This window comes from Azospirillum ramasamyi (assembly GCF_003233655.1).
Lineage (GTDB): Bacteria > Pseudomonadota > Alphaproteobacteria > Azospirillales > Azospirillaceae > Azospirillum > Azospirillum ramasamyi.
This window is the reverse complement of record NZ_CP029829.1, coordinates 1060459-1963732: the sequence shown is the minus strand read 5'-3', so window position 1 is coordinate 1963732 and position 903274 is coordinate 1060459. Positions and strand designations below refer to the sequence as shown.

General features: G+C 67.7%; 849 protein-coding genes, 18 tRNA genes, 2 other RNA genes, 2 pseudogenes and 2 riboswitches (2 of these 873 running past the window's edge). Of the genes and pseudogenes, 451 read left to right on the top strand and 420 right to left on the bottom strand.

The features are described 5' to 3' along the window. The 4 genes from DM194_RS09185 to DM194_RS09170 form a co-directional block, all read left to right on the top strand. Window positions 1-2655, top strand: the 3' portion of a protein-coding gene (locus DM194_RS09185; RefSeq protein WP_111067035.1) for a bifunctional [glutamine synthetase] adenylyltransferase/[glutamine synthetase]-adenylyl-L-tyrosine phosphorylase. 366 nt of this gene lie to the left of the window's left edge; only the last 2655 of its 3021 coding nucleotides appear in the window; the start codon falls outside the window, past its left edge; its stop codon occupies window positions 2653-2655. Window positions 2656-2711: 56 nt separating this feature from the next. Further along, window positions 2712-3176 (top strand): thioredoxin-dependent thiol peroxidase, encoded by a 465-nt coding sequence (gene bcp / locus DM194_RS09180; RefSeq protein WP_111067034.1) that lies wholly within the window; start codon window positions 2712-2714, stop codon window positions 3174-3176. Between the two features lie 217 nt (window positions 3177-3393). Continuing rightward, window positions 3394-4257, top strand: a complete 864-nt coding sequence (locus DM194_RS09175) for a phytanoyl-CoA dioxygenase family protein (protein ID WP_111067033.1) — start codon at window positions 3394-3396, stop codon at window positions 4255-4257. Window positions 4258-4412: 155 nt separating this feature from the next. Next, window positions 4413-5534 (top strand): anhydro-N-acetylmuramic acid kinase, encoded by a 1122-nt coding sequence (locus DM194_RS09170; protein ID WP_111067032.1) that lies wholly within the window; start codon window positions 4413-4415, stop codon window positions 5532-5534. On the opposite strand, the gene DM194_RS09165 is transcribed toward DM194_RS09170, so the two are convergent. Both DM194_RS09165 and aat read right to left on the bottom strand, forming a co-directional pair. Next, window positions 5432-7000, bottom strand: coding sequence for a hypothetical protein (locus DM194_RS09165; RefSeq protein ID WP_111067031.1), 1569 nt, complete (start codon window positions 6998-7000; stop codon window positions 5432-5434). The two genes, DM194_RS09170 and DM194_RS09165, sit on opposite strands and share 103 nt — an antisense overlap. A gap of 132 nt (window positions 7001-7132) precedes the next feature. After that, window positions 7133-7786, bottom strand: a complete 654-nt coding sequence (aat, locus tag DM194_RS09160; protein ID WP_111067030.1) for a leucyl/phenylalanyl-tRNA--protein transferase — start codon at window positions 7784-7786, stop codon at window positions 7133-7135. A gap of 170 nt (window positions 7787-7956) precedes the next feature. On the opposite strand from aat, the gene DM194_RS09155 reads away from it, so the two are divergent. Further along, window positions 7957-8691, top strand: coding sequence for a ribonuclease T2 family protein (locus DM194_RS09155; protein ID WP_111067029.1), 735 nt, complete (start codon window positions 7957-7959; stop codon window positions 8689-8691). Window positions 8692-8795: 104 nt separating this feature from the next. On the opposite strand, the gene DM194_RS09150 is transcribed toward DM194_RS09155, so the two are convergent. Together DM194_RS09150 and DM194_RS09145 are read right to left on the bottom strand one after the other, a co-directional pair. After that, window positions 8796-9731, bottom strand: a complete 936-nt coding sequence (locus DM194_RS09150; protein WP_246024167.1) for an NAD(P)H-hydrate dehydratase — start codon at window positions 9729-9731, stop codon at window positions 8796-8798. Window positions 9732-9743: 12 nt separating this feature from the next. Next, a complete protein-coding gene (locus tag DM194_RS09145) occupies window positions 9744-10616 on the bottom strand; it encodes a histidine phosphatase family protein (protein WP_246024166.1) in 873 nt (290 codons plus the stop codon). Between the two features lie 97 nt (window positions 10617-10713). On the opposite strand from DM194_RS09145, the gene DM194_RS09140 reads away from it, so the two are divergent. The 5 genes from DM194_RS09140 to DM194_RS09120 all read left to right on the top strand — a co-directional run bounded on the left by DM194_RS09140 (window position 10714) and on the right by DM194_RS09120 (window position 15188). Continuing rightward, window positions 10714-11820, top strand: a complete 1107-nt coding sequence (locus DM194_RS09140; RefSeq protein ID WP_111067027.1) for an alkene reductase — start codon at window positions 10714-10716, stop codon at window positions 11818-11820. A 255-nt stretch (window positions 11821-12075) separates the two neighbouring features. Beyond that, complete coding sequence (locus tag DM194_RS28940) at window positions 12076-12636, top strand: cold-shock protein (protein ID WP_111067026.1); 561 nt, start codon at window positions 12076-12078, stop codon at window positions 12634-12636. Window positions 12637-13040: 404 nt separating this feature from the next. After that, window positions 13041-13631, top strand: coding sequence for a YgjV family protein (locus DM194_RS09130; RefSeq protein WP_111067025.1), 591 nt, complete (start codon window positions 13041-13043; stop codon window positions 13629-13631). Between the two features lie 29 nt (window positions 13632-13660). Continuing rightward, window positions 13661-14368, top strand: coding sequence for a Crp/Fnr family transcriptional regulator (locus DM194_RS09125; protein ID WP_246024165.1), 708 nt, complete (start codon window positions 13661-13663; stop codon window positions 14366-14368). 151 nt (window positions 14369-14519) lie between these two features. Beyond that, complete coding sequence (locus DM194_RS09120) at window positions 14520-15188, top strand: MT-A70 family methyltransferase (RefSeq protein WP_111067024.1); 669 nt, start codon at window positions 14520-14522, stop codon at window positions 15186-15188. A gap of 41 nt (window positions 15189-15229) precedes the next feature. Here the strand turns inward: DM194_RS09120 and DM194_RS09115 are convergent, their stop codons facing one another. The 3 genes from DM194_RS09115 to DM194_RS09105 form a co-directional block, all read right to left on the bottom strand. After that, entirely contained in the window at window positions 15230-15859 is a 630-nt protein-coding gene (locus DM194_RS09115) for an HAD family hydrolase (RefSeq protein ID WP_111067023.1), read from the bottom strand. 13 nt (window positions 15860-15872) lie between these two features. Continuing rightward, a complete protein-coding gene (locus DM194_RS09110) occupies window positions 15873-16640 on the bottom strand; it encodes a DsbA family protein (RefSeq protein ID WP_111067022.1) in 768 nt (255 codons plus the stop codon). 183 nt (window positions 16641-16823) lie between these two features. Next, complete coding sequence (locus DM194_RS09105; protein WP_111067021.1) at window positions 16824-18191, bottom strand: M48 family metalloprotease; 1368 nt, start codon at window positions 18189-18191, stop codon at window positions 16824-16826. A 91-nt stretch (window positions 18192-18282) separates the two neighbouring features. Between DM194_RS09105 and DM194_RS09100 the strand changes: the two genes are divergently transcribed. Together DM194_RS09100 and DM194_RS09095 are read left to right on the top strand one after the other, a co-directional pair. Continuing rightward, the gene (locus DM194_RS09100; protein WP_111067020.1) at window positions 18283-19584 is read left to right on the top strand and encodes a gamma-glutamyltransferase; all 1302 of its coding nucleotides are present in this window, start codon (window positions 18283-18285) and stop codon (window positions 19582-19584) included. Window positions 19585-19614: 30 nt separating this feature from the next. Then, window positions 19615-20778 (top strand): pyridoxal phosphate-dependent aminotransferase, encoded by a 1164-nt coding sequence (locus DM194_RS09095; RefSeq protein WP_111067019.1) that lies wholly within the window; start codon window positions 19615-19617, stop codon window positions 20776-20778. Window positions 20779-20878: 100 nt separating this feature from the next. Here DM194_RS09095 and DM194_RS09090 read toward each other — a convergent pair whose 3' ends face one another. After that, the gene (locus DM194_RS09090) at window positions 20879-21616 is read right to left on the bottom strand and encodes an SDR family NAD(P)-dependent oxidoreductase (protein WP_111067868.1); all 738 of its coding nucleotides are present in this window, start codon (window positions 21614-21616) and stop codon (window positions 20879-20881) included. Between the two features lie 266 nt (window positions 21617-21882). On the opposite strand from DM194_RS09090, the gene DM194_RS09085 reads away from it, so the two are divergent. Next, entirely contained in the window at window positions 21883-23094 is a 1212-nt protein-coding gene (locus DM194_RS09085; RefSeq protein ID WP_246024164.1) for a ChaN family lipoprotein, read from the top strand. Window positions 23095-23104: 10 nt separating this feature from the next. Here the strand turns inward: DM194_RS09085 and DM194_RS09080 are convergent, their stop codons facing one another. Next, window positions 23105-23734 (bottom strand): NUDIX hydrolase, encoded by a 630-nt coding sequence (locus DM194_RS09080; RefSeq protein ID WP_111067018.1) that lies wholly within the window; start codon window positions 23732-23734, stop codon window positions 23105-23107. Window positions 23735-23905: 171 nt separating this feature from the next. On the opposite strand from DM194_RS09080, the gene DM194_RS09075 reads away from it, so the two are divergent. The 4 genes from DM194_RS09075 (at window position 23906) to DM194_RS09060 (ending at window position 28255) form a co-directional block, all read left to right on the top strand. Beyond that, a complete protein-coding gene (locus tag DM194_RS09075) occupies window positions 23906-25360 on the top strand; it encodes a DNA recombination protein RmuC (protein WP_246024163.1) in 1455 nt (484 codons plus the stop codon). Window positions 25361-25508: 148 nt separating this feature from the next. Beyond that, the gene (locus tag DM194_RS09070; RefSeq protein WP_111067016.1) at window positions 25509-25697 is read left to right on the top strand and encodes a hypothetical protein; all 189 of its coding nucleotides are present in this window, start codon (window positions 25509-25511) and stop codon (window positions 25695-25697) included. Between the two features lie 187 nt (window positions 25698-25884). Beyond that, window positions 25885-27921: a methyl-accepting chemotaxis protein gene (locus tag DM194_RS09065; RefSeq protein ID WP_111067015.1), complete on the top strand. Its 2037-nt coding sequence runs from the start codon at window positions 25885-25887 to the stop codon at window positions 27919-27921. A gap of 130 nt (window positions 27922-28051) precedes the next feature. Continuing rightward, window positions 28052-28255, top strand: a complete 204-nt coding sequence (locus DM194_RS09060; protein WP_111067014.1) for a hypothetical protein — start codon at window positions 28052-28054, stop codon at window positions 28253-28255. 82 nt (window positions 28256-28337) lie between these two features. Here the strand turns inward: DM194_RS09060 and DM194_RS09055 are convergent, their stop codons facing one another. The 4 genes from DM194_RS09055 to DM194_RS09040 form a co-directional block, all read right to left on the bottom strand. Continuing rightward, window positions 28338-29387, bottom strand: a complete 1050-nt coding sequence (locus DM194_RS09055; protein ID WP_246024162.1) for a hypothetical protein — start codon at window positions 29385-29387, stop codon at window positions 28338-28340. Between the two features lie 247 nt (window positions 29388-29634). Then, entirely contained in the window at window positions 29635-29856 is a 222-nt protein-coding gene (locus tag DM194_RS09050) for a DUF1150 family protein (RefSeq protein ID WP_111067864.1), read from the bottom strand. 91 nt (window positions 29857-29947) lie between these two features. After that, window positions 29948-30424, bottom strand: a complete 477-nt coding sequence (locus DM194_RS09045; protein WP_111067012.1) for an Hsp20 family protein — start codon at window positions 30422-30424, stop codon at window positions 29948-29950. Window positions 30425-30549: 125 nt separating this feature from the next. Beyond that, window positions 30550-31722: an NAD(P)/FAD-dependent oxidoreductase gene (locus DM194_RS09040; protein WP_111067011.1), complete on the bottom strand. Its 1173-nt coding sequence runs from the start codon at window positions 31720-31722 to the stop codon at window positions 30550-30552. Window positions 31723-31974: 252 nt separating this feature from the next. Here DM194_RS09040 and rpsD point away from each other — a divergent pair, with 252 nt between their 5' ends. After that, window positions 31975-32589, top strand: coding sequence for a 30S ribosomal protein S4 (gene rpsD / locus DM194_RS09035; protein ID WP_111067010.1), 615 nt, complete (start codon window positions 31975-31977; stop codon window positions 32587-32589). 216 nt (window positions 32590-32805) lie between these two features. Here rpsD and DM194_RS09030 read toward each other — a convergent pair whose 3' ends face one another. The 15 genes from DM194_RS09030 to DM194_RS08960 all read right to left on the bottom strand — a co-directional run bounded on the left by DM194_RS09030 (window position 32806) and on the right by DM194_RS08960 (window position 48060). Then, window positions 32806-34026 carry a PP2C family protein-serine/threonine phosphatase gene (locus tag DM194_RS09030; protein WP_246024161.1) on the bottom strand — a complete coding sequence of 407 codons (1221 nt, stop codon included), beginning with the start codon at window positions 34024-34026 and terminating at the stop codon, window positions 32806-32808. 8 nt (window positions 34027-34034) lie between these two features. Next, the gene (locus DM194_RS09025) at window positions 34035-35258 is read right to left on the bottom strand and encodes a fused response regulator/phosphatase (protein WP_111067009.1); all 1224 of its coding nucleotides are present in this window, start codon (window positions 35256-35258) and stop codon (window positions 34035-34037) included. 2 nt (window positions 35259-35260) lie between these two features. Next, complete coding sequence (locus tag DM194_RS09020) at window positions 35261-36118, bottom strand: ATP-binding protein (protein ID WP_111067008.1); 858 nt, start codon at window positions 36116-36118, stop codon at window positions 35261-35263. A 5-nt stretch (window positions 36119-36123) separates the two neighbouring features. Next, the gene (locus DM194_RS09015) at window positions 36124-36429 is read right to left on the bottom strand and encodes an STAS domain-containing protein (RefSeq protein WP_111067007.1); all 306 of its coding nucleotides are present in this window, start codon (window positions 36427-36429) and stop codon (window positions 36124-36126) included. A gap of 53 nt (window positions 36430-36482) precedes the next feature. Next, a complete protein-coding gene (locus DM194_RS09010) occupies window positions 36483-37646 on the bottom strand; it encodes a methyl-accepting chemotaxis protein (RefSeq protein WP_111067006.1) in 1164 nt (387 codons plus the stop codon). Window positions 37647-37687: 41 nt separating this feature from the next. Further along, window positions 37688-38749 (bottom strand): protein-glutamate methylesterase/protein-glutamine glutaminase, encoded by a 1062-nt coding sequence (locus DM194_RS09005; RefSeq protein WP_111067005.1) that lies wholly within the window; start codon window positions 38747-38749, stop codon window positions 37688-37690. Between the two features lie 3 nt (window positions 38750-38752). Then, a complete protein-coding gene (locus DM194_RS09000) occupies window positions 38753-39415 on the bottom strand; it encodes a chemotaxis protein (RefSeq protein ID WP_111067004.1) in 663 nt (220 codons plus the stop codon). Between the two features lie 3 nt (window positions 39416-39418). Continuing rightward, on the bottom strand, window positions 39419-40330 hold the full coding sequence (locus DM194_RS08995; RefSeq protein ID WP_111067003.1) for a CheR family methyltransferase: 912 nt from the start codon (window positions 40328-40330) through the stop codon (window positions 39419-39421). 19 nt (window positions 40331-40349) lie between these two features. Next, window positions 40350-42959: a methyl-accepting chemotaxis protein gene (locus DM194_RS08990; RefSeq protein ID WP_111067002.1), complete on the bottom strand. Its 2610-nt coding sequence runs from the start codon at window positions 42957-42959 to the stop codon at window positions 40350-40352. Window positions 42960-43026: 67 nt separating this feature from the next. Next, window positions 43027-43575, bottom strand: a complete 549-nt coding sequence (locus DM194_RS08985) for a chemotaxis protein CheW (protein ID WP_111067001.1) — start codon at window positions 43573-43575, stop codon at window positions 43027-43029. A 9-nt stretch (window positions 43576-43584) separates the two neighbouring features. Continuing rightward, window positions 43585-45870, bottom strand: a complete 2286-nt coding sequence (locus DM194_RS08980; RefSeq protein WP_111067000.1) for a chemotaxis protein CheA — start codon at window positions 45868-45870, stop codon at window positions 43585-43587. A 34-nt stretch (window positions 45871-45904) separates the two neighbouring features. Then, window positions 45905-46282 (bottom strand): response regulator, encoded by a 378-nt coding sequence (locus DM194_RS08975; protein WP_098739196.1) that lies wholly within the window; start codon window positions 46280-46282, stop codon window positions 45905-45907. After that, window positions 46267-46581 (bottom strand): STAS domain-containing protein, encoded by a 315-nt coding sequence (locus DM194_RS08970; RefSeq protein ID WP_111066999.1) that lies wholly within the window; start codon window positions 46579-46581, stop codon window positions 46267-46269. The genes DM194_RS08975 and DM194_RS08970 overlap by 16 nt, the downstream gene beginning before the upstream one ends. 223 nt (window positions 46582-46804) lie before the next feature. Next, the gene (locus DM194_RS08965; RefSeq protein WP_111066998.1) at window positions 46805-47296 is read right to left on the bottom strand and encodes an RNA pyrophosphohydrolase; all 492 of its coding nucleotides are present in this window, start codon (window positions 47294-47296) and stop codon (window positions 46805-46807) included. Window positions 47297-47316: 20 nt separating this feature from the next. Continuing rightward, window positions 47317-48060, bottom strand: coding sequence for a sulfite exporter TauE/SafE family protein (locus tag DM194_RS08960; protein WP_111066997.1), 744 nt, complete (start codon window positions 48058-48060; stop codon window positions 47317-47319). Between the two features lie 165 nt (window positions 48061-48225). Here DM194_RS08960 and DM194_RS08955 point away from each other — a divergent pair, with 165 nt between their 5' ends. The 9 genes from DM194_RS08955 (at window position 48226) to DM194_RS08915 (ending at window position 57734) form a co-directional block, all read left to right on the top strand. Next, complete coding sequence (locus tag DM194_RS08955; protein WP_111066996.1) at window positions 48226-49500, top strand: glutamate-5-semialdehyde dehydrogenase; 1275 nt, start codon at window positions 48226-48228, stop codon at window positions 49498-49500. After that, complete coding sequence (locus tag DM194_RS08950) at window positions 49466-50284, top strand: nicotinate-nucleotide adenylyltransferase (RefSeq protein ID WP_342792437.1); 819 nt, start codon at window positions 49466-49468, stop codon at window positions 50282-50284. Before DM194_RS08955 ends, DM194_RS08950 begins: the two co-directional genes overlap by 35 nt. Further along, window positions 50281-50727, top strand: coding sequence for a ribosome silencing factor (rsfS, locus tag DM194_RS08945; RefSeq protein WP_111066995.1), 447 nt, complete (start codon window positions 50281-50283; stop codon window positions 50725-50727). The genes DM194_RS08950 and rsfS overlap by 4 nt, the downstream gene beginning before the upstream one ends. 25 nt (window positions 50728-50752) lie before the next feature. Continuing rightward, entirely contained in the window at window positions 50753-51211 is a 459-nt protein-coding gene (gene rlmH, locus DM194_RS08940; RefSeq protein ID WP_111066994.1) for a 23S rRNA (pseudouridine(1915)-N(3))-methyltransferase RlmH, read from the top strand. 93 nt (window positions 51212-51304) lie between these two features. Next, complete coding sequence (gpmI, locus tag DM194_RS08935) at window positions 51305-52867, top strand: 2,3-bisphosphoglycerate-independent phosphoglycerate mutase (protein WP_111066993.1); 1563 nt, start codon at window positions 51305-51307, stop codon at window positions 52865-52867. Between the two features lie 186 nt (window positions 52868-53053). After that, on the top strand, window positions 53054-54436 hold the full coding sequence (locus tag DM194_RS08930; RefSeq protein WP_246024160.1) for a murein hydrolase activator EnvC family protein: 1383 nt from the start codon (window positions 53054-53056) through the stop codon (window positions 54434-54436). Next, entirely contained in the window at window positions 54437-55873 is a 1437-nt protein-coding gene (locus DM194_RS08925) for a S41 family peptidase (RefSeq protein WP_111066991.1), read from the top strand. 15 nt (window positions 55874-55888) lie between these two features. Next, window positions 55889-57034 (top strand): divergent polysaccharide deacetylase family protein, encoded by a 1146-nt coding sequence (locus DM194_RS08920; protein WP_111066990.1) that lies wholly within the window; start codon window positions 55889-55891, stop codon window positions 57032-57034. Between the two features lie 121 nt (window positions 57035-57155). Beyond that, on the top strand, window positions 57156-57734 hold the full coding sequence (locus DM194_RS08915; RefSeq protein ID WP_111066989.1) for a hypothetical protein: 579 nt from the start codon (window positions 57156-57158) through the stop codon (window positions 57732-57734). A gap of 125 nt (window positions 57735-57859) precedes the next feature. Here DM194_RS08915 and DM194_RS08910 read toward each other — a convergent pair whose 3' ends face one another. From DM194_RS08910 to rplU, 5 genes are all read right to left on the bottom strand, one after another. Beyond that, the gene (locus DM194_RS08910) at window positions 57860-58504 is read right to left on the bottom strand and encodes an HAD family hydrolase (protein ID WP_246024159.1); all 645 of its coding nucleotides are present in this window, start codon (window positions 58502-58504) and stop codon (window positions 57860-57862) included. 5 nt (window positions 58505-58509) lie between these two features. Then, window positions 58510-59649: a glutamate 5-kinase gene (gene proB / locus DM194_RS08905; RefSeq protein ID WP_111066987.1), complete on the bottom strand. Its 1140-nt coding sequence runs from the start codon at window positions 59647-59649 to the stop codon at window positions 58510-58512. Further along, on the bottom strand, window positions 59639-60931 hold the full coding sequence (gene obgE / locus DM194_RS08900) for a GTPase ObgE (RefSeq protein WP_111066986.1): 1293 nt from the start codon (window positions 60929-60931) through the stop codon (window positions 59639-59641). The genes proB and obgE overlap by 11 nt, the downstream gene beginning before the upstream one ends. A 149-nt stretch (window positions 60932-61080) precedes the next feature. Then, window positions 61081-61365, bottom strand: a complete 285-nt coding sequence (rpmA, locus tag DM194_RS08895; RefSeq protein WP_111066985.1) for a 50S ribosomal protein L27 — start codon at window positions 61363-61365, stop codon at window positions 61081-61083. Window positions 61366-61420: 55 nt separating this feature from the next. Continuing rightward, window positions 61421-61738 (bottom strand): 50S ribosomal protein L21, encoded by a 318-nt coding sequence (gene rplU / locus DM194_RS08890; protein ID WP_012974890.1) that lies wholly within the window; start codon window positions 61736-61738, stop codon window positions 61421-61423. Window positions 61739-61946: 208 nt separating this feature from the next. Between rplU and DM194_RS08885 the strand changes: the two genes are divergently transcribed. From DM194_RS08885 to DM194_RS08875, 3 genes are all read left to right on the top strand, one after another. Next, window positions 61947-62036, top strand: a tRNA-Ser gene (locus tag DM194_RS08885). Window positions 62037-62224: 188 nt separating this feature from the next. Continuing rightward, on the top strand, window positions 62225-62887 hold the full coding sequence (locus DM194_RS08880) for a hypothetical protein (protein ID WP_111066984.1): 663 nt from the start codon (window positions 62225-62227) through the stop codon (window positions 62885-62887). 230 nt (window positions 62888-63117) lie between these two features. Continuing rightward, window positions 63118-63651 (top strand): PDC sensor domain-containing protein, encoded by a 534-nt coding sequence (locus DM194_RS08875; protein ID WP_246024158.1) that lies wholly within the window; start codon window positions 63118-63120, stop codon window positions 63649-63651. 105 nt (window positions 63652-63756) lie between these two features. Here the strand turns inward: DM194_RS08875 and DM194_RS08870 are convergent, their stop codons facing one another. Next, window positions 63757-64245, bottom strand: a complete 489-nt coding sequence (locus DM194_RS08870; RefSeq protein WP_111066982.1) for an Hsp20 family protein — start codon at window positions 64243-64245, stop codon at window positions 63757-63759. 264 nt (window positions 64246-64509) lie between these two features. Between DM194_RS08870 and DM194_RS08865 the strand changes: the two genes are divergently transcribed. Then, window positions 64510-64932: a DUF1465 family protein gene (locus DM194_RS08865; RefSeq protein WP_111066981.1), complete on the top strand. Its 423-nt coding sequence runs from the start codon at window positions 64510-64512 to the stop codon at window positions 64930-64932. Between the two features lie 108 nt (window positions 64933-65040). Here the strand turns inward: DM194_RS08865 and rpmE are convergent, their stop codons facing one another. Continuing rightward, window positions 65041-65265, bottom strand: coding sequence for a 50S ribosomal protein L31 (gene rpmE, locus DM194_RS08860; RefSeq protein ID WP_012974887.1), 225 nt, complete (start codon window positions 65263-65265; stop codon window positions 65041-65043). A gap of 209 nt (window positions 65266-65474) precedes the next feature. Here rpmE and DM194_RS08855 point away from each other — a divergent pair, with 209 nt between their 5' ends. The 7 genes from DM194_RS08855 to DM194_RS08820 all read left to right on the top strand — a co-directional run bounded on the left by DM194_RS08855 (window position 65475) and on the right by DM194_RS08820 (window position 72254). Further along, on the top strand, window positions 65475-67292 hold the full coding sequence (locus DM194_RS08855) for an ABC transporter transmembrane domain-containing protein (protein WP_111066980.1): 1818 nt from the start codon (window positions 65475-65477) through the stop codon (window positions 67290-67292). 401 nt (window positions 67293-67693) lie between these two features. Then, complete coding sequence (gene mepA, locus DM194_RS08845; RefSeq protein ID WP_246024157.1) at window positions 67694-68611, top strand: penicillin-insensitive murein endopeptidase; 918 nt, start codon at window positions 67694-67696, stop codon at window positions 68609-68611. A gap of 209 nt (window positions 68612-68820) precedes the next feature. Next, complete coding sequence (locus DM194_RS08840) at window positions 68821-69768, top strand: methyltransferase domain-containing protein (RefSeq protein WP_246024156.1); 948 nt, start codon at window positions 68821-68823, stop codon at window positions 69766-69768. A gap of 140 nt (window positions 69769-69908) precedes the next feature. Beyond that, window positions 69909-69995: transfer RNA gene (locus DM194_RS08835), tRNA-Leu, on the top strand. A gap of 38 nt (window positions 69996-70033) precedes the next feature. Then, window positions 70034-70109 (top strand) — tRNA-Ala (locus DM194_RS08830). A 208-nt stretch (window positions 70110-70317) separates the two neighbouring features. Next, the gene (locus DM194_RS08825) at window positions 70318-70689 is read left to right on the top strand and encodes a hypothetical protein (protein ID WP_111066976.1); all 372 of its coding nucleotides are present in this window, start codon (window positions 70318-70320) and stop codon (window positions 70687-70689) included. 374 nt (window positions 70690-71063) lie between these two features. Next, on the top strand, window positions 71064-72254 hold the full coding sequence (locus DM194_RS08820) for a glutathionylspermidine synthase family protein (protein ID WP_111066975.1): 1191 nt from the start codon (window positions 71064-71066) through the stop codon (window positions 72252-72254). Between the two features lie 30 nt (window positions 72255-72284). Here the strand turns inward: DM194_RS08820 and DM194_RS08815 are convergent, their stop codons facing one another. Beyond that, window positions 72285-72503: a hypothetical protein gene (locus DM194_RS08815; protein ID WP_111066974.1), complete on the bottom strand. Its 219-nt coding sequence runs from the start codon at window positions 72501-72503 to the stop codon at window positions 72285-72287. Between the two features lie 247 nt (window positions 72504-72750). Beyond that, on the bottom strand, window positions 72751-73395 hold the full coding sequence (gene phaR / locus DM194_RS08810) for a polyhydroxyalkanoate synthesis repressor PhaR (RefSeq protein WP_111066973.1): 645 nt from the start codon (window positions 73393-73395) through the stop codon (window positions 72751-72753). Window positions 73396-73981: 586 nt separating this feature from the next. Between phaR and DM194_RS08805 the strand changes: the two genes are divergently transcribed. The 4 genes from DM194_RS08805 to DM194_RS08790 all read left to right on the top strand — a co-directional run bounded on the left by DM194_RS08805 (window position 73982) and on the right by DM194_RS08790 (window position 79141). After that, on the top strand, window positions 73982-75274 hold the full coding sequence (locus DM194_RS08805) for an alpha/beta fold hydrolase (protein WP_111066972.1): 1293 nt from the start codon (window positions 73982-73984) through the stop codon (window positions 75272-75274). A gap of 113 nt (window positions 75275-75387) precedes the next feature. Continuing rightward, window positions 75388-76563, top strand: coding sequence for an acetyl-CoA C-acetyltransferase (locus DM194_RS08800; protein ID WP_111066971.1), 1176 nt, complete (start codon window positions 75388-75390; stop codon window positions 76561-76563). A 145-nt stretch (window positions 76564-76708) separates the two neighbouring features. Next, window positions 76709-77431 carry an acetoacetyl-CoA reductase gene (phbB, locus tag DM194_RS08795; protein ID WP_111066970.1) on the top strand — a complete coding sequence of 241 codons (723 nt, stop codon included), beginning with the start codon at window positions 76709-76711 and terminating at the stop codon, window positions 77429-77431. A 198-nt stretch (window positions 77432-77629) separates the two neighbouring features. Next, window positions 77630-79141: a UbiD family decarboxylase gene (locus DM194_RS08790; RefSeq protein ID WP_111066969.1), complete on the top strand. Its 1512-nt coding sequence runs from the start codon at window positions 77630-77632 to the stop codon at window positions 79139-79141. Between the two features lie 45 nt (window positions 79142-79186). Here DM194_RS08790 and DM194_RS08785 read toward each other — a convergent pair whose 3' ends face one another. The 5 genes from DM194_RS08785 to DM194_RS08765 form a co-directional block, all read right to left on the bottom strand. Then, a complete protein-coding gene (locus tag DM194_RS08785) occupies window positions 79187-79570 on the bottom strand; it encodes a gamma-butyrobetaine hydroxylase family protein (RefSeq protein ID WP_111066968.1) in 384 nt (127 codons plus the stop codon). After that, window positions 79567-79797: a Trm112 family protein gene (locus tag DM194_RS08780; protein WP_111066967.1), complete on the bottom strand. Its 231-nt coding sequence runs from the start codon at window positions 79795-79797 to the stop codon at window positions 79567-79569. Before DM194_RS08780 ends, DM194_RS08785 begins: the two co-directional genes overlap by 4 nt. Before the next feature lie 30 nt (window positions 79798-79827). After that, entirely contained in the window at window positions 79828-80508 is a 681-nt protein-coding gene (locus DM194_RS08775) for an LON peptidase substrate-binding domain-containing protein (protein ID WP_176581378.1), read from the bottom strand. A 57-nt stretch (window positions 80509-80565) separates the two neighbouring features. Further along, window positions 80566-81525: a thioredoxin family protein gene (locus DM194_RS08770; protein ID WP_111066966.1), complete on the bottom strand. Its 960-nt coding sequence runs from the start codon at window positions 81523-81525 to the stop codon at window positions 80566-80568. 165 nt (window positions 81526-81690) lie between these two features. Continuing rightward, on the bottom strand, window positions 81691-82236 hold the full coding sequence (locus DM194_RS08765; RefSeq protein WP_111066965.1) for a prolyl-tRNA synthetase associated domain-containing protein: 546 nt from the start codon (window positions 82234-82236) through the stop codon (window positions 81691-81693). Window positions 82237-82381: 145 nt separating this feature from the next. Between DM194_RS08765 and DM194_RS08760 the strand changes: the two genes are divergently transcribed. The 4 genes from DM194_RS08760 to DM194_RS08745 all read left to right on the top strand — a co-directional run bounded on the left by DM194_RS08760 (window position 82382) and on the right by DM194_RS08745 (window position 87251). Further along, window positions 82382-82456, top strand: a tRNA-Gly gene (locus DM194_RS08760). A gap of 757 nt (window positions 82457-83213) precedes the next feature. Continuing rightward, window positions 83214-83882, top strand: coding sequence for an RraA family protein (locus DM194_RS08755; protein WP_111066964.1), 669 nt, complete (start codon window positions 83214-83216; stop codon window positions 83880-83882). A 71-nt stretch (window positions 83883-83953) separates the two neighbouring features. Beyond that, complete coding sequence (locus DM194_RS08750) at window positions 83954-84898, top strand: AEC family transporter (RefSeq protein WP_111066963.1); 945 nt, start codon at window positions 83954-83956, stop codon at window positions 84896-84898. A 655-nt stretch (window positions 84899-85553) separates the two neighbouring features. Continuing rightward, window positions 85554-87251, top strand: a complete 1698-nt coding sequence (locus DM194_RS08745; RefSeq protein ID WP_111066962.1) for a methyl-accepting chemotaxis protein — start codon at window positions 85554-85556, stop codon at window positions 87249-87251. Between the two features lie 202 nt (window positions 87252-87453). Here the strand turns inward: DM194_RS08745 and DM194_RS08740 are convergent, their stop codons facing one another. The 3 genes from DM194_RS08740 to DM194_RS28640 form a co-directional block, all read right to left on the bottom strand. Next, window positions 87454-88116: an elongation factor P hydroxylase gene (locus DM194_RS08740; RefSeq protein ID WP_111066961.1), complete on the bottom strand. Its 663-nt coding sequence runs from the start codon at window positions 88114-88116 to the stop codon at window positions 87454-87456. A 160-nt stretch (window positions 88117-88276) separates the two neighbouring features. After that, on the bottom strand, window positions 88277-90163 hold the full coding sequence (locus tag DM194_RS08735; RefSeq protein ID WP_246024155.1) for a methyl-accepting chemotaxis protein: 1887 nt from the start codon (window positions 90161-90163) through the stop codon (window positions 88277-88279). Then, entirely contained in the window at window positions 90103-90285 is a 183-nt protein-coding gene (locus DM194_RS28640) for a hypothetical protein (RefSeq protein ID WP_246024154.1), read from the bottom strand. The genes DM194_RS08735 and DM194_RS28640 overlap by 61 nt, the downstream gene beginning before the upstream one ends. A 407-nt stretch (window positions 90286-90692) precedes the next feature. Here DM194_RS28640 and DM194_RS08730 point away from each other — a divergent pair, with 407 nt between their 5' ends. The 3 genes from DM194_RS08730 (at window position 90693) to DM194_RS08720 (ending at window position 94977) form a co-directional block, all read left to right on the top strand. Continuing rightward, entirely contained in the window at window positions 90693-91814 is a 1122-nt protein-coding gene (locus tag DM194_RS08730) for a glycosyltransferase family 2 protein (protein ID WP_111066960.1), read from the top strand. Then, window positions 91811-93568 carry a glycosyltransferase family 39 protein gene (locus tag DM194_RS08725; RefSeq protein WP_111066959.1) on the top strand — a complete coding sequence of 586 codons (1758 nt, stop codon included), beginning with the start codon at window positions 91811-91813 and terminating at the stop codon, window positions 93566-93568. The genes DM194_RS08730 and DM194_RS08725 overlap by 4 nt, the downstream gene beginning before the upstream one ends. Before the next feature lie 176 nt (window positions 93569-93744). After that, window positions 93745-94977, top strand: a complete 1233-nt coding sequence (locus DM194_RS08720) for a serine hydrolase domain-containing protein (protein ID WP_111066958.1) — start codon at window positions 93745-93747, stop codon at window positions 94975-94977. 12 nt (window positions 94978-94989) lie between these two features. On the opposite strand, the gene DM194_RS08715 is transcribed toward DM194_RS08720, so the two are convergent. Next, window positions 94990-95400, bottom strand: coding sequence for a nuclear transport factor 2 family protein (locus DM194_RS08715; protein ID WP_111066957.1), 411 nt, complete (start codon window positions 95398-95400; stop codon window positions 94990-94992). A gap of 153 nt (window positions 95401-95553) precedes the next feature. Next, a complete protein-coding gene (locus DM194_RS08710; protein WP_111066956.1) occupies window positions 95554-96546 on the bottom strand; it encodes a hypothetical protein in 993 nt (330 codons plus the stop codon). 265 nt (window positions 96547-96811) lie between these two features. Here DM194_RS08710 and nadE point away from each other — a divergent pair, with 265 nt between their 5' ends. Continuing rightward, window positions 96812-98467 carry an NAD(+) synthase gene (gene nadE, locus DM194_RS08705; protein WP_111066955.1) on the top strand — a complete coding sequence of 552 codons (1656 nt, stop codon included), beginning with the start codon at window positions 96812-96814 and terminating at the stop codon, window positions 98465-98467. Between the two features lie 76 nt (window positions 98468-98543). Here the strand turns inward: nadE and DM194_RS08700 are convergent, their stop codons facing one another. The 3 genes from DM194_RS08700 to elbB form a co-directional block, all read right to left on the bottom strand. Beyond that, complete coding sequence (locus DM194_RS08700) at window positions 98544-98768, bottom strand: hypothetical protein (RefSeq protein ID WP_111066954.1); 225 nt, start codon at window positions 98766-98768, stop codon at window positions 98544-98546. A 126-nt stretch (window positions 98769-98894) separates the two neighbouring features. Then, complete coding sequence (locus DM194_RS08695; protein ID WP_111066953.1) at window positions 98895-99464, bottom strand: hypothetical protein; 570 nt, start codon at window positions 99462-99464, stop codon at window positions 98895-98897. A gap of 136 nt (window positions 99465-99600) precedes the next feature. Beyond that, a complete protein-coding gene (gene elbB, locus DM194_RS08690) occupies window positions 99601-100269 on the bottom strand; it encodes an isoprenoid biosynthesis glyoxalase ElbB (protein WP_111066952.1) in 669 nt (222 codons plus the stop codon). Between the two features lie 176 nt (window positions 100270-100445). On the opposite strand from elbB, the gene gltX reads away from it, so the two are divergent. The 3 genes from gltX (at window position 100446) to DM194_RS08675 (ending at window position 103814) form a co-directional block, all read left to right on the top strand. After that, window positions 100446-101789 carry a glutamate--tRNA ligase gene (gltX, locus tag DM194_RS08685; protein WP_111066951.1) on the top strand — a complete coding sequence of 448 codons (1344 nt, stop codon included), beginning with the start codon at window positions 100446-100448 and terminating at the stop codon, window positions 101787-101789. A 46-nt stretch (window positions 101790-101835) separates the two neighbouring features. Further along, window positions 101836-103212 (top strand): cysteine--tRNA ligase, encoded by a 1377-nt coding sequence (gene cysS, locus DM194_RS08680; protein ID WP_111066950.1) that lies wholly within the window; start codon window positions 101836-101838, stop codon window positions 103210-103212. A gap of 170 nt (window positions 103213-103382) precedes the next feature. Next, window positions 103383-103814: a DoxX family protein gene (locus DM194_RS08675; RefSeq protein ID WP_111066949.1), complete on the top strand. Its 432-nt coding sequence runs from the start codon at window positions 103383-103385 to the stop codon at window positions 103812-103814. 73 nt (window positions 103815-103887) lie between these two features. On the opposite strand, the gene DM194_RS08670 is transcribed toward DM194_RS08675, so the two are convergent. Together DM194_RS08670 and DM194_RS08665 are read right to left on the bottom strand one after the other, a co-directional pair. Then, the gene (locus tag DM194_RS08670) at window positions 103888-104514 is read right to left on the bottom strand and encodes a chemotaxis protein (protein WP_111067856.1); all 627 of its coding nucleotides are present in this window, start codon (window positions 104512-104514) and stop codon (window positions 103888-103890) included. 5 nt (window positions 104515-104519) lie between these two features. Further along, a complete protein-coding gene (locus DM194_RS08665; RefSeq protein WP_111066948.1) occupies window positions 104520-104879 on the bottom strand; it encodes a response regulator in 360 nt (119 codons plus the stop codon). Between the two features lie 157 nt (window positions 104880-105036). Between DM194_RS08665 and DM194_RS08660 the strand changes: the two genes are divergently transcribed. The 3 genes from DM194_RS08660 (at window position 105037) to DM194_RS08650 (ending at window position 106872) form a co-directional block, all read left to right on the top strand. After that, window positions 105037-105510 (top strand): putative toxin-antitoxin system toxin component, PIN family, encoded by a 474-nt coding sequence (locus DM194_RS08660; RefSeq protein ID WP_246024153.1) that lies wholly within the window; start codon window positions 105037-105039, stop codon window positions 105508-105510. Window positions 105511-105655: 145 nt separating this feature from the next. Continuing rightward, window positions 105656-106105, top strand: coding sequence for a hypothetical protein (locus DM194_RS08655; RefSeq protein WP_111066946.1), 450 nt, complete (start codon window positions 105656-105658; stop codon window positions 106103-106105). Between the two features lie 281 nt (window positions 106106-106386). Then, window positions 106387-106872 carry a DedA family protein gene (locus tag DM194_RS08650; RefSeq protein ID WP_246024152.1) on the top strand — a complete coding sequence of 162 codons (486 nt, stop codon included), beginning with the start codon at window positions 106387-106389 and terminating at the stop codon, window positions 106870-106872. Window positions 106873-106973: 101 nt separating this feature from the next. On the opposite strand, the gene purL is transcribed toward DM194_RS08650, so the two are convergent. From purL to DM194_RS08615, 7 genes are all read right to left on the bottom strand, one after another. Further along, window positions 106974-109211, bottom strand: a complete 2238-nt coding sequence (purL, locus tag DM194_RS08645; RefSeq protein ID WP_111066944.1) for a phosphoribosylformylglycinamidine synthase subunit PurL — start codon at window positions 109209-109211, stop codon at window positions 106974-106976. Next, the gene (purQ, locus tag DM194_RS08640; RefSeq protein WP_111066943.1) at window positions 109208-109897 is read right to left on the bottom strand and encodes a phosphoribosylformylglycinamidine synthase subunit PurQ; all 690 of its coding nucleotides are present in this window, start codon (window positions 109895-109897) and stop codon (window positions 109208-109210) included. Before purQ ends, purL begins: the two co-directional genes overlap by 4 nt. A 207-nt stretch (window positions 109898-110104) precedes the next feature. After that, entirely contained in the window at window positions 110105-111475 is a 1371-nt protein-coding gene (locus DM194_RS08635) for a TldD/PmbA family protein (protein WP_111066942.1), read from the bottom strand. Window positions 111476-111633: 158 nt separating this feature from the next. Beyond that, a complete protein-coding gene (gene glyS / locus DM194_RS08630; RefSeq protein ID WP_111066941.1) occupies window positions 111634-113721 on the bottom strand; it encodes a glycine--tRNA ligase subunit beta in 2088 nt (695 codons plus the stop codon). A gap of 4 nt (window positions 113722-113725) precedes the next feature. Beyond that, window positions 113726-114622 (bottom strand): glycine--tRNA ligase subunit alpha, encoded by an 897-nt coding sequence (locus DM194_RS08625; protein ID WP_111066940.1) that lies wholly within the window; start codon window positions 114620-114622, stop codon window positions 113726-113728. Window positions 114623-114754: 132 nt separating this feature from the next. Continuing rightward, window positions 114755-115033, bottom strand: coding sequence for a hypothetical protein (locus tag DM194_RS08620; RefSeq protein ID WP_246024326.1), 279 nt, complete (start codon window positions 115031-115033; stop codon window positions 114755-114757). 119 nt (window positions 115034-115152) lie between these two features. Next, complete coding sequence (locus tag DM194_RS08615; protein WP_111066938.1) at window positions 115153-115602, bottom strand: hypothetical protein; 450 nt, start codon at window positions 115600-115602, stop codon at window positions 115153-115155. Between the two features lie 348 nt (window positions 115603-115950). Between DM194_RS08615 and DM194_RS08610 the strand changes: the two genes are divergently transcribed. The 6 genes from DM194_RS08610 (at window position 115951) to moeB (ending at window position 122305) form a co-directional block, all read left to right on the top strand. Beyond that, on the top strand, window positions 115951-116505 hold the full coding sequence (locus DM194_RS08610; RefSeq protein ID WP_111067854.1) for a GNAT family N-acetyltransferase: 555 nt from the start codon (window positions 115951-115953) through the stop codon (window positions 116503-116505). 318 nt (window positions 116506-116823) lie between these two features. After that, entirely contained in the window at window positions 116824-117990 is a 1167-nt protein-coding gene (locus DM194_RS08605) for a hypothetical protein (RefSeq protein WP_111066937.1), read from the top strand. Between the two features lie 122 nt (window positions 117991-118112). Next, on the top strand, window positions 118113-119429 hold the full coding sequence (locus tag DM194_RS08600; RefSeq protein WP_111066936.1) for a YcaO-like family protein: 1317 nt from the start codon (window positions 118113-118115) through the stop codon (window positions 119427-119429). Then, window positions 119426-120853: a TfuA-like protein gene (locus DM194_RS08595; RefSeq protein ID WP_111066935.1), complete on the top strand. Its 1428-nt coding sequence runs from the start codon at window positions 119426-119428 to the stop codon at window positions 120851-120853. The genes DM194_RS08600 and DM194_RS08595 overlap by 4 nt, the downstream gene beginning before the upstream one ends. Further along, window positions 120850-121134 carry a MoaD/ThiS family protein gene (locus DM194_RS08590; RefSeq protein WP_162629987.1) on the top strand — a complete coding sequence of 95 codons (285 nt, stop codon included), beginning with the start codon at window positions 120850-120852 and terminating at the stop codon, window positions 121132-121134. The genes DM194_RS08595 and DM194_RS08590 overlap by 4 nt, the downstream gene beginning before the upstream one ends. A 13-nt stretch (window positions 121135-121147) precedes the next feature. Continuing rightward, window positions 121148-122305, top strand: a complete 1158-nt coding sequence (gene moeB / locus DM194_RS08585) for a molybdopterin-synthase adenylyltransferase MoeB (protein WP_111066934.1) — start codon at window positions 121148-121150, stop codon at window positions 122303-122305. Window positions 122306-122384: 79 nt separating this feature from the next. On the opposite strand, the gene DM194_RS08580 is transcribed toward moeB, so the two are convergent. The 25 genes and pseudogenes from DM194_RS08580 to DM194_RS08460 form a co-directional block, all read right to left on the bottom strand. Beyond that, window positions 122385-122780 (bottom strand): response regulator, encoded by a 396-nt coding sequence (locus DM194_RS08580; RefSeq protein WP_111066933.1) that lies wholly within the window; start codon window positions 122778-122780, stop codon window positions 122385-122387. Next, window positions 122777-124498, bottom strand: coding sequence for a PAS domain-containing sensor histidine kinase (locus DM194_RS08575; protein ID WP_111066931.1), 1722 nt, complete (start codon window positions 124496-124498; stop codon window positions 122777-122779). Before DM194_RS08575 ends, DM194_RS08580 begins: the two co-directional genes overlap by 4 nt. Before the next feature lie 111 nt (window positions 124499-124609). After that, window positions 124610-126277: an ATP-binding protein gene (locus DM194_RS08570; protein WP_111066929.1), complete on the bottom strand. Its 1668-nt coding sequence runs from the start codon at window positions 126275-126277 to the stop codon at window positions 124610-124612. A gap of 255 nt (window positions 126278-126532) precedes the next feature. Further along, on the bottom strand, window positions 126533-129337 hold the full coding sequence (locus DM194_RS08565; RefSeq protein WP_111066927.1) for a sensor histidine kinase: 2805 nt from the start codon (window positions 129335-129337) through the stop codon (window positions 126533-126535). Between the two features lie 15 nt (window positions 129338-129352). After that, window positions 129353-129568 (bottom strand): hypothetical protein, encoded by a 216-nt coding sequence (locus DM194_RS08560; protein WP_111066925.1) that lies wholly within the window; start codon window positions 129566-129568, stop codon window positions 129353-129355. Beyond that, complete coding sequence (locus DM194_RS08555) at window positions 129565-131775, bottom strand: 3'-5' exonuclease (RefSeq protein ID WP_246024151.1); 2211 nt, start codon at window positions 131773-131775, stop codon at window positions 129565-129567. Before DM194_RS08555 ends, DM194_RS08560 begins: the two co-directional genes overlap by 4 nt. Further along, window positions 131772-132170, bottom strand: a complete 399-nt coding sequence (locus DM194_RS08550; RefSeq protein WP_111066923.1) for a response regulator transcription factor — start codon at window positions 132168-132170, stop codon at window positions 131772-131774. Before DM194_RS08550 ends, DM194_RS08555 begins: the two co-directional genes overlap by 4 nt. Before the next feature lie 266 nt (window positions 132171-132436). Beyond that, window positions 132437-133561 (bottom strand): SPOR domain-containing protein, encoded by a 1125-nt coding sequence (locus tag DM194_RS28935; protein ID WP_281280277.1) that lies wholly within the window; start codon window positions 133559-133561, stop codon window positions 132437-132439. Between the two features lie 292 nt (window positions 133562-133853). Next, a pseudogene (locus tag DM194_RS29115) lies at window positions 133854-134108 on the bottom strand (twin-arginine translocase TatA/TatE family subunit); the annotation flags it as partial. 119 nt (window positions 134109-134227) lie between these two features. After that, entirely contained in the window at window positions 134228-134794 is a 567-nt protein-coding gene (locus tag DM194_RS08535; RefSeq protein WP_111066917.1) for a septation protein A, read from the bottom strand. An 82-nt stretch (window positions 134795-134876) separates the two neighbouring features. Then, on the bottom strand, window positions 134877-135920 hold the full coding sequence (locus tag DM194_RS08530) for a lipid A deacylase LpxR family protein (protein ID WP_111066915.1): 1044 nt from the start codon (window positions 135918-135920) through the stop codon (window positions 134877-134879). Between the two features lie 181 nt (window positions 135921-136101). After that, window positions 136102-136989, bottom strand: a complete 888-nt coding sequence (locus DM194_RS08525; RefSeq protein ID WP_111066913.1) for an SIR2 family protein — start codon at window positions 136987-136989, stop codon at window positions 136102-136104. A 23-nt stretch (window positions 136990-137012) separates the two neighbouring features. Beyond that, window positions 137013-138227: a DegT/DnrJ/EryC1/StrS family aminotransferase gene (locus DM194_RS08520; RefSeq protein ID WP_176581377.1), complete on the bottom strand. Its 1215-nt coding sequence runs from the start codon at window positions 138225-138227 to the stop codon at window positions 137013-137015. Further along, window positions 138228-138512, bottom strand: a complete 285-nt coding sequence (locus DM194_RS08515) for a hypothetical protein (protein ID WP_014248519.1) — start codon at window positions 138510-138512, stop codon at window positions 138228-138230. Between the two features lie 5 nt (window positions 138513-138517). Beyond that, complete coding sequence (nifT, locus tag DM194_RS08510) at window positions 138518-138727, bottom strand: putative nitrogen fixation protein NifT (RefSeq protein WP_111066911.1); 210 nt, start codon at window positions 138725-138727, stop codon at window positions 138518-138520. A gap of 39 nt (window positions 138728-138766) precedes the next feature. Then, complete coding sequence (locus tag DM194_RS08505; RefSeq protein ID WP_111067846.1) at window positions 138767-139918, bottom strand: cysteine desulfurase family protein; 1152 nt, start codon at window positions 139916-139918, stop codon at window positions 138767-138769. Between the two features lie 44 nt (window positions 139919-139962). After that, window positions 139963-140268, bottom strand: coding sequence for a nitrogen fixation protein NifZ (locus DM194_RS08500; RefSeq protein WP_063635114.1), 306 nt, complete (start codon window positions 140266-140268; stop codon window positions 139963-139965). 31 nt (window positions 140269-140299) lie between these two features. Next, complete coding sequence (locus tag DM194_RS08495; protein ID WP_111066909.1) at window positions 140300-140632, bottom strand: nitrogen fixation protein NifZ; 333 nt, start codon at window positions 140630-140632, stop codon at window positions 140300-140302. 30 nt (window positions 140633-140662) lie between these two features. After that, a complete protein-coding gene (locus DM194_RS08490) occupies window positions 140663-141487 on the bottom strand; it encodes a 4Fe4S-binding leucine-rich repeat protein (protein ID WP_111066906.1) in 825 nt (274 codons plus the stop codon). Further along, on the bottom strand, window positions 141484-141999 hold the full coding sequence (locus DM194_RS08485) for a hypothetical protein (protein WP_111066904.1): 516 nt from the start codon (window positions 141997-141999) through the stop codon (window positions 141484-141486). Before DM194_RS08485 ends, DM194_RS08490 begins: the two co-directional genes overlap by 4 nt. Before the next feature lie 53 nt (window positions 142000-142052). Then, window positions 142053-142244 carry a 4Fe-4S dicluster domain-containing protein gene (locus tag DM194_RS08480; protein ID WP_014248512.1) on the bottom strand — a complete coding sequence of 64 codons (192 nt, stop codon included), beginning with the start codon at window positions 142242-142244 and terminating at the stop codon, window positions 142053-142055. Window positions 142245-142294: 50 nt separating this feature from the next. Beyond that, complete coding sequence (gene nifB / locus DM194_RS08475; RefSeq protein ID WP_425457252.1) at window positions 142295-143860, bottom strand: nitrogenase cofactor biosynthesis protein NifB; 1566 nt, start codon at window positions 143858-143860, stop codon at window positions 142295-142297. A 184-nt stretch (window positions 143861-144044) separates the two neighbouring features. Beyond that, window positions 144045-144941, bottom strand: coding sequence for an adenylate/guanylate cyclase domain-containing protein (locus tag DM194_RS08470; protein WP_246024150.1), 897 nt, complete (start codon window positions 144939-144941; stop codon window positions 144045-144047). Window positions 144942-145140: 199 nt separating this feature from the next. After that, window positions 145141-147027: a nif-specific transcriptional activator NifA gene (gene nifA, locus DM194_RS08465; RefSeq protein WP_111067842.1), complete on the bottom strand. Its 1887-nt coding sequence runs from the start codon at window positions 147025-147027 to the stop codon at window positions 145141-145143. 730 nt (window positions 147028-147757) lie between these two features. Further along, a complete protein-coding gene (locus DM194_RS08460) occupies window positions 147758-148126 on the bottom strand; it encodes a hypothetical protein (protein WP_246024149.1) in 369 nt (122 codons plus the stop codon). A gap of 437 nt (window positions 148127-148563) precedes the next feature. Between DM194_RS08460 and DM194_RS08455 the strand changes: the two genes are divergently transcribed. Continuing rightward, window positions 148564-148788, top strand: coding sequence for an SMc00767 family acetate metabolism repressor (locus tag DM194_RS08455; protein WP_014248504.1), 225 nt, complete (start codon window positions 148564-148566; stop codon window positions 148786-148788). Between the two features lie 173 nt (window positions 148789-148961). Continuing rightward, a complete protein-coding gene (locus DM194_RS28065) occupies window positions 148962-149186 on the top strand; it encodes a hypothetical protein (protein WP_162629986.1) in 225 nt (74 codons plus the stop codon). A 144-nt stretch (window positions 149187-149330) separates the two neighbouring features. On the opposite strand, the gene DM194_RS08450 is transcribed toward DM194_RS28065, so the two are convergent. Together DM194_RS08450 and DM194_RS08445 are read right to left on the bottom strand one after the other, a co-directional pair. Continuing rightward, a complete protein-coding gene (locus DM194_RS08450; RefSeq protein ID WP_111066899.1) occupies window positions 149331-151466 on the bottom strand; it encodes a hybrid sensor histidine kinase/response regulator in 2136 nt (711 codons plus the stop codon). A 107-nt stretch (window positions 151467-151573) separates the two neighbouring features. After that, entirely contained in the window at window positions 151574-152329 is a 756-nt protein-coding gene (locus DM194_RS08445) for a TorD/DmsD family molecular chaperone (RefSeq protein WP_246024148.1), read from the bottom strand. A 341-nt stretch (window positions 152330-152670) separates the two neighbouring features. Between DM194_RS08445 and DM194_RS08440 the strand changes: the two genes are divergently transcribed. Next, complete coding sequence (locus DM194_RS08440; RefSeq protein ID WP_111066895.1) at window positions 152671-153060, top strand: carboxymuconolactone decarboxylase family protein; 390 nt, start codon at window positions 152671-152673, stop codon at window positions 153058-153060. 6 nt (window positions 153061-153066) lie between these two features. On the opposite strand, the gene DM194_RS08435 is transcribed toward DM194_RS08440, so the two are convergent. Then, complete coding sequence (locus DM194_RS08435) at window positions 153067-153378, bottom strand: hypothetical protein (protein WP_111066893.1); 312 nt, start codon at window positions 153376-153378, stop codon at window positions 153067-153069. 117 nt (window positions 153379-153495) lie between these two features. Beyond that, a complete protein-coding gene (locus tag DM194_RS08430; protein ID WP_111066891.1) occupies window positions 153496-154158 on the bottom strand; it encodes an XRE family transcriptional regulator in 663 nt (220 codons plus the stop codon). Between the two features lie 93 nt (window positions 154159-154251). On the opposite strand from DM194_RS08430, the gene DM194_RS08425 reads away from it, so the two are divergent. Next, the gene (locus DM194_RS08425) at window positions 154252-154452 is read left to right on the top strand and encodes a helix-turn-helix domain-containing protein (RefSeq protein ID WP_111066889.1); all 201 of its coding nucleotides are present in this window, start codon (window positions 154252-154254) and stop codon (window positions 154450-154452) included. A gap of 71 nt (window positions 154453-154523) precedes the next feature. On the opposite strand, the gene DM194_RS08420 is transcribed toward DM194_RS08425, so the two are convergent. The 9 genes from DM194_RS08420 to DM194_RS08380 form a co-directional block, all read right to left on the bottom strand. Continuing rightward, complete coding sequence (locus DM194_RS08420; protein WP_111066886.1) at window positions 154524-155459, bottom strand: ribose-phosphate pyrophosphokinase; 936 nt, start codon at window positions 155457-155459, stop codon at window positions 154524-154526. 201 nt (window positions 155460-155660) lie between these two features. After that, a complete protein-coding gene (pgeF, locus tag DM194_RS08415; RefSeq protein ID WP_111066883.1) occupies window positions 155661-156428 on the bottom strand; it encodes a peptidoglycan editing factor PgeF in 768 nt (255 codons plus the stop codon). Window positions 156429-156561: 133 nt separating this feature from the next. Next, window positions 156562-157731 carry a class I SAM-dependent methyltransferase gene (locus DM194_RS08410; RefSeq protein ID WP_111066880.1) on the bottom strand — a complete coding sequence of 390 codons (1170 nt, stop codon included), beginning with the start codon at window positions 157729-157731 and terminating at the stop codon, window positions 156562-156564. Between the two features lie 4 nt (window positions 157732-157735). Continuing rightward, entirely contained in the window at window positions 157736-158557 is an 822-nt protein-coding gene (gene lgt / locus DM194_RS08405) for a prolipoprotein diacylglyceryl transferase (protein ID WP_111066878.1), read from the bottom strand. Between the two features lie 11 nt (window positions 158558-158568). Beyond that, the gene (gene rfaD, locus DM194_RS08400) at window positions 158569-159555 is read right to left on the bottom strand and encodes an ADP-glyceromanno-heptose 6-epimerase (protein ID WP_111066876.1); all 987 of its coding nucleotides are present in this window, start codon (window positions 159553-159555) and stop codon (window positions 158569-158571) included. Window positions 159556-159724: 169 nt separating this feature from the next. Beyond that, window positions 159725-161428, bottom strand: a complete 1704-nt coding sequence (gene leuA / locus DM194_RS08395) for a 2-isopropylmalate synthase (RefSeq protein ID WP_111066874.1) — start codon at window positions 161426-161428, stop codon at window positions 159725-159727. A 398-nt stretch (window positions 161429-161826) separates the two neighbouring features. Beyond that, window positions 161827-162549 (bottom strand): LrgB family protein, encoded by a 723-nt coding sequence (locus tag DM194_RS08390; RefSeq protein ID WP_111066872.1) that lies wholly within the window; start codon window positions 162547-162549, stop codon window positions 161827-161829. Next, window positions 162546-162926, bottom strand: a complete 381-nt coding sequence (locus tag DM194_RS08385) for a CidA/LrgA family protein (protein ID WP_111066870.1) — start codon at window positions 162924-162926, stop codon at window positions 162546-162548. Before DM194_RS08385 ends, DM194_RS08390 begins: the two co-directional genes overlap by 4 nt. A gap of 123 nt (window positions 162927-163049) precedes the next feature. Continuing rightward, window positions 163050-163499 carry a pilus assembly protein TadG-related protein gene (locus DM194_RS08380; RefSeq protein ID WP_111066867.1) on the bottom strand — a complete coding sequence of 150 codons (450 nt, stop codon included), beginning with the start codon at window positions 163497-163499 and terminating at the stop codon, window positions 163050-163052. 377 nt (window positions 163500-163876) lie between these two features. Between DM194_RS08380 and DM194_RS28060 the strand changes: the two genes are divergently transcribed. Then, on the top strand, window positions 163877-164053 hold the full coding sequence (locus DM194_RS28060; protein WP_162629985.1) for a hypothetical protein: 177 nt from the start codon (window positions 163877-163879) through the stop codon (window positions 164051-164053). A gap of 69 nt (window positions 164054-164122) precedes the next feature. Further along, window positions 164123-165553 (top strand): DNA polymerase III subunit epsilon, encoded by a 1431-nt coding sequence (locus tag DM194_RS08375; RefSeq protein WP_111066865.1) that lies wholly within the window; start codon window positions 164123-164125, stop codon window positions 165551-165553. Here the strand turns inward: DM194_RS08375 and egtB are convergent. The 10 genes from egtB to DM194_RS08325 form a co-directional block, all read right to left on the bottom strand. Beyond that, window positions 165550-166887 (bottom strand): ergothioneine biosynthesis protein EgtB, encoded by a 1338-nt coding sequence (gene egtB, locus DM194_RS08370; protein WP_111066862.1) that lies wholly within the window; start codon window positions 166885-166887, stop codon window positions 165550-165552. The two genes, DM194_RS08375 and egtB, sit on opposite strands and share 4 nt — an antisense overlap. A gap of 223 nt (window positions 166888-167110) precedes the next feature. Beyond that, window positions 167111-167278 carry a 50S ribosomal protein L33 gene (gene rpmG / locus DM194_RS08365; RefSeq protein ID WP_012974790.1) on the bottom strand — a complete coding sequence of 56 codons (168 nt, stop codon included), beginning with the start codon at window positions 167276-167278 and terminating at the stop codon, window positions 167111-167113. Window positions 167279-167437: 159 nt separating this feature from the next. After that, on the bottom strand, window positions 167438-169018 hold the full coding sequence (locus tag DM194_RS08360) for a S41 family peptidase (protein WP_111066860.1): 1581 nt from the start codon (window positions 169016-169018) through the stop codon (window positions 167438-167440). Window positions 169019-169364: 346 nt separating this feature from the next. Next, window positions 169365-171521, bottom strand: a complete 2157-nt coding sequence (rnr, locus tag DM194_RS08355; protein WP_111066858.1) for a ribonuclease R — start codon at window positions 171519-171521, stop codon at window positions 169365-169367. 48 nt (window positions 171522-171569) lie between these two features. Beyond that, the gene (locus DM194_RS08350; RefSeq protein WP_111066856.1) at window positions 171570-172163 is read right to left on the bottom strand and encodes a hypothetical protein; all 594 of its coding nucleotides are present in this window, start codon (window positions 172161-172163) and stop codon (window positions 171570-171572) included. A gap of 63 nt (window positions 172164-172226) precedes the next feature. Continuing rightward, window positions 172227-173306 carry a chorismate synthase gene (aroC, locus tag DM194_RS08345; RefSeq protein WP_111066854.1) on the bottom strand — a complete coding sequence of 360 codons (1080 nt, stop codon included), beginning with the start codon at window positions 173304-173306 and terminating at the stop codon, window positions 172227-172229. 135 nt (window positions 173307-173441) lie between these two features. Continuing rightward, window positions 173442-173516 (bottom strand) — tRNA-Thr (locus DM194_RS08340). 36 nt (window positions 173517-173552) lie between these two features. Further along, a tRNA-Thr gene (locus tag DM194_RS08335) sits at window positions 173553-173627 on the bottom strand. Window positions 173628-173788: 161 nt separating this feature from the next. Then, the gene (locus tag DM194_RS08330) at window positions 173789-175723 is read right to left on the bottom strand and encodes a polysaccharide biosynthesis protein (RefSeq protein WP_111066852.1); all 1935 of its coding nucleotides are present in this window, start codon (window positions 175721-175723) and stop codon (window positions 173789-173791) included. A 63-nt stretch (window positions 175724-175786) separates the two neighbouring features. Next, the gene (locus DM194_RS08325) at window positions 175787-176731 is read right to left on the bottom strand and encodes a UDP-glucose 4-epimerase family protein (RefSeq protein ID WP_111066849.1); all 945 of its coding nucleotides are present in this window, start codon (window positions 176729-176731) and stop codon (window positions 175787-175789) included. Between the two features lie 172 nt (window positions 176732-176903). Here DM194_RS08325 and DM194_RS08320 point away from each other — a divergent pair, with 172 nt between their 5' ends. After that, window positions 176904-177953 carry a glycosyltransferase family 2 protein gene (locus DM194_RS08320; protein ID WP_111066846.1) on the top strand — a complete coding sequence of 350 codons (1050 nt, stop codon included), beginning with the start codon at window positions 176904-176906 and terminating at the stop codon, window positions 177951-177953. Here DM194_RS08320 and DM194_RS08315 read toward each other — a convergent pair. The 3 genes from DM194_RS08315 to DM194_RS08305 are packed head-to-tail and all read right to left on the bottom strand — an operon-like array spanning window position 177915 to window position 180779. After that, window positions 177915-178754 (bottom strand): glycosyltransferase family 2 protein, encoded by an 840-nt coding sequence (locus tag DM194_RS08315; protein ID WP_111066843.1) that lies wholly within the window; start codon window positions 178752-178754, stop codon window positions 177915-177917. The genes DM194_RS08320 and DM194_RS08315 overlap by 39 nt on opposite strands. 5 nt (window positions 178755-178759) lie before the next feature. Continuing rightward, window positions 178760-179764, bottom strand: a complete 1005-nt coding sequence (locus DM194_RS08310; RefSeq protein ID WP_111066840.1) for an MraY family glycosyltransferase — start codon at window positions 179762-179764, stop codon at window positions 178760-178762. Between the two features lie 31 nt (window positions 179765-179795). Beyond that, window positions 179796-180779 (bottom strand): NAD-dependent epimerase/dehydratase family protein, encoded by a 984-nt coding sequence (locus DM194_RS08305; protein ID WP_111066838.1) that lies wholly within the window; start codon window positions 180777-180779, stop codon window positions 179796-179798. Between the two features lie 168 nt (window positions 180780-180947). Between DM194_RS08305 and DM194_RS08300 the strand changes: the two genes are divergently transcribed. Together DM194_RS08300 and DM194_RS28425 are read left to right on the top strand one after the other, a co-directional pair. Further along, window positions 180948-181286: a hypothetical protein gene (locus DM194_RS08300; protein ID WP_111066837.1), complete on the top strand. Its 339-nt coding sequence runs from the start codon at window positions 180948-180950 to the stop codon at window positions 181284-181286. A gap of 35 nt (window positions 181287-181321) precedes the next feature. Further along, window positions 181322-181471 (top strand): hypothetical protein, encoded by a 150-nt coding sequence (locus tag DM194_RS28425; protein ID WP_176581376.1) that lies wholly within the window; start codon window positions 181322-181324, stop codon window positions 181469-181471. Between the two features lie 147 nt (window positions 181472-181618). On the opposite strand, the gene DM194_RS08295 is transcribed toward DM194_RS28425, so the two are convergent. Next, complete coding sequence (locus tag DM194_RS08295) at window positions 181619-182080, bottom strand: GNAT family N-acetyltransferase (protein ID WP_246024147.1); 462 nt, start codon at window positions 182078-182080, stop codon at window positions 181619-181621. A 134-nt stretch (window positions 182081-182214) separates the two neighbouring features. Here DM194_RS08295 and dcd point away from each other — a divergent pair, with 134 nt between their 5' ends. From dcd to DM194_RS08280, 3 genes are all read left to right on the top strand, one after another. Beyond that, complete coding sequence (gene dcd, locus DM194_RS08290) at window positions 182215-182769, top strand: dCTP deaminase (RefSeq protein ID WP_014248468.1); 555 nt, start codon at window positions 182215-182217, stop codon at window positions 182767-182769. 57 nt (window positions 182770-182826) lie between these two features. After that, complete coding sequence (gene murA / locus DM194_RS08285) at window positions 182827-184119, top strand: UDP-N-acetylglucosamine 1-carboxyvinyltransferase (protein ID WP_111066835.1); 1293 nt, start codon at window positions 182827-182829, stop codon at window positions 184117-184119. Between the two features lie 64 nt (window positions 184120-184183). Then, the gene (locus DM194_RS08280; protein WP_111066833.1) at window positions 184184-184663 is read left to right on the top strand and encodes a DUF2948 family protein; all 480 of its coding nucleotides are present in this window, start codon (window positions 184184-184186) and stop codon (window positions 184661-184663) included. A 42-nt stretch (window positions 184664-184705) separates the two neighbouring features. Here DM194_RS08280 and DM194_RS08275 read toward each other — a convergent pair whose 3' ends face one another. Further along, window positions 184706-185062, bottom strand: coding sequence for a hypothetical protein (locus DM194_RS08275; RefSeq protein ID WP_111066831.1), 357 nt, complete (start codon window positions 185060-185062; stop codon window positions 184706-184708). A 135-nt stretch (window positions 185063-185197) separates the two neighbouring features. Between DM194_RS08275 and DM194_RS08270 the strand changes: the two genes are divergently transcribed. Beyond that, window positions 185198-185770: a type 1 glutamine amidotransferase domain-containing protein gene (locus DM194_RS08270; protein WP_111066829.1), complete on the top strand. Its 573-nt coding sequence runs from the start codon at window positions 185198-185200 to the stop codon at window positions 185768-185770. Between the two features lie 157 nt (window positions 185771-185927). Here the strand turns inward: DM194_RS08270 and DM194_RS28055 are convergent, their stop codons facing one another. Beyond that, a complete protein-coding gene (locus DM194_RS28055) occupies window positions 185928-186392 on the bottom strand; it encodes a MarR family winged helix-turn-helix transcriptional regulator (RefSeq protein WP_162629984.1) in 465 nt (154 codons plus the stop codon). A 571-nt stretch (window positions 186393-186963) separates the two neighbouring features. Here DM194_RS28055 and DM194_RS08260 point away from each other — a divergent pair. Together DM194_RS08260 and DM194_RS08255 are read left to right on the top strand one after the other, a co-directional pair. After that, window positions 186964-188658 (top strand): methyl-accepting chemotaxis protein, encoded by a 1695-nt coding sequence (locus DM194_RS08260; protein WP_111066825.1) that lies wholly within the window; start codon window positions 186964-186966, stop codon window positions 188656-188658. A gap of 107 nt (window positions 188659-188765) precedes the next feature. Beyond that, the gene (locus DM194_RS08255) at window positions 188766-189716 is read left to right on the top strand and encodes an alpha/beta hydrolase (protein ID WP_162629983.1); all 951 of its coding nucleotides are present in this window, start codon (window positions 188766-188768) and stop codon (window positions 189714-189716) included. A gap of 129 nt (window positions 189717-189845) precedes the next feature. On the opposite strand, the gene DM194_RS08250 is transcribed toward DM194_RS08255, so the two are convergent. After that, window positions 189846-190514 carry a LuxR C-terminal-related transcriptional regulator gene (locus DM194_RS08250; protein ID WP_111066821.1) on the bottom strand — a complete coding sequence of 223 codons (669 nt, stop codon included), beginning with the start codon at window positions 190512-190514 and terminating at the stop codon, window positions 189846-189848. A 471-nt stretch (window positions 190515-190985) separates the two neighbouring features. Here DM194_RS08250 and DM194_RS28530 point away from each other — a divergent pair, with 471 nt between their 5' ends. From DM194_RS28530 to DM194_RS08185, 13 genes are all read left to right on the top strand, one after another. Then, window positions 190986-191639 carry a LuxR C-terminal-related transcriptional regulator gene (locus tag DM194_RS28530; RefSeq protein ID WP_246024146.1) on the top strand — a complete coding sequence of 218 codons (654 nt, stop codon included), beginning with the start codon at window positions 190986-190988 and terminating at the stop codon, window positions 191637-191639. A 131-nt stretch (window positions 191640-191770) separates the two neighbouring features. Beyond that, window positions 191771-192637: an urease accessory protein UreD gene (locus tag DM194_RS08240; protein ID WP_246024324.1), complete on the top strand. Its 867-nt coding sequence runs from the start codon at window positions 191771-191773 to the stop codon at window positions 192635-192637. A gap of 164 nt (window positions 192638-192801) precedes the next feature. Continuing rightward, the gene (locus DM194_RS08235; protein ID WP_014248459.1) at window positions 192802-193104 is read left to right on the top strand and encodes an urease subunit gamma; all 303 of its coding nucleotides are present in this window, start codon (window positions 192802-192804) and stop codon (window positions 193102-193104) included. Window positions 193105-193117: 13 nt separating this feature from the next. Next, window positions 193118-193423 carry an urease subunit beta gene (locus DM194_RS08230; protein ID WP_111066815.1) on the top strand — a complete coding sequence of 102 codons (306 nt, stop codon included), beginning with the start codon at window positions 193118-193120 and terminating at the stop codon, window positions 193421-193423. A 25-nt stretch (window positions 193424-193448) separates the two neighbouring features. Continuing rightward, a complete protein-coding gene (ureC, locus tag DM194_RS08225) occupies window positions 193449-195158 on the top strand; it encodes an urease subunit alpha (RefSeq protein ID WP_111066812.1) in 1710 nt (569 codons plus the stop codon). Between the two features lie 186 nt (window positions 195159-195344). Beyond that, window positions 195345-196148, top strand: a complete 804-nt coding sequence (locus DM194_RS08220; RefSeq protein ID WP_246024323.1) for a glutamate racemase — start codon at window positions 195345-195347, stop codon at window positions 196146-196148. After that, complete coding sequence (locus DM194_RS08215) at window positions 196148-196630, top strand: urease accessory protein UreE (protein ID WP_111066806.1); 483 nt, start codon at window positions 196148-196150, stop codon at window positions 196628-196630. Before DM194_RS08220 ends, DM194_RS08215 begins: the two co-directional genes overlap by 1 nt. Then, window positions 196614-197333: an urease accessory protein UreF gene (locus DM194_RS08210; protein WP_246024145.1), complete on the top strand. Its 720-nt coding sequence runs from the start codon at window positions 196614-196616 to the stop codon at window positions 197331-197333. The genes DM194_RS08215 and DM194_RS08210 overlap by 17 nt, the downstream gene beginning before the upstream one ends. Continuing rightward, a complete protein-coding gene (gene ureG / locus DM194_RS08205; protein WP_014248453.1) occupies window positions 197330-197974 on the top strand; it encodes an urease accessory protein UreG in 645 nt (214 codons plus the stop codon). Before DM194_RS08210 ends, ureG begins: the two co-directional genes overlap by 4 nt. Before the next feature lie 110 nt (window positions 197975-198084). Beyond that, window positions 198085-198984, top strand: a complete 900-nt coding sequence (locus tag DM194_RS08200) for a PRC-barrel domain-containing protein (RefSeq protein ID WP_111066801.1) — start codon at window positions 198085-198087, stop codon at window positions 198982-198984. Between the two features lie 60 nt (window positions 198985-199044). After that, window positions 199045-199485 carry a YgaP-like transmembrane domain gene (locus DM194_RS08195; RefSeq protein ID WP_111066798.1) on the top strand — a complete coding sequence of 147 codons (441 nt, stop codon included), beginning with the start codon at window positions 199045-199047 and terminating at the stop codon, window positions 199483-199485. A 321-nt stretch (window positions 199486-199806) separates the two neighbouring features. Then, the gene (gene fabI / locus DM194_RS08190) at window positions 199807-200592 is read left to right on the top strand and encodes an enoyl-ACP reductase FabI (RefSeq protein WP_111066796.1); all 786 of its coding nucleotides are present in this window, start codon (window positions 199807-199809) and stop codon (window positions 200590-200592) included. A 195-nt stretch (window positions 200593-200787) separates the two neighbouring features. Beyond that, window positions 200788-201198 carry a bacteriohemerythrin gene (locus tag DM194_RS08185; protein ID WP_111066794.1) on the top strand — a complete coding sequence of 137 codons (411 nt, stop codon included), beginning with the start codon at window positions 200788-200790 and terminating at the stop codon, window positions 201196-201198. A gap of 18 nt (window positions 201199-201216) precedes the next feature. On the opposite strand, the gene serB is transcribed toward DM194_RS08185, so the two are convergent. Then, window positions 201217-202122: a phosphoserine phosphatase SerB gene (gene serB / locus DM194_RS08180; protein WP_111066792.1), complete on the bottom strand. Its 906-nt coding sequence runs from the start codon at window positions 202120-202122 to the stop codon at window positions 201217-201219. Between the two features lie 204 nt (window positions 202123-202326). On the opposite strand from serB, the gene miaA reads away from it, so the two are divergent. The 5 genes from miaA to ilvC all read left to right on the top strand — a co-directional run bounded on the left by miaA (window position 202327) and on the right by ilvC (window position 208383). Further along, the gene (gene miaA, locus DM194_RS08175; protein ID WP_111066790.1) at window positions 202327-203319 is read left to right on the top strand and encodes a tRNA (adenosine(37)-N6)-dimethylallyltransferase MiaA; all 993 of its coding nucleotides are present in this window, start codon (window positions 202327-202329) and stop codon (window positions 203317-203319) included. A 17-nt stretch (window positions 203320-203336) separates the two neighbouring features. Next, window positions 203337-204548, top strand: coding sequence for an aminotransferase-like domain-containing protein (locus tag DM194_RS08170; protein WP_111066788.1), 1212 nt, complete (start codon window positions 203337-203339; stop codon window positions 204546-204548). Between the two features lie 325 nt (window positions 204549-204873). Continuing rightward, entirely contained in the window at window positions 204874-206637 is a 1764-nt protein-coding gene (locus DM194_RS08165; RefSeq protein WP_111066786.1) for an acetolactate synthase 3 large subunit, read from the top strand. Between the two features lie 35 nt (window positions 206638-206672). After that, the gene (ilvN, locus tag DM194_RS08160) at window positions 206673-207179 is read left to right on the top strand and encodes an acetolactate synthase small subunit (RefSeq protein ID WP_111066784.1); all 507 of its coding nucleotides are present in this window, start codon (window positions 206673-206675) and stop codon (window positions 207177-207179) included. A 184-nt stretch (window positions 207180-207363) separates the two neighbouring features. Next, window positions 207364-208383, top strand: coding sequence for a ketol-acid reductoisomerase (ilvC, locus tag DM194_RS08155; RefSeq protein ID WP_111066782.1), 1020 nt, complete (start codon window positions 207364-207366; stop codon window positions 208381-208383). Between the two features lie 152 nt (window positions 208384-208535). Here ilvC and mrdA read toward each other — a convergent pair whose 3' ends face one another. The 5 genes from mrdA to DM194_RS08130 all read right to left on the bottom strand — a co-directional run bounded on the left by mrdA (window position 208536) and on the right by DM194_RS08130 (window position 213898). Continuing rightward, a complete protein-coding gene (mrdA, locus tag DM194_RS08150) occupies window positions 208536-210419 on the bottom strand; it encodes a penicillin-binding protein 2 (RefSeq protein WP_111066780.1) in 1884 nt (627 codons plus the stop codon). A gap of 17 nt (window positions 210420-210436) precedes the next feature. Beyond that, window positions 210437-210949 carry a rod shape-determining protein MreD gene (gene mreD / locus DM194_RS08145; RefSeq protein WP_111066779.1) on the bottom strand — a complete coding sequence of 171 codons (513 nt, stop codon included), beginning with the start codon at window positions 210947-210949 and terminating at the stop codon, window positions 210437-210439. Window positions 210950-210986: 37 nt separating this feature from the next. Beyond that, window positions 210987-211856: a rod shape-determining protein MreC gene (gene mreC, locus DM194_RS08140; RefSeq protein WP_111066777.1), complete on the bottom strand. Its 870-nt coding sequence runs from the start codon at window positions 211854-211856 to the stop codon at window positions 210987-210989. A gap of 95 nt (window positions 211857-211951) precedes the next feature. Further along, window positions 211952-212992 carry a rod shape-determining protein gene (locus DM194_RS08135; protein ID WP_012974729.1) on the bottom strand — a complete coding sequence of 347 codons (1041 nt, stop codon included), beginning with the start codon at window positions 212990-212992 and terminating at the stop codon, window positions 211952-211954. A 366-nt stretch (window positions 212993-213358) separates the two neighbouring features. Then, complete coding sequence (locus DM194_RS08130; RefSeq protein ID WP_111066775.1) at window positions 213359-213898, bottom strand: TIGR00645 family protein; 540 nt, start codon at window positions 213896-213898, stop codon at window positions 213359-213361. A 203-nt stretch (window positions 213899-214101) separates the two neighbouring features. Between DM194_RS08130 and phoU (DM194_RS08125) the strand changes: the two genes are divergently transcribed. Both phoU (DM194_RS08125) and hisE (DM194_RS08120) read left to right on the top strand, forming a co-directional pair. Then, window positions 214102-214809: a phosphate signaling complex protein PhoU gene (gene phoU / locus DM194_RS08125; protein ID WP_111067836.1), complete on the top strand. Its 708-nt coding sequence runs from the start codon at window positions 214102-214104 to the stop codon at window positions 214807-214809. A gap of 134 nt (window positions 214810-214943) precedes the next feature. Continuing rightward, window positions 214944-215270, top strand: a complete 327-nt coding sequence (hisE, locus tag DM194_RS08120) for a phosphoribosyl-ATP diphosphatase (RefSeq protein WP_111066773.1) — start codon at window positions 214944-214946, stop codon at window positions 215268-215270. Window positions 215271-215306: 36 nt separating this feature from the next. Here the strand turns inward: hisE (DM194_RS08120) and DM194_RS08115 are convergent, their stop codons facing one another. Beyond that, on the bottom strand, window positions 215307-216836 hold the full coding sequence (locus tag DM194_RS08115) for a class I SAM-dependent methyltransferase (protein WP_111066771.1): 1530 nt from the start codon (window positions 216834-216836) through the stop codon (window positions 215307-215309). A 227-nt stretch (window positions 216837-217063) separates the two neighbouring features. On the opposite strand from DM194_RS08115, the gene DM194_RS08110 reads away from it, so the two are divergent. Beyond that, window positions 217064-217139 (top strand) — tRNA-Lys (locus tag DM194_RS08110). A gap of 23 nt (window positions 217140-217162) precedes the next feature. Beyond that, a tRNA-Lys gene (locus tag DM194_RS08105) sits at window positions 217163-217238 on the top strand. A 162-nt stretch (window positions 217239-217400) separates the two neighbouring features. Here the strand turns inward: DM194_RS08105 and DM194_RS08100 are convergent. The 3 genes from DM194_RS08100 to DM194_RS08090 form a co-directional block, all read right to left on the bottom strand. Next, window positions 217401-217808: a bacteriohemerythrin gene (locus DM194_RS08100; RefSeq protein ID WP_111066769.1), complete on the bottom strand. Its 408-nt coding sequence runs from the start codon at window positions 217806-217808 to the stop codon at window positions 217401-217403. Between the two features lie 108 nt (window positions 217809-217916). Then, complete coding sequence (locus DM194_RS08095; protein WP_111066767.1) at window positions 217917-219731, bottom strand: M3 family oligoendopeptidase; 1815 nt, start codon at window positions 219729-219731, stop codon at window positions 217917-217919. A gap of 60 nt (window positions 219732-219791) precedes the next feature. Beyond that, window positions 219792-220691, bottom strand: coding sequence for a LysR family transcriptional regulator ArgP (locus DM194_RS08090; protein WP_111066765.1), 900 nt, complete (start codon window positions 220689-220691; stop codon window positions 219792-219794). 96 nt (window positions 220692-220787) lie between these two features. Between DM194_RS08090 and DM194_RS08085 the strand changes: the two genes are divergently transcribed. Continuing rightward, window positions 220788-221441: a LysE/ArgO family amino acid transporter gene (locus tag DM194_RS08085; protein WP_111066763.1), complete on the top strand. Its 654-nt coding sequence runs from the start codon at window positions 220788-220790 to the stop codon at window positions 221439-221441. Here the strand turns inward: DM194_RS08085 and DM194_RS08080 are convergent. After that, the gene (locus DM194_RS08080; RefSeq protein ID WP_111066761.1) at window positions 221438-221794 is read right to left on the bottom strand and encodes a hypothetical protein; all 357 of its coding nucleotides are present in this window, start codon (window positions 221792-221794) and stop codon (window positions 221438-221440) included. The two genes, DM194_RS08085 and DM194_RS08080, sit on opposite strands and share 4 nt — an antisense overlap. Before the next feature lie 104 nt (window positions 221795-221898). Here DM194_RS08080 and DM194_RS08075 point away from each other — a divergent pair, with 104 nt between their 5' ends. Further along, complete coding sequence (locus DM194_RS08075; RefSeq protein WP_111066759.1) at window positions 221899-222360, top strand: DUF3574 domain-containing protein; 462 nt, start codon at window positions 221899-221901, stop codon at window positions 222358-222360. A 185-nt stretch (window positions 222361-222545) separates the two neighbouring features. Beyond that, a complete protein-coding gene (locus DM194_RS08070) occupies window positions 222546-224483 on the top strand; it encodes a propionyl-CoA synthetase (RefSeq protein WP_111066757.1) in 1938 nt (645 codons plus the stop codon). Between the two features lie 70 nt (window positions 224484-224553). Here the strand turns inward: DM194_RS08070 and DM194_RS08065 are convergent, their stop codons facing one another. Beyond that, window positions 224554-225207 (bottom strand): DsbA family oxidoreductase, encoded by a 654-nt coding sequence (locus DM194_RS08065; RefSeq protein WP_111066755.1) that lies wholly within the window; start codon window positions 225205-225207, stop codon window positions 224554-224556. A gap of 167 nt (window positions 225208-225374) precedes the next feature. Here DM194_RS08065 and DM194_RS08060 point away from each other — a divergent pair, with 167 nt between their 5' ends. After that, complete coding sequence (locus tag DM194_RS08060; protein WP_111066753.1) at window positions 225375-225836, top strand: hypothetical protein; 462 nt, start codon at window positions 225375-225377, stop codon at window positions 225834-225836. 22 nt (window positions 225837-225858) lie between these two features. Here the strand turns inward: DM194_RS08060 and DM194_RS08055 are convergent, their stop codons facing one another. Together DM194_RS08055 and DM194_RS08050 are read right to left on the bottom strand one after the other, a co-directional pair. Further along, the gene (locus tag DM194_RS08055; protein WP_246024144.1) at window positions 225859-226257 is read right to left on the bottom strand and encodes a hypothetical protein; all 399 of its coding nucleotides are present in this window, start codon (window positions 226255-226257) and stop codon (window positions 225859-225861) included. A 141-nt stretch (window positions 226258-226398) separates the two neighbouring features. Next, the gene (locus DM194_RS08050; RefSeq protein WP_246024143.1) at window positions 226399-226686 is read right to left on the bottom strand and encodes a hypothetical protein; all 288 of its coding nucleotides are present in this window, start codon (window positions 226684-226686) and stop codon (window positions 226399-226401) included. Window positions 226687-226866: 180 nt separating this feature from the next. Between DM194_RS08050 and DM194_RS08045 the strand changes: the two genes are divergently transcribed. From DM194_RS08045 to DM194_RS07910, 28 genes are all read left to right on the top strand, one after another. Further along, the gene (locus DM194_RS08045) at window positions 226867-227094 is read left to right on the top strand and encodes a hypothetical protein (RefSeq protein WP_111066751.1); all 228 of its coding nucleotides are present in this window, start codon (window positions 226867-226869) and stop codon (window positions 227092-227094) included. A 199-nt stretch (window positions 227095-227293) separates the two neighbouring features. Further along, a tRNA-Asp gene (locus tag DM194_RS08040) sits at window positions 227294-227370 on the top strand. Between the two features lie 314 nt (window positions 227371-227684). Further along, on the top strand, window positions 227685-228053 hold the full coding sequence (locus DM194_RS08035) for an NADH-quinone oxidoreductase subunit A (protein WP_014248419.1): 369 nt from the start codon (window positions 227685-227687) through the stop codon (window positions 228051-228053). Next, window positions 228044-228589, top strand: a complete 546-nt coding sequence (locus DM194_RS08030; protein ID WP_174470176.1) for a NuoB/complex I 20 kDa subunit family protein — start codon at window positions 228044-228046, stop codon at window positions 228587-228589. Before DM194_RS08035 ends, DM194_RS08030 begins: the two co-directional genes overlap by 10 nt. A 96-nt stretch (window positions 228590-228685) precedes the next feature. Further along, window positions 228686-229315, top strand: coding sequence for an NADH-quinone oxidoreductase subunit C (locus DM194_RS08025; RefSeq protein WP_111066749.1), 630 nt, complete (start codon window positions 228686-228688; stop codon window positions 229313-229315). Window positions 229316-229422: 107 nt separating this feature from the next. Next, entirely contained in the window at window positions 229423-230571 is a 1149-nt protein-coding gene (locus tag DM194_RS08020; RefSeq protein ID WP_246024321.1) for an NADH-quinone oxidoreductase subunit D, read from the top strand. Beyond that, window positions 230568-231212 carry an NADH-quinone oxidoreductase subunit NuoE gene (gene nuoE / locus DM194_RS08015; protein ID WP_111066746.1) on the top strand — a complete coding sequence of 215 codons (645 nt, stop codon included), beginning with the start codon at window positions 230568-230570 and terminating at the stop codon, window positions 231210-231212. The genes DM194_RS08020 and nuoE overlap by 4 nt, the downstream gene beginning before the upstream one ends. 16 nt (window positions 231213-231228) lie before the next feature. Beyond that, window positions 231229-232518, top strand: coding sequence for an NADH-quinone oxidoreductase subunit NuoF (gene nuoF, locus DM194_RS08010; protein ID WP_111066744.1), 1290 nt, complete (start codon window positions 231229-231231; stop codon window positions 232516-232518). Window positions 232519-232533: 15 nt separating this feature from the next. Further along, window positions 232534-234597 carry an NADH-quinone oxidoreductase subunit NuoG gene (nuoG, locus tag DM194_RS08005; RefSeq protein ID WP_111066742.1) on the top strand — a complete coding sequence of 688 codons (2064 nt, stop codon included), beginning with the start codon at window positions 232534-232536 and terminating at the stop codon, window positions 234595-234597. After that, entirely contained in the window at window positions 234590-235600 is a 1011-nt protein-coding gene (nuoH, locus tag DM194_RS08000) for an NADH-quinone oxidoreductase subunit NuoH (RefSeq protein ID WP_111066740.1), read from the top strand. The genes nuoG and nuoH overlap by 8 nt, the downstream gene beginning before the upstream one ends. Window positions 235601-235712: 112 nt before the next feature. Further along, window positions 235713-236201, top strand: a complete 489-nt coding sequence (nuoI, locus tag DM194_RS07995) for an NADH-quinone oxidoreductase subunit NuoI (RefSeq protein ID WP_014248411.1) — start codon at window positions 235713-235715, stop codon at window positions 236199-236201. Between the two features lie 18 nt (window positions 236202-236219). Then, entirely contained in the window at window positions 236220-236834 is a 615-nt protein-coding gene (locus tag DM194_RS07990; RefSeq protein ID WP_111066738.1) for an NADH-quinone oxidoreductase subunit J, read from the top strand. Between the two features lie 2 nt (window positions 236835-236836). Further along, window positions 236837-237145: an NADH-quinone oxidoreductase subunit NuoK gene (nuoK, locus tag DM194_RS07985; RefSeq protein ID WP_111066736.1), complete on the top strand. Its 309-nt coding sequence runs from the start codon at window positions 236837-236839 to the stop codon at window positions 237143-237145. Window positions 237146-237154: 9 nt separating this feature from the next. Beyond that, window positions 237155-239269, top strand: coding sequence for an NADH-quinone oxidoreductase subunit L (nuoL, locus tag DM194_RS07980; RefSeq protein ID WP_111066734.1), 2115 nt, complete (start codon window positions 237155-237157; stop codon window positions 239267-239269). Between the two features lie 25 nt (window positions 239270-239294). Next, window positions 239295-240821, top strand: coding sequence for an NADH-quinone oxidoreductase subunit M (locus DM194_RS07975; RefSeq protein ID WP_111066732.1), 1527 nt, complete (start codon window positions 239295-239297; stop codon window positions 240819-240821). 13 nt (window positions 240822-240834) lie between these two features. Beyond that, window positions 240835-242283, top strand: a complete 1449-nt coding sequence (gene nuoN, locus DM194_RS07970) for an NADH-quinone oxidoreductase subunit NuoN (protein WP_111066730.1) — start codon at window positions 240835-240837, stop codon at window positions 242281-242283. A 10-nt stretch (window positions 242284-242293) separates the two neighbouring features. Beyond that, complete coding sequence (locus DM194_RS07965) at window positions 242294-243088, top strand: biotin--[acetyl-CoA-carboxylase] ligase (RefSeq protein WP_111066729.1); 795 nt, start codon at window positions 242294-242296, stop codon at window positions 243086-243088. A 31-nt stretch (window positions 243089-243119) separates the two neighbouring features. Further along, window positions 243120-243893, top strand: coding sequence for a type III pantothenate kinase (locus DM194_RS07960; protein ID WP_111066728.1), 774 nt, complete (start codon window positions 243120-243122; stop codon window positions 243891-243893). Beyond that, window positions 243890-245605: a ribonuclease J gene (locus DM194_RS07955; protein WP_111066727.1), complete on the top strand. Its 1716-nt coding sequence runs from the start codon at window positions 243890-243892 to the stop codon at window positions 245603-245605. The genes DM194_RS07960 and DM194_RS07955 overlap by 4 nt, the downstream gene beginning before the upstream one ends. 71 nt (window positions 245606-245676) lie before the next feature. Beyond that, window positions 245677-246081 (top strand): methylmalonyl-CoA epimerase, encoded by a 405-nt coding sequence (gene mce / locus DM194_RS07950; RefSeq protein ID WP_109086263.1) that lies wholly within the window; start codon window positions 245677-245679, stop codon window positions 246079-246081. 60 nt (window positions 246082-246141) lie between these two features. Beyond that, the gene (locus DM194_RS07945; protein WP_111066726.1) at window positions 246142-246396 is read left to right on the top strand and encodes a DUF1467 family protein; all 255 of its coding nucleotides are present in this window, start codon (window positions 246142-246144) and stop codon (window positions 246394-246396) included. Window positions 246397-246420: 24 nt separating this feature from the next. Further along, window positions 246421-246996: a DNA-3-methyladenine glycosylase I gene (locus DM194_RS07940; protein ID WP_111066725.1), complete on the top strand. Its 576-nt coding sequence runs from the start codon at window positions 246421-246423 to the stop codon at window positions 246994-246996. A 427-nt stretch (window positions 246997-247423) separates the two neighbouring features. Then, window positions 247424-248326 carry a hypothetical protein gene (locus DM194_RS07935; protein ID WP_111066724.1) on the top strand — a complete coding sequence of 301 codons (903 nt, stop codon included), beginning with the start codon at window positions 247424-247426 and terminating at the stop codon, window positions 248324-248326. Further along, window positions 248323-248790, top strand: coding sequence for a hypothetical protein (locus DM194_RS07930; RefSeq protein ID WP_111066723.1), 468 nt, complete (start codon window positions 248323-248325; stop codon window positions 248788-248790). The genes DM194_RS07935 and DM194_RS07930 overlap by 4 nt, the downstream gene beginning before the upstream one ends. A gap of 141 nt (window positions 248791-248931) precedes the next feature. Further along, window positions 248932-250245 carry a proline--tRNA ligase gene (proS, locus tag DM194_RS07925; protein WP_111066722.1) on the top strand — a complete coding sequence of 438 codons (1314 nt, stop codon included), beginning with the start codon at window positions 248932-248934 and terminating at the stop codon, window positions 250243-250245. A 125-nt stretch (window positions 250246-250370) separates the two neighbouring features. Continuing rightward, a complete protein-coding gene (locus DM194_RS07920; protein WP_111066721.1) occupies window positions 250371-251618 on the top strand; it encodes a lipoprotein-releasing ABC transporter permease subunit in 1248 nt (415 codons plus the stop codon). Beyond that, on the top strand, window positions 251611-252351 hold the full coding sequence (locus DM194_RS07915; protein ID WP_111066720.1) for an ABC transporter ATP-binding protein: 741 nt from the start codon (window positions 251611-251613) through the stop codon (window positions 252349-252351). The genes DM194_RS07920 and DM194_RS07915 overlap by 8 nt, the downstream gene beginning before the upstream one ends. A gap of 108 nt (window positions 252352-252459) precedes the next feature. After that, on the top strand, window positions 252460-253317 hold the full coding sequence (locus tag DM194_RS07910; protein WP_111066719.1) for a dienelactone hydrolase family protein: 858 nt from the start codon (window positions 252460-252462) through the stop codon (window positions 253315-253317). 31 nt (window positions 253318-253348) lie between these two features. Here the strand turns inward: DM194_RS07910 and DM194_RS07905 are convergent, their stop codons facing one another. Further along, complete coding sequence (locus DM194_RS07905; RefSeq protein WP_111067830.1) at window positions 253349-253912, bottom strand: cysteine hydrolase family protein; 564 nt, start codon at window positions 253910-253912, stop codon at window positions 253349-253351. Between the two features lie 109 nt (window positions 253913-254021). On the opposite strand from DM194_RS07905, the gene crcB reads away from it, so the two are divergent. The 4 genes from crcB to DM194_RS07885 are packed head-to-tail and all read left to right on the top strand — an operon-like array spanning window position 254022 to window position 256872. Beyond that, complete coding sequence (gene crcB, locus DM194_RS07900; protein WP_111066718.1) at window positions 254022-254423, top strand: fluoride efflux transporter CrcB; 402 nt, start codon at window positions 254022-254024, stop codon at window positions 254421-254423. Then, window positions 254423-255487 (top strand): RluA family pseudouridine synthase, encoded by a 1065-nt coding sequence (locus DM194_RS07895; RefSeq protein WP_111066717.1) that lies wholly within the window; start codon window positions 254423-254425, stop codon window positions 255485-255487. Before crcB ends, DM194_RS07895 begins: the two co-directional genes overlap by 1 nt. Next, window positions 255487-256173 (top strand): HAD-IA family hydrolase, encoded by a 687-nt coding sequence (locus DM194_RS07890; protein ID WP_111066716.1) that lies wholly within the window; start codon window positions 255487-255489, stop codon window positions 256171-256173. Before DM194_RS07895 ends, DM194_RS07890 begins: the two co-directional genes overlap by 1 nt. 3 nt (window positions 256174-256176) lie before the next feature. Beyond that, window positions 256177-256872, top strand: coding sequence for an ATP12 family chaperone protein (locus DM194_RS07885; protein ID WP_111066715.1), 696 nt, complete (start codon window positions 256177-256179; stop codon window positions 256870-256872). A 65-nt stretch (window positions 256873-256937) separates the two neighbouring features. Here DM194_RS07885 and DM194_RS07880 read toward each other — a convergent pair whose 3' ends face one another. Continuing rightward, complete coding sequence (locus DM194_RS07880; protein ID WP_111066714.1) at window positions 256938-257537, bottom strand: PRC-barrel domain-containing protein; 600 nt, start codon at window positions 257535-257537, stop codon at window positions 256938-256940. Window positions 257538-257630: 93 nt separating this feature from the next. Beyond that, window positions 257631-258575 carry a CAF17-like 4Fe-4S cluster assembly/insertion protein YgfZ gene (gene ygfZ / locus DM194_RS07875; RefSeq protein WP_111066713.1) on the bottom strand — a complete coding sequence of 315 codons (945 nt, stop codon included), beginning with the start codon at window positions 258573-258575 and terminating at the stop codon, window positions 257631-257633. Window positions 258576-258857: 282 nt separating this feature from the next. Between ygfZ and DM194_RS07870 the strand changes: the two genes are divergently transcribed. The 5 genes from DM194_RS07870 (at window position 258858) to DM194_RS07850 (ending at window position 264141) form a co-directional block, all read left to right on the top strand. Continuing rightward, on the top strand, window positions 258858-260435 hold the full coding sequence (locus tag DM194_RS07870) for an ABC transporter ATP-binding protein (RefSeq protein ID WP_111066712.1): 1578 nt from the start codon (window positions 258858-258860) through the stop codon (window positions 260433-260435). Window positions 260436-260462: 27 nt separating this feature from the next. Next, the gene (locus DM194_RS07865) at window positions 260463-261539 is read left to right on the top strand and encodes an ABC transporter permease (RefSeq protein ID WP_111066711.1); all 1077 of its coding nucleotides are present in this window, start codon (window positions 260463-260465) and stop codon (window positions 261537-261539) included. After that, window positions 261536-262465 (top strand): ABC transporter permease, encoded by a 930-nt coding sequence (locus tag DM194_RS07860; RefSeq protein WP_111066710.1) that lies wholly within the window; start codon window positions 261536-261538, stop codon window positions 262463-262465. The genes DM194_RS07865 and DM194_RS07860 overlap by 4 nt, the downstream gene beginning before the upstream one ends. Before the next feature lie 79 nt (window positions 262466-262544). After that, entirely contained in the window at window positions 262545-263621 is a 1077-nt protein-coding gene (locus DM194_RS07855; RefSeq protein ID WP_111066709.1) for a BMP family ABC transporter substrate-binding protein, read from the top strand. Window positions 263622-263700: 79 nt separating this feature from the next. After that, the gene (locus DM194_RS07850) at window positions 263701-264141 is read left to right on the top strand and encodes a DUF29 domain-containing protein (RefSeq protein WP_111066708.1); all 441 of its coding nucleotides are present in this window, start codon (window positions 263701-263703) and stop codon (window positions 264139-264141) included. Between the two features lie 48 nt (window positions 264142-264189). Here DM194_RS07850 and DM194_RS07845 read toward each other — a convergent pair whose 3' ends face one another. Then, on the bottom strand, window positions 264190-264660 hold the full coding sequence (locus DM194_RS07845; protein WP_111066707.1) for a hypothetical protein: 471 nt from the start codon (window positions 264658-264660) through the stop codon (window positions 264190-264192). 131 nt (window positions 264661-264791) lie between these two features. On the opposite strand from DM194_RS07845, the gene DM194_RS07840 reads away from it, so the two are divergent. Together DM194_RS07840 and DM194_RS07835 are read left to right on the top strand one after the other, a co-directional pair. Next, the gene (locus tag DM194_RS07840; RefSeq protein WP_246024142.1) at window positions 264792-265487 is read left to right on the top strand and encodes a phosphatidylserine decarboxylase; all 696 of its coding nucleotides are present in this window, start codon (window positions 264792-264794) and stop codon (window positions 265485-265487) included. Next, window positions 265487-266410: a CDP-alcohol phosphatidyltransferase family protein gene (locus DM194_RS07835; RefSeq protein WP_111066705.1), complete on the top strand. Its 924-nt coding sequence runs from the start codon at window positions 265487-265489 to the stop codon at window positions 266408-266410. The genes DM194_RS07840 and DM194_RS07835 overlap by 1 nt, the downstream gene beginning before the upstream one ends. 37 nt (window positions 266411-266447) lie before the next feature. Here DM194_RS07835 and DM194_RS07830 read toward each other — a convergent pair whose 3' ends face one another. After that, window positions 266448-266783, bottom strand: coding sequence for a hypothetical protein (locus tag DM194_RS07830; RefSeq protein WP_111066704.1), 336 nt, complete (start codon window positions 266781-266783; stop codon window positions 266448-266450). Between the two features lie 322 nt (window positions 266784-267105). Between DM194_RS07830 and DM194_RS07825 the strand changes: the two genes are divergently transcribed. After that, a complete protein-coding gene (locus DM194_RS07825) occupies window positions 267106-267261 on the top strand; it encodes a DUF3309 family protein (RefSeq protein ID WP_082860756.1) in 156 nt (51 codons plus the stop codon). An 8-nt stretch (window positions 267262-267269) separates the two neighbouring features. On the opposite strand, the gene DM194_RS07820 is transcribed toward DM194_RS07825, so the two are convergent. After that, window positions 267270-267527: a hypothetical protein gene (locus DM194_RS07820; RefSeq protein ID WP_111066703.1), complete on the bottom strand. Its 258-nt coding sequence runs from the start codon at window positions 267525-267527 to the stop codon at window positions 267270-267272. Between the two features lie 160 nt (window positions 267528-267687). On the opposite strand from DM194_RS07820, the gene DM194_RS07815 reads away from it, so the two are divergent. After that, window positions 267688-268170 (top strand): CYTH domain-containing protein, encoded by a 483-nt coding sequence (locus DM194_RS07815; protein WP_111066702.1) that lies wholly within the window; start codon window positions 267688-267690, stop codon window positions 268168-268170. Window positions 268171-268224: 54 nt separating this feature from the next. On the opposite strand, the gene DM194_RS07810 is transcribed toward DM194_RS07815, so the two are convergent. The 7 genes from DM194_RS07810 to DM194_RS07780 form a co-directional block, all read right to left on the bottom strand. Then, window positions 268225-270642 carry a methyl-accepting chemotaxis protein gene (locus tag DM194_RS07810; protein ID WP_111066701.1) on the bottom strand — a complete coding sequence of 806 codons (2418 nt, stop codon included), beginning with the start codon at window positions 270640-270642 and terminating at the stop codon, window positions 268225-268227. A 119-nt stretch (window positions 270643-270761) separates the two neighbouring features. Further along, on the bottom strand, window positions 270762-271850 hold the full coding sequence (locus DM194_RS07805; protein WP_246024319.1) for a GNAT family N-acetyltransferase: 1089 nt from the start codon (window positions 271848-271850) through the stop codon (window positions 270762-270764). Window positions 271851-271956: 106 nt separating this feature from the next. Next, window positions 271957-273045, bottom strand: a complete 1089-nt coding sequence (queG, locus tag DM194_RS07800; protein ID WP_111066700.1) for a tRNA epoxyqueuosine(34) reductase QueG — start codon at window positions 273043-273045, stop codon at window positions 271957-271959. Next, entirely contained in the window at window positions 273032-273496 is a 465-nt protein-coding gene (queF, locus tag DM194_RS07795) for a preQ(1) synthase (protein WP_111066699.1), read from the bottom strand. Before queF ends, queG begins: the two co-directional genes overlap by 14 nt. After that, window positions 273489-274703 carry a tRNA guanosine(34) transglycosylase Tgt gene (gene tgt, locus DM194_RS07790; protein WP_111066698.1) on the bottom strand — a complete coding sequence of 405 codons (1215 nt, stop codon included), beginning with the start codon at window positions 274701-274703 and terminating at the stop codon, window positions 273489-273491. Before tgt ends, queF begins: the two co-directional genes overlap by 8 nt. After that, window positions 274700-275743 carry a tRNA preQ1(34) S-adenosylmethionine ribosyltransferase-isomerase QueA gene (gene queA / locus DM194_RS07785; protein WP_111066697.1) on the bottom strand — a complete coding sequence of 348 codons (1044 nt, stop codon included), beginning with the start codon at window positions 275741-275743 and terminating at the stop codon, window positions 274700-274702. The genes tgt and queA overlap by 4 nt, the downstream gene beginning before the upstream one ends. A 140-nt stretch (window positions 275744-275883) precedes the next feature. After that, window positions 275884-277230 (bottom strand): ABC1 kinase family protein, encoded by a 1347-nt coding sequence (locus DM194_RS07780; RefSeq protein WP_111067828.1) that lies wholly within the window; start codon window positions 277228-277230, stop codon window positions 275884-275886. A 542-nt stretch (window positions 277231-277772) separates the two neighbouring features. On the opposite strand from DM194_RS07780, the gene DM194_RS07775 reads away from it, so the two are divergent. From DM194_RS07775 to guaB, 3 genes are all read left to right on the top strand, one after another. Continuing rightward, the gene (locus DM194_RS07775) at window positions 277773-278783 is read left to right on the top strand and encodes a Ppx/GppA phosphatase family protein (RefSeq protein ID WP_246024141.1); all 1011 of its coding nucleotides are present in this window, start codon (window positions 277773-277775) and stop codon (window positions 278781-278783) included. A gap of 99 nt (window positions 278784-278882) precedes the next feature. Further along, window positions 278883-279590, top strand: a complete 708-nt coding sequence (locus DM194_RS07770) for an RlmE family RNA methyltransferase (RefSeq protein WP_111066695.1) — start codon at window positions 278883-278885, stop codon at window positions 279588-279590. 117 nt (window positions 279591-279707) lie between these two features. Then, the gene (guaB, locus tag DM194_RS07765; protein WP_111066694.1) at window positions 279708-281186 is read left to right on the top strand and encodes an IMP dehydrogenase; all 1479 of its coding nucleotides are present in this window, start codon (window positions 279708-279710) and stop codon (window positions 281184-281186) included. Between the two features lie 108 nt (window positions 281187-281294). Here guaB and DM194_RS07760 read toward each other — a convergent pair whose 3' ends face one another. Beyond that, window positions 281295-281831: a hypothetical protein gene (locus DM194_RS07760; RefSeq protein WP_111066693.1), complete on the bottom strand. Its 537-nt coding sequence runs from the start codon at window positions 281829-281831 to the stop codon at window positions 281295-281297. Between the two features lie 207 nt (window positions 281832-282038). Between DM194_RS07760 and ligA the strand changes: the two genes are divergently transcribed. Both ligA and DM194_RS07750 read left to right on the top strand, forming a co-directional pair. Next, window positions 282039-284405 carry an NAD-dependent DNA ligase LigA gene (gene ligA, locus DM194_RS07755; protein WP_111066692.1) on the top strand — a complete coding sequence of 789 codons (2367 nt, stop codon included), beginning with the start codon at window positions 282039-282041 and terminating at the stop codon, window positions 284403-284405. Between the two features lie 224 nt (window positions 284406-284629). Beyond that, window positions 284630-285097 (top strand): bacteriohemerythrin, encoded by a 468-nt coding sequence (locus tag DM194_RS07750; protein WP_111066691.1) that lies wholly within the window; start codon window positions 284630-284632, stop codon window positions 285095-285097. Between the two features lie 216 nt (window positions 285098-285313). On the opposite strand, the gene lpxC is transcribed toward DM194_RS07750, so the two are convergent. From lpxC to DM194_RS28050, 25 genes are all read right to left on the bottom strand, one after another. Next, on the bottom strand, window positions 285314-286249 hold the full coding sequence (gene lpxC / locus DM194_RS07745) for a UDP-3-O-acyl-N-acetylglucosamine deacetylase (protein ID WP_111066690.1): 936 nt from the start codon (window positions 286247-286249) through the stop codon (window positions 285314-285316). A gap of 389 nt (window positions 286250-286638) precedes the next feature. Continuing rightward, on the bottom strand, window positions 286639-288540 hold the full coding sequence (gene ftsZ / locus DM194_RS07740; RefSeq protein WP_111066689.1) for a cell division protein FtsZ: 1902 nt from the start codon (window positions 288538-288540) through the stop codon (window positions 286639-286641). A 122-nt stretch (window positions 288541-288662) separates the two neighbouring features. Next, on the bottom strand, window positions 288663-289937 hold the full coding sequence (gene ftsA / locus DM194_RS07735; protein ID WP_111067826.1) for a cell division protein FtsA: 1275 nt from the start codon (window positions 289935-289937) through the stop codon (window positions 288663-288665). Between the two features lie 85 nt (window positions 289938-290022). Then, on the bottom strand, window positions 290023-290982 hold the full coding sequence (locus DM194_RS07730) for a cell division protein FtsQ/DivIB (RefSeq protein WP_111066688.1): 960 nt from the start codon (window positions 290980-290982) through the stop codon (window positions 290023-290025). After that, window positions 290967-291914: a D-alanine--D-alanine ligase gene (locus tag DM194_RS07725; protein ID WP_111066687.1), complete on the bottom strand. Its 948-nt coding sequence runs from the start codon at window positions 291912-291914 to the stop codon at window positions 290967-290969. Before DM194_RS07725 ends, DM194_RS07730 begins: the two co-directional genes overlap by 16 nt. Next, entirely contained in the window at window positions 291911-292855 is a 945-nt protein-coding gene (gene murB, locus DM194_RS07720; RefSeq protein ID WP_246024140.1) for a UDP-N-acetylmuramate dehydrogenase, read from the bottom strand. Before murB ends, DM194_RS07725 begins: the two co-directional genes overlap by 4 nt. Before the next feature lie 14 nt (window positions 292856-292869). Continuing rightward, on the bottom strand, window positions 292870-294288 hold the full coding sequence (gene murC / locus DM194_RS07715; RefSeq protein WP_111066685.1) for a UDP-N-acetylmuramate--L-alanine ligase: 1419 nt from the start codon (window positions 294286-294288) through the stop codon (window positions 292870-292872). A 7-nt stretch (window positions 294289-294295) separates the two neighbouring features. Further along, on the bottom strand, window positions 294296-294481 hold the full coding sequence (locus DM194_RS07710) for a hypothetical protein (RefSeq protein WP_236783611.1): 186 nt from the start codon (window positions 294479-294481) through the stop codon (window positions 294296-294298). A 59-nt stretch (window positions 294482-294540) separates the two neighbouring features. Then, window positions 294541-295809, bottom strand: coding sequence for an undecaprenyldiphospho-muramoylpentapeptide beta-N-acetylglucosaminyltransferase (gene murG / locus DM194_RS07705; protein WP_111066683.1), 1269 nt, complete (start codon window positions 295807-295809; stop codon window positions 294541-294543). After that, complete coding sequence (locus DM194_RS07700; protein WP_111066682.1) at window positions 295806-296927, bottom strand: FtsW/RodA/SpoVE family cell cycle protein; 1122 nt, start codon at window positions 296925-296927, stop codon at window positions 295806-295808. The genes murG and DM194_RS07700 overlap by 4 nt, the downstream gene beginning before the upstream one ends. Further along, window positions 296924-298333, bottom strand: coding sequence for a UDP-N-acetylmuramoyl-L-alanine--D-glutamate ligase (murD, locus tag DM194_RS07695; protein WP_111066681.1), 1410 nt, complete (start codon window positions 298331-298333; stop codon window positions 296924-296926). The genes DM194_RS07700 and murD overlap by 4 nt, the downstream gene beginning before the upstream one ends. 13 nt (window positions 298334-298346) lie before the next feature. Next, on the bottom strand, window positions 298347-299432 hold the full coding sequence (gene mraY, locus DM194_RS07690) for a phospho-N-acetylmuramoyl-pentapeptide-transferase (protein ID WP_111066680.1): 1086 nt from the start codon (window positions 299430-299432) through the stop codon (window positions 298347-298349). 9 nt (window positions 299433-299441) lie between these two features. Continuing rightward, window positions 299442-300941, bottom strand: coding sequence for a UDP-N-acetylmuramoylalanyl-D-glutamyl-2,6-diaminopimelate--D-alanyl-D-alanine ligase (locus tag DM194_RS07685; protein WP_111066679.1), 1500 nt, complete (start codon window positions 300939-300941; stop codon window positions 299442-299444). Continuing rightward, entirely contained in the window at window positions 300938-302413 is a 1476-nt protein-coding gene (locus DM194_RS07680; protein WP_111066678.1) for a UDP-N-acetylmuramoyl-L-alanyl-D-glutamate--2,6-diaminopimelate ligase, read from the bottom strand. The genes DM194_RS07685 and DM194_RS07680 overlap by 4 nt, the downstream gene beginning before the upstream one ends. Beyond that, window positions 302379-304265: a peptidoglycan D,D-transpeptidase FtsI family protein gene (locus tag DM194_RS07675; protein ID WP_111066677.1), complete on the bottom strand. Its 1887-nt coding sequence runs from the start codon at window positions 304263-304265 to the stop codon at window positions 302379-302381. Before DM194_RS07675 ends, DM194_RS07680 begins: the two co-directional genes overlap by 35 nt. After that, window positions 304262-305062, bottom strand: a complete 801-nt coding sequence (gene ftsL, locus DM194_RS07670; protein ID WP_111066676.1) for a cell division protein FtsL — start codon at window positions 305060-305062, stop codon at window positions 304262-304264. Before ftsL ends, DM194_RS07675 begins: the two co-directional genes overlap by 4 nt. After that, window positions 305059-306036 (bottom strand): 16S rRNA (cytosine(1402)-N(4))-methyltransferase RsmH, encoded by a 978-nt coding sequence (gene rsmH / locus DM194_RS07665; RefSeq protein ID WP_111066675.1) that lies wholly within the window; start codon window positions 306034-306036, stop codon window positions 305059-305061. The genes ftsL and rsmH overlap by 4 nt, the downstream gene beginning before the upstream one ends. Beyond that, on the bottom strand, window positions 306036-306482 hold the full coding sequence (locus DM194_RS07660) for a division/cell wall cluster transcriptional repressor MraZ (RefSeq protein WP_342792436.1): 447 nt from the start codon (window positions 306480-306482) through the stop codon (window positions 306036-306038). Before DM194_RS07660 ends, rsmH begins: the two co-directional genes overlap by 1 nt. A gap of 849 nt (window positions 306483-307331) precedes the next feature. Further along, window positions 307332-307733, bottom strand: an RNA gene (gene rnpB, locus DM194_RS07655) — RNase P RNA component class A. Between the two features lie 86 nt (window positions 307734-307819). After that, window positions 307820-308512 carry an N-acetylmuramoyl-L-alanine amidase gene (locus DM194_RS07650; protein WP_111066673.1) on the bottom strand — a complete coding sequence of 231 codons (693 nt, stop codon included), beginning with the start codon at window positions 308510-308512 and terminating at the stop codon, window positions 307820-307822. Beyond that, window positions 308509-309387 (bottom strand): DMT family transporter, encoded by an 879-nt coding sequence (locus DM194_RS07645; RefSeq protein ID WP_111066672.1) that lies wholly within the window; start codon window positions 309385-309387, stop codon window positions 308509-308511. The genes DM194_RS07650 and DM194_RS07645 overlap by 4 nt, the downstream gene beginning before the upstream one ends. Beyond that, window positions 309384-311216, bottom strand: a complete 1833-nt coding sequence (locus DM194_RS07640) for an ATP-binding cassette domain-containing protein (RefSeq protein ID WP_111066671.1) — start codon at window positions 311214-311216, stop codon at window positions 309384-309386. Before DM194_RS07640 ends, DM194_RS07645 begins: the two co-directional genes overlap by 4 nt. A gap of 144 nt (window positions 311217-311360) precedes the next feature. Continuing rightward, on the bottom strand, window positions 311361-312494 hold the full coding sequence (locus tag DM194_RS07635) for a hypothetical protein (protein ID WP_111066670.1): 1134 nt from the start codon (window positions 312492-312494) through the stop codon (window positions 311361-311363). A gap of 127 nt (window positions 312495-312621) precedes the next feature. Next, window positions 312622-313401: a TerB family tellurite resistance protein gene (locus DM194_RS07630; RefSeq protein ID WP_111066669.1), complete on the bottom strand. Its 780-nt coding sequence runs from the start codon at window positions 313399-313401 to the stop codon at window positions 312622-312624. Window positions 313402-313552: 151 nt separating this feature from the next. Continuing rightward, window positions 313553-313708: a hypothetical protein gene (locus DM194_RS28050; RefSeq protein ID WP_162629982.1), complete on the bottom strand. Its 156-nt coding sequence runs from the start codon at window positions 313706-313708 to the stop codon at window positions 313553-313555. On the opposite strand from DM194_RS28050, the gene DM194_RS07625 reads away from it, so the two are divergent. Continuing rightward, complete coding sequence (locus tag DM194_RS07625) at window positions 313707-314288, top strand: GNAT family N-acetyltransferase (RefSeq protein ID WP_111066668.1); 582 nt, start codon at window positions 313707-313709, stop codon at window positions 314286-314288. The two genes, DM194_RS28050 and DM194_RS07625, sit on opposite strands and share 2 nt — an antisense overlap. A 218-nt stretch (window positions 314289-314506) precedes the next feature. Then, window positions 314507-318175 carry a hydantoinase B/oxoprolinase family protein gene (locus DM194_RS07620; protein WP_111066667.1) on the top strand — a complete coding sequence of 1223 codons (3669 nt, stop codon included), beginning with the start codon at window positions 314507-314509 and terminating at the stop codon, window positions 318173-318175. A gap of 30 nt (window positions 318176-318205) precedes the next feature. On the opposite strand, the gene DM194_RS07615 is transcribed toward DM194_RS07620, so the two are convergent. Continuing rightward, window positions 318206-320140 (bottom strand): sigma-54-dependent Fis family transcriptional regulator, encoded by a 1935-nt coding sequence (locus DM194_RS07615; RefSeq protein WP_111066666.1) that lies wholly within the window; start codon window positions 320138-320140, stop codon window positions 318206-318208. Between the two features lie 254 nt (window positions 320141-320394). Here DM194_RS07615 and DM194_RS07610 point away from each other — a divergent pair, with 254 nt between their 5' ends. Next, the gene (locus DM194_RS07610; RefSeq protein WP_111066665.1) at window positions 320395-321309 is read left to right on the top strand and encodes a GGDEF domain-containing protein; all 915 of its coding nucleotides are present in this window, start codon (window positions 320395-320397) and stop codon (window positions 321307-321309) included. Between the two features lie 132 nt (window positions 321310-321441). Here DM194_RS07610 and DM194_RS07605 read toward each other — a convergent pair. The 7 genes from DM194_RS07605 to epsC all read right to left on the bottom strand — a co-directional run bounded on the left by DM194_RS07605 (window position 321442) and on the right by epsC (window position 326747). Beyond that, a tRNA-Met gene (locus tag DM194_RS07605) sits at window positions 321442-321516 on the bottom strand. Window positions 321517-321685: 169 nt separating this feature from the next. Next, window positions 321686-322849: a tRNA 2-thiouridine(34) synthase MnmA gene (gene mnmA, locus DM194_RS07600; protein WP_111066664.1), complete on the bottom strand. Its 1164-nt coding sequence runs from the start codon at window positions 322847-322849 to the stop codon at window positions 321686-321688. 134 nt (window positions 322850-322983) lie between these two features. Beyond that, on the bottom strand, window positions 322984-323313 hold the full coding sequence (locus DM194_RS07595; RefSeq protein ID WP_014248228.1) for a ferredoxin family 2Fe-2S iron-sulfur cluster binding protein: 330 nt from the start codon (window positions 323311-323313) through the stop codon (window positions 322984-322986). A gap of 50 nt (window positions 323314-323363) precedes the next feature. Next, a complete protein-coding gene (locus tag DM194_RS07590; RefSeq protein WP_111066663.1) occupies window positions 323364-324080 on the bottom strand; it encodes a molecular chaperone DnaJ in 717 nt (238 codons plus the stop codon). Between the two features lie 215 nt (window positions 324081-324295). Beyond that, window positions 324296-325435, bottom strand: a complete 1140-nt coding sequence (locus tag DM194_RS07585) for a cysteine desulfurase family protein (protein WP_111066662.1) — start codon at window positions 325433-325435, stop codon at window positions 324296-324298. A gap of 35 nt (window positions 325436-325470) precedes the next feature. After that, on the bottom strand, window positions 325471-325956 hold the full coding sequence (locus DM194_RS07580) for an Rrf2 family transcriptional regulator (RefSeq protein WP_111066661.1): 486 nt from the start codon (window positions 325954-325956) through the stop codon (window positions 325471-325473). After that, window positions 325953-326747 carry a serine O-acetyltransferase EpsC gene (gene epsC / locus DM194_RS07575; RefSeq protein ID WP_111066660.1) on the bottom strand — a complete coding sequence of 265 codons (795 nt, stop codon included), beginning with the start codon at window positions 326745-326747 and terminating at the stop codon, window positions 325953-325955. The genes DM194_RS07580 and epsC overlap by 4 nt, the downstream gene beginning before the upstream one ends. 345 nt (window positions 326748-327092) lie before the next feature. Here epsC and DM194_RS07570 point away from each other — a divergent pair, with 345 nt between their 5' ends. After that, window positions 327093-327755 carry an alpha/beta hydrolase gene (locus tag DM194_RS07570; RefSeq protein ID WP_085089866.1) on the top strand — a complete coding sequence of 221 codons (663 nt, stop codon included), beginning with the start codon at window positions 327093-327095 and terminating at the stop codon, window positions 327753-327755. 179 nt (window positions 327756-327934) lie between these two features. On the opposite strand, the gene DM194_RS07565 is transcribed toward DM194_RS07570, so the two are convergent. From DM194_RS07565 to DM194_RS07535, 7 genes are all read right to left on the bottom strand, one after another. Further along, window positions 327935-328297 (bottom strand): DUF2155 domain-containing protein, encoded by a 363-nt coding sequence (locus DM194_RS07565; RefSeq protein ID WP_111066659.1) that lies wholly within the window; start codon window positions 328295-328297, stop codon window positions 327935-327937. A 193-nt stretch (window positions 328298-328490) separates the two neighbouring features. Next, window positions 328491-328757 (bottom strand): hypothetical protein, encoded by a 267-nt coding sequence (locus tag DM194_RS07560; protein ID WP_111066658.1) that lies wholly within the window; start codon window positions 328755-328757, stop codon window positions 328491-328493. 123 nt (window positions 328758-328880) lie between these two features. After that, window positions 328881-329390: an outer membrane lipid asymmetry maintenance protein MlaD gene (mlaD, locus tag DM194_RS07555; protein ID WP_111066657.1), complete on the bottom strand. Its 510-nt coding sequence runs from the start codon at window positions 329388-329390 to the stop codon at window positions 328881-328883. 92 nt (window positions 329391-329482) lie between these two features. After that, the gene (locus tag DM194_RS07550; RefSeq protein WP_111066656.1) at window positions 329483-329875 is read right to left on the bottom strand and encodes an NADH:ubiquinone oxidoreductase subunit NDUFA12; all 393 of its coding nucleotides are present in this window, start codon (window positions 329873-329875) and stop codon (window positions 329483-329485) included. 133 nt (window positions 329876-330008) lie between these two features. Then, complete coding sequence (locus DM194_RS07545; RefSeq protein WP_111066655.1) at window positions 330009-330416, bottom strand: hypothetical protein; 408 nt, start codon at window positions 330414-330416, stop codon at window positions 330009-330011. Window positions 330417-330426: 10 nt separating this feature from the next. After that, window positions 330427-331677 (bottom strand): MFS transporter, encoded by a 1251-nt coding sequence (locus tag DM194_RS07540; protein ID WP_111067824.1) that lies wholly within the window; start codon window positions 331675-331677, stop codon window positions 330427-330429. Between the two features lie 139 nt (window positions 331678-331816). Beyond that, window positions 331817-332758, bottom strand: coding sequence for a LysR family transcriptional regulator (locus DM194_RS07535; RefSeq protein WP_111066654.1), 942 nt, complete (start codon window positions 332756-332758; stop codon window positions 331817-331819). 117 nt (window positions 332759-332875) lie between these two features. Here DM194_RS07535 and DM194_RS07530 point away from each other — a divergent pair, with 117 nt between their 5' ends. After that, window positions 332876-333349 carry an NUDIX hydrolase gene (locus DM194_RS07530; RefSeq protein WP_111066653.1) on the top strand — a complete coding sequence of 158 codons (474 nt, stop codon included), beginning with the start codon at window positions 332876-332878 and terminating at the stop codon, window positions 333347-333349. Here DM194_RS07530 and DM194_RS07525 read toward each other — a convergent pair. The 8 genes from DM194_RS07525 to hisS all read right to left on the bottom strand — a co-directional run bounded on the left by DM194_RS07525 (window position 333297) and on the right by hisS (window position 344804). Continuing rightward, the gene (locus tag DM194_RS07525) at window positions 333297-334151 is read right to left on the bottom strand and encodes a putative bifunctional diguanylate cyclase/phosphodiesterase (RefSeq protein ID WP_246024139.1); all 855 of its coding nucleotides are present in this window, start codon (window positions 334149-334151) and stop codon (window positions 333297-333299) included. The two genes, DM194_RS07530 and DM194_RS07525, sit on opposite strands and share 53 nt — an antisense overlap. Before the next feature lie 216 nt (window positions 334152-334367). Further along, window positions 334368-336038, bottom strand: a complete 1671-nt coding sequence (locus DM194_RS07520; protein ID WP_111066651.1) for a Na/Pi cotransporter family protein — start codon at window positions 336036-336038, stop codon at window positions 334368-334370. A gap of 241 nt (window positions 336039-336279) precedes the next feature. Further along, entirely contained in the window at window positions 336280-337380 is a 1101-nt protein-coding gene (gene ychF / locus DM194_RS07515; RefSeq protein WP_111066650.1) for a redox-regulated ATPase YchF, read from the bottom strand. Between the two features lie 104 nt (window positions 337381-337484). Continuing rightward, window positions 337485-338057, bottom strand: a complete 573-nt coding sequence (gene pth, locus DM194_RS07510) for an aminoacyl-tRNA hydrolase (protein ID WP_111066649.1) — start codon at window positions 338055-338057, stop codon at window positions 337485-337487. 91 nt (window positions 338058-338148) lie between these two features. Beyond that, window positions 338149-338742 (bottom strand): 50S ribosomal protein L25/general stress protein Ctc, encoded by a 594-nt coding sequence (locus tag DM194_RS07505; protein ID WP_111066648.1) that lies wholly within the window; start codon window positions 338740-338742, stop codon window positions 338149-338151. Between the two features lie 534 nt (window positions 338743-339276). Then, window positions 339277-340245, bottom strand: a complete 969-nt coding sequence (locus tag DM194_RS07500; protein ID WP_111066647.1) for an SDR family oxidoreductase — start codon at window positions 340243-340245, stop codon at window positions 339277-339279. A gap of 67 nt (window positions 340246-340312) precedes the next feature. Then, window positions 340313-343357, bottom strand: a complete 3045-nt coding sequence (locus tag DM194_RS07495) for a transglycosylase domain-containing protein (protein ID WP_111066646.1) — start codon at window positions 343355-343357, stop codon at window positions 340313-340315. A gap of 97 nt (window positions 343358-343454) precedes the next feature. Beyond that, the gene (gene hisS, locus DM194_RS07490) at window positions 343455-344804 is read right to left on the bottom strand and encodes a histidine--tRNA ligase (RefSeq protein WP_111066645.1); all 1350 of its coding nucleotides are present in this window, start codon (window positions 344802-344804) and stop codon (window positions 343455-343457) included. Between the two features lie 190 nt (window positions 344805-344994). Here hisS and pyrC point away from each other — a divergent pair, with 190 nt between their 5' ends. After that, complete coding sequence (gene pyrC, locus DM194_RS07485) at window positions 344995-346050, top strand: dihydroorotase (protein WP_111066644.1); 1056 nt, start codon at window positions 344995-344997, stop codon at window positions 346048-346050. A gap of 106 nt (window positions 346051-346156) precedes the next feature. Here pyrC and xseA read toward each other — a convergent pair whose 3' ends face one another. After that, a complete protein-coding gene (xseA, locus tag DM194_RS07480; RefSeq protein ID WP_111066643.1) occupies window positions 346157-347782 on the bottom strand; it encodes an exodeoxyribonuclease VII large subunit in 1626 nt (541 codons plus the stop codon). 73 nt (window positions 347783-347855) lie between these two features. On the opposite strand from xseA, the gene purD reads away from it, so the two are divergent. After that, the gene (gene purD / locus DM194_RS07475; RefSeq protein ID WP_111066642.1) at window positions 347856-349142 is read left to right on the top strand and encodes a phosphoribosylamine--glycine ligase; all 1287 of its coding nucleotides are present in this window, start codon (window positions 347856-347858) and stop codon (window positions 349140-349142) included. A gap of 82 nt (window positions 349143-349224) precedes the next feature. Here purD and DM194_RS07470 read toward each other — a convergent pair whose 3' ends face one another. Together DM194_RS07470 and DM194_RS07465 are read right to left on the bottom strand one after the other, a co-directional pair. After that, entirely contained in the window at window positions 349225-350730 is a 1506-nt protein-coding gene (locus DM194_RS07470) for a methyl-accepting chemotaxis protein (RefSeq protein WP_111066641.1), read from the bottom strand. A gap of 254 nt (window positions 350731-350984) precedes the next feature. Continuing rightward, on the bottom strand, window positions 350985-351437 hold the full coding sequence (locus DM194_RS07465; RefSeq protein WP_111066640.1) for a nucleoside deaminase: 453 nt from the start codon (window positions 351435-351437) through the stop codon (window positions 350985-350987). A 105-nt stretch (window positions 351438-351542) separates the two neighbouring features. On the opposite strand from DM194_RS07465, the gene DM194_RS29050 reads away from it, so the two are divergent. The 3 genes from DM194_RS29050 (at window position 351543) to oxlT (ending at window position 355573) form a co-directional block, all read left to right on the top strand. Next, window positions 351543-352892 carry a pseudouridine synthase gene (locus tag DM194_RS29050; RefSeq protein WP_111066639.1) on the top strand — a complete coding sequence of 450 codons (1350 nt, stop codon included), beginning with the start codon at window positions 351543-351545 and terminating at the stop codon, window positions 352890-352892. Further along, window positions 352873-353433 carry a 16S rRNA (guanine(966)-N(2))-methyltransferase RsmD gene (rsmD, locus tag DM194_RS07455; RefSeq protein WP_176581375.1) on the top strand — a complete coding sequence of 187 codons (561 nt, stop codon included), beginning with the start codon at window positions 352873-352875 and terminating at the stop codon, window positions 353431-353433. Before DM194_RS29050 ends, rsmD begins: the two co-directional genes overlap by 20 nt. A gap of 787 nt (window positions 353434-354220) precedes the next feature. Beyond that, the gene (oxlT, locus tag DM194_RS07450; RefSeq protein ID WP_111066637.1) at window positions 354221-355573 is read left to right on the top strand and encodes an oxalate/formate MFS antiporter; all 1353 of its coding nucleotides are present in this window, start codon (window positions 354221-354223) and stop codon (window positions 355571-355573) included. Between the two features lie 107 nt (window positions 355574-355680). Here oxlT and DM194_RS07445 read toward each other — a convergent pair whose 3' ends face one another. Further along, window positions 355681-355902, bottom strand: a complete 222-nt coding sequence (locus DM194_RS07445; RefSeq protein WP_111066636.1) for a hypothetical protein — start codon at window positions 355900-355902, stop codon at window positions 355681-355683. Between the two features lie 339 nt (window positions 355903-356241). Between DM194_RS07445 and DM194_RS07440 the strand changes: the two genes are divergently transcribed. Further along, the gene (locus DM194_RS07440) at window positions 356242-357921 is read left to right on the top strand and encodes an alpha-amylase family protein (RefSeq protein ID WP_111066635.1); all 1680 of its coding nucleotides are present in this window, start codon (window positions 356242-356244) and stop codon (window positions 357919-357921) included. A 99-nt stretch (window positions 357922-358020) separates the two neighbouring features. Here the strand turns inward: DM194_RS07440 and mutL are convergent, their stop codons facing one another. From mutL to DM194_RS07425, 3 genes are all read right to left on the bottom strand, one after another. After that, a complete protein-coding gene (gene mutL, locus DM194_RS07435) occupies window positions 358021-359946 on the bottom strand; it encodes a DNA mismatch repair endonuclease MutL (protein ID WP_111067822.1) in 1926 nt (641 codons plus the stop codon). 60 nt (window positions 359947-360006) lie between these two features. Continuing rightward, complete coding sequence (locus DM194_RS07430) at window positions 360007-360372, bottom strand: hypothetical protein (RefSeq protein WP_111066634.1); 366 nt, start codon at window positions 360370-360372, stop codon at window positions 360007-360009. A 215-nt stretch (window positions 360373-360587) separates the two neighbouring features. Next, window positions 360588-361028, bottom strand: coding sequence for a YccF domain-containing protein (locus tag DM194_RS07425; RefSeq protein WP_111066633.1), 441 nt, complete (start codon window positions 361026-361028; stop codon window positions 360588-360590). Window positions 361029-361298: 270 nt separating this feature from the next. On the opposite strand from DM194_RS07425, the gene DM194_RS07420 reads away from it, so the two are divergent. Continuing rightward, the gene (locus DM194_RS07420; RefSeq protein ID WP_111066632.1) at window positions 361299-361847 is read left to right on the top strand and encodes a hypothetical protein; all 549 of its coding nucleotides are present in this window, start codon (window positions 361299-361301) and stop codon (window positions 361845-361847) included. Window positions 361848-362094: 247 nt separating this feature from the next. Continuing rightward, window positions 362095-362808 (top strand): alpha/beta fold hydrolase, encoded by a 714-nt coding sequence (locus DM194_RS07415; protein ID WP_111066631.1) that lies wholly within the window; start codon window positions 362095-362097, stop codon window positions 362806-362808. Between the two features lie 105 nt (window positions 362809-362913). Here the strand turns inward: DM194_RS07415 and DM194_RS07410 are convergent, their stop codons facing one another. Both DM194_RS07410 and DM194_RS07405 read right to left on the bottom strand, forming a co-directional pair. After that, on the bottom strand, window positions 362914-363591 hold the full coding sequence (locus DM194_RS07410; protein ID WP_111066630.1) for a LuxR C-terminal-related transcriptional regulator: 678 nt from the start codon (window positions 363589-363591) through the stop codon (window positions 362914-362916). A 343-nt stretch (window positions 363592-363934) separates the two neighbouring features. Next, entirely contained in the window at window positions 363935-364618 is a 684-nt protein-coding gene (locus DM194_RS07405; RefSeq protein WP_111066629.1) for a LuxR C-terminal-related transcriptional regulator, read from the bottom strand. A 583-nt stretch (window positions 364619-365201) separates the two neighbouring features. Between DM194_RS07405 and DM194_RS07400 the strand changes: the two genes are divergently transcribed. The 11 genes from DM194_RS07400 (at window position 365202) to DM194_RS07350 (ending at window position 381187) form a co-directional block, all read left to right on the top strand. Beyond that, window positions 365202-367550, top strand: a complete 2349-nt coding sequence (locus tag DM194_RS07400) for an ATP-dependent helicase (protein ID WP_111066628.1) — start codon at window positions 365202-365204, stop codon at window positions 367548-367550. A 90-nt stretch (window positions 367551-367640) separates the two neighbouring features. Continuing rightward, a complete protein-coding gene (locus DM194_RS07395) occupies window positions 367641-368837 on the top strand; it encodes a hypothetical protein (RefSeq protein ID WP_111066627.1) in 1197 nt (398 codons plus the stop codon). A 103-nt stretch (window positions 368838-368940) separates the two neighbouring features. Further along, entirely contained in the window at window positions 368941-369831 is an 891-nt protein-coding gene (locus DM194_RS07390) for a 50S ribosomal protein L11 methyltransferase (RefSeq protein ID WP_111066626.1), read from the top strand. A 79-nt stretch (window positions 369832-369910) separates the two neighbouring features. Then, window positions 369911-370411: a tellurite resistance TerB family protein gene (locus DM194_RS07385; protein WP_111066625.1), complete on the top strand. Its 501-nt coding sequence runs from the start codon at window positions 369911-369913 to the stop codon at window positions 370409-370411. A gap of 81 nt (window positions 370412-370492) precedes the next feature. After that, window positions 370493-372571 (top strand): M24 family metallopeptidase, encoded by a 2079-nt coding sequence (locus DM194_RS07380; RefSeq protein ID WP_111066624.1) that lies wholly within the window; start codon window positions 370493-370495, stop codon window positions 372569-372571. A gap of 285 nt (window positions 372572-372856) precedes the next feature. Continuing rightward, entirely contained in the window at window positions 372857-373222 is a 366-nt protein-coding gene (locus DM194_RS07375; protein WP_109108063.1) for a chemotaxis response regulator CheY, read from the top strand. 131 nt (window positions 373223-373353) lie between these two features. After that, the gene (locus DM194_RS07370) at window positions 373354-374511 is read left to right on the top strand and encodes a protein phosphatase CheZ (protein ID WP_111066623.1); all 1158 of its coding nucleotides are present in this window, start codon (window positions 373354-373356) and stop codon (window positions 374509-374511) included. A 322-nt stretch (window positions 374512-374833) separates the two neighbouring features. Beyond that, window positions 374834-375559: a protein phosphatase CheZ gene (locus DM194_RS07365; protein ID WP_246024138.1), complete on the top strand. Its 726-nt coding sequence runs from the start codon at window positions 374834-374836 to the stop codon at window positions 375557-375559. 175 nt (window positions 375560-375734) lie between these two features. Continuing rightward, entirely contained in the window at window positions 375735-376550 is an 816-nt protein-coding gene (locus DM194_RS07360) for an outer membrane protein assembly factor BamD (RefSeq protein ID WP_111066621.1), read from the top strand. 8 nt (window positions 376551-376558) lie between these two features. Continuing rightward, window positions 376559-378235, top strand: a complete 1677-nt coding sequence (gene recN / locus DM194_RS07355) for a DNA repair protein RecN (protein ID WP_111066620.1) — start codon at window positions 376559-376561, stop codon at window positions 378233-378235. A 468-nt stretch (window positions 378236-378703) separates the two neighbouring features. Further along, window positions 378704-381187: an HWE histidine kinase domain-containing protein gene (locus tag DM194_RS07350; protein ID WP_246024137.1), complete on the top strand. Its 2484-nt coding sequence runs from the start codon at window positions 378704-378706 to the stop codon at window positions 381185-381187. Window positions 381188-381231: 44 nt separating this feature from the next. On the opposite strand, the gene DM194_RS07345 is transcribed toward DM194_RS07350, so the two are convergent. Genes DM194_RS07345 through mltA form a run of 3 tightly spaced genes read right to left on the bottom strand, consistent with a single transcriptional unit; the run spans window position 381232 to window position 383738 of the window. Next, window positions 381232-381996 carry a TrmH family RNA methyltransferase gene (locus tag DM194_RS07345; protein ID WP_111066618.1) on the bottom strand — a complete coding sequence of 255 codons (765 nt, stop codon included), beginning with the start codon at window positions 381994-381996 and terminating at the stop codon, window positions 381232-381234. Between the two features lie 57 nt (window positions 381997-382053). Next, window positions 382054-382596, bottom strand: coding sequence for a GNAT family N-acetyltransferase (locus DM194_RS07340; RefSeq protein ID WP_246024136.1), 543 nt, complete (start codon window positions 382594-382596; stop codon window positions 382054-382056). Between the two features lie 11 nt (window positions 382597-382607). After that, complete coding sequence (gene mltA, locus DM194_RS07335) at window positions 382608-383738, bottom strand: murein transglycosylase A (RefSeq protein WP_246024135.1); 1131 nt, start codon at window positions 383736-383738, stop codon at window positions 382608-382610. A 405-nt stretch (window positions 383739-384143) separates the two neighbouring features. Between mltA and DM194_RS07330 the strand changes: the two genes are divergently transcribed. The 4 genes from DM194_RS07330 to DM194_RS07315 all read left to right on the top strand — a co-directional run bounded on the left by DM194_RS07330 (window position 384144) and on the right by DM194_RS07315 (window position 389043). Further along, entirely contained in the window at window positions 384144-385529 is a 1386-nt protein-coding gene (locus DM194_RS07330) for an RsmB/NOP family class I SAM-dependent RNA methyltransferase (RefSeq protein WP_111066615.1), read from the top strand. A gap of 194 nt (window positions 385530-385723) precedes the next feature. Further along, entirely contained in the window at window positions 385724-387232 is a 1509-nt protein-coding gene (locus tag DM194_RS07325) for a leucyl aminopeptidase (protein WP_111066614.1), read from the top strand. Window positions 387233-387265: 33 nt separating this feature from the next. Continuing rightward, entirely contained in the window at window positions 387266-387715 is a 450-nt protein-coding gene (locus DM194_RS07320) for a DNA polymerase III subunit chi (RefSeq protein WP_111066613.1), read from the top strand. Between the two features lie 107 nt (window positions 387716-387822). Beyond that, entirely contained in the window at window positions 387823-389043 is a 1221-nt protein-coding gene (locus tag DM194_RS07315; protein WP_111066612.1) for an ATP-binding response regulator, read from the top strand. A 7-nt stretch (window positions 389044-389050) separates the two neighbouring features. On the opposite strand, the gene DM194_RS07310 is transcribed toward DM194_RS07315, so the two are convergent. Both DM194_RS07310 and DM194_RS07305 read right to left on the bottom strand, forming a co-directional pair. Beyond that, window positions 389051-389818 carry a class II glutamine amidotransferase gene (locus DM194_RS07310; RefSeq protein ID WP_111066611.1) on the bottom strand — a complete coding sequence of 256 codons (768 nt, stop codon included), beginning with the start codon at window positions 389816-389818 and terminating at the stop codon, window positions 389051-389053. Between the two features lie 149 nt (window positions 389819-389967). Then, a complete protein-coding gene (locus DM194_RS07305; RefSeq protein ID WP_246024134.1) occupies window positions 389968-391032 on the bottom strand; it encodes a DUF2125 domain-containing protein in 1065 nt (354 codons plus the stop codon). Window positions 391033-391125: 93 nt separating this feature from the next. Here DM194_RS07305 and DM194_RS07300 point away from each other — a divergent pair, with 93 nt between their 5' ends. The 3 genes from DM194_RS07300 to DM194_RS07290 all read left to right on the top strand — a co-directional run bounded on the left by DM194_RS07300 (window position 391126) and on the right by DM194_RS07290 (window position 395776). Then, complete coding sequence (locus DM194_RS07300) at window positions 391126-391731, top strand: gamma-glutamylcyclotransferase (RefSeq protein WP_111066609.1); 606 nt, start codon at window positions 391126-391128, stop codon at window positions 391729-391731. A 180-nt stretch (window positions 391732-391911) separates the two neighbouring features. Beyond that, on the top strand, window positions 391912-393591 hold the full coding sequence (locus DM194_RS07295) for a methyl-accepting chemotaxis protein (RefSeq protein ID WP_111066608.1): 1680 nt from the start codon (window positions 391912-391914) through the stop codon (window positions 393589-393591). 181 nt (window positions 393592-393772) lie between these two features. After that, window positions 393773-395776 carry a M1 family metallopeptidase gene (locus DM194_RS07290; protein WP_111066607.1) on the top strand — a complete coding sequence of 668 codons (2004 nt, stop codon included), beginning with the start codon at window positions 393773-393775 and terminating at the stop codon, window positions 395774-395776. A 143-nt stretch (window positions 395777-395919) separates the two neighbouring features. On the opposite strand, the gene DM194_RS07285 is transcribed toward DM194_RS07290, so the two are convergent. From DM194_RS07285 to pdeM, 4 genes are all read right to left on the bottom strand, one after another. Next, window positions 395920-397110, bottom strand: coding sequence for a CobW family GTP-binding protein (locus DM194_RS07285; RefSeq protein ID WP_111066606.1), 1191 nt, complete (start codon window positions 397108-397110; stop codon window positions 395920-395922). Further along, window positions 397080-397550, bottom strand: coding sequence for a Fur family transcriptional regulator (locus tag DM194_RS07280; RefSeq protein ID WP_111066605.1), 471 nt, complete (start codon window positions 397548-397550; stop codon window positions 397080-397082). The genes DM194_RS07285 and DM194_RS07280 overlap by 31 nt, the downstream gene beginning before the upstream one ends. A 132-nt stretch (window positions 397551-397682) precedes the next feature. Beyond that, window positions 397683-399167 (bottom strand): cryptochrome/photolyase family protein, encoded by a 1485-nt coding sequence (locus DM194_RS07275; protein WP_111066604.1) that lies wholly within the window; start codon window positions 399165-399167, stop codon window positions 397683-397685. Between the two features lie 67 nt (window positions 399168-399234). Next, complete coding sequence (pdeM, locus tag DM194_RS07270) at window positions 399235-399969, bottom strand: ligase-associated DNA damage response endonuclease PdeM (protein WP_111066603.1); 735 nt, start codon at window positions 399967-399969, stop codon at window positions 399235-399237. Between the two features lie 127 nt (window positions 399970-400096). Here pdeM and DM194_RS07265 point away from each other — a divergent pair, with 127 nt between their 5' ends. Then, window positions 400097-400480, top strand: a complete 384-nt coding sequence (locus tag DM194_RS07265) for a 2Fe-2S iron-sulfur cluster-binding protein (protein ID WP_111066602.1) — start codon at window positions 400097-400099, stop codon at window positions 400478-400480. Window positions 400481-400503: 23 nt separating this feature from the next. Here DM194_RS07265 and DM194_RS07260 read toward each other — a convergent pair whose 3' ends face one another. The 3 genes from DM194_RS07260 to rpsU all read right to left on the bottom strand — a co-directional run bounded on the left by DM194_RS07260 (window position 400504) and on the right by rpsU (window position 404306). Next, complete coding sequence (locus DM194_RS07260; RefSeq protein WP_111066601.1) at window positions 400504-403005, bottom strand: ligase-associated DNA damage response DEXH box helicase; 2502 nt, start codon at window positions 403003-403005, stop codon at window positions 400504-400506. A gap of 60 nt (window positions 403006-403065) precedes the next feature. After that, window positions 403066-403899: a 3-methyl-2-oxobutanoate hydroxymethyltransferase gene (gene panB / locus DM194_RS07255; RefSeq protein WP_111066600.1), complete on the bottom strand. Its 834-nt coding sequence runs from the start codon at window positions 403897-403899 to the stop codon at window positions 403066-403068. A gap of 203 nt (window positions 403900-404102) precedes the next feature. Beyond that, window positions 404103-404306, bottom strand: a complete 204-nt coding sequence (rpsU, locus tag DM194_RS07250; protein ID WP_012974546.1) for a 30S ribosomal protein S21 — start codon at window positions 404304-404306, stop codon at window positions 404103-404105. A 203-nt stretch (window positions 404307-404509) separates the two neighbouring features. Here rpsU and def point away from each other — a divergent pair, with 203 nt between their 5' ends. Beyond that, window positions 404510-405061, top strand: coding sequence for a peptide deformylase (gene def, locus DM194_RS07245; protein ID WP_111066599.1), 552 nt, complete (start codon window positions 404510-404512; stop codon window positions 405059-405061). 24 nt (window positions 405062-405085) lie between these two features. Continuing rightward, window positions 405086-405781, top strand: a complete 696-nt coding sequence (locus DM194_RS07240; RefSeq protein WP_111066598.1) for a COQ9 family protein — start codon at window positions 405086-405088, stop codon at window positions 405779-405781. Window positions 405782-405825: 44 nt separating this feature from the next. Here DM194_RS07240 and DM194_RS07235 read toward each other — a convergent pair whose 3' ends face one another. The 3 genes from DM194_RS07235 to ssrA form a co-directional block, all read right to left on the bottom strand. Beyond that, entirely contained in the window at window positions 405826-406188 is a 363-nt protein-coding gene (locus tag DM194_RS07235; RefSeq protein ID WP_111066597.1) for a TfoX/Sxy family protein, read from the bottom strand. Window positions 406189-406200: 12 nt separating this feature from the next. Then, window positions 406201-406704, bottom strand: coding sequence for an SspB family protein (locus tag DM194_RS07230; protein ID WP_111066596.1), 504 nt, complete (start codon window positions 406702-406704; stop codon window positions 406201-406203). Between the two features lie 77 nt (window positions 406705-406781). After that, window positions 406782-407142, bottom strand: a transfer-messenger RNA (tmRNA) gene (gene ssrA / locus DM194_RS07225). A 115-nt stretch (window positions 407143-407257) separates the two neighbouring features. On the opposite strand from ssrA, the gene thyX reads away from it, so the two are divergent. Both thyX and DM194_RS07215 read left to right on the top strand, forming a co-directional pair. Next, window positions 407258-408199: an FAD-dependent thymidylate synthase gene (gene thyX / locus DM194_RS07220; protein ID WP_111066595.1), complete on the top strand. Its 942-nt coding sequence runs from the start codon at window positions 407258-407260 to the stop codon at window positions 408197-408199. Window positions 408200-408243: 44 nt separating this feature from the next. Continuing rightward, complete coding sequence (locus DM194_RS07215) at window positions 408244-408678, top strand: tetratricopeptide repeat protein (RefSeq protein ID WP_162629980.1); 435 nt, start codon at window positions 408244-408246, stop codon at window positions 408676-408678. Window positions 408679-408831: 153 nt separating this feature from the next. Here the strand turns inward: DM194_RS07215 and ruvX are convergent, their stop codons facing one another. Next, window positions 408832-409374, bottom strand: a complete 543-nt coding sequence (ruvX, locus tag DM194_RS07210) for a Holliday junction resolvase RuvX (protein ID WP_111066594.1) — start codon at window positions 409372-409374, stop codon at window positions 408832-408834. Between the two features lie 76 nt (window positions 409375-409450). Between ruvX and DM194_RS07205 the strand changes: the two genes are divergently transcribed. The 3 genes from DM194_RS07205 (at window position 409451) to gatA (ending at window position 411863) form a co-directional block, all read left to right on the top strand. Next, entirely contained in the window at window positions 409451-409993 is a 543-nt protein-coding gene (locus DM194_RS07205) for a GNAT family N-acetyltransferase (RefSeq protein ID WP_111066593.1), read from the top strand. A 101-nt stretch (window positions 409994-410094) separates the two neighbouring features. Beyond that, a complete protein-coding gene (gene gatC, locus DM194_RS07200) occupies window positions 410095-410382 on the top strand; it encodes an Asp-tRNA(Asn)/Glu-tRNA(Gln) amidotransferase subunit GatC (protein WP_014248134.1) in 288 nt (95 codons plus the stop codon). After that, window positions 410382-411863 (top strand): Asp-tRNA(Asn)/Glu-tRNA(Gln) amidotransferase subunit GatA, encoded by a 1482-nt coding sequence (gatA, locus tag DM194_RS07195; protein WP_111066592.1) that lies wholly within the window; start codon window positions 410382-410384, stop codon window positions 411861-411863. The genes gatC and gatA overlap by 1 nt, the downstream gene beginning before the upstream one ends. A 135-nt stretch (window positions 411864-411998) precedes the next feature. On the opposite strand, the gene DM194_RS07190 is transcribed toward gatA, so the two are convergent. Both DM194_RS07190 and DM194_RS07185 read right to left on the bottom strand, forming a co-directional pair. Beyond that, window positions 411999-412184: a hypothetical protein gene (locus tag DM194_RS07190; RefSeq protein WP_111066591.1), complete on the bottom strand. Its 186-nt coding sequence runs from the start codon at window positions 412182-412184 to the stop codon at window positions 411999-412001. Window positions 412185-412271: 87 nt separating this feature from the next. Beyond that, window positions 412272-412466 carry a hypothetical protein gene (locus DM194_RS07185; RefSeq protein WP_111066590.1) on the bottom strand — a complete coding sequence of 65 codons (195 nt, stop codon included), beginning with the start codon at window positions 412464-412466 and terminating at the stop codon, window positions 412272-412274. 178 nt (window positions 412467-412644) lie between these two features. Here DM194_RS07185 and DM194_RS07180 point away from each other — a divergent pair, with 178 nt between their 5' ends. Next, window positions 412645-412938 carry a hypothetical protein gene (locus DM194_RS07180; protein ID WP_176581374.1) on the top strand — a complete coding sequence of 98 codons (294 nt, stop codon included), beginning with the start codon at window positions 412645-412647 and terminating at the stop codon, window positions 412936-412938. 198 nt (window positions 412939-413136) lie between these two features. Beyond that, window positions 413137-414744 (top strand): DUF6538 domain-containing protein, encoded by a 1608-nt coding sequence (locus DM194_RS07175; RefSeq protein WP_342792435.1) that lies wholly within the window; start codon window positions 413137-413139, stop codon window positions 414742-414744. A gap of 168 nt (window positions 414745-414912) precedes the next feature. On the opposite strand, the gene DM194_RS07170 is transcribed toward DM194_RS07175, so the two are convergent. Beyond that, window positions 414913-415470: a recombinase family protein gene (locus DM194_RS07170; RefSeq protein ID WP_111066588.1), complete on the bottom strand. Its 558-nt coding sequence runs from the start codon at window positions 415468-415470 to the stop codon at window positions 414913-414915. Between the two features lie 351 nt (window positions 415471-415821). On the opposite strand from DM194_RS07170, the pseudogene DM194_RS07165 reads away from it, so the two are divergent. After that, a pseudogene (locus DM194_RS07165) lies at window positions 415822-416540 on the top strand (IS5 family transposase); the annotation flags it as partial. Then, window positions 416443-417231, top strand: coding sequence for a DUF6338 family protein (locus DM194_RS28615; protein WP_425457282.1), 789 nt, complete (start codon window positions 416443-416445; stop codon window positions 417229-417231). The pseudogene DM194_RS07165 and the gene DM194_RS28615, both read left to right, overlap by 98 nt. Window positions 417232-417495: 264 nt before the next feature. On the opposite strand, the gene DM194_RS29110 is transcribed toward DM194_RS28615, so the two are convergent. From DM194_RS29110 to DM194_RS07150, 3 genes are all read right to left on the bottom strand, one after another. Beyond that, on the bottom strand, window positions 417496-417633 hold the full coding sequence (locus DM194_RS29110; RefSeq protein ID WP_162629978.1) for a hypothetical protein: 138 nt from the start codon (window positions 417631-417633) through the stop codon (window positions 417496-417498). Window positions 417634-417727: 94 nt separating this feature from the next. Then, window positions 417728-419359, bottom strand: coding sequence for a hypothetical protein (locus DM194_RS07155; protein WP_162629977.1), 1632 nt, complete (start codon window positions 419357-419359; stop codon window positions 417728-417730). Window positions 419360-419670: 311 nt separating this feature from the next. Further along, window positions 419671-420219 carry a hypothetical protein gene (locus DM194_RS07150; RefSeq protein ID WP_111066585.1) on the bottom strand — a complete coding sequence of 183 codons (549 nt, stop codon included), beginning with the start codon at window positions 420217-420219 and terminating at the stop codon, window positions 419671-419673. A 31-nt stretch (window positions 420220-420250) separates the two neighbouring features. Here DM194_RS07150 and istA point away from each other — a divergent pair, with 31 nt between their 5' ends. Together istA and istB are read left to right on the top strand one after the other, a co-directional pair. Then, entirely contained in the window at window positions 420251-421534 is a 1284-nt protein-coding gene (istA, locus tag DM194_RS07145; RefSeq protein ID WP_111066584.1) for an IS21-like element ISAzs30 family transposase, read from the top strand. After that, window positions 421534-422406 (top strand): IS21-like element ISAzs30 family helper ATPase IstB, encoded by an 873-nt coding sequence (gene istB / locus DM194_RS07140; RefSeq protein WP_111066583.1) that lies wholly within the window; start codon window positions 421534-421536, stop codon window positions 422404-422406. Before istA ends, istB begins: the two co-directional genes overlap by 1 nt. A 48-nt stretch (window positions 422407-422454) precedes the next feature. Here istB and DM194_RS07135 read toward each other — a convergent pair whose 3' ends face one another. From DM194_RS07135 to DM194_RS28030, 4 genes are all read right to left on the bottom strand, one after another. Next, window positions 422455-422709, bottom strand: coding sequence for a DUF3102 domain-containing protein (locus DM194_RS07135; protein WP_111066582.1), 255 nt, complete (start codon window positions 422707-422709; stop codon window positions 422455-422457). Between the two features lie 264 nt (window positions 422710-422973). Then, a complete protein-coding gene (locus tag DM194_RS28035) occupies window positions 422974-423291 on the bottom strand; it encodes a Bro-N domain-containing protein (RefSeq protein ID WP_162629976.1) in 318 nt (105 codons plus the stop codon). Between the two features lie 469 nt (window positions 423292-423760). After that, window positions 423761-425170 carry a type I glutamate--ammonia ligase gene (gene glnA, locus DM194_RS07130; RefSeq protein WP_111066581.1) on the bottom strand — a complete coding sequence of 470 codons (1410 nt, stop codon included), beginning with the start codon at window positions 425168-425170 and terminating at the stop codon, window positions 423761-423763. A 293-nt stretch (window positions 425171-425463) separates the two neighbouring features. Beyond that, window positions 425464-425802: a P-II family nitrogen regulator gene (locus DM194_RS28030; protein ID WP_012974531.1), complete on the bottom strand. Its 339-nt coding sequence runs from the start codon at window positions 425800-425802 to the stop codon at window positions 425464-425466. Between the two features lie 368 nt (window positions 425803-426170). On the opposite strand from DM194_RS28030, the gene DM194_RS07120 reads away from it, so the two are divergent. From DM194_RS07120 to DM194_RS07075, 10 genes are all read left to right on the top strand, one after another. Next, window positions 426171-426246, top strand: a tRNA-His gene (locus tag DM194_RS07120). 177 nt (window positions 426247-426423) lie between these two features. Beyond that, complete coding sequence (locus DM194_RS07115) at window positions 426424-427887, top strand: NAD(P)H-hydrate dehydratase (protein ID WP_111066579.1); 1464 nt, start codon at window positions 426424-426426, stop codon at window positions 427885-427887. A gap of 121 nt (window positions 427888-428008) precedes the next feature. Then, complete coding sequence (locus DM194_RS07110; RefSeq protein ID WP_111066578.1) at window positions 428009-429538, top strand: malonyl-CoA decarboxylase; 1530 nt, start codon at window positions 428009-428011, stop codon at window positions 429536-429538. 137 nt (window positions 429539-429675) lie between these two features. Then, window positions 429676-429760 (top strand) — tRNA-Leu (locus DM194_RS07105). A 91-nt stretch (window positions 429761-429851) separates the two neighbouring features. After that, window positions 429852-431195 carry a trigger factor gene (gene tig, locus DM194_RS07100; RefSeq protein ID WP_111066577.1) on the top strand — a complete coding sequence of 448 codons (1344 nt, stop codon included), beginning with the start codon at window positions 429852-429854 and terminating at the stop codon, window positions 431193-431195. Window positions 431196-431307: 112 nt separating this feature from the next. Beyond that, window positions 431308-431934 (top strand): ATP-dependent Clp endopeptidase proteolytic subunit ClpP, encoded by a 627-nt coding sequence (gene clpP / locus DM194_RS07095; protein ID WP_111066576.1) that lies wholly within the window; start codon window positions 431308-431310, stop codon window positions 431932-431934. A 255-nt stretch (window positions 431935-432189) separates the two neighbouring features. Then, window positions 432190-433452, top strand: coding sequence for an ATP-dependent Clp protease ATP-binding subunit ClpX (clpX, locus tag DM194_RS07090; RefSeq protein WP_111066575.1), 1263 nt, complete (start codon window positions 432190-432192; stop codon window positions 433450-433452). 460 nt (window positions 433453-433912) lie between these two features. After that, complete coding sequence (gene lon / locus DM194_RS07085) at window positions 433913-436324, top strand: endopeptidase La (RefSeq protein WP_111066574.1); 2412 nt, start codon at window positions 433913-433915, stop codon at window positions 436322-436324. A gap of 197 nt (window positions 436325-436521) precedes the next feature. Continuing rightward, window positions 436522-436794 (top strand): HU family DNA-binding protein, encoded by a 273-nt coding sequence (locus tag DM194_RS07080; RefSeq protein WP_111066573.1) that lies wholly within the window; start codon window positions 436522-436524, stop codon window positions 436792-436794. Window positions 436795-436903: 109 nt separating this feature from the next. Further along, window positions 436904-436978 (top strand) — tRNA-Val (locus tag DM194_RS07075). 98 nt (window positions 436979-437076) lie between these two features. Here DM194_RS07075 and DM194_RS07070 read toward each other — a convergent pair. Genes DM194_RS07070 through DM194_RS07060 form a run of 3 tightly spaced genes read right to left on the bottom strand, consistent with a single transcriptional unit; the run spans window position 437077 to window position 440248 of the window. Beyond that, entirely contained in the window at window positions 437077-437631 is a 555-nt protein-coding gene (locus DM194_RS07070; protein WP_111066572.1) for a hypothetical protein, read from the bottom strand. Between the two features lie 11 nt (window positions 437632-437642). Beyond that, window positions 437643-437960 carry a hypothetical protein gene (locus tag DM194_RS07065; RefSeq protein ID WP_111066571.1) on the bottom strand — a complete coding sequence of 106 codons (318 nt, stop codon included), beginning with the start codon at window positions 437958-437960 and terminating at the stop codon, window positions 437643-437645. Between the two features lie 11 nt (window positions 437961-437971). Then, window positions 437972-440248, bottom strand: a complete 2277-nt coding sequence (locus DM194_RS07060) for a type IA DNA topoisomerase (RefSeq protein WP_111066570.1) — start codon at window positions 440246-440248, stop codon at window positions 437972-437974. 114 nt (window positions 440249-440362) lie between these two features. On the opposite strand from DM194_RS07060, the gene DM194_RS07055 reads away from it, so the two are divergent. From DM194_RS07055 to DM194_RS07010, 10 genes are all read left to right on the top strand, one after another. After that, complete coding sequence (locus DM194_RS07055) at window positions 440363-441067, top strand: trypsin-like serine peptidase (RefSeq protein WP_246024132.1); 705 nt, start codon at window positions 440363-440365, stop codon at window positions 441065-441067. 96 nt (window positions 441068-441163) lie between these two features. Further along, window positions 441164-441511 carry a RidA family protein gene (locus DM194_RS07050; protein ID WP_111066569.1) on the top strand — a complete coding sequence of 116 codons (348 nt, stop codon included), beginning with the start codon at window positions 441164-441166 and terminating at the stop codon, window positions 441509-441511. Between the two features lie 228 nt (window positions 441512-441739). Continuing rightward, entirely contained in the window at window positions 441740-443884 is a 2145-nt protein-coding gene (gene fusA, locus DM194_RS07045; RefSeq protein WP_111066568.1) for an elongation factor G, read from the top strand. A 375-nt stretch (window positions 443885-444259) separates the two neighbouring features. Beyond that, complete coding sequence (locus DM194_RS07040) at window positions 444260-444736, top strand: tetratricopeptide repeat protein (RefSeq protein WP_246024131.1); 477 nt, start codon at window positions 444260-444262, stop codon at window positions 444734-444736. A gap of 174 nt (window positions 444737-444910) precedes the next feature. Further along, on the top strand, window positions 444911-446302 hold the full coding sequence (locus tag DM194_RS07035; RefSeq protein WP_111066566.1) for a hypothetical protein: 1392 nt from the start codon (window positions 444911-444913) through the stop codon (window positions 446300-446302). Between the two features lie 171 nt (window positions 446303-446473). Further along, entirely contained in the window at window positions 446474-446842 is a 369-nt protein-coding gene (gene rpsM / locus DM194_RS07030; protein WP_012974491.1) for a 30S ribosomal protein S13, read from the top strand. Window positions 446843-446857: 15 nt separating this feature from the next. Next, complete coding sequence (gene rpsK, locus DM194_RS07025; protein WP_012974490.1) at window positions 446858-447256, top strand: 30S ribosomal protein S11; 399 nt, start codon at window positions 446858-446860, stop codon at window positions 447254-447256. 136 nt (window positions 447257-447392) lie between these two features. Beyond that, a complete protein-coding gene (locus tag DM194_RS07020) occupies window positions 447393-448409 on the top strand; it encodes a DNA-directed RNA polymerase subunit alpha (protein WP_111066565.1) in 1017 nt (338 codons plus the stop codon). Between the two features lie 160 nt (window positions 448410-448569). Continuing rightward, entirely contained in the window at window positions 448570-448998 is a 429-nt protein-coding gene (gene rplQ, locus DM194_RS07015) for a 50S ribosomal protein L17 (protein WP_111066564.1), read from the top strand. Between the two features lie 155 nt (window positions 448999-449153). Next, the gene (locus DM194_RS07010; RefSeq protein ID WP_111066563.1) at window positions 449154-449732 is read left to right on the top strand and encodes a YqaA family protein; all 579 of its coding nucleotides are present in this window, start codon (window positions 449154-449156) and stop codon (window positions 449730-449732) included. A 1-nt stretch (window position 449733) separates the two neighbouring features. Here the strand turns inward: DM194_RS07010 and DM194_RS07005 are convergent, their stop codons facing one another. Beyond that, a complete protein-coding gene (locus DM194_RS07005) occupies window positions 449734-450090 on the bottom strand; it encodes a hypothetical protein (protein ID WP_111066562.1) in 357 nt (118 codons plus the stop codon). A gap of 40 nt (window positions 450091-450130) precedes the next feature. Here DM194_RS07005 and DM194_RS07000 point away from each other — a divergent pair, with 40 nt between their 5' ends. Both DM194_RS07000 and DM194_RS06995 read left to right on the top strand, forming a co-directional pair. Further along, window positions 450131-450508 carry a hypothetical protein gene (locus tag DM194_RS07000; protein WP_162629975.1) on the top strand — a complete coding sequence of 126 codons (378 nt, stop codon included), beginning with the start codon at window positions 450131-450133 and terminating at the stop codon, window positions 450506-450508. A 10-nt stretch (window positions 450509-450518) separates the two neighbouring features. Beyond that, a complete protein-coding gene (locus tag DM194_RS06995; RefSeq protein ID WP_111066560.1) occupies window positions 450519-451838 on the top strand; it encodes a replication-associated recombination protein A in 1320 nt (439 codons plus the stop codon). Window positions 451839-451978: 140 nt separating this feature from the next. Here DM194_RS06995 and DM194_RS06990 read toward each other — a convergent pair whose 3' ends face one another. Together DM194_RS06990 and DM194_RS06985 are read right to left on the bottom strand one after the other, a co-directional pair. Continuing rightward, entirely contained in the window at window positions 451979-452206 is a 228-nt protein-coding gene (locus DM194_RS06990; RefSeq protein ID WP_111066559.1) for a hypothetical protein, read from the bottom strand. Window positions 452207-452378: 172 nt separating this feature from the next. After that, on the bottom strand, window positions 452379-453236 hold the full coding sequence (locus DM194_RS06985; protein WP_111067818.1) for a cell envelope integrity EipB family protein: 858 nt from the start codon (window positions 453234-453236) through the stop codon (window positions 452379-452381). 109 nt (window positions 453237-453345) lie between these two features. On the opposite strand from DM194_RS06985, the gene DM194_RS06980 reads away from it, so the two are divergent. The 12 genes from DM194_RS06980 (at window position 453346) to arfB (ending at window position 467100) form a co-directional block, all read left to right on the top strand. Beyond that, window positions 453346-454347, top strand: coding sequence for a 2-hydroxyacid dehydrogenase (locus DM194_RS06980; protein WP_111066558.1), 1002 nt, complete (start codon window positions 453346-453348; stop codon window positions 454345-454347). A gap of 216 nt (window positions 454348-454563) precedes the next feature. Further along, window positions 454564-455298 carry a GGDEF domain-containing protein gene (locus DM194_RS06975; RefSeq protein ID WP_111066557.1) on the top strand — a complete coding sequence of 245 codons (735 nt, stop codon included), beginning with the start codon at window positions 454564-454566 and terminating at the stop codon, window positions 455296-455298. Between the two features lie 296 nt (window positions 455299-455594). Next, entirely contained in the window at window positions 455595-456002 is a 408-nt protein-coding gene (locus DM194_RS06970) for a response regulator (protein ID WP_111066556.1), read from the top strand. Between the two features lie 42 nt (window positions 456003-456044). After that, window positions 456045-457439, top strand: coding sequence for a PleD family two-component system response regulator (locus DM194_RS06965; RefSeq protein ID WP_111066555.1), 1395 nt, complete (start codon window positions 456045-456047; stop codon window positions 457437-457439). A 103-nt stretch (window positions 457440-457542) separates the two neighbouring features. Next, window positions 457543-458208: a phosphatase PAP2 family protein gene (locus DM194_RS06960; RefSeq protein WP_111067816.1), complete on the top strand. Its 666-nt coding sequence runs from the start codon at window positions 457543-457545 to the stop codon at window positions 458206-458208. 188 nt (window positions 458209-458396) lie between these two features. After that, entirely contained in the window at window positions 458397-461948 is a 3552-nt protein-coding gene (locus DM194_RS06955) for a DEAD/DEAH box helicase (RefSeq protein ID WP_111066554.1), read from the top strand. A 146-nt stretch (window positions 461949-462094) separates the two neighbouring features. Then, the gene (locus tag DM194_RS06950) at window positions 462095-463645 is read left to right on the top strand and encodes a tetratricopeptide repeat protein (protein WP_162629974.1); all 1551 of its coding nucleotides are present in this window, start codon (window positions 462095-462097) and stop codon (window positions 463643-463645) included. Between the two features lie 96 nt (window positions 463646-463741). After that, window positions 463742-464608 carry an AraC family transcriptional regulator gene (locus tag DM194_RS06945; protein ID WP_246024130.1) on the top strand — a complete coding sequence of 289 codons (867 nt, stop codon included), beginning with the start codon at window positions 463742-463744 and terminating at the stop codon, window positions 464606-464608. 33 nt (window positions 464609-464641) lie between these two features. Continuing rightward, complete coding sequence (locus tag DM194_RS06940) at window positions 464642-465364, top strand: AzlC family ABC transporter permease (protein WP_111066551.1); 723 nt, start codon at window positions 464642-464644, stop codon at window positions 465362-465364. Then, window positions 465357-465665 carry an AzlD family protein gene (locus tag DM194_RS06935; protein WP_111066550.1) on the top strand — a complete coding sequence of 103 codons (309 nt, stop codon included), beginning with the start codon at window positions 465357-465359 and terminating at the stop codon, window positions 465663-465665. The genes DM194_RS06940 and DM194_RS06935 overlap by 8 nt, the downstream gene beginning before the upstream one ends. A gap of 68 nt (window positions 465666-465733) precedes the next feature. Continuing rightward, window positions 465734-466684, top strand: coding sequence for a 16S rRNA (adenine(1518)-N(6)/adenine(1519)-N(6))-dimethyltransferase RsmA (gene rsmA / locus DM194_RS06930; protein WP_111066549.1), 951 nt, complete (start codon window positions 465734-465736; stop codon window positions 466682-466684). Further along, on the top strand, window positions 466681-467100 hold the full coding sequence (arfB, locus tag DM194_RS06925; RefSeq protein ID WP_111066548.1) for an alternative ribosome rescue aminoacyl-tRNA hydrolase ArfB: 420 nt from the start codon (window positions 466681-466683) through the stop codon (window positions 467098-467100). Before rsmA ends, arfB begins: the two co-directional genes overlap by 4 nt. Before the next feature lie 11 nt (window positions 467101-467111). On the opposite strand, the gene DM194_RS06920 is transcribed toward arfB, so the two are convergent. Next, window positions 467112-467456: an HVO_A0114 family putative DNA-binding protein gene (locus tag DM194_RS06920; protein ID WP_111066547.1), complete on the bottom strand. Its 345-nt coding sequence runs from the start codon at window positions 467454-467456 to the stop codon at window positions 467112-467114. Next, complete coding sequence (locus tag DM194_RS06915) at window positions 467453-467746, bottom strand: toxin-antitoxin system TumE family protein (protein ID WP_111066546.1); 294 nt, start codon at window positions 467744-467746, stop codon at window positions 467453-467455. Before DM194_RS06915 ends, DM194_RS06920 begins: the two co-directional genes overlap by 4 nt. Before the next feature lie 230 nt (window positions 467747-467976). Here DM194_RS06915 and DM194_RS06910 point away from each other — a divergent pair, with 230 nt between their 5' ends. Together DM194_RS06910 and DM194_RS06905 are read left to right on the top strand one after the other, a co-directional pair. Then, window positions 467977-469218: an MFS transporter gene (locus DM194_RS06910; protein WP_111066545.1), complete on the top strand. Its 1242-nt coding sequence runs from the start codon at window positions 467977-467979 to the stop codon at window positions 469216-469218. A gap of 183 nt (window positions 469219-469401) precedes the next feature. After that, window positions 469402-470559 carry an alpha/beta hydrolase gene (locus DM194_RS06905; RefSeq protein WP_162629973.1) on the top strand — a complete coding sequence of 386 codons (1158 nt, stop codon included), beginning with the start codon at window positions 469402-469404 and terminating at the stop codon, window positions 470557-470559. 52 nt (window positions 470560-470611) lie between these two features. On the opposite strand, the gene DM194_RS06900 is transcribed toward DM194_RS06905, so the two are convergent. The 6 genes from DM194_RS06900 to dprA form a co-directional block, all read right to left on the bottom strand. Next, window positions 470612-471907 carry an O-acetylhomoserine aminocarboxypropyltransferase gene (locus DM194_RS06900; protein WP_111066544.1) on the bottom strand — a complete coding sequence of 432 codons (1296 nt, stop codon included), beginning with the start codon at window positions 471905-471907 and terminating at the stop codon, window positions 470612-470614. A 21-nt stretch (window positions 471908-471928) separates the two neighbouring features. Next, window positions 471929-472465, bottom strand: a complete 537-nt coding sequence (locus tag DM194_RS06895) for a CoA-binding protein (protein WP_425457244.1) — start codon at window positions 472463-472465, stop codon at window positions 471929-471931. Beyond that, window positions 472462-473280, bottom strand: coding sequence for an enoyl-CoA hydratase (locus tag DM194_RS06890; RefSeq protein ID WP_111066543.1), 819 nt, complete (start codon window positions 473278-473280; stop codon window positions 472462-472464). The genes DM194_RS06895 and DM194_RS06890 overlap by 4 nt, the downstream gene beginning before the upstream one ends. Window positions 473281-473508: 228 nt before the next feature. Beyond that, window positions 473509-475323 carry a tetratricopeptide repeat protein gene (locus tag DM194_RS06885; RefSeq protein ID WP_111066542.1) on the bottom strand — a complete coding sequence of 605 codons (1815 nt, stop codon included), beginning with the start codon at window positions 475321-475323 and terminating at the stop codon, window positions 473509-473511. Window positions 475324-475358: 35 nt separating this feature from the next. Next, window positions 475359-478157 carry a type I DNA topoisomerase gene (gene topA, locus DM194_RS06880; RefSeq protein ID WP_111066541.1) on the bottom strand — a complete coding sequence of 933 codons (2799 nt, stop codon included), beginning with the start codon at window positions 478155-478157 and terminating at the stop codon, window positions 475359-475361. 46 nt (window positions 478158-478203) lie between these two features. After that, window positions 478204-479340: a DNA-processing protein DprA gene (dprA, locus tag DM194_RS06875; protein ID WP_111066540.1), complete on the bottom strand. Its 1137-nt coding sequence runs from the start codon at window positions 479338-479340 to the stop codon at window positions 478204-478206. Window positions 479341-480107: 767 nt separating this feature from the next. Here dprA and DM194_RS06865 point away from each other — a divergent pair. Further along, on the top strand, window positions 480108-481511 hold the full coding sequence (locus DM194_RS06865) for a methyl-accepting chemotaxis protein (protein ID WP_342792434.1): 1404 nt from the start codon (window positions 480108-480110) through the stop codon (window positions 481509-481511). A gap of 22 nt (window positions 481512-481533) precedes the next feature. On the opposite strand, the gene DM194_RS06860 is transcribed toward DM194_RS06865, so the two are convergent. Next, a complete protein-coding gene (locus DM194_RS06860; RefSeq protein ID WP_111066537.1) occupies window positions 481534-482331 on the bottom strand; it encodes an oxepin-CoA hydrolase, alternative type in 798 nt (265 codons plus the stop codon). A gap of 234 nt (window positions 482332-482565) precedes the next feature. Here DM194_RS06860 and DM194_RS06855 point away from each other — a divergent pair, with 234 nt between their 5' ends. The 3 genes from DM194_RS06855 to DM194_RS06845 all read left to right on the top strand — a co-directional run bounded on the left by DM194_RS06855 (window position 482566) and on the right by DM194_RS06845 (window position 486063). Beyond that, window positions 482566-483267: a rhomboid family intramembrane serine protease gene (locus DM194_RS06855; RefSeq protein WP_246024129.1), complete on the top strand. Its 702-nt coding sequence runs from the start codon at window positions 482566-482568 to the stop codon at window positions 483265-483267. 101 nt (window positions 483268-483368) lie between these two features. Then, window positions 483369-484259 carry an S-methyl-5'-thioadenosine phosphorylase gene (locus tag DM194_RS06850; protein WP_111066536.1) on the top strand — a complete coding sequence of 297 codons (891 nt, stop codon included), beginning with the start codon at window positions 483369-483371 and terminating at the stop codon, window positions 484257-484259. Between the two features lie 715 nt (window positions 484260-484974). Next, on the top strand, window positions 484975-486063 hold the full coding sequence (locus tag DM194_RS06845; RefSeq protein WP_111066535.1) for a TRAP transporter substrate-binding protein: 1089 nt from the start codon (window positions 484975-484977) through the stop codon (window positions 486061-486063). 71 nt (window positions 486064-486134) lie between these two features. Here DM194_RS06845 and DM194_RS06840 read toward each other — a convergent pair whose 3' ends face one another. Then, complete coding sequence (locus DM194_RS06840) at window positions 486135-486578, bottom strand: MaoC family dehydratase (RefSeq protein ID WP_111066534.1); 444 nt, start codon at window positions 486576-486578, stop codon at window positions 486135-486137. Between the two features lie 147 nt (window positions 486579-486725). Between DM194_RS06840 and DM194_RS06835 the strand changes: the two genes are divergently transcribed. Next, a complete protein-coding gene (locus DM194_RS06835) occupies window positions 486726-487385 on the top strand; it encodes a TetR/AcrR family transcriptional regulator (RefSeq protein WP_246024128.1) in 660 nt (219 codons plus the stop codon). A 114-nt stretch (window positions 487386-487499) separates the two neighbouring features. Here the strand turns inward: DM194_RS06835 and sciP are convergent, their stop codons facing one another. The 6 genes from sciP to DM194_RS06805 form a co-directional block, all read right to left on the bottom strand. Beyond that, the gene (gene sciP / locus DM194_RS06830; RefSeq protein ID WP_425457243.1) at window positions 487500-487751 is read right to left on the bottom strand and encodes a CtrA inhibitor SciP; all 252 of its coding nucleotides are present in this window, start codon (window positions 487749-487751) and stop codon (window positions 487500-487502) included. Between the two features lie 276 nt (window positions 487752-488027). Beyond that, complete coding sequence (locus tag DM194_RS06825; protein ID WP_111066532.1) at window positions 488028-488777, bottom strand: flagellar hook assembly protein FlgD; 750 nt, start codon at window positions 488775-488777, stop codon at window positions 488028-488030. 62 nt (window positions 488778-488839) lie between these two features. Further along, the gene (locus DM194_RS06820; RefSeq protein WP_111066531.1) at window positions 488840-490702 is read right to left on the bottom strand and encodes a flagellar hook-length control protein FliK; all 1863 of its coding nucleotides are present in this window, start codon (window positions 490700-490702) and stop codon (window positions 488840-488842) included. Window positions 490703-491017: 315 nt separating this feature from the next. Further along, on the bottom strand, window positions 491018-491527 hold the full coding sequence (locus DM194_RS06815) for a flagellar basal-body protein (protein WP_111066530.1): 510 nt from the start codon (window positions 491525-491527) through the stop codon (window positions 491018-491020). After that, window positions 491520-491849 carry a rod-binding protein gene (locus tag DM194_RS06810; protein WP_246024127.1) on the bottom strand — a complete coding sequence of 110 codons (330 nt, stop codon included), beginning with the start codon at window positions 491847-491849 and terminating at the stop codon, window positions 491520-491522. The genes DM194_RS06815 and DM194_RS06810 overlap by 8 nt, the downstream gene beginning before the upstream one ends. Further along, window positions 491849-492991, bottom strand: a complete 1143-nt coding sequence (locus DM194_RS06805; protein ID WP_111066529.1) for a flagellar basal body P-ring protein FlgI — start codon at window positions 492989-492991, stop codon at window positions 491849-491851. The genes DM194_RS06810 and DM194_RS06805 overlap by 1 nt, the downstream gene beginning before the upstream one ends. Window positions 492992-493220: 229 nt before the next feature. Between DM194_RS06805 and DM194_RS06800 the strand changes: the two genes are divergently transcribed. The 3 genes from DM194_RS06800 to DM194_RS06790 all read left to right on the top strand — a co-directional run bounded on the left by DM194_RS06800 (window position 493221) and on the right by DM194_RS06790 (window position 494766). Further along, window positions 493221-493646, top strand: a complete 426-nt coding sequence (locus DM194_RS06800) for a flagellar assembly protein FliX (protein WP_111066528.1) — start codon at window positions 493221-493223, stop codon at window positions 493644-493646. Window positions 493647-493835: 189 nt separating this feature from the next. Next, window positions 493836-494255 (top strand): RNA polymerase-binding protein DksA, encoded by a 420-nt coding sequence (gene dksA / locus DM194_RS06795; RefSeq protein ID WP_111066527.1) that lies wholly within the window; start codon window positions 493836-493838, stop codon window positions 494253-494255. Between the two features lie 244 nt (window positions 494256-494499). Beyond that, entirely contained in the window at window positions 494500-494766 is a 267-nt protein-coding gene (locus tag DM194_RS06790; RefSeq protein WP_111066526.1) for a DUF6494 family protein, read from the top strand. Here DM194_RS06790 and DM194_RS06785 read toward each other — a convergent pair. Beyond that, window positions 494741-495832, bottom strand: a complete 1092-nt coding sequence (locus DM194_RS06785; RefSeq protein WP_162629972.1) for an ATP-grasp domain-containing protein — start codon at window positions 495830-495832, stop codon at window positions 494741-494743. The two genes, DM194_RS06790 and DM194_RS06785, sit on opposite strands and share 26 nt — an antisense overlap. A gap of 260 nt (window positions 495833-496092) precedes the next feature. Between DM194_RS06785 and DM194_RS06780 the strand changes: the two genes are divergently transcribed. Together DM194_RS06780 and DM194_RS28025 are read left to right on the top strand one after the other, a co-directional pair. Continuing rightward, window positions 496093-496233, top strand: a complete 141-nt coding sequence (locus DM194_RS06780; RefSeq protein WP_162629971.1) for a DUF1289 domain-containing protein — start codon at window positions 496093-496095, stop codon at window positions 496231-496233. 68 nt (window positions 496234-496301) lie between these two features. Continuing rightward, window positions 496302-496469 carry a hypothetical protein gene (locus DM194_RS28025; protein WP_162629970.1) on the top strand — a complete coding sequence of 56 codons (168 nt, stop codon included), beginning with the start codon at window positions 496302-496304 and terminating at the stop codon, window positions 496467-496469. A 226-nt stretch (window positions 496470-496695) separates the two neighbouring features. On the opposite strand, the gene flgH is transcribed toward DM194_RS28025, so the two are convergent. The 4 genes from flgH to flgF are packed head-to-tail and all read right to left on the bottom strand — an operon-like array spanning window position 496696 to window position 499832. Next, window positions 496696-497460, bottom strand: coding sequence for a flagellar basal body L-ring protein FlgH (gene flgH, locus DM194_RS06775; RefSeq protein ID WP_111066523.1), 765 nt, complete (start codon window positions 497458-497460; stop codon window positions 496696-496698). Window positions 497461-497473: 13 nt separating this feature from the next. Continuing rightward, window positions 497474-498241, bottom strand: coding sequence for a flagellar basal body P-ring formation chaperone FlgA (flgA, locus tag DM194_RS06770; RefSeq protein WP_111066522.1), 768 nt, complete (start codon window positions 498239-498241; stop codon window positions 497474-497476). 51 nt (window positions 498242-498292) lie between these two features. Next, window positions 498293-499078 carry a flagellar basal-body rod protein FlgG gene (flgG, locus tag DM194_RS06765; RefSeq protein WP_111066521.1) on the bottom strand — a complete coding sequence of 262 codons (786 nt, stop codon included), beginning with the start codon at window positions 499076-499078 and terminating at the stop codon, window positions 498293-498295. A gap of 31 nt (window positions 499079-499109) precedes the next feature. Next, window positions 499110-499832: a flagellar basal-body rod protein FlgF gene (gene flgF / locus DM194_RS06760; protein WP_111066520.1), complete on the bottom strand. Its 723-nt coding sequence runs from the start codon at window positions 499830-499832 to the stop codon at window positions 499110-499112. A 528-nt stretch (window positions 499833-500360) separates the two neighbouring features. Between flgF and DM194_RS06755 the strand changes: the two genes are divergently transcribed. The 4 genes from DM194_RS06755 to DM194_RS06740 are packed head-to-tail and all read left to right on the top strand — an operon-like array spanning window position 500361 to window position 503665. Next, window positions 500361-500912, top strand: coding sequence for a flagellar basal body-associated FliL family protein (locus DM194_RS06755; RefSeq protein ID WP_111066519.1), 552 nt, complete (start codon window positions 500361-500363; stop codon window positions 500910-500912). 28 nt (window positions 500913-500940) lie between these two features. After that, window positions 500941-502014, top strand: coding sequence for a flagellar motor switch protein FliM (gene fliM, locus DM194_RS06750; RefSeq protein ID WP_111066518.1), 1074 nt, complete (start codon window positions 500941-500943; stop codon window positions 502012-502014). Further along, window positions 502011-502628: a DUF6468 domain-containing protein gene (locus DM194_RS06745; protein WP_111066517.1), complete on the top strand. Its 618-nt coding sequence runs from the start codon at window positions 502011-502013 to the stop codon at window positions 502626-502628. The genes fliM and DM194_RS06745 overlap by 4 nt, the downstream gene beginning before the upstream one ends. Beyond that, entirely contained in the window at window positions 502625-503665 is a 1041-nt protein-coding gene (locus DM194_RS06740; RefSeq protein WP_111066516.1) for a MotE family protein, read from the top strand. Before DM194_RS06745 ends, DM194_RS06740 begins: the two co-directional genes overlap by 4 nt. 54 nt (window positions 503666-503719) lie before the next feature. Here the strand turns inward: DM194_RS06740 and parC are convergent, their stop codons facing one another. Both parC and recO read right to left on the bottom strand, forming a co-directional pair. Beyond that, window positions 503720-505945, bottom strand: a complete 2226-nt coding sequence (gene parC, locus DM194_RS06735; protein WP_111066515.1) for a DNA topoisomerase IV subunit A — start codon at window positions 505943-505945, stop codon at window positions 503720-503722. Window positions 505946-505965: 20 nt separating this feature from the next. Next, on the bottom strand, window positions 505966-506688 hold the full coding sequence (recO, locus tag DM194_RS06730; protein WP_111066514.1) for a DNA repair protein RecO: 723 nt from the start codon (window positions 506686-506688) through the stop codon (window positions 505966-505968). Window positions 506689-507067: 379 nt separating this feature from the next. Here recO and DM194_RS06725 point away from each other — a divergent pair, with 379 nt between their 5' ends. Together DM194_RS06725 and DM194_RS06720 are read left to right on the top strand one after the other, a co-directional pair. After that, window positions 507068-509206 (top strand): sensor domain-containing protein, encoded by a 2139-nt coding sequence (locus DM194_RS06725; protein ID WP_111066513.1) that lies wholly within the window; start codon window positions 507068-507070, stop codon window positions 509204-509206. 34 nt (window positions 509207-509240) lie between these two features. Further along, window positions 509241-509624 (top strand): hypothetical protein, encoded by a 384-nt coding sequence (locus DM194_RS06720; RefSeq protein WP_085089726.1) that lies wholly within the window; start codon window positions 509241-509243, stop codon window positions 509622-509624. Between the two features lie 63 nt (window positions 509625-509687). On the opposite strand, the gene DM194_RS06715 is transcribed toward DM194_RS06720, so the two are convergent. The 3 genes from DM194_RS06715 to DM194_RS06705 are packed head-to-tail and all read right to left on the bottom strand — an operon-like array spanning window position 509688 to window position 512454. Then, window positions 509688-510476 (bottom strand): SGNH/GDSL hydrolase family protein, encoded by a 789-nt coding sequence (locus DM194_RS06715; RefSeq protein WP_246024126.1) that lies wholly within the window; start codon window positions 510474-510476, stop codon window positions 509688-509690. Beyond that, window positions 510473-511258, bottom strand: coding sequence for an SGNH/GDSL hydrolase family protein (locus tag DM194_RS06710; protein ID WP_111066512.1), 786 nt, complete (start codon window positions 511256-511258; stop codon window positions 510473-510475). Before DM194_RS06710 ends, DM194_RS06715 begins: the two co-directional genes overlap by 4 nt. A 20-nt stretch (window positions 511259-511278) precedes the next feature. Continuing rightward, complete coding sequence (locus DM194_RS06705) at window positions 511279-512454, bottom strand: OpgC family protein (protein WP_111066511.1); 1176 nt, start codon at window positions 512452-512454, stop codon at window positions 511279-511281. 660 nt (window positions 512455-513114) lie between these two features. On the opposite strand from DM194_RS06705, the gene DM194_RS06700 reads away from it, so the two are divergent. After that, window positions 513115-514212: a TRAP transporter substrate-binding protein gene (locus DM194_RS06700; RefSeq protein WP_111066510.1), complete on the top strand. Its 1098-nt coding sequence runs from the start codon at window positions 513115-513117 to the stop codon at window positions 514210-514212. A 246-nt stretch (window positions 514213-514458) separates the two neighbouring features. On the opposite strand, the gene DM194_RS06695 is transcribed toward DM194_RS06700, so the two are convergent. Continuing rightward, a protein-coding gene (locus DM194_RS06695; protein WP_111065387.1) for an IS5-like element ISAzba7 family transposase occupies window positions 514459-515264 on the bottom strand; the annotation gives its coding sequence in 2 pieces (ribosomal slippage) (window positions 514459-514937 and window positions 514937-515264; 807 coding nt in all). A 159-nt stretch (window positions 515265-515423) separates the two neighbouring features. On the opposite strand from DM194_RS06695, the gene DM194_RS06690 reads away from it, so the two are divergent. Further along, a protein-coding gene (locus tag DM194_RS06690; protein WP_111066509.1) for an IS630 family transposase occupies window positions 515424-516490 on the top strand; the annotation gives its coding sequence in 2 pieces (ribosomal slippage) (window positions 515424-515909 and window positions 515912-516490; 1065 coding nt in all). Between the two features lie 11 nt (window positions 516491-516501). On the opposite strand, the gene DM194_RS06685 is transcribed toward DM194_RS06690, so the two are convergent. The 9 genes from DM194_RS06685 to DM194_RS06645 all read right to left on the bottom strand — a co-directional run bounded on the left by DM194_RS06685 (window position 516502) and on the right by DM194_RS06645 (window position 525225). After that, entirely contained in the window at window positions 516502-517281 is a 780-nt protein-coding gene (locus DM194_RS06685) for an MBL fold metallo-hydrolase (protein WP_246024318.1), read from the bottom strand. 38 nt (window positions 517282-517319) lie between these two features. Further along, window positions 517320-518114: a TatD family hydrolase gene (locus tag DM194_RS06680; RefSeq protein ID WP_111066507.1), complete on the bottom strand. Its 795-nt coding sequence runs from the start codon at window positions 518112-518114 to the stop codon at window positions 517320-517322. A 10-nt stretch (window positions 518115-518124) separates the two neighbouring features. Then, the gene (metG, locus tag DM194_RS06675; RefSeq protein ID WP_111066506.1) at window positions 518125-519675 is read right to left on the bottom strand and encodes a methionine--tRNA ligase; all 1551 of its coding nucleotides are present in this window, start codon (window positions 519673-519675) and stop codon (window positions 518125-518127) included. Window positions 519676-519726: 51 nt separating this feature from the next. Beyond that, window positions 519727-520842 (bottom strand): DNA polymerase III subunit delta', encoded by a 1116-nt coding sequence (locus tag DM194_RS06670; RefSeq protein WP_111066505.1) that lies wholly within the window; start codon window positions 520840-520842, stop codon window positions 519727-519729. Next, window positions 520839-521498, bottom strand: a complete 660-nt coding sequence (gene tmk, locus DM194_RS06665) for a dTMP kinase (RefSeq protein ID WP_111067806.1) — start codon at window positions 521496-521498, stop codon at window positions 520839-520841. The genes DM194_RS06670 and tmk overlap by 4 nt, the downstream gene beginning before the upstream one ends. An 11-nt stretch (window positions 521499-521509) precedes the next feature. Further along, window positions 521510-522700, bottom strand: a complete 1191-nt coding sequence (locus tag DM194_RS06660; protein ID WP_111066504.1) for a D-alanyl-D-alanine carboxypeptidase family protein — start codon at window positions 522698-522700, stop codon at window positions 521510-521512. Window positions 522701-522773: 73 nt separating this feature from the next. Continuing rightward, on the bottom strand, window positions 522774-523775 hold the full coding sequence (locus DM194_RS06655) for a septal ring lytic transglycosylase RlpA family protein (RefSeq protein ID WP_111066503.1): 1002 nt from the start codon (window positions 523773-523775) through the stop codon (window positions 522774-522776). Between the two features lie 178 nt (window positions 523776-523953). Next, the gene (locus DM194_RS06650; RefSeq protein ID WP_246024125.1) at window positions 523954-524802 is read right to left on the bottom strand and encodes a YdcF family protein; all 849 of its coding nucleotides are present in this window, start codon (window positions 524800-524802) and stop codon (window positions 523954-523956) included. A 75-nt stretch (window positions 524803-524877) separates the two neighbouring features. Beyond that, the gene (locus tag DM194_RS06645) at window positions 524878-525225 is read right to left on the bottom strand and encodes a hypothetical protein (protein ID WP_111066502.1); all 348 of its coding nucleotides are present in this window, start codon (window positions 525223-525225) and stop codon (window positions 524878-524880) included. Window positions 525226-525429: 204 nt separating this feature from the next. On the opposite strand from DM194_RS06645, the gene DM194_RS06640 reads away from it, so the two are divergent. Continuing rightward, the gene (locus DM194_RS06640) at window positions 525430-528276 is read left to right on the top strand and encodes a [protein-PII] uridylyltransferase (RefSeq protein ID WP_111066501.1); all 2847 of its coding nucleotides are present in this window, start codon (window positions 525430-525432) and stop codon (window positions 528274-528276) included. 40 nt (window positions 528277-528316) lie between these two features. On the opposite strand, the gene ccoG is transcribed toward DM194_RS06640, so the two are convergent. Both ccoG and DM194_RS06630 read right to left on the bottom strand, forming a co-directional pair. Then, entirely contained in the window at window positions 528317-529834 is a 1518-nt protein-coding gene (gene ccoG, locus DM194_RS06635; RefSeq protein ID WP_111066500.1) for a cytochrome c oxidase accessory protein CcoG, read from the bottom strand. Window positions 529835-529972: 138 nt separating this feature from the next. After that, window positions 529973-530554: an HD domain-containing protein gene (locus DM194_RS06630; RefSeq protein WP_111066499.1), complete on the bottom strand. Its 582-nt coding sequence runs from the start codon at window positions 530552-530554 to the stop codon at window positions 529973-529975. 61 nt (window positions 530555-530615) lie between these two features. Between DM194_RS06630 and DM194_RS06625 the strand changes: the two genes are divergently transcribed. After that, complete coding sequence (locus tag DM194_RS06625) at window positions 530616-531806, top strand: vWA domain-containing protein (RefSeq protein ID WP_111066498.1); 1191 nt, start codon at window positions 530616-530618, stop codon at window positions 531804-531806. A gap of 57 nt (window positions 531807-531863) precedes the next feature. On the opposite strand, the gene DM194_RS28020 is transcribed toward DM194_RS06625, so the two are convergent. Together DM194_RS28020 and DM194_RS06620 are read right to left on the bottom strand one after the other, a co-directional pair. Then, complete coding sequence (locus tag DM194_RS28020) at window positions 531864-532499, bottom strand: hypothetical protein (RefSeq protein ID WP_162629969.1); 636 nt, start codon at window positions 532497-532499, stop codon at window positions 531864-531866. 525 nt (window positions 532500-533024) lie between these two features. After that, on the bottom strand, window positions 533025-533351 hold the full coding sequence (locus tag DM194_RS06620; protein ID WP_111066497.1) for a hypothetical protein: 327 nt from the start codon (window positions 533349-533351) through the stop codon (window positions 533025-533027). A gap of 654 nt (window positions 533352-534005) precedes the next feature. On the opposite strand from DM194_RS06620, the gene DM194_RS06615 reads away from it, so the two are divergent. Continuing rightward, window positions 534006-534743, top strand: coding sequence for a hypothetical protein (locus DM194_RS06615; RefSeq protein ID WP_111066496.1), 738 nt, complete (start codon window positions 534006-534008; stop codon window positions 534741-534743). Between the two features lie 50 nt (window positions 534744-534793). Here DM194_RS06615 and DM194_RS06610 read toward each other — a convergent pair whose 3' ends face one another. Then, a complete protein-coding gene (locus DM194_RS06610; RefSeq protein WP_111066495.1) occupies window positions 534794-535075 on the bottom strand; it encodes a cyclic nucleotide-binding domain-containing protein in 282 nt (93 codons plus the stop codon). A 204-nt stretch (window positions 535076-535279) separates the two neighbouring features. Here DM194_RS06610 and DM194_RS06605 point away from each other — a divergent pair, with 204 nt between their 5' ends. From DM194_RS06605 to DM194_RS06585, 5 genes are all read left to right on the top strand, one after another. Further along, window positions 535280-537379 (top strand): multicopper oxidase family protein, encoded by a 2100-nt coding sequence (locus tag DM194_RS06605; RefSeq protein WP_246024124.1) that lies wholly within the window; start codon window positions 535280-535282, stop codon window positions 537377-537379. A 149-nt stretch (window positions 537380-537528) separates the two neighbouring features. Next, the gene (locus DM194_RS06600) at window positions 537529-538974 is read left to right on the top strand and encodes an NADP-dependent isocitrate dehydrogenase (RefSeq protein ID WP_111066494.1); all 1446 of its coding nucleotides are present in this window, start codon (window positions 537529-537531) and stop codon (window positions 538972-538974) included. A 42-nt stretch (window positions 538975-539016) separates the two neighbouring features. Then, the gene (locus DM194_RS06595) at window positions 539017-539568 is read left to right on the top strand and encodes an RNA polymerase sigma factor (protein ID WP_111066493.1); all 552 of its coding nucleotides are present in this window, start codon (window positions 539017-539019) and stop codon (window positions 539566-539568) included. Then, window positions 539568-540383, top strand: a complete 816-nt coding sequence (locus DM194_RS06590; RefSeq protein WP_111066492.1) for an anti-sigma factor family protein — start codon at window positions 539568-539570, stop codon at window positions 540381-540383. The genes DM194_RS06595 and DM194_RS06590 overlap by 1 nt, the downstream gene beginning before the upstream one ends. A gap of 174 nt (window positions 540384-540557) precedes the next feature. Beyond that, entirely contained in the window at window positions 540558-540926 is a 369-nt protein-coding gene (locus DM194_RS06585; RefSeq protein WP_111066491.1) for a GcrA family cell cycle regulator, read from the top strand. A 66-nt stretch (window positions 540927-540992) separates the two neighbouring features. Here the strand turns inward: DM194_RS06585 and DM194_RS06580 are convergent, their stop codons facing one another. The 9 genes from DM194_RS06580 to rpsF form a co-directional block, all read right to left on the bottom strand. Then, complete coding sequence (locus tag DM194_RS06580; RefSeq protein ID WP_111066490.1) at window positions 540993-541448, bottom strand: NfeD family protein; 456 nt, start codon at window positions 541446-541448, stop codon at window positions 540993-540995. A gap of 4 nt (window positions 541449-541452) precedes the next feature. Further along, window positions 541453-542409 (bottom strand): SPFH domain-containing protein, encoded by a 957-nt coding sequence (locus DM194_RS06575; protein ID WP_111066489.1) that lies wholly within the window; start codon window positions 542407-542409, stop codon window positions 541453-541455. Between the two features lie 89 nt (window positions 542410-542498). Beyond that, window positions 542499-542879: an oxidoreductase gene (locus DM194_RS06570; protein WP_111066488.1), complete on the bottom strand. Its 381-nt coding sequence runs from the start codon at window positions 542877-542879 to the stop codon at window positions 542499-542501. A gap of 129 nt (window positions 542880-543008) precedes the next feature. After that, entirely contained in the window at window positions 543009-544232 is a 1224-nt protein-coding gene (locus tag DM194_RS06565) for an NADP-dependent isocitrate dehydrogenase (protein ID WP_111066487.1), read from the bottom strand. Between the two features lie 325 nt (window positions 544233-544557). Continuing rightward, window positions 544558-545844, bottom strand: coding sequence for an SAM-dependent methyltransferase (locus DM194_RS06560; protein ID WP_111067800.1), 1287 nt, complete (start codon window positions 545842-545844; stop codon window positions 544558-544560). A 261-nt stretch (window positions 545845-546105) separates the two neighbouring features. Beyond that, the gene (gene rplI, locus DM194_RS06555; protein ID WP_111066486.1) at window positions 546106-546669 is read right to left on the bottom strand and encodes a 50S ribosomal protein L9; all 564 of its coding nucleotides are present in this window, start codon (window positions 546667-546669) and stop codon (window positions 546106-546108) included. After that, window positions 546669-547628: a YybS family protein gene (locus DM194_RS06550; protein WP_111066485.1), complete on the bottom strand. Its 960-nt coding sequence runs from the start codon at window positions 547626-547628 to the stop codon at window positions 546669-546671. The genes rplI and DM194_RS06550 overlap by 1 nt, the downstream gene beginning before the upstream one ends. A gap of 49 nt (window positions 547629-547677) precedes the next feature. Then, a complete protein-coding gene (gene rpsR / locus DM194_RS06545; protein ID WP_012974291.1) occupies window positions 547678-547947 on the bottom strand; it encodes a 30S ribosomal protein S18 in 270 nt (89 codons plus the stop codon). After that, entirely contained in the window at window positions 547948-548388 is a 441-nt protein-coding gene (rpsF, locus tag DM194_RS06540) for a 30S ribosomal protein S6 (RefSeq protein ID WP_111066484.1), read from the bottom strand. A gap of 420 nt (window positions 548389-548808) precedes the next feature. On the opposite strand from rpsF, the gene DM194_RS06535 reads away from it, so the two are divergent. The 7 genes from DM194_RS06535 (at window position 548809) to DM194_RS06505 (ending at window position 555074) form a co-directional block, all read left to right on the top strand. Further along, window positions 548809-549795 carry an acyltransferase family protein gene (locus DM194_RS06535; protein ID WP_246024123.1) on the top strand — a complete coding sequence of 329 codons (987 nt, stop codon included), beginning with the start codon at window positions 548809-548811 and terminating at the stop codon, window positions 549793-549795. Window positions 549796-550064: 269 nt separating this feature from the next. Continuing rightward, window positions 550065-551006 (top strand): ACP S-malonyltransferase, encoded by a 942-nt coding sequence (gene fabD, locus DM194_RS06530; RefSeq protein WP_111066482.1) that lies wholly within the window; start codon window positions 550065-550067, stop codon window positions 551004-551006. Window positions 551007-551046: 40 nt separating this feature from the next. Then, complete coding sequence (gene fabG / locus DM194_RS06525; RefSeq protein ID WP_111066481.1) at window positions 551047-551784, top strand: 3-oxoacyl-[acyl-carrier-protein] reductase; 738 nt, start codon at window positions 551047-551049, stop codon at window positions 551782-551784. 188 nt (window positions 551785-551972) lie between these two features. Then, on the top strand, window positions 551973-552212 hold the full coding sequence (locus DM194_RS06520; protein WP_014247969.1) for an acyl carrier protein: 240 nt from the start codon (window positions 551973-551975) through the stop codon (window positions 552210-552212). Between the two features lie 127 nt (window positions 552213-552339). After that, entirely contained in the window at window positions 552340-553602 is a 1263-nt protein-coding gene (fabF, locus tag DM194_RS06515) for a beta-ketoacyl-ACP synthase II (RefSeq protein WP_111066480.1), read from the top strand. A gap of 49 nt (window positions 553603-553651) precedes the next feature. Then, the gene (mltG, locus tag DM194_RS06510; protein ID WP_111066479.1) at window positions 553652-554659 is read left to right on the top strand and encodes an endolytic transglycosylase MltG; all 1008 of its coding nucleotides are present in this window, start codon (window positions 553652-553654) and stop codon (window positions 554657-554659) included. A 112-nt stretch (window positions 554660-554771) separates the two neighbouring features. Beyond that, window positions 554772-555074 (top strand): DUF2934 domain-containing protein, encoded by a 303-nt coding sequence (locus DM194_RS06505; RefSeq protein WP_111066478.1) that lies wholly within the window; start codon window positions 554772-554774, stop codon window positions 555072-555074. A 27-nt stretch (window positions 555075-555101) separates the two neighbouring features. Here the strand turns inward: DM194_RS06505 and DM194_RS06500 are convergent, their stop codons facing one another. Next, on the bottom strand, window positions 555102-555341 hold the full coding sequence (locus DM194_RS06500) for a hypothetical protein (protein ID WP_111066477.1): 240 nt from the start codon (window positions 555339-555341) through the stop codon (window positions 555102-555104). A 247-nt stretch (window positions 555342-555588) separates the two neighbouring features. Then, a complete protein-coding gene (locus DM194_RS06495) occupies window positions 555589-557583 on the bottom strand; it encodes a methyl-accepting chemotaxis protein (RefSeq protein WP_111066476.1) in 1995 nt (664 codons plus the stop codon). 215 nt (window positions 557584-557798) lie between these two features. Here DM194_RS06495 and DM194_RS06490 point away from each other — a divergent pair, with 215 nt between their 5' ends. The 7 genes from DM194_RS06490 to recG all read left to right on the top strand — a co-directional run bounded on the left by DM194_RS06490 (window position 557799) and on the right by recG (window position 568328). Continuing rightward, window positions 557799-559010, top strand: a complete 1212-nt coding sequence (locus tag DM194_RS06490; protein ID WP_111066475.1) for a methyl-accepting chemotaxis protein — start codon at window positions 557799-557801, stop codon at window positions 559008-559010. Between the two features lie 8 nt (window positions 559011-559018). Then, complete coding sequence (locus tag DM194_RS06485) at window positions 559019-559906, top strand: CheR family methyltransferase (protein ID WP_246024122.1); 888 nt, start codon at window positions 559019-559021, stop codon at window positions 559904-559906. Beyond that, on the top strand, window positions 559903-561330 hold the full coding sequence (locus tag DM194_RS06480; protein WP_111066473.1) for a chemotaxis protein CheW: 1428 nt from the start codon (window positions 559903-559905) through the stop codon (window positions 561328-561330). The genes DM194_RS06485 and DM194_RS06480 overlap by 4 nt, the downstream gene beginning before the upstream one ends. Beyond that, window positions 561327-562394 carry a chemotaxis-specific protein-glutamate methyltransferase CheB gene (cheB, locus tag DM194_RS06475; protein ID WP_111066472.1) on the top strand — a complete coding sequence of 356 codons (1068 nt, stop codon included), beginning with the start codon at window positions 561327-561329 and terminating at the stop codon, window positions 562392-562394. The genes DM194_RS06480 and cheB overlap by 4 nt, the downstream gene beginning before the upstream one ends. Before the next feature lie 57 nt (window positions 562395-562451). Beyond that, a complete protein-coding gene (locus tag DM194_RS06470; RefSeq protein ID WP_111066471.1) occupies window positions 562452-562874 on the top strand; it encodes a response regulator in 423 nt (140 codons plus the stop codon). 36 nt (window positions 562875-562910) lie between these two features. Continuing rightward, window positions 562911-565856, top strand: coding sequence for a chemotaxis protein CheA (locus DM194_RS06465; RefSeq protein WP_111066470.1), 2946 nt, complete (start codon window positions 562911-562913; stop codon window positions 565854-565856). Between the two features lie 390 nt (window positions 565857-566246). Then, the gene (gene recG / locus DM194_RS06460) at window positions 566247-568328 is read left to right on the top strand and encodes an ATP-dependent DNA helicase RecG (protein WP_111066469.1); all 2082 of its coding nucleotides are present in this window, start codon (window positions 566247-566249) and stop codon (window positions 568326-568328) included. Here recG and DM194_RS06455 read toward each other — a convergent pair. Continuing rightward, window positions 568280-569086 carry a DUF502 domain-containing protein gene (locus tag DM194_RS06455; RefSeq protein ID WP_111066468.1) on the bottom strand — a complete coding sequence of 269 codons (807 nt, stop codon included), beginning with the start codon at window positions 569084-569086 and terminating at the stop codon, window positions 568280-568282. The genes recG and DM194_RS06455 overlap by 49 nt on opposite strands. Window positions 569087-569168: 82 nt before the next feature. Continuing rightward, window positions 569169-569570: a hypothetical protein gene (locus DM194_RS06450; protein ID WP_111066467.1), complete on the bottom strand. Its 402-nt coding sequence runs from the start codon at window positions 569568-569570 to the stop codon at window positions 569169-569171. 223 nt (window positions 569571-569793) lie between these two features. Between DM194_RS06450 and DM194_RS06445 the strand changes: the two genes are divergently transcribed. Then, window positions 569794-570498: a Crp/Fnr family transcriptional regulator gene (locus tag DM194_RS06445; RefSeq protein WP_111067798.1), complete on the top strand. Its 705-nt coding sequence runs from the start codon at window positions 569794-569796 to the stop codon at window positions 570496-570498. A 139-nt stretch (window positions 570499-570637) separates the two neighbouring features. Here the strand turns inward: DM194_RS06445 and DM194_RS06440 are convergent, their stop codons facing one another. Together DM194_RS06440 and DM194_RS06435 are read right to left on the bottom strand one after the other, a co-directional pair. Beyond that, window positions 570638-570835: a hypothetical protein gene (locus tag DM194_RS06440; RefSeq protein ID WP_111066466.1), complete on the bottom strand. Its 198-nt coding sequence runs from the start codon at window positions 570833-570835 to the stop codon at window positions 570638-570640. A 39-nt stretch (window positions 570836-570874) separates the two neighbouring features. After that, window positions 570875-571069, bottom strand: a complete 195-nt coding sequence (locus DM194_RS06435) for a hypothetical protein (RefSeq protein WP_111066465.1) — start codon at window positions 571067-571069, stop codon at window positions 570875-570877. Window positions 571070-571331: 262 nt separating this feature from the next. Between DM194_RS06435 and hisE (DM194_RS06430) the strand changes: the two genes are divergently transcribed. Continuing rightward, window positions 571332-571721 (top strand): phosphoribosyl-ATP diphosphatase, encoded by a 390-nt coding sequence (hisE, locus tag DM194_RS06430; protein ID WP_111066464.1) that lies wholly within the window; start codon window positions 571332-571334, stop codon window positions 571719-571721. Window positions 571722-571789: 68 nt separating this feature from the next. Here hisE (DM194_RS06430) and DM194_RS06425 read toward each other — a convergent pair whose 3' ends face one another. Further along, window positions 571790-573424 carry a sensor histidine kinase gene (locus DM194_RS06425; RefSeq protein WP_246024121.1) on the bottom strand — a complete coding sequence of 545 codons (1635 nt, stop codon included), beginning with the start codon at window positions 573422-573424 and terminating at the stop codon, window positions 571790-571792. Between the two features lie 573 nt (window positions 573425-573997). Here DM194_RS06425 and DM194_RS06420 point away from each other — a divergent pair. Then, on the top strand, window positions 573998-575767 hold the full coding sequence (locus DM194_RS06420) for an ATP-binding response regulator (protein WP_111066462.1): 1770 nt from the start codon (window positions 573998-574000) through the stop codon (window positions 575765-575767). 23 nt (window positions 575768-575790) lie between these two features. Then, the gene (locus DM194_RS06415; RefSeq protein WP_162629939.1) at window positions 575791-575958 is read left to right on the top strand and encodes a hypothetical protein; all 168 of its coding nucleotides are present in this window, start codon (window positions 575791-575793) and stop codon (window positions 575956-575958) included. 39 nt (window positions 575959-575997) lie between these two features. Here the strand turns inward: DM194_RS06415 and DM194_RS06410 are convergent, their stop codons facing one another. Continuing rightward, on the bottom strand, window positions 575998-576759 hold the full coding sequence (locus DM194_RS06410; protein ID WP_111066460.1) for a response regulator transcription factor: 762 nt from the start codon (window positions 576757-576759) through the stop codon (window positions 575998-576000). A 488-nt stretch (window positions 576760-577247) separates the two neighbouring features. Continuing rightward, the gene (gene ftsH, locus DM194_RS06405; protein ID WP_281280276.1) at window positions 577248-579005 is read right to left on the bottom strand and encodes an ATP-dependent zinc metalloprotease FtsH; all 1758 of its coding nucleotides are present in this window, start codon (window positions 579003-579005) and stop codon (window positions 577248-577250) included. A 263-nt stretch (window positions 579006-579268) separates the two neighbouring features. On the opposite strand from ftsH, the gene DM194_RS06400 reads away from it, so the two are divergent. The 4 genes from DM194_RS06400 to DM194_RS06385 all read left to right on the top strand — a co-directional run bounded on the left by DM194_RS06400 (window position 579269) and on the right by DM194_RS06385 (window position 582549). Next, window positions 579269-580090, top strand: a complete 822-nt coding sequence (locus DM194_RS06400) for an ABC transporter ATP-binding protein (RefSeq protein WP_111066458.1) — start codon at window positions 579269-579271, stop codon at window positions 580088-580090. Between the two features lie 7 nt (window positions 580091-580097). Continuing rightward, window positions 580098-580898 (top strand): ABC transporter permease, encoded by an 801-nt coding sequence (locus DM194_RS06395; protein WP_111066457.1) that lies wholly within the window; start codon window positions 580098-580100, stop codon window positions 580896-580898. 36 nt (window positions 580899-580934) lie between these two features. Then, on the top strand, window positions 580935-581963 hold the full coding sequence (locus DM194_RS06390) for an ABC transporter substrate-binding protein (RefSeq protein WP_111066456.1): 1029 nt from the start codon (window positions 580935-580937) through the stop codon (window positions 581961-581963). Window positions 581964-582114: 151 nt separating this feature from the next. Then, window positions 582115-582549, top strand: a complete 435-nt coding sequence (locus DM194_RS06385) for an ArsC/Spx/MgsR family protein (protein WP_111066455.1) — start codon at window positions 582115-582117, stop codon at window positions 582547-582549. Between the two features lie 6 nt (window positions 582550-582555). On the opposite strand, the gene DM194_RS06380 is transcribed toward DM194_RS06385, so the two are convergent. Further along, window positions 582556-582951, bottom strand: coding sequence for an acyl-CoA thioesterase (locus tag DM194_RS06380; RefSeq protein ID WP_111066454.1), 396 nt, complete (start codon window positions 582949-582951; stop codon window positions 582556-582558). Between the two features lie 108 nt (window positions 582952-583059). Between DM194_RS06380 and parE the strand changes: the two genes are divergently transcribed. The 4 genes from parE to DM194_RS06365 all read left to right on the top strand — a co-directional run bounded on the left by parE (window position 583060) and on the right by DM194_RS06365 (window position 586743). After that, window positions 583060-585048, top strand: a complete 1989-nt coding sequence (gene parE, locus DM194_RS06375; protein ID WP_111066453.1) for a DNA topoisomerase IV subunit B — start codon at window positions 583060-583062, stop codon at window positions 585046-585048. Between the two features lie 245 nt (window positions 585049-585293). After that, window positions 585294-585947: a hypothetical protein gene (locus DM194_RS06370; RefSeq protein ID WP_246024120.1), complete on the top strand. Its 654-nt coding sequence runs from the start codon at window positions 585294-585296 to the stop codon at window positions 585945-585947. Window positions 585948-585970: 23 nt separating this feature from the next. After that, entirely contained in the window at window positions 585971-586099 is a 129-nt protein-coding gene (locus tag DM194_RS28930; RefSeq protein WP_281280275.1) for a hypothetical protein, read from the top strand. 89 nt (window positions 586100-586188) lie between these two features. Then, entirely contained in the window at window positions 586189-586743 is a 555-nt protein-coding gene (locus DM194_RS06365; RefSeq protein ID WP_111066452.1) for a hypothetical protein, read from the top strand. A 16-nt stretch (window positions 586744-586759) separates the two neighbouring features. On the opposite strand, the gene DM194_RS06360 is transcribed toward DM194_RS06365, so the two are convergent. Both DM194_RS06360 and DM194_RS06355 read right to left on the bottom strand, forming a co-directional pair. Continuing rightward, window positions 586760-587479: an alpha/beta fold hydrolase gene (locus DM194_RS06360; protein ID WP_111066451.1), complete on the bottom strand. Its 720-nt coding sequence runs from the start codon at window positions 587477-587479 to the stop codon at window positions 586760-586762. A gap of 16 nt (window positions 587480-587495) precedes the next feature. Continuing rightward, on the bottom strand, window positions 587496-588041 hold the full coding sequence (locus tag DM194_RS06355) for a hydrolase (protein WP_111066450.1): 546 nt from the start codon (window positions 588039-588041) through the stop codon (window positions 587496-587498). 257 nt (window positions 588042-588298) lie between these two features. On the opposite strand from DM194_RS06355, the gene DM194_RS06350 reads away from it, so the two are divergent. Then, window positions 588299-589885: a DEAD/DEAH box helicase gene (locus DM194_RS06350; RefSeq protein ID WP_111066449.1), complete on the top strand. Its 1587-nt coding sequence runs from the start codon at window positions 588299-588301 to the stop codon at window positions 589883-589885. A gap of 4 nt (window positions 589886-589889) precedes the next feature. Then, complete coding sequence (locus DM194_RS06345) at window positions 589890-590132, top strand: Lrp/AsnC ligand binding domain-containing protein (protein WP_045580201.1); 243 nt, start codon at window positions 589890-589892, stop codon at window positions 590130-590132. 84 nt (window positions 590133-590216) lie between these two features. Here DM194_RS06345 and DM194_RS06340 read toward each other — a convergent pair whose 3' ends face one another. The 4 genes from DM194_RS06340 to DM194_RS06325 form a co-directional block, all read right to left on the bottom strand. Further along, on the bottom strand, window positions 590217-591077 hold the full coding sequence (locus tag DM194_RS06340; RefSeq protein WP_111066448.1) for a class I SAM-dependent methyltransferase: 861 nt from the start codon (window positions 591075-591077) through the stop codon (window positions 590217-590219). Next, entirely contained in the window at window positions 591074-591385 is a 312-nt protein-coding gene (locus tag DM194_RS06335; protein WP_111066447.1) for a bZIP transcription factor, read from the bottom strand. The genes DM194_RS06340 and DM194_RS06335 overlap by 4 nt, the downstream gene beginning before the upstream one ends. 250 nt (window positions 591386-591635) lie before the next feature. Continuing rightward, the gene (locus tag DM194_RS06330) at window positions 591636-591971 is read right to left on the bottom strand and encodes a hypothetical protein (RefSeq protein ID WP_111066446.1); all 336 of its coding nucleotides are present in this window, start codon (window positions 591969-591971) and stop codon (window positions 591636-591638) included. A 204-nt stretch (window positions 591972-592175) separates the two neighbouring features. Then, window positions 592176-593198 carry a transglycosylase SLT domain-containing protein gene (locus tag DM194_RS06325; RefSeq protein WP_246024119.1) on the bottom strand — a complete coding sequence of 341 codons (1023 nt, stop codon included), beginning with the start codon at window positions 593196-593198 and terminating at the stop codon, window positions 592176-592178. A gap of 455 nt (window positions 593199-593653) precedes the next feature. Between DM194_RS06325 and DM194_RS28610 the strand changes: the two genes are divergently transcribed. After that, entirely contained in the window at window positions 593654-594655 is a 1002-nt protein-coding gene (locus DM194_RS28610; protein ID WP_246024118.1) for an RNA polymerase sigma factor, read from the top strand. Between the two features lie 308 nt (window positions 594656-594963). On the opposite strand, the gene DM194_RS06315 is transcribed toward DM194_RS28610, so the two are convergent. Next, on the bottom strand, window positions 594964-595128 hold the full coding sequence (locus DM194_RS06315) for a DUF1328 domain-containing protein (RefSeq protein WP_042689062.1): 165 nt from the start codon (window positions 595126-595128) through the stop codon (window positions 594964-594966). A 408-nt stretch (window positions 595129-595536) separates the two neighbouring features. Here DM194_RS06315 and DM194_RS06310 point away from each other — a divergent pair, with 408 nt between their 5' ends. Beyond that, window positions 595537-595926: a hypothetical protein gene (locus DM194_RS06310; RefSeq protein ID WP_111066444.1), complete on the top strand. Its 390-nt coding sequence runs from the start codon at window positions 595537-595539 to the stop codon at window positions 595924-595926. Window positions 595927-595928: 2 nt separating this feature from the next. Here DM194_RS06310 and DM194_RS06305 read toward each other — a convergent pair whose 3' ends face one another. Next, a complete protein-coding gene (locus DM194_RS06305) occupies window positions 595929-598007 on the bottom strand; it encodes a YjbH domain-containing protein (RefSeq protein ID WP_111066443.1) in 2079 nt (692 codons plus the stop codon). 97 nt (window positions 598008-598104) lie between these two features. After that, on the bottom strand, window positions 598105-598524 hold the full coding sequence (locus DM194_RS06300) for an OsmC family protein (RefSeq protein ID WP_109109402.1): 420 nt from the start codon (window positions 598522-598524) through the stop codon (window positions 598105-598107). Window positions 598525-598691: 167 nt separating this feature from the next. On the opposite strand from DM194_RS06300, the gene DM194_RS06295 reads away from it, so the two are divergent. Beyond that, window positions 598692-599648 carry a cation diffusion facilitator family transporter gene (locus tag DM194_RS06295; RefSeq protein ID WP_111066442.1) on the top strand — a complete coding sequence of 319 codons (957 nt, stop codon included), beginning with the start codon at window positions 598692-598694 and terminating at the stop codon, window positions 599646-599648. 18 nt (window positions 599649-599666) lie between these two features. Here the strand turns inward: DM194_RS06295 and DM194_RS06290 are convergent, their stop codons facing one another. The 3 genes from DM194_RS06290 to murJ all read right to left on the bottom strand — a co-directional run bounded on the left by DM194_RS06290 (window position 599667) and on the right by murJ (window position 603374). Continuing rightward, window positions 599667-600182, bottom strand: a complete 516-nt coding sequence (locus DM194_RS06290; protein WP_111066441.1) for a phasin family protein — start codon at window positions 600180-600182, stop codon at window positions 599667-599669. An 84-nt stretch (window positions 600183-600266) separates the two neighbouring features. Next, window positions 600267-601475: an O-succinylhomoserine sulfhydrylase gene (gene metZ / locus DM194_RS06285; RefSeq protein WP_111066440.1), complete on the bottom strand. Its 1209-nt coding sequence runs from the start codon at window positions 601473-601475 to the stop codon at window positions 600267-600269. An 80-nt stretch (window positions 601476-601555) separates the two neighbouring features. Beyond that, window positions 601556-601635: riboswitch (SAM riboswitch) on the bottom strand. A 104-nt stretch (window positions 601636-601739) separates the two neighbouring features. Then, complete coding sequence (gene murJ / locus DM194_RS06280) at window positions 601740-603374, bottom strand: murein biosynthesis integral membrane protein MurJ (protein ID WP_246024117.1); 1635 nt, start codon at window positions 603372-603374, stop codon at window positions 601740-601742. A 276-nt stretch (window positions 603375-603650) separates the two neighbouring features. On the opposite strand from murJ, the gene DM194_RS06275 reads away from it, so the two are divergent. Further along, on the top strand, window positions 603651-606125 hold the full coding sequence (locus tag DM194_RS06275; protein WP_246024116.1) for a hybrid sensor histidine kinase/response regulator: 2475 nt from the start codon (window positions 603651-603653) through the stop codon (window positions 606123-606125). 37 nt (window positions 606126-606162) lie between these two features. Here DM194_RS06275 and DM194_RS06270 read toward each other — a convergent pair whose 3' ends face one another. The 6 genes from DM194_RS06270 to DM194_RS06245 all read right to left on the bottom strand — a co-directional run bounded on the left by DM194_RS06270 (window position 606163) and on the right by DM194_RS06245 (window position 613141). After that, on the bottom strand, window positions 606163-608016 hold the full coding sequence (locus DM194_RS06270; protein WP_111066439.1) for a PAS domain-containing sensor histidine kinase: 1854 nt from the start codon (window positions 608014-608016) through the stop codon (window positions 606163-606165). A gap of 244 nt (window positions 608017-608260) precedes the next feature. Then, window positions 608261-609148, bottom strand: a complete 888-nt coding sequence (locus DM194_RS06265) for a VOC family protein (protein WP_111066438.1) — start codon at window positions 609146-609148, stop codon at window positions 608261-608263. Between the two features lie 107 nt (window positions 609149-609255). Further along, the gene (locus tag DM194_RS06260) at window positions 609256-610170 is read right to left on the bottom strand and encodes an electron transfer flavoprotein subunit beta/FixA family protein (protein WP_162629968.1); all 915 of its coding nucleotides are present in this window, start codon (window positions 610168-610170) and stop codon (window positions 609256-609258) included. A 39-nt stretch (window positions 610171-610209) separates the two neighbouring features. Then, window positions 610210-610737, bottom strand: a complete 528-nt coding sequence (locus tag DM194_RS06255) for a thioesterase family protein (RefSeq protein ID WP_111066437.1) — start codon at window positions 610735-610737, stop codon at window positions 610210-610212. A 115-nt stretch (window positions 610738-610852) separates the two neighbouring features. Next, on the bottom strand, window positions 610853-611245 hold the full coding sequence (locus tag DM194_RS06250) for a MerR family transcriptional regulator (RefSeq protein WP_111066436.1): 393 nt from the start codon (window positions 611243-611245) through the stop codon (window positions 610853-610855). A 114-nt stretch (window positions 611246-611359) separates the two neighbouring features. Further along, the gene (locus tag DM194_RS06245; RefSeq protein ID WP_111066435.1) at window positions 611360-613141 is read right to left on the bottom strand and encodes a long-chain-fatty-acid--CoA ligase; all 1782 of its coding nucleotides are present in this window, start codon (window positions 613139-613141) and stop codon (window positions 611360-611362) included. Window positions 613142-613299: 158 nt separating this feature from the next. On the opposite strand from DM194_RS06245, the gene DM194_RS06240 reads away from it, so the two are divergent. The 3 genes from DM194_RS06240 to DM194_RS06230 all read left to right on the top strand — a co-directional run bounded on the left by DM194_RS06240 (window position 613300) and on the right by DM194_RS06230 (window position 614669). Then, window positions 613300-613602 (top strand): SCP2 sterol-binding domain-containing protein, encoded by a 303-nt coding sequence (locus DM194_RS06240; RefSeq protein ID WP_111066434.1) that lies wholly within the window; start codon window positions 613300-613302, stop codon window positions 613600-613602. 104 nt (window positions 613603-613706) lie between these two features. After that, on the top strand, window positions 613707-614363 hold the full coding sequence (locus DM194_RS06235; RefSeq protein ID WP_111066433.1) for a DUF6134 family protein: 657 nt from the start codon (window positions 613707-613709) through the stop codon (window positions 614361-614363). Between the two features lie 21 nt (window positions 614364-614384). After that, a complete protein-coding gene (locus DM194_RS06230; protein WP_111066432.1) occupies window positions 614385-614669 on the top strand; it encodes a DUF1488 family protein in 285 nt (94 codons plus the stop codon). A gap of 12 nt (window positions 614670-614681) precedes the next feature. Here the strand turns inward: DM194_RS06230 and DM194_RS06225 are convergent, their stop codons facing one another. Beyond that, the gene (locus DM194_RS06225; protein ID WP_111066431.1) at window positions 614682-615173 is read right to left on the bottom strand and encodes a flavin reductase family protein; all 492 of its coding nucleotides are present in this window, start codon (window positions 615171-615173) and stop codon (window positions 614682-614684) included. Window positions 615174-615465: 292 nt separating this feature from the next. On the opposite strand from DM194_RS06225, the gene DM194_RS06220 reads away from it, so the two are divergent. The 6 genes from DM194_RS06220 to DM194_RS06195 all read left to right on the top strand — a co-directional run bounded on the left by DM194_RS06220 (window position 615466) and on the right by DM194_RS06195 (window position 622400). Further along, window positions 615466-616635, top strand: coding sequence for a flagellar motor protein MotB (locus tag DM194_RS06220; RefSeq protein ID WP_111066430.1), 1170 nt, complete (start codon window positions 615466-615468; stop codon window positions 616633-616635). A gap of 288 nt (window positions 616636-616923) precedes the next feature. Beyond that, window positions 616924-618306, top strand: a complete 1383-nt coding sequence (locus DM194_RS06215; protein WP_246024309.1) for a circularly permuted type 2 ATP-grasp protein — start codon at window positions 616924-616926, stop codon at window positions 618304-618306. After that, window positions 618303-619280: an alpha-E domain-containing protein gene (locus DM194_RS06210; protein ID WP_111066428.1), complete on the top strand. Its 978-nt coding sequence runs from the start codon at window positions 618303-618305 to the stop codon at window positions 619278-619280. Before DM194_RS06215 ends, DM194_RS06210 begins: the two co-directional genes overlap by 4 nt. A 72-nt stretch (window positions 619281-619352) precedes the next feature. Further along, window positions 619353-620093: an arginyltransferase gene (locus DM194_RS06205; RefSeq protein WP_111066427.1), complete on the top strand. Its 741-nt coding sequence runs from the start codon at window positions 619353-619355 to the stop codon at window positions 620091-620093. Between the two features lie 237 nt (window positions 620094-620330). Then, window positions 620331-620870, top strand: a complete 540-nt coding sequence (locus DM194_RS06200) for a TRAP transporter small permease subunit (protein WP_111066426.1) — start codon at window positions 620331-620333, stop codon at window positions 620868-620870. A gap of 18 nt (window positions 620871-620888) precedes the next feature. Further along, window positions 620889-622400 (top strand): TRAP transporter large permease, encoded by a 1512-nt coding sequence (locus DM194_RS06195; RefSeq protein WP_111066425.1) that lies wholly within the window; start codon window positions 620889-620891, stop codon window positions 622398-622400. A gap of 105 nt (window positions 622401-622505) precedes the next feature. Here DM194_RS06195 and DM194_RS06190 read toward each other — a convergent pair whose 3' ends face one another. The 4 genes from DM194_RS06190 to metC form a co-directional block, all read right to left on the bottom strand. Next, window positions 622506-622997 carry a PRC-barrel domain-containing protein gene (locus DM194_RS06190; protein WP_111066424.1) on the bottom strand — a complete coding sequence of 164 codons (492 nt, stop codon included), beginning with the start codon at window positions 622995-622997 and terminating at the stop codon, window positions 622506-622508. A gap of 140 nt (window positions 622998-623137) precedes the next feature. After that, a complete protein-coding gene (locus DM194_RS06185) occupies window positions 623138-623818 on the bottom strand; it encodes a calcium-binding protein (RefSeq protein WP_111066423.1) in 681 nt (226 codons plus the stop codon). A gap of 572 nt (window positions 623819-624390) precedes the next feature. Then, entirely contained in the window at window positions 624391-624855 is a 465-nt protein-coding gene (gene hisI, locus DM194_RS06180) for a phosphoribosyl-AMP cyclohydrolase (RefSeq protein WP_111066422.1), read from the bottom strand. A gap of 28 nt (window positions 624856-624883) precedes the next feature. Further along, complete coding sequence (gene metC, locus DM194_RS06175; protein ID WP_111066421.1) at window positions 624884-626062, bottom strand: cystathionine beta-lyase; 1179 nt, start codon at window positions 626060-626062, stop codon at window positions 624884-624886. 362 nt (window positions 626063-626424) lie between these two features. On the opposite strand from metC, the gene DM194_RS06170 reads away from it, so the two are divergent. From DM194_RS06170 to DM194_RS06150, 5 genes are all read left to right on the top strand, one after another. Further along, a complete protein-coding gene (locus DM194_RS06170; RefSeq protein ID WP_111066420.1) occupies window positions 626425-627444 on the top strand; it encodes an amino acid ABC transporter substrate-binding protein in 1020 nt (339 codons plus the stop codon). A 215-nt stretch (window positions 627445-627659) separates the two neighbouring features. Further along, window positions 627660-628859, top strand: a complete 1200-nt coding sequence (locus tag DM194_RS06165) for an amino acid ABC transporter permease (RefSeq protein WP_111066419.1) — start codon at window positions 627660-627662, stop codon at window positions 628857-628859. Window positions 628860-628864: 5 nt separating this feature from the next. Beyond that, a complete protein-coding gene (locus tag DM194_RS06160; RefSeq protein ID WP_111066418.1) occupies window positions 628865-629980 on the top strand; it encodes an amino acid ABC transporter permease in 1116 nt (371 codons plus the stop codon). A gap of 28 nt (window positions 629981-630008) precedes the next feature. Continuing rightward, a complete protein-coding gene (locus DM194_RS06155; protein ID WP_281280306.1) occupies window positions 630009-630797 on the top strand; it encodes an amino acid ABC transporter ATP-binding protein in 789 nt (262 codons plus the stop codon). 162 nt (window positions 630798-630959) lie between these two features. Next, a complete protein-coding gene (locus DM194_RS06150; protein WP_111066417.1) occupies window positions 630960-632045 on the top strand; it encodes a pyridoxal phosphate-dependent aminotransferase in 1086 nt (361 codons plus the stop codon). A gap of 337 nt (window positions 632046-632382) precedes the next feature. Here DM194_RS06150 and DM194_RS06145 read toward each other — a convergent pair whose 3' ends face one another. The 8 genes from DM194_RS06145 to DM194_RS06110 all read right to left on the bottom strand — a co-directional run bounded on the left by DM194_RS06145 (window position 632383) and on the right by DM194_RS06110 (window position 638328). Continuing rightward, window positions 632383-632625, bottom strand: coding sequence for a hypothetical protein (locus DM194_RS06145; RefSeq protein ID WP_246024308.1), 243 nt, complete (start codon window positions 632623-632625; stop codon window positions 632383-632385). A 152-nt stretch (window positions 632626-632777) separates the two neighbouring features. Next, the gene (locus DM194_RS06140) at window positions 632778-633395 is read right to left on the bottom strand and encodes a GNAT family N-acetyltransferase (protein ID WP_111066415.1); all 618 of its coding nucleotides are present in this window, start codon (window positions 633393-633395) and stop codon (window positions 632778-632780) included. Then, on the bottom strand, window positions 633371-633805 hold the full coding sequence (locus DM194_RS06135) for a GNAT family acetyltransferase (RefSeq protein WP_111066414.1): 435 nt from the start codon (window positions 633803-633805) through the stop codon (window positions 633371-633373). The genes DM194_RS06140 and DM194_RS06135 overlap by 25 nt, the downstream gene beginning before the upstream one ends. 10 nt (window positions 633806-633815) lie before the next feature. Further along, on the bottom strand, window positions 633816-634703 hold the full coding sequence (locus DM194_RS06130; RefSeq protein ID WP_111066413.1) for a sulfurtransferase: 888 nt from the start codon (window positions 634701-634703) through the stop codon (window positions 633816-633818). A 52-nt stretch (window positions 634704-634755) separates the two neighbouring features. Next, window positions 634756-635463: an alanyl-tRNA editing protein gene (locus DM194_RS06125; RefSeq protein WP_111066412.1), complete on the bottom strand. Its 708-nt coding sequence runs from the start codon at window positions 635461-635463 to the stop codon at window positions 634756-634758. Between the two features lie 27 nt (window positions 635464-635490). Further along, complete coding sequence (locus tag DM194_RS06120) at window positions 635491-636492, bottom strand: cysteine synthase A (protein ID WP_111066411.1); 1002 nt, start codon at window positions 636490-636492, stop codon at window positions 635491-635493. A 125-nt stretch (window positions 636493-636617) separates the two neighbouring features. Then, the gene (locus DM194_RS06115; RefSeq protein ID WP_111066410.1) at window positions 636618-637226 is read right to left on the bottom strand and encodes an NUDIX domain-containing protein; all 609 of its coding nucleotides are present in this window, start codon (window positions 637224-637226) and stop codon (window positions 636618-636620) included. Between the two features lie 85 nt (window positions 637227-637311). After that, complete coding sequence (locus DM194_RS06110) at window positions 637312-638328, bottom strand: S1C family serine protease (RefSeq protein WP_111066409.1); 1017 nt, start codon at window positions 638326-638328, stop codon at window positions 637312-637314. A gap of 241 nt (window positions 638329-638569) precedes the next feature. On the opposite strand from DM194_RS06110, the gene DM194_RS06105 reads away from it, so the two are divergent. Together DM194_RS06105 and DM194_RS06100 are read left to right on the top strand one after the other, a co-directional pair. Continuing rightward, window positions 638570-638749, top strand: coding sequence for a hypothetical protein (locus DM194_RS06105; RefSeq protein ID WP_014247878.1), 180 nt, complete (start codon window positions 638570-638572; stop codon window positions 638747-638749). A gap of 71 nt (window positions 638750-638820) precedes the next feature. Further along, a complete protein-coding gene (locus tag DM194_RS06100) occupies window positions 638821-639060 on the top strand; it encodes a hypothetical protein (RefSeq protein ID WP_111066408.1) in 240 nt (79 codons plus the stop codon). Between the two features lie 26 nt (window positions 639061-639086). Here the strand turns inward: DM194_RS06100 and DM194_RS06095 are convergent, their stop codons facing one another. Together DM194_RS06095 and DM194_RS06090 are read right to left on the bottom strand one after the other, a co-directional pair. Further along, window positions 639087-639341 (bottom strand): hypothetical protein, encoded by a 255-nt coding sequence (locus tag DM194_RS06095; RefSeq protein WP_111066407.1) that lies wholly within the window; start codon window positions 639339-639341, stop codon window positions 639087-639089. Between the two features lie 264 nt (window positions 639342-639605). Continuing rightward, a tRNA-Asn gene (locus tag DM194_RS06090) sits at window positions 639606-639681 on the bottom strand. Window positions 639682-640067: 386 nt separating this feature from the next. Here DM194_RS06090 and DM194_RS06080 point away from each other — a divergent pair. The 5 genes from DM194_RS06080 to DM194_RS06060 all read left to right on the top strand — a co-directional run bounded on the left by DM194_RS06080 (window position 640068) and on the right by DM194_RS06060 (window position 644975). Then, the gene (locus tag DM194_RS06080; protein ID WP_111066406.1) at window positions 640068-641192 is read left to right on the top strand and encodes a tyrosine-type recombinase/integrase; all 1125 of its coding nucleotides are present in this window, start codon (window positions 640068-640070) and stop codon (window positions 641190-641192) included. A 6-nt stretch (window positions 641193-641198) separates the two neighbouring features. Further along, the gene (locus tag DM194_RS29105; RefSeq protein WP_111066405.1) at window positions 641199-641726 is read left to right on the top strand and encodes a BRO-N domain-containing protein; all 528 of its coding nucleotides are present in this window, start codon (window positions 641199-641201) and stop codon (window positions 641724-641726) included. Between the two features lie 62 nt (window positions 641727-641788). After that, the gene (locus DM194_RS06070) at window positions 641789-642193 is read left to right on the top strand and encodes a BRO-N domain-containing protein (protein ID WP_111066404.1); all 405 of its coding nucleotides are present in this window, start codon (window positions 641789-641791) and stop codon (window positions 642191-642193) included. A 167-nt stretch (window positions 642194-642360) separates the two neighbouring features. Further along, window positions 642361-643029, top strand: a complete 669-nt coding sequence (locus tag DM194_RS06065; RefSeq protein ID WP_111066403.1) for a DUF3102 domain-containing protein — start codon at window positions 642361-642363, stop codon at window positions 643027-643029. Window positions 643030-643253: 224 nt separating this feature from the next. Beyond that, window positions 643254-644975: a hypothetical protein gene (locus tag DM194_RS06060; RefSeq protein ID WP_162629966.1), complete on the top strand. Its 1722-nt coding sequence runs from the start codon at window positions 643254-643256 to the stop codon at window positions 644973-644975. Between the two features lie 119 nt (window positions 644976-645094). Here DM194_RS06060 and DM194_RS28015 read toward each other — a convergent pair whose 3' ends face one another. Then, window positions 645095-646213 carry a hypothetical protein gene (locus DM194_RS28015; RefSeq protein ID WP_162629965.1) on the bottom strand — a complete coding sequence of 373 codons (1119 nt, stop codon included), beginning with the start codon at window positions 646211-646213 and terminating at the stop codon, window positions 645095-645097. A gap of 230 nt (window positions 646214-646443) precedes the next feature. Here DM194_RS28015 and DM194_RS06055 point away from each other — a divergent pair, with 230 nt between their 5' ends. Then, window positions 646444-647001 (top strand): recombinase family protein, encoded by a 558-nt coding sequence (locus DM194_RS06055; RefSeq protein ID WP_111066401.1) that lies wholly within the window; start codon window positions 646444-646446, stop codon window positions 646999-647001. A gap of 558 nt (window positions 647002-647559) precedes the next feature. Here DM194_RS06055 and DM194_RS06050 read toward each other — a convergent pair. Beyond that, window positions 647560-647633 (bottom strand) — tRNA-Cys (locus tag DM194_RS06050). A 328-nt stretch (window positions 647634-647961) separates the two neighbouring features. On the opposite strand from DM194_RS06050, the gene DM194_RS06045 reads away from it, so the two are divergent. The 5 genes from DM194_RS06045 (at window position 647962) to DM194_RS06025 (ending at window position 653931) form a co-directional block, all read left to right on the top strand. Next, the gene (locus tag DM194_RS06045; protein ID WP_111066400.1) at window positions 647962-648618 is read left to right on the top strand and encodes a protein-L-isoaspartate O-methyltransferase family protein; all 657 of its coding nucleotides are present in this window, start codon (window positions 647962-647964) and stop codon (window positions 648616-648618) included. Between the two features lie 103 nt (window positions 648619-648721). Beyond that, window positions 648722-649048, top strand: a complete 327-nt coding sequence (locus tag DM194_RS06040; RefSeq protein WP_111066399.1) for a rhodanese-like domain-containing protein — start codon at window positions 648722-648724, stop codon at window positions 649046-649048. A gap of 2 nt (window positions 649049-649050) precedes the next feature. After that, window positions 649051-650454 carry a TolC family outer membrane protein gene (locus tag DM194_RS06035; protein ID WP_111066398.1) on the top strand — a complete coding sequence of 468 codons (1404 nt, stop codon included), beginning with the start codon at window positions 649051-649053 and terminating at the stop codon, window positions 650452-650454. A 96-nt stretch (window positions 650455-650550) separates the two neighbouring features. Next, window positions 650551-651231 (top strand): DUF2497 domain-containing protein, encoded by a 681-nt coding sequence (locus tag DM194_RS06030; RefSeq protein WP_111066397.1) that lies wholly within the window; start codon window positions 650551-650553, stop codon window positions 651229-651231. Window positions 651232-651282: 51 nt separating this feature from the next. Then, entirely contained in the window at window positions 651283-653931 is a 2649-nt protein-coding gene (locus tag DM194_RS06025) for a valine--tRNA ligase (RefSeq protein WP_176581371.1), read from the top strand. Between the two features lie 102 nt (window positions 653932-654033). Here DM194_RS06025 and mutS read toward each other — a convergent pair whose 3' ends face one another. Further along, complete coding sequence (gene mutS / locus DM194_RS06020; RefSeq protein WP_111066395.1) at window positions 654034-656730, bottom strand: DNA mismatch repair protein MutS; 2697 nt, start codon at window positions 656728-656730, stop codon at window positions 654034-654036. A 244-nt stretch (window positions 656731-656974) separates the two neighbouring features. Here mutS and DM194_RS06015 point away from each other — a divergent pair, with 244 nt between their 5' ends. Beyond that, a complete protein-coding gene (locus DM194_RS06015; RefSeq protein ID WP_111066394.1) occupies window positions 656975-657481 on the top strand; it encodes a hypothetical protein in 507 nt (168 codons plus the stop codon). Window positions 657482-657578: 97 nt separating this feature from the next. On the opposite strand, the gene DM194_RS06010 is transcribed toward DM194_RS06015, so the two are convergent. The 5 genes from DM194_RS06010 to DM194_RS05990 form a co-directional block, all read right to left on the bottom strand. Beyond that, window positions 657579-658286, bottom strand: a complete 708-nt coding sequence (locus DM194_RS06010) for an exopolysaccharide biosynthesis protein (RefSeq protein WP_111066393.1) — start codon at window positions 658284-658286, stop codon at window positions 657579-657581. Further along, window positions 658283-660178 (bottom strand): ABC-F family ATP-binding cassette domain-containing protein, encoded by a 1896-nt coding sequence (locus tag DM194_RS06005; protein WP_111066392.1) that lies wholly within the window; start codon window positions 660176-660178, stop codon window positions 658283-658285. Before DM194_RS06005 ends, DM194_RS06010 begins: the two co-directional genes overlap by 4 nt. A 69-nt stretch (window positions 660179-660247) precedes the next feature. After that, window positions 660248-661999, bottom strand: a complete 1752-nt coding sequence (sppA, locus tag DM194_RS06000; protein WP_111066391.1) for a signal peptide peptidase SppA — start codon at window positions 661997-661999, stop codon at window positions 660248-660250. A gap of 71 nt (window positions 662000-662070) precedes the next feature. After that, window positions 662071-662643 carry a peroxidase-related enzyme gene (locus DM194_RS05995; RefSeq protein WP_111066390.1) on the bottom strand — a complete coding sequence of 191 codons (573 nt, stop codon included), beginning with the start codon at window positions 662641-662643 and terminating at the stop codon, window positions 662071-662073. Window positions 662644-662930: 287 nt separating this feature from the next. Beyond that, window positions 662931-665003, bottom strand: a complete 2073-nt coding sequence (locus DM194_RS05990) for a methyl-accepting chemotaxis protein (protein ID WP_111066389.1) — start codon at window positions 665001-665003, stop codon at window positions 662931-662933. Window positions 665004-665327: 324 nt separating this feature from the next. Here DM194_RS05990 and DM194_RS05985 point away from each other — a divergent pair, with 324 nt between their 5' ends. The 5 genes from DM194_RS05985 to DM194_RS05965 all read left to right on the top strand — a co-directional run bounded on the left by DM194_RS05985 (window position 665328) and on the right by DM194_RS05965 (window position 671043). Next, window positions 665328-666602: an LL-diaminopimelate aminotransferase gene (locus tag DM194_RS05985; protein ID WP_111066388.1), complete on the top strand. Its 1275-nt coding sequence runs from the start codon at window positions 665328-665330 to the stop codon at window positions 666600-666602. Next, window positions 666602-667906, top strand: a complete 1305-nt coding sequence (locus DM194_RS05980) for a homoserine dehydrogenase (protein ID WP_111066387.1) — start codon at window positions 666602-666604, stop codon at window positions 667904-667906. The genes DM194_RS05985 and DM194_RS05980 overlap by 1 nt, the downstream gene beginning before the upstream one ends. 66 nt (window positions 667907-667972) lie before the next feature. After that, window positions 667973-668974 (top strand): class II fructose-bisphosphatase, encoded by a 1002-nt coding sequence (gene glpX, locus DM194_RS05975; protein ID WP_176581370.1) that lies wholly within the window; start codon window positions 667973-667975, stop codon window positions 668972-668974. Between the two features lie 377 nt (window positions 668975-669351). Next, window positions 669352-669564: a DUF1127 domain-containing protein gene (locus DM194_RS05970; protein ID WP_111066385.1), complete on the top strand. Its 213-nt coding sequence runs from the start codon at window positions 669352-669354 to the stop codon at window positions 669562-669564. Window positions 669565-669843: 279 nt separating this feature from the next. After that, window positions 669844-671043 (top strand): hybrid sensor histidine kinase/response regulator, encoded by a 1200-nt coding sequence (locus DM194_RS05965; protein ID WP_111066384.1) that lies wholly within the window; start codon window positions 669844-669846, stop codon window positions 671041-671043. 46 nt (window positions 671044-671089) lie between these two features. Here the strand turns inward: DM194_RS05965 and DM194_RS05960 are convergent, their stop codons facing one another. Then, window positions 671090-671407, bottom strand: a complete 318-nt coding sequence (locus DM194_RS05960) for a hypothetical protein (RefSeq protein ID WP_111066383.1) — start codon at window positions 671405-671407, stop codon at window positions 671090-671092. Window positions 671408-671533: 126 nt separating this feature from the next. Between DM194_RS05960 and cutA the strand changes: the two genes are divergently transcribed. The 5 genes from cutA to pbpC all read left to right on the top strand — a co-directional run bounded on the left by cutA (window position 671534) and on the right by pbpC (window position 681605). Further along, on the top strand, window positions 671534-671866 hold the full coding sequence (gene cutA, locus DM194_RS05955) for a divalent-cation tolerance protein CutA (protein ID WP_111066382.1): 333 nt from the start codon (window positions 671534-671536) through the stop codon (window positions 671864-671866). A gap of 182 nt (window positions 671867-672048) precedes the next feature. Continuing rightward, window positions 672049-673287, top strand: coding sequence for a molybdopterin molybdotransferase MoeA (locus DM194_RS05950; protein WP_111066381.1), 1239 nt, complete (start codon window positions 672049-672051; stop codon window positions 673285-673287). Beyond that, window positions 673284-674183: a LysR family transcriptional regulator gene (locus tag DM194_RS05945; protein ID WP_111066380.1), complete on the top strand. Its 900-nt coding sequence runs from the start codon at window positions 673284-673286 to the stop codon at window positions 674181-674183. Before DM194_RS05950 ends, DM194_RS05945 begins: the two co-directional genes overlap by 4 nt. A gap of 111 nt (window positions 674184-674294) precedes the next feature. Next, window positions 674295-679511, top strand: coding sequence for an alpha-2-macroglobulin family protein (locus DM194_RS05940; protein WP_111066379.1), 5217 nt, complete (start codon window positions 674295-674297; stop codon window positions 679509-679511). Window positions 679512-679514: 3 nt separating this feature from the next. After that, complete coding sequence (gene pbpC, locus DM194_RS05935; protein ID WP_111066378.1) at window positions 679515-681605, top strand: penicillin-binding protein 1C; 2091 nt, start codon at window positions 679515-679517, stop codon at window positions 681603-681605. 574 nt (window positions 681606-682179) lie between these two features. Here the strand turns inward: pbpC and DM194_RS05925 are convergent. The 4 genes from DM194_RS05925 to DM194_RS05910 form a co-directional block, all read right to left on the bottom strand. Beyond that, the gene (locus tag DM194_RS05925) at window positions 682180-682392 is read right to left on the bottom strand and encodes a SlyX family protein (protein ID WP_111066376.1); all 213 of its coding nucleotides are present in this window, start codon (window positions 682390-682392) and stop codon (window positions 682180-682182) included. 82 nt (window positions 682393-682474) lie between these two features. Then, window positions 682475-683764: an Nramp family divalent metal transporter gene (locus DM194_RS05920; protein ID WP_111066375.1), complete on the bottom strand. Its 1290-nt coding sequence runs from the start codon at window positions 683762-683764 to the stop codon at window positions 682475-682477. A gap of 230 nt (window positions 683765-683994) precedes the next feature. Continuing rightward, the gene (locus DM194_RS05915) at window positions 683995-686196 is read right to left on the bottom strand and encodes a helicase-related protein (protein WP_111066374.1); all 2202 of its coding nucleotides are present in this window, start codon (window positions 686194-686196) and stop codon (window positions 683995-683997) included. Further along, a complete protein-coding gene (locus DM194_RS05910; RefSeq protein WP_111066373.1) occupies window positions 686193-687002 on the bottom strand; it encodes a TrmH family RNA methyltransferase in 810 nt (269 codons plus the stop codon). The genes DM194_RS05915 and DM194_RS05910 overlap by 4 nt, the downstream gene beginning before the upstream one ends. Window positions 687003-687177: 175 nt before the next feature. Here DM194_RS05910 and DM194_RS05905 point away from each other — a divergent pair, with 175 nt between their 5' ends. Continuing rightward, a complete protein-coding gene (locus tag DM194_RS05905) occupies window positions 687178-688260 on the top strand; it encodes a patatin-like phospholipase family protein (protein WP_111066372.1) in 1083 nt (360 codons plus the stop codon). A gap of 3 nt (window positions 688261-688263) precedes the next feature. Here DM194_RS05905 and DM194_RS05900 read toward each other — a convergent pair whose 3' ends face one another. Continuing rightward, the gene (locus DM194_RS05900; protein ID WP_111066371.1) at window positions 688264-691392 is read right to left on the bottom strand and encodes an efflux RND transporter permease subunit; all 3129 of its coding nucleotides are present in this window, start codon (window positions 691390-691392) and stop codon (window positions 688264-688266) included. A 16-nt stretch (window positions 691393-691408) separates the two neighbouring features. After that, window positions 691409-692431: an efflux RND transporter periplasmic adaptor subunit gene (locus DM194_RS05895; protein ID WP_246024306.1), complete on the bottom strand. Its 1023-nt coding sequence runs from the start codon at window positions 692429-692431 to the stop codon at window positions 691409-691411. A gap of 549 nt (window positions 692432-692980) precedes the next feature. Between DM194_RS05895 and DM194_RS05890 the strand changes: the two genes are divergently transcribed. Continuing rightward, on the top strand, window positions 692981-694063 hold the full coding sequence (locus tag DM194_RS05890) for a lytic transglycosylase domain-containing protein (protein ID WP_246024305.1): 1083 nt from the start codon (window positions 692981-692983) through the stop codon (window positions 694061-694063). A gap of 155 nt (window positions 694064-694218) precedes the next feature. Beyond that, window positions 694219-694449: a hypothetical protein gene (locus DM194_RS05885; protein WP_111066370.1), complete on the top strand. Its 231-nt coding sequence runs from the start codon at window positions 694219-694221 to the stop codon at window positions 694447-694449. 51 nt (window positions 694450-694500) lie between these two features. Here the strand turns inward: DM194_RS05885 and DM194_RS05880 are convergent, their stop codons facing one another. The 3 genes from DM194_RS05880 to DM194_RS05870 all read right to left on the bottom strand — a co-directional run bounded on the left by DM194_RS05880 (window position 694501) and on the right by DM194_RS05870 (window position 698400). After that, window positions 694501-696060: a glycosyltransferase gene (locus tag DM194_RS05880; protein WP_111067787.1), complete on the bottom strand. Its 1560-nt coding sequence runs from the start codon at window positions 696058-696060 to the stop codon at window positions 694501-694503. 155 nt (window positions 696061-696215) lie between these two features. Continuing rightward, entirely contained in the window at window positions 696216-697784 is a 1569-nt protein-coding gene (guaA, locus tag DM194_RS05875; protein ID WP_111066369.1) for a glutamine-hydrolyzing GMP synthase, read from the bottom strand. Between the two features lie 37 nt (window positions 697785-697821). Next, window positions 697822-698400, bottom strand: coding sequence for a GNAT family N-acetyltransferase (locus DM194_RS05870; protein WP_111066368.1), 579 nt, complete (start codon window positions 698398-698400; stop codon window positions 697822-697824). 272 nt (window positions 698401-698672) lie between these two features. On the opposite strand from DM194_RS05870, the gene lptG reads away from it, so the two are divergent. The 3 genes from lptG to pdxA all read left to right on the top strand — a co-directional run bounded on the left by lptG (window position 698673) and on the right by pdxA (window position 702438). Further along, a complete protein-coding gene (gene lptG, locus DM194_RS05865) occupies window positions 698673-699767 on the top strand; it encodes an LPS export ABC transporter permease LptG (protein ID WP_111066367.1) in 1095 nt (364 codons plus the stop codon). Window positions 699768-699952: 185 nt separating this feature from the next. Then, on the top strand, window positions 699953-701413 hold the full coding sequence (locus DM194_RS05860) for a peptidylprolyl isomerase (RefSeq protein ID WP_111066366.1): 1461 nt from the start codon (window positions 699953-699955) through the stop codon (window positions 701411-701413). Then, on the top strand, window positions 701410-702438 hold the full coding sequence (gene pdxA, locus DM194_RS05855; RefSeq protein ID WP_111066365.1) for a 4-hydroxythreonine-4-phosphate dehydrogenase PdxA: 1029 nt from the start codon (window positions 701410-701412) through the stop codon (window positions 702436-702438). The genes DM194_RS05860 and pdxA overlap by 4 nt, the downstream gene beginning before the upstream one ends. Window positions 702439-702464: 26 nt before the next feature. Here pdxA and DM194_RS05850 read toward each other — a convergent pair. Beyond that, a protein-coding gene (locus DM194_RS05850; protein WP_246024304.1) for an IS630 family transposase occupies window positions 702465-703422 on the bottom strand; the annotation gives its coding sequence in 2 pieces (ribosomal slippage) (window positions 702465-703079 and window positions 703081-703422; 957 coding nt in all). Window positions 703423-703591: 169 nt separating this feature from the next. Continuing rightward, window positions 703592-704233 carry a LabA-like NYN domain-containing protein gene (locus tag DM194_RS05845; RefSeq protein WP_246024303.1) on the bottom strand — a complete coding sequence of 214 codons (642 nt, stop codon included), beginning with the start codon at window positions 704231-704233 and terminating at the stop codon, window positions 703592-703594. A 269-nt stretch (window positions 704234-704502) separates the two neighbouring features. On the opposite strand from DM194_RS05845, the gene rpoZ reads away from it, so the two are divergent. The 7 genes from rpoZ (at window position 704503) to era (ending at window position 711369) form a co-directional block, all read left to right on the top strand. Beyond that, on the top strand, window positions 704503-704937 hold the full coding sequence (gene rpoZ / locus DM194_RS05840; protein ID WP_111066364.1) for a DNA-directed RNA polymerase subunit omega: 435 nt from the start codon (window positions 704503-704505) through the stop codon (window positions 704935-704937). Between the two features lie 142 nt (window positions 704938-705079). Next, window positions 705080-707236 carry a RelA/SpoT family protein gene (locus DM194_RS05835; protein ID WP_111066363.1) on the top strand — a complete coding sequence of 719 codons (2157 nt, stop codon included), beginning with the start codon at window positions 705080-705082 and terminating at the stop codon, window positions 707234-707236. A gap of 141 nt (window positions 707237-707377) precedes the next feature. Then, a complete protein-coding gene (locus DM194_RS05830) occupies window positions 707378-708127 on the top strand; it encodes a pyridoxine 5'-phosphate synthase (RefSeq protein WP_111066362.1) in 750 nt (249 codons plus the stop codon). Then, window positions 708124-708624: a holo-ACP synthase gene (gene acpS / locus DM194_RS05825; protein ID WP_111066361.1), complete on the top strand. Its 501-nt coding sequence runs from the start codon at window positions 708124-708126 to the stop codon at window positions 708622-708624. Before DM194_RS05830 ends, acpS begins: the two co-directional genes overlap by 4 nt. Then, on the top strand, window positions 708621-709388 hold the full coding sequence (gene lepB / locus DM194_RS05820) for a signal peptidase I (RefSeq protein WP_111066360.1): 768 nt from the start codon (window positions 708621-708623) through the stop codon (window positions 709386-709388). Before acpS ends, lepB begins: the two co-directional genes overlap by 4 nt. Then, window positions 709389-710180, top strand: a complete 792-nt coding sequence (rnc, locus tag DM194_RS05815; protein WP_111066359.1) for a ribonuclease III — start codon at window positions 709389-709391, stop codon at window positions 710178-710180. 283 nt (window positions 710181-710463) lie between these two features. Next, the gene (gene era / locus DM194_RS05810; RefSeq protein WP_111067783.1) at window positions 710464-711369 is read left to right on the top strand and encodes a GTPase Era; all 906 of its coding nucleotides are present in this window, start codon (window positions 710464-710466) and stop codon (window positions 711367-711369) included. Window positions 711370-711433: 64 nt separating this feature from the next. On the opposite strand, the gene DM194_RS05805 is transcribed toward era, so the two are convergent. Together DM194_RS05805 and DM194_RS05800 are read right to left on the bottom strand one after the other, a co-directional pair. Further along, on the bottom strand, window positions 711434-711739 hold the full coding sequence (locus tag DM194_RS05805) for a hypothetical protein (RefSeq protein ID WP_111066358.1): 306 nt from the start codon (window positions 711737-711739) through the stop codon (window positions 711434-711436). Between the two features lie 502 nt (window positions 711740-712241). Beyond that, a complete protein-coding gene (locus tag DM194_RS05800) occupies window positions 712242-712529 on the bottom strand; it encodes a (2Fe-2S)-binding protein (protein WP_111066357.1) in 288 nt (95 codons plus the stop codon). Window positions 712530-712738: 209 nt separating this feature from the next. Here DM194_RS05800 and DM194_RS05795 point away from each other — a divergent pair, with 209 nt between their 5' ends. Continuing rightward, window positions 712739-713710 carry an SAM-dependent methyltransferase gene (locus DM194_RS05795; RefSeq protein ID WP_246024302.1) on the top strand — a complete coding sequence of 324 codons (972 nt, stop codon included), beginning with the start codon at window positions 712739-712741 and terminating at the stop codon, window positions 713708-713710. A 10-nt stretch (window positions 713711-713720) separates the two neighbouring features. Here the strand turns inward: DM194_RS05795 and DM194_RS05790 are convergent, their stop codons facing one another. Continuing rightward, complete coding sequence (locus tag DM194_RS05790) at window positions 713721-715298, bottom strand: matrixin family metalloprotease (RefSeq protein ID WP_111066356.1); 1578 nt, start codon at window positions 715296-715298, stop codon at window positions 713721-713723. A gap of 105 nt (window positions 715299-715403) precedes the next feature. Continuing rightward, window positions 715404-716399: a patatin-like phospholipase family protein gene (locus DM194_RS05785; protein WP_111067779.1), complete on the bottom strand. Its 996-nt coding sequence runs from the start codon at window positions 716397-716399 to the stop codon at window positions 715404-715406. A 320-nt stretch (window positions 716400-716719) separates the two neighbouring features. Here DM194_RS05785 and DM194_RS28925 point away from each other — a divergent pair, with 320 nt between their 5' ends. From DM194_RS28925 to DM194_RS05765, 5 genes are all read left to right on the top strand, one after another. Then, window positions 716720-716848, top strand: a complete 129-nt coding sequence (locus DM194_RS28925; protein ID WP_281280305.1) for a hypothetical protein — start codon at window positions 716720-716722, stop codon at window positions 716846-716848. 289 nt (window positions 716849-717137) lie between these two features. Then, a complete protein-coding gene (locus DM194_RS05780; protein ID WP_111066355.1) occupies window positions 717138-717845 on the top strand; it encodes a protein phosphatase CheZ in 708 nt (235 codons plus the stop codon). Between the two features lie 4 nt (window positions 717846-717849). Continuing rightward, entirely contained in the window at window positions 717850-718641 is a 792-nt protein-coding gene (locus tag DM194_RS05775; protein ID WP_111066354.1) for a flagellar motor protein MotB, read from the top strand. After that, a complete protein-coding gene (locus DM194_RS05770; RefSeq protein WP_111066353.1) occupies window positions 718638-719345 on the top strand; it encodes a flagellar motor protein MotB in 708 nt (235 codons plus the stop codon). The genes DM194_RS05775 and DM194_RS05770 overlap by 4 nt, the downstream gene beginning before the upstream one ends. Before the next feature lies 1 nt (window position 719346). Next, the gene (locus DM194_RS05765) at window positions 719347-722871 is read left to right on the top strand and encodes a tetratricopeptide repeat protein (RefSeq protein ID WP_111066352.1); all 3525 of its coding nucleotides are present in this window, start codon (window positions 719347-719349) and stop codon (window positions 722869-722871) included. A gap of 66 nt (window positions 722872-722937) precedes the next feature. On the opposite strand, the gene DM194_RS05760 is transcribed toward DM194_RS05765, so the two are convergent. The 6 genes from DM194_RS05760 to DM194_RS05735 all read right to left on the bottom strand — a co-directional run bounded on the left by DM194_RS05760 (window position 722938) and on the right by DM194_RS05735 (window position 727813). After that, complete coding sequence (locus tag DM194_RS05760) at window positions 722938-723483, bottom strand: fasciclin domain-containing protein (RefSeq protein WP_111066351.1); 546 nt, start codon at window positions 723481-723483, stop codon at window positions 722938-722940. Window positions 723484-723671: 188 nt separating this feature from the next. Continuing rightward, the gene (locus DM194_RS05755; protein ID WP_111066350.1) at window positions 723672-725570 is read right to left on the bottom strand and encodes a potassium transporter Kup; all 1899 of its coding nucleotides are present in this window, start codon (window positions 725568-725570) and stop codon (window positions 723672-723674) included. A 282-nt stretch (window positions 725571-725852) separates the two neighbouring features. Then, complete coding sequence (gene fliP, locus DM194_RS05750; RefSeq protein ID WP_111066349.1) at window positions 725853-726638, bottom strand: flagellar type III secretion system pore protein FliP; 786 nt, start codon at window positions 726636-726638, stop codon at window positions 725853-725855. After that, window positions 726635-726997, bottom strand: coding sequence for a FliO/MopB family protein (locus DM194_RS05745; RefSeq protein ID WP_111066348.1), 363 nt, complete (start codon window positions 726995-726997; stop codon window positions 726635-726637). The genes fliP and DM194_RS05745 overlap by 4 nt, the downstream gene beginning before the upstream one ends. A gap of 22 nt (window positions 726998-727019) precedes the next feature. After that, window positions 727020-727373 (bottom strand): hypothetical protein, encoded by a 354-nt coding sequence (locus DM194_RS05740; RefSeq protein WP_111066347.1) that lies wholly within the window; start codon window positions 727371-727373, stop codon window positions 727020-727022. A 44-nt stretch (window positions 727374-727417) separates the two neighbouring features. Continuing rightward, a complete protein-coding gene (locus DM194_RS05735; RefSeq protein WP_246024301.1) occupies window positions 727418-727813 on the bottom strand; it encodes an EscU/YscU/HrcU family type III secretion system export apparatus switch protein in 396 nt (131 codons plus the stop codon). A 218-nt stretch (window positions 727814-728031) separates the two neighbouring features. Here DM194_RS05735 and flgB point away from each other — a divergent pair, with 218 nt between their 5' ends. The 8 genes from flgB to recA all read left to right on the top strand — a co-directional run bounded on the left by flgB (window position 728032) and on the right by recA (window position 735410). Then, entirely contained in the window at window positions 728032-728436 is a 405-nt protein-coding gene (gene flgB, locus DM194_RS05730; protein WP_111066346.1) for a flagellar basal body rod protein FlgB, read from the top strand. 92 nt (window positions 728437-728528) lie between these two features. Next, a complete protein-coding gene (gene flgC / locus DM194_RS05725) occupies window positions 728529-728939 on the top strand; it encodes a flagellar basal body rod protein FlgC (protein WP_111066345.1) in 411 nt (136 codons plus the stop codon). 49 nt (window positions 728940-728988) lie between these two features. After that, window positions 728989-729288 (top strand): flagellar hook-basal body complex protein FliE, encoded by a 300-nt coding sequence (fliE, locus tag DM194_RS05720; protein WP_111066344.1) that lies wholly within the window; start codon window positions 728989-728991, stop codon window positions 729286-729288. A gap of 42 nt (window positions 729289-729330) precedes the next feature. After that, the gene (locus DM194_RS05715) at window positions 729331-729690 is read left to right on the top strand and encodes a flagellar biosynthetic protein FliQ (protein ID WP_111066343.1); all 360 of its coding nucleotides are present in this window, start codon (window positions 729331-729333) and stop codon (window positions 729688-729690) included. Beyond that, the gene (gene fliR, locus DM194_RS05710; RefSeq protein WP_111066342.1) at window positions 729687-730457 is read left to right on the top strand and encodes a flagellar biosynthetic protein FliR; all 771 of its coding nucleotides are present in this window, start codon (window positions 729687-729689) and stop codon (window positions 730455-730457) included. Before DM194_RS05715 ends, fliR begins: the two co-directional genes overlap by 4 nt. A 12-nt stretch (window positions 730458-730469) precedes the next feature. After that, a complete protein-coding gene (gene flhB / locus DM194_RS05705; RefSeq protein ID WP_111066341.1) occupies window positions 730470-731549 on the top strand; it encodes a flagellar biosynthesis protein FlhB in 1080 nt (359 codons plus the stop codon). A 94-nt stretch (window positions 731550-731643) separates the two neighbouring features. Further along, a complete protein-coding gene (locus tag DM194_RS05700) occupies window positions 731644-734178 on the top strand; it encodes an ATP-binding protein (protein WP_111066340.1) in 2535 nt (844 codons plus the stop codon). A gap of 152 nt (window positions 734179-734330) precedes the next feature. Continuing rightward, window positions 734331-735410: a recombinase RecA gene (gene recA, locus DM194_RS05695; RefSeq protein ID WP_111066339.1), complete on the top strand. Its 1080-nt coding sequence runs from the start codon at window positions 734331-734333 to the stop codon at window positions 735408-735410. Window positions 735411-735529: 119 nt separating this feature from the next. Here the strand turns inward: recA and DM194_RS05690 are convergent, their stop codons facing one another. Together DM194_RS05690 and DM194_RS05685 are read right to left on the bottom strand one after the other, a co-directional pair. Next, a complete protein-coding gene (locus DM194_RS05690) occupies window positions 735530-736105 on the bottom strand; it encodes a hypothetical protein (RefSeq protein WP_111066338.1) in 576 nt (191 codons plus the stop codon). Between the two features lie 90 nt (window positions 736106-736195). Then, window positions 736196-738808: a glycosyltransferase family 2 protein gene (locus DM194_RS05685; protein ID WP_111066337.1), complete on the bottom strand. Its 2613-nt coding sequence runs from the start codon at window positions 738806-738808 to the stop codon at window positions 736196-736198. Between the two features lie 255 nt (window positions 738809-739063). On the opposite strand from DM194_RS05685, the gene DM194_RS05680 reads away from it, so the two are divergent. Then, window positions 739064-739474 carry an HIT domain-containing protein gene (locus DM194_RS05680; RefSeq protein ID WP_111066336.1) on the top strand — a complete coding sequence of 137 codons (411 nt, stop codon included), beginning with the start codon at window positions 739064-739066 and terminating at the stop codon, window positions 739472-739474. 57 nt (window positions 739475-739531) lie between these two features. Next, entirely contained in the window at window positions 739532-739738 is a 207-nt protein-coding gene (locus DM194_RS05675; protein ID WP_111066335.1) for a hypothetical protein, read from the top strand. Window positions 739739-739958: 220 nt separating this feature from the next. On the opposite strand, the gene DM194_RS05670 is transcribed toward DM194_RS05675, so the two are convergent. The 3 genes from DM194_RS05670 to DM194_RS05660 are packed head-to-tail and all read right to left on the bottom strand — an operon-like array spanning window position 739959 to window position 744920. Next, window positions 739959-740912, bottom strand: coding sequence for an ACT domain-containing protein (locus DM194_RS05670; protein ID WP_111066334.1), 954 nt, complete (start codon window positions 740910-740912; stop codon window positions 739959-739961). A 1-nt stretch (window position 740913) separates the two neighbouring features. Then, a complete protein-coding gene (mfd, locus tag DM194_RS05665; RefSeq protein WP_111066333.1) occupies window positions 740914-744555 on the bottom strand; it encodes a transcription-repair coupling factor in 3642 nt (1213 codons plus the stop codon). 41 nt (window positions 744556-744596) lie between these two features. After that, on the bottom strand, window positions 744597-744920 hold the full coding sequence (locus tag DM194_RS05660) for an FAD assembly factor SdhE (RefSeq protein ID WP_111066332.1): 324 nt from the start codon (window positions 744918-744920) through the stop codon (window positions 744597-744599). A gap of 268 nt (window positions 744921-745188) precedes the next feature. Here DM194_RS05660 and sugE point away from each other — a divergent pair, with 268 nt between their 5' ends. After that, on the top strand, window positions 745189-745506 hold the full coding sequence (gene sugE / locus DM194_RS05655) for a quaternary ammonium compound efflux SMR transporter SugE (protein WP_111066331.1): 318 nt from the start codon (window positions 745189-745191) through the stop codon (window positions 745504-745506). An 18-nt stretch (window positions 745507-745524) separates the two neighbouring features. Here the strand turns inward: sugE and DM194_RS05650 are convergent, their stop codons facing one another. After that, complete coding sequence (locus tag DM194_RS05650; RefSeq protein WP_111066330.1) at window positions 745525-746064, bottom strand: glycine cleavage system transcriptional repressor; 540 nt, start codon at window positions 746062-746064, stop codon at window positions 745525-745527. A gap of 238 nt (window positions 746065-746302) precedes the next feature. Further along, on the bottom strand, window positions 746303-747736 hold the full coding sequence (gene tldD / locus DM194_RS05645; protein WP_111066329.1) for a metalloprotease TldD: 1434 nt from the start codon (window positions 747734-747736) through the stop codon (window positions 746303-746305). Window positions 747737-747981: 245 nt separating this feature from the next. Here tldD and DM194_RS05640 point away from each other — a divergent pair, with 245 nt between their 5' ends. The 10 genes from DM194_RS05640 to DM194_RS05595 all read left to right on the top strand — a co-directional run bounded on the left by DM194_RS05640 (window position 747982) and on the right by DM194_RS05595 (window position 758126). Further along, window positions 747982-749361 (top strand): DUF3422 family protein, encoded by a 1380-nt coding sequence (locus DM194_RS05640; RefSeq protein WP_111066328.1) that lies wholly within the window; start codon window positions 747982-747984, stop codon window positions 749359-749361. Between the two features lie 569 nt (window positions 749362-749930). Next, complete coding sequence (gene coxB / locus DM194_RS05635) at window positions 749931-750788, top strand: cytochrome c oxidase subunit II (protein WP_111066327.1); 858 nt, start codon at window positions 749931-749933, stop codon at window positions 750786-750788. Between the two features lie 135 nt (window positions 750789-750923). Continuing rightward, the gene (gene ctaD, locus DM194_RS05630; protein WP_176581369.1) at window positions 750924-752570 is read left to right on the top strand and encodes a cytochrome c oxidase subunit I; all 1647 of its coding nucleotides are present in this window, start codon (window positions 750924-750926) and stop codon (window positions 752568-752570) included. A 142-nt stretch (window positions 752571-752712) separates the two neighbouring features. Next, window positions 752713-753624 (top strand): heme o synthase, encoded by a 912-nt coding sequence (gene cyoE, locus DM194_RS05625; protein ID WP_111066325.1) that lies wholly within the window; start codon window positions 752713-752715, stop codon window positions 753622-753624. Beyond that, window positions 753621-753806: a hypothetical protein gene (locus DM194_RS05620; protein ID WP_111066324.1), complete on the top strand. Its 186-nt coding sequence runs from the start codon at window positions 753621-753623 to the stop codon at window positions 753804-753806. Before cyoE ends, DM194_RS05620 begins: the two co-directional genes overlap by 4 nt. After that, entirely contained in the window at window positions 753806-754450 is a 645-nt protein-coding gene (locus DM194_RS05615; protein ID WP_111066323.1) for a cytochrome c oxidase assembly protein, read from the top strand. The genes DM194_RS05620 and DM194_RS05615 overlap by 1 nt, the downstream gene beginning before the upstream one ends. 21 nt (window positions 754451-754471) lie before the next feature. Then, the gene (locus tag DM194_RS05610; protein WP_211110609.1) at window positions 754472-755347 is read left to right on the top strand and encodes a cytochrome c oxidase subunit 3; all 876 of its coding nucleotides are present in this window, start codon (window positions 754472-754474) and stop codon (window positions 755345-755347) included. 100 nt (window positions 755348-755447) lie between these two features. Further along, a complete protein-coding gene (locus DM194_RS05605) occupies window positions 755448-755789 on the top strand; it encodes a DUF983 domain-containing protein (protein WP_111066322.1) in 342 nt (113 codons plus the stop codon). Further along, window positions 755786-756661 (top strand): SURF1 family protein, encoded by an 876-nt coding sequence (locus DM194_RS05600; RefSeq protein WP_111066321.1) that lies wholly within the window; start codon window positions 755786-755788, stop codon window positions 756659-756661. Before DM194_RS05605 ends, DM194_RS05600 begins: the two co-directional genes overlap by 4 nt. After that, window positions 756639-758126 (top strand): carboxypeptidase M32, encoded by a 1488-nt coding sequence (locus DM194_RS05595; protein WP_111066320.1) that lies wholly within the window; start codon window positions 756639-756641, stop codon window positions 758124-758126. Before DM194_RS05600 ends, DM194_RS05595 begins: the two co-directional genes overlap by 23 nt. A gap of 129 nt (window positions 758127-758255) precedes the next feature. Here the strand turns inward: DM194_RS05595 and DM194_RS05590 are convergent, their stop codons facing one another. Beyond that, the gene (locus DM194_RS05590; protein ID WP_111066319.1) at window positions 758256-758720 is read right to left on the bottom strand and encodes a hypothetical protein; all 465 of its coding nucleotides are present in this window, start codon (window positions 758718-758720) and stop codon (window positions 758256-758258) included. 257 nt (window positions 758721-758977) lie between these two features. On the opposite strand from DM194_RS05590, the gene DM194_RS05585 reads away from it, so the two are divergent. Beyond that, window positions 758978-760948 (top strand): PAS-domain containing protein, encoded by a 1971-nt coding sequence (locus tag DM194_RS05585; RefSeq protein ID WP_111066318.1) that lies wholly within the window; start codon window positions 758978-758980, stop codon window positions 760946-760948. A gap of 128 nt (window positions 760949-761076) precedes the next feature. On the opposite strand, the gene DM194_RS05580 is transcribed toward DM194_RS05585, so the two are convergent. Together DM194_RS05580 and DM194_RS05575 are read right to left on the bottom strand one after the other, a co-directional pair. Next, window positions 761077-764607 (bottom strand): indolepyruvate ferredoxin oxidoreductase family protein, encoded by a 3531-nt coding sequence (locus DM194_RS05580; protein ID WP_111066317.1) that lies wholly within the window; start codon window positions 764605-764607, stop codon window positions 761077-761079. A gap of 258 nt (window positions 764608-764865) precedes the next feature. Continuing rightward, entirely contained in the window at window positions 764866-765909 is a 1044-nt protein-coding gene (locus DM194_RS05575) for a response regulator (protein WP_111066316.1), read from the bottom strand. A gap of 285 nt (window positions 765910-766194) precedes the next feature. Between DM194_RS05575 and DM194_RS05570 the strand changes: the two genes are divergently transcribed. Then, window positions 766195-766830, top strand: coding sequence for a hypothetical protein (locus tag DM194_RS05570; RefSeq protein ID WP_111066315.1), 636 nt, complete (start codon window positions 766195-766197; stop codon window positions 766828-766830). 23 nt (window positions 766831-766853) lie between these two features. On the opposite strand, the gene DM194_RS05565 is transcribed toward DM194_RS05570, so the two are convergent. Then, window positions 766854-768137, bottom strand: a complete 1284-nt coding sequence (locus DM194_RS05565; protein ID WP_111066314.1) for a lytic murein transglycosylase — start codon at window positions 768135-768137, stop codon at window positions 766854-766856. Between the two features lie 341 nt (window positions 768138-768478). Between DM194_RS05565 and DM194_RS05560 the strand changes: the two genes are divergently transcribed. Beyond that, window positions 768479-769546 (top strand): glycosyltransferase family protein, encoded by a 1068-nt coding sequence (locus DM194_RS05560; RefSeq protein ID WP_111066313.1) that lies wholly within the window; start codon window positions 768479-768481, stop codon window positions 769544-769546. Window positions 769547-769667: 121 nt separating this feature from the next. Then, the gene (locus DM194_RS05555) at window positions 769668-770162 is read left to right on the top strand and encodes a GNAT family N-acetyltransferase (protein WP_111066312.1); all 495 of its coding nucleotides are present in this window, start codon (window positions 769668-769670) and stop codon (window positions 770160-770162) included. Between the two features lie 37 nt (window positions 770163-770199). Here the strand turns inward: DM194_RS05555 and DM194_RS05550 are convergent, their stop codons facing one another. Together DM194_RS05550 and DM194_RS05545 are read right to left on the bottom strand one after the other, a co-directional pair. Then, the gene (locus DM194_RS05550; protein ID WP_111066311.1) at window positions 770200-770415 is read right to left on the bottom strand and encodes a hypothetical protein; all 216 of its coding nucleotides are present in this window, start codon (window positions 770413-770415) and stop codon (window positions 770200-770202) included. A gap of 487 nt (window positions 770416-770902) precedes the next feature. Beyond that, window positions 770903-771151, bottom strand: a complete 249-nt coding sequence (locus tag DM194_RS05545) for a hypothetical protein (RefSeq protein WP_111066310.1) — start codon at window positions 771149-771151, stop codon at window positions 770903-770905. A gap of 260 nt (window positions 771152-771411) precedes the next feature. Between DM194_RS05545 and fumC the strand changes: the two genes are divergently transcribed. The 4 genes from fumC to DM194_RS05525 all read left to right on the top strand — a co-directional run bounded on the left by fumC (window position 771412) and on the right by DM194_RS05525 (window position 774289). Next, a complete protein-coding gene (fumC, locus tag DM194_RS05540; RefSeq protein ID WP_111066309.1) occupies window positions 771412-772803 on the top strand; it encodes a class II fumarate hydratase in 1392 nt (463 codons plus the stop codon). An 88-nt stretch (window positions 772804-772891) separates the two neighbouring features. After that, complete coding sequence (locus DM194_RS05535; protein ID WP_111066308.1) at window positions 772892-773107, top strand: ribbon-helix-helix domain-containing protein; 216 nt, start codon at window positions 772892-772894, stop codon at window positions 773105-773107. Between the two features lie 97 nt (window positions 773108-773204). After that, window positions 773205-773924, top strand: coding sequence for a DUF599 domain-containing protein (locus DM194_RS05530; protein ID WP_111066307.1), 720 nt, complete (start codon window positions 773205-773207; stop codon window positions 773922-773924). 137 nt (window positions 773925-774061) lie between these two features. Further along, window positions 774062-774289: a hypothetical protein gene (locus DM194_RS05525; protein WP_111066306.1), complete on the top strand. Its 228-nt coding sequence runs from the start codon at window positions 774062-774064 to the stop codon at window positions 774287-774289. Between the two features lie 69 nt (window positions 774290-774358). Here DM194_RS05525 and DM194_RS05520 read toward each other — a convergent pair whose 3' ends face one another. The 3 genes from DM194_RS05520 to purE form a co-directional block, all read right to left on the bottom strand. Beyond that, the gene (locus DM194_RS05520) at window positions 774359-776107 is read right to left on the bottom strand and encodes an EAL domain-containing protein (RefSeq protein WP_111066305.1); all 1749 of its coding nucleotides are present in this window, start codon (window positions 776105-776107) and stop codon (window positions 774359-774361) included. Window positions 776108-776359: 252 nt separating this feature from the next. Further along, window positions 776360-777484 carry a 5-(carboxyamino)imidazole ribonucleotide synthase gene (locus DM194_RS05515; RefSeq protein WP_111066304.1) on the bottom strand — a complete coding sequence of 375 codons (1125 nt, stop codon included), beginning with the start codon at window positions 777482-777484 and terminating at the stop codon, window positions 776360-776362. Between the two features lie 21 nt (window positions 777485-777505). Beyond that, entirely contained in the window at window positions 777506-778057 is a 552-nt protein-coding gene (gene purE, locus DM194_RS05510) for a 5-(carboxyamino)imidazole ribonucleotide mutase (protein WP_111066303.1), read from the bottom strand. A 212-nt stretch (window positions 778058-778269) separates the two neighbouring features. Here purE and DM194_RS05505 point away from each other — a divergent pair, with 212 nt between their 5' ends. Then, window positions 778270-778722, top strand: a complete 453-nt coding sequence (locus DM194_RS05505) for a group III truncated hemoglobin (RefSeq protein WP_246024300.1) — start codon at window positions 778270-778272, stop codon at window positions 778720-778722. Between the two features lie 116 nt (window positions 778723-778838). Here the strand turns inward: DM194_RS05505 and DM194_RS05500 are convergent, their stop codons facing one another. Beyond that, window positions 778839-779039 (bottom strand): YdcH family protein, encoded by a 201-nt coding sequence (locus DM194_RS05500; protein WP_111066302.1) that lies wholly within the window; start codon window positions 779037-779039, stop codon window positions 778839-778841. A 266-nt stretch (window positions 779040-779305) separates the two neighbouring features. Between DM194_RS05500 and DM194_RS05495 the strand changes: the two genes are divergently transcribed. Beyond that, the gene (locus DM194_RS05495; protein ID WP_111066301.1) at window positions 779306-780400 is read left to right on the top strand and encodes an ATP-dependent 6-phosphofructokinase; all 1095 of its coding nucleotides are present in this window, start codon (window positions 779306-779308) and stop codon (window positions 780398-780400) included. Window positions 780401-780408: 8 nt separating this feature from the next. After that, window positions 780409-780852 carry a TIGR02444 family protein gene (locus tag DM194_RS05490; protein ID WP_246024299.1) on the top strand — a complete coding sequence of 148 codons (444 nt, stop codon included), beginning with the start codon at window positions 780409-780411 and terminating at the stop codon, window positions 780850-780852. A gap of 18 nt (window positions 780853-780870) precedes the next feature. Here DM194_RS05490 and DM194_RS05485 read toward each other — a convergent pair whose 3' ends face one another. The 6 genes from DM194_RS05485 to DM194_RS05460 all read right to left on the bottom strand — a co-directional run bounded on the left by DM194_RS05485 (window position 780871) and on the right by DM194_RS05460 (window position 785345). Beyond that, window positions 780871-781299 carry a hypothetical protein gene (locus tag DM194_RS05485; protein ID WP_111066299.1) on the bottom strand — a complete coding sequence of 143 codons (429 nt, stop codon included), beginning with the start codon at window positions 781297-781299 and terminating at the stop codon, window positions 780871-780873. A 285-nt stretch (window positions 781300-781584) separates the two neighbouring features. Beyond that, a complete protein-coding gene (locus DM194_RS05480; protein WP_162629964.1) occupies window positions 781585-781848 on the bottom strand; it encodes a hypothetical protein in 264 nt (87 codons plus the stop codon). A gap of 113 nt (window positions 781849-781961) precedes the next feature. Then, entirely contained in the window at window positions 781962-782642 is a 681-nt protein-coding gene (locus DM194_RS05475; protein ID WP_111066297.1) for a carbonic anhydrase, read from the bottom strand. 124 nt (window positions 782643-782766) lie between these two features. Further along, window positions 782767-783360 (bottom strand): UbiX family flavin prenyltransferase, encoded by a 594-nt coding sequence (locus tag DM194_RS05470; protein WP_111066296.1) that lies wholly within the window; start codon window positions 783358-783360, stop codon window positions 782767-782769. Between the two features lie 43 nt (window positions 783361-783403). Next, window positions 783404-784018 carry a DUF1013 domain-containing protein gene (locus DM194_RS05465; RefSeq protein WP_111067771.1) on the bottom strand — a complete coding sequence of 205 codons (615 nt, stop codon included), beginning with the start codon at window positions 784016-784018 and terminating at the stop codon, window positions 783404-783406. Window positions 784019-784328: 310 nt separating this feature from the next. Next, entirely contained in the window at window positions 784329-785345 is a 1017-nt protein-coding gene (locus DM194_RS05460; protein WP_111066295.1) for an NAD(P)H-quinone oxidoreductase, read from the bottom strand. 141 nt (window positions 785346-785486) lie between these two features. On the opposite strand from DM194_RS05460, the gene DM194_RS05455 reads away from it, so the two are divergent. Beyond that, window positions 785487-785684 carry a DUF1192 family protein gene (locus tag DM194_RS05455; RefSeq protein WP_111066294.1) on the top strand — a complete coding sequence of 66 codons (198 nt, stop codon included), beginning with the start codon at window positions 785487-785489 and terminating at the stop codon, window positions 785682-785684. Between the two features lie 69 nt (window positions 785685-785753). Here DM194_RS05455 and DM194_RS05450 read toward each other — a convergent pair whose 3' ends face one another. Continuing rightward, entirely contained in the window at window positions 785754-786437 is a 684-nt protein-coding gene (locus DM194_RS05450) for a DUF2189 domain-containing protein (protein ID WP_246024298.1), read from the bottom strand. A gap of 330 nt (window positions 786438-786767) precedes the next feature. Then, window positions 786768-786950, bottom strand: a complete 183-nt coding sequence (locus DM194_RS05445) for a DUF4169 family protein (protein ID WP_111066292.1) — start codon at window positions 786948-786950, stop codon at window positions 786768-786770. A gap of 353 nt (window positions 786951-787303) precedes the next feature. On the opposite strand from DM194_RS05445, the gene DM194_RS05440 reads away from it, so the two are divergent. The 9 genes from DM194_RS05440 to DM194_RS05400 all read left to right on the top strand — a co-directional run bounded on the left by DM194_RS05440 (window position 787304) and on the right by DM194_RS05400 (window position 797249). Further along, window positions 787304-790540: an AsmA family protein gene (locus tag DM194_RS05440; RefSeq protein WP_111066291.1), complete on the top strand. Its 3237-nt coding sequence runs from the start codon at window positions 787304-787306 to the stop codon at window positions 790538-790540. A 114-nt stretch (window positions 790541-790654) separates the two neighbouring features. Continuing rightward, complete coding sequence (locus tag DM194_RS05435) at window positions 790655-791053, top strand: accessory factor UbiK family protein (protein ID WP_111066290.1); 399 nt, start codon at window positions 790655-790657, stop codon at window positions 791051-791053. 272 nt (window positions 791054-791325) lie between these two features. Further along, the gene (locus tag DM194_RS05430) at window positions 791326-791829 is read left to right on the top strand and encodes a type III secretion system chaperone family protein (protein ID WP_111066289.1); all 504 of its coding nucleotides are present in this window, start codon (window positions 791326-791328) and stop codon (window positions 791827-791829) included. Window positions 791830-791885: 56 nt separating this feature from the next. Continuing rightward, window positions 791886-792707, top strand: coding sequence for a pyrroline-5-carboxylate reductase (gene proC / locus DM194_RS05425; protein WP_111066288.1), 822 nt, complete (start codon window positions 791886-791888; stop codon window positions 792705-792707). A gap of 11 nt (window positions 792708-792718) precedes the next feature. Then, complete coding sequence (locus DM194_RS05420; protein ID WP_111066287.1) at window positions 792719-793204, top strand: YbaK/EbsC family protein; 486 nt, start codon at window positions 792719-792721, stop codon at window positions 793202-793204. A 79-nt stretch (window positions 793205-793283) separates the two neighbouring features. Further along, window positions 793284-793970 carry a TetR family transcriptional regulator gene (locus tag DM194_RS05415; protein WP_111066286.1) on the top strand — a complete coding sequence of 229 codons (687 nt, stop codon included), beginning with the start codon at window positions 793284-793286 and terminating at the stop codon, window positions 793968-793970. Between the two features lie 181 nt (window positions 793971-794151). Next, a complete protein-coding gene (locus DM194_RS05410) occupies window positions 794152-794586 on the top strand; it encodes a phasin family protein (protein ID WP_111066285.1) in 435 nt (144 codons plus the stop codon). Window positions 794587-794720: 134 nt separating this feature from the next. Beyond that, entirely contained in the window at window positions 794721-795056 is a 336-nt protein-coding gene (locus tag DM194_RS05405) for a tRNA-binding protein (RefSeq protein WP_111066284.1), read from the top strand. Window positions 795057-795248: 192 nt separating this feature from the next. Continuing rightward, window positions 795249-797249, top strand: a complete 2001-nt coding sequence (locus DM194_RS05400) for a methyl-accepting chemotaxis protein (RefSeq protein ID WP_111066283.1) — start codon at window positions 795249-795251, stop codon at window positions 797247-797249. A gap of 107 nt (window positions 797250-797356) precedes the next feature. On the opposite strand, the gene DM194_RS05395 is transcribed toward DM194_RS05400, so the two are convergent. Continuing rightward, entirely contained in the window at window positions 797357-798097 is a 741-nt protein-coding gene (locus tag DM194_RS05395) for a response regulator transcription factor (protein ID WP_246024297.1), read from the bottom strand. Window positions 798098-799064: 967 nt separating this feature from the next. On the opposite strand from DM194_RS05395, the gene DM194_RS05390 reads away from it, so the two are divergent. From DM194_RS05390 to der, 4 genes are all read left to right on the top strand, one after another. After that, the gene (locus DM194_RS05390) at window positions 799065-799706 is read left to right on the top strand and encodes a response regulator transcription factor (RefSeq protein WP_111066281.1); all 642 of its coding nucleotides are present in this window, start codon (window positions 799065-799067) and stop codon (window positions 799704-799706) included. 308 nt (window positions 799707-800014) lie between these two features. Further along, complete coding sequence (locus tag DM194_RS05385; RefSeq protein ID WP_111066280.1) at window positions 800015-800659, top strand: tetratricopeptide repeat protein; 645 nt, start codon at window positions 800015-800017, stop codon at window positions 800657-800659. 9 nt (window positions 800660-800668) lie between these two features. Next, window positions 800669-802051, top strand: coding sequence for an outer membrane protein assembly factor BamB family protein (locus DM194_RS05380; RefSeq protein ID WP_111066279.1), 1383 nt, complete (start codon window positions 800669-800671; stop codon window positions 802049-802051). Between the two features lie 41 nt (window positions 802052-802092). Beyond that, window positions 802093-803487 (top strand): ribosome biogenesis GTPase Der, encoded by a 1395-nt coding sequence (gene der, locus DM194_RS05375; protein WP_111066278.1) that lies wholly within the window; start codon window positions 802093-802095, stop codon window positions 803485-803487. A 77-nt stretch (window positions 803488-803564) separates the two neighbouring features. Here der and DM194_RS05370 read toward each other — a convergent pair whose 3' ends face one another. From DM194_RS05370 to map, 3 genes are read right to left on the bottom strand one after another with little or no spacing between them, the layout of a single operon-like run. After that, entirely contained in the window at window positions 803565-804002 is a 438-nt protein-coding gene (locus DM194_RS05370; protein WP_111066277.1) for a cupin domain-containing protein, read from the bottom strand. Next, complete coding sequence (locus DM194_RS05365; RefSeq protein WP_111066276.1) at window positions 803999-804586, bottom strand: NUDIX hydrolase; 588 nt, start codon at window positions 804584-804586, stop codon at window positions 803999-804001. The genes DM194_RS05370 and DM194_RS05365 overlap by 4 nt, the downstream gene beginning before the upstream one ends. Next, entirely contained in the window at window positions 804583-805392 is an 810-nt protein-coding gene (gene map / locus DM194_RS05360) for a type I methionyl aminopeptidase (protein WP_111066275.1), read from the bottom strand. Before map ends, DM194_RS05365 begins: the two co-directional genes overlap by 4 nt. A 205-nt stretch (window positions 805393-805597) precedes the next feature. Here map and radA point away from each other — a divergent pair, with 205 nt between their 5' ends. The 4 genes from radA (at window position 805598) to DM194_RS05340 (ending at window position 810230) form a co-directional block, all read left to right on the top strand. After that, window positions 805598-807046 (top strand): DNA repair protein RadA, encoded by a 1449-nt coding sequence (gene radA, locus DM194_RS05355; RefSeq protein ID WP_111066274.1) that lies wholly within the window; start codon window positions 805598-805600, stop codon window positions 807044-807046. Window positions 807047-807087: 41 nt separating this feature from the next. Next, the gene (locus tag DM194_RS05350; protein ID WP_111066273.1) at window positions 807088-807777 is read left to right on the top strand and encodes a CvpA family protein; all 690 of its coding nucleotides are present in this window, start codon (window positions 807088-807090) and stop codon (window positions 807775-807777) included. A gap of 102 nt (window positions 807778-807879) precedes the next feature. Next, window positions 807880-809328: an amidophosphoribosyltransferase gene (gene purF / locus DM194_RS05345; RefSeq protein WP_111066272.1), complete on the top strand. Its 1449-nt coding sequence runs from the start codon at window positions 807880-807882 to the stop codon at window positions 809326-809328. A gap of 194 nt (window positions 809329-809522) precedes the next feature. Next, complete coding sequence (locus tag DM194_RS05340) at window positions 809523-810230, top strand: SDR family NAD(P)-dependent oxidoreductase (protein WP_111066271.1); 708 nt, start codon at window positions 809523-809525, stop codon at window positions 810228-810230. 110 nt (window positions 810231-810340) lie between these two features. Here the strand turns inward: DM194_RS05340 and DM194_RS05335 are convergent, their stop codons facing one another. The 3 genes from DM194_RS05335 to purM form a co-directional block, all read right to left on the bottom strand. Next, a complete protein-coding gene (locus tag DM194_RS05335) occupies window positions 810341-810484 on the bottom strand; it encodes an aa3-type cytochrome c oxidase subunit IV (RefSeq protein WP_111066270.1) in 144 nt (47 codons plus the stop codon). A 269-nt stretch (window positions 810485-810753) separates the two neighbouring features. Next, complete coding sequence (purN, locus tag DM194_RS05330; RefSeq protein WP_111066269.1) at window positions 810754-811407, bottom strand: phosphoribosylglycinamide formyltransferase; 654 nt, start codon at window positions 811405-811407, stop codon at window positions 810754-810756. Between the two features lie 22 nt (window positions 811408-811429). Beyond that, window positions 811430-812491 (bottom strand): phosphoribosylformylglycinamidine cyclo-ligase, encoded by a 1062-nt coding sequence (gene purM / locus DM194_RS05325; RefSeq protein ID WP_111066268.1) that lies wholly within the window; start codon window positions 812489-812491, stop codon window positions 811430-811432. A 97-nt stretch (window positions 812492-812588) separates the two neighbouring features. Between purM and DM194_RS05320 the strand changes: the two genes are divergently transcribed. From DM194_RS05320 to DM194_RS05290, 7 genes are all read left to right on the top strand, one after another. Then, window positions 812589-813971 (top strand): DUF2066 domain-containing protein, encoded by a 1383-nt coding sequence (locus DM194_RS05320; protein ID WP_111066267.1) that lies wholly within the window; start codon window positions 812589-812591, stop codon window positions 813969-813971. Next, entirely contained in the window at window positions 813968-814528 is a 561-nt protein-coding gene (locus tag DM194_RS05315; protein WP_111066266.1) for a CDP-alcohol phosphatidyltransferase family protein, read from the top strand. Before DM194_RS05320 ends, DM194_RS05315 begins: the two co-directional genes overlap by 4 nt. Then, complete coding sequence (locus DM194_RS05310) at window positions 814525-815592, top strand: AI-2E family transporter (RefSeq protein WP_111066265.1); 1068 nt, start codon at window positions 814525-814527, stop codon at window positions 815590-815592. The genes DM194_RS05315 and DM194_RS05310 overlap by 4 nt, the downstream gene beginning before the upstream one ends. A gap of 13 nt (window positions 815593-815605) precedes the next feature. Next, entirely contained in the window at window positions 815606-816328 is a 723-nt protein-coding gene (locus tag DM194_RS05305) for an HdaA/DnaA family protein (RefSeq protein WP_111066264.1), read from the top strand. A gap of 51 nt (window positions 816329-816379) precedes the next feature. Then, entirely contained in the window at window positions 816380-817159 is a 780-nt protein-coding gene (locus DM194_RS05300; protein ID WP_111067769.1) for an SDR family oxidoreductase, read from the top strand. Between the two features lie 205 nt (window positions 817160-817364). Then, complete coding sequence (locus tag DM194_RS05295; protein WP_246024296.1) at window positions 817365-817847, top strand: MarR family winged helix-turn-helix transcriptional regulator; 483 nt, start codon at window positions 817365-817367, stop codon at window positions 817845-817847. A gap of 784 nt (window positions 817848-818631) precedes the next feature. Beyond that, window positions 818632-819996 carry an ATP-binding protein gene (locus DM194_RS05290; protein WP_111066262.1) on the top strand — a complete coding sequence of 455 codons (1365 nt, stop codon included), beginning with the start codon at window positions 818632-818634 and terminating at the stop codon, window positions 819994-819996. A gap of 75 nt (window positions 819997-820071) precedes the next feature. Here the strand turns inward: DM194_RS05290 and hutG are convergent, their stop codons facing one another. After that, window positions 820072-820896, bottom strand: a complete 825-nt coding sequence (gene hutG / locus DM194_RS05285) for an N-formylglutamate deformylase (protein ID WP_111066261.1) — start codon at window positions 820894-820896, stop codon at window positions 820072-820074. Window positions 820897-821264: 368 nt separating this feature from the next. Here hutG and DM194_RS05280 point away from each other — a divergent pair, with 368 nt between their 5' ends. The 5 genes from DM194_RS05280 to DM194_RS05260 are packed head-to-tail and all read left to right on the top strand — an operon-like array spanning window position 821265 to window position 826273. Further along, window positions 821265-821768, top strand: a complete 504-nt coding sequence (locus DM194_RS05280) for a DUF3299 domain-containing protein (protein WP_111066260.1) — start codon at window positions 821265-821267, stop codon at window positions 821766-821768. Between the two features lie 31 nt (window positions 821769-821799). After that, complete coding sequence (locus DM194_RS05275) at window positions 821800-823035, top strand: hypothetical protein (RefSeq protein ID WP_111066259.1); 1236 nt, start codon at window positions 821800-821802, stop codon at window positions 823033-823035. 55 nt (window positions 823036-823090) lie between these two features. Continuing rightward, a complete protein-coding gene (locus DM194_RS05270) occupies window positions 823091-824320 on the top strand; it encodes a glycosyltransferase family 4 protein (RefSeq protein ID WP_111066258.1) in 1230 nt (409 codons plus the stop codon). Then, a complete protein-coding gene (locus tag DM194_RS05265; RefSeq protein WP_111066257.1) occupies window positions 824313-825293 on the top strand; it encodes a hypothetical protein in 981 nt (326 codons plus the stop codon). Before DM194_RS05270 ends, DM194_RS05265 begins: the two co-directional genes overlap by 8 nt. Further along, window positions 825290-826273 (top strand): glycosyltransferase family 2 protein, encoded by a 984-nt coding sequence (locus tag DM194_RS05260; protein ID WP_111066256.1) that lies wholly within the window; start codon window positions 825290-825292, stop codon window positions 826271-826273. The genes DM194_RS05265 and DM194_RS05260 overlap by 4 nt, the downstream gene beginning before the upstream one ends. Here DM194_RS05260 and DM194_RS05255 read toward each other — a convergent pair. The 3 genes from DM194_RS05255 to DM194_RS05245 form a co-directional block, all read right to left on the bottom strand. Then, complete coding sequence (locus DM194_RS05255; RefSeq protein WP_111066255.1) at window positions 826183-826650, bottom strand: helix-turn-helix domain-containing protein; 468 nt, start codon at window positions 826648-826650, stop codon at window positions 826183-826185. The genes DM194_RS05260 and DM194_RS05255 overlap by 91 nt on opposite strands. 134 nt (window positions 826651-826784) lie before the next feature. After that, window positions 826785-827579, bottom strand: a complete 795-nt coding sequence (locus DM194_RS05250; protein WP_111066254.1) for a glycosyltransferase — start codon at window positions 827577-827579, stop codon at window positions 826785-826787. Continuing rightward, window positions 827576-830443 (bottom strand): SLBB domain-containing protein, encoded by a 2868-nt coding sequence (locus tag DM194_RS05245; protein ID WP_246024295.1) that lies wholly within the window; start codon window positions 830441-830443, stop codon window positions 827576-827578. Before DM194_RS05245 ends, DM194_RS05250 begins: the two co-directional genes overlap by 4 nt. Before the next feature lie 277 nt (window positions 830444-830720). Between DM194_RS05245 and DM194_RS05240 the strand changes: the two genes are divergently transcribed. Both DM194_RS05240 and DM194_RS05235 read left to right on the top strand, forming a co-directional pair. Next, entirely contained in the window at window positions 830721-831785 is a 1065-nt protein-coding gene (locus DM194_RS05240) for a histone deacetylase family protein (RefSeq protein WP_281280301.1), read from the top strand. A gap of 88 nt (window positions 831786-831873) precedes the next feature. Then, window positions 831874-832449: a putative metalloprotease CJM1_0395 family protein gene (locus DM194_RS05235; protein ID WP_111066252.1), complete on the top strand. Its 576-nt coding sequence runs from the start codon at window positions 831874-831876 to the stop codon at window positions 832447-832449. A gap of 50 nt (window positions 832450-832499) precedes the next feature. Here DM194_RS05235 and aguB read toward each other — a convergent pair whose 3' ends face one another. Continuing rightward, on the bottom strand, window positions 832500-833408 hold the full coding sequence (gene aguB / locus DM194_RS05230) for an N-carbamoylputrescine amidase (protein WP_111066251.1): 909 nt from the start codon (window positions 833406-833408) through the stop codon (window positions 832500-832502). A 542-nt stretch (window positions 833409-833950) separates the two neighbouring features. Here aguB and DM194_RS05225 point away from each other — a divergent pair. After that, on the top strand, window positions 833951-834469 hold the full coding sequence (locus tag DM194_RS05225; RefSeq protein WP_111066250.1) for a MarR family winged helix-turn-helix transcriptional regulator: 519 nt from the start codon (window positions 833951-833953) through the stop codon (window positions 834467-834469). Window positions 834470-834507: 38 nt separating this feature from the next. Here DM194_RS05225 and DM194_RS05220 read toward each other — a convergent pair whose 3' ends face one another. Further along, window positions 834508-835815: a pentapeptide repeat-containing protein gene (locus tag DM194_RS05220; protein WP_111066249.1), complete on the bottom strand. Its 1308-nt coding sequence runs from the start codon at window positions 835813-835815 to the stop codon at window positions 834508-834510. A gap of 189 nt (window positions 835816-836004) precedes the next feature. Between DM194_RS05220 and phoU (DM194_RS05215) the strand changes: the two genes are divergently transcribed. Together phoU (DM194_RS05215) and DM194_RS05210 are read left to right on the top strand one after the other, a co-directional pair. Beyond that, a complete protein-coding gene (gene phoU / locus DM194_RS05215; RefSeq protein WP_111066248.1) occupies window positions 836005-836724 on the top strand; it encodes a phosphate signaling complex protein PhoU in 720 nt (239 codons plus the stop codon). A 274-nt stretch (window positions 836725-836998) separates the two neighbouring features. Continuing rightward, window positions 836999-839260 (top strand): anthranilate synthase, encoded by a 2262-nt coding sequence (locus DM194_RS05210; RefSeq protein WP_111066247.1) that lies wholly within the window; start codon window positions 836999-837001, stop codon window positions 839258-839260. 48 nt (window positions 839261-839308) lie between these two features. Here DM194_RS05210 and DM194_RS05205 read toward each other — a convergent pair whose 3' ends face one another. Together DM194_RS05205 and DM194_RS05200 are read right to left on the bottom strand one after the other, a co-directional pair. Next, window positions 839309-840685, bottom strand: a complete 1377-nt coding sequence (locus DM194_RS05205) for an ATP-binding protein (RefSeq protein ID WP_111066246.1) — start codon at window positions 840683-840685, stop codon at window positions 839309-839311. Continuing rightward, window positions 840682-841383, bottom strand: coding sequence for a response regulator (locus DM194_RS05200; RefSeq protein WP_111066245.1), 702 nt, complete (start codon window positions 841381-841383; stop codon window positions 840682-840684). The genes DM194_RS05205 and DM194_RS05200 overlap by 4 nt, the downstream gene beginning before the upstream one ends. A 169-nt stretch (window positions 841384-841552) precedes the next feature. Between DM194_RS05200 and DM194_RS05195 the strand changes: the two genes are divergently transcribed. After that, on the top strand, window positions 841553-841846 hold the full coding sequence (locus DM194_RS05195; protein WP_111066244.1) for a hypothetical protein: 294 nt from the start codon (window positions 841553-841555) through the stop codon (window positions 841844-841846). Window positions 841847-841867: 21 nt separating this feature from the next. Here the strand turns inward: DM194_RS05195 and DM194_RS05190 are convergent, their stop codons facing one another. Further along, on the bottom strand, window positions 841868-842380 hold the full coding sequence (locus tag DM194_RS05190; RefSeq protein ID WP_111066243.1) for a MarR family winged helix-turn-helix transcriptional regulator: 513 nt from the start codon (window positions 842378-842380) through the stop codon (window positions 841868-841870). 314 nt (window positions 842381-842694) lie between these two features. Between DM194_RS05190 and tpiA the strand changes: the two genes are divergently transcribed. The 9 genes from tpiA (at window position 842695) to DM194_RS05145 (ending at window position 852307) form a co-directional block, all read left to right on the top strand. Beyond that, window positions 842695-843450, top strand: coding sequence for a triose-phosphate isomerase (tpiA, locus tag DM194_RS05185; RefSeq protein ID WP_111066242.1), 756 nt, complete (start codon window positions 842695-842697; stop codon window positions 843448-843450). Window positions 843451-843637: 187 nt separating this feature from the next. After that, entirely contained in the window at window positions 843638-843994 is a 357-nt protein-coding gene (gene secG / locus DM194_RS05180; protein WP_111066241.1) for a preprotein translocase subunit SecG, read from the top strand. Between the two features lie 286 nt (window positions 843995-844280). Beyond that, window positions 844281-845912, top strand: coding sequence for a CTP synthase (locus DM194_RS05175; RefSeq protein WP_111066240.1), 1632 nt, complete (start codon window positions 844281-844283; stop codon window positions 845910-845912). Between the two features lie 298 nt (window positions 845913-846210). Beyond that, on the top strand, window positions 846211-846906 hold the full coding sequence (locus DM194_RS05170) for a dienelactone hydrolase family protein (protein ID WP_111066239.1): 696 nt from the start codon (window positions 846211-846213) through the stop codon (window positions 846904-846906). A 187-nt stretch (window positions 846907-847093) separates the two neighbouring features. Further along, entirely contained in the window at window positions 847094-847921 is an 828-nt protein-coding gene (kdsA, locus tag DM194_RS05165) for a 3-deoxy-8-phosphooctulonate synthase (RefSeq protein ID WP_111066238.1), read from the top strand. A gap of 112 nt (window positions 847922-848033) precedes the next feature. Continuing rightward, window positions 848034-848471, top strand: coding sequence for a DUF192 domain-containing protein (locus DM194_RS05160; protein WP_246024294.1), 438 nt, complete (start codon window positions 848034-848036; stop codon window positions 848469-848471). A 194-nt stretch (window positions 848472-848665) separates the two neighbouring features. Then, entirely contained in the window at window positions 848666-850312 is a 1647-nt protein-coding gene (locus DM194_RS05155; protein ID WP_111066237.1) for an efflux RND transporter periplasmic adaptor subunit, read from the top strand. Continuing rightward, window positions 850302-851078, top strand: coding sequence for an ABC transporter ATP-binding protein (locus DM194_RS05150; RefSeq protein WP_281280300.1), 777 nt, complete (start codon window positions 850302-850304; stop codon window positions 851076-851078). The genes DM194_RS05155 and DM194_RS05150 overlap by 11 nt, the downstream gene beginning before the upstream one ends. Continuing rightward, window positions 851075-852307 (top strand): ABC transporter permease, encoded by a 1233-nt coding sequence (locus tag DM194_RS05145; RefSeq protein WP_111066235.1) that lies wholly within the window; start codon window positions 851075-851077, stop codon window positions 852305-852307. The genes DM194_RS05150 and DM194_RS05145 overlap by 4 nt, the downstream gene beginning before the upstream one ends. Here DM194_RS05145 and DM194_RS05140 read toward each other — a convergent pair. Beyond that, on the bottom strand, window positions 852276-852680 hold the full coding sequence (locus DM194_RS05140) for a hypothetical protein (RefSeq protein WP_111066234.1): 405 nt from the start codon (window positions 852678-852680) through the stop codon (window positions 852276-852278). The two genes, DM194_RS05145 and DM194_RS05140, sit on opposite strands and share 32 nt — an antisense overlap. Before the next feature lie 169 nt (window positions 852681-852849). Here DM194_RS05140 and DM194_RS05135 point away from each other — a divergent pair. From DM194_RS05135 to DM194_RS05125, 3 genes are all read left to right on the top strand, one after another. Next, window positions 852850-852927 (top strand) — tRNA-Pro (locus tag DM194_RS05135). Window positions 852928-853001: 74 nt separating this feature from the next. After that, window positions 853002-853298 (top strand): ETC complex I subunit, encoded by a 297-nt coding sequence (locus DM194_RS05130; protein WP_014247573.1) that lies wholly within the window; start codon window positions 853002-853004, stop codon window positions 853296-853298. A gap of 26 nt (window positions 853299-853324) precedes the next feature. Next, window positions 853325-853401, top strand: a tRNA-Arg gene (locus DM194_RS05125). 292 nt (window positions 853402-853693) lie between these two features. Here DM194_RS05125 and DM194_RS05120 read toward each other — a convergent pair. The 4 genes from DM194_RS05120 to DM194_RS05105 all read right to left on the bottom strand — a co-directional run bounded on the left by DM194_RS05120 (window position 853694) and on the right by DM194_RS05105 (window position 858782). After that, a tRNA-Lys gene (locus tag DM194_RS05120) sits at window positions 853694-853769 on the bottom strand. 141 nt (window positions 853770-853910) lie between these two features. Further along, entirely contained in the window at window positions 853911-854474 is a 564-nt protein-coding gene (coaD, locus tag DM194_RS05115) for a pantetheine-phosphate adenylyltransferase (protein WP_111066233.1), read from the bottom strand. Between the two features lie 25 nt (window positions 854475-854499). Next, window positions 854500-857286 (bottom strand): DNA gyrase subunit A, encoded by a 2787-nt coding sequence (gene gyrA / locus DM194_RS05110; RefSeq protein WP_111066232.1) that lies wholly within the window; start codon window positions 857284-857286, stop codon window positions 854500-854502. A 137-nt stretch (window positions 857287-857423) separates the two neighbouring features. Then, a complete protein-coding gene (locus DM194_RS05105; protein WP_111066231.1) occupies window positions 857424-858782 on the bottom strand; it encodes an MATE family efflux transporter in 1359 nt (452 codons plus the stop codon). 269 nt (window positions 858783-859051) lie between these two features. Here DM194_RS05105 and DM194_RS05100 point away from each other — a divergent pair, with 269 nt between their 5' ends. Together DM194_RS05100 and DM194_RS05095 are read left to right on the top strand one after the other, a co-directional pair. Continuing rightward, a complete protein-coding gene (locus DM194_RS05100) occupies window positions 859052-859237 on the top strand; it encodes an entericidin A/B family lipoprotein (RefSeq protein WP_111066230.1) in 186 nt (61 codons plus the stop codon). A 42-nt stretch (window positions 859238-859279) separates the two neighbouring features. Further along, complete coding sequence (locus DM194_RS05095; protein ID WP_111066229.1) at window positions 859280-859468, top strand: hypothetical protein; 189 nt, start codon at window positions 859280-859282, stop codon at window positions 859466-859468. Between the two features lie 54 nt (window positions 859469-859522). Here DM194_RS05095 and DM194_RS05090 read toward each other — a convergent pair whose 3' ends face one another. Next, window positions 859523-860329 carry an alpha/beta hydrolase gene (locus tag DM194_RS05090; RefSeq protein ID WP_111066228.1) on the bottom strand — a complete coding sequence of 269 codons (807 nt, stop codon included), beginning with the start codon at window positions 860327-860329 and terminating at the stop codon, window positions 859523-859525. A 205-nt stretch (window positions 860330-860534) separates the two neighbouring features. Between DM194_RS05090 and DM194_RS05085 the strand changes: the two genes are divergently transcribed. Genes DM194_RS05085 through DM194_RS05070 form a run of 4 tightly spaced genes read left to right on the top strand, consistent with a single transcriptional unit; the run spans window position 860535 to window position 863634 of the window. Next, window positions 860535-860996 (top strand): cupin domain-containing protein, encoded by a 462-nt coding sequence (locus DM194_RS05085; RefSeq protein ID WP_111066227.1) that lies wholly within the window; start codon window positions 860535-860537, stop codon window positions 860994-860996. Between the two features lie 26 nt (window positions 860997-861022). Continuing rightward, the gene (cobU, locus tag DM194_RS05080) at window positions 861023-861547 is read left to right on the top strand and encodes a bifunctional adenosylcobinamide kinase/adenosylcobinamide-phosphate guanylyltransferase (protein WP_111066226.1); all 525 of its coding nucleotides are present in this window, start codon (window positions 861023-861025) and stop codon (window positions 861545-861547) included. Next, window positions 861544-862167 carry a cob(I)yrinic acid a,c-diamide adenosyltransferase gene (cobO, locus tag DM194_RS05075; RefSeq protein WP_111066225.1) on the top strand — a complete coding sequence of 208 codons (624 nt, stop codon included), beginning with the start codon at window positions 861544-861546 and terminating at the stop codon, window positions 862165-862167. The genes cobU and cobO overlap by 4 nt, the downstream gene beginning before the upstream one ends. A 3-nt stretch (window positions 862168-862170) precedes the next feature. Next, window positions 862171-863634, top strand: a complete 1464-nt coding sequence (locus DM194_RS05070; protein WP_111066224.1) for a cobyric acid synthase — start codon at window positions 862171-862173, stop codon at window positions 863632-863634. Between the two features lie 104 nt (window positions 863635-863738). Here DM194_RS05070 and ispH read toward each other — a convergent pair whose 3' ends face one another. Then, complete coding sequence (gene ispH / locus DM194_RS05065; RefSeq protein ID WP_111066223.1) at window positions 863739-864716, bottom strand: 4-hydroxy-3-methylbut-2-enyl diphosphate reductase; 978 nt, start codon at window positions 864714-864716, stop codon at window positions 863739-863741. A gap of 213 nt (window positions 864717-864929) precedes the next feature. Between ispH and DM194_RS05060 the strand changes: the two genes are divergently transcribed. The 5 genes from DM194_RS05060 to gcvPB all read left to right on the top strand — a co-directional run bounded on the left by DM194_RS05060 (window position 864930) and on the right by gcvPB (window position 870359). Continuing rightward, entirely contained in the window at window positions 864930-865472 is a 543-nt protein-coding gene (locus DM194_RS05060; protein WP_111066222.1) for a lipoprotein, read from the top strand. 149 nt (window positions 865473-865621) lie between these two features. Further along, a riboswitch (glycine riboswitch) is annotated at window positions 865622-865737 on the top strand. 169 nt (window positions 865738-865906) lie between these two features. Next, window positions 865907-867019, top strand: coding sequence for a glycine cleavage system aminomethyltransferase GcvT (gcvT, locus tag DM194_RS05055; RefSeq protein ID WP_111066221.1), 1113 nt, complete (start codon window positions 865907-865909; stop codon window positions 867017-867019). Window positions 867020-867071: 52 nt separating this feature from the next. Then, entirely contained in the window at window positions 867072-867446 is a 375-nt protein-coding gene (gene gcvH, locus DM194_RS05050; protein ID WP_111066220.1) for a glycine cleavage system protein GcvH, read from the top strand. A gap of 1 nt (window position 867447) precedes the next feature. Next, on the top strand, window positions 867448-868791 hold the full coding sequence (gene gcvPA / locus DM194_RS05045; RefSeq protein WP_111066219.1) for an aminomethyl-transferring glycine dehydrogenase subunit GcvPA: 1344 nt from the start codon (window positions 867448-867450) through the stop codon (window positions 868789-868791). Next, a complete protein-coding gene (gene gcvPB, locus DM194_RS05040; protein ID WP_111066218.1) occupies window positions 868788-870359 on the top strand; it encodes an aminomethyl-transferring glycine dehydrogenase subunit GcvPB in 1572 nt (523 codons plus the stop codon). Before gcvPA ends, gcvPB begins: the two co-directional genes overlap by 4 nt. A gap of 98 nt (window positions 870360-870457) precedes the next feature. Here gcvPB and DM194_RS05035 read toward each other — a convergent pair whose 3' ends face one another. Further along, window positions 870458-870673 (bottom strand): hypothetical protein, encoded by a 216-nt coding sequence (locus DM194_RS05035; RefSeq protein WP_111066217.1) that lies wholly within the window; start codon window positions 870671-870673, stop codon window positions 870458-870460. 196 nt (window positions 870674-870869) lie between these two features. Between DM194_RS05035 and DM194_RS05030 the strand changes: the two genes are divergently transcribed. The 6 genes from DM194_RS05030 (at window position 870870) to DM194_RS05005 (ending at window position 879381) form a co-directional block, all read left to right on the top strand. Further along, window positions 870870-873515: a glycosyltransferase gene (locus tag DM194_RS05030; protein ID WP_111066216.1), complete on the top strand. Its 2646-nt coding sequence runs from the start codon at window positions 870870-870872 to the stop codon at window positions 873513-873515. 207 nt (window positions 873516-873722) lie between these two features. Then, window positions 873723-874805 carry a phosphotransferase family protein gene (locus tag DM194_RS05025; RefSeq protein WP_111066215.1) on the top strand — a complete coding sequence of 361 codons (1083 nt, stop codon included), beginning with the start codon at window positions 873723-873725 and terminating at the stop codon, window positions 874803-874805. Next, window positions 874805-875194: a DUF6285 domain-containing protein gene (locus DM194_RS05020; RefSeq protein WP_111066214.1), complete on the top strand. Its 390-nt coding sequence runs from the start codon at window positions 874805-874807 to the stop codon at window positions 875192-875194. The genes DM194_RS05025 and DM194_RS05020 overlap by 1 nt, the downstream gene beginning before the upstream one ends. 139 nt (window positions 875195-875333) lie before the next feature. Further along, a complete protein-coding gene (gene uvrB, locus DM194_RS05015; protein ID WP_111066213.1) occupies window positions 875334-877475 on the top strand; it encodes an excinuclease ABC subunit UvrB in 2142 nt (713 codons plus the stop codon). Window positions 877476-877588: 113 nt separating this feature from the next. Continuing rightward, window positions 877589-878485 carry a lytic transglycosylase domain-containing protein gene (locus DM194_RS05010; RefSeq protein ID WP_111066212.1) on the top strand — a complete coding sequence of 299 codons (897 nt, stop codon included), beginning with the start codon at window positions 877589-877591 and terminating at the stop codon, window positions 878483-878485. 38 nt (window positions 878486-878523) lie between these two features. Then, window positions 878524-879381: an alpha/beta fold hydrolase gene (locus DM194_RS05005; protein ID WP_425457280.1), complete on the top strand. Its 858-nt coding sequence runs from the start codon at window positions 878524-878526 to the stop codon at window positions 879379-879381. 26 nt (window positions 879382-879407) lie between these two features. Here the strand turns inward: DM194_RS05005 and DM194_RS05000 are convergent, their stop codons facing one another. Next, window positions 879408-880580, bottom strand: a complete 1173-nt coding sequence (locus tag DM194_RS05000; RefSeq protein ID WP_111066210.1) for an alpha/beta hydrolase — start codon at window positions 880578-880580, stop codon at window positions 879408-879410. A gap of 189 nt (window positions 880581-880769) precedes the next feature. Between DM194_RS05000 and DM194_RS04995 the strand changes: the two genes are divergently transcribed. Beyond that, the gene (locus DM194_RS04995) at window positions 880770-881258 is read left to right on the top strand and encodes a hypothetical protein (RefSeq protein WP_111066209.1); all 489 of its coding nucleotides are present in this window, start codon (window positions 880770-880772) and stop codon (window positions 881256-881258) included. A gap of 10 nt (window positions 881259-881268) precedes the next feature. Here the strand turns inward: DM194_RS04995 and DM194_RS04990 are convergent, their stop codons facing one another. Then, window positions 881269-881892 (bottom strand): GNAT family N-acetyltransferase, encoded by a 624-nt coding sequence (locus DM194_RS04990; RefSeq protein ID WP_111066208.1) that lies wholly within the window; start codon window positions 881890-881892, stop codon window positions 881269-881271. A gap of 391 nt (window positions 881893-882283) precedes the next feature. Between DM194_RS04990 and DM194_RS04985 the strand changes: the two genes are divergently transcribed. After that, window positions 882284-882454: a hypothetical protein gene (locus DM194_RS04985; RefSeq protein ID WP_162629938.1), complete on the top strand. Its 171-nt coding sequence runs from the start codon at window positions 882284-882286 to the stop codon at window positions 882452-882454. A gap of 162 nt (window positions 882455-882616) precedes the next feature. On the opposite strand, the gene DM194_RS04980 is transcribed toward DM194_RS04985, so the two are convergent. After that, the gene (locus tag DM194_RS04980; protein WP_111066206.1) at window positions 882617-883963 is read right to left on the bottom strand and encodes a globin-coupled sensor protein; all 1347 of its coding nucleotides are present in this window, start codon (window positions 883961-883963) and stop codon (window positions 882617-882619) included. Between the two features lie 250 nt (window positions 883964-884213). On the opposite strand from DM194_RS04980, the gene DM194_RS04975 reads away from it, so the two are divergent. Next, window positions 884214-885171, top strand: a protein-coding gene (locus DM194_RS04975) for an IS630 family transposase (RefSeq protein ID WP_246024207.1) whose coding sequence is annotated in 2 segments (ribosomal slippage) — window positions 884214-884555 and window positions 884557-885171 — 957 coding nt in all. Because the reading frame shifts where the segments join, the coding sequence is not laid out codon by codon here. A 202-nt stretch (window positions 885172-885373) separates the two neighbouring features. Here DM194_RS04975 and rpoH read toward each other — a convergent pair. From rpoH to DM194_RS04960, 3 genes are all read right to left on the bottom strand, one after another. Then, the gene (rpoH, locus tag DM194_RS04970) at window positions 885374-886264 is read right to left on the bottom strand and encodes an RNA polymerase sigma factor RpoH (protein WP_111066205.1); all 891 of its coding nucleotides are present in this window, start codon (window positions 886262-886264) and stop codon (window positions 885374-885376) included. A gap of 756 nt (window positions 886265-887020) precedes the next feature. Beyond that, window positions 887021-887431 carry a Ros/MucR family transcriptional regulator gene (locus DM194_RS04965; RefSeq protein WP_111066204.1) on the bottom strand — a complete coding sequence of 137 codons (411 nt, stop codon included), beginning with the start codon at window positions 887429-887431 and terminating at the stop codon, window positions 887021-887023. Window positions 887432-887466: 35 nt separating this feature from the next. Next, the gene (locus DM194_RS04960) at window positions 887467-887742 is read right to left on the bottom strand and encodes an HU family DNA-binding protein (RefSeq protein ID WP_111067764.1); all 276 of its coding nucleotides are present in this window, start codon (window positions 887740-887742) and stop codon (window positions 887467-887469) included. Between the two features lie 106 nt (window positions 887743-887848). On the opposite strand from DM194_RS04960, the gene DM194_RS04955 reads away from it, so the two are divergent. Next, a complete protein-coding gene (locus tag DM194_RS04955) occupies window positions 887849-889201 on the top strand; it encodes a TerC family protein (RefSeq protein WP_425457279.1) in 1353 nt (450 codons plus the stop codon). Window positions 889202-889278: 77 nt separating this feature from the next. On the opposite strand, the gene DM194_RS04950 is transcribed toward DM194_RS04955, so the two are convergent. The 6 genes from DM194_RS04950 to DM194_RS04925 all read right to left on the bottom strand — a co-directional run bounded on the left by DM194_RS04950 (window position 889279) and on the right by DM194_RS04925 (window position 895810). Then, window positions 889279-889737, bottom strand: coding sequence for an HAD family hydrolase (locus DM194_RS04950; protein WP_111066202.1), 459 nt, complete (start codon window positions 889735-889737; stop codon window positions 889279-889281). Between the two features lies 1 nt (window position 889738). Next, complete coding sequence (locus DM194_RS04945) at window positions 889739-891691, bottom strand: acetoacetate--CoA ligase (protein WP_111066201.1); 1953 nt, start codon at window positions 891689-891691, stop codon at window positions 889739-889741. A 264-nt stretch (window positions 891692-891955) separates the two neighbouring features. After that, the gene (gene plsY, locus DM194_RS04940) at window positions 891956-892591 is read right to left on the bottom strand and encodes a glycerol-3-phosphate 1-O-acyltransferase PlsY (RefSeq protein WP_211110608.1); all 636 of its coding nucleotides are present in this window, start codon (window positions 892589-892591) and stop codon (window positions 891956-891958) included. Beyond that, a complete protein-coding gene (locus DM194_RS04935; RefSeq protein WP_111066199.1) occupies window positions 892560-893867 on the bottom strand; it encodes a dihydroorotase in 1308 nt (435 codons plus the stop codon). The genes plsY and DM194_RS04935 overlap by 32 nt, the downstream gene beginning before the upstream one ends. Then, window positions 893864-894841 (bottom strand): aspartate carbamoyltransferase catalytic subunit, encoded by a 978-nt coding sequence (locus tag DM194_RS04930; RefSeq protein WP_111066198.1) that lies wholly within the window; start codon window positions 894839-894841, stop codon window positions 893864-893866. The genes DM194_RS04935 and DM194_RS04930 overlap by 4 nt, the downstream gene beginning before the upstream one ends. An 81-nt stretch (window positions 894842-894922) precedes the next feature. After that, the gene (locus DM194_RS04925) at window positions 894923-895810 is read right to left on the bottom strand and encodes a transcriptional regulator GcvA (protein WP_111066197.1); all 888 of its coding nucleotides are present in this window, start codon (window positions 895808-895810) and stop codon (window positions 894923-894925) included. Window positions 895811-895981: 171 nt separating this feature from the next. On the opposite strand from DM194_RS04925, the gene DM194_RS04920 reads away from it, so the two are divergent. The 4 genes from DM194_RS04920 (at window position 895982) to DM194_RS04905 (ending at window position 899121) form a co-directional block, all read left to right on the top strand. After that, the gene (locus tag DM194_RS04920) at window positions 895982-896221 is read left to right on the top strand and encodes a DUF1127 domain-containing protein (protein ID WP_111066196.1); all 240 of its coding nucleotides are present in this window, start codon (window positions 895982-895984) and stop codon (window positions 896219-896221) included. A gap of 4 nt (window positions 896222-896225) precedes the next feature. Further along, on the top strand, window positions 896226-896696 hold the full coding sequence (locus tag DM194_RS04915; RefSeq protein ID WP_111066195.1) for a GFA family protein: 471 nt from the start codon (window positions 896226-896228) through the stop codon (window positions 896694-896696). Continuing rightward, a complete protein-coding gene (locus tag DM194_RS04910) occupies window positions 896693-897136 on the top strand; it encodes a GFA family protein (protein ID WP_111066194.1) in 444 nt (147 codons plus the stop codon). The genes DM194_RS04915 and DM194_RS04910 overlap by 4 nt, the downstream gene beginning before the upstream one ends. 152 nt (window positions 897137-897288) lie before the next feature. Next, a complete protein-coding gene (locus tag DM194_RS04905; RefSeq protein ID WP_246024293.1) occupies window positions 897289-899121 on the top strand; it encodes a monovalent cation:proton antiporter-2 (CPA2) family protein in 1833 nt (610 codons plus the stop codon). Here the strand turns inward: DM194_RS04905 and DM194_RS04900 are convergent. The 3 genes from DM194_RS04900 to DM194_RS04890 all read right to left on the bottom strand — a co-directional run bounded on the left by DM194_RS04900 (window position 899118) and on the right by DM194_RS04890 (window position 901921). Next, window positions 899118-899915, bottom strand: a complete 798-nt coding sequence (locus DM194_RS04900) for an ABC transporter ATP-binding protein (RefSeq protein WP_111066192.1) — start codon at window positions 899913-899915, stop codon at window positions 899118-899120. The two genes, DM194_RS04905 and DM194_RS04900, sit on opposite strands and share 4 nt — an antisense overlap. Continuing rightward, on the bottom strand, window positions 899912-900820 hold the full coding sequence (locus tag DM194_RS04895) for an ABC transporter permease (protein ID WP_111066191.1): 909 nt from the start codon (window positions 900818-900820) through the stop codon (window positions 899912-899914). The genes DM194_RS04900 and DM194_RS04895 overlap by 4 nt, the downstream gene beginning before the upstream one ends. Before the next feature lie 120 nt (window positions 900821-900940). After that, complete coding sequence (locus DM194_RS04890; protein WP_111066190.1) at window positions 900941-901921, bottom strand: ABC transporter substrate-binding protein; 981 nt, start codon at window positions 901919-901921, stop codon at window positions 900941-900943. A 344-nt stretch (window positions 901922-902265) separates the two neighbouring features. Between DM194_RS04890 and DM194_RS04885 the strand changes: the two genes are divergently transcribed. Further along, a complete protein-coding gene (locus DM194_RS04885; RefSeq protein ID WP_111066189.1) occupies window positions 902266-902646 on the top strand; it encodes a DUF983 domain-containing protein in 381 nt (126 codons plus the stop codon). A gap of 41 nt (window positions 902647-902687) precedes the next feature. On the opposite strand, the gene DM194_RS28010 is transcribed toward DM194_RS04885, so the two are convergent. Next, window positions 902688-902861, bottom strand: coding sequence for an RSP_7527 family protein (locus tag DM194_RS28010; RefSeq protein WP_162629963.1), 174 nt, complete (start codon window positions 902859-902861; stop codon window positions 902688-902690). 216 nt (window positions 902862-903077) lie between these two features. Further along, on the bottom strand, window positions 903078-903274 hold the 3' end of the coding sequence (locus tag DM194_RS04880; RefSeq protein WP_111066188.1) for a hypothetical protein. 241 nt of this gene lie beyond the right edge of the window; only the last 197 of its 438 coding nucleotides appear in the window; its start codon lies beyond the right edge, outside the window; it ends in the stop codon at window positions 903078-903080.

Here is a 903274-nt window from a genome sequence, read left to right as displayed (position 1 = left end):
ATCGCGCTGGCCGACATCGCCGGGGTATGGCCGCTGTTCCGCGTCACCGGCGCCCTGTCGGAGCTGGCGGAGACGGGGGTGCAGCTGGCCGCGAATTTCCTGCTGCGCCGTGCCGCGGAGGCAGGGACGCTGACGCTGCCGGATCCGCAGCGACCGTGGATCGGCTCAGGTCTGATCGTGTTGGGCATGGGCAAGCTTGGCGGGCGCGAACTCAACTATTCCAGCGACATCGACCTGATCGTCCTGTACGACGACGCTGTTGTGCAGACGCCCCAGCCGGACAACCTCGCGCGAACTTTCATCAGGCTCGCACGCGATCTTGTCCGCATTATGGATGAACGGACCAAGGACGGCTACGTCTTCCGAACCGACCTTCGGCTTAGGCCGGACCCAGGCGCCACGCCGCTGGCGGTTTCCGTGTCGGCGGCCGAAATTTATTACGGCAGCGTCGGCCAGAACTGGGAGCGCGCGGCGATGATCAAGGCCCGCCCGATCGCCGGCGACCCGGAGGCGGGGGCATCCTTCATCCGCTTCCTGGAGCCCTTCATCTGGCGCCGCAACCTGGATTTCGCCGCCATCCAGGACATCCATTCGATCAAGCGCCAGATCAACGCCCACAAGGGCCACCGCGAGGTGACGGTCAACGGCCACGACATCAAGGTCGGCCGCGGCGGCATCCGCGAGATCGAGTTCTTCGCCCAGACCCAGCAGCTGATCTTCGGCGGGCGCGACCCGCGCGTGCGCATCGCCCCGACGCTGATGGCGAACGAGGCTCTGCACGACGTCGGGCGCGTGCCGGCCCAGACGGTGGAGGATCTTGCGGGGGCCTATCATTTCCTGCGCCGTGTCGAACATCGCATCCAGATGATCGACGACCAGCAGACCCACCGTATTCCCGCCGACGATGCCGGCGTGGCGCATCTGGCGACCTTTCTCGGCTATGACGACCCCGACGCCTTCCGGGCGGAGCTGCTGGCGACGCTGGGGCAGGTCGAGGACCGCTATGCCGAACTGTTCGAGGAGGCGCCGTCGCTCTCCGGCCCCGGCAATCTCGTCTTCACCGGCACCGATCCCGATCCCGGCACGGTGGAGACGCTGAGCGGCATGGGCTATGCCGATCCTGCGCGCGTCATCAACGTGGTGTCGGCCTGGCACCGCGGCCGCTACCGCGCCACCCGCTCCGGCCGGGCGCGCGAGCTGCTGACCGAGCTGACGCCGGCCCTGCTGAGCGCGCTGGCCAAGACGCCGGCCCCCGATTCGGCGCTGATGAACTTCGACGATTTCCTCGGCAAGCTGCCGGCCGGCGTCGGGCTGTTCTCCCTCTTCGTCGCCAATCCCTGGCTGCTTGAACTGGTGGCGGAGATCATGGGCATCGCGCCGCAGTTGGCGAAGACGCTGTCGCGCAACCCGTCGCTGCTCGACGCCGTGCTGTCGCCGGACTTCTTCGATGAGCTGCCGGGCAAGGAGGACGGGCTGGCCGAAGACCACGCCCGCGTGGTGGCGACCGCCCGCGATTTCGAGGATGCGCTGACCCTGTCGCGGCGCTGGACCAACGACCAGCGCTTCCGCGCCGGGGTCCATATCCTGCGCGGCATCACCGACGGCGACCGCTGCGGCGCCTTCCTGGCCGATCTGGCCGACATCGTCGTTCCCGACCTCGCCCGCCGGGTGGAGGAGGAGTTCGCCCAGCGCCATGGCCGCATCCCCGGCGGCGCCTGGGTGGTGGTGGCGATGGGCAAGCTGGGCAGCCGGCAGCTGACCATCACGTCCGACATCGACCTGATCGTCATCTACGACGTGGCGGCCGGTGAAGGCCCGCGGCTTTCGGATGGCGCCAAGCCGCTGTCTCCCAACGAGTATTACATCAAGCTGACGCAACGCCTGACCAACGCCATCACCGCGCCGATGGCCGACGGGCGGCTCTACGAGGTGGACATGCGGCTGCGGCCGTCCGGCAATGCCGGGCCGCTCGCCACCTCGCTGGACGCCTTCCTGAAATACCAGACGACCGACGCCTGGACCTGGGAGCATATGGCCCTGACCCGCGCCCGGGTGATCGGCGGCGATTCCGGTCTTGCCGACCGGGTGTCGGCGGCGGTCCGCTCGGTGCTGACGGCCCCGCGCGATCCCGACCGGCTGCTGTGGGACGTCGCCGACATGCGGCGGCGAATCGAGAAGGAGTTCGGGACGACCAACGTCTGGAACGTGAAGTACGCCCGCGGCTGCCTGATCGACATCGAGTTCATCGCCCAATACCTGCAGCTGCGCTTCGCCCATGAACGGCCGGACATCCTGCACATCGGCACCGCCATGGCGCTGCGATGCGCCGCCCGCACCGGCGCCCTGGACGCGGAGGTGGCGGATGACCTGGAATCCACGCTGCGCCTGTGGCGGCGGGTGCAGGGCTTCCTGCGGCTGACCACCGCCGGGGTGCTGGATCCCAACCAGGTGTCGCCCAGCCTGCTGGCCGGGCTGACCCGCGCGGCCTTTCCCACCGGCATTCCGGGCGAGCGTGAGCCCGGCGCTGTTGACTTCCCCGAACTGGACCGCAGAATCCGTGCCGTCGCCGCCCGCGCCCACGGCCACTTCAAGGCCCTGGTCGAGGAGCCGGCGGGCCGTCTGGCCCCACCCAACACGACCACGCCCCCGGCTTGAGGGCCGGTTCCACCCGCCGGTTCTCCGCCGGCAAGAAGAAGGACATTCGAGCAGCCATGACCGTAGACGTCGGATCGCCCGCCCCGGATTTCACCATGCCGACCGACGGCGGGGGCAGCGTCACCCTGTCGGCCCTGCGCGGCAAGCCGGTGGTGCTGTATTTCTACCCCAAGGACGACACGTCGGGCTGCACGTCGGAGGCCTGCGGCTTCCGCGACCAGTTGCCCGACTTCTCCGCCGTCGATGCGGTGGTGATCGGCGTGTCCAAGGACAGCGTCGCCAGCCACGACAAGTTCAAGGCCAAGCATGAGCTGACCTTCACGCTCGCTTCCGATACCGACGGTAGTGTCTGCGAGGCCTACGGCACCTGGGTCGAGAAGAGCATGTACGGCCGCAAGTATATGGGCATCGACCGCGCCACCTTCCTGATCGACAAGGACGGCGTGGTCCGCAACGTCTGGCGTAAGGTGAAGGTGACGGGCCATGTCGCGGCGGTGCTGAAGGCGGTACAGGCCCTTTAGCCTCTCGCGTGAAGGCGGGGTGCCGTTTTCTCCCGGCATGAACCGTACGGGATGGTCACCCCGCCTCCCCCGGCTATTCCTCCGGCGCGTGGGCTTACGCCACAAGGGCGTTTCTGGAATCGCGCCAAAACTGCATACACTCCGTGCATTCCCGCACCAGTGGCCGCGCAACCCACCGCGGTTTTGGTCCTTCGGCTGCCCCAGGGATGCACCATAAATGAACGTTGCGAATATTGCCCGGCGCCTCGTTGCCGGAGAGCTTCACTATGCGCTCGGCCGCTTCGAATCGATTCGGCGCGGCTACAGCGCCTTGCGCCGCCTGTCCCCGCGGTCGCGCCAGCGTGCCCCGGCCGGGCCGCCCGTCGCCTTGCCGACGCTTCCGGTCAGCCTGTTCGCCGGCCTGACCGCAGAGCGGGCACTGGCGGACCTGCGGCGCGACTCGATCGCCATGGGCTTCGATCTGCCGGGGGAGATGGTGGCGGAAATGGTGGAGTTCGCCACCCATTCCCTCCTGCAGCGCCGTCTGCGCGACGAGCGGATGTTCTACCGGCACGAAGTGCACGAGGGCCGGCTTGCCGACGGATCACCCGCGGTGATGGGCATCGTCCCCGACCCGCTGGACTGCCCGGCGGTGCGCCGGGTCTGCCGCGACCCGCTGCTGATGGAATGCGCCGGGGCCTTCCTGGGGTTCCGCCCGACCAAGATCATCCCGCGTCTGTTCTGGAGCTTCGTCACCGACGCCGGCGACGACGAGCGCCGGCAGTTGGGCCAGACCATCGACTGGCATTACGATGTCCACGACTTCCATTTCTGCTCGGCCCAGTTCTACCTGACCGACGTCAGTCCCGGCGCGGGGGAGCATGAGCTGGTCCGCGGCAGCCACCACGGCAAGTCGCTGCGCATGCTGCTGGGTTCGGCCAATGCCCGCGACGAGGAGCTGTTCACCCGCTTCGCCCGCGACCGCATCCTGTTGGTGGAGGGGCCGGCCGGCACCGGTTTCCTGGAGGACACCTCCTGCTACCACCGCGCCGTGCCGCCGGCCAACCGCGACCGGCTGATGCTGCAGCTTTGGCTCAGCTAAAGCGGATTGCAATCCGCTTTGGACCGCGACGGCGGCCCCGGTCGCTCACGCGGCCGAAGCCCTACCGGCGAACGTGGCCATAAGAATCTAAAGCGAATGAAATTTCGCTTTAGTCTAGATTGGGCCCCGTTACCAAGGCGGGCGTGGAGCGGATGATGGAAAACCGGGACGGGGATGTCGGGGAGGGGCTGCGCACCGTCGTCGGCCTGATGAGCGGCACCTCGATGGACGGCATCGACGCAGCCCTGTTGCGCACCGATGGGCGCGGCAGGGTGGAGGCGCTCTCCTTCCTGACCATCCCCTATGACGACCGTTTCCGCGTGCGGCTGCGCGCCTGTCTCGGCAGGACGGACGGCGGGGAGCCGGTGGCGGAGGTGGAGCGCGAGCTGACCGACGCCCATGCCGACGCGGTGCGCCGCCTGCTGGGCCAGGCGGGAGTCGCGCGGGCCGACGTCGAACTGATCGGTTTCCACGGCCACACCATCCATCACGATCCCGACCGGCGCCTCACCCGGCAGATCGGCGATGGCGCCCGGCTGGCGGCGGCGACCGGCATCGGCGTGGTCAATGACCTCCGCGGCGCCGACGTGGCCGCGGGCGGGCAGGGGGCGCCGCTGGTCCCGCTGTTCCACCGCGCGCTGGCGCATGGCCTGGCGCGCCCGCTCGCCATCCTCAACATCGGCGGCGTCGCCAATGTCAGCTGGATCGGCCCCGAGACCTCGGAAGGTGAGGCGGAGGTCGTCGCCTGCGACACCGGGCCGGGCAACGCCCTCATCGACGATTGGGTTCTGCGCCACGGCCTCGGCCGTTTCGATGCCGGCGGAGCGCTGGCGGCGACCGGCCAGGTGGATGGGGCGGCGCTGGCCGCCCTGATGGCCAATCCCTGGTTCGACCGCCCGGCACCCAAGTCGCTGGACCGCGACGCCTTCGACCCGGCGCCGGTGGCCGCCCTGTCCGCCGCCGACGGGGCCGCGACCCTGACCGCCTTCACCGCCGAATCGGTCGCCCGCGTGGTGGCCCACCTGCCGGCCCCGCCGGTGCGCTGGCTGGTCTGCGGCGGCGGCCGCCACAACGCCACGCTGATGGCGATGCTGGCCGACCGGCTGAGGGTGCCCGTCGAGTCGGCCGATCTGGTCGGTTGGGACGGCGATGCGCTGGAGGCCCAGGCCTTCGGCTATCTCGCGGTGCGCAGCCGGCTCGGGCTGCCGCTCAGCCTGCCGGCGACCACCGGCGTGCCGGTGCCGATGCGCGGCGGGGTGTTCCACCCGGCCGGCTGATCGGGCCCTGCGCCCCCGTCCGGCGCGGGCTGTGCGTCCCGGCGGCGCGCCGTCGCCAGCAGCACCAGAGCCGCGAAGGGCACCAGCCAGATGACGCGGTTCTGATAGCGGTCGTGGACCGCCGACAATCCGCCGGAGACGGCGGCGTTCAGCGCCAGTCCAAGCCCGATCACCAGGAGCAGCATCCGCACCCGGCCGTCGATCCGCCGCCAGCGCCCAAGCCCCAGGATGGCGATCCCAAGCACGCCGAGCGCCAGCGAAAGGTTCTGGAGCAGGGCCAGTTCGTCGCGGGGGAAGCGCCGCTGCGTCTGCAGCGACCCTTCAAAGGCCGCATAGACCGGTCCGGGAAAGCGGCTGAACAGCCGGCGGGTCAGCGGCTTGACCGGATTGTTCAGGGCTTCGTCCGGCTGGACCTCCAGGAACTGGTCGGCGGCGTTGGCCAGCCCATGTTCGGCGACCGCGGCCGGCCGGCTGGCGATGGTGGCGCGGGTGATCTCCGCCGCCTCGGCCACGAAGCGCGGCTGGTCGCCGAAGCGGCGGCGGGCGCCATCGGGGTGCCAGAGGAAATAGTCGGAGGTGACGTAGCCCGGCGCGCTGCGGCCCAGCGTGTCCAGGGTGCCGCACAGCAGGTAATCGCGGCTGCGGCAGGCCTCGGCCAGATAGTCGCGGGCCGGTCCGTCGCCGATCAGGCGGGCCAGCAGGAAGACGGGGGAGCTTTCCGAGAGCACCGCCCGGCCTGCGATCAGCAGGTTGGAGGCGCTCAGCAGCCCGGCCGCCAGCACCATCGGCAGCAGCACCCCCCAGGCCAGCGACCGCAGCATCCCGCGGTCATGCCGCAGCGCCCAAAGTCCGAGCAGAGCGGTCATCCCGCCCAGTATGGCCAGATGGCTGAGATGGGAGACGATCATGCCGGTGAGCGCCGCAATGGTCAGCAGCCGCTGCGCGATGGTCAGTGCCGGCCAGCGCATGACGACGGCATAGACCAGCAGGATCGCCAGCCCGGAGAGGAAATCCGGCATGATCGTCGCGGCGTGCAGCGACAGGCTGGTCGTAAGCCCCAACACCGCGGCGATGCCGAGGAAAAGCCCCGGCCGGTCCGGCGCCCCGGCTGCGGTCAGGGCCGCCCGCAGGACCGCCGCCGCGAGGATCCCCTGGCCGACCGGGATCAGCCACACCCACCAGCCGCCGGCGAAGGGAAGCAGGAACAGCATGTAGCCGAAGGGCCGCAGGAAGAAGATGTTGGTCGACGGCTGGCCGTGGGGCGACGGGTCCGGCGGGGGCGTCCAGGCCGGCTGGGCCATCCGGTTCAGGATGTTGAAGGCCGGCTCCAGGTAGCCCGGCGTATCGTCGAAGGTCAGCGGGAAGCCGTTCAGCACCAGCAACGGCATGCCGATCAGGAGCCCGCCCAGGACGATCGTCAGGGCAGGCGGGATCCGGCTTGGGCGCAGTATGTTCCAAAAGCGCATCGGCGCCTTTCGGTCACGGCGGCGGATGAGCGGAGGATGTCCGTCGCCACCGCAATGCACAACCGGTCGGGCGTGGTAGCGGGGACCGCGGGGCGACGCATCGGGTATAACCCCCGGAGGCGGGGCGTGCGGTCAGGATTGCGGAGAGGCCGCCGCCTCCAGCAGATCCGCCAGCGCCGCCTGCTGGTCGACGCCGCGGAAGTCGGTCTTGCGCTCCATCGCGGCGGCAAGGCGGCGGCGGTATTCGGCGCGGGGAATTTCGACGGCGCCGAATCGGCACAGGTGCTCGGTCACGAACTGGGTGTCGAGCAGGGCGAATCCGGCGGCGCGCAGGCGGGCGACCAGATGGACGAGCGCCACCTTGCTGGCCCCGGTCTCGCGGCTGAACATGCTCTCGCCGAAATAGGCGCCGCCGATCGACACCCCGTAAAGCCCGCCGACCAGCCGGCCGTCGCGCCAGCATTCCACGCTGTGGGCGAATCCGGCGTCGAACAACTCGCTGTAGAGGCGGACGATGTCGTCGTTGATCCAGGTCTTCGGCCGATCCTCCGTCGATTCGGCGCAGCCCTCGATCACCGCGCGGAAGGCGCTGTCGAATCGCAGCTCGAACGGGGCGCGGCGCAGGGTCTTGCGCAGGCTGCGCGGCACATGGAAGGCATCCAGCGGCAGGATGCCGCGGTGTTCCGGGTCGAACCAGTGGAGTTCCCGCGACTCCGCGCTTTCGGCCATCGGGAAGATACCGGCGGCATAGGCACGCAGAAGCATCGGGGCGGACAGGGTGAACATGCCGATGACTATACCGATGGTTGGGCGCAGGCGACGGTGGCGAAGCACCGGTGCCGAAGGCGGGGAGGGGCCGGCTGTCCGGCCGAGTGATACTGGTGTCGAGACCCCGCGACAGCAAGCTCCTTCCATGGTATGCAACGTTGGGAAGCACAGCCTTGGGAAGACTCGTCATGCGTAGTGCCGTCGCCGCCGCCCTAGCCGTCCTGGTTGCCGGACTGTTCGCCGCAAGCCCCGTCTGGGCGCAGAGAAAGGCGGAGCCGGGCGTCTTCGATTACTACATTCTGGCGCTGTCCTGGTCGCCGACCTATTGCGCCCGCGACCGGAACGGCCCCGATCCCGACCAGTGCGGGGAGCGGAAATACGGCTTCGTCGTCCATGGCCTGTGGCCGCAATACACCGACGGCAGCTATCCCGCAACCTGTACCCGCGACCGCAACGTGCCCAAGGCGGTGATCGACCAGACCATGCCGCTGATGCCCAGCGTCGGGCTGATGATGCACCAGTGGCGCAAGCACGGGACCTGCTCCGGCCTGACCGCCACCGACTATTTCGCCAAGCTGCGCGCCGCCGCCGGCAAGGTGGCGATTCCCGATCCGCTGAAGACGCCCGGCCCGACCGTGCCGGCCGCCCAGGTGGAGCGCCTGTTCATGGAGGCCAATCCCGGCCTGACCGCGGAGGGGGTGGCGGTCATCTGCTCCCGCCGTGACGTGTCGGAGGTCAGGATCTGCCTGAACAAGGATCTCGGCTTCATGAACTGCGGCCAGAAGGTGGTCGACCGCTGCCGCGACCGCGACGCCGCCTTGTCGGCGAATGTGATGCCGGCGCAGCCCCGGACATTCGGCAACACCCCCGCCGCCCCGGCCCTGCCGCCGGCCCCGGCCGCGGCGCCCGCGCCGTCGATGTGACAGGGCTTGAGCGTCATGAGTCGCGAAGCCCCTCTCCCCTGGCGGGAGGGGGGCTTTTTTGATCGCAGGCCTCTGTCTCGGACGGCGTCGCGGTCCGCCGGCGGTCAGCCGTTTTCCGCCAGGGCCGCCATCGCCGCGGGGATTTCCGCCAGCAATTCGCGGGCGAGGAAGCCGAGAGGGCCGATCCGGCGGCTCAGCCGGTTGCCGGCCTCGCCATGCAGGTAGACGCCCCAGATCGCGGCCTGTTCCGGGCTGGCGCCGCGGGCCAGCAGGCCGGCGACGATCCCGGCCAGGGTGTCGCCGGAACCGGAGGTGGCGAGCCCCACCGTGCCGCCGCGATAGGCCCATGCGCGGCCCTCGGGCATGACGATGCGGGTGCAGCTCCCTTTCAGCACCACCACCGCCTTCAGCTGGACCGCCACCTGCCGGGCGGCGGCGAGCGGGTCGGCCTCCACCTGTTCGCGGGAGCAGCCCAGCAGTGCGGCCATCTCGCCGGCATGGGGGGTGATCACCACATGGCCGGCGTGCCGCCGCACCGGCCCCGGATCGCGGCCCAGCCCGGCCAGCGCCCCCGCATCCAGCACGAAGCGCGGTCCGCCGCCGGCCGGGCCGTCAACGGGTTCCAGCCGCATCAGGAGGTCGGCGGTCAACTCCGCCACCGCCGCCTCGTCCATCATGCCGGGACCGATCAGCACGGTGTCGCAGCGCGATGCCCGCTGGGCCAGCGCCTCGGCCGACTCGGCGGCGATGCCGCCTTCCGCCGTTTCCGGCAAGCCGGCGACGAGCGCTTCGGGCAGGGCAAGCCCCAGATGCGGGGCGATGCTGGCGGCGGTGGCGATCTGCAGCTTGCCGGCGCCCGCCCGCAAGGCGCCGATCCCGGCCAGCAGGGCGCCGCCCGGCACCGGCACGCTGCCGGCGACCACCAGCACCCGGCCACGGGTTTCCTTGTCGCCGTCGTCGTCCGGCTGGGGCAGGGGCATGCTGCGCAGCAGCTCCGCGGTGACGGGGATTTCCTCGGCGGAATTCACGGCGGAATTCACGGGCATGGCTCCCTAGCGGACCGCGACGGCGGCGTCCGGCTCGGCGGTGACCGGGGCGCCGGCCTCCTCCAGCGGGGCGACGAAGTTGTAGCGGTGCAGGCACAGCCCGCCGCGCGGCCCCGCCTTGGGGTCGAAGCGGTATTCGGTGACGGAGCAGTTGGCGACGTCGCCGGCCGCGTCGATGGCCAGGATGTCGTCCTCCGTCATGTTCTCCAGCAGGTAGCGCAGGCACAGCACCACCACCTGATGGCCGACGATCAGCACCCGCCGCCCGCTGTGATGCAGGCTGATGGTGTCGAGCGCGCTGCGCAGCCGCAGGATCACGTCGCACCAGCTCTCGCCCCCCGGCGGACGGTGGTAGAACTTGCCCAGAAGGCGGCGGAATTCGGCCTGTTCCGGGAACTCCTGCCGGATGCCGGCGGTGGTCAGCCGGTCGAGGACGCCGAACTCCTTCTCGCGCAGCCGCTCGTCGATGACGAAATCGGTCGGATCGACCGGCAGGCCGCCGGCCTGGTGCAGCCGCTCCGCCGTGCGCAGCGCCCGGCGGTAGGGCGAGGTCAGGACCACGTCGGGTCGCTCCATCGCCGCCATGGCGGCGAACCAGCGGCCGAGCGCGTCGGACTGCCGCTCCCCCAACTGGCTGAGCGGAACGTCGACGTCGCGTTCGTCGATGTCGATTCGGACGAGGCCGGCCGCGTGGGCCGCATCGCGCGCGACGTTTCCGGCGCTCTCGCCATGGCGGACGATCCAGAGTCGGTCGGGCCAGCGCTGTTGCATCGGCGATCCCATCTGCTTGTGGTCCGGCTGGTTGTCGGGGCTGTCGGGAATAACCGCCGGACGGGGCGAAAGGTCCCGCGGCCCGGCGGCGGGCGGTATGGCAGCCATGCTGTCCGCCCGCCCGCCGCGGCCAATCGGCACCTTGTCGGTGGCGGAGGCCGGGCCACACTCTTCTGTCCAGTTTCACCCTCTGAATGGATCGGACATGACGGACAGCCAGGACGCGGCCCCCCTGTTCCAACCGGTGACGATCGGGCGCTACAGCCTGCCCAACCGCATCGCCATGGCACCGCTGACCCGCAGCCGCACCGACAACGCCACCGGCGTGCCGACCGCGATGAACGCCGAATATTATGCCCAGCGCGCCAGCGCCGGCCTGATCATCGCCGAGGCGACGCAGATCTCGCCGCAGGGCAAGGGCTATGCCTACACCCCAGGCATCCACAGCGCCGAACAGGTGGCGGGCTGGAGGCTGGTCACCGACGCCGTCCACGCCAAGGGCGGGCATATCTGCCTGCAGCTGTGGCATGTCGGGCGCATCTCCCATCCCGACCTGCAGCCGGGCGGCGCCCTGCCGGTGGCGCCCTCGGCGGTGAAGCCGGAGATGAAGGCCTTCACCGTCGACGGCTTCAAGGACATCCCGACTCCGCGCGCGCTGGACATCTCCGAACTGCCGGGCATCGTCGAGGATTACCGCAAGGCGACCCGCAACGCGCTGGCGGCCGGATTCGACATGGTCGAGGTGCATGCCGCCAACGGCTACCTGATCGACCAGTTCCTGCGCGACGGCACCAACAAGCGCACCGACGCCTATGGCGGCTCCGTCGAGAACCGCGCCCGTTTCCTGTTCGAGGTGCTGGACGCCGTGGTGGCGGAGGCCGGGGCCGACCGCGTCGGCATCCGCCTGTCGCCGCTGAGTCCGGCCAACGACGCGCAGGAAAGCGACCCGGTCGGCACCTTCAGCCCGGTGATCCGCCGGCTGAATGATTATGGCCTCGCCTATCTCCACATGATCGAAGGGGTGACGCGCGGGCCGCATCCGGGATTCGGCGGCGACCTCGCCGAGCTGCGCGGGCTCTACAAGGGGCGCTACATGGCGAACAACGTCTATGACCGCGCCATGGCGATCCAGGCGACGTCCAGCGGCTATGCCGACATGATCGCCTTCGGCCGGCCCTTCATCGCCAATCCCGACCTGGTGGAGCGGCTGCGCATCGATGCTCCCCTGGCCGAGCCGGACCAGAAGACCTTCTATGGCGGCGACCGTCACGGCTACACCGACTATCCGACATTGAAGCAGTCGGAGGCCTGATCCTTCTCCGCACGGGCGGCGTGCAGAGCGTGCCCGAGTCGCTGCGGAAACGGCGAGGCGAAGGGGCCGGGGAACGATCGGAGGGCGGCACTTCGGTGCCGCTCCCCCTGTTCCTGAGCGCCGGCGCGGCGGCAAGCGTAAGCCTGGGGTGGGGCATTTAACGGCGATTCGGCCATCTTGCCTTTGGAAGGCTTGACCTGGGACCGGATCCCTGTGACAACAGACCTTCGGCACACTCTATGAGCTTGAAGACACATGTTCGACCGCCCGCCCCGCCAGGGCTTCCGCGCTCCCGAGATCACCAAGTCCAACGTCACCGCCACCGTGAAGTGGTTCAACCCCACCAAGGGGTTCGGCTTCGTGTCGCCTGAGGACGGTTCGCCCGACGCCTTCCTGCACGTCTCCGCGGTTCAGGCCGCCGGTTACGACGCGCTGGACGAAGGCACCACCATCACCTGTGACCTGGCCCGTGGGCCGAAGGGTCCGCAGGTGGCCTCCATCCACACGGTCGATACGTCGACCGCTCAGCGTTCGGCCCGTCCGCGGACCGGCGGCTTCGACCGTGGCGGTTTCGACCGCGGCGGCTACGATGCCGGCGGCAGCGGCGGCGAAGAAGTCGACGGCACCGTGAAGTGGTTCAATGCCGATAAGGGCTTTGGCTTCATCACGCCGAGCACCGGTGGCAAGGACGTCTTCGTCCATGTCAACGTGCTGCGCCGCTCGGGCATGCAGACCCTCCAGGAAGGCGATCAGGTGCGCGTCACCGTTCGCCAGGGCCAGAAGGGTCCGGAAGCGGGCAAGGTCGAGTACCTGTAAGGTTCGGGGTATCCCGGACCTCGACCGGACGGCGCCCGTTTTCGGACGCGCGCCGGCTCGGTCGGCTCCGCTCATCTGACACGCGTTTCGAAGGTTGGAGCGGTCATCGTTCCGGTCTTCCCGGTGAAAATCCGGACTCTTTTCGCACGGTGCCTCCCTTCGGGGGCGCGCCGTGCGTTCTTGTCTTTTATGTCTCGGTTTTGTGCGGTCCTGGCTCGTGAGTGATCCGGCCGTGGCTTTGTTCGGCCCGGCGGTGCGTTGCGTGTGTCTTCCGCTCTTCTCAATCGGTACTTTGCTCTCCGCGCCATACTTTGCGCCGTCCTTCGGGGCGGCCGGCGCCGTTTCCCGCCCCTTGTCCCGCTCCTTGTCCCGCCGCCCGTTTCATCGCTGGGGGGCTTTCCGGCATGATCGAGATGCTGACCGTCCGGTTCCCAGCGCTCTTCGGCGGGGGAGGAGAGGCGGACATCTGGTGGTCCGTTGCGCAGCTGGTCGGCTTGTGCGGCATGCTCGGCGGCATGCTCTGGCCCTTTTTCCGCAGCCGCCGGGCCATGCTTCTGGTGCAGCTGGTTCCCTGCCTGGGCTTCGCCCTGCATTTCGCCCTGGTGGGCGCCCCGACCGCTGCGGCGCTGAACGGGCTTGCGGCGCTGCAGGTTCTGGCGGCGCTGGCGCTCGGCACCTGGCCGGCATCCCGGCTCGTCTATCTGCTTATCCTGCCGGTGATCGCCGCGGTGATGGCCGCGACCTGGACCGGCCTGCCCTCCGTCTTCGCGGCGGCCGGCATGGCGTTGATCAGCCTTGCCCGCTACCAGACCCGGGTCGCGGTGTTCCGCGGCACCATGCTGGTGGCGTTGCCTTGCTGGTTCGTGCACAATTTTCTGGTGGGGTCGATTCCGGGAATGATCTCCGACCTGACCGGGATGGCGGTCAACGCCTGGATGCTGTTGCGCGACCGGACGGCACCGCCCCCATCGTCACCAATGGCGCCAACGTCATAGGGGCCAACGGCCGGGGAGGCGAAGCTGTCATGACCACCCACCACAGCAACCTGTCGGCGGAGGATGCCGCCGCATTGTGCGCCATCCCGCTCTTCGCCAAGCTGACCGACCGTGCCGTGTCCCTGCTGGGCGGCGTCGCCATCATGCGTTCGGTGTCTCGCGGCGCCACCCTGTTCCTGCAGGACGAGCCCGCCGACCGCTTCTTCGTGCTGCTCGACGGCTGGGTGAAGCTGTACCGCCTGACCCGCGATGGAACGGAGGCGGTGGTCCATGTCATCGGCCCGGCCGAAAGCTTCGCCGAGGCCGCCATGTTCGCCGACGGCAAGTTCCCTGTCTGTGCGGAGGCGGTGACCGACGCCCGCGTCCTGACCCTGACCGCCGAGGGATTCGCCCGCTGCCTGCGCGAGGACGATCGCATCGCCTTCGGCATGCTGGGCTCGCTGTCGCAGCGCCTGCGCCAGTTGGTGACACAGATCGAGCAGCTTCAGGTCCAGCCGACGCCGCAGCGAGTCGCCGCCTTCCTGATGCGCGTCTGCCCGCCCGGCAATGGGCCGGCGACGTTCCAGCTTCCCTTCGACAAGGCGCTGATCGCGCGGCACCTGGGCATGCAGCCGGAAACCCTGTCGCGGGCGCTCGCCAAGCTGCGCGCCTCGGGCGTGGAGACGCAGGGGTTGACCGTCAGCGTGGCCGAACGCGCCACCCTGCGCGCCGTGGCCGAGGCGGGCGAGGAGGAGTGATCGCCGCCATCCGCTGCCGCCCTTGCCGCCGCCCCCGCTGCCGCTTGTGACAGCGTCGGCGGAGCGGCTAGACTGGATTGACGGGGGTTGCCGCCGCGTGCGAGTTTGCACCCCTCCCAGTACCGGGTTTGTTCAGGATTTCGAGGCAGTGATGGGCGACAGCAACACGGCGGCGGCGGCATCGGATCCGGCGCGGGATCTGGTGGCCTTCGCCGGTGACCGGCGCTTCGCCACCGTGATGGCGGACCCGCCCTGGCGCTTCGTCAACCGCACCGGCAAGATGGCGCCGGAGCATCGCCGCCTCTCGCGCTACGGCACCATGACGGTGGAGGATATCTGCGCCCTGCCGGTCGCCGACATCGCCGCCCCCACCGCGCATCTCTATCTCTGGGTTCCCAACGCGCTGCTGCCGGAAGGCTTGCAGGTCATGCGCAGCTGGGGGTTCGAGTACAAGACCAACCTCGTCTGGCACAAGGTGCGCAAGGACGGCGGGTCGGACGGGCGCGGGGTGGGATTCTATTTCCGCAACGTCACCGAACTGATCCTGTTCGGCGTCCGTGGCAAGAAGGCCCGCACGCTGCCCCCCGGCCGGACCCAGGTGAACCTGATCGAAAGCCGCAAGCGCGAGCACAGCCGCAAGCCCGACGAACAGTATGAACTGATCGAAGCCTGCAGCCCCGGCCCCTTCCTGGAGATGTTCGCCCGTGGCGCCCGGCCCAACTGGTCGGTGTGGGGCAACCAGGCCGACGACAGCTATGAGCCGACCTGGAAGACCTACGCGTTCAATTCCGCCACCGACCGCGAGGCGGCGGCGGAGTAGGGGGCTTCGATTGCCCCCTGAAGCGGATTGCAACCAAACAGTTAAAGCAATCCCAACGCCGCCAGATCGCGCCGCAGCGCCTCGGCACCCAGGAACAGGTGGGCCGACATGCCCACCGACTTGGCCGCCTCGACATTGTTGGGGTTGTCGTCGATGAAGTAGCACTGATTCGGTTCGAGGCCGTAACGGTCCATCAACAGCCGGTAGATCGCCTGATCCGGCTTCACCAGCCGTTCCTGACCCGAAACGACGATGCCGTCGAAGCCGTTCAGGAAGTCGAAGCGCTTGCGCGTCAGTTCGAACTTGTCGGCCGAGAAATTGGTGATGGCGTAGACCGGGACGCCGCGGGCCTTCAGTTCGGCCAGGATCTCCGGCGTGCCGGGAATCGCGTCCGGCACCATGCGTTCCCACATGTCGTCATAGGCGCGGATCAACTCGGCGCAGTCGGGATGCTCCGCGCTCAGCTGGGCGATCGCCTCGCTCCAAGGGCGGCCGCGGTCCTGCTCCAGGTTCCAGGCGGGGGTGCAGACCCGGTCGAGGAAATCCTCCATCAGGTCTTCATAGCCGTCGAACAGTTCGCGGTAGAGATGCCGCGGATCCCATTCGATCAGCACCTGCCCGACGTCGAAGACGACGACGGTCGGCTTCGGCGGCTCACTCGTTGCGGTCATGATACGGCCCGCCTCAGCCCTTGGACCGGGCGGCGTCGGTCAGCCGCTTCATGTCGTCCAGCTTGATGGCGCCGGGCACCAGCTCGTCGCCGAAGACGAAGGCCGGGGTGCCGCGGATGTTCAGCTTCTCGGCCAGCGACTGGTTGGCGGCGATCGCCGTCAGCACGTCCGGCGATTCCATGTCCTTCTTCAGCCGGTCTGTGTCGAGCCCGACCGACTTGGCAAGCCGCATGATCACCGCCTCGTCCAGCTGGCCGCGATGGGACATCAGGGCATTGTGCAGCTCCATGTACTTGCCCTGGGAGCGGGAGGCGAGGGCGGCCTTGGAGGCGAGCAGCGACGCCGGCCCCAGGATCGGGAATTCCTTCAGGACGAGGCGCAGCTTGGGATCGCCCTTGACCAGCGCCAGGGTATCGGCATGCACGGCCTTGCAGTAGCCGCACTGGTAGTCGAAGAACTCCACCACCGTCACGTCGCCCTGCGGGTTGCCGGCGACCGGGTCGGCGGGGTTGCGGGTCAGTTCCTGCTTGTTCTCGATCAGCGCCATGCGGGCCTGTTCGGCCTCCGCCGCCTTCTGGCGCTCCTGCATGGCGTCGACGGCCTGCAGGATGACCTCGGGATGCTCCATCAGGTAATCGCGGACGATCTTCTCGATGGCGGCCTTCTGGTTGCCGTCGAAGCTCGCCGATTGCGCATGGGCCGGAGCGGCGGCGGACAGCGCCAGCGCCGCGATGGGCAGGGCCAGCAGGGCGGAACGCAGGGACGGCAGGGCGGGACGCATGGTGGGCGGTCTCCGAAACGCTGGGGACATTGGGCCTGAGGCCGCCCACACTGGACCGACAAACCGGCCCGGACAAGTGCAAAGCGCTCGCCCGGGCCTGACCCCCGGTGTCACGGTTGCGTGATCGGGCGGCGCGCGGACGCTCTCCCGGCGACTTTCCCGCCCATAGCCGCCCCGGCCCGATCAGCGCGCGTCGCCGCCGGTCTGGCCGCGGATGTCCTGGGCGCGCAGCCAGCCCGGCGATCCGGCGGGCAGCAGCTTTTCCGCCCGTTCCGCCTGTGCCTTGGCCATCGGCATGTCGCCTCTCGCCAGGGCCTCCTCGGCGGTGGCGTAGGCGACCATGCCGTCGTTCTTCTTCATGCTCCAGGCCTGGGCGGTCAACCGCCACAGGAAGGCGGACTGGGCCTTGCCCTTCGCCGCGATCTGCAGGTTCTTCAGCGCCTCGTCGGCCAGCCGCGGATCGCGCTGTTCCAGCAGGGCGTGGGCGAGGGAGACGCGGATCGTTCCGGCCTCGGAGCCGGCCAGCTCGATCGCCTTGCGATAGGGGGCGACCGCATCCGGGGCGCGGCCGGTCTGCAGCATCAGGTCGCCCTTCATCTCGTGCAGGAAGGGGTTTCTCGGCTCCTCCGCGATCAGACCGTCGACCAGCGGTGTCGCCTGCCTGACGTCGCCCTGGCGGAAATAGGCATAGGCGCGGCCATAGCGGGCGGCCGGCGACGGATCGTTCGCCTTGTAGCGCTGGAGCGCGCCGCGCGGATCGAGATAGCCGTACAGCTTGGCCTGGATCCGCCGCAGGTCGGCGTCCGTCGCCGCCGGCAGCCGGTCGTCGGCATGGCGGGACCGGGCGACGAAGGCCCGCACCGCTTCGAGGCGCTCGCGCGTCAGCGGGTGGGTCAGGCGATAGCCGGCGTCGCGGTCGTTCATCAGCGGCTCGCCGACGCCCAGCTTCTCCAGGAAGGTCTCCATCCCCTTGGCCGAGATGCCCGACTGTTCCAGGAAGGACAGGCCTGCCTGATCGGCCGACGCCTCCTGCGTGCGGGAGAAGGACAGGAAATTCCGTTCCGCCAGATGCTGGCCCAGCATGACGCCCGCGGCGCCCGCCCCCGCGTTGCCCGAGGCGAGACCGCCGATGACGCCCAGCCCCATGCCGAGCAGCGAGGACAGGAAGGCGTTGTCCATCGCCTCCGCCCCGCGCACCAGATGGCCGCCGGAAATGTGGCCGGTCTCGTGCGCGATGACGCCCAGCAGCTGATTGGCATCATCCACCGCCAGCAGCAGCCCGGTATGCAGGAAGATGTTCTGCCCGCCGGCGACGAAGGCGTTGACCGACGGATCGTTGACCAGGAGGATCTGCACCGAGTCGGGGTCGATGCCGGCCGCCTGGAAGATTGGCCGGGCCATCTTTCGGATGATATGGTCCGTCTCGGCGTCGCCCAGGATCTGTATGTCCGAGCGGCGCTGCGCGCTTGCCGGTGGCGCTTCCCACACCAGCGACATCAGACACATGGACATGATGGCGACGACCGAAACCAGCCTGCTGGGCTTGCGCACCGTGACGACCTCCGGCTATGGACAGCGGACCCCCGCGCGGAACCGGCGGAACTCCGGTCTTCGACACACTCGCTTGCGAATCTGGCGACGGTTGGGCGCGGTTGCCATAGCTGCATCACTGCTGACCGGCTGCGTCAACACGAAGTTCAAGACCGACGCGACGGTGCAGAGCTTCGTCATCGCCGACGAACCCTATGCCGCCGGCGTCGGCCGGGACATCATCGCCCAGGGCGGCAAGGCCGGCGACGCGGTGGCGGCGATGGCGCTGGCGATGACCGCCAGCCTGCCGTCGCGCGTCGGGCTGGCCGGCGGCGGCGTCTGCGTGCTGTTCGACGCCGCTTCGAAGACGGCGCGTACCATCGACTTCCTGCCGCGCCCGGCCGGTGCCGGCGGCGTCGGCATGCCGGCCATGGCCCGCGGCCTCTATGCCGTCCAGGCCACGGCCGGCGCGCTGCGGTGGGAGCAGGTGGTCGCCCCGGCGGAACAGCTGGCCCAGTTCTCTCCCGGCCTCAGCCGTGCGCTGGTGCAGGATCTGAGCGCGTTCGGCGGGCGTCTGGCCGCCGATTCCGATGCCGGCCGCCGCCTGCTGGGCGCCGGCACTCCGGCGGTCGGCACGGTCGCCGGGCAGCCGGAATTGGCCGCGACCCTGTCGGTCCTGCGCCGTCAGGGCGTTGGCGCCTTCTATGCCGGGCCGCTCGCCGCGACGGTCGCCCAGGGCACGGGGCTGGACCCGGCGCAGCTGCGCGCCTACCAGCCGCGCGTCGGCGCCACGCTGACGGTGCCCTTCGACATCAGCGACCTGCATGTGGCCGACACGGCCGAGCCGGACTCGGGCGCCGCCCTGATCCAGGCCTGGAAGGCGGTGGCCGCCCTGCCGCCGGCCGAGCGGGCGACCCGCGCCGCCCAGCTGCTGGGCGCCACCGGTGCCGGCGCCACCGCGGCCGGCGCCGGGGTGGTGGTGATCGATCCGGACGAGAACGGCGCCGCCTGCGCCTTCACCCAGGGCGCGCCCTTCGGCACCGGCCGCGGCATTCCCGGCACCGGCATGCTGGTGGCCCAGGGGGTCGATCGCGGCGGCTTCGGCGCGCCGGCCCTGATCGCCAACTCCATCATCGGCCGCACCCTGTTCGCCGGTGTCGGTACCGCCGGGGGCAGCGACGGTCCCGCCGCCGGCCCGGCCGCCCTGCTGTCGGTGGCGCTGCCGGCGGGGTTGGAGGACAAGTCGACCGCGCCGCAGATTCAGGCCGCGCGCCCGCAATCCATCCCCGGGCGGGTCAGCTTTGTCGGCTGCCGGGTGTCGCCGGAGGACGGAATCCGCTATTGCCAGACGGCGACCGACCCGCGCGCCGGCAGTCTGGCGCTGACGGTCGAAAGCGAGCGCAAGCGGGACTGATCCCGCGAACAAGGTTTGAGACGGACGATCATGAGCAAGCAGCCCAAGGTTTCAAAGCGGGGCGCGATCCCGCCCTTCTTCGTGATGGAAGTGATGCATGCCGCGGCGGAGCGCGAGGCCGCCGGGCTGGAGGTTCTGCACATGGAGGTGGGGCAGCCCTCCAGCGGTGCGCCGAAGGGGGTGGTGCAGACCGCCGCCACCGTCCTGACGGGCAGCGATCCTCTGGGCTACACCGGCGCTCTGGGCATCCCGCCGCTGCGCGCGGCCATTGCCAAGTGGTACAAGGACCGGTACGGCGTCGATGTGCCGGAGCGGCGGGTGGTCGTCACCACCGGGTCGTCGGGCGCCTTCCAGCTGGGCTTCCTCGCCGCCTTCGATCCGGGCGACCGGGTGGCGATGGCGTCGCCCAGCTACCCGGCCTACCGCCACACCCTGACCGCGGCCGGCGTCATCCCGGTGGAACTGCCGACCGGGCCGGAGCATCGTTTCCAGCCGACGGTCGAACTGCTGGAGGCGCTGGACGAGCCGGTGCAGGGCCTGATCGTCGCCAGCCCCGCCAACCCGACCGGCACGATGCTGAGCCGGGAGGAGCTGACGGCACTGTCCGACTGGTGCCGCGCCAACGGCGTGCGCTTGGTGTCGGACGAGATCTACCACGGGCTGACCTATGGCACCGACGCGGTCACCGCGGCCGGGGTGAACGAGCAGGCTCTGGTGGTCAACAGCTTCTCCAAATATTTCTCGATGACCGGCTGGCGGCTGGGCTGGATGATCGTGCCCGACGACCTGGCCCGTTCGGTCGAATGTCTGGCGCAGAACCTGTTCATTTCGGCGCCTACCTTGAGCCAGCTTTCGGCGGTCGCCGCCTTCGACTGCACCGAGGAGCTGGACGGCCACGTCGCCCGCTATGCCCGCAACCGCGCGGTTCTGCTGGAGGAGCTGCCGAAGGCCGGCTTCACCCGGATGGCCCCGGCCGACGGCGCCTTCTTCATCTACGCCGACGTGTCCGACATGACCGACGACAGCGAGGCGCTGGCGAAGCAGATTCTGGAGGAAACGGGCATCGCCTGCACCCCCGGCATCGATTTCGACACCGCCCGCGGCCGGCGTTTCCTGCGCTTCAGCTTCGCCGGATCGGAGGCGACCATCGCCGAGGCGGCGCGGCGGCTGATCGCCTGGCGGGCGGGGAAGTAGGAAGTTCCGGGAGGGGGCGGCTGCGGTTGCCCCCTCCCAACCTCCCCCGCTGGGCGGGGGAGGTTGGGAGGGGGGCCCGTTTGGCCGCGCTGTGCCTTTCTCAGAACAGGTGCTGCCCGCCGGTGATGAAGGTTTCCGTTCCCGTCACATAGGCCGAATCCGGGCCGCAGAGATAGAAGATCACCGCGGCGACGTCCTCCGGCGTTCCCATGCGCTTCAGCGGGATGCGCGGGATCAGCACGTCGTATTCCGGGCCGGTCATCGCCGTTTCGATCTCGCCGGGGGCGACGGCGTTGACGCGGACGCCGATCTCCGCGAACTCCACCGCCATCTCGCGGGTCAGGCCCGACAGCGCCGCCTTGGAGGTGGAATAGGCGGAGCCGGCGAAGGGATGCACCGAATGGCCGGCGATGGAGGTGACGTTGACGATCGCCCCCTTCGCCTTCGACAGCGGAGCGGCGAAGCCGCGCGCCAGCACCAGCGCCGCGAAGAAGTTCAGCTCGAACACCCGATGCCAGCCCTCGATGGGGCCGTTCAGGCAGCCCAGCCGCTCCTTGATCGGGGTCTTGGGCGAGATGCCGGCGTTGTTGATCAGGGCATGCAGGGGAGCGCCGTCCAGCGCCTTGTTCGCCTCCTCCACGAAGGCGGCGCGGCTGGCGGGGTCGGACAGGTCGGCCGGGATGTGGTGGGTCCAGTTGGGATCGCGCCGGCAATGCTCCGGCACTTCCTCCCGCGAGCAGGAGATCACGCGCCAGCCTTCATTGCTGAACCGGGTGACGGTGGCGTGTCCGATACCCCGGCTGGCGCCGGTGAGAATGACGGTCTTGCGGTGCGGCATGGCGGCGGTGCGCTTCATGAGTGATTGCGGTCGGGCGGGGAGAGCGGACGCCCTGGGACTGGCCTCGGGGGATTGCGGATGCCGGCGCGGAAAGCCTCCATCCGCCGCATGTCCACCGCCGGCGCCGATCCTACCCGGCGATGCTGCGGCTGTCATCCGCCGCGGAACTTCGGCGCGGCCGAACGACGCGATCGGTGGCCTTCGCCATTGACCTTGCGTCCGGCAGTCCCAACCTTGGCGCAATCCCCGCGCCGACGGAGCCGACCTTGCGCCAGATTTTCCGTCCCATCCCTTCTCCCTTGGCCCGTCCCTTTCTCCTTGCCCCGCTGGTCTTCGCGGCGCTGACCCTTGCCGCCGCATCCGGCGTCCGGGCGGAGGATGCCGCGCGCATCGGCTGCGTGCCGCCGGGGGTGTGGGCCGACGGCACCGGGACGGCGGTGGAACCGGCTCCACTGCTGCGCCGGCTCGCCGAGGCTCCGGCCGTCCTGCTGGGGGAGCAGCATGACAAGGCCGACCACCACCGTTGGCAGCTCCACACCCTGGCCGCCCTGCATGCGCTGAACCCCGATCTTGCGGTCGGGATGGAGATGCTGCCGCGCCGGCTGCAGCCGGTGCTCGACCGCTGGGTGGCGGGGGAACTGACGGAAGGCGAGTTCCTGAGGGAGACGGACTGGCGCACGGTCTGGGGCTTCGACCCGGCCTTCTACCTGCCGATCCTGCAATTCGCCCGCCTGCACCGGCTGCCGGTGGTGGCGCTGAATGTGGAACGCTCGCTGATCAGCCGCACCGCCCGCAACGGCTGGGCCGCCATTCCTGAGGCGGAGCGCGAGGGCGTCGGCGACCCCGCCGCCCCGACGGAGACCTACCGCAAGCGCCTGAGCGAAACGCTGGCGGCGCATGACCGCTCCGAGTCGAAGGCCGCCGCCCCCACCGACGCGGCCAGGCGCTTCATCGAGGCGCAAAGCGTCTGGGACCGCGCGATGGCGGAGAAGATCGCGGAGACCCGCCGCACCACCGGCCGCGCCGTCGTCGCCATTCTCGGGCAGGGCCATACCCTCTACCGCGACGGCGTCCCGCACCAGCTGGCCGACCTCGGCATCGCCGATGCCGCCGTGCTGCTGCCCTGGGATGCCGACCGCGACTGCGGCGAGCTGGACGGTCGCATCGCCGATGCGGTCTTCGGGCTGGGACCGGCCCGCGAGGATGCCGAACCGCAGCGGCCGCGGCTGGGCGTGCAGCTCGCCCCCGGCCCGGACGGCATCACGGTGGGATCGGTCAGCGACGGCAGCGTCGCCGCGGCGGCCGGCCTGCGCACCGGCGACCGCATCCTGATCGCCGCGGGAAGCCCGGTGAGGGCGCCGGCCGATCTGGTCGCCGTCATCCGCCGTCAGGCGCCCGGCACCTGGCTGCCGCTGACCATCCGGCGCGACGGAGCGGAGCGGGAGCTGGTGGCGAAATTCCCGGCGGAGAAACGCTAGACAACGCTCCTCACAGCATCCGGTCCCAGCGGGCGAGCGCGTCCGGGGTGGGGTTGAGCGCGGGGGCGCAGTCGCTGCGGCCAAGCCTGTCGCGGTGCTCGCGCAGCGCCCAGACGACGGTGGGAAAGGCAAGTTCGCCCCAGGGGATCTCGTCCCAGGCGAACAGCCCGACCTCCAGGCTTTCGGGTCCGGGTTCCACGTCCGGGGACAGCAGGCGGGCGCGGAAGATCATCTGCACCTGGCTGATGCGCGGAATGTCGTAGATCGCCAGAAGATGGTCGATTTCGATGCGCGCGCGCGCCTCCTCCCAGGCTTCGCGGGCCGCGCCCTCGCGGGTGCTCTCGCGCTCCTCCATGAAGCCGGCGGGCAGGGTCCAGAATCCCTTGCGCGGTTCAATGGCGCGGCGGCACAGCAGAATGCGGCCATCCTCCCAGGTCGCCACCGCACCGACGACGATCAGCGGATTCTGGTAGGCGATGTAGCCGCAATCCGGGCACATCAGCCGCTCGCGGTCCTCGCCGGGCGGAACGGCGCGGACGCGGGGACCACCGCAGCCGGGGCCGCAGCCGGGGCCGCAGCCGGGGCCGCAGCCGGGGCCGCAATCGGGGGATCTGCTGTCGGGAGTCGTGTCGTCTGGCATGGCCTCCGATATGGCGCCGCGGCCCTGGTTGGGCAAGCGGGGAAAGCGCGGGCTGGATCGTGCCCCTGGGCAAGGTTGCGGCACCCTGTCTGTTCGCGCCCTGTTCCAATTCGTGTTTCGTTCCGATAGGCTGTGCCCGTTTCGGCTGTGGGGCAGGGTGGGGGTGCGGGGGTGACGCAGTTCGTGGTGAACGGGATAGCGGTGGACGGGATGTCGCTGGCGATCGGGCTGGCGGCGGGCCTGCTGCTGGGCGCCGCCATCGCCTGGGCGGTGCTGCGCGCCGCCGCCGGCCGGGCGGAGGCCGCGGCTGCCGCCCTGCATGCGGAGTTCGCCACCCGCCTCGACCTCGCCGAACGGACCGAGGACGACCTGCGCGAGGAGATCGAGGCGCGCGACCACCAGATCGCCCGCCTGCATGGCGAGATCGCCGACGCCCGCGAACGCCATGCCCAGCTGTCGACGCGGCTGGAGGCCGAACGCACCGCGGCGGCGGAGAAGATGGCCCTGCTGGAGCGCGCCCAGTCGGCGCTGGCCGACAGCTTCAAGGCCCTGTCGGCGGAGGCGCTGCACCAGAACAACCGCAGCTTCCTCGATCTGGCGCGGGAGACGCTGGCCGGCTTCCAGGAGCAGGCGAAGGGCGACCTGGACAAGCGCCAGACCGCCATCGCCGCCATCGTCGATCCGGTGCGCCAGTCTCTGGAGGCCATGGACCGTCAGATCCGCGACCTGGAAAGCAGCCGCGCCGGCGCCTATGAGGGGCTGAAGCAGCAGGTGCTGTCGCTGGTGGAAACCCAGAGCCAGCTGCGGGCGGAGACCGGCAACCTCGTCCGGGCGCTGCGCACCCCGGCGGCGCGCGGGCGCTGGGGCGAAATCCAGCTGCGCCGGGTCTGCGAGATGGCGGGGATGCTCGACCATTGCGACTTCGTGGAGCAGGTGTCGGTCGACGGCGGCCGGCTGCGCCCCGACCTGATCGTCACGCTGCCCGGCGGCAAGACCATCGTTGTCGATGCCAAGACCCCGCTGGAAGGCTATCTGGACGGCGTCCAGGCGGCCGAGGACGGGGCGCGGCGGGACGGCATGGTCCGCCATGCCCGCCATGTGCGCGAGCATATGAAGCAGCTGGGCACCAAGGGCTATTGGGACCAGTTCGACGACAGCCCGGAATTCGTCGTGCTGTTCCTGCCCGGCGAGAACTTCTTCTCCGCGGCGCTGGAGCAGGATCCGGCGCTGATCGAGGCCGGCATCGACCATCGCGTCATCCTGGCCACCCCGACCACGCTGATCGCGCTGCTGCGCGCCGTCGCCTATGGCTGGCGGCAGGAGCGGCTGGCCGACAATGCCCGCGAGATCAGCGCGCTGGGGGCGGAACTGTACAAGCGCCTGTCCGATCTGGGCGGCCATATGGAGAAGCTGGGCGGGCAGCTGGACAAGGCGGTCGGCTGCTACAACAGCGCGGTCGGCACGCTGGAATCGCGGGTTCTGGTCAGCGCGCGCCGGTTCCGCGACCTGCATGCCGCACCGGAGGGATCGGAGATGCCGCTGCTGGAACCCCTGGACCACAGCCCGCGCCGCCTGCAGGCGACCGAACTGCGCGTGCCGCCGGTGGAGTCCTCCGCCGCGGACTGACGGCAACGGACTGAGGGGGCGCGTCCCGTCGCTGCGACATTCCGTCCCGTCGATAACGGCGCCCATGGGGATGTGTTCACCGCTGCGGCGCCCCGTCGGCCGTGCTATCCATGCGGCCTCACAGGCTGCGACACCATGGAACCCGCCGATGACGGACCAGACCGGAACCGAAAAGACCGTCCGCTGCGACCGCTGCAACCATGCCTATTCGGCCAGCGAAGAGAGCTGCCCGCGCTGCCGTTCGATTCGACGCAGCAATGCGGTGATCGTCACCCTGCTGGTGATGCTGGTGATTCTCGTCGTGGTCGGCTGGATCGGAACTTTGGTGCTTACATGACTTCGGCGAGGTTTCGTTTCCGGTACTTTGGTCGAGCTTTGCGCAAGCACTGCGCATTCCGTGCGCAAAGCGCCTAAGGAAACATCGTTTCTCTTTGCCATGGCAAGCAAGCAGGTTTTTCGCTTGTCACCTATCCTTCGATCTGAGAAGCAACCCTCTGCCGTCGTCTTTGCGCAGGGGGCGCATCATGTTGAAGAATCTCAGGATTGCCGCGCTCACCAACCTGTTCGGCGTGGTGGTCACGCTCGGGTTCCTGGCAGTCGTCCTGACGGGTGCGCTGGCGATCCGCGAGCTGAAGGTGGGCGGCCCGATCTACCACCGCATCGTGCTGGGCAAGGATCTGATCGCCGACATCCTGCCGCCGCCGGAATATGTGATCGAGGCCTATCTGGAAGCCACGCTGGCGATGAACGACCCGGCTTCGGCGGAGCAGCGGCGGGCGCGTCTGGCCCAACTGCGTAAGGATTACGACGACCGGCATGAATTCTGGTTGAAGGAAGAGTTCGAACCGTCGCTCGTCGACCAGTTGACCAAGGCATCGCATGTGCCGGTCATGCGCTTCTGGACCGAAGTGGAAACCAGGTTCCTGCCGGCCCTGATCCGCAAGGACGAGGCCGTTGCCCGCGCCTCCTACGCGGTCATCGCCGAGGCCTATGCGGCCCACCGCGCCGTCGTCGACCGCATCGTGGCGGACACCACCCGCTACAACAATGAGACGGAAGTCTATGCCGCCGGACGTGAAAACCTGTTCATGAATGCGGTCTGGGGCGTATCCGCCCTGGTGCTGGCGGTGGTGGTGCTGGGCGTGCTGGGCATCCGGCGCCGGGTGGTACGGCCGGTGGGCGAACTGACCGCCGCCATGCGCAGCCTGGCCCAAGGCGATCTCGGCGTCGCCATCCCCGGCGCCGACCGCGGCGACGAGATCGGCGCGATGGCCGGGGCCCTGCGCGTCTTCAAGGAGAATGCGGAGGAGGCCGAGCGGCTGCGCCGCCTGCGCGAGGAGGAGCGGGAACGGTCCGAGCGGGAAAAGCAGGCCGCCCTGCTGCGCATGGCCGAGACGGTGGAGACGGAAGCGTCCAATGCCGTCGATGTGGTCGCCAGCCAGACCGGCCAGATGGCCGGCAACGCCACCCGCATGGCCGAATCCGCCCGCGCGGTCAGCGACAACAGCCAGAATGTCGCCGCCGCCGCGACCCAGGCGCTGTCGAACGCCCAGACCGTCGCGGCGGCGTCGGAGCAGCTCAGCGCCTCCATCCGGGAGATCGCGGCCCAGATCGGCACCGCCACCGCCATGACCGGCGAGGCGGTCGGCGCCTCGGCCCGGGCGGAGGAAACCATCCAGCGCCTTGCCGAGGCCGTGACCCGCATCGGGGAGGTGACCGACCTCATCAACGACGTCGCCGGCCAGACCAACCTGCTGGCGCTGAACGCCACCATCGAAGCGGCGCGGGCAGGGGAGGCCGGCAAGGGATTCGCGGTGGTCGCCAGCGAGGTGAAGCAGCTGGCCGGCCAGACCGCGCGGGCGACCGACGAGATCGAAAGCCAGATCGCGGCCATCCAAGCCACCACCGCCGAGGCCGTCAGCGCGGTGCGCGCCATCGCCGACCGGGTGCGTGGGGTGGAATCGGTGTCGGCCACCGTCGCCGCCGCCATCGAGGAGCAGGAGGCGGCAACCGGCGAGATCGCCCGCAACGTCGCCCAGACCTCCAACGCGGCGCAGGAGGTGGCGACCCGCATCGCCGCCGTCTCGCAGGAGGCGACGGCCACCGGCGAGCGCGCCAGCGAGGTCAACGTCCTGTCCACCCGCGTGGCGTCCAGCATCGACCAGCTGCGCCGCGTCCTGATCGAGGCGATCCGCACCGCCACGCCGGAGGTGAATCGCCGGGCCGCCCCGCGCTTTCCGCTGAACCGGCCGGGCCGGCTGACCATCGGCGGGCGCGAGGTGCCGGTTACGGTCGACAATGCGTCCGAGGGCGGCGCGCAGCTCAGCGGCCTGCCGCAGGAGTGCTGGGCCGGTCTGGGGCAGGGGACGGCGCTGAGCGTGGCGTTGCCGGGGATGGAGCCGGTACCCGCCACGGTGCGCGCGACAGACGGCAGCGGCGGTGGCGGTGATGGTGGCCGCCTGCATGTCACCTTCGCCCTGGACGCTGCCGGCCGTGAGCGCTTTGCCGGTCAGTTCCGCCGCGTCGTCGCCGGGATGGTGCCGATGGACAGGGCGGCCTGAGAGGCAGTTCGGCCACAAATTGGGCGAAGACGGCAAGATGACAGTGAATTCATGACGTTCGGGTGTCTCGTCGGTTCAAAATGACGGCAGCAATTCACGGCCGCCGGCCCGTTCCGAAAGCCCGATCGCCATGGTTGACACCACTGCCTGTCCCTATTGCGGCTCCGATTACGGGCATGGTCCCGACGAGTGTCCGCTCTGCCGCTCCGCCCGCCGCACCGATCTGATCGTACGCTGCGTCATCGGGCTGCTTTTCCTGGTGCCGATCCTCACGCTGATCGCAACGATCCTGCTGGACAACCGGGCGGTGGCGACAATTCTCTCGATAGATTAGAGTTTCGTGCGTTTCATATCAAAGGCATGAAACTCCAGGGCGCGAACTCCAGGCCCTTGTCCGATCCGATGCCCCCCACCGCCTACAGGTGCCCCGTCCGCGCCGACTGTTCCAGCGCCTTGATATGGGAGAGGCCGGGCAGGATCTCCGACTTCACGAACTCCAGGCGCCGGTTCGGACCGCCGCCGCCGCGGGCGAAGCGGTGCTTCCACAGGTTCATCTTCACCGCCAGACCGCACAGCACGCCGCCGATGGTGACGTGGTGGGACGAGATCAGCTCGCGGATGGTGCGGAAGGTGTCGGCGTTGATGTCGCTCCAGAAATCCTTGGACCGGTTGTCGAAGCTCTCGAACCGGCCGGTGATGGAGGTGGCGATGTCGGTCAGGTCGCGGGCGATCTCGTCCAGCAGCCTCATCTGGCGCGGATCGCGCTTCACCTCGGCGGAACTGCGGATCTCCTCCATCCAGGTGACGAAGCGCTGCACCTCCGGCACGATCTCGTCCAGGCATTTGCGGAAATAGGCCAGCGACAGGAAGATGTCGCCGTATTCCTCCAGGAACTGCGGGATCTCGTTCAGGCCGATGTCCAGCCGGTCGGCCATCATGCGCAGATTGCGCAGCGCCTCCTCCCGGTTGGGATTGGCGAACAGCTGGATGATGTCGGTCACGTCCGCGACCTGGAGTTCCTCCGTGCCGTAGACGTATTCCATCAGCGGCCGGGTGAAGACCCGCATGTAGTTGGTCAGTTCCGCCTTCTTGCGGTCCGACAGGGTCAGTGATTCGACGTTGTTGACGTCGATGTTCAGCCGCCGCAGCTCGATGCGCGAGGAATAGACGTCGAAGCTGGAGGCGGCGCCGATCTTCTCCAGCTTCACCAGATCGCGTTCGATCTCGTCCTTGTAGGATTCGAAATAGGCTGGCAGATGGCGGGCGGTCACCTGGCCGCTGCCGGTCTGGGCGTCGCGGAACATCTCCACCACCGTCTGCAGCCGGACGTTCTTGATCAGCCGGGCATGCTGCAGGCCGGGGGTGTCCAGCGGGATCGACGACAAGGGCAGGATGTGCAGGGAATCGCGGGCCTCGTCGTCCCACGCCTTCCGCTTTTCCGTATCGGCCGCGGCCTTCGCGTCCACCGCCGTATCGCTCGCCCCGCCGTCCAACCGACCGTCCCCCGATGCCTTCTTGCGTTTTGCGCCCGTGAGTATTGCAGAGCGCACATTACAACAGGAGGCAGGGCTGACAAGGATCGAGATTCGCCACGATGCGGCAGGTCCGGCGCGGCAGGTCCGGCGCGGCAGGTCCGGCGCGGCAGGTCCGGCGCGGCACGTCCGGCCTGCGCGCGCCCGACCGGATCGCCTGCGCGCGCGGGAGGGCGGGCAATCAGTGGACGCTGACCGGCTCCATGTCGTTCTGCACGATGGCGGCGAAGGCCAGTTCGCGGTCGCCGACGACGCTCAGCGGCGTGCCGTCGGCGGCGTGGATCGCGAAGGCGGCGGTGCCATTGAGCTCCACCGGGCGGACATAGGCGACTTCGCCCAGGCCGAAGCTGGCGAAATCCCGGGTCGACAGCTGGCGCAGCTGGCTGTGCGTATCGTTCATCATGATCGTGATCTCCCGGCGGCTCCCCGTCATGGGCGGCCGCGCGTGCAGAGTGTCGGGAAGGCGGATGGGCGGATCAGGAGAGGCGGCCGGATCAGTCGCCGTTGCCGTCGGCGGACACGTCGATGGTGCGCGGCATGGCAGCGCCGGCGGATTTCTTTGGCTGCTCGATCTTGATGGTGCGGACCTTCGGTTCCGGCATCGGCCGGGTCAGGTCGATGTTGAGCAGCCCGTTGTCGAGCGAGCAACCCACCACCTCGATCCCTTCGGCCAGGACGAAGCTGCGCTGGAACTGCCGGGCGGCGATGCCGCGATGCAGGTAGACGCGCGACTTGTCGTCGGACTGGCGGCCGCGGATGACGAGCTGGTTGTCCTCGATCTGGACAGACAGGTCGTCGGAGGTGAAGCCGGCCACGGCAAGGGTGATCCGCAGGCCGTCGTCGCCGATCTGCTCGATGTTGTAGGGGGGATAGCCTTCGGCCGAATTCTTGGCGATGCGGTCGAGCGTCCGCTCGAACTGATCGAAGCCGAGAAGCAGCGGGCTGTTGAAGAGCGAAAGGCGAGTCGTCACGACGCATCCTCCTCACGACAGGAGCGAGTTGCGGAACATGGGCCCGTTTCCGGCGCCCGGCGGATCGGTGGCCCAGCGAATGCCGGCGCCATCAAGCCTATAGATTGGGAGAGCCCAGGTCCCGGTCAAGAACCCTTTGAGCCCCAACCACCTCCAATGATCTCGGGAACCTCGCCGAACTCCGCCGCCACCGCGTCGGCGATGGCGAGGCAGGAAGTCAGGCCCGGCGATTCGATGCCGAACAGGTTGACCAGCCCCTCCACCCCATGGCTGCCCGGCCCCTGGATCAGGAAGTCGGCTTGCGGCTGCCCCGGCCCGCTCAGCTTGGGCCGCACGCCCGAATAGGCCGGCACCAGCGCGTGGTCGGGCAGCCCCGGCCAATAGGCGCGCACCGCACCGTAGAAGGAATCGGCGCGGACCGGATCGACGGCGTAGTCGATGGGGTCCTCCAAGGTGTTTGCGACGTCGCCCAGCCACTCCACGTCGGGGCCGAAGCGGGCCTGTCCGGCGAGGTCCAGCGTCAGGTGGACGCCCAGCCCGCCCTCCACCGGCACCGGATAGACCAGCCGGGAGAAGGGGGACCGGCCGGCGGCCAGCGCATAGTAGTTGCCCTTTGCCAGCACCCGCGGCGGCACATGCGCGGCATCGAGCCCCTCCAGCCCGCGGGCGACCGCCCAGGCGCCCAGCCCGGCGGCGTTGACCAGGGTGGAGCAGGCCAGCCGCATCGGCTCCGCCCCGCCGACCTCCAGCTCGAACCCGCCGGCGCTGCGGTGGGAGCGCAGCAGCGGACTCTGCAGGGCCAGCATCGCTCCGGCATCCTCGGCGTCGCCCAGCAGGGCCAGCATCAGCCCATGGCTGTCGATGATGCCGGTGGAGGGCGACAGCAGGGCGCCGACGGTGCGCAGGTTCGGTTCCCACCGCATCGCCGTGGCGGCGTCGATCTCCGTCAGGTCGGCGACGCCGTTGGCGGCGGCCTGGGCGCGGATCGCCGCCAGCTTCGGCAGTTGGCCTTCTTCCGTCGCGACGATCAGCTTGCCGATGCGGCGATGCTCCACGCCATGGGTGGCGCAGTAGTCATAGAGAGCGTCGCGGCCGGGCACGCACAGCCGGGCGCGCAGGCTGCCGGTGGGGTAATAGATGCCGGCATGGATGACTTCGGAGTTGCGCGAACTGGTGCCGGTGCCGATTGCGTCCGCCGCCTCCAGCACGATCACCTCGCGTCCGGCCCGCGCCAGCCGGCGCGCCACCGCCAGACCGACCACTCCCGCCCCGACGACCACGCACTCAACCCGTTCCATCGCGCTATTCCTGCCTGCCGCTTGCGGTGCGCGAAAGGGGAGCGCAAAGCGCGGGGAAGCGCAAGGGGCTCCCGATCGGCGGCGGGGTCCGGAGCGTCGGACTTGACTCCAGCACGCCAATGGCTATTGTGCGCGCCTTCACCTCCTGGGAAAGCGGGCGCGCGCAATCTTTGGCGCCCCGTCCGCCGCCTGAAAAGGCGGTCGGAACTACCGGGACAACATCAACTCGTGTCCAACGAGGCGTTGAGAGTTATGAGCAAGCGTCAAGAGTCCAAGTACAAGATCGACCGCCGCCTTGGCGTCAACCTGTGGGGCCGTGCCAAGAGCCCGCTGAACAAGCGCGAGTATGGCCCGGGCCAGCATGGCCAGCGCCGCAAGAAGCCGTCGGACTACGGTCTGCAGCTGATGGCCAAGCAGAAGCTGAAGGGCTACTACGGCAACATCGGCGAGAAGCAGTTCCGCCGCATCTATGCCGAGGCCGTCCGCCGCAAGGGCGACACCGGCGAGAACCTGGTCGGCCTGCTGGAGCGCCGTCTGGACGCCGTGGTCTACCGCATGAAGTTCGCGCCGACCCCGTTCGCCGCGCGCCAGCTGATCAACCACGGCCACATCCTGGTCAACGGCCGCCGCCTGAACATCGCGTCGGCCCGCATCAAGGACAACGACACCGTCGAGGTGCGCGCCAAGTCCAAGCAGATGGCGCTGATCCTGGAAGCCGCCGCTTCCGGCGAGCGTGACATCCCCGACTATCTGGAAGTCGACAGCAGCGCGCTGAAGGGCCGCTTCGTCCGCGCCCCGCTGCTGGCCGACGTTCCGTACCCGGTCCAGATGGAACCGAACCTGGTCATCGAGTTCTACTCGCGCTGATCGGTCGGCTCCCGCCGAACGCGAAAGGCCGCTCCCTCGGGGGCGGCCTTTTTGCTTTTGGCGGATGTTTTCGAATGCGGCGTCGGCCCCCTAAAGCGAATTTGCATTCGCTTTGGATTCACATGACCTCATTCGCCGGTCGGGCTTCGGCCGCATGAGCGGCCGGGACCGCCGTCGCGGTCCAAAGCGGATTGCAATCCGCTTTGGACCCGGCGATCACCTCCGCCGGGACACCAGAAGCGCCGTCAGGTCGTCGTCGACGGGACCGGTGGCGTACAGATCGCTCAGCAGGCCGTCGAGCAGGCGGGCGCCGTCGGGTTCGTGCAGGCGGCGGGCAAGCAGGGCGGCGAGACCCGGTTCGTCCAGCACCTCATGACCGTCCGTTCCGAGCGGAATCTCGATCGCCGCGTCGGAGTAGAGGAACAGCCGTGCCCCCGGCGGCATCGGCAGCTGCCGGCTGTCGTAGGTGGCGGACGCCAGCAGGCCGAGCGGCAGGCCGCTGCCGTCGCCCAGCCGCGGCGCCTCGTCGCCGGGCAGCCACATCATCGGCGTCGTCGATCCGGCCGAGGCGTAATCGAACACTCCCGCCACCGGGTCGATCAGGCCGGTCAGCATCGTGGCGAACTGGCCGGAGGGAAGCAGGCCGCACAGCCGGCGGTTTATCGCGGCCAGGAATTCGGCAGGGGTCAGCTCCGTGCTGCCGATCTGGCGGCAGATGGCGTCCAGCCGGAAGGTGTTCAGCGCCGCCCCCACGCCATGGCCGGAGAAATCGACCATATAGACGGCGACCCGGCCGCAAGGCAGCCGGTCGATGCCCCAGAAATCGCCGCCCAACTCGGACGAGGGGGCGAAATGGGCGTCGATGGCGATGCCGGTCGCCTCCTGCAATTCCGCCAGCCGGTCGGGACCGGGCAGCAGCCGGATTTGCATGGCGCGGGCGAGCGCCAGCTCGCTCTCCGTCCGGCTGTGATACTGCTCCAGGTCGCGCAGCATGGCGCGTTTGCGCAGGTGGATGCGGACGCGGGCCAGCAGCTCCACCGCGTTGAGCGGCTTGGTGACGTAATCGGTCGCCCCGGCGCGGAAGGCGCGGGCACGATCCTCGACCCGGTTCAGGCTGGACTGCACCAGCACCGGCAGCGATTTCCATTGCGGGTCGGCGCGCAGCAGCCGGCACATCTCGAACCCGTCCAACTGCGGCATCATCAGGTCGAGCAGGACGAGATCCGGCTTGAAGCGCTCCATCAGGGCCAGCGCCTCCTGCCCATCCTCCGCCTGTTCGACCATGGTGATGCCGCCGCGCTCCAGCAGGGCCAGCAGGAGATGGCGGTTGATCCGGTTGTCGTCGACGACCAGCACGCGGGCGCCGGCCAATCCGTCCGCGGAGTCGCGTCCCCCGGCAAGCGGGCCGGCTGTCACCATGTTCCCGGTATTCACCATGCCGGTATTCACCTTGCCCCCCGCCCGATCCACAGCAGCGTGTGCTCGTCGCCTCCGGCCTGTTCCAGCGCAATGCCAATGCCGAGCGAGCGCAGGACGGCCTCGAAGCCATCGCCGTCCGCCACCGCGCGGGCGATCATCCCGCCCAGCCCGCTCCCGCCGGCGCCCGGCGCCTCCAGCATCGCGGCGGAGCACAGCGCCAGCACGGCACCCGGCAGCAACTCCATGACCTCGGCGCGATAGCGGGCGCCGGGAGCGATGCCGATCGCCGGCCCGGTCGCACCGCCGCGATCCGATCCGCCGTCGCCGCGCAGGATCATCGGCGGAGCCCCCTCGGCGGAGGCGTGGGTGAAGCGCCCGAGCCCGCCATCGACCACGCCATAGGTCATGGTCGCCGTCTCCCCCGCTGCCAGCAGTCCGGCGGCGCGGTCGTTCAGGGCGCTCAGCAGGGCGGCGGGATCCTCGCCGTGGAGGGGGCCCAGCTCCTGCAGAAGGGTGTGCAGGCGGAAGGCGTTCAGCGTCGCCGCCACGCCCTGGCCGGCGACGTTCAGCAGATAGACGCCGAAGCGCGGGCCGGGGAGAGGCAGCAGCCCCCAGAGATCGCCGCCGAGAGTGGGCGAGATCACGCTGTGGGCGCGCAGCGTGCAGCCGGCCGCGGCGGCGGCGGCGGTGCATTGCGCCGGCGTCGGCAGCAGATGCTCCTGCATCGAGCGGGCGATGGACAGTTCCGCCTCCACCCGCGCGCGGTAGCTTTGCAGCCGGCGGATCAGCACGCGGTCTTCCAGATGGATGCGGACGCGGGCCAGCAGCTCCGTCTGTTCGAGCGGCTTCGTCACGAGGTCGGTGGTGCCGGCGGCGAAGGCCCGGTTGCGGTCCTCGACCGACGACAGGGCGGTCTGCACCAGGATCGGCAGGTCCGCCGTTGCCGGCACGGCGCGCAGGCGGCGGCAGACCTCGTAGCCGTCGATTCCCGGCATCATGATGTCGAGGATCAGCAGGTCGGGAATGCCGGCCTCGATCATCGCCAGCGCCTCCATCCCGTTGGTGGCGAAGGAAACCTTGCGGAACCCCGCCACGGCCAGGAAATCGCCGATCAAGGTGCGGTTGAAGGCGGTGTCGTCCACCACCAGGATCGGGCAATCCAGGATCTGGGTATCGGAGACCTGAAGGTTCGGATAGCGGCCTTCGAGGCTTTGCGGACGGCCGTGGCCGGAGATGTCCTGCCCGGTCATGGTCACAGCCGGAACCTCAGGCGGATGCGCCGGCCGCCATCCTCGATCTCCAGACCTTCGGCGATGCTGCCGATCAGGTCGAGGCCGCGGCCGGAGGCGCCGGCCCGCTCCAGCCTGCACGGTACGAAGCCGGCGCCCTGGTCGGTGATCTCGACCGTCGCCAACGCCCGGCCATGCTCCTGCGCCTCGTCCGGCCGGCCCCCGGCTGGTTCCGGCCCGGCTCCAAGCCCTGCCTGGGAGCTTTGCGGCGGATCGATGCGTATGGCGATGACGATCCGACGGGCGGAGAGCACCGGGTCGGCGAGCCCGTCGCACAGGTCGCGGGAGAAGCGTTCCAGCTCCCGCGCGCTCAGCTCCGTCATGCCGCCGATGCCGAGATTGCCGTGCACCAGCGCGTTGCTGACCGCCTCATGCAGGGCCAGTTCGATATCGTCGCGGCGGTGCCCGGGAAGCGGGTGGCGGGCGCCGATGGCGGCCAGCAGGCGAGCGCCCAGCTGCAGGTCGTGTGCGGTCGCGGTGGTCAGGTTGACGTACAGGTCGGTGCGGGACGCCTCGGCCAGCCATGCGGCCGCGCCGTCGCCATTCTCGTCGCCGGATGCCGGCTCGACCCAGGCGGCGACCGGGGGCAGCCACAGCGATTCCTTCTCAGCCGCGCGGCCGTCCGTCAGGAGCAGCGCCAGCGCTTCGGAACCGGCCGGCCCATCCGCCGGTTCGTCCGCCAGCTCGTCCGCCGGATTCAGGCCCAGCGCCCGCGCCAGCCGGTCGCGGCGGTCGGGCGGCAGCCCCGGCGCGACGAGCCCGGAGAAGCGCGTGCGGAGCCCGGTGTCCGCGCCGCTGGGAAGGGTGTCCCCGTCGGTCAAGCAGGTCAGTCCTCGATCTGGACGATCTTGGCGATCTGCGCCACGGTCAGCACCCGCTTCACCTGCCCGGCGGCGGCGCGCAGGACGAACTGCTTGTCGGCGCGGTCCATTTCCTCCCGCGCGATCAGCAGCATGCCGATGCCGGCGGAGTCGACGAATTCCAGCGAAGACAGGTCAAGCACCTGGCGCCGGGCCTTGTTCTGTTCCATCTCGCCGATCAGGGTGCGCAGCTTCGCGTGGTCGTTGAAGGTCAGACGGCCGCGAAGGCGGACCACCGCCTCCTGGTCGCGCAGTTCGATACCGTAGTCCATGATGTCGTCTTTCAGGAAAGGTGATGCACTGTAGGAGCGCCGGTTGTCCCGCGCTAGAAAAGTTCAATGTCGCCACCGGAATCGCTGCCCCCCCCGACATCGAGGTCGAGCGCGCCGTTCTCGTCCAGCGCGGTGCCCTCCAGCAGCAGCTTGCGTACGAAACGCTCGCGCATCTCGCTCAGGGTGAAGCGGCCCATCAACTGGTTCAGCCATTCCTCCGGCTCCCACGCGCCGATGCCGGGCGGCACCTGGACACGGATGCGGGTCTCAAGCTCGCCCAGCCCGGCGCTCATGATGGCGAGGCTGTCGTTGATCGCCTCGATCCGCTGCTTGGTCAGATCCTGGAACTGCATGCCGGTGATGACATGGGCGATTGTGGCGGACATGTCGGTCGACACCGACGCCGCCGTTTCCAGCACCGCCTGGAAATGGGTGGTCTGCGACACCAGGCTGTCCATCGTCTTGTCGACGCGCTCCTTCGCCAGCATCTGCGGCGACATGTCGGTGTTGGCGATCTGGCGCAGGATGTCGTGGCCGTCGCGCACGCCCTTGACCACCGCGCCGACCTTGTTGCGCATGCGGTCCGCCAGTTCGCCGGTGGTGCGGGAGAGGTGCCGCACCTCCTGCGCCACCACGGCGAAGGTGCGCCCGGCCTCGCCGGCGCGGCTGGCCTCGATGGTGGCGTTCAGCGCCAGGAAGTTGGTCTGGCGGTTGATGCCGTCGATGTCGCCGATCGATTTCTCCAGCTCGGCCACGTCCTTCTGAACGTCGTCCAGCAGATAGACCATGCTCATGGCATGGCGCGACAGGGTGACGATGTTGGTCACCATGTCGGTGATCATGTCCTGCATGCCGATGACCAGCGTGTCGAGCGGCACCCGTTCGCCGTCGATGTCCACCGATCCGGCCATGGCGACGATCTGCTCCACCCGCTCCGACTGCTCCAGAGCCTTCTGGGCCAGTTCGCGGAAGCGTTCGGACAGGTCGAGGGTGGAGGCCTCCACATGGTCAGACGTGCGCGTCAGCTCGCTCTGGACGATGTCCAGCGTGCGGCGCTGCACGTCGGCGAAGCCGAGCCAGGTCGACAGAAGCTCTGCCGTGACCGCGACCTTGGCCTCGCCCTCCGCCGGCCGGCCGGCCGGGGGGGAGGCGTCTCCGGCGGCGGCGTCTCCAGCGGCGAACGTGACGGCATCTCTGACGGAGGCGGGGATAGACATGCTGGTGCTCCTTGGAAACTCGACCCTGCTGTCCGCCGTGGTCAGGCGGTGCGGGGGCGCTCGCCGACAGCGTCGAAGGCACGCAGCATTTCGGCGGGAATATGGGTGAGCGGAAGTTCGACCGCGACCGCACCGGCCTCCTTGGCGGCGCGCGGCATTCCGTAGACGACGCAGCTCGATTCCTGTTCGCCGATGGTGAAGGCGCCGGCCTCGTGCATGGCCTTCATGCCGATGGCGCCGTCGCGGCCCATGCCGGACAGGATCACGCCGACCGCATTGGCGCCGGCCGCCTTGGCGACGGAGGCGAACAGAACGTCCACCGAAGGACGATGGCCGCTGACCGGCGGCGTGTCCTGGATGTGGCAGACGAAGCCTGCGGTGTCGCGGGCGACGGCGAGATGGCGGTCGCCGGGGGCGATCAGCACCAGCCCCTGGGCCGGCCGGTCGCCATGGACGGCCACCCGCACCGTGGGCGCCGACAGCCGGTCGAGCCGGACGGCGAAGCTGGGCACGTAGCTGGGGCCCATATGCTGGGTGATGACGATGGGCGGGCAGTCGGCCGGCATGGCGGCCAGAAGGTCGCGGATGCGCTCCACCCCGCCGGTCGAGGCGCCGACGGCGATCAGCCGCTTGCCCGATCCGGCGCGGCGCGGCGTCGGCAGGACGCCATGGACGGCAGCCGGCCGGCGCATGGCCAGCCGGGCGGTGGCGGCGATGCGGATCTTCGAGACAAGCTCCATCGCCGTCGCCTCGAATCCGTGGCCTTCGGAGCCGCCGGGCTTGGCGACGCAGTCGACCGCCCCCAGTTCCAGCGCGCGGATGGCGGCGTCGGAGCCCTCGCGCGTGAGGGAGGAGACCATGATCACCGGCGTCGGCCGCAGGGTCATGATCTTTTCCAGGAAGGACAGGCCGTCCATCTTCGGCATCTCGACGTCCAGCGTGATGACGTCGGGGTTGGTGGCCTTGATGACGTCGCGGGCCTCGAAGGCGTCGCGGGCGAGGCCGGCGACCTCCATCCCCGGCTCGCGGGTCAGGATGTCCTTCAGCATCTCGCGCATCAGGGCGCTGTCGTCGACGATGACGACGCGGATCGGTCTGGGCATGGGTCAGTTCCCTCCCGCATCGGCGGGTCCGAACAGCTCCACCTCGCCCTCCACCGGGGTGCGGGCGAGATGGGTGATGAAGGACCGTTCGCGGGTGACGGTGTCGGCCGCCGCCTCCGGCCGCAGCAGGCGGCGCAGGGCGCGGCCGCTGTGCGGGAAGTAATGCAGGCGCCGCGCGGAGCCGCCGCCCAGGTCATGTCCGGCCAGCGTCAGCCCTTCCGCCCGCACATAGTCCAGGGCGAAGCGGCTGTTCAGCCCGCCGATGTCGTAGCTCGAGTCGATGACGCTGGCGCCGCCGAACAGCTTGACCTGCAGCCGCCTGCGGTCGGCCCCGGCGGCGAGCAGGGCGTTGATCAGCAGTTCCATCGCGACGGAGCCGTAGCGCGCGGCGGCCCCGGCCCCCTCCAGCTCGCTGGCCGGCAGGTCGGGCAGCATGAAATGGTTCATGCCGCCGATCCCTCGCACCGGATCGTGGATGCAGGCCGCCACGCAGGAGCCGAGCGTGGTGGCGATCATCAGGTCGCCCCGGTCGCTCACCGCCTGCTGGCCCAGCGCGATCTTGATCGTCTCCGTCTTGAATTCATGATTGAAATAGCGGCCGCTGCCCAGCCGCCGCGCCGGTGCCGCCGGGCCGGACGCCCGATGGGGGAGGGTGGAGGCGCTCATCGCTCACTCCCGCCGGTAGATCGTTGGGCCGGCCTGCCGGAACAGGTTCGACACGCCATACAGGCTCTCCGAGTGGCCGAGGAACAGATACCCGCCGGGACGGAGCATCCGGCCGAAGTTTTCTATCACCTGCGTGCGGCCGCGGCGGTCGAAATAGATCAGGACGTTGCGGCAAAATATCGCATCGAACGGGCCGGACATCGGCCAATGTTCGAGCAGGTTCAGAGGTTTGACGGTCACGAGCCGTTTGAGATCCTCGCCCATCTCCACCGCCGGCTCACCGTTCAGCCGGGTGTCGTGGGTGAAGCGCTGGCGGATGGCGGGCGGAATGCCGGTGGCGCCCGACAGCGGATAGATGCCCCGTCTCGCCGTTTCGACCATGTGGGTGTCGATGTCGGTGGCGAGGATGCGGGCGTCCCAGCGGCGCAGGTCCGCGCCCATGGTCGAGACCAGCACCATCGCCATGGTGTAGGGCTCCGGCCCCGACGAGCAGCCGGCCGACCACAGCCGCAGCCGCGGGCGGGCGGCGTCGGCATTGCGCGTCCGCGCCTCCGGCAGGACGGTGGAGGCGAGGAAGTCGAAGTGATGCGATTCGCGGTAGAAGCTGGTCAGGTTGGTGGTCAGCGCATTGACGAGGAAGCCGATTTCGCCTGCCCCGCCGTCGCCTTGCAGCAGGGTGCAATAGGTATCGAAATCGGGCAGCCGCAGTTCGCGCAGGCGGCGCGCCAGCCGGGCATAGACCATCTCCGCCTTGTGCGGGGCCAGTGCGATGCCGGCCAGCTGGTAGAGCAGTCCGGCGATCAGGTCGAAGTGATGCCGTTCGAAATGGAACTCGCGCGCGCCGCCGAACACCGCGGCCGGCACCCGGCGCGCGGCCGGAGATTCGATCGACAGGGTGGGGGAACGGTCGGTCATCGCGGCACCGGCGGCATCGTCAGGCGGGTTCGGGTTGCCGCCGGACTTTCCCGGTGGCGGTAGCGGCGTTCCGAGACTGGCGGTCCAGGGTGAAGAAGGTCATCTGCCGGCGCAGTTGGTCGGCCTGATCCTCCAGCGAGCGGGCGGCGGCGGTGCTTTCCTCCACCAGCGCGGCGTTCTTCTGCGTCATCTCGTCCATCTGGGTGATGGCGATGTTGACCTCGTCCAGGCCGGAAGCCTGCTCGGTGGTCGCCCGCGCGATCTCCGACACCAGATCGGCGACGCGGCTGATGCCCGATACGATCTCCGTCAGGGCGCTGCCGGCGGACCGGACCAGCCCGACGCCCTCGCGCACCTGCCCGCCGCTGTCGAGGATCAGCGACTTGATCTCCTTCGAGGCCTGGGCGGAACGCTGGGCGAGCTGCCGCACCTCCTGCGCCACCACGGCGAAGCCGCGCCCGGCATCGCCGGCACGGGCCGCCTCCACCGCCGCGTTCAGCGCCAGCAGGTTGGTCTGGAAGGCGATCTCGTCGATGACGCCGATGATGTCGGCGATCTTCTGGGACGACTGCTCGATCCGGCGCATCGCCTCCACCGCGCTGGCCGCCACCTCGCCGCCGCGGGAGGCCGCGGTGCGCGCCTCGGTGGCATAGCCGTTGACCTGCTGGGCGTTTTCGGCGTTGGAGCGCACGGTCGAGGCGAGCTGCTCCATGCTGGCCGCGGTTTCCTCCAGCGAGGAGGCCTGCTGCTCGGTCCGTTCGGACAGATCCATGCTGCCTTCCGCCACCTCGCGGCTGGCAACGGCGATGGAGCCGGCGGCTTCGTCGATGCGCCGGACGATCTCCGACAATTGGGACACCGAGCCGTTGAAGTCGTCCTTCAGCCGCTGGAACACGCCCTCATACTGCTTGTCCATCCGGTGGGTAAGGTCGCCCTGCGACAGCGCCTCCATCACCGACGCCAGATCCTCCGTCACCGCCGCGACGTTTTCCGACAGCCGGTTGATGCCCTCGCTGACCAGCCGGAAGAAGCCGGTCTTGCCGTCCAGCGCGATGCGGCGGCTGAAGTCGCCGCGCACGGCGTTCTCCACGATCGCGCCGATCTCCGCCTCGATCGCCAGCTCCTCCGTCAGGTCGCGCCATTCGATGACGGTGCCCAGCCTCTCGCCCTGACGGCTGACCACCGGGTTGGCGATGATCTGGAAGGTCCGGCCGCCGGTCTTGGCCCAGCCGCGGTGGGTCTGCTTCAGGTCGGCCAGCAGGCGGCGCTGGTGCGAGGGGTCGCGGTGGAAGACGTCGAAATTCTGGCCGACCAGCCTGCTCGCGTCGAAGCCCGGCAGCGAAGCGCGCAGGTCGGACTCGGCATTGCGGAACATGGCCATGATCGAGTCGTTGGCGTAGAGGATGCGGCCGTCGGTGTCCGCCATCATGATGTTTGCCGACACCTGTTCCAGCGCGATGCGGGAGCGCAGGGCCTCCACCGCCTCGTCCTTGAAGGCGGCGACGGCGCGGGCCATGTCGCCCAGCTCGTCCTGCTGGCCGGTGTGGGGAACGTTGACCGACAGCTTGCCGGCGGTCAGGTCGGCCATCACCCGGCGGATGCCGGTGACGGGCGCGGTGATGGAGGCGGCGATGCGGTTGGCGGCGACGACGCCGATCACCAGGGACAGCAGCCCCAGCCCCAGCGTCAGGCGGATGGTGAAGCCGGCGACGCTCTCGGCTTCCTGCTCGGTCGCCCTGGCATTGGCGGCGATCCTGCCGACGATGCCGTCGATGGCGCTGTTGACCGACGTGGCGGCGGCGGCGAGATGGTCGGCGCGTCGCCGGGCCTCGTCGTTGGCGGCGATCACGTCGCGGAAGGCGGCGCGGTAGTCGGCGGCGCGGGCATCGACCTGGCTCAGGACCGCCGACAGGCTGTTGTCGGCGCGGCCCCCGGCACGAAGGATGGCGGACAGCCGGGCGACGGCGTCGGCCATCGCCTTGCCTTCCGCCTCGACCTGCGCGACCGCGGCGGCGTCGCGCAGCCCGATGGCGCGGTTGGCGTTGAAGCGGATCAGCAGCCAGTGCTTTTCCACCTCCTGGACGGCGAAGGCGATGTCCTGGCTGCCGGAGGCGGCGGTCGTCGCCACCACCTCCTCCAGCCGCGCCGTCACCTGGGCGCCCAGAGGGTCCATCCGCTCCTGCAGGATGCGGTCGGCCTGTTCCCGCGTGGCGCGCACCGCGTCGAACCGCTCATGATAAGTGGTGTGCAGGCTGTTCAGCTCGGCGAAGGACGCGGCCTGGGGCGAGGCCGCCAGCATCGCCTGCCGCTGCGACATCGCCGTCTCGAACTCGCCGCGCAGCACGCGCAGCCGGTCCAGCGCCTCGGGCGTGCCCAGATTGATGTATTCGCGGGTCTGCAGCCGCTCGGCGGCCAGACGGCTTTCCAGATCCTTGGCGAAGACGGCGAGGTCGCCGGAGGCGAAGACCCCGCCGATGCGGCGGTTCAGCCCGTCCAGCCCCAGGATGCCCACGCCGGACTGGGCGGCGATCAGGACCAGCAACAGGCCGAAGACCAGCCACAGCCGCTTGGCGATGCGCATGTTGCTGAGGAAGCTGCCGGCTTTGGCGATCTTGCCGTCGGTGGCCATCGGTGACCTTCCCTCTTATTCTTGCTTCTCGTTGCAGAGGCGCCGAAGGTTGCCTCGCTCCTTCCGGTCAGGTGATCTCGAGCGCCGGGGCGCGGGGAGCGGCGTCCTGGTCGACATGCTCGCCGGCGAACAGCTTCTCGACGTTCAGCAGGGTCACCATACGGTCGTCGGCGGTGTAGAGGCCGCTGAGATATTCGGCGTCGATCAGGCCGCTGTCGACGTCGGGCGGCGGCTTGATCGCGTCGTGGTCGATCGCCAGGATGTCGGAGATGGCGTCGACCAGGATGCCGCGCGTGCGCTCGCCCACCTGCATCACCACCACGACATGGCGCTTCGTCACCTGGGTGGGGCCGCCGCCGAAGCGGGCGCGCAGATCGAAGATCGGGATGATGATGCCGCGCAGGTTGATCACGCCGCGGACATAGTCGGGCAGGTTGGGCAGGCGGCTTTCCGGCGTCCAGCCGCGGATCTCGCGCACGGCCAGGATGTTGACGCCATATTCCTCGCTGCCGACCGTGAAGGTGACGTACTGCTCCTCCGTCCCGTTGGCGGCGCCGCCGGCGGTCTGGAGGTCGGTGCGCGAATTGACGGTGGCGATTGCGGTGGAACTGCTCATCGCTGGGCCTCAAACCGTTTGGCGTTGACGCTGGTCGATCCTGTCCGCCGGGGCGGGCAGGGTCGGGGAAGTCTGGGTTGCGCCATCGGCGCCGTTTCCGTTGCCGGCACCGTGGCGGCTCATTTCGCGCAGGCCGGCGACGTCCAGGATCAGGGCGACCCGGCCGTCGCCCAGGATGGTCGCGGCGGCGACGCCGTCCAGCCGGCGGAAGTTGGCCTCCAGGCTCTTGATGACGACCTGCTGCTGGCCCAGCACCTCGTCCACGACGAGGCCGAGGCGGGAGCCGTCCTCCGTCTCAACCAGCACGACCAACCCCTGGGTGGCGTCGTCGATGGCCTTGGGGATGCCGAACAGCCGGTGCAGGTGGACGAGCCGCACATATTCGCCGCGCGCCATCATGACGTCGCACTTGTTCACCAGCCCGTGCAGGTCCGTCGGCTTGGGCCGCAGGCTTTCCACGATGTTGGTCAGCGGCAGGACGAAGCGCTCCTCCCCCACCGAGATCACCATGCCGTCGAGCACCGCCAGCGTCAGCGGCAGCGACAGAACGAAGCGCGAGCCCTCGCCCGGCGTCGAATAGATGCCGATGCGCCCGCCCAGGCTGCAGATGTTCCGCCGCACCACGTCCATGCCGACGCCGCGGCCGGACAGGTTCGACACCTGGTCCGCGGTGGAGAAGCCGGGCAGGAAGATCAGGTGGTCGATCTCCTCGTCGGACAGGGTGGCTCCGGGCTGGACCAGCCCCTTCTCGATCGCCTTGGACAGCACCTTTGCCCGGTTGATGCCGCGGCCGTCGTCGGTCACCTCGATCACGATGCGGCCGGACCGGTGGGCGGCGGACAGATGCACGGTGCCGGCGCGCGGCTTGCCGATGCGCTCCCGTTCCTCCGGGCCTTCCAGCCCGTGGTCGATGGAGTTGCGGATCATGTGGGTCAGCGGATCGACGAGGTTCTCCACCACCGTCTTGTCGACCTCCGTCGTCTCGCCCGACGTGACCAGCATCACCTCCTTGCCGGTGGAGGCGGCGCATTCGCGCACCAGCCGGGGCATGCGGGAGAAGACGCTGGAGACCGGCTGGGCGCGGATCGACATCACGCTCTCGCGCAGCTCGCGGGTGTGCTGGGCGAGGCTTTCCAGCCCTTCCAGCAATTCCTGGAACTGGCCGGGCGGCAGGTCGCGCAGATGCTCCGCGATCATCGCCTGGGTGATGACCATCTCGCCGACCATGTTCACCAGCCGGTCGATCTTGTCGAGGTCGACGCGGATGGTGTGGGTGGTCGGCCCGGAATGGTCGCCGCCGCCGCCGTTCCCGCGCTTCGCGCCATCGGCGGCCTTCGCCGCGCCGGGGGAGCCGGAGGTGGCGGCCGGCGCTGTGGCGACCGGCGGGGAAGCGGGCGCCGACGGTTCCGGCAGGTTGGCGGGGGGCGCCGGTTCGGCGGCGGGAATGACTGCGGGAATGACGGCGGGAGGCGGCGCCTCGGCGCTGATGCGGATGTCGCAGTCGTCGGCGACGAACTCGAACACGTCGTCGATCTGGGCGCGGTCCACCTGCGGATCGGCCAGCAGCGTCACCGTCCAGGACAGGTGCAGCAGTTCGGCGTCGAGGTCGCGCAGGGAGGGCAGCTTGTCCAGGTGGCAGACCACCTCCGCGTCGCCCAGACGGCGCAGGGCGCGCAGCATGTAGGTCGGCTCGTTGCCGGACAGCAGAAGCTCGGCCTTCGGGCGGAAGACGATGGTCCAGCGGAGCTTTCCCTCCGGCACCGGGCCCGAAACCGAAGGGGCGGGCTGGTCGTCGCGGGCGGCCTGGATGGCGGCCAGCGCGTCGCCGAAGATGCCGGCCTCGTCATCCTCGTCGTCGGGATAAAGAGGGGAGGCGGGGGCGGGCGGCGGCTCCTCCGCCGGCGTCTCCGCCTTGCCCAGGAAACGGCGCAGCGCCGCGACGGTATCATCGGTGGTGCCGGCCGGCGCGTCGGTTTCGTCGGCGGCGTGGGCCAGCAGGCGGGCAAGAACGTCGTTGGCGCGGATCAGGGTATCGACCAGCCCGGTGGTGACGGCGATCTCGGCGTTGCGCACGCCGTCCATCACCGTCTCGAACTCGTGCGCGAAGGCGACGAGGTCGTTGAAGCCGAAGGCGCCGCCGCCGCCCTTGATCGAATGGACGGCGCGGAAGATCGCGTTCACCTCGTCCATGTCGATCTCGCCGGGGGCGAGGCGCAGCAGCCCGGCCTCGGCGACGGCCAGCAATTCGGCGCTTTCGTCGAAGTAGGTCTGCTTGAAGCGGCTGAGATCGTCCACGGCTGTACCCCTCCCTTGAGCTGACGGCTTGCGGTCAGCCGCAGACCTTCTGCACCACCGACACCAGCTTGTCCGGGTTGAAGGGCTTCACGATCCAGCCGGTGGCTCCGGCGGCCCGGCCCTCCGCCTTCTTGCTCTCGTCGGCTTCGGTGGTCAGCATCAGGATCGGCAGGGTGCGGTGGGCCGGGATGGCGCGCAGCTTGCGGATCAGCGTCAGCCCGTCCATGACCGGCATGTTCAGGTCGGTGATGACCAGATCGACCTTGTTGGTGGCGATGGCGCTCATCGCCTGCTGGCCGTCGGCGGCCTCCACCACGTCATAGCCGGCGCCGCGCAGGGTGAAGGACACCATGTCGCGCATGGTCCGCGAATCGTCCACCGTCATCACTTTCTTCTTCACGCTCGGCTCCATTGCTTCAGCCAGGCGGCGAGTCCCAGATCCTCGCACGCTTCGGACAGCACCTCCGACGGGGCGGCGAGGGTGAAATCCGCCCCGCGCTCGGCCGCGTCGCGGGCGGCGACGACCAGGGCCTGGATGCAGGCGGCGCTGATCCGCTCCACCGCGTCTGCCTGGACGACGACGGCCGCCGACGCCTTGAAGGCGGCGCGCAGGCTGTCGAGCAGAGGCTGCGCCATGGGCAAATCCAGATCGCTGGGCAGGCCCAGGCGAATCCGCCCGCCATCCTCCTCCGTCCACTTGATCAGCGACACGCCAAGCCTCCGTCCACAGCAGGCGCACCCTTGCGCATTGCAGTTGCAGCAGCAGACGTTGCCAGAAGTCGTCTCAAGGATTCGTTAAGCCCGGAGTTTCGGACGCAAGGGGCGGCTTCCGGAAGTTGGGGATAACCGCAATCATTTATGGGACATGGCGAAAGGGCCGGCAAAGGGGCCGAAAAAGGCGACCGGAAACGGGGGCGGCGCCGGCCGATGCGGGTCAGCCCTTCGCCTGCGCGATCAGCGGACGGAATTCGGCCAGCACCGATTCGTAGACCGGACGCTTGAAGGCGACGATCAGGCCCGGCAGTTCTTCCGCGTCGATCCATCTCCAGGCATCGAACTCGGGATGGCCGGTGTCGAGCCGGATGTCGGCCTCCTCGCCGGTGAAGCGGGCCAGCATCCACATCTGCTCCTGCCCGCGCCAGCGCCCCTTCCAGACCTTGCCCAGCAACTCGTCGGGCAGGTCGTAGCGGTGGGGGGAGGCGGTCATGGCGATGAACTCCGCCTTCGCGGTGCCGATCTCCTCCTCCAACTCGCGGAAGGCGGCGGTGCGGGCGTCCTCGCCCTCGTCGACGCCGCCCTGGGGCATCTGCCAGTCGGCCTCCGACCCGCGGCGCTTGGCGACGAACACCTCGCCGCGGTCGTTCAGCAGCATGATCCCGACGCAGGGGCGGTAGGGCAGGGCGTTGCGGTCGATGGGGGCGGTCATGCCGGGGGACTCCGTTCGGATCAGGCTTTTGTGATGAAGAAATAGACGGTCATCGCCGCGCCCACCAGGATCACCACCTTGCGCAGCACGGGCGGGGGGATGTGGCGGGCGACCGAGGCGCCGGCATAGCCGCCGGCCATGGCGGCGACCAGCATGATCAGCGCCTCCGTCCAATAGACCGCGCCGCCGGCGACGAAGGCGATCACCGCCACCGCGTTGAGGCAGCCGGACACCAGCGACTTCAGCCCGTTCATCGCATGCAGGTCGGTCAGGCCGAAGACGCCCAGCGTCGCCAGGATCAGGATGCCGATGCCGCCGCCGAAATAGCCGCCATAGACGGCGATCAGGAACTGCACCGCCAGCACCGTGCCATGGCCGATGGTGAAGTTGCGGCGGATCCAGGCCGACGCCTTCGGGCCGATGGCGAACAGCGCCGTCGCGAACAGCAGAAGCCACGGCACGATGATCTCGAAGGTCTTCTGCGGCGTCCACAGCAGCAACAGCGCGCCCAGCAGCCCGCCCACCAGGCTGATGCCGAGGAAGGAGGGCAGGTGGATGTCGCGGATGCGCCCCAGTTCCCGGCGGTAGCCGTAGGCGCTGGCCAGCGCGCCGGGCGACACCGCGACCGTGCTGGTGGCGTTGGCGTTCAGCGGCGGCACCCCGGCCAGGATCAGCGCCGGGAAGGTCAGGAAGCTGCCGCCTCCGGCCACGGCGTTCAGCACGCCGGCGAAGAAGGCGGAAACGATCAGCAGAAGCGTCAGCATGGAACCTTGCCCGAAAACCTTGCCCCGGCCGGGCCGTCGCGTTGCGTTTTGCACACGCCCGCCCATACCGCAACGCCGAAGTCCCACAACCGCGCGGCTTTCGCAACCCCGAACAATTCGTTAAGGTCGTCGTCCCTTCAACGGATAGAGTGTCCGGAGACCTCCATGTCCGCCCAGCCCGCCACCGCCGATTCCCTGCACGACCTGATGCTGTCCCTCGGCAGCAAGGCCCGCGCCGCCGCGGCCGAGCTGGCGACCGTGCCAGGACCGGCGAAGGACCGGGCGCTGAGGGCGGCGGCGGCGGCCATCCGCGCCCGCGCCGCCGAGATCAAGGCCGCCAACGCCGAGGACATGGCGAACGCCCGCGACCTGTCCGGTCCGATGCGCGAGCGGCTGATGCTGGACGACAAGCGCATCGAGGCGATGGCCAAGGGTCTGGAGGACATCGCCGACTTCCCCGATCCCATCGGCGGCGTGCTGGCCGAATGGACGCGGCCCAACGGCCTGCGCATCCAGCGCGTCCGCGTGCCGCTGGGCGTGGTCGGCATCATCTATGAAAGCCGGCCCAACGTGACCGCGGATGCCGGCGGCATCTGCCTGAAGTCGGGCAACGCCGCCATCCTGCGCGGCGGGTCGGAGAGCATCCGCTCGTCCCGCGCCATCGCGGACTGCCTGGTCCAGGGGCTGCGCGAGTCCGGATTGCCGGAGGCGGCGATCCAACTGGTCCCCACCACCGACCGCGCCGCCGTCGGCCATATGCTGACCATGCGCGACCACATCGACGTCATCATCCCGCGCGGCGGCAAGTCGCTGATCCAGCGCATCGCCGACGAGAGCCGGGTGCCGGTCATCAAGCATCTCGACGGCAACTGCCACGTCTATGTCGATGCCGCCGCCGATCTGGAGAAGGCGCGCAAGGTGGTGTTGAACGCCAAGATGCGCCGCACCTCCATCTGCGGCGCCGCCGAGACGCTGCTGGTCGACCGCGCCATCGCCGACAGGGCGCTGCCGGTTCTGGTGAAGGATCTGCTGGATGCCGGCTGCGCCGTGCGCGGCGACGCGGCGGCCCAGGCCGTCGATCCGCGCGTGACCCCGGTGACGCCGGAGGATTGGGACACCGAGTATCTCGACGCCATCATCGCCTGCGGCGTGGTGGACGGGGTGGATGCGGCGATCGACCACATCAACGCCCACGGCTCCCACCACACCGAATCGATCCTGACCGAGGATCCGGCGGCGGCGGAGCGGTTCCTGTCGCGGGTGGACAGCGGCATCGTGCTGTGGAACGCCTCCACCCAGTTCGCCGACGGCGGCGAGTTCGGCATGGGCGCCGAGATCGGCATCTCCACCGACAAGTTCCACGCCCGCGGCCCGGTGGGTGCGGAGCAGCTCACCAGCTACAAGTATGTCGTGCGCGGCGATGGCCAGACGCGGGCCTGAGAAGGCCCTCTCCCGCCCCGGGAGAGGGAGGGCTCCCGCCGCAGGCGGGGAGGGTGAGGGGCGATCCGGACATGGAGCCCCTGATCCTCGCATCACCCCTCACCCTTCCCATGCTGCGCATGGGCCCCCTCCCTCTCCCGGGGCGGGAGAGGGAACGCGGTCCGGGCTGAAGCGTGCTCCCCACCTCTATTCCGGGCCGCTCTATGCCGGGCTGGCGGTCGGCATCCTCGGCGGGTCGTTCAACCCGGCCCATGCCGGACACCGGCACATCAGCCTGTTCGCGCTGAAGGCGCTCGGCCTCGACCGGGTGTGGTGGATGGTCAGCCCGCAGAACCCGCTGAAATCCGCTTCCGGCATGGCCTCCCTGCCCGAGCGGCTGGCCGAGGCGCGGGCGGTCGCCGCCCATCCGCGCATCGAGGTGACGGCGATCGAAACCGCGCTCGGCACCCGCTTCACCGCCGATACGCTGGCCGAGCTTCAGCGCCGCTTCCCGAAAACGCGCTTCGTCTGGCTGATGGGAGCGGACAATCTGCGGCAAATTCCGCACTGGAAACATTGGACGCGAATCTTCGACTCGGTGGCCGTTGCGGTTTTCGCCCGTCCCACCTATTCTCTTAGTGCGCTGAGCGGCAAGGCCGCCCAGCGTTTCACCCGTCGGCGGGTGTCCGTGTCGGGGGTAAAAGGGCTGGCGCGCCGCAGGCGGCCGGCCTGGGCGTTCTTACGCAACCCCTTGCATCCGGCCTCGGCGACGGCGATCCGGCAGGCACGGGCCGCCGGGTCGTGAAACCGTTGCAAGAGGTTGGAGCCATCACCACGCACACCGAAACGGCCGCGACCGCTCCGCGGCCAGCCGCCGTTCCCCAGATCCTGGAACCGCAGGACCTGAAGGCGCTCATTCAGGCGTCGCTGGACGCCGATCAGGCGGATGACGTGACCGTCATCGATCTCGCCGGGAAAACCACCTTCGCCGATTACATGATCGTGGCGTCGGGCCGCAACACGCGGCACATCGCCGCCATGGCCATGAAGCTGGCCGAAAAGCTGAAGCAGGCCGGCGTCCGCGGCGTCGAGATGGAAGGCATGACCCAGTGCGACTGGGTGCTGGTCGATGCCGGCGACGTGATCGTCCACCTGTTCAAGCCGGAAGTCCGGACCTTCTACAACATCGAAAAGATGTGGGGCCTGGACCTGCCGACGCCGTCGGGCACGGCGCGGCTGAGCGCCTGACGGGCAGGAGGCGGAGGGCCGCATCATGCGTTTGTGGCTCGCCGCCGTCGGGCGGTCGCGGGGCGGACCGACCCGTGACCTGTTCGACGAGTATATTGGCCGGCTCAGCTGGCCCTTTACCCTGAAGGAGGTCGAGGTCAAGAAGCGCCTCTCCTCCGAGGAATTGAAACGGCAGGAGGCCGAGCTGCTGCTCGCCGCCGTGCCGGCCGGCGCCATCGTCGTGGCGCTGGACGAACGCGGCAAGGCTCTGCCCAGCGAGAGCTTCGCCGCCAAGATCGGCGACTGGCGCGACCGCGGCGCCGGCGACCTCGCCTTTCTGATCGGCGGTGCCGACGGACATGGCGACGCGGTGCGGGCGCGGGCCGACCTCCTGCTCGCCTTTGGGCCGATGACCTGGCCCCACATGCTGGTGCGCGGGATGCTTGCGGAGCAACTCTATCGCGCCCAACAAATTCTTGCCGGTCACCCCTATCACAGGTCCTGAGTCCGAGCGTCGAAGAACCCGGCGCGCGAAAAAGCGCCGGAACCGAAAAACACGAAATTCCGAGACCACAACCTTTCGAGAAAGGTGAGCGCGATGACCGAGACCAACCGACCCCGCCCCGTCGTCCTTTGCATCCTGGACGGCTGGGGATATCGCGAGGAGCGGTCCGACAACGCGATTGCGCTGGGCGAAACCCCGAACTGGGACCGCCTGTGGTCGGCCGGGCCGAGGGCCTTCCTCGATGCCAGCGAGGAGGAGGTCGGCCTGCCCAAGGGGCAGATGGGCAACTCCGAGGTCGGGCACATGAATCTCGGCGCCGGCCGGGTGGTGATGCAGGATCTCGTGATGATCGACCACGCCATCGTCGAGGGCGAGCTTGAGCGCAATCCGGCGCTGAACGATCTGGTGAAGACCATGCACCGGACCGGCGGTCGCGTCCACCTGATGGGCCTGCTGTCGCCGGGCGGCGTCCACTCCCACCAGGACCACATCGCGGCGCTGGCCGGCGTGCTGTCGCGCGAGGGCGTGCCGGTGGCCGTCCACGCCTTCACCGACGGCCGCGACGTTCCGCCGCAGAGCGCCAAGGACCAGGTCGCCGAGTTCATGGCCGACGTCCATGAGCTGCCGGGCGTCGAGGTCGCGACCGTCATCGGCCGCTATTACGCCATGGACCGCGACAAGCGCTGGGACCGCGTCGCCAGGGCCTATGCCGCGATGACCAGGGCGGAGGGCGAGCGCGCCGCCGATCCGATCCAGGCGATCGAGCAGAGCTATGCCGCCGACAAGCATGACGAGTTCATCCTGCCGACGGTGATCGGCGACTATGCCGGCATGAAGGACGGCGACGCCATCCTGATGGCGAATTTCCGCGCCGACCGCGCCCGCGAGATCCTTGCCGCCTATGTCGATCCGGCTTTCGACGGCTTCCCCGTCGACGGTGCGCCGAAGCTGGCCGCCGTGGTCGGCATGGTCGAATATTCGTCGTCGCTGGCGAAGCTGATGACCACCATCTTTCCGCCGAAATCCCTGACCAAGGTGCTGGGCGAGGTGGTTTCCGAGGCGGGAATGAAGCAGCTGCGCATCGCCGAGACGGAGAAGTACCCCCACGTCACCTTCTTCTTCAACGGCGGCGAGGAGCGGGTGTATGAGGGCGAGGACCGCATCCTGGTCCCGTCGCCGAAGGTCGCCACCTACGACCTGCAGCCGGAGATGTCCGCCGCCGAGGTGACCGAGAAGCTGGTCGGCGCCATCGATTCCGGCAAATACGACCTCGTCGTCGTCAACTTCGCCAATCCCGACATGGTCGGCCACAGCGGCATGCTCGACGCCGCCATCAAGGCGGTTCAGGCGGTCGACACCAGCCTGGGCAAGGTGGAGGCCGCGGTGCGCCGCGCCGGCGGCACCATGCTGGTCACCGCCGACCACGGCAACTGCGAGCTGATGAAGGATCCGGAGACCGGCGGCCCGCACACCGCCCACACGCTGGACAAGGTTCCGCTGATCCTGATCAACGGCCCGGCCGGTGCGCGTGTCGATAGCGGCCGTTTGGCCGACATCGCTCCGACGCTGCTCGACCTGCTTGGGCTGCCCAAGCCGGCCGAGATGACCGGCCGCAGCCTGCTGGTCCGTACCGCCGCCCGTGCGGCGGCGGAGTAACGGATGGCGTGGGGTCCCGACCCGTCACACCCTCTCCCGTCCCGGGAGAGGGGGGGGACCCATGCGAAGCATGGGGAGGGTGAGGGGGAGTGCAAGAATCTGGAACCGCATGGTTTCTTGCATTCCCCCTCACCCTTCCCGCCGCTATGCGGCGGGCCCCTTCCCTCTCCCGGGGCGGGTGAGGGGTTGCTGGCCGGCTTCGTCGTCATCGCCGGCCTGATTTTTGCCCAGCCGGCGAATGCCCAAAGCGAAGCCCCCAAGGACACGCTGAAGCGCGTCGAGCAGCAGCTTCAGACCGATAAGCAGCGCCAGCAGCAGTTGGAGCGCCAGTCCCAGGCGCTGCAATCCGAGCTCGACGACCTGCGCGGCCGGCTGATCGCGCTGGCCGATCAGGCGCGCGGGCAGGAACAGGAGCTCGACCAGCTGGAAGAGTCGCTCACCGCCCTGGAGGTGGAGGAGCGCGAGCGGTCGGCCGGACTCGACGCCGAGCGGCAGCAGATCGCCACCCTGCTGGCCGCCCTGCAGCGGTTGGCCCGCATTCCGCCGGAGGCGGCGCTGGCCCGGCCGGAAAGCCCGGTCGATACCCTGCGCTCGGCCCTGCTGCTGCGCGATGCGGTGCCGGCGCTGAAGGCGCGGGCCGATGCGCTGGCCCAGGCGTTGACCGCGCTGGCCGACACCCGCGGCAGGCTGGTCGACCAGCGCTCCAAGGCGCTGGCGGCGCGGGTGGCGCTGGCCGAGAAGCAGGGCGAGATGAACCGGCTGATCGCCCGGCGCGAGGAGCTGTCGCGCCAGACCGAGGAGGAGCGCGTCCAGGTCGGCCAGCGCATGGCCGCGCTGTCCGGTCAGGCCACCGACCTGCGCCAGCTGATGGAGCGGATCGAGGCCGAACGCCGCGCCGCCATCGAGGCCGCGGCCCGCCGCGAAGCCGAACGGCGCGAGGCGGAGCGCAGGGAAGCCGCCCGGCGCGAAGCGGAGAAGCGGGAGGCCGAGCGGCGCCTTGCCGCCCAGAAGGAAGCCGAGCGCAAGGAGGCGGAGCGCAAGCTGGCGGAGTTGCGGGCCACCGAGCAGAAGATCGCCGAACGGAAGGCCGCCGAGGAAAAGCGCGCCAGGGACGAAGCCGCCCGGGAAGCGGCGCGCGAGCGTGAACTGGCCGCGAAGGCGCCGGAGGGCCGTCCGGCGGTCGCCGGGATGGTTCTGCCCGCCGCCGGCAAGCTGACCACCCGCTTCGGCGAGGCCGACCGCTATGGCGCCACCAGCCGTGGCGTGACGGTTCAAACCAGGGCCGGGGCCGCCGTGGTGGCGCCGCGCGGCGGCACGATCGTGTTCGCCGGGCCGTTCAAGGGCTATGGCCTCATCTTGATCGTGGAACACGGCAACGGATATCATAGTTTGATTGCGGGTTTGGGCCGGATCGACACGGCTGTCGGGCGTAAGGTGGCCGGCGGGGAACCGCTGGCGGTCATGCCTCCGGACGGCAATCCGGATCTCTATTTCGAGCTGCGACGAAACGGCCAGCCGATCAACCCGCAACGCGGGTTCGGCGCCCCGGAGGGGAAAGGACAAGGGTAGATGAGGATGATCAAGCGAGCCGCCACTGCGGCTGCTCTGGTGTTTCTGGGCGCCGGCGTCGCCACCGTCACCGCTCAGTCCAGCAATTCGTCGGACACCTACCGGCAGCTGAACCTGTTCGGTGATGTCTTCGAGCGCGTCCGCGCCGAGTATGTCGAAACGGTCACCGACGAACAGCTGATCGAAGCGGCGATCAACGGGATGCTGACCTCGCTCGACCCGCATTCCAGCTATCTGAACAAGAAAAGCTTCCAGGACATGCAGGTCCAGACCCGCGGCGAGTTCGGCGGGCTGGGCATCGAGGTGACGATGGAGAACGGCCTGGTGAAGGTCGTGTCGCCCATCGACGACACCCCGGCCTTCCGCGCCGGCCTGCAGCCGGGCGACCTGATCGTCCAGCTGAACGGCGAGGCGGTGATGGGCCTCAGCCTGAACGAGGCGGTGGAGAAGATGCGCGGCCCCGTGGGCAGCGAGCTGAAGGTCACCGTCCGCCGCGGCGAGGCGGGAGAGCCCTTCACCGTGTCGTTGACCCGCGCCGTCATCAAGGTGCAGTCGGTCCGCTACCGCACCGAGGGCGACATCGGCTACATCCGCATCACCAGCTTCAACGAGCAGACGCAGAGCGGGCTGGAGAAGGCGATCGCCTCGATCCAGCAGCAGCTGGGCGACAAGCTGAAGGGCTTCGTGCTCGATCTGCGCAACAACCCGGGCGGCCTGCTCGACCAGGCGGTGTCGGTGTCCGATACCTTCCTGGACAAGGGCGAGATCGTGTCGACCCGCGGCCGGCGCGCGGAGGAAGGCACCCGCTTCAACGCCAAGGCGGGCGACCTGACCAAGGGCCTGCCCATCGTGGTGCTGATCAACGGCGGTTCGGCCTCGGCCTCGGAAATCGTCGCCGGCGCGCTGCAGGACCACAAGCGCGCGATCATCATGGGCACCCAGACCTTCGGCAAGGGATCGGTGCAGACCATCATCCCGATGCCCGGCCATGGCGCCATGCGGCTGACCACGGCGCGCTACTACACGCCGTCGGGCCGGTCGATCCAGCAGCTGGGCATCACCCCGGACATCGAGGTGCATGTCGCCAAGGTGGAGGATCTGGACAAGAACGTCGTTCGCCGCCGCGAGGCCGACCTGAAGGGCTCGCTGCTCAATCCCGACGCCGCCAACAAGGCGCCGAGCCCGGCCACCACCAACCCGGCGGCGCCCGGAACCCCGGCCGCTCCGAATCCGGCGGCGCCGGGCGCCGGTGCGCCTCCGGCCGCTCCCGGGGCCGCTCCGGGGGCTGCTCCCGGCACCGCTCCCGTGCCGGGTGCCGTGCCGACCGACGGTGCCGCGGCGGAGGGGGCCGAGCCGCCCTTCGACTTCCAGCTCGCCCGCGCGCTGGATCTGCTGCGCGGCGTCGCCCTGTTCCAGCAGCGCGCCGCGACGCGCTGACCGGGGCTGAAGACGGTGAAGGCTCCCGCTCTGCTCGGTCGTCTGCGGTTCGATGTCCGGGGCCTGCGCCCCGGACTCGGCTGGCTGCGCCGCATTCGTGGCGGGGCGGGTCCTCGCAAGCCGCTGTCCAAGCCGCTTCTGGGTGGCGTGGCCCTGGTGGCTGTGGCCTATGCCGGGCTGGGCGGATGGCTCGCGCTGAACGCCGGCGCGACGCGGGAGGCGTGGCAGGCGTCCATCCCCTCGGCCACGGTGGCGGTGGCCCCACTGCCGCCGAAGCCGGAGCCGAGGGTCGCCGCGCCGGCGGCGCCATTGCCGACGGACGCCGCGCCGCTGCCCCTGCCGGGCGTCCCGGCGGCGGTGACGCTGGTTCCGGCGCCGGTGCCGGGGCTGGTGGAGGACAGCCGCAGCGGCCCGCTGCCGCGCATCGCCCAGGACGGGCGTCAGCCCTGGCAGGTCTATGCCCGGCCGTTCCCCGCCACCGACAAGCGCCCGCGCGTCGCCATCGTCATGTCCGACCTCGGGCTCAGCGGCGTCACCACCGGCAATGCGCTGGCGAAGCTGCCGCCCGGCATCACGCTGGCCTTCCTGCCCTATGCGGAGCGGCTGGACGACTGGGTGGAGCGGGCCCGCACCAAGGGGCACGAGGTGATGCTGTCGGTGCCGATGGAGCCGCTGAACTATCCGCGCGACGATCCCGGCCCGAACGCGCTGCTGACCATGCTCGGCCCCGACCGCAATGTGGAGCGGCTGGAATGGTCGCTGGGCAAGGCGGTGGGCTATGTGGGCATCACCAGCACCACCGGCAGCAAATTCACCGCCAACCCGGCGGCGATGCAGCCTATTATCGACGTGCTGAAAGCCCGCGGCCTGCTTCTGGTCGATGCCCGTTCCAACCCGAAGAGCGTCGCCGGACCGCTCGCCAATCTGGCCGGCGTGCCGCGGGCTTTGGGCGACCGCATCATCGACCGCGACCTGTCGCGTGGCGCCATCGACGACCAGCTGCGCGAGTTGGAGGAGCTTGCCAGGACCAACGGTGCCGCCGTCGGCTTCGCATCCCCCTATCCGACGACGATCGAGCGCCTCAATCTGTGGCTGACCGCGCTCGCCGACCGCGGCATCGCGCTGGCCCCTGCGTCGGCGGTGGTCAACATCCAGAAATAGAGTTCCCGCTCACTCCGCCCGATGCGACAACGCGCATCGGGCGGTTGCGCGTGTGCGCCTTGCTTCGCCGCTCCTGCTGCGGGAATATCTCCGCCGAAATTCAAGATAACGGAGAGGGCGGATGTACCATCCGGAAGCGCTGGAGCCCATCGTCGCGTTCCTGCGCGGCATCGGCATGCAGGTGGAGTATGGCGAGGGCGCGCATGGCGGCTTTCTGCCCGGCGTGAACATCCATGCCGGCGTGATCCATGTCGATCCCCAAACCCTGCTGGGGCCGGGCGACCTGTTGCACGAGGCGGGACACATGATCGTCCTGCCGCGCCGGTATTGGCCGCTGATGAACCGGGACCTGCAGGCCGACATCGACGGCCTCCTCGCCGAACAGACCGCGCGGGAGGGAACGCCCGATCCTGTCCTGACCATGGCCGCCCGGCAGGGTGAGTTCATGGCGCAGGCCTGGTCCTATGCCGCCGTCCACCATCTGGGGCTGCCGCAGGAATGCCTGTTCTTCCCCGGATCCTACAAATGCACAGAGTATCAGGGCACCCACCCGATGCAGGCCTGGATCGAGCAGGGAACCCATTTCGGCCTGATCAATCTGGCGCATGCCGGTTTTACCGGCTATGCGGGGATGTTCGCCCATATGGGCTGCAACGGGCTGGCGCCGTTCCCGCAGATGGCAAAATGGACATTGGATTGAAGAGGGCGCTGAGGTTGCCCCCTCCCTGACCCTCCCCCGCTCCCGGCCGGCCGAAGGCCGGTCCGATCACGGGAGAAGGAACTGCCGCCGTTCCGCTGCAGGATTGCGGCAAGCGTCCCGCACTCTCACCCGCAAAGCGCATCCCAATCCAGCGCCGCCGGATCCTCCACCAGATGGTCGACGGTGTCGAACACCACGGCGGGGTGCTGGGGCCAGGCGATGGTCAGCATGCCGGCGGCCTTGGCGCTGCGGGCGCCGGTGGGGCTGTCCTCGATCACCGCGCAGGCTTCCGGGGAGAGGCCCAGCATCTTCGCGGCCAGCAGGTAGGGCTCCGGGTGGGGCTTGCCGTTGGCGACGTCCTCGCGGGCGATGCTGAAACGGAAATGCGGGATCGACATGGCGCGCATGTTGGCGTCGACGATCATGCGACCGCCGTTCGACACACAGGCCTGCGCCAGCCCGCGGGCGGCGAAGGCCTCCACCAGGGCGAAGGCGCCCTCGCGCGGGCGGACCCGATGGATGCTGGCGACATACTGGGCGTTGATCTCGTCGGCCCAGGCGTGCAGGTCGATGGGGAAGGGGCGGCGGGCGTGCAGGGCGGCGTAGATCTCGCGGAACGCCACGCCATGCATCGACCGGCAATCCTCGTCGCTCAACTCATGGCCATAGCCGCGGCAGACCTCGACGGTGATCTGCTGGTGCCACGGCTCGCTGTCCATCAGCGTGCCGTCGATGTCCCACAGGACGGCGCGAACCGGGGTACGAACCATTCCGGTCACCGCACCACCAGATCGTCGCGGTGGATCATCTCGTCGCGTCCCCGATAGCCCAGGATGTCCGGGATCTCGGTGCTCTTGTGGCGCAGGATCTTGCGGGCGTCGTCGGCGCTGTAGGCGACGAGGCCGCGGGCGACCTCGCGCCCTTCCTGGGTTCGGACGATCACCACGTCGCCGCGGTCGAACTCGCCCTGCACGGCGGTGACGCCGGCCGGCAGCAGGCTGGCGCCGTGCGACAGCGCGCGCATGGCGCCGTCATCGACCACCAGCACGCCGGTCGCGTTGACATGGCCGGCGATCCAGGCCTTGCGGGCGCTGGTCGGCTCGGCGGAGGGCAGGAACCAGGTGCAGAGCGCGCCGCCATCCTCCGGCCGCCGCTCCAGCGCCGCCAGCGGGTTCATGCGCTTGCCCTTGGCGATGACCATGCGGCAGCCGGCCGACAGGGCGACGCGCGCCGCTGCGATTTTGGTCACCATGCCGCCGCTGCTGTAGCCGGGCGGCGGCTCGCCGGCCATGCCCTCGATCTCCGGCGTCAGTTCGCGCACGGTGGGGATGTGGCGGGCGTCCGGATCCTTGCGCGGATCGGCGGTGTAGAGGCCGTCGATGTCCGACAGCAGAACCAGCGTGTCGGCGCTGACCATCTGCGCCACGCGGGCGGCCAGCCGGTCGTTGTCGCCGAAGCGGATTTCGGCGGTGGCGACCGTGTCGTTCTCGTTGATGACGGGAACGGCGCCCAGCCTCAGCAGCGTGTCGATGGTGTTGCGGGCGTTCAGGTGGCGCCGGCGCTCCTCCGTGTCCTCCAGCGTCACCAGGACCTGGGCGACGGTGACGTCATGGCGGGCCAGCGTTTCCTGATAGGCGTGGGCGAGGCGGATCTGACCGGTGGCGGCGGCCGCCTGCTTCTCTTCCAGCTTCAGCGGCCGGCCGACGAGGCCGAGATGCTCCCGCCCGCAGGCGACGGCGCCGGAGGTGACGATCACCACTTCCTGCCCGCGCTTGCGGCAGGCGGCGACGTCGTCGGCCAGCGCGTCGAGCCAGTCCCGGCGGATTTGCCGGGTTTCCCCATCGACCAGAAGGGCCGAGCCGATCTTTACGACCAGCCGGCGGGATTCGAGAAGGGTTGGGGCGTCAAGCGCCATGGCGGGAGGTTCCGTCCGTATCGTCGTCCGAGCCGTCCTCTTCGCCCTCCGGCTCCTCTCCGTCAAGGACTTCGTCCGAGTCGCCGTCCAGCTCTTCGCCTTCTTCGAGATCGCCTTCCTCAAGGCCGCCTTCTTCAAGGTCTTCCTCTTCGAAGTCTTCGTCCTCGCCGCCGACCCATTCGCCGGTTTCATCGTCCCACTGCATCTCGCCGTCGTCCGGCAGCTTCTGGCCGACCGGCGGGCGGGGGATGGAGCGGGTCGCCGGGGCGTGGATGACCTCGGGTTCTTCCGCCTTCGATTCCTTGATGACCGTCAGCAGCCGGTACAGCACCTGCTTCACGCCGTCGCCGGTGACGCCGGACAGCACCATCACCTCGGCGCCCGAGGCTTCCTCCAGCGCCTTCTTCTTCTCCTCGATCTCCTCGTCCAGCAGGGCGTCGGACTTGTTCAGCCCGATCACCTCCGGCTTGTCGGCGAGGTTGCCGCCATAGGCCTCCAGCTCGTTCCGGATCGTGCGGTAGGAGGCGACCACGTCGTCGGCCGTGCCGTCGATCAGGTGCAGCAGGATGCGCGAGCGTTCGACATGGCCGAGGAAGCGGTCGCCCAGCCCATGGCCCTCATGCGCGCCCTCGATCAGGCCGGGAATGTCGGCGATGACGAACTCTTCATCACCGGCGCGGACGACGCCCAGGTTGGGGGCCAGCGTGGTGAAGGGGTAATCGGCGATCTTCGGCTTGGCCGCGGTGGTCGCCGCCAGGAAGGTCGACTTGCCGGCATTGGGCAATCCGAGCAGCCCGGCATCGGCGATCAGCTTCAGCCGCAGCCAGACCCACTGCTCCTGCCCCGGCCAGCCGGGGTGGAACTTGCGCGGCGCCCGGTTGGTCGGCGTCTTGAAATGCGCGTTGCCGTGCCCGCCGTCGCCGCCGCGCAGGAAGACGCGGCGCTGCCCGGCCTCGGTCAGGTCGCACAGCACGGTTTCCTGGTTCTCGTCCAGGATCTGGGTGCCGACCGGCACGCGCAGGACGACATCCTCGCCGCGCGCGCCGTTGCGGTTGCTGCCCATGCCGTGATGGCCGCGCTGCGCCTTGAAATGCTGCTTGTAGCGGTAGTCGATCAGCGTGTTCAGGCCGTCCGCCGCCTCGATGATCACGTCCCCGCCCCGTCCGCCGTCGCCGCCGTCGGGACCGCCGAACTCGATGAACTTCTCGCGCCGGAACGCCACGGCGCCGGGACCGCCGTCACCGCTCTTGAGGAAGACTTTGGCTTGATCGAGAAACTTCATCGGGGAACCTTGCCCGTAAACGGAAGGGAAACCGGCAGCGGGACGGTACCGGACTGAAAACGAAAATCGGGGAGCCGGTCGCCCGGTCCCCCGATCTTATCCCACAAGCGTGCAGGCCTGAGACACAGGCCGCGCAACGACCTTAATGGTTACTCGGCAGCGACGGCCGGAACCTGGTCGTTGGCCGGAACGACGTTCACGAAAGTGCGGCCGTTCGAGCTGTGCTTGAAGTAAACCTGGCCATCGGCCATCGCGAACAGGGTGTGGTCGCGGCCGATGCCGACATTCTCGCCCGGGTGGAACTTCGTGCCACGCTGACGGACGATGATGTTGCCGGAGATGACGTTCTCGCCACCGAAACGCTTCACGCCGAGACGGCGACCGGCGGAGTCACGGCCGTTGCGGGACGAGCCGCCTGCCTTTTTGTGTGCCATGGGGTGTTGCTCCTAAACTGAAGATGCGCCTGGAAGCCCGACCGGTGGACCCGGATCAGGCCGCGCCGTTGATGCCGGTGATGCGCAGGACGGTCAGGTCCTGGCGGTGGCCGTTCTTGCGGCGGTAGTTCTGGCGGCGCTTCTTCTTGAAGACGATGATCTTCGGGCCGCGATCCTGGGCGACGACCTCGGCGACGACCGAGGCGCCGGCCACGGTCGGGGTGCCGATGGTGGTGTTGCCTGCGTCGCCGACCATCAGCACGTCATCGAGCGTGATGGAGGCGCCAGCATCGGCCTCGAGCTTCTCAACACGGATCACGTCGCCATTGGCGACCTTGTACTGCTTGCCGCCGGTGCGGATCACTGCAAACATTGTCGTCACTGCCTATGTCAAAACAAACGGCGGGCTTCTCGCCCACCGTTCGATGCGCAAGCCCGTTCATGGGAGCGACGATCTATACTCAGGAGTGGCCCGGAGTCAACAGGGATGCGGCCCAATAGCGTCGCATTTTTCTGCAAAAAAGGCTTGCGCGGCCGCAGGCGTTTATATAGGTTCCGCCCACCCCGCCAAACGGGGCAGCGGATGGGTGGCAGAGCGGTTGAATGCACCGCACTCGAAATGCGGCATACCTTCACGGGTATCGGGAGTTCGAATCTCCCCCCATCCGCCATTCTCTCTCTTCTGAGAGAGGGAAGAAAGCGGGAAGCGCCGGCCGGATAGGCTAGGCGCTTTTTTCTTGTCCGCATTTCCGCCTCTTCCGGTCGAGTTTCCCCTTTTTCGCCGCGCGATCGCTGTGGCCTTTCCCCAGGCTGGATTGTTGGTCATGTCAACGCCAGCGACCGGAAGGGTGCCGCCGCCATGAACACGCTCAGCCGCCATGACGGGTGTCTGCGCTTCTCCTATGTGGCCGAGGGCGGCTTACGGGTCGAAGGCGCGCATGATCCGGTGGAGCAGGTGCTGATTCTGACGGTGAAGGCTCCGCGGGGGCGGGTGATTCATATGGATGCGATCCCCTGCGACGACCCCCGCGTCATCCTGGAGGCCTTGCGCGAGTGGGGCGAGCCGCCGGAGGAGGTGCGCGACGCGCTGCCCGCGTTGGGCGGCAACAGGATCCTGCTGGAGACGCGGCTCGGCGACTCGGTGCGTGCCTCGGTTCGGCGCCATGGCATGAGGGTGGAGGTCGTTTTCATCGATGCCGACGGCCGGCGGCTGGCCGAACTGAGGGCCGGCAGCCTCGAGGCGCTCGACGCCAAGGCGGGGGGGCTGCTGCGCCTGTCGCTGCGGACGCGTGCGGTGCTCAGCGCCTGGCTGTCGGCCGAACCGCTGTGGTTGGCGGCATTCCTGTTGGGCGGCCCGTTCCTGGGGGCTCTGCTGATCGTCTTCGGGGCGCAGGTGTCGCCGGAGCAGGCGCTGGTCACCGCCTATGCCGGGGCCGCCGGGCTGGTCGCCGCCTTCGAGTTGCTGCGCGCCGGCTATGCCGAGTGGGTTCTGGCGCCGCCGGACAGCTTTCCGCGGCAATGATGCCCTGCCGGTTCCTGCCCATGGCCGGCCCGATAATCGACATTTGGTTCGCATCACGGATCTTCCGTGTTACGGAAAAACAAGGCCCGGTGCTGTGGCGCCGGCATCGGGAGTCCGACCATCGCAACGCCCAAGACGGGGCCAAACGACTGGGAGGACATCACATGACGCATACTCGCTACTGGGTTGCCGGCTGCGCGATTTCCCTTCTGTGTGCCGGAACGCTTTCCATGGCATCCGCCGCCGACCCGGCGCTGGAGGGGGCGGTGCGCATGGCGGTCAGTCCGCAGGCCCAGACCTGGCTGGCCGACCCGGCGGTGGTCGCGGCGGTGAAATCGCAGAACGCCAGGAATGCCGGCATCGCCCAGTCGAAGATCGACGAGATGGACAACCGGTGGAAGGCGGCGGCCAAGGCGGGCGGCGTCAATCCGGCCTTCGACGAGGTGTCGTCGAACGCGGTGTCCAAGCAGCTGAAGCAGGTCGTCGCCGGCAGCGGCGGCAAGATCGTCGAGATCCTGCTGATGGACGACCACGGGCTGAATGTCGGCCAGACCGCGGGAACCTCCGACTTCTGGCAAGGCGACGAGCCGAAATGGCAGAAGGTCTTCACCGGCAATGCCGATCTTTACATGACCGACCCGGAGAAGGATGACAAGACCGGCGCCATGCTGACCGAAGCCAGCGTTCCGGTGCTGGACCCGGCCGGAAAGCAGAAGATCGGCGTGGCGATGATCGTGCTGGACACGGCGAAGCTGGCCCGATAGCCGCCGCGCATAGCGGCGGACCGGCGAAGGAAACGGCGCCCCGGAGTTCGGTCCGGGGCGCCGTTCTCATGTCCGCGTCATGCGCGGACGGAGCGCATCAGGGCGTCAGGCGGCCCGCTGGGTCAGAGCGGGAGCCGGACCGGACCCTTCGACCTGCACCGTGTCGCTGCCGGCGGCGGTGACGATCGGAATGCTCCGCGGCTTCATCGCTTCGGGTACCTCGCGTGCCAGCTCGATGTGCAGAAGGCCATTCTGAAGAGACGCGCCGGTCACTTTGATGAAGTCGGCCAACTGAAAGCGGCGCTCGAACGCGCGGCCGGCGATACCCCGGTAGAGGAATTGGCCGGTCGGCTCGTCCTTCTTAGCTTTACCCGTGACGGTCAACGAATTCTGGTGAGCGGTGATGTTGAGGTCGTCCAGACCGAAGCCGGCGACGGCCATGGTGATCCGATACGAATCCTCGTTCATCTTTTCGATGTTGTAGGGCGGGTAGGACGCAGCATCGTCACCGGTGGTCGCGGTCTCCAGCAGACGCGACAGGCGGTCGAAACCGACGGTGGAACGGAACAGCGGCGAAAGGTCGTAGTTGCGCATGACATATCCTCCGAAAGAGCGATACGGCCGTCGAGGACCACGGCTTGGTCGGTCCTCTAAGGGTGGGGTTGGTGGCGGACCCCTGATGGGCATCCGCCGGACGAGCGAGAGATAATCGACGCTCACCCCCGTTCAAGAGGGTGGCCGCACAAAGTCCGGCGAACCCCGCCTGGGGTTGCCGGGTACCGCCCGGACACCAATTGTTAATCAGTTGCGGCAAGGCTCACGCTAGGGCCGTAAGTCCGCGGGAGAGGGCCGACGACCATGACGCACACCTTCTTCTTCAACGGTCCCTATGACGAGACCATGGCCCTCTTGATCGAGGCGCGGAATTACATCGCCTATCATGACGCTTCCGAACATCGGAAGCTGCCGCCGCAGGTCCGTTTGCAGATTTCCTACGAATCCATGCGGGTGACCAGCCGCCTGACCCAGGTGATGGCGTGGCTGCTGGCGCAGAAGGCGGTCCATGCCGGCGAGATGTCGAAGGAGCAGGCGGCGGGCGAGGATTTCGCGCTGTCCGGCGGCGAAATCTGTTCCGATCCCAGCGGTCCCGACAACGAGGATCTGCCGGCCGGCCTGCGCAGCCTGCTGGAGCGCAGCCACAGCCTGTACATGCGCGTCCACCGGCTCGACGCCATGGTGCGCGCCGACGTGGAGCGCGAGGCCGCGGCGGCGGTGGGGTAGGAAGCCGGCCGCCGCGATACGCACATACCAAGATTGCACATACGAAAAGGGCGTCCGAACCGGTCGGACGCCCTTTTCGCATCGGCAGGATGGAAGCGCGAGAACCGCTTACTTCTTGAGGCCGAAGTTCGCGAAGCGCTTGTTGAACTTGGCGATCTGCCCGCCGGTGTCCAGCAGCTTCTGCACGCCGGTCCAGGCCGGGTGCGACTTCGGGTCGATGTCGAGGCGCAGCGTGTCGCCCGGCTTGCCCATGGTGGAGCGGGTCGTGAACGAGCTGCCGTCGGTCATGACCACGGTGATCTCGTGATAGTCGGGATGGATGTCAGTCTTCATGGCCGGGGTTCCTGCAAAGCGAGCGGCGTCTATACCAAAACACCTTCCCTGGCGCAACCCTGGAATCGCCCCTCATTCGAGGCGTCCATACCGGTACCGGCGGGCGGTTTCCGGGCGGTTTCACCCCTCGGTCGCCTTGTTGGCACCTTTCAACCACGCTATATGGCAGCGATCCGCAGCGATACCCCCAACAGACAAGCCGGAACAGCGTGGCTCGCCAACCCTCCCCCGACCTGATCGCCGCCTCCGCCCGCGGCGAGGCGGATGCCCGCCGCCGCGACCTTGGGCCTTTGCGCCGGCTGGTGCCGTTCCTGCTTCCCTACAAATGGCGAATCCTGGGCGCCATGATGGCGCTGACCGTGGCGGCCGGCACCGTGCTGGGGCTGGGGCAGGGGATGCGGGTGCTGATCGACCAGGGCTTCGCCGGCGGCGACACCTCGCTGCTCGACCGGGCGCTGCTGGTGCTGCTGGGGGTGATCGCGCTGATGGCGGCCTCCACCTATGGCCGCTTCTATCTGGTCAGCTGGATCGGCGAGCGGGTGGTGGCCGACATCCGGCGCGCCGTCTACGACCATGTGCTGACCCTGTCGCCGGGTTTCTTCGAGACGACCAAGACCGGCGAGATCCTGTCGCGCCTGACCACCGACACCACGCTTCTGCAGGTGGTGGTCGGTTCGTCGGCCTCCATCGCGCTGCGCAACGCGCTGCTGTTCCTGGGCGGCACCGGCATGCTGCTGATCACCTCGCCCAAGCTGACCGGGCTGGTGGCGCTGGTGGTTCCGCTGGTGGTGGCGCCCATCGTGTTCTTCGGCCGCCGGGTGCGCAAGCTGTCGCGCGACAGCCAGGACCGCATCGCCGACGTCGGTTCCTTCGTGGAGGAGACGCTGGCCGCCATCCGCACGGTCCAGGCCTATACCCACGAAGCCATCGACCGCGCCCTGTTCGGCAAGCGGGTGGAGGAGGCGTTCGACGTCGCCATCCGCCGCGTGCGGGTGCGGGCGCTGATGACGGTGATCGTCATCGTGCTGGTGTTCGGCGCCGTCGGCATCATCCTGTGGATCGGCGGCCATGACGTGGTGGCCGGCCGGCTGACGCCGGGCGAATTGTCGGCCTTCGTCATCTATTCCGTGGTCGTCGCCGGGTCGGTCGGCGCCATCAGCGAGGTGATCGGCGACCTGCAGCGCGCCGCCGGCGCGACCGAGCGGCTGTTCGGCCTGCTCGCCATCGAGTCGGAAATCCGCGCGCCGGCCGCGCCCAAGCCGCTGCCCAGCCCGGCGGCGGGGGCGCTGTCCTTCGACGCGGTCCGCTTCCACTACCCCTCGCGCCCGGACTGGGCGGCGTTGCAGGACTTCTCGCTCGAGGTGAAGCCGGGCGAGCGGGTGGCGCTGGTCGGGCCGTCGGGGGCCGGGAAGTCGACGGTGTTCCAGCTTCTGCTGCGCTATTACGACCCGCAGGCCGGATCGGTGCGGCTCGACGGGGTCGACCTCCGCGACGCCGATCCGTCGGCCGTGCGGCGCCGGCTGGGCCTCGTCGCGCAGGATCCGGTGGTCTTCTCCGCCAACGCCTGGGAGAACATCCGCTACGGCCGCCCCGACGCCTCGGATGCCGAGGTGCGCGCCGCCGCCGATGCCGCCCATGCGCTGGACTTCCTCGACGCGCTGCCGGAGGGGCTCGGCACCTTCCTGGGCGAGAAGGGCGTGCGGCTGTCGGGCGGCCAGCGCCAGCGCCTCGCCATCGCCCGCGCCATCCTGCGCGACCCGCCGGTCCTGCTGCTGGACGAGGCGACCAGCGCGCTCGACGCCGAGAGCGAGCGGATGGTGCAGGACGCGCTCGACCGCCTGATGTACGGCCGCACGACCCTGATCGTCGCCCACCGGCTGGCGACCGTGCTGAACGCCGACCGCATCGTGGTGATGGACCAGGGCCGCGTGGTGGAGACCGGCACCCATGCCGAACTGGTGGCGCAGGGCGGGCTCTACGCAAGGCTGGCGGCGCTGCAGTTCGACCGGGCGGACGGGGTGGCGTAGGGGGAAACGCTTTCCCTTCCGCGGCATCCTGCTGAAAGCCACCGCCGGCCTCTGGACCGAGCGCGGCAAGCCACGGCTTCGCCATAAAGCGGATTGCAATCCGCTTTGGTCCGCGACGGCGGTCCCGGCCGCTCGTGCGGCGAAGCCCAACCGGCGAATGGGGTCATAGGAATCCAAAGCGAATGCAAATTCGCCCTGGGGGCGCACCCCGGATGGACCGGAACGGCGCCTGACCGTTCGGTTGTGCGACCCGAATGCACCTTCCATCATTCCTTAACCACGACTCCGCTATAGCCGTAACAGTGTCGGTGCTGGCGGCGGTGCTGGCGGTTATGCGGGGAACGGATATGGCATTTCACGCTTTCGGGGGGCGTGCCTTCAGGGTTGTCGCATGCGTCGGGATGGCAGTCGCCCTGCTGGCGGCGTCTGGTGCGGCCGACGCGGAGCAGCGCAAGAAGAAGCCGGCGCCAGTCCCGGCCTATGCCACCAGCGTCGCCTGGGGGGCGGTGTCCGGCCCGTCGCTGGGGGCGGCGCAGTCCATCGGCGGCTATGCCGCGGGATGTGTCGCCGGCGCCCGCGCCCTGCCGCCGGAAGGAGTCGGCTATCAGGTCATCCGCCTGTCGCGCCAGCGCAACTACGGCCATCCGGTGCTGGTCGCCATGCTCCGTGATTTCGGTCAGCGGGTGGCGCTCGCGGGGTTGGGCACCGCGCTGATCGGCGACATGGGGCAGGCGCGCGGCGGTCCGATGCCGTCGGGCCATGCCAGCCACCAGATCGGGCTGGACGCCGATGTCTGGCTGCGGTTGGACCTGCCGCCGATGGGGCGGGCCGGGCGCGAGCGGCTGCAGGAGATCAAGTATGTCGATTACGACCGGATGCGCGTGACCGCGGATTGGTCCGAACGGCAGGCGAAGATGGTCCAGATCGCCGCCAGCGACCCGCGGGTTGCCCGCATCTTCGTCAACCCGGCGATCAAGCTCGCCATGTGCCAGCGCAGTTGGGCCGACCGGAGCTTCCTGAACAAGCTGCGGCCCTGGCACGGCCATGACGGCCACATGCACATTCGCCTGAGCTGCCCGTCCGGCAGCCCGCTGTGCGAGCGGCAGACGGCCCAGCCCGAGGGTGACGGCTGCGACGACGAGTTGATGTCCTGGCTGAACAGCGCCTCTCCCGCCATCGAGCGTCCGCCGGGTTACAAGCCGGAACCTCGGGTGGTCCGCAAGATGCCCGCCGCCTGTGCCCCGGTGCTGAACGCGGCCGGAACGCGCGTGGCCTCGCTGCCGGAATCGACCCCGGCATCGGCCAAGGCGGCGCGCTGACGCCACGCCCCGAGGGCGGCGTTACGGCAGGGAAATTTTTCCACTTGCATGCAATTAGCGTCGGTCTAACCTGACGCTGGAAGAATTCTTGCGAATGGTGTTTTTGAGCGTCACCGGACAACCGCAGGGATGAAGCGCCGCGCGGTGCCGAATGGGGGGATGCCGACGGCGCCGGAGGCGTCGATCGGCCGATGGGGTGGACGACGGCGATGACGGACAAGGACGGATCGTCCGGGCACGGACCGAGCCTGAAGACGCGGCTTTACGCCTGGTGGGAAGGCTATGACCTGTCCGGGCTGAAGACCCGGAAGGGCGAGGACTCGCAGCCGGCTTCGGCGGAGCCGCAGCCGTCGAATCCCGGCCCCGGTCCCGGCATGAACCGCTGGGGCAAGCCGCTGTGGACCGCCACCCGCATAGAAGTGGCGGAGAAGATGTGGGGCGAGGGCTTCAACACGCCCGGCGGCGCCGATCACATCCCCTATCTGGTCAAGCCGCTGGGCCTGAACCCGGCGATGAGCGTGCTCGATCTCGCCGCGGGGCTGGGCGGCACCAGCCGCACCATGGCCGGCAAATACGGCTGCTGGGTCACCGGGCTGGAGGCGTCGGACCTGCTGGCGAAGGAAGGGATGGTCCGTTCCTTCAAGCTGGGGCTGGAGAAGAAGGCGCCGATCGAGACCTTCAATCCCGAGCATTTCGGCTATCCCAAGCGCGTCGACGCCATCGTCTACAAGGAAGGCCTGTTCTTCGTCCGCGACAAGGAGCAGATGTTCGACGGGATGGAACTGGCGCTGAAGCCGCGCGGCCACCTGCTGATCACCGACTATATCGCCGAGCAGGAGGTGATGGGCGCCAAGGCGGTCCAGACCTGGTGCGACAAGGAACCGCTGACGCCGAACCTGTGGCCCAAGGACCGCATGGCCAACGCCTTCGCCCAGCGCAACCTCGACCTCCGCATCGCCGAGGACATCACCGACACCCACCGCAGCCTGATCCTGACCGCCATCCAGGGGCTGGTCGAGCATCTGGAGCGGTTCCAGCTCGACACTCCCACCAAGCTGGCGGTGATGGAGGAGGTCGAACTCTGGGCCCGCCGCGTCGCCGCCATCGAGGCCGGCGTGCGGGTGTATCGGTTCTACGCGATCAAGCCGGCGGAGTAGGGGGCGGGGGAGTGCCGGCTCACGATGCCTTCCCCTTCCAGCCCGCCGAAAAAACTTTTGCGCGATTGCATTTTTTCTCTTGAGCGCGGCGGTCGGTCTGGGTACATAGAGCGCCCCGCGTGACCCCAAGAAACGCGGATGCGCTTGTGGCGGAACTGGTAGACGCGCTAGGTTCAGGTCCTAGTGGCTGAAAGGCCGTGGGGGTTCGACTCCCTCCAAGCGCACCAACACCCCTCGTGTTGGTGCAGTTGAAGAAAAGTATAGTGGGGCCATAGCTCAGCTGGGAGAGCGCTACAATGGCATTGTAGAGGTCAGGAGTTCGATCCTCCTTGGCTCCACCATTTCTTCACGCCGTCGGGGCGGAATTTGCCCGACATCTTCAGTTGTTTTTCGGTACGCCGAGTGTGGCTTTCCAGCATCACGGAGCCGCAGTCAGGGTGTTACCTCCTTGGGGCGCATGGCCGAACGGGTGCCGCGCACGGATAATCTCGGCTGCCGAACCACCGGCAACCGATCCGCACGCCATTCCGTTTTTCCGGAGCGCCCGCCATGTCCACACGGATGGAACACGGGTTGAGGACGCTTGTCCTCGCCCTTTACGATGAAGCTGCATTGACGGCGGCTGCCAAGGGCCTGACCGGGCTTTTGGCCGAACAGGCGGCCCTGTGCGAGGCGGCGAGCCTCGCCACCGGCCGGGCCCGCCGTGCCCTGTCCGAAGAAGAGGTGCTGCGCGTCGTCCTGGCCGCCCGCCGGCTCCGGCGCCTGGGCGGCAGCGCGCAGGACGACATGCCGGCCCTGGTGCCCGCGCTTGCGGCTGCGGCGCCGATCCGGCCGGCGGCGGTGATGAAGCCGCGGCGCGGCCGTCTGGCGCTGTGGGCGATGCGCTCGCTCGGCCACCGTCCCTCGGCGGGCCTGATCTGAGCGCGCCTTTGACCTGAACGCTCTTTTCCGGCCGCCATCTTGAAAGCCGGGATTCGAAAATTGTGGTGATGGACCGCCGCGGCCCGGTGTCGCGGCGGTCTATTCCGTTTCGGCTGGCCGCCCGATCGGGGGCTATCGCGGATGCGCGCTGGCGCGCCGCGGTGGGGCAGGCTACATACGCAAGGCCGTGCTTGCGCCGCAGCGATTGTGTCGCGAGCATCCGCGTCTTCCTCGGATTGGCCTCCCCCGGAGTAGAGCGTTGCCCAGTGGACAGTTGACCAGCCTGCCGCCCGTCATCTCATCCATGCGCCGGACCTCAGCCGCGGCATGCCGCCCGGCCTTCCGGTCCTGATAGGCGGGAGATCGGAACCGGCATGCGCAGGACGACGATGAAGCCGCGGGCCGATTGGCGCCCGGGTCTCCGCAGATATCCCTATGGTGTGCGCGCCATGTCGGCCGGGGCCGGCTGGCGGGAGGACACCGTCTATGAGTTCACCTCCTCGCAGATCGATCTGATCGAAAGCGTCGCGGACGAACTGCACAGCATGATCGCCGTCGCCGTGCGCCATGTGGTGGAGCACAAGCTGTTCGCCGCGCTCGGCATCCGCGGCGATCTGGCGCGGATGCTGGAGGCGTCCTGGACCGATTACTGGGCCGGCGGGCGGCGCAACGAGCGGGCGGGGGGGCTGGCCGGGCGGCTGACGCTGGCCTATGACGGGCGCGACAGCATCAAGCTGCTGGGCTGCAATTACGACACCGGCGAGGGGCTGTTCGCCGCCTCCATCATCCAGCGCAACTGGCGCGAGGCGATGGCCTCCGACGCCAACCAGTTCAACGGCCTGCACGAGGCGCTGGTCGAGCGGTGGGAGGAGATGGCGGCGGGGGTGCCCGGCCGCGGACGCATGCATGCGACCTGCGCCACCCCCGATCCGGTGCGCGAGGGCGAACTGGTCTATCTGGCCGCCACCGCGGCGGAGGCCGGCATCGACACGCGGCTGCTGCCGCTGCATTCCATCGCCTGGGACGGCCGGCGCTTCCTCGACGACGAGGGGCAGGCGATCTCCTGGCTGGCGAAGCTCTATCCCTGGGACGGGCTGGCCGACGACGGGTTCCTGCAGCGGCTGCGCAGCAGCGGCATGAGCGTCCTGTCGCCGCTGTGGTGCTGGCTGTGGTCGAACCACGGCCTGCTGGCGGTGCTGTCGTCCCTGTACCCGCGCCATCCCAACCTGTGCCGCGCCGCGCTGGACCCCAGCGGCATCGCCGGGGCGGAGATGGTGACGGTGCGGGCCTTCCACGGGCTGGACGGCGCGCCGACCCGCGTCCTGGATCACGGCGTGGTGGTCGCGGACGACGGACCGGAGATCGGCGGGGATGTCGCCGCCCATGGAGCCGTATGGCTGGAAACCCCGCCCTGCTTCCGCGAGGAGGATAGCCGCGCCGTCCTGCATGCCTGGATCGTCGGCGACAAGTGCCTGGGCATGGGGGTGCGGGAATCGACCGATCCGCGGCTTGGCCTTGGCGGCGGCCCGGAGTGGGCGATGGTCCCGCACCTGTTCAGGGGCTGAGGGGCTGACCTCTTTTTCGGGAACTGCCGGTCAGGGCGCGAAGGGGTTCTTCAGCGCCGGGCCGAAGGTGGCCTTGCGGGCGGCGCGCCAGATGTTCTCGGTCGCCAGATCGTTGCCGCGGTCGGCGATGGCGAGCCCGGCCACGCCCGGCTGATGGCTGAGCCAGTCGCGCAGCATGTCCTCGAAACGGGAAACCTCCCGCGGATCGTCGCTGGCCAGGGTGATCGAGACGGTCAGTTCGGTGGTCATGGTCGGTTCCCTCCTGACGGTTGGACGGGCCGGACCCTGCGGCAGAGCCGCCGGACCGGCACCGTGGACGAGAAGGTGCCCTCTGGAGTTCGGCGATCGGAATCACGCTTCAAATCAAGTACGGTTTCACGCGATCCGATCCATGCACGGTATCAAGCCTGCGCGCCCGATCCGGCCGGCGCAATGAAAAAGGCGGGGTATGCCCCCGCCTTCCGTGCCAACCCTTCTCTGGAACCTTTCCGGCCGGTTATTTGGCGTCCGTCTTGCCGGGCGGCGTGGCGATGCTGGCGATCTGCTTCTGCAATTCGTCGATCTGCTTCTGCAATTCGTCGAAGGTGGCGCCGCCCGCGGCCGTGGCCGGAGGCGTCGCCGGGGTCCCCGGCTGTCCGGGCGGACGCTGGCCGGCGACGTCGTCCGGGGCGCCGGCGGCGCCGAAGGGCGTGAACATCCGCATGGCCCGTTCGAACATCGCCATGTTCTGCTTGCTGACCTCGTCCAGGCGGCCGAACGGGAACATGCCGCCCAGCGTGTTCTGGAAATAGTCGCGCATCTGCTCCTGATTGCGGGAGAAGGCCTGCATCGAATATTCCAGATAGCGCGGCACGACCGACTGCATGTTGTCGCCGTAGAAGCCGATCAGCTGGCGCAGGAAGCTGATGGGCAGCAGGTTCTGGCCCTTGCTCTCCTCCTCCACGATGATCTGGGTCAGGACGGAGCGGGTGATGTCCTCCCCCGTCTTGGCGTCATAGACCACGAAGTCCAGCCCGTCCTTCACCATCTGGCAGAGATGGTCCAGCGTGACATAGCTGCTGGTGGCGGTGTTGTAGAGCCGCCGGTTGGCGTACTTCTTGATCGTGATCGGAGCGGACTTCTGGTCTTCCTTGTCGGCCATCGCGGACTCTTTCAAGAAGGGACATATTCCGGAACCATCCTGTTCCAGAATACGGGGACATTGCGGCGGAAATTGTTCCGTCCTTAGGACTACTCGAAGGGATAGCAATTTGTCCAGCGTTGCGCCGCGGCATACCACTGCGGTTGCGGTGGGAAACGCCGCGCAGACGGCGAGGCAAGACCTGGCCGGACACCCTCCGACGAAACCCGAAAGGATAGGTGGGAAGCCATGCCGCACTGGTCAATCCGGCCCCGCCGCCCTTATAATCCGGCCATGGCCGACCCGTCGCAACCACATCCTCCGCCCGATCCGCCGTCCTCCGATCCGCCATCTTATGAATCGCTGGCGCGTCGCTATCTGGATCTGTGGCAGGACCAGTGGACGGCGGGCGCCGCCGACGCGGAGACGGCCGACATGATGGCCCGGATGTTCCAGATGATGGGGCAGGGCATGGCGGCCGTGGCGCCCTTCGCCTTCGGGCCTGCCGGGTTCGGATTCGGTGGGGGCGGCATGCCCGGCGGCGGTTGGGATCCCCGTCCGGCGCCGTTCTCCCACAACGTCTCTCCCCAGAACGAACGGCCCTTCGATGAGCGAGCGCCCACAGGACAGGACGGGGGAAAAGGAGAAGCGGGCGGACGGGACGCCTCTTCGCATGGGGCCGCGCCCGCTGGGCCTGCATCTGACGGCGGCGCTGGGCAGCTTGCTCAGCTCCTCGGCCGCATTGCCGCTCTTGAGGAACGGCTCGCTGCCCTGGAAACCGGCGCTGAGGGAGCGGGCGGCGGCGCTGAGGGACGAAATGTCGCAGGCCGACCGGCTGCGGGGCGGCGCGGGGCCAAGCGCCGAGGACCGGCTGGGCCGGGAGGTTGACCGCGAGATCCGCCGCCGCATCGATGCGGTCCTGACCGGGATCGAGCGCTACCGCCGCCACCCCTATGTCCGCGATCTGCCCGACCCGCCGGTGGTCTGGAGCGAAGGCGGATCGCGCCTGCTCGATTACGGGGGGGAGCCCGGCGGGCGCCCGGTGCTGTTCGTGCCGTCGCTGGTCAACCGCGCCTACATCCTCGACCTGTCGCGGGACAAGAGCCTGATGCGCTGGCTGGCGGCGCGCGGCTTCCGGCCGCTGCTGCTGGACTGGGGCAGGCCGGGGCCGCTGGAGCGCCGCTTCACCCTGACCGACTACATCGCCGGCCGGCTGGAACGCGCGCTGGACGTGGTGGTGGAGGCGGTGGGGCGACCGGTCCCGGTGGTGGGATACTGCATGGGCGGGCTGCTCGCCGCAGCGCTGGCGCAACGCCGGCCACGCTCGCTCGCCGGGCTGGGGCTGATGGCCACGCCCTGGGATTTCCATGCGGAGGATGCGGCCACGGCGCGCCGGGTGGCGGCCTTCATCCAGCCCTGGGGGCCGGCGCTGGAGCGCTGGGGCGAATTGCCGACGGACGCGCTGCAGGCCCTGTTCGCCCAGCTCGACCCGCTGCTGGCGTTGAAGAAGTTCAGCAGCTTCGCCCGCATGGCGCCGGACTCCCGCGCAGCCGCCGCCTTCGTCGCGCTGGAGGATTGGCTGAACGACGGGGTGCCGCTGGTGGCCGGGGTGGCGCGCGATGCGCTGGCGGGCTGGTACGGACGCAACGACACGCTGGCCGGCGCCTGGATGGTCGCGGGGCTGCCGGTCGACCCGGCCTCCATCCGCGTGCCCACCCTGGCCCTGATACCGGAGCGCGACCGCATCGTCCCGCCCGCTTCCGCCCTGGCGCTGCCCGCCGCGATCCCCGACGCCCACATTCTGCGCCCGCCGCTTGGCCATATCGGAATGGTAGTAAGTGCAGGTGCCGAGACCGGAGTGTGGAATCCTCTGGCCGAATGGCTTGCTGCGACAGGTTAGCGCCGCGACTTTCAGCCAGCTTGCACCCGTCACATTGCTCGACTTAAGGTAACAACCACTCCGAGCGTCCCACCAGCGCTATAATAAAACTGTCCTATTTCGAGGAGCGTTCAATGACCGAAGTCGTCATCGCCGGTGCCGCGCGCACGCCCATCGGCAGCTTCAACGGTGCTCTCAGCGCCGTTCCCGCCCACGTTCTGGGCGAGGTCGCGATCCGCGAAGCGCTGGCCCGCGCCAAGACGGACGCGGCGGAAGTGAACGAGGTCATCATGGGCCAGATCCTGACCGCCGGTCAGGGCCAGAACCCGGCCCGCCAGGCCGCCGTCAACGCCGGCATCCCGGTGGAGGCGACCGCCATCGGCATCAACCAGCTCTGCGGTTCCGGCCTGCGCGCCGTGGCCCTCGGCTATCAGGCGATCAAGAACGGCGACGCCGACGTCATGGTCGTCGGCGGCCAGGAGAACATGAGCCTGGCGCCGCACGTCATGCACATGCGCAACGGCACCAAGATGGGCGCCGCCGAGCTGCTCGACACCATGCTGCGCGACGGCCTGACCGACGCCTTCCATGGCTATCACATGGGCAACACCGCCGAGAACATCGCCCAGAAGTGGCAGCTGACCCGCGAGGAGCAGGACGCCTTCGCCGCGGCCAGCCAGCAGAAGGCCGAGGCCGCCCAGAAGGCCGGCCGCTTCAAGGACGAGATCGTTCCGGTCACCATCAAGGGCCGCAAGGGCGACGTCGTCGTGTCGGACGACGAGTACCCCAAGCACGGCACCACCGCCGAATCGCTGGCCAAGCTGCGCCCGGCCTTCTCGAAGGACGGCACGGTGACCGCCGGCAACGCGTCGGGCATCAATGACGGCGCCGCGGCCCTGGTTCTGATGTCGGCGGAGAACGCGGCCCGGCGCGGCGTCACCCCGCTGGCCCGCATCGTCTCCTGGGCGACCGCCGGCGTCGATCCGGCGATCATGGGCACCGGCCCGATCCCGGCCTCGCGCAAGGCCCTGGAAAAGGCCGGCTGGACCATCGACGACCTCGACCTGATCGAGGCGAACGAGGCCTTCGCCGCCCAGGCGCTGTCGGTCAACAAGGACCTCGGTTGGGACACCAGCAAGGTCAACGTCAATGGCGGCGCCATCGCGCTCGGCCACCCGGTCGGCGCTTCCGGCGCCCGCGTGCTGACCACGCTGCTGTTCGAGATGCAGAAGCGTGACGCGAAGAAGGGCCTCGCCACCCTGTGCATCGGCGGCGGCATGGGCATCGCCCTCTGCGTCCAGCGCGACTGATACCGGACGGGCCGCTTTCCAGCACGGAAGCGGCCCGCTTCGCTTAAGGCTTGGGACATCCGCCGGACCTGCGGAGGATGTCCCATACCCAAAAATAAAAACCAAAGAAACCAACCAACCATCACTAGATCTGGGGAGAAGAACTATGGCTCGTGTTGCAGTCGTCACCGGCGGCACCCGCGGCATTGGCGAGGCGGTTGCCGTCGCCCTGAAGGATGCCGGTTACAAGGTCGCCGCCAACTATGCCGGCAACGATCAGGCGGCCGAGGAGTTCACCGCCCGCACCGGCATCCCGACCTACAAGTTCGACGTCGCGGATTTCGACGCCTGCAAGAAGGGCATCGCCGCGATCGAGTCCGACCTCGGCCCGGTCGACGTGCTCGTCAACAACGCCGGCATCACCCGTGACGGCGTGATGCACCGCATGACCTACGAGCAGTGGGAAAAGGTGATCCACACCAACCTGTCCTCCTGCTTCAACATGTGCCGCAACGTGATCGACGGCATGCGCGAGCGCGGTTTCGGCCGCATCGTCAACATCGGCTCCGTCAACGGCCAGGCCGGCCAGTACGGCCAGGTCAACTACGCCGCCGCCAAGTCGGGCATCCACGGCTTCACCAAGGCGCTGGCGCAGGAGAGCGCGGCCAAGGGCATCACCGTCAACGCCATCGCCCCCGGCTACATCGACACTGACATGGTGCGCGCGGTGCCGGCCAACGTGCTGGAGAAGATCGTCGCCCGCATCCCGGTCGGCCGTCTCGGCCGCGCGTCGGAGATCGCCAAGGCCGTCCTGTACCTTGTCGACGACGACAATGGCTTCATGACCGGCTCGACCCTGTCGGTCAACGGCGGCCAGCACATGTACTGATCCCGCACCGGGCCTCGCACCCCGGTTCGTGACCTGTGACGAAGCCCCTTTCCCGCCCCCGCCCGGACCCTTGGTCCGCCGGGGGTGGGGGAGGGGTTTTGTTTTTGAATCGACCGCAACCGCACTTGACGGACCGGCCGCCGAGTTGAAGGTTATCGTCCGTTTCGAACGCACCACCCACACACTGGACACCCTGCGATGCCCTACACCTCGTTGCGTGACTTCATCGACCGGCTGGAGAAGACGGGGCGGCTGGTGGTGGTGAAGGAGCCGGTGTCCACCGTGCTGGAGATGACCGAGATCCAGACCCGCCTGCTGGCCGAGAACGGCCCGGCGGTGCTGTTCGAGAACGTCATCAAGGCCGACGGCACGCGCTCCGAGATGCCGGTGCTGGTCAACCTGTTCGGCACGGTGGAGCGGGTCGCCTGGGGCATGGACCGCGAGCCGCACCAGCTGCGCGCCGTCGGCGAGACGCTGGCCTTCCTCAAGCAGCCGGAGCCGCCGGGCGGCTTCCGCGAGGCGCTGGAACTGATCCCGCTCGCCAAGACCGTGCTGTCGATGAAGCCGAAGACGGTCGGCTCCGCGCCCTGCCAGGAGGTGGTGCTGACCGGCGACGACATCGACCTCGGCCGCCTGCCGGTGCAGGGCTGCTGGCCGGGGGAGCCGGCGCCGCTCATCACCTGGCCGCTGGTGGTGACCAAGGGACCGACCGGCAAGCGCGAGGACGACTTCAACCTCGGCATCTACCGCATGCAGGTGCTGGGGAAGAACAAGACCATCATGCGCTGGCTGAAGCACCGCGGCGGCGCGCAGCACCATCACCGCTGGGCGGCCAGTGGAAAGCGCGAGCCGCTGCCCTGCGCCGTCGTGCTGGGGGCCGATCCCGGCACCATCCTGGCGGCGGTGACGCCGGTGCCCGACACCCTGTCCGAGTACCAGTTCGCCGGCCTGCTGCGCGGCAAGAAGGTGGAGCTGGTGGAGTGCAAGACGGTGCCGCTGAAGGTGCCGGCCCAGGCGGAAATCGTCCTGGAAGGCCATGTCAGCCTGGACGACTATGCCGACGAGGGGCCCTACGGCGACCACACCGGCTATTACAATTCGGTCGAGCCCTTCCCGGTCTTCACCGTCACCGCCATGACGATGCGGCGCAAGCCGATCTACCTGTCCACCTTCACCGGCCGCCCGCCCGACGAGCCGTCGGTGCTGGGCGAGGCGCTGAACGAGGTGTTCATCCCGCTGCTGGTCCAGCAATTCCCGGAGATCGTCGATTTCTGGCTGCCGCCGGAGGGCTGCTCCTACCGCATCGCGGTGGTCAGCATGAAGAAGGCCTATCCCGGCCACGCCAAGCGCGTGATGATGGGCGTCTGGTCGTTCCTGCGCCAGTTCATGTACACGAAATGGGTGATCGTCGTGGACGACGACATCGACGCGCGGAACTGGAAGGACGTGATGTGGGCGATCTCCACCCGCATGGACCCGGCCCGCGACATCACGGTGATCGAGGGCACGCCGATCGACTATCTCGACTTCGCCAGCCCGGAATCGGGCCTCGGCGGCAAGGTCGGCCTGGACGCCACCAACAAATGGCCGCCGGAGACCAAGCGCGAATGGGGGGAGAAGCTGTACATGACCGACGAGGTCGTGGAGAAGGTCAGCCGGAAATGGGACCTGTACGGCCTGCCCGGAAGCGGGAAGCCGATCTGGAAGTGAGGAAAGCGTCCCTCTCCCGCGAGGGGGGAGGGACGATCCGATGCGTTACCGCCGGGGATCCCGGCTCAGGCCCTTCGCCTGCAACTCTTCAAGATACTCGGTCCACAGGGCTTCCTGCCCGGCGCCGATCTCGTAGAGGTATTTCCAGCTGTAGATGCCGCTGTCGTGCAGGTCGTCGAAGACGATGCGGACGGCATAGTTGCCGACCGGCTCCAGCCGCATGATGCCGACATGGCGGCGGCCGGCGACGGTCTGCTTCTGGCTGGGGTTGTGGCCCTGCACCTCGGCCGAGGGGCTGACCACGCGCAGGAACTCCGCCGGGTAGGAGAAGGTCCGGCCGTCGTCGAAATCGACCTCCAGCCGCTTCTCCTCCTTCTTCAGACGGATCTCGGTCGGCCAGTGGACCGTGCCGAAGTCACCGCCGCTCATCGCGACGCCCCCGCCTTGTCCAGGCTGCGGGCCTCGTCGATCAGCATGATCGGGATGCCGTCGCGAATCGGGTATGCCAGTCCGGCGCGCTCGCTGACCAGCTCGCCGCGTTCGGCGTCGTAGCGCAGGGGGCCCTTGGTCAGCGGACAGACCAGGATTTCCAGCAGCTTCGGGTCGACTCGCGCGCTGGGTTTCGATTCGCTGCTCTTGTCCTCGGGCGTCGCCATGTCGTGTCTCGCAGTGTTCAAGGATAAGGATCAATGCTTGGGCGGCGGACCGTCCCCGTCATGGCTGTCGAGAATGGCCATCTCGACCAGCCCGATCAAGAGCTTCCCACGCTCCGCCAGGGTCGGGGCCTCCAGCAGCGCCTGTTTCTCGCCGGGCGTGAATGGGCAGATCATGGCGAGCGAGTTGACCAGCCGCTCGTCCAGCGTCGATTCGATGGACTTCCAGTCGACCGACAGGCCCTGGACGCGGAAATAGCTCTTCAGCGCGCCGAGCAGCCGGTTGCGGTCGATATCGCCGCAGGACTCGGGGTCCAGATCGGCGCGGAAGGGGCGCCAGTCGGGAACGACCCGGCGGTAGCCATGCGCGCCCTCCACCTCCCGTCCGATTTCGAAACGGGCGACGCCGGTCAATGTGATGAGGAAGCGGCCGTCGTCGGTCTCGGCGAAGCTGGTGATGCGGCCGGCACAGCCGCAGTGATAGACCGCCGGCTCGCGCTCCCGCCCGGCGGGGTCGAGCGGCTGCACCATGCCGATCATCCGGCCGCTGCCCAGCGCGTCTTCGACCATGGCGAGGTAGCGCGGCTCGAAGATGTTCAGCGGCAACCTGGCCCGCGGCAGCAGCAGAACGCCGGCCAGCGGGAAGATGGGCATCATTCCCGGCAGCCGGCTGAAATCCGGATCGAAGGGGTTTCTGGTAGGGTTCCTGGTCATGCCAATGAGATAGAGCCCCTTCGCCGTCGGAACAGCCGTCCCGCGTCCGGAAAAGCGTCAGCTGAACATCATGGTCGACAGACGGCGGCGGGTCTTCACCGTCAGCGGGTCGGTCTGGCCGAACGCCTCGAAGAACTTGACCAGCTGCTTGCGGGCGCCGTCATCGTTCCAGGTCCGGTCGCGCTTGAAGATCTCCAGCAGCTCGTCCACCGCGGCCTCGCGCTTGCCGGCGGCGAACAGGGCCATGGCGAGGTCGAAGCGCGAGGCGTGGTCGTTCGGGTCGCGGGCGACCTTTTCCATCAGTTCCGGGATCGGGCCGGCGTTGGCGGCCTGCTCGGCCACGTCGAGGGAGGCGCGGACGTTGGCCAGCTCCTTGTCCTTGGCGATGGCTTCCGGCGCCTGGGCCAGCATCTGCTTGGCGTTCTCCAGGTCGCCGGCGGCGATCAGGCAGCGGACGATGCCGGCATAGGCCTGGGCGTTCTCCGGCTCCGCCTGCATGATCTGGCTGTAGAGGTCGAGCGCGCCCTGCAGGTCGCCGCCCTCCATCATCTCCTTGGCCTGGGCGAAGGCCTCTTCCAGCATATCGTCGGCACCGCCGCCGACGCCGGCCTGCTTGGCCAGCGCAACCAGCTTGTCGACGAAGGCCTTCACCTGCGATTCGGGCAGGGCGCCCATGAAGCCGTCGACCGGGCGGCCCTGGAAGAAGGCGTAGACCGCCGGGATCGACTGCACGCGCAGCTGCGAGGCGATCATCGGGTTGGCGTCGGTGTCGATCTTCACCAGGCGCACCGCGCCCCTGGCGGCGCGAACCACCTTCTCGATGATCGGGCCCAGCTGCTTGCAGGGGCCGCACCAGGGCGCCCAGAAATCGACGATCACCGGAACGTCGCGCGAGGCCTCGATCACGTCGGCCATGAAGGCGCGGTCGCTGCTGTCCTTGACGACGTCGGCGGCGGAGGCGGCACCGGCGGCAGGAGCGGCGGGCTTGGACCCGTTGGCGGGGGGCATGGAGAACATGGCGTGTTTCGGTCCCGTTGGTGATGCCTGGCCCAGTAGGACATCCCGGTGGGCCATGGAGTTGCCGATCCGGCCGTTGCCGGCCCGGATCGTGATCGTTGCCGACATATGTGAGCGCGCAAGGCGGCTCAAGCAAGCATTGCGTGGAAACCGCCGTTCGGCCGGTCAATCCTCCGCGCGGCCGAAATCGACAATCGCCGGTTCGTGCCCGCAGGCGCGGATGAAGCGCAGCAGGTCGTCGCGCCGGATAGCCGTGGTGCGGTCGTTCAGCAGCGGGTGGTAGTTCAGCAGGTCATGCTCCATCATCGCCTTCTGCAGGACCACGCGCACCTTGCGGTCGGTGTCGTTGACCAGGGCGAAGGGCGTGACCGATCCCGGCCGGATGCCGAGGATGCGCCACAGCCGGTCGGCCGAGGCGAAGGACAGCCGCGCCGACCCGATCGCCTTGTCCAGCCGGTTCAGGTCGACCCGCGCATCCTCCAGCGCCACCACCAGCCAATGCTGGTCCTTCTTGTCCTTGAGGAACAGGTTCTTGCAATGGCCGCCGGGCAGGGCACCGCGCAGGGCCTTGCTTTCCTCCACCGTGTGCAGCGGCGGGTGGCTGTGCGTGGTCGCCTGGATGCCGAGCGCGTCGAGCCGCGCCAGCAGTTGGTCCGGCGAGGTCGGCAGCGGCGCCGCCTGATCCGGAAGGGGAGTCGATGCGGTGTCCATGACAGCCCTTGTAGCGGGCGCGCGGAAAATCGTCCAGCCGGTGAAGAAATCTGAAACAAGGCGCTTGCATTGCGTCGGGCGATGAGTATAGTCCGCCGCACACCGCCGGACGGCAGAAACAAGCTGCCGGATGACGGTGCGGAGCGCGGGCGTAGCTCAGGGGTAGAGCACAACCTTGCCAAGGTTGGGGTCGAGGGTTCGAATCCCTTCGCCCGCTCCAGTTTTCTCCGGCCTTCCTGCCGGAGCATGCGATCTCAAAAGGCCGGACCTTCGGGTGCCGGCCTTTCGCATTTTGGCTCCCGCGTCTGCCGTCCGGTCATCTCCGCCCCAACCGCCCCTGCGCCGTGGTCCCTCCGCCTTTTCCTCCGGCCTTGGCGCCTGGCGGAGCCGGTCCGTCTGCGCGGGCTGATGGCCTATCCAGAGATTGTGCCAAGACGAACCCTCGGCATCATACAATTGTAGGCGGTTCACCGCCTCGTGAGGGGCGCGCTTCGCCGGATTCATCTAATGCCCGCAGCCTGCTCCGACAGTTGCGGAATGCCGAAGCCGGGTCGGTGATTTCCCCACAATTTCACGCTTAGGGCGCGTAATGCTTGCATTAAACCCGCAATGCGGGATCAAATTCCCTATGACATATTTGCAGATTGCCAACCTCCTTGCGTATGACGGCTTATGCGGGTACACTTCAAAATCTATATAAATGGCGTCCAAATCTCTGGGGGTTGTGCCGCTCGCTGATAATTTGCGGAAAAGCGCGTTGAAGTCCCAGGACATTCCCGCATAAGGACGCCCGGATCGCTCGATCCGTTCGCCGCTGCCGGTCGTCCGGCCGCATGGCGGACGGGTCCGCCTTATCGGGTTGGCCTCATCAGGTCGGCCGGCTTCGGGAAAGACCGGCGCGGAAACCGTCACCGCCCCCACACCCCTCTCCGAACCCGATTCCGACCCGAAGACCAGACCGAAGAAAGGACCCCGCCATGGCCATGCAACGCTATCTCGTCGACTATCGCCGGCTGTCGGCCGACGCTCTCGCCAAATGGTCGTCGGTGCCCAGCAGCGTCGCCTCCGATGCGCTGAACCGCTGCCAGAGCATGGATTCGCGGATCAAGCCGATGGTGCCGGGCATGCGCATCTGCGGTCAGGCCCGCACCGTCGTCACCATGCCCGGCGACAACAGCATGGTTCATCATGCCGTCAGCCTGGCCGATCCGGGCGACGTCGTCGTCGTGGCCGGCGGCGGTCTGGACGACGTCGCCTTGGCCGGCGAATGGGTGGTGCGCTGCTGCAAGCGCCGGGCGCTGGGCGGGCTGGTGGTCGACGGCTCCGTCCGCGACCTGCACGAAATCCGCGGACTCGGCCTGCCGGTGTTCGCCAAGGGCGCCGTCGCCCGTGGCCCGCACAAGAATTTCGGCGGCAAGATGGACGTCACGGCGGCCATCGGCGGCGTGCCGGTCAACCCCGGCGACCTGATCCTGGGGGACGAGGACGGCGTGGTGGTCGTGCCGCTGGCCTTCGCCGACGCCGCCCTGACCCAGAGCCTCGCCCTGCTGGAGCGCGAACGCAAGTGGACCGAGCAGATCGAGGCCGGCGCAACCCTGGTGGATGTGCTGGGCGTCCCGCCGCTGGAGATCGTTCCCGCCGAATGAGCGGATCGGTGTAAGGAAAGCCCCGCTCCGTCGGCCCGCCCGGCCGACCCCGCCCATACGGTGCCGCGTCCATGTCGTTGATTTTCCAGATCGTTCTGCCGATGTTCGGCCTGATCGCCCTCGGCTACTGGGCGGCACGCTACCGCGGGTTCAGCAATGCGATGGTTCAGGGGCTTTCCCGCTTCCTCGGCATCTATGCGCTGCCGGCGCTGCTGTTCTCCAACATGGTGCGTGCCGACATCCCCGACCCTCTGGAATGGGCGGTGCTGGGATCCTTCTACATCGCGGCGGTGGCGGTATTCCTGGTGGGCGGGCTGTGGATGCGGATGGCGGGCCGGCGGGAGCAGATCGCACCCATCGGCCTTGCCGGTTCCTTTTCCAACATCGCGCTTCTCGGCTCGCCCATCATCATGGAGGCCTACGGGCCGACGGTGGCGGTGCCGGTGATGCTGCTGATCGTCTTCCAGTCGCCCTTGCTGTTCACCTCGGCCACCATGCTGGCGGAGACCCAGCGGTCGGCGCGCGGCGGCCGGTCGGGGCGTCCGGTGCAGGCGACGCTGGGAGCGGCCAAGGCGACGCTGACCAGCCCGCTGGTGGTGTCGGTCATCCTCGGGCTGGCGGCCAACCTGATCCATCTGCCGATTCCGCCCATGGTGATGAAGAGCTTCACCATGCTGGCCCAGACGGTGCTTCCCTGTGCCTGCTTCACCTTGGGCGCCTCGCTGGCCCTCAGCCCGGCCTCTGGTGCGGTGCTGCCGGCGACGGTCGTGGCGCTGCTGAAGACGGGGCTGCATCCGCTGCTGACCTGGCTGCTGGCCATCCATGTCTTCGACCTGCCGCCGCTTTGGGTCGCCCCCGCCGTGACCGCCGCGGCCCTGCCCATCGGCATCAACGCCTATGTCTTCGCCGAACGCTACAACGCCGGGCGGGACGTGGTGTCGATGTCTCTGCTGATCTCCACCCTGTTGTCGCCGGTGTCGATTTCGATCGCCTTCATGGTGTCCGCCGCGGGCTAGCGGTCCGCGCCGATGCCGTCGTCGTTCGGCATATATTTGGAAAGTTCTGAACTCTACTTGAAGCCTCCTGCCGTCCGGCTGGCGGAGGACGATGCGCTCATGCCTGTCGCATGCGACGGTATGGCTGATGGCCGCACCATTGATGAGAGATTTGTTTCCTGTTAGCCTCTAATGGTATGAAGAGTGAAGCATATTGCTTGCTTCAAGGCTGTATAATGATATGTGAAAACACGGAAAAGGAGAAATTGCCGTGATTGTGGCGGCGTCCGGCCGGGTCCGCCTTGGGAAAGAGAAGAATGCCGTCCAGTTGCGCATATTATAGTATGATCCAGATATGCATGCAGGAATATGTCGGAAAATTTGAAGCCGATTGCGACAGATCAAATATTCAGGCAAAAAGTGCGCCGTTAATCATTGAAAAAGATTTTCGGGATGAGATGGCGCGGTGGCGACCGTGCCGGCGGGACGGCCGCCCCGGATGCCGACCCGGACAGGGATCTCGTTCCAACCACGTATCGCAGAGCGGTGCGGCGATGGCGGAGCGCAGGGTGGTGCCGATGGCGCCGCCCGCGCCGCGCGGCCGCCCTCCGCTCCTTCGCCCCAATGCCATGCCGGATGGTTCGCGCCCCGAACCGGCGGCCGACGCAGGTGCCCCATGACCCTCCTCAACAACTTCCACATCCCCGTCAAGATGGCCATTCCGGCGACGACGGCGATCATCGGCATGCTGGTGATCGCGCTGCTCGGCTGGTCGGCGATCACCCAGCAGTCGACGCTGCTCGACACCCTGTTCAACCGCTCCTTCACACGGGAGGCGGAGATCCAGGGGCTGACCGACACCTTGACGGTGGCCCACGCCGGCATGTACCGGACCGTGATCCTCAGCAACGCGAACGCCTCGCCCAAGGCGGTGGATGAGGAGATGAAGGCCCTCAGCGGCCAGCTCGAAAAGCTGAAGGGCCAGTCGGAAGCATTGAAGGGCGCAACCGCCGAAACCGACGAGGAAGCGAAGTATTTCGAGCGGTTCGGCAGCGACGCCGCGACCTATCTTGCAAAGGTGGGGAGTTTCCTCGACCTGCTGAAGATGGGCGTCGATCCGCTGGACTTCCTGCAGGAGGTGCAGTCGGCCTACACCCGCCTGCATGCGACCAGCCGCGACTATCTGACCTACAAGCGCAAGGTCTCCACGGACGCCTACACCCAGGTCAACGCGTCGGTCGACAACACGACACAGGCCTTCATGCTGGTGGCGGGCGGCGCGTTGCTGGTGACGGTCGGCGTGGCCCTGTTCATCGGCTTGAACATCGCCCGGCCCATCGTGCGCCTGACCGACGTGATGGAACGGCTGGCGCGCGGCAACCTGGAGGCCGACATTCCCGCCGCGGACCGCGGCGACGAGATCGGCCAGATGGCCCGCACCGTCCAGGTGTTCAAGGAGAACGCCATGCGGGTGCAGGAACTGTCGCGCGAGCAGGAGGCGATGCGCATCCGCAACGACCAGGAACGGCGTCAGGCGATGTCGGCGCTCGCCAACGACCTGGAGGCGTCGGTCAAGTCGATGATGGGCGAACTGGTGCGCTCCGCCACCTCGGTGCGCAACGAAGCCAGCTCGATGCTCGACAACGCCAAGCAGACCAGCCACCACAGCGACAGCGTCGCCCATTCCGTGCAGGAGGCGACCAGCGAGGTCGAGAGCGTGGCGGCCGGCGCCGAGCAGCTCCGCGCCTCCATCGACGAGATCACCCGCTCCATCAGCCAGTCGGCGCAGCTCGCCCGCGGCGCGGTGGAGGAGGCCGGCCGCACCGACAGCATCGTCCAGGGGCTGAGCGAGGCCAGCCGCAAGATCGAGGAGGTCGTCGGCCTGATCCAGTCGATCGCCGGCCAGACCAATCTGCTCGCGCTGAACGCCACCATCGAGGCGGCACGCGCCGGCGAGGCGGGGAAGGGCTTCGCCGTGGTGGCGCAGGAGGTGAAGAGCCTCGCCAACCAGACCGCCAAGGCGACGGAAGAGATCGGCGCTGAAATCGCCGCGGTCCAGGCGGCGACCCATGCGGCGGTCGGCGCCATCCGCGCCATCGTCGGCACCATCCGTCAGGTCGACGAATCGCTCGGCACCGTCGCCGCCGCGGTGGAGGAGCAGGACGCTGCCACCCGCGACATCAGCGCCCGGTCCCAGCGCGCCGCCGTCGACACCATGGCGGTGATGCAGGAAATGCGTCTGGTCCAGCAGGCGGCCGAAACCACCGGCCAATCCGCCGGTTCGGTCCAGAACACGACGGAAGAACTGTCGCGCAGCTTCAACCGTCTGGACCACGAGATCGAAGCCTTCATCACCCGCATCACCGCGGCGTGATGGCGGGGTCGCAAGGGTGGTGGGTTCTTGCGGAGTTGGACCCCCACCTCAGCGGACCTACGGTTCGCCTGCCGCGTCAGCACAAAGCAGAGCTTTGTGCGAGAGCTGGGCGGGGGAGGGATCGGAGCTTTGTCGGCATTCGACGGCAGTCCCTCCCCTGCGAAGCGGGAGAGGACAGGTGGGGGCAATCGTAAGCCTAGGCTTAGCCCACCAGCACGCCCTTGCGCGCATCCGCCCAGTCCCGTGCCGTCGTCGGGCGGCCGTCGGCGTCGATCAGGCCGCGGGCGAACAGTTCCTCGGCGTGGCGGATGAAGAAGGCGGCGGTGCTCGGCCGCTCCCAATGCTCCATCCAGTTCTGTTCCAGGAAGGCCAGGATCCCCGGCTGGCCCAACTCCACCTCCCACAGCACTCCCAGCAGCGAAGTCTGCTGTTCCTCATGCATGCAGTCCTCGAAGCACAAGCGCTTGTCGGCGCGGGCCTCCTTGCGGGCGGTGGTCTCGGGGCCCGGGCCAAGGCCGTAATCGATCAGCGTCCGCCGCTCCGGCGCCGCGCACAGCCAATGCGCCACCTCATGCACGATCACCGTCGCCTCGACATCGGTGCGGATCACCTTGCCGTCCCACATGAAGGAGCGGCTGGGCGGCTCGTCCAGCGTGTCGATGCCGTGGGCATGGGCCAGCCGCACCGCCTCGGCCCGGTGGGCCGGCGTGTCGACGCCGCCGCCCGGCTCGTCCTCCGGCCGAACGGGCCAGGTCGCGGCGATCCGGCGGAAGGCGGCCCGCGCCTGGGCATGGCCTTCCAGATGGGCGTCGAAGGCCGCGATGGCCTTCGGCATGTCGTCGATGGCGATGGGGGTCAGGATCATGGCGCCTATGTGCCCAAGGGGGCGTCCCGGCGCAAGGGGAATGTAGCCGGGCAATAGAGCAGGGCTGCCCGGCAGTAGAAGGGCGCCGGCAAGACCCGGTCTGTTCGGGTCGTGCCGGCGCCACAACTGTCACGGCCGTGCTGAAGTTCGGTGCCGTTTCTTACGCGGCCCGCATATCGGCCAGGAAGCGCGACACGAAGCCGCGCAGGTCGGCCGCCTCACGGTTCAGCCCGTCGGCGGCGGTCAGCACCTCGCGCGAGGCGCCGCCGGTGGATGCCGCGGCCTCCGATACGCCGGCGATGTTGCCGGACACCTGCTGGGTGCCGCGCGCGGCCTGCTGGACGTTGCGGCTGATCTCCTTGGTGGCCGCACCCTGCTCCTCCACCGCGGCGGCGATGGTGGTGGAGATGTGGTTGATCTCGGCGATGACCCGGCCGATCTCGGCGATGGCGCCGGCGGCCTGCCGGCTGATCTCCTGGATGCCGGCGATCTGGCTGCCGATCTCCTCCGTCGCCTTGGCGGTCTGGTTGGCGAGGCTCTTCACCTCCTGCGCCACCACGGCGAAGCCCTTGCCGGCCTCCCCCGCCCGTGCCGCCTCGATGGTGGCGTTCAGCGCGAGCAGATTGGTCTGGCTGGCGATGTCGGTGATCAGCTGCACCACCTCGCCGATGCGCTGGGCGGCATCGACCAGCCCCCGGACGGTGCCGTCGGTCTTCTCGGCGGTGGCGACCGCCTGCCCGGCGATGCGGGTGCTCTCGGCCACCTGCCGGCCGATCTCGGCGATGGAGGCGGTCAGCTCCTCGGTCGCGTCGGCCACCGTCTCGACGTTGCCGGTCGCGTCGAGAGAGGCGCTGGCGACCGCGTCGGCCTGCCGGGTGGTCTGCTCGGCGGTGGCGGACATGGTCTGGGCCGTCGCCTGAAGCTGCGTCGCCGCCGCCGACACCCGGCCCAGCGCCGCGAGGACCAGCCGGTCGAACTCCTGGGTCAGACGGTCGATCCGCTCGCCGCGATTGCGCTGCGCCTCATGGTCGGCCCGTTGGGCCTCGGCCAGACGATCGCTCTCGACCAGGCTTTCCTTGAAGACCTGCAGAGCCTTGGCCATGCCGCCGATCTCGTCGGCGCGGTCCAGGCCGGGGATGTCGACCCCGCGGTCGCCGCCGGCCAGCCGGGTCATCCGGTCGGTGATCGCCACCACCGGGCGCGACAGTCCGCGGCCGATCAGCAGCGCGGTCACCAGCCCCAGGACCACCGCGACCAGAGAGGCGGCGATCATCACGGTCAGCGCCCTGGTGATGAGGGCGCCGGTCTCCTCGCCCAGCTGCTTCTGATGGCCGATGCTGGCGACGGTCAGTTGCTCCGCCTGGGCGGCAACGGAGTCGCCGACGGGGGTCAGCACCTCGGCCACCAGCCGGTCGCGCTCGGTCGTCGCCTTGACCACGGCATTGAAGCCGGTGGTGTAGACGCGCAGCATCGCGGTGTAGGACATCGCCATCTTGCGGCGGTCCAGGTCGGTCAGCTTCGCCATCATCGCCCCGCCGCGGCTGGCGGCGTCGGTGAACTGCGAGCGGGTCTGGCTGGCCAGCGCAGGGGAGCCGTCGATGTTGTAGCGCGTGGCCGAAATGCGGGCCGACAGCATGTGGCGCAGGGCCATGCCCGCCAGATAGGCGGCGTCGGTGTCGCCGGCGGCGCCGGCGCTGTCCATGATGCTGTCCAGCGCGCCTTCCAGCCGGGGGCCGATCTCGTCCAGTTCGGCAATGGCCTGACTGCGCTGGGCCTGCAGCTCCATCGTCGCGGCGAAGGCTTCCCGGTACCGGGCGATCTCCTGCGCCATGTGGTCGACGGTCTGCAGCAGGGCCGGGTCGGCGAACAGGCTGCGGGCCTTGTCGATGGTCTGCGCCGCCTCGTCGGCAAGGCTGCGGACGGCGCCGCCGACCTCCGGATCGCCGGTCAGCAGGAAGCGGGTGGATTGCTGGCGCATCTCCAGCATCAGGGCCTGGATTCGCCCGGCCTCGTTGGTCTGCTGGCCGAGCCGCCGGTAGGTCTCCACCGCACCGCCGGCATGGACAGGGCCGCCACGCCGATGCCGCCGATCAGCACCAGGAACACCAGGATGCCGGCGCTGGCCGCTGTGATCTTGGAACCCACGGAAAAGCGATTGAAAAGGCTCATGGTCGAGGCCTCCGTCAGCACAGGGTCGCTGCTCAACGCTTGGTCAGGGCGACCGGAAAAGGTCAGCCTCCACGACCTGTTTCAGGAAGCGTGCCACATGCCCCGGTATGGCCGTACCGCATATTCCGGCAGCGGAAAGGGTCAGGCTGACGCAGGGGAAAGCAACGGACGGGGGCGTGGAATAAACGGACGCCATGCATGTTTGCCCGGTGCGAGGGGACGCGGGCCGCCGTCCCGCGGGCGCTTTCCCGGGCGGAAAGGCGATTTTTTATGCCGCGGCGGTCACAGGAGAGGCATTTTGAACAACCCTGGTATCGTGGTATATGACAAAGGGCGCAGCGGCCGTCCGGGGTCGGCGCCGATCCCATACTCTCCCGGTCTCTGACGCTTTGATCCGACGGCTGGCCATGTCCATTCCCGACGCGCCCATTTCCGCGGCCTCTTCGGATGCCGGCACCGCTTCCGCACGCCGTCCGGGCGCAAGTCCCGGCGAAGCCCAACCATCCGCCGATCGCCTATGCCGCCCGCGGCGCGGACGATTGTCGGTCGTCATCCCCTTCTATAACGAAGGAGCCAACATCGACGCCCTGTTCGCCCGCCTCACCCCGGTGCTGGACGGGCTGGAGATGGATTGGGAGGTGGTCTGCGTCAACGACGGCAGCCGCGACGACACCGTCGACCGGCTGCTGGACGTCCATGACCGCAACCCCAGGGTGAAGGTGGTCGACCTGTCGCGCAATTTCGGCAAGGAACTGGCGCTGTCAGCCGGGCTCAGCCACGCCACCGGCGACGCCGTGGTGCCGATGGACGCCGACCTCCAGCATCCGCCGGAACTGCTGCCGGCCTTCATCGCCAAGTGGCGCGAGGGGTACGACGTGGTCGTCGCCGTGCGGCACGCCCGGATCGGGCAGAGCCTGAAGCATCGGCTGTTCGCCAAGCTGTTCTACTGGATTTTCGACCATCTGTCGGAGATCAAGCTTCCGCGCGAGGTCGGCGATTTCCGCCTGATGGACCGCCGCGTGGTCGAGGTGATCAACCGGATGCCGGAGCGCACGCGCTTCATGAAGGGCATCTTCGCCTGGGTCGGCTTCCGTCAGGCCGCCATCCCCTATGAACAGGGGGAGCGCGCCGGCGGTGACACCAAATGGGGCTTCGTCAAGCTGCTGCGCCTGTCCTTCGACGGACTGACCGCCTTCTCTACCTTCCCCCTGCGGGTCTGGAGCCTGGTGGGCATGGCCGTGTCGGGCGTGGCCTTCGTCTATATCCTGATCCGCTTGGTCCGCACGCTGTTCTACGGCATCGACGTGCCCGGCTATGAATCGCTGCTGGTCGCGGTGCTGTTCCTGGGCGGCATCCAGCTGATCACGCTGGGCATCATCGGCGATTATCTGGGCCGCGTCTTTGCCGAGGTGAAGGGCAGGCCGCTGTTCATCGTGCGCTCCGCCCACGGCTTCGCCACGGCGGACGATCAGCACGGGCACGGGTTCGATCCGGTCGACAACCCGGCTGGGCAGGAGCGGCAGCGATGAGCATCGAGACCCGCCTGCGCACCGGCGACGAAGACGCCGGTGACGGGGTGCCTGCCGACCGGCGTCCCGCCGGAACCGCCCCGCCATCCTCCGGCCCCGGCACCGCCGCTGCCGCCGGCCTCGCGCTGCCCCGCAGCGAGGCGGCGCTGTGGGACGGGCTGTCGCGCGCCCTGCTGCTGGGGCTGCTGATCCTCGCCGCCCTGACCTTCCTCAGCTACGGCATCAGCACGGACGAGGAGGTGCAGCACATCTACGGCAAGAAGCTGCTGTCCTACTACACCAGCTTCTTCCAGGACCGCTCCGCCTTCCATTTCAAGGATCTGGCCTATTACGGCGGCCTGTTCGACCTCGTCACCGCCGTCATCGTGCCCTTTTCCCCCTTCGAGGAATACGAGACGCGGCATCTGCTCTGCGCGCTGGTCGGCGTGCTGGGCATTGCCGGGACATGGCGGTACACCCGGCTGCTGGCCGGGCCGCGCGCCGGTTTCATCGCCGCGGCGCTGCTGTCGCTGACCGGCGTCTATTACGGTGCGATGTTCAACAACACCAAGGACGTGCCGTTCGCGGCCGGCATGGTGTGGACGCTCTATTTCGCCACCCGCATCCTCAAGCAGATGCCGCGGCCCAGCCGCAGCGCGGTGCTGAAGTTCGGGCTCGTGCTGGGCCTGACGCTGGCGATCCGCGTCGGCGGGGTGCTGGCCGGTTTCTATCTCGCTGTCGCCATGGCTCTGCATTTCGCGTTGGTGACCCGGCAGGAGGGGCATCGCTGGGCGCTTGCCGATGCGCGGCGCGCCTTCCTGTCCTTGTGGCCGGCGATTCCCGTCGCCTATGCGATCATGGCCGTGTTCTGGCCGTGGGTGGTGCAGAGGCCGTTGCGCAATCCCCTGGAGGCGCTGCGCGTCGTCTCGCATTTCCCCATCGACATCCAGACCCTGTTCATGGGCGAGCTTGTCCATTCCAACGACCCGCCCGCCCTGTACCTGCCCGTCTATCTGGCGGTGAAGCTGCCGGAAGCGGTGGTGATCGGCGCCGCTGCGGCGGTGGTGCTGGCCGGGGTCTGGCTGGCCCGCGGCGGCTGGCGGCGGGCCGGAGCCTTCACGCTGGTGCGCTACACCCCGCTGGCGCTGGCAGGATTCCTGCCGATCCTGCTGTTCATCCTGATGCGGCCGTCGGTCTACAACGGCATCCGCCATTTCCTGTTCCTGGTGCCGCCTTTCGTGGTGATGGCCGCCATTGCCGCCGACCGGCTGTGGACGCTGTGCCAGCGCGGCGGACGGGCGCTGGGGCAGGGCTTCGCCGCTGCGATGACCGTGGTCGCGGTGGTGTACGCGTGGCAGCTGGGCGCCATGCATCCGAACCAGTACGTGTACTACAACCAGTTCGTCGGAGGCGTACGGGGTGCCGACGGCAAGTTCGAGCTGGATTACTGGGGCAATTCCCTGCACGAGGCGCTGCAGGAACTGATCGAATATGTCGAGCGTGAGAATGACGGCCGCCCGCCGCCGCGGCAGTACACCCTGACCGTCTGCGGCAACACGCTGGCGGTGCGGTTCGAACTGCCGCCTTGGCTGCGTCTGGTCAACGGGATCGAACCGGATTGGCGCAAGGCCGACTTCTTCCTGGCCTTCACCCAGGTGAAACGCTGCCCGTCGCTGCTGGACGGCCACCCGATCCTGGAGATCGCGGCCGACGACGTGCCGCTGTCCATCGTCAAGGACCGCCGTCCGCCCAAGGCCGAGGTTCCAACCGAGTGACCGTCAAACCGAATGACCAACTGAAGTGACCGGTTGAGACGGCGCGGCCGGCCGGGGAGTACCCCCGACCGCCCTGCCGCCGTCTTTCGCCGGATCGCCCTTCGCGGCCCTGTCCGCCCGCCGGACCTCCTCCCACTCTCCGAACCTGCGATTCTGAAGCGGGGGCGGAGGCGGGGATGCGGCGCAGGCTGCTGCTGGGCGTTTTATGTCTGCTGCTGTGGAGCGTTCCCTTCGGCCCGACCGGGGCCATCGGACTTGACCGATCCGGCAATCGGGGCGCCGACCCGCTGGTCGAACTGGTGACCCAGGCGGTGGAGGAGCGCCAGCCGCCGGTCGGGGCGGGCAGTCTGGTGGTCGGCGTGATCCGCGACGGCCGGACGCTGGTGGTCGGGCGCGGCGACGCCGGGCGACCGGACGGCGGACCGGCGGATGGGCGGACGCTGTTCCAGATCGCCTCCCTCACCAAGCCCTTCACCGGCACCATCATGGCGGAACTGGTGCGGGAGGGCCGGCTGTCGCCCGACGATCCGCTGGACCGCCATCTGCGGCGCGTCGGTCCGGTGCAGATCGCCCCTCTGCCGGACCATGGCGGCGGGCGCATCCGCCTGCGCGACCTTGCCACCCACACGGCCGGTCTGCCCAGCGTGCCGGAAACCCCACGCTTTTCCTGGAACCGGCTGGAGGATCCGCGCAACCCCTACAAGCCGCTGTCGCGGGCCGAACTCGGGTTGTGGCTGTCGGGGTATCACCTGCCGGTGCCGCCGGGCGTGCGTTTCAGCTACTCCAACGCCGGCATGGCGGTGCTGGGGGAGGCGCTGTCCGCCGCAGCCGGCCAATCCTTCGAAGCCCTCCTGAAGCGGGTGGTGACCGACCGCTTCGGCCTGCGCGACACCACCCTGCAGCCGACGGCGGAGCAGCGGGCGCGCAAGGCGGCCGGCCATGCCCGCGGCCGGGTCGTGCCGGACTGGGAAGCGCCGGCGATGCTGCCGGCCTTCGGCCTTTATTCCTCCGCCGACGACATGTTGCGCTGGCTGTCCGCCAATCTGGGCGACTGTCCCGGCCGCGCCGCCGGAGCGGACGGACAGGGTTGCGCCTCCGCGGCGTCGGCAACCCTGGCGCTGGCGCAGACGGTGCAGGTCGATGGCCGGACACTCGCCGATCCGGGAAGCCTGGGAGCAGGGGCGATGGCGCTGGGCTGGTTCGTCGCCTGGGCGGGGGATGGAACGCCGATCCATTGGCATTCCGGCTCCACCGGCGGCTTCAACGCCTACATCGCCTTTTCGAAGGCGCATCGCTGGGGGGTGGTGGCGCTGACCAACAGCGATCCCGATCAGGTCATCGCCGACCGGGTCGTGATCGACCTCGTCCGCCGTCTGGAAGCCCGGCCGGAGGTGGCGAGCTTGCCGTAAGTCGAGCCGTTCTCAATGCAGGTGGCGCGGCGCCTTGGCGGGGATCTCCACGTCGGCGCGGGCGTCGGCGATCGGACCGGCCTGATGGTGGGCAAGGCGCCAGCTGCCGTTTTCCCGCGCGAACAGGTTGGTGGCGGCCAGCACGGCACCGCCCAGCGTCTCCTCGCAGACCACCAGGGCGGTGTTGCCATGCAGGGTGACGCGCTCGTTCCGCGCCTCGACGGTGATGCCGGTGGGAGCGCGCAGAACGTCGCGCCAGCTGGTCAGCACGGCGTCGCGGCCGAACAGGGCGGTCCAGCCGGGATGGATGCAGGACACGGGCAGCGTCTCCGCCCACAGCGCTTCCATCGCGGCGGCGTCGCGGTTCGTGAAGGCGCGGTAGAAGGCCTGGTTGAGGGCCAGCAGCGTGTCGCGGTCGGTCATGACTTCTGTCCGGGGATGGTTCCGGGAACGGGTGAGGCACGGCTGTCCGGCCGGCGCCAGTCCGCTTTTAATGAAGCCGTCCCGCATGGGCAAGCGCCGGTCCGGTCGGTTCCGGGCCGGCGCTGTGACAAGTTGGTTGCGGGAAAATGTGCCTCAGGCGGTCAGGTCGACGCTCTGCGGCTTCGCGGCCGAGCCCGACGACGAGGCCGCAGCCGCTTCCTTCACCGCCGCGCCGTCCTTGCCGCCGGACAGCCCGTCCACCGGGGCGGACAGGTCGAGCGTCAGGTGGGTGACGCCGTTCTTGGAGGTGGTCGGCTTCAACACCGCCAGCCCCTTCATCCCGTCGCCGCCGGCCTTGGAGGCCATGTCGTTCAGCTTGCCGAGGATGTCCTTGATCTCGTCCTCGCTGAAGCCTTCGGAGCGGATGATCATGCCGGTGGACTTGCCGGTGGCCGTGGTGGTCATGCCGGTCGCGCTCAGCGCCATGTCGCCGCCCTTGCCGAGCGAGGCCTGGAGCCGCTGGTCGTCGCGGCGGAAGTCCAGAGTCGATTTGGCGAAGGAGATGCGGACGCTGCGGTCGCCGTCCTGGATCTCCAGTTCGATCCCGTGGGATTCGATCGACCATTGCGACTGGGTGGCCTGCATGTCCACCGACATCTGGCTGAGGTCCATGCCGCCCAGCTTGGATTTCAGCTTGTCGCCGAAGCCGTTGACCGCATCGTCGATGCGGTTCTTCGGAACGCCCAGCGCGCTCAGCGTGTCGCCCAGCCCCTGCTTCAGAGCGTCGATGCCCTTGCCGAACATGCCGGCCAGATCGTTGCCATGATCCAGCGCCGACTGCATCAGCGACTGAGCCTGGCGGGCACGGTCGAGGCCGCTGTTGCCGGCAGCCAGGGCGCTGCCTCCCCCCGCCCCCTGGGCGCCGCCCTTGCCGGTCATGCTGTCCAGCAGCGATTCCATCGACTGGCTGATGGTATAGGCCGGCGACTGGCTCTTCTTCTCCGCCTTGTCGCCATCGACCGATTTCGCGTCCGATTTGGCCAGCGCGTCCTTCGCCGTGCCGGCCGTCTTTGACGAGCCGTTCTGCACAGCCGTGGACAGCACCGACGGTTTGCCGTTCGGGCCGCTGAGCTCCGCGTAATACATGGATGCCCCCGCATCGCGTAGTTTGTCTGCAAGCGGAAGCATGACGTCTGTAATCTTTACCAGTCGTTAATTTCGGATATTTCTTTGAAGATTTGAGATAACTTCGTTTCCTTACGAATGGTCGAAGTCTTCGGAACTTCTATATCTAAGCGTTCCGCCACTTGTTCCGTCTGCGTGACGACCGGTGAAGAGCGGCGGCTTTCGCCCGGCCGGGGGCGCTGCTACCCTGCGGGCAAAAGGACCCGCAAGAAGGGAACCAGCCATCATGACCGACCGACTTTCCATCGCACTCGCCCAGGCCGATCCGGCCGCCGGCAATCTCGCCGCGAATGCCGACCTCCTCCGCGCCGCCCGGGCGGAGGCCGCCGCCCGCGGCGCCGATCTGGTCGTCTGTCCGGCCGGCGCGCTGTCCGGCGTTCCTTTGCTGGACCTGATCGCCCAGCCTGCCTTCCTCGACGCCGTGGAGGCGACGGCCCGGGCGCTGGCGGCGGATACCGCCGATGGAGGACCGGCCTTGCTGGTCGGTGCCCCCTGGCGTGACGGCGCCAAGCAGCACAATGCGGCCCTGCTGCTCGACGCGGGCAAGATCGCGGCGGTTCGTTTCCAGGCCGAAATGGGCGGTGGAGAGATCGGCGCGCCGGAGGATGGTCGTTTCGATGCCGGTCCGATGCCGGGGCCGATGAATGTCCGCGGTGTGCGTGTCGGCCTGCTGGTCGGCGGCGACCTGACGAGCGCCGACGTGACGGAAACGCTGGCCGAAAGCGGCGCCGAAATGCTGATCGCGCTGCTGGCCAGCCCCTTCGCCCCCGGCCGGGCCGACGAGCGGGTGCAAGCCGCCGTCGCTCGGGTGGTGGAGTGCGGCCTGCCCCTGGTCGCGGTGAACGCGGTCGGCGGCGAGGACGAGCGGGTGTTCGACGGCGGCAGCTTCGCCCTCGCAGCCGGCGGCCGGCTGGTCGCCCAGGCCCCCCTGTTCGCCGAGCATCTGCTGTTATCCCGCTGGGAACGTGGCGACGATGATTCCTGGGGCAGTTCCGAAGCCGAAATGATTGCGCCGGTCGAAGGGACGGAGGCGCTCTACAGTGCGCTGACGCTGGGTCTGCGCGACGCGGTGGCCAAAGGCGGCGCTCCGGGCGCGGTGGTCGGCCTGACCGGCGGGTTGGACTCGGCGCTGACCGCGGCCATCGCCGTCGACGCGCTGGGGCCGGAGCGGGTGCTGGCCGTCCGGGCTCCGCTGCCCGGCAGCGAGATCGATGCGCTGGCGGACAGCCTGGACGATGCGGCCGAAATCGTGGAACTGCTGGGGTGCCGCCTGGACAATGTGGCGCTGGGCCCGGTGCTGAAGGCTGCCGACTCGCTGCTGGCGCCCGCCTTTGCCGGACGCGAATCGGTCGGGGCGGCGGGCCGGCTGCATGCCCGCCTGCGTTCCGCCACCCTGGCGGCACTGGCGGAGCGGATGGGGGCGTTGCTTCTGTCGACCGCCGACCGCACCGACCGGCTGCTCGGCCTCGTGCCCGAGGAGGCGGGCTGCGGCTATGCCGTGCTGGGCGACCTGCCGAAGACCGAGGTGCTGGAACTGGCGCGCTGGCGCAATGTCAACCAGCCGGCGGGATCGCGCGGCCCGGCCGGGCGGGTGGTTCCGGAACGGGTGCTGGCGCGCCGGCTGAAGACCGCGACTCCGGCCGGATTGCCACCGGTGGAGGCGCTGGACGATCTGCTGTCCGGCCTGCTCGACAACGGCCTTTCGCCGGCCGAACTCGTTGGGCGCGGACATGCGGCCGAGATGGTGGAGTCGGTCTGGCGGATGGTGGTTCGGGCGGAAGCGGACCGCCGCCGGGCGTCCCCGGCACCGCGCGTTTCGCGTCAGGCCGTCGCGCGGCTGCGGCGCCTTCCCGCCGGTGGAGGGGCCATGGATCTGGTTTGAGCGGATCGAGACAGGAAGGGGGTGAGCGGTTCCCCCTTCCTCTTGCACTTCCCCTTTCCCGGCGCCGGGGCGGGCGTCAGCCGCGGGTCAGCTTGATGATCGTGGCGAGCATGCCGAAGGCCCACAGCACGGCGGGCAGCACGATCCAGGTCGGATGGAAGATGATCGCCAGCGGCATGATGAAAATCAGCAGCATGGCGGGGAAGACCAGATAAGGGGAGTTGCCCCAGTTGGTCAGCAACCCGGCCGGGTTCTCGTCTTCACCGAAGTAAGCATCGGCGGTGACCGCTTGGTCCGTCATCTCTAATACCCAAAGTTATTGTGGTTATCCCCTGTCCCGCAGTGCAGCAGGACATCGGTACATACCTCAGGATGCTTTGGGTGACCAGAGCCCAGCCTGGCCGTTGCTTTCGTCTTTGGTCGAAGGTTACGCGGCCTCGGTGAGGACCATCTGCGGACGGCGCAGGATGGATTGGACGGTGAAGGGCGCGCGGACGCCGCCGTTGAACAGCTCGGCGCATTCCAGGGCCTTCAGCACGCGTTCTTCCGGCGGCTGGCCGGCGGTGGAGGCGAGCGAACCCAGCGCATAATCGGAGCCGCAGCCGATGGCGTGATAGCCGCGCACCGCCTCGCCGACCTGATAATCGGACTGCACGGTGAACAGCCGGCCTTCCAGCCCCACCATGAAGGTGCCGCCGGTCTCGACGTCGTTGGAGCGGTGGGCGTATCCTCCGTCCTTCAGGCAATTGCGGACGGCATCGACGAAATCCACCACCATGTAGCGGAAGAGATCGGTGTCGCCGTCGCGCGACGGAATCTCCAGCCGGTAATGCAGCAGCTGGCCCATGCGGAAGGAACTGGTGAAGCCGATCAGGCAATCGCCGTTGCGGAACACCTTGGTGTCGGCGCGCACGGTGATATCCAGGCCGTTCACCCCGGCGCTGTCGCCGCCCATCCACACCCGATCGCCGTCCACCAATCCAACAATGCAGGTCATCGCCACCCCTCGCCGATAAAAAAACAAAACCGAGGGAAAGGGTGTGGGAAGGCGGTTAATGAATTATTGCTCAGCTTTGTGATATCTCGGATGAAAAAGGAGGTATCTCTACCCCCTTTTTCATCGCCACTCTTTTTCACTTCACCAAATCGACCAGAGCCTTGACGGTATTCTCCGCCCCTTCGGCGATCTGGACCAGATTGGCGTCCAGCATGTAGCAGGGCGAGGTGACGACCTTCAGCCCCCGATCGACCACGATCTCGCCATGGCCGGTGTTGCGGTGGACCGCGCCCATCGATTCCAGCGCGGTGGCGGTGCCAGGATCGTTGCCGATGGTCAGCTCCACCCCCTGCTGGCCCAGGATCTTGGCGAGAATGGCCGGCGCGATGCACAGCGCGCCGATCGGCTTGCCGGCCGCGCGCATGGCGGCGACGGCGGCCACCACCTGCGGGTTGACCGAGCAGTCCGCCCCCTTGAAGGCGAAATCGCTGAGATTCTTGGCGGCGCCGAAACCGCCGGGGAAAATCAGCGCATCGACGTCGCCGGCCGAGAACTCGCTGAGCGGGGTGATCTTGCCGCGGGCGATGCGCGCCGATTCGACCAGCACGTTGCGGCTCTCGCCGGTCTCCTGGCCGGTCAGGTGGTTGACGACATGGGCCTGCTGGATGTCGGGGGCATAGCACACCGCGACCGCGCCGGCTTTGGCGATGGCCAGCAGGGTGCAGACCGCTTCGTGGATCTCCGCGCCGTCATACACGCCGCAACCCGACAGCACGACGCCGATGCGCAAGCTCTTGTCCGCCATAGGATGTCTCCGAGTTTGGATTTGCCGCCAAGCTAACGCAGGCGGACGGCCGCGCCTACCATGCCAACGGCCGCATCACTCCATCTGTTGCGCGAATGCATCGGTTCCGGACAGCTTTCGGAAGATGCGCCGGCCGTGCTAGGACTGCCTGTCCCGTCTGCAGATCGAGTCCAGCCATGTCCACCGCCGTCCGTTTCGCCCCCAGCCCGACCGGCCGCATCCATGTCGGCAATGTGCGCCTCGCGCTCGTCAACTGGCTGTTCGCGCGCAAGACCGGCGGAAGTTTCATGTTCCGCCTGGACGACACCGACGAGGAGCGCTCCACCCAGGAGTTCGCCGATGGCATCGCCGCCGACCTGACCTGGCTCGGCCTCACCTGGGATCGTTTCGCCCGCGAAAGTGACCGCTATCCGCGCTATGACGAGGCGGCATCCGCGCTGAAGGCGGCCGGCCGGCTCTATCCCTGCTACGAAACGCCGGAGGAGTTGAGCCTCAAGCGCGCCAGCCTGGTGTCGCAGGGCCGCCCGCCGATCTACGACCGCGCCGCCCTGCGCCTGACCGACGAGGACCGCGCCCGGCTGGAAGGGGAGGGGCGCAAGGCCCATTGGCGCTTCAAGCTGAACCCGACTCCGGTGGAATGGACCGATCTCGTCCGCGGGCCGGTGCGGTTCGAGGGCACGGCGCTGAGCGATCCGGTGCTGATCCGCGAGGATGGCCGGCCGCTCTACACCCTCACCAGCGTGGTGGACGACGCCGACTTCGCCATCACCCACATCATCCGGGGCGAGGACCACGTCGCCAACACCGCGGTGCAGATCCAGATTTTCGAGGCATTGAATGCCGCGGTCCCGTCCTTCGCCCATCTGCCGCTGCTGACCGATGCCGGCGGGCAGGGGCTGTCGAAGCGGCTGGGCAGCCTGTCGGTCGGCAGCCTGCGCGACGAGGACGGCATCGAGCCGATGGCGGTCAACAGCCTGCTGGCGAAGCTCGGCACCTCCGACCCGATCGAGGCGCGGCTGACGCTGGACGAACTGGTGGCGGAGTTCGACCTGTCGAAGATCGCCCGGGGCACGCCGAAATTCGATCCGGAGGAACTGGGCCGGCTGAACGCCCGCATCCTGCACCTGACGCCGTTCGACGCGGTGGCCGACCGGCTGGAGGCGCTTGGCCTGACCGGCGCCGACGCCGCCTTCTGGGACGCGGTGCGGCCCAATCTGTCGCGGCTGAATGACGCGCGGGACTGGTGGGCGGTGACCCATGCGCCGGTGACCCCGCTGGTCGAGGATGCCGGCTTCCTGGCCCAGGCGGCGGCGCTGCTGCCGGAAGAGCCGTGGGATCTCGGCACCTGGGGCGCCTGGACCAATGCGGTGAAGGGGGCGACGGGGCGAAAGGGCAAGGAACTGTTCCTTCCTCTGCGCCGGGCGCTGACCGGGCGCGACCATGGACCGGAATTGAAGAACCTGCTACCCCTGATCGGACGGGCGCGCAGCCTCCGGCGACTGGCCGGCGAAACCGCCTGAAGCCACTCTTCATACAGACATCCCTCTTTTTTCGGGAGTTCGGACCGTGCCGTTGGACCTCTACAACACGCTGACCCGCCGTAAGGAGCGCTTCGAGCCGCTTCGCCCGGACCATGTCGGCATGTATGTCTGTGGTCCGACCGTCTACGACACCGCCCATATCGGCAACGCCCGGCCGGTGGTGGTGTTCGACCTGCTGTTCCGGCTGCTGTCGCAGCTCTATCCGGCGGTGACCTATGTCCGCAACATCACCGATGTGGACGACAAGATCATCGACCGCGCGCGGGACAGCGGCGAGCCGATCGACGCGCTGACCGCGCGCACCACCGACCTGTTCCATGCCGACATGGATGCGCTGAACGCGCTCCGCCCGACCATCGAACCGCGGGCGACCCAGCATATCGGCCAGATGATCGCGCTGATCGCCACGCTGATCGAACGCGGCAACGCCTATGCCGCGGAAGGGCATGTGCTGTTCTCCGTGCCGTCGATGCCCAGCTATGGCCAGCTGTCCCGCCGCTCGCTGGAGGACATGATCGCCGGCGCGCGGGTGGAGGTGGCGCCCTACAAGCGCGACGCCTCGGACTTCGTCCTGTGGAAGCCCAGCACGCCGGACCAGCCCGGCTGGGACAGTCCGTGGGGCCGCGGCCGTCCGGGCTGGCACATCGAATGCTCCGCCATGGCGAAGGAGCATCTGGGTGCCACCTTCGACATCCATGGCGGCGGGCTGGACCTGATCTTCCCGCACCATGAGAACGAGATCGCGCAGAGCTGCTGCGCCAACGGCACCGACCGGCTGGCCCGCACCTGGGTCCACAACGGCTTCGTGACGGTCGAAGGCGAGAAGATGTCGAAGTCCCTCGGCAACTTCTTCACCGTCCACGACCTGCTGGACGAATTCCCCGGCGAGGCGATCCGCCTGACCCTGCTGAGCGCGCATTACCGCCAGCCGCTGGACTTCACCCGCGAGGGCATCCGGCAGGCCAAAGGCGCGCTCGACCGTTGGTATCAGGCCCTGCGCGGCGAGCCGGCGCCGATTGCGGCGGAGCTGCCCTTCGAGGTGCTGGCGGCGCTGGAGGACGACCTGAACAGCCCGCTCGCCATCGCGCATCTGCACGAGCTGGCGACCGCGGTGAACAAGGCGAAGAGCGATGCCGAGAAGGCCGCCGCCAAGGGCGCGCTGCTGGCGGCCGGTCGGCAGCTCGGCCTGCTGCAGCAGGGCCCGGAGGCGTGGTTCCGCTGGGCGCCGGCCGGTGGGGCCGAGGGGCTGAGCGACGCCGATGTCGAGCAGCTGATCGCCGACCGCAAGGCGGCCCGCGCCGCGAAGAACTTCGCGGAGGCCGACCGCATCCGCAAGGAGCTGGCCGACAAGGGCATCGTTCTGGAAGACGGTCCGCAGGGCACCACCTGGAAGCGGGGGTGAGTTAAGGGGAGGCCCTCTCCCAAGGCAGGAGAGGGCGCTCTTCAGATTGTCCCTATCGACACAACAAACCTTCGGGAAATCCGCGGATTATCGCGCGGACCGATCCGGCTAATCTCTTCTTCAGACGCAACGCGGCCGCTACCGACCGCCTGAAAGAAGAGAGCCCGACCATGATCGACAATCGCACCGCTCCCTATGCCGCCTTCCTGCTGCGCGTCGGCCTCGGCCTGCTGTTCCTGGCCCATGGCTTGGTGCTGAAGGTGATGACCTTCACCATCCCCGGCACCGTCGGCTATTTCGAGAGCATCGGTTATCCCGGCCTCTTCGCCTATCTCGTGATCCTGGCCGAGATCGGCGGCGGGCTTCTGCTGATCGCCGGTGTCTATACCCGCTGGATCGCGCTGGCCCTGCTGCCTGTCATGATCGGCGCCACGCTGCAGCATGTCGGCAATGGCTGGGTGTTCAGCGCGCAGGGCGGCGGCTGGGAGTTTCCGGCCTTCTGGACGGTCCTGCTGGTCGTGCAGTCGCTTCTGGGTGACGGCGCCCTCGCGGTGAAGGTTCCGGCGCTGGGCGCCGCCGCCGGCCGGCGCGAACCGGCCTGATCCACGGACACGAACGACACCCGGCGATGGGCGGAATGGGGGAGGTGGCGCTGTGCCGCCGCCCCCTTTTCCGTTAAAGCCCCGCCAAGGCCCGGCGGATGGCCTCGCGGAAGGCGTCTAGCGAGGCGATGTCCAGCAGGAACAGCGCATGCCCGCGCGCATCGCCCGCCGCCAGCGCCATGTCGATGCGCACGAACAGCACGGGATCGGTGGCGGAGCCGATAACCGCAGCCGGGGCACCGGCGCCATAACCCGGAACCGCCCCCGACAATTCGCCGCCGATCAGGTTCGACAGGCTGGCGAGGCAGCCGTTCAGGATGATGTTGCCGATCTCGGTCAGCGCGTCCTGTTCCATCTCACCCGGCGCCTCGGCGGCAGGATCGACGGGGATCAGCCGGCCGACGAGGGCCAGCGTGCCGCGTTCGGGAAAGATCAGCATCGCTTCCCCTGTGAACGGACCGGTGAAGGCGCCGCGGACGGCGCAGACCGGCTGGTCGCCCTCCAGGTCGCCGCTGACCTCCCGGGTGATGCTGGCGCGGGTCGATACGGCGAAGGACGGCACCGACAGAAGCACCTCCTCCCCCAGCATGGAGCTGAGGGCGGCGGCCGGTTCGCCCATGCCGATGTTGAACAGTTCGGCGATGGCGTCGGCCTCGTCGTCGTCCAGGCGCAGGGGATTCCCCGATACGGGCTCTGCCATCGGCGTCACTGCCCGGCCGCGGCGAGGAAGTCGCGGATCTTGTCCGAGGTGATCGGCTTGGCGATGAAACGGACGCCCAGAGCCTCGGCCTTGCGGCGCAGGGCGTCCTGGACGTTGGCGGTCAGCAGGCCGATCGTGAGGCCGGCGAAGCGCTCCTTCAGATGCTCGGCGAGGGCCAGACCGTCCATGCCCGGCATGTTGTAGTCGACGATGGCGGCGGCCGGCGGCACCTCTCCGACGATCTCCAGGGCCTCCTCGCCGCTCGCCGCCGTGACGATGGTCCAGTCGGGCCGCAGCGAAGCGATAACGCTGGAAACCATGTTGCGAGCCAATCGGCTGTCGTCGACGACGAGGATGCTGGTCATGCCGATGAATCCGTTCTAAAGAGTCCGTTCATGTTTTGCGGATTTCTTACCTCAAACCGCTCCGCCCCACAACGACGGGGCCTCGTTGGGCGGTTGAGTTCTTTAACCTTTGCAGACTTCCGGTATATCGATGTTCGCCCAGGATAACACAGAGCCGGTGCCGGGTCGCCCGCCGAACCTCAGCCGGGTCCGCACTCCGGTCCGTGCCGTGCTCGACACCAACATCCTGGTGGCCTATGCGCTGATGGGCGATGCCGCCATCCGGCGGCAGGACGCGATCCGCCGCTGCGTGGAACGGGTGCGTGAGGATGGCGGTCTGACCGGAAGCGGTGAAACGCTGGCGGAGCTGGAGGAGGTGCTGATGCGCCCGGCCTTCGACCGCTACGCCACCGCTGCCGGTCGCCGTGCATTCCTCGACCGCATCCGGGCGGAGACCGTTCTGGTGGAGCCGGCGGCGGTCGGGCGCCTGTGCCGCGACCCGGAGGACGACATGTTCCTGGCCGCCGCAATCGGCGGGTCGGTGCCCTGGCTGGTGACCGTCGACCGCCAGCTCCTGTCGGTGCGCCGGGCCGGAGAGACGAGGGTTCTGCGGCCCGAACGCTTCCTGGAGGCCTTGGAGGCGCTGCGCTGATCGGGCGCCCCACAGAATCCGCTCGACAAACGGGGCGCTCTTCCTAGAATGAAAAGAGAACACATCGCAAACTGCGAGTGAACGAAAACGGCTGCGGCGACGATGGCGCCGCGCCGATGGTGGAGTGCAGGGGGCATCTGCAGCGATGAGCGTCCAACGGCTTCTGTTCGACGACCTGCCGGAGACGGAACCGACGCGCAAGCCGCGCCGGCAGCGGGCGGCGGGTGGCGCGGCGACGATGGCCGCCCAGGTGGCGGTTGACATGGTGCGGGAGGCTGCCCCCCTGCCCAGCGCCGCGGCGTTGGCGGCCGGCGTCGCGACGCTGCCGCTCGCCCCTCCAGCCCCTCCGCCTCCGCCGCCGGCCTTCGACCCGGCCGCGCTGTCCAACCCGGAACTGCGGGCGCTGGTGCAGGCTTTGCCCGACCAGCGGCTGGCGCATCTGCTGATCGAGGCGGCGCGGGAATTGAAGCGCCGCGCCGCTCCCGACCGCAGTGATCCGGACGGGGAGGACGGCGACATCCCGATGGAGCCGAACCCTGCCTTGCTGCGCGCCGCAAGGCAGGCAGTGGGGGAACTGTCGGGTGAGGATTTCTAACCGGTGGTATGACCTTCTTAGGGCCGCTCCCTAGCCTGGAAAGTTTCCGAGACAAACGGCGGGCTTTTATGTCATGATCGGCCTCAGCCCGTGTTTTATCTGCCGCATCGCACAATATAGTGGCAGTCAGACGCCATCGGGCTCGCCGAACCCACAAGCGACGTCTCCCGGAGGGGGCTTTGGACTGGATCACTTGGTTGCAGGAATGGGGGAATGCCTTTTACCCGCTGGCCTTTGTCTGGGCCTTTTTTGAAGGTGAAACATTTGTAATCTTCGGCGGGATGGGGGCAAAACTCGGGATCATCAATCTGTATTGGTTGGTCGGCACCGTCTGGATCGGCAGCTTCCTGGGCGATCAGCTCTGGTTCTGGCTCGGCCGCCGCTGGGGCACCAAGGCGCTCGCACGCTTCCCGTCGGCCGAGGTGCATGCCGGCCGGGTGCTGCGCTGGCTCGAGAAATATGGTGTAGCGTTCATCCTGGTCTTCCGCTTCCTCTACGGCGTGCGGAACATCGCATCGGTCGCCATCGGCACCTCGCGCATGCCGTGGTCCCGCTTCCTGTTCTGGAACTTCATCGCCGCCGGCATCTGGGCCTGGAGCTTCGCCGGTGCGGGTTACCTGTTCGGTGAAGCCGCCGCCGCCATCGGCGAGGATGGGCCGAAGATCCTGGTGCTGTCCGCTCTGGCCATCGGCGCCCTGTGGATCACCATCAAGAGCATTCTGTGGGTCCGCCGCCGGGCGCTGGCCGCGACCAATCCGGCGGAGTGAGGGGCGCCCCGCCGGAAACGGTGGGAAGGGGACGTCCACGAGTTTAAACAGCATATGAATCGAAAGGGGCTGCTTCATGCGAAGCAGCCCCTTTTCCGTTCTTACAGCTCGGCGGCCATGTAATCCGGCAGCCAGCTTTCGTTGGCCTCGCGCAGGCGCTTCAGCGACACGATATCGCCGCCGCGGCCCGACAGCGCCGTGCCGCGGGTTTCGCCCAGCACGGTGACCGGGACGCCGGCCGCCTTGGCCTTCTCCTGCACCGTCGCGGCGACGTCCGGACGGACGGCCAGGACGTAGCGGCCCTGGTCCTCGCCGAACAGCACGCGCGGTCCGGCACCGTCGAAGGCGGTCAGATAGGCCCCGACGCCGCCGGCCAGCGCCATCTCGGCGATGGCGACGATCAGGCCGCCGTCGGACACGTCGTGGCTCGACACCACCAGACCCTCGTGGATCAGGCGGCGGACGAAGTCGCCGTTGCGGCGCTCCACCGCCAGATCGACCGGCGGGGGAGCCCCTTCCTCGCGGCCGAGGATCTCGCGCAGGAAGATCGACTGGCCGATGTGGCCCCCATTCGGGCTGGTCGCCTCACCCACGGCGAGGATCACGTCGCCCTCGGCTCGGAAGGCGATGCCGACCGCGATCATCGCATCGGGCATGATGCCGACGCCGCCGATGGCCGGGGTCGGCAGGATCGCCTCGCCGTTCGTCTCGTTGTAGAGCGAGACGTTGCCCGACACGACCGGGAAGTCCAGCGCCTTGCAGGCCTCGCCGATGCCCTGAACGGCGCCGACGAACTGGCCCATGATCCGCGGCTTCTCGGGATTGCCGAAGTTCATGTTGTCGGTGATGGCCAGCGGCAGGGCGCCGACCGCCGACAGGTTGCGCCAAGCCTCGGCCACCGCCTGCTTGCCGCCTTCGACCGGATCGGCCAGGCAGTAGCGCGGGGTGCAGTCGGTGGTGATGGCGACCGCCTTGGTCTGGCCCGGCACGCGGACGACCGCGGCGTCGGCCTGACCCGACATGAAGCGGGTGTCGCCGCCGACGAGGCTGTCATACTGCTCCCAGATCCAGCGCTTGGAGGCGAGGTCGGGGCAGCCGAACAGCTTGGTCAGGGTGTCGCCGAGATCGGCCGAATAGCCGGCCAGCACGCTGTCGTCGACATCGGACGCCTTCGGCGTGGGCTCCCACGGGCGGTTGTATTCCGGGGCGGCATTGGACACCGGGGCGATCGGCATGTCGCACCAGGTTTCGCCATACATCTTGATGACGAGGTTGCCGGTATCGGTCAGATGGCCGATGACGGCGAAGTCCAGCTCCCACTTGTCGAAGATGGCCTTCGCCACCTCCTCGCGGCCGGGCTTCAGGATGATCAGCATGCGCTCCTGGCTTTCGGAGAGCATGATCTCATAGGGCGTCATCGCCTCTTCGCGCATCGGCAGGGTGTCGAGCGTCAACTCGATGCCCAGGCCGCCCTTGCCGGCCATCTCGACCGAGGAAGAGGTCAGACCGGCGGCGCCCATGTCCTGGATGGCGACGATGGCGTCCGTCTCCATCAACTCCAGGCAGGCTTCGATCAGCAGCTTCTCGGTGAAGGGATCGCCAACCTGCACGGTCGGGCGCTTCTCCTCCGAATCCTCGGTGAACTCGGCCGACGCCATGGTGGCGCCGTGGATGCCGTCGCGGCCGGTCTTGGAACCGACATAGACGACCGGGTTGCCGATGCCGGCGGCGGCCGAATAGAAGATCTTGTCGGTCTTGGCGACGCCCACGGTCATCGCGTTGACCAGGATGTTGCCGTTGTAGGCCGGATGGAAGTTGGTCTCCCCGCCCACGGTCGGCACGCCGACGCAGTTGCCGTAGCCGCCGATGCCGGAAACCACGCCCGACACCAGATGGCGGGTCTTGGGATGGTCCGGCGAGCCGAAGCGCAGCGCGTTCATGTTGGCGATGGGGCGCGCGCCCATGGTGAACACGTCGCGCAGGATGCCGCCCACGCCCGTCGCCGCGCCCTGGTAGGGCTCGATGTAGGACGGGTGGTTGTGGCTCTCCATCTTGAAGATCACGGCGTCGCCGTCGCCGATGTCGACCACGCCGGCATTCTCGCCGGGGCCGCAGATCACCTGCGGGCCGGTGGTCGGCAGGGTCTTCAGCCAGACCTTGGACGACTTGTAGGAGCAGTGCTCCGACCACATGACCGAGATGATGCCCAGCTCGGTGAAGGTCGGGGTACGGCCCAGGATATCCAGGGCGTTGCGGTATTCCTCGGCGGACAGGCCGAACTCCTTGGCGAGCTCGACGGTGACCGGACGCTCCTGCGCCTTGGTAGCTTCAGCGCTCACGACAGGGCCTCCACCAGACCTTCGAACATGGGCTTGCCGTCGGTGTTGCCGTGCAGGGCCTCCACCGCGTCCTCGGGGTGCGGCATCAGGCCCAGCACGGTGCGCTTGGCGTTGAAGATGCCGGCGATGTCGGACACCGAGCCGTTCGGGTTGCCGCGCGGGTCGCTCCTGGCCTCGTCGCCGACATAGCGGAAGGCGACCTGGCCTTCGCCGTCCAGCCGCTTCACCGTCTCGGCGTCGGTCCAGTAATTGCCGTCGCCATGGGCCACGGGGAAGCGGACGATCTGGCCCTTCGCGTATTTCTTCGTGAAGGGGCTGTCGGTGTTCTCCACCCGCAGATGCTGGACGCGGCAGACGAACTTCAGACCGCCGTTGCGCATCAGCGCGCCGGGCAGCAGCCCGGCTTCGGTGATGATCTGGAAGCCGTTGCAGACGCCGAGCACCCGGACGCCCTGATCGGCCCGCGCCTTCACCTCGCGCATGATCGGCGAATGCGCCGCCATGGCGCCGGAGCGCAGGTAATCGCCATAGGAGAAGCCGCCGGGCACGACGATCAGGTCGACCTTGGGCAGTTCGGTGTCGCGGTGCCAGACCAGTTGCGGCTTGGTTCCGCTGACGGCCTCCAGCGCGGCGACGGCGTCGCGTTCGCGGTTGGAGCCGGGGAAAACGACGATGGCGGCCTTCATGGGGCGGTCAAAATCCGGCGTCGTGAGGGGGAGGAGTTCGCGCCGGACACTAAAGCCGCCGCCCCTGCAAAGCAAGAGTCGGCCAAGGGGCGGCGGGCTTGTCTGCGGCACATTGCGCATCCGGGCCAAAAAAAGCGGGCGAACCCGCAAGGGCGCGCCCGCTTCTCACATGCCGGAGCCTACAGCCCGGCGCCTACATGCCCGCGCCTACATGCCAGCGATGGTCATGCCGTCGATGCGCACGGTCGGCGCATCCATGCCGAAGCGCAGTTCCAGGTCGTCGGCGGCCTCCATGTTCAGGAACATGTCCTTGAGGTTGCCGGCGATGGTGATCTCGTTGACCGGATAGGCGATCTGGCCGTTCTCGATCCAGAAGCCGCCGGCGCCGCGGCTGTAGTCGCCGGTGACGCCGTTGACGCCCATGCCCATCAGGTCGGTGACGTAGAAGCCATCCTTGATCTCCGCCAGGATGTCGGCGCGGCTGCGCTTGCCGGCCGCCATATAGACGTTGGCCGGGGCCGGACCGGGCGGGCCGGAGGTGCCGCGGGCGGCGTGGCCGGTGGTCTGCAGGCCGAGCTGCCGGGCGGAGCGCAGGTCGAGCAGCCAGGTGGTCAGCACGCCGTCCTCGATCAGGGTGCGGCGCTTCACCTCGACGCCCTCCGCGTCGAAGGGGCGGGAGCGCAGGCCGCGCTTCACATGCGGGTCGTCGACGATGGTGATGGAGGGAGCGAAGATTCGCTGCCCCATCTTGTCCTTCAGGAAGCTGGTGCCCCGCGCGATGCTGGGGCCGCTGATGGCGCCGGTCAGGTGCCCGAGCAGGCCGCGCGACACCCGCGGGTCGAACACCACCGGCACCTTGCAGCTCTTGACCCGGCGCGGGTTCAGGCGGCGGACGGCGCGCTCGCCGGCCTCGCGGCCGATCTCGGCGGCATCGCGCAGGTCGGCGCCATAGACCTTGCTGTCATAGTCGTAGTCGCGCTCCATCCCCGTCCCGGTGCCGACGATGACGGAGGCCGACAGCGACTGGCGCGACACGCCGTAAGTGCCGGCAAAGCCGTTGGACGCGGCGATGGCGATGGTCGAGCGGCTCCAGCCGGCATCGGCGCCTTCGGAATTGGTGACGCCCTGAACCGCCAGGGCGGCCTCTTCGGCGATGCGGGCGCGTTCGATCAGCGTTTCCGACGACGGTTCCTCGGAATCGCAGATGTCGAGGTCGGGCCAGCTGCGGGCCAGCTGTTCGGGATCGGCGATGCCGGCGAAGCCGTCCTCCGGCACGACGCGGGCCATGGCGATGGCGCGCTCGACCAGCTCGTCCAGCGCCTTGGTGCTGCGGTCGGTGGAAGAGACGATGGCCTGCCGCTTGCCGACGAACACCCTAAGGCCGAGATCGCCGGATTCGGATCGCTCCAGCTTTTCGGTCTTGCCCAGCCGCTGGGCGAGGGACACGGACGCGCTGTCGAACAGCACGGCGTCGGCGGCATCCGCCCCGGCGGCACGCGCCTTGGCGATCAGGTCGTCCAGCAGGTTCAGGACCCCGGACGGATCCGTCCGGTGCTGGTCGTTCGACGAAACGGTCATCAGGCTCTCCGGTTGGTCTCCTGTCTGTCTAGCAAATGGGAGGGCAACGCGGAACGGGGAAGAGGTTAAATGGCCGCCCGCCCCTCCAGACGGCCATGCGATGCACGCGTTTCGCGGATCGGGAGGCGGGAGAGGGGGCGCGGAGGCCCCCTCCGCCCTCAGCCCTCGATCTTCGAGAAGTCGGCGACCGCGTTCAGAGTCGTGCGGATCTGCGTCAGCAGGCGCAGACGGTTGGCCCGCAGCTCCTTGTCCTCCGCGTTCACCGTGACCTTGTCGAAGAAGGCGTCCACCGGGCCGCGCAGCTTCGCCAGCGCCGCCATGGTGCCGGTGAAGTCCTCCGCGTCCAGCAGCGGCCTGGCGGCGGCCGAGGCCTCGTTCAGCGCGGCGAACAGCGCCTTCTCCTCGTCCTGGGCCAGACGGGCGGCATCGACCGGCTGGTCGAAGCTCGCGCCGTCCTTCTTCTCCTCGATGCGGACGATGTTGGAGGCGCGCTTGTAGGCCGCAGCCAAGTTGGCGCCCTCGTCGGAGCCGACGAAGGCCTGCAGAGCCTTCACGCGGGCCAGCAGACGCACCAGATCGTCCTCGCCGCCGAGCGCGAACACGGCATCGACGAGATCATGGCGGACGCCCTGTTCGCGCAGCACCACCTTCAGGCGATCGGCGAAGAAGGACATCAGGTCGCCGCCGACATTGCCGGCCGGGGCGAAGCCGCTGACCTTGTAGGCGCCATGGGCCGCGGCGAAGATCTCCGACAGCTTCACCCGCAGGCCGTTCTCCAGCACCAGCCGGATCACGCCCAGCGCGGCGCGGCGCAGCGCATAGGGGTCCTTCGATCCCGTCGGCTTCTCGTCGATGGCGAAGAAGCCGACCAGCGTGTCGATCTTGTCGGCCAGCGCCACCGAAACCGAAACCGGCGCGGTCGGGCAGGAATCCGACGGACCCAGCGGCTTGTAATGGTCGGCGATGGCATTGGCGACATCGGCGCTCTCGCCCTGGCCCAGAGCGTAGTAGCGGCCCATGATCCCCTGGACCTCGGGGAACTCGCCGACCACCTCGGTCACCAGATCGGCCTTGCAGAGCAGGGCGGCGCGGCTGGCGGCGTCGCTGTCGGCGCCGATGGCGCGGGCGATCTCGGCGGCCAGCAGCTGCACGCGGGTGACCTTCTCGGCCACCGTGCCCAGCTTGGCGTGGAAGGTGATCTTCTCCAGCGCCGGAACGCGGGCTTCCAGCTTGGTCTTGCGGTCCTGGTCCCAGAAGAACTTGGCGTCGGACAGGCGGGCGCGCAGCACGCGCTCGTTGCCGGCGACCACGGCCTTGCCGCCGTCCAGCGTCTCGGTGTTCGCCACGACGATGAAGCGCGGAGCCATCTTGCCGCTGGCGTCCAGCGCGGCGAAATACTTCTGGTGGGTGCGCATGGAGGTGATCAGCACCTCCGACGGCACGTCCATGAAGCTCTCGTCGATGCCGCCCATCAGCACGACCGGCCATTCGACGAGGCCGGCGACCTCCTCCAGCAGCGCGTCGTCGGGCGACAGGGTCAGGCACTGGGCCTTGGCCAGCGCCTCGGCGTCCGCCTTGATCTTGGCCTTGCGTTCCTCGCGGTCGAGCACGACCTTGGCGGCGCGCAGCTTCTCCTTGTAGTCGGCGAAGCTCTCCACCGTGAAGGCGTCAGGGGCTAGGAAGCGGTGGCCGCGGGTGACGTTGCCGAAGACGACGCGGCCCTGGGTGCCGCCGATGTCATAGCCGCCGTCGAGCACGCGCCCGCCGAACAGGGCGATGATCGAGTGCAGCGGACGGACCCAGCGCACGGTGCCGGTGCCCCAGCGCATCGACTTCGGCCAGGGCAGCTCGGCCATGGCGGCGGGGATGATCTCCGCCAGGACCTCGGCGGTCTCGCGGCCCTTCTTCTCGGTCACCGCGAAGTAGAACACGCCCTTGCCGGTGTCGCGCTGCTCGCACTGGTCGAGGCTGTCGAGCCCGGCCGACTTCAGGAAGCCGGCGACCGCCTGCTCGGGAGAACCGACGCGCGGACCCTTCTTCTCCTCGCGCACGTCGGCGGTGCGCTCCGGCAGCCCGTCGACCACCAGGGCCAGACGGCGCGGGGTGGAATGGGCGGCGGCCGTCGTGAAGGTCAGGCCGTTCGCCGCCAGCTTGTCGGTGACGAGGCGCTTCAGGTCGTCGGCGGCCCGCGCCTGCATGCGGGCGGGGATTTCCTCGGAGAAGAATTCGATCAGGAGTTCGGTCATGGGATTACTTCGCCCCCGTCCAGGCTTCGCAGCAGGCCTTGGCCAGCGCGCGCACGCGGCCGATATAGGCGGCGCGCTCGACAACGCTGATCACGCCGCGGGCGTCCAGCAGGTTGAACAGATGGGAGGCCTTGATGCACTGGTCATAGGCGGGCAGCGCGAGGTTCTGCGCCACCAGCGCCTGGCATTCGGCCTCGGCGTCCTTGAAATGCTGGAGCAGCATGTCGGTGTTGGCGAACTCGAAATTGTGCTTCGAGTATTCGACCTCGGCGCGCTTGAATACGTCGCCGTACTTCACGCCCTGGCCGTTGAAGTCCAGGTCGTAGACGTTCTCGACGCCCTGCACATACATGGCGAGGCGTTCCAGGCCGTAGGTCAGCTCGACCGCGACCGGGTCGCATTCGATGCCGCCGACCTGCTGGAAATAGGTGTACTGCGTCACTTCCATGCCGTCGCACCACACTTCCCAGCCCAGGCCCCAGGCGCCCAGGGTCGGGCTTTCCCAGTCGTCCTCGACGAAGCGGATGTCGTGCAGCGCCGGGTCGATGCCGATGGCGCGCAGGCTTTCCAGGTACAGCTCCTGCGCGTTGGCCGGCGAGGGCTTCATGATGACCTGGTACTGGTAATAGTGCTGCAGGCGGTTCGGGTTCTCGCCATAGCGGCCGTCCTTCGGGCGGCGCGACGGCTGGACATAGGCCGCCTTCCAGGGATCGGGGCCCAGCGCGCGCAGCGTGGTCGCGGGGTGGAAGGTGCCGGCGCCGACCTCCATGTCGTAGGGCTGCAGGATCACGCAACCCTGCTCCGACCAGAACTGGTGGAGCTTGAGGATCAGGGCCTGGAACGACAGGCCGCGGCGGTCGGCGGAATTCCCGCCGTCGGAAGTCCCGATCTGGGAGGCCATGGACGGTCCACAATAGAAATGTTGAAAACGCGCCGCACGATAGGCGGGCGCCACCGTCAAATCAAGCCGCAGCGCGGCGGATCGCGCCGCCGCGGCGTCATGCCGGGGGCGGGGGCAGGGCGCGTCGTGCCGTCAGCGGCCGTAGGGGCAGGCCGGACGGCCGCAGGACACGGCGGAGCGTGGGGCGACATAGGCGCCGCATTCCGGGCATTTCTCCATGTCCTCCGCTTCCGCGGCGGCATAGGGCTTGGCTTCGCGCGGCGACGGGCCGGCGGCGGGATCGCGGCGGCCGTCGGTACGGCGGGGGGTGTTGCGGGCGCGGCTGATCGCCTGGATGCGGTTGATCCAGCGCCAGCCGAACCACACGGCGCCGATCACCAGCGCAAGGAGAAGTATCTTGGACAAGGACATCATCGCCGGCTACCCGTCTGCTCTTGCGCGCATACAGCCCGCGGGCGACGGGAAGTCAAGGAAATAGGGGCGGGAAGGACCGCCGTCCCGGATGGGGGCGGTCCCGCCGGTTCGGTCGCTTACTTCGCGGCGACGGCCGGGCGCCAGCTGTAGACCGGGGTGACGCCGTAGGTGCGGGTCATGTCGGCCTGCCGCAGGCTGCGCACCAGAACCTCCGAGCCGCTGGCGACACGCACGTCGGTGCCCAGCAGGCCGCAATCCTCCGGCACGACGTTGACGCACTGGCTGGCGTCCACACGGGTCAGCACGATGTCGAAGGGCAGGCCGTTGAGGGCGTAGACGCCGAGCAGGCCGGGGGCGGAGGTCGCCGTGCGCAGGGTGATCACGCCGGCGGGCAGCGCGCGGTCGCTTTCTGCGGTCGGGCGCTGGTTATGGCTTTCGTCCCACACGGGCTGGCCCGAGGAATCCAGCTTGGACTGGGCCGCGGCACCGCCGCTGAAGCCGGCGACGGCCAGGGTCGCGCTGCCTACCGCCGCCAGGGCCAGGATCGCCATCCGAAACCGCAACATCGTTGTACTCCGTACTTGTCTCAGTGCCTTTGGTCCGCCCGGCTACGCAGGGCAGCCGGGCATCGCACCATTATATGGGATGCGATACGCACCGTCGCCTTAGCCCAGAAAGCCTAGGGAGTTCGGTTAAGGCCGCGCTGCGCAAAGGGTGGTGCCGGCAGTTCGCTCTGGACGCAGGTTTGATGCTTGTGAATGATAATTCTTCCGGCCGTTGATGAAGCCAATGCCGTCAACATGTTTCAGTTGTAAATGATCCGCGCATCATTTTTTCCGTGTATTTTATGAAAAGGTATTCTCGGCATGGCTGCGCTTTTTGCTGAGGGTCGAGTCGGTGGGATGATGGCCTCCATGGATGAACCGATTCTGGAAACCGCTCGTCTGATCCTGCGGCCGACCCGGGCGGAGGATTTCGATGGCTGGGCGGCGATGATGACCGATCCGGACGCGACCGAGTTCATCGGCGGCCTGCAATCGCGCCCCGTCGCCTGGCGCGGCTTCCTGTCGATGGCGGGCGCCTGGTCGATCCAGGGCTTCGCCATGTTCTCCGTCATCGAGAAGGAGAGCGGCCGCTGGGTCGGCCGGGTCGGGCCCTGGGTGCCGGATGGATGGCCGGGGCCGGAGGTCGGCTGGGCGATCATGCGGGACTGCTGGGGACGCGGCTATGCGGTCGAGAGTGCCGTCGCGGCCATCGACTGGGTGTTCGACAATCTCGGCTGGACCGAGGTCATCCACACCATCCATCCCCGCAACACGGCCTCGCAGCGGGTTGCGCGCAGGCTGGGGGCCGAGGTGCGCGGAACCACTCTGCTGCCTGAACCTGTCAAGCCGCCGGAGGCGGACATCTGGCACCAGACGCGCGAGGAATGGCGGGCGCGGAGGCGGGCGGCCGTACCGGCCGGCTGAGGCCGCTTTTCCGTCCGAGTCGCGGCCCGCGACACCCAATGTCCCCCCATATGTATGCGTTTGAAGCGGTCGCATCGCTCCCGATGACGATTGCGGCCCATGATCGGGGGCCGCTGCGCCTGTTCTGCGCCATCTGCGTGCCTCACGGCCGTCTCAGGGCCGGGTCAGGCTCGGCATGGACGTTAAATTTCGATACTGCGCATAGATTCTTATCTGTTTAGCTGGAATTTTTAATTATTGCCTATGCTAATGGTTTAGTTGTTGTAACCAATTCGCAGCAATCCTTATTGGCTGACCGATTGCAGGAGGGGCCCGAAAATGGCCAAGGAACAGGCACTCGCCCTCATTAAGCGTCTCGCCACCGACGGCGAATTCCGTAATCAGCTGAACGCCCTCGATATTCAGGGCAAACAGGCGCTGCTGGCGCAGAGCGGCTTCGGCGGGGTTCTTCCCGACCATGTCCGCAGCGCCGCCGCCGATGCCTTCAATTCCTTGACCGGCAAGGAGAGCGGCTTGGACAGCGGCGTGGCGGTCGAATCGATTGCCACGGCTGCTTCCGCTTCGGCCACATCGGCCTCGGCGACTTCCGCTTCGGCGACTTCCGCCTCGGCGACTTCAGCCTCGGCCACCTCGGCTTCGGCTACCTCCGCGTCGGCGTCTCCTGCACCCGCCTTCTCGGCCTCTGCGCAGTCGGCCTCTGCGGTTCCGACCCCGGTGGCCTTCTCGGCGGTCGCTGCTCCGGCATCCGCCTTCTCGGCTGCGGCGCAGTCGGCGTCCGCGGTTCCGGCTCCGGCCTTCTCGGCGGTCGCCGCTCCGGCATCCGCCTTCTCGGCTGCGGCGCAGTCGGCGTCCGCGGTTCCGGCCCCGGCCTTCTCGGCGGTCGCCGCTCCGGCATCCGCCTTCTCGGCTGCGGCGCAGTCGGCGTCCGCGGTTCCGACCCCGGTGGCCTTCTCGGCGGTCGCCGCTCCGGCATCCGCCTTCTCGGCTGCGGCGCAGTCAGCGTCCGCGGTTCCGGCCCCGGCCTTCTCGGCGGTCGCCGCTCCGGCATCCGCCTTCTCGGCTGCGGCGCAATCGGCGTCCGCGGTTCCGGCTCCGGCCTTCTCGGCGGTCGCCGCTCCGGCGTCCGCCTTCTCGGCTGCGGCGCAGTCGGCGTCCGCGGTTCCGGCCCCGGCCTTCTCGGCGGTCGCCGCTCCGGCATCCGCCTTCTCGGCTGCGGCGCAGTCAGCGTCCGCGGTTCCGGCCCCGGCCTTCTCGGCGGTCGCCGCTCCGGCATCCGCCTTCTCGGCTGCGGCGCAATCGGCGTCCGCGGTTCCGGCTCCGGCCTTCTCGGCGGTCGCCGCTCCGGCCTCTGCTCACTCCGCGTCGGCGATGTCCGCGTCGGCGACTTCTGCGTCGGCCACCTCCGCCGCGGCCACTCCGGGGGCGTCGGCCTCCGCGTCGCAGGGGCCTGCGGCGGCGAGCGACGACCCCACGACCGAGGCGTGATAGGATGAAGGCCGGCCGTTCCTGCGGGAGACGGCCGGCCCCGCCCCTCGGTGTCCCGCACTCCGCGGGATTGCATTCCAACTCCCCCGAACCGGCCGGAGCCGCGAGTCCTGACCCATCCCATGGCTGACAGCGCATCGCCCGATACCGTCTATCCGGAGTTTCCCGGCATTCGCCTGGGCGACACCGTCCACCGCGCCGCCAAGCGCTTCTTCCTAGGCACCCACCGCACGGCGACGCCGGAAGAGACGCTGGCCCGCATCTCGCCCCATTTCGCCCGCTGCGGCATCACGCGGCTGGCCGACGTGACCGGGCTGGACCGCCTGGGCATCCACACCGTCATCGGGCACCGGCCGAACAGTCCGACCCTATCGGGCAGCGCCGGAAAGGGCTTCAGCCTCGCCGCCGCGACCGTTTCCGCCGCGATGGAGGCGATCGAGTTCCACCATGCCGAGCATCTGCGCCTGCCCCATGTCGAGGCGGCGTGGAACGACCTGCCGGCGGATGGCCGCATCCCGCTGGACCGGCTGCCGGGGACCAAGCACGGCGCCTTCCGCCCCGACCGGCCGGAAATCTGGACCTGGGGCTGGGATCTGATGAGCGGCCGTCCGGTCGCCGCGCCCTGGACCTCGGTCGGGCTGCACAGCATGCCGCCGGGCACCAAGCCGGGCGCCCGCAGCTTCTACGCCATGGGCACCAACGGGCTGGCCAGCGGCAACCATATCCTGGAGGCGATCGCCGCCGGCCTTTACGAGGTGATCGAGCGCGATTCCGTCGCCTGTTGGCGCTATGCCGGCGACCGGCTGAACTGGCCGACGCCGCGGGTCGATCTGGCCAGCATCGACGCGCCGTCCGTCCGCGATCTGCTGCACCGCTTCGAGTTGGCCGGTATCCGTCCGCTGCTGTTCGACGTCACCACGGACATGGGCGTGCCGAGCTACATGGCCATCGTTTATGACCGCGAACTGCGCAAGACCGGCATGAACCGCGGCTATGGCAGCCATCTGGAGCCGGCGGTCGCCATGTGCCGCGCCCTGACCGAAGCGGTGCAGTCGCGGCTGGTCCTGATCGCCGGATCGCGCGACGACTTCTTCCGCCGCGATCTGGTCCGCAACCAGAATGCCGACGGCAGTGCCGAGATCGCGGCGCTGGAGGCGACGCCGATCAACACCGATGGCCGGCGCCACCTCAACCATGCCACCCCGACCTTCGAAGGCGACATCACCATCCTGTTGACCGTGCTGCGCCGCGCCGGGATCGGGCAGGCGCTCGTCTTCGACCTGACCCTGCCGGAGATCGGCATTCCGGTGGTGCGCGTGCTGGTGCCGGGGCTGGAAGGCTATCAGTTCGACTTCTACACTCCGGGTGCGCGTCCGCTGGCTTTCGCGGAGGCGCTGAAGGCGCACGCATCGCAGGCGCAAGTGGGATCGGTGGCATGAAGATCTGTGTGTTCCTGGGGCCCACCATGCCGGTGGAGGATGCCCGTGCCATCCTGCCGGGGGCGGTCTTTCTGCCGCCGGCGGCGCAGGCCGACATCATCAGCGCCATGACCATCCACCGGCCGGACGTGATCGCCCTGATCGACGGGGTGTTCGGCCAGTCGCTGTCGGTCTGGCACAAGGAAATCCTTTATGCCCTGCACAAGGGCGTGGCGGTCTACGGCGCGTCCAGCATGGGCGCCTTGCGGGCGGCCGAATGCCATCCATTCGGCATGGTGCCGGTCGGCGAGGTGGCCCGCGGCTATATCGACGGCCGGCTGACCGGTGACGACGAGGTGGCGCTGGCCCATGCCGGGCCGGAAGACGGCTGGTTCCCGCTGTCGGAGCCGCTGGTGAACCTGCGTGCGAGCATGGCCGCGGCGCTGGCCGCCGATGCGGTGGACCGGAGCCTGCACGACCGGGTGATCGCCGCCGCGAAGGCGCTGTACTTCACCGAACGCACCCGCGACCGCGTCCTTGCCGAGGCCGGGCTGAGCCGGGAGGAGACCGACCGGCTGGAACGCTTCCTGGAAACCGGCGCGGTCGACCAGAAGCGCCGCGACGCGGAGGTTCTGCTCGGCCATCTCGCCAGCCTGATCACGCCGCCGCGGCCGGCGCCCTTCGACTTCAACGCGTCCCATTACTTCGACGTGCTGTACGAGCGCGACCGCCGCGTCTGCCATGGCGGCAACACCGTGCCGCTGTCTGAGATCGCGTCCCACGCCGCCCTGCACCGGGCCGACTTCGCCGAGATCAACAATGCCGCACTCGGCCGCCTGCTGATCCGCCAGTTCGCCGAGGTCATGGGCGTCACGGTGGACGAGGCGGCGGTGCGCAAGGAAACCCAACGTTTCTGCGCCATGCGCGGCCTAGCCGGGGCGGAGGCGCTGGCCGACTGGTGCCGGCGCAACGACCTGACCGATGCCGAGTTCAGCGAGTTGATGACCGAACTGGCCATCGAGCGGGCGATGCGGCTGTGGCTGATCCCGCGCCGTTTCCTGGCGCGCACGACCAAGCCGGTGCTGAACGAGTTGCGGCTGCGCGGGCTTTATGAGTCCACCGCCGAGGAGGCGGCGCTGGTCGACCGGGTGATGGAGCTGCATTTCGGTGATGCCAGCCGCCAGCCCAAGGAAACGGTGGAACAGTTGCTGGCCGAGCATGTCGCCAACACCGCCTGCCGGGTCGATGCGCCGGCCGACGTCTGGTCCTATGAATATGGTTTCAAGGATCTGCTGGATCTGCGCATCGACCTGATGCGGGCCAAGCAGGTGCGCGACCTGTTCCGCCAATTGGCGGTGGAGGCGGAGGCGGTGCTGGCCCAGACCCAGACCCAGGCCGAGGCGGCGTCTCGGGAGCCGGTGCCGGAAGAGGAGATACAGACGTGACGACCGCAGAGGTGACCATCCGCCTGCCGACCCCGTTGCGCGGATTCGTCGGCGGGCGCGATCAGGTGACGGTGCCGGGTGCCACGGTGCGCGAGGCGCTGTCGACGCTGACCGCCGGGCAGGACGCCTTCCGTGACCGGCTGTTCACCGCCGAAGGCGAGTTGCGCCGTTTCGTGAACGTCTATCTCGGCCGGGACGACGTGCGGCGGCTGGGCGGGCTGGAGGCGGCCTTGCCGGCCGGCGCCACCCTGACCCTGATGGTCGCCCTGGCGGGCGGTTGAGGAGCGTCTCGACATGAGCTTGAAGGACCGGCGCCTTGCCGATCTGCGCGCCCGCATCGCGGAGGTGACCGCCGCCGACGCGCTCGCCCTGCAACGGGACGGCGCCGTGCTCGTCGATGTCCGCGAGGATGAGGAGACGGCGACAGGCAGCCCCGCCGGAGCGCTCCGCCTGCCGCGCGGCTTCCTGGAACTGCGGATCGAGGAGAAGGCTCCCGACCCGGCGTGCCCCGTCCTGCTGATGTGCGCCGGCGGCACCCGGTCGCTGTTCGCGGCGGAGGATCTTCTGCGGCTGGGCTATGAGGATGTGCGGTCGGTCGCCGGCGGCTTTTCCGCCTGGAAGGCCGCGGGTCTGCCGGTGGAGGTGCCGCCGCAGTTCGACGCCGCCCAGCGCGAGCGCTACCGCCGCCACCTGACCATGCCGGAGGTGGGGGAGGCCGGTCAGCACAGGCTGCTGCGCAGCCGCGTGGCGCTGATCGGCGCCGGCGGGCTGGGATCGCCGATCGCGCTCTATCTCGCCGCCGCGGGGGTCGGCCGCCTGACCCTGATCGACGACGACCGGGTGGAGCGCAGCAACCTGCAGCGCCAGATCCTCCATGCCGAAAGCCGGCTGGGCCAGCGCAAGGTGGAAAGCGGCCGCGCCGCCCTGCTCGACCTCAACCCGACCATCGAGGTGGTGTCGCACGACACGCGGCTGGAGGCCGCCAATGTGCTGGACCTGCTGGCCGGGCACGATGTCGTGGTCGACGGGTCCGACAACCTGCCGACGCGCTACCTGGTCAACGACGCCTGCCTGCGGCTGGGTGTGCCGAACGTCTATGGCGCGATCTTCCGCTTCGAGGGGCAGGTGTCGGTGTTCGGCGGCGCCGCGCCGGGGCTGCGGCCCTGCTATCGCTGCCTGTTCCCGGAACCGCCGCCGGCCGAATACGCGCCGTCCTGCGCCGAGGCCGGCGTGCTGGGCGTGCTGCCCGGCGTGATCGGCACCATCATGGCGGCCGAGACGATCAAGCTGCTGTTGGGCCTGGGCGAACCGCTGGCCGGCCGCCTGCTGCTCTATGACGGCCTGCGCGGCGAGTTCAACGAGATCGCGGTTCCGGCCGATCCGGACTGCCCGTCCTGTTCGGCGGGCGCACGGCCGGAGTTGAGCGACATCGCGGCGGTCTGTGCGGGATGACGCAAGGGTCGGCTGATTCCAGCGGCTTAACGATTGCCTTGGATGTGTGCTTCACTTGAAGCCGCTGACGGGGAGGGCGTTAAGCCGCCGTCTTCTGGACGATGACGCTCTGGACCAGCTTTTTCAGGGCGACGAAATCGACGGGCTTGGTCACAAGCTCGGTCGCGCCGATGTCCAGCGCGCGCTGGCGGTTTTCGGTGTCGCCATAGGCGGTGACCATGATGACCGGCACCTGCGGGGCGTCCGCGCGGAGGCGCTGCAGAAAGTCAAGCCCACTCATGCCGGGCATATTGATATCGCTCAGGACAAGAACAGCCTCCGGTTGCAGGCCGGTGGACAAGCATTCGAGCGCCTCCTCTCCAGAAGAAGCGAAATGAAGGGCCAGTTCTCCACGGCGCAATTCTGCGCGAAAGCGCTGACGGAACAGATCCTCGATATCCGGTTCGTCATCGACGACGAGGATTCCCAGGGTCATGTCTTTCGGCGCTCCCCTAGCGACATAGCCGTCACGGTTCGTGGCAGCGTGATCGTAAACTCGGAGTGCTCATTTTCGATGCTGAATACGTCGAAACGGCCTCTGTGCTGATGTACCACGATGTCATAGCTGAGCGAAAGTCCTAAGCCGGTTCCCTCGCCGGTGGGCTTCGTGGTGAAAAAAGGCGTGAACAGTTTATCGATCACGGCGGGTGACATGCCGACGCCATTGTCGTGAATTATTATTGAGACCTCAGTTCCTCTCGCTTCGGTTGAAACCGTCAGAGTCGGTTCGTAAACCGGATCGCCGCTGGTCAGCTGCCGCTTGCGGATCGCGTAAAAGCTGTTCGTGAACAGGTTGACCAGGACACGCGACATGTCCTGCGGAACCAGTTTCACCTCACCCACATCCCCGGCGAATCGACGCTCCAACGTGGCATTGAAGTTACGGTCCTGGGCGCGTACGGCGTGGTAGGACAGCGACAGCGCCTCTTCCACCAAAGCGTTCAGGTCGGTCGTCTGCCATTCGCCGCCGCCGCCGCGCGAATGGGCCAGCATGCTCTTGACGATGTTGTCGGCGCGCCGGCCATGGTCGGCGATCTTGCGCAGGTTGCTCTGCAGGTTGCCGACCAGTTCGTCCACGTCGGCGCGGGTCGCATCGTCCAGATGGTCGTTCAGCGGCTCCAGCAGCGCCAGCGTCTCGTCCAGCAACTCTTCCGACAGTTCGGCGAAGTTGTTGACGAAGTTCAGCGGGTTCTTCAGCTCGTGGGCGATGCCCGCGGTGAGCTGGCCGAGCGATGCCATCTTCTCCTGCACGATCAGCTGCTGCTGGGTCTCGCGCAGCTCCTTCAGGATCGCTTCGGCCCGCTCCTTGGCCTCCCGCAATTCATCCTCGATGCGCTTGCGGTCGGTGATGTCGTGCTGGGTGATGACGTAACCGCCGTCGGCGCGCGGTGCGGTGCGGATGTCCAGGATGCGGCCGTTCGTCGGCACCTGGCGTTCGGAATTGATGACGCCCTTGACCAGGAAGCGGGTACACAGCTCCGCCACTGTCTCCTCGCAGGGCACGTCGCCGTAATCGCCGCGCCGGTGATTGTAATAGAGCGTCTCGGCCACCGGGGTGCCGGGGGGGAACATGCCGGGGGGATAGTCCCACAGCCGGAAATACTCGCTGTTGGCCCCTTCCAGGCGCAGGTCGCGGTCCAGCATCAGCACGCCGTTGGGCATGGCGTCGATGGCCGCCTGCAGCAATTGCCCCTGATGCGGCACCTCGGCATTGGCGGCCTCGGGACGCATCTGGGTCAGCATCTCCATCACCGCGGGGGTGCCGCCCCAATCCACGGGCTCCAGCAACTGGTCGAACCACTGGATGCTGGTGTCGGCGCGGTGGCGCTTGATGCGGCGGGCCAGCGGCTGGGCCGGACTTTCCAGGCAACGGGCATAGGCGTTGCGCTCCGCCAGACGGGCATCGTCCGGGACCAGAGCCATGACATCGGGCAGGGCCATCACCTGTTCGGCCGACTGGTAGCCCAGCAGGCGGGCCAGTGTGCCGCTGCAATGGAGGATCACGCCGTCGCGGTGGACGATCAGGCCCGGCATCGCCGCGACCAGCTGGTCATGGTAGAGCCGCGCCCGGTCCAGAGAATGCGCCACCGACTCCTCCGGGGAATAGGACGACAGCGGGGGCAGGGATCGCAGCAACTCGGTCTTGTCATGCATGGGCAAGGATCCCGAAGATGTCGTCCACAGGGCTTCTGCCGGCTCCTGCCGGTTACCGGGCAGGATCAGGGTGCGGCAGGATGAGGGCCTGCAAGATCAGGGGCCACGGGATCAGGGCGCATCCAGCGGCAGCCGCAGGACGACGCTGGTTCCGCAGCCGAGCTCGCTGTCGATGTCGATCTCGCCGCCGAGCTTGCCGGTCACCAGATTGAACACGGCGTAGAGCCCCAGCCCCATGCTGCCGGCACCGCGGCGGGTGGTGGTGAAGGGCTGGAACAGCCGCGGCCGGATGTCGGCCGGGATGCCGCGGCCGTTGTCGGACACGCGCAGTTCCACCCGGTCCTCTTCCAGCATCCGCACCGAAACCGTTACCTTGCCGCCGGGCCGGCGGGCGGTCGCATCCTCCAGCATCCCATACCCGGCATCCGCGCCGATGTCGGCGGCCGCCGGCGCCTGATCGAAGGCATGGGCGAAGGCGTTGGTCAGCAGGGCCAGCAGCACCTCGGTCAGCGCGCCGGGATAGGTGTCCAGCGCCAGCCCGTCCGGGCAGTCGAGGGACAGCTGGTGCCCCGCCGCCGACGCCTGCACCTGCACCGCCAGCACGATGTCCGACAGGTAGTCGCGCAGGCCGACGCGGCTGCGCGGCGAATTGGCCTTGCCCTCCGTCACCAGCTTCAGGCTCTGGATCAGGGCGGCGGCGCGTTCGATGTTGGCGACCAGCAGGGTGGAAACCTCGCTGGCCGTACCGACATAGTCCTGGAAGTCGCTCTTGCGCAGCTGGCCGCCGTTGAAGGTCATGATGATCGCTTCCGACGCCGTCTGCAGATGGGTGGCGGCGGTCAGCGCGATGCCGACGGGCGTGTTGATCTCGTGTGCGACCGCGGCGATCAGCTGGGCGATCACCGCCATCTTCTCCGCCCGGATCAGGTCGGACTGCATGCGCTCCAGATCGGCCAGGGCCTGTTCGGCCGAATCCTTGGCGCTGCGCAACGCCTCCGCCTGCACCTTGCGTTCGGTGATGTCGTAGAGCCAGACGATGAAGACGGGCTGGTTCTCGTAGGTGGTGCGGTCGACGGACATCGCCATCCACACCGTCCGCCCGTCCTTGCGCAAGAAGTGGATTTCGTCCGCCGCGGGCACGGCCCCGGGCGGGCGGTCGGGCAGCCTTTCCTGCACATGGCGGAACAGGGTGGGGGAGCAGCATTGCTGCATCGCCTCCGCCGGCACGCCGAACAGGTCGGTGCAGCGCTGGTTGCTGTAGAGCAGCTCGCCGGCTTCGGTGATGATCGACACGCCGATGGGGCTGCCGTCCAGCACCCGGCGCAGGCGGGCGGCCTGGGCGCGCGACGCGGCTTCCGCCGTCCTGGTTTCCTGCAGTGCGTCGCGCAGCCGCCGCACGGCGCGGCAGGCCTCCAGCGTCTTGTGGATGGTGGCTTCCAAATCGCCGAAATCGATGGGCTTTATGATGAAGTCGAAGGCGCCGCGGTTCATCGCCGCCCGCACGTTGCCCAGGTCGCCATAGGCCGAGACCATCACCGCGCGGATGTCGGCATTCACCTGCGGCAGATGGTCGAGCAGCGTCAGCCCGTCCATCCCCGGCATGTTGATGTCGCTCAGCACCATGTCGATGTCGGGCTGGGCGCGCAGGGTTTCCAGCGCCTCCTGCCCGTCATGGGCGAACAGGAACTCCAGTTCACCGGCCCGGACGGCGCGACGGAAACGCTGCATGATCAGCGTTTCGACGTCCCTCTCGTCGTCGACAACCAGAATCTTTCCCATCCCGCCTTCCTACCGCCAACCCGCCCGGCCCGTGCCGCAACCGGATCCGGGCGCACCACCATATGCGTGGATAGCCCATACGGGAAGCACCGTGGCGTACGGTGCCCCACCGGTTGCATGGCACTGTGGCCGCAAGCCTGGATCAGGCTGCATGACGGCAATCCCCCAATCGATCATCACGATCGGCCGGCCGGGAGGATAACACGGGATTGCAACGCGGCGAGATGGTTGTGAATGATAATTATACGGGTTCGATCAATCGGCGACGCTCCGTGGCGGCCGCGCATCGGGGAGCGGATCGGCAGGCTGTGCGGCAAGCGGTTCCGCTAGCTGCCCCGCAAGCGGCAGGGTGAACCAGAAGGCGGCTCCCTTGCCCGATTCGGCGTCGAGCCCGGCGGGAGCGTCCTCCACCCCGATCCGGCCGCCCAGATGCTCGACGATGCGCTTGGCGATGGCGAGTCCCAGGCCGGTGCCGGCCGGCTTGCCCGTCAGCATGTCGCCGGCCTGGCGGAAACGGTCGAACACGATGTTGCGGTCCTTCCGCGCCACCCCCGGGCCGCTGTCGATCACGGTGATTCGCAGCGCGTCCCCGTCCAGCTTCGCCTCCAGCCGGGTCCGGCCGTCGGCGGGCGTGAATTTCGCGGCGTTGGACAACAGGTTCACCACCACCTGGATCACCCGGTCCTCGTCGCCGCGCACCGGCGGCAGGTTGCCGGGGATGTCCACCGACAGGACGATGCCGCGCTCCCGGAACAGCGCTTCCGTCGCCGCGACCGCCTGGGTCAGCAGAAGGGCCGGGTCGATCACCCCGATCCGCCAGTCGAGCGCGCCGGCCTCGATCTTCGCCATGTCGAGCACCTGGTTGATCAGGCGGGTCAGCCGCTCGCTCTCCTTGATGATGACGGCCAGGAACTCCTGCCGCTGTTCGGTTTCCAGGTCGGGATCGTCGTGCAGGATCTCGCTGAGGGCGCGAATCGAGGTCAGCGGCGTGCGAAGCTCATGCGTCACCGTCGACAGGAAATCGTCCTTCAGCCGGTCGAGTTCGGTCAGCCGGTCGTTGGCGGCGCGCAGCGCGTCGGTGGCGCGCTCCAGCTCCGCCGTCTTCAGCTCCAGCTGGCGGCTGTGGGCGATGACGTCGCTGGTTTCGTCCAGCATGCGCAGAAGCTCGGCCGCCTCGACCGCCCCCGCCGAAACGGAGGAGGCGAGCGCCACCCGCGCCGACGCCCCGCCGATGGCACCGGCCAGCAGCCGTTCGGCCAGCCGCAGCCGTTCCGGTCCCGCCGGCTCGTCCGGGTCGGCGCCAGCGAAAGCCTGTTCGGCGCGTTGCGGGCCGAGGAACCGGGCGACCACGCGGGTCAGATCGCCGACGCTGGCAGCGCTGCGCCAGTCCGCCGGGGAGGTCGGCGGCATGGCGGCGGCGCCCGGCTCGAACACGTCGACGAAGGCGGCTGCCTGCGCCCGCTCCGCCGCGTCCGGCCGGTCGAACAGCGACAGCCCGACATAGGCGCCGATGTTGGCGAGCGCGCTCCAGAACAAGGCGTGGGCCAGCGGATCCCAGCCCTCCAGCCCGAACAGGGCATAGGGACGCAGCGCCGCGATGCCCCACGGCCCGTCGGCGATGAAGCTGGTGGGCAGCCAGCCCGACCGCGCGAAGCTGGGCAGCAGCAGCGTGTAGGCCCAGACCAGCGTGCCGGCCGCCACCCCGGCGATGGCGCCGCGCCGGGTCGCTCCGCGCCAATAGAGCCCGCCGATCAGGGCCGGGGCGAACTGCGCCACCGCCGCGAAGGAGATCAGCCCGATCGACACCAGCGCATAGGCCGACCCCGCCAGCCGGTGATAGCCGTAGCCGAACATCAGGATCGCGACGATGGCGACCCGCCGGATCGTCAGCAGCAGCGGCGCCGGATCGGCCGAGCGGGCCAGCGCCGCCGGCCGGAAACGCAGCAGCGCCGGCACCACGAGGTCGTTGCACAGCATGGTGGAGAGCGCGACCGACTCCACCACGATCATCCCCGCCGCCGCCGACAATCCGCCGAGGAAGGCCAGCAGGGCCAGCCACTCCGCCCCGCCATGCAGGGGCAGGGCGACCATGAACAGGTCCGGGTCGATCCGCTCGCCGAAGGTCAGCAATCCCGACAGCGCCACCGGCAGGACGAACAGGTTGATCAGCAGAAGATAGAGCGGGAACAGCCAGATGGCGCGGTCGAGCTGGCGTTCGTTGACCGATTCGATGACCATCACCTGGAACTGGCGCGGCAGGCACAGCATCGCCGCCGCCGACAGGATGATGGTGGTGACCCACACGCCGGAGGCCGCCCCTTCCAGCGCGATGTCCCCGCCGAACAGCCGGGCGAGATCCGGGCGGGCGCCGGCGGCGGCGAACAGCGTGTCCAGCCCGCCGTGCAGGCCCCAGACCACAAAGATGCCGACCGCCAGGAAGGCGACCAGCTTCACCAGCGATTCAAGCGCGATTGCCGCGACCATGCCGGGGTGATGCTCCGCCGCGTCGATCTGGCGGGCGCCGAAGACGACGGCGAACAGCGCCATCACCGCCGCGATCAGGAATCCCTGGTCGAGAAAAAGGGCATGGGTCGTTTCCACCCCGCCGCCGGTCAGCGCGTCGAAGCTGACGGCGACCGCCTTCAGCTGCAAGGCGATGTAGGGGGTGACGCCGACGGTGGCGGTCAGCGCCACCAGCCCGCCCAGCAGGGGGCTGTGGCCGTAGCGCCTGGACAGGAAATCGGCGATGGAGGTGATGCGCTGCGCCTTGGCGATGCGCAGGATCTTGCGCAGCAGCAGCGGGGCCAGCAGCATCAGCAGGGTGGGGCCGAGATAGACCGGCAGGAAGCCGATCCCCAGCGTCGCCGCCCGCCCGACCGAACCGTAGAAGGTCCAGGTCGTGCAGTAGACCGCCAGGGACAGGGCGAAGATGGTAGGGGAGGCGATGACGCTGCGCCCCGCCGCCTCGCGCCGGTCGGCCCAATGGGCGATGGCGAACAGGGCGGACAGGTAGGCCAGCGCGACGACCAGGACCGTGCCCCAATCGAGCCCGACGCCCATGCCGCCCCCCACTTCCTACCGGGTCCGGCTGGCGAGCGCCGCCAGCAGGATCACCGCCGCCCAGATGCCGAAGACGCCGGCATAGAGGACCGGCACTCCAAGAACCGTGCCCTCCACCCCGAACAGGTCGAGCAGCGGCGGGCTGAACAGCACGGCGGCCAGCAGGAACAGCCCGGCCATGCGCTCCGTGCGGCGGGGGGCGGGCGGTTCCTCGCGGGACGGCGCGGTCAAAAGGCGCGTTCCCGGGCGGCGAGTTCGACCAGGATGTTGGCGCCGCGGATGGCGTCGTCCAGCGTCCGCACGTCGCGTTCGCGCAGCATCTCGATCATGCGCAGGAAGACCGCGGCGGTGACCAGGCTGTCGCCCAGCGCGGTGTGGCGGTCGACCACCTCGATGCCCAGCCGCTCGGCGATGCCGTCCAGCGTGTGGTCGCCGTCATTGCCCAGCAGCATGCGCGACAGCAGCATGGTGTCCAGCACCGGGCAGTCGAAGCAGACGCCCGCCGCCCGTTCCTTCATCTTCAGGAATTTCAGGTCGAAGGCGGCGTTGTGCGCCACCAGCACCGCGCCGGAGACGAAGCCGCGGAACTGGGGCAGCACGGCGTCGATGGTCGGCTGGCCGGCGACCATGCCGTCGGTGATGCCGTGGAAGGGGACCGATTCCGGCGGGATTGGCCGCTTCGGGTCGACCAGCGTGTTGAAGGTCTCGCCGGTCAGGATGCGCCCGCCGACGACGCGGACGGCGGCGATCTGGATGATCTCGTCGCCGGTGCTGGGCGACAGGCCGGTGGTCTCGGTGTCGAACACCACGTAATGCAGCCGGTCGAGCGGCGTGCGGCCGAGCTCGCTGGTCGCCAGCGGCTGGTGCAGCAGTCCGAAGTCGAAGAATTCCGGCCGGGCGCCGGCCCGCGGCCGCGGCAGGGCGGAGCGCGGCGACTGCGCCGGCGGCAGCGGCACGCGCAGCCGCGCGCGCATCGCGGTCCCGTTGGAGGTTGCAAGCGGCTCGCTCCAGGCGGTGCTGCGGTGATGCTGCAGCACGTCGCCGGCGCTGAGGCCCCCCAGCCCGCCGGGCAGGGTCTGTTCCAGCCAGCCGTCCAGCGTGGCGCTGGGCACCGCCGGCCCCTCCCACACCAGATCCAGATAGACCCAGCGGTCCCCGTCCTGCGGGCCGGCGGCCTCCAGGTCGAAGGCGGTGGCGCCGGTCAGGTGGTGAACCTTCTCGATCAGGTAGGCGAACAGCAGGACCAGCCCATGGCTGTCGCCATGGACCCATTGCGGCAGGCCGGTCAGCGTGACCGTGGTGGGGGATTCGGTCCCGACCCGGTGGGCGACGAGGCCGATCAGGTTGTTGGAGTGGATGTCGCTCATCGGCCAGCTGCCGGTGACGATGCTGCGGTAGGCGGCGGTCACCTGCTCCAGCCGGCGGGACAGGCTGTCGCAGGAGTCCAGCATCGCGCTTTCGAAAGCCGCACGGTCGCCGGGTCCGAGGTCCGGCGCGTCGTACAGGGTCTCCACCGCGGCGCGCAGGTTGGCGATCGGCGCGCGGAACCCCTCCGTCGCCTCGCGCAGCAGGGCGTCGCGTTGGCCCAGCGCCGCCAGTTCGCTGGTGGCGTCGGACAGGGTCAGCACATAACCTGTGATGATCGGGCCGTTGATGCCCGGCGTCTCGTCCGATCCCGGTTCCGGGTCCTGCAGGATGGCGCTCATGCGGCCTTCCAGCAGGATGCGGCCGTCGGTGGTGGCGCCGACGAACTGGGCGGTGGTGCCGTGCTCGTGATTGATGTGGCGGCCTTCGCGCACGCGCAGGGAGAGCCGTTCCAGCGTGTGGGTCAGCGGCTCCGCCACCACGAAATGCAGCAGCGAGCGGCCGAGCCCCAGCTCCCCCGTCAGGTGAAGGATGTCGAGGGCGGTCTGGTTGTAGAGCAGGATCTGGTGCCGGGTGTTGCAGACCAGGACGCCTTCATGCAGGTCGCGCAGCACGGCGGCGAGCTGGGTCTTCTGCTCCTCCGCCTTGGCCGTCGACTCGGCCACCGTGCGGGCGATGTCGCGGCGGACCAGGGCCAGCTTGTCCGACAGATCGTTGACCGCGCGGGCGATCGGCTGCAGGTCGCCGTAGCGCGCCAGCGGCACCCGGCCGCCGACCGCGCCTTCCGCATTGCCGTGGGCGATCAGCCCCGCCTCCCGGCTCAGCGTTTCGGCGGCGCGCAGCAGGTAGCGGTCGACCGCCAGCCACAGCCCCCATACCGCCGCCGCGCAGGCCGCCGTCATCACCACGGCATAGGTCAGCAGCGGATCGGCGGCATCCGACCCGCGCACCGCCATCGCCAGCCCGACCGATAACGCCACCAGGCCCAGCCCGGCGGCACGGAATGCCAGCGGGATCATCCGCCGGGGCCGGGGCTGGGGCTGGGGGGCCGGGGTGGCCGCGGACCCGGTCACGGCGCCGGCTCCGCCCCGCCGGCCGCCGGCAGGCCGAGATGGCGGCGGACGGTGGTCAGCAGGTCGCGGGTGGAGAAGGGCTTGGTGATGTAGTCGGTGGCGCCCAGCGCCAGCCCCTTCTGCCGTTCGACGTCGCGGCTGCGCGCCGTCAGCATGATGATGGGCAGGGATTTCCAGGCCGGGTTGGTCCGCAGGGTCTGGCAGACGTCGAAGCCGTCGCGCTTCGGCATCATGGCGTCGAGCAGGATCAGGTCGGGGGTGAAGTTCTCCACCGAGCGGAGCGCCTCGTCCCCGTCGCGGGCGATGCGCACGTCGAACCCGGCGCGCTGCATGAGGACCTGGAGCGACAGGACGATGCTGGGTTCGTCGTCGACGACCAGAATGGTCGGCTTCATGGCGGGGCGTCCTCCGGTGCGCCGGTCTGCTGCCGGCTTCCCAAACTTGTGGCCGGGGCAATGCATTCGTGCCCTGGAATGTCCATAGTACGAGCAAAGACAAGCGGGGATCAAGCGCCGCTCCCGGCTCCCCCGACCAAAGAACGGGGTGGTCATCACAAGAAAAAGCCCGGCCGCGACCAAATGTCGCCGCCGGGCTATCACTTGAAGACAGGTTGTCGCAGGGTAGGGGCCTGTCGCCGTGCCTCCGCCGGTCGGGCAGGGGATCAGCGGGCCGTGATCACGACCGGGTTGAGGCCCATCTTCGTTTTCAACTGTTCCGCCTCGCGTCGGGCCGCGCTCTGCTCGGCGAATCCGCCGACGCGCACCGCCCGCCAGGACCGGTTGGAGCTGTCGGTCCAGTCCACCGTATAGGCCTGGAAACCGCTGCCTTGCAGACGCTGCGCCAGCGAATCGGCGTTCGCCGTCACCGAGAAGGTTCCGACCTGCACGGTATAGCGCCCGGCCGGCATCGCAGCCGGCGGGGTGGCGGCCCTGGCCGGGGGCTTCGCCTCGCCATTGGCGGAAGGGGGAGCCGGCGGGGCGGCTGGAGTCGCGGCGGGAGCGGCCGGCGGACGCTTGCCGGCATCCTTCGGCGGTGACAGCATCGCCTGGAGGGAGCCGGTATCGGCAGGCTCGCCGGCGGTCGGCTGCCCGGGCTTGGGGGCTTCCGGCTTTTGGGCGGCCGGTGGCGGTGCGCTTTCGGCCGGGGCCGTGGCGCGCGGCTTCGGCGCGGCGGCGGGCGCCGTCGCCGGGACGGCCGGTGGCTCCGGCACCTTCAGCACCGGCGGCGGGCTGGCGGGCAGGGCGGCGACCGGCGGCGGCGGTGCGGAGGACGCGGCCGGCGGTGATGCCGGGGCTGTCTGGGCGGGAGGTGTCTGGGTGGGGGGCGTGGCGGACGCGGCCGGCGCGCCTTCGGCCGCCGTGCCGGCCGGTGCCGGATTGGCCGGCCTCGGATTTGGCTGCGCGGCGTTCTGGGGCGCGGCGTTTTGCGGCGCGCGGGTGATGGCCGGGGCCGGCAGCATCGGCGAGGAGTTGTTGGCCGCCGTCGTCACCGGCTCCGGGTCGCCCGAGCCGAGATAGACGACGCCGACGGCGATGCCGCCCGCCGCCAGCAGGGCGAGCGCGATCTTGCCCAGCGGCAGGCCGCGGCTTGCCGGCTCCTCCTCGTCGTCCTCGACCTCGTCCTGCTGCTCGGCGTGCAGATCCTCGTTCAAGGCACGAAGCAGCTTGGCGATGTCCTCGTTCTCCGAAGGCGGAGTCTCGGAAGGGTTGCCGTTTGCTTTCATCTGGTCCTTGAACGTCGGTGTCGACAGGGTGGGAGCCTGCCGGGGCGGTGGCTTGAGCGTCACGGTCGACCTGCGCTTGCCCGTCATGGCGGGCCGGCTGGAAACAACGAGGGGCCTTCCGGCGGCCGTTCCGCGGGACACGGACCGGCTGTGGAAAGCCCCTTTTCTTTATCGTATTTTGCCGCCTCATCAAACCGTCAAGCGGTCGCGCCCGGCGGACGGGCGAGGCAAAATTAGGGCCGGCGTCCCGGTGTGCCGGTCAACCCTGATGCGGCTTGGCCGGATCGGCCGGTTGCGGCTGGGTGGCCGCGGGAGCCGCCGGCGGGACGGTCGAAGACGAGGCCGGGGAAGCGGCCGGGGGCACCGGAGCCGGCGTGACCGGCTGGGCGGCGGGCTGGGCCGGCGCCGGGTTGATCGCGGCCGGGGGGGCCTGGGCGGCGGTTTGGGTGGGGGCCGGCTGCGTCTCGTCCTCCTCGTCCTTCAGGCCGGACTTGAAGGCCTTCACGCCCTTGGCGATGTCGCCCATCACGTTGGGCAGCTTGCCGGCGCCGAACAGGAGAAGCACGATGATCAGAACGATCAACCAATGCCAAATGCTGAAAGTGCCCATCGATCAATACCTCTGAAAATCGGTCGGAGCGGATGCCGTCGCGGTCGCCACCAATGTGAGTGCCCCTTCCGTGCCACGCAAGAGGCAGGCACGGAACGAAGCCGAATAAGGCGGCGCCGTCAGGCGGCGGGCCCGCTTTCCGCCGGCTCGTCCGGCAGTTGGTGGCGCATGATCAGCGGCGCCTGGAACGCGCTGAAGACCAGGGTCAGCGGCATGATGCCGAACACCTTGAAGTTTACCCACATGTCGGTGGAGAAGTTCCGCCACACGATCTCGTTCAACACGGCCAGGACCAGGAAGAACCAGGCCCAGCGGATGCTCAGCGTGCGCCATCCCTCGTCCGACAGGTTCAGCACGGTGCCCAGCAGCCGCTTCATCACGTTGCGCCGCATCACATGGGCGACGAACAGCACCGAGGCGAACAGCAGGTTGACCAGCGTCGGCTTGATCTTGATGAACAGGTCATCCTGCAGCCACAGGGTCAGGCCGCCGAACAGCAGCACGAATCCCGCGCCGACCACCGGCATCACCGGGATGCGGCGTTCCAGCCGCCACGACACCGCGACCGCGATGGTGATGGCGACCATGAAGACCGCGGTGCCGGCCATGATGCCGGCCTGGGAATTGGCGATGAAGAAGGCGGCGAGCGGACCGGCCTCGATCGCCAAGCGTGTGAACTGGTTCATTCCCCTGACATAGCCCGAACCGGCCGCCCGTGAAAGGGGCGAATGGTGGCGGGCAGGGCATTCGGATGGATGATGCCGGCCATCAGAACTGCACCGACAGCCGGAGCGAGCCGTAATTGGTCAGCGATTTCTGCCCGCGGAACTCCGGCGTCTGCAGGGTCTGGGCATAGGTCAGGCCGAAGCGGTCGTAGCGCAGAGTGAGCCCGGCCTGCACGCTGCCGACGAAGGGGTGCTTGTCGACCGATCGGCTATCCCGGAACGTGTTGCCGTCCAGGAAGATGTTCCGCGCCACCGCACGCCCCTCGGCGCTGGCGTAGACATACCAGGAGAAGCGCCCCTGCCGCTGCGAATAGGGGGAGTCCTGGTAGGGGATGCTGGATGTCGGGCGGGTCACCAGGGCGCCCACCGGCGGCGGCATGTTTCCGCCAAGCCGGACCGTGCTTCCCAGAGCGGCGAATGTCAGCACATTGCCCAGGCTGCCGGCGACATGGGGGCTGAAATCCCATTCCAGCGGCCCCAGCGTGTTCGGCTTCACGCTTCGCCAGACATGCTCATAGCTCAGCACCACGCCGGGCTCGTCGCGCAGCTGGTAGTTCCAGCCCTCCGGGTAGGTGGCGCCGGTGACGATCCTGTGGACCGCCTTCTGCGTCTGTTCAGCCAGCGAGGCCGGCCCGACCATGCCGAGGTCGAGGTCGATGCGGTCCACCGCCGTCGGAGCCTCGTTCAGCACCGAAAATCGGCCATAGAGCCAGCCGGCATAGGGCCGGTCGGTGGGGTCGGGATTGCGGGCGGTGAGGTTGCTGGGTGTATAGATGTTCTGGCCGAAGGCGAAGCCGTAGCGCCGCACCCCGCCCGGTTCGATCCAGGGCACGAGATTCGCCAGCAGGTCGATGTTGCCGTAGGGCGGCCGCGCGCCCGAGAAGTAATAGAACTGGAAACCGTTCGAGTAGTAGCGGTCGGTCCCGCCGCCGAACAGGTCGTTGTCGATCCAGAAGCCGATGACCGGGCCGGAGGTGGCGGGCGCATCGACCGGCAGCGGGGTGGTTTCCTGTGCGGTCGCCGCCGACGCCGCCAGCAGCAGGGTTGCAAATGCCGCGGCCAAGGTGGGGCCGCTCTTCGTCAGCATTCCGGCACGCTCCATCCGTTCCGCGAGATAACGGATGGATAGAATGTGTGTTGCGCCGAGGTCCAGCTTATTTGGGGGTAGGGGGTGGGAGAGTTTCGGCCGGCGAACACCCCCTCCCCACGAACTCCTTCATGCTCGTCCTCAAACGGCGGGCGTAAGTCGGAACTTGCGCCCGGCGGTATCACATCCGCGCCCGCAATCCCTCGACCGCTTCCTCCAGCGTGATGTCGATCCGCTTGATCCCGTGCAGCGCCAGGAAGCGCGCCTCGTTCTTCGACAGCTCGCCGGAGATCACCGCCCAATGGCAGTCGGAGGAGCGCTTGGCGATCTGGCGGGCGAAGGTGCGCTGGATCTCGTGATCGAAGCGGCAGCCCAGGAACAGGAAATGGCGGCCGGCACGGCGCTCCTTCACGACGGCGGGGATCGGGGTCTGGATGTCGATCTCCGTGAGGATCTCGACATAGTCGCTGTCGGAGATCAGGTAGTTGCCGGCCGGCGTCACCGCGCCCGACGGCTTGTAGAGCACGGTGTCCCAGCCGGCCGCGGTCTCCGCCGTCGTCTCGGCGCCGTCGGGGGCGTAGCAGCGCACCCATTCGCCGGTCGATTGCGGGTGCGACACGCCTTGAATCTGGCCCCATTTCCGGTCGGCCGCGGCGCACAGCAGGCTGTCGAGAACGTTGTCGTACCAGACGTCGACCAGCAGCGGCGGGGCCGGGATCGCCGCCAGCAGGGCATGGACCGGGGTGGCAGGCACGCTCTGGCGGAAAATCCCGTTGAGGATGCTCTCCAGCGTCTTGCGGTGCTTGCGCGTCTCGATGAACTGGGCGACGGCGGTCAGGTTGGAGCGGATGCGGCCGGGGGCGGCGACCTTGGCGTTCAGGCGCTGCACCAGCTCCGCCGAATTGCGCGGGATCGGGCACTGGTCGGGCGGCAGCATGGCGAAGGCGCCTGGGCCGAGATAGGGCACCACCTGCTTCGCCGTCAGGGCGGCGGCGATGTCGGCCAGCGCCGCCGCGGCATCCGGCACCGTGACGGACTCAGGATCGGTAGCAAGCGTGGTGACGGTCATGGGGGGCTCTTCCCTTCGGGTCTTCACAGATAGATCGCGGCGCCGGCACCGGTGTTGACGCTGGCGTCCTTCAGCGTTTCCACGATGAAGGCGACCTGATCCCGGGTGATCTTGCGGTGCAGCGGCAGGGCCAGCACGCGGTCGGCCGTCTTGGTGCAGACCGGGCAGGCGCCGCGGCCGGCGCGCTCCTCGCCCAGCGCCTCGATGTAGTATTGCTGGGTGTGCAGGGGCTGGCCGTAGTCGCTGGCGTCGATGTCGTGGGTATCCAGATCCTCGATGATCGACCGGCGCCCCGACGCGGTGAAGCGGGTGCCGAGATGGACGCAATAGACCATCGGGTTGACCACCTCGGCCCCCGGCCCGCGATAGGGCGGCTTGATCCCCTCGAAGCTCGCCATCGCCGCGTCGTAGAAGGCGATCACCAGATTGCGGCGGGTGAGGATTTCCGGCAGGCGCTTCAACTGCACCAGGGCCAGCGCGGCGTTCAGGTCGCTCATCCCCGCCTGCCAGGGCAGGGTACGGGTGATGACCACCGTGTTGCGGTGCTCCGTCTCGCGCCGGCGCATGTAGCGCAGCCGGTGGGCGAGGTCGCGGTCGTCGGTGACGATCATGCCGCCCTGGCCGGCCAGGAGGATGGCGGGCTCGGAGAAGTCGAAGACCGCGGCGTCGCCGAAGGTGCCGACCAGCCGCCCCTTGTAGGTGGAGCCGATGGCCTCGGTGGAATCCTCCAGCAGGGTCAGGCCCTTGGCATCGGCCAGCGCGCGCAGCTCGTCCCAATGGGCGGGGTGGCCGTTGACGTTGGCGGCCAGGATCGCCTTCGTCTTCGGCGTGACCAGGGCCGCCGCCTTCGCCGGGTTGATGGTGTGCTGCCAATAGTCGATGTCGACCAGCACCGGCGTGGCGCCGGACAGCGCCACCGCATGCTGCGCCTGATGCCAGCCGAAGGGGCTGCACAGCACCTCGTCCCCCTCGCCGATGCCATAGCCCTTCAGCATCAGCAGCGTGGCCATGGTGCCGCTCGACACCGCCACCGCATGGTCGCGGCCGACATAGGCGGCGAAGGCGTCCTCGAACGCCCGCACCATCCGCCCGTCGCTCATGCCCCCGGACGACAGCAGGCGGCCGAGCATTTCGACCTCGGCACCGGAGATGTCCGGGTCCGACAGCGGGATGTAGTCGTCAACCTCGTCGTCATCGGCGGCGGAGGGATGGGGAAGGGCTGCGGCGGCCTCGCTCATTCACTCGTCCTCGTCCCGTTGGGCGATCACGACGCCGGTGGCAAGCTCCGGCTTGTCGGTGATGAGCCAGCAGTGGTTGTTGCCGTCCACCAGATGCAGGTCGAATCCCGCCTCCTCCCGGAAGGGGTCCTCGGCCATCACCGCGGCCATGGCGCCGGTGACGGTCTTCAGGTCCGGGTTGGCCTCGCGCACGCCGCGGACCACGGCGTCGAGCTTGCCGCCCCCGGCGAACAGCCGGCCGGCCAGCGTGGCGATGCTGTCGATGCGCTCGGGGGACAGGGCCATCGGCGTCACTCCGTTCCGCGTTTCTTGGCTTCGACGGTGATCGGCAGGCGGGTGTCCGCCGGCATTTCCGGCAGGTCGAGCGTCCAGCCGTTGGCGACCTTGATCCAGCCGCCCCACAGGCCCGGCTTCTCCATCTCGACGATGGGTTCCTCCAAGTCCTTCTTGGCGACGTAGATCGTGTACTGCTCCGACGCCTTACGGATCATCACCTTCATCACCGACACTCCAACCTGTTGTTCTGGCTATCTTTTGCGTTACGCGGCGACCAACCTGGCATGCAGCGCCGGCAGTTCCGCCAGGACCGCGTCCACTTCGGCCGCCGTGGTGTAGCGGCTGAGCGAGAAGCGCAGGCTGGCGGCGGCCTGGGCGCCGCTCAATCCCATGGCGGTCAGCACATGGCTCGGTTCGTTGCCGCCGGAGGAGCAGGCGGCCCCCATCGACACGGCGATGCCGGCGCGGTCGAGCCGCATCAGCAACTCTTCGGCATCCACCGGATGGCCGCAGCCGTCGGCGAAGCGGATGTTGCTGGTGTTGGGCAGCCGGGCGGCGCCGGCGCCGTTCACGACGGTGCCCGGCCAGCGCGCGAGGATGCCCTGTTCCAGCCGGTCGCGCAGGAAGGCGGTCAGGTCCGCCTCATCGAGCCACAGCGACGCCAGCGAGGCGGCGGCGCCGAAGCCGACGATCCCCGGCACATTCTCCGTCCCGCCTCGGCGGCGGCGTTCCTGATGGCCGTGAATCAGCGGGTGGAAGGGCGCGCCCTTGCGGACATAGAGCGCGCCGACACCCTTCGGCCCGTGCATCTTGTGGGCGGACAGCGTGAGGTAGTCGACGATGCCGCAATCGACCGGCACCCGGCCGGCGGCCTGTACCACGTCGCTGTGGAACAGTGCGCCATGGGCGTGGGCGATGGCCGACGCGCCTTCCACCGGCATCAGCACGCCGGTCTCGTTGTTGGCCCACATCATGGAGACCAGCGCCGTCTCCTCCGTCACCACGGCGGCGAGATCGACCAGCGAGGGCAGGCCGTCGCGGTTCACCGGAAGGATGCTGATGCGCCAGCCGCGCTGGCGCAGGTCGCCGAACAGGGCCAGCGTCGCCGGATGCTCCACCGCCGTGGTGACGATGTGGTCGCGGCGGTGGTCGGTCTCCTCGATGACGCGGAGCGCGCCGAGGATCGCGGCGTGGGTCGCCTCGGCGGCGCTGCCGGTCATCACCAGATCGGCGGGCTTGGCGCCGATGAGGGCGGCGACCTGCGCCTTGGCCTCGCTGACCGCGCGGCGGGCGGCCATGCCGGCGGAATGGGGGCTGGACGGGTTGGCGAATTCCCCGAACAGGTAGGGGAGCATCGCTTCCCGCACCTCGGCGGCCAGGGCGGTGGTGGCGTTGTTGTCGAGGTAAATGGTCATCAAGTCGCCCCCCATCACATCACTCCCCTTCACATCACACCCCTTCACATCACACCGGGCACGCCGCGCCGCGACCCGTCGGCCGGGACGATCTCCTCCTCCAGGCAGCCGACGACGGTGCCGCCGGGGAACTCCACCAGATAGACCGGCAGGCTGCCCTCCTCGGTGCGGCCGACGCGGACGATCACGCCCGGCGTGCCCTTCGGCGCCAGGAGCGCACCGTCCGGCACCTGCGGATGGCTGCCGTCGTTGAACAGATCCTCCTGCACCGTGACCCGCAGGCCCCAGTCGTACAGCGGTTCGCGCGGCGGGATGAAACCGGGCTTGGCGGCGGCTTCGACGTCGGACATCGCGAGGCTCCTTATCGGTGGGACCGGCTGGTCATTGGGGGTCGTTGCAATGGGAGTCGATCACCTCCAGCTCGCGCGCGCGCATGCCGACGACGACCCGTTTCTCATAGAAATCAACGGCGTAGATGTAATGCATCTGCAGATAGGTCCCGATGGAGATGACGTAGCCGACATCGCCCTCGCGGATCAGGAAGTCGCCGACCGGCCGGCCGGGATAGGTTCCGTCGTTGCGCACGTCGCGCAGGGCCTTGACCTTGAAGCCCTGTTCCAGCACCGGCGGGCCGACCAGTTCGTTGGCGTCCTCGGCGTTGCGGGCGCGTTCGCGGCGATACGGGGCGGCAGTTTCGGTTTCGGTCTCAGTCATGGCGCTGGCGCTCCGTCGGTCGAGAGGCCGCTACAGCGGCGGAAGGTCGTTGGCGATGGTGAGGCCCGCGGCGAAGCCGGCGGCGCGCTGGCGGGCGATGGCGCGCACCTCCTCCTCCGGGTCGTCGAGCAGAGGGCCGAGCTGCCCGGCGTCGATCCGCCCGGCGACGGCGAGGCGGACCATCCAATCGGTATCCTGCTGCAGGACATGCAGCTTCGACGGCGGCAGACGTTGCGCCACCACCAGCCGCACCCGCGGGCTGTCGTCCCAGGCGAGGCTGGGCAGCCAGTCCATCGAAAGGCGGCGGGCGACCTCCACCCGCACCTCCGGGTCCTCGTCATGCATCATCGCCGGCAGCATGCCGTCGGGGATCCGCCGCACCACGCGCAGCCGCACCGAACAGTCGCGGTCGCGCATCAGCGGGGCGAGGTCGGCATCCTCCAGCCGGGAGGCGACGGCGATCCGCACCTCGCGGTCGGGATCGTCGCGCAGCTTCAGCAGCAGCCGGCGCGGCAGCCGGCGGGCCAGGACCGAGCGCACCGTCTCGTCCGGGTCGCTCATCAGCCGGGGCAGCTGGAAGATCGGGGCGAAACGCGCGGCGTTCGCCCGCACTTCGAAATAGGGATGGTCGAGATGGTCGGCGGACAGATCCGGGTTCCATTCGAAGAAGCGCTGGATGCGCTTGGCATAGCGGTCCTGCACGCAGGCTTTCAGCGGCAGGCAGCGGCCGTCCAGCTTGCCGCCTGAGGGGAGGGCGGCGGTTCCGGGGTCGAGGCGGCGGTCGCGGTGGGCACAGACGGTGCAGTCCACCGGCGCGCCGCGCCAATCCAGGGATTCCAGGATGTCGTCGCTCATGCGCCGGCCTCCTCGCACTCATGCCGGTCGGCAATGGCGATCAGGCGGGCGGCGCCGAAGCGGTCGTCGGGGTCGAGCTGGCTGACCTTGCCCAGCGCCTCCCGCCCGGCATCGAGCCGGCCGGTGCGCAGCAGCAGGTAGCCGATGGCGACCAGGGCGAACAGGAACAGGCGGGGCGCGGGCTCCAGCCCGCGGAAATCGGCGGTGGCGGGGGTGACGGCGCGCCAGTCGGTGTGGTTGACGCCGAGCGCGGCCATGGCGTGTCCGATCATGCGTTCGCCATAGACCAGGGCCTGGTCGAGATCGGCCTTGTAGAAGTGGAACTTGTAATGGCCGAGATCGACGAGATGATGGCCGGGGGCGACCTCCGCCGCGCGGGCGAGATGGGCAAGCGCCGTCCCGCTGTCGGCATAGCTGGCGGCGGCCAGATGCAGGCAGCGTTCCGCTTCGGGCGGAAGATCCCCGCCGTAGTAGCGGCGGGCGAGCCAGTCCTCATCCACCTCGTCCAGCATGGCGCGGTGCTCCTGGGGTTCCCCCTCTCCCGCGGGGGAGAGGGGCGTCAACATCACGCCGGGACGCAGCAGTCGGCCGGGCAGACGGCGGCGCATTGCGGGCTGTCGAACTGGCCCTGGCATTCGGTGCACTTGGCCGGGTCGATGACGTAGGTGCCCTTCTTCAGGCTGATGGCGATGTTCGGGCACTCGGCCTCGCAGGCGCCGCAGACCGTGCATTCGGCGGACTTGATCTTGTAGGCCATGGCTCTCTCCTTGGGTGATGGGATGGCTGTGGAAAGGAAAAGGGAAGGCGTCAGGCGCGGCGGGCGGTCAGCGCCCCGGTGCGGATCACCGCGTCCTGGCCGGCGCGGGACTGGACGGCGCCCTGGCTGAGCCGCTCGGCGTAGTCCTTGAAGTAGGCCAGCGCCGATTCCTCGATGTAGTCGAAGGCGAAGCGGTCGACCGGCTCGATCCCGGCCTCGGTCAGGGATTTGGACGGGCAGCCGCCGATCCTGGCGACGAACACTGCGGTGCAGTCGTTGATGGCGGCCAGCACGCCGTCCAGCGTGTCGGCGTCGCCGGAACCGCCCTCGCAATACTGGTCGACGCGGCGATGGCCGACGAACTTGGCGCCGTTCGGGCCGACCTCGTAGATCTGGAATTCCTTGGCGTGGCCGAAGTGCTCGTTGATGCGCTCGCCGCCCTTGGTGGCGACGGCGATCAGGATCGGGTCGACCATGGTGCCGACGCTGTCCCGGACATCGGCCTGCGCGGCGGCCTTGGAGGCATGGCGGCCGGCGCGTTCGGCCTCGACATGCTCGCGGTAGCTGCGGCGGGCCTCGTCGTCATAGCCGATGTCTCCCATCGCCTCGATCTTGTCGGCGGTGAACTCCTCGCCGCGGTCCTCGCCCAGCAGGCCGACCGCATCGGCGCGGCACTGGCGGCAGTGGCGCATCAGCTTGGCGCCGCCCTCGCAGGCGTCCTGCACCACCTTCAGCTCCTGCGCGGTCGGGCCGCGCTGGCCGTTCAGGCCGAAATAGGTCCCGTGGGCGGGGTCGGAGATCAGCGGCATGATGTTGTGCAGGAAGGCGCCGCGGCTCTTCACCGCCTTGTTCACCTCCAGCAGGTGTTCGTCGTTGATCCCCGGGATCATGACGGAGTTCACCTTCACCAGGATGCCGCGCGAGGTCAGCATCTCCAACCCCAGCATCTGCTGTTCATGGAGGATCTTGGCGGCGTCCAGGCCGGTCCAGCGCCTGTGCTTGTGGAAGATCCACGGGTAAATCCGCGCGCCGACCTCGGGATCGACCATGTTGATGGTGATGGTGACGTGGTCGATGTTGTATTGCGCGATGCTGTCCACATGGCCGGGCAGGGCCAGGCCGTTGGTGGACAGGCAGAGCTTCAGGTCCGGCGCCTTCTTCTGCAGCATTTCGAAGGTGGCGAAGGTGTTCCTGCCGTTCGCCGCCAAACTGTCGCCGGGGCCGGCGATGCCGATCACCGACAACTGCGGGATTTCCTGGGCGACGGCGAGGATCTTCTTGATCGCCTGGTCGGGGGTCAGCTTTTCGGAGACCACGCCCGGCCGGCTCTCGTTCGAGCAATCGTATTTGCGGTTGCAGTAATTGCACTGGATGTTGCAGGCCGGGGCGACTGCGACATGCATGCGGGCGAAGTAGTGATGCGCCTCTTCGGAATAGCAGGGGTGGTTCTTCACCTTCTCCCACACCGCCGGATCCATGTCGGCGGGGCCGTCCGACGATCCGCAGGACGACGACGAACAGCCGGACGCCGCCTCGGGCGCTGCCGGCATCGTCGAGGGCGGGGCCAGTTCCCCCAGCCCGAAGATGCTGTCGAGCGAAACCACGTTGCTCATCATCCACTCCTTCCCTGCCGTGCCCTGCGGCACCGTTGGACGAAGTGGAGAAAAGCAAGTTCGGGGCCAGAAGCGGAAGTTCAGCGTTTACAATGGCTTGATCGGATTTGTCGGCATTGCGGACCCTGTCGTCATTGCGACAATGCCGCGACTGGCCGGGGGCATTGTCGGGGTGCCGACAAACCGGTCAGGCCAGTTCGCCCCGGAAGGCGACGACATGGTCCTGGCCCTCGTCCAGCGCCTCCGCCCCGAAGCCGATCAGGCCGCTGCCGACCAGCTTGGTCGAATCGCGGCGCAGCACCAGCGGCGGCGATCCGCCGCTGCGGATGAAGGTGCCGTTGGTGGAATGGTCGGTCAGCAGGAAGCTCTCGCGGGTGAAGTCGATCACTGCATGCTGGCGCGAGGTCTGGCGCGAGGCGATGCGCAGGCCGCTGCTGTCCTCCCGCCCGATGGTGACGCGGGGCAACGCGCGGCTCATCGCGATTTCCTGTCCGCGATAGGACAGATGCAGCGTCACCATGGCATCGCCGGCCTCCGTCACCAAGGAGAAGCCGAGCGTGGTGCTTTCGATCGCGTCGTCGGCATCGTCGGCGTCGCGGACCCGGTGGACGCGGATCGGCGCCGTCTTGCCCTTCATGGCGACGTTGTTCAGCGGTCTGGTCCGGTCGCGCAGGCCGGGCGACAGGCCGTCCACCAATGCCTGGGTCACCAGGATCTCGCCGGGCCTGGCGATCTGCTGCACCCGTGCGGCGACGTTGCAGGCGTCGCCGTACAGGTCGCCCACCCCTTCGATCACCGCCCCGTGATGGATGCCGATGCGCAGCCGCAGGCCATGCCGGTTCTGTCCGTCGATCATCGCGCAGGCGGTGCGGACGCTGTCGTCGCAGGCCGGGAAGGCGGCCAGAAGCCCATCGCCCAGGCTCTTGATGACCCTGCCGCTGTGCTCCTCGACCAGTTGGCGCAGATGGGCCAGCACCTGCTGCGTCAGCGCCGCGGCGGTGGCGTTGCCGATGCGCTCGTACAGCATCGTGCTGTCCGCGATGTCGACGAACAACAGGGCGAGGGGCTTCTCAAGCGAGGGCAAGACGGAAATCCGTTCGATCGGAAAGATGCCATCGAACCGAAGGCGCGGCAGGGTAGCATGAAACTGCGGCGGGGCGCGACGTCGCTGGCCGCTCCCCGCCAAGTTGTGGCATCCGTCAGCCGGCGCACTTGCAGCAGCGGATTCCGATCCCGCCCCATCAGGATCGGGAGCTTCGGCGGCATGGGCCGCCGCGCCGGTATCAGAACCTCTTGATCTCGATGTTGTACTTGCGGAGCGCGTAGCTGACCTGACGGGTGGTCATTCCCAGCAGGCGGGCGGCCTTGGCCTGCACCCAGCCGGTGCGCTCCATCGCCCACACCAGACGGTCGCGCAGCGGACCCGACTCCGGTTCGTCCAGCGGCAGGTCGGGAACATCGGCGGGCTGCGGCGCCGGGGCGGAGGGAATTGCAGGGGCGGCGGCGGCCGGCTGGGGAGTGGGCAGCGGGGCGATGGCGGTCGGCGGCAGCGGTTTGGACGCGCCGCAGACCGGCGCCGGATTGGCGGAACAGCCCGACGCGCAGGCCGGCCATTGTGCCCCGTTCGGCGCGGCATTCGGCGCCCCGGCGGTCGGCACCGACGGCGGCATGCCGGCGCCGGTCGCCGGCTGCGGGCGGCCCGTCGCCGGGTTGGCGCCCGACGGGTTGGTCGGAGTGCCGCTCATCGACGGGGCCAGCCCGCCGACGGCGGCCCCCATGGTGCGGTACTGGAACAGCACCGACGAGTTGCAGAGATTCATGCTGCAGGACAGGTCGGGCACGCGGATGGTGCCGTTGCGGCATTGGGTCGCCGCGCGCTCTATGCAGTTTTCCAGTTCGCGCACGTTGCCGGGCCAGGTGCAGCGGTTCAGAACTTCCAGCGCGTCACGATCGATGTCCAGGTTCAGACCGTTGTCGCGGGCGAATTTGCCGACGAAATGCTTGGCCAGCATGGCGATGTCGCCGCGCCGTTCGCGCAACGGCGGCAGGTGGATCGTCACCACGTTGATGCGGAAATACAGATCGGCGCGGAACTTGCCGTGGCCGACCGCCTCCTCCAGGTTCAGGTTGGTGGCGCAGATCAGGCGGACGTCGGTCTTGATCGTCTTCGACCCGCCGACCCGCTCGAACTCCTGTTCCTGCAGGACGCGCAGGAGCTTGGCCTGGAAGTTGGAGGAGATGTCGCCGATCTCGTCCAGGAAAAGCGTGCCGCCGGAGGCCAGTTCGAACCGGCCCTTGTGGTCCTTCTGGGCGCCGGTGAAGGATCCCTTCTCGTGGCCGAAAAGCTCCGACTCCAACAGCGATTCTGGCAGGGCGGCGCAGTTGACGCGGATGAAGGGGGCATCCTTGCGCGGCGACAGGTTGTGGATGGCCCGCGCGATCAATTCCTTGCCGGTGCCGCTCTCGCCGCGGATCAGCACGGTGGACTTGAAGGGCGCCACCCGGTGCACCTGGGCCAGCACATCGACCATGTTGGGGCTGGTGCAGACCACGTCGTTGACCGGCGCCACCACCGGCCGCAGCTCCTTCTGGACGCGGAAGGTCTCGCGCATCATGAAGCGCCGCTCCTCCGCCACCGTCCGGTGCAGGCGCACGGTCTGGCCGATCAGGTTGGCGACCATGGTCAGGAAGCGGACATCGGAGCCGAAATGGCCCCTGGGGCCGTCGTCGGAGATGCGGTCGATGGTCAGCACGCCGACGACGGTGCCGGCGGCCTTGATCGGAACTCCGACCAGCGACGCCACCTGTTCGTCCAGGTCGTCGCGCCCGCCGGAGCGGTTGTTGAACAGCGGCTCCTCGGCCAGATTGGGGACGACGGCCGGCATGCCGGTCTTCAGGATGCGGCCGCTGATGCCTTCGCCCTGGCTGTAGTCGATCTCCTGCGCCGTCGAATCCTTCGGCAGTCCCAGGGCCGCGACCAGACGCAACGCGTTGTCCTCCCCCTGGAGGTAGACGCGGCCACGGTGCATCTGCAGCTGATAGGACAAAGCGCGCAGAACTTCGCGCAGGGTCTGCTCCAAATCCAGCGACGACCCGAGGATTTTGCTGACTTCATAGATCGTCAGCAGCTCGAGGCTGGAAGATGACGCGGACTGGGCAGAACTCGGCATGGTCGTTCCCTCGCTCGGCTTGCGACCCGGCCGCGCGCCGGACGGAATGATCCGGGCATCGCAAAGCATCGGGTCCTGGCGTCAGCGCCTTGATCCCTCCCTCCCGAAAACCGCGGCGACCGTTGGTCCGGCCGCGCTGTTCGCGCCCTGTTATTGTTGATGCCCACCTTGTGGGCCGAGCCCGGCTACGGCCCGTTCGTACGCTGCCGGCTGGTGGAAAGTGTCTGTGACTACTCGCCGAAAGGCAAGACCTTTTGCATAGACTTTGTTGCGCCGCAAAATGGAACTTGCTATTTTTGGCAGATCCATCTGCCGTAAACAAATAACATACAGTTGTGTAGGGAGTTGCCCCAGGGCCGGTCGCATTACCGGTCCCGAACCGGAACACCCGGCGCGCTGGCACCGCCGCTCGCCCACGGATATGTCGAGGGGGAAGTATCTGCGCATCGCCGCTCCCAGTGCCGGAACCCTGGATGACCTGTCGGTGTCCGCGGCGGGCAGCGGGCCGGGGATTGCCGGAGGCTGGCCGGGGGAGGGCTGACCGTGCTGGTCAGCACTCATTACATGGATGCGGCCGATTACATGGATGGGGCGGAGCGCTGCCACCGCATCGCTGACACGCTTGAGTAAGCCGGGCGGCTGGAACTGCGGATCACCGCGGCGGATCCGACGCTGGAAGACGTCTTCATCCACCTGATGAACCGCAGCACCGGCACATCCGCCGAGAAACTTACTCGGTCTGGGCCGAGGTGACGCCGGTGTTCTTGTTCCACTTCAGCGTCAGCTTCGAGATCTGGCACAGGTTCAGCCCGTCCCAAACCGCCGACTCGCCGTCGTCATAGATGACCTTCATGTCCCACTTGCAGGTCTTTTCGGCCTTGGCGAAGGCAATTTCGAAGTACTCGCCGTCCTCCAGCATGTCACGGCCGAGAATGTCTTCATCCCAGCTGTTGCTTTTGCTCTCGGACACATAGATGTGCTTCAGCGGGTAGCCGGTCTTGTTGACGATCGTGAAGTCCTGCTGGCCGGCGAGCGCCGCGCCGTGCATCAGGAACAGCGAGGACGCAACCAGCAGGGCCTTGGCGGCAACGTTCTTCAAGATGATCTCCGTGGGAAAAGTAAGTTTGTGTCGAATATTGGGCATCGCAATCGACAGCCGTCAACAGTCGAGTTAATCCAAAAGTTATGTCAGCCTCTGAACGAAAGCTTGTTTTGCAAGGCTGAAACAAAACGCCGCCGCATTCTTGGTTGTGTCCTTATGACGGCGGATGGCAATCAATGATTGCTTGTGATGAAATCCGCGCCGTGCCAGCCGCATCTTCGGTCTCATTGCCGGCCGGGAGGTGCTTCAGCGCTGTTTGCCGGTTGCAAGAGGCCAATGGTCGCAAGCGTTTGGCGCGTCGGGAACTTTGTCGCGGCGCACACGATATGATACATGATGAAAACCGGCACCGGACGCCGGGCAAGATCATGACCAAGTACCGGACCGCTGCCGGTCCCGCCGGGGCGGTCCCAATCCAGGGGAAGGAACAACGCATGTCGGGATTCAAGGACGCGCCGCCGGATGACCGGTCGGAAATGACTCCGGAGCAGGAGAGCGCCATCCGCATCGTCGCCAACAACCTGCACCGTCTGAACGACGCGGTCGTCAAGGCGGTCGAGGCCGGCGTGACGGTGGAACTGATGCGCACTGCCCGCTATCACAACGAAGCCGGCAACTGGGGCGATCAGCTCACCCCGGTGATCCGTCCCGGCAAGTGAGCGCATCCGGCCGATCTCGCCGGATCTTCGACGAAAAGGCCCCATCCGTCCAGCGGGTGGCGGCCTTTTTTCGTATGCCGATAAAATTCCACCGATGACGGAAGAAGGGGTGGCGGGCGGCGGCGGAGGGCACAAACTTTCTGGGAATCCCGCCATCGATGCGAGGCCCAGCCATGCCGTCACCCGACCCCGACCGGCGCGCAGCAGCAAGCCGTGAACCCGCCAACCTCCCCACCGCCGCCGATAACGCCGCCCCGACGCCCGGCGACCTGAACACGATGTGGAAGCTGCACCGCCTGGAACAGCCGACCTTCGACGATTTGACCCGCGGCCTTTGCCTGGGCCTCGTCTGGTGCATGGCGATGTGGACGCCGATGTTCGTCAGCGCCCTGACCTGATTCCGGCAGCCGCCGGATCAGCGCATCGATCCCAAAGCGAATTCGCATTCGCTTTAAAGTTACATGACCTCATTCGCCGGTCGGGCTTCGGCCGCATGAGCGGCCGGGGCCGCCGTCGCAGTCCAAAGCGGATTGCAATCCGCTTCAAGCGCCCGCCAGGGATCTGATGCGGACGGCCAGCTGGTCGGGCGTGAAGGGCTTGGCAAGCACCGATGCGGTATCCGCCCCCATGGTCGCCAGCGACTCCGGGCTGTAGCCCGAGGCCAGCAGGACGCGCAGCTCCGGCCAGCGTTCGCGGATGTGCCGTGCCAGGTCGATGCCGGATACGCCGCGGGGCATGACCACGTCGGACACGACCAGATCGAAGTCGCGGTCGGTTTCCAGCCGTTCCAGGGCGGCCACGCCGTCCTCGGCGGTTTCCACGGTGAATCCCTCCTGGGTCAGCCCTTCCACCGTCGCCATCAGGACCAGCGGATTGTCCTCCACCACCAGGATGCGCAGCGGGCGGTGTTCGGCCGCAGGCGCCGTGGGGGCGGGGGCGGGTTCCGGCGGCTTCGCCTCGGTCAGCGGCAGGTCGATGCGGACGCGCGTGCCCCCGCCCAGCCGGCTGTCGATGCTCGCATTGCCGCCGGACTGGCGGGCGAAGCCATAGACCATCGACAGGCCGAGCCCGGTGCCCTTGCCGATGCCCTTTGTGGTGAAGAATGGATCGAAGGCGCGGGCGAGCACCTCCGGCGGCATGCCGGCCCCGGTGTCCGCCACCTCGATGCGCGCGCTGCGGGGTTCCGGTCCGGGAAACGCGGCGATGCGGATCCGTCCGCCGCCGGGCATGGCGTCGCGGGCGTTCAGAACCAGGTTCAGCACCGCCATCTCAAGCTGGACGGAATCGACGGCGACCGCCATCGGCACCGGCGCGATGTCCCATTCCAGCGCGACGTCGGCCCGGATCGACCGTTCCAGCAGGTCACCCATCCGGCGCAGGCTGTCGCCCAGATCGACCACGGTCGGATTCACCGCGTCCTGGCGCGAGAAGGACAGCAGCTGGCGGGTCAGCTTCTCCGCCCGTTCCAGCGCGGTGGTGGCGCCCGTCAGGAAGCGCTGTCCCTCCGGCGGCAGATGGCGGCCCAGCAGATGCATGTTGGCCATCGCCGCGGTCAACAGATTGTTGAAGTCGTGGGCGACACCGCCGGTCAGCTGGCCCAGCGCCTCCATCTTCTGGCTCTGGCGCAGGGCCTCTTCCAGCCTCTCGCGGTTGCGCACCTCCTCCGCCCAGCGGCGCACCGCCGCATTCTCGGAGGCGGCACGGCTGTAGGCCAGCCAGGCGATCAGCGCGAGCGCCAGTGTGGCCGGGGCGACGAAGGCGCCGTCCAGCGCCATGTTGCGCCACCAGGACCGGGTGATCTGCGACTGATTCAGCCCGTAGACGACATAGACCGGGAAATCGCCGACCCGTTTGTAGGCGAACACGCGGGCCAGACCCTGCACATGGCTGACCTCGGCGCGGAACAGCCCTTCGACCGGCTGCTTGCGGATTTCGCCGCGCAGGCCGCGGTCGGGCGGCAGGGTAGGGAGCGCTCCCGGCCCTTCCCGCCCTTCCAGCGGCGGGTAACGCATCAGGATCACGCCGTCGTCGCGGATCAGCGAGATGGATTCGTCTTCGGAACCGATGACCTGCTGGTAGAAGCTGTAGAAATAGTCGGGATTGACGATGGCGGCGATCATCCCGTCGAAGCCGCCCTCGGAACCGTCGGGGCTGCTGCGGCGCCGGCTGATGCCGAAGGTGACCTTGCCGGTGGCCGCATCCGTGATCGGTCCGGCGATGAGCAGGTCGGCGCCGTTTTCCCGTTGTTCCCGGAAATCGGCGCGGCTTCCGATATCGCTGTTGCGCGACGGGAAAACGCGGCTGGAGTTGCGCACGGTGCCGGTGGAATCGGTCAGGCCGATGGCGCCGACTTGATCCAACTCCCCCACCATGGTCCGCAGATAACGGTGCAGCGACTCCGACTCGCCGATCTCGCCCCAGCTCCGGCCTTGGACGCGCTCGTCCACCCGGTCCAGAACCTGCGCCATGGTGTCGAACACCTTCAGCACATGTTCGTGCAGAATCAGCGCGTTCTTGCGGCTGTTCCGTTCCGCCTCCCCCTGGGTCTCGCCCCGCTCGCGCCATCCGATCCCGGCGAACAGCACAAGGGGCAAGGCCACCGACACCGCCAGCAGGAGGCGAAGCAGCCGAAGGGATCCCTTGCGGTCGGTCCGGCTTTCGAGGCTGCGAAAGGGCATTGCCATCCAATGTTGGGAAACGGAGCAGGCGGCCGAGGGGCACCGCCTCAGTCACCTTGGACGATGCACTGAAGCCGGGGCAATTCCGACTTCCGGCCGGTCCGGCGTTAGGAGTCGCAGGCGCAGGCGCGCGGGAACCGCCCCTCGGTCCAGCGGCGGCGGCGGATGTCGGCCTCGTCCTCGCCGGAACGCGGCATGTTGCAGGCGGCACCCAGCAGGTCGCGCAGATGGTCGAGATGGGCGTTGGTCAGGATGGCGATGCCGGCGAAGAAGGGTTCCCGGCAGCGGGTGGCGACCCGGCTGCAGAAATTCGGCACCCAGCGCAACGGATGGCGGTCGAGGAAGCGGACCGCGTCGGCGGCCCGGCCACGGTCGAGCAGTGTGGCCAGCAACGCCAGCTCCACCGCGACATGGTCGTCGGGCAGCCGGTCGAAGGGCGGGCTGCGCAGCTCCGCCTCCAGCCCGATCCGCCAGCGCTGGAGCGAGGCGGCGGTGTCGGCCCGGAACCGCTCGTCCATCCACGCCCCTTCGGTCGGGTGGGCGCGCACGTCGCCGCCGTGGTGGATGGCGGTGAAATCGACGGCCAGCGGGATGAGGCAGTGGCGGGTGATCCGATCGGGCAGATCGCTCACCACCTCGTCCACCAGGGCGGCGGCCTGCAGGGCGTCGTCACGGTCGAGCGCCAGCGGACCGCGGCCGGCGGGGCTCGCGCGCAGCGCCGCCAGCAGGGCCGGCGTCGGCTCCTCCGCATGGAAATGAGCGAGGCGGCGCAGGGCATCGGCCGAGTCGCGGAGACGCGCGTCGTTCGCAGGCGCGGCCGGGGGGGTGGCCGTTCCAGGACATTCGGCCGTTTCGAGAACCATGCTCTCCACGCTGTTCCTCCCGGCAGTCGGGCCTGACCGGGCGTGTGCCGGAAGCGGGCCGCATGGGAACGTTGCACGAATGGGCTTCGTGTCTTGTCGGCTTTTGGCCTGGTACCGTTGGTGCGTGGTACCGTTGGCGCTTGGTGCCGTCCGCAGCCGATCGGCGGGCCGAACGTTTGCGCGATCTTGTTCGGTATCTTTACTACCAGTGGGGAGATCAATGGTCAACGCGGCGGATTGACATGATCCGGACGGCGGCGGGATTAGGCCGGCGGTTGCCTTGCGGCGCGATGTCCGGCCATATCGACGGATCCCAAACCCCGTGCAGGAGCCCGGCCGCCATGCCGCTTCCCCCCATCGAACAGACCGATGCCGTACCGGAGGTGCGCGCCGTCTACGACGACATCAAGGCGACGCGCGACGTCCCGGACGTCAACAATTTCTGGAAGATGATCGCCCACCACCCGCCGACGCTGGCGCGGACCTGGGACAGCCTGAAGGAGGTGATGGCCCCCGGCGCGCTGGATCCGCTGGTGAAGGAGATGATCTTCGTCGCGGTCAGCGTGACCAACAACTGTCAGTACTGCATCCGCTCGCACGAGGCGGCGGCGCGCCGGCTGGGCATGACCGACGCGCAGTTCGGCGAATTGATGGCGGTGGTGGGAATGGCCAACGAGACCAACCGCCTCGCCGTCGGCTATCAGGTGGAACTGGACGAGCGGCTGAAGTGAGCGGCGTCAGGCGGCCCGCCTCTGCGGTCGGGCCGCCGCCCCGTTCATGGGTGTTTCCGTAGGTTTCTCCGAACGCGTCTCCAGGCGGCGGTGCGGGAGTCCGTTGACCAGGTCGCTGCGGACGGTGAAATGGGCGATGCTGCGTCCATCCTCCAACTCCTCGCTGGCGATGCGTTCGACCCGCACCTCGACATCCCAGCCGATCTTCGCCCAGGCTTCCCGGATGCGGCGGGCAAGTTCGCGGGCGCCGCGCTCGCTGAAGCCGTCGAGCCGCCCGCCGCACGGGCCGGGATGAAAGCGGGGGTAGGGCTGGGGCATGGCCGTTTCTCCTTGGCTGGGGCGGCGCACCGGGACTGTCCGGTGGTCCGTGCAGCAAGGAATAATCCGAATTGGATTATAAGAGCCAGCGAATACCGATACCGGATCGGTATAGCCTCAGGGCTCCTGCAGGCCGACGACGGTGTGCAGGGTGTCGAGTTCCTCCAGCGGAACGGCGAATTCGCGGTCGGCAGGCCGGTATTCGCGCAGAACGACGGCGTCGGGGCTGCGGCGCACGAACTCCTTCACCAGCACCGCCTTGTTGCGCTTGACCACCACCACCCCGGCGCCCGGCGCCGGCGGCTTGTGCGGGTTGACGTGCAGCAGCTGGGCCGGCCGGAAGCGCGGCATCATCGAATCGCCGACGACATACATGGCATAGGGATCGCGCGCGTTCTTCAGATAGTCGGGTCGGGCGATCCAGTCGATCGGCCCATCCTCCAGGAACATCTCCTGGTCCACGCCGCCGCGCGCCGCCGCCCGCACCGGCATGGACGCGGCCGCCAGGACCGGTTGTGCTCCGGCCGGCGGGGTTCGCAGCAGCGCCGGCATCGCAGGCCGTGCCGGGCGCGCCGTCACAGGGGCGGCCGGCAGGTCGAGGCCGAGCAGCGCCGCCGGCTCCACGCCCAGCGGCTGGGCGAGCTTGACCGCCCAATCGACGGTCATCTTGCGCTGGCCGGTCTCCAGCTTGTTGATCTGGGGCTGGGAGGTGCCGGCCAGCTCGGCCAGCTTCTCCTGGCTCAGCCCGGCGGCTTGCCGCAGTTCGCGCATGGTGGTCATGGACCGTTCATACCAAAACGGCTTTGGAAAGTCCATCGCTTCGGAATAAATCCAGTTGCGGGCAGAAGCCGGCTTGGTCTAAACCATTGCGGCATGACGCTCGATGACTGGCTCACCCGGACCGTAACCAAGGAAGAGGCCTTCGCCGCCCTGATCGGGACGAGTCAGGCCACGGTCAACCGTTACCGCCATGGCCGCCGGGTTCCCCGTCCGGCGGTGATGGCGCGCATCGCCGCCGCGACCGGCGGGCAGGTGACGGCGAACGACTTCCATGGGCTGGCGGGGGAGGGCTGAGGGCATAGCGGGCGCAACAAAAAAGGCCCTTTCCCATCGGGAAAGGGCCTTTTCCGTGAAGCTGCCGCTCGTTACGAGAACAGGCTCGACACCGACCGCTCCTCGCTGATGCGCATGATCGCTTCGGCGAGCAGTGGGGCGATGGTCAGCTGACGGATGTTGCGGGACACGCGGACCGCCTCGGTCGCCTGGATGCTGTCGGTGGTGACCAGCTGTACCAGCGGCGAGACGGCGACGCGGGCGACCGCACCGCCGGACAGGACGCCGTGGGTGCAGAAGGCGTGGACCGACTTGGCGCCGGCTTCCATCAGCGCGACGGCGGCGTTGCACAGCGTGCCGCCCGAGTCGACGATGTCGTCCAGCAGGATGCAGCGGCGGCCGTCGGCGTCGCCGATGATGTTCATCACCTCCGACACGCCGGCGCGCTCGCGCCGCTTGTCGATGATGGCCAGATCGGCGTCCAGGCGCTTGGCCAGCGCGCGGGCGCGGACCACGCCGCCGACGTCCGGCGACACGATGGTGACCTCGCCGATGTTCTCGAAGGACTGGCGGATGTCCTTCTCAAAGACCGGGGCGGCCATCAGGTTGTCGGTGGGGATGTCGAAGAAGCCCTGGATCTGGCCGGCGTGCAGGTCCATCGTCAGCACGCGGTTGGCGCCGGCCTGGGTGATCAGGTTGGCGACCAGCTTGGCCGAGATCGGCGTGCGCGGGCCGGTCTTGCGATCCTGCCGGGCATAGCCGTAATAGGGGATGACCGCCGTGATGCGCCGGGCCGATCCGCGCCGCAGCGCGTCGATCGTCACCAGCAGTTCCATCAGGTTGTCGTTGGCCGGGAACGAGGTCGACTGGACGACGAACACGTCCTCGCCGCGCACGTTCTCCAGGATCTCGACGAAAACCTCCATGTCGGAGAAACGGCGCACGCTCGCTTTCGTCAGCGGCACGCCGAGACAGGTGGAGATCGCCTCGGCCAGCGGACGGTTGCTGTTGCCGGCAAGCACCTTCATCGGGGTCGGCTCTCTTTGCAGGGAAACGGCTCAAGGCACGTCCGCCGCTCGCGCGCCGCCGCCCCTTGAAAACGGGGCGGACCATAACAAAGGGCCGTGCCTATGTAAACGTTCGATGACGGTGGAGGCTTGTCCCATTGGGGAATGCCGATCTGCGCGGGCGGCATGACCGAGGCGCGGCGGCCGCCCGTTCGGGCCGGTTCAGTTCTGCAGGACGATGGCCGAAAGGCCCCGGCCGTAATCCGGTTCACCCCGAAGGCAGGAGCGGCGATAGCTGAAAAAGCGGTCCTCCTCCGCCACCGTGTCGTTGGGGCAGCGCTGGATCACCGTGACGCCGGAGTCACCCAGCCGCCGGGTGACGTAGGCGGCCAGATCGAACAGGAAATGGCCGGGTTTGCGGGCGGGGGCGAAATAGTCGCGGTTGCGCGCATCCTCCTCCTCGAACGGGGCGGGGAATTCCGGCCCCACCTCGTAGGAGCGCTGGGCGATGCAGGGACCGATGCAGGCGACGATCCGGTTCGGCTTGGCGCCCAGCTCCACCATGCGGGCGACGGTCGCCTCGATCACCCCGGCCCGGGCGCCCTTCCAGCCGGCATGGGCCGCGCCGATCACGCGGGCCTTGCTGTCGGCGAACAGCACAGGCGCGCAGTCGGCGGTCAGGATGCCCAGCGCGATCCCCGCCCGCCGCGTGGCCATGGCGTCGGCCTTGGGCGCCGTTTCCGGCGTCCAAGGCTCATCCACCACGACGCAGGTCGGGCTGTGGACCTGATGGCAGGTGACGAGGTTCTCGGGCGCCACCTCCATGCGGGCCGCGGCGCGGGCGCGGTTCTCATGCACCGCCGCCGGTGAGTCGTTGGACCCCAGCCCGCAATTCAGCGAGGCGTACAGCCCGGTGGACACCCCGCCGGCGCGGGTGAAAAAGGCGTGGCGGATATGAGTGATGTCGTTCAGCGCGCCGAGTGTGATCACGAACGCCGTCCTTCCCTGTTCTGTGGCTCCCGCATGCCCGACAGGGCAGGGGGCCGCGATGCACGGTCCGCCCGGTTTCTCGCGATGGCGGGATTGGTGCTCTTGTCTCCGACCGCTGGTCTGCGCCCGGCCGTCAGAAGCCCGCCGGCGGAGAGGCGTCGGTGAAGGCTCCGGGCGTGGCAAGCGCGACCAGCTTGAACAGCCTGCCCATTTGCGCAGGGTCGATCAAGCGCTCCAAAGCACTTTGGATATCCTTGGCCTGGGCCGGGGTAGCCTTGCCCGCCAGGGAAGACGCCCGTTGGTGGATGCCCAATCGGGTCAGCCATTCCCCCTGCTCGACCGGGCCGAACGACCGGGCCCCGCCTTGCCGCGCCGCCGCGGCGATGGCGGCGAAATCGACATGGGCCGTCAGGTCGGCCTCGCCGGGCGCCTCCAGCACCGGGGCGAAGGCGTGGCGGCGCAACGCCTGAAGGGTGTCGCCCACCGCCGGACCCTGGGCATAGCCGTAGTCGATCACCAGAGCGGCGCCGGGGGCCGCGGCCAGCCGGGCACCGATAAGCCGCGCCACCGCCTGCGAAGCGGGAGAGACCTCGACCACGCTGCCGTCGGGCGCGTCGCGGAGCGGGTCGGGCACCAGCCTGCTGCCGGAACTGCCGAACGCCTCCAGCACGAAGCGGAAGCGCGGATCGGATTCGGTGCTGTCCGGCGCCAGATCGACCAGCCGCTCGAACCAGCCATGGTTCGTCTTCTGCACCTGACGGATCGGCAGGGCGTCGAAGAATTCGTTGGCGATCAGGATGGTCGGGCCGTCCGGCACATCCTCCAGCCGGTCGTGCCACTGGATGGCGTCGCCCAGAATGGGCTGCAGCGTCCGGTGCTGGCGCTCGCGCAGGGCCGGGCTGGTCTCCACCAGATGGACGATGGCGTTGTCGCGGAACAGCGGGAGCACGGCGGCGGCCCGCACTGCGTCTGCCATCAGCGTGCCGCGGCCGGGACCGAGCTCCACCAGATGGAAGGGGCCGGGACCGCCCAGCCGCGCCCAGCTGTCGACACACCACAGGCCGACCAGCTCGCCGAACATCTGGCTGATCTCCGGCGCGGTGGTGAAGTCGCCGCCGCTGCCGAACGGGTCCTGGCGGATGTAATAGCCAAGGCGCGGGTGGCCCAGAGCCTCCGCCATGAAGGCGCCGACGCTGATCGGGCCGTCCATCAGGATGCGGCGGGCCAGCAGCCGGGCCAGCGTCTCCTCCCCGGCCTTCTCCGCACCAGCGTTCCGGGCCTCCGGGCTCTCGTCCTCCGCCATGGCGTCAGGCCGGCAGCGGGTGGCGCCGGCCGCGCAGGACCAGCCACAGGCCGACCGCGACCATCGGCAGCGACAGCAGCTGTCCCATCGTGGCGCCCACGAACAGGAAGCCCAGCTGCGGGTCGGGCTCGCGGAAGAACTCCACGATAATGCGCGACAGGCCGTAGCCGATCAGGAACAGCCCGCCGACCGTGCCCGGCCGGTGGCGCAGCTTCGGATTGCGGATGGCGATGGCGAGCAGCACGAACAGCACCAGCCCCTCCAGCACCGCCTCGTAAAGCTGGCTGGGGTGGCGCGGCACCTGAAGCGGATCGCGCGGGAACACCATGGCATAGGCGAAGTCGGGCGCCGCCCGGCCATACAGCTCGCCGTTGATGAAGTTGGCGATGCGGCCGAAGAACAGCCCGATCGGCGTGCAGGCGGCGATGATGTCGCCGAAGACGAAGGGGGAGATGCCGCGGCGCCAGCAGAACAGCCCGATGGCCGTCAGCACGCCGATCATGCCGCCATGGAAGGACATGCCGCCGTGCCACACCTGCAGCGCGTCCAGCGGGTGTTCCAGATAATAGGGCAGGTTGTAGAACAGCACATAGCCCAGCCGCCCGCCCAGGATGGTGCCGATCACCGCCCAGGTCAGGAAGTCGTCGAAATCCTCCGGCTTCGGCCGCCGGTCCGGGTCGAGCCGCGCCAGCCCCAGGCAATAGCGCCAGCCCAGCACGAAGCCCGCCAGATAGGCCAGCGCGTACCAGCGGATGACGACGGGGCCGACGGCGAAGGCGACCGGATCGATGGTGGGAAAGGCGACGACGGGCAGGGCGGCGAACATGGGAGCTCCGGTCAGCGGTACGGGTCGGGCTGCGACAGGAAATCCTGCACATAGCGCCGGACACCCTCTTCCAGCTCGGTGAAGGGCTGGTCGAACCCGGCGGCGCGCAGGCGATCCGTCGTCGCCTGCGTGAAATATTGGTATTTGCCGCGCAGATGCTCGGGCATGTCGAAGTACTCAATCCGGGGGGGCAGCCCCAGCGCGGCGAAGGTGGCCAGCGCGAGATCCTTGAAGCTGCGCGCCTTGCCGGTGCCGACGTTGAACAGGCCGCCGACCTCGGGATGGTCGTACAGCCACAGCATCACCGCGACGCAATCGTCGACGTAAATGAAGTCGCGCAGCTGGCCGCCGTCCTCGAAGCCGTCCTTGTGCGACTTGAACAGGCGCGCCGGCTGGCCGGACGTCAGCTGCGGATACAGCTTGGCGACCACGCTCATCATGTCGCCCTTGTGGGCCTCGTTGGGTCCGTAGACGTTGAAGAACTTCAGCCCGGCCCATTGCGGCGGCAAGAGGTCGCCGGTGGCGACGGCACGGGCGACGCGGCGGTCGACCAGATGCTTGGACCAGCCATAGGCGTTCAGCGGACGCAGCCGCGCCAGCCCCTCGCAGGATCCGTCATCGTCGAACCCGGCGGACCCGTCGCCGTAGGTGGCGGCGGAGGAGGCGTAGATCAGCCGGCAGCCGCGCCAGGAACACCAGCGCCACAGGTCGAGCGTCAGCGCGACGTTGTTGGCCACGATCTTGTCGACGTCGCGTTCGGTGGTGGCGGAGATGGCGCCGAGATGGAAGACGGTGTCGATCTCGGCCGCATGCTGGTCGAGGAAGGCCATCGTCTGTTCGGGCGGCACCAGCGTCGCGACCTCGCGCTTGGCGAGGTTCTGCCACTTCTCGCCGTCGCGGAAGCGGTCGATGACCGCCACGTCGGTGATGCCGCGCGCGGCCAGCGCCGCGACAAGGTTGGACCCGATGAAGCCGGCCCCGCCGGTGACCACGATCATAGCGCTGCCCGCTGTTGCTCGACGCGTTTCGTGGGGACTTATAGGCGGGCGGGGCGGTGGGGGCAAGGTTGGGGGAGTTCAGGCGGGCGATGCCCCCTCCCTGACCCTCCCCCGCTCTCGCGGGGGAGGGCTGAGAGCGGGGAGGCTAGCTGGGGGTCGAAGCCGAACCTTACCGCGCCGCCCGGTTTGCGGCGCTCACCAGCGCCCGCAGCGAGGCGGTCACGATGTCGGCGTCGATGCCCACGCCGAACAGCGTCTTGTCGCCGGTCTTCACCTCGACATAGGCGCAGGCCTGGGCGTCCTCGCCGGAGCCGATGGCGTGCTCGCGGTAGTCGACCACGTGCAGGTCGGTGTCGCAGCCCTGGCGCAGGGCGTCCAGGAAGGCGTCGATCGGGCCGTTGCCCTTGCCCTTGGTGGTGATGATCTCGCCGTTGCGGCGCATCACCACGCTCATGGCGCGGGCGCCGGAGTTCGGGCCGCGCGGCTCGGTCGAATGCTCGACCAGTTCCAGCGGGCTGTCGGCGCCCAGATATTCGGCCTGGAAGGCGGCATGGATGTCGGCGGGCGACAGTTCCTTGCCGGTCTCGTCGGCGACGCGCTGGACGACCTTGGAGAATTCGATCTGCAGGCGGCGCGGGATCTGCAGGCCGTAGTCCTTCTCCAGCACATAGGCGATGCCGCCCTTGCCGGACTGGCTGTTGATGCGGATCACCGCCTCATAGCTGCGGCCCAGATCCTGCGGGTCGATGGGCAGGTACGGAACCTCCCACTTGCCGGTGTTGGACTTGGACAGCGCCTTCAGCCCCTTGTTGATGGCGTCCTGGTGCGAGCCCGAGAAGGCGGTGAACACCAGTTCGCCGGCATAGGGATGGCGCGGATGGACCGGCAGCTGCGTGCAGTACTCGGAGATGCGGACGATCTCGTTGATGTCGTCGATGTTCAGTTCCGGATCGACGCCCTGGGTGAACATGTTCAGCGCCAGCGTGACGACGTCGACGTTGCCGGTGCGCTCGCCGTTGCCGAACAGGGTGCCTTCGACGCGGTCGGCGCCGGCCAGCAAGCCCATCTCCGCCGCGGCGACGCCGGTGCCCCGGTCGTTGTGCGGGTGCAGCGAGATGATCGCCGATTCGCGGTTCTTCAGGGTGCGGCAGAACCACTCGATCTGGTCGGCATGCACGTTGGGCATCGACATCTCGACCGTGGCCGGCAGGTTCAGGATGACCTTGTTGGCGGGGGTGGCGCCCCAGGTCTCCATCACCGCCTCGCAGATCTCGACCGCGAAGTCCAGCTCGGTGCCGGTGAAGCTCTCCGGCGAGTATTGCAGGACGATCTCGGTCTCCGGCGTCTCGGCGGCCAGCTGCTTGACCAGCTTAACGCCGGCGACGGCAATGTCGATGATGCCCTGGCGGTCCAGCCCGAACACCACGCGGCGCTGCAGTTCCGAGGTGGAGTTGTACAGGTGGACGATGGCGCGCTTGGCGCCCTTGATGCCGTCGAAGGTGCGGCGGATCAGTTCCTCACGCGACTGGGTCAGCACCTGGATGGTGACGCCGTCGGGGATCTTGCCCTGCTCGATGACCTCGCGGCAGAAGTCGAAATCGGTCTGCGACGCGGCCGGGAAGCCGACCTCGATCTCCTTGAAGCCCATGCGCAGCAGCAGGTCGAACATCGCGCGCTTGCGGTCCGGACCCATCGGCTCGATCAGCGCCTGGTTGCCGTCGCGCAGGTCGACCGAGCACCACATCGGCGCCTTGTCCAGGGTGCGCGACGGCCATTGGCGGTCGGTCAGCTTCACCTGGGGGAAGGGGGCGTATTTCGACGGGGACTTCGGCAGGGTCGGGATGCCAGCGTTCGTTTGGGTCGCGGTGCTCATGACGTCGTTCGGCTCCAGTGGCGGCCCCGGATCAGGTCTTCTGTGCGGCCGGGGCGGCGGATCGGATTTTGAAAGGCGGAGGGACCGGCGAGGGGTACGGCCGCAGAGCCGCCGGACGTGGCTCAGCGACCGTCGGTAAGTCGCAGTCCCGGCCCCGGCCGGGCGACGCCGCTTTCGGCGCCTTTGCAAACATCGCTCATGGAACAGACACTTCGACCGATGGAAATGGTGTGCGAACGCGACAAACCCGGACGCTTAAAGCGCCGGGCCGAGAAGTCGAAGAAGGGCGTTCTTGCGGTCGATGCAGGTCATAGGGCGCACTCTGCGCAGGTGCGGCAACGCTGTCAAGCCCGGAGTGGCGGGAAACGGACTGCGGGATACGCAAACCATAGCCCCGCTCATCCCCAGATCAGCTGATACAGAGTCGGCAGCAGCAGCGCCGTCGCCAGCCCGTTCAACCCCATGCCCAGTCCGGCGAAGGCGCCAGCCACTTCGTTGACCTGCAGGGCGCGGGCCGTGCCGATGCCGTGCGCCGCCACCCCCATGCCGAATCCGCGGGCGCGCCAGTCCTTCACCCGCACGAGGTTCAGAACCCAGGTGCCGAGGCTGGCGGCGACGATGCCGGTGATGATGACGAACACCGCGGTCAGCGACGGCAGGCCGCCGATCTGCTCCGACACGCCCATGGCGATGGGGGAGGTGACGGATTTGGGCGCCATCGACAGGATCGTCGCCGCCGAACCGCCGAAGGCCCAGACCAGCGTCACCGCGCTCAGCGCCGAAGCGGTCGAACCCACCAGAAGCGCCACGACCAGCGCCAGGGCCGAGCGGCGGACCTCCTGGAACTGGTTGTAGAGCGGAACGGCCAGGGCCACGGTGGCCGGACCCAGCAGGAAATGGACGAACTGCGCACCGTCGAAATAGGTGCGGTAATCGATGCCCGACAGGCTCAGCACCCCGGCGATCAGCAGGACCGCGATCAGCACCGGGTTCAGGATCGGGCGCCGGCCCAACTTCTCGAACAGCCAAAGCCCGCACTGGTAGGCGACCAGGGTCAGGGTCAGCCCGGCCAGCGGGCTGGCCGACAGATAGACCCAGATCTGATGAAGGTCGTCGCTCATGCCCGGTCGCCCTTCGCGGGCTCATCCACCAGCCGCGGATCGGTGCGGCTCAGCAGGAAGGCCATCAGCTTCGCCGTCACGGCGATGCCGATCAGGGTGCTGCCGAACAGCGCGATCACGATGGGCAGCGCTTCCGTCTCAAGGCGGGTGGCATGGACCATCACGCCGACGCCGGCCGGCACGAACAGCAGCGACAGATGCCGCAGCAGGCCGCCGGCCGTTTCCTGCAACGGGGCCGGCACCCGGCCGCGCAGCAGAAGGCCGGCGAACAGCAGCAGCATGCCCAGCACCGGGCCGGGGATCGGCAGATGCAGCAGGCGGGCGGCCAGTTCGCCCGTCAATTGGCAGACCAGCAGAAGCGTCAGGGTTCCGAGCATCGCGGACTCCGGAGGAAGGGGCGCTGTCCGTCCTTCTACCGCAGTGGCGAAGCCGGCGGGCTGCATTCCGCGAATGCGAGCGTCGCGAATCGGCGATGTGGCGGCTTGGCCGCCGAGGGGGCCTTACTGAAGCCTGCCGCGGGAATGGTTGCCGCGGTGGACGACGGATTGCGCCTGCACCGTCACTTCCTTCTTGCCGAACAGGCGCAGGAAGATGGCGTTGACGGTGGCGTGGGCGCTGACCGTCAGTGTACCGGCCGCCGCGTCCTCCGCGATCGTCAGGGGCGACAGGTCCGCTCCCAGGAAACCTCTTGGATAGGCGTTGTCGAAGAAGCTGCGGATGTGCCCGTCGCGCTGCGAGTCGAACATCACCCGCCCGCCGGCCAAGGCCGCGGCATCGACCGCGTGCGACAGCCGTGCCTCCACCGCAAAGCTGCGCAGGGCGTCGAGGGTGCAGCCGGCACCGAGCACCGTCGGAATGGCAAGGATCAGACCAACCACCAGTAGCAGGTGGCGACCCGTCCGCCGGTCTTCGTGCCCGCCATAGGGCAGGGGACGATAGACCAAAGTCATTGCCGGCCTCCCAAGGAATTGCCTATGCGGAAAGGAGTGTTGTCGCTGGATGAGCTACTCTTAGCATTATCCGGCAAGCAGGCAAACCAGGAAATGCAACAGAGCGATAGCAAAAGTTCGGCTTGGAGTTGCCATGTATTTTACGCAAAGGCGGTAATCCGTGTTTGCGCACATCGCAACAAAGGGTAGCTCGTTTGATGTATGGCGAAAAGCGTGGACTCAACTTTTGAGATCGCCCGTGAAACGCGATCCGTTTGTGTCAAAAGCAAGACAAACCGTTTGGTTCCCGCGTCGTTAAGAAATCGTTGACCATTTTCTCCGGTAGGCTGGCGCCGCTCGTCGATTCCACATTTTCTTCCTGCCGGAGCCAGTCTGCGATGCCGCCGTTCCGTCCGTTCTTCCGCAGCCGAGCGAATCGTTCCTTCCTTGACCATGCGCTGGCCGTGGCGGTTGTGGCGCTGCTGATGCTCGGCCTGTCGGGCGAGGTCAGGGACGCCCTCGCCGACCTTATGGTGCAGGTGGAGGACGCAAGGGCCGCGCTGCTGGCGCGCTGAACACGTGCGTCGCTTCTCCGTTTCCCTTCCGCCCGCTAGAGTGGGGCATAACGAGGGGGAGGCGGCCCGATGAGGGGCGGCGTTTGGCGCGTGGCGATGCTGGGGCTGGCGGTGGCGGCGGCCACGCTGGTCTTTCTGGGCGTGGAGATCACGCAGCTGGCGGCGGAGGACCGGACCGCCTTCACGCGCGGCCTGACGATCTGCGGGATCGGCCTGTTGGCGGTTTGGTTCGTCTTCTCCCGCCTTGCCCGCCATTTCAGCGACCTGGAACGTCTGGCGGACCGTCTGACCGGCGGGCGCAACCGCATCGACCTCGAACCCTGGTCGGGCGGGCGCGGCGGCGAGGTCGGGCGCTTGGCCGAGGCCGCCGCGGGGCTGGTCCGGGGCGGGGAGCCGCCGGGGGGCGACGGGCCGTTGACGGATGGTCCATTGGGGCGCGGGCCGCTGGGCGGCGGACGCATGGACCGGGCGGTCCGCGCGGCGCTGCTCCTCACCGACGACCCGTTACTGATCGTCGACGAACTGGGGCGGGTGGAGCGGCTCAATCCCGCCGCCGCCCGGCTGTTGGAAATCGAGGAGGGCGCCGACATCGGCAAGGCCCTGATGCGCGACGATCTGGCCCGCGCCATCGAACGGGCGCGCGGCGGCGGGGCGCCCGTCTCCGCGGTGCTGCGCCGGACGGAGGAGGGCGAACTGTCCGCAAGGCTCGTCGATCTCGGCCTTAACTCCGGGGTGATGCTGTCCTTCCCCGCCCGCGGCATGGCCAATGGGGCCGGATTGACCGGCAAGCGAGCGCTCACTCTCCGACCGGCCCATCCCGCCGCCCCCTTGGGGGACGACGAACCGCTGGCCGCGCTGCCCTTTGTCGCGCTGTGGGTGGCGACGGCGGGGGGGGAGCCGCACGGCGGTCCGGTCATCGCGGTCGGCACGATCCGACTGGTGGGAACGCGCATCTTCCGGACGGTGTCGCTCGCCCTTCTGATCGACCCCATCGATCCGGTGTCGGATGAGGCGGCCGCCCGTCACGGCATCGGCACCGCCATGGTGGCGGGCGAGCGTCCCTTCGCCGCGGTCTGGCCGGCGATCCAGGATGCCCTGCACAACTGCATCGCCGTCGGCGTCGGCATCGATCAGGCGCTCGCCGCACTGGCGCGGTCCGCCGCGCTGGCGGGCATCGCCGAACCCGCCCTGCCGCAGGGGCTGGACCTCGGCGCGCTGGCGGCGGCGCTTGATCCGGAGCTGGCCGGCGCGTCCCCCGAGCGGCTGGCCAGCGCCTTCGGCCTGCCACGCCGCCCGCGCAACGGTCCGCAGGGAGAGGCGCTGGCCGTGGCGGAGCTGGCGGCTGCGCTGTTCACCCGCCTGACCGAACGCGGTGTCCTGACCCAAGGGCAGGCGCGGGCGCTGGTGGCCGGTCGCGCCGTAGTGGATGCAGCAGCAAGGGCGGATGCGGCGGGGACCGATGCAGCGGGGCCTCCGGCGAATCCTGAACCGCAGGCCTAATTCACGTCCTCGGCCAGCCGGAAGCCGCTGACCGACAGGCGGGTCTCCGGTCGCAGGCAATGCCGCGTCCACGGGCCGGCGTGGTCGAAGGGGGTCAGGCAGCTGCCGCCGCGCAGCACCATGCGGTTGAGGGCGAGCCGGCCGTTGACCGCCTCGTCCGGGCCGCCGGAACGGCGATAGCCGGGATAGGTGACGAAGGGGTCGGCGGTCCATTCCCACACGTCGCCGCACATCTGCCAGGGGCCGGTGCCGTGACAGGTGCCGCTGCGGGGGTGGCGATGGCCGGTGCCCAGCAGGTTGCCGATGCTGTCGCAGCCGGCGGCGACCGTCTCCCATTCGGCTTCGCGCGGAAGGCGCTTGCCGGCCCAGCGGGCATAGGCGTCGGCCTCGTACCAGCTGACATGGCAGACCGGCTCGTCCGGGGCGAGCGGCTGCATGCCGTAGAGGGTGAAGACCCGCCAGCCGGAAACGCCTTTCCGGTCCCCGCCCTGCCCGTCGCTTCCGCGCTCCCAATAGAGCGGGGCGCTCCAGCCCTCCGCCCGTGCGATCTCCCACCCTTCGGACAGCCAGAGCGAGCGGTCGCTGTAGCCGCCGGCCTCGATGAAGGCCAGGAACTCGCCACAGGTGACCGGGCGGGCGGCCAGACGATAGGGCTCCAGCCAGACGCGGTGGCGCGGCGCCTCATGGCCGAATCCGGGCAGCGGGGCGGAGCGGCCGACCTCCACCAGCCCGCCGGGCTGCTCCACCCAGCCGTCGGGCGGCGCTCCGGGATACGGATGGTCCGGGGCCGGCTCATAAGCCGGGCGCAGCGGGTTGGACCACAGGGCGTGCTTGATGTGCAGGAGCATGCGCTCCTGGTGGCGGCGTTCGTGGGCGATGGCCGTCGCCAGCGCCGCTTCGACCGCGTCCCACAGCCCATCGTCGACCTGTTCGATCAGATGCAGCACCGCGGCGTTGATCTGGTCGCGATGGCGCATGATCTCGGCGACGCTCGGGCGGGACAGCACGCGGGGCGGAGCGGGGGATCGCTCACCCTGCGGGGCGAACAGGTCGAGGAAGACGGGATCGCAGGGGCGGTAGCCCGGGCTGAAGGGCATCAGCACCGCCACCTCGAACAGCCGGCTGGTGTGGGCGAGGTGCCATTTCGCCGGGGCGCCGTCGGGGACGGTCTGGACCATCAGGTCTTCAGGCGTGAGGTTGGCGACCAGTTCAGCCGTGCGGGCGCGCGTTTTCTGGAAGCGTGTCGCGAGAGCCTGCCGCCGATCGTCCTCCGGCACGGTCGCACCGGGGTCGGCAAGCGGGCCTGCGGACGGGATATGATGCGTGTCGGGCATGATCGCTCCCTCCGGAGTCGGTTACCGTCCGAAGAGTGTCCGCCCAAAGCGCGGCATTTGGAATACATGCATCCGAGGGGTGGCAGTCGCCGCAAATAGCGGCAGCGACCGGATGCCGCACCGGCCCCGGTGCGGAAAGTGCGTAACCGTGAAGCCAAAACGAAAAGGCCGCCCGGAAAGGCGGCCTTGTTCATTCGAAGCACAGCTCAGTGTCGGTCAAGACTTACTTGATCTTGGCTTCCTTGAACTCGACGTGCTTGCGCGCCACCGGGTCGTACTTGCGGAACGACAGCTTCTCGGTGGTCTTCTTCGGGTTCTTCTTCTTGACGTAGAAGAAACCGGTGTCAGCCGTGCTCACCAGCTTGATGAGGACGGTGTTCTGCTTGGCCATGATCTCGATCCCGACAAAAAATCCGTGCCCCGCCGGCCCGGCGGGGCGGCGTCGTAGCGGCGGAAAATACCGTCTGACGCCGCAATGTCAAGCCCTATGGACGGCGAAATCGATGTCCGATCTCGATTGCCACAGGGCCCGGCTTTCTCATGGCCGGACTCAGCGTTCCGCCACCGTGTTGACCAGGGCGCTGGCCACCGCGCGCTGGTACAGCGCCGGCTCGGACAGCAGCCGCATCGCGACCTTCAGGTCGAGGTCCGGCTCATGCTCCTTCCAGGGGCAGGCTTCGCGCAGGGCGCTCAGCGCATGCTCGTCGTCGGCCGCCTTGGAGCGCCAGCTGGCGATCTGCGCCGGGCGCAGCCGCCCCTCGCGCAGGTCGGACAGCAGGGAATCCGGATCGTGCTGGCCGGCGCGGCTGGTGCAGACGGTGGGCTGCACGCCCTGGCGGTGCAGGGTGTAGCCGGCCGGCGTGTAGATGCGGCTCCAGGTCAGGAACAGCTCGCCGTCGTTGGGCAGCCGGGTGACGGTCTGGACGCTGCCCTTGCCGTAGCTGGAGGCGCCCACCACCACCGCGCGGCCCGAGTCCTGCAGCGCCGACGCAACCACCTCGGCGGAAGAGGCGGAGCGGCCGTCGACCAGCACCACCAGCGGCAGCCCGTCCAGCAGGTCGTCGGGGGTGGCGTCGAAGCGCTGGCGGCTTTCGGGGTTGCGGCCTTCCGTGGAGATGATCCGGCCGCGGCGCATGAACAGGTCCGCCACCGCGACCGCCTGGTCCAGCAGCCCGCCCGGGTTGCCGCGCAGGTCCAGCACCATCCCGTTCAGGGTCGGGCCGGCGGTCCGGCGGATGGCGGTGACCGCCGTCCGCAGGCTGGAGGCGGTGGTGGCGTTGAAGCGGTCGAGCTTGACGATGCCGACGTCGCCGGACAGCGAATAGGTGATGGTGTTGGGCACCACCCGCTCCCGCCGCAGCGGCAGGCGGCGCGGGGCGCCGTTGTCGCGGGCGACGGTCAGCGTGACCAGGGTGCCGGTCGGGCCGCGCAGCCGGTCGCGCATCTGGGCCGGAGTCATCCGCGTGGTCAGCTCGCCATCGATCGCCAGAAGCTGCTCGCCGTCGATGAGGCCGGCGCGTTCGGCCGGGCTGTTCGGCATGATGTCATGCACGGTCACGCGGCCGTTGGCGTTGCTGTCCAGCGAGAGGCCGACGCCGCCATAGCCTTCGCGCTGCGCCCGCTCGCTGGTCGCGCGCTGGACGCCGGAATAGCGGGAATACCCGTCGAGATCGGCGGTGACGCCGTCGAAGACCACCTGGTACAGCCGTTCCGGCGTCGCCTTGGAAAGAACCGGGGAGTGGCTGCGCGCGCGGTCGATGACGCGGGTGGTCAGCGCCGCCCAGCCGCCGGCGTCGGCGTCAGGCGCCGCCCCGTACTCCGCGGCCAGGGTGCCCGACACGTACAGGCGTACGGTGCTGCCGGCGCGCTCCACCGTCACGGCGGGATCGAGCGCGCTCAGGCCCTTGAGGCCGTCCATGCCCAGGCGGTTGAAGGACACGGAGTCCAGATACACCTCGGCGATCTTGCCGAAGCCGACGGCGAAAACCTGCTCGCTGACCGGCGGCGGGGCGCTGGCCGGAAGGGATTGGGTGGGTGCCGCGGCCGCGGTGGAGGCGAGCAGCGCCGCGGCCGAGAGCAGGAGGGCGGAATGGCGGATGGAGCGGCGCAGGCGGCGCGCCAGGCTCGGCATCGTGGGAGTCCGAATCGGGGACATGCGTGACGGTACGGTGTGATCGCACGCGCTGTGATCGCAATTGGCCATGGGGCGAACCGCGGCCTCCCTTTCCTACAGCCGGACCGGACGAGGATGGTGCCGATCCCGGATGGGGGATAGATACACCTTCGTTCAGTGGGGTGTGCGGGACAAAATTGCGGACCGATTTGCAATGTTGCGGATTGTCCCGGCCTGTGTCGCCAAGGCCACGCTTGTGTCGTGCGGCGGGGGTAAACCCTTGGCTTTGCCACGAGTCCGCCACCAATTCGCCACACTGCTTAAGCGTTGCCTTAAAGCAACGGTATCGGCTGGAGACCCGCGCTCACTCCGAGTCGGCCAGCCGGAAAAGCATGCTGCCGCTGACCGGATCGGCCTCCACCAGCACCACCTTGACCGGGCTGCTGAGGCGGTATGCGCGGCCCGTACGCTGCCCGACCAGGGCGTGAGCCGCCTCGTCATGCTCGTATCTGTCGTCGGGCAGGGTGCTGGCCGGGATCAGCCCGTCGGCGCCGCTCTCGTCCAGCCGCACGAACAGCCCGAATCGGCTGACGCCGGCGATGCGGCCGCTGAAGCGCTCCCCCACACGGTCGGCCAGGAAGGCGGCTGTGTAGCGGTCGACCGCGTCGCGTTCGGCGGCGGCGGCGCGGCGTTCGGTTCCGGACAGATGCTCCCCGATCTCCGCCAGCCGGCCCAGCGTCTCGTCGTCCAGCCCGCCGACGCCCAGCCCCAGGGTGCGGATCAGCGCCCGGTGGACGATCAGGTCGGCATAGCGGCGGATCGGCGAGGTGAAATGGGCGTAGCGGTGCAGGGCCAGCCCGAAATGGCCGATGTTGTCGGGGCTGTAGGCGGCCTGGGCCTGGGCGCGCAGGATCACCTCGCTGACCAGCGGCGCGTGCGACGTGCCCTCCACCTTGCGCAGGATGCGGGTGAAATGGCTGGGCGTCAGGTCGGCGCTCTTGCCCAGGGGATGGCCGATGTCGGCCAGGAAGCCGCGCAGCGCCTCCATCTTGTCCATCGAGGGCCGGTCGTGGATGCGGTAGAGGCCGGGCATGGTGTGCCGTTCCAGCACCTCCGCCGCCGCGACGTTGGCGGCGATCATGAACTCCTCGATCAGCCGGTGGCTGTCGTGGCGCTCCCGCACCGCGATCTCGGCGACCCGGCCGCGCTCGTCGATGCGGACACGGCGTTCCGGCAGGTCCAGCTCCAGCGTGCCGCGCCTGGCACGGGCGGCGGCGAGCCGGGCATAGGCGCCGAACAGCGGGGCGATCACGTTTTCGGCCAGCGGCGCCGTCGTCTCGTCCGGCCGGCCGTCGTGGCACTCCTGCACCTGTTCATAGGTCAGCCGCGCCGCCGAGCGCATCAGCCCGCGGACCAGCCGGTGCCGGATCAGCGCGCCGTTGCGGTCGATCCACAGGTGGAAGGCGAGACAGGCGCGGTCCTCCCCCGGCCGCAGCGAACACAGCCCGTTCGACAGCGCTTCCGGCAGCATCGGCACGACGCGGTCGGGGAAATACACGGAGTTGCCGCGCTCGTAGGCCGCGCGGTCGAGCGCCGATCCGGGGCGCACGTAATAGGATACATCGGCGATGGCGACGATCAGGTGCCAGCCTTCCGGGTTCTCCGGGGCGCCGTCCGGTTCCGCCCACACGGCGTCGTCGAAATCGCGGGCGTCGGCCCCGTCGATGGTCACCAACGGGATGTCGCGCAAATCCTCCCGCTGCATCAGCGCCGGCACCGCCGCCAGTTCCGCCTCGCGCAGGGCCGCGTGAGGGAAGACGGTGGGGATGGCGTGGGCGTGGATGGCGATCAGGCTGAAGGCGCGCGGCTCGTCGGTGGAGCCCAGCCGCTCGACGACGCGGGCCTGCGGCTGGCCGGCACGCCCGGCCGGCAGGATGTCGGCGAAGACGAGGTCGCCGGCTTCGGCGTCGCCGCGGTTGGGCGGCAGCACCAGGAACTCGGTCTTGTGGCGGCGGTCCGTCGGCAGGATGCGCCCGCCATCGGCGCTCGGCCGGTAGACGCCCAGGATGCGGCCCTCGCGCTCACCATCGATGCGGCGGATGACGCGCGCCTCGTAGAGGCGGTCGTTGATGCGGGCCAGCTTCGCCAGCAGCGTGTCGCCGACCGCCAGCGGCTTGTCCTCGCCCCGCGATTTCCGCTCCGGCAGCAGGAAGATGCGCGGCGGGGCGCCTTCGCCGGTCCAGGTCAGCGGCCGGGCCGACAACTCGCCGTCGGCGTCGACGCCGGTGATCAGCAGCACGGCGACGGCCGGCAGGGCCTGCGGCGGGGCCATGCGCTTGTTGCGTCCGCGCTCCACCGCTCCGTCCGCCTCCAACTCGCGCAGCAGATCCTTCAGCATTTCGCGGTCGGCGGAGCCGGACAGCTTGAAGGCGCGGGCGATCTCGCGCTTGCCGACGGGGGTGGTGCTGGACCGGATGAAGGCGAGAATGGCGTCCTTGCCGGGGAAATGGCTGTCGGTCACTGGGCGGGAAGTCCGTCGGTTCTTGTCGATGCTACGGCTATATAGGGATCAGTCCGGGTTGGCGTCGCCGGAACTCGTCGCCCATGGCTTGCCGGCCATCGCGCGGATGGCGTCGCTGCGCTCCAGCGCCTCGCGGAAGCCGGCGAGCGGAAAGCGCACCTCGGTCTTCTCGCCGGCCGGCGACTGGCCGACGATGGAGACCTCCGGCGCCGGGGCGATCCGCTCCACCATGCGGCGGTTGATGTCGGGATCGGTCACGGCGCAGGTGTTGGTCTCGAACCGGTAGGGGTTGCAGGGGGAATCGGGCTTGAACACCGCCCGGTCGGACCAGACCCGCACCATCCTGTCGAGATCCAGCGAGTCGGCGGACACCCGAAAACGCAGCCCCTCGCGCCATTTCTCGGTCGAGCGCAGCCAGACCAGCCGGGCGGTGCGGTCATTGGTGCCGCGGGCGATCAGTTCGCACTCCACTTGCCGCGTGGCGGTCCAGAGCTGGCAGTAGAGCTTCCAGCTTTTGAACGTCTCGTCGAATTCCTCGAAAGGCCTGTCGTTCGCCATGGCCGCCGGAATTGCGCCGGCAGAGAGCGCGGCCAGCATCGCCAGGGCGAGGATCGGGCGCTGTCCGTGGCGGAGGGCGGGCATGGGATTGTCCTGTAGGGCTGATTGAAACGGGTGGGGGTCTAGCCTGGCAAGAAGCCCAAACCCTCACTCCCGCCGCTCGGCCCGCCGCCGCAGCAGATGGTCGGCCAGCACGCAGGCCATCATCGCCTCGCCCACCGGGACGGCGCGGATGCCGACGCAGGGGTCGTGGCGGCCCTTGGTCAGGATGTCGGTGTCGTTGCCGGCGGTGTCCACCGTCTGGCGCGGCGTCAGGATCGAGCTGGTCGGCTTGACCGCGAAGCGCACGACGATGTCCTGCCCGGTGGAGATGCCGCCCAGGATGCCGCCGGCATTGTTGGACAGGAATTGCGGCTGGCCGTCCGGGCCCATGCGCATCTCGTCGGCGTTCAGCTCGCCGGTCAGTTCCGCGGCGGCGAAGCCGTTGCCGATCTCCACCCCCTTCACCGCGTTGATCGTCATCATCGCGCAGGCGAGGTCGCTGTCCAGCTTGTCGTAGAGCGGATCGCCCAGGCCGACCGGCACGCCGGACGCCACCAGCTCCACCACCGCGCCGACCGACGATCCGCTCTTGCGGATGCCGTCGAGATACTCGGCCCATTGGACGGCGGCCACCGGGTCGGGGCAGAAGAAGGGGTTGTTGTCGATCTCCGCCCAATCCCAGCGGCTGCGGTCGATCTTGTGCGGGCCGATCTGCACCAGCGCGCCGCGAACCCGGATGGCAGGGCCCAGCACCTTGCGCGCCACCGCGCCGGCGGCGACCCGGCAGGCGGTTTCCCGCGCCGAGGAACGGCCGCCGCCGCGGTAATCGCGGATGCCGTATTTCTGCCAATAGGTGTAGTCGGCATGGCCGGGGCGGAATTTGCCGGCGATGTCGCTGTAGTCCTTGGAGCGCTGGTCGGTGTTCTCGATCATCAGCGAGATCGGGGTGCCGGTCGTCTTGCCCTCGAACACGCCGGACAGGATCCTCACCTGATCGGGCTCCTGACGCTGGGTGGTGTAGCGCGACTGGCCGGGGCGGCGCTTGTCCATCCAGGGCTGGATGTCGGTTTCCGCAACGAGGTCGATCAGCGACGGGCAGCCGTCCACGACGACGCCGATGGCCGGGCCGTGGCTCTCGCCCCAGGTGGTGAAGCGGAAAAGCGTGCCGAAGCTGTTGCCGGCCATGGTGACATCCTCCCGAAACGAACCCGCGCCTGAATGTTCACAGTTGTGAAAACGCGCGCGTTTCTTGCGGCCTTTCGGCGGCAAGGTCAAGGAAGCGATGCGCTGATTTTAAGGGGAGGTTTTAAAAGGGGGAAATGGTGCTGCCAGAGAGGATTGAACTCTCGACCTCTCCCTTACCAAGGGAGTGCTCTACCACTGAGCTACGGCAGCGCCAGATGCAGGCGCCTGAAGACAAGATCGGGGGAATGGTGCTGCCAGAGAGGATTGAACTCTCGACCTCTCCCTTACCAAGGGAGTGCTCTACCACTGAGCTACGGCAGCCCCGATAACCGATCATCGCCGGGGCGATGCGTCCGGGTGAGGCGTCCAGGCTTGGCCGCCCCCCGAAGTGGCGCGGGTTATGCCACAGGCTTTTGGGGGATGCAAGCGCTTAAAATCACATTGCCGCTCACTTTTTTCCGCGCCTGGAACGATCCTCGAAATCACGCCTGCGTCGCGGCGGGCGGAAGCACCGCTTCGGCGCGGAAATCGGGCACGACGGTGCCGAGGATCGACAGGACGCGCTCGCCGTCTCCGGCCCGCGCCGCCGCTTCCAGCTCGCCCACCGCGCGGTTGACCAGCGCATAGTCGATCAGCCGGGGGGAGGCGAGGAAGACGCCGTCGGCCTCGGTGCGGCTGGGCGCCTCCGCGGCGGTCAGGATTTCCTCGAACAGCTTCTCGCCGGGACGCAGGCCGGTATAGGCGATCTCGATGTCCACCCCCGGCCGGTAGCCGGCCAGCCGGATCATCTGGCGGGCGAGGTCGGCGATCTTCACCGGCTCGCCCATGTCCAGGACCAGGATCTTGCCGCGGTCCTCGGCGCGGGTGGCGCCGTGGGCCGACGCCTGCAGCACAAGCTCCACCGCCTCGCGCACCGTCATGAAATAGCGGCGCATGTCGGGATGGGTGACGGTCAGCGGCCCGCCCTGCGCCAGCTGCCGGGTGAACAGCGGCACGACCGAGCCGGACGAGCCCAGCACGTTGCCGAAGCGCACGGTCATGTAGCGGGTGGCGTGCTCCGCCCCGTCGCGCGGCGGCAGCACGTCCAGCGCCTGGCAATAGGTTTCGGCGAAGCGCTTCGCCGCGCCCATCACGCTGGTCGGGCGGATCGCCTTGTCGGTGGAGATCAGCACCATGGCGAGGCAGCCGGCGGCGCGCGCCGCGTCGGCCACGTTGCGGGTGCCGACCACGTTGGTCAGCGCGCCCTCGCACGGGTTGGCCTCCACCAGCGGCACATGCTTGAGGGCGGCGGCGTGGAAGACCAGGGCCGGGCGCTCGTCCTGGAACAGACGCATGATGCGGTCGCGGTCGCGGACGTCGGCGATCACCGCGCGGGTGTCGAGGCCGGGGAACTTCTCCCGCACCTCCATCTCGATGCTGTAGAGGTTGAACTCCCCGGCATCGAGCAGGATCAGCCGTTCCGGCCCCAGCGCCGCGATCTGGCGGACCAGCTCGCTGCCGATGGTGCCGCCGGCGCCGGTGACGATCACACGCCGCCCGCCGATCAGCCCCGATATGGCGCCGCGGTCCAGCACCGCCTGCGGCCGGCCCAGCAGATCCTCCAGCGCGATGGGACGCACCTCCACGCCCTTGCCTTCGCCCAACGCGGACTTGAACTCGGTCAGGCTGGGCAGGCGGGACATGACCAGCCCCAGCGCCTCCGCCCGGTCGAGCAGGCTGCGCAGGGTCGATCCCTTCAACTCGGCATTGCCCTTGGTGACGATCAGCCGCTGCGGCCGTTCGCCCTTGCGCTCCAGGGTCTGGACCACCTGTTCGAGGTCGTCGGGGCCGCCCAGCACCGGGACGCCGCGCACGGCATGGCCGATGCGCCGGCCCTTGTCGTCGAGGATGCCGACCACGCGGTAGGCCGACTGCCCCGGCTGGTCGAGCGAGCGGATGAACAGCTCCGCCGCGTCGCCGACGCCCAGCAGCAGGACGGGGATGCGCGGCACGCCCTCCACCGCCTCGGCCCAGCTGAAACGGCGGTCCTTCAGGAAGCGGTAGCCGAAGCGCGGTCCGCCGAGCAGCAGCATCTGCACCAGCCACAGGATCGGCGGCAGCGAGCGGGGCAGAAGTTCGGCGCGCGTCAGCAGGAACATCGCCAGCACGAAGCACAGCACCGCCACGGTGACGGCGCGCACCACCTGCATCAGGTCGGGGATGGAGGCGTAGCGCCAGATGCCGCGGTAGAGCCCGAACAGCACGAACACCACCGCCGAAACGCCGACCAGCACCGGCAGCGCGATGGCCAGCGCATCGAAATAGAGACCGAAGGCGGAACCGCCGACCCGCAGATAGAGCGCGACGACCAGGGCCACCCCGGTCATCACCAGATCATGCAGGAACACCAGGGATGCCCGTGCGGACGGGATGCGCATGCCGCTAAACCTTGTTCTTTCGTTCGGCAGCTGGAGCCTGTGACGGCGGATCCAGCCCGGAAATCAGCCGCGGGAAGCTTTGAACCATTCCGCCGTGGCGCGCAACCCGGTCGCAAGGTCATGCGGCGGGCGCCAGCCGAGCCTGTCGCGGATGGGGCCGTCGTCCACCGTCAGCGTGCCGGCCAGCCGGTCGAACACCGCCCGCGTCCCGGTCAGCGTCGCGCCCAGCGCCATCAGCCCCTGCGGCACCGCGACCAGCCGGGCCGGGCGGCCGAGCGCGGCGGCGATGGCGCGCACCAGATCGGCGGTCGACAGCGGCTCCCCATCCTGGACCAGGAAGGTCTGCCCGGCGGCGTCGGGATGCTCCAGCACCGTCACCACGGCGTCGGCGAGGTTGCCGACATAGATCAGGCTGCGGCGGTTGCGGATGCCGCCCAAGGGCAAGGGCAGGCCGGCCGCCACCAGCTTCAGCAAGGCCCGCATGTTGCCGGCGGCGCCGGGGCCATAGACCAGCGGCGGGCGGATCACCGCCACCTCCATGCCGGTGCGGGCCGCGATCTCCGCCAGCGCGCGCTCGGCCTCCAGCTTCGACACGCCATAGGGGCTGTGCGGGTCGGGCGTCGCCGCCGCGTCCAGCGGGGTGGGGCGGCTTTCGTCCACCATCGCCTTGATGCTGCTGAGGAAGACGAAGCGCTTCACCCCGGCCGCCGCCGCCTGTTCGGCCAGCCGGACGGTGCCGGCGGTGTTTACGCGGCGGAACTCCGCCAGCGGATCGGATGCGGTGTCGCGCATCACATGGACGCGGGCCGCCATGTGGATCACCGCGTCCATGCCGGCGAGTGCGGTGGTCCAATCGGTGTCGGGGCCGATGTCGCCGACGACGGCCGGCTCCCACGGGCCTTCGGCGGCGGTGCGCAGGGCCGCGCGCACCTGATGTCCGTGGGCGGCCAGCAGCGGGACGGTGTGGCGGCCGACGAAGCCGGTGGCGCCGGTCAGGAGAACGCGCATGGGCGGGAGGGTCCGGGCTTGGTTCGCATGGTGGATTGAACGACGATCTATTATCCGGTTTGGCCAGGTTGCGCCACGGCGCAAAGTCTCACGCCCCTTTTCCGGCTTTCAGTCGATGAAGGGAATGGCTATAAGCTGGTCAGGGACGCGTAAATAAGGACGCTACCAAGACATGTCACATCTCGTGGACGATGCAAATGATCGGCACAGCCGGATCATTATCGTCAGCTTTAATTGCGCCGACTTCGTCAATCGCGTCATTGGCTGTCTGCTCGACCAGACCGATCCCGCTTTCGAGGTGGTGATCGTCGACAACGCCTCGAAGGACGTCGACGGCATCGCCCTGCCTGCCGATCCGCGGTTCCGCATGATCCGGCTGGACACGAATGTGGGCTTCGCCAAGGCCAACAATGTCGGCGCCGCCGGTGCCGCCGTTCCCTGGATCGTCACGCTGAACCCCGACGCCTTCCCGCGCCGCGACTGGATGGAGCGGCTGCAGGCCGCCGCCAGCGCGCAGCCAGACGTGGCGATGTTCGGCTCGACCCAGCTCTTCTCGCACGATCCCAATATGATCGACGGCGAGGGCGACCAGTATTCCATCTTCGGCTTCGCCTGGCGGGTCAATTACCGGCGCATGCTGAAGCCGCCCTATTACAGCGGAACGGTGTTTTCGCCCTGCGCCGCCGCGGCCATGTACCGGCGAGACCATTTCGAGGCCGTCGGCGGCTTCGACGAGGATTTCTTCTGCTATTGCGAGGATGTCGATCTCGGCTTCCGCATCCGGCTCAACGGTGGACCGGCGGTCCAGGTCGGCGACGCGGTGGTGGAGCATGTCAGCAGCGGCGTGTCCAAGCAGTACGGCACCTTCGCCCAGTATCACGGCGTCCGCAATCTGGTGTGGACCATGGTGAAGAACATGCCGCTGCCGCTGTTGCCGCTGGCCTTCGCCGGCCATGCGCTGCTGGTGGTCTATCTGGTGGTGCGCAGCCTGGGCAGTGACCGCACCGGCGCCATCGGCCGCGGCATCCGCGATGCGCTGCGCGGAATGCCGCGCATGATCGCCAAGCGCCGCGCCATCCAGCGCGACCGCAAGGCCACGCTGGGGCAGGTCGCCCGCATGATCGCCTGGAACCCGCTGCTGCTGAAGACCCGCGGCCGGCCCGGGCTGCGGAAATCGCACAGCTCAGACCAGCCGCCATCCGTGGGTGTTGAAAAAGCGTAGGGCGGAGCGGGCGAACATCCGTATATGCGCGCCGCCCTTGCGTGCGGCCTTGCCGCCGAAATGCACCATGCGCACGTCCGGCACATAGGCGATCTCACCCAGCGCCATCGCCCGGCGCGACAGGTCGAAATCCTCGAAATACAGGAAATAGCCGTCGTCGAAGCCGCCCAGCCGGGTCAGCGCGTCGCGCCGGAACAGCATGAAGGCGCCGCTGACCTGCTCCAGCCCGGTGACGACGGCGTCGCGGGTGACGTCGCGCATCTCGTAGCGGTCGAGCCGCCGGGCGAACATCCGCTTGACCGGGGCCGGGGCGAAGGCGCGCAGGCCAAGATCCAGAACGGTCGGCCGGCGCTTGCACAGGAACTCCTGCTCGCCCGACGGGCCGAACACCTTGGGCGTCAGCAGCACGGTGCGCGGGTGCGCCTCCATATAGCGCCAGCCCGCCAGCAGCGCGTCCGGTTCCAGCAGGATGTCGTAGTTCAGGATCAGGTGATAGGGCGCGTTGCCCCGCCGGATGGCGAGATTGTGGCCGGCGCCGTAGCCGACATTGCCATGCCCGGCGATCAACGTCACCGGCGGCCGACCGCCCTCCGCATAACGGTCGAGCAATGGCCGGAAGGGAGTGGACGCCGCGTCGCTGCCCTTCGGCGCGCCATTGTCGACGATCCAAAGCCGGGTCTGCACCCCGGCCGCCTCGGCCAGCCGGTCGGCGGCGGCGCCGATGGTGTCGAGGGAGCGGGCCAGAAGCTCCGGGTCGGGATGGTAAAGGACGACCGACAGGTCGAGGAAAGCGGAGGTCATGGGGGTCAGGCCTTCGACATGCGCGTCAGCGTCGCCAGCAGCAGCGCGACGGCCACGGCGCCGGGCACGAGCGTCCAGGCGCCGAAGCTCCCGGCGGCCAGCGCCGCGACGACGAGGACCAGGCTGTAGCCGACGATGGTCAGCACCACGCGGTCATGCCGGCCGACGCCCCTGGCGGCCTTCTGATAGAAATGCTCGCGGTGGGCCTGCCAGATCTTCTCGCCGCGCAGCAGCCGTCGCAGCAGCGTGATGGTGGCGTCGGTCAGGTAATAGGCGGGCAGGATCAGCGCCGCCGCCCAGTCGCCGCGCGCCGCCAGCGAGGCCAGAAGGAAGGCCAGTATATGGCCGAGCGGGATGCTGCCGACATCGCCCATGAACATGCGGGCCGGCCGCCAATTGTGGGTCAGGAACCCCGCCGCCGCCCCGGCCAGCGCCGCTCCGGCGACGCCGGTCAGCCCGAAATCGCCCATGACCAGCGATACCAATGCAACGCCGCCGCCGATCAGGATCGTCTCGCTGCCGGCCAGCCCGTCGATCCCGTCCATGAAATTGTAGAGGTTGACGAACCACAGCCACAGGAAGGCGGTCGCCGCCCGGTCCAGCCCCCAGGGCAGCCAGCCCTGCCAAACCAGCTGGTCGGACGGCAGCGCCAGCAGCCCGAAGGCCACCGCCAGCGCCTGCACCGCCAGCCGCAGCAGCGGCGACAATTCGCGCCGGTCGTCCATCCACGACACCCCCATCAGCGCCAGCGTCCCCAGCAGCACCGCCGCCGTCTCCAGCGGCCGTCCGAAGGCGATCCCGGCGATGGCGAAGACCGGCACCACCGTCAGCATCACCGCCCAGCCGCCGCCGCGCGGGGTGGGAGCCTGATGGCTCGACCGCTCGTTCGGGATGTCCATGATGCTGCTGGCCAGCAGATAGCGCAGCACCCGCGTCGACAGGTACCAGCCGACGGCCAGACACAGCAGGAAGACACCGATCAAGGCGGTCGAGTAGGCGGTGGGGGTCATGGTGGCTCGGGACGTGGAGGAAAGGGGAGGGTCAGAGCTTGTGGTAGCCCTTGTACCACTCCACGAAGCGGGGCAGGCCGATCTCGATGGGGGTTTTCGGTTCGAAGCCCAGCACCTGGCGGCTCAACTCGATGTCGGCGGCGGTTTCCTGCACATCGCCGGCCTGCATCGGTTCCATCACCTTCACCGCCTCGCGGCCGAAAGCCTGCTCCAGCACGCCGATGAAGCGCATCAGCTCCTCGCACCGGTTGTTGCCGAGGTTGAAGACGCGGTGCGGGGCGCCGGTTTCCGCGTCGACGGGGGCAGGGCGGTCGAGGGCGGCCAGCACGCCGGCGACGATGTCGTCGATATAGGTGAAGTCGCGCTTCATCTTGCCGCCGTTGAAGACGCGGATCGGCCGGCCGGCGGTGATGGCGTCGGCGAACAGCCAGGTCGCCATGTCCGGCCGGCTCCACGGGCCGTAGACCGTGAAGAAGCGCAGGCCGGTCATCGGCATCTGGTAGAGATGGCTGTAGGTGAAGGCCAGCATTTCCGCCGCCTTCTTGGTGGCGGCATAGACCGATACGGGGCTGTCCACCCGGTCCTCCACCGAGAACGGCTTCTTGCGGTTGGCGCCGTAGACGGACGAGGTCGAGGCATAGACGAAATGCCGCAAGCCGGGCATGCGGCGCGCCGCCTCCAGCAGCGTCACCTGTCCGGTGACATTGGCGTCGACATAGGCATAGGGATTCTCGATGGAATAGCGGACGCCCGGCTGTGCCGCCAGATGGACCACGCCCGTCACGTCGGTGAACTGCGGCCACAGCCCCTCGACCGTCGCGCGGTCGGAGATGTCGGCCTTGAGGAAGCGGAAGCCGGGCCGGCCGGTCAGCCGGGCGAGCCGCGCCTCCTTCAGGGCAACCGCGTAATAGTCGTTCAGGTTGTCGAGGCCGAGCACGCTCTCCCCGCGGTCCAGCAGAGCGGCGGCGACATGCGATCCGATGAAGCCGGCGGCACCGGTGACGAGGATGGTCATGGTCTCAAGGCCCTTATGACGATGGTCCGCCGGTCTTATGCCCCAGCGGCGGCCGGGGCGCCAGCCTCCATCCACGACCTTTCCGTGACCGGTTGGCACGCTTGACAGGCGCTCCACGCTGCCGGTCTACTGCGCGACCGCGACACATCAGGACCGATGGGACCATCGATGCCCCCGAAGAAGAATCCGCTGAACCTGAACCCGCTGCAGCTGCGCACCCTGACCCTGCTGCAGGAGCTTGCCCGCCTGGAGAACAAGCCGGCCGAGGACGAGGAGGGTGGCTTCCAGATCACCGCCCTGCCGCATGCCCATGGCAACCATTTCCATCTCGGCCATTCCGTCGTTTCCGCCAAGGACGCCACCGGCCTGCAGAACGACGCCGTCTGGACCATCCTGGAGCGCAAGGGCATCGTGAAGCGCACCCCCGGCGCGGCGATCCTCACCGCGACCGGCGTCGCGTATGACACCGGCCTGCGCGACCAGATCCTGCACCAGTCCAACCACTGAGGCCGGCCGCCGAGGCCGGTCGCGGAGCCGCTCCGATGGACGACACCGCCGAGACGATGAAGGAAGCGCCGCCGGCCCCGGTGAAGCCGAAGCCGGCGGCGACCGCCCGTGACGAACGCCTTGCCGCCCGGTTGCGCGAGAATCTGCGCAAGCGCAAGGAGCAGGCGCGGCAGCGCGGGGAGTGAGTGGGCGTTAAACCTTCACCCTAACCCTCCCCCGCCCAGCTCTCGCACAAAGCCTCGCTTTGTGCTGACGCGACAGGCGGACCGCGGGTCCGCTGAGAGCGGGGGAGGTTAGGTGGGGGGCTGACCTCCCCAAAATCCGCAGGATCCCTAAGCCAAGTCCTTCCTGAACCAGATCTGCCTGTGCCCCGGCGGATAGCCTTCCATTTCCGCCCACACCGAATAGCCCTGCTTCGGGTAGAATCCCGGCGCCTGGAAGTCGTAGGTGTAGAGCCGCGACCAGCGGCAGCCGCGCAGGCGCGCCTCCTGCTCCGCCGCCGCCAGAATCCGGCCGCCCAGGCCGCTGCCGCGGGTCGATTCGTCAACCCACAGCAGGTCGACATACAGCCATTCCCAATTGGTGTAGCCGACCAGCCCGCCCTTCAGCGCGCCGTCCGCATCGCGGGCGACGGCCACCAGGTCGCGGCGGTCATAGGGACGGCCGAGCGACGCCTCGTTGTAGTCGCGCAGGCCGTCGAAAATTCCGGCCAGGTCGGCCGGGGCGGGGGTGTCCGTTACGGACAGGGTGAAGCTCTGGATCATGTCGGGCAGCTTAACCGTGGCGGCGGGCAAGACCAGCGCCGTGATAAAGAACCGTCCATGCGCGTCGAGCGGCCTCGCTTTCCTTGAGCGCCGCCGCGTGCTCGGCTACAAACCAGCCTTCACGACCCCTCCATCCAATCGATACGCCAAGGAGTACCCCCGCGATGGGCATCATGCCGGACAGCTGGATCCGCGAGATGGCCGAGACCAAGGGCATGATCGAGCCCTTCGTCGAGACCCAGAAGCGCGAAGGCGTGATCTCCTACGGCGTATCGTCCTACGGCTACGACGCCCGGGTCGCCGACGAGTTCAAGATCTTCACCAATGTCGACAACGCCATCGTCGACCCGAAGCGCTTCGACGATTCGAGTTTCGTCGACCGCAAGACCGACGTCTGCATCATCCCGCCCAACAGCTTCGCGCTGGCCCGCACGGTGGAGTATTTCCGCATTCCGCGCGACGTCCTGGTCATCTGCCTGGGCAAGAGCACCTATGCCCGCTGCGGCCTGATCGTGAACGTCACCCCGCTGGAGCCGGAGTGGGAAGGCCACGTCACGCTGGAGATCTCCAACACCACCCCGCTGCCCGCCAAGGTCTATGCGAACGAGGGGCTGTGCCAGTTCCTGTTCCTGAAGGGCGACAGCGTGTGCGAGGTGTCCTACGCCGACAAGTCGGGCAAATACATGGGGCAGAAGGGCGTCACGCTGCCCCGGCTCTGAGCGCTTCTACATCTGAACGCCTTTTTTCGAAGGCGTATCCGCGAAAGAAACAGGTCCATGGACAAGATCCGCATCCGCGGCGGCCGCCCGCTGAACGGCTCCATCACCGTTGGTGGAGCCAAGAACGCCGCCCTGCCGCTGATGACGGCGTCGCTGCTCACCGACGAGACGCTGACGCTGACCAACCTGCCGATCCTGGCCGACATCAACACGCTGTGCAATCTGCTGCTGCAGCACGGCGTGGCGATCCACATGGCCGGCGCCGGCGGCGATTGCGCCGGCCGTGCCGTGGACTTCACCGCGCGCGACGTCACCAACACCACCGCCCCCTACGATCTGGTCCGCAAGATGCGCGCCAGCGTGCTGGTGCTGGGTCCGCTGCTGGCCCGCTGCGGCGAGGCCAAGGTGTCGCTGCCCGGCGGCTGCGCCATCGGCGCCCGTCCGGTCGACCTGCACATCAAGGGTCTGGAGGCGATGGGCGCCGACATCCGGATCGAGGCGGGCTACATCGTCGCCAAGGCCTCGGCCGGCGGTCTGCGCGGTGCGGAATACGTCTTCCCCAAGGTGTCGGTGGGCGCGACCGAGAACCTGCTGATGGCCGCCACGCTGGCCAAGGGCACCACCATCCTGGTCAACGCCGCGCGCGAGCCGGAAGTGACCGACCTCGCCGAATGCCTGGTCAAGATGGGGGCGAAGATCACCGGCATCGGCACGGACCGGCTGGTGATCGAGGGTGTGGACCGGCTGCACGGCGCCCGCCACATGGTGGTGGCCGACCGCATCGAGACCGGCACCTACGCCATGGCCGCGGCGATCACCGGGGGCCGTCTTGACATCATGAACACCCGTCTCGATCTGATCAAGGCGGCGGTCAAGGCGCTGGCTCCGGCCGGCGTCGCCTTCGAGGAGATCGAGAACGGGATCCGCGTTTCGCGCGCCAACGGCGAACTGCACGGCGTCGATGTGATGACCGAGCCGTTCCCCGGCTTCCCCACCGACCTTCAGGCCCAGATGATGGCCCTGATGTGCACGGCCAAGGGCGCGGCGATGATCACGGAAACGATCTTCGAGAACCGTTTCATGCACGCGCCGGAGCTGACGCGCATGGGCGCGCGGATCACGGTCCACGGCTCGTCGGCCCTGGTGCGCGGTGTGGAGAGGCTGACCGGTGCGCCCGTGATGGCGACGGACCTGCGCGCTTCGGTGTCGCTGGTGCTCGCCGGGCTGGCGGCGGAGGGGGAGACGACGGTCAACCGCGTCTATCACCTCGACCGCGGCTATGAGCGGGTGGAGGAGAAGCTGGCCGCCTGCGGTGCGGAGATCGAACGCATCCACGGCGGCGACGAGTAAGCGGCGGGGGCGCCCCTCCCGCCATCCCATTGAGGCTGGCCTTTCCCGAGAGGTGCCCCCGATCATGACGGCCATCACCCCGATCCGCCTGCGTGCCGAAGACGAGGAGGACCTGAAGGTCGTTTCCGCCTGTCTGCAGGACGCCATCCTGCCGGTCGGCGACATGTGCTTCCAGCCCGACGAGAAGCGGTTCGTCATGGTCGTCAACCGCTTTCGCTGGGAGGCGGCCGACCAGCCACGTCCCGGCCCGACCGCCGACGACGACGATCTGGCTCCCTATGAGCGGGTCCATTGCGGCGTAAGGGTGGAGGGGATAACCGGGGCGAAGCTGCGCGGCTTCGACCTGAAGGACCGCGGCCGGATGCTGGAACTGCTGTCGATGGAGACGGTGGAGGGCGGAGTCGCCCTGCATTTCGCCGGCGGCGGCTGTGTCCGCCTGGACGGACCGTCCTGGCGCATGTTGGTGGAGGATCTGGGCGAGCCCTGGCCCACCGGCTGCAAACCCTGCCATCCCGACGAAACTACTCCCGACCGGACCGCCTGACCGGTGCCGCATGAATGTCGGGCGGCTTGGCGGAGCGCCGGTTCAGCGCTCCGCGACCTGGGCGTCGCCGTGCAAACGGCGGATTACCTCCTCCGCGGTCTTCTTGTAGGTGACGGTATCCTCGGCATCGCCCGGCGAAAGCTGCGAGCGGTGGACGGTGAAGAAGCGGTGGCCGACGTCCAGCATGCCGCTGGCCTCGACCAGGATGCTGTCGTCCTTGCTTTTGGCGGCCGGGGAAACGGAAACGATCTGGCCCAGTTCCTCGCCGAGCAGGCCGGTCACCTCGACGCCGACGAGGTCGTCACCGCTGCGCGGATCGGCGGCCCGCGCCGACTCGGCATGGGCAAAGGATAGGGTCGTCGCCAGCGCAAGGCCGGCCAACATGGTCTGGAACCGCATGAGTCGGGCTCCCATCGCTGCTGATGTGTGGCTCGTATGTCACAATCAACATGGGAATTGCGGGACAGTTCCCAGGGAACCATCCAGGGGTAATCCGGTTGCTGCGGTACGACCTTCCGCGAAGGAGAACCCTCCATGGCTAAGAAACTCGACGGGAAGACCGTCGCCGTCCTCGCCACCGACGGCTTCGAACAGGTGGAACTGACCGAACCGGTGAAGGCGCTGCGCGACGCCGGCGCCACGGTTCATGTGGTCGCGCCCAAGGCCGGGCAGATCCAGGGCTGGAATCACCATGACCGCGGCGACATGGTCGACGTGGACGTGACGCTCGATCAGGCCGATGCCGCCCGCTACGACGCGCTGCTTTTGCCCGGCGGCGTGATCAACCCCGATGCGCTGCGGTTGGAGCCCAAGGCGATCGAGTTCATCAAGGGCTTCGTCACGTCCGGCCGGCCCATCGCGGCGATCTGCCACGGCCCCTGGACGCTGATCGATGCCGGCGGCGTGCGCGGCAAGCGCATGACCAGCTGGCCGTCGCTGCAGACGGATCTGCGCAATGCGGGAGCGACCTGGGTCGACGAGCAGGTGGTGACCGACCACGGTCTGGTCACCTCGCGCAAGCCCGACGACATTCCGGCCTTCTGCGGCAAGATGATCGAGGAGTTCTGCGAAGGCCGCCACACCGGCCGTCGCCACGCGGCGGAGTAGAAGGCGTAGCAGGGGCGGGGGAATTCTTGCTGCGTTAGCCCCAACACCGTGTCGTTAAGCTGGCCATGTCGAGATCGTCGCTCATGATCCAGTATGCAATCCCGTTCCAGGCACGCCGCATTTTGTGTCAGCGCACCTTAACGACACGGTATTGGGCCTAGATGCCATCGCCTTTGGGTTCTGACCCGTCGGTTCCGGCCGTCAGCAACCGCCCGAGCAGGTCCCGCAGGCCCGTCCCAAGGTCAGCCTGCGCCTCCGGAGACATGGCGGCGATGGCCCTTTCCACCGTCTGAAGCGGATCCTGCGCCAGCAAGGCCCGTCCGGCGTCGGTCAGCGATACGATCCGTGCCCGCTTGTCGTCCGGCGAGACCGCCACCACGAGCAACCCCCGCCGCGTAAGCGCGGCGATGGTGCGGGATGCCGTGCCGGGATTGGTTCCCTGGTACTTCGCAAGGCCCACGACATTGCGCGTACGTTCCCCGGCGTTGCCGAAATAGCGTAGGGCCGACCACTGGGCCGCCTGCATGTCCGCGGTCCAGCACAGGTCGTGGACGGTGCGCGCCGTCTGTTCGACAAGGCTGGCCAGCCCCTGGACCCGCGCGGCGGGAGGCGTGGTGCCCACACTCCCGGATGAACCGGGGTGGGAAGCCGCCCCCGGAGATGCGGCCGGCTCGGGTTTGCTTGTCACCAACAAACACCTTCCCTTCACGCCTGCGCATCGGTATAGTCGTTTCCAACAGACACGAATCCAACCTGTGATCGCGCCCGAGCGGCCTGCGTCATTCCAGAACTGAGGATTACCAGCCGCATCATAGTCTCCGCACCGCACGCCCACGCTGGCCGCTCCAGGAACTGTGCCGGAGGTTGCGCCAGGGTTTGCAATGTCACACAGGGTTTGCAATGTCACATACGACGTCACCGAAGCAACGGATCCTAAGATCCTGCGGGGCAGCGCTTTTGCCGACAATGTTCGGGCCCGCTGAATCATTTCAATAGCAAATGCCATGCTGAAAAGCCGAACGCAACAATCAAATTTGATCTTTTTTTGACAGAACTTTTTGATGCGGCAGGAGGTATGCTTCGAAGTGGTGGGAGGCATGCAGGAAATATACAGCGAAGCGACAATAAAAAATTAAGCAATTATAAGTAGAAACCTGAATCAGTCATTGGTATTCAGGTGAGGGTCGAGCATCATGACCACGGTTAATCTCAATATATCTATCCGCGCGAAACTATGGGGTCTTGTCGGTGCGGCCTGCATCGCCTGTCTGGCGATTGCCGGTGCCGGCCTGTACCTGAATCATCAGCGCATGTACGAGGACCGGGTGGCCTCGTTGAAGTCGCTGGTCGACATTGGCCACAGCATCGCAGAAAAGTACGAAGCCGATGTCGTAGCCGGGAAAATCTCGCGCGACGAGGCTCAGGCCCGGTTCAAGGACATGCTGCTGGCGCTCAAATACCAGGGCGACGGTTACCTGTTCTCCTACACCTATGACAATTTTGGCTTCGCGCATCGCAACGCCAAGGTGATGGGCAAGGACGCGTCGGGGCTGAAGGACGCCAAGGGCGTGCCGATCCTGCCGGCCATGGTGCAAATCGCCAAGCAAGGGGAAGGCACCTACCTGTACCCCTGGTTCGTCAACAACAACGGCACCGACGAAACCGAGGAGAAGCTGTCCTACGTCCGCGGCTTCGAACCCTGGCAGATTTTCATCAGCACCGGCGTCACCATCGACGATCTGCAGACCGCGACGATGGGGCAGCTCTGGAAGATGCTGGGGATCGTGGCCCTTCTGGCGTTGCCGGCCATCGCCCTGATCGCTCTGGTCGGCCAGACCGTCAGCACCGCCATCGCGCGGCTGAGCCGCAACATGCGCCTTCTGGCCGATGGCGACCTGTCCGTCACATTTCCGGAAACCGGCCGACGCGACGAGATCGGCGCCATGGCTCAGGCCGTCCAGGTGTTCAAGGAGAACGCCGCGACCAAGGCCCGCCTGGAAACCGATCAAATGGAATACACGCGCCGAGCCGAACAGGAAAAGCATCAGGCAATGCTGACGATGGCCGCCGACTTCGAAGGCAGCGTGAAGAACATCGTCGACACGGTGGCCTCCGCCGCGACGGAGATGCAGGCCTCGGCCCGATCCCTCTCCCACGCGGCGGAAGACAGCGTTCGGCAGATCACCGCAGTGGCCGCCGCGTCCGAACAGGCCTCCACCAACGTTCAGACGGTGGCCGTCGCCGCCGAGGAACTGTCCGCGTCCATCACCGAAATCGGCCGTCAGGTCGACACCTCCACCCGCATCGCCGAGCAGGCGGTGGGCGAGGCGCAGCGGACCAACGAAGCGATCCGCAGCCTGGTGGACGCCGCGAGCGAGATCGGTCAGGTCGTGGAGTTGATCAACAACATCGCCGGCCAGACCAACCTGCTGGCGCTGAACGCCACAATCGAAGCCGCCCGCGCGGGCGAGGCCGGCAAGGGCTTCGCCGTCGTCGCCAGCGAAGTGAAGGCTCTGGCGACGCAGACGGCCCGCGCCACCGAGGGCATTCAGTCCAAGGTCGTGGAGATCCAGGCGGCGACGACCGGCGCGCAGGGGGCGATCGAAGCCATCGCCAAGACCATCGGCCAGATGAACGAGATCGCCACGGGCATCGCCTCGGCCATCGAGGAACAGAACGCGGCGACCCAGAACATCGCCGGCAACATCACCCAGGCGGCTCGCGGCACCGAAGTCGTGTCCACCAACATCGTCGGCGTGAACCGCGTGGCGACCGACACCGGCAGCGCGGCCACCCAGGTGCTGGGCGCTTCGCAGGGCCTCGCCCAGGAGGCGGAGCGCCTTCGCGAAGAGGTCGCGAGCTTCATCGCCACCGTCAGGGCCGGCTGAGAACCCCGGGCGCAAGCCCCCTGGGTCAGGAACCACGGAGGAGGGAAACCCGTAGGCCGGGCCTCCCTTCTCACCAACCAGCGATAAAAAACAACGGAATGCAGAAAATGAGACATGCGATGATCGGGCTTGGCATGGCCCTGTACGCGATGGCCTGTTCGCCCGCTCTGGCTGCCGGCGAGGTGGTCGGGGTCGAGCATTGGGTCGAGAACGCCGACACCCGGATCTATGTCTGGGAGAAATTCACGGACAAGCCGACCGGCAAGAAGATCGTGGTTCTGGCGCACGGCTCCGCTACCGCCGGCAAGGAAAGCTTCGACCTGCAGGTTCCGGGCAAGCCCTCCTACAGCCTGATGGACCGGCTGGCGCGGGAAGGGTTCGACGTCTTCGCGCTCGACACCCGCGGTTTCGGGCGTTCGACCCGCCCGGACAAGCACATGACCACCGGGCAGGCGAAGGAGGACCTGAAGGCCGCCATCGATCATATCCTGAAGCTGCGCGGCGCCTCCAAGGTCAGCCTGGTCGCGTGGTCCTGGGGAACGCAGTATGGCGGGATGTATGTGATGGACAATCCCGGCACCGTCGATAAATACGTCACCTACGCCCAGATGCACGTGGACAGCCCCGACGTCGCCCGGCGCCGCGCCCGTATCGACGCCTTCCGGGAGAACGCGTACATCACCATCCCCGAGCCCGGCTGGAAGCCGCGCTTCACCTCGATGACGCCGGCCGAAGTGAACGAGTCTGACGTGGTCTCCACCTTCGCCACGATCGCCGCGAAGGTGGAGACCAAGAGCCCCACCGGGCCGCAGCTCGACCTCGCCACGGCGCTGCCGATGGTCAACCCGCGCCTGATCCCCGTGCCGACGATGGTCATCCACGGCCAGTACGACGACGTGGCGGACACCGACGGCCTGCTGCCCTTCTTCGCGAGTCTGCCGAACCCGCAGAAGAAGTATGTCGTCATCCCGAACGCCGGTCACATGATGCACCTGCAGAAGGGCCACCAGCTGTTCCAGCACGAGGTCGTCGGCTTCCTCAAGGATCCGGCTTCCTAACCGGGAGCGGTCCCGTTCCGCAGGGTGTTCACCCGGTGGCCGGCGCTTTTACGGAGCGCCGGCCTTCTCCGTCTTGAGACGTTGGTGCAAAAAGGGAACCGCCAGACACCTCCCCCAACCAAACAGCCCCTAGGCCGTCACCAACGGCGACAACCCGTTCTGGATCGCCCACACCGCGGCCTGGGTGCGGTTCTGCGCGTTGATCTTCCGCATCACGTTCTTGAAATGCATCTTCACGGTGGATTCCGTGATGTGCAGGTTGCGCGCGATGGCCTTGTTCGACTGGCCGGCCAGAAGGCAGCGCAGGATCTGCACCTCGCGTTTCGACAGGTCGCCGCTGGGCGGCATGGTGATGGGCGTCGGGGTGTGCTGCGGACGTTCGTTCGCCGCGGCCATCAGCAGGCCGGCGACATGGGTGGGATAGACCACCTCGCCCAGCATCACCAGCCGAAGGGAGCGCAGCAGGCTCTCGCTCGACATGCTCTTGTTCAGATAGGCGTCGGCACCCGCCTTGAGCGACTGCGACAGGCTGCGGTCGGCGATGGTGTCGGCCAGCACGACGATCCGCGCCGAGGTGCCTTCGCGCAGGCGGCGGATGCCGGCGATCTCCTCGGGCATGCCATCCTGCAGCGCCAGTACGATCAGATCGGGCTGGTCGCCGTCGGCGATGAGGTCGAGCGCGTCGTCGGCACTGGCCGCATGGGCGGTGACCCGGAAGGGGCCGCCGCCGATCAGCGTCGCCAAAGCCGCAGAGAAAAGCCGGTCGTGGTCGACCAGCATCACAGTCCAAGTCTTCATCGGTCATCCTCCGCTGAGCCGCCCATTGCCGGGCGGCGGCGATTTCCCCCTTCGATCTGCATTCCCTGGACCCTGGTCTGAAGACCAGAGCCAAGGATTGGGCCGGTTGTTCCGGTCCAGACAGACTCCGAACTTAAAAAATTAGACCAATATTGTTCGGAACAGCGGGCTTTACGCTTTGTGTTCGGATGATTTATACGGTTCATTAACCAAACGCGCAAGATGAGAACAGGAAAGTCACAGCCAATAGATCGGATTTCGGAAGAAATTGAACGGAGATCCGTTCATTCGATATTGAGAGGTAGGCACACCATAGAGGGTCGCGAATGAACCGCTTTCCCAATGGGGCTTTTTGGGTGTTCTTGGCCCTACTGGAAAGTAGTCCGCTGAACGTAAGGGGACACGATGGAGTTCGAGCTTCAAGCGCGCGGCAGTTCGCGTAGCGCGGGCAATCCGACACGGATTTTTCTGGTGGTCGACGAGCAGCCGATGGTTCGCCACGGCTTCGCCCTGTCCATCGGTGAAATCTACCCCGGAACGCGCGTGATGGAGGCCGGGTCGTTGGATGAAGCGCTGGATATCGGCCGCAAGACTCCCGAACTGGTGCTGGTCCTGTATGACCCCGGCCCGCAGCGCCTGGACGATGCGGATGTCGCCGCCGGCGCCGGCGACGGACTGCGCCGGCTGAAGGAAACGTTGGTCGCGGTGCCCGTCCTGATCCTGACCAACTCCGACGAGGTGGCGGACATCGTTGAGAGCGTTCGAATGGGCGCCCGCGGCTATGTGCTGAAGACCAGTCCGCCGGAGGTGCTGGAGCATGCCATTTCGCTGGCGCTCAGCGGCGACGTCTTCCTGCCGCTGCCGCGTGCCGTCCTGAACGGAGCGCTGAGCGAGGGGCCGCGCGGCAACGACGACATCCTCGACCGGCTGACCGACCGCCAGCGCGACGTGTTCGAACTGCTGCTGGCCGGCCATTCCAACAAGGAGATCGCCCGCGGCCTTGGCGTGCTGGAAGGCACGGTGAAGGTGCATGTCCGCGCCATCATGCAGAAGCTGGGCGTGCGCAACCGCACCCAGGTGGCGGTGGTCGCCGCCCGCAACGGCTGCTTCTCCGGCGAAGGATAGTCCGGCCCTCCTCGTCCACCGGCCTCGTCCAACGGCCTCGTCCGCCCCTCTCGTCCGCATTGCCTGAACCGTCCCGCTTCCGGCAGACTGGCGCCCGCAACATCCAGGGTGGGAGCGGGCGCTTGGTTCAGGTGGCGGTGGCCGACAGGCAGGAAGACTCCGCGCGCGAGGAAAAGAAGGTCGCCGTCCATGGCGCTGCGACCGTCCGGTTCGAACATCGCCACGGCGAGACCCGGCTGGCGACGCTCTATCATCATGACCCGTTGCGGGTTCTGATGCCGGCGTCGCGCCGTGGCGATCTTCCCATCGCGGTGCTCGCCACCACCTCCGGCGGCATGGTCGGCGGCGACCGCATGGACATCGCCCTGTCGGTCGGGGCGGGGGCGAAGGCCCTGGTCACCACCCAGGCGGCCGAGAAGGTCTATCGTTCCACCGGTGCCGACTGCCGCATCGACACCATGCTGTCGGTCGAGGACGGCGCGTGGCTGGAGTGGATGCCGCAGGAAGCCATCGTCTTCGAAGCTTCGCGCCTGCGCCGCCTGACCCGGATCGACCTGTCGGGCGACGGCCGCGCCATCGCCGGCGAGATGCTGGTCTTCGGCCGCGCCGCCTTCGGCGAGACGGTGACCCGCGGCCTGATCCGCGACGCCTGGGAGGTCGCGCGCGACGGCCGCCTGATATGGGCCGACGCCCTGCATCTGGACGACGACATCGCCGAAGCGCTGGCCCACCCCGCCGGCTTCGGCGGAGCCGCGGCCTGCGCCACCCTGCTTCACGCCGCCCCCGACGCCGCCCGCCGCCTCGATGCGATTCGGGCCTTGACGGAGCCTTTGGAGGGCGCCCGCATCGGCGCCACGGCGCTGGACGGCCTGCTGGTCGTCCGCATCCTCGGCGGCGACGCCCGCGCGGTGCGGCGCGCCTATGCCGCCCTGTGGTCCGGCCTGCGCGCCGAGGCCGCCGGGCTGCCCACCCGCCTGCCGCGGCTGTGGGAGGTCTGAGGGCCACGCTCCGGCCGTCTCGCCAGCACTTTCATGCCGCCCAGCATTTTCAAGTCGCTACGTCATACGACGCACTTGGCGCACCGCATCATCGTGGCATAATCGCTCCCAACCGGCCGGCAATGATCCGGCGACGAACAGGGTGGCGAAAGGGCAATCCCCCGATGAACCTGACAGGGCGCGAGAAGGACAAGCTGCTGGTCGCGATGGCGGCGATGGTGGCGCGGCGGCGGCTGGAGCGCGGCGTCAAGCTGAACCACCCGGAGGCGGTCGCCCTCATCACCGACTACGTGGTGGAGGGTGCGCGCGACGGCCGCACGGTGGCCGAGCTGATGCGCGACGGCGCCACCGTGCTGACCCGCGATCAGGTGATGGAGGGCATCCCCGAGATGATCCACGACATCCAGGTCGAGGCGACCTTCCCCGACGGCACCAAGCTCGTCACCGTCCATCAGCCGATCCGTTGAGGGGGGATGTCCGATGAAGCCCGGTGAAATCTTCCCGGCGGCCGGCGAGATCGTGCTGAACGACGGCCGCGCCACCGTCGAACTCGACGTCGCCAATGCCGGCGACCGGCCGATCCAGGTCGGCTCGCACTTCCATTTCTACGAGACCAACGGCGCGCTGGCCTTCGACCGCGAGAAGGCGCGCGGCTTCCGGCTCGACATTCCGGCCGGGACGGCGGTGCGCTTCGAACCCGGCCAGACCCGCCGCGTGACGCTGGTCGCCTATGGCGGCGACCGGGTGGTGATCGGTTTCAACCGCAAGGTCAACGGCGCCCTCTGACGGGCCGACAGGAAGGGCGAAGGAAATGGCGCACCGCATCGACCGGGCCGAATATGCGGCCCTCTACGGTCCGACCACCGGCGACCGCGTCCGGCTGGCCGACACCGACCTGATCGTGGAGGTCGAACGCGACCACACCGTCTATGGCGAGGAGGTGAAGTTCGGCGGCGGAAAGGTGATCCGCGACGGCATGGGCCAGAGCCAGCGCTCGCGCCACCAGGGGGCGGTCGACACCGTCATCACCAACGCGCTGATCATCGACCACTGGGGCATCGTCAAGGCCGACATCGGCATCACCGGCGGGCGCATCGCCGCCATCGGCAAGGCCGGCAATCCCGACGTCCAGCCCGGCGTCGACATCATCGTAGGGCCGGGCACCGAGGTGATCGCGGGCGAGGGCAAGATCGTCACCGCCGGCGGCATCGACGCCCACATCCACTTCATCTGCCCGCAGCAGGTGGACGAGGCGCTGAACAGCGGCGTCACCACCATGCTGGGCGGCGGCACCGGCCCGGCCGCCGGCACCGCGGCCACCACCTGCACGCCGGGGCCGTGGCATATGGAGCGGATGCTCCAGGCCGCCGAAGGGCTGCCGATCAACCTGGGCTTCTTCGGCAAGGGCAACACCAGCCGCCCCGACGCGCTGCTGGAGCAGATCGCCGCCGGCGCCTGCGGCCTGAAGCTGCACGAGGATTGGGGCACCACGCCGGATGCCATCGACACCTGCCTGACCGTCGCCGACCAGTTGGACGTCCAGGTGGCGATCCACACCGACACGCTGAACGAATCCGGCTTCGTCGAGGACACCATCGCGGCGTTCAAGGGCCGCACCATCCACACCTTCCACACCGAAGGCGCGGGCGGCGGCCATGCCCCGGACATCATCCGGGTGGCGGGGCTCAACAACGTGCTGCCCAGCTCGACCAACCCGACGCGGCCCTTCACCATCAACACGGTGGACGAGCATCTCGACATGCTGATGGTGTGCCACCACCTCAGCGCCCGCATTCCCGAAGACGTCGCCTTCGCCGAAAGCCGCATCCGGCGCGAGACCATCGCGGCGGAGGACATCCTGCACGACCTGGGCGTCTTCTCCATGATCTCGTCGGACAGCCAGGCGATGGGCCGGCTGGGCGAGGTGGTGATCCGCACCTGGCAGACCGCCCACAAGATGAAGCTCCAGCGCGGGCGGCTGCCGCAGGAGACCGGCGACAACGACAATTTCCGGGTCAAGCGCTACATCGCCAAATACACCATCAACCCGGCGCTGTCGCACGGCATCGGCCATGTCGTCGGCTCGGTCGAGGTCGGCAAGCTGGCCGATCTGGTGGTGTGGTCGCCGGCCTTCTTCGGGGTCAAGCCGGACATGGTGATCAAGTGCGGCACCATCGCCGCGGCGCTGATGGGCGATCCCAACGCCTCGATCCCGACGCCGCAGCCGGTGCATTACCGCCCGATGTTCGGCGCCTTCGGCCGGGCGATACAGGCCAGCAGCGTCACCTTCGTCAGCGCCAAGGCGATGGAGTTGGAGGTCGGCCGCCAGCTTGGCCTGCACCGCGAGCTGATCGCCGTCCAGGGCACCCGCACCGTCGGCAAGAAGGACATGATCCACAACGACGCCACCCCGCACATCGAAGTGGACCCGGAAACCTACGAGGTCCGGGCGGACGGGCAGTTGCTGACCTGCGAGCCGGCCGAGGTCCTGCCGATGGCGCAGCGGTATTTCCTGTTCTGAGGCGATTTTTTTATCCCCTCTCTCCCCTGGGGAGAGGGTTAGGGTGAGGGGGAACCGCTTCGAGGATCTCTTCGGCTGCGCCGAACCCCCTCATCCCAACCTTCTCTCCAGGGGGGAGAAGGAGTTTCCTGGTAGGGCTCAAGACAGTTGATCGGCGTATTCGACTCAGGACATGGCGGATTGACGGTGCTGCGCGCCCTGGTGGACGCCGCACCCGACCGGCCCTTCGTCTATCTCGGCGACCATGCCGCCGCTCCCTACGGCCCGCGCAGCGAGGACGACATCTACCGGCTGACCGTGGCCGGGATGGACCGGCTGTTCGCCCAGGGCTGCCGGCTGGTCGTCATCGCCTGCAACACGGCGGCGGCGGTGGCGCTGCGCCGTCTCCAGCAGGAATGGCTGCCCTCGGCCCATCCCGGCCGCAACGCGCTGGGCGTGCTGGTGCCGATGGTGGAGGCGATCACGCGGGTGCCGTGGATGATCGACACCGTTCCGCCGGACCATCTGGCCGAACCGCGGACCGTCGGCATCTTCGCCACCGCGGCGACCGTCAATTCGGGCTCCTTCCCGCGCGAGATCGGCAAGCGCGCCCCCTCCATCCGCGTCGTGCAGCAGGCCTGCCCCGATCTCGTGCCGCTGATCGAGCGCGGCGCTTCGGACGACGAGATCGCGCCGGCGGTGGCCGGCTATGTCCGTGTGCTGCTGGACAGGATGGGCCGCCAGCCGCTCGACGCGGTGGTGCTGGGCTGCACCCATTACCCGCTGGTCCGCCACCTGTTCGCCCGCGCGCTGCCGCCGGGGGTGGAGGTGCTGTGCCAGCCGACCCTGACCGCCCGCTCGCTTGAGCAGTATCTCGACCGCCACCCCGAATACCGGCCCCTTCCGGCGGAGCGGGGACTGCGCTTCTTCACCACCGGGGACGCGGCGCTGGTCAGCGAGCTGGCCGGCCGCTTCTTCGGCCACCCGACCCCCTTCGAACGGCTTAGCTGATGACCGAACCCGCCCGCCGCGCCACCCGAGTCCATGCCCGCGGCCATTGGCCCGCGGAGCAGGCGGTTGGCACCGTGACGCTCGCCTTCGACGACCGCTTCCGCCGCCGCATGGCGATGACCGACGATGCCGGCGGCGCCTTCCTGCTCGACCTGCCGCGGGCGGTGGCGCTGGACGACGGCGACGGGCTGGAACTGGGCGACGGCAGCTTCCTGCGCGTGGTCGCCGCCGCTGAAGACCTGATGGAGGTCCGCGTGCCCGGCCCGGTGGAGGCCTTCGCGCGGGTGGCCTGGCATCTCGGCAACCGCCACCTGCCGGTGCAGATCGTCGGCGACACCATCCGCCTGCGCCGCGACCATGTGATCGAGGACATGCTGCGCGGGCTGGGGGCGGAGGTGCGCGACGTGACCGCGCCCTTCATGCCGGAAGGCGGCGCCTATAGCGGGCATTCGCATGGCGGCGGGCATGGGCATTCGCACTGAGGTGAACGACGGCGTCTCCACCCATGCGCTGACGCGCCTGCTGGCGTGGCTGTCGCCCAGCTTTCCGGTCGGCGGCTTCTCCTACAGCCATGGCATCGAGGCGGCGGTGGAGCAGGGGCTGGTGCGGGACCGCGCCACGCTGATCGTCTGGCTCGACGGCATCCTGCGCCATGGCGCCGGGCGCACCGACGGCATGCTGTTCGCCGCCGCCCATCGCGCGGTGCGCGCCGGGGACGAGGCGGCCTTCGCCTGGGCGGTGGAGCGCGCCGACATCCTGCGCGCCTCCTCCGAAACCGCGCTCGAATCGCGGGCGCAGGGTCAGGCCTTCCTGCTGGCGATCCGCGCCGCATGGCCGCTCGACGGCTTGGCCCGCTGGGATGCGGTGATCGCCGGCACCGGCCGGCCGGTCGCCTATGCGGTGGCGGTGGCGCTGACCGCAGCCCTGACCGGCGTGGCGGAGGGGCCGGCGCTGACCGCCTATCTGCATGCATTCGCCGCCAATCTGGTGTCGGCCGGGGTCCGGCTGGTGCCGCTGGGCCAGACCGACGGGCAGCGGGCGCTGGCGGCGCTCGACCCCATCACCCACAGCGCGGCGGAGGCGGCGCTGGCGGCCCCGCTCGACGACCTCGGCGGCCGGGCGATGGCCGTCGACTGGACCTCGATGATCCACGAAACCCAATATACGAGGCTGTTCCGCTCATGAGCGCTCTCCCCGCTATCGAAAAGAGCCACGCCGGCCCGCTTCGCGTCGGCATCGGCGGTCCCGTCGGCTCCGGCAAGACCGCGCTGACCGACGCGCTGTGCAAGCGCATGCGCGACGATTGGGAGGTCGCGGCGATCACCAACGACATCTACACCAAGGAGGATGCGGAGTTCCTCACCCGCTCCGGCGCGCTGAAGCCGGAACGGATCATGGGGGTGGAGACCGGCGGCTGTCCGCACACCGCGATTCGCGAGGACGCCTCGATCAACCTCGCCGCCGTCGACCAGATGAACGCGAAGTTCCCCAACCTCGACCTGATCTTCATCGAATCGGGCGGCGACAACCTCGCGGCCACCTTCTCGCCGGAACTGGCGGACATCACCATCTACGTCATCGACGTGTCGGCCGGCGACAAGATCCCGCGCAAGGGTGGGCCGGGCATCACCCGGTCGGACCTGCTGGTGATCAACAAGACCGACCTCGCCCCGATGGTCGGCGCCAGCCTGGAGGTGATGGACCGCGACGCCCGCAAGATGCGCGGCGACCGTCCCTTTGTGTTCGCCAACGTCAAGGCCGGCGAAGGGGTGGACGCCATCCAGTCCTTCATCGTCCAGCGCGGCGGGCTGCCCCTGCCGGGTTGAGAGAGTCTTACATCCGAAGACACAACCGCAGGAAGACGGGCGCACGGGAACCTCCGGCTTGAGCATGCTGTTCATGCAGCATGAGACGATTCAAGCCGGAGGATGTCCCGATGACGCGCCAGATCCCTGCAACGGCCCTGGGCACTGTGCTGCTGCTGGCCGCGCTGGCCCCCGTCGCCGCGCCCGCGATGGCCGCCGACGACTGCGCGGCCGGGCTCGACCGGCTTGGACAGCAGGCGGCGGCTCTCGAAGCCGCGGCGCCCAACAGCCCGGCACCCGTGACCCCGCAGGAGATCGCGCAGCTGCGCGCCCTGCAGCAGGCCGCCCAGGGCGCGGCGCAGAAGGGCAACGCGCAGGCTTGCCAGGCCATCCTGGGAGAGGCCGCGGCGCTGCAGGACTCCATCGCCCATCCCCGCGCCATCGCCGCCGACCAGCTTGAGGACACCAAGCTGCGCAGCCCGGACGGCAAGGACATGGGCGAAATCTCCGAACTGGTGATCGATCCGGCGACCGGGCGCATCGCCTATGCGGTGGTCGAGCTGGGCGGCTTCCTCGGCATCGGCGACAGCGACTTTCCCGTGCCGTGGGCGCTGTTCTCGCCCTCCGGCGACGGCTATGTCCTGAACGTTCCCAAGGACAAGCTGACCAACGCTCCGCGTTTCGACGAAAAGAACCGCCCGAACATGAACGACCGCCAATGGGCGATGGCGGTGCATACCTATTACGGCGTTCCCCCCTACTGGATGCAGCAGTCGGCCACGCTGGCCGCGATCGCCGGCCTGACGGGAGGCGGCAGCGACGCCGCGGCGCCTCTGCGCCAGGAAGTCCAGCGCCTGTCCCAGGAGGTGACGAGGCTGAACCAGGAACTTCAGCAGGCGCGCGCATCCGGCTCCAGCGCCGCGCCGGCCGGCGCTTCGGGCGGGCAGGGCGGCGCAACGCCGGCCTCTCCTCAGGCGTCTCAGGCCCCGTCGGGGAACGACAGCCCCCAGCCGCCGGTTTCCCAACAGTGACACGATAACGATCCGATCGCGGGGCGCCCGGATTTGGGTTCCGCATTCAGGAGGACCGACATGGAAATCTCTTCCATCACCGATACGGCCCAGCGCAGCCTGCGCAGCTTCAACGACCGCATCCATGGTCCCGGCGGCGACTATACCATCAATGTCGGCCATGGCGAGCGGCTGGCCTCGCTGGCCGGGGGCGCGGCGCTGGCGGTGCTGGGGCTGCGCCGGCCGAACTGGACCGGCGCCGCGATGGCGCTGGCCGGCGGCGTCCTGGTGGCGCGCGGGCTGAGCGGCTACTGCCCCGCCAAGTCGATGCTGGCCGATTGGGGGCGCCGCGACCACGCCGCCATTCCGTCGCAGGATGTGGAGCGCGGGATCGATCCCTATTCCCGCCATCCCGGCGACATCTATCAGGAAACCTGCGAAGACGAGATCGTCGACGAGGCGTCGCAGGAATCCTTCCCGGCCAGCGATCCGCCCTCCTTCACGCCCGGCGTCGCCCGGTAAGCGGCCGGCTGCATAAGGGGCGTGACTGGTTAACGGAAATGTCATCAAGAAACGGTCTTCCGGCCGCGCGCCGGAGGACCGTCTTGATATGGATCAATGAAGGGGATACCCGGAAGGACTTCGGTTTTTACTGAACTTGCCCGTCGCAATGCTGCGCGATGATTGGGGAGTTTGTGCGGAATGGCCCCATTACACGTTGCGGGGCTGTCGCGATTGGTCTATGGTGCGCTGCACAAGGAACGCCGCGTGCCCTTGTCCGGCGAAAAGTCCGCCAGGGTTGCGGCCGCTCCTCCCGTCACACCGACCGCAGGACCGTCCGCCATGACCACGATCATTCCCGCCGCCGCCACGCTCGAAGGCAAGAAGGGGCTCGTCCTTGGCATCGCCAACGACCAGTCGATCGCCTGGGGCTGCGCCCGCGCCTTCCGCGCGCTGGGTGCCGACCTCGCGGTCAGCTATCTGAACGAGAAGGCGAAGCGCTTCGTCGAGCCGTTGGCCCAGCAGTTGGAGGCCGAGATCTTCGAACCGGTGGACGTCACCGGCGAAGGCGACCTGAAGGCCATGTTCGACAAGATCGGCGAAAAGTGGGGCAAGCTGGACTTCGCGCTCCACAGCATCGCCTTCGCGCCGAAGGAGGATCTGCACGGCCGGGTCGTCGACTGCTCGCGCGAGGGCTTCCAGCAGGCGATGGACATCTCCTGCCACTCCTTCATCCGCATGGCCCGCTATGCGGAGCCGCTGATGAAGGACGGCGGGTCGCTGTTCACCATGTCCTATTTCGGCGCCAACCGCGTCATCGACAATTACGGCGTGATGGGCCCGGTGAAGGCCGCGCTGGAGGCCAGCGTGCGCTATCTGGCGGCCGAGCTCGGCCCGAAGGGCATCCGCGTCCACGCCATCTCCCCCGGCCCGATCAAGACCCGCGCCGCCTCCGGCATCGCCCATTTCGACGAACTGATGAACAAGGCCACCGAGCGGACCCCCGAAGGCCGGCTGGTGACCATCGAGGAGGTCGGCTACACCACGGCCTTCCTCGCCACCGACGGCGCCAAGGGCATCACCGGCGACACCACCTACGTCGATTGCGGCTATTCCATCATCGGCTGAGGCCAGCGGATTTCCGGCCGAATCCTGGTTGAGGAACGGGGGCGGGTGCGGCGACGCATCCGCCCCCGTTGCGTTTGGAACGCCTCTCCCAGGTGCGTCAAATTGCCGTGTGACGTCCCGACTGTTTGGGTGCGGTGGTAGCACCAGCCATAATCCGTCCAAACGGGGTGCCGGGAAGGGGGAGGCGGCAAGGTCATGGGCGCCATCACATGGCGACGGCAGTTGAGCGTCGGCCAGCCGGCCATCGACGACGATCACAAGCATCTGATCGAGTATCTGAACGAACTCGACGCAGCGCTGGCCGCCCCGCGGTTCCAGCCTGTTCGCGTTGCCAAGATTCTGGTCAAGCTGCTGGAATACACCAAGGAGCATTTCGCCCGCGAGGAGCGCATCATGCAGATCGTGCGCTATCCGCAATTCGAGGAGCACGTCGCCATGCACCGCGCCGCGGTCAAGATGGTCAGCGAGCTGTCGAACCGCTTCTCCATCGAACCCACCCACGAGAACGCCGAGAAGCTGTACAAGTTCACCGCCGACTGGCTGGTCCGCCACATCATCCTGATGGACACGCAGCTCACGCCCTATGTGCGCGGCGTCTGGGCGTGAGCGGATAGCGGCGGACGCTCAACCCACGAAGTCGGTGGCGCGATAGCCCTGGGCGTAGAGCAGGGCGGTCAGGTCGCCGTGGTCGACGCGGGCACGGGCTTCGGCGGCGACGACGGCCTTGGCATGGAAGGCGACGCCGAGCCCGGCGGCCAGCAGCATCGGCAGGTCGTTGGCGCCGTCGCCGACGGCCATGGTCTCCGCCATCGGCACGCGGTGCTCGCCGGCATAGGCCATCAACGCCTGCAGCTTGCTGTCCTTGTCCAGGATCGGTTCGATCACCATGCCGGTCATCACGCCGTCGACCACTTCCAGGTCGTTGCCGCGGTCGTCGTCGAAGCCGATCCAATCGCGCACGCGGCTGGTGAAGCAGCGGAAGCCGCCCGATACCAGGACGCAGACGGCGCCGTTGGCGCGCATGGTGCCGACAAGCTGGGATGCCCCCGGCATCAAGGTGGCGCGCTGCCACACCTCGTCGATCACCGTCTCCTTCAAACCCTTCAGCAGGGCGACGCGCTCGCGCACCGCGTCCTTGAAGTCGATTTCGCCGTTCATGGCGCGGGCGGTGATGGCGGCGATGTGGTCCTTCAGCCCGACATAGTCGCCGAGCTCGTCCAGCATCTCCTGCTCGATGATCGTCGATTCCATGTCGGCGACCAGCAGCCGCTTGCGCCGGGTCGCCGCCGGCTGGGCGATGATGTCCAGGGTCGCGCCGATTCCGCTCGCCGTCAGGGCATGGCGGATCGCCGCCTCCGCCTGTTCCGGCGCGAGATTGCCGAAGGGCAGGTCGCAGGCGGCGCCGGGGGCCAGCCAGTCCGGCGTCCCGGCATCGGCGCCCAACCCGACCAGCGCCGCCTTGGCGGTCTGGACGACGGTCTCGTCGAGCGTGGCGGTGCGGGGGGCGATCAGCGTGGCGACGGCGTTCATCGGCGGGTTTCCCGAGGAAAAGAGGGCCTTTGCGCGCTGCCTACCACAGGCGGGGAGCCGGGTCCAACGAAGCTTCGGCGTCGTCGCGTCGATGGGAGTTGCAATGCGGGCGCCGGAACGCCATGGAAGGGGGATGGAACAGGCTCGACGGACCAGGTTCCTTCTCCCCGGGGGGAGTGGGGGATGTCGGGCGGGATGCGGACGATGAGTGACCTTACAGACGTCGTCGTCATCGGCGGGCCGACCGCGTCGGGCAAGTCGGGGCTGGCGCTCGCCGTCGCCGAGGGGTTCGGCGGCACCGTCATAAATGCCGACAGCATGCAGCTCTATTCCGACCTGGACGTGCTGACCGCCCGCCCGCCGGCCGAGGATCTGGCGCGGGCGCCCCACCGTCTCTATGGCGTGCTGCCGGCGGCGGAGCGCGGTTCGGCCGCGCGCTGGCGCGACATGGCGCTGGCGGAGATCGACGCCGCCAAGGCCGAGGGGCGGCTGCCCGTGGTTGTCGGCGGGACCGGCCTGTACCTGCGTGCGCTGATGCAGGGATTGAGCGAGGTGCCCCCCATCCCCGACGAGGTGCGCGCCGCCGCCCATGCCCGGCTGGCGTCCATCGGCGGCGAGGCCTTCCGGTCCGAGCTGGTCGCCCGCGATCCGGCATCGGCCAGGCTGAACGCCGGCGACACCACCCGCCTCACCCGCGCCTGGGAGGTTCTGGAGGCCACCGGCCGGCCGCTGTCCCATTGGCAGAGCCGGACCGCCCAGGGCGCCCCGGAGCATCTGCGCTTCACCGTCATCGTGCTCGATCCGCCGCGCGCCGACCTCTATGCCCAGTGCGACAGGCGTTTCCACCTGATGATGGGGCAGGGCGCGCTGGAGGAGGTGCGGCGATTGGACGCCCTGGCGCGGGAGCGGGACCTCGCCCCCGACCTGCCGGTGCTGAAGGCGCTGGGCGTGCCGGAGCTGCGCCGCCACCTGCACGGCGAAATCCCGCTGGACGAGGCGGTCGCGCTGGCCCAGCAATCCACCCGCCGCTATGCCAAACGTCAGGTGACGTGGTTCCGGCATCAGATTGTTGGCAAATCATCCGATATGCTGGTAAGTCGTACAGGACAGCATAGCTGCCATACCATCGATTCGCCCTGTTCAGAGGCGGAACGAAATGCAATGCTCGGCCGCCTGAGAACGATACTAAATTACTGATCCGAAGGAGAAGCGACGTGTCGGTTGATTGGGGTCATGTGTTCGCGGGCCGCGTGGGCGGCATGACGGCGTCCGAAATCCGGGAACTGCTGAAGCTGATCGAGCGCCCGGAGATCATCTCCTTCGCCGGCGGCATCCCCGACCCGGACCTGTTCCCCAGCTCGGCCATCGCGCGGTCCTACGAGAAGATCTTCCAGTCCAATTCCGGTGCCGGGGCCGCCCTGCAGTATTCCATCACCGAAGGCTACACGCCGCTGCGGGAATGGATCTGCGATTACATGGGCGGCAAGGGCGTCAACATCGGGCTGGACGGCGTGCTGGTCACCAACGGCTCGCAGCAGGTGCTGGAGTTCGTCGGCAAGCTGCTGATCGGCCCCGGCGACAAGATCGTGGTCACCCGCCCGACCTATCTCGGCGCGCTGCAGGCCTTCTCGCCCTACGAGCCGACCTATCTCTCCATCCCGATGGACGAGGAAGGGCCGGAGATGGCGGCGCTGACCGAGGCGCTGGCGCAGAAGCCGAAGTTCTTCTACCTCGTCCCCGATTTCCAGAACCCCAACGGCACCACGGTGACGCTGGCCCGCCGCCACGCCATTCTGGACGCCTGCGAGGCGGCCGGCGTGCCGGTGATCGAGGACACCGCCTATTGCGAACTGCGCTACGACGGCGAGCATCTGCCGCTGATGGCGGCGCTGGATTGCGAACGCAACGGCGGCAAGCTGACCAACGTCATCTTCGGCGGCACCTTCTCCAAGACCATGGTGCCGGCCATGCGCGTCGGCTGGGTCAATGCCGCGCCGGAGGTGGTGAACCGGCTGGTGCTGATGAAGCAGGCGGCCGACCTGCACGCCAGCACGATCAACCAGATCGTCATGCACGACGTCGTCTCGCAGATCTTCGACAGCCACATCAAGCTGCTGCGCACCCAGTACAAGGAGCGCCGCGACGCCATGCTGGCGGCCCTGGACGAATTCGCCCCGCCGGGCGTCACCTGGACCAAGCCGGAAGGCGGCCTGTTCGTCTGGATCGAGGCACCGGAGGGCGTCGACGGCACGGAGCTGCTGGCCCGCGCCATCAAGGAGGCCAATGTCGCCTTCGTCCCCGGTTCGGCCTTCCACGCCGACCGCTCGGGCCGGAACACGCTGCGTCTCGCCTTCTCCGTCACCAAGCCGGCGCAGATCCGCGAGGGCATCCGCCGGCTGTGCGAATTGCTGAAGACGGCCGCCTGACCGCCCGTCCTTCCCAGTCGCCGCCCCTTCGGAACGGCGGCCGCGCTTCGGTGCGGCCGCCGTTTCCATGTCGGGAAAGCCGGCGCCGGGCGGAGCGGCCACCTCCTATGGACGCGCAACAATTGGAAAAACTGCGGCAAAAAAACTTTGCAAACATTCGCGAATTGGGTTGACCTGTGACGGATGATTTGACTAATTTGCCGCTCCCAGCACTCGCCATCAGGGCTAAGCCGTTGATCTGAACGGTATCCCTTCCCGGCAGGGTTGGTGTTCCCAAGGAACCGGGCGCCCTAGAGGAGGCGCCCACATGAGAAGGTCGTGAGCGATGTCCGAACAGAAGCTGACCGGCGCCCAGATCGTCATCAAAGCCCTGAAGGATCAGGGCGTTGACATCATCTTCGGCTATCCCGGCGGCGCCGTACTTCCCATCTACGACGCGCTGTTCCAGCAGAACGACCTCAAGCATGTCCTTGTACGCCACGAGCAGGCCGCGGTTCACGCCGCCGAAGGTTATGCGCGCTCGACCGGCAAGGTCGGCTGCGTGCTGGTGACCTCCGGCCCCGGCGCCACCAACGCGGTGACCGGCCTGCTGGACGCCCTGTGCGACAGCATTCCGCTCGTCTGCCTGTCGGGCCAGGTGCCGACCCACCTGATCGGCAACGACGCCTTCCAGGAAGCCGACACCACCGGCATCACCCGTCCCTGCACCAAGCACAATTACCTGGTGAAGGACGTCGACAATCTGGCCCGCACCCTGCACGAGGCCTTCTATGTCGCGCGCAGCGGCCGTCCCGGCCCGGTGCTGGTCGACATTCCGAAGGACGTGCAGTTCGCCGACGGCACCTACGTCCCGCCGGCGGAGGTCAAGCACAAGACCTATCGCCCGCAGGTGAAGGCGGAGATGGCCCGCATCGAAGAGGCGATCGAGCTGATCGCCAATGCCAAGCGGCCGGTCTTCTACACCGGCGGCGGCGTGATCAACGCCGGCCCCTTCGCGGCCAAGCTGCTGACGCAGTTCGTCAAGACCACCGGTTTCCCGATCACCTCCACCCTGATGGGCCTGGGCGCCTTCCCGGCATCCGACAATCAGTGGTTGGGCATGCTCGGCATGCACGGCACGTACGAGGCGAACCTCGCCATGTACGAATGCGACGTCATGATCAACATCGGCGCCCGCTTCGACGACCGCGTGACCGGCAAGCTGTCGGCCTTCTCGCCGGGCTCCAAGAAGATCCACGTCGACATCGACCCCAGCTCGATCAACAAGAACGTGGCGGTCGACATCCCGATCGTCGGCGACTGCGGCGCCGTCCTGGAAGACATGCTGCGCATCTGGAAGGCGCGCGCCAAGTCGCCGGACAAGGCCGCGCTGAAGGAGTGGTGGGGCAAGATCGAGGGCTGGCGCGCCCGCAACTGCCTGAACTACAACCGCACCGAATCGGTCATCAAGCCGCAATACGCGCTGGAGCGCCTGCGCGAGGCCCTGCGCGGCAAGGACCACTACATCACGACGGAAGTCGGCCAGCACCAGATGTGGGCGGCCCAGTTCCTGCCCTTCGACGAGCCGAACCGCTGGATGACCTCGGGCGGCCTCGGCACCATGGGCTACGGCCTGCCGGCCGCCATCGGCGCCCAGCTGGCCCACCCCGACGCCATCGTCGTCGACGTGTCGGGCGAGGCCAGCTTCCTGATGAACATGCAGGAGATCGGCACCGCCGTGCAGTACCGCGCGCCGGTCAAGATCTTCATCCTGAACAACCAGTATATGGGCATGGTGCGCCAGTGGCAGGAACTGCTGCACGGCTCGCGCTATTCCCAGAGCTATTCGGAAGCCCTGCCGGACTTCGTGAAGCTGGCGGAATCCTGGGGCTGCGTCGGCCTGCGCGCCACCACGGTGGCCGAGGTCGATCAGGTGATCGAGAAGATGCTGGCCGTCACCGACCGGCCCTGCATCATCGACATCGCCGTCGATCCGAAGGAAAACTGCTTCCCCATGATCCCGGGCGGCAAGGCCCACAACGAAATCCTGTTCGGTCCGGACGACAGCCCGTCCGAAGCCACGCCGGAAGACGGCATGGTGCTGGTCTGATCGGCTGACGACGAACGAACGGGGGAATGGGTCTCATGGAAAACGCGATCGAAAAGCACACCATCGCCGTGCTGGTGGACAACGAGCCGGGCGTTCTCGCCCGCGTCATCGGACTGTTCTCCGGCCGCGGCTACAACATCGAAAGCCTGACGGTGGCGGAGGTGAACAACGCCGAGCACCTGTCGCGCATCACGCTCGTCACCTCGGGCACCCGGATGATCATCGAGCAGATCAAGGCGCAGCTCGGCCGGCTGGTTCCGGTCCACCGCGTCCACGACCTGACCGACGAAGGGCCGTCGGTGGAACGTGAACTGGCGCTGGTCAAGGTGGCCGGCACCGGCGACCGTCGGATCGAGGCGCTCCGCCTCGCCGACATCTTCCAGGCCAAGGTGGTCGACGCGACGCTGAGCAGCTTCATCTTCGAGCTGACCGGCACCACCGAGCAGGTCGACGATTTCGTCGGTCTGATGGGCCAGCTCGGCCTCGTGGAGGCCAGCCGCACCGGCGTGGTCGCCATGTCGAAGGGCCCGGCGGCGTTCTAACGCGCGCTCGCCTGCAGAAGATCATTCTGCGCAAGAATGGAGCGGCAAAAACGCAAGGAAGCTTTGCATTTTGCCGCTCCGTCGAGCGATTGTTTCCCTTGACGGGCGGCTTTGCTCAATGGAGTAATCCGCCGCAGGAAACGCACTCTGTCTTTGTTCGTTGCGAATTCAAGGAACCATCTCCATGCGCGTCTATTACGATCGTGATGCCGACGTCAACCTGATCAAGGGCAAGAAGGTCGTCATCGTCGGCTACGGCAGCCAGGGCCACGCCCACGCCCACAACCTGCGTGACAGCGGCGTGAAGGACGTGCGGATCGCGCTCCGCCCGGGTTCGGCCACCACCAAGAAGGCCGAGGCCGCCGGCTTCACCGTGATGAACCCGGCCGAGGCCGCCGCCTGGGCCGACGTTGTGATGGTTCTGACCCCGGACGAGCTGCAGGCCGACCTGTACCGCGACGATCTGGCCCCGAACATGAAGCAGGGCGCCGCTCTGGCCTTCGCGCATGGCCTGAACGTCCACTTCAACCTGATCGAGCCGCGCGCCGACCTCGACGTGTTCATGATCGCGCCGAAGGGCCCCGGCCACACCGTGCGCAGCGAATACCAGCGTGGCGGCGGCGTCCCGTCGCTGGTCGCCGTTCACCAGAACGCCTCGGGCAACGCGCTGGACATCGCCCTGTCCTACGCCTCGGCCAATGGCGGCGGCCGCGCCGGCATCATCGAGACCACCTTCAAGGAAGAGTGCGAGACCGACCTGTTCGGCGAGCAGGCCGTTCTCTGCGGCGGCCTGACCGAGCTGATCCGCGCCGGCTACGAGACGCTGGTCGAGGCGGGCTACGCCCCCGAGATGGCCTACTTCGAGTGCCTGCACGAAGTGAAGCTGATCGTCGACCTGATGTACGAGGGCGGCATGGCCAACATGCGCTACTCGATCTCCAACACGGCCGAGTACGGTGACTACCGCACCGGCCCGCGCATCATCACGCCCGAGACCAAGGCCGAGATGAAGCGCGTCCTGACCGACATCCAGGAAGGCCGCTTCGTCCGCGACTGGATGCTGGAGTGCAAGGCCGGCCAGCCGTCCTTCAAGGCGATCCGCCGCCGCAACGCCGAGCACGAGATCGAGAAGGTCGGCGAGAAGCTGCGCGCCATGATGCCGTGGATCGCCGAGCGCCGTCTGGTCGACAAGTCGAAGAACTGATCGGGCGAAAGCCAAGTCGGAAAGCCAAGTCGGTTTGACGGAAGGCGCGTCCCTGCGGGGGCGCGCTTTTCTTTTTGGGGAAGCGGCAAGGGCGATGCCCCCTCCCTAACTCTCCTCTTCGAGGGGAAGGGGGCGGTTCAGCCAGCGGGCTTCTACCCCCGCGGCTCCATTGCCGGCGGCGGGGTTTCGGCGACGGCGGCGCGGCCGGGGTCGCGCTTCTGGGTTTCCAGCAGGATGTCGCGGGCGATCGGCGCCGCCGCGGTGGAGCCGCCGCCGCCATGCTCGACAAAGACGGCGCAGGCATAGCGCGGCGCCTGGATCGGGGCGTAGGCGACGAACAGGGCGTGGTCGCGTTCGCGCCAGGGCAGATCCTCGTTCTTCCGCACGCCGGTGGAGCGCTCCGCCATGGTGATGCGGCGGACCTGGGCGGAGCCGGTCTTGCCGGCCATCTCGTAGCCGGCCTCGGTGATGCGCGACTTGAAGGCGGTGCCGTTGGGCGCGTTGGTCACCTCGTTCATGCCCCGCAGCACGATGTCGAGGTTCTCCTTCTTCACGCCGATGCTGGGCCAGGCGGTCTGTTCGCCGCTGACGGCCTTGATCTGCTTGGTCAGGTGCGGCTTGACCGCATAGCCGCCATTGGCCAGCCGGCAGGTCATCACCGCCAACTGCAGCGGCGTCGTCAGCACATAGCCCTGGCCGATGGAGGCGACCAGCGTCTCGCCCATGTCCCAGCCCTTGCCCAGGGTCGCCCGCTTCCAGGCGATGGTCGGCATCAGCCCGGCCCGCTCATGCGGCAGGTCGATTCCGGTGCGGATGCCCAGGCCGAAGCGGTTGGACATCTCGGAGATGCGGTCGATGCCGACGCGGCGCGACACGTCGTAGAAGAACACGTCGCAGGAATGGCGCAGCGCCCCGACGAAATCGACCGTGCCGTGGCCGCCGCGTTTCCAGCAGTGGAAGCGATGGTCGCCCAGCTCCATGTGGCCGGGGCAGAAGACGGTGTGCCGGCTGCTGACGATTCCCGATTCGAGCGCCGCCAGCGCCACCACCATCTTGTAGGTGGAGCCCGGCGGGTACTGGCCGACCACCGCCTTGTTGTTCAGCGGCGTCGCCTGGTTGGACAGCAGCTCCTCCCAAAGCTCGGCGCTGATGCCCATGGTGAACTGGTTGGGATCGTAGCTGGGATGGGAGGACAGCGCATAGATGCCGCCGGTATGCACGTCCATCACCACCGCCGACGCGCTGACCTCCTGCGACAGCCGTTCCTGCACGAAACGCTGCAGCGCCATGTCGATGGTCAGCTGGATCTCGCGGCCCGACTGCCCTTCGTCGCGCGACAGCTCGCGGATGACGCGGCCGACGGCGTTGACCTCCAACTGGCTGGTGCCGGCGGTGCCGCGCAGAACCTTCTCGTGAAACCGCTCGATTCCGGCCTTGCCGATGCGGAAGCCGGGGAGGGACAGCACGGGATCGCTGCTTCCGCTCAACTCCGCTTCCGACACCGCGCCGACATAGCCCAGGATATGGGCGGTCGCCTCGGCCTGCGGATAGTGGCGCAACTCGCCCACCTCGATCGACACGCCCGGCAGGTCGGGGGTGTTGGCCTCCAGCGTCGCCACCTGTTCCCAGGTCAGGTTCTCGCGCACGGTGACGGGGACGAAGCGGCGCTTGCGGTGCAGTTCGCGCAGCACGCGGCGGCGGTCGCCGTCGGTCAGCGGCACGATGCGGGAGATCTTGTCGAGCGTCTCCTGGATGTTGTGGGTGCGCTCCGACACCACGACGACCCGGTAGTTCTGCTGATTCACCGCCAAGGGCACGCCGAAGCGGTCGACGATGTTGCCGCGCGACGGGGCGATCAGCCGCAGGCTGATGCGGTTCTCCTCCGCCAACATGGTGTAGCGCGCGGATTCGACCACCTGCAGGTAATAGAGCCGGCCGACCAGCGCGGACAGGCCGGCCAGCTTGATGCCGCCCAGCACCAGGGCGCGGCGCGCTAGCAGGCGGGAACGGTCGGTATCGCGATCGATCGAACTCATGAAACCGGCGGGGCCCTTTACCCGTTCAAGAACGCGCGGTGCACGCGGATCAGCAGCCAGCCCACCGCAGGAAACACCGCCACCGTCAGCAAGCCCTGGAACAGCGCCGGCAGGATCGACAGCGCAACCCCGTCCAGTGCCGTGAACGCCAGCCATTGCAGCACGACGGCACCGGCCATCACCAGGGTGAAGCCGAGCCACAGCAGCGCGAAGGTGCTGGCCAGGAACACCCGGCGCTGGTTCAGGACCGCCCATTGCGCCACGATCAGCAGCAGGGCATTGACGCCCAGCGGCCCGCCGGTCAGGAAATCCTGCAGCAGCCCGATCAGAAAGGCCACCCCCGGACGCATCAGGTCAGGCCTGTGGATCGTCCAGTAATAGACGGAAACCAGCGTCAGGTTCGGCGCCACCGGGGCGTAGCCCGGCACCGGCAGGGGGATCATGCCGACCAGAACCATCATGACGGTAACGGCGAAGGGCGCCAGATTGCGCCCCACCTTGTCGACCCGTTGCCAGAAGGTTGCCGTCATGCCGGCGGCCTTTCCGCCGGGGTGCTTTCGGATCGGCTCACTTCCACTCCGGTGACGGGCCCAGGTCGGTGACGGGCAATCCGAAATCCACCAGACGCAGATGCTCGAGCCGCGAGAGGTCGGCGCTGGGCAGCACACGCACGCCGCGCTCGCTCACCGCGGTCACCACGCCGACCGGCAGGCCGGACGGGAACAGGCCGCCGTCGCCCGAGGTCACCACCTGTTCGCCGACCTGGATCGGCGACTCCGGCGGCAGATAGAGAAGCCTGGCCTGGTCGGAATTGTCGCCGGCCAGGATGGCGCGCTGGCGCGTGTTGGCCAGGACCACCGGGATACGGGCGTTGATGTCGGTCAGCAGCAGGATGCGGGACGACCATTCGCCGACCTCGATCACCCGGCCCACCAGACCGGCCCCGGCCAGCGCCGCCTGTCCCTTGCGCACCCCGTCACGCTTGCCGGCGGTCACCACCAGCGTGCGGACGAAGGAGCTGCCGGGGGTCGCGATGACGCGGGCGGCGATATAATTGACGGAGGGATCCGGACGGACGCGCAGCAGGCTGCGCAGGCTGTTGTTCTCCGCCTCCAGCCGCAGGGCCGCCTGCTTCCATTGCAGCAGCCGGGCGTTTTCGGCCTTCAGCCGCTGGTTTTCTTCGAAGGCGTTTTCAAGTTCCACCACCGACTCGACGACGCGGGCCGCGGTCGCGGCGGGGCGGGAGATGGCGTCGAGGATCGGGGCGAAGGCGTCGGTCACGCGGGCGCGGGCGCTGTCCACCGAAACGGAGTCGATCTTGCCGACCATCATCAGCGCGATGGAGGCCAGGACAAGCAGGAGGAAGGAGAAGCGTTGCGCGAGGGCCCGTAAAGGTGCGGCAAGGCGGGTGACGGAGCCGGATGAGCGTGACTTCACAGGAAATTCCCGTCCAGATACGCGGTCCGTCTCCGGCCCTTACCACCCGCGATATGGGCGGCGGACCGGAGGCCTTCCAATCAGGGATACACCAATCAGTAAGCGCTGACCAAGACGTTTCGCAGCGTCTTCATCTCCTCGAGCGCGCGGCCGGTGCCGAGAGCCACACAGGAGAGGGGATCGTCGGCAATCGACACCGGCAGGCCGGTGGCGTGGCGCAGGACGAAGTCCAGGTTGCCCAGCAGGGCGCCGCCGCCGGTCAGCACGATGCCCTTGTCGACGATGTCGGCGGCCAGTTCGGGAGCGGTGTGCTCCAGCGCCACCTTCACCGCCTCGACGATGGCCGAGACGGGTTCGGCCAGCGACTCGGCGATCTGCCGCTCGGAGATGATCAGTTCCTTGGGCACGCCGTTCATCAGGTCGCGGCCCTTGATCTCGAGGATGCGGCCTTCGCCGTCCTCGGGCGGGCAGGCGGAGCCAATTTCCTTCTTGATCCGCTCGGCCGAGCCTTCGCCGACCAGCAGATTGTGGCTGCGGCGGATGTAGCCGATGATGGCCTCGTCCATCTTGTCGCCGCCGACGCGGACGGAGCGCGAATAGACGATGCCGCCCAGCGACAGCACGGCCACCTCGGTGGTGCCGCCGCCGATGTCGACGACCATCGAGCCCGTCGGTTCCGTCACCGGAAGCCCGGCGCCGATCGCGGCGGCCATCGGCTCCTCGATCAGGAAGACGCGGCGGGCGCCTGCGGCCTCGGCCGATTCCTGGATCGCCCGGCGTTCCACCGCGGTCGAACCCGACGGCACGCAGATGATGACCTGCGGGCTGGCGAAGCTGCGGCGGTTGTGAACCTTGCGGATGAAATGCTTGATCATTTCCTCCGCGACTTCGAAATCGGCGATGACGCCGTCGCGAAGCGGGCGGATGGCCTGGATGTTGCCGGGGGTTCGGCCGAGCATCATCTTCGCCTCGTCGCCGACGGCGAGGACCTGCTTCTTGCCTCGCACATTGGCGATGGCGACGACGGACGGTTCGTTAAGGACGATGCCGCGGCCCTTGACATAGACCAGGGTGTTGGCCGTGCCCAGATCGATCGCCATGTCGGCGGACAGAACGCCCAGCAGTTTGGAGAGCATGGAGCTGACGAACTCTATCAAAGCGGTTGAGACGGCCGAGCCGGCGGCGACTGGCATAGCATGTCCGCCCCCGGTTCCATAGTCGAATGCGTCCGCACGCTCAAGGGGAGAGTGCGCCCGGCACGCCCGACCCGTGTCGCGAAAGCGGACGCCGGATGGCCGGTGCCCGCCGCCTCTTGCGGTGTCTGGTGAAGGCGAAACTGGCGGATCAGGGTTAATTTTCCGTCAACGATCGAACCCTTGAGGTCGGTCCGCGGCAAACTCCGCCCATATCCGCCAATAGCCCTTCGGCCGGTGTGGCGCTTCATTGTCTAGTCGGAACCATGCTGCGCCGCAACGGACAATTGCCAGATGGCCAGGGGATGGTCAGTGATGCCCGGCATCGGGTTTGTCGGCCGGCTTGGCCGGACGGGCGTGGTGTCCCTCCAGCCGGTCCATGCAGGCCAGCAGAACGCCCGACACCACGAAGGTCATGTGGATGATCACCAGCCACATCAACTCATCCCGCGAGGTCTGGGACAAATTCATGAAGGCCTTCAAAAGATGAATGCCGGAGATGGCGACGATGGAGGCGATCAGCTTCAGCTTCAGCCCGCCGAAATCGACCTTGCCCATCCAGTCCGGCCGGTCCTCGTGATTGGCCACGTCGATCTTGGAGACGAAATTCTCGTATCCGGCGAAGATCACCATCACGAGAAGGTTGCCGGCGAAGGACAGGTCGATCAGCGTGAGAACGGCCAGCAGCACGTCCTTCTCGCTCATGACCAGCACATTCGGAACGATGTGCAGGATTTCCTGGGTGAACTTCACCAGCAGGAGCATCAGCGAGACCACGAGCCCCAGATAGAAGGGGGCGAGCAGCCAGCGGCTGGCGAAGATGACTTTTTCGAAGCGGCGTTCGATCATGGCGGGTGCGGCACGTCGTTGATTAGGGAAGATGCGGAGACGGCGGATGTGTCGCAATGCTGCGCCGCAAAATCAACCGAGCATTTCAATCGGCATAGGGAGCGGGGAAACCCTTATTCGTCATAGGCATTGTCATTGTACCGTAACGTCCGGACGCTATGGTTGCGGCTCTGAATGAGATCGCCGGGAAGGGTTTGCCGACCATGAAGACGTCCGCTCCGCACATCGTGTCCGCGTTCGAGGACGCGCTGAAGCGGATGAAATCCGCCATCGTGCAGATGGCCGGCGCCGCGGAGACGCAGATCGATCAGGCATTGACCTGCCTGGCCCAGCGCAATCCCGATCTGGCGCGTGAAATCGTCGAGTCGGACGCGCGACTCGACACCTTCGAACATGACATCGAAGCGCATTGCATGCGTTTGCTGGCCCTGCGCCAGCCGGTTGCCGACGACCTGCGCGAGGTGGTGGCGGCGCTGAAGATCGCCGGCAACCTGGAACGCATCGGCGACCATGCCGCCAACACCGCCAAGCGCGCGGTCGCCATCTTCAGCCTTGCGGAAGCGGCCTCGCTGCCGGGCCTCCCGCAGCTCGGCCGGCTGGTGCGCGAGCGGCTCAGCGCCGTGGTCGACGCCTATGTCGACAGCGACAGCGAGGCGGCCTTGCGCATCTGGCGCACCGACGACGAGGTGGATGCGCTCTACACCAGCCTCGTTGCGGAGGTGGAACGGTCCGCCCTGGCGGCCCCGGACCAGTTCATGGCGCATGTCCACCTGATGATGATCGCCAAGAACCTGGAACGCATCGGCGACCACGCCACCAACATCGCCGAGGTCGTGTATTTCGTCAGCACCGGCCAGACCCTGCTGGACGAGCGTCCGAAGGCCGATCATTCCTATGATCCGGTGGGCTGAGACGGAAAGCCGCCGCAAGGCATAAGGCGATCGTTGAACCTGGGACCGGGCCGAAGGGGGATAGTATTTCGGCTGCGGAACGATCACTTTAACGGGAAGCCGTTCCCGCCCGTAGACGAGACACACCCTCCCTGATGACCGACGACCTGATCCGCCTCTATGCCGCCATCCTCGAGCGCCAGCAGATGGACCCGGCGCAGTCCAAGACCGCCCGGCTGATCGCCGCCGGTCCGAAGAAGATCGCCAAGAAGGTGGGCGAGGAAGCGGTCGAGGTGGCGCTGGATGCCATGAACGAGGATCGGCAGGGCGTCATCAACGAAAGCGCCGACCTGCTGTACAACCTGTCGGTCCTGTGGGCGACGCTGAACATCCACCCGGACGATGTGTTCGCCGAAATCCGCCGGCGCGAAGCGCTCTACGGCATCGCCGAGAAGCTGCCGAAGGCCGTCACCGAGCGCTGAGCGCGGCTGCCGGCGGCATCGGGCCGGCCCCAGCCCTCAGGCCACTCCCAACCCCTTCAGCAACGGCAGCCGCCGCTGCGTGAAGGCCGCATGCCGGCGCGCCAGTTCCGCCCGGCTGGCCTCATCCCCCTCGCAGCGCTCGCCGTCGCGGCCAATCGTGATTCCGTCGGCGGACAAATGGTGCCAGGCGAAGGCGGGGGGATCCTCGCCCAACCGCGCGGCCAGCAGGAACAACGCCTCGATCCGCGACACCGGAACCCCGGCCCCCAGCAGCGGGGAGGCGAGCTGCCCGGGCGTGTCGCCGAAGCGGTGGCGCTCAAGAACCACGGCGTTGAAGCGCTCGGCCGAGGCTTTGCGTTCGGCAAATCCCTCTTCGGGCATGACCGGCGCGGCCAGCGACAGGCTGGTCAGCAGGACCAGCGCGCGCAGCACGGCGTCCTCTCCCTGCGCCGCCAGGGCCGGACGGCCGAGCAGCGCGTCGAGGCTCTGCGGCCCCTCGGCCAGCGCCTCGCCCAGCGGCTGGTAGAGCGCCGGCGGGAAGGGCAGGCGGCCTACGGGGGTGGAGGCAACCTCCGGCAGATCGTCGGCGGCCGTCAGCAGTGCGAACCGGGTCTCACCCAACAGGGCGCGCCGCTCGGCCGGACCCAGCCGCTCGCCGCCCTTCACGAACAGGTCGCGGCGGAAGCTGCGGTTGGTCATCACGTCGCGCAGGGTTTCGCCCTGGGCCGGGTCGGATGCCTCCGCCGCCAGCGCCTGCTGCGCCGGGGACAGGGTGAGGTCGTGCAACTGCTCCATCGGCACGGCGGCCCCGGCGAACTCCAGCTTGGCGGCGGCCATCTCGCGCGCCACGTCTGCATGGTAGAAGGCCGTCCAGTCGCTGTTGAGATATTCGTGGGCGATGTAGTTCGGCGACTTGTGGCGAAGCTGCTCGATCCGCTCCACCACGCCGTCGGTGGCGCCGAACCAGCCGCCGCCCTGCGCCGCCATCCGCGAGGCGAATTCGACCGCCCGCGCGATGCGGTCGGGCAGGGGGCCGCCGCCCTCGGCGCAGCGCTCCACCAGCAGGCGGCGCAGCGGCATGTACGCCAGCGTGCCGGGCAGGGCGTTGTAGCTGACGAAGACCACCCCGCCGGGCGCCAGCCGGCGGCGCAGCGTGTCGAGCAGGATCGCCCGGTTCTCGGCGCTCACCCAGGACCAGACGCCGTGCAGGGCGACCGCATCCAGCATCGGCCCCTCGCGCCGGGCATGGTCGGCGAAGCTCTCCTCCAGGAAGGTGGCGTTGGCGAGCCCGGCATCGTCGGCCAGCCGCCGGACGCCGGCGATGTGCGAGGGATTGAAGTCCATCGCCTCGAACCGGGCCGCCGGGTGGGCGCCGGCCAGCAGCGCACTGGTCAGCCCGTGGCCGCATCCCGGCTCCGCCATGGTGAAGCTGCCGCGGCGCAGCACCTCGGGCGGACGCCAGCCGCGCAGCGTCAGGGCGAAGCAGAGGAGGGCCGGCGACCAGTCGCGATAGACGGCGCGGATATAGTCGATGCCGCCGACATAGCCTTCGGTCCAGCCGCCCATTTCCGATCTCCCGTTCCGATGCCCCGTTTCGACAGCGCCGGTGTAGCCGCCGGGGGCTGAGTACGGCCACCGAAAAGCGCGCGTCAAAAAATTCACATGGGGTGCGATTTTGCTATCGACAGGCCAAAAGCCCTTCGCTATAAACCGCGCCACACCGGCCGGGACAACGGCTTGGCCGGGGCGATGAACAGTCGGCTGTTTCAGCCGGGTTCGCCGCAGCAAGAGATGGGCGCATAGCTCAGTTGGTAGAGCAGCTGACTCTTAATCAGCGGGTCCAAGGTTCGAGTCCTTGTGCGCCCACCATCTCTTGTACATTTCCTACGGATGGGCGCATAGCTCAGTTGGTAGAGCAGCTGACTCTTAATCAGCGGGTCCAAGGTTCGAGTCCTTGTGCGCCCACCATCCATAAGGGGCTGGAACCGAGCAGGTTCCGGCCCCTTTCCATATCCAGAGTTTCGTTCGGGAGTGTGGTCCAGGCGTTTCGCGTGATGCCCCCTCCCTGACCTGCTCACGTGACCGGACCGGCCAGCGTCTGGGAAGGGAAGGAGCATCCGTGGCGATGCCTCACCCCTCCGCTTGCGCCAGGAAGGCCGCGGTCACCCGGTCCATCGTCGCCAGATGCGTGTGGAACCAGTCCGGGAAATAGAGGGTGACGTATTTGCGCGCCCGGTCCTCCTTGCCCTCCGCCAGTTCGGCTTCCATCGTTGCGACCACGCTCAGGACGCGGGTGTGTTCGTCCTTGTGGCAATGCAGGGCGAAGAAGCCGTGCTGGGCCATCAGCGCGTTCTCGCGGGCGAAATGCTCGCGCAGATGCGTGGCGAAGGCGGCGAAGGGCGCCTGCATTCCGCCGGCCGGCGCATCGCAGGTGGCCTGCAGCAGGGCGACGGAATCGATGTGGTCGCGGTCCATGACCGCATGGCCAAGAGTGGGAATGGTGGCGGCGGGCGTGTCGGGCATGGCGGTCGCAAGCATGAGGGGGGCTTCCTGAAACGAAGATGGCCTTCGGAGACGACGCTCCGAAGGCCACCATACCCGCACTGCCGTCATGGTCTCTTGACGTTGGTCAAGACGCCCGGATCGTCAGCCCTTCGCCTCGCTGGCCTCCAGCTCGTCGATGAAGCCGCGGATGACGCCGAGGCCCTTCTGCCAGAAGGCCGGGTCGGAGGCGTCCAGCCCGAAGGGAGCGAGCAGTTCCTTGTGGCGCAGCGTCCCGCCGGCCGACAGCATCGCCAGATACTTCTCGGCGAACCCCTTCTCCGCGTCCTGGTAGACGGCGTAGAGCGAGTTCACCAGGCAATCGCCGAAGGCATAGGCGTAGACATAGAAGGGCGAGTGGATGAAGTGGGGGATGTAGGACCAGTAGTGCCGGTATCCCTCGTCGAAGCGCAGCGCCGGGCCGAGGCTCTCGGTCTGCACCGCCATCCAGATCTCGCCGATGCGGTCCGACGTCAGTTCGCCCTCGCGCCGCTCGGTGTGGACGCGGCGTTCGAAATCGAAGAAGGCGATCTGGCGCACCACCGTGTTGAGCATGTCCTCGACCTTGCCGGCCAGCATGATGCGGCGGCGCTTCGGGTCGGTTTCCGCCGCCAGCAGGGCGCGGAAGGTCAGCATCTCGCCGAACACCGACGCGGTTTCCGCCAGCGTCAGCGGGGTGTCGGACAGGAAATGCCCCTGCTTGCCCGCCAGGATCTGGTGGACGCCATGCCCCAGCTCATGGGCCAGCGTCATCACGTCGCGGGTCTTGCCCTGGTAGTTGACCAGCAGATAGGGGTGGACGCTGGGCACGGTCGGGTGGGCGAAGGCGCCGGGCGCCTTGCCGGGACGAACCGGGGCGTCGATCCAGGGATTGTCGAAGAAGCGCTTGCCCAGGCTGGCGAGGTCGGGGGAGAACCGGCCATAGGCGCCGAGCACGATGTCGCGCGCCTCCTCCCACGGGATGCTGCGGTCGGCGTCCTCGGGCAGGGGGGCGTTGCGGTCCCAGTAATCAAGATGGTCCTGGCCGAACCACTTGGCCTTCATCGCATAATAGCGGTGGGACAGGTCGGGATAGGCGCCCTTGACGGCGGAAACCAGCGCGTCGACGACTTCATCCTCGACCCGGTTGGACAGGTTGCGGGCGGAGGTCGGCGTCGGGTAGTTGCGCCAGTCGTCCTCGATCTCCTTGTCCTTGGCCAGCGTGTTGGTGATCAGCGCGAACAGCCGCGCATTCTCGCCCAGCACCTTGCCCACCGCCTCGCCGGCCTCGCGGCGGACGGCGGGGTTGCGGTCGGACAGGCGGTTCAGCGCCTCCGCACAGGTGAGCTCCTTCCCGCCCATGGGGAAGCGCAGGCTGGCGATGGTTTCGTCGAACAGGCGGTTCCAGGCGGCGCGGCCGACGACATGCTTCTCGTGCAGCAGCCGCTCGATCTCGTCGGACAGCTGGTGGTCGCGGTAGAGGCGGACGTCGCGCAGCCAGGGCTCGTAATGGCGCAGGGCCGCGGACGCCTTCTGCTTGGCCGCCAGATCGGCCTCGTTCAGCCGGTTGATCTCCAGCGTGAAGAAGATCAGGTGGGCGGAGATGTCGTTCACCCGCTCCTGCGCCGACTGGTAGAACTTGGCGATGGTCGGGTCGACCATGTTGCCGTTGTAGACCAGCCCGGCATAGGACATGACGCGCGACAGCGTCTCGTCGATCTCCTCATAGCTGCGGATCGCAGCGGCCAGCTCGTCGCCCTTCAGCGTGGCCAGCTTGCCGGCATAGCGTTCGCGGAAGGCCTTGCACTCCCGTTCCATCCGGTCGAGGTCGGCCTTCAGCTCCGGCGACTCCATGCCGGGATAGAGGTCGCTCAGGTCCCAGGTGGGAAGCGCACCCAGTTCGGCGGTGTCGTTTGCGGCCGTGGCGGCGCTGCTGGTCATCGAATCCCTCCAGAGATAGGTTGGATCCATATAAGCGCGCGCGCGCCGCGGGCAAAGTGCTCATGCGGGGCCGTGCAGAGTCCGCCGGCCGGCGCGCAGGACGGCACGCGACAGCTCGGCCAGCGCCGCCCCGGCGATGCGGCTCTGCTGCCAATGGAGCGGCACGTCCAGCGGGCGGCCGGGCGCCAGCTCCACCAGCCGGCCGACAGCGAGATGGTCGGCCACCAGCGGGTCGGGATTCATGCCCCATCCCAGCCCGGCCAGCGCCCCGTCGACGAAGGCGTGGGTGGAGGGCAGCCAGTGGGTGGGCGGGGTCGGCAGCCGCGACTCGTGGCCGTCCAGCACCGTCCGCAGCCATTGCGCCTGCAGGCTGTCCTTGCGGTTGAAGGTCAGGCAGGGCGCGCGGGACAGGGCGTCGGCAGTGACGCCCTCCGGGAAATGGCGGCGCACATAGTCGGGGCTGGCGGTCGCGCGGTAGCGCAGCGCCCCCAGCGGATGGCTGTCGCAGCCGGGAACCGGCGCCGCGCTGGCGGTGACGGCGGCCAGCACCTCGCCCTTGCGCAGCCATTCGGCGCTGTGGTCCTGGTCGTCGAGAACCAGATCGAACAGGCAGCCGGGCAATTCGGCCATCGCCGCGACGAACCAGGTGGCGAGGCTATCGGCGTTCACCGCGATGCGCAAAGTGGCCGGCCCCTCCGCCGGCATAAGGCCGGGCAGGGCGCCGCGCAATTCGCTTTCCAGCAGGGTCACCCGCTCCACATGCTGGCACAGGCGCTGACCGGCCGCGGTTCCGGTGCAGGGCTGGCCGCGCACGACCAGGACGCTGCCCAGCCGCTCCTCCAGCAGCTTGACCCGTTGCGACACCGCCGACGGAGTGACGTGCAGCTGCTGGGCGGCGCGTTCGAAGCTGCCGGTGCGGATCACGGCGGCCAGCGCCGTCAGCAGCGGATAGTCCAGCATGGATTAGCTCCGCTTAATCGGGGAAAGGAGGATTAAGTAGGGCAAAGGCTGGCCGGATGGTAGCGGATCGGCATCCACCGACTCTGGAACCGCGTCATGACCGATCCCTTCGCCTCCTCCCTGTTTTCCTCCACCCTGCTCACCGCCTTCCTGCCGGGCCTCTTCCTTGGATTCAGCCTGATCGTCGCCATCGGGGCGCAGAACGCCTTCGTGCTGCGTCAGGGCTTGCGCAACGAACATGTGCTGGCGATCTGCGCCACCTGCGCCCTGTCCGACGCGCTGCTGATCCTGGTCGGCGTGAGCGGTTTCGCCACCGCCGGGGCGCGCTGGCCATGGCTGGAGCCGGTGATGCGCTATGCCGGCGCCGCGTTCCTGCTGGTCTACGGGTTGCGCAGCGCCCGGTCCGCGCTTCGCAACGGGAGCGGACTGGCTCCGGCGGGGCAGGAGCCGGCGGGGCTGCTGCCGGCGCTGCTCACCTGTCTGGCGCTGACCTGGCTGAACCCGCATGTCTATCTGGACACGGTGGTGCTGGTCGGCTCCGTCTCCACCCGCTTCGCCGAGGCGCGGGGCGCCTTCGCGCTGGGAGCGATGACGGCGTCCTTCCTGTTCTTCTTCGCGCTCGGCTATGGCGCCCGGCTGCTGCGCCCGCTCTTCGCCCGGCCGGCATCCTGGCGGGTGATGGACGGCCTCATCGCGCTGGTGATGTGGGCCATCGCGGCGGGATTGCTGATGGGCGAGGCCGGAGCTTAAGCGTGCTCCCCCTCCTGCGCCCGCTTGATCGCGGCCTCCACGCATTGCAGGTGCAGCTTCTTGCGGGCGAGCTGGCGGGCGCGGCGCTCCTCCAGGTCGGTGGTCGCCATCGCTTCGATGCTGCAGCCGCGCCAGCCGTTGGCGTCCAGCGCGCGGGCGACCTCCGCATAGCCGAAATAGCCCTTCTCCGGCTGCTCCCACGGCGCGCGGAAATCGGCGCGGCGCAGGACGAAGCGGTTGGACTGGCTGCCGCCGCCCAGGTTGGTCAGGCGGGCCACGATCAGACGTTCGCCGTTGCCGTGAACGACGGTCAGGATCGGGCGAATCCCGGTGATGGGTGGATCGGTAGCCATGATCCATGCATAACGGTCCGGGGGCGTCCTGACCAGAGCATCGCTGACGATCGCGCCCCCGCCCGCCTTGACGCGCCACCCCGCGCCCGAACGGAGAACTGCCGATGCGTCCCGTCCCGACGCTGCCGTCCGCTCTTATCCCGCTCCTCCTGCTGGGCGCGCCGGCCGCGGCGCAACTGGCGCCCCCGCAGCCCGTCTTCGCTCCGGCCGCGGTGCCGCTGACCTGCGAAGTCTATTCCGCCGCTCCGATGATCGAGGCCCAGCTGTTCTTCGGCCGCAACATCGGCGCGGATGTCGGCGTCAGCGACCATGACTGGGCCGAATTCCTGGATGGCGAGGTGACGCCGCGCTTCCCCAACGGCCTGACCGTTATCGACGCTTCGGGCCACTGGCGGGACAGCGAGAACGGCCGGCTGATCCGGGAACCCAGCAAGGTGCTCACCCTTCTCGCCGAAAGCGGGCCGGCGACCCTGACGCTCCTCCGCGAAATCGTCGATTCGTACAAGGAGCGGTTCCACCAGCAGTCGGTCGGACTCGCCATACGGCCGGTCTGTGTTTCCTTCTGAATTCCAGGTTCCAGAACAGCATTTCACCATTGGGGAATGCGACAGCTCGCCGCACCCCCGACCTTCTGACATTTGCCTGCACTTATGCTTTTGTCGCAGATTGTGGAGGCTGCGTAGCTGATCGTTTCGCGGCCGAGAGGAAAACGCACCGAATAGTACCAAAATAGAACGAGGGACGCCCTGCCATGAGCCCGACCGCCAGCACCACGACTGCAGAGCTTTTCGACCAGATGCATGCCCGCTCCCTGTCGGACCCCGCCGGGTTCTGGGGCGAGGCGGCGAAGGACATTTCCTGGTTCAAGCCGTGGGACAAGGTGCTGGACGACAGCAGCGCGCCCTTCTACCGCTGGTTCACCGGCGGGGAGCTGAACACCTGCTACAACGCGGTGGACCGCCATGTGGAGGCCGGGCGCGGCGCGCAGGCGGCGATCATCTATGACAGCCCGGTCACACAGACCGTCCAGACCATCACCTATGCCGAACTGCAGGACCAGGTCGCCCACTTCGCCGGCGCGCTGCGCGCCCAGGGCGTGGAGAAGGGCGACCGCGTCCTCCTCTACATGCCGATGATTCCGCAGTCGCTGGTCGCCATGCTGGCCTGCGCCCGCCTGGGCGCCGTGCATTCGGTGGTGTTCGGCGGCTTCGCCCCGCACGAACTGGCGACCCGGATCGACGACGCGAAGCCGAAGGCCATCGTCTCGGCCTCCTGCGGCATCGAGCCGAACCGCATCGTCAAGTACAAGCCGATGCTGGACTCGGCCATCGAACAGTCGGCCCACAAGCCCAGCAGCGTCATCGTCTGGCAGCGCCCGCAGGAGACGGCGACGCTGGTCGCCGGCCGCGACGTCGATTGGGCGGAGGCGGTGGCGAAGGCCGAGCCGGCGGAATGCGTGCCGGTCAAGGCGACCGACCCGCTCTACATCCTCTACACCTCCGGCACGACCGGCCAGCCCAAGGGCGTGGTGCGCGACAACGGCGGCCATGCGGTGGCGCTGCGCTGGACCATGACCAACATCTACAACGTCAAGCCCGGGGAGGTTTACTGGGCGGCGTCCGATGTAGGCTGGGTCGTCGGCCATTCCTACATCGTCTATGCGCCGCTGCTGACCGGCTGCACCACCGTGGTGTTCGAAGGCAAGCCGGTCGGCACTCCCGATCCGGGCACCTTCTGGCGGGTGATCGAGCAGCACAAGGTGGGCACGCTGTTCACCGCGCCCACCGCCTTCCGCGCCATCAAGCGCGAGGATCCGGACGCCAATTACCTGAAGAAGTACGATCTGTCGCATTTCCGCGCCCTGTTCCTGGCCGGCGAGCGGTCGGATCCCGACACGCTGCACTGGGCCGAGGACAATCTGAACGTTCCGGTCATCGACCACTGGTGGCAGACCGAGACCGGCTGGGCGATCTCCGGCAACCCGCTGGGCGTTCACCTGTTCCCGATCAAGTACGGCTCCGCCACCCGTCCGATGCCGGGCTGGGACGTGCGGGTGCTGAACGCAGAGCTGAAGGAGGTTCCGCGCGGCGACATCGGCGCCATCTGCGTCAAGCTGCCGCTGCCTCCGGGCACGCTGCCGACCCTGTGGAACGCCGACGAGCGCTTCAAGAAGTCCTACCTCGCCGATTACCCCGGCTATTACCAGACCGGCGACGCCGGCTTCATCGACGACGACGGCTATGTCTATGTCATGGCCCGCACCGACGACATCATCAACGTCGCCGGCCACCGCCTGTCCACCGGCGCCATGGAAGAGGTGCTGTCGAGCCACAAGGACGTCGCCGAATGCGCGGTGATCGGCGTGGCCGACGACCTGAAGGGACAGGTGCCGCTGGGCTTCGTCTGCCTGAAGGCCGGCGTCACCCGCCCGCACGAGGAGATCGTCAAGGAGGTCGTCCAGCTGGTGCGCGAGCAGATCGGACCGGTCGCCGACTTCAAGCGCGCCCTGGTGGTCGATCGTCTGCCGAAGACGCGGTCGGGCAAGATCCTGCGCGGCACCATGCAGAAGATCGCCGACAGCCAGGACTACAAGATGCCCGCGACCATCGACGATCCGGGCATCCTGCCGGAGATCGCCGAGGCGCTGAAGACGCTGGGCTACGCCAAGACCAGCAGCACTCCGGCCTGATCTGGGGTCCGGCGGTACAAAACGAGGAAAAGGGGCGGCTTCCCGGCCGCCCTTTTTCAATTCCGGGGTATCAGCAGGAGACGACCGACAGATTCTCCGGTTCTTCGCTGCCGAGGTCGAGCAGCGGCAGGAAGCTCGCCGGTTCCTGCGCGCCGGACAGCGCGTAGCGGCGGTTGAAGATGTAGCAGGGCACCGCCTGCAACCCCATCTGGCGGGCCAGCGCGTCGGCGGCATGCACCGAAGCCGTTTCGGCGTCGGTGGACAGCTGGCGCCGCGTCTCGACGAAATCCATGCCCAGCCCGGCGGCGACGCTGGCCAGCGCGTCCCGGTCGCCGATGTCCACGCCCTCGACGAAATAGGCGGCGAACAGCGCATCGGCCATCGCGTTGCCCAACCCATGGCGTCCGGCGATGCGGACCAGCCGGTGCGCGTCGAAGCTGTTGGGCGTGCGCTGGATGCGGTCGAGCGCCAGCGGCAGCCCGTCGCGCGCCGCCGTATCCTCCACCACCCGGTGGATCTGCCGTGCCCGCTCCCCGCCGCCGAACTTCGCGGCCAGATAATCATCGCGCGACATTCCTGAACGCGGCATGTCCGGGTTCAGCTGGAAGGGCTGCCAGCGGATTTCGGGTCGCAGGCCGGGCCGCTGGGCAAGCGCGCGGTCGAGCCGGCGCTTGCCGATGTAGCACCAGGGGCAGATCAGGTCGGCGAAGGTTTCGATCAGCATCCCGCCACTATCCGCGCCTCTCCGGCCCTCGGCAACCGCTTCTTCCATTCCTTCCGCAGAGCGCAAGACGCTCCGCAACCGTTTGTTAACCGAGTTGGACCGACAGTCCTCAATGGTTCTCGCAGTCCGATAGCGGCTGTCGGACATATCCCGGTGGACGGTTCCCGATGAGCAATTCCTACGTCGACGGCAAGGTCCGCGAAGCGATCCTGGCGGCCAAGGGCAGCCGGATGAACGCGCAGAAGATCCTGATGGCCTGGGCGGTCGAGGATCCCGACCTGCTGCGCGGGATCGCGCAGCCCTTCCTGAAGGCCATCGCCGCGGCCGCCATCGAGCGTGCAGGCCGTCCGCCCAGCCGGAGCGCGGCTGCGCGTCCGGCCGCCGGCGGCGGCGGGGCAGGGGGCAGGGGGCCGTCGGCCTCGGGCCTCAGCCGCGACGCGCTTGAAAACCTGCTGAACCAGTTGGGCCGCGATTCGGGTGACCCGGTTCCCCAGCGTGGAGCCCCCGCCGGCAAGGCCGCGGCGGCTGCGAAGGGGGCGACCGTTCACGACGCTCCGGCCGGCGGTCCGACGCATGAGAAGGCGATGATGGCGATCGCCAAGGCCTTCGTCGCCAAGAAGGTGCGCTGAACGGCGCCGAACGGCCGAATGCTCAGGTTCCGCCGTTCGCGGTATAGGGCGTGGCGTCGTCGAACAGGCTCTTCCGGCGCGGCACCGTGCGGACATCCGGCGGCGGGCTGGCGAGCGAGGTGTTGCCGTTGCGGTAGGGATCGGGAATGTGGTGGCAATCCACATCGGCCAGCGTGCGATAGCAATAGATCCGCGAGCGGTCGATCTCCAGCTTGTCCGGACAATAGTCGCCGCTCTGCTCGAAGCTGATGATCGAACAATCGCGGCCGGTCGCCGCCGACACCAGATGATCGCCGATGGTCTTTTTGGTGGCGTTCAGCGTCACCACATCCGCGCCGGCCGCCGCCAGCCCGAGCGGGGAGGTGCAGCCGGCCAACGCCATAACCGGCACTGCCGCCGCAATGGCCAGCCAACCCCGCATCGACGCCGTCCGTCCCCTGCCCATCGTCATCCGGCCCCTGTTGCCTTGCGCGAACCGCTTCTGGTCCGCCGCATTCCGCAATTGCGCGCGAGCGCGGTTAACAAGCGGTGAATTCACTCCTACGGCCTGCCCTTGAGGCGCTCAGCGAGCCAGGGCGCAGATGCGCGACCGGCACTGTACGACGACGAAGGCGTCCTTGTCCTCGCTGCAGCCGATCTTGAAGGTCGTCGAACCTTCGCGCCCGACGGTGTAGCGCAGCACCTCGACCTTGGACGGGGTGCAGTTGCCCATGGACTTGGCGATCTCCTTCGCTTCCGCCTGAGCGGCGGAAACATTGGATGCCGCCAGCGACGGCCCGGCCGCCATTACGAGACCGGCGGTCAGCAGGGCGGTGGAGAGGCGGCGAGGGAATGTGCTGTGGATGGGCATGGGCTCACTATCGCACGGGCGGCTTCGACTCGGAAGGGGTGCCTCCGAAATGTCGCAGCGTCGCGATTCCCGCCGCCCCGGTCCCGCCGAGCTGCTATTTTGAATCATCAGCCGAACCGCGGCGGCAAAAGGCCGTATGCGGAACCGGCGGCGCAAGAGATATGGCACGAGGGGAAACGCATGACTTCGAACGACCGGCCGCTCGGCGACCGTATCCTCGCCGCACTCGAACTGGCGCTGGAACAACAGCATCTGGACGTCGCCGAGCATCTGGCCCGCGCCCTGGAAGAAACGCTGACTCGGTTCGGTGGACCAGATGCCGTCGACCACCGTGAATTGTCGACCGGCATGATTCAGGCCTTCGACCGCCTGGAAGCGATGCGCAAGGAAGCGCATCGGCTGCCTTGAGCGGGGCGGCGGAACGGCCCGAACCCGAACCGCCGGCCCGGCATTAATTTTTTGCAATTTGGTGGTTGACAGGCGGCCTCCCGGGCGACTACAAACCGCCCACCGAACGACGGGGGCCTCAACGGTCCGGGTGGAAAACAGCAGTCGGTTCAAAGCGTTGGCTTTCGGATCGATTGATTTTCAAGCCCAGTCGCTCAGCGCGGGTGTAGCTCAGTTGGTTAGAGCGCCGGCCTGTCACGCCGGAGGCCGCGGGTTCAAGTCCCGTCACTCGCGCCACTCTCCCTTAGAAAATTCGACGACATTCGCCAGTAAGGCGCAAGGACTCGCTGATCGCGGGTCCTTTTTCGTATGCGAATAGTCTTCCCTTTGCCCTTTTTTAAAAACATGGTATTACCAGGATCTAGCGAGAGGATCGGCTTGTCCTTCCGCGTAGTGAAAAGCGATTCAAACCGCTTTCCTTGCCCACGGTCTCGGCATATATTCCGGCCCGTCTGATGGGCTAATCCAAGGCATGGCTGCCACGGCTTTGCGCTTCCGCCGATTTCCGGCTGGAACGGCGCCCGTGGTCGTGGGCTTATGGGAGGAATGCGGTGTCGACTCCGCTGATCATTGAGTATCTTCCGATCCTGGTGTTTCTGCTGATCGGCATCGCGCTGGCCGCGGTGATGGTTGGGGCATCCTACGTCATCAGCCCGAAGAACCCGGACGCCGAGAAGGTATCCCCCTACGAATGCGGCTTCGAGCCATTCGAGGATGCGCGCACCAAGTTCGACGTGCGGTTCTATCTGGTCTCGATCCTGTTCATCATCTTCGACCTTGAAGTCGCCTTCCTGTTCCCGTGGGCCATCGCCCTCGGCGACATCGGGCTGTTCGGCTTCTGGTCGATGATGCTGTTCCTGGGCATCCTGACCATCGGCTTCATCTATGAGTGGAAGAAAGGAGCTCTGGAATGGGAGTAGAGGTCGCCAAGCCGCTGGCGCCGATTCCGCCCGGACCGGAACAGGACGCCTACATCCGCGCGGTCTCCGACGAGATCCAGGACAAGGGCTTCGTGCTGGCGAAGTACGAGGACCTGCTGGCCTGGGCCCGGACGGGCTCGCTGTGGCCGATGACCTTCGGTCTGGCCTGCTGCGCGGTGGAGATGATCCACGCCTATATGAGCCGGTATGACCTGGACCGTTTCGGCGTGATCCCGCGTCCCAGCCCGCGCCAGTCCGACTGCATGATCGTCGCCGGCACCCTGACCAACAAGATGGCCCCCGCGCTCCGCAAGGTCTACGACCAGATGCCGGAACCGCGCTGGGTGATCTCCATGGGGTCCTGCGCCAACGGCGGCGGTTATTATCACTATTCCTACGCCGTGGTTCGTGGCTGCGACCGGATCGTTCCGGTCGACATCTATGTGCCCGGCTGCCCGCCGACGGCGGAGGCGCTGATCTACGGCATCCTCCAGCTCCAGAAGAAGATCAAGCGCGGCAATCGCATCGCCCGCTGACCACGGCGTCCCGTTCCGCATCCGGGCTTTCTGCGGCCCGGCGGCGGTGCGAACGACAAGCGCGCTGAAGACAAGTAGGAAGGCAGGGTCCCACCCATGTCCGAACAGGCGTTGAAGGAACTCGGGGACGTCATCGCGGCCAAACTCGGCGGCGACGTCCTGAAGGTCGAGGTGAGGCTCGGCGAGCTGATGGTGACGGTCAAACGGCCGGCCATCCTGACGGTGCTCACCGCGCTGCGCGACGATCCGGCCATCCGGTTCGAGCAGCTGACCGACATCACCGCGGTCGATTACCCGGACCGCGTCGAGCGGTTCGAGGTCGTCTATCAGCTGCTCAGCTACACCCACAACCGTCGCATGCGCGTGAAGCTGGCGACCGACGAGGACACCCCCGTCCCGTCGGCCGTTGCCGTCTTCAGCGCCGCCAACTGGTTCGAGCGCGAGGTTTGGGACCTGTTCGGCATCTTCTTCGAGAATCACCCGGACCTGCGCCGCATCCTCACCGACTACGGGTTCGAGGGGCACCCCTTCCGCAAGGACTTCCCGCTGACCGGCTATGTCGAAGCCCGGTACGACGAGGACCAGAAGCGCGTGATCTACGAGCCGGTTCGTCTGACCCAGGATTTCCGCGCCTTCGACTTCCTCAGCCCGTGGGAAGGCATGACCAACGTCATGCTGCCCGGCGATGAGAAGGCGGCCCTCCAGGACGGGAGCAAGAAGCCGTGAGCATGACCGTTTCGACCGAATCGGCGACCGGCGTCGTCACGACTGGTCCGAGCGGGCCGATCAGCGCGTCCGGGCCCGAGACCAAGACGCAGATCAAGCCCTACACGATGAATTTCGGGCCGCAGCACCCGGCCGCCCACGGCGTGCTCCGTCTGGTGATGGAGCTGAACGGCGAGGTGGTGGAGCGCTGCGATCCGCATATCGGCCTGCTGCACCGCGGCACCGAAAAGCTGATCGAGTACAAGACCTACGTCCAGGCCGTGCCGTATTTCGACCGCCTGGACTATGTCAGCCCGATGTGCATGGAGCACGCCTATGTGCTCGGCATCGAGAACCTGCTGCAGATCAAGGCGCCGCTGCGCGCCCAGTACATCCGCGTGCTGTTCTCGGAGATCACGCGCATCCTGAACCACATCCTGTCGATCACGACGGGTGCGCTCGACGTCGGCGCCATCACGCCGGCCCTGTGGGGCTTCGAGGAACGCGAAATCCTCATGGAGTTCTACGAGCGGGTTTCGGGCGCCCGTCTGCACGCCAACTATTTCCGGCCGGGCGGCGTCGCCTGGGACCTGCCGGACGGGCTGCTGGACGACATCTGGGCCTTCACCGAGCGTTTTCCGAAGTTCATGGACGACCTCGAGAGCCTGCTGAGCGAGAACCGCATCTTCAAGCAGCGCACGGTCGACATCGGCATCGTCACCAAGGAGGAGGCGCTCGACTGGGCCTTCACCGGTCCGATGCTGCGCGGCTCCGGCGTCGCCTGGGATCTGCGCAAGTCGCAGCCCTACGAGGTCTACGACCGCATGGAGTTCGACGTCCCGGTCGGCCTGACCGGCGACTGCTGGGCGCGCTATCTCGTGCGCATGGAGGAGATGCGGCAGTCGCTGCGCATCATCCGCCAGTGCTGCAAGGAGATGCCGGCCGGTCCGTACAAGATCGAGGACCGCAAGGTGTCGCCGCCGCCGCGCGGCGAGATGAAGCGCTCGATGGAAGCGCTGATCCACCACTTCAAGCTCTTCACCGAGGGCTTCCACGTCCCCGCCGGCGAGACCTACACCGCCATCGAAGCGCCCAAGGGCGAGTTCGGCGTGTATCTGGTGTCCGACGGCACCAACAAGCCCTACCGCTGCAAGATCCGCGCGCCGGGCTTCGCCCATCTTCAGGGCCTGGACTTCATGTCGAAGGGTCACATGCTGGCCGACGCCGTCGCCAACATCGCCTCGATGGACATCGTTTTCGGAGAAATCGATCGATGAGCGCGCCCGCTTCCGATCACGGCCACGCCGAGCCGACCAGCTTCACCTTCACTCCGGAAAACCTGGAGCTGGCGAAGCGCATCATCGCCAAATACCCGGAGGGCAAGCAGGCCAGCGCCTGCATGCCGCTGCTGGACGTGGCCCAGCGCCAGAACGGCGGCTGGCTGCCGCGCGTCGCCATGGACGCCGTGGCCGACCTGCTCGGCATGCCGCGCATCCGCGTGTACGAGGTCGCGACCTTCTACACGATGTACAACAAGAACCCGGTCGGCAGGCACCACATCCAGGTCTGCACCACCACGCCCTGCTGGCTGCGCGGGTCGGACGACATCGTCCACACCTGCAAGAAGAAGCTCGGCATCGAGGTGGGCGAGACCACGGCCGACGGCCAGTTCACCCTGGGCGAGGTCGAATGCTCGGGCGCCTGCGTCAACGCCCCGGTCGTGCAGATCGGTGACGATTACTACGAAGACGTGGCCCCGGAGCACATGGAACGCATCCTCGACGCGCTGGCGCGCGGCGAGACGCCGAAGCCCGGTTCGCAGATCGGCCGTCAGTCCTCGGAGCCGGTCGGCGGCCCGACGACGCTGAAGGCTTTCACCACCGCGCAAGCGGGCGCCACCACGCAAGCGGACGATTGAGGGGGAGGAGACAGCGATGCTTCGCGATGAGGACCGCATCTTCACCAACCTCTACGGCTACCAGGACTTCGGTCTCGAGGCGGCCCGCAAGCGCGGTGATTGGGACAACACGGCGTCCTTCCTGGCCCAGGGCCGGGATTGGATCATCGAGCAGGTGAAGGAATCGGGGCTGCGCGGCCGCGGCGGCGCCGGCTTCTCGACCGGCATGAAGTGGTCCTTCATGCCGAAGAACGTGACCGACAAGCCCGTCTACCTCGTCATCAACGCCGACGAGGGCGAGCCCGGCACCTGCAAGGACCGCGACATCCTGCGCCACGATCCGCACAAGCTGATCGAAGGCTGCCTGATCGCCGGTTTCGCCATCGGTGCCAGCGCCTGCTACATCTACATCCGCGGCGAGTTCTACAACGAGGGTTCCAACGTCCAGCGCGCCATCGACGAGGCGTATGCTGCGGGGCTGATCGGCAAGAACGCCTGCGGCACCGGCTACAGCTACGACGTCTACATCCACCGCGGTGCGGGCGCGTATATCTGCGGCGAGGAAACCGCGCTCATCGAGTCGATCGAGGGCAAGAAGGGCCAGCCGCGCAACAAGCCGCCGTTCCCCGCCCAGGCCGGTCTCTATTCCTGCCCGACCACGGTGAACAACGTCGAATCCATCGCGGTGGTTCCCACCATCCTGCGTCGCGGCGCCTCCTGGTTCGCCGGCCTCGGCCGTCCGAAGAACTCGGGCACCAAGCTCTTCTGCATCTCCGGGCACGTCAACAAGCCGTGCAACGTGGAAGAGGAGATGGGCATCCCGCTGAAGGAGCTGATCGAGAAGCATGCCGGCGGCGTGCGCGGCGGCTGGGACAACCTGCTGGGCATCATCCCCGGCGGCTCGTCGGTTCCGGTCCTGCCGAAGTCGATCTGCGACACCGTCCTGATGGACTTCGATAGCCTGCGCGAAGTGCAGTCCGGCCTCGGCACCGCCGCTGTGATCGTGATGGACAAGTCCACCGACATCGTGAAGGCCATCGCCCGCCTGTCGCAGTTCTACGCGCATGAGTCCTGCGGCCAGTGCACGCCGTGCCGCGAGGGCACCGGCTGGATGAGCCGCGTCATGCAGCGCATGGTCACCGGCAATGCGCGCATGGAAGAGATCGACATGCTGCTGCAGGTCACCAAGCAGGTCGAGGGCCACACCATCTGCGCGCTCGGCGACGCCGCCGCCTGGCCGATCCAGGGCCTGTTCCGCCACTTCCGTCCGGAGGTCGAGCGGCGCATCCAGGCCTACCGCAACAGCGCCCCGCTGGCGGCCGAGTAAGGAGTTCCCGTTCCCATGCCGAAACTGACCATCGACGGGATCGAGATCGAGGTCGAACCGGGCACCTCGATCCTCCAGGCTTGCGAGCAGCTGGGGATCGAGATTCCGCGCTTCTGCTACCACGAGCGTCTCAGCGTGCCGGCCAACTGCCGCATGTGCCTGGTGGAGATGGAGCGCGCGCCCAAGCCGGTCGCGTCCTGCGCCATGCCCTGCGGCGACGGAATGGTCGTCCGCACCAACAGCGAGACCGTCCTGAAGGCCCGCAAGGGCGTCATGGAGTTCCTGCTGATCAACCACCCGCTGGATTGCCCGATCTGCGACCAGGGCGGCGAGTGCGATCTGCAGGACCAGGCCATGGCCTATGGCTTCGACCGCGGCCGCTACGGCGAGAACAAGCGGGCGGTCAAGGACAAGTATATGGGTCCGGTCATCAAGACCATCATGACCCGTTGCATCCATTGCACCCGCTGCATCCGCTTCATCAACGAAGTGGCCGGTGTTCCCGATGTCGGCGCCGTCTATCGCGGCGAGCATATGGAGATCACCACCTTCGTCGAGAAGGCGATCGGTTCGGAGCTGTCGGGCAACCTCGCCGACGTCTGCCCGGTCGGTGCGCTGACCCACAAGCCCTACGCCTTCACGGCGCGCCCGTGGGAACTGCGCAAGACCGAGACCATCGACGTCCTCGACGCCGTCGGCTCGAACATCCGCGTCGACGCCCGCGGCGCCGAGGTGATGCGCGTCCTGCCGCGCGTGAACGACGACATCAACGAGGAGTGGCTGAACGACAAGAGCCGCTACTCCTATGACGGTCTGAAGCGCCAGCGCCTGGACCGCCCCTACATCCGCCAGAACGGCAAGCTGGTCCCGGCCAGCTGGGCCGAGGCCTTCACCGCCATCGCGGCGCGCCTGAAGGGCCTGCCCGGCAACCGCATCGCCGCCATCTCCGGCGATCTGGTCGACGTCGAGGCGCAGTTCGCCCTGAAGGAGCTGCTGTCGCGTCTGGGGTCGGCGAATCTGGATTGCCGCCAGGACGGTGCGCGGTTCGACACCTCGGTGCGCGCCGGCTACCTGTTCAACTCGGGCATCGCCGGCATCGAGAAGGCCGACGTCATCCTGCTGGTCGGCACCAACCCGCGCTGGGAAGGCACGCTGGTCAACGCCCGCATCCGCAAGCGCTATCTGGCCGGCGGCGTCACCATCGCCTCCATCGGCGAGCAGCGTGACCTGACCTATCCCTACAGCGTGATCGGCTCCGGTCCGGAGACGCTGCAGCAGCTGGTCGACGGCAGCCATCCGTTCGCCGAGACCCTGCGCGCCGCCAAGAATCCGATGATCATCGTCGGCATGGGCGCCTTCCAGCGCGCCGACGGTCTGGCGGTGCAGGCCGCCGCCCGTCTGGTCGGCGAGGCCTACGGCATGTTCCGCGACGACTGGAACGGCTTCAACGTCCTGCACACCGCCGCGGCGCGTGTCGGCGGCATCGAAGTCGGCTTCCTGCCGGGCGAGGGCGGCCGCGACGTTCATGGCATCCTCGACGGCGCGTCGAAGGGCGAGATCGACGTGGTCTACCTGCTGGGCGCCGACGAGATCGACATGGGCCGGCTGGGCAACGCCTTCGTCGTCTATCAGGGCCATCACGGCGATGCCGGCGCCCATCGCGCCGACGTCATCCTGCCGGGTGCCGCCTACACCGAAAAGAACGCGGTCTACGTCAACACCGAAGGCCGTCCGCAGCTCGCCCGCCTCGCGGTCTTCCCGCCCGGCGAGGCGCGCGAGGACTGGAAGATCGTCCGCGCCCTGTCGGAAGTCCTGGGCACCACGCTGCCCTTCGACACCCACGGCCAGCTGCGCCAGCGTCTGATGGCGGCGAACCCGATCTTCGGCGCGGTCGGCGAGATGACCCCGGCCGCCTGGGCGCCCTTCGGCGCGCAGGGCCCGGTGGACGCCGCTCCCTTCGTGACGCCGATCTCCAACTTCTACATGACCGACCCGATCAGCCGGGCATCGGTGACGATGGCCAACTGCACGGAAGCGCTGGTGGGCCCTGCTCAGGAAAGGACTGGCACCCATGGCTGAGTTCTGGAGCGGCTTCCTCCTGCCGCTGATCATTATGGTCCTGCAAATCCTGGCGATCATCGTGCCGCTGCTGGTGGCCGTCGCCTTCATGACCTATGCCGAGCGCAAGATCATGGGCGCGATGCAGCTGCGCCAGGGGCCGGCAATCGTGGGCCCGTTCGGCCTGATGCAGCCCTTCGCCGACGGCCTGAAGCTGTTCGCGAAGGAGCAGGTTCTGCCGGAAGGCGCCAACCGCATCGTCTTCTACATCGCGCCGATGCTGACCTTCTTCCTGGCGCTGATCGCCTGGGCGGTCATCCCGTTCGACTACGGGGTGGTGCTGTCCAACATCAACGTCGGCGTGCTGTACCTGTTCGCGATTTCGTCGCTGGGCGTGTACGGCATCGTGATGGCCGGTTGGGCGTCGAACTCGCGCTACGCCTTCCTGGGCGCGCTGCGCTCCGCGGCGCAGATGGTGTCCTACGAGGTCTCGATGGGCCTCATCATCATCACCGTGCTGCTCTGCGTCGGCTCGCTGAACCTGACCGACATCGTGCACGCGCAGGAAAAGGTCTGGTTCGCCATCCCGCTGCTGCCGATGTTCGTGATGTTCTTCATCTCGGCGCTCGCGGAAACCAACCGCGCCCCCTTCGACCTGCCGGAAGGCGAGTCGGAACTGGTCGCCGGCTTCATGGTGGAGTACAGCTCCGCTCCCTTCGCGCTCTTCTTCCTTGGCGAATACGCCAACATGATCCTGATGAGCGCGATGACGAGCATCCTGTTCCTCGGCGGCTGGCTGCCCCCGCTGCCCTTCGCGCCCTTCACCTGGGTGCCGGGCATCGTGTGGTTCGCGCTGAAGATCGCGCTGTGCCTGTTCACCTTTGTCTGGGTTCGCGCCACCATGCCGCGCTACCGCTACGACCAGCTGATGCGGCTGGGTTGGAAGGTTTTCCTGCCCTTCTCGCTGTTCTGGGTCGTGCTGACCGCCGGCGTGCTGGTGACCTTCGACTTGCTGCCCAAGTAAGCGGCCCCCCGCAAAAGCAAGCACCGAACCCATCACTGATGTGTCGATTTGAGTGCCGGCGAGGCGTCCGAGCAAACGGGCGCCCGCCGGCGAGGAAGGAGACGAAGAGGCCATGGCGTTCCTCGACCGCGCGGCGCGCAGCCTGTTCCTGACCGAGCTGCTGGGCGGCATGGCGCTGACCTTGCGCTACATGTTCAAGCCCAAGGTCACGATCAACTATCCCTACGAGAAGGGCCCCATCAGCTCGCGCTTCCGCGGCGAGCATGTGCTCCGCCGCTATGCGAATGGCGAGGAGCGCTGCATCGCGTGCAAGCTCTGCGAAGCGGTGTGCCCGGCTCTCGCCATCACCATCGAGGCCGAACCGCGTGACGACGGCAGCCGCCGCACCACGCGCTACGACATCGACATGACCAAGTGCATCTACTGCGGCCTGTGCCAGGAGGCCTGCCCGGTCGACGCGGTGGTCATGGGGCCGAACTTCGAGTTCTCCACCGAATCCCGTGAAGAGCTCTTCTACAACAAGCAGAAGCTGCTGGCGAACGGCGACCGCTGGGAGGCGGAAATCGCCCAGAACCTCGCGGCCGAGGCTCCTTACCGGTAAGCGGAAGCGAGAAAAACGATGATACTCCAAGGCATCGCCTTCTACGTGTTCGCCGCGCTGCTGGTGGCCTCCGGTGTGATGGTCATCTCGGCGCGGAACCCCGTTCATTCGGTCCTTTTCCTGATCCTCGCCTTCTTCCAGGCGGCCGGCCTCTGCGTCCTGATGGGCGCCGAGTTCATCGCGATGATCCTCGTCATCGTCTATGTCGGCGCCGTGGCCGTGCTGTTCCTGTTCGTGGTGATGATGCTCGACATCAACTTCCGCGAACTGCGCCAGGGCGCGATGGAAGCGCTGCCGCTGGGCGCGCTCGTCGGGCTGATCCTGCTGGCGGAACTGGTGGCCGTGCTGGGCGGCTGGATCGTCGCTCCGAATGTCGCGACCGCCGTCGGCGCGCCGACCCCGGAACTCGACCAGGTGACGAACACCCATGCGCTGGGCCGGCTGATGTACACGCAGTACGTCTACCTGTTCCAGGCGTCCGGCATCGTCCTGCTGATCGCCATGATCGGCGCCATCGTGCTGACGCTTCGGCATCGTCCGGGTGTGCGCAAACAGAATGTCGGCGAACAGATCTCCCGTCGCCGGGAAGACGTGGTCGTCGTTCGCAAGGTCACGACCGGGGAGGGCGTGTGATCATGGAGATCGGTCTCGGACATTACCTGACGGTCTCGGCCATCATCTTCACGCTGGGTGTGCTGGGAATCTTCCTCAACCGGAAGAACGTCATCATCATCCTGATGTCGATCGAGATGATGCTGCTGGCGGTGAACCTGAACCTCGTCGCCTTCTCGACCTACCTGCACGATCTGGTCGGTCAGATCTTCGCCATGATCATCCTGACCGTCGCCGCCGCCGAGGCGGCCATCGGCCTCGCCATCCTGGTGGTCTACTTCCGCAACCGCGGCTCGATCCGAGTCGAAGACATCAACATGATGAAGGGCTGAGGCGGCGCCATGGAAGTGCTAGTCGTATTCCTTCCGCTCCTGGCGTTCCTCATCGCCGGATCGATCGCGCTGTTCGGCGGGCCGAAGGCCGAGCCGGCCGCCGCGGGTCACGGAAGTCACGGTCATGGCCATGATGATCACGGGCACGCCCGGGTCGCGCACGCCCATGACGATCATGCCCATGCCATCTCGCACGACGAGCTGGATCACGCGCACGACGATGCCCACGACGACCATCACGTCGTCGCCGGGCCGCCGACCGTCGGCGACCGCGTCTCGCAATACGTGACCACCGGCGCCGTGCTCGTCTCGGCGATCCTGTCCTGGATCCTGTTCTTCGACGTCGCCGTCGGCGGTCATCCGCGCACGGTCGAGCTGATGACCTGGATCCAGAGCGGCACGCTGGACGTGAAGTGGGCGTTGCGCGTCGACCAACTCACCGCGGTGATGCTGATCGTCGTCAACACCGTGTCGGCCTGCGTGCATCTGTACTCCATCGGCTACATGGCCGAGGATCCGCAGAAGCCGCGCTTCATGGCCTATCTGTCGCTGTTCACCTTCGCCATGCTGATGCTGGTGACGGCGGACAACCTCGTTCAGATGTTCTTCGGCTGGGAGGGCGTCGGTCTGGCCTCCTACCTGCTGATCAACTTCTGGTACGAGAAGCCGTCGGCCAACGCCGCCGCCATGAAGGCCTTCCTGGTCAACCGCGTCGGCGACTTCGGCTTCGTGCTCGGCATCTTCGCGATCTTCGTGCTGACCGGTTCGGTCCAGTTCGACACGATCTTCGCGAAGGCCCCGACGCTGACCGGCGAGACGCTGCATTTCCTCAGCTGGGACTTCAACGGCCTGACCATCGCCTGCCTGCTGCTGTTCATCGGCGCGATGGGCAAGTCGGCGCAGCTCGGCCTGCACACCTGGCTGCCGGACGCGATGGAAGGCCCGACCCCCGTGTCGGCGCTCATCCACGCGGCCACCATGGTCACCGCCGGCGTGTTCATGCTCTGCCGCCTGTCCCCGGTGCTGGAATACGCGCCGACGGCGCTGGAAATCGTCGCGGTCGTCGGCGCCCTGACCGCCTTCGTCGCCGCGACCATCGGTTTCACCCAGTTCGACATCAAGCGGGTCATTGCCTATTCGACGATGTCCCAGCTCGGCTACATGTTCTTCGCCATCGGCGTATCGGCCTATGGCGCCGCCATGTTCCACCTGTTCACCCACGCCTTCTTCAAGGCGCTGCTGTTCCTCGGCGCCGGCTCGGTCATCCATGCCCTGCATCACGAGCAGGACATGCGCAAGATGGGCGGCGTCTGGCGCAAGATCCCCTTCACCTACGCGGTGATGTGGATCGGCAACCTGGCGCTCGCCGGTCTGCCCTTCTTCGCCGGCTACTATTCCAAGGACATGATCCTGGAGGCGGCCTTCGCCTCCGACAGCGGGGTGGGGCGCTTCGCCTTCGCGCTGGGCATCGCCGCCGCGCTGATGACCGCCTTCTATTCCTGGCGCCTTCTGTTCCTGACCTTCCACGGCAAGCCGCGGATGGACAAGGAAATCTACGACCACGCCCATGAGTCGCCGGTCGTCATGCTGGTGCCGCTGGGGGTGCTGACTCTGGGCGCGCTGTTCGCCGGTGTCGGCTTCCACGAGTGGTTCATCGGCCACGACCGCGCCGAGTTCTGGGGCAAGGCCCTGCTGGTGCTGCAGCAGTACGACACCATCGAGGCCGCGCATCACTACACCCCGCTCTGGGTCAAGCTGGCTCCGCTGGTGGTCGGCCTGATCGGCATCGCCATGGCCTATATCGGCTACATCATGATGCCGGGCCTGCCGGGCAGGATCGCCGGCACCTTCCCTCGCATCTACAAGTTCCTCTACAACAAGTGGTACTTCGACGAGCTGTATGACGCGCTGTTCACCCGTCCGGCCAAGGCCCTGGGCTATGGGCTGTGGAAGGCGGGCGACGGTGCGGTGATCGACGGCGTCGGACCCGACGGCATCGCCGCAGCCACCCGCGATGTCGCGGCGCGCGCAAGCCGTCTGCAGTCCGGTTACGTCTATCATTACGCCTTTGCCATGGTGATCGGGGTCGTCCTGTTCGTCGCCTGGCTGTCGGTCTTCGGCTGAGCGGTATCGAAGGAGAACAACAACAATGGCTAGCTGGCCGATCCTGTCGTTCGCGACCTTCCTGCCGCTCGTGGGCGTCGCGCTGATCCTGCTGTTCTGCCGGGGCAATTCCCCGGACGTGCTGCGGAACGTGCGGTATATCTCGCTGTGGACGACGCTCGTCACCTTCGTGCTGACCCTGCTCGTCTGGGCCAACTTCGATCCAAGCAATCCCGGCTACCAGATGGTCGAGAAGGCGGCCTGGATCCCGGAATTCGGCATCAACTACCACATGGGCGTCGACGGCATCTCGGTGCTGTTCGTCGTCCTGTCCGGCTTCCTGATGCCCCTGTGCATCCTGGCGAGCTGGGAGTCGGTGCAGGTCCGGCTGAAAGAATACATGATGGCCTTCCTCGTGCTGGAAACCCTGATGATCGGGATGTTCTGCGCGCTGGACTTCGTGCTGTTCTACATGTTCTTCGAAGGCGTCCTGATCCCGATGTTCCTGATCATCGGTATCTGGGGCGGCCCGCGCCGCGTCTATGCCGCCTTCAAGTTCTTCCTCTACACGCTGCTCGGCTCGGTCCTGATGCTGCTGGCGATCCTGGCCATGTATTTCGTGGCCGGCACCACCGACATCCCGACCATCACCGCCACGCATTTCTCGCGCAACATGCAGCTGTGGCTGTGGCTGGCCTTCTTCGCCTCCTTCGCGGTGAAGGTGCCGATGTGGCCGGTCCACACCTGGCTGCCGGACGCCCACGTCGAGGCGCCGACCGCCGGTTCGGTGATCCTGGCCGGCGTGCTGCTGAAGATGGGCGGCTACGGCTTCCTGCGCTTCAACATTCCGATCCTGCCGGAAGCCACCGAGTATTTCGCGCCGCTGATCTACGCCCTGTCGGTCATCGCCGTGATCTACACCTCGCTGGTCGCTCTCGCCCAGGAGGACATGAAGAAGCTGATCGCCTACTCGTCGGTCGCCCACATGGGCTTCGTCACCATCGGCATGTTCGCGCTGAACCAGCAGGGCATCGAGGGTTCGGTGTTCCAGATGCTGTCGCACGGCGTGGTGTCGGGCGCGCTGTTCCTGTGCGTCGGCGTCGTCTATGACCGCCTGCACACCCGCGAGATCGCCCGCTACGGCGGCCTCGTGAAGAACATGCCGAAATACGCGGTGATCTTCCTGTTCATGACCATGGCGTCGGTCGGCCTGCCGGGCACCTCCGGTTTCGTCGGCGAGTTCCTGGTGCTGCTGGGCGTCTTCCGCGACAACACCTGGGTCGCCGCGCTCGCCGCCACCGGCATGGTCCTGGGTGCCGCCTACGCGCTGTGGCTGTACCGCCGCGTCGTCTACGGCAAGCTGGTCAAGTCGGACGTCAAGGCGATGTTCGACGTCACCCCGCGCGAGATCGCGGTGTTCGTGCCGCTGATCGCCGTCGTCCTGTGGATGGGCATCTATCCCAACAGCTTCCTGAACGTCACCTCGGCATCGGTCGAGCAGCTGATCCAGACCTACCAGACCAAGCTGGCCGCGTCGCACGCCGCGTCCGGTGTCTCGGTCGCCGCTCGGTAAGGGGTTCTTCGACATGACCGCAGTGTTTCCCGACATCTGGCCGGCCCTGCCGGAGATCTTCCTGGCACTCTCGGGCATCGCCCTGCTGATGCTGGGCGTGTTCCGCGGCGACGGCTTCACCCGTCCCGTCTCCTACCTGGCGATCGTCGCCATGCTGCTCGCCGCCGTCCTGGCGATGGGCTACGGCAGCGGCCGGATCGTCACCTTCAACGGCATGTTCGTGATGGACGCCTTCGGCGTCTTCATGAAGGTGCTGGTGCTGGTCTCGGCGGCTTTCGCGGTCATCCTCTCGCTCGGCTTCAACGAGCGGGAGCAGATGGCACGCTTCGAGTTCCCGGTGCTGATGATCTTCGCGACCCTCGGCATGCTGATGATGATCTCGGCCAACGATTTCATCTCTCTGTATGTCGGTCTGGAGACGCAGAGCCTCGCGCTCTACGTCATCGCGGCCTTCCGCCGCGACAGCGCCAAGTCCTCGGAAGCCGGCCTCAAGTACTTCGTCCTCGGCTCGCTGTCCTCGGGCATGCTGCTCTACGGTGCGTCGCTGGTCTACGGCTTCGCCGGCACGACCTCCTTCGACAAGGTGGCGGCGCTGTTCGCCGGCGGCGCCCCCGTGTCGCCGGGTCTGGTGATCGGCCTCGTCTTCGTCATGGCCGGCCTGGCCTTCAAGATTTCCGCGGCGCCGTTCCACATGTGGACCCCGGACGTCTATGAGGGTGCCCCGACCCCGGTGACCGCCTTCTTCGCGGCGGCTCCGAAGGTCGCGGCCATCGCCCTGCTGACCCGCGTGGTGATGGAGCCGTTCGGCAACCTCGCCGCCCAGTGGCATCAGGTTCTGGTCGCCGCCGCCGTGCTGTCGATGGTGATCGGGTCCTTCGTCGCCATCATGCAGACCAACATCAAGCGCCTGATGGCCTACAGCTCCATCGGCCATGTCGGTTACGCCCTGGTCGGTCTGGCCACGGGCACCCAGGACGGCGTGCGCGGCGTGCTGATCTACATGGCGCTCTACATCGCCATGAACATCGGCGCCTTTGCGGTCATCCTCAGCATGAAGGCCAAGGGCCGGATGCTGGAGGACATCAAGGACTTCGCCGGCCTGTCGAAGACCAACCCGATGCTGGCCGCGACCATGGCGATCTTCATGTTCTCCATGGCCGGCATCCCGCCGATGGCCGGTTTCTTCGGCAAGCTCTATGTCTTCCTCGCAGCCGTCGCCGCCCAGGAGTACCTGCTGGCCGTGATCGGCGTGCTGACGAGCGTCGTCGGCGCCTTCTACTACCTGCGCATCATCAAGATCATGTATTTCGATGAGCCCGCGGTGGTGGTGGACAAGGTGAACGACGACGGCATGACCGGTGTCCTGGTCGTCACCAGCCTGTTCACCCTGCTGTTCTTCGTCGCTCCGGCGCCGATCCTGAACGGTGCGGCGGCTGCCGCGGCGGCCCTGTTCGCCGGATGACGGCGGACCGATGACGTTATCGCTCGAAGCGGAGGCGGCGCGACTGCGCCTGCCTCCGGGCTTCCAGGTCAAGGCCTTCGACTCCGTCGGCAGTACGAACGACGAAGCGAAGGCCTTGTCGCGTTCAGGGGCGCCGGAAGGCACCATCGTCTGGGCCCGCCGGCAGGAAAGCGGGCGCGGCCGGCGTGGCCGGGCCTGGACCTCTCCCGAAGGCAATCTCTACAGCACGACGATCCTGCGGCCGGGCCTGCCGCCGGCGGAGGCTGCGCAGATCTCCTTCGTCGCCGCGCTCGCCATCGCCGAGACGGCCGAATCGGTGCTGGCCGATCCCGGTGGCGTGCGCTGCAAATGGCCGAACGACGTGCTGGTGCATGACCGCAAGCTGTCCGGCATCCTCCTCGAGTCGGAGCCGGCGGCGGACGGTACGGTCGCCTGGGTGGTGCTTGGCGTCGGCATCAACCTGCGGCATTTTCCCGCGACCGCCGACTATGGTGCGACATCGCTGATCGCCGAGGGGGCGCCGCCGATGGGTGCCGGGGCTCTGCTGGAGGTGTTCGCCGGCCATCTGGCGACCTGGTATGGCCGCTGGCGTGCCCATGGCTTCGCGCCGGTGCGGGAAGCGTGGCTGTCGCGCGCCCGCGGGCTGGGCGGCCCGATCGTGGTCAGGCTGGCCGATCGGACGATCCCCGGTACCTTCGCCGATCTGGACAGCGACGGCGTTCTGTTGCTTGATCCAACGGACGGCGGACCGCGTCAGCGGATCGCCGCCGGGGACGTGTTCTTCGCGCCTCCCGCCACACGCTGACCCAAGAGCCCAACGCCTTCAGGACGATGCCATGCTGCTAGCCATCGACGCCGGAAACACGAATGTGGTGTTCGCCATTTACGACGGCGACCGCCAGCGCGGCATCTGGCGCACGGCGACCGATCCCAAACGCACCTCCGACGAATACATGGTGTGGCTGACGCACCTGATGGCGCTGAAGGGGCTGAAGCCGGTTGACATCCATGGCACCATCATCGCCAGCGTCGTGCCGGGCGCCACCTTCAACCTGAAGCGCCTGTGCAAGGATCATTTCGGCTGCGAACCGGTGATCGTCGGCCAGCCCGGCGTCGATCTGGGCGCCAAGGCGCTGGTCGACCGGCCGGAGGAGGTCGGGGCCGACCGGCTGGTCAACACGGTGGCGGCCGCCGCGACCTACAAATCGCCGCTGATCGTCATCGATTTCGGCACGGCGACGACCTTCGACGTGGTGGACGCCGACGGCAATTATTGCGGCGGCGTGATCGCACCGGGGCTGAACCTGTCGTTGGAGGCGCTGCAGATGGCCGCCTCCAAGCTGCCGCGGGTGGAAATCCAGCCGCCGGAGCATGTGATCGGCAGGAACACCATCGCCTGCATGCAGTCGGGTATCTTCTGGGGGTATGTCGGCCTGATCGAAGGGCTGGTGTCCCGCATCCGGGCGGAGTACGGCGAACCCATGCGGGTTGTCGCCACTGGCGGATTGGCTGTTCTTTTCGCCAAGGCTACCCATGTGATCGAACACACCGACAATGAGCTGACGCTCCGCGGTCTCCTCCTGATCCACAAGCGCAACACGGTCCAATGACACAATCCTCCAAGACCGCCGCCGGAACCCCTGCAGCCCCGGCGGACACCTTCGTTCCGGAGGATGGCGCCCTGTATTTCCTCCCGCTCGGCGGTTCCGGCGAGATCGGGATGAACCTCAACCTCTACGGCCATCGGGGCAAGTGGCTGATGGTGGACCTCGGCATCTCCTTCGCCGACGACACCATGCCGGGCCTCGACGTGATCATGCCGGACCCGGCCTTCATCACCGAGCGGCGGCAGGATCTGGTCGGGCTGGTGCTGACGCACGCCCATGAGGACCATCTCGGCGCCGTACAGTACCTGTGGCCGGAACTGCGCTGCCCGGTCTATTGCACGCCTTTCACCGCGGCCTTCCTGCGCGCCAAGCTGCAGGAGAAGGGCTTGAGCGCGACGGTTCCGATCCACGAGATTCCGCTGGGCGGCACGGTGGAGATCGGCCCCTTCTCCGTCGAGTACGTCACCATGACGCATTCGATCCCGGAGCCGAACGCGCTCGCCATCCGCACCTCCGCCGGTACCGTCCTGCACACCGGTGACTGGAAGCTGGACCCCGATCCGCTGGTCGGCGACACCGCCGACGAGGAAAGGCTGCGGGCCATCGGCGACGAGGGGGTGCTGGCGCTGGTGGGCGACAGCACGAACGCGCTGGTTCCGGGCTCCGCCGGATCGGAGGCGACGGTACGGGCCTCGCTGATGGAGCTGTTCGGGCGCTACCGCGGCTCGCGGATCGCGGTCAGCTGCTTCGCCACCAACGTGGCGCGGCTGGAGAGCATCGCCGCTGCCGCCGCCGCCCATGACCGCCATGTGGCGCTGGTCGGCCGGTCGCTCTGGCGGATCAACGAGGCGGCGCGCGCCAGCGGCTATCTGGCCGATGTGCCGAAGTTCCTGTCGGAGCATGACGCCAGCTACCTGCCGCGGGAGAAACTGGTGCTGATCTGCACCGGCAGCCAGGGAGAGCCGCGTTCCGCCCTTGCCCGCATCGCCGGGAACGACCATCCGCAGGTGACGCTGTCGCGCGGCGACGTGGTGATCTTTTCCTCCCGCGAGATCCCCGGCAACGAGCGGGCCATCGGCCGCATGCAGAACCAGCTGGTCGCACTGGGGGTGGAGTTGGTGACGGCGGACGAAGCGGCGGTCCATGTCTCCGGACACCCGGCGCGGGACGAGTTGGTGCGCATGTACCAGTGGGTCCGGCCGCGCATCGCCGTTCCGGTCCATGGCGAGCAGCGCCACCAGCAGGCCCACGCCGCCCTGGCGGAGGATTGTCAGGTCGCCCACAGCATCGTGCCTGCCAATGGCGAGCTGATCCGGCTCGACGGGGCCGAAGGCGCGCAGGTGGTGGCCCATGTGCGGGCGGGCCGCATGGCGGTGGACGGCAAGCGGCTGGTGCCGCTCGACACGGGAATGATGCGGACGCGCAACCGCATGGTGAACAACGGCGCCGCCGTGGTGACGCTGGTGATGACCGGGAGCGGGGAACTGCTGACCGCGCCGCAGGTCGCGGTGATGGGGCTGATCGACGAGGCGACCGACCGCGACCTGCTGCTCGACGTGGTCGACGCGGTGCGTGAATCGGTGGCGATGCTGCCCAAATCCGCGCGCGCCGACGACGCCCAGGTGAAGGAGGCGGCGCGGATCGCCGTCCGCCGCTGCTTCAATGCGTCCCATGGCAAGAAGCCGGTGACGGAGGTCCATCTGGTCCGCGTCTGACGGAATTTGTGTATAACAGGCTTATCAGGACCCGCTGATGGGCCGAACGGACAGCCTGCGAGAGGACACGCATGATCGGGAAGCTCAACCACGTCGCCATCGTCGTTCCGGACCTGCCGGCGGCGACGGCGCTCTATCGCGACACGCTGGGCGCCGCGGTGTCGCAGCCGGTGGATCTGCCGCCGCATGGCGTGACCGTGGTTTTCGTCACCCTGCCCAACACCAAGATCGAACTGCTGCATCCGTTCGGGGAGAAGTCGCCCATCGCGGGCTTCCTGGAGAAGAACCCGTCCGGCGGCATCCATCACATCTGCTACGAGGTGGACGACATCCTCGCCGCCCGCGACCGCCTGAAGGCGCAGGGAGCCCGCGTGCTGGGCGACGGGGAGCCGAAGATCGGCGCCCATGACAAGCCGGTTCTGTTCCTGCATCCCAAGGACTTCTGCGGGACGCTGGTGGAACTGGAGCAGGCCTGATCCCTCCGCCGGGTGGCGCGCGGAGAGGGCAGGGGAACAGGAGAGGCGTCGGAGAGGACGATGGACAACTGGGTGACGGCGTTCTTCGTCTATGTCGTCGTGTGGTGGGTGGTGCTGTTCGCGGTGCTGCCCTGGGGCGTTCGCACGCCGGACGAGCCGGAGCCCGGCATGGCCTCCTCCGCCCCGGTCGAACCGCGCATCCTGCGCAAGTTCATGATCACGTCGGTGGTTTCCGTGCTGGTGTGGCTGGTGATCTTCGGTGTCGAGCGGTCCGGGATCATCTCCTTCCGCGAGATGGCGCGGCACATGTACTGACCCGACCGGAGAGGAGAAGGCGGGGTGAGCCTGACCTATTGCGCGGCCGCTCCCGGCCATCCGCTGCACGGCCCCTACCATGACGGCGAATACGGCTTCCCGAGCGGCGACGACCGGGTGCTGTTCGAGCGGCTGGTGCTGGAGATCAACCAGGCCGGTCTGTCCTGGCTGACCATTCTGAAGAAGCGCGCGGCGTTCCGCGCCGCCTTCGACGACTTCGACATCGACCGGGTCGCCGCCTATGGCGAGGCGGACCGGGCGCGGCTTCTGGCCGATGCCGGCATCATCCGCAACCGCCTGAAGGTCGATGCGGTGATCGAGAATGCCCGCCGCATCATCGCCCTGCGCCAGACCCACGGTTCCTTCGACGGCTGGCTGCGCGCCCATCATCCCCTGACCAAGGCCGAATGGGTGAAGCTGTTCGGGCGGACCTTCCGCTTCACCGGCGGCGAGATCGTCGGCGAGTTCCTGATGAGCCTGGGCTATCTGCCGGGCGCGCATCAGCCGGATTGCCCGGTCCACGCCGCCGTCCTGGCGCAGAGTCCGCCCTGGAAAGCCGCGGTGGACGCCGGCTATCGCGGGTATGAGCCCATGAAATAAGCAAAGCTCCGGTCAGAACGGCGGCAATCGCCGAAGGGCTGGGCAAAAATGCAAAAACTTTGTGCATGGCAGGGTTCTGCCCGTGTTTTAGGCTTGCCATGCCTGCAGCTCGGGTTCACTCTTTTCCTTGTGATGAGGGAGGTTTTCCTCCCTTTCCGACGCCTGGTGGCGATTCCTCCCTAAACTCGACAGGCCGCGCCGCGTTCCGCCGCGCGGCCTTTCTTTATCCGTTATCTCGATTGTTTGTCTGCGGACAGAAGATTTCCGCTGCGGGTCCAGAAAGCGTTAACGGTTTCCTTGGTAGCGTGCTCGGATAAACTCTGCCCTGGGGTTTTCCCCTATCCGGCGAACACGGCGGCAGGAACGCCGCCAGGAGGCAAGCGCCGCCCGGGCGGCCGTTAGAAGAAGGACGACAGTCGAGGCGCCGATGGCCGCGAACGAAAACGAACGCTTCGATCAGTTCGCCGCGGTTCTGACGACCGAACTGTTGGAGCGGACCAGGAAAAGCATGGAGTTGCTGGCGCCGGATCAGCAGCCCTGCTCCCTGCTGCCTTTCATCCAGACGCCGTCCTTCGTGGAATTCTATCAGGAACTGGTGCGCGTCGGCATCCTGCCGGTGGTGCTCAGCCGTCGTCCGGTCCGCGCCATCGTCGGCGACGTCGATTGGGGGCGCGAGGGCCGCGAATATCTGCTGACCGTCCTCGACGACCGCTCCAACGCCGTCTTCACCGCCTGGGAATATGCCTGGGATTCGCTGTGGGACGAGCGCAAGGTCGGGCAGGACGGCGGTGGGGCCGGGGGCGGCGCCAAGCCGAAGAAGGGCTTTTTCAGCGCCCTGTTCGGCCGCAAGCGCGAGGAGAGGAACGACGGCGGCCATGGCGGCGGTGCGGAGGGCGGCGTGATGGCCGGACTGCACATCATGCTGACCGAACTGGCGGAGAAGCGCGGTTTCCTGCCGTTGTTCCACGACGACGTCCGCATCCTGAAGGCGCTGCCGCGGCTGAAGCCCGGCCGGGTCGCCCAGGCGTGGAAGGAGATCTCGCAGTACCATCACCAGGAATTCCATCTGCCTGAACCGGAACAGGCGAAGCCGGGCGTGACTTCCGACTGTCTGCAGAAATGGCATTACAATCTGCCGGACAAGATCGGCGAGTTCCTGGTGCTGAAGGCCGCGGTGGACCTGGAGCATGTGAACAAGCCCTTCATCGGCAAATACATCCGCCAGTCGGCGCGGACCCAGGAGGAGGCCGAAAAAGGAATGCCCTACCTGTCGCTCTACTGGAAAGCCATGCGCAACCCGGCCATGCAGGCCGAGCGGCACACGCTGTGACGGCGCCGAAGGCCCTGCGCGCCGGGCTGGCGGCCTGCATGCTGGTTCTGGCGGCCGGCTCCGCATCGGCGCAATCGCCGCCGCAGTTGTCCGGCCCCATTCCGCTGACCCCCGATGCCGCCCGCGAGCGGCCGGTGATCGACCTGTCGCTGTGCCAGCGGCTGACCCGCCATGTGCCGGCCGCCGACGTCGAATACCGGCCGGGGGTGGATGTGAGGGGACGCCCGGTGGCGCCGGCCGACCTGCCGGGCAGCGCCGGCGCGCAACCGCCCATTCCCATCGACCTGCCGCTGTCGGTCGATCTCGCCCGGCAGATGGGCATCGCCCTGCCGTCGGTGCCGTTCCTGCCCGACGACGTGACCTCGGTCTGGCTCAGCGTCGTCGGCGACCGGCTCTACCTCAACGGCCAGCCGATCGATCCGGGAGCGGAGGATCGCCTCTACGCCTATTGCCGCGCCCGCTAGCGGCCGGGAGGGATGCGGGGGCTTACAGTGGACAAGCGGGGGCGACCTTCCTAAAGTCGCTCACCCGCCGCCGCGTCCGCTCCTGTGCGCAAGAGCCGCGCGCGCGGCCTTGTCGAACACCTCGCACACGAGAGCAGAGCCATGCGGCTGTCCAGCTTCTTCATGCCGACCCTCAAGGAGACCCCGACCGAGGCGCAGATCGTCTCGCACCGCCTGATGCTGCGGGCCGGGATGATCCGCCAGACCAGCGCCGGCATCTATGCGTGGCTGCCGCTGGGCTATCGGGTTCTGCGCAAGATCGAGCAGATCGTCCGCGAGGAGCAGGACGCCGCCGGCGCGCAGGAACTGCTGATGCCGACGATCCAGTCGGCCGAACTGTGGCGCGAGAGCGGCCGCTACGACGATTACGGCAAGGAGATGCTGCGCATCACCGACCGTCACGACCGCGAGATGCTGTTCGGCCCGACGAACGAGGAGATGATCACCGACATCTTCCGCTCCTTCGTCAAGAGCTACCGCCAGCTGCCGCTGAACCTCTACCATATCCAGTGGAAGTTCCGTGACGAGATCCGCCCGCGCTTCGGCGTGATGCGCGGCCGCGAGTTCCTGATGAAGGACGCCTATTCCTTCGACGTCGACGCGGCCGGCGCCCGCCGCTCCTACCAGAAGATGTTCCTGGCCTATCTGCGCACCTTCGCCCGCATGGGTCTGAAGGCGATTCCGATGCGCGCCGACACCGGCCCGATCGGCGGCGACCTGAGCCACGAATTCATCATCCTGGCCGAGACCGGCGAGAGCGGCGTGTTCTGCCACAAGGACTGGATGAACCTGGACGTGCTGAAGGACGCCCCCGGCATGGAGGACGACCTGCAGCCCTTCTTCGACCGCGTCACCGCCATCTACGCGGCGACCGACGAGAAGCACGACCCGGCCAACAGCCCGGTGCCGGAGTCGGAACTGGTGTCGGCCCGCGGCATCGAGGTCGGCCACATCTTCAACTTCGGCACCAAATACTCCAAGCCGATGAACGCGGTGGTCGCCGGCCCGAACGGCGAGTCTATCCCGGTGGAGATGGGCAGCTACGGCATCGGCGTGTCGCGCCTGATGGGCGCGATCATCGAGGCCAGCCACGACGACAACGGCATCATCTGGCCGGACGCGGTGGCTCCGTTCAACGTCGGCCTGATCAACCTGAAGTCCGGCGACGCCGAGACCGACCGCGTCTGTGGCGATCTGTACGCGAAGCTGGAGGCCGCCGGGCTGGAGGTCGCCTATGACGACCGCGACGAGCGCCCCGGCGCCAAGTTCGCCGACATGGACCTGATCGGCGTTCCCTGGCAGCTGGTCGTCGGCCCGCGCGGCCTGAAGAACGGCGTCGTCGAGCTGAAGCGCCGCGCCACCGGCGAGAAGGAAGAACTGCCGGTCGAGGCGGCGCTGGCGAAGCTGCTGGGCTGATCGGTTTAACCCGATGAGGAAGCCCGGATCCCCGTAGCCCGGCGATCCGGGCTTCGCCCTTTTCCCGCCATGCTCACGTTCTTATGTAGGGCATCGTTCCAGCCCACCCACAGGACCCCAGCCGCATGATCTTCAACGCCTTCGAACGCATGGTCGCAATGCGTTACCTCCGGGCGCGCCGCCAGGAAGGGTTCATCTCGGTCATCGCGGGGTTCTCGCTGCTGGGCATCGCGCTCGGCGTGGCGACGCTCATCATCGTGATGGCGGTGATGAACGGCTTCCGGGCGGAACTTCTGGGCCGCGTGCTCGGCCTCAACGGGCACCTCAACGTCTACAACATGCGCGGCGGGCCACTGCCGGACTTCGACATCCTGGCCGGCAAGCTGCGCAACACGCCCGGCGTCAACACCGCCACCCCGACCGTGGAAGGCCAGGCGCTGGTGTCGGTGCGCGGCGTCGCGTCGGGCGCGGTCATCCGCGGCGTGCGGGCGGAAGACTTCAGGAAGCGGCCGACGCTCGCCGACAACGTCATCCGCGGCTCGGCCGAGGAATTCGGGGACGACCGCATCGCCATCGGCTCGCGCATGGCCCAGCGGCTGGGCTTGAGCATCGGCGACCAGATCACGCTGATCGCGCCGCAGGGCAACGTCACCGCCTTCGGCACCGTGCCGCGGATGCGCAGCTATCCCATCGGCGCGATCTTCGACGTCGGCATGTTCGAATACGACAACAGCTTCATCTTCCTGCCGCTGGAGGAGGCGCAGGCCTTCTTCCGCACCGGAGACGCCGTGACCTCGCTGGAGGTCTTCGTGGACGATCCGATGCAGATCGCCGCCGCGCGTGCCGCCGTCCAGTCGGCGGTGGCCGGGGAAGGGCGGGTGGTCGACTGGCAGCAGTCGAACGCCAGCTTCTTCACCGCCCTTCAGGTCGAACGCAACGTGATGTTCCTGATCCTGTCGCTGATCATCATGGTCGCGGCCTTCAACATCATCTCCAGCCTGATCATGCTGGTGAAGGACAAGGGGCGCGACATCGCGATCCTGCGCACCATGGGGGCGACGCGCGGCATGATCATGCGCATCTTCTTCCTGTCCGGCGCCAGCGTGGGCGTGACGGGGACGCTGCTGGGGCTGGCGCTCGGCGTGTCCTTCGCGCTCAACATCGAGGGCATCCGGCAGGTCATCCAGAGCCTGACCGGCACCAACCTGTTCAACGCCGAGATCTATTTCCTCTCCCACCTGCCGGCCAAGATCGACTGGAGCGAGGTGGTGCAGGTGACGCTGATGGCGTTGGGCCTGTCCTTCGCCGCCACCATCTACCCGTCCTGGCGCGCCGCCCGGCTCGATCCGGTGGAGGCCCTGCGCTATGAGTGACGCCATCATGCAGCCGATGCTGGAGTTGTCGGGCATCGTCCGCCGCTTCGAACAGGCGGGCGAGACGCTGGAGGTGCTGCGCGGGGTCGAGCTGACCGTCGGCGCCGGCGAACTGGTGGCGCTGGTCGGCCCGTCGGGCGCGGGCAAATCGACGCTGCTGCACATCGCCGGCCTGCTGGAGCGGCCCACGGACGGCACGGTGCGCATCGCCGGCACCGACGTGTCGAACCTGGACGACGGCAAGCGGACCGAGGTGCGGCGGCGCTCCATCGGCTTCGTCTACCAGTTCCACCATCTGCTGCCGGAATTCACTGCGCGGGAGAACATCGTCCTGCCGCAGATGATCGCCGGCGTTTCCAAATCCGTCGCCAGGCAGCGCGCGGACGAGCTTCTGCGCATGGTCGGGCTGGAGCAGCGCGGCACCCACCGTCCGGCCCGCCTGTCGGGCGGCGAGCAGCAGCGCGTCGCCATCGCCCGCGCGCTCGCCAACGCCCCGTCGCTGCTGATCGCCGACGAGCCGACCGGCAACCTCGACCCGCACACCGCGGAACATGTCTTCACCATGCTGTCGGCCATCGTCCGTCAGGCCAAGGTGGGGGCCCTGGTCGCGACGCATAATCTGGACCTCGCCCGCCGCATGGATCGGGTTCTGGAGATGCGCGACGGCCGGCTGGTCGAATACCAGCCGTCGGAACTGGTCCCGCTGGCCGAGGCGGCGCCCGAGGCGTCATAGGCCGAAAGCGCTCATCCCCCCCGGTTGCCAAGCCGGTGCCGTGCCCCCACTCTCAAGCGCGACCGCACCGGCTTAGCCGCGGCATAGGCAAGACAGGGGACATCGGGGATGGATCAGCGTATCATCGACCTCTACGACGAATACACCCATGCGCCGCTGCCGCGCCGCGTCTTCCTGGAGCGGCTGACGGCGCTGGCCGGCGGCGCGGCGGCGATCCCGGCCATCCTGGCGGCGATCGAGCCGAACTATGCCCGCGCCGCCATCGTCGGCGCGGATGACACCCGTCTGGCGGCGGAAAGGGTGAGCTTCCAGGGGGCGACCGGCGATGTTGCCGGCTATCTCGCCCGGCCGAAGCTGGCGGACAAGGCTCCGGCGGTGATCGTCATCCACGAGAACCGCGGCCTGAACGCCTATATCGAGGACGTCACCCGCCGGCTCGCCACCGAAGGCTTCGTGGCTCTGGCGCCCGACCTGCTGTCTCCGCTGGGCGGCACGCCGCAGGATCCCGACAAGGCCCGCGACATGATCGGCCAGCTCGACGGCGACAAGGCGGTCAACAACCTGATCGCGGCCATGAGCCATCTGATGGCCTACCGCTATTCCTCGGGCAAGATCGGCGCCGTCGGCTTCTGCTGGGGCGGCGGCATGGTCAACCGGCTGGCGTTGAAGGCGCCCGACCTGGGGGCCGGCGTCGCCTTCTACGGCCCGGCGCCCGATCCGGCGCTGGTCACCGCCGTCAAGGCGCCGCTGATGCTGCACTATGCCGGGCTCGACGAGCGCATCAACGCCGGCATCCCCGCCTATGACGAGGCGCTGAAGAAGGCCGGCGTCGAACATCAGATCCACATGTACGAGGGCGTCAACCACGCCTTCCACAACGACACCTCGGCCGAGCGCTACAACCAGGAGGCCGCCGATCTGGCCTGGAAGCGCACGGTGGAGTTCCTGAAGGCGAAGCTGCAGTAAAGCCCTCCCTCTCCCACCCTGGGAGAGGGAGTTATCCCAACACCTCCGCCGTCTCCACCACCGCCGCATACTCGCCGTCCATGTTGGCGAGCGACAGGTCGTGCACCTCGTCCGCCGTGCGCAGCCGGCCCGAGCGGTCATGCCTGGCGAACGTGAAGCAGGCGTCGGCCACCAGACGCACGTCGTAACCGAGGTTGCCGGCCATCCGCACGGTGGCCTCGACGCTGTTGTTGGTGATGACCCCGGCCACCACCAGCGTGCCGATGCCGCGGCCGCGCAGCCATTCGTCGAGAGCCGTGCCGATGAAGGCGCTGTTCACCCGCTTGCCGAACACCGTCTCGCCCGGCAGCGGCACGGCCTCCTGCTTGAAGGCATGGCCGGGACTTCCGGGGCGGTAGGCGGAGGCCGGATCGGTCGAATCGTGGCGGATGTGGACGATCGGCCGCCCGTCCCGCCGCCATGCGGCCAGCAGGGCGGCGACATTGGCCTCGGCCTGCGGGTTGTTGCGCGGGCCGGCGTGGCTCCAGCGCGGGTCGTCGATGGCCTTTTGCAGGTCGACGATCAGCAGGGCGGCGTCGTGGGGGAGCGTTTCCATGCCGACGATCCTGCCGCCATTGTCCATCGCGTGACAAGTGGCGCGGTTTCTGGCTCTAATCCGGCGCCCGATCCCCATTCCCATCATCCTGCGCTGAACCGGAGGCGCCGTGCTCGCATCCCCCCTCTCCTTGCTTGCCGTCGCCATCGGTGGCGCCGCCGGATCGGTGGCGCGCTATCTGATGCTGCTGGCGATCATGCAGTGGGCCGGCAGCCGGTTTCCGGTGGGGACGATCGTCGTCAACGTGATCGGCTGCACGGTGATGGGCGTGCTGTCGGAACTGGCGGCGCTGATCTGGTCGCCGTCGCCGGAGCTGCGCGCGCTGCTGCTGGTCGGCGTGCTCGGCGGCTTCACCACCTTCTCCTCCTTCACGCTGGACATCGGCGTCCTCGTCGCCCGTGACGAGTTCACCGCGGCGGCGGGATACTTCCTCGCCTCGACGCTGTTCAGCGTGCTGGGCTTCTTTGCCGGCCTGTGGGCCGCGCGTTCTCTTGTTTCGGTGTCCCTCTGATGACTGACTCTCCCAATCCCGCCGCCGACCACGCCGATACCACGCCGGCCGAAGCCAAGGGCGACAGCAAGGTCGAAACCCGCATCGTCACCGCCGACGAGGCCGACATGCGGCTCGACCGCTGGTTCAAGCGGCATTTCCCCGACGTGAACCACAGCTACCTCCAGAAGCTGCTGCGCACGGGCCAGGTCCGCATCGACGGCAAGCGGGCGGAGACGTCGTCGCGGCTGGCGGCGGGGCAGGGCGTGCGCATTCCGCCGCTGGCCGCCTGGGCGGCTCCCGCCAAGGGTCCGAACCCGGGGGCGGGCAAGCCCAAGGGCATGTCGGACAAGCAGATCGCCGAACTGCAGGCGCTGGTGCTCTACCGCGACGCCGACGTGATCGCCATCAACAAGCCGGCCGGGCTGGCGGTGCAGGGCGGAACCGGCACCTCCAAGCATCTCGACGCCATGCTCGACGCCCTGCGCTTCGACGGCAACGAGCGGCCGAAGCTGGTCCACCGGCTGGACAAGGACACCTCGGGCGTCCTGCTGCTGGCCCGCACCACCTTCGCCGCCAGCAAGCTGACGGAGATGTTCCGCGGCAGCGCGGTGCGCAAGATCTATTGGGCCGCCACCGTCGGCGTGCCGAAGCCCTACCAGGGCAAGATCGACCTCGCGCTGGCCAAGGAGGGCGGTCCCCATGGCGAGCGGGTGGCGGAGAACAAGGAAGAGGGCAAGCGCGCGGTCACCGTCTATTCGGTGCAGGAGAATGTCGGCAAGCAGGCGGCTTTCGTCGCCATGTGGCCGCTGACCGGCCGCACCCACCAGCTGCGCGTCCATATGGCCGCGGTGGGCACGCCGATCCTCGGCGACGGCAAATATGCCGGGCAGGGCGCCTTCCTGGCCGGGGCGGAGGTGGCGAAGAAGCTGCACCTGCACGCCCGCCGGCTGATCCTGCCGCACCCGCGCGGCGGCAAGACCATCGACGTCACCGCCCCGCTGCCCGATCACATGCAGGCGACCTGGAAGTATTTCGGCTTCAGCCCGAACCTGCGCGACGATCCGTTCGAGGATTTCGAGTGATGCCGGCTGCGGGCAGACCGCCGCTGCGACTGGCCCTGTTCGATTGCGACGGCACGCTGGTCGACGGCCAGTTCGCCATCATCGACGCCATGACCCAGGCCTGGGCCGACCATGGGCTGGGCGAGCCGGACCCGATGGAGGTCCGCCGCATGGTCGGGCTGTCGCTGGTGGAGGCGGTGTCGCTGCTGCTGCCGACGCACGACGCCGAGGTCCATGTCGCGGTGGCCGAGAGCTACAAGCGCGCCTTCTCCGCGGCGCGCGGGCGGGGCGAGGTGGACGAGCCGCTGTTTCCCGGCATCGTCGACACGCTGGCGGCGCTGGAGGAGGCGGGCGTGCTGCTGGGCGTCGCGACCGGCAAGTCGCGCCGCGGGCTGGATGCGGTGCTGAAGGTCCATGGTCTGACCGGGCGCTTCGTCACGCTGCAGACCGCCGATGTCGGTCCCGGCAAGCCCAATCCGCACATGGTCCACCGCGCGCTGGCGGAGACCGGCGCGGAAGAGGCGGGCACGGTTGTGATCGGCGACACGACCTACGACATTCAGATGGCCCGCAATGCGCGGGTGCGGTCGGTCGGCGTCTCCTGGGGGTATCATGCGGTGCCGGAGCTGGAGCGGGCCGGGGCGGACCGCATCGTCCACCGCGGGCGGGATGTCGCCACCGCGGTGCTGGAGCTTTTGGAAGGGTAAGCGATGAAGCGTTTCTACAAGGCGGCGGGGATCGGCGAGACCGAGGGCGGTTTCCGGGTCGAGCTGGACGGCCGCCCGGTGCGCAGCCCGGCCAAGGCGCCGCTGGTCTTCCCCAGCCGGCCGCTGGCCCAGGGGGTGGCGGACGAATGGGCGGCGCAGGGCGACCAGATCGACGCCCATTCCATGCCGTTGATGCAGCTGTCCAGCACCGCCGTCGATCTGATCCCGGCCAAGCGGCCGGACATCGTCCAGGCCATCAGCGCCTATGCCGGCACCGACCTGCTGTGCTACCGCGCCGAGCATCCGCAGCCGCTGGTGGACCGTCAGGCCCAGCTGTGGCAGCCGCTGCTGGACTGGGCGGCGCTGACCTATGACGCGCCGCTTCACGTCTGCGCCGGGCTGATGCCGAAGCCGCAGCCCGAGGAGGCGCTTGCCGCCCTGCGCCGGGTGGTGGAGCAGACCGACGACTGGTACCTGTCGGCACTGCAGACTGCGACGGGCGTCTGCGGTTCGATCATCGTGGCGCTGGCCCTGTTGGAAGGCCGCCTCGGTGCGGAAGAGGCCTTCGAGGTCTCGCAGTTGGACGAGACCTACCAGATCGAGCAGTGGGGCGAGGATGCCGAGGCCACGAAGCGCCGCGCCAATGTGCGGGCGGAGATATTGGCCTGCCGGCGCTTCGTGGATCTGCTGCGGGGGTGAGGCCCGGCAGGGGAGGTAGGATGAGGTCCGACCTCCCCAAGCCCGCTACGAGCCCGCTACGGCCCTTACTTCGCCGTGCTGCCGTCGGTGGTGCCGGTGGTGCCGGTGGTGCCGGTGGTGCCCGTCGTGGCACCGGTCGGAGCGGCGCCCGGCGCCATCTTTTCATCATCGGCCGGCTTCCGGCTCTTGTTCAGCGACGTCATGGTGTCGTCGTACTTGAACTCCGGCAGCGCCTTGATGTCGTCGCGGCTCATGCCGGCGAGGTTCAGGCGGTTGTTCTGCGAATCCCACTCGGCGGCGGTGTAGTCGACCGCAACCTCCTTGTCGCCGATGCCGAGGAAGCCGCCCGAGCTGACCACCAGCTGCTTGGCCTTCCCATTGGTGTCGAGGATGATGTCTTCGACCTCGCCGATCTTCTCGTTGTCGCGGCCGTATACGGTCTTGCCGATCAGTTCCTCGGCGCTGGCCAGCTGACCGCCCATGGCGCCGGAAGTGGCCGAGCTGCCGGCCGTGCTGCCGGTGGTGGCGCTGTCCGGCGACGCGGTGTTCGACATGCTGGAGGTCGAGGAGGACGGATTGCCTACGGTCGGCGAGGTGGTCTGCGCGACGGCAGCGCCGGAGAGCAAAGCCAGCGAGGCGGCGGTGGCGATCAGGGTGCGACGCATAGGTGGCTCCTTTGTCGTTGTGTCGAAGGACACCGGTACAACAGCGCGAAGCCCCGTTTGATCTCACCTTCCGTGAACTCTTTCGGTGTGCGGCTAGCCCTTCGTGGTAGTATCCCAGCCCGGCTCGCTGGGCGTCAGCGTCGCCGGACCGGCCTGGAAGGCAAGCCCCTTTTCGGCCGCGCGCTGCACATCCTCCAGCCGCAGCAGGGCGAGTGCCGCGCCGTCGCGGACGCTGCGGATTTCGCCGGCGTCCTTGCCGTCCAGCGTCACCGGGGTGCCGGGCTCCGGGGCCGGGCCGTCGATGGCGGCGGGGAACAGCTTCTTCTTGATGAGTGCGCGGTACTTGGTGCGGGCGGTCAGTTCCTGCCCCATGTAGCAGCCCTTGTCCCAGGAGATGGCGTTCAGCGCGTCCATCCGGTTCTCCAGGGGGATCGACTTCTCAGGAACCAGGTCGCCGGTCCCGTCCGGTACGCCGAGCGACAGGCGCAGGCGGTCGTAGTCCGCGGCATCGCGTCGCGGCAGCCCCGCCTCCTCCAGCGCCGCGACGCCTTCCACCGGCAGGAACAGGCGGGCGCCCAGCGCCGGCAGGCGGGGGTCGGTGAAGGCGATGCCGCCGCCGAAGGGCCGTGCCGCGCCCGGCTCCGCCGGCAGTCCCAGCGCCGCCAGCGCGCCGTCCCCGAAGGCCACCGCGACGCGCAGCGCTTCGGTCCGATCCTCCAGCGCGATCTTCGAACGCAGCTTGTACATCTTCAGCCGCCGCATCAGGTCGGCGCGCCGGTCCGTCTCGGGATCGAGCAGAAGCGCCGCAGACGCCTCCGCACCCGACTCGGTGGTGCCCGACTCGACGGCAGCCGATTCGACGATGGTGAAATCATGCAGGAACTTGCCCTGCGGGGTCAGGAAAAGGGCATAGGCGGCATGGTCGGGCGTGACGCGCAGCATGTCGTTGGACACCAGCCCCTGCAGGAAGGCCTTGCGGTCCTCCCCCGTCACCGCCACAACGCTCCGCCGGTCTAGAACCGCAAAACCCGCCGACATCCTTGCCTCCACCCTGTCCGGTCGGCCGAACTGCCGACCGTCCGGAGTGTTGGGCCGATCGGGCCGTCTGGCAAGGGTTTGCCGCATCGCAAAAAGCCCCTGGCCGAAAGGCTGGGTTGCCGCCGTGGATTGTGGCATGATGACCAAAGCGGCAAATGCACTGTGTTAAGGCAGAGGATCGGGTGTTGACGGCCGGTGGTGCCACCGGATTACTCTGTTGGTAGCGGTGGCACGGCTTTGGCATTGCCATACAGGTTTGACCTTTTCCCGGATTTTCCCTCCTTGCCTTCGCACGCCGAGACCTTTCCCCCGGACGCTCCGCCGCCCCGCCTGGAGTTGCGCGGCATCACCAAGCGATTCCCCGGATGCCTCGCCAACGACCATGTCGATCTCGTCCTCCAGCCGGGCGAGATCCATGCCCTGCTGGGTGAGAACGGCGCCGGCAAATCCACCCTGGTCAAGATGATCTACGGGGTGCTGCACCCCGATTCCGGAACCATGCTGTGGCAGGGGCGGGAGACCAGGGTGCCCGATCCCGCCGGCGCCCGGCGGCTGGGCATCGGCATGGTGTTCCAGCACTTCTCGCTGTTCGACACGCTGACGGTGACGGAGAACATCGCGCTCGGCCTGGACGATGCCGGCCGGATGGACGTGCTGGCCGACCGCATCCGCAGCGTGTCCGAACGCTATGGCCTTGCGCTCGACCCTGAACGCCATGTCTTCCACCTGTCGGTGGGCGAGCGGCAGCGGGTGGAGATCGTGCGCTGCCTGCTGCAGGATCCCAAGCTGCTGATCATGGACGAGCCGACCTCGGTCCTGACGCCGCAAGAGGCTGCCAAGCTGTTCGAGACGCTGCGCGTCCTCGCGGCGGAGGGCTGCACGATCCTCTACATCTCGCACAAGCTGGAGGAGATCCGCGCCCTGTGCAGCCGCGCCACCGTCCTGCGGGCCGGCAGGGTGGTGGGCGCCACCGACCCGCGGCAGGAGACCGCGCGCAGCCTGGCCGAGATGATGATGGGGGCGGAGCTGTCGACGCCCGAACGGCCGCCGCAGGGTGTCGCCGGGGCCGCCCGCCTGTCGGTGCGCCATCTCTCCACCACCTCCGACAATCCCTTCGCCACCAATCTGAAGGACGTCAGCTTCGAGGTGCGGGCGGGCGAGATCCTGGGGATCGCCGGCGTCGCCGGCAACGGGCAGGCGGAGCTGATGGCCGCGCTGAGCGGCGAGACGCTGATCGCCGACGCCGACGCCGTGGTGATCGAGGGCACGCCGGCCGGGCATCTGGGGCCGCGGGCGCGCCGTTCGCTCGGCCTCGCCTTCGTGCCGGAGGAGCGGCTGGGCCGCGGCGCCGTGCCGGAACTGAGCCTGTCGGAGAACGCGCTGCTGTCGGGCTACGCCCGCGAAAAGCTGGTGCGCGGCGGCATGGTCCATTTCGGCCGGGCGCGGGCCTATGCCGAATCGATCATCCGCGGCTTCAACGTGGTCGCCCATGGATACCGGGCGGAGGCGCGGTCGCTGTCGGGCGGCAACCTGCAGAAATTCATCATCGGCCGCGAGATCCTGCAGAAGCCGAAGCTGCTGGTCGTCGGCCAGCCGACCTGGGGCGTCGATGCCGGCGCCGCGGCGGCGATCCACAAGGCGCTGATCGGGCTGGCCCGCTCGGGCGCCGCGGTCCTGGTCATCAGCCAGGATCTGGACGAGCTGTTCGTGCTGAGCGACCGGATTTCCGTGCTGTTCCACGGCCGCCTGTCCGACAGCCGTCCGACGCACGAGACGACGGTGGAACGCATCGGCCTGCTGATGGGCGGCCTGTTCGGCACGCCGCCGGACGAAGACGGGGAGATCACGCGTGCGGTCTGATGGTTTCGTGATTGCCGGAGACGCCGCATGAGCCTCATCCGTTTGGAACCGCGCGGGCAGGCGTCGAAGACCATGGTCTACGTCACGCCGCTGCTGGCGGTGGCGCTGACCCTGCTCAGCGGCTTCATCCTGTTCCTGGCGATGGGATTCGATCCGGTCAAGGCGCTCCATGCCTTCTTCATCGCGCCGCTGACCTCGGTGCGCGGGCTGGGCGAACTGGTGGTGAAGGCGACCCCGCTGGTGCTGTGCGCCGTCGGCCTCGCCATCGGCTTCCGCGCCAATGTCTGGAACATCGGTGCCGAGGGTCAGCTGACGCTGGGCGCCATCACCGGCGGCGGGCTGGCGCTGGCCTTCTACGGCGAGGGCGGCTGGTGGCTGCTGCCGCTGATGGTGGTCGGCGGTGCGGTCGGCGGTGCGGCCTGGGCGGCGGTTCCCGCCTTCCTGCGGCTGCGCTTCAATGCCAGCGAGATCCTGACCAGCCTGATGCTGAACTACGTGGCGCTGCTGCTGCTGAACTATGTGGTCCACGGCCCCTACCGCGATCCCGACGGCTTCGCCTTCCCGGAGTCGCGCCTGTTCGAATCGGATGCCGTGCTGCCGATCCTGTGGGCGGGCACCCGCGTCCATCTGGGCGCGCTGTTCGCCCTGCTGGCGGTGGCGGGCGGCTGGCTGCTGATCGCGCGGACCTTCGTCGGCTTCCAGATCAAGGTGATCGGCCTGACCCCGGCCGCCGCCGGCTATGCCGGCTTCGACCAGAAGCGCATCGTCTGGCTGACCCTGCTGCTGTCGGGGGCGCTGGCCGGGATCGCCGGCATGGGCGAGGTCGCCGGCCCGATCGGGCAGGTCACGGCCGGCATCTCGCCGGGCTATGGCTATACCGCCATCATCGTCGCCTTCCTGGGCCGCCTGCATCCGGTCGGCATCCTGCTGGCGGCGCTGCTGATGGCGCTGTCCTTCATCGGCGGCGAGGCGGCGCAGATCGCCTTGGGCCTGCCCAAGGCCATCACCGGAGTTTTCCAGGGCATGCTTCTGTTCTTCCTGCTGGCGAGCGACGTGCTGATTCGCTACCGGGTCCGCTTCGGGGCGCGGAGGGCGGAGGCATGAACGACCTTGCCCTGATCGGCCCGATCCTGGCCGCCATGTTCGCCGCGGCGACGCCGCTGCTGTTCGCGGCATTGGGCGAACTGGTGGTGGAGAAGTCGGGCGTCCTCAACCTGGGTGTCGAGGGCATGATGCTGGTCGGCGCGGTCTGCGGCTTCGCCGTGACGATCCAGACCGGCAGCGCCGTCACCGGATTCCTGATCGCGGCGCTGGCTGGCGCCGCCACCGCCTCGCTGTTCGCCGTGCTGACCCTGTTCCTGCTGGCCAACCAGGTGGCGACCGGGCTGGCGCTCACCCTGTTCGGCGTCGGCCTGTCGGCTCTGATCGGGCAGGGCTTCGTCGGCATCCCGCTGGAAGGTCTGCCCAAGGTATACATCCCCGGCCTGACCGAGCTGCCGGTGGTCGGGCAGGCGCTGTTCGGCCAGGACATCATGGTCTATCTGGCCATCGCCGCGGTGCCGCTGGTCCACCTGTTCCTCTACCGCACCCGCGCCGGGCTGGTTCTGCGCGCGGTGGGGGAGAACCACACGGCCGCCCACGCCCTGGGCTACAAGGTGCTGCGCATCCGCTTCCTCGCCGTGCTGTTCGGCGGTGCGATGGCCGGGTTGGGCGGCGCCTTCCTGTCGATGGACTACACGCCGATGTGGGCGGAGAACATGACGTCGGGCCGCGGCTGGATCGCGCTGGCGCTGGTGGTCTTCGCCACATGGAAGCCGGTGCGCGCCATGCTGGGCGCCTGGCTGTTCGGCGGCGTCACCATCCTGCAACTGCACGTTCAGGGGCTGGGCATCGACGTGCCTTCGCAGCTCTTGTCCATGCTGCCTTATCTGGCTACCGTCCTCGTTCTGGTGCTGATTTCGCGGGACGTCGCCCGCATCCGCCTGAACGCGCCGGCCTGTCTGGGGAAACTGTTTCATCCCGATGCTTGACGCGTCGTTTTGAAATCGAAACAAAGCCCATATCACAGAGATATCAAGCATAAGGAGCTTCGACGTGAACAGAAGGACGATGGGCAAGGCGGTGCTGGGTCTGGCCGGCGCCGCGATCGCGCTGAGCGTGGGCATGGGCTCCGCCCTGGCGCAGGACAAGCTGAAGGTCGGCTTCGTCTATGTCGGCCCGATCAGCGACCACGGCTACAGCTACCAGCACGACCAGGGCCGTCTGGCCGTGGAGAAGGAGCTGGGCGACAAGGTCACCACCACCTTCGTCGAGAATGTGCCGGAAGGCGCCGACGCCGAGCGCGTGATCGAGCAGCTGGCCGCCAGCGGCCACAAGCTGATCTTCACCACCTCCTTCGGCTTCATGAACCCGACGCTGAAGGTGGCCAAGCGCTATCCCGACGTGAAGTTCGAGCATGCCACCGGCTACAAGCGGGCCGAGAACGTCGCGACCTATTCCGGCCGCTTCTATGAAGGCCGTACGGTGATCGGCGCCATCGCAGGCAAGATGACCAAGTCGAACATCATCGGCTATGTCGCCTCCTATCCGATTCCCGAGGTGGTCGGCGGCATCAACGCCTTCACCATCGCCCTGCGCGAGCAGAACCCGAAGGCCGAGGTCCGCGTGGTCTGGGTCAACAGCTGGTATGACCCCGGCAAGGAAGCCGAGGCGGCCAAGGCGCTGATCGACCAGGGTGCCGACATCATCGTCCAGCACACCGACAGCCCGGCCCCGATCCAGACCGCGCAGGAGCGTGGGCTGTGGTCCGTCGGCCAGTCGTCCGACATGACCCGCTTCGGTCCGAAGTCGCACCTGACCGCGATCATCGAGGACTGGAACGGCTATTACGTCCAGCGCGTCAAGGCGGTGCTGGACGGCACCTGGCAGCCGATCGACACCTGGGGCGGCATCAACACCGGCATGGTCGAGCTGGCCCCCTACAACCCGGCCATCCCGGCCGACGTCGTGAAGATGGCCGATCAGCTCAAGGCCGACATCGTCTCCGGCAAGCGCCACTCCTTCCAGGGCCCGGTCAAGGACCAGTCCGGCAAGGTCGTGATCCCGGAAGGCAAGACCGCCACCGACGAGCAGATCCTGAAGATGGACTGGTACGTCGAGGGCGTGCAGGGCAAGGTTCCGAAGTAAGCGATACCGGCGGGGCGCGGGCCGGGGGAGAATCCCTTCGGCCCGCGCCCCGCGCGGCGGTGATGTGGGGAGGTCGGCCATGGACGGAAGCAGCCTCTACGACCGCGATTTCTACGCCTGGGCGAACGAACAGGCGGCCCTTCTCCGGGCCGGCAAACTCGACGCGGCGGATATCGAGCACATCGCCGAGGAGATCGAGAGCATGGGCAAGACCGAGAAGCGCGAGTTGGTCAGCCGGCTGCGCGTGCTCTTGCACCATCTGCTGAAGTGGGCGCATCAGCCGGCGCGGTGCGGGAACTCCTGGGGTCTGTCCGTTGCCAACAGTCGCGACGAGATCGAGACTCATCTGCGCGACAATCCAAGCCTCAAATCGAAACTCGACGAGTCGATTGCCGACGCATACCGCTTGGCGCGGCGTGATGCCGCCGCCGAAACAGGCTTCGACGAAGCGGTCTTCCCGGCAGAGTGCCCATGGGGTTTCGCCGGGATGATGGACGAGGCGTTCTGGCCGGAGGGCTGAAGACGTCCGGCACTCCCGTTTACAGCCCCCCGCTCACAGCCGTCCCGCTTACAGATACTCGCCCAGCAGTCGCAGGAACGGGCGCGCTTCCTGCAGGACCAGGGTCGTCTGGTGGAACAGATCCTCGGGCGAGGCGTGGTGCTCCAGCCTGATTTCCGAGAACAGGATGATCTTCTGCCCGCCCTGGACGATGAAGCGGACATGGGGCAGCCCCTCGATCCCGCGCAGGACGGCCAGCAGGGCGCGGCGACGCTCCGGCGCCTGGGCGGTGTAGGGCACATGGCCGACATCGGCCCAGATCTGGCAGATCGACCCGCCGCCTTCCTCTTCGCTCTCATGACGGACGGCGACGTTGAAGGGCAGACCGTCGGCCATGAAGGTCAGCTTGCAGGGGCGCGGCGGCTTGGCGATGCCCAGCACGCCTTCCGGCGTCATCTCGATGGAGCCGGGGCTGATCGGCAGGGCGCCGTCGGGCACCTCGGCCAGCGATTGAATGGTCTTCAGATCGGGAACGGACAAGGCGGTACGCTCGGCTTTTGGGGCGATTGAGACGACAGCATGGGCTCTGCCCGCTAAAAATCTGTAAAGGCTCGGAACGCGCGTCTAGAATGGCTGTTCGCTGTGGTCTGAAAAAACGAAGAAAGCAGGCGATGTCCGCCATCGATACCGTCGTCGTCCCCATCCACCGTGCCGGCTGGCCTTTCATCGCCGGTTTCGCGGTAGTCTCCCTGGTTCTCGGTCTTGCCGTCTGGGCGCCGCTCGGCTGGATCGGGCTGATTCTCACCCTCTGGTGCGCCTATTTCTTCCGCGATCCCGACCGCGTGACGCCGACCCGGCCCGGCCTGCTGGTCAGCCCGGCCGACGGGCGCGTGACCATGATCGTCCAGGCGGTGCCGCCGAAGGAACTGGGCATGGGCGACAAGCCCATGACCCGGATCAGCGTGTTCCTCAACGTCTTCAACGTCCACGTCAACCGCGTGCCGGCCGACGGCACCATCGTGGCGGCCGAATACCACAAGGGCACCTTCGTCAACGCGGCCCTCGACAAGGCCAGCGACGAGAACGAGCGGATGGCCTTCCGCCACCGCCTGCCCGACGGGCGCGAGATCGCCTATGTCCAGATCGCCGGTCTGGTGGCGCGCCGCATCCTGTGGTGGGTCAAGGCCGGGCAGCAGGTGAAGGCCGGCGAGCGGTTCGGCCTGATCCGATTCGGCAGCCGCACCGACATCTATCTGCCGGACGGCGTCGCCCCGCTGGTCTGCGTCGGTCAGACCGCGATCGGCGGCGAGACGATCCTGGCCGACCTGGACGGGATGGAAGCGCAACGGCAAGGAGATGTGCGTTGATGAAACGACCGCCCGTCTTCCGCCAGCAGATCTTCCGTCCCCGCCGGGCGCGCCGCCCCGGCCGGCCGCATCCGCGGCTGAAGGGGCTGTCGATCAACCACCTGCTGCCGAACGTGCTGACGGTGCTGGCGCTCTGCTCCGGCCTGACCGCGATCCGATTCGCCATGCAGGAGCGGTGGGAACCGGCGGTCATCGCCATCGTCATCGCCGCCATCCTGGACGCGCTGGACGGCCGGATCGCCCGGCTGCTGAATGGCCAGAGCAAGTTCGGCGAGGAGTTGGACAGCCTGTCCGACGCCATCAGCTTCGGCGTCGCGCCCGCCTTCATGATGTATCTGTGGGGGCTGAACGGGGCCGGCAGCCTGGGCTGGATCGCCGCCATGGCCTATGCGGTATGCTGCGCGCTGCGTCTCGCGCGCTTCAATTCGCGACTCGGCGTGGTCGATCTGCCGCCCTGGGCCTACAACTACTTCACCGGCGTACCCGCGCCGGCCGGCGCCGGCCTCGTGCTGCTGCCGATGATCCTGGGCTTCGAGATCGGGCCCGAATTCCTCGGCCATCCGGCGGTGATCGTGCCCTGGACCCTGCTGATCGGCGGACTGATGGTCAGCACCCTGCCGACCTTCTCCTTCAAGGGCGCCCGCGTGCCGGCCCAATGGGTGGTGCCGGCGCTGGCCGGCGTCGGCCTGCTGGCGGCGATGCTGGTCAGCCAGCCCTGGTGGACTCTGTCCATCGTCGGGCTGGCCTATCTGTCGATGCTGCCCTTCTCCGTCCTCCAGTTCCGCAAGCTGCAGAGTGCCGCGGAACTGATGCGTACGGAGATCACGGAACCGGGGGCCGAGTCCGGGGCTGAAACCGCTCCCGAAGCGCAGCCGTCGGACACAGTCGCAGCGTCCGAAGAGGAGCCGCGGAAGCCGGTCTGACCGGACTTCCGCTTGGGCGGCGAGCTTTTGGCCGCCGCTATTCCGCCGCCACCAGCTCCGCGGCGGACGCGGTGACGGCAAGCTCCGCGACGCTCACCCGCGCCACCATCGGGATCTGTCCCAGGCAACGGCCGATATGGTCGGTCTCCGCCTGGGGCAGGTCACCCACCTCCATGGCGATGGCGAGCGTATCGTCAGTCAGGCGACTGTGCAGGGCCAGCGGGACCAGTCCGCGCTTCGCGACGAATTCCAGGATGCGGGGCAGGGTGCCGGGATCGGCATCGGCGACCAGGGAAAAGGCGACCCGGCGACCGGGCGCGGTGGCGCGCGCATCCGACGCGGATGCAGCGGTGGTCTTCACGGTGACGGACATGGAGTGATCGGTCCTTCAGACGGTTCTGCGGAATGGACGAGCGAAATCCCCGGCTCTCAAAGGAGAACCGGGCCGCTAATTCGCAGAATGCCGTCGAAGCGATGCATGACCATGGCGACAGCCTAAGCTGCCGCAACCATGCCGTCAACAGGGGCCGCCGGCCGGAAATCCGCAGGCATCGCGTTCAGGGGCGTCGCAAGGGCCGAGTCACCCCTTGGTGGTGGTGGATGGGCATGTTCGAGCCGGACAGGAACAATGGCCGCGAATACCCGTTTCGCTTCCACCTGCCTGTCACGAAAGATCCACCAGAAAGGAGAAGGCCATGCTCGGCACCATTCTGCTCATCATCCTGATTCTGTTGCTTCTCGGTGCCGTCCCGGCCTGGCCGCACAGCCGCGGCTGGGGCTACGGTCCCAGCGGCATCCTCGGCGTGCTGCTGATCGTCCTGATCGTTCTGCTGCTGATGGGCCGGATCTGATCCGCGGCCTATCGGGCGGTCTGTCCGTTTGATGCACGGCGGGGCCGGCGAAGGGCGAACATCAGCCAGCCGACCGGCCCCAGCATCAACACCATCACCAGCCAGCCGGCGCGCGGGCCGAAGGGGCAGCGTGATCCGGCGGGCGGGCGCCAGCCGCCACCGCGGCGCGACAGCGCCACATGGAGCAGCGGCAACCCATAGAAGGCGAACAGGACCAGCCAGGGAATGGCTGCCCAGAGACCGTTGGCGGAGGAATCGGCGTTCATCGCTCCAGGATAGCACCGATGGCGGAGCGTTTGCGACCGATCGTCACGGCATGGCACGGCTGCAGGCGGTCTCGGTTGCGCCGCACACAGGGCAGCGAGGTTGAAGGCTGATGTGACTTTCAGCTAGGGTCCGCGGCGAACTCGTCCGAAGGGCCTAGCTATGGCACTGGAAATCGAGCGGCGATTCCTGGTCCGCAAAGACGTCCGGCACCTCTGCCGGGACGGCGTGCGAATCGTCCAGGGATATCTGCCGTCAGACGGCACCAGCACGGTCCGCGTCCGCATCGCCGGCGACCGTGCGACGCTCACCATCAAATCCTTGAAGCGGGGTGCCTGCCGCGAGGAGATCGAACATCCCCTGTCGCTGGATTTTGCTCGCCGCCTGCTGCTCCATAGCTGCGACGGGCGGGTGATCGACAAGACGCGCTACCGCCACTGCCGGGACGGCCTGTGCTGGGAAATCGACGTCTTCCACGGGGAGAACACCGGTCTGATCATTGCGGAGGTCGAACTGGAAGACCCCGACCAGACCGTTCCGCTGCCTGACTGGATCGGTGCGGAGGTCACCACGCTGCGGGCTTACGGCAACTCGTCCCTGTCCCGCGCCCCCATCCAGCGATGGTCGGCCTCTGCGGCCGCTTAAAGCGTGATCGGTTCGAGCGGAAAGGCCCGAACCGATCTGATCGCACGGAAACAGCTACGCAGTCCGCACCTTGTCGAGAAAGCCCTGAACCTCGCCGCGCAGGCGGTCGGCCTGGGCGGTCAGCGTGCGGCTGGCATCCAGGACCGCATCCGCAGCACCGCCGGTCTTGGTCGCTGCGGTGGTCACCTCGGCGATGTTGCGCATCACCTCCTGGGTGCCTTCCGCGGCCTGCTGAACATTGTGGGCGATCTCCCGCGTGGCGCTGCCCTGCTGTTCCATCTCGTAGGCGATGTCGGTGACGGTGCCGCTGATGGCCGTCACGGCGTCGGAGATGGTGCGGATGGCCGCCACGGCGCTGGAGGTGGCGTTCTGCATTTCCGCGACCTGGGCGGAGATCTCCTCCGTTGCCTTGGCAGTCTGGCCGGCGAGGTTCTTCACCTCCGTCGCCACCACGGCAAAGCCCTTGCCGGCCTCGCCGGCGCGGGCCGCTTCGATGGTGGCGTTGAGCGCCAGCAGGTTGGTCTGTTCCGCGATCTCGCCGATCAGCCCGACGACCTGACCGATCCGTTCGGCGGCGAGCGACAGGCCCTCGACGATGCTGTTGGTCTGCACCGCCTTGTCGGCGGCGCCGGATGCGGTGGCGGAGCTGGCGTTCAGCTGGCGCGAGATTTCGGCGATGGAGGCGGACAGCTCCTCCGCCGCCGCGGCGACGGTCTGGACATTCGCCGTCGCCTGCTGCGAGGCGGTGGCGACGGCGGTGGACTTGGCGGTCGTCAGGGCCGCATCGGACGACATCTCCTGCGCGTCGCGGCCCAGCGACCCCGCCGACTCGGTCAGCGACATAACCACGCCGGACACCGCCTGCTCGAAGCCGTTGGCGAACTCGTTCATGGTGCGGCGCCGGTCGGCATCGATCTGGAGGCGCATCTCCTCGCGTTCGCGCTCCATCCGCTGCATCTCCAGTGCATTCTCCTTGAAGATGGTCATGGCGTCGGCCATGTGGCGCAGCTCGTCCTTGCGGTCGCCGCCGGGGATTTCGACGGTCAGGTCGCCTTCGGCCAGCCGGCCCATGGCGCCGGTCATGGCGTGCAGCGGGTGCGTGATCGCACGGTCGATGATCCAGGCCATCAGCGCGCCCAGCAGCAGGGCGACAGCCGCACCGATGGCGATGACCATCCCGGCGCTGGCGCGGCCGGCTTCGCGGTCTTCGCGCTGGAGGGTGACCAGACGGCCGACCTGCCCGCTGACCGCGGCGGAGGCCTGGGCCATGGCGGCCGACGCTTCGCGCTGCTTGGCGACGGCGGTCGACAGCGCGGCGAATTCCGAGTCGAAGGCGCGGGCGGCGTCGGTGATGGCGGCGATCAGCGCGCGTCCTTCCTGGTCGACCAGCACGGCCCCGGCCTGCCCGGCGATGGCGAGGATCTCCCGGACAGCGGCGACGGCCGCCGCTTGGGCGCTGGTGGCGGATTCCCCGGTTTCGGCCAGCAGGAAATCGCGCTGGCCCAGCATCGCGGCCTGGGCGCCCTGGACCAGACGCATCGCCAGGCCGCGCAGCATCACCGCCTCGTTCACCTCGCTCTGGGCGAAATTGGAGGCCTCTCGCAACGCCTCGGTCACGATGGCCTGGTTCTGCTGAAGCTCGACGGCACGTTCCTGCACGCCGCGGGCGGCCTCGTCCAGCCCGGCGGCCACCCCGGCATCGGCAAGCGCCGCCGCACCCCGGCCGCGCAAGGAGAGCACCGTGTCGTGGTAGGCGCGGGTGTCGTCGGCGATCCGGGCGGCCAGCGCCTCGTCATTGGTGCCGACAAGATCCTTGGCGACGGTGCCGGTGGTCTGCACCAGTTCGTCCAGCGCCTCCACGATCTCGGCGGCCAGCGCCTCCTCGGGAGCGCGGCGGAGTTCGCTCTGCCGGCGGCGGACCTCCAGCACCCGTTCGATCACGCGGTTGGCGCGCTCGGCGGTGTCCATCGCATGGCGCAGTTCGGCGTCGGCGGCGCCCTTGCTCGCCATGTTCAGGTCATAGCGTTCCGACTGCTGCTTGCCGATCTTCTCGGCGATCTCGCGCAGGGCGCGGGCGCGCGTCTCCATGCTGTCGGTGCGGGCGTGCGCCTCGGCATCCTGGGTGACGAAATTGGAGAAGGCGGCGCGGTAGCCGTCGATGCCCGAACGCACCTCGTCCAGCAGGCGCCGGCCTTCGCCGTCGGCGAGTGCGGCGCGGGTATCCTGCGCTTCGGCCTGCAGGGCGTCGAGCATGCCCGGAACATTGGCCGCGGCCTTGGCGTCGCGCTCGGTCACGAAGCGCGCCTCTTCCAGCCGCACCGACTTCAGCCGCGTGTCGAGATCGGCGGTATGGGCCTCCAGATCGACACGCTCGGCATAGGTGCCGAGGCTGTTCCAGCCGACGAACGCCACGCCAACCGTCAGAAGCAGCACGGTGGCGAAGCCAAGCGCGATCCGCGTTCCGATCGTCATGAATGGTGGACTCCCCGCTCGCGTCGCCCTTTCGGAGACGCTTTTTCTCCCGATCATTGCCCGATTGAACCACAGGTGGGTTAACGTGCGGTTTGATTCAGGTCAGGAAACGGCCTTATTTAGAAGCGGTCGGGCATCCAGGATGCCGCGCCGCAAAATATGCGCTGCAGCCGGCCGATCATCTCTTCCTCACCATCAAGCAAACCCGCCCGCCACAATGCGCGAGCGCTTGTGTGTCCGGTGAACAGACTGGCGAAGGTGCCGATCTCCATCCTGGCAGGCGTTTCGACAACTTGTTCGATTTTGGAGACAATCCCTCTGGAATTGACAACCTCAACGCGATACCGTCCGCAATTGCCGGAAATTAGAGAATCTCTTATCTCGAAATCGGCCGATTCCGTGAGGCCCGCCGGATAGCCGCGTTTCTCCAACGCCGCCGCAACGTCCAACGGGCGGGCCAGCCATTCTTCCCGTCCGTCCAGCCGCAAGCCGTCACCGGCCCGGAGCGCCAGCGGGTCGTCGGGGCCGCCGGACCATGTGACCCGGTCCACCTGGGCGCGGAAGCCCGCCAGCAGGCTCATGGCCCCGCCCAGCGAGGAGCCCGAGGGCAGGCAGTGGTCGGCGACCGCGAGTCGCCGATCCCGCGGCGGCATGATGGCGATGTATCCGTCCTCGTCGCGGAAGAGGTCGGCCGAATCGCCGTCCAGACAGAGGGCCAGCGACCACAGCGCCTCCGTCCGTTCCGGCAACCCGTTCGCGTCGGCCAGCAAAGGACGACGGAGCGGGACCAGCGGGTCGGCGTCGAGCGGGTCCGCCGGACGGAGGACAGAGGCGCGGGAAACCGGCGCGGCGAAGGCGGCGGGCGGTGCGCTCCACTGGCAGGCGACGCCGCCGCACCCAAAGCCGAGCCCGCGGTAGAAAGGCAGCGTGGCGGGCCAGAGGACGGACAGGACCGCTCCGGCGGCATGCGCCTCCATCAGCAGCGCGCGCATCAATGCCTTGCCATGGCCGGCGCCGCGCAGGGCGGGATCGACCGCGACCATGGCGACCGCCTGTACCGGAACCGGGCTTCCGCCGAACCACTGGTCCATCATCCAGTGCGCGGCACAGGCGACCGGGGCGGTGCCGCTGCCTTGCGGACGTCTCAGCACCCGGATGGTGTCGGGGCCGAACAGGGCCGCATAGCGGTCGAACAGGTCGCGCGACAGCCCGAATCCGAGGCGGGCCAGCCGTGCGACGGCGCTCAGTTCGTCCGGATCGGCCGGGCCGTAGCCGGGTTGTGGGGCGGGGAGGGAAATGGCCGGTCTCCGTTGGTCAGGAGGTGGGAGGTGCCGCCTCGCCCAACCGTGCCGCCGCCCAGTCGGCCGTCTCGCGCACCACGTCGCTGGCGTCCTGGCGCAAGGCTTCCGCCACAGGCCGCAGGGAGGGGTCGCCGCTGTTGCCGATGGCGACCAGCACGTTGCGGACGAAGCGGTCGCGGCCGATCCGCTTGATCGGGGAGCCGCTGAAGACCTGCCGGAAGCCGGCATCGTCCAGCTGGGCCAGATCGGCCAGCCGGGGCGCCGTCAGTTCGGCGCGCGGCAGGAAGGCCGGCTCAAGGCTCGCGCGGGCGAATTTGTTCCAGGGGCAGGCGGCGAGGCAGTCGTCGCAGCCATAGATGCGGTTGCCCATCAGCGGCTTGAGCTCGTCGGGGATCGGACCCTTGTGCTCGATGGTCAGGTAGCTGACGCAGCGCCGGGCGTCGATCTGGTAGGGCGCCGGGAATGCGGCGGTCGGGCAGGCGGTCTGACAACGGTCGCAGGAGCCGCAGCGGTCGCGCGCCGGCGGATCGGGCGGCAGTTCCAGCGTCGTGTAGATCTCGCCGAGGAACAGCCAGGAGCCATGGTCGCGCGACACCAGATTGGTGTGCTTGCCCTGCCAGCCCAGACCGGCCTGCTCCGCCAGCGGCTTTTCCATCACTGGCGCGGTGTCGACGAACACCTTCACCCCCGCCCCGGTCTGGTGGGCCAGCCATTGGGCCAGCGTCTTCAGCCGGCCCTTGATCAGGTCGTGATAGTCGCGGTTGCGGGCATAGACGGAAACGATGCCGCGATCGGGATGCTCCGCCAGCCGGCGCGGGTCGTCGTGGGGGGCGTAGCTGGTGCCCAGCGCGATGACGCTGCGCGCCTCGTCCCACAGGGATCGCGGATGGCTGCGCTGGTCGCTGCGCTCCGCCATCCATCCCATGTCGCCGTGCCGGCCCTCCGCCACGAAGCGGGCGAGGCGCTCGCGCGCCTCCGGTCCAAGCGCGGCGGGGGCGAATCCCACCGCGTCGAATCCCGCCGCCAGCACGCGGCCGCGGATGGCGTCCCGCAGCCGCGCCGGGTCGGCGGAAGCAAGCGGAGCGGGCTTAGCCGCGGCCACGGTAGGTCGGGACGTCCTGCGACGGGATCCAGACGCCCTTCGGCGGCTCTCCGGTCTGGAAGAAGACGTCGATGGGGATGCCGCCGCGCGGATACCAATAGCCGCCGATGCGCAGCCACACCGGCGACAGCTCGTCCGCCAGCCGCTTGCCGATGCCGACCGTGCAGGCCTCGTGGAAGGCGCCGTGGTTGCGGAAGCTGGTCAGGAGCAGCTTCAGCGACTTCGATTCCACCAGCCAGTCGCCCGGCACGTAGTCGATGACCAGATGGGCGAAGTCCGGCTGGCCGGTGATCGGGCAGAGCGAGGTGAACTCCGGCGCGGTGAAGCGCACGCAATAGGCGGCGCCGGGGTTCGGGTTCGGCACCCGCTCCAGCACCGCCTCTTCCGGGGACTTGGGCTGGACGGTGGAGCCGCCGAGCTGGGTCAGGCCTGCGTAGATGTTCTCAGTCATCGGTCTTTTCCTCTGCCACCCGGTCCTTCTTGGGCGGGCGGCCCTGTTTCGGCGGCTTGCCGGGCTTGGCGATGGGGTCCACGGTCGCCTCGATGTCGCCCTCGTTCAGGCGGGCTTCCATGGCGCTGGCGACCTCTTCGAAATTGCCGTCCTCGATGGCCTGCCGCATCGTCCGCATCACGTCCTGGTAGTAATGCAGGTTGTGCCAGGTCAGCAGCATCGGCCCCAGCATCTCGTCGGCCTTGAACAGATGATGCAGATAGCCGCGGCTGTAGCTGCGGCAAGCGGGACAGCCGCATTCGGCATCGAGCGGGCGCTCGTCATGGGCATGGCGGGCGTTGCGGATGTTGATGGTGCCGCAGCGGACGAAGGCCTGGCCGGTGCGGCCCGAGCGGGTCGGCATCACGCAGTCGAACATGTCCACGCCGCGCCGCACGGCGCCGATCAGGTCGCTCGGCCGGCCGACGCCCATCAGGTAGCGCGGCCGGTCCTTGACCATCAGCGGCTCGGTGAAGTCCAGCACGTGGAACATCGTCTCCTGACCCTCGCCGACCGCCAGACCGCCGAGGGCGTAGCCGTCGAAGCCGATGTCGGTCAGGGCTGCGACGCTCTCCGCCCTGAGATCGGGATAGATGCCGCCCTGGACGATGCCGAACAGGCCGTAGCCGGGGCGCTCGACGAAGGCGTCCTTGCTGCGGCGCGCCCAGCGCATCGACAGGCGCATGGAGGATTCGGCCTGGGCCTCCGTGGCGGGGAAGGGGGTGCACTCGTCCAGGCACATGGTGATGTTGCTGTCCAGCAGGTGCTGGATCTGGATCGAGCGTTCCGGCGTCAGGTGGTGGCGGCTGCCGTCCAGGTGGGATTTGAAGGTGACGCCTTCCTCCGACATGGTGCGCAGGTCGGACAGGCTCATCACCTGGAAGCCGCCGCTGTCGGTCAGGATCGGCTTGTCCCAGTTCATGAAGCGGTGCAGGCCGCCCAGCTGGGCCACCCGCTCCGCCGTCGGACGCAGCATCAGGTGGTAGGTGTTGCCCAGCAGGATTTCGGCGCCGGTCGAGGCCACCGCGTCGGTGGTCATCGCCTTCACCGTCGCCGCGGTGCCGACCGGCATGAAGGCCGGCGTCTCGATGGTGCCGTGGGCGGTGGTCACGCGGCCGCGCCGCGCCCGTCCGTCGGTCGCCAGAAGGTCAAAGCCGATGCCGGTCATGATGGGTCCATCCTGTGCAGCAGCGAGGCGTCGCCGTAGCTGAAGAAGCGATAGTTGGTGTCGATGGCGTGCTGATAGGCCGCCCGCATGCGGTCATAGCCGGCGAAGGCGCAGACCAGCATGAACAGGGTCGATTTCGGCAGGTGGAAGTTGGTCCACAGCAGATCGACGATGCGGAAGCGGTAGCCGGGGGTGATGAAGATGTCGGTGTCGCCGCTGAAGGGGACCAGCGTCCCGTCCGGCCGGCCCGCCGTCTCCAGGATGCGCAACGCCGTGGTGCCGACCGAGACGATCCGGCCGCCGGCCTTGCGCGTCTCGTTCACCGCGGCGGCGGTTTCGGGAGAAATCTCGCCCCACTCGCTGTGCATCTTGTGGTCGGCGATGTCGTCGACCTTCACCGGCAGGAAGGTGCCGGCGCCGACATGCAGCGTGACCGGCACCCGCCGCACCCCGCGCTCGTCCAGCGCCGCCAGCAGCTCCGGGGTGAAGTGCAGCCCGGCGGTGGGGGCGGCGACGGCGCCCTCGCGCGCGGCGAAGACGGTCTGGTAATCGGCGTTGTCGCCCTCGTCCGCCTTGCGGCGGATATAGGGGGGCAGGGGCATCCGGCCGTGGCGGTGCAGCGCCTCCATCAGCTCCGCCCCGCCGGCGGAGAAGCGCAGGCGCACCTCCATGCCGTCCTTGGCGATCACTTCGGCGCTGAAGTTGTCCGCGATGACGATGGTGTCGCCGGGCTTCAGCCGCTTGCCGGGCTTGGAGAAGGTCGCCCATTCCCGCTCGCCCAGCCGCTTGTGCAGCGTGATCTCCACCGCCACCTCGCCGCGCCGGCCGTCGAGCCGCGCGGGGATGACGCGCGTGTCGTTTACGACCATCAGGTCGCCCGGCTGCAGCAGCGTCGGCAGATCCCGCACGATCAGGTCGCGCAAGGAGCGGTCGCACGAGGTCTGGCCCACCTCCAGCAGGCGGGCGGCGTCACGCGGCCGGACGGGATGCTCGGCGATCCGGTCGGGCGGCAGGTCGAAGTCGAAATCGGCGGTCTTCATGGGAGGGGCAAGCTATAGACTGAACGATGGGCGGATGGGAAGGGTTTGGGAAGGTGCCGCTCCATGCCCCCTCCCTGACCTTCCCCGGCCTTCAGCGGTGGAGGGAACTGCCGCAGCGCCCTTGCAAAGCTCCTGCCCCCTCACTCCGCCTGCGGCAGCCCCTGCGCCGCCAGCGCCGCGCTCTGCCGTGCCGTCAGCGCATCGACGTCGAAGTCGCGGATCAGCCCCTGGAACAGCTGGTACCAGTTCAGCTCCGCCTTCAGATGCAGGAAGACCGAGCCCAGCCCGACCGCGGCGCGGTCCATGAAGACGAACTCGCGCGGGATCTCGACGCCGCCGACGCGGCGAAGCTCGGCATGGACCCTGCCCGCCGTCTCGCGGCCGTAATGCCCGCCGTTGGTCTCCTCGATCTTGCGCTGGCGGTCGTCCATGATCGGGGCGTAGACGAAGCGCGCCCAGATGTTCAGCACGTCGACCAGCTCGTTCGACGGGTTGACGAAGCCCCAGGTGCGGTAGGCCTCCACCGCCTGCTCGCGGTTGTCCGTGCGCAGCGCGTTGTAGAGGTCGATCACGCCCTTGACGAAACTGGGCTTGAAGACGCGGATGCAGCCGAAATCGAGCAGGTTGATCGAGCGGTCGGGCCGGACCGTGTAATTGCCCAGATGCGGATCGCCATGGATGACGCCGTAATTGTAGAAGGGCACGTACCAGGCGCGGAACATGTTCATCGCCAGCTCGTCGCGCGCCTCCGGATGGTCGGCGACGAAGTCCAGGATCTTGCGGCCATGCACCCACTCCATGGTCAGCAGCCGCTTGGTCGACAGCTCCGGCACCACTTCGGGCACATGGACGCCGGGCGTGCCGTCCAGCATCGACCGGTAGAGCCGCGCGTGCTTGGCCTCCCGCTCGTAATCCAGCTCCTCGCGCAGGCGGGCGCCGATCTCCTTCTGGATCTGGCGGGTGGAGATGGCGCTGTCGGTGCGCTCGAAGATCGCGAAGATCAGGCCGAGCTGCCGCAGGTCGGCCTCCACGGCCGAGGCCATGTCGGGATATTGCAGCTTGCAGGCAAGCTCCCGCCCGTCGGGGCCGATTGCCTTGTGGACCTGGCCCAGCGACGCGGCGGCGGCGGCCGTGTGCTCGAAGCTGCGGAACCGCGACTGCCAGTTGGGGCCGAGCTCGCTCGCCATCCGCCGCTTGACGAAGGGCCAGCCCATCGACGGCGCGTCGGCCTGAAGCTGCGCCAGCTCCTGGGTGTATTCCTTCGGCAGGGCGTCGGGGATGGTCGACAGGATCTGCGCCACCTTCATCAGCGGCCCTTTCAGCCCGCCCAGCGCCGCCCGCAGTTCCGCCGCGTGGCGGTCGCGCTCGACGCGGATTCCCAGCACGCGCTCGCCCGCCAGCCGCGCGGCCAGCCCGCCAACGGCGGTGCCGACCCGCGCATACCGCGCGACCCGTCCGCCCCATGTGTTCTCATCGTGTTCCGGCATGTCCACAAGGTGGGTGCGCCCCTTGCAAAAGGCCAGCCCTTCCCCGGTTGGGGAATGCCGATGGAAGGCCTTCCGACGATGCTGCGCCGCAATGTGCGATTTTCTTGACAGCCCTCCGAAAGAGGAGCACGCTCTGTCTTACAGTAATCAACACCGAGGTGAAGTGAGCGAGCATCGGAAACGCCTTACCATCCAGGCCTTTGGCTTGGGTGGAACAGTAGAGACCGATACCAGGGAGGGTGAGTAAGATCATGACTCCACCGGCGCTTACCTGATTATGCCGAATTTCTCGGCCGACATAACTGAGACTTCAGTTCTCAATTCCTTCGCCTGATTGGCGACTTCATCCGGGCCGTGGATGCCCGATGCGAAAGCCCTCGCTCCTCATGGAGGCGAGGGCTTTTGTTTTGACCGGCAAGCGGCGCAAGGGTGCCCTGCGGGGCGTCGCCGGGAGGGCGGGGTCGAGAGGGGTTCCCGACGGACCGTGATCCGGGTTACACTCCGCTCTTTAGGCGCAGCGGGGTTGGTACGTGGATCTACAGGTGCAAAGCGAACGGCAGAACGACACCGGACGGTTGCGTTCGTCGGCGCTGGCGCGCCCGGTCTTCGCCGCGCTGGACCTCGGCACCAACAATTGCCGCCTGCTGATCGCCAAATCCGCACCCGGCGGTTTCCGCGTCATCGACGCCTTTTCCCGCATCGTCCGGCTGGGCGAGGGATTGACCCGCAACGACTATCTGACCGAACCGGCGATGGAGCGCACCATCGCGGCGCTGCGGGTCTGCGGCTCCAAGATCGAGCGCCGCGGGGTCACCTCCGTGCGCGCCGTGGGGACCGAAGCCTGCCGCCGCGCCGCCAACGGCAGCGCCTTCGTCGAGGCGGTGGAGCGCGAGACCGGCATTGCGCTGGAGATCATCTCCAGCCAGGAGGAAGGGCGTCTGGCGCTCGCCGGCTGCGCCGCCCTGCTGGAACCGACGCATCCCTACGCCATCGTGTTCGACATCGGCGGCGGTTCCACCGAACTGATGTGGCTGGCGGTGGAGAAGGGGCGGGTGCCGCGCCTGCTGGACCAGACCTCCATCCGCTGCGGCGTGATCGGCCTGACCGAGGAATATGGCGGCCCGAACGTCACCCGCGTCAACTATGACCGGATGGTGGAGGCGGTGGCCGACGCCATCGCCCCGTTCGAGGCGCGCAACCGCATCCACGACCGCATCGCCGCCGGCACGGTGCAGATGCTGGGCACCTCCGGCACGGTGACGACGCTGGCCGGCGTGCATCTGGGGCTCTGCCGCTACGACCGGCGGGCGGTGGACGGCAGCTATCTGCGCGTGGACCATGCCCGCACGGTGATCGACCATCTGGTCTCCCAGGATTTCGACGGCCGCGCCCGTCATCCCTGCATCGGGCTGGACCGCGCCGATCTGGTGGTCGCCGGCTGCGCCGTGCTGGATGCGCTGTGCGACGTCTGGCCGGTGGAGCGGCTGCGCATCGCCGACCGCGGCCTGCGCGAAGGAATTCTGGTGGACCTTATGGGGGCCGCCGGCGGGTGACCGGGCTTGCAAGGCCGGGCGGAACTATATGACCGGGCAGGGGAGGCCGGGGAGTAAGGCTCCCCGCCCGTGCCGGATGACCGAGGAACTGCAGCGATCATGACCGAAAAGACTCCGTCGACGCGCCCGGGCGGGCGCCGTGCCACGGTCCGTGTGAAGACCGCCGGCAAGCGCACGGAATCCTCCAAGCGCTGGCTGGAGCGCCACCTGAACGACCCCTATGTGGCCGAGGCGACCAAGCGCGGCTATCGCTCGCGCGCCGCGTTCAAGCTACTGCAGCTGGACGAGAAGTTCCGGCTGCTCGGCCCCGGCAAGCGCGTGGTCGATCTGGGCGCCGCTCCCGGCGGCTGGACCCAGATCGCGGTGGAGAAGGTGCAGACCGCCAAGGACGGCTGGAAGGTCGTCGGGCTCGACATCCTCCCCATGGATCCGGTCCCCGGCGCCACCACCATGCAGGCCGACTTCCTCGAGGAAGGGGCGGCCGAGGCGCTGAAGGAAGCGCTGGGCGGCCCGGCCGACGTGGTGCTGAGCGACATGGCCGCCCCGACCACCGGGCACCAGCAGACCGACCACCTGCGCATCATGGGGCTGGCCGAGGCCGCCTATGATTTCGCCGAGGAGGTGCTTGCCCCCGGCGGCGCCTTCGTCGCCAAGCTGTTCCAGGGCGGGGCGGAGCGCTCGCTGCTCGACCGGCTGCGGCGCGACTTCTCCCAGGTCAAGCATGCCAAGCCGCCGGCCAGCCGCGCCGAATCGTCGGAGACCTACGTCGTCGCCACCGGCTTCCGCGGCGGCAACGCAAACGGATAGCCCGCGGTTCTCTGCGCGGCTTTTCGCACTTGCATAACAGATGCTGTGTGCGCACGGGTTCACAAGCCCATGGTCTTGTGTATAAGTGCGCCACGTTTATCTTCCGGGAGATTCCACATGGCGCGCGACACCAAAATCCGCGAAGCCCTGACCTTCGACGACGTGCTGCTGGTTCCGGCCGAAAGCTCGGTCCTGCCGAACGACGTGGACACCCGGACAAGATTGACGAAGACCATCGAGCTGGGCATCCCCCTGATGTCCTCGGCGATGGACACGGTGACCGAGAGCCGGCTCGCCATCGCCATGGCCCAGGCCGGCGGCATCGGCGTCGTCCACCGCAACCTGACCATCGAGCAGCAGGCCGAGGAGGTCCGCAAGGTCAAGCGGTTCGAATCGGGCATGGTCGTCAACCCGATCACCATCACGCCGAACGCCACGCTGGCCGACGCGCTGCAGCTGATGGCCGACCACCACATCTCCGGCATCCCGGTGGTGGAGAGCCGCGATCAGCTCGGCAGCGGCAAGCTGGTCGGCATGCTGACCAACCGCGACGTCCGTTTCGCCAGCGATCCCAAGCAGCCGGTCAGCGAGCTGATGACCAAGGAGCTGGTGACCGTCCGCGAGGGCGTCAGCCAGGAGGAAGGCAAGCGCCTGCTCCACCAGCACCGGATCGAGAAGCTGCTGGTCGTCGACGAGGATTACCGCTGCATCGGCCTCGTCACCGTCAAGGACATCGAGAAGGCCCAGGCCTATCCGAACGCCTGCAAGGACAGCAAGGGCCGCCTGCGCGTCGCCGCCGCCACCGGAACCGGCAGTGACGGCCTGGCCCGCGCTGAGGCCCTGTTCGACGCCGGCGTCGACGTTCTGGTGGTCGACACCGCCCATGGTCACTCCGCCAAGGTGCTGGAGCAGGTCCGCGCCGCCCGCGCCATGTCGAGCTACACCCAGGTGATCGCCGGCAACGTCGCCACCGCCGAAGCGGCGAGGGCGCTGATCGACGCCGGTGCGGACGCCGTGAAGGTCGGCATCGGTCCGGGCTCCATCTGCACCACCCGCATCATCGCCGGTGTCGGCGTGCCGCAGTTGACCGCGGTCATGGATGTGGTGGACGAGTGCGAGAAGCACGGCATTCCGGTGATCGCCGACGGCGGCATCAAGTATTCGGGCGATCTGGCCAAGGCCATCGCCGGCGGCGCCAGCGTCGCCATGCTGGGCAGCCTGTTCGCCGGCACCGACGAGAGCCCGGGCGAGGTCATCCTGTTCCAGGGCCGCTCCTACAAGAGCTACCGCGGCATGGGCTCGGTCGGCGCCATGGCGCGCGGCTCGGCGGACCGTTACTTCCAGCAGGAGGTTTCGACCATGAAGCTGGTGCCGGAAGGCGTCGAAGGCCGCGTCCCCTACAAGGGTCCGGTGTCGGCGGTCATCCACCAGCTGGTCGGCGGCCTGCGCGCGGCCATGGGCTACACCGGCAGCGCCTCCATCGCCGAGATGCGCGAGAAGTGCCAGTTCGTCCGCATCACCAACGCCGGCCTGCGTGAAAGCCACGTCCACGACATCACCATCACCAACGAGTCGCCGAACTACCGGCAGGGCTGAGGGTGAGTTCGGGGGCAAGCGCCGGCTGACGGTCGGCGTATGCCCCCCTCCCCATCCCTCCCCCGCTTCGTGGGGGAGGGATGGGGAGGGAGCATCCCGCGCAAAAGCTCACTCCACCGCGCCAACCCCCTCCGATACCTGCTTCCAGAACTGCCACCCGCCCAGCCGCACGCCGACGGCGAGGCTGGTGAAGGGAATCCGCAGTTCGATGTCCCGCGGCTGGAAGAAGGTCAGGCGTTCCGGTTCGCCATGCGCGTCGAACTCCAGCCGTGCGCCTTTCGGTTCGGGCGCGTATTCGTCGCTCATCACCTGCCAGACTTCCAGATCGCCGCCATGGTTGGTGATCTTGTACTGGCCGCAGCGCCAGGTCGTCGATTGGCCGACGCTGCCCTCCACCACCTTCTTGTCGCCCTCCATCCGCACGTCGCCGATCCCGGCGGCCTCGCCCTTCACCGAAGGGCCTTGGGACTCGGCGCGGAACCCCAGCCGCAGCCAGCCGGAGCGGCCGTACGGGATCAGGCGGCGCACGGTGCGCGCGTCCTCCGCCGCGAAATGGTCGGGGTCGTCGTAGAAGATGCGGTCCAGAGCGGCGGCGACGATCATGCGGTCGTCGATGCGCAGGTCCGGGAGATGGGCGTTGCTCATCAGAAAGGCGGACTCCGAAAAGATGTGCCCCCAGTATATAGGCACTCCGGGCATATAGGCACTCCGGGCGGCCGTCGCCCCGATGCGGAAATCCGGCTGCGCGGCACCCGGTCCTGAAGACTCCCGAAACCGCTCCCCAGGCGCTATCCTGCGCCGCCCTCCCCGGAAACCTCCGCGGGAAGCCCCCGATTCGTCACGAGACGCGCCATGCAGGACCTGTTCGATACGCCGCCCAATCCCCGCAGCATCGACGTCGAGGCGCTGGCGCCGGATCAGGCGGCGGCGGAACTGGCGGCGCTGGCCGCCGAGATCGCCCATCATGACCGGCTCTATCACCAGCAGGACCAACCGGAGATCTCCGACGCCGACTATGACGCGCTGGTCCGCCGCAACCTCGCCATCGAGGCGCGCTTCCCCGATCTGCGCCGCGCCGATTCGCCCAGCCTGCGCGTCGGCGCCGCCCCGGCCGCCGGCTTCGGCAAGGTGCGCCACGCCATTCCCATGCTGTCGCTCGGCAACGCCTTCGCGCCCGAGGATGTGGCGGAGTTCGATGCCCGCGTCCGCCGCTTTCTCGGCCTGTCCGACGACGCGCCTCTGACCTTCGTGGCGGAGCCGAAGATCGACGGCCTGTCCTGCTCGCTGCGTTACGAGCGCGGTGAACTGGTGCTGGCCGCCACCCGCGGCGACGGGGCGGAGGGCGAGAACGTCACCGCCAATGTCCGCACCATCCGCGACGTGCCGCACCGCCTGCCGGCCCCCTTCCCCGATGTGCTGGAGGTCCGCGGCGAGGTCTATATGAACCGCGACGACTTCCTGGCGATGAACGCCGCCCGCGCCGAGAAGGGGGAGCAGCTGTTCGCCAACCCGCGCAACGCGGCGGCCGGCAGCCTGCGCCAGCTCGACCCCTCCATCACCGCGTCCCGGCCGCTCTGCTTCTTCGGCTATGCGCTGGGCGAAGTGTCGGAGCCGATCGCCGCGACGCAATGGGGCATCCGCGAGCGGCTGAAGGGCTGGGGCTTCCAGCTGAACCGTCCGGCGGAGCTGTGTGACGGCAGGGACAAGCTGCTGGCCTATTACGAGGGCATCGGCCGGCGGCGCGCCGGCCTGCCCTTCGACATCGACGGCGTCGTCTACAAGGTCGACAGCCTGGAGCTTCAGCAACGGCTGGGCTTCGTCAGCCGGGCGCCGCGCTGGGCCATCGCCCACAAATTCCCGGCGGAGCAGGCGCAGACCCGGCTGAAGGCGATCACCATCCAGGTCGGCCGCACCGGCGCGCTGACCCCCGTCGCCGAACTGGAGGACATCACCGTCGGCGGCGTCGTGGTCAGCCGCGCCACCCTGCATAATGAGGACGAGATCGCCCGCAAGGACATCCGCGTCGGCGACCTCGTGGTCGTCCAGCGCGCGGGCGATGTCATCCCGCAGGTGGTGGAGGTGGTGCTGTCCCAGCGCCCCGCCGACTCCGTGCCCTATGTCGCGCCGGAGACCTGCCCGGTCTGCGGCAGCCTCGCCATCCGCGAGGCGGGCGAGGTGGTCCGCCGCTGCACCGGCGGCCTGATCTGCGCCGCCCAGGCCAAGGAGCGGCTGCGCCACTTCGTCTCGCGCGACGCCTTCGACATCGAAGGGCTGGGCGAGAAGATCATCGAGGAATTCTGGGACGAGGGCTTCATCAAGTCGCCGGTCGACATCTTCACTCTGGAAGGCCGCGTCGAACTGATCGGCCGGCCCGGCTGGAAGGAGAAGTCGGTCGAGAACCTGTTCAAGGCGATCAACCAGCGCCGCAACGGCATCGACCTGCACCGGGTTATCTACGCGCTCGGCATCCGCCATGTCGGCGAGGTGACGGCGAAGTCGCTCGCTCGCCATTACAAGACGATGGAGGGCTGGGTCGACGGCATGCTGGCGGCGGAACAGGCAATGCCGGGGCAGGAGTGGCGCGACCTGCATGAACTGAAGGGGGTGGGGCGGGCGACCGCCGACGCCATCCTCGGCTGGTTCGCCGATCCCGATTGCGGGGCGAAGCTGGACTTCTATGCCGGCAACGACGCGCTGCGGCTGGAGACCATCATCGCCTCGCTGGGCATCAAGGGCGTGAAGAAGCCGGCGGCCCAGGCGCTGGCCGAGCGGTACGGTACGCTGGCCGATTGGCGGGCGGCGATGGAGCGGGCGTCCGGGCAGATTCCGGGGCAGGCTTGGCTCGACCTCGTCGCCACCCCGGATGTCGGCGAGGTCGCGGCGGAGGAACTCGCCGGCTTCTTCGCGGAGGAGCGCAACCTCGTCATCGTTCGCGGCCTGATGGAGCGGCTGACCGTGCTGGCGGCGGAAGCGCCGAAGGCAAGCAACTCTCCCATCGCCGGCAAGACGGTGGTCTTCACCGGTACGCTGGAGAGGATGACCCGGTCGGAGGCCAAGGCACGCGCCGAGTCGCTGGGCGCCAAGGTCGCGGGCTCGGTCTCCGGCAAGACCGACTATCTGGTCGCCGGGGCGGATGCCGGCAGCAAGGCCGCCAAGGCCAAGGATCTGGGGGTCGAGATCCTGACCGAGGATGAATGGCTGGCGAAGATCGGCGGCTGACCCGCCGCCCTATCCGTTGCATTGCCAAAATGTCGCATCTCCCTTCGGTGGAATTGACGGGCGGAGAGCTGGGGAGTGAGATCAGGCAACGCTTATAGTCGCAAACGAAACGTTGCCAGGCAGGCGTTCCGACCCGGATCGGGGCGGTGTCGATGGTGGGCGACGGGCGGTCAACGCCCGCACCTACCGGCCCGGCAGCGAACGAAGGGGACGAAGGAAACGCCATGGAGCCAATTCAGTGGTCGCGCTGGATGAGTGTCGGCAACGATGCGCTGGACGAGGATCACCGCGTCCTGATCGCCATCGTCAACAAGCTGTATGACGAGGCCAACCGCCAGGATCCCGCTCTGATCGAAGCGATCCTGGACGAGTTGATCGCCTATACCCGTCACCATTTCGCGGAGGAGGAGGCGCAGATGCAGCGCCTGAATTACCCCACCTTCGCCGCGCACAAGGCTCTGCACGACAACCTGACCCGGCAGGTCGAAGGCTACCGCGACGACTTCCGCGCCAACGGCGGCTCGATCAGCGGCGAGGAGGTTTTCCTGTTCTGCTCCGGCTGGCTCGGCAAGCACATCCTGAAGGAGGACACCCGCTTTGGCGAATATGCCGACAGCGGAGCGGAGTTGACGGCGGCGGGGTGGGGGCGCTCCCTCTCCCGTCCTGGAGACGGCAATTTCAGCGCCATCTAAAGAAAATCATCCAAAACACTGAAATAATTCAGAAAATTCCAAGAAACCACAAAAATGCGGCGAGCGTTCTACCCGAGAGGGGAGGGCGCTTTTTCTTTTGCGCGACTCTTGGCGCCGGTAGGGGAGGGGAGTGCGCGCAAAGAAAATGCCCTCCCCGGTGGGGGAGGGCAGGGGTAAACCGATTATAGAACCGGCCCAATCGAAAACCTGGGATGGTCAGGCGACCGCCAGCTGTTCCAGGCCGCGGCGCGCGACCGTCAGCGCAACCGCCGTCTCGTAGCGCCAGGCGCTGCGGTCGGTGAACAGGGCACGCAGCAGCTGGTTGTTCAGGGCATGGCCGGAGCGCACGCCATGGAAATGCCCGACGATGGGCGCACCGGCCAGATACAGGTCGCCGACGGCGTCCAGGATCTTGTGGCGCACGAACTCGTCGCTGAAGCGCAGGCCCTCGGCGTTCATCACCGTGTCGCCGGAGATGACCACCGCGTTGTCGAGCGAGCCGCCGCGGGCGAGGCCCATCTTGCGCAGCCCCTCGACCTCGTGCAGGAAGCCGAAGGTGCGGGCGCGGCTGATCTCGTCCTTGAAGCTGTCGGTGTCGATCTCCAGCGCGCGTGCCTGGCGGGAGATGGCGGCGCTTTCGAAGTCGATCTCGAAGCTGTAGGTGGTGGCGACGTCGGGGGTGAAGGACGCGCTCTTCACGCCGTCGCCGATGACGACCGGCTTCAGGATGCGGATGACGCGACGGGGCGCCTTCTGCACGGCGATGCCGGCCTGCTCGATGGCGGCGACGAAGGGGGCGGCGCTGCCGTCCATGATCGGCACCTCGATGCCGTCCAGCGAAACGACGGCATTGTCGATGCCGCAGCCGGCCAGCGCGGACATCAGATGCTCGATCGTGCCGACGGTGGTGCCATGTTCGTTACCGATCACGGTGCACAGGCGGGTATCGACCACCGTGTCCCAGCGCGCCGGAATGACGCCGGCGGCACCGCGGATGTCGGTGCGATGGAAGGTGATCCCGCAATTCGCATCGGCCGGGGAAATCGTCAACGTGACGATGACGCCCGAATGCAGACCGACGCCGGCGATCGTCACCGACTTCTTCAGGGTCTGCTGGAACATGCCGTCCGCGTTGCTGCGATCGTTGGCCACGATGTCTTTTCCATCTTGGTCATGAAAGGGAGGTTCCCGGCGATGCCGCGCCGCAAGACCTTGGGAGATCATCGCGTCGGCAGCTTTCGCTTTCGACCATGCTGATAGGTAACACTCGAGCTTGGAAATCGGCAAATCACTCATTGTTACCGTTTGTTGCAGGGCAAAAGAGGTGAGCGATGCAAGCAATCGGGAGTACGCACAATAGTGATGCAATAAAAAATCCCCGGAGACGCACCAAGGCGTTCCGGGGTCCGAGAAGTTCGGTCAGGTTGTGGAGCCGCCGCCGCCGCGATTGAGATGTTGCGGCGGCGACGGTTATCTCCGGCTTTCGCCGGGATCGGCCGACCGCCGCGGTGGAACCCGCGGCGGTCAGGAACGGTGGGTGCTCAGTTCGCCTGGCGGCGCAGGAAGGCCGGGATGTCCAGTTCCTCCTGCTCACCCGGCTTGGCATCGGCGCGCGGGGCCGGGGCCATCTGCTGCGGAGCGGCCGGATAGCTGGAAGCCTGCGGGGCCTGCTGCGGAGCCGACTGCTGCTGGGGATAGACCGGGGCCTGCTGCGGAGAGGTCGGGTAGGACGGGGCCGGCTGATAGGCCTGGGGCGCCTGCGGCTGCTGCGGGTAGGACGGCTGCTGCTGCGGATAGCCCTGCTGCGGCTGGTACTGCTGCGGGGCCGGTTGCTGCGGGTAGGCCTGCGGCGCGGGCTGCGGGGCCGGTTCCGACTTGCTGCGGCCGAGGCCGGTCACCAGACCGAACAGGAAGTTCCCCTTGCGGGCCGGGGCCGGTTCCGGCGCGGGGGCCGGCATCGGGGCCGGGCCGACCGACAGGCCGCCCGGATGCGGCTGGTGGGCCTGCGGGGCGGCGTGGTGGTGCTGGTGGGCCTGCGGAGCCGGGGCCGGCTGCTGCTGGGGCGGTTGCGGCTGCTGGTGAGCCTGCGGCGCGTGTTGCTGCGGCTGGGGCTGCGGAGCAGACAGCGGGGCGGCGCCGACGGTCACCGGCTGGCGCGGGCCGGCATCGGCCGGCTTCGGCGCGAAGAAATGGCCGCCCTGGTTCTCGCCGTGCAACGGACCGCCGGTCGGCTTCGGCGCCTCCTGCTGTTGGGGGGCCTGCTGCTGGGCCGGGTCGTGCTGGATCGCCGCGGCGCCGGCGGTCACCGGCTGCGGGGTGCGCAGGCCGATGGCGGCGCTGGGGATGGGCGAACCGGGGGCGCCGGCCGGGGCGGTGGGGGCGCCGGTCAGGTTGCCGGGAGCCAGCGGCTTCTTGGCGCGGTCGCCGGGGACGAGCGACAGGTTGACCGGATGCAGGGTGCGCGGGTTGCTCATCGCGGCGGCGTCGATGCCGGTGGCGACGACCGACACGCGCATCACGCCGTCCAGCGAGCTGTCGAAGGTCGAACCGAAGATGATGTTGGCGTCGGGATCGACCTCGTCACGGACGCGGTTGGCGGCTTCGTCGACCTCGAACAGGGTCATGTCGTAGCCGCCGGTGATGTTGATGAGGACGCCGCGGGCACCCTTCATCGAAACGTCGTCCAGCAGCGGGTTGGAAATGGCGGCCTCGGCGGCCTCGATGGCGCGGCGCTCGCCGCTGGCCTCGCCGGTGCCCATCATCGCCTTGCCCATCTCGGTCATGACGGACCGGATGTCGGCGAAGTCCAGGTTGATCAGGCCGGGCATCACCATCAGGTCGGTGACGCCGCGCACGCCCGAATGCAGAACGTCGTCGGCCATCTTGAAGGCGTCCGCGAAGGTCGTCTTCTCGTTGGCGATGCGGAACAGGTTCTGGTTCGGGATGATGATCAGGGTGTCGACATACTGCTGCAGCTCGGCGATGCCGCCCTCGGCCAGCCGCATGCGGTGGCCGCCCTCGAAATGGAAGGGCTTGGTGACGACGCCGACGGTCAGGATGCCGCGTTCGCGGGCCGCGCGGGCGATGACGGGAGCCGCGCCGGTGCCGGTGCCGCCGCCCATGCCGGCGGTGATGAACACCATGTTGGAGCCTTCGAGATACTGGACGATCTCGTCGATCTGCTCCTCGGCGGACGCACGGCCGACATCCGGCTTGGAGCCGGCGCCGAGCCCGCGGGTGGTGCCGGTGCCCAGCTGGATGCGCTTTTCGCACAGCGAACCCTTCAGCGCCTGCGCGTCGGTGTTGCCGACGACGAAGTCCACGCCTTCCAGGTTCGACTTGATCATGTTGTTGACGGCGTTGCCGCCGGCCCCGCCGACGCCGAACACGGTGATGCGCGGCTTCAGCTCGGGCTCGATCTGGGGAATGGTCACGTTGATCATGCTGTTCAGGCCTCCACAACCTGTTTTCGTTGGGTTTGATGTTTGATATGCCGCGAACGGCGCCCGGTTGTGTCCGGTGTCTGTCCGTTCGGGAATCGGTGGATGGCGGCGGGAAGGATCATCTACAGATTCTCCCGCAGCCACAGGCCGACGCGTCCGATGAGCCCGGTGGACGCGACCACATCCTGGCCGGTCACCATCAGCTCCGTCGGGTTGCGGACGGCGTGTAGGAGAAGGCCCGTGACCGTCGCGAAGGCCGGTCCGCCATGCGCCTCGTTGAGGCCGGCGATCCGGGTGGGACGGGCGATGCGGACCTGCTTGTCCAGGATCGGGGCGGCCATGTCGCGCGTGTTGGGCAACTGGCTGGCGCCGCCGGTCAGCACGACGCGCCGGCCGACCAGCCGGGAATGGCCCGACTGCTCGATGGCGCTGCGCACCTCTTCGAAGATCTCCTCCATCCGCGCCTGGATGATGCTGACCAGGAAGGAGCGCGGGTGGCTGGCGGTGCCGCTGCCGCTGCGCTCGTCCTCGCCGATCTGCGGGACCTCGATCATCTCGCGCTCGTCGGCCGGGTTCACCCGTGCGCTGCCGTAGAGCACCTTCAGCCGTTCGGCATGTGCCAGCGGCGTGGCCAGGCCGTGGGCGATGTCGTTGGTGACATGCCGGCCGCCCAGGGGCACGAAGCCGGTCCACACCAGATTGCCTTCGGAGAAGATCGAGATGGTGGTGGTGCCGCCGCCGATGTCGACGCAGGCCGCCCCCATCTCCATCTCGTCCTCCACCAGACAGGCGAGGCCCGAGGCGAAGGGGCTGACCACGACGGACTCGACATGCAGATGGCAGCGTCCGATGCAGGCGCCCAGCGTCAGGATGGCGCCCTTGGCCGCCGTGACCACATGCAGCTGGGCGCCCAGCGAATGGCCGCTCATGCCCTTGGGGTCGCGGATGCCGCGGCTGCCGTCCAGGCTGAAGCCCAGCGGTATGGTGTGGATCAGCGCCTGATCGGGGCCGGCCTGCAGGGTGCGGGCATGCGCCATGGCGCGGCGGATGTCGCCCTCCGTCACCTCCTGGCCGGAAACGGGGACGGTGGCGGTGAAGCCGTGCGAGCGCGGGTTCCCCATCGACAGGTTGACCACCACGTCGTGCACCGTCTCGCCGGCCATCTGTTCGGCGGCATGCACGGCGGCGCCGATCGCGGTTTCCGCCGCATCCATGTCGATGATGGTCCCGGCGCGGATTCCCGTGGCGATCTGGTGTCCGACGCCGATCACGCGGAGGGAGCCGGGCTCCTCCATCCGCGCGATGACGCAGCACACCTTCGTCGAGCCGACGTCGAGCGCCGTGACGATCCCGCCACGGGCCGGCCGCTTCGGCTTCTTGGCACCGTTGAATCCCATCCCGAACATGCCCCCCAAACGTCCCCTCTACTCCTGTCCGCCGGCATCGGGCTTTCCCCGGAAAGGCCCGCCGCCGGGTCCGTCCTTACGATTTCTTGCCGTTCTTCTTCTTCGACTCATCCTCCCAGCCGGGAAGCTGGGCGGTGGCGGAGGTCTGGATCGCGGCGCGGCCCGGCAGCCGCAGGTCGATGGCGACGATGTCGCGGTCCAGCACATGGCTGGCCGCATGCATCCGCTCCAGCTGGAGAAGGGCGCGGCGCATCTCCGCGTTGCCTTCTGGCAGCTTCACCGTCACGCCGTTGCTGAGCTGCAGGTTCCAGCGCCGGTCGCTGATCCAGCTGGCCGAGGACAGCAGCGGGGCGACCGTGGGGGCGTTGTCCAGCGCCGAGAGCAGGGTGTGGACCTGCTGCGGGGCGTTGGCGCCGACCACCTGGGGCAGCGTCTCGATGCGCTGGTTGCCGCGGCGGGCCAGTTCCGCCGCGTCGGCCAGCGGACGGCCGGCCCGGTCGATGACGGTGAACTGCCGCTCATGCTGCCAGATCGCCATCGGCTGGCGTTCCGACAGGCGGATGTAGAGGAAACCGGGCAGACGGCGCTCAATGGAGGCCGACGACACCCAGGGAAGTTCTTCCAGCCGCTGTTTGGCCTCGGCCAGGTCGATGGACAGGATCGGCTCGCCCCGGCGGACGCCCAGCGCGTCGAGCACGGCCTCGCGCTCCGTCTCGCTGCGGCCGACCACCAGGATCTCCGACAGGCTGAAGCCCAGCTCGCCGGTGGTCCGGATGACGCTTTCCCGCGCCGCCTCCAGCGTGTCGGCCAGGGTGCCGCGATTCCAGGCGGAGCCGGCGGCGGCGGTCAGCCCCAGCACCGGCACCAGGATCAGCGCCGCCTTGACGGCCGAGCGGGTCCAGCGCGGCCAGGCGCGGCGGCGCTTGCCTTTCTGCGCCGACGCGGCCATGGCGCGCGGCGGGGTCGGCATCTCGTCCCGGGCGCGCGCGCCGGCGGCGGCGCGGAAATCCGGATCGGCCATCAGGCGAGCTGACATGCGGCATTCTCCACGAGCCAGCCGACCAGCGCGCCGTAGGAGATTCCCACATGCGCCGCCTGTTCGGGCACCAGCGACAGGGGCGTCATGCCCGGCTGGTTGTTGATCTCCAGGAAGTACAGACCGTCGGTTCCCGGCCGGCCGTCATCCCAGCGGAAGTCGCTGCGCGAGACACCCCGGCAGCCCAGGGTGCGGTGCGCCAACACCGCCAGCCGCTTCGCCTCCTCCGCCACGGCCTCGGGGATCGCGGCGGGGATGGTGTGGACGGCGTGGCCGGCGCTGTATTTCGCGGTATAGTCGTAGAGCTGAGCCTGGAAGACGATCTCGGTCACCGCCAAAGCGCGGTCACCCATGACGCCCACGGTCAGTTCGCGACCTGGGATGAACTCCTCGACCAGCGCACGCTCACCGAAGGTCCACGCGTCGCCGACCGGGCTGTTCTGCCCCTCGCGGACCAGGGTTACGCCAACGGTCGAGCCTTCGTCCACAGGCTTGACGATATAGGGCGCCGGCATGGGGTGGGTACCGCCGGTGATCTCGCCACGGGAGAGCACCATTCCTTTGGGGGAGCGGATACCCACGGTGTCGAGCACCCGCTTGGTCATCGCCTTGTCCATGGCGATGGCCGCCGCCTGGACGCCGGAATGGGTGTAGGGCAGGCCCAGGAACTCCAGCACGCCCTGGATCGTCCCGTCCTCGCCGCCGCGACCGTGCAGGGCGTTGAACACCACGTCGGGGCGCGGGTTGGTCAGGGCGTTCATCAGCCCGCCCAGATCGCGCTGCACGTCGATGGCGGTGACGCGGTAGCCTTCCTCCTCCAGCGCCTTGGCGACGCCGGCCCCGCTGACCAGCGACACCTCGCGCTCGGCCGACCAGCCGCCCATCAGGACGGCGACATGCTTCTTGTGGGCGTGGAGCAGGGCTTCGGTCATCCGTGGCCTCCATCGGCGGGAATGCCGATGCGCTTGATTTCCCATTCCAGCGTCACGCCGCTGGTTTCGAACACCCGGCGGCGGACCTCCTCGCCCAGCGCTTCCAGCTGTGCGGCGGTGGCCGTGCCGTTGTTGATGAGGAAGTTGCAGTGCTTTTCGGAAACCTGCGCGTCGCCGATGGACAGGCCGCGGCAGCCGGCCCCGTCGATCAGCTCCCACGCCTTGCGGCCCCCGGATGTCGCGGGGTCGGGATTCTTGAAGGTCGAGCCGCCGGTGCGCGAGCGGACGGGCTGGCTGTCGGCGCGCTTGTCGGAGATCTCTGCCATGCGGCGGGCGATCTCCAGCGGATTGCCGGGTTCACCGCGCAGGACCGCGCCGGTGAAGATGCAATCCTCCGGCGCCGCGCTGTGGCGGTAGGTGAAGCCCATGCCGGCATGGCTGAACTCCAGCCGCCGGCCGTCCCGCGCGACCGCGGTGGCGGAAACCAGCACATCGGCCAGCTCGCGGCCATAGGCGCCGCCGTTCATGCGCAGGGCGCCGCCGATGGTGCCGGGAATGCCCGACAGGAACTCCAGCCCGGAGACGCCGGCGTCACGGGCGACCATGGCGACGTTGAGGTCGAGCGCCGCCGCACCGGCGGTCAGCGTCGTCCCATCCGCCAGGATGTCGGTGAAGCCGCGGCCAAGCCGGATGGTGACGCCCGGCACGCCGCCGTCCCGAACCAGCAGGTTGGAGGCGACGCCGATCACCGTCACCGGCACCTCGGCCGGCAGGGCCGCCAGGAAATCGGCGAGGTCGTCGGCATCGGCCGGGCGGAACATCACCTCCGCCGGGCCGCCGACGCGGAACCATGTCACCGGCGCCAGCGGGGCGTCGGCGCTCAGCCGCCCGCGCACGGCGGGCATGCGTCCGATCAGATGGCCGTCAGGAGGGGCGCTCATGCGCGGGGCCGCCGTCATCGCGTGGTGCCGTAAATGGCGGACAGCTCGCCCGGCAGGGCATTGGCCCATTGGGTGATGTTGCCGGCGCCCAGGCAGACGACGAAGTCGCCGGGCTTGGCCATCTCGCGCACGACCTGGGCCAGCTCCTGCTGGTTGTGCAGGGCGACGACATGGCGGTGGCCGTGCATGCGCAGGCCCTCCACCAGGCTGTCGCGGCTGACGCCTTCGATGGGAGCCTCACCGGCGGCATAGACGTCGGCGACGATCACGGCGTCGGCGTCGTTGAAGCAGGTGCAGAACTCCTCGAACAGGCCGGCGAGGCGCGAATAGCGGTGCGGCTGGACCACGGCGATGGTGCGGCCGGTGCCGGCGGTGCGCGCGGCCTTCAGCACCGCGGCGATCTCCACCGGGTGGTGGCCGTAATCGTCGATGACGGTGATGCCGTTGGCCTCGCCGGTCTTGGTGAAGCGGCGCTTCACGCCCTGGAACTTGGCCATGCTGTCGCGCATCACCACGTCGGGCAGGCCCATCTCGTTGCCGACCGCGAAGCAGGCCAGCGAGTTCTGGACGTTGTGCGGCCCGTACATCGGCAGGCGCACGCCGGCGATGGCGCGGCTCTCGCCGCTGTGGCGGTCGTAGATCAGCACGTCGTACTTGGCGCCTTCGGGGCCCAGCTCGACGTTCACCGCGCGGATGTCGGCCTGCGGCGAGAAGCCGTAGGTGACGATGCGGCGGTCCGACACGCGGGGGATCATCGCCTGCACCTCGGGATGGTCGATGCAGAGCGCGGCGAAGCCGTAGAAGGGGATGTTCTGGACGAAGCTGTCGAAGGCGGCGCGCGCGTTGTCGAAGGTGCCGTAGAAGTCCAGATGCTCCGGATCCATGTTGGTGACGACGGCGATGCAGGCCGGCAGCTTCACGAAGGTGCCGTCGCTCTCGTCCGCCTCGACCACCATCCAGTCGCCGGTGCCGAGCCGGGTGTTGGAGCCGTAGGCGTTGATGATGCCGCCGTTGATGACGGTCGGGTCGAGGTTGGCATGCTCCAGCATATGGCCGACCATCGAGGTGGTCGTGGTCTTGCCATGGGTGCCGCCGATGGCGATCGCCCATTTCAGGCGCATCAACTCGCCCAGCATCTCGGCGCGGCGCACCACCGGCACCAGCGCTGCGCGGGCGGCGACCACTTCCGGGTTGTCGCGCTTAACGGCGGAGGAGACGACGACCACGGCGGCGCCGGCGATGTTCTCGCCGCGATGGCCGACGAACACCTTGATGCCCAGCTCGCGCAGGCGCTTGACGTTGGCGTTCTCGGCAAGGTCGGAGCCCTGGACGGTATAGCCCAGGTTCCGCAGAACCTCGGCGATGCCGCTCATGCCGATGCCGCCGATGCCGACGAAGTGGATGGTGCCGATCGAGAGGGGGAGGGCGCGCATGTCAGGCTTACTTTCCGCGGCGAAGCATCAGGCGAAGGGTGGCGTCGACCGCCCCGTCGGACAGGTCGTTGGGAAGGGGTTGCGATCCGTGGATCATTGAAAGGCGGTCCCGCAGGAACCCGCCTTCGGCGAGGAAGCGCGGCACCAGCGGACAGCCCGGACGGTTGTACCAGCCCCCCTCGGTCCGCGTCATGTCCGCAGGCCAGTCCTGCAGGGGTCGCGGCGTCCGTCGGGTCAGAGTCCTGGCTTTGATCATTCCGCGGCCCCCTTGGCGCTGGCGCCGGCGGCGGCCCGCCGGGCGTTGTGGGATCGGTCGTGGTCGGTCGCGGTCGGGCCGCTCGTGACCGTCGGGCCGGCCTGGCCGGAGCCGGCGGCGGCGGAGCGGTTGCCCCCGGTGCCGCCGTCCAGCATCGCCAGGACGGCGTCGGCCAGGGCACCGGCGGCGTCGGCGGTGCCCCAGCCATGGGCGGCCCGCGCCGCGGCGGACAACGCCTGCGGGTCGGCCAGCAGGGCGGACAGCCGCCCGGCCAGCCCGTCCGCGGTGAAGTCCGGCTGCGGCACCAGCCAGGCGGCGCCGGCCCCGGCCAGATGGCGGGCGTTGGCGGTCTGGTGGTCGTCGGTGGCGTGGGGGTAGGGCACCAGGATCGCCGGGCGGCCGATGCAGGTCAGCTCGGCGATGGTGGAGGCGCCGGCACGGGTGACGGCGAGATGGCAGGCGGCCAGCCGTTCCGGCACGTCGCGGAAGAAGGTCTGCAGCTCCAGCCGGGCGAGGCCCAGCGGCTCCAGCGCCTCGCGGGCGGCTTCCAGGTCCTCGGGGCGGCATTGCTGCGCCAGATGGATGCGGGCGCGCAGATCCTCCGGCAGCAGGGCCAGCGCCGCGGGGATCACCTCGGAAAAGACGCGGGCGCCCTGGCTGCCGCCCATCACCAGCAGGCGGACCGGACCGCCGGGCTGCGGCGCCTCGTAGGGGGAGAGGCGGCGGGCGGCGACGGCGGGGCGGACGGGGTTGCCGGTGTGGACGATCTTGGCGCGCTGCGCCTCGCCCAGCTTCTCGATGCCGGGGAAGGCGACGGCGATGCGGCGGGCGCCCGCGATCAGCATCCGGTTGGCGCGGCCGAGAACGGCGTTCTGTTCGTGCAGCAGGGCCGGCAGCTTGGTCTGGATGGCCGCATAGACGGTGGGGACGGACGGATAGCCGCCGAAGCCGACCACCGCCGCGGGGGCGAGCTGCCGCATCAGGGCGCGCGCCTCCAGCAGGCCCAGCCCCATCTGCAGGGCGGCCTTCAGCTTCCCCGCGATCCCGGTGCCGGGGGAGGCGGCGCGGATGCGGTGGACCGGCACCTCCGGCAGATTGTCGCCGAAGGCGTGGCCGCGCTTGTCGGTGACCAAAGTCACGGCACGGCCGCGGGCCAGCAACTCGCGCGCCAGCGCCTCGGCCGGGAACATATGCCCGCCGGTGCCGCCGGCGGCCAGCACGATCACCTTGTGCGCTGCGGGGTCCAAATTCGTCGGCCTCCTCATTCCGCGGGGCCGAAGCGTTTGCGTGTCAAAGCCAGAACCATGCCCATGCCGAACCCGAGTGCCAGCAGCGAGGAGCCGCCGTAGGAAATGAACGGCAGGGTCATGCCCTTCGTCGGCATAAGATGCAAGGATGATCCCATGTTGATCGCCGCCTGGAGTCCGAACTGGATCAGGAGGCCGGCGGTCGCCAGCAGGACGAAGTAGTTGTTGTCGTTGAAGACCCGCGCGAATCCGCGCAGGACGACAAAGGCGAACAGGATCACCAGCCCGAGGCAGAAGATCAGCCCCATCTCCTCACCGGCGACGGCGAAGATGAAGTCGGCGTGGCTGTCGGGCAGATAGAACTTCACCGTCCCCTGGCCGGGCCCGGTGCCCATCAGTCCGCCGTTGGCGAAAGCCTCCAGCGACCGGCTGACCTGATAGTTGTCGCCGGCATTGGGATCGAGGAAGCGGTCGATGCGGCTGGTGACGTGGGGCAGCGTGTAATAGGCGCCGATCAGCCCGACCACGCCCAGCCCGCCGAGACCCATCACCAGCACGATGTTCAGACCGGCCAGGAAGAACTGGGTGAACCACACGGCGGAGACGACGAAGGTCATGCCCAGGTCGGGCTGCAGGATCAGGCCGGCCACGGTGATGCCGTAGAGCACGATCGACACCAGCGCGCCGGGAAAGCCGGGGTTGGTGCGCGACAGCGAGAACAGCCAGGCCGCCACCACCGCGAAGGCGGGCTTGACGAACTCCGACGGTTGAAGCGACAGGCCGGGGATGTGGAACCAGCGCCGCGCGCCCTTGATCTCCATGCCCACCACCAGGGTGGCGAAGACCAGCAGGACGGAGACAAGGAACACCCCCAGCGCCACCCGCCGCACCCCGCGCGGGCTGAGCAGCGAGACGCCGATCATGATGGCGATCGCCGGGATCAGCATCATCAGGTGGCGTTCGACGAAATAGAAGGTGTCCTGGATGCCGATGCGCTCGGCGACCGGCGGGCTGGCCGCGGTGATCAGGACCGTGCCGAGAAACATCAGCACGGCGATGGCGCCCAGCTGCCAGCGGTCGACGGTCCACCACCAGCGGCCGAAGATCGATTGGTCGGTACGGTCGAAGGTGATCATTCAGCGCCCCCGCTCGTCGCACCGCGCGCGCCGAGTATGCCCGCGACATAGGCCGCGAAGGCCTTCCCGCGCTTTTCGAAATTGGCGAACTGGTCCCACGACGCGCAAGCCGGGGACAACAGCACGCAGGCGCCGTCCAGCCGTTCCGCCAGAGCCAGACCGGCCGCCTTCGCGGTGGCGATATCCAGCGTTCCGCAGCGTGTATAGGCAACACCGCGCGCGTCAAGCCATGCGGCGAATTGTTCCTGCGCCTCGCCGATCAGGAAGGCGTGGCGGACGCGGCCCATATAGCCCTCCAGCCCGTTCAGCCCGGTGTCCTTGGCCTGTCCGCCGAGGATCCAGTAGATCGGGTCGAAGGTGGCCAGCGCCTTTTCCGTCGCGTCGGCGTTGGTCGCCTTGCTGTCGTTGACGAAGCGCACGCCGTCCGCCTCGCCGACCAGCTGCTGCCGGTGGGCGAGGCCGGGGAAGGTCGCCATCGCCGCGAGGATGGCCGGCACCGGCAGGCCGGCGGCCTTGCAGGCGGCGAAGGCGGCGGCGGCGTTCTGCCAGTTGTGGGTGCCCAGCAGGGTGGGAAGGGTGGACAGCTCCGCCACGCGGGCGGCCTCGCCGTCGGTGTCGTCGACCAGCCAGCCGTCGGCGGCGTAGACGCCGCCCGCGACCGGCCCCAGGGCGGAGACCGGCCAGATGCGCTGGTCGCCGGCCGCCGCGAGGTCGGCGTGGATCTTGCGGCAATGCTCGTCGTCCACGCCGATCACTGCTGTGCGCGGCCGGGTCTGGCGGTGGAAGATCAGCTTTTTGGCGGCGATGTAGCCCTCCATCCCGCCGTGGCGGGCGAGATGGTCGGGCGTGATGTTCAGCAGGACGGCGATGTCGAAGGTGATGGAGTGGGTCAGCTCCAGCTGGTAGCTCGACATCTCCAGCACGCAGGTGCCGCCGGATCCGATCGGGTCGAAGCTCAGCACCGGCGTGCCGAGATTGCCGCCCACGGCGGCCTTGCGCCCGGCGGCGGCCATGATGTGGCCGATCAGGGTGGTGGTGGTCGACTTGCCGTTGGTGCCGGTGATGCCGATGAAGGCGCAGTCGCGCTCCGCCCGGCCCAGCAGTTCGATGTCGCAGATCAGCTCGATCCCCAGCGCGCGGGCGCGCTCGGCGACCGGGTGCGGCTTGGGGTGGGTATGGGGGATGCCGGGCGACCAGACGATGGTGGTCAGGTCCGACAGGTCGGCCGTGGCGAGATCGACCACGGCGAAGCCCTCGGCCTCCGCCGCGGCTCGGGAGTCGGGGTTGTCGTCCCACACCCGCACCTCGGCCCCGCTGTCGCGCAGCGCGCGGGCGGTGGCGAGGCCGGACTTGCCCAGCCCCATCACCGCGACGGGCATTTCCTGCATATAGAACAGGTCGATCATCGCCGGTGCCCCCTCAGCGCAGCTTCAGCGTGGACAGTCCGATCAGCGCCAGAATCGAGGCGATGATCCAGAAGCGGATCACCACCGTCGGCTCGGCCCAGCCCTTCTTCTCGAAATGATGGTGCAGCGGCGCCATGCGGAACACGCGCTTGCCGGTCAGCTTGAAGGACGCGACCTGCACGATCACCGACACCGTCTCCAGCACGAACAGGCCGCCGATGATGGCAAGGACGATCTCGTGCTTCGTCACCACGCTGACGGCGCCCAGCGCGCCGCCCAGCGACAGCGACCCGGTGTCGCCCATGAAGACCATGGCCGGCGGGGCGTTGTACCAGAGGAAGCCCAGGCCGGCGCCGACCAGGGCGCCGCAGAAGACCGCCAGCTCGCCGGAACCCGGCACATGGTGGATCTGCAGGTAGTTGGCGAAGATCGCATTGCCCGACAGGTAGGAGATCAGGCCGAAGCAGCCGGCCGCGATCATCGTCGGCACGATGGCGAGCCCGTCCAGGCCGTCGGTCAGGTTCACCGAGTTCGACGCGCCGACCATGATGAAGGCGCCGAAGGGAATGAAGAACCAGGACAGCTGGATCAGGAAGTCCTTGACGAAGGGCACCGCGACGCCGCCCGACAGCGGCGGGGCCGACACCCACATGATCAGCGCCGAGGCGACCAGCCCGATGGCGATCTCCCAGCCCAGCCGGAAGCGGCCGGACAGCCCCTTGGTGTTGCGCTTGGTCAGCTTCAGGTAATCGTCGCCGAAGCCGATCAGGCCGTAGCCGATGGTCACCAGCAGGACGATCCAGATATAGGGGTTGGTCAGGTCGGCCCACAGCAGGGTGCTGACCGTCATGGCGATCAGGATCATCAGGCCGCCCATGGTGGGCGTGCCCTTCTTCTTGAAATGGCTCTCCGGGCCGTCGGCGCGGATGGGCTGTCCTTCGCCCTGCTTGCGCTTCAGCCAGGCGATCAGGCGCGGAAAGAACACGAAGCTGATGACCAGCGACGTGATGACGGCGCCGCCGGTACGGAAGGTCAGATAGCGGAACAGGTTGAACGGCGTGAAGACGTCTGCCAGTCCGAAGAGGAGATTATAAAGCATTTGGGTCCGTCAGCCTCGCGGGCCTTGCTGGCCTTGGGCGGCCGCCTGCGGCTGGTTGGTGGTTCGGGAGGCCGCTTTGTCCTCGCTTTCGCGCCCGCTGTCGAGTGCGGCGAGCGCATCGACGACCAGACCTGTGCGGCTGCCCAAAGACCCCTTGACCATGATAACGTCGCCGCCTTTCACGGCCGCGGTCACGATGGGCGCCAGGTCGACGCTGCTCTCGGTCCAGGCGCCGCGCATGGCTTCCGGCAGACGGTCGAACAGCGCCTTCATGTGCGGGCCGCAGGCATAGACGGTGTCGACATGCGCGGCGCGCAGGGGCTCGGCAAGCGCGATGTGCAGCGCGTCGGCGCGGCCGCCCAATTCGCGCATGTCGCCCAGCACCGCGATGCGGCGGCCGCCGGCGCCGGGATCGATCTTGCCCAGAACCTCCAGCGTCGCGGCCATCGCCGCCGGGCTGGCGTTGTAGCTCTCGTCGATCAGGGTGAAGGCGCCCTGGGGCAGCTTGATGCGCTTGCGGGTGCCGCGGCCCTTGACCGGCTGCAGGGTGGACATGGAACGGGCGGCTGCGGCGACGTCGGCGCCCAGCGCCTTGACCGCCAGCAGCACTGCGAGGCTGTTCATCACCCAATGCTTGCCGGGCAGCGACAGGCAATATTGCAGGCGCTCGCCGCGGATGACCGCGGTCACCGCGCTGCAGGTGGCGTGCAGCGAGCAGTCGACCAGGCGCGCGTCGGCCTCGGCATGGGCGCCGAAGCTCCAGATATGGGTCAGGTCCTGGCGGCGCGCGGCGGCGGCCAGCCGGGCATATTGCCCGTTGTCGCGGTTCAGCACGGCGACGCCGTCCGCGCCCAGCCCCTCGAAGATCTCGGCCTTGGCGTCGGCGATGGCCTCGACGCCGGAGAAGAACTCCAGATGCGCCGCCTCCACCGTGGTGACGATGGCGACGTCGGGCTTCACCTGCCGCGACAGCGGGCCGAGCTCGCCGGCATGGTTCATCCCCAGCTCGAACACGCCATAGGCGCTGGCTTCGGGCAGGCGGGCGAGCGACAGCGGCACGCCCCAATGGTTGTTCAGGCTGCCTTCGGTGGCGTAGGTCGGCCCCTGCGCCAACAGGACGTGGCGCAGCGTCTCCTTGGTGCCGGTCTTGCCGACGGAGCCGGTGACGCCGACGAAACGCGCGCCGCAGCGTGCCCGTGCCGCCGCCCCCAGCGCCGCCATCGCCTCCAGCGTGTCGACCGATGCGATCAGCAGCGGCCTGTCGGCGGGAAGCCCGTCCGGGACATGGTCGACCAGCGCCGCCGCGGCCCCGGCGGTCAGAGCGGCGCCGACGAAGGCATGCCCGTCGAAATTCGGCCCGCGAATGGCGACGAACAGGTCGCCCGGGGCCACCTTGCGGCTGTCGATGGTGACGCCGGTGGCGGTCCAGGCGGCAGGACCGGCCAGACGCCCGCCGGTGGCGGCCGCCGCGTCCGCGGCAGTCCAGAGGACCGTCTTGTCGTCACTCATGCTCCAACCTCCGCTACGGCCTTCCGGGCCTCGTCCGCATCGTCGAACGGACGCACCTCGGTGCCGATCGTTTGTCCCTGCTCGTGGCCCTTGCCGGCGATGACCAGGACGTCGCCGGGCTGAAGCTGCCGCACCGCGGTGCGGATCGCCTCGGCCCGGTCGCCGATCTCCTCCAGCTTTCCGGCCAGTTCCCCGGTGGCGGCGGCCAGCACCTGCCCCCGCACGAAGGCGGGATCCTCGGTGCGGGGGTTGTCGTCGGTGACGATGGCGCGGTCGGCCAGCCTGGCCGCCAGAGCCCCCATCACCGGCCGCTTGCTGCGGTCGCGGTCGCCGCCGCAGCCGAACACCGTCACCAGATGGCGCGCGGCATGCGGCTTCAGCGCCCGCAGCACCGTTTCCAGGGCGTCGGGCGTGTGGGCGTAATCGACGTAGACCGTCGCCCCGTTGGGGTGGGTCGCGACATGCTGCAGCCGGCCCGGCACGCCTTCCAGCGCGGGAAGGGTGGCGAGCGCCCGTTCGGCGTCGCCGCCCGAGCCGATGACCAGACCCAGCGCGCAGAGCACGTTCCAGGCCTGGAAGCGACCCGCCAGCGGCAGGTCCACCGTCACGTCGCGGCCGAGCACGGACAGGGCGAGGCGTTGGCCATGGGCCAGCGGCTCCACCCCGGTCACCCGAAGCTCGGACCCGGCCACACCATAGGACAGGACGCGCTGGCCGCGGTGGTCACAAATGGTGGCAATATGTTGAAATTCCGGAGAGTCGGCGTTCAGCACCGCGACGCCGCCCGCCGGCAGGATCCGGTTGAACAGCATCGCCTTGGCGTCGCGATACGCCTCCATCGTGCCGTGATAGTCCAGGTGGTCCAGTGTCAGGTTGGTGAAGCCGGCGGCCTTGATCGCCACGCCGTCCAGCCGGAACTGCTCCAGCCCGTGGCTCGACGCCTCCATCGCCAGATGGTCGATGCCGGCGTCCTTGGCGGCGGCGAGGTCGCGGTGGAGCGACACCGGGTCGGGCGTGGTCATCCCGCCATAGCCGTGCAGGCCGGGGCCGAGCAGCCCAAGCGTGCCCAGGCTGGCGGCGGGCAGGCCGAGCCGCGTCCAGATCTGGGCGGCGAACTGCACGGTGGAGGTCTTGCCGTTGGTGCCGGTCACCGCCACCACCGTCTCCGGCTGGCGCCCGCCGTGGAAGGCGGCGGCCATGCGCGCGAAGGCGAGGCGGGGCTGGGAATCGGTCAGCAGGACGGCGGCGGCGCCGGGCGGAAGTTCGGTGCCCTCGGGCGCCAGCACCGCGACCGCGCCCTTGGCGAGCGCGTCGGCGATGTAGGCGCGGCCATCGGCCTTCACGCCGGGCAGGGCGGCAAAGACGAAGCCGGGCCTGACCGCGCGGCTGTCGGCGGTCAGCCCGGCGATGTCGGGGTCGGCCGCACCGGCAGCGGCGTCAGCGGGGCTTGGTCTGAGTTGGGAAAGACGCAACGGTGCTTCCCTTCGGCGGGGGTGGTGCGGAGACGGGGGGCAGGTGCTGTTGCCAGTTGGTGGAGCCGGCGGCGTTCAGGTAGGTGGCGTTGAGGATCTCGGGCGAGTCCTCGTCCACCACCGGAACGTTCAGCAGCGGGCCGATCTGCCTGATGATGCGGCCGGCAGCCGGAGCGGCGACCCAGCCGCCGGTGGCGTAGCCGAAGGTCTTGGCCGTCGCCTTGGGCTCGTCGACAAGAACATAGACGACATAGCGCGGGTCGTTCATCGGGAAGGCCCCCAGGAACGACGACATGCGCGAGTTCTTCTGGTAATGCCGGCCCTTCTGCTTGTCGGCCGTTCCGGTCTTGCCGCCGACGACATAGCCCTTTACAGCGGCCGACTTCGCGGTTCCCTCGGTGACCACGAAGCGGAGCATGCGCCGCATCAGGTCGGAGGTATGGGGCGACAGGACCTGCTCGGTCGGGATTTCGGCGTCCGAACTGCGCTTCAGCAGCGTCGGCTTGTGGAAGTAGCCGCCGTTGACGACGGCCGCGGAGGCGGCCACCGTGTGCATCGGGCTGACCGAGAGGCCGTGGCCGAAGGAGATGGTGAAGCTGTTGACCTCGCGCCACGGGTTGGGCACCAGCGGCCAGCCGTTCTCCGGAAGCTCCAGCCCGGTGGGCTTGGTGAAGCCCATCTTGGTCATGAAGGACTTCTGCGCCGCGACGCCCACCTGCTGGACCATGCGCACGGAGCCGAGGTTGGAGGAGTGCTGGAACACTTCCGCCACCGTCAGGGCGCGATTCTTGCCGTGGTAGTCGTTGATGGTGAAGCGGCCGACCTTGATCGGATTCTTGGCGTCGAACACGTCCGACGGACGGATCCTGCCGGTGTCGAACGCCAACGCCGAGTTGAAAATCTTGAAGGTCGAACCCATTTCGTACACGCCGAGCGTCGCCCGGTTGAACAGCGTGTCGGGATCGCGGCCGGTCGGATCCTGCGGGTCGAAATCGGGCAGCGAAACCATGGCCAGGACTTCGCCGCTGCGCACGTCGAAGACGATGCCGGTGGCGCCGATGGCGCTGAATTCCTGCACCGTCGCCACCAGCTCCTTCTTCAGGACGTGCTGCAACCTCAAGTCGAGTGACAGCTGCAGCGGCGTGCCGGGATCCTCGGTCAGGCGCTTGTTGAAGCCCTGCTCCATGCCGGCAAGGCCGTTGTTGTCGATCCCGGTGAAGCCGACCACATGCGAGGTCAGCGGGCCGGCCGGGTAGAAGCGGCGCTCCTCCCGCTCGAAGGCGACGCCGGGAATGCCCAGACGGTGGACGGCGGCCTGCTCCCTCGGCGTCAGGTTGCGCTTCAGCCAGACGAAGCGACGGTCACCGCTCAGCTTGGTCACCAGATCCTTGTAGTCCAGTTCCGGCAGGACGCTGACCAGCTTCCGCGCGGCCTCTTCCGGGTGTGAGATCAGCTTGGGATCGGCGAACAGAGACTGGGTGACCAGCGAGGTCGCCAGCAGGTTGCCGTGGCGGTCGATGATGTCGGCCCGGTTGGTGGTGGTGTTGTCCACCGCCAGCGCCACATGCTGGCGCGGCTCGCCGCCGCCGCCGAACAGGGTCGCCATCGCCAGCTTGACGCTGATCGCGGTGAAGACCGTCGTGACCACGGCAGCCGTCACCAGCAGGCGGTAACGGCTCTGCTCCAGAGCGACCGCCAGCGACGTCTGCGGCTTGGCGTAGGGCTGCTGGGGCTGCTGCTGATAGGGCGAGGGCGCCGGTGGCGGGACATAGGTGCTGCCCGGGCTGCCGGGCACGCCGCCACCGCCGGGCTGGCCGTAGCCGGCCGGGCCGCCGTGGTCGTAACCGTTCATCGATTGGCCCCCAGCCGTGCGACGAGCAGGCCCAGGCTGTCGGTCGGCTTGGGCTGGTAGGGCTGCTGGGCAGCCGCCGCCTTGGGCGCGGGAGCGGGAGGCGCGGCGGGCGGCATCGGCCGGGTCGCCACCTCGGTCGTCCGGTTGGGCGCGGTCGGGGCGTTCGGAGCGAGCTTGCCGGCGGCACGGTCGGCCCCGGCCTTTTCAGGGGTCTTCTCCGCCGGGGCGCGGGCCGCACCCGGCACCAGGGCGGAGGGCTTGACGCGCGGAGCCGGATTGGCAAGGCCGCCGCCGGACGGCAGGGAAGCCGGCACGACGACCGCCGCACGTTCCAGCGCCTTGTCCATCGGCAGCGGCTTGGCGGCCGCCGGCACGCTGGCCGGAACGATTCCGGCGGCCGTGGTGTTGGGAAGGGCAGGGACGCGGGCGGAAGCGACCTGGGAGGTGCCGGGCGCGCGGACCATCGGCGGCAGCGGAGCGGCGCCGGGCTGGCCGGGGGCGGAAGGCGGAACGGCATCGGCCGGGCGCATGGGGATCAGGTCCAACGCCACATACTGGCGCGGCTCCGTCGGCTGCAGCGCCAGATAGGACTGGGCCATCTGCTCCAGCTTGGACGGATCGTTCAGGTAGCTCCACTCGGCCTTCAGGACCTGGATGGACTCCTGCTCGTGGATGATCTTGCGATTCAGCCCGGCAAGCTTCTCCTCCAGATCCTGGACGTCGTAGCTGGTCTGGAACAGCACGCCACCGGCGACCGCGATCAGGCCACCCCAGAACAGCCAGGTCTTGCCTTTCATGCTGCCTCCTTGCCGGGCGCCGGGAACGCGGGCGCCTCGGTACGTTCAGCCGCGCGCAGCCGGGCGGACCGGGCGCGGGGATTGTTGCGGGCTTCTGCCTCGCTCGGGTCCACGGGCTTCCGGGAGAGCAGGCGGAAGGATGGGTGATGCGCCGCGACCGCGGTCACGGGCGTATGGCGGGACGGGGAGGGCGGCGGCGAGGACCGTTCCCGCAGGAACGCCTTGACCTCGCGGTCCTCCAGGGAATGGAAGGAGACGACGGCCAGACGCCCGCCGGGCGCCAGCAGCGATTCGGCGGCGGACAGGCCGCGCCGCAGTTCGCCCAGCTCGTCGTTCACATGGATGCGCAGCGCCTGGAAGCTGCGGGTGGCGGGGTCGATCCCGTCGCCCTTTCCCTTCGGCACCACGGAGCGGATGATTTCCGCCAGCCGCGCCGTGCGTTCGATCGGCGCCTCGCGGCGGGCGGCGACGATGGCGCGGGCGACGCGGCGCGCCATCCGCTCCTCGCCGAGGTGATAGATGATGTCGGCCAGTTCCGCCTCGTCGGCGGTGTTGACCACATCGGCGGCGGTCGGCCCATCCCGTCCCATCCGCATGTCGAGCGGGCCGTCGAAGCGGAAGGAGAACCCGCGTTCCGGCTCGTCGATCTGGGGGGAGGAGACGCCGACGTCGAGCGCCACGCCGTCCACGGTCGTGACGCCATGGTCCGCCAGCAGCCTGTCCATGTCGCCGAAGCGGCCTTCGATCACCTCCAGCCGGCCCGGGAACTCCTGGGCCAGCGCGCGGCCGCGCTCGATCGCGGCGGGGTCGCGATCGATGCCGATCACGCGGCAGGACGCCGACCGCAGCAGGGCGCGGCTGTAGCCGCCGGCGCCGAAGGTGCCGTCGACATAGAGGCCGCCGTCGCGCGGGGCGAGTGCCGCGATCACTTCGTCCAGCAGGACGGGGATGTGGATGGGGGTGTTTCCGGTCATCAGGCGCCCTCCCCGCTCCGGCCGGCGGCACCGCGGGAGGCCTTGGCGACGATCTGGCTGAGGGAGATGTCCTTGCGCACGACCTGCTCGCGAAGTGCGGCCTCGTGGGCCTTCAGTGAATCGGGTTCCCAGATCTGGAAGGTCTTGCGGCGGCCGATGAAGGCGGCTTCCTCGGTGATGCCGGCGAACTCCGCCAGCTCCTTGGGCAGGACGATGCGGCCTTCGGCGTCGGAGGAGACGGGGATCAGCTTTCCGAAGATGAAGGTCTCGATCATGTCGCGCTCGTCGGCATCGAGGTCGGGGGATTCGAGGCTTTCGGAGAGGACGTCGAGATAGTCCTGGTCGGCGCCTTCCAGCGCCTGGTGGTTCAGCGAGGGCCAGAGATAGACGGTGGTGGGAGCCGACGTCTTGGCAAGCGACTGCCGGAACTGTGCCGGGATGGACACACGCCCTTTCCTGTCAACTTTGTTGACGTATGTGGACAGGAAAACGGCCATAGGCCCGGCGATCCCCCCTGCTATCCCCCACGCGCGGTCGGGTGCTCCGCGCTAGCCCCGCTTGGCCCATTCAGCTCCAGCCCCCCGGTGTTAACCAGAATGGGTTAAAGCCCCCCTTAAATGGGCGTTCTTGGGATAGCATGGGACGGCATGGGCGTCAACGGCCCCCCGAGTATTCAGACGGGGGTGTCAAGACTTTCGGGCCAAGCTGTGTCATCCGCGCAAGTTGGCGCACGAATTTCCAGAATCATCGCAGTATTTCGCTGGACTCTGCCGATGTGGATAAAGTTATCCACACATGTTCCGCAAATGTTCCCAAAGTTTAATAAAATGTGCCTGGTCCATGGTCTATCGCATCGTCGAATCGACCCCCTCCGACGGCATAGGACCTTGGGTGGGAAAGTCCGGTCCGGCATGGGACGGCATGGGAAATCGCCCCACAGTTATCCACCGGCTGTGGATTAGTCTGGGGAAAATGTGGATGGAGCCGTGCACATCCTGGGGATGGCTGCGGGAAAGCCCGGCAAACTGCGGGATGCGGGAGAGCAAGGGCGGGCCCCGCCCTGTGGATGACGACGGAGAGCGCCCATGCCGTCCCATGCCGAACCATCCGATCGGGCGGCATGGGGGCAAAAGAGTGCCACCATGGGGCGGTATGGGAAAATCGCCGCCGGCGGGCGGAATGGGACTACTTCCGCCACGAGGCGCCATGAGTGGTCCGCCGCCGGCAGGCGGCATGGGATCATGCGCCCCGGCCGGCTGCCCGGACTGGGATGGAATGGGCAAAGATTTGGGGAAAGCGCCAGATGGCCTGTAAGCCGGGTTCTGTATCCCGCCCCGAAGGGCAGGCGATGGCCATTCGTCTGGGACGCCGGTTGCCCGGACGCCTCGCGCGACCAACCCGAGCGGCGGCGCGGAAACGCGCTTGACCCACGCCCGTCCCATTGCGGGGACGGTGGTCGGGCCGCTCCTATTCGGTCTTGCTCCCGGTGGGGTTTACCGTGCCGTCCCCGTTGCCGGGTCCGCGGTGCGCTCTTACCGCACCCTTTCACCCTTACCTGCGTCGAAACGCCGGCGGTTTGCTTTCTGTGGCACTGTCCCTAGGGTCGCCCCCGCCGGTCGTTAACCGGCACCGTGTTTCCGTGGAGCCCGGACTTTCCTCCCCCGGTCGAAACCGAAGGCGGCCATCCGGCCATCTGGCGCGGTCGTTCATATAGGGAACCGGCCGGGGGGGCAAATCCCAAATCAAGCGGCGCTTCAATCGGCTAAAGAAATCGCGCGTGCCATCACCGGCCGGTCAGCCGCAGCAGCGCGCGCAGGCGCCGCACCGTCTCGGCATTCGCGGCGCCGCTCAGGCAGTCGGGGTGGAAATGGCGCTGGAAGGCCAGCAGCGCCAGCGGTTCGGCCGGGTCGTAGCCATAGCGTTCCAGCAGCGTGGCGACCTCCGCATCGGTGAAGGGGCCGTCGTCGGCCTGGGACGGCGTGGGCCAGAGCCCGATGCCCTGGGCGGCAAGGCCCGGCCAGTCGAACAGCTCGCCCGGATCCTCCTTGCGGGCGGGCGCCACGTCGCTGTGGCCCAGCACGTCGGCGGGGGCGATGGCATGGCGCTCCACGATGCCGCGGCAAAGCTCGGCCACCGCCGCCATCTGCACCGGCGGGAAGGGGCGGTAGCCGAACTCGTGGCCGGGGTTGACGATCTCGACGCCGATGGAGCGGCTGTTCACGTCCTCCGCCCCGCGCCAGCTCGACCGGCCGGCATGCCAGGCCCGCCGGTCCTCGTCGACATGGGCGTAGATGGTGCCGTCCTCGTCCACCGTGTAATGGGCGCTGACCTGGGCCGCCGGGTCGCGGAGACGGTCCAGCGCATGGGCGGCGGTCGGCATGCCGGTGTAGTGCAGGATCAACAGCTCCACCCGCGCGCCATCGGCCCGGGGGCCGTGGTTGGGAGAGGGGAGGTCGATCCGGCGGAAGGCGTTCATGTTGGATTCGTGACCGTTTCGTTGACCGCCTTCGGCCCGCGCCGGACGATCACCGCGACTCCGCCGATGGTCAGCAGCCCGCCGAAGGCGAGGTTGATCGTCAGCGGATCGCCCATCAGCAGCGCACCCGATGCGACGCCGAAGATCGGTACCGTCAGCAGGTAGGGCATGGTCTGATTGACGGAGTAGCGGCCGAGCAGCGGATACCACAGCCCATAGGCGATGATGGTGACGGCGACCGCCATGTAGACGATCGACGCCCAGCCCACCCAGGTGGAGTTGGCGAGCGCCTCCATCTGTCCTTGCTCCAGCAACAGCGACAGGACCAGCAGCTGCGGCATGGCGAACAGCGCCATCCAGCCGTTGACGGCGAAGCCGTTCACCGCGCCGATCAGCTTCATCTGCACGCTCGCCACGGCAAAGGCGAAGCTCGCCGCCAGGATCAGCAGCAGCGAATAGAGCGAATCGCCCAGCCGCGGCTCGCCCGCGATCACCGCCACACCGGCGAAGGCGGCGGCCATGCCGATGCCGCGGCGCCAGCCCAGCTTGTCCTTGAACACCACCGCCGCCAGCAGGGAGGAAAACGGCACCTGCGCCTGCGCCGCCAGCGAGGCGGTGGCGGCGTCGATGCCCTGAAGCCCTGTGAACATCATCGGGAAATGGATGCTGCCGAGCGTCACCGACAGCAGCGCGATCTTCCACAGCTTGTCCCGCGGCACGCGGAAGAAGGGGATGATCAGCACCGCCACCAGGGCGAAGCGCACGAACATCACGAAGAGCGGCGGGAATTCGGCCAGCGCCCATTTCGCCACGACGAAGTTCAGCCCCCACAGCGCCATCACCACCAGCGCCTGGAGCGTATGGGCCAAGCTCATGCCCGCCCGCCTTCCAACTCTTCCCGCATCGCTTCCAGTTCCAGCCAGCGTTCCTCCGCCGCGGCGAGGTCGGCCTGCTTGGCGTGCAGCTGCTCGCTGGACTTCTGGAACTTGGCGGGATCGCGGGTGAACAGGTCGGGATCGGCCAGCGCCTTCTCCAGCTTGGCGATTTCCGTCCCCAGCCCGTCCATGCGGGCCGGCAGTTCGTCCAGTTCGCGCTGGTCCTTGTAGCTCAGCTTGCCGCGCGGCTTGGGCGCGGCGGCCGGCGTCGCGGCGGCCGCCTTCGGCTTGGCGGCGGCGGGGGCGGGGGCCGCCTTGGCCGGGCGCTGCAGCAGGTAGTCGGAATAGCCGCCGGCATATTCGGTGGCGGTGCCGTCACCCTCCAGCGCGATGGTGGCGGTCACCAGCCGGTCGAGGAAGTCGCGGTCGTGGCTGACCAGCAGCAGCGTGCCCTGATAGTCGCCCAGCACGTCCTCCAGCAGGTCCAGCGTATCCATGTCGAGGTCGTTGGTCGGCTCGTCGAGGATCATCATGTTGCTGGGCTTGGCGAACAGCCGGGCCAGCAGAAGCCGGTTGCGCTCGCCGCCCGACAGCGCCTTCACCGGGCTGTCCAGCTGCCGGGTATCGAACAGGAAATCCTTGATGTAGCCGGCGACATGGCGCGACACGCCGTTGACCATCACCGCGTCGCCGCCGAAGGGGCACAGCACCTTGCGGATGGTGTCCTCAGGATCCAGCCCCTCGCGCCGCTGGTCGAAATAGGCGGTGTCCAGGTTGGTCCCCAGCTTCACCGTGCCCTCGTCGGGCGCCAGCTGGCCGGTCAGCATCTTCAGCAGGGTGGATTTGCCGGCGCCGTTCGGCCCGATCAGCCCCACCCGGTCGCCGCGCAGGATGCGGGTGGAGAAGTTCTTCACGATGGTCTTGCGGCCCTCGGGGGTGTCGAAGCCCTTGGAGATGCCGGTCGCCTCGATCACCAGCCGGCCGCCGCGCTCCGCCTCGGCGATGGCGAGCTTGGCCTGCTGTCCGCCCTTGATCTGCTCCGCGCGCCCGGCGCGCAGGTCGAGAAGGTTGCGCACGCGCCCCATGTTGCGGGTGCGCCGGGCGGAGATGCCCTCGCGCAGCCACTTCATCTCGCTTTCGATCTTGCGGTCCAGCTTGTGGGCCGCGGCCTCCTCCGCTTCGAACACCTCGGCCTGCCAGGTCTCGAACTCGGCGAAGCCGCGGTCGGTGGCGCGCACCGTGCCGCGGTCGAGCCACAGCGTGCGCTTGGCCAGCCGGTTCAGGAAGGCGCGGTCATGGCTGATCAGCAGCAGCCCGCCGCGGAAGGACAGCAGTTCCTCCTCCAGCCACTCGATGGTGGGGAGGTCGAGATGGTTGGTCGGCTCGTCCAGCAGCATGACGTCGGGGTTGCCGACCAGCGTGCGGGCCAGCGCGGCGCGGCGCGACTCGCCGCCCGACAGGGTGCGGGGGTCGAGGCTGCCGTCCACCTGCAGCTTGTCCAGCACGGCGTCGACCCGGTGGGCCTCGTCCTGCTCGTCGGCGGGCAGGCCCTGCACGACATAATCGTGGACGGTGGCGCAGCCGGTGAAGTCCGGTTCCTGCGGCAGATAGGCGATGCGGGCGCCGGGCTGGACGAAGACGGTGCCGCCGTCGGGGTGGATCATCCCGGCCAGCACCTTCATCAGCGTCGACTTGCCCGACCCGTTGCGTCCGACCAGGCAGGCGCGGTCGCCGCGGGCGATGGACAGGTCGATGCCGTCGAACAGCGGACGGCCGCCGAAGGTGACGGAGACGCCCTGGAGCGCCGTGATGGGTGCGGGAGGAGCCATGGACCGTTCGTGTGCCGGAAAATCGAGGGAATGGGATGGGTTATAGCGCGCCGCCCCCATCCGCCGCGACCGGGAAAAACGGTTGGGCGGGTTGCGTTCGTGGAACCGGCTTCCGTCGGCCACCCTCCCTTGGGTGGAGTCCCGTTACGTTGCCGGGACCGGCTCCGTCGGCGTCGCCACCTGCTGCTCCTGCATCTTGAAGCCGAAATAGGTGCCGTTGCTGATGCCGGTCAGGGCCAGCAGGTTGGCCGACAGCTCCGGCATGCCCAGCGTGCGGGTGACCTCGTAGAGGAAGGTGATGCCCAGCACCATGGTCCAGGCCAGCAGTTGCAGGCGGTGGATGTTGTAGCCGGCGGCATCGCTCAGCAGGTCGGTCAGCCATCCCTGCGTCGGGGGATAGACCTCGTGCAGGCTCAAGGCCATCGTCGCCTGATCGGGCGGGTTGGCGGCGGCGGCGGCGCGGTAGGCGGCGGCATGCTGCTGGCGCCGCACCTCGTCGTCGCCCGGACGGCGGTCCTGGAAGGCGGCAAGGACGGAGGTGCCGCCGACGATCCCCATCAGCGCCATGGTGCCGGTGGTGATGGTGTCCATCGATCCGGTGATGGTCAGGATGGCGACGTAGGAGGCGGTGACGATCCCGCTCCACCACAGAAGCTGGAAGCGGGCGAGGCTGTAGGGCGGCCGGTAGCCGGCCGGCATCGGCACGCCGGGAATGGAGGTGATCGAATCGGTGCGGCCGAAATGATGGAAGAAGGCGAACAGGAACCCCGCCGCCACGAGCGCGAACCACAGCCCGGCCAGCCCGAGGTCGCGGTCGCTCGCCCCCTGGATGGCGACCAGCTTCGGTGCGGTGGTCATGCCGCCGGTGGCCGGGCCGAAGGCGATCGGCAGGGTCGTCGTGCCGGAAAGGCTGAAGAAGCCGCTGAAGGCGCTTTGCCATGCCGCCCGCCGCTGCGCCGCGTCGTCGCTGCTGCCGGCGATGGAGGTGGAGGCCGTGCCGACCAGTTCCCCCTTGGCGGAGCAGCCGAAGCTGGCGCGGGCGCCCGGGATCGTCTGGCCGTTGGCGACCAGGACCAGCCCTTGCGCGTTCAGCGCCGCGGCCTGGGTCGGGCAGTCGGTGCCGGACGGCGGCGCCCCCAGGTTCAGCGTCAGCGGCTGGCCCAGAATCACCGGGCCGTCGAAGGTTGCGCTCTGCGCCTGAGCGGCGCAGAGCGTGCCTGCCGTCAGCGCCGTTCCCAAAGCCGCAGCGAAGATCGTCCGGATGATCGTGCGTTGCATGTCGTACCATTCCCATCCTGCGGGCGGCCGGTCGTCCGCCCCGGAAGGAACGATACGTCAGAAAAAGGGATAAATCCCACGACAAAGCAATTTAAAATCCTGCCCCATCGTGACGAATCCCGGCATGTTAGAGCAGTGCGGCGCGGCCTTCCCGTTCCCGGCGAATCCGGTCATAGGCGGCGTTGACGAGCGCGAGCTTCTGCGTCGCCAGATCCACGAATTCCTGCGGCATGCCCTGGGCGATCAGCCGGTCGGGATGATGCTCGCGCACCAGCGCACGGTGGGCGGCCTTGATCGCGCCGTCGTCGTCGGTGCGCGCCACGCCCAGCACCGCATAGGGGTCCGAATCGGTCGGGCCGCCGGCGATATGGTGCCCGGCGACGATGCGGCGGAACTCCGCCTCGTCGAATCCGAAGATCACGGCGACGGCGCGCAGATACTCCACCTCCGTCTCGTGCAACTCGTCGTCGGCCTCGGCGATCATCAGCAGGCTGTCGAGCAGTTCCTCCAGGACCGCATGCCTGTCCTCGAACAGGTTGGCGATCTGGCGGGCATACTCTTCGAAGCCATGGGTGTCGCGGCGGGCAAGGTCGAAGACGCGGCCGACATTCGCCAGCTCGTCGGACGGAACGCGGAACAGCCGCTTGAAGGTATCGACCTCCACCCGTTTCACCACGCCGTCGGCCCGCGCCATCTTCGCCGCAAGGGCGATGACGCCGATGGTGAAGGCGACGGTTTGCTTGGCCTCCTCGGCCTCCGCATCGCTCATGGGCTTGCGCTGGTCGCCGGGGCCGCCGGGCGACCACGGGTCCACCGCCTGCCCGGCAAGCCCGCGCAGAAGGCTGCCCAGCGGCCCTCCGCTGAACAGGCTTGCCGCGCTGCCGAGGATCCTGCCCCAAATGCTCATGCTCCGCCTTCCGTGTTCCGCTCGCCGTCATCCTGCTGGCCGGCAGCATAGCCGCCGGACGGTTACCGGCCAACTGTGGCGCAGCCGCAACAGGCCAGCATTGTTCGCATCGCGAATTTCTAATGAGCGCTTGCGAATTCCGCCCGGGAGATCATGTTGCAGTGCAACAAAGGGCGCCGCAGAGAGCGCCGGTTTCTATAACAACGGCGGCCGCCATGCGCTTGTCACGAGCCTGCGGCGCCGGGTTCTGGGGAAAACGTTCTGCGTGAATGCGTTTTCGAATTTCGAGAACCGTGAGCAGAGCCATGCCTGTCATCCGCAAGATCATTCCGACCGAACTTTCCCAGTACCGGGCGCATCTCCTCCGCCTGGACAAGGCCGACCGCTATGCCCGCTTCGCCGGCGCGCTGTCGGACGAGGCGGTGGAGCGGCATTGCGCCGCCATCGACTGGGGCCGGACGGTGCTGTTGGGGGCCTTCGAGGACGGCGTGCTGCGCGGCGCGGTGGAGCTGTGCGGGGAGCGCATGCTCTGGCCCGATCAGGCCGAATTCGGCATCAGCGTCGAATCGGGGCTTCAGGGCAAGGGGGTCGGCAGCACGCTGGTCCGCCGCATCCTGACGGTCGCCCGCAACCGCGGCATCCGCCATGTCCACATGATGTGCCTGAGCGGCAATGTCCGCATGCGTGCCCTGGCCCGCCGTTTCGGCGGCCGGCTCGCGCTGGATGGCGGCGAGGCCGCCGTCCTGTTCGAATTGCCGCCCCCCAACCAGTTTTCGCTTGCCCTGGAAGCGCTGGAGGACGGCAGCGGCGCCTTCAACAGCATCCTGTCCGGCAACGCCATCCTGACCCGCCTGCCCGGCGTCCGGCCCGAGCGGCTCGCCGCTTGAATGGGTTGCGGCTCGCCGCTTGAACCGATGGCGGCTGGACGCATGACGGCGGAGCCGCTTCGTCGGTTATCCTGTGTTCTTTCCGCCGCGGCGGCCCGTCTTGATGGCCGCCCTGCCGGGGTGAGGCACGCAGGCGGTTGAATTTCGCCGCCGGATCGCGAAACTCCGGCCCACGCGCGGTGCGGTTGCCGCGCAGGGATTCGGCGGGTGCGACGACGATGGCTGAGACTCAAGGCGCGGCGGTGGGCGGTACGGCGGAGGTCAATCCCGCCCGATGGCAGTTCTGGATCGATCGCGGCGGCACCTTCACCGACATCGTCGGCCGGCGGCCGGACGGGTCGGTCGTCACCCACAAGCTGCTGTCGGAGAACCCGGAGCGGTATGCCGACGCGGCCGTCCAGGGCATTCGCGAGCTGCTGGGCCTGAAGCCCGGCCAGCCGATCCCGCCGGACACGGTGGAGGTGGTCAAGATGGGCACCACCGTCGCCACCAACGCCCTGCTGGAACGCAAGGGCGAGCCGACCGTCCTGCTGATCACCGAAGGGCTGGGCGACCAGCTGCGCATCGGCCACCAGGCGCGGCCGAAGATCTTCGCCCGCCACATCCATCTGCCCGACCAGCTCTATTCCCATGTGGTGGAGGTGCCGGAACGGGTGATGGCCGACGGCCGGGTGCTGAAGCCGGTCGATCTGCATGCCGTCCGCCGCGGTTTGGAGGAGGCCTACCGCAAGGGCTTCCGCGCCGCCGCCATCGTTCTGATGCACGGCTACCGCTATCCCGAGCACGAGCGGCAGGTCGCCTCGCTGGCCCGCGCGGTCGGTTTCACCCAGGTCTCGGTCAGCCATCTGGTCAGCCCGCTGATGAAGCTGGTCGGCCGCGGCGACACCACGGTGGCCGACGCCTATCTCTCCCCCGTGCTGCGCCGCTACGTCGACCGGGTCGCCAACGACCTCAGCGTCGACGGCACGCCGGTGCCGCTGATGTTCATGCAGTCCAACGGCGGCCTGACCGACGCCCGCCGCTTCCAGGGCAAGGACGCCATCCTGTCGGGTCCGGCCGGCGGCGTGGTGGGTGCGGTCCGCACCGCCGGGATGGCGGGCTTCGACCGGGTCATCGGCTTCGACATGGGCGGCACCTCCACCGACGTGTCGCATTATGCCGGCGAGTATGAACGCGCCTTCGACGCGGTGGTGGCCGGCGTCCGGGTGCGCGCGCCGATGATGCACATCCACACGGTGGCGGCCGGCGGCGGTTCGCTCTGCATCTTCGACGGCACCCGCTTCCGCGTCGGGCCGGACAGCGCCGGCGCCAATCCGGGGCCGGCCTGCTACCGCCGCGGCGGGCCGCTGACCGTCACCGACTGCAACGTGATGGTCGGCAAGATCCAGCCGCGCTTCTTCCCGCATGTCTTCGGGCCGAACGGCGACCAGCCGCTGGACGCCGAGGTGGTGAAGACCCGCTTCACCGAACTGGCCGCCACCGTCAACGAGAAGCTCGGCACGACGATGACCCCGCAGGAGGTCGCCGAAGGCTTCCTGCGCATCGCCGTCGACAACATGGCCAACGCCATCAAGAAGATCTCGGTCGAGCGCGGCTATGACGTCACCGGCTACACGCTGAACGGTTTCGGCGGCGCGGCGGGCCAGCATGTCTGCGCCGTCGCCGACGCGCTGGGCATGACGCGGGTGTTCCTGCACCCGCAGGCCGGCGTTCTGTCCGCCTACGGCATCGGGCTGGCCGACACCGTCGCCATCCGCGAGCGCGCCGTCGAAGGCCCGTTGAGCGACCCCGTGGTCGACCGGCTGACCATGCTGTTCACCGACCTGGAAACCGAGGGGCGGGCGGAGTTGGCCCGCCAGGGTGTCGCCGCCGGCCGGCAGGCGATCAACCGCCGCGTCCACCTGAAGGCCGCCGGGTCCGACACCACCCTGACGGTGGCCTTCGGCTCCAAGATCGCGATGACCAAGGCCTTCGAGGAGGCGCACCGCCGCCGCTACGGCTTCCTCACCCCCGGCACCGAACTCGAGGTCGAATCGGTGACGCTGGAAGCGGTCGGGCTGACCGACGTGCTGGAGGATCCGGAGCTTCCCGCCGCCACCGCGGTCCTGCCGCGCCGGCTGGCCACCGTCGCCGTCCATATCGGCGGCCAGCGCCGCGAGGCTCCGCTCTACGACCGCCGGCAGCTTCAGCCCGGCAACCGCGTGGTCGGCCCGGCGATCCTGGCGGAAGCGGTCTCCACCACCGTGGTCGAACCCGGCTGGATGGCGGAGGTCACCCGCAAGAACCATCTGGTGCTGACCCGGCTGGAGCCGGCGACCCAGCGTCAGGCCGCCGGCATCAAGGGCGGGGCCAAGGTCGACCCGGTGATGCTGGAGGTCTTCAACAACCTGTTCATGTCCATCGCCGAACGGATGGGCGTGACGCTGGAGAAGACCGCCCGCTCGGTGAACATCAAGGAGCGTCTGGACTTCTCCTGCGCCCTGTTCGACCGCGACGGCGGGCTGATCGCCAACGCCCCGCATATGCCGGTCCATCTGGGATCGATGGGCGAGAGCGTGCGCGCGGTCATCGAGCGGCGCGGCGGCGCCTTCGCCGCGGGCGAGAGCTTCGCGCTGAACGACCCCTATCATGGCGGCACCCACCTGCCGGACATCACCGTCGTCTCGCCGGTGTTCGACGAGGCGGGCAAGGAGCTGCTGTTCTTCGTCGCCTCGCGCGGCCATCATGCCGATGTCGGCGGCATCACCCCCGGCTCCATGCCGCCCGACAGCAAGACCATCGGCGACGAGGGCGTGCTGCTGGATTGCGTGCCGCTGGTGGAGAACGGCCAGTTCCGCGAGGAGGCGATGGTGGAGCTGCTGCGCTCCGGCCCGCATCCCGCGCGCAACCCGGCGCAGAACATCGGCGACCTCAAGGCGCAGGTCGCCGCCAACGAGCAGGGCACCCGCGAACTGCACCGCGTCGTCCGCCTGCACGGCCTGTCCACCGTCATCGCCTATATGCGCCACGTCCAGGACAATGCCGAGGAGCAGGTCCGCCGCGCCATCGGCGTGCTGAGCGACGGCGATTTCGCGGTGACGCTGGACAATGGCGCGGTCATCAAGCTGCGGGTGTCGATCGACCATGCCGCGCGCTCGGCGATCGTCGACTTCTCCGGGACCAGCACGCAGCTGGCCAACAACTTCAACGCCCCCTCGGCGGTCTGCCGGGCGGCGGTGCTCTATGTCTTCCGCTGCCTGGTGGATGACGAGATTCCGATGAACGAGGGCTGCCTGCGTCCCATCGAGATCATCATCCCGCCCGGCTCCATGCTGTCGCCCAACCCGCCGGCCGCGGTGGTCGCCGGCAATGTGGAGACCAGCCAGTGCATCGTCGACGCGCTGTTCGGCGCGCTGGGGGTGATGGCGTCTGCCCAGGGCACGATGAACAACACCACCTTCGGCAACGAGCGGCACCAGTATTACGAGACGGTCTGCGGCGGGTCCGGGGCCGGCAACGGCTTCGACGGCACCGATGCGGTGCAGACCCACATGACCAACTCCCGCCTGACCGACCCGGAGGTGCTGGAATGGCGCTTCCCGGTGCTGGTGGAGGGCTTCCGCATCCGTCGCGGCTCCGGCGGGGCGGGGCGCTGGCGCGGCGGCGACGGCGTGATCCGCCGCCTGCGCTTCCTTGAGCCGATGACCGCCGCCATCCTCGCCAACCACCGCAAGATCGCTCCCTTCGGCCTGAAGGGCGGCGCCGACGGCGCCCTCGGCCGCACCTGGGTCCAGCGTACCGACGGCAGCGTGCAGGAGCTGGCTTCGCAGGACAGCACCGCGATGGGGCCGGGCGACGCCCTGGTGGTCGAGACGCCGGGCGGCGGCGGGTACGGTGCAGTGGGGTAAGGTGGGTGTTCGAGGGGGCAGTATGCCCCCTCACTCCGCCCGATGCGGCGCCACGATGCCGAAGCGGTGCATCTGCCGATGGATGGTGGAGCGGTCGACCCCCAGCGCCCGCGCTGTCGCCGACACGTTCCAATGGTGCCGCCGCAGGGTTCCCCGCAAGCGGGCGGCGGGGTCCACACCCTCCGCTTCGGGCTTCGCCGCCTCCGCCGCCGGCCAGGCCTGGAACAGGCCGCTGTGCTGCACCGGCTCCGGAATGTCGCAGAGGTCGATCAGCCCGCCGTCGCAGACCGCGCAGGCATAGTCCAGCGCATTCACCAGTTCCCGCACATTGCCAGGCCAGCCATGGCCGCGCAGCGCCGCCAGCGCCGCCGGGGTCAGGCGGTAGCCGACGCCGTCGCGTTCCGCCCGTTCGACCAGGAGCCGTTCGATCAGCCACTCCAGGTCGCCGCGCTGGCGCAGCGGCGGCAGGGTGAACACCGCGCCGTTGAGACGAAAGTACAAGTCGTCGCGGAAGCGGCCGGCCTTGACCAGTTCCACCAGATCGCGGTGGGTGGCGCCGATGACGCGGACATCCACCGACACCGCCTTGGTCCGGCCGATCGGCGTCACCTCCCGCTCGGCAAGCACGCGCAACAGGCGGGTCTGCGACGACAGGGGCATGTCGCCGATCTCGTCCAGGAACAGGGTGCCGCCGTCGGCCTCCAGGATCAGCCCCTTCTTGCCGCGCGCCGTCGCCCCGGTGAAGGAGCCGGGCTCGTAGCCGAACAGCTCGCTCTCGATCAGGTTTTCCGGCAATGCCGCGCAGTTGACGGCGACGAAGGGCTTGTTGCGGCGGATGCTGGACTTGTGCAGCGCCTTGGCCAGATGTTCCTTGCCGGTACCGGTCTCGCCATGGATCAGCAGGCTCATGCGGGTGTTGACCAGCTTCGCCGCCCGCGTCAGCACCGCCTTCAGCGCCGGGTCGCCGCCGGACACCACGCGCAGCGGCTCCGGCAGCGGGTCGTTCCCCTGGTCGTGGGCGTGGTTGCGGGGCAGGGACACCGCCGGCGGCGGCATCGCCTGGGCGAACAGCGGCAGGCCGGTGCGGCGCAGGCGCAGCGTGCGCTGTTCGCTCGGCAGCGCGCGGACGAAGCGGACCAGCTCGTCCACCTCGCAGTCGAACAGTTCGGCGAAGGAGCGGCCGAGCGGCGACACCCCGTCTTCCGCCAGCAGGTCATGGGCCTTGTGGTTGAAGCCGATCACCCGGCCGCCGCAGTCCAGCGCCAGGACGAAATCCGGATCGACCTCGGCGAATTCCTGCGACGCCGACAGCTTCACCACCCAGTCGCGGCGGAAATTGTTGTAGAGATTGGCGGTTTCGATCTTGTGGACATAGGCCTTCACCATCTGCAGCGCCAGATACTGGCTGATCTTCGGTTCCGGCGAATGCAGGGCGGAGATGTCGAGGACCGCCGCCAGTTCTCCCCCGCTGTCGAAGACCGGGGCGGCGGTGCAGGTCAGCGGAATGTGGGTGGCGTCGAAATGGTCGGTCTGATGGACCGTCAGGGCCTGGGTGGTGGCGATGCAGGTGCCGACCGCGCAGGTGCCGGCATGCCCCTCGTTCCAGTCTGAGCCCAGATACAGCCCGGCCCGGCGCAGATGGTTGTCGAAGGTCGGATCGCCGATGAAGTCCACGGTGACGCCGTTGCTGTCGGTCAGCAGCAGCACATAGCCCATGCCGGCGACCTGCCGGTAGAGCGCCTCCAGCCCGAAGCGGGCCATGCGCAGGAATTCGTCCATCGCGTCGCGGTGCTCGCGCAGCCGTTCCTGCGGCAGGATGTGGGCCTCGCGCCCGATGGTGGGATCCAGCTTGTAATCGGCGACGCAACGGCGCCAGGAGCTTTCGATGATCGGATCGCGGGCTGACGGCACACCGGCGGAGACACGCACGAGTTCATCGATGTGGGCCGCGCGCGCGCTGTCCATGGTCGTGCCTCCCGCAATATCGTCCGCTTGTCCAGCGAACAAATTTGCATGGAACAGTATCAACCTGGCGACCCGGCAGGCAACATGTGCAAAAGCATCAGGCAGGCCTGCCGGCCGGCCGCGGACAGGTCTTCCGCCATACCTGGGTATGACATCCGCATTTCGTTATCGTACTGCGACATGACGTTAAGGACATTTGCACAAGTCCGGCCGCATGTTCCATAAACGGGCAGGGATCGCCGGGAGTTTTCGATTTGCGGATTCTGATCGTCGACGATTCACCGCATCATCTGACCATGATGGTGTATGAGCTGACCAAGTTGGGCTATGCGACCAGCGTGGTCGAGACCGGGGCCGCCGCCATCGAGGCGGTGGCGGACGAGCGTTTCGACGTGGTGATGGCCGACATCCGCCTGACCGACATGACGGGGATCGAGCTGTGCTGGCACCTGCGCACCGCCCAGGGGCTGCGCCACCTCTACCTGATCCTGATGATCCCCGGCAGCATGACCGACCAGTTCCACGAACTGGTGGAGGCCGGCGCCGACGAATTCCTGCGCAAGCCCTTGGACTGGAAATGGACGGCGGCGCGCCTGCTGGCGGCCTCGCGCGTCGTGGCGATGCAGCGCGACCTGGAGCGGCTGGCGACCACCGACGCCCTGACCGGCTCAATGAACCGCCGCCGCTTCCTGGAACGGGGGGATGAGGAGTTCAACCGCTCGCGACGCTACGGGCGTCCGCTGTCGGTGGTGATGCTGGACATCGACCATTTCAAGCGGGTCAACGACACCTATGGCCATGCCACCGGCGACGAGGCGATCCGCAGCACCGTGCGCGCCTGTAAGGAGAGCTTGCGCACCAGCGACATCATCGGCCGCCTGGGCGGCGAGGAATTCGCCGTGGTGATGCCCGAAACCCCGCCGGTCAACGCCTATGCCGTCGCCCAGCGCCTGCGCCAGGCCGTCGCCGCCATGCCGGTCCGGCTGGAGACCGGCGGCGAGATGACCGTGACCGTCAGCCTGGGCCTGAGCTGGCTCAACGCGACCGACACCGGCATCGAACCGCTGCTGGCCCGCGCCGACGCCGCCCTCTACCGTGCCAAGCACGCCGGCCGCAATCGCGTGGAGGTGGAGCCGCGGATCGCGCTGCCGAAGTCGCTGGCGGGGTAGGGGAGGCGCCAGCGACATTTCGATTGGATGCGCCGCCCGATTGGATGCGCTGCGGCCGGTGCTCCATCACGTCGATGATGGGCAAAGAAAAACCCCCTGGCGTCCTTCCGGAAACCAGGGGGTTCTCTATGATGGTAGCAGCGGAGGGATTTGAACCCCCGACCAAGGGATTATGATTCCCCTGCTCTACCACTGAGCTACGCTGCCATCGTGAGCGCCGTTGTTGGCGTTTCCGCCGCCGTTGGCTACCATCGTGTCCCGTCGTTGCCGCCGGGAGCCGCTATATAGGATAGGGCGACTTGGCCTGTCAACGCGGAATTTTCAGGGGGTGCGATTTTTTTCGGCCGGCCGGCGGAAATCCGCATAAGCCCCTGATTCAGGCCACCGTTTCACTTGCCTCCGCGCTGGCGGCCACACCGCCGGCAGTGCCGGAAATCCAGCCGCCGCCCAGAACGCGGTCGCCCTGATAGACGACGCAGGCCTGGCCGGGGGCGATGCCGTGCTGGGGCTCCTGCAACTCCACCCGCGCGCTGCCGTCCGGTCCGGCGCGCCAGATCGCGGAGGCGGCGGGCTGGGCGGAACGGAGCTTCACCGACACCTCGATCCCCGTGCCGTCAGCCAGATCGGGACCGAGCCAGTTCACGTCGCGCACCATCACCAGCGAGCGGGCGAGGTCGCGGCGCGGGCCGACGACGACGCGGCGGCGGGCGGGCTCCAGGCGGACGACGTAGAGCGCCTCCTCCTCCTGGCCGCGGATGCCGCCGATGCCGAGCCCCTTGCGCTGGCCGACCGTGTAGTGGACGACGCCCTTGTGGCGGCCCAGCACGCGGCCGTCGACATGGACGATGTCGCCGGGCTCGACCGAGCCGGGGCGCAGCTTCGCCACCACCTCGGCATAATTGCCGTTGGGGACGAAACAGATGTCCTGGCTGTCGGGCTTGGCCGCCACCTCCAGCCCGTGGCGCTCGGCCAGCGCGCGGGTTTCCGGCTTGGTCAGGCCGCCCAGGGGAAAGCGCAGGAACTCAAGCTGCTCGCGCGTGGTGGCGAACAGGAAATAGCTCTGGTCCTTGGCGGGATCGACGGCTCGGTGCAGTTCGGCGCCCTGCGGGCCGGCGATGCGGCGGACGTAATGGCCGGTGGCGAGCGCGTCGGCGCCCAAATCGCGGGCGGTGTTCAGCAGGTCGCGGAACTTGACGCGCTGGTTGCAGCGCACGCAGGGGATGGGCGTCTCGCCGCGCAGATAGCTGTCGGCGAAATCGTCCATCACGTCCTGGCTGAAGCGGCCTTCGTAATCCAGCACGTAATGCGGAATGCCGATGCGGTCGGCGACCTGACGGGCGTCGTAGATGTCCTGGCCGGCGCAGCAGGCGCCCGGCTTCTGCAAGGCGAGGCCGTGGTCGTAAAGCTGCAGCGTGATGCCGACGACGTCATAGCCCTCCTCCCGCAGCACGGCGGCGGTGACGGAGGAATCCACCCCGCCGGACATCGCGACGACGACGCGGGTGTCCTGGGGGCGCTTCGGTAGACCGAGGGAGTTCATGGCGCCCTATATGGTACGGGCAGGCGCCCGGGAAAGTAGGAAATCGAAACGGAGGAAGGGCAGGGGAAAGAAGCCGCCGGGTCTTGCGCCGCGTGACGCCGGCCCGGCGGCCGGAACAGGGCTCCCCCGCGCCGTTACTTCATCGCGTTGTTGCTGCCGCCCGGCAGGCGGACGACCAGACCGTCCAGTTCCTCGGTCATGATGATCTGGCAGCCGAGGCGCGAGGTCTTGGTCAGGCCGAAGGCGAGGTCCAGCATGTCCTCCTCGTCCTCCTGCGCTTCCGGCAGGACGTCGAACCATTCCGGCTCGATCACGACATGGCAGGTGGAGCAGGCCAGCGAGCCCTCGCAGGCGCCTTCCAGGTCCAGGCTGTTCTTGTGCGCGATTTCCAGCACGGACAGACCGAGCGGGGCGTCCACCTCGCGGCGGCTGCCATCGGGCTCGATGAAGGTCATCTTGGGCATGGGGTCCTCGTTCTTCTAAGGTTGCCTAGCGATTGAAAGGGAAAACCGGATCAGCCCCGCACCGGCGGCGTCCGGGCGGCGCGGCGGGCACGGACGTCGGCGGCCAGCTCCTCCAGCCGTTCCAGCCGGGCGAGGATGCGGGCGGCGCCGTCGAAGGCCGGCGGGCTGTCCGGGCCGGATGCCGTCTGCGCCTTGCGGAAGGCGGGGGTGAGATACTTGATGCAGGCCTCGATCCGCTGGCCGAGGTCCAGGCCGATGCGGTCCAGTTCCAGCGCGTCCTCGGCGCGGGTCAGCCGGGCGGCGAGGTCGGCGATCTCCTCATCCCCGTTCCCGGATCCATCTTCTGCCCCATTCCCGGCGCCATCTCCCACGGCCGGCGTGCCGCCCAGCAGGGACAGCAGCGCCCGGGCGCGGCGGATGGGATCGCGCAGCACCTCATAGGCCTCGCGCAGGGCGTCGACCTGGGCCTTGGCGTTGGCCTTCTGGCGGGGGCCGCGGGCGGCGAAACGCTCCGGGTCCATGGCGCGGGTGAAGCCGGCATGCTGCTTCGACAACTGCTCGAGATCGATGTCGAAGCGCCGCTCCAGCCCCAGCCGGGTGAAGGGGTCGAGAGGGCGCGGCGGCTGCGCCGCACCGCAGGCGTGGCAGAACAGGGCGCGCGGCGCGACCGAACGGCCGCAGGTGCCGCAAGGCTCCAGATCGCCGGCGATGGCGCCGGAAATACCGCCGCTGTTGTTGCCGGGCGGGCCGGATTTGGAACGGGTCATGCGCGCAGTCCGTCAAAACGCCGAAAGGCTCGGCCGATAGGATGGTTTACCCGACATTATGCCTTCGCCGCCATCAGGCCCGACATCGGAGAGGCCTTCCGCCGCGTCATACCCAGAAGCCGCATCCGGCGCAATGCGCGAATGCAGGCATTCCGGATGGAAGGCGGATGGTCGCGCAGTCATGCCGGCGGCTGGGGCCGGTCGGCGGGGAAACCTCAGCCATCCGCGGGCGCGCTTCGCCGCGCCATCGCGGTCCATGCCGTCAGGAAGCGGTCCACCGCCTCGTCGTCGCTGGTCCAGCCCAGGCTGACGCGGATGGCGCTGGCGGCGGAGCGGTCGTCCTCGCCCATGGCCGCCAGCACATGGGACGGCTTCACCTTGCCGCTGGAACAGGCCGACCCGGCGCTGACCGCGACCCCGGCGAGGTCGAGCGTCATCACCTGGGTCTCGCCGGGCAGGCCGGGCAGCATCAGGCAGCTGGTGTTGGCGACGCGCGCCGCACCGGCGCCCATCACGCGGGCGTGCGGCATGGCGGACAGCGCCTCGCGTTCCAGCCGGTTGCGCAGGGCCGCGAGGTCGGCGGCCTCCGCCAGCCCGTCCAGCGCCAAGCGCGCCGCGGCGCCGAAGCCGACGATGCCCAGCAGGTTCTCGGTGCCGGCGCGCTTGCGCCGCTCCTGTCCGCCGCCGCGGATCAGCGCATCGGGTTCCAACCCCTCGGCCAGGATCAGGGCGCCGATGCCGGTCGGGCCGCCAAGCTTGTGGGCCGACAGCGTCATCAGGTCGGCGCCAAGCCCGGAAAGCGACAGGGGCAGCCGGCCCGCCGCCTGCACCGCATCGCAATGGATCAGCGCGCCATGGGCGTGCGCGATCCCGGAAGCCTCCGCCACCGGCTGGACCACCCCGGTCTCGTTGTTGACGAGCATCAGCGAAACCAGCGCCGGTTCGTTCCCATGGGCCAGCCGGCGTTCCAAATCCTCCAGGTCGGCGACGCCGTCGCGGGTCACGCCGAAGCGTTCCGCGTCGGGCCGGGCGGCCAGCACCGATTCATGCTCGATGGCCGAGGTCACCACCCGGCGGCCGGCGAAGCCGCGCAGCGCGAAGTTGTTGGCCTCCGTCCCGCTGCCGGTGAACAGCACCTGTGCCGGCTTGACCCCGACGAGCGCGGCAACGGCGGTGCGCGCCTCCTCCACCGCGCGCCGGGCGTTGCGGCCGAAGGCATGCACGGAGGACGGGTTGCCGACCAGATCCATCGCCTGACCCATTGCCGCCTTCACCTCCGGCTTCAGCGGGGAGGTGGCGTTGTGGTCGAGATAGACTCCGGTCCGCCGGAACGGACTGACGGGTGGAATGGTCACTTTTCAGGCGTGCTCGCGTGCGGAAAGGGTCTTCTTCACTCGGCGGCGGCGACCGCGGCGCTGTCGGCGGCCAGGGTCGGGCGCAGCAGGTTCAGGCCGCTGGTGCCGATGATCCGGCGCTCCACCACGTCGGCCACGGTGACCGAGCTGAGATACATGTGGATCTGGTTGCCCAGCTCCTCCCACAGGTCGTGGGTCAGGCAGCGCGAGCGGTTGGTGCGGCAACCCTGCGGCGTGCCGTTGGCGCAGCGGGTGGTGCGGATCGGCTCGTCCACCGCCAGGATGATGTCGGACACCCGGGTGGCGTCGGCCGGGTGGGCGAGCAGATAGCCGCCGCCGGGACCGCGCACGCTCTTGACCAGCCCGCCCTTGCGCAGCTTGGCGAACAGCTGCTCCAGGTAGGACAGCGAAATCTCCTGCCGTTCCGCGATGTCCGCCAATGCGACGGGGCTGCCTTGGCTGGTGGCGGCCAGATCGACCATCGCCATCACGGCATAGCGTCCCTTGGTGCTGAGTCTCATCGCGGATCTCCTTGGGCTTCTTGCATCCCGACGGGGTGGGATGCCACCGCTTCCAGCGGCGTGGGTGTTGAACGGGGAAGTATGGGTGCGGCCGGTGGCGGGTTCGCCGCCTCCAGCTCGCCGACCCGCGCCTGCAGCGCCGTCACCTGATCGAGCAGGCCGGACAGCGCGCGGGCCACCGGATCGGGAATCTCGCCGCTGGGGGTGCCGTAGGGCATGAATTTTCGCGTTTCCGCCCGGTCGCGCGGGGCGACCGGCTTGGCCGGGATGCCGACGACCGCGGTTTCGGCCGGCACATCGGCCACCACGACGGCGTTGGCGCCGATCCGCGCCCCTCGCCCGATGGTGATGGCTCCCAGGATCTTGGCGCCGGCGCCGACGATCACGCCGTCGCCCAGCGTCGGATGGCGCTTGCCGGGATTGAGCGAGGTGCCGCCCAGCGTCACCCCATGATAGAGCATGACGTCGTCGCCGATCTCCGCCGTCTCACCGATCACGACGCCCATGCCGTGGTCGATGAAGAAGCGGCGGCCGATGGTGGCGCCGGGATGGATTTCGATGCCGGTCAGCGAGCGGGCGATCTGCGAGACGAGGCGGGCGGCCAGGTGCCAGCCGGCGTCGCGGGCGCGCCGGGCAATGCGGTGAAGCACGATCGCGTGAAACCCAGGGTAGCAGATTGCCACCTCCAGCCGGGACCGCGCCGCCGGGTCGCGCGCCATGATCCCGTCGATCTCTTCGCGAAGATGCTTGAACACGCCATCACCCGCCGTGGTATAGTCCGCCGCTCTCATCGGCCGCCCGCGCCCGGCTATCGGCCTGTCGGAACCTTGCGGTTCAGGACCTTCCGGTTCGGAACCTTGCGGATCCGGCCGGCTTGGACCAGGTCTTTCGGCCGGTCCCGCCAGCGCCGGGCCGATCGGGCGGGTCAGGCGGGTTGCCCCGGAGGACGTTACGACGCATATATGATGACCAAGCAAAACGGTCAAGAATTGTGTGCGAAAAACCCCACTCCAATGCGGGAAAATCCGTGACGGGCTCGGAAGACCCCGTGCGTCGGGGCGGCAGGCCGGATCATCTCCGGTTGGTCGCCGTGGCGGTTCCAACAACCCTTTGTCCGCGTCAGGAACGTCGTTCCCATGCCTGAAGTGCTCTTCAACGGTCCCGCCGGTCGCCTGGAAGGCCGTTACACCCACGGCAAGCAGCCGAACGCCCCGGTTGCGCTGCTGTTGCACCCGCACCCGCAGCACAATGGGACGATGAACAACAAGGTGGTCTTCACCCTGTTCCAGTCCTTCACCAAGCGCGGCTATTCGGCGCTCCGCTTCAACTTCCGGGGCGTCGGACGCAGCCAGGGCACCTACGACAAGGGGGAGGGGGAACTGGCCGACGCGGCGGCGGCGCTGGACTGGCTGCAGACCTACAACCCGAATGCGCCGCTCTGCTGGATCGGCGGCGTGTCGTTCGGCGCCTGGATCGGCATGCAGCTGCTGATGCGCCGTCCGGAGATCGACGGCTTCGTTTCGGTCTCGCCGCCGGCCAACCTGTTCGACTTTTCCTTCCTGGCGCCGTGCCCGTCCTCCGGCCTGATCATCCACGGCGACAAGGACGAGGTGGTGCCCCAGGCCGCGGTGACCAAGCTGGTGACCAAGCTGTCGCACCAGAAGGACATCCGCATCGACCACCGCGTCGTCCCCGGCGCCAGCCATTTCTTCGTCAACCGCACCGACGATCTGGCGACGCAGGTCGACGATTATCTGGACAAGGCGCTGGGCAATCCCATCGCGGCGGTTGCCGAGTAAGTTAGGCTTCCACCCTGACCCTTCCCCGCTCTCAGCGGACCTGCGGTCCGCCTGTCGCGTCAGCACAAAGCGCAGCTTTGTGCGAGAGCTGGGCGGGGGAGGGAAATGGACCTTTGCCGGCGTTCAGCGGAAGTCCCTCCCCCAACCCAGTGGGGGAGGTTAAGTGGGGGTCTATAACCTCACTCCTCGCAGCCCAGAACCCACACGTCGTAGATCGGGCTCTCCATCGCAGACAGGGCGGGGCTGGAGGCGAACATCCAGCCGCTGAAGACCTGTTCCTCCTGCTCGCCGGGCTTGATCTCCGTCACCTCCAGGAAGGCGGCGGATTCCGGCGTTTCGATCGGCGGGTTCTCGCGGCAGGCGCGCAGGGTGATGCGCAGGCTGCTCATCGCCTTCGTCTCTCCAACCTTCATGGTGAAGGTGGAGGTGCGGGCGGTCACCTTGTCCAGCCATTGCAGCTTTGCCGCCGGCCGCTCCATCATCTGGTTCGGGACCGGGGCGGCCTGGACGGCCAGCGGGACCAGCACCGCCGCGGCACCCATCAGCCGGGCGGCTGGCCGGAAACATCTTGAGAGTCGCGTCACGTCGGATCGCTTCCGTTATTGCGGACGGCACCCTTGCGGCCGGACCCGCCTGTCGGTATGGGCTGTGCCGGGGGCGCTCCGCCTTCTAGCCCGGAAGCGGGTCAGCGTCCAGTGGCGGGGACGCCGAGGTGCCTTGTGCGGAAGCTGTGGTTCAGCGTGCGACGCTGCTGCGCGACGCGGGGGCGCTGTAGGTGGAGCCGTTACCGCTCTGCGCTTCGTTTCGGTCTTCGATCTTCTGGGTCGCCGCCCCGGCTCCCGCGCCGGCCGCGGCGCCGACGACCGCACCCACCGGCCCGCCGACCACCGCCCCCGCGGCAGCGCCGCCAAGCCCGCCGCTGGCGGATTTCTCTTCCATGTTGGCGCCGCAGGCGGCGGTCGCCAGGGCCAGGCCGAACACGGCCAAGTGGGAGAGACGCATCGCATTTCCTCCTGCTTCGTGATCCGGCGGCGTCCGTCTGATGGCCGCCTTCCGAATACGGGGAGGAACGCTTGAGCGTGGCCGCTGGTTCCGGCCACGTCCCTGCTTCGTATCAGACTGGTATCAGAGCTTCGGCGGCTGGGCCGGCGCCTGGGAGGACTGGCCGTCGGACGACTCGCCCGGCTTGCTCATGCTCTGCAGCGAGAAGATGACCTGACCCAGCAACTGCTCCAGGCCCGGCGTGCTCTGGGTGAATTCGATCTTGCCGTTCGGCTTGATCATGTCGGGATCGCCGCCCGGCTCCAGCGACAGGAACTTGCCGCCCAGCAGGCTTTCAGACGCGATGACCGCCGCGGTGTCCTTCGGCAGCTTGACCGAATTGTCGACCGACAGGTGAACCACCGCCTGGTAGCTGACGGGGTCGAGAGACAGCCCGGTGACCGTGCCGACCTTCACGCCGCTGATGCGGACGTCGGCGCCGCTCTGCAGGCCGGTGATGCTGGTGAAATTGGCGGTGATGTCATAGCCCTGCACCTTGCCCAGATCGGCGCTTTTGTAGGCGAAGGCAAGGAAGACGGCGGCCACGGCGAGCACGACGCCGCCCAGCACGGTTTCGATCACATTCCGGCGCATAGAACTATCCTGCTGCGAGTTCCAGAAACGAAACCCGGCCCGAAAGGGGCCGGGCTTTCCGCTCTGACGTGAGGGTCAGTCCTTGGCAGGGATCAGCTCGGAGTCCAGGGCTCGTAGTCGCCGGTGGCCGGCACCCGCTTCCCGCCGGCCAGCGCATGGCCGGGCGGACGATAGGCCTGGACCGAGCCCGACATGTTGGGCAGATGTTCCTTCTGCCACGGCTTGTGGAAGGCGCTCGACCCCTCGGGCAGCGGCTCCTTGGTGGTGTGGTGCAGCCACCCATGCCATTCCGGCGGAATCTTGGAGGCGTCGGGCTCACCGGCATACAGGACCCAGCGGCGCTCGCGCGTGCCGGCCTTGGTGTCCTTGCTGCGGTAATAGACGTTGCCGAAGCGGTCGCTGCCGACCTTGGCGCCCCGACGCCACGTGACGTAACGGATGTGAATGTTCGCCAGTTTGGTGAACAGGGAGATCGGCTCGCTCATCGTCGCTCACGAATTCCGGAGTCTGGCCCCGCGGACACGGGGCTGGTCGAATGCGGGCCGCACTATGACACCGCAAGGGACCCGCGTCCACCGTTGGTGAGGCCCAAGCTGTCCACAGGGTGGAAAGAGGCGCCTACTGCAGGCGGGTCGCGGCGATCTTGGCGGTGTCGACCGGGGTGGCGGTGCAGCCGCCCAGCGTCGGCCCGACCGGAAGCTCGCCGAAGGCCGCAATGGCTCCCTCCGCCTTCAGCCGGCCGACGAATCCGGGCTCCGTCCCGCGGGCGACCCAGGCGAATCCGAGCCAAGTGGAGCGCACCGGCTCGCCTCCCGCCCGCACCATCGCCGCCATGGCCTCGGCATCGCTGGTGCCGGGGGAGAAGACCGCCAGCATCATTCCGTCGGTCGCATCCGGCAGGGCGGCGCGTTGCAGCGACAGCCCCATCAACCCCGCCCACACCGCCAGAACGCCGCCGAACAGCGCCGCGGCAAGGCCGTGGCCGATGGGGAGCCCGGGTGAGGAAGGGGCGGGGCGGTCGCTCATGTCTGCCACCTTACGCCTTCGCCTCGGCCGCCGCCAGCGACGGGGCGGGCTTCTCGGCGATCGGCCAATGGATGATGGTCGCGAACATGGCCAGCGCCACGCCCAGCCACCAGACCACGTCGTAGGATCCCGTGCGCTCGTAAAGGACGCCGCCCAGCCAGACGCCCAGGAAGCCGCCGACCTGATGGCTGAAGAAGGCGAAGCCGTACAGCGTGCCCATGTAGCGGGTGCCGAACATCAGCGCGACGAGGCCGGAGGTCGGCGGCACGGTGGACAGCCACAGCAGGCCCATCACCGCGGCGTAGACGATCACCGTCACCGGCGAGATCGGCACCAGGATGAAGATGGCGGTCGCTATGCCGCGCGAGAAGTAGTTGGCGCACAGCAGGTAGCGCTTGCTGACCTTGCCCGACAGCACGCCGGACGCATAGGAGCCGATGACGTTGAACAGGCCGATCAGTGCCAGCGCCCAGGCGGCCAGCGTCGGGCTGATGCCGGCGGCGGTCAGGTAGGGCGGCAGGTGGGTGGTGATGAAGGCCAGCTGGAAGCCGCAGACGAAGAAGCCGGCGACCAGCAGCACATAGCTGCGGTGCTGGAAGGCCTGGCGCACCGCGGCGATGAAGCCGATGTTGGCCCCGGTCACCGCCGGGGCGTTTGCCGAGGCCATGCCCTTCGGGCCGGGGAAGACGCCGGCCAGCAGCGGCACCGCGATCATCGACGCCGCCAGCAGCAGCAGTGCGGTCTGCCAGCCGAATCCGGCGATGAAGGCCTGACCCATCGGCGCGAACAGGAACTGGCCCATCGAGCCGGCGGCGGTGGCGATGCCGACCGACCAGCTGCGCTGTTCAGGCGGCAGCAGCCGGGTGAAGCCGGCGATGATGATGCCGAAGGACGCGCCCGACAGCCCCAGCCCGATCAGCACGCCGGCCGTCAGGTACAGCTCGACGCTGGTCGTCGCATAAGGCATCAGCGCCAGCCCGGCGGCATAGAGCAACCCGCCGCCGGCCAGCACGGGAGCCGGGCCGTAGCGGTCGGTCAGCGCCCCGGCGAAGGGACCGCCGGCCCCCCACAGGATGTTCTGGATCGCCATCGCCAGCGCGAAGACGTCGCGGCCCCAGCCGCGGGTTTCCGAAAGCGGTTCGATGAACAGGCCCATGCTCGACCGCGGTCCGAAGGCCAGCATCGAGATCAGGCAACCGCAGACGACGACGAGTGCAGGCGTCCTCCAGGAGGGCGCCGGTGCGGGGGTGGCGGTGGTCAAGGCGTCCTCCCGGAAGGGGCCGGCGTCGCGCGCCGGTGTTGCGGAACCGCGTGCCGCGGGATTGCGCATCGTGGTGTCGAGTTGTCACCGACGATAGGTGGGCATCAACAGTTCGGCAAATTCATAATCGGCAACCGGGTCATTCCGCCGCGGAATGCAGAATCGCGAATTGTTCCGCTGCCGGACTCACCGTCCGGCCGGCGGCCAACTCGCGCCGCAACGCTTCCTCCAGCCGGTCGAACACCGGGGCGATGCGCCCGGTCGTGCGCGATTGGATCAGCCAGATCGTCACCGACATCCGGAAATCGGGCAGGTCGACCGGCCGCAACAGGGCGGCGCCGGGGATCGGCGCGATAAGGCCCATGGGGGCCAGCCCGAACCCGACGCCGCGCGCCACCAGCGACACCAGCAGGCTCTGGTCGTAGGCCTCAACAGTCACGTTCGGCTGCAGTCCGAGCGGCGCCAGCGCCTGCTGAAGCGCCTCGCGGTAGCGGCAGCCGTTGGGCTGCAGCACCCAGCCGCGCTCGTTCATCGATGCCAGATCGGCGCCGTCCGAGTGGTCGGGGGAGGCGACGATGCTGACGGCCTGGGCTGCGATCCGGCGGGCCGGCAGGTCGTCGGGCGGCGTCTGCTCCTCGCACATCAGGATCAGCCCGCCGTCGAGCATGCCGGCGCGGACCTGTTCGATCAGCGGGTTGCTCCAGTCGGAATGCAGGCGCAGCGCCAGGCCCGGAAAGCCGGCGCGCAGGTCGTCCAGCGGCCGCCCGGCGGCCAGTGCGGTCAGCACATGCGCGACGCCGAGCCGCAGCAGCCCGCGCGGTTCCACCGATCCGGCGAAGGCATCGGCGAAGTCGCAGGTCGCCGCCAGGATGCGTCGCGCATGGGCAAGCGCCAGTTCCCCGTCACGGGTCAGCGCCAGCGGCTTGGTCTGCCGGTCGAACAGCACCACGCCCAGTTCCGCCTCCAGCCGCTGGATCAGCCGCGACACCGCCGATTGCGTCAGCCCCAGGCGGTTGCCGGCCTCCTGCACCGACTGCGCATCGGCCACGGCGATGAAGGTGCGGATTTCGTTGAGCTTCATGGGGCGGCCATGGGGCAGTGGGGTGAGCCGGCAGAAGGCGGCGATGCGTCTTCGCGTCTGGTGTACCAGTGTCGAATCGCGTTAACGTCGGGTCAAGCCATCGATAGGGAGCCACGCATGTCCGCCACCCCGCCCGACCGTTCCAGCCGCGAGTATCCCGACCGTCCCTGGGTGGGGGTGGGGGTCGTCGTCTGGCGTGGGGACAGGGTTCTGCTGATCCGGCGGGGCAAGGCGCCGCGGCTGGGACAATGGAGCCTGCCCGGCGGGGCGCAGTCCGTGGGCGAGACCGTTTTCGAGACGGCGATCCGCGAGGTCCGGGAGGAAACCGGACTGGAGGTGGTGCCGACCGGCATCGTCACCGTGGTGGACGCCATCACCCCCGACGCCGAGGGCCGGGTCCATTACCACTACACGCTGGTGGAGGTGGCGGCGGACAGTGCGGAGGGCGATCCGATCTGCGCCGACGATGCGCTGGAGGCCTGCTGGGCCACCGCCGACGAGGCCGGCGAGCTGACGGAGTGGGACGAGACCCGGCGGGTCATCCTGATGTCGGCGGAACAACGGAAGGCCCGCCCGGCTTCCGGCCGATGACGACCCTGCGTTCGGCCAGGAACTCCGCCACGCCGTCCGCGCTCAGCGGGCGGGACAGCCAATAGCCCTGCAGCGTGTCGCAGCGGTAGGCCTGGAGGTACAGGCGCTGTTCGGCCGTCTCCACCCCCTCCGCCACCACGGTGAGGTCGAGGGCGTGAGCCAGCGCGATCACGGCCTGGACGATGGCGGCGGCGTCGCGGTCCTCCACCATCGCCTGGACGAACTGCTTGTCGATCTTCAGGGCTTCCACCGGCACACGGCGGAGGGTGGCAAGCGACGACCAGCCGGTGCCGAAATCGTCGAGCACCATCCGGATCCCGGCGCCGCGCAACTGCATCAGGGCTTCCCGCGCGTCGGCGCCCTGGCTGAACATCGCGGTTTCGGTCAGCTCCAGCTTCAGGTTGGCGGCGGGCAGGCCGGTTTCCGCCAGGACCCCCAGCACCTTCAGCACCAGCCCCGGATCGTCGAGCTGACGGGCCGACAGGTTCACCGAGACCGGAACGTCGAGGATGCCGGCGCGCAGCCAGCCGGCCGCCGCCGTGCAGGCGGCGCGCAGCGTCCATTCGCCCAGCAGGTGGATCGCATCCCCCTGCTCGGCCATCGGCACGAAGACGTCGGGGGGCAGCATGGTGCCGTCGGACAGGCGCCAGCGCGACAGCGCCTCGAACCCGGTCAGGCGGTTGGTGAAGACGTCGGCCTGCGGCTGGTAGACCATCGACAGCTCCTGCCGGTCGATGGCGTCGCGGATCCGCTCGACGAATCCGGCGTCGGATGTCCCCGGCTTGCCGGGTCCGTTCGACATCGCGTGCGTGTTCGCCACCATCCGCTCCATTCCGCAACCATGGCCGGCCATTACCCGGCGCTCCCTGGCATAACAACCACAGCTGTGGTTTGTTAACCATGTCGCGAAAGAGCTTGACGAATTTTATATGGTTACGAAAGGATTAACGTCACTGGGGTGGTGACAAGAAAGAGGCGAAGCGGAGTCGCCATCGCACCCCATCCTTGGGCCGGGAAGTCACCCTTGGGCTGCCACATGTTTGAGGCGGCTTGGCAGCAGCTCACCCGATTGATCGAGCACCGGGTAGGCGGCGGCGACCAGATGGGCGTTGATGCGGCGCAGATCGCGCAGGATGTCCAGATGCAGGGCGCTGGTTTCGACGCTTTCGGTCCGGCCGGCGCGCAGGCGGGCGAAATGCGCCTCCGTGGCGCTGGTCTCCAGATCTCGGATCACCTCCTTCTCGTGCATCAGCGCGCGGGCGGAGCGGATGTCGCCGGACACGAAGACGGCGGCGGCGAGTCGCTGGGTCTCGCTCAGGCGCTCCAGCATGACGGCGATCTCGGCCGCGCCCTCGGTGGAGAAGCGCAGCTTGCGCCGGATCTTTTTCGAGGCCGCCTCCATCAGGTTGCGGTCGACGATGTCGCCGACATGTTCGAGGTTGATGGTGAAGGTCAGCACGTCCGACACCCGGCGGGCGTCGCGTTCGTCCAGATCCTCGACGTTGATCTGGGTGAGATAGCGCTTGATCGCGTCATGCAGCCGGTCCAGCACATCGTCCATCCGGCGGATCTCCTGAACCCGCTTGCGGTCGTCGGTCTGGATCACGTCCAGTGCGCCGCGCAGCATGCCGTCCACCGTGTCGGCCATCCGCAACGCCTCGCGCGCCGCGTTGGCGATGGCGAGATGGGGAACGCGGAGCGCGCTGCGGTCGAGATAGAGCGGCATCGCCGGGTCGGCGACCGCCACACGTTCCGGGAACAGCCGGGTCAGCACCCGCGCGAACCACGGCAGCGGGCCGATGAACAGAGCGGCCATCGCCAGGTTGAAGGCGAGATGGAAGTTGGCGGCCAGCCGCGTGGCGTCCGGCGAGATTGCCTGCAGGCCGGCGGTGATCGGCTCCAGCAGCGGCACGACGATCAGGCATCCGACGACGCGGTTGACCAGATTGCCCACCGGCAGCCGCCGGGCGGCCGGGTTGTGGCCGTCGCCGCCCGGCCCCTCGATGATCGGATTGACGGCGCTGCCCAGGTTGGCGCCGGCGACCATGGCGACGGCGGCCTCCGGCCCGATCACCCCGCCGCCGGCCAGCGAGGCGATCAGCAGGATCGCGGCGACGCTGGAATGGGCGGTCCAGGACAGGATGGCGGCCAGCAGCACCGCCACCACCGGATCGGCGGTGAGCATGCCCAGCATCCGCTGCAGCATCGGCGCGTTCTCCGCCGGGGCGATGGTCGCCAGCAGCAGGTGCAGCGACAGCAGCATCAATCCCAGCCCGATGGCGACCCGGCCGAGGTCGCGGCTGCGCGTCCGGCTGCCGCGGCGGAAGGCGAGGAAACCGCCCAGCAGCAGCACCGGCGCCACATGGGCGACGTCGAAGGCGAGAACCTGGACGATCAGGGTGGAGCCGACATTGGCCCCCAGCATCACCGCCAGCGCCGGCATCAGCGACACCAGCCCGTTGGCGGTGAAGCCGGTGGCCATCAGGCCGGTGGCGGTGCTGCTCTGCAGCAGCATGGTGATGCCCATGCCGGACAGGAAGGCGGTCCAGCGGTTGCGCAGCCCGGCCCCCAGGATGCGGCGCAGGTCGCCGCCCAACGCGCGGGTCAGCCCGCTCTGCACCATGTGCAGCCCCCACAGGAGCAGCACGACGTTCCCGGCCAGTTCCAGCAGCACCCGCGTCGCCTGCATCGCACCCCCTCTGTCGGATCGGAGGCGATCAGGCCGCACCCCAAACTGAAGGGTGGGGAGTCCTGATTGTTACGGCAATATGACAGTTGGGTGGCAGCGGAGGTGGAATGGGGAGCGGGCGCCGCAAATCCGGAATTTCCGACCGGCCTGCGGCCACCCCCTCATCCCAACCCGCGGGTCGGCAAAACGCCGTTGGCGTTTGGCCGGTCCCGCCCCGCGATGGGGAAAAGGGTTTGCAAGGTCAGACGTTGAAGCGGAAGTGGAAGATGTCGCCGTCCTGGACGACGTATTCCTTGCCTTCCTGGCGCATCTTGCCGGCGTCCTTCGCCCCCTGCTCGCCGCCCAGGGTGACGTAGCTGTTGAAGTCGATGGTTTCGGCGCGGATGAAGCCGCGTTCGAAGTCGGTGTGGATGACGCCGGCGGCCTCCGGGGCCTTGGCGTTGCGGCGCACGGTCCAGGCGCGCGCCTCCTTCGGGCCGACGGTGAAGAAGGTGATCAGGTCCAAGAGCTTGAATCCGGCGCGGATCAGCTTGTTCAGGCCGGTCTCCTCCAGCCCCATCGACTCCAGGAACTCCGCCTTTTCGGCGGGGTCGGAGAGCTGGGCGACCTCGGATTCGATGGCGGCGGAGATGACGACGACCTCGGCGTTCTCGGCCTTGGCCTTCTCCGCGACCTTGGCCGAGAAGCTGTTGCCGGTGGCGGCCGACGCCTCTTCGACGTTGCAGACGTAGAGGACGGGCTTGGCGGTCAGCAGCATGAACTGCTTGAACACCGGCCACTCCTCGTCCGACACCTCGACCACGCGGGCCGGCTTGCCGTCCTGGAGCACCTTGAGGGAGCGCTCCATCAGGTCGGCCTTGATCTTGCTGTCCTTGTCGCCGCCCTTGGCCTTCTTCTGCAGGCTGGTCAGCTGGCGTTCCAGGCTTTCCATGTCGGCGAGCATCAGCTCGGTCTCGACCACCTCGGCGTCGCGCAACGGATCGACGTTGCCCTCGACATGGGTGATGTCGTCGTCCTCGAAGCAGCGCAGCACATGGACGATGGCGTCCACCTCGCGGATGTTGGCGAGGAACTGGTTGCCCAGCCCTTCACCCTTCGACGCGCCGCGGATCAGGCCGGCGATGTCCACGAACTCCAGCTGGGTCGGGATGATCTTCTGCGACTTGGCGATCTCCGCCAGCTTCTCCAGCCGCGGATCGGGCACGCCGACGCGGCCGACGTTCGGCTCCTTGGTGCAGAAGGGGAAATTCGCCGCCTCGGCCGCCTGGGTGGCGGTCAGCGCGTTGAACAGGGTCGACTTGCCGACGTTCGGCAGGCCGACGATGCCGCAATTGAAGCCCATGGGTGGGTGCTCGCCGTCGGAAATGCTGGAATTGACGCGCTTTATCCTACGATGGGGACCAAAGCGCAAACGCGAAGTGGGGGAGGGGAGGGGCAGGCCGCGGCTTATCGCGCCTGCGTCGCCACCGTCACCTTGTTCATGAACAGCTCGGGCTGGCCTTCCACCATCAGGGGGAGGTTGTCGGAGACGGCGTCGAGCAGCGGGGCGATCCAGGTCTGGTCGGCCTTGGCGAAGTCGTGCAGCACATAGCCGCTGACCAGATCCTTGTTGCCGGGATGGCCGATGCCCAGCCGGATGCGCCAGTATTCCTTGCCGATATGCGCGTCGATGGAGCGCAGGCCGTTGTGGCCGCCATGGCCGCCGCCCTTCTTCACCCGGATCCTGCCGGGGGGCAGGTCCAGCTCGTCATGGATGACGACGACGTTCTCGGGCTTCAGCTTGTAGAACTGAAGGGCCGCCACCACCGACTGGCCGGACAGGTTCATGAAGGTCGCGGGCTCCAGCGCCAGGATCTTGTCGCCGGCGACGGTGCCCTCGGCGGTCTGGCCCTGGAAGCGCTTCTTCCACGGGGTGAAGCGGTGTCGCTGGGCGATGGTCTCCACCGCCATGAAACCGATGTTGTGGCGGTTGCGGGCATACTCGTTGCCGGGGTTGCCCAGTCCGACCAGAAGCAGCATGTCCGTCACCCTTTGATAAGGCTTCTCCACAAACGGCATGGGGGGCCGAAGCCCCCCATGAGAACCATCCCTGGCGGATGAGCGCGTCCGATTAGGAAGCGGCTTCCTCCGACTTCAGGCCCGACGGAGCAACGATGGTCGCGATGGTGAAATCGCGGTCGGTGATCGTCGAGGTCACCCCCTCCGGCAGCTTGACCGCGGAGATGTGGATCGAGTCGCCGACGTCGAAGCCCTCGCACGAGATCGTGATGCTCTCGGGGATGCTGTCGGCCGGGCAGCTCAGCTCCAGCTCGTGACGGACGATGTTCAGCACGCCGCCGCGCTTCAGGCCGACCGACTTGTCCTGGTCGACGAACTCGACCGGAACCTGCACGTTGGTGCGGGTGTCGGCCGAAACGCGCAGGAAGTCGACATGCAGCGGGACATCGGTCACCGGGTGGAACTGCACGTCGCGCGGCAGGACGCGATGGGCGGTGCCGTCGACGGTGACGTCGAACAGGTGCGTGAAGAAGCCCGGCTGATGCAGGACGCGGTTGAACTCGAACTTCTCGAGCGAAATGGTCAGGGGAGCCTGCTTGCCACCGTAGATGACGGCCGGAATGCGGCCGTCACGGCGGGTCTGGCGGGCGGTCCCCTTGCCGGCCCGTTCGCGCGTCTCAGCGCCGAGCGGAATGATCTTGGTCATGACGATGCTCCAAAACGAAAAGGGCGCCGGCCTCCAGGGGTGCCGACGCGTGCGCGGCGTGCTTACGGCAATCGGGCCGGCGCGTCAAGGGGCGTGGCGGGATTCCGCGGGAAATCGAAGATCACACCCTCTCCCGCCTCGGGAGAGGGCAATCGGCGCCAAATGCCATGTGAAATCATCGAGCGTAAAGTCTGACACATCAGACTTTACGCTCACCCTCAAACGGCGGGCGCGGCCGTCCGGCCGCTTGCCTTCGCAGGCATGGGCCTGCGGGGCCGCAGTCGCGGCCCTTACCGCCGAACATAAGTCAGAACTTACGCTCGGCGGTATGAAATCTGTATGCACCGGCGACGGATGGAACGTTTGGAACGGTATGAAACAGGTTCCGCGCCCCTGTTCAGCGTTCACCTTGGGCGTTCACTTTCAGCGTTCACGCCGCCGCCCCCTCCGTATCGCCGTGACGGCTCCGCCCTTGGCCGGTCCATTCTGCCACGGACGGCGGGGCGGCATAAGCATCCGATGGAAAAGCGGCGTTCAGTGCCGCCGCAGGCTGCGGTAGGCGGCGAAGGCGGCCACCGCGGCGCCTGCCATCAGCACGGGAGAGACCCAGGCGGGCGGCGGGGTGTAGAAGCCGCCGGTGACGTCGCGGCCCCTTGCCACCGGCTGGAACAGGTTGCCGTCGCTGTGGGGCGCCTGGGGCTGGCGGTCGAAATGGCGGTGGGCGCCATAGCCCGCCACCGCCTCCACCAGCCGCGGCGCGACGGCGTGGCCGAGCCGGGCCAGCGGCGTCAGCGCCCCGACCATCGCCTTGGCGCGCGGCCGGCGGGCGACCGCCACCATCGTCGCCGCCACGTCCTCGGGATCGTCGTAGATCGGCCCCTCCGGCGACAGTTCGTGCCCGGTGTAGTTGGCGCCGTGCATCATGCCGGGCGTGTCGGTGAAGGCGGGATAGACGCCGCAGACATGCAGGTCCGGGCTGTCGACCAGTTCCGCCCGCAGGCTCTCCAGCATGCCGTCCAGGCCGTATTTGCTGGCGGCATAGGCGGCGGCATAAGGCGCCGGCGCGAAGGCCCCGACCGAAACGGTGGCGATGAAGGTGCCGTGGCCCTGGCGGCGGAAGATGGGAAGCACCGCATGGGCGCCGTGCAGCGGTCCCAGCAGATTGGTCTCGATCACCCGGCGGTGCGCCTCGACCGGGGTGTCCTCGAAGCGGCCGACCGCGCCGACGCCGGCATTGGCGATCCAGACGTCGATGGAGCCGAATTCCTCCACCGTCCGCTCGGCTAGTCGCTTCACCGCATCGGCATCGGTGACGTCGGTGGGAATGACGACGGCGCCGGCGCCCAGGCCGCGGCACTCCTCCGCCACCTCCTCCAGCAGATCCTCCCGGCGGGCGGCCAGCGCCAGCCGGGCGCCCTCGCGGGCGAAGGCCAGCGCGGTGGCCCGCCCGATCCCGCTCGATGCCCCGGCCACCACGACGACGGCGCCTTGCAAATCCTGCATTCCTCTCCCCTCCGGCTTGCGCTGTATCGACAGCCTCAACAGGAGGGGAGGGCGGTTGTCGCGGTCCCTACAGGCCGGCCGGCGCCGGGCGGGTGTCGGCGGTGTGGGTGGTGTTCCGGTCGATCAGGGGCTGCAGCGCGGGGGCGAGGCTTTTCAGCAGCTGGGCGGGCAGGGCGCTGGTGAAGCGGTAGTCGTCGGCCTCCGGCCCCTGGACGAAGGCGGTCATGGTGCCGAAGAAGCGGTCGCCGATGTAGAAGACGAAGGTTGCGGTGCGGGCCACCGCCTTCGATTCCAGCAGCACGCCGCCCGGACCCCGGCGCTCCAGCCGGTGGTCGCCGGTGCCGGTCTTGCCGCCCATCGGGATCGCCATGCCGGACTCGTCCTGGAAGGAGCCCCAGACCCGCTTGGCGGTGCCGTTCTGCGCCACGTCCATCAGGGCGCGGCGCAGGGTGGCGCAGACCTCCGGGTGCAGCACGCGCTCGCCCTTCAGCGGACCCAGGCCGAGCTTCGTCTCGTAGGGCGTGCCGGCGGCGAAATGCAGCGAGCGGAGCCGCACGCTGGGCTGGCGCACCCCGTCGTTCAGGATCAGCCCCATCAGCTCGGCCAGCGCCGCCGGGCGGTCGGCCGAGCTGCCGATGGAGGTCGCCAGCGACGGCACCAGCGTTTCGAAGGGATAGCCGACGCTGCGCCACTGGGCGGTGATGCGCTTGAACGCCTCCTCCTCCAGCCCGATGCGGATGCGGGTGTTCTGGGCGGCCATGCCCTTCTTGAACAGCCAGCGGTAGCTTTCCTGGCGCTGGTCGGCGCTGGCGGCCAGGATTTCGGCCCGCGTCGCGTTCGGATTGTTCTGGAGATGGGCGACCAGCCACAGCTCCAGCGGATGGACGCGGGCGAGATAGCCGAGGTCGTTCAGCGGGAAGCGGTCCGGCCCGTATTTGGCGTAGAGCGCCGACAGCTCGCCGTCGGACAGCGCCTTGTCCGGCAGCCGGGCGCGCAGGAAGGCGGAAAACTCGGCGAGCCCGGCCTTGGGCCGCACGGTGCGGAAGACCACCGCCAGCCGGTGGGGCACCGGGCGGGACCGCGTCGCCAGCCGGGCCAGCGCCTCGTCCGGCGTGCGCCTGCGGTAGTCGTTGTAGAAGCGATTGAGGAAGTCCGAGCCCTCGCGGTCGGCGAAGCGGGCCAGATAGGCCTGGCGGGCGGGATGGTCGGGCGTGCGCAGGATCTCGGCGCCGTCGTCGGCGCCCTCGTCCATGTAGAACTGGACGATGTCGCGCATCAGCCGGATGAAGGGCAGGTTGACGCTGCTGCGCAGCGCTTCCTGCACGGTCAGGATGCGGCCGTTGTCGTCCTTGTTGAAGTTGACGAAGCTGTGCTGGCCGCCGCCGGTGAAGAACACCTCGCCCGGGCTGGCGGAATAGCGCCGCTCCATCGCCGCGTCCAGCATGGCCGGCAGGCGCCGGTCGGGCGCGGCCGTCAGCCAGGAGGCAGCCCAGCGCGTCAGGTTGTCCGACGCCTCGTCCTGGACTTCGGCCAGGAATTCCTTCGGCAGATGGGCGTAGCGGCTGTGCAGTTCCGCCACGATATGCAGGTAGGTGACCAGCGTTCGCAGCTTGGCGGTGGAGCCGAGATCCAGCTTCGCGCCTTCGTTGATGTCCAGCGGCTGGTCGAGGTTGTCTGCCTGGACGCGCAGGTAATTGGCCTCGGGCCCCCGCTCGTACAGCGTGATCGAATAGACCAGCTTGGACAGGTCGTTGCTGCGGGCGTCGAGCAGCCGCTCGCCGGTCAGCCCGAGAGAGCGGGCGTAGCCGGGGTCGTTCAGCTTGCCCAGCACCTCGACCACGCGGGCCTGGGTTTCCGCATCCAGGGTCGATTGCGCCGTCAGGTCGAGCCGGTCGAGCTGGTAGAGGCTGGGCACCCCCAGCATGCCGAGCAGCCGGGCGCGGAGGGCGTTGGCCGCCTTCTGCTCGATGAAGGAGGTGGCCGGCGGCGACGGCGCCTCCTCGCGGAAGGCCAGCGGGATGGCGAGCGCGGCGTCGCGCAGCGCCGGGTCGATGATGCCGGCCTGGGCCATCGCCCGCAGATGGGCGTCGGCCAGCCGGTCGAGCGCCACGCGGTCCTGGATCAGGTAGTAGGACGGCCGCCGCTGGGCCAGCAGCAGCGCCAGCACCTGCTTGTAGGCCAGCGCCTTCAGCTGCATGGCGCGCGGCTCGGCCGCCGGCTCGGACAGCACGCGCTTGGCGATCGACAGGTCGGTGCCGAACCAGGCCCACAGCCCGTCGCCCAGCCCGTTCACCTCGCCGAAGCCGGCCCTGGCGGTCAGCGGGGTGGAGTTGAGGTAATCGACCAGGATGCGCCGGCGGGCCTCGGTGGTGTCCTCGCCGTCGCGATAGGCGCGGACGCTGGCCGACGCCATCTGGCGCAGCTTCTCCACGCCGTCGGCGGTCTGGCCGTCCGGCGAATGGCGGTACTTCTCGATCTGGGTGGCGAGCGTCGAGCCGCCGGGGGAGCGCTGGCCCGGCCGCACCACCTGCAGGGGCAGCATCGCCACAGCCGCGCCGAAGCGGTCCCATTCCACCGCCGGATTGCGGCGCGGCTCGTCCTCGTTCAGAAGCTCGCGGTTCTCGATGAACAGCAGGGTGTCGGCGACCAGCTTCGGCACGTCGTCGAAGCCATCGAAGACCCGCTCGGGGAATCGCGCGGCGTAGATCGGCACGCCGTTGCGGTCGAGCAGGGTCAGGCCGGCCTGGGTCTTTTCCCGGTAGATCGGAAAGCCGCCGCCGGCCATGAAGCGGTCGAGCGCGGGGGACAGCACCGCCTGCCGCTCCACCGCATAGAGGTCGCGGGTCAGCGTGTCGAGATAGCCGGGCAGGGCGGTGTAGCCGAGGCGCTCGTTATAGGGGCCGTGGGTGGGGAAGCGCGCTTCCGGGTTGGGGCCTTCGCGCAGGGACACGGTCATCGACCGGGCCACGCCGGACAGCAGCCGCGCCTGGAGCCGCGACGTTTCCATTTCGCGCCAGCCGGCATAGCCGGCGGCGGCCACGGTGGTCGTCAACGCGACCCCGATCACCGCCCGCCGCGCCCAGCGCCCCGCCTGCACCCACCCCTTTGCCATACCGGATGCGTGTCCCCTGCCGTCCGACCCACATGATCGGTGTAGGCCGGAACGGTAGGGGAGTCATGGTTAACGGGGGTTTAAGGGCGGGACGCCCTCACCCCTCCAGCAGCGCTTTCGCGCGGGCCGCCAGTTCGGCCAGCGGAACCTCGACCTGTTCGCCCTTGACCAGATGCTTCAGGGTCGCGGTGCCGCGGGCCTTCTCGTCGGAGCCCATCAGCAGGACGACGGGGATGCCGGCGCGGTCGGCGTATTTCATCTGCTTGGCGATCTTGCCGCCGTCCAGCTGGATTTCCGTGTTGATGCCGGCGGCGCGCAGCTCGCTGGCCATGCGGAAATAATCGGCGGACAGGGCGGGATCCATCTGCGTCACCAGCACCTGGGCGGTGGGGGCGGCGTCCTTGATCAGGCCGGCTTCCATCAGCTGGTAGAACAGGCGGGTGGCGCCGATGGAGATGCCGACGCCCGGCAGCTTCGACTTGGTGTAGTGGCTGGCGAGATTCTCGTAGCGGCCGCCCGAGCAGACCGAGCCGATGCCGGGGTGGTCGTTCAGGAAGGTCTCGTAGACGGTGCCGGTGTAGTAGTCGAGGCCCCGCGCGATGGCGAGGTTGATGCGCACCGTGCCCTCCGGCACCTGGAAGGCGTTCAGCCCCTCGATGACGGTGGTCAGCTCGCCCACGCCCTCGCGGAAGACGGCGTTGTCGATGCCGAGCGCGCCGAGCGCCGCCAGCGTCTCGGCGTTGGTGCCCTTCATGCCGATCAGCGACAGGATGGTGTCGGCGGCATGCTCCGTCACGCCGAGGCCGAGCAGGCTGTCGCGCACCTTGTCGCGGCCGATCTTGTCCAGCTTGTCGATCTCGCGCAGCACCAGCACGCGGGTGTCGGCGTCGGCGACGCCCAGGCCGTCGAGCAGGCCGAGCAGGATCTTGCGGTTGTTCACGTTGATGGTGAAGCCGCCGAAATTCAGCTCGGTGAAGACATGGTGGATGACCGCGGGGATCTCGGCGTCGTAATGGGCGGACAGGCTGTCCTTGCCGATCACGTCGATGTCGCACTGGTAGAATTCGCGGAAGCGCCCGCGCTGCGCCCGCTCGCCGCGGTAGACCCGCTGGATCTGGTAGCGGCGGAAGGGGAAGGCGAGGTCGCGCTCATGCTCCGCCACATAGCGGGCGAGCGGCACCGTCAGGTCGAAGCGCAGAGCCAGCTCCGGCTTGTTGCCCTGCTGGATGGCGCCGGTGGACTGGACGAAATAGACCTGCTTCTCCGTCTCGCCGCCCGACTTGGTCAGCAGCGTGTCGACCGTCTCGAACACCGGGGTTTCGACGGGGACGAAGCCGAACCGCTCGTAGCCGCGGCGGATGGTGTCCAGCATGCGCTGGAAGGCCACCTGCTGGCGCGGCAGCAGCTCCATCGTTCCGGGCGGGGTGCGGGGGGTGATCAGGCTCATCGAAGAAGGTCCGCGCTTGGATAGGAAAAGCGTGCGTTTTCTAGCCCCTTTCGCCGGCCCCGTCACCTGCAGCGGAAAAGCGGCCCGAAATTTTTCCGTCTCCGCCGCCTTTGTTGAGATGGCGCGGCGATGGCGATAGAACGTCGTCGAAGCTCACCGCCCCATCGACACCAGCGCCGGGACCCGATCCATGCCCAACGACCGCCTTGTCATCCGCCGTCCCGACGACTGGCATGTCCATCTGCGCGACGGCGCCATGCTGAAGGCGGTGCTGCCCTTCACCGCCCGCCAGTTCGGCCGCGCCATCGTGATGCCGAACCTGAAGCCGCCGGTGACGACGGCCGCCGACGCGGTGGCGTATCGCGGGCGCATCCTGGCGGCGCTGCCCGACGGCGTCGTCTTCACCCCGCTGATGACCGCCTATCTGACCGACGGCACCGATGCCGACGATCTGGCGCAGGGCTTCAAGGACGGGGTTTTCGCCGCCGCCAAGCTCTATCCCGCCAACGCCACCACCAACAGCGCCCATGGCGTCACCGACATCGCCCGCATCGCCCCGGTGCTGGAGCGCATGGCGGAGATCGGCATGCCGCTGCTGATCCATGGCGAGGTCACCGACCAGTCGGTCGACATCTTCGACCGCGAGGCGGTGTTCATCGACACCATCCTGGCCCCGCTGGTGGAGCGTTACCCGACCCTGCGCGTCGTGCTGGAGCATGTGACGACGGCCGACGCGGTGCAGTTCGTGCGGGCCCATGCCGCTGGCGGCCGGATCGGCGCCACCATCACCGCCCACCATCTGCTGATCAACCGCAGCCACATCTTCCAGGGCGGCATCCGCCCGCATCTCTACTGCCTGCCGATCGCCAAGCGCGAGACGCACCGGGTGGCGCTGGTCGAGGCGGCGACCTCCGGGGAGGGGCCGTTCTTCCTGGGCACCGACACCGCGCCGCACACCGTCACCGCCAAGGAATCCGCCTGCGGCTGCGCCGGCTGCTTCACCGCCGCCAATGCGCTGGAGCTCTATGCCGAGGCCTTCGACGAGGCCGGGGCGCTCGACAAGCTGGAGGCCTTCGCCAGCCTGAACGGTCCGCGTTTCTACAACATGCCGGCCAGCGAGGAGCGGGTGGCGCTGGAGCGCCGTCCGTCGGTCGCCCCAGACCTGATCCTGGTCAGCGAGGGCGACGCCGTGCTGCCCTTCCGCAGCGGCGAGACGCTGCGCTGGAGCTTTGCCGGCACGGTGTGATCTCTCTGCGCGTGCCGCGCCCGTCCGAACCGGGCGCGGTAGCGATTTCACAGGAAAACCAAGAGCTTGGGGTCCGCCGGATGCCTCGGTGGGCATCCGGCGGATTCTAGAACAGGCTTCCCTGCACCGGAGCCGCCCGCGGCTTGCGGGGGGCCGGCTTCTTCTCCGGCCTGGCTTCCGCCGGCGTTTCGGGCGCGGCCTCCGCCTTGGGCGCGCCGCCGTCGATGGTTGCCGCAACTTTGGCGTCGTCGGCGAAGACGATGTTGACGGCCAGACCCGGCGTCGCCTGGTCGGCGCGGGTCACCGGACGGCCGTCGCGGTCCTCGACCAGGGCGAAGCCGCGGGCCAGCACGCCCTTGTAGCTGTAGCTTTCCAGCAATTGCCCGAGCGACGCCAGCTTCGCCGCCTTGTCGGCGACGCCCTTGGCATAGCTGCGGTCGAGGCGCGGCGTCAGGTCGGCGACGCGGCGGCTGCCCTCGTCCAGCTTGACCCGCGCCGGGGTCAGCGACAGCCGGCCGGCGATGCGGTCGAAGCGCCCGCCGGCGGTGGTCACCGAATGGCGCAGCGCCGAATCGAGCGCGCGGCTTTCCGACGCCAGCTTCTGCCCGGCCTGGGCCAGCTTCTCGCGCGGGTGGCGCAGCTTGGCCGCCAGCTCGCCGACGCGGGTGCGGCGGCGTTCCAGCAGGGCGGCGGCGGCGAGGTTCAGGCGCTCCGCCCGGTCGTCCAGCCGCTGGGCATGGCCCTCCAGCAGGGCGCGGGGATCGCCCAGGCCGCGGGCCAGCCCCTCCACCCGGTTGCGGCGGTCCTCCACCGCGCGCGACGCGCAGGCGAGCAGGCGGCGCTCGTCGTCCAGGATCTGGGCCAGCAGCTCGCCGCGCACCGGCACCGCCATTTCGGCGGCGGCGGTCGGGGTGGGGGCGCGCAGGTCGGACGCGAAGTCGATCAGGGTGGTGTCGGTCTCGTGTCCGACCGCGGAGATCAGCGGGATGGCGCTGGCGGCGGCGGCACGGACGACATTCTCCTCGTTGAAGGCCATCAGGTCCTCCAGCGAGCCGCCGCCGCGCGCGACGATGATCAGGTCGGGACGCGGAACGCGCCCCCCCGGCTGGATGCGGTTGAAGCCCTCGATGGCCGCCGTCACCTCGGCCGCCGCGCGCTCGCCCTGGACGGCGACCGGCCACAGCAGGACATGGCGGGGGAAGCGGTCGTTCAGCCGGTGCAGGATGTCGCGGATCACCGCGCCGGTGGGGGAGGTGACGACGCCGATCACGTCGGGCAGGAAGGGGATGCGCTTCTTGCGGGCGGGGTCGAACAGCCCCTCGGCCGTCAGCCGGCGCTTGCGCTCCTCCAGCATCTTCAGCAGCGCGCCCTCGCCGGCCAGCTCCATCGACTCGACGATCAGCTGGTATTGCGAGCGGCCGGGATAGGTCGTCATCCGCCCGGTGACGATGACCTCAAGCCCTTCCTCCGGCCGCACCGCCAGCTTGGCCATGGTGCCGCGCCAGCACACCGCCTCGATCACCGCGGTGTCGTCCTTCAGGCGCATGTAGCAATGGCCGGAGCTGTGCTTCTTCGGCTGGCTGATCTCGCCGCGGACGCGGACGAAGCCGAATTCCTCCTCGATGCTGCGCTTCAGCCGGCGGGCGAGATCGCCGACGGTGAATTCCGGCAGGTTGGAGCCGGGGCGCGGTTCCGGGGCGATGAGCGGGGAGGAGTCTGATTCGTAGGTCATGGCGCTCTTGAGTTGGGGCGCCGCCATGATACAAGGCGCGCAGATCGCAACAAGGCGGAAGGAGCGCCACCCCATGAAAGTCCTCGTCGTCGGATCGGGCGGTCGTGAGCACGCGCTCTGCTGGGCCATTTCGAACTCGCCGCTGTGCGACGCGCTCTACTGCGCGCCGGGCAATGCCGGCATCGCCGATGTCGCCACGCTGGTTCCCATCGGGTCGGAGGATGTCGACGCGCTGGTGCGCTTCGTCCAGGACAACGCCATCGACTTCGTCGTCGTCGGCCCGGAAGGCCCGCTGGTGCTGGGGCTGGTCGACAAGCTGACCGCGCTGGGCGTCAAGGCCTTCGGGCCGAGTGCGGCGGCGGCGGAGCTGGAGGGCTCCAAGGGTTTCATGAAGGACATCCTGGCCAAGTACGGGGTGCCCACCGCCTTCTACGAGCGCTTCAAGGATCCCGAAGCCGCCAAGGCCTATGTCCGCAAGCATGGCGCCCCCATCGTGGTGAAGGCCGACGGCCTGGCCGCCGGCAAGGGCGTGACCGTTGCCCGCACCGAGCAGGAAGCGTGTGATGCCATCGACGACGCGCTGGTCGGCGGACGCTTCGGCGCCGCCGGGGCCGAGGTGGTGGTGGAGGAGTTCCTGGACGGCGAGGAGGTCAGCTTCTTCGCGCTGTGCGACGGCGAGAACGCGCTGCCGATGGCCTCGGCCCAGGACCACAAGGCGGTCGGCGACGGCGACACCGGCCCCAACACCGGCGGCATGGGCGCTTATTCCCCGGCCCCGGTGCTGACCCCCGACCTGCAGGACCGCGTGATGCGCGAGATCATCCTGCCGACGGTCAAGGGCATGGCGGCGGAAGGCAAGCCGTTCAAGGGCGTGCTGTTCGCCGGCCTGATGATCATGCGGACGCCGGACGGCCCGGTGCCGAAGACGCTGGAGTTCAACGTCCGCTTCGGCGACCCGGAATGCCAGACGCTGATGATGCGGCTGAAGTCCGACGCGCTGGCGGCGCTGGTTGCGGCGGCGGACGGGGGGCTGGACAGCATCGACCTGCGCTGGCACGACCAGACCGCGCTGTGCGTGGTGATGGCGGCCAACGGCTATCCGGGGGACTACGCCAAGAACACCGAGATCCGCGGGCTGGACAAGGCCGGGGCCGTGGACAAGGTGACGGTCTTCCACGCCGGCACCAGGCGGTCCGAGGATGGCCGGGTGCTGTCGGTCGGCGGCCGGGTGCTGGGCGTCACCGCGCTGGCGCCCACGGTGGCGCAGGCGCAGGCGGCGGCCTACAAGGCGGTCGACGCGCTGGACTGGCCGGACGGCTTCTGCCGCCGCGATATCGGCTGGCGGGCGGTGGGGCGGTAAGCCATCATCGGTTCCGACAAAGAAAAAGGGGCGCAGCGATGCGCCCCTTTTCCGTTGCGGTGTACCCTTTTCCGTTCCGTCGTCACGCCCGCAGACGTTCCGACGTGGTGGCGATGTTCTGCGACACCACCTCGATGTCGCGGACGACGTGGGTGACGCTGTGGGCGATCTCCTTGGTCGCCGCCTCCTGCTGCGACACGGCGGCGGCGATGGTGGTGGAGATCTGCTGGACGTCGGAGACGATGGCGCCGATGCGGCGGATCGCGTCGACCGCGTGCAGCGCCTCCTGCTGGACCGAGGCGATCTGCGCCGCGATGTCGTCGGCGGCGCTGCCGCTCTGCTGGGCCAGCGACTTCACCTCGTTCGCCACGACGGCGAATCCGCGGCCCGCCTCGCCGGCGCGGGCGGCCTCGATGGTGGCGTTGAGCGCCAGCAGGTTGGTCTGCGAGGCGATGCTGTTGATCAGCTTGGTGATGGCGCCGATGCGCTCGGCCGAGGTGACGAGCGCCTCAACCGCCGCGTTGGTGCGGCTGGCCTCCTCCGATGCCTTCAGCGAGGCGCCGGACGCCTCGTTGGCGCGGGTGCTGATGTCGGAGATCGAGGCCGACAGCTCCTCCGTCGCGGCGGCGACGGTCTGGGCGTTGGCGGTGGCGCGGTCGGCGGCGGTGCCGACCTCGCGATCCAGCGATTCGGCAAGGGTGGTGACGCTGCGGCGGCGCTCGCCGTCCATCTCCGCCTGCCGCAACTCGGCCTTCTTCTGCCCGTCGATGTCGATCAGGGAGCCGCAGGCGCGCAAGGCCAGACCGTTGCCGTCGCGGGCGACGCCGCCGATGGCGCGGAACCAGCGATAGCTGCCGTCCTTCAACCTCAGGCGGTAATCGACGTCGTAGCCGGTGCGGCCGCTGCGGTCGTTCAGGCAGGCCATGAAGGCGTCGAAGGTCGGCTTGGCATCATCCGGGTGCAGCCGGTCGCCCCAGGAACCGACGCCGTCGGGGAAGCCGATGGTGTCGTCACGGTCGAAGCCGGCGAGGCGGCGGAACTCCGGCGACCAGTGCCAGTGGCTCTGCGCATGCATCGGGTCGCCGTTGTGGAAGACCGCGTCCCACAGGCCGACGCCGGCGTGGCGGTCGAGCAGCTTGGCACGCTCCAGTTCCCTGCGCTCCGCGTCGATGTCGATCAGGGAGCCGCAGGCGCGCAGTGCCAGACCGCTGCCGTCGCGGGCGACGCCGCCGATGGCGCGGAACCAGCGATAGCTGCCGTCCTTCACCTTCAGCCGGTAGTTCACGTCATAGCCGGTACGGCCGCTGCGGTCGTTCAGGCAGGCCATGAAGGCGTCGAAGGTCGGCTTGGCATCAACCGGATGCAGCCGGTCGGCCCAGGAACCGACCTTGTCGGGGAAGCCGGCCTTGTCGTCGTGGTCGAAGCCGGCGAGGCGGCGGAACTCCGGCGACCAATGCCACTGGCTTTGCGGGTGCATCGGATCGCCGTTGTGGATCACCGCGTCCCAGAGTCCGACGCCCGCATGGCGGCCCAGCAGGGCCAACTCTTCGGCCGCCTGATTGTCCTGCGGCTTGCGGAACGACAACATTCGTAACTCCTGATGGCTGGAAACGGTCAGCACATCACTGGCATATATTCATTAAGCAAACACTTAAAAGTATATACCGGTTTTACACGAATGGCAGATGGGCTTTTTTGGAGGCGTAAGATGTTCTCTCCGGATTTTCGGCTGAGAATTTGCTGCGCATACGGAATGATTTTAGAACTTATATTTCCGGAATGCGGAACAATATTGCTCCGCAAGACCGAGCGCCAGCGGGCGGGTCCCGGACTGCCGGCGCGTCACCGCCGTTTCCTGAAGAAGTCCCGCAGCAAGGCCCCCGCCCGCGTCTCGCCGATGCCGCTGTAGACCTCGGGCGCATGGTGGCAGGTCGGCTGGCCGAAGAAGCGCGGGCCATGGTCCACCGCGCCGCCCTTCGGATCATAGGCGCCGTAATAGACCCGCCGGATTCGGGCGAAGCTGATCGCGGCGGCGCACAGCGCGCAGGGTTCCAGCGTCACATACAGGTCGCAGCCGGGCAGGCGGGGCTGGCCGCGCCGGGCGCAGGCTTCGCGGATCGCCAGCAGTTCGGCATGGGCCGACGGGTCGCACAACTCCTCGGTCCGGTTGCCGGCGGTGGCGAGGACGGCGCCCGTCGCGGGATCGACGACGACGGCGCCGACCGGCACCTCGCCGCGCGCGGCGGCGGCCTCGGCGGCGGCGAAGGCGAGGTCCATATAGCGGGGAGACGGCATGGCCGGGCAGGGTGCCAACCGCGCCGCGAGCGCGTCAACCGGATTCCGGCGTCCGGGCGCGGGACTCGTGTTGCGGGCGGCGCGTCCAGGCCCTATGGTCCGGCCATGGACCGCTCCGATACTGCCAAGAAATCCGATTCCGCCAATAACGGCGGTGAACGCATCGCCAAGCGACTGGCGCGCGCCGGCCTCTGCTCGCGCCGCGACGCCGAACGCTGGATCGCCGAGGGCCGCGTCGCGGTCAACAGCCGCGTGCTCGACAGCCCCGCCTGCGTGGTGCGCCCCGGCGATGTCGTCCAGGTCGACGGCAAGGTCGTCCCGGAGCCGGAACCCGCCCGCCTGTGGCGCTACCACAAGCCGTCCGGGCTGGTCACCACCGCCCGCGACGAGAAGGGCCGCGAAACCGTCTTCGACCGGCTGCCGGCCGATCTGCCGCGCGTGGTCTCCATCGGCCGTCTCGACCTGACGACCGAAGGGCTGCTTCTGCTGACCAATGACGGCGAACTCGCCCGCTTCCTGGAACTGCCGGCCACCGGCTGGACCCGCCGCTACCGCGTGCGCGTGTTCGGCGAGGTGGACGAGAAGCATCTGGCAACGCTGGAGAAGGGCCCGACCATCGAGGGCGTGAAGTACGGCCCGATCGAGGCCGTGCTGGACCGCGTCCAGGGCCGCAACGCCTGGCTGACGGTCAGCCTGAAGGAAGGCAAGAACCGCGAGATCCGCAAGGTGATGGAGTCGCTGGGGCTTCAGGTCAACCGGCTGATCCGTGTCGCCTATGGTCCCTTCCAGCTCGGCAAGCTGGAGGAGGGCGCCGTCGAGGAGGTGCCGAAGCGCGTCGTCCGCGAACAGATCGCCCCCTTCTTCGGCACGCCCGAAGGGGCGGAGCCCGCCGAGTCCGGCACCAAGCAGCGCGCCAAGGCGAGAGCCGGCGCGGCGGTGAATGCCGCTCCGGCGAAGGCGGCTTCCGGCGGCCGGCCGGCCGGCAAGGCCGACGCGAAGTCGGATGCCAGGACGGATTCCAAGGCCGCGCCGAAGCGTGCGCCGCGATCGGCCACCAAGCGGCACGAGGCGGAAGCCGCCCGTGCGGAAGAGGCCAAGCCCGCCCGGCGCGGCACGCTGTCGCTCGGCAAGCCGGTGCCGGGTGCGGCCAAGCCCGGCCGGCCGGGTAAGCCCGAAGGCCGCGACGGCGCCAAGCCCGCCGGTCCGCGCGGGTCGAAGCCCGGCGGGTTCAAGGCCGGAGCCGCGAAGCCGGATGCTCCCCGGTCCGAGGGTGTGAGGTCGCGTGACTCCAAGCCCGCCGGGCCGAAGGGTGCCGGGCCGAAGGGCACTGGGCCAAAGAGTACCGGGCCAAAGAGTACTGGGCCGAAGAGCGCCGGGTCGGGCCCGAAGGGTGGGCCGAAGACCGGCGGTGCCGGCGGACGGACGGAGCGCCCGCGTGCGGATCGTCGGCGGTAAGCACCGCGGCCGCAGTCTGGCGGCGCCGGGCGGGCGCGACACCCGCCCGACCACCGACCGCACGAGGCAAGCCATCTTCAACATCCTGGCCCATGCCGACTGGGCGCCCGAATTCGAGGGCGCCGCGGTCGTCGACGCCTTTTGCGGCACCGGCGCGCTGGGGCTGGAAGCCCTGTCGCGCGGGGCCGCCTGGTGCGGCTTCCTCGACATGGGCCGGCCGGCGCTGGACGCCGTGCGCGCCAATGTCGAGGCGCTGGGCGAATCCGGCAACGCGCTGATCCTGCGCGCCGATGCGACCAAACCGCCGCCGGCTCCGCGCGCCTGCGGCCTCGCCTTCCTCGATCCTCCCTATGGCCAGGATCTGGCGCCGCGTGCGCTGGACGGGCTGCTGAAGGCCGGCTGGCTGGCCGACGGCGCGCTCGCCGTCGTCGAGGTCGCCGAGCGCGACCCGCTGCCTCTGCCCGACGGCTTCACCGCCGTCGATGAACGCCGCTATGGCGATACCCGCGTCGCTTTCCTGACGGTCCGCCGCCCGGCCTGAACCGGTCGAGGCGCGCGGCTTCCAGCCGTTCCGGCCGCCGGCATTGCCGGCCTCTCCCCTATACCATCAAGTGTGAAGCCCGATACCTCAGGCGCTACGTTCGCCCCGAAACGGAGGGCGCGGCGGTCCCGCCGCTTGCCTGCGCCGGCACGGGCCTTACCGCCGGGCGTCAGTCAGACCCTATGCCCGGCGGCATGAGTTTCATTTTTCGCAGCCGCGGCCGATGGCCGGGCTGGCTGCTGGCCGTGAATTCCAAGGCGTTTCCCGGCGTTTTTCCATCATACGGAAAGCCGAAATGGACTGTTGAGTTCCAAAACAATCCGAGTAAAAGATTATGTGTCGCCGATGCGGTTCCTCTAAGGAAACGGCGGCATCTATCTATCTCCTAAGACTGCACACCCTCGTCTGGGGGGGCCGTGCAGGTACCGGCACGGCTTCTTTTTACCGGATGTGCGTCGCAAAGAGTGATCGGACACAAAAAGGGGTGTGGACCGAGCAGTCTGAGCGGCGGAGAGAGTAAGTTTTACTTTGTGAGTATGTGTGCATACGGCGTCGGACCGTCCGTCCGGGTCTTTTTGTCCCCGGTTTTGGTATACCAGATTATATATCTGGCATTCCTAAATCGGGACAATCGAACTCCGAGCGATTGTCGGCATCCGCGCCGAGTTCCGGAAAGGAACCGTCAGCAAGAGCGGTCCGTCCGGGTCATTCCGCAATCGTGATTGGCGTGCCGGTCCCCGGGAGAGGGACCGCGTCGCCGGCTCAGGCAAGTTTTTTGGGAGGCACGATGGCTCATACGAATTCACAACCGGGCGCGGCTCAGGCGCCGGTTTCAGACGCGGTCCGCTGGACGCAGATCGTCGTCGGCATCGTCTGCATGGTGGCTGCGGCCAACATCCAGTACGCCTGGACACTGTTCGTCCCGGAAATCCAGGCAACCCACGGCTGGACGCGCGCTTCGATCCAGACCGCCTTCACCATCTTCGTCGTCGTGCAAACCTGGTTGACGCCGATCGAGGGTTATTTCATCGACAAGTACGGCCCCCGTGTGATCGTCGCCGCCGGCGGCTTCTTCACCGGTCTGTCCTGGATCATCGACAGCTATGCGGGCTCGCTCGGCATGCTGTATGTCGGCTCGGCCATCGGCGGTATCGGCGTCGGCTGCGTGTATGCCACCTGCGTCAACAACGCGCTGAAGTGGTTCCCCGAGAAGCGCGGTCTGGCGGTCGGCCTGACGGCGGGCGGCTACGGCGCCGGCTCTGCCCTCACCATCCTGCCGATCTCCGCGATGATCGCCAGCAGCGGCTATCAGGCGACCTTCTTCTGGTTCGGCCTGCTGCAGGGCGCCATGATCATCGCCGCCTCGCTGTTCCTGCGCATGCCGCAGAAGGAGCAGGTCAAGCACTCCACCAAGGTCGCCCAGAGCCGCCGCGACTACACGCTGGGCGAAGCCCTCCGCACCCCGGTGTTCTGGGTCATGTGGGCGATGTTCATCGGCACCGTCACCGGCGGCCTGATGGCTGTGGCCCAGCTGGGCGTCATCGCCCACGATCTGGGTGTGAAGGAGACACCGGTCAGCATCCTCGGCATCACGATGGCGGCTCTGCCCTTCGCCCTGATGCTCGACCGCGTGATGAACGGTATCTCCCGTCCGCTGTTCGGCTTCATCTCCGACCACATCGGCCGTGAAGCGACCATGTTCGTCGCCTTCACCCTGGAAGGCCTGGGCATCATCATGTTGGGCAAGTTCGGCCACGACCCGATGATGTTCCTGATCCTCAGCGGCATGGTCTTCCTGGCCTGGGGTGAAGTGTACAGCCTCTTCAGCGCCACCTCGGCCGACACCTTCGGCACCAAGCATGCCGGCAAGATCTACGGCGTCCTCTACTGCGCCAAGGGTGTCGCCGCCCTGCTGGTCCCGCTGGGCAACCTGCTGATGGAAGCCACCGGCACCTGGACCACCGTGCTGTACGTCACGGCCACCATGGACCTCACCGCCGCGGCCTGTGCGCTGCTGGTTCTCAAGCCGATGTTGGCCCGCCACCATGCCCGTAACGAAGAACTGGCACGCCGTGAGGAGCAGGATGCTGCCGCCCGTGCGGTTCCGGTCGGGGCAGCAGCGGGTACCGCCAACGGCTGATGGGCCGATGGTCGAAAGCACAAACGTAAAGGATCGGTCTGAAAGATCGGCCTAGCGGAAAAGACAGACGACGGGCCGGGGACGCGAAAGCGGTCCCGGTCCGTCCGTCATTCAAGCCAGAAGGGACGATCCTCGCCCTTTTCGGTCCCCGGCTTCTTCTGGGGCGTCTGCTGGAAGCGGTCGGAGGTGAACAGGATGGTTTCCTCCTCCGTCTCTTCCTTCTCCGGCTCGATCACGGTGAAACCGCCCCGGCCGCTGGCGGCCATGTAGACGGCGTGGCCGATCATGCCGGTCAACGCGAGGAACAGAAGGGCCTGGGTCTCGATCATGGCGGGATATCCTTATCGTGGAGGGGGCAAGGGACGGGTACCGACTAGGGACAACAGAGCATGACGCCAAAAGGCATCCGCCGCGGACGGTGCGGTCCGACAGTCAAGCCAAGGTCATGCTGTGCTGCAACATAAGCAAACTGGCATACCTTAGCAAAAAGTTTTGCATGCCAGATACCGTGTGGCAGACCTGCAACTTTGCCGCAGTGCTACTGCTCCGAATGGTCAGCCCATTCAGCAAGATTGTCCGTAACCAAAGTGGCGTTGCCGCTGTTGCCCGCCTGTCGATCCCGCATTCGGACGGCGATCGCCATCGGCACCACGCGGGATGGAACGGCCATGATCGGGGACCTCTGGTACAAGAATGCGGTGATCTACAATCTGTCGCTGGCCACCTTCATGGACGCCAACGGCGACGGCATCGGCGATTTCCAGGGGCTGCTGCGCCGGCTGGACTATCTGCACGGGCTGGGGGTGACCTGCCTGTGGCTGGGACCGTTCCAGACCTCGCCGATGAAGGACGACGGCTATGACGTCGCCGACTATTACACGGTCGATCCGCGCTACGGCACGCTGGGCGACTTCGTGGAGTTCACCCATGCCTGCGAACAGCGCGGCATCCGGGTGATCATCGATCTGGTGATCAACCACACCTCCGACCAGCATCCCTGGTTCAAGTCGGCGCGCAGCGATCCTAACAGCAAGTATCGCGACTGGTATGTCTGGTCGGACAGGAAGCCGGACAATGCCGACACCGGCATGGTCTTTCCCGGCGTGCAGAAATCCACCTGGACCTATGACCGCGAGGCGAAGGCCTGGTACTTCCACCGCTTCTACAAGTTCCAGCCCGACCTGAACACCGCCCACCCGGAGGTCCATGCCGAACTGCTGAAGATCATGGGCTTTTGGATCCAGCTGGGCGTCGCCGGGTTCCGCATGGACGCCGTTCCCTTCGTCATCGCGGAGAAGGGGGCGGAGGTGACCAAGCCGCGGGAGCAGTTCGGCATGCTGCGCAGCTTCCGCGAATACGTGCAGTGGCGCCGCGGCGACGCCGTGTTGCTGGCGGAGGCCAACATCCTGCCGGAGGACGACCTGCACTATTTCGGGTCCGACGGCGACCGCTGCCACATGATGTTCAATTTCCAGGTCAACCAGAACCTGTTCTATGCGCTGGCCACCGCCGACACCGGGCCGCTGGCGAAGGCGCTGAAGGTGACGAAGCCGCGCCCGGCCACCGCCCAATGGGGCTGTTTCCTGCGCAACCACGACGAGCTGGATCTCGGCCGCCTGAGCGAGGAGCAGCGTCAGGCCGTCTTCGCCGCCTTCGGCCCGGACAAGAACATGCAGCTCTACGAGCGAGGCATCCGGCGGCGGCTGGCGCCGATGCTGCACGACGACCGGCGGTGGATCGAGCTGGCCTACAGCCTGATGTTCACCCTGCCGGGGACGCCGGTCATCCGCTATGGCGACGAGATCGGCATGGGCGACGACCTGTCGCTGCCGGAGCGCAACTGCGCCCGCACGCCGATGCAATGGTCGGACGAACCGCATGGCGGCTTCACCAAGTCGGACAAGCCGGAAATCCCGGTGATCAGCGGCGGCGTCTTCGGATATGAGCGGGTGAATGCCGCGGTGCAGCGCCGCGACCCCGAATCGATGCTGAACTGGACCGAACGCATCATCCGCATGCGCAAGGAATGCCCCGAGATCGGATGGGGCGACTTCCGGATCCTGACGACCGGCCGGCCGGAGGTTCTGGCGCTGCGCTATGACTGGCGCAACAACGGGCTGGTCGTCCTGCACAACCTGTCGGACAAGCCCTGCGAGATCGTGCTGGACGTGGAGGGCCACGGCGAGACCTGCCGTCTGGTCAACCTGCTGTCGGACGACCACAGCGAGCCCGACGACGAGGGCCGCCACCATCTGGTGATGGAGGCCTACGGCTATCGCTGGTTCCGGGTCGGCGGGCTGGATTACCTGCTGCGCCGGACGGAGGCGGAGGAGAAGCCCAAAAAGTGACGGGAGCCGGGTGACAGGATTTCAGGCGACCGGGGTTCAGGCGACATCAAGTTGGGCCGGGGCGGCGCTCTCGTCCCGGTCAGAGGCGGAGCGACAAACCTACCGCCGCCCGAACAGCCTCTCGATATCCGCCAGCTTCAACTCCACATAGGTCGGCCGCCCGTGGTTGCATTGGCCGCTGTGCGGGGTCGCCTCCATCTGCCGCAGCAGGGCGTTCATCTCGTCGACGCTCAGCGCGCGGCCGGCGCGGACGCTGCCGTGGCAGGCCATGGTCGCACAGACCTCTTCCAGGCGCTCCTTCAGGGAGAGCGCGTCGCCCAGTTCGGACAGTTCCTCGGCAAGGTCGCGGATCAGGTTCTTCACGTCGGACTGGCCGAGCAGGGCCGGAACCTCGCGCACCATGACGCAGCCGTGGCCGAAGCCCTCGATCACCAGGCCAAGCTCGGCCAGTTCGGCGCTGCGGGCCAGCAGGCGGTTGGCGGAGGGCTCGTCCAGTTCGATCAGTTCGGGGATTAGAAGGGCCTGGCGCTTCACGCCGCCTTCCAGCAGGGCGGCCTTCATCCGTTCATAGACCAGCCGTTCATGGGCGGCGTGCTGGTCGACGATGACGATGCCCTCGCGGGTCTGGGCCACGATGTAGGTGGTGTGGACCTGCGCCCGCGCCGCGCCCAGCGGGTGGCTGTCGGGCGGCGGCTCGGGCTTCTGCGCGGACGGGTCGGGGGTGCGGTATTCCGGCGGCCGGGCCGAGGGGGCGAAACCGTTGCCGAAACCGCTGAGGCGGCCCTGCAGCGGCGGCAACCCCGTCTGGGCCGGCGCCTGGAAGGCGGCGGAGCGCTCCGCCAGCCCGCGCGGCACGGCGGCCGGCGTGTAGGAACCGCCCCAACCGCTCCCCGGGCTGCTCCCCGATCCGCCGCCGGAGCGGCCGTAGGGGAGGGGGGAGGGGGTGAAGCCGCCATCGGCCTCTCCCGTCGATTCCGGCCGCAGGGCGCCCAGCGTGGCGAGGCCGACGGTGGTGGAGGCGCGGTGGCCGGCCTCGGCCAGCGCGTGCTTCAGCGACCCGACGATCAGGCCGCGCACCAAACCCTGGTCGCGGAAACGCACCTCGGCCTTGGCCGGATGGACGTTCACGTCGACCTCCTGCGGGTCGATGTCGAGGAACAGGGCCAGCATCGGGTGTCGGTCGCGCGGCAGGAAATCGGCATAGGCGGCGCGCACGGCGCCGACCATCAGCTTGTCGCGCACCGGACGGCCGTTGACGAACAGGTGCTGGTGCTTGGCGGTCGGGCGGTGCAGGGTGGGCAGGCCGATCCAGCCGGCCAGCGTCACGCCTTCGCGCTCCGCCGTCACCGGCACGGCGTTCTCCTGGAAATCGCGGCCCATCAGCGCGCCCAGCCGGGTCAGCCGGGCATCCAGCAACTCGCCCTGCGCCGCGCTCAGCCGCAGGCCGCCGCGCCCGCCGTCGCTGAGCGTGAAGGCCACTCCGGGATGGGCCATCGCCAGACGTTCCAGGCAATCGGCGATGTGGTCGTATTCGGTGCGCGAGGCCTTGAGGAACTTCAGCCGGGCCGGCACGGCGGCGAACAGGTCGCGCACCTCGATCCGCGTGCCCTGGGCGAGCGCCGCCGGCTGCGGCTGGCCCTTGGCGCCGGCATCCACCGTCAGGCTCCAGGCACTGTCGGCGCCGCGGGCGCGGCTGGTGATGGTCAGGCAACTGACGGCGCCGATGGACGGCAGCGCCTCTCCCCGGAAGCCGAGGGAGCGGATGTCGAGCAGGTCGTCGCCCGGCAGCTTGGAGGTGGCGTGGCGTTCGACCGCCAGGACCAGCTCGTCCGCGGTCATGCCGCAGCCGTCGTCGGTGACGGCGATCAGCGATTTGCCGCCGTCGCGCGCAACCACGTCGATGCGGGTGGCGCCGGCATCGATGGCGTTCTCCACCAACTCCTTGACGGCGGCGGCGGGACGTTCGACCACCTCGCCGGCGGCGATGCGGTTGACCAGTGTTTCGGGGAGCAGACGGATCGGCATGCCCATAGATATAGTGGCGGCCGGCGTCCGTCACCACCAACTTCGGGCGGGATCGGGCGCTTACAGGCCCTTCAGCGCCTTCATGTACTCGATCAGCTTGCGTTCGTAGAAGGGCTGGGGCGACTGGTAGCGGGCGACGAGGCCGGCCTCCTCGGTCAGCTTCACCACCATGCCGATGCAGGAGACGTCGACGGGGTCGCCGCCAAGGTCGAACTGCAGGCGGAAATCGAACTTCTGCTTGGCGATCAGGTCGCCGTCATAGGGGCGGATGCGGAAGGAGCCGAGGACGAATTCCTCCGGCACATACTCGTGGTGGTCGATGACGATGGTCGGCGGAGCGGATGGGCGCTCCCGCTGCGGCCCGGCGCTGGGTTTCGCGTCGCCGGACCCCTTGTTGCCCCCGGAAAAGATAGACAGCCAAGACATGAGACGCGACGTCCTCTCGTTCCGAAAAGCTGAAACCACACCGATATATGCCGACAGTTTCGGGCGAATATCCTTTAGTAACGGTTAATGGGCTGGGCATCTGTTACGGCGCCGTAACTTTCGCGCCTGCGACGATGTTCGCGCGGAACCGACGCGCGGTGACGGTCCGGGGGGCAGCCCCGCCGCGACGGCTGCCCCGACCCTTCGGCGAAGCGTCAGATCCGGCCCGGCATGCGGCGGCGGTCGGCGTGGTCGGCCGGCACGATTTCGGTGCCGACGGGCCAGAGCGCCAGCAGGGCCAGCTTCAGATGCGCCCAGGCGAAGGGCAGGCCGATGATGGTGATGGCGAGGCCGACCGCGGTGATCAGATGGCCGATGGCCAGCCACCAGCCGGCCAGCACGAACCACACCACGTTGCCGATGAAGCCCAGGGCGCCGGTACCCAAGTCCTCGCGCCCGCGGAACTCATCCCGGCGTACGGCGGTTTGTCCAAAGGGAAGCAAGGTGTAATGGGCGATCGTCAGGGCGGACCGGGCCCAGGGCAGGCCGATGATGGACAGAGCCATCAGGACCGCGGCCAGGAGCCAGCCGAGCGCCATCCAGATACCGCCCGTGAGCAACCACAGCACGTTGAGGAGAAAACTAAGCAGAGGCATGACTCGAACCCTCCCTTTCGCCGCAGATGTGGGGATGGCCCAACCCGCGGACCAGAGGGCCGGCATCCGATTGCGGGAATGGCTGCAATGAAGGGGCACCCCGTCCGGCGGCGCGAAAGAGGGGGAGGTTCATGCCATCCATGCCTTGAACCGGATCCGCAGGGTCCACAGATCCGGTAGAGGCATCATGACGACGCGTCCGGACGGGTCTACCGGCGGCAGCACCGCCGGCGGGCCGCTCATTTCCGGACCATACGGATCGGAGGCCGCATGAACGAGGCTTTGAACACCGATGCCGGCGCCGATGCGCCGAACATGCCGCACGAAGGCGAATCGCTGTCGCCGGTGGTCGCCGCCATCCTCGGCACCGCCGTCGCGGCCGCAGCCAAGCGCGGCAGCGGCGACGACGTCGCCCGCGGGCTGATCGCCGGCCTGCGCGTTCTGCGCGCCACCGTCGAGGAAGAGGCCGGCTACACCATGGCCGCCGCGGTCGACAACGCCATCCGCACCCGCCTGCTGGCCGACAACCTGTCGCGCCTGCGCGTGAGCGGGGAAAAGCCGAAGGCGATCCCGCTGCCCGATCCCGGGCCGGGCGCCAGCGCCGCCGCCGCCATCTTCGAGAGCGCTGCCGAATCCTGCCTGACCGTCAATGCCCATGCCGAGGACAACGGGCCTCTGGAGCATGCGGTCTTCGCCTTCACCGCGCAGTTGCTGCAACAGCTGGGCGGGGCACCGGAATGGCGAAGCCTGGCGGGGGAACTGCGCCGCCCGATGGCGGTGGCGCCGGACGGTGAGGAGATCGAGGTGACGCTGCATTGAACGACGCTCGACCGTAGCGGCCACAAGACGGCGCCGGTAAGTATTGGACCCGCAAGTATTGGAATTTGGTTTGCTTTTGAGCCGTTTCGGCGGCGGCTGAAACCTTTTGCGGACAGAACGGCTTTCGGGCCGTGTTAAGGGTTTTGCCCGATTTATCGTACGGGACGACTTGCGTTCGGCTTCGTTAGGTTTGGCGTCGGCGGTGGGAACGTCCCATCGCGGAATGCCAGCACCGGGGAACCCGATCGTGTTCTTTCACACCCAGCCCTCCACCGTCCGCGCCGGGCGGGCAGAGTCCATCCGTTTCGTGGTGAACGGCACGGCGTCGGACCGGATGGATGCCGGCATCGGTGTAGGCGCAACCGGCGAACGCACGGCCGACCGGGCGGGCGACCCGTCGGGCCGGCGGGTGATCTTCCTCCATCCCGGCAAGGGCGCCTGGTGGCGCCTGCTCGACCATGTCCCGTCGGGCCAGGAATGGCTGACCTTGCCCGCCTCCGGCGCGGCGCGGCTGTCGTCGATGCTGGTGGAGCGGGGAGGGCGGCGGCCGGTGCTGGTGGCGAGCGCGATGACGGCGCCGCTCGCCATCGTCGCGGCGCTGGATTTTCCGGATCAGGTCGGCGGCGTGATGATCGTCGACGATGTCGGGGCCGAATCGCCGCTGCGGCGGCGCTGGAACGCGCTGTCCGCGCATTTCGGCCGGCCGCGGCCCGTGGACCTGACCAGCCGCATCAGCGAGCTGGAGGCGGAACTGCCGGCGGTGCGGCTGCCGGTGACCCTGATGCAGGGAAGCGAACCGGCGGAGCTGTTCTCCCGGCTGGAGAGCCGGCTGACCGGCTGCCGGACGCTGACCGTCGTCGCGGTGCCCGATGCCGCCGCCGTCCGCCCGCGCACCCATGCCGCCGAATTGCGTGGCGCTTTGCTGGCCCTGGTTTCCGCGGTGGAGCGGGCGCAGCTTTAGGCGCCGCCGGTATCGCGAAGCTTGCTGGATCCCCGCTTTCGCGGGGATGGCGCAGCGTTCTTTCGATTCCAGGGATTTACCGTGGGGGAAGTGCCGCTTCGCGGCTCACAGGCTCTGCGCCGTCAGCGCGGCCTGGGTGCGGTTGCGCACGCCCAGATGCCGCAGGATGGCGGTGACATGGACCTTCACCGTGCCCTCCGTCAGCCCCAGTTCATGGGCGATCTGCTTGTTGGACTTGCCGTCGCGCAGACGGGCCAGAACGTCGCGCTGGCGCGGTGTCAGCTGGTCACCGCCGCCGCTGCCGTTGCCGATCGCAGCGGTGTCGTCCATCTGGTCGCCCGCAGCGCCGCCGCCATAGCCGCCCTGCATCTGGTCGACGCGGTCGCCGCCGCGGATCGCCTGTTCGGGAAGATAGATGCCGCCGGCGAGCACCAGTTGCAGCGCGCCCAGCAGCACCTTGGCGCTGGAGGATTTCGGGATGTAACCGGCGGCGCCGTTCTCCAGCGCGGCCAGAAGGTCGGAACGCTTCTCCGATCCCGACACCACCACCAGCAGCGCCTTGGGCAGGTTGACATGGATGTCGCCCAGCGCCGAGAAGCCGTTCCAGCCCGGCATCCCGAGATCGAGCAGGATCAGGTCGAAGGGTCTCGTCCCGTCGCAGAGGGACCGCACCTCGTCATAGGTGCTTGCCTCGAAAAAGGTCATGTCGGCGTCGAATTGCGCCAGCAGGCGGCGCAGACCGTCTCGGAACAGCAGGTGATCGTCGGCGATCAGCACGTTCATCGCGGGCATTTCCAGGAAGGTTGCGGCGATGGGTCACCGGGATGGCGTCATCGGCCCGGGGGTTCACATAGGCACGGCCACCCTGACGCTGTAGTTCGCTTTTGGTCTTAGACCGCTTCCTCTATGCCCGCGCCCATAAGCGTCCGAAACGGGGGCATCCGAAACGGAACGTCAATCGCCTTGACGCCGGAATCGGGAACGGCGCCGCGCCGCCCCGCCGGCCGTCCGCCCCGGATGGAAGGGGCGGGCGGCCGGAACGGATGGCGGGCGAGACCTTTGGCGAAACGCTGTCGGATGAGGATCGGACGGCTGTCGTCGGATTGCGTCTGTCAGATGGTGGCTGTCAGACCGTGGCGGCGGCGACGCCCGCCTCGGCGCCCTGGTCGCCGATGCCGTTGTTCAGCGCCCAGATGGCGGCCTGGGTGCGGTTGGACGCGTTGATCTTGCGCAGCAGGCTCTTCAGGTGAACCTTCACGGTGGCTTCCGTGATGTTCAGGTGGTTGGCGATCATCTTGTTGCTGTTGCCGTTCAGCAGGCAGCGCAGGATCTGCACCTCGCGCTGCGACAGGCCCTTGCGGCGGGTCGGCAGTTCGGCGCCCATGTCCTCGGTGCGGCCGCTGACCAGCAGTTCGGCCAGATGGGTCGGGAACACCTTCTCGCCCATCATCACCAGCTTCAGCGACTGCATCAGCGCCTCGCAGGCGATGTCCTTCAGCAGGTAGCCGCCGGCGCCGGCGCCCAGCGCGGCCGACAGGCGGCGGGTTTCGAGATCGTTGGTCAGAATGACGATCCGGATCGACGGATGGCCTTCGCGCAGCGTGCGCATCGCTTCGACTTCCTCGTCGGCGCCGCTCGGCAGATCGATCAGGATCAGGTCGGGGGTGCTGCCGGTGCCGAGCGCCGTCAGGCCTTCGCGCAGGCTGCCGGCCTCGCCGACCACGTTGAAGGACGTACCCTCGAACAGGCGCTTCATGCCTTCACGGAAAAGCTTGTTGGCATCGATGAGGAAAACGTTGATGGCATCCATGGTCTCAGCCCGCCTTTTGTTCCGTTCCGATCAAAGTGGCGCCGAATGGCGCTTCCGGGGCATCCCCGACCGTCCGCTCCCGCTTCCGGCCCGCTCCCCCCTCAGGGTTCGGGGGTGCCTCGTTGTGATCCATAGATACCCCCGATTTGCGCGGCGCAAAATTTCGCTTAGGTAAATTTCGCGTCGAGCAATGGGCATATGCCGTAAGCCCGGATAAGACAAGATGCGGACATAAATCGAACTTTGATGGGTGGGTGGAATAATGGACTGTGACAGAAAAGGGGAAATCGTTAACCACTGGTCTCTGACTTGGTCATGTTTCTCGCCTGCAATATGGCGGGACTTTCATGCCCGCTGGCATAGACCGCGCGAGCATTGTGCCCCGCCCGAAGGTTGGGGTGGTATGTCCTGAGCGTCCGCCCTTCGGCCTAGGTTCGGATGCGCGAACGCGCAATTCCGAATGGGGGGCGCGGTCCGTCGCGGGGTTCGTGCCCGGACGCGCCGTGCTATATACGTTCCAACCGCAAGACAGCATTCCCATGCTTGAGCCGATTTTTCATCTTTCCCCCAAGCCGGGCCACCCATGTCAGACGCGTACGACGACGATCCGTTGAGCCATGCCGCTCCCCCCGCCGCCGCTTCGGCCACGGGCATTCCAAGCGCGGCGCAGCGCTTCGCCTATCTGGACGGGCTGAACCCGACCCAGCGGGCGGCGGTGGAGGCGCTGGACGGGCCGGTTCTGGTCCTGGCGGGCGCCGGCACCGGCAAGACGCGGGTGCTGACCACCCGGCTGGCTCATCTGCTGATGACGCGCCGCGCCGCCGCCTTCCAGATCCTGGCGGTGACCTTCACCAACAAGGCCGCCCGCGAAATGCGCGAGCGTGTCGCCCATCTGGTGGGGATCGAGCCGGAGGGCTGGTGGCTCGGCACCTTCCACGCGCTGGCCGCCCGCATCCTGCGCCGCCATGCCGAACTGGTCGGGCTGAAGTCGAACTTCACCATCCTCGACACCGACGATCAGGTGCGGCTGATCAAGCAGCTTCTGGCAGCGGAGAACATCGATTCCAAGAAATGGCCGCCCAGGCAGGTGCTGGGCGCCATCGAACGGTGGAAGGACCGCGGCCTGCCCCCCGACCGTCTCGGCGACGCCGACGGCGGCGATGTGGCCGGCGGCCGCGTGGTGGCGATCTACCGCGCCTATCAGGAGCGGCTGCGCACCCTGAACGCCTGCGATTTCGGCGACCTGCTGCTGCACAACCTCGCCATCTTCCAGAACCATCCGGACGTGCTGGCGGAGTATCACCGCAAGTTCAAGTATCTGCTGGTCGACGAGTATCAGGACACCAACGTCGCGCAGTATCTGTGGCTCAGGATACTGTCCCAGGCCCACAAGAATATCTGCTGCGTCGGTGACGAGGATCAGTCGATCTACGCCTGGCGTGGCGCCGAGATCGGCAACATCCTGCGCTTCGAGACCGACTTCCCCGGCGCCACCATCATCAAGCTGGAGCAGAACTACCGCTCCACCGGCCATATCCTGGCGGCGGCATCGGGCCTGATCGCCAACAACCAGGGGCGTCTCGGCAAGACGCTGTGGACCGAGGCCGACGGCGGCGAGCCGGTCAAGGTCAAGGCGGTGTGGGACGGCGAGGAGGAGGCGCGCTGGGTCGGCGAGGAGATCGAGGCGCTGCAGCGCAAGGGCACGTCGCTGGCGCAGATCGCGGTGCTGGTCCGCGCCGGCTTCCAGACCCGCGAGTTCGAAGAACGCTTCATCACGCTCGGCCTGCCTTACAAGGTGCTGGGCGGTCCGCGCTTCTACGAGCGGCAGGAAATCCGCGACGCTCTGGCCTATTTCCGCGTCGTCAATTCCGGCGACGACGACCTCGCCTTCGAACGCATCGTCAATCTGCCCAAGCGCGGCGTCGGCCCGGCCGCCATGCAGACCCTCTACACCGCGGCGCGGGCGCAGGGGCTGTCGCTGACCGAGGCCGGCTGGGCGCTGACCGAGACGGACGAGCTGAAGCCGAAGCTGCGCGCCACCCTGCGCGGGCTTCTGCAGGACTTCTTCCGCTGGCGGACCCTGATGGCGACGGTGCCGCACACCGAGCTTGCCCGCACCATCCTCGACGAGTCCGGCTACACCCGCATGTGGCAGGAGGACAAGACGCCCGAGGCTCCCGGCCGGCTGGAGAACCTGAAGGAACTCATCACCGCCATGGCGGAGTTCGAGAACCTGCCGGGCTTCCTGGAGCATGTCGCGCTGGTGATGGAGAATGCCGAGGCCGCCGGGATCGAGCAGGTCACGGTGATGACCCTGCACGGCGCCAAGGGGCTGGAGTTCGACCATGTCTTCCTGCCGGGCTGGGAGGAGGGTGTGTTCCCCAACCAGCGCGCGCTGGACGAGACCGGAATCGCCGGGCTGGAGGAGGAGCGGCGGCTGGCCTATGTCGGCCTGACCCGCGCGCGCCGCCGCGCCTATGTCAGCCATGCCGCCAACCGCCGGCTCTACGGCAACTGGGTCAGCGCCGTGCCGTCCCGCTTCGTCGAGGAAATCCCCCAGGACAATGTGGAGGCCGAGGCCGCCAACGGCCTGTTCGCCGGCAGCGGCGGGCGCGGCAGCTTTGGCGGAGGTTTCGGCAGCTATGGAGGGGGCGGAGGCGGCTCGGGCGGCTCGGGCGGTTTCCAGTTCCGCGGCTCCACCCGGCAGGCGCCGGCGCCCAAGACGATCACGCTGGACCAGGGCGCCTATGCCGTGGCGCCGCGGGCGCGGCCCGATGCTCCCTTCGCCAAGGGGGCGCGCGTGTTCCACCAGAAATTCGGTTACGGCACGGTCACCGCGGTGGCGGAGGACAAGCTGGAGATCGAATTCGACCATTCCGGCAGCAAGAAGGTGATGGACAGCTTCGTCGTGCCCGCCGAAAAGGCCGGCTGACGGTTTGCCGCGCTGTGACGGCCGTCACAGCCGCGCCCCCCGCCGCCGGTCAATATTGCAGCATTGCAATGGAGCCGGAGATCGTCCGCCGTGTTCGGAACGGGCAGCGTCAGTTACGAGGTGCAGAGCCGCCGTGAAGGGCGCTGGCTCATCGAGGGCGCCTACACGGACCAGGAGGCGGCCCTGTCGGCCGCCCGCTCCCAGCTGGCAGCGTCCGGGGTGGAGGAGGCGAAGGTGGTGAAGTTCCGCACCATCGCCGGCCTGTCGCTGGAAACGGTGATCCTGCACAAGACCGTTCCCCAGACCGCGCGCAAGGGCCTGACCCTGGGCGGCACGGCGGAGGGGGCGCCGGTCTGCCGCAAGCCGGACGACCTGCGCGGGTTCGAAAGCCGGGTCGTCATCGGCCGGCTTCTGCGCCCCTATCTGGACGCGCAGCGCATCACGCCGACCGAACTGCTGCATTCCTGGCCGCTGTTCCGCCGTCTGGACGAACAGGGCGGGCTGCTGGGGGCCGCCATCCATGCGGTGGCCCGCCACCATGCCGAACTTCACGGCATGCCGCACGCCGCCCGCGCCCGCGAATTGCGGCAGCTCGTGGAGGCGGTCGCCGGGACCGCCCGCGACACCCTGGCCGAACGGCGCCGGCTGCCGCGCTTCGACGCCGCCGACCTGCCGGGCACCAGCAACAGGATCGAGGAGGCGGTGGGGGAGGCGGGCCATGACGCGCTGTTCCTGATCCTGCTGTGCCGGCATCTGGAAGGCGGCGGGACGCTGGCCGGCAAGCTGGACCTGCTGCTGGCGATGATCGACGAGGAAGTGTGGCCGAGGCATATGGCCCTGCTGGACGGGGTGGTCGCCGACGTCATGGGCTCCGCCGACACGATGAAGGAACTGCTGGGCGCGCAGCCCAGCCTGCATGCCGGGCTCTGCGCGCTGGCCGACGCGCTGTTCGATCGCGATCCCGACCCGGCGCTGGCGCCGATGGCCGGGTCGCTGCGCCGGGTCTGCCGCCTCGCCCTGCAGGGCCGCGCGCCGCAAAGCCGGGACGTCCTGCTGGAACGGCTGCGCCGGAGCGTCGCCGGCGACCAGCCGCTCGACCGCCGCGACGCGAAGGCGGAAGGCGTGCTCACCCGCGATCTCGCCGAGCGGCTGAAGGGGGCGGACGGCGCGCCGTTGGGCGGGGCGGCGATGGAGAAGGCGCTGGAGCGGCGTCTGCTGCGCCATCGCCAGTCGGTCCTGCGCGCCCAGGGCATGCACGACATCGCCGACCGGCTGTCGGGACGGTAGGGGTTTCCATCGAAGCCGGGAGGCATCCGGAATCCTTGGTGTCTTTCCGGCTTGATGCTAAAAACGCCGCTTCTCATCGCGTCGTCGTCGGAAAGTCCCTGTCATGTCGCAAACCCCGCTCTGGCGCATCGCGCTGGTCGTTCCCGAAGCCCATGCGCCCGCCTTCGCCGAGGCGGTGGGGGACCATGCCGATGCGGTGTCGACCTTCGAACTGGAGGAGGGCGGCGAATGGCTGGTCGAGGCGACGCTGTACGGCGCCCCGGACGAGGCGCGTCTGCAGTCGCGCGTCGCCGTGCTGGCCAAGGCGCTGGGGATCGAGGAGCCGCGGCTGGCGGTCGAGAACCTGCCGCCCATCGACTGGGTGTCGCACAGCTACCAGGGATTCCCGCCGATTCGCGCCGGCCGTTTCTTCGTCCACGGCTCCCACCATGAGGGCGTCGTGCCGGCCGGCAGCATCCCGCTGCTGGTGGATGCCGCCACCGCCTTCGGCACGGGCGAGCATGGGTCGACCAACGGCTGCCTGCAGGCGCTCGACCGGCTGTCGCGCCATCTGAAGCTGCCGCGCGGCGGCCGGCGCGGCGCGCTCGACATGGGCTGCGGCTCCGGCATCCTGGCGCTGGCGGTTGCCAAGCGCTGGCGCGTGCCGGTGACCGCCGTCGACATCGACCCGGAGGCCGTGCGCGTCACCCGCATCAACGCGGCGCTGAACGGGCAGAAGGGCATGATCCGCGCCCAGGGCGGCGACGGCTACCACACCCGCATCGTGTCGCGGCACAAGCCCTACACGCTGATCACCGCCAACATCCTGGCCCGCCCGCTGTCGCGCATGGCGCCGCAGCTGCGCCGCCACCTGAAGAAGGGCGGCTATGCCGTGCTGGCCGGCCTGCTGAACCGGCAGGAACGCCACGTCATCCAGGCCCACCGCAACCAGGGCCTTCGACTCGTCGCGCGCATCCCGGTCGGGGAATGGACCACTCTTGTGGTCAAGCGCTAAGCCAGGGGCTGTTGAAACCGGAGGGCCGGGTCGCGACTTCCCTAGGGACGATGTCCCGACATTCACCTGGGGAACCACCATGCTGAACCGCATCCGGTCCTTGTTCGCAGGCGGCGACGGCGGCGCCGAGCCGGGCGAGGACGCCCTGCAGGCCGCCGCCGCCGCCCTGATGGTCGAGGCCGCGCGCTCCGACGACACCATCACCCAGGCGGAGCGCGACCGCATCCTCGCCGTCACGCAGCGCCACTTCCACCTGAACGAGGAGGAGGCGCAGGACCTGCTGTCCGCCGCCGTCTTCGACACCGAGGACGTGTCGCCCTACCACCGCTACGTCAGCATCATCATGGACCGCTGCCCGCCCGACCGGCGCCTGTGGATCATCGAGATGCTGTGGGAGGTCGTTTACGCCGACGGCGAGCTGAACGACCTGGAGGCCAGCCTGCTGCGCCGCATCGGCGGCCTGCTGCACGTGTCCGACATCGAGCGCGGCGAGGCGCGCAAGCGCGTGCTGGAGCGGCTGGGGCTGCCGGACGACGCGGGGCTGCCGGTTCAGGGGAACCCCCCACCTCAACCGGCATAGCCGTCACCCCGCCGCTTGCGCGGGACCGGCCGGGTGCCTAGCCTGGGGTCACAGGCTTCACCCTTCCGAGGAACACGTTCCGTGTCCAGCGCGATTCCCTCCGGCGCTTACCGTGGCGACGACGCCCTTGCGACCCTGTTGACCGAGGCCGGGACCGGCCGCTCCCCCGCGGATGTCCGCGCGCTGCTGGCCGGCGTGCTGGCGGCGCCGGAGGGGGAGGACCCGGCTGCCTGGCTGGTGCTGGTGGGCGACCCCCTGCCGCCGGCATTGGCCGAGCAGCTCCAGGCGCTGAAGGCGGTCCTCGCGGCGGAGGCCCCGGCGGCCCGGCCGGATCCGGCGCAACGGCTGGCCGACCTGCGCGCCGCGCTGAAGCGCCGGGAACTCGACGGCTTCGTTGTTCCGCGCGGCGACGAGCATCAGGGCGAGTATGTGCCGCAGCGCGCCCAGCGGCTGGGCTGGCTGACCGGCTTCACCGGCTCCGCCGGCAACGCGGCGGTGACGTCCGACCGCGCCGCGATCTTCGTCGACGGCCGCTATACCCTGCAGGTCCGCGGCGAGGTGCCGTCCGACCTGTACGAGTACAAGCATCTGGTCGAGGATCCGCTGACCGACTGGATCGTCGCGGCATTGCCGGAAGGCGGGCGCTTCGGCTTCGATCCCTGGCTGCACACCATCGGCTGGGTGGAGAAGACCCGCGCCGCCCTGGAACGCGCCGGCATCCTGCTGATCCCCTGCGAGGACAATCCGCTCGATTCGGTGTGGCAGGGCCAGCTGCCGGCCCCTCTCGCCCCCGTGGTGCCGCAGGACGAGGCCTTCGCCGGCGAAAGCTCCGCCGACAAGCGCGCCCGACTGGCCGAGGAACTGGGACGGTCGGGCATCGCCGCCGCGGTGCTGACCCAGCCGGACAGCATCGCCTGGCTGCTGAACATCCGCGGCGCCGACGTGCCCTGCACGCCGCTGCCGCTGTCCTTCGCCATCCTGTCGGCCGATGCGTCGGTGGAGCTGTTCCTCGACCCGCGCAAGCTGGCGCCGCAGACCCGCGCCCATCTGGGCAACCAGGTGCGGGTGCGGCCGGTGGAGGAGTTCGGGCCGGCGCTGGACGCCGTCGCCCGCGGCTCCGCCCGCGTGCTGGCTGACCCGACCTGCACCTCGGCCTGGATCGTCGACCGGCTGCATCTGGCCGGCGCGAAGGTGGAGCGCGACGGCGATCCCTGCGCCCTGCCCAAGGCCTGCAAGAACGCGGCGGAGCTGGCCGGCACCCGTGCCGCCCACACCCGCGACGGCGCCGCCATCGTCCGTTTCCTGCACTGGTTCTCGGAGGAGGCGCCGCAGGGCGGGCTGACCGAGCTTGCGGTGGTGGAGCGGCTGCTGGCCTTCCGGCGGGAGAACGAGCGGTTCCGCGGCGTCAGCTTCGACACCATCGCCGGAGCGGGGCCGAACGGCGCCATCGTCCATTACCGCGTCACGCCGGAAACCGACCGACGGCTGGAACCGGGCAGCCTGTTCCTGCTGGACAGCGGCGCCCAGTATCTGGACGGCACCACCGACGTCACCCGCACGCTGGCGGTCGGCGTGCCCGATCCGGCAATGGCCGCGGAGATGCGCGACCGCTTCACCCGCGTGCTGAAGGGCCACATCGCGCTGTCCACCGCGCGCTTTCCGCGCGGCACCACCGGTTCGCAGCTGGACGCGCTGGCGCGGATGCCGCTGTGGCAGGCGGGGCTGGACTACGACCATGGCACCGGCCACGGCGTCGGCAGCTTCCTGTCGGTGCATGAGGGGCCGCAGCGCATCTCCAAGGTCGGCAACCCGGTGGCGCTGCAGCCGGGCATGATCCTGTCCAACGAGCCCGGCTATTACAAGACCGGCGCCTACGGCATCCGCATCGAGAACCTGATCGTCGTCCAGCCGGCGGAACCGCAGGGGGCGCTTGCCGGCGCGGAGCGTCCGACATTGGAGTTCGGCGCGGAGCGCCAGATGCTGGAGTTCGAACCGCTGACCCTGGTGCCGATCGACCGCGCGCTGATCGAGCGCGAACTGCTGACCGATGCGGAGGCCGCCTGGGTCGACGCCTATCATGCGCGGGTACGCGAGTCGCTGTCCCCCCTGCTGGACGAGGCGGCCCGCCGCTGGCTCGCCGGGGCGACGGCGCCGCTGTGAGCGGGGGGAGACCGCATCGGATCGGGTGCGGCCGCCCTCTCGGGCGTGTCGCAGAGGTAATCGACCATGAAAGAATTTGGGGACAGCCCTGATTCGGCAAGTTGATGACCCGCGTGGTAACACGTTCTTTACCAGCCTGATGCAGTGTGTCCCGAGGGGATGACTTTTGGCGGCGGTTAGGGCACTACAGTCGGCATCATTTCCCGGATTACGGCGCAGCCCCCGCGCCGGGTGGGCGTAACAGCCGGACAGAAACCGGCAACGGAATATTGCGGAGACGTCTAGATGAAGATCCTCGTCGTCGATGATTACGCCACAATGCGGCGCATCGTGCGGAACCTGTTGACCCAGATCGGCTACACCGACATCGACGAGGCCGGCGACGGTGTGTCGGCGCTGGCGAAGCTGCGTGAGAGCAAGTTCGGCCTCATCATTTCCGACTGGAACATGGAGCCGATGACCGGCCTCCAGCTGCTGAAGGAAATCCGCGCCGACGCGAAGCTGGCGGGGACGCCCTTCATCATGGTCACCGCCGAGAGCAAGACCGAGAACGTGATCGCCGCCAAGCAGGCCGGCGTGAACAACTACATCGTCAAGCCTTTCAACGCCGACACGCTGAAGCAGAAGATCCAGGCCGTCATCGGCGGCTGATCCCGTAGGGGACGATCCCTTATGGGATGATCTGAGCTTAATCGTGACCGGTCCGGGTGGGCGGCGGCACATGCCGCCCGGCGCCCGGTCCTTGGGGCAGCTGGCGAATCCAGTTTAGGGAGTGGACCGGTTTGGAGCAGCTTCCGCAGCTGTCCGATGAGGAGTTCGAGCAGATCGAGGACGCCATCGCCCGATCGGCGAAGGGCAGGGCGTTCCTGCGGCGGCTCCACCGGCGGTCCCTCGGGGCCGCGACGGAGGAAGTGCGCGCCATGCTCCAGGAGTTCCGCGACTCCTGGAACCGCCAGAACGATGCGGTGGAGGCCGGCAAGCATGTCGGCGTCCTGCGCCGCGAGCTGATGGAAATGGCGGCGTCGATCGAGCAGGCGCGGCGGGAGGTTGCGGCACTGCGGCCCCCCGACGGCTCCGGCGACAAGATCCTCTCTGCCACGAACGAACTCGACGCCATCGTCATCTCGACCGAACGCGCGTCCTTCGAAATCCTGAACGCGGCCGAAAGGCTGATGGATCTGGCGGGAAAGCTGCGCGCGAGCGGGGCCGATCCCGCGATGTGCGGCGAGATCGACACGCAGGTGAACGATATCTTCACCGCCTGTTCCTTCCAGGATCTGACCGGCCAGCGCACCAGCAAGGTGGTCAACGCGCTCCGCTATATCGAGCAGCGCGTCATGGCCATGATCAGCATCTGGGGCGAGGATGGGCTGGCCGGCATCATCGTCAAGGAAGAACAGACCGACAGCCGGCCGGACGCGCATCTGCTGAACGGTCCGCAGTTGGACGGCCACGGCGTCAGCCAGGCCGATGTCGACAGCATGTTCGACAGCCCGGTTGCCGCTTCGGCGCCCGCCGCCGCGCCTCCGCCTCCGCCGCCCGCCCCGGCGAAGGCCAGCCAGGCCGACATCGACAGCATGTTCGACGCCCCGGCACCCGCCGCCGCCCCGGCGAAGGCGAGCCAGGCCGACATCGACAGCCTGTTCGACAGCCCGGCGCCCGCCGCGCCGGTGAAGGCCAGTCAGGCCGATATCGACAGCCTGTTCGACGCCCCGGCGCCCGCCGCCGCGCCGGTACAGGCCAGTCAGGCCGATATCGACAGCATGTTCGACAGCCCGGCTCCGGCGCCCGCTCCGGCGAAGAAGCCGGTGCCGAAGCCGCCCGGCGCGACGCCGAAGGCCAAGGCCGCTCCCAAGCCTGCCGCACCGCCCCCGCCGCCCGCGGCGGCGGAGCCGCCGACGCCGCTCGACCAGGCGGCCATCGACGCGCTCTTCGGTTAAAGCGGATTGCCATCCGCTTTGGACCGCGACGGCGACCCCGGCCGCTCATGCGGCCGAGGCCCGACCGGCGAATGAGGTCATAAGAATCCAAAGCGAATGCACATTCGCTTTAGGCGGGGAAGCCGCGCCGGCCCGTCCGTCCGGCCTCTCCCCCTAGGTTTCCCCTGATTGACCCGCCCGGCAGGCCGATGGCCCCATGCGGCGCGGTCGACGGTTTCAGAACGCAGACCCGGTACGCAACCATACATTAAATCACACCCACATATTCACCACCCAGGCCACCGGTGGCCATTTCCGAGAGGCGGGACCGAGGATGAAGCAGATGACCAAGCCCTTCATGGCCGAGCTTCAGAAGGCCCGCAAATCCGGGCACCCGTTCCAGGCCCTCATGGAAGACGGTGCCGCCGCCGCGGCGCTGCCGCTGCCGGCCCAGGTGGTCCAGGCCGACAACACCGAGGTTCTGCGTGCCATCGGCGACCTGGGCGCCAAGCTGGACCGCTTCCTGACCATGGACGCGGCGCAGATCGACCAGATCCAGGTGGAGATCGCCGACATCTCCGGCCGCATCAAGGCGACCAAGGTGGAAATGGCGGCCATCCGCCACCCGCTGGCCGGCGACGACAAGTTCCAGCAGGCCAGCCAGGAGTTGAGCGCCGTCGTCGCCGCGACGGAGGCCGCGACCAACACCATCATGGCCTGCGCCGAAGAGCTGGAAGAGGTGGTGTCGGAACTGAAGTCGTCCCTGCCGGAGGGCTATCACAACGACCGCGTCAACGACATGGTCGACGTCATCGTCCGCATCTACGAGGCCTGCAACTTCCAGGATCTGACAGGCCAGCGCATCACCAAGGTCGTCCGCGCCATGTCCTTCATCGAGGAGCGCGTCGACGCCATGATGGGCCTGTGGAACAAGCGCGAGTTCGAGGCGATGCCGCTGCCGCCGTCGGTCACCAAGAAGGACGATGATCTGGATCTGCACGGCCCGGCCGAAGCCACCCCGGACAGCGGCAACATCAGCCAGGCCGACATCGACGCGCTGTTCGGGTAGGGGCGGGGGCGCCCACCCGCTCATCCGCCTCGTCGAATCCCTCTCCCGCCGGTGGGAGGAGGGAATTCCTCCGCTCCTCAAATCCGATTGCCCGGGCCACCCCAGCGTTACCGCTTGCGGCGCCCTCACCCCGGCGTGCTATACAGGGGCAACTTCGAAAGCGCCCAAGACGACGATGCTTCCTCGCCCGTACCGCCTGCCGCTGACGGCCATCCTCCTGTCCGCCGCCCTGACCGCCTGCTCCTCCACCAAGGAGGACGTGTATGTCGAACGTCCGGCCGACCAGCTTCTGTCGGAAGCCGACGCGGCGATGCGCGAGGAGGCCTTCAAGAAGGCCGCGAAGCTCTACGACGAGGTGGAGCGGCAGCATCCCTATTCGGATTCGGCCAGCAAGGCGCAGCTTCTTGCCGCCTACGCCCATTACCAGGATCTGAAATACGACGACGCCATCCTGGCGCTCGACCGCTTCATCCAGCTTCATCCGGGCAGCCCGGACGTCGATTACGCCTATTACATGCGGGCGCTGTGCTATTACGAGCAGATCACCGACGTCCGCCGCGACCAGCGGATGACCCGGCAGGCGCTCGACGCCCTGTCGGAGGTGGCGCGCCGTTTCCCGGACAGCCAATACGCCCGCGACGCGCGGCTGAAGATCGACCTGACCAACGACCACCTTGCCGGCAAGGAAATGGAGGTCGGTCGCTTCTACCTGCGTCAGCATCAGTATACCGCCGCGATCAACCGCTTCCGCGTCGTCGTTGAAAATTACCAGACCACGTCCCATGTGGCGGAGGCGCTGCACCGGCTGGTGGAGTGCTATCTGGCGCTGGGCGTGACCGACGAGGCGAAAGCCGCCGCGGCCGTGCTCGGCCACAACTTCCCCGGCAGCGAATGGTACACGGACAGCTACGCACTGCTGGTGGACGCCAATCTGCGTCCCGAGCGAAACGAGAAGTCGTGGATCAGCAAAGCCTGGAACTCCCTGTTCTAGGACGCTCCATGCTCGTGTCGCTGACGATCCGGGACGTCGTCCTGATCGAGCGGCTGAGCCTGTCCTTCCGCAAGGGCCTGTGCGCCCTGACCGGCGAGACCGGCGCCGGCAAGTCGATCCTGCTCGACGCGCTGGGGCTGGCGCTGGGCGCTCGGGCGGATTCCGGTCTGGTGCGCCATGGCGCCGATCAGGCCTCCGTCACCGCGGAATTCGAGCTGTCGGGCGACCACCCGGCCTTCGCCATCCTCAAGGAGCAGGGTCTGGACGCCGATTCCGGCGACGGCGCGCTGGTGATCCGCCGCACCGTCAACACCGACGGCCGCAGCCGCGCCTGGGTGAACGACCAGCCGGTCGGCGTCGGCCTGCTGAAGACGCTGGGCGCCGAGCTGGTCGAGGTGCATGGGCAGTTCGACACCCACGGCCTGCTGAACCCGCAGACCCATCGCGGGGTGCTCGACGCCTATGCCGGGCTGTCCGCCCAGGCGGCGCAGGTCGCCGCAGCGCACCGCGCCTGGAGGCAGGTCGAGGACGCGCGCCATTCCGCCGCCGCCGACATCGCCCGTGCCCGTTCCGAGGAGGAATATCTCCGCCACGCCGTGGCCGAATTGGACGCGCTCGCCCCCAAACCCGGCGAGGAGGAGGAGTTGTCGGAGACCCGCGCGGTGCTGATGCACCGGGAAAAGCTGGTCGACGGCATGAACGCCGCCTATGCGGAACTGTCGGGCGACCGCGGCGTCGAACGGGCGCTGGCCTCGGCCATCCGCACGCTGAGCCGCATCGCCGACCGGGCCGGCGGCACGCTGGACCCGGTGATCGCCGCGCTCGACCGTGCCGCGACCGAGGCGGGGGAGGCCATCGCCGCCCTGCAGACCGCCTCCAGCAGCGTCGACATGGACCCCCGCGCGCTGGAAAAGCTGGAGGAGCGGCTGTTCGCGCTGCGCGCCGCCGCCCGCAAGCATGGCGTGGACGTGGACGCCTTGGCGGCTCTGCGCGAAGAGATGGCCGGCCGCCTGCTGTTGATCGAGGATCAGGGCGACCTGCTGGCCAAGCTGGCGAAGGAGGCCGAGCAGGCCCGCGCCACCTTCCACAAGGCCGCCGAGACGCTGAGCGCCGCCCGCCGCGAGGCCGCCGGCCGCCTGGACGTCGCGGTCGCCGGCGAACTGGCGCCGTTGAAGATGGAAAAGGCGAAGTTCCGCACGCTGGTCGAGCCGCTCGACGAGGCGGAATGGAACGCGTCCGGCATCGACCGCGTCGCCTTCCAGGTCGCGACCAACCCCGGCTCCCCGCCGGGTGCGCTGAACAAGATCGCGTCGGGCGGCGAGCTGGCGCGCTTCATGCTGGCGCTGAAGGTGGTGCTGGCCCAGACCTCCACCGTCGGCACGCTGGTGTTCGACGAGGTGGACACCGGCATCGGCGGCGCCGTCGCCGCCGCGGTGGGCGAGCGGCTGGAAACGCTGGGCCATGGCCTGCAGGTGCTGGTCGTCACCCATAGCCCGCAGGTCGCTGCGCGCGGCGCCGTTCACCTGAAGGTGCAGAAGTCGCAGAAGGGCGAGCAGGTCACCACCGGCGTCGCCGAACTCGACGGCGACGAGCGGCGGGAGGAGATCGCCCGCATGCTGTCGGGCGCCACGGTTACCGCCGAAGCCCGCGCCGCGGCCGACAGCCTGATCGCCGGCCGCGGCTGATCCTCCTCCATCCGGCCCGACGATTTTCGAACCTGCAGCCTGCCGTCGGGGCAGGGCCGCCGGCCCGCCATGCCCGTGTGCCGTCCCCGCCCTTGCCGGCGCCGGACGGCACTGCGCAGGCGGCGATTCGCGGTTGCGAGGGTCATCGGAATAGCCCTAGGAATTGTTGGTAATAAAAGCCAGGCATAACGAAATCATGCGCGAAATCATGCGCCAAGCACTTCCCTGCTTATCCTATGTTAAGTTAACGCGGATTAATTAGAACATAGGAATAGCCAATTTGGAGCGTTGCGGCGCACCATTGTCCTGCCTAAATTGTTTATCAAATCCCTTGGCAGGGCGTGACAAGCGCCACTGGTCTAGCTACCGCTTGAGGTCGCTTTTGTCCGAAATCTTTGCTCGATGAGCAGCCCTGTTCCTTCGGGGTCTGTCGACCTCACCGATTGCGACCGGGAGCCCATTCATCAGTTGGGTCTGATCCAGCCCACCGGCTTCCTGATCGCCGTCACGGCCGATTGGATCGTCCTGCACGCCTCCGCCAATATCGGCCAATGGCTGGGGGTGGAGCCCGAGGATTTGCTCGGCATGCCGCTGTCGCGCGTCATCGCCATGGACGCGCTGCACACCATCCGCGGCAGGCTGCAGGTGGCCCACATCAACGGCAGCGTCGAACGCGCCTTCGGCGTCACCCTGTCGGCAACCGTCCCGGTCTGCGACGTCGCCGTCCATCTCTCCGGCTCGACCATCGTGATCGAGGCTGAACCCAGCGAAGGCGAGGGGCCGCAGGATTCCGGGTCGCTGCTTCGCTCCATGCTCGGGCGGGTCCAGAATACCCGCGGCTTCGACGCCTTCTGCCGCGAGGCGGCGCGCCAGATGCGGGCGCTGACCGGCTTCGACCGGGTGATGGTCTACCGCTTCGACGCCGACGGCGCGGGGGAGGTGATCGCCGAATCGGCGGTGCACGGCATCGGCAGCTTCCTCGGCCAGCGCTATCCGGCCTCCGACATCCCGCAGCAGGCCCGGCGCCTGTACGAGCGCAACTGTCTGCGCGGCATCGCCGACGTCGACGCGGTGCCGGTGCCGGTGGTGCCGGCGCTCGACCCCACCGGCCAGCCGCTGGACCTGTCGCTCTGCCTGTTGCGCAGCGTCTCGCAGATCCATGTCGAGTATCTGCGCAACATGGGGGTCGGCGCCTCGCTGTCCGTGTCGATCCTGCGGCACGGCAAGCTGTGGGGCCTGTTCGCCTGCCACCACCGGCAGGCGCGCTCGCTGTCCTTCGAACTGCGCACCACCGCCGAACTGTTCGGGCAGATGGTCTCGCTGCTTCTGGAAGGGCGGGAGCGCGAGCAGGAGGACCAGAGCGAGGCGCAGGTGCGCCGCGCCCATGTCCGCATCATGTCGATGCTGGCCGACAGCGAATCGCCGCTGGACAGTCTGGTCACCTTCGCCAGCGAACTGCGCGCTCTGATCCACTGCGACGGCTTCGCCTGTTGCATCGACGGTCAGCTGCAGATGGAGGGCGAGACGCCGACGCGGGAGGAGACGCTGGGCGTCATGCGTTTCCTGCACCGGACGCCGCCCAGCAAGGTCTATCTCACCGACCGGCTGGGATCCGTCCATCCGCCGGCCCGCGACTTCACCGAACGCGCCTGCGGCCTGCTCGCCATACCGGTGTCGCGCTCGCCGCGCGATTATCTGGTCTTCTTCCGCAAGGAACTGGTCCGCACCGTCACTTGGGCCGGCGATCCGTCGAAGCCGGCGCAGTACGGCCCCAACGGCCCGCGCCTGACCCCGCGCAAGAGCTTCGAGGCCTGGAAGGAGACCGTGCGCGGCCGGTCGCAGCCCTGGAGCGAGCTTGACCAGCGCAGCGCCGAATCCTTGCGGGTGACGCTGCTGGAGGTGGTTCTGCGGCTGGCCGACGTCGCCGGCCGCACCCGCAAGGAGGCGACCGAGCGGCAGGAGTTGCTGATCGCCGAATTGAACCACCGGGTCCGCAACATCCTCAGCCTCGTCCGCGCGCTGGTGCGCCAGAGCGAGAGCGGAGCGGAAACGGTGCAGCACTTCGCCGCCATCGTCGCCGCCCGCATCGAGGCGCTGGCCCGCGCCCATGACCAGATCACCGCCGACAACTGGGGACCGGCCGCGCTGCGCGCCCTGATCGCGGCGGAGGTCGGCGCCTACCTGTCGGCCAGCAGCGAACGGGTGCGGCTGACCGGCCCCGACGTTCTGCTGGCGCCCCAGGCTTTTTCCGTCTTCGCCTTGGTGGTGCATGAACTGACGACCAATTCGGCCAAGTACGGCGCGCTCAGCGACGGCGGCGGGTGGGTCGAGGCCGACTGGTCGCTCGACGAGGGCGGGCGGCTGCTGATCGAGTGGCAGGAGCATGGCGGCCCGCCGGTGCGCCCGCCGTCCCGCACCGGATTCGGCACCACGGTGATCGAGCGTTCCGTCCCGCACGACCTGAAGGGCGAGGCGGAAGTAAGCTATGCACTGTCCGGCCTGCGGGCGCGCTTCATGATCCCGGCGCAATTTGTGACCGTGGCCGACAGCCTGCCCGATGCCGGACGGCGCAGCCTGCCCGTGCCGGCGGCCGACTTCTCCATTGGCGGCCCGGTGCTGCTTCTGGAAGACAACATGATCATCGCCATGGCGACGGAGGACGTGCTGCTGAGCTTCGGCGCCAGCCGCGTCAACACCGCCGCCGGCGTCCGCCACGCCTTGCGCCTGCTGACCGACGATCCGCCGGTGGTCGGCGTGCTGGACATCAACCTCGGCAACGAGACCTCGGTCGCCGTCGCCGACCGGCTGCGGGAACTGGGCATCCCCTTCGTGTTCGCGACCGGCTATGGCGAGGCCGCCGCGGTGCCGGAACGCTTCGCGGACGTGCCGGTGCTGAAGAAGCCCTACGGGTCGGACCAGGTGGTGCAGGTGCTGGCTTCGGTGATGGGGTAAGGGGGTACGGGATTCTCGCCGGGTCAGGGCGGGGCAATCGAAGCCTAACCCCTCACCGCCGCATACCGCGCGAACAGCGCCACGCTGACCGCCACGGTGGCGTTCAGCGACTCCACCGCGCCCGTCGTCGGCACCGACAGCCGCGTCGCCGGGCAGTCCGCCGGCACGCCCTGGCCTTCCTCGCCCAGGATCAGCCGCATGTCCGCCGGCCAGTCGAAGCGGGTCAGATCCTCGCCGCCGCCGTCCAGCGCATAGAGCGGCCCCGCCGCCTCGTTCACCGCGCTCCAGCGCGGGCCGCGCAGCAGGGTCAGCGCGAACTGCGCGTTGGACGCCGCGCGCAGGCATTTGGGGTGGAAGGGATGCGCCGCCCCCTCCAGCAGCACGATCCGCGACACGCCGAAGGATGCCGCACTGCGCAGCAGGGCGCCGAGGTTGCTGGGATCGCCCAGCGCGCAGAGAAGCTCCAGCCCCCGCGGCGGCTGCGACAGGTCGATTGCCGGCATCTTCGGCACCGCGCCGACCAGCAGCGGGAAGCCGGTGCCCGACACGTCCAGCGCCCGGAACAGGGCGGGGGCGAGTTGCACCGGCTCCACCCCCGGCGGCAGGCGCCAGCCGGCGATCTGCGCCGGGTCGGTGAACAGGATGCGCTCGAAGCGGCCGGGATGCTGGCGCAGCGCCTCCGGCACCGTCTTCAGCCCGGCCAGCAGGAACTTGCCGTTCTTCTTCAGCCCACGGCTTTCCAGCGCCGACTCCCAACGCTTGAACTGCGGATTCTGCGGGCTTTCGATCAGCAGGGGCGGGCGGGTCATGGCAACGGGCTTTCCGGCAGGGAGATGCCTCTGCCTAGCACAGCCATGCCGGTGAAGTCAGGTATCCAGGCGCCGGCCCAGGAACAGCAGCGGCCCGCGCTGGCAGGCGTCGGTGAAGCCGGCACGCTGGTAGAATCCGACATTGCGGGCGAAGACGGCGGTGACCAGATGCACGCCGGGCAGGCCGTCGGACCGGCAATCCTCGGCGAAGCGGTCGACCAGACGGCGGCCCAGCCCATGGTCCCGCCAGCCCGGCCGGACATTCACATGGAAATGGGCGGGGTAGGCGGTGAAATGATCGGCGAAGACCTCGTATTTCGGGATGCGCCGCGCCAGTTCGACCGAGCCCGCGCTGTCCTTGCAGCCGGTGAGATAGCCGACGACCAGACCCTCGCCCGCCAACGCCATCCAGATGTCGCGCGGCGCTTCCGCCACATACCAGCCGGTCCAGGTGTCGAGGAAGGCGGCGCGTTCGGCCGGGGAGGCGAACTCCGTCCGGGTGGTGGAAGCGAAGAAGATCTCCACCAACGCCGCCAGCGCCGCGTCCCGGCCGGGCAGGGCGGTCAGGCGCTCCAGCCGGATATCCCCGCCTGCGGTCATCGCCTCCGCGGTCATCGCCGCTGTGCGGTCTCGACCGACAGGTTGCGCGGAGCCAGCATGGTGTAGCGGCCGCGCGCCTTCATCACGCCGGCCCCTTCCTCCGCCTGCGGGCCGTGGCCCCAGAACAGGTCGCCGCGCACCGGACCCTTGATGGCGCCGCCGGTGTCCTGCGCCACCACCAGCCGGTTGATGGCGCCGCCCGGCACCGGGGCGTCGCGCACCTCCAGCCACAGCGGCACGCCCAGCGGGATATGCGCCGCATCCACCGCAAGGCTGCGGCCGGGCGTCAGCTCCATGTTGCGGGCGCCGCGGGCGCCGACCTCGGGTTTCACCTTGAAGAAGACGTAGGAGGGGTTGAGGTTCATCACCCGCTGGGCCTCGGCCGGATTGTCCTTCAGCCAGCGGCGGATCAGCTGCAAGGACATCTGCTCCGGCGTGGCGTCGCCACGGTCGATGATATGGCGGCCGATGGGGTAATAGCCATGGCCGTTCTGGCCGCCGTAATGGATGCCGACCACCGACCCGTCGGCCATGACCGCCCGGCCGGAGCCCTGGATTTCCAGGAAGAAGGCATCGATGGGGTCGTCCACCCACATCAGTTCCAGCCCCTTGCCTTTCAGCGCGCCGGCTTCGATCCGGGCGCGGCTGGGCAGCCGGTGCTTGCCGCGCGGCGGCATGCGGTAGAGCGGGACGTTGTAGCGCTCGGTGCGCGTCCAGCTGCCGCGCAGCTCGATCTCGTAATAGCCGGTGAACAGGCCGTCCTCGCCGTTGCTGACGTCGCGGGGGGCGAAGAAGGCCTCGAAGAAGCGGCGCGCCGCCTCGCTGTCTCCGGGGGCGAGGTCACGGGCGGCGGCGCAGATGGCGCGCCAGTCGTCGGTGGTGCCGGCGGCGTGCAACGGCCCCAGCGGCTTGCCTGGCGGCTGGTTCCTGACCCAGCCGCAGGTGCGCTGCACGGCGGGAACCGCCAGGGCATGGTCGTCGTCGACCCAGCCGGCGAGATGGCGGAAGTCCGGCGCCACCTGATCGAGAGACGGCCGCTGCGAGACCCGGCGCTGCCCCTCGACCGCCGGGGTGGTTCCGGCGCAGGCCGCCAGCGTCGCCAGCAGGCCGGCGGCCAGCGACAGCCTGCCGGCCCGCTTCAAGATACGCGCACACGCCATCCCAACCGCAGCCGCCATCGCGCACCCCGCCGCAAAAAATTCCGTCATGTCGCACAGAGGCCCCGCCGCCCGCCGGCCATTGGGCCGGCCCGGTCACGGCAAGGTCACACCACCCGATCGTTTGTGCCGGTGGTTACCTCGAACCGTCAATCCCCAACCCGCACTTTCGGCTAGGTCGCGGCCGGTTGTCACGGGGGGCGGGAGCGGAGCGGCGCCGCCCGAGTCGCGGTATGGGCAGCCGCGCGGCGGGGACACGTGACAGCGCGCGGCAAACGCGGTATCGACAGCCCATACGCGAAGGACCGCCCGAAGCCCGGATCATCGACCCGGAACATGCCGGCCCCGGTCCTGTTCGCCGCCATGTGACACCCCAAGGGACCAGACGCCATGACACCCGCCGCCCGCCTCCAGGCGGTCATCGATCTGCTGACCGAGATCGACGAGACCCCTCGCCCCGCCGACGCGGTGATGAGCGCCTATTTCCGCAACCGCCGTTACATCGGGTCGAAGGACCGCACCGCCGTCGCCCAGATGGCCTACGCGATCCTGCGCCGCCACGCGCGGCTCGGCTGGTGGATCGAATGGGCCGGCTACGAACGTCCCACGCCGCGCGCCCGTGTGCTGGCCTATCTGCTGCTGGAAGAGAACCGCAACGCCGGCGTGGTGCTGGAGATGTTCAGCGGCGGCAAGTTCGCCCCCGCCCGCCTGACCGAAGGCGAACTGGCGATGGTCGGCAAGCTGGAAAGCCACACCATGGACCACCCCGACATGCCGGAGACGGTGCGGGTGGAGTGTCCCGAGTGGGCGGAGGGGCCGATGCGCGCCTCGCTCGGCGACCGTTTCGGGGTGGAGATGGAAAAGCTGCTGGAGGCGGCGCCGCTCGACCTGCGCATCAACCCGCTGAAGGCGAACCAGCAGAGCGCCATCAAGGCGCTGGCCAAGGCGCAGATCACGGCGGAGACCACGCGCTGGTCGCCGCTGGGCCTGCGGGTGAAGGGCCGGCCGCCGTTGGGCAGCGTCGACGCCTTCAAGGACGGCCTGGTGGAGATCCAGGACGAGGGCTCGCAGCTGGTGGCGTTGGCCGTCGCGCCGAAGCCCGGCCATCAGGTGGTCGATTTCTGCGCCGGGGCCGGCGGCAAGACGCTGGCCGTCGCGGCGCTGATGAAGAACAAGGGCCGCGTCGTGGCCTGCGACGTGCTGGACAAGCGCCTGAAGCGCGCGGCCGAGCGGTTCCGCCGCGCCGGCCTGCACAACATCGAGGCCCATCCGCTGACCAGCGAGCGCGACCCCTGGGTGAAGCGCCACAAGCGCAAATTCGACCGCGTGCTGGTCGATGCTCCCTGCTCCGGCACCGGCACCTGGCGCCGCAACCCGGATGCCCGCTGGCGCCAGCTGGGGCCGGGGCTGGAGCAGCTGCTGCCGCTTCAGGCCAACATCCTGGACAGCGCCGCGCGTCTGGTGAAGCCGGGCGGCCGGCTGATCTACGCCACCTGCTCCATGCTGCATGACGAGAACGAGGCGCAGGTCGAAGCCTTCCTGCAAACCCACCACGACTTCATCGTGAAGCCGGTCGCCGAGGTGTGGGCGGAGGAGGAAGCCGGCACGCCGCCGCCGGTCGAAGGCCCGTACCTGCGCCTGACTCCGGCCCGTCACGACACCGACGGCTTCTTCGCCGCCGTGCTGGAACGCCGCGCGGAAGAGAGCGTATCCGAGGTCGCTCTGGAGCAGGGGGAGGTCGATCCGGTCGAGCTGGGCAAGGCGATCGATGCGTGAGTGAGGGGGGCTGAGTTAGACCCCTACCCCATCCCTCCCCCGCCCAGCGGGGGAGGGATGGGGTAGGGCCGACGCAGCGAAGCGCCAACTCACCCGCTCTTGACAGCCGGGGTGGCGCGCTCCTTATCGGTGGGGTAGGCTTTCCGCTGCCGAATTCGCCCGGGCATATCCGCCCCACCTCCCAAGAGGACCAGATGAAGTTCTCCTTCGCCAAGCCGTCCCTGCCTGCGTCCGGCGTGCTCGCCGTGACCGTCGCCGCCGACCGCAGCCTCGGCCCGGTCGGGCGCGAGCTCGATCAGAAGACCGGCGGGGCGCTGGCCCGCGCCATGGCCGCCGCCCGCTTCAACGGCAAGAAGGACGAGACGCTGACGCTCCTCGCCCCGGCCGGGACCGATCTCGACCGCATCCTGCTGGTCGGCATCGGCAAGGGGGCCGATCTGACCGACCTGATCCTGCAGTCCGCCGGCGGCGCCATCGCCGTGGCCCTGGACAAGGCCACGGAAGAGGCGGCGCTGCTGGTCGAGCTGCCGGAAGGCGCCACGCAGTCGGCCGCCGCCGCCGCGGCCGAGATCGCCTTCGGCGCGCAGCTGCGCAGCTACAAGTTCGACAAGTACCGGACCAACGACCGGAAGGCCGACAAGAAGGAGCCGAAGCCGAGCCTGCGCAAGCTGACGCTGCTGGTGGAGGACGACGGCGCCGCCAAGGCCGCCTTCAAGAAGCTGGACACGCTGGCCGACGCCATCCGTTTCACCCGCGATCTGGTGTCGGAGCCGGCCAACGTCATCTATCCGGAAAGCCTCGCCGAGAAGACGAAGGAGCTGGAGCAGTTCGGCCTCGAGGTCGAGATCCTCGACCAGAAGAAGCTGAAGAAGATCGGCATGGGCGCCCTGCTGGGCGTGGCGCAGGGCAGCGCCTTCGAGCCGCGCGTGGTCGTCATGCGCTGGAACGGCAACCCGGAGGCCGACGACAAGCGCCCGGTCGCCTTCATCGGCAAGGGCGTGACCTTCGACAGCGGCGGCATCTCGATCAAGGGTGCGGCCGGCATGGAGGACATGAAGTGGGACATGGGCGGCTCGGCCACCGTGATCGGCACCATGTACGCGCTCGCCGCCCGCAAGGCGAAGGTCAATGCCATCGGCATCGTCGGTCTGGTGGAGAACATGCCGTCCGGCACGGCGCAGCGTCCCGGCGACATCGTCACCTCGCTGTCGGGCCAGACCATCGAGGTCATCAACACCGACGCCGAAGGGCGCCTGGTGCTGGCCGACTGCCTGTGGTACGCGCAGGACGTCTACAAGCCCAAGCTGATGATCGACCTCGCCACCCTGACCGGCGCCGTCATCGTCGCGCTGGGCCATGAGCATGCCGGCCTGTTCGCCAACGACGACGACCTCGCCACGAAGCTGACGGCCGCCGGCCTGAAGGTGGGCCAGCCGGTATGGCGCATGCCGCTGGGCGACGGCTACGACAAGGAGATCGAATCGCCGGCCGCCGACATGAAGAACACCGGGTCGGGCGGCGGCGCCGGCAGCATCGTCGGCGCGCAGTTCCTGAAGCGCTTCGTCAACGACGTGCCGTGGGCCCACATCGACATCGCCGGTGTCGCCTGGGCGAAGAAGGACAGCGCCACGGTGCCGAAGGGCGCCACCGCCTTCGGCGTGCGCCTGCTCGACCGCTTCGTGGCGGACTTCCACGAGGAGTGATCGGGGGATCATGTTTGAGCGCGTGAAGGAGCCATGACCGAAGTCCGCTTCTACCACCTGCAACGGCGCACGATGGAGCAGGCGCTGCCCAAGATCCTGGAGAAGGTTCTTGAGCGGAACTGGCGCGCCGTCGTGCTCGCCGGCTCGGCGGAGCGGGTGGACATGCTGAACCAGCATCTGTGGACCTACGATCCCGGCTCCTTCCTGCCGCACGGAGCGGCGCGCGACGGCTTCGCCGACAAGCAGCCGGTGTGGCTGACCGACACCGACGAGAACCCCAACGGCGCCACCGTGCTGGTCACGGTGGACGGCTGTGTCAGCGACCGGATGGACGGCTTCGACCTCGTCTGCGACCTGTTCGACGGCAACGACGACGAGGCGGTGCTTGCCGCCCGCCAGCGCTGGAAGGCCTGCAAGGCCGCCGGCCACGCCCTGACCTATTGGCAGCAGAACGAGCGCGGCGGCTGGGAAAAGCGCGCCTGACCGCGGCGGTGCCGCGGACCGCGTTTCCTGATCATTTCGATTGCATTTGATCCGTTCAAGGGCAAATCTGAATGCCCGTGTGGATGGTCAAAGGTGCAAGCTCCCCTATGAACAGGAGCCAGTTCGACCCGGCGCTCGCGCAGCAGGTCAGGGACGCCAGCATCCTGATCGTGGACGACAACCAGTCCAACGTCGACCTGCTGCGCGAAATCCTGAGCCATGACGGATACACCCGCGTCGTCGGCGAGACCGATCCGCGCAAGGTGCCGGCTCTCTGCGCCGCCGAGGCGTTCGACCTGCTGCTGATCGACATCCGCATGCCGCACATGAGCGGCTTCGAACTGATGGAGCGGCTGAAGCCGGTCTTCGGCGACGACTACGTGCCGGTCCTGGTGCTGACCGCCCAGACCGACCAGGACACCCGGCGCAAGTCGCTGGAACTGGGCGCCAACGACTTCCTGACCAAGCCGTTCATCGCCTGGGAGTTGCTGCACCGGGTCCGCAACATGGTGGAGATCCGCAAGCTCTACCGCCGCGCCGCCGAGCAGAACCGCGAACTGGAACACCGGGTGTCGGAGCGCACGGCCGAACTGTCGGACGCGCTGGAGGCGGCGCGCAAGGCGGACCGCGCCAAGCTGGATTTCCTGGCGGTGATGAGCCACGAGCTGCGCACGCCGCTGAACTCCATCATCGGCTTCGCCGACGTGCTGGCGGGGGAGGGGATGGGCAAGCTGGGCCACCCCGACTATCTGGAATATGTGAAGCTGATCGAGGAGAGCGGCCGGTCGCTGCTGACCATGGTCAACAACATCCTGGACTACACGCGCGGCTCGACCGGCTCGATCGAACTCCAGGAGAGCGACGTCAACATCCCCCAACTGCTGAACGGCTGCGCCGAACTGCTGGCGCAGAAGGCTTCGGTCAAGCAGCTGGCGGTTGCGGTGCATCCCTGCACGGCCTTCCGCATGCGGATCGACCGCCGCCGGCTGCGCGAGATGGTGCTGAACCTGCTGGACAACGCGGTGAAGTTCACCCAGCCCGGCGGCCAGGTGGCGCTGGTGGTGGAGGACCGCGACAATTTCGTCGGGCTGACCGTGCGCGACGACGGCCCCGGCATCCCGGCCGAGCTGATGGGCCGCCTCTTCAACCCCTTCACCCAGGCCGAGCGCTCGCTGGTCCGCCAGCATGAGGGCGTCGGGCTGGGCCTGCCCATCGTCCGGCGCTTCGCCGAACTGCATGGCGGCGGCGTCGAGGTGGACAGCGTGCCGGGCCGGGGGACGGCGGTGACGATCCTGCTGCCGAAGGAGCGGCTTCTGGGGGACAGTTGACCCCCCTTCAATGGAACCTGAACATCTCCGGTGCCGCGCCGACGCGCGCGACCAGCCCGCCGCCGGGTGGGACCGGGCGCCATTGGTCGCGTTGGGAATCGACCGGTTCCGACACCACGATCAGGCCGTTGTCGCCGCGCCTCCAGTAGAGGCTGGGCGGCTTGTCGTCCGACGCCCAGCGCACGGCCCAGATCCGGTCGCCGTCGGTCCAGGTCGCGGTGAAACGCAGGGGAGAGGTGATGTCCAGCGCCCGCATCTCGTCGCGGATGGCGTGCAGGACGCGTTGGAAGGCGCCGACCGAATCCCGCTCCAACCCCTGGCCCAGGGCGGCGAGGAAGATCGCCTCGCTGTCGGTGGTGCCGGTACGGGCGCTGTACAGCTCGTCCGGGATCATCGCCTCCACCTTGCGGCGCAGGCGGGGCCAGTCGCCGACCTGCCCATTGTGCATGAACAGGAAGCGCCCGGCCTTGAAGGGATGGCAGTTGGCCCGGCTGACCGCGGTGCCGGTGGCCGCCCGCACATGGGCGAAGAACAGGCGGGAGCGGACATGGCTGCAGATCGACTGCAGGTTCTCGTCCGACCAGGCCGGGCGGATCTCGCAGTAACGGCCGGGCTCGGTCCGCTCGCTGTACCAGCCGACGCCGAAACCGTCACCGTTGGTTCCGGTCTTCGCCTCCGTGGCGTGCATCGACTGTTCGATCAGGGAATGGCAGGGCGTGCAGACCAGCGTTTCCAGGAACACAGGTTCGCCGCAATAGGCTAGGAACCGACACATCGACCGACGCACCATGGCAGCCGCGACAGGAGCTGCGTCAATCTGACCCGATGCCGGGGGTGAAACAAGGGGGCGGGGTCACGGATCCGTCACGCCGCCCCGCTGGTGTGGCATTTCCGCCGGTCCGGCGCAGGCGTGACCCGCCTTCGTCACCACACGAGCATGGGCAGGGCCGCGACGCGCAGCGGGCCGACGAACAGGAAGCGATCCTGCACGGTGACGGGGGCGGTGACCACCGGCTCGCCGTTCGGACCGGTCGGGCGGGCCAGCATGGTCAGGACGGTGCGGGCGATGGCGGCCTCGTTCGGGCGCATCATCGGCCTCACCGCGTCCAGAATGGCGGGAGCGCCGCGGATCTCGGCGGTCAGCGCCGCCTGGGGCTGCAACTGCGCGTCCAGCGCCAGCGTGCCCGACAGCACCGCCCCCAGCGGCCCCCAGTCCAGCGCCAGCCGATCGACCTCGACCGTGCCGCCGTCGCGGCTCCAGGCCGACAGGCTGGCCGGTTCGGGGCGGGGCGGGGCTCCCATCACGCGCAGCGTCACCTCGGTCCGCTTCACCTCGCGGCCCAGCGTCGGCACCATGCCGTCGGGCAGGGTCAATCCGTCGGCGGAGAGCGTCAGGGTCAGGCCGGCGGTGGTGTGTTCGGCCGGCGGCTGGTCCGGTTGGGCGGCGGCGACGTCCAGGGCGGCGACCGGCACCGCCTGTCCGGCGACCTGCGCGGTCAGGCCGGTGAAGCGCAGGGCCAGCCGCTCCAGCGTGCCCGACATCCGCATGGTCACGTCGCCGCTGCCGCCCTGCGGGGCCAGGATGTCGATCGGCGGCTGACCGGGCTGCACCACCGAAAGCCGCTGTTCGCCGGGCAGGGTCAATGCGATACGGGTGGGGTTCCAGGGAGCCGCCTCCGCCACCAGTCGCGTGCCCTGCCATTCGGCGCCGCGGGTGGCCAGATGCGGCTTCTCCAGCTCCGCCCGCAGGGCGAAGGGGAAACCGCCGACGGTCAGGCCGCCATGTTCCACCACCGCCCCGTTGTCGCGCTGTGCGGACACCCAGTCCTCCAGGCCGTTGCGCACGGCATGGGCAGCCTGCTGCCACCACAAGGTATAGGCGACGGCCGGCAGCAGCAGGATCATCAGCACGAGAATCGTGGCGATCCTGCGCCCGGTCAGCAGGCGGCGGGGGGCGGAAGTGGTGGGGGTGGGGCGCATCGGTGGCATGTCCGTTCCATCTCCGTACCCTTATAGCGGCCCCGGAAGTCGCATGCTAGGTTTGGGCGTCGCCGATTCGCCTCTGGACATCCTTCATTCTCCATGGCTCCCGATCAGCAGCTTCCGCGTCCCGCCTGGTCCGCCGACATCGCGGTCGACCCCGGCAGCGACCTTTGGGTGTTCGGCTATGGCTCCCTGATGTGGAATCCCGGCTTTCCCTTCGCCGAGCGGCATGCGGCGACGCTGCCGGGCTATCACCGCAGCTTCTGCGTCGCCTCCCACCGCTACCGCGGCACGCCCGAGCGGCCGGGACTGGTCCTGGGGCTCGACCGCGGCGGCTCATGCCGCGGCATCGTCTTTCGGGTGGCGGCGGCGGACGTGCCCGTGGCGCTCGACTACCTGTGGGAGCGGGAGATGGACAACCGCGTCTATCTGCCGAAGCTGCTTCAGGTGCGCCTGCGCGGCGGCCGGTCGGCCGAGGGGCTGGAGACGGTGCGGGCCTGCTGTTTCGTCGTCGACCGCAACCATCCCCAATATTGCCGGGGCATGGACGAGGCTGCGGTCGTTTGTCGCATCGCCGGCTGCCGCGGCCAGCGCGGACCCAACATCGATTACTTGGCGAACACAGTCCGACATCTGGATGAGCTGGGGATTCGCGACGAAAAGTTGTCAAGGCTGTATGATTTGGTGCGTCATTATCCGAGTTGACCTATGCCTGGGCAAGTGCGCGCAGAGCCGTTGCAGAAAAAGTGATCATTTGCTTCAGACTTTTTTCGACTTGTGACGCGGCTCCGAAATCCGCCTGCGGATCATGTCTGAATTGTACAGTTTTGACACTGGCCAACCGGTTCAATAGACTCCGAACTGTCTTTCCGGGAGGTCGTTTGAATGCAAAACATCAGCATAAGAAAAAAATTTCTCACCATTTCCGCAGTCATGCTCTGCGCGATAATTGGCCTCGCAACGATCCTTCTGTCATCTCTTCGCGATACCCAAGAGGAAAGCAGCCGGGAACGCGTTCAGTCCATCGTTGAGGTGGCAATCGGCGCGATCAAAGATTTTGAGGCGCGCGCCGCCAATGGGGAAATGACGCTGGACGCCGCCCGTCTGGCGGCGCGGAACGCGGTCCGTGCGATGCGGTATGATGGAGACGAATATCTGTTCGTCACAGACATGGACTCGCGCATCGAAGTTCACGGCGGAAATCCGCGGATCGAAGGCCAGAACCTCGGAAGTTTCAAGGATCCGAACGGTGTTCCCTTCGCGCAGCTTCTGGTGGAGGCGGCGCGCAAGGGCGGCGGTTACGTGTCCTATTCCTGGCCCAAGGCGGGGCAGACGGTGCCCAGCCCCAAGATCGCCTATGCGCAGATGACGCCGGGTTGGAAGTGGGTGGTCGGCACCGGGGTCTATGTCGACGACATCGAGGCGGATTTCCGGCGCCACGCGATCCAGGCCGCTCTGCTCGGCGGCGTGCTGGGTGTCGGTGCGCTGCTGCTGTCGCTGTGGATCGCGCGCTCGATCACCCAGCCGCTGTCGCGTCTGACCGTGGCGATGCGCCGGCTCGCCGACGACGATCTGGATGTGGAGGTCACCGACGGCGGCCGGCGCGACGAGATCGGGCAGATCGCCGTGACGGTCGGCGTCTTCAAGGAGCACGGCCTGGAGAACCGCCGGCTGCGCGCCGAGCAGGAGGAACTGCGGGCGAAGGCTGAGGCGGAACGGGTCGCCCTGCTGTCCAGGCTGGCCGACGGGTTCGAACGGTCGATCGGCGAGGTGGTGCGGCAGGTGGCGGCCTCGGCCGGCACCATGCGCCAGACCGCCCAGTCGCTGACCGCCAGCACCGACAGCGCGGCGACCCGCAGCACCGCCGCCGCCCAGGCCGCCGAGGAAGCGGCGGTCAGCGTCAACACAGTCGCCGGGGCGACCGAGGAACTGTCCAGCTCCATCGGCGAGATCGGGCGGCAGGTCGGCGCCTCCAACGACGTGGCGAACCAGGCGGTCGCCGAGGCCAACAAAACCAACGAGGTGATGAACGGACTCGTCCGGGCGGCCAACGAGGTCGGCGAGGTGGTGAACCTCATCAACTCCATCGCCGGGCAGACCAACCTGCTGGCGCTGAACGCCACCATCGAGGCCGCCCGCGCCGGTGAACACGGCAAGGGCTTCGCCGTCGTGGCCAGCGAGGTGAAGGGGCTGGCCAACCAGACCGCCCGCGCCACCGAGGACATCCAGCGGAAGATCGCGGAAATCCAGCAGGCCACCAACGTGGCGGTGGGGGCGATCCACGACATCGGCGAGGTGATCGGTGAGATGACCAGCATCTCCAGCGCCATCGCCGCCGCGGTGGAACAGCAGGGTGCGGCCACGCGCGACATCTCCGCCAACGTCCATCAGGCGGCCCAGGGCGCGCAGGTGGTTTCCGTCAACGTCGCCGGCGCCAGCGAGGCGACCACCGATGCCGGCGCCAAGGCCAACGAGATGCTGGACGAATCCAGTCATCTGACCGGTGTCGCCGACCGTCTGCGCGGTGAGGTCGACGGCTTCCTGGCGAGCATCCGCGCCGCGTAATACCGGTGAACGCTTGAACTGACCTTTCAAGCGTTCGCCGGACGCCGTGACGGCGGCGGCGCGCCCCTTGGCGCGGCAAAGCCTGCGTGGCGTTTGAACGCAATACGGCAGGTCAATTCCTCGGCCTGCCGGAATGAGGAGGCGCTGGCGCAGCGCTCGTCCGCGGCCCATCTTGAGGGGCATGACGACCCTGCGCATCCGGGCCCTGGCCCTGGCGGGGGCGGCGCTGGTCCTGGGCGTGATCGCCCCGGCCGGCGCCGCCCCGCTTCACCACGACATCGACCTCACGCTCGACCCCGCCGCCGGCCGGCTGGAGGTGGTGGACCGGCTGACCCTGGCGGGGGGCGCGCAGTCGCTGCGGCTCGATCCCGCTTTGACCCTGCACGAGCTGCGGGTAGGCGACCGCGCGGTTCCGCTCGACCGGCGCGGCGACCAAGTGCGGCTGGTGGTGCCGGAGGGAGGCGGACCGGTGACCATCCGCTATGGCGGGCGTCTGCCGGGCTTCACCGCCGGGACCGCAGTTGCCTTGGACGGGGAGGGCGCCTTCCTGCCGGGTCAGGGCGGCTGGCTGCCCGAACCCGGGGCCGATCCGGCCGGCGATGGGGACGGGCCGCCCAGCTGGCGGCTGACGCTGCGGGTTCCGGCGCCCTATGTCGCCGTCGCCACCGGGCGGCTGGTGGAGGAGGGGCGCGACGCCGCCGGCTACCGCGCCGTGTTCGAGGAAACCCGCAGCGTCGAGGAGCCTTCCGTCTTCGCCGGCCCGTGGACGGTCGAGGAGCGGATGGCCGGGGCCTTGCGCCTGCGGCTCTACCGCCATTCCGAGCAGACCGGGCTGGCCGACGGCTATCTCGCCCTGTCGGAGCAGGCCATCGCCGCCGGTGCCGCCCGCATCGGCGCCTATCCCTTCGACGGTTTCAGCATCGTGTCGGTTCCGCCGCCAGTGGGCCTGGGTTTTCCGGGGCTGACCGCCATCGGCCGTTCCGTCCTGCCGCTGCCCTTCATCCGCAGCCAATCGCTGACCCACGAGATCATGCACAACTGGTGGGGCAACGGCGTGCGCGTGGGGACCGGCGGCAACTGGGCGGAGGGGCTGACCACCTACATGGCCGATTATGCCGCCGCGCGCGACCGCGGCGCCGACGCGGCGCGGGCGATGCGGCTGGACTGGCTGCGCGACTATGCCGCCCTGCCGGCCGAGCGCGACCGTCCGCTGACGGAGTTCCTTTCAAAGACGCATGATGCCTCGCAGATCGTCGGCTACGGCAAGGCGGCGATGCTCTTCCACATGCTGGAGGCGGAGATCGGCCGCGACGCCTTCGACGCCGGCATAAGGCGGTTCTGGAGCGAGCACGCCTTCCGCGATGCCGGCTGGTCCGACCTGCGCCGCGCCTTCGAGGCGGCGTCCGGCCGCGACCTCGGCGGGCTGTTCGCGCAATGGCTGGAGCGACGGGGAGCGCCGTTGCTGACGCTCGTCGATGCACGCGCCGACATTGGGGCGGATGGCGAGGGCGTGCTGCTGACCCTGCGGCAGGAGGCCGACCGGCCCTATGCCCTGACCGTGCCGGTGCGGCTGGAGACGGCGGCGGGGGCAGGGGCGGGAGTGGAGAATCACAGCGTCCGTTTCGACGTGAAGGAGGCGACGCTGCGCATTCCGGCCGGCGCGGCGGTGCGGGCGGTGTCCGTCGATCCCGATTTCGATCTGTTCCGCCGGCTGGCTCCGGGCGAGGCGCCGCCGATCCTGCGTGACGTCACCCTGCGCCCCGGCGCCGAGCGGGTGATCGCCGCCGAAGGAGAAGCGGCGGAGGCGGCGCGGGCGCTGGCCGGGCGGCTGATGGACGGTGCCGGCCGGGAGGGCAGGGGCCGGCAGGGCGGGGGCGGAAGTGTGCCGGTGCTGGTGATTGGGACCGACGCGGCGGTGGCGCGGGAACTGGAGCGGCGCGGGTTGCCGCCGGTCCCGGCGGAGTTGGCCGGACGGGGCAGCGCGCGGGTTTGGGTATCGCGCGCGACGGATGGGCGGACGGCGCTGGTGGTGTCGGGCGCCGATGCCGCCGCGCTGCAGGCGCTGCTCCGGCCGCTGCCGCATTACGGACGGCAGAGCTGGCTGGTGTTCGACGGGGCGAAGGCGACGGATCGCGGGGTTTGGGCGGTCGGCGACAGTCCGCTGCGGCGGGTGGTGGCGCGGTGAGGGTGGGGTGATGTCGGCTGACGATGCCCCCACCCCAACCCTCCCCCGCTTCGCGGGAGAGGGAGTAAGTGCTTTTAGGAAAAAAGTAGCGGCAGTCCCTCCCCCGCCTAAGGGGGGAGGTCAGGTGGGGCATCGTCAGCCCTTTACTCCGCCTCGTTCCCCTCGCCCCAGACCAGCCCGTTGAACAGCGGCTCGATCACCGGCTGCCCGATGTCGCGGGTGATGAAGACCAGCTTGGTGCGGTGGTCGTCGCTGGGCCAGTCCTCCAGGCGGACGGGCGGGTGGAACATGTGCTGGACGCCGTGGACGACCACGGGCAGCTCGCTTTCCTTGACGTTCAGCAAGCCCTTCACCCGCAGCAGATTCTCGCCGGCCTGGGCGATCAGCGCCTCCATGAAGTCGACGAAACCGTTCCACGGAATCGGCCGGTCGATCACCATGCAGAAGGCGCGGATATGGTCGTCATGACGGTTGGCGTCGTGGTGATGGTGGTCGTGGCCGCAGTCGGCGCCGCAATGGTCGCCATGGTCGTGATCGTGATGATCGTGCCCGTGGTCATGACCATGACCATGACCATGACCATGGTGCCCATGCCCGTGACCTTTGGCATGTTCGTCGCGATAGGCCTCCTCGCGCAGCCAGCGGGCGACGTCGGGGCTCTTGGTCTCGGGATTGTAGAGGCCGGCGTCGAACAGCCGCTTCGGGTCGATCTCGCCATGGGCGGCGGGAAGGACCGGGGCGGCCGGGTTGATGGCGGCGAGGCGCTGCATCAGGGCGGCCGTCGCCGCCGGGGTGGCGACGTCGGTCTTGGTCAGGACGATGCGGTCGGCGACGGCGGCCTGCTTCACGCTTTCCGGCTGGCGGTCGAGCTGGAGCGAGCCGTGCGCCGCGTCCACCGTGGCGATCACGCCGTCCAGGCGGAAACGGGCGGCCAGCAGCGGGTCGGACATCAGGGTGTGGATGATGGGCGCGGGATCGGCCAGCCCGGTCGTCTCCACCACCACCCGGTCGAAATCGGGGATCTCGCCCTTCACCCGCTTCAGGAACAGGTCGCGCAGGGTGTCAACCAGATCGCCGCGGATGGTGCAGCACAGGCAGCCGCTGTCCATCAGCACCATGTTCTCCGACGCCTTGGCGACCAGCAGATGGTCGAGCCCGACCTCGCCGAACTCGTTGATGACGATGGCGGTGCGCGCCATGGCCGGATTGCGCAGCAGCGCCTGCAGCAGCGTGGTCTTGCCGCTGCCGAGGAAGCCGGTCAGCACCGAGACGGGAAGGCGGGCGGGACTTGCGGCGGGAGCGCTCAACGGGGGTTCTCCTGACAGGATTTGCACAGGCCGTGCACCTCGACGGTGGGGCGCTGGACACGGAAGCCGCGCTCGGCCGCCGCGGTGACGATCGCCGAGCCGACGCCCGGATCGTCGATCTCGGCCGCATCGCCGCAACCGTCGCACACCAGGAACTGCCCGGAATGGACGTCTCCCGGCGCGGCGCAGCCGACATAGGCGTTCAGCGATTCGATGCGGTGGACCAGCCCCTGTTCGACCAGGAATTCCAGCGCGCGGTAGACGGTCAGCGGCGCCGCCGCCTTGCCGTCCTGCTGGCTGAGATCCTCCAGGATCGCGTAGGCGCCGCGCGGCCGGTGGCTGGACCACACCAGCTCCAGCACACGGCGGCGCAACGCGGTCAGCCGCGCGCCCCGCTCGGCGCACAGCGCGTCGGCACGGGTCAGGGCGTCGGCGATGCAGTGGGCATGGTCGTGAAGTGCGGACATGGTGTTACTTTATAACGCTCCTGCCCGCGACGCAACGCGCATGGAAAAGGCCGCCCCGGGCCGCTTGGGGGAAGGTGGCAACAGGGCGCGCCCGTTTGCGGGCAAGCCGATGACCCTTCGGTGAGGATCAGGTCAGGACGCCTTGTCGATCCGCCCCTTGCGCTCGTTGTAGAGCGCCAGCGCACGGTCGCGGGCGGCGCCATGGTCGAGGATCGGCCGCGGGTAATCCTCGCCCAGCCGGATGCCGGCCTGCCGCAGCACCTCGGTCGGTGCGGCCCAGGGCCGGTGGATCCAGCGCGGCGGCAGCCGGTCCAGTTCGGGCACGAAACGGCGGACGTAATCGCCCTGGGGATCGAACTTCTCGCCCTGCAGGACCGGGTTGAAGACGCGGAAGAAGGGGGAGGCGTCGGCGCCGCATCCCGCCACCCATTGCCAGTTGCCGGCATTCTGGGCGAGGTCGGCATCGACCAGCGTGTCCCAGAACCAGCGCTCCCCCTCCTGCCAGGGCAGCAGCAGATCCTTGACCAGGAAGGACGCCACGATCATCCGCACCCGGTTGTGCATCCAGCCGGTCTCCCACAGCTGGCGCATGCCGGCATCGACGATGGGATAGCCGGTGCGCCCGCGCTGCCACGCCTGCAGGCCCGCGGCATCCTCGCGCCAGGGGAAATCGGCGAAGCGGGGATCGAGCGGGCTGTCGGGCAGTTCCGGCGCGTGGTGCAGCAGATGGTACTGGAACTCGCGCCAGCCGAGTTCGCGCAGGAAGGAATCGATGCCGGACGCCAGTTCCGGCCGGGCGTCGGCGGCGTGGCGGGCGGCGTGCCAGACCTGCCGCGGCCCGATCTCCCCGAAGGCCAGATAGGGCGACAGGGCGGAGGTGCCGTCGCTGTCGGGCCGGTCGCGTTCGGTGGCATAGGCGCCGACCGGCCCGTCGAGGAAATCGGCCAGATGGGACAGCGCCGCCGCCTCGCCCGGAACCCAGCGCTTGCGCAATCCCGGCGCCCAGTCGGGCTTCGCCGGCAGCAGGCCCCAGGAGTCGAGCGGATCGCCGGCCGGTGCCTTGTCCGGCGCCTTCAGTTCCGATGGCGCCCGGGTGGGCAGCGGCGGGGTCAGCGTGGCCGACAGGTGACGCCAGAAGGGGGTGAAGACCTTGAAGGGGCCGCCGCTCTTGTTGCGGACGGTCCAGGGCTCGGCCAGCAGGGCGGCGTTGAAGCTGCGGGCATCGACGCCGCGCGCCTTCAGCCGCTCCTTGATCGCGGCGTCCCGCGCGGTCCGGGCGGGGATGTAGCGGCGGTTCCACAGCACGCACTCCGCCCCGGTCTCCTCCACCAGCGCTTCCAGAACCGCGCCCGGTTCGCCCCGGCGCAGCAGCAGCGGCGAGCCGTGGCGGGCGCAGCAGGTGGCGAGCCGCTCCAGGCTGCCGTGCAGCCACCAGCGCTGCGCCCCGCCGAGCGCCCAAGGATCACCAGCCGGATCGCCGGTCTCCTCCTCCAGGATATAGAGCGGGATGACCGGGGCGCCGCGTTCGGCCGAGGCCTGGGCGGCGGCGGTCAGCGCCGGGTTGTCGGCAAGGCGCAGGTCGTTGCGGAACCAGACGACGATGGGGGAGGCGGACATGCACGGTGCTCGGTTGGACTGCTTCGGAGCACCCGATATAGGCCGCGCTCACGCTTCGGCCAGAGCGTCAGCGCGCACGGTCCGGCGACAAACGGGCGCAGGGGAAACGGTAGATCCGGCCGCGCACCGTCATCAGCACCTCGAACCGCCGCGCCAGCAGCCCGTCGAAGGCGGCATCCAGCACGTTCAGCCCGCCGGTGAAGCTGCCGAAGGCGGGCAGGATCAGTTTGGCGCCGTCATGGGCGAAGCAGCGCTCGCGCACCCGCCGTCCGGCCAGCGCCAGCGCGGCGGCCGGGTGCAGGTGGCCCGACAATTCGCCGACCGCACCAGGCCGCGCCTCGTGGCGGAAGGTGAGGGGGCCGAGGGACAACTCCGCCGCCGCCCGGCCGCCAAGGCCCTGCGGCGGCTCGGGATCGTGGTTGCCGGTGATCCATACCCAATCGGACACGGCGGCGGTCAGGCCGCGCAGCCGTTCCACATCGGCCGGGTCCATCCGCTCCGCCGCGCGGCGGTCGTGGAAGCTGTCGCCCAGGCACAGCACGCGGGCCGGCCGGTCGCGCGCGATCAGCTCCGCCAGCCGGTCCAGCGTCGCCCGCGTGTCGTAGGGCGGCAGCATCCGGCCGCGCGCGGCGAAGGCCGAGCCCTTCTCCAGATGCAGGTCGGCGACGGCGAGGATGGACTCGCCCGGCCACAGCAGCGCGCCCGACGCGTCGGCCAACAGATCGGCGCCGCGGAAGGTCAGGGCGGCGCGGCTGTCATCGCCCTGACAGGCGGAACCGTGAGCTTGGGAGGAAGCTGACAACGTTCGTTTACCGGCGATCATCGGAAAGGGCCAATATCCATGAAATTTCTATGGGCATGATGTTTGCAGCCGTACGTGCCGCCGCCGTGGAGGCATGGCGGATCATAACCATACCCGGAGGATACCCATGGCCACAGTGACGTTCACCGGCCTGAACATGCCCAAGGACCTGACCGTTTACGCGGTCGCCGGCGATACCGGCACTCTGCTGGCGCTGGCGAAGAAGCACGACATTCCGATCCCGTTCCAGTGCCAGGACGGCGAGTGCGGATCCTGCCTCGTCAAGGTGACCTATCTGGACGGCAAGACCCCGATGGCCATCGACCTGACCGAAAAGGAGAAAGTCACCCTGTCCGTCAACGGCAAGCTGAACAGGAGCCTGTTGGAGGCGGCCGAGAACGCCCACCTCCCGCCGCCCTACCGCCTGGCCTGCCAGTTCATCGTCCGTGACGAGACCATTCTCGTCGAGTTCAGCGGCGAGCCGGGCGTGGAGCCGGAACTGCGCAAGTAACCTACGACCGGCATGGGACGGTGTCACAGCGACAACCGTCCCTGCTGCGGGCGCCCCGTTTCCGATTTCGCCGGCCGTGGCGGAGCGAGTTCCGGCATCGCCTCCGCCAGCAGTTCGGCTTCGGCGGCGGCGAGCAGTTCGTCGGTGGCGCTGCCGTCCACCCGCTCGCGCCCGATCTCCAGGATCACCGGCACCGCCAGCGGGGAGATGCGGTCGAGATCCTTGTGGGTGATGCGCCCGCGCACCCGCGCCAGGAAATCGGACAGGCGGCGGATGTCGGTCAGCCCGCCGGCCGCATCGGCCCGCGTCGCCCGCAGCAGCACATGGCCGGGGTCGTGCTTGCGCAGCACGTCATAGATCAGGTCGGAGGAGAAGGTGACCTGCCGCCCGGTCTTCTCCTGTCCCGGATGGCGGCGGTCGATCACCCCGGCGATCAGCGCCACGTTGCGGAAGGTCCGCCGCAGCATCGACGATTCGTCCATCCAGGCTTCCAGGTCGTCGCCCAGCATGTCCTGGTCGAACAGCGCGTCCATGTCCGTCGGCGAGCGCAGCGACCACACCGCCAGCACATAATCGGTGGCGACGAAGCCCAGCGGCCCCAGGCCGAAGCGCTCCATCCGGCGGGTCAGCAGCATGCCCAAGGTCTGGTGCGCGTTCCGCCCCTCGAAGGCATAGGCGACGAGGAAGCGCTTGCCCGCCTTGGGGAAGGTCTCCACCAGCAGCCCGTCGCGGTCGGGCAGGACGGAGCGGTAGCGCTGAAGGCGCAGCCATTCCCGCACATCCTCCGGCAAGCCGTCCCAACGGCGCGGATCGGCCAGCATGGCGCGCACCCGCTCGGCCAGATGGGTGGTCAGCGGCAGCCGCCCGCCGGCATAGGCTGGCACCTTCGGGTCGCCGGTGCCGCCCTTGGCGACCTGCGCCTCCATCTCGCGCACGCCGAGGAATTTCAGCAGCTGGCCGGCGAACAGGAAGGTGTCGCCGGGGGTCAGGCCCTGGATGAAATACTCCTCCACCTCGCCCAGAATCGGGCCGCGGTTCAGGCGGACGCGCAGAAGCGCCTCCTGGGTGATGGTGCCGACATTCATCCGGTACTGGCGCGCCACCGCCGGGCCGGCCGCCGCCATCCGCCCGTCCTCGCGCGGCTTCAGGCGCTGGAAGCGTTCATAGGCGCCGAGCGCATAGCCGCCGGTGGCGACGAAATCCAGCACGTCGTCGAATTCGTCGCGCGTCATCGCGGCATAGGGGGCGGCGGACACCACCTCCTCATACAACTCGTCCGGCAGGAAGGGGGCGGCGCAGGCCATGCCGAGCAGATGCTGTGCCAGCACGTCCAACCCGCCCGGCCGCGGCGCCTCGCCGTCCAGCGTGTGATCGTGGACCGCCTCCAGCGCGGCGCGGCATTCCAGCACCTCGAACCGGTTGGCGGGGACCAGCAGGGCGCGGCTGGGCTCGTCCAGCCGGTGGTTGGCGCGGCCGATGCGCTGGACCAGCCGGCTCGACCCCTTCGGCGCGCCGATCTGCACCACGAGGTCGACCGCCGCCCAGTCGATGCCGAGATCGAGCGAGGAGGTGGCCACCACCGCCCGCAACTCCCCGCGCGCCATGGCGCCCTCGACCTTGCGGCGCTGTTCCACCGCCAATGAGCCGTGGTGCAGCGCGATGGGCAGGTTGTCGTCATTGACCCGCCACAGCGCCTGGAACACCAGCTCCGCCTGGGCGCGGGTGTTGACGAACAGCAGGGTGGTGCGCTGGCGGCGGATGCGTTCGTAGATCTCCTTCATGGCGTGCATCGCCATGTGGCCGGCCCAGGGCACCCGCTCCTGCGAGGTCAGGATCTCCACCTCCGCCTGGGCGCCGCTGCGGCCCAGCACGAGGCGCACGTCGTCGTTCTCGGTCCCGTCATGCCGGCCGTGGCGCGACAGCCAGGCCAGCAGCCGTTCCGGCTCCGCCACCGTGGCCGACAGCCCGACCCGCCGGGCGGCAGGGGCGAGCCGCGACAGCCGCGCCAGCCCCAGCGCCAGCAGGTCGCCGCGCTTGGTGCCGGTCAGCGCATGAAGCTCGTCGATGATGACGCAGCGCAGGTTGCGGAACAGCCGGTCGGCGTCGGTGTAGGACAGCAGCAGCGCCAGGCTTTCCGGCGTCGTCATCAGCATGTGCGGCGGATGGGTGCGCTGGCGCTTGCGCTTGGCCTCCGGCGTGTCGCCGGTGCGCGTCTCCGCCCGGATCGGCAGCCGCATCTCGGCGATCGGCTGTTCCAGATTGCGCTGGATATCGACCGCCAGTGCCTTCAGCGGCGAGATGTAGAGGGTGTGCAGCCCGTCGCGCGGCCGTTCCGCCAGCTCGATCAGCGAGGGCAGGAAACCGGCCAGCGTCTTGCCGCCGCCGGTGGGGGCGATCAGCAGCGCGCTCTCCCTCCGCTCCGCCGCCTCCACCATCGCGACCTGATGCGGGTGCGGTGCCCAGCCGCGCGACCGGAACCAGGCGGCGACGTTGGGCGGGATCGGGGCGGGGGAGGGGACATCCATGGCCGCCGGACTTTACCGGATCGCCAGGAACGGAGGAAGAACGATATATGGGCGGAGGCGTTACGCCGTCGCCGCCTTCTTCATCCCGAAGCAATGCTCCGGTCCCGGGAAGGCGCGGCTGCGCACCTCGGCGGCATAGGCCGCGGCGGCATCGCTCACCGACTCGCCGAGATTGGCGTAGCGCTTGACGAATTTCGGCTGGAAGGCGCCGAACAGGCCGAGCATGTCGTCGGTGACCAGAACCTGCCCGTCGCAGGCCGGCGAGCCGCCGATGCCGATGGTCGGGATCGCCACCTCTTCGGTGATGCGGCGGGCCAGCGCCTCCATCGTGCCTTCGATCACCAGGGTGAAGGCGCCGGCGTCGGCGATGGCGCGGGCATCGGCGGCGATCCGCTCCGCCGCCTCGGCGTCGCGGCCGACGGCCTTGTAGCCGCCCAGCGTGTTCACGGATTGCGGCGTCAGCCCGACATGGCCCATCACCGGGATGCCGCGGGCGGTCAGGAAGGCCACCGTCTCCGCCATCTCCAGCCCGCCTTCCAGCTTGACCGCCTGGGCGCCGGTCTCCGCCATCACGCGCGCGGAGGCGCGGAAGGCCGCCTCCTTGCTTTCCTGATAGCTGCCGAAGGGCAGGTCGACCACGACGCAGGCGCGCTCCGACCCGCGGACCACGGCGGCGCCATGGGCGATCATCATGTCCAGCGTCACCGGCAGCGTGCTGTCCAGCCCGTAGACCACCATGCCCAGCGAGTCGCCGACCAGCAGCAGATCGACATGCGGGTCGAGCAGCCGGGCCACCGGCGCGGTGTAGGCGGTCAGGCAGACGATGGGCTCGCCTCCCTTGCGGGCGCGCAGCGCCGGGACCGACTGGCGGGCGGTGAGGTTGGAAGCACTCATGATCGGGCCTTTCCACGACGGCCGGCGGGTTGGCTCGCTGACCGTTCAATACGCTTGCCCGACGTACAATGCGGGCGAAGCGAAATGGCGCAGATACACCAAAACCGCCCACGCGAAGATCGCGGGACGGTCGGGTGCAAGACACAAGGGGTCTTGGGCGCGCATCACACGCGCCCTTCGCAGTCGCTAAGAGCGACCGACGATTAGTAGCCCTCGCGTTCCATCCGCTTGCGGAGCAGCTTGCGGGTGCGACGCACCGCTTCAGCCTTCTCACGCGCGCGCTTCTCCGAGGGCTTCTCGTAGTTGCGGCGCAGCTTCATTTCACGGAAAATGCCCTCGCGCTGCATCTTCTTCTTGAGCGCGCGGAGGGCCTGATCGACGTTGTTATCTCGGACCAGAACTTGCACGTTTACCGTCACCCTTCCAAGTGTGCCGTGTTGCGCAAAGGCAACAAATAGGTATGCGCGGCAGGCGCACCCCTTGTGTGGGCGCAGTGTGTAGCACGCCCTATCGCCTTTGTGAAGGGGAGTCTTCGGCCTGCAAGCATAAGCGGGGCCGGAGCCATAGGAATCGGTTGCTCCGGCCGCATCCGCACTCCAGATATAGCGCCATGCCAGTGCTTCCAATCGCCCGGATGGGCAATCCCGTGCTCCGCAAGATCGCGGAGCCCATCGCCGATCCCACCGACCCTGCCGTCGCCCGGCTGGCGGCGGACATGATCGCCACCATGCTGGATGTCCCCGGAGTCGGTCTGGCCGCGCCCCAGGTATCGGTGTCGCGCCGGATCATCGTCTTCCGGGTTCCCGCCGACCGCGGCGAGGGGGAGGAGGTGGCGAGCACCGTCCTGGTCAACCCGGAGATCGAGCCGTTGTCCGAAGACATGGTCCTGGGCTGGGAGGGCTGCCTGTCGATTCCGGGGCTGCGCGGCCTGGTTCCGCGCCACGCGCGCATCCGCTATCGCGGATATGGCCTGGACGGCAGCCGGATCGAACGCGAAGCGGGCGGTTTCCATGCCCGTGTGGTCCAGCACGAGGTCGACCACCTGGATGGCGTGCTCTATCTTGATCGCATGGACGATCTGCGGCTCCTCGTCTGCACCGAGGAGATGCATCATATCAACGCCGCGCTTGCAGCGGCCAAGGAAGCGCCGTCCCGGATCTGAGGGCGGACGCAGGGAGAGTCGGCTATGAGCATCGACACGCTTCGCGACGAGATTCTGGTGGCGAGCCTGCCCAATGTGGTGTTCGACGGCTGGAGCCTGCAGGCCCTGCGCGACGGCACCCAGATGGCCGGCCACGAGCCTTTCGCCTTGCTGCGGGCCTTCCCCGGCGGCGTGACCGACGCGGTGGAGCATTTCGCCGACTGGACCGACCGTCAGATGCTCGACCGGCTGGAAGCCCAGCCGCTGGCCGAGATGAAGGTGCGCGAGCGCATCTCTCTCGCCGTCCGCACCTATTTCGACGTGCTGGAGCCCTACCGCGAGGCGAAGCGCCGCCAGCTCTCCTATCTGGCCATGCCGCAGAATGTGGCGCTCGGCCTGCGGCTGCTCTACCGCACGGTGGACGCCATGTGGTTCGCCGCCGGCGACACCTCCACCGACTACAACCACTATACAAAGCGGGCGCTGCTGTCGGCGGTGGTCAGCTCCTCCACCTTCTACTGGCTGGACGACAAGTCGGAAGGGCATGTGGAGACCCGCGCCTTCATCGACCGCCGTCTGGCCGACGTGATGGCGGTGGGCAAGGCGACCTCGTCGGTCGGCAGGATCGGCTCGATGCTGAACCTCTTCCCCAACCCCCTGCGCTTCGCCCGCCAGATGCGCCAGCGCACCAACGGCGCCCAGGCCAGCAACGCGACGGTGCATATGGCGGAGAACATCTGAGGGGGAGGCGTGATTCGCCCTCTCCCGGAATGGGAGAGGGTATTCTACTTCCGCTTCGACTTCGCCGCCTTCTTCGCGGCGGCCCGCAAAGCCGCCTCGAACCCCGACCGTGCCCAGGGCAGCAGTTCGTCGCGGTCGTCCAGGGCCGAGTCGGGCGGGGGATAGTAGGACAGGGTGGTCGGCTTGTCCGGCATCGGCCGGAAGGGCTCCAGGCCCAACTGCGCAAACGACAGGCGGTTAACGTCGTCCGCCTTGACATACAGCGTCTCGTCCGCGACCAGCGCGAAGGTCAGCCCGTCAATGGACAGGCCATAGCCGCCGAACATGCGGCGCGCCCGCAAGTCACCCAGCGGCGCCATCATCTCGCAGAGCGTGGCGACATACTCGCTGGGCGGCCGGGCGGGCATCCGTGGGAGAGGTTACTTCTTGCGGAAGGCGTCCAGAGCGACGACCTCGCCGCGCTTCGGCTCCTCGGCCGGGGCGGCTTCCTCCTCCTCCTCCTTTTCCTCGACCCGCTCGGCGGCGGCGCGGGTCGGCATGGAGGAGACCTCCGCCGACTCGGCGGCGGCCAGCGGCTGGAACTGCAGCGCGAAATTCACCGACGGGTCGGCGAAGGTGGTGATGGCCGCGAAGGGGATCACCAGCCGCTCATGCACATTGTTGAAGCTCAGCGTCACCTCGAAATGATCGTCCGTGACGTCCAGACCGTAGTACTGGAACTGCAGGACGATGGTCATCTCGTTGGGATACTGGGACGCCAGGTAGTCCGGGATGTCGACGCCGGGAAAACCGGTGCGGAAGGTCAGGTAGAAATGGTGATTGCCCGGCAGGCCGCTCTCGGCAACCTCGGTCAGCGCGTCGCGGACAACGCCGCGCAACGCGGTCTCGACCATGCGGTCATAGCGGAGCTGCTCTTTCGGCATGCTTGGGCTGGTCCCTGATAACGCGATCGGTCTGGCGTTCCGTCGGCGGAAAGGCCGGTTGCGGACGCTTGGAAAGAGGTGTGGGCCTTCTGTTGCTAGGCGGCCCACGGCCCCACCCTTGGGCGCTAACCCGCGGGGATTAGGTTTAGGCTACCAGCCGCCGTTAGGCAGCGAGGCGAGCCTGAGCAACGTTGTCGTTGGCAACTATTGCAACGGCCCGATAACGGCGGAACCATGCCGAGCGAAAACCATGCCTTTACCACGCGTGTCGATCCTATTTCGCCCCCAACGACCCCGGTCAACGAGTCCGGTGTATGGTTGGTGGAGGCGCCGGGTACCGCCCCCGGGTCCACAACGCTTATTCCACAAGGCGTTTATCGCCATAGTCGGCGAACCGACGACGCGAATATAGGCACTCCGATCCGGCAAGGGAAGGGGCTCTGTGACATCATCGCCGAATGCGTTGCGATGACGCGGGCCGGACCGTTCGTTCACCTTTCCCGACAGCCGCATGGTCTGATAAGACAGCCGGCACCGTAACCCCGGAGTCACCATGCCGATCACGCCCGAGCAGCGCGACGAAATCGATCGCCTGCGCGCCGTCACCGCCACCACCCGCCGCGCCACCGTCCCGGCCCTGGAGGAGATCCTCTATCAGCCGCTGGAGGTGCTGGACCACGGCTTCGTCCGCGTCATCGACTATATGGGCGACGACGCGGCGGTCGTGCAGGCGGCGCGCGTGTCCTATGGCAAGGGCACCAAGAAGGTCAGCGAGGATTCCGGGCTCATCAAGTACCTGATGCGCCACCGCCACTCGACCCCGTTCGAGATGTGCGAGATCAAGTTCCATGTGAAGCTGCCGATCTTCGTCGCCCGCCAGTGGATCCGCCACCGCACCGCGAACGTGAACGAATATTCGGCCCGCTATTCCATCCTCGACCGCGAGTTCTACGTGCCGGCGCCGGAACAGCTGGGCGCCCAGGCCGTGGTCAACCGCCAGGGCCGTGGCGACGTGCTGGAGGGCGAGGAGGCCGCCGACGTCATGCGGCTGCTGCGCGAGGACTCGGAGCGCGCCTACAGCCATTATGAAGAGATGCTGAACCACCGCGAGGACGGCAGCGTCATCGACCCGTCCCGCCAGGGGCTGGCGCGCGAACTGGCGCGGATGAACCTGTCGCTGAACTATTACACGCAATGGTACTGGAAGGTCGATCTCCACAACCTCCTGCATTTTCTGTCGCTGCGCGCCGACAGCCACGCCCAATATGAAATCCGCGTCTATGCCGAGGCGATGCTCGACGTGGTGAAGCGCTGGGTTCCGGCGGTCTATGAATCCTTCACCGAATACCGCATGGGCGGCGCCCACCTGTCGCGCACCGGCCTGGACGTGGTGAAGCGCCTGCTGGCCGGCGAACCGGTGACGCAGGAGGCCAGCGGCCTGTCCAAGCGCGAATGGCGCGAGCTGATGGACCAGCTCGGCCGCAGCGAGTCGTAAGGCGCGATTTGAGGAATGGACCCCACAGCAGCGGACTTGAGCCTATGACGCCGGATCAGGCCGAAAGCATCTACCGCCAAGGCCTGATCGCCGCCCAGGCCGGGCGCTGGGCCGAGGCGCAGGAACTGATCGCCCAAGCCATCACGGCCCGGCCGGGCGTTCCCGTCTGGTGGGCCACCTACGGGCTGGTGCTGGAAAGCCAGGGCGATCTGCCCGGCGCGGTGCAGGCCTTCGCCGGGGCGCTGAACCTCGACGGCGATCTTGCCATGGCGATGGACGGCCTGCTGGCGGCGGCGGAGAAGCTGGCCCTTGCCGGCCGCGCCGATCTGGCGGAGGGGTGCTACTGCCGCGCGCTGGCGCTCACCCCCGACACGCCGGCCGCCCTGGTCAAGGCCAGCGCCCTGCTGTTGGTGCAGGGGCTCGACCCGTCGAAACTGCTTCACCGCGCCGCGCTGCTTCAGCCGGACAGCCAAGCCTAAAGCGGATTGCAATCCGCTTTGGAGCGCGACGCTGGTCCCGGCCGCTCATGCGGCCGAAGCCCGACCGGCGAATGAGGCCATATGGATCGAAAGCGAATGCAAATTCGCTTTAACTGAACGCGGGGCCCGATTGAACGGGGGGCGGGACCGGTTTCAGTCCCGGCCGTCGTAATCGTCGTCCCGGTCGTCCTCTTCCTCCGCTTCGGCGGCGAGGCGGCGCTGGTTCGCCAGCATGTCGAGCGCACCCTGCAGGATGTAGGCGGCGGCCATCTTGTCCACCACCTCGTCGCGGCGCTTGCGGGTCATGTCGGCCTCGCCGATCATGAAGCGTTCGACGGCGGAGGTGGACAGCCGTTCGTCCCAGAAGGCGATCTCCGCCTCCCAGCCCAGCAGGTCGGGGCGTTCCAGCAGATTCTTGGCGAAGGCGCGCACCGATTCGGCCCGCGGCCCTTCCGTCCCGTCCATGTTCAGCGGCAGCCCGACCACCAGGCCGCCGATGCCGTAGTCGCGGATGGTCTTGCCAAGCTCGCGCGCGTCCTGGGTGAATTTGGTCCGCTTCAGCGTACCGATCGGGGATGCGACGATCAGTCCCGGATCGGCAACCGCCAGCCCGACGGTCTTGGTGCCGACGTCAAGGCCAAGCAGGCGCTGGTTTTTGCCCAGGCGGGCGGCGAGTTCGGAGAGGGTGTGGATCATGCCCCGACCATAGGGCCGCAGCCTTGTCACCGCAAGATCGCTTGAGTTGTTGTTCTGGATACTTATTCTTCTAAATATGAGCAGCGCACCGCCCCCGCCCAACCTGTCGCACCGGCCGCTCGCCGACGGCGACATCCCGACCATCTGCGGATTTCCCCGCAGCGCCGAAGAACTGTATTTCCTGTTCCCGCGCGCGGTCTGGCCGCTGACCCCGGATCAGGTCCGCGCCACGCTCGCCACCCGCCGCGACCCGACCGTCGTGACCCTGTGCGAAAACGGGCGGGAGAGGGTGGTCGGCTATGCCAACTACGCGACCTTCGAGGATGGCCGGACCGCCAGCATCGGCAATGTCAGCGTCGACACCACCCTGCGCCGCCGCGGCATCGCCGAATTTCTGGTGCGGACGATGATCGCGCGCGCCTTCGATCACTACCGCCTGCCCGAACTGACCCTCTACTGCTTCAACACCAACACGCCGGCCCTGCTGCTCTATGCCAAGCTCGGCCTGACGCCGATTTCGCTGGAGACGCGGGTGACGCCCTGGGGCGACCCGATCGCCCTGTTAAAGCTGCGCCTGGACCCTGCCGGCTGGCGCTCCGCCGCCCCGATTGCCGCCTGAACGGACCCTCTTGCCGGGGCGATGGCCGGAATCGTTGCGGTGTGCGTGCGCGGGTGATAGCTTCGCGGCCGATTTCCAATGTTTTGGAAGAGAGTAGAGGCATGTCGCTCGACAAGGCCACGGTGGCCAAGATCGCGCATCTGGCCCGCATCAAGGTGCCGGACGAGGAACTGGAATCCCTGGCCGGGGAACTGAGCCAGATTCTGACCTTCGTGGAACAGCTCAACGAGGTCGACACGAAGGACGTGCCGCCGATGACCAGCGTGGCCGCGCAGAAGCTGCGCCGCCGCAAGGACGAGGTCACCGACGGCGGTTACGCCGCGCAGGTCCTGTCGAACGGTCCGGAAACGGCCGAAGGCTTCTACGTCGTGCCCAAGGTGGTCGAGTGATGACGGCGCTCACGCATCTGACGATGGCCGAGGCCCTGGACGGCCTCGCCAAGAAGGAGTTCACCGCGGTCGAGCTGACCGAGGCGCATGTGCGCGCGGTCGAGGCCGTGCGTCCCTTCAACATCTTCATCACCGAGACTCCCGACGCCGCCCTGTCGATGGCCAAGGCCAGCGACGAGCGCCGCGCGAAGGGGGAGGCCGGGCCGATGGACGGCCTGCCCATCGCGGTGAAGGATTTGTTCTGCACCAAGGGTGTCGCCACCACGGCCGGCAGCCACATCCTGGACGGCTTCAAGCCGGAATATGAATCCACGGTCACCTCCCAGCTGTGGCGCGACGGCGCCGTCATGCTGGGCAAGGTGAACCTGGACGAGTTCGCCATGGGCTCCGCCACCATCACCGCCCATCAGGGCGAGACGGTCAGCCCGTGGAGCCCCGGCGCGCCCGGCGCCTGGGAGAAGAAGATCGTCTCCGGCGGTTCGTCGGGCGGTTCGGCCGCGGTCATCGCCGCGCGCGCCGCGCTGGGCGCCACCGGCACCGATACCGGCGGCTCGATCCGCCAGCCGGCCGGCTACACCGGCACCGTCGGCATCAAGCCGACCTACGGCCGCTGCTCGCGCTGGGGCATCGTCGCCTACGCCTCCTCGCTGGACCAGGCCGGGCCGATGACCCGCACGGTCGAGGATGCGGCGATCATGCTGCGTTCCATGTGCGGTTTCGACCCGAAGGACTCCACCTCCGTCGACATGCCGGTGCCGGATTTCCGCGCCGCGCTGACCGGGGACATCCGCGGCCTGCGCGTCGGCATTCCGAAGGAATACCGGGTGGAGGGCCTGTCGGCGGAGATCGCCGCGCTGTGGGACCAGGGCATCGCCTGGCTGAAGGAGGCCGGCGCCGAGCCGGTCGAGGTCAGCCTGCCGCACACCAAATACGCTCTGGCCGCCTATTACATCATCGCCCCGGCCGAGGCGTCGTCCAACCTCGCGCGCTATGACGGCGTGCGCTACGGCCTGCGGGTCGAGGGCGGCAACCTCAAGGAGATGTACGAGAACACCCGCGGCGCCGGCTTCGGCAAGGAAGTGCAGCGCCGCATCCTGATCGGCACCTATGTGCTGTCGGCCGGCTATTACGACGCCTATTACAACAAGGCCCGTCAGGTGCGCACGCGCATCAAGTGGGACTTCGACGAGGCGTTCAAGAGCTGCGACGTCATCCTGACGCCGACCGCCCCCAGCACCCCCTTCGCCATCGGCGAGAAGATGGACGATCCGGTGCAGATGTACCTGAACGACGTCTTCACGGTTCCGATCAACCTCGCCGGCCTGCCGGCCATGTCGGTCCCCGCCGGTCTCGGCGCCGACGGCCTGCCGCTCGGCCTGCAGCTGATCGGCCGCCCCTTCGACGAGGAGACGCTGCTGCGCGTCGGCCAGGCCGTCGAGAAGGCCGCCAACTTCACCGCCGTTCCGCCCTTCGTGGCGTGATGCGGGCGACGTGACAGCGAAAAGGGCCGGCCCCCGCGGGAGCCGGCCCTTTTCATTTGCGCGTGGTCGTTTGCGCTTGGGTGTTTGTGAGGGGGCATCGGCCGGCCGGCGCCTATCCGTTACACCCGTCCCGCATCACGCCCCGCCGATCCCCTGCACATAGGTCTCGCCGGTCTTCGGATCGATGTTCTCGCCCGTCCCCGGTGTGCCTGGCGGCGCTTCATCCTTGTCGCCCATCGGCTCGACCGCCGGCTTCACCGGGATCGGCTTGGTTGCCGGGTGGTCGCCTTGCGGCAGGTCGGACCTCGTCTCTTCGGCCATGGCGGCATTCTCCTTCCGGTAGAGGCTTCATCCCCCACCAACAGGCCGGAGGCCCCATTGTCACTCCCCGCCTTACCTTCCTCCGCGCTATTCCGCCGCCTCCAGCGCAACCCGCGCCAGTTCCAGCAGCTTCTTGTCCACCTCCTCCTCGTCATAGCCGGGGGTGTCGGCCAGGGAGTCGCGCAGGCGCATGGTGATGAATTCACCGGTGTGGTGCTTCTCGTAAAGGCGGACGTCGCCCAGCGCCTTGGCGACGCGGTGCAGCCGATCGCGATCCATCATGCCGTCTCCTGTCCAGAGCATTCGTCTCGATTACTGGCGTGGCAACAGCCGGACCGCCACATCATTGCCATGCGTCGAGTTCCCCTTGCGCCGTACTGCGCATGGGTGCCGGAACAGGACGCGTCTCCCGGCCGTCCTTATTGATGGCTGCAATCACCGGCGACTGGGGGACGACTGCATGGACCCGGGACAGGATCATCGGCGGGAACTGCTCACCCGCGTGCGCCATGTGGTGGAGCATTACGAACGCCACAGCACCGCCGGCCCCGCCATCATGCGCGGCGTCCGCTATGACCTTGCGGTACGGGCGACTGATCTGAACGGCGACGGTTGCCTGTTCCCCGCCTGCACCTGCGCGAAGGCCGACTGTGCCGAGCGCAAGGGCTGCACGCCGCCCGATGTCGGCGTCTGGATCGAACAGGCCAAAAAAGAAAACCGCCCGCGGCGCGAACCGGGAGCGGCTTTCGAATGATGCGTGACCAGTCGCGGCGCCCGTTGCCGGACGCCGCGAGGCAACATCAGACCGAGTAGTACATCTTGTACTCGATCGGGTGCGGCATGGTCTCGAAATTATTGGATTTTTCCCACTTCACGGCGTAATCCGCGCCCGCAGGTACACCGGGGAGGTACACCGGAACGGCCTGTCGGCGCCCGTGAGTGAGGGCACCCGGTGCTTCATGTCCAACGTCGGGGCGATGGGTTCAGGTGGCGGCGCAAGGTGCCTGAGTGCCTGCGTTCGCGGTTTGTTAAGCGGGAACTGGTGGTGTCCCTGCGGACCAATGATCGCGCTACGGCCATCGTCAAGGGACGGAGGCTGACCGCGGTTGCCGACAGGTTGTTCGCCAGCGCCATGACCGATACCGCCCTCACCACCGACAGGATCAATGCCATTGCCCGCGATTGGCTGGCGAAGGAACTCGACGCGGCGGAACGCGATTTGGAGAAGGTCAGGGCAGGGGAAACCCTCTATGCCGCCCCCGATCCCGAGATTGAGCCGATCCAGGCCGACTTGACGCTCCTGTCCGACTTGATCGGGGACAGCCGGGAGGCACTGGCCGTCAACAACTATAGGCAGATTGAGGTTGTGGCCGATGAACTCTTGGCCGCAGGCGGGCTGTTGGTGGATCGGGCAAGCGATGCCTATGGGCGGTTCTGCCGCACCCTCCTTCGGGCACAGGTGGAGTTGCTGAACCAGACCAAGGCCCGGCGGGTGGGCGACTATGGGCACCCCGCCCGTGATCCGCTGTTCGCCCTGCCGCCTGCGGCGACTGCCGCAGCCCCGCCGGTTGATCGCACACCCCAATCCATGGCGCTGGCGGAGTTGGTGGAAGTCTACGCCGAAGCGAAGGTAAGGGATGGGGAATGGAAGGGGCGGACCCTCACCAACACCAAGCCGAAGCTGACCCGCTTTGCCGAAATCCTGAACAACAAGGCGGTTGATGACCTCACTCGGGATGATGTCCGTGACTGGCGCGATGCGCTGGCCGATATGGAGTTGTCGAACAACACCATTATCCAGAACTTCAAGTACGTGAACGCGATGCTCAACTGGGCGAAGATCGAGGGGAAATGCACCATCGACAGCCCGTTGAAGGGACTGGCGCCCAAGGCGGATGACGCGGATCGTGACGCCTACACCCCCGCAGACCTGAAGGTGCTGTTTCACTGTCCGCTCTACACCGGCCATTGGCGGGCGGATCGGCGGGAGAGGCCCGGCGGCGTTCTGGTGAAGGACCATAAGTTCTGGCTGCCCCTGATTGCCCTGCATTCGGGCTTGCGGGCTGAAGAGGCGGCGAAGCTGAAGGTGACGGACCTGCGGCAGATCGAGGGCATCTGGTGCTTCTCAGTGGAAGACACCAAGACGGCGGCAGGAACGCGCATCGTCCCGGTGCATCCGCGGCTGATCCGGCTTGGCCTACTGTCCTACCACGAACAGGTGTCCAAGAAGGACGCCGGTCCCCTGTGGCCGGAGATAAAGCCGAGTGCCGATGGGCGCTATAGCGAGAAGTTCTGTGCGTGGTGGTCGCACTTCAGGCACTTGGTCGGGCTTGGCCGCTCCGGTCTGAAGTTCCACAGCTTCCGCCACACCTTCATTTCCAGTTTGCAGGTTGCCGGGGTGCCGGAAACACTCAGCGGCCAGCTTGCCGGCCATGTGGTCAATGTCGGCATCACCTACGGCGTCTATGGCGGAAAGCTACTCTCGGCACCCGAACGCTTGGCGTTGATCGAGAGGTTGGATTTCGGCGTTGACCTCTCGCATCTGGAACCCGCCGGGTGACAAGGGCAGGGGAAAATCTACAGCGGCTCCGCGTGAAGGAAGGAGGGAACAACAACCAAACAACGGTGCTTTAACCCCATTCTGCGAAGTGTGATTTCCAGAGGGGGCGGGGGAGGGCGGGAGTGTCTTCCGGTCCCTTGGGACTCCCACCACCCTGCCGTCCCTGGATCACGCATCGGCCCCAAGGATGCGGTAGACGCTGGCCCTGCCGATCCCGAGTCTCTTGGCTATCTCACTGGCGCCTACGCCCTGCGCCTTCAGGGCCATTACGTCTTCGGCCTTGGCCTGTGCCGTGGGCTTCCTGCCCTTGTATTTCCCTTCCGCCTTGGCCTTGGCGATGCCCTCCCGCTGGCGTTCAAGCATGATGTCCCGCTCAAACTCTGCCACGCCGCTAAGGACGGTCAGCATCAGCTTGCCTGTGGGGGTGCTGGTGTCGATGCCCATGTTCAGGATGCGCAGGGAAGCGCCCTTGGCCTTCAGGGCGTCGAGAATGGTCATCAGGTGGGCGACGGAGCGGGCCAAGCGGTCGAGCTTCGTCACCACCAGGGCATCCCCTTCCCGGATGAAGTCGAGGGCAATGGCAAGCTGTTCCCGGTTCGCCACGTCCACAGAGGACACCTGTTCCTGAAACAGCCTTTCGCACCCTACGGCCTGAAGGTCGCGGACCTGTGCCTCAATGCCCGCCTTCTGGTCGAGGGTGCTTGTACGAGCGTAGCCGATCAACATGGCCTGTTCTGTCCCAAGTGTCTCAATGAACCCTTAGACGTTATCGCCCCGCCGTCCCAAAAAGGCAAGGGGGATTTCATTGGGACGGCTTGGGCGTGGGCGTGAGACGGCTCGCTTGGGCACGGTCTATTGGGAAAATCCTGACTGTTGTCAAACACCTCCATTCGTTGTAAATTTCACGCAAATCCAGCGTATGGGGCGATTATGGGCTTCGCATCCGTTGATATGGTATTTCTGACGCTGGCATTCCTCACGCCTGGGCTGATAATCATCTACGTTCGCTCTCAGTTCGTGACAGGCAGGATACCTAAGAGTGCGTAACAAAACCGGCCAGGAACGGTTGGTAGGGGCATGGCAGCCCCTCTTGTTTCCGACGCCTTGTGGGCGATCATCGAACCGCTGATCCCGCCGGAGCCGCCCAAGCCAAAAGGCGGACGGCCCCGGTTGGACGATCGTGCGGCGCTGACCGGCATCCTATTCGTGCTGCGCACGGGTATTCCTTGGGAGCTTCTGCCGGTGGAGATGGGCTGCGGCTCGGGGATGACCTGCTGGCGGCGTCTGCACGAGTGGCATCGGGCTGGCGTGTGGGAACGGCTGCATCGTGTGCTGCTCGACCGGCTCGGCTATGCCAACGCCATCAACTGGGATCGTGCAGCGGTGGACAGCGCCAGCGTCCCGGCAAAAAGGGGGGTGAGGAGACCGGCCCGAACCCGACGGATCGCGGCAAGCCGGGCTCCAAGCGCCACATCCTCGTCGATGCTAACGGCATCCCGCTCGCCCTGAGGATCTCGCCAGCCAACCGGCACGACAGCAAGCTGCTGGAGGCGCTGGTCGATGCCGTGCCGGCGATCCGCCAGTGTGCGGGCCGGCCCCGGCGCCGCCCGGCCAAGCTGCACGCCGACAAGGGCTACGACTTTGCACACTGCCGGCAGGCGCTGCGCCAACGAGCGATCATTCCGCGGATCGCCCGGCGTGGCGTCGAGAGCAGCGAGCGTCTTGGCCGACACCGATGGGTGGTCGAGCGTACGCTCGCTTGGTTTGCCCGCTTCCGCCGCATCGCCGTCCGCTACGAACGGCGCGCCGACATCTTCACTGCCTTTCACCATATCGCGGCCAGCCTCATCTGCTGGCGCTTCGTCCAGAGATGGTTCTGTTAGGCGCTCTAAGCCAAGCGAGCAAGCATTCACTTACCTTGCACTAAGCGGCCTTAACTATGGCTTATTCTCTCCCCTCATATACGCTGTCCTTTATCTCGACTGGTTTAAATCTCATCAAATAGTTTCGCTGTTTTCCTGGTTTTTTGTCATGTTCATCGGACCATTTACCCTGGCAATTATATCGGCCTATAGCATAAAGCATCACTGGTTTACCAAGGTGGCGCGTAAGTTCGGCCTCAATCCTGTAAATGTATTCCCAACATCGTGGGATCGCAAGTTCTGCCATCAAACAGAAGGATGTTTTGTTATAGTAACTTTAAAGAATGACAGCGAAATTTTCGGGTATTATGGAGTAAATTCATTCTCCTCATCAGAGCCTACTGAGAGAGATATTTACATCGAACAGATGTACGACGTTTCAGATAAAGGAGAGTGGACCGAGGGCCCTTCCGGCAAAGGAATCCTCATCCTTCACAGTGAAATCCGGTGTGTAGAGTTCATCCCTGTAAACGGAGCTAGCGCAGATGATCGAAAAGAAGCCGCCAACCCAGCAGCAGCCCTCACGGCAGCCGGAGTTGATAAAGAAGAGTTACAGCCCGCATGAATCCGTCAAAGGGAGCTTCCAGCCCACGAAAAGCGAAGCTAAGCCTAATCCCCCAAGCGGCGGGAGTGGTGTGAAGAAGCCAAGCAAGTAAAAAAGCGCCCTCTTCTCAAATCAATGGGGAGAGGGCTTTTGTTTTTGAGTACGGAAAATCGCGGCAATAGTGGCAAACCCACTTCACATACTCCACAGTCGAGCCGAGAAGCGCAGGGACAGGGGGCGGTGAGTGCAAAAAGAAAGGGGAGGAACCCGAAGGCCCTCCCTATGTCACCCTGTGCCCACTTGCTGTTCAAGGTACAAACACGCCAGGACCGTTTCCCGGCTGATCCGGGCTTCAGGCTTCTCGCGGTCGATGTACGAGCGGCGGCTAATGCCCAAAGCGTCGGCTGCGGCTGCCTGGGTCATGCCAAGGCGCCCACGCCACGCCTTCAGGTCTTCGGGTGTCCACTTAAGAAACTCTAGGGTGCCTGCTATTAGCCGTTTTCTCCTAAATACATTACTAGAATTGGAAAGAGGTCTTTCGCGATACGCCCCCAACCTCAACAATGCCGAGTTCGTCAAGAGCCTCACTGAAGATCGGATGTTCCCGCACATCCCTGTTGAAATTCTCGGGCTTCATGCCAATTGCCTGCGCAACCTCCTTGAACCGCACCTTAGTGCCTGCCTCGACGGCTTTCGCCATTTCCGACAGGTAGGCAATCGCCTTTGCGACATACCCGGTCAACTTCAGCCCCTCAGGTCGCCACGGCCTCACCGTCGCACCTGGGAACGCTTCCGCAAGCGCCCCTTGGAAGCCATGGCGATTGTTGCCGATGACGTAGGCGTTGGTGGGCGGGCAACCGTCACCCACACAGCGACGCACGGAAGCCCGGCAGAGGGCCTGTAGGAGATGGTGCATCGTCTCCCCCGCCTTCACCTTCGCAAGCGCCTCAGCGCTCACACAAGCGTCGGATGCCCGCTGATCGGCAACGGATCGCTTCAGGGCTTCATACTGTGCGGTGCCATAGAACAGCGTCCCGGCAAGGATCACGTTCGGCCGATCCACGTAGGCGTTGGTTGCAATGTGGTTGCCCCACGTCAGGAAGGCTACGTCCACGTCGGCTCCCTGTAGGTGCTGGCGAATCAGTCGCTCGTAATCTCCGCCGGTTGGATGGGGCTTGTGGACGATAATCAACCAAGGTTCCTGCGGCTTGGTCAGGACCGTGCGGGCGACCTCTTTGCACAGTTCGTCCCCATGCAGGGCGAAGGAGGATTTGCCGCCACCCTTGTCCCATAGATGGACGGTGAGGTTGTCGTACCGCTTCACAGCCGATTGGAGCCTCACCAGCAAGCCACGGGCTTCCATGTCGTCATAGGTGGCCCGGACACGCCCCGACGCATCCAGAATGAGCATGGGGACCATATCGGGCGGAAGGCTGTCCCGGTAATCCACCAAGCTCCAACCATCCCTGTCACCGCATCGGACGTTGGCTGTTCGCCCCGACAGGTGCCACAGATCGGCTGCCGCATCCTTCAGCCTTGTGGGCACCCTCCGCCCCATTGCCCGGTTCACCTTCGGAAGACCGACGCCGAACTCCGCTCCGAAGTCGGGAACGGTGTAGGCGCTGTTGTCGGGTAGCCCCTCGACCTCATCCATCATCGCCTTGATCCGGGCGCGTAGGTCCGGGTTGATGGTGGATAGGGTTTCTAGTAGACCGCCGATGACGTTGGTGTTCAGCACCACGGCACGGGCGGGGAGGAACGACTCATCCCACACCCGAACGGCCCTTGGCTTGCCCTGGTAGAAGAAGGCGGACGCATCGGACAACCGACGCCCCCGCATCCGCTCCAAACGTTGGTGGGTCGTTACCAGCACCTGGGCCTCTTGGGGCACCGGATGACCAAGGGCGTTCAAGGCGGCGTCACTGGTCATGACGGCGACGGCGGTAGGTGGCAGAACCCCGAAAGTGTTCATGCCCTGTAGGAAACTGCGGACCTCTTCCAGCCGACCAAGGCAGATCAGCACCCCAACACCGGCATGGGTGGGGGAGCGGACAAGGTTGCGGACAAAGGCGTAGAGGGCTTGGGTCTTGCCTACCCCTGGGTCCAGGGACGACAGGTAGAGGGTCGGAAGGGCCGTACCGTCCGCCATTGCCTCCATAGCCTTGGCCTGATCGGACAGAGCTTCCCACATTGAGGGGCTGGGGCTATGGCCCACCGAAGTGAAATACTCCTTCAAACAATCAATCGTGATAGTGGAGAGCGAACCACATTCATGGTCCGTAGGGTGCAGCAGTGCATTGTCCGCAGCCGTATTAGCTGGGAGAGCGATAGGTTTCATCGTTTTCCTGTTTGGGATTGTGATTGAAATTAGAGGGGAAGCTTCTGTTTTTATTTAATAGAGGCGTCCCCCTTGTTTTTGCTTCAGCGCTTCAAGTAAAATTTACCTGCCACTTCCAGCGCTTACCAAACACCTTTGAGCCGAAGATCAGTCAGGATACGAAGAAGGTCCTCTTTCGGCGTGTTGGAAAACTGTTCTTCCAATTCCCGGAAAATGGCTTCTCTCTCCTGAAACGCCGAAGCCTGTGCCTTCAGGCATTCTTCAAACGCTCGCTCTTTCTTTTCAACGTCGGTAAGATCGTTGTTCGGACGCAGCTTGTGTGCCTGATTGACAATGGCTTCAGCCGTCATTCCGAACCGCTCGGCTGTCTGGGTCAGCTTGTCCGCCGCTACATCGCGTTCATGCTCCGCCCCCCGCTCGGCAAGAGCATGGATGCGCAGGACGTATTCAGCGTCACGATGAGTGAACTCTGGGGCAGGGTCCTTGGTACGCTTGGTTGCGAACGTCTGAAGGAAGGCGTCAATGCCACCGTCAAAAGTGCGGAGGTCCGCATCTTTTGTCAGTGCCGATTGGATACTCCCCGGAAAGGGCGGCTGAAAATTCCCCAGGCTAACGCAACGGCAGGGCTCCGGGGCGTACGCCCCGGAGCCCTGCGACCGCCCGTCGCCCATGATCACCCTCCGAGGCGGAGGGAGAGGGCCGGTGGTCAGACTTGGGGAACTCGTCATGATTCTCGATCTCGCCCGCGAGGGCCTGTCGGTGTCGGCGATCGCACGCCGCACCGGCCTGGATCGCAAGACCATCCGCAAATACATCGCCCGCGGATTGGAGGCGCCCGCCTACACCCCTCGGCCGGCTCGGCCGACGCTGCTCACACCCTTCGAGCCCTATCTGCGGGAGCGCCTGCGGGCCTTTCCTGATCTCAGCGCCCGCCGCCTGCTGCGGGAACTCAAGGAGCGCGGTTACACCGGCGGCTATACCATCCTGAAAGCGGTGGTTCGTGCCATCCGTCCCACCCCGTCACCGTCCTTCGAGCGTCGCTTCGAGACGCCGCCCGGCAAGCAGGCCCAGGTCGATTTCGCCTTCTTCAAGACGACCTTCACCGACGAGCCCGAGGTGGAGCGGATCGTCTGGCTGTTCTCCATGGTGCTCGGTCACAGCCGCATGATGTGGGCCCGTTTCGTCGCCCGCCAGGACCTGCAAACCGTGCTCCGCTGCCACATCGCCGCCTTCGACAGCTTCGGCGGCGTGCCGGAACAAATCCTCTACGACCGCATGAAAACTGCCGTGCTGGGCGAGATCGAAGACCCCGATCAGCCGACCCAAGGCATCGCCTACAATCCCAAGCTCCTCTCCCTGGCCAGCCACTACGGTTTCCTGCCGAAAGCCTGCAAGCCGTACCGCGCCAAAACCAAAGGCAAAGTCGAACGGCCCTTCCGCTATGTGCGCGAGGACTTCTTCCTGGCCCGCAGCTTCCGCAATCTCGAGGACCTGAACATCCAGTTCACCCAGTGGCTGGATCAGCTCGCCAACCGCCGTCGGCACGCCACCACCCAGCGGGTCGTCGCCGAGCATTTCGCCGAGGAGCGCCCCCACCTCAAGCCGCTGCCGGCCGGCCCCTTCAACAGCGTCCTGGCCCTGGAGCGCCGTGTCACCCGCGACGGCATGGTGTCGGTCGGCGGCAACCTCTACTCCGTGCCGGATTGCACCCGCCGGCGGACGGTGGAGGTGCAGGTCACCGCCGGCACCGTTACCATCCTGGAGGACGGCATAGCCGTCGCATCCCACCCGGCGCTGGAAGGACGAGGCCAGCGGCGCATTGCCACCGGACACCGGACCCAGCCTCCACCGCCCAACAGCCAGACGCCCAGGGAGGTCGCAACGCCCCCGGCACCTCCGCTGCAGGGCGGCACCGTCACGCCCCGCTCGCTGGCCATCTACGACACCATCGGCCGCCACTTGGCCGGCCAGCCGGGGAGCCCGTGATGAGCACCACACCGTTGGAAGCCGGCCCCGCCACCCTCGACCGTATTCGCCAATATCTGGTTGGGCTGAAGATGCCGCGCGCCTTGGAAGCGCTGGAGCACATCCTGCGCCGGCTGGAACGCGGCGAACTCTCCGCCCTGGAGGCCATCGACGCCCTGCTGGGCGAGGAACTGACGCTGCGCGAGGGACGTCGCATCAAGGCGGCCCTGAAGATGGGCCGGCTTCTCTCCATCAAGACGCTCACCGGCTTCGACTTCTCCTTCCAGCCTTCGCTCGACCGCGACAGGATCATGACCTTGGCGCAGCTCGACTTCGTCGACCGGCACGAGGTGGTCCATTTCCTCGGCCAGCCCGGCTGCGGCAAGACGCACCTGGCGCTCGCTCTGGGAGTGGAGGCCGTCAAGGCCGGCCGCTCGGTCTACTTCGCCACCCTGGCCGACATCGTGAGCTCGCTGGCCAAGGCCGAGCGCGAGGGGACCTTGCGGGAACGCCTGCGCTTCTTGTGTCGGCCACAGCTGCTGATCGTCGACGAGATCGGCTACCTGCCGGTGATCCCCGGCGGCGGCAACCTGTTCTTCCAGCTCGTCAACGCCCGCTATGAACGCGGCGCCATGATCCTGACCTCCAACCGCGGCTTTTCCGAATGGGGCGATGTCTTCGGCGGCACCGTCGTCGCTTCCGCCCTGCTGGACCGCCTGCTGCACCATGCCGTGGTGGTGCAAATCGAAGGCGCCAGCTACCGCCTGCGCCGCCACGCCGAACTGATGCCGGACAACAACCGCAGCAGGCCGATCACCGCCCCACCGCCGGCACCACGACGCCGAGGCCGGCCACCGAAAGCGAGGAGCGCCGACACCGAAGCCAATCCATAGCCCTTCAAACCATCTGGGGATTTTTCAACCGACCGTTCTGAGGAAACTTCATTCGGCCTTTACATCTTTGGACAGCTTGGCGACACGCATATAGGCGGTGGCTTGTCGGTAGCTGAGGCGGCAGTGTGCCTGTACCCAATCCTTGAATGTCCCGTGCGGGCACAGGCCCTTGGCCTTCAACAATGCCTCACCGGCCCGCTTTGCCTCCAAGAGCATTCCCTTGGCGTGGTTGTGGGTCTGGGTGTGGGCATCGTTCACTTCGCGGGCCAGGAAAGGCAGGTCTACGGTGATGGTCGGCAGCATGTTTTGGTCCCTCAGAGTGCGTGGTTCTCTAAGGGTGGGGGGATTAATTTGGTCGGTGGCCGAAACGGCTAGGAGTATGCCGACTAATGGTAGTCAGAAAGATTATTGGACGCTATATGTTGCACTCTAAGGCTAAAGAAGAGGCTTCGGACCTTAGGCTCCCTCAGTCACGCCAGCGCCACCAAGGCCGCATTGTCCGCAGCAAGCCGCAGGGCTTCCGCGAAGGTCTGGGGAACCCGAAACGCCGGGGCGGCCTGCACCAGATCACCGCGGCGATACGCGGCGAACACCCGCACCAGGGTTAGCCCGAACCTCCTTCGCCTTTTCCGTCCGGGAGAACATGGCGACTAGAAGGGCCTGTTCCTCGTTCAGATAGTAGGCGGTTCCGGGGCGACCACCGTGGGGACCGGGGGTTATGGGGCGACTCCCCAAAACCCCGAAGCTCTCCAATTCGGCACGGTTCGGCCAGATGATATCTTTGCGAATGTTCGCAGGGACGGCCATACCAAGGGCCGCCGCAAGCTCCGTGTCCAGAACACGGGGTTCACCTTCAACGGTGGTAACGCAAATCAGGTCGTTCATGGTCGCGGGTGTCCTTCGGGAAGCCCGTAGGCGACGCACTGAAGGCCCTTGGTGCTGGCGTGGCTACGTGGGTGCCGGGCTAATGGTGGGTCCGTTGCAGCGAGGGAACCAACACCAACCACTCCAACCTTTAGCTCCCAATTTGCGAACTGCCTTTTCCAAGAGGGGGCGGGGCTGTTGGTTCCATCTGGAGTCCCACACCTCCCTCCCGCTGATCCATGGCCCACCGGGAGCCGCAGCAACGCCCGCTGAGTCGTTCGGGCTGGTGTTTGGCTGTGTCGGTAGCGGTCAGGGCAACCCGCGCCAGGGCACCCCTCCGAAGGCATTCCAGGGTCATGGAACGAAGCGCCAGTAGCCGCAAAGAAAAAAGGCCCCCCGGTTTCCCAGGGAGCCTCTTGACTGGGTACACCGGGCCGGTACACCCTCCGTTTCCGAAGTGATGAAAGGCCCAGTGTTTCCAAGGACCAAATCAAACCGAGTAGTACATTTTGTACTCAATCGGGTGCGGCATGGTCTCGAAGGCCATCATCTCTTCCGTGCGGAGGTCGATGTAGCCGTCGATCATGTCCTGCGTGAAGACGTCGCCCTTGCGCAGGAACTCGTTGTCCTCGCGCAGAGAGTTCAGGGCTTCGCGCAGCGAGCCGCAGACGGTCGGGACCTTGGCCAGCTCTTCCGGCGGCAGGTCGTACAGGTTCTTGTCCATCGCGTCGCCCGGATGGATCTTGTTCTGGATGCCGTCCAGGCCGGCCATCAGCATGGCGGCGAAGGCCAGGTACGGGTTGGCCGACGGATCCGGGAAGCGGACCTCGACGCGCTTGCCCTTCGGCGAGGCGACGTACGGGATGCGGCAGGACGCCGAACGGTTGCGGGCCGAGTAGGCCAGCAGAACCGGGGCCTCATAGCCCGGGACCAGACGCTTGTAGCTGTTGGTCGACGGGTTGGTGAAGGCGTTCAGCGCCTTGGCGTGCTTGATGATGCCGCCGATGTAGTACAGCGCCAGCTCCGACAGGTCGGCGTACTGGTTGCCCGCGAACAGCGGCTGGCCGTCCTTCCAGATCGACTGGTGGCAGTGCATGCCCGAACCGTTGTCGCCGAACACCGGCTTCGGCATGAAGGTGGCCGTCTTGCCGTAGGCGTGGGCGACGTTGTGCACCACGTACTTGTAGTACTGCATGTTGTCCGCGGTGCGGACCAGCGTGTCGAACTTGATGCCCAGTTCGTGCTGGGCGGCGGCCACCTCGTGGTGGTGCTTCTCGACCGGAACGCCCATCTCGGCCAGGACGCTCAGCATCTCGGCGCGCAGGTCGTTGCAGCTGTCGATCGGGGCGACCGGGAAGTAGCCGCCCTTGGTGCCCGGGCGGTGGCCCAGGTTGCCGTCCTCATAGTCCTTGTCGGACGAATAGGCGCCCTCGTCCGAATCGAACTGGTAGGAAACCTTGTTCATCTCGACCGTGTACTTCACGTTGTCGAAGACGAAGAATTCTGCTTCCGGACCGAAGAAGACGGTGTCGCCGATGCCGGCCGACGCGGTGTAGCGCTCGGCGGCCTTGGCGATGCCGCGCGGGCAGCGGTCGTAGGCGCCGCCGGTGGCGGGATCATACACGTCGCAGAGGATGTTCAGCGTCGGCTGGGCGGCGAACGGATCCATGACGGCCGTCGTCGGGTCCAGCTTCAGGATCATGTCCGACTCTTCGATGCCCTTCCAGCCGGCGATCGAGGAACCGTCGAACATGATGCCGTCCTCGAACACATCCTCGTCGATGGTCGAGACGTGCTGGGCCGTGTGGTGCAGCTTGCCGCGCGGGTCGCTGAAGCGCAGGTCCACGTACTTGACGTCGTGTTCCTTGATCAGGTCGAAGACCTTGCTGATGTCGGACATGTCTCTTTTTCCACGCTTTAAGAGGGTTGGATCCCGCTGCGTCAAGCCGCCGCCCCAGCCCGTTCGGGGCATCGGCGGCGGAGGGCGGCGCTCGCGGCGGACGTTATCTCACGCCTTTCTTCCCCGTACAACGCGCCAACCCAAAAAGTCGCAGCTTCGCCTTGGGCGGCCGTAGACCGTCGGGCGAGGGGTGCGGCAGGGGGCGGCACGAGAGGGTGGGGAATTCGGCGCATGTTGGCGGGTGCTGGTCGGAAGGGAGCCGGTTGGAAGGGCGGAAAGGGGGCGGCGCGCGATCAGATCGCGTCGGCACCCTTTTCGCCGGTGCGGATGCGGACCACTTCCTCCACGGGCGTGACGAAGATCTTGCCGTCGCCGATGCGGCCGGTATGCGCGGCCTGCTGGATCGCCTCGATCGCCCGTTCCACCAGGGAGTCTTCCATCACCACCTCGATCTTCACCTTCGGCAGGAAGTCCACGACATACTCCGCGCCGCGGTAAAGCTCGGTGTGGCCCTTCTGGCGGCCGAAGCCCTTGGCTTCGGTGACGGTGATCCCCTTGATCCCGACCTCGTGAAGGGCTTCCTTCACCTCGTCGAGTTTGAACGGCTTGATGATGGCTTCGATCTTCTTCATGGGTCTCTCGTGTACGAGGTGCCAACGCCGGCAGGCACCGTCCACGGCACTGCCGACAGCGACGATGGTAAGCATGGAGCGTGCCACATTCGGCCGATCCGGTCCGGCGGCGTCGACGCTGGTCATAAGACGGTCGATTGCCGTCCAATGGGGCAGGGCGCTGCCGAAGGATTCAGCGGATTGAATAATATTTGTGCAATTAGCGCAAGCGCCCCGCTGACCGTGCGCCATCAAAGGCGGCAGTCGGCGGCGAAAGGGGTGTCCGACATGCCCGAAAGAAATTTTTTCGCATTTCGTGAAAAAGGCGCTTGACCGGAAAGCCGCGGTGGAGGATAACGCGGCTCCCGACGGCGGAAACGCTGACGGCGGCGGTGGTAGCTCAGTTGGTAGAGCCCTCGGTTGTGGTCCGAGTGGTCGTGGGTTCGAGTCCCATCCATCGCCCCATCTTCCCTTTCCTTTCCTCTTAAAATCCGCTCTTCTTATCGTCCGCACGGCTTACTGGCCGTTACGCGGGCGTTTATGCTTGTCTGCATCCTGCGTTGCGGGCGAAGACGCAGCCCAGGAGTAGAGTGGGGGCGTGCGAGTTCGCCCGTCACGGAACGCAGCGCCGGGGAGTGAGGGATGGATGAGCTTCTGTCCGTCGCGGAGATGTATCGGGCCGATCAACTGGCCATCGCCGCCGGGGTGCCCGGTCCGGCCCTGATGGAGGCCGCGGGCGCCGCGGTGGTCCGTGCGGTCTGCGAACGCTGGGCGCCGCACCCGACCGCCGTGCTCTGCGGTCCCGGCAACAATGGCGGTGACGGCTTCGTCATCGCCCGGCTTCTGCTGGAGGCCGGCTGGCCGGTGCGGCTGGCGCTGCTCGGCACGCGCTCGGCGCTCACCGGCGACGCCGCGGTTGCCGCCGACCGCTGGCCCGGCCCGATCGAGGCGGCCGATCCCTACATCCTCAAGGGCAATCCCCTGGTCATCGACGCGCTGTTCGGCGCCGGCCTGTCCCGGCCGCTCGAAGGCCACGCCCGCGCCATCGTCGAGGCGATGGAGGGGCGCACCGTCGTGGCGGTCGACGTGCCGAGCGGCCTGCACGGCGACAGCGGCCGGGTGCTGGGCGCCGCGCCCCAGGCGGCGCTGACCGTTACCTTCTTCCGCCGCAAGCCCGGCCATGTGCTGTTGCCCGGCCGCACCCTGTGCGGCGAGGTGGTGGTCGCCGACATCGGCATTCCCGAGCGGGTGCTGGACGGCATCGCCCCGCAGACCGCCGTCAACGAGCCGTCGCTGTGGCGCCACCGCTTTCCCTGGCCGGCGCTGGACGGCCACAAATATGCGCGCGGCCATGCCGTGGTTCTCGGCGGCGCGCGGATGACCGGGGCGGCGCGTCTTGCCTCGGTCGCGGCGCTGCGGGCCGGGGCCGGGCTGGTCACCATCGCCTGTCCGCCGGCGGCCTTCCCGGTCTATGCCGCCGGATGCGCCAGCGTGATCGTCGATCCGCTGGAGGAGGACGGCGCCTTCGCCCGCCTGCTTCAGGACCAGCGGAAGAACGCGGTGCTGATCGGGCCGGGAGCGGGCAGGGGCGCGCAGACCCGCGCCGCGGTGATGGCCGCGCTGGACGCCCGCAAGGCCTGTGTGCTGGACGCCGATGCACTGACGAGCTTCGCCGATTCGGCCGACGAGCTTCTCGACCGGCTCGACAAGCGCTGCGTCCTGACCCCTCATGAGGGGGAGTTCGCCCGTCTGTTCGGCGATTCCGTCGGCATGGACGGCGACAAGCTGTCGCGGGTGCGCGCCGCCGCCGCCCGATCCGGCGCCGTGGTGGTGCTGAAGGGAGCCGACACTGCGGTTGCCGCCCCCGACGGCCGCGCCGTGGTCAACATCAACGCGCCGCCCGATCTGGCGACCGCCGGCACCGGCGACGTGCTGGCCGGCATCGTGCTTGGTCTGCTGGCGCAGGGGATGGACGGATTCGAGGCCGCCTGCACCGCCGTCTGGCTGCATGGCGAGGCCGGGCGCGCGCTCGGTCCCGGCCTGATCTCCGACGATCTGGCGGGCGCGCTTCCCGGCGTGCTGAAGGCTTTGAAGGCGCAGGACTGACACCTGCCAGAGGGCGGCAGGGGCAGAAGGGGCAGCAAGGGTGCGGCGTTGGCGGTACTCCCGACGGCAACGTCCACCCGCCCCCTTGCGGCGCCGGCCTGGGCAGGTCAGACTCCGGCGCATGAGCGACGCACCCGACATGACCACGCTGGAGCCTGTGCCGCCATCCCAGGCCGCGCAGCCCAATTTCTTCGACCGCGCGCTGGACAACCTGCGCACCCGCTGGCGCGAGATCGCCGCATCGGCCCGCGGCGCCGTCGGCGCGCCGCCACGCACCCATCTGCCGCGGGAGGACGCGGAACGGCTGAAGGAGCAGATCGAGGCCTGCCTGGAATCGCGCGGCGGCGAGGTTTCGGCCCGCGCCCGCGCCGCACAGCTCGGCCGCACCTATCTGGCGCTCGATCCCCAGGGGCGCCGCAACTTCCTTCTGATGCTCGCGCGCGACTTCGACGTCGATCGCGATGCGGTGATGGAGGCGATGGCGACCTTCCAGGCGGCGGCGGACCCGGTCGCCCGCGGCCACGCCGAGCGGGCGCTGCGCCGTGCGTTGGAACCGCCGCGCCTGCAGTTACTGACCCAGTTCAACGCCCTGCCGGAAGGCGTCAAGTTCCTGGTCGACCTGCGGGCCGAGCTGATGGAGATGGCGCGCGGCGAACCGCTGCTGCAGGCGCTGGAGGACGATCTGAAGAACCTGCTGCGCGCCTGGTTCGACGTCGGTTTCCTGGAAATGCACCGCATCACCTGGGACAGCCCGGCCTCGCTGCTGGAGAAGCTGATCAAGTACGAGGCGGTGCACGAGATCAGCGGCTGGCAGGATCTGAAGGACCGTCTCGACTCCGACCGGCGCTGCTTCGCCTTCTTCCACCCGCGCATGCCGCACGAGCCGCTGATCTTCGTCGAGGTGGCGCTGGTCCAGGGCATGTCCGACAATGTGCAGGCGCTGCTCGACCCCACGGCCCCGGTCTGCGATCCCAAGAGCGCCGACAGCGCCATCTTCTATTCGATCTCCAACGCCCAGAGCGGGCTTGCCGGAATCAGCTTCGGCAATTTCCTGATCAAGCGGGTGGTCGACGGGCTGGCGACCGAATTCCCCAACATCAAGTGCTATGCCACCCTGTCGCCGATTCCCGGCTTCCGCCGCTGGTTGGACCGCAGGCTCGACCGCGACGGCGACGCCCTGCTGACCGGCACGGAGGCCGAGCGCATCGCCGAGCGGCTGGCCGTGCTGGAACAGGGCGACGATACCGAGGCGCCGACCGAGGGCGGCGTCGGCACCGACGAATCGCCGCTGCTCGCCCGCGTGCTGTCCCGCCCCGGCTGGGTGGAGGACGAGGAGCTGCAGAAGCGCCTGCGCGGTCCCCTGATGCGGATGTGCACCCATTATCTGACCTCGGTGCAGGAGGCGAAGGGTGACGGCCGCGCCCGCGCGCAGGATCCGGTGGCGCATTTCCACCTGACCAACGGCGCGCGCATGGAGCGGCTGAACTGGCTGGCGGACCGGTCGGCCAAGGGGCTGAAGCAGTCGCTGGGGATGATGATCAACTACCGCTACCGGCTGGGCGAGATCGACGCGAACCACGAGGCCTATAGCGGGGAGGGACGCATCATCACGTCGTCCGCGGTGAGGTCGCTGGCGAAGGCCGGCGGCTGACGCGAAAAGACCGGGCATCACTCCATTGGGCGGGGCCATTTTGCCTGTTTGCTTCCGGCGCGCTGTGCTATAGACCGAACTTCGCCGGCGGTCCGGCGGGTGTTTGCGCACCCGCCGCGGCTGCCTTTGCCATGAACGCGGGCGTGGCGGAATTGGTAGACGCGCTGGATTTAGGTTCCAGTGACTTCGGTCGTATGGGTTCAAGTCCCTTCGCCCGCACCATGGCAACACCTTGGACCGCATGGACAACACGGATTCGGGCCGCCCGGACGGGCGCCGCCGGGCCGGAACAACGAGATAGGCTTTCGTTCCGATGAACATCACCGAGACCAGCACCGACGGCCTCAAGCGCGAATTTCAGGTCGTCATTTCCGCCAAGGACATCGAAGAGAAGGTGAACGGCAAGCTGGAAGAGCTGCGCCGCACGGTCCAGCTGCCGGGCTTCCGTCCGGGCAAGGTGCCGGTCACCGTGATCAAGCAGCGCTATTTCGGCGGCGTGCTGTCCGAGGTGCTGGAGGACGCCATCTCCGACAGCTCGCGCCAGGCACTGAGCGAACGCGGCCTGCGCGTCGCCCTGCAGCCGAAGATCGAAGTCGAGAAGTACGAGGACGGCGGCGACCTCACCTACAAGATGGCGGTCGAGCTGCTGCCGGACGTCGAGCCGGGCGACTTCACCGGGATCGAGCTGGAGAAGCCGGTCGCCGAGGTCACCGAGGAGTCGGTGGAAGAGGCGCTGAACCGTCTGGCCTCCGCCCACTCGACCCAGGCCCCGATCACCGAGGACCGCGCTGCCGAGAACGGCGACATCGCCGTGATCGACTTCGCCGGTTCGGTCGACGGCGAGGCTCTGCCGGGCATGGACGGCAAGGACTATCCGCTGGAACTCGGTGCCGGCCGCTTCGTGCCGGGCTTCGAGGAGCAGCTGGTCGGCGCCAAGGCCGGCGAGCACCGCACCGTCAACGTCACCTTCCCGGAAGACTACCCGCACGAGCGCCTGAAGGGTGCCGCGACCGTCTTCGAGGTCGACGTCAAGGAGCTGCGCAAGAACGTCCCGGCCGAGGTCAATGACGAACTCGCCAAGGAGTTCGGCATGGAGAGCCTGGAGAAGATGCGCGAAGCGATCCGCGACCGCATCAAGGGCGAGTATGACGGCCTGTCGCGCCTGCGCGTGAAGCGCCAGCTGCTCGACAAGCTGGCCGAGGCCCATTCGTTCGAGGTGCCGGCCGGCATGGTCGACATCGAGTTCGAGGGCATCTGGGCCCGCCTGCAGGAAGAGCTGAAGAACGGCACGGCCGGCGAGGACGCCAACAAGTCCGAGGACGAGCTGAAGGCCGAGTACCGTTCGATCGCCGAGCGCCGCGTCCGCCTGGGTCTGCTGCTGTCGGAAGTCGGCCGCCGCAACAACATCCAGGTCACACAGGACGAGGTGAACCGCGCCCTGATCAACGAAGCCCGCCGCTTCCCCGGTCAGGAGCGTCAGGTGTTCGAGTTCTTCAAGCAGAACCAGCAGGCGCTCGAGAACCTCCGCGCTCCGATCTTCGAGGACAAGGTCGTCGACCACATCCTGGATCAGGCCAAGGTGACCGAGAAGACCGTCAGCGTCGAAGAGCTGACGAAGGACGAGGACGAGGCCGGCAACGAGTCCGCCGCCGCCTAACTCCCCAAAAGGAGTGGGGGCGGACTACCATCCGCCCCCAAAGGTTCCTATATGTGGTTCCGTGCCGGCAACGATCACCGGTTCAGCCAACTGCGGGGGCAGGGAAGAACACATGTACGACTTCGAGCCGAAGATGAATGCTCTGGTCCCGATGGTCATCGAACAGACCAACCGGGGCGAGCGCGCGTACGACATTTATTCGCGCCTGCTGAAGGAGCGGATCATCTTCCTGATCGGCGGAGTGAACGACGCCGTCGCCAGCCTGATCTGCTCGCAGCTGCTGTTCCTTGAGTCGGAGAACCCGAACAAGGACATCGCGCTCTACATCAATTCGCCGGGCGGCTACGTCTCGGCCGGCCTCGCCATCTACGACACCATGCAGTACATCCGTCCGCAGGTGTCGACGGTCTGCATGGGCCAGGCCGCTTCGATGGGCTCGCTGCTGCTGGCCGCCGGCGCGCCGGGCAAGCGCTTCTCGCTGCCCAACAGCCGCATCATGATCCACCAGCCGTCGGGCGGCGCCCAGGGCCAGGCCTCGGACATCGAGATCCAGGCCCAGGAGATCCTGAAGCTGCGTTCGCGCCTGAACGACATCTACGTCAAGCACACCGGGCAGGATCTCGACACCATCGAGTCCGCCATGGAGCGCGACAAGTTCATGTCGCCGGAAGAGGCCAAGGCCTTCGGTCTGATCGACGAGGTGGTGGAGAAGCGTCCGGGCGTGGATCACCATTCCTGATCCGGCGTACCCGGGCGCACCCAACAAAGGGTTGATCGGGTCGTGACGCTGTTGTTGAATGGCAGTGACACGATCCGGTCATGAAGGGAATCCCGCAGGGAAACCCGGATATGCGGATCGTGATGCGTCGCCAAAACGGCGCATGACCTTGTCGCGGGCGTCGTCCGCGATAACCTGAGTAGGACCGGCGTCGGGGGGCGCCGCGAACGGGCATGGTCCTTGTGGCCACGCTTCCCGCGAGATGACGGAGTACCGATGAGCAAGTCCAGCAGCGGCGATTCGAAGAATACGCTCTACTGCTCCTTCTGCGGCAAGAGCCAGCACGAGGTCCGCAAGCTGATTGCCGGTCCGACGGTGTTCATCTGCGATGAATGCGTCGAACTGTGCATGGACATCATTCGCGAGGAGAACAAGACGACCCTCGTGAAGTCCCGCGACGGGGTTCCGACTCCGCGCGACATCCATGCGGTGCTCGACGATTACGTCATCGGACAGTCCTACGCCAAGCGCGTGCTGTCGGTGGCGGTCCACAATCACTACAAGCGCCTCGCCCACGGGACGAAGCACAACGACGTCGAACTGGCGAAGTCGAACATCCTGCTGATCGGCCCGACCGGCTGCGGCAAGACGCTGCTGGCCCAGACCCTGGCCCGCATCATCGACGTTCCCTTCACCATGGCCGACGCCACGACGCTGACCGAAGCCGGTTATGTCGGCGAGGACGTCGAGAACATCATCCTCAAGCTGCTGCAGGCCGCCGACTACAATGTCGAGCGGGCGCAGCGCGGCATCGTCTACATCGACGAGGTCGACAAGATCAGCCGCAAGTCCGACAACCCGTCGATCACCCGCGACGTGTCGGGCGAGGGTGTGCAGCAGGCCCTGCTGAAGATCATGGAGGGCACCGTCGCCTCCGTGCCTCCGCAGGGCGGGCGCAAGCATCCGCAGCAGGAATTCCTGCAGGTCGACACCAGCAACATCCTGTTCATCTGCGGCGGCGCCTTCGCCGGCCTGGACAAGATCATCGCCCAGCGCGGCAAGGGCACCAGCATCGGCTTCGGCGCCGATGTGCGCTCCGCCGACGAGCGGGCGACCGGTGAGATCCTGCACGAGGTCGAACCCGAGGATCTGCTGAAGTTCGGCCTGATCCCCGAGTTCATCGGCCGTCTGCCGGTGCTGGCCACCCTGTCCGACCTGGACGAGGCCGCGCTGGTCGAGATCCTCAGCAAGCCGAAGAACGCCCTGGTCAAGCAGTACCAGCGCCTGTTCGAGATGGAGGACGTCCATCTGGAGTTCTCCGAGGACGCCATGCGCGCCATCGCCCACAAGGCGATCCAGCGCAAGACCGGCGCCCGCGGCCTGCGCTCGATCATGGAGGCCATCCTGCTCGACCCGATGTTCGACCTGCCGGGCCTGACCGGCATCGAGAGCATCCTGGTCAACAAGGAAGTGGTCGAAGGGCGCGCCAAGCCGCTCTACGTCCATGCCGAACGGCGCAGCGAGGCACCGGGCGCCTGACGTCCCGGCGGCACTCGGTCGCGGTCGGCCGCGACAAGTGGAATGAGGGGCGCTTCGGCGCCCCTTTTCTTTTGCCGGCGCGGTTCCGGTGCTGCCGGTGCCGTTGCTTTGCCGGTCTCCGGTCCGAATCGCCGCCTTTTCGGAGCCGTCACGGCGGTCCTGTCCACGGTTCGGGCGCGAACGGGGCCGTGATGCTCCCCATCAGGCGGCTGAAAGGGCGCCAAACCGGCCCGAAGCGCCGTTCAAGCCCTCCGAAAGGGGAGGAAAGGCGGTGTTGGCCGCTGCAACGGCCTTTTCACCCCGTGGAAATGGCATGAAGGAAGCCGCAGCCACTTGAAGGGTGCATGGGCGTGTGCCACGTTAGTCGGGTGCCGTAGGCGATTCCCGCGCTCAACCAGAGGCGGGGGCTGTGTCAGGCCCATTCCGGGCTGGCGGCGATCCATTCATTGAGGCCCTGCCCATGATCGAACTCTCCCGTGGTGCCCTCTACCCGGTCCTGCCGCTGCGCGACATCGTGGTTTTCCCCCACATGATCGTGCCGCTGTTCGTCGGGCGCGAGAAGTCCGTGCGCGCTTTGGAAGACGTGATGAAGGATGACAAGCAGATCCTGCTCGTCACCCAGAAGAACGCTGCGCAGGATGATCCGACTCCGGCCGACATCTACAGCGTCGGCACCGTCGGCACCGTGTTGCAGCTGCTCAAGCTGCCGGACGGGACCGTCAAGGTGCTGGTGGAAGGCGGCCAGCGCGCCGCAATCACCAAGTTCGCCGACAATGAGGAGTTCTTCCAGGCCCAGGCCGAACTGGTCGAGGAAAAGACCGGCGAGAACCAGGAGCTCGAAGCCCTGAGCCGCGCCGTCGTCTCCCAGTTCGAGCAGTACATCAAGCTGAACAAGAAGATCCCGCCGGAGGTGCTGGTCTCGATCAACCAGATCGAGGAAGCCGGCAAGCTGGCCGACACCGTCGCCTCGCATCTGGCGCTGAAGATTCCGGAAAAGCAGCAGCTTCTGGAATGCGCCACCGTGTCGGAGCGGCTGGAGCGGGTCTATGCCTTCATGGAAGGCGAGATCGGCGTTCTTCAGGTGGAAAAGCGCATCCGCAACCGCGTCAAGCGGCAGATGGAGAAGACCCAGCGCGAGTACTATCTGAACGAGCAGCTGAAGGCGATCCAGAAGGAACTCGGCGAGACCGAGGACGGCCGCGACGAATCGGCGGAACTGGAAGAGAAGATCAACAAGACCCGCTTCTCCAAGGAAGCCCGCGAAAAGGCCCTGGCCGAGCTGAAGAAGCTGCGGTCGATGAGCCCGATGTCCGCGGAAGCCACCGTTGTGCGCAACTACCTGGACTGGATGCTGTCCATTCCGTGGAAGAAGCGCACCAAGGTGAAGCGCGACCTGAAGCTGGCCCAGAAGGTGCTGGACGCCGACCATTACGGTCTGGAGAAGGTCAAGGAGCGCATCCTCGAGTATCTTGCCGTCCAGAACCGGATGAACAAGGTCAAGGGTCCGATCCTCTGCCTCGTCGGCCCGCCCGGCGTCGGCAAGACCTCGCTCGGCAAGTCGATCGCCAAGTCCACCGGCCGCAACTTCGTCCGCATGTCGCTGGGCGGCGTCCGTGACGAGGCCGAGGTCCGCGGCCATCGCCGCACCTATATCGGCTCGATGCCCGGCAAGGTCATCCAGGGCATGAAGAAGGCCAAGTCCTCCAACCCGCTCTTCCTGCTGGACGAGATCGACAAGCTCGGCGCCGACTGGCGTGGTGATCCGTCGTCCGCTCTGCTGGAGGTCCTGGATCCGGAGCAGAACGGCACCTTCAACGACCATTACCTGGAGGTCGACTACGACCTGTCCGACGTGATGTTCGTCTGCACGGCCAACACGATGCGCATGCCGCAGCCGCTGCTGGACCGCATGGAGATCATCCGCGTCGCCGGCTACACCGAGGACGAGAAGGTCGAGATCTCCAAGCGTCACCTGATCGAGAAGCAGGTCGAGGCGAACGGCCTGAAGAAGGGCGAGTTCACCATCTCCGACGACGCGCTGCGCGATCTGGTCCGCTACTACACGCGGGAAGCCGGTGTCCGCAGCCTGGAGCGCGAGATCGCCAACCTCTGCCGCAAGGCGGTCAAGGAGATCCTGCTGAAGGGCGGCAACGCCAAGGTCGCGGTGACCCGCCGCAACCTCGACAAGTATGCCGGCGTCCGCCGCTTCCACTATGGCGAGGCGGAGCTGGAGGATCTGGTCGGCGTCACCACCGGTCTGGCCTGGACCGAGGTCGGCGGCGAGCTGCTGTCGATCGAGGCCGTCGGCCTGCCCGGCAAGGGCCGCGTCACCACCACCGGCAAGCTGGGCGACGTGATGAAGGAATCGGTCCAGGCGGCCGAGAGCTACGTCAAGTCGCGCGCCGCCGCCTTCGGCATCAAGCCGACGCTGTTCGAGAAGAAGGACATCCACGTCCACGTTCCCGAAGGCGCCACGCCGAAGGACGGCCCGTCGGCCGGTGTCGCGATGGCCACCTCCATCGTCTCGGTGCTGACCGGCATTCCGGTGCGCAAGGACGTGGCGATGACCGGCGAGATCACGCTGCGCGGCCGGGTGCTGCCGATCGGCGGCCTGAAGGAGAAGCTGCTGGCCGCACTGCGCGGCGGCATCAAGCATGTGCTGATCCCGAAGGACAACGAAAAGGACCTGGCGGATATCCCGGACAACGTGAAGCGCGGCCTGGAGATCATGCCCGTCAGCACGGTGGACGAGGTGCTGCGCAACGCGCTGGTGCGCCCGCTGGAGCCCATCGAGTGGACCGAGCCGGAGGTCGATCCGGCGGCGACGAAGGCGCAGGAAAAGGGCGCCGACGGAGAGATCCTGCGTCACTGAACCGGGGCCCGCGGTTACGATCCGATCGTGGCCGCCACCGGGCGCGCGGCTTTTGGAACATGATGAGTTATGCCGCCCGTCGGGAATTGACGGGCGGCAAACGCTGTGCTTATCCTTTGCTTCCAATAAGTCGTGGACAAAAAGTCCTGGGGCGGCTTTTGTCTTTCAGTATTTGCTGAATTTGGAAGGGGGATTGCGTGAACAAGAACGATCTCGTGGCGCATGTTGCCGAAGCGTCCGGTTTGTCCAAGACCGACGCCACGAAGGCCGTCGACGCCGTGTTCGACAGCATCGCCGAATCCTTGAAGAATGGCGATGAGGTCCGTCTGGTCGGCTTCGGCACCTTCGCGGTGGCCGAGCGCGCCGCGACGGAAGGCCGCAACCCGCGCACGGGTGAGAAGATCGACATTCCGGCGTCCAAGCAGCCGAAGTTCAAGGCCGGCAAGACCCTCAAGGACGCGCTGAACTGAGGTTCGGCCGGACGGGCTTGAAGTTTCCGTCCCATTCAGGGCATAGTGCGGCCGGCCGGGCAACCACCCGGCCGGCTTGTATTTGAAAGCAAAGCCTTTTTCAGGCTTCGGGCGATTAGCTCAGCGGTAGAGCGTCTCGTTTACACCGAGAATGTCGGGGGTTCGATCCCCTCATCGCCCACCATCCCCATCCGCGCTTCCGCCATCAGGCCCCGATCCGGGGCTTTTTTCATGCCCGCGGGGCGCGAGGTGCAGGGCGCCGGGGTGGCGCCCTGATGCCGATCACTCTTCGCCGCAGGGGTTCGGCTGCTCCTTCATGCCGACATAGCCCTGGGCCGCGTCATACAGGAACTGGTACTGGCGCAGGAAATGGCGGCCGGTGTTGATGAAGGGCGGGCGCTTGCCGGTGCTCCAGGGGATCACCTGCTCCGGCTCGTTTGGCGCGCGGTCGCCGACGATGAAGGCATCGGTGGCGATGGGGGTGACGGCATCGGGAATATGCACGGCGACCGACCTGTCCGGTGCGCTCTTGTCCGGCTGCTGCACCGTGCCGAACCTGATATCGGGCGGCAGCGTCATGTAGCTCTGCGGGATGCCGGTATCGACCAGGATGTTCGCCGGGGTGCAGATCGGGCCCTCGGCATCGCGGTTCCGGTCGGGGTTCACCGTGATGCAGCCGCGCGGCATCATCCAGTCGCCGGGATGCTGCTGATAGGGCTGCAGCTTGGCAAAGCGGAAGCCCGCAGTGTTGGCGGCGGTCAGCCCGACCTGGATGCCCTGGCGGCCGATGATGTAGCCCGTGTTCAGCGTGCCCGGCGCGACCGGCTGGCCGTTCACGCTGCGCAGGTTCAGCAGGACGTTCTTGTCCGGCGTGCCCTGCGGCTGGAATCCGCCTCCTGCCCGAACCCGACGCCCATATGGAGCACGGGCTTTTCCGGCGCCGGCAGGCCGGGACAGATCTTCTGGTCGGTCTGGTAGCTGTCGCAACGTCCGGCCTTTTCCACGCCCAGCACGAGGACGTCCGAGGTCGCCACCGGAGTCTTGGCGCGGTCGTGCAGAGTGACCGTCATCGGCACCCAGGTGCCGACCCACAGCACCTTGCTGCTGGACAGGAACTGCGTGCCCGGCGCGCCGCCGCAACCGGCGGTGCGGCCGTCGTGTGGCAACCCCCAGTGGTTCAGCGTGCGTGTTGATCCAGGAAGCTGCGGCACTGATCGAAATCGCGCAGGCATGGGTCGGGCAGGGCGATGCCCTTGCGCTCCGCCAGACTGCGGGCGAAGGCAACCATGCGCTCCGTCGGTTCGCGGCGGCGATGCCCGTTCGTCGGCGCCGAACCGGCGGCTGGTGCGGAAGGCTGTGCGCCATCCGCCTGCACGCTCGCCGGTGCTGCCGGCGCGGCGGCCTTGGTCTTGCGGGCACGGCGCGGCTTCGGTGCCGCCGTCTCGCCTTCGGCGGCAGGGGATGCGGCCTTGCGGGGCCGTCGGCGCGTCGGCTTGGCCGCACCGTCCTCGGCGGCGGTGCTCCTGCGTCCGCCCGTGGCCCGGCGGGCGAAGCGTGCCTTGGGGGCGGGCAGGCCGAGGTCCAGCGTCGTGCCGCGCTGCCCGACCAGCGCACCGATCAGCCGCTCCGCTTCCGTCGCGATGGCGTCGATCACGCGGCGGAAATCGGCGCGGCCGGTGACCACCTCGTCCAGCTTCATCTCCCACAGCGCGGTGGTGCCGGGATCCACCAGTGTCGGCGCGGTGGCGCGCAGCGTCTCGAACAGGTGCAGGCCGGCCGGTGTCGGGACCAGCCACTTGCCGTCCGCCCCCAGAAGGTTCTGCTTTCGCAATCCCTTGATGACCTCGGCGCGGGTGGCCGGGGTGCCGATTCCCCTGGCTTCCTTCAGCCGGTCGCGCAGCGGCGGATCCCCGACGAACCGCCAGGCGTTCTGCATGGCGTCCACCAGCGTGCCTTCGTTGTAGCGTGGCGGCGCCTGGGTACGCTTGGCCTCCACCTTGGGGTCGCTCAGCGTCGCCGGCTCGCCGTCGGTCAGCGGCGGCAGGGTCTGCTCGGCCTCCTCCTCCTGCTTGCCGCCGGAGCGGTCGTCGGTCTCGGCGGAGCCGAAAGCCGCCTTCCAGCCCAGCTTCAGCGGGATGCGGCCGACGGCGCGGAAGGCGACCGGCCTGGTCCCATCGGGCGTCGGCACCGGAACCGGCATGGTCACGCTGGTCTGGCGATACTCGTAGTCCGGCATCACCGCGGCGAGGTAGGACCGGCAGACCAGCGCATAGAGCCGCTTCTCATCGTCGGTCAGCCGGACCAGCCGCGACTCCAGATCGTCCAGCACATTGACGTTGGGGATCACCGCATGGTGCGAGAGGCCCTCCAGCGCCTTGTCGCAGAAATGCCCGGACTTGCCCTTGCGGATCACCGGCCGCCGAATATCCATGTGATCGTCGAGATGGGCGAAGCCGCGCAGCCGGGTCAGCGCGCCGACGATGGCCGGCACGTCGGCGATCTGGTTTTCCGACAGGTACCGCGCCTCGGCGCGCGGGTAGGTGATCAGCTTCTTGCCGTCGCCGTCATACAACTCCTGCGCCACCGCCAGGGTGCGGTCGGCGGTCCAGCCCCAACGCTGTCCGCAGGTCTTCTGCAGCGAGGGCAGGTCGTACAGCTTCGGCGGCGCCTGCCGCTTCTCCTCCACCGTCACCGTCAGCGGGCCGCGGTGATTGTCGGCGGCGCGGGCGATGGCGTCGGCCGCCGCCCGGTTCTTGATGCGGTCCTTGGGCGCCGGGGCGTGGCGCATCTGGAAGCTGCCCTCCGCCACGGTGGCGGTCGCCACGACCTCGTAATAATCCTCCGGCCTGAAGTTGCGGATCTCCAGTTCGCGCAGGCAGACGATGGCCAGCGTCGGGGTCTTCACCCGGCCGATGCCGATGACGCCGCGGGTGCCGGGCGCCAGCAGGGTTTTGGTCGCCGTGCGGGTCAATGACAGGTTGTAGATCTGGTCGGCCTGCTGGCGCGCCACCGCCGCCTCGTAGAGCGGGCGCATGCTGTCGTTGGGCTTCAGCGCGGCGAAGGCGTCGCGCAGGGTCTTCGGGTCCTGTGCTGTGAAAAGCGCGCGCCGCACCTTGCCGCGATAGCCGACATGCTCCAGGATCTCCTGCCCGATCAGCTGGCCTTCGCGGTCGCAGTCGGTGGCGAGGATGACGTCGTCGCAGGCGCGCAGCGCGGCGGTGATGGCCTGCAGCTTCGCCGCCTTGTTGCCGCCCTGGTCGGGGCGGGTGGGGTAGAGCCCGTCCGGCTTCAGCAGGGTCGGCGACCAGCGCTTCCAGGCGGGATCGACCTCGTCCGGTTCGGCAAGCCGCAACAGATGCCCCTCGGCCGGCAGGATGCGGCCGTAACGGTCGCCCAGGGCCGCGCGCAGGTCCTTCGCCTGGCTGGATTTCTCGGTGATGATCAGCGTCGCCATGTGCGGGAGAATACGGGATTGAGGGAAACGGAGCAAGAACATGCGCGCGGCCGGCGCCACCTCGGCCTTGGCCGTATGGTCACAGCAGCGCTTGCGCTCGTGATGCTGGCCGGCGTGCCTGGGGCCCGCGCGGAGCGGCCGTTGCTGCCCGGCGTCGGGCAGGCGGACCGGCGGGTGCCGGTGGATGCGTCGGCGGATCCGTGGCGCAGCGTCGTTCGGGTGCAGACCAATCTGGCCGGCCGCTGCACCGGGGCGCTGGTCGGGCCGCGCACGGTGGTGACCGCCGCCCATTGCCTGTTCAACCCGCGGACGCGGCGCTTCCTGCAGGCCTCCTCGCTGCATGTCCTGTTCGGCTATGACCGGGGGGAGTTCACCCGGCACGTCACGGTGGCCGGCGTCGTGACCGACCCTGCCTATGATCCCGCCGCGCCGAATCCGCTGGTGTCGGCCGACTGGGCGGTGCTGACCCTGGCGCAGCCTGCGCCGGAGTCGGTGCCGCCGCTCCCGGTCAGCACGGCGCCGCTGCCGGCCGGGACGCCGCTGATGCTCGGCGGCTACAGCCAGGACCGGGCGCAGATCCTGATGGCCGACCGCGACTGCCGGATGCTGGGGGAGAGGGCCGGGCTGCTGGTGCATGATTGCGACGCCACCCGCGGAACCAGCGGCGGGCCGCTGCTGGTGCGGTCGGGGGGAGGCGGCTGGGCGGTCGCCGGAGTCGGCGTCGCCGCCGGCAATACCCCGGCCGTGCGTAATTTCGCGGTCGCCGCCGGCCGGTTTGCCGCACTTTTGGCGAAGGATACCGCTGCGGGGCAGCCCTGAGCGGATGAGGCGCATTTTTTTCTTCGCGCGCGGCTCTGAATGGCATAGACGTACGCGCGTCTTATTCGAGCCCCCGGAACCCGGAGTCTTTTCGTCATGTCGATCCAGCGCTTCCACACCGGACCGCGCATGAGCCAGATGGTCGTCCATAAGGACACGGTCTATCTCGCCGGTCAGGTCGCCGACCAGCCGACGCCCGACGTCGAACGTCAGACCGTCCAGATTCTGGCCCAGATCGACGCCCTGCTGGCGGAAGCGGGCAGCGACAAGAGCAAGCTGCTGTCGGCCACCATCTATCTGGCGGACATCGCCAGCTTCGGCGAGATGAACAAGGCATGGGACGCCTGGGTCGATCCGGCCAATCCGCCGGCTCGTGCCACGGTGGAAGCCAAGCTGGCGGCCCCGGAGTATCTCGTTGAAATTCAGGTCACCGCCGCTAAATAAGGCGGCGGAAACGGGGCGACCCGGCAGCCTCGGTTGGGGTGTGCCGGCGTGGCCCGAACGCTGTGAGGGCCGCGCGCTTCAATATTCCGACAAATTGCCTGTCGGTTTACGGAATGTTAATGACGCCTTAACAGATCGCCCGTAAAACCCCGACCAACCTCTGCCGCCGAAGCGGACGACCCTGACGGTCGCGCTTCGGTTGTCGCGTTACTGCAATGGAACCGCAACATGCCGCGCCAAACGCCACTGTCTGACATTCGGAACATCGGCATCATCGCCCACGTCGACGCGGGCAAGACGACGACCACCGAGCGTATTCTGTACTACACCGGCCGCAAGCACACGATCGTCGACGTGCACGCGACCAAGGATCTGAAGTCGTCGACCACGACCGACTACATGGAGCAGGAGCAGAAGCGCGGCATCACCATTCAGTCCGCCGCCGTCTCCGTGTTCTGGCGCGGCAAGAAGATCAACGTCATCGACACCCCGGGCCACGTCGACTTCACCATCGAGGTGAACCGCTCGCTCCGCGTGCTCGACGGCGCCGTGGTGGTGTTCGACGGCGTGGCCGGCGTCGAGCCGCAGTCGGAGACCAACTGGCGTCTGGCCGACAACTACAACGTTCCGCGCATCTGCTACGTCAACAAGATGGACCGTTCGGGCGCGAACTTCCGTCGTTGCGTGGACATGATCCGCAACCGTCTGGGCGCCCGCCCGGTGTGCATCCAGGTTCCGCTGGGCTCGGAAGACAACTTCCGCGGCATGGTCGACCTCGTCGAGATGAAGGCCTATGTCTGGTTCTCCGACGACAAGGACGCCAAGTGGGAAGTTTGGGAGGTCAACGAGGACGAGCTGATCTCCAAGCTGAACCTGACCGTCAAGGAAGACCTGGACAACATCGCCAGCATCCGTGCCCTGCGCGCCGACCTCGTCGACACCGCGCTGGAGCAGGACGAAGTCGCGATGGAAGCCTACCTGGATTCGGGTGAGGATCCGTCGCCGGACGTGCTGCGCGCCTGCCTGCGCAAGGGCACCATCGCCGGCGCCTTCACTCCGGTCCTGTGCGGCTCCTCCTACAAGAACAAGGGCGTGCCCCAGGTTCTGGACGCCGTCGTCGACATCCTGCCGTCGCCGGTCGACGTCGAGGCCATCAAGACCGTGGACGAGGACGGCAACCCGAACGGCGAGCGTATCAGCTCGGACGAGGCGCCGTTCGCCGCGCTGGCCTTCAAGGTGATCAACGACACCTACGGCTCGATGACCTTCATCCGCGTCTACTCGGGCGTGCTGACGAAGGGCATGTCGGTCCTGAACTCGACCCGCGGCAAGCGCGAGAAGATCGGCCGCATGGTCGAGATGTTCGCGAAGGAAGCCAACCCGATCGAAGAGGCGCGCGCCGGCGACATTCTCGCGCTGGTTTCGCTGACCGAGACCGACACGGGCGACACCCTGTGCGACGCCGCCCACCCGGTCATCCTGGAGCGTATGCGCTTCCCCGAGCCTGTCATCAGCGTCTCGGTCGAGCCGAAGACGAAGGGCGAGCAGGAGAAGTTCTCCAACGCGCTGGGCAAGCTCGTCCGCGCCGATCCGTCGCTCCGCCTGGAGACCGACCGTGAAACCGGCCAGACCATCCTGCGCGGCATGGGCGAGTTGCACCTGGAAGTGACCCTGGACCGTATGCGCACGGAGTTCGGCGTGGAAGGCAACATGGGCAAGCCCCAGGTCGCCTACCGCGAAGCGATCACCAAGCCGGTCGAGTACACCTACACCCACAAGAAGCAGACCGGCGGTTCGGGCCAGTTCGCCGAAGTCAAGATCATCTTCGAGCCGCTGGAGCGCGGCACGGGCTTCGAGTTCGTGGACGAGACGGTCGGCGGCACGGTTCCGCGCGAATACGTCCCGTCGGTCAAGAAGGGCCTGGAAATGCAGAAGGAAGACGGCGTGCTCGCCGGCTATCCGACTGTGGACTTCCGCGCCCGCCTGGTGGACGGCAAGTACCACGACGTCGACTCGAACGCCCTGACGTTCGAAATCGCCGCCAAGGCCTGCTTCCGCGAGGCGATGCCGAAGGGTGCGCCGATCCTGCTGGAGCCGGTGATGAAGGTCGAGGTCGTGACGCCGGAGGATTACCTGGGCGACGTGATCGGCGACGTGAACCGCCGCCGTGGCACGGTGCTGGGCCAGCTGGAGCGTGGCGCCAACATCGCCGTCGAGGCGAACGTCCCGCTGAACGAGATGTTCGGCTACATCGGCCAGCTGCGCGGCATGACCTCGGGCCGTGCGTCCTACACGATGGAGTTCAGCCACTACGAGCCGGTGCCGCGCAACGTCACCGACGAGATCGTGGCCGGCCGCAACAAGGCTGCCTGATCGTCCTTCTCGAGCGATCGAGAACGGCAATCGGGAGATATCCGGTGAAACCGACGGCCGGCGGAGCAATCCGCCGGCCGTTCGGCTTTTTCGGACTTCTAAAGAATGGATTATGAGCATGACCGCGGCAGTCAACCAAAGGGGCAGGTGCCTCGGCGGACGGCATGTCGGTCATAGTCCGGTGGCGTTACGGCTGCCGGTAGGGTTGAGCGTCAGCGCCTCTGACCAATTCTTTAGCGAATTGCAACCAAAAAATAGTTGGCAGAGCGTCGAATCCGTGCCCAAATTTGGTACATGACGATTCGACGCTTCTTTTCCTTGACTGTGCTTTTGCTGCTGACCCTCGGGGTGCCGGCCGGGGCGGGGCAGGGGAATATGCGTCTGGACGGCCTTTTCCAAGCCCTGCACAGCACCACCGACGCGGCCTATGCCGAATCGGTTGAGGAGCATATCTGGGACTTCTGGCTCGACCATCCCGACCCGGCGATGGTCCGCGACATGCGCGCCGGCGTGCTCAGCCTGAACAGCGACGATTACGAGTCGGCGTTACGGTACTTCGACGCGGTGGTCGCCCGCGACCCCTCCTATGCCGAAGGCTGGAACAAGCGTGCCGCGACTCGCTACATGCTGGGCGACTACCGCTCCGCCATGGCGGACCTGCGCCACGCCTTGTTGCTGGAGCCGCGCCATTTCGGGGCGTTCGTGGAATTGGGGCTGGTCTATCTGGCGCTGGGTGACGAGAAACCGGCGCTGCGCGCCTTCGATGCCGCGCTGAAGCTCAATCCGCATCTCGGCCGGGTGAGGGCACAGGCCGACGCCCTCAGGTACCGCGCCACGGGAACCGCTCTCTAAGCCGGCCGGCGGAATCCGCGGCCATCACTGGCTACCGCCGATTTTTACGGGCAATGCGTTCCCAGGGTGCCCTCGATGGAGGTATAACCTTCGGCGGCGACACCGAGTGGTGGTCGCATGGTCCTGCCTGAACGCCTTCGACCGGCGTGGGCGGGCCGGATGCCGGGGGGTGGGATGTTCGAACAAGCTATCCATATCGTCGGCGAGTTGCGCGTGCTGAGCGCGCTCGGCCTGCTCGGCCTGTCCTTCATCCTGCCGCTGACGATCTTCATCGGACGCAGCAACATCAAGAATGTCAGGCGGAAAATCATCGCCGATCTGGAATCGGTCTTCCGTATCGAGGGGCGCGAGCATGACCAGTTGATCCCGTCCTTCGAGTTCGCCGCCTACAAGTACCGCGCCCTGCCGCATGGGCCGGACAACACCCAGCCGTCGGAGTGGCGGGCCTATTTCTTTCCGGTCCTTGTCTTCATCATGGTGTCGTTCAGCGGCTTTCTGACCTCCAGCGGCATGCTGCTGAGCAAGGATCGCCTGGATCACTTCCAACCGCTGTTCAGCGGGATGACGCTGTACGGGGTCGACGGCGTCACGTCGATCGACATGGTGAAATACCAGCTCCAGACCGTGGCGGTTCTGTCCTTCACCTTCTTCGGCGCCTATGTCTGGTCGATCGATTATCTGATCCGCCGCATCTCCAACTACGACCTGTCGCCGATCTCCTTCCTGCGGGTGACCGGCCACATCATCCTGGCCTGCGTCACCTCGGTGACCCTGCACCACGGCTATATGGACGTGGCGAAGATACTGCCGGAAGGGGCGACCGCCGATCGGGTGCCGGAGTTGATCGTGGCCTTCCTGATCGGTTTCTTCCCGAAGCTTGGGCTGCAGACGCTGCTGAGCCGGGTGCCGCAGCTGCAGATCCGGCGGATCGATCCGCGTGCGCAGAACTTCATCCGCGAATATCGGATCGACATGATCCTGGGCATCGATTCGGCCATCAAGTTCCGGTTGGCCGAGTTCGAGATCGAGGATGTGCAGAACCTCGCCACCGCGAACCCGATTCTGCTGTTCGTGGAAACTCCCTATGGCATCTACGAGACGATGGACTGGGTTGCCCAGGCCCAACTGCTCCTGGCGCTCGATCTCGACCAGATCGAGGCGTTGCGGGTCATCAATGTCCGGACCATTTTCGACGTCGAGCGCTTTGCGATGCGGCCGGAATCGCGGCCCCGGCTGGTCCAGGCGCTGAACTGCCCCAAGAGGGACGGCAATGGCGCGGTGCTGCTGGCCGACCGCGGCATCACGCTGGAGAACCTCGACTCGGTGGTGCAGGCCATCGGCGAGGATCTGCATGTCCAGCGCCTGCGCCAGATCTGGCGCAACATCGAGCTGAAGCTCAGCCTGGATCTGCCGCAGGTGAACCGCGACCGTGCGCTTGTGAATGCCGGGCGGATGCCGCCGGCTCCCCATCGGGTCAGGACAATGCCGGGCGACGACGCCGACGATGGCCTTTCTCCGCCGGATGCCGCGCCGGTTCCAGCGCGGACGTCGGTTCCGGCCGAGTAATCGGCCTTGACAAGTTCCGGGGTTTTCCTATAGTCCCAGCCTCTCGCCGCCCAACCGGGTGGCGGGTAACATTGTGCGTTCCCAGGACCGGTCTTGTGCCGGGCGGGATTAGCTCGGTGTGTAGGCGGCCCGACGGGCTGCCGTTGAGATATCGAGATCGAGGAGAGCAGCGTGGCGCGTATCGCTGGCGTCAACATCCCCGCGCAGAAGCGCGTGGAGATCGGGTTGACCTACATCCATGGCATCGGCCCCTTCAAGGCCAAGGAAATCTGCGCGAAGCTGGAGATCCCGGCCGAGCGTCGCGTGAACGAGCTGACGGACGACGAAGTCCTGAAGATCCGCGAGACCATCGACGCCGACTACCGCGTCGAGGGCGATCTTCGTCGTGAAGTCGCCATGAACATCAAGCGTCTGATGGACCTGGGCTGCTACCGCGGCCTGCGTCACCGCAAGGGCCTGCCGGTCCGCGGCCAGCGCACCCACACGAACGCCCGCACCCGCAAGGGTCCGGCCAAGCCGATCGCCGGCAAGAAGAAGTAAGAGGACGAACGCAAAATGGCCAAGCCCTCCGCCGCTTCTCAGCGCCTGCGTCGTCGCGAGCGCAAGAACATCACCGCCGGCGTCGCGCATGTGAACGCCTCGTTCAACAACACGATGATCACCATCACCGACGCGCAGGGCAACACCATCGCCTGGTCGTCGTCGGGCACCATGGGCTTCAAGGGTTCGCGCAAGTCGACCCCCTACGCCGCCCAGGTCGCCGCCGAGGACGCCGGCCGCAAGGCCCAGGAACACGGCATGAAGACCCTGGAAGTCGAAGTGAAGGGTCCGGGTTCGGGGCGTGAGTCCGCCCTGCGCGCCCTGCAGTCGATCGGCTTCCAGATCACGTCGATCCGCGACGTCACGCCGATCCCGCACAACGGCGTTCGCCCGCCGAAGAAGCGCCGCGTCTAAGTTCAGTACCGTTTCCGCACCCGCGGGGACCGACCGTTCCGGGACAGGGGGCCGCTGCCATCGCGGCCCCTTCAGCATGGGAATGGTTCGGACCCCGCGGGTTCGTGTTCACCCGATGGCATCTTGAGGTCGATCCGTGCTTCAGAAGAACTGGCAGGAACTGATTAAGCCGAGCAAGCTGGAGATCCAGCCCGGTGACGACGCCGACCGCTTCGCGACCGTGGTCGCCGAACCGCTGGAACGCGGCTTCGGTCTGACGCTCGGCAACGCGCTGCGCCGCATCCTGCTCTCCTCGCTGCAGGGTGCCGCCGTCACGGCGATCCACATCGACGGCGTGCTGCACGAGTTCTCGTCCATCCCCGGCGTCCGCGAGGACGTGACCGACATCGTCCTGAACATCAAGACGATGGGTCTGCGCATGGGCGGCGACGGCCCGAAGCGCATGCGTCTGCGCGCCGAAGGCCCGGGCGAGGTCAAGGCCGGCATGATCGAGACCGGTCCCGATATCCAGGTCATGGATCCGGAACTGGTCATCTGCACGCTGGACAACGGCGCGCGCCTGAACATGGAACTGACGGTCGAGACCGGCAAGGGCTATGTCCCGGCCAGCCAGAACCGTCCGGAAGACGCGCCCATCGGCCTGATTCCGATCGACGCCCTGTTCTCCCCAGTCCGCAAGGTGTCCTACAAGGTCGACAATGCCCGCGTCGGGCAGGTCACCGACTATGACCGCCTGTCGATGACGGTGGAGACCAACGGTTCGGTCAAGCCGGACGACGCGGTGGCTCTCGCCGCCCGCATCCTGCAGGACCAGCTGCAGCTGTTCATCAACTTCGAGGAGCCGACGCACGCCGTCTCCGAGGAGAAGCACGAGGAGGTTCCGTTCAACAAGAACCTGCTCCGCAAGGTGGACGAGCTCGAGCTGTCGGTCCGTTCGGCCAACTGCCTCAAGAACGACAACATCGTCTACATCGGCGACCTGGTGCAGAAGACGGAGGCGGAAATGCTCCGCACCCCGAACTTCGGCCGCAAGTCGCTGAACGAGATCAAGGAAGTGCTGTCCCAGATGGGCCTGCACCTCGGTATGGAAATCCCGAACTGGCCGCCGGAGAACATCGAAGAGCTGGCCAAGCGTCTGGAAGAGCCGTACTAAGCATCTCGCCTGTTGCCGCGCCCTTTCCGTCTCCGGCCGGGAAGGGCGCATTCCCCAGGGCCGCCACGGCCCGACCCCGTAGCCGTACCAGCGCTATGACTGGGCGGCGGGGTACACGATCGGCTCCCCGAGGGGGGCCACGCCATGAAGGAGGACCGCCATGCGTCACGGCGTTTCGGGACGTAAGTTCAGCAAGACCAGCAGCCACCGCAAGGCCATGTTCTCGAACATGGCGAACGCGGTGATCAAGCACGAGCAGATCACCACCACCCTGCCGAAGGCGAAGGACCTGCGTCCGATCGTCGATAAGCTGATCACGCTCGGCAAGAAGGGTGGCCTGGCCAACCGCCGTCTGGCTTTCGCCCAGCTGCGCGACAACGAGACGGTCACCAAGCTGTTCACCGTTCTGGCGGACCGCTACAAGGACCGTCAGGGTGGCTACAGCCGCGTCCTGAAGGCTGGCTTCCGCTACGGCGATGCCGCCGACATGGCCGTGTTCGAGCTGGTCGACCGCGACGTCTCCGCCAAGGGCCAGAACTCGGGCCCGACGCAGGAGACCGCCGAGGCCGAAGGCGAGACCGCCGAGTAACATGACCGCCAATCGCGCCGGTCTTCCGCACTGCGCGGCATCGGGTCCCAGGGCCCCGTGTTGCGCAGGACGGGACCGCCGATACCGGTGATATGTTGGACCCTTCCTCCGGGCTTTCCGGGGGAAGGGTTTTTTCTTTTCTGGCCGGTCCGAGAATGCTGCGCTCCCTTTACACGCGCCTCCAGCGCCTGTCCGCCCGCGACGATGCCGTCTGGTGGATGTCGGCGATCTCCTTCGCCGAAAGCTCCTTCTTTCCATTGCCGCCGGACGTGATGCTGGTGCCGATGTGCCTGGAGAAGCCGAAGAAGCTGTGGTTCTACACCAATGTCTGCGCCTTTGCGTCGTTGCTGGGCGGGCTTCTGGGCTATGCGCTGGGCTTCTATCTGTTCGAGAGCGTCGGGCGGATGATCATCGACTTCTACAATGCGCAGGAGTCGTTCCAGCATTTCCAGGAGATGTTCGCCGAGTTCGGCCCCTGGTTCCTGATCCTGAAGGGGGTGACGCCGATCCCCTACAAGCTGCTGACGATCACCGCAGGATTCGCCCATCTCGACCTGACGGTCTTCATCCTCTGTTCGATCGTCGCGCGCTTCTCCCGATTCTACATGATCGCCATCCTGCTGCACTTCTACGGGCCGCAGGTCCAGCAGATCATCGAGAAGCGGCTGATGCTGGTGGCCACCGTCCTGCTGGTCGTGGTGGTCGGAGGCCTGCTCAGCTTCAAGTTCGTCTGATCTAGTCCGGCATGCCCTGGTCCTGGCTGTTGCGCCGGGACGGGGGCAGGGAGTCGCGCTCTGCACGGTCGCGGCGCACGATCATGACGATGGCGATCGCCACGAACAGCCCGCCCAGCATCGGGATGATCATCTCGGCCATGCCGATATTGGGCAGGGCCAGCACGCGCGAGCCCAGCATGACGAGGCCGAGGACCAGCAGCGCCAGCATCAGCCGCAGGGAGCGGTGGCGCGCCGGCTTGCGTGTTGATCTGCCGTCCGATTCCGGTGTCATTTCAGTCATTCCCTTCTTGATGCGGTTGTCGGCATAGTGGGGACCGAACGGGGGATGGTCCAGGGGGGTGTGGCATTCCGTCATGCCCGCGGCCGTCCTCACAACAAGAAGAATAGGAGCCGTCGTGGCTATGTTCCGTCCGGTCCGCCTCATCGCCCCGCTGTTGGCCGTCGCCCTGCTCGGCCTGTCGGCCTGCGCCGACCGCCCGTCTGACCGTCCGGCCGCTTCGGGGCCGGCCCCCACCGTTACCGTCGTGCCCGGTCCGTCGACCCAGCGCGGCGGCGCCGACGACCAGTCCCTGCGCCTGGACAACGGCAGCGGCGCGGACGCCGGCGGCTCCTGTCAGGTCCAGTGCGAGCGCAGCCACAATGTGTGCATGGATTCGGTCGCCGCGCGCAACCAGGGCGGCATCGACCGCACCGACTCGACCCCCTTCAGCCCGACCGACAACTGCAGCTTCCAGCTGAGGCAGTGCTACCAGCGCTGCGGCGCGGCGCGCTGAGGATCCGGCCATGACGAAACGCGGCGAGTCGGGCGGCGGTGCCGGCCTGTTCGAGTCGGCGGCTCCCCGCCCGCTCGCCGACCGGCTGCGCCCGCGCACGCTGGACGAGGTGGTCGGGCAGGACCATCTGCTGAAGCCGGACGGTCCGCTCGGCCGCATGGTCGCGGCGCGTCGGCTGGCCTCCATGATCCTGTGGGGGCCGCCCGGCTGCGGCAAGACCACCATCGCCCGCCTGCTGGCCCACAGCACCGACCTGCATTTCGAACCGCTGTCGGCGGTGTTCTCCGGCGTCGCCGACCTGCGCAAGGTCTTCGACGCCGCGCGCGCGCGGCGGCTGGCGGGGCAGGGAACCCTGCTGTTCATCGACGAGATCCATCGCTTCAACCGGTCGCAGCAGGACGGCTTCCTCCCCTTCGTCGAGGACGGAACCGTCACGCTGGTCGGCGCCACCACCGAGAATCCATCCTTCGAGCTGAACGCCGCCTTGCTGTCGCGGGCGCAGGTGTTCGTGCTGAACCGGCTGGACGATTCGGCTCTGGAGAAGCTGCTGTCGCGGGCGGAGGCGGAGATGGGCCGGCCGCTGCCGCTGGATGCCGACGCGCGCGCCGCGGTGAAGGCGATGGCCGATGGCGACGGCCGCTTCTGCCTGAACCTGTGCGAGGAACTGTTCGCGCTGCCGGACGGGACGCTGCTGGACACCAACGCGCTCGCCGCCACCATCCAGCGCCGCGCCCCGCTCTACGACAAGGCGCAGGAGGGGCATTACAACCTCATCAGCGCCCTGCACAAATCGTTGCGCGGGTCGGACACCGACGCGGCGCTCTATTGGTACAGCCGCATGCTGGACGGCGGGGAAGACCCGCGCTACATCGCCCGGCGCCTGACCCGCTTCGCCGTTGAGGATATCGGGCTGGCCGATCCCAACGCCCTGACCCAGGCCATCGCGGCGTGGGAAGCCTATGAGCGGCTGGGCAGCCCGGAAGGCGAACTGGCGTTGGCGCAGCTGGTCATCTATCTGGGGACGGCGCCGAAGTCGAACGCCGGCTATACCGCCTACAAGGCGTCGGTGCGCGCGGCGAAGGAAACGGGCTCGCTGATGCCGCCCAAGCACATCCTGAACGCGCCGACCAAGCTGATGAAGAGCATCGGCTACGGCAAGGGCTACGAGTACGACCACGACACGGCGGAGGGATTCTCCGGCCAGAACTATTTCCCCGAAGGCATGGCCCGGCGCGAGTTCTACCAGCCGGTGGAGCGGGGATTCGAGCGCGACCTGCGCAAGCGGCTGGACTATTGGGCCAGGCTGCGCGAGCGGCGGGGCGAGGAATAGGGGAGGGCGCCGCTTCTCGCGGTAATCTCCCCAGCCCGTACCCCGGACAACGACTTTTTCCTCCCGCGCTGGGCGGGGGGGAGGGTCAGGGCGGGGATAACCGGCCGATGATAACCGGCCGATGCCGTCAGAACCGTGAGTTACGCCGCCATCCCGCCTTGCGGCGTCGATGCGATCAGGCGGTAGTGGCTGGTGTCGGCGAGGACCGAGCAGCTCAGGGTCTTGGACACGCCGTCGTCTTCGGTGCTGACGACGCGGGCGTGGGGGATGCCCAGCAGGTTGACCGTGGCCGTCACCCGCCAACCGCGGACGCCGGCGGTGCCGACCGGTTGGAAAACCTGCCCGATCTGGACATGCTTCTTGCTCATGACGGATAAACCCCTGGACGGCCGTCCGCGCCCCGTGACGGAGGCGGGCGGGCCTGTTGCGCGAATCTCAACCCGCAGTTAAGCGCAGCAGCGAGTCGCAATCAACAGGGAAACCGCGCTTCATCCGTCCGGCGTGATGACCCCGGTATGATTGTCACGGGGCGGCAGCCGGTCAGCAGCCCGATTTCGGCAGCGCCTCGATCTTCTCCAGCACGGCGTTGACGGTGAAATCGCCATAGTCGATCTGCATGGACTCGGCGATGCCGTTCTCCAGCAGGCGCAGGCTCATCTCGTATTCCGGCTGGGCCGAATCGCTCTGCAGCGGGAAGAAGGCCATGCGGACCGGCCAGGACTTGCCCACCTTCAGCAGCGGATCCTTGCCGGATTCCTTCGGCGCGCCCGGCTTGCCGGTGACGGTCGACACCTCGGTCGGCCCCTCCGCATCCGATCCGTCGAAGATGGTGCGGGTGAAGAAGGGCTCGTTCCGCTCGGCATGGTCGAGGATCGCCAGCGTGTGGGCGGTGGGGAACATGGTCCCGGCCGGCAGTTCCATCTCCTGCGGTTCCGGCTTGGTGAACTGGGCGGTGCCGGCGCCGTCGGCCTGCAGGTTGGCCTCGCCGCGCACCTCCTCGTCCAGCTCGCCGTTCACCAGCTTGCGGACGTTGAAGCGGTAGCGCAGACCGTTCTTCGCCTCCCACGTCGTGTAGTTGGTGTTCATCGCCATGTCGTCGCCCTCGCTGTAGACGAAGCGCAGCTGGAAGCGCTGCTCCGTCGTCCAGCCGTCGCAGGCGTCGGCCCATTCGAACATCATGCGGCCGCGGACGTCGCTGACCTTCGCCCCGTTGCGCGCCGATCCCAGCGACATGGCGTAGATCGCCCGGTGCGGCTGGATCTTGGCCGCGACCGACGCCATGGAGGTGGCGGCCGGCTGTGCCAGGACGGGAGTGGCCGCGAGGAGGGCACCAGCGGTGACGGTGGCGGCGAGGACCGTGCCGACGGTCGCCGGCAGGGCAGAGAGACGGTCGAGCAAGACGGGATCCACAGGTGATTGACGGCTCTGGGTGAAGTATGGGTGTTTTTGCCGCGGTTCGGAAGAGCCGCTACCTTTGATTCCCAATCAATGGAAGGGAACAGCCCGAATGACAAGCCCCGCCGACACCCCGCCGGATGCCGCCGCCCGTCCGGTGGTGCTGCTGACCCGCCGCCTTCCCGATGCGGTGGAGGCGCGGGCGTCGCGCGATTACCGGGCGGTCCTCAACCCCGAGGACCGGGCGTTCAGCGGGGCGGAGATCGCCGCCCGCGCCGCCGAGGCGGGTGCCGACGCCGTTCTGTGCTGTGCCGGCGACTGGCTCGACGCCGCCGCCATCGCCGCCCTGCCGGAGCGGGTGCGGGTGCTGGCGACCTTCTCCGTCGGGACCGACCACATCGACCTGGAGGCGGCGCGCGCCCGCGGCCTGACCGTCACCAACACGCCCGACGTGCTGACCGACGCCACCGCCGACATCGCGCTGCTTCTCCTGCTGGGCGCCGCGCGCCGCGCGTCTGAGGGGGAGAGGATGATCCGGGCGGATGCCTGGACCGGCTGGACCCCGACCCAGCTGATGGGAACCCATGTCGGCGGCAAGCGGCTGGGCATCGTCGGCATGGGCCGCATCGGCCAGGCGGTGGCGGCCCGCGCCCGCGCCTTCGGCATGGCGATCCACTACAGCAACCGCCGCCGCCTGCCGGCGGAGCAGGAGCTCGGCGCCGCCTACCATGCCGACCCGGAGGAGATGCTGCCGGTCTGCGATGTCCTGTCGCTCCACTTCCCGGCCACGGCGGAAACCCGGCATTGGCTGAACGCCGCGCGGATCGGGCGGATGCCGCCGGGGGCCATCCTGGTCAACACCGCCCGCGGCAGCGTGGTGGACGACGAGGCCGTGATCGACGCGCTGAAGAGGGGGCGGCTGGCGGCGGCCGGGCTCGACGTGTTCGAGAACGAGCCGAACCTGCATCCCGGCTACCGCGAGCTGCCCAATGCCTTCCTGCTTCCGCATCTGGGCAGCGCCACCGTGGAGACGCGCAACGCCATGGGCTTCAAGGCGCTGGACAACATCGATGCGGTGATGGCCGGCCGGCCGGCGCCCGACCGGGTGGCATAAGGCGCCGACCGGCAGGGTTTTCCTGCCACTAAAGAGTGGCGATGGGCAGAAGATGCCGGCCGGGTGGGAAAGACGCTCCATGCCCGGCCGGTGATCGGCGGGCGCAATTCGCCGGCGATCGATAAAATACCTGGTATCTGCGGGGGCGTCGGGTTGGCATGGTGGTTGCTTATGTGAAGTCGAAGTGTTCCGACCTTCATGAGAGGAGCCGACCCCATGAACGCCATCGTCGCCGCCCTGGACCTGAAGCATCATGCCGCCGACCGTTTCGACGTGCCGGTGGGTTGGTCGCCGGTCGCGCTGGCTTCGCGCGTCGGGCTTCTTCGGGGAACCGAACGCCAGACGCTGGACGAGACGATCGCGCTGCTCGCCGAGGCAAAGGGGACGATCGCCGAACTGCAGGAGCGCATCGCCTACCTCGAAAGCTTGACGATGACGGACGAGCTGACCGGGCTGTTGAACCGGCGCGGCTTCTATAGTCACTTCCGCCGCGAACTGGCCTCCGCCCGCCGCAACGGGGCCGCCGGCGGCCTGCTGGTCATGATCGACCTGGACGGGTTCAAGGCGATCAACGACACCCACGGCCATGTCGCCGGAGACGCCTACCTGCGACAAATCGCGCGCATGCTCGTCGGCAATGTCCGTCAGGAGGATGTGGTCGCCCGGCTGGGCGGCGACGAGTTCGCCGTGCTGCTGACCAACACCGACACCGCCAGCGGCCTCGCCCGCGCCAGCCAGTTGGCGGCCATCGCCGACGCCACCTATGTGGAATGGGGCGGCCACAGCCTGCCGGTCCGCTTCTCCGTCGGCACCCAGCCCTATGGCGCCGAGGACAGCGAGGACGAGGTGATGCGCCGCGCCGACGCGATGATGTACGGCGCCAAGGGCGCCCGCCGCCGTGAGGCCAAGCGCAAGGGCGACGTCAAGCGCAGAACCAGGCAGGCCGCCTGAGACGCGGCACTCGTTCCACCATCACCCACCTCATGATCGCCCGCACAAAACCGCCCGCGCCCGACGCGGGCGGTTTTTCATATCCGGATATTTTCCTGTCCGGACAGGACGATGGACCATGCCGGAGGAGGGCGTCCATTGGTCGGGTAACGACTATTTAACCGTCGCGACCTAATCAGAAAGGGGGTATACCGGAGTGCGATGGCGCACGGTTGCCCGCCGCCCGCCGGTCGAATGGCGGGCTCGAACGGGTATCGAACGATGTGAAGGCGTGGGCCAGACCCAGGGGAGGATGCATGTCAGCGGATCCGGGCGGTCCAACTTTGGCCGGTGGTCAGCCGACGAAGACCGTCCTCATCGTCGAGGACAACGAGCTGAACATGAAGCTCTTTCATGACCTGCTCGAAGCGCATGGCTACGGGACGCTGCAGACCCGCGACGGCATGGATGCGATGCGGCTGGCCCGCCAGCACCATCCCGACCTGATCCTGATGGATATCCAACTGCCCGAGGTGTCGGGGCTGGAGGTCACCCGCTGGATCAAGGACGATCCGGAGCTGAAATCCATCCCCGTAGTGGCCGTCACCGCCTTCGCAATGAAGGGAGACGAGGAAAAGATCCGTCAAGGCGGCTGCGAGGATTATGTGGCGAAGCCCATTTCAGTTGTGAAGTTCCTTGAAACCGTCAAGAAGTTTCTTGGGTAAGTCGGTTTTCTCTGTAGCAATTCTGCAGGAATTTGCCTTCCGATGTCCGCGCGTGTCCTTGTCGTCGATGACGTTCTGCCTAATGTGAAGCTGCTCGCGGCGAAGCTGACGCGCGAGTACTTCAATGTGCTGACGGCGTACAACGGGCCGGACGCGCTGGAGATGGTGCGGCGGGAATCGCCGGACATCGTCCTGCTGGACGTGATGATGCCGGGCATGGACGGGTTCGAGGTTTGCGAGAAGATTCGCTCCGATCCCGCCACCATGCACATCCCCGTCGTGATGGTGACGGCGCTGTCCGACATCGCCGACCGGGTGCGCGGGCTGGAGGCCGGGGCCGACGATTTCCTGACCAAGCCGGTGAACGACATCGCGCTGTTCGCGCGCGTGCGCTCCCTGGTCCGCCTCAAGATGATGATGGACGAATGGCGGCTGCGCGAAAGCACCTCCGGCCAGTTCGGCGTCATCGAGCGCAGCGGCACCTTGCTGAGCGAATCCTTCGAGCACGCCACCGTGCTGGTGCTGGAGGATTCCATGCTCGACCTGGAGAAGGTGACGGAGACCCTGCGGCGCGACCACAACACGGTGATGTCGGCCGACACCTGCGCCAAGGCGCTGGAACGCGCGCTGGGCAGCGAGCTGGACCTCGTGGTGATCAGCCTGACCCTGCTGAACGAGGACGGGCTGCGGCTCTGCTCGCAGCTGCGCTCGCATGAGCGGACGAGGCAGGTGCCGATCCTGCTGATGGTGGACGAGGGCGATCTGGGGCAGGTGGCGAAGGGCCTGGAGCTCGGCGCCAACGACTATGTGGTCAAGCCGGTCGACCGGAACGAGCTGCTGGCCCGCGCCCGCACCCAGATCCGGCGCAAGCGCTATCAGGAACGGCTGCGCTCCAATTACGAGCAGAGCCTGTCGATGGCGCTGACCGACAGCCTGACCGGCGTCTTCAACCGCCGCTACGTCAACGCCCATCTGCCGCGGCTGCTGGAACGCGCCATCGACAGCCACAAGCCGGTGTCGGTGCTGATGTTCGACATCGACCACTTCAAGGTCGTCAACGACACTTACGGCCACGCCATCGGCGACGAGGTGCTGCGCGAGGTGTCGGCGCGCGCCAGCCGCAACCTGCGCACTTTCGATCTCGTCGCCCGGCTGGGCGGCGAGGAGTTCGTGGTCATCCTGCCGGACACCGACGGGGAGGCCGCGCTGATCGTCGCCGAGCGCCTGCGCTCGCGCATCGCCGACACTCCCTTCACGGTGTCGGCCGACCGCGGCGAGATCAACGTGACCGTCTCCATCGGCATCTCCATCGGCGGCCGGCTGGGCGACACGGCCGAGGGTCTGATCCGCCGCGCCGACGAGGCGCTGTACGAGGCGAAGCGGTCGGGCCGCAACTGCGTCATCGCCGACGCCCGCGCCGATAAGGTGGAGGGGTAGGGCGGGGGCGGAGGCTCCCGGCCCTTGCCGTTCTTGCCGCGCCGCACCATCTGGCAGAGCCGTCGCTTCCTCCGCCGCCTCCACCATCATGCACGGGGTTCCGATGTTCGCCACCGCCAGCGGCGCCATCACCCATCTGGGCAGCAGCAGCCTTCTCGTCCCGCTTTCCGCGCTCTACGCCACTGCCCTCTGGCGGCACCATTCGGCGCCGCTGGCGCTGCGATGGCTGCTGGCGCTGTCGCTCTGCCTTGGCGCCATGGTGGTGCTGAAGCTGGTGGGGCATGGCTGCGGCCTGCCGGATTTTCCGCTGTTCCCCTCGCTGTTCGCCGGCGACCGCTTCGTCAGCCCCAGCGGGCACGCGGCCTTCGCCGCCGTCTTCTACGGGTCTGTGGCGGCCCTGGCGGCGCGTGACGCCGCTTCCCTCCGGCTCAGGATCGGCCTGCCGCTGGCGGCGGCGGCGCTGGTGCTGGCCATCGGCGCATCCCGTGTCGCGGTGTCGGCCCATTCGGGGGCGGAGGTAGTGGCCGGTCTGCTGATCGGCGGATCGTCGGTGCTGCTGTTCCTGTGGACCAGCCGGAAGGACGGGGCGCCGCGCCTGCGCGTCTCGCCCTGGCTGCTGGCGGCGCTGGCGCTCGGGCTCGCCCTGCTGGTCCATGCCGGCGACCCGTCCTTCATCGAGGGAACCATCCGCCGCGTGGCCCGGCATTTCGGCAGCGGCGCCGGGCTGTGCGATCTGGCCGGCCGCGTCTTTCCGGGTGCCCGCGGATAAGCGACCAATCGGGATGAAGCCGGCCGCGTCCTGTGGTATGACGGGCGGTCGCGCGTGACCCGGAGCTTCGAGTCCCCGGAAGCCCGACGCCCCTGCAAGCGTGAGCCAGGGGCTTGCGCCCCGCGGCGCAAGATCCTATACCGACGCCCCGTTTCCGTTCCGTTCCGGACAGGTTCCTTCCGCACCGCATGTCGCTTTTCGATGCCTTGCCGCGTGGCCCTTCGGGGGGCGCCGCCGTCCCCTTCTCCCAGGAGGACCTGACGCGCGTCTTCGATGCCAAGACGCTGCAGCGCGGCCGCACGCTGATGATGACCGGCGCGGCGACGCTGGGACCGCCCGGCGGCGACCGGATCGAGGCGGAGGTCAGCGACCTCGGCCGTCGCCTGACGGTGACGGTGACCCCGGTGCAGGGCAAGCGCAGCGTCGTGCTGGAGCGGACCTGCAGCTGCGGCCGCAATGCCTGCGCGCATATGGCCGCGGCGGCGATGCTGGCGCTGGAAAGCCGTCCGGAATGGCGCCGCGCCTCCCTGTTCGACGTCGCCGACGTCAAGGCGCCGCTGGCGCCGCCCCCGCCGCCCCCTCCCATCCCGGCAGCCGCGCCGGCAGGCCACTCGCCGGTCCCGCAGCCGAAGCCGGCGGCCGCGCCCCCGGCGCTTGCCCAACCGGCGCCTGCCGCACCCGCCGCGCCGAAACCTCCGCTGTCGCTGGTCCGCCCGCCCGTGCCGCCGCCGATCCGCGGCATCGCGCCTCCTCCGCCTCCGCCGGCCCCGCCGAAACCGGAACCGGTGCGCAGCCTGCGCTGGACCCTGGAGCCGGGGCAGGGCGACGTCGCCTGCTACATCCTGGCGGAGTTCGTGGCGGAGGGATCGGCCGACACCAGCCCCGCCACCCCGCGCGACGTTCTGGCCAAGGCGCCGCGCTCGCTCGACGGCGACGCCGACCGAGCCATCGCCCGGCTGCTCGGCGGCGGCGGGACCGAGCGCACGCCCGTCGCCAAGAGCCGGGGGGAGGCGGTCGACCGCCTGCTGCGCCGCCTGCTCTCCACCGGGCGGCTGCGCTGGCGCGACGGCACCCCGCTGGCCGAGGCGCCGGGCCGCACCGTCCGCGCCTTCCGCGATCCGGCCACCCGCAAGCTGCGCCCGACCGGCCTGCCCGAACGCAGCGTTCTGGTGAAGGGCCAGTCCTATTGGTGCGTGGACAGCGCCACCGGCACCGTCTTCCCGGTCGATCTCCAGGTGGTGGAGGTGCCGAAGGCCAAGCCGGTGCCGCCCGCTCCCGTCCCGCCGCCGGTTCCGTCCAAAGCGACGCCGTCCCGCCTGTTCGGCCCGTCGCGCAGCGCGCCCGCGAAGCCGGGGGCGGCATCGATGCCGCGCATCAGCCCGCCGCCGGCGATGCCGGGTTCCAGCTTCCGCGACAGCGGCATTCCCGGCGTGCGCAGCGGAGCCGCCGACGCCGCCGCCATCGTCGAGCGGTCGCCGCGCATCATCGCGCGGCTGGGCCGCGTGGTCACCCCGGCCGACGGGCTGGTCGACGTGCTGCGCCTGTCCTTCGACTATGGCGAAGCCGGCCGCCCGGTGGAGATCGAGCCCGACGACCAGCGCCAGTTCGCCCGCTACGAGGACGACTTCGGCGACGTCACCTTCGTCCGCCGCGACAAGGCCGACGAACAGGCGGCGCTGGACCGGCTGTCCGGCCTCGGCTTCGCCCAGGCGCGGATCGAGCCGCCGAAGGGCGCGCTGAACGCCCGCGGCTCGCGCGTCCACTGGCTGACCGGCCGCGACGTGGAGGAGCGCTGGCAGCATTTCCTCACCACGGAGGTGCCGGCCCTGACCAAGGCCGGGTGGGTCATGGAGGTCGGCGCCGATTTCGGCACCAAGGTGATCGAGCCGGGGGCCGAGGTCGAGGTCGCGGTGAGGGATGCCGGCGACGGCTGGTTCGACCTGGACGTCGGCGTCGAGATCGACGGCGAGCGCCAGCCGCTGCTGCCCATCCTGGCCCGGCTGGTGGAGAAGGGCGGCCTGTCGACCACCCGCGTCATCGACGGCCGCGCCCATATCGTGCTGGACGACGGCAACGTCCTGGCCCTGCCGGCCGAGCGGATCGAGCGGCTGCTCAGCGTGCTGGAGGCGATGCTGGACAGCGGGCGCAGCAGCGGCGACCGGCTGAAGGTGCCGCTGGCCGAGGCCGACTCCCTGCTGGACATCGACGACCTGATCGCCCGGCGCGGCGACGAGACGGCGCAGATCGACGGCTATCTCCAGCGCCTGCGCGCCGACGAGATGCCGGGCGACATGACCCCGCCGCCGGGCTTCAAGGGGGAGCTGCGCGACTACCAGCGTGCCGGCCTCGCCTGGATGCAGAGCCTGCGCGCCAACAACGTCGCCGGCATCCTGGCCGATGACATGGGGCTGGGCAAGACCGCCCAGACACTGGCCCACATCGCGATGGAGGAGCATGAGGGGCGGCTGACCGAGCCCTGCATGGTGGTGGTGCCGACCAGCCTCGTGCCCAACTGGGTGGCGGAATCGGAACGCTTCACCCCGCATCTGCGGGTGGTGGTGCTGCATGGCGTCGACCGCCACGGCAAGCTGGCCGACATCGACCGCGCCCACATCGTCGTCACCACCTATGGCGTGGTGGCGCGCGACGTCGATCTCCTGAAACGGCTGACCTGGCACATGATCGTGCTGGACGAGGCGCAGGCGATCAAGAACCCCGACGGCAAGGCGACCCGCGCGGTGGCGGCGCTGCCTGCGCGGCACCGGCTCTGCCTGTCCGGCACGCCGGTGGAGAACAATCTGGGCGAGCTGTGGAGCCAGTTCGCCTTCCTGATGCCGGGGCTGCTGGGCGACCGCAAGGATTTCGGCAAGCGTTACCGCGTGCCCATCGAGAAGCGCGGCGACAACACCCGCGCCAACCTGCTGATGCGCCGCATCCGCCCCTTCCTGCTCCGCCGCACCAAGGAGGCGGTGGCGAAGGAGCTGCCGCCCAAGACCGAGGTGGTGGTGCGCATCGACCTCGACCGCGACCAGCGCGACCTGTACGAGACCATCCGCCTGTCGGTGAACGAGACGGTGCGCGCGGCGCTGGCCGCCAGCGGCAAGGGGCTGGGCCAGAACGCCATCGCGGTGATCGACGCGCTGCTGAAGCTGCGTCAGGTCTGCTGCGATCCGCGCCTGCTGAAATCCCTGGGGGGCGCCGGGGGCAAGTCGCGCCAGAGCGCCAAGCTCGCCGCCCTGACCGAGATGGTGAGGGAGATGGTGCCGGAAGGCCGGCGCATCCTGATCTTCTCGCAGTTCACCACCATGCTCGACCTGATCAAGCTGGAGCTGGAGAAGGCCGCCATCCCCTATGTCGAGCTGACCGGCCGCACGCTGGACCGCGCCGAGCCGGTGAACCGCTTCCAGAACCGCGAGGTTCCGGTCTTCCTGATCAGCCTGAAGGCCGGCGGCCGCGGCCTGAACCTGACCGCCGCCGACACGGTGATCCATTACGATCCCTGGTGGAACCCCGCCGCCGAGGATCAGGCGACCGACCGTGCCTACCGCATCGGCCAGGACAAGCCGGTCTTCGTCTACAAGCTGATCGCCGCCAACACGGTGGAGGAGCGCATCCTCGACCTCCAGCGCCGCAAGGGCAGCCTCTCCGCCGCCACCATCGAGGGCAAGGGGCTGGTCAGCGCGCTCGACGGCGGCGACATCGACTATCTGCTCGGCGACGGCGACGGGGACGAGGAGTAGGCGTCGGCACGGCATACGGCCGTCGTATAATCACGGCCGTATAATGCTGTAGCCGTATAACGCTGTATAACAATGTGCGGCGCGCCGGCCGTCATGCTATCGGCTGGCTTCGCCCGTCGGTGTCCGAGATGAGTTTGGGGAGTGCCATGGCCTCGGTTCAGGAAGCCTTGCGGGTCGCCCTCGACCACCACGGGGCCGGGCGGCTGCGGGAGGCGGAAATCCTCTATGGCCGCATCCTCGACGCCGCTCCCGGAACCCATGCCGCGTCCCATCTGCTGGGTATGCTGCTGGCGCAGACCGGCCGCCTGGAGGACGCCGCGCAGCGGATCGCCGCAGCGGTACGCGCCCAGCCGGGAATCGCCGATTACCACCGCGACCTCGCCAAGGTCCATCAGGCGCTCGGGCTGCCGGCGCAAGCCATGGCCGGCCAGCGCCGCGCCGCCGCCCTGCGGCCCGACGACGCCGCGGCCATGGCCCTTCTCGGCGTCGCGGCGCAGATGACGGGCGGCACCGACGCCGCCATAGACACGCTGGGCCGGGCGCTGACGCTCGACCCGCAGGACGGCGAGACGCGGCATCGCCTTGCCCTGCTTCTGGAGTTGCGCGGCATCCACCACCTGGAACAGGGCCGGGCGGAGGCGGCCGCCGCCGACCTGTCGCGCCTGATCGACGTGGAACCGCCGACGGCGGAGCGGCTGTTCCAACTCGGCAACGCCCTTTCCCGCGCCGGACGGGCGGACGATGCTCCGGCCCGCTACCGGCAGTCGCTGGCGCTGCAGCCCGACCATGTCGGGGCGGTCTTCAACCTGGGCATCCTGATGCGGCAGGCGGCGGGCCTTGAACTGGCGGCGCTGGAGCGGGCCGCGGCCATTCTGGGCCGGGCGGTGGCGCTGGCGCCCGATTTTCTCGAGGCGCACGAGAACTTCGCCATCCTTCTCTTCCAGTCCTATCGGGAGGCGGAGGCACTGGCCCAGGTTGACAGGCTGCTCACGATGAAAAGGCGGATCGCGGTGCGGGAAGGCGCGGCGCTCGCCCTGCCGCCGCTTCGCGACCGCCCGGCCGCCCCGGAAGGACGCATCCGCGACGTGGTGGCCTTCAGCCTGTGGGGGACGGCCGACCTCTACCGCCGCGGTGCGGTGGAGAATGCCCGGCTGGTGCGGTCGGTCTATCCCGGCTGGACCTGCCGGATCTACCACGACGACAGCGTGCCGCCGGAGATTCTGGCGGAGTTGGACGGGCTGGGGGCGGAGAGGGTGGCCATGCCGCCCGGCAGCGGCCCGGTCAACGGTCTCTATTGGCGCTTCCTGCCTTCCGACGATCCGACCGTCCGGCGCTTCGTCTGCCGCGATTGCGATTCGCGGGTCGGCCCGCGCGAGCGGGCGGCGGTGGAGGCGTGGATCGCTTCGGGCAAGCCCTTCCACGTCATGCGCGACCACCCGCTGCACAGCGAACTGATGCTGGCCGGCATGTGGGGCGGGATCGCCGGGCTGCTGCCGCCGCTGGAACCGCTGATCGAACGCTTCGCCTCGGTGGAGGCCGACCGTTGGCAGGACCAGCGCTTTCTCCGCTCCCACCTGTGGCCGCTGATCGCCGATGCCTGCCTCGTCCATGACAGTCACCAGCCCGGGCATGGCGTTCCATTCCCCGGTCATTCCGGCGATGCGGCGGAACATGCCGTCGGCCGGCGCGTGAGATAGGCCGGGATCCCGTCCCGGCGACCCTTTCCCCGCAATCCTGTTCAAGACGACCGCCAGGCCCGCCTGTTAGACTGCCCTATGGACCAGCACTCCGCATTGACTCGAACTCCGGCCGCCGGCGGCGATTTCGCGCGGCTGTGGCGCGAGTCGCGCTTCGACGGCATGGAATGCCTGAACGCCCGCTTCCAGCGCCACGCCTACGCGCCCCACACGCATGAAACCTATGTGGTCGGCGTCATCACCGCCGGGACCGAGCTTTACCGCTGCCGCGGGACCGAGCGGGCGGCGCGGGCCGGGCAGGTGGTGGTGCTCGACCCGGAGGTTCTGCATGACGGCCGGCCGGCGGAGGACGGCTATGCCTACCGCATGTTCTATCCGTCGGTCGCCCTGTTCGGGCAGGCGATGGCCGACGCGCTCGGCCGTCCCGCCCTGCCGCATTTCGCCGCCACCGAACTGGACGACCCGGAGCTGTTCCAGGCCCTGCGCGGCCTGCACCATGGGCTGGAGGGGCCGCAACGCGAACCGCTGAGCACGGACACCGACGCGCTGCGCGCCTTCACCGCCCTGGCCCTGCGCCATGGCGACCTGAGCGCCCGCCCGCGCGAGGCGGGGCAGGAGCCGGCGGCGGTCCGCCGGGCGCGTGAATACCTGGACGCCAACCTCGACAGCCCGGTGGAACTGGCCGATCTGGCGGCGGCGGCGGGGCTCAGCCGCTTCCATCTGCTGCGCGTCTTCCGCAAGGCGGTGGGGACGACGCCGCACGGCTATCTGACCGACCGGCGGGTCGCCCTCGCCAAGCGGCTTCTCGCCGGATTCCTCCCCCTGGCCGACGTGGCGCTGGCCTGCGGCTTCTGCGACCAGGCGCATTTCAACCGGGTGTTCAAGGGGCGGGTCGGTGTCTCGCCGGGCCAGTACCGGCGCGGCAGCAATCCCGTCCAAGACGCGCAGGCCGCGGCCGCCTAGCCTGCCGCCCATGAGCAAGCAAACAGCACGCATATGAGCACGGAAAGCATCATCACACCGGCATCCTCCCGACAGGAGTTCGCTGCGGGTGTCGTCCATTGCCTGCCCATCGTGGCGGGTGCGGTGCCCTTCGGGTTCCTGCTGGGCAGCCTCGCCGCCAAGGCCGGGCTGTCGGCGCTGGACATGGGACTTATGAGCGCGCTGGTCTTCGCCGGCAGTTCCCAATTCGTCGCGGTCGAGCTGCTGGACAAGGGCAGCGCCGGGCTGGCCGTGGTCGGCGCCATCCTGCTGGTCAATCTGCGCCATCTGCTGATGGGGGCGACGCTGGAGCCGCGCTTCCGCGGCATCCCGCGCGCGAAGGCCGGTCTCGCGCTGTTCTTCATGACCGACGAGCAATGGGCGCTGGCGCTGCGCCGCGGGCCGGACCTGACGCTGGCCTACTGGTACGGGGTGGCGGCGACGCTGTATCTGGCGTGGCTCGCCAGCACCGTGGCCGGTACGCTGGCCGGCGCCCTCATCGCCGACCCCGCCGCCTGGGGGCTGGATTTCACCTTCATCGCCGTCTTCCTCTGCCTGCTCGCCGGATTCTGGCGTGGAGTCGGCTCGCTGCCGCCCTGGCTGGCGAGCGGCGCCGCCGCGCTGGCCGTCCATGCGCTGTCGCCCGGCGGCACCTGGCACATCATCGCCGGGGCGCTGGCCGGAGGAGCCGTCGCCGCCCTGCAGGCCAGGGGGCAGGGGAGGGCGCGCGATGCTTGAGTCGCTGCAACTGGACTGGAGCTTCCTCGCCATCGTGCTGGGTGGGGCGCTGGCCACCTGGATGACCCGGATCGGCGGGCCTTGGCTGATCGCGCGGGTGCGCCTCGGTCCGGCGGCGAGTGCGGCGCTGGAGGCCACGCCGGGCGCGGTGCTGGTGGCGCTGGTGGCGCCCGCCGCCCTGTCGCGCCCGTCCGACGCGCTGGCCGCCGCCCTGGTCTGCCTGATCGCCCGCCGCGTGCCGATGGTGGTGGCGGTGGCGGCCGGCGTGGTCGCCGTCGTGCTGCTGCGCCGCCTGCTGTAGCGTCGTCCATCGCCGTTGTCGCAAACTGCCGTCTGGTGAAGCGGGCGGGGGATGCCTATAAGTCGGGAATGACCGACCAGACCCCCGCCTCCGCCCCCTTTGCGCCCGCATCCGCCCCGGCTGCTTTCGACCCGCACGCCCTGCCGCCGCTGCGCGACGTGATCGCGCGCTTCGGGCTGGAGGCGCGCAAGGCGCTGGGGCAGAATTTCCTGCTCGACCTGAACCTGACGGGGCGGATCGCCCGTTCGGCCAACCTGCCGGCCGGCACCACCGCCATCGAGGTCGGTCCCGGTCCCGGCGGTCTGACCCGCGCGCTTTTGGCGACCAACGCGGTGAAGGTCATCGCCATCGAACGCGACCGCCGCTTCATCGAGGCGCTGCAGGACGTCATCGAGGCGTCCCAAGGCCGCCTGTCGATCGTCGAGGCCGACGCCTTGACCGTCGACCCGGAGGTTTTGGCCCCCGCCCCGCGCGCCATCGTCGCCAACCTGCCCTACAACGTGGCGACGCCGCTTCTGCTCGGCTGGCTGGCGCGGATCGAGGCCTATGTCAGCCTGACGCTGATGTTCCAGAAGGAGGTCGCCGACCGGCTGGTGGCGAAGCCGGGCAGCAAGGCCTATGGCCGGCTGTCGGTCATCACCCAGTGGCGCTCCGACGCCCGCGTGCTGTTCAACCTGCCGCCGCGCGCCTTCACCCCGCCGCCGAAGGTCGAATCGACGGTCGTCCACCTGACTCCGCGGGTGAACCCGGAGCCGGCCGACTGGCGCGCGCTGGAGCAGGTCACCGCCGCCGCCTTCGGCCAGCGCCGCAAGATGCTGCGCCAGAGCCTGAAGTCGCTGGGCAATGCCGAGGCCCTGCTGGAGGAGACCGGCATCGCCCCGACCGCGCGGGCGGAGGAGATCCACGTCGCCGGCTTCGCCGCTCTCGCCCGCGCCTTCCGCGCCCGCCACCCGCTGGAGCCGCCGGCGGAGCCGCCGGCGGAGGGGCCGGCGGAGGGGCCGGGGGAGGGGCCGAAATGATCCGGGTCACGCCCCGCATCAGCCTGGACGAAAGCGAGCTGCAGGAGGAGTTCGTCCGCGCCTCCGGCCCCGGCGGCCAGCACGTCAACAAGACGGAGACGGCGGTCCAGCTGCGCTTCGACGTGCGCCGCTCGCCCAACCTGCCCGATGCCGTGCGCTACCGTCTGGAACGGCTGGCCGGCTCGCGCCTGACCCAGGACGGCGTGCTGATCCTGGTGGCCGACCGCCACCGCTCGCAGATCCGCAACCGCGAGGACGCCCGCGAGCGCCTGATCGACCTGATCCGCGACGCCGCCGCCCCGCCGCCGCCGCCCCGCCGCCCGACCAAGCCGACCAAGGGATCCAAGGAGCGGCGGCTGGAGGGCAAGGCCAAGCGGTCGGAGGTCAAGAAGATGCGCGGGAACGTTCAGGACTGAGCGTTATCAATCTAGAGAGCCATCTTCATTTCGACATCGTCATAGTCCACCCGCAATCCGTCCTGGTCGTCGATCAGACCGGCCTCGACCAATGCGGTCACGTCCATATGGACGTTGCGGTAATCGCGACCCAGCGACCCGGCCAGCGCCCGGATGCTCGCCGTGGGGTTGCGATGCAGATACCGGAGGATTTCCAGGCGCTTCGGTGTCAGGATCCGGCTCATGCCTTCGAAGGATTCGAAGGTGATGTGGTGTTCCCGGACGCTCTCCCCGGCCTCGTGGCGGCGGAGTGCATCCTTGACCGCAGCCGCCTCGGCCTGGAGATCGACACCGATGTGGATCCGAAGCGTGGTCATAACCTTCCCTCTCTAGCCGCGGCGACTTCCGTGAAGAACTGGTCGATCAACCGTTCGATGGTCTCGAAGCGAACCGGAATTTCCCGGCCACGGATATGCTTGTGGTCGCCCTTGCCCTTTTCATTGTCGTATCCGACGATCCGCTCGCCATCCTTGCCGTAATACAGGCTGTATTTGTACCGGTGTTCCGACGGCGGCACCGGAGCCGCGACCGACCAGACCCGCACCTGGACAATGCTCCCGTCGTCGTAGACGGTCTTGCGGGATAGGAGGAGCGCAGCTTTGTGCATGCTTCAATATAGGACGTCCTTGCGGTGTGGTGAAGCCACATATGGCGCGATACCACATCGCTCTGCCCGCGGCCTTGCGGTCGCCTGATGAAACCGGCGCTCGAACGCATGCAGCATGCCCGCCATGAGGTGGGCGCATTGGACGGTTCAACCATCCCGTGCCAGCCTTCACTCTCCGCTTGCCAATGAAACATTCCCCGGAAAGGACAAATCCGGGGCCGGAGAGTTCGATGAGTCATCCATCCGTCAGCGCCGCCCTGCCGTCGCCGACCTCGGCCCGGCTTTCAGTCGGTTTCGCCTGGGTCGGGCACACGCTGATGCACATCGTGTCGGCGCTGTTCCTGACCATCGTGCTGGCGCTGGAGACCGAATGGAAGCTGTCCTATGACGAGTTGATCCGGCTGTGGACGCTGGGCGCCTTCATGATCGGGCTGGGGGCGCCGCTGGCCGGCTGGCTGGGCGACCGCTGGAGTTCGGCCGGCATGATGGCGGTGTTCTACCTGATGACCGGCGGCGGGGCTGTGCTGGCCGGGCTGTCGGACGGGCCGGAAATGCTGATGTGGTCGCTGGCCCTGCTGGGGCTGGGGGCGTCGATCTACCACCCCGTCGGCATGGCCTGGATGATGGCGAATGCCGAGAATCGCGGGAAGGCGATGGGCTGGCTCGGCCTGTTCGGCACCTTCGGCGTCGCCACCGCCGCGGTGGTCGCCGGCAGCCTGACGGAATGGCTGAACTGGCGCATGGCCTTCATCATCCCCGGCGCCATCTGCCTCGTGATGGGCGCCGCCCTGGCCCTGCTGATCATGAGCGGCATCGTCCAGGACCGCCATGCCGACGTGAAGCCGCAACCCAAGCCGTCGCGCGGCGACGTGGTGCGCGCCTTCTTCGTGCTGTCGCTGACCATGGTCTGCGCCGGCCTGATCTTCAACGCCATGCAGGTGGTGCTGCCCAAGCTGTTCGAGGCGCGGCTGGGCGGCTGGCTCGGCACCGGCACGCTGGGCGTCGGCGGGCTGGTGACGGCGGTCTATCTGGTCGCGGCCCTGCCGCAGATGATCGGCGGCGTGCTGGCCGACCGCCATTCGCTGAAGCGGGTCTATCTGCTCTGCCTGCTGGTCCAGATCCCGATCATGGCCGCGGTTGCCGTCCTGGCCGGCCTGCCGCTGGTGGCCGCCGCCGCGCTGGTCGTCATCGCCTCGCAGACGCAGATCCCGGCGGAGAACATGCTGCTCGCCCGCTACACCCCGGACAAGCATCGCGGTCTGGCCTTCGGCGCCAAATACATCCTGTCCTTCGGCGCCGGCCCGCTGGCGGTCCAACTGGTCGCCTGGGTCTACGAGCGCACCGGCGAGTTCGCCATGCTCTACATGACCCTGTCGGCGCTGGCCGCCCTGGCCTTCGCCGCCGCCCTGCTGCTGCCCGACGACCGCCGCAAGGCCGAGCCGGTAGCCGCCCCGCTGCCTGCGGCGGAGTGAGGGTCGAGTGGAAAAAGGCGCTGCACTGCTGACGGAAGTTGATGGTGGCGCCGCAAGCGATCACCCATGCGGGAAAATATAAGGTCATATAACCCGCTCCGGTAGATGTTCCCGTTTTACCGCTCCTGATTATCCGCCATACCCTCATTCCGGTCGTGGCTCGATCGATCATGGAGGGTGGACATGCTTGGACTGCGTTGGATCGCTGCGCATGCCGGGGCTCCGGACTCGCCGGAGTTTCGTGCGGCGGACGACCGCATCATGGACCGGAGCGGAAAAACGGTGCTTCAGGAGGTGCCGAAATCCGGGGGCAGGGTGACGGCATCGGACGCCCTGAAAAGCAGCATTCGGCAATGGAGTGCCGGACTGAAGGGGCGCGCCGCGGTCATCATGGTTCACGGCTATTCCTACGACCCCACGGCGGAATACGATCCGGGTTCGGACGACGATGCCTTCAACCGTGTCTATGCGAACCCGGCCGTGGAGAGGTATCCGCTCGAAAGCTGGCTCCCCATCGTCGGGGAAACCTCCGAGGACGGAGAGGCGCTGAACGACATCGCGCTTGGCTTCTGCTGGACCTCCACCGGCAGTCTGTCCCACTACGCCAAGGCCGGCTGGAGCAATTCCTACCAGTACGCGGTTCTCGACCTTGCCGTGCAGGCGGCGAAATCCCTGGAACTGATCGTCCAGACCCTGCGCGAGGAGGGGGTGAAGGTCGATTTCCTCGCCCACAGCCTCGGCACCCGCCTGACGCTGCGGACGTTGAGCCTGCTGGCCGACCATGGCGCCATCGACTGCGTCCGGCGGGTGGTCCTGCTCGGCGGAGCGGAATTCAGCGTCGATGCTCTCCATGCCGTCGGCAAGGGCGGCTACGATGTCTTCAATCTCGTCAACCGGCACGACGAGGTTCTGCAATGGGGTGCCGCCAAGATGATCCACCCCTTCCGCTATGTTCAGACGGCGGAAGCGCGGGTGATCGGGCGGGACGGCATGAAGCAGACGGATCGCTGGATCGACATCCAGATCGACCGCAGCGGCTCGAACCGGCGTGCGTCCTTCGATCAATGGTTCCAGGGGAATTTCCACACGACGCTGGCCTCCGACGGTGCCGGTGGACGCGGGCGTCACTGGGGCTATTACATGCAGCCGGGAAACCGCGCCTTCCTGCGCCAGCTGTTCGCCGATCCGGCCCTCGGCGCCGCCGAGTTCCGCAATCGCGGCTTGATCGACGGCGTGGTCCGCTATGCCTATGGCGAACTGCCCGACAAGGTTCCGGTGACCCCGCAAACCTTGCGGGAGCGTCTGGACGCCGTCCGGGAAGCCAGCGCGGTGATGGTCTGACCGGCAGGGCAGGGGAGCGCGCCGGCCGTTCCGGCGCGCCCCCGGCAAATCCTTACCCCAGCGTCTTGTTCAGCGCCTGATCGAGGTCGGCGATGATGTCCTCCGGCGTCTCCAGCCCGATGGACAGGCGGAGCACGTCGGGGCCGGCGCCGGCCGATGCCTGGGCCTCCGCCGACAGCTGGCGGTGGGTGGTCGAGGACGGGTGGATGATGAGGGAGCGCGCATCGCCGATGTTGGCGAGATGGCTGAACAGCTCGACGCTCTCCACCACCTTCACACCGGCCTCGAAGCCGCCCTTGACGCCGAAGGTCAGCACGGCACCGGCGCCGCGCGGCAGGTACTTCCTGGCCAGCGCATGGTACTTCGACGATTCCAGCCCGGCATAGCTGACCCAGCCGGCCGCCGGATGGCTTTCCAGGAACCGCGCCACCTTCAGCGCGCTGTCGGCGTGGCGCTGCATGCGCAGCGGCAGGGTTTCGATGCCGTTGAGCGTCAGGAAGGCGTTCATCGGCGCCTGGCTCGGCCCCAGGTCGCGCAGGCCCACGGCATGGCCGTGGATGGTGAAGGCCAGATGGCCGAAGGTCTCGTGGAAGCGCAGGCCGTGATAGCCGGGATCGGGCTCGCTCAGCGCCGGGAACTTGCCGGACTTGCTCCAGTCGAACCTGCCGCTGTCCACCACCACGCCGCCGACCGAGGTGCCGTTGCCGGACAGGAACTTGGTGGTCGAATGCACCACCAGCGTGGCGCCCCACTGGATCGGGTTGATCAGGTAGGGGGTCGCCAGCGTGTTGTCGACGATCAGCGGGATGCCGGCATCGTCGGCGATCCTGGCGATGGCCTCGATGTCGGTCACCACGCCGCCGGGATTGGCGAGGCTCTCGACGAAGATCGCCTTGGTCTTCCCGGTGATCGCCGCCTTCACGTTCTCCACGTCGTCGGTGTCGACGAAGCTGGGCTCCCAGCCGAAGGCGCGCGGGAAGCTGATGCCGAGCTGGTTCAGCGAGCCGCCGTAGAGCTTCTTCGAGGCGACGATGTGGTCGCCCGGCGCCATCAGCGGGAACAGGGCCAGCAGCTGCGCCGCATGGCCGGACGAGGTCGCGGTGGCGCCGGCGCCGCCCTCCAGGTTCGCCAGCCGCTCCTCCAGCACCGCCACAGTCGGGTTGGTCAGGCGGGAATAGATGAAGCCGACCTTCTGCAGGTTGAACAGCGAGGCGGCGTCGTCGACATTCTCGAAGACGAAGCTGGTGGTCTGGTAGATCGGCGTCTGGCGTGCGCCGGTCGCCGGGTCGGGCGCCGCGCCGGCATGGATGGCGCGGGTCTCGAAGCCGAAGCTCTTCTGCTCAGTCATCTGTGTGATTCCCCCAGTTTGTCAGATCAGTTTTTTGAACGATTTCGTCGGCGCCATGCGGCGCGTCACCAGAACGTTGGAATTGACCCCGATCCGGCCGATCTCGCCGTAGAGGCGCTGGATTTCCATCTTCGGGCAGCGGTCCATCACCACGGTCAGCCCGGCGGCCTGGGCCCGCGCCGCCGCCTCGTCGTTGCGGACGCCCAGCTGCATCCACACCACCTTGGCCCCGGCGGCGATCGCCTCGTCCGTCACCCCGCCGGCGGCGGCGGAGTTGCGGAAGACGTCCACCATGTCCGGCGGCTCCGGCAGGTCCTTGAGGCTGGCGTAGACCGGCAGGCCGAGGATGGTCTGGCCGGCCATCTTCGGGTTGACCGGGATGACCGTGTATCCCTTGTCGCGCAGATATTTCATCACGAAGAAGCTGGCCTTCACCGGGTCGGCGCTGGCCCCCACCACGGCGATGCTCTTCGCATTGTCCAGAACGCCGCGCAGGAAGGCGTCGGTGTAGTCGGCCGGCTCGGTGATCCTGGTGTCGGTCATCTTCGGATCGGTCATCGGCCGCACCACACCGGCGTGCGCTTGCCCAGGAAGGCGTCGATGCCCTCGGCGGCGTCCTGCGCCATCATGTTCTCGGTCATCACCCTGGCCGCATAGGCATAGGCATTTTCCACGTCCAGGTCGATCTGGCGATAGAAGGCCTCCTTGCCGGTGGCGAGGGTCAGCGGCGATTTGGAGGCGATCCTGGCCGCGACGCCGTCCACCACCTCGTCCAGCTGTTCGGCCGGCACCGCGCGGTTGACGAGCCCGATGCGCTCCGCTTCCTCCGCGTCGATCAGGTCGCCCAGCAGCAGCATCTCCATCGCCGCCTTGCGCCCGACCGCGCGGGTCAGCGCCACCATCGGCGTCGAGCAGAACAGCCCGATGTTGACGCCCGGCGTGGCGAAGCGCGCCTCCTCCTCGCAATAGGCGAGGTCGCAGGTGGCGACCAGCTGGCAGCCGGCGGCGGTGGCCACGCCGCGCACCTTGGCGATCACCGGCTGGCGGACGCGGTTGATCGTCAGCATCAGGCGGGAGCACTGGGTGAACAGCGCCTCGTACAGCTCGCGCGACGGGGCGGCCCGCATCTCCTTAAGATCATGCCCGGCGCAGAAGGCGCCGCCGGCCCCGGCCAGCACCACGGCACGCACGGAGCCGTCCTCGTGGATGGCGTCCAGCGCGTCCTGCAACGCCGCCATCAGCCCCACCGACAGCGCGTTGCGCGCCTTGGGCCGGTTCAGCGTCAGCGTGGCGACCCCATCACGGTCCTCGCGCAGAACCAGCGGGACATCCTGCGGGGCATGGGGATCTTGTGTGGAAACCGCGGCGCTCATGGTCGTTGTCCTCCCGTATTGCTTGGATTGAGCAGCGCCGGCAGCTTAACGCGCCCGGCCTGCGGGTAACACGGGGAACCTGCGGGCCGGGGGGAATGAGACGACAGATGGCCGGCGAATTCAACATCTAAAATCGCTATAACCGATCAAAACTCTACCGAATTTATAGGAAAAATAGACGCAAAAAATCGCTCCGGTTCGATGCCGGTCCTATGCATGTGGGCACGGTCAAACCGTGAAGTGAAGGCGTCCGGCGATGTAGCTCAGGCGGGCCTCGACCGCGTCGCCGGCCCGAACCGGCCGGTCGCCCGTCAGGAATTGCAGAGCCTGTTGCCAATGCCGCGACTCCGCTCCCGGGGCGGTGGACAGCACCGTGCGGTCGTCGATGTGCAGTTCGAACCAGAAGGCGATGGCGTGCAGGGCACCGTCGGCGGCGATCGGGAGGCGGGCCGACCCGACCGGCCCATGCGCGGGCGGATTGCGCAGGTCGATCCAGCAGACATCGGTCGGCGGCCCCAACGGCCGGTGCGGCACATCGTTCAACGCCAGCACCGTGTAGGAGAGGGTGCGATACGCCTCCAGCCGCGACAGGTCGAATCCGGCGATGGTGCCGACCGGGTTCACGCTGCGCAGGGCCGGGCATTCGATCGGCATCGCCTTGATGACCGCGCCTCGCGGCAGGATCACGGCGCCGGGCTTCACCAGGGCGCGCGCGGCCTTGGCCACGCTTGCCGCCGCTCCTTCGCCCAGCAGTCCGGCGTCGAGGATTTCGGAGATCAGCAGATCGGCCGGTTCGGGAAGATCGACCCCGACGCGCAGTTCCGACGACCGCTTGTTGATGATGGTGATCCGGTCCGACAAGCCGTTGTCGGAGACGATTGCGCGCGCCAGCTCCGCCAGCGGCCGCGACAGTTCGCAGCTGTAGACATGGGCGGCGCCGGCCCTCGCGGCCATCAGGGCGAGCAGCCCCGCACCGGTGCCGATCTCCAGAACGATCATGCCGGGCTTCACCGCCGCGTCGATCGCGCGCAGATAGGCGGCATTGCGCGCCTGATCCGCCAGCATGGTGAAATGCCAGGCGGGAAACTGCCGGCCGAGCACAGCGCGCAGATCGAGTTGGGCCGCCTGGAGGGACGGGTCGACGGCCAGCGCCCGGCGGTATCCCCCGGTCGCGGTCTCCATCCGGTGCCGGTCCTTTTCCACGGAGGCGAGGCTGTACCATGCCTCGGCATCGCCCGGTGTCAGCGCGAGGGTCCGGCGGTAGCCTGCGGACGCGGCCTCCAGGCTGCCCGATTCGTGATGAAGGCCGGCGCGGTTGAAGTGGGCTTCCGCCAGATCCGGGACTTCGCGGATCAACCCGTCGAGGAGGGCGATGGCGCCGTCCACCGCGCCGGATCGCGACAGCGCCATCGCGGCGCGAAGGACCGCTCCGAAGGAGTCTGGAATCAGGCGGGCGACCCGCCGGAACAGGCGGGCCGCCTCGTGCGGGTGCTCCGCTTCCATCAGTTCGGCTGCCGCGTGAAGGGCCGCGGCATTGGTGGGCGAAAGCAGCAGGCAGGCACGAAAGCTGTCCAGCGCCTCGACCCCGCGTCCGAGCCGGCGCAGCAGAACGCCGCAATTGAACGGCGTCTCTTCCTTCAGAGGCTCCAGACGGCGGCTGCGGCGGGCGATGGCCAGCGCCGCCGCCGGATCGGCGGTCATGGCGGCGAGATTGCCCAGCGCATCCGGGTGGCCGGGTTCCAGGGCGAGGGCGATGCGGCAGCAGGCGCGCGCGTCCTCCTGCCGCCCGAGCGCCTTGAAGGCGTTTCCGGCGTTCGACCGGAAGGAGGCCTGTTCAGGCGCGAGACGGATCGCCGTCAGGAAGGGCGCGACGGCATCGCTCGCGCGCCCGATCTGCGTCAACGCGACGCCGAGCAGATGGTGGGCATCCGCTTGGCCGTGATCCGCCTCGATGATGCGGCTGTAGAGCGTCGCCGCCGCATCGAGCCGGCCGGCGGCGTGATGGTCGAGGGCGGCGAGCAATGCTTCACGGATGGTCGCCATTGCTCAGCCCCCGCCACACGGCGCCTTCCGCTCGGTCACGATGCCTTGGCGGTCTTCTTCTTCGGCGCGGCGTCCTCCGCCGGAGCGTCCTTGGCGGCCTTGGCCTTGGTCGCCTTCTTGGCAGCGGGCTTCTTCGCCGCGGTCTTTGCCGCGGTTTTCGCCTTGGCGGGCTTCTCCGCCTCCGCGCCCTCGGCCTTGGCGGGCTCGGCCTCCTTCGGGGCCTTGCCCTTCTTGGCGGCGTCCTTGGCGACCTTGGCCTCGATCAGTTCCAGCGCCTGTTCCAGCGTGACGCTGTCCGGCTCTGTGCCCTTCGGGATCGAGGCATAGACGCTGCCATGCTTCACATAGGGACCGAAGCGGCCGGAGCCCATGGTGATCGGCTTGCCGGTCTTCGGATGGTCGCCCAGGGTCTTGGCCGGGGCCGACGCCTTCTTGGCCGCGCCGGCCAGCAGATCGACGGCGCGGTTGATGCCGATGGTCAGCACGTCGTCATCGGGCGTCAGCGACTTGTAGACGCTGCCATGCTTCAGGTAGGGACCGAAGCGGCCGATGCCGGCGCTGATCTCCTCGCCGGTTTCCGGGTGGTTGCCGATGGCGCGGGGCAGGGCCAGCAGTTTCAGCGCGGTGTCGAGATCGACGTCGGCCGCGGCCATGCCCTTGGGCAGCGACACCCGCTTGGGCTTCGGCGTGTCGTCCTTCTTCTTTTTCTTCGCCTTCGGCTTCTTGCCGTCGACGGCGGGCTCCTCGGCGGGCGGCTCCTCCGGCGGGGCGGCGGCGGCCGGCGCCGGGCCCAGCTGGATGTAGGCGCCGAAGGGGCCGCGGCGCACCGTCACCGGCAGACCGGTCTCCGGGTCGTTGCCCAACTCGCGCGGGCCGTCCTGCGCCTCGCCGTTCTCGTCGTTGGCGACGGCCAGCGGCCGGGTGTAGCGGCAGTCGGGATAGCGCGAGCAGCCGATGAAGGCGCCCATCTTGCCCAGCTTCAGCCCCAGCCGGCCCTCGCGGCAGACCGGGCAGACGCGCGGGTCATGGCCGTCGGCGGTGGCGGCGGGGAAGAAATGGGCGCCCAACTCGTTGTCGAGCGTGGTCAGCACCTGGGTGATCGTCAGATCCTTGGTGCCGTTCACCGCCGCGTCGAAGGCGGTCCAGAAATCGCGCAGGACGGTCTTCCAGTCGATCTTGCCGTCGGAGATCTCGTCCAGCTGGTTCTCCAGCTCCGCCGTGAAGTTGTACTCCACATAGCGGTGGAAGAAGTTCTCCAGGAATGCGGTCACCAGCCGGCCGCGGTCCTCCGGGATGAAGCGCCGCTTGTCCAGCCGGACGTAATTGCGGTCCTGCAGAACCTGGAGGATCGACGCATAGGTCGACGGCCGGCCGATCCCCAGCTCCTCCAGCTTCTTGACGAGGCTGGCTTCGGAATAGCGCGGCGGCGGCTGGGTGAAATGCTGTTCCGGGTTGATGTCGCCGCGGTCGAGGGCGTCGCCCTGGTCCATGGCGGGCAGGCGGCGCTCCTGCTGGTCGTCCTCGGCCGCGTCGTCGCGGTCTTCCTGGTAGACCTTCAGGAAGCCGTCGAACACGACGATGGAGCCGGTGGCGCGCAGAACCACGTCCTTCGACGGGCTGGCGATGTCCACCGCCACCTGATCCAGCACGGCGCTTTCCATCTGGCTCGCCAGCGTACGCTTCCAGATCAGCTCATAGAGCCGCAGCTCGTCGCCTTCCAGATAGGCGGAGACCGTATCCGGCCGGCGCTGCAGGTCGGTCGGCCGGATGGCCTCGTGGGCCTCCTGGGCGTTCTTGGCGGCGGTCTTGTAGACCCGCGGCTGGGCCGGGACGTAGCGCTCGCCATACTGGCTGCCGATCAGGCTGCGGGCGCCGTCGATGGCCTCCTGCGACAGGCTGACGCCGTCGGTTCGCATATAGGTGATGAGGCCGACCGTCTCGCCGCCGATGTCCACGCCCTCATACAGCCGCTGCGCCGTGCGCATGGTGCGGGTGGCGCCGAAGCCCAGCTTGCGCGAGGCCTCCTGCTGCAGGGTGGAGGTGGTGAAGGGCGGCGACGGGTTGCGGCGGCTCTGCTTGCGCTCCACCGTCGAGACGGTGAAGGCCTGCGGGCGGATCTTCGCCACGGCGGCTTCGGCCGCCTCGCGGTTGGGCAGGCCGAACTTGTCGAGCCGCTTGCCGTCCAGCTGGGTCAGCGACGCGGTGAAGGAGGAGCCGGCCGGCGTGGTGAAGCCCACCGCGATCGACCAGTATTCCTGCGGCTTGAAGACCTCGATCTCCGACTCGCGCTCGCAGATCAGGCGCAGCGCCACCGACTGCACGCGGCCGGCCGACTTGGAGCCCGGCAGCTTGCGCCACAGCACCGGCGACAGGGTGAAGCCGACCAGATAGTCCAGCGCCCGGCGCGCCAGATAGGCGTCGACCAGTTCGCGGGACACATCGCGCGGGTTGGCGATGGCGGCCTGCACCGCGCTCTTGGTGATCTCGTTGAAGGTGATGCGCTGGACGTCGCGGTTGTCGGTCAGGTGCTTTTCGCGCAGCAGTTCTGACAGGTGCCAGGCGATGGCTTCCCCCTCGCGATCCGGGTCGGTTGCGAGATAGACGCGGTCGGCCGACTTCACAGCCTTGGCGATCTCGTCGATGTGGCGCTTTGAGCGGTCGCCCAGCTCCCATTCCATCGCGAAGTCTTCATCCGGGCGCACCGAACCGTCCCGCGCCGGAAGGTCGCGGACATGGCCGAAGCTGGCGATGACGGTGTAGTCATCACCCAGATACTTGTTGATGGTCTTCGCCTTGGCCGGCGATTCGACGATGACGACGTTGCTGCCCGGCAAGAAACCAGCCCTTCGCGTATGCCCACCCAAATCACGGCGATGCCGATCAGGCGAGAGAAACCTGATGACCGGGAAGACGCTGGACTCGGCCGGCAAGCTCAAGCTCCAGAACCACGGTCAGCACCACCGGAGCGGACAATTGGCACCCGCGGACCAGTTCGTCAATGGTGACGGGAGAGGGGGCCAAGTTTTCCAGCACCAGGGCGCGTGCCTCGGCAAGGTCGGATTCCTCCGCTTCCGCTCTGGGGCCGGGGACCGGTCCGGCGGCGCTGAACAGGTCGCGCGGCCGTTCCGCCAGCGTCGGCGGACGCAGGTTCTCGATGGCGCGCAGCACGTCGTCGGCCCGTTCCACCAGTGTCGCCCCCTGGCGCAGCAGATTGTTGGTGCCGTGGCAGCGCGGGTCGAGCGGGGAGCCGGGAACCGCCATCACCTCCCGCCCCTGTTCCAGCGCCATCCGCGCGGTGATGAGCGAGCCGGAGCGCAACGCCGCCTCCACCACCAGCACGCCCAGCGACAGGCCGGAGATCAGGCGGTTGCGGCGGGGAAAATGGCGAGCCTGCGGCTGGGTGCCGATGGCGCTTTCCGCCACCACCACGCCCTGTGCCACGATGTCGCGATAGAGTCCCTCATTCTCCGGCGGATACACCACGTCGATGCCGCCCGCCAGCACCGCGGCGGTGCCGCTGGCGATCGACCCGGCATGGGCCGCGGTGTCGATGCCGCGGGCAAGGCCGGAAACGACCAGCAGCCCGGCCGCACCAAGCTCCCGCGCCAGCGACTCGGCGAATTTCTTGGCGTTCAGCGAGGCGTTGAGGGCGCCCACGATGGCGACCGCGCGCCGCGTCAGCAGATGGGCATGACCCGCCACCGACACCACCGGCGGCGCGTCGTCGACCGCGGCCAGCGGTTCCGGGTAGTCCGGCTCGCAGGCGCAGATCAGGCGGGCGCCGAAGCGGCGGTTCGCCTGCATTTCCCGCTCCGCCTCCGCCTTGGAGGCGACGCGCAACGGCTTGGTCCGCCCGCCGCGCCGCGCCAGATCGGGTAGGGCGTCAAGCGCCGCACGGGCACTGCCGAACTGCTCCAGCAGGCGGTGAAAGGTGATCGGCCCCACATTCTCGGTGCGGATGAGGCGGATCCAGTCGAGCCGTTCGGCATCGGACAAGGTGCGGCGCGGTTGTGTCATTCCGGTAGTTTATACAACCTTGCCATACCGGACATCAACACACGAACGCATGACGACGGCTTCGTCCGGGAACATCCCTTTCCGGTGGCTTTATCCGACGCCGCTGCAATCCGGGGGGTGGCGCGCCGTCCTTCTGTCTCCTTGGACTCCACGGCGGGCATGGTAGCTTTGTGGGCGGGAGGTGACGCGAGTTTCCATCCTGAAGGCGGAGCCGGTTTTCCGGCCCCGCCCGTCGGCTCCTAGCGATCCCGGTGCTTGTTGAAGCCGGTTTCCAACTCGATCTTCAACTTGAACCAGAAGCGGTCGAGCCACTTCAGGAACTTCCTTACTCGCGTCACCTCCTTTCGGGCGCCGTTCGGAACATTTCCCTGCCGGCCCGGCAACACCAAGCGGAACCTGAGCTTGTGCCTATTGTGGCGGGGTATCGCGTGGCTGCGTTGCCGCTCAAAGCAATGAAGCGCCGTTTGCAAAGTAAGAAATTCATAGTTCGCTGGCGTTCGCTTGCAACGGTAGTCCTCCGTCAAAGCGTGCAACGTTGAAGGGCGTTTCCAGTCAAAGTCCATGGGAGTTCATCGAAACATTGGTTTATGGTCTTTACAGAATAGTGACCTGTTTCGGGGTTTCCCTAATAGAGCCATATCCATTGGTATGTATCATTGGCTCCGGATAGTTGAACTGAACTGGGGCGGTCGATGTTCGGACGGGGGAAAATCAACCGGAGTCTGGCGCGGAGGTTGTCGGCGCTCGATGCTCTGCGGGCGAAAGTGATGGTGGCCGACGTGGATCTGACGATCGTTCACGTCAATCCCGCCGTGGTCTCGCTCCTGCGCGAAGCGGAAGGCGACCTGCGCAAGGATTTGCCCCGGCTGGACGTGAACCGGCTGATCGGCAGCAACATCGACGTGTTCCACAAGAACCCCGACCACCAGCGCCGGTTGCTGGCCACCCTGACGAAGCCGTACAGCGCCACCATCAAGGTCGGCGGCCATCAGTTCGACCTGCTGGTCACGCCACTGACCGAAAACGGGCAGCGCATCGGCTTCGTCGTCGAATGGGCTGACGCCAAGGAGCGGCTGGAGAATCTCGACTATGCGGCGCAGATGGTGGCGATCAGCCGATCGCAGGCGGTGATCGAGTTCACCACGGATGGCACTATCACCAAGGCCAACGACAATTTCCTGAAGGTGATGGGCTATAGCCGGGATGAGGTGGTCGGCAAGCATCACAGCATGTTCGTCGAACCTGCCCAGCGTAACAGCGCCGACTATGCCCGCTTCTGGGATACGCTTCGCCGCGGCGAGTTCCAGGCTGCGCAATACAAGCGCGTCGGCAAGTCCGGCAATCCGGTCTGGATCGAAGGAGCCTACAACCCGATCTTCGACGGAAAGGGGCAGGTGACGAAGATCGTGAAGTTCGCGGTGGACGTCACTGCCCAGGTTGCCCTCCTGAACAATCTGAAGGTGATGATCGACAAGAATTTCAGCGAGGTCGATCAGGCGCTTCACCTGTCGCTGGGGGAGGCGGGCTCCGCCAATGCCGCCGCCGGTTCGACGTCCGCCAGCGTCCAGGCGGTGGCCGCCAGCGCGGAAGAACTCGTCGCCTCGATCGGCGAGATTTCGCAGAGTATGACCCGCGCCCGTACCGCAACCGACGGCGCCTTCGACCGTACCGTCGCGGTGGGGGAAAGCACCGACCGGTTGGCTGCCGCCGCCCAGGCGATGAACGGCATCGTCGGGCTGATCAACTCCATCGCCGGCCAGATCAACCTGCTTGCGCTGAACGCCACCATCGAAGCGGCACGCGCTGGAGAAGCCGGCAAGGGCTTCGCCGTCGTGGCGTCGGAGGTGAAGAACCTTGCCAACCAAGCCGGCAAGGCGACCGAGCAGATATCGGCGGAGATCGAGGGTATCCAGTCGACCTCGACCGAAGTCGCCAGCGCGCTGAACGCCATCCGCGAGGCCGTGGCTGTCGTGCGGGAGCATGTGACCGGCACCGCCTCTGCGGTCGAGGAGCAGAGCGCCGTCACCCGGAACATGTCGGCCAACATGCAGACCGCGTCGGCCGCCGTGGCGACGGTGACGTCGAACATCGCGGCGATCTCGACAGCGGTCAATCAGGTGGCCGGAGCGGTCGAACGGACAAAGGAGGCGGCGCACGTCCTGGTCCGCTGACAACGCCGGCCAGCCGGCCCCGTCAGCGCCTGTGGAACACCGGCGGGCGCTTTTCGAAGAAGGCGGTGATGCCTTCCTTCGCTTCGCCATGATGCAGGGCTTCGACGAACAGGTCGCTTTCGCGGGCAAGCTGGGTGGCGAAGCTGCCATAGGCCAGTTCCATCAGCTTCTTGGCGCGGCCCATGGCGCCGCTCGGACCCTCGGCGATGGTTTGTGCCCAGGCGACCGCCTCCGACAGCGCCTGTCCCGGCGCCGTGACGCGGTTGACGACGCCGGCGGCATGCAAGCGGGCGGCATTCACCGGGCCGCCGGTCAGCATCAGCTCCGCATAAAGCTGCGGCGGCAGGGCGCGGGCCAGCGAGGCCGAGGCGCCGCCGTCCGCCGTCAGCCCGACCTTGACGTAGGCGGTCAGGAACTGCGCGTTCTCCGCCGCGACGATCAGGTCGCAGGCCAGCGCCAGCGAGAATCCGGCGCCGGCGGCCGGTCCTTCCACCGCGGCGACGATCGGTTTCGGGCATTCGCGCATGGCGCGGACCCAGCCGTGGAAGCGCTCGATCCCGTCCCGGTTCTCCGACCGCGAGCGGCTGCCGTGATGATAGAGGTTGTTCAGATGCCCGCCCGAGCTGAAGGCACCGCCGGCCCCGGTCAGCACGATGGCGCCGATGTGGGGATCATGCGCCGCCTCGTCCAGCGCATCGCGGCCGGCTGCCATCATCCGCAGGCCGAGCGCGTTGCGGGTGTCGGAGTCGCTCATGGTCAGCACCATGACGCGGCCCTGGCGTTCCACCGTCATGCTGCCGGTATCCTGACGTTCGTTCATGGTCGTTTCTTCCCCGGTTGTGCTTGTCCGGCGGAAGGATCCTCGCCGGATGGTAGAACCACTTTGACAGCGGGAGGGCACCGCTCCAATCCGTACGACCGGTATAGGAAGGAGCCGGACCTCGCGGATTACGCCTGTTCCTGCACAATACCCCCTCCTACATTGGGGTGAGGCCGATCGCCGCGGCGGCGCTTTGGCGGGCCGGCATGGCATGGCCGACGGCGGAGGCGGGGGATGGTGCTGGCTCGGGATGGCCGCGAGGTTCGCCAGGGGAAGGGCGGGGGTGGCGGGAAACGGCCGGTCGCCGCCGTGGCCGTGCCGCCCTACGCCAACCGCACCATAATCATGGTGTGCGTCCTCGCCTTCGTGCTGCGGCTGCCGCCCGAGTCCTTCGCCTTCGTCCCAGCCTATTTTTTCGGGACGGTCGAGCTGGCCGGACCGCTGCCCACCGCCGCCTTATGGCGCGGATTGTTCGGGCATGTGCTGATCCATGGCGACCTGACGCACCTGACCTCAAACATCGCGGTGCTGTGGCTGCTGGGCGACGTGGTGGAGCGTGAGGCTGGGCATTTGCGCTTCCTGCTGCTGTTCCTCGCCGGCACCGTGGCGGCGGCGCTGACCGAGGGGCTGCTGGCGGCCGACCGGATGGCGCCGCTGATCGGGGCGAGCGGAGCGATCTGCGCGCTGATGGGCGCCTTCCTGTGGATGCATCCGCGCTTCGGGCTGCTGTCGCGGCGGGTTCCCCGGCGGCTGGTGCAGGGAGTGATCGTCATTTTCGCGCTGCTCAACGCGGCGATGACGCTGGTGCCGCCGCCCGCCGGCTCTCCGCTGGCGGAAGTCGGATGGGGCGCCCATGCCGGCGGGTTGTCTGCCGGATTGCTGCTGGGGGCGCTGCTGTGTCTGGCCGGACCCCGGCGGCCGGCAACCATCGGGTAGCGGAGTCCGGTAGCGAAGTGCGGTACTGTGTCTCCAGGGCGGTTGCAATCCGTCCCCATGCCCGAAATACTCGCGCCATCGTCAGCGGGAGAAAGCGGACCATGGGGAACGACGCGGTTCTGGGCGTGATCGGCGGCAGCGGCCTGTACGACATCGACGGTCTGGAGAACACCCGCTGGGTCAAGGTGACGACACCGTTCGGCGACCCGTCCGACGACCTGCTGACCGGCGAACTGGATGGCCAGAAGCTGGTCTTCCTGCCGCGCCACGGCCGCGGCCACCGGATTCCGCCCTCGGAGCTGAATTTCCGCGCCAACATCCACGCGCTGAAACAGCTGGGCGTGACCGATATCCTGTCGGTCTCCGCGGTCGGCTCGCTGAAGGAGCATCTGCCGCCGGGCACCTTCGTGGTGATCGACCAGTTCATCGACCGTACCTTCGCCCGTGACAAGACCTTCTTCGGCAGCGGGCTGGTCGCCCATGTGGCGCTGGGCCATCCGGTCTGCGGGCGGCTGGGCGACCTGATCGAACAGGCTTTGGCCGAACTGGACATCCCGCACCAGCGGCGCGGCACCTACATGGTGATGGAGGGGCCGCAATTCTCCACCGTCGCCGAGTCGAACCTGTACCGCAGCTGGGGCTGCGACGTCATCGGCATGACCAACATGCCGGAGGCCAAGCTCGCCCGCGAGGCGGAGATGTGCTACGCGACCATCGCCATGGTCACCGATTACGACTGCTGGCACGAGGGGCACGACCATGTCTCGGTCGATGCGGTGATCAAGGTGGTGGTCGCCAATGCCGGCAAGGCGCGCTCGCTGGTGTCGGCCCTGGCGCCGAAGGTGGCGCGGCGCGAGGGGCCGTGCGCCCAGGGCTGCCACACCGCGCTCGACAACGCCATCATGACCGCCCCATCGCACCGCGACCCGGCGATGCTGGAAAAGCTGTCGCTGATCGTGAAGCGCACGCTTGGCCAAGACGGGGCGGGCTGAGTCGGGGCGGGCTGAACCGTTGCCGACGGCGTGAAAACGCAGTATTTCCGGGTGGGCGGTTCAGATACTCAAGCTCCAGCTTGAGTATCTGCGACAGCAGGATCAGGAGAGCGAGGAACTGGTTCATCCTCTTGCCCTCCGTTACAGCGGCGCGGGCGGTGGCCGTTCCACCGTCCGACTCATCCCTTGGCCGCAGCGCAAACATGCCAATCCTCCCCACCGGTTGACAGCCGCAAGTTGCGCGGAATTTCTCGCGCTCGCCTTCATGCGTGTATAAAACGCTGGCGCAGAACGTCGAAAAGTGACTTCGGCTGCCTGATTGCCCCCTGAACGAAAGTAGGGGTGTGTGCCTTTCGGGACGTCGAATATATCATCGGTACACGTAACCATTCAGGTGGCGGCAAGACGGTTCCGCGGTTGATCGGTGTGGCCGATGGATGCTTTCAGGAGCAGACGCCGGTCTTCGCATGATTCCGCACTGCAGTGCTTTGAAATTTTCCGGGGCGGCGACGGGATGTCGGCGCCGGTACAGTCGTGCGTGCGCGCTGTATTTTCCACGCGGTGGAATAGAAAGGGAATGGAAGCCATGCATTTTGGCGAATTGTTGAAAAGTCGCTGCATTTTTTAGGATTGTTCAGGCACCATAGTGTCTGTTGTTCGGCGAAAGACGCCTTCACTCAATGGGCGTCATGGCCATAACGATGAGGAAACGTTCATGAAGCGCCGTTCCTTTCTGACCTCGGCCGGGGTCGGCGTCGCCGCCAGCACGCTGGCGGCACCCGCCATCGCGCAATCCCAGCCGGAAATCCATTGGCGTCTCGCGTCCAGCTTCCCCAAGAGCCTGGACACCATTTACGGCGGTGCCGACACCATCGCCGCCCGCGTCGCCGCGGCGACCGACGGCAAGTTCACCATCCGGCCCTTCGCCGCCGGTGAAATCGTCCCCGGCCTGCAGGTGCTGGACGCCGTGCAGAACGGCACGGTGGAGTGCGGCCACACCGCCACCTACTATTATGTCGGCAAGGATCCGACCTTCACCTTCGACTCGACGGTGCCGTTCGGCCTGAACGCCCGCCAGCAGAACGCCTGGATCTACAGCGGCGGCGGCATGCCCCTGCTGCGCGAGTTCTTCGAAGGCTACGGCGTCGTGAACTTCCCGGCCGGCAACACCGGCGTGCAGATGGGCGGCTGGTTCCGCAAGGAGATCAAGACCGTCGAGGATCTGAAGGGCCTGAAGTTCCGCATCGGCGGCTTCGCCGGTCAGGTTCTGGCCAAGCTGGGCGTCGTGCCGCAGCAGATCGCCGGCGGCGACATCTATCCGTCGCTGGAAAAGGGCACCATCGACGCCGCCGAGTGGATCGGCCCCTACGACGACGAGAAGCTCGGCTTCAACAAGGTCGCCAAGTACTACTACTATCCCGGCTGGTGGGAAGGCGGGCTGAACGTCTCGCTGCTGGTCAACAAGCAGCAGTGGGAGCAGCTGCCCAAGCAGTACAAGGCCGTCCTGGAGGCCGCCTGCTTCGAAGCCAACCTGACCATGAACGCCAAGTACGACGCCGAGAACCCGGCGGCGCTGAAGCGTCTGGTCGGCGGCGGCGCCCAGCTGCGTCCCTTCCCGCGCGAAGTGATGGAGGCCTGCTACAAGGCCGCCACCGAGCTGTATGACGAGACGGCGAAGAACAACCCGAAGTTCGCCAAGATCTACGAGCCGTGGAAGAAGTTCCGCGATGACGAGTATCTGTGGTTCCGGGTGGCCGAGAACTCCTTCGACAACTTCGCCTTCACCGCCGGCCTGAAGCGCTGACGGCTGAAGGAGGAAGGCTTAGTAAAGCAAGGCCCCCGCGACCCGCCCGGTCGCGGGGGCTTTTTTCTTGCTCAGGCCGGGCGTCCGGGCGCCAGCAGGTTGGCGATCATGGTCTGCACCACCTCGTTGTTCTGATTGAAGGTGGTGGTCTTCACCCGCAGCACGCCCTGGTCGGGGCGCTTGGCGGAGCGCCGGGCCTCCAGCACCTCCATCTCGATGCGCAGCACGTCGCCGGGACGGGTCGGGCGGGGCCAGCCGATCTGGTCGACGCCCATGCCGATGTAACCGCCTGCCGACTCCGCGTTGCTGCCGACGATCATGCGCATCGTCATCCCGGCGGTGTGCCAGCCGCTCGCCGCCAGCCCTCGGAACAGCGTGTCCTTCGCCGCGCCCGGATCCAGGTGGAAGGGTTGGGGGTCGAACTTCTCGGCATAGGCGACGATCTCCGTCTCCTCGACCATCAGCGGCCCGCCGGTGAAGCGGTCGCCCACCGTGAAATCGTCGAAATAGCGCATCCCCCGGAACTCCGTTCGTTGTGGTGGTCAGGACCGGATTGGCCGGCTAAGATACAGACCTGTCTCTTTTTTCGATGGTAGAGACAGGTCTGTATCATTGTCAACGGCCAAGCTTGCAGCGGGGCCGTCCTGAACGGGTGGAGTCGGATGACGGAGACGGCAACGGTCAGGCGGCCGGCGCGGGAGCGGATTCTCGATACGGCGGCGGAACTGTTCTACCGCGAGGGCATCCGCGCGGTCGGCATCGACACGATCATCGCCAATTCCGGCGTCGCGAAGATGAGCCTGTACCGCAACTTCGCGTCCAAGGACGAGCTGGTCTGCGCCTATCTGGAGCGCAACATCGCCCAGCATGCGGCGTGGTGGGACCGGGTGACCGCCCGCCATCCCGGCGACCCGCGGGCGCAGATGAAGGCGCTGTTCGTGGCGCTCGGCCACTGGATCGACCACCCCAAATTCCAGGGCTGCCCCTTCACCACCGCAGCCGCCGAACTGCGCGATCCGGCCAACCCCGCCCACGCGCTGGCGATGACCCATAAGCGCATGGTCCGCGACCGCCTGCGCGCGCTGGCAACCGCCGCCGGCGCGGAGGATCCGGACCGGCTGACCGGGCAACTGCAATTGCTGATGGAGGGCGCCTATGCCGCCGGCCGCGCGCTGGATCTGGGGCCGGGCAATGGGGCGGTGGCGAGTGCGGCGGCGGCGCTGATCGACGGGGCCTGCGGTGGAAGAGTCGCCGGCCCATTCCTGCGAAGGCAAGCGGCCGGACGGCCGCGCCCGCCGTCTGGGGGCGAGCGTAAAGTCTGATGTGTCAGACTTTACGCTCGATGACATGACGCACCCGTCCGAGCGCCGTCGCCCGAAACGCAAAAAAGCGCCGCAGGCCGTAGCCGCGGCGCTTCTTCAATTCCACCGGTTGCGTCAGTCGGCGCCGATGCGGTCGCGGACGGGCTGGCCGGGACGGTACTCCTGCAGGCGGGTGGCGCGCAGACCACGCATGCCGTGGCTGTCGATCAGCCGCTGCCAGGACAGGAATTCCTCCACCGACAGGGTATAGCGGCGACAAGCTTCCTCCAGGCTGATCAGGCCTGATCGGACGCCAGCGACCACTTCCGCCTTGCGGCGCATCACCCAACGCTTGGTGTCGGGTGGGGGAAGATCGTTTTCGGTCATGGGACGCCCCTCAGGACCAATGACCGATGCACCGGCCGCAGAATCGTCGGCGGCGTCGAGTTCTATGAGTGCCATGCGCGGACGCTCCAACCCAAACTGTGGATTCCACGATTTCGGGGTACTTTAGGCGCCGGCACTTAACAAATGCCTAAACGATAGAGTTAACTTTTTATCCCGGATTATCCCTTAGCCCGAACGGGCTAAGGGTGCGGCGCGCCCCTCCGGCGGCCGGAGATGGCCGGCCGCCCCATCGGAAACGCCCGGACGCGACGCCCGTCAGTAAACCGTGGTCAGCTTGGACAGGGGGATTTCGCGGGCGCCGATGTTCAGCACCGTCTCGCCTTCCTTGTTGTTGCCGATGCCGGCGACGGTGCCGAAGGTGTAGCTGGTGGTCTTGATGGTGGTGTCCTTGTTCTCGGACACCGGGGCGATGTTCATGCGGTAGGCGCCCGGCTGCACGTCACGACCGTTGTTGTCCTTGAAGTCCCAGTTGACCGCATGCTTGGTCCCGGCGCTGGTCTCGCCGGGCATGGAGCGGATGATGTTGCCCTTGTCGTCCAGGATGTCGACGCGCACCGACTTGGCGGAGGTCGCCAGCTCGTAGCCCAGCGGGGCCTGGGTCATGCCCTGGGTGTACTGGAAGCTGTCGCCCTCGAAGGCGACCATGCGGCCGAGATAGGCGAGATTGGTGGAGGCGGTGCCGGCGGACTGCAGTTGCACCAGCTTGTCCAGGCGGCTGTTGGTGCCGATGTTCTGCTCGACATTGGCGAAATCGACCAGCTGCTTGGTCATGTCGTTGGTGTCCAGCGGCTTCAGCGGATCCTGGTTCCTCATCTGCGTGGTCAGCATGGTGAGGAAGGTCTGGAAATTGTCGCCCAGCCCCTTGGTCGCCGACGCCGTCTTGTCGGCGTCGGTCTGCGGAGCCGTGGCCGTCTCGGCCGCCGACTTCGACCCGGTCGACAAGCCGCCCGAATAGGTGCCGTACCGGTTCACGGTCGGGGCGGTGATGGTGTTGGTCGTGGTCATGGCGGTCGTCCTTCGTGGCTCTTGCGGCCGGGATCTTGAGTGCGGCGGGCGTGCTGCCGGGGTCAGGCGCGGATGTCGAGACGTCCGTTGCCGAGCGTCGCGGTGTAGACGGCGGTGTCGGACGCGTCCTGGTCGTCGCTGCCGTCGAGGCCGCGGCCGCGCCGGCCCGCTTCGTTCCCCTTGCCGTCGCCCCGCCCGTCATTGCCGAAGGGGTTGCCTTCACCGCGCAGGCTGAAGTTCAGGCTGTTGGAGTCCGTCTGCAGTCCAGCTTCTTGCAAGGCCCGTTCCAAACCGCGGCTGTCGCGCTGCAGAAGTTCGAGGGTCTGCGCCCTTTCCACCGCGACCATCGCGCTGACCCGGCCATCCGCGCCGATGTCCAGCCTGATGTCGATCCGCCCCAGTTCAGCCGGGTGCAGGTTGATGGTCAACTGGTCTACCTCGTCGGCGACCTGCTTCTTGATGTGGACGGCGATCTGGTCATGGACGCCCATCGGCATGCCGGCGCTGCCGCGCGACGGGCGCAGCGTTGCGGTCGCCTGCGGCTGGTCGATGCCGGGAATGCCGCCCGGAACACCGCCATGCATCCCCTCCATGGCGGCCAGCGCCGGATGGGTGTGGACGCCGGCGGCATGGCTCGAGGCGGCGGCTGCGCCCTCGATCCCCTCCAGCATGCCGAAGGCCTTGGCGGCGGACGACGCGGCAACCGTTTCCGCGGCCGGAGTGGGCGTCGGAGCGCTGGTGGTCGGCTGCGGCATGGCCTGGGATTGGGCGTCGTTCCGGCTGCCGCCATCGGCGCCGGCCTGCTTGCCCCCCTGCTTGGCCTCGCCGGCCTTCGCCTTGGCGGCGGCGAGAAGATCGGCGAAGCGGTCGGGCAGGGCGGCATCATCGTCCGGCAGAGCCTCCGCCGCGTCCTCGCCGTTCCTGGCGCCGCCATCGACCCCGGCCATGGCCGCGGCCTGGGCCCGCCGGGTGCCGTCTCCGTCCACGGCCGAGGCATCGGCGGGGCTCTTCGCCGCGGCATCCGCACCGGCCTGTGCCGCGCCCTGTGTGCCGGCCGCGGCTTGTGCCTGGGCTGCCTGGGCGGCCAATTGGGCGGCGGGATCGGCGGCACCGGCCGTCGCGCCACCTGCGGCCGCAACGGCCACCGCATCGCCGCCCTGGCCTTCATCGCCGGCCGCACCGGCGGCGGACCGGCCGGGCGCCGTCAATCCGGCGAGGATCAGGTCGCTCGGCTGCGGCACCGACTGCTGCAACGCCGCTTCGGCGCTGGCGGTCGGGGGCTGCTCGGCGCTCTGCTCTTCCGCCCCGGCATCCTCGGCGGGCGCGTCGCCGGTCCCACCCCCCTCGGCCATCGCCGCGTCGATGTCCGCCCGTGCTGTCCCGGCATCCGCAGGCGCCGCATCCGTCCCGGCGCCCGCCTGTGCCTGATCGGCGCCGCCGGTTTCCGAGCCCGTCTTCGCCGCATCTGACTTCGCCGCATTGGACTTGGCAGTATCGGCCTTGGCGGTATCCTTGGGCTCGTCGCTCTTGACCGGCTTGCGGTCGTCCTGACCGGCCCGGACCTCGCGGTCGCCGTCCGTCCTGGCGGCCTTCGGTTCCTGCTTCCGCGCGGGCTCGGCATCCGCATCGCTCCGGCGGGCGGCCTGGGCATGGGTATCGCGGCCGAAATCGGACTTCGGCTCGGCCCGGACCGGAGTCTTGCGCTGCGCGTCGGCCGCGCGGGCGTCGCGAGCCTCCTTCGCCTCGTTGGCGGCGTCGCGGGCGGCATCGGCGGCCTGCTCGCGCTTGCGCGCGGCGGCGTCGGCCAGCATGCGGTCCATCATCTTGGAAAACAGGTCGTTCTTCGCCGCCGTCCCCTGAGTCTGCTGGGACTGGCCGAGACCGTCGAACAAGGATGCGGCGATGTTGTTCGATTGGATATCCATGGAACGGCCTCTCAGGACGGCAAAGCGCACCGACGGCGATGCGGCGGGATCAATGCAACGGACGGGCCAATCGCCGGACGGGGGCGCCGTGGGCCCGGAGCGGGGCAGGGCGGCAGTTCCGGCCCGGTGACAGGGCCGCGACCGGCAAAATCGTCCCACTTTCGGGGGCCTTTCTTGCCTTGGGGTCTTTCTTGCCGTGGCGGCCGGATAGTGCCCGCGAACCCGACCGCGCAAAGAAAAAGGCCGCCTCCGATCGGGAGGCGGCCGTCCGAAACAACTCGACGGTCATGGATGAAGGCTGCCGGCGGGCGCCGCTCAAAGCCGGGTGTTGAGCGCCGCCGAGGTGCGCGGGCCGCTGGGCGGCGGGGAATAGCCGCGGCCGCCTCCCATATGCGGGGCATAGGCGGTCGCGGGCGCCTTCTGCTGGCGGGTGATCACGGTGATCACGGTATCGACCATCACCTTCTGCGCCTCGCCGCCGATGCGCAGGGCCTCGGCATTGTCGGCGGTGGCGGCATAGAGCCGGGCGGTCGCATCCTTGAGCGCCGTCTTCAGCTCCGGCGCCAGGCCGATCAGTCCCTCGCGGTCGACGCGCAGCAGGCGGCTGACCTCTTCATAGACCAGCGTCATCGGCTGCTTGTCCTTGACGATCTGGGCCAGCTCCTTCGCCGGGCGGCGGGCGCGGACGGCGGCGGCCTCGCGCTCCAGCAGGGCGGTCAGGCGGCCCATCAGATCGACCAGGGCCACCGCGCGCTCCTGCGCGTTCTTCGGCAGGTTGGCGGCCGGCTTGGACTGCTGGGGGAAACGGACGTCGACCTTATCCATGGCTGGCCTCCTGGGCGCGAAGAAGCTCTCCGTAAACCTGATTGGCGATGCCGAAGCCGCCGCGCTGGCTGATCTGCTTGCCGAACTGTTCGATCAGCATCGGGCGGAACATCTCCTCGCCGCGCCCGCCGCCGAAGGTCTCGTCGGTGCCGATCCCCTCGAACATCGGGCCCAGCATCTGCGAGATGAACTGGCTCTCGAACTCGTTGGCGGATTTGCGCAGCTGGGTAAGCTTTGCCGGGTCGACCTTGGCCTCCAGATCGGAAATCCTTGCCTGGGTGCGCACGCCGAAACCGGCGGAAAGGGCGGAGCTCACGGACATCAGATCACCTCGATCTCGGCTTGCAGGGCTCCGGCGGCCTTGATCGACTGGAGAATGGCGATCATGTCCCGCGGTCCCACCCCGAGCGCATTCAAGGACTGTACCAACTCCTGTAGGGTCACCCCGGAATTCATCACGGCGAGACGGTTGTCGGACTGGTCGTCGACCTGGATGTCGGTGCGCGGCACCACCGCGGTCTGGCCCTGGCTGAACGGGCCGGGCTGGCTGACCTGCGGGGTTTCGGTGATGCGGATGGTCAGGTTGCCCTGGGCGATGGCGACGGTGGAGATGCGGACATTCTCGCCCATCACGATCACCCCGGACTTCTCGTCCACGATCACGCGGGCGACCTGATCGGGGGTGATGCGAAGCTGCTCGATCTCGGTCACCAGCCCCACCACGTCGCCGCGCCGCGTTTCCGGCACGTTGATCAGCACGGAGGCCGGGTCGGTCGCCTGGGCGCGGTTGCCGCGCAGCTGGATGTTGATGGCGGTCGCCACGCGCTGGGCGGTGGTGAAGTCGGGGTTGCGCAAGCTGAGGCGCAGGACCGGCAGCTCGGCCAGCGAGAACTGGATTTCCCGCTCGACGATGGCGCCGGAGGAGATGCGGCCGGAGGTCGGCACGCCCCGCGTCACGCTGGCGCCCTGGCCCTGGGCGGTGAAGCCCGACACCGCGATCGGCCCCTGCGCCACGGCATAGACCTCGCCGTCGGCGCCGATCATCGGGGTGACCAGCAGGGTGCCGCCCAGCAGGCTCTTGGCGTCGCCCATCGCCGACACGGTGACGTCGATGCGCGTGCCCTGGGCCGCGTAGGCGCCCAGCGTCGCCGTCACCATCACCGCCGCCACGTTCTTGGTGCGCAGGTTGGTGCCGCGGGTGTTGACGCCCATCCGCTCCAGCATGCCGGTCAGGCTCTGCTCGGTGAAGGGCGAGTTGTTCAGGCTGTCGCCGGTGCCGTTCAGGCCGACCACCAGCCCATAGCCGATCAGCATGTTGTCGCGCACGCCCTCCACATCGACGATGTCCTTGATGCGGGCGGAGGCGGCGAATGCCGGCGCCGCCTGGACACCGAACGCCAGCAGGGCGGTCAGCACGACCAGAACGGTGCGGCGGCGCAGAAGGCGAAGGGTGGTGGGGATCATGACGCGGACACTCCTGAACTCGTGTCCGGTCCTATACAAACACCGTGCCAGAGGCGGCGGGCGGCGGCTTTCGGTCCTTGACCTGAAAAACACCCGCGATATGGCGCGTTTCGGTCACAGCCGCCCGGCAATTTTTGCCCGATTGCGGCAAGCCTTGACCGGATGTTAAGGTTGATCCATCTACAGTGCGCGCGTTTACGCATCCTTTACTGCAAACGGTTGCACGGTCATGAAAGTCGAAGGCACCGGAAACATACGCGGCAGCGGTTCGGTTCGCCGCACCGGGAAGGCCGAAGGCTCGTCCGGCGCCGCGTTCTCCAAGCAGCTTGTGGGAGAGGCCGGCTCCGCCCACGGGGTCAGCGGCACCGCCGCCACGTCCGGGATTGCGGGCGTGCTCGCCATCCAGGAGGTCGATGCGACCGACGACGCCACCGCGCGCGCGTCGCGCGGCAAGATGCGGGCGGAGGAAATGCTCGACCGGCTGGAGGAAATCCAGCACGGCCTGCTGTCGGGCACCCTGTCGGTCCAGAAGCTGGTGGATCTCGCCAAGGTGGTCCAGTCCCGCCGCGCCCAGGTCGACGACCCCGGACTGGCCGAGATCCTGGACGAGATCGACCTGCGCGCCCAGGTCGAACTGGCGAAGCTCACCTCCTGACAGGTCGGAGGCCGTCCCGCCGCCATGCGCGCGCGGGTTGGGGCGGCGGATTCGCCACGGTCACAAATCTTTTTTATTCCAAAGGCTTGTTTGGTCGTTGCGGAAGCGAACCATAGGGTTGCGGTCCTGACGTGGCGTGCCTATACTCCGCGCCGCCCGGATCACCCCTTTTTCGCTGGATGCTTTCGGATGACGTCGCCGCTTCTGCCCCAGAACTATTCCCCGTCGGAAGACGAGGAGTTCATGAATCCGATCATGCGGGAGTATTTCCGCCAGAAGCTGCTGCGCTGGCGCGCGGAACTGCTGGCGGAATCCACCGGCACGCTGAACAGCCTCCAGGAAGGCGGTATCCAGGAACCGGATATCGCCGACCGCGCCTCGGCGGAGACCGACCGCGCGCTGGAACTGCGCACCCGTGACCGGGAACGCAAGCTGATCTCCAAGATCGACGCGGCGCTGGAGCGCCTCGTCGACGGAACCTACGGCTACTGCGAGGAGACGGGCGACCCCATCTCCGTCCGCCGGCTGGATGCCCGTCCGATCGCGACGCTGAGCCTGGAAGCCCAGGAACGGCACGAGCGGATGGAACGGACCCAGCGCGACGACTGACGTCCCGCAGGCGAAGGGGACAGCCGGCCCCGGTCGCCGGAGCCCTGGCCCTGCGCTTTTGCGGCCGTCTTTTCGCGCACGTCTTTTCGCGGCCGTCGTTTTCCGGCTGGCGCCATGCAGTTCCGACGTAAGGCACCGTTCGTCCCGAGCGGTGCCTTCGTCATGTGCGCCGTCGCGCGGAACCAAATTCCGCTCTCCTCGGTTCGGAACGGCATAAAGCGGTTCCGACACCGGGGAATGATCCATGGACAACGAGACCTTCAACCTCGACCTGCGCAAGTTCCTGAAGCAGGTCGGCGTCACCTCCCAGCGGGAAATCGAACTGGCCGTCGGCCGCGCCCTGGCGGAGGGGCGGCTCGACGGGCTTGCGTCCTTGCCCGTCCGCGTCGTCCTGACGGTGGACGCGATCGGCCTGACGCATGAGGTCCCCGGGACTCTCTTGCTGGAGGCATCGCAGGGAGGGGATCAGGCGGCGGATCAGGCGGTCAGGCCGGGTGGAGCTGCGGGGTGATGGCGAGTATCGCCGCGGTCATCCGGCGTTCGGTCCACGGCACGTCATGGTGGGCCGCCGTCAGATAGCGGCTGCCGGGATCGCGCATCCATTCCGCCGGGAACAGGGCGACCGGCATGGCGGCGGCGCGGCCGAAGCTGGCGTCATGCGGACGGCCGTCCAGGGCGCAGGCCATCGCCCGGCACAGATCCGCTCCCACCAGACCGCCGAGATGGGTGGTCTGGGTCGGGCGGGCGTTGAACTCCAGGAAGACAGGCGGGCTGCCGTCCTCAGGCAGGATCGCATCGATGCCGCCGAAGCCGGAATAGTCCGTCAACTCCACGATGCTGCGGGCCATGCCGATCAGCGCCGGGTGATCCGCCGCCTCGATGACGGAGGACGGACCAAAGGGTTCCGATTGGCGGTGCAGCGTCGTGTAGGCGAATCCTTCCAGCATCCGGCCCCGCAGCGCGCTGAACGACACCGATGCCGCGTGCCCTTGCACGAATTCCTGCGCGACGATGCCGGCATCGGCGGGCATCGGCTGCCCGTTCTGCCGTTTGCCCGACTTGGCACGCGCCGCGAGATCGAGCGCCTCCTGTGCGTCGCGAGCCAGCTGAACCCCCCGTCCGGCCGAGCTGTAGTCGCATTTCACCAGCAGGGGCGCACCCAGCTCCGCCAGATCGGCCGCGCCGGTCCGCCCCGGATCGACGATGACCTGCCGCGGCGTGCGGATTCCGGCGGCGGAGGCGCGCTCCACGCATTGCGACCGCGCCGTCTCCCAGCGCTGGCCGCCGTACCAGGTCGCGAGCTTGCGCAGGCAGCGGGCATCGGCGCTGTCCTCCGGTACCTGTTCCAGCAGCCGCCCGGCGGAGCCCAGCACCGTGGCCGCGCTTTCCTCGCAGGCGATCACGATGTCGGCCCGCAGCTGCACCGCCGCCCTCGCCGCCATCACCGTCAGGTCGTCGGGCGCCAATCCCGGAGCGAAGGCGTGCCTGCCGTCGATGCAGTCGCTGAATTCCAGCAGGGAGCTTTTCGGACAGATGGCGAAGACGCGAAAACCCGCAGCCTTCAGGGCCGCCGGCATCCGGGCGGTGCCGTGACGAAACATCGCGCAAGATATGAGCAACGCCGTAGGCATTCATACTCCGAAATGCGGATGGCAGTACGGAAGGAATACCTACATTGCGTCTATACCGCAATCCTGAACGGCCTGCCGAAGGGCGGTTATGTGTATAGTGATATGCTTCCTCAAGGCGGGGGTCATGCGGCCCTGCATCTTGAGGGGAGGGCGGCTTTCGGCTAGGGATGAAGCCGCTTCATCATCCGCCGGAAGGGCCTGACCGCATGAGCGACGATCCCGATTGCCTGGGCATGTGCGCCATCGACGGCGACATCTGCACCGGCTGCGGCCGCACGCTGGACCAGATCAACGCCGCCCTGGACCGTGCCGACACCGACTCCGAGACGGAGAGCCGCGCCGGCTGACCGGCCGGGGATGATCCCGTATTCCGGCTGTTTCCTCGTCACACCACAGGCGATCGAGGAGCATCCCGATGACGGACGAACCAACCCAGCAGCCGGACCCGCAGCAGCCGGACAATGCCAAGCGCGACGAGCCGCCCCAGAAGCCGGCCGGCGACACCGGCAAGATCGACAGCCGCACCGAAAAAGCCCAGGAAGAGGCGGCGAAGGACCGCGCCCGCGAAGGCGGCTACCAGTAAGGGCATGGCCCCGGCTGCCGAGCGGGGAGTGTGTGCTTTTTATCCCGACCGGGTTTTCACGGCCGGGCAACATCGCCCCGGCACAACCCGCCGCGCGGCAAACTTTTCCCGGACATGGGAGCCCGGCCCGACGGCCGGCAGGCGGATGGGGCCATCCCGTGTGGGTGGCCCCATCCGCCCCGTCCATTCAGGCGATCTCCTGCCGGCGAAGATCCCGGAACCGTCCTCAGAACGGCATGATGATGTCGTACAGCTGCTGGCCGTAGCGCGGCTGCTGGACGTCGGTGATCTGGCCGCGGCCGCCGTAGGAGATGCGGGCCTCCGCGATCTTCTCGTAGCTGATGGTGTTCTGGGCGGTGATGTCCTCGGGACGGATCACGCCGTGGATCTGCAGGTCGCGGACCTCGAAATTCACCCGGACTTCCTGACGGCCCTGGATGACGAGGTTGCCGTTGGGCAGGGATTGCGTCACCAGGGCCGCGACCTTCAGGTCGATCTGCTCGTTGCGGTCGACCGAGCCCTTGCCGTCGTTCGACGTGTCGCTCGACAGATCAACCAAATTGGTGGGCGAGGCGCCGGCCGGGAGGACGCGGCTGAGGGTGGCGCCCTCCAGCCCGAACAGGCTCGGCATGCCGGCCTTCTCGCTGTTGGCGCGCGACCGCCTGCTGGAGTTCGCGACCTTGGCGCTGTCGTCGATCGAAATGTTGATGGTCAGGATGTCGCCCACCTTGTTGGCGCGCTGGTCCTTGAAGAAGGCCTTCGAACCGTTGCGCCACAGCGAGTTCGGGTTGCGCTCCGTCGGCAGCGGGGTCGGCATCGGCAGGCTGACCGGCTGGTAGCCGGGGCGGGCCTGCGGATCCTGGATGGTGGACAGTTCCGGCGCCTTGCCGATGTCGGCGATGCGCGAGGCGGCGCCGCAGGCGGTCAGCGAGGTGGCGGCGGCGGCGATCATCGCGAAGCGGATCAGGCGGGTGGTCTTGGTGGCGGACATTGGAGCTTTCTCCTCACTGCGCGATGATGCCGGGCTTTGCCACGGCGACGACGTTGGGGCCTGCGACCGTCGCTTCGACGATGCGGTTGGATTGGGTGTTCACGACGCGGATGACCTCGCCCTTGCCGCCGTCCTGCAGGGCCTTGCCCTGGGTGGTCAGCGTCATGGACGGCGTCGACAGGGTGATGGTGACCATGGCGCCCTTGTCGATCACGCGCGGCGATTGCAGGTCGCGCAGGCGGACGGGCTGGTTGGTGGACACCCCGCGCTTCGGCGTCATGCCGATCAGCTGGGCGTCGGAGGCGGCGGTGTCGCTGGTGGTCTGGTCGGCGCGCACGTCCTGCCAGTCGATGTCGCCGGGGCCGATGACGTCGCCGGGGATGACGCGGCGCGACAGCACCGGGATCTGCACCACGCCGAAGGCGCGGCCCGACACCGGCAGGCGGATCTGGCTGCCCGTCACCACGATCTCGGCGGCGAAGCGGCCCTGGACCGGGCTGTAATAGAGGTTCTCCACCGCCAGCCCGCCGGCGCCCTGGGGCGCCCGCAATTCCACCGCGCGGCTGTCCAGCTCCATCTGGAGCCGGCCGACCGTGACGACCCGCGACAGCGCGTCCGACAGCACCGCCTCGACATGCGGCATGCCGTAGACGACGTCCGGGGCCGGTGCCGTCACGCCCGCGCCCGGAGCCGTCGAGGCGATCGCCGCGACCGGGACGGTCAGCAGGGCGGCGCCGAGGATCAGGGCGGGCAGGCGGCGGGTGGCGAGGTGGCGGATCATGGCGGTGGTTCCCGGTTTCGAGGCTGAGGCGAGGCGCCGGCGGTGCCGCCGTTACCTCATCTGGCTGGCCTGCTGCATCATCTCGTCGGTGGTCTTGATGACCTTGGAGTTCATCTCGTAGGCGCGCTGCGCGGTGATCAGGGTGGTGATCTCCTGCACGACGTTGACGTTGGAGGTCTCCAGGGCGCCCTGGGTGACGCGGCCGAAGCCGGGGGCGCCGGGGTTGCCGGTCACGGCCTGGCCGGAGGCGCCGGATTCCATGAACAGGTTGTCGCCGGTGGCTTCCAGGCCGGCGGCGTTGGCGAAGGTGGCGAGCTGGATCTGGCCGACATTCTGCGTGGCGGTCTGGCCGTCCAGCTTGATCAGCACCTCGCCCGACGAGTTGATGGAGATGTCCACCGCATTGGCCGGGATGGTGATGTTCGGCTGGATCGGATAGCCGTCGGCGGTGACGATCATGCCTTCGGGCGACAGCTTGAAGTTGCCGGCGCGGCTGTAGGCGGTGTCGCCGCTGGGCAGCGTCACCTGGAAATAGCCCGACCCGTTGATCGCCACGTCCAGCTTGTTGTCGGTGATGTTCAGGTTGCCCTGTTCCAGCACGCGGGCCACCGCGGCGACGCGCACGCCGGCGCCCACCTGCACGCCGGTCGGCACGATGGTGCCGGCGTCCGACGAGGTCGAGCCGATGCGGCGGAAGTTCTGGTACAGCAGGTCCTGGAATTCCGCCCGCTGCTTCTTGTAGCCGGTGGTGGTCGAGTTGGCGATGTTGTTGGAGATCGTCTCGACGTTGAGCTGCTGGGCGATCATGCCGGTGGCGCCGATGGCGAGGCTGCGCATGGTGGTCTTCTCCTCTCGTCGTCGATCTGGTTCAGACGCTGCGGCCCAGCCGCTGAAGCATCGTGCGGACGCGCTCGTGTTCGGTGTCCATCATCCGCTGGGCGGACATGTACTGACGCTGGAGTGTGATCATCTGCGTCATCTCGACCACTGGCTTCACGTTCGAACCTTCTAGCAAGCCCTGTGCCACTTTGGTTTCGACCGGGGCGGGCTCGGGCTGCTCGTCGCTGACGTACAGGCCGCTGCCGACCTCGGTCATCAGCTGCTCATTCTTGAAGGTGACGATGTTCAGCTTCGCGACCGGGCCCAGCTCGGTGGCGACGGTGCCGTCGCCGCTGACCTTCACGTCGGTGGTGCCGGCCGGGATGGTGATGGGCTGGCCGTTGTTGGCCAGGACCGGCAGGCCGCCGGCATCCACCAGCTGGCGCTGGTCGTTCAGGCGGAAATTGCCGGCGCGGGTATAGCGGGGGCCGCTGGCGGTATCGACGGTGAAGTAGCCCTGGCCGGTCAGCGCCAGATCCAGCGGATTGCCGGTCTGGGTCATGGCGCCGTTGGACAGGTCGCGCACCACCGCGCGGTCCTGGACGAAGCTGACCTTCTCGTGCAGGCCGGGCCTCGTCAGGAATTCGGTGAACAGCATCCGCTGGTTCTTGTAGCCGGTCGTGTTCATGTTCGCGATGTTGTTCGACGTCACGTCCAGCTGGCGCCGCAGGGCCATCTGATGCGACAGGGCGACGTAGATCGAATTTTCCATCTTGCGGCCTCTTCACCTTGCGAACTGATCGGGCGACAGCGTCCGACCGGCGAAAGGGGTATTGCAGGCACCGTGCCAACTTCGCGGAAGCCTGGAAAGCCGCCGAAACCGGGCAAGCAGGGGGCGATCCCGCCGGATGGGGCAGGGGATGCCGGGCAGAATCTGCCGGGACGGGGGCGAAGCTTGCCGGGTTCCGCCGGGCAAGACTCTCCCGTTCCCGCCGCAAGGGTATGGCGGCGGGGCGATGGGCGGCGGCCCGGCCGGTCCAAGGGGACGGCGGATCGCGGCGGATGGAGTCCGGGCATGGCCGGGGCCTGTACGGCCGGGGCGGGGCGGACTGCCGGGCAGCCCCAATCAAGAACCGTGCCGAAACGGCCACAACCTGATGAAACCTGCTCGTCCGGGGTGTCTCGCCAGCCACTCGAAAGGAGTTATTAACTATCCTAAAAGTAGCTTTGACATGGACAGACGGTAGGGCGGGCGACGGATGCCTGCACCTGTTGCGCACCTCGAACGAACCAGGATGTCATGGCTGCCGAAACCGACGCCGGCGAACTTTCGACCGACGGCCTGCCGCGGAAGAAATTCAGCGGCAAGAAGCTGGTCCTGTTCGTCGTCCTTCCCCTGGTCCTGCTGATCGGCGCCGGCGCCGGCGTCTATTTCTCCGGCCTGCTCGACGGCCTGCTGGGCAAGGAGGAGCAGGCGGTCGAGGGCGAACATGCCGCGGCGGAAGGCCAGCATGGGGCCGAACCCGGCAAGCCCGATCCGAATGCGGCCCCGGTCTTCTACGACCTGCCGGACATGCTGGTGAACCTGAACACCGGGAACAAGCGTCCTGCCTTCCTGAAGATCAAGATCTCCATCCAGCTGTCGAAGCCGGAGGATGTGGGGGCGGTGGAGCATGTGCTGCCGCGCATCATCGACAATTTCCAGGTCTACCTGCGCGAGTTGCGGCTGGAGGATCTGCGCGGTTCGGCCGGCATGTACCGGCTGCGCCAGGAACTGCTTCTGCGCATCACCGCCGCCGCCTATCCGGTGAAGGTGAAGGACGTGCTGTTCAAGGAAATGCTGGTCCAGTGAGGGCGCGGTCAGGTGGGGATGTGGGCCGATGAGCGACACCGGTGAACTGAGCGAGGAAGAACGGCTTGCCGCCGAATGGGCGGCATTGGCCGAGGACGGCGGCGATGTCGGCGACATGGGCGGCGGCGGGTCGACGCGCGTCCTGAACCAGGACGAGATCGACAGCCTGCTGGGCTTCGACCAGGGCGGCGCCGGCGACGGCGACAACTCCGGCATCATGGCGCTGGTCAACTCGGCGCTGGTCAACTACGAACGCCTGCCCATGCTGGAGGTGGTCTTCGACCGCCTCGTCCGCATGATGTCCACGTCCTTGCGCAACTTCACCTCCGACAACGTCGAGGTCAGCCTCGACCAGATTTCCTCGGTCCGCTTCGGCGACTACCTGAACTCCATCCCGCTGCCGGCGATGCTGTCGGTCTTCAAGGCGGAGGAGTGGGACAACTACGGCCTGATGGTCGTCGATTCCGCGCTGATCTATTCGATCGTCGACGTGCTGCTGGGCGGCCGGCGCGGCACCGCGGCGATGCGCATCGAGGGGCGTCCCTACACCACCATCGAACGAAACCTCGTGGAACGCATGGTCCATGTGGTGCTGTCCGACCTGTCCGCCGCCTTCGATCCGCTGTCGCCCGTCACCTTCCGCTTCGACCGGCTGGAGACCAACCCGCGCTTCGCCACCATCGCGCGGCCCGCCAACGCGGCGGTGCTGGTCAAGCTGCGCATCGACATGGAGGATCGCGGCGGCCGGCTGGAGCTGATGATCCCCTACGCGACGCTGGAGCCGGTGCGCGAACTGCTGCTCCAGATGTTCATGGGCGAGAAGTTCGGCCGTGACTCGATCTGGGAAACCCATCTGGCGTCCGAGCTGATGGTGACCGACGTCGATCTGTCCGCCGTGCTCGACGAAGTGACGATGACCCTGCACGACGTGCTGAACTGGCGCGTCGGCACCCGCATCCTGCTGAACGCCACCCCCGACGGCGCCATAGAGCTGCGCTGCGGCGACGTGTCGATGTTCCAGGGACGGATGGGGCGCAAGGGCGGGCACATCGCCGTCCGCCTGGAAAAGGAACTGCCCAAGCAGGAGGTCATGAGGTTATGAGTCCGCTGGTCTCCATCATCATCGACGTCGTGATGGTCGGCCTGCTGGCCGCGACCATCGCCTATGCGATCATCCTGAACCGGCAGATCATCGCGCTGCGCGAGAGCCGCGGCGAGATGGCCGAGCTGATCCAGGGCCTGAACGATGCGATGGCGCGGGCGGAGACCGGCGTCCGCACGCTGAAGAAGGCGGCCGGCGACACCGGCGAGGAGCTTCAGCGCACCGTCAACAAGGCGCAGACCCTGCGCGACGAGCTGGAATTCATGATCGAGGCGGCCGACGCGCTGGCCAACCGGCTGGGCAGCGTCGGCGAGCGTGACGGCGGCCGGCGCTCCAATGCCGTGGCGCCGGCGCTCGCCTCGCGCATCCCGGCCAAGGCGCCGCTGGTGGCTCCGCGCGCGGCGCTGCGCAGCCTGCCGGTCGAGGACGATCACGACCATGACGACCACGCTCCGCCGCCGGCCCGGCTGGACGCGCCGCCTCGACGCGCCGTCGCCCGCGCCGAACCGCAGGCCGAACCGCGCGATCCGATCACCCGTGACGGCGAGAGCCTGTCCCGGGCCGAACGCGAACTTCTGCAGGCGATCGAGAATGCCGGTAAGGGGCTCGGATGACCATGCGCAACAGTGACGGCAAGCCCGCTGCGGCGGGTGCTTCCCAGGAACAGAAGGTCGTGATCCGCCCGGCCGGCGCCGCGCCGACCGGCGTCCGCACCTCCTCCACGCTGGCGGCCCAGCAGGCCCGGCAGACGCAACTGCCGGCGGTGCGTCCCGCCGTGGGCAAGGCTCCTGCGAAGAAGGGCAAGGTCAAGACCAAGGCGCGCAAGCCGGCGACGCCGCGCGTGCCTTTGAGCGAACGGCTGCGGGCGCGGCTGCGCAGCGTCCGTTTCCGGCTGCTGCCGCTGACCATCTTCGTCGCGGTGCTGATGCTTGGGGTGCGGGTCGGCGACCTGTGGCACCTCGCCACCCACGACGCCCGCCTGCCGGATTTCCCGGTCAGCCTCGCCCAGGGCCCGCAAGGCTCGCCCCCGGCGACGCCGCCAGTTCAGGTTCAAGCAGGCCAGGTTCAAGCAGGTCAGTTTCAGGTCGCCCAGGCTCAGGCCGGTCAAGTCCCCTCCGCCACCACGCCGGTCGCCGGTCAGCCCGGCGAAGCGCCGCCGGCGCCCGGCGGGTCAAGCGGTGCGGCGAATGCTCCGGCCGCCAACACCCCTCTGGCTCCGCTCGGTCCCATCAACAACCAGGAACTGCTTCAGCATTTCGCCGAGCGCCGCGCCGAGATCGAGCGCCGCACCAAGGAGATGGAGCAGCGCGAGGCCCTGCTGGCCGCCGCCGAGAAGCGGATCGACCAGAAGGTTGCGGAGATGGAGAAGACCCGCGCCGACATCCAGAAGCTGATGGCCCAGGGCGACGAGAAGCAGTCGGCCCAGCTGGAAAGCCTGGTGAAGATCTACGAGACGATGAAGCCGAAGGAAGCGGCCCGCATCTTCGAGGAACTCGACATGCCGGTCCTGCTGGGCGTCATCCAGAAGATGAAGGAACAGAAGACCGCCCCGATCCTGGCCGCGATGGATCCGGTCAAGGCCAAGGAGGTCACCTCCGCCCTGGTCGAACGCCGCGTGCCGCTGTCGGCGACGGTGACGACGCCGAAGTAAGGGAAAACTCCCTCTCCCGGGGCGGGAGAGGGAAGTTATCGCCAAATACAGTTCTCACATGAACCGGTTGTTCTTCGGGAACCCGTTCGGCGGCATCTTGCCCTGGCCGGCGCGGTCGCCCATCCAGCCGGTCAGGTCGGTGACGGTGAAGTTCCGCTCGCCGTTCCTCCAGCTCAGCCCTTCGGCCAGCGTGAAGGTCTTCACGTCGGCGACGCTGGCGTCCTTGTATTTCTGAAGCTGGACGCCCTTGCCGCGGGTCATCACCGGCACCTGCTCCAGCGGGAAGACCAGCATCTTGCGGTTGTTGCCGATGATGGCGACGGTGTCGCCGCTCACCGGATGGCAGATGCGGGCGGACCTGCCGTCCTCCAGGTTCAGCACCTGCTTGCCGGCGCGGGTCTGGGCCAGCACCTCCGCCTCGTCGACGCGGAAGCCGCGGCCATCCTCCGACACCACCAGCAGCGTGCGGCCGGGCTGGTGGCGGAACAGGTCGACGATGTCGACGTCGTTGCCGAGATCGATCATCAGCCGCACCGGCTCGCCGAAGCCGCGGCCGCGCGGCAGCTTGTCGACACCGATGGTGAAGAACTTGCCGTTGCTGGCGAAGACCAGCAGCCTGTCGGTCGTCTCGCACCGTTCGATGAAGCCGCGGGCGTCGCCGTCCTTGTACTTCACGTCCTCGGCTTCCGCGTCGGTCAGATGGCCGCGCACCGTGCGGATCCAGCCCTTGGCGGAGCAGATGACCGTCACCGGTTCCCGCTCCACCAGCGCGTCGAGCGGCACCTCGATCACCGCCGGGGCGTCGGCCACGTCGGTGCGCCGCTTGCCCAGCGCGCCGCCGCCGAACTTCTTCTTGATCTCGGCCACGCCCTCGGCGATGCGCTTCCAGCGCAGCGTCTCGTCGCCCAGCAGTTCCAGCAGGCCGTTCTTCTCGGCGGTCAGCGTGTCGTGCTCGCGCCGGATTTCCATCTCCTCCAGCTTGCGCAGGTTGCGCAGCCGCATGTTGAGGATGGCGTCGGCCTGAACGTCGGTCAGGGTGAAGGCGCGGATCAGCTCCTGCTTCGGCTCGTCCTCCTCGCGGATGATGCGGATGACCTCGTCCAGGTTCAGATACGCGGCGAGATAGCCGCCGAGAACCTCCAGCCGGTGGTCGATCTGCTTCAGCCGGTGGTTGGACCGGCGGACCAGCACCTCGTGCCGGTGGTCGAGGAAGGCCTGCAGCACCTCGCGCAGGTTCATCACCCGCGGCACATGGTCGGCGCCCAGCACGTTCATGTTCAGCGAGAAGCGGATCTCCAGGTCGGTCGCCTGGAACAGCGAGGCCATCAGCACCTCGGGATCCACGTTCCGGCTCTTCGGCACCAGGACGAGGCGGACGTCCTCCGCCGACTCGTCGCGGACGTCCTCCAGCAGGATCAGCTTCTTGGCCAGCAGCAGCTCGGCGATCTTCTCGACCAGCCGGGCCTTCTGCACCTGATAGGGCACCTCGGTGACGACGATCTGCCAGGTGCCCTGGCCCAGCTTCTCCACCTCCCAGCGGGCGCGCAGGCGGAAGGCGCCGCGGCCGGTGCGGTAGGCCTCGATCACATTCTCCCGCGACTCGACCAGCACGCCGCCGGTGGGGAAATCGGGACCGGGCATGAAGTTGACCAGCGTCTCGATCGAGGCGTCGCGGTGCTTGATCAGGTGGCGCAGCGCGTCGCAGATCTCGCCGACATTGTGCGGCGGGATGTTGGTCGCCATGCCCACCGCGATGCCGCTGGACCCGTTGGCCAGCAGATTGGGGAAGTTGGAGGGCAGGACCGCCGGCTCGTCGCCGTCGCCGTCATAGGTCGGGCGGAAATCGACGGCGTCCTCGTCGATGCCTTCCAGCAGGGCCTTGGCGACCTCGGTCAGGCGGGCTTCGGTGTAGCGCATCGCCGCGGCGTTATCGCCGTCGATGTTGCCGAAATTGCCCTGTCCGTCGACCAGCGGGTAGCGGACGGAGAAATCCTGCGCCAATCGCACCAGCGCGTCGTAGACCGAGCTGTCGCCGTGCGGGTGGAATTTGCCGATCACGTCGCCGACGACACGGGCCGACTTCTTGGGCGGGGTCGTCGGCTCCAGGCGGAGCTGGCTCATGGCGAACAGCAGCCGTCGGTGCACCGGCTTCAGCCCGTCGCGCACGTCGGGCAGCGAACGGGACATGATGGTGGACAGCGCGTAGCTGAGATACCGCTCGCCGAGCGCGTCGGCCAGCGGCTTTTCCAGAATTTCGGAGGCGGGGTTTTGCGGCTTCATGATGATGGGGTCTAGCAGTTTCAGGCGGAACGCGCCACCGCGTTCGCGTAACGTTCCCTCAGCCGTTCGCGCGCGGGCGGCAGCGGCCCGTTCAGCACATGGCGCTCCAGGAAATGCGCGGTCAGCCGCAGCCCGTCGGACACCGCCGCCGGCCCGCCGCCGCCGCGCCCGGCCAGGAAATCGGGCAGGGGAAGCAGCCGGTCGCGATAGGGCTCGCCCACCGACGCGGTCACCGCGCGGCCGGTGCGCGGGCTGACATAGGCGAGATAGTCGTTCGCCCCCGACACGGCACAGCGGTCGAGGTCGAGGCCGAATCCAAGCTCCGCCAGCAGCCCGATCTCCCACCGCACATAGCTTTCCGCCCAGGCCGGGCTTTCCAGCAGCTCGAACAGGGCGAGCAGCCCGTCGAACAGGGCGGGGTGGGCCTCCCGCTCCGGCAAGGCCGCCTCGACCAGGGCGCAGGCGCTGATCAGCGCGGCCAGCGCCTGGGCGTCGTCGAAGAAATTGGCGGCATAGCCCTTCACCGGCTCCAGCGTGAAATGGCCGAGATGCTCCGGCAGGCGGCCGCGCCAGCGGACATGGAGCAGGGTTCCCGGCTCCAGCGTGCCGCGCTGGCGCGCCGAACGGCCGCCCATCACCATGCCGGCATGGCGGCCGTGCCCGCGCGTCAGCAGGGTCGCGACGGCGGATCCCTCCCCCTGGGGGCGGGCGGACAGAACGATTCCCTGATCGGACCAATCCATCGGTGCCGTTCGCAGATGAGGTGGCAGGGGAAGTGGCGGGCTATCCTAGTATAGGAAAAAAACTCCCCAAGGGAACCGGCCACGTCGCAATGCCGTCCACACGGCGCGATCCGCCGGCAAGCCGCTGCGATCAAAGCGCTTCGCGTCATCCCCGCGCAGATCGGCAAGGCGTCTTCATGCGAATGCCGGCCGAAGAAGTGGTAGTATTCCGGTATGTTACATACCCCTGGCATATGTAGGGGTGGTAAGGGCATCAGGAATAGAGCCACTCGTGCCGAGGACATTCACCGATTCTTCACCAATCCGCCCCTACAATCGTGACCTGAGCGGTGGGAGGCCCCCACCATTCGCAGGCCGCCAACGGGTTCGGCGAGGGGTCTTGAACACCAACATCGACCGATATCTGCTGGCCGAAAAGGCGGGCTCCGAAGGCGTCTGGGATTGGGATCTGCGCAGCGACACGCTGTACCTCTCCCCGCGCTTCAAGGACTTTCTCGGCCTGCCTCCCGGCGATCCCGGCCGCGAGGCCAACCGGCCGAACGACTGGCTGTCGCTGGTCCACCCGGAGGACGTCGACTGGCTGCATGCCTCGTTCGAGGCGCAGATGGTCGGCCTGACGGTCCCCTTCCAGATCGAACACCGCGTCCGCCGCGCCGATGCGCCCGCCGACCCGACCGGCAAGCCGCGGTGGCGCTGGCTGGTCTGCCGCGGCATGGCGGTGATGGACGATACCGGAAACCCGGTCCGCATGGTCGGCTCGGTCGCCGACATCACCGACCGCAAGCTCGCCGAGCAGCGCCTGCGCCGGAGCGAGGAGCGCTATGCGCTCGCCGCCGCCGGGGCGGCCGACGGGTTGTGGGACTGGCACATCGACAGCGGCGAGGTCTATTACTCCCCGCGCTGGAAGGCGATGCTGGGCCATGAGGACGCCGAGATCGGCGACACCATCGACGAGTGGTTCAAGCGCGTCCAGCCCGGCGACCTGGATGGCCTGCGGACCGCGATCAACCTGCACCTGACCGGCGAGCGTTCGCACCTCCAGCACGAATTCCGCCTCCGCGACAAGGCCGGGCAGGAGATGTGGATGCTGGTGCGCGGCTTGGCGGTGCGCAATGAGAAGGGCTGCGCCGTCCGCATGGCCGGCTCGATGACCGACATCACCGCGCGCAAGAAGGCCGAGCAGCAGATCCTGTTCGACGCCGTCCACGACGGCATGACCGGGCTGCCCAACCGCACGCTTCTGCTCGACCGCGTCGGGCAGGCGCTGGACCGCAACCGCCGGGCCGCGGCGCGGCCCTTCGCGGTGATCATCATCGACCTGGACCGCTTCAAGGCGATCAACGACGCGCTGGGCAGCAGCGCCGGCGACCGCGTGCTGCGCATCATCGCCAAGCGGCTCGACACCAGCCGCCGCGTCGGCGACACGCTGGCCCGCCTGTCCGCCGACGAGTTCGCCGTGCTGGTGGACGAGCTGGACGATGCCGGCGACGCGCTGGAGGCGGCGGAGCGCATGGCGCGCGCCATCTCCCGCCCCATCACGCTGGAGGAGGGGCGCGACCTCGTGCTCACCGCCTCCATCGGCGTGGCACTGAGCCAGACCGGCTACGACCGGGCGGAGGACATGCTGCGCGACGCCAGCCTGTCCATGTACCGCGCCAAGAGCGGCGGGCGGGCGCGCATCGACGTCTTCGACGCCAACCTCCGCCGGCAGGCGATGGCCGCCATGCGGATGGAGGCCGACCTGCGCGCCGCCCTGGAGCAGGAGCAGCTCTGCCTGCACTACCAGCCCATCGTCCTGCTGGAGACCGGGGCCATCGCCGGCTTCGAGGCGCTGATGCGCTGGAACCACCCCGACCGCGGGCTGGTTCCGCCGGCGGAGTTCATCCCGCTGGCCGAGGAGACCGGCCTGATCGCGCCGATGGGCCGCTGGGCTCTCCGCGAGGCGGTGCGGCAGCTGGCGCTCTGGCAGGCCCGTTTTCCCCGGCCGGTGCCGCTGTTCATGAGCGTCAACGTCTCCACCCGCCAGTTCCGCGACGACGATCTGGTCGCGGCGGTGCGCGACCTGCTCGACGCCGTGCCGATCCCGCCGTCCAGCCTGAAGCTGGAGCTGACCGAAAGCCTGCTGATGAAGGATCCGGACGAATGCCGGATGCTGATGCAGAGCATCCGCGACATGGACGTCCGGCTGTCGATCGACGATTTCGGCACCGGCTATTCCTCGCTGGCCTACCTGCACAAGCTGCCGGTGGATGTGCTGAAGATCGACCGCAGCTTCGTCCGCGCGCTGTCGACGGGGGAGGGCAACGCCGCCATCGTCCAGGTCATCGCCGGCCTTGCCACCATTTTGCGGCTCGACGCCGTGGCGGAAGGGGTGGAAACGGCGGACGAAGCGGTGTATCTGCGCGGTCTGTGCAAGTACGCCCAGGGCTATCACTTCGCCCGCCCGGCCCCGCCGGAAGCGGTGGAGCGGCTGCTGGCCGCCGAAGACGAGCACATCGCCCTGCCAGCATCGGCCTAAGGCCGCTGCGAGCCGTTGATTTGGAGTTTGCCTGATGTCGGACCGCAACTGCGGTGAATGCACCCTCTGCTGCAAGCTGATGGGGGTGCCGGAGCTCAAGAAGCCTGCGGCCAAATGGTGCGCGTCCTGCGACCAGGGCAAGGGCTGCTCGATCTATGAGGAGCGGCCGCAATCCTGCCGGAACTTCCAGTGCTTCTGGCTGATGGACGAGAATTTCCCCGACGAGTTCCGTCCCGACCGCATCCACGCGCTGGCCGCCTTCAACGACGTGAAGGACAGCTGCGTCCTGCACGTCGACCCCGCCAAGCCGCGCGCCATGGGCAGCCCGGAGGTCCAGGCGCTGACCGACGCGCTGCTGAAGGTCTATTCGAAGGTGTTTTTCCTCTGCGGCAAGGAAAGCGCGATGATGCAGCGGTGAGTGCGGCTGGGGATCGAATTCCGCATCCGGGGCGGCGCTTTCCGCTTCGGATGCCCCTCTCTCCTACCGCCTCACCCCACTCTCATGGACGCGCACCGCGTCCTCGATCCCCATCGCCAGCATGCGGGCGACACAGTCGTAGCCGCCGTCGTTCTGGTGAACGCCATCCGGCCCGATCAGGTCGGTGACGGCCATCCGCCGGCTCTCCACCAGCGACCGCATCACGTCGAAGCGGTGGAACAGGCCGACGTGCTGGTCGGCCGCGATCCCCGCTATGCGCGACAGCATCGGCGCCACGCCGGTCTTGTCCAGCATCCTGGGCGCGTATTGCAGGTCCATCAGCACCACGTCCACCCCGGCGGCGCGCAGCCGTTCCACCCCCTGGCGGACCGAACGCTCGCTCAGGCCCTGGTCGCCGTCGCGCAGCACCGTGTTGGCGCCGACCTGCCAGATCACCAGATCGGGTTTGGCGCCCAGGGCGTCGGCGTCGATCCGCTTTTCGGTCTGGTCGTCGGTCTCGCCGTTGATGCCGCGATTCAACACCGCGATGTCCGCGTTGCCGAAGCGCTCGGCCAGGTAATGGGCGAGGCGGGCGGGATAGGTCCGGTCGGGCGCGCTCGCCCCCGCTCCGGCGGTGGAGGAGGAACCGATTGCGACGATCCGTATCGGCGCGCCGGTGGCGATGCGCCGGGACATCTGCGGCAGGGGGGCCGAAAGCGCTGCGTCCCCACGGGGAAGCAGGCACTGCGCCGAGGCCGCGGGTTCGGCGGCCAGCGCGGGAGCGGATATGGCGATGACGGAGATCAGCGTCAGGAGGCGGGCGGCGAGATGCAGGCTGAAGGGCGTGTTCAAGGGCTCGTTCCGTTGCTTCGCGCCACTGCCGGGGGAATGACCGCGGGTGCGATCATCGTGGCGATGCTTTCCGCCAGCAATTGTCCGATGCAACGGTGAACGAAATCATAAGACCGCCGCTTCGCCTCGTCCCCCTCGTCGGCGAAATCGACCCGGCCGTCCTCCACCCAATGCCGCATGATGTCGTAGCGCGGGAAGTGGAAGACGTCGGAGCCCTGGGCCAGCCAGGTGATGTAGGACAGGTAGGGGGCGAAGTCGATCAGCTGCGCCGTGTGCATGCTGTACTGCATGTCCATGATGACGATGTCGGCGCCGCGGCTCTGGACTGCGGCGATGCCGGCCTGCAGCGCCATGCCGAAGCCTTCTGGATCCAGATTGCGCATGGCGTCGACCGTGCCGGTCTGCCAGACCACCAGCGCCGGGCGCTGGTCTTCGACCGCCTGGGCAAGCGGTGCCACCATGGCCGGCGCCGGCTCGCCGGGCAGGCTCAGCACGCTGGTCCGCACGGCGCGGCCGGGCAGGCGGCGCTTCAACTCCTCCTCCAGCCGGGCGGGATAGCCGACGATGCCGGGCTTGGACGCCTGCTTGGCGGAATTGACGATGAGGACAGACAGCGGCCGGCCGGCGGCGAGACGCGCCGACAGCCGTGGCAACCCTTCGCCGGGAGAAAGCACGGCGTCCGGCACGGAGCAGGCGGGATCGACGCCCCCGCCGGCCTTCGCCGCATGGCCCGATCCGGGAAATGAGAGAGCCGCCAGCGCGATGGCCGTGGCCGTCAGCAACCGTCTGAACCCTCGTCCGTTCATGCACCCACATTCCTGCTGGCCGCGACCCTGTGGCGGCGCGCCCGCTCGGCCGACTGGTACCAGCCGAGGAAACGGGCGAGCAGCACCATCATGGCGATGCCGAGCACGGTAACAAGGAACTGTGCGGAAAGCGAGCCGCTGACATGGACCAGCACGGTCTGACCGGCGAAGGACAGCAGCACGCCCAGGCAGAACACCTGCAGCGACTGCCGCCCGCAGTCGAGCACGGGCGCGGCCAGCGGTCCGTTCAGCCAGGATGCGCCCGGCGGCACCAGCCGGAGGACGACATATGCCAGCGCGAAGAAATGAAGCAGGCGCAGCGGATCGAGATCGGTCTTGCTGATGGGGTAGAGGAACTCCGTCACCGCGTCGGGGATCATCGCGTGCAGCGGGGCGAACTTCCAGGACAGCGTCAGGTACAGGCTGGCCAGCAGGATCGCCACCGCCGCGGCCATCGCCGGCAGGCTGAAGCGGGTCAGCACGGCGCGCACATCCGGCCGGAACTGCAGCGCCGCGCCGGTCACGAACAGGAACTGCCAGGTGAAGGGGTTGAAGTACCAGACGCCGCCGTCGGGGTGGGTGGGCAGGTTCCATCCCCACTGCCTCGCGGCCAGATAGACCGCGGCGGAACCGGCCAGGACCGTCAGCGGCCGGCGGCGCAGCGCCGGCAGCAGCAGGGGAAAGACCAGCAGAAGCACGATGTAGAGCGGCAGAACGTCCAGGTTCGCCGGCCTGAACTTCAGCAGCAGGGCCTGGGTCAGGGCGGAGACGGGATCCTGGAAATAGCTGGTGATGCCCATCTCCTCGGTGAACAGCGGGCTGTCGAAGGCGCGGGCGGTGTAGGCGATCTGGGCGGTGAAGGCGAAGAAAAGGATGATGTAGGTGGCGTACAGCGTCCAGCAGCGGTGCAGCACCTGTGCCGCCGCCATCGGCGTGCCCTGCCGGTCCAGGGTCCGGCCATAGACCAGGGCCGCGGTATAGCCGGAGATGAAGACGAAGATCTCCGTGGCGTCGCTCAGGCCGAAATTGCGCGGCGTCAGCCAGGAAATCTGGTTGGCCGGGATATGGTTGACGAAGATGAACCACAAGGCCAGCCCGCGGAAGAAATCCAGCCGCAGGTCACGCGCCGCGGCAGACTCCGCCCCACGCTCCGCCATACTCACATCTCTCATGGCCGTTCAACCCGCAAGGTTCCACTCCCTCCATCAACACGCCAGCATGGTCTTAAGCTCCGCCGCCCGACCTTTCCAGGGATCATTCCTCTGGGTCGTCGGCGGTGCCTGCAACAGATGGTGGGGATGGCGGCGGAATCGAGAAGCAATGCTGCCGAACCTGCGGAAGAGGCCGTCCGGCCCAGCTGGTTGAATCCGGCTGGTTGAGAGGAGCCCGCGACTTCGCGCCGCAGCGTTAAACCTCTGAAATACGGACGTCAATTCTGCTTCCCGCTTGATCCCGACCATTTGCTTCCTGCATAATCCGGTCAGCGAAGAAAACTGGGACGGATCGGCCGAAAGGCCGGCTGCAAACCCGGATGGATGGGAGGAAGCGCAAGTAGCGACCGGAAACGGTCGTGCCGTCCCTGTGCGTGCGTCCGGGCATTCGCGGTGCCCCCGATGCGCCGTCCGGGCTGGCCGAACGTGTATTTGGTCAAGCGTGCGTCCGGCCGGGCAAGCATCCCAACCACCCCCTGCTTTTCCCGCTCAACCGTCGCCGTCCGGTCCCGTCGAGGGGCCGGCTTGGCCGGTTGCGGGCCGGCTGACCCCAGCCCGGCAACAAAAACGCATAACCGATACAAAAACGCATAACAGAAAACGGACAAAGGGAGCTTCTGGATGAAACGTCGTGCATTTCTGACCTCGGCAGGTGTGGGCGTCGCCGCCAGCACGCTCGCCGCCCCCGCAATCGCCCAGTCCTCGCCCGAGATCAAGTGGCGTTGCGCCTCCAGCTTCCCGAAGAGCCTCGACACCATCTACGGTGGTGCGGAGTTCGTGTCCAAGCGCGTGGCCGAGCTGACCGACGGCAAGTTCCAGATCCGCGTCTTCGCGGCCGGCGAGATCGTCCCGGCGCTGCAGGTGCTGGACGCGGTCAAGGACGGCACGATCGAGTGCGGCCACACCGTCTCCTATTACTACGTCGGCAAGGATCCGACCTTCGCCTTCGACGCCGCGATTCCGTTCGGCCTGAACGCGCGCCAGCAGAACGCCTGGATGACCCATGGCGGCGGCAAGGAGCTGATGGCGGAGTTCTTCGCCGGCCACAATCTGGTCGCCATCGGCGCCGGCAACACCGGCACCCAGATGGGCGGCTGGTTCCGCAAGGAAATCAAGTCGATCGAGGATCTGAAGGGCCTGAAGTTCCGCATCGGCGGCTATGCCGGCACCATCATGGCCAAGCTCGGCGTCGTGCCGCAGCAGATCGGCGGCGGCGACATCTACCCGGCGCTGGAAAAGGGCACCATCGACGCCGCCGAATTCGTCGGCCCCTATGACGACGAGAAGCTCGGCTTCCAGAAGGTCGCCAAGTACTACTACTATCCCGGCTGGTGGGAAGGCGGCCCGCAGGTCTCCATGATGTTCGGCAAGGAGAAGTACGAGTCGCTGCCGCCGGCCTACAAGGCGGCGCTGCACGCGGCCTGCTCCGACGCGACGCTGGACATGCTGGGCAAATACGACGTCCAGAACATGTTCGCGCTGAAGCGTCTGGTCGCCACCGGCACCCAGCTGCGCCCCTTCCCGAACGAGGTGATGCAGGCCTGCTACCAGGCCGCCATCGAGGTCTACGACGAAGAGGCCGCGAAGAACGAGAAGTTCCGCAAGATCTACGAGCCGTGGAAGAAGTTCCGCGAGGAGGAGTATCTGTGGTTCCGGGTGGCCGAATACAGCTTCGACCGCTTCGTCTACGCCGCCCCGCCGCTCGAGAAGAAGAAGTAAGGGGACGTCGGCCCCCCACCCCGACCCTCCCCCGCCGAGCGGGGGAGGGGACAAGGGTTTAGACGGGGGAGGTTAAGGCGCAATCGAAGCCGAGAACCTCCCCCTCATATCATCGAGCGTAAATTCTGACACATCAGACTTTACGCTCGCCCTCAGACGGCGGGCGCGGCCGTCCGGCCGCTTGCCTTCGCAGGCATGGGCCTGCGGGGCCGCAGTCGCGGCCTTTACCTCCGAGCATAAGAGCGCCTAACAGAACCATCTCTGGACGAAGCGCCAGCAGATGAGGCTGGCCGCGATATGGTGAAAGGCAGTGAAGATGTCGGCGCGCCGTTCGTAGCGGACGGCGATGCGGCGGAAGCGGGCAAACCAAGCGAGCGTACGCTCGACCACCCATCGGTGTCGGCCAAGACGCTCGCTGCTCTCGACGCCACGCCGGGCGATCCGCGGAATGATCGCTCGTTGGCGCAGCGCCTGCCGGCAGTGTGCAAAGTCGTAGCCCTTGTCGGCGTGCAGCTTGGCCGGGCGGCGCCGGGGCCGGCCCGCACACTGGCGGATCGCCGGCACGGCATCGACCAGCGCCTCCAGCAGCTTGCTGTCGTGCCGGTTGGCTGGCGAGATCCTCAGGGCGAGCGGGATGCCGTTAGCATCGACGAGGATGTGGCGCTTGGAGCCCGGCTTGCCGCGATCCGTCGGGTTCGGGCCGGTCTCCTCACCCCCCTTTTTGCCGGGACGCTGGCGCTGTCCACCGCTGCACGATCCCAGTTGATGGCGTTGGCATAGCCGAGCCGGTCGAGCAGCACACGATGCAGCCGTTCCCACACGCCAGCCCGATGCCACTCGTGCAGACGCCGCCAGCAGGTCATCCCCGAGCCGCAGCCCATCTCCACCGGCAGAAGCTCCCAAGGAATACCCGTGCGCAGCACGAATAGGATGCCGGTCAGCGCCGCACGATCGTCCAACCGGGGCCGTCCGCCTTTTGGCTTGGGCGGCTCCGGCGGGATCAGCGGTTCGATGATCGCCCACAAGGCGTCGGAAACAAGAGGGGCTGCCATGCCCCTACCAACCGTTCCTGGCCGGTTTTGTTACGCACTCTAAGTCAGGACTTACGCTCGGCGGTATCATACCGTCGAGCGGAGCGGCTGACTCATTGAGAGGGATTCCCAAGGCCGGCGATCCGTGATTCGATTCCCCATCGCGATGGGGAGGAGCGAATGCCAGCGGCCTTGCCGATCCGGGAAGACTTGAGTGCCGGCGAGTTGCGCGCCTTGGCGCGGCGGGAGAGCAAAGGGCGGGTGGCGGCGCGGATGTTCGCCATCGCCCATGCGCTCGACGGGGTGAGCCGGGCGGAAGCGGCGCGGCTGGCCGGCATGGACCGTCAGGCGTTGCGCGATGCGGTGGTGCGCTACAACGCCGAGGGCGTCGCCGGGCTGTATGATCGCCCGCTGCCCGGGCGACCGGAATGGCTGAGCGAGGGGGAGCAGGCAACGCTCAAGGCCATCATCCTCGCCGGCCCCGATCCCAAACGGCACGGCTGCGTGGAGTGGACCTTGCCGATCCTGTGCGAGGTGATCGCCGAACGCTTCGCCAAGACGCTGCATCCGGCCAGCCTGTCGCGCATCGTGCGCCGGCTGAACCTGTCGAAGCAGAAGACGCGGCCCCGTCACCCGCAGTCCGACGCCAAGGCCCAGGCCGCCTTCCAAAAAAGGGGCTGCGCGAAGCGCTGAAGGCTGCGGCGGCCGCGCACCCTGGGCGGCGCCTCCAACTCTGGTTCCAGGACGAAGCGCGCATCGGCCAAAAGGGCCGCACCGCGCATCGCTGGTGGGAGCGCGGGCAGCGTCCCGCCGGGCTGTGCGACAAGCGCTTCACCTCGGTCTACCTCTACGCCGCCGTCTGCCCGGCCAGCGGCGCCGACTTCGCGCTGGTCATGCCGACCGTCTCCACCACCGCCATGAGCCTGTTCCTGGACGGCTTCTCCCGGAGCCTGGAACCGGACGTCCAGGCGGTGCTCGTGCTCGACCAGGCCGGCTGGCATGGATCGCGGGCGCTGGTCGTGCCGGACAACATCACGCTGGTGTCGCTGCCGCCCTATAGCCCCGAACTGAACCCGGTCGAGCGCGTCTGGCTGTACCTGCGCGAGCGCTTTCTGTCCCACCGGCTCCTGGACGATTACGACGCCGTCGTCCAGGCCTGCTGTGACGCCTGGAACGCCCTCACCGCCACACCGGAGCGCCTACGCTCCCTCACAAGCTACCCGTGGCTCCCATGTGTCAATACTTAGGCGCGGCGGTATCACACCTTGATCGTCAACCCATCGTAAGCCGGCTCGACCCCCTCCGGCAAAATCCGCCGCAGGCTGTCGTAGTCCATGCTGTTGTCCATGTGGGTCAGATAGGCCCGCCGCGGCTGCACCCGCTCGATCCATTCCAGCGTCAGCGCCAGATGGGCGTGCACCGGATGCGGCGGCTCTAGCCGTCCGCAATCGACCACCCAGGTATCCACTCCCGCCAGCGCCGCGAAGGCGCGCTCGTCCAGCCGCACCACGTCGGTCGAATAGGCGAAGCCGCCGAAGCGGTAGCCCACCGTCCGCATATAGCCGTGATCCTGCTCGAACGGCGTCACTTCCAGCCCCTTCACGCTGAACGGGCCGTCGATCCGATGCGTCTTCAGCACCGGGCGGTAGAAGGGATAGCCTTCCGGCAGCGGATCGAAGCAGTAGGGGAAGCGGGCTTCGATGTCGCGCAGATGCTCGTCCCAGCCATAGGCGTCGATCGGCGCATGCATCTGCCGGCAGATCTCGCGCAGTTCGTCGATGCCGTGGCAGTGGTCGGCATGCTGGTGCGTCCACAGCACGGCGTCCAGCCGCGCACAGCCGCTGTCCAGCAACTGCTGCCGCAGGTCGGGCGAGGTGTCGACCAGAACCGACACGGCGCCATGCTCCACCAGCACCGAGGGGCGCATGCGGCGGTTCTTCGGATTGGCGGGATCGCAGCGGCCCCAATGGCCGCCCGGCACCCCGGCGATCACCGGAACGCCGCGCGACCCGCCGCAGCCGAGGACGGTCACGCGCATCCTGCCCGGTGCAATGCCGGTTGATGCGCCGTCCGCGGTCATGCGGCCGCCTTGCCCTGGGCGGCCTTGTCGAACAGGCGGAAGAAGTTGTCGGTGGTGACGCGGGCCAGCTCCTCGGCCGACACCCCCTTCACCTCGGCCACGCAGGCCGCGGTGTGGGCGACATAGGCCGGCTCGTTGCGCTTGCCGCGGAAGGGGATCGGCGCCAGGTAGGGCGCGTCGGTCTCCACCAGGATGCGGTCGATCGGCACGTCCTTGACGATGGCGCGCAGGTCTTCCGACTTCTTGAAGGTGACGATCCCCGACAGCGACAGGCTGAAGCCGTAGTCCACCGCCTCTTCCGCCAGCGCCCGGCCGGAGCTGAAGCAGTGCAGCAGCCCCTTCACCGTCTGTCCCGCCGCTTCCTCCTTGACGATGCGCATGGTGTCGGCGTCGGCGTCGCGGGTGTGGATGATCAGCGGCAGGCCGGTTTCCAGGCTGGCGCGGATATGCCGGCGGAAGCATTCCTGCTGCTGGTCGCGCGGGCTCTTGTCGTAGAAATAGTCGAGCCCGGTCTCGCCCAGACCGATCACTTTGGGATGGCGCGACAGCTCCACCAGCGTCTCGGTCGTGGTGATGGCGAACTCCTCCTGCGCCTGATGGGGATGGACCCCCACCGAGCAGAGGATGTCGTCATAGCGCTCGGCCACCGCCAGGATGCGGTCGAAACGGCTGATGTAGGTGCAGATGGTGACCATCCGCCCGACGCCGGCCTGCCGGGCGCGGTCGACGACCGCGTCCAGCTCTTCGGCGAAATCGGGAAAGTCCAGATGGCAATGGCTGTCGACGAGCATCAGGGAAAACTCAGGCCTTCGGTTCTTCGACGTAACGCGGGAAGACGCCCTGCGGCGTCGGCAGCGGCGTGCCGGCGGCCAGCGCCCCCGACGGCCCCAGCGTGCCGAAGCCGCGCGCGTCCGGCCCCAGAGCCAGCAGGTCGAGGATCTTGGCGGAGGAATCCGGCATCACCGGCTGGGTCAGGATGGCGAGATGGCGGATCGTCTCGGCCAGCACATACAGCACGGTCGCCATGCGCGCCGGGTCGGTCTTCTTCAGCGCCCAGGGGGCCTGTTCGTCGACATAGCGGTTGGCGTCGCCGACCACGGCCCAGATGGCGTCCAGCGCCTTGTGGAAGGCCTGCGCCCTGATCTCCGCCCGCACGATGTCCAGCATGCCGTAGGCCGAGCCGAGCAGCGCGTTGTCTGCCTCGGTGAACGCGCCCGGCGTCGGCACCGCGGCGCCGCAGTTCTTGCCGATCATCGACAGGACGCGCTGCACCAGATTGCCGTAGTCGTTGGCGAGGTTGCCGTTGATCCGGTTGACCATCTGCTTGTGCGAGAAGTCGCCGTCATTGCCGAACGGCACTTCGCGCAGCAGGAAATAGCGGGTCTGGTCGAGGCCGTAGGTGTTGACCAGCGTCTCCGGCGCGATGACGTTGCCGAGGGACTTGGACATCTTCTGGCCTTCGATGGTCCACCAGCCATGGGCGAACACGCGGCGGGGCGGCTCCAGACCGGCGGCCATCAGGAAGGCCGGCCAATAGACGGCGTGGAAGCGCAGGATGTCCTTGCCGACCATGTGCAGGTCGGCCGGCCAGTACTTGGCGTACTCGCCCGTGGTGTCGGGATAGCCGACGGCGGTGATGTAGTTCGCCAGCGCGTCGAGCCAGACATACATGATGTGGGCGTCGTCGCCCGGCACCGGGATGCCCCACTTGAAGGTGGTGCGGCTGACCGACAGATCCTTCAGCCCCGACTTGACGAAGGCCATCACCTCGTTGCGCTTGCCGGCCGGCGCGATGAAGTCCGGGTTGCGCTCATAGAACTCGATCAGCCGGTCCTGCCAGGCCGAGAGCTTGAAGAAGTAGGACGGCTCCTCGACCCATTCGCATTCGGCGCCGGTCGGTGCGATCTTCTTGCCCTCGGCATTGGTGGTCAGTTCGTCCTCGCCATAGAAGGCCTCGTCGCGAACCGAATACCAGCCGGCGTAGGAGCCGAGATAAATCTCGCCCTTCTCCTTCAGCACCGTCCACAGCGCCTGCGCCGACTTGACGTGGCGCGGCTCGGTGGTGCGGATGAAGTCGTCGTTGGAATAGTTCATCAGCGACACGAGATCGCGGAAGTTCCGCGATACCCGGTCGGTGAAGTCCTGCGGCGGGATGCCGGCCTTCTCCGCCGACTTCTCCACCTTCTGGCCGTGCTCGTCGGTGCCGGTCAGGAACTTCACGTCATAGCCGTCGAGCCGCATGAACCGGGCGAGGACGTCGCAGGCAAGCGTCGTGTAGGCGTGGCCGATGTGCGGCACGTCGTTCACGTAATAGATCGGCGTCGTCAGGTAGAAGGTCTTCGGCCCGGCCATTTGCGGCACTTTCTTTCAGGTCAGGGTCAACGAGCAGGTTCTCAGATAACGCTAGGCGGCGGCCGTTTCCAGCGCCGACAGGGCGTTCAGGACCACCTGCTTGCGGTCCAGGTTTGCGGATTCCGCGCGCGCGAAAAGACGCTGAACCTTTTCCCACACCTCCACCCAACGTTCAAGACCGCGGGCATTCGCCAATCGGGTCATCAGGGCGGCCTCGCCCGGCACCACCTCCGCCGGCCAGCATCCGCGGGCGAGCGAGCGGGCGAAGCGGGCGAGCCACCAGACCAGCAGCTCGGTCGCCGTCTCGAACATCCCGTCGTCCTGTTTGCGGGTCAGCTTGTCGGCGAAGGCGTGGGCGGCGACGATGTCGATGCGCGGCAGGTCGGACAGCAGCCCGATCATCTCGCGGTAGAGCGCCAGCCCGCCCGCATCGGCAAGGTCGATGGCGCGGCCGACGCTGCCCTCCGACAGGCGGGCCAGCGCCGGGCGGTCGTCGGCGGCGATGTCCGGCCGGTGCCGTCCCAGCAGTTCGATCACCGTCTCTTCGGCTAGCGGCTTCAGCGTCAGCTTGCGGCAGCGCGAGCGGATTGTCGGCAGCATGCCGCCGGGATTGTCGCTGACCAGCAGCAGCAGGGCGCCGGGCGGCGGCTCCTCCAGGATCTTCAGGATGGCGTTCAGGCCGCTCAGGTTCATGCGGTCGGCGCCGTCGATCACCGCGACGCGCCAGCCGCCTTCCGCCGAGGTGCGGCGCAGGAAGGGGCCGATCTTGCGCACGTCGTCCACCGCGATGTCGCGCTTCAGCCGGTCCTTCTTCTCGTCGCGCTGGCGCTCGATGGTCAGCAGGTCGGCATGGCCGCCCGACGCCACCCGGCGGAACACCGGATGGTCGGGGCCGATATGCAGCGAGGTGACCGGAGCGTTTCCGCCGAACAGGCTGTCCCCCGGCGCATCCTGCGCCAGGACGAAGCGGGCGAAGCGGAAGGCCAGCGTCGCCTTGCCGATTCCCGGCGTCCCGCCGATCAGCCAGGCATGCGGCAGCCGGCCGGAATTCCACGCCTCCAGCAGCAGCCGCTCGGCCTCCTCATGACCGACGAGGTCCGGGTTGCGCCGGGGAGCGAGCGCGTCTTCCGCAGGGGCGGCGGATGCCGGGGTGCGCGCCTTGCTCACGACGGCAACCCCAGACGGCTGGATACTGCGCTCCAGATGCGCGCCTGCACGGTGTCGGGGTCGGCGTCGGCATCGACCACCGCGCAGCGCTCCGGCTCCCGCCGGGCGATGTCGAGGAAGCCGTCGCGCAGCCGCTGGTGAAAGCCGATGTCCATCCGCTCATAGCGGTCCTCGCCGCCATGGCGCGCCACCGCGCGGCGCAGCCCCGTCTCGACGTCGATGTCGAGGATCAGGGTCAGGTCGGGGCGGAAGCCGCCCAGCGCAGCGGTCTGCAAGGTCTCCACCGACCCGCGCCCCAGCCCCAGCCCATAGCCCTGATAGGCCATGGTGCTGTCGAAGAAGCGGTCGCACAGCACCCAGTTCCCGGCCTCCAAGGCCGGCCACACCGTGCGTTCCAGATGGTCGCGGCGGGCGGCGGTGTGCAGCAGCGCCTCCGTCACCGGGCTCCAGCGGCCGGTCTCGCCGGTCACCAGCAGGGCGCGGATCTCCTCCGCCCCCGGCGACCCGCCCGGCTCGCGCGTCGTCACCAGCTCGGCGCCGCGGGCGCGCAGGGTTTCCCGCAGGGTGTCGGCCAGCCGGCGCAGCTGCGTCGACTTGCCGGCCCCTTCGCCGCCTTCCAGCGTGATGAAACGCCCGCGTTGTGGAGAGGTCGGCATGGTCGTCACGGTCACAGGCTGTTGCCGAAGACGAGATACTTGGCGGCGGCGAAGGCGCGGCCGACGAAGCCGGCCTTCGGCACGTCCTGGGCGGCCACCACCGGCACCTCCTTGCCCGGGAAGCCGGGGGCGGAGATCACCAGCTTGCCCACCGTGTCGCCCTTCTTGATCGGCGCGGACACGGGCGCGTTGGTGACCAGCGACACCTTCATGCCGGGACGGTCGGCGCGGCCCATGGTGACGCTCAGGTTCTGCGGCACGGTGACCGGAACGGTTTCCTGCTCGCCCAGCCAGACCGGCACCTGCTCGATCGTCTCGCCGCCCTTGTAGAGCGTGTAGGAGGCGAATTCACGGAAGCCCCATTCGATCAGGCGGGCCGATTCGTCGGCGCGCGCCTGCATGTTGGGCAGGCCGTTGACCACCAGCAGCAGGCGGCGCCCCTCGCGCTCGCCCGACGCGGTCAGGCCGTATCCGCCGGCTTCGGTGTGGCCGGTCTTCATGCCGTCCACGTCCATGCCGCGATAGAGCAGCGGGTTGCGGTTGCCCTGGTTGATGTTGTGGTACTTGAACTCCCGGATCGAATAGTAGTGGTAGTATTCCGGGAAATCCTTGATCAGGTGCTCGGCCAGCAGCGCCAGATCGCGGGCGGTCATGTAGTGGTTCGGGTCGGGCCAGCCGGTGGAGTTGACGAGGTTGGTGTTCTTCAGCCCCAGCTCGCGCGCCTTGCGGTTCGCCTGCTCCGCGAAGGCCCCTTCCGACCCGGCCAGCCCCTCGGCCAGCACGATGCAGGCGTCGTTGCCGGACTGGACGATCATGCCCTTGACCAGATCGTCGACCTTGATGTTGTTGTGAAGCTCCACGAACATCTTGGAGCCCTGCATCCGCCACGCCCGCTCGCTGACCGGCAGCGTGCTCTCCAGCGTCAGGCGGCCGGCCTTGATCGCCTCGAAGGTCAGGTAGGCGGTCATGATCTTGCTCATCGACGACGGAGCCATGCGCTCGTCGGCGTTCTTCTCGAACAGCACGGTGTTCGAGGTCAGGTCGATCAGGATCGCCTGCTTGGCGATGGTGTCGATGGTCGCGGCCTGCACGGACACCGCGGTCATGCCGGCGCCTATCGTGGCCCCGGCCATCGCGATTCCGGCCGCGAGGGCGGCGGAACGGCCGAAAACGGCGCAGAGGCGGACGACAACAGCGTTCATGGCAACAATCCTCCAAGGGCACTCGGTCACAGGCGCTCGGCAGAGCGATCGCGGTGGGTTTCGGTCGGCCGGATCAATCCACCACGATTTTGGCCTCCGTAAGGCCGGCCTGTAAGATCTGGTTGAGCAGGGTGTCGGCACGATCGACGCTGTCCAGCGGCCCGACCCTGACGCGATGCAGGGACAGGCCGCCCGACCGCGTCAGGCTGACGTCGGCGCGCTGGCCCATGGCGGACAGCCGGGCGCGGGCCTTCGCCACATTCTCCTCGCTGCCGAAGGCGCCGACCTGCACATAGATCGCCTCCTGCGGCTTCACCGGCATCTGCGCCACCACCGGCGCCGGCACGAACCGGCCTTCCGACATGCTGCCGGAGACGGTGGCGGGCGGCGGCACCGGGGCGCCGACCACCGCCGGACGCGGCGCGCCGGTCGAGGCCGACTGGCCGGCCGCCCACTGGCCGGCCGCCGACACCGCCGTCGCCGGACCCGACGGCCCGGCCTGTTCGATCCGGCCGCGCGGGGCGGCCTTGGGCGGCGGGCCGTCGACCTCCGCCAGCAGCGGGGCCGGGGTTCCCAGCCGCGCGGCGGCGGCGATGGCCCGGCTCTCCTCCGCCAGGATCTGGACGCGGACCTTGGCCGTGCCGGGACCGTCGAAACCCAGCAGCTGGGCGCCGCGGCGCGACATGTCGATGATCCGGCCGTTGGCGAAAGGGCCGCGGTCGTTCACCCGCACCACGATGGAGCGGCCGTTGTCCAGGTTGGTGACGCGCACCAGGCTCGGCATCGGCAGCGTCCTGTGGGCGGCGGTCAGCTCGTCCTGGTCGTAGATCTCGCCGTTGGCGGTGTTCTTCGCGTGGAAGCCCGGCCCGTACCACGAGGCGATGCCCGTCTCGTCGTAGCCGTAGTCTTCCTTGGGATAATACCAGACGCCGGCGATCTGATAGGGCTTGCCCAGCTTGTAGACGCCGCTGGTCGGCAGGCCGGAGCCGCTGCCGGCGGGCTTCTGCGCGCAGGCGGCGAGCGTTGCCACGCCGACCAGCACGACGATCCTGCCCACCCCGCGCCAGCGACGCATCCGCCAAACCCCTCGATTCCCGGTCGCCTCGAACCGCCAAGGCGGCGGCACTCTAGCCGAGTGGCACGGCCACGCCAATGCCTGCAAATGCGGGGAAGCACGATGACACAGGGCCGGCCATGATCCCGCGGATCAGGGAGCCATGATCCCGCGGATCAGGGAGCCATGATCCCGCGGATCAGGGGGCCGGGAACAGCGCCGTGGTGCGGCCCATCAGCCGATAGGCGGTCAGGCCGATCCATTCCCGCACCGCATCGTCGAGGATCACCAGATTCTGCCCGAACTCGAAGCGCAGATAGGGCTTGGCGCCGGTCCGGGTGCGGTAATCGACGGGGTAGGGGATCACCTCCCAGCCGACGGCGCGGAAGATGCCGACCGACCGCGGCATGTGCATGGCGGAGGTGACGAGCACCCAGCGTTCTCCCGGGGCCGGCTTCACCAGTTCCTTGCTCAGCACGGCGTTTTCCCAGGTGTTTCGGGATTGCGCCTCGTAGATCACGCGGTCCTCGGGGATGCCGGCCTGCGCCAGCGCGGCGCGGGCGGTCGCGTCCTCCTTGTATTCCTGCCCCAGCAGCCGGCCCGATCCGCCGGTGAAGACGGCCTTCGCCTCGGGATGGCGGCGGACGAGGTCCGCAAAGCCCAGGATCCGTTCCGCCGCGTCGTTGAGGGAGGGATCGCCGCGGTCGACGGTGATCGGCGGGTTGAGCGCGCCGCCCAGCATGATGATGCCGTCGATGCGCCCCTCCGGCTCGGCCCTCGGAAAGCGGTTCTCCAGCGGCAGCGCCACCAGCGCGCCCAACCCGGTGTAGGTGACCAGCGCCAGCAGGACCGCCGCCAGCGTCACCATCCGCTTGCCCGCCCGCCGCCAGCGTCGCGTCCACAGCAAAATCGCCCCCAGCGCCACCGTCAGAACCAGCGCATTGCCCGGCGCCGCCACGGCCCAGAACAGCTTCGACAGGATGAAGGACAGCACCGGATGGTCCATGGCCGTGAAGGGGAGGCCAGCATAAGCGCGGCGGTCGCCCATGGGCAACCGGGCTCAATTCCTTTCCCGGAGCGGGAGAGGGCGGTCGCCGTGGAACGCTTCGACAGCGGCTTTACCTCACGCCGCCGCCTTCACCGCCGCCTGCCGCTCCACCATCCGCAGGCCATGCGCCCGGTACTGCGCCTGGACGATGGACGCCCAGCCCATGCGGATCATCGTCAGCTTCACGGCGTCCGACACGTCGTCGCCGGTGACGAGATCGGTGACCTGCCACATCAGCGTGTCGTCCACAGAGCGCGGATGCATCGCCGCCACCCTCAGCAGCCGCGCCATCAGCGCCGCCGTCGAGTTGCGGCCCAGCCCCCGCTCGGCCAGCGTCAGCGCATCGTTCAGCGCCGCCAACTCCCGCCGCGCCTTGGCCGAGGGCTCTCTCGCAGCGCGCGCCACGCTCTTCCCGCCGGTCATGGTCCGTCTCCCCTGTTCCGATCCATGCGGGACAGTCTGTCAGCGCAATCCGTGCGCCGCTGTGACGGCCGTCACTGCCACATGGCGGCGGGGCTGGTTTTCGAGTGCGGGCGTGCTACCTGGAGGCTTTACCGCTATAGTGTCCGCCGCGGCCGTTCCGGACCGCCCGAAAGCCGCCAGAACGCCCGAGGTTTTCCCCGACCGATGCTGTCCGCCCGCTCCAAGACGCCGACGCCGCCCGAACCCGCCGCGCTGGCCATTCCCAACAAGCGCGCCATCATCTCCCGCCGCAAGCTGTCGGGAGAACTTGAGGATCTGGTCGCCGAGCACGGCACCGGCGACAAGCTGCGCCCGGCGCTGATCGCCTGCCTGCGCAAGGCGCTGGCCGACGGCCGGGCGGAGGTGCGGCGGCGCTTCGACGACGGCGGGTCGGGCGAGCAATGCGTGCGGGAGAACTGCTACCTCGCCGACCGGGTGGTGGGCACGCTGGCCGACTTCACCGTCCGCTTCATCTTCCCCACCGCCAACCCGACCTCCGGCGAGGTGTTCGACGTGGCGGCGACCGGCGGCTATGGCCGTGGCGAGCTGGCGCCCTTCTCCGACATCGACCTGCTGTTCCTGCTTCCCTACAAGCGCACGCCGCGGGTGGAGCAGGTGGTCGAATACATGCTCTACATCCTGTGGGATCTGGGGCTGAAGGTCGGACATGCCGTGCGCAGTGTCGACGACTGCATCCGCCAGTCCAAGGCCGACGTCACCATCCGCACCGCCATCCTCGAATCGCGCTATCTCTGGGGCCCCGGCAAGCTGTTCGCCGAGTTGCGCAAGCGCTACGACAAGGAGGTCGTCGCCGGCTCCGGCCCCGAATTCGTCGAGGCCAAGCTGGCGGAGCGCGACAACCGCCACCTGAAGATGGGCGACAGCCGCTATGTGCTGGAACCCAACCTGAAGGACGGCAAGGGCGGCCTGCGCGACCTGCAGACCCTGTTCTGGATCGCCAAGTATCTCTACCGCGTCGAGAGCGTGGACGAGCTGGTCGGCAAGAAGGTGCTGACGCCGGAGGAGGCGCAGCGCTTCGCCAAGGCGCAGAACTTCCTGTGGACCGCGCGCTGCCACCTGCATTACCTGACCGGCCGGCTGGAAGACCGCCTGACCTTCGACGTCCAGACCAGCATCGGCGCCGCCATGGGCTACACCGACCATGCCGGCACCAAGGGCGTCGAGCGCTTCATGAAGCACTATTTCCTGGTCGCCAAGGACGTCGGCGACCTGACGCGCATCTTCTGCGCGGCGCTGGAGGCCGAATCGAAGCGTCCGCCCAAGTTCAACCTGCTGCGTCTGGCCTCGGTCGCCCGGCGCAAGGACGTGGACGGCTTCATCGTCGACGGCGAGCGGCTGAACGCCCGCAGCGACAAGCAGTTCAAGGAACAGCCGATCGACATGATCCGCCTGTTCCACACCGCCCAGATCCACGACATCGACATCCACCCGGCGGCATTGCGCGCCATCACCCGCTCGCTGTCCGCCATCGGGCCGAAGCTGCGCAACGATCCCGAGGCCAACCGGCTGTTCCTCGACATCCTGACCGGCCCGAAGGATCCGGAGATCACGCTGCGCCGGATGAACGAGGCCGGGGTGCTGGCCCGCTTCATCCCCGATTTCGGCCGGGTCGTCGCGCAGATGCAGTACGACATGTACCATGTCTACACGGTGGACGAGCACACGCTGTTCGCTCTCGGCATCCTGCACAAGATCGCCTCCGGCGAGCATGCCGACGAGCTGCCGCTGTCCACCGAGGTGATCCACAAGGTGGTGTCGAAGCGCGCGCTCTACGTGGCGCTGCTGCTGCACGACATCGCCAAGGGGCGCGGCGGCGACCATTCGGTGCTGGGCGCCCGCGTGGCGGAGAAGCTCTGCCCGCGGCTCGGCCTGACGGCGGAGGAGACGGAGACGGTGGCGTGGCTGGTGCGCTGGCATCTCGCCATGTCGCACACCGCCTTCAAGCGCGACCTGGAGGACGACAAGACCGTCCGCGACTTCGTGGCGCTGGTCCAGTCGCCGGAACGCCTGCGGCTGCTGCTGGTGCTGACGGTGGCCGACATCCGCGCGGTGGGGCCGCAGCGCTGGAACAACTGGAAGGCCACGCTTCTCCGCGAGCTCTACAACCGCTCCGAGGAAATGATGTCCGGCGGCATGACGGTGGAGGGCAGGGGACGCCGCATCCAGTCCGCCCAGGCGGCGCTGCGCGCCGAGCTGACCGACTTCGACGATGCCGCCTTCGAGCATCACAAGGGGCTGGGTTATCCCGGCTACTGGCTGGCCTTCGACACCGACACGCTGGCCCATCAGGCCCGCATCGTCCGCGATGCCGAGCGGGAGCATCGTCCCCTGACGGTGGAAACCCGCGTCGACCGAGGCCGCGCGGTGACGGAGGTGACGATCTACGCCACCGACCACAGCGGTCTGTTCTCCCGCCTCGCCGGGGCGCTGGCGGCCTGCGGCGCCGACATCGTCGATGCCCGCATCTTCACCATGACCAACGGCATGGCGCTCGACGTCTTCTCGGTCCAGGACGCCGCCGGCGGCGGTGCGTTCGAGAGCGGCGACAAGCTCGCCAGGCTGTCGGTGATGATCGAGAAGGTGCTGTCGGGCCAGTTGAAGCCGCTGAACGACCTGTCGACCCGCCGCACCGCCCATGCCAGCCGCACCCGCGTCTTCCATGTGCCGCCGCGCGTGCTGATCGACAACAACGCCTCCACCACCCACACGGTGATCGAGGTGAACGGCCGCGACCGTCCCGGCCTGCTCTACGACCTGACCCGCGCGCTGTCGAACCTGACCCTGCAGATCAGCTCGGCCAAGGTCTCCACCTTCGGCGAGAAGGCCATCGACGTCTTCTATGTGAAGGACGTCTTCGGCCTGAAGGTGACGCATGAGGGCAAGCTGGCGAAGATCAAGGAACGCCTGCTGAGCGCGCTCGACGATCCGACCGGCGACGCCCCGCCCCCCGCCACCGTAAAGCGGACGCGGACAAAGGTGACGGAGGCGTAAGGAAAAGCCCTCTCCCAAGGCGGGAGAGGGCGGCACTGCCTCACGGCGCCATGAACACGCTGACATGGCGGCCGACCTCGCCGCTCGCCTGATCCTCGGCGACCACGGCCACGTCGGTCGAGCCCGGCTTCACCGCCGCCGCCGGCACCTTCACGAACACCCGGTAGGTCGCCACCGAGTCGGCCTCCGCCTGCAGCGTCACGCTGCCGCCGCTGCCGGCATCGTCGTAGCCGGCGACCGCCAGATGCGCGTCGGGCAGCCCCTCGACCGTCACCGTATAGCTGCGGGCGGTGTGCGTCTTGTTCAGCAGCTTGATGGTGTAGGCGTTCTGCACCGACCCGTCCGACAGCATCACGAACAGCGGCGCCCGGTCGCGCAGCACGCTGACGTCCAGCGTCGGTCGCAGCACCAGCGCGATCGCCATGGCGCAGACCACGATCAGCATGATCAGCGAATAGATGACGGTGCGGGCGCGGACCAGCTTCACCCGCTCCGGCTTGCCGTCGATCTTGGCGATCTGGTTCGACTGGGTGTCGAAGCGCACGAGGTCGAGCGGCCGGCCGATCTGCCGCATCACGTCGTTGCAGGCGTCCACGCACAGGCCGCAGCCGATGCAGGAGATCTGCTGTCCTTCGCGGATGTCGGTGCCGGTCGGGCAGACATGGACGCATTGCTTGCAGTCGATGCAGTCGCCCAGCCCCGCCGCCTTGCGGTCGTCCCAGCTCTGCGACTTGCGCATCGGCGCGCGGCCCTCGCCGCGCCAGTCCTCATAGGTGACCAGGAAGGTGTCCTCGTCCACCATCGCCGACTGGAAGCTGCGCCACGGGCAGACATAGATGCAGATCTGCTCGCGCGCCCAGCCGGCGAAGAAATAGGTCGTGAAGCTGAACAGCGCGATGAAGGTGGCGACGCCGCTGGTGATGTTCCCATGCAGCAGGTCGTTCATCAGCGTCGGCGCGTCGTTGAAGTAGAAGACCCACGCCCCGCCGGTCATCACCGAGATCGCCACCCACGCCGCATGCTTGGCGGTCTTGCGCGCCAGCTTGGCCCCGGTCATCGGCGCCTTGTCCAGCCGGATGCGGGCGGTGCGCGGCCCTTCGATCTTGCGCTCCACCCACATGAACAGGTCGGTCCACACCGTCTGCGGGCAGGCGTAGCCGCACCAGATGCGCCCTGCCAGCGTGGTGGCGAAGAAGATGCCGAAGGTGCCGAGAATCAGCAGGCCGGTCAGGTAATAGACCTCCTGCGGCCAGATCTCGATCCACAGGAAATAGGCGCGGCGCCCGACCATGTCGATCAGCACCGCCTGGTCCGGGATGCCCGGCCCGCGCTCCCACCGGATCCACGGCGTGACGTAGTAGATCGCCAGAAGCACGATCAGCGCCGCCCATTTCAGCTGGCGGAAGCGGCCCTTGACGTCGGCGGCATAGACCTTCGGCCGGTTCACGAACCAGTGCCGGCCCGGCTCCTCATGCTGTTCGGCGTGGGACGCTGCGGCGGGCTTGTCGGCCTGGGCCGGGCGGCGGGTGAGGGTGGAGTCTTCTTGCGGAAGGGACATGGCGTGGTTCCTCGGCCGTCGGCGGCACGGGTGGCGTCAGCTTCGTCCCTTCTCCATAAGACTTCGGTGATGGAGCCGCATTGCGCAATGTCAATCCGGCCGCGTTTCAGCCACCGGGCCCCGCGCCTGCCGGCCCCCTCAAACGGTCTTCTGCCCGCGCAGCTCGGCCAGCCCGTCGTGATAGGCGCGGTCGAACAGGGCCTCCAGCCGGGCGTCGGTGCCGCGCAGGCCGGCGACCACCGCATGGGCCCATTCGAAATACTCGACCTTGCGCGACAGCGGCCAGTCGGCGGGCGGGCTGTGCGCCATGGAGCGCAGGTTCGACACCTTGTCGGCCAGCTTCACCAGCTTCGCCCGAGTCGAGGCATGGGGAGCGGCGTCGATCTGGTGCTGCTTGCGCTCGGCCTTCGACATGCGCTTGTCGTCGGTGGTTTCCGCCACGACCTGCACCACCTCGACGCCGAACAGCTGTTCGATCTCCTCATAGCTGGCGTCGGTGTCCTCCAGCGTGTCGTGCAGCAGAGCCGCGATCACCACCACCGGATCCTTGCCCGCCGTCGCCTCCGCCACCAGCAGGGCCACTTCGGACAGGTGGTTGACGTAGGGTTCGGCGCGCACGCCCTTGCGGCGCTGGTCGATGTGCTTGTGCGCGGCGAATTCCAGCGCCCGCGCGAAATCGAGGAGGGGGGCGTTCGGCAGTGAAGCGTTTGGCAGGCTCATGGTGTTCTCTCGGCTGGGGCATTACTCTCCGCTTGGTAGGACCGTGCGAAGGACCGCTCTCATGTTCACGAGTTTCTTCTTCGATCTGCGCAAGGCCGGCGTTCCCGTCTCGCTGACGGAGTACCTGACGCTCATGGAGGCCATGAAGCAGGGCACCGCGTCCTTCCGCGTCGAGGATTTCTATTACCTCAGTCGTGCATGTCTGGTTAAGGATGAACGGAACCTCGACCGCTTCGACCGTGTCTTCGCCGCCACCTTCAAGGGCCTGACCGACGAGGCGGCATCCGGCGAGGAAGTCCCCGTCACCGAACTGCCGGAGGAGTGGCTGCGCAAGCTGGCCGAACGCTTCCTGACCGACGAGGAGAAGGCGCAGGTACAGGCGCTCGGCGGCTGGGACAAGCTGATGGAGACGCTGGCCCAGCGCCTGGCCGAGCAGAAGGGCCGGCACCAGGGCGGATCGAAATGGATCGGCACCGCCGGCACCTCGCCCTTCGGCGCCTACGGCTACAACCCGGAAGGCATCCGCATCGGCCAGCACGAGAGCCGCCACCGCCGCGCGGTGAAGGTGTGGGACCGCCGCGAATTCAGGAATCTGGACGACCGGGTTGAGATCGGCACCCGCAACATCAAGGTGGCCCTGCGCCGCCTGCGCAAGTTCGCGAGAAGCGGTGCGGCCAGCGAACTGGACCTTCCCGGCACCATCCGCGCCACCGCAAACAACGCCGGCTGGCTCGACCTGAAAATGGTGCCGGAGCGTCACAACACGATCAAGGTGCTGCTGTTCCTCGACGTCGGCGGCTCGATGGACGACCACATCCGTCTGGTGGAGGAGCTGTTCTCCGCCGCGCGCAGCGAATTCAAGCACCTGGAGCACTTCTACTTCCACAACTGCGTCTATGAAGGCGTCTGGCGCGACAACGCGCGCCGTCATACCGAGCGCATCTCCACCTGGGACGTGCTGCACACCTATCCCGCCGACTACAAGCTGGTCTTCGTCGGCGACGCCGCCATGAGCCCCTACGAGATCGTCTACCCCGGCGGCAGCGTCGAGCACTGGAACGAGGAAGCCGGTCATGTGTGGATGCAGCGCCTGCTGTCGGTCTACGGCAAGGCGGTGTGGCTGAACCCGACCCCGCCGCAATACTGGGACTACACGGAAAGCACCCGCCTGCTCCAGCGCCTGATGGGCGGGCGGATGTTCCCACTGACGCTGGAGGGGCTGGACGGGGCTATGCGGGAGTTGGGGAGGTGAAAAGCCGTTTCAAAGGCTTGGTCTGCATGCTGTGTCCATGCTTGGGATTCGACAGTCTCATGATCTTGGGGGCGGCGATTTGGTGGCGCCGACGTAATTGCTGGAGCTTATTCCCTTGGTTGATGGATGGAACCAAGTCCATCCCTGATCAATTGGAAAACCAACAATGGAAAATTTGCCATCGACCGATCTCTGCAGTATGCCGGCCGGAGCACATACCGGCACTTCGATTTTGAGTCTTTTATGTATCTCGTCTGTCAGATGTTGGGCAAAGCAGTCATATCCTTTTCCAACATCGCAGGCCCATAAATGTATATCCTTACAGAACTTGAAATCCTTCATCAACATGCTGTCCAGGAGCTGGGATGCGTTGTATTCATCCAGAAAACCTGCGCAACCATGGGTATTAAAGACGATTGTGTCATTCTTGCCTATATCTTTAAATAAAAAAGGCTGATCGAATTTTTCAAACTTACTTACTCCATAGAGTTTGCATAGTGAAATTTCTCCACCGAATATCACCTTTTGGTCTGAGGTTCCCCCTTGATTCATCCAATGATTTGCGTCTAGGGAAACGGATTTTCCGCCTCCCATATCCATTTTCTCTACTGTTAAGCGTGTGACTCCAATTCCAATTGCCACTACAAGATTTTTCCCTCCGAATCCCAACAGAGAGCCGAAAGATCCGAGCATCGTCCTCACCATAAGGTTGATAGTGATTGAAAAATATGCGGTTTAAGGAGAATTTGGCAGGTCATTGCCTAGCAATTATATTGTAAAATTTCGTTGTTCTGCAATATTTTTGATGGTTCTGGTGGGTAGATGTATCTTCTGCATGTAATAATCTTTCTAGATTATCTTCCTGTATGTGCTGCTTCGACGCTCCCAATGGCATGTCTGCAGGCTGGCGAATGCGGGGCGGATGCGCCCACGCGGACATTGCCTCCGGTTCGGCGTCGAAGAGGACTCTGTAACGCAGAAGAATACGAAGGGATCTTGTCTGGCAATTTACGCTGCTGAAAGCCTTGCCGAACAGAATGGCTTGGATGGCTGGGTGCAAGGGAGCGGCAAATACCGTAATCACTTGCTGCGGCTGACGCAAAAATCCGGCCAAGCCCCCCTCCGCGTCGGCTCGGCGATGAACGCGAAGACGGGGGGGCTTGCCGGACTGTCATCGGCGGCGATGGCGCGAACCATGCCGCCGATGCGTCTGCCGCATTACTTGCAGCTGCTGGCGACCTGGGCGGTCGGGGTGCAGCCCGGGTTGCCGGCGGTCAGCGCGCCGGTGATCGTGCCATCGGGGCCGACGTTCAGGGCATAGTTGCAGCCGGTGGCGCCGATGGCCTTGGCCGAGCTGACCAGGGTGCAGGTCTTGCCGGCCACCTGGACCGCCAGGTTGTCCGTGGTCGGGTTCTGCGCCCAGGTCATGCTGGACGAGGGGTTCTGCACCGGGGCGCCGATGCTGGCGTGCGAGGAGATGACCACCGTGTCGGCGTGGGCGGCGCCGGCCACAAAGGCCGCGACGGTCAGAACGGTGCCGATCATGCCAACCTTGAAAGAAGAACGCATTTCTATGCTCCTGGTTTCTATGATTAGTGCCAATTCAACGCACACAAGACGCTGATGCCCGGTGCAAGGAAAGGATCGTTCTATTCTCCATTTTTATCAATAAAATGTTTGATTCAAAAAGAATCAAATATATCATCTGGAATGAGTCGTGAGTGTACATCTGTATTAGAACGTAAAAGAACACAATTGCGTGATAAGTTGGTGTGTATAGTCGCCTCTTATTGCATGTGTATGCTTTGACTTGGTTTTGCGGATAATGACCGGCTCTCTGAGCGTGCTTTTTGGTTGTCCGATTGCCGTTGATGATACTCCTCTTATCTCCGATGGCACTCGATCTCCTCGGTCGCGGGCTCGTTGAGGTGGTGAGTGTTTTATGACGAGATGTATCAGGCGATACGATGCATCCATATCTGACTTTCAATTTTAATTAACGCACCCTGGAAGTGTGGTTCACCTGCCGACCGTCGCGGTGGCTGACCGTCGCGGTGACACCTGCTGCTCCCATCCCAAGCTGTCTCGGCGCGGAGGTGGGATTGCCCCACACCGAAGAATATGATTTTTATCCTATCAAAATTGAGCGTTTCCCGGTGAAATAGGAGCGTCCGCCCATCTAACGCCGGAGCCGCCCCCATGCCCGATTGTCTGAACCCCGCCGAAACCGCCACCAAAGCCGCCTCCACCGTCCGCCCCGCCGACAACTTCCCCTGCTGGGCGGAGGAGCCGCCGCTCCCGCCCGATGGCTCCCTCGTCCCCGGTTCGCGCTTTCACGAGGAACAGTGGATCATGGCCGCCGGCATGCTGGCGCGCGGGGCCTCCTTCCAGCAGGTCGCGCGTGCCATGGGCTGCAGCCGCACCACGCTGTGGCGGGCCTATTACGGCTCGCAGCACTTCCGCCATCGCGTCTGGTGGGAGAGGCAGGCGCTGAACCGGGAGGCGGATCTTCGCCTGTCCTCGCTCCGCGCCCTGGTGACGGAGCAGATCGAACGGCTGGTCTCCATCGGCGATCCCGGTACCGTGCGCTGGCTGGCCGAGAAACTGGGTTTGCTCAAGGAGTTCGGCGCCGATGCCACGGGCAACGCCCCGACCGCCGCGAACAACCGCACCCCGTCTCCTACGGTCCCGGAATCGCCGACCGCCGAGGCGTCCGCCGCGCTGGAACCTGCCTTCGACGACGACAGCGTTCCCGGCGCGATCCGCGAGCGCCGCCTGCCCGAGCCGGAGGACATCGCCGCCATCCTCGCCCGGCCGGAGGCCGAGGGCCCCAAGGGTGTCTATCCCTGGACCTTCAATCCCGACGATCCGTACCCCAACCTGGGTTCGGCGTTGGAGCGGCAGGGCGGGGAGGGGCCCTACACCCGCCGCCGGTGAACGGCCCCCGGTGAAAGAATGAAACGTTTGAACGCCGTCGGGAAAACGGTTCACGGCGTTCCAAACGTTCCATTCCCGCCCCAGGGCGCCGACCGGCCGTCTCGCCCCGCCGCCTGCTCGATCATCCGGTTCGCCTGCGTCACCTTCCGGGCCAGCGTCGTCGCCAGGATGCGGTGCAGGACCAGCGCCAGTTCCGGGGCTTCGCGCTCCAGCCGGGCCAGGGTCGCGGCGATCAGGCGGTGGATGATGGAGGTGGTCTCAACCACCACTGCGGCGCCGCGGGTCTGGCCCAGAACCAGGGCGATCTCCCCCACCACCGCCCCGGCGGTCATGGTGCGCAGGCCTCCCCGGCGCCAGGAAAGCGGTATCCGGTGATGAATAGTGTTCTGCTGCCCGGCGTTGCACGGCCGCTCATAACCGGCCGCCGCACGAATCAACGTGTGACAATGTAAAAATAAACAATTTCCAGGATGCATAATACCCTCGAATATCTGCATTTGATGGAGATATTCGTGAAAAATGCATACTTAATCGGCGTGCTTCTGCCCCTGGCGCTGGGCGTGGCACCAGCCGTCATGGCGGCAACCGCTTCCGCGAAGGACAGCGCCGAGCCGGCCGGGGAGACTTTCGGCAATCCGCCGGTCTTGAACACTTCGACCGCGCCGCGCGCCGGCTCGCTCCTGCTGCGCCAGCCGCAGGCGGCCCCCCGTCCGCATAGCGGCCAACTGCGCAATTACGACCTGTTCGTGACCTTCACCGACGGCTTCATCCGCAACCCGGCGCAGGGGCGCCCCGATCCGGTGCGGCTGCGCAGCTACCGCGGCACCGACGTCGACCCCAGCCACCCCTTCGTGGCCCCGACCATCGAAGCGACTCCGGGCGACACGGTCCGCATCAAGCTGCAGAACCAGCTTCCGGCCGACCCCGACTGCAACAATCAGGCGCAGGCGGACATCAACAACCCGCACTGCTTCAACGGCACCAACCTGCACAGCCACGGCGTCTGGGTCAGCCCGTCCGGCAACAGCGACAATGTCCTGGTGTCGATCAATCCCGGCGTCAGCTTCGAATATGAATACAACATTCCGGCCGACCATCCGGCGGGGACCTTCTGGTACCACCCGCACCGCCACGGCTCCACCGCTCTGCAGGTCGGCAGCGGCATGGCCGGCGCGCTCATCATCCGCGGCGACCGCCCGCCGACGCGCGACGCCAACGGCGACCTCGACACCCTGCTGAAGAGCCCCAAGGGTGCCGCGATGACCGAGCGGGTCCTGCTGTTCGAGCAGATCCCCTACGCCTGCACCAAGGACGGCAAGCTGAAGACCAAGTCCGACGGTTCCATCGACTGGAGCTGCGCGCCGGGCGAGGTGGGCGAGATCGTCTCCTACGATCAGTTCGCGCCGAACACCTGGGAACAGTCCGGGCGCTTCACCACCGTCAACGGCCGCGTGCGTCCGATCTTCGCCAACGCCAAGGTCGGGGAGGCCGAGCGTTGGCGCCTGATCCATGGCGGTGTGCGCTCCCCCATCACGGTGGAGTTCCGCAAGCTCGACGTCACCGACTTCTTCCAGCGCGAGAAGACCCTCTCGGCCGCCGAGCAGGACCGCTTCGCCAAGGAACGCTGCACCGGGCAGCCGGTCCCCTACATCCTGGCCGCCGCGGATGGTCTGACCCTGAACGAGGGACAGGTGCGGACCAGCGTGCCGATGCAGCCCGGCTATCGCGACGACCTGCTGGTCAACTTTCCAGAAGCAGGCATCTACTGCGTCGTCAACAAGCCGTCGGCGGCCAACGCCAGCCCGGACCGGACCGCGACCTCCACCGGCGTGCTCGGATTCGTCCGCGTGCGCGGCGACCGCGTGGTCAAGGACCCGGTGAAGGAGACGATCCGCCAACTGTCGGCCAACGCCACGAAATACGCGCCGGCCGTCGCCAAGGAGGTGATCGGCGACCTGAACGCCCGCTGCGCTGAGAAAGCAATGGGCGGCAAGACGATGGTCGACACCCCCTATTGCCCGCGCTTCACCCGCTTCACCGCCCATCCGCCGATCACCGAGCATGAGGTGGTTCACCAGCCCAAGCAGGAACTGGTCTTCTACATCAACCTCCCGCCCGAGGGGGCGACGCGGACCAACCCGCTGTTCCAGGTTTCCAACAGCTTCGAGGTGGTGCAGAACCCCGACGGCACCTATGGCCCCAAGGGTGCGTCCGCCTACCAGCCGGGCGTGGTCGACCGGCCGGTGGTGCTGGGCACCGCCCAGCAATGGGAGCTGCAGTCCTATTTCGTCAGCCATCCCTTCCACATCCACGTCAACCCGTTCCAGGTCGTGTCGATCATCGGTCCCGACGGGCGCGACGTCAGCGAAGCCGGTTCCGGCGATCCCGACTATGCCGGCATGAAGGGCATGTGGAAGGACACCATCTGGGTGAAGAGCGACATCAGCCAGCCGCTCGCCTCCACCGAGCCGCCGACGGGCACCTACAAGGTGACGATCCGCACCCGGTACGAGCGCTTCATCGGCGAATATGTCCTGCACTGCCACATCCTCGACCATGAGGATCAGGGCATGATGCAGAATGTCAGCATCGGCCTGCCGGACGGCCGCGGCGGCCTTGCCGGAGCCCATCACTGACCGGTGCTCGCCCCCCTCGACTTCGCCCGAACGGGAAGAGGGGGGCACCCTGCCGCTCCCCGGCGGTTGCTGCGATCCGTCGCTGCCTCCGACCATTGAAAAATCCCCCGGTTTCCGTCTACGGTCGCGCGTCCCCTTGGAGTGAGTGCATGCGCGATATCACCCCCATCACGGTCGCCCGCGGCGACGGCATCGGTCCTGAAATCACGGACGCGGTGCTTCATGTGATGACTGCCGCCGGCGCACGCCTGAAGGTGGAAGAGGTTCCGGCTGGCGAGGCGGTCTACAAGCGCGGCCATCCCGGCGGGCTGGATGCCGCCGGCTGGGGATCGATCCGCCGCACGCGCGTTTTCCTGAAGGGGCCGATCACCATGCCCCAGGGATACGGCAACAAGTCGCTGAACGTCGTCGCCCGCACCACGCTGGGCCTGTTCGCCAATGTCCGCCCCTGCGTGTCCTACCATCCCTATGTGCGGACCCGGCATCCGCGCATGGACGTGGTGATCATCCGCGAGAACGAGGAAGACCTTTACGCCGGCATCGAGCACCGGCAGACCGACGACGTGATCCAGTCGGTGAAGCTGATCTCGCGCCCCGGCTCCGAACGCATCGTCCGCTACGCCTTCGACTTCGCCCGCTCCAACCACCGGCAAAAGGTGACGGCCTTCGTCAAGGACAACGTCATGAAGATGACGGACGGGCTGTTCCTGAAGATTTTCTACGAGATCGCGGCCGATTATCCGGAGATCAAGGCCGACCACATGATCGTCGACATCGGCGCCGCCCGGTTGGCCGATCAGCCGGAGCGCTTCGACGTCATCGTCACCCTGAACCTCTACGGCGACATCGTGTCGGACATCGCGGCCCAGTTGACCGGCTCGGTCGGGCTGGCCGGCTCGGCCAACATCGGCGAGACCTGCGCCATGTTCGAGGCGATCCACGGCTCCGCCCCGATGATCGCCGGGCAGGGGATCGCCAACCCGTCGGGCCTGCTGATGGCCGCGGTGATGATGCTGGTCCATATCGGCCAGGGCGACATCGCCGCGCGCATCCACAATGCGTGGCTGAAGACCATCGAGGACGGCATCCACACCGCCGACATCTACGCCCGCGGCCTTGGCCGGGTACGCGCCGGCACCGGCGCCTTCGCCGAGGCGGTGGTGGAGCGGCTCGGCCAGACCCCCGTCACCATGCCGCCGGTCGGCTATTCCACCATGCGGCCGGCCTATGACGGGCTGAACCGGCTGGCGCCGCGCGTCCGCGCGCTCAAGGAACTGGTGGGTGTCGACGTCTTCCTGCAATGGTCCGGCGGCCTGCCCGACGATCTGGCGGAACTGATCCTGCCGCTGTCGACAGAGGCGCTGACGCTCGCCAGCATCTCCAACCGCTCCCAGCGGGTCTGGCCGGACGGCAATGCCGACGTCTTCTGCACCGACCATTGGCGCTGCCGCTTCCTGGCGCATGGCGGGCCGGTGCAGCACGGGGCCATCGTCGAGCTGCTGGGGCGGCTGGCGGAGGCCGGAATCGACTTCACCCAGACCGAAAACCTCTGCAATTTCGACGGCAAGGCCGGCTTCTCCTCGCCGGGGCTGTGACACCATGGGGGCGGCCGGAATAAACCGGCAGGGCGGGGCGTCATGAGCGGTGACGACGCCCTTCCCGGACCTTTGATGAGCCCGCCCGACATCGATGACCGCGCCATCGCCGACCATGTGCCGCGGCTTCGGCGCTATGCCACCGCCCTGGTGGGCAACCGTTCCGACGCCGACGACCTGGTCCAGGATTGCGTGGAGAAGGCGCTGGCCAACCGCCATGCGCTGCGCGACCCGTCGAAGCTCGGCGGCTGGCTGATGACCATCCTGCACAACCTGCACATCTCCGGCCAGCGCGGCCGGCGGCGGCGCGGGGCCGAGGTGCCGGTGGAGGATCTGGCCGACGATCTGGCGCTCAGCGCGCCGCCGGCCGACCGCGGGGCGGTGCGCGACTTCGCCCGGGCCTTCGCCCAGTTGAGCGACGAACACCGCACCATCCTGCTGCTGACGGGAATGGAGGGGCTGTCCTACCGCGAGGTGGCGGAGGTCCTTGAACTGCCGATCGGGACGGTGATGTCGCGGCTGGCCCGGGCGCGCGAAAAGTTGAGGGTCCTGCTGGACGGCGGTTCCCAGCAGGTGGTCAGGAGGATCAAGTGATGAGCGGCACCCGCAATCCCGTGACCGAGGCCGAGCTTCATGCCTGGCTGGACGGCGAATTGCCGGAGGAGCGTCTGGCCGATGTCGAGCGCCACCTCGCCGACCACCCCGAGACCGCCCGCCGCTTCGAACGCTACCGCGCGCAACGCGCCATGATGGGGCAGTGCTTCGGTCCGCTGATCGACCGGCCGCTGCCCGACCGGCTGACCCCGCCCTTTACCGCGCGCGAGCATCCGGCTCCCGCCCCCGGCCGCTGGAGTGCCGCAAGGTGGGGCAGGGGGGCGTTGTGGGGCACGGCGGTCGCCGCCTCCCTCCTGGTCTTCGTTGCCGGCGGGGCCAGCGGCTGGCTTCTGCGCGACCGGATGGCCGGGGCGCCAGAGCAGCCGACCGCCGCCTTCATCGCCGATGCCGTCGCGGCCCACCGTGTCTTCTCCGTCGAGGTCCGCCATCCGGTCGAGATCGGCGTGGAGCAGGAGGCGCATCTGGTGAACTGGCTGTCCAAGCGGCTGGGCAAGACCATGCGTTGCCCAAAAGTCACACGAGGGGGGTACCAATTGATCGGCGGGCGTCTTTTGGCCGATTCCGTTGGACCTGTGGCCTTGTACATGTACGAGGATGCGGCCGGGCGTCGCATCACGTTGTATATCCGCCCAGACCCTAACACCAAAGGTTCAGCGTTCCGCTTCGCCCAGATTGGCGGGGTGCGCGCTTTGTATTGGCAAGACAATGGCTTAGCGTTGGCCGTCACCGGGGAGCTCGATCGGGACACTCTGTCCGGTGTCGCGGAGGAGGTGTATGGCGCTCTGAATTCATGAGTCTACCCACGGACTTATCAACAGGAATGTTGCCGCGCCCCCCTATCGTTGGCGGCCGTCATCTGGTAGCTTCCTCACCGGCTGGCACAAAATGTTGCGGCTTATGGAAAACGGCACTAGACCGTGACCTGTTTGCCACAGCATAACCGGACACCGGATCGGGAGTACTCGGGGATGAGTTGGACGGACGAACGGATTCAACAGCTCAAGGATCTCTGGTCCCAGGGGTTGAGCGCGAGCGAGATCGCCGACATTCTGGGAGACATCACCCGCAACGCGGTCATCGGCAAGGCCCACCGTCTGGGCTTGTCGGGCCGGCCGTCGCCCATCAAGAAGAAGCCGACGCGCGGCGCCACCATCCTTGCCCTGACGGAGCGGATGTGCAAATGGCCGGTCGGCGATCCCAAGCACCAGGATTTCCATTTCTGCGGCAAGAACGCCTTGGCCGGCATGCCCTATTGCGCCGAACACGCCGCCCTGGCCTATCAGCCGGCTTCGGGCAGCAAGAAGCGTGAAGAAGACCGCAACGTCGGCGCTGCCTGAGCGCTTGACCGGTCGTTCAAAAAAGCCCGCTCTCGGGGGAGAGACGGGCTTTTTTGTTGGGCGCCGTCATCGCGCCCCCTGCCGCTGGTCGACCGCGTCGCGCAGCACGAGCACCATTCCGCGGTGTCCCGCGACCACCATCGCGGACCCCGCCGGCCGGTCCGGCCCTTCCACCGCCCAGAGCGTATCGCCGACGAACACGCGTCCGTGACCGTTGGCGATTGGTTCGGTCAGCGTCACCGCCCGGCCGACCAACTGGCCTGCGCGGTCGTTGATCCGTGCGGCGTCGCCTTCCGCCGACGCCTTGCGCCGCCGGGCCCGGGCGATGGCGACGCCCACCGCGGCGCCTGCGGCGATGGTGAAGAAGCCAGCCTCGTTGACCAGCCCCCAATCATGCCAGAGCGCAGTGACGAGCCCGGTCAGCAAAGCCGCGCCGCCGAACCAGATCAGGAAAATCCCCGGCAGCACCAGCTCAGCCGCGATCAGCAAGGCACCCAGCGCTCCCCACAGCAGAGGCGACATGCGGTCACTCCCCGTCCGCCGGGGGTGTGGTCGGTGGTACGGACCATCGATTGCGCGGAGTCGGCGGTTGCGCGGCGGGCGTGCGGGGCGGGGTGGCGTCGCGCAGCAGTTCACCCAGCCCGGCCAGCGCACCGGCGACGCCGGCCAGTTCCACCGGCAGGATCATGGTCTTCTGGTTGGGGGAGGCGGCGAAGGCCTGCAACGCCTCCATGTACTTCTGGCCGAGGAAATAGCCCAGCGCCTGGTTCGATCCCTGCGCCACCGCCTCCGAGACCAGACGCGTCGCCTTGGCCTCCGCCTCCGCCAGCCTTTCGCGTGCTTCCGCTTCCAGCTTGGCGGCTTCCAGCTTGCCTTGGGCGATGCGGATCTGGCTTTCCTTCTCGGCGTCGGCCTCCAGGATCTGGGCGCGGCGGTCGCGTTCGGCCTTCAACTGCCGGCCCATCGCCTGGACGATATCGTCGGGCGGGGTGATGTCGCGCAGCTCGATGCGGGTCACCCGCACGCCCCAGGATGCGGTCGCCTCGTCCACCGCGCGGAGCAGGCTGGCGTTGATCGCTTCGCGCTGGCTCAGCAACTCGTCCAGGTCCATCGAACCCATCACCGTGCGGGTGGTGGTCATCGCCAGCGTCTGGATCGCCCGCTGCAGGTCGTTGACCTCATAGGTCGCCTTCATCGGGTCGAGCACCTGGAAATACATCACGCCATCGGCGGTCACCGCGGCGTTGTCCTTGGTGATGACGCTCTGTGACGGCACGTCCACCACGGTCTCGCGCATGTCGACCTTCGCGCGGACGGAGCTGATGACCGGAAAGATGACGTTGAATCCCGGCAGCAGCGTTTCCTGATACCGGCCCAGCCGCTCGACGATGTAGTTGAAGCCCTGGGGGACGATGCGGACGCTGGTGATCGCCAGAATGACGACCAGAACGAATGCCGCAATCACCAGAATGCCGAGTTCCATCGAAAGCCGCTCCTGACATGGGCGGGCGCCACGGTGGACACCCTCCGCCCATCATGAGGCAATTCACGGAGCCTGCAAATCCCGCCGCCTCAATAGTCCTGAGTGTCGTGCTTCAGGCGCACCAATTCGCCGCTCAGGAGCGACAGCATCAGTTGCACGACCATCTCGTGGACGATCACCGTGTGATGGTTGCCGGTCTCCTGCATCGCCTTGCGCAGGGATTCGCGAACCGCCGGCACGCCGGTGACGTCGATCAGCACGTCCAACTGCTCGCCCAAACGGGCCAATTCCTGGAAGTCGGTGGTGGTCTTGATGCCGCGGTGGCTGGCGAGGCGCATACCCGGCGCCTCTGCATCAAGGTCGGCCACGCCCAGCAGTTCGACGAAGGGGGCGGCCAGCAACTTGCGGAGCAGGGGCGTTCCGGTCTCGCCGGCGCCGACGACGGCGACGCGGAACAGATCGTTGGGCATCGGGTTCGGTCCTTTCCTGAACTGGACAAGAAAAAGGCGGGGAGCCGAAACTCCCCGCCCGAACCCTAGCCGAGCCGCGGTGCGGTTTGACCCGGACGCGGCGTCGCACCCTGTTAAAAGCAACCGGCCTTACGACCAGGCGGCCATCTTCTTTTCCAGATTGTCCGACAGCTTGTCCAGGAACTGCTTGGTGGTCATCCACGGCTGCTGCGGGCCGATCAGGATGGCGAGATCCTTGGTCATGTAGCCGGATTCGACGGTCTCGACGCAGACGCGCTCCAGCGTCTGGGCGAACTTGACCACGTCCGGGGTGTTGTCGAACTTGCCGCGATAGGCCAGACCCTGGGTCCAAGCATAGATCGAGGCGATCGGGTTGGTCGAGGTTTCCTTGCCCTTCTGGTGCTCGCGGTAGTGACGGGTCACCGTGCCGTGGGCGGCTTCGGCCTCGACGGTCTTGCCGTCCGGCGTCACCAGCACCGAGGTCATCAGACCCAGCGAACCGAAGCCCTGCGCCACGACGTCCGACTCCACGTCGCCGTCGTAGTTCTTGCAGGCCCAGACGAAGCCGCCTTCCCACTTCAGGGCAGAAGCGACCATGTCGTCGATCAGGCGGTGCTCGTAGACCAGACCCTTGGCCTTGAACTGGTCGGCGTAGCTTTCGTCGAAGACCTTCTGGAAGATATCCTTGAAGCGCCCGTCATAGGCCTTCAGGATCGTGTTCTTCGTCGACAGATAGACCGAGTAGCCGCGCTCCAGGCCGTACATCAAGCTGGAGTGGGCGAAGCCTTCGATCGACTCGTCGAGGTTGTACATGCCCATCGCGACGCCGGCGCCGGGGAAGTCGTAGACTTCATGCTCGATCTTCTCGCCGCCCTCGGCCGCTTCCCACTTGATGGTCAGCTTGCCCGGGCCGGGAACGACGAAGTCGGTGGCCTTGTATTGGTCGCCGAAGGCGTGGCGGCCGATGATGATCGGCTTCGTCCAGCCCGGGACGTAACGCGGAACGTTCGAGCAGACGATCGGCTCGCGGAAGACGGTGCCGCCCAGGATGTTGCGGATCGTGCCGTTCGGCGACTTCCACATCTTCTTGAGGTTGAATTCCTTCACCCGAGCTTCGTCCGGGGTGATGGTCGCGCACTTCACGCCGACGCCATACTGCTTGATGGCGTTCGCCGACTCGACGGTGACCTTGTCGTCGGTCTTGTCGCGGTTCTCGATGCCGAGGTCGTAGTACTTCAGGTCGATGTCGAGGTAGGGCAGGATCAGCTTGTCTTTGATGAACTGCCAGATGATGCGCGTCATCTCGTCGCCGTCGAGTTCGACGACCGGATTGGCTACCTTGATCTTGGTCATGGGTGCGAGATCTCCCCGAACGGGTAAGGGCGTTGTCATTCCTTGGAGGCCGGGCGCGTCGTCCAGCGGGCGCTTGTTGCCGGAGAGCATGCCGCATGGGTGGCTCCCCGGTACCCCGGGCGGAAATCAATCGCGGTTATATAGCATCGCCCCGTTACGGAAAGGAAGGCACGGCGGCGGCTTAGGCGTCGATGTCGCACGATTCCGCTTGCAACACGGCCCTGCGGCCAGCCATGATGGTCAATTGGTATTACCGGTTGGGCGGATCGCGGCTCTCCGGTGGGCGTGAGCCGATCCAAAGGCGCCGATCGACCCCCTGCACAGGTCAGGTCGCCGACTCCGCGCTGTGTGCGGATCGGAGCTTCGGAATGGTTCCGGTGCTTGCATCGATGCCTGCCGATGCCTCGGCCAGATGGCGTTCCGCATTCACCATATAGTCGCGGGTCAGCGGCACCGCACCCAGGGAGCGAGCGACCTGCACCTGGAATACCATGTGCCCCTGCAGCCGGAACGCCAGTTCCGCACCGGCCAGGTAGAACTCCCACATCCTGCAGAAGCGTTCGTCATACAGCGCCTTTGCTTCGGCCCGCCGCGCGTCGAACCGGCTGCGCCAATGGCGCAGGGTTTCCGCGTAATGCAGGCGCAGCACCTCCAGGTCGGTCGTGAGCAACCCGGACCGCTCAATGACCGGCAGCACCTCGGACAGGGCGGGGGAGTAGCCGCCGGGGAAGATGTACTTCCGCATCCACGGATTGGTGAAGCCCGGTCCATCCATCCGGCCGATGGCGTGGATCAACGCCACGCCGTCATCTTTCAGCATGTCGCGAACGGCGTCGAAATAGCCGCGGTAATGCGGCACGCCGACATGCTCGAACATGCCGACCGAGACGACGCGGTCGAAGGCGGCCGGGTGGGCGGCGGCGAAATCGCGATAATCGCGCAACTCGAACGTGACGCGATCAGCCAGCCCGGCTTCTTCGGCCCGCCGCTTCGCCACCTCCAACTGTTCGGAGGACAGCGTGATGCCGGTCACCCGTGCGCCTGAGCGCCGGGCGAGATACAGCGCCATGCCACCCCAGCCGCAGCCGATGTCGAGCACGCGCATTCCCGGCACCAGCAGCAGCTTCGCCGCGATATGGCGCTTCTTGGCCTCCTGCGCATCGTCCAGCGACATGCCCGGCTCGGGAAAATAAGCGCAGGAATACTGCATGTCGCGGTCGAGGAAGAGTTCATAGAACCGGCGCGACAGATTGTAGTGATGCTCGGCGTTCCGCCGCGAGCGTCGCATCGGATTGTATTGCTGCGCACGGCGCAGAAGTGGCGACAGCGTCTCGGCGGCGCGGCCGAGCACCCCCTGAACATCGCTGCCGCTCATCAGCATCGACAGCAGGTCGTAGATGGTTCCGCCTTCGACCGTCAGGCGGCCGTCCATATAGGCTTCGCCGAAACGCAGGCGCGGGTTGGTCAGAAGCTCCCGCTCCACGGCGCGGTCATGGAGCCGCAGCGTCAGTTTCGGTAAGCCGGAGCCGATCCGATGGCGCTTCCCATCGACGGTGACGAGGTCCAGGGTTCCGTCGCCCATGGCGGCGGCAAGCAGACGAACCAGCAGCATGCCGAACTCCTTCCGCGGTGCCGAAATCAGCATGGAGCCGGGAATGGGGTGCGACAATCCGTCAATCGGGCAGGATTGCTTCCCAAATCGGGAATTGCGGATGTATGCATGCCGGTCGGGACATGGTCTCGATGGCAAAGCCGCTCCAGAACGCGGAAAGCCGCCCGGCCCCGGTTGGGGCGGGCGGCTTCCGGACGAGCGGTACGATGGTGCCGCGGCGGCGCCGGACCCTGATCCGGTCCGCCGGCGGCGGAAGGGCGATCAGCCCTCCTCTTCCTCGGTCGCGGTCTCTTCGACGAAGGTCTCTTCCTCGTCTTCGTCGTCGCGCAGGTCGGCAGCGGTGATCATGCCGCCGCGCTGGGCCTGCAGCTCGGCCTCTTCGGCCGAACGGGCGACGTTGACCGTGACCGTGATCGACACTTCCGGGTGCAGGACGACGCGCAGCTTGAACAGACCCAGGGTCTTGATCGGGGTATCGATCTGGACCTGCTTGCGGTCGGTCTTGTAGCCGGCGGCGGTCAGCGCCTCGGAGACGTCGCGGGTGGTCACGGAACCGTACAGGACGCCGGTCTCGGCAGCCTGACGGATCACGACGACCGTCACGTTGTCCATCTTGGTCGCGACATGCTCGGCGTCCTTGCGGCGCTCGAGGTTCACGGCCTCAAGGTGGGCCTTCTGCTTCTCGAAGACGGCCAGGTTCGCCTTGGTGGCGCGCATGGCCTTCTTCTGCGGCAGCAGATAGTTGCGGGCGAAGCCGGGACGCACGTTCACGACCTGGCCCATCTGGCCGAGCTTCTCGACCCGCTCCAGCAGAATAACTTCCATCACTCGTCCTCCTGACCGGGGGCCGCGGGGGAAAACCGGCGGCGCAGCCCGATCCATTGCTCGATCATGCCCAGGCCGACCAAAAGCAGGATCGGCCACCCGAAGAGAAACAGCATCATGTAGAAGCCAACCAGGATCAGCGTGCGCGCCGACCGGTTGCTGGCGAATACATGAACCACCGAAAGCCCGGCGAAGGCGAAAGGAACCGCCAGGATCAATGCCAGATTGACTGCCAGGAACCCGAAGGTTCCCGGCACGAACGAAGCCGCCGCGACCGACACCGCGAACAGCGGCGCCAGCCATGTGGGCAACTCCAGTTCGGCCAGACGCATGGCGGGACGACGGTTGCGGCCGAACCGCATCAACGCCCCCTGCGCCAGCACCGCGTTGACGATCGTCATGACAAGCCATGAGACCGCAACCATTCCCGGCAGGACGGCCGCCACCCACATTGCCTCGGGATCCGGGGCCGGCTGGCCCTGCATGCGGAACGCCGGCTCGACGACTCGAGCCAGGGTCTCGCGCATCAGCCCCTCCAGCCCACCGGGCTGTCCGAGCGTCAGGATCACCGCGGCGAGCAGAGCCGCCACGCCCATCCCGGTCAGGCCCATCAGGACCCGGCCGGGCGGATACCATTCCAGGGTTCCATCCTCGCGGGAGCGCGCCAGAAGCGACTGCCTCACCACCAGGATCGCCGGGACGGCCCCGGTCACCAAGTAGGACAGCGCCACCAGCATGCTGCCGGAAGTGCCCAGCAACACCGCGGCGGCGCCGGCCAGACCGGCCACCGTCACCGCCGCCGCCCCCAGCCACAGTCCCATGAGGAACAGAGGCAGGGGGGCCAGATAGCCCAGGATCAGCGCTCCCATCCCGCCGAACATGACGGACAGATAGAAGAACGCGCTTATCAAACCGCCGCCGACGGCGAACACCAGCGGACCGGCCGAACCCAAGGCCATGGAAACCCCTTGACTGCCTTCACCGATACCCTTCGGCCGTTTGCCGGGCTTACTTCACCACGTAGGGGAGAAGGGCCAGGAAACGGGCGCGCTTGATGGCGCGGGCCAGTTCGCGCTGCTTCTTCGTCGAGACCGCGGTGATGCGGCTCGGGACGATCTTCCCGCGCTCGGAGATGAAGCGGGACAGCAGCTTGACGTCCTTGTAGTCGATCGCCGGGGCGTTCGCGCCGGAGAACGGGCAGGTCTTGCGGCGGCGGAAGAACGGACGGCGGGCGCCGCCGGTGCGGGCGGGAGCGCCCGTGGTCTGCTTGTCGGACATTTACGCGGTCTCCCCTTCGGCGGCGGCAACGTTTTCCTGGCGGCGCGGCGGACGCGGGCCACGGTCGTCGAAGCGACGCGGACCACGGTCGCCACGCTCGCCGCGCTCACCACGCTCGTTGCGGCTCTGCATCATCGCCGACGGGTTGGCATCGAGGGCGTCGACACGCACGGTCATGAAGCGCAGCACGTCTTCGCTGATGCTCATGTTCCGCTCCATCTCGGCGACGGCGGCGGCCGGCGCGTCGATGTTGAAGAGGGTGTAGTGACCCTTGCGGTTCTTCTTGATCTTGTAGGTGAGGGTCTTCAGGCCCCAGTATTCGCTCTTGGCGATCGTGCCGCCGTTGTCGCGGATGATCTGGGCGAACTGCTCAGAGAGCTGCTCGGCCTGGGCGGCCGAAATGTCCTGGCGCGCGATCAGCACGCACTCGTAAAGTGCCATTGCACTCCCCATGGCTGTTCATGGTCCGGCGCTGCGCCCAATCCCTCATGGATCGGATCAGCCGCCCGGGCCTAGCCGACGGCGGGCCGCCGGCAAGGAGTTATGAAGCGGCGCAGTATGCACAGGCCGGCAGTGGTAGCAAGCGAAAATCCGGCCGCTCGTGCTGCCACCTTTGGAAAACCCATCCCATTCCTAGGGAACCGGCCGGATGAACCCGGGCGCGCCGCTCTGTCCGTGCATTGGGTAGGTCCGGTGCAACGGTAGATATCGCACGGGATAGCTTCAGCACAATTGAACGAAGTGCAATCGACCTGCCCAGGCGCCATGTTCCGCAGGCCGCTCAAGGCGGAGCTGGCGGTTCGGTCCATCCGCGCCGTCCGACCCTCCGGCGGCGATGACAGCCCGGTGTCCGGAGTAGCCATGCGCAAGAACCAGTTACCATATCATGTGGTTGAATTGCGGGGGCTGGCCTGCATCCTGCTGGTCGCCTACCATGTGGTCGGGATTCCCGGGGCGGGCATGCAGGTGGAGGACGGATCGTTCTACCGTTACGCCACCGACAGCTTCGAGCTGATTCGCATGCCGCTCTTCACCTTCATCTCCGGGCTGGTCTATGCCCTGAACCCGGCCCGGGTCGAGCAGCTGACGACGTTCTTCCTCAAGAAGCTGCGCCGGCTGGGCTTCCCGTTCCTGGTGGTGTCCGCTCTCTTCTATTTCCTGCAGACCAACGCACCCGGTGCCAACGGGACTTTCGCTCCCGATTCGATGTGGCGGATCTACGTCTTCCCCTACGCCCACTTCTGGTACCTGCAGGCGCTGTTCCTGATCTTCACCGTTGTGGCGCTGCTCGATGCGGCGAAGCTGATGGACCGTCCGGGCAGGTTCGCGCTGGCGATGGCTCTGGCGATGATCGCTTGCCTGACCGTGCGTTTCGACTCGAACATCCTGTCGGTGAACGAGGCCTTCTTCCTGTTGCCCCATTTCCTTTTGGGCGTCGGGGTGACCCGCTTCCGTGCGATGGTGCCGCGGAACCTGCTTCTGGCGACCGCCGGAGTGGCGCTGGGAGTGGGGGTGGGCCTGCACCAAGCTTCGCTTTGGGGATATTTGTCCCAATTCGGCTGGAACAGCGGCGTCGCCCTGCTGTGCGGCATGGGCGGAGCGGTGACCCTTCTCCATGTGATGCCGTCCAGCCGGGCCTTCCGCACGGTGGGGGCGTCGTCCTACGCGATCTACCTGCATCACGCGATGTTCGCCGCCGGGGCCCGCGTGGTGCTGCACCGCATGGATGCCGGGGACGGGGTGATCTTCTGTGTCGCGCTGATTTCCGGGCTGGTCGGGCCTATGGTGCTGGAGGCGCTGGCCCAGTTGAGGCCGTGGACCCGGGTGGCGCTGGTCGGCAAGGCCTGATCGTCCGGCATTCGTCCCTCCATGATTTGCGCGCTTTGTTTGCAGTGCAGAAAATGGCGCAAGACCCGGTTGGCAACGCCTGCGAACAACCCTGTCCACCCAGAGGTTTTTCGTAGGCGTTCTGCCTTATTACGTGGCGTTTTATCGCATCAATGAGGCTTTGGTCATCGCGCGTCGCTTGACTTGCTAAAAAGTGAGGGTATGACTGTCGCCCAATCCATGGTGCCGCCGCAGGGGCGGGGCGCTTTCATCCAGGGTTACACCGAAGCATGACCAGGGCGTTCGTCTTTCCGGGGCAGGGCAGCCAGGCTGTCGGCATGGGCCGCGAACTCGCCGAGGCGTTCGAAGTCGCTCGTCTCACCTTTGAAGAGGTTGACGATGCGCTGAACCAGCGGCTGTCGCGCCTGATGGCTGAAGGCCCCGAGGCCGACCTGACCTTGACCGAAAACGCGCAGCCGGCCCTGATGGCGGTCAGCGTCGCGGTGATGCGGGTTCTGGCGAGCGAGGGCGGGGTCGACCTGTCCAAGCACGCCGCCTTCGTCGCGGGCCACTCGTTGGGCGAATATTCGGCGCTCTGCGCCGCCGGTGCCTTCACGCTGGCCGACACCGCGCGTCTGCTGAAGCTGCGCGGCCAGGCGATGCAGAAGGCGGTGCCGGTCGGCAAGGGCGCCATGGCTGCCCTGCTGGGCGCCGATCTGGAGCAGGCGCAGGCGATCGCCGCCGACGCCGCCCAGGGCGAGGTGTGCAGCATCGCCAACGACAATTCAGCCGGGCAGGTGGTCATTTCCGGCAGTGCCGAGGCGATCGACCGCGCCATCGTGCTCGCTGCCGAACGCGGGTTGAAGCGTTCGGTCCGGCTGCCGGTGTCGGCGCCCTTCCATTGCTCGCTGATGCAGCCTGCCGCCGACGCCATGGCGGAGGCTCTGGCGAACGTCACCATCTCGGCCCCGGTCGTTCCGGTCGTCGCCAACGTCACGGCGTCGGCCGTGTCGGATCCCAACGCCATCCGCCGTCTGCTGGTGGAACAGGTGACCGGCATGGTCCGCTGGCGCGAATGCGTTCTCTTCATGAAGGAGCAGGGCGTCGAACGGCTGGTCGAGGTCGGGTCGGGCAAGGTGCTGGCCGGACTGACCAAGCGCATCGACAAGGATCTGGCGGCGGTGTCGGTCGGCACGCCGGCCGATGTCGAGTCGTTCCTGAAGACCCTGTGACCATCGGTCCCCTTGATACATCAGCCTCGTGAGGCCATCCATGTTTGACCTGACCGGCAAGTCGGCCCTCGTCACCGGCGCATCCGGTGGCATCGGCGCGTCGATCGCCCGTGCCCTGTATGCCCAGGGCGCCACCGTCGCCCTGTCCGGCACCCGCGTCGCCCCGCTGGAGGCCCTGGCCGCCGAACTGGGAGAACGCGCCTTCGTCGTGCCCGGAAACCTTTCCGAGGCGGCGGCGACCGAGCAGTTGTTCAAGGACGCCGAGGCGGCGCTGGGCAAGATCGACATCCTCGTCAACAATGCCGGTCTGACCCGCGACCAGATCGCGATGCGGCTGAAGGACGAGGACTGGCAGTCGGTGATCGACGTGAACCTGACGGCGGCCTTCCGCCTGTCGCGGGCCGCCATGCGCGGCATGATGAAGCGCCGCTGGGGCCGCATCGTCAACATCACGTCGGTCGTCGGCGTCACCGGCAATCCGGGCCAGGCCAACTACGCCGCGTCGAAGGCCGGTCTGATCGGCATGTCGAAGTCGCTGGCGGCCGAGCTGGCCTCGCGCAACATCACCGTCAACTGCGTCGCGCCGGGCTTCATCGCCACGGCCATGACCGACGCCCTGAACGACGAGCAGAAGCAAAAGCTGCTCCCCGCAATTCCGGCCGGCCGCATGGGCCAGCCGGAAGAGATCGCCGCCGGGGTCGTGTACCTCGCGAGCGAGGAGGCCGCCTACGTCACCGGCCAGACGCTGCACATCAACGGCGGCATGGCCATGATCTGATAAGGATCGGACGGGGCGGCATTGCCGCGTATGAAGAACGGCGCCAGCCAGGCTCCCTCGCGGGTGCTGGTCAAGGCTGCTGAAATGTGTTATCGGACGGGGCTTTTCGCGGCAGGACGGCACGTTCTTCGCGTGTTGCTCCGACCGGATTATCCCGAGCGGTTTCAAGGATTGGAAGGTCTTAAAAGATGAGCGACATCGCCGAGCGCGTGAAGAAGATCGTTGTGGACCACCTGGGTGTCGAGGAGTCGAAGGTGGTGGAGAACGCCTCCTTCATCGACGATCTGGGCGCCGACAGCCTCGACACCGTCGAGCTGGTCATGGCCTTCGAGGAAGAGTTCGGTGTCGAGATCCCGGACGACGCCGCGGAGAAGATCCTGTCGGTGAAGGACGCGATCGACTTCATCAAGGCCAACGCCGCCGCCTGATCGGGCCGCGGGCATTGCGCCCCCGAGGGCCAGGCAAACCGCATCTGCTTCATCCGCAACGCGGGGCCTGGCCGTCGACGATTCGATCGTCGACATTATTTTCGAGGAAAGGTCAAGGAACAGCCTCATGAGACGTGTCGTCGTCACCGGCCTCGGTATGGTCACGCCGCTCGGCGTCGGCCACACGCTGAACTGGGAGCGGCTGATTTCCGGAAAGTCGGGAATCCGCGGCATCACGGGGTTCGACGCTTCGGACCTGGCCTCCAAGGTCGCCGGGCAGCTCCCGCGCGGAACGGGTGAGGGCGAGTTCAACGCCGACGCCTTCGTTCCGCCCAAGGATCAGCGGAAGATGGATGATTTCATCATCTTCGCGATCGCCGCGGCGCAGGAAGCAATCAAGGATTCCGGTTGGGTTCCCCAGACCGATGAAGAGCGCGAACGGACCGGCGTCATGGTCGGCTCCGGCATCGGCGGCCTTCCGGGCATCGCCGACGGCGCCGTGACCCTGGCCGAAAAGGGGCCGCGCCGCCTTTCGCCCTTCTTCATCCCGGCCTGCCTGATCAATCTGGCCTCCGGCCACATTTCGATCCAGCACGGCTTCAAGGGCCCCAACCATGCGGTCGTCACCGCCTGCTCGACCGGCGCGCACGCCATCGGCGACGCCGCCCGTCTGATCATGTGGGACGATGCCGACATCATGGTCGCCGGCGGTACGGAGGCCGCGGTCAGCCGTCTCGGCGTCGGCGGCTTCGCCGCCATGCGCGCCCTGTCGACCAATTTCAACGACACGCCTGAAAAGGCCTCGCGCCCTTACGACAAGGATCGTGACGGCTTCGTCATCGGCGAGGGTGCCGGTGTCGTGGTGCTGGAAGAGCTGGAGCACGCGAAGAAGCGCGGCGCCACCATCTATGCCGAGGTCGTCGGCTACGGCATGTCGGGCGATGCCCACCACATCTCGGCTCCGGCGGATGACGGCAATGGCGGTTTCCGCGCCATGAAGGCCGCGCTGAAGCGTGCCGGAATGAACCCGTCCGAAGTCGATTACGTCAACGCCCACGGCACTTCGACGCCGCTCGGCGATGAGATCGAGCTTGGCGCCGTGAAGCGTCTGTTCGGCGATGCCATGGACAATCTGGCGATGTCGTCCACCAAGTCGGCCATCGGCCACCTGCTGGGCGCCGCCGGTGCGGTCGAGGCGATCTATTCGATCAAGGCGATCAACCACGGCATCGTTCCGCCCACGCTGAATCTCGAGAATCCCTCGGAAAGCTGCCTGGGTGTGAATCTGGTGCCGAAGGTGGCGCAGGAACGCCGTGTCCGTGCGGCCCTGTCGAACTCCTTCGGGTTCGGCGGTACCAACGCCTCGCTGGTGTTCAAGGAATTCGCGTAAGCGAAGCCCTGATCCGGCGTTGCGATCTACTGTGTTCATGAGGTGAGCGATGGGCTGGGGTCTCCGACTTTTCGCGGGGACGCTGGCCGTCGCGGCCGCCGCGGCGGGCGGGGTGGGCGTCTGGGGGTTCCAGCGCTACACGGCTCCCGGCCCGCTCGAGCAGGCCGAGACGGTCGTCATCCCCCGTGGCAGCGGGTTGGAAGCCATCGCCATCACGCTGGGCGACTCCGGCGTGATCTGGTCGCCGCTGGTGTTCGCCGCAGCGGCCAAGTTGACCGGAACCTTCCGCGAGTTGAAGGCCGGCGAGTACCAGTTCCCTGCCGGCATCAGCATCGAAGGCGTGTTGGAGCAGATGCGCCAGGGCCGCACCCTGGTGCGCCGCATCACCGTGCCGGAAGGCCTGACCTCCGCCCAGGTGGTGGCGCTTCTGGAGCGCGAGACGGTGCTGACCGGCGACATCGCCAAGCCACCGAAGGAAGGTTCCCTCCTGCCGGAGACCTATCACTTCGCCTATGGCGACAGCCGCCCCGCCTTGGTCGAGCGCATGCAGACGGCGATGACGCAGGCCCTGGCGGACGCGTGGAAGAACCGGGATCCGAACCTTCCCTATGAGACTCAGCAGCAGGCGCTGACGCTGGCCTCAATCGTCGAGAAGGAAACCGGCGTCGCGGCGGAACGGCCCAGGGTGGCCGGCGTTTTCGTCAACCGGCTCGAAATCGGCATGAAGCTGCAGTCCGATCCCACCGTGATCTATGGCTTGACCGATGGCAGCGGTGACCTGGGGCGGGCACTGACCCGCAACGACTGGAAGCACGACTCGCCCTACAACACCTATCAGATCTCCGGCCTGCCGCCGGGGCCGATCGCCAATCCGGGCAAGGCCTCGCTCCAAGCGGTGATGAAGCCGGAACGGCACGATTTCCTGTATTTCGTCGCCGATGGAACCGGCGGCCACGTCTTCGCCAAGTCGTTGTCGGATCACAACCGCAATGTCGCGAAGTGGCGCGAGTTCCAGCAGAACAGGCAACCGGAGTCCGGCGAAACGTCATCGGATTGACGGCCGATGACTGGGGCGGAGGACCGATAACCATCCGCTTGGTTGCGACTTACTCCGATTTCGGCGATCTTTGCATCACAGCAATCTGACCACCATTCCCCGGGGAGATGTGATGACCGTGGATGTCGAGCAGCGCATCCGTGACCGAGCCTATGCGATCTGGCTGGACGAGGGTTGTCCGGAAGGGCGCGATGCCGATCACTGGTTCAAGGCCGAGCGTGCGATCCTGGCGGAAACGGCAGCCATTCCCGACCGCTCTCCGATCGTTGCCGTCGTGAAGGCGCCGCGCAAGACGACGAATGCCAAGCCGAAGCCGGTCAAGACCGTCGATCAGAACGGCGCGGCCCCGGATGCCTTGGCGGCCGAGCCCGCCAAGGCGCGCAAGCCGCGCGCCCGCAAGACGGTAACGGCCTGATCGGTCATCGCCAACGCCGCCGCAACGTCAGGCGGCGTTGGAGGCCTGCGGCAGTTGCAGGTTCGAGACGACCATGACCCCGGCGGTCGAGCCATAGGATTTGCGGGCGGCGCGCAACGCTTCCAGCGCTTCCATCAGGCTTTCTTCGGCAAAGCCCGGGGCAACTCCGGCCAGTTCCCGCTCCGTCAAGTCGATGAAGGCATCCAGAAGGCGCGCATGGATGCGGCTTGCCTTGCGGACTTCATCGGCGACCATTTGTGCGGGCATGGGTAGCTCCCTTGGTATCGTGTGGGTCTAAATGTTCGGGTGAGTGTCTTCTCGAGAACGAGCGTTCCCGCGTGTGGATTAGGCGCGGAATAGGGTTAAAAGAACTTTAAATGCCAGATTTCCCCTCACGGGGATTAAGAATTAATACTTCTGATATTCGGACGGCTGGGCGTATCAGGCTGTCACCGGCCCGGCAATCGGCCTCCTCATCCATGCGGCGTGAAGCAGCCTTTGCAAAAGCCGGGGTTCAGCCGGCCTTGAAGCGCGAAACCTGACGCCGCGTCTCCTCCGCCAAACGGGAGAGATGAACCATGGTCGCGGCGATTTCCTCCGATGCCGCGGCGTTCTTGGAGGCGACGGTTCGAACGCTTTCCACCGACCGTTCGATCTCGCGCACCGACGCCTGCTGCTCTTCCATCGCCACGGCGACCGACTGGAAGGCGCCGTCGATGCGGTCCACCCGTTCGGCCAGCCCATCCATGCGGCGTCGCGCCTGCTCCGTGACGGCCTTGCCTTCCTCGGCCAGAGCCGCGGCGGCTTCGATGATCTCGGCGATCTGGCGGGCGCTCTCCACGGCGTTGTCGGCGAGCTTGCCGACCTCTTCGGCGACGACCTCGAAGCCCTTGCCCTGCTCGCCGGCGCGAGCGGCCTCGATGGAGGCGTTGACCGACAGGATGTTGGTCTTCACCGCGATCTGGGTGATCGCCTCGGTGATGCGGCCGATCCGGCGGCTGTTCTCCGCGATGGTCTGCGACACGCGCAGCAGGCGCGCCATGTCCTCCCTGCCGCGGTCGGCGAAATCGGCGGCGTCCTTCACCATGTCGGAGGCATCGCGCGTGCTGTCGGAGACGTGGGCGATGGCGCGGGCCGATTGACCCACCGCGGTCGCCACATGGTCGAGGTCGTCGGTCTGCTCCGATGCGCCGTCGGAGACATGGGCGATGGCCGTGCTGGCCTGACCCGCCGCGACGGCCACCTGGGTCGCCTGTTCCCCGATGGCGCAGAAGGCGGCGCCGGTTTCCCTCAGCAGCGCCACCATCTCGCCATAGGCGCCCTGGAAAGCCGGAGCGGTCTCCGTTGCCGGGTTATCCAGCGGCTTGCCGGACAACCGGTGCATTTCCCCATGCAACCCGTGCAGCACCTGGATGACGGTGGCGACGGCGCGACCGATGGAGCCCAGCTCGTCGCGCCGGCTGGTGTTGGGCACGGCAACCGTCAGGTCGCCTTCGGACAGTCGCTCGACGGCTGCCGTCGTGGCGGCGATTGGGCCGGTCAGGCTGCGGGCGATCAGCATCGACAGCACCGCTCCCGCCGCCAGCGCCCCCAATGCGCCGCTCCACAGAAGCAGCACGGCGCGGGATCGGCCGACTTCCCGTTCCGCGGTCTGGGCATGGACCAGGAGCGCGACCTGATCGCTGACGATCGTGGCGGCATCGCGCATCGCCGCGCGGGCGGCGTTGCGCCGGACCACGATGTCGGCGACCAGCAGGAATTCCGTTTCCACGCCCATCACGGCGGTTGTCAGCTTCTCCGCCTCACGCAGGGAATCGGGATCGCCGGAGGCTTTCTGGACGTCGCCTATGATGGTCAGCAGCCGGTCGATGGCGGCATTGGGCGAATTGCGGCCGGACCCGCCCTGCTCGATGATGAATTGCTGGACGTCCAGCAGGGCGCCGCGGGTGTCCTGGATCAGCCGCCCGGCGATGGTGGTCAGCAGGGCCGAGGATTCCAGCGTCCGCAATGCAGTTCCATCGGCGGGATCGGCCTTCAGCCGTGCCAGTGCGTCGGCATAGCGCGCCGACTGCTCGTGCGTCAGGGTCTGCGCCACCACCAGGAGGACCGCCGTCTGTTTGCGGAGTTTCGCTAGACTTGCAAAGCGCTCGACCTCCAACTGGACCACTTCGTCGAAGGACTTCCGGTAGGCCGCCAGCTTCGCCAGCACTTCCTGCAGCGCGTCGGGGGCGTCGGCATGGCCGGGCAGCGCCAGCAGAGCTTCGGCTTCAGCCTTCAACTGCTCGGTCAACTGGCGTACCCGCCGGCTGGCGGATGGATCCACGTCGATCAGATAGCGCGCCTCCTCCTGCCGGGCGCTGAGCAGCAGCGTGTCGAGGCGGGAGGTGCGGTCGGCGATCTCCACCTGCGTGGCGTAGGTGTTCAGGCCGCTCCATCCGGCGACGGCGACAGCAAGGGTCAGCAGCAGGACGGCGGCGAAACCCAGGGCGATGCGGGTGGCGATCGACATGCCGGTGGAGGTCCATTCAAGTCCGCGCGGCGGCGGAAAGGGATTGATGAATGTTTGTGGTGGTCATCTTTTCGCGCGACATGCGGCATCGGATACCACCCAATTGAATCACCTTGCTTCGGTTTGGGTGCGTCAGGCAAGTCATATGGATGGCGTGCGCCGCCCGAGAGTTGTCCCAGTGCGCCATTGGTCGATCGTAAGGAGCCGTTACCGCAATGTCCTTTCCGGCCAGCATGCGAGTTCTTCCCCGGTTCGGCATCGCCGTCCTGTCGCCTTCCGCCGTGGCGCTTCTGCCCCTTCTGCTGCCCCGCCTGATCCCGGAAATCGCGCCGCAATCCTTGTGGCTGGCGACGGGCGGTGCGTTGGCGCTGGCGCTCGCGGTCGCGCTGGTGCTGGCGCTCGACCTTTCGGACGCGATGGCCCGGCTGCAGGATGCCGCCTGCCGGTTGGCCGACGGTGTTGCGGAGGAGACCCCCGCACCGCCGCCCCGCGGGGATGAGGCCGGCACGGTCGCGGCGTCCCTGGCCCGCACCCTGTCGGCTCAGGACGCGCTGCACGCCGCCCTTCGCCACCTGACCCGCGAGTTGGATGAGGACCATCAGCCGTTGCCGGCGCTGCCCGGCCGCTATGCCGAGATGGCGGCGCTTGTGGAGGATGCCCGCCACTCCTTCCTGCGCATCGGCCAGCAGGCGGCTCAGGTCGCCGTCGCCGCGGGCCAGGCCAGCACGGCGGTGTCCCAGGTCGCCGACGGCGCCTCCATTGAGACCGAGGATCTGGACCGGGTGGCGAACGCCGTCGGCCGGTCGGTGCGCGCCATCGCGGAGGTGACGGACAGTACGCGGACCGCCTCCGACATGGTGCGCGTCACCGCAGGCTTCGCCGACAAGGGCAAGGCGGAGATGGCGCGGCTCGTCCGGGTGTCGCAGACCATCGGCGATAACAGCCGCCGGATCGGCCGCATCACCGAGGCGATCACCCAGATCGCGGTGAAGACCAACATCCTGTCGGTCAACGCCTCCATCGAGGCCGCTCGCGCCGGCGAGCAGGGCAAGGGCTTCGAGGTCGTCGCCGAAGAGGTCGGCAAGCTCGCCGACAACGCCGTGGAGAGCGCCCGCCAGATCGCCGAGATCGTCGAGTCCGCCGCGGCGATGGCGGAGGAGGGGATGGCCGCCACGGCGGAGGTGGTTCACATGATGGACGGCATCGCCGAGCGCGTGGCCCAGATCGACCGCATGGTCCAATCGGTCGCCGCCGCCATGGCTCATCAGCAGGACCACATCGTCGAGATCGAATCGAATGTCGGCAACATCAGGACGGTCACCTCGAAGAACGCCGCCGCGTCGGAGGAGATCACCGCGACCATGGTCCACCTGTCCCGGCTGGCCGACGACACGCGGCGGCTGGCCGAACGCTTCCGGGCGCCGTGAGCGGGGGTATGGGCCCCCTCAACCCGCTCGACGCCCTGGCGCGGCGGTTGCTGGACGACGTCCGGCTCAAGGCCGGCATCCGTCACGACCGTCCGCTGGAACGCAAGCTGGCGCGAATCCTTGCGGCGATGCCCCTGCCGGTGCTGGAGGAGTGGGTGGCGCAGGTCGAACGGGCGCCGGCCGACAGCCCCGATTGGCTCAGCCTGATCGAGAACCTGACGATCCACGAGACCTATTTCTTCCGCGACCTGCCGCACCACGCCCATCTGCGCGGCCATCTGCTTCCCCGACTGATCGCCGACCGCCGCCCGACGCGGACCCTGCGGCTGTGGAGCGCCGGCTGCGCCACCGGGGAAGAGGCCTACAGCCTCGCCATCGTGGCGCTGGAGGCGCTGGCCGATGCCGGGGAGGCGCGCCGGACCGGACAGGGCCTGGAAACCGGCTGGGACGTGCAGGTTCTGGGGACCGATCTCAGCCGCATCGCCGTGCGGCAGGCCGCCAACGCCTGCTATGGCGGGGAGGGGCTCGGTCCGTTCCGCGAGATGCCGGAGGGCTATGGGGGCTGGTTCGTCCCGCTGGGGAGCGAGGCGCCGCTGCATTGCCGGGTGCGGGCCGATGCCCGCCGGATCGTCCGCTTCGCCCGTCACAACCTCATGGATGCGGGCTTGCCGGAGTCGGCGCCGGAGGGGGGCTTCGACCTCGTGTCCTGCCGCAACGTCATGATCTATTTCGACGACGACAGTTGCGAGCGGGCGCTGGCGCTGCTGACCGGCGCGGTGGCGCCGGGCGGCTGGCTGGTGCTGGGCACCACCGACCGGCTGCGGGAAGACGACCGGTTCGAGCGCCACCGCGGCGACCGCGCGCTCGCCTACCGGCGGCGGGAGCCCACGCCATGACCGTCCAAGGCTTCCTGACCTTCGACATTGCCGGCACTCCCTTCGCCGTTCCGGCCGACCGGGTGGAGGAGGTTGCCGAAGCCACCCGCACCACCCGGCTGCCCTTCGCCCCGCCGCAGGTGGAGGGGCTGGCGACCGTCGGCGGTCGCATCCTGCCGGTTCTGGACGTCACCGGCTACCGGTCGCTCGGCCTGGTTTGGGCCGGCGGCCGGCGGGGCGGGCTGCTGATCGTCCTGCGTGCCGGTGCCGGATTGCTGGCTCTGCGCGCCGGCCGGATCGGCGGCACCCTGCCGGCGGGGCGGGTGACGCACGCCGGGGCGGAGCCGGAGGATGGCGGGACGCCGGTCGCCCGCCGCCTGCGCCATGGCGGCCTCTCGCTGCGCCTGCTCGACCCGGATCGGATGGAGTTGGGGCGGGGGGCCGTTCTGGGCAGACCGTCCGATGTCGACGCGCTGACCGCCGCCGCCGACCCGCCGGCCCCGTCGCGCGAGCGGGCCAGCGTCCGCCTGCTGATGGTGGAGGTCGCCGGTCGGCCCCAGGCATTGGAGATGGCCGATCTGCTGCTTGTCTTCCCGCTGGCCGACCTGCGCCCGCTGCCCAACGCGCCGGCCATCATTCGTGGGGTGGCGCCGGTGCGGAAGCGATCCATTCTGGTCACCGACCCGTTGGGGGTGGGCGACCGTCCCGGCGGCTATGCCGCCGTTCTGCGGACGCGCCGCGGTCCCGTCGGAGTGCGGGTGGACGGCGTGCGCGGGGTGGTGCGCCTGCCGCTGGACCGCGTGCGCGCCGGGGAGGCCGGTGCCCCGGCGCAGGTGGTGGATCACGATGGAACTTGGCTCGACGTGAGGAGCGGGGCGCGCATGCTGGGCGATCATCTCGACGACATCGGCGGCTTCATCCCCGCGGGAGGCGATCCGGACGACGATCTAGCCGACAGCCGTCTGCCCCGCCGCTTCTACCGCCGCTTCCTGACCTTCGTGGTCGAGGCGCGGGTCTATGCCCTGGAATTCGAGGCGGTACGTCGCGTCGTGGAGCCCTCCGACCGCCTGCGTCTGCCGCAGGGGGCGGAGAGCTTCGATGGATTGACCGACGTTGACGGCCGCATCCTGCCGGTGCTCGATCTGCGCCGGCTGCTGTCGCAAGGACCGGCCGGCGCCGCGCCTGCCACGCCCGGCATCGCGATTCTGGTGGAGATCGGCGGCGGCACGGTGGCGGTGATCGCCGACGGGATCCAGCGCATCCGCAAGATCGCCGCGGAGGACGTCGATCCGCTGTCCGACCGCCTGACCGCTGCCGTCATCCGCCTGGACAATGCGCTGATCCCCGTGCTGCGGCCGGAGGGGCTGACCGCCGCCTCATCCGCCGCCCGGTCCGGCGGAACTGCGGCGACCCGGGCGCTTCCTGCCGGAACCTCCGCGCCATGACCGGCCCGCGCATCCGCCTGCTGGTGGTCGATGACAGCAATTTCGTCCGCATCGCGCTGCGCATGATGCTGGAGCCGGCCTCCGACATCGAGATCGTCGGCGAGGCGCGCAACGGGGCAGAGGCGCTGCGCCTGTCGCGCAAGCTGAAACCGCATGTCGTCGCCATGGACCTGAACATGCCGATCATGGATGGCATCGAAGCGGTGCAGGCCATCGTGGCGGAAAAGGGTCCGCCTTGCATCATGGTCTCCAGCGAGACGTCCGAGGGGGCGGCGGCCACCATCTGGGCGCTGGAGATCGGGGCGGTGGATTTCGTCTGCAAGAACAGCCCCTTCATCACCTTCGACATGGTGTCCATCGAACGCCAGCTGACCGAGAAGGTGCGCCACTGGGGCCGCTGGCGCATGGCACTGACCGGGGAGATCGCCCCCGGCTCGTCGCCGGCGGCGCCTGTGCCGGACTTGCCCGCGTCGCGCTCCGTCGCCCGCGGTCATTGTCCCGACCTGATCGTGGTGGGCGTCTCCACCGGCGGGCCGGTGGCGCTGGCGGAATTGCTGGGCGGGCTGGGACCGCTGCCCTGTCCGCTGGTGGTGGCGCAGCATATGCCGGCCGGCTTCACCGCGGGATTCGCCGCCTCGCTCGCCCGGACGCTCGGCCGGCCGGTGGTGGAGGGCGGCGGCGGCGCGGCGCTCGACCCCGGTGCGGTGACCATCCTGCGCGGCGGTTGCGACTGGACGGTGCGCCGTTCGTCCTCCGGCCGGTTTTGCCTGAATGCGGCGGATCCCGCGGCGACCATCTACCATCCCTCCGCCGACCGGCTGTTCCACAGCGCCGCGGAGGCGGCGGAGTCGCCCGTCGCCGTCGTGCTGACCGGCATGGGCGAGGACGGGAGTGCCGGCGCCGCCGCTTTTGCCGAGAGGGGTTTTCCCGTTCTGGTCCAGGATCCGGCGACCTGCGCCGTCGATGGGATGCCGAAGGCGGCGATCCGCGCCGCTCTCGCCACGGAGGTGTTGCCGGTCGCGGGAATCGCCCGCAAGCTGAATCATCTCTGCACATTCACCTGATCTCAACGCCGAACCTGAACGCGAACCGCACTGCAAAAGCATAGGAAACCCTCACCCATGGCGAAGCCGACGATCCTGCTGGTCGATGACTCGGTGCTGATGCGCACGATCATCGGCGACATCGTGCGCGCGGACGACGAGTTGTCCCTCGTCGGCGCGGCCGAAAACGGCAAGGTGGCCCTGGAGATGGTCACGAGCCTGAAGCCGGACATCGTCCTGCTCGACATCGAAATGCCGGAGATGTCGGGGCTGGAGGTGATGGAGCATCTGTCGCTGATGTCGCGCGCGAAGGTGATCATCATCTCCTCCGTCGCCCAGGTCGGTTCGCCCGAGGCGACCGAGGCCCGCGCATTGGGAGCGGTGGAGATCATCGCCAAGCCGTCCGGCACCATGAGCCTCGACCTCGCCCACAAGAAGGGCCACGACATCGTCGCCGCCATCCGCCGAGCCGCCTGCCTTCCCCCGCCGGTGAAGCCCTGATCCCCGGCCCGACGCGCCCCCTTCAAGCGGTGCCCCATGAGCAGCGAACTGATCGAGACCCTGTGGCGGCAGTTCGGCGTCGAGGCAGGCGAGCATTTCGACCTGCTGGAAAAGCTGCTCTCCGCCACCCCCGGGGACATGACGGATTCGGAGCGGATCGCCGCCCTGTTCCGCTCCTTCCACTCGCTGAAGGGGGCGGCCCGTGCCATGGACCTCTTCGCGATGGAGGCAGTGGCCCACCGGGCGGAGGCGATTCTCGGCCGCGTGCGCATCGGCGCGCTGCCTCTGACGGAGGAGGTCGCCAGCCCGTTGCTGGACGCGCTCGACGCGTTGCGCGGTCTGGCGGAGACGGGAATGCGCGACCGCCGGGACGGGAAGCCGCCGGCCGACCTCCTGGCGCGGCTCGACGCGCTCGGCGGCGAAACATCCGCCGCCGAACCGGTGCCCGCATCGCCGCCGCCCCCGCCGGCGCGGCTGCGCGAAAACGAGCGGATGCTCGGTCTTTTCGTCGGGCTGCTGCATGACGGCATGGCGACGCTGACCCGTGCGCTCGACCTCGACAACCTGGATGGGGAGGGGCTCCGCACCGTCGACGACACCGCCGACCGGCTGGAACTGGCCTGCGAGCGGCTGAACTTCCTGCCCTTCGCCGACACGCTGCGCCGCTTCCGCGAAGCGCTGGCCGGCCGCGATGCCGACGGCATCCTGCGCGAGCTTCAGGGCGTCGCCACCGCCAGCGCACGCATCGGCCGGTTGACCGGCAAGGATGCCGGGGGGGCCATCCTGGGGACCCTGCTGGCCGACCACAATGCCCAGATTCTGGCCCAGGGCAGCGCCCGCGCCGATGCGCTGCTGTCCGATCCGGCGGCGCTGGCCGATGGGGCCGCGGCCGGCGAACTGGCGGGCCTGCTCGACCGCATGGCGTCGATCCTGGACATCTTGCGGCTGCCCCGCGGTTCCGCCCTGTTGCGGGTTCTGGCCGATGTGATGCGCCGGGCACCGGCTGCGGGTCATGCGGAATGGACCATCCTGTTGGCCGATGTTCGCGGCGCCCTGGCCGATCTGGCGGCGCGGACGTCCCGCGACCCGGCGGCGGATCTCGACGCCGATGGCGCCGTGGCGCTGGAAGGGCGCCTGCGCGCCTTCGTCGATGCCGTTTCCGCCGAAATGGAGGCCGGGGAGGCGCGCCGCCCGCTGAGCGCGGATGAACTCTCCGCCTTCGGGCTCGATCCCGGCCTGCTGCGCTTCCTGTCGCCGGACAGCACCGCCGACCTGCGCGCCGCCATGACCGACCCGTCCGTCCGCCTCTATGAGGTCACCGCCTTCCTGGAGACGTCGGTGGAAGTGGCGTCCGGCTTCGTCCAATGGATGGGCAGCAAGGTACGGGCGATCACCAACTGGCCGGAATTCATCGATGGCAAGACCTGGCTGCGTGTGCTGATCGCCTCGCCGCAGGAGCTTCCCGCCCTGGCCGACGCCTTGACCGGCATCGATCCCGGCGGCGGGTTCCTGCGCATCCGCCCTTGCACCCCATCCGAAACGGCCGCGCACGGCGAGACGGCATCCGCCGCCGGGACGGTCGAGGAACCGGCAGTCCCCGTCTTGCCGGCGGTCGCGCCCACCGCCGCCGCGCCCGCCGCCCCCATCCGTTCCGCCGCGGCTCCCGGCGGCGGCGTGCTGCGCGTGCCGGGGGAGGTGGTCGACCGCTTCATGGCGCGCATCGACGGCATGGTCCTGCTCTCCGGCGACCTGAACGCCACCGCCAACGACCTGCGGCTGGAAAAGGCGTTGGCGGCATTGGCCGAGCGGCTGGGGGAAGGTGATCCCGCCCTGCGCGCCCTACAGGAGGCGGTCGAGCATCACCGCCGCGATCTGCTGGACCTCGACGCCCAACTCAGCCGCTCCGTAGACCGGTTGCGGGAGGCGGCGCTCGACCTGCGCGTCGTGCCCATCGAAACCCTGTTCAACCAGTTCCCCCGCGTCGTGCGCGAACTGGCGCGGATCCAGGGCAAGTCGGTGCGCTTCGTCATGGAGGGCGGCGAGGTGCGCATCGACAAGAGCATGGTCGAGACGCTCTACGACCCGCTGATGCACATGGTCCGCAATGCCATCGACCACGGCATCGAGATGCCGGCCGACCGCGAGGCGTCGGGCAAGCAGCCTCAGGCGACGCTTTGCCTGCGCGCCATTCAGCGCAACAGCCGCGTGGTGATGGAGATCGCCGACGATGGCCGCGGCATCGCCACCGATGCGGTGCGCGCCAAGGCGGTCCGCCAGGGGCTGCTCGGCGAGGAGGACAGTCTGCGGCTCCCGCCCGAGGCGGTGCGCGAGTTCATCTTCGCGCCCGGCTTCTCCACCGCCGACACGGTGACCGAAACGTCGGGCCGCGGCGTCGGAATGGACGTGGTGCGCAACGCCATCACCCGGCTGGGCGGCAGCATCGCCATCCGCACGCGGGAAGGGGCGGGCACCGCCTTCGCCATCGACCTGCCGCTGTCGGCCGCGATCCTGCGCACCCTGCTGGTCCAGGTGGACGATCAGGTGCTGGCGATCCCCGACCGCTTCGTGGAGGAGGTTTGCGGCTTCACCGCCGACGATTTCCACCAGGTGTCCGGCTGCTGGACCGTGATGCGCCGCAAGCGGGTGCTGCCGGTGGTCAGGCTGGCCGACGCGCTGGGCTTCCCGGCGGAAGGCGAATGGCCGCCGGCCGGTCCGGGCCAGCGCCTTGTCGTCGTGCTCCGTCAGGGGAAGCGCAGGATCGGGCTGGAGATCGACAGGCTGTTGCGCCGGGGCGACCTGTTCGTCCGCGAAAGCCATCCCGGCCTTGCCGATGTGCCGGGGGTCGGCGGCGTGTCCCTTCTGAACGATGGACGGATCGTCATCATCCTGGACGGCGACGAACTTTACCGGCTGGCTGCCGCGGCCCAGCGGCGGGAGGCCGCCGCCCAGGCGCTCCACCCCGGCATCGACGCCGATTCATGAAACGGATTTCATGGTCAGGTCAGGTTCGGGACAGCGCGGCCGGGCTAATGTCTTTCTTGTGACGCGGTCGGGCCAGCCCCCCTGATAGACCGGCCCGTCATCCAGAGCGTCTTTTCATCTGGTGTCTCTTCCCGATGGTCCCCTGCCATCGGACATCACCGTCCGGCTTCTCCCGTTTGCCGCTGGACGGTACCTTTCGGCGGAGCGCGTCCAGGGCCAATTTTTCAGGCCGACGTTGCCCCCCACCGCAGGCCCCGGACCTGGGTGTGCTCCGCCGTTCCTTCCTTCCCCTGTTCTCCTTTCCTCCGATTGCGTCCAGCGGCCTTGACGCCGCCGCGCTCAAGCGGCTTTCTGAAGGCCGTCCAAGGCTTTCCCGATAGCGTCCCGCCCGTGCGTCCCGCCATCCTGTTTCCCCTGTTCAAACCGGTCACGGCACTCCCCGGCCTCGGCCCCCGTCTGGGCAAGCTGGTGGAGAAGCTGGCCGGCGCCCATGTGGTCGATCTGCTCTGGCATCTGCCCTGCGGGGTGGTCGACCGACGCTTCTCGCCGAAGATCGCGCAGGCGCCGCACGGCCGCATCGCCACCCTGACGGTGCGCATCGATTCGCACGCGCCGCCGGTCAACCCGCGCCACCCCTACAAGATCCGCTGCACCGACGAGACCGGCGTTCTGGAACTGGTGTATTTCCACGTCCGCGGCGATTGGCTGTCGAAGCAGATTCCGGCGGGAACCACCATGGTGGTTTCCGGCAAGGTGGAGTGGTTCAACGACACTGCCCAGATAACCCACCCCGATGCCGTGGTCCCGGTCGATTCGAAGGAAGACCTGGAACTGGTGGAGCCGGTCTATCCCATGACCGCCGGCCTGCCGGCGAAGACCCTGCGCAAGGCGGTGCGCGCCGCTCTCGGCGATATTCCCCAGCTGGACGAATGGCAGGATCCGGCTTGGCTGGCCCGTCGGCAGTGGCCGGGCTGGGCCGAGGCATTGACCCGCGCCCACACGCCGGAGGACGAGGGCGACCTTGCCGCCACCGCTCCGATCCGCTGCCGCCTCGCCTATGACGAACTGCTGGCGAACCAGTTGGCGCTGATGCTGGTGCGGGCCAGCCAGCGGCGGTTGGCTGGGCGGGTGACGCAGGGCGACGGCGGCCTGCGTCGTGCCGCGCTGGCGGCGCTTCCATTCTCGCTGACGGGATCGCAGGCGGCATCGCTGGAGGACATCTATGCCGACATGGCCGCGGAGCGGCGCATGCTGCGGCTGCTGCAGGGCGACGTCGGCAGCGGCAAGACCGTCGTCGCGCTGATGGCGATGCTCAACGCTGTGGAGGCCGGTGCCCAGGCCGCCCTGATGGCGCCGACCGAGATTCTCGCCCGCCAGCATGCCGAGAGCCTTGCGCCTTTGTGCAAGGCGGCGGGGGTGGAGATCGGGCTGCTGACCGGGCGCGACAAGGGCAAGGCGCGTCAGGCGGTGCTCGACCGGCTGGCATCGGGCGAACTGCCCCTGCTGGTCGGAACCCATGCCCTGTTCCAGGAGGATGTCGCCTTCAAGGATCTGGCGCTGGCGGTCATCGACGAACAGCACCGGTTCGGCGTCCATCAGCGCCTGCAGCTGTCGGCCAAGGGCCGGGCGGTCGACGTGCTGGTGATGACGGCGACGCCGATCCCGCGCACGCTGACGCTGACCGCCTATGGCGACATGGACGTGTCGCGCCTGACCGAGAAGCCGGCCGGCCGCAAGCCGGTGCAGACCGTCACCATCGCGCTCGACCGGCTTGAGGAGGTGGTCAACGGCATTCAGCGCAAGGTGTCCGAGGGGGCCAGGGTCTATTGGGTCTGCCCGCTGGTCGACGAATCGGAACAGAGCGATCTCGCCGCCGCCACCGAACGCCACGCTTTCCTGCGCGCCACCTTCGGGGACCGGGTTGGGCTGGTGCATGGCAAGATGCGCGGACCGGACAAGGACGCGGTGATGGCCGCCTTCGCCGCCGGCAGCCTCGACGTGCTGGTCGCCACCACGGTGATCGAGGTGGGCGTGAACGTGCCGGAGGCGACCGTGATGGTGATCGAGCATGCCGAGCGCTTCGGGCTCGCCCAGCTCCACCAGCTGCGCGGCCGGGTCGGGCGCGGCGAGAAGCCGTCGAGCTGCCTTCTGCTGTTCGATGCGAACCTGACGGAGACGGCGCGGGCGCGGCTGAAGACCCTGCGGGACACCGAGGACGGCTTCGTCATCGCCGAGGAGGATTTGCGTCTGCGCGGTGCCGGCGAGGTGCTGGGCACGCGCCAATCCGGCCTTCCGGGCTTCCGGCTGGCCGATCTGGCGGTGCATGGCGATCTGCTGGCGGTGGCGCGCGACGACGCCCGTTTGGTGGTGGAGCGTGATCCGGACCTCGCCAGCCCGCGCGGGCAGGCGCTGCGGACCCTGCTCTACCTCTTCGAACGCGACGCCGCGGCCAAGACCTTGCGGTCGGGCTGATTCCGGTCGTCGTCCTCATCCCGGTCATGGTCGGCTGGTCGGCCCACCAGGGTCGGGCGGCGGTCGGGCGGGACGACGATGCCGCCGGACATCACCAGCTTCAGCCCGTCTTCCACCGACATGTTCAGCGCGGTCACCTCGCGCCGCGGCACCATCGCCAGATAGCCGGCGGTGGGCGGCGCGCAGGGAATGAAGACGTTGACGATGTCCTCGCCCTGTCCGGCCAACTGCAACTGCACCTCCGGATGGGCGCTGCCGGTGATGAAGCCCAGCGACCACACGCCGGGGCGGGGGTACTGGATCATCACCACTTCACGGAAGGCGTTGGATTTCTTGGCCAGCACGGTCTCGAAGATCTGCTTCACCGCGCCATACACGGAGCGGACGACCGGCATGCGCCCGACCACCCCTTCGCTGACGCCCAGAACCAGCCTGCCGACATAGCCGGCGGCGAAGGCGCCGATCAGCGTGACGACGACGATCACCACCAGCACGCCGATGCCGGGGATCGAGAAGGGCAGGTAATTGTCGGGGTTGTAGGCGCTGGGAATCAGAGGCCGTATATGGCCGTCGATCAGCGAAACGAACCACCAGGCGATATAGGCGGTGATGGCGATCGGGGCGGTGACCAGGATGCCCGCCAGGAAATAGGCGCGCAGGCGTCCCATGAGGCCGATGCCCTCGCGGCGGTGCCGCGCCGGCTCCGCCGGATGCTCATTGTCCTGCGCCTTCTTCGGCTCGTTCGGATCTCCGCTCACGCCCGTCCATCCGCCTGTCGTCTGCCCGCGCCATAGTGGGGCAAGCGCGCCCCGCTCTCAACTGTCGTGTGGAGCGGACGGTTCAGCCGACGAGCGATCCGGCGATCACGCACAGCATGGTGACGGCTCCGGCGATGGCGGCGCCGTCGACATGGTTGGGGAAGGCCTGCCAGAACTCTTCGCCCGAGATCGGCTCCGGCGCGTCGAACTCGTCCATCGACAGACCGGCGGCCATCCCGCCGCAGGTGCGGTCGGCGATCGCTCCCGACAGGTGGGCCATGGCGACGGCCAGATAGCAGAATGTGGTGAAGTCCAGAAGGAAGCCGAGCGTGCTGGTCGATTCACCCAGCGGGCTGGCGGTGAAGCCGGTGGCGGCGACCGTGCTCGCCATGGCGATGGACGCGGCGAAGGGGATCAGGGCGACCGCGAGCAGCCGCCGGGAGTCGACGCGGCGGGCGGTGGGCACGGGGAACAGGGTGGGCATGATCGACGCTCCGGGCAGCAGGAGAGAGGGCGCAGGGGGAGTGGTCGGCGGGATCTGAAGTCCCTTCTGCCCGTTCAGCGTTAACGGAGGGTTGACACCCCCCCATTGGTCACAACGCCTTCCCCCTTTGCGCGTGGCGCGCTATCCTTTCGCGCAACAAGCAATCCGGGCCGGAGGCCGAAACAGTCCCGTGTCAAAAGCCGAGTTGCCGAATTTGGAGGTCATGCCCGAAGCGCCGCAAGGCGGGCTGGACCGCATCGTTCTGTTGCAACCGCTGACGGTAGAGCAGCGGTCGGGCGTGGCGCGGCAATGCCGCTGGCGCCGCTTCGCCCCGGACGAGCAGTTGATCGACCATTGGGCGGAAACCCGTGACGTCGCCTTCATCGTCGAGGGGCGGGTGCGTGTGGTCAGCCACTCCGCCGGCGGGCGCGAGGTCAGCTTCAGCGACATCGAAAGCGGGGAGTTGGTCGGGGAGATGTCGGCGCTGGACGGCCGGCCGCGTTCCGCCTCGGTCGTGGCGCTGGGGGAAGGGGCCTTGATCGCCTTCCTGCCGCCCCGGCCGTTCCAGCAGTTGGTGGCTGCCCATCCCGAGCTGGCGATGGCGATGATGCTGCGGCTGTGCGACAAGCTGCGCAGCGCCACCGACCGCATCATGGAACTGTCGACGCTGGGAGCCAACAACCGCATCCATGCCGAGTTGCTGCGCCTCGCCAAACGGGGAACGCGGCGGGGCGCCTCGGCGATCATCGCCCCAATTCCGGTTCATTCCGACATCGCCGCCCGCGTCAGCACGACCCGCGAGACGGTTGCCCGCGTGCTCAGCGATCTGACCCGTGACGGTGTTCTGGAACGGCGCTCCGACGCACTGGTGGTGCGCGACCTGCCGAAGCTGGAATTGCTGGTCGAGGAAGTCCGCGGCGGCGTGTGACGCGCCGAAGACGGAACTCATCCGGTTGCGGCCCGATCCCGAAAATGGACAGGCCCAAAAACGAAAAGGCCGCGGCGGCCCGTGTGAACGGGCCGTGCCGCGGTCGCCTTTCGGATCGGGACGACGTGCTGCGCCGACGTCAGCGCTGCAGCGTGCGGTACAGGATCGCCAGCGGGGTCGCCTTGACCCAGTCCGCCAGGAAGGCGCCGACCGGACGCATCATGATGGCCGCCGGGGTGGCTTCCAGCCAGTCTGCGACGAAATCGCGGACCGGATGCAGCGACAGGCTGTCGCCATGGATGTCGTGATCACCGTGATGAAGGCTGAGGCTGCTCATGATGGTCTCCGTTCAAGAAGGGGGAGGTCGGCGGCGGGATCAGCGCTTCAGCAGGCCGAAGACGATGCCGGCAGGAGTGGCGGCGAGCCATTCGCGCAGAAAGGCCGCGACCGGACGCAGAACCAGATAAGCGGGGGTGGCTTCGAACCAGGCCACCGGGAATTCGGCGACGGCGTGCAGGGCATCGGTCGAAACGTGGTGATCGGTGCCGGGCTGGAAAGTGGCGGTGGTCATCGTCGGTCTCCATCAAGCTGATGGGAAGACTATATACTGGTATACCCAATGCCAAATACGCTTCCTCTGCATTGCTGGATGCTGCAAAAATTACAGCTGACCCGAGATTTTCTTCGACGGATCATTGAAGGAATAACTAATCAGCAAATCGAACATTTATCCGGCGATCGGCCCGTCGGTGGTGCTCCCACAGCGCGGCTGAAATGTTCGGACAACCAACCAATGTCTTGACAGTCCAGGCTGAAAAAACGACTTCAAGCCCATGGTTCAGTACATCGGTCCCGATCCGCTCCGCAGCCTGTACGAAGCCGTGCAAACCCTGCGGCGTGAACCCTCCGCAGCACCCGAAGCCTCACGCACGGCAAAGCTGCTGGCGCAGGGGCGTGCCCGCATGGCGCGCAAGGTGGGAGAGGAAGCGATCGAGGTGGCGATCGAGGCCATGCGCGGCGACCGCGCCGCGCTGGTGATGGAGGGTGCCGACCTACTCTACAATCTGGTCGTCCTGTTGGCGGATCTGGACATCGCGCCCGACGAACTCCTGGCGGAACTGCGCCGCAGGGAACTTGCCTTCGGAATCGCGGAAAAACTGCCGAAGTCCGACGATCCGATCAACGGCGTGGCAACCGCGGCGGCCAAACGCGGCAAGCGCTGAACCGCACCAATAATGTCTGGATTTTCCATGTGATCGGTTCAAGCGTTTCCGCTCGAACCGATCGCACTTTAGGATGCCTCGTCCTCCTGCGGAAAGATCAGGTCGAAGCGCGTGCCGCCCGTGCGGGTGTAGTGGTATTCGCCATGGATTTGGCGGGCGAAGGCGCGGATCAGATCCATGCCCATGGAGCGCCGTCCCGGCTCGGCCGCCGGCTCCGTTTCGGGGGTGCCTGTGCCGTCGTCCGTCACCGTCAGATACAGCATGCCGTTTTCCGCCCTGAGGCTGATGGTGATCGTGCCGGAGCAGCGATCCGCGAAGGCGTGCTTGAAGGCGTTCGACAGCACCTCGTTCAGGATCAGGGTGAAGGGAACCACCCTGTTCAAGTCGATGGAAACCGCTTCCACGTCGTGATGGATGGCGATCTCCCGGCCCGGGCGCCTGTGGAAGCTGCTGAGATGGCCGACCAGCGCCTCGATGAAACTGTCGAGTTGGACCGAGGAGATTCCGGTCGAGCGGTAAATCTGCTCATGGATCAGTCCCATCGTGTTGATACGGCTCAGCGCTTCGCTGAACGGCGCCTCCAGTTCCGGTGAGCGCTGGGCCTGCAATTCCAGCAGGCTGAGAATGACCTGCAGGTTGTTCTTCACCCGGTGATGGATGTCGCGCAGCAGCACCTCCTTGTCGGACAGCGCCTGGTCCAGGTGGCGGGTACGCTCGGCGATGCGGCTCTCCAGCGCTTCGTTGGCGCGGCTCAGCGCTTCCTGCGCGTCGGCAGCCTGCCGCGACCGGCGCAGGGCGATGACGCCGAGCAGTCCGAGCAATCCGATCGACGGAATGGCGAACAGGGCATAAGGCTCCATCCGGTTGCGCCAGGCCGCTTCGATGGAGGCGATATCGGTGCCATAGACCACATACATCGGGAGATTCGGCACCTTGCGGCGGGCCAGCACCCGTTCCACCCCGTCGAAGGAGGTCACGGCGCGGAAAGTGCCGTCCACATCGGGCGTGGTGATCAGCTCCGGAAACTTGCCGATGTCGGCACGGTCCGGGGCGCTGTCCAGAGGTTTCCGGACGATCGCTTGGCCATCCTCGCGCAGAAGCAGGATGACGTCGCGTGGATCATGCAGCACGGACCGGTAGAAATCGTCGAAATAGGCCGGCAGAAGAGAAAGCAGCACCACGCCCTGGAACCGGTTGCCGGGCAGTTCCATCCGGCGGCTGAGGGTGAAGAAGATCTCCGACTTGATCTTGCCGCTCAGCCGCGGACTGACATGGATGGCGTCGCTAGCAGCAAGATGGGCGCGGAAATACTCGCGGTCGGCGACGCTCAGCTCGCGGATCGGCCATTCGAAGCTGCTGGCGCGGACACGTCCCGTTTCGTCGGTAATCCAGTAGGACTGAACCTCCGGTGTCTGCAAGGCCAGCGTCTTCAGACGTTCATGCAGCAGAGGGGAGTTTTCTATCCGCTCCCATCCCTGATCGTCGACCATCCATTCCAGATGGAACAACGTCATGGCATGGATGCCGAGAGTCTTTGCCGCATGTTCTTCCAGCACGCTGGCGATCGCGGCGCTGCGGCTTTCCGCCTCCTCCATCACCTGGCTGCGGTATTGGTAGGCGGCGATCGCCAGCATGGCGGCTGTCAGGGCAAGGGAGACAGCCAGCAGCGCCAGGACCGCCGGCGAGGCGGCCTTGCGTCCCAATCGAACGGCATCCGTCCCTTGCGTGGACGTCGGAGTCACGGCGGCACGTGCATCCTGTTCGAAGCCGGCAGGGGTCATCTGGACGTGACGTTCCGTTCATGGAGGGCGAAGGCTACGCTCAAGCATAGCGCAATGTCCCGCTTCCGTCATCCTACAACCAATAAGTGATTTCATCTGTATGATTATCTCGTTATGGTCGGTTGGCGGCTTGGGGAGGGCCTGCGGCGGCCTCCAACGGCCTGGGCGTGGAAGGCAAACCATTCGGAACCACGATGGAAAGGGAACCGCCAAGGCTTGATGCCAACGAGTGGAAGCCTCTTGGTCGTGAATACACTGAACCTTTTCTTATGGAAGTTTCTACTTCCGGTCGATGTGGTGTCTGCTGTCCGACGATTATCGACGGCCGGCGACAATCTTCGGTCATATGCGACAAATTGAAACGAATGCTGGGGAGGAAGCCGAATCGGTCTTGGAAGCCGCGACGTACAATGCTTCCATCCCAGCCGAACGTCATACGGGCAGGTCGGGCGGGAGGGCCGGGGCCAACCGGCAAAGGTTACGGGGAGGCAGGACATGACGGGTACCGATGATGGACTGGACGACGAGCTGCTGTTCGGTCCGGAGGACGGGATCGTCATGGCGGAACGTCCCCAACGGCCGTCCGGCCTGGCTTGGCCTGTCCTGGTGGTGGACGACGACCCGCAGGTGCATGCCATGACCGCAGTGCTCCTGCGCGATTTCGACTTCGACGGCCGTCCTTTCGAGGTGGTCAGTGCCCTGTCGGCGGAAGAAGCGAAGGCGGTGCTGGAACTGCGGCCGGACCTTCCCGTTGCCCTGCTGGACGTGGTGATGGAGACGGAGGATGCCGGCCTACGGCTCGTCCGCTACATCCGGGAGGAGTTGGGAAACCAGCGCATGCGCATCATCCTGCGCACCGGCCAGCCGGGGCAGGCGCCGGAGCGCGACATCATCGTCGGCTACGACATCAACGACTACAAGGCCAAGAGCGAGCTGACGGCGCAGCGCCTGTTCACCACGCTGGTCAGCGCGTTGCGGGCGTGGCGCGACATCGTGACGATCGAACGCAACAGGCAGGGGCTGGAACGTATCCTCAGTGCATCGGCCTCCTTGTTCGAGATGCGGTCGATGCGCAGCTTCGTCGAACAGCTGGTGGAGCAGATTGCCCGCCTTGTCGATCCGGGCGGCACCCCCTCCGTGCTTGCCTGCCGGCCGCTGGAGCGCGGTGACGGCAGCCGGCCGGTCGCGCTGGTGGCCGGGCTTGGGGAGTTCGCCTGCAGCATCGGCATGCCCGTTTCCGAGGTTCTCCCCGCAGATGCCGCGGCGGAGGTCGAGGATGCGCTGCGGAGCCAGCGCAACCTGTACCGGGATGACCGTTGTGTCCTGGTTTTCCGCACGCGCGAGCATGGCGTGACCGTCTTCCGGCTGGAGCGGGCGGAGCCCTACACCGCCGACGAACACCGCCTGCTGGAACTGTTCTGCAACCGTGTCGCGATCGGCTTTGACAATGTCTGCCTGTATGAGGAGCTGGTATCGCTGAACCGCTCGCTCGAGCGGCGCGTGGACGAGCGCACCAATGAACTGGCCGCCAACCAGAAGGCGCTGATCCTGGCCAAGGAACGGGTGGAGCGGGCGCTGGAGTGCGAATTGCTGGCGCGCGACCGCCAGCGCCAGTTCCTTGGCATGGTCAGCCACGAGTTCCGCACCCCGCTCGCCATCATCGACAGCGCGGCCCAACTGCTCGCCATGAAGGCGGAGCAGGTGGAGCCGGAGATGCTGGAAAGGCTGGCGGTGATCCGCGGCAGCGTCCAGCGCTTGACCGGCCTGATCGACGCCCATCTGACCGACGAACGGCTGCAGAGCAACGCGCTGGTGCTCGAACGCGTGGAGATCGATCTCCCCGAACTGATCCGCAGCGTCGTCGGCCCATTCCGCGTCGCCTATCCTGACCGTGAATTCCGGATGGAGTTGGATGGGTTGCCGCGTCGCGTGGAAATCGACGCCCATCTCATCGGGATGGTTCTGACCAATCTGGTCAACAACGCGGTCAAATATTCGGGGTCGGGCGACCCGATCCTGTTGCACGGCGATACGGACGGCGCCATGGCGGTGATCAAGGTGACCGATCAGGGCCGCGGCATCCCGGATCGGGAGATACCGCGCCTATTCGACCGCTTCTTCCGCGGTTCAGGCGCCTCGGGCATTCCGGGGACCGGCATCGGACTGCACACGGTGCAGCAGATCGTCCTGCTTCATGGCGGTGCCGTGGCGGTGGACAGCGAACTGGGCAGGGGATCGACTTTCCGGGTCGTATTGCCAGTGTGAAGGCGCCGGGCCTGCAGGCCCGGTTGAGCGACACCAACCACGAGATTGAGCGGCGCGGCAGCGGGGCAAAAGCCGCATTGGAATGCCTGCGCGAGGCGCAGCCGATCGGCGGCTTCAAGCAGGTCGCGGTGGACAGCGTGCCGACCAGGGGATCAGCTTCACGCCGCCGTTCCCGCGTCGGACGCCGGTAGAGACTGACATCAGCGGTCATCAATGTCCGCTGATGTCACTTATGCTTGTGCCGCGCCCACCACCCGGATCGGGGCGGAGAAGACATAGCCGACGCCATGCACCGACTTCAGCGGGGCAGGACCGCCGATGGCGCCCTCCACCTTGTGGCGCAGCCGGCCGACGACGGTGTCGATGGAACGGTCTTCCGGGTTCCAACGGCGATTGTACAGGGCCTGGGAAATCTGATCGCGCGTTGCCGGCTTGCGCGCCTGGGCGGCCAGCAGGCTGGTCAGCTTCATTTCCATGCTGGTCAGGCTGATGCGGATGCCGGCCGGGTTGGTCAGGCTCCATTCCGTCGGGTCCAGCGACCAGCGCGCCTCGTCGATGCCGTCATGGATGGCGTCGGCCGGTGCGGCGGCGCCCGTGGCCTGGATGGTCGACTCGGCGGCACGCTCGTTCAGCCGGCGCAGCAACGACTTCACCTGCGCTTCCAGTTCGCGCAGTTCGACCGGCTTCACCAGATAGGCGTCGGCGCCGATCTCCAGCCCAACCACGCGGTCGACGGTGGAATTGCGGGCGGTGACCATGATGATGCCGGCGCCATGGCCATCGCGCAGACGCGCCGCGATCTTGAACCCGTCCTCATCCGGCAGGTTCACATCCAGGATCACGATGGAGGCGTTGTTGCACTGGAGCAGACGGTCGAGTTCCGCACCGTCGCGTGCGCCGATCACATGAAATCCGCAGCCCGTCAGGTATTCCATCATGTCGGACCGGAGCGAACTCTCATCTTCGACCACGACGATCGTCGGACCTGCCATGCCGAGCTTCCCTTGCTGCCGCGCCTGCGCACACCACCTCAACGGGTAGAACATACCCTGGGATGCCAAAATCTTAAACCAAAGTTGGTTGGCCTCCAAAGCGGCTTGTGAAGCCGTTTCCGACCTGTCCCAGATGACACGTCACAACCTGTCGCAAAAGGTGACATCTCTGTAACACATTCGCGCAAGCGGTCCAGGCCTTTCATGCGGCCCGAAGGCCGTATCCCGGCTGGGGAGCGGCCGCTGCGTCGGTCCGCCGCACGCGGAAACCCGATCAGCCAACTATCGGTTCCCAGGATGAAACTTTGGCCCGGCCGCAGGCGAATGGCGTGATTCATGAAGGAGGGCCCGCTACGCCATTCCGGCCCGAATCAATCTGCGCCCGTATGCACCGATGCGGCATTGCGGGACATTTCCAGCCGGCAAATGCAGGTCGCAAAAAAGGCGGGCCGAAATCGTCGGCCCGCCGCTTCCGGGCTGCGTTGGTCTCAGGCCGCTTCCGTGGCGCGCTCCTGCTGGCTGTCGGCCAGTTCGGTGATCTCGCCGCCGGTCAGGGTTTCGCGCTCCAGCAGGGCCTGTGCGATGCCGTCCAGCGCGGCGCGGTCGGTGCGCAGCAGACGGCGGGCATGCTCCATGCCTTCGTCGGTGATGCGGCGGATCTCCTCGTCGATGCGCCAGGCGGTGCGCTCGGACCGCGCGCCCGGCTCGGCGGCGGCATGGGCGACATAGCCGATCTCCTCGCTCATCCCCCAGGCCGTGACCATGCGGCGGGCGAGGTCGGTGGCGGCGCGGAAGTCGGCCTCCGCACCGGTGGTGACGTGATCGGGGCCGAAGACGATCTCCTCGGCAGCCCGGCCGGCCATGGCGACGGCGATGTCCGCCATCAGCTTGGCACGCGAGACCGAGACGCGGTCGCCTTCCGGCAGCCGCACGACCATGCCCAGAGCGCCGCCGCGCGGGATGATGGTGGCCTTGTGGATCGGGTCGGCCTGCGGGCAGCGCAGGGACACCAGCGCGTGCCCCGCTTCATGCACCGCGATCAGCCGCCGCTCGTGCGCCGACAGGGCGAGGCTGCGCCGCTCGGTGCCCATCAGCACGCGGTCCTTGGCGGATTCGTAATCCGCCATGGTGACGACGACACGGCCCTGCCGCGCTGCCGACAGGGCGGCCTCGTTGGTCAGATTGGCGAGCTCGGCGCCGGAGAAGCCGGGGGTGCCGCGCGCCACGGTGCGGGCGCAGACGTCGGGGGCCAGCTTCAGACGGCCGGCATGGACGCCCAGGATGGCCTCGCGCCCCGCCACGTCGGGCAGGCTGACATGGATATGACGGTCGAAGCGGCCGGGGCGGAGCACCGCGGCGTCCAGCATTTCCGACCGGTTGGTGGCGGCGATCACCACCACGTCGCCGCCCTCGACGATGCCGTCCATCTCCACCAGCAACTGGTTCAGCGTCTGCTCGCGTTCCGAATGGCTGTTGGATTCGCCGCGCTTGCCGGCCAGCGCGTCGATCTCGTCGATGAACAGGATGCAGGGGGCGCTGGCGCGAGCGGTCTTGAACAGGCTGCGGACGCGCGCGGCGCCCAGCCCGACGAACATCTCGACGAAGTCGGAGCCCGAGGCGGCGAAGAAGGGAACCCCGGCCTCTCCCGCCGCGGCCTTGGCCAGCATGGTCTTGCCGGTGCCGGGAGGCCCGACCAGCAGGATGCCCTTGGGCACGCGGGCGCCGGCCATGGCGAAGCGGCGCGGATCCTTCAGGAACTGCACCGTCTCACGCAGCTCCTCCTTGGCCTCGTCCACGCCCGCCACATCGGCGAAGACCGTCTTGGTGTCCTCCGGGCGCACGCGGGTGGCGCGCCCCATGCCGAAGAACTGGCCGCCGCTGAGCAGCAGCGCGCCGATCAGCAGGGCCACGACCAGGAAGGGCGCCGCGCGGTCGAGAACTTGAACCGTCTGCGCCATCAGCCCGTCCGGCCCTTCGTCGAAGGCGATGGCGACCTTGTGGGCGCGCAATTCCTTCAGAAGGTCGTCGGTCACCGGCATCACGGTGCGGTAGCGGCTGCCGTCGGTCGCCACCGCATGGCCGGCGCCGTTCGAGAAGGTCAGGGAGTCGATCTCGCCACGGCCGGCCCGCTCGATCAGCGCGCTGTAGGTCGCCGGCTGTTCGCCTGCCCGCTGGCTGTGATCGTACCATGCCGCGAAGCCGAGCCACGCGGCGAGCAGGGCGGCCAGGGCGGCAAGCGCGATCATCGGACGTTTCGGCAGCGTTGGCATCTCGGCTCCGCGAAAGGATGGGGACTGGCTTTCGGTCTATGACATTGATGGGGGACATGCCGCCGCCGCAGCAACCGTTAACGCCCCCGGTCCCTTCTTTGACACCTTAAGCGGTGCGTTTTCCGAATGCCCGGCTTCGGATTAATCGGCCATCTCAAGAGGTTGCCGATATGCTTTTGTTCGGACAGTATAGTTTCCCAACCAAAGTGATCCGCCCGAACAATAAGGACCACACAGACATGGCCGAGGCCGCCGCGGCACCCGCCCTCCAACTGGACGGCGTGACCTGCACCTTTCCCTCACCCGACGGCCGGGGACGTTCCTATACCGCCGTACAAGGAGCCAGCTTCACCGTCGCGGACGGGGAGTTCGTGTCGATCGTCGGCCCGACCGGCAGCGGCAAGTCGACGATGCTGAACGTCGCCGCCGGGCTGCTGAAGCCCAGCGAGGGCCGCGCGCTCTCCTTCGGGCAGCCGGTGACCGGCATCAATCCCAAGGCCGGCTACATGTTCCAGGCCGAAGCGCTGATGCCCTGGAAATCGGCACTGGACAATGTCGCCGCCGGGCTGGAGTTCCGCGGCGTCTCCAAGGCGGAGGCGCGCGAGCGAGCGCGGCCCTGGCTGTCCCGCGTCGGGCTGGAGGGGTTCGGCGACCGCTTCCCCCACCAGTTGTCGGGCGGCATGCGCAAGCGCGTGGCGCTGGCCCAGACGCTGATCGTCGATCCCAAGATCATCCTGATGGACGAGCCCTTCTCGGCGCTCGATGTCCAGACCCGCCAGATGATGGAGAACGAGCTGCTCGACCTGTGGGCGGCGGACCGCAAGTCGGTGGTCTTCATCACCCACGACCTGGAGGAGGCGATCGCCATGTCCGACCGGGTGCTGGTGCTGTCCGCCGGGCCGGGCGCCCGGCTGATCGGCGAGTACCGCATCGACCTGGAACGGCCGCGCGACGTGGCGGAAATCCGCATGACGCCGCAGTTCCTGGCCCTTCACAAGGAGATCTGGGGCCAGCTGCGCGACGAAGTTCTGAAGGGCTACGCCCAGACCAAGCTGCGGTGACGACATCATGACATCCCATGCCAAGCGCCTGCCCAGCCGTCCGGTCATCCTGCTGATGCAGCTGGGCGTCCTGATCTCCTTCTTCCTGATCTGGCACGTCCTGACCGCGACGGGAATACTCAGCCCCTTCTTCTTCGGCACGCCGGGGGCCGTGCTGGCCCGCACCTGGGCGGATTTCGCCTCGGGCGTGATCTGGTACCATCTCGGCATCACGCTGCTGGAGACGGCGCTGGCCTTCGTCATCGGAACCGTGGCCGGCATCGCCTTCGGCTTCTGGTTCGCCCGCGCACCTTTGGTCTCCCTTGTCTTCGACCCCTACATCAAGGCGATCAACGCGCTGCCCCGCGTGGTTCTCGCGCCGATCTTCGCGCTGTGGCTCGGGCTCGGCATCTGGTCGAAGGTGGCGCTGGGGGTGACGCTGGTCTTCTTCATCGTCTTCTTCAACGTCTATCAGGGCGTGAAGGAGGTCAGCCCGGTGGTGCTGGCCAATGCCCGCATGCTGGGCGCCAGTTCCCGCGACCTGTTCCGGCATGTCTATTTGCCATCGGCCCTGTCCTGGGTGTTCTCCTCGCTGCACACCGCCGTCGGCTTCGCCATGGTCGGCGCGGTGGTGGGCGAATATCTGGGCTCCGCCGCCGGGCTCGGCTACCGCATCCATCAGGCGGAAGGCGTGTTCGACACGGTCGGCGTCTTTTCCGGCATGCTGGTGCTGACGATCTTCGTCGTCCTCATCGATGCCGCCGTCACCATGATCGAGAAGCCGCTTCTGCACTGGCGCCCGCAGGACAATCACGGCGGGCAGCACTGAGTTCCTTAGGAAATATCAATTTGGGGGAGGAAAACAATGATGCTCAAATCGCTGATGGCCGCCGCCGCGGTCGCCCTGACCCTGGGAACGGCCGGATTGGCCGCGGCCCAGCAGAATCTTGAGAAGACCGACATCAAGATCGCCGTCGGCGGCAAGCCGCTGCTCTATTACCTGCCGCTGACGCTTGCCGAGCGGCTGGGATACTTCAAGGATGCCGGCCTGAACGTCCAGATCAACGACTTCGGCGGCGGCGCCAAGAGCCTTCAGGCCCTGATCGGCGGCTCGGCAGACGTGGTGACCGGCGCCTACGACCACACCATCCAGATGCAGGCCAAGAGCCAGCCCATCGTGGCGGTGGCCCAGCTCGGCCGCTATCCCGGCATCGTGCTGGCTTCCGTCAACAAGGCCGGCACCATCAAGTCGGTGAACGACCTAAAGGGCAAGAAGGTAGGCGTGACCGCCCCCGGCTCCTCCACCAACTTCATGCTGAACCATGTGCTGACCTCCATGGGCTTGAAGCCTGAGGATGCCTCGGTCATCGGCGTCGGCGGCGGTCCCAGCGCCATTGCCGCGATCAAGCGCGGGGAAATCGACGCCATCGTCAACCTCGACCCGGTGATCAGCCAGGCGCAGGCCGACGGCGACATCACCGTCCTGCTGGACACCCGGACGGAAAAGGGCACCATGGACGTCTATGGCGGTCCCTATCCCGCCGCGGTGCTCTACATGAAGCCCGACTTCATCAAGGAGAATCCGAAGACCACGCAGGCGCTGACCGACGTTTTCGTCCGCACCATGCTGTGGCTGAACAAGGCCAGCACCGACGACGTGCTGAAGGTGCTGCCGGAGGAGTATTTCCTGGGCAACAAGTCGCTCTACGCCCAGGCCTTCGAGCATTCCAAGCCGACCTATTCGCCGGACGGCCGCTTCACCCAGGCCGGTGCCGATGCCGCGCTGAAGGTGCTGAAGGCTTTCGACCCGGCCGTGGCGTCGACCAACATCGACCTGTCCAAGACCTACACCAACCAGTATGTCGAGGATTCGCTGAAGCGCCTGCAGCAGTGAGCCTCGCGGGCCGGGCCGGAATACCCATATAATAATTGTGGGCGCGGCATTCCGTCGCGCCCATTTTCATGATGCACTGCCGTTAGACTGGACGAAATCGGTCCTGATTGCTTCCCGGATCAGGATCCCCCATCCAACAGCGGAGTGCCCGATGGCCAAAGTGATTTTCTACGGAATGGCCGGTTGCCCAGCGAACGCCAAGCAGAAGCAGCAGCTGACCGCCGCCGGTCACACGCTGGTCGAACGCGATCTTGCCACCGCCGATTTGACCGCTGCCGACCTCCGCGCCTTCTTCGGCGACAAGGATGTCGACGCCTGGTTCAACCGCCGCGCCGCCGCCGTGAAGTCGGGCGCCGTCAATCCCGATGCTCTCGACGAGACCGCCGCGCTGTCCGCCATGCTGGCAGACCGCGAGTTGATCCGCCGTCCGCTGATCCAGTCCGGCGACCGCCGCGAGGCCGGCTTCGACCCCACCACGCTGCATGGCTGGATCGGCCTGACCTCCGGCGAAAGCTGCGACGACAAGCATGCCCGTGGCCAGTGCGACCACGGCCACCAGCATTTCGTCAAGGCACCGGCCGCCTGACGGGGCTCACTCCGGCGGCACTTCACGCGGCTTGCGGTCCTCGCCGATGGCGACATAGGTGAACACGCCTTCCGTGACCTTGATCGGGTCGGAGCCGGAGCGTTCGCGCCGCACCCAGGTCTCGATGCGGACGCGCAGCGAGGTGCGGCCGACCTTCTCGATCCGGGCGAAGCAGCTGACCTCGTCGCCGACGAAGACCGGCTTGTGGAAGGTCATCGCCTCGATGCCGACGGTGGCGACGCGGCCATGGCTGCGCCGTACCGCCACCGTGCCGCCGGCCAGATCCATCTGGGCCAGCAGCCAGCCGCCGAAGATGTCGCCGTTCGGATTGGTGTCCGCCGGCATGGCGATGGCCCGCAGGGCAGGGCCGTTGTCGAAGTCGTATGCGTGCGCTCCGCTCATGCTTCCTCCGGCGTCTCGAAAATTTCCTGCACAAAAGCTTGTGGCACCGCACTATAAACGGCACAGGATGCGCTTGCGCACCCCTGACGAAATTCCTATCATCCCGTCATGAGCGACCTTTTCGAGAACACGGCCCCGAAGGCCGACAGCTACTCTGCCCAGGATATCGAGGTTCTGGAGGGGCTGGAGCCCGTCCGGCGCCGGCCGGGCATGTATATCGGCGGCACCGACGACCGTGCGCTGCACCATCTGGTGGCGGAGGTTCTGGACAACGCCATGGACGAGGCGGTGGCCGGACATGCCAGCCGCATCGACCTGGAACTGTCCGCCGACGGCACGGTGATGGTGCGCGACAACGGGCGCGGCATTCCCATCGACGACCACCCGAAATATCCGGGCAAGTCGGCGCTGGAAGTCATCATGACCACGCTGCACTCCGGCGGCAAATTCTCCAACAAGGTCTACCAGACCTCGGGCGGCCTGCACGGCGTCGGCCTGTCGGTGGTGAACGCCCTGTCGGACCGGCTGACGGTGGAGATCGCCCGCGAGAAGCAGCTCTACGTCCAGGAATACAGCCGCGGCCTGCCGCTGGGGCCGCTGGCCCATCGCGGCAACGTCAACCGCCGCGGCACCACCATCCGCTTCCATGCGGATGCCGAGATCTTCGGCGAGAGCGCCCATTTCGAACCGCACCGGTTGTACCGGCTGGCGCGCTCCAAGGCCTATCTGTTCCGTGGGGTGGAGATCCGGTGGAGTTGCGACCCGTCGCTGCTGTCGGTGGACGCCACCACGCCGGCATCGGAGACCCTGCATTTTCCCGGCGGGCTTCAGGACTACCTGACCGCGGCGCTGAAGGACCGCAAGACGCTGACGCGGGCGCCCTTCGCCGGCGCGCTCGACTTCCCCAACGGCCAGGGCCGGGTGGAATGGGCGGTGGCGTGGCCGGATGACGACGAAGGCTTTTCGCACACCTACTGCAACACCGTGCCGACTCCCCAGGGCGGCACCCATGAGGCCGGCCTGCGCACCGCGCTGACCCGCGGCCTGAAGGCCTATGGCGAGCTGACGAACAACAAGCGCGCCGGGCAGGTCACCGCCGACGACGTGATGGGCGACGCCTGCATCCTGCTGTCGGTCTTCATCCGCGAACCGCATTTCCAGGGCCAGACCAAGGAAAAGCTGGTGACGGCCGAGGCGCAGCGCCTCGTCGAAACCGCGGTGAAGGACCATTTCGACCATTGGCTGTCCGGCGATCCGCAGAGCGCAAACGCCCTGCTGGAGCGCCTGATCGAAAAGGCGGAAGAACGCGCGCGCCGCAAGCAGTCCAAGGAGATGACGCGCAAGTCGGCAACCCGCCGCCTGCGCCTGCCCGGCAAGCTGGCGGACTGCTCGCGCAACTCTCCCGAGGGTACCGAACTGTTCCTGGTGGAGGGTGACTCGGCCGGCGGCTCCGCCAAGCAGGCGCGCCAGCGCGAGACCCAGGCCATCCTGCCGCTGCGCGGCAAGATCCTGAACGTCGCCAGCGCATCGGTCGACAAGATGAAGGCCAATCAGGAGTTGAACGATCTGGTCCAGGCGCTGGGCTGCGGCACCGGCAAGGACTTCTCGACCGACAAGCTGCGGTACGAGCGGGTCATCATCATGACGGACGCCGATGTCGACGGCGCCCACATCGCCTCCCTGCTGATGACCTTCTTCTACCGCGAGATGCCGGGCCTGATCCAGGAAGGCCACCTGTATCTCGCCCTGCCGCCGCTCTACCGCCTCAGCCACGGCAACAAGCAGGTCTACGCCCGCGACGACGCCCACAAGGACGAGCTGCTGTCGAAGATGTTCAAGGGCAAGAAGCCCGACATCAGCCGCTTCAAGGGCTTGGGCGAAATGATGCCGGCCCAGCTGCGCGACACGACAATGGACCCGTCCAAGCGCTCGCTTCTGCGCGTGGTCGTGCCCAATGCCGCCGATCCGGAAGAAAAGCCGGAATTCGAGCGTACCCGCTCCCTGGTCGAGGAACTGATGGGTAAGAAGGCGGAGCTTCGCTTCCGCTTCATCCAGGACAACGCGAAGTTTGTGAAGGCGGATGATATCGACGTTTAGTTATTGCTCCTGTTGACGGACCTGTCTGAACAGGCATTCGGAATGTAACGGATGACCTTGCCGCATGGGACGGCAGGTCATCACGTCGCCGAAGGCACCGCCATGACAGGCGCAGCGTCGGCTGGACTCCAAGTGGAAAACATCGCGCAAAATTCCCGCTTTTGGGGAAGCCTTTGCTTGGTTTATCATCCTGGGCACAGGCATTCCGGAATTTATCCGCGACGTTTTCCGCCCTCAGGAGACGCATGCACCCCTTAGCCTTTCCCGGAGCGAACATTCCGGCTGACGCCCTCCCGCCGGAGATTGTCGCCGAAGCTCTTTCGTCACTGACTCCTTTCGCCACCGACCTGTTCATGCCGCGCTACGAGCCTTGCGAAGTCGGGCGCTGGCAGTTGCGGGTGGCACCGATGCTGGTGAGCTCCGGCTATTGGAGTCCAGCGATGATGACGACCGGGACCGCCGCCCTGTTCCGACGGGAGGCGGATGGCGACCCTCGCTGCTGGATGTCGATGACGCCGATGGAGATCGAAAGTCAGGAGATCGGCGTGCGCGCCGCCACCGGCCATACGGTGGTGATGGGTATGGGCATGGGTTGGGCGGCGGTGAACGCGGCGCTACGGCCGGAAGTGACGCGGGTCACCGTCGTCGAACTCGACCCTGATGTGATCGAGGTCAACCGGCGCATCGGCCTGTTCGACCAGCTTCCGGCCGAGGCCGTGGCGAAGATCGTTCTCGTCAACGCCGATGCGCTGGAATTCCGTACCGCGGAGCCAACCGATACGCTGATGACCGACATCTGGCTGCCGATCAATGGCGACGAGCGGATGGAACAGTCCCGGGCCATGCGCGCAACACCGGCGCGCGGCGGGTCTATGTCTGGGGCCAGGAACTGGCAATAGCCCGCCGCGCCCGAACGCAGGGTGTGGAACTGACCGACGCGACTGTCGCAGGCATCGTCGCGGAGTTCGGCCTTCCCCTGATCGGGCCGGAACGTCCCGATTATCCGTCATTGATTGCCCGCGCCGCGGACAAATGGCTGCGGGATCTGTAACGGACCCGGTCCATCGGGCAGGGGTGCACTCGCCCATCCGGCAACCGCTCCCCATATCCGGCCCAGCGATACCAACGGACGATCCGATCATGCGCATGCTCCCGCCGCTCGCCGCCCTGCTGATGGGTGCTTCGGTCCTCGCCGCCTGCACCAACGAGAGGGTGGTGGCGAACGAACCGTCCTCCGCCTATACGCTCAGCGAGGTTTCCTACGGGGCGGGAAACCGCGACCTGCGGGTGGTTCTGCATGGCGACCCCTTCGGCCTGCCGCCGGAGCGCTTCGCGGAAAAGGTTCTGCCCCACATGCAGAACCGCGTGGCCGGGGTGAAGACCAACCTCACCACCACGCCGAACGACACGGCGCGGCGGGATTACAAGGTGGTTCTGGCCTTCAACGTCGCGGAGACGATGCTGAACTCGTCGCTTTGCACGGATGGGCCGATCCCGACGTCGCCGCCGGGCGGACCCATCGTCGTGCAGGGGGCGTTCTGCCGCTCCGGCGGCGCGCTGACCTCGGCCACCGGCTGGCTCGACCGGCCGCAGGGGCCGGACGATCCCGATTTCCGCAACCTGATCAGCGACATGACCTTTGCCCTGTTCCCCAGCCGGCGGGCCGGCCTGTTCTGCGGCGGCATCGACTGCTGACGGCAGTGGCGGGCCGTCAGTCCCGCAGCAGCCAGTCGCGCATCAGGGCGGTCACCGCCTGCGGCTGCTCCATTGCCGACAGGTGCCCGCAATCCTCGACCAGCACCAGCCTCGCGCCGGGGATCGCTTCGGCCATCTCCTCGTGCAGGGCGGGCGGGGTCAGCACGTCCTGGCGTCCGCAGACCACCAGCGTGGGGCAGCGGATGGCGGAAAGTCCGGGGCGGCTGTCCGGGCGGTTGATGATCGCCTCCTGCTCGCGGGCATAGCCGTCCACCCCGACCCGCTCCATCTGGTTCAGCACCGGCCTGACGAACCCCTCATCGGCCATGCGGCCGGGGTGGATCAGGCGGGGCAGGGCGGCGCGGATCACCTGCCCATAGCGGCCCTGGCGGGCGAGCGCGACCGCCTCGCGCCGGGTGACGCTCGCCTCCGCCGTGTCGGGGCGGGCGTTGGTGTCGAGCAGCGCCAGCCTGTCAACGCGCTGCGGCGCCCGGCGCAGGATCTCCAGGGCGACATAGCCGCCCATCGACAGGCCGGCGACGGCGAAGCGGTCGGGCGCCGCCGCCAGCACCTTGTCCGCCATGGCGGCGATGGACTCGCAGTCCGCCAGCTCGACCACCTGCGGGTCGGCGACATCGGCGAGGTGGCGGAGCTGATGGTCCCACAGCGCCGCGTCCAGCGGCATGCCGGGCAGCAGGATCAGGGCGGGGCGTCCGGGCGTGGGGCTGTTCGGCATCGGGCTTTTCCTCCGCTCACTTCACCAGGGCGACGATGACCTTGAAGACCGGCGTGCCGGCCCGTTCCATCCATTCGAACAGGACCATCTCTGTGGTGACGATGGTGACGCCGGCGGCGCGCATCCGCTCCAGCGCGGCGGCGTGGTTGGCGGGGGTGCGCGAGGATACCGCGTCGGCGACCAGATAGACCTCATGGCCCTGCTGGCGCAGCCCCAGCGCGGTCTGCATGACGCAGACATGGGCCTCCGTCCCGCACAGCACGATCTGCGGACGCTTCAACTCTTCGATCGCGGTGTTGAAGGCCGGCTCGCCGGTGCTTCCGAAGGTGATCTTCTCGATCACCGGGGTGCCGGGCGGCAGTTCGGCGCGCACCGCTTCCACCGTCGGCCCAAGGCCGCGGGAATACTGCTCCGTCACCAGCACCGGCACGGACAGGGCCGCCGCGGCCTTCAACAGCATCCCGGCATTTCGGACGACGCGGGCGGATTCGTGGATGGCCGGCAACAGGCGTTCCTGGACGTCGACCACAACCAGCACCGATTCCTGGGCACGAAGAATCATCAAATGCACTCGACCGTTCCATTTGGGGCATGGCGTCCTTGTCCAGGGCGCCGGCAATGGCCGCGACTCGCGGCAACGCCGTCGGACAGCCTAGCGCAGAGCATCGATTTCGCCAACGCGGCGTGTTTTCGCGCCTATTTTCGGCATCGGAACATCGGATCTATTGACATGTCGCTTTGTCTACCTATTCTTCGGGCTCATCCAGGCATCGGGCGATGATCGCTCGATTTGCGCACTCCAGAACAGAAACAGGTTGGATGCTTTTTTCGGAACTTGGGCTTGGCCCTGACGTCCTGCGCGCCATCGAGGACAAGGGTTACACCCAACCGACGCCCATTCAGGAACAGGCAATTCCCTGTGTCCTGCAACGCCGCGACGTGCTGGGCTGCGCGCAGACGGGCACCGGCAAGACGGCGAGCTTCACCTTGCCCATGATCGACATCCTGGCGTCGGGCCGTGCCCGTGCGCGGATGCCGCGGTCCCTGATCCTGGAGCCGACGCGCGAGTTGGCGGCCCAGGTGGCGGAAAGCTTCGAGACCTACGGCAAGCACCACAAGCTCAGCATGGCGCTGCTGATCGGCGGCGAGACCTTCACCGAACAGGTGAAGAAGCTCGACCGCGGGGTGGATGTTCTGATCGCGACTCCGGGTCGTCTGATCGACCTGTTCGAGCGCGGCAACATCATGCTGAACGACATCAAGGTCTTCGTCATCGACGAGGCCGACCGCATGCTCGACATGGGATTCATCCCCGATATCGAGCGCATCGTCAGCAAGTTGCCGAAGAACCGGCAGACCCTGTTCTTCTCCGCGACCATGCCGCCGGAAATCCGCCGTCTGGCCGACGCCTTCCTCAGCGATCCGATGGAGATCAGCGTCGCCCCGCCCGCCTCGCCGGCGGAAACGGTGACGCAGGCGATGGTCCTGGTGCACGAGATGGACAAGCGCAAGGCTCTGCGCCATCTGCTGCAGACCGAGGATGTGAAGAACGCCTTCATCTTCTGCAACCGCAAGCGCGACATCGCCGTGCTGCAGAAGTCGCTGGAGCGTCACGGGTTCAATGTCGGCGCGCTGCATGGCGACATGGTCCAGTCCAAGCGGACCGAGACGCTGGAGCGTTTCAAGCAGGGCGAAATCACCCTGCTGGTCTGCTCCGACGTCGCCGCCCGCGGCATCGATGTGCAGGGTCTCAGCCACGTCTTCAATTTCGACGTGCCGCTGACGCCGGACGACTATGTCCATCGCATCGGCCGCACCGGCCGCGCGGGCAACAAGGGCCGCGCCTTCATGCTGGCGACGCCCGACGACACCAAACTGGTCGGCGCCATCACGCGCCTCATCAAGCGGGAGATCCCCATGATCGCCATCGACGGCCTGGAGACGGCCGAGTTCGGCGAGGAAGACAGCGGCTCCCGTGGCCGTGGCCGTGGCCGTGGAGGCCGCGCTGCCAAGACGGAAGCCCGTCCGCCCCGCGGCGGCCGTGAGGAGCGCGCCCCGCGTGAGGAACGCGCGCCCCGCGAGGAGCGCGCCGCCCGTGAGGATCGGCCGGCCCGTGAAGAGCGTCCCGTCCGTGAGGATCGGCCGGTTCGTGAGGAGCGGGTTGCCCGCGACGACCGTCCGGTGCGCGAGGAGCGTCAGCCCCGTGAATCGCTGGCCGCAGCCGAGGCGCGCCGCAGCAACGATCCGCGCCGCGATCGTGACCGCGACCGCCGCCGCCGCCGTGACGACGACGATGACGACGTGCCGGTGATTGGTTTCGGCGACCATATGCCGGCCTTCATGCTGCGTTCCGCCCGTCCGCGTCCGTCCGCCGAAACCTCGACCGACACGTCGCAGGAGGGCTGAGCCCGTGCAGACCATCTTCGTCATGGTCAAATGCGATCTCGGCAAGGCCTATGAGGTCGCCGATCAGGCCGTGCAGCTGATCGAACAGGTCTCGGAGGTGCATTCGATCTCCGGCCAGTACGATCTGCTGATGAAGTGCTATCTGAAGCAGGATGACGACATCGGCCGCTTCGTGACCGAGCATGTCCAGACCCTGCCGGGGGTGCGCGACACCTTTACGCTGATCGCCTACAAGGCCTTCGCCTGACGACAGGTGCTTCGTTCGACAGTGGAAAGGCCGGGCATTTGCCCGGCCTTTCTGCATTTCAGGGAAGGCTGGCTGCGACCGCCCTTACCAGCCCACCACGATCCGCGCATGAGACGGTACCGGCACGATGCCGTCCACCGCCTGCGCATCGAACCGCCGCGCGATGTCGGCCTCCAGCGCGCCGCGCCGTTCCCTGTCCAGGCCGCCCAGCCGGTGGCCGAAGCTCATGTCCAGGGCGGCGCGCCAGAAGGGCTGGCCGGCCGGCGCCTTGCGGACCGGGGTCAGGTCGGTCTCGGCGCTCTGCTCAAATCCCGAGCCCCGCATCGCATCGGCGAGCAATCCGGGCTCGGCAAAGCGAAACAGAGGGTCAAGGCTGCCATCCTCGCCCAGATGGGCGGCCACGACATCGCCGATCTCGGCGAACAGGCCATTGCCGGCGCGCGGCCCCCAGACCATGAAGGCGGCCTTGCCGCCGGGGCGCAGCACGCGACGGACCTCGCGCAGGGCGGCCTCCACCGCCGGCACGAACATGATCCCGAAGCGGCAGGTCACGCGGTCGAAGGCGGCATCTGCGAAGGGCAGGGCGGTCATGTCCGCCGCGGTGAAGGCGGGTGCCGGCCCATCGACGCCGCGGGAACGGCGCACCGCACCGGCCATCATGCCGGGAACGAGATCGCTGCCGACCACCAGACCGCCCGGCCCGGCCCGGCGCGCGGCGCTCAGCGCCGGCTCTCCCGCACCGGACGCAAGGTCGAGCAGCCGGTCGCCCTCCGCCAATCCGGCGGCGTCCAGCAGCGGACGGTTCAACTTGTCGGCCAGATCGGCCATCGGGTCGGCCCAGCGGTCCCAGGCATCGGCGCTGGCGGTCCAGCGGTCGCGCTCGCGGGCGGCGTCTGGCTTCACGGGGTTGGGATTGACGGAATCGGAAAGCGGTGTCGCGGTCAATGAAGAAGCCTCGCCGTGCCGGCCACGCGCTGGACCGTGTCGGCATCGCTCAGCCGCTCGCCGAGAGCCGTCAGCTCGTCGGACATCTTGCGGTTGGCGTCGGTCAGTTGCTGGATGCGGGTCTGCGCCGCCTGATTCTGCGCAGACAGCGTCGCCACCGTCTCCGTCAGCTTGCGGATTTGCTGGGACTGGCGCGCCGACGCCTCGTTCAGGCTGCGGCGGATCGATCCGACGGCCACCAGCACGACAAGGCTGATGGTCACGCCGGCCGCAATGGCGACGATGCTGATCCCGGTGAACCAGTCCATGGGCGGCAAGCTTCCGCCGATTCCACCGATTGGTCAAGCTGCCCGACAATCCGTGACCGCGGCATAAACGCCGACGGACCCGGCACCGTGTCCGGTGCGGGCCCATCGGGCAAAATTCATTAGAGCGGATTGCAATCCGCTTTGGACCGCGACGGCGGACCCGGCCGCTCATGCGGCCGACGCCTGACCGGCGAATGAGGTCATATCAACCTAAAGCGAATGCAAATTCGCTTTGGACCGCGGCGGGCGGTCAGCCGACGGTGCCGCTCACCGGACGCTCGGCCTTCATGCGCAGTTCCTTCAGGTGGTCGCCGAAGGCGCGCAGGACCGGCAGGATGCGTTGGGTCTGGTCGGCGGTGACGTGGGCATCCGTCTTCAGCACGATGGAGGGCGCCTCGCTCATCAGGCGCTTGGCGCGCATCGGGCCGACCTTGTCGTCGAGGAACATGGCCATACCCATCAGAATGCCCAGCGTGACGTCGTCCGGAGCCTTGGGCAGGGCCAGGACTTCATGGAGTTCGTTCAGCAGCGTGTAGGCGACGATGGAGGTGCGTTCGATGGTGTCGACGTCGGCGGCCATGGGCATCGGGCAGGTCCTCGGGAAACGTTCGAATGAAACGTTGCGGGTGAGACGCTGGCGGGTGACGCGGGAAGGCATCCTTGTCCAGGACATCAACGCCAGCGAAATCCGTCGTTCCCCGAGGGTAATCATCACTTTATAACCAAAGCGTTAACCAAAGGCCTCCCGAGTCGCCCGAGTCGCATTTTTCCGAGTCGCAATCTGGCGTTCTCAGCGCTTTCCGCCGCTGCGCGCCCTGGTCGAAAGGGACAGCTCCGCAACCTCCTCTCGCGCGGTGCTTTCCAGTCCGGCGGACTGCACGATTCCGCGGTTGAAGGGGTGATAGCTCTGCGCGTAGATGCTGCGGATCTTGACGACGTAATCCTGTGTCTCGCGGTAGGGCGGGATGCCCTTGTGCTGCAGGACCGCCCCCTCTCCGGCATTGTAGCCGGCCAGAGCATGGGTCACGTTGCCGTCGAAATAGGCCAGCAGCCAGCGCAGGTACTTCATGCCGCCGCGCAGGTTCTGTTCCGCGTCGAACGGGTTGGTGACGCCGAAGCGTTCCGCCGTCTCCGGGATCAGCTGCATCAGCCCCTGGGCGTTCTTGTGCGACACCACGTCGACGCGATAGCCGGACTCCACCGCGATGATCGCCAGAACGAGATCGGGGTCGAGGCCGTAGGTGGGTGCCATCTTCTGCACCATGGCGCGGATTTCGGCGGGCGGCTTTCGGATGATGCCCCAGCGCAGGTTGGGCGGTTCGCAGCGGTCCGGAGTCTTCACGTTGCCGCTGACGCTGCCGACCAGCCGTTCCGCCTGTTCGCTGCCCAATGCGGCGGCCTTCCGCAACCAGGCGCGGCCAAGCTCGGCATTCTTGCTGACGCCGCCCACGCCGGCCATGTGCATACGCCCGGCCATCAGTGCCGCATCGGCATAATCCTGACGGGCCGCGCGGCAATAGAGCGATAATGCCAACCGTGCGTCGCTCTTGACCCCGTTGCCCCGTTCGTAATGCTGCGCCAGTTCATATTGGGCCCGGACGCTGCCTTTGTTGGCGAGCGCTTCCAGCGCCACGACGGTCCTCTCCGCGACGTTGGCCTGGGCGGGAACGGCAGCCAGCAGGCCGGGAAGCATCAGGGCGGCGGCCAGCGCAGCGATGCGCGCACGGCTGGAGAACTGCCGGCGGGTGCGCCGATGGGTTGCGGATGCACGAAGCGCGGACGGCGTACCGCAAAGGTTCGTGTGGTGTTCCACCGGGCCCCCCTGTATGATTTTATTGAAGCCGTTCGAGACAATCGAAAGATCGATGTCAGAACTCACAGGGAGGACACCGCCGCGTCTGCTGCACCGATCGGCAGAGTTGGCGGCATAATTCGAAACGGAAGGCCGGCTGCCTGTCACTAAGTCACCAAAACCGCTTGATGTGGCGCCGCCAATAAAAAATCCATAGGCCGATCGAGGTGTTTCGATCGGTCTTTTTATTTTCATGTTGGTCATGCGTCCTCCAATCGTGTTGGAGAGATAACGAAAGACCAAATTTTTATCCAACGCCCGAACGGTGATCATCCTGGGATACACGGGGTACTCTAGGGGTAATCTGGCCCGATTGTATGACCCACTAGCCTTTTTCCCAACTGGCAGCCCCTTTGTGCGCTCATTACGTAGGGATCGGGCCAGATAATCGGTTGCAAATTCGGCGGCCCCGGACGATGCAAGCAAACCTCGTCCGGGGCCGTTGCGCCGAAGGCCCCGGCAGTGCCGGAAGAACCGCGAAAGTGGTCGGTGCGGCTGTGGCGAACGGCATTGAAGGAGGCATCGTTTCACCGATGGCGAACCACGTCGCGACCACCTTGAGCCACCGAATGCGCGGCCCGGCCCCGGTCGAGCCTGTAGCCTTCGGCGCCGAGGCCGTCGGCCGGACCCGTTCGGACCGCGCACCGACGTACACTGACCTGAACCCCACCGATGCCCGTAACGGCCGTGCCGCCACCAATGGCGCGCAGAATGCCGCGGCTCAGACGGAGACCCATTTGAACGCTCATGCCGAGGCTATCGAGGCCGAAGCCGGAAGCGATGCGGCCAAGAGCGACGCAGCCGGGATGGACGCGGCCAGGATCGACGAGGCCGGGATTGGCGGGGCCCACCTCGACCCAGCCGACGCCACGTCCGCCGACGACGAATTCCGTCCCGATCCCAATGCGCCGCCGGACCCGGCGGTGATCCGGCAGATCGAAGAGGAAATCCCGCGTCTGCGCCGTTTCGCCCGCGCCATGGTGCGCGATGCCACGCTGGCCGACGATCTGGTCCAGGAATGCCTTGAACGCGCGCTGTCCCGCCTGCATCTGTGGCGCCCCGGCACCAACCTGCGCGCCTGGCTGTTCACCATCCTGCGCAATCTGCACATCAACGGCGTCCGCCGCCGCCAGCCGGTGGTCGACATCGACGCCGAAGCGCAGGCCGCCATCGGCGCGGCACCGGGGTCGCAATTCGTGCGGATGGAACTGCGCGACCTGCGCCGCGCGCTCGCCCTGCTGCCGAACGAACAGCGGGAGGTCGTGCTGCTGATCGGCCTGGAAGGGATTTCCTACAACGAGGCGGCCGATATCCTCGGCATTTCGATCGGCACGGTGAAGTCGCGCCTGTCACGCGGCCGCCGCGCGCTCCGCCTCCTGATGGAAGGCCGCGATCCCGGGGAGGACGCCGACGCCTGATCGGCAACGGCCAGTATCATGAAACACGGGGCGTCCGGTTGCCGGGCGCCCCGTTTTCATGTCCGGGCGCCGTCCCCGTCTTCAAAGGCGAAAAAAAAACGGCGGCGTCCGGGGAGACGCCGCCGAAGGCGGGGACAATCGAAGCGCCGTGCGGACGCGCCGGTCCTAACGTCACTTCTGCGGGGAGAGAGTGGAGTGCAGCCTCGGGAGGCTTCAGGAGATGCAGCAATCAACCGGGCGGTCCGCCGATGGTTCCATCCGGTAGGGGACGAAAGTCATCGGGGGACTCCCCGGCGGTTTCCCCGGCTCTACCGTCGCCGGACCAGACCCATGATCAGGCTGATGGCGAACAGCACCAGGAACAGGAAGAACAGGATCTGCGCGATGCCGGAGCTGGCCGACGCGATCCCGCCGAACCCGAGCGCGCCGGCGATCAGCGCGATGACGAAGAAAACAAGAGCCCAATAGAGCATCATACCCTCCCTTGCTAGGCCGAAGTAACGCAAAGGACTTCGGGCGTCGCGCATGAGACAAGCCGTGGCGCATCCGCCGTCCCGTTGTCGGCGCCCCCCGATGTCTTCCTGTCCGGGAAGACGGTTCAAGGTGACGGCAAGTACAGCCGGTGCGGCGGCATTCTGAGATCAGAACAACGCCGCGGGCATGATGTTCCCGGATCCACTATCGGCCGGAGTGTCCGCGCATGCCCGGACCATCGAGGTCTGGCATATCTGCAACAGTGCGCGCATCACCCGGCGCAAAACCGGGCGAAGCAGCCCGCGCAACAACCGGCGCCCTCGGGTGTTTCCTTCCCTGACGGCCGGCGGCCTGACCTCCGGCGACGCCGCGGTCCGGTCGCGGCGACCATCCGCAGGGAGGGAAAGATGAACACCAGGCTCTGGCTGGCGGCCTTCGCCGTCACGCTCGCGGCGGCTCCGGCCGCGATGGCGCAAAATACCTATTCAAGCACCTACTCCGGCAGCACGGGCAGCGATTCCTCGATGTCGACCGGCAAGGGAAGTTCCGGCGGGGCCTCGTCCAGAAGCGCCACGCGCCGCGGTTCCGGCCAGCCTTCGATCGCGGTGCGGCAGACCATGCTGCTGAACGAACTCAGCGCCGCCGGCTTTGTGACGGTGCGTGATTTCCATAAGGTCGGCAACGACTACGTTGCCAATGTGCAGGATCGTCAAGGCCAATGGATGACCGTGGTTCTTGATCCTGGTGCCTCCACCATCAGGCCCGCCTCCCAGGGCACCGGAGCACCGGCCCGCTGACCTCAGTTCGACAGGCGGGACCATGTGCCGGCGAGGCGGCCATAGCCTCCCGGCACCCGCTGGTCGTAGAGCGGCAGCGGCTGCCGCAGGCGCTGTCCCGCATCGCGCCCCAGTGTTCGAACCGCCGTCTCGACGGTGCCGCCGACCGGCATCCAGGCCGATGCCCCGATCGGCACCACCAGCGCAAGACCCCAGTCCATCCGCCCGCCGAACCGGCTTTGGCCGCCGTCCGGCCCCTCGGTCCAGGTGGCGTTGGCGGTCAGCCCGATGCCGCCGTCGAAGCGCCGCATCACCTCCACCGTTCCGCCCCAGTCGCCGCCCAGATAGCGCCCTAGCCGCAATGCGGTCGTGGTGTCCGCCCCCGGCGCTTCCCAATAGAGGCTGGCGTGGCCGGTGCCGCGCGCATCGCCGTCGTCGATGCCGAACAGACTGTCCGGCCGCCGCTTCCAGACCCGATTGAGGTCTAGGCCGATGGCCCAGCGGGCGGCCAGCGGCTGGTACAGGGCCTCCGCCCCGAACCCGCCATACATCTCCTCAAGCTGGCCCAGCGACAGCCGGGTGGTCAGCCCGTCCACCGGGCTGGCGAGCCACGCCGCATAGGCATGGTCGAGCGACAGCGGCCGTTCCACATAACGCGGCAGGTCGCTGCGCACCGGATGGGGGGCCGGCAGGGCGTTGGTGTCGAGAAGCGTCAGCTCGCTACCGGCATCGATGCGCAGGCCGCCGCCCAGCACCAGCCCGCGCATCGGCTCGCCGCGCAGCATCACATCGGTGTGGGTACGCTGGGCCAGTGCGGTTCCAAGTTCCGCCAGATCGAAGGTCGCGACCAGCCGCGTCGACAGGTCGAGCCTTGGGCGCCAGTCCGGCGGCGGGCCGGCGGACGGCTCTACGGCGGTGGTGCGCCAGATCTCCTCGGGACTGCCGCGATGACCGGTGGCCCGCTCCAGATCGCGGCGCAGCAGGGTCGTGGCGGCGCTCTCGATCCCAGCCGCACCGGTGACCACGCGCAACCTCTCCACCTGTGGCGGGGCGAGATCGGCGAGCAGCCGTGCCGCGTCCCCCACCTCGCGGGCCAGCGGCAGCCGCCCGCCGCCGGCCGGGTCGAGCCAGAGGGTCGCCATCTCGCCGTCGATGCGGACCGACCGGGCGGGCAATCCGCGGCTGCGGGCGACCAGCGCGATGGCCTCCGCCGACAGCGCCGCCCCTTCGGATGGCCGCGGCCCGATCACGGGGGGAGGGGGGTGAGAGCGGTCGGCATCCACAGCCGGATCGAAGCGGATCGACAGGCGCAGCATCAAGCGCCGCCCCTGCTCATAGGCGGCACCCAGATCTGCCCAGGAGGCCGGACGCCAGGACAGGCCGAGGCTGTAGCGGCTGCCGGGATCGAAGCCGGGCTCGTCCTGCCGTTGCGCCCGGAAGCGGTCGCCGGACGATTCCAGCTTCAGGCTCAGCCCTTCCAGCGGCCCCACGGCCGGCATGTGCCATTCCGCTCCGCCGAACAGGGCCACCCGCTCACCGCTGAACCATGCCCGCGGCCCGCGGCTGGTCGGCCAGGCCGAGGGATCGCGGTCGCGACGGAACCGGCCGCCCAGAAAGCGCAGCGGATTGCGCAGATGCCCGGCCTCGCCCAACGTTCCCCACCCCATGCCGACCGTAAGGTCCACATCCCACCAGCGGCGCGACAGGGCGACGTACTCGCCGGCAAAGCGCCCCTTGCCCGGCAGGTCGAGCCCGGACCCGGTTACGTCCCGCCCGCCGACCACCAGCGCCGGCCCGCGTTCGTCCTCCCGCCGCAGGCGAAGCTTGAGGTCAAGGCCGGGTTCGCTGAGGCCGTAATAGCTGGGATAGGCGCTGTTGCGCGCCGTGACCTCCAGCCAGGGCAACGGCTGCGCGGAGATGGCATAGTGACGGTGCAGGTCGCCGAGCGCCGTCAAACCGCCGCTCATCGATCCGTCTGGCGCCATCCGCGCATTCGGCATCTGCAAAAGCCCGACCCCGCCCCAGTCGGACAGGCTGGATCGCCCGTCGTCGGCAAGGACTGGAAAGGCGGTTGCGAGGATGATGATGGCGAGTTTGCGCACGCACTGATCGCAAAGGAACGGATTTATCGTCCGATCCTTCCCCGTTCATGCGTATGGATGCAACCGAAAAGCCGATGGCGGCCGTCGAAAGGCGCCCTTACGGCGCTTCGACCACCTCGAAATCGTGGGTAATGGTTGCGGTCTGGCCCAGCATGATGGAGGCGGAGCAGTATTTTTCCGCCGACAGCGCGATGGCGCGCTCCACCTTGGCCGGATCCAGCTTGCGGCCGGTCACCGTGAAATGAACATGAATCTTGGTGAAAACCTTGGGATCGGTGTCCGCCCGCTCGGCCTCGATTGCGGCGACGCAATCGGTGATCTGCTGGCGGCCCTTTTCCAGGATCATCACGACATCGAAGCAGGTGCAGCCGCCCATTCCGATCAGCAGCATTTCCATCGGGCGGATGCCGGCGTTGCGGCCGCCGGATTCGGGCGCACCATCCATCACCACGGCATGGCCGCTGCCGGATTCGCCGACGAACATCTTGCCGTCCACCCAGGTGACGCGCGCCTTCATGACCAATTCCTTCGTTCACGGTTGGTGTCAGTGACCGCGCGAAGCTAGGCGCCGCGGCGGATCGGCGCAAGAGGCGGCGGACAGCCGTTGCGCGGGTCTTGCCGCCCTGCAGCGGCGGGCCCATGGTTGCGTAGGCCGCAACGCATCTTCCGACGAGGCTTTCCATCATGCCGCATGGACACACCCACGGCGGCCATACCCACGGTACCCATCCCCATGGAACCCATGACCATGGTGGCCATCATCACGGTCCTGCCCGCTACGACCGCTCCTTCGCCCTGGGTGCGCTGCTGAACATCGGCTTCGTGATGGTGGAGGCGGTCTATGGCCTGCTTGCCAACTCCACCGCTCTGCTGGCCGATGCCGGGCATAACCTCAGCGACGTGATGGGGTTGCTGCTGGCCTGGGGGGCGGTATGGCTGGGACGGCGGCTGCCGAGGGGGCGCTATACGTACGGCTTTGGGAACGCTTCGATCCTGGCGTCGCTGCTGAACGCGATGATCCTGCTGATCGCCGTCGGCGCCATCCTGATGGAGGCGGCGACCCGGCTGGTGCAGCCCGAACCGGTGGCCGAGACCACGGTGATGGTGGTGGCGGTGATCGGCATCGTCATCAACGGCTGGACCGCCTGGCTTTTCTTCGGCGGACAGAAGCAGGACATCAACCTGCGCGGCGCCTACCTGCACATGGCGGCGGACGCGGCGGTGTCCGCCGGCGTGGTGGTGTCGGCGCTGGCCATCCGCTTCACCGGCTGGCTCTGGCTGGACCCGATGACCAGCGTCGTCATCGCGCTGGTGATCATCGCCGGCACCTGGGGATTGCTGCGCGATTCGGTGCGGCTGGCGATGAATGCGGTGCCCGACGGCATCGACCGGGCAGGGGTGGAGCGCTATCTGGCCGGACTGCCGGGCGTCGCCGCGGTGCATGACCTGCACATCTGGCCGATCAGCACGACGGAGACCGCGCTGACAGCCCATCTCGTCCGTCCCGGCAAGAACCAGGACGACGCGCTGCTGCTGGAAATCTCGTCGGTGCTGAAGGACCGCTTCGGCATCGGCCACGCCACCATCCAGGTGGAACAGGACGGCAGCTGCTGCCGCCTTGCTCCGGTGGATGTGGTCTGAACCCGGAAGCCGGCTTGCTCAGGCCTGTTCGCGGGCGAGGCGGCGGGCGTTCGCCCGCACCTTGCGGTACGCGGGGTTCATGCCGGCGGCGGCCAGCGCGGCCGTCGCCTCGATCAGGCGCAGGTTGGCATGGATGCCGGCATCGACCGCGTCGGCCAGCAGGCGCTGCTGGACGTCGACGATCTCGACCGGATTCTTGCACGCGGCAAGGCCGCCGATGGTGACGGCAGCCGCCTGGGTCTGCTTCGTCACCATGGTGAACCAGGCCTGCCCGAACTCGTTGATGCCGGTGGCGACGGCGTGAAAAGCCTCAACCGCCGCCTCGACCTTCTCGGACCCCATGCGGATGAATTCGGGGTTGGCGAAGTCGATGGGGTTCGACATCGCCGCCGCCATCATCGCGGTGCGGTAGCCGATGGTCTGCGCGGCCGCAACGCCCATTTCGCTACTGCGAAGGCCGGTTTTTGTCAGCTGGCCCGCCACCGCCATGAGCCTGTCGGTGGGATGGCCGTTGCCGGCGTTCTGTCGTGCCATAGGCGTCGCCCCTCTCGGAATATCGTTGCCGGAACCTGGCTGCGGCTTCAACGCTGCACTGCAGCATAAGTTCCGGCACGATCTTTACGCCTCGGCGAGCGCGCGGTCGAGATCTTCGATGATGTCCTGGGGATCCTCTAGACCAACGGACAGGCGCAGCAGGCCGGGTTCGATCCGGGCGGCGACCTTTTCCCCGTCGGTCAGCTTGGAATGGGTGGTGGTTGCGGGGTGGGTGATCAGGCTCTTGGAATCGCCCAGATTGTTGGAGATCATCACCATCCGCAGGCCGTTCAGGGCATTGAACGCCTCGGCCTTGCCTCCCTTCAGGAAGATCGACAGCATGTTGCCGCCGCCGGTCATCTGCTTGCGCACGAGATCATACTGCGGGTGGCTGGGCAGCAGCGGATAGAGCACCTGGGCGACCTTCGGATGGCTTTCCAGGAATTCCGCCACCTGCAGCGCCGCCGCCGACTGGGCATGCACGCGCAGTTCCAGCGTCTCCATCCCCTTCAGCAGCAGCCAGGAATTGAAGGGGGAGATGGTCGGGCCGGTGTTGCGCAGGAAGGGATGGATCACTTCCGAGGCGTATTTCTTGTCCTTGGCCAGGATGACGCCGCCCAGACAGCGGCCTTGGCCGTCGATGTGCTTGGTCGCCGAATAGATGATGACATCGGCGCCGAAGTCGAAGGGACGCTGAAGCACCGGCGTCGCGAAGGCGTTGTCGGCGACGACGACCGCACCGGCCTTGTGGGCGAGATCGCAGACCGCCCGCAGGTCGACGACCTCCAGGCCGGGGTTGGACGGGGTTTCCAGGAAGACCGCCTTGGTCGGCTTGGACAGCGCCTCTTCCCACTCCGCCAGATTGGTGCCGTCGACGAACACCGTTTCGATACCGAAGCGGCTGCACAGCTCCTTGAGGACCCAGTAGCAGGAGATGAAGAGCGCCCGCGGCGCCACCACCCGGTCGCCGGTGCGCAGCCCGCTCATCAGCGCGCCATGCACCGCCGCCATGCCGCTGGACGTGGCATAGGCCCATTCCGCTCCCTCATACTCGGCCAGCCGGTCCTCGAACATCGCCGAGGTCGGGTTGCGGAAGCGCGAATAGACGTGGCGCGCGCCGTCGTTGGCGAAGGCGTTCTCCGCCTCCTCGGCCGAGCCGTAGACGAAGCCGGAGGTCTGGTACAGCGCCTCGCAGGTCTCGTCGAATTGCGAACGGCGGATGCCGCCATGGACCAGTTTGGACCGCGGGCGCAGGCCCGAAACGTTCGGATTGCGATGATCGGTGCGCGACATTCCGCCACTCTCCCCTGATGATCGCCGGTGGGGCAGGGCCGGCCGCAAACGAAAAAAGCCCCGACCGATCGGGTCGAGGCGCGGACGCGGCTCGGACCTTTTTAGCGGGTTGTTTTACGTGGCCCGCAAGCCGGTCGACCAAATCACCACGTGGGCTCGCTTGTACGACCGCTTATGACCGTCGTCAAGTGGCGTAGCCATGCCGTGTTATCTCCTCTCCCTCCCGGGTAAAGACTAGAGAGGAGTAGGGAAGGCTGGAAAGGACTAGGGTGAGGGGGGATTCGCTGCGGGAACTTTGCCGGACTCCCGCGGTGCCTCTTCCTCAACCTTCTCATCTTCCCGGGGGATGGAGGGGGATTTCGACAGCATGCCCTTCACGTCGCCCAGGCTGGCCCCGCCCAGCGCCACCGCGAGAACTCCGAAGGCCGCGCCACCGCCGGCGACCAGCAGAGCCAGGGCGGCGAACCGCATTGCGGTGGACGGTGCCTCCAGCCACGGCGCCAGCAGCCCGCCGCCCAGCGCCAGCACCGCCCCCATCCCGACCGCCGCCGCCGCGATGCGGGGCGCGCGGCGCTTCAGCCGGGCGTCGAGGTCGAACAGGCCTCGCCTGCGCATCGCCGCCACCAGCAGCCCGACATCCAGCCATGCCGTCAGCCCGGTGGCGAGCGCGATGCCGACATGCTGCAGCCACGGCATCAGCGCCAGCGCCAGCACGGCGGTCGCGACGGTCACGATGATCGCGACGCGCACCGGCGTCACCGTGTCGTGCCGGGCGAAGAAGGCGGCGTTCAGCGACTTCACGATCACATAGGCCGGGATGCCGATGGCATAGGCGGCGAGTGCCATGGCGGTGGCGTGCGCCTCTTCCGGGCCGAAGGCGCCGCGCTGGAACAGGACGGACACCATCGGCGCCCCCGCCACGCCCAGCGCGACCGCGGCGGGAAGACCGAGCAGCAGGCTGAATTCCAGCGCGCGGCTCAGGTAATGGCGCACCATCCCCTCGTCTCCGGCGGCGGCATGGCGGGCCAGAACCGGCAGCAGGGCGGTGCCGATGGCGATGCCGATGACGCCCAGCGGCATCTGGTTCAGCCGGTCGGCATAATAAAGGAACGAGACGGCGCCCGACGGCAGGAGCGAGGCGAGAACGATGTTCAGGAACAGGTTGATCTGCATGACGCCGGCCCCGATGGCCCCCGGCCCGATCAGCCGGAACAGCCGCCGCATGCCGTCGGTCATCCGGGGCCGCCGCAGGCGAAGCGTCACGCCGGCATTGCGGCAGGCCCAGGCCATCCATCCGACCTGCACCATTCCGGACAGGGTGACCGCCGCCGCCATGGCGATACCCGGCTCCAGCCCCAGCCGCGGCGCGACCAGCAGGGCGGCGACCAGGGTCAGGTTGAAGGCGATCGGTGCGGCGGCGAAGGGGCCGAAGCGGTCCAGCGCGTTCAGCACCCCGCCCAGCAGCGCCACCAGCGAGATCAGCGCCAGATAGGGAAAGGTCAGCCGGGCCATGTCCACCGCCAATGCGAATTTGGCGGGTTCGTCGGAAAAGCCGGGGGCGAGGCCATGCATCAGCCAGGGCATCGCGATGACGGCCGCCAGCGTGAAGGGCAGCAGCACCGCCAGCAGCATCGCCAGCGACTCTTCCGCGAAGCGGACGGCGGCGGCCCGGCCGCGGGTCTGCAGCTCCGCCGCGAACAGGGGGACGAAGGCGACGCCGAAGGCTCCTTCCGCGAACAGGCGGCGGAACAGGTTGGGCAGTTTCAGCGCCACGAAGAAGGCGTCGGCCACCGGACCGGCGCCCAGGACCGCAGCGGTCAAAATGTCGCGTGCGAAGCCGGCCAGCCGGCTCAGCAGGGTCAGTCCGCCGACGGTGGCGATGGCGCGGGCAAAGCTCATTCACGCGGTATAGCGGTCGGCCGGAGCGCCGCAAAGCCGGCATTTCGGGGGGTGCCCGACGGGCCGGTGCGCTGGAGCGCATAGCCGGAGCGTGCGAGGTGAACCGTCGCCGCAGCCGGTACGCATGGGTGGAGCAACCTTGTTGCGCTGCCACCTTGCCGGTAACGCCGTTGCGCCCGCACCTTCGTTGCGGCATGCTTGCGTGCGCCTGCCGCCGCCGTCCGCCTTCCGCCGATGGATGCGGCCGGCGGACGATCCAATGCGTTCGGGGTATACGTGAAGCGGGCGCTCTGGCTTTTCTCCGGTTTCGGCGGGCGATTGGTCCTGCCGGCCTTGGCGGTCGTGCTGGCGATTGCCGCCCTGTGGTGGATTCTGCTCGACCGTCTGGAGCGGGAGGAGCAGCTGCTGGACCTCACGGTCCGTGAAAAGACCGCCGTCGTCGCCCGTCTGGTGGAAGAGCATGCGATCTCCACCTTCCGCCGGGTCGACGACCTTCTGCTGGATCTGGTCGCCAATACCGAACGCAATCGGACCATGCGCCTGGACACCCGCCGCGCCTTCGAGGAAGGGCTGGTGGTGGGGGTGCGCGTCTATGATTCGGCCGGGTTGCTGACCATGGGCGGCGGACGGGCGACCTTCCAGGGCAGCGTCACCGACCGTGACGAATTCGTCATCGCCCGCGACACCGCGCCGCGCGGGCTGGTGGTCGGCATGCCCTATGCGTCGTCGGAGACGCAGGATGTCCTGATCCCCGTTTCCCGCCGGCTGGAGAATGGCGACGGCACCTTCGCCGGCATCGCCGTGGCCGACATTCCGGTCGAATCCTTCGCCCGCTACTATCGGGTGCTGGGGCTTCCCCCGGATGGAGCGGCGGCGCTGCTGCGCACGGACGGCGTCTTCATCGCCCGCAATGCCGGCTCCAATTCCGTGTCCGGCCGCGGCACCGCCAGCGCCGAACTCTGGCATGAGGTGAAGCAGAACCGGATCGGCCACCATCGCATGGCCAGCCCGGTCGACGGGGTGGAGCGCATCCTGGCCTTCCGGTCGACCCCGGATTATCCGGTGATCGCCATCGTCGGCGAATCGGTGGAAACGGTTTTCGGACCCTGGCGTGACAATGCCCGCCTTTACATCGGCTGGGCGGTCGCCACCACGGTGGTGATCCTGCTGTTCGTCATCGCCTTCATCATCGAACTGCAATGGCGGCGCCATACCGACCGGGCCCTGCGTGTCCGCAACCGTGCGCTGGCCTGGAGCAACGACGGCATCATGATCGCCGACGCGACCCAGCCCGGCATGCCCATCGTGTATGTCAACCCGGCACTGGAAAAGCTGCTGGGCACGCCGATGTCGGAACTGATGGGCAGCGGCGCCCTGATGGCGCTGGAACGGGCGACGAACGACCGGGCGTCTCTGCAGCCGCTGCGCGACGCCATCGTCGTCGGCCGCGATGCGCGGGTGGAACTGGCGCGGGCAGGCGACGGCCCGGAGGATGCCCGCTGTCTGGAACTGAGCGCCTCGCCGGTGCGCAACCACGACAACCGGCTGGTCAGCCTGATCGCGACCGTCCGCGACATCTCCGAACACAAGCGCGTGCAGGCGGCGCTGGCCGAGGCCCGGCGGGAGGCTGATCGCGCCAATGTCGCCAAGTCCAAGTTCCTCGCCGCCGCCAGCCACGACCTGCGCCAGCCCGTTCAGTCGCTGATGCTGCTGATGGAGGTGTTGTCCGGCCGTGTCACCGATGGAATGACGCGCAACGTTCTGGGCACCATGGAGCGGGCGCTCGGCGCGCTGAAGATGCTGCTGGACGGTCTGCTCGACGTTTCCCGGTTGGAGGCCGGCGCCGTGGTGCCGGAGGTGGAGGTGTTCGCCCTGTCAGAGGTGATGGACCGGGTGGCCGCCAACAGCCGGCCCGTCGCCGTCCAGAAGGGGCTGATCCTGCACATCGTGCCCTGCCGCGCCCATGTGCGCAGCGATCCCATGCTGCTGGGACGCATCCTGCAGAATCTGGTGGAGAACGCCCTGCGCTACACCGACAAGGGGCGCATCCTGATCGGCTGCCGCCGTCGCGGCGGGAACCTGCGGATCGAGGTGTGGGACACCGGCATCGGCATCCCGCCCGACCAGCAGGACGACATCTTCCAGGAGTTCGTGCAGGTCGGCAATGCCAACCGCAACCGCGACCAGGGTCTGGGCCTCGGGCTGGCGGTGGTGCGGCGCCTGTCGGTCATGCTCGGCCATCCGGTGACGGTCCGCTCCATTCCCGGCCGGGGCTCGGTCTTTTCGGTCGAGCTGCCGCTGGCCGCTCCGCCCCCAGCCAAGGCGCTCTCCCCGGCATCGGCACCGCGTCCGGCCTTCGCGACCACGGTTCTGGTGATCGAGGATGACGGAATCGTGCGCGAGGGGCTGCGCGCCATGCTGGCCGAATGGGGCTATACGGTGCTGGCTGCCGCATCCTGCGCCGAGGCGCTGGACCTCGCCCATCGCGGACCGCCCCCCGACCTGATCGTCGCCGATTACCGCCTGCGCGACGGCCGCACCGGCACCGAAGCGATCCGCGAGGTGCGGCTGGCGCTCGGCCGCATCCTGCCGGGCATCCTGGTCACCGGCGACACCGCGCCCGCCCGCGCCCAGGAGGCGGAAGCCGGCAATTTCCGCGTCATGCACAAGCCGGTGGTCGCCGCCGACCTGAGGCGCGCCGTCGCCGAGGCGCTGGAGCCGCTTCGGCGCGAACGCGAGACGGTGTCCTGAGGGGGCTTGAGAGTGGCTTGAAGTCGGGTCGGACGCCTCAGGCGAGGTCCGGCGCCTGCCGCGGCACCCGCAGGATGAAGACGGCGCCGCCGTCGGGGCCGTTTGCGGCGCTCAGCTGACCGCCAAGCGTCTGGGTCGCCAGGTTATAGGCGATGTGCAGCCCCAGCCCGACGCAGCCGGCATGGCGCGCGGTGGTGAAGAAGGGATCGAAGATCCGTGGCAGGTCGGCCTCGAAGATGCCTTGCCCGTCGTCGCGGTGGACCGCCTCGATCCAGTCGTCGCCGTCGGCGCGGATGTCGATGACGATCCGCCCGCTCTGTTCCGGACGGAAGGCGTGCATCAGCGCATTGCGCACCAGATGGGTCACCACGCGGGCGAAGGCGCCGGGAAAACTCTCCAGCTGCAGCGCTTCGGGACAGGTCAGCTCCACCCGGTGGCCGGAGGAGCCGATCTGCGTGTGCAGGCTCAGCAGCACATCCTCGGTGTATTCGCGCAGGTAGAAGGTGCGGCGCTCGTCGCCGGTCTGATCGGCGGCCACCTGCTTGAACATGTGGACCAGCGACGCGATCCGCTCGGTGTTGCCGACCAGAAGCTGACCCGCCTCTTGCGCGACCTCCAGGAAGCCGGCAAGGGCCGAGCGGGTCAGCGCGTTGGCGGCGAACTGGCGCTTCACGTCCTCCGCCCGGCTCAGCAGGTGCGAGGCGGTGGTCAGCGCCACGCCGACCGGCCCATTGACCTCATGCGCCACCCCGGCGACAAGCTGGCCGAGCGATGCCATCTTTTCGGTCTGGACAAGGCTGTCCTGGGCATCCCGCAAGTCGCGGTAGGCCTGTTCCACCCGGTCCTTGGCGGCGCGCAGGGCGTCGGCGGCGCGTGCGCGCTCCGTGGTGTCGAGCATCACGCCGAACAGGTGGGTCAGCCGCCCATCCAGGTCGAAACGGGGCGCGCAGGAGGACGACACGTAGCGGACCTCTCCCGCCGGATCGATCACGCGGTATTCGACATAGACGCGCTTGGAATTGCCGATCACGCTTTCCAGCATGTTGCCGAAGGACAGGCGGTCGTCGGCGTGGAGAATCTCCAGCAGGCTGTCGAAGGTCGGCTCGAACCGTTCCGGGTCCCGGCCGTAGATGCCGAAGGCCTCGCGGTTCCAGACCAGCGAGCCGCTGTGAATGCCGTATTCCCAGTAGCCGAGATGGCCGGTGCGGTATGCCTCCTCCAGCCGCTGCTTCGCGGCCTCCAGCTGTGCCGCCGCCTCGGCCCGTTCGGTGCTGTCCATCATCACGCCGAAGACATGGGTCAGCCGCCCATCGGCATCCAGGCGCGGCGCGCAGGAGCAGGAGACGTAGCGGACCCGCCCGTCTCCGTCATGGACGCGATACTCGACATAGACCCGCTTGGGGTTGTCGACGACGCTTTCCAGCATGTTGCCGAAGCGCGGCCGGTCGTCGGGGTGCACGACGCCGAGCAAGGCGTCGAAGCCTCGGGCGAAGCGGTCGCGTCCATGCCCCAGAATGGCGAGCGCGGCGTCGGTCAGCATCAGCTCGCCCGATCCGATGCCGTATTCCCAGTAGCCGAGCTTGGCGGTGCGGTATGCCTCCTCCAGCTTTTCGGTCGCCAGATCGAGGCTGCGGGCGGTGCGGCGCTGGTCGGTCACGTCCTCCACCGTCGCGACCCAGGGCGGGCCGCCGACGCGGATCAGCAGGTCGCGCGGATCGCCGGCGCCGGTGGAAACCTCCCGCACCGCACCGGGAGGCGCCTCGGCCAGATCGGCCGGCATGGCGTCGGCGCTGCCGTAGCGGGCAAGGAAACGGGGATTGCCGCGCAGCCGGCCGTCGTCGCCGCGCATCAGGGCGGGAACGGGCAGGACGTCGAACAGAGGCTCCGGCATCGGGTGGTTCTCCGCCCTCGGAGCCCCCGCCGAACCCCTGGTCCCGTCCGCTGCCATCATATGTCCGTCTCCACAGCCGGCGCCCGTCCGCGGGCGCAACTGTCGCCGGACACTACACAAGCAATTCTGTCAGTCCTATGACCAATCCGACGCGAATTGTCGCTAGCCCATATCAATATCGACATGAACCGGAAGTGGCGACGGCCAGGCCGGAAAGCAGGGAATTGAAGTTACGGAATTGAAGTCAGGGAATCAGGGCGTCGAGGTCGAAATCCTGCGCGAACGCGATCATCGCACCGCAGGCGCCGGGCGAGTTCACCCGCATCACGCCGCCGCCCACCACGGTCGGCACCTTGCTTTTCTGCAGGGCCTGCTGGGCCTTGACCGGATCGGCGACGCGCAGGACGAATCCGGCGAAGAAGGGCAGGGGCGTGGCGAAGGCCGGATCGGCGGTCCAGACCCAATGCAGGCGATCCGGGGTGGCGACCATCACCGGGACCTGCCCGTCGCCGGGCTGGGCGGGCTCCACCACGAGGGCGGACCCGCGGTCGGTGACGGTGCCCCCCAGCAGCCTGGCATAGGCCGCGGCCACCGCGTCGGGATCGGCGGCGGCGATCACCAGCGCTTCCAGTCCGATGGCGCTGTTGGCATGCTCCAACTGGTCCGGGCGCCAGACGAGATCCGGCGTGTGATGCTGGCACAGGAAGACACGGCCGGCCGGTGTGGCTTCGGGATCGATCTGCGTGATGGTGAATTTGGCGTCGCGCGTGCCGTCCGGCATTTCCACGGGCCGGCCGAAATCGACGGACTCCGGCGCGGGGAAGCCGGCGGCGGCCAACGGTCCGGCGGCGGCGCGGGCATCCGGGGTCTTCAGCGCGATGGCGGCGATGCCCTCGCGCTGGCGCAGGAAGGCGGCGTAATGGGCGTTGGCGGGGCGCTGTTCCTCGATTCCCAGCAGTTCCAGATAGGTGCCGGTCGGGAACAGGATGGTGTGGTTGGCGGATTTCAGCTGCGTATGGTGCCCGCGCGGCGTCACCGTGAAGCCGAGCCGGCTGTAGGCATCGCGCGCCGTGTCAAGGTCGCGGGTCGCGATGACCAGATGGTCCAGTCCGGTGATGCCGTCGATGCTCATGGCGTCCTGCCGCTGTCGGGTTGCTGTGCCGCCAGCGATAGAACAGCCGGCCCGCCGCGGCAAGGGCGAAGCGGCCGGCCCCCGCTGTGGAAGGCCCGGCCACGCGATCACAGCGCCTGCTGCAGTTCCGGCAGGGCCTTGAACAGGTCGGCGACGAGGCCGTAGTCGGCGACCTGGAAGATCGGCGCCTCCTCGTCCTTGTTGATGGCGACGATGACCTTGCTGTCCTTCATGCCGGCCGGATGCTGGATGGCGCCGGAGATGCCGACGGCGACATAGAGGTCGGGCGCGACGATCTTGCCGGTCTGGCCGACCTGATAGTCGTTCGGCACGAAGCCGGCCTGACGCTTCGGCGGCTCGGTCACCTTCAGTGTGGTCAGGCGCGGGGCGACGTCGACACCCAGGCTGTCCGGGGTGATGGTCTCCAGCGGCTTCTTCTTCGCCTTCATGATGTTGGGCAGCGAGGCGTAGCGCGGCTCGTTGAGGCGCAGGTCGGCGGTGACCACCGCCGGCAGCTTCAGCTCCACCGTCTCCAGACCGCCGTCGATCTCCCGCGTCACCGCGACCGTGCCGTCACCGGCCACGACCTTCGAGGCGAAGGTGCCCTGGCCCCAGCCGAGCAGCGCCGCCAGCATCTGGCCGGTCTGGTTGCAGTCGTCGTCGATCGCCTGCTTGCCGAGGATCACCAGTCCCGGCGCCTCCTTCTCGACCAGGGCCTTCAGCACCTTGGCGACGGCCAGCGGCTCGGTGGTCACGTCGGTCTGCACCAGGATGGCGCGGTCGGCACCCATGGCGAGAGCGGTGCGCAGCGTTTCCTGCGCCTGGGCCGGGCCGATGGACACCACGACGATCTCGCTCGCCGTGCCGGCTTCCTTCAGACGGACAGCCTCCTCGACGGCGATCTCGTCGAAGGGGTTCATGCTCATCTTCACGTTGGCGGTCTCGACGCCGCTGCCATCCGCCTTGACGCGGATCTTCACGTTGTAGTCGACCACCCGCTTGACGGGCACCAGCAGCTTCATGATGGCGTGTCTCCTCTCGGACGGTGTTCTTGTTTTTATTCAGGCGGCGGTCAGGCTCTGTCCGCGCAAGGCGGCGGCCGCATCGGGGACCGGCGGGGAGGCGGCGGTGGAGCCCAGTTCCGCCAGCACCTTGGACGGCGGAATGACGCCCCCGGCACCGACGAAAGCCCCTTGGACGACGGCCAGCGCCGCCAGCCCGTGCCGCGTTTCCATGCGGTGTTCGATGAAGATGTACCTGTCGTCCCAGCACAGCACGCGGCTGGCCAGCGTGAAGCGCTGGAAGGGCCGCAGCGAGCGGCGGTAGCGGATGGTGGCGCCGCCCAGCACCGGCTGCCAGCGGTTGCGCAGGATCGCCGGCCCCAGCCCGACACGGATCATCAGGTCGGTCCGCCCCAGATCCATCACGCTGAAATAGCGCGCGTTGGTCATGTGAAGGTTGATGTCCAGGTCGGTCGGCCAGACCCGGAAGCGCAGCACCGACGGCTCCAGCAGCCCGGCGCGGCGGCCGCGCAGGGCGGAGAGGATGGCGGCGGCGGCAACCGCAAGCAGGCGGAAGATCAGGTTCATGACCGCTCCCCCGCATCATCCGGGCGGAGGTCGTCTGCCGCATGCGGCCGAACTTGTCCCTTCATGCTCCGATCCCTCGTCAGGGCCGACCGGAGCGCGTCGGGCGCCCGGCCGGTCAGCTGTCCTTTGCGGCGGCCTTGAGCTCCGCCAGGGTGTTGGTGACCTGCACCTCGATGTCGTGCAGTTCCTGCACGGTGGCCTCCAGATCCTCGCGCTGCTGGGCGAGGTCCTTCAGCCGCTTCTGCACGCGCTTCAACAGGTTCTTCTGCTGCTCCACTCCGCCATTGACGTTGTAGAGGTCGAGATATTCGCGGATCTCCGCCAGCGAGAAGCCCAGGCGCTTGCCGCGCAGGATCAGCTTCAGCCGGGCGCGGTCGCGCTTCGTATAGACCCGGTTGTTGCCGACACGGTTGGGCGCCAGCAATCCCTTGACCTCGTAGAAGCGAAGAGCCCGCGGCGTGATGCCCAACTCTTCCGCAAGCTGGTTGACCGTGTAGAGCTGTTCCATCCCTGGGAAGACCTTTTGTTCGTGGCCGGCACAATGCGCCCGACGTTTGGTAGCACAGCTGCCGTCGCGTGATAAGGCTTCCCTTTACGTCCAGGTCAGGATGGTGACTTCGGGTCATCCTCCATTCGTCAGGGCCTGCTGCGCCTCGGCGATCAGTTCCTTCTTCGACAGCTTGCCGACGGCGGTCTTGGGCAGCTCGGCGCGGAACTCGATGGCGGTCGGCATCTCGATGCGGGAGATCTTGTCGCGCAGGAAGTCGCGCAGGGCCTCCGCGGTCAGGGTCGCGCCCGGCTTCAACTGCACGAAGGCCTTCGGCGTCTGGCCGCGGTAATCGTCCGGCAGGCCGATGACGCAGGCGGCGATCACGTCGGGATGCTGGTAGATCGCCTCCTCGATCATGCGCGGATAGACGTTGTAGCCGCTGCAGATGATGAGATCCTTCAACCGGTCGAGCAGGAAGACGTAACCGTCCTCGTCCATCGTTCCGATATCGCCGGTCAGCAGGAAGCCGTCGACCACGGTGCGTTCGCTCTCCTCCGCCCGGCCCCAGTAGCCGGCCATGACGTTGGGTCCGGCAATCGCGACCTGTCCCTTTTCACCGATCCCGAGCTTGCGGGCCGGATCCTCCAGGTCGCGGATTTCGATGGTGATGCAGGGCAGCGGCAGGCCGATCGATCCCTCCTTGTTGACGCCGTTCAGCGGATTGGCGGCGCAGACCGGGGAGGCTTCCGACAGGCCGTAGCCTTCGATCAGGACGCAGCCGGTCGCCGACTCGAACTGCCGCTTCAACTCCATCGGCAGCGGCGCGCCGCCGGAGATGCAGTAGCGGATCGAGGTCATCGGATAACGGGCGACCTGCGGGTGGCCCAGCAGCGCCTTGTACATGGTGGGCACGCCGGGGACGAGGGTCGGCTTGCGCCTGGCGATGGTCTTCAGCACCTGCTCGGTGTCGAAACGCGGCAGCATGATCAGCTCCGCCCCGCAGGCCAGCCCCATGTTCAGCACCACGGTCATGGCGAAGACATGGAAGAAGGGCAGCACGGCGAGCATGCGCTCCTGTCCGAGCGCCACCGTGGGGAACCAGGCCTGCACCTGACGCGCATTGGACAGCAGATTGTGGTGGGTCAGCATCGCGCCCTTGGGCACGCCGGTGGTGCCACCGGTGTATTGCAGCACGGCGATGTCGCGCAGCCCGTCGATGCGCACCGGGCGCAGCGCGCCGTCATTGGCCAGCAGGCCGTCGAAATCGATGTGACGGCCGTCGCGCGGCACCGCGGCGATCTCGCTGCGCTTCAGCACGCGGAACAGCGCGCTCTTCACCGCCGGCAGGATGGTCGGCATGCGGCAGACGACGATCCGCTTCAGCGGTGTGCGGTCCAGCATCGCCGCGACGCGCGGATAGATCTGCTTGAGGTCCAGCGTCACCATGATCTCGGTCTGCGAGTCGGTGATCTGGTGCTCCAACTCGCGCTCGGCATAGAGCGGGTTGTAGTTGACCACGGTGCCGCCGGCCTTCAGCACCGCGAAGTAGGAGATGACGTAGGTCGGGCAATTGGGCAGGCACAAGCCCACCCGCACCCCCGGCCCGACGCCCAGATCCTGGAAGCCGCGGGCGGCGCGGTTCACCAGGGCCAGCACCTCGGCATAGGTGTAGCGGCGGCCCAGGAAGTCGAGGCAGGGGCGGTCGGCATAGCGTCCGGCCGCTTCCTCGAACAGCATGTGCAGCGGCATCGGCGCGAAGCTCTGGTTCCAGGCGATTCCCTTGGGATAATGCGCCAGCCAGGGCCGTGCGGAATCGGTAGCGGCTTCGTTCGCTGCTTCGTTCGCTGCTTCGTTTGCGGTGGCAGTGGAGATTGCGGCGGTCGGGTGGGCGCTCTGCGCAAGCGGCTCGGGCATGTTTCGCTCCCCTTGGCGGTGGCGCGTTCCGGATCGCCTGACAGCCGGTATCGAAAGGCGGCGGGCGTCTGAAACGCTTTCGTTATGACGTTGACGTAAACGTAATGTTTGCCTACTGTCAAGGGCCGTCCTACGAACAATCCTGAGGGCATGCTTTCATGGTCGACGACATTCTGCAGGAACTTCGCAGCCGCAGCGGCGATCTGCGCTCGCTCAACGCTTCGGTCCGTTTCCTGCTGGGCAAGGAGGGTGAGGTGATCCGGGTCGATGGCCGGGCCAACCCGATCACCATCACCCGCGAGGATGCCGAAGCCGACTGCACCATCCGCATCTCGCCGGAAAACCTGCAGAAGCTGATCAACGGCAAGCTGAACCCGATGCTGGCCTTCACCATGGGCAAGCTGAAGGTCGAAGGATCGATGGGCGTCGCCATGAAGCTCGCGCAACTGCTGGACGATTGATGCCGCCCTGGCGGTCGGCACCCATACCGGCGGTCGTCGTCACTGACCGCCGGTAAGAGCGGCCGCAAAAGCCGCCGACCGCATCGAACCGGGAGGAAACACACATGACGACGACGCGCAGCAAATGCGCCACCCTGTCCGCTGCCCTGATGGCGGCTGGGCTGCTGACCGGCCTGCCGGGCACCGCCGCCGCACAGGGCGGCGCCCGGACGCTGACCTACCAGATCCTGATGAGCGAGGATCCCATCGGCAGCGAACAGGTGGAGATCGAACCGCAGGGCGAGCGCACCAAGGTCACCGTCACCGCCACCACGCGGGTGAAGGTGCTGTTCATCAACTTCCGCTACGACCACAAGCGGGAGGAACTGTGGAAGGGCGGCGTACTGGAGTCGATGACCGCAACCACCGACGACGACGGCACGCCGCATAGGATCGAGATGGCGCGCGACGCCGGCGGCTATCGCCTGACGGTGGACGGCAAGACCCGGCAGGAGCCCGCCGGCACCCTGCCGCTGACCCTGTGGACTCCGCAGGTGTTGAAGCACACGCAGCTTCTGTCGCTCATCGACGGCGCCCCCTACAAGGTCGCGGCGCGCAAGGTCGGGGCCGGGCCGGTCGAGGCCGGCGGAAAGTCCGTGGAGGCCGCCCATCACCGCATCGAGGGCGACGTCGAACGCGACCTGTGGTTCGCGGCCGACGGCACGCTGCTGAAGACGCGCTTCAAACGCAGCGGCTATGATATCACCTACGTCCTGAAGTGATCCCTGCCTGCCGAGGACCCGATGCCCATTTTCCTGTTTCCCGACGAGCCCTTCTGGAACGAGGAGGCAGACGCCGTGGAGTTTCCGGTGCAGGTCGGGGAATATCTGGGCCGGGTCTTCGTCACCCGCCGCACCCTGCAGGGCATCGTCGGCCACACGCCGAAGCCGGAGGAGGCGGTTCAGCAGGTCTGCATGAACCGCTCCCTGTTCGAGCGGGCGACCGAACAGCGCATCCTGGCGCGCGCGCTCGATCCCGACGCCAACATTCACCTGACCGGCCGCGACCTTCACCGCGCGGCCGGCTAGGGGATTTCGCTCTCAGCCCAGACGGGCGTAGCGGCCGCGGAAATACAGCAGCGGGTCGCCGTCCTCGCGCGAGGTCAGGTTGCGCACGCGGCCCAGCACGATGACGTGGTCGCCGCCGTCCAGCAGATGCTCGCGGTCGCATTCCAGCGTCGCGAGGCAGCCGGTCAGCAGGCGCACGCCGCCGCGGCCGGTGGTGGTCTCCAGACCGGACCAGCGCTCCTGCAGGTCGCGGCGGGAGAAGCGGTTCGAAAGCTCCTCCTGGTCGGCGGCCAGGATGTTGACGGCGAAATGCGGCGCGAGGTTGAAGGCTTCGTAGGACATCGCCGCCCGGCCCAGACAGAACTGCACCAGCGGCGGATCGAGCGACACCGAGGAGAAGGAGTTCACCGTGACGCCCAGCGGCAACCCGTCGGGGGCGATGGTGGTGATGACGGCGATCCCGGTGGCGAAGCAGCCGAGGGCGGAACGGAACGCGAGGGGGTCGATCGGCTGTTCGGTGGTCATGACGTCCTGTGATGCGGGCCAAAGTGGAGGGGACAGGCAGGGCTGGGCAACCGCCGGCGGCGTTGGAACCGCCGAAGATGACACTCAAAGTAGGAAATACCGGGAATTAGTCCAGCGCGCCACCCGGCGCAAGCCGCATCCCCGCCGTGCGCAACGTCGTTAAACGGATCTTAATCAAACCCGGTCAGGGTTTTTCCGCAGCGGACGGCCGCTGCTTTCGTCGCGGCATCCATCGGGGCGCCGCGCGCGGAAACCGGCCTCGGGGCCGTCAACCATTCGCCACGGCCAGGGCATGAGCGGGAATTCCGGCGGCAACGAGCGGCCGATCATCATCAAGAAGAAGAAGGGCGGGCACGGCGGCCACCATGGCGGCGCGTGGAAGGTTGCCTATGCCGACTTCGTGACCGCGATGATGGCCTTCTTCCTGCTGCTGTGGCTGCTGAACGTCACCACGTCCGACCAGCGCAAGGGCATCGCTGACTATTTCTCGCCCGTCTCGGTCAGCCGGGAGCAATCGGGCTCCGGCGGCATGCTGGGCGGCAAGACCATCACCGTGCCGGGCGCGCAGATCTCCCCCAGCTCGCCGATGTCGGCCGACGTGCCGGTGGCGGGCCCGCCCGGCTATTCCTCGCAGCAGACCGAGGACGCCGACGACCCGACCGAGTCCGCGGCCGGACCCGGCCAGGGCACCGGCCCCGGCCAGTCCGGCGCCGAGGCCGCCGCCAACGGCGCCGCGGTGGATGCGGATGTCGCCGACCAGAAGCCGAACGAGACCCGCGCCGAATTCCAGAAGCGGATGGAGGAGTTCGCCCGGCAGCTGGGCATTCCCGGCCAGAAGCCCGGCGAGAGGCTGTCCGATTTCGGGGAGCGGGTGAAGGAGGCTATGGAGAGCCTGCAGGGCGCGGCCAAGGAGGCCCGGCAGTTCCAGCAGGCCGTGACCGAGATCCGTCAGGCCATCCAGTCGGTGCCGGAGTTGGAGCCGCTGGCCCAGAACCTGATGATCGACCAGACGCCGGAAGGCCTGCGCATCCAGATCGTCGATCAGGACCGCGTGTCGATGTTCCCCGGCGGTTCCGGCCAGATGTATCCGCAGACCCGCCAACTGGTGCAGCAGGTGGCCAAGGCCCTGGCCAAGCTGCCCAACAGGCTGTCGATCAGCGGCCATACCGACTCCACGCCTTTCCCGGCGGGGTCCGGCCGCGACAACTGGGATCTGTCGACGGAGCGGGCGAACGCCATCCGCCGCGCCCTGCTGGCCGGCGGCATCGATCCGGCGCGCATCCAGGACGTCGTCGGCAAGGCCGACCGCGACCCGCTGGTCGCCGACCAGCCCAACAGCCCGCGCAACCGGCGCATCACCATGGTGCTGCTGCGTGAAACCCAGGCGGCGCCGGCCGTCGGGGGCCAGTCAGGCAATACCGCCGCTCCCAATTCTGCGGCGGACGCGACCAAAGCACGATAACACTTTCGCGCCATTGGCACTTTGGCGTTAATTTCCGGACGCCTCTGCATCCGAATTCTTGCTTTGTCATTGCGTCGCACAACGCCGCATGCGTTTGCCCTGTTCAAAGCGCGCGGCGATGGGTCATACTTCCTGCACAATGCGACATGGCCGGGGCGATGCCGCCCGGCCCGCGATGATCGGTCAGATACAAGCGCGGGGGAGTCTGTGAGCGTACCCGAGGGCAAACCGTCCGACCTTTTGTCATCCTACAATCCTGGCCTGTACTTCGACGAGCTGTTCGGAGCCATGGATTTACCGGCCGAACATACGGCGCTGATCCGCCAAAGGCTGGCCGCACTCGATTTCGATGAACTGCGCCGACGCGCGCAGGATGCGGAGCGGGAGCTTTACAATCTCGGCATCACCTTCATCGTCTATTCCGACAAGGACGCCGTCGACCGCATCCTTCCGTTCGACGTCATCCCGCGGGTGATCTCCGCGCCGGAATGGTCGCATCTGGAGGCCGGCGTCACGCAGCGGGTCGCCGCGCTCAACCTGTTCCTGCATGATATCTATCACGACCAGAAGATCCTGAAGGACGGCGTGATCCCGCGGGATCTGGTCGAAGGGAACCACAATTTCCGCCCGCAGATGATCGGGCTGGACGTTCCCTTCAACACCTACATCCACATCATGGGCACCGATCTGGTGCGCGACCGCCACGGCACCTTCCGGGTGCTGGAGGACAATGGGCGCGTGCCGTCGGGCGTCTCCTACGTCGTGGAAAACCGCCACATGATGCAGCGGGTCTTCCCCGACCTGATGCAGGACATCGGCATCCGCCCGGTCGACAATTACGGCCACAAGCTGCTGGATGCGATGGTGGAGATCGCGCCGGTCGACGACCCGCAGGTGGTGCTGCTGTCGCCGGGCACCTACAACTCCGCCTATTTCGAGCACATCTTCCTGGCGCGCGAGATGGGCGTGCCGCTGGTGGAGGGGCGCGATCTGGTGGTGGACAACGACCGCGTCTTCATGAAGACGACCAACGGTCTGGCCCCGGTCCACTCGATCTACCGCCGGCTGGACGACGCCTTCCTTGATCCCCGGGCCTTCAACCCCGACAGCCTGCTGGGCGTGCCCGGCATCCTGGAGGCCTACCGCAAGGGCAATGTCGCGCTGGCGAACGCCATCGGCACCGGCGTGGCCGACGACAAGGCGGTCTACTGCTACGTCCCGCGGATGATCAAATACTACCTGGACCAGGATCCGATCATCCCCAACGTCGACACCCGCATCTGCCGCGAGCCGGACGCCCTGCAATACACGCTGGACAATCTGGCCGAACTGGTGGTGAAGCCGGTGGGCGAGGCCGGCGGCTACGGCATCACCATCGGTCCGCGCGCCAGCAAGGCGGAACTGGAGGATTGCCGGGCCAAGCTGCTGGCCGACCCGTCCAACTACATCAGCCAGCCGGTCGTCGACCTGTCGGTCTGCCCGACCGTCTGCGACGACGCCATCGAGCCGCGCCACGTCGATCTGCGGCCCTTCGCCATCACCGGCAAGAGCACCTGGGTCCTTCCCGGCGGCTTGTCGCGCGTGGCGTTGAAGAAAGGCACGCTGATCGTCAACTCGTCCCAGGGCGGCGGCTCCAAGGACACCTGGGTTCTGGAAGGTGGTGCGGCATGAACCTGCTGTCCCGTTACGCCGAGTGCATTTTCTGGATGGCCCGCTACATGGAGCGGGCCGAAAATCTGGCCCGCATCCTGGACGTGCACGAAACCTTCGCGCGCGACACCCGCGGGGCCACCAACTGGTTCTCCATCGTCCAGCTGAATGCCGACGAGAAGGACTTCTTCAGCCGCCATGACCGCCCGACGGCGGAGGCGGTGATCCACTACTACATGTTCGACGCGCAGAACCAGAATTCGCTGCTGTCGATGCTGAGGATGGCGCGGGAGAACGCACGGACCCTGCGCCCCTGGATCTCGACGGAGATGTGGGCGCAGATCAATGTGTTCCACAACAAGCTGCTGGAGATGTCGGTCAAGGACGTGGCGGCGCAGAACCTGTCCAAGGTCTGCACCTGGATCAAGGAGGAGTGCCAGACCCACACCGGCATCACGGAGGGCACCTTCTACCGCGACCAGGGCTGGTACTTCTACCAGATGGGCAAGTACATCGAGCGGGCGGACCAGACCACGCGCCTGCTCGACATCAAGTACCACACCCTGCTGCCGTCGCCGCTGGACGTCGGTTCCACGCTGGACGTCAGCCAATGGACGACGGTCCTGCGCTGCACCGCCGGCTACCACGCCTTCCGCCGCGTCTACCCCCGCGGCATGTCGCCGACCACCGTCGCCGGCTTCATGCTGTACAACGAGGGGTTTCCGCGGTCGGTGGTGATGTGCGTGCGGCAGATCGACGGGGTGCTGACGCGGATGCGCTCGCGCTACGACCTGCGCGGCGGGTCGGCGGCGATGGAGCGAGTTGACGAACTGCTGGCCGCGCTGCTGTCCCGGCCGATCGACGCGGTGCTGCGCGACGGCCTGCACCAGTATCTCGACTGGATCCAGCTGCAATTGAGCATCATCACCACCGAGATCGCCCAGGCGTTCTTCGGCGTTCAGCCGCCTCTGGCGGTTCAGAGCCAGTCGCAGTAAGCTGCGGGTCCGGCGGAGGGGCGGCGACGCTCCTCCGTGTCGTCCTCACTGTCGTGGTGGTTGTCGGTTAGCATGTCGGTCATCCAGCCGCCGCAGCGTCCCCTGCAGCAATTCTTCCGGTCGGGGCCCATGCCCTGTCCCTATCTGCCGGGGCGTGTGGAACGCAAGCTGTTCACGCGCCTGATCGGTCCCTACGCGACCGAGGTGAATTCGACCCTGTCGCGGGCCGGCTTCCGCCGCAGCCACGACATCGTCTATCGCCCGGTCTGCCCCAACTGCCAGGCCTGCGTGCCGGTGCGCGTTCCGGTCGCGGAGTTCGTGCCGTCGCGATCGCAACGCCGGGTTCTGAAACTGAACGCAGGGGTGACGCTGGCCGAGCGGCCGGCCTACGCCACGTCCGAGCAGTACCGGCTTTTCTCGCTCTACCAGAACTCCCGCCATGGCGATTCGGACATGGCCCGCATGGCGATGGGCGATTTCGCCGCCATGGTTGACGAGGGCAGGGCGGACACGAGCCTGCTGGAGGCCCGCGACGAGCGCGGCCAACTGGTGGGGTGCATGCTGACCGACCGGCTGGCGGACGGTTATTCGGCGGTCTACAGTTTCTACGATGCGGCGCAGGATCGCCGCAGCCTCGGCACTTTCATGATCCTCGGCCTGATCGAACGGGCGCGGCTGGCCGGTATGCCCTATGTCTATCTCGGCTATTGGATCGCCCACAGCCGTAAGATGGCCTACAAGGCGAAGTTCCACCCGCTGGAGTGCCTGGGCGAGGACGGCTGGCGGACCGCGGACATCCCGGCGGAGGAGTGACGCGGTTTCGGAGTCGGTGCATCCGGTCCGCACCGCAGTCGGATCTACGTGTTTTTACGTAGCTCCAACGTAGCCCTTGCCGGTGAATGCCCGGAAAGGAATAGTCCCGTCCAAACTTATCTTTTGGTATACCCTCCTTCCGAGAGAGGGTTGCGACCTGTCGCGTCCATGCGGCTGCAACAAAAGCAAAAGGGGACGGTCGAGGCCGCTTCCCCCTGCAACAGGGAGGTTTCTCCTTTGAGAGCTCTGCTCAAACTCAGCGGGCTGATCGATGCCGTGAACGACGGCATCGGCAAGCTGACATATTGGCTCGTGCTGGTTGCCGTCGTCGTCAGTTCGGGCAACGCGGTCATCCGCTATACGCTCAATACAAGCTCCAACGCCTGGCTGGAGCTGCAGTGGTATCTGTTCTCCGCCGTGTTTCTGTTGTGCGCGGGCTATACCTTCCTGCGCAACGAGCATATCCGCATCGACATCGTGATCGGCCGCTTCTCCAAACGGGTGCAGTCCTGGGTCGACATCTTCGGGATCCTGTTCTTCATGTTCCCGATGACGATCCTGATCATGGTGCTGTCCTGGCCGATGTTCTGGGACAGCTATGTCTCCAACGAGATGTCGAGCGACGCCGGCGGCCTGGTCCGCTGGCCTGCGAAGCTTCTGGTCCCGGTCGGCTTCTTCCTGCTCACCGCGCAGGGCGTGTCCGAACTGATCAAGCGCATCGCCTATCTCACCGGCCATCGCGATGAGCCGGGCGAGAAGATGCACAGCCATTCCTAAGGACCGGGAGCGCCCCTGATGGTCGAGTTCGTAACCACGAATATGGCGCCGCTTATGTTCGGCGCCTTGATTATGTTCCTGTTGATGGGTTTCCCGGTCGCCTTCGCGCTCGCCGCGAACGGCCTGCTTTTCGGTCTGATCGGCATCGAGCTGGGTTTGCTGACCCCGGCGCTGTTGCAGGCGCTGCCCGAACGCGTGTTCGGCATCATGCGCAACGACACGCTGCTGGCCATTCCCTTCTTCACCTTCATGGGCCTGATCCTGGAGAGATCGGGAATGGCCGAGGATCTGCTCGACACGATCGGGCAGCTGTTCGGCCCGATCCGCGGCGGTCTGGCCTATGCGGTGATCTTCGTCGGCGCTCTGCTGGCGGCGACCACCGGCGTCGTCGCCGCCTCGGTCATCTCCATGGGCCTGATCTCGCTGCCGATCATGCTGCGCTACGGCTATGACCGCCGGATCGCGACCGGCGTCATCGCCGCATCGGGCACGCTGGCCCAGATCATCCCGCCGTCTCTGGTGCTGATCGTGCTGGCCGACCAGCTCGGCCGTTCGGTCGGCGACATGTATGCCGGCGCGCTGATCCCCGGTCTGGTCCTGACCGGCCTCTATACCGGCTACATTTTGATCACCAGCCTCATCCGCCCGTCGGCGGTCCCGGCCCTGCCCATGGAAGCCCGCACGCTGCACGGCTTCAAGCTGCTGCTGCGCGTCATCACGTCGTTGATGCCGCCTCTGGTGCTGATCTTCCTGGTGCTGGGCACCATCTTCCTCGGCATCGCCACCCCGACGGAGGGCGGCGCCATGGGTGCGTCGGGCGCCATCCTGCTGGCTCTGGCGAAGAAGAAGCTGAGCTGGTCCCTGATGCGCCAGGCGATGGATACCACCGCCAAGCTGTCGACCTTCGTGGTGTTCATCCTGATCGGCTCGACCGTGTTCGGTCTGGTCTTCCGCGCCGTCGACGGCGACCTCTGGGTCGAACATCTGATGACCGGCCTGCCGGGCGGCCAGGTGGGCTTCCTGATCGTCTGCAACATCCTGATCTTCATCCTGGCCTTCTTCCTCGATTTCTTCGAGCTGGCCTTCATCATCGTTCCCCTGCTGGGGCCGGTGGCGGACAAGATGGGCATCGACCTGATCTGGTTCGGCGTGCTGCTGGGCGTCAACATGCAGACCAGCTTCATGCACCCGCCCTTCGGCTTCGCCCTGTTCTTCCTGCGGTCGGTGGCGCCGAAGACGGATTACATCGACAAGATAACCGGGAAGACGATCGCGAAGATCACCACCGGCCAGATCTACTGGGGTGCGGTGCCCTTCGTGGTCATCCAGCTCATCATGGTCGCCCTCGTCATCGCCTTCCCGGAAATGGTCGATGCCGGCCGCGACAAGGGACCGGCGATCAACCTGGACGACGTGAGGATCGAGATCCCGGCCTTCGACAGTCAGGACATGCCTCCGCCCTTCGGTGCTCCCGGCGAGCCGGAGAACAATCAGGCCGACGACATCATGAAGCAGCTTCAGGGCAAGTGACGGCGAAGAGCCCAAACGGAAACCTGAACGAAGAAGGGGGGCCGGTTCGTCCGGCCCCCCATTTTTATGCGCAGCTATCCACTGGGAAAGTGTCGGCGAGAGGGATCAGCGGGTTTCGGTGGCCCCGGTCCAGTTGGTCGGCGCCGGGCTGCCGGACGCGAGGGGCGACCCGCTGCCGGGACGGCCGTACGACATCATGCGGTCGTTGCCTCCGGCGGCGGGCAGGGCGGCGAACTGCTCCACCGTCATGTCGGTGAGAATCACGGCCTGACGGTTGGGGGAATAACGCAGGTATTCACTGTCGACCACCACCGTGCGCTCGGTCGGGTAGCGGGGAGTGCCGACACTGACGATCGCCTGTTCCACCTGGTTGTTCGGCCCGATCACCAGGTCGGTCACGTTGCCCAGGATGCGCGCGCCGTCAGGCGTCTGAACCGTCAGCCCGACCAGTTCGATCGGCGGTGTGGTCGCCACTTGCGCCGAGGGCACGCCGCCCATGTCGGAGGAAGCGGCGCAGGCGCCCAACGCCAATGCCGGCAGGAGGAACGCCGACAGGAGCAGGCGGCGCGGTCGGAAGGAATGGCGGCGTTGATCCATCGGTTCCTGGTCCTTCTACTGGCGGCGCGCCTTCGAACGGCGCAGATGCGATCTCCACTGCAACAGAGCAAACAGTGCCGGCGGTTCCGCTCGCCGACGGAGTGCCCCCATCGCCCGCGGGCGCCCTCCGTCCGGGCAGGTCAGGTGAAGATGAAGTCCTGTCCGGCGTTGAGCCCGATCTGATCGACCGTCAGAGAAGAGCCGTCGATGAAGGCGAAGGTGGTGGCTGAGCCGTTGTTGGTCATTCCCATTTCCCAGGCGTGATAGCCGCGGAACTCGATCTGGTCGATGCCCTTCTCGAAGTAATTGATCGTGTCGGTGCCGAAGCCGCCGGCCGCCTGCTCGATCAGGAAACGGTCGGGCAGACCGTCATAGTAGCTGACCATGGTGTCGTTGCCGGTGCCCGGCTGGAACAGGTCGGCACCGCCGTCGCGGAAGCTGTCGTACAGCATGTCGTTGCCGCTGCCGCCGATCATGGTGTCGTTGCCGCGCATGCCCTTGAGAATGTCATCGCCGGTGCCGCCGTCCAGCCAGTCGTTCCCGTCGCCGCCGAACAGCTGGTCGTTGCCGGCGTCACCCCACATCGAATCGTTGCCGGGTTCGTTGCCATAGGGATCGCCGAGCCAATCGTTCCCGTCGCCGCCATGGAGCCTGTCATCGCCCAGCCCGCCGAGCAGCGAGTCGTTTCCGCGTTCGCCGTAAACCTGATCGTTTCCGCCGGCGCCGTTGATGCGGTCGTCGCCGTCCAGACCGTCGAGACGGTCGTCATAGGCGGTGCCGGTCATGGTGTCGTTGTTCGAAGTCCCCCAAAACTGGCGCATGGCGTCTCTCCATCTGTGCCGTTAACGCGTTGTTAACGATTAACCAGATGTTAACCATGTGGGCGGGGCGGTAGAAAAGCGATAAAGGAGCAACACAAAGGGAGCTTGAGGAAATGACACAGATAATCATATATTGATTGAGTCATTCATTCATTATGTTTCTTTTTTCGATGTATTCGTGACTGGAATGGGGTTGTTGCTGGGGCAGAAAGTGGACTTTCTCCGCCTTATGGACAGGTTTCAGTTTGAAAAAGGACATCTCGGGCTGGGCCGAAGGGCATGCCGTCCACAGGAAGGCTTTAGGCCCCGGTCGGAAGACAGTGGCGGAGCGGATCGTCCGAAAGAGGTTCGGCGGCGCGAACGCGCCATTCGATGACCGAGATCGCGATGCCGGAAGCCGGGCAAAAAATAACCGGGCGTTCATAGGAACGCCCGGCGCAGTCATATATAGGGAGGGTTAGAGACAAGAAGGTTTCTATACCCTTCGGCGGGGGCGTCGCGTTGATGTGGATCAACAATCGATCACGAGCCGTCACCGCTTCGGTAGCTGCCCTTACGCCTGTCCGGGCCGCTCAGCCGTGGCTGTGCGAATGCCCGCCATAGAGGATGGCGGGATCGGTCGCGACCTCCTGGATGGTCTCCAGCCGCCCGTCGCGCCAAGCGCGGTAGAAGCAGCTGCGCCGCCCGGTGTGGCAGGCGACGCCATCCTGCTCCACGATCAGAAGCAGGGTGTCGCCGTCGCAGTCCACCCGGAAGTCCTTCAGCCGCTGCACCTGGCCGGAGGTCTCCCCCTTGCGCCACAACCCGCCGCGCGAGCGTGACCAGTAGCAGACCCGCCCGGTCGCCAGCGTCTCGACCACCGCATCGCGGTTCATCCAGGCCATCATCAGGATCTCGCCGGTGCCGTCCGCCTGGGCGATGGCGGGCACCAGACCGTCGGCGGTGAAGCGGATGGCCGCAAGAACCTCCTCGTAGGGCGCTGCATCGAATGGCGCCGCATCAAGTGGCGCAGCATCAAGTGGCGATGTGTCCGTCATGGCAAATCACTCCTTACGAGTCCGCCCCTCACAGGGCGGCGGCCATCCGGCGGAAGCCGGCGTCCAGGTCGCGGATCAGGTCGTCGGCGCTTTCCAGCCCGGCATGCAGGCGGAGAACCTGTCCCGGATCGGTCCAGCGGGTGGCGGAGCGCACGGCGGCCGGGCGCGTCGGCAGGATCAGGCTTTCGAAGCCGCCCCAGCTGTAGCCCATGCCGAACAGCTCCATCCCGTCCAGCATCGCCGCCAGCGCCTTGCGCGGCACCCGGTTGATGACGATGGAGAAAAGCCCGCTCGACCCGGTGAAGTCGCGCTTCCACAGGGCATGGCCGGGGAAGTCGGGACGGGCGGGGTGCAGCACGCGCGTGACTTCCGGCCGGGCCGCCAGCCAGTCGGCGAGCGCCAGCGCGCTTTCCTGATGCTGGCGCATGCGCACCGACAGGGTCCGCAGTCCGCGCAGGCCGAGATAGAGGTCGTCCGGTCCGCCGCAGATGCCGAAGCGGGTGGCCGCCTTCTTCACCGGGGTCCAGCTCGCCTCGTCGCGGCAGGTGACGACGCCCAGCATCGCGTCGGCATGGCCCACCATGTATTTGGTCGCGGCGTGGATCGACACGTCGACGCCATGGTCGAACGGGCGGAAGAACAGCGGGGTGGCCCAGGTGTTGTCGATCATCACCGTGGCGCCGACCTTCTTCGCCGCGGCGGCGATGGCCGGAACGTCCTGCACCTCGAAGGTCAGCGAACCCGGCGATTCGAGGAAGACCACGCTGGTGTTCGGCCGCAGCAGCGCGTCGATGCCGGCACCGATGCAGGGATCGTAGAACTCCACCTCGACGCCGTAGGGGGCCAGCGTCTCCTTCGCGAAGCGCCGGGTCGGGCCATAGGCGCTGTCGGTGATCAGCACATGGTCGCCGGCCTTGGTGAAGGCCGACAGGGCGACCGCGATGGCGGCGAGCCCGGAACCGGTGTTCACCGCCTTGAATCCGCCCTCCAGCGCCGCCGCCGCCTCTTCGAAGGCGAAGGTCGTCGGCGTGCCCATGCGGCCGTAATGCACGCCTTCCAACGTGTTGCGGTCGCTCTCCTCCAGCGCGTCGAGGGTCGGGAACAGCACGGTCGAACAGTGGTAGACCGGCGGATTGACGATGCCGTGGTTGTTCCGCGGATCGCGGCCGGCGTGAACGAGAATCGTGTCCTGCGTGACGTCCTTCATCGACTGTCCGTTTGGCTGGAGCGGTAGACCGACCCGCATTGATTCGCCCATCGGAAGGTTGGCTCCACTGGGCAAAGGCGGCTCGGCCGAACATTGTGTCATCCTGGAAGCCCCGCGGCCATCGCCGATTGCGTCGGGGAGGCGGCCCGCTATCCGGATCTTCTGGCAACACCACCAATGCACGGAGGATTCGACAAGTCGGATCAAGTTGATGCACTCTTGTTCCACGCGCATGGCTGCGTCGCGATCCCAACAGGGTTGGCCCCCGTGCCGGCCCGACGGGAGCAAACGGCCGGCGTGGTCAGGCGCGTCGTCAGAGCGCTCAAATGCGAAGAACGCAAGAACAGGGTGGAGTTCAAAAAATGAAGTCAGGGTTCCTGGCCGCCGCCGCAGCGGCCGTGGTCGTTTCCGCCAGTGTCGCCGCCGGCGCCGCCACGCTCGATACCATCAAGCAGCGCGGCTTCGTTCAATGCGGCGTGAACGCCGGTCTGCCGGGCTTCGGCAACCCGGACAGCGCCGGCAACTGGACCGGCCTGGATGTCGACTATTGCCGTGCCATCGCCGTCGCCATCTTCAACGACCCGAACAAGGTCAAGTTCACCCCGCTGTCGGCCCAGCAGCGCTTCCCGGCCATCCAGTCCGGCGAGGTCGACCTGCTGTCGCGCAACACGACCGCCACGCTGACCCGCGACACCTCGGTCGGCCTGAACTTCGCCCCCGTCACCTATTATGACGGCCAGGGCTTCATGGTTCCGAAGAAGCTGGGCGTGAAGAGCGCCAAGGAGCTGAACGGCGCCACCGTCTGCGTGCAGTCCGGCACCACGACCGAACTGAACCTGGCGGACTATTTCCGCGCCAACAACATGAGCTACAACCCCGTCGTCATCGAGTCGAACGACGAGGTGAACGCCGCCTACTTCGCCGGCCGCTGCGACGTGCTGACCACCGACGTGTCCGGTCTGGCCGGTACCCGCGCCGGCGTCGCCCCGGTTCCAGACGATCACGTCATCCTGCCGGAAGTCATCTCCAAGGAGCCGCTGGCCCCGGCCGTGCGCCATGGCGACGACCAGTGGTTCGACATCGTGAAGTGGACGGTCTTCGCGACCATCCAGGCCGAGGAGTTCGGCATCACCTCCAAGAACATCGACGACTTCGTCAGCACCAAGAACCCGGATATCCAGCGCTTTCTCGGCATCTCGCCGGGCATGGGCAAGGCCCTGGGCCTGGACGAGAAGTGGGCCTACAACGTCGTGAAGCAGGTCGGCAACTACGGCGAGATCTTCGACCGCAACGTCGGCCCGGGCACCCCGCTGAAGCTGGAGCGCGGCCTGAACGGCCTGTGGACCAAGGGCGGCCTGATGTACGCCCAGCCGTTCCGGTAAGGCACGGCACCGCTGGAAGCGCCGCCCGCAGGCACGTTGCCGGGGGCGGCCTTCCGGTACTTTGAGAAGCGGTCGCGCAGGGCGCCGGTGAAGCGCCCGCGCAGGGGGCCGCATTGGAGACATGTCGCGTCCCCTGCGGTGCGGGAAACGCCCGGAAGAACGTCCGGGATCGCGTGGGCACTGCATGGGGCGCGATGGTTGGGGGAGAGAAGTCCGTGGCGACCGAGACCCGGACCACCCAAGGCGCTCCGCCGCCGGGTGGCGTATCGTTTTCCCTCAGCGACCCGACGTTCCGCGCCGTCGTCTACCAGATCCTGGTGGTCGGCGCGGTCGTCCTGGTCGGCTGGTTCTTGATTTCCAACACGCTCGACAATCTCGCGCGGCGCTCGATCGCGACCGGTTTCGATTTCCTGGAGCGTGAAGCGTCCTTCGGCATCGGCGAATCGCTGATCGATTATTCGCCGAAGGACAGCTATGGCCGGGCCTTCCTGGTCGGCGTGCTGAACACGCTGAAGGTGTCGATCATCGGCATCATCCTGGCGACGATCATCGGCACGATCGTCGGCGTCGCCCGCCTGTCCAGCAACTGGCTGATCGCCAAGCTCGCCTCGAGCTATGTCGAGATCATACGCAACCTCCCGCCTCTGCTGCAGCTGTTCTTCTGGTACGCCCTGGTGTCGGAAACCCTGCCGCCGGTGCGTCAGGCGCTGAATCCGCTGCCCGGCGTCTTCCTGTCGCAGCGCGGCCTTTGGGTGCCGGTCCCGGACACCAATCCCGTCTGGGGCTACATGGGCATCGCCCTGCTGGTCGCCATCGCCGCCGCCTGGGGCGTGTCGCGCTGGGCCAAGGCGCGGCAGGCGCGGACCGGGCAACCCTTCCCGGCGGGCTGGACCGGGCTCGGACTGATCGTGGGCCTGCCGCTGCTCACCTGGATCGCCGGCGGCGCACCGTTGGCGATGGACGTGCCGAGGCTGGCGGGCTTCAACTTTGTCGGCGGCGCCGCCATCTCGCCCGAGTTCTTCGCCATCCTGACCGGCCTGACCCTCTACACCGCGGCCTTCATCGCCGAGGTGGTGCGCAGCGGCATCACGGCGGTCAACTGGGGCCAGACCGAGGCGGCGCGCGCTCTCGGCCTGCCGAGCGGCCCGACGCTGCGGCTCGTCATCCTGCCGCAGGCGCTGCGGGTGATCGTGCCGCCGCTGACCAGCCAGTATCTGAACCTGACCAAGAACAGCTCGCTGGCGCTGGCCATCGGCTATCCGGATCTGGTGTCGATCGCCAACACCACCCTGAACCAGACCGGTCAGGCGATCGAAGGCGTGACCATGATCATGGGCACCTATCTGGTCATCAGCCTCAGCATCTCGCTCTTCATGAACTGGTACAACAAGCGCATCGCGCTGGTGGAGCGGTAACGGCCATGACCGACAACGTGCAAAACGTGCAAAGCGTCGGCCTGCCGGACGAACGTCCGCCGGCCAACACCGTCGGCCCCCTCGCATGGCTGCGGGCCAATCTGTTCAACACCTGGTACAACGCCATCCTGACGGTGCTGGTGCTGGCGCTTCTGGCGTCGGCGATCCCGCCCTTCGTCAACTGGCTGCTGATCCGCGCCCACGGCTTCGATGCCTCCTCCACCGTCTGCCGCCAGGATGCCGGCGGCGCCTGCTGGGGCTTCATCAGCGAGAAGCTGCGCTTCATCATGTTCGGGATGTTCCCGTGGGATGAGCAGTGGCGCCCGCTGGTGACGATCTGCGTGATCATCGCCCTGCTGGTGGTCAGCTGCGACCGCCGCTTCTGGAAGCCCTGGCTGGGTCTGATCTGGGCCGCCGGTCTGGGGCTGGTCGCCGTGCTGATGTGGGGCGGCGTCCTCGGCCTGACCTATGTCGAGAACACGCTGTGGGGCGGCCTGCCGCTGACCCTCATCCTGTCGGTGATCGGTCTGGCCGTGGCCTTTCCGCTGGCGATCCTTCTGGCGCTCGGCCGCCGGTCGAACATGCCCGCGGTCAAGGTGCTGTGCGTCACCTACATCGAGCTGATCCGCGGCGTGCCGCTGATCAGCCTGCTGTTCATGGCGTCAGTGATGCTGCCGCTGTTCCTGCCCAACGGCGTTTCGATCGACAAGCTGCTGCGCGCGCAGATCGCCTTCATCATGTTCGCCGCCGCCTATATGGCCGAAGCCATCCGCGGCGGTCTGCAGGCGATCCCGAAGGGCCAGTACGAGGCCGCGGACGGGTTGGGGCTGTCCTATTGGCAGAAGATGCGCAAGATCATCCTGCCGCAGGCGCTGGCCATCGCAATTCCGCCGCTGGTGAACACCTTCATCAGCTTCTTCAAGGACACCTCGCTGGTCATCATCATCGGCCTGTACGACCTGCTCGGCACCGCGAAGGCGGCGCTGTCCGATCCGTCCTGGCGCGGTTTCTACCGCGAGGCCTATCTGTTCATCGGCGTGATCTATTGGGTCTTCTGCTACAGCATGTCCAAGTACAGCCAGAAGTTGGAACGCGATCTCAATCGCAGCCATCGCCGCTAGATCCACGCCGTCAAGGAGACCACGACAAATGTCCCAGGCCATGTCCCAGGGCACTGCCAAGGCCAAGCACGTCCTCAGCGGCGAGGAGATCATCCGCTGCACGGGCGTGAACAAATGGTACGGCGAATTCCACGTCCTGAAGAACATCAACCTCAACGTCCAGAAGGGCGAGCGCATCGTCGTCTGCGGCCCCTCGGGCTCCGGCAAGTCGACGATGATCCGCTGCCTGAACCGGCTTGAGGAGCATCAGAAGGGCACCATCGTCATCGATGGGATCGAGCTGACCAACAACCTGAAGAACATCGAGCTGGTCCGGCGCGAAGTCGGCATGGTGTTCCAGCACTTCAACCTGTTCCCGCACCTGACCGTGTTGGAGAACTGCACGCTCGCCCCGATCTGGGTCCGCAAGAAGCCGAAGGCCGAGGCGGAGGAGATCGCGATGAGCTACCTGAATCGGGTGCGCATCGCCGAGCAGGCCAACAAGTATCCCGGCCAGCTGTCGGGCGGCCAGCAGCAGCGCGTCGCCATCGCGCGGTCGCTCTGCATGAGCCCGAAGGTGATGCTGTTCGACGAGCCGACCTCCGCCCTCGACCCCGAGATGGTCAAGGAGGTGCTCGACGTCATGATCGGTCTGGCCGAGGACGGCATGACCATGCTCTGCGTGACGCACGAAATGGGATTCGCCAAGTCGGTTGCCGACCGCGTCATCTTCATGGACCGCGGCGAGATCGTCGAGCAGGACACGCCGGACAACTTCTTCTCGAATCCGAGGTCGGAGCGCACGCGCCTCTTCCTCAGCCAAATTCTAGACCACTGATCCCGGATGCGGATCGGCGGTTCCGTCCGATCCGTCATGCGGAAATAAAACACCTCGGAATATGGTGCGCGGCGCAATGTCCTGTGGCGCCGCGCACTGGTTTGCGGTTCAATCGGTCGCCTGACGTGTTGTCGGACCGATTCGCTTACGGAGACCGAGGTTATGGACCTGCTCAGCCCCCGTCCCAGCGTTGGCCAGATCAAGCCTTACCGTCCCGCCCGTCCGCCCCGCGACGGCCGCCGGTGGATCGACCTGTCCCTGACCCACAACCCGCTCGGACCCAGCCCGCTGGCTCTCGATGCCTATTGCGAGGCGGCGGCCCGGATCCACTGCTATCCCGACTGGGACCAGGATCCCCTGCGCCAGGCCATCGCGCGCCGCCATTCCATCGACGCCGACCACATCGTCTGCACCGCCGGGTCGGAGGAGCTGATCCATCTGGTCGCCCAGGCCTTCGCCGGTCCCGGTGACGAGGTGCTGTGCCACGAGCGCGGCTATCGCGGTTTCATCAAGGCGATTCGCGCCACCGGCGCCACCGCGGTCATCGCGGCGGAGCGCGACATGGTGGTGGATGTGGAGGCGATGATCGACCGCGCGACGGAGCGCACGCGGATCTGCTTCCTCGCCAACCCGAACAACCCGACCGGCACCTATATCCCGGCGGAAGCGGTGCAGCGGCTGCGCGCCGGCCTGCCGCCGCACACGCTGCTGGTTCTGGATTCGGCCTATGCCGACTATTGCCGGATGCCGGACTACAGCGACGGGACGGAGATCGTCGAAAACTCCGACAATGTCCTGCTGATCCGCACCTTCTCCAAGATGCACGGGCTGGCCGGCCTGCGGGTGGGGTGGGGGTACGGCCCGACCACGGTGATCGAGGCGGTGAACGCCATCCGCGGCGCCTTCAACGTCTCACTTCCGGCCCAGTTGACCGCAGCCGCCGCGCTGAGCGATGCGGAGCATGAGGAAGCGACCTTCGCCCATAATGCGCAGTGGCTGCCCTGGCTGTCGCGCGAGTTGGAGCGGGTGGGACTGCGGGTCTATCCCAGCGTCTGCAACTTCGTGCTGGCCCGCGTCCCGACGGACCCGTCGCTGGGCACCCAGGCGGTGATCGACCATCTCGCCCGGCGCGGCATCCTGGTGAAGCCGGTCACCGACTATGGCCTGTCCGACTGCCTGCGCATCACCGTCGGCCGCGAGGAGGAGAACAAGGCGCTGGTCGCGGCGCTGGCCGAAATTCTCGGCTGAGGGGCGAGGATTTTTGGGAGAACAGGTGGAAGGGATTTTCTCTTCTTTTGATGCAGATCAACGAAAAGCATATCCGGTTCAGGATAAGGTTCGTCTTGTCTCTGAACCTCCCTGTATCACTGAACCGGAGCATCCGCATGGATGTCTCCGGTTTTTCTTTGTGGGATGGGCCGCCGGTGACGGGAAGAGCCGCGGGCGAAAAGCGCGGTTCCGTTGATATGCATCAACGCGGCGGACAGGGCAGGGGCATAGACCTATGACTGTCTCTAACCCTCCCTGTTTCACAGGAGGCCCGGTTCCGGTGCCTCCTGTTTTTTTGTCCGCGATCAGGCCCGGTTCAGGACGGCGGACGGGAGCGGTTCCAGCGCAGGATCAGCCCGAGCAGCGACAGCGGTACCACCACCACGGCGCCGATCAGGATATAGGGCAATGCCCAGCTGCCGGCCTCGATCACCAGCGCGGCGATATCCTGCACCGTCTGCCAGCTGTTGGTCAGGATGTTGGCTGGGTTGATGTTCAGGAACGACAGCACGAAGCCGACGACGAAGCACAGCACCAGCGTGCGAATGATCCAGCCCACCAAGTCCCCATCTCCCGCTCGACATGGCGGAGCTACCGCCTCGCCCGAAGCAACGCGCCGGTCCATGGCAGGGTTCCGGCATTCCGCGGTAGATGGGGCTGGGAGGATGGGGTGGTCAAGGGGGAGCGTGGAGGCGCAGCTTCGCGCCAGCCTCACCCCGCGAGCGGAATATGCTCTCCCGCGCTGCGCGGGAGAACGCCGTCCAGCCGCGGGTCGCGGACTTCGCGGACGACGTGGCGGGTGGGGACGAATCCCATGCTCTGGTACAGTGGCAGCGCCTTCGGGTGGTCGAAGGTGCAGGTGTTGACGAGCAGCTTCTTCGCACCGCCCTCCCACGCCTTGCGGATAGCGGTGTCGAGCAGCCAGGGGCCGAGCTTGTGGCCGATGAAGTCGGGGATCAGGCCGAAATAAGCCAGATCGGTTTCGCTGGTCCGCCGGTCCAGTTCCGCGAAACCGGCGGGCGTGCCGTCGACATACAGCACCCAGACCTCCACCAGTGGGTCGAGGATCGAGCGCTCCAGCTCCTTGCGCGGCATGCGGCGGCGTTCGTGCCACAGCCAGGGCTCTCCAACCGTGTCGTAGAGATAGCGGTAGAAGGACCAGGTCGGTGGATTCGCCCGCAGCAGCGACAGGTTGCCCTTGGGCTGGCGCACCGGTTCATGGACCGGCGGCGCGCTCATCTGCAGATAGGTGACGATCACCGGCAGATGGTTTGGCCGGCTGGCGGCGGGAATGTCGGGGCGGGTCAGGGAGTGGGGTTGTTCAGCCATTTCTGCATCATCGTAACGGGCGATCTGGCATAGCCGAGGCGTTCGTAGAAGGCCAGCACCCGTTGGTTGGTCTCCCGGACGAGGAGTTGGACCTTGGGCATGCCGGCGGCACCCAGCCAGCCTTCCGCCTCCGCCACCATGCGGCCGCCCAGGCCCCGGCCTTGCAGCGCAGGATCCACGGCGACGTAATAGATCCAGCCGCGATGTCCGTCCTGCCCGACCATGGCGGTGGCGACGATCCTGCCGCCTTCGACCGCGGCAAGCACCGCCGAACTGGACTTCGACAGCGCCAGCGCGAAGTCCGCCGCCGGATCGTTCCAGGGAACCACCAGGCCGCAGGCGGTCCAAAGCGCCACGACGGCGTCGCGGTCCTCCGCATGGCAGGGCCGGATGGTGACGGGATCGGTCACTGCCGGCGCGCTAAGGCTTCCGGGGGCCGGTTTCCAGCGGCAGATCCTCCCGCAGGCCCCATTCCGCCCAGGAGCCGTCATAGATCGCCACATCCGGCTTGCCGGCGGTGGCGAGACCCAGCGCGATGACGCAGGCGGTGATGCCGCTGCCGCAGGAGGCGACCACCGGCCGGTCGAGGTCCAGCCCGGCGGCCCGCGCCTTGGCGGCGATGGCATCCGGCGGCAGCAGGGTTTTGGTTTCCTGGTCGATCAGGTCCGTGTGGGGCAGGTTGAAGCTGCCGGGAATCCGGCCGCTGCGCCGCCCCGGCCAGGGCTCCGCCACCGCGCCTTCGAAACGCGGCTGGGCGCGGGCGTCGGTGATCTGGTCGGATTCCGCATCGATGTTGGCAAGCACCTGATCGGCGTTGCGGATCAGCTCCGGCCGCTTGCGCGCGGTGAAGTTCGCCGGCTGGACCGGGGCAGGCTCGCCCGATTCCGTTGGGCGTCCTTCCGCCAGCCATTTCGGCAGCCCGCCGTCGAGAACCGCCACACGGTCGAAGCCGAACAGGCGGAACAGCCACCAGACGCGCGCCGCGGCGGTCGCCATGCCGGCGGTGTCATAGACCACCACCGTGTCGCCGTCGCCGATTCCCAGCGCGCCGATCTTCGCGGCGAAGGTCGCTTCGTCCGGGATCATGTGCGGCAGCGGGTGGGTGTCCGGCGCCGCCACCTCGTCGACGTCGCACAGGCGGGCGCCGGGGATGTGGCTGGCCGTGAACTCCGCCCGAATGTCGCGCTTCAGGGCCGGCATGTGCCATGACCCGTCCAGCAGCTTCAACCCCGGCCGGCCGAGGTTGCGGGCGAGCCAGTCGGTGGAGACGACGGGGCCGGTCAGCGGGTCAACGGTGCTGTCGCTCATGCTGCGCGTCCTTGAATGGGATCGTTCGGGCGGAGAATCGTCGGAAAAGCGGTCAGTCCCTCAGCGCGATGACGACGCGCCGGTTCTGCTTGCCCTTGTTTTCGATCTTCGTCACCTCGATTCCGCCGATCTCGCCGGTGCGGGCGACATGGGTGCCCCCGCAGGGCTGCAGATCGACGCCCTCGACGTTCAGCAGGCGGACGCGCCCGCCGCCGGTCGGCGGCTTCACCGACATGGTGCGCACCAGCTCCGGCTGGGCCGCCATCTCGTCGTCGGTGATCCATCGGGTGCCGATGGGGGTATCGGCGGCGATCAGCCTGTTCACCGCCTCCGCGATGGCATCCTTGTCCAGCGCTTCGGCCGGGACGTTGAAGTCGAGCCGGCTCTTGTCCGCGCCGATCTGTCCGCCGGTGACCGATCCCGGCACGACCGCGCACAGCAGGTGCAAGGCGGTGTGCATCCGCATGTGGCGGTAACGGCGGTCCCAGTCGATCACCGCTTCCACCGCCGTGCCGGGGCAGGGCGGCTCCTGCCCGTCCTCCGGCACATGGATGACGTCGTCGGGGCCGCCGTCGCCCTTCACCGTGTCCTTGATGCGGACTTCCAGCCCGTCGAATCGCAGAGCCCCGCTGTCGCCCGGCTGACCGCCGCCGGTCGGATAGAAGACGGTGCGGTCGAGCCGGATGCCGCGCTCGTCCACCGCGGTGACGGTGGCGACGCAGTTGCGGGCATAGGCGTCCTCGCGGAATAGCGCGTCCATGTCTTCCCTGGGCCTCCCTTGGAGGAATCAGGCCAGCCAATCTGGCACAGGCAGATTCTTCTCACGGAGGAAGTCGGGATTGAAGAGCTTCGATTGGTAACGCTGACCCCCGTCGCACAGGATGGTCACCACCGTGTGGCCGGGGCCGAGGTCGCGCGCCACCCGCATCGCCGCGGCGATGTTGATGCCGGACGAGCCACCGAGGACCAGACCCTGGGTCTTGATCAGGTCGAAGACGATCGGCAGCGCCTCTTCATCCGGGATCTGCACGGCGTCGTCGATCGGTGCGTCTTCCAGGTTGGCGGTGATGCGGCCCTGGCCGATGCCCTCGGTGATGGAGTTGCCTTCCGACTTCAGTTCGCCCTTGGTGTAGTAGCTGAACAGGGCGGCGCCCATCGGGTCGGCGAGCGTGATGCGGATGTTCGGGTTCCGCTCCTTCAGCGCCAGCGCGATGCCGGCCAGCGTGCCGCCGCTGCCCACCGCACAGGTGAAGGCGTCGATCCTGCCGCCGGTCTGCTCCCAGATCTCCGGGCCGGTGGTCAGGCGGTGGCCTTCGCGGTTGGCCGTGTTGTCGAACTGGTTGGCCCAGACGACGCCGTTCGGCTCGGTCTTCGCCAGTTCCTCGGCCAACCGGCCGGAATAGCGGACGTAATTGTCGGGGTTGGAATAGGGGACCGCCGGGACGAGGCGCAGGTCGGCGCCGATCAGGCGCAGCATGTCCTTCTTTTCCTGGCTTTGCGTCTCCGGCATGACGATGACGGTGCGATAGCCCAGCGCGTTGCCGACCAGGGCCAGTCCGATGCCGGTGTTGCCGGCCGTGCCCTCGACGATGGTGCCGCCGGGGCGCAGCAGCCCGCGCTGCTCGGCGTCGCGGACGATGGCGAGGGCGGCGCGGTCCTTCACCGATCCGCCGGGGTTCAGGAACTCCGCCTTGCCCAGGATCTCGCAGCCCGTCGCCTTCGATGGCCCTTCCAGCCGAATCAGCGGCGTGTTGCCGATGGCGCCGATGAAGCCATTGCGGATGTCCAAGACGGGTACTCCCAAGGTCTGATGTGGATTTCTCCCGTTACTATCATGGCTGCGGTCGGCGGTTTCAAGATGAGGGTGTGAAATGCTGCATTGAACGTTTGAATTGTGTGGAAATATGGGCTTGCTCAGGGTGAGAGCCAGCGCTTGCGCAGGGACTCGCGGTGGCGGGCGAGCCAGCCGATGGCGATGATGGCGACCGAGTTGCGCAGGCGGTTCTCGTCCATCATGCGGATCGCCTCATCCGCCGGCAGGCCCATGATGCGGATGTCCTCGTGCTCCTCCTCCAGCCCGCCGGTCGCGGCGAGGTTGCGGCTGTCGACCCGGCCGCAGAAGACGGTGACCCGCTCGGTGAAGGCGCCGGGGCTGACGTAGTAATCGCAGATCTGTTCGATCTCCCGGATTTCGCAGCCGGCCTCTTCCAGCGATTCGCGGCGCGCCACCTCCTCCGGCGTCTCGCCGTCACCGACCATGCCGGCGACGATCTCGGTCATCCAGGCGGGGCCGCCCGCCGCGGCGGAACCGACGCGGAACTGCTCGATCATCACCACGGCATCGCGGTCAGGGTCGTAGAGCAGGACGCCTACCGCCTCGCCGCGGTCGCAGACCTCGCGCGGGGGCAGGACGCCGGTCCAGGTCCCGTCGAACTTCCGATGACGGAGGCGGTAGACATCGATGGTGAGGAAGCCCTTGTAGGGCGTCTGCTTGTCGAGGATCTCGATATCGGGATGGTTCATGGTCGGCGCGGTCCCACGGGATGGCTGTTTCCGGCAGGGTGCACCTCTGGAACCGGGCCGACAAGCACGCGGCCGGGGAGCCCGTTCACAGCGTCGGATTCAGCCGCAGAAAGCGCACGCGGTCGGCCGATGGCACCGGCACCGGGGTCAGGGTGGCGCCGCGCATCACCTCCAGCGGAACGACCACCCCCGCCGGCCCCAGGTCCCAGAGCTTGCGGTAGAAATCCGCCAGTCCGGTGAAGCGCTGCCCGCCGACGCCGACGATCAAGTCGCCGGGGCGCAATCCCGCCGATTCGGCGGGGCTGCGCGGCGACACCTTCTCCACCATCAGTTGCCCCATCTCCTCCCGAAGGGTGACGCCCAGCCAGGGCCGCGCCGGCTCCTGCCGGCGGCCGTAGGCGAGCAGGTCGGCCAGGACCGGTTCCAGGGCGGAGACGGGGACGAACATGTTGCCGGGAAGGCCGCGCCCCTCCATCGCCTCCATCACCAGAAGCGATCCGATGCCGACCAGCCGGCCTTCGCGGTTCACCAGGGCGGCGCCGTTGAAGGCGCGGATCGGCGGGAAGGTGAACAGCGCCTCATCCAGCAGATATTCCCAATAGCCGGCGAATTCCCGCTTGCTGACCACCTTCACGGCGGCGGCGCCGCGGCCGTCGCCGCCACTCAGCGCCAGCATCGTGTCGCCCTCCCTCACCGCCGCCGAATCGGCCAGCCGCAGCCAGGGCGCCTGGAATCCCAGTTCGGCCCGCAGCAGGCCGAAGCCGCTGACGGGATCATAGGCGATCATGTTGGCGGGATAGCTGCGCCCGTCGGCGGCGGTGACCTGGATCTCCGAGGCCTCCATCACCGTGTAGCCGATGGTCAGGATCAGGCCGGAGCCGTCGATGACGACGCCGCTGCCCTCGCGCTCCGTTCCCAGGCTGCGGGCGCTCTGGCTGTCGGCCGGCACGACGGCGCGGATGCCGACGATGGAGCGGACGACGCGATCCGGGTCCAGTTGCTCCGGTTCGGCCGCCACGGCCGGGCCGAAGGCCAGAACGAAGGCAAGGAACAGAATGCCGGCCGCCCAGCGCGGCGCGACCGGTGTTGAAACGACCCGCATGACGCCGCACTCCCGCGCAATGGCAGGGCCAGAAGGCACCCCCGTCGCCGCGCGGCCCTGTCCGTCGCGACTCGGGTGACAGAGTCATGACATTGCGTGCGAGTCGCCGCTCATCAAGCCGTCATTCGTCTTGAGCCCGGCGGGAGGCGCGGAAACATGCGTGGAAGCCGGCGTGGAAACATACCGGGGCCTCCGGTTGTTGTCCTGTGCGACCCGGAAAGCCATAAGGAAAGGCGATATCATGCCCATCAACAGCGATCAGGACCTGGAGCGGGCGGTCCAGGAGTTCCAGCGCCTCAGCGACGCGCCGGATGAATCGGAGGAGGGACGCCGCCGCAGCGTTCTGGACGCGGACATCAAGGCGTATTACGCCAAGTGCGCCAACACGCTCCGGCCGGGAAAGCCGCCCTCCACGGGCTGAGTGGAGGGAACGCGGCAGCCGGGCGGGGCGGCGGACAATGAGTCCGGCCATGAGAAGGAGACCGGTCCGCGATGAAGCGACTAGACACCTGCTACACCTGCCGGTTCTGGGAGGGGCAGGGGCTCCGCCAGCGCGGGCCGAAGGGCACCTGCCGACGCTATCCGCCGGTGGTGACCCCGCGCAGCCCCGAAGGCGATTTCCCCATCACCCTGTCCACCGACTGGTGCGGGGAATGGAAACGGGTCGCGGTCGCGGCCGGCGCCGATCCTTCCAACCCCGACGGGACGATCTACGACGATCTGGTCGAATAGGGATCTGGTCGAATAGACCGGGCGCCTCAGCGCGGATGGGGCGGGATGACCAGGACCGGCGTGTTCTCGTAGGCCTGCGGCCTGCTGTCGGCCGCCGTTCCGTTCCAATCGGCGTTGAAGGCCAGCAGGGCCAGCAGCACCGCCGCGAAGAACAGCAGGATGGCCGTGACGCAGTCGGCGGTCCGGACCGGCTGTTCGCCATCGTCGGGCGAATGTTGGTTGCCGTGGCCGTCGACCGGGGGGGCGGTGCGGATGCGTTCGGACTGGAATGGCAGAAGCACGGCGAACCTCCATCGGCTGGAGACGCCCGGCCCACGACTTAGGTCCGGAATTGTTATCAAGTCTAACGCCGCGCGGCCTCGCGCGGCATTTCGCTTCCGGCAAGTCTGGATCGTCTTTTGGGTCTAGTTCTGAGTAGAACGGCCAGCCATGGGACTTAGCCCGGCCGCTTTAAACCGAATTCGGGTACTGAAGGGTCACAGTCAAGCGGCAATAGCCGGAAAGCAGAAAAGGCCGGATGCGCTGGGCATCCGGCCTTTTCGATCTGGCTCCCGGTGCTGGACTCGAACCAGCGACAAGCGGATTAACAGTCCGCTGCTCTACCAACTGAGCTAACCGGGATCGGTGACCGGCCTTTCGGTGGCCGCCGTTGTTGGCGTGGCGGGTGTATAGCCGAACCATTCGGCCCTGCCAAGCCAATTCCGACAGAAAGATGAATTTATTTTCTGAACGGGGGCGGCGGGCGTTTCATGAGCGAAAACAAGGCCCAAACGCAAAAAGCCCCGCCGGGGCGGGGCTTTGGTCGGGCCGCTGCCCTGAGGCTTTGGCCATCGTCCGTAACTATGCTTTCACTCTGTCAGGTATGGAGGCACGGGCGGGAATCGAACCCACGTATACGGATTTGCAGTCCGCTGCATCACCACTCTGCCACCGCGTTTCTCTAAGGAAATCAATGGTCTAAGCCGCCCAATAGCCCCCTCGCTCCTTGGGAGCAAGATGGGAGCAAAATGGCTTACGTCGAGAAACGGGGGCAAAGCCTGCGGGTGGTCGTGCGGGTCCGGGGCAAGGTCGAGGCCCAACGGACTTTCCCCCTGGAAGCCGTCGAGGAAGCCCGGAAGTGGGGCGAGGAACAGGAAGCCGCCCTTGGAGTCGTGGGGAGGGGCAGGGGAGGCAAGCGCGAGTCCGTGGCGCCCCGTAGGACGCTTCAGGATGCGCCCGAACCCAAAGCGGCAGCAGACCTACCGTCTAGCGCCACAGGCTATCCCCTGACGCTCAGGGAGGCCCTTACCCGCTATCTCACCGAAGAAAGTCCAAAGAAGAAAGGCCACGAACAGGAAAAGGGGCGGATCGGCTCTTGGCTGGCCCTTCCCCTGGCCGATAAGCGGATGGTGGATATAACAACGGTGGAGCTTGTGGAATGGCGGCAGGCGGAAGAACAGCGGAAGGGCTGTAGAGGGCTTCCAATTTCTCCTTCAACAATCCGTAATAAGCTGGCGATCCTGTCCGCTATCTACCAACACGCCCGTAGCGAGTGGGCAATGCCCGACCTTCATAACCCTGTCCGCGGTGTTAAACTTCCGAAGAACCGTAAAGGACGTGATGTCCGGCTAACGGCAATCCAGCGTGAGGAACTTTGGAAGGAACTGCGGAACCCAATCCGCAAACCCTACTTGTATTATATCGCCCGTCTTGCAGCGCTAACAGCAATGCGACAGGGGGAGCTTTGGCAGATTGCACGTTGGGAGTGCTGGGATAAGGCGAACGTAATTCACCTGACAGACACGAAGAACGGCGATAACCGGGACGTTCCCCTTTCCACGGAGGCCGTGAAGGTACTGCGGGAATGGTGGGGTGAGCAAGGTAGGCCGACCACTGGCCCTCTGTTCCCCGACGTGATGCGCCCCGGCACCGTTGTTCGCTCTTACCAGAAGGTCATTAGGGCAATCCGTAAAAGAAACCCTAGCTTCCCACACATTACGTTCCACGATCTTCGCCATATCGCAGCTACTGACTTAAGCAAGCGCCTTTCCAATGTGCTTGAATTGTCGGCTGTGACAGGGCATCGCAGCATTCAGGTGTTGAAGCGTTATTATAATCCAGACGCCTCAGAACTTGCATCTAAGCTAGGCTGACAGCGGGTGAGGGGCGTTGTCCCCTCCCTTGCTTGCTGTTTCCCTTCGCAACGCTTACAGAAGCTCTTGGCGCCCTCCTTGACGCACGATGCGATTGATGTTGGTTCCTCCGCCTCCGCCTCCGCCTCCGCCTCCGCCGGCCCGATCAGCATCCGCACCGTTGAAATCGACGGGGCGCCTTGGTTCGTAGGGCAGGACGTGGCCTATTGCCTTGGCCTGAATGTTCATGCAGGCGCGGGAACCTACACCCGCGGCATTTCTGCCGATGAAAAGTGCGTGGTCCCCCGTTCAAACATAGATCCGATACATGTTTGGCCGACCCACGGGCTTACCGTGGTTTCAGAGTCCGGCCTTTACAAGGTGGTGATGCGTTCGGACAAGCCCGAGGCCCGCAAGTTTCAGGATTGGGTTACACGGGACGTGTTGCCTGCGATCCGCAAGGACGGCGGCTATATGGTGTGTAACAGGGGGAGGCGTATGGACGCCCTCAGGGACTCGCTACAGCGGCCCCGCCATCGCCCGCCACCCATGTAGCCACGCCAGCGCCAAGGGTCTTCAGCGAGTCACCCACGGGCTTCCTGAAGGACACCCGGACCATGAACGACCTGATTTGCGTTACCGCCGTTGAAGGTGAACCCCGTGTTCTGGACACGGAGCTTGCGGCGGCCCTTGGTATGCTGAACCCGCGCAAAATCCGTTCGGACATTATCGCAGCGAACCGGGCCGAGCTTGAAGGCTTTGGACCCCTTTGGAGTGAACGCCTCCGAACTGGTGGCCGTCCCCCTATCGCCTACTATCTGAACGAAGAACAGGCCCTTCTAGTCGCCATGTTCTCCCGTACCGAAAAGGCGAAGGAGGTTCGGGCAACCTTGGTCCGGGTGTTCGCCGCGTATCGCCGCGGTGATCTGGTGCAGGCTCCCCCGGCGTTCCGGGTGCCCCAGACGTTCGCGGAAGCCCTGCGGCTTGCTGCGGACAATGCAGCCTTGGTGGCGCTGGCGTGACTGAGAGAGCCTAAGGTCTGAAGCCTCTCCTTTAGCCTTAGAGCGCAACATATAGTGCCCAATAATCTTTCTGACTACCATTAGTCGGAATACTCCTGGCCGCTTCGGCCGCCAGCCATATTAATCCCCCCACCCTTAGAGAACCACGCACTCTGAGGGACCAAAAGATGCTGCCGACTATCGCCGTAGACCTGCCTTTCCTGGCCCGCGAAGTGAACGATGCCCACGCCCAGACCCAATACCACGCCAAGGGGATGCTCTTGGAGGCGAAGCGGGCCGGTGAGGCATTGGTGAAGGCCAAGGGCCTGTGCCCGCACGGAACGTTCAAGGATTGGGTGCAGGCACACTGCCGCCTCAGCTACCGCCAAGCCACCGCCTATATGCGTGTCGCCAAGCTGTCCAAAGATGCGGACCTCCGCACTTTTGACGGCGGCATTGACGCCTTCCTTCAGACGTTCGCAACCAAGCGTATCAAGGACCCTGCCCCCGAGTTCACCCATCGTGATGCGGATTACGTTCTGCGCATCCATGTTCTTGCCGAGCGGGGAGCGGAGCATGAACGGGATGTGGCTGCGGACAAGCTGACCCAGACAGCCGAGCGGTTCGGAATGACGGCTGAAGCCATGGTCAAGCAGGCACACAAGCTGCGCCCGAACAACGACCTTACCGACGCCGAAAAGGAAGCCAGAACGTTTGAAGAATGCCTGAAGGCACAGGCTTCGGCTTTTCAGGAACGAGAAGCCATTTTCCGGGAATTGGAAGAACAGTTTTCCAACACACCGAAAGAGGACCTTCTTCGCATCCTGACTGATCTTCGGATCAAAGGTGTTTGGTAAGCGCTGGAAGTGGCAGGTAAATTTTACTTGAAGCGCTGAAGCCAAAACAAGGGGGGCGCCTCTATTAAAGAAGAAGAGAAGCTTCCCCTCTAATTTCAATCACAATCCCAAACAGGAAAACCATGGAACCTATCGCTCTCCCAGCCAATACGGCTGCGGACAATGCACTGCCGTGCCCTACGGACCATGAATGTGGTTCGCTCTCCACTATCACGATTGATTGTTTGAAGGAGTATTTCACTTCGGTGGGCCATAGCCCCAGCCCCTCAATGTGGGAAGCGCTGTCCGATCAGGCCAAGGCCATGGAGGCAATGGCGGATGGTACGGCCCTTCCGTCTCTCTACCTGTCGTCCTTGGACCCAGGGGTAGGCAAAACGCAGACCCTCTACGCCTTTGTCCGCAACCTTGTCCGCTCCCCCGCCCATGCCGGTGTTGGGGTGCTGATCTGCCTTGGTCGGCTGGAAGAGGTCCGCAGCTTCGTACAGGGCATGAACGCATTCGGGGTTCTACCGCCTGCCGCCGTTGCCGTCATGACCAGCGACCCCGCCCTGAACGCCCTTGGTCATCCGGTTCCCCAAGAGGCGCAGGTGCTGGTAACGACCCACCAGCGTTTGGAGCGGATGCGGGGCCGTCGGTTGTCCGATGCTTCCGCCTTCCTCTACCAGGGCAAGCCAAGGGCGGTTCGGGTGTGGGATGAGTCGTTCCTCCCCGCCCGTGCCGTGGTGCTGAACACCAACACCATTGCCGGCCTGCTGGAAACTCTGTCCACCATCAACCCGGACCTACGCGCCCGGATCATGGCGACGGTAAATGAGGTCGAGGGGCTACCCGACAATAGCGCCTACACCGTTCCCGACTTCGCGGGGGAGTTCGGCATTGGGCTTCCGAAGGTGATTCGGGCAATGGGGCGGAGGGCGCCCACAAGGCTGAAGGATGCGGCAGCCGATCTGTGGCACCTGTCAGGGCGAACAGTCAGCATCCGATGTGGCAACCGGGACGGATGGTCCTTGGTGGATTACCGGGACAGCCTTCCACCTGATATGGCCCCCATGCTCATTCTGGATGCATCGGGGCGTGTCCGGGTCACCTATGACGACATGGAAGCCCGCGGCTTGCTGGTGAGGCTCCAATCGGCTGTGAAGCGGTACGACAACCTCACCGTCCATCTGTGGGACAAGGGGGGTGGGAAATCCTCCTTCTCCAACCACGGAGACGAACTGTGCAAGGAAGTCGCCCGCATGGTCCTGACGAAGCCGCAGGAACCTTGGTTGGTGATCGTCCACAAGCCCCACCCGACCGGCGGAGATTATGAGCGACTGATTCGCCAGCACCTACAAGGAGCCGATGTGGACGTAGCCTTCCTGACGTGGGGCAACCACATGGCAACCAATGCCTACGTGGATCGGCCGAACGTGATCCTTGCAGGTACGCTGTTCTACAGCGACGCCCAGTATGAGGCCCTGAAGCGCTCTGTTGCCGATCAGCGGGCATCCGACGCCTGTGTGAGCGCTGAGGCGCTGGCGCGGGTGAAGATGGGGGAAACGATGCACCATCTCCTACAGGCCCTCTGCCGGGCTTCTGTGCGTCGCTGTGAGGGTGATGGCTGCCCCCTTACCGATGCCTATGTCATCGGCAGCAGCCGCCATGATTTCCAAGGAGCGATTGCGGAAGCGTTCCCAGGTGCGAGGGTGAAGCCATGGCGACCTGAGGGGCTAAAGTTGACCGGGTATGTCACAAAAGCGATTGCCTACCTGTCGGAAATGGCGAAGGTCATTCAGGCAGGCGCTAAGGTGAGGTTCAAGCAGGTTGCGTTGGCGATTGGCATGAAACCCGAGAACTTCAACAAGGACGTACGGGAACATCCGGCCTTCAGTGAGGCTCTGGACGAACTCGGCATTGTCGAGGTCGGAGGAACTTCGCGAAAAACCTCATTCCAATTTTCGTGATAACGTTAGGGGCGGTCGGAGAAGGGCGGCTATCTCGATCAAATGCTGAAGGGCCGAAGACATCATATTGTCTCGGCCAACAGGCTGTTTAAATCCGTGCTCATATTATTCAGGAGCCCCTAACAGTCCTTTAACAGTGAGCCAACATCAAAGCCGTCATATCTTATCTTGTCGTCAGATATTTTGCATGGGACCGGAAATTCTTCTAGCGGAATGCGAGCCCAAGGGTTCGGTATGTAGCATGAGCGGCTCATATCATAACAATGTGGTTTTAGATCCGCACAGAGAAAGATACCGCTTATCTTGGTGTTCTCATTTGGAGAAAGAACCCCAGGCACAAATTCGTAGTCCATTTCCGTTTCTTCGTCATCCGTGAAGACAAGCTTCTCCGCTCCCAGTATGTCTCCTCTGGGGAAAACGAAAGTGAACGGGGACGGTTCGCTGTAACTAATAGCTAGAACGATTGGCAGATCGCTGCCTGAATATTTCTTTGCTTTTTTGGAAATCTTTTTTGCTACCCCGCCGTCTTCCTGAAACCTTAAATTCACCCTGCTCATCCAAAAATGTAGGCTCGGAGCCTGAGTTATGGGTGGGGCTTGGCGAGGGCATACTGTTACGATCAGTTCGCCATCAGGTTCCAATTTAATTACCAATGCAGGCTGAGAGTCAGAAGGTATCGGATTTTCTGGTTCATTACTAAAAGTATCGTGAATTTTTGCGAAAAGATCCCAGTTTAAGCTCTTCGGCTTAACAGGATATTCCATAAGTTTTCGGCGAACAGCGTCTTCATTCAAGCCAGATAGCCAATTTTTAACTTCCAGAACAAGGCTAGACAGCCGGATATCCTTTTTGACGGTCCCAACGATGCTAGCCTTGATGGCAAAATTCTCACTGCCAATCGCTTCTATTGATTTTGACATGAAATCAAGGCGCCGCCGTTCTTTGTGCTCGGCATCCGTGACGCCAGTGACTACAGACGCTTCCAGGTAAAAGGCCTGTCCCTGTGGTGGCTTTATGAGGAAGTCTGGACGCTCGCGTGAATTCGGAAGAGAAGGATGTGGAGAAATTTCACAGCCTAGACGTTTCAACATCACTTGCAATGCAAGCTCAAAAAAAGCTCCTTCCTGCCCTCTGTCGTTTTCGTTAGTGAGGCGGCGCCAAAGCTCCCCGTCTGGATCGGCAGCGAAATTTTTATACCACCTTTCGATGGAACCTTCTTTATTATCGGATTTCATCATTTGAACACCAAGCGTCTAAGCATACGACAACGAGAAAATAATTCACCAACTAGAGGCTCCACAAGCCCTCCGTGTCGTGCAGCGGTTCGTCGTTGTTCCAATAGACCGTGACCTAGCGAGTCGTCTCACGCCCACGCCCAAGCCGTCCCAATGAAATCCCTATTGCCATTTTGGGACGGCAAGGCGATAACGTCTAAGGGTTCATTGAGACACTTGGGACGGAACAGGCCATGTTGATCGGCTACGCTCGCACCAGCACCCTTGATCAGAAGGCCGGCATTGAGGCACAGGCCCGTGACCTTCAGGCGGCGGGATGCGAGAGGTTGTTTCGGGAACAGGTGTCCTCTGTGGACGTGGCGAACCGGGAACAGCTTGCCATTGCCCTCGACTTCATCCGGGAAGGGGATGCCCTGGTAGTGACGAAGCTCGACCGCTTGGCCCGCTCCGTCGCCCATTTGATGACGATCCTCGACGCCCTGAAGGCCAAGGGCGCATCCCTGCGCATCCTGAACATGGGGATCGACACCAGCACCCCCACGGGCAAGCTGATGCTGACCATGCTTGGTGGCGTGGCGGAATTTGAGCGGGATATCATGCTTGAACGACAGCGCGAGGGCATCGCCAAGGCCAAGGCTGAGGGGAAGTATAAGGGCAGGAAGCCCACGGCACAGGCCAAGGCGGAAGACGTGATGGCCCTGAAGGTGCAAGGTGTGGGTGCCAGTGAGATAGCCAAGCGACTCGGGATCGGCCGTGCTAGCGTCTACCGCATCCTTGGTGCCGATGCCTAAACCGCGGGGCAGGGCAGGGCGGTAGGAGTCCCAAGGGACCGGAAGACACTCCCGACCCTCCCCCGGCCCTTCGTAAAACCGACTTCAAAGAATGAGGCTTTAGGGCTGTTGATTGGTTGTTGTTTCGGCCCTTCACGGTGGGGAAGCCCGCTAGAATTTTCTCAAGAGACTCCCGGCACCCCCACCCCCCCTTCAATCTTCTATTCGCGAATAGGGGGGTACCATTCCGTAAATCGGCCCCACCGGGGGGAGGCGCGGCGCCTGTATTATAACTGTCTCGTCCAAACTGTAGGCCCGTGGCGCCTTTGCTCCCATTCTGCTCCCACAGCACAAAAGGCTTCCCTGCGATGCATGAAGGGAAGGGGCTGGACTGCGGCGAGTCGCTGAGGCAGATAGGGGGCATTCGTCGGGCAACGGATCAGCCGTGGGAGCAAACGCCCACAGCAGGCCGAAGCCTTGGGTGCAATTGGGAGCAAGATGGGAGCAAATTGGGTGCCCTGCGCCAACTAGGCTTCAGGGCTAAAGGCTGAAAACCCTAAGGTTTCCAGAGGGTTAGGATGGAGGCACGGGCGGGAATCGAACCCACGTACACGGATTTGCAGTCCGCTGCATCACCACTCTGCCACCGCGCCATCCTGACCGGCACCGGCGCGCCGTTTCCGGTGCGCCCTCGGTGTGGAGCGGTGGTATAGCGGCACGGAAGGGAGCGGTCAAGGCGAATGGTGACGATTCTTGAACATCGTCGAATCTCCGGCGCAGACCCGTCCGCCTGCGCCATCCGATGCGGTCGTTCGGGGGCCGTTTTTCCAGTCTCCGGCAAAGCCCCCGCGCAGCCCCGGGCCGGGTACCCTGTGGCGTTGTGTTCGTCCGGCCTTTGCGGCTATATACGGCCATGGCAGGAAGCCGTTCGCTGTTCGGCTTGGTGCCGGTGTCGTAACAACACATCAATAAGCGACCGCCATGACCGATTTCGCCGCCGCACGCTATTTCATGGTCGAGGGACAGATCCGCCCCAACAAGGTGACCGATCATCGTCTCGTCGATGTCCTGTCGGAGCTTCCGCGCGAAGCCTTCGTACCTGAGTCGGCGCGTGGCGTCGCTTATGTCGACGACGATCTTCCCATCGGCAAGGGCCGCTTCCTGCTGGAGCCGATGGTGTTCGCCCGCATGTTGCAGGCGGTCGCCGTGCAGGAGACCGACCGGGTGCTCGACGTCGGCGCGGCCGGCGGCTATTCCACCGCCGTGCTGGGCCGTCTGGCCGCCTCCGTGATCGGGCTCGACTGCGACGAGGGGCTGACCGCCGCCGCGACCGCGGCGCTGGCCGGGCAGGGCATCACCAATGCCAAGGCCGTCACTGGCCCGCTGGCGGAGGGGTACGCCCAAAATGCCCCTTACGATGTCATCGTCATCGAAGGTACCGTGCCGGAGGTGCCGGCCGCGCTGACCGAACAACTGGCCGAAGGCGGACGCCTCGTCGCGGTGGTTCAGGGCAGCGGCAGCGTCGGGGAGGTCCGCCTGTTCCAGCGTACCGCGGGAATCGTGTCCAGCCGCATCCTGTTCGAAGCCAAGCCGCACGCTCTGCCGGGCTTCGAGAAGAAGGCGTCTTTCGTGTTTTGACCGGTTTAGCCGGTTGGAGAGGTCTTTGAACTGAACCGTGCAGTTTACCTCTGTGCGGTTCTGCGCTACCGTCGCCGCCATCCCTGCACGAAAGTGAACACCCATGGCCGCACCGTTTGAGATCGAGGTGGAAGAACTGGACCGTCGCCGGAAGGCCGGCGACGCGATGGTCGTCCTCGACGTGCGCGAACCGTGGGAGTTCGCGCTGTGCGCCATCGACGGCAGCCTGCACATCCCGATGAACGGGCTTCCCGGCCGGGTGGACGAGCTGCCGACCGACCGCGACGTCATCGTCGTGTGCCATCACGGCGGGCGCAGCGCGCAGGTCACCATGTGGCTGCGTTCCAAGGGCTTCGACCGTGCCATCAACCTCGATGGCGGCGTCGATGCCTGGGCGCGCCGAATCGACCCGAACATGAAGGTCTACTGAACATGACCGTGCGAAGCCGCTTTGCGCGCCGTTGGCTGCTGGCGACGGCCCTGACCCTGACCGCCACCATGGGCACAGCAGTGACCGGCGGTGGTACGGCCCAGGCGCAGTCCCTCGAGCAGGCACTCGCCCAGGCCTACGCCAACAACCCGACGATCGGCGCCCAGCGCGCCCGCCTGCGCGCCGTCGACGAAGGTGTGCCCCAGGCGCTGTCCGGCTACCGGCCGACGGCGCGGGTCACCGCCGGCATCACGCGCTCGATGGGCGAATCGACGTTCGAAGGCGGTTCGACGGGGTCCCAGGCCAATTCGAAAAGCCTCGGCGTCACCGCGACCCAGCCAGTCTACGACGCCACCGTCGCTCCCGCCGTCCGCCGGGCCGAGCGGCTGGTCGAGGCGCAGCGCGCCACCCTGATCGCGTCCGAACAGTCCGTGCTGCTCGGCGCGGCGCAAGCCTATCTCGACATCGTCCAGAACCAGGCCATTCTGCAGCTGCAGATCAACAACGAGCAGGTGCTGCGCCGGCAGCTGGACGCAGCCCGCGACCGTTTCCGCGTCGGCGAATACACCCGCACCGACGTCAGCCAGTCCGAGTCGCGCCTGTCGGCCGCCATCGCGTCGAAGATCTCGGCCGAAGGCACGCTCCGCGCCTCCCGCGCGACCTACGAGCGTCTGGTCGGATCGGCCCCGGGCGAGCTGAAGGCGCCCAAGCCGGGCTTCCGTCTGCCGAAGACCCTGGACGAACTGGTCGAGCTGGCCCGCTCCAACAACCCCAACGTGCTGTCGGCTTCCTATTCCGAAGCGGCCCAGCGCGAGGCGGTGGACCAGCAGTACGGCCGTCTCCTGCCGTCGGTGAACCTGTCGGCCAGCGGCAACCGCGTCTATGATCCCGGCCGTACCTCCGGCGTCGAACTGAACCGGTCCGACAGCGCGCAGATCACCGCCCAGGTGACCATCCCGCTCTATCAGGCCGGCCAGCCCGAAGCACTGGTCCGCGAGGCGAAGCAGACGGCCAACCAGGCCCGCCTGCAGATCGAGGAGACCCGTCGCCAGGTGACCGAATCGGCGGTCAGCGCCTGGCAGTCCCTGCAGACCGCGCGCGCCAGCATCGAATCCTACACCGCGCAGATCAAGGCGGCGCAGATCGCCCTGGAAGGCGTGCGTCAGGAGGCGCAGGTCGGCTCGCGCACCGTTCTGGACGTGCTGAACCAGGAACAGGAACTGCTGAACGCCCGCGTCTTCCTGGTGCGTGCCCAGCACGACGAGATGGTGGCGGCCTTCAACGTTCTGGCGGCCAGCGGACAGTTGACCGCGGACCGGCTCAATCTGCCGGTCCAGAAATACGACCCGCAGGTGAATTACGACAGGACGCGGGGCAGGTGGTTCGGAACGTCGGTGACCGAATGAACGAAGCGGCCCGCGAAAGCGGGCCGTTTTTGTATTATGGCTTTTTTGTCAGCCCTGCCCTAGGTTTGGGTCAGGTTGACGTCTCGGGTTGCCAAGATGAGCGATAAGGGCCAGCAAGAACCTTCGATGGAGGAAATCCTCGCCTCCATCCGGCGGATCATTTCCGAGGACGGCGAGCCGGCCAAGTCGGAAACCCAGGCGCCTTCGCCGCCTCCTCCGCCGCCACCCCCTCCGCCGCCTCCTCCACCCCCGCCGGTGGACGAGGACGACGACGTCCTGGAACTGACCCAGATGGTGGAGGACGAACCGGACGAACGCCCGGCCTTCGGTCAGCCGGACCCCGATCCCTGGCCCGACGAGCCGGCCTTCCCGGAACCGTCGCCTCCGCCGCCCCCGCGCTGGGAGGAGCCGGAGCCCGAGCCCATGCCGCCGCCGCGCCCGCCGCGCCGGCCGATGCCGGCCTTCGACGAGTTCGAGGATGACGAGCCGCCGCCCCCGCCGCGTCCGCGCCGCCGGCCGGTCGAGGTCGATGACGGGCTGATCTCCCGCCGGACGGCGGAAGACGCCTCGCACCACCTGACCCATCTGGCGCGAGAGCTGGGCGACGACCTGTCCATCGGCCCGATGCCCATCGGCATACGCACGGTGGAGGAGGTGGTGCGCGAACTGCTGAAGCCGCTGTTGAAGGAGTGGCTGGACGAGAACCTGCCGACGGTGGTCGAGCGGCTCGTACAGCAGGAGATCGACCGCATGATCCGGCGGTCGCAGAAGTTCTGATCCCGCCTTCCTGAGTCCCGGTTGAGACGTTTCTAGCGAAAGTTCGTGGTGATGTTGGAAAAGACGTACCGGCCCGCCGAGGTCGAGGAGAAGCACTACCGCCTGTGGGAAGAGTCGGGCGCCTTCGGGGCCCAGCCGCAGGGGAACGGCAAGCCCTACACCATCATGATGCCGCCGCCGAACGTCACCGGCAGCCTGCACATGGGCCATGCGCTGACCTTCACCATCCAGGACGTGCTGACCCGCTACAACCGCATGCGCGGCCGCGACGCCCTGTGGCAGCCGGGGACCGACCATGCCGGCATCGCCACCCAGATGGTGGTGGAGCGCAACCTCGCGAAGGACGGCAAGACCCGCCACGATTTCGGCCGCGACGCCTTCATCGACAAGGTTTGGGAATGGAAGGCCGAATCCGGCGGCACCATCACCCGGCAGCTGCGCCGCCTCGGCGCCTCGCCGGACTGGCCGCGCGAGCGCTTCACCATGGACGAGGGGCTGAGCCGCGCCGTCCGCAAGGTGTTCGTCGAACTGCATCGCCAGGGGCTGATCTACAAGGACAAGCGGCTGGTCAACTGGGACCCGAAGCTGCACACCGCCATCTCCGACCTTGAGGTCGAGCAGAAGGAGATCAAGGGCAACCTCTGGCACTTCCGCTACCCCATCGACGGGGAGGAGGGCCGCTACATCGTGGTCGCCACCACCCGTCCGGAAACCATGCTGGGCGACACCGGCGTCGCGGTGCACCCGGAGGACGAGCGGTACAAGGATCTGATCGGCAAGATGGTCCGCCTGCCGCTGGTCGGCCGCCTGATCCCCATCGTCGGCGACGAGTATGCCGATCCGGAAACCGGGTCGGGTGCCGTCAAGATCACTCCGGCCCACGACTTCAACGACTTCGAGGTCGGCAAGCGCTGCGGGCTCGAGCAGATCAACATCATGGACCGCGACGCCCGGCTGAACGACAACGTTCCCGAGGCCTATCGCGGGCTCGACCGCTACGAGGCGCGCAAGCGGATCGTCGCCGATCTGGAGGCGCTGGAGCTTCTGGAGAAGATCGAGCCGCACACCCACATGGTCCCGCACGGCGACCGTTCCGGCGTCGCCATCGAGCCGTGGCTGACCGACCAGTGGTATGTCGACGCCGCGACGCTGGCCAAGCCGGCGATCGAGGCGGTGGAGACCGGCAAGACGGTCTTCGTGCCCAAGCAGTGGGAGAACACCTATTTCGAATGGATGCGCAACATCCAGCCCTGGTGCATCAGCCGCCAGATCTGGTGGGGCCATCAGATTCCGGCCTGGTACGGCCCGGACGGCGCCTTCTTCGTCGAGGAGACGGAAGAGGAGGCGCGCGCCGCCGCCCTCAAGCATTACGGCAAGGACGTCGAGCTGACGCGCGACGCCGATGTGCTGGACACCTGGTTCTCGTCGGCGCTATGGCCCTTCTCGACGCTGGGCTGGCCCGACCAGACGCCGGAGCTGGAGCGCTACTACCCGACCGACGTGCTGGTGACCGGCTTCGACATCATCTTCTTCTGGGTCGCCCGGATGATGATGATGGGCCTGCACTTCATGAAGGATGTGCCCTTCCGCACCGTCTACATCCATGCCCTCGTCCGCGACGAGAAGGGGCAGAAGATGTCGAAGTCGAAGGGCAACGTCATCGATCCGCTGGAGATCATCGACCAGTACGGCACCGATGCGCTGCGCTTCACCCTGTCGGCGATGGCGGCGCAGGGCCGCGACATCAAGCTGGCGGTGAACCGGGTCGAAGGCTACCGCAACTTCGCCACCAAGCTGTGGAACGCCGCACGCTATTGCCAGATGAACGGCTGTGAGCCGGTCGCCGGCTACAAGCCGGTCGGCCTGACCCAGACGGTCAACCGCTGGATCGTCGGCGCGCTGGCCGATGCGGCGAAGAAGGTCGCCGATTCGATCGACGCCTACAAGTTCAACGAGGCCGCCGGTGCCGCCTACCAGTTCACCTGGGGCACCTTCTGCGACTGGTACATGGAGTTCACCAAGCCGATCCTGGCCGGGTCGGACGAGGCGGCTAAGGCGGAAACCCGGGCGACCACCGCCTGGGTGCTCGACCAGATCCTGCACATCCTGCACCCGCTGATGCCCTTCATCACCGAAGAGCTGTGGGAGCAGCTGTCGCCGGCCCGCGCCAACCGCCTGATCTCGGCGGAATGGCCGGAATTCGCCGCCGACATGGTCGATCCGGCCGCGCGCGACGAGATGGATTGGGTGGTGCGTCTCATCACTTCGGTCCGCTCCATGCGGTCGGAGATGAACGTGCCGCCGGCGGCGCAGATCGAACTGAAGCTGAAGGATCCGAACGCGGTCAGCCTGAAGCGGCTGGACACCCACCGCGACCTGATCCTGCGCATGGCCCGCCTGTCCAGCGTCGAGCCGCTGCAGGGCGACGTGCCGAAGAGCAGCGTGCAGGCCGTGCTGGATGAAACCACGCTGGTGCTGCCGCTGGAAGGCATCGTCGATCTCGACAAGGAGAAGGCGCGCCTGTCCAAGGAGATCGACAAGCTGACGGGGGAGATCAAGAAGATCGACGCCAAGCTGTCGAACGAGCAGTTCGTCGCCAAGGCCCCCGAAGAGGTGATCGAGGAGCAGCGCGACCGCCGCGAGGCCGCCGACCAGGCCCGCGACAAGCTGCAGAAGGCGCTGGAGATGCTGGCCGGCTGACGAACCGCCGCCGGTAACGGAAAAAGCCCCTCCCTCGCGACAGCGGGGGAGGGGCTTTTCTGTTCGCGGGCATCGTTCCCGGAAGCGGGGCAGGGGCTTGGCTCAGCCGCGCAGCAATCCCCGCAGGCGGTAAAGCTCGTCCAGCGCCTGACGGGGTGTCAGGCTGTCCGGGTCGATCCCCGCCAGGGCTTCCTCGACCGGCGACGGCCCGGCGGGCGTCTCGGCCACCGGCTCCGCCTTCGGCGCCGGCCGCTTCAGCGCGGCGCTGAACAGCGGCAGGTCTTCGGCCAGCCGGTGGATCGTCGCGTTCTGGTCGCCCGATTCCAGCAGCTTCAGCACCTCGTCGGCCCGTCCGACCACCGCGGGCGGCAGGCCGGCCAGCTTAGCGACATGGATGCCATAGCTGCGGTCGGCGGCGCCGGCGGTCACCTCATGCAGGAACACCACGTCGCCTTGCCACTCCTTGATCCGCATGGTGTGGCAGGACAGCGCCGGCAGCTTCGATGCAAGCATCGTCAGTTCATGGTAATGGGTGGCAAACAGCGCCCTGCACCGGTTCACGTCGTGCAGATGCTCGACGCAGGCCCAGGCGATGGACAGGCCGTCGAAGGTCGCGGTGCCGCGCCCGATCTCGTCGAGGATCACCAGGGCGCGGGAACCCGACTGGTTCAGGATCGCCGCGGTTTCCACCATTTCCACCATGAAGGTGGACCGCCCGCGGGCGAGGTCGTCGGCGGCGCCGACCCGGCTGTAGAGCCGGTCGACCACGCCGATATGCGCCCGCTCCGCCGGCACGAAGCTGCCCATCTGGGCCAGCACGGCGATCAGGGCGTTCTGGCGCAGGAAGGTCGATTTACCGGCCATGTTCGGACCGGTGAGCAGCCACAGCCGGTTGTCGGGCGCAAGATCGCAGTCATTCGCCACGAACGGCCCGCCATGGGCGGCGTCCAGCACCGCCTCCACCACCGGATGCCGGCCGCCCTTGATGGAGAAGGCGAGGCTGTCGTCGACCAGCGGCCGGCTGTAGCGCCGCTCCTCCGCCAGTTCGGCCAGGGAGGTGGCGACGTCCAGCGCCGCCAGGGCATGGGCGGCCTGGGCGATGGCATCGGCCCGCGCCGTCACCGCATCCACCAACCCGGCGAACAGCTCCAGCTCCACCGCCAGCGCCCTGTCGGCCGCCTCGGAGATGCGGCGTTCCAGGTCCGACAGCTCCACCGTGCCGAACCGCACGGCATTCGCCATGGTCTGTCGGTGCATGAACACCTCGCGGCCCTTGTCGGACATCAGCTTGTCGGCATGGGCGGCGGTGACCTCGATGTGATAGCCCAGCACGTTGTTGTGCTTGACCTTCAGCGACGGCACCCCGGCGATCTCGGCGTATTTCGTCTGCAGACCGGCGATCAGCCGCCGGCTCTCGTCGCGCAGCGTCACCAGCTCGTCCAGCGCATAGCTGTAGTCGCGCGCGATGAAGCCGCCGTCGCGGGCCAGCAGCGGCAGTTCCGGCGCCAGCGCCTGGGTCAACTGGTCGACCAGTTCCGAATGGGCGCCCAGCCGCTTGTCGAGCGCCGCCAGCCCGTCCGGCAGCGGCATGGCCCCGGCCAGCAGCTCGCGGATCAGACCCGCCTGCCGCAGCCCGTCGCGGATGGCGGCCAGATCGCGCGGTCCGCCCCGGCCCAGCGTCAGGCGCGACAGCGCGCGTTCCAGGTCGGGACAACTGCGCAGGGACTGGCGCAGCTCGCCGCGCAGCCGCTCCTCCGCCAGCGCGAACTCCACCATGTCGAGCCGGCGGCCGATGGCGGCGGGATCGGTCAGCGGCGCGGCGAGATGGGCGCAGAGCAGCCGGGCGCCGGCCCCCGTGACCGTGCGGTCGATGGTGGCGAGCAGGCTGCCGCGCCGCTCCCCGGTCAGCGTCCGGGTCAGTTCCAGATTGCGGGCGGTGGAGGCGTCGATCTCCAACAGCGCGCCCGGCCCGACACGCCGCGGCGGCGACAGCCGGGGCACGCGGCCCTTCTGCGTCAGCTCGACATAGCCGACCAACGCACCGGCCGCCGCGACCTCCGCCCGGGTGAAGTTGCCGAAGGCGTCCAGCGTACCGACTCCGTACAGGGTCAGCAGGCGCTGCTTGCCGTTCTCGCTGTCGAAGCGCGGGGTCGGCTGCACGGTCAGCCGCGATTTCCACTCCCCCCAAAGCTCGAACAGTTCCGGCGTCTGCGACAGCTTTTCGGAGATCAGCACTTCCTGCGGGTCGAGCCGGCCCAGCGCGGCCCCGAGCCCCGTCCTTTCCACCGGCTGCACCACCAGTTCGCCGGTCGACATCTCCAGCCATGCCAGCCCCAGCCCGCCGGCCGCCTCCGCCACCGCCGCCAGCCAGTTGGAGGAGCGGGAGTCGAGCAGGCTGTCCTCGGTCAGGGTACCGGGCGTGACGATGCGGATGACGCCGCGCTTCACCACCGATTTCGACCCGCGCTTCTTCGCCTCCGCCGGGTCTTCCATCTGCTCGCAGATGGCGACGCGGAAGCCCTGGCGGATCAGGCGCTGCAGGTAATTCTCGTGGCTGTGCACCGGCACGCCGCACATGGGGATGTCCTCGCCCAGGTGCTGGCCGCGCTTGGTCAGCGCGATGTCCAGGGCCGCCGCGGCATTCACCGCGTCGTCGAAGAACATTTCGTAGAAATCGCCCATCCGGTAGAACAGCAGGCAATCGGGATGCGCCCGCTTGATCTCCAGATACTGCGCCATCATCGGGGTGGCGTCGGGCGGAATGACGATCTCGGCGGCGGTGTCGGACACGGGAACCATGAAGCGGTGGATGGGTGTTGTTTCAGGCGCGCACCCTATCACGGGATATGCAGCCGCGGGATAGGCGGGATGGCCGGTGCCTGTACAATCCGGCCTTTGGGGACCGATCGGGGCTGCGACTCCGTCGCGGTTGACGAGGGCTTGCCGCCGGCCGCTACAATAGGGCATGCCCCCGGCTGAGAGCCCGCGGCGGACCTGCGCGGTCGGACGGAACTCCGGCCATGAAAATAGGGAGACGGCCATCATGACGCAAACGACCCAGGACGCAGCGCCCGCCGAGGTGCGGGAGGTCGTTGCCCTCTTTTCCACCCGTGCCGGCTTCGACCGGGCGGTCGAAACACTGCTGGCCGCCGGTTTCGATCGCGCCGACCTGTCGATTCTGGCCAGCCATACATCGCTCGAAGCCGCCGACCCGAAGGGACAGCCGCGGGACGAGGCGCTGACCGGTCTGGTGGGCGAGCTGAAATACGCTTTCCCCCTGACCACCGCCGGCCTGATCGCCCTCGTCGCCGGACCGATCGAAGCGGCGTTGGCGGCGATCGTCGCCGCCGGTGTCGGCGGAGTGGCGATCAAGGATTATCTGGACGAACTCACCAGCCACCCCAAACCCGACGAGTTCGCACGCGCCCTGGAGGCCGGCGGCATTATCCTGTGGGTGCGCGTCGCGACGGCGGAGCAGGAACGGGAGGCATTGGCGCTGCTCGACCGCGAAGGCGGCGAGAATGTCCATGTTTCGGTGCGCGAGGCGTGAGGCGGACCTGCGGTCCTCAGCCCAGGCGGCTCCTGCTCCAAGGGGCATGAAGCCGGTGACTTGGGAAAGCGGGGCGGGTGCCGCCTGGGCCGCCCCGTTACAGCGTTGCTTCCAGAAGTTGTTGGCCTGCGTATGACAGGCTGCTCGCCACCAGCGTCAGAAACACCAGCGCCGCCACGGTCAGGCCCAGACCGATGCCGATGGCACCGCCGTCGCGCTCGATCAGGCCGAGGGAGATCAGCACCAGCGCGAAGCCGGGCAGCCAGCCGGTCAGCGGCAGCGGCACGATGCAGGTCAGCGTCAGGATGAACAGCAGCAGCCCGAACCAGCGTTCCTGGTCGATGTGGGCAAGTCTGTGAAGCCGTGGCTTCAGCATCCGTTCGATCCACATCAGCCGGGGCATGGCGGCGTCCAGCGTGCGGGCGGCCAGCCCCGTGCCGATGGAGCGACGCAGCAGCCAGTCCGGCAGTCGTCCGGCCCCCCGCCGGCCGAAAGCCAGCTGCGCCGTGAAGAGCACGATGGGCAGGTCGAACAGGCAGGACACGCCCAGCGGCACCGGCGCGATGGTGGGCAGCGACAGGGCCAGCAGGATGGTGCCGAGCGAGCGGTCGCCCAGGGCCTGGATCAGGTCGCCCAGAGTGACCCGTCCCGGCGGCAGATTGGCACGGAAACGGGACAGCACGTCGGAGGTGCGTTCCTCCTCCATCTCTGCCGAGTCCGCCGGCAGGACGATGGTGCCGTCCGGCCGCACGTCGCGCTCCATCGATTCGCTGTCGGCGTCATCGATGTGCCTGCGGGCGTTCAAACGCCGGCCTCCGCCGCGGCGCTCTCGTAGGCTTCGAGCGCCTCCAGCCAGTTTTCCTCGGCGGTCGCCAGCTTCTTCTCCACCGTGCCGAGATCGATCTGCAGCTTCGTCAGCTTGTCCGACGGGCCGGTGTAGAGCGCGGGATCGGCCATCTTCGCCTCGATCTTGCGCTTCTCCTCGCTCAGCTTGGTCACCAGGGCTTCCGCGTCGGTCGCCTTGCGCTTCAGCGGGGCGAGCGCGGTGCGCGCCTCGGCGGCGGCGCGGCGCTGGTCCTTCTTGTTGGGGCCGGCGTCGCGTTCGGCAGCGCCCTTCGCCACCGCACGTTCCGCCTTTGCGCGGTCCAGCAGGTAACGGCGGTAATCGTCGAGATCGCCGTCATAGCTCTGCACCGTGCCGTCGGCGACCAGCAGGAGCCGGTCGACGGTCATCTCGATCAGGTGCGGGTCGTGGCTGATGATGATGACGGCGCCGGGGAAGTCGTTGATCGCCTCGATCAGCGCCTCGCGGCTGTCGATGTCCAGATGGTTGGTCGGTTCGTCCAGCATCAGGATGTGCGGGACTTCCCGGCTCATCAGCGCCAGCAGCAGGCGTGCCTTCTCGCCGCCCGACAGGCTGGCGATCTTGGTCTCCGCCTTCGCCTGGGGGAAGCCGAAGCGGCCCAGATGGGCGCGGACCTTTTCCTCCAGCGCCAGCGGCATGATCCGCTGCGTCTGCTGGATCGGCGTCAGCGACAGGTCCAGTTCCTCGGCCTGATGCTGGGCGAAATAGCCGATGCGCAGCTTGGGCGACCGCCGCATCTCGCCGGCCATCGGCTGCAAGCGGTTGGCCAGCAGCTTGACCAGCGTCGATTTGCCGTTGCCGTTGGCGCCCAGCAGGCCGATGCGGTCCTCCATGTCGATGCGCAGGTTGACCCGGCGCAGGATCACCTTGTCGCCATAGCCGATGCTGACCCCTTCCAGCGCGATCAGCGGCGGCGCCAGCTCGTCGGGAGGCGGGAAGTTGAAGACGACCTCGGGATCGTCCTCCATCAGCGTGATCGACTCCATCTTCTCCAGCAGCTTCAGGCGGCTCTGCGCCTGACGGGCCTTGCTGGCCTTGAAGCGGAAGCGGTCGACGTAGGACATCATGTGCTTGCGCCGCGCTTCCTGCTTCGCGGCCATGGAGGCGAGCCGCTCCTGGTTGGCGCGGCGTTGCGCCAGGAACTGGTCGTAGTTGCCGCTGTAGGTGACGAGCTTGCCCTGGTCGATGTGGATCGTCGTGGTGGGCACCGCGTTCAACAGCTCGCGGTCGTGGCTGACCAGCAGGATGGTGTGCGGGTAGTTCTTCAGATAGCCCTCGAGCCAGATGGTGGCTTCGAGGTCGAGGTGGTTGGTCGGCTCGTCGAGCAGCAGCAGGTCGGGGCGGGAGAACAGCACGCCGGCCAGCGCGACGCGCATCCGCCAGCCGCCGGAGAAGTCGGAGCAGGGGCGTTGCTGCGCCTCCGCGTCGAAACCCAGGCCCGACAGAACCTGTGCCGCGCGCGACGGGGCGGAATGCGCCTCGATGTCGGCGAGGCGGGCGTGAATTTCGCCGATGCGCATCGGGTCGGTCGCCGTTTCCGCCTCCGCCAGCAGGGCGGTGCGCTCGGTGTCGGCGGCCAGCACGGCGTCGATCAGGGTGGTGGGACCGCTGGGGGCTTCCTGCGCCACCATGCCCATCCGCATGCCGGCCGGCAGCGTGACCGCTCCGGCATCGGTCTGCAGCTGGCCCGAGATCAGCTTCAGCAGGGTGGATTTGCCGGTGCCGTTGCGCCCTACCAGCGCCACGCGGTGCCCCTTGGGCACGACCGCCGTCGCGTGGTCGAACAACACTCGGCCGCCGAAGCGGAAGGTCAGGTCATTGATGTGCAGCATAGCGTCGAGGATGTAGCACGGGGGCCCGCGGATTAGAAGCGGGCCCCACCGTCTGGCTAGGCTTTGTCCTCAGCGATCCAGCGTCATCGCCGGCATGCGGGCCTGGACGCCGTCGCCCTGGACGGCGGCGACCAGCGGGCGCAGCTGGGCCAGCAGCGGGCGCAGCTCCGCCACCGCGGCCAGGGCGCCGACCAGCTCGCCGCGGCCGGACATCAGCTCCATCAGCTGGTCGGTGATGGATTTCGGCGGCGGGAAGGGTGCCAGCGTCACCGCGGCATCCGGGGACAGGCCGGCGGCGGTGCGGGCCAGGATCAGTGCCTGATCCTGCCCGCCCAGCTCGTCGACGAGGCCGAGTTCGCGGGCCTGCGCGCCGGTCCACACCCGTCCCTTGGCGACGTTGCGCGCCTGGTCCGGCGACATGCGGCGGCCTTCCGCGACCAGCTGCAGGAAGTGGTCGTAGGTGTCGTCGATGATGGCGTTCAGCCGCTCCGTCCCGCTGTCCCCAAAGGGGCGCAGCGGCGACCACAGGCCGGCGTTGCGGGCACTCTGCACGCGGTCCCAATGGACGCCCAGCTTGTCGGACAGGCCGGCGACGTCGAACTTGCCGGCGACGACGCCGATGGAGCCGGTGATGGTGGCCGGCGAGGCGACGATGCGGTCGGCCGCCAGCGCGATCCAATAGCCTCCCGAGGCGGCGGCGTCGCCCATGCTGGCGATCACCGGCTTGCCGCCCTGGCGCGCCTTGGCCAGCGCCCGCCGGATCGCCTCCGACGCGGAGACGGAGCCGCCGCCGCTGTCGATGCGGATCAGGATGGCACGCACCTCCGGATCGCCGGCCGCCTTTTCGATCGCTTCGACGATGGTCTCGGACCCGGCGGCGACCTCGCCCAGCGCCGGCTTTTCGCTCTTGCCGCCGGTGATGGTGCCGACGGCGTGGATCAGGGCGATGGTCGGGCCGGTGTCGTTGGGGCCGCCGGCAACCGACAGGTAGTCCAGCGGCTCGACCAGTTTCGCCCCGGCGCCGGCCCGCTTCAGTGCCTCGTCGCGCGCCTCGTCGGCATAGCCGAGCCGGTCGACCAGCTTCTGCTCCAGCGCCTCGCGGCCGAGCAGCGGCGCATTGTCCATGGCGGTCCGCACCGCGGCGGGGGAGAGGCGCCGGCTGGCGGCGATGCCCTCGACCAGCTGGTCGGTCAGGTTGGCGACCAGCGATTCCATCATCTCGCGGTTGGCCGGGGTCATGCCGGTCTCGGTGAAGGTCTCGGCGAAGCTCTTGTATTCCTCGCGCTGGGCGAATTGCGGATCCACGCCCAGCTGGTTGAAGGCATCGCGGGCGAAGGGCAGCTCCACCGACAGGCCGGTGATGCCCAATGTGCCCAGCGGCTGCAGCCACACCTCGTTGAAGGCGCTGGCCAGCAGGTAGGAGCGGTTGCCCGGCCCGGCGCCGCCATACTCCTCCGCGAAGGCGACGGCGAAGCGGCCCGAGGCGCGGAAGCGTTCGATGGCCGCCCGCAGCTCTTGCGTCTGGGCGAAACCGATGCTGTCGTCGCTGAAACGGGCCAGCACGCCCTTCACCTTCGGGTCGCGCCGGCCGCCGTCCAGCGCGTCCAGAACCTGGCGCAGGGTCGTCTGGCTTTCGAAGAAGCTGCCGATGCTGCCGCTTTGGCTCTCCGCCAGCGGCTTGGTCAGGTCGAGTTCCAGCACCACCGCGTCGGGCAGGGCGGGTTCGTGGCGGACAGCCAGCACCACCACCGCCACCGCCCCGGCCACCAGCAGGAAGCCGATGACGGCGAACAGTCGCACGAAGAAGCGGACGATCCTCATGATTCCAACCCTGTGTGGCCTCGATGGTGCCGGACGGCCAGCGTCAACGGTCCGGCGTCAACAGTCCGGCGTCAGCGGTCCTGGCTGTGGTACTCGCGGTTGGGGATCATGTCCACCGCGGTCGCGACACGGTTGGACATGTTGTAGAAGCCGACCGTATCGGCAATGTCGAAGATGTCCTCGGCGCTGAACCCGACGGCGCGCAGGGCCTCGCGGTCGGGTTCGCCCACCGACATCGGCTCCTTCGTCAGCTTCCAGGCGAAGTCGAGCATGGCGCGCTGGCGCGGTTCCAGCGGGGCGACGCGATAGTTCGCGACCAGCATCTCGCCCAGTTCCGGGTCGCCCGACAGCTTGCGTACCGCCTGCCCATGGGCGACGAGGCAGTAATAGCAGTGGTTGGCGGAGGAGACGACGACCGCGATCATCTCGCGCTCCAGCTTGCTGAGGCCGCTCTCGCCCAGCATCAGCTCGTTGTAGAGCATGGCGAAGTTGCGCAGCTTCCTCGGCCGCAGGCTGTAGGCCTGGAGCACGTTGGGAACAAAGCCCAGCTTTTCCACGCATTTGTCGAACAGCCCCTGCATGTCGGGGTCGAGTTCCGGCTTTTCCGGCAGGGGCAGGGCCATGACGTGATCGGGCTGCGGCATCGGGCGAATCCTCTCGTTGTTGGTTGGTGGGTCTGTTTGCCGAGAGGAGGGTAACCGCGGTGGCGCCTCCTGTCTCGCACGGCCTGTCCAGCGCCAAGGACGGCCGTACGGCCAGGCGACTGAGAAACTCTGCCCAATAAAACCCGACGCTTTCCCACCGTCATTCCCGCGAAGGCGGGGATCCTGCCATTCCGCGGTGTTCCGCAAAATTAAGCCAGGATCCCGGCCTTCGCGGGGAAGACGGATCGGAAAAGCGTCGGACCATGAAGGACGTATTCAAACAGGCTTCACGCCGCCCGGATCTGCGCGATGAAGTTCGTCACGTCGCTGCGCAGGCTGTCGGCGTTCTGCTTGAGCGCGTCGGCCATCGACAGGACCTCCTTTGCCATGCTTCCGGCACGGCCGGCCTCGGTGCTGACCAGGGCGGCATTGTGGGAAACCTGGTCGGTGCCGTCCGCCGCCTGACGGACGTTGCGGCCGATTTCCGCGGTTGCGGCGTTCTGTTCCTCCACCGCGGCGGCGACGGCGGAGATGTTCTCCTCGATGCGGGTGACGATGGTGCCGATGCCGCCGATGGCCTGCACGGTCTGGCCGGTGGCGGATTGGATCTCCGCGACCTTCGCGGTGATGTCGTCCGTCGCCTTGGCCGTCTGGCTGGCCAGCTGCTTCACCTCGCTCGCCACGACGGCGAAGCCCTTGCCGGCCTCGCCGGCCCGCGCCGCCTCGATGGTGGCGTTGAGGGCGAGAAGATTGGTCTGGCTGGCGATGTCCGTGATCATCCGCACGATCTCGCCCACCTGCTGGGCGGCGCCGCTGAGGTCGGCGATCACCCCGGCGGTGTGGCGCACGTCGGTGACCGCGCGTTCCGCCATTTCGGTGGAGCCCGCCATCTGGCGCCCGATCTCGGCGATGGAGGAGGTCAGTTCCTCCGTCGCGGCGGCCACGGCCTGGACGTTGCTGGACGCCCCTTCCGACGCGCGGGCGACCGACAGCACATGTTCCTCGGTGTCGGAGGCGATGCGGCTCATCTGTTCGGCGTTGCCGCGCAGGCCGGTGGCCGCGCCGGCCAGCCGTTCCGCCACCGCCTCGATATGACGGTCGAACTCCTCCACCAGCCGCTCCAGCCGCTCCGCCTCGCGCAGGCGCTCTCCCTGCTGCCGCTGCTGTTCGGCGGCGAGCCGGTCGGCCTCGGCGAGGCTGAGACGGAACTGGTCGAGGCGGCGGGCCATGGCGCCCAGCTCGTCCGCGCGTTCGGCCCCGGCGATGGCCAGCTCACGCTCGCCTGCTTCCATCCGCGCCATGTCCGTGTTCAGTCGGGCGATCGGACGGGTGATGTTGCGGGCGACCAGCACCGCGATCAGCGTCATCATCACCAGCAGCACGGCCACCCCGATGACGACGCCGATGAGGCGGGTCATCGAGTCACGCACGTCCCGGTTGGCCAGGGCGATCAGGTCGTCGGCCACCCGCGTTTCGACTGTGCGCAGCATGTCGATGGTGACGGTGATGGTGTCGAACCATTTGCCGGCATTCACCCCCTGGTTTCCGGCGCCATAGGCGGACGCGACGCCGATGCGGCGCATCCGCTCCACCTCGTCCACCGCGGCGCCGGTGAAGGTCCGGTCGAAGAAGGCGGCTTCTTCCGCCGTCAGCTTGGCCTTCAGCCCGGCCATCAGGGCCTTGTACTCGCCGTTCAGCTCGATGAAGCGTTCATGGGCGTCGGCGGGGAAGCTGTCCTTGCGGAAGGAGGCGCCGCCGACCGCCCGCTGCTGGCCCATCCGTTCCTTCGCCTCCGACAGCGAGACCATGGCGTCGGCCGCGCGCAGCTGGTCGCTGTCGTTGGACATGCTGCGGGCCTGGCCGGCGGCGTCCAGCAGCTTGCGGATCATGACGGTGTAGCTCGCCACCGTTTCCAGCGATGATTGGGTCATGGTGTTGACGCCGCTGCGCAGGCCGGACAGCTGCGACAATGCGTCGCGGGCGCTGGCGACCGCCGCGGCCACATGGGGATCGCGGATGCGCGCGTCGGCGAATTGCGGCATCAGTTCCGCCAGCTTGCCGTCCGATGCCGTCCGCACCGTCTCCATCCGCCGGCGGTCCTCGTCCAGCTTGCCGCTGAGAAACACCGACGACGACCCGCGTTCCTTCTGCAGTTCGTGCACGAGGCTGGTCATGCCGACCGACAGGCGGGTGACGGACGCCAGATCGTCGGCGCGTCGACTGTCCTGCAACTGCTCCCACACCAGAAGCGAGGATGTCACGACCACGCCCGCCATCGGAATGGACAGGGCGAGCGCCAGCTTCCGCATGACGCGCATATTGCCGAGGAGGCCGTCGGCGGCTTTCAAAAGCGAAACCATCTCACATCTCCAGCAGACGGGACCGTCCAGATGCATTCGGATGCCTCTGCGGCGCATCCAACCTAAGTAGTATGAAAGCTAATGAGTTAAGGCACAGTTAGGTTTAACCACAACATAGTTGAGAGAATTGATCGGTTACTCTGCCGTACCGTCTTTCCGGCTTTTGCGCGCCGTCTTTGCGGCCGCTTGCGGCCAAAGGCCCTCCCGCCCGCGCTTTCCGCGAAATTTGCCTCGCTTCCGTCGCGTCAGGGCGGTAGAACGTCAGTCCCGGTCCGCAGGTCTCTTGGGTTCGTGGCGTGACCGGAGCGGTCTTCCGGAGCGTCCATGTCCAACACCGAATTCCATCGCATCAAGCGCCTGCCGCCCTATGTCTTCGCCGAAGTGAACGCGATGAAGGCGCGAGCTCGAGCTAACGGCGCCGACATCATCGACCTCGGCATGGGCAATCCCGACCAGGCGACCCCGCAGCACATCGTCGACAAGCTGGTCGAGGCCGTGCGCGATCCGAAGACGCACCGCTACTCGAATTCCCGCGGCATCCCCGGCCTGCGCAAGGCCCATGCCGCCTATTACAAGCGCCGCTTCAACGTCGACATCGACCCCGAGTCCGAGTGCATCGTCACCATCGGCTCGAAGGAAGGGCTGGCGAACCTCGCCCAGGCGATCACCAGCCCGGGCGACATCATCCTGGTGCCGAACCCCAGCTATCCGATCCATCCCTTCGGCTTCATCCTGGCCGGTGCCTCGGTGCGCCACCTCCCGGTGGGCATGGAGAACGGCGCCTCGACCGACATCGACAGCTTCATGATCATGCTGGAGCGCGCCGTGCGCCACAGCGTGCCGAAGCCGCTGGCGCTGGTGCTGAACTATCCGTCGAATCCGACGGCCGAGGTGGTCGGGCTGGACTTCTACCGTCCGATCGTCGAGTTCTGCCGCAAGCACGGCATCTACATCCTGTCCGATCTGGCCTATTCCGAGATCTTCTTCGACAACGACCCGCCGCCCTCGATCCTGGAGATCCCGGAAGCGCGCGAGATCGCGGTCGAGTTCACCTCGATGTCGAAGACCTATTCGATGGCCGGCTGGCGCATCGGCTTCGCGACCGGCAACAAGACGCTGATCACCGCGCTGGCCCGCATCAAGTCGTATCTCGACTACGGCGCCTTCACGCCGATCCAGGTCGCCGCCGCCGCCGCGCTGAACGGTCCGCAGGACTGCGTGCAGCAGGTCCGCGACATGTACAAGCAGCGCCGCGACGTGATGATCGAGGGGCTGGCAGCCGCCGGCTGGGAGGTTCCCAGCCCGAAGGCGTCGATGTTCGCCTGGGCGCCGATCCCGCCGCAGTTCGCCCATCTGGGCTCGCTGGAATTCTCCAAGCTGCTGCTGCAGCAGGCGGAGGTCGCGGTGGCGCCCGGCATCGGCTTCGGCGAATACGGCGACGGCCATGTCCGTCTGGCGATGGTGGAGAACGTCCACCGCATCCGCCAGGCGACCCGCAACATCAAGGAGTTCTTCCGCTCCAACGCCGGCAGCGTTGCGGCGAGCAAGGACCCGGCGGCCCGCGCCGCCCTTCTGGAATCCGAGAAAGCGAAAGCCTGATGCCGAACGCCCAGCAAGCCCCCCTGAAAATCGCCGTCGCCGGCCTTGGTACGGTCGGTGCCGGTGTCCTGAAGCTGCTGGAGACGCAAGGTTCGCTGATCGAGCAGCGCTGCGGCCGCCGGATCGAGGTGGTCGCGGTCAGCGCGCGATCCAAGGGCAAGGACCGCGGCGTCGACCTGTCGCGGGTCCGGTGGTTCGACGATCCCGTCGCCATGGCGGCGGAGGCCGGCGCCGATCTGGTGGTCGAACTGATCGGCGGCTCGGAAGGCCCGGCGCGCGACACCGTCGCCACCGCGCTGGAAGCCGGCAAGCACGTCGTCACCGCCAACAAGGCCCTGCTGGCCGTCCATGGCACCGACATCGCCCGTAAGGCCGAAGCCAACGGCCTGACCGTCGCCTTCGAGGCGGCGGTGGCCGGCGGCATCCCGATCATCAAGGGGCTGCGCGAAGGTCTGGCCGCCAACGCCGTGTCGGAGATTCACGGCATCCTGAACGGCACCTGCAACTACATCCTGACGGAGATGCGGACCACCGGCCGCGACTTCGCCGATGTGCTGGCCGATGCCCAGGCTCTGGGTTATGCCGAGGCCGATCCCAGCTTCGACATCGACGGTGTCGATGCCGCGCACAAGCTGGCGATCCTCGCCTCGGTCGCCTTCGGCACGCCGGTCGACTTCTCCTCGGTCTACATCGAAGGCATCCGGCAGGTGTCGGCGGTCGATTTCGACTATGCCGACCAGTTGGGATACCGCATCAAGCTGCTGGGCATCGCACGTCGCACCGATGCGGGCGTCGAGCAGCGCGTCCATCCCTGCATGGTGCCGAAGACCGCCCCGATCGCGTCGGTGGACGGCGTTTTCAACGCGGTGGTGGCCCAGGCGGACTTCGCCGACCGGGTGCTGTTCGTCGGCCGCGGCGCCGGCGCCGGCCCGACCGCGTCGGCGGTGGTCGCCGACCTGATCGACATCGCCCGCGGACGGTCTACGCCGACCTTCGGCGTTCCGGCCGATCGGCTGGGCGCGGCAACCCCCTCGCCGATGGAAGCGCGCCGCGGGTCTTACTACGTCCGCCTGATGGTCGTGGACCGTCCTGGTGTGATAGCGGATATCGCAGCGGCGATGCGCGACCAGAACGTCTCCATGGAGCAGTTCCTGCAGCGCGGCCGCTCGCCGGGCGAAGGCGTTCCGGTGGTCCTCACCACCCATGACACCGACGAGGCGGCCATGCAGCGCGCGCTTGCGGTCATCGCGGCCAGCGACAACGTGCTGGAGCCGCCGCGGATGATCCGCATCGAACAGTTCTGATCGGGACCGTTTCCCAGAATAACCAAACACAGCCTTATACGACCGAAGAGTCGGGGGGAGCATACGATGTCTACGCCGTCTACGCATGTCGATCTGTCTCAGATGGACCGCAACCTCGCGCTGGAGGCCGTCCGCGTGACCGAAGCCGCCGCCCTGTCGGCTTCGCTGCTGATGGGCCGCGGCGACGAGAAGCTGGCCGACCAGGCCGCGGTCGACGCCATGCGCCAGGCGCTCAACACGCTCTACATCGACGGCACCGTCGTGATCGGCGAGGGTGAGCGCGACGAGGCTCCGATGCTGTACATCGGCGAGAAGGTCGGCGCCGGAATCGGCTCCGGTCCGAAGGTCGACATCGCGCTCGACCCGCTGGAAGGCACCACCATCTGCGCCACCGGCGGTCCGAACTCGCTGGCCGTCGTCGCCATGGCGGAGGAGGGCGGCTTCCTGAACGCCCCCGACGTCTACATGGACAAGATCGCCGTCGGCGCCGGCCTGCCGGAGCACCTCGTCGACCTGGACGAGACGCCGGCCAACAACCTGAAGGCGCTGGCCAAGGCCAAGGGCACCGAGGTGGAGGAGCTGCTGGTCTGCATCCTGAACCGTCCGCGCCATGCCGAGCTGATCGCCCGCGTCCGTGAAGCCGGCGCCCGCATCATGCTGATCAACGACGGCGACGTGTCCGGCGTCATCGCCACCAGCCAGCCCGGCACCGGCGTCGACATGTATGTCGGCTCCGGCGGTGCGCCGGAAGGCGTGCTGGCCGCCGCGGCCCTGCGCTGCATCGGCGGACAGTTCCAGGGCCGTCTGCTGTTCCGCAACGACGACGAGCGCGCCCGCGCCGCCAAGTGGGGCGTCACCGACCTGGACAAGAAGTACAGCCTGCACGAGCTGGCGCGCGGCAACGTCATGTTCGCCGCCACCGGCGTCACCGACGGCGCCATGCTGAAGGGTGTCCGCCGCGTTCCGGGCGGCGCCTACACCCACTCGGTCATCATGCGTTCCAAGTCGGGCACGGTCCGCTACATCGAGGCGCACCACAACCTGTCGCGCAAGCCGGCCGTCAAGTAATCTCATCGGGCGTAAAGCCTGACCCATCGGGCTTTACGCCCGCCCTCGAACGGCGGGAGCGGCCGTCCGGCCGCTTGCCTTCGCAGCCACGGGCCTGCGGGGCCGCAGTCCCGGCCCTTACCGCCGGGCGCAAGTCAGAACGTGCCCTCGGCTGTATAAGCCGATCTGCAGCAAGCCTTTGTTATTGAAGACGCGTGGGGGGAAACCTCCGCGCGTTTTTTCGTGCCCGCTTTGATCTGGATCCATTTGCCTACGAAGGTTCTATCGAATTGGCGCAGGTCTGCCGACGCCGCGCCGCAGATGCCCTGCCATTGATTTCGAGGGTGCAAGAGGCAAAATAGGCTCATGTAATCGAGCGCCAAGCGCAGGAGATCGTCATGGCCTACTCTTCGATGCATTCAACGTCCGGTGAATTGTTTGATGCCGGAACAAAAGGAAGTACTGTCTTTCAACGTGCCGTTCATTGGGTCCGCGAACGGATGGAACTTCGCCGCGCGGAACGTGAGTTGAACCACATGTCCGATGCCGAACTGTCCGACATCGGTCTGACCCGGGGCGAGATCCGCAACGCGGTCCGCCGCGGCTATTGATGGCCGGAGTATCGAAGGGCTTGCCCAAAGCGTCTGGCGCCCGTTGGCCTACCCGTGTCCCGAATGCGGAAAGCCCCGGCAAATTTCCGGGGCTTTCGCATATGCACAGGCAGTAACCTCTTCTTCATCGACCCTGCCCATGCGGCGCATATGCCTGGGAGGGGTTGCGCACTGCAACAGAGTTATGGTTAATGCAGTTTAACATTAACCCCGGTTCTGTTCTAAAATGGAAACGGGGCGCCTTCGGGACCCCCAATCCTCCATGAGAGCCGTGGTCGCATGAGTCTCATACATCGCCTTCAGTCGCTGGAAGCGGAGCGCGACGCCGCCCGGGAGGAGGCCGAACGCGCCAACCTCGCCAAGTCGAAGTTTCTCGCCGCCGCCAGCCACGATCTCCGCCAACCCCTGCAAGCCCTGTTCTTCCTGTCCGCAGCCCTGGCACGTCATGTCGGCGACCACAACGGGCGCGACCTGCTGTCCCGGCTCGACCAGGGTCTGGACACTATGAAGGGGCTGCTGGACGGTTTGCTGGAGGTTTCCCGGCTGGAGGCCGGGGTGGTTACCCCGGTGATGGATACCTTCGCCGCCAGCGAGATCACCGATGCGCTCGACGCCGCCTATGCCGAGCAGGCCACCGCCAAGGGGCTGGTCTGGCGGGTGGAGGGCTGCGACGCCGTTCTGCGCACCGACCGCGGCCTGCTGATGCAGCTGTTGCGCAATCTGGTCGACAACGCCCTGCGCTATACCGAGGCCGGCGCGATCCGCATCCGCTGCCGGGTCGATGGCGAGAGGCTGGCCATCGAGGTGCAGGACACCGGAATCGGCATCCCGCCCGAACATCTCGACCGCATCTTCGAGGAGTTCCATCAGGTCGGCAATCCGGAGCGCGACCGGCTGCGCGGCCTGGGGCTGGGGCTCGCCATCGTGCGGCGGCTGTCGCAGCTGCTCGACCATCCGGTTCAGGTGCGCTCGGTGCATGGGCAGGGCTCGGCCTTCCGGGTGCTGGTGCCGCTGGCTCCCGCCCGCCTCATCCCGACCCGTGCGGGCGGGGTGGATCGCCGGCCGGTGATCGACCGGCCGCGGCTGGCGGTGTTGGTGGACGACGATGCGGTGGTGCTTCTGGGTTTGCAGACGGTGCTGACCGAATGGGGATTCCGCGTGGTCGCGGCGGACGGCCCCGACCGGGCAATGGACCGGCTGGAGACGCTGGACCGGACGCCGGACATCGTCATCGCCGATTACCGGCTGCGGGAGGGGCGTGTCGGCACGGAAGTGATCCGCCGCGTGCGTGAACGCTATGGGGCGGAGATCCCCGCCATGATCCTGACCGGCGAGACCGGCATCGATACGCTGGCCGATGTCTCCACCCATGGCGTGGCCGTGCTGCACAAGCCGGTGACCCCGCGCCAATTGCAGGCCGAGGTCGACAGGCTGCTTCGGATCAAGCGCGTCAACGGCGTGGCGCAGGCCGCCCAGTAGCGGCGCTGCGGCAGGGGCGGCGGTGCGTTCCCTGCCGAGTTGTCTATCAGATCAGCGCGCCCTGGCGCGCATCCTCCCCCGCGCCATCCATCGGGGCTTCCTCATTTCCGCCCGGTCCGTTCAGCGCGACCCGCCCGGCTTCGGTCAGGCGGCAGACCAGCCAGTCCGGCTTCAGCGGATTGTCGAACAAGCGCTCCGCCCAGCCGGCCTTCAGGCAGGCTTCGACCGTCGCCTTCTTCACCCGCTGCCCCCGCTCGTCGAACAGCGGAAGCTTGCCGCCCGGCTGGTTCAGACCGCGGCGCAGCCAGGCCCCCTGGACATCCGATGGGGCGCTGCGGGTCGGGGAACGGCGGGGCTTGGCCATGGACGGGCGACTCTTGCGGATATGGAACGGGACAGGGGGTTGCCGGCCCTGGCGGGGGCTGTGGCAAAGTGCGGGCATCCTACGCGAAAGCTCATCGCAGGTGCATCGAAAAGGAGGAGCCATTCCATGCCCGAAACCGGCGCCGACCCGCTCGTCTTCGCCTACATCACCGCCGGCTCGAAGGAGGAGGCGCTCCGCATCGGCCGCACCCTGGTGGAGGAGCGCCTGGCCGCCTGCGCCAATGTGCTGGACGGCATGACCTCCGTCTACCGGTGGAACGACGCCGTCGAGCAGGCGGAGGAAGCGATTCTGATCGCCAAGACCCGGTCCTCGCTTTTCGACCGCCTGACCGCACGGGTGCGCGGCCTGCACAGCTACGATACGCCTTGCGTGGTGGAACTTGCGGTCGGGCGCGGCAATCCCGCCTATCTGGAGTGGCTGCGGGCGGAAACGGCCTGACCGGCCGGGATGCGGTGGACCGCGCGGCCGCCGCATGGCGAAACAGGCTCTTGACGTCGATCAAGGTCGCGCGTTGCAGTTGACGGTACCGATCCGGCGACCTTGCCGCTCCCTCGGGCGTGCGTGAGAGTCTGCCGGGATCGGCACGCCGCCGGATCACCAGAACCAAGGACATCGAAACCATGGACGATTGCTCCGCACACGGCCCCACCCCCCTGTCGCTGGACGAGGCGGTCGCGCGCGTCGCGCAGGGGTACGGCGCCGTGACCGGAACGGAGGAGGTGCCGCTGCGCCAGGCTCTCGGCCGCATGCTGGCGGAAGAGGTGGTGGCTCCGGTGAACGTGCCTCCGGCCAACGTGTCGGCGATGGACGGCTGGGCCTATGCCGCCGATGCCGGGGAGGGGTTCCGGCGCCTCGACGTCGTCGGGCGCGTGCCGGCGGGCTCCAGCTATGAGGGAAGCGTCGGGCCGGGGCAGGCGGTGCGCATCTTCACCGGCGCGCCGGTCCCCGCCGGGGCGGACACCGTGGCGATGCAGGAGGATTGCCGCACCGACGGCGACGCCGTGCTGGTGCCCGCCTCGCTGAAGCGGGGCTCCAACATCCGTTCCGCGGGAGAGGACATGACCGCCGGTGCGGTCGTGCTGCATCCCGGCCAACGGATGCGCGCCCAGGAGGTCGGTCTCGCCGCCGCGGTCGGCCGCTCCAGCCTGATGGTGCGCAAGAGGCTGAGGGTGGTGCTGTTCTCCACCGGCGACGAGCTGCGGGAGCCGGGGACGCCGAAGCCCGACCATGCCATCTATGACGCCAACCGCTACACGTTGGCCGCCCAGCTTGATGCGCTGGGGGTGGAGGTGCGTGACCTCGGCATCCTGCCCGACCGGCCGGACGCCACCCGCGCCGCCCTGGCCGACGCCGCCGGCACCGCCGACCTGATCGTCACCAGCGGCGGCGTGTCGGTAGGCGAGGAGGACCATGTCAAGGCGGCGGTCAACGCGCTGGGCTCCATCGACCTGTGGACGCTGGCGATCAAGCCGGGCAAGCCGCTGGCGCTGGGGCGGGTGGGGGATACGCCCTTCCTGGGGCTGCCCGGCAATCCGGTGTCGGCGATGGTCACCTTCCTGCTGGTGGGCCGGCCGCTGGTGCTGCGCCTGTCGGGCGCGTCCGGCATCGCCACGCCGCGCAGTCTGGTGGTCGCCGGCTTCACCTTCACCAAGAAGCCCGGCCGCCGCGAGTTCCTGCGCGCCCGGCTGGAGCGCGGCGAGGATGGTCGCCCGGTCGCGGTGAAGTTCCCCAGCGACAGCTCCGGCGTGCTGACCTCGATGGTGGAGGCCGACGGGCTGGTCGACATGCCGGCGGAGGCCACCGCCGTGCGGCCGGGCGATCTGGTGGACTTCCTGCCCTTCACCGGCCTGTTCGCGTGACGCTGGAGCAGCTGCGCATCTTCGCCACCGTGGCGGAGATGCTGCACTTCACCCGCGCCGCGGAGATGCTGCACCTGTCGCAGCCGGCGGTCAGCGCCGCCATCGCCGCGCTGGAGGCGGAGCACGGCCTGCGCCTGTTCGACCGCATCGGCCGGCGGGTGGAACTGACCGCCGCCGGACGGCTGCTCCACGGTCAGGCCCGCGCCATCCTGGCGAAGGTGGAGGAGGCCGGGACGATGCTGGCCGAGCTGTCGGGCCTGTCGCGCGGCGCGCTCCGGCTGGCGGCCAGCCAGACGGTGGGCAACCACTGGCTGCCGCCGCGGCTGCTGCGCTTCGCCGGGGCCTATCCGGGTATCCGCGTCGATCTGTTCATCGGCAACACCGAACAGGTGGCCGAGGCGGTGCGCGACGGCCGTGCCGAACTCGGGATCGCCGAGGGCGCCGTGACCGATGCCGCGCTGGTCAGCGAGCCGACCGAGGGCGACCGGCTGCGGCTGGTGGTCGGGGCGGGGCATCCCTGGGCGGCGCTCGGGCGGGTGGATCCGGCAATGCTCGCCGCCGGGCGCTGGATCCTGCGCGAACCGGGCTCCGGCACCCGCGCGCTGTTCGGGGCCGCGATCCGCGGCGTGGGGCTGGACCCGGACGGGCTCGATGTCGCGATGACGCTGCCCGGCGGCGGGGTGATCCGGGCGGCTCTGCTGGCCGGGCTGGGGGCGAGCGTGCTGTCCGACCTGATCGTCGCCGAGGATCTGGCGGCGGGGCGGATCGTGGCGCTGGAGGGGCTGGATTTGCCGGCCCGGCCCTTCCACCTGCTGCGCCACCGCGACCGCTACCGCAGCATCGCCGAACGGGCGTTCGTGCGTCTGGCCGTCGATGACGGTCCCCCTCCCCGGTGAGGGTGAGAACCCGACGGAATAGCGAAAAGTGGAATTGGCGGTTCGGCCTATCGTAGCCGGCTGATTATCGGCGCTATAACCGGATATCCCCGCTTCCGGTTATAAGGCGACATGATGGTACGGCTGCTGACGCTGCTCTGGGTCCTGGTGGTGACGGCCGTTGCGGCGGGTCCGGTTCGCGCCGACTACACGCCGCCGGGAGCGTTGTCCGACGCCAGCGCCTACGCCAATGGACTGCTGCTGAAATCGCCGCCGCAGCCGAAGCCGCAGGTGATCGCCGACCTGCTGAAACAGGCGCGCGCCGCCCGCGACCGCAAGGACATGGCCGGGGCCATTCAGGCCTATGAGAAGACCATCACCCAGGGCGGCGGCTCGCCGTCGGTCTGGCTGGAGCTGAGCGCGGTCTGGATGGCCGCCACCCCGCCCAACCGGGACCGCGCCCTGCAGAGCGCCGTGATGGCCGGCCAGTTCAACCCGAAGGACGAGGAACGCGTCGCCATCCTCTGGCGCATCGCCACGCTGATGGACGAGGCCTTCGGCAAGCCGGACGAGGCGGTCAAGGCGCTGAAGTCCATCCGCGAACTGGCGCCGAAGCTGGAGGCGGCCATCCTCGACGCCCAGGCGCCGAAGCTGGAGGAGCGGTTCGCCGCCATGCGCCGCAAAGCCGGGCTGGCGATGACCGGCATCACCGTCGACGCGGAGGGCGCCAGCCCGCGCGTCTGCTTCCAGTTCTCCGACCGGCTGAGCGGCAGGCAGGGCGTGCGCTTCGACGATTACGTCCGGGTGGAACCGCCGACCAGGACCGCGCTCGAAGCGCGGGAGAACAGCCTCTGCCTGCGCGGCGTCACCCACGGCAACGGCTACACCGTCACCCTGAGCCAGGGCCTGCCGGGCGAGGACGGCGTTGCGCTGAAGGCGGACGAGACCCAGCGCGTGCGTGTGCCGGACCGGCCGGCGATGGCCGCCTTCCGCGGCTCCGCCTACATCCTGCCGCGCAAGGGCGCCGACGGCATCCCGGTGGTCAGCGTCAACACCGACCGGCTCGACGTGTCGGTCTACCGCATCGCCGACCGGGCGCTTGTCTCCAACAAGTATGAAAGCAGCATCTTCAACGAGTTGACCGGCTATTCCGCCGACCGGCTGGCCCAGGAGAACGGCGAGCTGGTGTGGTCCGGCTCGCTGGAGGTGAAAGGGGAGCGCAACCGCGACACCACCGCCGCCATTCCCTTCCGGCAGGCGGTGGGCGACGATCCCAAGGCTGGCCTCTATGTCGTCACCGCCCGCCCGCATGACGCGGAGGAGGCCGACCATTGGGACGCGCGGGCGACCCAATGGGTGCTGCTGTCCGACATCGGCCTGACCAGCTTCCGCGGCGCCGACGGGCTGACCGTCTTCGCCCGCTCCTTCGGATCGGCCAAGCCGCTGCCGGGCGTGGATGTGGCGCTCGTCGCCCGCAACAACTCCGAACTGGCCCGCGCCAGGACCGACGAGTTCGGCCGCGCCCGCTTCGCGCCCGGCCTGTTGAAGACCGGCGGGAATGCGCCCGAAATGGTGATAGCCTATCTCGGCATCGATTTCGCCATGCAGGACCTGACCGGCGCCGCCTTCGACCTCAGCGACCGTGGGGTGGGCGGGCGTCCGGCGCCGGGACCGATGGACGCCTTCGTCTATGCCGACCGCGGCGTCTACCGCCAGGGCGAGACGGTGAACCTGTCGATCCTGCTGCGTGACGACAAGACCGAGGCGGTCGACGACTTCCCGCTGACCGTGAAGATCCTGCGCCCCAGCGGCACCGAATATTACAGCGGCGCCCTGAAGGGCCGGGAGGCCGGCGGCTTCTTCCTGCCGCTGACGCTGACGCGCACCGCGCCGCTCGGCGGCTGGCAGGTGCTGGTCTACAGCGACCCCAAGGGCGAGCCGATCGGCCGCGGCGAGTTCCAGGTCGAGGATTTCGTGCCGGTCAAGCTGGCGCTCGACCTGACGGCCGGCGCTCCGATCCTGGTGCCGGGCCAGCCTTTCGCGGTGACGGCACAGGGCCGCTTCCTCTATGGCCCGCCGGCCGCCGGGCTGGACGGCACCGCCGAGGTGGCGCTGAAGCCCGACCCGATGCCCTATCCGGCCTTCAAGGACTATCGGTTCGGCCGGGTGCAGGACAACCCGACCGAGCGGCTCGACCCGCTGGAGTTCCCGACCACCGACGATCAGGGCGTGTCGCGCATCGAGGTGACGCTGCCGGAGGTGCCGGACACCAGCAAGCCGCTGCGCGCCGACATCCGCGTCACCCTGTCCGAACCGGGCGGGCGCCCGGTCCACAAGTCGGTGAGTGTGCCGGTGCGGCCGATGAGCCATGCGCTGGGCCTGCGGCCGCGCTTCTCCGACGGCCGCATCGGCGAGGGGGCGGAGGCCGTCTTCGATCTCGTCGCCGTGGCGCCGGACGGCAGCGCCGTCGCCAAGCCCGGCATCACGTGGGAACTGGTGGAGGAGCGGGTCTCCTTCGTCTGGTTCCGCCGCGACGGCCGCTACAGCTACAATGCCACGGTGCGCGACGTGCCGCTGGCGTCCGGCACCGTCGATGTCGCCGCCGACAAGCCGGCACAGGTGGCGCTGGGCAAGCGGGACTTCGGCCGCTACCGGCTGGAGGTGACGGACAAGGCGGCGGGCGTCGCCAGCTCCTACCGCTTCCATTCCGGCTGGGCCAGCGGCGATGAGACCGCCGACATCCCGGACAAGCTGGAGGTCTCGACCGACAGGCAATCCTACAAGCCCGGCGAGACCGCCCGCATCCGCGTCGCTCCGCCCTTTGCCGGCGAACTGCTGGTGACGGTGGCGACCGACCGCATCTTCGACGTGCGCACCATCCCGGTCCCGGCCGAGGGAACGACGGTGGAGATCCCGGTCGATGCCGCCTGGGGGCCCGGCGCCTATGTCACCGCCACCGCCTACCGTCCGCCGGTCAAGGGGCGGGAACGCCAGCCGGTGCGCGCCATGGGCGTCGCCTGGGTTGGCGTCGATCCGTCGGTGCGCGCGCTGGCCGTCACGTTGGACGCGCCGCAGGTGATGCGCCCGCGCAGCCGGCTGGAGGTGGGCGTCAAGGTCGCCGCCGCCGATGGCGGGTCGCTGGAGGACAGCTATGTCACGCTGGCCGCGGTGGACGAGGGCATCCTGCGCCTGACCGATTTCGCCAGCCCGCAGCCGGAGAGGCATTATTTCGGCAAGCGCCGGCTGGGTCTCGACATCCGCGACGATTACGGCCGGCTGATCGACCCGCTCGACGGTCCCTATGGCGCCATGCGCCAGGGCGGCGATTCCAGCGGGGCCGGTCTGCCGGTGGTGCCCTTCACCGTGGTTTCGCTGTTCCAGGGGCCGGTGAAGGTGGGAGCCGACGGCACCGCCCGCATCGGCTTCGACGTGCCGGACTTCAACGGCGAGCTTCGGCTGATGGCGGTGGCCTACAGCCGCGGCCGGGTCGGCTCCGCCGCCGGGCCGGTGACGGTGCGCGATCCGCTGGTCGCCGACGCCATCCTGCCGCGCTTCCTCGCCCCCGGCGACGACAGCAGGGTGACGCTGTCGCTCCACAATGTGGAGGCGGCGGCCGGCACCTACGAGGTCGCCGTCACCGCGCGGGACACGGTGTCGGTGGAGGGCGGCAGCCTGTCCGTGCCTCTGGCGAAGGGCGAGCGCAAGACGCTGGTCGTGCCGCTGAAGGGCGTCGCCGCCGGCATCGGCCATGTCGCCGTCGCGGTGAAGGGGCCGGAGAACCTAGCGCTGAGCCATGAGTACGGCATCACCGTCCGCCCGGCGCGGGCGGTGGAGACCCAGTTCATCACCCGCCAGATCGCGCCCGGCGAGAGCTTGCGCTTCGACGGGGCGGAGCTTGCGGCCTATCTGCCGGGGACCACGAGCTGGTCGGCCAGCTTCACCACCGCGCCTCCCTTTGACGTCGGCGGCATCCTGCGGGCGCTCGACCGCTATCCCTTCGGCTGCCTGGAGCAGACGGTCAGCCGCGCCCTGCCGCTGCTGGTGGTGCGCGACGTGGAACTGGCGCTGGGCAAGGACCGCAAGCCGGACGACGGCCTGGAGGCGCGGGTTCAGCAGGCGATCTCGCGCACGCTGGACAAGCAGCGCTTCGACGGCTCCTTCGGCCTGTGGGGCGCCAATGACGAGACCGACGGCTGGCTCACCGCCTATGCCGCCGAGTTCCTGGTCCGCGCCAAGCAGAAGGGAGAGGCGGTGCCGGACAAGCCATTGGCCGATGTACTGTCCTGGCTGCGCCAGCGCGCCATCGCAAGCGCGACGGAACCGGCCGAGTTGGCGGTTCGGGCCTATGCCCTGCACACGCTGGCGCTGGCGGGCGTGTCGCTGCCCGGGCCGGCGCGCTACCTGCACGACACCGCGCTGGACAAGCTGCCGACGCCGCTCGCCAAGGGGCAGTTGGGGGCGGCGCTGGCCCGCATGGGCGATCAGGAGCGGGCGGCCGGCGCCTTCGACAGCGCGGTCGGCCATCTGGCGCGCGAGGACTGGCATGTCGATTACGGCTCCACCGTCCGCGACGCCGCGGCGCTGGTGGCGCTGATGACCGAGGTCAACATGGCCGGCGCCCGCATCCCGGCGCTGATCGACCGGCTTCCGGCCTCGGCCACTGCCGCAAACCGCACCAACACGCAGGAAAAGGCATGGTCGGTGCTGGCCGCCGACGCGCTGCTGCGCGGCGCGCCGGCCAAGGTGGAGGTGACGCTGGGCGGTGCGAAGCGCGACGGCGCGCGGGTCGACCTGACCCCGACGCCGGCCCAGCTGACGGCCGGAATCCCGGTCGCCAATGCCGGCAGGACGGCGGTCTGGCAGGCGGTGTCGCTGTCCGGCGTGCCGGTGGCGCCGCAGCCGGCGGCGCGAGAAGGGCTGCGCATCAAGCGCAACTTCTTCACCCGCAAGGGCGAGGTGCTGAACCTCGACGGCATCAAGCAGAACGACGTGTTCGTGGTGGTGCTGGAGGGCGAGGCCAACACCAAGCTGTTCCACCAGGGCATCGTCACCCACGCGCTGCCCGCCGGTTGGGAGATCGAGAACGCCAAGCTGGGCGGCGGCACGCCGGAGGAGATGCAGTGGCTGGGCGACCTCAGCTACACCCGCACGACCGAGGCGCGCGATGACCGCTATGTCGCCGCGGTGGATTTGACGGAGGACCAGCAGAGCTTCAAGCTGGCCTTCATCGTCCGCGCCATCACCCCCGGCACCTATGAACTGCCGGGCGCGACGGTGGAGGACATGTACAAGCCGCGCTTCTTCGCCCGCCAGAACACAGGGCGGATCACGGTCCATCCGGCGGAGTGACGATTGGCGCGGGGTTGGCTTCGGCAGCGTTGGGTCAGGCGTGTTGGCGTCTCGGCGGCCGGCGTCGCCGTCCTGATCGGCGCGGCGCTGGCGCTCGACCGGCTGTTTCCGCCGCCGCTGAACCGGCTGGCCGACCTGTCGGTGACCGTCACCGACCGCAAGGGCCAGCCGCTGCGCATCTTCACCAACGGGGCGGGGGCGTGGCGTCTGCCGGCGACGGTGGACGACGTCTCGCCCCTGTTCATTGAACTGCTGCTTGCCTATGAGGACCGGCGCTTTACCAGCCATGCCGGGGTCGATCCGCTGGCCGTGCTGCGCGCGGCGGCGCAGAATCTGGGAGCCGGGCGGGTGGTGTCCGGCGCCTCCACCATCACCATGCAGGTCGCCCGCCTGCTGGAGCCGCGACCGCGCAGCTGGACGGCCAAGCTGATCGAGGCGGCGCGGGCGGCGCAGCTGGAATGGCGCTACGGCAAGCGCGACATCCTCGGCATGTACCTGACGCTCGCCCCCTATGGCGGCAACATCGAAGGCATCCGTGCGGCCTCGCTGATGCTGCTCGGCAAGCCGCCGGTGGAACTGGACGCGGCTGAGGCGGCATTGCTGGTTTCGCTGCCGCAATCGCCGTCCCGGCTGCGGCCCGACCGCTATCCGGAGCGGGCGCGGGCGGCGCGCGACAAGGTTCTCGACCGGGTGGCGGAGGCGAGCGCCCTGTCGCCCAAGGCGGTGGCGGAGGCGAAGTCGCTGTCGGTGCCGTCGGCGCGGCTTCCCCTGCCGGCCTCTGCCCCGCATCTGGCCGACCGGCTGCGCAGCGCCAATCCCGGCCGGGTGGAGATTGCCACCACCATCGACGGCACGCTGCAACAGGCGGTCGAGGCGCTCGGCCGCCGTGCGGCGGAGACGCTGAACCCGCAGGCGGGGCTGGCGGTGCTTGTGGTGGACAACCGCGACCGGTCGGTGCTGGCCTATCTCGGCAGTTCCAACGCGCTGGACGAGACGCGGCAGGGGCCCATCGACATGGTGCGGGCGGTGCGCTCGCCGGGATCGGCGCTGAAGCCCTTCATCTATGGGCTGGGCTTCGATGAAGGCATCATCCACCCGCTGACCCGGATCGCCGACGTCTCCACCCGCTTCGGCGACTGGGCGCCGCGCAATTTCGACCGCAGCTTCACCGGCGATCTGACGGTGATGGAGGCGCTGCAGCGCTCGCTGAATGTGCCGGCGGTGCTGGTGCTCGACCGGGTGGGGCCGCTGCGCTTCGCCGACGCGCTGCGGCGGTCCGGTGCGCGGCTCGTGCTGCCCCGTGGGACGGCGCTGCCGGGCCTGCCGGTTGCCCTGGGCGGGGCGTCGATCAGCCTGTGGGACATGACGGCGCTCTACAGCGCGCTTGCCCGCGACGGGCTGGTCGCGCCGCTGCGCGCGGCCGGGGACGAGGACAAAGGCAGCGGGGTGGAGCACAGGCTGCTGTCTGCCACGGCTGCGCAGCAGGTTCGGGCGATCCTGGAAGGCTCGCCGCCGCCGCCGGGCGTGGTTCAGGCGCAGGAGCTGCGCGGCAGCGGGCCGGTGGCGCTGAAGACCGGCACAAGCTATGGCTTCCGTGACGCCTGGGCCTTCGGCGTGACCGGGCGCTATACGGTCGGCGTGTGGGTCGGCCGCCCGGACGGCACGCCCAGCCCCGACCATTATGGCCGCAACACCGCGGCGCCACTGCTGTTCGAGGTGTTCGACCGGCTTCCGGCCGACCGTGGCCGCCCGGCCGGCCCGGTGCGCAACGAGACTCCGCCGGAACTGCTGCGCCGCCTGCGTCCCGGCGAGGCCGAACTTGCCGGACCCCGCGAGGCCGATCGGCTGCGCCTGACCTTCCCGGTCAGCGACATGGTGTTGGAGGCCCTGGGGCCGGATGGCCAGGGGGAGCCGATGACCCTGACCGCCACCGGCGGGCGGCGCCCGCTGTCCTGGCTGATCGACGGGCGCCGGATCGCCCATTCGCCCATCGCGCGCGAAGTGGTGTGGCGTCCGGACGGCCCCGGGGTGGTGCGCGTCACCGTGCTGGACGCCGATGGCCGCAGCGACAGCGCGACCGTGGAAATCCGCTGACGGTCAGGACGCGCGGGGCAGGCCGGACGGAGCGTCTTCGCGCCGGCTCCACACCCGTGTGCGGACCCGCATCTGCTTCTGGCAATCCACCGAGCAATAGAGAGGCGCCGGCCCCCGTGTCGACGGACGGACGAATGGACGGCCGCAGCAGGCGCAATGCAGTTGGCGGGTCGCGGTGTGCGTGGTGTTGGCCGTACGGATGGAGACGGGCATGGTCACGACGAAGGTGGTTTGTTTCGGGTGAGCGCGAATATAAGGGAGCTGTGTTGCAGTTCCATGCTTGGGAAAGCTCTTACAACCGAATGGGTAGAAAGCCTGCACGGCGGTAGGCGGCGATGCGCCGCATCCGCCTGACGACCTATACCCAAAGGCCGGGGTGTGCGTGGGGCGGTTGCGGTGGCGCTCCGCGTCGCGAGCCGGATGCGAAGGCTTATGGGCATAGCGGGGGCGATGGCCCGGACGACGCCGTGCCTGCTGCCTGCCGCGCTTGGCGACAGGAATGATGACTGGAGAGATGGTGTAAGGGGACGTAAGGGGCCGCGTCAGACCCCTTACGAAGGAAGGGCACCGCCCCTCAATAATGCGGCGGCGGCCGTTCGTCCTGCGGCGAGGCGATGGCGTATTCGGCCGCCTCGACCCGGTCGCGCATGCGCTTCAACTGTGCGGTCAGGCGGTCGATGGTCTGGCCCTGGGCGAAAATGACCTCCGACATTTCCTCCGCCATGCGCTCATGGTGGGCGAGGCGGCTTTCCAGGTCGGCCAGACGCTGTTCGAGGGCGGGATCCATGGGGCACCGGTTAGGCAGTGAAGAAGGCTGAGGGGCCGCAAGATGGACCATTCCCCGCTCCGGGTCGAGCGTGCCTTTACGCTCACACCATCGCCGTGGTGCCGGCCAGCCAGCCGGACAGGCCGGTCAGCAGCAGCACCGTCAGGCTCGCCAGCCGCAGGGTCAGCGGCGCCATCGCCAGCCCGCCCATCAGCTTGTCGTTGCGCAGCAGCAACAGCATCGGGATCAGGATGAAGGGCAGGGTCAGCGCCAGAACCACCTGACTCAGCACCAGCAACTCGTCCACCGCGCCGTCGCCGGCACCGCCCAGAACCGCCAGGGCGGGGATCAGCGAGGCGCCGCGGGTGATCAGCGCGCGGGTGACGGGGCGCAGGCGCAGGTTCAGGAAGCCTTCCGTCACCATCTGCCCCGCCATGGTGCCGGTGGTGGTGGAACTCTGGCCGGCGGCCAGCAGGGCGATGGCGAAGATCAGCGCGGCGGCCCCGCCGATGCTGCTGCCCAGCAGGGCGTGCGCGTCCTCGATGCCGGGAGTGCCGCCGGTGGTGACGCCCTGGAAGGCGACCGCGGCGACCGCCAGGATGGAGCCGTTGACCAGACCGGCCAGCGCCAGCGCGGTCGACAGGTCGATGGTCAGCCAGCGGGCGGCCTGACGGCGCTCCTCCTCCGTCTTCACCTCGCCCAGCCGCGAGCGGACCAGGCCGGAGTGCAGGAACAGGTTGTGCGGCATGACGGTGGCGCCGATGATGCCCAAGGACAGGTACAGCATCTCGGGATCGCGGGCCAACTCGATGCTCGGGACCAGCCCGGCCAGCAGGGCGCCGGGGTCGGGGCGGGCGATCACCAGCTCCCAGGCGAAGCAGACCACGACCACGCTCATCAGCGCGCCGACCACCAGTTCGGGCGCACGCCCCCGCGCACCCGGCAGGGCCAGGATGCCGAAGGTCAGCACGGCGGAGATCGCCACGCCGGCCATGATCGGAATGCCGAACAGCAGCTTCAGTGCGATGGCGCTGCCCAGCAGCTCTGCGAGATCGGTGGCGATCATCGCCAGTTCCGACACCGCCCACACCGCCATCGCCACCGGGCGGGGGAAGCGGTCGCGGATCAGCCGCGCCAGATCCTTGCCGGTCGCCAGCGTCAGCCGGACGATCAGCCCCTGCAGGAAGATGCCGGCCAGACTGGCGATCAGCACCGCCGACAGCAGCGCGAAGCCGAAGCTGGAGCCCGCCGCGATGTCCGTCGCCCAGTTGCCCGGATCCATATAGCCGACCGCCACCACGAAACCGGGGCCGAGCATGGTCCAGAACCGCCGTCCGCCTGCGGGGATGCGGGCTGGGGCGTCGGTATCGATGGAGGGGGATGCGGTCTTCACGCCGGTTGCTCCTGAACGGTCCTCGGCGGCCGGAGACTCGGCCGCTGATGCAAGAATGGCCGGCCGGATGGATAGTGTCCAATCGATGCTTCCGAACATCGCAATAGGATCAACCTATCAATATGACGGCTCTGCCGCAGCAGGTCCAATCCAGAACAACGGGCAGGTCATTTCGTTCGCGGTGCGGCAGTGCCATGCGGACGAATTTCGCGGGGAACCATTCCTGGCGCTCAGCGTCGGCGGGGACCGAAGCGCTTGCGGGGAGCGCCGCGGAAGCCGGCGGCGGGCGGCGGCTCGCGGCGGCGGGCGCGGGAGGCCAGGGCCTGCGACAGGCGTTGACCGATGGCATCGCGCGCGCTGCGCACGCGGTCACGGTCGGGCAGGGCATCGGGGAATTTGCGGGACGCCCAGAAATAGAGGTCGCAGGTCCGGGACGCCGCCTCCAGCACATCGGCGGTCAGCCCGTCGAGTCGGGCCGGGATCAGCCGCGCGAGCGGCAGAACCTCTCCCGCCTCCACCGCGTCGAGGATGGCGGCGAAGACCTTGGCATCCTCCGGCTCCTCCAGATCGGCGGGGGCGAGCAGCAGTTCGAGCTTGGCGGCCAACGTCAGCCGCCGGGCGTCCAGCATCGGGGCGGCACGGCGCAGGGCGGACAGATCGGCCAGACGGAAGGGGGAACCGGCGGTGGCCGCGGTGCCGAAACACTCCACCAGCAGGCGCGTCTCGTCGCTGTCGATGTGGGAGGCGAGCCGGGCCAGCATGGCGCGCGTCGGGCGGACGGGCAGGGGCGCGTCGGCGCGCAGGCTGCGGTCGGGCGCTTCCAGCAGGCGCTTCAGCGCAGCCGGTGTGCCGCGGGCGATGACGCCGAAATGCCCTTCCTCGAATTGGCCGAAGCGGCCGGCGCGGCCGGCGATCTGCTTCACCTCGGTCGCGGTCAGGGGGCGGACGCTGCTGCCGTCGAACTTCTCCAGCGCGGTGAACAGCACGCGGCGGCAGGGCAGGTTCAGCCCCATGCCGATGGCGTCGGTCGCCACCACCACATCGGCCTCGCCGGACAGGAAGCGCGCCGCCTCGCGCCGCCGCACCGCCGGAGCCAGCGCGCCATAGATGGCGGCGACCGACAGCCCTTGAGCCAGCAACGTGTCGCGGACGCTGTGCACCTCGCGCCGGGAGAAGGCGATCAGGGCGTCGCCGCGCTCCACCTCCGCCCAGTCCAGCCGGCGGTCGAGCATCGACAGCGGGGTCTTGCGGTCGAGTTCCACCACTTCCAGCGCTTCGCCGAGATGGGCGGCTGCACGTTCCACCAACGGGCGGACCTCTGGCGCGCCGAGGATGTAGACGGTTTCCGCCGGGACGCCCATCAGCGCGGCGGTCCAGGCCCAGCCGCGCGCCGGGTCGGCCAGCATCTGGATCTCGTCGATCACCGCGACCTCCACCGGCCGGTCGGGGTCCATCACCTCGATGGTGGAGGCGGTGTGGCGGGCGCCGGGGGTGCGGATCTCCTCCTCCCCGGTGATGAGCGTGGCGGGGGTGCCTTCTGCGTTCAGCCGTTCCATCACCTCCAACGCCAGCAGGCGCAGGGGAGCGAGATAGACGCCGTCGCGCGCCTCGCGCAGGGCGGTGATGGCGCGGTGGGTCTTGCCGGAATTGGTCGGGCCGATCACCAGCACCAGCCGGCGGTTCATGCCGCGGGCCACCGGGAACAGCCGCTCGAAGCGGGAGAAGTCGAAATGGCGGTCGACATAGGCCCGGCCGCGCGCTTCCGCGCGGTCGCGGCGCCACTGGTCGTACTCGCGGTCCCAGCGGTCGAGCAGCTCGTCGGCATCGCTGCGGTTGCGGGCGGCCTTGCCGAGCCGCTCGGCGAGACTGGCGAAGCCCCAATCGGGATCGTCGCCGGCCCGCTCCGCCAGATCGCGCAGCCGGGTCGCGATGCGGGACAGCGCGTCGTCCAGTGCGGCGCGCAACGCGGGATCATGATCGAGCCGCGCCGACAGTTCGGCATCGGACAGGTCCGACAACTCCAGTGCATCGAAGGTCCGCGAAACCTGCGGCCGGACCGCGGGCGACAAGCCGGGCCAGGGCAATTCATCGCTGCGCACGGCGCGGACGCGGGTCCGGTCCTCGCAGGACAGCAATGCGGTGTGGCTGCCGGCGAGCGCCCGCCGGCCCTGCGCCAGCAGCGCGTCGCGGCGGTGGGCGCGGTCGATGCGGCCGTTGATCTCCAGCAGAATGGCCTCCCGCCGCTCCGCCGGGACCAGAAGGTCGCGCTTGCCCTTGGGCAGCGGCAGGCCGAGCGGCACCAGTCCGCGCGCCTCGGCATCGGGCATCCGCAGCACGCCGGCGGCCCCCAGCGTCGTCACCTCGGGATGGGCGGCGGCGAGGTCGTGGACGAGATGCGGGTCGGCCGCAGGCGTATTGGTATCGTCGGTCATCGGGCCTGTCCGGAGGCGATGTGGTGCAGCACGATGCCGCTGGTGGTCGCCACGTTGAGGGAATCGAAGCCGCCGGCCATCGGGATGCGGACGCTGCGGGCGCGGGCCAGCAAGGCGGGCGGCAGTCCCGGCCCCTCCGATCCGAACAGCAGGGCGGCGCGGCGGGGCGGCGCCAGGGCGGCGAGCGTCTCGGCACCGGCGGGGCTCAGCGCCACCGTCTCGAATCCGAAGCGGTCGAGCAGGGCGAGAGGATCCTCGCCGACGCCGAGCTTCGCGGTCGGCACCAGCAGGGTCGCGCCCACCGAAACACGGATCGCCTTGCGGTAGAGCGGGTCGCAGCAGCCGGAATCGAGGATCACCGCGTCGGTGCCGAAGGCGGCGGCATTGCGGAAGATGCCGCCCATGTTGTCGTGATTGCCGATTCCGAACAGCATCACCACGCGGGCGACCGGCCCGCAGGCGGCCAGCAGATCGGCCGCGCCCGGCGCCCCGGTCTTCTCGCCCACCGCCAGGATGCCGCGATGCAAGGGGAAGCCGGCGATGCGGTCGAGCACCGGCTGGGTGGCGGTGTAGACCGGCGTTTCGGGCGGCAGCGCCGCCAGCATCGGCTCCAGCGCCTCCACCCGCTTGTCGGCGATCAGCAGCGAGCGGGCGCGGTAGCGGGTGGACTGGACGAGGCTGCGCACCACCACCGCGCCCTCGGCGATGAACAGCCCGTCACGGCCGACGAGATCGCGCTCCCGCACGTCGCGGTAGGGCTCGATGCGCGGATCCTCGGGGTCGGTGATGGGAACGATGCTGGGCAAAGGGGACACTCGGCGGCTGGGGTGTGTGCCTACTTAGTGCATATGGAGGCGGCTTTCCAATGCCGGGGCGGATAGAGCGGCGCCGATCCTCCCCTTCCATGGGCATACCCCCTTGCCGGTGCCCGACGCCCTGCTCATGTTGCAATGCAGCATAGGCGAGCGAGGACATGACGACATGACCATGATCCGCAAGCTGTGGAACCGCGTCAGCGGAAGGCCCGCGACCAGCCGGCAGGTCAATCCGGCGGGGTCGCCGGAACCGCCGGGGCCGGGGGCCATGCTTGCCCTGCCGCCGCCGAAGCCGACGCTGGCGCTGGCGTTGCAGGGCGGCGGGGCCCATGGGGCCTTCACCTGGGGCGTGCTCGACCGGCTGCTGGAGGAGGATATCCGTCTGGTCGGCGTGAGCGGCGCCAGCGCCGGGGCGATGAACGCCGCGATGCTGGTGCAGGGCTGGGCGCGGGGCGGATGCTCGGGCGCGCGGGCCGAGTTGGCCAATTTCTGGGAGCGGGTGAGCGCCGCCGGCCGGCTTGGGCCGATCCGGCCGAGCGTGACAGGCCGGCTGCTCGGCCGCTGGAACGTCGACAATGCGCCTGGATCGCATCTGGTGGAATGGGCGAAGCGCTGGATCACCCCCTATCAGACGCAGTCGGCGGATTTCCACCCCCTGCGCGGGCTGCTGGCCGAGATGGTGGAGCCGGAGTTGATCCGGCGGAGCGGTCTGCGGCTGTTCGTCAGCGCCACCAATGTGCGCAGCGGCGCCCTGCGCCTGTTCGACGAGATGGATATCGGCGTCGACCAATTGCTGGCCTCGGCCTGCCTGCCGCACCTGTTCCGCGCGGTGCGGATCGACGGGCAGGATTATTGGGACGGCGGCTATCTCGCCAATCCGCCATTGTCGCCGCTGGCGGAGGCCTGTCCGGGTGCCGACCTGCTGGTGGTGGCGATCAACCCCTTCACCTGCGCCACCACGCCGGAGGACCCGGCCGGCATCGCCGCCCGCCTGAACCAGATCACCTTCAATGCGGCTCTGCTGCAGGAACTGCGCTGCCTGTCCGCGCGCGGCGACGCCCCGCGCCTGCACCTGATCGATGCCGACGAGCATCTGCAGGATCTGGGCGTCTATTCGAAGCTGATGACCGACTGGACCTTCCTCAACTGGCTGCGCGACGCCGGACGCGAGGCCGCCGGACTCTGGGTGGAGCGGAATCTGGGGCGCGTCGGGGTGGAAAGCTCGGCGCGGTCGCCGGCCCTCGCCTGACGCTCACTCCGCCGGGTTCCGTTGAACGGCGTCGGGATCGGAGTGGGCGAACCAGCGCTTCATCCGGCGCGACAGGGCGTCGAGATAGGTCAGCGCCACCGGAACCACCAGCAGCGTCAGGATGGTGGAGGACAGCAGGCCGCCGATCACCGCATGGGCCATGGGTGCGCGTTGCTGCGCGCCCTCGCCGATGCCGAGCGCCAGCGGGATCATGCCGAAGATCATCGCGGCGGTGGTCATCACGATGGGGCGCAGGCGGATGATGCCGGCTTCCACCAGCGCGTCGTGCAGGCCGGCGCCGCGCTTGCGCGCCTGGTTGGCGAAATCGACCAGCAGGATGGCGTTCTTGGTCACCAGACCCATCAGCATGATGAAACCGATGGCGCTGAAGATGTTCAGCGTCGATCCCGCCGCAAGAAGCCCCAGGAACACGCCGACCAGCGACAGCGGCAGCGAGGCCATGATGGCGAGCGGCTGCAGGAAGCTGCCGAACTGCGAGGCCAGGATCAGGTAGATCAGGATGACGGCGAGCGCCAGCGCTTGCGCCGCGTAGCTGCTGGTTTCCGCGATGTCCTTGGTGGAGCCGCCGAAGACGATGCGGTAGCCGGGCGGCAGCTCGATCTTCGCCAATGCCGCCTGCAACTCCCTCCCGGCGTCGCCGGCGGCGCGGCCCTGGACGTTGGCCTGGACATTCACCTCGCGCTGCAGGTCGCGCCGGTTGATCTGCGAGGCGCCCAGCGTCGTCGCCACCTCCGCCACCTGGGACAGCGGGATCATGCGCGGCGTGCCGTTGTCGTCCATCCCGCCGGAGAAATAGATGCGGTCGAGGTCGGCGCGGCCGGCACGGTCGCCCTCCGGCAGCCGGACCAGCACGTCGTAGCTCTCGCCGTCCGGCGCCTTCCAGCTCGACACCGTGTCGCCGGCGAACAGCGGGCGCAGCGTGTCGGCCACCTTGGCGGTGCCGATGCCGAGATCGCTGGCGATGTCGCGCTCCAGCCGCACGGCCAGCGTCGGCTTCGCCGCCTTCAGCGTGCTGTCCACATCGACGAAGCCGGGAATGGCGCGCATGGCTCCGATGACCTGCTGCGACAGCCGGTCCAGCTCGGCGATGTCGCGGCCCTGCACCGACACCTGGATCTGCTTCTGCACGCCGCCGACGCCGGGGATGGCGATGCCGATCGTGACGCCGGGTATCGCCGACAGCCGTTCCCGCAACAGCGGGGCGAGATCGTTGGGGGACCGCTTGCGCCGCTCGATCGGGATGTAGCGCAGATAGATGCTGCCCCGGTTGCGGCCGACCGAAACGCCGGTGTTGACGGTGCTGTAGGTGTAGGCGATCTCCGGAAACTCGCGGATCGCCGCCTCCACCTGCTTGGTCTTGGCCGTGGTGGTGGCGAGCGAGGAGCCGACGGGGGTTTCCACCTCCACGATCTGCTCGCCCAGGTCGGCGGCGGGAACGAACTCCACCCCGATGCGCGGCACCAGCAGGAAGCTGCCGAAGAAGGTCGCCAGCGCCACGACGACCACCAGCCAGCGGCGGCGCAGGCCCCAGCGCAACACCGCGCCGTAGCCGTGCGAGACGGCGTCGAACCCGCGCTCGAACCATGCGGCGAAGCGGCCGAAGACGGAGCGCCCGTGCTTGCCGTGCGCCGCCGGGTCGTACCACACGCTGGACAGCATGGGGTCGAGCGTGAAGGACACGAACAGCGAGATCAGCACCGCCGCGGAGACGGTGATGCCGAATTGCAGGAAGAAGCGGCCGATGATGCCGCCCATGAAGGCGACCGGCAGGAACACCGCGACGATGGTCAGCGTGGTCGCCAGCACCGCCAGCCCGATCTCCGCCGTGCCGTCGAGCGCGGCCTGGCGGTGGCCCTGGCCGCGGGCGAGGTGGCGCATGATGTTCTCGCGCACCACGATGGCGTCGTCGATCAGGATGCCGATGGCGAGCGACAGCGCCATCAGCGTCATCATGTTCAGCGTGAAGCCCATGGCCGCCAGCATGCCGAAGGTGCCCAGCACGGCGACCGGCAGGGTCAGCGCGGTGATGACCGTGCTGCGCCAGGATCCGAGGAACAGCATGACGATCAGGATCGTCAGGACGCCGCCTTCGATCAGGGTCTTCTGCACGTTGCTCAGCGAGTTGGAGATCCCGCGGGAACTGTCGCGCACCACCGCCAGCGTCACGTCGGGCGGCAGCGAGCCGTTGGTCCGCAGATCCTGGATCGCCCCATGCAGGCCGCGCGCGACCTCCACCGTGTTGGCGCCCTGGACCTTCACCACGTCGACCGCCAGCGCCGGGGCGCCGTTCAGCATGGCGACGGAGTCCTGCTCCTCCTGGCCGTCGATCACCTCGGCGACCTGACCGAGGCGGACGGGGCTGTCGCCGCGGCGGGCGACGATCAGGTCGAGAAGGTCGAGCGGGTTGCGCACGCGCCCTTCCACCTGGATCACGCGTTCCCGCCCCTGGCCGGTGACGGTGCCGGCGGGCACGTCCTGGTTCTCGCCGGTGACGGTGGCGATCACCTCGTCGACGCCGACGTTCAGGGCCTCCAGCTTTTCCGGTTTCAGGCGGACCAGGATCTGGCGCTTCACCCCGCCGGCGATGGTGGCCTTGCCGACGCCGCGGACATTCTGCAGGCGTTTCAGGATGATCTGGTCGGTCAGCGTGGTCAGGTCGCGCAGACTGCGCAGGTCCGACGTCACCGCGATGGACAGGATCGGCTGGTCGTCCGGGTTGAAGCGGGTGATCTGCGGATCCTTCACCTCGTCGCGGAAGGTGGCGCGGATCGCCGAGACCTTCTCGCGCACGTCCTGCAGCGCCTGGACCGAGGAGGTCTTCAGGTCGAACTCCGCGATCACCACCGACTGGCCTTCGTAGGAGCGCGAGGTCAGCGTTTTGATGCCGGCGATGGTATTGACCGCATCCTCGACAGGGCGGGTGATGTCGGTCTCCACCGTCTCCGGGCTGGCGCCGGGATAGCTGGTGCTGACCACCACGATCGGGAAATCCACGTCGGGAAACAGATCGACGCCCAGCCGGTTGTAGGAGAAGAGGCCGAGCACCATCAGCGCCACCATCATCATGGTGGCGAAGACCGGATTGTCGACGCTGATGCGGGTGATCGGCATGGCGCTGTCCGGGTCCTCAGGAACCGGTGACCGAGCCGGCGACCGTAACGGGGCGTCCGGCGGTCAGGCCGGGCAGGTTGCCGGTTACGACGCGGTCGCCCGGCGCCAGCCCCTCCACCTGCACCAGATCGCCGCGCGCCCATTGCGCCACCCGCGTGACCGGACGGCGGACGGTGCGGCCGTCGGCGATCACCAGAACGAAATCTCCCTGCTCGTCCTGGCGGATGGCCACGGGCGGCACGGCGAAGGCGCCCGACGCCTCAGCCACCAGAGCCTCGCCGCTGGCGAACATGCCGCCGCGGAGCGCGCCGTCCCTGTTGTCGACCGTCACATAGACGGGGATGGCGCGCGACCCCGCCCGCGCCATCGGATTGATGCGGGCGACGCGGCCGGCGAACTCCCGTTCGCCGAAGCCCTCCACCCGCAGCCGGACGGGCTGGCCGACGGCGAGCCGCGCCACCTGCTCCGCCGGGACGGTGGCCTCCACCTCCACCCGCGACAGATCGACGATGGTGAACATGGCGGCGTTCACCGCCAGGGTTTCCCCCGGATTGACCGAGCGGACGGCGACCATCCCGTCGATCGGGCTGACCACCACGGCGTCGCGCAGGGCCTTGCGCGCCAGTTCCACCTGGGCGGCCAGCGCGTCCACCTGCGCCCGCTGGAAGCCGAAGCTGCTTTCCGCCTGATCCAGGCTGGTATCGGAGACGATGTTGCTGCGGTTCAGCGTGCGGTTCTTGGCCAGCGTCTTCTCGGCCAGGACCAGCTGGGCGCGGGCGCCCTCCAGATTGGCCTGCTTCTCGTTCAGGCGGGCGGCGAGTTCGACCGTCTCGAAGCGGGCGAGCACCTCGCCGCGGCGGACGGCCTGCCCCTCGCGCACCGGCACCTCGGCGAGACGGGCCGCGACCTCCGCCTTGATCGCCGATTGCTCCAGGGGCGAGACGGAACCGCTGAGACGGACGGTTTCGGTCAGCGCGCGGGGAGCGGCGGCCGTCACCTCCAGCGCCGACAGTTCGACCGGGCGTTCTCCGACGGGCACGGACGGAGCGGCCGGCGTCGCTGCCGGGCCCTGGGTTCTCCATAAGGCAACCCCGCCGATCACCGCCAGCAGGACGACAAGCCAGCCGAGCCAGCGGAAACGCCGCGGGCGGGGTGGGGGAGGGGCGTCATCTTGGGGGGAAGGGCGGTGCGGCTGGAGCGGCTGAGTGGCCGGGGGAACGATCCGTTGGGGAGCGGTCATCATGCGTGTTCCAGTTCGGCCGGGCCTGCGCCGCCTTCAGCGTCGGCACCGTTGGTGGTGCGGCCGTCGCACTCCATTAAGGGCGACGCCGATGTTCCGTCAAGGTTCCCCTTGTCGCGGCTTGTGACGTGACTGTCCTGCTCGAAGGGAGAACGAACATAGATATAGAGACATTTGCCGAAAATCCTAATTGCTAACCCCGCAGCAAGGGAAGGATAGGGCTTTTTTAGGGCATCTTCGGGACAGGATTCGGAAAACGGTCGCGTTGTCGCTTGACAGGCGAGAGCTATACATTGAAAAGCGATCCATCTTTTCTCCCCGCCGCGCCAACAGCACGGAAATTCACTAGTGGTCAAACGGAACCTCGCGACGATCAACGCCGCCGGAGCAATGCTGTGCCTTGCGCTCGGCTTGGCCGGCTGTGCCACGGAAGCGCCGCAGGTGCAGACGGCACCTCCTGTCGAAGCCGCCTACGTCCCCGACCCGAACGATCCGCTGTCCCGTTGGGTTCCGCTGATCCGCGAGGCGTCCGAACGCTACGACATGCCGGAGAAGTGGATCCGCGCCGTGATGATGCGGGAGAGCAACGGCCGCGCCACCAACCGCAACGGCAAGGTTCTGACCAGCTCCGCCGGGGCCATCGGCCTGATGCAGGTGATGCCCGGCACCTATGAGCTGATGCGGACGCAATACGGCCTCGGTCCCGACCCGTCCGATCCGCGCGACAACATCATGGCCGGCACCGCCTATCTGCGAGAGATGTACGACCTGTTCGGCGCGCCCGGCTTTCTTGCCGCCTACAACTGCGGGCCGGGCTGCTACGCCCAGCATCTGGCCGGTAGGCAGCGCCTGCCGCGCGAGACCAGGATGTATCTCGCCGCCCTGACCCCGGTGCTGCGCGGCTCCGCCCCCCGCGAGCCGTCTCTGGCGGCCGGCGCCGGTGCCATCGAGATCGCGGTGGTGCCGGACGACGCGCCGAAGCCGCGCGGCGGGCAGCCGGCGGTCCCGGTTCCGACGCAGCAGAAGCCCGAACCGCCGCCCGTCGTGGTCGCATCCGCCGAGGCTCCGCCCTCCCGCGCGATCGAGCCGCGCCGGATGGAACCGCGCCCGGCCGAACGGAAGGGTGCGGAACCGGTGCCCGCCCTTGCCCAGGCCCCCACCCCGATGCTCGTCGCGTCGTCCCCGCAGCCCGCCGCAGCTCCCGCCCCCGCCATTCAGGTCCAGGCCGCCGGCGCCGAGCCGCAGCCCGCTTCGTCGACTCACCGAGTCAGTCAGCAATTCACCACCCAGGTCGCCGAGGCCGTGCTGCCGCCGCAGTCGGTCGGCAAGGGGGAACGCGTGGTGATGCGCTTCGTCTCCCAGCGCGCCGACGGTTGCGGCAGCCTCGCCGGCCGCGACCGCGCCTGTGTGACGCTGGCGGACACGCAGTAAGGGCAGGCGGGGCGTTCGACCACGCCCCCTCATCGAGGAAGGGTGGATTGCCGATGCGGGTCCACCCTAACCTTGAGCTGAACATTTTTTCTCACTTGCGGTAGGATTTGATCCGCATCACTTACGGAGCCCCTCGCCACTGGCATAACGGTGTGATGGATCGGTCCGAACACAAATCCAGCCCGTATCCGCCCTGCTCCTGCTGCGGCGAAGAGGTTCTGCTTGGCGAGCCCATGTACTGGACGCCGGAGCGGCCTGGACATGTCTGGCACGATCTCTGCGCCCAGAGGGAAGGGCTGCTTCCGGCCAGCCCCAAGCCCGTCCGCGCCCGGCGGCGCGGCACCAAGCCCGGCACCAGGTCGCAGGCCGCGGAACCGCTGCTCTGAAGCGGGTGAAAATGGCCGAGTTGCGAGTGCCCCGCGTTGCGGTGAAGGCGATCAGTTCCTCAGCCGGTACAGCTCGATCACCTCGTCCATATAGACGGGAAGCTGGTTCGGGTCGGATTCCTCCTGCTTGACCACCGCGAAGCGGCTGCGCGCGTCTTTCCGGCTTCTGGACAGCAGGGCGGGGTCGGCGGCCAGCGCGACCGCCCTTTCAACATAGGCGTCGCCGTCGCCGACGACGAATCCCGGCCCTGCGATGCTTGCCACGTCGCCGCCGTCGAAGGCCAGGATCGGCAGGCCGGATGCCAGTGCATGGGCCGCACTGCCGCCGCCGCCGGTACGGCGGGGATTCAGGAAGACGTTGCAGAGTTGAAGGTGAGCGCCGATGCGCTCGACATGGCCGAGGCAACGGAGCCGCGCCGCGTGACGGGAGGCGGCGAGACGGCCCGGCAGCGCATCGACCGTTCCGGCGAACAGAACCTCGCCATGCGGGACAGCATCCAGCACCCGTTCCAGCAGGGCCAGGAAGGTGGCGTCCACCTCCGCATCCAGCCGGTTGCCGACGACCACATACAGGAAGTCATCCTCCGCCGCGCCGAACTCCGCCCGTGTGGTGGCACCGTCATCCTGCCGCAGCGCCATTCCCAGCCGGAAAGGCCGCCAGGAGCGGGCCAGCCGCCCATGGCCCGGCGGAGCCGCCCGGCCACCGTAATCGAGAACGATGTCGGCGAGCGAGATGGTCTGGCCGCTGGTCGTCGGAATGCACAGCAGCGGCCTTGCGGAGGCCAACAGGTCCGCGACGATCACCGATCCGCCGAAGGCGATCACCAGATCGGGGTCGAAATCCTCGACTGCCGAAAGGAAGCCGTTGAGCTTGCCGGCGGTGATGCCGGGAGAGGCGGAGGACAGAAGACGGACGGTGTCGTTCCCGAACCGGATAGTCTGGTCGCCTGACAGCCTCTCTTCCACCGCGGCGGCGAAGGGCGGGATGAAGGGGCTGTGATATCGGTCCGGCATCATGTTGGTGTTCAGCGCCAGGACCGTCCGGCCCAGGTCCCGCTGCAGCCTGACCACCTGGGTCAACAGGTCGCGTGACGGCTGGTGCTGATCGGACAGGAACTGGTTGGTAACCATGACGACCCGTCCGGTCGCCGGCTTCCCCGCCGGTCTCGCCGCCGGAGCCAGCCCCAGGCGCAGGGAAATCTGCGTCAGGAAACGCTCGTAGAATGGAAACACCCGCCCGGCCACGAAGTCAGGGACGGACGCCATGTCCATGCGCATCAGGAACAGCTGGCGCTGCATGCTCCAGTAGATCTGGTTGATACCGTCCAGCGGCGCCAGATCGAGCACATTGTCCAGCATATCGAGAATGCGCAGGTATCGGCGCAGATCGCCCGAAACATAGGCCAGTGCCGATTCCCGGAGGATGGGATCCAGTTCGGCCGTCGCAAGGTCCAGCGCCGCCATCGTCTCGCCGTCGCCGCCGAGCCCGGCCGCACGCGCGGCTTCGCAGGCTTCGGAGATGTCCCTCAGCGCTTCACCGGTTCCGGCCGGCCCTCGCAGGCGGCCGATCAACTCGCTGAGCATGGCGGCGCGGGTGTCGGGTCCGTGCATCTGGCGCTCCTTGGACATGCGCAGCGAATAGTCGGCTTGGCGGACGACGAAGGTGCCGGCCGACCCGCGGCACCACCCGGACAGAACGACGGCCCGGCGGTTGGTGCCGCCGGGCCGGTGTCAATAGCTTACCCGCTTCACCTCAACTCGCGCTCTCACTCCCACTCGATGGTGCCGGGCGGCTTCGAGGTGATGTCGTAGACCACGCGGTTGACGCCGCGGACCTCGTTGACGATGCGGTTGGACACGCGCGCCAGGAAGTCGTGGGGGAAGGGGTACCAGTCGGCGGTCATGCCGTCGGTGGAGGTCACCGCGCGCAGGGCCAGCACATGGTCGTAGGTGCGGCCGTCGCCCATCACGCCGACGGTGCGGACCGGCAGCAGAACAGCGAAGGCCTGCCAGATCGCGTCGTAGAGGCCGGCATTGCGGATTTCCTCCAGATAGACCGTGTCGGCCTTGCGCAGGATCTCCAGCTTCTCCGGGGTGATCTCGCCGGGCACGCGGATGGCGAGGCCCGGACCGGGGAAGGGATGGCGGCCGATGAAGGCCGGCGGCAGGCCGAGTTCGCGGCCGAGCGCGCGGACCTCGTCCTTGAACAGTTCGCGCAGCGGCTCCACCAGCTTCAGCTTCATGCGCTCCGGCAGGCCGCCGACATTGTGGTGCGACTTGATGGTGACAGACGGGCCGCCGGTGAAGGACACGCTCTCGATCACGTCGGGGTAGAGGGTTCCCTGGGCCAGGAACTCCGCGCCGCCGATCTTGGCGCTTTCCTCGTCGAAGACGTCGATGAACAGGCCGCCGATGATCTTGCGCTTCTGCTCCGGGTCGGTGACGCCGGCCAGCTTGCCCAGGAACAGGTCGGACGCCTCGCGATGGACCAGCGGGATGTTGTAGTGGTCGCGGAACAGGCGCACGACCTCTTCCGACTCGCCGGCGCGCATCAGGCCGGTGTCGACGAAGATGCAGGTCAGCTGATCGCCGATGGCCTCGTGGATCAGCACCGCCGCGACCGACGAATCGACGCCGCCCGACAGGCCGCAGATCACCTTGCCGGTGCCGACCTGGGCGCGGATCTTCTCGATCGCCTGCTGCTTGAAGGCGGCCATGGTCCAGTCGCCCTTGATGCCGGCGACGCGGTGGACGAAGTTCGCCAGCAACTGGGCGCCGTGCGGGGTGTGGACCACTTCCGGGTGGAACTGCACGCCGTACATGCGGCGCTGGTCGTCGGCGATGGCGGCGAAGGGCGCGCCGTCGCTGACCGCCACGGCGCGGAAGCCGTCGGGCAGCGCGGTGACGCGGTCGCCGTGGCTCATCCACACCTGTTCCTTTGACCCGACCTCCCACAGCCCGTCGAACAGGGCGCAGGGTTCCTTGATCTCGATGAAGGCGCGGCCGAACTCGCGGTGGTCGGAGCCGGAGACGGTGCCGCCCAGCTGGTGGCACATGGTCTGCTGGCCATAGCAGATGCCGAGCACCGGCACCTTCAGGTCGAACACCGCCTGCGGCGCGCGCGGGCCGTTCGCCTCGGTGACGGAGGCCGGGCTGCCGGACAGGATGATCGCCTTCGGGTCATACTCGCGGATGCGCTGGTCGCTCATGCCGAAGGGGTGGATCTCGCAATAGACACCGCTCTCGCGCACGCGGCGGGCGATGAGCTGGGTGACCTGCGATCCGAAATCGAGAATGAGGACGCGTTCGGCGGAAAGGGAGGCGGCGCTGGACATAGGCGAATCCTGATGCGTGGGGACTCAAGTCCCCTCACTACCGCACCTCCGGCCCCGCCGACAAGCGTGCAAGCGGCGTCAGGTCGCGCCAGCCATAGGCGATTTCCACCAGATCGGTGTCGGCGAAGCGGATCGGCCGTTCCGCTACCTTGATCCCGCCCAGCCGCTCGTAGAACCAGCGCGACGGGTTGTCGCGCAGGCACCACACCGCTGCGGAACGGATTCCGACGGCCAGGAAGCGGTCCGCCATCGCCGCCATCAGCCGCCGTCCGATGCCGTAACCCTTTGCGTCGTCGAGAAGATAGAGCGCATGGAACTCTCCCGCATGGTCCTGTACCACGACCCGCCGCGTGCCGAAGGAGGCGATGCCGATGATGGTGTCGGGCGCCGCGATCTGGCCGGCGACATCGACCGCGACGAAGGCGCCCTGGCCGGGGCCGCGCGTTTCGGCGATGGCTGCCCAGCGCTGCGCGGCGGCCGGTTCGGACAGATTGACCAGGAACTGCGCCGGGATCAGGCCGGGGTAGGTGGACCGCCAGCTCTGCACATGGACGCGGGCCATGCCGGCGGCGTCCTTCGCGCGTGCCCGGCGGATTGCGACCGTGGTGTCCGTCATCGACCGACCCTCCCGTACAGCTTGTGCGACAACAGTTTGGATTGCCGCTGCAGGAAGTCCAGCCGGAAAAGGGGGCAGGAATCTGGCGCTGCGGGTGCAGCCCCGAGGTGGTCGCGGTTCCGGCCCGGTTGTCATCGCCGTGCAACGGGGGTAAATAGCCGGGATCTGTTCCGGCGGGTGCCGCGCCCGACTCCATCGGCCGCGGTGGCCCGCCAGTCCGCCCCAAGCGCCATGCCGGCGCGCCGGGCGGGGCTCCGGAGACCGGACACCGCATGTATTCATCGCCTACGCTTTCCCGCTACATCGGACGGCAGTTCATCGTCTGGTTCTGCCTGCTGATGGTGATCCTGCTCGCAATCGTGCTGCTGCTGGATACCGTCGAACTGCTGCGCCGCGCCGGCAGCAAGCCCAACGTCACCTTCGGGCTGGTGGTTCAGATGGCTCTGCTGAAGCTGCCGGAGATCGGCCAGCAGATCTTTCCCTTCGTCATCCTGTTCGCGGGCATGTTCACCTTCTGGCGGCTGACCCGCAGCGCCGAACTGGTGGTGGCGCGCGCGGTCGGCGTGTCGGCCTGGCAGTTCCTTATGCCGGTGATGTTCGCCGCCGCCGCCATCGGTGTGGTGAAGGTGACACTGATCAACCCGGTCGGCGCGGTGTTCGTCGCCAAATACGAACAGATGCAGGACCGATATCTGAAACTGCAGTCCAGCACGCTGAACATCTCCCGATCCGGCCTGTGGCTGCGCCAGACCAACGAGAATGAGCAGTACTTCATCCATTCGGAGCTGGTGAACCCGGTGACCTTCGAGCTGTCGAACGTCATCGTCTTCCTGTTCGACGCCGATCAGAACTATCTGGGCCGCATCGACGCCCCCAGTGCCGTCCTGAGGGACCGCAAATGGGAGCTGCAGGATGCCATCCTGAACCGGGCCAAGAAGGACCCGGAGCTGCTGGACACCTACACCATCCCGACCGAACTGGACATGGCGACCATCGAGGAGAGCTTCGCCCCGCCGGAGACCATCTCCTTCTGGGAACTGCCGCGCTTCATCAACACGCTGGAGACGACCGGCTTCCCCGCCGTGCGCCACCGGCTGCATTACCAGTCGCTGCTCGCCCAGCCCTTCCTGTTCCTGGCGATGGTGCTGTTCGCCGCCGCCTTCTCGCTGCGGCTGCCGCGGCGGGGCGGGACGATGGCGATGGTCACCGGCGGCGTGCTGACCGGCTTCGTTCTGTTCGTGATGACCGACGTGGTGCGGACCTTCGGCATGTCGGAGACGATCCCCATCATCATGGCGGCCTGGAGTCCGGCCGGGATCAGCCTGCTGCTGGGCACCGCGGCGCTGCTGCATCTGGAGGATGGTTGAGGCGCGGGGCCGTGGATCCCGCAGCCGGCCGGGCGGGTCCGATCGCCGCAAAGCGCGGGATTATCCCTGTCGGTCATAATTCCGCCCCGTTGGTTTTGCACTGAATGGGTGAGGTCCGATTCCGTTTGCATGGGGCACCGGCCCCACCGTAATAACGGGCGACCCGTTTTTGGAGCTTGAGCACCATGTCGAGTTTGCGAGCCGTCCGGACCACCGTCGCCGTGGCGACCGCCTGCGCGCTTCTGGCCATGCCCGCCGCGGCGCAGTCCAGCAAGGCGGCGGCCGGCGCCGCGGCGCCGAGGACGGGCGACGAATCCGCCCGCCCGGCACGGACGCCGGGGGCGGAGGGCATCGCCGCGGTCGTGAACGACGAGGTGGTCTCCGTCTCCGACGTCAATGCCCGCATCCGCATGGCGCTGCTCAATGCCGGTGCCGCCAGCAATCCTGAAACGATCCAGCGCCTGACCCCGCAGGTCATGCGCCTGCTGATCGACGAGCGGCTGCAGATGCAGGAGGCGAAGCGCCTTGGCATCACCGTTTCGACCGCCGAGATCGACGAGGCGATCAAGCGCATCGCCGAACAGAACAGCATGAACAACCAGCAGCTTCAGGAGATGCTGAAGCGGCAGAACGTGCCCATCTCCACCCTGAAGGACCAGATCCGCTCGCTGCTGGCCTGGCAGAAGGTGATGCAGCGCCGCATCCGCCAGGATGTCATCGTCGGCGAGGACGAGATCGACGCGGCGATGGAGCGGCTGAAGGCCAACATCGGCAAGCCCGAATATCTGGTCGCCGAAATCTTCCTGGCGGTGGACAGCCCCGACCAGGACGCCGAGGTGCGCCGCAACGCCGAGCGTCTGGTGGAGGAGGTGAAGCGCGGCGGCAATTTCGCGGCGCTGGCCCGCCAGTTCTCGCAATCCGCCGGTGCCGCGACGGGCGGCGACCTGGGCTGGGTGCGCAGCGGCGAGCTTTCGCCGGAAGTCGACAAGGCGCTGTCGGGGATGCGCGGCGGCCAGCTTTCGGCGCCGATCCGCACGGCGACCGGCTATCACATCCTGCTGGTGCGCGGTCAGCGCCCGTTCGGCAGCAGCGGCGGCGAGGTGCCGATGCCCGCCGCCCAGCCGGCGGCGCCCCGTCCGCAGCCGCGGCCCGACATGGCCAGGGCCACGGTCAACATGAAGCAGATCATCATTCCGATCGAATCCCCGGACCAGGCCAAGGCGGTCAAGGAACAGGCGGAAAAGCTGCGGAAGTCGATCAAGAGCTGCGCCGATTTCCAGGCCCGCGCCAAGGACTCCGGCATGCCTGAGTCCGGCGACATGGGCACCATGCGCGTCAAGGACATGGCGCCGGGCCTGCAGAACCTCGCGCTCGGCATTCCGCTGGGTCAGGCCAGCCCGGTCCTGATGAGCCAGGCCGCAGCGGTGATCCTGATCGTCTGCAAGCGCGACATTCCGATGATCCAGCCGCCGCCGGAAGCCCGGCCGGCCCCGCCGCCGCCGCCCGCGCCGACCCCGATCAAGGAGGCCAAGCTGCCGGCCCGCGAGGAGGTGGAACGCGACCTGATCAACGAGCGGGCCGAACTGCTGTCGCGCCGCTACCTGCGCGATCTGCGCCGCAGCGCCTTCATCGAGACGCGCCTGTGACGGCCGCCCTGCCGGACAGCCTGCCGCTGGCCCTCACCATGGGGGAGCCGGCAGGCGTCGGCGGGGACATCACCCTCAAGGCCTGGGCGGCGCGCCATGAAGCGGCGGTGCCGCCCTTCGTCGTCCTGGACGATCCCGGCCGGCTGGGCGCGCTGGCGGCGAAGCTGGGCATGGCGGTACCGGTCCGGGAGGTCGCGGACCCCGGCGAAGCCCTGGCGCTGTTCGATCGAGCCCTGCCGGTCCTGCCGGTGCGGCTCGGCAACCCGGTCGTCGCCGGCGCTCCCGACCCGGCAAACGGCGCTGCGGTGATCGCCAGCATCGACCGCGCGGTCGCCCTGGTGCAGGCGCGGCAGGCCGCCGCCGTGGTCACCAACCCCATTCAGAAATCGTCGCTCTACGCCGCCGGCTTCCGTCATCCCGGCCATACCGAATATCTGGCGCATCTGGCCGGCCTGACCGAAGAGCCGATCATGATGCTGGCCGCCGCCGACCTGCGGGTGGTCCCCGTCACCATCCATGTGTCGGTGCGCGACGCAGTCGATCTGCTGACCACCGACGCCATTGTTCATGCCGGCCGCGTCACCGCGGCGGCGCTGGCGCGCGACTTCGGCATCGCGCGGCCCCGGCTCGCCGTCGCCGGCCTCAATCCCCACGCGGGGGAGGGCGGGGCGATGGGGCGGGAGGAGATCGACGTCATCGCACCGGCCATCGCGGCCTTGCGCGCCGACGGCATCGACGTCTCCGGTCCGCGTCCGCCCGACACCATGTTCCACGCCGCCGCCCGCCGGGGCTATGACGCCGCGCTGTGCATGTACCACGATCAGGCGTTGATTCCGGTGAAGACGGTGGATTTCGACAGCGGCGTGAACATCACGCTGGGCCTGCCCTTCGTCCGCACCTCGCCCGATCACGGGACCGCTCTGGACATAGCCGGAACCGGGGCGGCGAACGCGACGAGCCTGATCGCGGCGCTGAAGACCGCCGAGGAAATGGCGCGGAACCGTCAGCAGTCCGCCATCTCCTGAGATCGCCGGCCTAGAGTTTCGAGCGTTTAATCTGACGCATATCCTGCATGTTTGAGGTAGTTCCAGCATTCGTCTGGTGTGTAGAGGTCGCAGATAGAGCCGACAGCCCTCCACAACTCCTCGATGGTACGGGCGCCGATGCGGCGGAGATGAGCTTTGAGCTTGGCGAACGCCATTTCGATAGGGTTGAGGTCGGGACTGTAGGGCGGCAGGAAGAGGAACCAAGCGCCACGTTCCTTGAGGATGGCCTTGGCCTTTTCACTCTTATGGCTGGATAGGTTGTCGAGGATGACGACATCGCCCGGCCGCAGGGTCGGGGCGAGTTGTGTCTCGACATAGGTCTCGAAGAGCGTCCGGTTCATCGCGCCCTTGATGATCCACGGGGCGGTCAGCCCGTCGCAGCGCAGGGCAGCGATGAAGGTCTGGGTGTCCCAATGGCCAAACGGCGCCGTGGCCTTGAACCGCTGGCCGCGCTTGGCCCGTCCGCGCAGTCGGGTCATCTTCGTGGTGGTTGCGGTCTCGTCGAGAAACACCAGCCGATCCGGCTCCTCGCGCATCCGGGGCTGACGGTGGCTGCGCCAACTCCGGCGGTCCTCAGCAACGTCAGCGCGACCGGCCTCGCTCGCCAGCACCGTTTTTTTTGACAGTGAAGCCGCGGGCGAGCAGGAAGCGCGACAGCGAGGCGGGGTGGACCGTGACCCCGCGCTCGGCCTTCAGCTTGGCCGCCAGTTCGGGCATGGTGATGTCGCCTTGCTTCTCCACCCAGCCGATCAGAAGTTCGGCATGCGGGGCCAGCTTGCCACCGCCCGGTGGGCGCCCCTGCCGGGCCGGGTCCAGCGAGCCCGTTGCCGCCATGCGCTGAGCAAGCCGCACGCCCGTGCTCGCGCTCACATCGAACCGGCGCGCCGCCGCCCGACGCGAACCGCCTTTCTCGACCTCTCCGTAAATCCGAACCCGAAGGTCCGACGAATAGCTGCGCCCCATGATCCACCTCCAACAACGGTGAATCACGTCAACGGCCCAAGCGCAACTGTCGATTCAGATTTCAGGCGCGATGCTCTAAAATCGGCTGCCGGTGAATCCCTGCCCGCAAACGAAAAAAGGAGCGCCCGTGCGTCCCTCTTTTCGTGCGTTTTTCAGCAGAGTATCCGTATCAGCCGCGGTCGTCCGGATCGTACATCGTCGGGCCGCTCTGGTGGTCGTGATGCAAAGGAGCCTGCTCGCGGTGATGATGGGTGCGGGCGATGAAGGGCGCCAACTCCTGCAACTCGATGAAATTGTCGGCCTGTCGGCGCAACTCGTCCGCCACCATCGGCGGCTGCGAACGCACCGTGCTGACGACGCTGAAGCGCACGCCCTTGCGCTGCACCGCCTCCACCAGCCGGCGGAAATCGCCGTCGCCGGAGAAGAGCAGGATGTGATCGACATGGTCGGCCATCTCCATCACGTCGATGGCCAGCTCGATATCCATGTTGCCTTTGATCTTGCGCCGGCCGGAGGCGTCGGTGAACTCCTTGGTCGGCTTGGTCACCATTGTGTAGCCGTTGTAGTCGAGCCAATCAACCAAGGGACGAATCGGAGAATACTCTTGATCCTCAACGAGTGCGGTATAGTAGAAGGCGCGGACAAGCCGGCCCTCTCCGGCAAAGCCGTCGCGCAACCTCTTGTAATCGATGTCGAAGCCCAATGAACGCGCGGCGGCATAAAGGTTCGCGCCGTCAATGAAAAGAGCGAGACGCTCTTCCTTGTAAAACAACTTGCTGACATCACGCGGCAAAGTGGAATTGCGCTCCAATGCCATAATCCTTTCATCGTAGATTGTGGAAAATTGAATGGAACTGGCGCAAAATGCTCGCGTTCCAATTTTGAAATCTAGTGTATCGGGCACGAACATACAAGGGGGGCAACGCCCGCCGACTGTGGCCGATTGCCGTTTCACCAGGTGAAAGGCCGGTTGGTAATCCTTCTCGTGACGCAACGCAGCAGCGCTGTCGTTCGCGCTTGCACCTATCGGGCCACATCCATATAGTCTAGAGCCTCCTTTGAACCCGGAGTTCCTCTGGCATGGCCCGCGTTACCGTTGAAGATTGCGTCCTGAAGGTTCCGAACCGTTTCGAGCTGGTCATGATGGCTGCCCAGCGCGCCCGCGAGGTCGCGAGCGGCGCTCCGCTGTCGATCGACCGCGACAACGACAAGAACCCGGTCGTGGCGCTCCGCGAGATCGCGGACGAGACGGTGTCGCTGGAGTATCTGAAGAACGCCCTGATCAAGGGCCATCAGAAGCATGTCGAGCCGGACGAGCCGGAAGAAGAGATCGTCGAGCTGATGGCCGGCGAGAACGACTGGGCCGCCCGCGGCAACAACTCGCTGGGCGATGAAGACGGCATGAGCGAGAGCGACGGCGAGGAACTGGGCGAGGACGACGACATCGCCGCCGACATGGATGCCGAGCCGGGCGCCGGTTTCGCCATGACCGAGGATCCCGACGGAGACCTCTGATTCTGGACAACGACCGCAGGACCATGAGGGGACGCCGAGTCCCCTCGCCGAAGAGAAGGGCGGGGAGCATTCGGCTCCTCTCCGGTTCGAACAGAACCACCACGAACACTTCTGAGGCGCCACGCGCGCCGGGTCGGGCCGCATGATCCGGCAATACGAGCTTGTCGAGCGCGTCAAGGCGTATGATCCCAACGCCGATGAGGATCTCCTCAACCGCGCCTATGTCTATTCCATGAAGGCGCATGGATCGCAGACGCGCGCGTCCGGCGATCCCTATTTCCTCCACCCGCTGGAGGTCGCCGGCATCCTGACCCAGATGAAGCTGGACGCCGGCACCATCGCCACGGCGCTGCTTCACGACACGGTCGAGGACACGGTCGCCACGCTCGAGGACATCGAGCGGGTGTTCGGCAAGGAGATCGCCCGGCTGGTCGATGGCGTCACCAAGCTGTCGCGGCTGGAGCTGAACAGCGAGCAGGCCAAGCAGGCGGAGAATTTCCGCAAGCTGGTGCTGGCGATGTCGGAGGACATCCGCGTCCTGCTGGTGAAGCTGGCCGACCGGCTTCACAACATGCGCACGCTGTTCCACCTGAAGAAGCCGGAGAAGCGCAAGCGCATCGCCCGTGAAACCATCGAAATCTACTCGCCCTTGGCCGAGCGCATCGGCATGCACAAGATCAAGGACGAGCTGGACGACCTTGCCTTCGCGGAACTGAACCCCGACGCGCGCGACAGCATCCTGGCCCAGCTGGCCCGCCTGCGCAGCGAGGGTGAGAACCGCGTCCAGACCATCATCACCGAACTGCGCGAACTGCTGGCCTCCGAAGGGCTGCCCGACGCGACGGTGTCGGGGCGCGAGAAATCGGCCTATTCGATCTGGCGCAAGCTGCAGCGCAAGAATGTCAGCTTCGAGCAGCTGTCCGACATCATGGCCTTCCGCATCACGGTCGGCTCGGTCGGCGAGTGCTATCAGGCGCTGGGCGTCGTCCACGCGCATTATCCGGTCGTGCCCGGGCGCTTCAAGGACTACATCTCCACGCCCAAGCCCAACGGCTACCGCAGCCTGCACACCGGCGTGATCGGTCCCGGCCGCAACCGGATCGAGGTGCAGATCCGCACCCAGGACATGCACGAGATCGCCGAGCTGGGTGTGGCCGCCCACTGGGCCTACAAGCAGGACCACCAGCCGCGCCCGAATGGCGGCGAATACCGCTGGCTGCGCGAGCTTCTGGACATCCTGGAGCATGCGCAGAAGCCGGAAGAGTTCCTGGAGCACACCAAGCTGGAGCTGTTCCAGGATCAGGTGTTCTGCTTCACGCCGAAGGGCGATCTGATTGCGCTTCCGCGCGGCGCCACGCCGGTCGACTTCGCCTATGCCGTCCATTCGCAGGTCGGCGACCATTGCGTCGGCGCCAAGATCAACGGCCGCATGCTGCCGCTGCGCACCCAGCTGCAGAACGGCGATCAGGTCGACATCGTCACCTCCAAGGCGCAGACGCCGGTTCCGGGCTGGGAACGCTTCGTCGTCACCGGCAAGGCCCGCGCCCGCATCCGCAAGTTCCTGCGCACCCAACAGCGCGCCCAGTACATGGAACTGGGGCGCGGCATGCTGATGCGGCAGTTCAAGGCGGAAGGCTACGAGTTCACCGAAAAGGCGCTGGAAAACGCCATCAAGATCTTCCAGCAGCCGACGGTGGACGACCTGATGGCGGGGGTGGGCTCGGGCCTGCATTCCGTGCGCGAGGTCTTCCACGCCGTCTTCCCCGGCCACAAGGCGCAGACCGCCCCCGCCGCCCGCGAGATGGAGGAAACGCCCAAGCCGAAGGCGAAGGCGCGCAAGGAATCGGCCCTGCCGATCCGCGGCCTGATCCCCGGCATGGCCGTGCATTATGCCCGCTGCTGCCACCCGCTGCCCGGCGACCGCATCGTCGGCATCGTCACCACCGGCAAGGGCGTGACCATCCACACCATCGACTGCGAGACACTGGAGAGCTTCCACGACTCGCCGGAACGCTGGATCGACGTGTCGTGGGAAACCGGGCCGGATTCGCCGGAGGAGCATGTCGGCCGCATCAGCGTCGTCATCGCCAATGAACAGGGCTCGCTCGGCACGCTGTTCACGGTGATCGGCAAGAACCAGGGCAACGTCATCCATCAGAAGATCACGAACCGCAGCACCGATTATTTCGAGCTGCTGATCGACATCGACGTGAAGGATGCCAAGCACCTGACCAACATCATGGCCGCCCTGCGCGCGACCCCGGCCATCCATTCGGTGGAGCGGGCACGGGGACGCTGAACACTCCGTCGGTCGACGGTGAAATTCCTGTCATCCGCAGGTGCATCGGTCGGTTCGGCGTGACGGAACGCCGGAGCGCCGCTATATAGACGGAATCGCTCCCGCCCGTTCCGGCGGGTGGCGATGCTTTGGAGTCCGTGCATGTCCCGTTTCCTGCGCCTCGGCGTGAACATCGACCATGTGGCGACCGTCCGCAACGCACGCGGCGGGGTGCATCCCGATCCCGTGCGCGCGGCGAAGCTTGCCATCGAGGCCGGGGCCGACGGGATCACGGCGCATCTGCGCGAGGACCGGCGCCACATCGTTGATCGCGACATCGAGCGGCTGATGGCCGAGATCGACCGTCCGCTGAACTTTGAAATGGCGGCGACCGACGAGATGCTCTCCATCGCGCTGCGCCACAAGCCCCACGCGGCCTGCCTCGTCCCGGAAAAGCGCACGGAGGTGACGACCGAGGGCGGGCTGGACGTGATCGGCCAATACGACCATCTGGTCCGTCCGGTCGGCGAGTTGAGCGCCGCCGGCATCCGCGTCTCGCTGTTCATCGACCCGGAGCCGGAGCAGCTCGACGCCGCCAGGCGGCTGGGCGCCCCGGTGGTCGAACTGCACACCGGCGCCTATTGCGACGCCGCCGATCCGGCGGAGCGCGAGGCGGAGCTGGCGCGCATCGTCCGCGCCGCGGCCCATGCCGAGGCGATCGGGCTGGAATGCCATGCCGGCCATGGCCTGAGCTATGACACCGTCGGCCCGGTGGCGGCGATCCCGACCATCGTGGAGCTGAACATCGGCCATTTCCTGATCGGGGAGGCGATCTTCGTCGGCCTGACCAACTCCATCGCCCGCATGCGCAAGGCGATGGACAGGGCACGCGCAGCCGGGACAGCGGCATGATGATGTCCGGCACCATTCTCGGCATCGGCAACGACCTGATCGACATCCGGCGGGTCGAGAAGTCGCTGGAACGTTTCGGACAGCGCTTCATCGACCGCATCTTCACCGAGGTCGAGCAGGCGAAGTCCGAACGCCGGGCCGGTTCCGCCGCGAAGAACAACGCTCGCGCCTCGACCTACGCCAAGCGTTTCGCCGCCAAGGAGGCCTGCTCCAAGGCGCTCGGCACCGGCTTTCGCGACGGGGTGTTCTGGCGCGACATGGGGGTGGTCAACCTGCCGTCCGGCCAGCCGACCATGCGCCTGACCGGCGGTGCCCTGGCCCGGCTGGAGGCGATCACGCCGCCGGGCATGCGCGCCCGCATCCATGTGACGCTGACCGACGAGTACCCGATGGCCGAGGCCTTCGTCGTCATCAGCGCCGAACCGATCGAGTCCGCCCCCACCGAGACCGCCCCCACCGAGACCGCAATGCCCACCAATACGGCGACCCCAGAATGACCTTTCAGAAAGAGACGGCGTCCAACGCCAAGACCAAGGAATCCGGGTTCGTCGAGACCGTGAAGACGGTGTTCTTCGCGGTTCTGATCGCCTTCGGCGTGCGGACTTTCGCGTTCGAGCCCTTCAACATCCCGTCCGGGTCGATGATCCCGACGCTGCTGATCGGCGATTACCTGTTCGTGTCGAAGTTCAGCTACGGCTACAGCAAGCACACGGTCGGCTTCGGCTTGCCGCTGTTCGAGGGCCGGATCCTGGGCTCCGAGCCGGAGCGGGGCGACGTGGCGGTGTTCAAGCTGCCGCGCGACAACAAGACCGACTACATCAAGCGCGTCGTCGGCCTGCCCGGCGACAGCATCCAGATGATCGGCGGCATCCTGCACATCAACGGCCAGCCGGTGAAGCGCGAGCGGATCGAGGATTTCGTGACAACGGATTCGCTGGGCCGCAGCATCCGCACCGCGCAGTTCATCGAAACGCTGCCCAACGGCCGCAGCTACCGCATCATCGAGGAGTCGGACAACGGCCCGCTCGACAACACGCCGGTGTTCAAGGTGCCGGCCGGCAACGTGTTCGTGATGGGCGACAACCGCGACAACTCGCTCGACAGCCGCGTGCCGTCGCAGGTGGGGTTCGTTCCCATCGAGAACATGGTCGGCCGCGCCGAATTCCTGTTCTTCTCGCTCGACGAGGGCACGCGCTTCTACGAAATCTGGCGTTGGCCGGTCGATCTGCGCTTCAGCCGCCTGTTCAACGGAGTCCGGTAAGTGTCCACCGTCACCATGGCGCCCGCCGATGCGGGTGCCGGCTCCGAAGCCGGAACCGGGAACGACGGCGCCGTCCAGTCCGCGGATGTGGTGGAACTGGCGCGCGCGCTGGGTCACCAGTTCGCCGACCTGTCGCTTCTGCGCGACGCGGTCACCCATCCCAGCCTGATGGGGCTGGAGCGGGCCGGCCGCAAGTCGCACAAGGGTCCGGGCATCGCCTATGAGCGGCTGGAATTCCTAGGCGACCGCGTCGTCGGGCTCGTCGTCGCGCAGTGGCTGCTGGAACGCTATCCCAACGAACGCGAGGGCGCGCTCGCCAAGCGCCATGCCGCGCTGGTGCGCCGGGAATCATTGGGCCGGGTCGCCGACACCATCGGGCTGGGCGCCTATCTGCGCCTGTCCCCGGCGGAAGCGTCGAGCGGCGGGCGCGAGAACCGGACCATCCTGGGCGACGCCTGCGAGGCGGTGCTGGGCGCCATGTATCTCGACGGCGGGCTGGAGCCGGTGACGCGCTTCGTCCGCCAGGCCCTGGCGGGCGAAATCGACAAGGCGACGCCGCCGCCGCTGGACAGCAAGACCACGCTGCAGGAGTGGGCGCAGGGACGCGGCAAGCCGCTGCCCCGTTATGAATTGATCGAACACAGCGGACCGGCGCACGAGCCGTTGTTCGTTGTTGCTGTGCATGTCGCGGGCCTGGAACCGGTCACCGGGTCCGGCTCGTCCAAGCGTATCGCGGAAAAGAAGGCGGCCAGCACATTGCTGCGCCAGGTGGGAGTGCAAGTCGATGACTGACGGTCGCGACGACATCGACAAATCGAAGAGTGAAACGCCCGTCTCCGAAGCTGCGGAGACGGAAGCGGGATCCATGAAGCCGGAATCCGTGAAGCCGGAATCCGTGAAGGACGACGAGGCGCTGGACCAGGCGGATGGCGGCGTCGAAGGCGAAGACGGCGACTTCGAAGAGGACGACTTCGAAGGCGACGGGTACGAGGACGGCGATTATGAGGATGACGAGGACGATGATGAGGATGCCCCGCGCGGGCAGCCCATCTCCGTCCTGCCGCCTCTGCCGACGATGCCGGACCACCCGCGCTGCGGCTTCATCGCCCTGGTGGGCGCGCCGAATGCCGGGAAATCGACGCTGCTGAACGCGATGATCGGCAGCAAGGTGTCGATCGTCAGCCCGAAGGTGCAGACCACGCGCACCCGCGTGCTGGGCATCACCATCCAGGGCGACGCCCAGATGATCTTCGTCGACACCCCCGGCATCTTCAAGCCGAAGCGCCGGCTGGACCGCGCCATGGTGGCTGCGGCTTGGCAGGGGGCGGAGGACGCCGACGTCATCGGTGTGCTGTACGACGTGTCGCGCCGGTCGATCGACGAGGACACCCGCAGCATCGTCGCGCGGCTGAAGGAGCAGGGCCGCGAGGCGATCCTGATCCTGAACAAGATCGATCTGGTGAAGCGCGACGTCCTGCTGGGCATCGCCGACGCCTTCCGGCAGGAAGGGATCTTTTCCGACATCTTCATGGTGTCGGCCTTCACCGAGGACGGCGTCGCCGACCTGAAGCAGTTCCTGGCCGACCGCCTGCCGGAAGGGCCGTGGCACTTCCCGGAAGACCAGATCTCCGACATGCCCATGCGTCTGCTGGCGGCGGAGATCACCCGCGAGAAGCTGTTCCTGCAGCTTCACCAGGAGCTTCCCTATTCCGCCACGGTCGAGACCGAGGTGTGGGAGGAGTTCGAGGACGGGTCGGTCAAGATCTCGCAGGTCATCTTCGTGCAGCGCGAAAGCCAGAAGGCAATCGTGCTGGGCAAGGGCGGCCAGCGGATCAAGGCTCTCGGTTCCGCCGCGCGGAACGAGTTGCAGGGCATGCTGGAGCGCCGCGTCCACCTGATCCTGTTCGTGAAGGTGCGCGAGGGCTGGGTCGACGATCCCGAACGCTACTCGGCCTGGGGCCTGGATTTCGGGGCTTCATGATGAAAAAGGCCCTCTCCCGACCGGGAGAGGGCCTTTTCCTTGTGAGCGGCCATGGCCGCCGTCTTCATGCCGCCAGCAGTCGCAGGTGGCCGTCGAAATCGTCGAGACCGCGCATCAGATCCATCATCGCCTGATCGGCCTGGGCGCGGGCAAAAGGCCATGCGTCGTCGTCGGCCAGATGGGCGGCCTCGATGCGGGCGATGGCGCGGTTGTTGAGGCCGCGGAGACGGTCGAGCGTGCGCTCCCATGTCTCGCGCCGTTCACTGTCCGCGCGCTCTACCATGGACCTGAGGGTTTCCATACGGTCGGTGGCGCGAAGGACGAGGTCACGGCTCAGCGTGTCGAAGGCGTGCCGGTTGCGGCGGCTCATGAAAATCCTCCCTTGATCCTCAACCGTTTCAGACGTCCCGGTCGGTCAGAACGATAGCGCCGCAACAATGCTGCGAAAACGCACCGTAAGCGCAGTCGGCACCGCTCCTTTGGGAGATGGCCGTGATGCGATTGCGAAGTACGTGAGCAGTTGCGGAACGCCGCTTTGAATCCAAATTCCGCCGGGCCGCCCTGTTCTTCAAGGACAAGGCGAGCCCGGTGGCCGAGGAAGTCTTCTTGGTTGGATTGCGTTTCCTCCCAGGCCGGTTTCATCCGGCCCGTTGGCTTTTTTATACGCCGACATTTTGACGACGTTCTTTTGTTTTCGTGACGCTTTTGTGCCGGAATGGGGGGGCTGGGTCAATCTGCCCAAAAATCATAGACAGGGGCGCATTCTGTCGCACCCAAAAGGCCAGGTTGTAGACCCGGTATTGAGCAGAAAGTCGGAAGTGGTAGAGCTTGCGATAACGCAGCTTGCAATAACGCAGCTTGTGGTGCGGCCGTTACTCGGCGGCGATCGCGTAGGCGGGAACGGCTTCCGCATTGGCGGGCTCCGGCACCGCCGTGCCGCCGCAGGGGGCGGGAACGGTGGCGGTGGCGGCGGCGATGGCGGCCTGCTGGACCGACGCGGCGCGATGCTCGCTGGCCATGCTGCGCATCATCGGCACGCATTTGCCGCACTGGACCTGACAATTGTGATGGCGAAACACCGAGGCCGGGTTGGAAGCGCCATTGTCCAGCGCAGCCTTGACCTTCTTGTCGTTCAACGCGTGGCAGATGCAGACGTACATAAGCCCTCGGCGATCATCGGTGTGAGAAGATTGTCCTGAACCCAGGAGTACCTGAGACTGAGAATCGTTGTCAACGACCTTGTTGCGAACCAGTCGCATATAGGACCTGTCGAGACGTTTTGTCACAGTCCCCTTCGCGTCACCGCCAAAGGGGCGGATCGCATCCTTGCACTTGCAATCGCGGGCCGGCGGCGGTAGCCCCATGGGTCATGGACGACAGCACCCCCCAAAACACTTCCGCTTCCCTGCCGCAGGCCGCTCCCGGCGCGGCGGTGACCCCGCTCGGCCAGACGGTCTATCTGGCGGCCGACGGCTTCCTCGACGATCTGGTGGCGGAACTGGGGGAGGTCGCAGCGGTCGACGGCCGGCTGGTCTTCGTCGATGGCCCCGCAAGGCCCGCGGCCTGGGCGCAGAACATCTGGTACGATCCGGTGCGCATCGAATTCGCCTCGATCAAAAGCGGTGCGAAGGCGCTGCGCGGCATCCAGCGCAATTGGGCGCTGTGGTCGCAACGGCACCACCGCCGCGCCGCCCTGATCCAGGAAAACCTTCCGCATGTCTCGGCCAAGCCTGTGGTCTTCCCGTCGCCGCTGCCGACGGCGCCGCTGGGATCCTGGACGCTGACCGACGAGGCCACCATCATCGCGGCGGCGCGCTGTTCCAGCCCCTTCCGCAACGGCGAGGTCGCCTTCGTCGAGAACCGCACGGCTCCCCCCAACCGCGCCTATCTGAAGCTGTGGGAGGCGCTGACCTTATTCGGGGAGCAGCCGGGGCCGGGCGACCGCTGCCTCGACCTCGGCGCTTGTCCCGGCGGCTGGACCTGGGTGCTGCACGAGCTGGGCGCGTCGGTGGTCAGCGTCGACAAGGCGCCGCTCGATCCCGCCATCGCCGCCCTGCCGAGGGTGGAGATCCGCCAGGAAAGCGCTTTCGGTCTGAAACCGGCGACGGTCGGCCCGGTCGACTGGCTGTGCTGTGACGTGATCTGCTATCCCACCCGGCTCTTGCGGCTGGTCAAGGAGTGGATGGACAGCGGGCTTGCCAAGCGTTTCGTCTGCACGCTGAAGTTCCAGGCGGAAACCGACCATGAAACCGCCCGCGCCTTCGCCGCGATTCCCGGCGGCCGGCTGCTCCACCTCCACCACAACAAGCACGAGCTGACCTGGATGTGGCCGGCGAAATAGGCGCCGGTGCTCAGGCCATCGCCCGCCCTTCGCCGAAGCCGTGGCTGACGTAATGCTGTTTGGCGCCGGCGATGCTGCCGCCGACGGCGGCGTTCACGTCGGGGTTGGCAGCCAGATAGGCGGGGGCGTCGAAGCCGGTGAAGGAGCGTCCTTCGAAGCGGCCGTTGATGATGTAGTGCAGTTCCGCAGCCTCGCGGTCGTCTCCATAGGCGGCGATCAGGTCGCGGTTGCTGGCTTGATAGGACAGCGTGTCGAATAGGGTGGAACTGCGGCCTTCGCGGTTGCCGATCTCGATGTAATGGCGGGTCGCGGCGCCGACATCGCTGCCGAAGGCGCCCAGCAGGTCGCCGTAGCCGGCGAGGTAATTGTAGGGATTGAAGCGGGTCAGGCTGCGCCCCTCATAGACGCCGGTGCTGGTGAGATGCTGCGTCGCCGCGGCGGCATCGGTGCGGAAGGCAGCCATCAGGTCGGCGTTGGACGCGATGTAGCGCAGGGGATCGAACATGCCGGACACGCTGGCCGACAGGGCGGTTCCGGTGTCGGCGAAGCGCAGGTATTCGATGTTGCTCAGCAGATTGACGCCGTCGGCGCCGCTGACGACGTAGCGGCCGGCGTCCATCTGTTGCACGCGGTATTGCGGGCGGCTGCCGCTGAACACCACGGTGTCGGTGCCGTCGCCGCCGTTCAGGACATTGCCCAGCCCGTTGACGATGAAAGTGTCGTCACCGCGTCCGCCGACAGCCAGTTGGACCGTGGTGCCGTAGGCCAGCGCCAGGAAGGCCGTGCCTCCGGCGCTGCTGAACCCGCCCGCGCGCAAGTCGAGCGACAGCGGCGCCGTCTGCGTGCCGCCGTTCAGCGTGTTGCGGCCGTTCGGATCCCACAGGGTGGCGAAGCGGCCGGTGTTCAGCGAGTAACTGGTGTCGCCCGCGCCTGCGGACATGTTGGCGCCATACAGATACTGGATCGCCGAGATGTCGTAGAGGCTCGGGCCGGTCAGGTAGGTTCCCGGCGGCAGGGCGTCGTTGCCGTTGTAGGACATGATGCTGTACGCATAATTGTCCGTCGCGGCGGGCAGGAAAGGTCCCGCCGTTCCGTTGCTGCCGGCGTCGTAGTTGCCGGGGTGTTTCAGGCCCAGCGCATGGCCGATCTCGTGGATGATCGTCATGTAGGCATAGCCGCCGGGCGTGGGGTTGACGTTGCTGGCGCTGTCGTTGGCCAGGAAGACGTCGCCGCCCTGCGGCGCGGCGGATGGGTAATAGGCATAGGCGGCGGTGAGGCCGTTCTGCCGGTTGGTGCCGAACTGCATCGTGGCGCCGGTCCCGCCGGCCGTCTCGACGAAGGTGATGTCGGCCACGGCGCTCCAGGCCGCCAATGCCTGACGGACCGCGGCGCGCTGCTCGTTGTTCATCGTCGCGAATCCGATGGCGTCGGTGCTGGCCACCTGACGCGAACTGGTCGCGAAGGTATAGGTGACGGTGACCGCTCGCCCGACGGAGCTGCCGTCCAGAACGGTTCCGCCGGGGCCCCAATGCGGGGTTCCGCTGGTCAGAAGGGCGGAGATGTAATCGGTCGGCGCGGACTGGCTCATGGAGAATGGCCTCTCGCGTGGATCGGGGACGGATGACGGGGGAGGGGCCCGCCGGCTGGTGACGCGCGGGACCGCGCCTTGTCGATGCGCGGGACCGCGCTTTGGTCAGGCGCGGCGCAGTGCCAATTCTATCGACGGGCGGAGCATGGACGCCGCGGCATAGCCGATCTCCACCGCCTCCGTCGCGCGGTCGAACTCCAGAATGCCGATATGGGCCAGCCTGGGCGCGATCAGAACGTCCGGCGGTTCGCCGGCCAGACGGGAGCGGGTGATGCGGTCCTGCATGATGTCGATGGAGCCCGCCATCACCTCCAGCGCGTTCGGCATCGGCTTCGGGGACTGGGCATCGTCGATCTGGTCGGCCAGGAAGCGGGTGCGCCGGCTGGGAGTGCGGCCGAGCCAGGTGGAGATCTGGCTGGTCAGATGCGACAGCGTCGGGGAGCCGGCATCGCCGCCGGCCACCACCGCCTCCGCCTCCGGCACCGGGTTCTTGGCGGCGGGCTTGCCGTTCCCCCGCCCGTTGGAGCGGCCGAGCGGGGACAACTCGCTGTTCAGGTTCACCGCCACCACCACGTCGGCCCCCAGCGCCCGGCAGAGCGACACCGGGACCGGGTTGACCAGCGCGCCGTCCACCAGCAGGTGATGGTCGCGCCGCACCGCAGGGAACAGGCCGGGCATCGCGGCCGAAGCCATCACCGCCGACAGGAGCGGCCCGTCGCGCAGCCAGATCTCGCGCCCCGTCGACAGGTCGGTGGCGACCGTGGCGAAGGGCAGCCGCAGAGTCTCGATCAGGATGTTGCTGCGTTCGTTGTCGAAGCGGCCGAACGCCTTCTCGGCGGCGACCAGCCCGCCGCGCCGGAAGGTGAGATCGATGATGCCCAGCATGCCGAGCCAGCCCATCTTCTGCGCCCAGGCCTGAAGCTCGTCCATCTGGTCGGTCAGATAAGCGGCCCCGACGGCGGCGCCGATGGAGGTGCCGCAGATGACGTCCGGTTCGATCCCGCTCTCCTTCAGCGCGCGCAGGACGCCGATATGCGCCCAGCCCCGAGCGGCCCCGCTGCCCAGCGCAAGCCCGATCTTCAGGTCGGTTCCATTCGCCATCAGCATCCCCTGTCGATACCGCCCGGCCGACCCCGGCGGCTTGTCCTAGAGCGTATCATCTAGGCATCGCCGGCCGGTATCGGAAGCGGCCGTAAGAGGCACGCCGCCGGCGCACCGTTCATCGCCGCGCGGGAGGTGGGAAATGCCGGGAATTTAGCCGATATTTGACATGCATCATCGGCCGCGACACCGCGACTGTGGCATTTCTGTGCCAGTCAGGTTGAAAGAACGCTTCTATGTTGGTTGTTAACCATGCGTCAACTGGACGCGGTATAGTTTCGTTGCGTTGCAGTGTAGTTCTCGAAACCGGAAGGTCTGACATGGCCGACGAACTGAAAAGCTTCAGGAAGGATTGGAAACGCTGGTCGCCGGCTGAACGGCTGGCTGCCGTCACCGTTCTGATCCTGATCGCCCTGCTGGGCGCGCCGGCCGCCGCCGCCCTGTTCTGATCGGCCGCTCCGCCCGCGCGTCGGTCGGTCGGCCGGCCGGTCGCGGGTGGATCACACTGTGGCGAACGGGCCACGGCTGCACTCCGCCAAGTCTGTCTTTACGGGCTCTTAACCCTCGCGCCTTAGGCTTGGTCGGCTCGGACAGTTCCTGGGACGGTTGGGCGCCACAAGCGGTCGGAGCGTTGCGCCTCCGCCCTGCGGCACCGCCGGGCGCTCGCTGGAGGGCGCCGACCGGGGAGGATCCGGCATATTCCGCCAAGGCCCTGGCCCCTCTCGCTGGACACGCCCGATGACCTTCTCCGCCCATTCCGCCGTGACGGAACAGAAGCTTCTGAGACAGCGCCTCGACGCCGCCTTCGCCGAGGCCGCCAAGCCCCTGTCGCGGGACGAGGTGACGGATATCCTCCGCTCCATCCTGGGCAGCATGGACGGCGACATCTCCGCGACGGATCTCCGCCTCTACAAGGAGGTCGTGGATCTCGCCAAATACATCGAGACGGCCAAGCAGGAGATCGCGGCGCTCCAGCCCGCGGAAATCCGCGACGAACACATCCGCACCGCCACGGACGAGCTGGACGCGGTGATCGGCGCGACGGAAAAGGCGACCTTCGCCATTTTCGACGCCTGCGACGCCATCGGCGCCATCGCCGGACAGTCTGATGCCGGAACCGCGGCCAAGCTGAACGACCAGATCACGGCGATCTACGAGGCCTGCAACTTCCAGGACATTACCGGCCAGCGCATCAGCAAGGTGGTGCGGACGCTGAAGCACATCGAATCGAAGGTGGACATGATCGTCGCCGCCTTCGGCAGCGAGGTGCGGCAGAACCACGCCCCCCGTCTGGCGAAGCTCGCGGCGGAGGATGCAGAGGCCGCCGTTCATTACGAACCGATGAGCGCGGAGGAGGCGGACAAGCAGCTTCTGCATGGGCCGCAGTTGCCGGGCAACGCGATGGATCAGGACGAGATCGACCGCCTGCTGGCCAGCTTCGACTGACGCCATGCTGGCCGGCAAACCCACCAGCGGCCCCACCAGCGGCCGGACGGCCCAAAGCCACGGAGCGGGTCCGGCCGGCGCCGGGCTTCTGACGCTGCGGGGTGGCCGTGCGGGCGGGGGCCTTTGGAGCAGGGAGGGGCAAGCCAACCCTCACAACGGCAGCATCCTGCTTCTGCTGTCGCTGTTCCTTCTGCTGCTGGTCTTCTTCATCGTGCTGAACGCCCATTCGGTGCAGACCGTGCAGAAGGTGAAGGCGGTCGCCGCCTCGCTGGAGCGGACCTTTCCGAGCTTCGTCATCGATCCGCGCCTGCGCGACGGGACGGAGCCGGTGGCCTCGCGCGCCGGGACGGTCTTCGCGGTGCAGCGGCTCGACGGTTTCGGCACGCTGTTCGCCACCGAGATCGCGGTCGCCAAGGTCGAGGTGGTCGCTCCCGGCCAGTTGCTGGAGGTGCGTCTGCCCGCCGACGACCTGTTCGTTCCCGGCACCATGATGCTGCGCCCGGACCGGCAGGGACTGATCGACCGGATCGCCGACGCGCTGCGCCAGTCGCTCCAGGGCGAGCGGGTGGAGTTGGACGCGCTGCTGGGCATCGGCCCGACGGCAGCGCCGAGCCAGGCGCCGGGACCGGTCGCCCGCGCCGGGGCCTTGGCCCGCGCGTTGATCGCGAACGGCGCGCCGGCCCGCAACGTCACCGTCGGCATCGAGCGCGGCGAGCCGGGCGGGGTGCGCCTGCTGTTCTCCCTGCGCTGGGACGAGGATGGAGCGGCCAAGCGCAGGCCGGAGGAGCGGAAATGATCCGCCTTCCCAACACGTCCGGCAGGGCGGGAGCCGAGGATCGCGGCGGACAGCGCAAGACCCTGTGGCTGATCAGCTTCACGGACCTGATCTCCCTGATGCTCGCCTTCTTCGTCCTGATGTACTCGATGAGCGAGCCTGAGGCCGAACGCTGGGCCCGTCTGGCGAAGGGCGTGGCGGAATCGATTCCCGCCGCGCGGTCGACCGCCGATGCGCCGTCCGACCGGCCGGCCGATCCGTCCGCAGCCTTCAACGCCCAGGCGGTGGAGAAGCGGGCGGCCATCGATCTGCATTATCTGGCGGCCCTACTGGGAAGCCAGCTGCGCTCGAATGCCGAGCTGGCGGTGGTCGATGTCCGGCGCGAGGACGACCGCGTCGTCATCCGCCTGCCGGGGGAACGGATGTTCGACCCGACCGGCGCCGCCTTCACCGACGAGGGGCGGCGGATTCTGTTTCTGCTGGGCGCCGTCATCGGCCGCATCGGCAACCGGATCGAGCTGGTCGGCCATGCGGAGCGCGAGGATCCCGCCGGCGGCGTGGCCTGGGAACGGGCGCTGACCAGGGCGGTCGCCGTCTCGGCGGCGTTGCGGGAGACGGGCTATCGCCGCGATCTGGTGGCGCGGGCGGTCATGATGCCGATGGAAGATGCTGGCGGCGGACGCCTGCCGGTGGATATCGTGGTGCGAGAGGAAGGAGCGGACTGAGGTGACGGACCGGTCGGCATATCGGAGAAAGCGCTGGCTGCGCGGCTGTGCCGCCGCGGTGGCGCTGTTGGCCGTGCCGGTCCTGCTGTCCCCCCTGTCGGCCGATGCCGCCACGGTGCCGGTGCGCGGCGGCATCCACAAGGAATTCGGGCGGCTGGTCTTCGACTGGCCCGGCAAGGTGGATTATACCGCGTCGGTCGAGGGCGACCGGCTGGTCGTCACCTTCTCCGAGCCGATCGACGCCCAGCTCGACCGTCTGGTTCGGGCGCTGCCCGCCTATCTGGCCGGCGGCCGGGTGGAGGCGGACGGCAAGACCGTCACTTTCGACCTGAAGCGTCCGGTTTCGCTGAAGAGCTTCCGCAACGGCAATGCCGTCGCCATCGACCTGTCCCCCGCTGCTGCGCAATCCGCTGCGGCGCAATCCACGGCTTCACAACCCGCGAAAGCGAAGGCTGTCAAGCCGGTGCCCTCCGCCGGCCGGGTCCGTGTGCGCGGCGCGGACCAGCCGGACGAGAGCCGATTGACCTTCGACTGGCCGTCGCCGGTCGGCTACTCGGTCAAGCGCGACGGGGCGGCCGTGACCGTCTTCTTCGACAAGGGCGGCAGCGCCGACCTGTCGGCCGTGGCCAGGGCCAAGCTGCGCAACATCGAGAACGTGGAATCCTACCGTCAGGCGGACGGCTCGCTGGCTGTCACCCTGGCCGTGCCGCAGGACGCCGAGGTGAGTGACAGAGCGTCGGGCAAATCCGTGATTCTGTCGGTCGGCAATCGCGGATCGCGTGCCGGTCTGCCGAAGACCGAAGCCGCGCCGCCGGCCGCGGGATCGCAAGGGACGATGCCGCCGCAGGGCGGTCAGGGGAACAGTCAGGCGCCGGCCGCCGACGGGCAGATCATGGCGTCGACGACGACCAGCCGCTCTGCCACCGCCGCCAATGCGGCGACCGCGACACCCGCCGCACCGGCGGCAAGCACCCCCGCGGCTCCTCCGGCGGAAGCGAAGGCGGCGCCCGCGACGCGCACCGACGTCAATGCGCAGCCGGCGGCCGGACCCAAGGGGCCGGTTCTGACCTTCGACACCGGCGGGCCGTCGTCCATCGCGGTCTATCCACGCGCGGGCCAGCTTTACGTCGTGTTCGACCGGCCCATGCCCATCGGCGCCGGCAAGCTCAGCGGTCCCGGATCGGAACTGATGGGATCCGTGGAGCCGGTGCCGGCGACGGGCGGCAGCGTGTTCCGCACCAAGATCGGTCCGATGGTCTGGCCGACGGTGGAGCGGCAGGGCACCACTTGGCGCATCCTGTCCTCCGGCCGTCCCGCCAGCATGGGCAGCGCCGGCGACCTGCGGGTCGAGCCCGATCCCGATTTCCTGTTGGGCGCCCGGCTGCTGGTTCGCGCTCCCGACGCCGCCAATGTCGTTCAGTTCGCCGATCCCGACGTCGGCGACCGCATCCAGGTGGTGCCGCTGCCCAGCCCGGGGCGCGGCCTGCCCGAGCCGCACCGTTACCCGGATCTGGAGGTCATGCCCTCCTATCAGGGGGTGGTGGTGCGGCCGATCTCCGACAATGTGACGGTGCGCGCGATCAAGGAGGGGGTGGAACTGACCACCGCCGGCGGTCTGCACCTGTCGCCGGCCGCCGATGCCGGCAATCCGGCCGTTGCGCCGCCTGCCGCCATGCCCGCGCCCGCTCCGACGGCAGCGCCGCAGCCGGTGCCGGCGCAGCTTGCCGCCGCACCGCAGCCGGTTCCGCCGACCGGCGGCGCCTCGTCCATGGAGCCGCCGCGAGCGCAGGCGGGCCAAGCCCAGCCGCAGGGCCGCCGCCTGTTCAATCTGCCGGCCTGGAAGCACGGCGATCTCGATAAATTTACCCAGGCGCGCCAGGATCTTCAACTCGCCGTCGTCAATGCCCCGGAGTCGGAGCGGGCAAAGGCGCAGCTCGATCTTGCACGCTTCTATTTCGCCAATGGTTTCGGTCAGGAGACGCTGGGCCTGCTGGACGTGCTGCAGCAGAATCAGCCGGACCTGGAAGGCTGGCCGGAATTCCGCGCGCTGCGCGGTGCCGCCCGCGTGCTGGCCGGCGATCTGGAGGGCGGCGAGGCCGACCTTTCGATCCCGTCGCTCGCCAACAACCCGGAAGCCAACCTGTGGCGTGCCGCCATCGCCGCCGACCGGCGCGACTGGCCGAAGGCGATGGCCGGTTTCAGGGCGTCGGGTCAGATCCTGAACGGCTATCCGGAACCGATGATCGGCAAGCTCGGCCTGCGGGCGGCGGAAGCGGCGCTGGAGACGCGCGACACCGCCACCGCCAAGCGGCTGTTCGACCGCGTGATCGAGCACAGCGGCCCGGAGCAGGAGGAGAACCCGCAGACCCAGTATCTGCGCGGCCTGCTCTATGCCCAGACCGGCGAGACCGATCTGGCGCGCGAGCAGCTGACCGCCGCCTTCAACAGCTATGACCGCTTCTATCGCGCGAAGGCCGGGCTGGCGCTGACCAATCTGGAGCTTTCCGAAGGCAAGATGTCGCCGACCGCCGCGGCGGAGCAACTGGCCGGTCTGACCTTCACCTGGCGCGGCGACGATCTGGAGATGCAGATCCGCTCGCGCATGGGCGAGGTGCTGATCGCGGGCGGCGAATATGCCAAGGGCTTCAACACCATGAAGGAGACGGCGGCCCTGGTCGCCGATACGCCGCGGGCGGAGGCGATCACCAAGGAGATGTCGCGCATCTTCGCCGACCTGTTCAAGGACGGTGCGCAGCGCCTGCCGACCCTGGACGCGCTGCAGCTCTACGACCAGTTCCGCGAGTTGACCCCGGTGGGCGAGGCCGGCGACGAGATCATCCGGCAACTGGCGGAACGGCTGATCTCCATCGACCTGCTGAACCGTGCCGCCGACCTGCTGCAGCATCAGGTGGAATTCCGCCTGTCTGGGCTGGACAAGGCGCGGATCGGCACGCGTCTGGCGTCCGTCCGCCTGCTCGACAACAAGCCGGAAGAGGCGCTGAAGGCGCTGGAGCTGTCGAACATCGCCGGGCTGCCGGCCGATCTGGTGGCCGAACGGCGGCTGATGCAGGCGAAGGCACTGGCCGAACTGAACCGTGGCGATGAGGCGATGCAGTTGCTGGCGCAGGACGACAGCGGCAACGCCAACCTGCTGCGCGTCGACATCGCCTGGAAGGGCCAGAAGTGGGATGCCGCGGCGCTGGCGCTGAACAAGGTGATCGGGCCGCCGCCGGCCCCCGGCAAGCCGCTGGATCCCAGCATGTCGCAGCTGGTTCTGAACCGGGCGGTCGCGCTGGCGCTGGCCGGCGACGGCAACGGGCTGAACCTGCTGAAGAAGGATTTCGAAGGGGCGATGAAGGGCGGGCCGAACGAGGACGCCTTCCGCATCCTGACCCGCCCGGAACAGGCGATGGGCCTGATCGACGTGGGCACCATCCGCTCCCGCGTGGCGGAAGTGGACATGTTCAAGAAGTTCCTGAAGGAGTACCGCGGCGGCAAGCAATCCGCGGAAAAGCCCACGTCCTGATGTCATGAGGCGGCGGGACGCACCCTGCGGGGGGGAACGGACCCGTCCCGCCGCCCTTCCGCGCCGTTACTTCGGCAGCAGAACCTTATCGATGACGTGGACCACGCCGTTCGACTGATCGACGTCGGCGATGGTGACGCGGGCCGTGTTGCCGGACGCATCGGCGATCATCACGGCGTCGCCGGACTGGGTGAAGGTCAGCGGCATGCCTTCGACCGTCTTCAGCATCGCCTTGCCGTTGCCCTTCTTGATGTCGGCCACGATCTCCTTGGCGGCCAGCTTGCCGGGGACGACGTGATAGGTCAGCACCTTGGTCAGCTGGCCCTTGTTCTCCGGCTTCAGCAGCGTGTCGACGGTGCCGGCGGGCAGGGCCGCGAAGGCCTCGTTGGTGGGAGCGAAGACAGTGAAGGGGCCCTTGCCGTTCAGCGTGTCGACCAGTCCGGCGGCCTTCACGGCGGCGACCAGCGTGGTGTGGTCCTTCGACTGGGACGCGTTCTCCACGATGGTCTTGGTGGGGGACATCGGCGCGCCGCCGACTGTCTTCTCCATGGCGGCATGGGCGTAACCGGCAAAAAGAAGGGCGGCGATCGCCACGGTGGCAACCTTCTTCATAGCATTCCCTCTTATCGGTGAAGGTCCGCTTCCCGCGGACACACCACCGTTACGGGGGAGGCCTCCGGTCGGATCACAGGTGTTTTCCGACGGGACGTCGATTTTCCTGGCTCGAAGGAGGCAATCTTTTCGGGTTGCTGTCCGCCCCCTGCCGAGCGGGGGGCAGGGGGCGGACAGCCTTGCCGGTCCTACAACTGCACCTGCGTGCCCAACTCCACCACGCGGTTGGGCGGCAGCTTGAAGAAGTCGGTGGCGCTGACCGAGGTGCGGGACATCACCACGAACAGCTTCTCGCGCCACAGCGCCATCTGCGAGTTCATCTTCGGGATCAGCGTCTCGCGGCCGAGGAAGAAGGAGGTCGCCATGACGTCGAACTCCAGGCCGAAGGCCTTGCACAGCCGCAGCGCCTTCGGAATGTTCGGCTCCTGCGAGAAGCCGTACCGCACGGTGATGCGGTAGAAGCCCTCGGCCAGCCCCTCCACCACCACGCGGTCCTTGGCGGGGACGCGCGGCACATCCTCGACCACCACGGTGACGAAGACGACGCGCTCATGCAGGACCTGATTGTGCTTCAGGTTGTGCAGCAGCGCGATCGGCACGGTGTTGGAACTGGAGGTCATGAAGACCGCCGTGCCCTTCACCCGAAGAATGTCGGAGGACTTGGCCTGCCGCTTGATGAAGGCGTCGAGCGGCAGCGATTCCTCGGCCAGCCGCATGGTCAGCACCGCGCGGCCGCGACGCCAGGTCGCCATCAGGCCGAGCGTGAGGACGGCGATCACCAGGGGCACCCAGCCGCCATGGGGGATCTTCACCGAGTTGGCGGCGAAGAAGGCGATCTCGATCGTCAGGAACACCGTCCCGACCGCGAAGCAGGCCGGAAGGCTCCACCTCCAGCGGCGGCGCGCCACCACCAGGAACAGGATGGTGGTGATGATCATGTCGCCGGTCACCGCGATGCCGTAGGCCGCGGCCAGCCGGCTGGAGGACTGGAACAGCACGACCAGCCCCAGCACCGCGGCCAGCAGGCCCCAGTTGGCGCGGGGGATGTAGATCTGCCCCTCCTCCTCGTTGGAGGTGTGGCGGATGTCCAGGCGCGGGCAGAGGCCCAGCTGCACCGCCTGCCGGGTCAGGGAGAAGACGCCGGAAATCACCGCCTGGCTGGCGATGACGGCGGCTGCCGTGGACAGACCGATCAGGGGGTAGAGACCCCATTCCGGCGCCAGCAGATAGAAGGGGCTGCGCACCGCCGACGGATCGGTCAGCAGAAGGGCGCATTGACCGAGATAGTTCAGCAGCAGCGCCGGCAGCACGATGGCCAGCCAGGCGACCTGGATCGGGCGGCGGCCGAAATGACCGATGTCGGCATAGAGCGCCTCGCCGCCGGTCACCGCCAGCACCACGGCGCCCAGCACCAGGAAGCCGGCCACGCCGTGGTTGCCGAAGAAGGACAGGGCGTAGAGCGGGCTGAAGGCGACCAGGACGCCCGGCTGCTGGACCACCTCGACCAGCCCGAGGATGCCGAGCGTCGAGAACCACGCCAGCATGATGGGGCCGAACAGCGCGCCGACACGCGAGGTGCCGTGGCTCTGGATGGCGAACAGGGCGATCAGAATGGCAACCGTCAGCGGCACCACGGCCGATTCCAGCGCCGGCTCCGCCACTTCCAGGCCTTCGACCGCGGAGAGCACGGACATCGCCGGGGTTATCATGCCGTCGCCGTAGAACAGGGCCGCGCCGAACAGCCCCAGCGCGGTCAGCAGCGTGAGCCTGCCCGACGCATCAGGCCGCGTCTTCGACGCCAGCGCGAGCAGGGACAGGATTCCGCCCTCGCCCTTGTTGTCGGCGCGCATGACGAAGCCCACATACTTCACGGTGACGACCATCACCATGGCCCAGAACACCAGCGACATGATGCCGAGGATGTTGTCGGGGGTCAGCGGCAGCCCGTGCTCGCCGCCGAAGCATTCGCGCAGGGTGTAGAGCGGGCTGGTGCCGATGTCGCCGAAAACGACTCCGACCGCGCCCACGGTCAGCGTCGCGAGCTTGCCGGTGTCTGGCGGCGCGGCCTTCAAAGCGGTGTCAGTCATGTAGGGGGTGCGGTCCGAGGTTGGTCCGTCGTTGCGATGGCGCCCGCTGAAAGGGTGACGGCACCGATTGTCGGACCCCGGTTCGGTGGTCGCGACAGTTCGGAGCCATCCGGCGGTCCGGCCTCCTTGCCGGTCGCCCGCCTGCGCTCACCGGCTTCCTCATACGCGTTTACGATGGCGGACGCCAGCGCGCGCTTACGCGGCGACGCCCGAGCGCCAGGGATGCGACGAAGTGCGCAGGGAAAATCCCGTCGCGCGTGTGCTTTTCGCCCTGATCGAGCCTCAGATCGTGCCGAAACTGCGCGCCAGCGACCCGGCGATCAGGTACCACCCGTCGACCAGCACGAAAAAGATGATCTTGAACGGGATGGCGACCATGGTCGGCGGCAGCATCATCATGCCCATCGACATCAGAATCGACGACACCACCATGTCGATGATGAGGAAGGGCAGGAACAGCAGGAAGCCGATCTCGAACCCGCGCTTGATCTCCGAGATCATGAAGGCGGGGACCAGGACGTGCAGCGGCATGTCGGCCGGCTCCTGCACCGACTGGATGCGCGCCATATCCATGAACAGCCGCAGATCCTTCTCGCTGGTGTGGTTCAGCATGAATTCGCGCAGCGGCGCCACCGTGCGGCGGAACGCCTCCATCTCGTCGATCTCCTGCGCGATCAGCGGCTGGATGCCCTGGGTATAGCTGCGCTCGAACACCGGGGCCATGACGAAGAAGGTCAGGAACAGGGCCAGCGACATCATCACCGTGGTCGGCGGCACCTGCTGCACGCCCAGCGCGTTGCGCAGGAACGACAGGACGATGACGATGCGGGTGAAGGCCGTCATCATGATCAGGATCGACGGCGCCAGCGACAGCACCGTGATCAGCGCCACCATCTGCACGATGCGGCCGGTGGCGGTGCCGCCGGCATCGCCGAGGTCGAAGGTCAGGCTCTGCGCCAGGGCCGGCCCGGCGCCGAGGCCGGCGACGACGCCGATGGCCAGCGCCAGCAGCAGCCCGGCCGACAGCGGCTTCCAGCGGCCCGCGAGGCGGGGGAGGACAGCCGTCATTGCGGCCGGCTCCCCGCCGAGGCGGCGGGCGGGATGGTGAGCGAGGGGGCGGGAGCCTTCGTGTCGGCCGATTTGGCCAGCGCGCTGTCGAAGCCGCCGGCCGGCGCGCTGTCGACCAGCAGGTCGCCGTTGGCGCTCAGCAGGATCAGATGCTCACGGTCGTCGCGGCGGATCAGGATCAGCCGCCGCTTGGCGTCGATCGGCAGCGCCTCCACCACGCTCAACCGGCGCTGGCGGGCGCGGCCGCGCACGGTGCCGCCGGCCATCCCGACGCGGCGCATCACCCAGGCGACGACCATGATCAGCGCCACCACGAAGAAAAGCGCCATCAGGAAACGGATATACTGGTCGAGATCCATGGAAGCGGCGGGCTTTCTCTAATCAGGGCAGTTCGTCTGCGCGGACGGGGCCGCTGCGCCCATAGGCGGCGGCGGCGCGCTGTCGGGCGGTGTGCGGGTCGTCGCGTCCCGACAGCGCGGCGGCGATGGACTGCTCGCGCCTCGCCTGCTGGTCGGTCAGGCAGGCCGCCAGGGGATCCAGGGCGGCGACGAGATCGCCGAGCGGGCCGAGCAGGGCCCGCGCCTCGCCGCGCGGCATGCTCTCCGCCTCGGCGCAGAGTCGGGCGACGCGCTCCTCCAACCCGGCAAGGTCGATCAGGGCGCCGGACTCCGCCTCCGCCTGCGCCTCTTCCAGGGCCGCGCCGAGGCTTGCCGCCCTTTCGGTGAGTTCGGCCATTGTGCAGGCGCCCTGTGGGGGGCGGGGAGGGGATGGCGGACGGGTCACGGCTTGTCCTCCATATGCGTGGCGGTCATTGGCTTTGCGGGCGCTTCCGGCTGCGGGTCCGGCGGCAGGGTGCCGTTCGCGCGGTAGACATAGGCAAGGACTTCGGCCACGGCGGCGATGGCCTCCACCGGGATGTCGCTGTCGACCTCGATCGCCGACAGGATCTCCACCAGATCGGCATCCTCGCGCACCTTGACGCCGTTGGCGAAGGCGACCTCCAGGATCTGCTCCGCCACCGTTCCCTTGCCGGTGGCGACGATCCGCGGCAGGGTCTGGGTTCCCAGCTCGTATTTCAGCGCGACGGCGACCGGACGCCGCGCCGGCATGGAGCCGGACGGGCGCGGGGCCTTGCCGGCCGGATTCGATGCGGTGGAGCGGGACTGCGCGGACAAAAGGCGGCCTTTTCAAGGGATCCTTCCTGGTCCGCATCCTGGACCGGTAGGCTTAACGAACTGTAAAGGTTGCTCGGCGATGCGACCCGCGATTGTCGGGATTCATCCTTCGTTAACGCAAACGGGCGACCATTGTAAGAACGGCCTTCCATTGGCTATTCTGCCGGGGTTCGGCGTCGGTCGGCGTGACCGGAGGCATCAAGGACGGGATCAGGGCCATGGACCTCGGAAATCTCGGCATCTTCAAGCTGATGTCGCGCAAGATGGACTGGCTGACCCAGCGTCAGCAAGTCATCTCGCAGAACATCGCCAATGCCAACACGCCCGAGTACAAGGGCCGCGACCTGAAATCCTTCAGTTTCCGCGACGCGCTGAGCGACAACCGGCGGCTGACCCCGGCGGCGACCGATTCGTCCCATCTGGCCGGCACCCGCGGTCCCGGCGGCCTCGCCAAGGAACACAAGGTGCGCGACCCGTACGAGACGGCGCCGGACGGCAACAACGTCGTCCTGGAAGAGCAGATGATGCGGATGAGCCAGAACGCGATGGATTACCAGACCATGACCAACCTGTACAAAAAGCAGGTCATGATGATGAAGATGGCGATCCGCTCCGGCGGCTGACCGGATTTCCGGTTCGGTCCGGCGGGCATGCGGCTGCCGGATGCGTGGTATGCCGGCGTACAGGCCTGGCGTGCGTTTGAGGAGGCGGTGCGATGGATCTCTACAAGTCGATGGCGGTGTCCGCCTCGGGCCTGAAGGCGCAGGGCACGCGGCTGAGGGTCATTTCGGAGAATCTGGCCAACGCCAACACCACGGCCGAAACGCCGGGCGATCTGCCCTATCGCCGCAAGACGGTGATCTTCAAGAACGAGTTGGACCGGGCGATGGACGTGGACAAGGTCCGCGTCGCCAAGGTCGGCGTCGATAAGGGTGACTTCCAGCGCCGCTACGACCCCTCCCACCCGTCCGCCGACGCCGAAGGTTACGTTCTTCTGCCCAACATCAATTCGGTGGTCGAGGCGATGGACATGCGCGAGGCGCAGCGCAGCTACGAGGCGAACCTCTCCGCCATCGACACCGCGCGCCAGATGCTGACCCGCACCATCGACATTCTGCGCACCTGATTTTTTCTGCCCGACCGCTCCATCTCCCTGACCGACCGGAACCGCCGCCATGATCAATCCGCTGAACGCCGCCGCGGCCTATGCCACCACCGCCGCCAAGACGACCGGACCCGGCTTGTCCGCGCGCGACGGCGCCTCCTTCGGCGACGTGCTGGAACAGGCGGCCAAGGAGAGCATCGGCACCTTGAAGAAGAGCGAGGACATGTCGGCGCTCGCCTCCGTCGGCAAGGCGGATCTGAACGACGTGGTCCAGGCGGTGACCAATGCCGAGGTGACGTTGCAGACCGTCACCGCCGTGCGCGACAAGGTCCTGAACGCCTATCAGGAAATCCTGCGCATGCCGATGTGACGGTCGGCCTTCCTTCAGAACCGCATCGAAGCACCTGTCGTCATGAGCGAGACCGACGTCATCGAGATTTGCCGCACGTCGATCATCACCCTGGTGATCGTGTGCGGACCGATTCTCATCATCATGATGCTGCTCGGCACCCTGATTTCGGTTTTCCAGGCCGTCACGCAGATCAGCGAACAGACCTTGGCCATGGTTCCGAAGGTGATGCTGGTTTTCGGGCTGAGCATCCTTCTGATGCCCTTCATGCTGAGCAAGCTGACCGAATTCTTCGAGCATGAGGTCGCCGACCGCATCGTCGCCATCGGCGTGGGCGCCCACGACAACGGCGGCGCACCCTTCACGCCCGGCACCGGCATAACCCCCGCCCCGGCGCCGACCGCGGCCGCGGCAGGCGGATGAACGTTCTCCAGCAACTTCTGGGCGAGCAGATCTTCGTCTGGATGTTGGTTTTCCTGCGGGTCGGCACCGCCTTCAGCGTGATGCCGACCATCGGCGACGCCTTCATCACCCCGCGCACGCGCCTGCTGTTCGCGCTGGCCGTCAGCGTGGTGGTGGCGCCGGTGGTCCGGCCGCAGTTGCCGCCGATGCCCGGCAGCCCCTTTGAGCTGCTGGTGCTGGCGGCGGGCGAGATGACGATCGGCATCTTCCTCGGCACCATCGCGCGGCTGCTGATGGGCACGCTGGAGGTTGCAGGAACCATCATCAGCCTGCAGAGCGGTCTGGCCAACGCCCAGATCTTCAACCCCGCGCTGGCCACCGCGGGCTCGCTGCCCGGCGCGCTGATGGGCTGGCTGGGGCTGCTCCTGCTGTTCGTGACCGACCTGCATCATCTGCTGATCATGGCAGTGGTCGACAGCTATTCCACCTTCACGCCGGGAGCGGCGATCCCGGTCGACGACATGGCGAACGTGGTCGGGCAGCTGGTATCGAAGTCATTCCTGCTGGGGGTGCAGATGTCCGCCCCCTTCCTGATCACCGGCGTCCTGTTCGCGCTGGCGCTCGGCCTGCTGAACAAGCTGGCGCCGCAGGTGCAGGTGTTCCAGATCTTCACCTCGGTCCAGGTGCTGATGGGGTTGTTCCTGTTCGCGCTGACCCTGGGCGCGATGATGCTGTTCTGGCTGTCGCGCTTCGAGTCGAGCTTCATCGAGCTGCTGAGGCCGCTGTAGAGGAGGACGCCGATGTCGTCGGAAGAGCCGGACGAATCCTCCAAAACAGAGGACCCGACATCCAAAAAGCTCGACGAGGCCCGCAAACAGGGCCAGTTCGCGATGACCCGCGAGGCCGCGAACTGGTTGATGGTCGCGGCGATGGTGGTCGGGCTTGTCGCCATACTGCCCGGCACGATGAAGGGGATGGTCTTCCGTCTGAACTATTACTTCGAGAACCTGGATCAGATCACCTTCGACCGCGCCGGGGTCGGGGCGCTGCTGTTCCGGGTAATGGCCGATGCCATGTGGGCCCTGTGGCTGCCGATCCTGCTGTTCGTCGTGGCCGGCGTGCTGGCGACGCTCGGGCAAATCGGCTTCAATGTCTCCTGGACGTTGATCGCGCCGAAATTCTCAAAGCTGAATCCGCTGCCCGGTCTGATGAACCTGTTCAAGGCCAACCAGGGGGTGGAACTGCTGAAGAGCATCGCCAAGCTGGCGGTGGTCGGCGGTGTGGCCTACATGGCGCTGCAGCCGATGTTCGCGAGTGTGGAGGCCTATATCGGCATCGACATGATCGCGATGCTGCTGCAGATCGAAAGCCTGGCTCGCCGCCTGCTGATCTGGGTTCTTGTGGTCCTGACCTTCATCGCCGCCGGGGATTTCCTGTGGCAGAAGACCCAGTTCGATAAGAAGATGAAGATGACGAAGCAGGAGGTGAAGGACGAGCACAAGCAGCAGGAAGGCGATCCCGTGGTCAAGGGCCGCATCCGCCAGCTCCGCTTCGAGCGCGCGCGCAAGCGCATGATGGCCGCCGTGCCCAATGCCGACGTGGTGGTCACCAACCCGACCCACTTCGCGGTGGCGCTGAAATACGATCCCAGCCAGATGGGCGCGCCGCTGGTGCTGGCGAAGGGCGTGGATCAGGTCGCCTTCAAGATTCGCGAAATCGCCGAATCGAACAACGTCCCGGTCATAGAAAATCCGCCCCTCGCCCGTGCGCTCTATGCCGCTTGCGATATCGACGAGGAAGTTCCTTCCGAGCACTATCGAGCGGTGGCCGAAGTCATTACCTATGTCTTCAAGCTGAAAGGGCGGTCGCTGCGCAACTGATGCACGCCTGAAACGGTTGACGGCACCGGGTGGGACGGCTGACCTTCCTATGCTGTGACATTGGGGACTTGGGGTTCTGGTGCCTGGAGATCTGGTGGACGATTCGACTTCCCTTTCCGACACCGCACGCAACGCAGCCAACCGCGCGGCGCCGTCCGCCGGGCCTCTGATGCTGCTCCAGTACTGTCTGGCGCCGGCCGGGCTGCTGGTCGTGGCCGCCGGGCTGCTGCTGGGCCGGGAAGAGATCGGTTGGATGGGGGCGGCGCTGGCGGCGGCGGGCGTCGCCCTGCTGATCGGCCGCAGCATCGCCGTCGTCCGGCGCTCTGCGCGGATCGGCGCATTGCTGGGCGGGGCGCTGGAAGGCATGCCGGCGGGCCAGCTGATCTGCGACGATGCCGACGATGTGGTCTTCGTCAATGCCGCCTTCCGCGAGCTTGCCGGCTGGCGGCGCGGCGAGCGGCCGCTCGACGCGCTGGCACGCCAGTTCTCCGCCGATCCCGACAGCGCGCGTGAGTTCCGCCGCCTGCGTGAGCGGGTGCGGGCGGGGGCCACGGCGGCGGCCGAGCTGGCGATCCCGGCGCTGGACCACAAGCCGCCGGAATGGCGCAAGGTGCAGGCCCAGCCGGTGCCCGGCTTCCCCGGCTCCGTCCATTGGCGGATCGAGGACATCACCGCGCGGCGCGAGTTGGAGCATGTGATGCTGCGCGAGCAGGCCAAGCTCGCCGATTTCATGGAACATGCGCCGGTCGGCTTCTTCTCCGTCGACCAGAACGGACAGTTCCTGTTCGTCAACGCCACCCTGGCCCAATGGCTGGAGGCCTTCCCCGGCGATCTCATCGACCGGGAGGCCCATCTTCACGACATCCTGGCCGCCCCGCCGCATGCCGCCGCTCCCTATGACCTGTTCGAGCATGGCGGCAGCGAGCAGCGCGGCGAGTTGACCATGGTGGGACTGCGCGGCCGGCGGTTCCAGGTGGCGGTGGCGCAGAGCGTGGTGCATGCCGACGATGGGACGATCCACACCCGGTCGGTGGTGCGCGACCTGTCGCCCGAACGGGAATGGCAGGAGGCCCTGCGCCAATCCGAGCAGCGGTTCCAACGCTTTTTCGAGGATGCGCCGATCGGCATCGCGCTGGTCGACGAGACCGGCCAGCTGACGGAATGCAACGAGGCATTCCTGGCGCTGATCGGCAGCGAGGCGGGCAGCGTCATCAACCGCCCGATGGCCGACCTGATAGTCCCGGCGGAGCGCGAGGCGGTGACCGCCCGGCTGAAGTCCGTCCAGGGCGGCGCCGATCCGGCCCATCCGCTGGAGGTGCGGCTGTCCGGCGGCCGGGAGCTGACGGCCCAGCTCTATGCCCGGCGCCTCGCCAACCCGGTGCGCACGGATGGGCGCGGCGAGGCCGAGAAGACCGGGATAGGCGTCGGCCTGATCCTGCACTTCATCGACATGACCGAGCGCAAGAGCCTGGAGGCCCAGTTCGCCCAGTCGCAGAAGATGCAGGCGGTCGGCCAGCTGGCCGGCGGCGTCGCCCACGACTTCAACAACCTGCTGACGGCGATGATCGGCTTCTGCGATCTGCTGCTGCTGCGGCATAAGCCGGGCGACCAGTCCTTCAGCGACATCATGCAGATCAAGCAGAACGCCAACCGCGCCGCCAATCTCGTGCGGCAGCTTCTGGCCTTCTCGCGCCAGCAGACCCTGCAGCCGCGCGTCATCAACGTGACCGACGTTCTGGCGGAGCTGGCGAACCTGCTGCGCCGGCTGATCGGCGAGAACATCGAGCTGAAGATGATCCATGGCCGCGACCTGGGGCTGGTCAAGGTCGACCAGAACCAGTTGGAGCAGGTCATCATCAATCTGGTGGTCAATGCCCGCGACGCCATGGCCGGCGGCGGCAAGCTGACCATCAACACCACCAACTACGTCGTCACCCAGCCCGAGCGGCGGGAGCACGAGACGGTGCCGCCCGGCAGCTACGTCTCGATCGAGGTGATCGACACCGGCTGCGGCATCGCGCGGGAGAACCTGCAGCGCATCTTCGAGCCCTTCTACACGACCAAGGAGGTCGGGTCGGGCACCGGGCTCGGCCTGTCGACCGTCTATGGCATCGTGCGGCAGACCGGCGGCTTCGTGCTGGTCGATTCGGCGGTGGGGGAGGGGACGACCTTCACCATCCTGCTGCCCCACCATCAGGGCGAACTGCGCCCGGTCGACACGGCGGAACCGCGGGAGCGCCGCGGCAGCGACCTGACCGGCACCGGCACCATCCTGCTGGTCGAGGACGAGGACGCGGTGCGCGTCTTCTCCGCCCGCGCCCTGCGCAACAAGGGCTATCAGGTGCTGGAGGCGAAGAACGGCGAGGCGGCGCTGCAGCAGATCGAGACCAACGGCGCCAACATCGACCTGCTGATCACCGACGTGGTGATGCCGCAGATGGACGGCCCGACGCTGGCCCGCCATGTCCGCAAGCTGCGCCCGGAGATGCGGGTGATCTTCATTTCCGGCTATGCCGAGGACCGCCTGGGCGAGATCGACGGCGTCGAGGTTTCCCATTTCCTGCCCAAGCCCTTCTCGCTCAAGCAGTTGGCGTCCAAGGTGAAGGAGGTCATCCGCGACGCGCGGTGAGCTGTCTGAACCGGCTATGAATGCCGCCTGGGCACACCCCGCAGAATAGGAACGCACCGGCAACATCAGCCCTTGCAAATGAGAACGAAGAGAGTACATTTAGCCTCGTTGCAAGAGCGCCGACCGTGTGTTCTAAGAGAGGGGTACCGGGCATGTCGTCCGCACAGCTTCGTTTGGTCGAGAAGGATTCCATGGACAAGCAGAAGGCGCTCGATGCCGCCCTGAGCCAGATCGAACGCGCGTTCGGCAAGGGCTCGATCATGAAGCTCGGCGCCCGTGAGAACACGGTCGAGACGGAGGTCATTTCCACCGGCTCCCTTGGTCTCGATATCGCGCTGGGCATCGGCGGCCTGCCGAAGGGCCGCATCATCGAAATCTACGGTCCGGAAAGCTCGGGCAAGACCACGCTGGCTCTGCACGCCATCGCCCAGGCCCAGAAGGCCGGCGGCACCTGCGCCTTCGTCGACGCGGAGCATGCGCTCGACCCGTCCTATGCCCGCAAGCTGGGCGTCAACATCGACGAACTGCTGATCTCCCAGCCGGACGCCGGAGAGCAGGCCCTGGAGATCGCCGACACGCTGGTGCGCTCCGGCGCCATCGACGTGCTGGTGGTCGACTCGGTCGCCGCCCTGGTGCCGCGGGCCGAACTGGAAGGCGAGATGGGCGACAGCCATGTCGGCCTGCACGCCCGCCTGATGAGCCAGGCGCTGCGCAAGCTGACCGGCTCGATCTCCAAGTCGAACTGCCTGGTGATCTTCATCAACCAGATCCGCCTGAAGATCGGCGTGATGTTCGGCAACCCGGAGACGACGACCGGCGGCAACGCGCTGAAGTTCTACGCCTCCGTGCGCCTCGACATCCGCCGCATCGGCGCGATCAAGGACCGCGACACCGTCGTCGGCAACCAGACCCGCGTCAAGGTGGTGAAGAACAAGATGGCCCCGCCGTTCCGCGTGGTCGAGTTCGACATCATGTACGGCGAAGGCGTGTCGAAGGTGGGCGAGTTGCTCGATCTCGGCATCCAGGCCGGTGTGGTCGACAAGTCGGGTGCGTGGTTCAGCTATGACGGCACCCGCATCGGCCAGGGCCGCGAGAACGCCAAGACCTATCTGCGCAACAACCCCGAGATGGCCGACGCGATCGAGGCCAAGATCCGCGGCAACGCCGGTCTGGTCGCCGATGCCATGATGGGCACCCCGGAAGCCGACGGCGAAGCCTCCACCCCGGAGTGACGCCGCGGTCCGTGGCCGGCAGGGTCTATGGGCCGGGGTTTATGGGATGAAAAGGCCCCGCCTTCCGAAAGGGAGGCGGGGCTTTTCGTTTGGAGAGATATCGGCATCGGGAATTCGCCTCACACATCCACCACCATATGCGGCCGGTATGCTCCTTCCAGCGTCAGCAGCAGGTGGAGATAGACGGACACCTTTCGTGCACGTTCGGTGTTGCGGGTCAGGCAGTCGCGCAGCTGTTCGGCCAGTCGGACGGTTTCCGCGTCCAATTCCGGTACGGCGGCGGTGACGGCTTGGACGATATTCTCAGGATCGACGGGAAGCGGCGCAGCCGGATCCTTCAGCAACGCTTCGGCCAGCACCTCCTGATCGTCATGGACCGGAGGCGGTGGCGCGGACGCCGGCGGGGGGCGCCGGGCCAGATGATTGCGCAGATTGTCTTTCAGCCGCGTCCGCTGACGCTCGTCCAGCCCGTCGAACTGATCGACCTCATCGAACAGAAGATCGTACAGGCGCCGCCGTTGCCGATTGGACGGGTTGTGGTCACGCCGTTCCTGTTCGCGGTCCCGGCGCTCCTGGCGGGCATTGCGGCGGCTGTTGCGGTCGGTGGCGCTGCCGCTCCGTTCGACGCCCGCGGTGGTGCGGATGCTGAACTCCGGCGGACCGATACCGCGGCCTGATGTGAGATTGCCGGACATGACCCGCCTCCCGGGAATTGTTTTCCCTGCGACTCAAGTCTGGCAGAGCCGGCGCTTTCGTCAAAGCGAAAGCGCCGGTTTTTCCGCAGGTCAGTCGCCGGCGCCGGCGCGGACCGCGTCCTCCTCCGCCCCCGGCTTGCTCTTGCCGAAGCCGATGGTGGGGAAGACGTTGATCAGCGCGGTGATGAAAGCCGCCAGATAGGGCAGCGACTGCACCACCAGCAGGCCCGACCACATGAAGGCGTCGCGGTTCTCGTGACCGAAGACCATGACGATGGCCAGCGCCGCACCCCACAGGGAGACCAGCAGCGCCAACTCCTCGCGCGCCATCAGGAAGGCCTGCATCAGCGCCGGCTGGTTCTCGCATTTGGGCGTGCGGACGAAGGGCCGGCCGGAGGTGAAGATGCCCAGCCACATGGCGCGGCCGACCGTGTGGGTCAAAGCCATGCCGGCCACCGCCGCGCCGACCTTGTCCCAGAAGCCGCACTTCACCCGCGCCTCGTAGAGCCACAGCGATGCGCCGACCTTGAAGGCGAAGACGCTGAGCGTCGGGATCATGAAGACGTTGGGCGGGAACTCGAAATATTTCGGGAAGGCCATCAGGCCGATCGACCACAGGATGCCGGCGATGCCGAAGATCATATGGGCGGCGTCGGCGAACCAGGGCAGCCAGCCGGTGATGAAATGGTACTTCTGGCCGGCGGTCAGTTCCTTGGCGCCCGGCGACAACTGCCGCCAGTGGTGCTTCAGGATCTGCACCGCGCCATAGGCCCAGCGGAAGCGCTGCGTCTTGTAGGCCGAGAAGCTGTCGGGAACGAGGCCCTTGCCGTAGCTCTCCGGCATGTAGACGGCCTCATAGCCATGCTCGAACAGGCGCAGGCCGAGGTCGGCGTCCTCGGTGATGCACCATTCGCCCCAGCGGCCGACCTTTTCCAAGGCCGACTTGCGGATGATGGTCATGGTGCCGTGCTGGATGATCGCGTTGCGCTCGTTCCGCTGGATCATGCCGATGTGGAAGAAGCCGGCATATTCCCAGTTTGTCATGCGCTGGAACAGGTCGTGTTCCCACTCGCGATAGTCCTGCGGCGACTGGACGAAGCCGACTTCCGGCCGGTTGAAGTGCGGGATGGTCGCCTTCAGCCAGTCGGGATGGACCTGATAGTCGCTGTCGATGACGGCGATGTGTTCGGCATCCGGCGCCGTCTGGGCCAGACCGAAATTCAGCGCGCCCGCCTTGAAGCCCGGCCAGTTGTCCAGATGGAAGAACCGGAATTTCGGCCCGAGCTTCTTGCAGTATTCCTCGACCGGCCGCCAGACCGCCGGATCCTTGGTGTTGTTGTCCAGCAGCAGGACTTCGTAATTCGGGTAGTCGAGCCGGGCCAGCGCGTCCAGCGTCTGCATGACCATGTGCGGCGGCTCGTTGTAGCAGGGCACATGGATCGAAACCTTTGCCGCATTGGGCAGCGGCGCGGCGGAGCAGGGGACGAATTTTCGCTTGAACTTGTGCTGCCAGACGACCTCCGTCAGTTCCATGCCGTCGATCAGCATGACCGCGAACAGCACCAGCTGGCAGAAGATCAGCAGGCCCCAGGCGATTTCGGTGGTGAGCGCGAGGCCGGCGGCCGACGCCGCGCTGACGGTGAAGACCAGGACGGAGGCCACCATCTGGATCAGCGCGCCGTAGAAGATCTGCCCGCCGATCTTCAGATCGCTGCGGCGCCACAGGAAGAACACCAGCGGCAGGAAGCCCAGCGCGACCGCGGTGGCGCATTTGACCTCCCAGTCGCGGATCTCCTGCACCCCGCCGATCATCGGGAATTTCGGGTTGCGCTGGTAGTCCCACAGGCCCCAGCTGGTGCCGGCGGTGCCCTCGATCTCCCGCTTCCACGGCTGGTCGAAGGCTTCCATGATGTAGTAGTCGAGCTTGTGCTGCGCGGCGACGTTCAGGAAGTTGCGGATGAACTTGGCCTGATTGACCTGGCTGGCTTCAGCGCCGCGGCGCCACGGGCCGTCGGCCGGCCAGCCGATCTCGCCGATCATGATGTGCTTGTTCGGGAACTTCTGCTTCAGCTCGTTGTAGCGGAACATGGCGTAATCGACCGACTGGTCGACCGGAACGCCCTCCCAGTAGGGCAGAAGGTGGACGGCGAGGAAGTCCACGGCTTCGGCCAGTTCCGGGTGCTTCAGCCAGACGTGCCACGGCTCCGCGATCGAAACCGGGACGTTGACCTTCTTCTTCACCCGCTTGACGTATTCGATGGCCTGCGGAACGGTCAGGTCGGCGCGCAGGATCGCCTCGTTGCCGACCAGCACGCGGCGCACGTTGCTGTTGGCGCGCGCCAGCTTGATCAGCCCGGCCAGTTCGGGCTCGTCGATCTCCGGCTTGCCTGCGGTCCAGGCACCGGCGGTGACGGGCAGCCCGTGCCTGGCGGCGATGGGCGCCACCATTTCGGAGCCGTCGGTGGTGGAATAGGTGCGGACGCCCTTCACGGCGCCATTCAGCGCCGCCATGTCCTTTTCGATGTCGTCGGCTGTCGCCTTGTCGCCCTTCGAGGGGCTCTTGTCGGTGTGGAACGGGGTATAGGCGACGCCGGTGATGGCGCCGGCCCAGGACCGCTCGTCCACCGGGCGATTCCAGAGCGCCCAAAGGGCGACGTTGCCGAGGATCACCAGAATCAGAACCGCGAAGGCTGATTTGCGCATGTGGGTCGTTCCCGCTCGCCGCACCAGAAAACAAGGATACGGCCCGGAAAATGGCGCATGGCGGCTGGTGCCGCCCCGACCATGACCCGGACCGAACTCAAACATCGTCCAACGAATGCCGCTGCGCCATATGGCCGGCGCGCACGGCCTTCTATACAAGCTTCGCGGTTGCCCCGCCACTGCCGGCTATAACAGAGCAGCGTCCGGTTTATTCCCCGGTTCGCCCCCTTGAGGGGCCAGGATAAGGAGTGGAGCATGTTTTCCCTTAACGACCGGCTGCAGGCCGACACCCACCATGTGACCGATCTCGATCTTTGCCGGGTGTTGCTGATGGACAACGCCTTGTGGCCATGGCTGATCCTGGTGCCGATGCGCGGTAACGCGGTCGAGATCCATCGGCTCGACGAGGCGGACCAGACTGCGCTGATGCGGGAAATCGTGCTGGCCTCCCGCGTGGTGGAGCGGCTGTTCGCGCCGGACAAGATGAATGTCGGGGCGCTGGGCAACATGGTGCCGCAGCTGCACGTCCATGTGATCGGTCGGACGCGCGGCGATCCGGCGTGGCCCGGCCCGGTTTGGGGTTCCGGCCATGTCCGGCCCTACGAGCCGGCGGAGGCGGAAGCGCTGGTGGAACGGCTGGCGGAGGCATTGCGGGAAGGCACGTGAACTTTGCCGTGTCGGCGGTGTTTGTGTGGTCAACCAACTTTACGGGAGACCGCCGCCATGACCGACAAGGACCGCTCCAAATCCGTGACCTCCGACGCGCCGTCCGACGCCGCCCAGCGAATCGAGGACAAGCTGGTCGACGAGACCGGCAAGGCGTCGGGCGATCCCGACAAGCCCGTTCAGAAGAAGTGGGAGGAGATGGGCGAGCGGGAAGAGATCATCGAACAGAGCCAGCGCGAGGGCGGCGGGGTTGAAGAAAAATAAAGTCCGTCATTTCCCCTCTCCCTAAAGCGAATTTGCATTCGCTTTAGGTTCGTATGACCTCATTCGCCGGTCGGGCTTCGGCCGCATGAGCGGCCGGGACCGCCGTCGCGGTCCAAAGCGGACGCCAGTCCGCTTTAACCCTCCCCCGCCATCCGACGGACCCTTGGTCTGCCGAGAGCGGGGGAGGGGATTGCCGCCGCACTTCGAACCTACCCTTCTTCTACCTTTTTACCGTGCAGCTCAGCGACAGCACGTCCGCCGCCTTGTCCAGGTCGTCGGCGCGGACCAGCACATAGTCGGTGTTGTAGGTGGAGATCGCGAAGATCGGCACATGGGCCTGGGCCAGCGGTACGGCGATGCGGGCCAGGATGCCGAACAGGGAGAAATCGACCACCCCCTCCACCCGGAAGGCGCGCCAGCCGCGTTCGGCCTTCACGCCGTCGGGAATGCGGTCCTCGCGGCAGAGGATCGACAGCTCCTCGCCCGTGCGGGTGGCGCCGACCAGCGGGTCGCTCCAATCGAGCCAGCCGGGCAGGCCGCTGCCCGGCGGCAACTGGGCCACCGCCAGCCGGTCGGGAAGCACCGACAGGGTCAGGCCGGTCTGTTCCCGCACCAGCGCCGCGGTCAGCGTCGCCTCGTCCACCTCGAAGGGCTTCAGGATGCGCCGGGCGCGGGCGGCCAGCGACGGCACGCCGGAGCGCATGGCGCGGCCGAGCATCTCCGCCGAGGTGGCGCGCAGGTTGGCGTCCTTCTCGGCGAGATCGACGACGGCCTGCAGCGCGCTGGTCTGGACGATCCGGCTTGGGCTGTTCTCGAACCAGTCCGCCAGCAGCACGGCGGCGCGGTGGCGCTGCTCATCGTCCATGGTCAGCCGCGGCACGATCTGGGCGATGTGCCAGCGCACCTCCGCCTGCTCGATGGCGACGGCATCGGTCAGCAGATGGTCCACATAGGGGTCCAACCAGTTGGGATTGCCGCGTGATACCCGTTCCAGCGCGTCGGCGGCACGCATGCGCACGCTCGCATCCGGGTCGAACAGGCAGCCGACCAGTTCCGCCAGCTTGCCGCGGTCGGCCAGCACCTCATCGGCGACGGAGGTGGCATCGCCCACCGTCCGCCGTTCGCCGCGCGCCAGCCGGCGGGCGAGCGACGCATTGCGGCTCAGATCGTCCATCTCAGCGTCGCCCGGTCGGACGGCCGAAGCGCGACGGCGTTCCGAATCGCGAGGCCACCTTGGCGCCGGTCGGCTTGGGCGGCGGCGGGGGAGGGGGCGGCGGCGGGGTTTCGCCGCGCGGCACGCCGCCGCCACTCGCCATTTCCGCCAGATCCTTCACCAGCTTCTGCACGCTGCGCACGCGGGCCTGCGGATCGGGCCATTCGCGGCTGTAGACCAGCTTGTGGTCGGGACGCAGCTTCATCAGCGTCAGGTGCTGGGAGATGTAGGTCAGCAATTTGGCCGGCTCGGCATAGAAATTGTCGTGGAAGGCCAGAACCAGCCCCTTCGGCCCGGCATCGACCCGGTCGATGTTCGCCTGTTTGCACCAGCGCTTGATGGTGACGACGTCCAGCAGGTTCTCCACCTCCTCCGGCAGCTTGCCGAAGCGGTCGATCAACTCGGCGGCGAAGCCGTCCACCTCCGCCCGGTCGACCAGATCGGCGATGCGGCGGTAGAGCGACAGCCGCACCGTCAGGTCGGGGACGTAGCTCTCCGGGATCAGCACCGGCGTGCCGAGGTTGATCTGCGGCACCCACTCCTGCGCCGCCGCGGCGGCGACCGCACCCTCCTGCATCGCCGCGCGGGCGTTGGCGACGGCCTCCTCCAGCATCTGCTGGTAAAGCTCGACGCCGACCTCGCGCACCTGACCGGACTGCTCCTCGCCCAGCAGATTGCCGGCGCCGCGGATGTCCATGTCGTGGCTGGCAAGCTGGAAGCCGGCACCCAGGCTGTCCAGCGTCTCGATGACGTGCAGGCGCTGCTGGGCGGTGCTGCTCAGCGGCTTGTTCGGGGCATAGGTCAGATAGGCATAACCGCGCTTCTTCGACCGGCCGACACGGCCGCGGATCTGGTAGAGCTGGGCCAGCCCGAACAGGTCGGCGCGGTGGACGATCAGCGTGTTGGCGTTGGGGATGTCCAGGCCGCTCTCGATGATGTTGGTGGCGAGCAGCACCTCGAACTTGCCCTCGTCGAAGGCGGTCATCACATCTTCCAGCTCGCTCGCCGCCATCTGGCCGTGGGCGGTGACGATCTTGACCTCCGGCACCAGTTCGCGCACCCGCTCGGCGACCTTCGCCAAATCCTCCACGCGCGGGCAGACATAGAAGGACTGGCCGCCGCGGTAATGCTCGCGCAGGATCGCCTCGCGGATCACCACCGGGTCGTAGGGCAGGACGAAGGTGCGCACCGCCAGCCGGTCGACCGGCGGGGTGGCGATCAGCGACAGCTCGCGCACGCCCGACAGCGCCATCTGAAGCGTGCGCGGGATCGGCGTGGCGGTCAGCGTCAGGACGTGGATGTCGGCGCGCAGCTCCTTCAGCCGTTCCTTCTGCTTCACGCCGAAATGCTGCTCCTCGTCGACGATGACCATGCCGAGCCGCTTGAATTCGAGGCCCTTGGCGAGCAGGGCATGGGTGCCGACGACGATGTCGGCGGTGCCCTCCGCCAGTTCCTTCTTGACCAGCGTCTGTTCGCGGGCGGTGACCATGCGCGACAGCTGGACCACGCGCACCGGCAGGCCGGCGAAGCGGGTGGAGAAGGTGCGGAAATGCTGGCGGGCGAGCAGGGTGGTCGGCACGACGACGGCGACCTGCTTGCCGCTCATCGCCACCATGAAGGCGGCGCGCAACGCCACCTCGGTCTTGCCGAAGCCGACGTCGCCGCAGACCAGACGGTCCATCGGCCGGCCGCTGCCGAGGTCGGTGAAGATGTCCTCGATCGCCTTCAACTGGTCGTCGGTCTCGGGGTAGGGGAAGCGGGCGGCGAATTCCTGATAGACCCCTTCCGGCGTCAATACCGGATCGGCCTTCTTCAGCATCCGTTCGGCCGCGATCTTCAGCAGGGCTTCCGCCATGTCCTTCAGGCGCTTCTTGACCCTGGCCTTGCGGCCCTGCCAGCCGGCGCCGCCCAGCTTGTCGAGCTGGACATTGGCGTCCTCCGAGCCGTAGCGCGACAGCACCTCGATATTCTCGACCGGCACGTAGAGCTTGTCGCCGCCGTCGTAGATCAGGCGCAGGCAGTCGTGCGGGGCGCCGGTGACCTCCAGCGTCTCCAGCCCGTCGTAGCGGCCGATGCCGTGGTCCATGTGGACGACGATGTCGCCCTCATGCAGGGCGGAATGCTCGGCGATGAAGTTGGCGGCCTTGCGCTTCTTCTTGGCCGGGCGGACCAGACGGTCGCCCAGGATGTCCTGTTCGGTGATGACGGCGAGGTCGGGGGAGGTGAAGCCATGCTCCATCCCCAGAACGATGGTGCCGATGATGCCGCGGTCGAACCGGCGGACATCCTCCATGCTCTCCGCCGGCTCCAGTCCGGGGATGCCGTGGTCGGCCAGCACGTTGGACAGGCGGTCGCGCGACCCGGCGGAATATCCCGCGATCAGCACCCGCCGTCCGTCGGCGCGGAGCGCCCGGATATGGTCCTTCACCGCGTCGAAGACGTTCACGTCGGGGCGGTTGCGCTCCTCCGCGAAATCGTGGCCGCGCTTGCCGCCGGCGTCCACCGTGCCCTTGATGCCGGGGGGCGTGGAGAAGATCTGCAACTGCGCGACCGCGCGTTCCGCCATCAGCGCGTCCCAGCCGGTGGCGTCGAGGAACATCGAGGCGACCGGCACCGGCTTGTAGACCGGAGACCCCGTCCGCTTCTCGATGGTCATCATCGAATCGCGCGAGGCGTGGAAATCGACGATCTGCGCGATGCGGGCGTCGCGCGCCTCCGTCGCCTGGTGATCCAGGCCGACGATGCCGCGCGGCAGATAGTCCAGCACCGTGTCCATGCTCTCGTGGAACAGCGGCAGCCAATGTTCCATGCCGCCATAGGAGCGGCCGGCGGAGATCGCCTCGTAGAGCGGATCGTCGTCGGTCACCGCACCGAACAACTCGCGGTAGCCGGAACGGAAGCGGGCGATCCCGGCCTCGTCCAGGAACACCTCCGACATCGGCTTCAGCTCGACCTTGTCGCGCTTGTCGGTGGTGCGCTGGGTCATGGGATCGAAGGCGCGCACCCCCTCGAGTTCGTCGCCGAACAGGTCGAGGCGGAGAGGCTCGTCCGTGCCGGGCGGGAAAAGGTCGACGATGCCGCCGCGCACCGCGAACTCACCCGGCTCCCGCACGGTCTGGGCGCGGGTGTAGCCGTTGCCGGCAAGGTAGCGCTGCAGCTTCTCCAGGTCGATCCGGTCGCGCAGCTTGGCCGTGAACACCGCATCCTTGAAGGCGCTGCGCGGCGGCACCTTCTGGACCACGGCGTTGACGGTGGTCAGCACGATCAGCGGAGCCAGCCCGTCGCGGCCGGCCGCCGCCTCGCGCCGTGCGATCAGCCGGGTCAGCGTGTCGATGCGGCGGGCGACGATGCCTCCGTTCGGCGACACGCGGTCGTAGGGCAGGCAGTCCCAGGCCGGGAAGGTCAGCACCTCCAGCTTCGGCGCGAAAAAGGCCAGCGCCTCCGCCAGCAATGCGCAGCGCGTGTCGTCCAGCGCCACGTGCAACAGGCCGTAGGCCCCGGCCTTCTGCGCAAGCTCCGCCAGGATGCGGGCGTCATGACCCTCGGGCGCGCCGCCGATCAGGAGACGGCCGGCGCGGCCGGGCTGGAGATCGAAACTGACCAAAGGAGGATGCCTCGGGAATACGGGGGACAGGCTGAGGAAAGTCAGGAGCCTTGACGTGGTGTGTAACGGAACGCCGTCAACAGGCGCATCACGTCGCTGTCTTGTTCGGCGGGAACCGGCTCCCGTCCCGACATCCAGTCGTAGAGGTCGGGATCGCCAAGCTCCAGCAGCGCTTCGAAGCGGTCGAGCATGGCATGGTCGAATTCGCCGACATGTGCGTCGGCGAAGCTGCCCATCAGCAAATCCATCTCGCGCGTGCCGCGATGCCAGGAACGGAAACGCAGCCGCTTGCGCCGGTTCTCAAGCGATTCGCTCTTCTCGGGGGCCGACGTCTCGGAAGTCGGGAGGGTGCCGTTTTCGGTCATTGCTGTCCAACGTCGAAAACCCCCAGCGCCACCAGCGGCGAAGGGGGAACCATTCAGGAACCACATCCTGCACGGGCGGGCGCCGCGATGCAACCTCGGCCGCCTGCCCTGACAGCCGCCATATGGGCCGCCGCCATCTTGACCGCCGCCATCTTGACCAGGAGAGGCGGATGTCCTATCTGCCCACAGGCCCGCGGGGACGACCCCGCCGATGAATGAGGGTTACCGGGTGGGGACGACCCCGCCATTCCAAGACGGAGGCACCGTCATGGCGTGGGTCACGCTGTTCTTCGCCGGTCTTTTTGAAATCGGTTGGGCTGTCGGCCTGAAATACACCGAAGGTTTCACCCGTCTGGTCCCGAGCGTCCTGACCGCCGCGGCGATGCTGGTGAGCATCCTGCTGCTGGGCGCCGCGTTGAAGACGCTGCCGCTGGGCACGGCTTACGCGGTGTGGACGGGAATCGGCACCGTGGGCACCGCGGTGCTGGGCATGTTTCTGTTCGGCGAGCCCGCCGGGGCGCTGCGGCTGCTGTGCATCGCGGCGATCGTCGGCGGGATCGTGGGGCTGAAGGTTCTGCACGGGTGAGGGGGCTGACCGCCCCCGTCAAAGCGTATCCGTCTGGCAGTTCAGCCCCAAGGTCTCCGCCGTGTTCGCCACCGCCGACAGGCAGACCTCCGCCCGTTCCGCCGGAATCGACACCGAGAAGCGCAGGACGTAACGCTCGCCCGCGCGGTCGGGCAGGGTCTGTGCGTCCAGCCGCACGATGTTGGCGTCGAACTGGGTGAAGATCTCCGACAAGCGGGCGACGAGCCCAGGCTGGTCGCCGCCCGACACCTCGACGCGATGGGTGACCATCGCCTGCGGACCCGGCTGGGGATCGAAGGCGAAGGGCGTGACCTTGACCTCGGCACCGGACAGGATGGGGAGCGACGACAGGCTGGCCTGGAGCTCCGCCACCGTCAGGCCCGACGGCAACTCGCAGACGGCGGAGAACTCCGCTCCGCTGCCCAGCGAGGCAAAGGTGGCGTCGCGCAGGTTGATGCCCTGTTCGAACAGGTGGCTGGTGATGCCGGAGACCAGCCCGACCCGGTCGGGACAGAAGGTGGAAACCAGGGCCAGCCCGGCAGTCGGGTCCGTCGCCATCGCATGTCTCCCCAATCGCTTGTTTTCGCAGGCACGGTTTCGGCCGTGCCATTCGGATGGCCGATCATCGAAGCGGGATGCCGCGAACGCCAGTACAAAATGGCGTTGAGCTTTGCACTCGCTTTGCTCTCGGTTGCCGATCGGCGCGGCGCTGACCTCTCCAAGCCCCGAATGCGAAGGGGCCGGACCACGCCATGGTCCGGCCCCCTCATCGCATACCGTGCAACCTGCTGGGCCGTCAGGCGGCGGTGCCGCCGACGGTCAGGCCTTCCAGGCGAAGCGTCGGCTGGCCGACGCCGACCGGCACGCCCTGGCCGTCCTTGCCGCAGGTGCCGACGCCGGGGTCGAGGCGGCTGTCGTTGCCGATCATCGACACCTTGGTCAGGCTGTCCGGGCCGTTGCCGATCAGGGTGGCGCCCTTCACGGCGGGACCGAGCTTGCCGTCCTCGATCAGGTAGGCCTCGCTGGCCGAGAACACGAACTTGCCGTTGGTGATGTCCACCTGGCCGCCGCCGAAGTTCTTGGCGTAGATGCCCTTCTTGACCGAGGCGATGATCTCGTCCGGCGTGTGGTTGCCATTGCGCATCACCGTGTTGGTCATGCGCGGCATCGGGTTGTAGGCGAAGCTCTGGCGCCGGCCGTTGCCGGTCGGGCGCATGCCCATCAGCCGGGCGTTCATGCGGTCCTGCATGAAGCCGACCAGGATGCCGTCCTCGATCAGCGTGGTGCACTGGCCGGGCGTGCCCTCGTCGTCGACGCTGATCGAGCCGCGCGAATTCTCGATGGTCCCGTCATCGACGATGGTGACGCCGGGGGCGGCGATGCGCTGGCCCAACAGACCGGCGAAGGCGGAGGTCTTCTTGCGGTTGAAGTCACCCTCCAGCCCATGGCCGATGGCCTCGTGCAGCAGGATGCCGGGCCAGCCGCTGCCCAGCACGACCGTCATCTCGCCGGCCGGGGCGGGGACGGAGGACAGGTTGACCAGAGCCTGCCGCAGCGCCTCGTCGACGAAGCCGCGCCAGGTTTCCGGCTGGATGTAGTGTTCATAGGTGACGCGGCCGCCGCCGCCATAGCCGCCCGTCTCCATCCGGTCGCCTTCCGCCACCACGACGGAGACGTTCAGGCGCACCAGCGGGCGCAGGTCGGCGACGCGGACGCCGTCGGCGCGCATGATCTGCACCGCCTGCCATTCGCCGCTGATCGAGCAGCTGACCTGCCGCACCCGCTCGTCCTTGGCGCGGGCATAGGCGTCGATGTCGGCCAGCAGCTTCACCTTCTCCTCGAAGGGGACGAGATGCAGGGGATTGTCGGGGATGTAGAGGGCGCGGTTGGTGCCGGCCGGCGGCTCCGCCAGAGTGCCGGTGTGGCCGGCCTGCACGGCGCGCACGGTGGCGGCCGCGCGGCGGATGGCCTCTTCCGACAGGTTGCTGGCATGGGCGTATCCGGTCGCCTCGCCGGCGATGGAGCGCAGGCCGAAGCCCTGGGTCGTGTCGAAGCTGGCGGATTTCAGCTTCCCGTCGTCCCAGCCCAGCGACTCGCTCTGTGCGTATTCGAGGTAAAGCTCCCCATCGTCGGCATTGTGCAGGGCGTCCTGCACGACGCCTTCCACGCGGGCGCGGTCCATGCCGGCGCGGTTGAAGAAGAGATCGTCGGTGACGGCAAGCGCGCTCATGAAAACTCCGAACCTGTGATGGGGGCGGAACCCGGTCTGCCCGGCCTGGTGGCTTGTGCCGGCCTCGTTCCAAGGTAGGACACAGTGTCATAGCGGGCGTTCTCGCGCCGCGCCGTGCGATGTGCTCTAACGGTCTGACTATAGTGTGGCGACGCCGGCGCGATCCGGCAAGCGTCGCCGATGCCGGATTATATGGCCCGACGGCGGGCGTGACACGGGGTGGTGCCGGTATGGCGGAGGGAAGCATGACCGACGGAGCGGCGCGGACGACAACGGATGGCCTGAACCGCGCGGGCGCGTCCGGAACCGGTGCCGGCATTATCGGCCCGCGTCCCTTGCGCGACCACCCGCTGCGTCATGTCCTGACCAACGAGGTCCATGCCCGCCCGCCGGAATCCGTGGCGGCGCCGGTCCGTGCCACGATGCTGGCGATGCTGTCGGGGGAGGGGGCCACCGAAGCCGACCGCCGCCATCTGGAAGCGCTGTGCGACTGGGCCGGCGTCGTCCGGCCGCCGCAGGGCGCCACCCATCACAGCGCGTCCTTCGGCAGTTTTCATCTGAAATGGGAGCGGCATACCGAATTCTCGGCCTGGACCGTCTTCCGCCCCAGCGCCATGCCGGCGGGCGCCCTGGTCGATCCCTTCCTGGAACCGGCGCTGCACGCCCTGCCGCGGGAATGGCTGGCCGGTCTGCCGGGCGAACTGCTGGTCGGCATCCATGTCGCCGTGCTCGACGCCGATACCCCGGAACCCTCGCCCTCCATGATGGCGGCGATGTTCGGGTCGGAGAGCTATGTCGGCTCGCGCATCGCCGGGCGGTCGGCCACCGCCTGGACCGATTTCCGCATCCATGGCGACGGCTTCTCCCGCATGCTGGTCGCCGACCATTCGATGACGCCGCGCCAGACCGGCCGGGTGTTGCAGCGCCTGCTGGAGATCGAGACCTACCGTGTGCTGGCCCTGCTGGCGCTGCCGATGGCGCGCGGCATCCTGCCCCGAATCGGTCCGATCGAATCCGGGCTGGCGGAGGTCACCAACCGGATCGCCGGCCTGCGCGACCTGCAGGACGAGCGCGACCTGCTCGACCGGCTGACCCTGCTGGCGGCGCAGACCGAGCAGATTTCGGCCGAATCCGCCTACCGGTTCGGCGCCGCCCGCGCCTATTACGAGCTGGTGGAGCGGCGGATCGAGGAGTTGCGCGAGATCCGGATCGAGGGGCTGCAGACCGTCCAGGAGTTCATGGACCGCCGTCTGACGCCCGCCATCCGCACCTGCGAGGCGGTGGAACAGCGGCTCGAGTCGCTGTCGCAGCGGGTGGCGCGGGCCAGCACGCTGCTGCGCACCCGCGTCGAAATCGCGGTGGAGGGGCAGAACGCCGAGCTTCTCCAGTCGATGGACCGCCGCGCCCAGCTGCAGCTGCGCCTGCAGGAGACGGTGGAAGGGCTGTCGGTGGTGGCGATCAGCTATTACCTCGTCGGCATCGTCGGCTACGCCGCCAAGGGGCTGAAGGGTGCCGGGCTGAAGATCGATCCCGACGTGCTGGTGGGGGTGATGATTCCCATCGTCATCGCCTTCGTCTGGTCCGGCGTGCGGCGGATTCGCAAGGTGCTGGTCGGCGGGCATTGAGGGGCGCGCCTCTCGGCCGTCCGTTGTTCCAATTGCCGCTACCCTGACCCGCCCTCGGCCAGCCGAAGGCCGGTTGGGGCGAAACTGTGCCTATTACCTTCGCGCATCTGGCCCGATGCGCAGAGCTAACCCATCCTGAGTTCCTGGGTCGCGCCCTGGTGCCGCAACGAACCTGCGGCCGGCCTGTGCGGGCGCTCATATCCTTTCCAGCGCCCATCTCCATAAAAATCCGCTATTCCAACGGACTGCGACGGAATGTCGCATGGTTTGACCCCTGCGCGCGCTCAACCTTTGTCCCCACGGCAAAGCTGAATGTGAGGAAATGCCTATGCGATCGGTGGGAGAGAGGAAAGGCTTGTAACCCAGCGGGACGTGGGGATAAGCTCCTGACGCGGGTATATGTCGCGCTAAGATGGCGTGATCCCTGCATAAACTGGCGTTCGCTGATAAGCCCAACTATGGACCGCACGAATGGATAGCGGTCCAGCGGACAAGAGGGCGGAGGGGGCGTCGGCGGGAAGAGACGACCGCGGGCCATGACGAGCGTCGCGGCTAAGAAGGGGTTGGGGATGAGAAGGCAAAGCCTATACGCCGCCGGCCTGGCGGCGGTCCTGTCGATGGTCGGGCCGGCGATGATGGGGTGGGGTGCCGCCCTGGCGAACGAGCCGAAGCCGTGGGAGATGGGCATGCAGCCCTCCGCCTCCCCGGTAAAGCACCTGATGGGTTCGTTCAACGACCTGCTGACCATCATCATCACGCTGATCGTCGTCTTCGTCGCGGCGTTGATGGCCTATTGCATCATCCGCTTCGATGCGAGGAAGAATCCGGTTCCGTCCAAGACCTCGCACAACACGGTGCTCGAGGTCGCCTGGACCGTCGTGCCGGTGATCATCCTGATCGTGATCGCCGTGCCGTCCTTCAAATTGCTCTATGCCGCGGAGCGCATCCCGGAAGCCGAGATGACCGTCAAGGTCACCGGCCGCCAGTGGTACTGGGACTATGAGTATCCCGACCACGGCAACATCGCCTTCTCCAGCTACATGATCGCGGAATCGGAGCTCAAGCCCGGCCAGCGCCGCCTGCTGGAAGTCGACAACCGGGTCGTCGTTCCGGTCAACACCACCGTGCGGCTGCTGGTGACCGCCGGCGACGTGATCCATTCCTGGGCAATTCCGGCCTTCGGCGTGAAGAAGGACGGCGTGCCCGGCCGCATCAACGAGACCTGGTTCAAGGCCGAGCGCGAAGGCGTCTATTACGGTCAGTGCTCCGAGATCTGCGGCACCAACCACGCCTACATGCCGATCGCGGTCGAGGTCGTGTCGCGCGAGGCGTTCGACGCCTGGGTCGAAAAGACCAAGACGGCCTTCGCGCCGAAGGATCCGGGCCGCGACGTGGCGGCGCGCCCGACCGGCACGCTGGTCGAATGACGATGCCGGCCGCCACAGCGGATTTCGCACAGCCCGGAACGGGGTCGACGCGATAAGAAGAACATACCCGGCCGCCGCCGGTCCGCGGAAGAACGGACGGCGCGGCGGCCAGGGACAGCGACGAAGGGTAGAGACATGGCAAACGCCACACCGGGACAGGATCAGGCCCCTGGTCATGACTACGCGCATGATCACGCGCATGACCACGGGCATGGGCATGACGATCACCATATGCCCGGCTTCGTGCAGCGCTGGTTCTATTCGACCAACCACAAGGACATCGGCACGCTCTATCTGATCTTCTCGGTGATCGCCGGGCTGATCGGCGGCCTGTTCTCCGTCATCATGCGTATGGAGCTTCAGGCGCCGGGACTGCAGTTCGTCGCCGACGGCCAGATGTGGAACGTGCTGATCACGGCGCATGGCCTGATCATGGTGTTCTTCGTGGTTATGCCTGCGCTGATCGGCGGCTTCGGCAACTGGTTCGTGCCGCTCATGATCGGCGCGCCCGACATGGCCTTCCCGCGCATGAACAACATCAGCTTCTGGCTGATCGTGCCGGCCTTCCTGCTGCTGCTGGCCTCCGCCTTCGTCGGCACCGGCGCCGGCACCGGATGGACCATCTATCCGCCGCTGTCGGCGCAGCTGGGACACAGCGGGCCCTCGGTCGACATGGCGATCTTCGCCCTGCACCTGGCCGGCGCCAGCTCCATCCTCGGCGCGGTAAACTTCATCACAACCATCTTCAACATGCGCGCCCCCGGCATGACGCTGCACAAGATGCCGCTGTTCGTCTGGGCGATGCTGGTGACGGCCTTCCTGCTGCTGCTGGCCGTGCCGGTGCTGGGCGGCGCCATCACCATGCTGCTGACCGACCGCAATTTCGGCACCACCTTCTTCAACCCGGAAGGCGGCGGCGACCCGATCCTGTTCCAGCACCTGTTCTGGTTCTTCGGCCACCCCGAAGTCTACATCATGATCCTGCCGGCCTTCGGCATCATCAGCCACATCGTGTCGACCTTCTCCAAGAAGCCGGTGTTCGGCTATCTCGGCATGGCCTACGCCATGGTCGCCATCGGCGTGGTCGGCTTCGTCGTCTGGGCGCACCACATGTACACGGTCGGCCTCGACGTCGACACCAAGGCCTACTTCACCGCCGCCACCATGATCATCGCGGTGCCGACCGGCGTGAAGATCTTCTCCTGGATCGCCACCATGTGGGGCGGGTCGATCGAATTCCGGGTGCCGATGCTGTGGGCGCTGGGCTTCATCTTCCTGTTCACCGTCGGCGGCGTGACCGGCGTGGTGCTGGCGAACGGCGGCCTCGACAACTACATGCACGACACCTACTACGTCGTGGCGCACTTCCACTACGTGCTGTCGCTGGGTGCCGTGTTCTCGATCTTCGCCGGCTGGTATTACTGGATCGGCAAGATGTCCGGGCGCCAGTATCCGGAGTTCTGGGGCAAGGTCCATTTCTACACGACCTTCATCGGCGTGAACCTGCTGTTCTTCCCGCAGCACTTCCTGGGCCTGTCGGGCATGCCGCGCCGCATCCCCGACTATCCGGATGCCTTCTGGGGCTGGAACATGGTGTCGTCGCTGGGTGCCTATCTGTCCTTCGCCTCGACGCTGCTGTTCGTGTGGATCGCCTGGAAGACGCTGCGCAGCGGCGAGCGGGTGCCGGGCGCCTATTGGGGTCCGCAGGCAGGCACGCTGGAATGGTCGGTCAGCTCGCCGCCTCCGTTCCACGCGTTCGAGACGTTGCCCCAGGTGAAGTAGGCATGGTAACGGGCGGGCGCTGCCGCACCGAAGCGCCCGCCCCCGAGTAGAGCGAATAAAGCCGGATAGCCCGAACAATGGGCATCGGCAGGACGGGCGCCGCGGCGGCGGACCCGAGGTTAGAAGACGACAAGGACATGATATGACGGACGTGACGAACGAACTGACGCTCAACCAGACCGGAGGGGCGTCGGCCGGTGACTTCATCGAGTTGCTCAAACCGCGGGTCATGTCGCTTGTGGTCTTCACCGGACTGGCCGGCATCGTTCTTGCCCCCGGCGAGATCCATCCTTTCCTGGCTGTGGTCGCCGTGCTGTGCATCGCCGTCGGCGCCGGGGCGTCGGGCGCCATCAACATGTGGTACGACCGCGACATCGACGCGGTGATGGCCCGCACGATCAAGCGCCCGATCCCGTCGGGCCGGGTGGAGCCGCCGGAGGCGCTGGCCTTCGGAATCACCCTGTCGGTGATGTCCGTCGTGGTGATGGGGCTGGCGGTGAACTGGGCGGCGGCCTCGCTGCTGGCGCTGACCATCGGCTTCTACGTCTTCGTCTACACCATGTGGCTGAAGCGCCGGACCCCCCAGAACATCGTGATCGGCGGGGCCGCCGGCGCCTTCCCTCCGATGATCGGCTGGGCCGCCGTGACCGGCAGTGTCGATCTGCCGTCGGTTCTGTTGTTCCTTCTGATCTTCCTGTGGACGCCGCCGCATTTCTGGGCGCTCGCCCTGTTCCGCAACGGCGACTACACCCGCGCCGGCGTGCCGATGATGCCGGTGGTGGCGGGCGAGGCGGCGACCAAGCGCCAGATGCTGGTCTACACGCTGATCCTGCTGCCGGTGGCCTCCGCGCCGTCCTTCGTCGGGATCGCCGGTCCGGTCTATCTGGCGGTGTCGGCCATCCTCGGCCTGATGTTCGTCGGCTATTCCGTCCGCGTCCTGCGCGCGACCGACGACAAGCCGGCCAAGAAGATGTTCGGTTTCTCGATCCTGTACCTGTTCCTGCTGTTCGCCGTGATGATGGCGGAGCGGCTGATCCTCGGAGGATGGGCATGACGGTGATGGAACACGATAACCCGATCGATACCCGCGCCTCGGTGGAGGAGCAGAAGCGGCAGGAGGCCGCCCTGCGCGCCCGGAAGCTGCGCGGCCGCAATCTGGCCGTTCTGGCGGCGCTGCTGACGCTGGTCGCCCTGTTCTACGCCATTACCCTCGTGCGGATGGGCGGGGCGCACTGATGCCGGGGCGCGACGACAGGCTGCGCCGACGCAACCGGCTCGTCCTGGGCACGCTGTTCGGGCTGGTGGCGGGCATGATCGGGCTGACCTATGCGTCGGTCCCGCTCTACAACCTGTTCTGCGCCGTCACCGGCTTCGGCGGCACCACACAGCGGGCCGAGCAGGCCGCGGACCGGGTGGTCGACCGCAAGATCACCATCCGCTTCAACGCCGACACCAACAACGCGCTGCCCTGGTCCTTCAGGCCGGAGCAGCGGGAGCTGGTGCTGAAGCTGGGAGAAACCGGATTCGCTGCCTACCGGGCGGAGAACCGCGGGGTGAATCCCACCGTCGGCACGGCCGTCTACAATGTTTCGCCGGACAAGGCGGGCATCTATTTCAACAAGATGCAGTGCTTCTGCTTCACCGAGCAGATCCTGGAGCCCGGCCAGGCCGTTGACATGCCGGTGACCTTCTTCGTCGATCCGTCGATGGCCGACGACCCGAACATGGACGACGTGAAGACCATCACGCTGTCCTACACCTTCTTCCGCGCCAAGGACAGCGAGGCCCGGCTTGCTCAGCATGCCGCGACCTCCGCCCCGTCCGGCGGCGCGGAGGCAAGCAAACAAAAGGCGGAGCCAGGGGCGACCGCCACAAACTGAACAATATGGGGTAGTGAGACGATGGCCGACATCACCCACGGGCAAATGCCGCACGCCGAACCGTCAGCCCATGAACCGGGCGCAGGCATCCCGCATCCCTACCATCTGCTGAAGCCCAGCCCCTGGCCGCTGATCGGCGCCTTTTCCGGCGGGCTGCTGGCGACCGGTCTTGTCGTCTACATGCATGGCGGCGGCTCCTTCCTGATGATCCTGGGGGTGCTGGCCATTCTGGTGACGATGGTCGGCTGGTGGCGTTCCGTGATCCAGGAATCGGTGGTGGAGCGTGCCCACACCCCGGTGGTGAAGATCGGCCTGCGCTATGGCATGGCGCTGTTCATCGCGTCGGAGGTGATGTTCTTCGCCGCCTTCTTCTGGGCCTTCTTCCACGCCGCCCTGGATCCGAAGGCCTCGCCGCTCAACCCCGACGCCATCTGGCCGCCGCCGAACGTGCATGTCATCGATCCGTTCGACATGCCGCTGATGATGACGCTGACCCTGCTGCTGTCCGGCGTCACCGTCACCTGGGCTCACCATGCGATCGTCGAGGGGCGCAACCGCGAGGCCGCGAAGGCGCTGGGCCTGACCGTGCTGCTGGGCGTGCTGTTCACCTTCTTCCAGGTCTACGAGTATGCCTACGCCTCCTTCAAGTTCACCGACGGCATCTTCCCGTCGACCTTCTACCTGGCGACCGGCTTCCACGGCTTCCATGTGCTGGTCGGCACCATCTTCCTGGCAGTCTGCTGGTACCGCACGGTGAAGGGCCATTTCACCCCGCAAAGCCATTTCGGCTTCGAGGCGGCGGCCTGGTATTGGCACTTCGTCGACGTCGTCTGGTTGTTCCTGTTCGTATCGGTCTACTGGTGGGGTGGCTATGGCGGCGTGATCGCCAGCCACTGACGCCGCCGGCGCCGACACGTTCCGGCAGTCCTCACCGTCTGCCGGAACGGTGCGAACGGGAGGTTTCAGCGTGAACGACCATTACCCCAGAGTTTCCCCGATGTCCGCGGGCATGCGTTGCCTCTGCCCGCGCTGCGGACAGGGGCGTCTGTTCTCCGGCTACCTGACGGTGGCGGAACGCTGCGACGTCTGCGGCCTCGATTTCTCCCAGGTGGACAGCGGAGACGGCCCGGCGGTCTTCCTGATCTTCATCCTCGGCTTCCTTGTGGTGCCGTTGGCGCTGTGGGTGTCGATGACCGTCGAATGGCCGTTATGGCTGCACACCATCGTCTGGAGCATCGTGGTGCTGGCCCTGACGCTGGGCATGTTGCGGCCGGCCAAGGCCTATGTCATCGCCCTGCAGTACCGCTACCGACGCAGCGAGGTCGAGAAGGGATCATGAAGGCCGCAATCACCGGAACGGAGGCCGCACCGCCGGGCGGATTGCCGGACGGATCGCCAAGCGGACTGCCAAGCGGAGTCGGAGAGCGCCGCTGCTTCCGCCCGTCGCTGGGCGCCACGCTGGTGACGGTGCTGGGCTTGGCGGTCGCCATCGGCCTCGGCACCTGGCAGCTGGAGCGGCTGCAGTGGAAGACCGATCTGGTCGCCCGGGTCGCCAGCCGGATGGCCGAGCCGCCGGCGCCGCTGCCGGTCCGCATCGACGATCCCGCCGCCTGGGAGTTCCGGCCCGTCACCCTTACCGGCCGCTTCCTCAACGACAGGGAAATGCCGCTGATCGCCCGTCCGCACCAGGGGCGGGTCGGTTACGAGCTTCTGGTTCCGTTCCAGCGGGCCGATGGGGCCGGCATCGTGCTGGTCAACCGCGGCTTCATTCCCATGGACCTGCGGGATCCCGCCACCCGCCCAGCCGGTCGCGTGACGGGGGAGGTCGCCGTCAAGGGCATCGTCCGCCTGCCGCAGCAGCCCGGCCTGTTCCAGCCCGGCAACGGCACGCCGCAGCCGGGGTCCGCCTGGATGCGGCCCGATCCGCCCGCCATGGCGGCGGTGCTGTCGCTGGACAACGTGGCGCCCGTGGTGGTGGAGATGCTGCCCGGCCAGTCCTTCGGTTCCCCGAACGCCGGCTTGACCGGCGCGCCGCCCGGCACCCTGGCGGGAATCGAACCGCGGGTGGACCTGCCGAACAACCATCTGCAGTATGCCTTGACCTGGTACGGGCTTGCGGTAACGCTCGCCGGGATCTACGTGCTGTCGCAGCGCAAGCGCGCCGACACCGGAACCGACGGACGATCCGATGACCGCATATCAGGAGCTTGAACGCCGCCACGCCCGCATCTCCGCCATCGGCGATGCGCTGGGCATTCTCGGCTGGGACACCCAGACGATCATGCCGGAGGGGGCCAACGACGGCCGGGCGGAGCAGACCGCCACCCTGTCGGTGATCGCGCATGAGCTGGCGACCGATCCCCGCATCGCCGACCTGCTGGCCGAGGCCGAGACGGACAGCAGCCTCGATGCGTGGCAGCGCGCCAATCTGCGCGAGATGCGCCGCCACCACATCCAGTCCACCGCCATTCCCGCCGATCTGGTGGAGGCGACCAGCAAGGCCGTGTCGGTCTGCGAGATGACATGGCGCGCCGCGCGGGCGGAAAGCGACTTCGCCAAGCTGCTGCCCTCGCTGACCGAGGTGCTGGCCCGCGTGCGCGAAGGGGCGGAGGCGTTGGGCTCGGTCATGGGCATCAGTCCTTACGACGCGCTGCTCGACAGCCACGATCCCGGTGCGCGGGCGGAGCGGATCGACGCGCTGTTCGCCGACCTTTCCAGCTTCCTGCCCGACCTGATCGGCCGCGTGCTCGACCGTCAAGCGGCAGCGCCGGCGGCGGTCGATCCGCAGGGGCCGTTCCCGGTGGAAAAGCAGCGCGAACTTGGCGTGCGGATGATGGAACGGCTGGGCTTCGATTTCAGCCGCGGCCGGCTCGACGTCTCGCTCCATCCCTTCTGCGGCGGGGCGACCGGCGACGTCCGCATCACCACCCGCTATGACGAGGCGAACTTCACCGACGCGCTGATGGGGATTCTGCACGAAACCGGTCATGCCCTGTACGAGCAGAACCGTCCGCGCGCGTGGCTGGGCCAGCCGGTCGGCCAATCGCGCGGCATGGCGGTGCATGAAAGCCAGTCGCTGCTGATGGAGATGCAGGCCTGCCGCTCGCCGGAGTTCATCACCTGGCTGGCGCCTGTGGTGCGCGAGGCCTTCGGCGGGGAGGGGCCGGCCTGGGAGGCCGACAATCTGCGCCGGCTCTACAGCCGGGTGGAACGCGGCTTCATCCGCGTCAACGCCGACGAGGTCACCTATCCGGCCCACATCATCCTGCGTTACCGGTTGGAAAAGGCGCTGATCGCCGGCGATCTGACCCTGCCGGACCTGCCCGGCGCCTGGAACGACGGCATGGCGGAGCTGGTGGGGGTGGTGCCGCCGGACGACCGGCTGGGCTGCCTGCAGGACATCCACTGGCCGGGCGGCGGGTGGGGCTATTTCCCGAGCTACACGCTGGGCGCCATGACCGCGGCCCAACTGTTCGACGCCGCGCGCAACGCCGATCCCGAGATCGTGCCCGCCCTGTCACGCGGCGAGTTCGCGCCGCTGGTCGCCTGGCTGCGGGTGAATGTGCACGAAACCGGCTGCTTCCATGCCTCGGGCGACGAGTTGCTGACGGCGGCCACCGGCCGGCCGCTCGACTCGTCGGTGTTCAAGCGGCATCTGGAACAGCGCTATCTCTGAGTCTGGAGCCGCGGCCGGACCCTGGGCGATGGGGGCCGGCTCGGGCTTCGGCATATGAACTCACTCGCCGGTCAGGCTTCGGCCCAATGAGCGGCCGGAACCGCCATCGCGGTCCAAAACGGATCGGCTTTAAACCGCGATCTGCGTGACCATCGGCGTGTTCACCCCGGCGTCGGTGCGGCGATAGGCTTCGATGGCCTCGGACCAGGGTTCGATGGTCAGACCGCTGCCCATGGCTTCCTGGTGGATGCTCTGGGCAACATAGCCGGCGTTGGGAAGGGCGGTCAGCGGAACGGGGCCGCCGCTGACCGGGCTGGAATCGCCGCTGCTGGAGCCGATGGCGAATCCGCCAGCCGAACCCCCGGCGCCGCGGCTGCGGGCGGGCGTCGAGTCGCCGTCGGCGCGGCGGCTTCCCTGCAGCGCATCGCCGGTGGACTCGGTGCCTTCCTTGTTCCGCTTCCGCTCGTCCTCGTCCGGAATCCGGCGGATCGGCTGAACGGCCGCGGCGTCGCTCGCCAGCATCTGACGCAGCTTCGCAACGCCCGAGGTGGGCATCGCGCCGGTCGGTGCGGGAAGGGCGGCCAGTCCGGTCAAGGGGTGGAAACCTCAGCGTGGCGGGAAGGCGGGCGGCGGCTTGGCCAGGGCAGTCGTGTGGCTGTCTCGATCTTGCACAAACCACATGGGCAGCGAAACAGGGTAGTGGGCCAAAAGTTCCGAAATGCTTAAAATGTCCGTTAAAGGTTCTCAGGTTGCGACAGCCTGACAGCGACGAATCCTCGGCAGGACCGGAACCGGCTGTTACAGTGACCCGTTCGATTTCGGACACGCGTAACGACGGATGGCGCCCAGCCTTGCCAGCCAAGATCCCCGATCTCCCGACGAACCTCTCCGTCACCGCCCAGACCATCGGGACGGCTCCTTCCATCGGCGACGAACTGTCGGCGCTGGCACTGGAGCAGATGGATCAGGGTGTGATCCTCGTCGATGCCGACCTGACGGTGAAGGTGATCAACGGCCCGCTCTATGAGTTGTTCGGCCTGCCGCGTGGGTTCATGCCTGGGGCGGATTATGTCCAGATGATCCAGTTCCTGGCGCGCAAAGGCGAATATGGACCGGGTGATCCCGAAGCGATCGCCGCCCGCCATCTGGAGCAGGCTCTGCGGGCCGAGCCGCCCCTATACGAGCATCTCCGGCCCGACGGGCGGGTGCTGGAAGTTCGGACGCGGCGCTCCTCCGGCGGCGGCTTCACCCGGACCTATACGGACGTCACCGAGCGGCGCCGGGCGGAGGACGATCTTACGAAGCAACGCCACCTGCTGCGCCTGACGCTGGAGAATATGGGGCAGGGCATCGTCCTGCTGGACCGGGAACTGCGTTGCATCGCCTGGAATGGCCTGACGCTCGACATACTGGGCGTGGAGGAGGAGGTGATGCGCGGCGGACCGCGTCTGCAGGACGTGATGCGCCACCAGATCGCCTGCCGGCGGTTGGAAATGCCTGCCGGCGCCCCCGATTTCGGCGACAATCTGGAAGCCAAGACGGCCTATCTGATGGAGCGGGTCGGCCGGCCGGAGCAAGAGTTCGTCTATGCCCGCCCCCAGGGCGACGGCCGCTTCATCGAAGTGCGGGTGGTGCCGCTTCCCGATGGCGGACAGGTTCGTACCTTCACCGACATCACCGACCGGGTCGTCGCCGACGAGGCGTTGCGCCAGAGCCGGGAGATCCTGACCGGCGTCATCGACGCCATTCCCGCGCTGATCGACGTCAAGGACCGCGACGGTACCGTCCGGCTGACCAACCGCTTCTACCGCGAGACCTATGGCCCGGCCGAAGCCCCGCCCCCCGGCCCGCCGGCCGACCGCGCCACCGCGCTGGACCGGCTGGTGGTGGAGAGCGGCCTGGGCGTGCCCTTTCACGAGGACCGCGCGTCCGGCGGCGATGGGAGCACGCGCGACTGGCTGACCACCAAGATGCCGCTGACCGACGAGGACGGGCAGGTGACCCACATCGTCACCGTGGCGCTGGACATCACCGCCCGCAAGCGCGCGGAGGCCGAACTGCGCGATGCCCAGGCCAGCCTGATCCAGGCGGAGAAGCTGGCGTCGCTGGCCCAGCTGGTCGCCGGCGTGGCGCATGAGGTGAACACGCCGATCGGCGTCACCCTGACCGCGATCTCCCATCTTGGCGAAGAGGTCGCCCGTATCCGCACCCTGTTCGAGGAGAACCGCATCCGCCGCAGCGATTTACAGGAATTCCTGGACATCGCGTGGGAATCGACGCGGATGATCCTGTCGAACGTGGAGCGCGCCACCGGCCTGATCCAGAGCTTCAAGCAGGTCGCCTCCGACCAGGCGAGCGGCGAGCGCCGCCCCTTCGATCTCGCCGCCTATGTGGACGAGGTGCTGCTGAGCCTGCGCCCCCGCCTGCGCCGCACGCGGGTGACGGTGGAACTGGACATTCCCGCCGGCCTGATCGTCGACGGCTATCCCGGGGCCTTCGCGCAGGTGCTGTCGAACCTGATCATCAACGCCCTGGTCCATGCCTATGACGAGGGGGATGCCGGCCGGATCCTGCTGTCCGCCCGCAAGCAGCCGCCCGGCTGGATCGAGATGCATTATGCCGACGACGGCAAGGGCATCCCCGCCGATATCCGCCCCCGCATCTTCGAACCCTTCTTCACCACCAAGCGCGGCACGGGCGCCAGCGGCCTGGGCCTGAGCATCTGCGCCAACATCATGTCCGGCACCATGCGCGGAAGCATCGCGCTGGAGGATGGCGGGGAGAAGGGTACGCGCTTCGTGCTGCGGTTTCCGGCGGGGTAGGGGGAAGAGGCCAGACTTGGGTCGGGCAGCCCTGCTCCCAGTCGCAGCCCTTACCGCCGAGCGTAAGTCAGAACCTACGCTCGGCGGCATCAAGGCGTTCGCCGGTACCAGTTCCAACCCGAACCGCGTCACTCCGCCGCCAGCGGCTGCGGCGCGGCAACCGGGGCGCGGTAAGCCTCCAGCAGCTTGGCCTCCTTCGCCTTCGCCACCGACACGTTGCGGGCCTTCACCGGGCCGTAGCCGCGCATCTCCATCGGCAGTTTGGCGATCTCCACCGCCAGAGCCAGCTTTTCGCGGGTCAGGTCGTGCAGAACCTCGCCCATCACCGCTTCATACTCGGCGATCAGCTGGCGTTCCTGACGGCGCTCGGCGGTGCGGCCGAACGGGTCGAGCGCGGTGCCGCGCAGGCGCTTGCCCTTGGCCAGCAGGCGCAGGGCGTGCAGCATCCACGGGCCGAAGGTCTTCTTCTTCGGTTCGCCGCCGTCCTCGCCGGTCTCGCCCATCACCGGCGGGGCCATGTGGAAGGTCAGCTTCCAGTCGCCTTCGAACATGCGCGCCACATTCTCGACGAAGCCGGTGTCGGTGTAGAGGCGCGCCACCTCATACTCGTCCTTGTAGGCCATCAGCTTGAAGTGGGAGCGGGCGACCGCCTCGGTCAGCACGGTGGAGCCGGGGATCTTCTGCTGCTCGATCCGGCGGGTCCAATCGACCAGCGCGTGATAGCGGGCGGCATAGGCGGCGTCCTGGTAATCGACCAGGAAGCGGTGGCGGCGGTCGATCACCTCCTCCAGGCTGCCGGACTGGCGGCGCTGGTCGAGCAGCAGCGACGGCGCGGCCTGCACCGGCTCCAGCGGCTTCGCGGCAGCCTCGACGGCGGCTTCCACGGCGGCCAGATCGACGGCGGCACGGCGGCCCCACCGGAAGGCGTCGAGGTTCAGCTTGACCGACACGCCGTTCAGCTCGATGGCCTTCAGGATCGATTCCTCGCTCAGCGGGATCAGGCCCTTCTGCCACGCATAGCCCATCAGGAACGGGTTGGCGTAGATGCTGTCGCCCAGCAGCGCGGTGGCGAGCCTCGTCGCGTCGAAGGCATCGACATTGGCTTCGCCGCAAGCCTTGCGGATGTCGCCCACGAGGTCGCGCACCGGGATCACCATGTCCGGCTTCTTGATGAAGTCGGCGGTGATGCTGTCATGGGTGTTGATGACGGCGCGGGTGCGGCCGGCGGTCATCTTCGACAGGCCGTCGCCCGCCGCCGCGACGATCAGGTCGCAGCCCAGCACCGCGTCGGCGCCGCCGGCGGCGATGCGGACGGAGTGGATATCCTCCGGCGTGTTGGCGATGCGGATGTGGCTGGTGACGGCGCCGCCCTTCTGGGCGAGGCCGGTCATGTCGAGCACGCCGACGCCCTTGCCCTCGATATGGGCGGCCATGCCCAGCAGCGCGCCGATGGTGACGACGCCGGTGCCGCCGACGCCGGTGACGTAGAGGCCCCACGTCTTGTCGAAGCTGGGGAGCGCGGGGGCGGGCAGGGCGGTGGCGTCGTCGGCCGACTTCGCCGCGGCCGGCTTCGGCTTGCGCAGGCTTCCGCCCTCCACCGTCACGAAGCTGGGGCAGAAGCCCTTGGTGCAGGAATAATCCTTGTTGCAGCTGGACTGGTCGATCTGGCGCTTGCGGCCGAACTCGGTCTCCTGCGGGATCACCGACACGCAGGACGACTTGGTCGAGCAGTCGCCGCAGCCCTCGCAGACCAGCTCGTTGATCACCACGCGCTTGGCCGGATCGACCATCTTGCCGCGCTTGCGGCGGCGGCGCTTCTCGGTGGCGCAGGTCTGGTCATAGATCAGGACGCTGACGCCGGGGACCTCGCGCATCTCCTTCTGCACGCGGTCGAGGTCGTCGCGATGCTCGACATTGGCGTACTGCGGCAGGCCGTTGCCGATGCCGTATTTCTCCGGCTCGTCGGAGACGACGGTGATGCGCTGCACGCCCTCCGCCCGCAGGACGTTGGCAATGGACTGCACCGTCAGCGTGCCGTCGAAGGGCTGGCCGCCGGTCATGGCGACGGCGTCGTTGAACAGGATCTTGTAGGTGATGTTCACCTTGGCGGCGATGGCCTGACGGATCGCCAGGATGCCGGAATGGAAATAGGTGCCGTCGCCGAGATTGGCGAAGATGTGCTTTTCATCGGTGAAGGCGGCCTGGCCGACCCAGGGCACGCCCTCGCCGCCCATCTGGGTGAAGGTGTCGGTCGAACGGTCGAGCCAGGTCGCCATGTAATGGCAGCCGATGCCGCCCAGCGCGCGGCTGCCTTCCGGCACCACGGTGGAGGTGTTGTGCGGGCAGCCGGAGCAGAAGGTCGGCTTGCGCACCACGCGCGCCACATGGGCCTTCTGCTTCTCCTGCGCATCGAGGAAGGCGATGCGGCGCGCGAGGTTCTCGTTGTCGACGAAGCGCTGCAGGCGGCGGCCGATCACCACGGCGATCTGGGCGGGCGACAGTTCGCCGGCGCTCGGCAGGATCCATTCGCCCTGCTCGTCGAACTTGCCGACCACCTTCGGACGGACGTCGGGGTTCCAGTTGTAGAGCTGTTCCTTCAACTGGTTCTCGATGACCGCGCGCTTCTCCTCCACCACGATGATCTCTTCCAGACCCTCGGCGAAGTGGCGGACGCCGTCGCGCTCCAGCGGCCAGGGCATGCCGACCTTGTAGACGGTGATGCCCCAGTCGGCCGCCATCTCCTCGGTGATGCCCAGCTCGTCGAAGGCCTGACGGACGTCGAGATAGCTCTTGCCGGTGGTGACGATGCCGAAACGCGGACGCGGGCTTTCCATCACCACACGGTCCAGCTTGTTGGCACGCGCGAACGCCAGGGCGGCGTACAGCTTGTGCTTCATCAGCCGGTATTCCTGCTCCAGCGGCGGGTCGGGCCAGCGGATGTTCAGGCCGCCCGGCGGCATCGGGAAATCGGTGGGAACGACCGGGGAGACGCGATGCGGGTCGATATAGACCGACGCCGAGGTGTCCACCGTCTCCGCGATCGTCTTCATCGCGATCCAGCAGCCGGAATAGCGGCTCATCTGCCAGCCGATCAGGCCGTAATCCAGGATCTCCTGCACCCCCGACGGGTTCAGCACCGGGATCATGGCATGCATGTAGGCGTGTTCGGACTGGTGCGGGAAGGTGGAGGATTTGGAATTGTGGTCGTCGCCGGTCAGCACCAGCACGCCGCCGTGCTTGGACGTGCCCGCGGCGTTGGCATGCTTGAACACGTCGCCGGAGCGGTCGACGCCGGGGCCCTTGCCGTACCACATGGCGAAGACGCCGTCATACTTGGCGCCCTTGAACATGCCGACCTGCTGGCTGCCCCAGACGGCGGTGGCGCCCAGTTCCTCGTTCACGCCGGGCTGGAACTGGATGTGGTTCTTTTCCAGGAACTTGCGGGCGTTCCACAGATTCTGGTCGAAGCCGCCCAGCGGCGAGCCGCGATAGCCGGAGATGAAGCAGCCGGTGTTCAGCCCGGCGGCGAGGTCGCGCTGGCGCTGCATCATCGGCAGTCTCACCAGCGCCTGGGTGCCGGTGAGATAGACGCGGCCCTGTTCGAGCGCGTACTTGTCTTCGAGAGAGACAGTTGCCAGCGATACGGTTGAGACCGCCATTCTTCATACCCTCCCATCGGTCGGCAGCCCGGCAAACTCCATGGCGGAGTGCTGGAACGCCGATTTGTTCGCTAGGCAAAAAGGTAATGAAGGCTGCCTTATGTCGCAACGCCTGTGGCCGGCCGTTCGGCAAAAAGCAAGGAACGGCGCGGCCACCGGCGGAATTCCGTAACGGAGCGTATGGAAAGCCGTGCCCTGTGGAATTTCCTGCTCCGCTCCCTCTCGCCCAGCCCCTCTCCGGACGATATGGGGGCGGAGTCAGCGTCCGGTCAGAGGAGATTTGCCCGGGGGCGTCGGGCTTCCGCCCTCCGGCCAATTGCCGAAGTCGGTGTGGCCGCGGGCGGCCAGGGTGCGGACGCTGGCGCGCAGGGTGCGGATCAGGCACAGCGCCACCGCCATCGACTGCGTGTTGGCTTCGGTGCCCACCAGCCAGCGCAATGCCGCGGCATGAGCCTGAAGGGCGTCGCCATAGCCCTCCACATCCGGCTCCACCCAGGTGACGCAGGTGGACAGCGACGCGACGATGGACGACGCGGCGGAATCGCCGGCGGCTGCCAGCTGCAGGTCGGACAGCGCGTGGCGCAGCCGGCTGCCGATGGGGTCGGGGCGGTCGATCGCCGCCTCCAGCTTGTCGAGCGCCAGCATCAGGCGGACCCGCTTGGGGTCGTTGCTGCGCAGTGCCGCAGCGCCTTGCTCCGGCGGCGTTGCCGCGGGGGGAAGGGGAGGCTGAATCGGCGGCGGCAGTTGCGCCGCTCCCTCCGCCGCCGGGCGGAGAGGAAGTGGCCACACGGGGTCAGGGCGCAGAGGGACCGGCTGGGAAGGCGACGAAGCGGTGCCGTCGGTGCGGCCTTCGTTGCGGGTTTCCATGCCGCCGGCGCTGCCGCTGTTGCCGCGCGGCGCCGTTTCGCGGCGGTTCAGCACCGCGTCGATGCGACGGGCCAGCGTGGCGGCCGGCACCGGCTTCGCAAGAACCGAGTCCGCCCCGGCATCCCAGGCGCTGCGCACGGTGGCGAGGTCGGCATTCGCGGTCAGCACGATGATGGGCAGGGCGGGGCACATGCTGTTGGCGGACTGGCGCACCCACTGGATCAGTTGAGCGCCGCCCACCGGTTCCATGACCCAATCCGTCACCATCAGGTCGTAGACCTCGCGGCGCAGCGTGTCCTTGGCCTCCTGCCCGTTGGCGACCGCAGTGATCTGGCCCACCCCCCAAAGCCCGAGCATGTCTTTCAACGCCCGCTGAAGCAGCGGATTGTCGTCGACGATCAGGATCTTGATGGGAGAGGCGGGGCGCTTCGTCATGGAGCGGTTCCGATGATGCGGCTGTGTCTTCCCCATATCCGCCTTGCCGGAACCGATTTCATGGAGGGGGACGGGTAACCGACCAATGAGACGCCGCCTGCACCCTTCGGCAGCCGGAATTATCCCTGCCGCTCTTCGAAAGGGTGGGGTCGCGGTGCATGCACCTCTTTCGATGGAGCGATCCATTTGAGCGGCATTTATATGAGAATAACCTAATTCGTATGGACTGGCCGCCGCAGCGTTCCTATGATCCGGCTTCCTGGTCGTTGGTGAAAGGGCGGTACGATGGACGGCGGATGCTGTGGCGGTTCCTGTGGCGGCGGCGGTTCGCCCCGGCCGACCGGCGGGTCGGGCGACCTGAAGCACACCATGCGGATGTCGATGGTGGTGAACGGGCTGCTCGGTGCCCTGCTGCTTGCCGCCGCCGATGCGACGCAGGCGGTATCCCTGTGGGCGGCGGGGCTGCTGGTGCTGAACCACGCGGCGACCAATGGGGTGGCGCTGGCCGGTATGGGCCGTTCCCCGGAATGGCGTGTGCGGCTGTCGGCCGTCCAGGGGGCGGTGCTGGCGATTGCCGCGGTGGCGCTGGTGGTCGTAGCCGGACGCAGCATCGCAGGCATGGCGTTGCCCGACGTGCCGCTCGCCAGCCTTGCCCTGCTGTTTGCCATCGGCGTGACGGTGACGGCTGCGACCCTGCTGTTCGCCGGCCGGCGCGGCACGCTGACCCTGCGGGCGATTTGGCTGTGCTCCCGTAAGGAAGTGCTGCCGTTGGCCGCCGGGCTGGTCGGGCTGGCGGCGAGCTGGATTCTGCTGGACGGCGCCCCCGACGCGCTGGTCGGCGCCGGCGTGGCGGCGATGCTGCTGCCGGCGGCGTGGGGGCTGGTGCGCGGCGGGATGGTGGAGGGGGTGAAGCACTCGTAAGGGCTTCCCCCCTCCCACGCCCCTTATGACCGCTGCCGCAGCCGCTCCAGCAGCGCCTTGGTGGCGAAGCCGTCCGGGATCTCCCCGATCGACGCCTGGAAGCGGCGCACCGCGCTGCGCGTGTTCGCTCCCACGATGCCGTCCGCCGCGCCCGGCTCCATGCCCAGCGAGGCCAGCCGCTGCTGCAGGTCGATGCGCTCGTCCCGGCTCAGCGACTGCTCCTCGCGCGGCCAGCTGCCCTGGACGCCGGGCTTGCCGGTCATGCGGTCGGCCAGCAGGGCGACGGCCAGCGAATAGCTGGTGGACGGGTTGTAGCGCATGATCGCGCGGAAATTGGCGCGCACCAGGAAGGCCGGGCCGCGATGACCCGCAAGCACCAGGACCGCCGCCGGGGCGTCGCCCGCCAACTCGGTTCCGTCCAGCGGCACCACGCCCAGCCGGCGCCATTCCGACAGCGGCTTGGTGATGCTCAACTCGGCCTGTTCATAGGGAAAGCCGTCGGGAAGCCGGACCTCATGGCCCCAGGGCTCGCCCTGCTTCCAGCCATTGGCGAGAACGAATTTGGCGGTGGAGGCCAGCACGTCCGGCAGGCTGCCCCAGATGTCACGGTGACCGTCGCCGTCCTCGTCCACCGCGTTGCGCAGGAAGACGGTCGGCATGAACTGGGTCTGACCCATGGCCCCGGCCCAGGAGCCGGTCATCCGCTCCGGCGCGATGTCGCCTGAATCGAGGATCCGCAACGCCGCCAGCAATTCCGAGCGGAAATAGGCGGCGCGGCGGCCTTCGAATGCCAGCGTCGTCAGGGCGTCGATGACGGAGAAGTTGCCGGTCGTTTTGCCGAAATCGGATTCCACGCCCCAGAAGGCGACCAGGATTTCCCCCGGAACGCCGGTGCGGCGGGTGATGCGGGAAAGCAACGCCGCATGCTCCTGCAACCTCCGCCGGCCGTCCTGGACGCGCTTTTCATTCACGGCGCTGTCCAAATACTGCCACACTTGCCGGGTGAATTCGGGTTGGGACGAATCGAGTTCCACCACGCGGTCGGACAGCTTCACGCGCTGGAAGGCGCGGTCGAAGGTCTGCGGACGGATGCCCTGCGACAGCGCCTCGGCGCGCAATGCCGCCAGCCATTCGGCGAAGGAGACGGATTGCTGAACGTCGGCCTGCGCCTGGACTGCGGACGGCGCCGACACTCCGGTGGCTGTCGGGGTGCCCGCAACCGGGGCGGTGGCGCCGGTGCTCTGGCAACCGGCCATCAGCAGGGTGGCGAGAAGGAGGCGGGCGGGATGACGGAACGGAAGTCGCATGCGCTCGGCCGTAATGGGAGGGGAAGGGCGGAGAGCGACCCTAGGACGCCCGGCCCTGTCGCTCAACCGACAATTCACCGCCGCGAGGGCCTATGCCGCCGTTTGCATCGCTGCCGGTCCGCCGGCGCGCTTGCACGCGGGACGGCGCGGTCCATATCACTTTCAGTATCCACACTTTCGCGGCCCTCGCCCGGCGGGTCTTCGTCCTTTGGGACCGCTTTCGCGGTGGGAAGCGGTACCCGGAGCATAGTCCGGAGCCCGCCCCGATCAGCCGGACTGACCGGCTGCCGCTTCGACGAGGGGCCCGCCTTCTGCCACGGAATGCCAAAGGTGCCGACGCCATGAAAATCGTGATCTTCGGCTTGACCAACGGGTATCGCCACGACGGCGGCCGCATGCTGCGGTGGCGAGCGCTGATCCAGGCGCTGGCGATCCGCGGCCATCGCGTGGTCGCGGTCGAACGCACCGGCCCCGACGCGGCGATCCCCTGGACCATTCCCGGCGGCGACGTGCTGTCCTACGCCGACTGGGACGCCGTGGCGGTGGACGCGGCGGCGCAGGCCGACGATGCCGGGGTGGCGCTGGTGCTGGCGCATGGGTCGGACGCCCGCGCCGCGGCCAATCTCGTCCGCAACTCCAAGGCCGTGCGCCGCGCGCTCTACGATCCTGAGGCTCCGGTCAGCCTGACGGCGCTGGAGGCCGGGGAGACGGTGGGCCATCTGCCGGCGGACGGGCTGGGCGGCTTCGACATGGTCCTTGCCTCCTGCGGCGGGCCGGCGCTGGAACGTTACCGGGCCAAGGCGGGTGCGGAGGCGGTGGTGCCGCTCTATCCCTGGATCGTGCCGGAGGCCGACAAGCCCGGCGACTTCAAGCGGGAGTATCTGGGCGACCTCTGCTGCATCGTCGACGGCCCCGACGGCATTCGCGAGGGGTTGGGCAGATTCTTCATCGACCCGGCGCAGCGGTTGACCCGGCGGCGCTTCGCGCTGGTCGGCACCGACCTGCCGGACGGGGTGCCGCGCGCTTCCAACATCCTGACCTTCCCGGAACTCGACCCGGCCGAGCATGCCAATGTCCTGGCTTCCGCCAGTCTGGCGCTGACGCTGGCGCGCGATGACGAGCGCCGGATCGGTTGGTGCCCGTCCGACCGGCTGTTCCTGGCCGCCGCCTGCGGCGCCGCCATCGTCGCCGACCACTGGGAGGGGCTGGACAGTTTCTTCGAGCCTGGCCGGGAGATCCTGGTCGCGGCGCAAACCGACGACGTGACCACCGCGATGATGCTGCCGCGCAACCACCTGACAGACCTCGGCCGGCGGGCGCGCAAGCGGGTGCTGTCCGAACACAGCGCCGAACGGCGCGTGCAGGAACTGCGCAGCATCCTGGACCTGAAGGGCGGCGGCGACGACTGAGCTTCCCCGGCCGACCTTCCGGCCGCGGGCCAGGGAGCCGCAGCTATGGGGATGCGGAAAGACGGGGAGCGGGCTATGGTCCGCTCCCTTTTCCTTATCGCAACCGGGAAACCTGCCGCCGATGCCGACCGTCACCATCCGCTCCGCCGTCGAGGCGGATTGCGCCACCATCCTGCGGTTCGTCCGTGAACTGGCCGAGTTCGAGCGCGAGGCCGACGCGGTCAAGGCCACGGAAGAGGATTTCCGCCGGGACGGCTGGGGAGAACAGCCGGTGTTCGAGGCGCTGATTGCGGAACTGGACGGTGCGCCGGTCGGGTTCGCGCTGACCTTTCGGAATTTTTCCACCTGGGAAGGGCGGCCCGGCCTGTATGTCGAGGATCTCTACGTCACGCCGGATGCCCGCCGTCATGGCGTCGGGCGCAAGCTGCTGGCCGCGGTGGCCCAGCGCGCCGTGGAGCGCGGCTACCGCCGTGTGGATCTGAGTGTCCTGGACTGGAACCCGGCCCGTGGCTTCTACGACCGGGTTGGTTTCCGCCAGATGAAGGAATGGCTTCCCTATCGGCTGACCGGCGACGCGCTGTCGGCGCTGGCGGCGGAAGGGGACGCGGGGGCCTGACCGTCCGGATGGACGGAACGTCCCGAATGACCGGGGATCAAGCGGCGCGGTTCAGTGCGGACGCGCCGATGATCTCGGCATAGTCGGCCCGTTCGCTGCGCAGGTCGGACAGCAAATCGGCAAGGCTGTCGCGAACGAAAGCGTCGTCCTGTTCCACGATGGTGTCTTGGGTCAAGCGAATGAACTGATCGAGAAGCGCGATGTGAGCCGCAGAGGACGCGTTGATCTTCTTCGAGTTGACGGCGCCGATCATGTAAATCTCCCTTGGCCTGAGCGTTCCCGATGCGCTTATGAAGCCATCGAGCCGGTTAAGGACTTCCTAACAGGGCTATGCAGCAGGTCGTATCTTCGGGGGTACTTCCTATCTTTGGCAATGGTCTGCATTTATCCCAAAGAAGTACCTCGAATGCTTGGAAAGCAGCCTGAAACCTGCGGCTTTCGATACCTCTCGGATGTCCCGTCGCGTGCCGTGTCAGATGAACAACACGCAACACGATGTCCGGTTTCTTGGAGCGCTCGGGGAATTGGAGGGAGGAACTACCAAAGGGTGCATTCTCCGCAGCCTGATAGGATAGGCGCAACCCACTGAAAATGCTGATGCTTCCGCGGCTAATCAAATTGTCGGCAGATGAACGGGCGGGTGCGGGCCGGTTCGATCAACTCCGTTCCGACTGTGGAAGTTCCGAAAACCCACAGTCGGATCAATGGGTAAACGCAAGTTCGTGCCGGAGTGGATGACATCAGGCGGCGCGCCGCGCATCCATACGGTCGCGGGCGTCGGCGCGTTCCAGCGCACGGGCGACAAGATCGTCGAACAATCCGCCGATCGGCGCGTCGAGCGCCGCCGCCCGACTGGCGAGCATCGGTCCTTCCATCAGGAGGGAGCCTTCCTCCCCCGGGCCGAGAACACGCCAGCCGCGGCTCTTCATCTCCGCGACGCGCGTCCTGGCGATGAACGCGCGGACATGGTCCGGTGCAAGATCGTCCATTCCGTTCCCCATTCGCTTTGATGGCCAACTTCACGCCGGCCTTACGGTTCACGAAGAAAGCGTACGGAAGAAATGCGAACGTAACAAGAACAAATTCGGGGAAAGATCGAGGAATTCTGCCGAGTCGCTCACGCTCATGCTTGCCATGCCCTTGGCGTCCCCTTGCCGAAGGGGCCATCGCCTCAAAGATCAGGCGGGGCGGTGGCGATTGCAACCCGTCCCACCCGTGACCAAAAGCGGCGATCATGAAAGGTCCAGCAATGAGCGGCGTCCGCACCGAAACCGACAGCTTCGGCCCCATCGAAGTTCCGGCCGACCGTTACTGGGGCGCGCAGACCCAGCGTTCACTCCAGAATTTCCGCATCGGCGGGGAGCGTATGCCGGCCCCGCTGATCCGCGCGCTGGGCATCCAGAAGCGCGCGGCGGCGGCGGCCAACATGAAGCTGGGCGTTCTCGACCCTCAGATGGGAGCGGCCATCATGGCAGCGGCCGACGAGGTGATCGATGGTCGGCTGGCCGATCACTTCCCGTTGGTGGTCTGGCAGACCGGCTCCGGCACCCAGACCAACATGAACGCCAACGAGGTGATCGCCAACCGCGCCATAGAGCAGCTGGGCGGCACCATGGGGTCGAAGACGCCGATCCACCCCAACGATCACGTCAACATGGGGCAGTCGTCCAACGACAGCTTCCCCACCGCCATGCACATCGCGGCGGCCGAAGAGATCGTCCGCGGCCTGATTCCGGCTCTGGAGCATCTGCGCACGGCGCTGGACGCGAAGGCCGACGCCTTCCAGGACATCGTCAAGATCGGCCGCACCCATCTGCAGGACGCGACGCCCCTCACCCTTGGGCAGGAATTCTCCGGCTATGCGGCGCAGGTGTCCTATGGCATCGGCCGGGTGAAGGGATCGCTGCCGCAGCTCTACCGGCTGGCCCAGGGCGGCACGGCCGTCGGCACCGGTCTGAACGCCCAGCCGGGCTTCGCCGAAGCATTCGCGGACGAGGTGGCGGCCTTCACCGGCCTTCCCTTCGTCACAGCGGAGAACAAGTTCGAGGCGCTGGCGACCCATGACTCGCTGGTCGACGTCCACGGCCATCTGAACACGCTGGCGGTGTCGCTGATGAAGATCGCCAACGACATCCGGCTTCTGGGCTCCGGCCCGCGCTCGGGAATCGGCGAGCTGTCGCTGCCGGAGAACGAGCCCGGTTCCTCCATCATGCCCGGCAAGGTCAACCCGACCCAGTCGGAGGCGATGACCATGGTCTGCGCCCAGGTGATGGGCAACCACACCACGGTCACCGTGGCCGGCGCCACCGGTCATTTCGAGTTGAACGTGTTCAAGCCGGTGATCGCCTACAACGTCCTGCAATCGATCCGCCTGCTGACCGACGCGGCGATGAGCTTCACCGACAATTGCGTCGTCGGAATCGAAGCCAACCGCGAGCGCATCGCCCGGCTGGTGTCCGACAGCCTGATGCTGGTGACCGCGCTGAACCCGCACATCGGCTATGACAAGGCGGCGCAGATCGCCAAGAAGGCCCACAAGGAAGGGACCAGTCTAAAGGAGGCAGGGCGGGAACTTGGACATCTGACGGATGAGCAATTCGATCAATGGGTTCGCCCCGAACGGATGGTTGGTCCTCGTTAAGCTTGGGGTTAGGGTGGGGGTGACCATCCCGGCCGTTCCGGCCTTCCTCTGACCACCCCCATCCTGCAAACCCGATGCGTGCGTGACCATGAAGAAGCGTTCGGTCCTGATTGCCGGCCATCCCACCAGTGTTTCCCTTGAAGAGGAGTTTTGGGACACCCTGAAGTCGGTGGCCCAGGCGCGCGGCCTGTCGGTGAATGCCCTGATCGAGGAAATCGACCAGACGCGCACCGGCAACCTGTCCAGCGCGATCCGCGTCCATGTGCTGAAAGCGGTGCAGAGCCGCGGGCCGGGGGAGGGGTGACGCAGACTTCATGAGTCCCGTCATCCTCCAATGGACACCCGGGCGCTGCGGGCGTACACGGTGCGGGCTGTCCGCCACCTGACGCGATGCCGCCATCATGCCGCCCGACGCCACCACGCTCGACATCATCGCCTTCGTCTGGTTCGTCGGTTCCTGGGTCGGCTTCACCGTCATCCAGGATCATCTGCTGTCCGGCCGCAACGTGGTGAACCAGCATCTGAAGATCGTGCGCCGCCATTGGATTGAGCGGATGCTGGAACGCGATAACCGCATCATGGATTCGCAGCTGGTCGGCCACACCATGCATAGCTGCACCTTCTTCGCCTCCACCAACATTCTGGTGCTGGCCGGCCTGATCGGAACCTTCGGCGCGGCGGAGCGGGCGCAGGAACTGGTGTCGAACCTGTCCTTCACCGTCCAGACCTCGCATCAGCTGTTCGAGATCAAGATGCTGCTGATGGTGGTGGTCTTCACCTTCGGCTTCTTCAAGTTCACCTGGGCGCTGCGCCAGTACAATTACTGCTGCGCCCTGATCGGCTCGGCCCCGATGCCGCCGGTCCGCCCCGAGGACCGCAAGGCCATCGCAGAGACCATAAGCGAGGCTTTGACTTTGGCCATCACCGCGCTCAACGGCGGCATGCGCGCCTATTACTTCGCGCTGGCGGCGCTCGCCTGGATGATCGGGCCGATTGCTCTTATCGCGGCGAGCAGCTACGTCATCGTGGTTCTTACCCGCCGTCAGGCGTTTTCCGCCACCGAGAAGGTGATCCGCATCCAGGCCGAATGGTTGAAGAAAAACGAGTCGATAGATAAATAACAACGCGTAAAATGCCAGGCATTTTCCCGGCGTGCGACCAAATATCCTCTATCCGCCCGCAAGTTGAGGTGATTACTGTTTCACCCGTCGTAACGGATACAGCCGCGAACTTCAGGGGCGGTTACGGGAAGATGAGGATGACGATGGACGCCAATACTGCGGTAAGCATCATGAAATCGCTGGATCAGGCGGAAGATCTGCTGCGTCGTATGCGGCTGCGCGACGGCTATACCGGCAACGATATGCGCGCCCGCAACCGGGAACTTCTGGACGCCGCCCGCCGCCGTCTCGAACAGATCCACAGCATCGCGGGAATGGACATTCTGGACAGCGGCCCCGGTTGCCGGCTTCCGCTCCCGGCCTGAGGCACCACTCTGCCGGTGCGGCCTTCGGCGGTCGTCGCCAATGACCGCCGAAGTCACCCTTTCAGGAAGTCACCCTTTCAGCAGGATCCTGCCGCCGCTGCGCACCCGCGACCAGTCCTTGGCGAAGTAGGCGAAATCGCGCGACGGCCGGCTGAACAGAAAACCCTGGGCCAAAGACACGCCGAGATTGGTCAGCAGTTCCGCGTGAACTGTTTCCTCCACCTGCTCGCCGATCAGCTTCAGCCCCAATTGGCGGCAGACGTCCACCATGGAGCGTAGCATCGCCATGTCGCGCGGGTTGTCGGCCGCGCCGCGGACGAACTTTCCGTCGATCTTGGCATAGTCGGCCTGGATGCCGTAGAGCGACTGGAAGCTGGTCGATCCCGCCCCGACATCGTCGAGACAGATGCGGAACCCGACCTCGCGCAGCTTCTGCAACACGCCGTTCAGTTTGGCGATGTCGGTGACGACCACGGTTTCCGTCACCTCGATCAGAAGCTTCGCGGCCAGATCGCCATAGGGGGCGACGACCGACTGGAACTGCTTGAGGAAGATCGGGCTCATCAGCGTCTTGGCCGACAGGTTGATCGCCACGTCCGGCAGCTTCGGCTCCTTGCGGAACTCCTTCAGCGTGTCGAGCACCGTCCGGGTCAGCAGCAGGTCGAAATCATAGATCAGTCCGACATCCTCGGCGAAGGTGATGAAGTCGGCCGGCGAACTCGCCCCATCCACGCGGGTCAGCGCCTCCAGGTGGTGGACGGCGCCGGTGGCGATGTCGACAATGGGCTGAAAGACGACGATGAAATCGCGGTTGTCGATGGTGGCGCGCAGCTGTCCGATCCGCTCCACCGCACCGGCCATCAGGCGGTTCGCCCCGTCCTCCAGGCTGGAGATGGTGAACTCGCCGCCCTGGGCGGCCGCGAAGGCCTGCACGGTATAGACCAGGGCGCGGGCGGCGTCGGCGGGGTCCAGCCGGTCGTCGGCCATGTCGAGGGTCCAGGATCGGATGCCGCCGGGCAGGGCGCCGCCCGCCGCCTCGATGATCTGGGCGATGTGGCACTGCACCTCGCGCCCGTCGATGTCCGCGGCATGGACGATGCCGTAGCGGTCGCCGCCCAACTGGCCCGCGCTGTCGCCGTCGGTGGAGATGCCGCGAAGATAGGCATCGATGCCGTCGCGCACCTCGGCCGCCGCGCCCTCCGGCATGGCCTCGACCATTGCCTGCAGCCCTTCGACCAGCAGCAGCGTCAGCCCCTGGTCCGCCCCCCTCTCGCGGGCCGCGAGGAGCCGCTCCTCCAGGATGCCGGCGAAGCCGGTCTGGTCGAGCAGCTCGCCCTGCATCGCAGGTCCGGCGGAGCCGGTTCGCGGCGGCACCGTCAGCAGAACGGTCAGGAACAGCGACCCCGGACAGGAATCGAGCCGGCAGCCGCCCAGAAGGGCCGGGAACTGCTGCCCGTCGCAGGCCTGGAACAGAACGCGCGACGGCTTGATCCGCGCCTTCTCCCGGATGCGTTCGAACAGGACATGGACGTATTTGCGGTCGCCGGGAGCCACCACCTCCATCAGGTTGGTGCCCACCAGACCGCCGACCTCGCCCTTGGTCAGGCGGCAGCGGGCGCCGGCGGAAAACAGGATGTTGCCCAGCGCATCCGTCTCGATCAGCAGATCGGCGGCGGCGAAGGCGAATCCGACGAAGCGGTCCCGGTCACGGCTCGACTGAGGCCGGCGCGGCCCGAGGGTGCCGGCCGCCGGGTTCCCGACCGGGCCGATCACCGGGGTGGTGCGTCCTACAGTGTCCTGCGCCAGGGGTGTCGTCATGCGGTTGCAAATTGCATCAAAGTTTAGATAGTTTCGGCGTGAATGTGACTTAGAGTAACCAATGTCGACATGGGTTGAAAGCGCCGCGGCGGCCGATGACCTTCGGTGGGTGGAGACGCGACAATTTGTGACATCCTTGGCGTGCATATCATCCGGCCTGGGCGGCGATTTGCTGCTCCTTGGACATGCAAACAAAAAGGCCCCGCCGACCATGCGGTCGCGGGGCCTTGGCCTGATCAGGTGGCGGCGGTATCAGCGGCGCGGGAACAGCCGGTTGACATGGCCCATCTTCCGGCCCGGTCGGGCTTCCGCCTTGCCGTACAGATGCAGGCGGGCGCCGGGTTCCGCCAGGAGCTCCGGCCAGCGCAACACGTCGTCGCCGATCAGGTTGGTCATCTCGGCATCGGCGACGCGCTCCACCGACCCCAACGGCAGGCCGCAGACCGCGCGCACCAGCTGCTCGAACTGGCAGGTGGCGCAGGCATCCATGGTCCAGTGGCCGGAATTGTGCGGGCGAGGCGCCATCTCGTTGACGAGGACCGCGCCGTCGGCGGTGACGAACATCTCCACCGCCAGGACGCCGACGAGGTCCAGCGCTTCGGCGATGCGCCGGGCGATGCGGTCCGCTTCCGCCGCCGTCGCCGCCGAAACCCTGTCGGGGGAGGCGGGGGCGACGGTGACGTCGAGGATGCCGTCCTTGTGCCGGTTCTCCACCGCCGGATAGGCGACCATCGCGCTGTCGGCGCCGCGGGCGACGATCACCGATACCTCGCAGGCGAAGGTTACGAAGCCCTCGACGATGCCCTCGACGCCGGGCTTTCCGCCGCCGATGGCGCTCCACGCCGCCGCCGGGTCGCTGCCGGCCTCCAGCCGCGCCTGCCCCTTGCCGTCATAGCCGAGACGGGTGGATTTCAGGACGCAGCGCGGTCCGATCTCCGCCACCGCACGGGCGACCTCGTCGGCACCGTTCGCGGCGCGCCAAGGCGCGGTCGCGATGCCCAGCCGGTTGACGAAGCTCTTTTCCGCGATGCGGTCCTGCGCCACCGACAGCACGCCGGGGCCGGGATGCAGGTTGGTGAAGCGGCGCAGATGCTCCGCCGTCGCCACGGGGACATTCTCCCACTCCAGCGTCACCACGTCGACGGAGCGGGCGAAACGTTCGAGCGCGTCCAGATCGTCCCAACCGGCGACGGTCGCCGCGGCGCTGACCTGCGCCGCCGGGCTGTCCGCCGCATCGGGAGCATAGACATGGGTCTTGTAGCCCAGCCGGGCGGCGGCCAGCGCCGTCATCCGGCCGAGCTGCCCGGCACCCAGCATGCCGATGGTGGAACCGGGGGCGAGACGGGGCAGGGCGGCGCCCCTTTGATTGCCGGTCATGGCGTTGCGGCCTTCTCGCTGTCAGGTCGGATCATCGACGGGGACGTCGGCAACCGCCGCGGTCTGGCGCGCGCGCCAGCCGTCCAGCGCCTCGGCCACCGCCGGGTCCATCAGCGCGATGACCGAGCCGGCCAGCAGGGCGGCGTTGATGGCGCCGGCCTTGCCGATGGCCAGCGTGCCGACCGGGACGCCGCCCGGCATCTGCACGATCGACAGCAGGCTGTCCATGCCCTTCAGCGCGTGGCTTTCGACCGGAACGCCGAAGACCGGCAGCGGCGTCATCGACGCGGCCATGCCCGGCAGATGGGCGGCCCCGCCGGCGCCGGCGATCACCACCTTCAACCCGCGCGCCTTGGCGGTGGTGGCATACTCGACCAGCCGATGGGGCGTGCGGTGGGCGGAAACAATGCGGACCTCGTGCGGGATGCCCAGCGCGGCGAGGGTGTCGGCGGCGTGCTTCATGGTGGTCCAGTCCGACTGGCTGCCCATGATGATGCCGACCAGCGGCAGAACGCCGTCGGCCGCGATGTCGTTGGCCGGAACGGCGCTGTTCGGAGAGTGTTCGGCGGACACAGCTTGGCGCTTCCCTAAAGGTCCGGAAAGCGGCGCATTATAGGTGGAGTCGGGCCGCTGTCCAGAGCCGGCGCCGTTCCATGGCAGACCGCATGGCGAATCCGCCCCTTCTCTGCGACATCCCGGCCCTTCCGGCGGCACATGGTTCCACCTATGGTGCCGTGCTATATGATCAGGATAGACCCTAGGCAATTTCGGACCGGACCCGCCGCATGACCGACACCGTTCCCAGCGACGACCAGCGCAACGAGCACCGCGATATCCGCACCGCAATGGCGCAGGAACGGATGGCAGCCGTCGGCATCGACGAGGCGTCGATCGAGACGCTCGTGCGGACCTTCTATGGCAAGATCATGAAGGATGAGGTGCTGGGGCCCATCTTCGGCCGGGCCATCACCGATTGGGAACCGCATCTGCGCAAGATGATGGATTTCTGGTCGTCCATCGCCCTGCTGACCCAGCGCTATGACGGGCGCCCGATGCCGGTCCACATCTCGCTGGGGCTGGAGCCGAAGCATTTCGAACGCTGGCTCGGCCTGTTCCGCGAGACCGCCCACGAACTTTTCCCGCCCGAAGGCGCAAACTTCCTGATCGGCAAGGCGGAGAACATCGCCCGCAGCTTCCAGATGGGCATCCAGTTCTTCACGGTGCCGAAGAAAGGGTGAAGGATCCGCCTCGTGACCATGGCCGTCTCCCCGCCTTCGCGGGGACGACGCCCGTAGTCGCGTCCTGCGTTCGGCCAATTCCCTCTAAGCCCAATTTCCTCTAAGCCCAATTCCCTCTAAGCAATGATATCCGGCAGAAGCCGGCTTTCCAGGACCGTGATCTGGTCCTTCAGCATCAGCTTGCGCTTCTTCAGACGCTGCATCTGCAGCTGGTCGTAGGGCGCGCGTTCGGCGAGCCGGGCGATGACATCGTCCAGGTCGCGGTGCTCGCTGCGCAAGCTCGCCAGCTTTTCCTTCAAAATCTCTTGCTCGTTCATCGCGCCCGTGGGAAGTGGCCGTTGCCCCGGGTGGTTCGGGGGTGCTCTTGCGGGTGGCCCTTGGCTGGGCGGGCTGGACTATACCAGATTTCGCACGGAACGGCACGGTCAAACCACCGGTTTTGTCGTTTGGCATGAGGAACGCGCCGACCCTCCGGCCGAGCCATCCCACCTTTGCGGATGCGGGCAATGATTGCGGGAAATGTCTGTTCCGGTAACATGGTCCTCCATTTCAACAAACAGGCGAACGGGACGGGAACCCCTCAATGACTGCCCCAACGAAAGCCGGCAAGCGCATCGGCATCCTGACCAGCGGCGGCGACTGCGCCGGACTGAACGCCGTCATCCGTGCGGTGGTCCACCGCGCCACCGGCTATGGCTGGCAGGTGCTGGGCATCAAGGAAGGCACCCAGGGCCTGCTGCAGCGCCCGGTGCAATACCAGACGCTCGACCTGAGCTCCGTCGACGGCCACATGATGCGTCAGGGCGGCACCATCCTGGGCACGACCAACCGCGGCGATCCCTTTGCCTATCCGATGCCCGACGGCACGCTGAAGGACCGCTCGGACGAGATCATCGGCGGATACCGCGAACTCGGCCTGGACGCCCTGATCGGCATCGGCGGCGACGGAAGCTTCGCCATCCTGCACAAGCTTGCACAGAAGGGCGGCTTCCCGATGGTGGGCGTGCCCAAGACCATCGACAACGACCTGGGCAAGACCGAGGTGTCGGTCGGCTACGACACCGCCGTCGCCGTGGCGGTGGAGGCGCTCGACCGCCTGCAGCCCACCGCCGCCAGCCACCACCGCGTCATGGTGCTGGAGGTGATGGGCCGCGACGCCGGCCATATCGCCCTGGCGGCCGGCATCGCCGGCGGGGCCGACGTGATCCTGATCCCGGAAATCCCCTACACCATCGAGAACATCGCGGCGAAGATCCAGGAGGTCCGCAGCTCGGGCCGCAACTTCGCCCTTGTCGTGGTGTCGGAGGCGGTGAAGACGCTGGAGGGCACCGGGGTCAAGAAGGTGCTGCAGGGCGGCGAGAAGCGCTATGGCGGCATCGGCGACTATATCGGCGAGAAGATCTCCGACGCCACCGGTGCCGAGACACGCGTCACCGTTCTGGGCCATGTCCAGCGCGGCAGCATGCCCAGCCCGCGCGACCGGCTGATCGCCTCCGCCTTCGGTGTCCATGCCGTCGACCTGATCGCGGAGGGCAAGTTCAACCGCATGGTCGCCTGGTCGAATCGCAGCGTCATCGACGTGCCGATAACCGAGGCGATCGAGCATTACTCCTGCGTCGAGCTGGACGGGGCGCTGGTCAAGACCGCCCGCGGCCTGAACATCAGCTTCGGCGATTGAGCGGGACGGTGAACCCGTTCTGGGACTTCTCCCTGGCCGTCTACGGGCGGCCGGGGGTTCCGGCCCTTTGCCTGTTCCTGCAGGACCGGCGCGGCGTGGACGTCAATATGCTGCTGTTCGCCGCCTGGGCGGGGCTGGAGTGCGGCGTCCGCCTCTCCGAGGCCGAGCTTGCCCGCATCGATTCGGCGATTTCCGGCTGGCGGGAGGAGGTCGTGCGCCCCTTGCGGGCCCTGCGCCGCCGCGCCAAGGGTGAGGACGACGGATTCTACCGCCGCATGAAGGCCGCGGAGCTGGAGGCCGAGCGTGTCCAGCAGGACCGGCTTTTCGCCGCCGCCGGCTTCATGCCGCGGCCGGGCGGCAGCGCGGAGTCGGCGGCCCGCAACATGGCGCTGCTGGTGCCGGGCGGCGATCCGGCGCTGGACGAGTTGGCTGGGGTTCTCGCCGGCCGTTGAGCGGCTGCGCCCGGCGTCCTACCGGTTCAGGATCAGCTCGTTCGGATTGCGCACCGTGTCCGATACCAGGGTGGGTTTGCCGACGTAGAAGGCGCTGCAGCGCTTGCCGCTGACCAGGCGGGTCAGCGCCGCCTCCCACTCGCGGCCCTTGGGGCCGATGATGCGCAGTTTTAGCTGGTCTACCAGGGGAAAGACCTTGAACTGATCGATCTCGATCGGCTCGGAGGTCGCGGCGGTGAAGGCGTCCTGCTTCAGGGTCAGGGTCTTGCCGTTGATTTCCAGCGTGATGTCCTGCGCCCACGGGCAGCCGTTCGGCTTCGCGCCTTCGCTGGCGGTCGCTGGAGCCGTTCCGCCGATGCAGAGCGAGACCATGAGAGCGGCGGCGGCGATAACGCGGGACCGGCAGGCGCCGCGTCTGGAAAAGCCCCGGGCTGGGCGCGAGGTCATGATCCGCTCCTTGGAAGACGGCGCGGACAATAGCGATGCGTAAGTCCCAAGACAATCCGGGGAAAAGTCCGATTCTGTGACCGTTTGCGACGATTGGCGACGGTGCCCGGCCGGACTGGTGCCGTTGCCGCGGCGGCAACCAGTACTCTCCCCGGCTGGCCGGCTTGCGCGCTCTCCTCGAGGCGCCGGGCTGCAGCTTCTTCGGGTTGCCTGTTCCGGCGGCCATGCTCCCCGCGACTGGAATTCGGTCGCCGGGAGCATGGCCGCCGAGTTGGCGGTTCCGGTTCAGCGCTTCAAGCCGTTGCCATAGCGCGAGCAGTCGTAATCGTCCGTACCGGGTTCGGCCCGGCCGCCGTTGGAGGTGTTGTAGCGCGGATCGTCGCAGCGGCCGTTGCGCGCATAGGTCGAGTCGGAGCTGCCCGAGCCGAACAGGCCGCCGCCGCTGCTGCCGAACAGACCGCCGCCGCTGCCGCTGCTGCCGGTTTGGTTGCAGGCGGACAGCGCGAGGGGAGCCGCGACCAGGATCACAAGTGGAAGTGCAGTCTTCATGGCGTTCCCTACCTCTTGTCGGAGTGAGGAAAACTACTTTCCTTCGCTCACAACAGGGTAGGGCGCCCGGAAATTCCCGTCCTCGCCCTTGGGTACACGTTTGCGCGGTTTGCTTACTCGACCGGCTGGAACAGGCGGGTGGCGGGGTTGATCGCCCACATCTCGCCGGACTGGATGTCGAACCACCAGCCATGGATGTTCAGCGTCCCGGCCTCCACCCGCTCGCGCACGAAGGGGAAGGTCATCAGGTTGTCGACCGAGGCGCGGACCGCCGCCCGTTCGATCACCGCCGGGGTGTTCTGCAGCTTTTCCGCATCGGCCCGCGCCTGTTCGGAGCCTTCCGGCCCGACGTAGGGGTCGAGCGCGGAACCGGCGATCGACACCCAGGGGGACACGAAATCGTCGTCCGACTTCTGGCCGGCGCGCAAGCGGATCAGGCCCTGGATGCCGCCGCACTGGGCGTGGCCCAGCACGATGATCTCCTTCACCTGCAGCGACTTGACCGCATATTCGATGGCGGCCGAGGTGCCGTGATAGGCGCCGTCGGGCTGATAGGGCGGGACGAGGTTGGCGACGTTGCGCACGACGAACATCTCGCCGGGTTCCGCCATGGTCAGCAGGGCGGGGTCGACGCGGCTGTCGGAACAGCCGATCAGCAGAACTTCCGGGTGCTGCCCTTCGGTCGCCAGCTGGCGCATGCTGTCGGGTCGGCGTTCGTAATAGCGGGCGCGGAAGGCCTTGATGCCGGCCAGAAGCTGGCGGATGGGCTCGCTCGGTTGACTGCTGAAGGGCATGGTCGGCTTGTCCCCGTTACTGTCGGGCGGCGGAAGCGCCGGCTCCGCATCATTACGCATTGACAGCGGTATAACGGCATTGTGGCCGCCGTCCAAGCCGCCTGTTGCGGCGTCGCGGCGCGGGTCAGCCCTCCGCCGGACGCTCACCCCACCGGCGCAGATTTCCGGCATCCAGCCCGAACAGGTCCAGAACCCGTCCCACCGAATGGTCCACCAGATCGTCGAGGCTCTCCGGCCGCGCATAGAAGGCGGGGACCGGCGGCGCGATCACCGCACCCATTTCCGCCAGTGCGGTCATGGTGCGCAGATGGCCCAGATGCAGCGGCGTCTCCCGCACCATCAGAACCAGCCGCCGCCGCTCCTTCAGCGCCACGTCCGCCGCGCGGGTCAGCAGGGTGGAGGTGACCCCGCTGGCGATCTCGCTCATCGTGCGGACCGAACAGGGGGCGACCACCATTCCCAGCGTGCGGAAGCTGCCGCTGGAGATCGCAGCCCCGATATCGGCGGCGGAATAACTGACGTCGGCCAGCGCCCGCAGCTCCGCCACCTTCATGCTGGTCTCATGCGCCAGCGTCACTTCGGCGGACCGGCTGACGACCAGATGCGATTCGACGCCGATCCGCCGCAGCGTCTCCAGCATGCGGATACCGTAGATCACCCCCGACGCGCCGCTGATGCCGACGACGAGCCGGGGCGGAGGTGAGTTGCGGTCGGTCATCGCAGACCTTCATGCCCTTTCCCGCCAGGGGAGAGGGATGGCATCAGTGGGCGTCTTCCTGTTCGGAATAGCGGTCGTCGCCGTTGTTCTCGCCGTAGAAGTCCTCGGCGGCATCCTCCGGCGCGCGGGGCACGCCGCCCCGGCGGATGGCCAGCGCCAGCGCTTCCTCCAGCTCACGGCCGGAGCACAGGCCGAGCATGACCGGGCTGCGCGGCTTGATGTTGGCGACGTTCCAGTGGGTGCGGTCGCGCACCGCGGCGATGGTCGGCTTGGTGGTGCCGATCAGCCGGCAGACCTGGGCGTCCGACAGTTCCGGATGATGCTTCAGCAGCCAGGCGATGGCGTCGGGCTTGTCGCCGCGCTTGGTGATCGGGGTATAGCGCGGGCCCTTGGACCGGGAGGCGACCTGCGGCAGGTCGGCGACCAGCAGCTTCAGGCGCAGATCATGGTTCTTCTCGCAGCGCTCGATCTCATGCTTGGTCAGCTGGCCGTTGGCGATGGGGTCGAGCCCCACCATTCCGACCGCGACCTCGCCGTCGGCGATGGCCTGGACTTCCAGCGAATGCATGCCGCAGAAGGCGGCGATCTGCTCGAAGGACAAGGACGTGTTCTCGACCAGCCAAACGGCCGTCGCTTTCGGCATCAAGGGCAGTGCCATCATCCCTCCTGACAACTCTTCACCGGCCGCACCCGCTGGCGGGTGGTGCGGCCGGTCGTTCAAACTGGTTATGCGGCGCGAGAGCGGTTCCGCGATACCGGGGCGTTCGCCCCATCCTCGTCACCACGATATAGGGCGAATACGCGGTCCGCGTAAGCATGCTTGCGCAGGCGCACCGGGAAATCCCGGCCGCCCGCTCGCCTCTGCTAACCCGTCTTGGCAGCCCAAGGCAAGCGCGACGGAGCCGCATCGGCAAAGAAAGCGCAAAATGCGGTCCGGTTTTGCCTCCCGGACCGCCCAGGCCGGCGGCTCAGGCCGCGTCCGGCCCGACCGTCAGCACGATCTTGCCGATATGGGTGCTGCTTTCCATCAGGCGATGGGCTTCGGCGGCTTCATCCAGCGGGAAGGTGCAGTGGATCTGCGGCTTGATGCTGCCGGATTCCAGCAGCGGCCAGACATGCTCGCGCAGGGCGGCGGCAATGCGGCCCTTCTCCGCCACCGGACGCGCGCGCAGCGTCGACCCGGTCAGCGTCAGCCGCTTGGTCATCACCGGCGCCATGTTCAGCGACACCTTCGCCCCCTGCAGGAAGGCGATGGAGACGTGGCGGCCGTCCGCCGCCATGATGTCGATGTCGCGGGCGATGTAGTCGCCGCCGACCATGTCCAGCACCACGTCGACGCCGCGTCCACCGGTCGCCTCGCGGATCACGGCGACGAAATCCTCGGTCTTGTAGTTGATGGCCCGGTCGGCGCCGAGCTGTTCGCAGGCGCGGCACTTGTCGTCGCTGCCGGCGGTGGTGAAGACGGTGGCGCCGAAGGCCTTCGCCAGCTGGATCGCCGTGGTGCCGATGCCGCTCGACCCGCCATGGATCAGCAGTGTCTCGCCGCGCTTCAGGGCGCCGCGCTCGAACACGTTGGTCCAGACGGTGAAGAAGGTTTCCGGCACCGCCGCCGCCTCGACCATCGACAGCGATCCGGGCACCGGCAGGGCCTGCACCGCCGGCACCGTGCAGTATTCGGCATAGCCGCCCCCGGCAACGAGCGCGCAGACCCTGTCGCCGCTGGCCCAGTTCTCCACACCCTCGCCGATGGCGATGACCGTGCCGGACAGTTCCAGCCCCGGCAGGTCGGAGGCGCCCGGCGGCGGGTCGTAGCGGCCCTGGCGCTGCAGGGTGTCGGGACGGTTCACGCCGGCGGCGGCGACCTCCACCAGGATCTCGCCGGGGCCCGGCACCGGGGCGGGGCGGCGGGCGGGGCGCAGCACCTCCGGCCCGCCGGGCTCAGTGATCTCGACGCAGCGCATGCTGTCGGGCAAGGCGAGTCCCATGGCGTTCTTCCCTTCTTATCCGTGATCGGGCAGGCGTTTGCCGGCACCGGTGCATTGGAATTGTCCGGCTCGAAAGGTAGATTTGACCGACCGGCCTGACAAGGCGAAGGCGAAACACGCGGCAGGGAAGGGAACCAAGCCATGGCCATCGACGACCGTTTCGAGGATCTGGAGCCGCGAAAGGCCAAGCCGGCGCCGAAGGATTTGACCGTGATGGGCGTGGCTGAGCTCGAGGCCTACATCGCCACGCTGCAGGCGGAGATCGAACGCGCCCGCGCAGCCATCGCGGCGAAGCAGGCGCAGAAATCGGCGGCGGAGGCGTTCTTCAAGAAGGGCTGATTGCAAGAAAAGCTGACGGAAAAGCCCTCCCCAGCGGGCGGGAGAGGGCTTCCTCCAGATTATCGGCGCTCACCGTCCCGGGCCGACCAGATCGCGGTAGCAATGCCAGGAGGCGTGACCGATCACCGGCAGCGCGATCGCCAGACCGAGGAAGGCGGTGACCATTCCGGCGCTCATGAACAGGGCGATCAGGAAGCCCCAGGCGATCATCGGCCGGATATTCGCCCGCACGACGGCGACGCTGGTCGCCATCGCGGTGAAGACGTCGGTGTCGCGGTCCAGCAGCATCGGGATCGACACCACGGCGATGGAGAAGACCGCGGTCGCGATGACCCCGCCGAACAGCGTGCCGGTCAGCAGGAACGGGATGGTCTCGGCCGAGAAGAAGATGCGGTCGACCAGATGGTCCAGCGCCGGCGGCTCGCCCGAGAAGAACAGGGCGAAGATCAGGAAGGCGATGCGGATCCATGCCAGCATCGCCAGCATCAGGACCAACCCGATCCCGGCGATCTGCACCCCGTTACGGCGATAAACCGCGGCCACCTTGCCGAAGCTCGGCCGTTCGCCGAGTTCCAGCAGCCGGCTGGTCTCATAGAGCCCGACCGCCAGAAGCGGGCCGACCAGCATGAAGCCGGCCGCCATCGGCAGCAGCAGGTATTCCATGTCCAGCATCGAAAGCCCGACCACGAGGACGAAGCTGGAGATCACCGCCAGCGCGCCATAGGCGAAGCTGATGGTTGGGGCCGCCATCATGTCCTGCCAGGCCGACGCCAGCCAGACCCAGGGGCGGTCGGTCTCAACTTCCCGGATCGGCGGCAGCCAAGCAGGAGTTTGGGCAGGAGTTTGGGCAGGAGTCTGGGTTTGAGGCGTTTGAACGGATCCGCGAAACGACGTCATGTCGACCATGGTGACGGCTCTCCCCAACTGCCAAGGAATGCGCCCGCCGGCGCCCTTGGAAGGCACTGTCACATGATCGGCCCGATAGTCGCAATAGGGAACTATTGGGGTATCCAATAGTAACAAAAGCGCTGAGGTTATTCCCAGTGCAAAGCTGGGTCTTTACCGTGCTTTGGGACGAACGGGTCAGCTTTCGTCGTCAAGCCTATGTCCGTCCAAAGTCTGAGTGCGTCGCTCGGCCTCTTTGCGATCGCGTTCCTTCTCGGCCTTGGTGCGGCCGAATCGAGCCCGATTCGCTTCGGCTTCCTTCGCGCGTTCCGCCCTTTCACGGGTCTTGCGGAAGCGATTGAGGTTGACCACGTCGCCCATGGCACGGTCTCCGGCGGCTGAAACTGGGTTTTCGGGGTCGCGCGGCCGGATGGGGCGGCGGCGCGCGGAGAATATCCGGGGAAAAAATCGGACAGATCCCAACTTGGCCGTGGGATTGCCCAAATTGCTTGTTTCTTCTGCGGGCGCTAGCTTACCGAAGGACTGCCCTCATCGGAAGCCGCCATCGGATCACGACCGGCGCGGAAGGTGAGCGGCAGCGAAGGCAAGCGCACGTCGGTTCGTATCCCATGCGGGCGCGGGCCGGTGCCGGTCGATGGCGGCGGCGTGGTATCAATGACGTGGCAAAGGGGCACGGCCGAGGATAAGGCCGGCGCAGGGAAGGCGGACACCCGGTGAAGAAGATCCTGATCGCTGCACTGGCCGGACTGGTGGTTCTGGCCGGCATCCTGTTGGCAGCGCCGAGCCTGATCGATTGGAACGCCTATAAGGGCACCATCGCCGAGCGTGTGTCGCAGGCGACCGGGCGCCAGGTGGAATTGCGGGGGGACGTCGGCTTCACCCTGCTGCCGTCGCCGGCGCTGACGGTGCGCGACGCCCGGCTCGCCAACGCCCCCGGCGCCGCCGAGCCCGACATGGTGCGGCTGAAGAAGCTGGATGCCCGCGTCGCGCTCGGCCCCCTGCTGAGCGGCCGCATCCAGGTGGAGAGCATCACGCTGGTCGATCCGACCTTCGTGGTGGAGGTCCTGATGGACGGCGGGATCAATTGGGACATGTCCACCACCGGCAGCAGGCCCGGCGACGGGCTCGGCGCCGCCGAAGGTCTGGTGTCCGCCGTCAGCTTCGATCAGGTCCTGATCGACAACGGCACCTTGATCTACCGCGACAACCGCAACGGCCGGACCGAGACGGTGGAGGGGCTGAACGCCCGCATCGCCGCCGGCAGCCTGAACGGCCCCTTCCAGATTCAGGGCGATTTCCGTTTCCGCGGCCTGCCCCTTCACGGCGAGGCGACCGCCGGCCGCTTCACCGAAGGGGCGGCGGTGCCGGTGCGGGCCACCCTGTCGATGCCCCATACCGACGCGACGCTCCGTTTCGCCGGCATCCTGACCGGCGGCGGCGGATCGAAGGTGCAGGGCGACCTTCGCGCCGAAGGCAGCGACTTCGCCAAGCTGGTGGATGCGCGCCGGCCGGCGGCGCTGGCCCAGCCCTTCAGCCTGCGCGCGACGGTGGAGGCGGGAACCAGCCTCGCGACCTTCTCCAGCCTGGAAGCCCAGCTTGGCGACACCCGCGCGACCGGAAACGCCACCCTGCGGGCCGGCGACCCTGCCAAGCGCGAGGCGCCGCGGACCGAACTGACGCTCGCCGTCAATCGGCTTGACCTGGATTCCTGGCTGGCGCGGGGCGGGCAGGGCGGCGCGGCGAGCGGCTCCGCCGCCACGGCTCCGGCAAACCCCGCGACCGGCGACGCCAAGCAGTCGGGCCCGTCCTTCGCCCTGCCGATGGGTGTGGAGGCCAAGCTGGACGTGGCCGTCGACGCCATGAGCTACAATGGCGGGGTGGTGCGCCAGGGCCGGGTCGAGGCGAGCCTGACCGACGGCCGGCTGAACATCGACCGCATCAGCGCCCTGCTGCCCGGCGGCTCCGATTTCGTCGCGGCGGGGGAGGTGACCACGCCGGGCGGCCTGCCGACGATCGACATGCGGATGGAGGCGAATGCCGACAACCTGCGCGCCCTGCTGGAATGGGCGAAGCTGGATGTCCAATCCGTTCCCGCCGACCGGCTGCGCCGTGCCTCGCTCGCCGCCCGTCTGCAGGGCCATGCCGACCGCTTCGAGATATCGGGCATCGATTTCCGCTTCGACAGCAGCCGGCTGAGCGGTGCGATCGCCTATGTCGACCGCGGCCGTCCCGCCTTCGGAGCGCGCCTCGAACTCGACCGCCTGTATCTCGACGGCTACCTGCCGGCCGATCAGGCCACTGCCCAGCCCGCCGCTGCCGGCGCCACCCAGCCGGCGGCGGCGCGCGCGGCGGGGCCGCGGTCCGGTTCCGCCGCCACGCCGCTGCCGCAGCGGCTTCTCGGCCTCGCCGACGCCAACCTCGACTTGCGGATCGGGCAGTTGACCGTGGGCGGCCTGCCGGTCCAGGGGCTGCATCTGGATGCGACGGTCGCTTCCGGCGCGCTGACGGTGCGCGAAGCCAAGGTGGACAACATCGCCGGCCTGACCGCGCGGGTGGACGGGCAGGTCGCCAGCCTGATGCCGCTGCGCGGCGTGAACATCGCCCTGGCGGCGGAGGCCAAATCGCTCGGCGGGCTGCCCAGCGCCGTCGCCTGGCCGCCCGGCTTGCCGGCGCCGGAACGGCTGGGCGCGATCAGTGCCAAGGCCCGGCTTGCCGGCGACGGCGAGCGGCTGGCGGTCGAGGCATCCGCCGGTATGCTTGACGGCACGTTGGAGGCCGGGGGCGCCGTCCTGGGGCTCGACCGCACGCCCAGCGCCGACCTGAAGCTGCGCGTGACCCACCCGGAAATGGGACGCATCGCGGCGCTGTTCGCCGACCGTGGGCTGGCCCGCGCCCTCGGCCCGCTGGACCTCTATGGCGAACTGACCGGGAATGCGACCTCGCCGGTGCTGAACAACCTGCAGGGAATGGTCGCCGGCGTGCCGGTGCGCGGCAGGCTGGCGCTCGACCGCAAGCCGGCGCGGCCGGCCTTGCAGGCCGATCTGCAGACCGGCGACCTCGACCTCGACCGCTTGCGCAACGCGCCGCTGGTGGGCGATGGCGCCGGCCGCAATGCGGGGGCACCCGCCGGCGATCCGGCCGCCGTCCCGCCCGCCGATCCGCTGGCGGATCTCGGCTGGATGCAAGCGGCGGACGGTCGGCTCGCGCTCACCGCCACCTCGCTGACGTTGGGCGGGCAGCGCATCGCGCAGCCGGCGCTGAGGGCGACGCTCTCCGGCGGGACCGCGATCCTGGAGCAGTTGGACGGCGAATGGCAGGGCGGCCAGATCGGCGTCAGCGGCCGTCTCGCCACCGTTCCGGGGCAGGAGCCGAAGCTCGACGCCGACATCACCGTCATCAAGGCCGACCTCGGCACCGCACTGTCCGGATTCGCCGGGCTGGGGTTCAATGGCGGGACGATGGATCTCGACATGACCGTCTCCGGCAGCGGCAATGGCGACGCGCTGGCGCGCAGCCTGACCGGCCGCGGCCGGGCGGTGGCATCGGGTGGCGTGCTGCGCGGTGTCGATCTCGCGGCGCTGCGCAACCGGCTGGCCGGGGTGGAGCGCGCGCAGGAGGTGCTCGGCGCCGTCGCCGGTGCTCTGCAGGGTGGAGAGACCAAGCTGGACCGGCTGGACGCCCGCTTCGCCATCGAGAATGGGGTGATTCGCGCCGACGACGCCCGCCTGACCACCACTCCCGCCGACGGCACGCTGGCCGGCACGGTGTCGCTGCCCGACGAGCGGGTGGATTTGGGGTTGACCCTTAAGGTGAGGGCTGACGGCGACCTGCCGCCGCTGACGCTGCGCATCGCCGGTCCCTGGGACGCGCCGACCCAGACTCTGGACCTGAAGGCCCTGCGTGACCGCTTCAATGCGGCTTCCCCGGCCGGTCCAGCGGTCCGCCCGTGAGGTCCGCCGCATGCCACGGCTGCGCACCGCGGTACGCCTGTAAGGGGCCAAGGGCGTTGAAGTCGCGGCGCGCGGCGTCCATAATGAACGAACGGTAACCGGAAGTTAGAGCCGATGCAGGTGGACAACAGGATTTTGGACGATCTCGCCCGTGTGGCGGGTGGCGCTCTCGGCGCCTTCTCGTCCTTGCGCGAAGAGGCCGAAGGTCAGCTGCGCGCTCAACTCGAACGCGTTCTGTCGCGGATGGACGTGGTCAGCCGCGAGGAATACGAGGCCGTCCGCGCCATGGCCGCCAAGGCCCGCGAGGAGCAGGAGGCGATGGCCGAGCGGCTTGCCGCGCTGGAGGCCACCGTCGCGACGCTGACCGCCGGGCAATCACCTCTTCCGGTCGTGGTCGAGCCGGCCGGCGTTCCGGCGGTGGCCGACACCGATCCGGCGACTCCCGCGCCGGCGAAGCCCGCCGCGGATGCCGGCGGCACAGGGACCACGGGCACAGGGCCCGCCGCGTCCTGAGCATCTGGGCAGCCGCACCACCCGGCACCCCTCCCGTCATCGTACCGGCCTGTGCCGCCATCGGCGGCCCGGCCCGATCCTGGCCGGTTGACGACCCGAACGTCGGCCGGTCGGAACGCTGACCGGGTGCCGATGCGGGCGGACGCCGCGTGCCGATGCTCGTCTTTTCATCACCTTCGGGGTATTGGCCCGGACCCGCGCGGTTTCACAGGCGCGTCTTCTGGTCCGGGGGAACGGTACCGCCCATTGCGCCTTCACAGGAGGACGCTGACATGTCGGCAGTAGCCGTCGAAACCACCACTTCCGCCCACAATCCGCTCGACGTGGTCGAGGAGATCGTAACCGCCAACGAATGGCCCTTCGATCGCGCCACCGAGGACGAGCTTGTCGTAGAGATCGGCGGGCGCTGGTGCGATTACCGGCTCTATTTCGTCTGGCAGCCCGATGTCAGCGCAATGCAGTTCTCCTGCCAGTTCGACATGAAGGTTCAGGCCGCCCGCCGCACCGCCGTCGCCGAACTGCTGGCGGAGGTGAACGGCCGCATGTGGCTGGGCCATTTCGACGTTTGCTCGGAGGAGCATACGCCGATGTTCCGCCAGACCATGCTGCTGCGCGGGTCGCGCGGCGCAGCGGTGGAACAGCTGGAGGATCTGGTGGAGATCGCCCTGTCGGAGTGCGAGCGCTTCTATCCGGCCTTCCAGTTCGTGATCTGGGGCGGCAAATCCGCGCCGGAGGCGGTGTCCGCCGCCATTCTCGACACCATGGGCGAAGCGTAAGCCTTGAGGCGGGCATCAACATTTGCATTTGCATGAACAGGGGGGAAGTCGGGGTCATGACGGCGGAAACGGGTGCGTCGCTGCTGCTGGTCGGTTGCGGGAAGATGGGCGGGGCGATGCTGGACGGCTGGCTTGCCGCCGGAACCGCTTCGCGCGTCGTGGTGGTCGACCGGGCCGGTCTGCCGGAGCGGCTCTCCGGTGACGCGCGGGTCTCGCTGGCGTCGGGCGCGGACACCCTGCCGGACGGCTTCGTTCCCGATGTCGTGGTTCTGGCGGTCAAGCCGCAGGTGATGGAGGAGGCGCTGCCGGCCTACCGGGCGCTGGTCCGTCCCGGCACCGTCTTCCTGTCGATCGCCGCCGGCAAGACCATCGCCTATTTCGAACGGCTGCTGGGGGAGGGGGCGGTCCTCGTCCGCTCCATGCCCAACACGCCGGCCGCCGTCGGCCGCGGCATGACCGTGGCGGTGCCCAACGCCCATGTCAGCGCCGCCCAGCGCGACCTGTCCGACCGGCTGCTGCGCGCCGTCGGCGACGTCGCCTGGGTCGAGGATGAAGGTCTGCTGGATCCCGTCACCGCGGTGTCCGGCAGCGGCCCCGCCTATGTCTTCTTCCTGGTCGAGGCGATGGCCAAGGCCGGCGAGGCAGCGGGTCTGCCGGCCGATCTGGCGATGCGGCTCGCCCGCGCCACGGTTTCGGGGGCCGGCGCGCTGCTCGACGCCTCGCCGCAGGAGGCCGCCGACCTGCGCAAGGCGGTGACCAGCCCCAACGGCACCACCCAGGCCGCGCTGGAGGTGCTGATGGCGCCGGACGGACTGCAGCCGGTGATGACCGCCGCCATCGCCGCCGCCACCCGGCGGTCGCGCGAGCTTGCCGGTTGATGGGGGTGGAAATGACGACGACGCTCAGCCCCTCCGCCGCCCGCGTCCAGTCTCTGTTGGACGACATCGGCCTCGGCCACCGCGTGATCGAGCATGAAGGCAGCACCCGCACCTCGGAGGACGCCGCCAACTCGGTCGGTTGCGAGGTGGCGCAGATCGCCAAGTCGCTGATCTTCCGCACCAAGGAGACCGGGCGCCCGGTTCTGGTCGTCGCCAGCGGCGCCAACCGGGTGGACGAGAAGGCGGTCGGCCGCCTGCTCGGCGAGAAGATCGAGCGCGCCGACCCGGAGTTCGTCCGCGAGTCGACCGGATTCGCCATCGGCGGCGTTCCGCCCATCGGCCATGCCGTCCCGCCTCTGGTGCTGATCGACGACGACCTGCTGCGGCTGGAAACCATCTGGGCCGCCGCCGGCACGCCGAACGCGGTGTTCCGCCTGACCCCCGCCGATCTGGTCAGCATGACCGGCGGACGGGTGGAGACCGTGCGCAAGGCGTGACGTTTTTTGTGGGACGGGTGACGTTCGCCCGTCCGCGCACCACCTTATGACGCGATCCCTGTCGCCTGGAGGTGGTGCCATGTCCGACATGTCGTCCGACAAGCCTGAAGACAACAGCTTCCGCTCCGATCCTACCGACCCGGACTCCCTCGATCGCACCGTGGCCGCCGCGGCGATGCGTCTGGCCGCCGAGAAGGGGTGGCGCCGCGTCGGGCTGCTGGAGATCGCGCGCGCCGCCGGCATCCCGCTGTCCCGCTTCCATCACCGCTATCGCGGGCGCGCCGACGTGCTGGCGGCGGTGTCGCGCGTCGCCGACGCCACGGTGCTGGCCGGGGATGTCGCCGCCGACCCGACCGAATCGGCGCGCGACAGGCTGTTCGACGTGATGATGCGCCGATTCGATGCGCTGCGTCCCTTCCGCGACGGGCTGCGCGCGGTGCTGCGCGACCTTCCGGCCGATCCGGCGACCGCGCTGGCTTTTTCCTGCGCCTTCGGCCGTTCAATGGCCTGGATGCTGCGCGCCGCGGGGATCGATCCCGATCAGCGTGGCGGCGCGGCTCTCGTCGCCGGGCTCGGCACCGTGCAGGCGCGGGTGATGCGCGTCTTCCTGAACGACGATACCGCCGACCTGTCGCGTACCATGGCGGCGCTCGACAGCGCGCTGCGCAGGGCGGAGCGCTGGGGTGCGACCTTCTGTCGCTGGTCCGGCCGCCGAGGGCCGCATGGCCGGGGAACCGGGCCGGCTTCCATGGCATCAACGGCTTAGATTATGTTCGCCATGCGGAGGGTAGGGTGGAGCGGCGGATTTTCCCGCCAAGGTTACGCTGCGCCGCAAAATCCGCATTGACTAGCATTTGGGCAATCTGCATATTCTGCCTGTCAATGTTGCGTCGCAACATGCCCGGATTGCGATGCGGGCAGCAAACACTGATGCTGGGATGAGAAACATGGCCAAGACGAGCGGTAACCCCTTCCTCGAATTCGATCCGTCCAAGCTGATCGGCGACCTCAAGGTTCCGGGCGTCGACATCGAGACCATCATCGCCAGCCAGCGCAAGAACATCGAGGCGGTGACCGCCGCCAACCAGCTGGCTTATGAAGGTTTCCAGGCCATCGTCCGCCGTCAGGCCGAAGTGCTGCGCAACGTGACCGAGGACGTGAACCGCGCCGTCGGTGAGCTGACCGCCGCCGGCACGCCGGAGGAGAAGGCCGCCAAGCAGGCCGATCTGGTGAAGGCCGCCTTCGAGAAGTCGCTGGCCAACATCCGCGAGCTGAGCGAGATGATCGCCAAGTCGAACACCGAGGCCGCCGAGATCCTGACCAAGCGCGTGTCGGACAGCCTGGACGAGGTCAAGGCCGCCATCGCCAAGACGAAGGGCTGATCGGCCTCCGGTTCCACCGGATTCTGCGAAGAGGGGTCGCCGTCGGCGGCCCCTTTTCATGTCCGGCCGCGGGGTTCCCGGACCGGGACGGGCGCGCTACCCTGGCGCCGGTTCTCAACCGGATCGGAACAGCCATGACCATTTCCTACGACGACTTCGCCAAGGTCGACATCCGCGTCGGCACCATCCGCGCGGTGGAATTCTTCCCGGAGGCGCGCAAGCCGGCCTACAAGCTGACCATCGATTTCGGCGGCGACATCGGAACGAAGCGCAGTTCGGCGCAGATCACCAGCCATTACGCCGCCGACGCGCTGATCGGCTGCCAAGTGCTGGCCGTGGTGAATTTTCCTCCCAAGCGCATCGGCCCCTTCACCAGCGAAGTGCTGTGCCTTGGCCTGCCCGATGCCGAAGGTGCGGTGGTGCTGGTCGGCCCCGATCATGAGGTGCCGGACGGCGCGCGGCTGTTCTGACGGCGACAGATTCGGTCATGCTTCGGGTTCAAAAGAAACCCTTAGAGGCCGAAAGACTTCGCTCTGATCATCGCGACAAGCAGTCGCAGGGCTCTCGAGTATTTTAAATGAATGCGGTCTAAACCTGGATGGCATAGTGCGCGTACGACTGTGTACTCGCACTTGCAAACTGTTTCCTGGTGGATGGCGCTCATGGATGCCCTGCGCAGCTTTGTCGGCCGGCTTTCGATCTCCACGAAAGTCACCGTGTTGAACCTCTTCGGCATGTTGATCCTCAGCACGGCGATCCTGTTCGCGATCGGGCAGGTGATCGTCCGTGACCTGGAACGGCAGGCGATCGAGATGCAGCGCCTGAGCATGGACATCGCCTGGTCGGCGCTGAACGAGCGCGGGAGTTCCTTCACCGTCGCCGACGGCAAGCTGCTGCTCGACGGTGTCGTGATGAACGACAACAACTTCGTGGTCGACAAGATCAAGCGCATCACCGGCGGGACCGCGACCCTGTTCCTGGGCGACCGCCGAATCGCCACCAACGTGATGGGTGCCGACGGCACCCGCGCCGTCGGCACCACGCTGGCCCAGGGCCCCGCTTACGATTCGGTGTTGCGCCTGGGCGTCCCCTTCCGCGGCATGGTCGAGATTCTGGGCGAGCCCTATTACGCCGCCTACGACCCGATCAAGGACAAGGCCGGCAACCCGGTCGGCATCCTCTATGTCGGCATCAAGAAGGCGGAAGTGTTCAAGACCTTCGACGACAGCATGCGATTCGCGACGATGCTGGTCGTGCTTTGCGCCGCCGCGCTTGCGGTGCCGGGCTACCTGGTATCGCGCCGGCTGTTGCGTCCGCTGGGCCAGCTCAGCCGGGTGATGACGGCGCTGTCCTCCGGCGATCTGACCGCCGAGGTGGCGGGGGCGAAGCGCCTGGACGAGATCGGCGCGATGTCGTGCTCCGTCCTGGTCTTCCGCGACGGCATGGCCGAGGCGGAGCGGCTGCGGGCCGAGCAGGAGCAGCAGCGTGTCCAGGGAGAGGCGCAGAAGCGCAGGGCCCTGCAGTCGATGGCCGACACGGTGGAGCAGGAAAGCCGCGGTGCGGTCGAGCGTGTCGCCGCCCGTACCCAGGAGATGGACCGCAACGCCGGCGCGATGGCGAATTCGGCCGGGTTGGTCGGTTCCAACGCCCAGAATGTCGCCGCCGCCGCGGCGCAGGCCCTCAGCAACGCCCAGGCGGTCGCATCGGCTGCGGAGCAGCTGACGGCCTCCATCGAGGAGATCGGGAGCCAGGTCGGACATGCCGCCAGCGTCACCCGTGCCGCCGTCGCCGCCAGCGAACAGACCGAGAGCACCATTGAATCGCTGTCCTCCGCCGTTGGCCGCATCGGCGACGTGGCGGAGCTGATCCAGGGGATCGCCGCCCAGACCAATCTGCTGGCGCTGAACGCGACAATCGAGGCGGCGCGGGCCGGGGAGGCGGGAAAGGGCTTCGCCGTCGTCGCCAACGAGGTGAAGAATCTGGCCAACCAGACGTCGCGCTCCACCGAGGAGATCTCGCGCCTGATCGCGGAGATTCAGTCCGTTACCGCCCGCAGCGTGGAGGAGGTGCGCAACATCAGCCGCACCATCGGCGAGATCGACGCCATCTCCGGCACTGTTGCCGCGGCGGTCGAGCAGCAGGCCTCGGCGACCCAGGAAATCTCGCGCAATGTCGGCCAGACGGCCAGTGCCGCCACCGACGTATCGACCCGCATCGACGAGGTGTCGCGCGAGGCCAAGGTGACGGAGGAGCGCGCCGACCTGCTGCGGACCGGCGCATCGGAGGTCACCCACAGCATCGATGAACTGATGCATGTGCTGGTTCGGGCGGTGCGCACGGCGACGGATGATGTCGACCGCCGCAGCCTGCCGCGTTACCTGGTGGATGCTCCCTGCACGGTGGAGGGGCCGGAGGGCCGGCTGACCGTGCGGCTGCACGACATCTCCCGCCACGGCGCCGCTTTGACCGACGCCGACGCCATCGGCGGCCGAGGCACGCTGCTGCTCGACAGCCTGGGCGTGGCGCTGCCCTTCGAGGCCTTCACCCGAGAGGAGGGGGTGGTGCGTGTCCGCTTCAGGCTTGCCGAGATCGACCGGCAGGCTTTCGAAGCCTGCTTCGGCCGCTTCGAGGAAGCGATGGCGAGTCGGCGTCTGGCTTCCTGAAGTCCAGCTTCCTGACGTCCGGCCTCACGTTCGGCTGGCTGAGCGGAAGTGCTTGGGCCGCCACGGGGGGCGGCAATGGGAGCATTCCCGAACGGTGGGGCCGGGGCTCAGGCCCCGGCGCGCCGGGTTGCCGCCGCATGCATGTGCGGCGGAGTCATGCCGGACCGTGCCTGCTCCAGGGCGCCCTGCTGCCGTGCGGCGAAGACGCCGGCTTCCGTCCGGTTGCGGAAGTGCAGCTTCGACAGCACGCTGCGCACCATCGACTTGATCACCGCCTCCGAAAGGTCGAGGGCATTGGCGATGGTCCGGTTGTTCATGCCTTCGCCCAGCAGGCGCAGGGTCTCGAACTCCGGGTCGGACAGCCGCGGCAGCAGCGTCAGGCGGATTTCGTCCACGCCCAGCCGCGACAGGAACTGCTTGGGCATCAGGCAATGCCCTTCCAGACCGAGATCCAGCAGTTCGTTGATGCGGTCGACGTTCAGATCCTCGAACACCCAGGCATCGGCGAAGGCCAGGATATGGGCGGCGTCCAGCAGCTCGCGCGAGGACAGCACCACGACGATCCGCGACCGGCGGGACAGCCGGAGATAGACCATCGGTTCGTTTTCGCGAAGCGCGGTGAACTGCTGTAGGCCGATCAGGATGGCATCCGGCGTCAGCGCGCTCTGGGTCAGCTCCCCGATGTCGTGCAGAACCGTCACGCGGTGGCGTCCGCCGCGGTCGAGCTGCTGCACCACGTTCTCGGTCAGCGCGTTGTTGTCGAGAATCAGGCAGACATGCATGGGAGTCACCGCGTTGCGGGTCTGGTGAGATGCTTTCTCATGGGCGTACTCATGGTGTGTGTGCATGGGTCAGCTCTGTCTGGAGGAGGCATCCACGGCCGGCCCGGCTTGGGGCGTCGCCGCCTGCATCTAAGGGTTGAAACGGAGTCCGGCCGGTTGGCCCAGGCACGTCTTCGGTCAAGATCAAAGCGGTTATGGGAAATTTCCTTGCCAACTATTTCTTCGTTGCCCGCAATCCGTCGGTCATTCCCGCGAGGGAAATCCTGATCGCACCGCGTGATTTAGAAATGAACTGAGCTCCGCGTAAATCAGGCGATGGATGATCAGCCAAGATCGCTTTTCGTCTCCTTGTTGGTCGCCCCAGGTTTCGAGACGGTAACACCTATGGAATGATGTGTGCTGGCTGGGTCACACGGGAATGCGCGTTGGTACAGGCATCCTTCAGGGCTATCCATTCGGTTTGGTTGCGGTTTTCCTTCCTCTCTTGCGCAGCCGAATCGGTGTTAAGCGGCCGACCGACACACGAACGCCACAAAGAGGGCAAGGTTCCAGAAAAATTCCCGTCGCTAATGGAGACAACAGGTCCCAATTCGAATAATCCCAATAGGGGAAAGTGAATCCGTTGGGCCTGACCGGTAAGGACATTCGCATCCGCAGCAGAATCTATGACCTTCGTCGGAAGCGTTGCTTTGGCCGGCCATAACCTATGGTCCCTCGAATGGGGATGGCGGCCTCGAATGACCTATGGCCCTTGTCCGGATACAGAGGCTCTTCCGATCGTGGTATCAGATACCCAACACAGCGAAAACAAGCCAACAACGGCGGACGGCCTTCCGGCCGAAACGGCAGGAGGCCGGCAACGCGATCAACCACCAGGCCGGTGAAGTGGACCGGTGAGGTGGGCCGGTGACGTGGAGTGAAATGGGGTGATCCGGGTGCCGCGGGGGCGCATCGGAGAAAAACGACAACTGTCCAGGCGTGATCCGGCCCTCATCGGCCGGGCCGGAGCCGGCGAGCGAGGATGACGGGGATCATGAAGATTCTGATCGGGGATGACCATCTGCTGTTCCGTGAAGGCCTGCGGCGGTTGCTCGAGCAGTTGCAGGGCGACGCCAGCTTCGTCGAGGCCGGAACCTTCGACGAGGTGCTGGACCAGTGCCGCGCCGGCGGCACCTTCGACATCATCCTGATGGACCTGCATATGCCGAACTGGCCGGGTTTCGATGGACTGCGCGAAATCCAGGCGCTGCAGCCCGGCGTGCCGGTGGTCGTGGTCTCCGCCTCGGAAGCGCTGGGTGACATTCGCGGCGCTCTCGACCACGGCGCGACCGGTTACATCCCGAAGTCGAGCAGCGTGAAGGTCATGATGGGCGCCCTGAACCTCGTGTTCTCGGGCGGCATCTACCTGCCGCCGGGTGCGCTCACCGCCAGCATGGAGGCCGCGCCGCGCCGCCGCACGGTGGAGGTCGCCGACCGCAGCGCCGGCTACGGCCTGACCCAGCGCCAGCGCGAAGTGCTGGAATGCCTGCGCCTGGGCAAGTCGAACAAGCAGATCGCTTATGAGTTGGGCCTGTCGGAAGGCACCGTGAAGATCCACGTCACGGCGATCTTCAAGTCGCTGGGCGTCAAGAACCGGACCCAGGCGGTGATCGCCGCCGCCGCGATGTCGGCGTAAGAATAGGGCCGGCTCAAGGACCCGGAAGGCTTCGGCCCATCCGGGCCATGTTGCGGGACAGGATGCGGGTTGCGGAATCGGGCCGCGGGGGGATCGCCTCCGCGGCCCGTATTTCTTTCCGCATTCAAGTCTTCTTCCCCTTGCGGGAGAGGGAGGCTCTTGACCCGACGGGTTGCCCGATGCTATCCGCCCCTCTTGATCTTGCGGAACCATCCGTCCGGGTAGCCGGCCCGGCTGGCTCCGCTCGACCCGCGCCGCCATCCGGGCCGTGCAAGAAGCCGCCACCGTAGGGACGCCACCGCAGCGCCATGAGCGATATTTTCCGCGAAGTCGACGAGGATCTGCGCCGAGACCGCGCGGAGCGCGTTTTCAAGAAGTATGGCGGCGCCATGATCGCCGCCGTTGTCCTGATCGTCGGGGGCACCGGAGGCTACAGCTTCTGGCGCCATTGGCAGGCGCAGAAGCAGGAACAGCAGACCGCCGCCCTGGTCACGGCCATCGCGCAGAGCGCGCAGGGGCCGGAGAAGGGGGTGGAGGCGCTGGCCGCCTTCGCCGGTTCCGCCAATCCCAGCCTCGCCGCCCTCGCGCAGTTCAACGCCGCGGCCCTGATGAACAGCCAGGGCAAGCCGGCCGAGGCCGCCACCGTCTATGACGGCATCGCCGGCAACGGCTCCGTCCCCGCCGAATACCGCGATCTCGCCACCCTGCTGGCGGTGATGCAGCGCGCCGATGACGGCGACCCGGCGCAGCTGACAGCGAAGCTGCAGCCGCTGACCGCCGACGGCAGCCCGTGGCGCTATACGGCCCGCGAACTGACGGCGGTGCTGGCGGTACGTTCCGGCGACACGGAAAAGGCCCACACGCTCTTCAAGCAGCTGGCGGACGACCAACAGGCGCCGTCGGGCGTGCGCAGCCGCGCCGCCGATCTCGCCACCCTCTACGGCAAGGGCTGACCCAAGGCCATGACGACCCATCAGGCGAATCCCCGCAAGACGGCGGGCACCAAGCACCGCAACATCCGCCGCACCGCGTTGCTGTCCGCGTCGCTGCTCGCAGTGTTCCTCGGTGGGTGCGATACGCTGGACAGCTGGTTTGGCAAGACTCCCGATCCGCCGCTGCCCGGCGAGCGGGTCGCCGTTCTGCAGCGCGAGCGCAAGGTGGAGCCGGACCCGCAACTGGCCGCCGTCGCCGTCACCGTTCCGCCGGCGGTCGTCAACGCCGCCTGGGCGCAGCCGGGGGGCACGCCGGACCACGTCGTCGGCAACCTCGCCCTGTCGGCCAATCCGTCGGACGTGTGGCGCGCCGACATCGGGGCCGGTTCCAGCAGCTCGCGCGCGCTGCTCGGCACGCCGGTGATCGCCGATGGGCGCATCTTCGCCATGGATGCCAATTCGCACGTCTCCGCCCTGAACGAGCGCAGCGGCCAGTCGCTGTGGCGCGTCGACACCCGGCCGGAGAACGAGCGCGGCGGCGCCACCGGCGGTGGAGTCGCCTATGCCGATGGCCGCGTCTATGCGGCCACCGGCTTTGCCGAGGTGCTGTCTCTCGACGCCGACAGCGGCAAGGTTCTGTGGCGCCAGCGCATTTCCGGTCCGGTTCGCGGCGCCCCGACCGTCGCCGGCGGCCGGGTGATCGTCATCACGCTCGACAACCAGACCGTTGCGCTGTCCACCGACGACGGTTCGGTCCAGTGGTCGCACCAGGGCATCCTGGAGACCGCCGGCCTGCTCGGTGCCGCCAGCCCGGCCATCACCAACACGCTGGTCGTCGCCCCCTATTCCTCGGGCGAGCTGTTCGGGCTGCGCCCGGAGAACGGCCGTGCCGCCTGGCAGGACAGCCTGGCCGCCATCCGCCGTACCGGCCAGCTGAGCAACCTCGCCGACATCCGCGGCCTGCCCGTGGTCGACCGTGGCGCCGTCTATGCCATCGGGCATTCCGGCCGCATGGTCGCGATCGACGAGCGCATCGGCGCCCGCATCTGGGAAACCGAGATCGGCGGCGTCAACACCCCCTGGCTGGCTGGTGACTATCTGTTCACCGTCACCAACGACCAGGAGGTCGTCGCGGTGGCGCGCCAGGATGGCAGGATCCGCTGGGTGGCGCCGCTCGCCCGCTTCAAGGATCCTCAGGACAGGACCGGCCCGATCGTCTGGTCGGGTCCGGTGATGGCGGGCGGCCGCCTGTGGGTCGCCGGGTCGAACGGCCAGCTCCTGGGCCTGTCGCCTTCGGACGGCAAGGTGGAGGTGACGCGGTCGCTGCCCACCGGCTCCTACTTGTCTCCGGTCGTTGCCAACAACACTCTTTATGTGCTGTGCGACAACGGAACGCTCGTCGCGTTCCGTTGATCGCGGATTTCCTCCGTCTGTTGTGAAAGGCCTTTGGCCCCATGTCGTTCACCGTGGTCCTCGTCGGTCGGCCGAATGTCGGCAAGTCGACTCTCTTCAACCGTCTGGCCGGCAAGAAGCTGGCCCTGGTGGACGATACGCCGGGCGTCACCCGTGACTGGCGCTCGGCCCCGGCCCATGTCGGCGGCCTGTCCTTCACGGTGGTCGATACCGCCGGCCTGGAGGATGTGACCGACGATAGCCTGGAGGCGCGCATGCGCCGCCAGACCGAGCAGGCGCTCGCCCGCGCCGACGTCGCGCTGTTCATCATCGATGCCCGCGCCGGCATCACGCCGCTGGACCGGCATTTCGCCAACCTGCTGCGCCGGAGCAAGACCCCGGTTCTGCTGGTCGCCAACAAGACCGAGGGCAAGGCCAGCCAGCCCGGCATGTTCGAGTCCTACGAACTTGGCCTGGGCGATCCCATCCCGCTGTCTGCCGAGCATGGCGAGGGCATGGCCGATCTGGTCGAGGCGCTTCTGCCCTATGCCCCGCCCGACGACGAGGCGGAAACGAAGGAGGCCGACGACGGCTTCGATCCCAGCATCCCCATCGGCGACCAGCCGGAGCCGGAGGAGGATCGCAGCAAGCCGATCCAGATCGCCATCGTCGGCCGCCCCAATGTCGGCAAATCGACCCTGCTGAACAGCCTGCTCGGCGAGGAGCGCGTGCTGACCGGCCCTGAGGCCGGCATGACCCGCGACGCCATCGCCGTCGATTGGGAATGGCGCGACCGCCGGTTCAAGCTGGTCGACACCGCCGGCATGCGCCGCCGCGCCCGCGTCGACGAGAAGGTCGAGAAGCTGGCGGTTGCCGACAGCCTGCGCGTCATCCGCATGGCGAATGTCGTGGTGCTGGTCGTTGATGCCGGCGCCATCCTGGACAAGCAGGATCTGACCATCGCCCGTCTGGTGATCTCCGAAGGCCGCGCCCTGGTGATCGCCGTCAACAAGTGGGACACGGTGGACGATCGCGCCATGGCGCTGCGGCAGGTCGAGGACAAGCTCCAGGCCTCGCTCGGCTACATCAAGGGCGTGAAGGTCGTCACCATCTCGGCGCTGAAGGGCTACAAGCTCGAAACGCTGCTGGACGGGGTGCTGGAAACCTACACCGTCTGGAACCGCCGCATCCCGACCGCGCAGCTGAACCGCTGGATCGAAGGCGTCCTGGAACACCATCCGCCGCCTCTGGTGGAGGGCCGCCGGATCAAGATCCGCTACGTCACCCAGGTGAAGACCCGACCGCCGACCTTCGCCCTGTTCGTCAACAAGCCGCTGGACCTGCCGGAAAGCTATCAGCGTTACCTGACCACCCACCTGCGCGAGAGCTTCGACATGCCCGGCGTGCCGGTGCGGCTGTTGCTGCGCAAGGGCAAGAACCCGTACGCGGACGATTGATTCCGATATCCTCTCTCCCCCCTGGGGAGAGGGGCAAGGTGAGGGGGAGAGAGGGCGATCATTCGCCCCCCTCAACTTCACTTATTCCCAGGCTCCCACCCTTCCGGCGCCATCCTGAACCCGGCAAACTCGAAGGCCGGCGCCACGGTGCAGCTCACCAGCGACCAGTCGCCGAGACTCCGCGCCGCCTGCCAGGCACCGACCGGAACCACCGCCTGAGGCCGCTCGCCGCCTTCGATGTTCATTCCGAGCCGGCAGCGCTCGACAGCACCGCCGTCCTCATGGATCGACAGCTCCAGCGGCGCCCCGCCATGCCAGAGCCAGATCTCCACGGCATCCACCATGTGCCAATGCGACCGCTCGCCCGCCCGCAGCAGGAAATAGATCGCGGTGACGGCTCCGCGCCCGCCATCCGACGGCGCCCGGTAGGTCTCGACGTAACAGCCCCCCTCCGGATGCGGCTGCAGCCCCAGCAATTCGATCAGCCGCTCTGCGGACAGGGCGCCGTTCTTCATCGGACGCTCCGCGCCGCCATGCCCAGGCCCTCGCGCAGTTCCGGCATCAGCATCGCCCCCAGCATGGCGACCACCGGCAGCACCGCATAGTCGCCTCGCGCCGCCGCGTCGATCAGGTCGCGGGTGCTGTGCAGCTCGACCCGCATGTCCTCAAGGTCGCCATGGTCGGGTTCCGCCACCTTGCGGGCGCCCTTGGCATGGAACATGTGGCAGGTGCTGCCTTTGGAATTGGCCCCGACCACGAAGCCGCCCAGCGCCGTCCAGTCCTCGGCGGCATAGCCGGTCTCCTCCAGCAGTTCGCGCTTGGCGGCGGCCAGAGGGTCTTCGCCGGGTTCGATGGCGCCGGCGGGGAAGGTCAGGCTGACGCGGCGGGGACCGTGCTTGTAAGTGCGCAGCATCACGACCTTGCCGCCCTCGGTCTCCACATACATCAGCGCGAAGTCGGGCTGGTCGAGCTGGTAATAGTTCTCCACCGTCCGCCCGTCCGGCAGCCGGACCGTCTCCGCCCGCACCTTGAGATAGGGGCTGGCGTCGAGCAGGTCGCGGCTCCCCAGCACCTGCCAGAGCTTCTGTTCGTCGCTCATGCGGCCTTCCCATAGGGCGGCTGCGTGTAGCCGGCGGGGGAGAGGGTGAAGATCTCGCACCCGTCCTCGGTGATGCCGATCTGGTGCTCGAACTGCGCCGACAGCGAGCGGTCGCGGGTGACCGTCGTCCAGCCGTCGGACAGGATCTTCACCTCATGCCGGCCGGCATTGATCATCGGTTCGACCGTGAAGACCATTCCGGGACGCAGTTCCACGCCGGTGCCGGGCTTGCCGAAATGGTCGACGTGCGGCGCGTCGTGGAAGACCTGGCCGATGCCGTGCCCGCCGAAGTCGCGCACGACGGAGCAGCGCGCAGCCTCCGCCATCGTCTGGATGGCATGGCCGATGTCGCCCAGATGGTTACCCGGCTTGGCCTGGGCGATGCCGGCCATCATGCAGCGATAGGTCAAATCGACCAGCTTGCGGGCCTTGACGCCGATCTTCTCGCCGACGAAGTACATGCGGCTGCTGTCGCCGTACCAGCCGTCCAGGATCACGGTGACGTCGATGTTGACGATGTCGCCTTCGACCAGCTTCTTTTCGTCGCTGGGGATGCCGTGATTGACGATATGGTTGGGCGAGATGCAGCTGCAGGCCGGGTAGCCGTGATAGCCGAGCGTCGCCGGAATGCCGCCGCGGTCGCGCTGGAACTCTTCGATCAGCTTGTCGAGCCGGCCGGTGCTGACGCCCGGCACCACGAAGGGCGTGATGTAGTCCAGCGTCTCGGCCGCCAGCCGGCCGGCCTTCCGCAGCGCCGCGAAGCCTTCCGGGCCATGCAGGACGATTCGCTTGCCTTCCTTGTCCATCAGACCGTCATCCGTCACTTAAATCCTCGTTTCCTCTTCGAATCCGTTCTCCCGCCTTGGGAAATGGACCCGTGCAAAACCGGGCAACAGGCTATCATGCGCCCGGACTGAAAAAAGCCCCTGCATTCCACCCCTGCAAACGTAGGATTCGGCGGAACGGCTTGCTATATGTGGCGGGCCCTATCCCCATCGGACTACCAGACCTTTGGCGAAGCCCACCACCCGATTTGTCTGCCAGGCCTGCGGTGCCTCCTTCCCGAAATGGGCGGGCAAGTGCGACGCTTGCGGCGAATGGAACAGCCTCGTCGAAGAGGCGGCGCCCGACAGCGCGCCCAAGGGGCTCGGGTCCGCCCGTGGCCGCCGCATCGACTTCGTCGGTCTTCAGGGCAGCAGCGAGGCGCCGCCGCGGCGCATGACCGGCATCGCCGAGTTCGACCGCGTCTGCGGCGGCGGGCTGGTCCCCGGCTCGGCCATCCTGATCGGCGGCGATCCCGGCATCGGCAAATCGACCCTTCTGCTCCAGGCCATGGCCCGGCTGGCGCAGGACCATCGCTGCGCCTACGTCTCGGGCGAGGAGGCGGTCGATCAGGTGCGGCTGCGCGCCCAGCGCCTGGGCTGCGCCTCTGCGCCGGTGGATCTGGCCTCGGCCACCAGCGTGCGCGACATCGTCGCCTCGCTGGACGACGCCAAGGGGCCGGAGGTGATCGTCATCGATTCGATCCAGACCATGTATATGGACAATCTGGACAGCGCCCCCGGCACGGTCGCCCAGGTCCGCGCCAGCGCGCAGGAGCTGATCCGCGTCGCGAAGCGGCGGGGCGTCGTCCTGCTGCTGGTCGGCCATGTGACCAAGGAAGGCATGATCGCCGGTCCCCGCGTGCTGGAGCACATGGTGGACACCGTCCTCTATTTCGAAGGCGAGCGCGGCCACCAGTTCCGCATCCTGCGCGCGGTGAAGAACCGCTTCGGCCCGACCGACGAGATCGGCGTGTTCGAGATGGGCGACGGCGGCCTCGGGGAGGTCGCCAACCCGTCGGCCCTGTTCCTGGCCGAAAGGCGCGGCGACGTGTCCGGCGCCGCCGTCTTCGCCGGGATGGAGGGCACCCGCCCGGTTCTGGTGGAGGTGCAGGCGCTGGTCGCCCCGTCGCCGCTCGGCACGCCGCGCCGCGCCGTGGTCGGCTGGGATTCGGCGCGGCTCGCCATGGTGCTGGCGGTGCTGGAGGCGCGCTGCGGCGTGCAGATCGGCGCCAACGACGTCTATCTGAATGTCGCCGGCGGCCTGCGCATCACCGAACCGGCCGCCGACCTTGCCGTCGCCGCCGCCCTGGTCTCCTCTCTGACCGGCGAGCCGGTTCCGGCCGACGCGGTGGTGTTCGGCGAGATCGGCCTGTCCGGCGAGGTCCGCGCCGTCGGCCAGAGCGATACCCGGCTGAAGGAGGCGGCGAAGCTCGGCTTCTCCTCCGCCATCTTCCCGGCGCGGCGGACCGGCAAGAAGGGCAGCCGCGGCGACAACGGCCTGAAGACGGTGGAATTGCAGCAGTTGGGCGAGCTGATGCCGCTGTTCCAGTCCCAGGGCTCTGCCGGACGACCTCCCTTGCGGCGGCCTCACGACGATAACGACACGCGCCGCTGGCGCGACGACGAATTCATCTGACGCCACCCTTCGAACGGCATTTCAATAATCGGCACAGGGTCATGGACAACCTTCCCGTCAATCCGGTGGACATCGTCGTCATTGCCGTTCTGCTTCTGTCGGCACTGCTCGCCTTCAGCCGCGGCATGGTGGCCGAAGTGGTGTCGGTCGCCGCCTGGGCCGGCGCCGCGGTGATCACGCTCTACGCGCTGCCCCATGTCCTTCCCTATGCGCAGATCTACATCCGGTTCGAGATGCTGGCCTACGCCGCCTCCGCGGTCGGGGTGTTCATCGTTTCGCTGATCGTGCTTTCGCTGCTGGGCCGCAGCCTGTCGCGCGGGGTGCAGGCCTCCGGCCTGTCGGCGCTGGACCGCACGCTGGGCTTCGTCTTCGGCCTGGCGAAGGGCGCGGTACTGGTGTCGATCGCCTACCTGTTCTTCCTGTGGCTGGTGCCCAACCCGGCCGAACAGCCGGTCTGGCTGCAGGAGGCGAAGACCCGCCCGTTCCTGGCGAAGGGGGCGGAGACGCTCTACGGCTTCGTGCCGGAGAACCTGCGCAGGGAAGGCCTCGGCCAGATGGATGTCGCCCGCGACCGCGCACGTCAGGCGATGGAGGCCAAGCAGGCGCTCGACCGCCTGTCGACGCCGGTTCCCAGTTCCGCGAAGACCGGGGGTGCGCAGGCGCCCGATACCGGTTATAAGGACCGCGACCGCGCCGACCTTGAAAGGCTGATGCAGAACAACGCCCGCTGAGCTTGACCGCTCGGTTTCGGCGCTTTCGACGTTTGTGGACCTTTTTTCTCGTTGCATGTGCTGACGCGCCCCCGGCGCCTCTTGGACGAAGGACTTCTGGTGATGCTGACGACGCATCCGTTCGACGACGACAAGCTGCGCGAAGAGTGCGGCGTGTTCGGCATCTACGGCAACCCGCAGGCGGGCGCCATCACGGCGCTGGGCCTGCATGCCCTGCAGCACCGCGGGCAGGAGGCGGCGGGCATCGTCAGCTTCGACGGGAGCCGCTTCCACCTGCAGCACACGCTGGGCCTGGTCGGCGACCATTTCAGCTCCGAGGCGATCATCGCCAAGCTGAAGGGCCCCAGCGCCATCGGCCATGTGCGCTACGCCACCACCGGCGACACCTCGATCCGCAACGTCCAGCCGCTCTACGCCGACTTCGAGTTCGGCGGCTTCGCGCTGGCCCACAACGGCAACCTGACCAACGCGCAGACGCTGCGCCGCCAGTTGGTCCGCCGCGGCTGCCTGTTCCAGTCCTCCACCGACACCGAGGTGATCGTCCATCTGATGGCGACCGCCCGCGGCGGCTCGCCGGTGGATCGCCTGATCGAGGCGGTACGGCAGGTCGAAGGCGCCTTCTCCCTGGTGGCGCTGACCTCCAAGGAAGTGATCGGCGTGCGTGACGCTCTCGGCGTCCGTCCGCTGGTGCTGGGCCGGCTGGGCGACACCCATATCCTGGCGAGCGAGACCTGCGCCTTCGACATCGTCGGCGCCGATTATGTCCGCGACGTCGAGCCGGGCGAGATGATCGTCATCGACGGCAATGGCGTCCACAGCCTGCGCCCGTTCCAGCCGCAGCAGCGCCGCCTGTGCATCTTCGAGTACATCTATTTCGCCCGTCCCGACAGTGTGATGGAAGGCACCTCCGTCTACGAGGCGCGCCAGCGCATCGGCCGTGAACTGGCCCGCGAGGCCGGTGTCCCCGCCGACGTGATCGTGCCGGTTCCCGACAGCGGCGTGCCCGCGGCGCTGGGCTATGCCCAGGAAGCCGGCGTGCCCTTCGACCTCGGGATCATCCGCAACCATTATGTCGGCCGCACCTTCATCGAGCCGACCGACCAGATCCGCCATCTGGGCGTGAAGCTGAAGCACAACGCCAACCGCGCGATGATCGAAGGCAAGCGCGTCGTTCTGGTGGACGACAGCATCGTCCGCGGCACCACGTCCAAGAAGATCGTCGAGATGGTGCGTGCCGCCGGCGCCGCCGAGGTGCATATGCGCATCTCCAGCCCGCCGACCTCGCATCCCTGCTTCTACGGCATCGACACGCCGGAACAGGGCAAGCTGCTGGCCCACCGCATGACGGTGGAGCAGATGCGCGAGTTCATCCAGGCCGACAGCCTGGCCTTCATCTCGCTCGACGGCCTCTATCGGGCGATGGGCGAGGAGAAGCGCGATCCGGCCAATCTCGGCTATTGCGATGCCTGCTTCACCGGCGATTACCCGATCCCGCTGACCGACGCGCTGGAGAATCCGCCCGTCGAGGCGAATGTCGCGGTCCGCGCCTGATTAACACCCTCTCCCATCCCGGGAGAGGGGAGGGGCCCAAGCGAAGCTTGGGAGGGGTGAGGGGTGATCCAAGGAACCGGACGAGCATGGTTCCTTGGATCACCCCTCATCCTCCCCACGCCTGACGGCGCGGGTTCCCTCCCTCTCCAAGAGCGGGAGAGGGCATGTCCACGTCCAACGCCAGGGCTTCCACCATGTCCCGTCTCACCGGCCGCATCGCCCTCGTCACCGGCGCATCGCGCGGCATCGGCGCCGCCGTCGCCAAGCGCTTTGCCGCCGAAGGCGCCCATCTGGTCCTGGTCGCCCGCACCGTCGGCGGGCTGGAGGAGACCGACGACGCCATCCAGAAGATCTCCGGCCAGTCGGCGACCCTGGTGCCGATGGATCTGCGCGACTACGACAAGATCGACCAGCTCGGCCATGCCCTGTACCAGCGTTTCGGCAAACTGGACGTGGTCGTCGGCAATGCCGGCGCCCTGGAGGCGCTGGGGCCGGTCGCCCAGTATGACCCGAAGCTGTGGTCGCGGGTGATGGACCTGAACGTGACGGCGAACTATCGCCTGATCCGCTCGATGGATCCGCTGCTGCGCGCGTCCGGCACCGGCCGTGCCATCTTCGTCACCTCGGCCGCGGCCAAGGCGCCGCACCATTATTGGATGCCCTATGGCGCCAGCAAGGCGGCGCTGGAGATGGTCGTCAAGACCTATGCGATGGAAATCGCCAGTTCCAGCGTGCGCGTCAACCTGATCGATCCGGGCGTGGTCGCGACCAAGCTGCGCACCCAGGCATTTCCCGGTGAGGATCCGACCAAAATCACCCAGCCGGATCAGGTGACCGAGCGTTTCGTGGAACTGGCCGAGGCGGGCTGTGCCAGGCACGGCGAACTGGTTCTGGCGCAGTAACCGGCCCCGAGTCGTTGTCGAAGCACCTTCCGATCCTTCCCCGTACCCGGCGGATGCCGGGCGGGGAAGGGCGGCTGGAGCTGGAGCCGCAGCCTTGGAGGCTGCCGCCTTTACAGGGTGAAGATCGCCAGCAGGACCAGCACCGCGATGACCCCCGCGATGCTGTACTTCATGAATTTGGTGAAGGCGATCCAGGTTTCCTGATGGGTACGTACGGTCTCTTCACTGACCGGATTGGGATTCACGGCTGCCATATCGATCAACCCTCCAACAATTTATTTTGCCTGCGATTTTGACGCAGACGTACGGAAACGCAACAGATTCCGAGCGAAACCGTCAACGATGCCGGAAGGGTTGGGGAACGGAAGGGCGAACCCGCCCAAAGCGAATTTGCATTCGCCTTGGATTCTTTTGACCCCATTCGCCGGTCTGGCTTCGACACATGACCTCATTCGCCGGTCGGGCTTTTGCCGCATGAGCGGCCGGGGCCGCCGTCGCGACCCGAAGCGGATTGCAATCCGCGTTAAAGCGGCGGATTGAGAACGGTCGCCAGTTCGGGAACCGGGCCGTCGATTCGCACCAGATCGCCGTCGACACGGGCGCGTCCCTCCGCGATCAGGCGGACGGCGTGGGGATAGAGCTTGTGCTCCGCCTCCAGAACGCGGTCGGCCAGACGATGGGCGTCGTCGCCGGGCAGGACCGGAACCGCGGCCTGGGCGATGATCGGACCGTCGTCCATCGCCGGACGGACATGATGGACGGTGCAGCCATGGAAACGGACGCCAGTGGCCAGCGCCCGCTCATGGGTGTCCAGGCCCTTGAAGGAGGGCAGCAGGGACGGGTGGATGTTGATGAGCGCATCCTGCCAGCGCCCGACGAACCAGGGCGACAGCAGCCGCATGAATCCGGCGAGGCAGACCAGCTCGACGCCGGCCTCCCGCAGCCGGGCGTCCATCGCCGCCTCGAAGGCGGGCTTGTCGCCGGGATAGTCGCGGTGGCTGACCACCGCGGTGGCGATCCCCGCGGCGGCGGCGCGTTCCAGACCGAAGGCATCGGCCTTGTTGGACAGCACCAGCGCGATCTCGGCCGGGAAATCCGGCGCGGCGCAGGCGTCGATCAACGCCTGCAGATTGCTGCCGCGCCCCGAGATCAGGACGCCGAGCTTCAACTTGCTCATCGAGACTATCCTTGGGCGTCCCTTACGCGGTCCAGGCCGCGTCCATGCCGTTGACGGTCACGCGGGCGTCGCCGTCCTTCAGTGCGGTGACAGTGCCGACGGTGTAGACCGTCTCGCCGCCCTCGCGCAGGATGTCGATGGCTTCCTTCGCCTTGTCGGCCGGAACCACGACGACCATGCCGAGGCCGACGTTGAAGGTGCGCGCCATCTCGAACGGGGCGATGCCGCCGGTCTTCATCAGCCAGGAGAAGACGGGGGGCAGATCCCAGGTCGAGGCGTCGAGAACGACGCCCAGCCCGTCGGGGAGGACGCGCGGAATGTTCTCGATCAGGCCGCCGCCGGTGATGTGGGCCATGGCACGGACCGTGCCGGCGCGCACCGCCTTCAGCGTGCTCTTCACATAGATGCGGGTCGGCGTCAGCAGGGCCTCGCCCAGCGTCTTCGACCCGTCCCACGGGCAGGCGGCGTCATAGCCGAGCCCCGACTTCTCCACCAGCTTGCGCACCAGCGAATAGCCGTTGGAATGCACGCCGGTGGAGGCGAGGCCGAGAACCACGTCGCCGGCCTGAACGGTGGAACCGGTCAGGGCGTTCTGGCGTTCCACAGCACCGACGGAGAATCCCGCGAGGTCGTAATCGCCTTCGGAATACATGCCGGGCATCTCGGCGGTCTCGCCGCCGACCAGCGCGCAGCCGGCCTGACGGCAGCCTTCGGCGATGCCGGCGACGATGTCGCGGCCGGCGGCCACGTCGAGCTTGCCGGTGGCGTAGTAATCCAGGAACAGAAGCGGCTCGGCGCCCTGGACCACCAGATCGTTGACGCACATGGCGACGAGGTCGATGCCGACGGTGTCGTGACGGTTGGCGAGAATCGCCACCTTCAGCTTGGTGCCGACGCCGTCGGTCGTCGCGACCAGGAGCGGATCCTGGTAGCCGGCGGCGCGCAGGTCGAACAGGGCGCCGAAGCCGCCCAGCCCCGCGTCGGAGCCGGAACGCGCGGTGGAGCGGGCAAGGGGCTTGATCGCTTCGACAAGCGCGTTGCCCGCATCGATGTCCACACCGGCCTGCTTGTAGGCGTCGGACATGTTATAGGACTGGGTGCTGATGGTATCCTCGCTTGGGCTGAGCTATATACCGGGCCTTGGGCTCGGGCCGAACATACTCGAATCGGAAGGCTTTGCAATGCTCCACCGCCGCCGCGCGCCGCTCCTCGCCGGTCTTGCTGCCATGTCCACCGCTCTGGTCCTGACCATGACCGGGCCGGCGGGCGCGCAGACCGGCTCCCCGCCGCCGGCCGCCGCCTCCGCCGCCATGCCGTCGGCCGCCGACCCGTTCGCGGTGTCGGGCGTCCGGGTCGACATCAGCGGCAGCAACCCGACCACGGTCCGCGACCAGGCGATCCGCGAGGCGCAGGCCAAGGCCTGGGCGGAGCTGTACCGCCGCCTCGTTCCCGGCGGCACCCCGCCGCGCCTGTCGGACAACGAGATCGCCCGGATGGTCCAGGGCTTCGAGATCGACGAGGAGAAGGTGTCGGCCAGCCGCTATCTCGGCACCATCACCGTGAGGTTCCGCCCCAACGCCGTGCGCGACGCGCTCGGCCACAGCGGCGGCGCCACCCAGTATGTGGAGCCGCCGTCGCGCCCCTTCGTCATCCTCCCGGTGACCCAGACCGAAGGGCGCACCATCCTGTGGCAGGACCGCACCCCCTGGCGCGAGGCGTGGGAGGCGCGGCAGCCCGCCGCCGCCCTGGTGCCGCTGGTGGTGCCGGACGGCGAGCTGACCGACGCGCAGGCGATCAGCGGCGAGGACGCCATCGCCGGCAATGCCGAGGCGCTGAACCGCATCGCCCAGGCCTACAAGGCCGGCGGGGTGGTCGTCGCCCGCACCGATCTGCCGGCCGGCGGCCCGGATCCGGCGCGCGGCATGACGGTGGACGTCACCCGTTACGGGCTGGACGGCACACGCGACAATCAGGTCGTGCAGGTGAAGGGCGGCGGCAGCGCCGACGACGTGCTGACCCGCGCGGTCGCCGCGGTCGGCACCCAGCTGGACGAGTCCTGGCGGCGCGAACACACCATGGCGGCCGGCCCGGAGCATAACACCCTGGTCCGCATCCCGCTGTCCGCGGTGAACGACTGGGTGGAGACGCGCAAGCGGCTTTCCTCGGTCAACGCGGTGACCCGCACCAACCTCCTCTCCATCAGCCGCAACGAGGCGCTGATCACCCTGACCCACCGGGGCGATCCCGAACAGCTGGCCCAGGCGCTCGCCCGCCAGGATCTGGGGCTTGCGCGCACGGCCTCGGCGGCTCCCAGCGCTTATCCCGGCGCGCCGCTGCCGGTTCCCTCCGCCGACTGGCAGTTGACGCTGCTGCCGCGCGGGTCGGGCGCCGCATCGGCCGGGGCCATTCCGTCCTCCACTTCGCCCGCGGCTTCGCCATTCCAGGCCTCGCCGATGTCGCTGGCGCCCTCGTCGCTGGCGCCCTCTGCGCCGCTGGATTCCGGCGGCACGCTGGGCGCTCCGCCGCGCAATCTGGGAACGCTGCCGGCCAAGAGCCTGCCGTGAGCGTTCCGAACATCATCACCTTCCTGCGCATCGTGGCTGTTCCGGCCACGATGTACATGATCCTGACCGGCAGATTGGAGTGGGCCTTCGCCCTCTTCGTCGCCGCCGGCCTGTCCGATGCGCTGGACGGCGCCATCGCCCGCATGTTCCGGGCGCGTACGGTGCTGGGCGGCTATCTCGATCCGCTGGCCGACAAGATGCTGATCGTCGGCGTCTACATCGCGCTGGCCTGGGTCGGTTCGATCCCGCTGTGGCTGGCGATGATGGTGATCTTCCGCGACATCATGATCATCGGCGGCGTCATTCTGCTGTTCACGCTGAAGGAGTCCCTGGCGATGCAGCCGCTCTACATCAGCAAGGTGAACACGGTGGTCCAGATCGCGCTTGCCGCCGCGGTGCTGGCGCCGCCGGCGCTGGGCCTGCCCGACATCCATCTGTACGGGTGGGAGCTGGTCGATGTGCTGGTGTACGCCTGTGCGCTGACCACGGTGCTGTCCGGCCTGCTGTACGCGCGGCGCGGGGCCCTGCTGTTCAACCGGCTCGGCGGCGTGCCGTGACATCGGCCAAGCAACTCCGCTTCTGGCTGATCGGCCTCGGGCTGTTCGTCCTTGTGCTGTGGCTGTTGTCCGACATGCTGCTGCCCTTCGTGGTCGGGCTGGCCATCGCCTATCTGCTCGATCCGCTGGTTGACCGGCTGGAGCGGACAGGACTGCAGCGCTGGCTCGGCACCTCGCTGGTGCTGCTGGGGTTCCTGCTGATTCTGGTGCTGATGACGCTGCTTCTGGTGCCGCTGGTGCAGGGGCAGATCTCCCACCTGCTGGAGGTGCTGCCGACCTACGCCACCCTGGTGAAGGAGCGGCTGATCCCGGCGCTCGACCGCTTCATCCACCGGCTTCCCGCCGACGATGTTGAGCGGCTGCGCGCCGCAGCCGGCAATTATGCAGGCGAGGTGGCGGGAATCGTCGGCCGCATCGTCAGCCGGATCCTGTCCGGCAGCCTGGCGGTGTTCGACATCGTGACCCTGATGTTCATCACCCCCATCGTCGCCTTCTATCTGATGCGCGATTGGGACGTGATGGTGGGGAAGGTCGATTCGTGGCTGCCGCGCCAGCATGCCGAAACCGTGCGCGAGCAGGCGCGCGAGGTGAACGTGACCCTGTCCGGCTTCCTGCGCGGGCAGGCGATGGTCTGCCTTGTGCTGGGGGTCTTCTATGCGCTGGCTCTGTCGGCGGCGGGGCTGGATTTCGGGCTGGTGATCGGCCTGATGGCCGGGCTGCTGTCCTTCATTCCCTATGTCGGCAGCCTGTTCGGCTTCGTCACCAGCACCGGGCTCGCCCTGCTGCAGTTCGACGAGCTTTGGCGGGTCGCCGTCGTGGTCGGCATCTTCCTGTTCGGGCAGGCGGTGGAGGGCAATGTCCTGACGCCGAAGCTGGTCGGCGACAAGGTGGGGCTTCACGCCGTCTGGGTGATGTTCGCCCTGCTGGCCGGCGGCAGCCTGTTCGGATTCGTCGGCGTGCTTCTGGCGGTTCCGGTGGCTGCGGTGATCGGCGTGTTGACCCGCTTCGCATTGCGACAGTATCTCTCGAGCCCGTACTACCGCGGCATCGACGCGGAACGCTGATGGGTGTGTCCGCATGAGCTTGCCGGCGCAGATACCGCTCGACCTCGGGCACCGGACGGCGATGGGCTGCGAGGACTTCCTCGTCGCCCCAAGCAACGCCGACGCGGTGGCGTGGCTCGACCGCTGGCCGTCCTGGCCCGCTCCCGCACTGACGGTGTTCGGGCCGGACGGTTGCGGCAAGACCCATCTGTCCCAGGTCTGGCGCGCCCGCAGCCATGCGGTCGTCACCAGGGGCGATATGCTCGACTCGGCGGCGGTGCCGGCGCTGCTGGCCCCCGCCAACGCCGTGGTGGTCGAGGATGCCGATGCGGTGTCCGGCAGGCCCGAGAGGGAGGAAGCGCTGTTCCACCTCTACAATCTCGCCCGCGAGCAGCATGGCCATCTTCTGCTGCTGTCACGCAAGGCGCCGTCGCGCTGGCGCACGCGGCTGGCCGACCTGAGATCGCGCATCAAGGGGGCGCCGGCGGTCGAGGTTCGTCCGCCCGACGACGCGCTTCTGGCCGCCGTGCTGGTGAAGCTGTTCGCCGACCGGCAGTTGCGGCCGGGGCTGGAGGTCGTCAGCTATCTGCTGGCGCGGATGGAGCGGTCGCTCGACTCCGCCCGCCGGCTGGTGGCCGCATTGGACCACGCATCGCTCGCCGCCCATCGCGGCGTGACCGTGCCGCTGGCGCGCGAGGTTCTTTCGGATTTGCAACGGACGGAACCGCAACGATCCGGTTCCAAAACGACGCGCTGACAACATATCGGCTGAGAACAAACGGGCCGAAAATACAAGGAAGGGATGAGCATGGATCTTGGTATCGCCGGCCGACGCGCCATCGTCTGCGCCGCCAGCAAGGGGCTGGGCCGAGCCTGCGCCTTCGCGCTGGCTCGTGAAGGCGTTCATGTCACCCTGACCGCCCGCAGCGCCGATGCGCTGGAGGCGACGGCGGAGGAGATCCGCAAGGCCACCGGAGTCACCGTCACCACCGCCGCCGGCGACATCACGACGGAGGAGGGACGGGCCGCGGCGCTCGCCGCCTGTCCCGAGCCGGATATCCTGGTCAACAATGCCGGGGGACCGCCACCCGGCGATTTCCACGACTGGGACCGTGACGACTGGATCCGTGCGCTGGACGCCAACATGCTGGCGCCGATCTTCCTGATCAAGGCGACGGTGGACGGGATGATCGACCGCCGCTTCGGCCGCATCGTCAACATCACCTCGGCCGCGGTGCGGGCGCCGATTCCGATTCTCGGCCTGTCGAACGGAGCGCGCAGCGGCCTGACCGGCTTCGTCGCCGGCCTGTCGCGCCAGACGGTGAAGCACAACGTCACCATCAACAACCTGCTGCCCGGCCCGTTCGAGACCGACCGCCTGCGCAAGACCATGGAGGGCGGGGCGAAAGCGGCCGGCCGCAGCATTGACGAAGAGATGGAACTGCGCCGCAAGGGAAATCCCGCCGGTCGATTCGGGGATCCCGAGGAATTCGGGGCCGCCTGTGCTTTTCTCTGCGCCGCGAGTTCCGGTTTCATGACCGGCCAGAACATCCTTCTGGACGGTGGAGCCTACCCCGGCACCATGTAAAAGGCGGTGAAGGGCAGGAATGCCCACACGTCTCAAGTTTGTCCCTCCAATTCGTATCAAAATCCGCCCATCGTCACAGGCCATTAAGTAACGACCGCGGGAACGGGGCTTCGGCGCCTCTTCCCCGGTCCGACGGTTCGCAAGCGCGGCGGTGCCGCGGCGACCGGACAACGGCTGACAAGCCACTGGCACAGGAACGATGAGCATGCAGCAGAGCGTGGCGACCCCCGCGGTCTACACCGACCTTGGCCGCGTCATGGAAAGCATCACCCGGCGCTTCCTCGACGTGCTTCGGATGGAACTGGCCCGGATCGGCGTGACCGACCTCAGCCCGACCCAGGCGCTGATGCTGCTGCACATCGGCAACGAGGAACTGTCGGTCCGCGACCTGCTGGAGCGCGGCTATTACCTGGGTTCCAACGCCTCCTACAATCTGAAGCATCTGGTCGAGGCCGGCTATGTCGACCGCAGCCCGTCCCTGCGCGACCGGCGCGCCGCGCGGCTCAAGCTGTCCGAACGGGGGCTGGCCACCTGCGAGGCGCTGAGGAAGCTGGAGGCGTCGCGGGCCGACAGCCTGTTGCGTAGCGACAGCGACGGCGCCGATTTCGAAACCACTTACCGCACGCTGCGTCGGCTGGAGCGCGCCTGGACCGACCTGATCCGTTACGACGATGCCGACCCGGCCTGACCCACGGCCGGAAATCTTCTGAGTTCCGACACGCAATCTTATACCCACCCACCCGTTCGTACTGTGTCGCGGAGGGAACACACGCGCTCATAACAGGAACAGAGACAGAACTGACTGGTTGCCGTTCCGCGTCTGTTCTGGTAGCCATACCGGAACAAGACGCGAACAATGGAGGTTGGCATGTCGGTTCTGGCTTTCCTGCGTGAATGCATGACCCTCGCCCTGTTCCTCGCCGTGCTCTATGGCTGGGCAGCGATCGGGCCGGTCCTGATCGGCTGAGCAGGCCTATGGCGTCGGGGCGTCCGCCCCTACGGAAGAGGTCTCCGAACGAAGGATGCCGCGTCGGTATAATATCCGAAATCCCAGCCCACCCCGGCCGGCGCAGCGCTTACATCGGGAACACGCGGAACCGTTCCTGGCCCGACAGAGAAGCCGAAAGGGGAACGGTTCCGCGAACGCCGACAACGCGTGGGGATTGGGACGGATGCGGAATTTCTTTCGGAAGCGCCGTTCGGCCGCAGTGGCGGACGAACGGATGCCGGCGGCTGGCGGAGCGGGTCTCGGCGGTAGCGGACTTGGCGGCGGCCTGACCGGTGGCGGCCTCACCGGCAACGGACCCACCGGCAACGGCATGGGCATGACCGGGCCGGGTATGTCCGGGCCAGGGATCTCCGGCCCTGGTCCTGCCTCCGGCAATTTCCCCAATGCGCCCGGATTCTCCCGGCCTGGCGGGGCGCTCCTGCGTCCGGTCGACGGGGGGCAGGGGCGGAACGGGTTCGAGGCGATGCGCGCTCCCGTCGCGCCGCGCCAGCCCGACATCATCGACAATGACGCCACCGGCGACCGCCGCGGCCACATGTTCCCGCAGCCCGGCGGGCGCGAGGCGGAGAGCGAGCACGACCTGCCGCGCTTCACCATGTCGGTCAACGGCGGCTATCGCGGCGGCATGGGCGCCAACGCGCCGGCCATGCTGAAGGGGCTCACGCCCGAACTGAACGGCCTGCTGCGCGAGGCCTTCACCCCGACCCGGCCGAAGCAGCAGCTGAACGGCCTGTTCATCGGCCGCAACGACACCTTGCGCCGCATCATTTCGGCGATCGAGGAGGAGCGGGCGCACGTCATCCTGTATGGCGACCGCGGTCGCGGCAAGACGTCCGTCGCCAATGCGATCGAGAAGATCGCCGGTCAGGCCGGCTATCTGTCGCTGAAGCTGACCTGCAGCGGCGAGCTGAGCTTCGAGGACATCTTCAGGCATTTCCTGAAGAAGATCCCCTCCACCTATTACCGCTCCGCGCTCGACAACCCGTTCGCGGCCCGGCGCAACTTCGCCAGCCTGAACGAGCTGCTGCCGGACGGCACCTTCAGCGTCACCGAGCTGAACGAAGTGCTGTCGGGCATCCACGCCACCCATGTGCTGCTGATCCTGGACGAGTACGACCGCGTCCTCGACGAGGATTTCCGCAACAAGCTGGCGGAACTGTTCAAGAATCTCACCGACAGCTCGATCCCCGTCACGCTGCTGGTGGTCGGCGTGGCCGAGAATCTGGACCAGCTGCTGGGCAAGCATCCATCGATCCAGCGGTCGCTGGTGCCGGTGCATCTGCCGCTGATGACCGATCAGGAGATCGGCCGTCTGATCCAGGCCGGCGCCCAGAATGCCGGGATCGAGTTCGCACCGGACGTGGTGCGGCGGATCGCCGAATTCGTGCGCGGCCTGCCTTACTACGCGCAGCTTCTCGGCCTCCATGCGGCTCGCAGCGCCGTCAGCCGCGGCAGCAAGCTGGTGGAGCGGCCGGATCTGGCCTATGCCGTCGCCCGCTGCCTGCAGGAGGCCGAACGCGGCATCGTCGAGAGCTATGCCCGCGCGCTGGCCGCCGACCGCCGTGCGGAGCTGGAGGACGCCCTGCTGGCCGCCGCGCTGTGCCCGGCGGATGCCTATGGTGTGTTCGACCCCAACGATCTGGCGGGCGACAGCGGTGAGTTGCCAAGCGCCGCGACGCTCGACCTGCTGAAACGCCTGACGCGCGAGGACCATGGCGGCGTCCTGGCTCCGGTGGTGGAGCCGGGCCTGGAACGGTACCGCTTCCGCAATCAGATGATGCGCCAGTACGTCCTGATGCGTCAGGCGAGCGAGCGCGGCCAGATCTGATCCATCCCCGATCAGGCCGTCCTTCGGCCCTTCCCCGGCGACGGGGGAGGGCCACTCTTTTTCAGGGGAACGGCGTTACAGAAACGCCGCGCGGCGCTGGCCCTTTGCCTTCTGCCACGCCCATTCCACGACCGCGCTCATCAGCCGCTCCAGCCCCGGCTTCACCTCGGCCGCCAGATCGGGGCGGAAGCGGTACGGGGCGTCCTCGTCCATGTAGGTGGACTGGGTCAGCTCCAGCTGGATGGCGTGGATGTTCTCCTCCGGCTTGCCGTAGCTGCGGATGATGAAGCCGCCGCGCATGCGGCCGTTCAACGCGGCGGAGTAACGTTCCGATGCCGAAAGCACGTTCATCAGGCGCGTGACCAGCGGTTGGGCGGCACTGCTGCCGTCGCCGGTGCCCAGATTGAAGTCGGGGAGGGTGCCGTCGAAGAAGCGCGGAACCCGGCTGCGCACCGAATGGGCGTCCAACAGCACCGCGACCCCGAAGCGGTCGCGCAGGGCGCGCAACTCGCTGTGCAGCTGTTCGTGATAGGGACGCCAGTAGGCGCCGACCCGCCGTTCGATCTCCGCACGGTCGGGCTCCTGCCCGGCTTGGTAGATGGGCGCGCGGTCGAAGGTGGTGAGCGGACAGATCTCCGTCGGATCGGGGCCGGTCTGGGCAACCAGACCGTCGGGATCGCGGTTCAGGTCCACCACATAGCGCGAACAGAGCGCGGTCAGGAAACCGATTCCGAGCGCCGGCGCGAAGTGATACAACCGGTCCAAGTGCCGGTCGACGTCGGGCTGCGCCAGCCCGTGTTCCGTCATCGTCGCGGCGATGTCCGGCGCAATCATGGTCCCGACATGCGGAATGCTGAGCAGGACCGGCGTTTCGCCTGGCTGGAAGCGGAAGGTTTCCATGGCTCGTCTCGTTACGGGAACGGCTGGCTCAGGGCTGTGTGCGGTGCAGCATGGACAGCCGGAGGACTATGGAGTGCGCTGCCGTATTCCGTCAAACACATTACGTTTTATTGAAATCCGCAGCGATGCTTCACAGGGCGGCCCGGTCCTTCCGCGCTGTATTCCCTACCCAGGCGCACCGAATTGGCCGTTGACCGGACGCTCGACTTGCCGGACACTCCCACGAAATCCGCGACCGCCCGGCAGAAGGCGGCGCCCAACACTGGATAAAGCTGTTCCCCGGCGACCGGATCGAAGACTTCCAAAGCACACGGCGCCCCGATTTCGCAGCCCCGGTGACGAAGCAACGCAGCAGGGGAGAAGCGACCATGAGCACTGCCACCCGTCTCGGCGCGGCCATGCCCGGCCGGCGCCAGATCCTGTTGCCGCTTGCGCTGGCGCCCGTCGCCGGCTGGGCCGTATGGGCCGCCGGCACGCCCGATGCGCCCAGTCACCCCGCAGGCCCCTTTCACCTGCCGCTGGACGAAAGCACGGCGCTCTGGCGCGACCTTGGCGCGGTCCGGCTGGGGGGCCTCGGCGGCGATCCGCAGTTTCCGGTCAAGGTTTCCGCCCTGGACGGCCGTGCCGTCACCGTCCGCGGCTTCATGGTTCCATTGACCGGCGGCGCCACCCACCACCGCTTCATCCTGTCCGCCAACCCCATGGGTTGTCCCGCCTGCGAAAGCCCCGGTCCGGCCGGCATGATCTATGTCCACTCCTCCATCGCGCTGTCTGCGACGCGCGAGCCGGTGACCCTCACCGGAACCCTGCGTCTGCGTCCGCAGGAAGGGCTGTTCTACCGCTTGGATCGCGCCGAGCAGCGCTGGGCCTGACCGGCGCCGACGCTTCACCGCCGGTGCGGCGATGACCGCCGCGACCGGGCCGCGCTTGGCTTCGGCCCTGACTTCGGCCCCGACTTCGGCGGCGGCGCTGTTGCTGTATGGCGGTGTCAGCGTTCCGGCGCCACCGTCGCTGCGTTGGGGCGAGGCCGCCATCGGCCTGCTGATCCTGCTGTCCATCGGCTGGAGGCGGCCCCTGATGGTCGCGACCGGCCATGCCCTGCGCGGAACGGACGAATCGGAGTGGATGATTGTCGCCGTCGCGGCGCTGGGCTGGCTGCTGTGGGTGCCGCTGCTGCGCGGGGCTGCGCTGGGTTGGGAGGCGGCGGAGATCCTGCGCGACGTGGTGCCGCTGTTCTATCTGTTCCTGCCCGTTCTGCTGGTTCCCGCGTTGCGGCGCGCCGGAGTCTGGGGTGTGCGCCTTCCGGCCGCCGGGCTGGCGCTTGCCGGGCTTCTTCTCGCCTTGCGCTGGTGGAAACAGTCGGACTGGGGATTCGGCGCCGTCGGCAGGCGGGCGATGGCGGATGGTGGCACCTATCTGCTGAATGCCCCATCGGTCCTGTTCGCCGCGGTGGCATTGCCGGCTTTGGCGCTTTCGCTGGTGGCGGCCGGGGGATCGTTCCGGCGCTGGATCGCGGCATTCGCCTGCGCGGCCGGGGGAGCGCTCTGCCTCGGCGCCCTTGCGGGAGCGGTCCACCGCACGGCCCTGGGGCTGGCGGCGCTGTCCCTGGCGATGGTGGCCCTGTGGTGGGTGCGGCGGCGCCCCTGGCTGGCGGTGCCGTTGCTGCTGGCAGCCGGTTTCGTCGTCCTGCCCGCCGGGGATGCACTGGTCGGCGCCTGGCAGCAGGTGGCGGAGAAGACCCGGCTGACCGGGGCCAACACGCGCTGGGAGGAAGCGGCGGCGGTGATCGACCATGCCGCCTCGTCGCCTTGGACCCTGCTGTTCGGCGATGGCTGGGGGGCACGCATCGCCAATCCGGCCGTCGGCGGATGGCGGGTCAGCTACACCCACACGCTGGTCAGCTACAGCCTGTTGAAGACCGGGATTCTGGGCGTGCTGGCGCTTGGAGCCTATCTGTGCGCCCTGCTTCGTCCCTGGCGCCGCCTGTTGGCGGAGGATCCGCCGCTGGCCATGGCGGTGGTGCCGCCGCTGCTCATGGCGCTCTGCCTCCACACCAGTTTCAAGTATCTCGACACCGGCGTCATCCTGTCGCTGATGCTTTTGGCGTCCGAACCTAGGAAAGGGTTGTCCAAGCCTTAAACGATAAGCATACTTTCGCGTGCAATTCAGGTTTCGGTGGGCTGTGAATCTAAGCATGCCTTCCATAATTTTCGTCAACAGGGTGTTTCCGCCTGACCGCGGGGCAACCGGGCGCTGCCTCCATGATCTGGCCACCCGCATGGTGGATGCAGGCTGGCGGGTCACGGTGGTCGCGGACGGAAAGGCGTCGCGGAGCCATGCGCCGGACGGCATCGCGCTCCACCGGACCGGCGGCAGCGTGCCGGACGGGGAGAGGCCGGACGCCCGTGCGTATCTCAGGTCGCTGTGCCGTCTCGCCGGACGTGCCCTATGCCTGCCGCGTCACGATGTGGTGGTGACCATGACCGATCCGCCGATGCTGGCGCTCGCCGGGCCTATGCTGGCGGCGCGCCATGGCGCGGCATCGCTGCATTGGTGCCAGGATCTCTATCCCGATCTGCTGCCGGTGCTGGGGGTGCGGATGCCGTCGATGGTCCGTCGCTTTGCTGGACGGGGCATGGCCCGCTCCCTTTGCCGTCATGACGCCGTGATCGCCATCGGACGCTGCATGCGCGACCGGATCGCCGCCATGGGCGTGAAGGGTGAACGGCTGCGTCTTCTGCCCAATTGGCCCGATCCCGCCATCCGCCCTCGGTCCGAGGAAGGAAGCATGATCCGCCGCTCTCTGGGGGTGGAGGATGGGGAAGGCCGATTCGTCGTCGCCTATTCCGGCACGCTCGGCCTCGCCCATCCGATGGACGGCGTGCTGGAGGCGGCGGCGCGGCTGCAGGACAGCGACCCTGATATTCTGTTCCTGCTGACCGGGGAGGGGCGGGGATTTGCGGCGGCGGAGGGGGAGGCGCGACGCCGTGGCCTGCGCAACCTGCGGCGCCTGCCCTGGCAGCCGGCCGACCGATTGGCGGAGAGCCTGTCGGCCGCCGATCTGCATCTGGTGACGATGCACCCGGCGGCGGAAGGCATGCTGGTGCCGAGCAAGCTGGCCGGCGTCCAGGCGGCGGGGCGTCCCTGCCTGTTCCTCGGTCCGCGGGGGAGCGAGGCCGCCGCGCGGGTTGCCGGCTGCGGACTGGTCATCGACCCGTTCGACGGTGCTGCCATCGCCGATGCGGTCCGCTCCTATGCCGCCGATCCGGTGCGTTGCGCGGCGGAAGGCGCACATGCAGCCGGCCGATCGGCGGTCTGGACGGCCGATCGAGCCGCCACCGCTTTCGCCGCGATCGCCGAAGGCCTTCTGCCGGCGCGGCGAATCGCCCGCCCGATGACGGCAAGGCCGATGCCCCATGCCTGACGGCGCGCTGGCCCAACCCGACGCCATGACTCTGCGGCTTTCCGCGACGGGTGGGGAGGGCGATCTCCGCGGCCTTGTCCGCCTGTTGCGGCAGGGCTGGCGCTGGCTGCTGGCCGGAGGGATCGGCGGTATCGCCCTTGCCATCTGCGCCCTGTGGCTGGTTACGCCGGCCTATACGGCGGCGATGGTGATCGGCCCGACAGCCCGGGTCGGCTCCGCCGCCATGGGCGCGCGCGTGCCCATGCTGAGCGGGCGCGACTCCGCTGCGATGGCCGAACCGGGCGCGGGCGACGAATCTCTGTCGGACTTCGCCCGCTATCTGGAACTGTTCGGGTCCGGCCCGGTGGCGGAGCAGTTGGCGAGCGATTCCAGGCTGCTGCAGGCCCTGTTCCCCGAGCGCTGGGATGTGGAGACGCAGCGCTGGCGCCCGCCCTCCGGGATGGTTCCGGCGGTGAAGCGCGCCCTGCTGGCGCTGGTCGGCCGGCAGGATTGGCTGGAACCGGACGGGGAACGGGTGGCGCGCGCTCTGCGCGACCGGCTGGTGATCGACATGCTGCGCTCGGGGCCGATGCGTCGGATCACCTTGCGCCATTCCGACCGCGCGACGGCGCTCGACCTGCTGGGCCGCGTCGCCGCGGCCACCGATGCCCATCTGCGGGCCGAGGCGGCACGGCGCAGCGCCGCCCAGATCGCCCACATCAAGGACAGGCTGGGTGCCGTCACCGTGGCCGAGCACCGGCAGGCACTGAGCGACCTGCTGCTGGATCAGGAGCGAGTGGCGATGATGATCGGGGTGGAACTGCCCTTCGCCGCCGACACGATCCAGCCGCCCGCCGCCGCCGCCCTGCCGGACTGGCCGAACCCGGCGGCGGTGGTGCCGCTGGCGGGGATGGCCGGATTGATCGCCGCCTGTTTCGGCCTTTCCGTTTGCCATGCCCTGCGGGAGGGGCACGCGGGGGAGGCGGCGCGATGACCGGAATCCCCGTTTCCGTGGTGGTGATGACCCGCAACGAGGCCGCGAACATCGGTCCCTGCCTTGTGGCGCTGACCGGTTTTGCCGAATGCCTGGTCGTCGACAGCGGCAGCGGCGACGGCACGCCGGACCTCGCCCGATCCCTCGGCGCGCGGGTGGTGCCCTTCCGCTGGAACGGGCGCTATCCCAAGAAGAAGCAATGGTGCCTGGACAGTCTGCCGCTGGCCCATGACTGGGTGCTGTTCGTCGACGCGGACGAACGGCCGACCGCGGCGCTGGTCGATGAGATCGCGGTGCTGATGGCCGGCGGGCCGCGCCATGCCGCCTATTGGATCGATGGCCGCCCCATCCTGCGCGGCCGCGCCCTGCGCTTCGGCTGCTGGAACCGCAAGCTGGCCTTGCTCGACCGCCGCCGGGTCCGCTTTCCCGATCAGCCGGACCTGGATGTCGCCGCCATGTGGGAGGTGGAGGGGCATTACCAGCCGCTGGTCGCCGGCACGACGGGACGGCTGCGGCACCCGATGGACCATGGCGACGCCAAGCCGCCTTCCGCCTGGTTCGACCGGCACAACCGCTATTCCGACTGGGAGGCGGCCTTGCGGGTCGACGGCCGGATGGAGCGGCTGATCGACGGCGAGCCGGAAGACGGCGGTGTCCTGGGCCGGCGGGCGTTGAAGCGGTTGTTTCAGCGCTTGCCCGGCCGTCCGCTCTGGGCCTTCCTGCATGCCTATGTGCTGCGCTTGGGTGTTCTCGACGGCGCTGCGGGACTCGATCACGCCTTGGGACGCGCGTTCTACTACTGGCAGGTCGGGCTCAAGATGCGGGCTGTCGTTCAGGCGCAGGCTTCCGCCGCGCGCCTTTCGTCGGACTGCTCCCCGTCTTCGAGTCCTTATTCCTCGACCAACACGATGCGGTCGCCGCCCAGCGCCTTCAGCAGGTCGAAAGTGCGCTTGCGCACGCCCGGATCCTCGATCCGGTAATAGGCACGGACCAGTTCCAGCGTTTCGCGGCGGGCCAGCGATTCGAATTCGTCGGTCTCGCCCGCGCTTTCGGCCGGCACTTCGGCGGCGATCTGGTCGGGAGTCGGCATGTCGTCGAAGAAGTAGCTGACCGGCACGCCCAGAACCTGGGAGAGGTTGTAGAGCCGGCTGGCGCTGATTCGGTTCGACCCGCGCTCGTACTTCTGCAACTGCTGAAAGGTGATCCCGACCGCCTCGCCCAGCTTCTCCTGGCTCAGGCCGAGCAGGGTGCGGCGAAGCCGCAGGCGGGCACCGACATGGATATCGATGGGGTTGGGACCTTCGCCGCGGCGCGACAGGGTGTGGGCGGGGGCGAGTTTGGTCTTGGTCGCGCTCATGGGTCGTACCTCAAAGGGAAAGCCGTGGGGAAGGCGCCGCGAGAATGCTTAGTTCAGAAAGTAAATTCTATGCAACCATTTGTGCGCATCAACGGTCCGTTTGGGTGGAAGTGGGAAGTCGGAAGCGAAAGACATTAAATTTCCGGGCGCCGGAAACGTAATTTCGCGTAGGCCGTGGGAAAATGATGGCGCACTGCCAGCGCGATCCATTGTAGTGCGGAAATCGCCGCCGCGCGCATTGGGCTCTGCCCCAAATGCATGCGTCGGATCGACTCCTGTTCTCGCCGGCCCGTGGCGGCGTTGCGTTGCGACAGGCCGCCGGGGGCGAACAGGCATACGGGCCAGCGCAGCCGGACCGCAGGACCGCGACCCAGGGTGGCGAGCGTGAAGGCGTAGTCCGACGCGATCCTGAAAGCGGGATCGAAGTGAAGACCCGCGAGGGCCGATACGCTGTAGATCATGGCCTGATGGTGCGTGAACATGCCGAAGGCTGCCCAACGATGGGATCGCGCGCGTTTCAACAGGATACGTCCGTCGCCCTGTCGTTCCAGCGCATCGCCGTAGAAAAGGGCGGCGTCGGGACGGCGGCCGGCGGCCTGCAGCAACCGGACGGCGCAGTCCGCCGCGGCCAGCCGGTCGCCGGCATTCAGGAACAGCACATGGCTGAAGCCGAGGCGCCGGGCGGCATCGAGCCCGTCGTTCATCGCCGCATAGATCCCGAGATCCGGGGCGGACCGCCACCAGACCGGCGGATCGCCGCGCTCCGCCAGCCATTCCGCGGTTCCGTCGGTGGACCCGCCATCGGCGACCAGCCAGGCGATTCGCGGTCCCAACTGCCCCCGCAAGCTGTCATGGGTGTCGATCAAGCCGGCGAGGTCGTTGCGGACAACGGTCAGGATGGCGAGGCGGTGAGGGGGAGCCGTGGTCATCGCGCGATCACCGAAACGGAAGCGGCGGTGATGGCGAGCTGGCTCAGGATGTTGCCGAAGGTCTTGGCGACGTCGAGTCCGTCATAGGGCCGCGGGTCGCGCGGCACCACCAGGATGGAGCCGGGCGGAATCGTCTCCACCCGATGGTTCCAGGACGACACGGCCAGCGGACGCGCCCGGCCGTCGGGCAGAATCAGGAAGCTGCGGCCGGTATCGGCATCGCGGGTCGGCCCTCCGGCCTCGCTCAGGTAATCTTCCGCGCTCTTGCCGCTGACGAATTGTGCGGCGGTGGGGTGCAGGACCTCGCCGGCGACGGCGACAGTCAGCGGGCGCTTTGGGATCACGATCCGGTCGTCGGGCTCCAGCAGCGGATCCAACTCGGGTCGCTGGCGCAGAACCGCGGGATCCGCCTCCACCACCACGCGGCCGAGCGGTTCCGCACCGCGAAGCTGGGCGGCGAGCTGCCGGGCCAGCGCGACATTCTCCGCCTTCACCGGCTCGCCCTTTTCCACCTCCAGCGCCAGCGTGCGTTCCAGTTCCCGCGCCTGACGCTGGAACTGCTCCTTCTCGCGGCGGCGCTCGCTCTCGCGGGTCAGGACGGCTCCGGCGGGATAGGCATCCTCCAGCAGGCCGCCGGCCCGTGCGATCAGGGAGGACAGCGTCTCGTTGCGGCCGATGTCGTACCGGCCGGGCCGGCGCACCGCCCCTTCGATGGCGACGGCGCGCGACTCCAGCGCCTGGGGCCGCGGATTGATCCGCAACGCGTCGCCGATGCCGGCCATGCGTGCTCCGTCGCGGCCGAGATCGACGATGCTGCGGCTGCCGGTCGCGGCCGTCAGTTCCGCCGCGGCCGGATCGGCATCGGCCGACAGCCCGCCGGCGACGGCGACCAGCGCGGACAACGGCGTGCGGTCGGCGACGGGATAGCCGCCGGGATCGCGGACGGCGCCGCGCACCTGCACCGACCGCTCGCCGATCAGCGCGACGATGGCGGGATCGAGCAATGCCGCCAGCATCGGCGGTTCGTCCGCCTCCTCTCCCTCGGCCGATTCGGCGGAATTGGCGATCGTGCCGGCGTCGGCCGGTTTCACCAGGCTGCGAATGTCGTCGATGGCAAACAGGTGGATGCGGTCGCCGTCGGCAAGCCCACGGTCGGCGCGCCCGGCGGCCACCTCCTGCGGGGAGAATGGCAGATAGGCCCGGGTCAGGCTGCGCCGGTCATAGCGCTCGACGATCCCCAGCAGCGGATAGACGTCGCGCTTCAGGGCCTTGCCCTCGGCCAGAGCGCCGCGCAAGGTCGTTCCCGCGGTCAGGCGGCGCGTGCCGGGGCGTCGGACATGGCCCATCAATTCGTATTGCGGCGCATCCGATTCGACGATGGTCTCGCGGGCGCCCGCGCCAGCCTCGTTGGCGGCGCCCGCGACCGGATAGAAACCGGGACGCGGGACGCCGGACAGCCGGAGCACGGCGTGGCGGAGGGCCAGGGGAAGCAGGTCGGGCACCGCGACGAACAGCGGCGGGCAGGGCGTGCGTGAGCCGGTCAGACCGGCGGCGGCGCGCGCCTGCGGACCGGTGGCGAGCCGACCGGCGGGTTCCGCGGCAAGGTGGCGGGCCAGCGCGACCAGACCGAGGCAGGCGTCCTCCGGCGGCTGCCGCTCGCCACGAAGCAAGGCCAGCACCGGCTCCGCAGTCAGGAAATCGATATCCTCCGCTCCCAGCACATAGAGGATGTCGCCCTCGGCCAGCCGGCGGCGGTCGCGCCCGTTCAGCACGGCGGAGAGATCGACCGGACGGAGGGTCCGCGAGCCCGTGCCGGGGTCGCTGGTCTCCAGCGCAGCGAAAGGCAAATAGGGGGCGGGGCGCAGGTCGCTGCGGGAGAGCAATCCGCCGAGCGTCCCCGCCGGGGGAAGGGCGCGCGCGCCGGGGCGCAGGACATGTCCCTCCAGCCGCACGTCATTCCGGCGGTCCTCGCGCAGCGGCGAAAGCAGCAGCAGGTCGCCGTCGCCGAAGCGGCGGGCATTGGCGTCCGCGATCTCCTCTGTCGTTTCCTCGCCGGACGGACCGATGCCGAATCGCAGCAGCCGGGCGCGGCCGGGCCGCAACGCGCCGCCGGCCAGATCGCGCAGTTCGGTGGCCGACAACCGAGCGCCGCCGGGCGGCAGTTCGTAGATGCCCGGCCGCTTGACCGGTCCGGCGATCCCGACCGTGGCGCCCAGCGGGGGAACGAACAGGCGGTCGCCGTCGCGCAGCGGCTGGTCGGCGTTGCCGGCATCCCCGGCAAGTTGCAGGGCATACAGGTCCACGATGATGCCGCCGCCGGCACGCATCAGTCGGATGGCACGCAAGCTGCCGCTCCGCTCCACCCCGCCGGCCGCCGACAGGGCGTCGAGAGCGGTGGCGAACGCGCTGACCTCCTGCCGTCCGGGACGCCCCACGGCGCCGGTGACCACCACGCCGATCCGCCGCACCTCCGCCAGGGTGGCGAAAGCCTCGGTGTTGGGCCAGGTCGCGGCGACCGCAGAGGCAAGCTCCCGCCGGAGGGCGTCCAGCGACAGGCCCGCGGCGGTGAGCGGGCGCAGGTCGTCCACCACGAGCTGGCCGTTGCGGTCGATGGCGAATCGCTTGCTGGATGACTTCTGGCCGCGGAGGGTCACCGTCACGGCATCGCCGGTATTCAGCACATAGTCGCCCTGCACGGCACCGGGCGCACTCTCGCCGGTCGCCACCGGCTCGCGGGCGGGGGTGAACAGGTCGTAGCCGAACTGACGCAGCGGTTCGCCGGCGCGGGCGGAAAAGGCGGCTTCCAGAGGAGAGGCGGAAGGCGGCGAATGAGGATCGCTTCGCGTCGGCCCGGCAGCCAACACGGCGCACGCCCACAGCAAAAGCACCGTCCCCGGTGCCAACCGGACGAATATCCTGCACACAGAGGCCAGCATCGATGATGAATATCCCGCGATTCACTCGCTATAGGCGAGAAAAAACCGAATAACACTATCGGGGGCAATCGGTCTGATGGCAATGGTCAGCATTCGGGGCGCCATGCGAAAGGGCGGCCTCCCTGCACCGGCGGGTGGGGATATGATGAGCCGTCCGTCAGTCGCGCCGCCGCGGCGAGACCGTGGAACGGCAAATCACCGGCAGATGGCCGGAAAACACAAGGATGTCAGTGCCGTGATCGTCATCCACAGCGAAGAGCACCGGCTGCAGGCCGGTCGGTCCGAACTTAACGACGGACAACTCGTCCCCTGCTACGAGAAGCCGGCGCGTGCCGACATCGTGCGGGCGCGGATCGAGGCGGTGGGGCTCGGCCCCATCGTCGAACCCACCCGTCACGGCCTCGCCCCATTGGAGCGGGTGCATGACGCCGGCTATCTCGCCTTCCTCCAAACCGCCTGGGACGATTGGGTGAAGGAGCATGGCGAGGACATCGACGCGCTGCCGCTGAACTGGGTGGCGCCGGGCATGTCACGGCGGCGGGTGCCGCGGTCGATCGACGGGCGACTCGGCTTCTATTCCTTCGATGCCGGAACGCCGATCACCGCCGGCACCTGGCGGGCGGCGACCGCGGCGGCGGACTGCGCGCTGACCGGCGCCGACCGGCTGCGGGGCGGCGACCGCAGCGCCTTCGCGCTCTGCCGCCCGCCGGGGCACCATGCCGGGCATGCCTTCTACGGCGGCTACTGCTTCCTGAACAATGCGGCCGTCGCGGCGCAGTCCCTGCGCGACGGCGGGGCCGCGCGGGTGGCGGTGCTGGACGTCGATTACCATCACGGCAACGGCACGCAGGAAATCTTCTGGGAACGCGGCGATGTGCTGTTCGTGTCGATCCACGCCGATCCGCTCGACGAGTTCCCCTATTTCTGCGGTCATGCCGACGAGACCGGGACCGGGGCGGGCGAGGGGGCGAACCTGAACCTGACGCTGCCCTGGGGCACCGACTGGGCCGGCTACGCCCAGGCGCTGGCCGCCGCTGCGGACCGAATCCGGGAGTTCGGGGCGGATGCCCTGGTGCTGTCGCTTGGGGCGGACACCTATGGCGGCGATCCGATCTCCCGCTTCCGGCTGCTGTCGGAGGATTTCCTGCGCATGGGGGCCGCCATCGCCGGCATCGGCCTGCCGACGCTGTTCGTGATGGAGGGCGGTTATGCCGTCGACGACCTGGGCGTGAACGTCGCCAATGTGCTGACCGGCTTCGCGCGGGCTTGAGCGGAACAGCGGGGAACGAAACGGCCTTACCGTTGCCGGTGCGGCCGATTCGTCCTAAATTGAGCGGAAGACCGGACCCTTCTTGAGGATGTGGACGGTGGCCGCCGACCTTTCCATCTCCAGCCTGTCCATCGGGACCAGCGCCATCCCCCCGCGCAACCAGCCGTCGCGGGGCCAGGGGACGGGTGCGTCCGGCGCGAAGGAGGGCGGCTCCGCCGGGCCGACCGACACGGTCGCCCTGTCCGATGCGGCCCGGCAGCAGGTCCAGAAGCTCAAGCAGATCGACGCGAATGTCCGCCAGCACGAGGCGGCGCATCAGGCGGCCGGCGGCAGCCATGCCGGCGGCGCGTCCTTCACCTACACGCGCGGGCCGGACGGCAAGACCTACGCCACCGCGGGCGAGGTGCCGATCGACGTCAGCACCGAATCGGAGCCGGCCGACACCGTCGCCAAGATGGAGCAGGTGAAGGCCGCCGCCCTCGCTCCCGCCGACCCGTCGCCACAGGACATGCGCGTCGCCGCCCAGGCCGATGCGGCGAAGTTGCAGGCGCAGGCGGAGCAGCGCCGGCAAGAGGGGGACTCCCCGGCCGGACGTGCCGCCGCGGCCTACGGAGCGGCACAGTCCCTGGGCTATGCCCAGTCCGGCACGGGATTGACCATCTGATTCCGGCGGTCATTGACGGCGGCGGCGCAATGGGAATGCCGCCGCGACGATCAGCGCCGCGGCGTGGTTTCTCCATCCAGCGTCAGCAGGGCGCCGTACAGTTCCGGACGGCGGTCGCGGAAGACGCCCCAGGAGGCACGCTGGGCCGCGATGCGGTCGAGGTCGAAGGTCGCGGTCAGCACCGTACGGCTCTCGCGGTCGGCCTGCGCCACGATCTCGCCCTGCGGCCCGGCGATGAAGGACGAGCCGTAGAAGGTCAGCGCGCAGCTTTCCCCCTGCTCAACCCCGACGCGGTTGGACGCGACCAGCGGCATCAGGTTGGCGCCGGCATGACCCTGCATCACCCGGGTCCAATGGCCCTGGCTGTCAATCGAGCTATCCTGCGGCTCCGACCCGATGGCGGTCGGATAGAAAAGGATTTCCGCCCCCTTCAACGCCATGATGCGGGCGGTCTCCGGGAACCACTGGTCCCAGCAGATGGCGCAGCCGACCGTCGCGTAACGGGTCTTGAACACCGGAATGCCGGTGTCGCCGGGGCTGAAATAGAACTTCTCCTGATAGCCCGGCCCGTCGGGAATGTGGGACTTGCGGTAGATGCCCAGCAGGCTGCCGTCCGCATCGACCATGGCCATGGAGTTGTAATAGGCGTTGCGCGCCTTTTCGAAGAAGCTGACGGGGATCACCACCGACAACTCGCGCGCCAGCGACCGCATCCGCTCGATCACCGGATGGCCTTCGGCCGGGGCGGCGAGTTCGAACAGCGACTGCTTCTGGTCCTTGCAGAAATAGGGCGTCTCGAACAGTTCCTGCGGCAGGATGATCTGCGCGCCCTTGGCGGCCGCCTCGCGAATCAGCGATTCGACGCCGTCTACGTTGGCGGCACGGTCCCAACTGCAGGCCATCTGGGTGGCGGCGACGGTGACGGTACGGGACGAGGGGACGGTCGGCGAAGCGGTCATTGCGGTCGCTGGCTCCTGTTGCGGCAACTGAGGCGATTGACGTCTGTGTGACCGAAGGTCGCGGCGGACACAAGCGGCGGAGAGGGAGTTTGTTGGATTTTAGCGAAATGTTCACATTTCATCGGCGCGGCAATTCGATCTTGCAAATAAAACCGATCTAAAAAGCAAACTTCGTGCTCTTCACCATATGGGGATATGGCAATCCGCGCCTCATCTGAAAAGTTCGACTGCACACAAAGCGGCTATGCACCGTATACGGTCCGCCGTTCTGCTTAAGTCGAACGGGATTCGCCGATCCCATGACAGACATATCATTGCATGCCTGCGGTCGACGGCCACGCAATTGATTTGCGCTTTGCACACAGCACGTTATGATTGGATGACACAGCCAAGACCATTCGTGTCAAGGTGGTATCGCCAGGACGGCACGGATCCGGCCGACGCTATGGCGTCAGGTATCCCGACGGGCAACCGCCCGGCGCTTGCACCCGGTGGGCGGGAATGGTTGTTGGATCGGTAACGACGGCAGAGAGATTGTCGGTATGGAGGCGTCTGTCAAGGGGTGGGAGCCGGAGCGCCCCGACGGTTCGGAGGATGCAGCCGATGCGTCCGACGGTGCATTATCGTTCGTCGTCCGTGAAGTGAACCGCGCATTCGCCCGCGCTCTGCAGACGCGCATCGCACGGTCGGGCGTCAGCATGGGACAGTGGTTTTTCCTGCGCGCCCTGTGGGAGGAAGACGGCCTGACCCAACGCGAACTCAGCCACCGCGTCGGCATGATGGAGCCGACCACCGTCACCGCCGTCAACGTGATGGAAGGGCAGGGGCTGGTCCAGCGGGTGCGCAACTGCCATGACCGCCGTAAGATGAACATCTTCCTGACCGACAAGGGCCGAGCGCTCCGCAATTCGATGATGCCCAGCGCGTCGGAAATCGGGCAGCTCGCCATTCAGGGCATCTCGCCGGACGAGTTGGAACTGACGCTGGACGTGCTGCGCCGCGTCGGTGCGAACCTCAACGCCGCCGCCGCGGCGCCCACCCGCGGCGGCGCGGACGAGTAATACCGCCGGGCGTAAGTCGGACCTTACCCCCGGCGGCTTCAATCGTCGTCCGGGTCGGGCGGCGGCGGCAGGCTGGCGCCGGTCAGGTTGGCTCCGGTGAATTTGGCGTCGCGGATGTTCGCGTCGCTCAGGATCGCGCCGGTCAGGTTGGCGTTGGCGAAATCGCAGCCGGACAGGTTGGCGCCGCGCAGGTTGGTACGGATGCAGGACGCGTTGGTCAGCCGCGCGCCGGTCAAATTCGCCGCCCATAGCCGGCCGGTCGGCTGGCCGTCCGGCCCCTTGATGTCGACCCAGCCGATGCCGGCCCCGTCCAGCCGCACCCCGTCCATGTTGGCGCCGCGCAAGGTGGCGCCATCCAGGATCGCGCCGCCGAGGTCGGCGCCGGCCAGCACCGCCTCGGAGATGTCGCACATGATCAGCAGCGCCTCGCGCAGCTTGGCGCCGCTGAGGTTGGCGCGCTTCAGGTTGGCGCCGGACAGATTCACGCCCGATAGGTCGATGTGGCTGAGATCGGCGCCGGTCAGGTCGGCGCGGGCGCCCATCGTGCCGTTGGTGTTGATCCAGGTGTAGTGGCTGTGCAGGGCCTGCTGGATCTGGACGGAGAAATTGTCGGCCGACCGCGCCAGATTGGCGCCGGTGGTGTCGGCGCCGGCCAGATCGGCCCCCTCCAGTTTGGCGCCCTGCAGGTCGGCGTTGCGCAGGTTGGCGCCGGCCAGCATCGCGCCGGTCAGATTGGCGTCGCGCAGAACCGCGCCCTGCAGGTTCACGCCGGACAGGTTGCTGCCGCGCAGGTCGGCGCGTGCGAGATTGCAGCTCTTCATGCTGGCGCGCATCAACGTGGCGCCGGTCAGCAGCGCGCCCTCGCAATCGGCGCCGTTCATCGACACATCGGTCAGATCGGCGCCCGACAGGTTGGCGTTCGTCAGCGACGCATCGTCGAAATCGCTGCCGGCCAGATCGGAGCGGACGAAATCCAGCCCCTTGCCGCCGCCTTGCCCGCCATAGAGCAGGGCGCCGCCGCGCAGGTCGGCCTCCTTCAGGATGGCGCGCTTCATCTTGGCGCCGCGCATATGGGCGCCGCGCAGGTCGGCGCGGTACAGGTTGCAGCCCGACAGATCGGCCTTGGTCAGATGGGCGGCGAACAGGTCCGCGGTGCTGAGATTGGCGTTGGACAGGTCGCAATGGGACAGGTTGGCGCCGGACAGCTTGCCCTGAGCCAGGTTCACCCCGGACAGGTTGGAACCCTCCATGTTCGCCATGGTCAGGTTGGCGCGCGAACCGCCCGACTTGTTCTTCAGCCAGCGTTCGTGCTTTTCCAGCACGGCAACCAACTCGTGCGGCGTCATCGGTCCTGTCCGGTCTGTCTGGTTGCGTGGTCAATCGATAGACCAGTGTCCGGAAATAATCTATGCCAAAGGTTAAGGCCACCACCAGTGCACGTCCGGTGCGCCGGCGGCTTGGCACGGCGGCGCCCACGCCCCATCTGCGAAGGCGTCGGGCGCCGGACCGCCTGTCACAGCAAGGAGTTTGGGAATATGTCGGGTGGACACACGCTTGCGGCTTTCGACACCGAACTGGAGGCGCTGCGCACCGCCATCGACCGCATGGGCGAACTGGTGGAGCGGCAGGTCGGGCTTGCCCTCGATTCGCTGGCCGGTCTGGATGCCGAAATCGCGGGCGAGGTGCTGAAGGGCGACGCCGAAATCGACCGGCTGGAGATGGAGGTGGAGGCGATGACCGTCCGCCTGATCGCTCTGCGCCAGCCGATGGCCAAGGATCTGCGCGAGATCGTCGCGGCGTTGAAGATCGCCTCCAACCTGGAGCGGATGGGCGATTTCGCCAGATCCGTCGCCAAGCGGGCGGTCACGCTGTCCACCCTGCCGGTTGCGCCGCCGGTCGCCTCGCTGGTCCGGATGGGCCGCATGGTGCAGGTGATGATCGGCGACATGCGCCGCGCCTACATCGAACAGGACGCCGATCTGGCCGCCGCCGTCCGCGACTGCGACGGAGAGGTCGATGCGGCCTATACCGCGCTGTTCCGGGAATTCCTGACCTACATGATGGAATCGCCGGCCCAGATCACCGGCTGCACCCATCTGCTGTTCGCCGCCAAGTCGATCGAGCGCATCGGCGACCATGCCACCAACGTGGCGGAGAATGTCAGCTTCCTGGTCAAGGGCCGCTTGCCGTCGGACGAGCGCCGCAAGGAGGACCACAGCAGCTACGCCGTCGCTCCGCCGCCGGAAGGAACGTGAACGCCGGGGCTTGACAGCCGGTGGCGGCATGTGGTGCGCTTGGGGCATGAACATGTCCTCGCCCCTCCTGTCGCAGCATTGGTGGCGGCCCGTCTCCAACGGGCCGGCCTGGCGACGCGTGTGAACGTGGATTGACGACAAAAGGCCGCCCGGTGCATCCGGAGCGGCCTTTTTCCTGACCCGGCAGCGGGTCGTCGAACGGAAAAGACGGACAGGCAGGCGGAAGCACCGTGCGGCGTCACCGACAAGACGCCCGAACCGGAGCCCCGCCGCCATGACGCCCTCCCACCTGTATCCCTCCCATATCTTCCTGGCCGATCCTGCATTCCTCGACCCGTTTTCCGCCCTCACCGGCGGCGGGCTGGGGCTGCGCCGCACCTCAGAGCCGGTGGGGATCGCCGACGCGCTCGACACGCTCGCCACCGCGCTGGACGAGCGGCGCGGCCTGTTGCTGTCGGGTGGGGTTGAGGCGCCCGGCCGCTATCGCCGCCAGGCCATGGGCTTCGTCGATCCGCCCCTGTCGGTGACCGCCCGCGGCCGGACGGTGCGGATCGACGCGCTGAATCCGCGCGGACGCCTTCTGCTGCCCGCCATCGCCGGGGCATTGGACGGGCATGAGGCGCTGGCCGGGCTGGAGGTGACGGCCGGCCGCATCACCGCGCTGGTCCGCCGCCCGGCCGGCGTCTTCGCGGAAGAGGAGCGCAGCCGGCAACCGTCGGTGTTCAGCGTGCTGCGGGCGCTGATGGCGCTGTTCGACTGCCCGGACGAACCGTTTCTCGGCCTCTACGGCGCCTTCGGCTACGACCTCGCCTTCCAGTTCGAGCCGGTCCGGCGCCGGCTTGAGCGGCCCGACGACCAGCGCGACCTCGTGCTGTATCTGCCGGACCGGCTTCTGGTCGTCGATCACGGTGCCGGGGTTGCGCGCCGCTTCGCCTATGAATTCGTCGTGAATGGCGTTTCCACCGAGGGAGCCGCCGGCGGCGGCCGGGTCCATGCTTATCGCCCGGATACCAACGCCGCCGCGGACTGCGACCATGCGCCCGGCGAGTACCAGCAGGTGGTGCGGGCGGCGAAGGAGGCCTTCCGTCGCGGCGACCTGTTCGAGGTGGTGCCCGGCCAGACCTTTGCCGAGCCCTGCGCCGACACTCCCTCCACCATCTTCCGCCGCCTGCGCGCCGCCAATCCGGCGCCCTACGAGGCGTTGATCAATCTGGGCGACGGCGAGTTCCTGGTCGCCGCCAGCCCGGAGATGTATGTCCGCGTCGGCGCCGGCCCCGCGGCCGGCCGGGTGGAGACCTGCCCGATCTCCGGCACGGTGGCGCGCGGCGCCGACGCGCTGGGCGATGCGGCGCAGATCCTGACGCTGCTGAACTCCGCCAAGGATGCGGCGGAGCTGACCATGTGCACCGATGTCGACCGCAACGACAAGGCGCGGGTGTGCGAGCCCGGCTCGGTCCGCGTGGTCGGCCGGCGGATGATCGAGCTGTACTCGCGCCTGATCCACACGGTGGACCATGTGGAAGGGCGGCTGCGCGACGGCTTCGACGCTCTGGACGCCTTCCTGACCCACAGCTGGGCGGTCACGGTGACCGGCGCGCCGAAGCGCTGGGCCATGCAGTTCCTGGAGGACACCGAGCGGTCGCCGCGCCGCTGGTACGGCGGAGCCTTCGGCCGCATCGGCTTCGACGGCGGCATGGACACCGGCCTGACCCTGCGCACCATCCGCATGAAGGACGGGGTCGCCTTCGTCCGTGCCGGCGCGACGCTGCTGTCCGACAGCGACCCGGAGGCGGAGGACGCCGAATGCCGCCTGAAGGCCTCCGCCTTCCTCGACGCGGTGCGGGGGGAGAGGGCGTCGCCGCACCTGACGCTGGTTGCCGCCGCGGCGGCGTCGGCCGTCCCGCGGAGCGGGGAGGGGCGGCGCGTGCTGCTGGTCGACCATGACGACAGCTTCGTCCACACGCTGGCCGACTATTTCCGCCGGACCGGCGCGACGGTGACGACCCTGCGCCACACCCATGCGCGGACGGCGCTGCGCGACGACCCGCCCGACCTGCTGGTTCTCTCGCCGGGGCCGGGGCGTCCCGCCGATTTCGACGTCGGCGGCAGCATAGGCGCGGCGCTGGACCTCGGCGTCCCGGTGTTCGGCGTCTGCCTGGGCCTGCAGGGTATGGCGGAGAGCTTCGGCGCGACGCTCGACCGCTTGCCGGAGCCGATGCATGGCAAGGCGTCCTCCCTGGTCCACCAGGGCTGCGGGCTGTTCGAGGGGTTGCCGCAGGGGATGCGGGTGGGCCGCTACCATTCGCTGGTGGCGAAGCGCGACAGCCTGCCGTCCGAGTTGCGTGTGACGGCGGAGACGGCGGACGGAACGGTGATGGCGATCGAGCACCGGACGCTGCCGCTGGCCGCCGTGCAGTTCCACCCCGAATCGATCCTGACGCTCGACGGCGGTCATGGGCTGGCGCTGATCGACACCGTGATGGCGAGGCTGGCCCGGCGTGGCGGCGCGCAGCCGGACAGGGAGGCGGCGGCCTGAAAGAGGAAGGCCGGGGGAACGCGGCGCCGTCCCGTGCCCCCGGCTCGCTCAGACCGGCAGACGGATCACCGCGCGCAGGCCGCCATAGGGGCTGTCGTCCAGCGTGATGTCGCCGCCATGGCTGCGCGCCACATCGCGGGCGATGGTCAGCCCCAGGCCCGAGCCGCCGGTATCCAGGTTGCGGCTGCTGTCGACCCGGAAGAAGGGCTTGAACACGTCTTCGCGCAGATAGTCGGGGATGCCGGGGCCGTCGTCGTCGATGGTGATCTCGATCACCCCCTCCTTCCGCTCGGCCTTGACCCAGGCGGTGCCGGCATGGCGGCCGGCATTGACCAGCAGGTTGGCGATGCAGCGCCGGATTGCGTTGGGGCGCAAGGGCACCACCAGACCCTCCGGCGCCGTCAGCGTCACCTCCGTCCCGTCGCGCCGCGCACCGGCGGCGACCTCTTTCAGGAGGCGGGTCATGTCGGTCGGCTGCACCGCCTCCGTCCCCTCCCCGCGGGCGAAGGCGAGATAGCCCTCGATCATCTGCTCCATCTCGGCGACGTCGGCCTTCAGCTCCTCCACCTCGGGGTCGAGGTCGGGATGCTCGATCATGTCCAGCGCCAGCTTCATCCTGGTCAGCGGGGTGCGCAGGTCGTGGCTGACGCCGGCCAGCATCTCCGTCCGCTGGTTCATCTGGCGCTGGATGCGTTCGCGCATCAGCAGGAAGGCCGAGGCCGCCTGCCGCACCTCCGTCGCCCCTTCCATCTTGAAGTTGGAGACGTCGCGGCCCTTGCCCAGCGCGTCGGCGGCGATGGCCAGCCGCTTGATCGGGCGGATCTGGTTGCGCATGAACAGGATCGCCACGGCGAACAGCACCACGGCCGACCCGACCATCCACAGGATGAAGATGTAGCTGGTCGGCGTGAACAGGCGCCTCTCCGGTGACATCACCGACAGCACCCCGTCGGCCATCTGCACCCGGATCTCGTACCACTCCCGCGCGACGCGGGTGTTGATGGCGAAGGGGCGGCCGATCCGTTCGTCCAGCGCCTTGCCGAGCGTGCGCTCCAGCAGGCCGCTCAGCCGGCGGCGTTCATCCGGCAGGGTCTGCCCCGGCTCCAGCGTGACGATCAGGTCGGTGGTGCGGGCGACGGTGGCCAGCGTCCAGTCACGCCCTTCCTGCGAGGGATCGTGCTCGATCATGGCGATCACGGTGGCGATGTCGCCGGCCACGGCATAGGCCAGCCGGTTGGTCACCGTGTCCCAATGGCGGTCGTAGAAGATCCAGGTCGCCACCGCCTGGGCTAGGATCACCGGCGTGACGATGATCAGCAGCGTCCGGCCGAACAGGGTGCGCGGCAGGAACCGTTTCAGGAACGGCGTGCGCCGCCGCCGTTCGGCCCGCCGGGCCGCGACGCCGCGGTCCGATGCCGCCGTCAAGGATCGGGCCTCAGCACATAGCCCTCGCCCCGGACGGTGTGGAGGTAGCGCGGCTCACGCGGATCGGCCTCGATCTTGCGGCGCAGGCGGGTGACCTGCACGTCCACGGTACGGGCGTTTCCGGCGACCTTGCTGCGCTCCGTCAGCTCCTCGCGCGTGAAGGTGACGCCGGGGGAGGCGGCGAGGATGCGCAGCAGGCTGGCCTCCGCCGTGGTCAGGCGGATCACCTCGTCACCGTGGCGCAGCTCGTCCCGGTCGGGCAGATAGGTCAGGGGGCCGAGCCGCACCGGGGCGGCGGGCGGAGCCGCCGGTTCCGGCGCGCGGGCGGCCTGCCGTCGCAGGATGGAGTTGATGCGCAGCAGAAGCTCGCGCGGGTTGAAGGGCTTGGCGAGATAGTCATCGGCCCCGGCCTCCAGCCCGGCGATCCGGTCGTCCGGCTCGTCGCGGGCGGTCAGCAGCAGGATCGGCAGGTCGCGCTCGCGCCGCAGCGATTCGGTGAGCGACAGCCCGGATTCACCCGGCATCATGATGTCGAGCACCAGCAGGTCGAAGGCCAGCCCGCCCAGCTGCGCGCGGGCATCCGCGGCGTCGCGCGCGGTGCTGACCAGAAAGCCGTTGCTGGCGAGGTACTTGCGCAATAGCTCGCGCAGGCGGGTGTCGTCGTCGACGACCAGGATGTGGGGCTGATCTTCGGTCATGGCGCCGACTATAACGCCTGTCCCCGCAATCGACATAGCGGCACCATGCGTGACACTTCGTGGGTGCGCATGGCGGGCAGGCGTGTAAGCGGTTGGCCGTTTCGTCCTCGTTCCGTGTTAACCTCCATATGCCCTCCTCTGAGGGCCGAGAGACACAGGAGCGATCACGATGGCCTACGACCACAGGTCCAACGACCCCCGGGACCTGGACGCCCAAGACCTCGCCGAAATGACCCGCAACTTCCTGGCGAAGGGCGGCAACATCGTTCAATGTCCGCCGGGTGCTTCCGAAAACGTGGTGTACCGCAAGGGCGGCTTCCGCCGCCGCGCCCCCAACGACGCGAAGGCCGCCGCCGACAAGCCGGCGGACGTCAATGCCCCGGAGGCCGGCACCGCTGAGGCCGGTTCCAAGGAAGCCGGACCGGCGGCGCCGGAAACGACGACGGAGCCGAGCGCCGTCTGAAGCTGTTGCAGCGTTTCGTTTTCAGCGTTTCGCGGCAAGACGGGCAGGGGGAACGGGCGGTGCGAATTTAGCCCGGTCCTCCTCGTCCAGCATGCCCATCATCACCTTGCGGAATCCCTCCACCGCCTCCGCGCCGGCCATGCGGTAGGCGCGGGCGATGCGCTGGCGCTGGGTCTCGGACAGTTGCCGCTCCAGCTCCACGCCCTTTTCCGTCAGTTCCAGCAGACGCTGCCGCCGGTCGCGGGCGCCGGTCTGCTGGTCGATGAAGCCCTGGCGCACCAGTTCGCCCAGCACGCGCGAAAGGCTCTGCTTGGTGATCTTCAGAATCGCCAGCAGTTCCGAAACGGTGATCTTGGGATAGCGGCCGACGAAATAGATCACGCGGTGGTGCGCGCGGCCGAAGCCGATCTCCGCCAGAATTTCATCCGGTTCGGCAGTGAATTCGCGATAGGCGTAGAAAAGCAGCTCCATTCCCGTACGGAGTTCCTCCTCGCGGAGGAAGAGCTGGTTCACGCCTGCTTTCAGGTCAGCCATGGCGACGCGGTTGGTTCGATTTATTCTAATTAGGACAGCGGCTCAGACATAAACAATCGTACGTCCGGTTACAAGAACAAGCTCATTCACGAAAGCGGCTTTTCCTCCGCCGCTCGGGAGTTGCCGATGCGGCTGCAGATCGGTGTGCAGGGCATAGGCGGGATGCCACACGATGTCCCTTAAGGCCAGCGCGGGCGGATGCGCCGGTCGGGCGGGTGGAAATTCGGCGGCAGGCTTGCTATGGGCTGTGGTCACGAGAGGCCAAGAACGTTCCACAAGCTCCCATATAAAGCCGAGACAAGAAGGAAACGACCATGACCGCACGCCGGAAGCTGATCGCCGGAAACTGGAAGATGAACGGGTTGAAGGCCGACGGGCTGGAACTCGCCTCCGACCTCGCCGGGCGGCTGAAGGGCGCCGGACCGGTCGCCTTCGACATGCTGGTCTGCCCGCCCTTCCCGTTGCTGTTCCCGGTGGGGGAGGCGATCGCCGACAGCCCGCTGGCGCTGGGCGGCCAGGATTGCGCGCCGAAGACCTCCGGCGCCCACACCGGCGACGTGGCCCCGACCATGCTGAAGGACGCCGGCTGCCGCTTCGTCATCCTCGGCCATTCCGAGCGCCGAGCCGACCATGGCGAGAGCGACGCCGTGGTCAACGCCAAGGCCGCCGCCGCCCATAAGGAGGGTCTGGTCGCCATCATCTGCGTCGGCGAGACCGAGGCGCAGCGCGATTCCGGCCAGGCGAACGCCGTGGTGTTGGGCCAGCTCGCCGGTTCCATCCCCGCCGGTGCGAATGCCGGGAACACCGTCATCGCCTATGAGCCGGTCTGGGCCATCGGCACCGGCAAGACCGCGACTCCGGACGACGTGAAGGCCATGCATGCCCATATCCGGGCCGAGCTGGCCGGCAAGATCGCCGATCCGGACAAGGTGCGCATCCTCTACGGCGGCTCGGTCAAGCCGGGCAACGCGGCGGAGTTGATGGCGGTGGACAATGTCGACGGCGCGCTGGTCGGCGGCGCGTCGCTGAAGGCCGACGACTTCTGGGCCATCGCCACCGCCTGCCGCTGATACCCCGGTCGCATGCGACATGGCACCATACGGTGCCAGCCATGCCGCCAAAGGATACGGCCTAGGTATTTTGGCGCTGGCATATCGCGCGGCTCCGCGGTACAAACAATGGGCGCGCGCCACGGGCCCATAAGACGGCCTGTGGCGCGCTATTCGATTTTTGGGATGGGTGTGGGGTGAGCATCGCATGGAATCGGTGATTCTGGTAATTCACCTGCTGATCGCCATCGGACTGGTCGGCGTGATCCTGATCCAGCGGTCGGAAGGCGGCGGGCTCGGTATCGGCGGCGGCACCATGGGCGGCATGATGAGCACCCGTGGAACGGCCAATCTGCTGACGCGGACCACCGCCATCCTGGCGGCCTGCTTCTTCGCCACCAGCATCTTGCTGGCGATCCTGGCCGGCGGGCATTCCCGCCCGACGTCGATCATCGACAGCCTGCCGACGGCTCCCGCTCCCGCGGCTCCGTCGCAGTCGAACGCTCCGGCCGCCCCGGCGCAGCCTGCCGCTCCGGCCCAACCCGCGCCGCCGGTGGCCCAGTAAAGGGTCCATCCCAGCAGCGCACGGGTACGAGCGAACAGCGAGGCGGCCTCCCCGAAGCCGCCTCTTTCTTTTGAGGGCCGACGTTCGCGACGCCATGTCTCGGCGGCGACCCTTCGGGGGACGTTGAACATCTCTCCCCTATGGGGAGGCGGACATTCCCTTCCCTTTGGGGAGAAGGACTATTCCGTCCCCTCTGGGGGACCAGGACAATTCCGTCCCCTCTGGGGACATCGGCAATCCGTCCCCCACGGGGACATGGAACAGCTCTCAAGCTCTTCGGACGGACATGACTCGCTACATCTTCATCACCGGTGGCGTCGTTTCTTCGCTGGGCAAAGGTCTGGCGTCGGCGGCGCTTGGGGCGCTTCTCCAGGCGCGCGGCTACAAGGTGCGCCTGCGCAAGCTGGACCCGTACCTGAACGTCGACCCCGGAACGATGAGCCCCTACCAGCACGGCGAGGTCTTCGTGACCGACGACGGGGCTGAGACGGACCTGGATCTCGGCCATTACGAGCGCTTTACCGGCGTGTCGGCCCGCAAGGGCGACAACATCACCACCGGCCGCATCTATTCCACCGTGATCGCGAAGGAGCGTCGCGGCGATTACCTGGGCGGCACCGTCCAGGTCATTCCGCACATCACCGACGAGATCAAGGAGTTCATCCGCGCCGACGCCACCGACGAGGACTTCGTCCTGATCGAGATCGGCGGCACGGTGGGCGACATCGAGTCGCTGCCCTTCCTGGAGGCGATCCGCCAGTTCGGCAACGAGGTCGGTCAGGAGAATGTCCTCTACATCCACCTGACCCTGCTGCCCTACATCCCGACCGCCGGCGAGCTGAAGACCAAGCCGACCCAGCATTCGGTGAAGGAGCTGCTGAGCGTCGGCATCCAGGCCAACATCCTGCTGTGCCGCGCCGACCGTCCGATCCCGGAGAACGAGCGCAAGAAGATCGCGCTGTTCTGCAACATCCGCCCGGAGCGGGTGATCGCGGCGCTCGACGTCGATTCGATCTATCAGGTGCCGATCAGCTACCACGAGGAAGGGTTCGACACCCAGGTGCTGAGCTATTTCGGCCTGCCGGTCGACAAGGAGCCGGACCTGTCGCGCTGGACCCGCATCATGGAGCGGGTGCGCAAGCCGCAGGGCGAGGTCACCATCGCGGTGGTCGGCAAGTACATCAGCCTGCTCGACAGCTACAAGTCGCTGGCCGAGGCGCTGACCCACGGCGGCATCGCCAACAACGTCAAGGTCAACCTCGACTGGATCGATTCGGAGATCTTCGAGGATGACGACGCGGCGGTGAAGCGGCTGGAGAACGTCCACGGCATCCTGGTTCCGGGCGGCTTCGGCTCGCGCGGGACGGAAGGCAAGATCCGTGCGGCCAAATTCGCCCGCGAGCGCAAGGTGCCCTATTTCGGCATCTGCTTCGGCATGCAGATGGCAGTGATCGAAGCCGCCCGCAACATGGCGAAGATCGCCGATGCCGGATCCACCGAGCTGGGCAAGCCGGGCAACCCGGTCGTCGGCCTGATGACGGAGTGGATGCGCGGCAACACGCTGGAGCGCCGCGGCGAGGCCGGCGACTTGGGCGGCACCATGCGCCTGGGCGCCTACCCGGCCAAGCTGCTGGAAGGCAGCAAGGTCGCCGAGGTCTATGGCACCACCGACATCTCCGAACGGCACCGTCACCGCTATGAGGTGAACGTGTACTACAAGGAGAGTCTGGAGCGCTGCGGCATGAAGTTCAGCGGCCTGTCGCCGGACGGGGAACTGCCGGAGATCGTCGAGATCCCCGACCATCCCTGGTTCATCGGCGTGCAGTTCCACCCGGAACTGAAGTCCAAGCCCTTCGAGCCGCACCCACTGTTCACCTCCTTCATCAAGGCGGCGATCGACCAGAGCCGGTTGGTCTGAGGACGTATCTGCCCCTCCCTGACCCTCCCCAAGATACGGACCGGCCTTTTGCCGGCCGAGAGCGCGGGAGGGTCGGGGAAGAAGCGGCGACGTTTGGGATTTTGCACTTGAATACCGCCCCGCCCCCAAAAGGCGGGGCGTTTCCATGTCCGTTATCCTACGCATTCAGGCGGCGAGAACTGCCGCGAGCATGACGGTTTCGTCGCCGTCGGCGTCGGGTTCTGACGAAAGGCGGGGTGACCGGAGCCGAGTCCGCTCCATATCAGGGTCGGATTGGCAACGGGAGGATAAGAACGCCATGTCCGAGGTGATGATCGATGCCGCCGATGGCGGCCGCTTCTCGGCTTATGCCGCCGAGCCCAAGGTTACTCCGGCCGGCGGGCTGGTGGTGATCCAGGAGATCTTCGGCGTCAACGCGGTGATGCGCGAGTTGTGCGACTGGTACGCCTCGCAGGGCTTCCTCGCGGTGTGCCCCGACCTGTTCTGGCGCCAGCAGCCGGACGTACAGTTGACCGACAAGACCGAAGCCGAGTGGAACCAGGCTTTCGCCCTGATGAACGGCATGGACCAGGACAAGGCCGTCGAGGATCTGAAGGCAACGCTCGCCTGGGTGCGGGGACAGAAGGGCTGCACCGGCAAGGCCGGCAGCGTCGGCTATTGCCTGGGCGGCCGGCTGGCCTTCCTGATGGCGGAGCGGTCGGATTCGGACGCCAATGTCGGCTATTACGGCGTCGGGCTGGAAGGGCTGCTGGGCGAGGCCGGCAAGATCGGCAAACCGCTGCTTCTGCATATCGCCGAGAAGGACAAGTTCTCCAGCCCTGACAAGCGCGACGCCCTGCTGGCCGGGGTGAAGGACAACAAGTGGGTGACCGCCAAGGTCTATCCCGGCATGGACCACGCCTTCGCCCGGCTGGGCGGCGAGCATTACGACGCGGATGCGGCCGAAGAGGCGAACCGCCTGACGGTGGAGTTCTTCCGGACGCATCTGGGGTGAGGCGATAGCTTCCTGAATGTCCCGGCCCCCTAAACTCCCCCTCGGCGGGGAAGGTTAGGGGGCCATTCGGCGGGCGGCTGAGTGGCTTGCAGCCCGAGGTGCCGCCCGCCATTGACCATCCCTCCATTTAATGGGATGCAAAGGCCCACGGGCGCCGATTCGCCCGTTTTCGTTTTGGAGCACTCCGATGACCACGCCGCGCGCCGTCCAGATCGGCGACCTGACCATTGCCAACGACCGCCCCTTCGTCCTGATCGCCGGCCCCTGCCAGATGGAGAGCCGCGACCATGCGCTGGAGACCGCGTCCGCGCTGGTGGAGATGACCAGGGCGCTGGGCATGGGGCTGATCTACAAGTCGAGCTTCGACAAGGCCAACCGCACCTCCATCACCACCGCGCGCGGCCTGGGCATGGACAAGGCCCTGCCGATCTTCGCGGAAATCCGCGAGCGCTTCGGCTGCCCCGTCATCACCGACGTGCATGAATCGACCCAGTGCGCCCCCGTCGCCGAGACGGTGGACGTGCTGCAGATCCCGGCCTTCCTCTGCCGCCAGACCGACCTGCTGATCGCCGCCGCGGTGACCGGCCGGGCGGTGAACGTCAAGAAGGGCCAGTTCCTGGCGCCGTGGGACATGAAGAATGTCGCCGCCAAGCTGGTCGCCTCCGGCAACGAGCGCGTGCTGCTGTGCGAGCGCGGCGTCAGCTTCGGCTACAACACGCTGGTGTCGGACATGCGCGCCCTGCCGATCATGGCCGAAACCGGCTTCCCGGTGGTGTTCGACGCCACCCACTCCGTCCAGCAGCCCGGCGGGCAGGGCACCACCTCGGGCGGGCAGCGCGAATTCGTGCCGGTGCTGGCGCGTGCGGCCATCGCGGTCGGCGTCGCCGCCGTCTTCATGGAGACGCACGAGAACCCGGACTGCGCGCCCAGCGACGGCCCCAACATGGTCCCGTTGAAGGACATGCCGGCACTTCTGGCGAAGCTGCAGGCCTTCGACCGTCTGGCGAAGTCTTAGTTTGGCAGGGAAGGGGCGTCGTGGTTGACTGGCGCCTCTTCCGCTTCAGACCTTCGCGGGCGAGCATGAGGGAACGTGCATGATGTTCGGTCGGGGTTTTCGGGGTGCCGTCATGGCGCTCCTGCTGCTGGTGGCCGCCCTTCCGGCGGCGGCTCTGGAGACCTTCCAGAAGTCCAAGCTGACCGTCGAGACGGCGGGCGGCGGCAAGTTCCGCTTCAACGTCGAATTGGCCCTGACCCCGGGCCAGCAGGCACAGGGCCTGATGTTCCGCCAATCGATGCCGGCCGACGCCGGAATGCTGTTCGTCTACGACCGTGAGCAGCCGGCCAGCTTCTGGATGAAGAACACCCTGATCCCGCTGGACATGCTGTTCATCGCCTCCGACGGCCGCATCGTGAACATCCACGAGCGCGCGGTGCCGGGATCGCTGGACTCCGTCAGTTCCGACGGCCCGGTCAAGGCCATCCTGGAGTTGAATGGCGGCATGGCTGCGCGCTTGGGCATCCGTCCCGGCGACCGCGTGGTGTCGCCCGACATCGCGAAGCCCTAGAGCGAATTTGCATTCGCTTTAGATTTCTATGACCTCATTCGCCAGTCGGGCTTCGGCCGCATGAGCGGCCGGGGCCGCCGTCGCGGTCCAAGGCGGATTGCAGTCCGCTTTATGCGGAAAGACGGTCCCCGCCCATGGCTTTCGCTTAAACTCCCCCCAGATTGATCGGGCGGGGTGCGGCGCGGAGGGCATGCATGGCGAGTGGAGCGGGCAGGCGGGCGGTGATCATGGTCGGGGTGGCGCTCTGCGCCGCGGCCGGCCTGTCCGCTTATGTCATGCTTGCGCGCGCCGAGCCGGGACCGTCCTACCGGCTGGCCCGGGTCGAACAGGGCCCCCTGGTCAGCGCCATCACCGCCACCGGCACCATGAGCGCCCTGGTGACAGTGGAGGTCAGCTCGCAGCTCTCCGGCCAGATCGCCGAGCTCTACGCCGATTTCAACAGCCGCGTCACCAGCGGCCAGATCCTCGCCCGCCTGAACGGCGACCAGCTCGCCGCAAGGCTGGCCCAGGCCGGCGCCGACGTCGATTCCGCCAAGGCGGGGCTCATCCAACAACAGGCCTTGCATGACAAGGCGCAGGCCGACCTCGCCAGCGCCCAAGCCAGCGTCGCCAATGCCGACGCCCAGATCCTGCGTGCCGACCTTGCCCAGCGCGATGCGGAGCGGGATCTGCGGCGCCGGCGCGACCTGCAGGGCCGCGGGGTGGTGGCCGCAACAGACCTCGAAAAGGCGGAAACCGCCGCTCACAGCGCCCAGGCCCAGCTGGTCGCCGCCCGTGCGCAGAAGCGGCAGGCCGAGGCGGCGGAATCCTCCGCCAACGCCTCGCTCGCCGTCGCCGCCGCCCAGGTGGAGGTCGCCCGCGCCCAGGTGGCCCAGCGCGAGGCCGCCCTGCAATTGGTCCGCGTCGACCTGAACCGCTCCGTCATCCGCTCCCCCATCGACGGGGTGGTGGTGAACCGCGCGGTCAGCACCGGACAAACCGTGGCGGCCAGCCTGTCCGCTCCCACCCTGTTCACCATCGCCCAGGATCTGCGGCAGATGGAGGTGCTGGCCAACATCGACGAGGCCGACATCGGCCGGGTGCGCGAAGGCATGCCGGTGCGCTTCACCGTGAACGCCTTCCCCGGCGACAGCTTCACCGGCCGGGTGGCCCAGGTGCGGCTGGCGCCGAAGGAGGATCTGACCGTCGTCACCTACATCGTCGTCATCACCGTCGAGAACCCGGATTTGCGGCTGTTGCCGGGCATGACCGCCAACCTGCGCATCACGGTGGACGAGCGTCCCTCGGCGGTGAAGCTGCCCAACGCCGCCCTGCGCTTTCGCCCGCCGGGCGCCGAGTTGCCGGGTGAGGCGCCGGCCTCCACCACCGGCGGCCCGAACGGCGGCCGCGGCGCCGCGGCTCTGGAGGCCTCGGCCAAGCGGGTGATGGACGGGCTGAAGCTGGACGAGGGCAAGCGCCGCGACATCTCCGCCCTGGTCGCCGAGGCGCGCGAGCGTTTCACCGCGCTGGACGCCGAAGGCGGTGATCCCGAGCGCCGCCGGGTCGAGGCGAACGCCATCAGGTCGGCGACCCTGGAACGGATGGCCGCACTGCTGGAGCCGGCGCAGCGTGAGCGCTTCGATGCGCTGGTGGAGCCCGGCCTGGCGGCGGAGGCGATGCGCACCGTCTGGGTGCCCGGTCCCGGCAACGGCAGCCCGGTCGGCGTGCCGGTCCGACTCGGCATCGGTGATGGCAGCTTTACCGAAGTCGTGTCAGGTGAGTTGCGCGCCGGGCAGGAGGTCATCACCGCCATCCTTTCCCCCGATCGCGACACCCGCCGGGGACCGCGCCTTGGCTTCTGAATACGATTCCCTCGCCGTGCCGCCCCCTCACCCCAGCCCTATCCCGGACGGGGAGAGGGAACATCGGGCGCCGCTGATCGCCGTGGAGAATCTATCCCGCCGCTACCGCATGGGACCGCAGACCGTCCATGCGCTGGACGACGTCACCGTCTCCATCGGGCGCGGCGAGTTCGTGGCCGTTATGGGTCCGTCCGGCTCCGGCAAATCCACCTTCATGAACCTGCTGGGATGCCTGGACCGTCCCGATGCCGGCCGTTACCGCCTGGACGGGCGGGAGGTCGCCGGTCTCTCCTCCGATGCGCTGGCGGCGGTGCGGAACCGCAGCATCGGCTTCGTCTTCCAATCCTTCAACCTGCTGCCGCGGCAGACGGCGCTCGCCAATGTCATGCTGCCGATGGTCTATGCCGGCGTCGGTCATGCCGAGCGGGTGGAGCGGGCACTGGCGACCCTCGACGCGGTTGGCTTGCGGGAGCGGGCGGGGCATCGGCCGACCCAGCTTTCCGGCGGCCAGCAGCAGCGCGTGGCCATCGCCCGCGCCCTGGTCAACGACCCGCTCCTGCTTCTGGCCGACGAGCCGACGGGGGCGCTCGACACCGCCACCAGCCTGGAGATCATCGCCCTGTTCCAGCGGCTGAATCGCCGCGGCATCACCGTGGTGCTGGTCACCCACGAGCCGGAGGTGGCGCGCTTTGCCGCCCGTGTCCTGCAGTTCCGCGACGGCCGGCTGATCGACGACCTGCGCCGGGAGCCGGAGGCGGCGGCATGACGGCATGGGATGCCCTGCGCGCGGCGCTCGATTCGCTGCGGGCCAATCCGTTGCGCAGTGCGCTGACCATGCTGGGCATCGTCATCGGTGTCGCCGCGGTGATCGCCATGGTCGCGGTCGGGGCCGGCGCAAGGGATCAGGTGCTGCGCCAGATCGCCAGCCTCGGCACCAATCTGATCATGGTGGGGCAGGGCAGCATCGTCCGCAGCGGGGTGAAGCTGGGCGCCGGCACCGCATCCACCCTGACGGAGGACGACGCGCTGGCCGTGCTCACCGAGATCCCCGGCGTCGTGGTGACGGCGCCTTCGGTGCGCTGGGGTCTGCAGATCGTCGCCGGAAACCAGAATTGGGGCACGGTGCTGTTCGGCATCACGCCCGACTATATGGACGCCCGGGACTGGACCGTGGCGACCGGCCGGGGCTTGTCGGACGAGGATGTGGCGCAGGCCAACAAGGTGGTCGTGCTGGGCCAGACGGTGGTGCGCAACCTCTTCGGCGGCGGCGATCCCATCGGCGAGCCGGTCCGCGTCTTTTCCACGCCGCTGACCGTCGTCGGCGTGCTGGCGGAGAAGGGTCAGAACACCCAGGGGCAGGACCAGGACGACGTCATCTTCGTTCCGCTGTCCACCGCCAAGCGCAACATTCCGGGCATGGCGAAGAGCAACCCGCGCTTCATCCACACCATGGTGGTGAAGATGCGGGACGGCGCCGACATGGCGAAGGCGCAGGCCCAGATCCGCGACCTGCTGCGCCAGCGTCACCGGCTGATCCCCGGTCAGGACGACGATTTCTGGATGCGCGACCTGTCGGAGGTGTCGGCGACCCGCGACGCCTCGTCGCGCGCCCTGTCCTTCCTGCTGGCGGCGGTGGCGGCGGTGTCGCTGCTGGTCGGCGGGATCGGGATCATGAACATCATGCTGGTGTCGGTGACCGAGCGCACGCGGGAGATCGGGCTGCGGCTCGCCATCGGGGCGCGGCGGCGCGACATCCTGGTCCAGTTCCTGATCGAATCGACCACCCTGTCCCTGATCGGCGCCACGGTGGGGGTGGCGCTGGGGATCGCGACGGCAATGGGGGTGGCTGCCCTTGCCGGCTGGCCGACGCTGATCCAGATCGATTCGGTGGTGCTGGCGGTGGTGGTCAGCGGATTGATCGGCGTCTTCTTCGGCCTCTACCCGGCGCGGCGGGCAGCGCTTCTCAATCCCATCGAGGCGCTGCGGCACGAATAGCCGCGAAGTCCGCCGCCGCGTCGCCGGCCAGCGCCACCATCGGTGCATCGCTGCGCGCCAGCCACAGCGCCGCGCGGGCGATCCATCCCGCCTCCCGCGGTGCGGCGAGCAGCCCGTGCTGCCGTTCTGCAACCACCCGCGCCAGCGCCAGGACGGAGGTCGCGGCGTGCCGTTTGGCGAGGTCGATCTGGCCGATGGCGGGATCGAGCGCCGCGCGCAAGGGGCCGCCGCCCATCGGCGCGACGACATCCACCGCCGCTCCGGCGCGAAGCAGGCGATGGGCGAGGTCGACCGCCACCCGCCGGCCCGGCCGGTCGCCCAGGTCGGGCAGGAAGAGGGCGACGGCGAGCGGGGCAGGGGTGAGCGACGGCAACGAATGGATCCGGAAATCTGTTGAAGGGGAAATGTGTTGAGGGGATGGAGTTTAGCGACCGAACGCCGCATTGGAGGCCGGGTCTAGCAGGCGGGATGGAGAAAGCGTGAAAGCGATGCGCCGTCCGCTTGCCGTAGGCGTGGCGTTCGTGTATCTCACATCGCGGCGACGGGGCGTAGCGCAGTCTGGTCAGCGCGCCAGTTTTGGGTACTGGAGGCCCCCGGTTCGAATCCGGGCGCCCCGACCATCGCCGAGGAACAAAACCGCGTCCAAGCCATGTGCGCCAGGACGTAACCGCAGCATTGGGGAGACGAGCAAGCCATGAACGTCCGGATCTATCAGCCGAGCAAGACGGCCATGCAGTCCGGCCGGGCCAAGACTCACCGTTGGATGCTGGATTACGAGATCGAGACCCCGCGCCGTCCGGAGCCCCTGATGGGCTGGACAAGCTCCGGCGACACGCTGAACCAGGTGCGCCTGTCCTTCGAGACGAAGGAAGAGGCGATTGCGTTCGCGGAGCGCGAGGGCTGGAACTACACCGTTCAGGAAGCGCCGGTCCGCCGCGTTCGCCCGCGCAACTACGCCGACAATTTCCGCACCGACCGTCCGCGCTTCTGACCGGCGGAGTTCGGGATCCGAGATAAGGCCCCATAGCTCAGTTGGATAGAGCAGCCGCCTTCTAAGCGGCAGGTCGCTGGTTCGAATCCAGCTGGGGTCGCCATCTCGGCAAGCCGATGCAGAACAGGAAAAAGCCCCGCTCCGGCGGGGCTTTTTCTTTGCGTGCGTCCCGCAAGAGATGGGTGCGTCACCGTACCCTGATCCGCTCAAATTCCGGCACGCCGACGGCCAACATCGCCACCAGGATGGAGCCGATGATCCCGTTGCGGGCGAGGGGCGCAGTTAGTCTCTTAATAGGATCGGCACCACCGGAATCCGGTGCCCTGGAATGTGCCCCATAACCGAAAAGGACCGTCGTGGCGGTCCTTGGGGGAAGCTGGAAGCCTTGGAAAGAATGGTGATCCGGGTGGGATTCGAACCCACGGCCACATGATTAAAAGTCACGTGCTCTACCGACTGAGCTACCGGATCATCCAGCGCGGCGGTGGGAAACTGGCCCCCGCCGGAAGTGGGCGCACCATAGAAAGACGCGCCTGAAAGGTCAACCATGGGCTTGATAGAAAATGCAGGATTTTGCGATCCAGCCCGCTCATCAAGCCCATGGTTTCGGGGTCAGGTCTGATTGGTCGTCGGGGTGGCGCCGTTGCCGGCCTCCAGCGCGAAGCGTTCGGCCAGCCGTTCGGCGACACGGGCCGAGACGAAGTGGCGGATGTCGCCGCCCAAGCGCCCGATCTCCTTCACGAAGCGGGAGGAGATGAACTGGTGCTTCTCCGACGACATCAGGAAGATCGTCTCGACCTTCGGGTTCAGCCGCGCGTTCATGCCCGCCATCTGGAACTCGTATTCGAAGTCCGAGACGGCGCGCAGCCCGCGGATGATGACCCTGGCGTCCATCTCGATGGCGAAATGCATCAGCAGATTGTCGAACGCCCGCACCTCGATGCTGGCCCCGGCGGCGTTCAGCGCGGCCACGTCCTCGCGAACCATGGCGACCCGCTCGTCCGTGGAGTAGAGCGGCCCCTTGCCGGCATTCCGGGCGACGCCGATGATCAGGTGGTCGACCTGACGGGCGGCGCGCTGGATGATGTCCATGTGACCGTTGGTGATCGGATCGAAGGTGCCGGGATAGACACCGATTCGACGCGCCTTGCTGGTCTCGGTCTGGCTGGTCGCCATGGAAGTTCCCCCTTACGCCCTTCCGTTACTCGTTCGGCGCGGCGGAGCTGCCGGCATCACCGCCGGACTCGACCGAACCGTTGGCGTCATCGCCAGTCTCAACGCCCGCATCCATGCCGTTCTCGCCCTCTTCCTCGGCGATGGTGGCGACGGAGACCACCCGCTCTTCCGCCCCCACGCGGAACAGCGTGACGCCCAGCGTCTTCCGGCCGGCCACCCGCACGTCGTGCAGGGGCATGCGGATCACCTGGCCGCCGTTGGTCACCATCATCACCTGATGGTTCGATTCGACCGGGAAGGCGGCGACGATGGACCCGTTGCGCTCGCCCATCTCCATGTTCCAGATGCCCTGGCCCCCGCGACCGGCGATGCGATACTCGTAGGACGAGCTGCGCTTGCCATAGCCGCGGTCGGAGACGGTCAGAATATACTGTTCCTTCTGTTTCAGTTCTTCGTACCGCTCCTGCGTCAGGGTGACGCTGTCCGCCGGCACGTCGTCGGCTTCCGGCGCGGCCTCGCCCTCCATCTCCAGCCCTTCGTCGCGCTTCATCTTGAAGAAGGCGGCGCGTTCCTCGGGCGTGGCGTCGACATGGGTCAGGATCGACAGCGACACCACCTCGTCCCCGTCGGCCAGCTTGATGCCGCGGACGCCGGTGGAGGTGCGGCCGGCGAAGACGCGCACGTCGTCGACCGGGAAGCGGATGCACTTGCCGCCGCGGGTCGCCAGAAGGACGTCGTGTTCGGCCTCGGAGCAGGTGTGGACGCCGATCAGCCGCTCGCCTTCCTCCTCCAGCTTCATGGCGATCAGGCCGTTGGAGCGGATGTTGGCGAAGTCGGACATGCGGTTGCGGCGCACGTTGCCCTTCGACGTGGCGAAGACGACGTGCAGATCGGACCAGGCGGCCTCGTCCTCCGGCAGCGGCAGGACGGTGGTGATGGTCTCCCCGTCGATCAGCGGCAGCAGGTTGACGAAGGCCTTGCCGCGCGCCTGCGGGTTGCCCAGCGGCAGGCGGTAGACCTTCAGCTTGTAGACCATGCCGCGGTTCGAGAAGAGCAGCAGCGGCGTGTGGGTGTTGGCGACGAACAGGTCGCTGACCGCATCCTCCGCCTTCATCGACATGCCGGCGCGGCCCTTGCCGCCGCGCTTCTGCGCCCGGTAGGTCGACAGCGGCACCCGCTTCACATAGCCGGACTGGCTGACGGTGACGACCATGTCCTCGCGCTGGATCAGGTCCTCGATGTCGGCCTCGAACTCCAGATCCTGGATCTCGGTGCGGCGCGGGTTGCCGAACCGCTCCTTCATCTCCACCAGCTCGTCGCGCAGGATCCCCATCAGCTTCGGCCGGTTGGCGAGCGTGGCGAGGAAATCGGCGATCTGGTCGGTGACGTCGGTCAGCTCGGCGCCGATCCTGTCGCGCTCCAGCCCGGTCAGGCGGTGCAGACGCAGGTCGAGGATGGCGCGGGCCTGGACTTCCGACAGGCGGTAGGTGTTCTGCGGGCTGACGCCGCGGCCCGGTTCGTCGATCAGCTCGATCAGCGGGCCGACGTCATGGACCGGCCATTCGCGGTTCATCATCTCCTCGCGCGCCCAGACCGGATCGGGGGCGCTGCGGATCAGCTCGATCATCGCATCCAGGTTGGCGACGGCGACCGCCAGACCGACCAAGGTGTGCGCCCGCTCGCGGGCCTTGCCCAGCAGGAACTCGGTCCGGCGGGTGATGACCTGTTCGCGGAAGCGGATGAAGGCGGTGATGATCTGCAGGAGATTCATCAGCTCCGGACGGCCGCCGTTCAGAGCCAGCATGTTGACGCCGAAGGAGGTCTGGAGCTGGGTATGGCGGAACAGCTGGGCCAGCACCACGTCGGGAACCGCGTCGCGCTTCAGCTCGATCACCACGCGCACGCCGTCGCGGTCGGATTCGTCGCGCAGGTCGGAGATGCCCTCGATGATCTTGTCGTTCACGACCTCGCCGATGCGTTCCATCAGCTTGGCCTTGTTGACCTGATAGGGAATCTCGGTCGCGACGATGGCGGTGCGGTCCTTGCGCACCTCCTCGAAATGCGTCTTGGCGCGCAGGATGATCGAGCCGCGCCCGGTCTGCAGCGCCGCCCGGCTGCCCGACCGGCCGAGGATCAGGCCGCCCGTCGGGAAATCGGGACCGGGCACATGCTCCATCAACTCTTCGAGCGTGATGTCGGGGTTGTCGATGTAGGCGCAGCAGGCGTCGATCACCTCGCCCAGATTGTGGGTCGGGATGTTGGTCGCCATGCCGACGGCGATGCCGCCGGCGCCGTTCACCAGCAGGTTGGGGAAGCGCGCCGGGACGACCGTGGGCTCGCGGCCCGAATCGTCGTAGCTGGCCTGGAAATCGATGGTGTCCTTGTCGATGTCGTCGAGCAGCGCTTCCGCCGCCTTGGCCAGACGCGCCTCGGTGTAGCGCATGGCCGCCGGCGGGTCGCCGTCCATCGAACCGAAATTGCCCTGGCCGTCGATCAGCGGCAGGCGCATGGAGAAGTCCTGCGCCATGCGGACCATGGCGTCGTAGATCGCGCTGTCGCCGTGCGGGTGGTATTTACCCATCACGTCGCCGACGATGCGCGCCGACTTCTTATAGGGCTTGGTCGAGTCGTACCCGCCCTCCTTCATCGCGTAGAGGATGCGCCGGTGCACCGGCTTCAGCCCGTCGCGGACGTCGGGCAGGGCACGGCTCACGATCACGCTCATCGCGTAGTCGAGATACGATTTCCGCATCTCGTCTTCGATGTTGATCGGCGCGATGTCGGAGGCGGGAGGAAGGGGCGTATTGCTCAAGCAGGACACTCATTCTTCGAATGCGCCGCCGCTACAGGAATCCGCGGCAGTCACTGGCCTTGCGGGCCGAAGGTTTTGCCCAAGAAATATAGCAACTCTCGCAATTGCACACAATGATTCGGGGCCGGAAAGCCGGCTCAGCGCCGGCTCAAACGGGCGAATCGCAGGGACAGGATCGTCACCGATACCAGGCTGGCGATCAGGATTCCCTCGAAAAGCCCTCGGACGCCGTGGCCGAGACCGAAAGCGAGGAATGCCGACACCGGTATCATCACCACCGCATAGGAAAAGAAATGCAGCGCGGTCGGAACCCAGGCGTCATGCCGGCCGCGCAGCGCGTTCGCCATCACCGTCTGGCCGCCGTCGGCGATCAGGACCCAGGCGGTGAAGGCGATCAGCGGCACCACCGCCGCCAGCAGCTCGGGGTCGTTGGTGTAGATGGTGCCCAGCGCCTCGGGCAGGCTGCGGTAGAGGATGCCGACGCAGGCCAGGATGGCGCTGGTCACGCCGAGGCCGGTCCAGCCCGCCAGCACCATGTCGCTGCGGTCGCCGCGGCCATAGGCCACGCCCACCCGCACCGCCGTCGCCGAGGCCAGCCCGACCGCCGCCATGAAGGGCAGGGCGGTCAGGTTCAGGCCGATCGTGTAGGCGGCCAGCGCCAGCGGGGAGATCATGCCGGCGAACAGGCCGAGCGCGGCGAAGGCGCCGCTCTCCACCCCGATGCTGAGCCCGGCGGCATAGCCGAGATGGCGCTGCCGCGCCGCGCCGCGCCACCAGTCGGACACCGGCAGGCGGACCTGCCAGCGGTCATGGTCGCGCATCCACCAGACATAGGCGACCAGGCTCAGCCCCATGCCCCAGCGCACGATGGTGGTCGCCCAGGCCGAGCCGACCGCGCCCAGCGGTTCCAGCCCGAGATGGCCCCAGACGAGCGCCCAGGCGAGCGCCGCGTTGACGATGTTGCCGATCACCATGGCGACCATGCCCGGCAACGGCCGCTTGATGCCCTCCAGGAAAAAGCCGGTGGTGATGTACAGCATCATGCCGGGCGCGCCGAGGCCGAGCACCGCCAGGACATGGGCGCCGCCCGCCGCCATGTCCGGCGTCTGGCCGCCCGCCTGGAACAGCGGATCGCCCAGCAGGGAGAGCAGCGCGAACAGCACCCCCAGCAGCAACGCATAGGGGATCGAGCGGCGCCATGACCGCCCGCACTCCGCATCGTTGCCGGCGCCGAAGGCGTGGGCGGTGATCATCACCGTGCCCATCAGCAGGCCGACGCCGGTGCCGACCATGATGTTGGCCGGCAGATGGGCCAGCCCGTAATAGGCCAGTTCCTGCGCCGAATACCGGCCGACGATGGCCGTATCGACCGCCATCATCACCATCAGCCCGGTGCGGGAGATGATGACCGGCGCCGCCAGCCGCAGCAGTTCGCCGATGTGGACGGCGAGGCGCGCGCGCAACGGCTCGGGCGTGGGCAGGGTGGCGGTGCTCATGGTGGAACCTGTGTCGGCATAGGGAATGCGGCCTTGGCCGTGCCGCCGGACCGTACCGGCTGGCCGGAAAGCGGGCAGGCTGCGCAAAAGCCGGTCATCTTGCCCGGTGGGCGTACCGCGTCAAGGTTTTCAAGGGCCTCGAAAGGACCGTTGCATTCCCTGCATGGCCGGAGAGGCATACGCGGAACCAAGCAGCAGCCGCCCCGTTGTCAGAAACAGAGACGAACGACGCCTGGACAGCCATTCCCCCTTCACACCGGAGAGACGCCATGCACCACGCCAAGAACCGCCGGCAGCGCGCCGTCGCCCGCGCGATCCCGTTCCCCGCGCGTGAACTGGTGATCCTGACCTTCCTGATGGCGCTGGCGGCCATGCTGAGCGGCTGCAACACGGTGGAGGGCGTCGGACAGGATGTGAAGGCCGGCGGCCGGGCGATTGAACGGACGGTCGATTGAGGCGTTATCCCAGGGCCGTCCCCCCGAGCTAGGAGTTTCCGAATGAGCGATCAGCAGAATCCTTCGACCCCCGGCGAGGTTCCGCCGCCCTCCAACCCGAACCCGCCGCAGCCCGGCCGGCCGACCACGCCCGATCCCTATCCGGTGCCCGACAACCCCGACGTGCTGCCGGAAGTCCCGCCGCCGGCCGACGAGCCGATGCCGGGCATGCCGAACCCGACCACGGCGTAAAGGAAGCGAGGGGGCGCATGCGCCCCCTCAAGCCCTCTCCCTCAACTCTCTCCCTCAGCCCGCCTCCGCCATCACCGTCGCCGAGACCCATTGCCCGATCCGCCCGGCGACCGATTGCCAGTCCTGTTCCAGCATCATCGCGTGCCCCATTCCCGGCATGAACACCGGCTGGGTGCCCAACATCATGGCGGTGGCGATCACCTCCGCGCGCGGGAACAGCAGATCCTCCTCCGCACCCATCACCATCAGCGGCGTGCCGCGCGGCGGCAGCACGGGGAAGGGGATCCAGCCGCCGATGTCCAGCAACACCCGGCACGACTCCTCCTGCAGATAGGCCTCGTACTTGGCGGCCTCCTCGCGCGGCATCTTGTCGGAGAACATCGCCCGGCGGATCGCTTCCGGGTCGATGGCCTTCTCGCCGAAGCTGGTCAGCATCGCCATCTGCTGGAACACATAGGGCGACCGCCAGGCCAGCCCCATGGTGGAGGACCACAGGCCGTAGGGCGGGGCCGACGCCATCAGCACGCCGCCGGCGAAACGGCGCCTGGCCAGCGCGCGCTGCACCACCATGCCGCCCATGGAGTGGCCGATCAGAACCGGCGGCGCCGACAGCCCGTCGGCCGCCTGCAGCACGTCCTCCACATAATCGGCGATGCCGAACCCATGCAGCCGGTCGCGCCCCTCGCTGTTGCCATGGCCGCGCAGCGAGACGGCATGCGCCTCCCACCCGTGCGCGGCGAACCAGGGCAGGAACTTGGCATCCCAGATCCAGGCGCCGCTGAAGGCACCGTGAACGAACAGGAGCGGCGGCGCCTTAGGCGTGCCTGCGGGACGGCGGCTGATGATCTCAAGGCTGGGCATAGGATCGCTGGTTGTGATTTCGCAGTGCGGTAAGCATGGTGGGCGTGGGGGCGCCTGTCCAGCCGCGCCCCCTTCAACCCTGATCCGCAGCCCTGATCTGCACTCATGATCCGCAGCCCTGAATTGGCGAGGGATTTGCGCCGTTTGACGCAGCCCACCCGGTTTGCGACAGTCCGGACCCGCAAAGCCAATCCGGAGACCGCCCGTGCCGAATCCGCCGGTCATCGATCCAGCCGCCCTGACAGCAGACACCGGCGCCACCGACTACCCGCAGCCCTTCCGGGCGCAGGTGGCCGGGCGGCACCGGGTTGCGCTTGGCGATCCTCTGGGGCTCACGAATTTCGGCGTCAACCTCACCCGGCTGGCGCCCGGCGCGTCGTCCGCGCTGCGCCACTGGCACAGCCGGCAGGACGAGTTCGTCTATGTGGTGGAGGGCGAATTGACCCTGGTCACCGACGCGGGCGAAACCTTGCTGACCGCCGGCATGTGCGCCGGTTTCCCACATGGCGTCGCCGACGGCCACCGGCTGATCAACCGCAGCGACAGGCCGGCAAGCTACCTGGAAGTCGGCGACCGCAGCGGCGGTGACGAGATCGATTATTCCGACGAGGACATGGTTTGGCGCGACGGCGCCTACCACCACCGCGACGGGACGCCCTGGAAATGACGGCCCCGGGAAGGATCGGCGGGGGAATGGGTGCGGACCTGACCCTGGTGCTGGGCGGCGCCCGTTCCGGCAAGAGCCGCTATGCCGAGGGGCTGGTGACGGCGCCGGGCGGGCCGCGCGTCTACATCGCCACCTCGCAGATCTGGGACGCGGAGATGGCGGAGCGGGTGGCGAGGCACCGCGACGACCGCGGACCCGATTGGACGACGGTGGAAGAACCGCGGGATCTGACCGGCGCTCTCCGCCGCCACGCTGCCGCCGGCACCGGCGTGCTGGTCGATTGCCTGACGCTGTGGCTGAGCAACCTTATGATGGCGGAGGCCGACGTCGCCGCCGAAACCTCTGCGCTGGTGGAACTTCTGCCGACGCTGCCCGGACGGGTGGTCCTGGTTTCCAACGAGGTCGGGCTCGGCATCGTGCCCGACAACGCGTTGGCGCGCCGCTTCCGAGACCATGCCGGCCGCCTGCACCAATCCATCGCGGCCGTTGCGCCGCGCGTCGTGCTGACCGTCGCCGGTCTGCCGATGTTCGTGAAAGGAACCCCCGCATGACGGACGCCGCGACCGACGCCGAGGAACTGAACCGCCGCCATGCCGAGAAGATGAAGCGGCGCAAGGCGCTTCAGGAGCGGACGCTCGCCTCCAAGACGGTGGAGAAGGGCCTGCTGATGGTCCACACCGGCAAGGGCAAGGGCAAATCGACCGCGGCCTTCGGCCTGATGATGCGCGCCGTCGGCCACGGCATGCGCGTGGGCATGGTGCAGTTCGTCAAGGGCGCCTGGTCCACCGGCGAGACGGTGGCGCTGGAGCGTTTCGAGGATCTGGTCGATTTCCACACGATGGGCGAGGGGTTCACCTGGGACACCCAGGACCGCGCCCGCGACATCGCCGCCGCCGAAGCCGCCTGGGCCAAGGCCAGGGAACTGATGGCCGATCCGCGTTACCGTCTGATCGTGCTGGACGAGTTGAACATCGTGCTGCGCATGGAGTACCTGCCGATGGACGAGGTGCTGGCGACGCTGGCCGCCCGCCGGCCCGATCTGCATGTCTGCATCACCGGCCGCAACGCCAGGCCGGAACTGATCGCCGCCGCCGACCTCGTCACCGAGATGACGCTGGTGAAGCACCCGTTCGAGGCCGGGGTGAAGGCCCAGGCCGGCATCGAGTTCTGAGCGATGCGGTCTCGGGCGATCATGCTGCAGGGCACCGGCTCCGACGTCGGCAAGTCGCTGCTGGTGGCGGGGCTGTGCCGGGCGCTGGTGCGGCGCGGGCTGACCGTCCGGCCGTTCAAGCCGCAGAACATGTCCAACAACGCCGCGGTCACTGCGGACGGCGGCGAGATCGGCCGCGCGCAGGCGCTCCAGGCACGGGCCTGCGGCGCGGCGCCCAGCGTCCATATGAACCCGGTGCTGCTGAAGCCGCAGTCGGACGTCGGCGCCCAGGTGGTGGTGCGCGGCGTGGTGGTGGGAACCGCGCGCGCCGCCGACTATCAGGCCCGCAAGCGCGAACTGCTGGGCACCGTGCTGGACAGCTTCGAGCGGCTACGGTCGGACGCCGACATTGTGGTTGTGGAGGGCGCCGGCAGCCCGGCCGAGGTCAATCTGCGGGCCGGCGACATCGCCAACATGGGCTTCGCGACCGCCGCCGACGTGCCGGTGCTGCTGGTCGGCGACATCGACCGCGGCGGCGTGATCGCCAGTCTGGTCGGCACCCACGCACTTCTACCAGAATCTGAACAGGAGCGGATCAAGGGCTTTCTTATCAACAAGTTCCGCGGTGATGTTCGCCTGTTCGATGAAGGGCTGCGGATCATCGAGAGCCACACCGGCTGGCGCGGGTTCGGCGTGGTGCCCTGGCTGCCGGAGGCGGCGACCCTGCCGGCGGAGGATGCGGTTGCGCTCGACCGGCCGCGTAGCGCGGGCGACGGGGCGTTGCGCGTGGCCGTGCCGATGCTGTCGCGGATCGCCAATTTCGACGATTTCGATCCGCTGGCGCAGGAACCCGGCGTCGCGCTGACCATGGTGCGTCCGGGCCGGCCGCTGCCGGGCGATGCCGATCTGGTGATCCTGCCCGGCACCAAGGCGACCATCGCCGACCTTGCCTTCTTGCGGGCGCAGGGCTGGGACATCGACCTGCTGGCTCACTGGCGGCGTGGCGGGCGGGTGTTGGGGATCTGCGGCGGATACCAGATGCTGGGGCGGCGCATCGCCGATCCCGAGGGCATCGAAGGACCGGCGGGCGAGGCCGCGGGGCTTGGCCTGCTGGATGTCGAGACGGTGCTGAAAGGCCCGAAGGTGCTGGAGGAAGCCCAAGGCCGGGAGCGCCGTACCGGCGCGGCGGTGGCGGGTTACGAGATGCACATGGGGCGGACCGAGGGGCCTGACCGGGCGCGGCCGATGCTGGAGCTTGCGGGCGGCGTGACCGACGGCGCGGAATCGGCGGATGGCAGGGTCGCCGGCTGCTACCTGCACGGGCTTTTCGGGGCCGACGGCTTTCGAGCGGCCTATCTGCGGGCGATGGGCGGCGGGTCGGATTTGGCCTATGGGGTGGCGGTGGAGCGCGCGCTCGACGCGGTCGCGGATCGGCTGGAGAGCGTGGTGGATGTGGACGGACTGTTGGCTGTGGCGGCGGGGGCGTGAAGAACTGCCGCGAGTTTTTCCCATCGGCACTTGTCTCCTCCCCCGCCGGGCGGGGGAGGAGCAAGGTGGGGGGACTAACCTCGCAATCGCGGTATTGCCGCCTCTCAAACCGTCTCCCGCTCCACCGATAACGCGCGCGGCAGCTTGAAGACGATGTTCTCGGTGGCCGTGCGCAGTTCCTCCACCGTCACGTCGAATCGCGCGCGGGCGGCTTCGATGACCTCCTCCACCAGCACTTCCGGGGCCGACGCGCCGGCGGTGATGCCGAGCCGCCCGACGCCGGCCAGTGCGCTCCAGTCGATCTCGGCGGCGCGCTGGACCAGCTGGGCGGCCGGGCAGCCATGGAGCTTCGCCACCTCGACCAGGCGCTTGGAGTTCGACGAGTTCGGCGCGCCGAGAACCAGCAGCGCGTCCACCTTCGGCGCGATGGCCTTCACCGCCGCCTGACGGTTGGTGGTGGCATAGCAGATGTCCTCCTTCTTCGGCCCGGCGATGGCGGGGAAGCGGGCCTGGAGCGCGGCCAGGATCTCCGTCGTCTCGTCCACCGACAGCGTGGTCTGGGTGGCGTAGGCGAGGTTCTCCGGATCCCGGACCTCCAGCTTGGCGACGTCGGCCACACTCTCCACCAGCACGACGGCCCCCTCGGGCAGCTGGCCCATGGTGCCGATCACCTCCGGGTGTCCGGCATGGCCGATCAGCACGATCTGGCGGCCGTCCTCGAAATGGCGTTCGGCCTCGCGGTGGACCTTGCTGACGAGCGGACAGGTGGCGTCGAGATAGAACAGGCCGCGCGCCTCCGCCGCCTGCGGCACCGATTTCGGCACGCCATGGGCGGAGAACACCACCGGGCGGCCGTCCGGCACCTCGGTCAGTTCATCGACGAAGACGGCGCCCTTGGCTTCCAGGCTTTCGACCACGAATCGGTTGTGGACGATCTCGTGCCGGACATAAACCGGCGCCCCGAAACGGTCCAGCGCCGTCTCGACGATCTGGATCGCCCGATCCACGCCGGCGCAGAAGCCGCGGGGAGCCGCCAGCAGAATCGTCAAGGGCTGGATGGTCGGGGAATTGGTGGTGGTCATATGCGCTGTTCCGCCCTTGCGTGGAAGACGTGCCCTAAGGTGGTCCTGTGCCGAACCGTCGCAAGGGATAGAACCGCCGCGCGGTCTTGTGCCGGTCAAGCTGGGACACTAAAGTCGCGGTCCAACAGCCCGTTAACCGATCAGGCCGAACCGATGGACCGCCGCGACCGTAATATAGGAACCCCCGCCCGGAAAAGCCTGCTGGCGTCCCTGATGCGTAAGAGCCGCCCTGCGCTGCTCGCCGCCGGGGCCGTCGCGGTGCTGTCCGGCTGTTCCGGCATGGGTCTGGGACAGACCGATCCGGCGGACGCGGCGCTGGCCTGCCCCAAGGTCAACATCGTGCGCGACCTGCAGGAGGTGACGGTCTTCCGTCCCGGCGGCAGGGATCTCACCGATCTGGAGTCGCGCGCGGCGCTGGTCGATTACACCGGCAATTGCGAATACACCAGCAACGGCGTCACAGTGAACGTGAACGTCTTCCTGGTGGCCGAACGCGGTCCGGCCTTGCCGGGCAACACCGCCAAGTACCAGTATTTCGTCGCGCTGGCCCAACCGGACGACACGCTGGTGTCGAAAGCCTATTTCGACACCGACGTGACCTTCGTCACCGGCCAGCCGCGCGCCGGCACGAGGGAGGAACTGGCCCCGCGGATCCCGCTGCCCAAGGATGCCAACGCCAAGGACTGGAAGATCTATCTCGGCTTCCAGCTGACGCCGGAGCAGCTGGACTTCAACCGGACGCAGATGAGGAAGTAAGGCTGCCGTCCGCCGGAGCGGAACCGTCCCGCTTTCGACCGTCATCTCCGCTTTCACGGGGATGACGGTCGACGATGGTGCGGCCTTGGCGCCGGATCCGTCGATTGACAAACCTGACCATTCGCGACAGTCTGCCGCGATCACGCCGATGATCCCTCGCGGGAGAGATCGCTTTCGAGACATCCGGCAACGGGTAGCCTCGCAGGCGGCGCCGAAGGAGCAACCGCCCCCGGAAACTCTCAGGCAAAAGGACCGCAAGGGGATAAGGCAACTCTGGAAAGCAGCCTCGGCGCTCAACCGCCGCGACTCACCGAAGGAGTAAACCGGGTGCCCGGCTCGACCGGACGGCGGTGAATCTCTCAGGTCCAAGACAGAGGGGGCAGCTTCCTGCATCAATTCCGGTGCGGGCGCTGAAACCTTGTCGGAGGACCCGCGTGACCGAGGCCGCAACCGCTCTCAAGACCACTCCGCTGCACGCGCTCCATGTCGAGCTTGGCGCCCGCATGGTGCCTTTCGCCGGCTATGACATGCCGGTGCAGTATCCGCTGGGCATCCTGAAGGAGCACCAGCACACCCGCGAGAAGGCAGGGCTGTTCGACGTGTCCCACATGGGGCAGGTCCGCCTGACCGGCGACGATCCCGCCGCCGCCCTGGAAACGCTGGTTCCCGGCGACATCAAGGGGCTGGCGCAGGGCCGCATGCGCTACACGCTGTTCCTGAACGAGCAGGGCGGCATTCTCGACGACCTGATGGTGACGAATGCCGGCGACCATCTGTTCCTGGTGGTGAACGCCGCCTGCAAGGAGCAGGACGTCGCCCATCTGCGCGAGAAGCTGGCTGGCAAGGCCGAGGTCGAACTGCTGGACGATCTGGCGCTGATGGCGCTCCAGGGTCCGATGGCGGCCGAGATGATGGCCCGCTTCGTGCCGGAAGCCGCCACCATGAAGTTCATGACCTGTCTGTCCGCCACCTTCAAGGGCGTGCCGGTGATCCTGACCCGCTCCGGCTACACCGGCGAGGACGGCTACGAGATCTCCTGCGACAAGGCCGATGCGGAGATGATCGCCCGCGCCCTGCTGGCCGAATCGGAGGTCGAGGCGATCGGGCTGGGTGCGCGCGACTCGCTGCGGCTGGAGGCCGGGCTCTGCCTCTACGGCCACGACATCGACACCACCACCACGCCGGTCGAGGCCGCGCTGGAATGGACGCTGCCGAAGCGCCGCCGCGCCGAGGGCGGTTTTCCCGGCTACGAAATCATCCACCGGCAGCTGACCGAAGGCGCTGCGCGCCGCCGCGTCGGCATCCAGCCGGAAGGCCGCCAGCCGGCCCGCGAGCACACCGAAATCCAGGACGCGAACGGCAACCGCATCGGCGAGGTCACCAGCGGCGGCTTCGGCCCGACCGCCGGGGCGCCGGTCGCCATGGGCTATGTCGACATCGCGAATTCCGCGGTGGATACGCCGCTGACGCTGCTGGTGCGCGGCAAGCCGCTGCCCGCCCGCGTCGCCGCCACGCCCTTCGTGCCGCAACGCTATTACCGGGGCTGACGCTTCGGCATTTCCAACCACAAGCAACCGTTTTGAACAGGGAACCCTTCGAATGACCAAGAAATTCACCAAGGACCATGAGTGGGTTCAGGTCGACGGCGACGTCGCCACGGTCGGCGTCACCGACTTCGCGCAGAGCCAGCTGGGCGACGTCGTGTTCGTCGAACTGCCCGAGGCCGGGCGCGAGCTGGAACAGGGCAAGGAAGCCGCCGTCGTCGAATCGGTGAAGGCCGCCAGCGACGTGTACGCGCCGGTGTCGGGCACCGTGGTGGAGGCCAACCAGTCCCTGGTGGACGACCCGTCGATGGTCAACAGCGCCGCCGAGACCGACGGCTGGTTCTTCAGGATCCAGTTGAAGGACGCCTCCGAACTGGATGCCCTGATGGACGAAGCGGCCTACAAGGCCTTCGTGGAGGAATCCCACTAACATGCGCTATCTGCCCCTGACCGAGGCCGACCGGCAGTCGATGCTGGAGGCCATCCGCGCAACATCGGTCGAAGACCTGTTCCGCGACGTTCCAAAGTCGGCCCGTCTGGCCGGTCCGATCGGGGGCCTGCCCAACCATATGGGCGAGCTCGAGGTCGAGCGGCTGCTCGGCGCCATGGCGGCGAAGAATGTCCCGGCCGGATCGGTGCCGAGCTTCCTCGGTGCCGGCGCCTACCGCCACCATGTGCCGGCCACCGTCGATCACCTGGTCCAGCGCGGCGAGTTCCTGACCGCCTACACCCCGTATCAGCCGGAGGTGAGCCAGGGCACGCTGCAGGTCCTGTTCGAATTCCAGACCCAGGTCGCGCTGCTGACCGGCATGGATGTGGCCAACGCGTCGATGTATGACGGCGCCACCTCCTGCGCCGAGGCGGTGATGATGGCCAACCGCATCACCCGGCGGAAGAAGGCGATCCTGTCCGGCGGCCTGCACCCGCATTACCGCGACGTGACCACCACCGACGCCCGCTTCATCGGGTTCGAGGCGGTGGCCCTCCCGGCCGCCCCGACCGGCGGCGAGGATCTGCTGGCGCTGGTCGACGACAAGACCTCCTGCGTCGTCGTGCAGAACCCGGACGTGTTCGGCCATGTCCGCGACTACACCGATCTGGCCGCCGCCTGCCAGGCCAAGGGCGCCCTGCTGATCGTCGTGGTGACGGAGGCCCTGTCGCTCGGCCTGCTGACCCCGCCGGGCGACATGGGCGCCGACATCGTCGCGGCGGAAGGCCAGTCCTTTGGCAACGCTCTGAATTTCGGCGGCCCCTATGTCGGGCTGTTCGCGGTGAAGGACAAGTATGTCCGCCAGATGCCGGGCCGCCTGTGCGGCGAGACGGTCGACGCCGACGGCCGCCGCGGCTTCGTGCTGACGCTCTCCACCCGCGAGCAGCACATCCGCCGCGAGAAGGCGACGTCCAACATCTGCACCAATTCCGGCCTGTGCGCGCTGGCCTTCTCGATCCATGTCAGCCTGCTGGGCGAGGCTGGGATCACGCAGCTGGCCCAGTTGAACCACGCCAAGGCGGTCCGGATGGCCGACAAGCTGGCGGCGGTTCCGGGCGTCGAGGTGCTGAACGACGGCTTCTTCAACGAATTCACCGTGAAGCTGCCGAAGCCGGCCGCCGCGGTGGTCGAGGAGCTTGCCAAGCGCCGCATCCTGGGCGGCGTGCCCGTATCGCGCCTGTATCCGGGCGAGATGGAGGATTTGCTGCTGGTCGCCGTCACCGAGACCAACACCGACGCCGACATGGACGCCTTCGCGGCAGCCTTGACCGAGGTTCTGGCATGAGCATGAACAACCAGGGCCGTCCGTCGGCCATCCCCGCGAACTCGGGCGCTTTCGACGGCGTGACCGGCACCGTCACCGGCAACCGCGGCCTGCAGATCGAAGAACCGCTGACCTTCGAACAGGACAGCGCCGGCCGCACCGGCGTCGACCTGCCGGAGGTGCCGAAGGCGGCCACTCGCCTGGGTGCGGTGAAGCCGCGCGCCAAGGTCGGGCTGCCGGGCCTCGCCGAGCCGCAGGTGGTCCGCCACTACACCCGGCTGTCGCAGAAGAACTACGCCATCGACAGCGGATTCTACCCGCTGGGCTCCTGCACGATGAAGCACAACCCGCGCCTGAACGAGAAGATGGCGCGGCTTCCCGGCTTCTCCGACGTGCATCCGCTGCAGCCGGTCAGCACGGTGCAGGGCGCGCTGGAACTGATGGATCAGTTGGCCCATTGGTTGAAGACGCTGACCGGCATGGCCGCCGTGACGCTGGCGCCCGCCGCCGGCGCCCATGGCGAGATGTGCGGCATCATGGCGATCCGCGCCGCCCATGAGGCCAAGGGCGACAGTGGCCGCACCAAGATCCTGGTGCCGGAAAGCGCCCACGGCACCAATCCGGCGACCGCCGCCGCCTGCGGATACAGCGTCGAGGCCATTCCTGCGACCGCCGACGGGCGCGTCGATCTGGAGGCGCTGAAGGCCAAGCTCGGTCCCGACGTGGCCGGCCTGATGCTGACCAATCCCAACACCTGCGGCCTGTTCGAGCGCGACATCATCGCCATCGCCGACGCGGTCCACGAGGCGGGCGGCTATTTCTACTGCGACGGCGCCAACTTCAACGCCATCGTCGGGCGGGTGCGTCCGGCCGACCTCGGCATCGACGTCATGCACATCAACCTGCACAAGACCTTCTCCACCCCGCATGGCGGCGGCGGGCCGGGGTCCGGTCCTGTGGTGTTCGCGGAGTCGCTGGCGCCCTTCATCCCAGTACCCTATGTCACCCATGGCGCCGATGGCTTCGCGCTGGTGGAGAATGCCGGCGACGGTCCGGCCTTCGGCCGCATGAAGGCCTTCCACGGCCAGATGGGCATGTTCGTCCGCGCGCTGTCCTACATGCTGAGCCATGGCGCCGACGGGCTGTGGCAGGCGTCGGGCGATGCGGTGCTGAACGCCAACTACGTCATGGCGCGGCTGGAAGACGTGATGACCGCGTCCTTCGAGGGACCGTGCATGCACGAGTGCCTGTTCGACGACCGCTTCCTGAAGGGGACCGGGGTCACCACGCTCGACATGGCGAAGGCGCTGATCGACGAGGGCTTCCACCCGATGACCATGTATTTCCCGCTGGTCGTCCACGGCGCCCTGCTGATCGAGCCGACCGAGACGGAAAGCAAGGCCAGCCTCGACCAGTTCGTCGATGCCCTGCGCGCCCTGGCCGAGCGGGCGAAGTCGGGCGACGTCGCCTATTTCCAGGCCGCGCCGCGCCTGACCCCGCGCCGCCGGCTGGACGAGACCGCCGCGGCGCGCAAGCCGGTCCTGCGCTGGACGCCGCCGGTGGCGGCGGAGGCCGTAGCGGCGGAGTAAGGGGTGGCGGAGTAAGGAGCCGATGCGGTTGCTCCCTCCCTCTCCCGCGATCAGTCCACCTTCGGTCGGGCGACCGCGGGAGAGGGAGGGGGCACCGTTCACTTGTCGCTCTTGTCGACGTATTTGTCGGCCTTCTTCTGATCCTCGGCGGCCTCGCGGGCCATTTCCTCGCCGATCTTGGGATCGATGCTCTTGGCTTCCTCCATCAGGTCGCGCGCCTTGCGGGCATCGCCGCCGGCGGCCTTGTCCAGGGCCTGCTCGGCCAGTTCATGGGCCTTCTTGTGTTCCGGGCTGTCTTCGTGGCGGGTTGCCATGGGGGTACTCCTGAGCGGTTCATAAGGTTTGTTGTCCAACGGATCCCGGTCCAACAGGCTCTGTCCGGCCCGGTTCCCGGCCGCCGCAGCGCACAAATTTTTTTCGGGGTGCGTGGAATAGGGAAGTCGGTCTGCCCGTTTGTGCGGATGTCCGGTGGCGAACGGCCACCCTGCAACAGGGCAACGCGAACTCCCCATGAACAACCCGAAGAACTCGATCCGGCGCGCAGCCATCGCCGCCGCACTGCTGGCCGTGACCGCCGGCCACGCGTCCTTCTGGTCCTGGCGCAATGCGCCGACGCCGGTGGAGGCGGAGCCCGGCCGTATCGAATCCGTGTCCTATTCTCCATCGGGCCGCAGCTACGATCCCAACGATCAGCCGGTGGTGCCGCGCAAGGAGCTCGAGAGGGACATGGCCGCCATCGTCGGCTTCGCCGATGGCGTCCGCACCTATTCCACCCTGGGCTCCCAGGGCGAAGTCCCGGAAATCGCGATCTCCAAGGGGCTGGACGTCACGCTCGGCATCTGGCTGAGCGAGGACAAGGCCCGGAACGAGCGCGAGATCCTGCACGCCGTCGCTCTCGCCAAGGAGTTCCGCGGCATCAAGCGCATCATCGTCGGCAACGAGACGCTGCTGCGCGCCGAACTGACCGACGCCGAGCTGGCCGCCTACATCAAGCGCGTGCGCGCCGCCGTTCCCGCCTCCGTCAAGGTCGGCACCGCCGATGTGTGGTCGGAGATGATCAAGGCCGATGCCACGGTGAAGGCGTCGGACTTCATGGGCGTCCACGTTCTGCCCTACTGGGAAGGCGTCCCGGCCGAAAACGCGCTGACCTGGATCCGTGACCGGCTCGACACCGTGCGCAAGGCGCATCCGGGCAAGCCGCTGTATGTGGGCGAGGTCGGCTGGCCGTCGGGCGGCGAGAACTTCCACGACGCCTATCCGACGCCGGAGGCCCAGGCCGCCGTCGTCCGCGGTTTCGCGGCGGAAGCCAACGCGCTCGGCCTGTCCTACAACGTCGTCGAGGCCTTCGACGGCATCTGGAAGTCGACCATCGAAGGGTCGCCCGGCCCGACCTGGGGCGTGCTGGATGCCGACCGTCAGCCGAAATGGTCGATGACCGGCGCGGTCGCCGCCCCCTATGGCGAGCGTGTCGCCGCCGGCGTCGCTCTGGCCGTCGGTCTCGCCCTGTCCGCCTTCGTGGTGTTCCGCCGCCGGACCAACGCCGGCTTCGCGCTGGCCGCGTCCATGGGCGCCAACATCATCGGTTTCGCCATCGGCTCGGCGGTTGCCGGCGCCTATGCCGAGTATCTGACCTTCGGTGCGGTCACCACCTGGGGCTCCGCCTTCGCGCTGGGCGCCCTGATGATGAGCGTCACCTTCGCCGATCTGGTGGACGTCGCCCGCCGGCTGCTGACCGGCCGCGCTCCGGCCCTGCTGCCGCAGGCCGTGCCGGCGGTCGATCACAAGCCGATGGTTTCCGTCCACGTCGCCGCCTGCCGTGAGCAGCCGGACGTGCTGAACGCCACGCTGGCTTCGCTGTCGCGGCTGGACTACCCGAACTACGAGGTCGTCGTCCTGATCAACAACACCGAGGAGGAACATCTGGTCCGCCCGGTGGAGGAGATGTGCCGGGCGCTGGGTCCGAAGTTCAAGTTCCACTGGTACAAGAAGATCTCCGGCTTCAAGGCCGGCGCCCTGAACGCCGCGATGCGCCACACCGACCCGGCCGCCGAGATCGTCGCCGTACTGGACGCCGACTACACCGTGTCGCCCGACTGGCTGTCGAAGCTGGCCCCGGCCTTCGCCGATCCGTCTGTCGGCATCGTCCAGGCTCCGCAGGAGCACCGCGACGGCCACGAGACGGCGCTGAAGGCGGCGATGACCGCCGAGTACCGCCCCTTCTTCGACGTCGGCATGCAGGAGGGCGTGTCGTCCCAGGCCTTCATCTGCCACGGCACGATGATCATGCTGCGCCGGTCGGCGATGGATCAGGTCGGCGGCTGGTCGGAAGCCGGCATCTGCGAGGACACCGAACTGGGCCTGCGCATCCTGTCGGCCGGCTATCGCGCCGCCTACACCGACGAGCGGCTGGGTGCCGGTCTGGCTCCGGACAACTTCATGCAGTTCCGCAAGCAGCGCGACCGCTGGGTGTTCGGCTCGACCCAGATCGTCCGCGCCCATTGGAGGAAGTTCCTGCCGGGTGCGGCCGAGTTGAGCGCGCGTCAGAAGCTTGGCTATGCCGCCAACTGGATCCGCTGGTGGTCCGACGCCGTCGGCATGTTCGCCGCCGTCGCCGCCGTGATCTGGACCTTCGCCTCGCTGGTTCTGCCGCTGCACCTGCCGCCGGTGGCCGCCACCGCCGCCGTGCTGGGCGCCCTGGTCCTGCGTGCGGCCTCCAGCCTGCTGGCCTCGCGCTACGCCTCCGGCAACAGCTGGAAGCAGAGCCTGGGTGCCTGCGCCGTCGGCATGGCCCTGTCCACCACCGTCGCCCTGGCCGTCTTCCGCGGCCTGTTCCGCAAGCACGACGCCTTCCGGGTGACCGCCAAGGGCGGCAAGCGCACCGCCGGCCGCTTCTGCGCCAAGCCCGAGGCCTGGCTGTCCGCCGCCCTGGTCGCCGCCTCCGCCACTGCCGCCATGGCGAACCCGCTGGGCACCCTGTCGCTGGAACTGTGGTCGTGGCTGCTTGCCGCCATGGCGGTGCCGAACCTGATGGCCGTCGCCTTCGGCATCGGCGACATGCTGCCGGTCCGCGAGACCAAGCCGGCGCCGGTCCCGGCCATTCCGCAGGCCAAGTCGGCCGGCCAGGATCAGGGGGCGAACCAGCCGATCACCGCATAAGGTCTCCTATCCGTCCGTTTGAGACGAACGGCCCCTTTCCCGCCTGTCCGGCGGGGGAGGGGCCGTCCATTTTTTATTTCAGGGAAGCCGATTTTCCCACCAAGGTGTAACTTGCCGGCAACATCGCTTCGTGCCTACCATCGGCGGCCATAACCGACCAAGACGCGCGAACCAGCGCGCCCAGCAATCCTCCGAGGGAGAAACGCCATGCACGTCGTGAAAGCGACCGACCAGCCGCCGCCGTCGCTTCTGTCCGATGACAACCGCGCCCGCCTGGAAAGCTGGCTGGCCATTCAGGCCGGCGCCTCCCGCGTCACGGTGACGGAGGATGGACGGCTCGGCGGCGGAGCGATCTCCCTGAATCTCGCCGTGACCCTGGACATCGACGGCGGGCCGCTGGCCGGGCACCATGCCTGCGTGCTGCGCGCCGAAGGCGGCGGGCGCATCTCCGCCAGCATCGGCAAGCTGCGGGAGTTCGTGGTGCTGCGCGCCGCCTATGCGGCCGGAGTGCTGGCGCCGGAACCGCTCCTCGCCTGCGACGACCCCGCCATCTTGGGCCACGACTTCTACATCATGCGCCGGGCCGAAGGGCTGGGCGCCGGCCATGCGGTGACACGGTCGGAGCCGGCGCAGCCGGAACTGGCGCGCGAGCTTGGCCGGCAACTTGGACTTCTGCACCGGATCACCCCGGATACGGAAGGGCTCGAACGGCTGGGCGAGGCGCCGGGCTGTCCGGCGCAGGAAACGCTGGCGCAATTCCGCCGCTGGTTCGGCGATCTGGGCAGCCGCGACCCGGTGATCGCCTGGGGCCTGCGCTGGATGGAGGTCAACGCGCCGCCGCCGGACGCGGTGGTGCTGTGCCACCGTGACTTCCGCACGGGCAACTATCTGGTCAAGAACGGCACGCTGACCGCGATCCTCGATTGGGAGTTCGCCGGATTCAGCGATCCGATGGAGGATCTGGGCTGGTTCTGCTCCCGCTCCTGGCGCTTCCGGCGGCCGGACCGTGAAGCCGGCGGCATCGCCGACCGGGCGGATTTCTATGCGGGCTATGAGGAAACCTCCGGCCGCCGCGTCGATCCGGCGCGCGTCGCCTATTGGGAGACGGCGGCCTATCTCCGCTGGGCGGCGATCGCTGTGGAGCAGGGGCTGCGCCACAGCTCCGGCGCGCAGCCCTCGCTTGAGTTGGCGTTGACCGGACGGATGCTGCCGGAGATCGAGATGGACATGCTGCGCCATCTCCGCACCATCGGCAGCGTGGCCTCAGAAGCGGTGGAGAAGGTGGCCTGATGCGCGCCAATCCCGACGCCCGCGGCCTGCTGCAGATCGCCGCCTCCACCTTTCGGGCGGACGTGCTTCCCCATGTCGCCCCGGAAGCCCGCTTCGCCGCGCTGATGGTCGCCAACGCGCTGGAGATCGCCGAGCGGGAGTTGAAGGGGCTGGATACCGCCGGCCACTCGATGCTCGGCGCGCTCGCCCTACTCTATGGCGAAGACGCCGACGACGCCCTGTCCGGCGAGGACCTGCGCAAGCGGGTGGAGGCACTGCAGCACCGCCTGTGCATCGAGATCGCCGCCGGCGACTTCGATCATGAGGGCCGGGAGGTGCTGATGGACGCGCTGGAGGCCATCGTCCAGGCGCGGCTGGGAATCTCCAACCCGAAGGCGCTGGGACAATAGTGAGGCGGGGGCCGGGCGGCGCTGCGTTCCGCTCTGCGCGGAGCGCAGTGCCGCTCAGCCTGCGCTCGACAGACGGGGGCGTTGCGGCCATATAATCGGTTCCCGTTCCGTACCCCTCCTCTGATCGGATCGCCGTCCCATGGCAAGCCCCGTCCTGTCCGCCATTCCCGCGAAGCCGCTCGCGAAGCTGGAAGCCGGAAAGCAGTTCGTCATTTCTTCGGATTTCACGCCGTCGGGCGACCAGCCGAACGCGATCGCGGAGTTGACGGCCGGGCTGCGGCAGGGCGAGAAGGATCAGGTGCTGCTGGGCGTCACCGGTTCGGGCAAGACCTTCACCATCGCGCACGTCATACAGACGGTGCAGCGCCCGACGCTGATCCTGGCGCCGAACAAGACTCTGGCGGCGCAGCTGTATGGCGAGATGAAGTCATTCTTCCCGAACAATGCGGTCGAATACTTCGTCTCCTACTACGATTATTACCAGCCGGAAGCCTACGTCCCGCGCACCGACACCTACATCGAGAAGGAATCCTCGATCAACGAGCAGATCGACCGCATGCGCCACTCGGCGACGCGGGCTCTGCTGGAACGGGATGACGTCATCATCGTGGCGTCGGTGTCCTGCATCTACGGTATCGGTTCGGTCGAAACCTATTCGGAAATGACGGTCGACCTGCGCAAGGGGGAGGTGATCGCCCAGCCCGAGTTGCTGCGCAAGCTGACCGAACTGCAATACAAGCGCAACGACGCCGCATTCGGCCGCGGCCTGTTCCGCGTCCGCGGCGATACCGTGGAACTGTTCCCCGCCCATATGGAAGACCGGGCGTGGCGCATCTCGCTGTTCGGCGACGAGATCGAGGGTATCCATGAGATCGACCCGCTGACCGGCGAAAAGCTCGCGGCTCTGGAGGCGGTGCGCGTCTATCCGAACAGCCACTATGTGACGCCGAAGCCGACGCTGAACCAGGCGATCAACCAGATCAAGAAGGACCTGAAGGACCGGCTGGAGGAGTTCGCCGCCGAGGGCAAGCTGCTGGAGGCGCAACGGCTGGAACAGCGCACCACCTTCGACATCGAGATGATGGCGGCCACCGGCTCCTGCGCCGGCATCGAGAATTACTCCCGCTATCTGACCGGCCGCGCACCGGGCGAGCCGCCGCCGACCCTCTTCGAGTATCTGCCGGGCGACGCCTTGCTGATCGTCGACGAAAGCCACGTCATGGTGCCGCAGATCGGCGGCATGTACCGCGGCGACCTTGTGCGCAAATCGACGCTGTCCGATTACGGATTCCGCCTGCCCAGCGCCAAGGACAACCGCCCGCTGAAGTTCGAGGAATGGGAGGGCATGAGGCCGCAGACGGTCTTCGTCTCGGCCACCCCCGGCCCCTGGGAATTGGAGCGCACCGGCGGCGTCTTCACCGAACAGCTGGTCCGCCCGACCGGCCTGATCGACCCGCCGGTGATCGTCCGTCCGACCGAGACCCAGGTCGACGACCTGATCGGCGAGTGCAAGGAGGTGGTCGCCAAGGGCTATCGCGTGCTGGTCACGACGCTCACCAAGAAGATGGCGGAGGCGCTGACCGAATACATGCACGAGGCGGGATTGCGCGTGCGCTACATCCACTCCGACGTGGAAACGCTGGAGCGTATCGAGATCATCCGCGACCTGCGGCTCGGCGCCTATGACGTGCTGGTCGGCATCAACCTGCTGCGCGAGGGCTTGGACATCCCGGAATGCGCGCTGGTGGCGATCCTGGACGCCGACAAGGAAGGCTATCTGCGCTCCAGGACCTCGCTGATCCAGACCATCGGCCGCGCGGCGCGCAACGTCGATGGGCGGGCGATCCTCTATGCCGACAAGATCACCGACAGCATGAAATACGCCATCGACGAGACGGCCCGTCGCCGCGAGAAGCAGATGGCCTATAATCTGGAACACGGGATCACGCCGGAATCGGTCAAGAAGGCCATCGGCGACATCCTGGAAAGCGTGTTCGAGCGCGGCGACCATGTGACGGTGAAGACCGGCCTGAGCGCCAACGAACTGGTGGGCCACAACCTCAAGAGCGTCATCGCCGATCTGGAAAAGCGCATGCGCGCCGCCGCCGCCGATCTGGAGTTCGAGGAAGCCGCCCGCCTGCGCGACGAGCTGCGCCGGCTGGAGGCGATGGAGCTCGGCCTGGAAACACCCGGCAGCATCGGCATCAGCAGCGCCCGCCAGGGCCGCGGCATTCCCGAAGGCGCACCGAAGAAGCAGGGACGGCGCCGACGCGGCCCCTGACCGAGACGATGGTGCCCTGAACCAAGAGTTTGGCCCGCCCTTGTCCCAAACAGGTTGCATCACCATACTCCCGCTTCCCGTATGATGACGTGGGTTCGCAGGAGGGTCCGGGTTTGCCGTTTCGTCGTGTCGTGATGGTGCCGCTGATGGCACTGGCGCTGTCCGGCGCCGGGTCGGCATCGGCACCAATGGCCGCTGCGGCGACTGCCAACTCCTCGGAAAAGCCGGCGTCGGTTGCCGCACTGCCACCGCCCCTCAAGGCGAAATCCGGCGATTGCGAACTGGCGGAGCAGGGCGACGCCGATGCCGCCTTCCGGCTGGCCCGCCGCTACCTGTTCGGCAAGGGCGTGCGCAAGGACCGGCGCCTCGGCACCGCCTGGCTGCGCGCGGCGGCCTCGCGCGGGCATCCGGAAGCGCGCCGTCTGGTCAATTATGTTCCCGGCCGCATGGGACGCATCCGCCCCTGGTGCCGCCCGGGTGCCGGGCCTGTGCGCGAAGTCGGACCGCCCCCGGCCGAAATCGTGTCTCTGGTCAATTCCATCGCGCCGAGATACGGCGTCGATCCGGGGTTGGTGCTGGCGGTCATCCAGGCCGAGAGCGCCTTCCGCACCGACGCGGTATCGCCGAAGGAGGCCGCCGGGCTGATGCAGTTGATCCCCGACACCGCCGACCGGTTCGGCGTCGGCAATGTCTTTGATCCCAGGGAGAACATCACCGGCGGCGTGAAGTACCTGCGCTGGCTGCTGGCCTATTTCCAGGGCGACGTGACGCTGGCGCTGGCCGGCTACAATGCCGGAGAAGGTGCGGTGGACCGCTACAAGGGCGTCCCGCCCTATGAGGAGACGCGCAATTACGTCCGCATCATCCGGCGGAACTACGACGCCATCCGCCATCCCTTCGACCGTTCGGTGGCGACCCCGTCCCCCGCGCTCCCCGCCATCCGCGATGCGGCCGTGGGTGAGGTCGAGGCGGAGTTGCCACGCGGCGTCAAATCGCCGAAAAAGGGATGAGCCCCCACACCGCTGAACAGGAGTGCCCTCCCGTGCCGATGTCCGAACGCAGTGTTCTCGGCCTCAGCGCCGCCGGCTTTCACAAGGTCGCCTATACCCAGTGGGGGCGTGACGATGCCGCGCGGACGGCGATCTGCGTCCATGGCCTGACGCGCAACGGCCGCGACTTCGACCGGCTGGCATTGGGGCTGTCGGACCGCTGGCGGGTCGCCTGTCCGGATGTGGTCGGGCGCGGGCGCAGCGATTGGCTGCCGGTGCCGGCGCTCTACGGCTATCCGCAATACTGCTCCGACATGGTGGCGCTGATCGCCCGCATGGAGGTGGAGACGGTGGACTGGGTCGGCACCTCGATGGGCGGACTGATCGGCATGACGCTGGCGGCCCAGGCCAACAGCCCGATCCGCCGCATGGTCATCAACGATGTCGGTCCCTTCATCGCCCAGGCCGGCCTGCAGCGCATCGCCGACTATGTCGGCAAGGATCCGGTGTTCGAGGATCTGCCGGCGCTCGAATCCTATCTGCGTTTCGTCCTGATGGGATTCGGCACGATCGGCGATGAATGCTGGCGCCATATGGCGGAGCACAGCGCCCGCCCGCTGCCGGATGGCCGCTTCCGCCTCGCCTACGATCCCGGCATCGGGGAGGCGTTCAAGACCGCCCCGATCGGCGACGTCGATCTCTGGGCGCTGTGGGACCGCGTGCGCTGCCCGGTGCTGGTGCTGCGCGGCGCGGAGTCCGACCTGCTGAGCGCCGAGACGGCGGAACGGATGGCGGAGCGCGGTCCGGGGGCGTCCGGGCTGGTGCAGGTGGTGGAAATCCCCAACACCGGCCATGCCCCGTCGCTGATGACCGACGATCAGATCGCCATCGTCCGCAACTTCCTGGCCCAGGGCTGAGGGTCCAGGACGGGGAGGGGGCCGCCTCAGTTCATCCGGCGCAGCACCGTGTCCAGCCGGCCGCGGCCGTCCTTGTCCAGCCATGTTGCGGAGATGCGCCCATCCGGCCGCAGGCGATAGCGCAGCATGTTGCGCCCCCTCTCGTCGAAGACCAGTTCGCCGTTCTCGATCCGGCCCTTGCGGCGCACCCGCTCGAATGGCTGGTCGGCCTCCATGCCGGCGCCCAGCAGATAGTCGGCATAGACGGCGTCGCCTTCCGCCCTTTCTACCGACAGGGCGACTTCGCGACCATTGATGTAGCTGCCGTACCACATGCCCATGTAGGGGCGCAGGGCGGCGGTGGTGTCCACATCTCCATTTGCCGAGCCGGAGGCGTTGGCGGGCAGGGCGGCCTGCAGGAGTTCGGCGCTGGGATTGCGGCCCCAGGATTCGTCACAGGGCGGATCATTCGCGGCCGGCGGCGCCTCGGCGAAGCGGACGATGCAGGCGCCGAAGCGGCGGACGAACAATCCGGTGTTGGCGGCGCCATGGCCGGGCAACAGCGCAGGTTGGTCGACGATCAGGCTGCTCAGACCGCGCTGCGCCAGGATGTTGCGCGCCGGCTCCGCGCGTCCGCCCGGGTCGAAATCGTCGCCGTGGAAGAAGAACATCATCACCCGGGCGCGGCGAACCTCCCGCAGGATCGGCCAGAGCTGTGCGGCGTTCTCCCGGTAGGTGTCATAGGCATCGGTGAAGTTGCCGAAAGCGGCCGGCGCGGTGGCGATGACGGCATCGATGGCGTTGGTCTGGCCCGCCGCGATCAGCGAGATGAAGGCCCCGAAGGACTGCCCTGTCAGCGCGACACGGTGGTACCCCTTGGTCTTCAGCATGTCCGAATAGCCGGCAAGCGCGCGGGCGCTGTTGGGCAGAGTGTCGCTGACACGCATGCGGTCGAGCCGGAAGACGTCCCATCCGGCGTCGCGCAGCATCTTCATATAGAGCGGGGTAGGGGCCTCGGAATCCTCCGAATCCACCGAACGGCCGTGGCTCCACACCACCGCGCCGCGTGCCCTGGCCGGGCCGTACAGCGATGCCTCGCCATAGGCGGGCTTCAGAACGATATGGGCCGCCGCGGGGCGGACCTCCGTCAGGCCCCCGCCGATGCCCATTCCGACAATCGCGATCAGCCCAAGCACCGCCCCCCGAATCGTCCGCATCATCCCCACCGATCCCCATGCGCTGCGAGTCGGTCAAGGATTCGCTCCGGTGGTTAACGCGTCCTTTCCAAAGTTCCCGACTCTTCCCGGAAACCGTTTTTTATCACAGCGCGGGCCTGCAACTAAGAATGACTCGCAATGTATCGGGGTTGGCGATAGGATGCGCACGCAACCGAATGAAGGAGCATCGGCATGTGCGGGACGGTGGAAGAAGGACGGCCGTCGCCCTGGACGGTGGCGGACCTCACCTCGGCCGAACGGGCGCTGTTGACCGGCGTGCGGCAATGGTTCCGTGCCGGCACTGCGGGCGCGATGGCGTCGATGCGCATCGGTCTGAACGTTGCCGGGGTTCCGAACACCGCCCTGCTGCCGCTGTTCGCGCTGCTCGGCACCTTCGCCGTGTCGGGCGCCCGCAAGCCCGAGATCCGCTGTCCGGCCTGTAGCCGCATCAGCGCGGACGAGGCGGCATTGCTCGACTCCCTGGCAGCGGTGCAGAACGGCGACGCGGAGGTCGCGGCACAGCATCTCGACCGCTGGCTTCCGCTGGTCGTGCTGTGTATGGCAACCGACGCCATGCGAGAGCTGGGCGCCATCCTGGACAGCGCCCGCATCTATCTGCCGCGGCGGCGATCGGCACGGCTGGTGCCCCTTCCGCCCGGCGCGGTGCTGGCAGCGGAATAGCGCGTCTATCCTATTCGGCGGCGAGGCGCAGGCCGCGGCCAATGTCCGGCTTCGCGGCTTCGGCCATGCGCTTGTGCAGAAGCCACTGGTCGATGGCGACGCGGACCAGCCTGCCTTCCGGCGTGTGGTAGAGGAACTGTCCGCGCTCCCGCCCGCAATGTTCGTAGCCCAGCCTCTCGTAGAAGGGCAGAACCCCGGCATTGTCGCGGTCCACCCCCAACTCCGCGAAGGGCACGCCGCGCTGGAGCACCAGCCGCTCCGCCGCCCGAACCAGCCGGACGCCGAGCCCGAGCTTCCGGAAAGGCTGGAACACACGCAACGCCCACAGCGTGGCCCGGCCGCTCGGCCGCTTGCGCAGAAAATCGATGCAGATCTGCCCGACGGGAAAGCCGTTGACCTCCGCCAGAATCATGGCGCCGTCACCGCGTTCCTGAAGGCGGAAGGCTCCGGCGAGGATCTCGCGGTGGGGGGTATGCAAACCAAACCATTCCAGCTTCGGCAGGTCATCCGGCCTTGCCGGCCTGATGGTCACCGGCAGGGGGATCGTCGCATGTCCGTCCTCCTCCTCGGCCTCCGTACCGTATCGCCCGCCGCCTGTGCCGCTCGTTCCGGTGCGGCGATTTGCTGTTGCCATTGCCGATGCCTCGCAGGTTTATCCCGCCCTTCGCAGCCGCACCGTTCGCGGCTTCGGTAACAACCCTACACGGCGTGCCGTCGTTCCGACGCTGTGCGGTCGGGATAGGGCTTTCGGTGGTACCGCCCATGTAGACATTCGAGGCAACACGAAAAGAATAAATATAAAATTTTACAAAAATAGCTTTGTCCGGTTATGCGAGGCCGCTGGACGGTATTGGAACTTTCTGGTGAAGGGAGGTTTATGAGTGCGGTGAGAAGTTGAGTGACAGAAGTCTTATTGACGCGACGCGGCATTCTTTGATAACGATTGGGAGTTAACACAATTTCCGTTCAAAATAAGAACTGGATTGTTTTTCTCTAAAATGCACGCTATCGGACGGGGGATGGCCATGATGAGAATTGTGAATTTGGGACGTACCGGGATTTTCGTCGCGATGCGCGGCGGCGTTCTGACCAGCCTCGGCGGGCGCACCCATTGGCGCAGTGCCGAAGAGGTTCGGCGCGCAGCCCAGGCCGAGAACATCGCAGTGAGCGATTTCGTTGTCCGCACGCTGCCCTGACGGACGGTGGCCGCCTGGGGGTAACCAGCCGGCGTTTTCGCCGGAATGGCTTGAAGATACGAGAAAAGGGCGCGTTCGGCCGAACGCGCCCTTTCCATTACTGCTTGATTAATCCTGCTTTGATTAATCCGGGCTTGAGTGATCCGGCTGAACCGGAACCGATCAGCCCGCGCGGACCCGGGCAAGGAAGCGGTCGACCTCCGACCGCAGGGTGGTGGACTGGCGCGACAATTCATTGGTCGCTTCCAGAACCTGCCTGGCCTCTTCACCGGCATTGTTGGCGGAGGCATTGACGGAGACGATCGTCTCGCTGACCTCGCGGGTGCCGATGGAGGCCTGCTGGACGTTGCGGGCGATTTCCGTCGTGGCCGCGCCCTGTTCCTCCATCGCGGTGGCGATGGAGGTGGAGATCTCGTTGATACGCGCGATGGTGCCGGAGATGGAGCGGATGGCGCCAACCGCTTCCTGCGTCGCGCCCTGGACGGCGCCGATCTGGGAATTGATCTCCTCGGTCGCCTTGGCGGTCTGGTTGGCGAGGCTCTTGACCTCGCTCGCCACCACGGCGAAGCCCTTGCCCGCCTCGCCGGCGCGTGCGGCCTCGATCGTGGCGTTCAGGGCGAGCAGGTTGGTCTGGCTGGCGATGTCGTGAATCAGCTTCACCACCTGACCGATGCGGCTGGCCGCGTCGGCAAGCCCCTGCACCGTGGCGTTTGTCCGCTCGGCCTCGGTCATCGCGGCGTTGGCGATGGCGGCGGACTGCGTCACCTGATGGCTGATCTCGCTGATGGAGGCGGTCAGTTCCTCCGCCGCCGCGGCGACGGTCTGGATGTTGACCGACGCTTCTTCCGCGGCGGCGGCCACCTGGGTGGATTGCTCGCTGGTGGTTTCCGCGGTGCGGCTCATCGCCTGGGCGGTGCTCTGAAGCTGCTGCGCGGCGCTCGCCACGCCTTGGACGACGCTCTTCACCTCACGCTCGAAGCTGTCGGCGGTGCTGCCCAGCTCCCGCGAGATGATGGCCGCGGTGTTCAGGTCGATATAGACCGAGGTGGCGAGATCCATGTCCAGGAACACCGCCTTGTTGATGGCCTGAAGCAGCTGCGCCAGCTTTTCCGGCTTCTTGCGGTAAATCTGGCTCGCCAGTTCGATCAGCTTGTTCAGGGTGAAGCAGTAGGCGCCGGTGTACCAGCGCGGCTCCAGCCCGATGCGCTGGTGCGTCTGGCCGATCTTCAGGACCTGATTGACATAGGCCTCGTCGAAGGTGCCGGTGAAGACGTTGCGCAGCCAGTGCTGCTTCTGCAGATCCCGCGCACGGCCGGTCACCGCCGGGTTCACCAGCATGGGGGAGACCTGCGGGACCGTCCGGAGATAGCCGTAGAACTCCTCCAGAATCTGGTCGATCCGTTGCGCCAGATAAGGCTGGAATTCACGAAGCGTTGCCTTCGTCGCCTCGTCGATGCGCAGGAAGGTAATGCGGTCAATGATCGACTGAGTCTGGGCAGCGTTCGACATGGAGCTATCCCCAATTTGAGATATGACGAGCGTACTAAGAATTGCGACAAATGTAAACTTCCCGCGAGCGGCACATGATGCGCAGGCACCCGCATCTTTTAATCGGTCACATTGTCGCAGAACCTCTACTGAGAGCAATCAAGCGTTGTCCTGAGCTCCGCATCAATTTGTTTAGAGCATCGCGCCTGAAATCTGAATCGACAGTTGCGCTTGGGCCGTTGACGTGATTCACCGTTGTTGGAGGTGGATCATGGGGCGCAGCTATTCGTCGGACCTTCGGGTTCGGATTTACGGAGAGGTCGAGAAAGGCGGTTCGCGTCGGGCGGCGGCGCGCCGGTTCGATGTGAGCGCGAGCACGGGCGTGCGGCTTGCTCAGCGCATGGCGGCAACGGGCTCGCTGGACCCGGCCCGGCAGGGGCGCCCACCGGGCGGTGGCAAGCTGGCCCCGCATGCCGAACTTCTGATCGGCTGGGTGGAGAAGCAAGGCGACATCACCATGCCCGAACTGGCGGCCAAGCTGAAGGCCGAGCGCGGGGTCACGGTCCACCCCGCCTCGCTGTCGCGCTTCCTGCTCGCCCGCGGCTTCACTGTCAAAAAAAACGGTGCTGGCGAGCGAGGCCGGTCGCGCTGACGTTGCTGAGGACCGCCGGAGTTGGCGCAGCCACCGTCAGCCCCGGATGCGCGAGGAGCCGGATCGGCTGGTGTTTCTCGACGAGACCGCAACCACCACGAAGATGACCCGACTGCGCGGACGGGCCAAGCGCGGCCAGCGGTTCAAGGCCACGGCGCCGTTTGGCCATTGGGGCACCCAGACCTTCATCGCTGCCCTGCGCTGCGACGGGCTGACCGCCCCGTGGATCATCAAGGGCGCGATGAACCGGACGCTCTTCGAGACCTATGTCGAGACACAACTCGCCCCGACCCTGCGGCCGGGCGATGTCGTCATCCTCGACAACCTATCCAGCCATAAGAGTGAAAAGGCCAAGGCCATCCTCAAGGAACGTGGCGCTTGGTTCCTCTTCCTGCCGCCCTACAGTCCCGACCTCAACCCTATCGAAATGGCGTTCGCCAAGCTCAAAGCTCATCTCCGCCGCATCGGCGCCCGTACCATCGAGGAGTTGTGGAGGGCTGTCGGCTCTATCTGCGACCTCTACACACCAGACGAATGCTGGAACTACCTCAAACATGCAGGATATGCGTCAGATTAAACGCTCGAAACTCTATTGCTCGACTTCGGAAAGAAAAAGCCGGCGGAGCCCGAAGGCGCCGCCGGCTTGCAGGTTGACAGGTCTGGAGGCAACAGGCGGGCCGCGGCCCGCGGGAACGATGCGGCGAGGTCCGTCCGGGTGGCCGGTGCCGCATGAGGCCCGTCCGGAGCGGAGCCCGCGCCGGACGGGATACCGGGTAGGATCAGGCGATCATCGGAGTGGCCGGCCGGCGCAGAGCCTGGGCGGCGCTGAGCACGGCTTTCTGGAGCTTCTCGAAGGCCCGCACCTCGATCTGGCGGACGCGTTCGCGCGATACCGAGAATTGCTGGCTCAACGCTTCGAGGGTCGACGGATCGTCCTTCAGCCGGCGCTCGAACAGGATGCGGCGTTCACGCGCGTCCAGCCGGTCCAGGGCCTGGCCGACGAGCCGGCGGCGCAACGCGAGTTCGTCCGCTTCCGCCAGCATGGTGTCCTGCGTGGGGCGGTCGTCCGCCAGCAGTTCCAGCCAGTTGGTCTCGCCATCGGTCGACAGGGTTGCGTCGAGCGAGCTGTCGTTTGCGGCGAGGCGGCGGTTCATCTCCACCACTTCGGTTTCCGGAACGTCCAGCTCGGCGGCGATGGTGGCCACCGTCTCCGGCGACAGGTCTCCCTGTTCCAGTTCGGCCATCTGGCTCTTCAGCCGGCGCAGGTTGAAGAACAGCTTCTTCTGGGCGGCGGTGGTGCCCATCTTCACCAGCGACCAGCTGTGCAGGATGTATTCCTGGATCGCGGCCCGGATCCACCAGGTGGCGTAGGTGGCGAAGCGGAAGCCGCGCTGCGGGTCGAATTTCTGAGCGGCCTGCATCAGGCCGACATTCCCCTCGGCCACCAGATCGACCAGCGGCAGGCCGTAGCCTCCGAAGCCGCGGGCGATCTTGATCACAAGGCGGAGATGGCTCCCTACGAGCTGCTCCAGCGCCTGGGGGCTGCCGCGCTCCCGCCAAGCGATGGCGAGGTCGCGTTCCACGTCCGGCGCCAGGATGGGGAAACGCTTGGATTCCTCGATGTAGCGGGTCAGGCTGGCGTTTTCACCGGTCAGCAGTTTCTTCAGCACGCGAATGCCTCCTCTCCAACGCTTCACGGGACGGCCTGCAATCGGGGCCGGCCCCTGTCGGGACCCATGGCAGGGATCGCCTTTGAGGCGATGAACCAACGGCGGACTATGGTGCGAACGTAGGAATAACGTCCGCCGATCCGACCTTAGCTGTTGTGGGGTTTGTATTTTTGCCCGGTGTCACAAGGAACAGCGTCCTTTTGACAATATTAATGTGGCCGCGGATTTGCGGCGGATCAAGCCGGGAAAGGGCATGTTCCGGGTGTTTTTCGGCGTATACCCAAGCTCTTCTTCCACCCGCACCGGCAGTCTGGGAGAGGAGGCAATCCTATGACCCATGACGTTCAGCCGAGTATCTTTCGGGCGATCTCTTCTCTTCCGATCGACCGATATATGTCCGGGCGGACTGCCGTCGATATGCCGCAACCGCGAAACGGATCGGCTTCAAGTCAGCCGACGGAGCGGGAGGCAACTATGCCTCTACGGTGAGGATGGTGATAGGACCGCCCGTGGTCGTTCAACCATACCGGAACCCTAGATGGGAAGGCCGATCCGCTTCGCTACCCGGACATTGGTCATAGGCCATCAAGTTCAGTCGGAGGTAAACCGGGGGAAGGCGTGCCGGCGCTTCAAAGCTGGCGGTTCGATTGGCCACCCAAGATCGGCCCGGAACCGGCGTATATGAAACCGGCACATACAAAAAAGGCACGCCCGGTCGAGCGCGCCCTTTTCAGCAGCAATGCGGATGAAGACCGGTTATTCGGCCGCCGCACGCTTGCGGCCGAGGCCGAGCTTGGTCGCCATCTCCGAACGCGCCTTGGCATAGTTCGGCGCGACCATGGGATATTCGGCCGGCAGGCTCCACTTGGCGCGGTACTCGTCCGGCGTCATGTCATAGACGGTCTTCAGATGCCGCTTCAGCATCTTCAGCTTCTTCCCGTCTTCCAGGCAGACGATATACTCCGGCGTGACCGATTTCTTGATCGCGACCGCCGGGATCAACTCGGCCTTCGCCTGGGCCGGCTTGTCCTCGCCCAGACCCCGGAAAGCCGTCTGGACGTTGTTGATCAGCATCGGCAGGTCGTTGACCGGCACCGAGTTGTTGCCGACATAGGCGGCAACGACCCTGGCGGTCAGCGATTGCAGTTCGGCTTGATCGATGGTCATGGCTGCGCTCCCCCTTGGACGTGGTTGCGTGCGTATCAGCCGTTCACCAGATCGCGCAGCTGCTTGGCCGGCTTGAACTTCGGAGCCTTGGACGCGGCGATCGCCACGACTTCGCCGGTGCGGGGGTTGCGGCCCTCACGGGCGGCGCGCTCGGCCACCTCGAAAATGCCGAAACCGGCCAGGCGCACATCCTCGCCGCGCCCCAGCGCGCCGGAGATGCCCTCGAACACCGCCTGAACAACCTTGGCCGCGTCGGCCTTCTTGACGCCGGCGTTGGTGGCGACGGTTTCGATCAGCTCGGCCTGGTTCATGCAAAACTCCATTTGATCTGATTGGTTTCGGTTTTTCGGAGTTATTGGCAGAACGGCACCATCCGCACAAGAGCGAACACAGACTGGGCAACCGTTGGTGTTTTTCTTGGGCGACAATCGTTCGCGATCTGTGGCGGCATTGCATCAAGCGGCGCGTCCCGGAGCCGCAAAAGCCTTTGCAGCCGCGGTTTTCCACGTCCGCGCCGCTGTGCGGCGCCCATGGGCGCGGCATGGCCGCCGCGACTCGCAAGGTTCGCATCCGTTGAGTTTCAATGTCGTCAAAGAGTGCTCAGTCCGGCTTTGCTTAAAATGCAAAATCCCAGTCTTCCACCATCTTGACCATAGCCACGGCGACACCATCTGCCGGACAGTTCGGGTCCGGGCCCCTCTGGCGACCGAGGCGTCGGTCGTGATGTCGGAACCGCTTGATTTCACCGCTACGCAGCGTCATCAAGTGGGACTTTCCATGGATGGTATGCTTTCAATGGTTTTCCTGGAATTTCTGGGAAAACCCATATGGATTTGGCTGATTTTCATAGGCGTCGTCCTGACGCTTCTGGTTCTTGATCTGGGTGTTCTCAACCGCCGCGACCATGTCATCGGCGTAGGCGAAAGCCTGAAGCTTTCGGCTTTCTACATCGCGGTCGCCATGCTGTTCGGCGGCTGGGTCTGGTACTCGATGGGGTCGGAGGCAGGCCTTCAGTACTACACGGGCTTCTTCGTCGAGAAGAGCCTGTCACTGGACAACGTCTTCGTCATATCGTTGATCTTCAGCTACTTCGCCGTACCGCGCGAATTGCAGCACCGCGTGCTGTTCTGGGGCATCCTGGGCGTGATCGTGCTGCGCGGCCTGATGATCGGCGCTGGTGCCGCCCTCGTTTCGGAATTCCATTGGATCCTCTATATCTTCGGTGCCTTCCTGGTGCTGACCGGCATCAAGATGCTGTTCGCGAAGGATGAGGAAACCAACATCGGCGAGAACGCCGTACTCCGGTTCCTGAAGCGTCGCCTGCGTGTCACCGACCGCTTCCATGGCCCTCGCTTCGTCGTCAAGGAGGCTTCCGGCCCCGGTGGCGCGATGCGCTGGGCCGCGACCCCGCTTCTGCTGGCGCTGATCATGGTGGAGCTGGCCGACCTCGTCTTCGCGGTCGACAGCGTGCCGGCGATCTTCGCCATCACCACCGATCCGTATCTGGTCTACACCAGCAACATCTTCGCCGTCCTGGGCCTGCGCGCCCTGTATTTCGCGCTTGCGGCGATGGTTCATCGCTTCCGCTACCTGAAATACGCGCTGGCTCTGGTGCTGGTGTTCATCGGCGGCAAGATCTTCTACACGCAGTTCTTCGGCAAGCCCGATCCGCTGATCGCGCTGGGCGTGACCTTCGCCCTGATCGGTGGCGGCGTGCTGGTATCTCTGTGGAAGACCAGCCGCGAGAACAAGGCGGCGGCTGCCGAGTAAACCGGCACCGGTTAAACTGGCCGGGTAAATTCACGGGAAGAGGGGCTGGCACGCGGGTGCCGCCCCTTTTTTCTTTTTCAGAACCCCAGCCTGACCAGTTCCGCGATGCTGTCCTCCGCATTGCGGTGGAGGATGAAACGGCCACCGGCCGTCTCCCAGGGATCGCGGGCCTTCTCGCGGTCATCGACGAGGACGGCGCCGGGGCTGGCATAACGGGCCTTGTCGCGGGCCATGCAGGTGATGACCGGCACGTCGGCCCCCAGCATGCGGGCCACCCAGCGCTTCTTCTGGTCGGGCGCCCAACTGCCCAGCGGCAGGCCGGTGAGGATGGTCGGCCGATGGGGGGCGCAGAACTGCCACAGTTCCTGCGCGTCATGCATGAACTCCAGCGTCCCGAAGAAGTCGGAGTGGCGGGACAAGGCCCGCCACATCTCCCTCATCGGCAGCTGTTCCGGCCGCTTGCCGGTGACAGCGACGACGCCGCGGTCGAAATCGGCCAGGACCCCGTCCAGGTCGAGGAACAGCTTCACCGCCACGTCACGCCCCGCTCAGTTCCGAACGCTCGCGGAACTCGTCGAGAGCCTGCGGGTTGGACAGCGCTTCCGTGTTCTTGATCGGCCGGCCATGCACGGCGTCGCGCACCGCAAGCTCGGTGATCTTGCCGGACCGGGTGCGGGGAATGTCGGAGACCTGCACGATCTTCGCCGGCACATGGCGGGGCGAGCAGTTGTCCTTGATCCGCTTGCGGATGGTGGCCTCCAGCCCCTCGTCCAGCGTCATGCCTTCGCGCAGGACGACGAACAGAACGACGCGCACGTCGCCGTCCCATTCCTGACCGATGCAGACCGCCTCCATGATCTCCGGCAACTGTTCGACCTGGCGATAGATCTCAGCCGTGCCGATGCGCACGCCGCCGGGGTTCAGCACCGCGTCCGACCGGCCGTAGATCACCCAGCCGCCATGTTCGGTCTGCTCGATGAAATCACCATGGACCCAGATGTTGGGGAAGCGGTCGAAATAGGCCGAGCGGTATTTCGAACCGTCGGGATCGGCCCAGAAGCCGATGGGCATGGCGGGGAAGGGGCGGGTGCAGACCAGTTCGCCCTTCTCGCCGCGCACAGCGACTCCGTTGTCGTCGAACGCCTCCACCGCCATGCCGAGTCCGCGCGTCTGGATCTCGCCCTTCCAGACCGGAAGGATCGGGTTGCCCAGCACGAAGCAGGACATGATGTCGGTGCCGCCGCTGATCGAGGCGAGATGGATGTCCTGCTTGATGGAGCGATAAACGAACTCGAAATTCTCCGGCATCAGCGGCGAACCGGTGGAGGCCAGGGCGCGGACGCTTGCGAGCGAGTGGGTCTTCGCCGGTTCCAGCCCGGATTTCTCCAGCGACTGGATGAACTTGGCCGAGGTGCCGAAGAGCGTCACCTGCTCCGCGTCCGCATAGTCGAACAGGATGTTGCCGGTGGGGGCGAAGGGCGAGCCGTCATAGAGGACCAGCGTCGTGCCGCTGGCCAGACCGCTCACCAGCCAGTTCCACATCATCCAGCCGCAGGTGGTGAAATAGAACAGCCGGTCGCCGCGCTTCAGGTCGCAGTGCAGCCGGTGTTCCTTCACATGCTGAAGGATGCTGCCGCCGGTCCCATGGACGATGCATTTCGGCTTTCCGGTGGTGCCGGAGGAATAGAGGATGAACAGCGGATGGTCGAAGGCCACCCGCTCGAAGGTCGGCTCGGCCGCGGGGAAGGGCGCCACGAAATCCCGCAGGCCGACGGCACCCGGGATCCCCGAGACGTCCGGCGCCTCATCGACATAGGGCACGACCACGGTGGCGACCACGGTGGGCAGGTCCTTCAGGACTTCGGCCAGCTTGGCGCGGACGTCGTGGCTCTTGCCGTTGTACCAGTAGGCGTCGGGAGCGAAGACCACCTTCGGCTCGATCTGGCCGAAGCGGTCGGTGATGCCCTGGATGCCGAAGTCGGGCGAGCAGGAGGACCAGACCGCGCCCAGGCTGGTGGTGGCGATCATCGCCGCCAGGGTTTCCGGCATGTTCGGCATGATGGCGGCGACACGGTCGCCCTTGCCGACGCCCTTGGCCTTCAGCGCCTGCTGCAGACGGGAGACGGTGGCCTTCAGTTCCGCCCCGCTCCAGCGATACTTCACCTTGTCCTCGCCCCAGAAGACGACGGCGGTACCGTCGGGAGCGCCGGCCAACAGATTCTCGGCATAGCTGAGTCTGGCCTCCGGGAACCAGCGGGCGCCCGGCATCTTGTCGCCGTCCAGCAGATCGACACTGCCGAGGTCGCCGGTCAGCCCGGCCCACTCCCACAGAAAGCGCCAGAACCGCTCCTTCTCCGCGATCGACCAGTTGTAGAGCGCGTCGTAATCGTCCAGCCGCAGTCCGAAGCGCGCATTCGCCGCCTCGCGGAAGGCGGTCAGGTTGGCCTGCGCGATGCGTTCCTCACTCGGGCTCCATAGCGGAGTGTCCATTCTCGATTCCCTCAGCGTCTCGTTATCCACCGGCGTCAGCGGCCGGCTCGCCTGCCGGGTTGTTGGTTCGTATCCCGGATTGCCGTGCAGCATAACGCATGGCCGCACCGATTGTCTTTTCCAGGTTGAACGAAATCGCTTGGGACGGACCAGTGCCAAGCGGAACGAAATCAACGCGCTATCAACGAGAACCGCCAACAAAAACGGCGGAGAGTTTCCTCCCCGCCGCTGTCGTTTGCAGTTCGCGTCGCGCGGTCCGTCCGATCAGGCCGCTTTCTTCTTGCCGGCGCCGATTTTCGGTTCCTCGCCCTTCAGCAGGCGGCGGATATTCGCCTCGTGCCGGATGAAGACCAGGATGGCGATGAACAGGCAGAGGCCGGCGACCAGAGGTCCGCCGAAATACCATCCGGTCAGCGGGCTGATCCCCAGCGCCGTCAGAGCCGACAGCGACGAAATTCGGAACAGCGCCGCCATCACCAGCCAGGTCAGGCAGGCGAGCAGGCCGACCGGCCAGGATATCGCCAGCAGGACGCCGATCGCCGTCGCCACGCCCTTGCCGCCCTTGAAGCCAAGCCAGACCGGAAAGCTGTGGCCCAGCATGGCGCCGCCGGCGGCCAGCACCGCCGCCTCCGGCCCGGCCCACCACAGGGCCAGCAGGGCCGCGATGGCGCCCTTGCCGCTGTCCAGCAGCAGGGTCGCCAGGGCCAGCGGCTTGTTGCCGGTGCGCAGCACATTGGTGGCGCCGATGTTGCCGGAACCGATCTGGCGGATGTCGCCAAGCCCGGCCAGCCGGGTCAGCACCAGCCCGAAGGGGATCGAGCCCAGCAGGTAGCCCAGCAGGGCGGCAAGCACGAGGGTGAGCACCGGATCAGTCCTCCGCCTGCCAGACGGTGCGGCCATCCACGATGGTGCGCAACGGCCGGCCCTGAACCGGACGGTTCTCGAAGGGCGAGTTCTTCGACTTCGACTTGAAGCGGCCGACGTCGATCTGCCAGGGAACATCCAGGTCGAAGGCCACCAGATCCGCCGGTCCACCCTTCACGATGCGGCCGACGGCGAGATCGAGAATCGCGGCCGGGTTCGACGTGACGCAGGCCAGCGCCTTCAGCAGCGGCATCTTGCCCTTGTGCACCAGTTCCAGCGTCATCGGGAACAGCGTCTCCAATCCGATCACGCCGGGCGCGGCCTGGGCGAAGGGCAGGCGCTTCTGGTCCTGGTCCTGCGGCACATGGTCCGACGCGATGGCGTCGATGGTGCCGTCGGCCAGCCCCTCGACGATGGCGCGGCGGTCCATCTCGCCGCGCAGCGGCGGCGACACCTTGGCGTAGGTTCGGTAATCGCCGACGTCGGTCTCGGTCAGGGCAAAATAATGCGGGGCGGTATCGCAGGTCACCTTCAGCCCCCGTGCCTTGGCGCGGCGGATCAGATCGACCGACTCAGAGGTGGTGATGTGGGCGAAATGCAGGCGCCCGCCGGTCAGCTCGGCCAGCCGCAGGTCGCGCTCGATCATGATGATCTCGGCTTCGCGCGGAATGCCGACAAGGCCGAGGCGGGTGGCGATCTCACCGGAGTTCATCATGCCGCCGGAGGCCAGCGACGGCTCCTCAGGGTGCTGGACGATCAGCTTGCCGAAGGTCTTGGCATAGCTCAGCGCGCGGCGCATCGTCTTGGCGCTGACGATGGCCTTGGTGCCGTCGGTGAAGGCCACCGCGCCGGCATGGCTCAGCAGCCCCATCTCGGTGATTTCCTTGCCTTCGGTGCCGCGCGTGGCGGAGCCGTAGGCGAAGACCTTCACCAGCTTCACCTCGCGGGCGCGCCGCGCGATGAACTCCAGACCGGCGACCTCGTCCAGCACCGGGTCGGTGTTGGGCAGCAGCGCCATGGCGGTGATGCCGCCGGCCGCCGCGGCGCGGGAGGCGCTCTTGATCGTGTCCTTCTCTTCCTCGCCCGGCTCACCGATCAGCACACGCATGTCGACAAGGCCGGGGGCGAGGCACTGGCCGGCGAGATCGACGACCTCGGCCCCCTCGGGCGTGGAGTCGCTGAACAGGCCGGGACCGAAATCGGCGATGGTCTCGCCGTCGATCAGCAGGTCGGCGCGCTGGTCCAGCCCGGTCGCCGGATCCAGCAGGCGGGCGTTGCGGTAGACGGTACGGGTTTTCGTCGGCGCACTCATCGGGCGGCTCCCGCAAGGTCGGACTGGCGGCGTTCGCGGGTCAGCAGGTCGAGCACGGCCATGCGCACGGCCACGCCCAACTCCACCTGATCGAGGATCATCGAGCGCTTGAGATCGTCGGCGACCTCCGAGTCGATCTCGACGCCGCGGTTCATCGGGCCCGGATGCATGATGACCGCATCGGGCTTCGCCACCTCCAGCTTCTCGTAGTCGAGACCGTAGAAGTAGAAATACTCGCGGGTGGACGGGACGTACTGGCCGCTCATCCGCTCGGTCTGCAGGCGCAGCATCATCACCACGTCGGCGTCGCGCAGGCCGGTCTTCATCGAATGATGCACCTCGACGCCCAGCCGCTCGATCTGCGAGGGCAGCAGCGTCGGCGGCGCCACGCAGCGCACCCGCGCGCCCATGGCGTTCAGCAGGTGGATGTTGGAGCGCGCGACGCGGCTGTGGAGGATGTCGCCGCAGATCGCCACGATCAGCCCGTCCAGCCGGCCCAGGCGGCGGCGGATCGCCAGCGCGTCGAGCAGGGCCTGGGTCGGGTGTTCGTGGTGGCCGTCGCCGGCATTGATGACGGAGCAGTTGACCTTGTCGGCCAGCAGCTTCACCGCGCCCGAATCGGCGTGGCGAACCACCAGCGCGTCGAGGTGCATGGCGTTCAGCGTCATCGCCGTGTCGATCAGGGTCTCGCCCTTCTTCACCGAACTGCTGTCGGTCGACATGTTGATCACGTCGGCGCCCAGCCGCTTTCCGGCCAGCTCGAAGCTGGTGCGGGTGCGGGTGGAGTTCTCGAAGAACAGGTTCACCTGCGTGCGGCCGTCCAACAGCGTGGACTTCTTCACGGGGCGGCGGTTCTGCTCGACATAGCCGTCGGCGAGGTCGAGAATCTGGGTGATCTCGCCGGCCCGCAGCCCCTCGATACCGAGGAGATGGCGGTGCGGGAAGACCGTGTCGGGGGACGGGTTCGCGCTCATGGGCGCGGACTATAGGAGCGGTCCGGCACGCCCGCAAGCCGTTCAGGATGATGGCCCGATGCAGGACTTTCGCCGCGACTTTCAGCCCGTTCCGGCCTCTTCGAACAGCCAGTCGCGGAAGGCCTTAACCTTGGGCCGGGAAAAGTAATGCGGCGGCGCCACCACGTAATAGGCGAGGCTTCCCGGCAGCCGCACCTCGAACAGGCGGACCAGCCGTCCGGCGGCGATGTCGTCCGCCACCAGCACCCCGCGGGCAAGCGCGATGCCGTGTCCATTGATCGCCGCCTGCAGGGTGAAGGACGAATCGTCGAATCGCAGGCCGCGCTCGGTGTCCACCCCGTCGATGCCCGCCGCCCGGCACCACACCGCCCAGGAGATGTTGTAATCGTCATGCAGAAGCGTGTGGTGCCGCAGATCCTCGGGATTCACCAGCGGGCGGTCGCCGGCCAGCAGCGACGGGTGGCCGACGGGAAAGATGTCCTCCGTCAGCAGGCGCTCCACCCGCAGGTCGGGCCACAGCCCGTTGCCGAAGCGGATGGCCAGATCGACGTCGTGGCGGGCGAAATCCACCATCTGCGACGTGCTGTGAACCCGCACATCCATTTCCGGATGGCGTTTCTGGAAGCGCATCAGCCGTGGCACCAGCCATTTCGACGCGAAGCTCGGCATGGTGGAGATGGTCAGCGTCCCGCTGCTGTCGGCGCGGATCAGCCGGTCGGTGGCCTGGGACAGGGTGTCCATCGCCTCGCGCACCGGCGGCAGGTAGCTCTGCCCGGCCTCCGTCAGGGCCAGCGCCCGGTTCATTCGGCGAAACAGCGGTAATCCGAGCCATTGCTCCAGCGCCTTGATCTGGTGGCTGACGGCGGCTTGCGTCACATGCAGCTCGTCCGCGGCTTTCGTAAAGGACAGGTGGCGCGCGGCGGCTTCGAAGGCGCGGAGCGCATTCAGCGGGGGAAGGCGGCGGGACATGCGGGGGAGGGACCGGAGAGTGGGTTCGGATTAGGTGAGCTAATCGATTCTATGAGAAACCGTCGTTTGTCGGCAAGCGGCCTCTGCACCATCCTCAACTCCACAAGCGAACACACGAACCGGAGCGGCGAGGCGGATGCCCCGCTCCCTTTCCCCGGAGGAGATCGGATCATGGCAAAGGCTACGCAGTCGTTCCTCTCCCGCACCAACCTGTCCCACCGCACTCCGGCCGCTGTGGGCAGGGGCGCCGGTCACTGGTTGACGACCATGTTCGACCGCTTCGCGACCTGGAGCGAGCGGCGGCGCCAGCGTCGGGCGCTGGAGGCACTGCCCGACCATCTGCTGTCCGACATCGGCATCTCCCGCGCCGATGCGGAGCAGGAGGCCCACAAGCCCTTCTGGCAAGGCTGATCCCATGGCCGGCGCTTCAAATTCGATGACGGAGCATGGCAGCGGGGAGAATCGGATCTGGACCGGCGGATGCCTGTGCGGCGGCGTGCGCTATGCCATAGATGTCCAGCCGGAACCGATCTCCTTCTGCCACTGCGGTCAGTGCCGCCGCCAGCACAGCCATGTGGGGGCCTATGCCGGCGCGCCGCGTGCGGCGTTGCGTCTGCTCAACGACGCTACGCTGACGTGGTACGTCTCTTCAAGCCGGGCACGCCGCGGCTTCTGTGTGTGTTGCGGTGCAGGACTGTTCTGGGAGGCGCTGGACCAGGATCGGGCGGACGGCGAACCACGCATCACCGTGACCGCCGGAAGCCTGGACGATGCATCGGGTCTACGGGTGGAACGACACATCTTCGTCGACCACAAGGGGCCCTATTACGACATCGGCGACGACGGAGTCGAACGCCGGACCAGCACGGGGGAGGTCGTGGCATGAACGGCAGCGCAAACGGACGGGAAAGCGGCGGTGGACAGGGGCCGGCGCTGTCCGGGGGCTGCCTGTGCAGCGGCGTTCGCTTCCTGCTGGCCGAGCGGCCGGACGGAGTCGTCACCTGCCATTGCGGGCAATGCCGACGCTTCCACGGCCATATCGGCGCCTACATCACCGTTCCCCGCGACACCGTCATCTTCGATGCGGCCGAAACATTGACCTGGTACCGCTCGTCCGACTTCGCGGAGCGGGGCTTCTGCGGCCGTTGCGGGTCCTCCCTGTTCTGGAAGGGCGACGGCAAGTCGGAGATCGAAATCACCGCCGGCAGCCTGGATCAACCGACCGGGCTGAAGACGCTCCGCCACGGCTATGTCGCGGGCAAGGCCGATTACTATGAGATCACCGACGGTCTGGAGCGGTTTCCCGGCTCGTCCGAGTCCGAATGACGATACGGCGTCACGGATGCCCCGCTGGGCGGCCTCGCCCGCTGGCTCGACAGGCAGAGTGATCCAATAGACACAATCCAATAGACACAAGGTATAGCCGGCCTGCCGGTTAAGCGTCTGGTGCGGGCGCTTGAAATCACGCCATAGTCGTCATGAGACGGACGGACGGCGGGCACATGGCGGAACTGGTGACGTTGGTCGTGCTGCTGGCGGCGATGGTGATCGCGGTGCCGGTGGCGAAAAGATTCGGGTTCGGCGCGCCGCTCGGATATCTGGCCGCCGGTCTGGCGGTGGGGCCGGCAGGTTTGGGGCTCGTCATCAATGTATCGGCGATCTCCCATGCCTCGGAACTCGGCGTCGTGATGCTGCTGTTCCTGATCGGGCTGGAGCTGAGACCGGCCCGCCTTTGGGTGATGCGCAAGTCGGTGCTGGGGCTGGGCGGGGCGCAGGTGGCGATCACCGGTGCCGTCATCGCCGGATTGTGCGGCTGGGGGCTGGGGCTGGGCTGGCCCACGGCGGTGGTGCTCGGTTTCGGCCTCGCCCTGTCCTCGACCGCGATGGCCCTGCCGATGATGGCGGAGCGCGGACTGCTGGCCAACCAGTCGGGGCGCAACGCCTTTTCCGTCCTGCTGTTCCAGGATCTCGCCATCATCCCCGCCGTGGCCCTGCTGCCCTTGCTGGGCAAGGGCAGTGTGCCGCAGGCCGACGGGCCGTGGCTGGCGGTCGGCAAGGCCGCCGCCGCCGTGGCCGTCGTGCTGATCGGCGGGCGTTATCTGCTGCGTCCGATTTTCCGCGCGGTCGACCGGGCCGGCGCTCCCGAGATCTTCACCGCGACCGCGCTGCTGATCGTTATCGGCACCGCCGTGCTGATACAGGAGGCCGGACTATCCATGTCGCTGGGCGCCTTCATGGCCGGCGTGCTGCTGTCCGATTCCGAATACCGGCACGAGGTGCAGGCCGATATCGAACCGTTCGAAGGGCTTCTGCTCGGCCTGTTCTTCGTTTCGGTGGGGATGGGCGCGAATATTCCGGCTCTGCTTCAGAAACCGGTCTACTTCCTCGGCCTCGCCCTGGCGCTTCTGGCGGTGAAGGCGCTGGCCATGCTGGTGCTCGCCCGCATCGCCGGGGTGCCCTGGGCCGGCGCGATGCGGATGGCGACGGTGCTGAGCCAGGGCGGCGAGTTCGGCTTCGTGCTGTTCGGGCTGGCGGTCACCGGCGGGACGATGGCCGGAGAACAGGCATCGGCTGCCATGCTGGTGGTCACCCTGTCCATGCTGGCGACCCCCTTCCTGTTCGCGGCGGAGGAGCGCTGGCTCGCCCCGCGCCTGTTGGCGGCGAAGCCCAAGCGGTCCTTCGATGCGATGCCCGACGACAATCCGCGGATCATCATCTGCGGCTTCGGCCGGGTGGGGCAGGTGGTCGGCCGCGTCCTGCGGATGCGCGGCATTCCCTTCACCGCGCTGGAGCAGAGCGCCGCCCAGGTCGATTTCGTCCGCAAGTTCGGCAGCCAGGCCTATTACGGCGATCCGGCCAGGGTGGAGCTTCTGCGCGCCGCCGGGGCGGACAAGGCCGAGGTGCTGGTGGTGGCGCTGGAGGACATGGAGCAGTCGCTGCGCGTGGTGGAGGTGGCGAAGCGGCATTTTCCCAACCTGACCATCTTCGCCCGTGCCCGCAACCGCCGCCATGTCCACCATCTGATGGACCGTGGCGTCACCCACATCGTGCGCGAGACCTTCGATTCCAGCCTGCGCCTGACCGGCGACGTGCTGCGGCAGATGGGGTTGGCGGAAGGGGAGGTGACACGGACGCTCGACACCTTCCGCGTCCATGACGAACGCACCCTGATCCGCCAGCATGCCGTCCACAACGACGAGGCGAAGCTGATCCAGAGTTCCCGCGACGCCGCCGCGGAGCTGTTGTCGCTGTTCGAGGCGGACCGGGATGACGGTGTGGACGGCGAAGCCGGCTCGGAGGCCAAGGCTTAGCCGATCAGCAGGCTGTCGTCGCTGATCTCCACCCCGCCGCGCTGCTTGGCGAACAGCGCCAGCAGATGCGGGACGTCCAGGCCGGCGCGCTCCTCGCCGGCCACGTCCAGCACGACGCGGCCCTCGTGCAGCATCAGCGTGCGGTCGCCGAAGTCGAGCGCCTGACGCATGGAATGGGTGACCATCAGCGTCGTCAGCCGGTTGTCGCGGACGATGCGGCGGGTAAGGTCCAGCACGAAATCGGCGGTGGCGGGATCGAGCGCGGCGGTGTGTTCGTCCAGAAGCAGAATCTTGGATCCGGCCAGCGTCGCCATCAGCAGGCTGACCGCCTGACGCTGGCCGCCGGACAGCAGGCCCATGCGGTCCTGCAGCCGGTTCTCCAGCCCGAGGCCGAGCGCCGCGATGCGGTCGCGGAAGCTCCGGCGCCGGTCGCCGCTCAGCGCGAGGCCCAGGCCGCGGCGGCGCCCGCGTGCGGCGGCGAGCGCCATGTTCTCTTCGATGGTCAGGGCGGCGCAGCTGCCGGCCATCGGATCCTGGAAGACGCGGGCGACCAGCCCGGCCCGGCGCGGCGTGTCCCAGCGGGTGACGTCGATGCCGTCGATGGAGATGCACCCCTGCTCCGCCAGCACGTCGCCGGCGAGCGAGCCGAGGAAGGTCGACTTGCCGGCGCCGTTGGAGCCGATGACGGTGACGAACTCGCCCTCCGGGATGGTCAGGTCGATGCCGCGCAGCGCATGCTTCTCCAGCGGCGTGCCGCGGCCGAAGGTGACATGGATGTCCTCGACGACGATCATTTGACGACTTTCGGATTGCGGATGGCGCCGCGGGATGCCTTGGCCTTCAGGCGCGGCAGGATCAGGGCGACGGCGACCAGCACCGCGGTGACCAGATTGAGGTCGGAGGCCTGCAGGCCGATGCTGTCGGCGGACAGCGCCACCTGCACCGCCAGACGGTAGAGGATCGACCCGACGACGCAGCCGATCAGCGCCAGCGCCAGGGCTCGGGCGGGCAGCACCGTCTCGCCGACGATCACCGCGGCAAGACCGACCACGATGGTGCCGATGCCGGTGGTGACGTCGGCAAAGCCGTTGGTCTGCGCGAACAGCGCGCCGGCGAGGGCGGTCAGCGCGTTGGACAGGGCGATGCCGGCATAGACATGGGCGTCGGTGTTGACGCCCTGGGCGCGCGCCATCCGGGCATTCACGCCGGTCGCCCGCATCGCCAGCCCGAACTCGCTCGCCAGGAAGCGGGCCAGCAGCAGAACCACCACGGCCACGATGGCGCCGACCACCAGCGGCCGGACGATGTGGTCCGGGATCCCCAGCCCGTAGAAGGGCGTCAGCACGGTGTCCTGCATCAGCAGCGCCACGTTGGGCCGCCCCATCACCCGCAGATTGATCGAGAACAGCGCGATCATCGTCAGGATGCTGGCGAGCAGGTGCAGGATCTTGAAGCGCACGTTCAGCGTCGCCGTCACCAGCCCGGCCGCCGCGCCGGCCAGCGCCGCGGCGAGGCTGGCGAGCCAGGGATTGACGCCGGCGATCAGCAGCACCGCGCAGACGGCCGCGCCCAGCGGGAAGCTTCCGTCGACCGTCAGGTCGGGAAAGTCCAGGATGCGGAAGGACAGATAGACGCCGATGGCGACCAGCGCATAGACGAGGCCGATCTCGATGGCGCCGAAGAGGGCGATTTCGGTCATTGCGGTGCTTTTGATAGGTGCAGGCACTTTGCCCCCACTCGAACCCTCCCCGCCGTCGGACCGGCTTAGGCCGGCCGAGAGCAGGGGGAGGTTGGGTGGGGGCTTTCGGAACCGGAAATATTACTGCCCGACCACCTTCGTCGCGCGCTTCATCACCGATTCGGGCAGGGTGACGCCCATGGCGGCGGCGGACTTCGGGTTGACGAACAGGTCGGTGCCCTTGGCCAGCTCCACCGGCAGGTCGCCGGGTTTCTCGCCCTTCAGGACGCGGGCGACGACGGCGCCGGTCTGCTTGCCGACCTGGAAATAGTCGAAGCCGATGGACGCCGCCGTGCCGCGGGCGACGCTGTCGGTGTCGGCGGAGAAGATCGGCAGCTTGGCCTGCTGGCCGACCGCGATCACGCTCTCCAGGGCCGAGACGACCGTGTTGTCCAACGGGATATAGACGGCATCGGCCTTGCCGACGAGGCTGCGCACGGCCTGCTGGGCGTCCGAGGATTTCGGAACGGAGGCCTCGACCACCGTCAGGCCGGCCTTCGCCGCCTCGTCCTTCAGCGCCTTGACCAGCACGACGGAGTTCGGTTCGCCGGGGTTGTAGAGCACGCCGATGCGCTTGGCCTGCGGCAGGATCTCGCGGATCAGCGCGACATGCTCGGCCACCGGGGCCATGTCGGACAGGCCGGTGATGTTGGCGCCGGGCTTGTCCATCGACTTCACCAGCTGGGCCGAAACCGGATCGGTCACCGCGGTGAAGACCACCGGGATGTCGCGGGTCGCCGCCGCCACGGCCTGGGCCGAGGGGGTGGAGATCGGCACGATCACGTCGGGGCGCGATCCGGCGAACTGGCGGGCGATCTGGGCGGCGGTGGCCGGGTTGCCCTGCGCGCTCTGGTATTCGACCTTCAGGTTCTGGCCCTGGTCGAAGCCGGCCTCCTTCAGCGCCTCCACCACGCCGTCGCGTGTCGCGTCGAGCGCCGGGTGCTGCACGATGGCGGTGATAGCGACGGTCTTGCTCTGCGCCAGCGCCTCGACCGGGGCGGCGAACGGACCGACGAAGGCGGCGAGTGCCGCGGCGGCGCACAACAGACGGGTGAAGGACATGGCTGCGGTTCTCCAGGACTCGGAAGGCTTTCCCCCTAGACCGCGGCGGCCCTGCCGTCAACTCGGCAGCAGGGGCAGTCGGCCGGCGCTGGGACATTTGGAACGCTATGAAACATGGTCCGCAGTCTGTTCCACTGTTTCATCCGATGCTCGTTCGAACGTGTCCCGCACAGCCGCAGACGGTCCTTACCCTCATAGCACGAGGCGGGAAGCGCGATAAGGTCAGGCTCGAAAAGGCCCCGCTTGCGAAGAGTGGCGCCTTGGCAGGGCCGACCCGCCCGCAATCGTGGGTGTCGTTGCGGCCGGAAAGAGCCTATATTGTGGGCAGCACTGAAGGAGTGGTCATGTCCGTTGGAACCGAAGCGGCCCCGTCGAAGTTTCTCGCCTCCTTCCGCGGCCTGATCGGCTGCTGCCCCAACTGCGGGCAAGGCCGGCTGCTGCGGAACTTCCTGAAGCCGGTCGACCGCTGCGCCGCCTGCGGCGAGGCCTTCGGGCATCTGCGCGCCGACGACGCGCCGCCCTGGATGACGATCCTGATCGTCGGGCACATCGTCATCCCGGCCCTGCTGTCGGTCGAACAGAGCTATGAGCCGCCGACCTGGGTGCATCTGGCGGTTTGGCCGCTGCTGACGCTCGTGCTGACGCTGATCCTGCTGCCGCGCTGCAAGGGCTTGGTGCTGGGACTGCTGTGGAGCACCGGCGCACCGGGGTCGGAACGGGCCTGAGCGCCGGCAGGCCTGAGCGCCAACCGGCGGGAAGGTATCGGTCAGCGCGCGCTCGGGCTCAACGCCGCCGGGCCGCGATGATCGCTGCCGCCGGACAGGGTGGCGCGCAGCTTGAGGTACAGGTCGCGCAGAAAATCGGCGCGCATCCGGCGGGCCGCCAGCATGATTTCCTCCTGGCTGCGAGGATCGCGGACTTCATTGAAATGCGTGTTCATGGCTCTGGGAATCTCCACGTAAGGTGAGAGACGTCCACTCCCCTGGGATTTGTTTGCCTTGTGGGAATCACGATAGGGCAGAGCCGTTGCCCCAAGAAGCGCGGTCCACGCAATGCCGCCGGACGTTTTCCGTATCAGCTTCCCCAATCAACCGAAGTGCGAACTATTGCCGCAGGCTGCGGTCGGACAGCCCTCGACAATAGTTCGCCTTTCCGATTATTTGCGGTCCCGGGCGCCATCCACGGCGACATTGCGGTCGGAGACGATCCGGTCGTCGGGCGCTCCCTGCCGCTGCCCCGCCGTATGCCCAGCCTTTTGGCCCATTGGGTGATCGGGCAGGCGCGGCGGCAGCGGGCCGGTGCCGAGGCCGCCGGCCTCCTCGCTGCCGGGAATACCGAAATCCTCGTCCGGCT

Excerpts from the sequence above, each read along its gene's own strand:
- DM194_RS07410 (WP_111066630.1), bottom strand. The coding sequence starts at position 363,591 with ATGAACGTGCTGATCGCCGACGATCACCTGCTGTTCCGAGACGGTCTG.
- DM194_RS08800 (WP_111066971.1), top strand. The coding sequence starts at position 75,388 with ATGACCGAAGTCGTCATCGCCGGTGCCGCGCGCACGCCCATCGGCAGC.
- DM194_RS05240 (WP_281280301.1), top strand. The coding sequence starts at position 830,721 with ATGGCCGGAAAACACAAGGATGTCAGTGCCGTGATCGTCATCCACAGC.
- DM194_RS08815 (WP_111066974.1), bottom strand. The coding sequence starts at position 72,503 with ATGACCACCGAACTGACCGTCTCGATCACCCTGGCCAGCGACGATCCG.
- rpsF (WP_111066484.1), bottom strand. The coding sequence starts at position 548,388 with ATGGCACTTTACGAGTGCGTGCTGATCGCGCGCCAGGACATTTCGGCC.
- DM194_RS07060 (WP_111066570.1), bottom strand. The coding sequence starts at position 440,248 with ATGGCGACGCTGATCATCACCGAGAAATCCAGCCAGGCGAAGGACCTG.
- dcd (WP_014248468.1), top strand. The coding sequence starts at position 182,215 with ATGGGCATCATGCCGGACAGCTGGATCCGCGAGATGGCCGAGACCAAG.
- DM194_RS08385 (WP_111066870.1), bottom strand. The coding sequence starts at position 162,926 with ATGCTCGGAACCCTGACGCTTCTGCTGGTCTGCCAATTGACGGGCGAA.
- DM194_RS07955 (WP_111066727.1), top strand. The coding sequence starts at position 243,890 with ATGACACAATCCTCCAAGACCGCCGCCGGAACCCCTGCAGCCCCGGCG.
- parC (WP_111066515.1), bottom strand. The coding sequence starts at position 505,945 with ATGAAGCCGCAAAACCCCGCCTCCGAAATTCTGGAAAAGCCGCTGGCC.
- recN (WP_111066620.1), top strand. The coding sequence starts at position 376,559 with ATGCTCGTGTCGCTGACGATCCGGGACGTCGTCCTGATCGAGCGGCTG.
- tldD (WP_111066329.1), bottom strand. The coding sequence starts at position 747,736 with ATGAGCGCGCTTGCCGTCACCGACGATCTCTTCTTCAACCGCGCCGGC.
- lepB (WP_111066360.1), top strand. The coding sequence starts at position 708,621 with ATGACCTTTCAGAAAGAGACGGCGTCCAACGCCAAGACCAAGGAATCC.
- pyrC (WP_111066644.1), top strand. The coding sequence starts at position 344,995 with ATGCCCAACGACCGCCTTGTCATCCGCCGTCCCGACGACTGGCATGTC.
- fusA (WP_111066568.1), top strand. The coding sequence starts at position 441,740 with ATGCCGCGCCAAACGCCACTGTCTGACATTCGGAACATCGGCATCATC.
- DM194_RS07920 (WP_111066721.1), top strand. The coding sequence starts at position 250,371 with ATGATCTTCAACGCCTTCGAACGCATGGTCGCAATGCGTTACCTCCGG.
- DM194_RS05225 (WP_111066250.1), top strand. The coding sequence starts at position 833,951 with ATGGAGGCGTCTGTCAAGGGGTGGGAGCCGGAGCGCCCCGACGGTTCG.
- rpmG (WP_012974790.1), bottom strand. The coding sequence starts at position 167,278 with ATGGCCAAGCAGAACACCGTCCTCATCAAGCTGGTGAGCACGGCTGAC.
- DM194_RS05005 (WP_425457280.1), top strand. The coding sequence starts at position 878,524 with ATGTCCGAACGCAGTGTTCTCGGCCTCAGCGCCGCCGGCTTTCACAAG.
- DM194_RS07525 (WP_246024139.1), bottom strand. The coding sequence starts at position 334,151 with ATGTCGAACGGACCCGGCAAGCCGGGGACATCCGACGCCGGATTCGTC.
- uvrB (WP_111066213.1), top strand. The coding sequence starts at position 875,334 with ATGGCAAGCCCCGTCCTGTCCGCCATTCCCGCGAAGCCGCTCGCGAAG.
- DM194_RS06655 (WP_111066503.1), bottom strand. The coding sequence starts at position 523,775 with ATGCGTCGCTGGCGCGGGGTGGGCAGGATCGTCGTGCTGGTCGGCGTG.
- nuoF (WP_111066744.1), top strand. The coding sequence starts at position 231,229 with ATGCTTCGCGATGAGGACCGCATCTTCACCAACCTCTACGGCTACCAG.
- DM194_RS05760 (WP_111066351.1), bottom strand. The coding sequence starts at position 723,483 with ATGAAGAAGGTTGCCACCGTGGCGATCGCCGCCCTTCTTTTTGCCGGT.
- mutS (WP_111066395.1), bottom strand. The coding sequence starts at position 656,730 with ATGGTTCCCGTGTCCGACACCGCCGCCGAGATCGTCATTCCGCCCGAC.
- DM194_RS06015 (WP_111066394.1), top strand. The coding sequence starts at position 656,975 with ATGACGCAAACGACCCAGGACGCAGCGCCCGCCGAGGTGCGGGAGGTC.
- DM194_RS05640 (WP_111066328.1), top strand. The coding sequence starts at position 747,982 with ATGACCGACGGAGCGGCGCGGACGACAACGGATGGCCTGAACCGCGCG.
- DM194_RS06780 (WP_162629971.1), top strand. The coding sequence starts at position 496,093 with ATGAGCGACGATCCCGATTGCCTGGGCATGTGCGCCATCGACGGCGAC.
- DM194_RS05835 (WP_111066363.1), top strand. The coding sequence starts at position 705,080 with ATGATCCGGCAATACGAGCTTGTCGAGCGCGTCAAGGCGTATGATCCC.
- DM194_RS06355 (WP_111066450.1), bottom strand. The coding sequence starts at position 588,041 with ATGATTCTTCGTGCCCAGGAATCGGTGCTGGTTGTGGTCGACGTCCAG.
- DM194_RS28060 (WP_162629985.1), top strand. The coding sequence starts at position 163,877 with ATGCCGCCGTTCCGTCCGTTCTTCCGCAGCCGAGCGAATCGTTCCTTC.
- DM194_RS05455 (WP_111066294.1), top strand. The coding sequence starts at position 785,487 with ATGGCCATCGACGACCGTTTCGAGGATCTGGAGCCGCGAAAGGCCAAG.
- DM194_RS09120 (WP_111067024.1), top strand. The coding sequence starts at position 14,520 with ATGGGCGACAGCAACACGGCGGCGGCGGCATCGGATCCGGCGCGGGAT.
- DM194_RS06080 (WP_111066406.1), top strand. The coding sequence starts at position 640,068 with ATGGCTTACGTCGAGAAACGGGGGCAAAGCCTGCGGGTGGTCGTGCGG.
- DM194_RS06170 (WP_111066420.1), top strand. The coding sequence starts at position 626,425 with ATGAAGTCAGGGTTCCTGGCCGCCGCCGCAGCGGCCGTGGTCGTTTCC.
- thyX (WP_111066595.1), top strand. The coding sequence starts at position 407,258 with ATGCCGATCACGCCCGAGCAGCGCGACGAAATCGATCGCCTGCGCGCC.
- DM194_RS04935 (WP_111066199.1), bottom strand. The coding sequence starts at position 893,867 with ATGAGTGCGCCGACGAAAACCCGTACCGTCTACCGCAACGCCCGCCTG.
- DM194_RS09110 (WP_111067022.1), bottom strand. The coding sequence starts at position 16,640 with ATGCGTCCCGCCCTGCCGTCCCTGCGTTCCGCCCTGCTGGCCCTGCCC.
- DM194_RS08450 (WP_111066899.1), bottom strand. The coding sequence starts at position 151,466 with ATGCCCTTTCGCAGCCTCGAAAGCCGGACCGACCGCAAGGGATCCCTT.
- DM194_RS08675 (WP_111066949.1), top strand. The coding sequence starts at position 103,383 with ATGATCGACAATCGCACCGCTCCCTATGCCGCCTTCCTGCTGCGCGTC.
- DM194_RS07520 (WP_111066651.1), bottom strand. The coding sequence starts at position 336,038 with ATGCAGGCGACGCGGGTGCTGCTGGAACTGGCCGGGAACGTCGTGCTG.
- DM194_RS07990 (WP_111066738.1), top strand. The coding sequence starts at position 236,220 with ATGATACTCCAAGGCATCGCCTTCTACGTGTTCGCCGCGCTGCTGGTG.
- DM194_RS05480 (WP_162629964.1), bottom strand. The coding sequence starts at position 781,848 with ATGAAGACTGCACTTCCACTTGTGATCCTGGTCGCGGCTCCCCTCGCG.
- DM194_RS05060 (WP_111066222.1), top strand. The coding sequence starts at position 864,930 with ATGCGTAAGAGCCGCCCTGCGCTGCTCGCCGCCGGGGCCGTCGCGGTG.
- DM194_RS07365 (WP_246024138.1), top strand. The coding sequence starts at position 374,834 with ATGACCAAGCCCTTCATGGCCGAGCTTCAGAAGGCCCGCAAATCCGGG.
- DM194_RS08250 (WP_111066821.1), bottom strand. The coding sequence starts at position 190,514 with ATGAAGACTTGGACTGTGATGCTGGTCGACCACGACCGGCTTTTCTCT.
- DM194_RS08595 (WP_111066935.1), top strand. The coding sequence starts at position 119,426 with ATGAAGATCTGTGTGTTCCTGGGGCCCACCATGCCGGTGGAGGATGCC.
- flgA (WP_111066522.1), bottom strand. The coding sequence starts at position 498,241 with ATGATCCGCCACCTCGCCACCCGCCGCCTGCCCGCCCTGATCCTCGGC.
- DM194_RS07615 (WP_111066666.1), bottom strand. The coding sequence starts at position 320,140 with ATGGACAGCGCGCGCGCGGCCCACATCGATGAACTCGTGCGTGTCTCC.
- DM194_RS05290 (WP_111066262.1), top strand. The coding sequence starts at position 818,632 with ATGCGCGCTCCCGTCGCGCCGCGCCAGCCCGACATCATCGACAATGAC.
- hisE (WP_111066464.1), top strand. The coding sequence starts at position 571,332 with ATGGTTCAGTACATCGGTCCCGATCCGCTCCGCAGCCTGTACGAAGCC.
- DM194_RS05275 (WP_111066259.1), top strand. The coding sequence starts at position 821,800 with ATGACCGCCGCGACCGGGCCGCGCTTGGCTTCGGCCCTGACTTCGGCC.
- nuoL (WP_111066734.1), top strand. The coding sequence starts at position 237,155 with ATGGAAGTGCTAGTCGTATTCCTTCCGCTCCTGGCGTTCCTCATCGCC.
- DM194_RS06265 (WP_111066438.1), bottom strand. The coding sequence starts at position 609,148 with ATGAGCATCGACGGCATCACCGGACTGGACCATCTGGTCATCGCGACC.
- DM194_RS04915 (WP_111066195.1), top strand. The coding sequence starts at position 896,226 with ATGGCCGGCGCTTCAAATTCGATGACGGAGCATGGCAGCGGGGAGAAT.
- DM194_RS06025 (WP_176581371.1), top strand. The coding sequence starts at position 651,283 with ATGTTGGAAAAGACGTACCGGCCCGCCGAGGTCGAGGAGAAGCACTAC.
- DM194_RS28425 (WP_176581376.1), top strand. The coding sequence starts at position 181,322 with ATGGACGACACCGCCGAGACGATGAAGGAAGCGCCGCCGGCCCCGGTG.
- DM194_RS07235 (WP_111066597.1), bottom strand. The coding sequence starts at position 406,188 with ATGCCCGCCCGGCCGCCCAGCGAGTATGTCGCCACGCTCTGCGAGATG.
- DM194_RS08875 (WP_246024158.1), top strand. The coding sequence starts at position 63,118 with ATGGCATCCGCCGCCGACCCGGCGCTGGAGGGGGCGGTGCGCATGGCG.
- DM194_RS07305 (WP_246024134.1), bottom strand. The coding sequence starts at position 391,032 with ATGCCACCGATGCGCCCCACCCCCACCACTTCCGCCCCCCGCCGCCTG.
- phoU (WP_111067836.1), top strand. The coding sequence starts at position 214,102 with ATGAAGACGTCCGCTCCGCACATCGTGTCCGCGTTCGAGGACGCGCTG.
- DM194_RS08605 (WP_111066937.1), top strand. The coding sequence starts at position 116,824 with ATGGCCAAGGAACAGGCACTCGCCCTCATTAAGCGTCTCGCCACCGAC.
- DM194_RS06140 (WP_111066415.1), bottom strand. The coding sequence starts at position 633,395 with ATGGCTGAACAACCCCACTCCCTGACCCGCCCCGACATTCCCGCCGCC.
- recA (WP_111066339.1), top strand. The coding sequence starts at position 734,331 with ATGTCGTCCGCACAGCTTCGTTTGGTCGAGAAGGATTCCATGGACAAG.
- DM194_RS07645 (WP_111066672.1), bottom strand. The coding sequence starts at position 309,387 with ATGAGCTTGGCCCATACGCTCCAGGCGCTGGTGGTGATGGCGCTGTGG.
- DM194_RS08200 (WP_111066801.1), top strand. The coding sequence starts at position 198,085 with ATGACGCGCCAGATCCCTGCAACGGCCCTGGGCACTGTGCTGCTGCTG.
- DM194_RS05255 (WP_111066255.1), bottom strand. The coding sequence starts at position 826,650 with ATGAGCGCGACCAAGACCAAACTCGCCCCCGCCCACACCCTGTCGCGC.
- DM194_RS07035 (WP_111066566.1), top strand. The coding sequence starts at position 444,911 with ATGTTCGAACAAGCTATCCATATCGTCGGCGAGTTGCGCGTGCTGAGC.
- fabG (WP_111066481.1), top strand. The coding sequence starts at position 551,047 with ATGTTTGACCTGACCGGCAAGTCGGCCCTCGTCACCGGCGCATCCGGT.
- DM194_RS04930 (WP_111066198.1), bottom strand. The coding sequence starts at position 894,841 with ATGAGCGCGAACCCGTCCCCCGACACGGTCTTCCCGCACCGCCATCTC.
- mltG (WP_111066479.1), top strand. The coding sequence starts at position 553,652 with ATGGGCTGGGGTCTCCGACTTTTCGCGGGGACGCTGGCCGTCGCGGCC.
- DM194_RS08165 (WP_111066786.1), top strand. The coding sequence starts at position 204,874 with ATGTCCGAACAGAAGCTGACCGGCGCCCAGATCGTCATCAAAGCCCTG.
- DM194_RS05600 (WP_111066321.1), top strand. The coding sequence starts at position 755,786 with ATGAAGGCCGCAATCACCGGAACGGAGGCCGCACCGCCGGGCGGATTG.
- DM194_RS06440 (WP_111066466.1), bottom strand. The coding sequence starts at position 570,835 with ATGAGCAGCCTCAGCCTTCATCACGGTGATCACGACATCCATGGCGAC.
- cobU (WP_111066226.1), top strand. The coding sequence starts at position 861,023 with ATGGGTGCGGACCTGACCCTGGTGCTGGGCGGCGCCCGTTCCGGCAAG.
- DM194_RS07895 (WP_111066717.1), top strand. The coding sequence starts at position 254,423 with ATGACTGACTCTCCCAATCCCGCCGCCGACCACGCCGATACCACGCCG.
- DM194_RS05410 (WP_111066285.1), top strand. The coding sequence starts at position 794,152 with ATGGCCAAGACGAGCGGTAACCCCTTCCTCGAATTCGATCCGTCCAAG.
- DM194_RS28610 (WP_246024118.1), top strand. The coding sequence starts at position 593,654 with ATGCAAGCAAACCTCGTCCGGGGCCGTTGCGCCGAAGGCCCCGGCAGT.
- DM194_RS05740 (WP_111066347.1), bottom strand. The coding sequence starts at position 727,373 with ATGGCCGAACTCACCGAAAGGGCGGCAAGCCTCGGCGCGGCCCTGGAA.
- ureC (WP_111066812.1), top strand. The coding sequence starts at position 193,449 with ATGGCGCACCGCATCGACCGGGCCGAATATGCGGCCCTCTACGGTCCG.
- DM194_RS06245 (WP_111066435.1), bottom strand. The coding sequence starts at position 613,141 with ATGCCCGAGCCGCTTGCGCAGAGCGCCCACCCGACCGCCGCAATCTCC.
- DM194_RS08995 (WP_111067003.1), bottom strand. The coding sequence starts at position 40,330 with ATGACCGACCGTTCCCCCACCCTGTCGATCGAATCTCCGGCCGCGCGC.
- DM194_RS05965 (WP_111066384.1), top strand. The coding sequence starts at position 669,844 with ATGAGTCTCATACATCGCCTTCAGTCGCTGGAAGCGGAGCGCGACGCC.
- cobO (WP_111066225.1), top strand. The coding sequence starts at position 861,544 with ATGACGGACGCCGCGACCGACGCCGAGGAACTGAACCGCCGCCATGCC.
- tpiA (WP_111066242.1), top strand. The coding sequence starts at position 842,695 with ATGACCGCACGCCGGAAGCTGATCGCCGGAAACTGGAAGATGAACGGG.
- DM194_RS07725 (WP_111066687.1), bottom strand. The coding sequence starts at position 291,914 with ATGACCGAAGCCCTGCTCCACGCCCACAAGAAGCATGTCGCCGTCCTG.
- DM194_RS06030 (WP_111066397.1), top strand. The coding sequence starts at position 650,551 with ATGAGCGATAAGGGCCAGCAAGAACCTTCGATGGAGGAAATCCTCGCC.
- mce (WP_109086263.1), top strand. The coding sequence starts at position 245,677 with ATGATCGGGAAGCTCAACCACGTCGCCATCGTCGTTCCGGACCTGCCG.
- purQ (WP_111066943.1), bottom strand. The coding sequence starts at position 109,897 with ATGAAGGCCGCCATCGTCGTTTTCCCCGGCTCCAACCGCGAACGCGAC.
- DM194_RS08410 (WP_111066880.1), bottom strand. The coding sequence starts at position 157,731 with ATGGCGGAGGACGAGAGCCCGGAGGCCCGGAACGCTGGTGCGGAGAAG.
- DM194_RS08485 (WP_111066904.1), bottom strand. The coding sequence starts at position 141,999 with ATGCTGGACGAGGTGGATGAGGACTGGCTCGCCCGCCGCTACTACGGC.
- DM194_RS06580 (WP_111066490.1), bottom strand. The coding sequence starts at position 541,448 with ATGTCGCCTCTGCTGTGGGGAGCGCTGGGTGCCTTGCTGATCGCGGCT.
- nifB (WP_425457252.1), bottom strand. The coding sequence starts at position 143,860 with ATGATGAGCAACGTGGTTTCGCTCGACAGCATCTTCGGGCTGGGGGAA.
- pth (WP_111066649.1), bottom strand. The coding sequence starts at position 338,057 with ATGCTGCTTCTGGTCGGACTGGGCAACCCCGGCAACGAGTATGCCCGC.
- DM194_RS06815 (WP_111066530.1), bottom strand. The coding sequence starts at position 491,527 with ATGGATAAGGTCGACGTCCGTTTCCCCCAGCAGTCCAAGCCGGCCGCC.
- DM194_RS09140 (WP_111067027.1), top strand. The coding sequence starts at position 10,714 with ATGACGGACAGCCAGGACGCGGCCCCCCTGTTCCAACCGGTGACGATC.
- DM194_RS28025 (WP_162629970.1), top strand. The coding sequence starts at position 496,302 with ATGACGGACGAACCAACCCAGCAGCCGGACCCGCAGCAGCCGGACAAT.
- DM194_RS06185 (WP_111066423.1), bottom strand. The coding sequence starts at position 623,818 with ATGCGCCAGTTTTGGGGGACTTCGAACAACGACACCATGACCGGCACC.
- DM194_RS08755 (WP_111066964.1), top strand. The coding sequence starts at position 83,214 with ATGGCCATGCAACGCTATCTCGTCGACTATCGCCGGCTGTCGGCCGAC.
- DM194_RS08715 (WP_111066957.1), bottom strand. The coding sequence starts at position 95,400 with ATGACCGACCGCGACACGCTGCTGGCCCTCAACCAGGCCTTCTACCGC.
- coxB (WP_111066327.1), top strand. The coding sequence starts at position 749,931 with ATGAGAAGGCAAAGCCTATACGCCGCCGGCCTGGCGGCGGTCCTGTCG.
- DM194_RS06825 (WP_111066532.1), bottom strand. The coding sequence starts at position 488,777 with ATGACCACGACCAACACCATCACCGCCCCGACCGTGAACCGGTACGGC.
- DM194_RS05265 (WP_111066257.1), top strand. The coding sequence starts at position 824,313 with ATGCCTGACGGCGCGCTGGCCCAACCCGACGCCATGACTCTGCGGCTT.
- DM194_RS06935 (WP_111066550.1), top strand. The coding sequence starts at position 465,357 with ATGCTTGAGTCGCTGCAACTGGACTGGAGCTTCCTCGCCATCGTGCTG.
- DM194_RS07595 (WP_014248228.1), bottom strand. The coding sequence starts at position 323,313 with ATGCCCAAGATGACCTTCATCGAGCCCGATGGCAGCCGCCGCGAGGTG.
- DM194_RS06660 (WP_111066504.1), bottom strand. The coding sequence starts at position 522,700 with ATGAACGCTGTTGTCGTCCGCCTCTGCGCCGTTTTCGGCCGTTCCGCC.
- DM194_RS07580 (WP_111066661.1), bottom strand. The coding sequence starts at position 325,956 with ATGAGACTCAGCACCAAGGGACGCTATGCCGTGATGGCGATGGTCGAT.
- DM194_RS08780 (WP_111066967.1), bottom strand. The coding sequence starts at position 79,797 with ATGGCGACGCCCGAGGACAAGAGCAGCGAATCGAAACCCAGCGCGCGA.
- DM194_RS08275 (WP_111066831.1), bottom strand. The coding sequence starts at position 185,062 with ATGCGGTTCCAGACCATGTTGGCCGGCCTTGCGCTGGCGACGACCCTA.
- sppA (WP_111066391.1), bottom strand. The coding sequence starts at position 661,999 with ATGAGGATCGTCCGCTTCTTCGTGCGACTGTTCGCCGTCATCGGCTTC.
- nifT (WP_111066911.1), bottom strand. The coding sequence starts at position 138,727 with ATGAAGGTGATGATCCGTAAGGCGTCGGAGCAGTACACGATCTACGTC.
- DM194_RS05960 (WP_111066383.1), bottom strand. The coding sequence starts at position 671,407 with ATGGCCAAGCCCCGCCGTTCCCCGACCCGCAGCGCCCCATCGGATGTC.
- DM194_RS05885 (WP_111066370.1), top strand. The coding sequence starts at position 694,219 with ATGGATCGGTCCGAACACAAATCCAGCCCGTATCCGCCCTGCTCCTGC.
- DM194_RS06790 (WP_111066526.1), top strand. The coding sequence starts at position 494,500 with ATGGACAACGAGACCTTCAACCTCGACCTGCGCAAGTTCCTGAAGCAG.
- DM194_RS05395 (WP_246024297.1), bottom strand. The coding sequence starts at position 798,097 with ATGCACACACACCATGAGTACGCCCATGAGAAAGCATCTCACCAGACC.
- DM194_RS07440 (WP_111066635.1), top strand. The coding sequence starts at position 356,242 with ATGATCGGGGACCTCTGGTACAAGAATGCGGTGATCTACAATCTGTCG.
- DM194_RS06915 (WP_111066546.1), bottom strand. The coding sequence starts at position 467,746 with ATGCACAAAGCTGCGCTCCTCCTATCCCGCAAGACCGTCTACGACGAC.
- DM194_RS05805 (WP_111066358.1), bottom strand. The coding sequence starts at position 711,739 with ATGAGCCGCCGCAACCGGCACGCCTTCGACACGCTGAGCCGTGACCTC.
- DM194_RS07315 (WP_111066612.1), top strand. The coding sequence starts at position 387,823 with ATGAACAGGAGCCAGTTCGACCCGGCGCTCGCGCAGCAGGTCAGGGAC.
- DM194_RS07215 (WP_162629980.1), top strand. The coding sequence starts at position 408,244 with ATGACGCCGGATCAGGCCGAAAGCATCTACCGCCAAGGCCTGATCGCC.
- DM194_RS08260 (WP_111066825.1), top strand. The coding sequence starts at position 186,964 with ATGACCACGGTTAATCTCAATATATCTATCCGCGCGAAACTATGGGGT.
- DM194_RS08320 (WP_111066846.1), top strand. The coding sequence starts at position 176,904 with ATGTCACATCTCGTGGACGATGCAAATGATCGGCACAGCCGGATCATT.
- DM194_RS05415 (WP_111066286.1), top strand. The coding sequence starts at position 793,284 with ATGTCCGACATGTCGTCCGACAAGCCTGAAGACAACAGCTTCCGCTCC.
- arfB (WP_111066548.1), top strand. The coding sequence starts at position 466,681 with ATGATCCGGGTCACGCCCCGCATCAGCCTGGACGAAAGCGAGCTGCAG.
- DM194_RS08910 (WP_246024159.1), bottom strand. The coding sequence starts at position 58,504 with ATGGTTCGTACCCCGGTTCGCGCCGTCCTGTGGGACATCGACGGCACG.
- DM194_RS06335 (WP_111066447.1), bottom strand. The coding sequence starts at position 591,385 with ATGGACTGGTTCACCGGGATCAGCATCGTCGCCATTGCGGCCGGCGTG.
- DM194_RS08825 (WP_111066976.1), top strand. The coding sequence starts at position 70,318 with ATGTCCACACGGATGGAACACGGGTTGAGGACGCTTGTCCTCGCCCTT.
- DM194_RS07470 (WP_111066641.1), bottom strand. The coding sequence starts at position 350,730 with ATGTTGTCGTTCCGCAAGCCGCAGGACAATCAGGCGGCCGAAGAGTTG.
- DM194_RS08600 (WP_111066936.1), top strand. The coding sequence starts at position 118,113 with ATGGCTGACAGCGCATCGCCCGATACCGTCTATCCGGAGTTTCCCGGC.
- secG (WP_111066241.1), top strand. The coding sequence starts at position 843,638 with ATGGAATCGGTGATTCTGGTAATTCACCTGCTGATCGCCATCGGACTG.
- DM194_RS08070 (WP_111066757.1), top strand. The coding sequence starts at position 222,546 with ATGAGCCCGACCGCCAGCACCACGACTGCAGAGCTTTTCGACCAGATG.
- DM194_RS08515 (WP_014248519.1), bottom strand. The coding sequence starts at position 138,512 with ATGGCCCTGTCCCCCGAGCGCATCGACAGCATCGCCACGCTGGCCGGC.
- nuoE (WP_111066746.1), top strand. The coding sequence starts at position 230,568 with ATGAGCGCGCCCGCTTCCGATCACGGCCACGCCGAGCCGACCAGCTTC.
- DM194_RS07975 (WP_111066732.1), top strand. The coding sequence starts at position 239,295 with ATGGCTAGCTGGCCGATCCTGTCGTTCGCGACCTTCCTGCCGCTCGTG.
- DM194_RS05685 (WP_111066337.1), bottom strand. The coding sequence starts at position 738,808 with ATGCGCAAATCAGCCTTCGCGGTTCTGATTCTGGTGATCCTCGGCAAC.
- DM194_RS05305 (WP_111066264.1), top strand. The coding sequence starts at position 815,606 with ATGAGCTTGCCGGCGCAGATACCGCTCGACCTCGGGCACCGGACGGCG.
- DM194_RS06040 (WP_111066399.1), top strand. The coding sequence starts at position 648,722 with ATGGCCGCACCGTTTGAGATCGAGGTGGAAGAACTGGACCGTCGCCGG.
- DM194_RS06270 (WP_111066439.1), bottom strand. The coding sequence starts at position 608,016 with ATGCCGGAGCCTCTGTTCGACGTCCTGCCCGTTCCCGCCCTGATGCGC.
- murD (WP_111066681.1), bottom strand. The coding sequence starts at position 298,333 with ATGATCGACCTGTTCTATATGCAGGAAATGCCCGTCGCGGTGATGGGG.
- DM194_RS07495 (WP_111066646.1), bottom strand. The coding sequence starts at position 343,357 with ATGGCAAAGGGGTGGGTGCAGGCGGGGCGCTGGGCGCGGCGGGCGGTG.
- fliM (WP_111066518.1), top strand. The coding sequence starts at position 500,941 with ATGAGCGACACCGGTGAACTGAGCGAGGAAGAACGGCTTGCCGCCGAA.
- DM194_RS06390 (WP_111066456.1), top strand. The coding sequence starts at position 580,935 with ATGATGCTCAAATCGCTGATGGCCGCCGCCGCGGTCGCCCTGACCCTG.
- DM194_RS05380 (WP_111066279.1), top strand. The coding sequence starts at position 800,669 with ATGACGACCCATCAGGCGAATCCCCGCAAGACGGCGGGCACCAAGCAC.
- DM194_RS07935 (WP_111066724.1), top strand. The coding sequence starts at position 247,424 with ATGGCCGCGAACGAAAACGAACGCTTCGATCAGTTCGCCGCGGTTCTG.
- DM194_RS07465 (WP_111066640.1), bottom strand. The coding sequence starts at position 351,437 with ATGCCGTCTCCCCGCTATATGGACCTCGCCTTCGCCGCCGCCGAGGCC.
- DM194_RS07005 (WP_111066562.1), bottom strand. The coding sequence starts at position 450,090 with ATGACGGAATGCCACACCCCCCTGGACCATCCCCCGTTCGGTCCCCAC.
- nuoK (WP_111066736.1), top strand. The coding sequence starts at position 236,837 with ATGGAGATCGGTCTCGGACATTACCTGACGGTCTCGGCCATCATCTTC.
- DM194_RS08700 (WP_111066954.1), bottom strand. The coding sequence starts at position 98,768 with ATGACGGACCAAGCGGTCACCGCCGATGCTTACTTCGGTGAAGACGAG.
- DM194_RS06745 (WP_111066517.1), top strand. The coding sequence starts at position 502,011 with ATGAGTCCGCTGGTCTCCATCATCATCGACGTCGTGATGGTCGGCCTG.
- DM194_RS08085 (WP_111066763.1), top strand. The coding sequence starts at position 220,788 with ATGACCGATCCCTTCGCCTCCTCCCTGTTTTCCTCCACCCTGCTCACC.
- rpsR (WP_012974291.1), bottom strand. The coding sequence starts at position 547,947 with ATGTCCGACAAGCAGACCACGGGCGCTCCCGCCCGCACCGGCGGCGCC.
- DM194_RS05790 (WP_111066356.1), bottom strand. The coding sequence starts at position 715,298 with ATGAGCCAGTCCGCGCCGACCGATTACATCTCCGCCCTTCTGACCAGC.
- DM194_RS07770 (WP_111066695.1), top strand. The coding sequence starts at position 278,883 with ATGACCGAAAAGACTCCGTCGACGCGCCCGGGCGGGCGCCGTGCCACG.
- DM194_RS07135 (WP_111066582.1), bottom strand. The coding sequence starts at position 422,709 with ATGCTGCCGACCATCACCGTAGACCTGCCTTTCCTGGCCCGCGAAGTG.
- DM194_RS08730 (WP_111066960.1), top strand. The coding sequence starts at position 90,693 with ATGTCCATTCCCGACGCGCCCATTTCCGCGGCCTCTTCGGATGCCGGC.
- DM194_RS07855 (WP_111066709.1), top strand. The coding sequence starts at position 262,545 with ATGGGCAAGGCGGTGCTGGGTCTGGCCGGCGCCGCGATCGCGCTGAGC.
- DM194_RS04965 (WP_111066204.1), bottom strand. The coding sequence starts at position 887,431 with ATGACCATCGATCAAGCCGAACTGCAATCGCTGACCGCCAGGGTCGTT.
- glpX (WP_176581370.1), top strand. The coding sequence starts at position 667,973 with ATGTCTACGCCGTCTACGCATGTCGATCTGTCTCAGATGGACCGCAAC.
- DM194_RS06505 (WP_111066478.1), top strand. The coding sequence starts at position 554,772 with ATGACCGTGGATGTCGAGCAGCGCATCCGTGACCGAGCCTATGCGATC.
- moeB (WP_111066934.1), top strand. The coding sequence starts at position 121,148 with ATGAGCTTGAAGGACCGGCGCCTTGCCGATCTGCGCGCCCGCATCGCG.
- DM194_RS06115 (WP_111066410.1), bottom strand. The coding sequence starts at position 637,226 with ATGAACCATCCCGATATCGAGATCCTCGACAAGCAGACGCCCTACAAG.
- DM194_RS06645 (WP_111066502.1), bottom strand. The coding sequence starts at position 525,225 with ATGACCGGCGGGAAGAGCGTGGCGCGCGCTGCGAGAGAGCCCTCGGCC.
- DM194_RS04990 (WP_111066208.1), bottom strand. The coding sequence starts at position 881,892 with ATGGCAACAGCAAATCGCCGCACCGGAACGAGCGGCACAGGCGGCGGG.
- DM194_RS07115 (WP_111066579.1), top strand. The coding sequence starts at position 426,424 with ATGGATGAGCTTCTGTCCGTCGCGGAGATGTATCGGGCCGATCAACTG.
- DM194_RS06900 (WP_111066544.1), bottom strand. The coding sequence starts at position 471,907 with ATGACTGAGCAGAAGAGCTTCGGCTTCGAGACCCGCGCCATCCATGCC.
- metZ (WP_111066440.1), bottom strand. The coding sequence starts at position 601,475 with ATGTCGCGCACCGATCATCGCAATCCGAACGTTTCGGGCCTGCGCCCG.
- DM194_RS05990 (WP_111066389.1), bottom strand. The coding sequence starts at position 665,003 with ATGGTTTCGCTTTTGAAAGCCGCCGACGGCCTCCTCGGCAATATGCGC.
- DM194_RS06805 (WP_111066529.1), bottom strand. The coding sequence starts at position 492,991 with ATGATCCCCACCACCCTTCGCCTTCTGCGCCGCCGCACCGTTCTGGTC.
- rpmE (WP_012974887.1), bottom strand. The coding sequence starts at position 65,265 with ATGAAGACTGACATCCATCCCGACTATCACGAGATCACCGTGGTCATG.
- DM194_RS08495 (WP_111066909.1), bottom strand. The coding sequence starts at position 140,632 with ATGACTGAGACCGAAACCGAAACTGCCGCCCCGTATCGCCGCGAACGC.
- hisS (WP_111066645.1), bottom strand. The coding sequence starts at position 344,804 with ATGAGCCTGATCACCCCCCGCACCCCGCCCGGAACGATGGAGCTGCTG.
- DM194_RS04925 (WP_111066197.1), bottom strand. The coding sequence starts at position 895,810 with ATGTCCCGCCGCCTTCCCCCGCTGAATGCGCTCCGCGCCTTCGAAGCC.
- DM194_RS07685 (WP_111066679.1), bottom strand. The coding sequence starts at position 300,941 with ATGAGTGACGACAAGACGGTCCTCTGGACTGCCGCGGACGCGGCGGCC.
- DM194_RS06955 (WP_111066554.1), top strand. The coding sequence starts at position 458,397 with ATGTCGCTTTTCGATGCCTTGCCGCGTGGCCCTTCGGGGGGCGCCGCC.
- DM194_RS06205 (WP_111066427.1), top strand. The coding sequence starts at position 619,353 with ATGTCGGTCATCCAGCCGCCGCAGCGTCCCCTGCAGCAATTCTTCCGG.
- DM194_RS06980 (WP_111066558.1), top strand. The coding sequence starts at position 453,346 with ATGACAAGCCCCGCCGACACCCCGCCGGATGCCGCCGCCCGTCCGGTG.
- gltX (WP_111066951.1), top strand. The coding sequence starts at position 100,446 with ATGTCCACCGCCGTCCGTTTCGCCCCCAGCCCGACCGGCCGCATCCAT.
- DM194_RS05335 (WP_111066270.1), bottom strand. The coding sequence starts at position 810,484 with ATGGCAGCCGTGAATCCCAATCCGGTCAGTGAAGAGACCGTACGTACC.
- DM194_RS06800 (WP_111066528.1), top strand. The coding sequence starts at position 493,221 with ATGAAAGTCGAAGGCACCGGAAACATACGCGGCAGCGGTTCGGTTCGC.
- DM194_RS06495 (WP_111066476.1), bottom strand. The coding sequence starts at position 557,583 with ATGTCGATCGCCACCCGCATCGCCCTGGGTTTCGCCGCCGTCCTGCTG.
- DM194_RS05200 (WP_111066245.1), bottom strand. The coding sequence starts at position 841,383 with ATGACCGAAGATCAGCCCCACATCCTGGTCGTCGACGACGACACCCGC.
- DM194_RS08430 (WP_111066891.1), bottom strand. The coding sequence starts at position 154,158 with ATGACCACCATGCGCGAACTGCGGCAAGCCGCCGGGCTGAGCCAGGAG.
- DM194_RS05950 (WP_111066381.1), top strand. The coding sequence starts at position 672,049 with ATGGACGATTGCTCCGCACACGGCCCCACCCCCCTGTCGCTGGACGAG.
- DM194_RS07275 (WP_111066604.1), bottom strand. The coding sequence starts at position 399,167 with ATGTCCGCCTCCCCCATCGTCGTCTGGTTCCGCAACGACCTGCGCCTT.
- DM194_RS07310 (WP_111066611.1), bottom strand. The coding sequence starts at position 389,818 with ATGTGTCGGTTCCTAGCCTATTGCGGCGAACCTGTGTTCCTGGAAACG.
- DM194_RS05770 (WP_111066353.1), top strand. The coding sequence starts at position 718,638 with ATGATCCGCCTTCCCAACACGTCCGGCAGGGCGGGAGCCGAGGATCGC.
- DM194_RS05615 (WP_111066323.1), top strand. The coding sequence starts at position 753,806 with ATGCCGGGGCGCGACGACAGGCTGCGCCGACGCAACCGGCTCGTCCTG.
- DM194_RS07180 (WP_176581374.1), top strand. The coding sequence starts at position 412,645 with ATGGACCCGGGACAGGATCATCGGCGGGAACTGCTCACCCGCGTGCGC.
- DM194_RS06575 (WP_111066489.1), bottom strand. The coding sequence starts at position 542,409 with ATGGAACTCGGCATTCTGGTGATTGCGGCATTCGTTCTGGTCGTCATT.
- DM194_RS28925 (WP_281280305.1), top strand. The coding sequence starts at position 716,720 with ATGGCCGACGAACTGAAAAGCTTCAGGAAGGATTGGAAACGCTGGTCG.
- DM194_RS04995 (WP_111066209.1), top strand. The coding sequence starts at position 880,770 with ATGTGCGGGACGGTGGAAGAAGGACGGCCGTCGCCCTGGACGGTGGCG.
- DM194_RS06740 (WP_111066516.1), top strand. The coding sequence starts at position 502,625 with ATGACCATGCGCAACAGTGACGGCAAGCCCGCTGCGGCGGGTGCTTCC.
- DM194_RS07570 (WP_085089866.1), top strand. The coding sequence starts at position 327,093 with ATGCCTGAAGTGCTCTTCAACGGTCCCGCCGGTCGCCTGGAAGGCCGT.
- DM194_RS08325 (WP_111066849.1), bottom strand. The coding sequence starts at position 176,731 with ATGCGCGTTCTCCTGACCGGCGCCACCGGCTTCGTCGGCCGCCACACC.
- DM194_RS04885 (WP_111066189.1), top strand. The coding sequence starts at position 902,266 with ATGTCCGTTGGAACCGAAGCGGCCCCGTCGAAGTTTCTCGCCTCCTTC.
- DM194_RS07860 (WP_111066710.1), top strand. The coding sequence starts at position 261,536 with ATGAACGACCTTGCCCTGATCGGCCCGATCCTGGCCGCCATGTTCGCC.
- DM194_RS05520 (WP_111066305.1), bottom strand. The coding sequence starts at position 776,107 with ATGACGACACCCCTGGCGCAGGACACTGTAGGACGCACCACCCCGGTG.
- DM194_RS06225 (WP_111066431.1), bottom strand. The coding sequence starts at position 615,173 with ATGACCACCGAACAGCCGATCGACCCCCTCGCGTTCCGTTCCGCCCTC.
- mrdA (WP_111066780.1), bottom strand. The coding sequence starts at position 210,419 with ATGAGTTCGATCGATCGCGATACCGACCGTTCCCGCCTGCTAGCGCGC.
- DM194_RS29110 (WP_162629978.1), bottom strand. The coding sequence starts at position 417,633 with ATGACCCAGGCAGCCGCAGCCGACGCTTTGGGCATTAGCCGCCGCTCG.
- DM194_RS06500 (WP_111066477.1), bottom strand. The coding sequence starts at position 555,341 with ATGCCCGCACAAATGGTCGCCGATGAAGTCCGCAAGGCAAGCCGCATC.
- DM194_RS08375 (WP_111066865.1), top strand. The coding sequence starts at position 164,123 with ATGAGGGGCGGCGTTTGGCGCGTGGCGATGCTGGGGCTGGCGGTGGCG.
- DM194_RS08300 (WP_111066837.1), top strand. The coding sequence starts at position 180,948 with ATGCCCCCGAAGAAGAATCCGCTGAACCTGAACCCGCTGCAGCTGCGC.
- DM194_RS08025 (WP_111066749.1), top strand. The coding sequence starts at position 228,686 with ATGTCCGAACAGGCGTTGAAGGAACTCGGGGACGTCATCGCGGCCAAA.
- DM194_RS07960 (WP_111066728.1), top strand. The coding sequence starts at position 243,120 with ATGCTGCTAGCCATCGACGCCGGAAACACGAATGTGGTGTTCGCCATT.
- DM194_RS06895 (WP_425457244.1), bottom strand. The coding sequence starts at position 472,465 with ATGACCGATCCGAAGATGACCGACACCAGGATCACCGAGCCGGCCGAC.
- ccoG (WP_111066500.1), bottom strand. The coding sequence starts at position 529,834 with ATGTCCCTTCCGCAAGAAGACTCCACCCTCACCCGCCGCCCGGCCCAG.
- DM194_RS09115 (WP_111067023.1), bottom strand. The coding sequence starts at position 15,859 with ATGACCGCAACGAGTGAGCCGCCGAAGCCGACCGTCGTCGTCTTCGAC.
- phbB (WP_111066970.1), top strand. The coding sequence starts at position 76,709 with ATGGCTCGTGTTGCAGTCGTCACCGGCGGCACCCGCGGCATTGGCGAG.
- DM194_RS05450 (WP_246024298.1), bottom strand. The coding sequence starts at position 786,437 with ATGATGGCGGCCCCAACCATCAGCTTCGCCTATGGCGCGCTGGCGGTG.
- DM194_RS08380 (WP_111066867.1), bottom strand. The coding sequence starts at position 163,499 with ATGACTTTGGTCTATCGTCCCCTGCCCTATGGCGGGCACGAAGACCGG.
- fabD (WP_111066482.1), top strand. The coding sequence starts at position 550,065 with ATGACCAGGGCGTTCGTCTTTCCGGGGCAGGGCAGCCAGGCTGTCGGC.
- DM194_RS06250 (WP_111066436.1), bottom strand. The coding sequence starts at position 611,245 with ATGGAACAGCTCTACACGGTCAACCAGCTTGCGGAAGAGTTGGGCATC.
- DM194_RS29050 (WP_111066639.1), top strand. The coding sequence starts at position 351,543 with ATGGACCGCTCCGATACTGCCAAGAAATCCGATTCCGCCAATAACGGC.
- ygfZ (WP_111066713.1), bottom strand. The coding sequence starts at position 258,575 with ATGTCGGCGGGTTTTGCGGTTCTAGACCGGCGGAGCGTTGTGGCGGTG.
- DM194_RS05940 (WP_111066379.1), top strand. The coding sequence starts at position 674,295 with ATGATGGTACGGCTGCTGACGCTGCTCTGGGTCCTGGTGGTGACGGCC.
- DM194_RS06650 (WP_246024125.1), bottom strand. The coding sequence starts at position 524,802 with ATGGGCGACCGCCGCGCTTATGCTGGCCTCCCCTTCACGGCCATGGAC.
- DM194_RS06055 (WP_111066401.1), top strand. The coding sequence starts at position 646,444 with ATGTTGATCGGCTACGCTCGCACCAGCACCCTTGATCAGAAGGCCGGC.
- DM194_RS07890 (WP_111066716.1), top strand. The coding sequence starts at position 255,487 with ATGCCGGCTGCGGGCAGACCGCCGCTGCGACTGGCCCTGTTCGATTGC.
- DM194_RS05435 (WP_111066290.1), top strand. The coding sequence starts at position 790,655 with ATGCAGGTGGACAACAGGATTTTGGACGATCTCGCCCGTGTGGCGGGT.
- DM194_RS04945 (WP_111066201.1), bottom strand. The coding sequence starts at position 891,691 with ATGGACACTCCGCTATGGAGCCCGAGTGAGGAACGCATCGCGCAGGCC.
- DM194_RS08535 (WP_111066917.1), bottom strand. The coding sequence starts at position 134,794 with ATGAACCAGTTCACACGCTTGGCGATCGAGGCCGGTCCGCTCGCCGCC.
- DM194_RS08435 (WP_111066893.1), bottom strand. The coding sequence starts at position 153,378 with ATGCCCCAGCCCTACCCCCGCTTTCATCCCGGCCCGTGCGGCGGGCGG.
- DM194_RS08030 (WP_174470176.1), top strand. The coding sequence starts at position 228,044 with ATGGGAGTAGAGGTCGCCAAGCCGCTGGCGCCGATTCCGCCCGGACCG.
- DM194_RS08330 (WP_111066852.1), bottom strand. The coding sequence starts at position 175,723 with ATGCGCATCCCGTCCGCACGGGCATCCCTGGTGTTCCTGCATGATCTG.
- DM194_RS06755 (WP_111066519.1), top strand. The coding sequence starts at position 500,361 with ATGGCTGCCGAAACCGACGCCGGCGAACTTTCGACCGACGGCCTGCCG.
- DM194_RS08390 (WP_111066872.1), bottom strand. The coding sequence starts at position 162,549 with ATGAGCGACGACCTTCATCAGATCTGGGTCTATCTGTCGGCCAGCCCG.
- DM194_RS05560 (WP_111066313.1), top strand. The coding sequence starts at position 768,479 with ATGAAAATCGTGATCTTCGGCTTGACCAACGGGTATCGCCACGACGGC.
- DM194_RS08620 (WP_246024326.1), bottom strand. The coding sequence starts at position 115,033 with ATGTCCTTGTCCAAGATACTTCTCCTTGCGCTGGTGATCGGCGCCGTG.
- gcvPB (WP_111066218.1), top strand. The coding sequence starts at position 868,788 with ATGAGCATGAACAACCAGGGCCGTCCGTCGGCCATCCCCGCGAACTCG.
- DM194_RS08360 (WP_111066860.1), bottom strand. The coding sequence starts at position 169,018 with ATGCCGAGCCTGGCGCGCCGCCTGCGCCGCTCCATCCGCCATTCCGCC.
- DM194_RS28010 (WP_162629963.1), bottom strand. The coding sequence starts at position 902,861 with ATGAACACGCATTTCAATGAAGTCCGCGATCCTCGCAGCCAGGAGGAA.
- DM194_RS08960 (WP_111066997.1), bottom strand. The coding sequence starts at position 48,060 with ATGCTGACGCTTCTGCTGATCGTTTCCGCCTTCTTCGCCGGCGTGCTG.
- flgG (WP_111066521.1), bottom strand. The coding sequence starts at position 499,078 with ATGCGCAGCCTCGCCATCGGCGCCACCGGCATGATCGCCCAGCAGCTC.
- proC (WP_111066288.1), top strand. The coding sequence starts at position 791,886 with ATGACGGCGGAAACGGGTGCGTCGCTGCTGCTGGTCGGTTGCGGGAAG.
- DM194_RS04890 (WP_111066190.1), bottom strand. The coding sequence starts at position 901,921 with ATGTCCTTCACCCGTCTGTTGTGCGCCGCCGCGGCACTCGCCGCCTTC.
- DM194_RS06950 (WP_162629974.1), top strand. The coding sequence starts at position 462,095 with ATGGCCTCGGTTCAGGAAGCCTTGCGGGTCGCCCTCGACCACCACGGG.
- obgE (WP_111066986.1), bottom strand. The coding sequence starts at position 60,931 with ATGAAGTTTCTCGATCAAGCCAAAGTCTTCCTCAAGAGCGGTGACGGC.
- DM194_RS05925 (WP_111066376.1), bottom strand. The coding sequence starts at position 682,392 with ATGGATCCCGCCCTCGAACAGCGTCTGGCCGACCTGGAAAGCCGCCTC.
- purD (WP_111066642.1), top strand. The coding sequence starts at position 347,856 with ATGAAAGTCCTCGTCGTCGGATCGGGCGGTCGTGAGCACGCGCTCTGC.
- DM194_RS07830 (WP_111066704.1), bottom strand. The coding sequence starts at position 266,783 with ATGTCCGTCACCGTGAAGACCACCGCTGCATCCGCGTCGGATGCGCGC.
- DM194_RS07835 (WP_111066705.1), top strand. The coding sequence starts at position 265,487 with ATGAAACGACCGCCCGTCTTCCGCCAGCAGATCTTCCGTCCCCGCCGG.
- ctaD (WP_176581369.1), top strand. The coding sequence starts at position 750,924 with ATGGCAAACGCCACACCGGGACAGGATCAGGCCCCTGGTCATGACTAC.
- DM194_RS06590 (WP_111066492.1), top strand. The coding sequence starts at position 539,568 with ATGAGCGGCACCCGCAATCCCGTGACCGAGGCCGAGCTTCATGCCTGG.
- DM194_RS05795 (WP_246024302.1), top strand. The coding sequence starts at position 712,739 with ATGGACGACAGCACCCCCCAAAACACTTCCGCTTCCCTGCCGCAGGCC.
- DM194_RS05370 (WP_111066277.1), bottom strand. The coding sequence starts at position 804,002 with ATGAAGAACGGCGCCCTGTCCGCAGAGCGGCTGATCGAATTGCTGGGG.
- aroC (WP_111066854.1), bottom strand. The coding sequence starts at position 173,306 with ATGGCCGGCAACAGCTTCGGCACGCTTTTCCGCTTCACCACCTGGGGC.
- DM194_RS05220 (WP_111066249.1), bottom strand. The coding sequence starts at position 835,815 with ATGACGCCGCACGAGTTGGTTGCCGTGCTGGAAAAGCACGAACGCTGG.
- fliE (WP_111066344.1), top strand. The coding sequence starts at position 728,989 with ATGATCAATCCGCTGAACGCCGCCGCGGCCTATGCCACCACCGCCGCC.
- ilvN (WP_111066784.1), top strand. The coding sequence starts at position 206,673 with ATGGAAAACGCGATCGAAAAGCACACCATCGCCGTGCTGGTGGACAAC.
- DM194_RS08065 (WP_111066755.1), bottom strand. The coding sequence starts at position 225,207 with ATGCTGATCGAAACCTTCGCCGACCTGATCTGCCCCTGGTGCTACATC.
- DM194_RS06570 (WP_111066488.1), bottom strand. The coding sequence starts at position 542,879 with ATGCCCAACGATCTGTTCCGCGTCGCCGTCGTCGGCGCCGGCGAGACC.
- DM194_RS06855 (WP_246024129.1), top strand. The coding sequence starts at position 482,566 with ATGGTGCTGGCTCGGGATGGCCGCGAGGTTCGCCAGGGGAAGGGCGGG.
- DM194_RS06565 (WP_111066487.1), bottom strand. The coding sequence starts at position 544,232 with ATGACCAAGATCAAGGTAGCCAATCCGGTCGTCGAACTCGACGGCGAC.
- sugE (WP_111066331.1), top strand. The coding sequence starts at position 745,189 with ATGGCGTGGGTCACGCTGTTCTTCGCCGGTCTTTTTGAAATCGGTTGG.
- DM194_RS07825 (WP_082860756.1), top strand. The coding sequence starts at position 267,106 with ATGCTCGGCACCATTCTGCTCATCATCCTGATTCTGTTGCTTCTCGGT.
- DM194_RS07330 (WP_111066615.1), top strand. The coding sequence starts at position 384,144 with ATGACACCCGCCGCCCGCCTCCAGGCGGTCATCGATCTGCTGACCGAG.
- DM194_RS05470 (WP_111066296.1), bottom strand. The coding sequence starts at position 783,360 with ATGACCGACCGCAACTCACCTCCGCCCCGGCTCGTCGTCGGCATCAGC.
- DM194_RS05555 (WP_111066312.1), top strand. The coding sequence starts at position 769,668 with ATGCCGACCGTCACCATCCGCTCCGCCGTCGAGGCGGATTGCGCCACC.
- DM194_RS06310 (WP_111066444.1), top strand. The coding sequence starts at position 595,537 with ATGAACACCAGGCTCTGGCTGGCGGCCTTCGCCGTCACGCTCGCGGCG.
- DM194_RS06810 (WP_246024127.1), bottom strand. The coding sequence starts at position 491,849 with ATGTCCGTGAGCTCCGCCCTTTCCGCCGGTTTCGGCGTGCGCACCCAG.
- ftsA (WP_111067826.1), bottom strand. The coding sequence starts at position 289,937 with ATGGGATTCAACGGTGCCAAGAAGCCGAAGCGGCCGGCCCGTGGCGGG.
- DM194_RS06300 (WP_109109402.1), bottom strand. The coding sequence starts at position 598,524 with ATGAAGGCGCGCGTCACCTGGGTGGACGGCAAGATGTTCGTCGGCGAA.
- DM194_RS07965 (WP_111066729.1), top strand. The coding sequence starts at position 242,294 with ATGACGTTATCGCTCGAAGCGGAGGCGGCGCGACTGCGCCTGCCTCCG.
- DM194_RS06820 (WP_111066531.1), bottom strand. The coding sequence starts at position 490,702 with ATGGATATCCAATCGAACAACATCGCCGCATCCTTGTTCGACGGTCTC.
- DM194_RS07840 (WP_246024142.1), top strand. The coding sequence starts at position 264,792 with ATGTCCGCCATCGATACCGTCGTCGTCCCCATCCACCGTGCCGGCTGG.
- DM194_RS06535 (WP_246024123.1), top strand. The coding sequence starts at position 548,809 with ATGCGCAAGAACCAGTTACCATATCATGTGGTTGAATTGCGGGGGCTG.
- DM194_RS05775 (WP_111066354.1), top strand. The coding sequence starts at position 717,850 with ATGCTGGCCGGCAAACCCACCAGCGGCCCCACCAGCGGCCGGACGGCC.
- DM194_RS04900 (WP_111066192.1), bottom strand. The coding sequence starts at position 899,915 with ATGATCGTCGTCGAGGACATCCATGTCACCTTCGGCCGCGGCACGCCG.
- panB (WP_111066600.1), bottom strand. The coding sequence starts at position 403,899 with ATGAGTGCTTCCAACCTCACCGCCCGCCAGTCGGTCCCGGCGCTGCGC.
- DM194_RS06490 (WP_111066475.1), top strand. The coding sequence starts at position 557,799 with ATGTCCTTTCCGGCCAGCATGCGAGTTCTTCCCCGGTTCGGCATCGCC.
- DM194_RS08665 (WP_111066948.1), bottom strand. The coding sequence starts at position 104,879 with ATGACCAGCATCCTCGTCGTCGACGACAGCCGATTGGCTCGCAACATG.
- DM194_RS07945 (WP_111066726.1), top strand. The coding sequence starts at position 246,142 with ATGGACAACTGGGTGACGGCGTTCTTCGTCTATGTCGTCGTGTGGTGG.
- DM194_RS09080 (WP_111067018.1), bottom strand. The coding sequence starts at position 23,734 with ATGCCAGACGACACGACTCCCGACAGCAGATCCCCCGATTGCGGCCCC.
- DM194_RS08650 (WP_246024152.1), top strand. The coding sequence starts at position 106,387 with ATGGGGGCAAAACTCGGGATCATCAATCTGTATTGGTTGGTCGGCACC.
- DM194_RS07905 (WP_111067830.1), bottom strand. The coding sequence starts at position 253,912 with ATGGAAACGCTCCCCCACGACGCCGCCCTGCTGATCGTCGACCTGCAA.
- DM194_RS05475 (WP_111066297.1), bottom strand. The coding sequence starts at position 782,642 with ATGCCCTTCAGCAGTCAACCGAGCGAGCCCATCCGCCAGCTTCTGGCC.
- DM194_RS09175 (WP_111067033.1), top strand. The coding sequence starts at position 3,394 with ATGAACGTTGCGAATATTGCCCGGCGCCTCGTTGCCGGAGAGCTTCAC.
- DM194_RS06560 (WP_111067800.1), bottom strand. The coding sequence starts at position 545,844 with ATGCTGCTGGTTCGTCTGCTTGCCGCCGCCATGGGCGACGGAACCCTG.
- DM194_RS08315 (WP_111066843.1), bottom strand. The coding sequence starts at position 178,754 with ATGACCTCCGCTTTCCTCGACCTGTCGGTCGTCCTTTACCATCCCGAC.
- DM194_RS07320 (WP_111066613.1), top strand. The coding sequence starts at position 387,266 with ATGACCGAAGTCCGCTTCTACCACCTGCAACGGCGCACGATGGAGCAG.
- serB (WP_111066792.1), bottom strand. The coding sequence starts at position 202,122 with ATGAACGCCGTCGCCACGCTGATCGCCCCCCGCACCGCCACGCTCGAC.
- DM194_RS07590 (WP_111066663.1), bottom strand. The coding sequence starts at position 324,080 with ATGACCCGTTCCAAATCCGGCCCGCCCGGCAACAACAGCGGCGGTATT.
- DM194_RS28015 (WP_162629965.1), bottom strand. The coding sequence starts at position 646,213 with ATGATGAAATCCGATAATAAAGAAGGTTCCATCGAAAGGTGGTATAAA.
- egtB (WP_111066862.1), bottom strand. The coding sequence starts at position 166,887 with ATGCCCGACACGCATCATATCCCGTCCGCAGGCCCGCTTGCCGACCCC.
- DM194_RS06360 (WP_111066451.1), bottom strand. The coding sequence starts at position 587,479 with ATGCCGAACAGCCCCACGCCCGGACGCCCCGCCCTGATCCTGCTGCCC.
- DM194_RS06885 (WP_111066542.1), bottom strand. The coding sequence starts at position 475,323 with ATGGCGACCATCCGTGAAGCATTGCTCGCCGCCCTCGACCATCACGCC.
- DM194_RS05400 (WP_111066283.1), top strand. The coding sequence starts at position 795,249 with ATGGATGCCCTGCGCAGCTTTGTCGGCCGGCTTTCGATCTCCACGAAA.
- DM194_RS05980 (WP_111066387.1), top strand. The coding sequence starts at position 666,602 with ATGCCGAACGCCCAGCAAGCCCCCCTGAAAATCGCCGTCGCCGGCCTT.
- tig (WP_111066577.1), top strand. The coding sequence starts at position 429,852 with ATGAACATCACCGAGACCAGCACCGACGGCCTCAAGCGCGAATTTCAG.
- sciP (WP_425457243.1), bottom strand. The coding sequence starts at position 487,751 with ATGACCGAAAACGATCTTCCCCCACCCGACACCAAGCGTTGGGTGATG.
- DM194_RS08505 (WP_111067846.1), bottom strand. The coding sequence starts at position 139,918 with ATGACCATTTACCTCGACAACAACGCCACCACCGCCCTGGCCGCCGAG.
- DM194_RS06130 (WP_111066413.1), bottom strand. The coding sequence starts at position 634,703 with ATGAGCGACAGCACCGTTGACCCGCTGACCGGCCCCGTCGTCTCCACC.
- DM194_RS04920 (WP_111066196.1), top strand. The coding sequence starts at position 895,982 with ATGGCAAAGGCTACGCAGTCGTTCCTCTCCCGCACCAACCTGTCCCAC.
- DM194_RS08440 (WP_111066895.1), top strand. The coding sequence starts at position 152,671 with ATGCCGCTTCCCCCCATCGAACAGACCGATGCCGTACCGGAGGTGCGC.
- queA (WP_111066697.1), bottom strand. The coding sequence starts at position 275,743 with ATGAAGACCGCCGATTTCGACTTCGACCTGCCGCCCGACCGGATCGCC.
- cheB (WP_111066472.1), top strand. The coding sequence starts at position 561,327 with ATGACCGGCCCGCGCATCCGCCTGCTGGTGGTCGATGACAGCAATTTC.
- DM194_RS07040 (WP_246024131.1), top strand. The coding sequence starts at position 444,260 with ATGCGTCTGGACGGCCTTTTCCAAGCCCTGCACAGCACCACCGACGCG.
- der (WP_111066278.1), top strand. The coding sequence starts at position 802,093 with ATGTCGTTCACCGTGGTCCTCGTCGGTCGGCCGAATGTCGGCAAGTCG.
- DM194_RS05190 (WP_111066243.1), bottom strand. The coding sequence starts at position 842,380 with ATGGCTGACCTGAAAGCAGGCGTGAACCAGCTCTTCCTCCGCGAGGAG.
- DM194_RS07500 (WP_111066647.1), bottom strand. The coding sequence starts at position 340,245 with ATGCAGGATTTGCAAGGCGCCGTCGTCGTGGTGGCCGGGGCATCGAGC.
- DM194_RS05575 (WP_111066316.1), bottom strand. The coding sequence starts at position 765,909 with ATGACGAAGCGCCCCGCCTCTCCCATCAAGATCCTGATCGTCGACGAC.
- murB (WP_246024140.1), bottom strand. The coding sequence starts at position 292,855 with ATGAGCGCCCCTCCTGACGGCCATCTGATCGGACGCATGCCCGCCGTG.
- murG (WP_111066683.1), bottom strand. The coding sequence starts at position 295,809 with ATGAGGAGGCCGACGAATTTGGACCCCGCAGCGCACAAGGTGATCGTG.
- DM194_RS08210 (WP_246024145.1), top strand. The coding sequence starts at position 196,614 with ATGGGCATTCGCACTGAGGTGAACGACGGCGTCTCCACCCATGCGCTG.
- DM194_RS07400 (WP_111066628.1), top strand. The coding sequence starts at position 365,202 with ATGTCAGACGCGTACGACGACGATCCGTTGAGCCATGCCGCTCCCCCC.
- DM194_RS09040 (WP_111067011.1), bottom strand. The coding sequence starts at position 31,722 with ATGGAACGGGTTGAGTGCGTGGTCGTCGGGGCGGGAGTGGTCGGTCTG.
- DM194_RS07150 (WP_111066585.1), bottom strand. The coding sequence starts at position 420,219 with ATGGGCGACGGGCGGTCGCAGGGCTCCGGGGCGTACGCCCCGGAGCCC.
- DM194_RS05505 (WP_246024300.1), top strand. The coding sequence starts at position 778,270 with ATGACCGACACCGTTCCCAGCGACGACCAGCGCAACGAGCACCGCGAT.
- DM194_RS05680 (WP_111066336.1), top strand. The coding sequence starts at position 739,064 with ATGTTTTCCCTTAACGACCGGCTGCAGGCCGACACCCACCATGTGACC.
- DM194_RS08425 (WP_111066889.1), top strand. The coding sequence starts at position 154,252 with ATGACGCTCGATGACTGGCTCACCCGGACCGTAACCAAGGAAGAGGCC.
- DM194_RS06600 (WP_111066494.1), top strand. The coding sequence starts at position 537,529 with ATGCGCGATATCACCCCCATCACGGTCGCCCGCGGCGACGGCATCGGT.
- DM194_RS06110 (WP_111066409.1), bottom strand. The coding sequence starts at position 638,328 with ATGCGGGTCGTTTCAACACCGGTCGCGCCGCGCTGGGCGGCCGGCATT.
- proB (WP_111066987.1), bottom strand. The coding sequence starts at position 59,649 with ATGGCGCTTGACGCCCCAACCCTTCTCGAATCCCGCCGGCTGGTCGTA.
- DM194_RS08990 (WP_111067002.1), bottom strand. The coding sequence starts at position 42,959 with ATGGCCACCGACGGCAAGATCGCCAAAGCCGGCAGCTTCCTCAGCAAC.
- DM194_RS05070 (WP_111066224.1), top strand. The coding sequence starts at position 862,171 with ATGCGGTCTCGGGCGATCATGCTGCAGGGCACCGGCTCCGACGTCGGC.
- DM194_RS09145 (WP_246024166.1), bottom strand. The coding sequence starts at position 10,616 with ATGGCTGCCATACCGCCCGCCGCCGGGCCGCGGGACCTTTCGCCCCGT.
- DM194_RS07550 (WP_111066656.1), bottom strand. The coding sequence starts at position 329,875 with ATGAGCGAGCCGATCTCCCTGTTCACCAAACTGGCGAACATTCACATC.
- DM194_RS08925 (WP_111066991.1), top strand. The coding sequence starts at position 54,437 with ATGAGGATGATCAAGCGAGCCGCCACTGCGGCTGCTCTGGTGTTTCTG.
- DM194_RS05745 (WP_111066348.1), bottom strand. The coding sequence starts at position 726,997 with ATGGATCTCGACCAGTATATCCGTTTCCTGATGGCGCTTTTCTTCGTG.
- DM194_RS08765 (WP_111066965.1), bottom strand. The coding sequence starts at position 82,236 with ATGGACACCGCATCGACTCCCCTTCCGGATCAGGCGGCGCCGCTGCCG.
- DM194_RS06255 (WP_111066437.1), bottom strand. The coding sequence starts at position 610,737 with ATGAACCTGATCTTCCGCCTGCTTGCGGTTGCCGCCGCCGCCATCCTC.
- aguB (WP_111066251.1), bottom strand. The coding sequence starts at position 833,408 with ATGACCGCTTCGCCGACCGTCCCCTCGTCCCGTACCGTCACCGTCGCC.
- nuoH (WP_111066740.1), top strand. The coding sequence starts at position 234,590 with ATGGCTGAGTTCTGGAGCGGCTTCCTCCTGCCGCTGATCATTATGGTC.
- DM194_RS06445 (WP_111067798.1), top strand. The coding sequence starts at position 569,794 with ATGCCCGAAGCGCCGCAAGGCGGGCTGGACCGCATCGTTCTGTTGCAA.
- murJ (WP_246024117.1), bottom strand. The coding sequence starts at position 603,374 with ATGAGCTTTGCCCGCGCCATCGCCACCGTCGGCGGACTGACCCTGCTG.
- DM194_RS05970 (WP_111066385.1), top strand. The coding sequence starts at position 669,352 with ATGGCCTACTCTTCGATGCATTCAACGTCCGGTGAATTGTTTGATGCC.
- DM194_RS05550 (WP_111066311.1), bottom strand. The coding sequence starts at position 770,415 with ATGATCGGCGCCGTCAACTCGAAGAAGATCAACGCGTCCTCTGCGGCT.
- DM194_RS07405 (WP_111066629.1), bottom strand. The coding sequence starts at position 364,618 with ATGGATGCCATCAACGTTTTCCTCATCGATGCCAACAAGCTTTTCCGT.
- plsY (WP_211110608.1), bottom strand. The coding sequence starts at position 892,591 with ATGGCCGCACCGTCTGGCAGGCGGAGGACTGATCCGGTGCTCACCCTC.
- DM194_RS09010 (WP_111067006.1), bottom strand. The coding sequence starts at position 37,646 with ATGTCTATCCCCGCCTCCGTCAGAGATGCCGTCACGTTCGCCGCTGGA.
- rplU (WP_012974890.1), bottom strand. The coding sequence starts at position 61,738 with ATGTTTGCAGTGATCCGCACCGGCGGCAAGCAGTACAAGGTCGCCAAT.
- DM194_RS06615 (WP_111066496.1), top strand. The coding sequence starts at position 534,006 with ATGCCCGATTGTCTGAACCCCGCCGAAACCGCCACCAAAGCCGCCTCC.
- DM194_RS07170 (WP_111066588.1), bottom strand. The coding sequence starts at position 415,470 with ATGTTGATCGGCTACGCTCGTACAAGCACCCTCGACCAGAAGGCGGGC.
- DM194_RS08075 (WP_111066759.1), top strand. The coding sequence starts at position 221,899 with ATGCGTCCCGTCCCGACGCTGCCGTCCGCTCTTATCCCGCTCCTCCTG.
- DM194_RS06435 (WP_111066465.1), bottom strand. The coding sequence starts at position 571,069 with ATGACCACCGCCACTTTCCAGCCCGGCACCGATCACCACGTTTCGACC.
- DM194_RS05210 (WP_111066247.1), top strand. The coding sequence starts at position 836,999 with ATGACGCCCTCCCACCTGTATCCCTCCCATATCTTCCTGGCCGATCCT.
- DM194_RS05605 (WP_111066322.1), top strand. The coding sequence starts at position 755,448 with ATGTCCGCGGGCATGCGTTGCCTCTGCCCGCGCTGCGGACAGGGGCGT.
- DM194_RS06865 (WP_342792434.1), top strand. The coding sequence starts at position 480,108 with ATGGTGGCCGACGTGGATCTGACGATCGTTCACGTCAATCCCGCCGTG.
- DM194_RS07810 (WP_111066701.1), bottom strand. The coding sequence starts at position 270,642 with ATGACGATCGGAACGCGGATCGCGCTTGGCTTCGCCACCGTGCTGCTT.
- DM194_RS05460 (WP_111066295.1), bottom strand. The coding sequence starts at position 785,345 with ATGGGACTCGCCTTGCCCGACAGCATGCGCTGCGTCGAGATCACTGAG.
- DM194_RS09155 (WP_111067029.1), top strand. The coding sequence starts at position 7,957 with ATGCGTAGTGCCGTCGCCGCCGCCCTAGCCGTCCTGGTTGCCGGACTG.
- DM194_RS06640 (WP_111066501.1), top strand. The coding sequence starts at position 525,430 with ATGCTGTCCGCCCGCTCCAAGACGCCGACGCCGCCCGAACCCGCCGCG.
- DM194_RS08230 (WP_111066815.1), top strand. The coding sequence starts at position 193,118 with ATGAAGCCCGGTGAAATCTTCCCGGCGGCCGGCGAGATCGTGCTGAAC.
- DM194_RS08570 (WP_111066929.1), bottom strand. The coding sequence starts at position 126,277 with ATGGGAAAGATTCTGGTTGTCGACGACGAGAGGGACGTCGAAACGCTG.
- rplI (WP_111066486.1), bottom strand. The coding sequence starts at position 546,669 with ATGGAAGTTATTCTGCTGGAGCGGGTCGAGAAGCTCGGCCAGATGGGC.
- DM194_RS06190 (WP_111066424.1), bottom strand. The coding sequence starts at position 622,997 with ATGGATCAACGCCGCCATTCCTTCCGACCGCGCCGCCTGCTCCTGTCG.
- murA (WP_111066835.1), top strand. The coding sequence starts at position 182,827 with ATGGACAAGATCCGCATCCGCGGCGGCCGCCCGCTGAACGGCTCCATC.
- DM194_RS07710 (WP_236783611.1), bottom strand. The coding sequence starts at position 294,481 with ATGACGCGGACCGAGGGGGGCTGGTACAACCGTCCGGGCTGTCCGCTG.
- DM194_RS08865 (WP_111066981.1), top strand. The coding sequence starts at position 64,510 with ATGACGCACACCTTCTTCTTCAACGGTCCCTATGACGAGACCATGGCC.
- DM194_RS06785 (WP_162629972.1), bottom strand. The coding sequence starts at position 495,832 with ATGCCGGCGGCCCTGAAGGCTGCGGGTTTTCGCGTCTTCGCCATCTGT.
- nifA (WP_111067842.1), bottom strand. The coding sequence starts at position 147,027 with ATGCCGAGTTCTGCCCAGTCCGCGTCATCTTCCAGCCTCGAGCTGCTG.
- DM194_RS06630 (WP_111066499.1), bottom strand. The coding sequence starts at position 530,554 with ATGAGCCTGCCAAACGCTTCACTGCCGAACGCCCCCCTCCTCGATTTC.
- DM194_RS06105 (WP_014247878.1), top strand. The coding sequence starts at position 638,570 with ATGCCCATCAACAGCGATCAGGACCTGGAGCGGGCGGTCCAGGAGTTC.
- DM194_RS04985 (WP_162629938.1), top strand. The coding sequence starts at position 882,284 with ATGATGAGAATTGTGAATTTGGGACGTACCGGGATTTTCGTCGCGATG.
- DM194_RS07910 (WP_111066719.1), top strand. The coding sequence starts at position 252,460 with ATGGATCAGCGTATCATCGACCTCTACGACGAATACACCCATGCGCCG.
- DM194_RS08480 (WP_014248512.1), bottom strand. The coding sequence starts at position 142,244 with ATGGCCTACAAGATCAAGTCCGCCGAATGCACGGTCTGCGGCGCCTGC.
- DM194_RS07880 (WP_111066714.1), bottom strand. The coding sequence starts at position 257,537 with ATGCGTCGCACCCTGATCGCCACCGCCGCCTCGCTGGCTTTGCTCTCC.
- flgH (WP_111066523.1), bottom strand. The coding sequence starts at position 497,460 with ATGTCCGCCACCAAGACCACCCGCCTGATCCGCTTCGCGATGATCGCC.
- DM194_RS07290 (WP_111066607.1), top strand. The coding sequence starts at position 393,773 with ATGACGACCCTGCGCATCCGGGCCCTGGCCCTGGCGGGGGCGGCGCTG.
- hisI (WP_111066422.1), bottom strand. The coding sequence starts at position 624,855 with ATGACGGACACATCGCCACTTGATGCTGCGCCACTTGATGCGGCGCCA.
- DM194_RS06550 (WP_111066485.1), bottom strand. The coding sequence starts at position 547,628 with ATGGCCTTGGGTTCGGCCGGTCCGCTGGTGTTCGCCGTCGGCGGCGGT.
- glnA (WP_111066581.1), bottom strand. The coding sequence starts at position 425,170 with ATGTCCGACATCAGCAAGGTCTTCGACCTGATCAAGGAACACGACGTC.
- DM194_RS05095 (WP_111066229.1), top strand. The coding sequence starts at position 859,280 with ATGAGCGATCAGCAGAATCCTTCGACCCCCGGCGAGGTTCCGCCGCCC.
- DM194_RS08615 (WP_111066938.1), bottom strand. The coding sequence starts at position 115,602 with ATGTTGCGGTTTCGGATGGCGATCCTGGCCCTGGCGGCGGTAGGCAGC.
- DM194_RS08520 (WP_176581377.1), bottom strand. The coding sequence starts at position 138,227 with ATGAGCGAGGCCGCCGCAGCCCTTCCCCATCCCTCCGCCGCCGATGAC.
- DM194_RS05365 (WP_111066276.1), bottom strand. The coding sequence starts at position 804,586 with ATGAGCGACGAACAGAAGCTCTGGCAGGTGCTGGGGAGCCGCGACCTG.
- DM194_RS08880 (WP_111066984.1), top strand. The coding sequence starts at position 62,225 with ATGAACACGCTCAGCCGCCATGACGGGTGTCTGCGCTTCTCCTATGTG.
- DM194_RS07780 (WP_111067828.1), bottom strand. The coding sequence starts at position 277,230 with ATGCCGGAACACGATGAGAACACATGGGGCGGACGGGTCGCGCGGTAT.
- DM194_RS06330 (WP_111066446.1), bottom strand. The coding sequence starts at position 591,971 with ATGCCCATGGCCGCCGACGTCGACACCATCGAACGCACCTCCATCGTC.
- DM194_RS08115 (WP_111066771.1), bottom strand. The coding sequence starts at position 216,836 with ATGGGCGGCTGGACCGAAGGCTATGTCGGCGGCATCGACTATATCCGC.
- DM194_RS05580 (WP_111066317.1), bottom strand. The coding sequence starts at position 764,607 with ATGGCGGTCTCAACCGTATCGCTGGCAACTGTCTCTCTCGAAGACAAG.
- DM194_RS05035 (WP_111066217.1), bottom strand. The coding sequence starts at position 870,673 with ATGGCAACCCGCCACGAAGACAGCCCGGAACACAAGAAGGCCCATGAA.
- DM194_RS07155 (WP_162629977.1), bottom strand. The coding sequence starts at position 419,359 with ATGGCGGACGGTACGGCCCTTCCGACCCTCTACCTGTCGTCCCTGGAC.
- recO (WP_111066514.1), bottom strand. The coding sequence starts at position 506,688 with ATGGATTGGTCCGATCAGGGAATCGTTCTGTCCGCCCGCCCCCAGGGG.
- fabI (WP_111066796.1), top strand. The coding sequence starts at position 199,807 with ATGACCACGATCATTCCCGCCGCCGCCACGCTCGAAGGCAAGAAGGGG.
- DM194_RS08530 (WP_111066915.1), bottom strand. The coding sequence starts at position 135,920 with ATGCTGACGAAGAGCGGCCCCACCTTGGCCGCGGCATTTGCAACCCTG.
- mutL (WP_111067822.1), bottom strand. The coding sequence starts at position 359,946 with ATGCCGATCCGTCTGCTCCCCGAAACACTGGTCAACCGCATCGCCGCC.
- DM194_RS08420 (WP_111066886.1), bottom strand. The coding sequence starts at position 155,459 with ATGAAGGTGCTTGCCGGCAACAGCAACCGTCCGCTGGCCGAGGCGATC.
- DM194_RS05545 (WP_111066310.1), bottom strand. The coding sequence starts at position 771,151 with ATGGACGATCTTGCACCGGACCATGTCCGCGCGTTCATCGCCAGGACG.
- DM194_RS05350 (WP_111066273.1), top strand. The coding sequence starts at position 807,088 with ATGGACAACCTTCCCGTCAATCCGGTGGACATCGTCGTCATTGCCGTT.
- DM194_RS07300 (WP_111066609.1), top strand. The coding sequence starts at position 391,126 with ATGGCTCCCGATCAGCAGCTTCCGCGTCCCGCCTGGTCCGCCGACATC.
- DM194_RS08870 (WP_111066982.1), bottom strand. The coding sequence starts at position 64,245 with ATGCGCAACTACGACCTTTCGCCGCTGTTCCGTTCCACCGTCGGTTTC.
- tgt (WP_111066698.1), bottom strand. The coding sequence starts at position 274,703 with ATGACCGGCATCGGCTTTGACCTTCTGGCGACCGACGGACGGGCGCGG.
- elbB (WP_111066952.1), bottom strand. The coding sequence starts at position 100,269 with ATGGCGGACAAGAGCTTGCGCATCGGCGTCGTGCTGTCGGGTTGCGGC.
- gcvH (WP_111066220.1), top strand. The coding sequence starts at position 867,072 with ATGACCAAGAAATTCACCAAGGACCATGAGTGGGTTCAGGTCGACGGC.
- DM194_RS06905 (WP_162629973.1), top strand. The coding sequence starts at position 469,402 with ATGCTTGGACTGCGTTGGATCGCTGCGCATGCCGGGGCTCCGGACTCG.
- flhB (WP_111066341.1), top strand. The coding sequence starts at position 730,470 with ATGTCGTCGGAAGAGCCGGACGAATCCTCCAAAACAGAGGACCCGACA.
- cutA (WP_111066382.1), top strand. The coding sequence starts at position 671,534 with ATGCCCGAAACCGGCGCCGACCCGCTCGTCTTCGCCTACATCACCGCC.
- DM194_RS05340 (WP_111066271.1), top strand. The coding sequence starts at position 809,523 with ATGTCCCGTCTCACCGGCCGCATCGCCCTCGTCACCGGCGCATCGCGC.
- DM194_RS05620 (WP_111066324.1), top strand. The coding sequence starts at position 753,621 with ATGACGGTGATGGAACACGATAACCCGATCGATACCCGCGCCTCGGTG.
- DM194_RS06210 (WP_111066428.1), top strand. The coding sequence starts at position 618,303 with ATGAACCTGCTGTCCCGTTACGCCGAGTGCATTTTCTGGATGGCCCGC.
- ruvX (WP_111066594.1), bottom strand. The coding sequence starts at position 409,374 with ATGATCCACACCCTCTCCGAACTCGCCGCCCGCCTGGGCAAAAACCAG.
- DM194_RS07190 (WP_111066591.1), bottom strand. The coding sequence starts at position 412,184 with ATGGCCGAAGAGACGAGGTCCGACCTGCCGCAAGGCGACCACCCGGCA.
- DM194_RS06720 (WP_085089726.1), top strand. The coding sequence starts at position 509,241 with ATGTCGGACCGCAACTGCGGTGAATGCACCCTCTGCTGCAAGCTGATG.
- DM194_RS05500 (WP_111066302.1), bottom strand. The coding sequence starts at position 779,039 with ATGAACGAGCAAGAGATTTTGAAGGAAAAGCTGGCGAGCTTGCGCAGC.
- DM194_RS06480 (WP_111066473.1), top strand. The coding sequence starts at position 559,903 with ATGACCGTCCAAGGCTTCCTGACCTTCGACATTGCCGGCACTCCCTTC.
- ftsH (WP_281280276.1), bottom strand. The coding sequence starts at position 579,005 with ATGATCGCGCTTGCCGCCCTGGCCGCCCTGCTCGCCGCGTGGCTCGGC.
- DM194_RS07360 (WP_111066621.1), top strand. The coding sequence starts at position 375,735 with ATGCTTCCTCGCCCGTACCGCCTGCCGCTGACGGCCATCCTCCTGTCC.
- rsmH (WP_111066675.1), bottom strand. The coding sequence starts at position 306,036 with ATGACCGGAAACACCCCCATCCACATCCCCGTCCTGCTGGACGAAGTG.
- DM194_RS07260 (WP_111066601.1), bottom strand. The coding sequence starts at position 403,005 with ATGGATGTCCCCTCCCCCGCCCCGATCCCGCCCAACGTCGCCGCCTGG.
- DM194_RS06215 (WP_246024309.1), top strand. The coding sequence starts at position 616,924 with ATGGATTTACCGGCCGAACATACGGCGCTGATCCGCCAAAGGCTGGCC.
- leuA (WP_111066874.1), bottom strand. The coding sequence starts at position 161,428 with ATGAGCACCGCGACCCAAACGAACGCTGGCATCCCGACCCTGCCGAAG.
- DM194_RS07385 (WP_111066625.1), top strand. The coding sequence starts at position 369,911 with ATGCTGAACCGCATCCGGTCCTTGTTCGCAGGCGGCGACGGCGGCGCC.
- DM194_RS08490 (WP_111066906.1), bottom strand. The coding sequence starts at position 141,487 with ATGAGCGACGACATCCTGGAATCCCTGGATTGGCGCGGCGCGCCGGTG.
- DM194_RS08045 (WP_111066751.1), top strand. The coding sequence starts at position 226,867 with ATGACTTCGAACGACCGGCCGCTCGGCGACCGTATCCTCGCCGCACTC.
- DM194_RS05270 (WP_111066258.1), top strand. The coding sequence starts at position 823,091 with ATGCCTTCCATAATTTTCGTCAACAGGGTGTTTCCGCCTGACCGCGGG.
- DM194_RS08775 (WP_176581378.1), bottom strand. The coding sequence starts at position 80,508 with ATGACCAGGAACCCTACCAGAAACCCCTTCGATCCGGATTTCAGCCGG.
- DM194_RS07265 (WP_111066602.1), top strand. The coding sequence starts at position 400,097 with ATGGCCACAGTGACGTTCACCGGCCTGAACATGCCCAAGGACCTGACC.
- DM194_RS07185 (WP_111066590.1), bottom strand. The coding sequence starts at position 412,466 with ATGATGGATCGCGATCGGCTGCACCGCGTCGCCAAGGCGCTGGGCGAC.
- DM194_RS06295 (WP_111066442.1), top strand. The coding sequence starts at position 598,692 with ATGCCGCATGGACACACCCACGGCGGCCATACCCACGGTACCCATCCC.
- DM194_RS28640 (WP_246024154.1), bottom strand. The coding sequence starts at position 90,285 with ATGAGCCTTTTCAATCGCTTTTCCGTGGGTTCCAAGATCACAGCGGCC.
- DM194_RS05250 (WP_111066254.1), bottom strand. The coding sequence starts at position 827,579 with ATGACCACGGCTCCCCCTCACCGCCTCGCCATCCTGACCGTTGTCCGC.
- DM194_RS08215 (WP_111066806.1), top strand. The coding sequence starts at position 196,148 with ATGACCGAACCCGCCCGCCGCGCCACCCGAGTCCATGCCCGCGGCCAT.
- DM194_RS08840 (WP_246024156.1), top strand. The coding sequence starts at position 68,821 with ATGACGGACAAGGACGGATCGTCCGGGCACGGACCGAGCCTGAAGACG.
- DM194_RS08305 (WP_111066838.1), bottom strand. The coding sequence starts at position 180,779 with ATGACCATCCTCGTCACCGGTGCCGCCGGCTTCATCGGATCGCATGTC.
- ftsL (WP_111066676.1), bottom strand. The coding sequence starts at position 305,062 with ATGAAAGGCAAGACCTGGCTGTTCTGGGGTGGCCTGATCGCGGTCGCC.
- DM194_RS06960 (WP_111067816.1), top strand. The coding sequence starts at position 457,543 with ATGTTCGCCACCGCCAGCGGCGCCATCACCCATCTGGGCAGCAGCAGC.
- guaA (WP_111066369.1), bottom strand. The coding sequence starts at position 697,784 with ATGTCCAGCGCCGCCTCCCTTTCCGCCGAACGCGTCCTCATTCTCGAT.
- DM194_RS05260 (WP_111066256.1), top strand. The coding sequence starts at position 825,290 with ATGACCGGAATCCCCGTTTCCGTGGTGGTGATGACCCGCAACGAGGCC.
- DM194_RS05430 (WP_111066289.1), top strand. The coding sequence starts at position 791,326 with ATGTCGGCAGTAGCCGTCGAAACCACCACTTCCGCCCACAATCCGCTC.
- DM194_RS28050 (WP_162629982.1), bottom strand. The coding sequence starts at position 313,708 with ATGGCTCTGCTCACGGTTCTCGAAATTCGAAAACGCATTCACGCAGAA.
- rpmA (WP_111066985.1), bottom strand. The coding sequence starts at position 61,365 with ATGGCACACAAAAAGGCAGGCGGCTCGTCCCGCAACGGCCGTGACTCC.
- DM194_RS06125 (WP_111066412.1), bottom strand. The coding sequence starts at position 635,463 with ATGGACGCGCTATTCCGCGAGGACGCCTATGCCCGCAACTGCGTCGCC.
- DM194_RS05650 (WP_111066330.1), bottom strand. The coding sequence starts at position 746,064 with ATGGCGACGGACCCGACTGCCGGGCTGGCCCTGGTTTCCACCTTCTGT.
- ilvC (WP_111066782.1), top strand. The coding sequence starts at position 207,364 with ATGCGCGTCTATTACGATCGTGATGCCGACGTCAACCTGATCAAGGGC.
- DM194_RS05535 (WP_111066308.1), top strand. The coding sequence starts at position 772,892 with ATGAAGAAGCGTTCGGTCCTGATTGCCGGCCATCCCACCAGTGTTTCC.
- DM194_RS08975 (WP_098739196.1), bottom strand. The coding sequence starts at position 46,282 with ATGGAGCCGAGCGTGAAGAAGAAAGTGATGACGGTGGACGATTCGCGG.
- DM194_RS08745 (WP_111066962.1), top strand. The coding sequence starts at position 85,554 with ATGACCCTCCTCAACAACTTCCACATCCCCGTCAAGATGGCCATTCCG.
- DM194_RS08965 (WP_111066998.1), bottom strand. The coding sequence starts at position 47,296 with ATGACCGCCCCCATCGACCGCAACGCCCTGCCCTACCGCCCCTGCGTC.
- DM194_RS08525 (WP_111066913.1), bottom strand. The coding sequence starts at position 136,989 with ATGACCGTCACCACGCTTGCTACCGATCCTGAGTCCGTCACGGTGCCG.
- DM194_RS06840 (WP_111066534.1), bottom strand. The coding sequence starts at position 486,578 with ATGCGCTATTTCGACGATTTCACGGTGGGCGACCGCTTCACCGGCGGG.
- DM194_RS09050 (WP_111067864.1), bottom strand. The coding sequence starts at position 29,856 with ATGATGAACGATACGCACAGCCAGCTGCGCCAGCTGTCGACCCGGGAT.
- DM194_RS04895 (WP_111066191.1), bottom strand. The coding sequence starts at position 900,820 with ATGACCGAAATCGCCCTCTTCGGCGCCATCGAGATCGGCCTCGTCTAT.
- flgC (WP_111066345.1), top strand. The coding sequence starts at position 728,529 with ATGGATCTCTACAAGTCGATGGCGGTGTCCGCCTCGGGCCTGAAGGCG.
- gpmI (WP_111066993.1), top strand. The coding sequence starts at position 51,305 with ATGACCGAGACCAACCGACCCCGCCCCGTCGTCCTTTGCATCCTGGAC.
- DM194_RS08670 (WP_111067856.1), bottom strand. The coding sequence starts at position 104,514 with ATGGCAGAGCCCGTATCGGGGAATCCCCTGCGCCTGGACGACGACGAG.
- DM194_RS07430 (WP_111066634.1), bottom strand. The coding sequence starts at position 360,372 with ATGTCTTGGCTGTCTATCTTTTCCGGGGGCAACAAGGGGTCCGGCGAC.
- DM194_RS06685 (WP_246024318.1), bottom strand. The coding sequence starts at position 517,281 with ATGCGCGTGACCGTCCTCGGCTGCGGCGGGTCGCGCGGCGTTCCGGTG.
- ftsZ (WP_111066689.1), bottom strand. The coding sequence starts at position 288,540 with ATGATCAACGTGACCATTCCCCAGATCGAGCCCGAGCTGAAGCCGCGC.
- DM194_RS09005 (WP_111067005.1), bottom strand. The coding sequence starts at position 38,749 with ATGCCCAGACCGATCCGCGTCGTCATCGTCGACGACAGCGCCCTGATG.
- DM194_RS07820 (WP_111066703.1), bottom strand. The coding sequence starts at position 267,527 with ATGAACGCCGATTCCTCCGCCAACGGTCTCTGGGCAGCCATTCCCTGG.
- DM194_RS06970 (WP_111066556.1), top strand. The coding sequence starts at position 455,595 with ATGTCAGCGGATCCGGGCGGTCCAACTTTGGCCGGTGGTCAGCCGACG.
- metC (WP_111066421.1), bottom strand. The coding sequence starts at position 626,062 with ATGAAGGACGTCACGCAGGACACGATTCTCGTTCACGCCGGCCGCGAT.
- DM194_RS08750 (WP_111066963.1), top strand. The coding sequence starts at position 83,954 with ATGTCGTTGATTTTCCAGATCGTTCTGCCGATGTTCGGCCTGATCGCC.
- ispH (WP_111066223.1), bottom strand. The coding sequence starts at position 864,716 with ATGACCACCACCAATTCCCCGACCATCCAGCCCTTGACGATTCTGCTG.
- mraY (WP_111066680.1), bottom strand. The coding sequence starts at position 299,432 with ATGCTTTATAATCTCCTCTTCGGACTGGCAGACGTCTTCACGCCGTTC.
- DM194_RS09030 (WP_246024161.1), bottom strand. The coding sequence starts at position 34,026 with ATGGTGAATACCGGGAACATGGTGACAGCCGGCCCGCTTGCCGGGGGA.
- ychF (WP_111066650.1), bottom strand. The coding sequence starts at position 337,380 with ATGGGCTTCAATTGCGGCATCGTCGGCCTGCCGAACGTCGGCAAGTCG.
- DM194_RS09170 (WP_111067032.1), top strand. The coding sequence starts at position 4,413 with ATGGAAAACCGGGACGGGGATGTCGGGGAGGGGCTGCGCACCGTCGTC.
- DM194_RS05675 (WP_111066335.1), top strand. The coding sequence starts at position 739,532 with ATGACCGACAAGGACCGCTCCAAATCCGTGACCTCCGACGCGCCGTCC.
- DM194_RS08135 (WP_012974729.1), bottom strand. The coding sequence starts at position 212,992 with ATGCTCTCCAAACTGCTGGGCGTTCTGTCCGCCGACATGGCGATCGAT.
- DM194_RS04905 (WP_246024293.1), top strand. The coding sequence starts at position 897,289 with ATGAGACGGACGGACGGCGGGCACATGGCGGAACTGGTGACGTTGGTC.
- DM194_RS07010 (WP_111066563.1), top strand. The coding sequence starts at position 449,154 with ATGCTGCGCTCCCTTTACACGCGCCTCCAGCGCCTGTCCGCCCGCGAC.
- DM194_RS07445 (WP_111066636.1), bottom strand. The coding sequence starts at position 355,902 with ATGATCGAGACCCAGGCCCTTCTGTTCCTCGCGTTGACCGGCATGATC.
- mepA (WP_246024157.1), top strand. The coding sequence starts at position 67,694 with ATGGCAGTCGCCCTGCTGGCGGCGTCTGGTGCGGCCGACGCGGAGCAG.
- DM194_RS06065 (WP_111066403.1), top strand. The coding sequence starts at position 642,361 with ATGCTGCCGACTATCGCCGTAGACCTGCCTTTCCTGGCCCGCGAAGTG.
- DM194_RS08350 (WP_111066856.1), bottom strand. The coding sequence starts at position 172,163 with ATGCCCGCCCTCCGCCACGGACAGCGCCCGATCCTCGCCCTGGCGATG.
- DM194_RS08915 (WP_111066989.1), top strand. The coding sequence starts at position 57,156 with ATGTACCATCCGGAAGCGCTGGAGCCCATCGTCGCGTTCCTGCGCGGC.
- DM194_RS08790 (WP_111066969.1), top strand. The coding sequence starts at position 77,630 with ATGCCCTACACCTCGTTGCGTGACTTCATCGACCGGCTGGAGAAGACG.
- DM194_RS08575 (WP_111066931.1), bottom strand. The coding sequence starts at position 124,498 with ATGCATGACAAGACCGAGTTGCTGCGATCCCTGCCCCCGCTGTCGTCC.
- DM194_RS05000 (WP_111066210.1), bottom strand. The coding sequence starts at position 880,580 with ATGATGCGGACGATTCGGGGGGCGGTGCTTGGGCTGATCGCGATTGTC.
- fumC (WP_111066309.1), top strand. The coding sequence starts at position 771,412 with ATGAGCGGCGTCCGCACCGAAACCGACAGCTTCGGCCCCATCGAAGTT.
- DM194_RS07230 (WP_111066596.1), bottom strand. The coding sequence starts at position 406,704 with ATGCCGAAAGAGCAGCTCCGCTATGACCGCATGGTCGAGACCGCGTTG.
- DM194_RS07545 (WP_111066655.1), bottom strand. The coding sequence starts at position 330,416 with ATGAGCGACCGCCCCGCCCCTTCCTCACCCGGGCTCCCCATCGGCCAC.
- DM194_RS06235 (WP_111066433.1), top strand. The coding sequence starts at position 613,707 with ATGACGACGACGCGCAGCAAATGCGCCACCCTGTCCGCTGCCCTGATG.
- DM194_RS08500 (WP_063635114.1), bottom strand. The coding sequence starts at position 140,268 with ATGTCCGACGTCGAAGCCGCCGCCAAGCCCGGTTTCATCCCGCCGCGC.
- DM194_RS08565 (WP_111066927.1), bottom strand. The coding sequence starts at position 129,337 with ATGGGCGTCGGGCTCGATTGGGGCACGGTCCTGGTCGTCGCGCTGGCC.
- DM194_RS08635 (WP_111066942.1), bottom strand. The coding sequence starts at position 111,475 with ATGACCGTTTCGTCGAACGACCAGCACCGGACGGATCCGTCCGGGGTC.
- tmk (WP_111067806.1), bottom strand. The coding sequence starts at position 521,498 with ATGCCGACCTCTCCACAACGCGGGCGTTTCATCACGCTGGAAGGCGGC.
- lon (WP_111066574.1), top strand. The coding sequence starts at position 433,913 with ATGATCGAACTCTCCCGTGGTGCCCTCTACCCGGTCCTGCCGCTGCGC.
- DM194_RS08130 (WP_111066775.1), bottom strand. The coding sequence starts at position 213,898 with ATGATCGAACGCCGCTTCGAAAAAGTCATCTTCGCCAGCCGCTGGCTG.
- xseA (WP_111066643.1), bottom strand. The coding sequence starts at position 347,782 with ATGACCTACGAATCAGACTCCTCCCCGCTCATCGCCCCGGAACCGCGC.
- DM194_RS07110 (WP_111066578.1), top strand. The coding sequence starts at position 428,009 with ATGAGCGACGCACCCGACATGACCACGCTGGAGCCTGTGCCGCCATCC.
- phaR (WP_111066973.1), bottom strand. The coding sequence starts at position 73,395 with ATGGCCGACAAGGAAGACCAGAAGTCCGCTCCGATCACGATCAAGAAG.
- DM194_RS06070 (WP_111066404.1), top strand. The coding sequence starts at position 641,789 with ATGAACGACCTGATTTGCGTTACCGCCGTTGAAGGTGAACCCCGTGTT.
- DM194_RS05100 (WP_111066230.1), top strand. The coding sequence starts at position 859,052 with ATGCACCACGCCAAGAACCGCCGGCAGCGCGCCGTCGCCCGCGCGATC.
- DM194_RS09095 (WP_111067019.1), top strand. The coding sequence starts at position 19,615 with ATGAGCAAGCAGCCCAAGGTTTCAAAGCGGGGCGCGATCCCGCCCTTC.
- DM194_RS09070 (WP_111067016.1), top strand. The coding sequence starts at position 25,509 with ATGACGGACCAGACCGGAACCGAAAAGACCGTCCGCTGCGACCGCTGC.
- queF (WP_111066699.1), bottom strand. The coding sequence starts at position 273,496 with ATGACTGAGAACATCTACGCAGGCCTGACCCAGCTCGGCGGCTCCACC.
- DM194_RS06995 (WP_111066560.1), top strand. The coding sequence starts at position 450,519 with ATGACGAAACGCGGCGAGTCGGGCGGCGGTGCCGGCCTGTTCGAGTCG.
- DM194_RS06380 (WP_111066454.1), bottom strand. The coding sequence starts at position 582,951 with ATGAGCGGAGCGCACGCATACGACTTCGACAACGGCCCTGCCCTGCGG.
- cyoE (WP_111066325.1), top strand. The coding sequence starts at position 752,713 with ATGACGGACGTGACGAACGAACTGACGCTCAACCAGACCGGAGGGGCG.
- DM194_RS28020 (WP_162629969.1), bottom strand. The coding sequence starts at position 532,499 with ATGCTCGGATCTTTCGGCTCTCTGTTGGGATTCGGAGGGAAAAATCTT.
- DM194_RS08055 (WP_246024144.1), bottom strand. The coding sequence starts at position 226,257 with ATGCGGGGTTGGCTGGCCATTGCGGCGGCAGTGCCGGTTATGGCGTTG.
- rplQ (WP_111066564.1), top strand. The coding sequence starts at position 448,570 with ATGCGTCACGGCGTTTCGGGACGTAAGTTCAGCAAGACCAGCAGCCAC.
- DM194_RS05445 (WP_111066292.1), bottom strand. The coding sequence starts at position 786,950 with ATGGGCGACGTGGTCAACCTCAATCGCTTCCGCAAGACCCGTGAAAGG.
- DM194_RS06470 (WP_111066471.1), top strand. The coding sequence starts at position 562,452 with ATGGCGAAGCCGACGATCCTGCTGGTCGATGACTCGGTGCTGATGCGC.
- DM194_RS05105 (WP_111066231.1), bottom strand. The coding sequence starts at position 858,782 with ATGAGCACCGCCACCCTGCCCACGCCCGAGCCGTTGCGCGCGCGCCTC.
- DM194_RS07730 (WP_111066688.1), bottom strand. The coding sequence starts at position 290,982 with ATGTCAGCTCGCCTGATGGCCGATCCGGATTTCCGCGCCGCCGCCGGC.
- DM194_RS08720 (WP_111066958.1), top strand. The coding sequence starts at position 93,745 with ATGCGGCGCAGGCTGCTGCTGGGCGTTTTATGTCTGCTGCTGTGGAGC.
- DM194_RS05570 (WP_111066315.1), top strand. The coding sequence starts at position 766,195 with ATGGACGGCGGATGCTGTGGCGGTTCCTGTGGCGGCGGCGGTTCGCCC.
- DM194_RS07560 (WP_111066658.1), bottom strand. The coding sequence starts at position 328,757 with ATGCGTCTCTCCCACTTGGCCGTGTTCGGCCTGGCCCTGGCGACCGCC.
- DM194_RS07535 (WP_111066654.1), bottom strand. The coding sequence starts at position 332,758 with ATGAAGCTCAACGAAATCCGCACCTTCATCGCCGTGGCCGATGCGCAG.
- DM194_RS05800 (WP_111066357.1), bottom strand. The coding sequence starts at position 712,529 with ATGTACGTCTGCATCTGCCACGCGTTGAACGACAAGAAGGTCAAGGCT.
- DM194_RS07630 (WP_111066669.1), bottom strand. The coding sequence starts at position 313,401 with ATGAGCATTTGGGGCAGGATCCTCGGCAGCGCGGCAAGCCTGTTCAGC.
- DM194_RS06890 (WP_111066543.1), bottom strand. The coding sequence starts at position 473,280 with ATGAGCGCCGCGGTTTCCACACAAGATCCCCATGCCCCGCAGGATGTC.
- DM194_RS05880 (WP_111067787.1), bottom strand. The coding sequence starts at position 696,060 with ATGCACGGACCCGACACCCGCGCCGCCATGCTCAGCGAGTTGATCGGC.
- DM194_RS05785 (WP_111067779.1), bottom strand. The coding sequence starts at position 716,399 with ATGGCGAATGGAACCGACCTGAAGATCGGGCTTGCGCTGGGCAGCGGG.
- DM194_RS07505 (WP_111066648.1), bottom strand. The coding sequence starts at position 338,742 with ATGACCAAGATCATTCCGCTCGGCGCTGAGACGCGCGAACGGGCCGGC.
- DM194_RS05755 (WP_111066350.1), bottom strand. The coding sequence starts at position 725,570 with ATGACTGACACCGCTTTGAAGGCCGCGCCGCCAGACACCGGCAAGCTC.
- DM194_RS08625 (WP_111066940.1), bottom strand. The coding sequence starts at position 114,622 with ATGGCCTCCCAGATCGGGACTTCCGACGGCGGGAATTCCGCCGACCGC.
- DM194_RS05160 (WP_246024294.1), top strand. The coding sequence starts at position 848,034 with ATGGCGCTCCTGCTGCTGGTGGCCGCCCTTCCGGCGGCGGCTCTGGAG.
- DM194_RS06485 (WP_246024122.1), top strand. The coding sequence starts at position 559,019 with ATGGGCCCCCTCAACCCGCTCGACGCCCTGGCGCGGCGGTTGCTGGAC.
- DM194_RS06005 (WP_111066392.1), bottom strand. The coding sequence starts at position 660,178 with ATGCTGCACATCAATGACCTGACCTTCCGCTTCGGCGGCCGAGTGTTG.
- DM194_RS07345 (WP_111066618.1), bottom strand. The coding sequence starts at position 381,996 with ATGACCCGCCCGCCCCTGCTGATCGAAAGCCCGCAGAATCCGCAGTTC.
- DM194_RS05915 (WP_111066374.1), bottom strand. The coding sequence starts at position 686,196 with ATGACCGACGATACCAATACGCCTGCGGCCGACCCGCATCTCGTCCAC.
- DM194_RS06990 (WP_111066559.1), bottom strand. The coding sequence starts at position 452,206 with ATGAGCAAGAAGCATGTCCAGATCGGGCAGGTTTTCCAACCGGTCGGC.
- DM194_RS06290 (WP_111066441.1), bottom strand. The coding sequence starts at position 600,182 with ATGGCACGACAGAACGCCGGCAACGGCCATCCCACCGACAGGCTCATG.
- DM194_RS09065 (WP_111067015.1), top strand. The coding sequence starts at position 25,885 with ATGTTGAAGAATCTCAGGATTGCCGCGCTCACCAACCTGTTCGGCGTG.
- DM194_RS07530 (WP_111066653.1), top strand. The coding sequence starts at position 332,876 with ATGTCCGCCACCCCGCCCGACCGTTCCAGCCGCGAGTATCCCGACCGT.
- DM194_RS08185 (WP_111066794.1), top strand. The coding sequence starts at position 200,788 with ATGGGCGCCATCACATGGCGACGGCAGTTGAGCGTCGGCCAGCCGGCC.
- DM194_RS06370 (WP_246024120.1), top strand. The coding sequence starts at position 585,294 with ATGCACCCCTTAGCCTTTCCCGGAGCGAACATTCCGGCTGACGCCCTC.
- DM194_RS05610 (WP_211110609.1), top strand. The coding sequence starts at position 754,472 with ATGGCCGACATCACCCACGGGCAAATGCCGCACGCCGAACCGTCAGCC.
- DM194_RS05995 (WP_111066390.1), bottom strand. The coding sequence starts at position 662,643 with ATGCCGCAGCCCGATCACGTCATGGCCCTGCCCCTGCCGGAAAAGCCG.
- DM194_RS07625 (WP_111066668.1), top strand. The coding sequence starts at position 313,707 with ATGCCTGTCATCCGCAAGATCATTCCGACCGAACTTTCCCAGTACCGG.
- mnmA (WP_111066664.1), bottom strand. The coding sequence starts at position 322,849 with ATGAACTCCCTCGGTCTACCGAAGCGCCCCCAGGACACCCGCGTCGTC.
- DM194_RS06965 (WP_111066555.1), top strand. The coding sequence starts at position 456,045 with ATGTCCGCGCGTGTCCTTGTCGTCGATGACGTTCTGCCTAATGTGAAG.
- acpS (WP_111066361.1), top strand. The coding sequence starts at position 708,124 with ATGATGATGTCCGGCACCATTCTCGGCATCGGCAACGACCTGATCGAC.
- DM194_RS06045 (WP_111066400.1), top strand. The coding sequence starts at position 647,962 with ATGACCGATTTCGCCGCCGCACGCTATTTCATGGTCGAGGGACAGATC.
- DM194_RS07815 (WP_111066702.1), top strand. The coding sequence starts at position 267,688 with ATGGCACTGGAAATCGAGCGGCGATTCCTGGTCCGCAAAGACGTCCGG.
- DM194_RS05155 (WP_111066237.1), top strand. The coding sequence starts at position 848,666 with ATGGCGAGTGGAGCGGGCAGGCGGGCGGTGATCATGGTCGGGGTGGCG.
- DM194_RS07205 (WP_111066593.1), top strand. The coding sequence starts at position 409,451 with ATGAGCAGCGCACCGCCCCCGCCCAACCTGTCGCACCGGCCGCTCGCC.
- DM194_RS07340 (WP_246024136.1), bottom strand. The coding sequence starts at position 382,596 with ATGACCGCAGGCGGGGATATCCGGCTGGAGCGCCTGACCGCCCTGCCC.
- DM194_RS05405 (WP_111066284.1), top strand. The coding sequence starts at position 794,721 with ATGACCATTTCCTACGACGACTTCGCCAAGGTCGACATCCGCGTCGGC.
- DM194_RS06860 (WP_111066537.1), bottom strand. The coding sequence starts at position 482,331 with ATGAACGAACGTCAGGATACCGGCAGCATGACGGTGGAACGCCAGGGC.
- DM194_RS08270 (WP_111066829.1), top strand. The coding sequence starts at position 185,198 with ATGGCTAAGAAACTCGACGGGAAGACCGTCGCCGTCCTCGCCACCGAC.
- lptG (WP_111066367.1), top strand. The coding sequence starts at position 698,673 with ATGTATTCATCGCCTACGCTTTCCCGCTACATCGGACGGCAGTTCATC.
- DM194_RS07650 (WP_111066673.1), bottom strand. The coding sequence starts at position 308,512 with ATGAACGCCTTCCGCCGGATCGACCTCCCCTCTCCCAACCACGGCCCC.
- DM194_RS05690 (WP_111066338.1), bottom strand. The coding sequence starts at position 736,105 with ATGTCCGGCAATCTCACATCAGGCCGCGGTATCGGTCCGCCGGAGTTC.
- miaA (WP_111066790.1), top strand. The coding sequence starts at position 202,327 with ATGAGTGACCTTACAGACGTCGTCGTCATCGGCGGGCCGACCGCGTCG.
- DM194_RS08985 (WP_111067001.1), bottom strand. The coding sequence starts at position 43,575 with ATGAGCAGTTCCACCGCAATCGCCACCGTCAATTCGCGCACCGACCTC.
- DM194_RS08310 (WP_111066840.1), bottom strand. The coding sequence starts at position 179,764 with ATGACCCCCACCGCCTACTCGACCGCCTTGATCGGTGTCTTCCTGCTG.
- DM194_RS06845 (WP_111066535.1), top strand. The coding sequence starts at position 484,975 with ATGAAGCGCCGTTCCTTTCTGACCTCGGCCGGGGTCGGCGTCGCCGCC.
- DM194_RS08255 (WP_162629983.1), top strand. The coding sequence starts at position 188,766 with ATGAGACATGCGATGATCGGGCTTGGCATGGCCCTGTACGCGATGGCC.
- DM194_RS07280 (WP_111066605.1), bottom strand. The coding sequence starts at position 397,550 with ATGTCCGCACTTCACGACCATGCCCACTGCATCGCCGACGCCCTGACC.
- DM194_RS05870 (WP_111066368.1), bottom strand. The coding sequence starts at position 698,400 with ATGACGGACACCACGGTCGCAATCCGCCGGGCACGCGCGAAGGACGCC.
- clpX (WP_111066575.1), top strand. The coding sequence starts at position 432,190 with ATGAGCAAGTCCAGCAGCGGCGATTCGAAGAATACGCTCTACTGCTCC.
- DM194_RS08655 (WP_111066946.1), top strand. The coding sequence starts at position 105,656 with ATGAGCGTCCAACGGCTTCTGTTCGACGACCTGCCGGAGACGGAACCG.
- DM194_RS06940 (WP_111066551.1), top strand. The coding sequence starts at position 464,642 with ATGAGCACGGAAAGCATCATCACACCGGCATCCTCCCGACAGGAGTTC.
- DM194_RS06410 (WP_111066460.1), bottom strand. The coding sequence starts at position 576,759 with ATGGCAGGTCCGACGATCGTCGTGGTCGAAGATGAGAGTTCGCTCCGG.
- DM194_RS08095 (WP_111066767.1), bottom strand. The coding sequence starts at position 219,731 with ATGACCAGCAGCGCCGCCACGGCCGCAAACGACACCGCCGAACTGGGT.
- map (WP_111066275.1), bottom strand. The coding sequence starts at position 805,392 with ATGGACAAGGAAGGCAAGCGAATCGTCCTGCATGGCCCGGAAGGCTTC.
- DM194_RS06035 (WP_111066398.1), top strand. The coding sequence starts at position 649,051 with ATGACCGTGCGAAGCCGCTTTGCGCGCCGTTGGCTGCTGGCGACGGCC.
- DM194_RS06385 (WP_111066455.1), top strand. The coding sequence starts at position 582,115 with ATGGCCAAAGTGATTTTCTACGGAATGGCCGGTTGCCCAGCGAACGCC.
- lgt (WP_111066878.1), bottom strand. The coding sequence starts at position 158,557 with ATGTTCGCCGCCCTGCCCGTCGTCGCCTTTCCCACCATCGATCCGGTC.
- DM194_RS07850 (WP_111066708.1), top strand. The coding sequence starts at position 263,701 with ATGGACGGAAGCAGCCTCTACGACCGCGATTTCTACGCCTGGGCGAAC.
- purM (WP_111066268.1), bottom strand. The coding sequence starts at position 812,491 with ATGTCCGACGCCTACAAGCAGGCCGGTGTGGACATCGATGCGGGCAAC.
- DM194_RS05830 (WP_111066362.1), top strand. The coding sequence starts at position 707,378 with ATGTCCCGTTTCCTGCGCCTCGGCGTGAACATCGACCATGTGGCGACC.
- DM194_RS06920 (WP_111066547.1), bottom strand. The coding sequence starts at position 467,456 with ATGACCACGCTTCGGATCCACATCGGTGTCGATCTCCAGGCCGAGGCG.
- DM194_RS07885 (WP_111066715.1), top strand. The coding sequence starts at position 256,177 with ATGAAGCGTTTCTACAAGGCGGCGGGGATCGGCGAGACCGAGGGCGGT.
- DM194_RS06150 (WP_111066417.1), top strand. The coding sequence starts at position 630,960 with ATGGACCTGCTCAGCCCCCGTCCCAGCGTTGGCCAGATCAAGCCTTAC.
- DM194_RS07750 (WP_111066691.1), top strand. The coding sequence starts at position 284,630 with ATGGAGCCAATTCAGTGGTCGCGCTGGATGAGTGTCGGCAACGATGCG.
- DM194_RS07390 (WP_111066626.1), top strand. The coding sequence starts at position 368,941 with ATGTCGCAAACCCCGCTCTGGCGCATCGCGCTGGTCGTTCCCGAAGCC.
- rlmH (WP_111066994.1), top strand. The coding sequence starts at position 50,753 with ATGCGTTTGTGGCTCGCCGCCGTCGGGCGGTCGCGGGGCGGACCGACC.
- DM194_RS06850 (WP_111066536.1), top strand. The coding sequence starts at position 483,369 with ATGGGGAACGACGCGGTTCTGGGCGTGATCGGCGGCAGCGGCCTGTAC.
- DM194_RS05530 (WP_111066307.1), top strand. The coding sequence starts at position 773,205 with ATGCCGCCCGACGCCACCACGCTCGACATCATCGCCTTCGTCTGGTTC.
- oxlT (WP_111066637.1), top strand. The coding sequence starts at position 354,221 with ATGGCTCATACGAATTCACAACCGGGCGCGGCTCAGGCGCCGGTTTCA.
- epsC (WP_111066660.1), bottom strand. The coding sequence starts at position 326,747 with ATGAGAGCGGCGGACTATACCACGGCGGGTGATGGCGTGTTCAAGCAT.
- DM194_RS07240 (WP_111066598.1), top strand. The coding sequence starts at position 405,086 with ATGAGCATCGACACGCTTCGCGACGAGATTCTGGTGGCGAGCCTGCCC.
- DM194_RS08955 (WP_111066996.1), top strand. The coding sequence starts at position 48,226 with ATGTCCGCCCAGCCCGCCACCGCCGATTCCCTGCACGACCTGATGCTG.
- DM194_RS06610 (WP_111066495.1), bottom strand. The coding sequence starts at position 535,075 with ATGACCGCCGGGGCGGTGGTGGGGGAGATCGCCCTGGTTCTGGGCCAG.
- DM194_RS06350 (WP_111066449.1), top strand. The coding sequence starts at position 588,299 with ATGCTTTTTTCGGAACTTGGGCTTGGCCCTGACGTCCTGCGCGCCATC.
- metG (WP_111066506.1), bottom strand. The coding sequence starts at position 519,675 with ATGGCCGGGCCGAAGACCTTCTACCTGACGACGCCGATCTATTACGTG.
- DM194_RS07635 (WP_111066670.1), bottom strand. The coding sequence starts at position 312,494 with ATGCAACGCACGATCATCCGGACGATCTTCGCTGCGGCTTTGGGAACG.
- DM194_RS09000 (WP_111067004.1), bottom strand. The coding sequence starts at position 39,415 with ATGAGCGCCTCCACCCTCCCCCATCGGGCGTCCGGCCCGGCGGCACCG.
- mreD (WP_111066779.1), bottom strand. The coding sequence starts at position 210,949 with ATGACGGCAACCTTCTGGCAACGGGTCGACAAGGTGGGGCGCAATCTG.
- DM194_RS05780 (WP_111066355.1), top strand. The coding sequence starts at position 717,138 with ATGACCTTCTCCGCCCATTCCGCCGTGACGGAACAGAAGCTTCTGAGA.
- DM194_RS06420 (WP_111066462.1), top strand. The coding sequence starts at position 573,998 with ATGACGGGTACCGATGATGGACTGGACGACGAGCTGCTGTTCGGTCCG.
- DM194_RS07425 (WP_111066633.1), bottom strand. The coding sequence starts at position 361,028 with ATGCCTCTGCTTAGTTTTCTCCTCAACGTGCTGTGGTTGCTCACGGGC.
- ligA (WP_111066692.1), top strand. The coding sequence starts at position 282,039 with ATGCAGGACCTGTTCGATACGCCGCCCAATCCCCGCAGCATCGACGTC.
- DM194_RS08725 (WP_111066959.1), top strand. The coding sequence starts at position 91,811 with ATGAGCATCGAGACCCGCCTGCGCACCGGCGACGAAGACGCCGGTGAC.
- istB (WP_111066583.1), top strand. The coding sequence starts at position 421,534 with ATGAGCACCACACCGTTGGAAGCCGGCCCCGCCACCCTCGACCGTATT.
- DM194_RS08100 (WP_111066769.1), bottom strand. The coding sequence starts at position 217,808 with ATGCTTGCGACCGCCATGCCCGACACGCCCGCCGCCACCATTCCCACT.
- dprA (WP_111066540.1), bottom strand. The coding sequence starts at position 479,340 with ATGACACAACCGCGCCGCACCTTGTCCGATGCCGAACGGCTCGACTGG.
- DM194_RS05525 (WP_111066306.1), top strand. The coding sequence starts at position 774,062 with ATGACGATGGACGCCAATACTGCGGTAAGCATCATGAAATCGCTGGAT.
- DM194_RS08455 (WP_014248504.1), top strand. The coding sequence starts at position 148,564 with ATGTCGGGATTCAAGGACGCGCCGCCGGATGACCGGTCGGAAATGACT.
- DM194_RS08695 (WP_111066953.1), bottom strand. The coding sequence starts at position 99,464 with ATGACCTGCATTGTTGGATTGGTGGACGGCGATCGGGTGTGGATGGGC.
- DM194_RS05715 (WP_111066343.1), top strand. The coding sequence starts at position 729,331 with ATGAGCGAGACCGACGTCATCGAGATTTGCCGCACGTCGATCATCACC.
- DM194_RS05030 (WP_111066216.1), top strand. The coding sequence starts at position 870,870 with ATGAACAACCCGAAGAACTCGATCCGGCGCGCAGCCATCGCCGCCGCA.
- nuoN (WP_111066730.1), top strand. The coding sequence starts at position 240,835 with ATGACCGCAGTGTTTCCCGACATCTGGCCGGCCCTGCCGGAGATCTTC.
- DM194_RS28035 (WP_162629976.1), bottom strand. The coding sequence starts at position 423,291 with ATGAACGACCTGATTTGCGTTACCACCGTTGAAGGTGAACCCCGTGTT.
- DM194_RS09130 (WP_111067025.1), top strand. The coding sequence starts at position 13,041 with ATGATCGAGATGCTGACCGTCCGGTTCCCAGCGCTCTTCGGCGGGGGA.
- purF (WP_111066272.1), top strand. The coding sequence starts at position 807,880 with ATGCTGACGACGCATCCGTTCGACGACGACAAGCTGCGCGAAGAGTGC.
- DM194_RS04910 (WP_111066194.1), top strand. The coding sequence starts at position 896,693 with ATGAACGGCAGCGCAAACGGACGGGAAAGCGGCGGTGGACAGGGGCCG.
- flgB (WP_111066346.1), top strand. The coding sequence starts at position 728,032 with ATGGACCTCGGAAATCTCGGCATCTTCAAGCTGATGTCGCGCAAGATG.
- DM194_RS05670 (WP_111066334.1), bottom strand. The coding sequence starts at position 740,912 with ATGGACGATCTGAGCCGCAATGCGTCGCTCGCCCGCCGGCTGGCGCGC.
- guaB (WP_111066694.1), top strand. The coding sequence starts at position 279,708 with ATGGCGCGCGACACCAAAATCCGCGAAGCCCTGACCTTCGACGACGTG.
- DM194_RS06520 (WP_014247969.1), top strand. The coding sequence starts at position 551,973 with ATGAGCGACATCGCCGAGCGCGTGAAGAAGATCGTTGTGGACCACCTG.
- nuoG (WP_111066742.1), top strand. The coding sequence starts at position 232,534 with ATGCCGAAACTGACCATCGACGGGATCGAGATCGAGGTCGAACCGGGC.
- DM194_RS05390 (WP_111066281.1), top strand. The coding sequence starts at position 799,065 with ATGAAGATTCTGATCGGGGATGACCATCTGCTGTTCCGTGAAGGCCTG.
- DM194_RS28940 (WP_111067026.1), top strand. The coding sequence starts at position 12,076 with ATGTTCGACCGCCCGCCCCGCCAGGGCTTCCGCGCTCCCGAGATCACC.
- DM194_RS07325 (WP_111066614.1), top strand. The coding sequence starts at position 385,724 with ATGAAGTTCTCCTTCGCCAAGCCGTCCCTGCCTGCGTCCGGCGTGCTC.
- DM194_RS09090 (WP_111067868.1), bottom strand. The coding sequence starts at position 21,616 with ATGCCGCACCGCAAGACCGTCATTCTCACCGGCGCCAGCCGGGGTATC.
- DM194_RS06365 (WP_111066452.1), top strand. The coding sequence starts at position 586,189 with ATGCGCATGCTCCCGCCGCTCGCCGCCCTGCTGATGGGTGCTTCGGTC.
- DM194_RS08060 (WP_111066753.1), top strand. The coding sequence starts at position 225,375 with ATGAGCAATTCCTACGTCGACGGCAAGGTCCGCGAAGCGATCCTGGCG.
- DM194_RS09060 (WP_111067014.1), top strand. The coding sequence starts at position 28,052 with ATGGTTGACACCACTGCCTGTCCCTATTGCGGCTCCGATTACGGGCAT.
- DM194_RS07640 (WP_111066671.1), bottom strand. The coding sequence starts at position 311,216 with ATGGCTCCTCCCGCACCCATCACGGCGCTCCAGGGCGTCTCCGTCACC.
- rsmA (WP_111066549.1), top strand. The coding sequence starts at position 465,734 with ATGACCGACCAGACCCCCGCCTCCGCCCCCTTTGCGCCCGCATCCGCC.
- fliR (WP_111066342.1), top strand. The coding sequence starts at position 729,687 with ATGAACGTTCTCCAGCAACTTCTGGGCGAGCAGATCTTCGTCTGGATG.
- DM194_RS05300 (WP_111067769.1), top strand. The coding sequence starts at position 816,380 with ATGGATCTTGGTATCGCCGGCCGACGCGCCATCGTCTGCGCCGCCAGC.
- DM194_RS05235 (WP_111066252.1), top strand. The coding sequence starts at position 831,874 with ATGTGGACGGTGGCCGCCGACCTTTCCATCTCCAGCCTGTCCATCGGG.
- DM194_RS08610 (WP_111067854.1), top strand. The coding sequence starts at position 115,951 with ATGGATGAACCGATTCTGGAAACCGCTCGTCTGATCCTGCGGCCGACC.
- rpoZ (WP_111066364.1), top strand. The coding sequence starts at position 704,503 with ATGGCCCGCGTTACCGTTGAAGATTGCGTCCTGAAGGTTCCGAACCGT.
- DM194_RS08950 (WP_342792437.1), top strand. The coding sequence starts at position 49,466 with ATGTCGTGCGCGGCGATGGCCAGACGCGGGCCTGAGAAGGCCCTCTCC.
- DM194_RS07565 (WP_111066659.1), bottom strand. The coding sequence starts at position 328,297 with ATGGGTGCCGCGGCGGTGCTGGTCCCGCTGGCCGTCCAGGCCGCCCCG.
- DM194_RS07865 (WP_111066711.1), top strand. The coding sequence starts at position 260,463 with ATGAGCCTCATCCGTTTGGAACCGCGCGGGCAGGCGTCGAAGACCATG.
- DM194_RS06620 (WP_111066497.1), bottom strand. The coding sequence starts at position 533,351 with ATGATCGGCACCGTTCTGACCGTCGCGGCCTTTGTGGCCGGCGCCGCC.
- DM194_RS06625 (WP_111066498.1), top strand. The coding sequence starts at position 530,616 with ATGTTCACGAGTTTCTTCTTCGATCTGCGCAAGGCCGGCGTTCCCGTC.
- purN (WP_111066269.1), bottom strand. The coding sequence starts at position 811,407 with ATGAGCAAGTTGAAGCTCGGCGTCCTGATCTCGGGGCGCGGCAGCAAT.
- DM194_RS06100 (WP_111066408.1), top strand. The coding sequence starts at position 638,821 with ATGAAGCGACTAGACACCTGCTACACCTGCCGGTTCTGGGAGGGGCAG.
- DM194_RS05985 (WP_111066388.1), top strand. The coding sequence starts at position 665,328 with ATGTCCAACACCGAATTCCATCGCATCAAGCGCCTGCCGCCCTATGTC.
- DM194_RS08820 (WP_111066975.1), top strand. The coding sequence starts at position 71,064 with ATGCGCAGGACGACGATGAAGCCGCGGGCCGATTGGCGCCCGGGTCTC.
- fliP (WP_111066349.1), bottom strand. The coding sequence starts at position 726,638 with ATGACGGCTGTCCTCCCCCGCCTCGCGGGCCGCTGGAAGCCGCTGTCG.
- DM194_RS08195 (WP_111066798.1), top strand. The coding sequence starts at position 199,045 with ATGGAAATCTCTTCCATCACCGATACGGCCCAGCGCAGCCTGCGCAGC.
- DM194_RS28030 (WP_012974531.1), bottom strand. The coding sequence starts at position 425,802 with ATGAAGAAGATCGAAGCCATCATCAAGCCGTTCAAACTCGACGAGGTG.
- fabF (WP_111066480.1), top strand. The coding sequence starts at position 552,340 with ATGAGACGTGTCGTCGTCACCGGCCTCGGTATGGTCACGCCGCTCGGC.
- DM194_RS07915 (WP_111066720.1), top strand. The coding sequence starts at position 251,611 with ATGAGTGACGCCATCATGCAGCCGATGCTGGAGTTGTCGGGCATCGTC.
- DM194_RS05465 (WP_111067771.1), bottom strand. The coding sequence starts at position 784,018 with ATGGCACTGCCCTTGATGCCGAAAGCGACGGCCGTTTGGCTGGTCGAG.
- DM194_RS05145 (WP_111066235.1), top strand. The coding sequence starts at position 851,075 with ATGACGGCATGGGATGCCCTGCGCGCGGCGCTCGATTCGCTGCGGGCC.
- DM194_RS06240 (WP_111066434.1), top strand. The coding sequence starts at position 613,300 with ATGGTCGACGACATTCTGCAGGAACTTCGCAGCCGCAGCGGCGATCTG.
- mlaD (WP_111066657.1), bottom strand. The coding sequence starts at position 329,390 with ATGCGCCGGAATGTGATCGAAACCGTGCTGGGCGGCGTCGTGCTCGCC.
- DM194_RS07420 (WP_111066632.1), top strand. The coding sequence starts at position 361,299 with ATGAACGAGGCTTTGAACACCGATGCCGGCGCCGATGCGCCGAACATG.
- DM194_RS05900 (WP_111066371.1), bottom strand. The coding sequence starts at position 691,392 with ATGCCGATCACCCGCATCAGCGTCGACAATCCGGTCTTCGCCACCATG.
- DM194_RS06835 (WP_246024128.1), top strand. The coding sequence starts at position 486,726 with ATGACGGAGACGGCAACGGTCAGGCGGCCGGCGCGGGAGCGGATTCTC.
- murC (WP_111066685.1), bottom strand. The coding sequence starts at position 294,288 with ATGCGCGCCCTCCCCCTCTCGATCGGCACCATCCACTTCGTCGGCATC.
- DM194_RS09165 (WP_111067031.1), bottom strand. The coding sequence starts at position 7,000 with ATGCGCTTTTGGAACATACTGCGCCCAAGCCGGATCCCGCCTGCCCTG.
- proS (WP_111066722.1), top strand. The coding sequence starts at position 248,932 with ATGCGGCTGTCCAGCTTCTTCATGCCGACCCTCAAGGAGACCCCGACC.
- gcvPA (WP_111066219.1), top strand. The coding sequence starts at position 867,448 with ATGCGCTATCTGCCCCTGACCGAGGCCGACCGGCAGTCGATGCTGGAG.
- kdsA (WP_111066238.1), top strand. The coding sequence starts at position 847,094 with ATGACCACGCCGCGCGCCGTCCAGATCGGCGACCTGACCATTGCCAAC.
- DM194_RS05860 (WP_111066366.1), top strand. The coding sequence starts at position 699,953 with ATGTCGAGTTTGCGAGCCGTCCGGACCACCGTCGCCGTGGCGACCGCC.
- clpP (WP_111066576.1), top strand. The coding sequence starts at position 431,308 with ATGTACGACTTCGAGCCGAAGATGAATGCTCTGGTCCCGATGGTCATC.
- rpsD (WP_111067010.1), top strand. The coding sequence starts at position 31,975 with ATGAGCAAGCGTCAAGAGTCCAAGTACAAGATCGACCGCCGCCTTGGC.
- DM194_RS06155 (WP_281280306.1), top strand. The coding sequence starts at position 630,009 with ATGTCCCAGGCCATGTCCCAGGGCACTGCCAAGGCCAAGCACGTCCTC.
- DM194_RS09125 (WP_246024165.1), top strand. The coding sequence starts at position 13,661 with ATGACCACCCACCACAGCAACCTGTCGGCGGAGGATGCCGCCGCATTG.
- DM194_RS05130 (WP_014247573.1), top strand. The coding sequence starts at position 853,002 with ATGAACGTCCGGATCTATCAGCCGAGCAAGACGGCCATGCAGTCCGGC.
- DM194_RS07760 (WP_111066693.1), bottom strand. The coding sequence starts at position 281,831 with ATGAGCAACGCCCATCTCCCGGACCTGCGCATCGACGACCGCATGATC.
- DM194_RS05090 (WP_111066228.1), bottom strand. The coding sequence starts at position 860,329 with ATGCCCAGCCTTGAGATCATCAGCCGCCGTCCCGCAGGCACGCCTAAG.
- DM194_RS09025 (WP_111067009.1), bottom strand. The coding sequence starts at position 35,258 with ATGACCGGGCAGGACATCTCCGGCCACGGCCGTCCGCAAAGCCTCGAA.
- DM194_RS08050 (WP_246024143.1), bottom strand. The coding sequence starts at position 226,686 with ATGCCCATCCACAGCACATTCCCTCGCCGCCTCTCCACCGCCCTGCTG.
- DM194_RS06450 (WP_111066467.1), bottom strand. The coding sequence starts at position 569,570 with ATGCCCACCCTGTTCCCCGTGCCCACCGCCCGCCGCGTCGACTCCCGG.
- DM194_RS05195 (WP_111066244.1), top strand. The coding sequence starts at position 841,553 with ATGGCCTACGACCACAGGTCCAACGACCCCCGGGACCTGGACGCCCAA.
- glyS (WP_111066941.1), bottom strand. The coding sequence starts at position 113,721 with ATGACCGAACTCCTGATCGAATTCTTCTCCGAGGAAATCCCCGCCCGC.
- DM194_RS08080 (WP_111066761.1), bottom strand. The coding sequence starts at position 221,794 with ATGGCTACCGATCCACCCATCACCGGGATTCGCCCGATCCTGACCGTC.
- DM194_RS06395 (WP_111066457.1), top strand. The coding sequence starts at position 580,098 with ATGACATCCCATGCCAAGCGCCTGCCCAGCCGTCCGGTCATCCTGCTG.
- gatC (WP_014248134.1), top strand. The coding sequence starts at position 410,095 with ATGTCGCTCGACAAGGCCACGGTGGCCAAGATCGCGCATCTGGCCCGC.
- DM194_RS06260 (WP_162629968.1), bottom strand. The coding sequence starts at position 610,170 with ATGAAGCTGCTGGTGCCCGTCAAGCGGGTGGTCGACTACAACGTGAAG.
- DM194_RS06680 (WP_111066507.1), bottom strand. The coding sequence starts at position 518,114 with ATGCTCGTCGACAGCCATTGCCATCTGGACTTTCCCGATTTCGCCGAA.
- DM194_RS04960 (WP_111067764.1), bottom strand. The coding sequence starts at position 887,742 with ATGAACCAGGCCGAGCTGATCGAAACCGTCGCCACCAACGCCGGCGTC.
- nadE (WP_111066955.1), top strand. The coding sequence starts at position 96,812 with ATGACCGACCGACTTTCCATCGCACTCGCCCAGGCCGATCCGGCCGCC.
- DM194_RS06195 (WP_111066425.1), top strand. The coding sequence starts at position 620,889 with ATGGTCGAGTTCGTAACCACGAATATGGCGCCGCTTATGTTCGGCGCC.
- nuoI (WP_014248411.1), top strand. The coding sequence starts at position 235,713 with ATGGCGTTCCTCGACCGCGCGGCGCGCAGCCTGTTCCTGACCGAGCTG.
- dksA (WP_111066527.1), top strand. The coding sequence starts at position 493,836 with ATGACGTCGCCGCTTCTGCCCCAGAACTATTCCCCGTCGGAAGACGAG.
- DM194_RS08280 (WP_111066833.1), top strand. The coding sequence starts at position 184,184 with ATGACGGCCATCACCCCGATCCGCCTGCGTGCCGAAGACGAGGAGGAC.
- DM194_RS05175 (WP_111066240.1), top strand. The coding sequence starts at position 844,281 with ATGACTCGCTACATCTTCATCACCGGTGGCGTCGTTTCTTCGCTGGGC.
- hisE (WP_111066773.1), top strand. The coding sequence starts at position 214,944 with ATGACCGACGACCTGATCCGCCTCTATGCCGCCATCCTCGAGCGCCAG.
- DM194_RS07675 (WP_111066677.1), bottom strand. The coding sequence starts at position 304,265 with ATGAACGGTTACGACCACGGCGGCCCGGCCGGCTACGGCCAGCCCGGC.
- DM194_RS05515 (WP_111066304.1), bottom strand. The coding sequence starts at position 777,484 with ATGACCGGCAATCAAAGGGGCGCCGCCCTGCCCCGTCTCGCCCCCGGT.
- def (WP_111066599.1), top strand. The coding sequence starts at position 404,510 with ATGCCAGTGCTTCCAATCGCCCGGATGGGCAATCCCGTGCTCCGCAAG.
- DM194_RS08710 (WP_111066956.1), bottom strand. The coding sequence starts at position 96,546 with ATGTATTACGCGGAGCTCAGCGGCCCGAACGGCAAACCGTCGGTGCTG.
- DM194_RS05170 (WP_111066239.1), top strand. The coding sequence starts at position 846,211 with ATGTCCGAGGTGATGATCGATGCCGCCGATGGCGGCCGCTTCTCGGCT.
- DM194_RS06160 (WP_111066418.1), top strand. The coding sequence starts at position 628,865 with ATGACCGACAACGTGCAAAACGTGCAAAGCGTCGGCCTGCCGGACGAA.
- era (WP_111067783.1), top strand. The coding sequence starts at position 710,464 with ATGCCGGACCACCCGCGCTGCGGCTTCATCGCCCTGGTGGGCGCGCCG.
- DM194_RS05905 (WP_111066372.1), top strand. The coding sequence starts at position 687,178 with ATGACCATGATCCGCAAGCTGTGGAACCGCGTCAGCGGAAGGCCCGCG.
- DM194_RS28065 (WP_162629986.1), top strand. The coding sequence starts at position 148,962 with ATGCCGTCACCCGACCCCGACCGGCGCGCAGCAGCAAGCCGTGAACCC.
- DM194_RS05020 (WP_111066214.1), top strand. The coding sequence starts at position 874,805 with ATGCGCGCCAATCCCGACGCCCGCGGCCTGCTGCAGATCGCCGCCTCC.
- DM194_RS08785 (WP_111066968.1), bottom strand. The coding sequence starts at position 79,570 with ATGAGCGGCGGTGACTTCGGCACGGTCCACTGGCCGACCGAGATCCGT.
- DM194_RS08740 (WP_111066961.1), bottom strand. The coding sequence starts at position 88,116 with ATGATCCTGACCCCCATCGCCATCGACGACATGCCGAAGGCCATCGCG.
- DM194_RS07620 (WP_111066667.1), top strand. The coding sequence starts at position 314,507 with ATGGCTGAGACTCAAGGCGCGGCGGTGGGCGGTACGGCGGAGGTCAAT.
- DM194_RS08770 (WP_111066966.1), bottom strand. The coding sequence starts at position 81,525 with ATGTTCTCCATGCCCCCCGCCAACGGGTCCAAGCCCGCCGCTCCTGCC.
- ureG (WP_014248453.1), top strand. The coding sequence starts at position 197,330 with ATGAGCGCTCTCCCCGCTATCGAAAAGAGCCACGCCGGCCCGCTTCGC.
- DM194_RS06595 (WP_111066493.1), top strand. The coding sequence starts at position 539,017 with ATGAGCGGTGACGACGCCCTTCCCGGACCTTTGATGAGCCCGCCCGAC.
- DM194_RS08580 (WP_111066933.1), bottom strand. The coding sequence starts at position 122,780 with ATGACCCTGGGAATCCTCGTCGTCGATGACGAACCGGATATCGAGGAT.
- DM194_RS06315 (WP_042689062.1), bottom strand. The coding sequence starts at position 595,128 with ATGCTCTATTGGGCTCTTGTTTTCTTCGTCATCGCGCTGATCGCCGGC.
- rfaD (WP_111066876.1), bottom strand. The coding sequence starts at position 159,555 with ATGATCGTGGTCACCGGCGGGGCCGGCTTCATCGGGTCCAACCTTGTC.
- DM194_RS05385 (WP_111066280.1), top strand. The coding sequence starts at position 800,015 with ATGAGCGATATTTTCCGCGAAGTCGACGAGGATCTGCGCCGAGACCGC.
- DM194_RS05595 (WP_111066320.1), top strand. The coding sequence starts at position 756,639 with ATGACCGCATATCAGGAGCTTGAACGCCGCCACGCCCGCATCTCCGCC.
- DM194_RS05320 (WP_111066267.1), top strand. The coding sequence starts at position 812,589 with ATGCTCCACCGCCGCCGCGCGCCGCTCCTCGCCGGTCTTGCTGCCATG.
- bcp (WP_111067034.1), top strand. The coding sequence starts at position 2,712 with ATGACCGTAGACGTCGGATCGCCCGCCCCGGATTTCACCATGCCGACC.
- DM194_RS06585 (WP_111066491.1), top strand. The coding sequence starts at position 540,558 with ATGAGTTGGACGGACGAACGGATTCAACAGCTCAAGGATCTCTGGTCC.
- aat (WP_111067030.1), bottom strand. The coding sequence starts at position 7,786 with ATGTTCACCCTGTCCGCCCCGATGCTTCTGCGTGCCTATGCCGCCGGT.
- DM194_RS05565 (WP_111066314.1), bottom strand. The coding sequence starts at position 768,137 with ATGCGACTTCCGTTCCGTCATCCCGCCCGCCTCCTTCTCGCCACCCTG.
- DM194_RS08445 (WP_246024148.1), bottom strand. The coding sequence starts at position 152,329 with ATGGTTCTCGAAACGGCCGAATGTCCTGGAACGGCCACCCCCCCGGCC.
- DM194_RS05025 (WP_111066215.1), top strand. The coding sequence starts at position 873,723 with ATGCACGTCGTGAAAGCGACCGACCAGCCGCCGCCGTCGCTTCTGTCC.
- DM194_RS08805 (WP_111066972.1), top strand. The coding sequence starts at position 73,982 with ATGAGCGAGCGCCCACAGGACAGGACGGGGGAAAAGGAGAAGCGGGCG.
- DM194_RS06975 (WP_111066557.1), top strand. The coding sequence starts at position 454,564 with ATGAACGCCATCGTCGCCGCCCTGGACCTGAAGCATCATGCCGCCGAC.
- DM194_RS05485 (WP_111066299.1), bottom strand. The coding sequence starts at position 781,299 with ATGACCTCGCGCCCAGCCCGGGGCTTTTCCAGACGCGGCGCCTGCCGG.
- DM194_RS06910 (WP_111066545.1), top strand. The coding sequence starts at position 467,977 with ATGAGTCATCCATCCGTCAGCGCCGCCCTGCCGTCGCCGACCTCGGCC.
- parE (WP_111066453.1), top strand. The coding sequence starts at position 583,060 with ATGAGCGACCTTTTCGAGAACACGGCCCCGAAGGCCGACAGCTACTCT.
- DM194_RS06220 (WP_111066430.1), top strand. The coding sequence starts at position 615,466 with ATGAGCGGGAATTCCGGCGGCAACGAGCGGCCGATCATCATCAAGAAG.
- coaD (WP_111066233.1), bottom strand. The coding sequence starts at position 854,474 with ATGGCGACCAGCCAGACCGAGACCAGCAAGGCGCGTCGAATCGGTGTC.
- DM194_RS05495 (WP_111066301.1), top strand. The coding sequence starts at position 779,306 with ATGACTGCCCCAACGAAAGCCGGCAAGCGCATCGGCATCCTGACCAGC.
- DM194_RS06465 (WP_111066470.1), top strand. The coding sequence starts at position 562,911 with ATGAGCAGCGAACTGATCGAGACCCTGTGGCGGCAGTTCGGCGTCGAG.
- DM194_RS07295 (WP_111066608.1), top strand. The coding sequence starts at position 391,912 with ATGCAAAACATCAGCATAAGAAAAAAATTTCTCACCATTTCCGCAGTC.
- DM194_RS08550 (WP_111066923.1), bottom strand. The coding sequence starts at position 132,170 with ATGAAGCCGACCATTCTGGTCGTCGACGACGAACCCAGCATCGTCCTG.
- DM194_RS08020 (WP_246024321.1), top strand. The coding sequence starts at position 229,423 with ATGAATTTCGGGCCGCAGCACCCGGCCGCCCACGGCGTGCTCCGTCTG.
- phoU (WP_111066248.1), top strand. The coding sequence starts at position 836,005 with ATGTCGGGTGGACACACGCTTGCGGCTTTCGACACCGAACTGGAGGCG.
- DM194_RS06400 (WP_111066458.1), top strand. The coding sequence starts at position 579,269 with ATGGCCGAGGCCGCCGCGGCACCCGCCCTCCAACTGGACGGCGTGACC.
- DM194_RS08235 (WP_014248459.1), top strand. The coding sequence starts at position 192,802 with ATGAACCTGACAGGGCGCGAGAAGGACAAGCTGCTGGTCGCGATGGCG.
- DM194_RS05420 (WP_111066287.1), top strand. The coding sequence starts at position 792,719 with ATGACGACGACGCTCAGCCCCTCCGCCGCCCGCGTCCAGTCTCTGTTG.
- DM194_RS04980 (WP_111066206.1), bottom strand. The coding sequence starts at position 883,963 with ATGTCGAACGCTGCCCAGACTCAGTCGATCATTGACCGCATTACCTTC.
- DM194_RS06700 (WP_111066510.1), top strand. The coding sequence starts at position 513,115 with ATGAAACGTCGTGCATTTCTGACCTCGGCAGGTGTGGGCGTCGCCGCC.
- DM194_RS09015 (WP_111067007.1), bottom strand. The coding sequence starts at position 36,429 with ATGGACTACGGTATCGAACTGCGCGACCAGGAGGCGGTGGTCCGCCTT.
- gatA (WP_111066592.1), top strand. The coding sequence starts at position 410,382 with ATGACGGCGCTCACGCATCTGACGATGGCCGAGGCCCTGGACGGCCTC.
- DM194_RS05280 (WP_111066260.1), top strand. The coding sequence starts at position 821,265 with ATGAGCACTGCCACCCGTCTCGGCGCGGCCATGCCCGGCCGGCGCCAG.
- DM194_RS08090 (WP_111066765.1), bottom strand. The coding sequence starts at position 220,691 with ATGCTGGACTATCCGCTGCTGACGGCGCTGGCCGCCGTGATCCGCACC.
- DM194_RS05660 (WP_111066332.1), bottom strand. The coding sequence starts at position 744,920 with ATGACCGAAAACGGCACCCTCCCGACTTCCGAGACGTCGGCCCCCGAG.
- hutG (WP_111066261.1), bottom strand. The coding sequence starts at position 820,896 with ATGGAAACCTTCCGCTTCCAGCCAGGCGAAACGCCGGTCCTGCTCAGC.
- flgF (WP_111066520.1), bottom strand. The coding sequence starts at position 499,832 with ATGGAAAATTCGATCTACGTCGCCCTGTCGCATCAGATGGCCCTGCGG.
- DM194_RS07050 (WP_111066569.1), top strand. The coding sequence starts at position 441,164 with ATGTCGATCCAGCGCTTCCACACCGGACCGCGCATGAGCCAGATGGTC.
- DM194_RS07375 (WP_109108063.1), top strand. The coding sequence starts at position 372,857 with ATGAAGATCCTCGTCGTCGATGATTACGCCACAATGCGGCGCATCGTG.
- DM194_RS06705 (WP_111066511.1), bottom strand. The coding sequence starts at position 512,454 with ATGAGAGATGTGAGTATGGCGGAGCGTGGGGCGGAGTCTGCCGCGGCG.
- DM194_RS05295 (WP_246024296.1), top strand. The coding sequence starts at position 817,365 with ATGCAGCAGAGCGTGGCGACCCCCGCGGTCTACACCGACCTTGGCCGC.
- DM194_RS06230 (WP_111066432.1), top strand. The coding sequence starts at position 614,385 with ATGCCCATTTTCCTGTTTCCCGACGAGCCCTTCTGGAACGAGGAGGCA.
- rpsK (WP_012974490.1), top strand. The coding sequence starts at position 446,858 with ATGGCCAAGCCCTCCGCCGCTTCTCAGCGCCTGCGTCGTCGCGAGCGC.
- DM194_RS07700 (WP_111066682.1), bottom strand. The coding sequence starts at position 296,927 with ATGATCACCTTCGACCGTACCGACCAATCGATCTTCGGCCGCTGGTGG.